This is a genomic window from Chryseobacterium sp. SORGH_AS_0447 (genome assembly GCF_030818695.1).
Lineage (GTDB): Bacteria > Bacteroidota > Bacteroidia > Flavobacteriales > Weeksellaceae > Chryseobacterium.
The window spans coordinates 1,958,258-2,881,003 of the sequence record NZ_JAUTAR010000001.1; the positions used below are offsets into that span (position 1 = coordinate 1,958,258).

Below are 922,746 nucleotides of genomic sequence, written 5' to 3' on the forward strand. Positions count from 1 at the left end.
AATCTTCGGGACAGCGGACTGGATGTTTCCTACGCATTACGCCAGGAAGCCATCGATCAGAAAAGGGATTCGTGGAAAAACGCGACCGAAAACAATTTCAAGGCCGGAACCTATGAAGAACTGATTCCCACCGCAGATCTGGTGATCAACCTTACACCGGACAAGCAGCATACTTCCGTGATCAATGCCGTGCAGCCTCTTATGAAACAAGGTGCCACTTTATCCTATTCTCACGGTTTTAATATTGTGGAAGAAGGAATGCAGATCCGTAAAGACCTTACGGTAATTATGGTGGCCCCGAAATGTCCGGGCTCCGAAGTCCGTGCCGAATATCTCAGGGGATTCGGGGTTCCGACCCTTATCGCGGTTCATCCTGAAAATGATCCTCAGGGAAAAGGCTGGGCCGAAGCCAAAGCCTATTGTGCAGGAACCGGCGGCCATAAAGCCGGGGTGTTGAAATCCTCTTTCGTAGCGGAAGTAAAATCCGATCTGATGGGAGAGCAGACGATCCTTTGCGGACTGCTGCAAACAGGTTCCATCCTTTCATTCGATAAAATGGTAGAGAAAGGAATCGATCCCGGATATGCTTCCAAACTGGTGCAGTATGGCGTTGAGGTAATTACTGAAGCCCTGAAGCACGGCGGCGTAAGCGGAATGCTGGACCGGTTGTCCAACCCGGCCAAATTAAAAGCCTTCGAGCTTTCGGAAGAACTTAAAGAGATCATGCGTCCTTTATTTCAGAAACACCAGGATGATATCATTTCGGGTGAATTTTCCAAAACCATGATGGAGGACTGGGCCAACGGCGATGCCAACCTGTTGAAATGGCGTGCGGAAACCGGTGAAACGGCTTTTGAAAAAACGCCGGCCGGAAAGGTGAAAATCGCGGAGCAGGAGTATTTCGACCATTATCTTTTGATGTCGGCATTCATCAGAGCCGGGGTAGAACTGGCTTATGAAACCATGGTGGAAGCCGGAATAAAGCCCGAATCCGCTTATTATGAATCGCTGCATGAAGCACCACTGATTGCCAATACCATTGCCCGTAAGAAACTGTTTGAAATGAACCGGGTGATTTCGGATACGGCAGAATATGGCTGCTACCTTTTCGATCAGGCCTGTAAGCCGTTGCTGGCAGACTTTATGAAAAAAGTGGATGCCGATCTTGCCGGAAAGAACTTTAATGAAGGAAAAGACCATTCGGTAGACAATGCACAATTGGTGCAGGTGAATGAAATATTGAGAAACCATCCGGTGGAAGTGGTGGGCCGAAAACTGCGTCAGGCGATGACCGCCATGAAATCCATCAAAACCGTTTAAAAAAGTAATAAGATGAGTGAAACGGTGATGCTGCCTACTCTGGAAGCCGTAAAAAAAGCCCGGAAAAGCATAGAACATGTCGTAAACTATACACCGCTGCAATACAGCCAACGGTTATCGGAAAAATTCGGAGCCCGGGTTTTCCTTAAAAGGGAAGACCTGCAGCCGGTGCGGTCGTATAAGCTTCGCGGTGCCTACAATAAAATCAACAGCCTGTTCCTGGAAGGGAAAACATCGGAAGGCATTGTCTGTGCCAGTGCAGGAAATCATGCCCAGGGCGTTGCTTTTTCCTGCCGGCAGTTGGGCATCAAAGGAACGATCTTTATGCCGGTCACTACGCCGAGGCAAAAGCTGGAGCAGGTGGAAATGTTCGGAGGAAAAGCCGTTGAGGTTCGATTAGCAGGAGATACCTTTGATGCTTCAAAAAAGGCTGCTTTGGAGTTTGCTGCTCTTTCAGGCGCCGCTTTTATCCATCCGTTCGATGATGTAAAGATTATCGAAGGTCAGGCTACCCTGGCCCTGGAAATCCTGGAGCAGCAGCCGGAAATGATTGATTTCGTTTTTATCCCGATCGGCGGAGGCGGCCTCGCTTCCGGAATTGCGACGGTATTTAAATCCCTTTCCCCCGAAACCCAACTGATCGGTACGGAACCGAAAGGAGCGGCTTCCATGAAACTTTCGATGGCCAATAAGGTGAATACGGAACTCCCGGAAATCGACAGTTTCGTAGACGGTGCGGCCGTGAAAAGGGTAGGAGACCTGAATTTCGAAATCTGCAGACAGGCATTGGCAGACTGCGTCGCTGTGGACGAAGGCAGGATCTGTGATACGATCCTCCAGATGTACAACAGGGACGCTGTCGTGCTGGAACCCGCCGGCGCCCTGTCGATTTCGGCTCTGGATCTGTATAAAGAGCAGATCAAAGGTAAAAATGTGGTCTGCATCGTCAGTGGCAGCAACAATGATATTACGAGGATGGAAGAGATCAAGGAACGGGCACTGCTCTACAAAGGGCTGAAGCATTATTTTATGGTCAAGTTCCCGCAGCGGCCTGGTGCCCTCAAAGATTTTGTACTCAACGTTCTGGGTTCCGATGATGACATCACCCACTTCGAATACACCAAGAAAAATTCCAGGGAAACCGCTCTCGCCGTAGTCGGCATCGAGCTTTCAGACCCATCCGGTTTTGACGGACTGAAATCCAGAATGCAGCAGCTCGGCTATTTCGAATCTTACCTGAATGACAATCCGGATGTGCTGAATATGCTGGTGTGATTTGAACCGCAAAAGGAGCAAAAGATATTCATACGGCGTAATAAAGTTGAATATAAAACGCGTAGCAGCATACAAAAATTCTTAAAACCTCGGAGAGGTTTGTGAATTCATTTTATACTATATATACTTTAAAGCAAGCTTTAATTTTTATAATCTACAATGTAAACAAACAGCAATTATCGGTGGCTGAGGATACTCAAAGCCACCATTGTCTGTGAAAGTCTGAGGTTTAAGCATCTCACAGATTTTGCAGATGACGCAGATAAAATGCAAGGACATCCGTATGGGATAGCCACAATAAATATCAAGCAGATATATCATTTGAAAATTTAGTTTTAAGATAAATGATACATTGTCTTATTGGTTCTGAAAAACAATGTAATATTGATATGACCCCAATCGGGAATTTCGGCTACAGAATTCTGACAATCGACTACACGCATCCTATGAAAAATACGGACCTTTGTTATATCAAAAAACAATTAAAATGAAAGTATTTGTTACAGGAGCATCAGGCTTCATCGGTTCAGCCGTCGTTCAGGAATTAATCGCTGCCGGCCATCAGGTAACCGGACTGGCCCGTTCGGAAGAATCGGCCACCGCCATCCTTAAGGCAGGTGCAGAAGTAATATCGGGAGGACTGGAAGATCTCGATATTTTTAAAACAGGGGGCTTCTCTGGCCGACGGGATTATCCACACCGCATTTATTCATGATTTTTCCCGGTATGACAAAGCCGGAGCGATCGACGAAACGGCCATCCGGATCATGGCTGAAGCAGTTAAGGAAAGTGGAAAGCCGATCGTGGTAACGGCGGGACTGCTGGGCCAGCCTTTGATCAACGGGTTTATTACCGAAGAAAGCCTGGCGGATAATTCGCTGAGAAAATCTGAATCGACAGCCTTGGCTTTGGCAGGAGAAGGCAGTAACATTTCAGTGATCCGTCTTCCGCCATCCGTTCATGACAAAGGCGATAAAGGCTTTGTGCCGTTCATCATCGCTCAGGCCCGGAAAAATGGGGTGTCTGCCTATCCGGCAGAAGAAAAGAACTGGTCAGCCGTCCACCGTCTGGATGCAGCGCGTGCCTTCCGACTGGCCGTAGAAAAAGGAGCGAGGGGCGCAGTATACAATGCGGTCGGTGATTCTTCCATTCCGCTTCGGGAAATCGCAGCGTTGATCGGTGAAAAACTAAACCTGCCGGTACAGGCGCTGTCAGAAGAAGAGCTAGCTAACCATTTCGAATGGCTCAGCCGTTTCATGGCCTTTGAAGGCTCAGCCACAGGAACCCGCACTCGCGAAGCCCTGAACTGGGAACCGATGCACCCGGGACTGCTGGAAGATATGAAAGAGAACTATTTTAATTCATAAAAACCGATGGCTGAGCGGAGCCGAAGCCACATTTAGTTATCCCTAAAATTTATTTTAACACAGAGAGAGTTTAATAGGTTGTGTATATTTTAGAACACACCAGATTAAAAATCAAAGATTTTTAAAAAGAGTTTAATTTGTTCATTCACTGGTGACTAAGCCTGTTGATGCCCTATAATGGCGTGGCTTCGAGTAATCTCAGCCACCGCTGTTGCCGTTCTTTTCAACAAAGGATTATAAAATCTTTGATTTTTTAAAAGCTTTTGTGCGCTTGTTCAACATCAGGCATCCAGCTTTAATTTGCAGAAAGCATCTCTTTTGTACTTTTGCGGTTAAAGAATTTCCCACAGATTCGCACAGATTTTCCTTTAGATTTGCAAAAGGATTTAGTATTAAATTAGAGTATAAATTATATTCTGAAGAACCAGAGAAAATAAAGTGAACTAAACAGATTTCTAGAACAGAACTATTCTGTGTATCAGACTTTATTTTCTCTTTTGAATTTCTGCCATTTAGAATATTAAGCATTGCGGCTTATTAAAGGTTTCAGCATGATTCAAATTGGTTCATCAGGATCAATCCTAAATCCAAATTTATGAAAACTTATTTTATTGGAATAGATATTTCCAAAAACACATTGGATATCTGTATGATTAATGATTCGGACAAGCAGGAAATTTTCTTTACGGTGGAAAATACGGTAAAAGGAATAGAAAGTATACTGGATAAGACTTTTTGTGAAGATGGTGAACTTCGGTATTGTTTTGAAAATACAGGGAACTATGGTTTACTTTTAGCAGGCGTGCTTGAGCAGAATGAGAAAACGTATTATCAGGTTCCGGCCCTTGCTATAAAGCTAAGTCAGGGAATCCAGCGGGGTAAGAATGATAAAACGGATGCCTTCAGGATAGCCCGTTATGCCAAGGTTCATTCCGATGAGCTTGTTGCTTCCCGGCTTCCTAAGAAAGGTCTTCTTAAAGTAAAGCATCTTCTCACTTACAGGAATCATCTGGTAAAGATCAGAACCCAATTTAAAAATCAGAAAAAGTCTTTTCAACATGCTGGAGAGGTTGCGGATGTAAGTTACCAGACAAAGCACATAACAGCCTATATAGAACAGCTTAATAAAGACATTGCCTCAACAGAAAAAGAAATACAGGATGAGATTGAAAACAGTGAAGATATCAGTAAGAATTTCGAAAAGATAACTAAAATAAAAGGAGTAGGCTTTCTTACAGCAGCTTATATGGTCGTACTGACTGATAATTTTACAAGTTTTAAAAATCCAAGGAAATTCAACTGTTATGCCGGCCTTGCCCCTTTTGAGCACAGCTCAGGATCAAGTATCAAAGGTAAAACGCAAACCTGTAAGCTTAGAAATAAAACAATAAAAACCATTCTCTTCAGTGGAGCCAATGCTGCTGTCATCCATGATGAGGAACTAAAAGCTTATTATAAAAGAAAAAAACAGCAGGGAAAGCCACATAAATCAATTATTAATGCGGTTTGCTGTAAATTAGTATACCGGATATTTGCGGTGATAAAAAGAGATGAACCTTTTGTAAATTTAATAAGATATAATTTGCATATGTCTTAGAATACACGGATGAAGGTATGATTGGCTTCGGCTCCGCTCAATCACCAGATGATTTTTTGTTTACATATTGTAAAGTATTAATTTAGTAAGCTACGTTTGTCATCCCGTAGGGATCTCACCATAGTATTAGAGAAATATATGGAAAGATTCGCATCTGGATTTCTTCGAAATGACAAAAGGAGTGTATTATGAAATAAAGTAATGATGATGATGTGGCTTCAGCTGTGCTCAGCTACCGCTGTTGCCATTCTTTTCAATTAATGACTATAAAAATCTTTATTTTTTTAACTTTTGTGCGCTTTTTTACCGTAAATCATGTAACCTTTTACGCAGAATCAATCTTTTGTGACTTTTGCGGTAAAAAGTCTCCCGCAGATTTTACGGATTTTTACTGATGGTTGAGCTTATCTAAAATTCAACGTTCCATTTGTTATTCCGTAGGTATCTCACATCGTATTAGAGAAACATATGGAAAGATTCGCGTCTGGATTTCTCCGAAATGACAAGAGGAGTGTATTATGAAATAAAGTACTGATGATGTGGCTTCGGCTCCGCTCAGCTCCCGCTAGTTGCCATTCGTTTTAACGATAGGGCATAAAAATCTTTGATTTTTTTCTCATGTGTTCTAAAATGTTTTCAAACTTTTATTCTTTATTCTGATGTGTCTTATATGTTAAAACCGGACTCAGTAAACTTTTTGCCGGAACCTCAAATCTCTATTCACCATTAAACAATAAACCGTACCTTCGAATCATGGAACAGCGACCCATCCAGAGAATAAAAACCATCAGCGAATTCCACCGGTTGCGTGGGTTTCCGCCGCCGGAACATCCGCTGATCAGCATTGTGGATTACTCAAAGATTGTGCATTCCGAAGACATCGGCGAAACCAGCTGGGTGCTGGATTTTTACCAGATCAGCATGAAAAGGGGAATGATGACGAAATTCAGGTACGGCCAGCAGGATTATGATTTTGATGAAGGCATCATGTTTTTCATGGCACCCCAGCAGGTCTTCCGGATTGAGGCGGAGAAAAATCCCAATACCGAACGCTCCGGCTGGATGCTGATGATCCATCCCGATTTCCTGTGGAATACGCCATTGGCGAACATGATCAGCCGGTATGCATTTTTTGATTATTCGGTGAACGAGGCCCTCTTCCTTTCCGAAAAGGAAAAAGAAATGCTGAACGCCATTGTCCGCACGATTGAGCAGGAGTACCGTTCTTTGATCGACGCGTTCAGCAAGCAGATTATTGTTTCACAGATCGAGACGCTACTTCATTATTCGGAGCGGTTTTACCACCGCCAGTTCATTACCCGGGAAAAGTCCAACCATGAAATCGTGGGCCGCCTGGATGCACAACTTTCGGCGTATTTTAACAGCTACGACCTGATCTCCAAAGGGCTGCCGTCGGTAAAATCCGTTGCGGAAGAACTGAACGTTTCCCCGAAATATTTAAGCGGCCTGCTGAAAGTCCTCACCGGGCAAAGCACCCAGCAGCACATCCACGACAAGCTCATCGAAAAAGCTAAGGAAAAACTTTCCACCACCAGCCTTTCCATCAGCGAAATTGCTTACCAGCTCGGCTTCGAACATTCCCAGTCCTTCAGCAAGCTCTTCAAAAGCAAAACCAAGCAGTCGCCGGTGGAGTTCCGGCAGGGGTTTAATTAGAAATAAACCGCACCAAAATATTAACGCAAAGACTTTCTCTCCTCGTTCTTAAGATAAAGTGAGCAAAGAAAGCGGCAAAGCCGCTGAAGAAGCGTTTGCCTATGCAGTCGCTTCATCCAATCAGCTTTGCTGATTCCATCTTTGCCTGCTTGAATTATAAAGTAGGAAAATCAAACCTTGGCGTCAAAAAATCAAAAAAATAAGTTCTTTTATTTCATTTCTTCTTTTTTGAGTCCGTCGAGTTTTCAGTTTGTATTTATATAAGCACTAAAAAAATTAACCGGTTTGGTTTTTCTAGCGAATTTTATTCACCGGATATTTAAAAATCCGGAACATGAATCATCTGAAAACCAAGAATAGGAAATATAATATATCCATACTTTTTGATTAAAAGTCTTATTATCAAATATTTACAAAATATATTTTTGTGCGGTAAATTATTTTTTCTATTTTAGTCCCAAGATTTTAACGAAAACAAGCGTAAGCTATCATGTTGGGTCAAAGAAAACCGCTAAATTTCTTGAAAGGACAAAATTTTGATAGACTTACGCCCGTGTATCCATACGGCGCGGGCTGAGTCTTTCTTGTCCTTTAGGTTCTTAGCGGTACCTCTTTGCCAGATCGATTTTTGTCCCGCGCTTTTTTCATTAATCTTCCAACCCCATCACAAAAAAATTGCATCTTTAATTATATACGACACCTTTTGTCGCATATAGGGATTAGCTTTGCAAACCAGTAACAATTAATAGACAAAAAAACAAAACCATGACCAACTCTTACAGCATTCCGTTCTTTACGGAAACCCATCATGAAAATTCTTTACAATTGAGGATTCCCTTACTTTTTCAAGTATGATCCTCTTTAATTTCGTATCAAAATAATAACAATATTAAAACTCAATCAGCATGAAAAAACTCTCCATGAGTGCACTCACAATGTGCATGGTTCTGGGCGTTTCGGCCCAGGAAGTGGTCTGGCAGAAAGACATCCGATCCTCTACACAGGATTTCCTTTCACAAGTGACTACAAGTCTCGATAATCAGTATTTAATAACCGGAAGTTCGATCCGGCCTTCGACCGCTTCGAGAGCCTCAGGGGCCGCTACACCTACGGAAAGCAGCTCAAAACAAAACAATGGTTACGATTTTCACCTGGTAAAATTAAATTCTCGGGGAGAAGAAGTCTGGGAAAAATATTTCTCCGGGAAAAACCATGATTTTTTATCCGCTATCGTTAATACCCAAGAGGGCGGATTTTTGCTGGCCGGAACTTCCTACAGCGGAAAAGGCCTGGATAAGAAGGACGAATCGAAAGGTGGAAGTGATTTTTGGCTAATCCGGATCAATGAATTCGGTGATGAATTATGGCAGAAAACCATCGGCAGTGCCTCGGATGAAGAAGCCAGGGCGGTAATCCAGACGACGGATTTCAGATTTTTTGTAGCCGGGAATGTTAACTTCGGCTCCGGTCAGTTAACGGATAAGGGTTACGGTTCCAAAGATGTGCTGGTCGTGAAACTGGATAAAAACGGAAAAGAAATCTCCCAGCTTATTTTAGGCGGAAAAGGACTTGATGAAGTGGAGAAAATGATTCCTACTATTGACGGCGGAGCCTTATTAGGGATCTACTCAAGAAGCGGAGCGGTGGCTGGAAGTAGCAAAGCCATCAGCCATCAGCCAAAAACCACCTCCAATTACGGTGAAGGCGACTACTGGATCGTTAAGCTTAATAAAGACGGGAAAGTAGAATGGGAAAAGAACTTTGGCGGAAAAGGTGACGATCATTTGAGAACCCTTGCGATGACTTCCACGGGCTATCTGATCGGTGGGGAATCCAGATCGGAAAGATCCGGGAATAAAACCGTAGGTGTTGAAGAAGGAACTGACCTATGGTTAATCTCCATAAACATGAGAGGTGAAGAGGTCTGGCAGAAGTCCTACAATTTCAAGAACCGCGATGTGCTGATGGGCATGAGTGTTCTGCATGCTTCCGATGATAAAAATACGAAAGGGATTTTACTGGGCGGCTACACCCAGGCAGAAGGAAAGATTGAAACGGATGATGAAAAGTTCTGGATGCTGTACCTGGATCAGAACGGCAGTGAGCAGTGGCGAAAGCATGTCAAAGGCGAATCCAGCAAAAGAGAAGAACGGCTTTCGGATATTAAGCTGAACCGTGACGGTTCGATCATTTTGGCCGGAACCAGCGCCGAGGAACTTGGCAAAGAGAACTGGAAGATCGTGAAGCTGGGCGATAAGCAAATTGACCAATTGATCGAGAAGCAGGATATTAAGATTTACCCGAATCCGGTGAGTGATTATGCATATGTGGAGCTTGGGTTTGAGGGTCTGAGAGAAGAAGCGTTCGGAGCGGAGATCACCGTCTATGATATGGGTGGAAGACAGCTTCAGAGCATTAAAACAAAAAACAAAGTAACCAAGATTAATACGCAGCCGCTGGTTCAGGGGGCTTACCTGGTATCGGTGAAAACGGATGCAGGGAAAACGGCGAGCGCGAAACTTATAAAGAAATAACATCCATGAAGAACATATTTTTTAGCCTGTTAACAATCACAATCATTGGATTGACAGGAAAAATAGCTGGGCAAACAAACTCTTCTTTGCCTACTACTTCATCCTTTCAGAATTACATTAATGCAGGAGTTTCTCCGGCAACAGGGATTCCATCAATAAATATTCCTGTTTTTAATTTAGAAAGTTCAGATACAAATTTTCCGGTATCGGTCGCATTATCTTATCATCCATACAGTGCACTTGAAAATCCCGGGAGTGAAGTAGGCTCAGGATGGACGCTGTTTAAAGGAGGAAGTATCAGCAGGGCAATTATGGGGGATGTGGATGAATCGAAAAATATCAGCGATATTACCGAAAGCGAAGCCGATATTTTTTATTATACGATTCCCGGATATTCAGGAAAATTTAATATTCATAAAAGCACGTCCACAAATGATCTCGTCATCAATAACATCTCAGGGACGAAAGTGAAAATCGAATATACCCGGGATACGTCCAGTACGAAACTGGTGATCAACTCTTTTAAGATCACGGACGATAAAGGCTATCAGTATTTCTTTAATGATTATAATATCGGAACGTATTCTACGAATGCAGGAACAAAAAATCATAAGACGGGGTTTGAGCTTAATCAGGTAAAAGATGCCGGCAATCACGAAATCGTCAACTTCACCTATGATAAAAAAGTAAAGTATATTGGTACTTCCACGACTTTAAAGTATCAGTATTGTAAAGTAAAAGATATCATCACTTCCAAAGGAAAAATTACGTTCACCTTCGATTACAATTCATCATATGACAATAACAGCCTGAATCCGACAAATGATCCCTATTCGGTAAAAAACGTTATTTTGACAGATAAACAAGGGGTGACCATTTCCAAATACAAATTTGTATATGGAACACTTGAAAATGAAAATAGATCACTTGTCTCACTAAAAAAAATGGACAGGAACCTTGCTCTTAGTGAACAAACTGATTTTGAATATAATGATATATATAATACAGACTACAGTACACAGGCCGGGGGATTTTGCAGTAAAGTAGGAGCTTCCTACAGCTACCCTAAAAATATCCTGAAAAAAATAACCTTTCCTACAAAAGGATATATCGTATACGAATTTGAAGCCAATGAAATATATATAGACAGAAGCAATGCTAACTATTCTGGTTATAATTACATGGCCGACCCAACTGTTCAGTATTACGGGGAAACGGTTATTCCTTATAATACTGCTAATTCGTTAACTTATACATTCCAGGTCAATGGAAATTCAGGGTTACAATATCCTGTTTATCTAGCAAGCGGGTCAAATCATGACGGTATTATAACAGATCTTGACAATCCTCCACCGCTTTTAACTTTTACCGTAAAAAATGCTTCGGGAACCGTAATGACCAAAAACGATGATGTGGATTGCAGCAACCCGAACTACAGCCTTTATCCCGGAACGTACACCATTACGACAAATAATCCGCCCGATGACGGGGTTTTTGTATTAAAGCAGCTCCAGTCATTACCCATCCCTTATAACAACAGATATGTTGAAGGGACCGGGGCAAGAATCAAGGCGATACGTTCCTATGATTCGGACGGAACCCTGGTGAAGACCAAAAAATACGAATATAATTCTTTTACCAATCCAATAGATGGCACCGGTTTTATCTATGATTCCGAGCTCACAGATCCTACTGCCTTGTCAATATCCCGTTTTGTGCTGTACAAGAATGTAAAGGAAACCGAAGTTTCCGGCACCCAAAATAACGGTTCGATCCGTCACAGCTTTAAGATCCCTGAAGATTATAAAGATGCCGGGGGCAACTACCTGTTCTTTAACCTGACCAGCCAGGCCCTGGAGGAGAAGAGAGAAGTTTTTGACAGCAGCGGCCAGCTTCAGGAAAAGACAGAATATGCGTATACGATCAATAATATCCCGGGGGCATCGGGACATGCGTTAACCCCTAATTATTCCTATATCCCCGGCTTTATCCGGTTTACCAGGGAAACCGGTACGGAAATGTACGGCCCGGCTTCGCGGGTGACCATAAGTGAGGTGACCATCAGCCCGGATAACTTCCAGCCGATTATTTCAAAGCTGATTACCCACAACGGCGATGTACAGGAAACATCCACCAAATATGCACTGGATCTGGGAAACACAAGGCTGATAAACGCCAACCTTATTTCGGTGCCCCTGGAAACGGTAACCAAAGAGAACGGCGAAATTTTTGCCACCAGCCAAACAGTTTTCGGGAACACCAGCCATTTTTACCCTACGTCGGTTATTGTGACGGATCTTGCGCAGAATCCTGAAACCCAAATGACTTTCGATCTGTATGATGCTTCGGGAAATTTGGTACAGTTTACCGATAAAGCGGGAAACAGCGTAACAACACTGTGGGGATACAACCAGACCCTGCCGATTGCGCAGATCACAGGTGCAAAGTATAATGACATTGCTTCCCTTTCCGTGGTGACGGCAGCCATTGCTGCCTCCAACGACGATGCCGCCGATCCGGCTAATGAAGGAGCCCTTCTTACTGCGCTGAACAACCTGCGTCTTGCCTCCCAGCTGCAGGGCTATACCATCACGGCAACCACCTATGATCCCCTGATCGGTGTCACCAATACCATCGCTTCCAACGGCATCCGGCAAAGCTATGAGTACGATGCGGCAGGCAGGCTTTTGAAGGTAAAAAACAGCCAGGGACAGGTGCTTAAAGAAAACCAGTATAATTATAAACACTAATGATCATGAAAAGAAAATTAAATATATTCAGTCTGTTGCTGGCAGCGGGACTTTCTTATGCGCAGACGGGCGGGCTTTCCGCAGGCGAAAATTATGTCTACACCAAAAACTGCCTGAATGAAGACTGCAGCAGGAAGACGGAAGCCGTGGAATATTCCGACGGGCTGGGAAGATCCAAGCAAGTGATCGGCATCAAAAGCTCCCCAAGCGGGAAAGATGTGGTCACTCCCCTCGAATACGATGTTTTCGGAAGGCAGGTGAGGTCCTACCTGCCGATCCCGCAGACGGGTACCCAGAACGGAGCCCTCTACGCCGATCCGAAAGCCGTTGCACCGCAGACCTACGGCAGCGATCCGTATTTCTATTCCGAATCGGTAATGGAAAGCTCACCGTCCGCAAAAATCCTTTCCGGGACCAAACCGGGAGCCGATTATCACGGGTATTCCGTGAACTATGGTTATGAGATGAATGCTGCCGGTGAAGTGAAAAAATATACGGTGACGACTTCATGGACAAACGGGGCAACAGACAACGCCATTACACTTTCCGGAAATTACAGTGCCGGGGCGCTGGTGAAAACCTCCGTTACCGATGAGGACGGCCACAAAACCACGGAATTTAAAAACGGGAAAGGGCAGACGGTTCTCGTAAGAAAAGAAAACGCAGATACCTATTACGTCTACAACAAATACGGGCACTTAGCTTATGTAATTCCTCCACTGGCAGCTTCCCAGGCACTGACCGCCACTTTGCTAAACGACCTCTGCTACCAGTACCGGTACGACAGCCGGGGCAGGCAGGTGGAGAAAAAGCTGCCCGGCAAAGGCTGGGAATATACGGTGTACGACCGGCAGGACCGTGTCCTGATGACCCAGGATGCCAATATGGGCGCATCGAAGCAGTGGCTGTTCACGAAATACGATAAGCTGGGAAGAGCGGTGTATACCGGGATCTTCACCAGTGCGCAGAACTACGGAAGCGAAGGCAGGCAGGCCGAACAGGTACAAGCCAACAGCGCTTCGGCGCCCCGGAACGAAAGCCGGGACACCGGAGGCTTCAGTGCCGGCGGCGTAACGGCATATTATACCAATGCCGTATATCCTACGGCTTTTACAAAGATCCTGAGCATCCATTATTTCGATACTTATCCTTCAGGAAGCCCGGCCCGGCCGTCCCAGATTTTTTCCAAAGCGACCCTCGGGGACAATATGGCCGATGCCGTAAATACCAAAAACCTTCCTACAGCTTCCTATGTGAAGAATATTGAGGATGACCACTGGACGAAAAGCTATATCTGGTACGATGAAAAGGCAAGGGCGGTAGGGACCTATGCGGTAAACCACCTCGGGGGATTTACCCAAACGGAATCTGCCCCGGATTTTGCCGGTGCCCTGCAGCAAACCAGGGTTACCCATGCAAGGCTGGCTTCCGATACACCTAAAGTCATTACCCAGACCTTTGAGTACGATGCGCAGAACCGCCTGACAAAGCAGTGGCACCAGGTCGACAGCCGCCCACAGGAGCTTCTTTCCGAAAATACCTACAACGAGCTTTCGCAGCTGACGGGTAAAAAGGTGGGCAGTAACCTCCAGGATGTCTCGTACAGCTACAACATCAGGGGTTCGGTAACTAAGGTGAATGACCCTGCTTCCCTGGGAACGGATCTTTTTGCCTATTCCCTGGATTATTACACCCCGGCCTCTTCCGCTTCAGGGAAATACAGCGGGAACGCAGCGGTCAACAGCTGGAAGACTTCCCAGGACCAGGTGCTCAGAAGCTACACCTACCAGTATGACAGCCTGAACAGGCTGACCAAGGGGATCTACGCGGAACCCGGCAATTCGGTACCGCAGAATGACTTTTACGGGGAAACGGCTGACTATGACCTAAACGGCAACATCACGGCCCTGCAGAGAAACGGCAAAAACGCCCTGGGCGCCATATCCCTGATCGATAACCTGAACTACACCTATGCCTCCGGAAACAAACTGACGTCGGTAACGGATGATTCGGGAAATTATGCGGGGTATCCGGATGTATCGGGAAATACCATTTCCTATGATGACAACGGGAATATGAAGGATCATATCGATAAAGGGATTCTGGAAATAAGATACAACCTGCTGGACCTGCCTGCTTATGTAAAGTTTGATAAGTCATTTGTGCCGAGAGTTAATTTTGGCAATGCCAGTTATAATGTAAATACCCAATACCTTTACCGTGCAGACGGCATAAAGTTGAAAAAAACATATACCTACGGCAACGGAAAAACTAATGCTGAAGTTAATACGGTAACGGAGTACCTGGATGGATTTCAATATGAGGCGACCACCACGACGGGAAAACTGGCCATGATCTTAAAATTTGTCCCTACCCCCGAAGGGTATTACGATTTTGAAAAAAATAGGTATATTTACAGCTACACAGACCATTTGGGAAATGTACGCCTGAGCTATTTTAAAAATGCCGGTGGCAGCGCAGAAGTTCTTGAAGAAAACAATTTTTACCCGTTTGGGCTGAAGCACGAAGGCTATAACCAGACGGCAGGCAACCCTTCTTACAACTACCAGTATAACGGAAAAGAATTACAGAAGGAAACGGGCTGGAGCGATTATGGAGCCAGGATGTATATGGCCGATATCGGAAGATGGGGCGTTGTCGATCCGTTAGCCGAAACCAGCAGAAGGTTTACTCCGTATAATTATGCCTATGATAATCCGATAAGTTTTATCGATCGCGGATGGGAGGAAAGCGATGGCAGCAAATGATTTAGGACTTCCGATAGCTACAGGGGGTGTCTTGGAAAATATCATGGGTGGCCGCGCATGGCAGTTTGGAGGAATTGATGAATTTGCTGAATTAAAAAAATATGCTGCAGAACAAGAAAAAAAAAGCGGTGGAGGAAGTGGACCTAGTTTCCAGTTTCCAAAAGGAACAGAAGAATACTATAAAAAGAATTATCCCGCTTTTTATGATTTTGTGAAAAATGTTCTACCCAAAATGGTAGGAGATAGTAATTTTATGAAAGCCCTTAGTTCTGCAAGTGGTTTTTCTGTAGAAGAGCTTGGAGAAATCTTTCAATATGGAAAAGGTATGAATTTAAAAGTATTAGATTTACCATTTGGAGATGCAGAATATTTGCCTTTGGGAATGACTGATTCTTCGGCTAAAAATACAGCAGCTATTGACACTCCACTCTTAAATTGGTTTGAAAAAGCAGATTTAAATACTAAATCAATCGAAGGATTAAGCAACCTAATGTATATGACGGCTGTCATTGCTCATGAAACGGCACATTTGGGAGATGATACAAAAAGAACTGTAAAATATAGTGATACAGGTCTAAGTAGCACTTATGGAGATGTTGGAAACTTTTTCGAAAGTAGAGCTTTTGGCGGTAGAATGGGATCATATTCTTCAGGTGTATCAGGATATATAAAAAATTATGTCCGAGCTAACTTTAATTTATTACAATCAATATTCAAATAATTATGAGTAGAACAATCATTTTTTCAATAGTCACAGTCGTCATACTATCTTTCTTTACATCATGTTTTTCATTTAAAAAAAATGGAAAAAAAGAACAATTCATAACACAGTTTTTTGGTAATGAATCAGTTTATAATAGTTTGAAAGACTATTATTCTCAAAAAGATATCATTATTTATGATAGTAAAAAAGAATTAGTGAATACACCAAAAACTCTTGAAATAGATTTAAAAAGAATAAAAATTGAAACAATAAAGCCACTGAATGATAATTATTTTAAAGTTTATAAATTTAACTTAAATGAAAGCCTGGCCTCAATAGTTTTAGCTACTTCTGACGGGGATAAGGGAATTATCTATTATATAGAAAAGAGAAATAATAAATGGATCATCATGAATATAATTCCTAAAAACAGATATTGAATTTGTTATCTGTATCAATATAAGATTAATAACCCTACCAAAACGCGGTGGGGTTATGTATTATACAGCGGCCATATTTTTATTAAAGAAGTCTTCAAATTTTTTGGTTTTGAGCATTTATATTGGCCATTTTAAAAATCATGGTTCTGTCTTCGTCGAGCTGATTGATCAGATGTAGTTTCTCAAAATCGGGTTTATCTTTGGTAGTTACCAGTTTTGTTTTTTATGTTAATACATTCTTTTAAAAATAATAATTATATTTATAGCTGTACGATTTATAAGAGAATTGTGAATGCAGCGCAGAAGTTCTTGAAGAAAACAATTTTTTACCCGTTTGGGCTGAAGCACGAAGGCTACAACCAAACGGCAGGCAACCCTTCTTACAACTACCAGTATAACGGTAAAGAATTACAGAAGGAAACGGGCTGGAGCGATTATGGAGCCAGGATGTATATGGCCGATATCGGAAGATGGGGCGTTGTTGATCCGTTAGCCGAAACCAGCAGAAGGTTTACTCCGTATAATTATGCCTATGATAATCCGATAAGTTTTATCGATCCGGATGGGAGGAAAGCGATGGCAGCAAATGATTTAGGACTTCCGATAGCTACAGGGGGTGTCTTGGAAAATATCATGGGTGGCCGCGCATGGCAGTTTGGAGGAATTGATGAATTTGCTGAATTAAAAAAATATGCTGCAGAACAAGAAAAAAAAAGCGGTGGAGGAAGTGCAACATTGGTAAATATCATTATTAATTTTATAAGAGGCGATGAAAAGAATCTTGGAAATTTTGTAAATAGCGATTTTGAAAATAACGGATGGCATGTTATTGATGCGTCAAGCCTTGCCGATGCTTTAATGAAATTAACGAAATATTTAGGGAATGACCAGGCTGATAATATTTATATTAATGCTCATGGTTACTTTAGTAAGCGATATTTATTTGATGAAGAAGGAAAATTAATTCCAGATTCTAAATCAGACACCGGATATAAAATGACATGGGATACTGGTTTTCATACAGATAAAGACAGAATTCTAGGAACTGATCTTCAGCAATATATTTCAGATAAAAGTAAATTGTTGTCCGATAAGCTAAGCGGTATAGAAAGTTTTATTGGTATTGCTAATTATGTCAAAAGTGGTAAAAATCTAATTATGGGAAGTTGTTTTTCTGCAAATGATGAACTTTTCGGGACAGGTCTTTCTTCCATAGTAAAATCGAGAGATATTTTCGCAAATCGTGATTTTTCAAGTTTATGGCCTGATAGTAAAGGAAATATTAAATTTCAAGATTTTACTGGCTTTAATCAGACTTCTAAAAACCAATATGAATATGGTTGGGTATGGTATAGGAATGGTTCAGCTATTCAAACAAACTTTAATATTATAATGACAAAATATGGAGTTAAAACAATTAAATAAAGTAAAAGCGTTAATCGCTTTTCTAATCGGTATAAATGTATTTTCTCAGATGAAAATGGCAGACATACAGAATAAGAAATTTTCGGTTGATTTAAAGAAGGAAAAGAGTAATATAATAAAAATTTTAGATAATAACGATTATAGCGTATTTTATATCCTAGATAGAAGGAGACTTGATTTTGATAAAGGAAGAGGAACTGTGGATATGGTAAATCTTATCTTTTTTTCTAAAAAATATAACAAAGGGATTCTTGCTGTTTTTAAACAAGGAATTGTTCATAAAAACAAATTTGTTTATAATATTAGATTAGATACAGGCTCTATAGATAATTACATGTTTATTCCTTCAATGATTATAGTAGATGGAGATTTTAATTACGAGTATTTAATGGAGTATCGTTATATGCATTTGCCTTATGATAATAATATATATACCTCAACTATTACAATACAGAATAATAAAAACTATTGCCATTTTACACATATTGATTTAAAAAATAATGCAATTTATGAAGATATAGATGATATATTAAGTAATATTTCCAAGATAAATATTAATGAGAGTAAATCTAAGGAATGTAATCCATTAATTTCAGATGACGATTTGAAATATTTTTTTCCAAAGAGAATAGATAAAAATGGTCCTGTTTATTATAAAAAATAAGATTAATACTTTTTATTTTAAAAAATATTGAGTTAAATAATAATAAAATGGACAATCATTTGATTGCCCATTTTATTTATGTTAATAAAGTTATTTTAAAATAGTAGCTATATTTAGAGCTGTACAATTTTTAAGAGAATTGTGAATACAGCGCAGAAGTTCTTGAAGAAAACAATTTTTACCCGTTTGGGCTGAAGCAAGAAGGCTACAACCAGACGGCAGGCAATCCTTCTTAAAGCTACCAGTATAACGGAAAAGAATTGCAGAAGGAAACAGGTTGGAGCGATTACGGGGCCAGGATGTATATGGCTTATATCGGAAGATGGGGCATATTGGATCCGCTGGCGGAAAGCACAACCAGGGTAAGCCCGTATAATTATGCTCTGAACAACCCGGTGATGTTTGTGGATCCAGACGGAAGAAAGGCCTACAATCCGGAGCCGGTAACCTCAGATATCCCGAGAGGCGGGCTGCTGGACTTTTTCGGAAACGGCGGTTATACGCAGTGGGGATCTTATGAAGAATTTATAGGGAAAGACGTTTTCGGGTATAGCAAGAAAGGAAGTGAAGGAGTTTATGGTGGGGGAAATACAACATTGGTAAATATCATTATTAATTTTATAAGAGGCGATGAAAAGAATCTTGGAAATTTTGTAAATAGCGATTTTGAAGATAACGGATGGCATGTTATTGATGCGTCAAGCCTTGCCGATGCTTTAATGAAACTAACGAAATATTTAGGGAATAACCAGGCTGATAATATTTATATTAATGCACATGGTTTAGTAGGCAAACGTTATACTTTTGATGAAAAGGGAGAGGCTCTTCGTGATCCACAAACGGGTGAATACATACTAAAAGATGATACAGGTTTTTATACCAACATTGAAACTGAAAAAATATATGGAACAGATATTCAGCAGTATATTGCTGATTCGGGTAAATTAACTGCTGATAAAAAAAGCAGTATAGATAGTCTTGTTGGGATTGGCGATTATGTTAGAGATGGGAAAAATCTAATCATGGGAGCTTGTTTCTCAGCAAATGATACACTTTTTGGGACAGGACTTTCCTCTTTAGTAAAATCCAGAGATATTTTTGCAAACAGGGATTTTTCAAGCTTATTTCCCATTGGAGGAAAAATAAGATTTCAGGATTTCATTGGTTTTAATCAAACTTCTCAAAAACGATATGAACATGGGTGGGTTTGGTATAAAGATGGAGTAGCTACTCAAACAAATTTTAATATAATTATGACAAAATATGGAGTCAAAACAATTAAATAAAATAATAATATTAATAGCCTTAACTTTTTATATGAATGTTTTTTCTCAAATGAAAATGGCAGACATAGAGAATAAAAAATTTTCGGTTAATTTGACTACTGAGAAAAACGATATTATAAAAATATTAGATAATAACTCATACAGTGTATTTTATATTTTAGATAGAAGGGGACTTGACTTTGGTGAAGGTGTGGGAACTGTTGATATAGCAAATCTTATCTTTTTTTCTAAAAAATACAATAAAGGAATACTTACTTTATTTAAGCAAAGTATTGAACATGATAAAAAATCTGTTTATAATATTAAATTATTTACGGGATCTCATGATAAGAATATGTTTATTCCTTCGATGATAATAGTAGATAAAGATTTTAATTATGAGTATTTAATGGAATATTATTATATGCCACCTCCCCCTCCAGAAAAAGGCGATTATACGTCATGGATAACAATACAAGAGATTAAAAACTATTGCAGTTTTAAACATGTTGATCTAAAAGGTAATGCAGTTATTGAAGATATAAATGATATATTAAGTAATATCTCAAAAATAAATATAAATGAAAATAAATCTAAGGAATGCAATCCGTTAATTTCAGATGACGATTTGAAATATTTTTTTCCAAAGAGAATAGATAAAAATGGTCCTGTTTACTATAAGAAATAAAGATTAATACTTTTTATTTTAAAAAATATTGAGTTAAACAATAATAAAAATGGGCAATCAAAATGGTTGCCTGTTTTATTTTATGTTAATACGTTCTTTTATAAACAGTAGTTATATTTACAGTTGTACAATTTTTAAGAGAATTGTGAATACAGCGCAGAAGTTCTTGAAGAAAACAATTTTTACCCGTTTGGGCTGAAGTAAGAAGGCTACAACCAGACGGCAGGCAATCCTTCTTAAAGCTACCAGTATAACGGAAAAGAATTGCAGAAGGAAACGGGCTGGAGCGATTACGGGGCCAGGATGTATATGGCTGACATCGGAAGATGGGGGGTGATTGATCCGTTGGCTGATCAATACAGAAGACTGACTCCTTATAATTATGCAGCAAATAACCCGATCCGGTTTATCGATCCGGATGGCAGGAAGATTCAGGCGCCTACAGGGAGCCCTGATTCTATACCACCGACTATGGCTCCGGGGAGTATGCTGGATTATTATGCGCGGGGAGGAACGGGAAGCACTTCGGATATTTTGAAATTCATGGGCCAGGAAGATATGCTTGGGAATTTCTATGCCATTTATAACAGTGGCGGCGGTGGGGGAAGTGGACCTGGCCCTAAAAGCAGTACTGGACCGGGATTAATACAAAGAATAGGTAATTTCTTTAGAAGCCTATTTAGAGGAAAAGTATCAGGGACAATACAAGAGTTTGGACCACTGGAGAAAGTTCCGATGAGTTACGGACAAACAAGGCTGTTTGGACTAATTAGAAATGCAAATGTAAATGCCAATGGAGAAAGCGCATTAGAACAATATAGAGCATGGAGAGATAACCCATCATATAATGCAGGTGAAAGCTGGCTTGATCGATTTGCCCGAAATGTGAACAGCAGCCACATGGAAATTCTACGTGATGAAGGAAGCGGTGGCGGATTAATGTGGGGCGGATATGGAAATAGTGTCAACGCAATTGAGGAAGCGATCATCGAAACCGAAGTTCAGTATACGAAATCAAGTTTATCTTTAGGAAGACAAATGCATAGCGCATACAAGGTAGGAGAAAGTGGGATTAAGGAATTTAGACTGCCAAGTGGTAAGAGAATAGATTTTCTAGACATCGAAAATGGTGTAATTTATGAATTGAAGCCTTACAATCCTAGGTCAATGAACGCTGGCGAGAGACAACTTCAAATGTATTTGAAAGAAATTCAGTCACCTGCAACTATAGAAAGGTACCCAATGTTAAAGGGTATACAATGGAGAACTGTTTTAGAAACCTATTAAAAATCATGAATAGTAAAGAATTTAAATCAGTATTTGGCGAAATAGCTAAATCCAACGATTTTAAACAAGCATTTGGAGGATGGTATAAAGAAAGTTCTGAATGCATTGCCATACTTGAATTGCAAAAATCAAATTTTTCAGATAGTTATTATTTAAATGTTAAGATATTTATCCAAGGGATCTTTGGTCTGAAACATTCTCCATCGAAAAATTTAATAAAAAGTCCTATGGGAGATATTACAAATCAAATGAGAGATCTTGATGTCTTGAATTTTGATAATTCTATTAGTGAGACAGATAGAATTGAACTCTTAAAAGTACTCTTTAAAGATTGTATATTACCTTTCATCAACAATTTATTATCTAAAGCTAGTATAAAAGAAATGGCTGATACAGGAAAGATATGTTTACTTCCTGCTGTGAAAAAGGAGTTGGAGAAAATAACCCATACCATTTAGATTATTAGAAGGAGCTGAATATGAAGCCGCCAGAAAAGCTGCAAGTCAAGCTAATCAGTTGATAAGAAGAGCTAATCCTGAATTATATAAAGGATTAGAAATATATGAAATACACCCGGTTAAATTCGGTGGAAGTCCAACAGATCCAATGAATAAAGTCGCAATTCCACGAGATTATCATAGACAAGTTGTTACCCCTTGGTGGAATAATAATATGAGAGCAGTTAATAAAATACCATAAATTATGAACAGCAACTTTGAGTTTTCTAAAGATTATATTTCTTTTATGGAGAATTTGCAAGACAATGAAATTAACTCTGAAAATGGATATATTGAGTTATTTCCATTAGAGGAATTGGAAAAAATTAATGAGGAATATGAAACTGATAAATTTGTCCCAAATTTTATAGCTATTGGAACTAATGGAGGTGGTGTAGGAATTTTTATTAATAAAGAAAACAATAATATTTATTCAATACCATTCATCGGGATGGAAGAAAGTGATGCTATTTTACTCGCTAATTCGTTTTCAGAGTTTTTGTATAAATTTGAAAATAATGAACTAGAAATATTTTAATTGAAGTTAATAAATAAAGATGAATTTTATAAATTTTATTGATTATTTAATTGATACAGTAAAGCTTGATAATCTACTAATTGAGATGAATGTTGATAGAGAATCTGAAGCACTTATTGCTTGTTTAAAAGAATCTTTAGATATAAACTCAGAAGTTTCAATTTTTGGGATTGAAGAAACAGATGGGAAACTTATATTTGAAAAAAGCGGAACAAAGTTTATTGAGTTATTTCCTTTAGAAATGCTTCAAGAAATAACAATAGATTACGTTAATGCATATAAGAATTTATCACATTATGAAATTGCAAAAAAAATCATGGATTATAGGATAAACGATGCGTAATTTGTCAAAGCCCTAGCTTGCGCGAGTATCCGTTCGTACTTGTAGATAATAAACCCCACCGCAATGCGGTGGGGTTTATTATTTAGAAAAAGCCTGTTTCGTTTTAAAATTCTGGATGATGTTATCTACCAGAAAGAACAGGTGTTCTTTGGTTGCAGGATCGAGCTTGTCGATATCTTCAATGCGCTTCATCACTTCTTTGTCGTAAGAAGAAATCTCACCTTCCCCGATTAAATAATCGACTGTTAAATTAAAGGTTTTGGCCATTTAAAACACCGTCGACCAGAAACATTAGTCATCAAAAGAATGTGGATTTATGGAAAAAAGCCAAAGCTGAACCCTGCGCATTTTTTCCCACAAGTCCACATTTACACCGGCGGCAACATCAAAACCACCCGAACCGCAAAATAAATCAAAAGAAAGTATATATTTGTATACCTTTTAATAAAAAGTCCGCTGGTCAGAGCGGACTAAAAACATTAATTAAAGTGAAGTGATTGCGTTACTATTGTTCACGCAGTCACTTTTTACTTCCCTGCATTTCTACAAACAATGACAAAACTTATCATTGCTAGAATAACTAAGAAAAGCATTCCGAGAAAAAGTATCGACTCATTCATTGTCTTGCAAATATAGTTGCACGCTTGTTTTATTACAAGCCGAAATACGATGCATATACAATACTTTAATAAATATGTGGTTTAAAAACCGTTTTTATTACATAATGAACTTGATGAAAGAAAATCAACCTTATTTTTTTCAATTGAAATAAAAAACAGTGAAACCCCATTTTTTTGTTCAGTTTAAATCCCTATTTTTGGCACTGGTGGACAGAGCAGCGTTCAAAAAAAGTAAAAGTTCACACGAAGAAAAGAAGCCCTCGCGCAAGGAAAAAGTTGAGCAGGCTTTGTAGTTGGTGGAGGAACTACTGGTGTTTTAACAGTTGGAGAACTGCTTGATGCATTAACAGGAGGAGATGGTGGTACTCGGGATTTTTCAAAGTTTGATTTTACTCAATTTGGAGCTGGGCCCGGACCGAAAAACCCTTTCACTCAATATGAAGTAAATAAGTTATTAGCTGGAGGAATTATTACGGGTATAGCAGCAAAAGCCTTACTTAGTGGGATTGCAGTGGAAGGCGTTGGAACAGGTGTAATAGGTTCCGGAGCATTAGCGGCTTCTTCCTCAGCAGGATGGGGGACTTTTGCAACCGTACTTACAAGAGCACTTTATATAGGAGCTTTGTTATCCATTAAAGATGAAGCTCCGCCGCAGAGATATTATGTATATGCAATATCAGGCAATGAGAAAATGGCTAAATTTGGAATTACAAGACAGAATGATCCCACTAGCCGACCTCAAAGTCAAATTTTCGGATTGAATAGAGATTATGTCAGAGAGGGTCCACATCGTTGGAAATTTTTGCAAGGTCCAGTAGACAGAGAAACAGCTTTAATTTATGAAAAATACTATGTCTGGGCATATACACAAAATTCTGGAGAAATGCCTTATGCACAGCGTTACCCTTATGCAGATGCCGTTACAAGACTTATAGATAAATTTGGAAAATAAAAAAGTAATGAGAAATATTTGGTTTACGATTTATACTGGAAATATACAAGAATATGATGGGATAGCTAACTATCGCACCTTATTAGAGATTCTGATGATTCCAGCAATTCAAGATAAAATCAATAGAGAAAAGAAGGCGCAAAAAATTATGCTAATGTTCTATAGTGATTTAAATAGAGATGATATAGCATATTTTAAAGAGCTTTATTACGGAAAAAAGGTTAATGGCGGTATAGTAAATTTATCAATATCTACAAAAAATATAGATTGGAGTTCATTTTCAGATCAGGAAAGGAAAAATTTTTTGATAGAGAAATGGAAAGTACTTTTCAATAACTTATCCGACGATTATTTTTTGGTAGATAAATCTGAGGTTATCGATTCACTGGAAGAACTAAGAAAAGAGGAATGGAAACATACCAGTCTTTTATTCAAAAAAAAACTGAAGTACAATAAAGATGCATACAGCATTGTGATGGATATTTCAGTGGAAAAAGCGAAATTGGCTTTGGTGAGAGAATCCGACGAAAAATGGTTTATTCTTAAAGAGTTCGAAGAAGTCTGGAGAATAATGACGGATGGCAATTTTAAGAAATTTAAACTTGAAGAAGATATTTTGACCTTTGAAAACAGTACATTCTTCTTACCGCTTGAACAATTCGATTTGAGAGAAATTATCAAGGATTAATAATGAGAAATATATGGTTCACATTTGATGCAGGCTCATCTGAAAAGTATAATCAAATAGGTAATTACAGAACTTTGCTTGAAATTTTAATGATATCTGCGATTCAAGATAAACTTAATCGTGAAAAAAAAATTAGTAAAGTGATGTTTTGTTTTTCAGATAAATTAGAGTCAGATAATATTGAAAATTTAAAAAAAAACTATTATCAAAAAAAAGTATGGGAAGGGCTTGTCAATTTAGATGTGTCTGCAAAACATATAGATTGGAATGCTTTATCAGATCAGGGCAAGAAGGATTTTTTGATAGAGAAATGGAAAGTACTTTTCAATAATTTATCCGACGATTATTTTTTGGTAGACAAATCAGAAGTTATCAATTCATTAGAAGAACTCAGAAAAGAAGAATGGAAGTATACAAGTCTTTTATTCAAGAAAAAACTGAAGTACAACAAAGAAACATACAGTATTGTGATGGATACTTCGGTGGAAATAGCAAAATTAGCTTTAGTAAGGGAGTCCGACGGAAATTGGTTTATTCTTAAAGAGTATGAGGAAGTCTGGAAGATAATGATGGATGCTAATTTTAAGAATTTTAAACTTGAAGGAGATACTTTGACTTTAGAAAATAAAACTTTCTTTTTACCGCCTGAACAGTTCGATCTAAAGGAAATTATTAATAATATAACTAAATAGAAGTAGTAATCTTTAAAATGAAAAGCATATTTATAACAATATTCGCAATCTTGAATCTAACCATGTATGGACAAAAAAAATCTGTTTCTAAATCAACACAAATACAAGCAGGCAAAATGATATCGACGGGAGATAAAGAAATTGATAATTTAATCGTCAAATTAAAGAAGTCAATGGAAAATTATATGAAAGAAGCCAACCCTTCTTATTCTCAAAAAGATGTTAATGAGTGTGTATCTTTATTATCAAATTTTGTAATAAACATTTTCAAAACCCATTCAAAAGATGAAGCACTGTTAATTGTAAAATCTACGGTTTTAAAATTAAATGCTTTAAATGAGAGATGTGATCATTCTTTAATAGAAACAAATGAAAGAGAGCAGATTGCTGAAATAATAATTTTAGCAAGTCATAAAATGAAGTATAATTCTTTGAATGAAGATATCACTGAGAAATGGAGAGAATGGTAAAATAGAATTACTAAACGTCAAAGCCACCGAGTAAGGTGGCTTTTATCTTTCTTCTTCCAGAACTTTATTTATATAGTTTTGCTTTGTAACAGAAAACGAACTATCAATAGCAGTATTAAAAGTATATTGGTCATATATCACAGCGTTAGTGATAAAAACAATTGTAGGTATTGCTGTTCGAAAAATATCATTAAAAACAGAACAACAAAGAAGCAATAGTATTTCTGCAAAAACTGCAACAGAAGATTTATAGAATTTTACAGTTACCATGCATACCGGAAATTAAGACACTGGTAAACTCAAAAGCGAATCAGGTTTTTACAGACAGGCTCAGAAATTATCAATATCTAATCCCAAAAGAAATTCATTCAACCAAAAGATTTGGAACGAATACGATTGAAAGATTGAATCTTACTATCAGAACTCATCTAAAAAGATTTAACAGAAGGACCATTTGTTTTACGGAGAGCAAAATAATTTTAAAAGCAATCCTTAAAATCTACTTTTGGGCATAAACCCTTCTGAACAAAGCCCTTACTTTAAACTTCATCCCTCCGCCCATACATCAAAATCCTTTTAAAAGAATACACCGCCGGGAACTTCGGAAATGCTTCTGCAATTCTTTGTTTGAATTCGGTGGTGAAAACGTTTTGCTGATCTGGGTCCAGCCTTTCCAGATAAGGGATTAATGCCGATCCGGAAATAAAATTGAACAACGTATCATGATCTTCGGCAATGATCGGATATACTTTTTGAAAGACGTTTATATCTTCTAATCCGTTCTCGAAAAGAATTTGGACGTATTCGTCAAGGGTTAAAACCGGAGAGTGGATGTTCCAACCGTTCAATTGGCTGCTGAACGGTTCTTCCGAAGCCAGATCATAAAGAATCCGATTCAATAGATTTCCCGGCTGATACGGCATCTGTACGGCTAATTGACCGCCCGGATTTAGTTTCGAGATCAATTTCGGGAATAATTCCTGGTGGTCATCAGACCATTGCAGGGCCGCATTGCTGAAGATCAGGTCCCAGCTTTCATCGTTTTCCAGAACCTCTTCTGTGGTCATCTGCTTAAAATGAAGCCGTTCATGCTGAAGATTTCCGGCTTTGGCCAGCATTTCAGGGGACGAATCAATTCCTGTAAAAATGGATTGTGGGAATTTTTCAGTGAGAAGGGCCGTCTGTTCACCTGTCCCGCATCCGAGATCGATGGCTTTCATATCTTTTTCATCCGTAATCAGATCCGAAAGGTCAAAGAAAGGCTTAAAGCGGATATTTTTAAACTGGTTGTAAACGTCAGGATTCCACGGCATGATGGGGTTATTTTTAGATGATTGAAGATACGGATTTTATCAAATGAAAACAAACGCTTTGATCGGTTTTCCTTCAAGCGTACTACAAAATCTGAGCGCTTTCCTTAATGCTGTTCATCACGAAAATACTCTTGGTCTGTCCGATGCCTTCGATTTCGGATAGTTTATTGACGAAGAACTCATGAAACGCATCCATATTCGGTGCAAGGATTTTCAGCATGAAATCGAAATCGCCACTGATGTTATAAAATTCCACCACTTCTTTTAGTCGGCCGACTTCTTCGATGAACTTTCCTGCCGTTTTTTTATTATGAACATTAAGGGCAATCATACAGATCACCATCATTCCCTTATCCACTTTTTTCCGGTCGATCACCGTAGTATATTCCTTAATAATGCCCAGCTTTTCCATTCTCTTGATCCGTTCATGGGTTGGGGTGGGGCTGAGGTTGATTCTGGCGGCAATGTCACGGATGCTCAGTTTGGCGTCTTTCTGTAAAATCCGGAGAATGGAAAGATCTTTTTCGTCAACGGTATATTGTTCTGCGGTCATTTGTCCTGTTTCTTGAAGTTAAACTATGAATAAAAGGATGTTAGTTCTTTTTATTTGAATTAAAATACAAATGTGTTCCAAATTTACTATATAATTTTTACATATGTTCTGTTAATTTTAATTTTGCAGCATAAATGAACTCTATGGAAAGAAAGAATCTGATCCTGATGATTGCGTCGGCAGGAACATTTGTAGAAGCACTGGATATTGCCATCATCAACCTTACCATTCCCTCCATTCAGGAGCAATTCGGGATCGGTGCGGAGACGGTGCAGTGGCTGCAAACCCTGTATGTTCTGTTCTTCGGCGGATTTCTGATTATCGGCGGAAAACTCTCCGACCAGGTTGGGCACAGGAAAGTTTTTCTTTGGGGTTCCCTGATTTTTATGCTGACCTCTTTAGGAGCCGGTTTGTCAACGGGATTTGAAACACTGGCTGTTTTCAGGGCTTTACAGGGATTAGGTGCGGCTTTTATCATGCCTTCTGCCATGTCGATTGTTACCCATACTTTTAAAGAAGAGCGGGAACGGAGCCGTGCCATCGGGATTTTCAGTTCTTTCGCGGCCATCGGGTCGGGGAGCGGCCTGTCGTTGGGAGGAATCATCAGCACTTATCTGAGCTGGCACTGGGTATTCCTGATCAATGTTCCGGTTTTACTCATTACTTTGGTGTTTGCCTACCGGTACCTTCCGAAAGATGAGAAGGGAAAATCTCAAAAGACCGACCTGCTGTCTGGTGTATTGCTGGTCTTAGGATTATTAAGCCTTACGTATGGAGCGCATGAACTGATCCATATCAAGGAGCAGACATACCTGGTAATCGGATCTTTGTCAGCCGCAGGAATACTGCTGTTTCTGGTGATCTACCGACTGAAATCCGCTCCTGAACCTTTAATTGATATTCACTTATTCAGGCATCAGTCTCTGGTGGTTTCCAATATGGCATTCGTGGCTTTGGGGGCATTTTTTATCGGGTTTTTATTCCTGATTTCACTGATGCTGCAAAAAGACATGAATCACAGTGCGGCTTCTGCAGGATTGATGCTGGTGCCTTTCAGCATCATGTCGGCTTTGGTGGCGAAGTTTATTCTGCCTCATGTCACTAAAAGGCTGAATTCCGCACAGATGGGGATTTTCGGATGGATTTTTATGCTGGCCGGAGCGGTCCTGTTATTGGCCTCCGTACATTTTGGACATCCGCTGCCGTTGGTATTATCCGGAGCGGCCTGTATTTCGGGAATCGGGATGACCTTCTGCTTTACGGCTTTATCCGTTCTGGGCATTCAGGATGTTGATGCATCGGGTTACGGAGTGGCCTCCAGTTTGGGTTCTACCAGCTATTTCCTGGGTGCCGGGCTGGGATTATCTTTCCTGACATTGATGAGCCAGGTTTTTCCTTCAGGTAATGCCGTGGGAGATTTAAGTATTGTAATCCTCATCGGTTATGCAGTCTTTGCACTGGGCATGTTGTTGTATTTCATCATCAGAAGCGTGAGAATCCGGCGGGATGAAGTGGCTGTTTCATAAAATGATTGACTTCGTTACATGATATTTCATAAGGAACCGGTGCCACATACTGGTTCTTTCATTATTTTAGCAGGATGAAAATACAGATCATCAGCGATCTTCACCAGGAATTCGGATTCACCGACCTTTCCTTCGATCAGCCGGACGTTGTGGTTTTGGCTGGGGATGTAAATTTAGGAACCAGGGGAATCGAATGGATCAAAGCCAAGATCACAGACAAACCGGTCATTTACGTTCTGGGCAACCACGAATATTACAAAGGCGCTTATCCTAAAACCCTGAATAAAATAAAAGAAGCGGCACAGAACTCCAATATCTCGGTGCTGGAAAACGATTTCGTAGATATTGAAGGCATCCGTTTTTACGGAGCCACATTGTGGACCGACTTTTCGATATTCGGTGATCCACGGTATTACGGGTTTGTCTGCCAGAACGGAATGAACGATTACAGGCAGATCAGGCGCGATCCGTCCTATTCTAAAATGCGTTCGATCGACATCTTTAAAATTCACCAGTTTTCCAGATTTTGGCTAAAAGAAAGTCTGGAAAGCTCCAGAGGCATGAAAAATATCGTCGTGACCCATCATGCGCCGAGCTTACAGTCGGTCCCGGAATATTTTAAGGAAGATCCGCTTACCTCGGCCTATGCTTCGGATCTGGAAGATTTTATTTTAGAACACCAGCCGCTGTACTGGATCCATGGCCACATCCACACGCCAAAAAGATACAATATCGGAAATACGGAGATCATCTGCAATCCGCACGGCTATATCAGTGAAAAGTATAATGGTTATGAAAAGGAACTGATCATTGAGGTTTAAGGTCAATCAACTAAATCAGTTAAAAATATTGCAAACTTTTGTGGTTATATGAAAAGTTTAAACAAAAAATGCCCGGACAGTATCCGGGCATTCACATTTGGAAATATAAATAAGTAAAATTACTTCAGGGTAAATTTCACCTTCGTTTTGATGGCATCTGAGGAATTTCCGATCTGTGCTTCGAAATCTCCCGGCTCTGCTACCCATTCGTGTTTTTGGGCATCGAAGAAGCTTAAAGCCGTTTTGTCGATGGTGAAGGTAACTTCTTTCTGTTCACCGGGATTTAAATACACCTTTTCAAAACCTTTCAACTCTTTAGCGGGTCTCATGACCGAAGATTTAAGATCTGAAATGTACAGCTGAGCGACTTCTGCACCGGGTCTTGTTCCCGTATTTTTTACCGAAACCGTAAAGGTGATGATATCGTCCTGAGACATGGTTTTCTTATCGGCTTTGGCCTTTCCGAACTCAAAAGTCGTATAGCTCAGCCCGTGACCGAAACTGAATAACGGCTTGATTTTTTTGGTATCGTGCCATCTGTAACCGACTAAAATTCCTTCATTATACGTAATGTTAATCGGATTTTTCTGGTCTTTACCCTTATCGGCAGCCAGCTCTTCCTTATTCCCCGGATATTCTCCCAACTGATGAGCCGAATTGTCTTCCAGCTTCACCGGGAAGGTAAACGGAAGTTTTCCGGACGGATTGGTGTCGCCCGCTAATACCGAAGCAATGGAGTTTCCGGCTTCCGAGCCCAGATACCAGGCCTGAACCACCGTTGGAACTTCTTTGATCCACGGCATCGCTACTGCATTTCCGGAAACCAGTACGACGGCCAGGTTTTTATTTGCTTTCGCCAGAGCCGAAATTACATTGTCCTGGTTATAAGGCAATCCGTAACTTTTTCTGTCGTTTCCTTCACTGTCCTGGAAGTCCGCTTTATTCAGTCCGCCGACGAAAATAACGTAGTCCGATTTTTTAGCCAGTTCTACTGCTTCATTCAGCAATTCCTGTGGGGAACGGGTGTCTTTCAAATCCTGACCGGATTTTACCCCGTTGTATTCGCCGCCGATATCCCCTACATATCCTCTGGCATACTGCACATCCGCCTGTTTCCCGAATCGGGCTTTGATGCCATACAGCGGAAGGGTTTCATATTTTACTTTTAGTGAAGAAGAGCCGCCGCCAACCGTCATGATCTTAATGGCATTCTCTCCGATGACCGCAATTCTTTTTGCCTTGTTGATGTCCACAGGAAGTACATTCCCCTGGTTTTTCAGCAACACGATGCCTTCTTCACCGATTTCCTTCGCTATTGCTTTATGTTCTTCGGAAGCGATATTCCCGAAAGGCTTGTTCCGGTTCATCGTGGTTTTATAGGCCAGGTTCAGAAGCCTGGTCACTTTATCATCAAGTTCTTTGGTGCCGACTTTCCCGGATTTGATTAAATCTAAATAGGGCTTCGCCAAGTAATAATTGTCGTAGGCATTTTTGGTACCCGCCGAAAGACCGTTGGTCCAGCTTCCGAATTCCAGGTCCAGTCCGTTACGGATCGCCTGTTCGGTATTGTTTACCGCACCCCAATCGGAAACCACCACGCCTTTGTATTTCCATTCTCCTTTCAAAATGTCATTCAGAAGGTATTGGTTCTGGCTGGCATACTGGCCTTTGTACATATCGTATGCTCCCATGATCGTCCAGGAATCACCTTCTGTCACCGCTGCTTTAAAAGCTGGCAGATAAATTTCGTATAACGTTCTATCATCCACTTTCACATTGCTGGTATGACGGAACATCTCCTGATTATTCAGTACAAAATGCTTCACGGAAGTGGCCACCCCGTTGGATTGTACCCCTTTAATGTACGGAACCACCATTTTTGAGGTTAAATAAGGATCTTCACCCATATATTCGAAATTCCTTCCGTTCAGTGGAGTCCGGTAAATATTTACGCCTGGCCCAAGAAGAATATCTTTTTTCCGGTAACGGGCTTCTTCTCCCAGTGCTTTCCCATAATTCCAAGACATTTTTTTGTTCCATGTCGCAGAAAGGGCAGTCAGGGCTGGATAGGCAATAATGGAGTCATTTGTCCATCCCGCCTGGTTCCATTCGTCCCACATCACTTCAGGACGTACCCCGTGCGGGCCATCGGTGGTCCAGAATTCAGGAATTCCCAGTCTCGGAACCCCCGGAGAACTAAATTTCGACTGGGCATGGAGCATCGCTATCTTTTCTTCCAGCGTCATTCTTGAAAGGGCATCCTGAACCCGCTGTTCAACAGGTTTTGTTTCATCCAGATAAACAGGAAGCGAAGTATTTTGAGCCATATAAGAAACAGAAATAAAAGTGAATAAACTTACAATGGCAGTTTTCTTTAACATAAAGCCTTTATTTGATTGGAAACAAAAATAGCAAAAATATTTATAGTCTCAAATTGAGAAAATAAATATTTACAGAAAATGGTTATTAATGACCAGCCTGCTAAGAGCAATAGTTCAGTTATTCAAATTGAGAAAAATACAGATGAAAAGATGAAAGTCCTAAGTAAAATCTTTGTTTCCGTATTTCATGATTAATTTTTAGAAATAATAAAAGCATCCGGTCCGGATGCTTTTAATTTAAGTATTATTAATCTCATTAAACTCTTAGCCTTGATTACTTTTTAAAATTCATAACCTTCGGTAAAACCTACTTCGAATCTTGAAGGTCCCTGATTATTATTACCGTTAAGAGAATATCCGTAAATGTGAAGAGCTTCTGTAGATATAGTCTGTAATACAATGTCCGTACCCGCGGCATTCTTTAAAATCATGGTACAACTATTACCATATCTGATTATAACAAATTCAGCTGAATGACTAGTTGGGTAACTTGCTTGATCCTCAATAGTTAAAAATTGTCCTGATACTCCGGCTTTAAAAATTTTCCAAGTCCGAACAATACCGCAATAAGCTTTTAAAAAGACTGAGTTGTTATTTGAAAAACTCAAAGTGGACTGATTGCCTAAACCAATAATTCCACCTCCGTTATCACCAGAGCCACCAAAAATTGTGACATTACCTTTCAGATAAAAGTTAGTATCTGCTCCCACTAATTGAGAAGATTTAATACTTGCTACAATTTCCTGTGATCCATTAGGGGGATAATTATCGGAGCTTACGGTTAAGTTAATTCCATTGCCCGAACCTGTTGCAACATTAGAAACACCAGGGGTTTTTAATAACGTTTCCCAGGTTAACGTGCCCAGCGATAGCGGATTTAATTTGCTTACGACTGTTAAAGTGGATACAGCTTCTGTTACATAGTAAGCCACCCCATTCCATATTCTTAAACGATAAATTCCAATAGGAATATTTTTAAAGTTATAGTAAAATACCAAATCCAGTCCTGAAGAATAAGTTTGAACTTGATTTGATGGAATTTCGGCTATTACTGTTGTACCTAATCTGTCCATCAATTCTAATTTGAAGTTTGCTGGATTTAAATTGAGGTTTGCTCCTTTTATGGTGAACCACGAATTTTTGTCGGTATTATCTGTTAATGGGGGACTTATAACAGCAACACTCATGGCTTGGGTAGTCCAGCCTCCATTCATTACTGTTTTAAGCGCTGTTTTTTGCGCATCATTAAAACCCTGCCATAATTCTAATTCCGCAGTGTAGTCCTGAAACATTACCGGCCTTTTATTTCCTGAAGAATTTGATCCGTAAAGCTTATTTCCATCTGAAGTCAGCTGATTTGGTAACGTTTCCGTATTAGAATCCAAAACAACAGACTTTGTTCTTATTCTTCCATCATTCAAATGCAGCATCTCCGTGGGAGTCTGTGTACCAAAACCTATTTTGTTATTAGTAAAATAAGCATTGGATGCCGCAAAATCATTACCGTTCCAGAAATTTAAATAATAGCTGGTGGGCTGGATATTAACCAATGATGTTGATGATCCGTTTTGGCGGATAAAATAATTCCCCGTTCCGGAAGGTTTATCCAACTTGCTGTTCAAAGCAGTCTGAAGCCCTTCCACCATCGAAATCGTAATATTCGTTAGTCCTGTCGGTAGATAGTTTGCAGAAGTTTTCTTATCGCCACCTTTAAACATATACAGCGAATAATTGCCATTGATAGGAATAGCAATAAAATCGTTTTTCTCGAAGGTATAATTTCCGGAAGCGGTTACGAAAGCAGACAGGCTTGTTTCCGTTGCCGTTATCAGCTCAGTTAATCCTAAACTTTCCATCTTATCGGCTCTTATTTTACCATTCTGAACAAAATCAGCAACCAGCATGTACAAAGCATTAACCTGAGCTTTACTGTAAACGGCCGAATCCTGATTCTGGTCTACCAGAGCAACATTCGCCGGGATATCGCCAACACCCAGTTTAGAACGCCATGCGTTCCGGTGGACAGTACTCAAATTAGTAGCATCCAATTTAGCCAGATAGCCTGCATGTGCGTTAGGATCGGCGATGTGTGTATTCAGCGCTTCTGCGGTCGCTGTTTGTTGGAACATCGTGGAAAGTCCTGAAATCTGATCTGCTGAAATTAAATCGTCTTTATGACGGAAAGAGGACCAGGAAGCTACAAATTGTTCTTCCGTTGGAAAATCGCCGGTTTGAAACCAGTTTAGTATTGTATTTAAAGGGGTATTCATGTTTTTTTGTCTATTAAAGTTTTGGTTTGATAAATTCTCAGCTAAGGAACCTTAACATGTATTGCCGTTTTTTCTTTGGCAATTAGTTGCTTGTATACGGTTGACTGAACCATCACAACTTTTTACCGTTTCCATTTATTGCTGAAATCTTATTTCTATTACAAATTGAGTACGGATTGTTCTTCACGCATCAAATGAGGTGATCTGAATTTTACATGGTGATTAGGTTTGTAGCATGGGCGGTGAGAACTGTATTTTTGTTATCATTAGTAGCCTTTTCTTTAAAATAGCCGATACTTTGTTTATCATATTTCTTTCGTTTAGTATTATGGTGCAAACATACAATTACCTTTAACCAAAAGACGACTGTTTTGGGCTTTCAAACCCGTCTTTGCAGTAAATGAGATTTTCACTTTTTTTAAAACGCAAAAGAATTTATTTTACAATTGATTATTAATCAACAGGTTGGATTTTTTAAAAAATTAGAATTAATAATTTATGAACAGAGTACATAAATCCGGATATACAGGTAGAGTTCGATTCAGATAGAATTTTAAAAGAGGGCCAAAATACGATAACAATAATTTCAAAGTCAGCAAATAATGCATCCCTGACATTCGGTCTGATCTGAGGTAACTTCCGGTGATTGTAGTGAAGTCCTGAAAGAACGGCTTATATCGGCATCGGATAAAATCCGATGAAATAAAAAATAGGTTCCAAAAAACTGCAATTTCTTTCAAAAGAATAAATAAAAAAGCAGACAGGGTTTGCCTGTCTGCCGGGGATTGTCTGAGACTCTCCCAATAAATGGTCTAAACAAAAAATAGAAACAGTAATTATCATGAACAATACAAGAACCTTTCAACTAAAAAGATAAATCGGTGAAGGATTCACGATTGGTTATTCAATACTTTACCAGCCTTTCACCGCACCACCTTTAAATATCTCTTCCGCTTTTTTCGCGACTTCGTCCGATTCGTAAGCCTTTACGAAATTTTTTACCTTTTCCGAATTTTTATTGTCTTCTCTGGAAACGATGACATTCATGTAGGGCGAATCCTTATCTTCCTTTAAGATGCCTTGTTTATCGGCATCCAGTCCGGCCTGGGCGGCAAAATTATTATTGATGATGGCAAGCACAACTTCTTTATCATCCAGTACCCGCGGTAGCTGTGGCGCTTCAATTTCCAGGATTTTCAGCTGTTTGGGATTTCCGACAATATCGGTAACTTTTGGCAGTAAGCCAATGCCGTCCCTTAATTTTAGGAGGCCGTATTTCTGAAGGAGCAGCAATGAACGTCCGCCATTGGTCGGATCATTGGGGATCACCACCGTGCTTCCGTTCTGAAGCTCGCTGATGTTTTTAATTTTTTTCGAATAGGCAACGATCGGGTAGACAAACGTATTCCCGACCACCGCGAGTTTATATCCGCGCTGCTTGGACTGCTCAGTGAGGTAAGGAACATGCTGGAAGGCGTTGGCATCAATATCTCCGTTGTTCAGCGCCTCGTTGGGAACTACATAATCATTGAAAGCCACCAGCTCTACATCAAGATGATATTTTTCTTTGGCCACTTTTTTAGCGGCTTCGGCAATTTCCTGCTCGGGCCCTGAAGTAATTCCGACTTTAATAAAATTCGGATCATCTTTTTTTGAAGAATTACAGGCGGTAAAAAAAATCATACCGGCTGCCAGAAAACTCAAAAACTTTATTTTTTTCATTGTAAATTATTTTCTTATACTTAGTTTCAACAAATTTGTACTCCATACAAAATTCATTTCTTATTTGATAGAAGTTCCTGACGATCACATCAGCTTCTGATAATTTAAAAGCAGGGTAGTGTCTGCTTAGTTAAATTGTTCGACAGAATCAAAACGTCTTCGAAAGCACAATTTCAAAAAACGGCGAAAAAGGATAGGTTTCTTTAATTTTAAATAATAAATATGGCTTTTACCTTTATGAGTTCCTTTTCCGCCGATTGATGGCCGGTTTTCCAACCACCACACTATTTCACATTCACACTATATTTTCAAAGCGTTCACACACTTACACCCCCAAACTCTCCAACCCTTACACTCTCCAACCCTCCAACATTAACCCCCCAGACTCAACGATGGTCAAACCGTTTTGCCAGCCGGTCTCCGGAAAACTGAATGATAAAAACCAATGCGACAAGTAGTGCCAGTACCAGATTCATTATCACGGCATCATACCCAATGTACCCGTACTGATACCCGATCTGGCCCAATCCGCCGGCTCCGACGGCACCACCCATAGCCGAATAGCCGACCAGAGTAATTAAAGTAATCGTTGCATTATTAATCAGTGAAGGCAGAGCTTCCGGCAGTAATATTTTACGGATGATCTGTAAGGGAGTTGCGCCCAATGCTCTTGCCGTTTCAATCAGTCCGTAAGGAACTTCCAGCAGGCTGTTTTCCACAAGCCTTGCAATAAACGGGGCTGCACCAATGCTTAGAGGAACCAGGGCCGCATTGACGCCGATAGATGTTCCGACCAGGCTTCTGGTAAAAGGAATCATCCATACAATCAGGATAATAAAAGGAATGGATCGGAAAATATTTACCAGTACGGATAATATCCTGTTGTAAACGGTGTTTTCCAGCAATTGGCCTTTTCTCGTCAGAAACAGAAGGATTCCTACCGGCAGGCCCAATACAAACCCGAAAAATCCAGACACGAAGGTCATAAAAACCGTTTCCCATATTCCCTTCGACAGAAGGGAAATTACCGTCTCACTAAGCATATCCTCTTACCGTATTTTGAATTTTATTCTGGTTGAAATAATAGATGGCCTGTTGATTCTTCTCCTCTTCACCCTGAAGCTGCAGCAGCAGTTTCCCGAAATTGGAATGCCCCAGATATTCTACATCTGCTTTCAGCAATTTGTAAGGGATTTTATATTTGTCGTATACGATGGAGAGCAGGTCTTCAACAGAAATATGTTCATTCAGTTCAACCTCTACAAGAGGAAACAGTCCTTCCTGCGGTTCCTGCTGTAGTTTTTTATTCAGTTCCTGTGGTATGGTCATAACACTTGAGTTTAAAAATTGTTTGATGATCGGATGTTCCTTATTGGAGACAACCTCGGATAAAGTTCCTTTGATGACGAGTTTCCCTTTGTCGATCACGGCTACATGGTTGCAGACCGATTTAATGACTTCCATTTCGTGGGTGATCAGCAGAATGGTAATGCCCAATCTTTGGTTGATGTCCCTCAGCAGCTGCAGGATCGATTGGGTTGTAGCCGGATCCAGGGCGCTTGTTGCTTCGTCACAAAGCAGCAGATAAGGATCATTGGCCAGGGCTCTGGCGATGGCCACCCTCTGTTTTTGTCCTCCGGAAAGGCTTTTGGGGTATTCCTGCGCCTTATCTTCAAGGCCTACGATTTTCAGGAGTTCGTTTACTTTTTGCCTGATTTTCGATTTGTCGGCACCGTCCAGTTCCAACGGAAGCGCAATGTTTTCAAAAACCGTCCGGGAAGTAAGCAGGTTGAAATGCTGGAAGATCATCCCTATTTTTTTCCTTTCTCTGGCCAATTGACCGGAACTTAATTTGGTAAAATCTTTTCCGTTGATGATAATCTCGCCTTCATCCGGTTTTTCCAACACATTCACCGTCCGGATAAGGGTGCTTTTGCCGGCGCCCGAAAACCCGATAATGCCTACAATATCGCCCTGCTCAATACTTAGGCTGACATCATCCAGCGCTTTAAAAGAACGGTCTTTCCGGTGGAATGTCTTTGAAATGTTCTTTATCTCTATCATTATTCTAATGCTGTTCCTGTTAAATAAAAAAGGCTCTACAACGGGGTAGAGCCTTTAAAAATATGTCATATAAAAGTAAGGTCAACTACCGCAGTATCGTATGTCAGGCATACAGCAATACATCATCATGGATTTGATGGTATGCTTTCTTACTGTATTGGTTTTGATGAGTGACTTCATTTTATTTTTTATGTCCTGATTACGGTTGCAAATATAAGGCATAAATTTCCATTAGTCCACTAAAAAAGTAGACTTTTTTACAGAAAATTATTGTTTGTGTATTTAATTATCTGATTATTAATATTTTAAATTTAATTAAATTTTTAATATTTAAATTGATTTAAATCGGAATCATGCAGAACGTAGCCATCAACTGATTTTTTGAACTACAATATCCCGTTGGTCGATTCTTTGAATCCCATTAAAAATTACCATAGATCATGAACAGGGAATTTTAAACCCCGTAATTTTACGGTAACATTAAAATCAGAATTATGGAAAGAACAGAAGTTGTCTTAGGAAACGTAAGAGGGGAAATTCAGCTTTTCTCAGACGATAAAAAAGCCGGTAAAATGGATATTTCGGTGATCGGCGATAAGCTTACCGTATATCATACGGAAGTAAGTGAAGAATTCGAAGGCAGGGGTTTTGCTAAGATTCTTCTTGAAAAACTGGTAGGCTACGCAAGGGAGCACCATCTGAAAATTGTTCCGTTGTGTCCGTATGTTCATGCACAGTTTAAAAGACGTCCCGATGAATACAGCGATGTATGGCTGAAAGAGCAGCTGTAAAAGGCTGTCTGAATCATTTTTAAATTAATTTGGAGCAGTCATGGAAAAACCTTTTTGGTCTTTGCTGAGCTTGTCGAAGTGCTTTTGTGAATCTTAAGTTAACATTAAAAAGAAACTTAGCAGACTTTGCATTACAATCAGCCATCCTGTTTTATGCAATTTAACCTTTAATCAAAATCAAAATGAAAACATTGAACTTTTTAGTGATCGGAAAAAATCAGGAGATCCTGGATACCCTGAAAAGAGTAATTGAAAAAAATGAAGGCTGGAAAGCCGAAACGCTCAGTGATGAAAGCCAAAGCCGCGATTTCATCACAAACCATGAGGTAGATATCGTATTGCTGAGCTCCGGCCTGGAAGACCGTTTTGAAAAAGATATCATCGCTTTCTGTGAGGATCTTGATAAAGAGGTAAAGGTAATCGAACATTACGGTGGCGGCAGCGGCCTGTTGCGCAGTGAAGTGGAAGGCCTTTATGCAGAAAACAGGAATCCGGAAAAGCGGGTCATTCACCGGGCTGGTTCCGGCGGAATAACGAAAATGGACTGGCTTTCCGGTGAAAAGATATTCAGCTTCAGCGAATTTTATAATCCTGAACGGATCAATTTCGGGACCCTGAGGGTATTAAATGATGATGCTATCGTATCCGGAAAAGGTTTCGGAGCCCATCCGCATGACAATATGGAGATCATCAGTATCGCTTTGGAAGGAACACTTATTCATGAAGATAACCTGGGTAACAAGACGGAGATAAAAGGAGGCGATGTCCAGGTAATGAGTGCCGGAACCGGTGTTATGCACAGCGAATTCAGTAAAGATGAAGGCGGTTTTGGGAAATTCCTGCAGATCTGGATCTATCCGAATAAAAGAAACGTCACTCCAAGGTACGACCAGATGACGCTGGACATGACCAAAAGCCACAATAGGTTTCAGCAGATTCTTTCTCCTGATCCTGACGATGACGGAATCTGGATCTATCAGGATGCATGGTTCCACCTGGGAACCTTTGAAAACGGTATCGAAACCGATTACCGGGTCAAGAAAGAAGGCAACGGGGTTTATGCCTTTATCATCAAAGGAAGTGCGGGAATCGCAGGCGAGCAATTGGGAGCCAAAGATGGCTTCGGTATCTGCGATGTATCGGAAATCAATATAAAAGTGACTTCGGAAAATACGGAGATCCTTTTGATGGAAGTGCCGATGGAGATAAAATAATTGATCTGGCTGGCGCGAGTGTCCGGTTCGTGTCAGCATTCATTTATTTTAAATTTGAGGAGAGTATTTATTATGTTTGTGCAAGTGGAGAGCTGCTTTTCAAATTTTATTTGGACAGTCGGTTATCTGCATTGCTCAAATTAGTAAATTCCAAAAAAATTCCCGATTTTTGCCCTCTTCAAAAATCCCGAGACCTACATGAAACTTTGTATTGCCGAGAAACCCAGTGTTGCCAGAGATATCGCCAAAGTATTGGGCGCGACCACGCCGAAGCAGGGCTATATGGAAGGAAACGGCTATTGCGTGACATGGACGTTCGGGCACCTCTGCACCCTCAAAGAACCTCATGATTACGGTCCCCAGTACAAATCCTGGAATCTTTTCCTGCTGCCGATCATTCCGCCTAATTTTGGGATCAAATTAATTCCGAACAAAGGCGTTGAAAATCAATTCAAAGTGATTGAGAGGTTGGTGGAAGAATGCGATGAGGTGATCAACTGTGGGGATGCCGGGCAGGAGGGAGAGCTGATCCAGCGGTGGGTGTTGCAGAAAGCAAAATGCAATAAGCCTATCCAGCGGTTATGGATTTCGTCCCTTACCGAAGAAGCGATTAAAGAAGGTTTTTCAAATTTAAAGCCGGCCGAAGAATACAAAAACCTCTACCTCGCAGGAAACGCGCGGGCGATCGGCGACTGGCTTCTGGGAATCAATGCCACCAGGCTTTTTACAAAGAAATTCGGCGGAAACAAGGCTGTCCTTTCCATCGGAAGGGTTCAGACCCCTACGTTGGCCATGCTGGTGCAACGCCAGAAAGAGATCGATGCTTTTACCACCGAAGAATACTGGGAGCTGAAAACCAAATACCGCGAAGTAATTTTCAATGCGGCCATCGACCGTCTCAAAACCCTGGAACGTGCCGAAAAAGGCCTCGAATATCTCAAGCAGAATCCTTTTGAGATTGTTTCTTTTGAAATTAAAGAAGGAAAAGAAAAAAATCCGAGACTCTTTGATTTAACGGCCCTTCAGGTAGAAGCCAATAAAAAATACGGCTATTCTGCAGAAAATACGCTCAACTATATTCAGAGCCTGTACGAGAAAAAGCACGTCACCTATCCGAGGGTTGATACGACGTATCTATCCGAAAGCCTACATCCGAAAATAGAAGGCATTCTCCGGAAAATGTATTTCTATCAGGAACTTATTGCTCCTTTGCTGGAAGCGCCGATCCCGAAATCAAAGGCAGTCTTTGATGATACCAAAGTAACGGATCACCACGCCATCATCCCGACGGAAGTGCCGCCTTCACAGAATCTGAGCCGCGAGGAAAAGCTGGTGTACGATCTGGTGGCCAAACGGTTTATTGCCGTATTTTACCCGGAATGTAAAATTTCAAATACGCTGGTGGAAGGGAAAGTGGGAACCATCCCGTTCAAAACAAGCGGAAGGCAGGTTCTTGAGCCCGGATGGAGAGCCGTTTACGCCAAAGAGCCTAAAGAAGAAACCACTGATAAAGAAAAAGAAAAGGAAGAGGAACAGACCATTCCTGAATTTACAGTAGGAGAAACCGGGCCGCATGATCCGATGATCCACCAGGGAAAGACATCTCCGCCGAAGCCATATACCGAAGCCACACTCCTGAGAGCCATGGAAACCGCAGGAAGGCAAGTGGAAGACGAGGAGCTCCGCGAAATGCTGAAAAACAACGGTATCGGAAGACCTTCGACCCGCGCCAATATCATCGAAACCCTCTTCAAACGGAAATACATCGAAAAGAAAAGGAAAAACCTCATTGCTACCCAGACCGGAATTCAGCTGATCGACACCATTGAAGACGAATTGCTGAAAAGCCCGGAACTGACCGGGGAATGGGAATCGAAGCTACGGAAGATTGAAAGCGGGCAGTACGAAGCCAACCTGTTTAAGGAGGAACTAATCCAGATGGTGACAGAACTTACGAAGAAAGTGGTCGACGGAAAAGGAAAAGTCATTGCTTTGGAAGAAGAAAAAGCTGAAGTGACGAAGGAAAAGAAAAAAAGAGAGCCGGCTGTAAAGAAAGAACTGGCGACATGGGAAGAAACTAAATGCCCGAAATGCAAAGCGCATCATCTCCTGAAAGGAAAAACAGCGGTGGGATGTTCGGATTTCAAAAACTGCGGCTTTAAGGTTTCGTTTGAAATTTTCGGTAAAAAGCTATCCGATAAACAACTTATGGATCTTGTGGTGAAAGGAAAAACGTCCAAATTAAAAGGATTTACCGCCCACCCTGAAACGTTGGCAGAGGGAGTCCTGTCCATGGATGAAAACTTTGCAGTAGCTCTTGTCTAAATTGTAATCAGATGCATTCATAGATTTTATGAACAAATAAAAATCTGCGTAATCTGCAATATCTGCGTGAGATTAATAAAACTGATAATTTCTTTTAATAGAGGCAAATTTACTACCTTTAATCTCAGCTAAAATTTCCGCAATATGAAAAAAATATTAGGGCTGATCGTCTTTTGCATCTGTACGCTTGGCTTTGCCCAAAATCAAAACTTCGGAAAGAATCCCGCAGCCGGAAAAATCCTGAATCTGAAAGACGCCGATATATATTACGAAATATATGGGAAAGGAGAGCCGTTGTTTCTGCTTCATGGAAATGGCGGCAGCATCGATGCATTTGCCAAAGAAATCCCGATCCTTTCAAAGCATTTTATGATTGTTGCTATGGATTCGCGAGGGCAGGGGAAAAGTACGGATACTTCCAAAGACCCACTGACGTATAGGAAATTTGCAGATGATGTGAAGCTGCTTGCCGATAAGCTTAAATTAAAAAAGATAAACATTCTCGGTTGGAGCGATGGGGGAAATACCGCCCTTGAATTTGCCATTAAATATCCCGGGCGAACCAACAAGATTATTACCAGCGGAGCCAATGTGTTCCCGGCCGGCGTGGGTGAAAATGAAGTAGGGGCCATGAAGCGCGACGTTGCTGATAAAGTTGCCCAGCAAAAGCCCCAAAGTGAAATCCGCCTCGTTCAGCTGATGATCGATGAACCCAACATCACCAAACAGCAGCTGAACAACATCAAAGCAAAAGTGCTGGTGGTAGCAGGTGAAAATGACCTCATCCTCCGTTCCCATACTGAATATATCGCCAAAGAAATTCCGTTCTCAAAGCTCAAAATCTACAAAGGCGCATCCCATGGCGTTCCGATCGAAAGAGCGGAAGAGCTCAGCAAGGATGTTATTGACTTCATAAAGACACCTTGAATAGAACATATAGATTTACTTTCGTCTATTTAAACTGAACAAATTGTTGGAAAGCGCGAAGGCCGCAAAGGTTTTATAACTACTGACTGCTTTTAAGACGCAAAGAATTTGACTAAGTCAAATTTTCATGTCGCTAATGAATAAGCAGTCTTCAATTTTATCAAAGATAAAATCCTTGCGCCTTTTCCACGCAAAGCATTTAAAGAAAATTGCGACTTTGCGTATTCCAACTTCATTTTTTCCAATCAAAAACCTTTCATGATTTTTTCTATTGTACTACATTTGTAATAAACCGGAAATATGACCCCCGAAAAAAAGCAGCTCATTACCGACAGTTTCAACCGCTCCGAAACTTTAAAATTCTATAAGGCCGAACTCCTGGAAGTGAAAACCGATTTCATCTCTATGAAAATCCCGAAAATGGATCTGATGACCCGAAAGGCCGGGATGTTCAATGGTGCCATGATCGCTTCTCTGGTGGACGTTTCTTCAGGCTATGCTGCCGTCAGTCACTATGAAGAAGACTGTTATGTAGTAACGGTGGAACTGAAAGTCAATTACCTGAGGCCCGCTATCGGCGACGCGCTGGTTTCAAAATCTTATGTGGTCAAGGGCGGCGCGAAGATCAGCGTGATCCGGACGGAAATTTATACGGTGGATGAAAAAGGAGAATCCGAAAGCCATGTAGCGACTTCCCTGGTAACGATGATGAAAATAAAGTAAAGGTAGGCTGGAAGATGGATGCTGGATGTTGTTTTGTCAGCATTGCCCGATTAGTCTTAAATATTAAAACATCTATTCAGAAATTTCCCAGTCCCAAAGGGGCGGCTTAAAACAGGATCGGGAGCAACCCGATGATTGATGTTCAATACCATCAAATAACAACAGAAAGAATTTCATCCAAATTCAACAATTATCGAGCCCCAAAGGGGCGGCTTAAAACAGGATCGGGAGCAACCCGATGATTGATGTTCAATACCATCAAATAACAACAGAAAGAATTTCATCCAAATTCAACAATTATCGAGCCCCAAAGGGGCGGCTTAAAACAGGATCGGGAGCAACCCGATGATTGATGTCATACCATCAAATAACAACAGAAAGAATTTCATCCAAATTCAACAATTATCGAGCCCCAAAGGGGCGGCTTAAAACAGAATCGGGTGCAACCCGATGACTGAAAGGCAATCGAATCATTGAAGAGAATGCAATAACAAAAGCCATAATTTTAACAACAGTCAACATTTGTTCCATTCAACCCATCAAATATTAAATTTCGCCTGGAAATGGAATGCATTTTGCACACGAAAAACTGATAAAAATTAATGTATGAATTTAATCATTCGCCTGCTGGTAACAGCCGTTGTGGCTTATCTGCTTACCATGATTTTACCGGGCGTGCATTTTACGGGATTCGTTGGGGCCGTTATTTTTGCCATAGTCCTGGGGCTTCTGAATTTGTTTGTAAAACCTGTTCTAAATCTTTTCGGATTGCCTCTTACCATCATTACTTTAGGTTTGTTTACATTGGTGATCAATGCCATTATCATTCTGATGGCCGACTACTTTATAGACAGCATGGAAGTTAATGGATTCTTGTGGGCGCTGATCTTCAGTATCCTGCTGTCCGTGGTAACTTCTCTGGCCAATTCGATGTTTTCGGATGGCGATTAAAATTAATAATCAATCGAAGGTTAAATATCAACTGACGTGGAGCGGACTTAGGTTCGTTCTTTTTTTTGGCCGGTACTTCGGATCAAACGCAAAAGTTACGGAGGAAAGTGATAAAATCTCATTTTTGCAGGATTGAATCTTAGTTTCAAAATTCAGGGACCTGAGTGAATAAGTAAATCTAACGGGTTTTCAAAATCCCTTAGGTTTGTCCTTCAATTTTGCTTTTAAATATTAAGTTTACTTTCAGTATTAAGGGGGAAAAGTAGAAAAAGTCAGATGCGTGAATCAAATCTTAAACAAAAACTTCCAGTGTTCTTCTTCCAGTCTCCTGATGAATTAATCCCAATTCCCTGTCCTCATTTTATTTTAAATAATTAACTTTGACAATCTTTGAATTGAGAGCCGGTGAACCCCTTAAACGGTTGATCGGCCATAAAAAATGAATATCAACATATGAAACTTAAGTACAGTCTGCTCGCTATGGCAGCTCCGCTTTTAATGAATGCACAACAAGTAATGACGCCTGAAATTCTGTGGACTTTAAAAAAAGTGGGAGTGCAGGCAGTTTCTCCGGATCAGTCTTCGCTTATCTATAAAGTAGGACAGGTAGATCTTAAAACAGAAAAAACGAAAAACGAGAACTATTTCCTGAACGTTCTAAGTAACCAGTCCACCAAAATCGATCTTGGCAAAAAAGCCCTGATCCAGTGGGATAAAAACGGAATCTATGCGCAGGAGGGCGATAAGATTTTCCTTTCCAAAGACAGCGGAAAGACATGGACGGAATTTTATACCATCGGGGAAGCCGATAACATTGTGATTTCTCCGGACGGTAAAAAAATAGCGTTCAGCAAGCAGGTGCTGATGGAAAGAGTAATGGGAAAAGACAAATATCCCGATACGCCTAAAACCACAGCCCAGGTATACACCGACCTGAATCACCGGCATTGGGATTATTTCAACGAAGGGAAATACAACCATATTTTTGTAGTCAACGTTTCCGAAAAAGCAGAAGCAGCCAGAGACCTGCTGGAAGGGAAAATGTGGGATTCGCCGCAAAGGCCTTTCGGAGGTGCCGAAGATTTTATCTGGAGCCCGGATTCTTCACAGCTTTTATACGTGACCAAACCGAAAAGCGGGAAAGAATATGCTACGAGCACGAATACCGATATTTTCGCTTATGACTGGGCAACAGGAACTACAAAAAACTTGACGGAATCCAATAAAGGATACGATGTAAACCCGAAATTCAGTCCCGACGGGAAGTCGCTGGTTTGGCAAAGCATGGCCAGAGACGGATACGAAGCCGATAAGAATGATATCAAGCTTATGGACTGGAAGTCCGGGAAAACAACAAACCTTACAGCCGGCTGGGACGACAGCGTTTCAGGAGACATTTTCTGGAGCGGCGACTCAAAGACCATCTATTTTACGGCAGCTTTCAGAGGAACCAAGCAATTGTTTTCATTAGATGCTAAAAATGCTAAAGTTCAGCAGATAACCAAAGGTGATTTTGACGTGAATGAAATCTTCGCCGGTGAGAAAAATTCCCTTCTGGTAGGACGAACGGATATCAACCATGCCACGGATCTGTTTTCGGTAAACGTTAAGAACGGAGAAATGAAGCAGGTGACGGAAGCCAATAAAGAGGTTTATGCCAGCCTGGCTCAGGGAAAATCTGAGCTGAAGATGGTAAAAACAACAGACGGTAAAGAAATGGGTGTTTGGTTCCATTATCCACCGAACTTTGACCCGAATAAAAAATATCCGACTTTGGTTTATTGCCAAGGCGGACCGCAGTCTGCATTGACTCAGTTCTTCAGCACAAGATGGAACTTTGCCCTGATGGCTGCCAACGGCTATATCGTCGTAGCACCAAACAGAAGAGGAATGCCGGGCTGGGGAACAAAATGGAACGAGGAGATTTCAAGGGACTGGGGCGGCCAGCCGATGCGGGATTACCTTGCAGCGACCGATTATGCCAAAACACTGCCTTATGTCGATGGCGATCGGGTAGCGGCAGTGGGAGCGAGTTACGGTGGGTACAGTGTCTTCATGCTGGCCGGAATTCACCAGAACCGTTTCAAAACCTTCATCGCACACGACGGATTGTTTGATATGAAATCCTGGTACCTGACCACGGAGGAATTATGGTTCGCCAACTGGGATCTGGGTTCCCCATGGGAAAAGCCGCTTCCAAAAGCCTACACGGAATTCAATCCGAGCAATTTCGTTGACCAATGGAACAAACCGATCATGATTGTACAGGGCGGAATCGATTACCGCGTTCCTTACGAGCAGGGCCAGGAAGCTTTCCAGGCAGCAAAGCTCAGAGGATTGAAATCAAAATTAGTATACTTCCCGAACGAAAACCACTGGGTGCTTCATCCACAGAACGGACTGGTTTGGCAGCGTGAATTCTTCGACTGGCTGAAGGAAACGTTGTAGTCCAACTCTCCCTTTCGAAAAGGTTCAGAAATGAAAAAAATTAACAAGATCAATAGGAGCGGGCTTTAGCCCGCTTTTTGTTGATACCTTGAAAACGGCTTTAGCCAAATTATTTGCCATCATGTCCGATAGAATTTCATCTTTCCCGCCCATTATCGACCGCAGTTCCAGAATTTTAATCCTGGGATCGATTCCCGGGGTAAAATCATTGGAAAAACAGCAATATTATGCACATCCGCAAAACAAATTCTGGAAAATTATTTTTGAACTGCTCAATGAAGATTTCACCGATGACTATTCTAAAAAAATCGAAGTGATCAAAAAACATCATATTGGCCTCTGGGATGTTATCGATTCCTGCGAAAGAAAGGGAAGCCTCGATTCCGAGATCAGAAACGAAGAAGCCAACAGGATCGAAGAGCTGCTGGAGAACCATTCCAACATCAAAGCCATCTTCTGCAACGGTGGAAAATCTTTTAAAAATCTACAGAAAATACTGGGAAAGAATTATAAAATTCCTGTATTTTTACTGCCTTCAACCAGCCCGCTTCATACGGTTTTTTTCGAAAAGAAGCTGGAAGAATGGAAGAAGATTAAAAGCTATTTATGAAAAAACTAATACCACTGTTCTTTATTCTGTTCTTTATCAGGATTTTTTCCCAAGAGTATCATTTTGATTACTCAATAGAAAGTCAGTCAAATCAGACAAAACCAAATAAGGAGAAAAGAATATCTACTTCTTTTTATGATTCTGAAAAAAATGTTTATTTACAATTAACTAAATACGATAATAGATTAAGAGCTTCAATTTATGATAAAGCTAAGCATTTTAGACATTCTTTTAAAGTTACCGAAACAAAAGGATCTGTGATATTTGAATACACTCATACCAATGATTTCAGTAAAAGTAAAAATTCAAGTTTCTCTAAAAATGATATCATAGAGGTTAATAAAATTGATTCGTTGCATTATGAGGTTATTGCTTTTAAAAATAAAAAGAAGACAAAAAGAAGATTAAGGGCAATAGTATCGTTAGAAAAATCAAAACTTAATTATTTGGAAATATACATAGAACACTCAAAAATAGATGAGATGAAAAATAAAATTAAACAATATTTAGATCTTACTTCCAGCAATTATATTGTAACAAATATAAAATTAGATTATTCAGATGGATATTCTTCTGAGATATCATACAAGATAACAAAGGTAGATTTTTTACTAAAACTTCCTGAAAAACTGGTTGTAAAAGAATATAATTTCATTGGGGAATTTCAGGATTAATTCATTCCCCAAGAAATCATTATTTCTCAATCCTATACACCTCTTCATACGGCTGAATCAAAACCCATCCGTTCCCGGAAAACTTCATCTGGAATTCTTCACCGCTTCCTCTTCCGATCAGGCTTTTTAGGGAAACACTGGTTTTCAGCTCAGGACTCAGATTGCCGGACCAGGCTACAGTAGCATTCGGATCGGTGAAAACCGGTGCATCAGGCGTTACCAATAACGTCAGCGGATCGCCGTGGGTCGTAATCGCAATGTGACCAGTCCCGGATAATTTTACCTGGAAAAGTCCACCCGACATCACGCCGGCAATGCTTTTCAGCATGGTAATGTCGCTTTTAATGCTCTGCTCATGGGCGAGGACATCATTTCCGTTGACACAGACCGATTCGTTGTTCAGATAAAGGATTCTCACTTTTTTCCCTTCATCCGCAACATATAATTTCCCCGTACCTTCGGCTTTCATCAATCGGGCACCTTCACCGCTGATGGCTTTTTTCAGTAAATTACCGATCCCTCCCGAAAGCATCCCCTGTCTTTCGAAATTGATATTGCCTACATATCCGACCATGCTTCCGGCCTTTGTCCATACCGATTGGTTGTTCAGGTTAATCTCCAGCAGCTGGGGTTTTTCAAGCTCGAAATAATCCCTTTCCTGCGGATTTTCTTTCGTTTCATTTACAAAAGCTTCAATTGAATATTTGCTCATAAGGATAACGTTTTTTTACTATTTCAAAAATAGCTTTTTTAAAATTTGGAAATTCCCGTAAAATCACGGTTTTTTAAGGTGATTCAAATTAATTTAACATCCGTGTAAATAATACTTGACAAAGGGGTGCCTGATGTCGTATATTTACAGTCCGAAAATTACACCTTGTAATTTCAGTAATTTTTAAACCGTAATTTAAAAAATGAAAACATCAGATTTTAATTTTGATCTTCCTGCAGAATTATTAGCAGAGCACCCATCCGAACACAGAGACGACGCGAGATTAATGGTTTTGGACAGAAAAACCGAAACCATCCAGCACAAACTCTTCAAAGATGTGGTAGACTATTTTGATGAAGGAGATCTTTTTATCTTCAACAATACCAAAGTTTTCCCGGCCCGTCTGTACGGAAACAAAGAAAAAACAGGAGCGAAAATCGAAGTTTTCCTATTGAGAGAGCTTGATAAGGAAACCCGTGTTTGGGATGTTTTGGTAGATCCTGCAAGAAAAATCAGAATTGGAAATAAATTATTCTTCACGGAAGACGAATCTTTGGTGGCTGAGGTAATCGACAATACGACATCCAGAGGAAGAACGCTAAGATTCTTATTCGACGGTTCTTACGAAGAATTCAGAGCCAAATTAAAGGAACTTGGAGAAACTCCGCTTCCGAAATATATCAAAAGAGACGTTGAACCGGAAGATGCTGAAAGATACCAGACCATCTATGCAAAAGTGGAGGGCGCTGTTGCGGCACCTACCGCAGGTCTGCACTTTTCAAAACATCTGATGAAGAGACTGGAGATCAAAGGGATCGATTTTGCTGAGGTGACGCTTCACGTAGGTTTGGGAACTTTCAACCCGATCGAGGTGGAAGATCTTTCCAAGCACAAAATGGAGTCTGAAGAGATCTTCATCGACGAAAAAAATGCTCAGATTATCAACAATGCTGTTGATGCCCATAGAAGAGTATGTGCAGTAGGTACAACTACCATGAGAACTTTGGAAACTTCGGTTTCTTCCAATAAAAAGATTTCTGCATTCCACGGATGGACCAATAAATTCATCTATCCGCCTCACGAATTTGGAGTAGCCAACTGTATGATCACCAACTTCCACACGCCTAAATCTACATTAATTATGATGATTGCCGCATTTGCAGGAAGAGATTTTGTAATGCACGCATACGAAGAAGCCGTAAAAGAGAAATACAAATTCTACTCTTACGGGGATGCGATGTTAATTCTATAAAACAACTAAAAGAGCCAGGTTAAAAGTAAAAAGTTACCAGAGTGAAACAAATTATTTTAGCTACAATCGCTAATAATACAAAACTCTAAAACTTTTAATTAACCTTTTAACCTGACTTTTTTACCTTATAAACCAGGAGGTTTTATTTAAATTCAACCTGGCTTTTACCTTGGCTCTTTAATATTATGAAAGATATCCGTACTTTATCACTCGACCAGCTTAAAGAATACTTTGTTTCTTTAGGGGAAAAGCCGTTTCGTGCGAAGCAGGTTTACGACTGGCTGTGGAGTAAAAATCTTCATTCGATTGATGAAATGACGAATCTTTCGAAAACCCTCCGGGAAAGAATTTCTGAGGAATATACCATTAATCCGGTTTCGGTGGATCAGCTGCAGAAAAGCACGGACGGAACCATCAAAAACGGAGTGAAGCTGCACGACGGCCTGTTGGTGGAATCGGTTCTGATTCCTACGGAAACGAGAACGACGGCTTGTGTTTCATCACAGGTCGGATGCTCGTTAAACTGCGAATTCTGTGCGACTGCAAGGCTCAAAAGAATGAGAAACCTTGAAGTAGCAGAAATTGTAGACCAGGTAGCATTGATCGACAGCCAAAGCAAAATGTACTTCGACCGGCCGCTTTCCAATATTGTTTTTATGGGAATGGGCGAGCCGATGATGAACTACAAAAATGTGGTGGAAGCCATCCGTAAAATTACCCAGCCGGAAGGCTTGGGAATGTCGCCGAGAAGAATTACCGTTTCTACTTCAGGAATTCCTAAAATGATCAAAATGTTAGCCGATGAAGAACTGCGCGTGAAACTGGCGTTATCGCTGCATTCGGCCATTGAAACCAAGCGGAATGAGATCATGCCGTTTTCGGATAAATTTCCATTAACGGAGATTATGGAAGCCCTCCAGTACTGGTATCAGAAGACCGGATCGGTCATCACTTTTGAGTACTGTGTATGGAAAGGCATCAACGATGGCGACGAAGACATCAAGGCCCTGATTAAATACTGCAAGCAGGTACCTTCTAAAGTTAATCTGATCCAGTACAATCCGATCGGTGACGGAAAATACGACCAGTGCAACAAGCAGGCGGAAGAGAACTACATCCGTCAGCTGGAAAATGCAGGAATCGTGTGTGTCGTAAGAAAAAGCCGCGGTGGTGATATCGATGCAGCCTGTGGCCAGCTGGCCAATAAAACGGTCGATTAAAATTTCCTTAAAAAAATCAGAAAATTTTCTTAACGAATCCTTAAAATCTTAAATTTGTACTACAAATTTGAAGTGATGGTGGATTTTCTTTTGGGTGAAAACGGATTGGAGAATGTATATGCATGGTCCATTCCCATTCACGCTGCAATTATTTTGGCCGAAATGATTTACAGCCATGTTTCGGAGGCTAAATTGTATAACGGAAAAGACGTTGCGACAAGTGTCTATCTGGCACTGCTCAATTTCGGGCTGGATCTGGTGATGAAAGCTTTCGCTATGGGCGTGATGTTCTTCTTTTACAACATGAGGCTCTTTACATGGGACTTTACCATCTGGTACTGGTTATTGTGTTTTGTGATAACCGATTTTGCCTATTACGTCCTGCATTATGTAGACCATCATTCCAGAGCGTTCTGGGCGGTTCACATCACCCATCACAATTCGGAATATTTCAACCTCACGACCGGTTTCAGAAGCCCGGTGCTTCAGCCTTTGTACCGGTATCTTTATTTTTCACCGCATGCTTTCTTAGGATTCGATCCGTGGCACATCATGGTGGTCTATGCCATTGGTCAGGTATATGGAACCTGGGTGCATACCCAGACGGTAAAAAGCATGGGCATCCTGGAGTATATTCTCGTCACCCCTTCACATCACCGTGTGCACCATGCCTGCAACATCAAATACCTGGACCGGAATATGGGAATGTGCCTCATTATTTGGGATAAGATATTCGGAACTTTTGAAAAAGAAGATCCGGGTGTACCCGTAAAATATGGGATTTATCCTAAAATGCCGGACAACAGACCCGACACCGTGCTTTTATACGAATGGCGAAAAATCTGGAAAGACATTAAACAGCCGGGACTGAAATTTTCAGACCGGATCAATTACATTTTCAATTCTCCGGGATGGCGACACGACGGAACCGGAAAAACCGTAAGACAATATCAGAAGGACTATTTTGAAAGAAAAAACGCACAGAAAAAAGAAAAACAGAAGAAATCAGCTTAAATAGTATCAATAAAAAGATCTTTGCTGCTTCTCAAAAAGATAATCAATACAATCTATATAATCAAAAGGCCGGGTTTACCCCGTTCTTTTTCTTTTATCCTGGGTCACATTATCCTGAAAATACAGGCTCTGAATTTATTTTAAACATTTTCCACATTATCTTTGTCATGTTGCCAGGGATCTCAATATCGCATTAGCGATCCGTAATCTTACAGAACATCCAATCGCCAGGATGAGCTGGGAACAAATTTTGATGACTGTTTTCTCATTTATTTTTAAATAAATATTTTTACCTGATGAAAAAGATATTCCTGGTATTCACCCTAACCATTTCCGCGCTTTCATTCGCCCAGCAATCTGTTTTGCTGAAAATAAAGAAATACAAGATTGGTGAGCTCGATGAAAGAATCAGGGAAAGCTCGGGGTTAAGCCTGATGAACGGAAAACTGTATACTTTCAACGACAGTGGGAATACCCCGGAACTTTTTGAGCTGGATAAAGAGACAGGAAAAATCATCAGTACCATTAAAATTAACGGGAAAAACAAAGACTGGGAAGCTTTAACGAATAACGGAACCGACTTCTATATAGGGGATTTCGGAAACAACGGCGGAACACGGAAAGATCTGGAAATTTATAAAGTCACTCCTTCGAATGATTCCGCCCGGCTCATTTCTTTTGAATATCCCGAACAGCAGGAATTCATTCCAAAATATTCCGAAACCGATTTCGATGCGGAAACTATGGTCTATCTGAACGGCAAAATTCATCTTTTTACCAAAGAATGGGCTGCAAGATCCACCACTCATTATATCATCGATCCCGAACTCGCCGGAAAGCAGCAGGCACAGAAAACGGAAACCTATAAAACGGGTTTCATGGTAACCGATGCATCTTATTTCGATAAAAAATTGTACCTGGTAGGCTATACAAAAAAGACCGAAGTGTTTTTGGAAATCTTCAACGAAACAGCTCCCGGAATATTTTTTAACGAAAATCCAAAACGTTACTACCTTGGAAGTGCTTTATCTATCGGACAGATCGAAGGGGTCGCTGCAGACGGTACCGGAATATATATTTCCGGGGAAAAGTTTCATTCTCCGATTGGTGGCGGAAAGCAGAGCCTCTATTTTATTCCGAAAGATAAACTCAGGGATTAAATTCTCTTGAATTTGCCCGAAAAAAATTATCTTTGTGGGAATTAATAATTTATCCATCATTCAAAGACTGTGGCCAACACTGTAGAAGAAATCAAGCGACCGATCAATGAGGAAATGAAACTTTTTGAGCAGAAGTTTTATGAATCCATGCAGAGCAAAGTACCTTTATTAGATAAAGTCACTCGTTTTATCGTGACGACAAAGGGAAAGCAGATGCGTCCGATGTTTGTATTTCTCTGTGCAAAACTGGTGGGTGAAGTCAATGAGAAAACCTACCGCGGGGCTTCGATGATCGAGCTGATCCATACCGCGACGCTGGTGCACGATGATGTGGTGGATGAAAGCTTCAAGCGCCGTAATTTCTTTTCCATCAATGCGCTCTGGAAGAATAAAATTGCTGTTCTGGTAGGAGACTACCTGTTATCAAAATCTGTACTTCTGTCTACGGACCACAAAGATTATGATCTGTTGGGGGTTATTTCGAGGACGATCCGTGAAATGTCCGAAGGCGAGCTTCTTCAACTTGAAAAAGCCAGGAAACTCGATATCACCGAAGAGGTTTATTACGAGATCATCCGTCAGAAAACCGCGACATTAATTGCTGCCTGCTGTGAAATCGGAGTATTGTCCAACAATGCTGATGAAAAGCTGGCCAAAAAAATGATGGACTTCGGAACGTATACCGGCATGGCCTTCCAGATTAAAGACGACCTTTTTGATTACCTGACCTCCAACGTAATCGGTAAGCCCGTAGGAATCGACATTAAGGAGCAGAAAATGACACTCCCGCTAATTCACACTTTAAAAACGGCAGAAGAAAAAGACCGTAAATATTACTTCAATACCATCAAGCGGTATAACAACGACCAGAAAAGGGTAAAAGAGCTGATTAATTTCGTTAAAAACTCCGGCGGCCTGGATTATGCGATCACGGTCATGAAAGACTTCCAGCAGAAAGCAAAAGATATTCTGAATGAATTTCCCGATTCCGAAGCGAAAAAATCGCTGCACATCATGCTCGATTATGTGATCGAAAGAAAATTCTAGATTAAATTATTTTCAGCGTTACAATAATAACGGCGGAAACTATGCAAAATAAAGCGATTAAAAATAAATAATCCGCAATAGTTTCAAACCGGTTTGCCCGTTTTTCGTGTTGTGTCCGGATGGCAAGAAAAGAGAAAAAACAACTCAGGGCAAAAAACATACAGGCAACCCCCGCAAATTCGTCCAAATGCGTGCTGCGGCTAATTCTGGAGATCTTTAATGAAGTAATAATCACCAGCGAAAATCCCAGAAGATTACTAGACGCATTAAGAATATGGGTCGATTTTTTCTCCATTACTTACAAATTTATCCCAAGATAAACACAATTTTTTTTATTATCAAATTTTTAAAAAAGATTATTAAAAATTAAAATTAATTTAAAAAGTGTATATTAGCAAAATACTTCAAAATAAAAAAATATTTAATATTGGCTATGCAGACAACCTATATTGAAACACAGCAGATTTCCTTTCAAGATTTTAAAAATCAGATACTTGAAGATTATAAGTTAGGCAGGGTTTCTCGTGAAATGTCCTATTTGGGAAGAAGAGAAGTTCTAACAGGAAAAGCTAAATTCGGTATTTTTGGGGATGGTAAGGAACTTCCCCAGCTGGCAATGGCAAAAGTTTTCAGAAACGGGGATTTCCGTTCCGGGTATTACAGGGATCAGACTTTTGCGTTGGCGGTTGATGCGCTTACGGTAGAAAGTTTCTTCGCACAGCTGTATGCCGATACCAGTGTGGAAAGAGAGCCTGCTTCTGCCGGAAGACAGATGAACGGCCACTTTGCAACCCGAAGTTTAAATGAAGATGGGAGCTGGAAAGATTTAACGGCACAAAAAAATATTTCTTCAGACATTTCTCCTACGGCCGGACAGATGCCCAGATTATTGGGACTGGCCCAGGCGTCGAAAGTATATAAATCCGTAACATTCGAAGGATCGGAGAAGTTTTCACAGAATGGTAATGAGATTGCTTTCGGAACTATTGGTGATGCTTCTACAGCAGAAGGCCATTTCTGGGAAACCCTAAATGCGGCTTGTGCGCTTCAGGTACCGATGGTGGTTTCCATCTGGGACGACGGGTACGGAATTTCGGTTCCTACCATGAAGCAGAGAGCTAAAGCAGATATTGCTGAAATGCTGAGCGGTTTCCAGAGAAAAGAAGGAGAATTTCAGGGATGCGAGATCATTCAGGTGAAAGCATGGGATTATCCTGCATTACTGGATGCCTACGCGCGTGCGGAACAGTTTGCAAGAGTGGAAAGTATTCCGGTGGTCGTGCACGTTGTTGAAGTAACGCAGCCGCAGGGACACTCTACTTCAGGTTCCCACGAAAGATATAAAAATGAAGAGCGTCTTGCCTGGGAATCGCAGTTTGACGGATTGATAAAATTCAAAGAATGGATTTTAAATTATTCCATCGAGATCGACGGTAAAGAAGAAGTTCTCGCTACGGCAGAGGAACTTGATGCTATTGATAATGAAGCGAAAAAGACCGTAAAAGCAGGTCAGAAACAGGCTTGGGAAAGCTATCAGAAAACCATTACGGATTTAACGCATGCCGTTCTGCCTTTGGTTGAAAATTTAAAAGGACAGAATTCTGAAATCGAAAATTACATCAGCCAGTTCAGCAAACTGGTTTCAAAAGCGAAAAAAGACGTTTTCCATTTGGTAAGAAAGTCTTTGTTGGCGACCAGAGGATCAAACTTTGCCGAAAGAAATCAGCTGATGCAGAAATACCAGGAAATTTTCGAGGTGGAAAAAGACAATTATTCTTCTCATCTGTATTCCCAGTCTCAGTGGAAAGCAGAAAATGTAAAGGAAATCAAGCCGGTATATTCTGAAAACTCTGAAGATGTAGACGGAAGGGTAGTGGTACGGAACAATTTCGATAAAATTTTTGAAAAATATCCTGAAACTCTGGTATTTGGGGAAGACGCCGGAAATATCGGTGACGTAAACCAGGGACTGGAAGGCATGCAGGAAAAATACGGTGAAGTACGTGTGGCCGATACGGGAATTCGTGAAGCGACGATTTTGGGACAGGGAATCGGGATGGCGATGAGAGGCCTGAGACCGATTGCCGAAATCCAGTACTTGGATTATATTTTATATTGTCTGCAGGGGATGAGCGATGACCTGGCAACGGTTCAGTATAGAACAAAAGGCGGCCAGAAAGCACCGGTAATCATCAGAACGAGAGGGCACCGACTGGAAGGTGTTTGGCATTCCGGTTCTCCGATGGCGGGAATTCTCAACCTTTCCAAGGGAATTCTGGTATTGGTTCCGAGAAATTTAACTAAAGCAGCCGGATTCTACAACACCATGCTTCAGAGCGATGATCCTGCGGTAATTGTTGAATGTCTGAACGGATACCGACTGAAAGAAAAACAGCCGGATAACTTAGGGGAATTCACCGTTCCTGTCGGGGAAATCGAAGTAACAAAAGAAGGAAGCGACGTTACCCTTGTCACCTACGGTTCAACATGGAGAATTGTGATGGAAGCGGCGGAAGCTTTGGAAAAAATAGGTATTTCGGCCGAGGTAATCGATGTTCAGTCGCTTATTCCTTTCGATTTAACGCATGAAATTGCCGAAAGTGTAAAGAAAACCAACCGATTGGTGGTGATCGACGAAGATGTGGAAGGCGGAACGTCAGCCTTCATATTACAACAGATTTTAGAGAAACAAAAAGCATTCAGGTATCTGGATTCTGATCCTCTAACGATCGCAGCCAACGATCACCGTCCGGCCTACGCCAGCGACGGAGATTATTTCAGCAAGCCGTCCGCGGATGATATGGTAGAAAAGATCTATGCTATGTTTAATGAAACCAATCCTCAGAAATATCCTGCGATATTTTAATTGGGATTTCAGATAAATTTCGAAACCGCTCCTGAAAAGAAGCGGTTTTTTATTGTTTAAAAATCGTTATTTTAGATTAATAGTTAATTATGAAGAGCATTTCAGAGCAAATAGCAAAAAGACAAATTGATAGTTTACCTTTAATTCAAAATTATACATGTATTCTTATAAGAAATTCTTCTAATTATAAAGTGCATGGGACAGGTGTATTTATAAAGATTGGGCATTTACATTTACTTATTTCTGCAGCTCATGTATTTGATGATTTTAATGAATTGTTTATTCCATTAGATAATGGTGAAAATTTAATGAAACCGGGAGGTAGAATCATTGTAAATAATCCTAAATCTTCGAGAGATAATGATGAATTGGACATTGGTATTGTTATATTAGACGAAGTAACAATTAATGAAATAATAAGGACTTATAATTTTTTAGATGAAAATAGTTTATTGATTAATCATAGAAATAATTATTCATATAATTACATAATTTGGGGTTATCCTTCAAGCTGGTCGAAGAGATCAATTTCAAAAAAATCATTTCACTCCCGTCCATTTATTCATTTTACAAAATGCGCTAATCCAATAGAATATCAACGATTAAATAGATATAAATTCTTAAACTTAATAGTTAATTATGATAGACAAAATATTTTAAATTTTAAATCAAAAAAGTTTAGTTATGGTCCTGATCTATTTGGAATCAGCGGATGTGGGTTATGGTATATAAATCCAGAAGATTATAATGAAAATGCTAATCCAAAACTAGTGGGAATTATGACAGACTGGCCAATTTCAAATAGACGAAAATTGATTGCCACTCGGATTGACGCTGTGACTGAATTTTTGAGAAAAAACGAAAATATTAATTTTCCAGAATCCTATTTATTTTCAATAAAATAAAATATCAAACAACAGTTTTCTGTAATTTCTTGCCTTCCAGAATCATCTTACAATCCTTTACTTTTTCAGGATCATACACATGGTATTTCATTTCCCATTCTTCCAGCAGGTACAGAATTGGCAAGAGAGCTAATCCTTTTTCGGTTAGCGAGTATTCCACTCTTGGCGGAAGCTCCTTAAATTCTTCCCGGACAATAAGACCGTCGGTTTGCATTTCCCGCAGTTGGTCGGTTAATACTTTTCTGGAGATCACATTAATGCGCACGGCCAGTTCCCCGAAACGCAGTTTCCGGTCTTTGATTACCAATACGATAATCGGTTTCCATTTGCTTCCTAAGGCAGACATCGCCTTGCCTAAAGGACAGCTGTATTGCATTAACTCGTTTTTTTTCATAAAAATTCTGTGTGCATTATCTTATTTGTCGAATCTTATTCTGAACCTCAACCTTGCCCTAAGTTACCTGTGCGTTACCAACATCAGTTACCGCGAAGTTACTACTTTTTTTCATTATAAGATACCAATGTGAACTATTATTAGTTACTTTGTGTAACAATTATAAAATACAACATTAAAAATGAGCACAGAATCATTATTTAAGCCTTTTCAATACAAAAATTTAGAATTAAAAAACAGAATCGTCATGGCTCCGATGACGAGAGCACAATCTGATAACGGAGTTCCCACGCAGCAGATCGCCGATTATTACGCCAGAAGAGCGGAGGCAGAAGTAGGATTGATTATCTCTGAAGGAACGGTAATCAACAGGCCTGCATCAAAAAACATGCAGAATATTCCGGATTTTTACGGAAAGGAAGCTTTGAGCGGGTGGAAAAACGTAATTGATGCGGTGCATGAAAACGGAGGTAAAATGGGACCTCAGATCTGGCACGTAGGCGATACCAGAAGTTCCGCCGAATATCCGGAAATTCCGATGGAGAAAGCATCTACGATGAGCTTAGAGGATATTCAGGATACGATTGCCCAGTTTGCCGCTTCGGCAAAATCCGCGAAAGATTTAGGATTTGACGTACTGGAAATTCACGGCGCCCACGGATATCTGATCGACCAGTTTTTCTGGGAGGTTACCAACACCAGAACCGATGAGTATGGCGGAAAGACGTTGAAAGAAAGAAGCAAGTTTGCCGTAGATATCGTAAAAGCCATGAGAGCAGCGGTAGGAGAAGATTTCACAATTATTATCCGTCTTTCCCAATGGAAGCAGCAGGATTATGCAGTTAAGCTGGCCCATACACCGGAAGAAATGGAAGAATGGCTGCTGCCTTTAAAAGAAGCGGGAGTTGATATTTTCCATTGCTCACAGCGACGTTTCTGGGAACCTGAATTTGAAGGTTCTGACCTGAATTTTGCAGGCTGGGCGAAAAAGATCACCGGACAGCCAACCATTACCGTAGGATCGGTAGGATTGGAAGGGGATTTCATGAGTGCTTTTGCCGGCCAGGGAACCGAAAAAACAGATTTATCCGAACTGACCAGAAGGCTGGAAAGGGGAGACTTTGATCTGGTTGCCGTAGGCCGTGCTATTTTACAGGACCCGGAATGGGTGAAAAAAGTAAAAGCCGGAAGCATGGATGAACTTCAGGACTTTAAAGCTGAAAGCCTTGCCGTTTTGTATTAGCAGCGTCAATGGTGAATTTTGCTATCGCAAGTCAATGGTGAATCTTTTAAGATAAAAATTGAAAAGCAAAGCGAATTGACCATTCACCTTTTAAATATCAATTAGTGAATATTAGATTGTGAGTCGCAAGTGAATTTTTAGAAATAAAAATTGACAAGCGAATCGGATTGACCATTCACAATTCACCTTTTTACCTATCAATTATTTAAACGAAACCGCTTCAGTATTATTTCTGAAGCGGTTTTTTTAATTCGGGCATCCTACGGCAGTGGAAATACATCGCCAGTAGCCGGGCTTTCCGTTGTTGGGAGGATAGTAACATTCTACGGTATCGCCAGGGCATTCCGGCGGGTTTCCTCCGTTGATGAGCTGCAAATCTGATTTTTTTAAACTCTTAAGATTTTTCATATTAATTGTTTTGGAGAAATCAAATATAATATTTCCCGGGATAATGAAAAAATTAAGTGTAATAAGTTTGAAAAGATTTACTTTTACTCTTTCAGAAACAGAAAGCAGTGATTGGGTTACTTGTTTTAGGATCAAATTTAATTAGCTGATAAGGTAATAAGTCAAATATTTACTTACGGTCGCTCAGCCATTTGTACAAAGTCGTTTTTGGGATGCCGTACTCTTCGATGACTTCTCTCTTTGTTTTCTTGCCTTTTTTTATAAGTTCAAGGATAAAATCAATGATCTCTGTGGTGTAGATGTTTTTACGGAACTGGGGCATCGACGATTTTTCAACTTTGAGACTTTCATCGGCTTTTTCTGGAACAGGAGGCGAGTAAAGGATCAGATGCTGGCTGTAAATTCTGAAAAAATCATAGTTTAGTAATTTGCTCCAACGGAGAATCTGTTCAGAATCCAGACTTTTAAGTTCATAGATTGCAGAGAGTTCCTCTTCGGTAATCTTCATGGAACTGCAGATTTTCTGTACGCCCATTCCTTTTTCCTTCACACGGGCTCTGATGAATTTTCCCAGATGGATATTCTTATAATTTTTCATAACTCATTTGTCTTTTTTTAACTGTGCTGTATTTATTGATTTTATTAGTAATGTAAATCATCGCTTTATTGCCGGATAACCATCTTCGCAAATAAATTAATCTCAATTTCAGGCTGTTCGGTTCCGTTTTTCTGATGATGATTTAATAAAGCGAATGTATAAGTATTTTTTGAACATATGACATAAAATCAATAAAAATTTAGGTGTAGATTTAAGTGTTGATAGTCAATGTTTTTCCTTGTTAAAGAAAAGATATTGTACACGACAGAAAAAGCCGTCTTCGAAATTGAAAACGGCTTGTAACAGATTAAATATCTAAAATTGTCATCGTTCGATAACAAGAATGATCGGATTTAAAGGCCAATGCTCTGCGTAGGCTTCAGCTCTCTTTTGATGCTTTTCGGAAGCGCATCTTTATGAACCAGGATCGCTGTGGATTTATATTCTACATACGGTCTTGTTACATAGATATATCCTTCAAAATCGTTGCTTACACCCCATGAATTCTTTACCATGTAATATTCTTTTCCCGACTGGTCTTTGGCAAGGCCTACAATATGCATTCCGTGATCGTCGGTAGTGGAAAGGTTGTTCAATGCCTTTTGGCGCATATCTTCGGTGATGGTCTTATCTTTTTTCGGTTCAGTGAATAAGGTTCCTTTGTTATCTTTGTTGATCTGGTCAAGATCCATATCCGGAACATAGGCCACCCCGTTCTTGTATGAAAAATACGGTTCCGAAACATCGGTTGCCCATCCTACGGAATAGCCTTTATTTACGGCATTATCGATAATAGCCGTCAAGTCTTTCATCGGAACATTCCAGTCGGAATCGTGGCTCCAGTTATCAGGAATCGGCACGACGAATTTCTGGTAGTACGGATAATCTTTATAGGAAGACAGTTCTACATAATCGTCGGGATTAATGCCAACTACTTCCTTGGCGAAAGTCTGTGGCGTGTATGATTTCCCTTCATAAGTAAAATTCGCAGGGACTTTACCCAGATATTCATCCAGGATCGCATCTACGGAAGACATCCAGTTATCCGTCAGTTTCCCTTTAGATCCGGCCTGAACCAGGCTGTCCAGTACAGGCTTCAGTTTTCCCTGCATTTCAGAGAAATTGTTCAGGGTCTGTCCCTGCTTTAATCCGGTGTATACGTCCTGAGGAACAGCACCGTATTTTTTATACATATTGATTACGTCGTGCAATTCTCCACCGTCACCCCAGCTGATCGCTCCGTTATTCAGAACGTATAATTTTGCTTTGTCGTGATACGAATTCCTTGCGGTAAAGATTTCTGCCAGGTCCACAGGCTTTTTACCCATCCTCTGCATTTCAGACTCCAGGAAAGAATTCCCCGAATAGCTCCAGCATGTTCCGGATGAACCCTGGTTCTTCACCGAAGTGGCTCCTACATCCTTCAGCGTGGTAAACTGGAAATTGGCATGTTGGGACTGATTGTTTTTTAACTTGTTGATTAAGTCATCCTGAGCAAACATCATACTTCCTGCAGACAAAACAAAAAGTAATGATACAAATTTGGCTTTTTTCATTACTATAAAACAGATTATTTATACGAATAGTCGTTCCTAGTAGAGATTTGTTACAAAGGAAAAAGTTAAATCTGCAAACCGGCTTTTTTTTATGAAAAGATCGACCCCGGAAACGAAAGAAGCTGTGATTCAGAAAATTATTTATTTTAATTTAATTTAAAAATTCAGGGAGTTTATAAATAAGGAGTCTGACGAATATTGTCATGGTTTTCTTTGTATTAAAATTACCTTTCGGGTTTGCCTGCGTTGCTGAATTCGATTATTTTTAAAAAAAGTTTAATCTGTTTCCAACCTTTTTGAAACTTTCTGCATCTATGTAGATATAAAGCCTGATTATGGAACGAGAGCTATTATTGGAATGCCAGCGGAACGACCGCAACGCCCAGCGGAAAGTCTATGAGAAGATGGCGGGAAAGCTGTATTCGGTATGCAAACGCTACCTGAAGAATGATGAGGATATTGAAGAAGTGCTGGCAGACAGCTTCTACAAAATCTTCACCAAGCTGAGCCAGCTACAGAATCCCGATATTTTTGAATCCTGGGCCAAAAAAATTGCGGTAAATGAATGCCTCCAGAAACTAAGGACGGCGAAGGAGCTTCATATTTCGCTGGAAGAAGACCACGCTTTCTCATCCGATTCTTCCCTGGAAAATGTGTCGTTTGAAAAAGATATCCTGAGCCTGCTGAACTTTCTTCCCGAAGGATGCAGGGCTATATTTAATCTCTTTGCCATCGAGGGCTATCCTCATAAAGAAATTGCGAGTATGCTTTCCATTAGCGAAGGCACCTCCAAATCCCAGCTCAATTTTGCCAGAAAACGGCTGCAGGAGCTTTTGGTAAACCAACATATATAAACTTTAAGAACAATGGAAAACAACAGTATCGATAAAACCTTCAGTGAAGCTTCTAAAAAATTGGAAGAACCTACGACTTTTCCCGGGTTTGATAAAGTCTGGGCAAAAGTAGAGGAAAAGCTGGATAAAAAAGAAACGAAAAAAAGAAAAACCATAGGACTCTGGATCCCTTACGGAATTGCAGCCAGCTTACTCATCGGCTCCGGGATTTTCTACTTTACCAGCAATAAAGAGAATGCAGAACTTCCACCGCAAAGCATTGCCAATCATACCGTTACCTCAGAGAATAAGTCAGCAGAAATACCTGAAACTATCCGGAAAACCGACAGCCTGGTCAAGGCAAATATCCAAAGTGAAATGTTGCCTCCGCCGACAGCAAAAATAGCCTATCAAAAGGTTTCTGAAATATCCGTTAACCGTTCAGCAGACCGACTGCCTGAGGTATCGGCTCCTCAGGTTCTACCGCAGGAAACAGCAGTTGCAGCAGAAGATAAAATGATGATGGAGACGGCAGAACGTCAGAATACCGAAGAAGTGATTGCGATGGGCGTCCGAAAAGAAAAGGCTTCTATGGTTAAAGCTCTTTCATCAGCTTCCCCCGCGAAAAAGAGGCTGGCTGAACTGAATGCTGTTGCTGATACGGCAGAAGCAGTTTATCCAACTTCTCCTTACAACCGTAATGAGCTGTCGCAGGAACCGGAAATCCTGGCTTACAATAAAGGATATCTTCAAAAAGATAAGCTGATAGCAATGGGCGGCAATCCGTCCGGTTTCGGGAAAAGGATCGGAAACAAAGAAGCCCTCAATGGACTTCAGGGAGCGGTACCGGGAGTAAAAATCAATTCGATTACAGGAGCACCGGGTTCGGGAAAGGTAGATATTTCGATCAGCTGCCAACGCTCTTTACTGTCAGACAATAATCCGTTGTTTATCATCGATGGTGCAGAAGCAAGCCAGGAAACCTTCATGAAAACGGACCCTAAAAAAATTGAATCCATGCAGGTCTTTAAAGGCGAAAAGGCCATTGCACTCTTTGGGACCCAAGCAGCCAACGGAGTTATTCTCGTAGAAACTAAAGACATTTCCAAAAAGGAAAAGCGGAGGATGAAAAAGCTTTTCAGAGAAAAGCTGCCTCAAAAATAGTGTCTGTAAATTACAACTAATACCCATTCACCATACCTCTGAAAAAAGAAATTTTTCTTAAAGTTTCTTTTTTCTTCACGGGGGAATTTCTATTAATTTTAAAATATGCAGACGATTCAGATCTGCATTAGAAAATTATGCCCTGACAACATCCATACCACAGAATAAATGATGCTTAAAACCTGTTTAAACTTTAACTCAGACATTTCTTTCATCTCTTAATTAAAATAAACTTTGTTTATTATTAACTTTTTACCAGTGCGAAATTTTTACCTGAAAATTTGAATTTCAATGAATTAAATAGTACTCAAAAATAAACTCTGCATTTAAACATGCTCTTAAAAAGATAAACCCCTGCAACCTTTCCGAATTTTTACATCTATTATATAACAAGGAACAAAAAATTCAAATCAAACTCTATTAAAAATAATAAACATGAAAAAAACAGCAATTAGCATATTGGCTCTGATGATCTTGCAGGGCTGCAAAACCAAAACCATTTCGGATCAGAATAAAGAAACCCAAAAGTTGAGTCTTAAAAAAGATAGAGACCAGGACGGCATCAGGAACAAAGAGGATCTGTGTCCTGAAATTGCCGGGCCGATCGAAAACAACGGCTGCCCATGGCCGGATACGGATGGCGACGGCACTATTGATAAGGATGATGCCTGCCCGTCCGTAGCCGGACCTCAGGAAAACAACGGCTGTCCATGGCCGGATACCGATGGCGACGGAATCCTCGATAAGGATGATGCCTGCCCAACTGTTCCCGGAATGCCGGAATACAATGGCTGTCCGAAACCGAAAATGGCAACCGCGATGGAAGTAGAATCTGTTGTGGTCACTTCTTTTCAGAAACAATTATACCGTACTCCTGTCAACCATCATAAAACAAGTAAGAAACATTTCGGTAAAAACAGAGATTATAATGATGAAGAGTATGACCGACTGATTGAGAATCCTTTTGAACTGACAAAAAATCAGCCGTTATCGACTTTTTCAATTGACGTAGACAATGCTTCGTACTCGAATGTGAGAAGAATGATTGAAGATGGAGAAGTAGAGAAAGATGCGGTGAGGATCGAGGAAATGGTTAATTATTTTAAATACAATTATCCTCAGCCTAAAGACAAGCAGCCTTTTTCCATCAATACCGAACTTGGGACTGCTCCGTGGAATCCTGGCCATAAACTGCTGAAAATCGGATTGAAAGGAAAGAATATTCCGATGAATAACTTGCCACCCTCCAACATTGTATTCCTGATTGATACCTCGGGTTCCATGGCAGAAGAAAACAAGCTGCCGTTGCTGCGGTCTTCTTTAAAAGTATTATTGGATCAGCTGCGCCCGGCAGATCAAGTAGCCATCGTGGTGTACGCAGGAAGTGCCGGCGTTGTACTGCCATCGACTTCGGTAGCTGAAAAAAAGAAAATCACCGATGCTTTGGATCAGCTGAGTGCCGGAGGAAGCACAGCCGGAGGAGCCGGTATTGAGCTGGCCTACAAACTGGCAAGGGAAAGTTTCATTAAGGGAGGAAATAACAGAGTGATTTTAGCGACAGATGGTGATTTCAACGTCGGTGTTTCGTCCACAGGTGATTTAGAAAGTCTGATCGAAGAAAAAAGAAAATCCGGAGTATTTCTTACCTGCCTGGGTTACGGAATGGGGAATTACAAAGACAATAGGATGGAAACGCTGGCCGATAAAGGAAACGGAAATTATGCGTATATCGACAACCTGCAGGAAGCCAATAAATTCCTGGGAAGGGAATTTGCCGGTAACCTTTACACCATTGCAAAAGACGTTAAGGTCCAGATCGAATTTAATCCGAAATATGTGAAATCGTACCGCCTGATCGGTTATGAAAACCGGAAATTAAGAAACGAGGATTTTGTAAATGATAAAGTTGATGCAGGAGAACTGGGCAGCGGCCATACCGTAACGGCGTTGTATGAGATCATTCCGGCCAACAGCCATTCGAAGTTTCTGCCGAAGCAGAACAGGCTTAAATATGCTTCCACTGCTGCAACAAAAGGATTTGGTGATGAATTCGGAACCGTAAAATTCAGATATAAAAAACCTCAGGGGTCAAAGAGCGCAGAAATGGTGCAGGTCATCAAAAATTCAGATACCCCGAAGGTGAGCTCCGATTTTAAGTTTGCTTCTTCCGTTGCCTGGTTCGGGCTGGTTTTACGAGATTCTAAATTAATTACCCAAAAGAACCTATCGGAAATCGAGCGGCTTGCCAAAGAAAACAAGGGCGAAGATAAAGAAGGGGATAGAAGTGGATTTGTAAAAATGATCCAGGATTATAAAGAAATAAAATAAATAAACGTTACCATATGAAAAAGGTCATTATCGTTGCTTTATGCAGTATTTCACTTATTGCATTCGGGCAAAAACCTGTATTTGCGGAAGCGAAATTAAATTCAGTTACTTTATACGAACAATCTGCAGAACTGTACAGCAACAGCACATTTAAAATTCCGAAAGGGAGCTCAGAAGTTGTGATTACAAACATTGCGCAGAATATCGATGAAAGTACTATAAAAATAGGCTCCCGATCTAAAGTTTCAGTTCTTACGTATCGATTCACAACAGATGAAAATTTTTACAAAACGGAACTGGATAAAAGAAACCCGCAGCATAAGATTGTCCTGGACAGCATTTCTCTTATGGAGAAAAAATTAAAGGATCTGGACTTCCAGAAAACAGCCTTAGCAAACAGCATTGGTATTTTGGATAAAAATCAAATAATTAATGCGGGATCCACTTCCTATTCAAAAGAACTTGAAAAGCTCATTGATTATTATCAGAAAAAAAGAACCGAATTGAGCATACAGCTGGATAAAGCTGAAACTTCCTATTCTTCTGTGGCTGAAAAGCTGGATAAATTACGGACAAAATTTGATCTCAACAATCAGGAACTGGAAAAATATCCTAAAGGAAAACTGGTTCTGCAGATTTCGAGCGAAGGTTCGGAAGATGTAAATTTAGACATCAGATACAGCATCCGTGAAGCTTTGTGGAGACCTTACTACGATGTTGTTATTCCTGATATAAACTCCAAAGCACAGTTGCTGTATAAAGCAATGGTAAGACAGAATTCCGGACTGGACTGGAAGAATGTTGAGCTTCATCTGGTTTCGGGATATCCGAATGTCAAGAAACAGATTCCTTTTTTACCTGCGTGGAGTTTGCTTTATCAGGAACCTTTAGCAGCCGTTGATCACGGAGTAAAATTGGACCGTGCTGAAAATTATGTTTCAGTAAGATCATCATCTGTAAAACAGGTAAGTGTTGCTGAAGTTGCCCTGGTTGGTTCAACTGTTTCCAGAAACCAGCTGAATGTGGCCTACGATCTGAAAGACCGGTATACCATTTTATCCAATAATCAGGATAACAGTATTAATCTGGACCGGACAGAAATTCCTGCAATCTATACGTACTATACCATTCCGAAAATTGACAGAACGGTTTATCTGATTGCAGAACTCGATAATCTTGATAAATACAACCTCATCAATGCGGAAGCGAATGTAATTTTCGAAAATACGAATGTCGGCAAAACAACCCTTAACGCAGAAAATACAGACAGTAAACTTTTACTCACTCTGGGCGACGATAAAAGAATAAGCGTCAAAAGAGAAGCAGTTAAAGATAAAACCATGGAAAAGAGTATTTCTTCATCCAATAAAGAACAGCAGTTTGCCTATCAATTAACCATTCGTAACAACAAAAGTGAAAAGGTTAAGATCAGAATCAAAGACAGAATTCCGGTCTCTCAGGATAAGCAGCTCATCATAACGCTGGTCAATAAAGGAGGTGCCACTTATAATGAAGAAACGGGAGAACTGACCTGGGATATCCTTTTAAATGCCAATGAGACCAGAAAATTAGAATTTTCATTTAAAGTCAATTCCTTAAAAAACAGGACGATTTTAGGATTATAATAAATAAGCAGAGATGATCTCAGCATAGTAAGTTAAAATTAGTATCAACAGACATTTTTGAAATGTCTGTTTTTATTTAAAATTAATTTTCAAAAATTATTGAAAATTCAAAAAATATAATTATATTTGTCATAAGAAACTGAAACAACAGAACAATGACACTTTCGGAAGCTAAAGAAAAATACATTCAGACCTGGGGAACGTTCGCCACCAATTGGGGGATCAACCGGACGATGGCGCAGGTACACGCTTTGCTGATCGCAAGTGAAAGGCCGCTATCAACCGATGAGGTGATGCAGCAGCTGGAAATTTCCAGGGGGAATGCCAATATGAACATCAGAGCCTTGATGGACTGGGGAATCGTAAGGAAAGAATTTGTGAAAGGCGACCGGAAAGAATATTTTATAGCGGAGAAAGATGTCTGGTACCTGTTCAAGCAGATTACCAAAGAACGTCGGAAAAGGGAAATAGAACCCGTGATTTCCTTTCTGGAAGAGCTGAAGGATATTGAAGACAAGGATACGGAAGGAGCCAAAGAATTCATCAAGCTGATGAACGATTTCAGTTCCGTGACCGGGAAAATCAACAACATCATGGATCTGGCGATCAAAAGCGACGACCACTGGCTGGTAGGGAAAATTACCAACCTGTTGAAATAGTGATACGTAAAACCAGGTAAAACTTTGTCAAATTTTAACTTTGACAAAGTGTAAAAGGCAGAAGCCTTTTTTATTTAATTTAAACTTTCAAATATTATTGAAAATTTTATAATTATGAAAAATTTAATCATTCATTTGTTCCTGATTTTTTATTTCGGGCTTCATCAGAAAAATTAATAAAAACGATAACCATGAAAACTTTTATTACTACCGATTTTTATATACAGTCTCTGCTGTTTTTCCTGCTCCTTATGTCGGTTATACCGTATTTTCAGCCATTTGTTAGAGATTTTGGTATTGCTGTGTACTTTCTGATTGCGGTGGTTCATCTGATCAGCGCCAACAGGAAAATGTTTTCAAATACATATGAGAAGAGTATTCTGTTCCTCATCTATTATATCATCAGTATGCTTTTTATCATAACCCTTTTTTCACTGGCAGTAGTAGATGAAATATCTGTCATAAACCGTTTCTGGACTATTTACGGCAGGCGCGTGATGAGTTTTGCCATATACGGCACACCGGTCCTGGCCCTTATTTATTATCTGATCTGTGCAAATGATTACAGAAGGCAATTAAAAAAACAGAATTCAGCATCAGACAGGATTCATCATATCAATTAACTGTTCCATGTTTAATATCATTTCATATCTGCTTTTCCTTTCTATCAGTTCGTACATTACCGCTGATATAGGAAGAAGATGCTATCGGGCCGGCGCAGTCTATCTGGAATACCTGATTCATGATTCGGATTTCTGCCTGACGATCAACCGCATTTTACTCGGATGTTATTATCTGATCAACCTCGGATATATCGCCATCAACCTCACCAGCTGGGAAAAAATTGCGTCTTTTGAACAGGTTCTGGCAGTAACAGCCATCCGCATCGGAAACATTATGCTGATTCTCTGTGTCCTGCATTACACCAATATCTTCACCCTCTATTTCCTCAGAAAAAATCTAACCTAAAAATAAACTATTATGACAGCAACCATCCTAACCACCGCAACGTACAATTTTTCAGCGTACATGATTTATTTGCCGATCGTCATTACACTAACGGTCTTTGTATCACAGTTTCTTTTTCAAAATTCAAAGACATTCATGATCGATATTTTTCATCAGAAGGAAGACATCGCGATGGCCACCAATTCATTGTTCAAGATCGGATTTTATCTGCTGAATATGGGATTTGCACTCTGTATTATTGAATTTTATGAAATTCATACACTTGAGAGTCTCGTTGTCGATATGAGCGAGAAAATCGGCAAGTTCTCCATCTATCTCGGGATCATGATGCTTCTCAATCTGCTCCTGTTCCTGAAAGGCCGTAAACACGCCATGAATAAAGAGAAAATGATCAAAAATGAAACTGCTGAGATGTAAATTCCGGATCGTATAAAACTTGCAATAGGAAACAAATCCACCCCTGTAGATAAGCTAATTTTTAAAACCTGCAGCCATGAAAACTTTTTTAAAGATCGATTATTATTTACAGCTCACCGTATTTCTTACCTATATCTTATTTGGAATAACCTACGGATTTTTTAAAAATAAATTATTTACCGTATGGATTGCCTTTTATTTTGTTGTAGGCGGATTTCAGCTGGTCAGTTACATCATCAGGATCTTTATAGGCTCCTGGAATGACCTTTTTATCAGATTTTACGGCTTTATGATTGTACCGATCTGGATCGTATTGCTTTTTGACAGATTGGGGATCACTATCGATATGCTTTCTTTTATTCCTGCCTATGGTTTGCTGACCAGCCCTTTTTTATCAATTACTTACCTGTTATATTGCAGGGAGAAATTTAAATATTATACAGTACAGCTTTAAAAATTTTCACACTTAAAATAGCAGAGCCATGAAAACTCTTTTAACATATGACCTGAGAATCCAGCAGACCCTGATCCTGCTTTTTATTGCCTCCATATTAACAGCACTTCTGCTGAAGCAGGAATATATGATGGTGGTACTTATTGTTGAATTTTTCCTGATCGCATTCTTTCAGTATGTTCTGAACACGATAAAATTCTGTAATGTCCGCTACATAAAAACAGCCTCAAGAAAGATTTACATTGTTGCATCGACCTATGTTGTCATCGGTTTTTTGATTTGGATCCTGATGTGCATGTTATCGCTGCCACCACTGGATTTGGATGAGACCATCGGAAATATCTTTGGATATACGGTAATTTCCTGGACGGTGCTTTCCCCGGTTCTCATACTGCAGTCGTTATCGATAAGCTTCTCCGATAATGAAGACACAAAAAAATATAATACTTAAGAAATGTTTAAAATCCATTTGGAAACGGTAATCCATGCCGACATCTATAAAGTTTTTGATCTGGCCCGGGATATCGACCTTCATCAGAAATCAACTTTCCGGACGGGTGAAAAAGCCATTGCCGGAAGAACGTCAGGGCTGATCTGGCAGGGCGAAACCGTTACTTGGAAAGCCCGGCATTTGGGTATTGTGCAGACTTTAACCACAAAAATCGTAACCATGCAGAAACCTGATCATTTCACCGATGTCATGCTGCAAGGTGCTTTCAGATCCATGAAACACCAGCATCTTTTCAGGCACGAAGGCAAAAATACCATCATGACCGATATTTTTGAGTTTGAATCTCCGTTCGGAATCATCGGCAAAATTTTCAATACCCTGTTCCTCAGGAATTACATGAAAAAATTCCTCCTGGAAAGAAACCGGCTTATCAAAAGCACTGCAGAATCAGTGGATTTGTTTGATAAAAAACCAACCTATATTAAATAATGAAATTATGAACTTTTTAAAAGCTGAGTGGCGAAAGCTGGCCACCATTAATTATGAGATAAATCCCTCACTTCTTTTACCCTATCTGCCGGTAGGAACGCAGCTGGATCATTATCAGGGAAAATGTTACGTAAGTTTGGTAGGATTCATGTTTTTGAACACAAAACTGCTCGGATTTTCTGTTCCGTTTCACAGGAATTTCGAGGAAGTGAATCTGAGGTTCTATGTAAAGAAAAAAGAAGGTGATTTATGGAAAAGAGGAGTGGTCTTCATTAAGGAAATTGTTCCGAAGCCCGCCCTGAGCCTGATTGCAAATTCAGTATACAAAGAAAATTATACAACAAGACCGATGAAAAATAGAATTGATCAGAAAGAGGAAGGGCTGTTAATAAAATATTCCTGGAAAGATAAAACCTGGCATTCGATAAGCATAACCGCGGAAAATATTCCTTTGCCCATGAAACCGGATACGGAATTTGAATTTATTACCGAACATTATTTTGGCTTTACAAAAAGAGAAGATAAAACTTCGGAATATGAAGTCTGCCATCCGAAATGGGAATACTACGAAGTAAAAAGCCATGATTTGAGGGTCGATTTTGAAACCCTTTACGGAAAAGATTTCGAGTGTCTAAATCATCAGCAGCCTGTTTCGGTAATGCTGGCGGAAGGTTCTGAAATACAAGTGAAACAAAAAGGGCCTGCAGAGATAATTAATGATTAAACAAAAAGGAGTAACCCGACTTAAAAAAATAAAAACTGATGCAAATTTTAATGATTTTTGTGTCGATTTTTAAGGGAACAAAGTAAAGTGGCAGAACTGCTAATCAAGTGTGCACATGATACATACGCTTCATAAATCAGCTTGATGATACTTCCTTTGCCTGCTTAGTAATATGCTTTATGAAAAGAAAAATTCGCGTCTGAAAAATGTAACCTGGTTTTGAATGATCGTAAATTTTGAACCTTGAACCTTGAACCTTGAACTTTGAATCTTAAACCTTAAACTTTAAACCCGCTCTTCATGAAAATCATCATTGCCGCCGGAACTGGCTTCCTTGGAAAAAATCTCGAATAATACTTTACTGCCAAAGGCCATCAGGTCTATATCCTGACGCGGAACCCAAAGCGCAGGAACGAATTTCACTGGGATGCCAACACTTTGGGTGACTGGAAGAACCTGCTTGAAAATGCCGATGTGTTGATCAACCTAGCCGGAAAATCTGTCGATTGCCGGTACACGCCAAAAAACAGGCAGGAAATTTATGATTCCCGGCTTAACAGTACAAAAGTCCTGCAGCAGGCCGTTGACCAATGCAGGTCTAAACCGAAAGTCTGGATGAATGCCAGTTCGGCCACCATCTACATCCATTCCGAAACTCATCTGAATACGGAAGAAAACGGAATTATCGGCGACGATTTTTCCATGAACATCTGCAAGAGCTGGGAGCAGGTATTTTTTAAAACAACAACCGAAGAGGTAAGGAAAGTGGCTTTACGGACTTCCATTGTGTTGGGGAACAACGGCGGTGCTTTCTCCAAGCTGAAAACCCTTACGAAAGTCGGGCTGGGCGGAAAGCAGGGCCGGGGAAACCAAAAGGTGAGCTGGATCCACATTCATGATTTCTGCAAAGCGGTGGAATATGGGATAGATCATCACGATTTATCAGGTCCGGTTAATGTAACCGCTCCGAATCCGCTTTCCAATGAAAGCTTTATGAAAGAATTGAGACGGGAAATGAACATTCCTTTCGGTCTGAACGCTTCGGCCTGGCAGCTGGAAATCGCTTCGGCGATTGTAAGGACTGAAACGGAACTTCTCCTGAAGAGCCGGAATGTCTATCCGGATAAATTACTGAAAAACGGTTTTGAATTTACTTATCCCAAACTTGAAACCGCACTGCAAGATCTGGTTTGATTCAATTATTTTAGACGTATTGAAGTTTGCAATCTTACCGCCCGGAACGGTGTCATATTGAAAATTATCAAGGTAAAAACCTCTGAATAAGAATGTACGAATAGGTTTGTAGCCCATTTAAAGCGAACTATATTTACAAAAATAAAATTAACGCAAAGCTTGATGAAGGTTCTGCATATTTTAAAGGAGCAAAGTAAAGCGGCAAAGCCGCTGATGAAGCGTCTGCATAAAGCGTACGCTTCATCAGATCAGCCTGCTTATCCCTTCTTTGCTCCTTTAAATTTTGCATCAGGAAAAAGTAAACTTTGCGTTAAAAAATCATTCAAGGAAAAAATAAATGAAAGAGGCTAAAAATATCCTGAAAACATTTTCAGATCTTTTCCGGATTCCATTTTTTCAGGTAGTCAAAAACAGCTTTCAGCACAGCGTCAGGATTTTCTTCGAACATATAGTGACCGGTATCCGCCAGATGAACCAGCTCATACTGCTCGGCAGTGAAAGGAAGTGCATACTGATAAAACCCATAAGATACATTGCTGGCAATTCCCAATACAGGCACCGTTAATTTCTGATACCTTTTACCATCCTCAATATCCTGATGAAACGCCTGATACCAGGCATTAGATGCCCGGATGCGCTCGGGCTGATTGTAAACCGATGCATACACTTCTTTCTCAAAATCTGAAATTTTACGGTCGTCTGTCATTACGTAATGAAAGAGCCAATCGAGGAGATGACGGAAGCGGCCTTCCAGCAGTTTTTCAGGAAGTCCCTTAATTTGGTTGAATCCCATCCACCAGGTGTAAGGCTGCTCGGGATTGATTTTCTCGCCGAAAGTGCCCGGAGCAGGAATCAGCGGCATCTGCAGCATGCCTTCGCTGGGATGAAGCCCGTCGGCAAGGATCAGCCTGCTTACCGATTCCGGGAAGTTGTAGGCCAGGCTCATTGATACCATTCCGCCGATATCGTGGCCTAGTACCACAGCTTTCTTCAAACCAAGCTGTAAGATGAGTTCATGGATATCTGTAGCCATTGTCTTTTTATCATACCCGGATAAAGGTGTTGCAGAACTGCCCATTCCCCGGATATCGACTACGATAACACGGCAATGTTCTGAAAGTGGTAAAGCAATATTCCGGTAAGAATACCAGGTTTGTGGCCATCCGGGCAGACAGATGATCGGGATACCACTTCCTCCGTCTGCATAATGCAGGGAAGTCCCGTTTACGTCAATGCTATGGTTTTTGAATCCGTTCCAGTTTTGGATCAGAGATTCGTCGGTATATTGGTTTTCCATAAGATTTTTTATTTGAAATTGTTTGATGTTTGTTTTTTTTAAGGTTATGGGCTGTTTTTCAATAAAGCTGGAAAATGTTATTCCTGCAGACGAAAGTTATGGTCATTATGAAATGTTGATTCAGTGAAATCTGTCTGAATCTGCAATAACCAATCTTCAACAATTTTTTGACGCAAAGGCTGATTATTATTCCGGCTATTTCAAAGGGAAAAAAGCAAAGCGGAAAAGCCGCTAATAATGCGAACGGATCATGTCAGAGCTTCGTCAGATCAGCTTGCTGATCCATTCTTTGCTTCCTTTTATTATGCATCAGGCATAGCAAACTTTGGGTTAAAAAATAGCTAAGCAGAACCTTAAATTCAGACGCTCTTATATTTCCTGGACAGCTTCAGGATGAACTGAAAGGATTATCGTAAAGTTTCCTCAGCAGTCTGCCAGGAAAGATCCGGATACCGGTCATTATCCAGCTCTTGATGATGGGCGGCAAACATGCTGTAGAGATACTGCATCTGCTGCCAGGCCGGATATAACTCATGTTCCCCTTCAGGATGCGCTTTTCTCACCTTTTCAATCGTTTCTTTAAACTGATCCAGCGTTCCGTTATGCTCCAGCCGGAAAGGTGTACCGAATACCTTTTCGCTCAACGCTACAAAATCTTCAGGGCTGGCCCGGAATCCGGCAATACACAGGAATCTCGGGGCCGAATCATCGAGCGCAGCGGCTGCGGTAAAGGCAGCGGTATCTTCAAGGGAAGTAAAATCGATCTTCCAATCGGTTTTGCCTTCGTAATAAGCAATGCTTTGGTCTTTTTGGTTGAGAAGCGGAATCCCGAAACGTAAAACATAGGAAAAAGCCCCGTTGAAAACAGACGTTAATCTGATGGGCCGGTTTTCTGCTATCCGGCTGAATGTTTTGCGCAGATCGAAATTGCGGTTGCAGTCTTCTGGAAGTTGGGTGTAGTCGGTACAGAAATCGGAAGGGATAAACCGGGGAATACCGGCGTCTACGGCGGCATCTAGCAGCTGAGACTGTGCTTCCACGATCACTTCATGCAGTCCTGCCAGTGCGGATACCACGCAGGATACCCCGGAACAGGCTGTGGTAAGTTGGGAAGCATCGTTATAATCCGCACTAAAGATTTCGATGCCTGCATCCCGCAATACTTTTATTTTCTCCGGCTTGCTTCCGGTGCGGACCAGGGCTCTTACATTTGCACCTCTTGACAGCAGTTCCCGGCAGATCTTTTCGCCAAGGCTTCCGGTAGCTCCGGCAACCAAAATGATATTTTTCATAATTCTAATGATGTTTGATTATCAAAACTATGAATTATCGTCCCGCCTGAAACTACCATTTGGTAGATTTTTAGATCAGTGGATATTTTTCCGGATCCGGCTAAGGGCATTGGGGGTAATACCCAGATAAGAAGCCAGCTGTTTCACCGATACGCGCTGCATAAAGTCCGGCTGCTGCAAAAATTCAAGATAGCGTTCTTCCACGGTCAGGGTCTGGAAACGGATAATCTCATCAATCATCCGCATGGCCATGGATTCCCAGGTTTTCCTCCCGAATTCCTGCCAGGCCGGCAGCTGGCGGTACAGCATTTCCATGTCTTTTCTTTCGATGTAATACAATTCGGTTTCTTCAACAGCTTCTATATTGAAGCGGGTCGGCTGCTGGGGTCTGAAACTGGAAATTTCCGTGAAGAATTCTCCGGGCAGCACAATCCAGGCCGTCAGTTCCCGATCATCCCCGTAAATGAAACGCAGTGCCCCGCTTTTGAGGAAATAATACCGGTCTGCAATCTGTCCGCGTTTCAGCAACAGCTGTTTTTTTTGGAGTGTTTTCGGATGGAATTTGGAGATTACAAAAGGCAGATCATCTCCATGAAGCTGGTCTGCTCCTGTTTTAATGAAATGAATGAGTTCCTGCATAAATGTACGATCAGTTAATAAATACCTTCCAAATGTATTGTAAAATTTTGAATTATAGCGGATAAGATTTACGGTAGATGGCAATGTTTAGCATGCGATATTGATGTGTGTTTGTAAGTGAAAAATCTCCCACGGATCGCGCAGATTTTCACAGATGATAACGTGGCTTCAAGTCTCTCAGCCACCGATACTCTCTATTCCTTTAAATTAGGAAGTATAAAATCAAAGATTAAACTTTTAGCGCAACGTTTGTCATCCCTTTAGGGATCTAAATATAGTTTTAGCGATAAGTATGAAGATCCGCGATTAGATTCCTGCAAGAATTGAAAGTTTAAAGTGTTCAGAGACAAAACAGGTGGAAAATTAAATTTCAATAAAAATCTATGATTTTTTCTGATGTGCTCTAAAATATCTCAAAGCTTGGGTCTGAATCTCATGTGGCTCAGGTATTGAATTCCTAATAGGTCAATGATCTTTAATCAGGTATTGGAAAAATCGTTTGTCCATTCCTCAAATGATGATTAAATTAGCAAAAACTAAACTTAATGTTCATCAGACCGAAAACGAAAACACTATTTCTCTCGTCATTACTTATTTCATCTGCTTTTTTTTCCCAGGCCCACAACGTCTCCGAAGGGTATCAGAAACCTACCGATCCCTTGGTAGCTCAGAATCTTGAAAACTGGCAGGATCTGAAATTCGGGCTTTTCATGCACTGGGGAACGTACAGCCAGTGGGGAATTGTGGAAAGCTGGAGCCTCTGCCCGGAAGATGAATCCTGGACCCAGCGCAAGCTGGAGCATGGCAAATCCTATTACGAATATGTAAAAAACTACGAAAATCTTCAGACGACGTTTAACCCTACCCAATTTAATCCGCAGAAATGGGCAGATGCCGCAAAAAAAGCGGGAATGAAATATGTGGTATTTACCACCAAACACCATGACGGTTTTGCCATGTTCGATACCCAACAGTCTGATTATAAAATTACTTCTCCTCAAACGCCCTTTTCTAAAAACCCGAAGGCGGATGTAACGAAGGAAATATTCAATACCTTCAGAAACGAAGGCTTTAAAATCGGGGCCTATTTCTCTAAACCGGACTGGCATTCCAACGACTATTGGTGGTCTTACTTCCCTCCGAAAGACCGGAATGTGAATTATGATCCCAAAAAATATCCCGGAAGATGGGAGAATTTCAAAAAATTTACTTTTAACCAGCTGAATGAAATCACTTCCAAGTACGGAAAAATCGACATCCTTTGGCTGGACGGAGGCTGGGTGCGCCCCTTTAACACCATCGATCCGAAAGTAGAGTGGCAGCGGACCATTAAAGTAGAACAGGACATCGATATGGATAAGATAGGAACCATGGCGCGGAAAAATCAGCCCGGAATCATTGTTGTAGACCGTACCGTTGCCGGGAAATGGGAAAATTATGTAACGCCGGAGCAGGCCGTTCCGGAAAAAGCACTGGATATTCCGTGGGAAAGCTGCATTACGATGGGTGATTCGTTTTCCTATGTGCCGAACGACAACTACAAATCCTCCCAGAAAATCATAGAAACCCTGGTGAAAATCATTTCCAGGGGTGGAAATTACCTGATGAACATCGCTCCCGGTCCCAATGGGGATTACGATGCTGTGGTGTATGAAAGGTTAAAGGAAATTTCCGGATGGATGGATAAAAACCAATCGGCGGTTTTTGCAACGCGAAGCATCGCTCCTTATCATGACGGAAACTTTTACTATACAAAAAGTAAAGACGGAAAAACGGTGAATGTTTTCCACTTGGATGAACAAACAGAATACAAATCTCCTTCAACCTTACACTTCACCATTCCTGAAAATTATAAGCCAAAATCATTGAAAGTATTGGGACTGCCAGGAAAAATTCAGTGGAAGAAAACAGGAAATTCCATTGATGTTCAGTTACCGGAACAGAGAGCCGGATTAAAATTTGCAACCGTTATCCAAATCGTTCAATAATGAAATTAAATTTTACATTCATTGGAATTACATTATTGGGTTCCGTTTTTATATCTGCCCAGAAACCGTTGTATAAAGATCCGAAACAGCCTGTAGAAGTCAGGGTGCAGGATCTGCTGAAAAGAATGACGCCTGAAGAAAAGTTCTGGCAGTGTTTCATGATTCCCGGCGATCTTGATAATGTTCCGAAAGGCCAGTACGCTCATGGGATTTTCGGGCTTCAGGTAAGTGCCGGAAACCAGGGCGGCGGTGCGGCCGGGCAGATGCTCACGTACAATGCGAATGAGGATGCGGAAAAGCTGACCAAAAAAATCAATGCCATCCAGAAATATTTTGTCGAAGAATCAAGATTGGGAATTCCGGTCATTCCGTTTGATGAAGCGCTGCACGGACTGGTGCGGGAAGGTGCCACGGCTTTCCCGCAGGCCATCGGCCTTGCCGCGACGTTTAATCCTGAATTGATGAAGCAGGTTTCAACAGCCATTGCCAGAGAATCAAAATTGAGAGGGATCCGGCAGATTTTAACCCCGGTGGTGAATCTGGCGAGCGATGTCCGTTGGGGAAGGACCGAGGAGACGTATGGCGAAGATCCTTTCCTGACTTCGGTTATGGGCGTTAGTTTCGTCAGCTCCTTTGAGAATATGGGAATTATCACCACGCCGAAACACTTTTTGGCAAACGTCGGCGAAGGCGGCCGCGATTCATATCCGATCCACTGGAGCAAAAGATACCTGGAGGAAACGCACTTGGTTCCTTTTGAAAAAGCCTTTCATCAGGGGAAAAGCCGTTCGGTAATGACTTCGTACAATCTGCTGGACGGCAGGCCTTCGACCGCAAACCATTGGCTGCTGACGGAAAAATTAAAAAAAGACTGGAATTTTAAAGGCTTCGTGATTAGCGATGCCAGTGCTGTCGGCGGAGCCAATGTACTGCATTTTACGGCGAAGGATTATGACGATGCCTCGGCACAGGCCATCAATGCCGGGCTGGATGTCATTTTTCAGACCGAATATAAGCATTACCAGCTTTTCATCCCGCCTTTCCTGGACGGACGGATTTCAAAAGAAAGAATCGACGATGCGGTGGCCAGGGTACTGAGGGCAAAATTTGAACTCGGACTTTTTGAAAACCCGTACGTTTCCGAAAAGGACATTGAAGCTTTAAAGAAAATCAACCATAAGCCCCTGGCGGAAAAAGCAGCCGTCGAATCTTTTGTCCTGCTTCAAAATCAGAATCATACGCTACCTGTTCCGGAAAATGTAAAAAGGATATTGGTAGTGGGAACCGATGCAGCTGATGCAAGACTGGGTGGTTACTCAGGGCCGGGAAATAAAAAGGTAAGCATCCTCGAAGGAATCCGGAATTTTGTAAAAAATAAGAATATTGAAATTACCTATTCAAAAGGGATCGACTGGAACCTGAAAAAGTATGTAACCGTTCCCGCTGAATTTTTATCTTCCGGAAATCAGAAAGGGCTGAAAGGAACTTATTTTGCCAATTCGGATGTAAAAGGAACTCCCGCTTTTGAAAGACAGGACGAACAGCTGAATTTCAGGTGGACTTTATACTCGCCAAATCCTGAAAAGCTGCAGCCTGACGATTACAGTGTCCGGTGGACCGGAAAATTACAGGCACCGGAATCCGGAAAATACCAGTTAGGTCTTCGCGGAAACGACGGGTTCAGGCTTTATCTCAACGGAAAATTAATGATCGACAATTGGGAAAAGCTGAGTTATTCCACCAAAACCGTAGATCTCGATTTTATTAAAGGTCAGAAATATGATGTGGCTGTGGAATTCCATGAAAACAGGGGAGAAGCCAACATCGAGCTGATCTGGAATTACGGACTGAACGATTACCGTAAAGATTATAACGATGCCTTAAAACTGGCGCAGGAAGCAGATTACATCATCGTAACCGCCGGAATTCACGAAGGTGAGTTTCAGGACCGGTCGTCTTTAAGCCTTCCGGGAAACCAGGAACCATTCATTCATGAAGTTTCAACATTAAACAAACCGGTTGCCGTAGTTTTGGTAGGTGGCTCTGCCATAAAAACAACGGATTGGAAAGATGAGGTCGGGGCCATTCTCGACGTCTGGTATCCGGGGGAAGAGGGAGGAAATGCCGTAGCGAAAGTGTTGTTCGGAGCAGAAAACCCGTCGGGAAAATTACCGGTTACTTTCCCGGTGGAAGAGGGGCAGCTGCCTTTATCCTACAACCATCATCCGACCGGTAGAGGAAACGATTATTATGACCTGAGCGGCGAACCGTTATATCCGTTCGGATTCGGGTTAAGCTATAGCACTTTTGAAATTTCCGGGCTTGAATTAAATCAGTCAGCCTATTCTGCCAACGATACGATCATTGCTAAAGTCAACGTAAAAAATACAGGCTCAAAATTAGGAAGTGAAGTGGTACAGCTGTATGTGAAAGACCTGCTGGCTTCGGTTTCAAGACCTATTATTGAACTGAAAGGTTTTCAGAAGGTGCATTTAAAACCTGGAGAATCAAAACAAATTTCCATTGAAGTCCCGGTGAAAGAACTGAAATTTTTGGACGAAAATATGAACTGGACGGTTGAAAAAGGGACATACCGGATTTTGGTTGGGAATTCCTCAAAGAATCTTCCGCTGAAACAGAATATAGAAATTAAATAGTTCTAAAATTATTGTACGATATCTGTAAGCATTTTCTCATAATTGAATGAGGATAATGAATGACAAATTACATTAAAATCATTCGTAAAAAGTACATATCATGAAAAAGTTTTTAATATCGACCGTTATTTTGCTCGGATTATCAATGAATGTTTACGGACAAAGACGTCCGCCTGCGCCGCCACATCCTTCGAAAGGCCAGCTGGTCAGCAGTAAATCTCAGGAGCTGGCACAAAGGTACAACAGAGAGAGAAAGCTTATCCTGAATCATCCGTTGGCCACAAAGAAAATGAAAAGAGACCAGTTAAGGGCGCTTAATGAAAGATATGCCAATGAAAAACGTTTGCTGAGAAGCGCAAAATAACATAATAGTTTTAACGAAAATAAATAAAAAGTCCGTTTCATCATTTTGATACGGGCTTTTTTGTATCATTTCCAGTTAAGATTTATTTATTTGAAATAGCTGTCGCTGTTAGCAATAAAAGCACCTCATTTCCTTTAAAAATCATCCTTAAATTTCACCGCATATCAATTTTTGAGGAATGCAGCACTTCCGATATTTTTCCTTAAATTCGCATAAAAATTTTTATTATAATGAACTACGATATTATTGTCATCGGAAGTGGTCCTGGTGGATATGTTACAGCGATCAGAGCAGCACAATTGGGTTTCAAAACTGCCATTATCGAGAAGGAAAACTTAGGAGGGATCTGCCTGAACTGGGGATGTATTCCGACAAAAGCTTTGTTAAAATCTGCGCAGGTTTTTCATTATATCAACCACGCTGAAGATTACGGACTGAATAAAGTGGAAGGAAGCTTCGAATTCCCGAACGTGATCCAGAGAAGCCGTGGGGTAGCCAACAAAATGAGCAAAGGGATTGAGTTCCTGATGAAGAAAAATAAGATCGATGTGATCATGGGAACGGCAAAAGTTCAGAAAGGTAAAAAAGTTTCCGTTACCGATAAGGAAGGAAAAACAACCGAATATACAGGAACGAACATCATCATTGCAACCGGTGCACGTTCAAGAGAATTGCCGAACCTTCCGCAGGACGGTAAAAAAGTAATCGGTTACCGACAGGCTTTGTCTCTTCCGGAGCAGCCGAAATCAATGATCGTTGTAGGTTCAGGAGCGATCGGGGTAGAATTTGCCGATTTCTATAACACGATGGGAACAAAAGTTACTGTTGTTGAATTCATGCCGAACATCGTTCCGGTAGAAGATGAAGAAATCTCCAAGCACCTTGAAAAGTCCCTTAAAAAAACAGGCATCGAGATCATGACCAATGCTTCAGTAGAAAGCGTGGATACCAGCGGTGAAGGCGTAAAAGCTACGGTAAAAACAGCGAAAGGGAACATTACCCTGGAAGCGGATATTTTACTTTCTGCCGTAGGAATTGCTGCCAACATCGAGAACATCGGTTTGGAAGAAGTAGGCATCCAGACGGATAAAGGAAGAGTATTGGTAAACGAATGGTATGAAACTTCAGTTCCGGGTTACTACGCGATCGGAGACATCATCCCGACTCAGGCTCTGGCACACGTTGCTTCTGCAGAAGGAATTACCTGTGTAGAGAAAATCAAGGGAATGCACGTGGAAAAAATCGATTACGGCAATATCCCGGGATGTACGTACTGTCACCCTGAAGTTGCTTCTGTAGGTCTTACCGAAAAGCAGGCTAAAGAAAAAGGCTACGAGATCAAGGTAGGAAAGTTCCCGCTTTCTGCCAGCGGAAAAGCGACGGCGAACGGAAATACCGATGGTTTCATCAAAGTAATTTTCGATGCGAAATACGGTGAATGGTTAGGCTGTCACATGATCGGAGAAGGGGTTACCGATATGGTAGCAGAAGCGGTTGTGGCAAGAAAGCTTGAAACGACTGGTCACGAAATCATCAAATCCATCCACCCGCACCCGACGGTTTCCGAAGCGATTATGGAAGCTGCAGCAGCTGCTTACGGTGAAGTGATCCACATTTAATCAATACATAAACTAATAATTAAATACAACAATCGATGTTTAAAAAACTGGCTGCGGAAGCTTTGGGACTGGGAGATATCGGAAAAATTATTTCTTCTCAGGATTATGACAAGGTAGATTCTGACGATTATATCCTGTCTGAAGACAACGAGAAAATTTTCTTCCTGATCAAATCCAGAAGAGATGAATACTGTTTTACCAACCGGGCTTTGATCCACATTGACGGCGCAAGCGCTTTGGATAAGAAAAGGGTTCTGAAGAGATACGAATATTATCAGTTTCCATTTTCCAACATCGCCTTACAGACGGCAGGAACCATCGACCTGGATGTCGAGATTTCATTCAATATCGGGAATGTTCCGATGATGATCAGTGTGGCGAAAGGCCAGATCGATCAACTGAAAGACCTGTACAAAACATTGCTGGCAATTCAGCAGGAAGTTCACCACAACCATTCGCTGCTGAACTTTTCCAACGACAGCATCCAGAAAGCCATTACTTCGGTGGCTTCCGGAAAGCAGGAAAATGTTTCGAAAAGCCAGGAATTAAGAGCCATCAACGAATATATTTTCGCCTGGAACACCACCAGTTTCGATAAATATAACCAGAAAGATTTTTCAAGAATCTTTGAAAAGTATATTAATAATTAGAATAATATTTTCAAATACTTAAGCCCGGAATTTCCGGGCTTTTTTAATACCTTAGAATAAGATTGCTGAGCAGTGTGTTATGCTGAGTTTATGAAGACCTTTGAGAACAAATAATACTCAAACCTTAAAAAACTTCCGGCATCCAACATCCTTCTTCCCGCCTTTCAACCCATATTAATCTAATTTTTATTTGTGTTAAAAAAATGGCAAAATCACCGGATCTGGAAAAAGATGACCCATTATTTTGTTATGTTTTCTTATATTTAATCCATGAATTCTGAGAAAATAGGACTTGTGTTATCCGGCGGCGGAACCAAAGGGATTGCGCATGCCGGGGTTTTAAAATTCTTAGCCGAGAAAAATATTACGATCGATGTGCTGTCCTGCTGCAGCGCCGGTTCTATCGTAGGGTGTCTCTATGCCATCGGTAAAAAGCCGGAAGAAATTCTGGAATTCTTCAAATCGATCTATTTTTTCAACTGGAAACACTTTGCGTTCAACCAGCCCGGGTTGGTTTCATCGGTGATCTTCAGGAATTACCTGAATCCTGTTTTCGGGGAGATGAAATTGGAAGATCTGGATAAAGAGGTAAAAATTGTCGCTACGGAACTGGTCGGCGGCACTGAAAAGATTTTCGACAGTAATTTTAAAATTGTAGATGCCATTATTGCTTCGTGTTCTATTCCGGGAGTAACGACCCCTTATATCATTGACGATGAAATGTACTGCGACGGCGGTGTGCTGAACAATTTTCCGGCAGATATCATCCGGAAAGACTGCGATAAGCTGATCGGTGTTTTTGTGTCGCCGCCGCATGATATTAAGATCAGTGATCTGAAATCCATCAAAGCCATCGTTTCCCGTTCCTACGACTTACTTTCTTATCGCATCGAAAAGATAAAATTCGATCACTGCGACTGGTTTATTTCATCTCAGGAACTCTCTACTTACGGCACTTTTGAAAGAAGAAAAGACCGTCTGGAACAGATTTTCAACATCGGTTACCAGGCTGCAAAAGACAGCTTCGATGAAAGCCGGTTTTACACCGAAGTAAAAAAGGAAGAACGTATTGTTTGAGGTGAATGGTGAATGGTGAATGGTCAATCCGCTTCGCTTGTCAATTTTTTGGTGTTAAAAGATTGACCATTGACTTGCGACAGCAAATTCACCATTGACAATATAGCGGTGAATGGTGAGTGGTCAATCCGCTTCGCTTGTGAATTTTTTTGTGTCTAATTTTGTGGAATTTCTAACGCAAGGGGACGCAAAGTCTTCTTGTGCAATATTCCGCATATTTTCCGTTCGCAAGGGCACTCTGTTCAGCAAATGATAGTAATGCATTAAAGGTGAATGGTGAGTGGTCAATCCGCTTTGCTTGTTAATTGTTTGGTGTTAAAAGATTGACCATTGACTTGCGAAGCAAAATTCACTATTGACAATAGAGCGATGAATGGTGAGTGGTCATCCGCTTCGCTTGTGAATTTATTTTATGCTAGAACTTCACTATTGGCTTGAGCAGTAAAATTCACTATTGATCTAAATAAAAAATTCCCAGCTCAAAGCTAGGAATCTATATATAGTTTTTAATGTTAGTTTTTCACAACATAACCGCTTTGATTAACGACCGTCTTACCATTTTGATCTGTTACGAAGAGTGTATAGGGTGCTTTTTTAGCAGAATCTGTTAGATAATTTCTCCAGATCTGGTAAGTATAGCCATTGTTACTGAATTCATAGTAATAATTTCCACCTGTTCCATCGGGAATCAGCTCACCGTTTGAAATAATCATGTTTGGCTTGGATGTAACTTTTCCATTCACTCCCCACGATTAGTACAGGTAATTCCCATTCGGTTGCTGGTCAATCTTAATTTTAAATTTTTTAGTTTTAATAATGACTGATTTCGGAACTTTTTCTTTCTGGTAATTTATTTTTGAGATCGAGGTTTCATCAACTTTTGTATTGGCCTGCATCAGCGAAAACTGTGCTATACAAAAAACACTAAGGGCAATTTTTCTGATCATTTTCTTATGCTTAATGATTATGGGTAAAATCCGATCAAATTTAAAGCCAACACCGCAATTTTTAACGATTTTCCTGTTCAGATTTCACTTTTATGGATCAACTTTAAAATAATTTGTAAGCTGCTGGTAAAAATAATTGATTTGATTTTCAGTGATTTATAGGGTGTTTTAAAAAATAATTAAACTTTTTGAAGCAAGTGAATATTTTTCTTACGTACATTTGTACCACAAAAGGATCTCGTTCCTTTATTATCAAAATGAAACTAATTAACTTTAAGTTTTTTCTATTAAAAGTATCAGAAATCACCTTCACGATTTTTAATACATCTCCACCGGCAACGTCTTAATTTTTCGAAAGAATTAGTATATAATTCGTACTCTGTTTTCCATTTCTGAAAAAACAGGGCACATCTCCCGTTTTCAAATTTTAATCAAAAACAAAAACTATGGAATTAAGTTTTCATGGCTGGATGATTCCGGCTGTTATCGCCTTGTTGTGCGTTATTTTTTACAAATTTATTTTAAGAATTTTCTTCGGACTCGTTATTGTCCCCCAGGATAGGATCGGGCTGGTTACCAAAAAATTTGTGCTCGTCGGCAAACAGGAACTTCCGGAAGGCAGGATTATCGCGACCAATGGTGAAGCGGGTTTCCAGGCGCAGACCCTGGCTCCCGGAGTTTATTTCGGCAAATGGATCTGGCAGTATTCTATCGATTTTCAGCCGTTTACAGTGATCCCGACCGGGAAAATAGGACTGCTTCTGGCAAAAGACGGAGTGGAGCTGGAAACCGGAAGGATCTTAGGAAGAAAAGTAGACTGTGATTCTTTTCAGGATGCCGAAGCCTTTCTGAAAAACGGAGGCCGAAAGGCCGGCAAACCGCCATTATTGCTCCGGGATCTTACAGGATTAATACATTGTTGTTTGAAATTGAACTCACAGAGATGACGCAGATCCCCGATAATGCGGTAGGAATTATTACCACGATGGAAGGAAGTCCGCTGGAAGAAGGCCAGATTGCCGGAAAGATCATTAATGGGCACAATAAATTTCAGGATGTGGATACTTTCTTGAACAGCGGAGGCTATAAAGGACTTCAGGAACAGGTGATCCTGGCGGGCTCTTATTTTCTCAACCCATGGTTTACCAAAGTAGAGATGGTAAAAATGACGGAAATTCCGATCGGGCATGTAGGAGTGATCATCAGCTACGTGGGAGAAGACGGCAAAGATTTAAGCGGTGTGGATTTCAAGCACGGAAATATTGTAGAGAAAGGACATAAAGGAGTCTGGGCAGAACCGATCGGCCCCGGAAAATATCCGATCAATCCATATATCATGAAAGTGGAGCTGGTTCCGACCACCAATCTGGTTTTAAACTGGGCCTACGAAAGAAGTGAATCCCACCAACTCGATAAAAACCTTTCGACCATTACGGTACGGAGTAAAGACGGTTTCCCTTTCAACCTGGATGTTTCACAGATCATTCATATTCCGACTTATGAAGCACCGAAAGTTATCGCACGCTTCGGAAATATGATCAATCTCGTAAGCCAGGTGCTGGAACCGACGATTGGAAACTATTTCAGGAATTCGGCGCAGGACAGCGACGTCATTGCTTTTCTCGGAAGCCGTAAAGAAAGACAGCAATCCGCCAAAGACCATATCAGCAGCGTATTGGAGCAGTACAATGTAAATGCCGTGGATACCCTGATCGGAGCCATCGTTCCTCCGGAAAGTTTAATGAAGACCTTGACCGACCGTAAGCTGGCTGAAGAGCAGAAGATCACCTACGAAACCGAAATGCTTGCCCAGGAAACCCGCCAGGCCCTGGAAAAGGAAACGGCTGTGGCCGATATGCAGAAAGAAATTGTAAAAGCCGACCAAGGAGTCGTGATTGCGGAAAGAATTGCCGATGCATCCGTGAAAAAAGCAACCGGAGACGCCAATTCCGTAAGGCTGCAGGCGACTGCGGAAGGGGACAGGCTGAAGCTACTGGCCACCGGGGAAGCGGAAAAGACCAGACTGCTCGCTAAAGCCGAAGCCGAAAAAATAGAATTGCTGGCCAAAGCAAGCGCGGAGCAGATTTCACTCACCGGTAATGCAGAAGCAGAGAAGATCCTGGCTATCGGTAAATCCAACGCCGAATCGTATAAGCTATCCGTGGAAGCGATGGGCGGAAATAACTTCACCCAGTTAAAAATCATGGAAAATATCGCCAACCAGAACGTAAGAATTATGCCGGAAGTTTTGATCGGCGGAAACGGTGATGCCGCAAACGGCGGGATCAGCGGGCTTCTCGGACTGCAGCTGTTGGAACAGGTGCAAAAGAAAAATATGGGAACTTCTGTCGTAATGGAAGAAAAGCAGGAAAACAATGCTTAATTTATATATTGATATTTTTAAAATGCTTAAAATCATTCCGTTCTTTATTGTAATTCTGGTGATTTGTTTTCTTATTTTCGTATTCCTTCAGATCAGCAATAAAGCTCATAAGAAAAAGTCGGTCAGCTATTATGAAATCATGATCATCAATCTTATTCTGATTTTTCAGCTGACAAACCTTTACAGACTTTTAATTAAGAATGAAATCGCGGAAAATATAAAGACTACGGAAATCATATCCAGAAAACCTGCTTTTTAAAAGTAAGTAGAGAGTACAGATTTGATCAAGATAAAACTTATCAAGTCAGAATTTAAATGTCAGAAAATAGCTGGATCTATTGTAAAAGGAGGAACTACTTTTAATGCGTAAAAAAACCGCCCGGAAATTTTCGGGCGGTTTTTTTATGATGTTCGACTACATAATTTTGTAGATTATCATTAGGTTTATTCTTTATTTTTTAATATAATGTCTTCAATTTCTTTTTTATCAATATTATTCTCCAGCAACAGACCGCCATCTTTTATAATTTCTTTTTCATATTTCCATTCTTCCCAATTGTAGACGTAATATTTTACTGAAGATGTCAGTATTTTACTAACTCCCTCATCGTGGGCTGATGTTAATGTTATTTTCTTTTCTTTTAAAACCGCAATCGGGATATTTTTTTTAAAATAAATAACAGTTTTATAATAATTATCGGGATAAAAGCGATAATAATAACTTAGAGCAACAATTTCAGTGGTTTTATCATTTACTGATTTGTCAACTGTAAATATTTCACTTTCAATAGTAGAATGTCCTGGTTGAAATGCTTCTATAATTTCTCTGCTGGGATTGGATTGATCTTCTATACTATTAACTTCCTTTATTATCTCCTGCTTACTTATTTGGGAATGAATTACAATTGGAGAAAAAATAGCAAATGCTAGATTGAAATAAATGGAAAATGCTGAACTCATTTTAAGCTGTATAACTCGCAAAAGCTTCTTCAAGGCTTTCAAACTTTCCTTTGAATTCGCCGATCGGGCAGTCCTGGAGAATGTTTCCTTTATGGATCAGGATCACGCGCGAGCAAAGGGCTTCCACTTCCTGCATGATGTGCGTCGAAAGCAATACCGTTTTCTGCTGGCCGATTTCTTTTACCACATTCCTGATTTCAATGATCTGATTGGGATCTAGACCGTTGGTGGGCTCGTCTAAAATTAAAAGATCCGGCTGGTGGATAATAGCCTGTGCCAATCCGACCCTTTGTTTGTACCCTTTGGAAAGCTGTCCGATTTTCTTTGATTTCTCCGGGGTAATGCCTACAAGTTCGATGACCTCATCCACTCGTGATTCCGGAATCTTATGAATATTGGCAACGAACTGTAGATATTCCTTCACATACATTTCCAGATACAGCGGATTGTTTTCCGGAAGGAAACCGATTTTCTTTTTGCTGTCGATCTCATGATCGGTAATGTTCTGTCCGTTAAAAATAATTTCGCCTTCATCAATTTTCAGCGCACCGACAATCGATTTCATTAATGTGGATTTTCCGGCTCCGTTTGGCCCCAGAAGCCCGATGATTTCATTGTTGTCGATAGAAATATTAATCTGGTTGAGTGCGTTCTGCTCACCGAATTTTTTGGTTAAATTATTTATTTGAAGAGACATAGTTTCGTAACGATCTTTTTGCAAAAATAAAATAAAAAAACTCATTCGCATGAATGAGTTAATTAATATTTCAAAATGTTTGATTTATTTTCTTGGCTTCCTGTTGTCGCTGGAAACCGGGGCTGCTGAAGAAGCCTGGCCTGCACCCTGTTGGGTATTCATATTATGAATAGTATTCGTGGTAGCCGGTTTTTCATACAACGCTGCTTTACCGCTTGTTTTTCCGAAGATTTTATCAATCTGCTTTTTATTCAGGAACTGGGATTTTCCTACATACTTCCTGTTTTTGTTGATATACTGGATGAACTGTACGGTTGGTGTACCGTAATTTTTTTCAAAATGCAGTTCGATAATATCATTCGGAAGTTCGAGAACAATATTGCTCTCCGGAGTGTCGATAAATCCGTTGGCAATCAGTTCATAAAGACCTGATACGTCTTTGTTCAGGTTTTGGAAAGAAAAAGATCGGAAGGTATTCAGGTTTGCCGTATTCAGGTCTTGGTAATTAACTGTGAATCGGTCGTCTTTTTTATATAAACCTACTGAATTGTCTTTACCGATTTCCACCAGGGTTTCATTCTTCAGCACTTTAATCTGTGCGAAAGCTGAAATTCCAAACAGGCACGTAAAGAGTAGAACTATTTTTTTCATAAGCCGTTTTTAATGTTTTTACAATCAAATTTCTGGAATAAGTAAAACGTGATGTACGCTTTTTTATTACTCTAAAGCAAATGTAACAAATTTTTTATTACAAAAAACGGTACAAAATAGATGTTATTTATTCTTTACATGGTGATTTATAGTAAACAATTGATAGTGAATATTTTATTTTCAGGTACTTATAAGGTACTTTTTGACCTGTATCCTAAATAATAGCCGTAAAATAATTTTTGTTAGTGTCGTAATTATTTGATAGTCAGGTAATAATATTGTTATTGTGGTATAAAAGTGCTTTAATTTAAAATAAATGTTAAATATATAGGAAATTTAATAATATGGTATTAATAAATTGAACAAAAATTTAATATGGGTGATAAAAATAAAAATATAATGATAAAACATTAAATTTTTATAGGAGAATAGACTGGGAATTTAATGATGCTTCTGCGGGTTTGCAAGCTTTCTTACCATTCCCTTTAAAAATGATGCCATGAAATGGCAAAACCGAATACCAGTAAAGCCTTCCGCTGAGCCCGTGCGGACGAAAAACCGCCTTCTGCCAGAGCTTGCCTTTATGTACATTAAACATCAGCCACGCCTCACCGGGAAGCTTCATTTCGGCAAATAAAATCAGCTTGCCTTCCTTTTTGTTGGCGTACAATACACGCCAGAAATCCAGGGCATCGCCTTCATGCAGTTGGGTGGAACTTGTACGGCCTCTTCGCAGTCCCGGTCCACCAACCAGGATATCCAGGAAACCACGTATTTTCCAAAGACTCTGCCCATACCATCCGTTGGTTCCGCCTAACGCAAAAACCCGGTCAAGGCATTTCTCACGGTCGTCATACGCTGCTGAGCGGAGATCCGTAAAACACCCGTATTTCGGGACATCCAGATAGTCCTTCAGGCTGGAATCGCTACGGCTGCTGATGAAGCTGTCTTTCCAGCTTGATGCGATCTCGTTATCCTGTATCTTTGCCAGTGTCCTGCGGATTGCCGTATCATAGGAAAATGGCTGCACACCTGTAATTTCCTTAATTTCTTTCAGGCTTTCCGGTCTGCAGATCACTTCAATTTTCATGCTGCCTACCAATGCTCTGGCAAGGTTATACGAAGTGGAAGTGATGAAATACAGCCAATAGGAAGACAATTTCGGCGTCATTACCGGTACCGTAATAATTGTCCTCTTCAGTCCGCGGATCCTTGCAAATTCCAGCAGCATTTCTTTATAGGTAAGCACATTATCGCAGCCTATGTCGAAGTTTCTTTGATAAGCCTGTTTTTTAAATAAGGTGAAGATCAGAAAATCCAGCACGTTGGCAATACCGATCGGCTGGCATTTGGTGTGAAGCCATTTCGGTGCAACCATCACCGGAAGCTTTTCCACCAGATCCCTGATGATCTCAAATGAAGCACTTCCCGAGCCGATAATAATTCCTGCCCTCAATACGGTCGCCGGAACTTTGCATTCCATTAAGATTTTTTCCACTTCAAAACGCGAGCTCAGGTGCTCCGAGAGCTGTTTTTCATTCACCAGCCCGGAAAGATAGATGATGTGCTCACAGTCTGTTTTTTCGATGAATTTGGAGAAGTTAACAGCGCATTGCTTTTCGGAGTCTGCATAGTCGTTGCTGTTGCTCATAGAATGCATCAGGTAATACGCTCCGGAAATATCTTTTGGAATATTTTCCAGGGTTTCAGGCTTCAGAAAATCTACTTCCACGACCTCGATCTGTGCGTCGGCAATATCCACACTTTTGGAAAAACGGCCGGCATCCCTGCAGCAGCATATGACCTGGTAACCCTGGGCAGCGATTACATTGATCATCCTTTTTCCGATATAGCCGGTAGCCCCGGTAAGCAGAATTTTTTTCATAAAATTTGGATTTGATTGAGTGAAATTCAGTGACAATGACTCAGCTGGCAGATTTTCAAATTACATTAAATCCATTAAATAATGGTATTTTAGTCTTATTGTCGCTTGCTCTGATAACTTTTTAGTTGCACTCAAATTAAAGTCGTCATCCGAATTCCTTTTCAGCTAATGAGAAAATTATACCTTTTCCAGCAGATGCCCGAAATAATCTTTCTTTTTACTGAGATAGCTTTCATTGGCCTCATTCGATTCTATCTCCAGAGGAATTCTCTGGTGCAGCGCGATCCCGCTGTTTTCTAATGATTTCAGCTTTTCCGGATTGTTGGTCAGCAGGTTGATTGCCTTTACATTCAGCAGGTTAAGCATTTCAATGGCGACATCAAAATTCCGCCCGTCTGCCGGCAGTCCGAGTTGAAGATTGGCTTCTACCGTATCAAAACCTTTTTCCTGCAATGCATAAGCCCTGAGTTTATTTATAATGCCGATGTTCCGTCCTTCCTGACGGAGGTAAATAATGATTCCACCGTTTTCCGACATATAATTCATGGCGGCATCAAGCTGTTGCCCACATTCGCATTTTCTGGAATGGAATACTTCACCCGTAATGCATTCCGAATGAAAACGAACATTAACCGTTTTACTGAAATCCGTATTCTCAGCAACCCAGACCAGATGCGGGTTCCAATCTTCTTCGTATTCTGAAAATGCGTAAACACGGAATAGGCCGAAATCGGTAGGGATGTTTGATTCTGCTTGTATCTTCAACATAATTCAAAAATTAAATCGTTTATATAGTACAAATGTATACTTTATTTTTATTGAAGATAAAATAAATTACTAAATTTGTTCATAAATAAATTCTATTATGCAAGAACACACACCTCTCACAAAGGAAAAAATATTTGAAGTTTACGGTGATTATCTCCTTAATCATGGGGAACGTCCGAAAAATGTATACCTTTTCTCAAAAGAAAACGGATTTGAAGAAAAAGAATTTTACCATTTCTTCTCCGGATTCGACCAGATTGAAAAAGAAATGCTGGATCATTTATTCAGAAAATCGCTGGAGCTGGCTTCAGAAGTCAATGCAGCGCCTGAAATAGCAACTAAGGAAATACTGCTGAATGTTTATTTCATTTTCTTTGAGAATCTTACGATGAATCGTTCACTGGTATTGTCTATTCTGGGAAATACAAAGCCGCAGAGCATAAAAGCCCTTCAGAATTTAAGGGAAACCCACCGGCAGTTTATTGCTACCCTGGATTTTAACGAATGGGAAATGGTCGAAAAAGCCAAACAGGATATCACAAGATTCAATGAAAAATCCCGGCAGGAGATCCTTTGGCTGCATCTGGTTTCTGCCATCGATTTCTGGAAAAAAGATACGTCGCCGGATTTCGAAAAGACCGATATTTTTATCGAAAAAACCATTGATACCGGTTTTGAATTAATTGAAAATGAGCCGTTACGCAAAGTAATCGACCTCGGAAAATTTCTCTGGAAAGAAAAATTCAAATAGGTTGCTAATGGCTTTGAATAAGTTTAGAAAATTGAAGTTAATACTTCGGTGAAAAGTTTATGCTGAGCCTGTTGGAGCGTCTTTGCAAACTATATAGACCGCATACTGAATAAATTTCTGCGGACTTTGCATTAAAACAAACAAAATTTAAAAATGAAAACATTAGATAAGATCCCGACAGGGAAAATTGAACGGACTGGCAGTCTTCTGAAAGCAGGCGCAAAAGTCGGAGTCAATTACCTGAAATATTACGGGAACAAAATAACGAAAGATGAAGAGGAAGCCCGCAAAATCCTGAATGAAGATAATGCGGCAGACATTTACGATTCATTAAAGGAACTGAAAGGTTCCGCATTGAAGGTTGCCCAGATGCTGAGCATGGAAAAGAACATCCTTCCGGTCGAATATGTTGAGAAATTTTCATTGTCCCAATTTTCGGTTCCGCCATTATCCGGGGCTTTGGTAAAGAAAACCTTCAGGAAATATTTCGGGAAGAATCCGGAAGAAATTTTTGATACATTTTCTGCGGAATCTGTAAATGCAGCAAGCATCGGACAGGTTCATAAAGCAACAAAAGACCATAAAAACCTGGCGGTGAAAATCCAGTATCCCGGCGTTAGGGAAAGCATTTCCAGTGACCTGAAGATGGTAAAGCCCATTGCCATGAAGATGTTCAACATCAAAAGAGAAGGTTCGGAGTCGTATTTCCAGGAAGTGGAGGATAAATTGTTTGAAGAAACCGATTATAATCTGGAACTGAAACGCAGCCAGCATTTTGCAGCAGCTTGCAGCCACCTTCCGAATGTGAAGTTCCCTCAGTATTATCCGGAATACTCCTGTGAAAAGATCATCACGATGGACTGGATGTCCGGGATCCACTTTTCGGAATTTACCAAAAAACAGAATACCCAGGACGAACTGAATAAGATAGGACAAACCCTGTGGGATTTCTACATGTATCAGATGCATATCCTGAAAAAAGTACATGCCGATCCGCATCCGGGCAATTTTCTGATCTCGGATAACGGCCAGCTTGCTGTTATTGATTTCGGCTGTATCAAAGAGATCCCGGAGGATTTTTATGTGCCGTACTTTGAGCTTGCTAAAGAAGAGAACCTGAAAAATCCTGAAATTTTCAGAGAAAAGCTGTTTGCCCTGGAGATTCTTCGTGAAGAAGACACGGCTCAGGAAAAAGAGTTTTTTGCCAAACTGTTTTATGAACTGCTGGAACTTTTTACCCGGCCTTTTAATCAGGAGACATTCGATTTTGCCGATGAAGGATTCTTCCGCGAAATTGCGGATCTGGGCCAGCGCTATTCCAAAATCAGCGATATGAAAGGAATGAATACCAACCGGGGTTCCAGGCATTTCATTTATCTTAACCGGACGTTTTTCGGCCTGTACAATATGATGCATGACCTGAGAGCGAAAGAGGTAGCGATTAATAATTTCAGGAATTTTATACAACCTTAATATGCCGTCCGGATTACCCTCCAAAATCTGCGAAACCTGCGGATTGCCTTTCAACTGGCGAAAAAAGTGGAAGAAAAACTGGGACGAAGTAAAATATTGCAGTGAAAGATGTCGGAAAAACAAAAAATCAATATCCTCTGGCTTACCAAAGACCTGAGAACAAGAGATTCGGAATCGTTATATAAGATTATGCAGGAAGGACTGCCTTTCCTGGCTGTATATGTTTTTGAAGACCTTGAGTTTAAAAGCTCTCAGTTTGGCAGCCGGAAAACCGGAAAATACAGGGCAAAATTTCTCATGGAAACGGTAGAAGATCTGAAAAATAATTTTACCCGTAAAAATATTCCTTTCCTTATAAAAATAGGGAATACGGCAACAGTATTTAAAGAACTGACGGACCGGTTTGAAATCACGAAGATCTTCTGCCAAGAGGAGTGGACTCAGGAAGAATTAATAAAGGAAAATGAAATAAGGGAAGTCCTGCCGTCGGCAGTCTGGGAAAAATCGTATTCTCAGTTTTTGGTCCACCCGTTGTTCGTTTTCAAAACAATAGAGAAAATTCCAATGCTGTTTACCGCTTTCAGACAGAAAATTGAGAAAAATCTGCTGATCCGCCCCGAATTTAATACAGAGCATTTGGGTTATGAAAGATCCGGTATTGAAGTGGAAAGTAATGAAATTTCTCTGGAACTGCTGGGGTATGATGGTTTTGAAACAGATAAAAGGTCTGCATTTCCTTTCCGCGGTGGAGAAACGGAAGGCCTGAAAAGGGTGGAATCTTATTTTTTGGAAACCCGTAATCTGAGCCGTTATAAAGAAACAAGAAACGGCTTAATCGGCGACGATTACAGTTCGAAATTTTCTGCCTGGCTTGCGGACGGAAGTCTTTCGGCGGTTACCGTATACCACGAGATCAAAAAGTACGAACAGCAATTCGGCAGCAATGAATCGACCTACTGGCTGGTTTTCGAATTGCTTTGGCGGGATTTTTTCAGATATGTCTCGATGGAATATAAAGATTTGATTTTCTGGAAAAACGGGATCAGCAGGAAAAAATATACTGCTGAATATAATGAGGAACTGATCCGCAGTTGGAAAGACGGCGCTACGGATTCGGATTTCATCAATGCCAATATGCTGGAACTTAAAAATACAGGCTGGATGAGCAACCGGGGAAGGCAGAATGTGGCTTCCTATTTCTGTAAAGTCCTGAAGCAGGACTGGCGGATCGGCGCAGCCTATTTTGAAGAGCTGCTCATCGATTATGATGTGCACAGCAATTATGGCAACTGGATGTACCTGGCCGGAGTGGGAAATGACAACCGCGACCGGATATTTAACCCTGAAAAACAGGCTGAAGTATACGACCCTAATCACGAATTTACCCAATTATGGCTGCAAAACTGAAATCCACCGCCCAGCTGATCTTTCCGCATCAGCTTTTTGAAGATACGGATTACCTGGAGAAAACACAGCTGGTATTTCTGATTGAGGAATTCCTGTTTTTCAGGCAGTACGCGTTTCATCAACAGAAAATTGCGTTTCACCGGGCAACGATGAAATTTTATGAAGACTATCTGAAAAAGTTGGGTTTTACGGTGGAATATATTGAAAGCACTTCTGAATTCTCCGACATCAGAAATCTGATTCCGAAGATTGAAAAAGAGGGTTTTAAAACCATCAGAACTACCGATGTCTGTGACCACTGGCTTGAAAAAAGACTGTGGAAAACAAAGCTTGAGCTTCAAGTCCTGGACAGTCCACTGTTCATTAATACGAAAGAAGATCTCAAAGAATATTTTGAGAATAAAAAATCCTATCATCAGACGGATTTTTATAAGCAGCAGCGAATCATCCGGAATATCCTTATGAAAGCCGGAAAGCCAGTGGGTGGAAAGTGGACGTACGATACCGAGAACCGGAAAAAGTATCCGAAGAACAGAAAAGCACCGTCGGTTAGTTTTCCAGAAAACAATACCTATTATAAGGAGGCTAAAAAATATACGGAAAAGCATTTTGCCGATAACTACGGCAGCCTGACAGACGAACAGCTGTATCCCACGACTTTTAAAGAAGCGGAAAAGTGGCTGGACCAGTTTTTTGAAACGCGGTTTGCCGAATTCGGGATCTACGAGGACAGCATTGTAGAAAAAGAACATTTCCTGCACCACAGCATTCTTTCGCCCTTGCTGAATATCGGGCTTCTTACCGCTGAAAATGTGGTGGAAAGAGCAGTTGCTTTTGCCAAAGAAGAGGAGGTTCCTGTGAATTCGCTGGAAGGTTTCATCAGGCAGATTGTCGGCTGGCGGGAATTTGTTCGGGGCGTTTACCTGTACCAGGGAACATATCAGCGGAATAAAAATTTCTGGCAACATCAAAATAAGATACCCAAATCCTTCTATACGGCGGAAACGGGCATACGTCCGATCGACAGTTCACTATCAAAAATCCTGAAAACCGGTTATGCCCATCACATTGAAAGGCTTATGGTCTTTGCGAATTTTATGAATCTCTGCCAGTTTAATCCGGATGAAGTTTATCAATGGTTTATGGAAATGTTTATCGACTCCTACGATTGGGTAATGGTTCCCAATGTTTATGGGATGAGCAGCTTTTCCGACGGTGGAAAAATGAGTACGAAACCGTATATCAGCGGAAGCAATTACCTGAAGAAGATGAGCGATTACCCCGACGGTGAATGGACCGAAAAATGGGATGCGCTGTTTTGGAATTTCATCCATGAACACAGAGATTTCTTCCTGAAAAATCCAAGACTGGGAATGATGGTCAGAACCCTTGAAAAAATGCCGGAAGAGAAGAGGAACAGGCATTTTGAGACGGCTAGGGAGATGATTAAGAGTTTGAGTGAGTGAGTGAGTGAGTGAGTGAGTGAGTTTGAGGGTTTGTGGGAGTGAGAGTATGAGAGTATGAGAGTATGAGTGTTTGAGAGTATGAGGGTTTGAGGGTTTGGGTGGGTGAGTTTTCAAAAGGCTTCGACGGGCTCAGCCTTACAACGCGGTAAAAGAGGGCTCAAAGACAATCAATAGGAAAAAATCTTTTGTAATTCAAGTCTAAAAAAATAAGAACAATGAATAAAAATTTTAATTTAAAAGAAACAGACCGCATCATTGAAATGGCGTGGGAAGACCGCACGCCTTTTGAAGCCATCCGGTTCCAGTTCGGGATCAGCGAGTCGGAAGTCATTGAACTGATGCGCACCGAACTCAAAGAATCGAGTTTTAAGCTTTGGCGGAAAAGGGTAAATTCCGGAGTCAGCCAAAAGCATCTGAAAAAGCGAAGTGAGGAAATCGAAAGGTTCAAATGCAGCCGGCAGCGGATCATCAGTAATAATAAGATTTCGAAGAGGTAGGGGAGGTTGAGGCTGAGGTAAAGATTGAAGTTAAAATGTAGTTGATGCTAAAACAAAATTTAAATTAATAATCTACGCTTGCCTCTATAAATGAAAATTTTATGCTGAGCCTGTAGAATTAGCTTTGTGAAACTTGAAATCCGTTTTAGTAGTGATAAAATCTTTTGCGTGCTTTGTATTTCCAAAGAGGTTAAATTATCAGCAAGGCTTCGACAGGCTCAGCCTGACAGGTATACTTAAGCAATACCTTAACAGGACCTAGTTTATCAACTAACAAGAAAAATTAATTAGTAAAACTCTGAAAGCTTTTATAACTAAAAAGTGTATGCTGAGCCTGTAGAATTAGCTTTGTGAAACTTAAAAACCGTTTTAGTAGTGATAAAATCTTTTGCGTGCTTTGTATTTCCAAAGGGGTTAAATTATCAGCAAGGCTTCGACAGGCTCAGCCTGACAGGTGTACTTTAAGCAATATCCTAATAGGCGGGTTTGTATTCAAGAGAAATTTAGGAATAAACCAGACTTCCTTTGTAAAGTTCAGGATAAATTTGGCCCGGCCTGACAAACCGTTAACCAAATAGAGTTAAAGCCTCAGTGTTCTCTTTTTAAGTGAAACGGCTTTGTAAAACTTAAAAAACGGTTAGTAGTAAAAAAACTCTTTGTGGGCTTTGTGTTTAAAATGTAATAAGACACAAACTAAAAAATAATCAGCATTATACGCTACATTCAAAAATAACATCAAAAAATAAATATGAAAAACATCGTTATTATCGGCTGCGGGAAAGGCATCGGTCTGGCCACGGCAAAGATTCTTGCGGAAAATCACCAAATTATCGGAATTTCGAAAACCCAAAATCCTGAATTGAATCATCCGAACATCGAATTCCATGAGATGAACATCCTTTCGGGAAATCCTGACGATATCGATTTTCCGGAGACCGTGGACGGATTGGTATATGCACCGGGAAGTATTAATCTAAAACCTTTTAACAGGCTTTCAACAGACGATTTCAGGAATGATTTTGAAATCAACGTCGTGGGAGCGGTGAAAATTATTCAGAAGCTGCTGCCAAACCTGAAGAAGGCTGAAAGTGCCTCGGTCGTCCTGTTCAGTTCTGTGGCGGCAAAATTGGGAATGCCTTTTCATGCTTCGGTTTCTGCAAGTAAAAATGCCGTAGAAGGGCTTACCAAAAGCCTGGCTGCAGAGTTTTCCGCGCAGAAAATACGGGTGAATGCCATTGCCCCATCTTTAACGGATACCCATTTGGCTGCACAGTTATTGTCGACCCCTGAGAAGCGGGAAGCTTCTGCCAAAAGGCATCCGCTGCAAAGAGTGGGAAACCCTGAAGAAATTGCGGCGATGGCGGCCTTCCTACTTTCGGATCAAGCTTCATGGATTACCGGACAGGTTTTCGGAATAGACGGCGGAATGGGAAGTATCAAGCTTTAGATTGGGTTAATCTTATTTTTTTTTAGACTAAATTTGCATTATGAATACTGACTTTTTCATTGATCTGCTTCATCAGGTAAAAGATTTTGAAAATTCTGAAGCCTGTAAACCCCATTCTACCGTTGAAGATTTCCGCTTATGGCTGAACGACAGGAAATACAGGGAAGAAAGTCCCACCAAGCTCTTCAAAAATGAACAGCATGAAGTTTCTTTTACCGAAAATGAAATCTGCAAGCAGGTGTTGCTGTTGGGAAGATATTCCAAACAGGCGATCAGAAGAGGCCTGAAGGATTTCCCCGAACTTGCCAATGAAGAATTTACGTACCTCTACCGTCTTAAAGATGAGCCGAACCTCACCAAGATGCAGCTGATCGAGCGGAACGGACACGAGAAGCAAACCGGGACGCAGATCATCAAGCGTCTGCTGGAATGCGGAATGGTGGCGGAAAAAAATGATGAAAAAGACAAGAGAAGTAAAAGACTGAACCTTACCCAGAAAGGTGAGAAGGCTTTTCATCAGTCTGTCGAAAAAGTGAATATCACCTCAAAATTTTTATCCGGTCAGCTCGCTGAGGAAGAAAAAAACATGCTGCTGGATCTTCTGAAAAAGCTCAATGAATTTCACGGGCATTTTTACCGCGAAAATAAAACCTCGGATCTGGAAAAGCTGATTCAGTATTAAATATGAAGTGATTCATTTCATATTTCACCATACATTAACCGTATTATAATTCAATGTGTCAACTGTCAGGCTTTTTCCGAGTAGATATTTTTTATTTCAAATAGCTGTTGTCCTGACAGGATAACAGACCATTATTTGATATTAAAAGAATGTTTGCCGTAATGTTAACAAAAGAAACGTCCGGCATCCGGCTTCCCTCTTCCAGCCATTAATGTAATTTCTACTTCGGGTTAACGCTGCAACGAATATCTTGTATAATTTCGTATTTTTGTGTAAAGCAATCCGATGTTCAGGCATAAGGGGAAAGGCAGGACCTTTCAGCATAACTTGAAGCTCGCTTCATTACTGTCATGTGTTGCCGGTATGGTCAATAGTATCGGTGTGTTTTCCGTGCATACGCTTACTACGAATGTAACCGGACATTTTGCTTATTTTTCCGAGCAGTTTTTTCTGGAAGATTACGCGTATGCTTTTACCTACCTGCTTTACATTTTTGCCTTTCTGTCGGGTGCTTTCGTGTCCGGTCTGGTTATGGAGCTGGCTGCAAAACGTCAGTCTCATACTTCTTATATAATTCCGATCGTTATTGAAGTGGCTATCCTTTCAATGGTCGGTTTGTCTTTCTTCAACGGGATCCGGCTGACGCCTGTTTACTCCAAATTCGTTTCCGTTTCACTGCTTTTTGCGATGGGCCTTCAGAATGCGCTGGTCACAAGGGTTTCGATGTCGGTGGTAAGAACCACACATCTTACCGGATTATTTACGGATCTCGGAATCGAGCTTTCCCAATTGCTAAGCAACAGGACATTACCGAAACCGATGCTGCTCAAAAGCATCTTTTTAAAGCTGATGATCATTGGCGGATTTTTTACCGGAGGAATTACCGGGGGCTGGCTGTATCAGTATTTTAAACTGCAAACGCTTTTCCTGCCGGTAATCATCCTATTGTTTGCCTTATGGTACGACAAAATGCTGTTCAGATACTATCATTTAAAAAGAAAATACCGCGTTAAAAGCTGATCCTTGTATTTCTTTTTTTAACTGATTTTCTATAATTTTAATTCCCTAATAATTTAATGCAGACTCTATGGATCATAAAGAACATTATACCGCTGCCATCGAAGATTACATCCGGGCATACAATAATTTTGATGTTGAAGGCATGTGCCGGAACTTAAGTAAAGCCATTGTATTTGAAAATATATCCGGCGGAGAAGTGGGAATGTACATTGAAGGAATTGAAAACTTTAAACAGCAGGCTGATGAGGCAACCGCTTATTTTTCAGACAGGCATCAAAACATTGAAAGCTGGAGTTTTAACAACAATACAGTAACTGTAGAAATCAGTTATGAAGGAACTTTAGCCATCGGTCTTCCTAACGGAATGAAGAAAGGAGATGTGCTTACATTAAAAGGAACTTCTGAATTTACTTTTGAGGATGATAAAATTGTTCTGCTGAAAGATATCAGCTGACGGAGTCTGATCTTCTAATCCGTGAAACAGTTCCGCTTATAAAAGTTTCCTCATCATTTTTTGTACAGGAAGAATGATTGAATTAATTTTGGACCAATCAAAAAAATATGGAGCAGACAGTTATCAGAAAAGCGGAAAAATCGGACAACGGAGCACTTGCAAAGCTTATCAGAGATACTTTTACGGAATTTGATGCCCCGAAGGAAGGGACGGTTTATTCCGATCCTACGACTTTCGATCTCTATTCATTGTTCACATGCGAAAATTCGGTGCTTTGGGTGGGAGAAATCGACGGTGTAGTTTCCGGATGCTGTGGAATTTATCCTACGGAAGGACTGCCGGAAGGATGTGCAGAACTGGCAAAATTTTATCTTCGCCCTGAGGCAAGAGGAAAGGGCCTTGGGAAAAGCCTGATGATGAAAAGCATTGCCAGTGCCAAGGAGATGGGCTATGATAACGTGTATCTCGAAAGTTTACCGGAGTTTTCAAAAGCGGTAAAAATGTATGAAAATTCAGGGTTCAGATTGCTGGAAAAGCCATTGGGAAATTCGGGCCACGATTCCTGTACCCTCTGGATGATCCGCGGTCTGGAGGATATCGAAATATAGGTTGATTAAAGTCCTGATTCGATCACGTTATTAAACATAAAAATAAATCCATCATTCCGGATAAAGAAAACCTTTCAGGAATGATGGAAATTATCAAACAATTTCAGATTGTTTTATTTCTTTAAAGCGGCGATGAGTTTTTCGGCTGCATTTTCGGAAGAAGCGGGATTCTGGCCGGTAATCAACAGGCCGTCCTGAACGACGTGCACGCCCCAGTCCTCTGTTTTAGAATAATCGCCACCCGCGTTTTTCAGTTCATCTTCTACCAGGAAGGGCACTACATCGATAAGCTGAACCGCCTCTTCTTCCGTATTCGAAAAGCCGGTGACCTTTTTTCCTTTTACCAGCGGTTCGCCGTTTTCCAGATTAATGTTTTTAAACACTCCCGGCGCATGGCATACGGCTGCTACAGGCTTGTTGCTGTTGTAGAAATCAAGGATTAGTTTCTGGGAATCGCTGTCTTCGGCCAGATCCCATAAAGGCCCGTGCCCTCCCGGATAAAATACGGCATCGAAATCTTCCGCTTTCTGTTCACTTAATTTATGGGTATCAGCAATCACCTGCTGTACTTCCTGATCCTGATAATACCGCTCCGTGGCAGGCGTCTGCGCATCGGGATCTTCACTTTTCGGGTCTATCGGTGCCTGTCCGCCTTTCGGGGTGGCCACCACAATATCAAATCCCGCATCTTTCAGGGAATAATAAGGTGCCGCGAATTCTTCCACCCAAAATCCTGTTTTTTTACCAGTGTTTCCAAGTTCATCGTGTGAGGTAACTACAAATAGTACTTTCATTGTATGTATTGTTTTTGATGTTTTTAAATAAATTGCATAGATAATCTAATTCGGCATGTATGATAAACCGGTTGAATATTACATGGTAAATTCCGCATCTCTTCCGGTTTGTCTTAGGTAGAGGTACAACTTTGCTGCCAATCCGGATGACAGTATTATAAAGCTGATTTCCAATGTATAGGCACAGATATTTTTAAATAACGAAATCCTGAAAGATAAAAAACAGTCTTTGCAGAATATGAAATTCAATCAATTAGAATGAATGAAAAATAGTTTTTGCTCCGGTGATCGCAATTTCCAGTCCGACACAGAAAATAAGGAAGGCGAAAATCCTGTTGGCAATATTCTGCCCGTTTGCACCCAGTTTTTCGATGATCTTCTTGGTATGACTGTAGAAAAAGAAGACCAGAGCGCACATAAACAGGATGGCCAGAATGATGGCGGATGTATTGATAAGGTAATTTTCCCAGTTTTTGTCTGCACTGTGGGCACTCAGCGTAAATAATACGGAGATGGTTCCGGCCCCGGTAGTAATCGGGAAGGTAAGCGGATAAAAAAGCTGGTCCGAAATATCCGATCTGTTGGTATTTTCTTCTTCGGTTATTTTCTTGTCGCTGTTTTCCTGCTGGTCGGAAGAAAGGGAAGTCCATCCCATCTTACAGATCAGGATTCCACCTGCAACCTGAATGACTGGAATAGAAATTCCGAACAGTTCGAGAATCCAGTGTCCTGCAAATAATGAAACAATACAGATAAAAAAGGCATACAATGTAATTTTTCTTACCGCATTTCTTTTATCGCCTTCCGAAAGCCTGGAAAGATACGGATTGATGATCAGTGCGGAACCGATAGGATTTACCACCGGAAAGAGTGCAATAATTCCTATAAACAGCAGATGTAAAAAAGAATGAAACTGTACCAGCATAAAGTCTCCTGAATTATCGGTGAAACATAAAATTAGTATTTAAATATATAACTATTCAGTCAATTACGAAACTTCAACGGATGAAATTTTATATCAATCCAACAAAGTATATCCAGTATTTTTAATCGGAATACGATCGCAGATATTTTAATTTTCCATCTTATGAAAACTTGATGTTGTGAAGGTTACAGCATAATCTTTTATATTTTTTCAGCGGAAAAATTCTCGTATATTTTAATGAGGTCTACGATATTGCTGGTCCCAAGCTTTTTGTAAATCCTTTTTTTATAAGTGCTGATGGTCGGCATCTGGATATGGAGAATATTGGATATTTCCAGGCTGCCTTCACCTTTTACCATCAGGTTAAAGATCTGATATTCCCTTTCCGATAACTTTTCCAAAGGATTGGTCTGGGGTACAGCGGTGGAGGTTTTCAGAAGATATTGGGTAATTTGTACCGGATAATAATGGCCTTCGTGAAGAATTTTTTTTACGGCTTCGGCAATCTCTTCCACCTTGCTGAGTTTGTTCAGGTAGCCGTCTGCTCCTTCCTGAATATACTGCAGGGCCACCGATTCGTCATGAACGGAAAAAATTAAGATTTTAGTCTCCTGACAGATCTGCTTGATCTCCGAGATCATTTTTTTGTTTTTGCTTTCCGGCATGTTGATATCCAGAATGATTAGGTCATAATGCTGACAACCCATTTTTTCGAGCACTTCGAGATAGTTTTCCGCTGTATCAATAAGGATATCTTTGATCTTCGACTCCAGGATCAGGCTAGTACCGGTTAACACGATATCATGATCATCTGCAATAAGAATTCTTTTATTCATTTGTCAAAGTTTTTAATATTATTTTGAAAACAGTACCGGAAGGGATATTGTTCTCGAGTTCGATTTTTCCGTCCAATATATGGATAAGCTGCAAGACAAGATGCAGACCCATTCCGTACTTCTGAAGCAGCAGCTTTTCGTCGTCAATATTCTTGTGAAGGGAAGTGTAATATTCAATCTGCGACGGGCTCATGCCGATTCCGTTGTCTCTGATGATGATAACGGTCGTATCACCGGTGATTTCAGATGCAATGCGTATGCTGCCTTTCTGTGTGAATTTTACGGCATTATCCAATAAGTTATGGATAATCACTGATAATGTATTCTTATTAATATCCAAATAAATATTGGGATCCACTTCATTCGAGATGACGGTATTGCTGTTACCGGCAATCGGATCGAAAAGCTTCTTTTTTTCCTGGATAAGATCGTACAGCCGGTAAAGTTCTTTGGTATCGCTCCTGTAATTATTGTAAATATCCGCGTATTCCTTCAGGGCGAGGGTAAAATTATAGAGCTGGCTGGAAGACTTCGAGATAGAGGTAAGAATCCGGCGCAGTTTTTCTTGATCGTGCCGGTCGTTTTCCAGAATATCCTGGGCCGCAAAAGCAATAAATTTGATGGGCGTGGTAATATCGTGAGTAATGGTGCCGATAAGCTTCTTCTGCTGTTCAATCTCGTTGTTCAGCTGGTTTTTGGTTTTTTCCAGGCTTTCTACGGTGGCCGAAAGTTTTTTGGTCCGTGCTTCTATGATATCTTCCAGCACAAGATTCTTATTCTTTAAAATTCTTGTTCTCATCCTGATGATGAAAATGATGATCATTGCTATCAGTATCAGGCTTACTATTTTAAACCAGATGGTCTGATAAAAATAAGGGGTAACAACAATATGTATTTTTTTGTAAATATAAGTTTCATTGTCTGAGGTAAGGACCTTTATCGTATACAGATGATCCCCGTAAGACGGGTTTGAAATGGACAGTTTCATGCCCTGTTCTACATTTTCCCATCTTTTGTCCGGCCCCCGTTTTAGTTTTATGATCACATTATTCCGGTTGGAAAAATAAGGGACATCAATAAAAATGTCGATTTTCTCGACTTCCTGGTCAACGGTTAAACTTTTTGAGAATCGAATTTCTTTTCCGTCGATCAAGGCCCTTTCCAGATAAAAATCTTTCGGATACATGCTTTTTGTTTTCAGTGGATTGAAGAAAACAAGCCCATCGAGCGACGGTAAAACAAAATCTCCATTGTTTAAGATATTACCGCAGATGTTGCTTCCACCATTAAATTCGTTGGTATTGAATCCCGCATCTTTCGTATACCTGTAATAACTTACTTCCTGGTTCCTGTCATTAGCAAATTCCAGAAGTTTTCGTTCCCGTACTTTGTACAGCCCGTTATTGGTTGGAATCCAAAAAAATTGTTTCTTATCTTCCAATATCGTATGGGCGGACAGTAAATTTTTATCAGTATCCAAAGGCATCCTGATAAGCGTATCGTTTTTAAGAAGGTAAAACCCTTTTCCTAGTGTGGTAATCCACAGGTTGCCGTCGTTGCTGCGGATTATATTTCGTACATAAAAATCTTTACCGGTTGCGATATTATTTTTTTTGTATGTTTTTAAAGAGATTTTGATGAGCCCGTGAATCGTTCCGACCCAAAGGAAACCGTCGGCCCTGAAAAGCTTGGTCGGCTCCGAATCCAGCGGAATAATTCTTTCCGGCATTTTGAAAGACCGGTCTTTGTAAACCAGCAGGTTCCCTCCGCTATACTGCCTTAATGAAGGCCGGGTAACTGTATAATACCGTTTCTGATCATACAGAAAGTCTACTAATGTGTTTGAGGTTTTAATAATTAAATTCCGGGTTGAAAAAGAAGATGAATTCAGATAAGCATACACTTTTCCCGAATCTTGAACGATGATATTTTTATCCTGGTCGTAGCTGATAAAATACTGACTGTCCGTATCGAATGCTTTATCGCCCAGCAGGCCTCTCCGGCTGTATATCTGTCCGAGCGGGGTGATGACACTGGTATTATTATAGGGCAGGGTAGAGTAGAACACCGTATTGGTGGCACTGTTTTCTTTTGTTGAAGAAAACTGATGGAAATTCAGAACTGTCAGGCCTTCGATACTGCTTCCCAAGTACAGCTTGTTGTACATTGTATCGTAATACGCACAGGTGAGATGCTGAATATGGAGATTGCTCAGATCTGCCAGCAGGGTAATCCTGAAATAATTTTTCTCATAAGAAAGACTGTATATTTTCTGGTCTTTAATGATGAATACGGAGTTGGTGATCTGGCTCCATAAAATAGCGCTGCTGTTATCCGCTAAAAAAGGCATATCATATCCAGCGGTAATCCTTCCGTTTGTTATTCTGTAAACTTTTCCTGAGGCATAATCGATATGATAAAGCTTTTCATTAAGAGTGAAAAGGGTTAATTTGTTTTTAAAAACCGTGTTGAGTGATAACGACACCTCTTTCAGGGAGGAAGGATGCACGTAGGTAACAGACGAATCGGTAATAAAATAATGCCCTTCTTTCATCGTCAGATGAAAGGGACCTCCCTGTTTGGGATGGTAGTTGTAGTTGACGTGAGAAAGCACATGATTACGGCTATATGTATACCGAACGCCGGAATGATGCAGGTCTTTAAAAACCTTTGCCGTTCTTCTGTTGAGCAAAATGGTATGATAACCGGCACCCGTCAGGATACTGTCTTTCTGAACATCGCCATAGAAAAAAGTAAACCGTTGATTGTTAATCGGAAAATCTTTAAAGGCCAGAAATGCAGACCCGTCATAACGAACAACGCCGTTCTCTGTGGTAAGCCAGATAAATCCGTATTTATCTTTTACAATATCTTTTACACTATTCTGGGGCAGGCCGTTATCTGTATTGTAGCGGGTAAGGTTATACTCCTGACTGTGCAGTGACAGACAGAGAAGAGTAAAAAGAAAAAGCAACAGTCTCGCGGACAAAATTAGATTTTATTGCAATAATACATTAATTTCTTACCTGATCAATACCTCGCTTTTATTTTCCGGAGAACTGATCGGAAATTTTATCTCAATTCAGCTGAAGTTAATCAGCTAAAAAAGAAAAGTTACAGATGCAACTGAATATGAAATCCTGCTTCTGTAACTTTTTGAATAGCTTACCGGATGAAATCATACATCGGTAATATATTTACATTGTGTTTTTTAATACTTATAGCGGGAAGTCAACGATGAAACCATAATAACCACTCAATTATTTTGATGAATAATCGTTTAACTGAGCTGTTGAAGTTATAATTGCCATTATTTTCCTTCTGAAATCTTAAGGGGTAAGATTTATTTTTAACAGTCAGATTATAATTCCAAAACTCCGATTTTCTAAAAATCCTGAGATAAAAATAGAATTCTTATCGCACAATCTTTATTCTAAGTATACTGCAAAAGTAGGGATAAAGAAGATGTCGCCGAAAATAAAAATGTAGAAATGTAATGTCGTATTTGTAGAAATATTTCTACAAATTTAGCTTGCGGAACTAATGTAATTTTTTATCAGGATATTCTATGGTGAACTGCTGATAGCACTTTGAAGGTTTTTATGGTAAAAAATACTAATCTTCTATTTTCAGCGGAAGTGAAAAAACAAAATCTGAGCCTTCACCCATTTTACTTTCTACTGAAATGGATCCGTGATGGTGGCTGATGATTTCCGAACAGAGATACAGCCCAATCCCAAAGCCGGAAATCGACTGCATTTCTTCACCTTCAACCCTATAATAGCGGTCGAAAATATGGGCGATATCTTCCGGTTTGATTCCCTTACCCTGATCTTTAACACTTACATAAGCAAAATTATCGTCAGAAGTACAGCTGATCCGAATGGTGCTGCCTGCGGGAGAGTATTTAACCGCATTGCTGATCAGATTATGAATCACCTGCTCAATCTTATCCCGGTCGGCATTTACCTGTACGGATATAATGGGAGAAAAGACGGTAATATGGCTGTCGATGGTCGCTTTAGCTTCTTCTTCAGCCGTTTTCAGCAATTCTGAAAGGTCAAACAGCTGACGGTTAATATGGATCTTTCCGGATTCAAGCCTGGAGATATCAAGGAACCCGTTGATCATGGTGGTCATTTTATTTATCTGAAGGTCTGCTTTTTCCAGTATTTTGGAGAGCATCGTATCGTCGGTTTTTGAAAACTTGGCCTGCATCAGCTGAATATACGTTTTGATGGAGGTAAGCGGGGTTTTCATCTCGTGGCTTACCATGCCGATAAAATCATTCTTGCGGATTTCATCCAGCTTTTTTTCAGTGATTTCATGCAGAACACCCGTAAAATATTCTTTGCCTTCCTTTTGCTGTATTTCGCCGATGGCGCGTACCCAACGCAGTTTTTCATCATGATAGCCAATAATAAGATATTCCATATCAAATCGGGCTTTTTTCGAAAAAGCTTTTTCTATATTAGCGGCTATAAGATCCCGAAAATCCGGATGGATTTGCTTGAAGGCAGCTTCAGATGACATCTTTTCATCCGGATAAAATCCAAAGATTTCCTTAAATTTTGGTGAACAGGTAAATCCCCGGTCTTCCACACTGATCTGAAATGTTCCTAATCCCGCAGCATCCACAGCCATTCTCAGGCTTTCTTCGGCACGTTTAATTTCTGCACTGGCCAGATGCTGATCGGTAATGTCCATCACAATTCCTGTAAAAGCAGAAAAAGTCCCCGAAGCATCTGCTTTAAGGTTACCGATCGCGCGCAGCCATCGAAGACGGTGATCATGGAAGCCAATTACAGGATAAGTAACATCGTAATCGCCGTCGTTGTAAATAGCATTTTCAAGTTTTTCTGCTACATAAGGCCGGTATTCATCGGTGATCTGGGCCAGACTCTGCTCAATGGAAAACGGCTCGTCTTCATAATAACCGAACAGTTCTTTCGAGCGGGCATCCGTAATAAATTCCCTGGTCGCGGAATGGATAAACCACGTACCGAAATTTGCCGCCTCTACCGCCAGCCGGAAAGCAATCTGTCCTTCTTCGATTTTTTCGTGAGCTTTGATGAGTTCATCATTTACCTTGGCAACTTCTTCAAGGGTCGCGGCAAGCTCCCGATTGGTGCAGGCTAGTTCTTTATTGAGTTCCTTCAGGCTTTCTTCCCATTTTTTACGGTCGGTTACATCGCGGGTAGCTCCGGCAATGGCTTCCACTTCACCATTTTCATCAAAAACAGGTGTGAAAATATAGTCATAAACGCGGCTGCCCAGGGTAGCATGGGGAAAAGATACATCTCCGCGTATCGGAAGTTTCGTTCTGATGATTTCATCAATTTCCCGCTCATGCATTTCTGCATGCCATGGCTCATAGCCAATTTCCAATAATCCTTTCCCTATCGATTCTTCCCAAGTTCTGCCCCACATATTCAGCAGGGCTTGATTGGCATAAGTGAAACGGTAATCCAGATCAAAAACATACAGCAGATCCGGAGTTGATGAAGTAATTGTTTCGTACAGCCTTTTCTGCTGGTCGGACCGGGCTTTGGCTTCCGATAATGCTGCCTCAGCTTCTTTACGCTGGGTAATGTCCTGCGCCGTCCCGAACCACTCAATAACCTGGCCTTGACTATCGAAAATAGGAATTGCTTTTGAGGCAATCCATCCCGGGCTACCGTCTTTCCGCAGCACCCGGTGCTCCATCTGGAATATTTTCTTTTCACGGATACATTCTTCGATGGCTGTATTTACACGGTCAATATCTTCAGGATGAACATAATCGGTTTTCCAATTGACATTCGGCGCCTCTTCATCTTTCAAAAATCCTGCTCCGTCAAGTTTTCGCATCTCGCTCCAATCAGGACTCAACGAATAGACGATGTCCGAGGTCGCTTCGATAAGGGCTTTGAAGCGGGCTTCCGTTTCAGCTACCCTCTGCTTTTCAGAGGTATGTTTGTGAGAAAAATTGGTCATATCTTCAGCGGCTAACAGTAATCAATATAGGTTTTATAAGAATAATAAAGTTATGGTTTTTTATGTTAAAAACGAGTACCACATGACGGTTCTAAAATTTGGTAATGTATAAACGAAGACCGTTATTGAAAATTTTATGATATGATGATTAGAATGATAAACAGCAAAGAAAAATCACACTTCAGTTTCATCAATACTTGTCAATTAATTTTTCATCCGATTTCGGTAATTCAAATAGCACAATACAAGCAATTTTAAGTTTACTTAATTCTTATTGCCTTAAAGTATCCAGAAAGTTTCATTTTTTATAGCTGATTGTTTGAGTTTTAGAGAAATGCAAATTGATAATGATTTCGCATCATTTAATCCATTGTTATCTCTGAAAACTTTAGAAATTATCTGATCTCTAGTTTCTCAAAGTAACACTGCCGGTTTTAAGGTCTACTGCAACTACAGATTGAGGATGCCTGAAAACTTTTATATGAACCAAAGAAAGATGAAATTTGGACTTTGAAGAATTAAGTAGCAGTTGTGATTGCATTGTATTACTAATTCGATGGAAAGCATCATGTGGGAAATGACTTCTAATAGTTTCTCCTACATCAAGGATTGTAGATCCATCAATCAATAAAGGATAAGAGAAAAGCAAAATTAATCTCTTTAAAACACAGATTTATAAGTTAACGGACTTTTACATCGTACCAGTTTTTCTCAAATTATCAAATTTTATCAAAACTAATTTCAGCAATTAAATGAATACGCCATTAAACACAATTATCAGCTGGTTTAAGAGTGGGGAAATTCCCACAGAAAAGCAGTTTAGAGAAACATTTTTAGCCTTTTATCATAAGGATGATCCAATTCCCAAAGAAAGCATTGAAGGATTAAAAGAAATTCTTGAGTCATTTGCCGGTGCAGGAGCATTGCAGGAGCATATAACAGATCAGGACGCTCATTCGATGTATCTCGCTTTGCTAAATGCGAGCAATTTAACCTCAACTCATGTCAGCAGCTGGAAAAGCAAACTGGGAATAAATAACGTTGCTACCGTTGATAATTCTGATCAATCAGGTAATGCATATACCAAAATACAGGTAAACGGTTTTTTAGATGTCCTGAAAAATGCAGATAAAGACCTGGCATCGGAGATTGGTACTATTAAAAATATATTGTTAACCAATGATCTGTCTCTGGATGAACTACAGGAAATTGTCAATTTTATTAAAAAAAACCGGGACGATATTGAAGTTTTAAAGGCGATCTCATCAGAGGGTATACGAGAAGACAAAGTAAAGCTTTTGTTTGATTATGATGAATTGGGAAGCCCTAAAAACCAACAGGATTTCAATAGGCAGATATATGATAAAGTCTTATTAATTTCAAAAACATCTTTCAGCGCAGTCGTACAGATCACGGCAAGTGCCGTATTCCCCAATGCCCTTGAAACGGAAAATGTGATCGTTCAAGCCAGGGATAGTGTCACAGGAAAAAAAATAAATATTGACGATTATGCCACCAACCAAACTATAGAGGTTAAAATACTGGGCGATATCGTTAATCCACTTAATATTCTCATTTTAAAAGTTAAACCATAAAAACAAAACATATGAACAACAACGCAGTAATAAGCAACAATGCACATCAGGATAATTTTTTCGGGGAACTGAGACGTACCCGTTTTCACTACCATGATTCACTTCCAAGTACAGACGGCGTTCCAGCGGGCTGGGTCATTGATTACAAAGGCCAGCTACACCAATGGAACGGAACCGAATGGATCAATCTGGCTCAGAATTATGTGCATCCTGATTATCCGCTCACCAACAATCCGTTCCAGACCGATCAGACCAGCGGACTCCTTTTGCTCAGCCAGATACTTACCAACAGCTCAGGCCACGTCATTAAAATAGCAGGGCGAAATCTTACCAATGCTGATATTGTCTCCATTTTTCTGAATGATGCCATCCAGTCGGGGACATTTACATGGTCTTCCAACAAGATCAAAACCTATATCGAAAACCTGGTTGGGCAAAGTCTCACAGGAGCCCTGATCTATCAGCCGGGAGGCTACATCCCATCTGCTGTTAAAGGATCGATGACCGCACCGTCGGCGGTTACTTCAGCAACCATCAAAACGGGGATGGTATGGGTGATTACGGCAAACGGCTGGATCGGTAATGAACCCGTTTCTATCGGCGACCACCTTATTGCCAATGCCGATAACGCCTCTAATGTCACGACCAATTACCAGATTATCGAAAAAGGGATTCCCGACATTGTGGATGCGACAGATACGGTGAAAGGATTGATTCAGATTGCTACGGATGTTGAAGCTCTAGCGGGAACCAATGCCGTTAAAGCCATGACTCCAAAGTCTACAAAGGCTGTTCTGGATGCAAAAATAAAATCCAAAACGTGGCAGATCGGCGACGGCTCTTCCGTGAGTTTTTCCATTACCCATGGCTGGAATAGCCAGAATATCGATTTTATCTGCTACCGTAATTCCGATAACAGAAAAATGAATGTCAGCTATGCGCTTACGACAGCAAATGATGTGCAGATCGATGTACTGGCACCTCTTACTCCAAATGAATACAGAATTACTTTAACCGCAAGACTAGACTAATGATCGCACCTGAATATTTTAATAATCACATCGCTGTCGAGGGCGAAATTATTGTGAAAAGAGTTCCAAACGATACAGGTTCTGTAGTGGTTTGGAACTCTACAACGAAAAAATTAAGCACAAGAACGCATGCGGAGATTGTGTCTGATTTGAACTTGATGACAACAGATACTGATCAGGGGATTTATGGCCGCAAAGAATTTTATACTTTAGGTGGAAATTCCTACACCAATACAAGGTTAAGGGTGGCCGGGTTCACAGGTAATAATGCTATAATTGGATTTAACAGTTTCGGAGCAGGTGTTGGAACAATGCAATTCGATGGCACCCAATTTTATTTTACTAAAAATGATGTTGATTCCTATGCTGGTATCAAAGCGGAATCTTTTATAAAAGACGGTGGAACAGGAAATAATTTATTGAAAGATGATGGTAGTACAATTGCAATTCCTTCATTAGGAACTACACATACGCATCAATTTTTATATTCCAGTGATTCAGGAATTGTTGATGCAAATACTTTATTGGAAGATTATAAATTCAAATTTAATCAAAGAATTGAAAATGAATCTACTAATATGTTTCCTGTTATTGATAATGCTAATGCTGTTTTAAGCATTGCTTCTCATCCAGGAGGTTATGGTAGTCAAATTGGATTTAATGATAATCAGGGTATTTTTTTCAGAGGTGTTACTTCCGGTAATTATGGAACGTGGAAGCAATTTGCATTTAGAGATTGGGTCACTAATCAGATTAGTAGCGCGGTTGGGGCTTATTTACCTTTGACAGGTGGTTCGTTACAAGGTAGATTGGATATTATGGTGCCAAATGGGTCTAATTTTAATTCAAACGCACATTTAGCATTAGTATCACAAAATTTAGATTATACATCAATTCAGTTTACTACACCATCAACTAATTATGGACAAATTATAGTATCTAATGCAAATGGACATGGTGTTTTAGAATTACAACCATTTGGTGGTGACGTTAAAGTTAATGGACAAAAAATTTGGAAACAATATGAAAACACATTATATAAATCTGTAAAAACAAATAAACCATTTAGTGTATTAACTGAAACCGATACTGAACAAAAAATATTATCGGGTGGTTTATATGTTGGTAATAATTATGGTGATACACCAATACCTAATTTAGGTATTCTTTCACTTGGAGTTATTGAAAATAAAAAAGGATTTACTAAAACTGGATATTATGGTAATAGTTATGGTAGTACTCATACAAGATTTTTACCAACTGAATATTCAGTATGGAATCAATCAGTTATAGGTGCAATAGTAATTGAATTTCCTGATGCTCAACCTTTCCAAGAGTATTTGGAAATTAGTGTTACTAATATTCAATATGCACAGTTACCACAAAAATTAAAAATACATATTTACAGTTCAATTTATGCTACTGTTACTTATGAAAATAATACTGGTACAACTAATTATATCACAACATTAAAAATAGGGTTATCACCATCAGGAAAAAGATGTGTTATTTTAAATGATATAACAACTGAATGGTCTTATCCACAAATTATAGTTGATAAATATGTTGGTGGTAGTAAAGATGCTTCAACAGGTGATTGGAATAGTTTTTTAATAACTGATTTATCAGGTTATACTATTCAACATAATCCAACTATCTCTAATGAATTGAACACTAATATAGCAAATGAAAAATATTTTAATAATATTCCGATTAATTATACTGGGAATACAATTAATTTAAATAACGTTACTAAGTCAGGTTTCTATTCAATTGGTCATGGTACTTTAAATTCGGGAGATTATACCCTTTATACACCTCAAGATGGATCAAGAATGTTATTACATTATGAAACTGAGGGAATATATACCGCTACTCAAATACAGTCAGAAAGATATAATGGTAATTTAGTTTCTAGAGTTAGAACGGATGGTGGGTGGCAACCTTGGGTACGTCATTGGGCGACTAATGATTTTACTTTAACGGATGTTAATAATTGGAAAAATTTTGTACTTGATGGTGCAACTCAAACATGGGTTAATCAGAATACGGTACATGCAATCTATGATAATGAGGGTAATTATATCACTGATTTAGATTCTTTAAATGGTAAAACTCAGATAGGTTCTATTAATGCGAATAATAATTGGTGGCATACTATAAATATCCAACATAGAAATGGTACTCAGGATGGTAGTTTATGGGCTTCTCAGTTAAGAATTGATATGACCGGTGGTACAAATAGATTTCAATTCAGACAACGTAATAACGGTAATTATAATGATTGGAAAACAATTTATCATAATGAAAATACTGATCATTTAATTAAAAGAGGGAATAATAAAGAATCATTATTATTAAGTGATTTAGGTATCACAGATTTGAATAATTTACAACAAACCGGAATTTTTCGAGGTGCTACTTTACTTAATGCACCTAAAGGTAGTCTTAGTTGGTTTTTTATTACTTGTGAATATCATTATAATGGTTGGGCGACACAAACTGCGGTTGCCTATGGAACGGATGCGTCTATTTCACAAAATAGAACATTTAAAAGGGCGTTAACAAACGGAAATACTTGGTCTGATTGGGAAGAAATGTGGAGTAGTGTTCATTTTACTCAAACTGACGTTAATAACTGGAATAATATGGCTTCTGGTAATTATTGGCAAAAATTTTCATATGGTGGATATATTGGTTTACAATCACCGGAAGATTTTGCCTTTTGGAATGGTGTTGAAACTCAAAGAATATTATCAAGAGGTATTTTGGCTTCAGATAAATTTGCTGATAGACAATATATTCCTGATTTTGGTATTTATTCAAAAGGTAATATTAAAACAGGAGGTATTGCAATTGCTCAAAATGGTTTTCAAAATACAGTTTATGTATCCGGTAGAAATAGAATTTGGAGTTTTGCAAATTCAGATCAATATGGTATTTCATATCAACAAGGAGAATTTTCTGTTGGTGGAAATCAATACCATGAAGGTATTAATTTCCATTTTGGCGACTCATCTAATTTCAAAGTGCATATTAATAATATAGGAGAATTATATGCTAGAAGTACAATCTATTCTGATCTTCATGGTAATTCTAATGAGTGGAAAACAGGTTATAACCGTTCTATTTCTACAACATCATATAGTCACGGTGATAATGGGGACGTATTAAATTTAACCACTGCGGAAGGTGGGGTGCATAATCCAACAAAAAATGGTTTTAAAGTATTAGACACAAGATATTCCACGATTATTGGTAATCCTGATACTAACGCGGGATATTTACCTAATGGTAATGTTGGTGCTCTTGATAATAGAGTATCATCAATTTTCCATACATCATCAGTGTATGGTGGTGATTGGGCGTCTTCATTAATTGTTAAGGGTTGGTCAGGTAATTACAAAGCATGGAGATTAACGGGTACAGCTGGTGCTAATGATGAAGAAGATGATTTATTCTTATCGAATACAAAAACTTCAGATGGTTCTTGGTACCCTGAAAGAAAAATTTTAACTACCAAACATTTAAGTCAATCAACTATTGATAATTTAAATACGATATCAAATGGTACTTTATTGAGAGGTACCGCCGTTAATACTAATTTTGATGAACATGAAAATAAATTTGGTTGGATAAATGGTACTACATCCCAATTAGGTGGGATAACATCATGGACTGGTAACTGGATAACTATAGGTAGTGCACCCGGTAACGGACATAAATCACAACTTTTGTTAAGTAAAGGTAGATTATTATTCCGCACTATGCATGGTATTGAAGACGTGAATTTTAATGAAGTTATACATGATGGTAATTTAACAACCACCATGAATAGTTTTTTACCGACATATCTTCAAAATTTGTCACATTCGATTAATTTCCAAAACAATCTTGGAGGTATCCAAGGTATGATGGCGGATAATGATTATTGGAGATTACAAGGTGGAAATAATGGATCAAATAATGGTTATGTTGAATTGGCAACAGGGGATGATGGTAATGAAGAAATTTATGTAAGTCAATATGCGGGTGTATTTGGTTCATTGACAAGAAGAGCTAAATTATTAGATTCCTTAGGTGACACCTATTTCCCGGGACAAATTTATAATAGAGGTCAATATATTGTTTGGGATTCAGGTCATTTTAACCCTGATAATTTCTTAACAACAAATACAACACAGTTTATTGATAGCGAAAAAACTATTAATGCAAATAAGACGTTGTATTCAGGTTTTGCACGTGGAAATTCACCAAATTCACAATTAGGTCCATTATCATTATTAAATCTTGCATTACAGGGTGCTTATCCATTATATGGTGATGAAGAATTTAAAAATGGGACAAATTCTATTCAGGTTTATAATAATTTAGGTAATGGTTCAGTAGTTATTACTCATGAAACGTCATCACAACAATTACCAAATAGAACAGGAAAACAACTTAGAATTAATTATAATTCATCATTAGGTGCCACACCGGGATTAGGTGGATTTATTTTAGATTTACCACACAGAGCCAACGCAATTTTTGTTCAAAAATTTATGGCTAAACTTCCGGTAGGATATACTTTTCAAAATGCCGAAAACTATTTAGGTGATGAAGGTAATGTTACTTGGTTAACACCAAGAAATGGTACCGGTAAATGGGAAACTTATGTTCGTATGTCTGTTTGTGGACATGGTTCGTCTTTTGGTAATGGTGGTCACGTTTATGTTGATGGGCCAAACGCTGATCTTGAGTTTTATCTATGTTTTGCCGAAGCATATGAAGTTAATAGTTCAGTATATTCTAAGATAAAAGAAAATTTTTATGCTAAGAATGAAGCTATAGATTTTACAAATAATTTAGATCAATTAATGAAAGTTGGTGAACTTTCATGGGAACAAAGAACAGTTTTAGAACGTGGTTGGGATAGTAGTAATGGTGATTATATCCAATTAAGAGTTCCGGGAAGTGATAATAATAATGCTGCATTATTAATGAATCAAATTGGTACTATTAGATGGAACGGTGGTTTATTTGTTTCAAATAATTTAACCGGTGGTCAATTATTTAATGGTGTTGGTGATACACTTTATTTAGGTAATGGTGTACTACCTGCAGTTAATGTTGAAACCCAAAATTTCAGAATTTATACAAATAGCGGAACAGTATTAAAATATTTATTTAATTCTGACCAATTAACTTCTTATGGTAATATAAATTTGGAAGCAACTTCGGGTGACATACCTGATATTGTATTTTCAGAGGGTGGTTCGGAAAAACATAGAATTTATGATGGTGGTTTTGCTGATACATTAGCTTACAGAAGAAATAGTGGTACACAATACGCATTATTACATAGTGGTAACTTCTCAAGTTATATGGGTGGTAACTTTATTACTACTGATTCTACACCACAAACAAAAACGGGTAGTTTAGATTTTGCGTCTACATCAATCGTAAGATTTTTAGGACCCGAGGCTAATCATGTGATTCCATATCATGATAGTTTAGCCTACAATATTGCAGCAGGACATGTCCTAACATGGTATAATGAAAGATGGAAAACAGGTATTAAAAGAGGTGGTAGTACAGACTCTATCGGTTATGGATTTAGTCTTTCTACTGATGGTGGAAGTACTTACTTTGAAAAAGTAAGATTTGAAAATGATGGTAATATTATCACACAAAATTTTGGTAATTCTAATTTATGGAACACCGCATATAGTTGGGGTAATCATGCAAATGCCGGTTATCAATTGTCAACAAATGCATTTAAAGTACTACGATATACTTCAAATATTGAAAATGTTTCAGAATCAGGAATTTATAGACAAGAAAATCCAATCAGTGGTTATAACTACACAACAACATTAAATTTAAATTCATCAGATGGTCGTCAACAATTAACGATTGAACGCTCCGGAGGTGGCATGAAATTTAGAGGTTCAGCTTTTGGGTCAGGTGATCAAGGTTGGAGTGATTGGAAAACAGTTTTAACTAAACAAGATACCCAATCAATCACAGGTTTAAAAACTATTGAAAGATCACAATCTGTGGGTGCTTATTATGGTTTAACTAATAATAAGGATTTACATTCATTAATATTTGAAATGGGTCAGGGACCGAATACTGGTGATAATCGAGGTGCATCAATTGGTTTCTTTAATGCGGATTCAGGTGGTGTAATGGCCGGTATGTATGTTAAAAATAATGCGGGTAATGGTACTCATATGGCATTTGCAACTACAAATTCATATGCTGCGGGACCACAAGTTGGTATGACATTGAATAATAATGGTGTAGTTGATTTCCCAAGATCGTTACCAACATTCCAAGGAAATGTGTTATCTACACAAGCTTGGGTTAATGAAACTATTACTAATTATATACCAAATTACAGTAATTGGAGTGGTTCAACATATATTAATCAACGTAAAGTTGTTGGAGAATTAGCCTGGAAAAACTATGGAAATGGGCATACCATTTTTGATATTTCAAGTGGAACAACACCTTGGGGAGTTTCTAAGTCAAACGTAGATGCTGAAATTCCTTGGCAAAATTCATTTCCAACTTTAGTAGGAGGTAATGGTTCTAATACTTATGGAGTAAGAGTAGATAGTGCAAGAATTGCAGATAAAGTTAATGGGTACGATTTATCTACCTTTTCGACTCAAACATGGGTCAACACAAACTTTATTCCTAAAACTCATCCTGTATTTAATATTACTCAGAATAATATTAATACTTGGAATAACAACGTAATGCCTGGTAATTACGTTACAACCGACACCATGCAGATAATTTCAGGGCCGAAAGAATTTACCGGTTCTATTTTTGCAAGCGGTGGTATATCAAGCATCAACGGTACTAGTGCGGAGGTTTTTGTTGGCAACAGCAATACCGCAAGTCTGAAAGATGAAATCGTTAATGACGAATCAGATTACTGCATTAGGTTGGATCCGCACCATTATGAGATAGATTCTTCGGGCAACCTTGATGTAGACGACAGAAACAGGTTGATCCATATTATCGGAGAAGAGGTTAAAATGTCTGTTAATTTCAAAGAAATCTATCCAAAACAACAGATTGTTATTTATAATTTTGATCAGAAAGCCAACGGAATGCAGGTTCTGATAAAAGGCAAAAATGTTTATAATATCGAGCCGGGCTGCTTCCTTAGATTATACGTAACAAAATCCTTACGGGTAATTGCGGAAAGACAGCAGCCTTGTGAATTTATCTGGTAAAAACGTGCTCAGACAAGAGATCCGCATCTAATTGATGATAAAGCCTGCAACCGGAAAACAAGTTTTCTGTTACAGGCTTTTTTATAAAGCTGTACATGATTTATATTGAATTAAAGAATATTTATATACTAATTTTTCTTTTAAAAATGAATTTTGGCATATGTATTGTGATAGCTGTTACACACCAAAACAAAATTATGAACGAACAAAAAAACGAACAACATTCTGAATTAGAACACGTTGAAAAAACAATCGAGTTGGTAGATACCGCTATTGAAAAAGAATCGAAAACAGGAGCTGCTCCAAGCATTACAAGTTGGATTAAGATTCTGAAGGACCGAAGAGGATTTACACCAATACTGCATGATCTTGAAAAACTGAAAGATGCTATGGCGGATAAAGACAGTAAAAAGATCTGTAGTCTACTGGAAAAACTAGGCAGTGCAACGGTGGAAGCCGCTGATAAAGCTGAGAATACAAAGGACAGTGCATCCATTAAAAAACTTGGAAAAGGCCTTTTGAAAGTTTCAAAATTAGCTGGCAAGCTGACAACAGAAAAGAGCACTAACTAATAAAATTTAGTATATAAATAAACTAAAATTTTAAAGTAAGTAATAAACCATTCAGTAGATCTGAGTGGTTTTGTTATTTAATTACAATATTGATTAGTAGTCAGAACTTATTACCGTCTTGCCCAAATATATATATTATTCCCGGAAAATATCTTTAATAATAAAAAATATACTTATTGTTCAAAAGAATTCGATTTTGTTATGTCCGCCTATTTCCGGCGTAAAATGATTTCTTATCGATATTTTAGTGATATCATCAGTGAAGCTTCGGAGGGATTTGTATGATGAGGTTACAGCACTTACGAAATGGTTACATCCTGAATAGATGCGCCTGGAAAGGTAACATCGGATTCGTCTAAAATACCTGTACCAAAAATTGCGGGTGTAAAACATCTTTATTAATATTGTGATCGTATGTCCGCTCAATTAAAATTTAAAATCTCTGATTTCCTGAAAGTTTTTCGGTGGTTATGGGTATTGCTCATAGTAGTATCGGCCTGTAAAGACACTTCCGGAAAATCCGGCAGGATCAGTATCGGGTTTTCTCAGGGGTTGGGCAATCATCCCTGGCGGCAGTCAATGAATCACGCAATGGAGATTCAGGCGTCGCTGCATTCTGAGGTGGAATTGAATATCAGCAAAGCAGAGGGTTCGGTTAAGAAGCAGATTCGCGATATTCAGAAGATGATTGATCATCACGCGGATATTATTATCATTTCTCCTATTGACCCGAATTCCCTGGTTCCCGTTGTAGAAAAAGCGGCTGCTCAAAAAATTCCCGTGATTTTGGTAGACAGGAAAATCAATTCTGATAAATATGCTACTTACATCGGGGCCGATAATGTGGAAATCGGCAGGGAGGCGGCCCGATACATTATTTCGGATTCCAAAAATCTTAAAAAAATCATTGAAATAAAAGGGGATGACAATTCCTCGCCCACCGTTGAAAGAAGCCTGGGATTCCGGCAGACGATCAAAAACAATCCGGATACGGAACTGATAAAAACCTTCAAAGGCCTTCCCGCAGATACCTTCCGGAAAACACTGGATTCATTGGGAAACCAGAGCCTGTATGTTTTTGCTTTTAATGATGAGCTGGCTGCCCAGGCCTGGCAGGTGGCAAGAAACGCCGGTCTGGAAAACCAGATTAAATTCATCGGCGTGGACGGGCTCAACACCAAAGACGGCGGAATCCAGATGGTTCTGGACGGTAAATTGAATGCCACTTTGCTCTATCCGACCGGAGGAACGGAAGCTATTGAAACCGCCATCAAAATCTACAACGGACAAATGCCGCCGAAACGCATCAAGCTCAGCACCACCATTATCGACAGGCTGAATGCGGAGATTATGCGCAACCAGTTCGACAAAATCATTGAACAGCAGGGCGTGATTGAAAATCAGGTGAATGCCGTAAAAAAACAGACCGAACTCTATTCTTCGCAAAAAGAACTGTTCCGCTGGTCAATTGTCCTTCTGGTTCTGATGTTTTGCCTCGTTGCTTACGCTATTTACCTGATTTATACCATTAAAATTAAAAACAAGCAGCTTATCCTGACCAATGAGCGGATAACGATTCAGCGGAACCAGATTGAAACCATCGCCAATGAACTGAAGGAAAGCAACGAAGCAAGAGTTAATTTTTTCACCGGCTTGTCCCACGAATTCAAGACACCGATTACCCTTATCCTGAGTTCTTTGGAATCAATGAAAGATTCATATAAAACCAAAGGCACAAAACCTTCGTACGAACTGGAACTGATTAATAAAAATTCAAACCGGCTGCTCCGGCTGGTCGATAATCTGCTGGATTTCAGGAAAATTGAGAATAAAACCTTCAATCTCCGGGTATCCAAAACCAATATTTACGATTTTACATACGGGATTTTCAGGGATTTTGAAAATGAAGCCAAAAAGCGGAATATCAAATTTGAAATTCACTGTACCAACAAGAACCTGGAACTTTACATCGACCGGAACCTGATGGACAAGGTCTATTTCAACCTCTTATCAAATGCCTTCAAATTCACCCCGGACAACGGAAAAATCGAAATTACGATTCAGGAAAAAGGGAATCAGGCTGTGATCAGCTTCAAAGACAACGGCATCGGAATTCCTGAGAAGGAAATCAGTAAGGTTTTCGAGGCTTATTTCAAAGGCTCCAACAACCGGAAAAACAGCTCCGGAATCGGGCTTCATCTCAGCCGTCAGTTTGTGGAGCTTCACTTGGGGAAAATTGAGGTCAGCTCTTTTCAGGGAACGGAGTTTGTCCTCAGCTTATATAAAGGAAACAAGCATTTCAATGAAGACCAGATGATAAAGGAACCGGGTGTGGCAGATGCCGGCACTCTTGCGGAAAATGCAGTTTTTGACACAGCCGATGAAGGGAATTTGCCGCATAATCAGGACCATTCCGGCGAGCGTTATTCACTGCTTTTGGTGGAGGATAACCCGGATTTGTCATTTTTCCTCAGCAATAAGCTGAAAAACGAATTCGAGGTGATGGTTTCCGACGGTACGGACGCTGTTGACAAAGCATTGAACGAAATTCCCGACATCATCGTCTGCGATGTCAATCTTCCCGGTAAAAACGGCTTTGAAATCTGCGAAATCCTGAAAAACGACCTCAGAACGTCGCATATTCCTGTTATTCTGCTCACCGCTCTGGATAATAAGGAATCGTATCTCCAGGGGCTGAAATCCGGTGTCGACCTCTATCTCACCAAGCCTTTCAGCTATCCGATTCTTACCCAATCGCTTCGTGCATTGCTTTATAACCGGGAAAAACTGCGTTATTACTACACCAACAATATCGGCAGGATTGTGGACAGCAAATCCTTCGGAAGTATGGAGCAGACGTTTGTGAACAAACTCAACCAAATCATCCAGACCAATATCGATAATCCCGGTTTTTCTGTGGAAAACCTTGCCGACCTGCTCAACATTTCGAGAATCCAGCTCTACAGGAAAATCAAGGCGATGTTTGATGTGAACGTAAGCGACTACATCAACAATATCCGCCTGGAACAGGCGAAATCGATGCTGCAGAACCCCGGGCTTACCATTTCCGAAATTGCCTACAAAACCGGCTTCTCGTCCCCGAATTATTTTTCTACTGTTTTTAAAAATAAGTTTGGTGTATCGCCTAACGTGTTCAGGAAGAGCGTGGGAGAGGAGTGAGGGCGGCTAAATCTAAAGAACTCTGATGTTAGAATGAGAAGAGGTTTGTAATATGCTTGTTTTTGCTTCTTGTATACATAAGAAATTATATTCTAAAATATCAATAGAAACGGGCTTTAGCCCAATGTCATTAAGTTAGTATTTTTTAGTGTTATGTTTTTGCTAAATTTGAGATTTAATCTTTCATTTTCTTATTATGCAAAAAAAATGTTTCAGATATTTTATTATCATTGGAGGAGGAAATCCACAGCGTGGCTATTTGTAATGAATACAGGATGAGTAGCAGAGATTTCACCCGCAAAAGGAAGTTGAGCTTTTCAAATACGCTTTTGTTTATGCTCAACTTCATTACCAAAAGCCTGTCCTGTGAGATTGTAAATTTCATTCACTATATAAGATCTTTGGGCCAGACACAGAATACTTTTACAAAAAGTGCATACGTACAGAACAGAAAAAAGATAAAGCCCGAGGTTTTTATTCATCTGAACAAGCGGCTTGTGGAAGAATTCTATACAGATAATTCTGCAGTACAGACCAAATTCAATGGTCTTCGTCTGTTGGCTATTGATGGTTCGAGAATTAATCTACCTCAAACCCGAGAGCTGGAAGAGATTTATGGTGTATCCAAAAACCAGACTTCTCATACCTGCGTACAGGCCAAAGCCTGCGTACTGTATGATACAATCAATAAAATCTGTTTAAAAGGGGTACTTTCTTCTATAGATACTGATGAACGTTTACAGGCTCTTGAGCTGTTGGCTCATTGTTGCCATAATGATCTGCTGCTATATGACCGTGGTTTTGCTTCATTTGATTTCTTTTATCAGCATCACAAAAGAAATTTTAACTACCTTATGCGCGTAAAAGTAGGTTTGAACCAAACCATAAAAGATTTCGTCAAAAGCGGAATATCCAGTATGATAACAGACTTTAAGCCTTCTCCCAACGTAGATCTGTCAGGAAAAGATTATGGTAGAGACTATACTTTTAAGGTAAGATTGTTGCGTGTCGTACTGGATAATGGCACCATCGAAGTTCTTGCAACCTCTCTTTTAGATGAGGCTTGTTATCCTTCGGAGATTTTCAAAGCCCTATATTTTGAACGCTGGGGCATAGAAACCTATTTTGATGAAATCAAAAACAAGCTTCACCTGGAGGAATTTTCCGGTTACTCAAACAACAGCATCTTACAGGATTTCTATTCTACTTTGCTTGTAAGCAATATACAGACCCTTATTGTCAGAGAACTCGAACAGGAGCTTAATGAAGTTGATACGAAAAAGAAGTACCGGTACAAAGTCAATACTTCCCTTTCTTACAGCTTGATGAAAAACAGAATTTTGAATTTGCTCTTTAGCAATGTAAAAAAAGAGGATATAGTGGCAGAGCTTAAAATTCTTTTTGCTTCTCATATGATCCCCGTCAGACCCAAAAGATCCTTTAAAAGGAATATTTTAAAATACAGAGTCAGAGCGAAACCAAAGGTCACTAAAAACTATAAAAAAAATCTATAAGACCTTAACTTAATGACATTGGGCTTTAGCCCGTTTTCTAAATATAATCTACAATTGGCTTTAGCCAAAACTTATCCTGTTTCTGAATCCAACATTTTGCTTTCATTTTTCGTCGGGCTGAAGCCTGACGCTATTGATATTACCAAAATATTTTCAAAAAATAATGTTTAAGCTTCTCCTAATGTATTTTGGAAACACTATAGGAGAGTAATCAAATTATGGTCCCTCTGGGCAAACTCTGTTGCTCGCGTGGACAAAGATTATTGGTTGGGCCGGATACCGGTATCTTTTTTCGCCAAAGTATTCACCTCAAAAAAATTACACTCCCTGATTCGAAAATTCCGGCCTGCAATTCCGGGTAATCTGTTTACACCAATATTCGTTCATCCGTTTCAAAAATCTCAGAAACCAGGTAACATTTTCATAAAATGATGTTACATTTTTGAAACGTCGTTATAATTTATTAAAATAATTAAAATTCAATGATTTGATTTTCAATTAATTAAAATAAATTAACACATGATTAACCCTGACGAAATATTTTGTTACATAATTAGACCCTCAGATTACCTTCCCGGGATATATTAGCCACAAGCAAATTAATAATTTTCTATAATGAAATCGCTTATCATTTGAAAAAGTGAGTGTAATGAAGAAAGAGCGATTCCATCTGACTCATAAAAAATAATAAATATATACAAATGAATAAAATTGTGATGTGGTCTGTCACCGCAGCGTTGGCAGGATTTCTTTTCGGGTTTGATGTAGTGGTGATTTCCGGGGCCGATAAAAAACTACAGGCACTCTGGCATAGCTCAGATGTCTTCCACGGGGCCGTGGTAATGGGAATGGCATTGTGGGGAACCGTTATAGGAGCCATCTTCGGCGGAATCCCCACCAATACATTCGGAAGAAAGAAAACCTTACTGGCCATCGGGGTCTTATATGCACTTTCCGCCATCGGAACAGCATGTTCCAACGACCCTTATCTCTTTGCATTTTTCAGGTTTATGGGCGGTTTGGGCGTTGGCGCGTCTACCATTGCTGCGCCAGCTTACATTTCTGAGATTGCACCGGCGAAAGACCGTGGCCGGTTGGTTTCGCTCTATCAGTTCAACATCGTTTTAGGGATTTTGGTGGCCTTTTTATCCAACTATTTACTCAGCGGAATCGGGGATAACGACTGGCGTTGGATGCTTGGCGTTCAGGCGATTCCGGCAGCTGTCTATACCCTTTGCGTTTTCATCATTCCTGAAAGTCCGAGATGGCTGGTGTCCAAAGGCAGAATAGAAGAAGCTAAAAATGTAATGAAAGTCATCAGTCCGGACCAGGATTCCGACACGCTCATCAAACAGATGGAAGACGACCACGCCGAAGCACCAAAGGAAAATATCTTCATGAAAAAATACCGTTTCCCGCTGATGCTGGCTTTTTTGGTTGCCTTTTTCAACCAGATGTCGGGAATTAACGCCTTCTTGTATTATGCACCGAGGATTTTTGGTGAGGCCGGGTTGGGTGAGAAAACCGCACTGCTCAGCAGCATCGGGATTGGCATTGTGAATATGGTTTTCACCCTCGTCGGCGTTAATCTGATTGATAAGGTTGGCAGAAGAACCCTGATGTATATTGGTTCCGTCGGGTATATTATTTCATTGGGACTGGTTTCAATGGCGTTTTATTTCCATTGGTCAGGACTGGCGATTCCGGTATTCCTGTTCCTGTTCATTGCTTCGCACGCTATCGGTCAGGGAACGGTGATCTGGGTTTTCATTTCCGAGATTTTCCCCAACCATCTCCGGGCTTCGGGACAGGCCTTCGGAAGTTCCACGCACTGGGTTTTGGCGGCGGTTATTCCGTCAATGATACCGACTTTATTTTCCACCATCGGCGCAGGAACCGTATTTCTGGTCTTTACCGTTGCAATGGTTTTCCAGCTGTTGTTCGTGATTTTTATGATGCCCGAGACCAAAGGTGTTTCCCTCGAAAAACTCAGCAAGGCCTTAACGAAAGAATGAAAATCAGTCAATTTCAGCAATAGAAATTGTAAAGATTTGGGCAGCTGTATCCGTCCTCCGTTCCCGCTTTTTTCTGTCATTGCGAACCACCTCAAGCCGTCAGTAGAAACATTCAACTCCCGCAATGCCAGAAAAAGAGCTCCACTCAGGTCGGGCTGCGGGATTCGTCATAAAATAAGTTTCGTCATTGAGAATACTATTTTGACAACCATACAATTCTGAATGAAATTTAATCAGATTTAAAACGTCCCACAATCGTTCAAACTCAACCAAAAAAATTAAAATCTGCCCAATCCGCAAAATCTGCGTGAAACAAAAATAATCGTAATGAAAAAAATAACCTCAACTTTACTCATCGCTGTCGCCTTCCATTCCGGTCTGCACGCACAGTCGGATCCCGGAATCTCGGAAGAACAGCTCTATCGGCCCAATTTCCATTTCAGTCCCAAAAAAGGCTGGATGAACGACCCGAACGGGCTCTATTACAAAGACGGCGTCTACCACCTCTTTTTTCAGTATTATCCCGACGGAAACAAATGGGGACCGATGCATTGGGGACACGCTATCAGCAAAGACCTCGTGAAGTGGGAAGAGCATCCTATTGCGCTTTATCCGGATGATTTAGGATACATTTTCTCGGGAAGTGCAGTGGTGGACAAAAACAACACTTCAGGTTTTGGAGATTCCAAAAACAATCCGGTCGTCGCCATCTACACCTATCACAATCCCAACCGTGAAAAAGACGGGAAAATAGACGTGGAATCCCAGGGAATCGCTTATTCGCTTGACAACAGCAAAACCTGGACAAAATATGCTTCCAATCCGGTTCTTCAAAACCCCGGAATCCGTGATTTCCGAGACCCGAAAGTGTTCTGGGATGCTAAAAGGCAACAGTGGATCATGGTATTGGCCGCTCAGGACAGAACACACTTCTACGCATCAAAAGACCTGAAAAACTGGACATTCCAATCCGAATTCGGGAAGGAGGAAGGGGCGCACGGCGGCGTTTGGGAATGTCCCGACTTATTTCCGCTGAAAGTGGAAGGAACCAATGAAGAAAAGTGGGTGCTGATTGTCAACATCAATCCGGGCGGACCGAACAAAGGTTCTGCCGGACAGTATTTTGTCGGTGATTTCGACGGGAAAACCTTTAAGACGGATGAACTTTTTAATCGTCAGCTTCATAAAGAGAAAGCCGCCTGGCTGGATTGGGGGAAAGATAACTATGCGAGTGTCTCCTTCGACAATATTCCGCAGGACAAGAGAATCATCATTGGCTGGATGAGCAATTGGGAATATGCGCAGGAAGTTCCTACGGAAGCGTGGCGCAGCAGTATGACTGTGGCAAGGGAAGTTTCACTCAAAAAAACAAAAGACGGCTATATCCTCAGGAATGTTCCGGTTTCCCAGCTGAAAAATTATCAGGGGAAATCCATAAAGAAAAAAATCAATGTACAACCTGAAAATAAGCTGTTTGGCAAATCGGAAATAGACCTTAGCAAAGCCGTTTTAGAGTTGGATATAAGCAAAATGACTGCCGGAACCTACACTTTCGTACTGAAAAATTCATTGGGGGAAAAACTGGTTTTCGGAATGGATAATAAGACCGGGGAACTCTTCGTCGACCGTTCCGGATCAGGAAAAACAGCTTTCGGGAAAAATTACGCAACGCCGGTTACCAAAGCACCGCTGAGCCAGCCGTATACCCATGCAAAAATGAAAGTGGTTTTGGATAAGACTTCCATAGAAATCTTCTTCAATGACGGTGAAAAAGTGCTGACCGAAATCTTCTTCCCCAACGAAAATTTTTCAGAACTGACCCTATCGACAGACACGGAAGGAAGCTCATTAAATATCAATGCCCATCAGGTAAATATCAAATAAAAACCTGAATAGCTGAAATCAACAGTATTGGGTGAAGCCTGATGACTGAAAAAAAATTGAATGTAGAGTCAGAGCCCTGAAAGGGCATAATCAACAGCATTGGGTGAAGCCCAATGACCGAAAAAAATTGAATATAGAATCACAGCCCTGAAAGGGCGTAATCAACAGCCTTTGGTGAAGCCCAATGACTGAAAGGGCGCCATCAATAACATTCGATGATGCCCCAATGGGAATATTGAATTAAAAATTTTTATTAAAACTAAAACTGTACGATATGAAGAAATATAAAATGGCCATTGCCTTTTGCCTTCTCCCTTTTTCCGGTCTTCTGGCACAGGAAATCGTCAGGGGCAAAGTGCTGTCTTCCAATCAGAAACCGCTGAACGGGGTTACCGTAACGGTTTTCGAAACAGGGGCAACCACGACCACCGACAGCAGCGGTGCGTTTCAAATCAGTGATTTGCAGAAAGGAAACAAACTTATTTTCACGTATCCCGATTACTCCACGCAGGAAGTGGTGGTGGATGAGAAGACCGTCCTCAACATTGTTCTGGCTGCCGATAAGGTGAAGAACATCGATGAAGTTGTGATGACCGGATATACGAAACAGAAAAAGGCAGACATTACCGGAGCCGTTTCCATCGTTGATATGAAAGACCTGAACAAACAGGCCGAGCCGAATCCCATCAAATCCCTTCAGGGAAGGGTAGCCGGGGTCAACATCTCGGCGGACGGTTCGCCCTCCGGGGGAAATACCAAAGTCCTGATCCGGGGTGTAGGAACGCTCAACAATACCGATCCGCTCTATGTGATAGACGGTGTTCCCACAAAAGCGGGAATGCACGAGCTGAATCCTGCCGACATCGAATCGATGCAGGTGCTGAAAGATGCTTCATCCGCCAGCATCTACGGCTCCAGGGCAGCCAATGGGGTGATTATCATTACCACGAAGAAAGGAAAAAAAGGCAGGATGAGAATCGACTTGAATTATTATACGGCCTTTTCCCAATATGCAAAAAAGACCCCTGTTCTCAATGCAAAACAGTTCGGGCAGGTGCTTTGGCAGGCCAACATCAACGACGGCCTGAACCCGAATAACAATAATCTGAGCTATACTTTCGACTGGGGCGTTCAGAATGGAGTTCCGACCTTGTACAACAGCTATGTTCCGGAATACCTGGATGCAGCGAAAACCATCAACTCGGCCAATACCAACTGGTATGATGAGGTGTCCCAGACCGGCGTTGCCAATTCTTTGGATGTAGCCGCTTCAAGTGCTTCGGACAAAGGGTCTTACTATTTCTCAATGGGCTATTATAACAATGACGGTATCGTAAAGCTGACCAATTTCAAGAGATTGTCTGCCCGGGTGAATACCTCCTATAATTTTTTCGATGGTAAATTGAGAATCGGGGAAAATTTCACCTTCAATAAAACCAATGAAGTGATGGACCCTGGTGTTCTGGACCCGGCTTTGAGAGCGCTGCCTGTCATTCCTGTTCACACCGTGGACGGAATCGGGTGGGGCGGTCCGGTGGGCGGGATGAACGACCGTCAGAATCCTGTCCGTCTTCTGGAATACAACAAAGATAACGGCTACTGTTACCAGCGTTTTTTCGGAAACGTCTACGCCGAATTGCAGCCGTTGAAAAACCTTACATTGAAATCCAGCTTTGGGATTGATTTTTCAAACTATTACAAAAGGATGCTGCAGCGCAGCTACGTTTCCGGCTATCTTCAAAACAAGACCAATGCGGTGAACATCGACCAGTCCGATACCGAAAAATGGACGTGGAGCAATACCGCACAATACACCGCCAAAGCAGGAAACCACCACTTCGATTTGCTGGGCGGGATGGAAATGTACCGCGATACCTACAACAATACCTGGCTCAGGAAAGAAGGATTCCTGATTGAGACACCGGATTATATGTATCCCGATGCCGGAACCGGCGATGCCTTCAATGGTGGAAGCTCGACCTATTATAGCCTGTTGTCCTATTTCGGGAAATTCTCTTACGATTACGACAACCGTTACCTGTTCTCTGCTACCGTGCGTTATGACGGCTCTTCAAGATTCGGGAAAAACAACCGTTTCGGAACGTTCCCGGCATTTTCGGCGGGCTGGAGGATCAATAAGGAAGATTTTGCAGAGAAATGGATTCCGTTTTTCTCGGATTTGAGGCTGAGAGCAGGCTGGGGACAGACCGGGAACCAGGAAATCAGCAACTCTGCGGTGTACTCGCTGTATATTGCGAATTATGCGGGCGGCAATCCCACCTGGGCCACTTCTTACGGCACGGCTTACGATATTTCCGGGGTAGGAAGCGGTTTATTGCCGTCAGGATTTATTGCCACTCAAACCAGGAATGATGATTTAAGATGGGAAACCACTACGCAGACCAACCTCGGAATGGATTTCGGATTTTTTAATCAGAAGCTGACCGGAAGTGTGGATGTTTATAAAAAAGCAACCAAAGATATTCTCGTGCTGCCGCCGTATCTCGCAGTGATTGGCGAAGGCGGGAACCGCTGGATCAACGGTGCGTCTATGGAAAACAAAGGGCTTGAGGTCGCTTTAGGCTATGCCGATAAAACGGCTGGTGGCTTTGGGTACGAAATTTCAGGGAACTTTTCAGTGAACCGGAATAAAATCACCGAGTTGCCGCAATCGGTTATCAACAATTATGGCGGAAACGGAACGACCGATAATATTCTCGGAAGGCCAATTAATTCAATGTACGGTTATGTGGCCGACGGACTTTTCAGGACGCAGGCCGAGGTGGATCATTCCGCCACACAACCCGGAAAAGGTCTCGGAAGAATCCGTTATGCCGATTTAAATAACGACGGCATCATAGACGATAAAGACAGAACGTGGATTGGAAATCCGAACCCGGGTTTTATGTATGGCGTCAATCTTAATTTCTCCTACAAGAATTTCGATTTGTCAACCTTCTGGCAAGGCATCGGGGATGTGGATGTTATCAATGCCAAAAAATACCAGACCGATTTCTGGAGCGTGGATGATGTCGGTTCCAACAAAGGAACGAGATTGCTCAATGCGTGGTCGCCGCAGAATCCGAACTCCGACATTCCGGCACTTACGACAGTGGACAGCAATGCGGAATCCAGATTTTCATCCTATTATGTGGAAAACGGAAGCTATCTGAAATTAAGGGTTTTACAATTGGGGTACAGCATTCCGAAAAATGTGCTGGAACAGTATAAAATCACCAATTTCAGGATTTACATCAGTGCACAGAATCTTCTGACCCTCAAATCCAAAAGCTTCACAGGCATCGACCCGGAGACGCCGGCTTTCGGCTATCCGCTTCCGCTGACGTTTAATTTTGGAGTTAATTTATCATTATAAGATTGGAAAGGTTTATGAAAAATACAAGGCTCCGACAAGCTCAGCCTTACCATACGGCCTTTTAAACATTGATTATTCAAAGGTGTCATCCTGAGCTTGTCGAAGGATATTTTAAAACGGATTGAATAATGCTTAAATATTTTAATTGAAATTAATTTATTGATTATTAATGATTTATAAATTATTGCTTTTCTTAAATCCTTACTATTTAAAAATTAAAAAAACAGTTCTGTAAAGCAGACTTTAAAAATTTTAAAAATAATTACAATGAAAAAGAATATACTTTTAACAATTGCCTGCGCTTTCCTTTTGGGAATGACTTCCTGCAACGATTTCCTGGACAATGAACCGAGAGGGGTGCTTTCCGAAGCCGATGTGGTAACCCCTCAGAATGTGGACGGTTTTGTGGTGGCGGCTTATGCTGCGCTCGGCAACGACCATTATGATACGCCTTTCAGCCTTTGGCCTTACGGAAATGTACGTTCTGACGATGCCTACAAAGGCGGAAGCGGAACCAACGACATCCAGGCCTTTCACTTTTTTGAAATTTCAAACAACATCCGTTCGGATTTTGGTGAATTAGACCGGCTCTGGTATCTGCATTATGTGGGAATCGGACGTTGCAACAAAGCTATTGCCGCACTGAATCAGCTTTCCGAAGCGCAATATCCGAACAAGCAGAAACGCATAGCCGAAATGAAATTTGTAAGAGGGCATTTTTATTTTATGCTGAAAATCCTTTTCAAATATGTGCCTTACGTGGACGAAAATACACCGATTGAAGATTACCCGAAAATTTCCAACCGGGCAAAAACCGACCAGCAATTGTGGGACGCCATCGCTTCTGATTTTGAATTTTCGGCTGCCAATCTTCCTTCAACCCAATCCGAAGCCGGAAGACCGAAGAAAAGTGCGGCGTATGCGTATCTTGCCAAAGTGCGGCTGTACCAGGCTTATCAGCAGGACGATAATTATACGGTGACCCAAATCAACCCGGCAACGCTTCAGAAGTCCATTGATGCGGCCAACCAGGTGATTGGGAACTATACTTTGGAATCGGATTTCGGGTACAACTTCCTTCCGGGAACGCACGAGAACGGTCCGGAGTCGGTTTTCTCCATCCAGTATTCCGACAACGACGGAACACTTTTCGGAAGGCTGAATTATGGTGATGTCCTGTCTCTTCCGCAAGGTTTGGGATGCTGCGATTTCCACAAGCCAAGCCAGAACCTGGTAAATGCCTTCAAAACAACACCGCAAGGTTTACCGATGTTCGATACCTATAACGATACGGATCTGGATTATCATCAGCTCAACAATTACAAAGTGGACCCAAGGCTGTATCACACAGTGGCTTTGCCGGGACTGCCTTGGAAATATGAGGAAAGCAAAATCTACCAGGAAAGCTGGAACAGAAGCCCGGGAACCTACGGTTATTATGCGTCGTTAAAGGAAAATGTTCCGGTGGGCTGCGGCTGTACGGTAAACGTGGACCCGTTCTACGGCAATTCCAAAAACAGGATTATCATCCGCTATTCCGATGTATTGCTGATGAAAGCCGAAGCCTTAATCGAGCTTGGACAAATCAATGAAGCATTGCCGTTAATCAACCAGGTGAGGCAGCGTGCCGCGAACAGTACGGTTATAACCGGAAGCTATACTGCCAATAACCTGATTAGTAAATATGAGCCGGGCGTGAACTGTACGTGGAATCAGGATTTTGCCAGAAAAGCCCTCAGATGGGAGCGCAGAATGGAGTTTGCCATGGAAGGCAGCCGTTTCTTCGACCTGGTGAGATGGGGAACAACGGCAACGACTATGAATACGTATTACTCAGGCGAGAAAACAAAACGGTCGTATTATTCGCAGGCGGGATTTGACCACGGAATCGAAGAATACTGTCCGATTCCACTGGCTCAGATTAACTTCAGCCAGGGATTGTACAAACAAAATAACGGTTATTAAAAACGAACGATTTATGAAAACAATATTTAATCAATTCCGGATATTCGTTCTGCTGCTGATTTTCGCAGTACTCGTCTGGTCCTGCGACAATAATGTGGAGGACGGGCTGGTAACGGATGTTTCGGTGAATGTGTCTTCCTTTAAAGTAAACGGGGTTTCAGGAGACATCGATCATAAAAATGATAAAATCACGGTAACGCTGCCATACGGAACCAGTGTAACCGCAGTATCACCGTCCATTGAAATTCCGCAGGGCGCAAGCATTTCCCCGTCTTCGGGAACGGTGCAGGATTTTACCCAGCCTGTAAAATACCGGGTGAAAAACGGAAATATCTACAAGGACTATCAGGTGACGGTTCAGGCTCAGGTTCCGATTATCAGTTTTAAAATCAATGGATTATCGGCGACCATCAACCATTCCGGCAAAACGATTTCACTCACCATGCCGGAAGGAACAAATCTTACTGCATTGCAGCCTGTCATCGAAATGGCCGGCGGTGTGAGCATCAGCCCGGCATCAGGAACGACGATTAATTTCAGCAGTCCTGTACAGTTTACCGTTTCCAATGCGAATCTGACTGAAGTCTACACGGCAAAAGTAACCACACCGGTTTCCGGTCCAACGGTAGCATTCCTGGGAACGGCAGCCACGAGAACAGGGCTTACCAATCCGGATGAGATTGCCGCTTCCGACTGGCTTTTCGGGAAATTTTCAGGAGCGGTTTACGTTTCAATAGCAGATGTGGCGAGTGGTGCGGCTAATCTGACGGGAATCAATGTGATCTGGTGGCATTTTGATTCGGCTACTGCTTTGCCGGGCGATGCACTGAATGCAAGTGCGACATCCAAAATAAAAACCTATCTGAATGCAGGCGGAAATATTCTCTTAACGGGATTTGCCGCCCAGTATGTGGATGCTTTGGCCATAGTGCCTTCCGGAAAAGGACCGAACAACGTTTTCGGGGATTTCCTTCCGAACGGGTTTGTTGATGCCAACAACGACTGGGGAATTTCCTTCAAAGGGAATGAAACGCACCCTGTTTTCGACGGATTGCAAACCTACGAATCCGGGAAAGCCAATTTCCTTCAGAAAGGAACCTTCCGGCTGAATCATACGACGTGGTGGTTCCTGCCGGATTGGGGCGGCTATGGAAACGGCGCAGGATGGAGAACCCAGACCGGAGGAAACAATCTGGCCAGTGAAGCCTGGGACAATACCCTGGATGGACGTGTAGCCGTGGCCGAATTTCCGGGCGGAACAGCCAATAAAAAATGCGTCACCATCTCGATGGGGTCTTACGACTGGTACAACGAAACTTCTAACGGAACGCCAAGCCAGCCGAACGGATTTTTGGATAACATCAAAAAAATCACGGAGAACAGCCTTAATTATCTTGTAACGCATTAATATCAGAACCCATGACCATCAGAAAAATATATTTAGCCGCTGTAATGATGCTGGCCACCTATTCCTGCGAGGATACTAATTCGGTAGCGAATGTGAATCCGGATGAGATTTTCAGACAGACCAACCTCTTTCCGCAGCCGCCCAATCAGTGGATGGGAGATAATAATCCGTATTACACTGCCGGATACGTAGGCGATGTAATGCCGTATTACGAAAACGGAACTTTTCATCTTTTTTTCCTGCACGATGCCAAAACCAAACCTGCAGGTGAAGGGTTTCACGATATTCACAGCTTTGAAACGGCTAACTTCAAGGATTTTACCTATCGGGGAAGACAGATTCCGTACGGAACGGCTTCTGAGCCGGATTTTGGTGTCGGAACAGGAAGCCTGGTGAAAGCAGGAAACATGTATTATTACTATTATACCGGGCACAATGCGGTGGCTTCGTTCTTATCGAACAATCCAAGGGAAAGCGTGCTTCTGGCCACAAGTACCGATATGAATAACTGGACGAAAATCAAAAACTTTAAAATTACCGCTCCGGCAGGATATTACGATTACGAATTCCGCGACCCGCACGTATTTTTCAATGCTGAGGACGGAAAATACTGGATGCTGGTTTCTGCGCAGACCTCAGCCCAAAAAGCGGTAGTGCTGAAATTTACTTCGAGTAATCCCGCCACCGGAAACTGGACAGTGGAGAACCCGATTTACACGACAACTTCATCCGAAAATTACATTATGCTGGAGTGTCCGGACCTTTTCAAAATGGGCAATTACTGGTATCTTGTTTTCTCTGAAAACTGGAGCAGCAACAGCGGAACACACTACCGGATCGCTTCCTCACCCAACGGACCGTGGACTACACCTGCAAACGACCGGCTGGACGGCTCTTATCTCTATGCCGCGAAAACGGTTTCGGACAATGCCAACCGTTATCTGGTAGGCTGGACGGCCAGAAAAGTCCCGGAAAGCAATACCGGCGGAAAAGACTGGGCAGGAAATCTTGTAACGCATCAGCTCGTTCAGAATCCGGATGGAACTTTGGCGGTAAAACCTGTCGCTGCTTTATCATCCGTGTTCGGTCAGAGTACTTCGCTTTCCGTGGATAAAATTACAGGGAATGCTTCCCAGAACGGGAATGGTTTCAATCTGTCGGCCAATTCACAGGTGATGTTCGGGAAGCTTCAGAAAGCCAACCAGATCAGTTTTACCCTGAATGCTGCGGCGAACGGAAAATCGGGACTGATTCTGGCGCAGGACAATGACGGGAAGAATGGCGTTAAAATTTCATTTGAACCTTCCTCGAACAGAATCGCTGCCTATATTATGAACGGTGGAAGCGAAGATCTGGCAAACACGTATCCGTTGTCAGGTATTTCGGGAACCACCTATAACGTGACGGCTTTTATCAGCAATGATGTCTGTGTAGTGTATGTGAATAATCAGCTGGCATTCAGCAACCGGGTGTACGATGTCGTTAACAAAAAATGGAGTATTTTTGGTTCTTCGGCCGTTACATTCAGCAATATTAATATCAAAAATCCTTAATTCATGTTTTTAAACAATACAATCAATGCGGTAAGTTTCGGAGAGGTGCTCTTCGATGTTTTCGGGGAAGAAAAGAAAATCGGCGGCGCACCGCTCAACCTGGCGCTCAGAATAGCATCCTTCGGGTTTCCGGTAGCGATGATAAGTGCGGTGGGTAATGATGAAGACGGTCAGGTTATTTGCGATTACATCAAAGAAAATCAACTCGACACCAGCGGAATGATCACAACCGATGGTTATGATACGGGAATAGTACAGGTCACTCTGAACGAGCGTGGTTCTGCAACTTACGAAATTAAATTTCCGTCGGCCTGGGATTTTATTGAAAACAATGAAAATATACTGAATATTGTTAAAAAAGCTGATGTATTCTTCTACGGAAGCCTTGTATGCCGGAATGAGGTTTCAAAAAATACGCTTATCAGCCTCCTGGATTCCAACCCGGATATGTTCAGGGTTTTTGATGTGAATCTGCGAAAGCCTTTTTACAACATAGAACTTCTGGAACAACTGATGAACAAAGCCGATTTTATCAAATTCAACGATGAGGAAATCCTGGAAATCGCTTCTGCGTTAGGCTTCACATCTGATAATCTGGAAGAAAACATCCGTTTCATTTCAGAAAGAACAAATACCAATTCTATTTGTGTCACTTTAGGAAAACACGGCTCATTACTTTTATGGGAGGACAAAATGTACCGGCACGGCGGCTATCCTGTGAAAGTGGCAGATACGGTTGGGGCAGGCGATTCTTTCCTGGCAGGTTTAATTACCAAATTATTAGCAGACAAAAATCCTGATGCCGCTCTTGATTTTGCCAGTGCAGTGGGTGCTTTGGTAGCAAGTTATTCGGGTGCAAATCCTAAACTAAGAACTGAAGAGATTGAAGGGTTTATGAAAGAGAAAGTTTAAATCTAATAGATGAAAACGCTGTTGTGAAAAAGGCAGCGTTTTTTACATATATTTAAAATAAAATGGCGCTGCTTTTTAAAGCAGCGCCATTTGGCTTTGATGACCTCAACCAGTCTATCTTCAAACACTTTTATCAATGATTGATTATTTGAGCCAAATTAGATCAGAACTGCAATTTTTTTAATAAACATTTAATGTTAAGCTAGTTATATACAGTATAGATTCAGCGATGATTTACACGATAGCTGCTGGTGCCAGGGCAAAATTGATTTTTTTATTATTAAACTAAAATGAGTATTCATTTTATATCAATTTTTGCTTATAAATTGAGACTGAAAACGGTATTGAGTTTTTGGTTAATTGATGATGAAAAAATCGATTATTATTTTGGTTTTGTTGTAAGCAGTTTTCTTTTTCTGATCTACTTTTAGTATCTTACCGGCAAACTAATTGTTCAATGGCGAAAAAAATTATAAGAAATTTACAAATAGGGGTAATCCTTTCTCTTATACTTCTTATTGCGAGTTCTATAGCATCTTATATCAGTATAAATAATCAGATGGAGAACCGGAAAAGTCTCTTAAAAAGTAAAGAATCTATAAGTTTGGTAAAAGATGTCTTAAATACTTTATTGGATGCTGAAACAGGCAATCGGGGATATCAGCTTACCGGCCGGAATAATTTTCTTGAACCTTTCAATGAAAGTAAGAATGAATATCCGCTGCTCGTTTCCACCAAAGACCAGCTTCATCTTGAAGATAAAAATCAGATTAAGATACTGAATGAACTGCTACAGACTTCAGGAATGATGATGAAAGGATATGTCTCGTTCATTAATAATCGTAAAAAAGGAATATTAATGACCACTGAAGAGCTTGTGCAGGATAAGAGGGCAATGGATAAATGTCGAATGCTTGTTCAGGAATTTGTAAAAAACGAGGAAGTCCAGCTTGCTATAAAAAATGAAGATCTGAATAAGTCTTCTAAACGGACGGTTTTATTTATTATCTTTTCTGCTATTGCAACTATTGGTGTTACCATCTTTGTTTATATACAACTAAAATCTGACCTTATCCGCCGGGATAAATTGGAAAAAGATCTGTTTAACACGAAGGAAATGCTAGAGGAAACAAGTGCAGTGGCCCAGGTTGGAGGATGGGAAGCTAATCTGAAGACCCGAAAGCTATCCTGGTCTCAATGCACAAGAGAAATTCACAAAACTGAAAATAGTTATCAGCCGACTTTTGAAAATGCCCTCGAGTTTTACAAAGGAAAAAGCGGGGAAAGAATAAAATATCTCTTTAACCGGGCAGTAAAGCAAGGGATTTCTTTTGATGAGGAACTTCAGCTATTGCGAAATGACGGCGTTACAATCTGGGTAAGAATAAAGGGAGTTCCCGAATTTGAAGGTGAAGTCTGCAACAGGGTTTTTGGAATCATTCAGGACATTGATGCGTTCAAGAAAATGCTTCTCGAAGTTACCAAGAAAGAGGCTATGATGCAGTCCTTTGCCACTGATGTTCCTATTCCTTTGGCCATGTTTGACAAAGACCTCAATTATGTTGCTGTAAGCAGCCGATGGAGGAATGAATTCAATGTGAAGAATGTGGATCTTATCGGTCATAATCTATTAACCATATCTCCGAATGTTCCGGAAGAAAGAAAAGAGATTTACAGGAATGCATTGTTGGGGAAATCGTACAACAACGAGGATTTTACGTTGGAGATGGAAGGAAAAGAAGAAATTCAGCATTACGATCTTAAAGTCGGACCCTGGTATCTTACCAAAGATGAAGTTGGTGGTATCATCATTTTCATACAGAATATTACAAATGCCGTAAAGATCAATGAAGAACTGAAAAATGCGAAGGAAGCTGCAGACATAGCCAGCAAGGCAAAATCCGAATTTCTGGCCAATATGAGTCATGAGATCCGTACTCCTTTGAACGGAGTGATTGGCTTTTCAGATCTTCTCCTAAGAACACCGCTCAATGAAACACAGACACAGTATCTGAATTATATCAATGAATCGGGGGAAAACCTGCTGAGCATCATTAATGATATACTGGATTTTTCTAAAATAGAATCCGGAAAAATGGAACTTTCGATCGATAAATGCGATGTTTATGATATGGTTAGTCAGGTTATAAATGTCATCCTTTATCAATCCCGAAAAAAGAATATCGAACTTCTCCTCAATATCGAGCCTGGCCTTCCGGCAACACTATTCATTGATGAAGCAAGGTTGAAACAGATTCTTATCAATCTTCTGGGAAATGCCGTGAAATTTACAGAAAAGGGAGAAATCGAACTAAAAGTGGAGAAATTAAGCATGGATGATAATACCATTGCTTTGCGTTTCTCGGTAAGAGATACGGGAATTGGTATTCCTGTGGAGAAGCAGAAATATATTTTTGCGGCCTTTACACAGGAAAACAGCTCTATCAGCAAACGATATGGAGGCACTGGACTCGGGCTAACGATCTCGAACAATATCCTGGAATACATGGGAAGCCGTTTGTCGCTGACCAGCGAGAAGGATAAAGGTTCCGTATTTTCTTTCGATATTGAGGTTCCTTACGAGATCTCCGAATTGATTGAAGAGGATGAAATGATCGTTAAAACGGCCTTAGTGGTAGACGATAACGAAACCAACAGGATCATTCTTGAACACATGCTTGCCTATAAAGATATCAAACCGACCTTAGTTTCCAATGGTTTGGAAGCCCTGGAGATCCTGTTGAAAGGCGAGCGGTTCGATGTGATTGTGATGGATCAGCTTATGCCTGTTATGTCAGGATTGGAAACAATAGATAAAATAACAGCACTGTTCAAGCAGCGAAAGGAAATTTCTCCAATGATAATCCTTTCTTCTTCTTCGGAAGAATTAAATGTTACTAATTCCCTTCGGAAAATAGAAAATGCACATTTATTGATGAAACCCATCAAATCACATGATCTATTCAAAATCCTAAGAATGGCAGATGAAAATAATTCCATAGAAATTATCCAGGATCAGACCGGGAAAGCTCCGCATATATTTGCTTCAGAACTGGAAGCGCTTTTGGTTGATGATAATCCGGTAAATATGCTCCTGAATAATAGGATAATGAAAGCTCTTGCTCCGGATATACGTCTAACGGAAGTGGTCAATGGTATGCAGGCTTTGGAAGAATGCAAGAAAAAACTATTTTCCATTATTATTATGGATGTACAAATGCCAATAATGAGCGGTATTGAAGCGACACAACACATCAGAATGCTGCCGGGTTATGAGCAGGTTCCGATTATTGGCGTTACCGCTGGAAATGTGCTGGGTGAAAAAGAAAAATGTCTTGAATCCGGAATGAATGACTTCCTTCCCAAACCGATACGGCAGGCAGACCTTTCTGAAGTACTTAAAAAATACATTGGTATGTAGGATTTAAAAAAGATGATATACATTTAAAACCTATAATGATTTGAAAAAGTTCTTAAGAATATTTGATTCTCATTAATCAACTATTCCCGCAGAAAAAGCATCGAATATCCTACAATAGCTTTATAATAAAAAGCAGTGGCAATTTATATAAGCCCTCAACAATTAAATGTTGAGGGCTTTTCTATTAACTAATAGGTGTAGTTATTTTACTACACCAACTTCCATTTTCCACTACAGAGAAACTTTTACCGCCGCCGTAGATTTGTAATGTTCAAAAGAGAACAATTAAATAAGTCTAAAAAATAAAAAAATACGATCATGACAAAACAAATCGCCATCGCAGCCTTAACCATCGGAGCTTTCATCTTAGGAACCAACAATGCCCAGGCTCAAAATACGACAGCCACCACAACGGTTAACATCACCCTGAACGATGTTATCTCCATCGATGCGGGAAGTACGGCCATCGGTAATACGGTTGACTTCAACTATGCTACTGCAGCAGATTATAACTCCGATCAGACGGTTACTAAAGCCAACTCTTTGAAAGTGACTTCAACAAAGAACTTTAATGTAAAAGTAAAAGCAGGAGGTGCTAATTTCATGAACGGAACCAACGTGATCCCTGTGAATGTTTTAACAATAAAACCTTCTACCGCTGCAGGAACCATGGGCGGAACAAAAAGCGCTGTCGTTTTATCGGCGACGGATCAGACGTTGGTAGCGAACGCTCCATTTGGAAGTTCATTAACCCTGAACCTGGATTATACGATTCCAGCCGCAAAATCATCATCTTCTGATATCTTAGGAAAACCGGCAGGGACGTATACTCAAACAGTTACCTACACTGCAACAGCTTTATAATAGAAATAGTATTTACATTATAAAAATAATTTTTGCCGCTTTAGCTCTTGCAGAATTTATTGAATGCTCAACACAAAGTAACGCTAAATATTAGATCATTTAGGAACAGCAACATTTGTTACCAATTCTCACGGGGATGCAACGCAATTTTTCCTAAATTTACCATTCGGAGAAACCATGCTGGAGCAGATGGACGGATCATACAATAATCCATATAAGTTCAACGCAAAAGAATTAGATGAAGATACAGGACTTTATTATTATGGAGCTAGGTATTATAATCCGAGGTTGAGTATTTGGTATGGAGTGGATCCATTGGCGATTTATAATCCTGTAATGGAAAGGCAGTTTTATGGAGATTGACAGCATAATGAAGGAGTGTATTTTTGGGGGAATCTCAATCCATATATTTATACTTATCAAAACCCAATAAGGTACATTGACCCGAATGGAAAACAAGTTGACACGACTAATGGAAAAACGACCAATATTGAAGGTATTTCTATTGCTGCCTATTCTAAAAAATTTAAAAATGATTTTAAAATAATGCATTGACCAGGTAATAGTATGGTTTACATAATCGATCAATTAAAACCAAGAAATGGTCATCAAATACCTCTTGGCTCAAGAAGATATAAGATAAATTTATTGCTTAAAGGGGACGGGGATTCAAATCAGCAGCTATTTTACATTTATAATAGAGGGCCTTGGCAAAATACAGACACCCAAGGACCATATAAAGGGTATTATAGTATTGGAGATTCATATAATATTTCGTCTGATTCAAACTCTTTAGAAGGTCATAACGAATTCTTAGGTAATTTAGGTGCCTCATTAAAAAATGCACCTGATATGAGTGTGTCTATTACAGGAATGATGACTGGTAATTCAGGTGATGCAGGTGCAACTGACTCTGCATTAAAAAGAGCTAAGACAATAAAGGATGCGCTTGTTAACTTTGGGGCTTCACAAGACCAAATTAATATTGGCTCTCCAGTTGGTGACCAATCTGAGAACTCTACCCAAATAAAAGTAAATGCTACTTTTAATGTCCCTGATCTACCTATAAAGAAAAGTCAAATTATTAATGTAAATAAATCAAAGCTATGAAATTATTGTTTTTAATGACTTTGTTACCAATCCATTTCTTTTGTCAAAAAAAGGATACAATTGATAATAATCAATTATCCTTATATTACAATTCACATAATAAGCTTTATAGAGTTGTTAACACACAAACAGGCAAGGATTTTGAAGGTTGGGGAAAGTTTGAATCCTATGATGGGAGTGAGTATAGATATTATAAAAATAATAAATTAATATATACAGACCTTAGAGATTTTAAAAATAGAATCATAAAAAGGGAAATCATCTGTGCCCAAGATAACAAATGCTTAGAAGTATACGAATATTATGATAATAATATAAAAACACCCAAAAGAAAATATTTTCTCTGTTTTTACGAAAATAGTAACGAAGAATCAGAAGAAAAAAAATGCAAGGAATATTATGAATATTACAGGAATGGACAAATTAAAATAAAAGGCCAATATCAAGGTGATAAAGAGGTAGGAATATGGATTTATTTTGATGATAAAGGGAAAATTAATGAAAAAATTATTAAGACAAAATAGTAGTTTTCATGGCTTATCGATTGTATTTTTAATAGTCTAGAAATGGATAAACCACTGCGCTCCGCAGTGGTTTATTATTTAATTATAAAAAATTATAATCTCATAAAATATTAACTCAAAATTTCATCTGGTAATAATATCAATAAACAGCTACTATTTTAAGACAATTTTTATTCTTTTGTTAAAAATATAAAAGAATTCAACAAGAATGTGTGAGTAAAATAATTTAAATAGGGAGTTATATAATATACCTTTTGATCTTTCAGAACTGAAAATTACTAAAAGAACTAAAATATGGCGCCAATTCTATTAAAATGGCGCCATTTATTAATTTGTAACCTTAACGAGAATATATTCAAACACTTTTATAGATGATTTGGTTCGCTTAAGTCAAATTAAAAATCATTAACAATCCCTAAATTTTACCAAATAATTTCTTCTAGTTTTTGTTTAATTCAATTTAATTTCTAAAATATTAACAGTAAATATTGGAAGAGTAAGTCTTCAATTGTATGTTTCTATCTAATAACCAAGACAAGAAAAATTGAATCATTTTTGAACGTTTTATGTTGTCTAAATTATCCAAAACTCCCTTTAATTTTATTAAGAGGGTAATCTTTTTTGATTACCCTCTTACCATAAATAGTTGTTTTACTACCCGCATAGCTCGCATGGCTGAGTTGGGCATAATACAACAACATTATTTTCACACACTACACAAGCACCATTCCAAAAATCTGTAGCACCATTTGTAGCACACCCACAACCAAGACACCAAGCTCCCCCTTTAATTGTTCTTAAATTCTCTCTTGATAGTTTTTTTAAATTTTTCATAAAAAATTATTTTTTTTAGTTTTTTCCTACTCTCTTATAGCTTTTCGGATAACGCTTTTAATTAGATTTAAATATAAAAATAATTCTGACATTGATGAATTATTTTTCACATTTAATTGCCTAATCCAGTTGATTTTTAACAGTCTATAATATTCTCCTTTTAAAGCTACGAATTTTGCATAATTTCCTTCTTCCACAACTTTTCCTTTATCAAGAACAATAATTTTATCGGCATAATTTTACAGTTGATAATCTGTGAGCAATTATAATGGCTGCCTTTCTTTTAAAAAACTGTTCAAGGTTTTCCAGGTTCAATACATTATAGAAAAAAAAATAAAAATTGAAGATCCCGGTGGAAGGGTTTTGTGTAATGGTCGGTTTCCACTTCGAGGTCTTCTGTCTTATCCAAAATGTGGAAAGAATCTTACTGCAAGCGGTGCTAAAGGGAAGTCAAAAACTTATTACTACTATCACTGTCATTACAAGTATGGTTTAGATTTGATTCTGACAAGTTAAATGAACTGTTTGAGCTTGAAATTTCTAAACTGGAATACAATCCAATCATCAAAGGCTTGATGAAAGAAATACTATTAGACAATTATAAACAATTTACTTTTAATATTGATTCGAAAAGAAAATCTATTTCAAAAGAGATTAATTTACTTAATGAAAAAGTTGCCAATGAAAGAGATAAATATCTGTCTGATAAGTTGGACAAAGATGATTATAAGGAAATAAAAATGCTCACAAAAACCAAATCGAACAGTTAGAATTGGAACTTCAGCATATTGTTTCAGAAAGTAAAGAACTTGACATCAAGACAAAAATAGAAAACGCCCTTGATTCAATGGAAAACCTCGCAAACCTTTACCAGCAGGGTGATCTGATAACAAAAAGAACGATCGGGTGTTTGATATTTCCCCAAAAAGTTGAATTTGACGGAAAAAGTTTTCAAACACCTAAAATGAATATTGTCGCTCAGTGTATCTATCAGTATAACAGTGGATTAGAAAATAAAAAAAGCCGACATAAGAGAGTGAAATCTTCAAATGTCGGTCTTGTGACCTCGACAGGATTCAAACCTGTAACCTTCTGAGCCGTAATCAGATGCGCTATTCAGTTGCGCCACGAGGCCGTTGTTTAATGGTTTGCAAATATAGCACTTTTTTCTTTTCTTTGAAAGATGAAATCAAGAATTTTACTATTAACCGCGTTTTTGACGCTAACGTCTTGTAAAAGAGAACAAAAAATTTCGGCCCCAGAGGCGGTTTCTGTTTCCAGTTTGGTACAGTATCAGGAAAATCAGGGAGGAGTACATCTAAAATCGGGAAATTTCACTTATGATATTAAGAAAAATCAGATTCCGTTTAAGAAGATTATCCTGCTGAATGCGAGTATGGCAGGCTATATCGGCGAACTGCATGCGGAAAATCTGATCATCGGAGTTTCGAGTCCGGAATATATTTATTCTGATAAAATTCAGAACTTATTGAAACAGGGAAAAATCCAGAATGTCGGCAGCGAACAGAAATACGATGTCGAAAAAATCATTTCCCTGAAGCCGGATGCCATTTTTACCAACCATATCGCCAGTTTCGACAACACCTACCAACTGTTTAAAAACAATGGGATCCAGGTAATTTTCTTGGATGAATATCTGGAACAGAACCCGTTGGAAAAAACGGCTTACCTTAAGCTCTTCGGAAAACTGTTGGGAAAAGAGAAAGAAGCGGACGATATCTATGGAAACGTAGAAAAAAATTATGTTGATTTAAAGCAGCTCGCTCAAAAAGCCAAAGAAAAACCGACCGTTCTTGCCAATGAAATGTATGGCGATGTTTGGTATCTGCCGGGTGGAAGAACAGCGGCAGCCCATTTTATTTCAGATGCCAATGCCTACTATATTTTGAAAAACAATACGGAAGAAAAAGCCGTAACCATGAGCTTTGAGGAAGTGTTTGCCAAGTCAGGCAGCGTACAGTACTGGATCAATGCCGGAAATCATACTTCTAAAAAAGAGATGCTCGGGATGAATCCTTTCTACGGCAAGCTGAATGTTTTCAATAAAGGGAAAATCTATGTCATCACCGGTAAGGAACGCGGGCAGGCCAACGATTTTTTCGAAAGTGGAGTAGTACGCTCGGATCTTGTTTTAAAAGATTATATTAAAATTTTCCATCCGGAATTATTGCCGGGCTATCAGCTTACTTACATGAAAGAGCTGAAATAATCAGACTATTTGCTTACTTTTGCTTTTCATTTTACAGAAATTATGTGGAAGAGAATTAAACAGATTATATTCATTATCCTGATCCTGAATGTTGTTTTTATCGTCTGGGGAAGGTTCTTCAACCCGCCGATTACCCTTACCCAGATCGGAGGGCTTTTTGAATACGGAAGATTGCAGCGGGATTATATCTCCTATGATGAAATGGGAAGCAATGTAAAAAAGGCAGTTATCGCTTCGGAAGACCAGAAATTTTTCGTTCATGACGGCTTCGATTACAAAGCGATTGAAAAAGCCATGAAAAATAATGAGAAAGGCAAAAAACTACGCGGCGGAAGTACCATTTCCCAGCAGACCGCTAAGAATATCTTCCTGTGGCAGGGCAGAAGCTGGCTGAGAAAAGGCCTGGAAGCCATGTATACCTTCATCATCGAAAAGGTCTGGAGCAAAGATATTATCCTTGAAAGATACCTGAATTCCATTGAAATGGGGCAGGGGGTTTTCGGGATAGAAGCAGCATCACAGTATTATTTCGGCAAATCTTCCAAAAATCTTACTACCTCTGAAGCTGCCTGGATTGCCGCAGTTCTGCCCAACCCGAAGAAGTATGATCCGAAAAATCCTTCAGCTTATCTGAGAAAGAAGCACAATTGGATCATGAGACAAATGAGGAATGTAAGTTTGAAATAGTATCTTTGTACCAATGAAATTCTTCAACGCCGGTACAAATTTCGAATCCGTTCTTAAAAAATACTTTTCTTTTAAGAATGAAACCCTTTCTTTGGATCCGCTCGCGGAACTTTTGGAAGGGATAAAGAACGCTGATTTTAAAGATGCGCTCAGCTTTTTCAGGAATAATCCGGAGATTACAGAACATTTTGCCTATTATCTGCATCACATTTTCGAAGGAAAGCCTTTCAACCTGTCTCTTACGGAAGCCAACATTCTGTCGGAAAATGCTTTTATTCCTGAATTAAAAAAGAGAATTCTAAATAAAATCTTACCGCCCGTCGTAAACGAAAATACGGTCTGGTACATGATCGACAACGTAAGCGTAAGGCCGCGAAGCGATCTGAAGTATTTTCACAACCTTCCGGAAGAGGAAATCAGCGAACTGTTCAGGCTGCTCCGAATTGATGACTTTATCACAGAACCGGAGGTGAAAAAGGAAATGCTGTTCTCAATGAACATTCTTTCCTGGCGGGTAACGGGAGCTGCGATGGAAGTGGAAGTAGTACGGATGGCTCCACAATACAGGAATTTCGACAATCCGTTCCTGGCCTTGCAGAATGAGCTGGAAGGGCTTGCTGAAGAATTGGAAAAGAATCCTGAGCTGCAGCTTCATTCCAAAGACAGCCGGTACAAGCAGATCAAAATTTATATTGAACAATGTCTTGAGTTCGTTAATATTTCCTTTAAAAACTCTTCTAAATACGGTATTTCAGGGAAAATTAACCAGTCGCTTATCAAGATCAGGCAGCAGATCCAGAGGATTTATGAGATTGTACAGCTGCTCGTTATTGATAAGCAAGAGGATGTCCTGATTAACTCCAAGCATTTAATCTTTAATGTTTTAAGATATAAGTCGCATAAAAATAATATCTCGGATCTTATCAATGACAGCACGCGGCTGATTTCGCATTTAATTACCAACCATACGGCAGAAACCGGAACGCATTATATTACTTCCAACCGAAAAGAATACATGCGGATGTTCTACAAAGCCAGCGGTGGCGGAATCATCGTCGGGGCTTTATGTGTGCTTAAAATGCTGTACGGATATATTCCGGGAAGTGATTTTTCCCACGCATTCCTCTACTCAATGAACTATGCGATGGGCTTTGTGATGATTTACCTGATGGGCTTTACACTGGCTACGAAACAGCCTGCCATGACCGCTGCTACGATGACCAAAGTTCTATCAGAAGAAGTGAACATCAAAAGCAACAGCACCGAATTCGCGCACTTGGTATCGAAACTGTTCAGAAGTCAGTTTATCGCCTTCGTGGGAAACGTTCTTCTGTCTTTCCCGATTGCTTTACTCATCATTTACGGGCTGGATGTGTTTTTTTCACAGAATCTCGCGGTGGAAAGGTCTGATAAATTATTGAGAGACCTGGATCCGTTTAAGTCAAAGGCTATTCTTCATGCCTGTATCGCCGGTTTTTACCTTTTCATATCAGGGATTATATCGGGAAATATCGGAAACAACTCTGTCTTTTACCAGATTCCTGAACGGATTTCGAAGAATCTTTCGATCCGGAGGTTATTCGGAAATAAATTTGCCAAAAATCTATCGAAATATTATGCTAAAAACTGGCCCGGAATTGTGTCTAATTTCTGGTTTGGGGTCTTTTTGGGCGCCACTGCTCCGATAGGACTATTCCTTGGATTGGATCTTGATATCCGTCACATTACTTTTGCGGCAGGAAATTTTGCTCTGGGACTTTACGGGAAGGATTTTACCATTGATTCCTATACATTCTGTATCTCGCTGATTACGGTTTTCCTGATCGGGTTTTTCAACTTCCTGGTAAGTTTCAGCTTATCCATGTTCCTGGCTTTCCGTTCAAGGAAAATGAATTTGGGGCAGGTGAGTGAAATTTACAAAGGTATTTTCAGGTATTTTATCAAGAATCCGCTAAAGTTTTTCCTTCCTTTAAGATCGGGATTGGATCAAAAGACGGACGAGTTAATGAGCAGTACGGTTTCTACAAAATCTGAAGATCATTAGAATAAAAAAAAGCTGCATGTAAACTTGCAGCTTGAATTTTTACATTAGCTTTTTTCCAAACAATCCGGTAAAAAAGGACATTGTACTTTTGGTTCTGTCCACCATGCACATTCATTGGTGTTACAATAATACACACAGCAGATACTGCCGGCACCTCCGTTGATCTGTTTTAAACTTTCTCTGGATAACTTTTTAGTGGAAAGTAATTTTTTCATGTTTATTGATTTGTTTAGTTAACAGATCAAATATAAATATTTTTCTCTACAATTAGAATTAATTTTTATGGATTTTAAATCTTTAAGAAATCTGAAGATCATTAAATTGATCCGCGCCGAATTTATCCTGGAATTTTTTCAGAAAAAAGCTTTTCCGCATTTGAAAATCATGCTTCAGAAGGGGAGAGTGTATTTTGATGATAACACATTTTTTTTCAATATTTACGCTTTCAATTTCACTGAAAAGGCTTTCGTCCAGATAATCTTCCAGGAAATCCTTGATTTCAAAAGCCAGAAGCTTATTCTCAAAACCGTAGATCTTCGCAAAAGACCGTACCAGCTCCGAGGACTGGAATTCTCGTTTTTTCTTTTTCATTGTTAAATTTCAAAAATAATACTTTCCTCATTAATTCTTTTTACCACATTTTCCGTGCGCTCCCGGTGGGTATCGGTAATGAAAATCTGGCCGAAATTTTCCTGATTAACCAGCTCAATCAGCTGCGAAACGCGGGTGTCATCCAGCTTGTCGAAAATATCGTCCAGCAAAAGAATAGGCGTTTTTTTTGTCAGTTCTTTAATCAGGCTCATCTGGGCAAGCTTCAGGGAAACCAGAAACGATTTCTGCTGGCCCTGCGAACCGATTTTCTTGATGAGAACGCCATCCATTTCGAAAAGAAGGTCATCTTTGTGGATGCCTTTTGAAGTGTAGGTAAGCATTCGGTCCCTTTCCAGGCTTTCCTTTAGCAGATTTTCAAAAGAGCCGTCAAGAAGGTGCGACTCGTAGATCACCGAAACGGTTTCCTTGCCTCCTGAAATAATCTTGTAGAAATTTTTGACGATCGGGTTCAGCTTTTCGACAAAATCTTTTCTTTTATGAAAGATTTTTGTCCCGAACCGGATGATGGGATCATCGTATATTTCCAGCGAATCCTTATCCCAGGTTCTGTTCTTCGCAAAATATTTCAGCAGTGCATTTCTCTGCTGAACGGTTTTTTGGTACTGGATAAGATTAAATAAATACTCGGAATCTGTCTGCGAGATCATTGAATCCAGGAATTTTCGTCTGCTTTCCCCGGCATCTGAAATCAGATTAGAATCATAAGGCGAAATCATTACGCTCGGGAGGTAACCGATATGATCGGCCATCCGGTCGTAACTTTTATCATTTTTTTTGATGATTTTCTTTGCTTCTTTCGGCTGTGAAATTTTAATGATGTCTTCACGGTCATCGTTTAGGATTTCTGCTTCAACGGTAAAGAAATCTTCTTCATTTTTAATATTGTTGAGGTCGGTATTTCCCAAAAAGCTTTTCCCGACCGACAGGTAATGAAGTGCATCCAGAATATTGGTCTTTCCTACACCGTTATTTCCCACAAAACAATTGATCTGTGGCGAAAATTCGAATTTCTTTTCAGCGTGGTTCTTGAAATTGTACAGGGAAAGTTTCTTGATAATCATTTGTCAAAAATACTTCATTATTACTAAAAATAAAAAAGGAAGTGCCGAACACGTCTCGACTCCGAATGAAAAATAGGAGTCACTGCGCTCATTCTCTGAAAAATAGATTAAAATATAAGTAACAATTCCCGATAGGAAAAAAGCCGTTGAGTAGGGCAGGTCAAGATAAAAAACTGAAAGCAGGCTGCTGATGAAGACCAATCCATAAGCCAGATACTTAGTATTCTGTACTCCGATAATTGTAGGAAATGTTTTTACCGTATCCACTTTCATGTCCCGGATATCAAAAGGCAGCACCAGGGCCGTAATAAAAAAAAAGCTGATTAAAAAAATCGGGATATCAAATTCCGGCAGGGTAAGCCAGCAATTCATCAGTCCCCAGACCAATCCTACGTAAAATACTTTCAGCAAAGGGATCTTGCGGATATACGCATCCAGGAAAAAACTGTTGTACAGCAGGCCGAGGACCACGATAACAAACCATTTGACCAGCCGGATCCCGTTATGGTTATGTATTATTAAAAAGGCGCAGATAATCCCGGCTACGATATTTAAAATCAGGATTTTCGAAAAATGTCTCGTCTTCTGATATTTCGTATAAAGGTAACCGCTGAAATAAGTAATGAAAATAAGGAATACCGTAGGATACCGGAATGTGTTTTGCTCCAGCATAAAAAATACCGAAAAAAGGGTTCCCGTTAAGGATACGTAAAACTGACTGTCGATAACGGATTTTTTCAGTACTTTTAAAGAATTCATTTATCAAAAATAACGCATATGAAAAGATTTTCCAAGATTTTTCTGTTGTTGCTTCTGCTGCTGAGCTATTCAGGTGCATTTGCACAGAAATACTATGACGAGCAATGGAAAAAAGTGGCAGAAAATGCTAAAAAAGGGACATTTAAATCGAATCTCCCGATCGTTTTAGATATACAAAAACAGGCTATGAAAGATAATAACCTTGTACAGCTGATCCAGTCTTTAAAAGAAGAATTCAGCATTGTAAACCGAAGCTCTGATGACGAAGGGAACAATGCGGTAAGCCGTCTTTTCGGAAAACTTCAGAATGTAGAAAAACAACTTGCTGGTGAAGAAAAAACCGTGTTCCAAGTACTGCTTAATAGTTTTTTTCTGGATTATTATCACGAACATTCTTGGGAAATCGATGGACGTACTAACATAAATTCCCAGGATATTTCGCAGATCGAGACCTGGAGCAAACTTGATTTTAAAAATTACCTGGATAAGAGTTATGCAAATCTGAATGTGCAGAAATCTGCAATGAAGAAAATTCCTTTGAAGAAATACGAAAGGATATTTTCTTACAAAGAATACCTTTCTTATTTTCCGACCTTGCTGGATTGGTATCTGATCAAACAAACGGATTTTATTTCCGACTCCGATTTTTTTACTAAAAACGAACTGGAAGCCAACCGTACCAGGATTAATGCTGATTTTGATGAATTGATTGCTCAGAATACAGGGAATTCTAAGTTGTATTTTATGCATCGTAAATTGCAGGCCAATTGTGATTTTAACCGATGCAAAAATAAGCTGGCTCAGCTTCAGGATCTTTTAAAATCGGATGTTGAAGGAGACTATAAAGTGATGGTCATCAATAATATTGTTGAGGAACTTATCAATGATAAAAAAGAAAAAGAGGCGCTTGTTTATATCAGCAAAGCAAAAGCCGAATATCCTAAATCGCCCTTTATTGATGCTATAAAAGGTCAGGAAAAACAGATTCTCAATCCTGTCTTGAATATAAAATATGAAAAACAGACACAGAGTACGAAACCGATTCATTTTGTGGCAGAATACAAAAATGTATCAGGTTTTTCCATTAATATCTACGAAGTAAAAAACGACTTAACGGCATTTTTACAGTACACCCGGAATCCTTACGACAATGCATTTAAGAAAATCAAAAAAACGCTGATTAGAAAAGAAGTATATACATTAAATGATCCGAAAGATTTCAGGAATCACAAAACTGCCTTGGAAATAAAGCCTCTTCCTTCAGGAATATATGTGGCTGAATATTCTGTTGACGGCATTAAAGATGATGATACGGACAATCCGAGAGATTTGTATTTCCTGGTTTCGGATAACAGGATTATTTACCATACGAAGTCAGAAAGAGGACAACTTCCCGGTGAATTGAAGCTTGTAAACAGTGAAAACGGCAAACCTGTCATGAGTAAAAGTCTGACTTTCTATGAATTCGTAAATAATAAAGCACTCATAAAATCTGATGGAAAAACCGATGAAAAAGGACTCTTTGGTCTTCCTGCTACAAATAATAAAGAATATTACAGGACTTTTCTTATCCGACTGCCTGAAACCAACGATTTCCAGATCATGGAAGTGTATGGCGAAAGAATTTCAGTTGGAATTACCGACAGTAAGGATAAAAAACAGAGCAGAGCCCAGATCTTTACAGACCGTGCCATTTATAGACCAGGTCAGACCGTTTATTTTAAAGTCATCAATATTCAGCGAGATAAGGAAGTAGAGGCTGTCGTTCCCGCTCTTACCCAAAAAATTACCCTTACCGATGCTAATGGGCAGGAAGTATCTGCTCAGAATTTTACGACGAATGACTTTGGTTCGTACCACGGAAGCTTTGTTCTCCCGAAAGGTGGGCTGAACGGAAATTTTTTCCTGCGCACGGATACGAATGATGGTTATAAAAACATCCGGGTTGAAGAATATAAAAGGCCGAAGTTTGAAGTGGTTTTTGATCCGGTGAAAGATGAATACAGATATGGCCAGACTATTCAATTGAAAGGAAAAGCAATGATGTTCTCCGGAGTCGTACTGACTAACGCTACGGTACATTACGAAATAAAAAAGCAAAATATCCGCTGGAAATATTTCGGCTGGTATCCGCCGGGTGATTATGATAATGAAAACTCGATTCTTGGAGAAGTGAAGACCGATGAGAAAGGAGGATTTGTAATTATGCTGGATCTTAAAAAAGATGAAAAGCTGGAAGGAATCCAGATCGATAATTACCGAATCAAAGCTTCAGTGACAGATATCAACGGAGAAACACAAACCGCTGATACGGAACTGAAAGTGTCTTCGGTCTCCCATTATATTCAGGCAGAAGAAATTAAAAACGTCTTTTCCGGAGAACCTGTGAAAGTAAAAGTTGAAACCAAAAATTACAATGAACAGAATCTTAAAAAATCCTACAAGGTGAAGCTTTCAAAATTTGAAGTACCCGACAGGATTTTCAGGGATAATTTTAAATCAGAAGTTCAGGACTTGCCTGAGTTTTCAAAAGAAGAATTCATCAGCAGATTTCCTCATGATCTTTACGACAAAACTGAGGAACCCGCAAATTCTAAAGTTTCATCAGTAATTCTGAACGATGCCGTACGTCAGGAAGAAGCCCTCGATCTTGGCAAACTAGAAGCCGGAACCTATAAATTAGAATTGTATAACATTGAAGGCCGTGACACCATAAAAGCAGTTCAGAATTTCAGCGTATGGAATAAAAATTCCTTGCCGGATTCCCAGAAAACATTTCTGACGGTTGTGCAGCCTGAAAAAGAATTTGTAAGGGGAGAAAAGGCCTTATTCCATATTTATTCTTCAATACCTGATGTCCTGCTGAATGTTTTTATTCAGGACGGTTCGGGAAAAACTATTTCTGAAGTTCATCATTTTAAAAATGGAATTCTTGAATATGTAACCGCTGTTCCCAAAGATAAAAATGTGCTGGCCCTGAACATACAATTTCAGGTAGTGGCATTCAATGATGTGCAGACCAAGACGGTAAATCTTCCGGTACAAGATGATGAGGCGGAAGAATTAGCCATAGAAACCGTTACGTTCAGAGATAAAATAGAACCGGGTTCTAAAGAGAAATGGTCAATAAAAGTATCAGGAAAAAACAGGGAGAAAATTAATGCGGAAGTTCTGGCGAATATGTACGATATGTCCCTGGATAAGCTGGCTAAAAATAATTTTGATTGGTACCGTTTTTACGTACCTTCTGCCACGATAGTTTCTTATGATATTAAAAACAATCTTCTTCAGAAATATTATCAGAAAAGACTGATGTATTATGAACCGAAAATAGTTGAACCTCCTTATTTCAACTGGTTCAACGGAGTTTTGTTTCTTACCGATACAATGACTTTGGAAACGACAACTGGATTAGTTAATCAGGAAGGCGTAAAAGCTGCCGCCTATACACCTCCTCCGCCACCGCCTGTGGGAAGAGCCAGAAGTACAATGGCCAAAGTCGCGATGTCGGAAGATAAAATAGCAGTCATTCAGAATGTAGTTCCTGAGCCTGCGAAGGCTCCCAAAACAGAAGAGTCTCCATCGCCGGAAGCAAGTTTAAACAATGTTTCCGTCCGCCAGAACCTCAACGAAACCGCCTTCTTTTATCCGGATTTGAGGACCGATTCCGAAGGTAATGTAAGCTTTGAATTCACCTCTCCGGAAGCACTCACCAAATGGAAGCTGATGTTCCTGGCACACACAAAAGATGCAAGAGCGGCAACGTTGGAAAAAGAAGTGGTGACACAGAAAGAATTCTCGGTAACACCGAATTACCCAAGATTTTTACGGGAAGGGGATGAGCTGAACTTACAGTCTAAATTATCCAACTTAACCGATAAAAAACTGAATGGTTATGCCGGGTTACAGATCCTGGATGCCTTTACCAATGAAGATATTTCGGATAAATTCGGACTAAGTGCCCTGACGGCTGTATCAGGATACAATAAAGAACAGGCTTTTTCACTGGATGACAACGGAAATTCAGTAGTTACCTGGAAGGTTAAAGTTCCGGAAAATGTTTCGTCCATTATCTTAAAAGTTGTGGCCAAAGCCGGAAAATATTCGGATGGTGAGCAGCAGGCCGTTGCCGTTCTTCCGAACAGGATATTGGTAACCGATGCTGTTCCGGTTTTTGTGAAAGAAGGGCAAACCAAGACCTTCGAGTTGGAAAACCTTAAAAATGCAGACTCTAAAACAATATCCAACGTATCCAATACCCTTGAACTGACCACGAATCCGATCTGGGAAATCATGTTTGCGCTTCCGAGCCTTAAAAACGACCCCAACAGTTCAGCAGATGTGGTCTTCAATAAATGGTTCGCCGATGTGCTGGCTTCAGAGGTCTTTAGGTCCAATCCGAAAATAAAAACTGTATTTGAGCAGTATCAGGAGAAGGGATTATTAAAATCAAACCTTGAAAAAAACCAGGAGCTGAAACAGCTGCTGCTGGAAGAAACCCCTTGGGTACTCGAAAGTAAGAATGAAGAAGAGCAGATGCAGAAACTGGCCCTGTTGTTTGATGCCAACACCATGAAAAATTCCATCATGCAGGATTGGGACGATCTCAGGAAACTGCAGAATCCAGACGGCAGCTTTTCATGGTATCCCGGATATCCCGGATCTTATGCTACTTCGTTGTATATTTTGAAAAGCTTAGGCAAGATTAATGTATGGCTGAAAGACAATGTGAAAAACTACCAGAATTCAGATCAAAAAGAAATGGTGAAAAACCTGATCGAATATATTGACGGTGAAATAGAAAAATATGCAGATCCTAAAGACAAAAATGTTTGGACCAACTGGACACTGGATTACCTGGACACAAGAAATTACTGGGAAAAAGAATATCCGCTGAAAGGGAAAGGGGCAGCCCTGAAATCGCAGGTGAAACAGAAAGCCAAAACTGCTAAGCTTACCGACTTCACCTTTTTCGGGCTTCACCGGGCAGCATTGCTGATGAATGATTACGGATTAAAAGACGTTTCCGATAAACTCATGAATTATCTGAAAGAAACCTCCGTAGAATCGAAAACGCAGGGTGTGTATTGGAAGCAGAACCTGGATGACTGGGGCTGGTTCCGCTCCAAAGTAGTGAACCATGCTGGCGCATTGGAAGCTTTTAGCAAACTCAAACCGGAGGATCAAAGTTTCATTGAAGAAATGAAAATCTGGCTGGTAACCCAGAAAGAAGTCAATTCATGGGGAAGTTCAAGAGGCACGGCAGAGGTGATCTATACCATTTTAAACTCCGGAAAATCCTGGACAGGTACCGAAAGCGACAAAGCAACCATTATCTGGGGCGGAAAAAAGCTTAAACCGCAAACCGAAGCCGCAGGCTACGTAAAATCAACGGTAAACCCGGATGTACTGGATAAAAGCCTGGCAACGGTTACCATTACAAAACCGAGGCCCGGAATCGTTCAGGGCGGATTATTCTGGCAGTATTATGAGGATCTGAATAAAATAAAATCATCTGAAAATTACCTTTCCGTTACAAAAGAATTATACAGAAAAATTAAAACCGTCAACGGGGAAGAGCTTCAGAAAATATCACCGGAAACCCCTTTAAAAGTAGGAGATAAAATCACCGTAAGAATGATCCTGAATACCGACCGTCCGATGGAATTCGTCCATATTAAAGACATGAGAGCAGCAGGTTTTGAGCCGGTAGACGTGCTTTCCGGATATCAGTGGAAAAACAGTTTAGCCTATTACCAGTCTACAAAAGATGCGTCTACCAATTTCTACATCGAGCGGATGCCGAAAGGGAAATACGTATTTGAGTATGATCTGATCGCCAACGCCTCAGGAAAGTTCTCCAACGGGATTACTACCATTCAGAACTATTATGCGCCGCAAATGAGTTCGCATACGAAAGGGATGAATGTCGAAATTAAAGAATGATTTTAAATAATCTTAAGAAAATGCTCCTACATATTGTGGGAGCATTTTTATTATGTTATCCATTGATTAACGATTTTAATTAACCAGCCTTTTGCCGTTTTTGTAATAATATAGGACTCTCCTCTTACCAGATAATCGGATATTAAAATATAAGTATCTTTCTGATCATCGCATTTGAAAATTTTGCTGTATTGAGGCTGTGATGTAAGAACATAATGATATTTACTATACACTTGGTACTCTTTGGAAGCCACGAATATTATTTTTTTACCATATGTTCTTGTGTGTCTTATATTTTCATCATCTGTAGCAATTATTTTGATATTCAAATCTTCCAAAATATCTTTTTTGTAAGAATATTCTGAAAATATCTCTTCATTTTGCTTTGAAATATCTTTGCGAACTGTTTGAATATCTACTAAAAAATTTTCTGTGGTTACGTCGGAATCTTCAATTAAATCATAATTACCAAATAATATACTCTCAGCCAATAAGGTAAATTCATTATCATAATTGCTGTATCTAGGATTCTCATCTTCAGAATCCATTATTCCGTCCTCATCTGTATCATTTGATAGAGGATTTGTAAAGTAAATTAGTTTTTCTTCCAGATCATTTAATCCATCACGGTCCGAATCTTCGAGTATTTCTTTAAGATTTAATGTAACAAGAGCATTGTTATTTACAATTTCATATGTAGGCTGTGGGTTTGAGGGAAAGGTTGGTTCTTTAATCATTCTTACAATGTCAGCTTCTATCTGTATCTGATTTTTATTTTTAAAAAGTGGTAAGCGGGAATTGCTTTTGAATACATAATTTTTATTTTGATCAAGTCCTGTATAGTAATTTTTCCACGTCATTCCGTTATCATTTGAAATGCGTAGATAATATTTTCCAAAATAAAAAGAATTTGTGTGGAATAATATTGCCATAACTCCGTCTTTTGTACCGGTTTTAATAATTACCGGCTTCGGAATATCTCCATACTTTTTAGAATACTCAATTTTTGTAATCGAATCCCGTATCTTATAAGTGCCATAAACAGAATCAGGAACTACATTTTTAAGAACATTTTTAATTTTTACTTCTACGGAATCTATAATTTCGTCTGATTTTCTAGGTTCTCTTAAATAACTAATTGAGATGAAAGAAAAGGGAGGTTTTCGAGCACGAGCTTTTGTTAAAAGCCTAAACTCATTTTTTGAATAAGTGGAATTAATGCTGTCATTATATCTTTTTAGTAGTTGGCAGGTGCATACGTCCGTCTTTTGGGCAGATAAAGGCAAACTAAATATAATCGATAAGATCAGAAGATACTTTTTCATGGTTAGCTTTTTGGGATAACGTAGTTTCATAGTTTTTATTATCAGAATTTATGATGATAAATCTAATATTTATAATGACAATTTGTGGGATATTGATTTAAGACAAAAAACTGATATATTTGCTTTTCAACATTCAGATAAACTATGGAAAACGTTTTTGATGCGAAAGATGCTCAGCATTACATCGACAGGATAAATAAACTTACCCCGGAAAGCAAAGGCTTGTGGGGAAAAATGACGGTAGACCAGATGCTGGCGCACTGTAATGTATCGTACGAAATGGTCTATGAACCCGAAAAACACAAAAAGCCGGGAGCCATCGCAAAATTTATTTTAAAAAACTTTGTAAAACCGAAAGTAGTAGGTGAGAAGGCCTATACGCAGAACGGACCGACAGCACCGCAGTTCATTATTTCCGATCAGAAGAATTTCAACGAAGAAAAAAAGAGGTTGATTGGTTTTATCCAGAAAACCCAGCAGCTGGGTGCATCGGCTTTCGACGGTAAAGAATCTTTCTCTTTCGGAAAGCTGAAGGCGCAGGAATGGAACAATATGTTTGCCAAGCATCTCAATCATCATCTGGCCCAATTCGGTGTTTAGCATGAAAAAGATATTATTCTTCTTGGTTTTCCTATATTCCTTTTCCTTTGCACAGATGAAGGAATTTCCTTTGAAGAATGAAGACTTCAGTGCTTTTCTCACGAATTACAAAACGCCTTTTTACGGGGAAATCTCTACTGAAAAAGCGGTGATTCAAGTACAGATTGAAAAAGCCGTGAAAAATCCGGCTAAGCCTGAGCAGTATATTATTTCAGGATATTCTGAGGTCGAAGGCAATAAGTCCGTCTTTTCCGGGGAGATCACCTTCACACAGCGGTTTAACGTTAATAATCAGCCGGATGAAATGCTGGTCTTTGCAGATTTTGTCATGAAGGAAGTCGGATCCGGTGAACATTCCGGAATATTTACCGGGAAGCTGAGGATGCAGATGGCCAAGCAAATAACCCAGCAAAGCAGGGCTACGGTAACCTTCAAAGGAAAATGGAAAAATTATTCAGGGACTTTGGACTTCGAGGCCTGGTGGGCCAATTTTGTTCCCAAAGACATTTCAAAAGTTGTATTTAAATAAAAATGATAGCCAATTATGAAAAAACTTTTACTACTGTTTGTTCTCGCTTCCAACTTTATTTTCGCGCAGATGCCGGATATCTCCAATGTATGGCTCAATAACAGCAAAGCCTATACGGGAACGATCGGGAACAAAAACCAGGAGATCAAGCTCAAAATCAATATTTCCGAACAGAACAGGAAAAACGACCAGGAGTATTTCGTTTCAGGATATACCCTAGTCGATAAAGTATATTCGAAATTTGAAGGAAAATTTACCATTATCAAATACAAGGATGCCCGGAAAAAAGGGACGGTTTTCGGAGAATACGAGCTTGCTGAAGAAAACAAAGGAAAACATTCCGGAATTTTAAAAGGAAAGTTCGTCTATACCTTTCCAATGGAATAAAGACACTGAAAAGGTGGAGAATCAGGAAATTGAGCTTACCGGTGACTGGAAAAGCTATGACGGAACCATGAATTTCAAGACCCGGATAAAAAATCAGTAATTAAATAATACCAGTAACAAAAGCATGAAACTAGGGGCATTTTCAATCAGCTTAAGTGTAAAAGACCTTCAGAAATCAAGAGACTTTTATGAAAAATTAGGTTTCGCAGAAATGGGCGGAGCGATGGAGCAGAATTATCTCATCATGAAAAACGGCGACCATATTATCGGGCTTTTCCAGGCGATGTTCGACGGAAATATGCTTACTTTTAATCCCGGCTGGGACCAGAATGCCCAGAATCTGGAAACTTTCGACGATGTAAGAGAGATCCAGAAAAGATTAAAAGAGCAGGGAGTGGAACTGCAGAAGGAAGCTGATGAAACCACGTCCGGCCCTGAGCATATTTATCTAAAAGACCCGGACGGAAATATGATTCTCATCGATCAGCACCGTTAACTATAAATCTGAAATAAACTAAACCTTAATACAATCATCTTATGGCAACAGTAAACGTTTACCTTACCTTCAACGGAAACTGCAGGGAAGCTTTTGATTTTTACAAATCGGTTTTCGGCGGCGACTATCCCTACATCGGAACTTTTGGCGACATGCCTCCGGCAGAAGGCCAGGAAATCAAAGAAGAAGACAAAGACAAAATTATGCACGTTACACTTCCGATTTCCGGGGAAACCATCCTGATGGGAAGTGATGCAGGATGCGATCAGGCTTCTCAGCTGATCATGGGAAATAATTTTTCGATTTCCATCAATGCAGAATCCAGGGAAGAAGCAGACCGTTTGTTTAATGGTCTTTCAGCAGAAGGGCAAATTACCATGCCGCTGTCAGATACCTTCTGGGGTGCCTATTTTGGAATGTTTACCGATAAATTCGGGATCAACTGGATGGTAAACTATGATGATCCTGCGAAAATGGAGCAACACCCGTAATGATTAGCATTAAAACTGATGAATCCTCATCAGTTTTTTATTTTAGCAAACCTAGAGAAAACTGAATTGGAGTTAATTCACCACTACGGTATTAGTGCTTGTTATTATTGATTTAAATTATTAAATTTGTTATACACGATAGATTTTAATAATAAGCAATGACGGGCATAGCGAGAAAAGCGGTATTGGGATTACTTACCATCACCGCCACAGTTTTACAGGCACAGAAAAATGATCTCGGAGCATGGTACATGTATTTTGGAAATAACAAGATCAGCAAGAAGTTCAACCTCCATAATGAGATCCAGTACCGGAATTTTAATGCGGTTGGCGATCTTGAGCAACTGATGATCCGTACCGGTATCGGATACGACCTTTCCGAAGACAACAATAATGTATTGGCAGGATACGCATTTATCTTAGGCAGGCCCTACGAAAACGGAGAAAAAACGGAGAATATCGAACACCGGATCTTCCAGCAGTATATTACCAAGCAGAAGTTCGGAAGATTCAATCTTCAGCACCGGTATCGTCTGGAAGAAAGGTTGATGGAAGATGATTTCCGGATGAGGTTCAGGTATTATTTAAATGTGAGTATCCCGATCAATAATAAGGAGATGCTGCCTAAAACCTTTTATGCTTCGGTATATAATGAGATCTTCCTTCATTTGGACAGTCAGGTATTTGATAGAAACAGAGTATATGGTGCATTAGGCTATGTCATTAATAAAAACATGAGGATTGAAGCAGGATATATGAATCAGATCCAGGAAAACAAAAACCGCGGACAGATCCAGATCGGATTCTACAACAATATTCCGTTTACCAAAGATTAAATAATAGGCTGGAAGAAGGAAGCCGGATGCTCGAAGTTTTCCTGCCGCTTTCAAAGATAGGGAGTTTGTTGTTTATTAAAATATTCTTATCTAAATCCAAAATTTACAGGAAAAAAATTATAAAAAAGCATGAACCTTTAAAAGCTAATAAATAGAGGGTTTTTCTAAGAAAGACAAACATTCCCCTCCGCCGGAGGGGTGGCGAAAATCCAAAGAATTTTTGACGGGGTGGTTAAAGCATATAAGTCTCTGATTAAATTAAACTACCAAGCACACAAACCATGAAGAAAAATTATTAATGATTAAAAACAATCCAGTATTTTTAAAAAAAATTAATAATGATTCACAGCTATGTTATCATATCAATTGCAGTCCTTTTATCTGTAATGATACTCGTCATGATCGGGCAGAAGCTCAAAGTAGCATATCCTATATTCCTGGTGATCGCCGGGCTTCTGATCAGCCTCGTTCCGGGGATGCCGCATATCGAAATAGAACCCGATCTTGTTTTTCTTATTTTCCTTCCGCCGATCCTTTTTGAAGCCGCCTGGTTCACTTCCTGGCAGGACTTTCACAAATGGAGAAAGCAGATCTTTTCGATGGCTTTCGGATTGGTATTTCTCACCTCGATTGTCGTGGCTTACCTTTCTTCGTCGATCATTCCGGGACTCGCGGTGGCGATGGGCTTCCTTCTCGGAGGGGTAAATTCCCCGCCGGACGCCGTGGCGGCAACTTCCGTGTTGAAGCACGTTAAAATCCCTAAAAAAATCACCACGATCCTCGAAGGGGAAAGCCTCATCAATGACGCTTCCAGTTTAATTGTTTTTAAATTTGCGCTGGCGGCCGTTATTTCCGGGCAGTTTATTTTCGGGGAAGCTGTAAAAGACTTTTTTACCATGGCCATCGGCGGTATTGGCGTCGGAATCGGGGCCGGACTGCTTTTCGGAGCACTGCTGAAAATTATTCCGTCCAATTCCAATATCGATACCATTATTACCCTGATTGTTCCTTACATCATGTACATCGGAGCGGAGCATTTTCATTTTTCCGGAGTGCTGGCCGTTGTGGCCGGAGGTCTTTTGATGTCCTACAATTCCCATTGTTACCTGAGCCATACTTCCCGCATCCAGTCGGGAAATGTCTGGAGTGTTCTTATATTTCTGATGAATACCATTATTTTCATCCTGATCGGGCTGGAGTTGCCGGTAGTTGTAGCCGCCATGAAAGATTATACCATTTCGGAAGGCATTATCTACAGTATCGTCATCGGAGGAGCCATCATCGGAACAAGGATTCTGTACAGTTATGCGCTGATGTACTTTCCAAGGCTTTTGTCCAAGGAAGTCTGTCGGAAAAATCCGAAACCCGACTGGCGGGAACCGTTTATCATCAGTTTCGCGGCGATGAGGGGCGTGGTTTCTTTAGCTGCAGCATTATCAATCCCGGCTTTCTTACCGAACGGAGAAGCCTTTCCGCACCGGAATATCATCCTGTTCGTTACTTTTGTAATTATACTGATCACTTTGGTAGGGCAGGGGCTTCTGCTGGCTCCTATTTTAAAATTATTAAAAATAAAAGATGCCGGAAGCGAACTGCCTGAAGAAAAGCAGGAAGTAATTCTCATGAGGAAGCTGAAAGAAACGGCCCTTGAAAAGCTGGAAAGCGATTTCTCCGAACTGGCAGAAAAGAACAGCCTGGTGCAGCATCAGAAGCACCGGCTGGAAAATGAAATGATTATGATGGCCGATAAGTCACAATGCCTGGCATCGGCCGGAGATTATGTAACGGCGATGAACGAGAACAAAGAAGTAATGCGGCAGCTTATCCAGGCACAGCGTAATGAACTGCACCGGATGAAGCGCGAGAAAATTTTCGACGATCATGTGATGAGAACCATCGAGATGCAGCTGGATTTTGATGAAGCCAAAATCACCGGATTTTCCCATGGGTAGGTATTAATTAGTTTTGTAATAATTAAAAAATTTTGAACAGATAATGTAAGTGTTGCTGATTATGTATAACTTGGCATAAAGTTTTTCGTTTAATTCATAAAAATGGAAAATATGAGCAATCCCATTATTACAGAATACAAAATAAATGCACCGGCAGAAAAAGTCTGGAAAGCATTGACGGATAAAGAGGAAATGAAAGTCTGGTATTTTGATATCACCGACTTTGAATTGGAAGCAGGGAAGATTTTTAATTTTTACGAACCCGGTGAGGAAAAAAAATACCACCACCAGGCGGAAATTTTAGAAATCTTTCCGAACGAAAAATTCACCTATTCCTGGGCTTATCCTGATTTTTCCGATAAGAAAACAACCGTTATCTGGGAACTGCAGCCGGATGGAAACGGGACTTGGCTAAGGCTGATTCATAACGATATCGAACATTTCAGTGATTTGGGGGAACATTTTTCACGGAAAGCCTTTACAGACGGGTGGAAAGGAATTATTCTCCAAAGCCTGAAACCTTATCTCGAAAGCTGACTTATTAATACTTAATCTGATCATGCCTGTTTTCAATACGCTGCACCCCATTCTCTGGACAGAACAATTTGATGAAAGTATCCGTTTTTATACGGATGTGCTGGAATTTTCCTTGGAAGAAAAGAACGACAGCTGGCAGTGGGCTCTCTTGGAAAAAGATTATGTCCGCATCATGCTTTCAAAACCGAATGCTCACGAAAAATCCCGCAAAATCGGCTTTATAAGCTCCTTTTATTTTAATGTAAATAATGTAGTCCGGCTTTGGGAAGATCTGAAAGATAAAGTGAAAGTCTGCTATGAAATCGAGACCTTCGAATGGGGAATGAAGGAATTCGCTATCTATGACAACAACGGCTATCTGTTACAATTTGGTCAACCTGTCGATGAAATTAGCTTGGAGGGATAAATTTTGCTAATTTTGGGGAAATTATTTAGAAATCAATGAAAAAAAATATTTTAGCAGGATTTGTAGCGGTTTTGATGTTGGCTTCGTGCAAGGATGATAAAAAAGTACTCGATTCATTAGCCGATTATAACAACTCAATGATGGAAAAAGGCTATCATTTCGGAGATAAATTAACGCTGCCTAAAGAGGTTACTGATGATGCGGAAAGCATTTCCATCAGTTTTGGCGATAAGGAAACTTCCAGTCTCACCATCGATCCGAAATACTTTACCCTGGGAGATAACGCCGTTACTTTTAATATTAAAACCAAAGGCGGTGAAACCTTAACACAAGATGCTACCATCAATGTGTTTGCGAAAAATCCCGAACAGAAAATCAATTATGAAATCGTTGCAGAATATCCGCACGATCCGAAAAACTTTGTACAGGGTTTCCAGATCGAGGGAAACACAATCTATGAAAGTGACGGGCAGAACGGATCTTCGCAAATTTTAAAATATACACTGGGAACGACAACGCCTCTGGCCTCAACAAAGCAGCCGCAGGAAGACTTTTCCGAAGGAAGCACGATTGTCGGCGATAAGGTATACCAGTTAACGTGGCAAAGCAAAAAAGGATATGTCTATGATAAAAACTCCCTAAAATTGTTATCGGAATTCCCTTACCCGAATGTATTGGGTGAAGGCTGGGGATTAACGTACGACGGCAAGTATCTGATCGCTTCGGACGGAAGTAAGCTCCTGTATTTCCTAGACCCTGCAAATCCATCCAAAATGGTAAAATATATTGCCGTGGCAGGAAGCTCGCAGGCATATGATCAGCTGAACGAACTCGAATATCACAACGGATACATCTATGCTAACGTATGGCAGAAGCCCGTTATCCTAAAAATAAATCCGGCTAATGGAGAAGTTGTCGGAACATTTGATTTTACGGAGATTGCCAAGCAGAATACCAAAGGCAGCGACGATGTGCTTAACGGGATTGCTTTCAAAGGGGATAATATGCTGGTGACCGGTAAAAACTGGTCAAAAATTTATGAAGTAGCCACCAAGTAACCTATATTTCTGCATGAAGAAAAATCTGATCACAGGTTTTGCCGCGGCATTGCTGCTGATTTCCTGTAAAAACGATAAAAAAATCCTGGACAGCCTGGCCGATTACAACAATTCGATGGAAGAAAAAGGTTATCATTTCGGAGACCGACTGAATCTTCCGGAAGAAGTGACGGATAATGCCGAAAGTATCTCCATCAGCTTTGGCGATAAGGAAACTTCAAATCTAACGATCGAACCTAAATTTTTTGAATTCGGTGATAATGAAGTGACCTTTAACATCAAAACAAAAGGCGGCGAAACGTTGAACCAGGATGCGACCATCAATGTTTTCTCAAAAACGCCGGAGCAGAATATTTCCTACAAAATTGTAGCGGAATATCCGCATGACCCGAAAAATTTTGTGGAAGGTTTTCTCTTGGAAGGCAACACGGTATACGAAAGCGACGGACTTGAAAAAGCTTCCCAGCTGATCAAATATCCTTTGGGAAGTACCGTTCCGACTACTGTTGAAAAACAGCCCGCCGATATATTTTCCGAAGGAATCGCTATTGCAGGAGATAAAATCTATCAGCTGACGTATCAGAACAAGATCGGCTTTGTATATGATAAAAATACGTTGAAGAAAATTTCGGAATTTGCTCTGCCGAATGAGTTCGGAGAAGGATGGGGAATGACGTACGACGGGAAGAATCTTATTGCAGATTCGGGCTCGAACGATCTTTACTTTTTGGATGCCAATAATCCTTCAAAAGTGGTGAAAACAGTGCCTGTGGGCGGAAATAAGACCATTTACAACCAGATCAACGAACTGGAATACCACAACGGTTTTATTTACGCTAATGTCTGGCATCAGCCTTATGTCCTGAAGATCAATCCTTCCAACGGCGAAGTGGTCGGGAAATTTGATTTTACAAAAATTACGGAAGAATATACGAAAAACGACAGTGAGCACGTTCTGAACGGGATTGCTTTTAAGGGAGAAAATATGCTCGTAACCGGAAAAAACTGGTCGAAGATCTATGAAGTTGCAATTCAATAAGTTAAAATCGGTCACAATTTCTGTTGGACTTAATAAAAATAGTAAATTGGTAGCGCTCTTCCCGGAGCGCTATCATTGTAAAAGAATTTGAAAATACTACATTTAATATTGGCTTTGCTTTTCTGTTCGCTAACGGCACAGAAGACTCTTCCTTTGGACACACTGAAACTGAAGGATGCGAAAGATATGCTCGTGGACGATTACGGAAATCTGTATATCTATAAGAATAAAGAATTCAGCTTTACCAAGTACGATTCACTCGGCAAACAGCTTGGGAAAATGATGCTTACGGTTCCCTATAAAGTGCAGACTGTACAGAACCCGTTGAGCGTTCCGTTGTTCTCGGAGAATGCGCAGGAAATGAAGTTTGTGGACCAGAATTTAAATGAAATCCAGAAGGTAGATTTCAGGCAGAAGTTCGGATTTATTAAAATGGCTTATGCCGAAGACCTGCAGCAGATATGGCTGCTTGACGACAGTACCAAACGCCTGATCCAGTACAATTTCAGGAACGATACGACTATTAATTCCTATCCTTTTGATGCAAGCTTTGACGATCTCATGGATCTTCTGGTGTATGAAAATAAAGTATACATTCTCACACGCAATCACATCAGGGTATTTACATTGAAATTCGAAAAGATCTTTGAAGCACCTTTAGAAAACGGAAAACGTTTCAGAAGGGAAAATGAAGCCATTCTGGTCATAGCAAATAATTCGGTTTTACAATACATTCCGGAAAAAGAAATGGTTAAGATTTTCGGGGATCCCGATGCTCAGATTGTGGATAAAAATACCCTTTCTTATTTTGAAATAAAAGCCAACAACCTGTATCTTTACGGTCTCGGAAAAGCCACGGAAGAAAAGCCGGAAAAAGAACCGGATTCTTTACAGAAAGCTACGGAACAGGATGTAGAAAGGTCTGCGGAAAAGCCTGCCGAGCCCAACAGTCCGGAGCAGAAGCTGGAGCAGAAAACCCAGGAAATCGAAAGCAAAAATCCTGCGGAAAGCTCTCTGCAGAAACTTATTGAGGACAGTTCGGAAGTTCAGGCGGCCGGCATTTAGTTATTGATCAGAAATTAAAATACACGAAGGATATATATGCACATTGCAGTTACAGGAAATATCGGAGCAGGAAAAACAACGTTAACGACAATGCTTTCTAAGCATTACGGATGGGATGCACAGTTTGAGGATGTTGATCATAACCCTTATCTGGAAGATTTCTATGCCGACATGAGCAAGTGGAGTTTTGCACTTCAGATCTATTTTCTCGGAAGCCGTTTCCGACAGGTGAAAGAGATCAGAGAAAGCGGAAAAAACATCATTCAGGACCGTACGATCTACGAAGATGCCCATATTTTTGCGGAGAACCTTAACGATATGAACCTGCTTTCGGACCGCGATTTTAAAAATTATGAATCGGTTTTTAGCCTGATGAAATCTTTTGTTTCAGCACCGGACCTTCTCATTTACCTTAAATCCGATGTTCCGAATCTGGTAAAAAAAATCTACAAAAGAGGCCGGGAATATGAAGCCTCGATCAGCATCGAATACCTTTCCAAGCTGAATCAGAAATACGAAAAATGGATTTCCAACTATACCGAAGGAAAACTGCTGATTATTGAGGTAGATGATCTTGATTTCGTGGAAAAACCGGAAGATTTCGGTTTCATTCTGGAAAAAATCGAAGCGGAACTGAACGGATTGTTTTAATAAAAATTTTTACCGGAAATCAATCTTGGTAAGTAAATTGCTGGTAGTTCTTTTAGAATAAGTTGATTTTATAAACATAATAAAGATGGTCGTAAAAGTTTTGCATAACGGAAATTGCTCAAAATCGAATGCCGTTCTGGAATATCTTGATGAAAACGGCGTGCCGTTCGAGATCATTAATATACTGGAAGATCCGCTGACTGAGCTTGAGATTAAAACGGTGTTAAAGAAACTCAACCAGAGTGTTTTTCATATCATCAGAAAAAATGAAAAGTTGTACGTTGAGAAATTTGCCGGAAAAAATTTGTCAGAAGAAGAATGGATTAAAATCCTGGCTGAAAACCCTTCGCTGATCCAGCGGCCAATTATCATCAAAGGTTCTGTGGCCATGCTCGGAAGACCTGTTGAAAACGTAAAATACTTTATTGATAAATAATAAGCATTGAAAATATAAACTAAAAAGTCAGCAGTAAAGCTGACTTTTTTATTTTACAATAGAATTACGCCTTCTATTTTGGCGACTTCCTGATAAATATGAACTACCTGATTGGCATCCAGCACAAAGGCGTTGATGTTGCAGGCCGTATATTTTCCGTTTTTGCTCTCCCGGTTTCCTAGGGTAAACTTGATCCCGTCGAATACTTTATAAATTTCCGTCAGTTTTGCCTGGTCTGTAGGAATAATAAATTTAAATAAATAATCTTCCGGAAAATCGTGATGATCTTCCAGTTTCTCCCGTAAAGAAATATAAAAATCTTCAGGGCTTGCATGTTGATTTCCTTGTAATATATCCATCTGCTTTTATAATATCTCTATAAATATAATGAAATTTCTCTTACTTTCCAAGAGGCCCCAGCAGCGAGCTGGAGTTTTGGATTTCGTAATCTTCGATAATATTGAATATACCGTTTACGAGCTGTTCTGAAGCCAGCTGGCTCAACCCTCCGGAATTCACCGTGGTTTTGCTGCCTAAAAGGCTGCCCAGGAAATTGCTTCCGGACAAAGCAGTATTAATGCTTTTCACAATCCCATATTGATTAAGCTGTTCGTCCACTTTTGGAGCGATGGCCGCAATCAGCTGTTGGGAAGTTTTCTCCTTTAGAATCAGCGTTGCTGTTCCTTTTTCTCCCTGGATAATTCTTGTTACGTCCTGTGCATTTAAGCTGTTTACTGCACTTACCAATATCGGTTTCGAAATGTTTACGGTATAGGCTGCCGCGTCAGCAATGTAGGCACGTTCTTTCGCTACCAGGGAAGGGGCAACTCTTTCCAAGATTGTATTGATCTCCCTAAGCTGTTTCGGCAAAGCTTTATCCACCATGTTGTTCTGTAAAAACGCATCCCGGTTGCTGTATATGCTCGCTCCTTTATCAATGCCGTTTAAAAGAAGCCTTTTGATAATTGATAACCCAAGATCGGAGGTCGCCAAAGTAGTGCAGGATTGCACCGTCGTATTAATGATAGCTCCAGTTCCTATAAGTAAAACTGCAGCGATGATGTATTTTTTCATTGATATCGATTAAACGTTATAAGTTTTCAAATAATGAACCAAATTTATAATTCGGAAATGAGTTTAACAAATTTTATAATTAGGAATGTTAAGAAATCTCTTTTTCTCAAAATTGGCTCTTCCGAACATGAAATTATCTAAAATTATCTTCAAAAAGAACAAAATATAATAAATAGTGAATAATTTTTTTATCTTAAATGTGAAGTTATAGATTTAAAATATCATATAAAATTTTATTTATTGTGAATAATTTTTTAATGATAAGTTCATTTTGTTGAAATTTAGTAAAATTATCACTTTTAACGGGATGGCAAAAAAAATTAAGTAAAATTAACATTGTTAAATATATTTTTATAATTTTGGCTAATGTCTTTTTTTGAGAACACGCAGAATCTTCTCGGAAAAAGTATGAAAAGAGGGATCTCTTTTCATAAAAACTGATTGTACGAATAAAATAAAACTATATGAAACAACGTGATTTAAAGTATTCATGCCTCATTGCCGTACTCTATTTCGGAATGAACGTGAATGCACAAACTACACCAAGAGATACTGTTGCAAAAGAGCAGAAGATTGAAGAGGTGGTGATGATTGGGTATGGAAGCAGAAAAAAAGTGGACAATACTACATCAATTAGTTCAATTAATGCTGATGAAGTAACAAAAACTAAAGTTTTGAATGCTACTCAAGCCATTCAGGGAAAAGCGGCAGGTGTACAAGTTATGGCTTCCGATTCACCTGGATCAACACCCACAGTAATGATTAGAGGGTTGGGAACTGTTTTAGGTGGAAGAACACCATTATATGTGGTTGATGGTATGTTCATGGAAAATATTAATAATATTAATTCCAATGATATCCTGTCTTACGATATCTTAAAAGATGCAGCTGCACTAGCTATTTATGGAAATAGGGCTGCAAATGGAGTTATTATAATTACCACAAAATCAGGAAGAGGAAAACTCAGCATAGAGTATGATGGTCTTATTGGTATACGAACTCCCTTAAAAAAAGTCAAGATGGCGAATTCGAGTGAGTTTGTAAATTATAATAATTTAGCAAATAGCTATCTAACTCCTCCTGGAAGATCATTTTCTACAAATCAGCCATATAATACAGATTGGTTTAAGGAAATTACTAGAACTGGTATTTATAACCAACATAATGTAGCTATATCTGGTTCATCAGAAGCAGCTAAATACTTTTTTAGTTTAAGTAATTATGATGAGCAGTCAATTCTTAAAGGCACTGATTATAACAGAACTACTATTAGAACAAATAATGAGTTTAAAATTTCTAAGAAAATTACTTTATCTCAGAATTTAAGTGTTGCATTTACAAATGTCACACCAAAACCATTTAGTGCATTTACGGCAGCTTATAAACAGTCTCCATTAGTTCCTGTATACTATCCTTCTGGTCAATATGGCCAACCAATTTATGACGCCAATGGTAATATAAGTTATTCTGGAAATAGATTTAATAACGTAGCTAACCCTGTTAGTCAGTTAGACTTTAATAATGAAAGAAATAAAAGTATGCTGATGCAAGGTGGGCTTAAATTAGATGTAGAAATTCTTAAAGGTTTGAAATTTACTTCTCAATTCTCTGGAGAATATTCAAATTATAAAGCTTACAGCTATACAGATGCCTTAGGAATTTTCCTAGCTGGAGATCCTACTCGAATTGAATCACAATTTACAGATAGTGCGAAAAATTTACTTACAAATACCAAGGAAGATTATTACAACTGGATATTATCAAATGTATTAAATTATAACAGAACTTTTGGAAATCATAATATCGATGCGATTATAGGTACAGAGGCTTCTGTAAAAAATGGAATTTCCGGTACATTTGTTTCCAGAAAGAATTTGGGCAATGTCTCAAATTATTGGAATCTTGAAGGATCGAATTATATTAATGATATTGTTGTATTTAATTCTACCCAAGGTAATAGAAATACTACTCTTTCTTATTTTGCGCGTGCACAATATAAATTCATGAATCGCTACCTCCTTAGTGCAACAGTAAGAAGAGATGGATCATCTCAATTTGCTGACGGCAATAAATGGGGAACATTTCCATCGTTTGGAGCTGGATGGGTAATTTCAGAAGAATCATTTTTAAAGGATGGACCATTTAATTTACTTAAGTTAAGAGGTGGATGGGGAAGACTTGGAAATCAAAATGTACCGTTAAATTATCTGCCTCTAGCATCTGGAAATTCTTACAATTATGCTTTCGGCGCTAATCCGGTAAGCAACGGAATTACAATCAATAAAGGACTTGATCCTAATTTAGGATGGGAGATCACCGAAGAATCTTCTTTAGGACTGGATTTTGGAATTTTAAATAACAAATTAACAGGTACATTAGATGTATATAACAGAGAGACAAAGAATCTTATTCTTGATGTCTCAAATTATCTTACTTCCGGACAAAGTGATAAATTTAATTCACACGTTGGTTCTGTAACAAATAAAGGTATAGAAGCATCCTTAAATTGGTCAGATCGAGTAGGAGAAGATTTCACGTATTCGATTGGTGCTAATTATTCTTATAATAAAAATGAGCTTACTCGTGTAAATCAAGCTAATATTTCTCCAATAAACGGAGGTAGTTTAGGTAATGGACAATGGACGAAATTATTTGATGCAACAACCGTGGGACATGCATTGGGTAGCTTTTATCTTTGGGAATTTGATGGTTATGATGCTAACGGAAACCTAAAATACAAGGACAATGATGGTGATGGTATTACCGGATCAGCCGATGCGGATGATAGAAAATATTTTAATTCTTATATACCGAAATCTACTTTAGGAGTAAATATTTCCATGGCATATAAAAACTGGGATTTTAACCTTAGTGGTTATGGGGCTTTTGGATTCAGTGTGTACAATGGTAAAAAAGCGCAGCGGATTTCTGGAGAAAATGTGGAGGCTTCCGTAGCTAATGATTATTGGACGGCATCTAATACAAATGCAGCCAATCCACGCCCTTATACAACCATTCCTATTGCTTCTACATTCTTTTTAGAAAAAGGAGATTATTTTAGAATTAATAATATTTCAGTAGGTTACACTATAAAAGATATTGCAAATTCTGTAAAATCGATAAGATTATATGTAAGCGCAATTAATCCTGTAATCTTTACAAAATACTCAGGATTCAATTCTGAATTAAATGCTGATGGAAATCCTTACAATCTTACAGGAATTGAATTGGATTCTTATCCGTCACTTAGAACTTTTGTATTTGGTTTAAATGTTAATTTTTAAAAAAATGAAAAATAAATATATAATAATATCTGCCCTAATTTTAACAGGCGTTTTTAATCAAAGCTGTAGCGATGATTTTATAGATGTGGCACCTACTCAACAAGTTAGTGCGGAAGATTTATCATTATACAATAATAATGCAGGCGCTACCAGCTTCGTAAATTCTATTTATGCTAAGTTTTTAGACTGGGATATGAGTACATTTTCGTGGATCGGTGTAACGTCAATTACTTCAGATGACGCTGATAAAGGTAGTACTCCAGGAGACACCGGATCTGATAAGGATATTTTGGATGCTCTTACTTTTACTCCTTCCACACCTTCTTTTGAAAGTTTATTTTCTTCAAATTATCAAGGAATCAACAGATGTAATCAAGCGCTTAAATATCTTCCTCAGTTAGATAAGGCTGATACAAATCTAAAAACTAGGTTAGCTGGTGAGGCCAAATTCCTTAGAGCTTTTATGTACTTTACTCTAGTACGATCTTTTGGAGGAGTTCCATTAGTAGATCATGTTCCAACTTCTAGTGACGCAGATGTTGAAATGCAATTGACAAGAAAAAGTAAAGAAGAAATCTATGCTTTTATAGAAAAAGATTTAATAGAAGCAGCAGCAGCACTACCAGATAGAACTGCTTACGGAGGAGCTGATATAGGGCGTGCTTCTAAAGGTGCAGCTCATGCATTGCTTGCTAAAGTTTATCTTTATCAGAAGAAATATCAATTGGCTATTGATCAGTGCAATCTTGTCACAGGATATTCTTTAACACCTAATTTTATCGATATTTATAAAGTTTCTGGTGAAAACAATGCTGAGTCTATTTTTGAAATTCAAGGTTCAGGTATTGAAACAGGAAAAGGAATTCAACAATATACACAGGTACAAGGAGCTAGAGGTACAGGTGGTTGGGGCTGGGGCTTTAATACTCCTACTCAAAATCTATTTGACGCGTATACCGCTGAAGGTGATACTGAAAGGAGAGATGCCACAATTATCCGTAGAGGTATGACATTATATGATGGACGAGTTGTTGGATCAGATGCTGATAATGAATATTATAACTATAAAGCCTATTCTTCGTCATATACAACGCAAAGTTCAACAGATACTAATATTCGTTATCTTAGATACGCAGAAGTATTACTAATTAAAGCAGAGGCTTTAAATGAATTGGGGCAAACTTCTACAGCAATTCCATTGTTAAATCAAGTAAGAACCCGAGCAAATATTGCGAATACAACCGCAACCACACAATCAACTCTTAGAACTGCAATTTGGAAAGAAAGGAGATTGGAGTTAGCATTTGAGCATGACCGATGGTTTGATTTAGTTAGGACAGGACAAGCTCAGTCGGCATTGGCTGCTAACGGTAAAACATTTATAGTTGGTAAACATGAAGTTTTTCCTTTGCCACAAAGATTTATAACTGAAGCTAAAGGACGTTCTGCACAGAACCCAGGATATTAATCCATAATAGCTATATTGGAAATTCCTCCTAATAAGGATAGCACTCATACTGCATAATAAGGCCTAGAAATAGGCCTTTTTTTACAAACTGAATATGAAAAAGACAATCGTAACAATATTATTATCAGGATTGATATTTAGCAGTTGCTCATCCGATGATTCTTCACCTGGCTCGGGTACACCTTTGGGTGGAAATAATGGGAATACGGAAACACCAAATAATTATTCAGATGCCCAACTCGTAGAAATGGTCCAGAAAGATGCTTTAAAATACTTTTGGGATTATGCGGAAACCAATTCAAAGTTGGCACGTGAGAGATATCATACTGATAATCCGTCTCAGGATGCCAATATCGTCACGACAGGAGGTTCCGGTTTTGGACTGATGACAATTCTTGTAGGTGTAAAAAATGGTTATATCTCAAGAGCGGAAGCCGTTTCAAGGCTTACGACATCACTTAATTTCCTTCAGAATGCCAATCGTTTTCACGGGGCTTGGCCGCACTGGATCAATGGAACCAATGGGCAGGTCGTTTCGTTTAGTCAGTATGACAACGGCGGAGATTTGGTAGAAACCGCTTTTCTGGCTCAGGGATTAATCTGTGTAAGGGAATATTTTAAAACTTCTTCTGATGCTTCGGAATTATCACTTTCCCAGAAAGCCGATGCGCTTTGGAAAGGAGTAGAGTGGAACTGGTATACCCAGGGGCAGAACGTTTTATATTGGCATTGGTCTCCGAATTATAATTTTCAGATCAATATGCAGTTAAAAGGCTTTGATGAAACATTAATGACTTATATTATGGCTGCTGCTTCGCCGAACTATTCAATTAATAAGTCTGTTTATCAGCAGGGGTGGGCAAGAAGTGGAGCAATCAAAAATATGGGATCTCAGTACGGGATTCCTTTAATCGTAAATCATAACGGAGCCAATGGTACTGTTGGACCGATGTTCTGGTCACATTATTCATTTTTAGGATTGGATCCGAGAGGTTTATCGGATGAATATGTTAATTATGGAGATGCTACGACCAATCATGCAAAAATTATGTATCAGTATTGTATAACTAATCCTAAAGGATGGCAGGGCTACAATTCAAAAAGTTGGGGGCTTACCGCAAGTTATTCCAGAAATTCGGATGGCTCTACCGGTTACTCAGCACATCAGCCTAATAATGATTTAGGCGTAATCTCCCCAACGGCAGCACTTTCAAGCATGCCTTATACCCCTACTGAAAGTATGAATATGCTGAGGTTTTTATACAATGAAAATTACAATAAATACGTAGGAGTTGCAGGACCATACGATGCCTATTCCGTTCAATACAATTGGGTGACTCCAAGATATCTCGCAATCGATCAGGGAACTATTGCACCGATGGTTGAGAATTATAAGAACCAGTTTTTATGGCAATTATTTATGAATGCTCCGGATATTAAACAAGGGTTCATAAAATTAGGTTTCCATTCAACGCAATATGGATTTTAATTAACCAGAACTTTGTCAAAGATTTTAAACTTTGACAAAGTTTTTAAGAATTTTTGATAATGAAGAAGATCGTTTTTACATTCGCAGTTGCTGCAGTAATGATATCCTGCAAAAACACGCAGTTTCAAAACACCCAGCAGTCCAAAAAACAAACCGTCAAAAACAACATCACCGACACCCAGCTCCTGGACCTTGTCCAGAAAGAATCCCTGAAATATTTCTGGGACTATGCAGAACCAAATTCTAAGCTTGGCAGGGAACGGTATCATGAAGACGACATCTATCCGGATAACGATAAGCATGTGGTTACCACGGGCGGTTCCGGATTCGGGCTTGCGACTGTTTTAGTAGGGGTGGAACGGGGATTTGTACCGCGTAAAGAAGCTGTGAAACGGTTGACCACCATGATGGATTTCCTCGCAAAAGCCGACCGCCACAAAGGGGCCTGGTCCCACTGGATAAACGGCGAAACGGGGAAAACAGTGCCGTTCGGGAAAAAAGACAACGGTGGGGACCTGGTAGAAACGGCCTTCCTCACTTCCGGAATCCTGATGGTCCGCGAATACTTTAAGAACGGAAATGCAGAAGAAAAAGCACTGGCCAATAAATGCGATGCGCTTTGGAAAGGCATCCAATGGAACTGGTACACCAAAGGCGGCGAAAAAGTCCTGTACTGGCATTGGTCTCCGGATTATCAATGGGAAATGAATTTTCCGCTTCAGGGATACAATGAGTGCCTGATCACTTATATTTTAGCGGCTTCATCACCTACCTATCCGATTGACGCCGAAACCTATTACAAAGGCTGGACAAGAAATGGAACCTACCTTTCAGACAAAGAAAAATACGGGCTCCCGATGTATGTAAAGCACAACGGCGCCGAAGAATACGGCGGTCCGCTCTTCTGGGCCCACTATTCATACATCGGCCTGGATCCTACAAACCTCTCCGACAAGCTTATAAAGAATTACTTTGATTTAAATAAAAATCAGGTGATGATCGATTACAAATACTGTGTCGAAAACCCGAAACACTGGAAAGGCTATGGCCCGGATTATTGGGGATTGACAGCTAGCTACTCCAGAAACCAGGATGGTGGAGTGGGGTATGATGCTCATTTCCCGCAAAACGATCATGGAATAATTACACCGACCGCAGCATTGAGCAGTTTCCCCTACACGCCGAAAGAATCAATGGACTTTTTAAGGTTTCTGTACACTCAAAAACCTGAATTCATCGGATCGGCAGGTCCTTATGATGCCAATTCCATCCATTACAACAACTGGACAACCCCAAGGTATCTGGCCATCGATCAGGGCACAATTGCGCCGATGATCGAGAATTACAGGACCGGGTTTTTGTGGAAGCTTTTCATGAACGCTCCCGAAATCCGGAACGGACTGAAAAAGCTGAGCTTTACCTCTGAAAAATATAACATCAGGTAGCCCGTTAATATAATTTTTAGTAATTTGAAGCTGTTTCCCGCTTTCCGCTATTACTCCTCGCTCACCTTTCAGGTGCGCTGTGGGGTAGCCGCTGCAATCGGGGCTAAAAATAACAGCAACTCATCAACGTTCTTCCGGATACAGAAAGTCCGTAGACCAAGACAAAATAAAAATAGCTTCAGCCAAAACAGAATATTCAGATGAAATTAAAACTAAATTATTTGCCGTTCATATTACTGCCGTTTTATTTAAGCTTACAGGCCCAGGAAATAAAAGCGGAACTTAACAAAGAATTCAAAAGACAGGAAAAAATATCCTATATTCTGGATTATCCGCAGAATGCCAAAGGAAATGTCCCGCTCATCGTCTTCCTTCATGGTTCGGGCGAAAGAGGGAACAACCTGGAAATCGTAAAAGCCCACAGCCCGTTTACCTATAAAAACCTCATTAAGGAACCGGTAGCGATCCTGGCACCACAGTGTCCGGAAAATACCTGGTGGGATACGGTAACCATTTATAACCTCATTAAAGAAATCCAGTCTAAGTACAAAGTGGATCCTTCCAGGATTTACCTTACCGGTCTCTCCATGGGAGGTTGGGGAACGCTGAAGCTGGCGATGGAACATCCTGAAATGTTTGCTGCCGTCGTTTCGGTTTGTGCTCCGACGGATCGGGTGATGTATGCCAATATCCATCGGTACAAAGACCTCAACATGAAAATTTTCCACGGGGGAATGGATGATGTAGTGCTTCCGGAAAATGCCTTCAATTTTTACCAGAAACTGCATCCGGTAAACCCGTCGGCAGAACTTACCATCTTCCCGAACGACAACCACAATTCCTGGGATTCCACGTACTCCAATCCGGAACTGTATAAATGGATGCTGTCTAAAAGAAAGTAAAATAATTAAAGATACAAAGTTAAACCGTAATATCATTTGCTGAGTAGAACTCCTTTGCGAACAAAAAATATTCACAATAATTTAAACGTAACTTAGCGGACATAGCGTTTGAACTTATTAATTTAAATCAAAAAAGAAACTATAATTAAAGAAGATAGAGTAATGAAAAAGTTAATTGTAATCGCCACCTTGGCGCTGGCCCCTGTGTTTTCCGCGCAGGAAATGGTAACAAAACCGGTACAGGCGTATCAGACGGCACAGTATCAGGCGAAAAAGAAAGCCTTTGTCGAAAGCCTCCTGGCAAAAATGACGCTCGACGAAAAAATCGGACAGCTGAACTTACCAAGCTCTGGCGACTTTACCACCGGACTGGCAAAAAGCTCGGATATCGGTAAAAAAGTGGAGCAGGGATTAGTCGGAGGATTGTTCAACATAAAAGGAGCAGATAAAATCAAGGCCGTACAGAAAGTCGCGGTGGAAAACAGCCGACTGAAAATCCCTTTGATCTTCGGGATGGACGTGATCCACGGTTATGAAACCACTTTCCCGATTCCGTTGGGACTGGCTTCTTCGTGGGACATGAACCTCGTTCAGCAATCCGTAAGGGTGGCAGCAAAAGAAGCGGCGGCCGACGGCATCAACTGGACGTTCTCGCCAATGGTGGACATCTCCCGCGAGCCAAGATGGGGCAGGGTTTCCGAAGGTTCCGGGGAAGATCCGTACCTGGGAAGTGAAATTGCCAAAAACATGGTATACGGCTACCAGGGAAAAGACCTGGCTAACGGAACCAACATCTTAGCCTGTGTAAAACACTTTGCGCTGTACGGGGCAGGAGAAGCCGGAAGAGATTACAACACCGTGGACATGAGCCACGTAAGAATGTACAACGAATATTTCCCGCCATATAAAGCAGCGGTGGATGCCGGGGTAGCTTCCGTAATGGCTTCTTTCAATGAAGTGGACGGAGTGCCGGCTACCGGAAACCGGTGGCTGCAGACCGAAGTGCTGAGAAATCAATGGAAGTTCAAAGGCTTTGTCGTAACCGATTATACCGGGATCAATGAAATGGTGGATCACGGAATGGGAGATCTTCAGCAGGTTTCTGCTTTGGCACTGAAAGCCGGAATCGATATGGATATGGTGGGTGAAGGATTTTTAACCACCCTGAAAAAATCGCTGGCGGAAGGAAAAGTAACCCAGGCGGAAATCGATATGGCAGCCAGAAGAATCCTGGAGGCGAAATATGATTTAGGACTGTTTGACAACCCATACAAGCATGGCGATGCGAAATTAGCAGCGAAAGAAGTTTACAGCATGGAAAACAGAAACATCGCAAGAAATGTAGCCGCTCAGTCTATGGTCCTGATGAAAAACGACAACAATGTGCTGCCTTTGAAGAAATTAGGAACCGTTGCTGTGATCGGACCATTGGTCAACAACTCGATGAACATGGCCGGAACCTGGAGTGTGGCCACCAAACATGCTATTTCCGTAAACCTGATGCAGGGTCTCCAGGCAAGCTATGGCAAAGATGTGAAATTCCTTTCTGCAAAAGGGGCGAATATAGACTATGATGCCAAACTGGAAGACATCTATGCAGCCCACGGCAAAAAAACCGACCGTGACAGCCGTTCGAAAGAAGCGCTGCTAAAAGAAGCGGTAGACGTAGCTAACAAAGCCGATGTCATCGTGCTGGCAATCGGGGAATCCGCTGAAATGAGCGGGGAATCCTCTTCCAGAACCGAAATCACCATTCCGCAGTCACAGGTAGACCTGCTGAACGAGCTGAAAAAGACAGGAAAGCCGATCGCCATGGTATTGTTCACGGGCCGTCCGCTGGCTTTAACCAATGTAAAAGATACGCCGGATGCCATCCTGAATGCCTGGTTCCCGGGTTCTGAAGCAGGAAGCGCCATCGCCGACGTCCTTTTCGGAAAAGTAAATCCGTCCGGAAAACTGCCGATGACGTTCCCGAGAAGCTTGGGACAGGTGCCGATCTATTACAACGCCAAGAATACCGGCCGTCCTTTGGATCAGAAGCTGGTCGACAAATGCGAATACCAGAGATTCCGTTCCAATTATATGGACGAGTGCAACACCCCGCTGTACCCGTTCGGATACGGATTAAGCTATACGAAATTCAACTATTCCGATATGACCGTTTCCAATGCCAACCCGAAAGGCAACCAGACGGTGCAGGCTTCGGTAACCATTACCAACTCCGGAAACTATGACGGGGCAGAAGTCGTTCAGTTATACATCAGGGATATGGTGGGAAGCATCACCAGACCCGTAAAAGAACTGAAAGGCTTCCAGAAAGTCATGCTGAAAAAAGGCGAATCCAAAAAAGTAACCTTCGACATTACACCGGAAAACCTGAAGTTCTACAACGGTGACCTGAAATACGATTGGGAGCCGGGAGAGTTCGATATCATGATCGGGACCAACTCCTCAGACGTACAACATTCAAAAATCAACTGGACCAGATAAATCCTAAGAAAGCCGCTCATCAGAAGCGGCTTTTTTTGTCTGATCATGTAAACAGCAAAACAAACAATGCATTCAAGTTCACTCTTACACGCTAAGAAAGTTCCGGAGGAGTGATCAGTTAATAGCGACAAATCATCATTTTTCTTTAGGAGCTTTTCCCGCTATCCACTGTATCTTTTTCGCCAGCGCCCGTTCCCGCCGCAAAAAAAGGATGCCGTTCCTATCGGGGCTAATGATAACAGACCGCAAAAAACCGGCAGATTCTAAAAACCTGCCGGATATTGCTTTTTAAAGATTAAATGTAAATAACGTGAATTCGATAATATCCTATCTACTTTCAAAATAAAGAGCGTCAGATGAATCAGTCAAAATTTGGTTTGTAGTGTTGGCGGAAAACTTCCAGCCTCCAGCTTCCTTCTTCCAGCCTTTTCACCTGCTTTCTGCTTCGATGTTGCATCTATCCCGCAACAACAGCCTCCTCAGCATAGACCGCCCCTTCGTAGCACGCATTGTAAATCGCTTTCAGTTCTTCCAGGGAAGGAACTCTCGGATTAAAGCCTGTGCAGGGATCAGCCAGCGCATTGGCCGTAATATAATCAAGATTCTTCTCCCAATCCGCTTTCGTAATCCCGAAATCTTTGATCGCCGACTGGTTGTTTACTTCGGAACGGAGGGTTTCAATAGCCTGGGCCAGATCTTCAGCAGTTTCTTTACCGATAATCTTTGCCAGATCAGGATAACGCTCTGTTGCCTGCGCGTTGTAACGGATCACGTTCGGAAGGAAAATGGCATTGGATGCCCCGTGAGGAATTCCGTACAGTGCACCAACCTGGTGAGACAGCGAGTGAACAATTCCCAGCCATGCATTGTTGAATGCCAGGCCTGCCATAAAGGAAGCATCATGCATATTCTGACGGGCCGTGATATTGCCCGGATTTTCTACCGCTTCTTTCAGATTATCGAAAACGATCTCCAGGCCGCCTTTAGAAAGTGCATCTGCAATATTGTTATCGATGTTGGAAACGTAAGCTTCCACACAGTGGGTGAGGGCATCAAGTCCGGTATTGGACGTTACATGCGCCGGCATCGAAGCACAGATCTCACCGTCAACGATCGCAATATCCGGAGTTAACTCATAAGAAACGATCGGGTATTTTACCCCTTTTTCTCGGTCGGTAATCACGGCAAGGCCTGTTGTTTCAGTTCCGGTTCCGCTGGTGGAAGGGATGGCGATAAAGCGTGCTTTTTTTCTCAGGACAGGAACCGTAAACGGCTTGATCATCGCATCAAAATCCGCATCAGGATATTCGTAAAATACCCACATGATCTTAGCCGCGTCAATAGCGGAGCATCCTCCCAGCCCGATGATCCAGTCCGGTTCAAAATTCTGCATGATTTCAGCACCTTTCAGGCAGGTTGCAGATGACGGGTCTTCTTCGACCCCTTCGAATACCCGGGTTTCAATACCACCTTCGTTAAGGTAAGCAATAGCCTTATCCAGTGTTCCGCTTTTTCTCATTGAGCTTCCACCGGTTACGATAACCGCTTTTTTACCGTTGATATTTTTTAGTTCTTCAAGCGTTCCCGCACCGTGGAAAACTTCTCCTGCAATAAATAATTTACTCATTTTCTTTCTGATTTTTGATAGGACAAAATTAGCCAGGCAGAAATGAGTGGTGTTATACAAACAGGACTACGCGTTATACATTTGCGCCAGTTCTTGCTGAAGCTCGGTCGGTGTTTCTTTGAGTTTCGCTTTGACAAACTTGTTGAGGGCAGACGGAGAATTGAAGCCCAGATCAAAAGCAATTTCCTTATGAGAAAGATCGGAAAACATCAGCTGGCGTTTTATTTCCATCAATATCCTGTTGTGAATGGCCTGGATGGCGGTTTCGCCGCAATGCTTCTTTGTAACGGCATTCAGCTTTTTCGGAGTGATGGCAAGCTCGCCGGCATAATATTGAACGGTCCGGTACTGCTTGTACTGTTCATTCAGTAATTTTTTAAACCGTACATACAATGGTTTGTCAGCCGTATCCTTATGTAAAACGGGATGCAGGCCATGAACCGATTCAATTAAGCCCAAAAGAAAAATCTTGATCCGGAATCTCGCCTGTTCTTTTTTGATCAGGCTCGGTTTCTCATAAATGATCTGGATATTCTGAATCAGCTGATAACTTTCTTTAAAATCATCCGGAGAAAGAATCGTGCAGTTCAGCTGCGTGGAAAGATTTACATTATAGGTACTCAGCTCGTTCTTCAGAATATCGGAACAGAATAAAATCTCTTCAAACAGGATGATCTTTCCTTTAGCATCATGGCTCAGATCCGAAACAAAATGAACCTGTTCCGGAAAGACTACGGAAATTTTGCCGGCCTTCAGCGGATGGATCTTCGATTCGATATGAAGGCTGAGGGTTCCGCTTTCCATAACAATGATCAGGAAATGGTCTTTTTTATGGGGTCTTGTATAATTTTTCAGATATTCTTCCGTCAGATCAAATACCCGGAAAGACAGGTTTCGGTCTTCCTCTTTTTGAATATTATTTTTAATTTCTAATTTCTTCAGACTGCCCATTCTATTTCATTATTGTTTAAAACAAAGCAGCAAAGGTAAAACAAAACATTTTAAATGCAGGAGGTTGATATCAATCCTTGATGGGAAACAATTGTAAAGCCATACATGTGAATGAGCAAAAAAATATTCCGTAGGAATATCATCTGTGTAGAAAATAACAGTTTTCCAATGTATACCGCACGCCGTAGGTGTGCTATTTTAAGAAAGACTGTAGCAAAATTAAATATACTGGACTTCGCATTTGTTTTATTGATATAAATTCTATCCCTCGTTAAGGCAGATCAAATCCATTCATAAAATACAGTTGAGGAATATAAATCAGTAAAGCAGGATTTTCATCTCTCGCCGAAAAATCTTATTTTTGCATACCTAAAAGTAAAAGAAAGAATGAATTCCTACAAAAATCCATTGGAAGAGCGCTACTCCAGTGAAGAAATGTTATTTAACTTCTCACACAATAACAAATTCCGCACCTGGAGAAAACTTTGGATCGCGCTGGCTGAAATCGAAAAAGATTTAGGCCTTGACATCACCGACGAGCAGATTGCAGAACTGAAAGCCAATGCTGAAAACATCGATTACGATAAAGCGGCAGAATACGAGAAAAAGTTCCGTCATGATGTGATGGCGCACGTTCATACCTATGGAGATGTGGCTCCTTCAGCCAAAGGAATCATTCACCTGGGGGCAACTTCTGCGTTTGTAGGGGATAATACGGACCTGATCCAGATCCGTGACGGACTATTAATTTTAAAGAAAAAATTAGTAAACGTTATCAAAAACTTAGCGGACTTCGCTATCGAATACAAAGATCTTCCGACTTTAGGATTTACCCATTTCCAGCCGGCACAGCTGACGACCGTTGGAAAAAGAGCAACCCTTTGGTTACAGAGCTTGGTGCTTGATATCGAAGAGCTGGATTTCTTCCTGGAAACTTTAAGATTCAGAGGTGTAAAAGGAACGACGGGAACTGCGGCAAGCTTCCTGGAATTGTTTAACGGAGATTATTCCAAAGTAAAACACTTAGATAAGGAATTGTCGAAAAGATTCGGTTTCGAAAAAGTGTTTGGGGTATCCGGACAGACCTACGACCGTAAAATTGATGCTAAAGTGGTTGCCTTATTAGGAAATATTGCACAATCTGCTCATAAATTCACCAACGATTTACGTTTGCTTCAGAACCTGAAGGAAATTGAAGAACCGTTCGAGAAAAACCAGATCGGTTCATCAGCCATGGCTTACAAGCGTAACCCGATGAGAAGCGAAAGAATCGGAGCCCTGGCAAAATATGTAATGTCTCTTACCACCAGCTCTGCAATGGTCGCTTCAACGCAGTGGTTCGAAAGAACACTGGATGATTCTGCCAACAAGAGGTTAACCATTCCGCAGGCATTTTTAGCAGTAGATGCCATTCTCTTGATCTGGAACAACATTATGAATGGAATAGTAGTGTATCCGAACAGAATCAACAAACATATTATGGATGAGCTGCCTTTCATGGCAACGGAATACATCATCATGGAAGAAGTGAAAGCCGGTGGCGACCGTCAGGAAATCCACGAAGTAATCCGGGTTCACTCCATGGAAGCTTCCAAGCAGGTAAAAATGGAAGGGAAAGAAAACGACCTGATCGAAAGAATCCTCAACGACGAGTCCTTAAAATTCGATAAGTCGAAACTGAAAGAAGTACTGGATCCTAAAAACTTCATTGGTTTTGCCCCGATCCAGACGGAAGAATTCATTAAAAACGAAGTACAGCCGATCATCGATCAGAACAACGACCTGATCGGACTCGAAGCTGATCTTAAAGTATAACACCATATGCAGCCCTTTTGGGCTGCATATTTACTTTGTCAAAGCTTCAAGTCTTTGACAAAGTTTAAAATTAAACCATCATCTGTCTCGGCACATGAATAAATTATTCGGAGCTCTTTTATTGATACCCATGCTTTCTTTTTCCCAGCAGAAAGAGATGCTGAAGTATTTTAAATCGAAAGACTCTTTGGTTGGCGTTAAAGATCAGAACGGCAAGATCATCGTTTCGGCGCAGTTTAAAATATTTTCCTTTCTGAAAGACGGCGAACCTATACAAGGGGAAACCATTTATTTCGACGGACCGAAGCAAGACGAAGTCCCGGAAAAAAATGTCTGGGGCTATGTCTATGACCGGAAAGGCAATTTCCTGTACCGGCCCTTTGCGTATGATAACGGAGCCGATTATTTTTCCGAAGGCGTAAGACGGTTTATCAAGAACGGGAAAGTTGGTTTTGCCGACAGAAACGGCAAGGTGATTATTGAAGCCAAACATGATTTTGCGTCACCTTTTCATTACGGGTATGCGGCTTACTGCGACGGCTGCGACTGGGAAAAAACGGAAGATGAACATAAAGCCATTATAGGCGGAACCTGGGGTGTGATGGATTTCAAAGGTCAGATAGCTCAGCCTTTGGCAAAGTCAGCAAATACGGTTGAAGTGAATGGGAAATATTATCCATATCCGTTTTCCTATACCCAAAAGGAAAAAAAAGTTCTCCAGTTTTTTGAAAAGCAAAACAAAAAGCTTTCGGACATCTACTATGTCAATCATTATGAAAGGTTATCGGAAGAAAATAAAAAATTATATTTCGAAATCGTTGAACGTCCGAAAGAAAATTTTCCTTTTTATCAGGTAAACGCTTATGATTACCGGAAAGCAGAAGCCGGATTGCCCGGTTTAAAGTTTCTGGTTTCGGAAAATGACGGGAAAGTTTTCGCCCTCGAATTTGATGATGAAAAAATTCCTTTTGAAACATGGCTGGAAGAACAACGGAAGCAGGCTGTAGAATTTCAGAAAAAACATCCGGATGCACCCAATAAGTTGAATGAACTACAAAAATAATGATGATAAAAAATGAGAGATTGTTGTAGATTGTCGCATCACCGATGCGACAATTCAGGACACTTGTTTATTTTGACAATCATTCCTTAGGAATGAAATCTGTGTAGAAATATAGGACATGCATTCCATAGGAATGCTATCTTTGTAATCACAAAAATGGCAGATGCCAGAAAACATTGAAATAAAAAATAAATCTAAATAAAAACTGACATCTAATGTCTCAAAACAAAAGAATTTTCGTAGAAAAAAGAGGAATTTTCGATGTGGAAAGTCCAAAAATTTTTGATGAAGTAAAAGCAGTGGCACCTGCGGTACAGAAAGTGAAAGTGTACAATGTATACGATATCTTCGGGCTGAACGACGGCGAATTTGAAAAAACAGTCAATAGCACGTTCGTAGATCCGGTAACGGATATCCTGCACGAAGAAAATCCGGCTTCATCCATCCATTTTGCTATGGAGTTTTTACCTGGTCAGTACGACCAGCGTGCAGACTCTGCACAACAATGTATTGCTTTGCTTACAGAAAACGAGAAATCGAAAGTAAGAAGCGGGAAGCTTATCGAATTTGAAGGCATTTCAGAATCGGACCTTGTAAAAATCAAAGACCTTCTGATCAACAAAGTGGAATCTCAGGAAAAAGATTTATCCATCCTGGATATTCCTGCAGAGGAAGCACCATCAAAAGTTATCATCCACGAAAATTTCATCAGTTTTGATGATGCGCAGCTGGAAAGTTTCTACAACAGCCACGGATTCGCCTTGGGTCTGGACGATTTAAAATTCATCCAAGAATACTTTAAATCTGAACAACGGAACCCGACGGAAACAGAACTGAGGGTATTAGATACCTATTGGAGCGACCACTGCCGTCACACGACTTTCGAGACGGAACTTTCAAACATTGAATTTGAAGGACAGTTTAAGCATACGCTGGAAACGATTTTCAACGACTATATCGAAAAAAGAAAATTCCTAGGCCGTGAGCTGAAACCGATTTCCTTAATGGATCTTGCGACGGTTTGCGCCAGATATTTCCATAAAACAGGCAACCTGGAAAACCTTGTGGTTTCTGATGAAATCAATGCCTGCACCATCCAGATTGAAGCAGAATACGACGGTAAGAAAGAGCCGTGGTACTTATTATTCAAAAACGAAACCCACAATCACCCGACAGAAATCGAACCTTTCGGAGGGGCTTCAACGTGTTTAGGAGGAGCGATCAGAGATCCTTTGTCCGGGCGTTCTTTCGTATTTCAGGCGATGAGATTAACCGGTGCGGCGGATGTGCTGGAACCGGTGGATAAAACCTTACCTGGAAAACTACCTCAAAAGACCATAACCAAACAGGCAGCTAACGGATATTCCTCTTATGGGAACCAGATCGGTCTGGCCACAACTATGGTATCCGAAATCTATGATGAAGGCTACAAAGCCAAAAGAATGGAAGTCGGTTTCGTAGCCGGTGCCGTTCCTGTAGATTGGGTGAGACGGGAGAAGCCGGAAGCCGGGGATTCTGTTATTATCCTTGGTGGTGCCACAGGCCGTGACGGCGTAGGAGGAGCGAGCGGAAGCTCAAAAGAGCAGGACGAAACCTCCATCCACACCATGAGTTCCGAAGTACAGAAAGGAAATGCGGTGGAAGAACGCAAAATCCAGCGGTTATTCAGAAACCCGGAAGTAACGAGGCTCATTAAAAAATCAAATGACTTTGGAGCTGGAGGAGTTTCCGTAGCCATCGGCGAAATTGCCGATTCCCTGGAGGTGAATCTGGATGTTTTACCCTTAAAATATGAAGGGCTGAACGGAACTGAGCTTGCCATTTCCGAATCTCAGGAAAGGATGGCCGTTGTGGTGGACCCGAAAGATAAAGAACAGTTCATCAAATTCTGTGAAGCGGAAAACATTGTAGCGGTTGAAGTCGCAAAAGTAACCGATTCCGGAAGAATGCAGATGTTCTGGAAGGGAGACAAAATTGTAGATCTTTCAAGAGAATTCCTGGACACCAATGGCTGTTCCAAGACTCAGGAAGCAAAGATCACGCACCTGAATGAAGTAAAAGAAGAAACACCGGCGTTTAACGAGGAGAATTTCTTAAAAATACTAAGCGATAAAAATGTAGCTTCCCAAAAAGGATTGCTGGAAATGTTCGATTCTTCGATCGGGGCGACTACGGTGGCAATGCCTTTAGGAGGAAAGTATCAGCAGACCCTGATGGAAGGAAGTGTTCAGACCTTACCGATCATCGGAGCAAAAGATATTGAAACCGTTTCCCTGGCAAGCTGGGGCTTCGATGCGGAGATTTCCAAGCAGAATTCACTGTTGGGAGCTTCGTACGCCGTAGTGGAAAGTGTGGCGAAAATCGTAGCGATGGGCGGCGATTACAAAAACATCAGATTAAGTTTCCAGGAATATTTTGAAAAACTGGGACAGAACCCTGAAAAGTGGGGTAAACCATTAGCTTCCTTACTGGGTGCTTATGATGCCCAGATGAATCTTGGTCTGGCTGCGATCGGAGGAAAAGACTCGATGAGCGGAACCTACCAGGATCTGAATGTTCCGCCAACGCTGATTTCATTTGCGTGTGCCAACGGGGAAAAGAAAAACATCATCTCTCCTGAATTTAAAAATGCAGGAAATAAAATTTATTTCTTCAATCATACCGCCCAGGAAAGCGGACTACCTGATTACGATGCCTTAAAAGCTGTTTTCGAACTGATCTTTGAAAACATCAATGCCGGAAAAATCGTTTCCGTAAAAACTGTAAAAGAAGGCGGTGTGGCCGTTGCCTTAGCCAAAATGAGCTTCGGGAACAGGTTAGGAGCTGAGATTAATGTCGAGGAAAATGCTTTGTTGTCTAAAAACATCGGAAGCTTAATCATCGAATCTAAAGAAGACTTAAGCTCCACTGATCTTCAGCTGATCGGCGAAGTGGTGGCAGATCAGGTTTTAACCATCAATCAGCAATCAACGGCGATCAGTACATTAGCAGCAGCCAATACCGGTACTTTTGAAAACCTTTTCCCAACGGTAGAAAAGGAAAAACTGACGGTAGAGCTGGATGAAAAGCTGAACTCCGTTAATCCGAGAAACATCATCATTAAAAAGCACGGCATTGCCCAGCCTAAAGTGTTTGCTCCGGTATTCCCGGGAACCAACTGTGAATACGATACGCTGAATGCTTTTGCCAAAGAAGGTGCCGCCATCAGCAGTTTACCGTTGATCAATATCAACCACCAGTTGCTGGAGGAAAGTATTGATGCCTGGGTAAAAGAAATCGCATCATCCCAGATTTTAGCGTTCTCAGGAGGGTTCTCCGCCGGTGATGAACCGGACGGTTCTGCGAAATTCATTGTCAACGTTTTAAAGAACGAAAAAATGAAAAATGCCGTTCACGAACTGTTGGACAGGGACGGAATGATCATCGGGATCTGTAACGGATTCCAGGCGTTGGTAAAATCAGGATTGCTTCCTTACGGACGGATCAAGGACCTGGATGAAAATTATCCCACCTTGGCTCACAATGCGATCCGAAGACATATTTCCCAGATGGTGAATGTGAGAGTTGTAAATGATGAATCGCCTTGGCTGAAAGGAATGAAAGACCAGGTATTCACTATCCCGATTTCCCACGGGGAAGGTCGTTTCATGGCTTCGGAAGCAGAAATCCAGAAGCTGTATGAAAACGGGCAGATTGCTACCCAATATCTGGATCTCGAAGGAAACATCGCCCACGGAATGCCATTCAACCCGAACAATTCCCTATTCGGAATTGAAGGGATTACAAGCCCGGACGGAAAAATCTTCGGAAGGATGGGCCACCCTGAACGTTTCGCCGAAGGATTGATGAAGAATATCCCAACTGCGAATTACCACAACATCTTTAAAAATGGAGTGGAATACTTCAAATAATAATAAACAAAAAATGACGGTCATCAATGGCCGTCATTTTTCTGATCTGGAGGGTTTCTACGAGGAAATTTCCCGGCTTTTTATGAAAGACGAAGATAGGAAAGTCGGGACACTGGACGGCTTTGATGATCTCCTGTATGGATTTCAGGGTGAAATCACCTGGAAAGATGCTGGGAAATCAAGAGAGGATTTAGGGTTTCATTTGACCAAAGAATTTTACGAAAATAAAATCAGGCAGGGAAAACCTTTTAACATCGCATTAATCCAACAAAAGCTTAATGATCTGATCGCAGGAAAAGGACAGACCCTATTTGAAATTTTAGTCGAAATTATACAGTCGCATCAAAAGATTACGCTAATTTTGAATTGATTTTAATACATAAAAAATGAAGTACGGATTATTTTTCGGGGACAGCATTACCTATGGAGAATACGATGGCGTATTCGGCGGCTGGGTAGATATTGTAAAGCGGTATGCTTTGCAAAAATACAATGAAGGAAGCAACGAGCTGATCCTCTTTAATCTGGGAATCGGGGGCGAAACAACCGAAGGACTGATTAAAAGGATTTCTCATGAGATGGAAGCCCGAAATTCTTCTGAAGGAAATGTGGTATTTATCAGCTACGGAGCTAATGATTTAGCCATAAAAGAAGGAGCAGCAATGGTGTCTCCGGAACGTTTTAAAACAAATATTTTAACAGCTGTGCAGAAAGCAAAACAGTACGCGGAAGACATTTACCTGATCAGCATTCTTCCGGTTGCTGAAAAGATAGACGGCGTAACAGTTGCCTCGGGAAAATTAAGGAGCACAGCCGCAATTCTCAAATATAATGAGATCCTGAAAGAGACCGCTCATGAAAATAAGATAACGTATCTGGACTTTTACTCCGGATTTGTGGATGATAAGGAAGTCTTGCTTTCCGGCGACGGTGTGCATCCCAATGAAAAAGGATATGGGATCATGGCCGAAATGGCGATCCCCATTATTGAAAGATATCTTTGATTCCTTTGGTTTATTAGCCACTGTAAATAATAAACACAAAATATAAATAGGAACAGGCTTTAGCCCAATGTCATTAAGTTAGTATTTTTTAGTGTTATGTTTTTGCTAAATTTGAGATTTAATCTTTCATTTTCTTATTATGCAAAAAAAATGTTTCAGATATTTTATTATCATTGGAGGAGGAAATCCACAGCGTGGCTATTTGTAATGAATACAGGATGAGTAGCAGAGATTTCACCCGCAAAAGGAAGTTGAGCTTTTCAAATACGCTTTTGTTTATGCTCAACTTCATTACCAAAAGCCTGTCCTGTGAGATTGTAAATTTCATTCACTATATAAGATCTTTGGGCCAGACACAGAATACTTTTACAAAAAGTGCATACGTACAGAACAGAAAAAAGATAAAGCCCGAGGTTTTTATTCATCTGAACAAGCGGCTTGTGGAAGAATTCTATACAGATAATTCTGCAGTACAGACCAAATTCAATGGTCTTCGTCTGTTGGCTATTGATGGTTCGAGAATTAATCTACCTCAAACCCGAGAGCTGGAAGAGATTTATGGTGTATCCAAAAACCAGACTTCTCATACCTGCGTACAGGCCAAAGCCTGCGTACTGTATGATACAATCAATAAAATCTGTTTAAAAGGGGTACTTTCTTCTATAGATACTGATGAACGTTTACAGGCTCTTGAGCTGTTGGCTCATTGTTGCCATAATGATCTGCTGCTATATGACCGTGGTTTTGCTTCATTTGATTTCTTTTATCAGCATCACAAAAGAAATTTTAACTACCTTATGCGCGTAAAAGTAGGTTTGAACCAAACCATAAAAGATTTCGTCAAAAGCGGAATATCCAGTATGATAACAGACTTTAAGCCTTCTCCCAACGTAGATCTGTCAGGAAAAGATTATGGTAGAGACTATACTTTTAAGGTAAGATTGTTGCGTGTCGTACTGGATAATGGCACCATCGAAGTTCTTGCAACCTCTCTTTTAGATGAGGCTTGTTATCCTTCGGAGATTTTCAAAGCCCTATATTTTGAACGCTGGGGCATAGAAACCTATTTTGATGAAATCAAAAACAAGCTTCACCTGGAGGAATTTTCCGGTTACTCAAACAACAGCATCTTACAGGATTTCTATTCTACTTTGCTTGTAAGCAATATACAGACCCTTATTGTCAGAGAACTCGAACAGGAGCTTAATGAAGTTGATACGAAAAAGAAGTACCGGTACAAAGTCAATACTTCCCTTTCTTACAGCTTGATGAAAAACAGAATTTTGAATTTGCTCTTTAGCAATGTAAAAAAAGAGGATATAGTGGCAGAGCTTAAAATTCTTTTTGCTTCTCATATGATCCCCGTCAGACCCAAAAGATCCTTTAAAAGGAATATTTTAAAATACAGAGTCAGAGCGAAACCAAAGGTCACTAAAAACTATAAAAAAAATCTATAAGACCTTAACTTAATGACATTGGGCTTTAGCCCGTTCAGCTTTTTTTATCATGTCTTTTGGCTATAGCCCAATCAGCGATGTACTAATGAAAAATATATTTCCAATAAACCATCACTCCGGTGATAACGGAAATGGCAGCCATCAGCAGAACCGCTCCCGCAGAAATATCTTTGATAAAACCGATTCGCTCATCAAATTCCGGCTGAATGATATCACAGATTTTCTCAATCGCCGTATTGAAAATTTCTGCCGCCAATACACCTCCTGATACCATTACAATCAATACCGTATCCGAAACTGAAAGATGCAGATAAAAAATTAAAAAGAGGTTGATCAAAAAAGCGGCAAGCTCCAGCTGGAAATTCCTTTCGCTTTTTATCATCATGAAAATCCCACGGAAAGCATTTCTGAAACTTTTATGAATAGGTGGTTTTCGCATGGTGAAAGATATTTACAAATATAATCAAATTCATCAATGAAAATCCCTATCTTAGTCCGGCAAGATATCTAGGGATATCGGCAAGGGAAAAACAGAAATGGTTGTAAAATTCTTTTGATGGTTGTTAATAACTCTCGGAATTATTCTTTTCCATCTCTTTTCTATTTATTATATTTGTAAAAACTTATTTTTAAATCTATGAAATTTATTATTTCAAGTGGAGAACTGCAGAAGGCTTTGCAAACTGTAAGTGGTGTAATATCAAGCTCTCAGTCGAGACCGATTTTAGAAAATTATCTTTTTGAATTAGACGGAACTCAGGTTACCATTACCGCATCAGATGGCGAAACTACGCTGGTAACTTCCCTTGAGGCGAAATCTGACGATACGGGCAGATTTGCTGTACCGGCAAAGATTTTTCAGGATTTTATCAAGACTTACGGAGAACAGCCGCTTACGCTGGTAGTAAAAGATAATGCGGAAGGAACGGGAAGTCAGCTTGAGATTTTAGATGAAAAAGACAACTTCGCAGTAGCGCTGGACAATGCGGATGATTATCCGGAATTGCCGGAATTCGATGCTGCACAGAGTGTTACCATGTCGGCAGGTGTTCTGTCAGAAGCCCTTACGAATACCCTTTTCGCCACGAGCAACGATTCCCTGCGTCCTGTAATGACGGGGGTGCTGTTCCAGTTTGGAGAAAACGAAACCAATTTCGTATCTACGGATTCCCACCGATTGGTCGTATATAAAAGAACGGATCTGATGAATGCCGGACCGATGGAATTCATCATGCCGAAAAAACCGCTGAACATTTTTAAAAATATACTGGCAAGTTCCAATGAAGATGTTACTATCGAATTCAACGAGAACATGGCTAAGTTTACTTTCGGTAAACATACCTGGATCTGCCGTTTGATCGACGGGAAATACCGCGAACTATACCGCGGTAATCCCGAAAGAAAACCCAAATGTGCTTACCATTAACAGAAATCTTTTGTTGGGAGCGATCAAAAGAGCATCAATCATGTCCAATAAATCCACCAACCAGGTACGATTTAAATTGTCTGCCAACATCCTTCATCTGCATGCAGAAGATACGGAATATGCAAACAAAGCAGACATGCAGATCCCTTGCGATTACAATGGAGAAGACATTAACATCGGATTCAGTTCCAAATTCTTAACGGAAATGCTGACGATCCTTGGATCAGACGATATCACGATGAAAATGTCCCAGCCCAACAGACCGGGCATTATCGAACCTCTTGACGGTCTTGAAGACAATGAAAGCATCTTAATGCTGTCGATGCCGGTTATCGGTTTGTAACAGTAATTTTGCATACAATACAGAAAGAGGTTTTGATTTTCAAAGCCTCTTTTTTAATGGTACAGGTTTTAGAAAGCCTGAAAATTAGGATCCGTTACAAGATTTTGGGATTTAGCAAAAAGTTTAATTAATTTGAATTTGAAACCATAGTAGTATCGCAACGGTCATTTGCTGAATGGAATGCCCTTGCGAACGATAAATCTGCAGCTGGCATGCGATTTATTGTTTACGTCGATAATGTTAAGACTTTTTACACTTCTTGGCTTCTATTCATACAATTCAAAGCAAATTATATTGTGCTAATTTTCTTGCCAACCTTTGTGCCTGATCCGAAAATAGCGGTACAATCAATGGAAAACCTAAGATATTCAGGCAAAATTTAACTCTTAAAATCTGTTATAAATTTCTCTGTTTATCAAAAAAACACGACATTTGTACGCTTAAAACCGTACAATAAAATTGTACAAAAAATTCAAAATATATTCAATGAAAATATCAAACAACTGGCTTAAAGACTACATCAAAACGGAATTGAAAACGGAGAGAATCGGTGAGTTCCTTACAGATATTGGTCTGGAAGTTGAAGGGATAGAAAAATTTGAAAGCATAAAAGGCAGCCTGGAAGGAGTGGTCGTAGGTAAGGTTCTTACCTGTGAAAAACATCCGAATGCAGACAAACTGAAAAAAACAACGGTAGATGTAGGCAACGGAAAAGTGCTGCACATCGTTTGCGGAGCGCCGAACGTGGAAGCGGGGCAAACGGTTCCTGTAGCAGTAGTCGGAACAAAAATCTATGATAAAACCGGAAACTTTTTTGAAATCAAGGAAGCCAAGATCAGAGGGGAAGTTTCCCAGGGAATGATCTGCGCGGAAGATGAGTTGGGGCTTAGTGACGATCACGGAGGGATCATGGTGCTGGATGAAGAAAAGTATGAAGTTGGTAAGAATTTCGCGGATTATTTTGAATTGACAACCGACGAGGTGCTGGAAATCGGATTAACACCGAACAGAACCGATGCCATGTCTCATTACGGGGTGGCAAGAGATCTTCATGCTTACCTGGCTACCAATAAGCAGAATGCGGAATTTGAGAAAGTATCTTCTGTTGTTTTAAACAACGAAGGCTCCCACGATTTTACACTGGAAGTAGAAGATGCGGAATTGTGCCCAAGATACATTGGAGCGGTGATTGAAAATGTACAGGTTGCAGATTCACCTTCATGGCTGAAAGACCGTCTTAAAGCCATCGGCTTAAGCCCGATCAATAATGTTGTCGATATTACCAACTATATCCTGCACGGTTATGGACAGCCGCTTCACGCTTTTGATGCCGATAAAATTTCCGGTAAGAAAGTAAAAGTAGGAACCGTAAAGGAAGGAACAAAATTCAAAACACTGGATGGCGTGGAAAGAACGCTGAACGGTTCGGAAATCATCATTAAAGACGGTGAAGACCATCCGATGTGCATTGCCGGAGTTTTCGGAGGTGCCGATTCAGGGGTTTCTGCTGAAACAAAGACCATCTTCCTGGAAAGTGCTTACTTCAACCCGGTAGCGGTACGAAAAGGCGCAAAATTCCACGGGCTGAATACGGATGCTTCTTTCAGATTCGAAAGGGGAGTGGATCCGAATATTACAAGAACGGCTATTACTCATGCGATTAAGCTGATTCAGGAGCTTGCTGAAGGAAAGCTCGTAGGAGACTTGCTGGAAGAATATCCTAAGAAAATTGAAGATCATTACGTAATCATCAGATTCTCAAAGATCGAACAGATTTTAGGAACAAAAATTCACAGAGAAAAAGTAAAAGAAATTCTGAAAGCACTTGAAATCCAGGTGCTGAACGAAATTCAGAACGGATATGAGATCTCGGTTCCGGCTTACAGGGCAGATGTAACCAGAGAAATCGACGTTATTGAGGAGATTTTAAGAATCTACGGTTATAATAAGATCGATGCGCCGCAGAAAATATCTTTCACCCCGGTGAAACTTAGCGCACAGGATCAGGACGAGCTGGAAAACAACTGGGCCAGAACTTTACAGAGCCTTGGTTTTAACGAAGTAATGAACAATTCATTAACTTCCGTGAAGGATGAAACAGATGCCGTAAAATTGCTGAACCCATTGAGCAATGATCTTGCATTCATGAGAAAGTCTTTGTTGGAAGGGCTTTTGCAGAATGCGATCTATAACATCAACCGGAAAAACCAGGATATTAAGTTCTTCGAATTCGGGAAAATTTATCATAAAAGAGAAAAATACGAGGAAAGAAAACAACTCGCGATCCTTGTTTCCGGAAGAGAAGTCGCTGAAAACTGGCTGCAGCCGAAATCGGCAACAAGCTTCTACAACCTGAAAGCTTATGTAAAAGTATTGCTGGAAAAATTGGCAATCGATTATAAGGAAACGGCTTTATCCGACGAAAGATTCTCCGATGCATTGGCTTATGAAGCAGAAGGAAAAACATTGGTAAGAATCGGGAAAATAGCGCCTCAGATGCTGAAAGATTTTGATATCGACCAGGAATGTTTCTATGCGGAAATCGAACTGGAATTCGCTCAGCAATTGCGTTCCAAAAACGAGTTGAAATTTAAGGATATTCCGAAGTTTAACAAGATCAGAAGAGATCTGGCATTGCTGCTTGACAAAACGGTAAATTACCAGGATCTTTATCAGGCTGCCAAAAAGAACAAATCGCCTTACATCAAGAACATCAACCTGTTTGACGTTTACGAAGGCAAAAATCTTCCTGAAGGCAAAAAGTCTTACGCAATGAGCTTCGAGCTTCTAAACGAAGAAAAGACGCTGGAGGAAAAAGAAATCGCTGCTGTAATGGACTCGCTGGTGAAGTCTTTCCAGAAAGAATTTAATGCAGAATTGAGAGGGTAATTCCTTTCAGTTTTAAAATAAAGAAACGGGCTTCGGTCCGTTTTTTTGTTTTTAATTTAAATCGTTGGTCAGGTATTTTCAGAAGAAGGCATATCCTGCACTAAACGTCAGAACTTTGACAAAGTTTACAGGAAATTAACATAACAGAAACCACAAGCACCACAATAAAATCTCCGGAAAGCCCGTTTACATCATATAAATTCGTAAATTTGATGTAAATCAAAAAGAAAAAAATGAAAAATCTTTTTTTAAGTATAGGTCTGGCAGCGGTTTTGGTTTCCTGTGGTGCAACCGCAGGTTCTTCTGCAAAATTAGGAAAGGCACAGCCCGCTCTTTCAGGAACGAAATGGGCGCTGGCCGATAATGTGAAAGGAAAAATTCCTACACTGAATATAGACGGTGAAAAAATTAACGGAAATGCGGGATGCAACAACTACTTCGGGACCGCCAGGGTAGAGCCTTCCACCGGAAATTTCTCTGTCGGGCAGATGGGTTCCACAAGAATGGCGTGCGATAACATGAGCGTCGAGAAAAACTTTATGGATATGATGGGGAAAGCCAACAAATATGTGGTTACCGGAAATGTACTCGAACTGTACCAGGATAACCTCCTACTCCTGAAATTTAATAAAGCGCAATAAAACAAAAGGAACTCATCAGAGTTCCTTTTTTATGTTCGGGTCGTTATTATTCTTCCTCTTCGTCGTCGTACTTAGCCAACTCTTCATCGCACCATTTAAATGCAGCTTCCACTACTTTTGTAGCCTCGTCTGCCATCGTTTCTTCATCATCTCCTTCCAGATCATCCAGCCATTCAACTTCTTCTTCCTCAACGTTAAGGATGAATCTTGGATATTCTGTATGAACAACGAACAAATCCTCTGGAAATTCCGAATTATCTGCTAATAAAAACTTTGGTAATTTCATTTTTTTAATGTTTTAACTTTAAATCAAAGATAATAAAATTATTGGTATTTGTTCTTGTCAATTTTTATTTTTTGCAAAACTTTATACCTCGTCAATGTAGTTCTCTGAAGCGTATCTTTCGGTTTAAAAGTCAGGGAAACATCTGCATTTACCGTACTCATCAGCTCGGCGACCTGTATTTTATCCAGGTCTTCAGTCGTTTCCAGGTAAAACTTTAAAGGAATTTTATCCAGCTTTTCAGCTTGGAGAAACTGCTTCATCTCTCTTCTGTTTTCAAGATAATTGCCTTTGGAAAGCCAGGTAAATAACATTCCGGACAGTAAGCTTAAAAATCCGAGAGCATAGGTTTTAATACTGAAAATCTGAAACAGCCGTCTGAAATACACCAGCCATACCGGTAGGCTGAACGGCGCTAGCAGCCTGTAATCCAGAGGATTTACCGAATAAAAATACTGGATGAAATACGAACAGGCAATTCCGGCAATGCTTACAAAAATATAGAAGGTTTCGGTTTCCGATAATTTATGTTTTACAAAGACATACGCCATAGCCAGTATATTCACAAGCCCGATCCCGTAAATGGCATAATTGATCTTTCCGCCGCCGGGATCCGAAATATGGATAAACGGATTGAAAGTGGTACAGAGTCCCTGAAACAGTTCAACGAGCAATTGAGAAGTCGGATGTAAACCAATTTCGAGAGCATCATTGATGTAGTTTTCATTAAAATAATCAATAAACAGGAACTTATATAAAATAACGAAAGTTACTCCAATCATTCCTGAAATAATAAACGATGATGCGTATTTTCTTTTATAAAAAAACAATCCAAACAGTCCTGCGCCACCGATTATAAAAAGCGAGCTGTAGCGGATGTTGTAAAGGGCGATCAGGCTTAACGTAAGATAGAAAATGGCTTTTCCTTTTTCTAATTTTCCTTCAATGATTGATGCTGATACATAAAGAAATACAAATACAAAAGGCAGGATCAGTGCCTCACTCATTGTAAACGAAAAAATAGAGAGAAAGCTGAACAAGGAGCATAGAATAACGGATTCCCTGAAAAAGAACTTTTTCCGCCATGTAAATACAATAATAAAGAGAAAGGCCATAATGCCGATGGCTTTGCTGCTCCAGAATTCATCAAGCCCAAAGAAAGTAAAAAATTTGATAGCCAGAGGATACCCTAAAGGGGTTGTTGTATTATCGATGGTTGGGAAAACGTGGGCAAACCGCATGTAACGTATCGAATCCGGACTTACCCGTCCATTTTCATTAAGTAAAAAACGAAAAATGGTCATCACTAAAGTAATGATGACCAATAATATCTGAATAGTTCTTTCTTTGAATCGTATCAAGGTAAATGATGGTTTGAGTATGAAATCAGGTTTTAATGCCCAAATTTATAATTTATAATCCATAACACATTACTTATCTTTATTTTGAAAACATTTTCGCTACTTTTTCAGCTTTTTTGCTTTCGGAATAATCATAGAACCCTTCTCCCGATTTCACACCCAGCTTTCCGGCCATCACCATATTTACCAATAGAGGATTCGGTGCATATTTAGGGTTTTTGAAACCGTCGTACATCACGTTTAAGATCGCAAGACAAACATCAAGACCAATAAAATCTGCCAGCTGTAGCGGTCCCATCGGATGCGCCATTCCCAGCTTCATCACCGTATCAATCTCTTCCACTCCGGCCACACCGTTGTACAGGGTCTCAATCGATTCGTTGATCATCGGCATCAGAATTCTGTTGGCTACAAATCCCGGGTAATCGTTTACTTCTACAGGCACTTTCCCTAGTGTTTTGCTCATCTCATAGATCGCATCAAAAGTTTCTTTGGAAGTAGAGTAGCCTTTGATAATCTCAACCAGCTTCATGATTGGCACCGGGTTCATAAAATGCATTCCGATTACCTTATTGGCTCTTTTCGTAGCAGCGGCGATTTTTGTAATGGAAATCGAAGAGGTATTCGTGGCCAGGATACAGTTTTCCGGAGCAAATTCGTCCATCTGTCCGAAAATTTTCAGTTTCAGTTCCTGGTTTTCCGTAGCGGCCTCTACGATAAGGTCGGCATTTCCCACCGCATCCTGAAGAGCTGTAAATGTGGTGATGTTTCCTAAAGTTTCCGATTTCTGTTCTTCCGTAAGGTTTCCCTTTGCAATTATTCTGTCAAGATTGGTGGTGATGGTTTTCAGTCCTCTGTCCAAAGCATCCTGGGAAACATCTACAAGATTCACTTGAAACCCGCTTTGTGCAAAAGTGTGTGCAATACCATTTCCCATGGTTCCCGCTCCGATAACTACAATGTTTTTGATCATTTTTCCTTATTTAGTTTTAATTGTTTTTTGGGTGGATATCAATGTTAAATTTCTTGCGTTCATAAGATCGGCCTTTGGTACGGTTTCGTTTTCATCGAAATTTACCAGGCCGGTGCTGTTGGTTTTCCGGGCTTTATTCTGGCTGTTTACAGTAGCTTTCAGGCCATCGATGAAGGCTGTCTTCTGTGTTTTAGAAAGTCCGTCTGTTCCGATGTACAGGTTGTATTCCCCTTCACGGCCAAGACCGCTTTTTTTATATACTTCAAGGCTTTTTACCCTGTTCTTGTTTTTAAACTGAGCCAGGTAATCCATAACAGGCTTATCGGAAGCAGTTCCGCAGCATAGGCTGGCATATCCTACCTGAAGATAGCTTTCGCTTTTCTGGGCAAAGAATAATACCGAGCTGAATAATCCTATGGTTGCTAATACTTTTTTCATTTTTAACGGTTTTAAAATTAAGCTTAAATTTTTACTTATTAAAATAATCCCAGACCGACTTTGAAATATCCGAGATCATCTTACAGTTCACTACATCCGTTTCCGTTGAGTTACTGACAAATACAGCTATTGCATAATGCTTGCCATTAGGCAGAGTAACGATTCCGATTTCGTTTTCAGCACCTGTAAGACCGGCATTATTCTTTCCGGAAGATCCCGTTTTCCGGGCTACAGGCGTATCTTTCGGAAGCTGCCCGACCAGTTTATTGGTTCCCGTGGAAGTAGAAAGCATGACTTTTATCAAATAATCCGTTAACTTTTTAGAAAGTAATTTCCCATCATACAATTTTTTCAGGGCATCCGTTGCAGAAACCGTCGTTGTATAATTTTGGTATTGGGCATTCCAGTCTTTATGCATTTCTTCTTCATTGTACCTGATCTGAAAATCCTTTACTCCTTTGGAATTCATAAACTGCTGAACGGCCTGTGTTCCACCGAGTAATGCCAGCAGGATATCACATCCGTTGTTATCGCTCTTCGCTACGGTAAATTCAATGATTTCGCTTAGAGGGATATCCACATGACCGGCAGGGTATTTATCCCGAAGCGGCGACCATGTATTTTCCAGTAAATTGGTTCGGTTTAACTGGATTTTCTGATCCAGTGAGAGTTTTCCTCGATCCACTTCATGTAAAACGGCTGCTGCGATGTGAAATTTAAAGACACTCTGCATCGGAAGTTTCTTGCCACCGTTTTTACTGTATTGAAAACCATTTTCAAAACCCAGGACCGAAACACCCACGGTTGCTTTTTTATTTTTTATAATTGAATTGATTTTCTTTTCCAGAACGAATTGCTGGGCAAATGAAAATGCTGAAATCAGGAGAAATAGCAATGCTGTTTTTTTCATAATATTTTGCTTCATACGATGGTTAGATCTTAAAAATACGGAAACTTAAATTTACTGATTTTAAAATGAAGGATAGCCTGAAATTTACAGTGAGTTTGATCAGGAATTCTGCAGTTACCTTAAAAAATAAATCCCTCTCAAAAAAGAAGGATTTAAATTTTAATTACTATCTCATACCGCTCATTCCGGTTAAAACAATACCGACGACAGCAAGAATATAAATTCCGATTAAAACAATCGTAAGAATTCCTATAAACTTGTAATGCGATTTTAAATATTCAAAAGCTTTTACCAAGCTTGCCTGATCGTTAGAATGTAATGCTGTTTTCATATTCGAAGAAAACTTATACAGCAGGTTGATCGGGATAAAATAAAACGCCGCAAGAGCCAGGTAAAAGACTCCCATCCAGATTCCGCCGGCCATCGGCCCCATGCTGATGGACGAGCCAACTGCGAACAGCACAATGGCAGCCAGTACCATAAAGCCGATACCGATATAGCCCAGGATCGATAAATAGGTGGTCCATTTTGCCGCTTCACCCAAAAAGGATTTTGCCGCTGCATTAATTCTTAATTCTTCAAACTGTTCAAAAGGAGATTGTTCCATGTGTTATAATTTTTCTGCAAAATACTTAAAATTATTGTAACCGGAGGCGGTGTTTGTCTGTTTTTATTTTACTTCGATACTTTTTAGGTTGACGCCATCATTTTCAAAATAAATCCGGATTTTGTTTTCCCCTTTCTGAAGGTTGATGCCTTTCACAGAAGCCGTTTTCCAGATTTCATTTCCACCCGTAGACTGTAGTGAGAGGCTTCCAAGCTGTTTTCCGGAAGCTTCTTCGATCCGGATTTTTGCCGGATTTTTACTGGCGTAACTGATGTCGAAAGTATAAGCTTTGCCGGCTTTCGACTGGATCGTATACTGAATCCATTCGCCGCTCTCCGTTTTTCCGACATAATACTCCTTGTTTTTTCCTTTATAAATATCAACCCCATCGTTTCTCAGCTGGTTACCGGAATTCCATTCGGATCTTTTTGCCGGGTCGCTTACCCACAGGTTGATGAAATCCTTATCCAGATAAGCAGCGCCCATTCTTCCCAAATCATAATCCGTTGCAGAAATTTTCCCCGGAGCCTGAAGGTTTTTGAACGGTTTGGTAGAGCCGTCGGTAGTTTGCCTGAACATCGCATCGATGACATCATTTTTAATCTCCACGTTACTGAACTTGTAATTATCGGCGATCTGCATCAATGCTTTTTCAGCAAATTCCTTCGACGGTTTTTCGCCACCGTTTTTCCAATAGTGAAGAAGCTTCTCATATTCCGGTGTAATTTTTACATTGGTAATTCCCGCGATATTGTCGATCTTTTTCATCGGCCAGAAGGCATAGCCGATGTTGTGCTTATCCAGCAACTGGATCAGTTCCGTAAACCATACGTTGGAATTTTCTCCTGTTTCTCCCAGCCAGATCGGCGCATTATGCTTTTCTCTCAGATCCAGGGCAAATTTCAGCGTTGCATCATCATTGTTGTTCCAGTATTTGTGGAAGCTGAACACCATATTGTTGTCCCAAAGCGGGGTTAAACCGTTATAATTGTTTCCCCATCCGTTTCCTTCGATAATAATGAGGTGCTTTTGATCCACTGTACGGATGGCTTCGGTGATTTCTTTCTGCAGTTTCCACAGTGGTGCATTGGACATCTCATCAGTTCCGTTCGGGTTTTTGCCGGTAAAGTTGATATTCGGCTCATTGATCAGGTCGTAACCGCCGATCCAGGGCTCATCTTTATACCGTTCCGCCAGTTTTTTCCAGAGCGCAATTGTTTTTTTCTGATTCTCTTCGCTTTCCCAGAGGGACGGCTTCGATTTATCGTTGTCGGAGATATTCACATCATTTCCCTGTCCGCCGGGAGCAGCATGAAGATCCAGGATCAGGTACATTTTATTGTCGGCACACCATTTCAGAAGGTCATCCGTCATATCAAAACCTTCTTTCAGCCAGGTATTCTGTCCTTTTACCGGTTCCTTTTCAATAGGCAAAGTATAAAGATTATAATGCATCGGAAGCCGGATCGAATTGAATCCCGCTTTTTTTAGGAAATCGATATCCTGTTTGGTGATTCCGTTTTTAAGATACGCTTTGTAAAATGCATTCATCCCGTCTTCGCCAATAAGCTCTGCGATCTTTTCTTTGATTTTATATTGCGGACCGGCAAAATCGGCTGTTTTCAGCATATAGCCTTCCTGCAGCATCCATCCGCCGAGGCCAAGGCCTCTCAACTGTATATTTTCACCTTTGTCGTTAACGATTTTCTGACCCTGCGTTTTTAGAAGCTGTGATGTCCCAAATTGAGACAATAAAAAAGCGGATAATAGGATGGCTCGTTTCATAGTAGTTTTAAATATTTAAATAATAGGAGATTGTTTTAAGAAATAAACTTTTAAAGTATTCACAAATATATTAAAATTATTGAATTGTAATTATTTTAAATTAAAGAATCGAAAGTGAGGATTTAACAATTATTTATCAGAGCAAATGAGGGTTTAAATAAAAAAACGAGCTTAAACTCGTTTGTGTTCATTATTTTCTATTTTATATTCTGCCATTTAAAATCTTTGTCTTCATTAGAAAGTTTTATTCTATCTGTTTTTCCATTCTGAATTTTCCATTGGGCTGTATAAGCTCCTGCACCATCAGAGAAAAAGCCATAAAGTAAATAAAAACCTGCATAATACTTAAGTTTAAATTGATAGTTATTTAACTCTCCAGTTAAATTAGGGTTAAACATCTGTGAAATATCTAATTTAATATATTTTCCCTTAATATAAATTACTAATAATTTTAATTCATTTTTTGGCAAATCCATTTTAAAATCTGATCCATACCAATCTTTATTATCGATAGTGCAGATGTATCTGGCATCCTGATTTTATTTTCACAATATTCAATATTATGATTCTCAGCTTTAAAATCTTTAATTCTCCAGCGAAGATGTATAGAATCTGTTAAATCAATTAGTCCTGATTTGGAGTTTTCAAATTCTTTAATTCTTTCTTCAAAAATTTCTATTTTTCTTTTTTGAATACTCCTTGGACTTAAGTAAAACTTTTGGTAAATAATGATTCCTGCTAGTAATAAAAAGAAAAAGCCAATTATGAGAATTAAAATCTTTTTCATAAATAAATAATTAATACTATTGATTTATCTATGAAATCAGCTTCATAATCTCCAAAGCGACTTTCAACGCTTCCGTTCCGTCTCCGATAGAAACTTCAACATGCTTATTTTCGGTAATCGAATCGGCAAAAGAGTTCAGCTCATCTAGGATGGCATTGTTCGGCTGAATATTCGGATATTCAAATAAAATCTGATTTTTTTCGCCTTCCGCATTTTCAATAATCATATCGAATGGAGTAGGGTTTTCGGGAGCATCTTTCATCCGGATCACTTCCGCTTTTTTCTCAAGGAAATCCACCGAAATATAAGCATCCTTCTGAAAGAAACGGCTCTTTCTCATGGCTTTCATGGAAATTCTGGAAGTCGTTAAGTTCGCGACACAGCCGTTTTCAAATTCAATTCTCGCATTGGCAATATCCGGGGTTTTGCTTACGACACAAACACCGCTTGCGTCGAGGTTTTTTACTTTCGATTTTACGATGCTCAGCAGAATATCCAGATCGTGGATCATCAGGTCCAGCACAACGGAAACATCGGTCCCACGAGGGTTGAACTCTGCCAGACGGTGGATCTCGATAAACATCGGATGCTTGATGTATTCTTTTGTGGCAACAAATGCAGGATTATACCGCTCCACATGCCCTACCTGTGCTTTAATCCCTTTTTCTTCGCATTTCCGAAGGATTTCTTCCGCCTGTTCCAGCGTTTGGGTGACCGGTTTTTCAATGAAAAAATGAAGGCCTCTTTCGATGGCTTTCAATGCATAATCGTAATGGTAAACCGTAGGGGTCACAATATCCAGCATATCGATCTGCTCCAGCAACTCATCGAAGTTTTCAAAATACCGGTATCCGAATTCTGCCTCCAGTTTTCGTCCGTTCTCCGCATCTTTATCGTGAAACCCTATAAATTCGTATTTATCCGATTGATTAAGAAGTCTTAAATGGATTTTTCCCAAATGTCCGGCGCCTACCAAACCTGCTTTTAACATAGCTGTATTAAATTTCCGTAAAGATAATAAATTTAAGGTTTCGGCCGGGATGATAGATTTTAGGTCGGGAAAATAAACCTGATCATTGAATATTTTAGCTTCTTTGCGTATTGTAATCTGAAGCGTGTTGTTAAAAACTGCAGCGAAACAAAAGCAATCGACCAAATCAAATCTTTCAATGCTTAATTATTTAAAATCAAATTAAATTTTATCCTGTTCATCCTTATTAAATTTAATATACTCCTTCTGGTTTTGGGTTGACAGGTAGTAAATGTTTTTATACTTTTGTGGAAATTACTCCGTAAACCTAATAACTCTCATGATGCAAGATTCATTTGTACATAAAGGAAAGAGAAAGATTTTAGTAGATTATCTCAGGAACAGGATCGGAATTTCCGACGAGCACGTGCTTGCTGCTATGAATGAAGTTCCCAGACACCTTTTTATCGAAAGTATTTTTGAAGATTTTGCCTACGAGGACCGGGCATTTCCTATTCTGGCGCACCAGACGATTTCCCATCCTTCTACAGTGGCCGAACAGTCTGAGCTTCTGCAGGTAAGGCCGGGTGAAAAAGTATTGGAGATCGGGACCGGATGCGGTTACCAGACTGCTGTTTTACTCGCTATGAAAGCCCACGTTTATACTGTTGAGCGGCAAAAAGACCTTTTTGATTTCTCAAAGAAAAAACTTCGCGAAATGAATCTGTATCCTAAATTCCAGAGTTTCGGAGACGGTTTTGCGGGACTTCCGACCTTTGCACCTTTCGATAAAATTATTGTCACCTGCGGAGCTTCCGTATTGCCGACGGAATTATTAAAACAGTTGAAGGTAGGCGGCAAAATGGTGATTCCTCTGGGACCTACCGATGAGCAGGTTTTATACCGTTTTACCAAAGCTTCTCCAACCGAATTTGAAAAAGAGGAATTCGGAGCCTATAAATTTGTTCCGATGCTCGGGAACACCAACCAGTAATTAACGGTTTGGATAATTATACGTACTGTTGTTCATCAATAGGAGCGGGCTTCAGCCTGTTTTGAATTTCCAAATGTCAATATCTTATACGTTTGAAATCATTAAAATATGTAAAACAGAAATCTGTTGGTCATTAAACGGAACGTCGTTATCAATAGGAACGGGCTTTAGCCCAATGTCATTAAGTTAAGGTCTTATAGATTTTTTTTATAGTTTTTAGTGACCTTTGGTTTCGCTCTGACTCTGTATTTTAAAATATTCCTTTTAAAGGATCTTTTGGGTCTGACGGGGATCATATGAGAAGCAAAAAGAATTTTAAGCTCTGCCACTATATCCTCTTTTTTTACATTGCTAAAGAGCAAATTCAAAATTCTGTTTTTCATCAAGCTGTAAGAAAGGGAAGTATTGACTTTGTACCGGTACTTCTTTTTCGTATCAACTTCATTAAGCTCCTGTTCGAGTTCTCTGACAATAAGGGTCTGTATATTGCTTACAAGCAAAGTAGAATAGAAATCCTGTAAGATGCTGTTGTTTGAGTAACCGGAAAATTCCTCCAGGTGAAGCTTGTTTTTGATTTCATCAAAATAGGTTTCTATGCCCCAGCGTTCAAAATATAGGGCTTTGAAAATCTCCGAAGGATAACAAGCCTCATCTAAAAGAGAGGTTGCAAGAACTTCGATGGTGCCATTATCCAGTACGACACGCAACAATCTTACCTTAAAAGTATAGTCTCTACCATAATCTTTTCCTGACAGATCTACGTTGGGAGAAGGCTTAAAGTCTGTTATCATACTGGATATTCCGCTTTTGACGAAATCTTTTATGGTTTGGTTCAAACCTACTTTTACGCGCATAAGGTAGTTAAAATTTCTTTTGTGATGCTGATAAAAGAAATCAAATGAAGCAAAACCACGGTCATATAGCAGCAGATCATTATGGCAACAATGAGCCAACAGCTCAAGAGCCTGTAAACGTTCATCAGTATCTATAGAAGAAAGTACCCCTTTTAAACAGATTTTATTGATTGTATCATACAGTACGCAGGCTTTGGCCTGTACGCAGGTATGAGAAGTCTGGTTTTTGGATACACCATAAATCTCTTCCAGCTCTCGGGTTTGAGGTAGATTAATTCTCGAACCATCAATAGCCAACAGACGAAGACCATTGAATTTGGTCTGTACTGCAGAATTATCTGTATAGAATTCTTCCACAAGCCGCTTGTTCAGATGAATAAAAACCTCGGGCTTTATCTTTTTTCTGTTCTGTACGTATGCACTTTTTGTAAAAGTATTCTGTGTCTGGCCCAAAGATCTTATATAGTGAATGAAATTTACAATCTCACAGGACAGGCTTTTGGTAATGAAGTTGAGCATAAACAAAAGCGTATTTGAAAAGCTCAACTTCCTTTTGCGGGTGAAATCTCTGCTACTCATCCTGTATTCATTACAAATAGCCACGCTGTGGATTTCCTCCTCCAATGATAATAAAATATCTGAAACATTTTTTTTGCATAATAAGAAAATGAAAGATTAAATCTCAAATTTAGCAAAAACATAACACTAAAAAATACTAACTTAATGACATTGGGCTTTAGCCCGTTTTTATTTAAAAGCATTCCGGTCGGCTTTAGCCCAAACTTATCAGTATGCACAGAATTAGAAATAAAAAGCTGTCATTCGGAATGAAAATTGAAGAGGTTTAAAACCTAATCAATTAAATCTTAACACAATGGATACGAATAGATTTAAAGCATCACAGGATTTCAGCAACACTCAGAAAAATCTGCAGGATAACCCCGATTACCAGGCCGCAAACTATTCTCAGCAGGTAAAAGATTATATCAGCGACAGGAAAAGCCAGAAACAGGAGGCCACTAAGGAGGGATTCATGAACCATACCCGGAGGACAGCCCGTGAAATATGGGAAGAAATTGAAGAACTGGCTTCCGATGCCTGGGACGAACATGAACGCGAAGAAAAATAATTCTTAATATTAAAGTTGAAACCTCATTCTGTTACTCTGGGATGAGGTTTTTGTTTTTTAGGGCATTCAGGTACCATTTAATTTTATATATTTGGAAAAACTAATTTTTAATCATGAATAAAATTTTCATCGGAGCGGTAATCGCGCTATCCCTGTTTTCCTGCGACACTTCCAAGAAGAAAGAACTCGAGCTGAAACAAAAAGAGCTGGAGTTAAAAGAAAAAGAACTTAATCTGGAAATTTCAAAACTAAAAAAAGTAGATTCCGTGTCAGCGGCCAAAGCCAGCCGAATCAGTGAAGAAGCTCTGGTGAAGGAAGGACTTCAAAAGCCCAATGATCCTGAAGTATCGAATATTAACAATCTGCTGGGATATTGGGTGGACAATCAGAATGGAAATATTGCCATGTATTTTGACCGGGACGGGACATTTGTATTTAAAGACCTAAACAGCTCAAGAGAAAAATATGAAGATCTCACAGGAACCTACAAACTTAATGCAGGAAAACTCACCTTACTATATGACGACAGGGCGCAGCAGAATTTCAGATTTATAAAAGAAAACTTTGCCGTACCGGTATATTACATCCAAAAAGACCGTTATCTCATGGTCAAGGCAGTAGAACAATAGTTGATTTTCCTGAAGTTATTTCATTCGGTTAAATATTTTCAATTAAAATCAGCTGTAAAACCCTCTTTTTAAATCAGTACATTTTCAATGATAAAATTTCGGATCAGGCTTCGTCCGTTGCTGATGGTTTGCTTTTTGTTGCTTTACAACTTTTTAAATAAAGTAAAATCCGATAAAAAATAAAGTATGAAAGTATTCATCACCAAAAGAATCCCTGAAGAAGGAATCCATATGCTTGAAGATGCGGGACTGGAAATTTTTATTCCCGAACATGAAAATTTATCCCATGAAGAGTGGCTGAATTACTGCAAAAGCAACGATTTGATTTTAAGTGTAGGAAGCGAATTCAGGTACGATAAAGATTTTTTCAATGAATGCCCTGATGTAAAGGCCATTGCTCTATACTCGGTAGGATTTGATCATGTAGACGTTAAAGAAGCGGTCGCCAGAAAAATTCCGGTAGGAAATACCCCGGATGTATTGAGTAAAGCGACATCTGATGTCGCCTTTTTGCTGATGCAGTCGGTGGCAAGAAGAGCCAGCTATAACTTTGAAAAGGTAAAATCGGGAAACTGGGGCGACTTTGATCCGCTTCATGCTTTGGGACAGGAACTCTACGGAAAGACATTGGGTATTTTCGGATTGGGAAGGATCGGAATCGAAATGGCGAAAAAATCGAAGGCCGCTTTTGGAATGGAAATTATCTATCACAACCGAAGTCATAATGAAGAAGCTGAAAAGGAACTGGGTGCAAAATATGTTTCTTTCGACGAACTGGTATCACAATCCGACGTGCTGAGTGTTCACGCAAACTTCAAACCTGAGCAAAAAGAACTTTTTAATGCCTCTGTTTTCGAAAAAATGAAAGAAAATGCTATCTTTATCAATACCGCGAGAGGAGGATTTCATCACCAGAAAGACCTGTATGATGCACTGGCTGAACACAAAATCTGGGGTGCCGGTCTGGATGTAACAAACCCTGAGCCCATATTTAAAGATGATCCTATTCTGGAGCTTTCCAATGTCTGCGTTTTACCACACATCGGCTCGGCCACCATTGAAGCGCGTACCGGAATGGCAAAAGTAGCAGCGGAAAACCTTATTGCCTTTTCAAAAGGACAACCGATGCCGGCCTGTATAAATCCGGAAATTTATTCCTGACCTTCCCGGAATCTTGGAATTATTTTTGTTTGTATTTACAAACACTAAAAAACAGCAGTATGATATCTGAAAATAGCGAACAAGAACAGGAAAGAAGACTGGAGCAGAGAGATTATCAGCCCAGTGAAGATATTTTCAATCAGGAAGACCATATTCCTTTAGACGGTGACGGGAAACCCGTCTATAACGAAAAAGAGGAGACCGATGAAGATAAAATAGACAAGGGACTCGACATTCCGGGCGTGGAAGATGACGACGAAATGGAAGAAATCGGGACCGAAGACGAAGAAAATAATTATTGGAGCATGAGTGATAACGACGACGATCATGAAGAACGGAATGACGATGTCTTAACTTAAAATGTCTCTTTTAACGACAATATTAACCTTACTTTACGAAGTAAGGTTTTTTTATGCAATCCATAAAACTTAAATTGTTGTGGCACAATTTTATATGTAATTTAAATATTAATTTAACATAAATAAGTATTTATGTTTGAAAGATGTGTCATAAAAAGTATTAAATTTATCCTTAAAAGGGAAAAACAATTGTACAATTATGGAGAAAATCTTACGTTTTTTATTCGTCCTTATCGGTGTGTATAGCTTTTCGCAGGTACCCTCAGGAGTAAAGGTGAAAGACAATGCAGGCAACGAAAGTTTTAATGTAACCTGCACCAACACACTGGATGCCAACGGCTGCATCACACTTCATGCAGAGTATCCTGTGATCAAGCAGACTACGGGATATGAAGTTTCTTCAGAAGCATACAGCCCGCCAATTCCAATGAATCAGGGAACTTCACTGAATGCAAATTATGACGACCTGTTTGCGGTAAAGCTTGACATGCCATTCAAATTCTGTTTCTACAACCAATACTTTCAGTCGCTCGTGGTAGGTTCCAACGGAATGGTAACCTTCGATCTCAGCCAGCTTGGAAACATCAATTATCCGAATGTTCAATGGCAGAATCCAAATGCCAACTTACCGAAAAATTCGATCTTCGGCGTGTATCATGATATGGTATTCTCTGCGAATGATCCTTCGGAAATTTATTATACAACGATCGGTATTGCACCATTCAGAAAATTTGTCATCAATTTTTACGAGGGCAGAGTAGCGGGATGTACCGAACGTTCTTCATCACAGATCGTTCTGCACGAAACCACAAACGTAATTGAAGTTTTTGTAGATAAAAAGCTGACGCCATGCCCGACAAGGAAATTCCCGAATGCTTTGATCGGGGTCCTCAACAGCGATGGAAGCCAAGGGGTTTCTCCAGCCAACCGGAACACAGGTACCTGGCAGGCCTTACAGGAAGCATGGAAGTTCAATCCGCTTGGAAATGTGATCCAGCCGCAGGTAACATGGACAAATTCAGCCGGACAGACGGTAGGAACAGGTATCGAGACGATAATATGCCCTACACAGAGTGATGTTTTTACAGCAAATGTTACTTTTAACAGCTGCGGAACCAACAATCTTACCTTAACAGATGATTTTCCACTGACATTTGATTCTACCTATCCGGCAGCAAAGAATTATACACAGAATTTCTGTGGAAATGCGCCCGTAAACCTTACGCTGAACAGTTTTCAGGCCAATGTAACCACTCAGAATCCTGCCAATTTTAATTTCAGCTTTCATACGAGTTTGCAGAACGCACAGAATAATGTGAACCCTTTACCGAATAATTATACGTTAAGTGCCAATACCGTATTGTACGTAAGAATCCAGAACCCAAGTGTACCATCCTGTTACAGGGTTGCTGTTCTGACACTGAACTTCCTGACCCGGAACCTGCTGAAAAATACCGTTGAGGTTTGCGATACCAATAACGATGGGGTAGAAGCCAATTATAATTTAAATTTGCTTAACACCGAACTTTTTGCTCCGGGAACCACAGGGATTACCTATTTCGCCTCACAGTCGAATGCGCAGAATAATACCAGTCCTATCACAACGGCAAATATTACCGCAAATACCCAGGTTTGGGTAAGGCTCGTGGACGGAAGCTGTACTTATATTTTAGGCCCGGTAAATTTCCAATTCAGACCAGGGGTAAACATGAACTCACCGCTTAACTTTGCCTATTCCATTTGTGATATCAATGCCGATAACCAGGAGCCTTTTGATTTCCCGGTGACAATCGGTCCGCTGATTACCACCACGCAGGGAGCAACTTTTGCCGCTTATGGCACTTATGATGAAGCCTTCAGTGGATCAGGTGCTGTTTTAAATACCATTAAAGAAGGTACATATACCGTTTATATACGGGTACAGATTCCGAACGGCTGTTTTGCTGTGGCTACGGTAAATATGAATATCACATTTACAAAAATACAGGCCAATGAAAAAACGGAATATATCTGTTTTAACGGAACCGATGACATCAGCGTTAATTTAAGCACCCTTTCCAACGGGATGTTGTTATCGCCGACCAGTGTAGCGGTAACTGAATTTTATTATACTTTTGTAAGTGCGACTTTGGGAAACAGTCCGATCAGTCCGAATCAGACCATTACCACAGACGGGAATTTCGTAACGCAGACGTATTATGTGCGTTTCGAGAATTCAGATGACTGCTATACGATAAGGCCGATCAATGTCAATCTGGTTCATCCTGTTATCGTGCAGTCAAGTTTTACCGTTTGTGATATCAATAACGATAATTCAGAAAATATTCAGCTGTCCCAGTTTTCTTCAGCGATCATCGGCAATCAGAATGCGACCACGACATTTTATCTTACTGCTGCCGATGCGGCTAACGGTACGAATCCTGTGAATGCTTATACGCTGAACGGAACCAAGCAATTTTTCGTTAAAATCAATTCTTATAACTGTCAACAGGTGTATCCTTTTACGGTAAGTTTAACATCGACTCCGGTTGTCAACTCTCCGGTAAATATTAATTTGAACAACATCTGTGATAATAATAATGATGGCGTTGAGATCTATAATCTTACCAGCGCGCAGAGCCAGATTACTTCAAGCCAAAATGTAAGCTTTACCTATTACTTAAATTATAATGCTACCACCCAAACTTTTTCGAATGAAATTACAAACCCGACTCAGTTTGCGGTTTCCGGAGGCAGTGCAACGGTTTTCGTAAAGGTAAAATTTAATAATAATGAATGCTTTTCGGTATCCACACTGAACATCACGATGACTTTTCTACCGGTTGTTGTGCTGAACAATGCCACTTTAAACCGATGCGACGCAGATTTCAACCTGAGTGAAACCTTCCAGCTGAATGACGCTATTCCGCAATTATTTATTGCATCGCAAAATACGTATACGCTTTCTAATATGACGATTACGTATTACAATACAGCAGCAGATGCCAACGCCGGAAATCCTTCCAACCAGATTGGGAATACCGTGACAACCAATGTGTCTACGGTGCAGGTTTGGGCGAGATTCCAGTCGAAAACGACGGGCTGTTATTCGGTAGCACCGATTCAGCTGAATACCTATTTCCCGCCGAAAGCGATTAATTCTACGGTTACGGTATGTGATGAGAACCTGGACGGAAGTTATGAAGTCAATCTGCTGAACTTTACCAATCAGATGGTGGATCTTCCAAATCCGGCAAACGTATTTACTTTCTACCTGACGCAGCAGGATGCACAGAACAATACAAACCCGATTGCGAATCCATCCAATTTTACGGCAAACTCTTTCCCGTCACAGATTTGGGTAAGAGTTCAGAATCTTCCGGGATGCCAGGATATTGCTACCGTTAGCTTTGTGCTTGGAAGTAAACTCACTTTACAGAATAGCGGGCCGTTTCAGCTTGCAGCATGCGATACCGGAAACAACGGCTCGGAAAATGTAGATCTTACCCAATTCCAGAGTCAGATTTATACCGGAGCTAATGTTACCTTTACATACTATCCGTCTCTGGCAGACCTTAATGCAGGAACCAATGCAATTGCCACGCCTTCCAATTTTACCTTTACTCAAAGCTCAGGTTCAGGTTCGGTATATGTAAAAGTAAGTGTTCCGGGTTCATGTTCAAATGTAGCGGAAATAAAACTGTCATTAAAAAATACGCCTATATTTGATATTCCGACCTTGTATTTCTGTCCGGAAGGTGCTCTGGATTACACGGTTAAAATTGAAGGATATACGATTGTAAGCTACACTTGGACAGGTCCTTCGGGACAGGTGGTTTCTACGACCGATACCATCACCGGAATCAAAGTTACAGGAACCTATACGCTTACGGTTACAGCAAGCAACGGATGTTCTTACACGGATACCTTTGAAGTGAAGCACTATGAAGTTCCGCTAATCGAAAATCTGGAATTTAACGGCAATAATGTAACGGTTTATGCTACCGGAACAAAACCGATTCAATATTCTATCGACGGAATCAACTGGCAGGCATCCAACATGTTCTACAATCTGCCAACGGGTATTACGACATTCTATGTCAGATATGTGGGCAGCGATTGTATCGTAAAACAACAGGGCGTTGTTCTGGATATAAAAAATGCCATTACGCCGAATGGAGACGGAATGAATGACCAATGGATCGTTAAAAACCTACAGGTCTTCGGAAACAGAATGTCAACCGTGAAAATATTCGACCGCTACCAGGCCCTGATTTTTGAGCAAAGCTCCAATACCCAATTCTTCTGGGATGGAACCATAAAAGGCAGAGCGATCCCAACTTCCAGTTACTGGTACGTAATCACTCTTCCGGACGGGAGAACCTTTACTGGCTGGATTCTAGTTAAAAACAATAATTAAATCTGACAAATAGATTAGTATAAGAAACCTCATTGAATTTTCAATGGGGTTTTTTGTTTTAGTATTCGAAGCAAAGTTTACTATTTGACAATATAGAAAAGTCTTTAATCGTAATATCTTTCGTACCCTTAACCGCAATTCCCCTCCATTGGAGGGGTGGATCCGGCAGAAAGCCGGAGACGGGGTGGTCAGTGCAAAAGAACAAAGGTAAAATCAAGGCACAACTCAAAAACCACCCCGTCAAAAATTCTATGAATTTTCGCCACCCCTCCTAATCGGAGGGGAATGTTGTCGATCTGAAATTTGTATTTTTAAATGCCACATCACTTTGGCTCGACTGAATTTATTTATACCGCTTAAAAAGGAATACGGAGAAAAAGAAACCATCTTATTTTTACGATCTTTTTTTATTCTAAATCGCCCTTATCTTTTCGTGCCGAAAGGGAACTTTATAATGGTGTAAATTTCATATAGGAGTTGCACGGATTTTCTATTTTGAATATCTTTAAAACCACAAAAATTCATCAAATATAAACAACAACGATCAACAATACATGACATTTCAGGAACAGATACAGCAGGGTATTCCGGGCGAGCTGCCGCAGCCGAAGCCTTATGAAACGCAGATCAACCATGCACCGAAGCGGAAAGAGATTTTAGGGGAAGAAGAGAAAAAATTAGCGCTGAAAAATGCATTGCGTTATTTCGAGTCTCAGTTTCATGCGGAATTGCTGCCGGAATTCAGGGAAGAGCTGGAGCAATACGGAAGGATTTACATGTACCGTTTCCGTCCCGATTATGAGATGAAGGCAAGGCCGATCTCAGAATATCCGGGAAAATCCGAACAGGCCAAAGCCATCATGCTGATGATCCAGAACAACCTGGATTATGCCGTGGCGCAGCATCCTCATGAGCTGATTACCTACGGTGGAAACGGAGCCGTATTTTCCAACTGGGCGCAGTATCTTTTAACGATGAAATATCTTTCGGAAATGACCGATGAGCAGACGCTCGTGATGTATTCCGGTCATCCGATGGGATTGTTCCCGTCGCATAAAGATGCACCCAGGGTAGTGGTTACCAACGGAATGATGATCCCGAATTACTCCAAACCGGACGACTGGGAGAAATTCAATGCCCTAGGCGTAACGCAGTATGGACAGATGACGGCGGGAAGTTATATGTACATCGGGCCGCAGGGAATCGTACACGGAACCACCATCACCGTGCTGAATGCTTTCAGGAAAATCAATAAAGAACCCAAAGGCGGATTATTCGTTACTTCAGGATTGGGAGGAATGTCCGGTGCACAGCCGAAAGCCGGAAACATAGCCGGATGTGTAACGGTTTGTGCCGAGGTCAATTCAAAGATTACCAAAATCCGTCACGACCAAAAATGGGTGAACGAGATCCACGAAAACCTTGATGAGCTGGTTGCCCGGGTAAAAACAGCAAGGGAAAATAAAGAAACAGTTTCGCTGGCGTATCTCGGAAACATCGTTGAGGTATGGGAAAAATTTGATCAGGAGGATGTAAGAATTGATATCGGTTCAGACCAGACTTCACTGCATAATCCGTGGGCGGGAGGCTATTATCCTGCCGGACAAAGCTTTAAAGAATCCAACCGGATGATGGCGGAAGATCCGGAGCTGTTTAGGGATAAAGTTCAGGAAAGCCTGAGAAGACATGCCGAAGCAGTGAATAAACATACGGAAAAAGGAACCTATTTCTTCGATTACGGAAATGCATTCTTGCTGGAAGCTTCCCGTGCGGGAGCCGATGTCATGGCCGATCATCCGACGTTGGGAAGAGAATTCAAATTTCCATCTTACGTTCAGGATATCATGGGGCCGATGTGCTTTGATTACGGGTTCGGACCATTCCGTTGGGTATGTGCAAGTGGCAATCCGGAAGACCTGCAGAAGACTGATGCCATCGCCTGTGCTGTATTGGAGGAAATTCAGCAGAATTCCCCTGAAGAAATCCAGCAACAGATGAAAGACAACATCCAGTGGATCAAAGGTGCGCAGGAAAATAAGCTGGTGGTTGGTTCTCAGGCAAGAATCCTCTATGCCGATGCAGAAGGAAGGATGAAAATTGCCGAAGCCTTTAATAAAGCCATCAGAAACGGCGAGATCGGACCGGTTGTTCTGGGCCGTGACCATCACGATGTTTCAGGAACAGATTCGCCGTACCGCGAAACCTCCAATATTTATGACGGTTCGCGTTTTACTGCAGATATGGCTATCCATAACGTGATCGGCGACAGTTTCCGCGGGGCTACCTGGGTGTCCATCCACAACGGCGGCGGCGTGGGCTGGGGCGAAGTGATCAACGGCGGTTTCGGAATGCTGCTTGACGGCAGCGATGATGCCGACCGAAGATTAAAATCCATGCTGTTCTGGGACGTTAACAACGGAATTTCCCGCAGAAGCTGGGCTAGAAACGAAGGTGCCGTATTCGCCATCAAAAGAGCGATGGAAGCCGAACCGAAACTGAAAGTAACGCTGCCGAATTTTGTGGATGAAAGTCTTTTTTAATCTGAATCCCACACTTTGTCAAAGTTAAAATCTTTGACAAAGTTTTGAAATAAGAAAACCTGCTGTGAGGCAGGTTTTCTTGTTTCAAATATATTCTCCGAAAATTTCTGTCATTTTTGCTTTCCAATTTTCAGGTAAATCATCCCACTTATTAGTCCATTCCAAAGTTTTTTTATATGCTTTATAAGGCTTTTCTGAATTTGCTTCGTATCCAAGCTCTTCTTCAACATTATTATTTAGTAAAATAATTTTTCCATTACCATTTAAGGCATTATTTATCGGCTCATTATATTTTGCTGCATTTGGTTCGGTAGAATCCAAATCATGTACTACAATTGGTTTTATACCCATTGAAGTTAAATATTTAACCAATCCAATAATAGCCGCCTTACCACGAGCTTTAATAATTTCAAAGTCGGAAAGAATTTTAAAATATTTATTTTTTTCAAGTCGCTTTAAACTTTCTCTTATTAAAATATCTTCTGTATCTCCTTCAACAATAACTATATTTTTTGTGAAAAATATTCTTGCTACGTGATTATCAATTTTTAAAACCATTTTTACATATGACTTATCATCATCTTGAAGTTTTATAAACTTTTCAGTAACACTAAATGTATCGCATTCTACATGATTACCACAATTATAAAGTCTATTTAATATTTGCTTTGGTTTACGAGACAAGTCAATAATGTAAGGAGAATGTGTCGATGCAATAATTTGTGATGTTTTTGAACTTAAATCATAAATTGCTTCTCTCATTTGATTTGCAGCACTTGGATGTAAGTAAGTTTCTGGTTCTTCAAAACAAACGATTAATGACCGTGCATGATCATCTTCTTTTTTAGATAACCATAATTGTCTGTACCTTAACATACCAAAAACAGTAGCCCTGATCATTCCTGTTCCTTGATTGTCTACTGATGTTTTAATATTACTAGACATTTCAACATTAAATGAAGGTTTTAAACTTGAAGGATCACTTAGGCTTGTAGTAGCATATAATTTTGAATCAGGAAAAACAGTTGATAATACTATATTTAATTCGTTCATCATTTTTCCAAATTCAGATTGTTCATCTTGTGGATCTAGCTCTTTTGCTAGGTTCTTTAAATGTATTTGAGCATTTCTAAAATGTTCTGAATTCTCTCTAACGGTTTGAAAGAGCTCTCCAAGAGTTGTACTTAATACTCCACTACCAGAACCTTGAATCTCATGAAGTCCTACGTCGACTGGAATTAGTAAAAATCTAGGTAACATTTTAAGCACATTTCCAGGAATTCCACCTGGATTTTGAAACCATACTATATCATCTGCAATATCCCAAATCTCGTCTATAAAATCTAATTTATCTATAGCTGCTTTAGTACGTCCTATATTGGATTGCAAATCAGGGAAAAAAATCTTCAATAATTTCTTTGGATAAGCCTTTGTCAACGTAATCTTGTGGCTTTTTACAATCAGAAAATATCTCTTTAATAGTTCTAACCTTGGATTTAAATTCGATAATTACATCTTTCCCTAACTCATAAGTTTTTTTATATGTGACAGATAAGCCTGTCTCTTCTAAATTTTCTTTTACATCATAAGTGAAAATTCTACCTTTAAAACCTCTCCAATTTTTAGCTTCTTCAGGAAGATTTCTAAATTCTGCTTCAAGAGTAACTATATTTGTATCAACCTTTACTTCGTTGGTTTCATCATCAATTATTGAATGAAAATCTGCTGTGGTTAATTGTTTTTTTGCAGATAAAAGGATTTCGATAGCTTTAATTATAGAACTTTTACCACAATTGTTTTGGCCAATTAGAAATGTGGCATCACCAAATAAAAGATCGATTTTTTTTAATCTTTTGTACCCGGAGATTTTTAGTGAGTGTAGTTTCATGTTTATAAGTTTTTAATTTAACCAAATATAGAAAAACAATATAACTCGCTATTACGGTTTTCCTTAAGTATCAAAACAAATATTCTTAATAACAACCTCAATATAAACCTCTAACATCTGCGCAATCTTATAACTACGCTTAAAACAAACCTCCTGCAACTTCATTATATTTTCAAAAAACTTATTACAACTTCCTGCAAATTGCAGTAAGTCTCTGATATTTTATAGGGATCTTACTGTGACAGCATTTTATTTCCCGAAAAATATTTTAAACTAAATGCAGGATTACTTAGTTTCTAAAAAATATAAATAATAACATTAAGTAAGCTCATTCCCAGACCCGTTTTTCAATTCATCAAACTTGGCGGCCATCGTTGGATTGCCTTTCGTCAGTTTTTTAATTGTTAAATCGTCGGCTTTGTTGTTGGCGAGCCGCAAATTATTTTCTGAGGAGAGCAGGGCATCTTTTGTTTTTTGAAGGTGGGTGATGGTTTTGTCGATTTCTTCAATGGCGGTCTTGAATTTTCTGCTGGCAAGTTCGTAGTTCCGGGCAAAACCTTCTTTAAAAGTGTTGATATTTTCTTCAAAATTGGTAATGTCGATATTCTGGTTTTTAATAAAGGCCAGCTCGGCTTTTACTTTCATCGAATTCAATGCAGCATTTCTTAACAGAGTGATCATCGGGATGAAAAACTGAGGCCTAACGACATACATTTTCTGGTGCTTGTGGGATACGTCTACGATTCCTGCGTTATACAGTTCGTTGTCAGCTTCCAGAAGGGTTACCAAAACGGCATATTCACATTTTTTATCATTCCGGTCTTTGTCCAGTTCTCTGAAAAAATCTTCGTTTTTCTTTTTGGTGGCGGTTTCATCCCCTTCATTTTTCATTTCAAACATAATCGAAATGACCTCGTTGCCGGCATCATCGGTCTCCCTGTAAATATAGTCTCCTTTGCTTCCCGATCGGGCATCGTTATCTTTTTCAAAATAGGCATTCTGGAAGGCGATGGACCTCAGTTTGTTAAATTCGATCTCACAATGCTGTTCCAGGGTTTCTCCAAGCATTTTCGTCGACAGCTTAAGCTTCATATCCTTTCGGAAAGCAATTTCCTCATCTTTATGCCGGATGATATCTTCTTTGGCTTTTAGTTCGGCTAAATGCTTTTCATTTAAGGATTTTTCCAACAATTCTTTCTCGGTTTCCTTAAGAGTAACTTTACTGGCAAAATCATCCCTTTCTTTTTCTATTTTCTGGACGGCCTCTGTTACCGAAAGTTTTTTCTCAGTTTCAGCATTCTCCAGTTTTATCTTAAGTTCCGATATCAAAATGTCTTTGTTCGCTAATTGCTCTGCCAAGTTCCGTTCAATATCAGCTTTCAACCGGATAATTTCTTTTTCCTTTTCGTCCTTTTCTTTTTCTATATTTTTAATGGCTTCCGAAACCGATAGTTTCTTCTCAGTTTCAGCATTTTCCAGTTTTGATTTTAAATCCGTTACCAGATTATCTTTTTCAGCCAGTCTTTCGGATAAAATTTTTTCATTATTGGCCTTTAGCTGAAAAATCTCTTTATCCTTATTGGCCAGTTCAGCCTGTATCGTGTTTTTAAGATGGACTTCGGTAAGCTTTATGGCGTTCTCTTTATCTTTTTCGGCAAGATCGAGCCGGGATTGTAATTCCTCTTCAAATTTATGATCCCGCACCTGTTTGAGAATATCGGCAAAACCGGCTTCATCAACTTTAAACACTTTATGACAGTGGGGACATTTAATATCGTTCATGATTCAATTCAACTTTAATTTTTAGTTTTAGCCTGGCCGGGAGATTCTGCCTGATCCAAACCGTAATCAGTTCAAATATAGAAAAACTAACTTAAATTCTAAGAGTAATTCCGGTTTGGTTTGTTACTGCATTATATGTCATGAGGAAATCAGCCCGTCAGATCTGCCATATTTTTTTTGCTTTATTGTAGAGGAATTTTGCCCGATCTTCTATAGTCTGCTCGTTCCATTCATCGAGTGTTAAGTAATGGCTCATGGTTTCCAACCCGGCGGAGTAGACATTTAATCCTTTTTTGTCTGCTTTTCCTTTCCGTTTTATATTCCAGCTCGCATCTCTTATGGTTGAATTTAAGGCTTGTGTAATAATGGTGAGATTCCCTAGTGTCAAAAGCTTTCTGTTACGTTTTATCTTATCTTCCTGGCTGGAAAGTTTACTCCAATGGTTTTCCCATTTTTTAGGCATAATATGTTCCAGGCTGTACTTATTTACTCCCAAAAGCTGGGTTGACTGTAGGCTTCTGTTACGGATTTTCGATTCTATAAAGTAGAGGATCCCGGCAGCCTGTTTATTTACAAGATATGAGCTGTTGAAACCGTTTTTAAGTTCTTCGTCAGATGGTAAAAAGTTTATTTTATCTGTCTGACCCTCCAAGAATTCCATAAATTGTTTTTTGGAAAGAATATCATTGCTGATCAGCCTGTCTGTAAAGAGCTGATTATAATTTTTTGTATTGGCATGAATAATCATTCTTCGCATGATAAAAGTTTCAATGAAATCAAATAATTCATTGCGGCTTTTATCATTGACCACATTTTTTAGAATGTAAAGAACATAGGGGATCAAAGTAGTGGTATCAAGGCCGAAGATAATTGCATTTATCCTTTCTATTCCGGATTTTTCCGTCAGTTCTTTCTCAATGATTGTGTAATCGAAATTTTCCATAAATAACAGAGCGTAACTCCTTATTTCTTCTAGGATCACTTTTTTATTACCACCGAGATAGTTTTTAATAAAGCTTTTATAAGACTCAAAAAGATGCTCTACTTTTGAAAATTCTATCTTGTCTTCGGTTTTTACATTGAGCGTTTTGTCCTGAATTTTAATCTGAAGATAGGAAAAGAAAAATAAGTCGATAAATGTTCTTTTCAGTCTACCGGCAGTAATTTCCCGGTCCCAATAATTTTTGGCATCGTCATCTTTTTCAAAAATATTCCTCCAGTACGTATCATAGGTTGAAAGTTCGTCTCTGTTGAAAAAATAATTTTTCAGCAGTTCCGCTGTAGTCAGTTTTACACCCAAAGAGTTGATAGTGTCAAAAATCTGCTGCTCGTCTTCATTTTCATCTAAATCGATTCCTACAAATAATATTTTAGAAAGGATGTTGTTGAAATTCAAATGATCCGGATTAATATTTTTCCTGAAATAATGATAGGCTAATGTTATGCTGTCATTTCCATGTACATCTTTAAGGTCTGATAGATTAAGAATTGTATTAAATGCATCGATGTCATTGTGATTGTGCAGTAAGGCAATATCATTGTTAATCAGCTTGAAGATTCTTTCAAATGTTGAATTCTGTCCGGTTTTCAAGCAGAGAACCTTAAAGAAAATATTTAAGGTGGTCAGGCGCTGCTGTCCGTCGATGACCGTTCTTACATCCCCAACTCCTTTTCCGGTATTAGTCGATTGTTGTTTTAATATAACCGAGCCTAAAAAGTAAGGCTTATTAGATTGACTTACATTTTCCATATCTTCCAAAAGCCTTTCCCACTGATCGTCTCCCCAAACGTAAGATCTTTGAAAAAATGGAATTTCTAAAATCCTGTTTCCATTAAAGATATCATTAATGGTCCTTTTTCCTGCGTCCATAATTTTATTATTTACTTATTTAAAATAATTGCTGTTTAATGGGGTTAAAATTATTAAAAACGGTCACGTCTTATTTACGGTTTTCCGTAATTGAGCACTATTTAAGATACGATGAATAGGCTTGTATTATATGAATCGTTCTAATGGTTTTATCATAAATTGTTATTATATTTGTATCATAAATTGATACTAAAATCGAAATAAAAATGATAGCAGAAATAGAAAAATTCATCGAAATCCAAAATAATATCGATGAGATCCTGAAAAATTCACCGTTTAAGATGTCTTATATCATAGAAAAATCAGGCATTAAAAAGCCGACATTTTTCAAGAAGCTGAAAGAAAAACGGTTTACACCGGAAGAACTGTTGGTGATCTCAAAAACCATAGAGGTGAAGGAATGGCGTAACGAAACGAAAGAGGAGATTTTAGAATCATTAATGAAAAGTGAAGAAGACATTAAAGCAGGCAGAACCATTCCTCATAAAGTGTGGGAATCTGAACGGGATGAAAGAATGAAAAAGTACAGAGATGAAGCAAATAGAAATATTAGCTAGTGCTGACTATGATCTTAGAAATATAGAAGATTACATTCTTGCAAAATGGTCCTTTGATGTTTTATCGGATTTTTACAAAAGATATGATCGTGCGCTAAAAATTATATCTTCTGATCATGTAGTATTCTCGTATTACGAAGATATGTAATTTAGAAAATATACTCTAACGCGGCATAATACAATAGTTTATAAAATTGAACGCGAGGTTGTGTACATTGTACGTGTTCTTCAGAATTATCAGGATCCCGAAGAAAACTACAAATCCCTACAGCCATAAAATTCAAAGACAATCTAAAAAAAATATGAAAAAACTGGGAATCATCGGTTGCGGCTGGTTGGGAAACCATGTGGCAGAACATTTATCGGACCGGTATGAAATCTTTGCAACCACAACGACGGAAGCCAAACTGGACGGTCTGCAATTAAAAGGATATCACGCTTTTTTAGTGAAGTTTCCGGATGAGCCTGATCCGGAAATGGAAGTATGGGATGTGGCCTCCAATCTGGATGCGATTATTATTGCCGTTCCCTTTTCCGGGCTTCGAGGGACAAAAATTCCGATGACGGGGAAAAGGCAGAATCTGCTTCACTTTATCGGAGATTTTAAAGGGCAGATTTTTTATACAAGCTCAACGGGCATTTATCCGGATGCTGAAAAAGAATTTACGGAGGAAGATCAGCCTGCGTCAGAAGTGGAAAGTGAAAACTTTATTCTTGAAAAATTTCCACAGGCCAATATTCTGAGACTGGGCGGTCTCATGGGTGGTGAAAGGCTGCTGAAAAACTACAACATCTCCAACCTGGACCAGCTGGTGAACCACATCCATTACGCAGATATCTGTTCTGTGATTGAGAATATGCTGGACAACCATTCTGAATCGAAAGTGTATAATGTGGTTGCTCCTGTTCACCCGAATAAAGAAGAAGTCATCAGCGCACAAAAGGGGATTCCATATTCTGGAGGACGTACGGATATAGGAAGAATCATTTCACCTGAAAAACTGATTTCCGAGTTGGATTTTACTTTTCAGTATCCGGATCCGAGATATTTTCACGACTAATACTTTGTCAAAGCTACAAGTCTTTGACAAGTTTAAGCAGGACATTCTATTTTCTCCGTAGGTCTTCATAAGCCGTTTTTACAGTATCTGCACCATATATTTTTTCTAGCTTCCGTACGGTAAAATGACCTTTCGCCATATCCTGAAAATGGTTAATAAATAAGGTATTGATAATGGCTCCGCCGGCTGCTCCGACTGCAGGAACAGCCTGGGCGGTTACTTTTTCAGAAACCTGCACACTGAACCGGGCAGCAACTTTCGAGATTAATTTTACAATGACCGAAGCCCCTTCATCAGCAAGAGTTCTGGACGTAAATTGTCGGGCTGCTTCAGCCATAGTCTGGGCAAGGGCAATCCTGGTGGCAAAATATCCGCTTTCACTTGCATCATCGGATTCGCTCTTTCCGCCAAGCGCAAAGACTTCCAGGCAGGCCAGTTTAACATCCGGATCCTTCACCGATTCTCCTTGACTGCGGGCGATATCAATAACGGAACGCAGCATAATGGTGGTGGAAACCGGAAGCTCAACTGCAAGTGCCGGAAGCCCGAAAAAACCACCGACTGCCCCGGAGGCTGCCACACCGAACTTATGCCACCAGTTGGAAGGCCGGACGTTCGGAGTATCTTTCATGGTGAAAATAGCGGTATCTGCTGCTTTCAGCAACGCGGCTTCTGTGATGGTTCCTACTTTTTCATGCAGATTTTTAGGAAGAAATGCCAATGCTTTTTCCAAAGGCTGACCGATGACATTGGTAATTTTGGCCACAATTCCGGGATTTTCTAGGATCTCCATAGCCTGACGCAATTCTTCAAGATGATGTTCAGATAAATTCATTATACTAATACGGGTATTTGGTGGATACTTTTCTATTTATTGATCAACTTTAAATATATATCAAAAATAGGGGCAATTACAATAAAGCTTTTTAAGTTGTGACAATTTTTATCATTTCAAAATGACAATTTTTCACTCCAAATGACAAAATTTCAGCCATCTAGCACTGGCACAGCCTTTGAAAATATTGAAATACGTTCATTAAAATTAATGTTTAACCTTAAAAATTCGTTTGTTATGTCAATCGTAAAAAGAAACAACGGCAGCTTGCTCCCTGCCAGCACACGTACCCTGTTCGATGACTTTTTCAGCCGCGAACTTTTTAATTGGGGCAACACCAATTTTTCTTCTACTTTAACCACCGTGCCTTCGGTGAATATTAAAGAGAACGACAACCATTTCGAGGTAGAAGTAGCTGCACCGGGAATGGAGAAAGAAGATTTCAGGATTACGCTGGAAGGCAACCTTCTCACCATTTCATCTTCCAGAAAGAATGAAATGGAAGACATGAAAGAAAACTATACCCGAAGGGAATTCAGCTACCAGTCGTTCCAGCGAAGCTTCGAGCTCGCCAAAGATGTGGTGGATGAAGAGCACATTGAAGCCCGGTATGACAAAGGTGTCCTCAAACTGACAATCCCTAAAACGGAAAAAGCCAAAAAGCAGGCACCGAGACTGATCGAAATTCAGTAATCCCATGAATAGACAACAAATGGCTTTCCCCAGGGAAAGCCATTTGTTTTTATTTTATACCAATCTTCTGCCGGTTTATTTAATTTATAAATCAAAGAATTTAAAAGACCTTTGATTTTCATGACTGTGTTGCCAGGAACCATTATTTTGGTGGCTATGTTAAAGCTCCGGCATGATCTGCAAAAGTCAGTGTTATCCGTGGAAAGCTTCATTAGCTGCCTGCACTTACTGCTGAAGTTTTCTGAAAGGTAAGTCTTTAAAATAGACGTTACCGGTTCACCAATATTTTTTCAAGGCCTTCCACCATCTCTTTTTCGACAGCATCTTCATCCAACGTTTCCAAGGTGTAAAAATCCGGCTTGAGCAAGGCAGTTCCGGTACCATTCTGGAAAATGGTATCCAGATGAATTCCTATTCTTTTTAAATTTTTGTCGGCTGTAAACATAATGTGTGGGAATTTATCGTTTGCGTAAAAGTTGGATTCCACATTTCTTGAGATCTGAAGTTTGATGTGAGGCTGTGTACTGATCCCTGTTCCGCCGGCAGTCTCTTCAGCGACAATTATTTTACTTCCGAATTTATTTTCTTTGAGCATCCTCCTGAATTCCTGCATTTTCGGTTCGATAAAATTTTTGCTTAAGGTCCTAAAACCTTCCAGGAAAAGGTCTTCTTCACTTTTTTTCTTAGCCAGGAGGTCCTTCAGTTTTTCATCTTCGGTTTTTAAATTATGAAATAAATCGTTCAGGCGGTTAATGCTTTCTTCTTTCATGCTGCTTTAAAAGTTCAGGATATCTAATTTTAATACCGAAATATCGGAAATTTTTTCAGAGTAGAAAATAGGCGGATCCAAAAATATATTTGCCTCTTTCCAACCTTTTATGGGAATTATGCATCTTATTATATAAACGATTATTATGAAAATCACCATACCAAAACCCTGTCATGAAAATTGGGAAACAATGACTCCGAATGAAAAAGGAAGATTCTGTTCTGTATGCTCTAAAACCGTAAAGGATTTTACGGCTTCTACGGATGAGGAAATTATCAAGCATATAAAATCGGACCCTGGAATCTGCGGAAGATTTATGGAAGGCCAATTGGGAAGGGAGCTCAGCTTTTCGGTGATCAGTACGCTGACCTTTGGATTATTTGTGTTAAGTAGTGTTGCTTTTACAGTGAATGGCCAGCAGATGAAAGATGAAGAAGTGAAGAAAATAGATTTTAAGAAAGGAATCAACGGCATTGAAAGGGTAAAAGATACCCTCCTAAGCCGTTCGATTATTCTGGGCATGCCGAGCGAAGAAGATTACGAGTCTGTAAAACCCATGATTATGCTTAACAATAAAAGAATTTCCGAAGCCAGGATGAAAAGGCTAAAACCGGAGCAGGTAAAAAGCGTCATCATCCTTACCGGTGAAGGTGCCAAAGAGAAGTACGGCAGATCCGGGGAAAACGGAGTCATTATCATTGAAAGCAAAAAGGAAGATTCTGTTCTGTATGCTCTAAAACCGTGAAGGATTTTACCAGTTCTTCCGACGATCAAATTATAAATGCGTTTTCAGATTCTTCTGAAAATATCTGCGGCTATTTCAGGGAATCCCAGCTTAATAAGGACTTGCAATATTCCTACATCAATTCTCTTTTTGCAAAGTTTGCTGTTGGCTTCATGTTGACGGCCGGAGGTTTTATTTCTTTGCAGGCACAGCAGTATCGAAAGGATACTTTAAAAGACCTGACGGATGGATTGGTAATAAAAGCATTCCCTGCAAAAAAAGCCTACAAATCAATGATAACAGGCGGAGCGACTGTAATATGCGAAGATCAATTAACAAATATTCAAAAAGAAAAAGAAGTATTATCTTCATTACAGGGTGTATTGGGAAGACCTGCTGCAAAAGAAACCTCAACAGAATTAAAGATTAAAGGTACAAATTCATCTTTAAAAAAAGATCAGCAGCCATTGGTTGTATTAGATCGTAAGGTGATAAGTTTAAGGAAATTTCAGGAAACAGATCCTGAATCCATAGAAACGATAAATGTTTTAAAAGGTGACGCGGCCACCGCTTTATATGGCGCAAAAGCAATAAATGGAGTAATTTTGGTAACGACGAAAAAGAAAAATTAAATATTCTCTTGAGAAAATATACCGCCGTAAAAGATAAAAAGCAATTTGTTATTTTGGATGAGGACTGTCGTGAGCTCGGAAGAATTGTTGATGCCAGTACATTCTTTAGTGTAAGGCAATATATCATTTACGATTCTAGAAGCTATGACATCCGGAATGTGGGATTCCTGAAAAACGATCTTGAATTATTCAATAATAGGGGCATTATTTATTTTACCGACCTGGCAAAGGAACGAATCATCAAATCCGGCAAAGGGGTGAGGATATATCATTTTACCTTAAAGAAAACCAATCAGCTTTTTGAAAAAGACAGACTTCTGATTGAAATAAAAGAAGAAAGAAAATGGTTCAAAGATCCCGTCTTTCATATTGAAGCGGAGGAATCTGCTGATGACTTACTTATCCTGACTTTTTTACATTATTCTACCAGGGAGTTTAGTGGAATAGGAGGGGATGGCGAATAATTCAGACCTAAAAAAAGACCGTCAGTAACGGTCTTTGGTAGGATGTGTAAATGTTTTATTTCTTCAAGGCAGCGATGGCCGCTTCATAATTCGGCTCATGAGAAATATCCGCTACCTGCTCTTCGTAAATGATCTTTCCTGCAGGATCAATAACGACAACCGCTCTGCTTAACAGTCCTTTCATGGCAGAATCAGTCAGTTCAACCCCATACTTTTTCCCGAAATCCGAACGGAAATCTGAAAGCATCACTACATTTTTAATGCCTTCGGCCCCGCAGAATCTTTTCTGGGCAAACGGCAGATCTTTGGAGATGCATAGAACTACCGTATTCGGAAGATTAGCAGCCTCTTCATTGAAATGACGTACCGAAGCAGAACATACCCCGGTATCAACGCTCGGGAAAATGTTCAAAATCAGGTATTTTCCTTTATAGGAATCCAGCGTCTTGTCTTTCATGGTAATATCCGTCAGGGTAAATTGCGGAGCCTGTTTGTTCAGTGCCGGTAATTTGGCATAAGTATGAACCGGTTTTCCGCCCGCCAATACCGTATTTGCCGTTCTGGAATTTTGGGCAAAAGCAAATGCGGAAAGAAATAAGAGAACGCCGAAAGCGAATTTTGAATACATAAAATTATTTTTAAGCAAAATTATTGTTTTTCCGGTTCGGTCATGTTAAACTTTTTTTAAATAGAACAAATCTATGACCCCGCTCTTTTTAAAATCAAAATTTAGGGTTACCTTTAATATTCAAATCCTATCAGACTATTAAAAACAAAAAATTATGAGTTCAGAAGACACCTCTTTATTTCACGAAATATTCAAATCCGAAAACGACATTCCTGAAGAATATAAAGTTCCCGAGCTTCATCAGCGGGAATACCTGCTCAACGGCGAGCTGGTAAAATGGGAGGGTAATGTGCAGGAAATTTATTCCCCGGTCTGCATCCGCACCGAAAACGGTCTCGAAAGAAAATTACTGGGAAGTATTCCGGATATCGGACCTGATGAAGCGATGAAGGTTTTGGATGCGTGTGTCAAAGCCTATGATAATGGACTCGGTGAGTGGCCGACCATGTCTGTAGAAGGCCGCATTAAGTGCATGCAGAAATTTGTCTATCTCATGATCAAAGAACGGGATCTCATCATCCGGCTGCTGATGTGGGAAATCGGAAAAACCCTGGCCGATTCTACCAAAGAATTCGACAGAACCGTAGATTATATCAACCAGACCATAGATGCACTGAAAGATTTGGACCGGGAATCTTCCCGCTTCCAGCAGGCAGAAGGAACGATCGCCCAGATCAGAAGAGCACCGCTGGGAGTTGTGCTCAGCATGGGGCCGTTCAATTATCCATTAAATGAAATTTTTACGACGCTGATCCCGGCATTGATCATGGGGAATACCATTTTGTTTAAGCTTCCAAAACACGGCGTTTTGGCCCATTATCCTTTGTTAAAAGCTTTTAAAGAAGCATTTCCTGCCGGAACCGTCAATACCCTTTATGGTAAAGGTTCGGAGATCATTACGCCGATCATGGAAAGTGGAAAAGTAAATGTCCTGGCATTTATCGGTTCCAGCAAAGTGGCCAACGGACTGAAAAAACTGCATCCGAAAGTTAATCGTTTAAGAGCTATTCTAAGTTTAGATGCAAAAAACGCAGCAATCGTTACCAAAAACGCCAATCTTGATGTAGCGGTAAACGAATGCATCTTAGGGGCACTTTCTTTTAACGGGCAGAGATGCACGGCTTTAAAACTGATTTTTGTTCAGAAAGAAGTTGCAGAAGAGTTTACTGAAAAACTAACGGCTGCCGTTTCTGCAATGAAAGCCGGTCTTCCTTGGGAAAAAGACGTAAAGATCACTCCTCTTCCGGAAGTCAATAAACCGGCTTACCTTAAAGAATGTATCGACGATGCATTGGCGAAAGGTGCAACAGTACTAAATAATCATGGTGGTTTTACGGAAGAATCTTTTGTATTCCCGGCAGTGGTTTATCCGGTAAACAGCGAAATGAAACTTTATCATGAAGAGCAGTTCGGGCCGATCATCCCGGTCGTTCCGTTTAAAAATATTGAAGAACCTATCGATTATCAGGTGCATGCTTCGCACGGAATGCAGGTAAGCATTTTCAGTGAAGATCCGATGGAAGTCTCTAAACTTATCGATCCTTTTGTGAACCTGGTAAGCCGGGTGAACATCAACTGCCAGGCACAGCGTGGTCCGGATGTCTTTCCGTTTACCGGAAGAAAGGACAGTGCGGAAGGAACCCTTTCCGTTTTCGATGCGCTGCGCTCGTTTTCGATCAGGTCTCTGGTTGCTGCAAAAATTACGGATTCCAATAAAAACCTGCTGAATACAATTGTCAGAGATCATGATTCCAATTTCCTGAGCACCGATTATATTTTTTAATATAAAAATCAGTGAAATCTGCAAAGGATTTAACAAATGATATTTGACGCGAAAATCTATGGTTATCCCTTAGCACAAAAATTTTAACCACAAAAGAGACAAAAGATATCGATGCTGCAAATTAAAGCTGAATATCTGATGTGGATAAGTTCACAAAAGTTTAAAAATCTTTGATTTTTATATTCGATAAAGTCAAAGACGTCAATAGGTAGCTAAGGTTACTCTGAGCCATCGGGATTATTTTCGAAAATCTATACTATCGACTAGAAAATAATACAGCTTAAAATAAAATCCGCAATCTGATTAGACTGCACCCAAAAGTTTGGACAAAATTAAACAATATTATTAAAGAAAAGAGTTCGGTACTGTACCGGGCTCTTTCCATTTAGATTTAACCGTATTCTGTCATTATTGTAATAAGTGATGTATTGTTTTATCTCTTTTTTCAGCTCATCAATTGTTTTAAACTTTTTGGTATAAAACATCTCAGATTTCAGTGTTCCGAAAAAGTTTTCAATCACGGCATTGTCCAGACAGTTTCCTTTTCTGGACATACTCTGGATGATTCCTTTTTCTTTCAAGATATTTTGATATGCCTTCATCTGGTATTGCCAACCTTGATCTGAATGTAAGATGATATTTTCTGTATTTTTAATTTTCTTTAAGCTCTTTTTCAGCATATCTGTAATCTGCGCGAAGACAGGTCTTTCTGAGAGATTATAGCTGATGATTTCACCGTTGAATAAATCGATGATCGGAGACAGATAAAGCTTGTTTCCCGAGACATTAAACTCAGTTACATCAGTTGCCCATTTTTTGTTCGGCTGCTCTGCTTTAAAGTTTCTTTTTAAAATATTGGGTGCTATTTTCCCTTGTTCACCCCGGTAAGATTTGTATCTTTTGACCCGTATAATACTTTTCAGTCCTAACGTTTTCATTAATCTCAAAACTGTTTTATGATTGATGATGACACCTTTTTCTTTCATTGTTAAAGTAATACGTCGGTATCCGAACCTTCCTTTGTGCCTGTGATAAATTTGTTTTATCATTGCTTTTACATCAGAATATTTGTCGCTCTGAGCTCTGTTCTGATGATAATAAAAACTGCTTCTGCCCATCCCTGCACAATCCAGCAACACAGAGAGATTGTATTGATGCCTTAACTCTTCGATGGCTTCTGCTTGTTGTTTTTGAGAGCTAAGGCGTCTAACTTTTTTAGAAAATCGATTTCGGCCCGAAGTCTTTCATTTTCCAATAACAGTTCTTCTTCTCTAGTCAGTGGTTTGCCGGACTTTTTCTTTTTTTGTTTGTAATTGCTCATTATTGATGCTCTTCCTATGGGTTTATTCTTTAACCCTAAAATACCATATTTTTCGTAAGCAACACGCCAGGTACTAATACTGGATTCTGCAGCGATATTGAATCTGGCAGCAGCTTGCTTTAGAGAAAGGTTTTGCGACTCCATCGTTTCCAAAACCCTGAGCTTAAATTTTACATCATAACAGCGGTTGCTCCTGCGTTGTAAACCCTGAATTCCGTATAAATCATAAAACCTTTTCCATTTGCGAATAATAGACTCATCCAAACCTATTTCCCGAGCTAAAGAGCGGACCGAAAGATTTTGTTTCCCAATTCTTTCTATGCAACTCAACTTAAATGATAAACTATATTTTGATATTCCCATAAATAAAAAATGCCCCTAAAAAGTGTCTAACTTTTTGGGGGCAGTCCAGATCGAGATTGCGGATTTTTTGATTGGTAAAAATCAAATAGATATTGAAAGAAAAGTTACTTTTCAGTTAAGAACCTGCTGATAATGCTATTTAACTCTTCAGCATGGGTTACATTAAGTCCGTGCGGCGCACCGTCGATAATAACGAATTCATTATTGGCAATTCCTTGTGCAGCCTGTTTTCCTGCTGTATCAATAGGAACTACGTTATCGGAATCTCCATGAACGATCAGTGTTCTTACGTTTACATTAGAAAGTTCCGGACGGAAATCGGTATTTGCCCAGCTTTCCGCACATTTGATGGTGGCAATCGGGTTGGCAAAAGAAGCGATGGCCCAGTCGTAATCGAGCTGCTTTTGGCTTACCGGTTTAGACAGCATTCCGTAATTGTAAAAATCTTTGTGGAAAGATTCCAGGAATGTAATTCTGTCGGTTTTCAGAGCATTCAGGATCTCATCGAGTTTTTCCTGTGGCACTCCATCAGGATTATCTTCTTTTTGTTTTACAACAGGAATAATGGATGAAATCAGCGCTACTTTATCTACATTTTCAGATCCGTAATTGGTTAAGTAACGCACAACTTCTCCTCCTCCCATGGAGAATCCGAAAAGAATTACGTTTTTTAAATCAAGTTGTGAAATCAGTTCGTGCAGATCCTTTGCCAGTCCGTCATAATCATATCCGTCTGCTGTAGGAGACGATTTTCCGAAACCTTTTCTATCATAAGCGATAACCCGGTAACCTAAATTTAAAAGTACGGGAATCTGCATCTCCCATGATTTTCCGCTTAGCGGCCATCCGTGAATTAAAATAATAGGTTGTCCTGATCCGAAATCTTCATAATAAAGTTGGACGTTCTGGTCGTCCTGTTTTGTAATGTAAGGCATAATTATATTTTTGGTGTACAACATGGATCTCAAATATTGAGCCATAATATGGTAGCTTTAAAAAAATTAAATCAAGATTATCTTTTATATCAATTGATATTCATATGCTCTTCCTTTGTCAAAATTTTTAAGTACACTCAAATTAAATTAACTTAGAAAATCTTTTATTTTTATTTTTTTCAAAACGATTGTAACATTTTTTCACGATAGTAACTAACTCTACAGAGAGTAAAAAATCATGGCTTCATCAGAACAGGAATTTTTAGAAAAGATCGAAAAACATAAGGGAATCATTTTTAAGATTTCTAAAATGTATATGGACGAAAAAGACGACCGCGATGATCTTTTTCAGGAAATTACGTATCAGGTCTGGAAAGCGTATCCCAACTTCAAAGGGGAAAGTGAATTTTCAACCTGGCTATACAGGATCGCACTTAATACGGCCATTATTTTCCTCAAAAATGAAAAGAAAAGAAGTTTTATCGGGCGTGAGGATTTTTCCAATTACAAAATAATACAGGACGAATTCGATCACGAAAAGGAAGAGAAGCTCAGTGCGATGTACAAAGCCATCTACCAGCTGAATCCCATCGACAAAGCTTTTATTTTCTACTACCTCGAAGATTTTTCCGGAAAGGAGATTGCCGAACAGCTGGGAATTTCCGAAGGAAATGTGCGGGTAAAAATGAACCGCGCCAAAAATAAACTGAAAGATATCTTACAAACAAATACACCCTAACTTTTAAATCAATTTATCATGAATATAGACGAACTTAAGAATGCCTGGAATGAGGATAATTTCTTCGACGGAACTCCAGAAATCAGCCTCGAACAGAAAAATAAAATCAATCTCCCGCTTGAAAAGATCCGTAAAAATATGAGAATGGAACTTTGGTCTACCATAGCGATCTTTGTTTTTGCCTTTACTGTAATTGCAGTATGCGGAGCGGATTTTAAGTTTAAATTTTATCTTTCGATCCTTATTGCCTCGATGGTTTTTGTTACTTTTTTCTTTTTCAGCCAGTTTTTTAAACTCTATAAAAATATGAGTGATCCGGGGATGAAAACACTGGCCGGGTTGAAGGATTTGCTTCATCAGTTTCATCTGAACAAGCAGTATTATCTTTCCTTTTATCTTTCTTTTGTACCGTTTTTAGTCTGCGAACTGATTATTGTACTCGAATTCATTCCACGTCCAGTCCCTTTGTCCGATGTACAGGTCGCATCGATCCTTATCGGAACGTTGGTGATAACAATGCCATTGCTGTTCGTTATTGGCAAATGGTGGTTCCGGATGTTTTACGGAAAGTACATTGTGCAGATTGAAAATCTTGTCAGAGAACTTGAACAATAGGTTTCGGCGGGCCAAAGGCCCGCCGAAACCTATTGGGTATAATAAGCAGGAAATTCCCTGAGAATAGAGTACAGGTCTCTCCATTCAAAATAAGCCGGACTTACGGAGCTGACGTTATCAAAACCCTGATCTTTAAATAATTTTTTGGTCCGCGTCACATGGAAATACTGCGAAACCACAACAATGCTGTTGAAGTTCATTTTTGATCTTAATTCTAAAGTATTTTCTACAGTTGCCCTCGTATTGTCGCCTTTATTATCAACAACAATTACAGAATCCGGAATACCTTTAGACACCAGGAATTCTTTCATCTTGGTACCTTCATAAAAGCCTTCCTTTCCCAAGCCGCCGCTTACGAGGATCTTTTTAATACGCCGGCTTTTATACAGTTCGATGCCGCTTTCCAAACGTTTTTCAAGTCTTTCTGATAAGGTGCCGTCTTCGTTTACTTTACTTCCCAAAATAACGGCGAGGTCTGCTTTCTTTCCTTCATCGGAAATTCCGTCGATAATAAGGTAAATGCTGTGAAACAGAAACCACAAAAAGAAAACGGAAATGAGGATTTTGAAGATTTTAAAACTATTTTTTTTCATCCGTTAATGGGGTTGGGTCTTCTCTTTTTCAATTTCCTTCATGACCCAATCCAGTTCCGGATCTTTTTTGTCGAGGACGTCCTGTATTGTTTCGGGAATCGTAACATCAGGAACCACGCCTTTTTGGGTACCCGTAAAAGTAATGTTAGGCTGTACGAGAAGAACGCCGATCGGCAGATCGATGTTAGAATTCGGGAGAGTCTGGTAAGAATAAAACCCGGCCACGGTTCCGTCATTGGCTCCCCCGGTTTCTTCACCTACAAGAACAGCTCTTTTGTCGTTTTTCATTTTGGCCGTCAGAATCGAAGATGCCGAAAAGCTTCCGCCGTTGATGAGCACAAAAACTTTTCCCTGAAAAGCATCTTTTTTTGGCTTCGATGGCTTATCTGCCTTTGTTTTATAGTAGAACTTACCGTCTTTCCGATAGGTGCTGAACGTTTGTCCAAAGAAAAAAGCAGGATAGGTCAGGGTTTTTAAAACATATTGTAAAAATCCGGTTTTCCTGAAATAATTCGTTTTAACCGGCGATGTTCCTGACGTGACCTGCGATGGTTTTATCAACGTATACGGCTCAGGGCTGAGGTAAGAATAGAGATTGTTGATTTCTTCAAGAGAACCGCCATAATTATTGCGGATATCGATAATCAGATATTGGGAATTCGCATTTTTAATCCTGCTGAAAGTTTCCTTATAAAACCTTGAGGAATAATCACTCGAAAAACTTTTCACTTTGATGTAGGCGATGGTGCTGTCCTGGTCCAGAAATCTGAAGTTTCTGTTGTAGGAATTGCTGAAAGCGATATAATCATTCACCTTTTTTTCCTGGGTTCTTTTCCTGTTTGCCTTTTCCTGCTTCAGATCGGATTCGGATTTGGTTTCCCTTGTCAGCAGGTATGTTTTTTTCTGTCCGTGGTAAAGGGTTTCGATTATTGCCTGGTCTTCATAGCCTTTCTCTGCGACATAATAATTAAAGAATACATCTTTCAGGTAATACGGATGAAAAGTGGTGTTGAAACCGTCGCTGCTGATCAGTTTCCGGTATCTTCTGATGTAGTCGGAAACTGGAACCTTATCAATAGACAGGATTTCCGTACCCGGCTGTATATCCTGAATGGAATCTTTATTTTCGGTAATGAAGAGCCGGTCGCCCTCCACAAAATATCCGAAGCGGCTGAACATTCCTTTTTTGCCTTCCAGAGCTTTAATTTCCTTGCGGGTAATCAGCTTTGCCGGAATTCTCAGGGAGAGATGGCCTTCGCGGATATCTGCAATCACGGGTTGCAGCTTAAAATAAAACTGGAGCGGGGTCAGAGGTTCAGTAATGGTCCCCTTCAGGCTGTCGAACTTATGATCCAGTTCTTTTTTGGGAATGTACCAGTACAATTGCGGATGGGTTTCTTTCAGCCTGGAATAAGCAAAATCAACATCCTCTTTCAGCTTTTCCGGAGGAATGCATGCTTTTTGCTGCTCATTATATTTCTTTACAGAAACACAGGAGGTTAATGTAAAGGCCAACAGAAATATAAAATAATTTTTTAAATGCACTTCGAATTTTTTCAGAAGCTAATTTAATAGTTTACAGCAATTAATAAATATCATTCCGGGTAATTTTCTTGAATTCATTAAAAAAAATAATTTAAAAATAAAGGTTTTACGCTCCTGATCCGTCAGAGAATATAACCTATACACTTTACCGTATTTAAAATGGGATATACAATCATAGCAATAATCGTTTTAATCATTGTTTTATACTTTGTGATTACCGGGCAGGAAGTTTTCGGTTCGGATGCCAAAGGGGAGAGGCTGGAAAGGATGCGCCAGTCCCGGCATTATAAAAACCATCAGTTTCAGAATCTGAGCGACACCCCGTCCCTGGCTGAAGGATATTCCATGCCCAAAGTGATGTATGATTTCTTTTTCAAAAAGAAAAACCCGCTGATCAAACCGTTGAAAAATATACCGTCGGTCCATACTGATCTGAAGAATCTTCCGAAAGATCAGGATGTCTTTGTATGGCTGGGGCATTCGTCCTATTATATCCAGACAGACGGGGTCTCCTTCCTTATTGATCCGGTTTTAAGCCCGTACGGTTCACCGTTTAAATTTTTTAATAAGGCATTTACCGGGGCCGATATTTTTAAGCCGGAAGACATTCCTCAGCTTGATTACCTGGTGATTACCCACGATCATTATGATCACCTGGATTATCCTACGGTAAAAGCCATCAGGGATAAAGTATCACAAGTGATTCTGCCTTTGGGCGTTGGAGCACACCTGGAACGGTGGGGTTACCGGCCGGAACAGCTGATCGAAGAAGACTGGGACAGCGAAGTGGGTTTAAAAAACAACATCAATATCATCTTTACTCCCGCCAGACATTTTTCGGGGAGGAAAGTGAAAAGGAATGTGACGCTCTGGACTTCGTATGTTTTAGAAACCCCGACAAAGAAATTATTTTTAGGGGGTGACAGTGGTTACGATACCCATTTTAAAATGATCGGTGAAAAATATGGACCTTTCGATTATGCGATTATCGAAAACGGGCAGTACAACGAAGCCTGGAAATACATTCATGCCCTTCCGGAAGATGTCATACAGGCCAGCATCGATGTCAATGCAAAAAATATTATTCCGGTTCACTCTTCAAAATTCGCCCTCGCGCTTCATGCCTGGAATGAGCCGCTGCAAAAAGTAACGGCCCTCGGAAAAGCAAGAAACCTGAATATCCTAACCCCAATGATCGGAGAACCCGTACATTTAAATCAACCGGATCTTCAGTTTACAAGCTGGTGGGAGGATTAAGCTAGGCGTGCCAGATGTCTTTGTATCTTGCCGGATGATTTTCAAACTGCTGCCGTACAAAATCGCATTCGGGATCGATCATCAAGTCTTTTTCTTCCGCATACCGCACCAGCTCATCAAGGAGCATTTTGGCATAGCCCTGTCCTTCAAGTTCTTCGTCAAGTTTGGTGTAGTAGACGATAAGTAACCTTCCGTCTATTTCGATGGACATGTAACCTGCTTTTTTTTCATCAATCAATATCCGCAGTTCATCGTGGTATGGAGATATTTCAAATTTTATATTTTCCATAATATTGAGGTTTAGATGATTAAAAAATGATGTGAAAGCTTTTTCTTTAAAATTACAAATTAAAAATGAAATCCCTTACAGTTTTTATATAAAACCTGATGGCTCTCTTTTGAAAATTTAAAACCATAACCAGATCGTAATATTATAGAAATTTTAACAAAAATCTATAATATTTAAAATTATATGGCATTTAAATTGAAAATACCTAAGTAGTTTTAATTTAAATTTGATGATTATGAAAAAGTTAATAATTGCAGCTATGCTGGTCGGGACTTTTGGTTTATCCCAGGCGCAGACCGATTATTATAACGACTATAGAAGAAGCATTACGGATCTGAACTGGCAGAGTGTAATTTCCGATCTGCTTCTGTCTTCAACCCAGGCCAATGAAATTTATGCTCTAAATGACCGGTACCGTGATTATGATACATGGGACAGAACTTATACGAATAACCCGGACCGATGGAGAACCGACCGGTATGGTGAGCTCGAAAGGATTATGGGCAGTGAAAAATACATGAAGTTTAAAAACAAGTATTACAAAGGCCAGAATCCGGTAGCTGTATACAACCGGAATAAAAACAACGACAAGCGTTATAAACACATGGATAAAAAAGTGAAAATGCATAAGCCTAAACACGGAAAGGGACATCGTTAGAAAGAATATTTGATAATTAGTGCAATATAAAGAACGGCCGGTCTTCATGATCGGCCGTTTTTATATCGTAATATTCAGCAATTGCTTTTTTATATTGTTTGAATTTTATAATTTTGAATCATGGAATCCAATGAAACAATAAAAGGTTTTTACCAGCGGGTAGGGCTGGAATGCATCAAAACGCCGGGAGTCGGACATTTCAATGTGTTTTCGAGAGAAAGCTGTTCTTTGGTTACGCCTTACAGCAGAAGAGATTATTATAAAATTTCATTGATCATCGGAAAGGGCAAGCTGCACTATGCCGACAAATGGATTTACATAGACCGGCCTGTCCTCCTGTTCTCCAATCCGGTGGTGCCTTATTCCTGGGAAGCCGAAAACAGTGATCAGAAAGGGTTTTTCTGCCTTTTTACCGATCAGTTTGTGCATGAAAACCGTTTGGGCAACATTCAGGATTCCCAGCTTTTTAAAATCGGCGGAACGCCGGTTTTCTTTGTTACCGAAGAGCAGCAGCAGACGGTCTCTGATATTTTCGTAAAAATGATGACCGAGATCCAGTCGGATTACCTGCATAAATACGATATGCTTCGGGCTTACCTTCACCTGCTGATCCATGAAACCATGAAAATGCGTCCGGCAGAGAGTTTTGAACCGTACCAGAATGCATCACAGCGGATTGCCTCTTTATTTATGGAGTTGCTGGAAAGGCAGTTCCCGATCGACAGTCCGGAAAGGTTCCTGAAACTGAAAAGCCCGATGGATTATGCGGAAAGCCTGTCCGTTCACGTTAATTCCCTGAACCGTTCCGTAAAAGAAATCACCGGTAAAACCACCAGCCAGCAGATTACCGCCAGGATTATCCATGAGGCGCAGGCATTGCTGAAGCATACCGACTGGAATGTTTCCGAGATTGCCTATGGCCTGGGGTTCGAAGAGCCGGCTTATTTTACCAATTATTTTAAAAAGCAGACCGGGATGACGCCCAATGCAGTACGAACTGCTGTTGTTTGAATTTTATAATTCTTTGTTTGAATTCTATATTGAATGTTTTTGCCGGCTGGTCTAATTTTGTATCATCAATTTAAAATCACAGGTTATCATGAAATTTAGAACATTAGGAAACACAGGAAAGCAGTTATCCGCTATCGGATTAGGCTGCATGGGGATGAGTTTCGCCTATGGCCCGACCGACGAACAGGAGAGCATCAAGACGCTGCACAAAGCGTTGGATTTAGGTGTTAATTTCTGGGACACAGCGGATATGTATGCCAATGGAGAAAACGAAAAGCTGATCTCAAAAGTATTGGTTCCCAACCGGGATAAAATTTTTATCGCTACCAAATTCGGATTCAGGTTTAAAGACGGGAAAGCCGGCCACAGCGGTGCACCCGGAACATATTTCGATGGTTCACCCGAATGGATCAAAAAAGCAGTTGACCTCAGCCTGCAACGATTGAATATTGATGAGATCGATTTATATTACGCCCACAGGGTAGACCCGAATATTCCGGTTGAAGAAACAGTCGGTGCCATGGCAGACCTGGTAAAAGCCGGAAAAGTAAAATATCTCGGATTATCGGAAGCTTCGGCAGAATCGATCCGTAAAGCCAATAAAATTCATCCGATTACCGCATTACAGTCGGAATATTCTTTACTTACAAGAGATGTTGAAAAGGAAATCCTTCCCGCAATCAGAGAGCTGGGTATTACCCTGGTTCCTTATTCTCCGCTGGCGAGAGGGCTGTTCTCCAACATCAATGAAGCGCAGAATTTTACGGATGAAGATTTCAGGAAATCCTTGCCGCGGTATCAGGAAGCTTACCTCGAAAATAACCGGAATTTAGCAAAGGAAATTAATGAATTTGCCGCCTCCAAAGGAATTAAAGGAACACAGCTGGCCTTGGCTTGGGTTCTGAATCAGGGAGAAGATATTATTCCGATTCCGGGGACCAAACGCATTCAATACCTGGAAGAGAATATTGCCGCTGCGAATATTGAGCTTTCTTCATCGGATCTGGAAACCATTGATGCCATCCTGAAGAAGTACCCGAATGTAGGGGAAAGATACAGCGAAGGTTCCATGAAATTAGTTAATAATTAAAAGACCCTATTATTCTTACTCCTGAGTTATTTTTCGGGAGTAAGGATTTTCCATGAAAATTTTCATCAACAGCAATGGTTACACTTAAAGAAAAAAATAAATTTATTGCGACGGTTCTTGCATTTGCAGTAATCCCGATGTCCGGGCTTGCCACGGATATTTACCTGCCTTCGATGCCAAGCATGGCCACGGAACTGCACCAGCCGGAAAGCAATATCCAGCTTACCTTGTCCATATTTTTAATCAGTTACGGCCTCACCCAGTTTTTTGCCGGAAGCATCGTCGATTCATTCGGAAGGTACCGGATTTCAATGATCTCCCTCGCTTTGTTTGTGGCTTCTTTCCTGGTAACCGCAACAACGCAGAACATTTTTGTTATCTATGCCATGCGGGTGCTACAAGGCATTTTATCAGGTTTTGCCGTGGTCGCCAAAAGGGCCTTTTTTGTGGATGTGTATGAAGGGGAGGAGCGGAAGCATTACCTCAGCATCATGACCATTGTCTGGTCGGTAGGACCTATCATTGCACCGTTTATCGGCGGGTATCTGCAAAAGAACTTCGGATGGCAGTCCAATTTTTATGTGCTGGCCGGGTACAGCCTGCTGCTCTTGATTCTGGAATTTGTATTTTCCGGTGAAACATTGAAAAAGAGAAATCCTTTTCATATTGAATTTCTTATCAGAGAATACAATTCCATGTTCAAAGCCAAAGATTTTTTTTATGGAATGATCATGTGCGGTCTGAGCTATTCGATGATTATGTTCTTCAATTTATGCGGATCATTTATTATCGAGCATAAAATGGGCTATTCTGAAGTTGTAGCAGGCTATGTTTCCCTGATCCTGGGGTTTGCCTGGATGACCGGCGGATTCCTGGGAAAAGCACTGATCAATAAAGCATTCCTGCCGAAAATCCGTAATGCGAATTTTATCCAGCTGCTGTTAATTGTCATCATGTTTATAGCATCCTATTTTTCCAACAACATTTACAGTCTGGTAGCTTTCGCATTTTTAATCCACGTTACTGCCGGATTTATATTCAACAATTATTTTTCCTACTGTATCGGAAGGTTTCCAAATTCTGCCGGAATTGCCGGTGGTCTTACCGGAGGTGTTGCTTTTATCATCACTTCGGCCATAAGCTATGGTATTGTTGCGGTGATCAGACCTCAGATTCAGCTTCAGGTAGCGGAAGGTTATTTCGTACTGGGAATTTTAGGCCTGTTTATCTTAAGCATGATTAAATGGAGAAAAGCCCATGCCTGAAATGATAATTATATCTAAGTCTTAATCTTAAATTATTTAAATTTTCTACATCATAATTTCAATAATAAATCCTCTCGTTACGGGAGGATTTATTGCTACATAAGTAATTGAAAAGTTGATATTTGTTTTAATGGAGACGGATGCGATCAGGTTTTACTTTAAATTCACTCTGATTTTCAAACAAAATGCTAATTTATAGATAGTGAAAGGTTGTGATTCAAAATCTAAATCTAAATTGGTCCCTTCGAATCTCTGACTTCTGAAATAATCTGAAGCTGGAAACTTGATGCTGATCTCTAATACAATGTTGAGATCCCTTGTGGGATAACAAATAGAATGTTTAATTTACTGTAAAATGATGATTTAATATTAACCTTTCTAAAAAAGGTTTATTATTTAAGTCAAACAAAAAAGCCCCTTTAAAAAGGAGCTTTTATTTATATCAGAAACTGGAAATTAAATTCCGTCGATAATTTCATTTAAAACCGTGCTTGGCCTCATGGCTGCATACGTTTTGTAGGTGTCAGGGCTTATAATAACCGTCAATATTTTGAGGCTTGCCCTGAGCACCGATTAACTCGGCATTGATTACTTCTTCGTTTTCCTTCATGGCATCAGCAACCGGAGCAAACTGAGCGGCCAATTCTGCATCAGCCGTTTGGTTGGCCAAGGCTTCTGCCCAATACATCGCCAGATAGAAGTGGGAACCTCTGTTGTCGATTTGTCCAACTTTTCTGGCAGGAGATTTATCAGTCGCTAAGAATTTAGCATTTGCCTCGTCCAATGCATCCGCCAACACCTGAGATTTTGTATTTCCCTGCGTTTGTGCCAGGTGCTCCAAAGAAGCCTGTAATGCAAGGAATTCCCCTAAAGAATCCCATCTTAGATACCCTTCTTCAATAAACTGCTCCACGTGTTTCGGGGCAGAACCTCCGGCTCCTGTTTCAAATAAACCGCCTCCGTTCATCAATGGAACGATGGAAAGCATTTTTGCAGAAGTTCCAAGTTCAAGAATCGGGAAAAGGTCGGTTAAATAATCTCTTAACACGTTTCCAGAAACTGAAATGGTATCTTTTCCTTCTCTTGCTCTTTTTAAGGTTTCGGTCATAGCATCTTTTACATCCATGATCCGGATATCAAGACCGTTTGTATCGTGATCTGCCAAGTATTTTTCAACTTTTTTAATGATCTCTCTGTCGTGTGCTCTTCCTTTATCCAGCCAGAAAATTGCAGGAGTATCGGATAATCTCGATCTGTTTACTGCTAATTTTACCCAGTCCTGGATAGGCGCATCTTTCGTCTGGCACATTCTGAAAATATCACCTTGTTCTACTTTCTGAGATAGAAGAACGCTTCCGTTTTCATCCTGAACCTCGATTGTTCCTTCAGCAGAAGCCTGGAATGTTTTGTCGTGGGAACCGTATTCTTCAGCCTTCTGAGCCATCAAACCTACATTCGGTACAGAACCCATTGTTGTAGGATCCAGTTTTCCGTTGGCTTTCATATCGTCGATTACGGACTGATAGAAAACCTGCATAAGAACGGTCCGGAATGATGCATACCGTATCTTCTTCTTTTCCTTCTGCATTCCACATCTTACCTCCGCCTCTTACCAAAGCGGCCATAGAGGCGTCAACGATAATATCGGATGGAACGTGGAAATTGGTAATTCCTTTGTCTGAATTGACCATCGCCACTCTTGGCCCGTTCACCAAAGCTGCTTCGATATCGCCTTTGATGTTGGCTTCCTGCTCGTTTCCTTTAATCTTATCGAAAAGATCGGCAAGTCCGTTATTTGGGTTAACATCTAAAGACCTGAAGGTCTCTGCATATTTTGTGAAAACCTCTTTAAAGAATGTTTCTACGATCGCTCCGAAAATAATAGGATCGGAGATTTTCATCATGGTTGCTTTCAGGTGGGCAGAAAGAAGAACATTTCTGCTTTTTGCTTCGTCGATCGCCTGCTGAACAAAGGCTTTCAACGCATTTAAATTCATTACCGAAGAGTCGATAATTTCACCTGCTTGCAGATTTGCGAAATCTTTCAAGGTTGTTTCAGCACCTTCGTTTCCTTTGAAAACAATTTTGTATTTCGTAGCGTTTTCCAGGGTAACAGAATTTTCTGTTCCGTAGAAATCTCCGCTTTCCATGTGTGCCACATCGGTTTTGCTGTCAGCAGCCCAATCGCCCATTCTGTGAGGATTCGCTTTTGCATAGTTCTTTACCGCTTTCGGAGCGCGTCTGTCAGAATTTCCTTCTCTTAACACAGGATTTACGGCACTTCCCAATACTTTGGCATATTTAGCCTTGATTGCTTTTTCTTCGTCATTTTTAGGTTCTGCCGGATAATTCGGAACAGCAAATCCTTTCGCCTGCAATTCTGCAATTGCACCATCCAGCTGAGGAACGGATGCGGAAATATTCGGTAATTTGATAATGTTGGCATCAGGCTGGGTTGCCAGCTGACCCAATTCAGCCAAAGCATCACCGATTTTCTGATCATCTTTCAAAAACTCAGGGAAGTTGGCCAGGATTCTTCCTGCCAAAGAAATATCCGGGACTGCGATCTCAATGTCTGCTGATTTGGTAAAAGCTTTTACAATCGGTAAAAACGAGTGTGTAGCCAACATTGGAGCCTCATCCGTAAGGGTGTAATAGATTTTTGATTTGTCTGACATTATACTGTTATTTATTATTTGATTTTTTAAGACTCACAAATTTAGTGATTATGATTGTTTATTCCGATATTTTGCATAAAAAAAGAGGCGGCTGCCTCTCTTTTAGTTTATCATGTATCTAATTTTATTTTGCTGTCGAAATACTTCCTTTTATTGTGGATGAAAACGCAACACTGTTTGTCCAACCTCCCGAATTGTTTGTAGGATTAAAATGATAGCCATAGGCTTCATTATTAGAATATACCACAATACTTCCTCCGGATGCAGTTCCTCCTTTTATTGGGGAGGAAAACGTCACATAGCTGCTTGTCCAACTTCCGGAATTTGTTCCGGTTGGATTTAAATAATAACCTCTCGCCTCATTATCAGAGTAAACAACAATTGTATTATTAGAAGATATAGCCCCTTTGATGGGCGAAGAGAAGGTTACGTTATATGTATTCCAGCTTGCGGCATTTGTCCCGTTAGGATTTAGGTAATAAGCCTTTGCCTCATTGTTAGAATAAACAACAATTACATTGTTTGACGCAACAGCTCCTTTAATAGCTGAAGAAAAGTCAGCAGGCGTGGTAGTCCAGCTTCCTGGATTGGTTGTATTAGGATTTAAATAATATCCTCTTGCCACACTATTAGAGTAAACGACAATGATATTGTTAGAAGATACAGCTCCCATGATAGGTGAAGAAAAAGTTATATTAGAGCTATTCCAGCTTCCGGAATTTGTTCCGTTTGGATTTAAATAATAGGCTTTTGCCTCATTATCAGAATAAACAACAATACATCCGTTTCCGGTATTATTTTTAAGAGAAACAACATTTACTCCATTACTTGAAGATGAATTTGATAAAACACTTCCTGCCACCAAAGCATAAGGGACACTCATCAGTTGATTCACCCCGACATTGGTATAATTGGAGCCTCCTGCCGGATCCATTTCTACTTTTACGAATTTAGAATTGGTTCCCCAATTGATGCCTCCGAAGTTTCCGGTAGTAGCGGTTCCCTGGCCGATATTTAAATTGACCAATCCTTTGGAATTTGTTGTTTTGGTTTGGGTTTCCGTATATAAAACGGTTCCTGTTGCCGAGTTATCCAGGATGCTGATTCTGAAAGAAACATTTCCGTTGGCAATCGGTGCTCCGGCGGCGTTGAAAGCAATGGTTTGGTAGCTAAAAGCCTGTGGAACCTGCGCACTTACTAAAGAAGCCAGGAATAATCCTATCGTAGCGTATAATTTTTTCATGTGAATAGTTTTTAATGTTTTTTGATAATTTTAATAGGTTTTAGGTCGGAGTTTTTGAAGACGATCATGTAAACGCCCTGGGGAAGCGATCTGAGATCCAGCTGTTCGGATTTTAATTTGGTTCTTAAAACCAGCTTTCCGGAAAGATCGTAGATTTCAGCGCCTTCGATTTTCGATTTTGAGCTTAGTTTGACGTAGATAAAATCAGCAGTCGGATTCGGATAAATTTTAACGTTGTCTTTTTCAAGCTCAGAAACGCCCAATATCTGAAGAACGGACTGATAGAACATTCCCATTGTACCGGAACTCGTCTGATCGGGATTGATAGGAATCACATAAATCTCTCCTACGGAATGCGAAAAGCTGTCTGCAGAAACCGCTCCGGAATTGATGCTCCCGATCACTGACTGTGCAAAGCCGAAGAGCGGAACTCCGAATAACAGCAAAGTAATTTTCTTTTTCATGGTTAAACAATTTTTAGGTCTGCGAATATAAAAAATTTCCGCCTAACATAACGGTTTCCCGTTTTAAATATTTCTTATTTAGTTTGAAGAAAAGTTGAAAATGATAGTAAGCTCAGGATGCTCTGTGAGTTATTTTAAATTAATAATATCTTTTCCAATCTGCCAGGAGAATTTATCCATGGATTCGGGTTCCAGATGTACTTCATCAATCCATTCATACCGGTTTGAAAATGCATTATAGTTAATATATGGTACTTTTTCAGCCTGTGAAATTCCCGTAATTATTTTGTCGAAATCAGGAATAAAAGAGTTTTCGATAGCATATGCTGTCTTGCTTACAGGCATTCTTACAAGCACAACTTTTCCATGCTTTTTGAGGAAGGCCACGGTTTTGGCCAAATATTGCAAGCGGATCGGCGACATGGTAAGGCCGGCGATTCTGTTTTTTAATTCATCCATTTTTTCTTTATTCACCGCCTTTCGCTTTTCGGGAGAGAATCTTTTGATTACCTTGCCTTGTACCTGCCCATTGTCCAATACGGAAACTTCCACCATCTGATTCTTATCCGGCATTATTTTTTTATTCAACTCCTTGGTGATGGAAAAATCAAAGCTTTCCAATAGGTATTCAAGATTGGGATTTACGGCAACATGGGATGTTTTGGCAACGGATTTATCGTTTTCAATGAAATATTCCGGACTGTCCGGGCTTTTTCTGGAAACCATTAAAGCCGTCGGCTCCACGGTTACAATAAAAGCACCATTTTTCGTATGAGGTTCAACTTTCTTTTCTATAGACTCCAGGTATTTGGGACCGTAAGGAGAGTGGGCCCAGGTAAAAGCGTAGTCGTATAATCTGGCTTCGGGATATTTTTTACGGATCACCTGGTCTATAATTTCCGGATTCATCGAAGCTGCCCTGGAACTGCCTAAAATTAGGGAATTCTGTTGCGGAGACGAAAATCTTTTATAAAAATCATCTGTATTCTTTCCGGTAATGTAAACAGCGTAGCCGATGAAAAACAAAGGAAGTGCGGCAAATAGCAGTAATCGGTAAAGTGATTTTTTCATAACTTAAAACTGTGCGTAAATAAACCCTTTCGGAGCAATATAGAACAGGCATATCAGGAAAATCAGCAGGTAATAGAATCCCCAACGGACAACCCTTTTGTTTTTGGTGAACAGATCTTTAAGGGCATATTCTTTATCCCGGTTGATCCATTCGATCGCTAAAGTAAACAGGATAAGCAGAGCTATCACTTTCTGAAATTTAAAATTCGGTAGCTGGAAAAAAGAAAGAGAGAAAATTTCTTTATAATATCCCAGGGCCATTTTCATGTCACTTGAAAAGAAAAGCACCATCAGCAGGGCAAACATGACAAAGGTGACAGGAATGTTCTTCATTTCGTCTTTTGTGGGAATGATGTTGCTCTGGCTTTTTATCTTTTTATTCATTTTCCCTTTCCAGATGATCGGGATAAACATGATTCCGCTGACCAGTCCGTGAACGATATAATGCCATTCCGCACCGTGCCAGAATCCCACCACCAGAAAGTTGATGATGATCGCCATGATCAGCCCGTATTTATCATAATCCCGGAACCGGATCGAAAGGGGCGTGAAAACATATTCCGTGAGCCAGGAAGTCAGGGAAATATGCCATCTTCTCCAGTAATCTGCCACATTCTGGGCAAATAAGGGATAATTGAAGTTCGGCTGAATTTTGATGCCTAGCAGTTTTGAAATTCCAATCGCCATATCGGTATATCCTGAAAAATCACAATATAACTGGATAAAATATAAAACAGCACCAATAAACAGAGCGCTTCCGTTCAGACCATGATAAGATTCAAAAATCGGAGCGGTAATGGTCGCGATATTATCCGCTACAACCAGTTTTTTGAAAAGCCCCCATAAAATCTGCCTCAATCCGTCGGTAAACTGTAATGACGAGAATTTCCTTTTATTCTTAAGGTTATTTAAAAACGGTCCTGCTTTATCGATAGGTCCTGCAATAATGCACGGAAAGAAGGCGACATACACCGAATAATCGAGCAGTGAGGGAATTTCTTTCAGTTTATTGTTTCTGATATCCAGCAGGTAGCCGATCATCCGGAAAGAATAAAAGCTTATTCCGATAGGAAAGATGATCTTCAGCAATCCCAACTGGTCTTTCGTACCCATCATCTTCAGCAGATCATTGAAATTCTCAATGAAAAAATTGAAATACTTGAAATACAGAAGCTGGATCAGAACCAGAAATACACCGCCTCTCATCCAATAGACCTTTGCTTTGCCTTCCGACTTTCTGATCTTTTTTCCGATGAAAAAAGTAGCCAGCGTAGAAAGAATAAGCAACGACAAAAAATTCCAGCTCCAGCTGCTGTAAAAAATATAGCTTCCTATGAGAAGAGCCATATTCTGGATTTTTGATGTTTTCCCGAAAAGGTAATAAACAAAAAATAATACAGTAAAAAAGAAGATGAAATAATATGAATTGAGGAGCATAGGATCTATTTACTGATAATGGAATCGATCATTTCACCCACATTGTTCCAGCTTTGGATTTCTGCGGAAGTAAAACGGATCCCGAAAGCTTTCTCAATAGCCACAATAAGCTGGATATGAGAAAGAGAATCCCATTCTTCAATATCCTCAGCGGTCGTTTCAGCATTCAGTTCAATATCGTCATTGTCCAGTTGTTCACGGAAAATAGGAGCAAGCTTTTCTAAAACTTCATTTCTGTCCATAGAATTATTTATTTTTAATGTATACAGTTTTGGGTTGGTACTCGTGGACATTCAGTGTCCATCGGTTGTTTTCAAAAGTAAAGCCCAAATTTTTATAATGGTTTTTTACCATTTGGTTTTTTGCAGTTTCCAAGTATTCGCCAGTGAGGCAGGTGTAACCTTTTTGTCTGGCCAGATCCGCTATCGTATTCAGGGTAAAATCTTCCATTCCTCTCTTCAGCACCCTGCAGCTCATGAGCCAGGTGTCGATAAAAAGAGTTTCTTGATCTTCTTCTTCAAGAACGATAACACAGATCAGGCCGTTATCGCCGTATTTATCTTCCAGGGTAAATGAAAGGGTGTAATGTTTCTCCGATTGTATCAGATTCTCAATTTCCTGTTCGGTATACCGCACGGTACGCAGGTTAAACTGGTTGGACCGCTGGGTAAGCTGCGAAACCCTCGGCTTGGAAAAGCTGTTGAATGGCTGCACATCGGAAACCATATTCATGCTTTTAAGGAAATCCTCAACATTTGTAAAGCTTTCAAGATCAACTGCTCTTTGGGCTTCTACCTGATACTGCTTTGTTCTTTCGCTGTCGTTTTCCGAAAAACTGGCAGTCTCAAACAGGTTAAGGCTGTAAAGATATTCCAGGTATTCCGCAGGATCTTCGGGAAGTTCCGGAACGCAAACTTCAGGAAGGTTCTCCCGTACGAGGTTTCTTTCAAAAGGATTATCATCTAAAAAAACCATGGAATCAAAACCAATATTTAAGATATGCTGAATTTTTCTGATGTTGTCTGCCTTATTCTCCCAGTTGGCGATAAAGACGGCAATATCGTCCAGCCTTAATACCATATCCGGGTGTTTTTCGAAAGGTTCTTTGGCTTTATCTTCGTCATTTTTACTGCATACGGCCAGGATAATCCCTCTTTTCTGCAGGGCTTTTACCCAATACTGGAACTCCGTAAAGGCTTTACCGATTCCCAAATTTCCGATCTGGATTTTTTCGAGGCCGTCGTCACCGATGATCCCGCCCCAGGTGGTATTGTCGAGATCCAGGATCAGGCATTTCTTAAATTTCCCTTCCAGAGAAGCAATGATACTGAAGATATTGTGGGCAACGATCGGCAGGGCGTCAATGGAAATAACCATTTCCGTATTCACATAAATACTTGGCGTAAACATAAAATCCCTTCCCCATTTATTCTGGATGGAAAGAAGATCGGCAATAAAGAAGTTATCTTTCTGCACAGCAATTTCCTGAGAGAGAAGGTAATTGATCTTATTCAGCTGAAAATTGAATGAAGATTCTACCTTATTCGAGAAGTTTCCGAATACTTTACTGTCGATAATAGGAAAATTACAATAGATTACACGACTTTTTGTTCTGCTTTGTATGGCATTATAAAGCTCTTCTACGTAACTGATTTTATTGTCGGCAAAATTTTTAGAAAAATCCGGAGATTTATAGTACTGGTTCAGCAGTTTATGGGTAGATTCAAAGATGATCGTATAATCGGCATCGAACTCATAATATTCCGAAGATGGATCCATAATCTGACGGGAAATTTGCCCAAAGTCCGCTTCGAAAATTTCAAGTCCGAAACCTTCATTTTTAGCGGTTCCCTTTAAGGCTACATTCAAAAACTGAGTAGCCGTATCGCCTAAGAGGGCGACTTTAACAACTTTGTGCGGATGTATATCTTTTCGCAATACCTTTTTTAATTCCGAAAACGTTTTGTACATAGAAATCCCGATTTTAAAGGAAAATATAGTGATCACTACATTAATATTTCTGCGTAAAAATCATACAGTCCGGCGAACCATAAAATGATGATTTCGATCAGATGTGTTTTGGTGTTGTCAATTAAGGGACAAAGATATGCAAATACCTAGTCTCTCCGAAAATTAATTTCCGTTTTTTAGAGTTAATTCACAAAAATATAAAATGCAGGGATTGGGATTTTCTAGATTGATGAAAAATTTAGAAAATCATCGTCCATATTCCTGATCAGCTTTATATTAAGAATTATTTTATCATTTTCTGTTCAATGGCATTCTGTATTTTATTAACTTTGAAAAAGATTAAAAAAAATAAATTTATGGCAACCACAATCACTTTAAAAGGAAACGAAGTACATACAATAGGAACGCTTCCGTCAATAGGCAGCAGTATCAGGGATTTCGCATTGGTAGATTCCGGGCTGAATGTTAAAACCCTCGAGAATTTTGAAGGCAAAAAAAAGATTTTCAATATTTTCCCTAGTGTCGATACACCGGTGTGTGCAGCTTCGGCAAGAACATTTAACGAAAAAGCTTCTGCATTGGACAATACCGTGGTAATTAATGTTTCTAAAGACCTGCCTTTTGCATTGGGAAGATTCTGTGCTGCAGAAGGATTGGATAATGTAGAAACCCTTTCAGATTTCAGAGGCAGCTTTGGTGACGATTATGAAGTGACGATTGCAGACTCTGTATTTCAGGGACTTCTGAGCCGTGCTGTAATTGTAGCGGATGAAAACAATAAAGTAATATATACGGAGCAGGTGTCCGAAATTGCAGACGAACCCAATTATGAAGCGGCTTTATCTGCTGTGAAATAATCAAGTAATAAAAGTTAGAAGCCCTGCGAATCATTTCGCAGGGCTTTTTTATGCTTTATTTATATAAAACGGTAAGATTTGAACCACGGATTTTCACAGATGATAACATCTAATAAACACATGAGTCACCGGAGAGAATTTAATAGCGTGAAAATATTTTAGAACATATAAGATTAAAAATCGAAGATTTTTAAAAGCTTGTGTGCGCTTATTCACTGTAAAGCATTCAGCTTTTTAAACAGCATCAATCTCTTTTGTGACTTTTGTGGTAAAATTTTCGAGGTTAGATATACCACAGATTGGTACTGATTTTACAGATGATTATGTAGCTTCGATTAACCTCAACCACCATGATTAACGCTAATTTAAACAATGGAACACAAAAATCTTTGATTTTAAAACTTTTGTGGACTTATTCTAACTTTGATATTCAGCTTTGTTTTGCAGCACGAATATTCTTTTGACCCTTTTGCGGTTAAAATTTTTGGTCAGATTTAATTACAGATCTTCATAGATGAATGCGCCTATTTAAAAATCTTTGATTTTTAATCTGATGTATTCTTCCTGTTTTCAAATCAGATTTCTTCTTTTTTCTGATGTGTTTAAATTCAACCTGGGTTTCTCAAGTTTAGCTTCCTCGCTAAGCTTATCGCATAACCGCTTTTCAAATTAAAGACTATTTTAAACCTGAAAATACTGATTCAAAACAATAAAAAATACAAAGTTTACCCTTACCTTTACCGTATGAAACGTTCCGGAACTGCAGATTTACCGCTTCACTATGGCAAGGTGCCGCCCTGGCTCTACGAACGGATGTCGGTACTTGGGCTTTCTATTGTGGAAGTTATTTTAATGGATTACGGGAAAGACGAAGTGCTTCGCCGGCTGGCAGATCCTTTCTGGTTCCAGAGCTTCGGCGCGGTAATGGGAATGGACTGGCATTCTTCCGGGATCACGACTTCGGTGATGGGAGCATTGAAGCGTTCCATTAATCCCAATTCACAATCTTTGGGGCTGTATATCTGCGGCGGAAAAGGCAAATTCTCACGGGAAACACCTTCCGAACTGCTTCAGATCGCCGATAAAACGGGACTCGACGGAAATAGTCTTGTAAGAGCCAGCAAACTGTCTGCAAAAGTAGACAATACGGCGATTCAGGATGGTTATCAATTGTACCTGCACAACTTTATTCTATCGGATAACGGAAACTGGAGCGTCGTTCAGCAGGGTATGCACGAATCCGACGGAACCGCCAGGCGTTACCATTGGCATTCCGGAAACATTACTTCTTTTGTGGAAGAGCCTCACACAGGCATCAACGGGATTTCCAGAGGGAAAATTCTGAATTTAACCGATTCCGAAGCTTCGGAAAACCGGAAAGGAATTCTGGAAATTTCCCATACCGATTCTGCGGAAATTATGAGTGACTTTTCCAGGCTGATTCTTCCCAACCACCACGAAGTCCAGGCTTCGGATGTCGATCTGAAGCGGCTGGGTGCTCTCTTGTATATAACCCGTGAGCAGCAACCTCAGAATTTTGAAGATCTGCTGATGCTGGAAGGCGTAGGTCCGCGTACGATGCAGTCGCTGGCACTGGTGAGTGAAGTCATCCACGGCGCCCCTTCAAGATTTAAGGATCCGGCGAGATTTTCCTTTGTCCACGGAGGAAAGGACGGCCATCCTTTCCCGGTTCCTACCAAAATCTATGACGAAAGTCTGCAGATCATCAGATCCGGAATAGAAAAATCCAAACTCGGAAATTCGGACAAACTAAAAACTTTGAACAAGCTTCACCAGATTATTGAAGCAACGGAAAAAGATTTTACCCCGGATTTTGATATCCAGGAAGTTATTGAAGAAGAACGTCAGAACTCATGGCGATTCGGCGGGAAAACCATTTTCGGTGATGCACAAAAGCCTTCACCGCCCAAACCGATTCAGCTTTCCCTGTTTTAGGATTGTACTGTCAGGAACCATTTCATAACCTCTACCAGGTTTCTTAACGCATAGTTTACTTTTTTAAAGAGCAAAGTTTGCAAAGGCTAAGAAATAATCAGCATGGTGATCTGATGAAACTTTACATAAGATTTTTACTTTATCAAATATTCCTTTACTTTACAGATTTACGAGAGTAAAATTTTTTTTCAACCTGTCGAATAAAATTTTATTTTTAAAATCTTAAAAGCATTCATCCATGAGCAACACATCCTTAGAAATCTGCTATGATTTTCCATTCTTTTTCAAAGAAGAACTTGAAGAAATATTCAGTGCTCATGAAAAAGTGAAGTTTCATAAAGGAGACTGCATTTTGCAGGAAGGAAAAACAGCCAACGAATATTATATTCTTGAAAAAGGGTTGGCCCGCTCATTTGTAAATGACTTCAGTGGTAACGAAGTCACCACCCACTTTTTTGCAGAGAACGAAATTATTATTGAAGTCTCTTCACTCTTCCAGCGGATTCCTACCCAGGAAAATATCGTCTGCATTACCGATTGCGAATGCTGGAAGCTCAGCTTTGAAAGTTTCCAGGAACTTTTCCATAAGATCCCGAACCTCCGGGAATGGGGCAGGGCTTGGATGTCTCAGCAGCTTTTCATCTACAAGCAGCGTTCGGTGGAAATGTTTACGCTTTCTGCTACCAAACGATACCTTAACCTGTTGGAGCAGAAGCCGCAGGTGGTACGCCTGGCACCGCTGAAACAGATTGCATCTTATCTCGGGATTACGGATACCTCATTAAGCCGTATCCGGAAAGAGCTTGTTTCGCATCCCGGAAAATAACAAATCTTGTCTTATGGCAAGCGGGCTTTCACAACAATAAGATAATTTTGGATAAAAGTTTTACCCTTAAAATTATTATATGAAAGCCAATCAGATCTACGTTAATCTTCCCGTTAAAAATATAGAACAGACCAAAGCGTTCTGGACAAATGTGGGATTTCCTGTAAATGATCAGATCTCGGATGAGAATGCAGTCTGCATCATTATGGGAGACAATATGTATGTCATGTTTCTTACCGAAGAATACTTTCAGACTTTCTCGGAACGGCCGGTTCCGAAAAGAGATACCACGCAGGTATTGGTTGCTATCGGCCTCAATAGCCGGGAAGAAGTGGATCAGGTCGTCAATGCAGCGGTTGAAAACGGAGCCACCCAGCACGAAGAGCCTCAGGATCATGGCTGGATGTATCAGAACTCATTCTGGGACATCAACGGTCATGGCTGGAATATCGTTTTCGCAGATCCTTCACAATTGCCCAAAGATAATTAGAATCCCGCTTTTTTACCCGGGAAAGTTTCATCAAATTCAATCCATTATATAAAATCCGGTGAGAGTTAAAATCATAATTTTTATGATAATAATACTTCGAGAAAACTGGGTTTAAATTTCCATATTATTTTGGTAAAGCTTTCTGAACATCGAATGGATAATAGTAAACTTGGTAAACCTATCTGAAAATTATACCCTCATCGTATTAATCATAATAATCTAAGATCTGTTTCAGTTTCCAAACGCTGAATACAAAACTTTAAATTAAAATCTTAAACCATTTAACACTAATCACATGGCTAAATTAAATTCGTACTTAAATTTTAACGGGAAAGCGGAAGAAGCTTTCAATTTTTACAAATCGGTTTTCGGCGGCGAATTTCTGGGCGAAATCTACAGAATGGGAAACGCTCCCGGAACGGAACATCTGTCCGATGAAGAAAAGAACAGGGTTATGCATATTGCACTGCCCGTCGGGAATGATCTTCTGATGGCTTCCGACATTGTCCCAAGCTTCGGACAGACGCTTACGGTAGGAAACAACAATTATGTGTCCATCTTTCCGGAATCCAGGGAAGAAGCCGACAGGCTCTTTAAAGGCCTATCCGAAGGTGGAAACATAGAAATGCCGATTGAAGACCAGTTTTGGGGAGATTATTTTGGCAGTTTCCAGGATAAATATGGTACTCATTGGATGGTGAATTATAATGAAGAATATGCAAAATAGTTCTATCTTTAAACTTTATTATACCTCATTGGGCAGCTCCCAAAGTTGCCCTTTTGTTTCATCACAAATAATCGCATATGAAACCTATTAATATTGATATTACCATCCTGGCACCCGTTCAGAAAGTCTGGGATTATTACAACGGACCGGAGCATATGGTGAATTGGAATTTTGCCCATGAAACCTGGCAGTGTCCTGCTGCTGAAAACGATTTGCGTCCCGGCGGAAAGCTTAAAACCCGGATGGAAGCAAAAGACGGGAGCTTCGGGTTCGATTTTGAAGGAACTTATGATGAGGTGATTCCCAATGAAAAGATAAGCTATCATCTTGAAGACGGCAGAAAGGTCGAAATCCTTTTTCATGAAATCGACGCTACTACGACGAAAGTAGAGATTACCTTCGACCCTGAAAAGCAGAATCCTGCAGAAATGCAGCGGGAAGGCTGGTATGCGATCCTGAATAATTTTCATAAGTATGTAGAAAATCATTAAATTCTTTCAGTGGCATGATCAACCTGGTAATAATGGCAAAATGCCTGAAATCAGTCTGTGCGGTAAGCCCTATTTCGGAAAACAACTTTCTCAAGGGGATTATCGCTGTATCGGCAAGAAAAGTCCTGGAAAAAGAGAAAATCGATTCCCTGGAAAAGTTATCAGGCTATTCGGAAGAAGAAATCAGGAAGATGCCGGGTTTCGGAAAGAGCAGCATGAACAAACTAAAAATCCATTTGAAAGAAAACCGCTTATCATTCACAGAAAATGTACCTGATTTTCCGAAGCATCAGTAGAAAAGTGAAAGCTACCTGTAAGAAAAATTTAAACACATAAGAAAATAGGAAAAGACCAGCTGTGGAAACAGGAAGAACATATCAGATTAAAAATCAAAGATTTTTAAATAGGTGTAAACTATGAAGACCTGCAATTTTAATCTGACCGAAAAATTTTAACCGCAAAAGATTCAAAAGATATTCGTGCTGCAAAATAAAGCTGAATATTATATAGAGAGTAGGTGCACAAAAGTTTTAAAAATCATTTAGATTAGCGACAATCATGGTGGCTGAGGTTGCTCGAATCCACGTAATCATCTGTTAAAAAAAACACCGGGCATAAAAAAAATAAATTAAAAATTATGAACAACGATATTTTCCCATGCCTTTGGTATGATGGCGACGCGAAAGAGTCCGCCGAATTTTATGCTAAAGTTTTCAACGGCAAAATTACAGCCGATACGCCAATGGTCATGAACATCGATCTTTTCGGGCAGAAGCTGATGCTGCTGAACGGTGGTCCGCATTTTAAAAAGAATGCTTCGGTATCTTTCATGGTCATCTGCGAAACGGAAGAAGAGGTTCAGCAGTACTGGGATCCGCTTTCAGAAGGTGGAATGGTCCTGATGCCGCTGGATGCCTATTCTTGGAGCAAAAAATACGGCTGGGTTCAGGATCGATACGGCGTGACCTGGCAGATTTTTCTGGGTGAGAAATCCGGGGATCAGAAGATAATTCCAACGCTCATGTTCATCCACGGAAATAACGGAAAAGCCATGCAGGCCATGAAACTGTACACCCGTACTTTTCCCAATTCTAAAATTGGTAATGTTCTGAAATACGGAGAGGGCAGCGAAGGCCACCCCATAACGGAACCGGCAGAGAATATTCAGCATGCACATTTTATAATCGACGGCTACAGCCTGTTCTGTATGGACAATTCTTATGATCACCAGTTCGATTTCAATGAAGGCATTTCCCTGGTGGTAATGACCGATACCCAGGAGCAGACCGATAAGTACTGGAATGCTTTAACCGCTGACGGCGGAAGGGCGAGCATGTGCGGCTGGCTGAAAGACCCGTTCGGATTCAGCTGGCAGATCGTTCCGAAAAAGCTTATTCAGCTGATGAGCGATCCCGATCCGGAAAAAGCGCAAAAGGTGGTGCAGGCCATGATGACCATGCAGAAGATCGTTATTGAAGATCTGGAGAAGGCTTATCATTCGTAAGTTTCATTTTTTAAGATACCATACTTTTTTCTTATTCGGCTTGTGGTTTGATGTTTAATTCACCACAAAATATTTGAATATGAAAACAGAGAACAAATCAGATTCCAAGTCAAAGGTTCCTCAGGAAGGGCTGTATCCGGAAATTATCCGTGAAAACTACAAAGGAAGTGAAAGGCTTTTAGGTAAAAAAGCACTGATTTCCGGCGGCGACAGCGGGATCGGTCAGGCCGTGGCCGTGCATTACGCCCGTGAAGGTGCGGAAGTAGCGATCATTTACAAAGAAAGCGATGATGATGCCAAGGAGACGCAAAGGCTGGTGGAAAAAGAAGGGAAGAGCTGCCTTCTGTTAAAAGGAGATATTTCAGATAAGGATTTCAGAAAAGAGTGTACGGAAAAAATTAAAAACGAATGGAAATCATTGGATATTCTGGTGAACAATGCCGGCGTCCAGTTTCCTAAGGATGATATTGAAAATATTTCGGATGAGCAGATCTACGAGACATTCAACACCAACATCATCTCGATGATCTCTTTTACTAGGGACTGCCTGAAGATAATGGAAAGCGGTTCGAGGATCATTTGTACCACCTCTGTTACAGCCTATCGCGGCAGTGATCACTTAATCGATTATTCATCCACCAAGGGAGCAATCGCCACCTTTATCCGCTCTCTGGCTACCAATATCGCAGAAAAGAATATTCTGGTGAATGGTGTTGCACCCGGACCGATCTGGACGCCTCTGGTTAAGGAAACTTTCGACGATGTTTCGGATTTCGGAAAAGACAATCCGATGAAAAGGGCAGGGCAACCATCGGAAGTGGCTCCGGCTTACGTATTTCTGGCCTCACAGGATTCCAGCTTCATTACTGGTGAAATTATCCATATTAATGGCGGGGATTTTGTAGGCGGATAAGGGTATACACAGAAATTAACAGCTAGTTATAAATTTTTTATGGAAAAATTACATTTTGATATTCAGATTAAAGCTGAAGCAATAAAGGTTTGGAGTGTGTTGTGGGACGATTTTTCTTTCAGGCAGTGGACTTCTGCCTTTACCGAAGGTTCTTTTTACCAGGGCAATTTACAGGAAGGCGCGACCATTAAATTCCTGGATGCGAAAAACAACGGGATGTACAGCAAAATTGTAAAGCTGGTCCCGAACGAGGAAATTACATTTCTGCACCTGGGAGAAATTTATGAAGGTGTCGAAACGCCACGCGACTGGGGCGAAGCTACGGAAAGTTACCGTCTTTCTGAAGATGAAAATATTACCCATCTGGAAGTAGACATTCAGACTTCGGAGGAATTTAAATCTTTTTTTGAAGAGAAGTTTCCGGATGCCCTTTCCAATGTGAAACACCTTTCCGAAAACCAGTTATAGAATAACAATCAACAAATTAATAAAAACATGGAAACGCTATCTTATGAAATCGTCATCAATGCGCCGAAACAAAAAGTCTGGGACGTATTGTGGAATGAAAAAACCTACAGCGAATGGACACAGTTTTTCAGTCCCGGATCTGTAATGAAATCCGACTGGAAAGTTGGCGGCAAAACCTATTTCGTCAATGCGGAAGGGGCAGGCATGGTGTCTACGATCGACAGCCTCGAAGAGCCGGACCAGATCATTTTTAAGCATTTGGGAATGGTAGATAAAGACGGCAACGAAGACACCGAAAGCATGGAAGTAAAGCAATGGAGCGGATGCTTTGAAAAGTACATCCTTATTGATTATGATGGAAGAACCAAACTCCATGCTGAGGTTCAGACTGAAAAAGATTGGGAAGATACGATGAATACCGGTTTTACAAAAGGACTGGAAGTCGTAAAAAACCTTGCCGAAGATACCTTATAAATCATCAACTACAATTTTCAGATCATTGGTGGCTAAGATTACTCGAAGCCACTAAATGATCTGTAAAAATCCGCACCAATCTGTGGTTTATATCTAACCTCGAAAATTTTACCACAAAAGTCACAAAAGATACGTGTGCTGCCTAAATAAGGTGAAAATGCTTTATGCTAAAAAGTGCACAAAAGTTTTAAAAATCTAAGATTTTTATGTTTTAATTTAAACAAAGGCAACAATTAGTGGCTGCGGTTACTCGAAGCCACGCAATTATCTGTGAAAATCCGTGAAAATCTGTGGTTTATATCTAACCTTGAAAATTTTACCACAAAAGTCACAAAAGATATATGCGCTGCCTAAATAAGGTGAAAATGTTTTATGCTAAAAAGTGCACAAAAGTTTTAAAAATCTAAGATTTTTATGTTTTAATTTAAACAAAGGCAACAATTGGTGGATGAGGTTATTCAAACCCACGCAATCATCTGTGAAAATCTGCGCGAATCTGTGGTTTATATCTAACCTCGAAAATTTTACCACAAAAGTCACAAAAGTTACGTGTGCTGCATAAATAAGGTGAAAATGCTTTATGCTAAAAAGTGCACAAAAGTTTTAAAAATCTTAGATTTTATGTTTTTAATTTAAACAAAGGCAACAATTGGTGGCTGAGGTTACCCGAAGTCACGCAATCATCTGTGAAAATCCGTGAAAATCTGTGGTAAAAAAAATCCGTGCAAAATATTCAAGTATAATATTCAAGTATAAAGAGAAATCTAATTTTTTGAATTAAGCTGTTCAGGGAAATAATTATGACCCAAATACTATATTTATCATTATTTATAGGAATGGTTCGTCATTTTGCTTAAATTCGGTAACATGCGTATAAAAGCGTGAATAAAAATCAGTATGAAACTATTAACGATTCTCTTCGTCACCTTTATTTTAGGCTTATTGGGGACAAAAATTTTTCAGGGAGACTGGAATTTTTTATTTTCCGGAAATCTCGGGATGGCTGCTTTCATCATCTTTACCGGATTGGCGCATTTTAAGTTTCAGAAAGGCATGGCGATGATGATCCCCGAATTTATTCCAGGCAAACTGTTCTGGGTATACTTCACCGGAATTATTGAAATAGCCGCCGGAATCGGATTACTGATTCCTTCTGTCCGCGAGCTGACCGCATTTTTGTTGATTATTTTCTATATTCTGGTTTTCATAGCCAACATCAATTCCTCCACGAAAAACATCAATATTTTTAAAGCCGATTTTACCGGGCCGGGAATGGCTTATTTATACAAAGAAAGGATCCCGATGCAGATCATTCTGATTGCATGGACCTGGTATTTCGGGATTTACCTGAATTAATATTTACGCTGTTTTGTATTAATGGTATATTTAAATATTATCTGAAAAATGCCTGTAAAATTTAATTACTTTTTAACTGGCTTTTAGATAGATAATGCTTTTCTTTTTTTATTTTAAATTAAATTTCTGCAGTTTGCATGTAACAATCTCAAGGGTAAAGGCGTCTTATGATTAAGATACATTTCACAAAACCATGAGATCATGAACATCAATGCTAAATTTTTCGGGATAACACAAATCGTAATATCCGCCATTATGATGAATGCACAAACCACCACGACTAAACTGCCGGGAGATCCTACACTGGTTTCTACACAGGCGACTTTTGAAAAGCTGATTTCTTACGATAAAGGAAACTTTAAATATAAGGTTGAAGACTATTTTGCCAGGCCAAAAGCTTCCCAATTCAAGATTTCACCCGACGGGCAGTACCTTTCCTACAAAGAAAAAGACAAGGACAGCAAAAATCACGTGTATGTAAAAAACCTGAAAACAGGTAAAATTACAAAGGCGCTGGAAGAAAAGAACGATCTTATCAAAAGCTACGGCTGGCTGGACAAAACACGCCTGTTTTATACCCAGGACCGTGGCGGAAATGAAAATATTCACCTGTATGCCGCCGACATTGACGGAAAGAACCTGAAGGATCTTACTCCCTTTGAAGGAATTACGTTGAACAGTGTACGGATCATTAAAGATACTCCGTTTGTGATTGTTACGATGAACAAAAACAACAAGCAGATCTTTGAACCTTATAAAATCAATTTCAATACAGGGGAAATGACCCAACTGTATGAAAATAAAGATGTAAACAGCCCAATCGACAATTATATTTTTGATAAGCAGGGAAACCTCCGCGGCTATTCTATTCTTGAAAACGGGCTGACCTCAAAACTGTATTACAAAGATCTTCAGACCGAGAAATTCAACCTCTTGAAAACCACCGATTGGAAGGACAGTTTTCAGATCATCGGTTTTAACGAAAATTCCAACAATAAAGATGAGGCGTATGTCGTAACGGATCTCGACGGAGATAAGTCGAGAATTGTTCTGTACGATTTAAATAAAGATAAAGTCATTAAAGAAATTTATTCCCATCCGGATTTCGATGTCAATTCCATTGGTCTGGCCGGAAAGAACAGGAAGTATGAACTGGACTTTATCAGCTATAACGGAATTAAAAATGAAACAATTCCGGTAAGCAAATTTTATAAGGAAGTTCATGATAAGCTGACTGCCGAATTCGGAGATAAACAATTTTCCGTTGTTTCCTCAGATGACAAAGATGATAAACTGCTCGTGGTGGTCGACAGTGATAAGCTTTATGGCAAATATTACGAATACGATACGAAATCGAAAACCACCAAGCTGCTCTTTGATCTGATGCCACAGCTGAAAGAAGAAGACATGGCGGAAATGCGGCCGATCGAATTCAAAAGCAGGGACGGCGTAACCATCCACGGATACATCACCCTGCCGAAAGAAGCCCTTCAGGGTAAAAAAGTACCGTTAATTGTAAACCCTCACGGCGGTCCGCAGGGAATCCGTGACGACTGGGGCTTTAATCCGGAAACGCAGCTTTTTGCAAGTCGGGGATATGCCACCTTGCAGGTAAATTTCAGGATTTCGGGAGGATACGGTAAGGAATTCCAGAAATCCGGCTACAAACAGATTGGCAGAAAAGCAATGGACGATGTGGAAGACGGTGTAAAATACGCAATTTCACAGGGCTGGATCGATAAAGATAAAGTGGCCATCTATGGCGGAAGCCACGGCGGATATGCCACCCTGATGGGACTGATTAAAACTCCGGATCTTTATTCCTGCGGTGTCGATTATGTAGGGGTTTCCAATATTTTCACCTTCTTCGATTCCTTTCCGGAATACTGGAAACCGTATAAAGAAATGGTAAAGCAGATCTGGTACGACCTGGATAATCCTGAGGAAGCCAAAATTGCCAAAGAAGTTTCGCCGGTATTCCAGATCGATAAAATTAAAAAGCCGCTGTTTGTGGTTCAGGGAGCCAATGATCCGAGGGTAAATATCAACGAGTCCGACCAGATTGTAAAAGCATTGCGGGCAAAAGGTTTTGAAGTGCCTTATATGGTAAAATATGACGAAGGCCACGGGTTCGGCAAAGAGCAGAACCGTATCGAGTTTTACAAAACCATGCTCGGCTTCTTTGCTGAAAATTTTAATAAATAAAAGCAATACCTTTTTATAATTAACCAACGGAAAGTCACATCGGCTTTCCGTTTTTTATGGAACATGCTTAAATTTTTATTTAACCACAAAAGTCTAACAAAAGATAATTTATTGTATAAAAGGTTGAAACTGCATCTTAATAAGCGTACGAAAATCTATAAAAATCTTTGATTTTATTAGTAGAAGGTGATCCAAGTGGCTGAGCAGAGCCGAAGCCACATCATTAAAATTTATAATCCATTGAAAATCTCTTTAATTGACTGTGTCGAATCTTCGATTTCGTTACGAATCTAAATGCGAATCTTTCCACCGCTTCTCTTATACGATGTTGAGATCCCTACCGGGATGACAAATGGGACGTTGAATCTTAAAATAAGTGCAGTCATCTGTGAAAATCTGCGCAAATCCGTGGTTCAAAAACTTAAAAAAATCTGCGATTTTTTATCTGATGGTTCTAAAATATGCATGGCCTGTTAAATTCTCTCTGTGCTTAATGTGTCAAAATAAGCGCAATCATCTGTAAAATCCGTATAATCTGTAGGAGATTTTTAACTTCCCGGAAAATATTTTAAATTTATTAAAGTAAAACAAAATTTTCAACCGTCATAGCAGTATGGAGGTTGCCGAAAAAATAACAATGCCACAGAAGGAGAAAGATAATATCATCTCACAAACCGTTTCAAAGTACGGAGGGAAGCTGATGTCTTACATCCGCCCCAAAGTGAAGAACACGGAAGATGCGGAAGATATCCTGCAGGAGGTGTGGTATCAGTTCAGCAGCCTTACCAATCTCTCGGAAATCGTGAACGTCGGCGGCTGGCTCTACCGGGTGACGGCCAATAAAATCACCGACAAATACCGCAAAAAGAAAACCGAGAACCTCGAAGATTTTGTTTACGAAGATGAAGACGGAGACTTTTCTATCAAAGACATCCTGCTGATGGATGAAAGCGCCGGCCCGGAAATAAAAATGTTCCAGGATGAAATCTGGAAAAAGCTTTTTGAAGCGCTGGACGAACTTCCGGAAAAGCAGCGGCTGGTTTACATGGAAAATGAGCTGAATGATAAAACCCTCCAGGAAATTGCCGATGAGCACGGGGAAAATATCAAAACCATTATCAGCCGTAAAAATTATGCGGTGAAGCACTTAAGGAACCGATTGAGAAAATTATACGAAGATTTAAATAGTTAGTAAAAAGAAAGATTATGAATCATAAACATAAAAAAGGCTGGATTTTTTTGATACTCTGTCCGCCGTTGATTTTTTTAGGCGTCACCTGGATCGTCATGTCACTCTGGAATTGTCTGCTGCCTGAAATTTTAGGCGTAAAATCAATCACCTACTGGCAGGCAATGGGAATCCTGATTTTATGTAAGATCCTTTTTGGCGGTTTCCATTTCGGAAAAGGGATGCGCGATTTCAAGGAAAGAAAAATGCGCGAAAAAATGATGAACCTGTCTCCTGAAGAGCGGGAAAAATTTAAGGAAGTATGGAAAAACCGATGCGAAAGCGGATTTTTCAACAGGAATAAAAGAAACAGCGAATCGTAAGAATTTTAAGAAGTAGTAAAGTAAAGTTCAGGAGAATTCGTCTTTATAAAAAGAAGTAGTAAAATTTAAAATTTAAGAAAATGAAAAATTCAGTACTAAAAGGGGCACTTGGAGCCCTGGCGGTGGCAGGCATTGCGATTGTTGCCAAAAAAGCCATCCAAAGAAAAAAAATCGTAAAAGGTATTTTTGAAGAGTACGGCATCAAAGAAAAATCACCGTTCGGACTGGCCGATAAAATCCGTGAAATGAACGACGAGGACTATCAGTCACTGAAAGGGAAATTCAAAAAAGAATTTGCTTCCCGATGCGGCCACAGAAGATCTGAGAAAGAATCTGTCGCAGAAGCATAAAGAAAGCAGCTAAATTGAAATTGTTGGGTTAGGCTCGGAAAGCAAAAATTTCCGAGCCTAACTTTTTCAGTTTAATGGCTGAAAAATCCTGAAAGTGGTTAAGATTTTCGAAGCCTCACTTTATTTAGCAAAGTATTATGGAAAGATTCGAGGCTGGATTGCTGCGGAATGATAAGCTTTACATTTATTTAATTTTTTTACTATATTTTGTCTCACCCGGAAGAAATCTCAATAGAGTATTACCAGTAAAGGTGGAAAAATTTTGTCTGGATTTCTTTGAAAGAAAAATGCCCTACGGATCGCACGTATTTTTAACAGGTGACGGTATAGCTTCGACTGCCTTTGTCTCCTGGATTGCGATTAATAAGCTCAATCAGATTTAAACCGCAGATTTATGCAGATTTTAACAGATGATACTTGATATTTTGTTTTTGGTATAAGGTGAATGAGATTTTAAGCCCTAAAGGGGCGATACATCAATAGCACCGGGTTGCAGCCCGGTGTTGTAGTAATCCTGGTGACAGGAGCCCTGAAAGGGCGAGATCATGAGGACAATCATTCAAAAGAAAATATTGCAAAGATGTCGTGTCTCCAATTGGCATATATCCCGCGGATTTTTACGCATGATGGTGTGGCTTTGAGTGCTTCAGCCACCGCGCAATCATTTGTCTTATTATAAAAAGATATGCTGTTATCATTTGCTGAGTGAAATGTGTCATGCTGAGCCTGTCGAAGCACCTTTGCGGACGAAAAATATCCTCAGTATTTTAAGCAGAGGTCTTCGCGACCGTTGCGTTAAAAACACAACATTCTATAATCAGCAAAAAAATAAATTCCTTATTTTTGTAAGGTTCAATGAAAGATTACTACTATTTTCTAGGGATTCCCAATGATGCTTCGGATGAGGACATCAAAAAAGCATATCGGAAACTGTCTTTAAAGTACCACCCGGACAAAAATGAAAACGATGCGTTCTTCGCCGACCGTTTCAGGGAAATACAGGAAGCGTATGAAACGTTGAGCGATAAAAGCAGCCGATATACATACGACCAGAATTTAGAAAGCCAGCAGAAAAGCTTCCGGTATACGGTTCCGCCTTCCATCAAGAGCTTTTCGGCCAATAAAATTCATGCAAAGAAAGGGGAGGAGATTATTGTCATCTGGCAGACCCAAAATGCGGATGTGGTCAAGGTGCTGCCTTTCGGACTTGAAAAAGCTTACGGGGAAAGGGCTTTTAAAATAACGGAATTTAAGGACGGGAAATTTCAGATTCTGCTGCACGCAACCAATTCGCTGCTGCACAAAACGGCGGTTCAGGGGATTACCATCACCGAGGTTTTCGAAAGCAATACGGAAAAATTCAAAGATAAGGCGGAAGAATTATTTAAATCACAACCGCGGACCGTTGCCAATCCTACAGGACAGCCGAAAGTGGCAAGAATTATTGTAGGAATCGTGATGATGATCCTGGCGATTTACTTTCTCATCAAAAGTTTCGGGAATTGATAGGAACCCGAATTTTATTTTCAATCAGGTAATATAAAATCAAACAGTAGAAGAGATCCCTGTTCAGATAAAACAGTAAGGTTTATTATTCAATATCGCTGGTATTTTTTGGAATAAAAACTTCCAACCTCCAGCTTCCCTCTTCCAGCCTGTAATTAAGCCATCTTCTTATTTCCCGGACACTTCTTGCATCTTTTTCCTTTTTTGAATTTCTTGCAGCAGGATTTCTTTTCACCACAATAGATTTCTTCGGTATTCATTGAAAAAGCAGGGGCCAATGGCGGTACTTTGAAAGGAACAATCATATTCATGATGCAAATATATTAATTTAGAATAAATACAGATAATAAAATCTGCAAATATTTATTCTTTTAACACTTAATTGTTTACACCGTTCTTTCCCGGATGTTTTTTGCATTAATAGCAAATGGCTTTAGCTGGATTAAAATTCTTTCCAATAGAAAATATGAATGGCTCATTTTGTGAATTTTTCAACCGGCTATTTGGCTCTGTTTTTATTTGTAAACTCAATTATGATATTCTTTTATAATTAAATCTCAATAAAAAGCCATTAATTTTGAATAAGATAGAACACTTTACGTTATTTATTTATGATTCCGATTTAGTTGTACAATTTTCCAAAAAATCGTAATTTTACCCATCTTTTTTACAAACAAAATCTAATAAATAAAAATGAATACAGAACAGTTTGTGAGCCGTCACATTTCCATGAATGAAGCCGATAAACAGGCGATGCTGGAAAAAATTGGCGTTTCAAGTGTCGAAGAGCTTATCTCTCAAACCATCCCTTCCTCTATCCGTTTAGAACAGGATCTCAAGATCTCAGCCCCGCTTTCCGAGTATGAGATGATGAACCACTCCAAGGAATTGGCCTCTAAAAATACGGATTACACCAGCTACATCGGTTTCGGATATCACAATACCCTGTTGCCGTCGGCTATTCAGAGAAACATTTTCGAAAACCCGAGCTGGTACACCGCTTACACGCCTTACCAGGCGGAAATTGCACAGGGAAGACTGGAGGCACTTCTTAATTTCCAGACTGTGGTGTGCGACCTTACCGGTTTTGCATTGGCCAACGCTTCATTGCTTGATGAATCCACGGCAGCTGCAGAAGCGATGCACATGTTCTTCAACAACAGAACAAAAGACCAGAAGAAATCAGGAGCGAACAAGTTCTTCGTTTCCGACCTGGTGTTGCCTCAGACGGTTTCTGTATTGAAAACAAAGGCGGAAGGCCTTGAGATCGAGATCGTGGAAGGCGATCACAAAACACATGAGCTTGACGGTTCTTACTTCGGGGTATTGCTACAGTATCCGGGTAAAAACGGGATTGTTCTGGATTATACGGAAGATATTGCAGAATATAAAAAATCAGACCTTCAGGTAGTAGTTGCCTGTGATCCGATGGCTTTGGTTAAGCTGAAGTCTCCTGCATCCATGGGCGCCGACTGTGCTGTAGGAACGACGCAGAGATTCGGTATTCCATTGGGTTACGGTGGACCTCACGCAGCATTCTTCTCTTGTAAGGAAGACTACAAAAGGGATATTCCGGGAAGAATAATCGGGGTTTCCCAGGATGCTTACGGGAAGCGTGCCCTTAGAATGGCGTTGCAGACCAGAGAGCAGCACATCAAAAGAGAAAGAGCAACGTCTAACATCTGTACGGCACAGGTTCTTTTGGCGGTAATGGCTGGGATGTATGCGGTTTACCACGGTCCGAAAGGTTTAAATTATATCGCTGACCAGATCCACTTTAAAGCAAATGCCCTGAAAGGAGGACTAAAAGCATTAGGATACGAGATTGTTGAAGAGCCGATCTTTGATACGGTAAAAATCACAATCAGCGAAGAAGATAAGAAAAGGCTGATGAGAATGATGCTTGATCACAAGCTGAACCTGAACTATTTCACGGAAGGTGTGGTAAGTATCGCAATCAACGAGAGTACGACTTTGGATAAACTGAATGTCCTGATGGCTTCTTTCGCTCAGTTCAAAGACAAGCAGACTTTTAAATTAGAAATAAAAGAAGGATACAGCATTCCGGAAGAGAATTTAAGAAAAGACGAAATCCTTACCGAAGAAGTATTCAACAAATACCATACGGAGACGGAACTGATGCGTTACATCAAGCGTCTGGAAAGAAAAGATTTATCATTGACGCATTCGATGATTTCTTTAGGATCTTGTACAATGAAGCTGAATGCAGCTACCCAGATGCTTCCGCTTTCATGGGACAACTGGGGAGCCATTCACCCATTTGTACCGGTAGACCAGGCCGGAGGATATCAGGAAATGATCCGTGAGCTGGAAAAAGACTTAGCGGAAATCACTGGTTTTGCAGGAACTTCCCTTCAGCCGAATTCCGGAGCTCAGGGAGAATATGCAGGATTAATGGTGATCAGACAATACCACATCGCAAGAGGCGAAGGTCACAGAAATGTCGTATTGATTCCACAGTCGGCGCACGGAACGAACCCGGCTTCTGCAGCCATGGCGGGAATGAAGATCGTAGTTGTGAAGAACCTGGAGAACGGGGAAATTGATTTCGAAGACCTGAAAGCTAAAGCAGAACAGCATTCTGAAAACCTTTCGTGTGTAATGATCACTTATCCGTCTACTTACGGATTCTTTGATGCGAACATTAAAGAAATTACTTCTTTAATTCACGAACATGGTGGTCAGGTGTATATGGACGGCGCGAATATGAACGCTCAGGTAGGTTACACAAGTCCTGGAAACATCGGGGCAGACGTTTGTCACCTGAACCTTCACAAGACTTTCGCGATTCCTCACGGTGGAGGAGGTCCTGGGGTAGGTCCGATCTGTGTGGCGAAACACCTGGTTCCTTTCTTACCTTCCAACGCGAACATTAAAGTAGGAGGAAATGAATCCATCGACGGGATTTCAGCAGCACCTTACGGCTCCGGACTGATCCTAAACATTTCTTATGCTTACATCAAGATGCTGGGAACTTCAGGATTGAAAAAAGCAACCGAACATGCGATCTTAAACGCGAACTATTTAAAGGAAATCTTAGCAGAACATTTCCCGATTTTATATTCCAACGAAAACGGAAAAGTAGCCCATGAATGTATCGTCGACTTCAGACAGTTCAAATCTTTAGGAATTGAAGTAGCTGATGTTGCGAAAAGATTGATGGACTATGGATTCCACGCTCCAACGGTTTCTTTCCCGGTAGCCGGAACGCTAATGATCGAGCCGACCGAATCGGAAAGCAAAGCAGAAATCGACCGTTTCGCAGAAGCCTTAATCGCCATCAAACACGAGATCGATGAAATCGCCAACGGAGAAGCTGATGCCGCCAACAACGTATTGAAAAATGCACCGCACACCGAGCAAGTGGTGATCTCCGATTCTTGGGATAAACCATACAGCAGAGAAAAAGCCGCTTACCCGTTAGATTGGGTAAGAGACCACAAATTCTTTGCTACCGTTTCAAGAGTAGACGAAGCGTACGGAGACCGAAACTTAGTTTGTACCTGTGAGCCGATTGAAGCCTATATGTAATTCAATCTGATCTATAAAATGAATCCCTCTCATAACTGAGAGGGATTTTTTTGTTTTTCTAAGTTCTTTAGTTTATAAACTACTGTGAAAAATAAAGTAAAAGCAAGTAATAGCTGTTATTATATATTACTGTTTTTAATTAAAGAATTTATATTAATAATTAAAAAGTGTAAAAAAATACCTATCCCAATAGAATAAATTATAATATAATGAAATAAATAGAATATATTGGCTATAGGGCTTATTGGGGTCATATTTCCAGTAAATAAGGAAGATGCACTATAAGGAAGTAAGGTAGCAAAAGTCCATACATTATTTCTGTCTAATTCAACTTTTTTAATTCTGTAATACTCAAGTTCATTCTTTAAATAATTAATGTTATCAGTTATTACAGTTACAAATTTAGTAGAATCCAACTCATTTTGGTCATTACCACTTTTTAAAAGTTTATTTTTTAAAAAACCGTCTTTATCAAATATATAAACAGTTGCTATAAGATTTCTGCCAGGAATATTGATATTAACGTCTGTATGCATTATATAATTTTTTGAAGGTTAATCGCTTTAATTCTTTTAGGCTTTTATTTAAGACTATGTTGCTCGATATTTTTATATTTTCAAGTTCTTTGATCTCCCGAGGAATTGATTGGGACTCATCAATCCATTCATTAAGAACCACTTTTTTTAGGTTTGAGTGGATGGAAGTTTTAAATTCGAAACATGCGGGATTATTTTTAAGCATTAAAATATAGATAAAAGGAAATACGACTAAATGTATGACTAAGATAATTGAAAGTGAAACTATTGTATATTTATATTTCTTATAACGCTTATTTTTCGAAAGCATATAGAGAAACAAACAAAACGATAAAATAAATAATATTAAGAATGTTGTAGAAAAGAATTCACCAATTCCAAATGAAATGTGGGATAAAATTGTTACCATATAAATCTAATATTTTGAAATTATAATTATGTCAGGTTCGCCTATTAAATTAGATTTTAAATAAGAATTAAAATAAGGAAGCATAATAAAAAAAGGCGGATGTGGTACATCTTAAAAATCCCATTCCACTGCAAGCGCTTTCTCCATCCAAGGATATTTAATAAGAGAAAAGGAAAACGGGCATCGGCTGAGAAGCACGTCAAAAGTTCCAGGTTTTACCGTTAGTTTCCACTGTTCCGGAGATTCGGAAAGAACGCCTTCTCTGATCAGAAAAGTTTCCCTTAAGGCTTCTACCGACGTAGTTCCAAGTGCATTCCACTGAGCAATTAAAGCTTTTAATAACTGATCGCTTAAAGCCGTGTCTTCGGTAGTAATTTCGATATTTTCAGATAATGAGATTTCGGGAGAAAGACCACAGATGATTTTGTTCAAGGCTAATTCAGAATTTATTGTGCTTTGCTTTCCGGTTACCACATACTGTAGAAATTGAGCGGCCCTTTCCAGGTTTTGCTGATGGGTAAAGTCACCGTCAGCAGTGAAATTCAGGCGTTCAAGCAATCGGGGAATAAATGGGCTCAACAGGACTATTCCGGCATTCCGGACGGGGATATTTTGTCTGTCTGTCATTTTATGGTTTTAGTTTTATTTAATTGTAAAATAAAGATAATGAAATCACGGAAACATTAAAATTTTATTGTCAAAATAATTGAGTAATGGCAAAAATTTCCCACTGCTGGCTCGCTTTTCACAGATTATTACAAGGATTTTGGGTGCCTCACGTGCCTCTATGACTGTTCATTTAAATTGTTGATTTTAAACAACAAATGAAATATTTCAACGCCCATTTGTCATTCCCGTAGGGAATCTAAATATAGGATTAGAGCATCGCATGAAAAATCCGGGTTTAGATTCCTGTGAAATCTAAGATTCGACGTAGTCATAATAAATGCGGTGAATAATCAAAGTCTCTGAATTTTTTCTGATATGCAAGATAAGTAGCTTCGGCTCCGCTCAGCTACCGGAACCGTCGAATTTCTGCACTGTTTTAACAAAAAATCAAAGATTTAAAACTTATGTGTGCTTTTTTTAAATACAGTATTTACTTAATTAAAATGCGTGATAATCTTTTGTGGTTAAAAACTCCCCTCCAACTTCTTAATCAGATTCCCTTTCACCACCGTAAAAGCATAGTCTTTTGCTTCGGCAAAAGAAACATCATACTTCCTATCAATATTCTTGAGATCTTCCGGGAATGCAGCCAGGATCCGGTCATAAAAGGTATCAAGAAATTCTTTTGTAGGCATTTCATACTTAACTTTCAGCTGGAAACGTCTGATGAGGGCGGTATCAATGATTTCGGGGTGATTGGTCGCGCAGAGAAGCAGGGCATTTTCTGGATAATAGTCGATCAGCTGAAGTAGGGTATTCACAAGTCTTCTCATTTCGCCCACGTCTTTATCGTCACTGCCTCGGGCTTTTCCGATCTGGTCGAGTTCATCCAGGAATAGAACGGATCTTTCCCGTGCGGCCTTATCGAAGATCATTTTGATGTTCTGGGACGTTTCGCCGATCCGCGAAGATACGATATTGCTCAAATTAAGGATGATGATACTTCTGCCTAAAGCATTGGCAACAGCTTTGGCGGTCATGGTCTTCCCACAGCCGGAGCTGCCTTCCAGAAGCACTTTGTTGTTGACCGGTAGCCCGTATTCCTGAAGTTCTTTGGCGTAGGTGTTTTCTTTGATGAGCTGTACAAACTGTTCTTTATTGTAAGGCGACAGGAACACGTCATCGAGCGTTACTTCTTCCTTGTCCTGGATAATGAGGTTGTACAGATTCATTGCTTTCAAATTTATGGGAGCAAAGATAATCCATATCCAAGAAAAAAGCCGAACAATAACTGTTCGACTCCTATCGGCTATTATAAAAATTAAAATTTGTCTTCCTTAGTGTAAAATCTTTGCTATGTTTTCGGTGCCCTTTCACCCAGGCCGGGCAAAAGAGCAGTCAATCTTTCTGACAGATTGAAAACATATACAATGTCATTCATTTGTGCTTTTCTAAAAACTGATAGTCAGTTTCAGAAAAAACCTGATTAGTTTCCCTGTTCTTTCTTTACAGTTGCAAAATAAGAAGCAAAAACTACTAAACATGTTGCGATTCCGATGTAAGTGATCATTTTGTTGAATTTTTAATTATTTGATTTATTATTATCGATTTTACATTTGCAATATTACGACTTTCAAATCAAGTTCCAAAACAAATAATCATGATGTATATCAGTGTTTTAAGTGGTTTTTATTTACGGTTTGGATAAAAATAGTTTACATTAATTTAATATAAAATTATAAATTTATAAAGGCTTTTGTTGTGTTTTGTGTAAAAAATTATTGATCCTTCAATAATTCCTGCGCTTGCATTTAAAAGTTGATAATACAAAAAAGAAAAAATGCAATACATAATAACATTTTTTGAGACAATATTATATCACTTATTTTTGACTTGTATTAATATTTCATGTTACAAAAACTTATTATTGAACTATTTTAAAATGCTGTTTTAGGAAATAACCTTCGAAAGGTATGGATGATTAAATGTGCTAAGCTTAGAAATAGTCTATATCCTGAATGTTATTTTGATCTGAAAATCAGTTTATTATAAATTTGGTTTTCGTCAGGATTAATCGTGGAGATTTATATTCTCCATGTAAACAGTGAGCAAGCCTCACTCTAAAAAGGTCTGTGTTAAAGCTGTAGAAATCTCCTGTTTATCGGAGATGTGATGATTTATTGCATTAAAAAACTGTACATGATTAGACTGTTTGATTATAGTAGGGAAATCATAAACACAAATCTTATGATGTGCAGAAATCTGAAAACAATCGGAATTAATGGCTATATGTTATAAGTACCGTGTTTTGACAAATTCCATTGTCCATTTTTAAAGACCGCTTCAAAAAATCCGCCTCCTGATCCGCTGGCATAATCGATGAAAAATTTGTTTTTATCCTTATCTCTTTTGATCTTTCCGATATATTCCGGGAACATGCCCAGCCGGTAATCGGATTGAAGCTCGGAACTTTTGTTCTCAGGATAAATAAGGACTTTTACCCTGGTAGGATTTATGCGATGGAAATAATCACAGTCTGAAAAATAGCCGGTAAAAAAATAAGAGTCCTTTGAAAAACCAGATTGCTCATATTTACGATCGATAATCAGGGTATACAAATCTGTAAATTTTGATTTCTCAGATCGGTACAGCGGATTGCTGTCAGTAAAATCAGGAATACCGTCCTGATCGGTGTCTGCTGAATTGGGATTTAATAAAACCTGCTTTTCAAAAAGGTCATTGAAACCGTCGTTATCCGAATCCTTTTTTACGTTTGCAAGATCGATCTCAAAAACAAGCCAGTCTTTCACAGCTTCTTTTTGCGGACCGAAAGGGTAGCCCCAGCTTTTGCTGATCCGGATAAAACTGCCGTAAGCCACCAATTTATTTCCTGAGATAAAATGTTCCGGTTGTTTTTTGCTGAGATGGGTAAATTGGCTTAATCCCAAATAATAGGCATCAGCAGTATTATTTTTCGCTTCAAGAAGCCAGTAGCCGAACATATTCTCGCCGATACCGTAAACAATGCCATTTGTTTCTCCTATATTGATATAATAAAACTGTTCCCCGAAATTTTTGATGAGTTTTGCATAGGTATGATCATATGCTTTGTAGCGTTTTTTATCTTCTGCTTCCGAATGCGATTTCCGGTCATCCTCTATTTCTTCATTATAACTTTTAATATTTTTATTGATTGTAAATTTTATGTGAGAAGGGTTTGCCCGTAGAATTTCCTGTGGCGTATCAAGCCTGAATTCCTTGTACGCTGTCTTTTCTTTTTTATCATTTTCAAAACAGGCATCTTCTTTCCGATCGGTTGTACAGGAAGTCAGTATAAGAATAAAAAGCGGCAAATAAATACGTTTCATGGTTAGTTTTAGTTTCAATAAAGTTTCTGGTCATTTTTACAGAAGAAACTGGTGCGTTTTGTATTGCCGGTTTCCTTTTTAATGATTTCCTCGCCGCATTTCGGACAGTTCTTTTCGTGATAGACCTGGAAATTTTTTTTCAGCACATTTGCTTTTTTCCATTTTTTGAAATCGAAGCTGTAGGTCCGTGCTTCATCAATCATGTCTTTCAGCTTGGAAGGAGGAAGATGACCGATTAACGTTTCGGGATGGATGCCGACTCTGAACAGGGCCTCATTTTTTATGATATTGCCGACTCCGGCAAAGATATCCTGATCCATCAGCGCATCGCAAACCATCATTTTCGGGCGGTCTTTCAGTTTCTTTTTCGCTTTTTCAGGATCCCATGCATCGCTCATTACATCGGCTTCCCAGTCGAGGCCTGCTATAAATTCAGGGTCTACTGGCTTTACGTTGCAGGTGTAAAAATACATCCCGCCGCTTTTAAATTCCAGTCCGAGCTTTAGGGTATGGGGCAGGGTTTTATTCTCCGTCAGGCTGTAGGAACCGAACATCAGCAGGTGGATGCGGATATTGGCTTTGTCGAAAATAAGGAAAGTCTGTTTGCCGAAGGTTTTTACTTCCCGTAAAATGTGGCCTTTGATCTCCGAGGTTTCTGTTATGGAACTTCCTTTTACCTCAATTACTTTTTCACCTGCAAACTTTTGCAGATCTTCTTTCATCAGAACAACCGGAGGACCTTCGGGCATAGCTTTAGATTTTAAATTCCTGGTCTTCAATGAGCGACCGTTTTCCGTTCTTGTATTCAGCAATTATTTTGCCACCGTTCGAACTTTTGAAATGAGGGATGTAAAATGTTGTTTTACGTGAACCCCATTTTAATAATTTCCATTCATTGATAATTTCCAACAATCTCTATTTTCTATAATAAAATCGAAAATTCGACGAAGTTAAATGGCTTGGTGAACCTTAAAAAATAGTGAGTAGGTAAAAACTCTGCGTACTTATTGTTCCAACACCAGAAATTTACCTGATATTCCAATATTTTATCAGAAAAAAATAAAATTTAAAGTATTTTTGAAGCATGATGAACTTAAACCAGATTTTCACGAATCAGCGTACAGGCAATAATCCGCACACCAAAGCTTCCAGAACGGATTTCCAGAGAGATTTCGACCGAATTATTTTCTCATCGGCTTTCAGAAGGCTACAAAATAAGACGCAGGTTTTTCCGCTGCCGGGAAGTGTCTTCGTACACAACCGCCTGACGCATTCGCTGGAAGTTTCATCCGTAGGAAGAAGTCTGGGAAGCGTAATGGGAGAGTTCATCCACGATCAGTTTAAAAATGATTTAACCGAAGACGCAAAAAGCTTTTACCTGCATAATTTAGGAAACGTTATTGCGGCAGGCTGTTTATGCCATGACGTGGGAAACCCGGCGTTCGGACACTCCGGAGAAGATGCGATCGCGAGCTATTTCGAACGGAATGAATCGGATCTGAAGCCGAAATTCAACGAAAAAGAATGGGCGGATCTGGTAAATTTTGAAGGAAATGCCAATGCGATCCGGGTACTGGCCCAGCAGCAGCAGGGGAAGGATGCAGGAGGAATCCAGCTTACCTTTTCGACACTGGCCAGTATTGCGAAATATCCATGTGAAGCCATTGCTAAAAAGAAAGGCATTGTGCACCGTAAGAAATTCGGTTTTTTCCAGAACGAAAAAGATATTTTCCTCGAAATAGCCAAAGAAACCCAGTTGATTTGTGAAAGCGACGAACCGTACATCTTTAGGAGACATCCTTTTGTGTGGCTGGTGGAAGCAGCAGATGACATCTGCTACAACATCATCGATATGGAAGATGCTCACCGTCTGGGAATCGTTTCTACGGCAGATTGCAAAAACCTGTTCTTTGAACTGGTAAAATCCGAAACAGATGACGTCGCGAGAATTGAAAGGAAACTAAGCTCTATTTCTAATGAAAACGAGCAGATTTCGTATTTACGGGCAAAAGTAATCAATGCCCTGATCAATACTTCCATGGAAATGTACAAGCAGAATTTCGAAAAGATTCTGAACGGAAACCTGGATAAAGCGCTGCTTGATCTGTATAAGGATGAAAACAAGTCCCTGCAGGACATCGAAAGCTTTTCTATTGAAAAAATATACAACCACAAGGCAGTTGTGGAGATCGAGAATGCCGGATACAACGTAATGTATGAATTGTTGGATCACTTTATTCCGTCCATTCTCAAATCCAAGGAAGAAAGAAAATCCTACGATACGAAAGCCCTGAAACTGATTCCGAAACAGTTTATCTATGAACATGCAACCGATTATCAGAAAGTATTGGGCGTGATCGACTTCGTTTCCGGAATGACGGATAATTATGCCACCGATCTGTACCGTAAAATCAAAGGAATCGACATCGGAATGACGGTGTAATGGTTAATTTTGCTTCGCAAGTGAATAGTCAATGGTGAATTTATTAATGTTAACGTGTTGGAATTCGCAAAGACGCGAAACGTTTTAAATATTTTGCTTGGAAAAGACGCGAGGGTTTTATCTCTGATTAAGTGGTGTAATCGCTGATTTGAAAAATACAGTGGTTATTACCAGCCGATGTATCCTGAGCTATCATTCGCTGAGAAATAGCTGTACTGAGCTTGTCGAAATACCCTTGCGACCGAAAAATATTCTCAACATTATTAAAATTCTTATGATCACTTCTTTAATCAAGTCAGGACAACTTCAAAATTAACAAGCTTAGCTGATTTACCTTTTATAATTCCAATTAAATTGAAAATTACTTGATTATCAACCAATATATTTAAGGCTATCATTAGCTAAGTGAAACGCCCTTGTGACCGAAAAATATTCTCAATATTATCAAAAAATCTTAGCGATCGTTGCGTTAATCAAACAAAAAATTGACAAGCGAAGCGGATTGACAATTCACCATTGACTCTAAAATTCCTTCTGTTCATTTTATTTTTCAGATGAAAATCCATATCTTACAGCAAACCACTAAAATAAAAATTATGGCGTACGCAGGAATATTGGCCTTTTTCGGTCTTATTATTTTATTTGCTTCATTTTTTACCGTAAAACAGGAATCTGCTGCTATCGTAGAGCGGTTGGGGAAATTTTTAAAGGTGAGCCATGCAGGGCTGCATCTGAAAATCCCGTTTTTGGACCAGATTGCCAAACGGCTGAACCTCAGAATCCAGCAGCTGGATGTCATCATCGATACCAAAACCCTGGACAATGTGTTTATTAAAATGAAAGTTTCCGTACAGTACCAGGTAATCAGGGAAAATGTAAAGGATGCTTATTACCGGCTGGAAAATCCGGAAAACCAGATTACTTCTTATGTATTTGATGTGGTGCGTGCCGAAGTGCCAAAAACAAAGCTGGATGATGTGTTCGTTAGGAAAGACGACATTGCCATTGCCGTAAAAAGTGAGCTTCAGGAGGCCATGCAGAGTTACGGATATGATATCATTAAAGCCCTGGTGACCGATATCGATCCCGATGAGCAGGTAAAGCATGCCATGAACCGGATCAATGCCGCCGAAAGGGAAAAAACCGCCGCCGAATATGAATCGGAAGCCCAGAGAATACGGATCGTCGCCGTAGCCAAAGCGGAAGCGGAATCCAAAAAGCTGCAGGGACAGGGAATTGCAGATCAGAGAAGGGAAATTGCAAAAGGGCTGGAAGAATCGGTGAAAATGCTGAATGCCGCCAACATCAACGCTCAGGAAGCATCGGCCCTGATTGTGGTGACCCAGCATTACGATACCTTAAGTTCCATAGGAGGCAACAACAGAAGCAATCTCGTACTTCTTCCCAATTCACCCACCGCGGCCAGCTCCATGCTGAATGACCTGGTTGTTTCCATGGCCGCTACTCAGAAAATGGACGAATATGTTCCGGTAACGGACCCGACCAAGAAGAAAGATATTTAAATCGTTCTGATTATAAAATAAGCCTGGAAATCATCGGCTGATTAATGATAAAACCGAATGACATCCACTGAAACAATAAGGTAAATTGTTGTTTTTGAATAATGAATTGATCCTTTCCGGCATACCGGAAGGGATTTTTTGTGCAAGAAAAGATGGTAAGACATAAAAAATATCTTCAATTTTTTACTCTTGTTTTTTTGCTATGAAATCCCTAATTTGATCTTTCTTTTTAAAATACCAAATTGTACAATCAGCAATAAGAATATGGATAATCAACTTGAAATCGAAAATTACAGGATCGGAAAGTCGGAAGTTTGGGCAGGAAATAAGGACGATCAGGAACTTCTGGAAAAGCTCAGGGAATCTGAATTTGCCAAACATCAGATCGATCAGGGAAAAGATTTCTGCTATTTTTTAGATAAAAAATACCGCACCGGAAATAATGAAAACAGTGAGTACGTCTGCATGGCTTACACCCTAAACGAGCCTGCTAATCTGGAAAGGGCGTCGGTTTCCGATATTGTAGTCGAAGAAAATGAAGTCTACCATATCCACCGCATCAGCGTAGTGAGGGACGGGGTATTAATCGATAAAATTCCCGACACCAAAATAAAGGTACTCGATAGTGAGAACCAGAGCAGCGGAGGAATCCTGAGCAGCAACAAAAAAATCAATATTACCATAAAGGACCTCAGGCTCAACGATATCCTTATCATGGAAGATTCAAGGGTAAAAGTGTTCAGTGAACGTGATTTCCTGAGAAAGGAATTTGCAAAGTACGTATGGGTAAGCCCTGATAGTTATTGGGCCTACGGAAGCTATACTTTTACCTTCATTAATGATCGTGAACAGAGAATAGCGTGTAAAAAAACGTTCTTCCGTGATGAAGCGGGGAATGTGCTGGATCCGGAAATTCATTATCTGAATAAAGGGGAAGAATTTGTTTTCAGGCTGGAAAATTACATCAATCCTGTGGATGCCAGTCGCGAGATCTTCCCTTATATGGATTTCGCAACAGACAACAGCTGGAGAGAGCTATCCAATTACATCTCGCCGATCTATGACGAAATATTCAGTCAGGCATCATTGCAGGACTTTGCGCCTAACCTAATTGAAAAGCTGGATGCCATCAGGGATCCGGATGAAAAACTACAGTTTGCGATTGAGTATGTTCAGAATAATATTTATTACGTCTTCAATGCAGACGAAATGAACGGACACAAGCCTCAGGAACCTGCCGTTACCTATGAAAACAAACAGGGCGACTGTAAGGCGAAATCCGTTTTGCTGAAAGTGATTCTGGATTACATTGGAGTAGAATCCTCTATCGTCCTTGTGAATTTCCATACCGATTTTTATATTAAATATTATTTGCCTTCATTACTAACGTTCAACCATGCGATTGTCAAAATCAACCATAAAGGAGAGGAGTATTTTGTAGATGCTACCGTACGGGATGAGTTCGGGTTGCTTGAAAACCGGGGATTTATTTATTTTATGCATTACCTCGAGGTACAACCTGACCAGGAACTGAAACAAAGAAAACCATATAAATATCCTTATTTCTGTATCGATGAAAAGGTGGATTTCAACGTACAAGGTAAAACCGGAAATCTGGTTCTTACGACAACCTACAAAGGAAACCGGGCCAATGCCATGAGACGGTATTTCAAGAATACCAATAAAAGGGAAGTGATCGACAGCTGGAATAATTTCCTGTTCTACAGCCTGAATTATTCAAGTGACCGCAACGGAACCGATGTCCGAAGTATTTTTAATGATGCCGTCATTGATATGGTGAGCGACGACAAGAAACTGAACGAGTTTAAAATACAGTATAAAGCTTCCGTGAATAATCCGTATTACACCGATCCGAAAGGAAACCGTTTCCTGATGTACTTCGACAGGAATGTGGTGAAAGCCAGCGCAAGGGATTTTATTCACAAGGACCTTCCGTTCTGGCATAACTTCGACAGCGAAAAATATGAGATCAATCTGTATACGGATCAGAAAATCGACACGGAGGAGAAATATACCATGCAGGAAAGCAATCTTCACAATCCGTATTTTGATTTTTCAAGCCGCAAAAAAGTGACTAAAAACGGAGCTACCGTACAGATTGAATTCAAACCGCTGGTTAATCTTGAGATCCCAAAAGAAGCATTTGAAAAGTTTAGGGCCGATCACCATACCATTGCCGACAGCAACTTCGGATTGGGGATCGATATTATTGAACCTGGGTTTATGAACATGCTGAAGTACAGCTTTAAGAAAATGTTTTAATAGATGCTGGATGCTGGGAGCTGGAAGAGGGGTGATAGGAAACTTGAGTTTAAGGTAGGAGAGGGAAGCAAATTCAATATTAATAATGATTGATAATTGATGATCGATACTTCATCATTAGGTATAGTTTCGGCGGGTTTGCTTGCAAACCCGCCGAAACTTTTTTATCTGCTTTATTTCAAATTTAGAAATGGTAAATTTATTTTAAGTCTGTTAGATATTAAAAAGATAAAATTATCAATAGTGTCGGGCTTCAGCCCGATGTCATCATAACGGGTTTAAAATTTGGCTTTAGCCAAAACCTACTATAATTTGGCTAAAGCCGATCACCATACATCATAAAAAAAATGGGCTAAAGCCCATTTCTATTGATATTATAATTATTTCCTGGATAAATAAAATTTTTTCTAAAGAATAGTAAGAAATCTGTTGATGCAAAAGAATTTATGAAAACGGTCAATCGGAAAACTTCCATTTTCCAGCATCCATCTTCCAGCCCATGATTTACTCAGAAGCTTTTGGTGCCGGAATTCCCCTAAACTTCTGTTTGCCGATCAGGAGTTCAAAGAACAGCCGGAAATCTGAGATCAGAGACCATAATGGATATTTAAAAGTGGCGGGCCTGTTTTTCTCAACGACTGCATGGCTGAACCATGCAAATCCGTAGCCGAAGATCGGGACATACCAGAGGAAGCGTTCTTTTCCGGAAACGATAACATATCCGATCACAAAAAATACCAGCAGTGTTCCGATAAAATGAAAGATCCGGGTTCCCATTTTACTGTGCTCAGTTAAATAAAACTGATAGAATTCGTTAAATGTTTTTATTCTTTTAGCCATGATTATTTGTAATTTAAAGTTCCAATCATAAACGTCTTAGAAGCATTCAATGCCTTTGAGTTTTTAGTTAGTTCCTTTATTACACCTTCATTTCGAATGTAATTAGAATGAATAAAATAAATATCTTTGTTCTCACGGGTAATAAATCCCGTATGGAAATCCAGTCCGACGATATATACCTGGTTTTTATTTTTTCCTAAAATATATTTTTCAAGTTCCTGCCTCCCGGTAAAATACCGCATATCTTTGCAAAGTTTTTTGATCATCACCGATGATGCCTGCTGCGCAAGAAACGTTCTGTTGAGGTCAAAGCCATAATCCGTCAAAATATTTGTTACAAAATATCCGCAGGCAATGCTGCCTTTCCGGGGCTGTCTCGACGTTCCTGCAAATGACCAGGGCGTACCGCGCCAATATTGAGGAATATCTTTATTGATAAAGGTGAAAAAATAATCAGCCTTTTTGCTTCTGCTTTTTTTACCAACTTCCGTCAAAAATTCCTTATATTCTAATCTTCTTTCCGCCGGGTTGGTCTTGGAAATATGGCCGTCTGTTTTCTTACAGCTAATTGAAAAAGAAGCAAACAAAACAACAGGTATTTCATAAGCCGCTAAGCTTTTCCAAGCTTACTGTTCCGGTAGCCGTAGCAGAAATAGATTACCAAACCTACAGCAAACCACAGTCCAAACCAGAACCAGTTGTCATGGCTCATCCCCGTTAAAAGATAAAGGCATGAACTGAGACCGATTAGAGGAATCAGCGATAGGTTTTTAACGAATGTAACCGCACATAGAACAATATTAATCAGGATAAAAAAGAAAATAGAAGCCCTGAATTCACCTTCTTTAGGATCTTTCCAGTCCATCAGCGTATGGAAGAAATCCGGCTGCCAGAAATAGAAGAAGACAATTCCTCCGATGAAGATGACAGGGAAAATAAATTTACCGTTAATATAAGGAAGATGGAACCTGCCTTTGATCTTTTCTTTGGCCGGCAGCATCAAAACGCCTGCGCACACCAGCACAAACGCGAAAATCGTCCCAATACTCGTAAAATCCAGGATAAAACTTTTATCGGTAAACAAAATAGGAATTCCTACTACAATTCCTGTAACCACGGTAGCAAAAGCCGGGGTTTTATATTTAGGATGTACTTCCTGGAATTTCTGCGGCATCAGTCCGTCGCGGCTCATCGCATACCAGATTCTCGGCTGTCCCATCTGGAAAACCAAAAGCACGGTAGTAATGGCTACGATCGCTACAAAAGAAACCACCAGCTCCATCCAGGCAACATTCGCATTGGATTTTTCGAAAATAAAGGACAACGGATCCCCGACACCGTCGAATTTCCTGTAATCCACCATTCCCGTTAAAACAAGGGTTAACGCAATATAGATAAAGGTACACAGCACCAAAGAAATAATCATTCCTTTCGGCAGTGTTTTCTGAGGGTCTTTCGTTTCTTCGGAAAGCACGCTTAATGCATCAAAACCGATATAGGCAAAGAACACGCCGGAAACAGCGCTCATTACCCCTGCAAAACCATTCGGCATAAAGGAAGAAACATGGGTTTCCGGATTCACCGGGGTCCAGTTATCGGTATTGATGTAAGCAAAACCAACCAGGATCACCAAAATAATAACCGCTAATTTAAGAATCACCAGTGCGTTATTGAAATTCTTGCTTTCCTTTACGCCCACATAACACAGCCAGGTAATCAGTCCGTTGATGACCAAAGCGGGAACGTCCACGATAAATTTCAGGCTTCCGATCAACGGTGCATTGGTCCATGCGTTGATCAGTTCTTTATTTTCGGAGCCGTTCATAAAGGCTTTTTTTGCCTCCGTGTAGCTGCAGGTGAGGTAATCCGGGATATGCATGCCCAACCGGTGCAGGAAGCTGGTAAAATAATCCGACCAGGAGAAGGCAACGTAAATATTTCCGAAAGAATATTCCATGATCAGGGCCCAGCCGATGATCCAGGCAATCAGTTCCCCGAAGCTGGCGTATGCATAGGTGTAGGCGGAACCTGCCGTCGGAATCCGGCTCGCGAATTCTGCATAGCAAAGGGCGGTAAACCCGCAGGCAAATCCGCAGATCAAATATAGCAAGATCACCCCGGGACCTCCTCTGAAAACGGCCTCCCCCAAACTGCTGAAACTTCCAGCTCCAATAATGGCCGCAATACCAAAAAATACGATGTCCCAGACCCCCAATACCCGCAGTAAATGAGTGGATGTATCTGTCTCTGAATAGTTTTTCCTTCTAAAAAGTTGATTCATTCAATTCTATATTTGATTCAAGAAAAGCAAATGTAATTATTTCTCGGAAATAATTTTTATTTTCTTAAGGTTTCTTCCCAAGAAAGTTAAGAAGTCTTAAAAAAATATACAGTTATTAACAATGTGTTAAAAGGCTTGTTTATACAATTTCTTTTCAATATTTTCGTTGATAAATTGTGGATAAAAATTCCCGTAATTTTAAATATTTGAACCTGATTTTCAGGCTTTCCCATGTTAAAATTTAAAATTAATGAAATCAAGAAAAATACTTTTAGCGGCTGCTGTAATGTATTTCGGGATCTCCGATGCGCAACAGTCTCAGTACTTTACCCAAAAAGAAAACTACCGGTTCAATTTAGCTGAAAACCTTTACCAGACCAAAATATACAACGCTTCCCAATATGAATATGCCCGACAGTACTTCTATAATGAGCATTTGTCGCGTTCAAGAAAGGAGGCGGCGCAGTTTTTTGATAATGTGATCGGCGTGATCCTGCAGAAAAACCATGCGGAACAGGGCCTGGAAGCTTTTATGAAAGAGTATCCGAATTCAGCCTACTTTGCCCAGGCAAGCTTACCGCTGGCGGATTATTATCTGGCTAAAAAAGATTTTGAAAAGGCATTGGAAACCCTGAAGAAAGTAAATCAATACCAGCTTTCCAAAGAAGAAAATACCCAGTACATCCTGAAGCTGGGATACGCCAAATTTATGATGGGCGATTCTAAAGGAGCCACCGATGCGCTGGAAGAAGCTTACAAAACGGCAGACCAGTCACAGAGGGGAGATATTGCTTATATGCTGGGACACTTATACTACTCAAACAGACAGAATGATAAGGCTTTCCAGTATTTTGATTCCATAAAAGAGGAAGCGAAATACTCTAAGCTGGTGCGTCCTTATTATGTACAGATGTATTATAATGATAAGGATTACGACAAAGCCATCACCGAAGGAACTGCTCTGTTGAACGAAGATATTTCGGACGCTTATAAGGCGGAAGTACACAAGATCATCGGTGAAAGCTACTTCATGAAAAATGATTATACTTCGGCCTATCCACACCTTAAAGATTACCTGAGCGTTCAGCAGAACCCATCGGAAAATGACCTTTATGAAATGGGATTTGTGGCAGCGCAGCTTAAGAAATATGATGAAGCGGTTTCTTATTACAACCAATTGGTAAACAGCAATTCGGCCTTGGCGCAGAATGCGTATTACCAGCTTGGAAACGCTTATCTCGCAGTAGGAAAGAAACAGGAAGCTTTATCGGCGTTCCGTTCGGCCTATCAGATGAATTACGATAAGAAAGTGAAGAAGCTGGCCCATGAGCAGTATGCCAAATTAAGCTATGACATTGGAAACCCTTTTGAAAGTGCGTCCACGGTTATTCAAAATTACATCAACGAAAACCAGAATGAATCCAATGCTCCTGAAATGCGGGCACTTCTGGTGAAATCATACCTGTATTCCGGAAACTACAAAGAAACGCTGAATGCCATCGACCGGCTGCAGAATTCCACTCCGGAAATCAATAAAATCGATCAGGAAGTTTCTTATTTACTGGGAACAGAGGAATTCAACAAGGGAAATTATGATGAAGCGGAACAGTATCTACTGAGAAGTTTGGCTTTTAATATAAATAAAGAATTCAACAACCGGGCTTTATACTGGTTAGGACAGGTGTATTATCAAAAAGGTAATTATCCTTCAGCAATTGCCCGCTATGAAAAGCTACTGAATGAAAACTTCCCTGAAAAGCAACAGCTGCCATATGATCTGGGATATGCTTATTTTAAATCTAAAAAATTCGATGAGGCTGAAAAATATTTCAAACAGTATTTAGCCAACCCGAAGCCGGAATTTAAAAATGATGCGGAACTTCGACTGGCTGACATCAATTATGCCAACAACAATCTGAACGAGGCAATCGCCATCTATGACCGAAACGAAGATGCCACCGATTATACTTTGTATCAAAAGGCAATGGCTTTAGGATTTAAAGGCGATACCCAGGCAAAAATCACCAACCTGAAAAACCTGCTGTCCAAATATCCGGATTCGGATTATTACGACGATGCCCAGTACGAAATCGGTACGGCATATGCGGCCCAGGATGATTTTGGCAATTCCAATGATTATTTTAATAAAGTTATTAAAACTTCTTCTGATAAAGACTTAGTAGCAAATGCTTCTATTTACAGGGCACAGAACTATATCGATCAGAACCAGAGCGATAAAGCACTGGCTGAGCTCAGATCGCTTGCCGAACAATATAAGAACACAGCGTACGCTGAAAAAATCGTCCAGGCTGCCAAACCGATCTTTACGAAAAACGGTGACGTTTCAGGGTACGAAACTTTTGCACGAAATGCAGGGGTCAATATTGATGCTTCAGAAATTGATGAGATCAACTTATCGACAGCGAAACAGTATTTCACGAAGAAAGATTACAAAAACGCAATTTCTTATTATGAGAAATATCTAACCCAGAATCCTACCGGAGAAGGGCTTTACCAGGCGAAATACGAATTGGGAGAAAGCTATTACCAAACGAAAAATACGACAAAAGCCCTGCTTGTTTTGCAGGACGTGGCCAATGTGCCGAACGACTATCAGGATGACGCCCAGACCCGTCTGGCTCAGATTTACACGGCCCAGGGTGATGCCCAGGAAGCTAAAAAATATCTTGAAAACCTGATCAATTCATCGGATGTCAATATCAGGAACTACGCGAATGTAGAGCTAATGAAGGTTTATGCCGATGAAAAGAATTTCTCACAGGCAGAAAAACTGGCAGATGCGGTGATTGCCAACAGCAAAAACTCGGCAGCCGTTATTGAAACGGCTAAAGTGATCAAAGCAAGAAGCCTTATGAATTCAGGGAAAGACAAGGATGCACAGTCGGCTTATGCTGCTCTTGAAAAGTCTTCCAATACGTCGGTAGCGGCGGAATCACTTTATGCAAAAGCGTATTACCAGAATAAAGGAAAAGCGTATAAATCTTCCAACGAAACGATCTTCAAGCTGGCTAACAACTATGCTTCTGAAGAATACTGGGGTGCAAAAGCATTGGTGCTTCTAGCGAAAAATTACATCGGCCTGAAAGATAACTACCAGGCAAGCTACACCTGTGACCAGATCATTGAGAATTACAAAGATTTCCCGGAGATCGTAGCGGAAGCGAAGGAGGTTAAAAAGCAGATTAAAAAGTAAAAGTATAGAATGTACAGCGTAGAATGTAAAAAAGTAAAATGTAGCAATACATGGTACATCCGACATTATACATTAATACCTATAAAAAAATGAACAAAAGAATTCAAATATTATCCCTATTATTTTTAGGAATTTCGTCGGTGGCGTTTTCCCAGATCAAAGAAGAAAAACTGATTCTCAATAAGAAAAGAGAACCAGAAGTAAGAAAGATCGAGAAAAAGAAAACTTCGGTGGAAACCATCAAAAACTATCCGCCGGAAGAAAAATCCCAGAACCCCGTGCAGTATAACATTACCGATGTGCCTGCAGTTTCGGATTTTAAAACGTCCACCATTCAGGGGCAGGATGTTACGCCGAAATTTGAAGGTTCGGCGCAAAATAACTACCTCCAGTTCGGAATGGGGAATTACGGGAAAATCCTCGGTGACGCGAACATTTCAAAAACACTGGAAAACAAAATTGAGGTCGGTGTAGATGCCCACTTCCTTTCCACGCAGGGTCTGAAAAAAGAATACGATTGGGATTCCAAGCAGAGCTCGACGACTTTGGGCGCTTTCCTTAATTCTTACGGCGATAAAGGCAAATTCAACCTGAATGCGGAGTACGGACTGAACAGCTACAATTATTACGGGATTTATGCTTTAAATCCGGGTGATGTGGATCTTGATCAGCGCGTCAACCAATTTAAGGTAAACGGATACTATGATTTTTATTCCAATGAAATCTTAAACGATGTCCGGGTAAAATCTTCATTTTTAAAAGACCATTTCGATGCCCAGGAAAATCAGGCTTCCATATTGGCTAATTTCTCCAAGCATGGCGTAGAGATCGGCAAATCGGGGATTGATCTGAATGCCGATTTAGGAGTGGGACTGGAAACGGTAAAAACTGAATTTGCGATCCGTGATAAAAACAACTCAAACTTTTTCAACACCAGCCTTAGTCCGAAAGTGACTTTCAGAAAAGGCGATTCTTATCTGCGCTTAGGTTCTCAGTTTTCATTCCTGAACGGGAAGAATTCCAATGACCTGATGGCAGAGCAGATGAAGAACAACAAAGCGTACTGGTTCCCGGAAGCGGAATTCCAGTTTGCCGCAGCAGAAGAGTTTAAATTTTACGGAGGGGTAGACGGTGGTCTGAAGATCAATACTTACGCTGATTTGTTGCAGCAGAACCCGTTCCTGCTATCCGACCAGTATTTGAGACCGACGGAAACAAAATACCATTTTTACGTAGGGTTAAGAGGAGACATCGATGAAACTTTCAAATACGACGTTTCCGCAGGCTATGGAAAAATGAGAGACATCATGTTCTTTAAGGCCAACAGCATCTTCGATAACAATTATACGCTCAACCGTTCGGCTTATGATTATGCCAATACCTTCTCTGCAGTATATGATGATGGAAACGTGGGCGACATCAAAGGAAGCCTTCAGTATTTTCCATTGGCGAACCTGATCCTTGACGGAGAGGTAAAATTCACCAAGTTTGACCTGAAAAACTACGAGAATATTTACAATGTTCCGCTACTTACGGCTACAATCGGTGCAAAATATACCATGCTGGATCAAAAATTATTGCTCGGTTTTAAGGGGCTTTTTGCGAGCGACAGAACGACGAATTCCTTTATGATTGAGGGAGTTGGAAGTCCGATGATGTACCAGTCTACCGAGAACACCAACGATAAAGTAGGGGGGTATGCCGATTTAAATTTGTCGGCAGAGTATAAAATTCACAAAAATTTTAGTATTTTCGCACTCGGAAATAATCTTCTGAGCTCAAAATACCAGACGTACAAAGGATACAAGGTTCTCGGTGCACAGATTTTGGGAGGTGTGAAGATTACGTTCTAAATATAATTGATAGATGATGATTGATGAGTGATTACATCGTTTACAATTCATCAATTATCATTTATAAAATGGCTCCGTAGTTCAACTGGATAGAATATTGGATTTCGGCTCCAACGGTTGGGGGTTCGAATCCCTCCGGGGTCACAAGACTGACATTTGAAACTTTAGAAGTTTCATGTCGGTCTTTTTTTTTTGCTTAAAACCTTGTTTGTCAGCAAAATAAACTCGGCTATAGAATTTAATCGGGGTGTTCGAAAAGCTATTCCGTCAAAAAACAGTTTTTCAGGGTACATCGAACACGTTATTGCACGTTTTCCCGTTGTATCAGCCTTTAAATAGAGTTTGATAGATTGCAGATCGTACTAAGGTTAGTTTAACCCATTTGGTGTCGGGACAACTCAGTGCTAATAGGATCAATGCAAAAATCTTCGGATAGAGTGATTGTAAAAAGTCAGGCCGTTCGATGGAAATTACCTAATATGGTATTGGCAATTTCCAAGGTCCACCGACGAGCTGTAGCGGTACCAATAGAAGTGCATTAGAATGATACTAACAGTATGCGTAAACTCCATAATTTTGACAAGACTTTGAATGTCGTCTTCGTCCTGCAGTTTGGTAGTTTTTTAATGTTCGGACTTCAATTTAGTTGCTCAAAAGCGTGATTAAAAGAATACGCTATCTTGGCATTAGATGGCACTATGTGTGCGAATTGCGAATCAGGGTATCAATTTGTACTTTTATTGTCGCAAAATATTACTGAACAACATAAAAAGTAAAAATATAAGAACAAATAATCCAGATGAAAATAATTACGCTTCCTGACGAACTTAATTTCGAAAACGCTCCCGCCGTTCAGGTATTTGATTATCAGTCTTCGCAGGAGATATCCAGACAACAGATCATTCTGAATCAAAATGCTTTTAGTTTTTTACTTGAGGGACATAAAGAGGTGGTCTTTAATAATTCAATTTTATCAATTGATAATTCAAGATTCCTGGTCATGAAGTCGGGCCATTGCCTGATGACAGAAAAACTTTCAGAAATTAAAAATTATAGAAGCATCCTTTTATTTTTCACGAATGAAATCTTACTGAAATTCATACGGAAAACAGTGCTTAAGAGAAATATTTCATCCGTTTGTAAATCGGTTCATTCATTCAAATATGATGAATTTATAAAACGTTTCGTGCTAAGTCTTTCAGATATTTCCGTGCTCTCAAAAAATGTACAGACAAATATGCTTTATATTAAGTTTGAAGAAATAATGCTGTATTTAACAGAAATATATGGAACAGGTTTTCTCTATTCGCTACTAAAAAACAGTGACGATGCTACACAGAGATTTCGTCGAACGGTCGAAAGCAATCAACTAAGCAAACTGACTTTAAAAGAATTGGCTTTTTTATGCAACATGAGCATATCAACTTTTAAAAGAGAATTTGAAAAGCATTACGCCACATCTCCTATCAAATGGTTTCAAAACAAAAGATTGGAGCATGCTCATTATTTAATGAATAAAGAGCAAAAAAGTTCATCTGATATTTATTTGGAAATCGGTTATGAAAATTTATCAAGCTTTATTAAAGCTTATAAATCAAAATATGGAATGACACCCAAACAACATCATAAAAATTGAGCTTTTAGCCTTAGTTTTTGGGCAGATAGCTAAATGCGGTCTACACTGCTACCCTTAATTTTGCTTAAAACTTTAATTATTATAAAATGAAAAAAGCAAATTTAATTTTAGCACTGTCATTAATTTTATCAACTTGTGTTTTTGGACAAAACACTTTCACACTAAATAGCAGAGATTTAGGGGGAGAATCAACCAGAATACAAGAGTTCAATGGATTTGGTTGTTCAGGCGACAACCAATCCCCTCAGTTGTCATGGAAAAATGCTCCGGAAGGAACAAAAAGTTTTGCTATTACTATGTATGACCCTAATGCACCAACGGGGAGTGGGTTTTGGCATTGGTTGATGTTTGATATTCCTGCGGGCATAAATGAATTGGTAACCAATGCAGGAAATGTAAAGCTCAATCTGGCCCCGAGAGGAGCTATCCAGAGTATAACTGATTACGGAATCAAAGGTTTTGGTGGCCCTTGTCCTCCGAAAGGGCATGGATTCCATCAATACATTATAACTGTTTATGCCCTAAAAACAAATAAATTAGGATTGGACGAAAACATAAATCCTGCGATTGTTGGTTTTAATCTCTGGAATCAAACACTGGCCAAAGCAAGTATAGTCGTATATTATAAACGTTAATTACTACAGTTGGAGTACACAAATTTTTGTTGTTGATGTCTTTTATAAATTTAAAATGCCATCAGAACAAACCTAACGGGTTTTAAAACCTGTTAGGTTTTTCCGTCAGCCTTATTTCAGATGATCCGTAAAATAAAATACATTTAAATCTTGTAAAATTTACCGAAATAAACCATTATAATTTCCTCGTCGCGTTTTCCAGCCTGAAGAAAATTCATTAATTTAACAGTACAATAAACAGTAAAAAAATAAATGATGGTAAGGCTGTTTCAGATTTTAAATATAATTGTTCTGATGTTGACAATCGGCATCAATTACCTTTCAAATACCGGATCTATTAATAACGAAACGATGGCGAGTATTTCCGGCAAATATCATAACCTGTTTACCCCTGCCGGATATGCTTTTTCCATCTGGGGACCCATTTATCTCGGCCTCCTGGGATTTGTAATCTATTATGGCCCGTTTACGAAAAATACGGAACCCAAAGAAAAAGTCGTTTTAAATATCGGCTGGTGGTTTATTATTTCATGCATAGCCAACAGCCTCTGGATTTTTACCTGGCTGCATGAATATACTTTTATCACGATTCCCATCATGGTTCTGCTCTTTGTCTCGCTACTTAAAATGATATTGAATAATAGAGACTTCATTCAATCCCGGGATTTTAAAACAACCGTTTTCCTCCGTTTGCCTTTTTACATCTATGCCGGATGGGTTTCCGTGGCATTGATTGCCGACGTCGCAGCTTACCTCACGAAGATACAATGGTCGGGGTTTGGGATTCCGGAAACGGGATGGACGATCCTGATGTTTGTCGTAGCAGCCCTTATTCATCTGTATATGATCTGGAAGCAGAACATGAGCGCATTTGCTTTGGTTGCTGTCTGGGCACTGATCGCCATTGCCGTAGCCAATCGGTATTCCAATCAGACGGTTTATATTTCGGCCATTGTAACGGCTCTATTTGTTTTTGCGAATATTATTTTTAAGCTCTCAAAGAAAAAAGCAGTGCTTTGAAAATATGAATTTTTATAATTAATTCATGTAATCCATTCCTTAAAATCAAAATTTTATTTATTGATGTCAACCCATTTTACTAACCGGCAGATTGCCGGCCTGGAGAAAAGAGCAAGAACAGCGTTGGTCAACTCCCTGAGCGGCTTTAAAAGCCTTAACCTCATCGGAACTCTCAATACATCGGGACAGACCAATCTTGCCATTTTTAACTCGGTGATGCACATTGGGGCCGATCCGGCTTTAATAGGCTTTATTTCCCGTCCGGACTCCGTGGACCGGCATACCCTGGAAAACATAAAGGAAACAGGTTTTTATACGGTTAATCATGTTCATGCGGAGATGTTTGAGCAGGCGCACCAAACCTCGGCACGATACGCAAGGGAACAGTCGGAATTCGATGCTGTCGGGCTGACGGCTGAATATAAAAATGATTTTCAGGCACCCTTTGTTCAGGAATCGCGTATTCAGATAGGTCTGACACTAAGGGAAATTATTCCTGTAAAGATCAATAACACCTTGCTTGTTGTCGGTGAAATTACAGATCTGTATTTCCCTGATGAAATCTGGGATGCCGATCAGGGCATTTTTGATTTTGAAAAGGCCGGCACCATTGCAGGCTCTTCCCTGGATGGTTATCATGCTACGCAATTGATCAGAAGACTGAAATATGCAAAACCATAAAGTTGACCGAATAAAATAACGCCTGTTCGTAAATGAAGCTGATGGCAATGATTTTCAAAGCATGCTAATAAGCTTTTTTCAGGTCGTACATCAATTCTTAAGTAAAATTTAAGAGAGAACTGTTGTCAGATAAATCAAAAACAATATCTTTAAACAGGAATAGAGAACAATTCGTATGGCCGGCGGACACCATATTTTCAGCCTTTATAAGACATCAGATGAAACTCCGCAGTACATTGTATTGCGTACGGTATTGCCCGCCTTCAGGAATTCGTCGCAAGCTGAAGAAGAGAAAAGCTGGAAAGCAGAATCTGCGGAGAGGCTAAACCTTTTAGAACTTATCAGGAAGCAGATAGGTAAGGATGGTTTTGAGCGCATCGGGGAATTGCACGGTGATCCCATAGGCGATATCTGGTATTCGGAATCCGGAGCACCTCTGGTCCCGGTGTATTATATGCAGACGGAATTCGGAAAACCATGGATTATTTTCGGAACTGCGGATTCGAAAGACAAATTTTTAACTGAGCTGGCGTACGATGAGGATTTGCAAAGATTGAATCCTCTGGGAAAACCAATCCGAATTGATGCTTTGTTTGTCACTGAAAATGATTTTTAATTATTAAAGATAAAATAACTCTTATGAAAAAACTATTAACTTTTGTTGTCATTTTAGCAGGAATCTCGATGGCAAATGCACAAACGATCGAATCAGGAAGCAGAAATACGGCAGGCTATATCAAATCAGACGGAACCATAGAAAACAGCAGCCATTCCACAGTGGGCTACATCAAAAGCGATGGAGCGATTGAAGACAAAAGTCATGGCACTATCGGTCGTATCAAAAGCGACGGAACGGTGGAAAACAGAAACGGTTCTACCGTAGGCTATGTAAAAAGCGACGGAACCGTCGAAAACAGCAGCCATTCTACCATTGGGTATATCAAAGATAACGGGACGGTAGAAAATAGCAGCCACAGTACATTGGGTTATGCCAGCGGCGTAAAGAAATCATGGGCAGCGGTCGCTTTTTTCTTTTTTAAATTGTAATCCGGGAAAAATTCCGGAAGTGCTGAAGCATATCAAACTGTATTTGCTATCCAAACCTTTCAAAAAAGATAAAAACAATTTAGCTGATTATCATTTATTGATAACGATAAATTAAATCTAATATATTAATCTGATAGGGCTGTCCATAAAGGGCAGCTTTTCTGTTTTACTAAAGATAAAAAATTTAAATCCCGTTTCAGGCATCCCGTTTCGCAACTTGGAATATGTTTTGTTTATCCCGAGGTAGAACTTTTACTGATGAATGATAAATCTTTACCTCCTCAACGCAACCGCCGTAAATGGTTGATTTACACAATTGCCGCTTTTGCCGTGCTGGCCGTTTTATTTCCTTTCGTCCTCGAATTTTACCTGCAGCGAAAACTGCCGGATCTGGTGAATGATAAAACCCCGTACACTGTTAAAATTTCAGGATTCAAACTCAGCCTGATGTCAGGAAACATTACCGTAAACCAATTAAAAATTGCCACTAAAGACCCGAACAATAAAAACATTACCCAAATTCAGGGAACTGCCGGGCAGGTTAAGATCACGGATTTCGGGATCTTTAAAGCGCTGTTTAAAAAATCCTATCATGCAGACCAGCTATTGGTTTCGGATGGCAATATCAAAATTAAAACGGCAGCAGCTAAAAAGAAAGAAAAAAAGGAGAAGAAGAAAATTGATCTCGCTGTAAATAATTTAGCCATAAAAAATGTAACTGCTGATGTAGAAGATGCCAACGGAAAACCGATTTTCAAAGGAGAAAATATCGTTATCAGCCTTAAAAATATCACCCAAAGCAGTAACGAAGCCAAGATACCGCTTGCGTTTACCGATCCTAAAATAGAAGGTTCGCATATCAAAATTGGGGTGAATGAATTTTACGAAATCCATTCGGAGCAGGTAAAGGCAGTAAAAAAATCTTTAAAGCTATCACAATTCAGGCTTAAACCGATTCAGGATCCGAAGAAATACAACTCAAAAAATATTTTTGATTTTTCGGCAAAAGAATTTACAGCAGACGATTTCAACATCAGCCAGGATTCGCTCATCGTTTCCAAGGTATTTTTCTCTGAGCCGGATCTGAAAGTAACCTCAACCGGAAAACAGGTGGTAGAAAAAAATAAAAATCCTAAAGAAATTGAAATGAAGATCGGGATGAAAAACATTTTCTTTGAGAATGGAAAAATTACCGTTCTTCAACAGGATCTTGAAAAAACGGCCTCCGTCGATCATTTTAATTTTAAGCTCAACGATATCGTTTTTGATAAAAATACGGTGAAGGAAAAAATTCCTTTCCGTTTTACCAACCACGATATCGAAGCCGATCATATCTATTTTAAAGCCAATCCGTCCCAGGCAATCGAAGTGGCGAAAATCACTTCAAAAAATTCAGATATTTTTATTGAGGACTTCAAAATGCTGGCCCTACACAAGAATGCTGCTAAAGATGCGGTTTCGGCTTCGGCCCGTCAGATCAGATTACTGAAAAACAAAAGCCGCTATATTGGTCAAAAGCTGAATGTTGATTTTGCCGGAATTGTAATAGAACGTCCAGACATCGCGATCAGTTCTGCAGGGAAAAAAAAACCGGCTAAAAAGAAAAATACGGATACTCCTGAATTTGCTGCAAAAGTGGGCTTTATTCAAATAACAAACGGTAAATTTTCCCAATCCGTACAGAATAAGAAAAAAATGTCCGTCGGGTCATTTGATGTTAAGTTGGATGGCATTTATTCCGATCAGAAAATACTGTCAGGCCAAATTCCATTTACTGTCAGAAAACGCGATATTAAGGCAAAGCAGATCCATCTGGATGCCGGAAAATATTATAACTTCTCTGTAGCCGGAATTACGAATGCGGGCAAAACCACCGAGATGTCGGATATCCGTTTTACACCGAAATATTCGAGAAAAGCATTCAGCCGGGTTATTGCCAAAGAAACCGACCTGTATACCATTGCCGCTAAGAAAATTCGGGTTGAAGACCATCAGTCTTCATTCGGAAAGAATACCGTTATCGATATCAGCCGGGTGGATATAGACCGGCTTGACTGCAACATTTACCACGACCTGGCACCGCCTGATGATAATGCGATCCGTTATTTCTTCAGCAAAAAGCTCCGTGATGTAAAAGTACCGCTGTTCATTAAAAATGTATCGTTAAGGAATTCCGAACTTACCTACGAGGAAAATGCGGAAAACAGCAATATTCCGGGAAAAATTACCTTCAACAGGTTTAATGCGCAGATTACCAATGTGAATAATGCTAAGATTAAAGGCAGGCCGACCGTCATCAATACCGATGCACAGTTTGATTTCTTCGGCACTGCAGACACGAAAGTAAACTGGAGGTTTGATGTAAAAGACCATTCGGATTATTTTACCATCAAAGGAGATATCCGGAAACTGTCCGCTGAAAATGTAAACCTTTTCGTACGACCATATCTGAATGTGACACTGGATGGGCAGATTGATTATTTAAAATTCGATTACTACGGAAACTCGTCCGGTATTAACGGGAAATTTTATTTCAAATACAACGACATGTACGTTAACCTTCTTAACAAAAAAGGAAAGGAGAGAAAGCTGCTGACGAAGATTGCCAACTGGTTTGTAAAGGACGATTCCAAAGGAGAGCCCGAGCATGTGGTGATCGAGAAAAAAAGAGATCCTGAAAGAAGCTTCTTCAATATGCTGTGGCAGGGAATTATGGAAGGTCTCAAGAAATACATTATTTAGGAACCAACTAATCGGCATTCTTTTTGCCAACCTACAAGTATAGATGGGGATAAGCACGATGAGATGTACTTATCCTCATTTTAATTAATACACCGCTTTTTATGAATAAATATTATCCGTTAGTATTGTTGTTATTTTCAACCCTATTATTTTCACAGTCGAAAGTAATCATTAAAGATTCCGAAACCCACCTGCCGATTGGCAATGCCACTGTGAGCTGCGATCATGCTATCCTGGGCAGAAGCAATTCGTCAGGAATCCTTTATTTTACATCAGACTGTAAAAAGGTTTCTGTGTCCGCACCTGATTATAAGGAGGCAAGCTACCTTACCGACAAAATAATGGAAGTATTTCTCGTTAAAAGAGAACCTAAAACAAAATCGATAGAAGGCGTTGTCTTATCGGATAAAAGTGACCCTAGGGCATTGGAAATCCTTCAGAAAGTAAATGATAATTACAATCAGAACTCTCCGCAGAGCTTAGAATCGTATGCTTATAAATCGTATGAAAAAATAGCAATGGATCTGGATCAGGACAGTATTGAAAGCTACAACACTTACATCAGAAAAAGAATCGATTCATTGGAAAAGCTTCCGCAAAGACCCATGAAGCCCAAAGATAAAAAGGACTCGTTACAGTCTGTACAACTGGCTCAGCTAGCAGGACAGAGCAAGATGTTTCTCTGGGAAAGGGCTTCCGAGGTGATGTTTTCACAAAAATACGGGGAGAAAATCAATATTCTTGACAACCGCGTATCCGGTCTTAAGCAGCCTTTGTACGAACTGATGGCCTTCCGGTCCAACCGTAATAAGATTCCTAAAGAAGTAAAAGAGGAAAACAGGAACCTGTACCGTTTTTTCCTGACCGATTCCCTTGAGATCGACGGCCGGGAAAATTACGTCATCAGATTCAGACAGGTTAATAACCGGGAAGCGAGGGACCGTAAAAAATTCAACGGATATCTTTATATCGACAAAGCCACTTACGCTCTGAAAAAAATCGAGAGCGAAAGCAATGAGGCCAACGAAGGGACCATTACCAGCATCTGGATTCCCATAAATGATAAGTGGTTCCTGCTGAAAGAGGATTATAAGCTAAAAGTAAACAGCAATGTTTTGGATATGAACATCAGTCTGAGAGGAGAAAAACCGGAAAAGAAAAAAGACAAGGGCAAAAAATTCGGAACATATGCGTATGCAACCGCCGACTATTTTGATATTAAAACACCTATTGAAGAAGACCCTAAAGACTTCAAAGGATACACCATCAACGTGAAAAATTCCGACGGGAAATTACTGGATGAATACCGCACGGAAAAACTTAATGAAAGAGAAGAAAATACATATGTGAAAATTGACAGCCTTAGCAGCGTTTATAAGCTGGACCAGAAAGCAAAAGGCCTAGCCGGGCTTTTAAAAGGAAGGCTGCGTCTGGGTATGGTTGATTTTGATTTAGCCAGAGTTTTCGGATATAATAAATACGAACACGTTCGTTTGGGCGCGGGAATCAAGCTAAATGAAAGATTCAACCGTTATATTTCTCCGGATGCTTATTTTGCGTATGGAATTTATGATAAAAAATTTAAGTTCGGAGCGGGCGTTGATGTAAAAACGACTTTAGAGAAAAATTCATTTTTCAGGCTTGAATATTTTAACGATGTGGCCGCAGCAGGACGATTCTCAGAAAACCTTTGGAATTTCAGGATGCAGATCATGAATTCAGGAGTGGCCATCAACAATAATATTTTTTACAGCTACGAAGGCTTTAAACTGAGTTATGAAAACGATATTACCAATGGACTCACCTTAAATATAGCCACCAAAAAATCACAGGAGGAAGCTCTGTTTGATTACCGCTACAAAGATCTGGGAAATCGATTTAACATTACTTCAGCCACATTAACGCTGAAGTATTCTCCCAATTCAAAAAATATAATGACACCGGAAGGCAAATATACCTATGAGCAGAATTATCCGGAATTCTATGTCAATTATGAGCAGGGACTTAAAGCATGGGACGGTGATTTTAATTTCAGCAGGTTCGATGTGCTGATCAGTCATAATCTTAAAACCAAACTGGGCGTTACCGGAATCCGTGCCTACGGAGGATTTTTGTTGGGAGAAGCACCGATCTGGGAAAACTTTACCATGAACGGACTTGCCAACGGCAGGGGAGGCTTAAACTTCAACCTGACCTCTTACCTGGGATTTGCCACCATGGAAGGAGGGAAATATTACAATGATAAATTTGCAGGAGTTTACCTGACCCACAGACTGCCGTGGTATTTTAAAAGCTTCGGCAAAAATGTTTCAAGTTTCGATGTGATCTACAGAGGAATTACTGGAGATATGAAAAACCCTCAGAACCACCAGTTCAAATTTGAAACCCTGAACCATCTGTACAACGAAGTCGGCCTGGAGTGGAATAACTTCCTTTCCTCACAGTTCAACCTCGGGTTCTTCTATAGAGTCGGTCACTACAACACCGGAAGTTTTAAAGATAATTTTGCGATCCAATTTAAATTGAGATTGCTGGGATTCTAGAAAAACAATAAAAGACAAAAAATGCAGTTGCCGAAAGCAACTGCATTTTTTATTTGATGTAATCGATTTTACTATAATAGCAAACTTTTTATGTTTGATCTTTACATGTAAACAATCAATATTAAACGCCTTGTTTTTCATTCCCGCTTGAGTCTAGACCTAATATCAGAGCATAACCTTGACAATTAAAGCTTAAATTCTTACTGAAAATTCAAGAGAAGTAATAATTGGAAATATTCGTACCTGGATTCCGAACCGGAATGACAAATACTGTGAAAAATCCTTCTTGTTTTTATCGTTAAAAATATAAAACATAAAGCGCCCTGTTTTGTCATTCCCGCAGGGAATCCAGAAATAGTATTAGAAAATAGCAAGGACAGATTATTACTAAAAATCAGAAAGAGTTATATTTAAAACACTTTCAACACTCAAATATCCTTTTAAAATAATATCCTTTAAAAGCAATTATACTAAAACCTCAACGCGAGCAAAGCCCCGATCAATGCCGGGATCATTACAACAGCTCCCAATTTCAGAAATTCCCATCCGCTCATATCGTAGCCGTTTCTTCTGAGCTCTTTAAGCCATAGAATGGTCGCTAACGATCCTGTAATCGAAAGGTTGGGGCCAAGATCAATACCGATCAGGATTCCGCTTCTGACCGCTTCGGGCAGATGGACGGCTGAAACCGTATACCCTGCAATAAGTCCGGCAGGAAGATTATTGATGAGGTTACTTCCAAAAGCGACTACCAGTCCCGCGAGCCAGGCAGTGGTTTCCGTTGCCCGATGAGCTTCTTCCGAAAGTTTTTGTGACAGCGAATCGATAATCCCGGTCTGCTGAACCGCTTCCACCAGAATAAACAGGCCGGCAACCAGCGGAATCACCGACCACGATATATGGCGGGCGAATTCAACCGGGTTTTTTCGTCCGGCTATTAAAACAAGAACGGCAGTACTTACCCCCGCAATCGCGGTGGGCAGTCCGAGATCCCATTTCATGGCGGATGCAGACAGGAGAAGCAGGGTTGTAATAATTATTCCTGCCAGTGCCATTTTACCGCCCGGCTGTAGAGGTTCGGCCTCAATTTCAGAATCAATGGATTCGCGCAGTAATTTTTTCTGGGTCAGATACAGCATCAGGAAAGTGATCGATACCGAAAACAGCGAAGGTATTAGGTAAGTTTTGAACCATACCGCCAGTTGAGGCATTTCCGTTCCATAAATTACCAGGTTGGCAGGGTTGGAAATGGGCAGGATAAAAGATGCGGCATTGGCGATGAAAGCACAGATCAGCAGGTAGGGCAGTGTATTCTTTACTTTGGCCCGGCTCACCGCAACAGCAACTGCCGGTGTCAGCACAACCGCAGTCGCATCGTTCGATAGGAAGGTTGTTACCACAAGTCCGACAAGGTAGATCATAACAAAAAGCCTGAAAGCAGAGCCTTTGGAAAACCTGATCGCATGGCAGGCAAGCCAGTTGAATAGGCCTTCTCTGCGCGCCGATTCGGCGAGGGTCATCATTCCGATCAGGAAAAGATAGACGTCCAGTCCTTTGCCTATTCCGGTCCATGCATCCTGTAAGGAAATCAGTCCGAAAACAAGCAGCAGCAACGTGCCGGCAACAGCCCACACCGCTTCCTGAATTTTGTAAGGCCGGATAATAACTCCGGCAATGGTAACAAAAGCTATAAGGCAGATAAAAAATTCACTGTTCATGATGAATGGAAAATAATCTTTATAAATGATGAGTAATGGGTAAATGATCTTAAAGTTTAAATGTAGTTGAAAATGATTTCTCGTAGATCATAATGATCACACAAATATAAATTCAAATAAAATTTGCGTGAGATGATATCATTTAAATAAGATCGAAATTGATGATAAAATTTAAAATTTTGCTTTTTTAAGCTGGCTCTGAACAGGCTTCGGACGGCGCACATTCCTTTTTCATGGTTTTGGCATTGAAAACCCAAAGTGCGATAGAAATAACGGCAATGCTACCCAAAATAAGAAACGCTGAGCTGTATCCCATCTGCTGGGCAATCCAGCCGCCGATCGCCGGACTTAAAGCGGCACCGATTCCCTGAACCGTCATTACTGCGCCCTGCCCGATATTAATCCGTCCTGTCCCGTTGAGAATATGGGCAACTAGTCCGGGTACGGCAACACTCTGCAGCCCTGCGCCGATACCGTCAAGAATCTGTACGGGATATAAGCCCACTTCACTGATCATTTGTGAAGCAATCAGCCCTCTGAGCGGAAGGGAAAGAAAAGAAATCAGCATAATCATCCAGTAGTCGTTCTTTTCAGCGATTTTCATCCCGGCAATGGAAGTGGCAATCATGACAAGCTGGGCAATAATTACTGTTAATGCCACAAACATATAGGCATTTTCCTGCATTTTTGAAGCAGCTGCCATTCCGTAAAGAGGCAGCAGGGCACCGTTCCCAAGGTGGAAACAGGCCAGCGCTCCGGCAAGGATCAGCAACGGTTTACATTTCAGCAGGACATCGAGCCCGCTTGCTTTTTCATCCTGTTCCGCATCGGTTTTCATTCCGCGGGCGGCTTTATGGTCTATGCTGTCTGCCGGGATCATCAATACGCTGATGATCGTTAAAACTCCAAAAAGAGCGGCCAGAAGAACGACAGCGGTCATTCCCCATTTCAATCCCAGGTAACCTGACAGTGCGGCGCCCACAACATTTCCGGCGTGGTTAAAAGCCTGATTCAGTCCGTTCTGCCGGTTGAAACCTTTCTGTTTTACAATACCCAATGTGATCCCCACTACAGCCGGTCCTATGGCTGCCCCTGCAATGGCCGTCGCAACCTGTGAAAGACTGACCACCCAGAAGTTCTGGGAAAGCAGAATAAGGGCTGAAGCGATAACGGTAAAGATTCCGGGAATAATTACAAATCTCCTTTTGTGATTGGTGGAATCGATGACCGCACCTGCAGGCGTGGTCATCAGCATTCCCGCCACACCGCCCAGGGACATTACGGTACCGATCGGTCCGCTCTGCCACCCTTTGGAAAGAAGAAAGATCCCGAGAAAAGGACCGATACCGGCCTGCATATCGGCCATAAAGAAATTAAGCGCCTTCAGGGCTTCTAGGGTGCGTTGTCCGGCGTGAGTAGATTTTTTCATAGATAACCTCAGTATTAATTGGTTTAAATGTAAAATAGGAAACCCTGCTTCAGAACGTGCTGTGATCCGCTGATGATCAGGCTTTCATATCTTTAATTTTGTGTGTAAATGATATGGGTAAGCCTGCCAAAAAGTATTCCAAATATGACCAGGATCATATTAATAATCTGAGACATTACGGTAATGACATTATGTAAGGAATAATTGCACGATAAATTTTAATGAATTTTAAATAAATTAATGGACGGATTTTTATTCGTCGTCTGCTTTTCCTTATTTTTAAAGTTCAAATAATAGCCTATGAAATTGGTAACCGTAACAGTCCTGATTTTTTCAAATATCATCTTTGGTCAGATCAAGCCGGATTCGTCTTTGATGAAGGAAGACCTGAAATATGAAGACAAAGTGTATAAGCCCAGTTATAAAAAGCTTATTGTTCCGGCGGTTTTTGTAGGATTCGGTGTGACCAGCCTTACTTCCGATGCACTGAAAAACCTTAACAATACAACGAAATATGAAATCGGAGAGCATCAGCCGAAGCATATTACTTTAGATAATTATACCCAGTATGTCCCAGCCGCTATGGTGTACGGTTATAACCTCGCCGGTGTCAAGGGAAAGCACAATTTTAAAGAGCGTACGATTATTTACGGGACTTCACAGCTGATTGCGGCGGCGATCGTCCTTCCGTTGAAGCATACGATAAAAGAAGAACGTCCGGATGGCTCCAACCGTCTTTCGTTTCCTTCCGGGCATACGACAACCGCATTTTCGTCGGCGCAGTTCCTGTTCAGGGAATATCAGCACGAAAACTTTTGGCTGGCCGTTTCAGGATACCCGGTGGCACTTTTTACCGGAATTTACAGAACCCTGAATGATAAGCATTGGGTCGGCGATGTGGTAGCGGGGGCTGGTTTCGGGATTCTGAGTACGGAACTCGCTTATTGGCTGTTTCCGTTTATCAATAAACATTTGAATAAAAAGGATTCAAAAAGTTTTACCTACATATATCCTGTATTGCAATCGAAAAACGCAGGAGCAGGATTGGTTTTAAATTTCTGAAAATTAAAATTTTAAATAAATTCCAGTGATGAACAACTTTGTTTTGTATTTTATTTTTTATTCCCGCTGTTCCCTACGTTCATCAACCAATAATAACCGGATGGATCGGCAAAACCGATGAGAATAAAAAATCTAAGCAGAAGAATCAATAGTAAAAACCTCAATTTTGAATTTTAAACTTTGAATCTTGAACTTTAAACCTTAAACCATAAACTCCTTATGCATCACCACTTAGAAAAACATTATGTAAACAGGGTAGGGTGGCTACGGGCAGCCGTGCTGGGTGCCAACGATGGCCTGCTTTCCACGACAAGCATCGTTATCGGGGTAGCCGCAGCATCACCGGACCGTAATACGATCATCCTTGCTGCTCTTGCCGGAATGATTGCCGGGGCTCTGTCGATGGCTGCCGGAGAATACGTTTCCGTAAGCTCGCAGGAAGATACCGAAAAAGCCGATCTCCTCAGGGAAAAGCGGGAGCTTGAGGAAATGCCTGAAATAGAGCTGCAGGAACTCGCCAGAATCTATGAAAAAAGGGGAGTTAGTAAGGAAACGGCGTTGCTTGTCGCTACGGAACTTACCCATCATGATGCTTTGGCGGCACATGCACACGACGAATTGGGCATCAATGAAATTACCCAGGCTAAACCTTTACAGGCTGCATTAGCTTCCTTCGGATCGTTTGCTTTGGGGGCCCTGCTGCCGTTTATGGTTTCCCTGTTGGCTCCGATTCAGCAGATGGTTTATTTCCAGTATGGCTTTTCCATAATTTTCCTGATGGTTCTCGGCGCAGTTTCTGCCAGGACGGGCGGTTCTAAAATCGGTATTGCGGTATTGCGGATCTGCTTTTGGGGAACGATTGCCATGGGTGTAACGGCAGTAATAGGACATCTTTTCGGAGTGACGGTTTCATAGACAATACATTTTTATTAATTTTAAATTTCAATATAAAAATCGTCTGTATTTCTAAAGCTTAAATCGATACTGACTATGAATCAATAGAAAATTCCGCCTGGCCGACTATTTAAGTTTAGTGATTATGCTTCAAAACTGTTTATAGTTCTACTCTGGCAGATGATTTAAAATAAATTTAAATTTTATCGGGACAGTTTGGGATTATGATTTTGATCATATTTTACTCCGTTGTATATATCGGTTTATGCCTCCTGCTGTATGGTATCTTTATTATTATCTGTAGATAGTGGAATTTCAAAGGTTATCTTTTTATGATCAGCTGCATCTTTTTATGCGTAGGCCCTCCATTTTTTAAATATATGGGCATAATATTTGGTTTTGTAGATGAGTATAAATGAAAACTCGTGAATACCATACTTCAGTGGCTATTTCGGTTGTTAAAATGTACAAGTAATATTATACTTTATGAATGACAATAATCTCGAACTTTATTTAAAAGCACTGGACTCTGCAAATTCAGGAATTATCATCACAGACAATAGTCTGCCGGATAACCCTATCATTTACTGTAACAAGGCATTTGAAAAAATTACGGGATATGCCCATGAAGAAATTATCGGCCACAACTGCCGTTTTTTACAGATGAAAGATCGGAACCAGCGGGAACGTGCCATCTTAAAAAAGCATATCGAAGATGGTGAGGAATGTAGGGTGGAAATCAGGAATTACAGAAAAAACGGCGATTTATTTTGGAATGAACTTTATATTTCGCCAGTAAAAGATAAAAACGGAGTGATAACCCATTTTATAGGGGTTCAGAATGACATTACCGACCGTAAAAAAGCCGAGCAGGACCTACGGGAGGAAAAGGCCAGCGTTGAAAGAAAAGTGAAGGAACGTACTCAGGAACTTCAGGAAAATGAAGCCTTCCTTTCCAGTATTATTCAGACGGTGAGGGAAAGCCTTTTGGTACTGGATCCGGAATTCAGGGTAATCAGTGTCAATTCTTATTTTCTGAAGACCTTCAAGGTTACCGAAGAGGAGACAATTGGAAAAGTATTGTATGAGCTTGGAAACCATCAATGGGATATTGAACCGTTACGGGAAATGCTTGTTAAAATCTTACCGACCAATAATCCGGTGATCGACTTTGAGGTAGACCACGATTTTCCTTACATCGGCCGAAAACTTATGCTTCTCAATGCCTACAGGATCGAGTTTGAAGGGCAATACAAAGACCGGATTCTCCTTGCTATTGAAGATATTACCGATAAGAGGGAAATAGACCGCCGTAAGGATGATTTCCTTTCGATTGCCAGCCATGAGCTGAAAACTCCTTTAACGACGATAAAAACACTGGTACAGCTGCTGGAACGCATGCTTGATAAAGGCATAGATGATAAATTCAGATCGACCCTGCATAAAGTTTCAATCAATATTGAAAGGCTGAATAATCTCATTACGGAATTGCTGGATACTTCCAAGATTCATTCGGGGAATATCGAAATCAACAGAACGCCGTTTGATCTTAATGCTTTGATCCATGAGACCGTAGAAAACAGCTTATTTGGTATATCGTCGCACCGTATCGAGATCAAAGGCAGCACCAACGCTATTGTGGAAGGTGACGAAATAAAAATATCACAGGTACTGAACAATATTGTCTCTAATGCCCTTAAATATTCCCCTGAAGCCGATAAAATAGAAATCCAGCTTGGAAACGTAGGGAATTTTGTAAAAGTTTCGGTAAAGGATTTTGGCGTAGGAATTGATTATGATGACAAATCCAAAATTTTCGAGAGATTTTTTAGGGTAAAAGATGTTCAGCAGAAATTCTCGGGACTGGGTATCGGGTTGTATGTAAGCCAGGAAATCATCAAGATGCACGGCGGTACGATCTGGGTCGAAAGTGAGCTTGGAAGCGGATCTGTTTTCAGTTTTACATTACCGATTTTAAAAATGAAGAAAAGTGAAAAATAAAATAATATTAGTATGCGACGATGAAGAGGGAATCCTTGATGTGGTCGAAATGATGCTGGACGCCGAAGGGTTTACGGTGAAAACCGAAATCGAAAGCGCTCATGTTCTGGACCGGATCAGGGAATATACTCCAGATCTGCTGATCGTTGACCTTTGGATGCCTGTAATGTCCGCGAGATGAGGTGATCCGGAAGATCAGGGCAAATGAAACTATAAAATCATTGCCGATTATGGTAATGTCTGCAAGCCGCGATGGTGAGGGAATTGCTTTTGAAGCAGGCGCAGATCAATTTATTTCAAAGCCTTTCGATATTAACGCATTTGTATCAAAGGTTGATGAGCTGATCGGTTAACAAAGCCGATTTTATTGTATTGTCTATTGTGAAATTATATTGTTATTGTTCATCAGCATGTTGATACGGAAAGAGAAAAAAAGAAAAATTCTGATCTTTGATGACGACGTTATGACACTTGAAGTCATCTCTCTAATTTTTAGCGAAAAAGGGTATGAAGTTTCCGTATCGGAGACGACGTATAATATTCTCGGACTGGTCGATCAGATAAAGCCTGATTTAATCATCATGGACAACTGGATTCCCGACCGGGGCGGTGTAGAGGCCACGCTTCTCCTGAAAAACAATGAAAAATACTCTGCTATTCCGGTGCTGTTTATTAGTGCCAATATCGATATTGAAAAACTTGCAGCCTATTCTTATGCCAACGATTACATCCGGAAACCTTTTGATCTGGATCATTTTGAACAGAAAGTGATGATTTTACTGAATATATAGTCCGTTTAAACTTTTTACCGGCATTATCCATACTGTTTCTTCCAATCGGTTTTCATCTTTTTGTATTTCGGAAGTTCTTCAGCTTCCTGCCATTTTTTATAAAAGACAGATGCTGACTTTGCCTTTTCCGGATCTCCTGTCCCGCGTTCCAGCTGTTCGTAATTCTTGGAAGGGTCATATTTCTTTCCGCCTTTGTAATTAAAATAGCGCCGTGCTCTGGTAAAGCCCATCTGCAGGTATTTCCGGGACATATCGGCTCCCACAAAATCATTTTCTTTCAGGTAAGTAAGAAAAAGTCCGAATATTTTTTCTGAACTTTCCACAGCAATCGCTTCGTTTTTAAAGCGCCAGTATTTTCCGATCTCAGTTTTATAGGGTTCGCAGATCAGTACCCCCTGTTCGCCTTTTCCTACCTGGTATAGTTCAGGATGCTCACGGTAATCCACATCCGGTTTCCATTCGTAGCTTTCAGCATCAAAGTTCAGGTAGCTTGGCGTATCTTTCTTCATATTGAGGGTTAGGTTAAGGTTTTTCGGTTTAAAGTAAAACTAAATTATATTGAGATCTTTTTGCAGGCAATCTCAGATTTGACTAATCAGTATTGAAGCAAATAATTCAGCAATCGTTAATTCATCCACTGATTGGAATGTTCATTTTCAATAGATAGAAATTCTCAAAAATAAAGCCAGTTTTGCCAGAATGTTTATCTTATCATAAAAAATAAGAATACCACACAAGGTGGCATAATAATTTCAGGGTTTTAAGCTGACTTAAAAAAAGGCTATTATGAATGGAAAATTTATTAAAATATTAGGATGGGTAGCAACGGTAACGGCAATGGCCATGTATTTTTCTTACATTCCTCAGATTTCAGGAAATTTAAATGGGCATAAAGGAGACTGGCTCCAGCCTCTGGTGGCGGCCATTAACTGCAGCTTATGGGTAATTTACGGATTTATCCAGAAACCCAAAAAAGACTGGCCGATTGTAGTGGCCAATTCACCCGGCGTTTTTTTCGGATTGTTTACGTTTATTACAGCATTATAATTATAAAAGTAATGATATAATGAATCTTTACTTTTGGGAATCAGTTTAGCGGAGACTTCCGGTTACAAAATAACAAAGCAGGCCTTGAAAGCCTGCTTTTAATATATTAGATATAGTGATTAATGTCTATAATCTTCGTCTTCATCGTCCTCGCCATCCTCATCTTCTTCATCTTCTTCATCATAATCTTCATCTTCCTCGTCATCATAGTCTTCGTCATCATAATCCTCATCCTCGTCTTCATCATCCCAGCCTTCATCCTCATCATTTTCTTCATCCTCATCTTCTTCGGAAGCATTGAAATTAATAGATGTTTCGGCAATATCGGTAAGATCACGGTCCGTCTGTTCTTCTTCATCCAACGTAGTCTGTAAAAGATCCGCAGCTTTGTAAAGTTCCAGCGTTTCTGCAAGGGCTACAAGTCCGCCGTAAGTGGCAATTTCGTAGTGTTCTACTTTCTGTGCAGCAATGATCAGGGCCGCGTCTCTTGTCATGGTGCCTTCTTCGGTTTCTTTAATAATGTTTTCGCTTTCTTTTACAATTCCGATGATGGCATCACATTTTTTACCTTCCGGTTTCTCATCGATAGATTTAAACACCTTATCCAGTCTTGAAATCTGCTTTTGGGTCATCAAGTGATGGTCTTCAAAAGCTTCCTGAAGTTCTTCGGTAGTGGCTGCCTTCTGCATTTTAGGCAATGCTTCCAGGATATGTTTCTCGGCAAAGTAAATATCCTTCAATGCATCCAGGAAAAATTTATACAACGGACCTTCTTTAGAAGTTTCTGAAACTGATTTTTTTTCAGAAGACTGCGCTTCAGGTTTTTTATCCTGTTTTTCTTCTTCTTTTTCAGGTGCGTCCTCCTTTTTGGCTGCAGTTGATTTTGCACCGGCTTTGGTTTTTGGAGCAGGCGCTTTTTTGGCTACGGTCCCTTTAGGGGTGGCCGCTGATGTTTTGGCAGTTGCTCTCTTTTTGGGAAGGGGTGCCTGTTCGTCACCGGTTGGTTCCGCACCTGCGTTAAGCAGATCGGTAGCTATTTTTTCTGTATTGTCGTTGGCTTTTGTTGTATTTGTTAAATTATTGGTATCCATGATTTGATGTGTAATTTTAAGTGAAAAAAGCCGGCTTAGGCAGCCGGCCTGTATATTTTGATTTTACGAATTTCGGCCTCTTCCGTTGCTTCTGCTTCCGAATCCGCCTCTCTTTGAAGATGTGAATCTTCCGTTTTCATCCCGCTGCTGATTTCCGTTACCTCCGGAATTTCTGCCTGATCCTCCTGATCTTGAAGATGAATTGCCGGAGCTTCTTCCGTTGCTGCTTCCTTTCGGTCTTCCCGGATTGTCGTGTCTTCTGTCGTAATTGTCGTTGTTTGAGTTTGAAGAACGTCTTGATGAAGATCCGTTTGAGCTTCTTCCGTCTCCGTTTCTGCTACCTCTTGGTCTGCCCGGATTGTCGTGTCTTCTGTCGTAATTGTCGTTGTTTGAGTTTGAAGAACGTCTGGATGAAGATCCGTTTGAGCTTCTTCCGTCTCCGTTTCTGCTACCTCTTGGTCTTCCCGGGTTGTCGTGTCTTCTGTCGTAATTGTCGTTGTTTGAGTTTGAAGAACGTCTTGATGAAGATCCGTTTGAGCTGCTTCCGTCACCGTTTCTGCTTCCTCTCGGTCTTCCCGGATTATCGTGTCTTCTGTCGTAATTATCGTTGCTTGAATTTGAAGAACGTCTTGATGAAGAGCTATTAGAGCTTCTTCCGTCACCGTTTCTGCTTCCTCTTGGTCTTCCCGGATTATCGTGTCTTCTGTCGTAATTGTCGTTGTTTGAATTTGAAGAACGTCTGGATGAAGATCCGTTTGAGCTTCTTCCGTCACCGTTTCTGCTACCTCTCGGTCTTCCCGGATTGTCGTGTCTTCTGTCGTAATTGTCGTTACCTGAATTAGAAGAACGTCTTGATGAAGATCCGTTTGAGCTTCTTCCGTCACCGTTTCTGCTTCCTCTCGGTCTTCCCGGATTATCGTGTCTGTGATCATAATCATCATCGTCTTCTTCATCTTCATCGTAATCATCATCGTCATAATCTTCGTCGTTATAATCCTCGTCATCGTAGTCATCATCATCGTCATAATTGTTGCGGTATCCGCCGGAATAGGAATCGTCATCTTCCTCATCATAATCATCTTCCTCGTCGTACTGATCGTCGTAGTCATAACGGTCATCGTCATCGTACTGATCGTCTTCACGGTTGTATGAACCGCCCCTTAAATTGTTGTAATTTGAGCTTCTGCCTGAAGCATTGTTGGAAGAATTGGACCTTCCAGAACTTGAATTTCTTCTAGTTGACATATATTAATATTTTATTGGTGTGCGGAAGAATATTCAACAATTAAGCCGCAACTCTGAAAAAAATAAAATGTGGTATCTTTTGTATTCGGATCTATTCTGTTTGATTTTGAAAAATACTTCTTGATTTTCTTCTCATGTACGGCTATTGGCTTGTTAATTGATATGGGAAATATATTTCAATACTGCATTTGGTGAAAAAAATTGTGTTATTTCTTTTATTGATCTGTTTTTCCTTTTCTCATGCACAGGAAAAGAGAGATTCTTTATATTACAGGATCGAAAAGTTTTCAGATAAAAGGAAATTTACCCGATTTCTTCACCGCTTTATATTCCGAAGAGAACCAGACTCGGCTTCCGTGGAAACCAGAACGGAAAAGCAGACCCAGCAGACCTATGATGGAAAATATATAAGGCATATCCATATCGAAACTATAGATCCTTTTGGGTATGGTTCCGGAGATAAAAAAGAAAAATCCCGATGGTACGACTGGTTTACCAATCATCTTCATTCCAATACAAGGATTTCAACGGTTAACAATTACCTGCTATTCAAAGAAGGGGAGGAGTACAATGCACAGAAACTTTATGAATCCGAACGTCTACTGAGAACCATGCCGTTTATTAACAGGGTGAACATCAGTGTTTCCGACAGTACTTCCGGAAAGGATTCGATAGACGTCGTTGTAAAAGTGCTGGATTCCTGGAGTCTTAAGCCCAGGGCGAGCTACTCCGGCAGCAAAATCGGCCTCGGGGTTACGGAAGAAAATTTTTTGGGACTGGGTCATGACCTGGATTTTCTGTACCGGAATGATTCTAAAGAAAAGCAGGATTATTTTCTGGGAAGTTACACCGCTTACAACCTTTGGGGATCTTATATCAATGCACAGATTTTGGGTGAACGGGATTTCTATAAGAACGAAAGAATCAACCTCAATGTAAAACGGGATTTTTTCTCACCCCTTACCAAATGGGCCGGGGGGTTCAGCTTCGAATATTTTATGCGGAACGTCCTTCTGCCTTTGGATGATGATACCGTTTTCCCGGAAGTACAGATCAAAGTGTACAGCCAAGACCTTTGGGGCGGTTATCAGATCCCTGTTTCATCGGATCCGGAGACCAAAATTTCAAGCAATATCGCCCTGATCGGAAGATTTCAGAATTACCAGTATAAAGACAGCCCCGCAATCGATCAGTACCAATATTTCAGTTCATACAGCAGTTTTTTGGCATCGGCAGGACTGATCCAGCGGAAGTTTTCTATTGAAAAGAATATTTTCCAGTACGACCTTCCGGAGGATATTGCTTATGGTTATTCCTTCAACCTGACATCGGGATTTCTGTCCAGAAGCAACAAAATGATTCCGTATGCCGGAGTTTCCGCTTCTTACGGCGATTTTACGAAGTTGGGATATTTTACCGTCAAAGCCCAGTTTGGGAGGTTCTTCAGCGAAGACCGCCAGAACCGCGAATCTTTCCGGTTGGATGGTACGTATTTTACCAATCTTACCGACTGGAAATTTGCCAGAGCCCGGCATTTCTTTTCTCCTACACTGGCCTTGGGGAACCCACAGCACAATTATTCGTACAAAGACCGGATCAATCTGTCTTCCGGAGATGAATTCCCTGTCTATAACGGAGATTATATCGGAACAAAAAAACTGGTATTGAGGTATCAGCTTCAGCTTTTCATCAATAAAGCCTGGAAGAATTTCCACTTCAGTCCTTATATTACAGCCGCCGCCGGATGGCTTGCCATGCCGGATGAACAACTGTTGAAGACCCGTACCAATACAAAAATCGGGGTAGGTGTGCTGATTAATAACCCGTTTCTCGTCTTCAACAGAATTCAGGTTTCCTTTACCTATTATCCAAGAGTTCCTTTTGATGACAACCAGGTTTTTGATTTTAACAGCAACCGCAATAATGTATTGCCATTAAATGGGTTCGGTACGGAAATCCCTCATTTTGTCAATTTTGGAAATTAGAGCACGTTAACTTTTAATTAGAAATAAAAGTTTGTATGAGTCAAAAAACGTTAAGACAATAGAACTGGATATTTGATTCCGGAAAGGTAGAGGCATTTAATGACTTACTTTTATTCCTTTAAAAATTTAATGATCCGGCAACAAGAATCAATAGCAGGAGCTTGGTATACATTAATAGAAATAAGCTTTAGCTCATTCGCCATCTCAATACATTGCAATCAGCTTTAGGAAAATCTAGATAGTTTTCAACGAAAATTTGTTCAATTAAAGCGTTACATCAGTTTTTAGCTGAATACTATTTAATTTAAAAACTCAATTTTAAAGTTAAATAGGCAAAGTAAACCAGAATTCGGATCCCTGGCCTTCCTCGCTTTCCACACCTACTTTCCCGCCGTGTTCCTTGATGATATCACCGCTGATAAACAGTCCCAAGCCGAGACCGGTAAATCGCTGTCCCTGGTAATTGGTGCGGTAATACCTTTTAAAAAGATGTTCCAGTTTTTCTTTCGGGATTCCCGGCCCCTGATCCTTTACACTTATTTTAATTTCGTGATCGCTGACCTTTTTGGCTGTAATGATGATCTGTCTGGATTCCGGAGCATATTTAATGGCGTTGGTAATAAAATTAATCATCACCTGTCCGATCTGCTGGTTGTCGGCCACTACCAGTTCGGAAATATCTCCCTGGAAAATAATCTCCTGGGAAGTAATCTGTGAAAAGTTCGAGCAGCAGTCGTCAAAAAGTTCCGAAACGGTAAACGGACGTTTGTCAAGCTTCAGCTGTCCCTGTTCGATCCTGCTGGTATCCAGAAGGCTGTTGATCAATCCGGATAATTTATCAAGACTTTTAATAGACTGGTCCAGGAGCTTCGCACGTGATTCCGGCGGCAGCCTGTCGTGTGATCGCTGCAGCAGCTGCAAAGAAGCTTTCAGAGCCGTAACCGGTGTTTTCAGCTCATGGCTTGCAATACTGATAAAGTCTTCTTTACCCTGCGTAATCATTCTTCTGGAGGTGACATCCATAAAAGTGCCGATTCCACCGGTAAGGTTTCCTTCAGCATCAAAGAGGGGAGCTGCGTTGATGGAGATGTACATAATTTCCCTGCCCGGAGCCTGAACGCCGATTTCATGATCATATACCGGCCTCTGTGTAGCCATCATGATCGACATCGGATGTTCTGCCGAAGGTAATGGTGTGCCGTCCAGCCTCAGATTCTGCCATTGGGGATCATCATAGGTTCTTTCCTTGATTTTGCTTTCGGAAAGGCCGAGAATATGCTGTGCCATCGGGTTGGCATACACAAGCTGCCCGGTAGCATCAATAACGCCGACTCCTTCGGCCATGGTTTCAAGGATTCCCTGAAGGCGTTGTTCGCTTTTCAATAAAGTCTCTTCAAGGAAACTTTTTTCCATGATAATCGATTCACGTTCCTGTATTGTCAAAACCTGAGGAGTAACTTCCACCGCCATATCGATAATCCCTGTTACCTTTCCGTCTTCGATAAAAGGAGTATAATTAAAAGTAAAATAGCCCTGTTCCAATTGTCCGCTACGCTTTAAAATGACCGGATTGGAGTGGTCGGAATTCGGTTTTCCTGACCGGAAGGTTTCGATCAGCATTTCTGCGGCCGGCTGCCCTTTTAGCTCAGGAAGTACATCGAAAAGGGATTTCCCGATCACGGAATGGTCTTTTTCGATAAGTTCCAGCATGGCATCGTTGATCATATTGATCACAAAACGATCCCCTTTCAGCAGCATGATCGCTACCGGTGCCTGATCGATCAGGTTGCTGAAGCTGATGTCGCTTTCCGATAATTTATTATTTAACTTGGTAATGGTATCGTTCAGGTCTTTCAGTTCCTGATTTTTGGAGGTAAGATTTTTGTTGAGGTCGCCCAGATTGGTAATATCATCCTGAAACCTTTTGTTCCCCGACAACAGTTCGTTGTTTTCTTGACGGATCTGTTGGTTCAGATCCTGTATTATTTTATTTGAATCTCCAAGTTTTTCGTTGTTTAGGCGCAGTTCCTCATTGGAAGCTTTAAGCTCTTCTTTTATTTCCTGTTCGTATCTTTCCTTTTCAAGAACAATTTCCCTTGCTTCAATAAGTTCCGTTACATCCTTTGCCGTATGAAGAATACAGTAGATTGTTCCAGTATTATCCATTATCGGTTTAAAAGCAAAATCAAAATAAGAGGTTTTCAGCTCTCCTTGGATTTCCAGTGTTGCAGACATTTCTTTCGCCTGATACATTTCACCTGTTTCCCACACCTGCTTAAGGAGGTCTATGAAAAGCTGACCTTCAAGCTCAGGCAGCGCATCCTGTAAATTTTTTCCGGTAACTGAAAGATCTTTTCCCCACATAGCAAGCATGGCATCATTGGCGAATTGGACGGTAAGTTCAGGTCCGGTATAAATGGCGGTAGCATCCCCGGACTGTTGAAGGATTTCTAAAAGCGGTCCAATGCCTAGAGCAGAAAAAAAATGAGTCATTAAGTGAAAGGTGTTTATATGATTCAAATCAATACTACAAATTTACGATTTTTATGTTAAATCCCATCTAATCATAACCATATTTAGGTCATAAAAATTGAAGATTATAAGGAAGGATGAGTACTTAAAATTAAATAAATCCCAATCTGAATCTTAAGTAATTCTAACCGGATTGATGGCAGTTACCCATTCGTTTCTTTTGCACGACGGGCAGTGTGCCGGGCCTCTTTCCAGTTTTTCCGTAGTGCCGCAATAGGTGCAGGCATACATCCCGGGGGTAGGAATCTGTACCGATTTCTGATCATATTTTTTAGGCTGTACGGGCAACCCGTATTTTACTTCTTCATCAGGATAATAATAAAAGCTGATGTTGCCGTTGGTTTCCAGAATGGCTGTTTTGATTTGGCCCAAATGTTCTATGCTTTCCTGTCTCATCTCTGCGAAAAATTCATCCTTTGCAAAAGTGTGGCTCTGATTATCCAGTAAAACAAATCGGCCTTCTTCAATTACATAGAGCGGCTCTCCTTCAATTACTTTTTCAAACTGTTCGCTTTTGCTGGCCCAGAAAGTAATTAAACGGTATAGAATAATGATTGCCGCAAAAACGATTAATGAAACAAAAATTGCGGCATCTTTTGTAAACATCGGATCACCGGCGGCGGAACCCATGGCGATGATAATCGCTACCTCAAAAATTGACAGCTGCCGTACACCCTTTTTCCCCGTAAGACGCAATACCAAAAGTACCATGCTGAACATCAGCAGGGTTCTGATGATAATTTCCGCAGCAAAACCGAAACTGAGGTCACCGATAAAAATTTTTCTAAAATCCAGTTGTATAGACATCCAATTCATACGGCTGATCATGCAAAACATCAGCCATTGCCTCCCTGGCAGCCTTGCAGAGCGTAGAATAATCGCTATTAATCCTCCCGGATTTTCACATGATTTGCTCCGTAATTGTAATTTCTAGCTATATTTTTTACAACAATTAGAATTGTAGTTAAGCTAAAAGTGGAGTAATGATATCATCCATAATAGTAAAGTGCTTCTCCAAAAGTACTGATTGTCAGTTAAAAATTTTAACTACAGATTCTTATAATCATTAGTTTTTTCGCATTTTTTAGGAAAAAGATAAACAAAAGGTACCACAAAAATAAAATAATGTAATATGCTTAAACGTAAAACTGATTAAAATTCATATATTTGCACCCTTGTAAAACTGTAAAGTGACACTTAAAAAACTAATACTTTTAGGGCTATTCTCTATGTCCCTATCTCTCGATGCCCAACAGGCAGTTTCCAGAATTTATTCAGATTTCGGTGGTTTTTGGGACAGTTCCAGTACCATACAACCCGATAACAGCCACAACCTCCTTGCTTTCCGATGGGATGCAGACGGAAGCGGAACGCTTCACGCGCCTATTACGTATAGTACCGGGGTGAATGATGCTGCGCTCACTACGGGCGGAGTGACATTCCAGGCCGGAACTTTCATCTCGCTTCCGATCTACAATATTCCTACGCCGGGGGGCAGCACTTTTATCGGAGTTGGAAAAATGTACGGAGGAAACGGCAACGTTTCACCGGTGCCCGTAAACAACAATATGGTGGAGTATCTTTCAGACGGAGTAAACGGGCTCGGGCTGGGCTCTGCGATTTTCAATATTCCCCAGGGTTCAAGCATCAGCCTGAATACGATGGGTATTGTGGCCGCCTCGATAGGGGATGGTGTGCCGGATCTTATTTTTACCCAGATGGGGAATCCGTCCTCTGCCAATGATACCTATCATTTTGAAGATGTCAACGGAAATATTGTAGGAACTACTTATTCGGTTGCTTTCAGCAATGTTCCGAGCATCGGAAGGGCATGCTGGAAATTCTATAATGCCAATGTGAATCCGCCTGCGTATAATGCCGGGACTTCTTCCGGTTGTGAAAGGGATATCAGGGTACTGGCTGCAGACTGGTCGGAATTCGGTATTACCTCCGCAAATTATCAGCAGGCCGTAAAGCTTATCCAGTCCTTTTCAGGGACATCGGATCTTGCTTTTATCGGAGCTTATAATAAGGAATCAATTACTTTCGCAGCCAGTATTACGGGAAGCGTGTTTAATGATAACAATGCCGGAACTCCGGATGGAAACGGCATCGGAGCAGTTGCGCTTAAGCTTTTCAGCAATAATACCGAAATCAGAAACACGGTAACCAATGCGTCGGGATTTTATTTTTTTGATAATATCAATACCAATACCAACCAGGGACCATACCGGGTAGATGTAGTGAGCCCATCAGGGTTTCAGGTAGTGGGGAACAGCGCAGGAACTACTTCTGCCAGCCTTTCCGTTACTTTAAGCAACAGTACGTCCACCGGTAACAATTTCGGAATCAATCAGCCGCCGGTAGCAGGCAACGATCACTTGTCCGTAGAAAAAAACAATGCTAAAACCTTTTTGCTTACCGGGAACGATTCGGATCCCAATTCCGGAACACTTGTTCCGGCTTCCATTAATTTATTACCGCCTTCGGGTGCAGGTAATCTGGTTTACAGCAACGGTTTGGTCAAAGGATTCAGTGTAAATGGTCAGGGAACATGGCAGGTGGATAACAGCGGACTGCTTACTTTCACCCCGGTTACCAATTTCTTTAATTCTACGGCTCCTTTCGGCTATACGATTAAAGATGCGGCCAACTTAACGAGCAATCAGGCAACCGTTACCACAGCGGTCGATTACTGTACAAAACCTGGGTTAACCGGAACTCCCGATACATATGCGGATTTAGGAATATCTACTCATGCATTACGATACAAAAACTGGCCGGTAGGTCCTGGCATCAGCAACGGTGGTGTTCCGAACGGTGCTTTGGCATTGGAATCATCAGATAAGGGCTTTGTCATTACCAGGGTAGCGGATACTTCCGTTATTACAGCTCCGGTAAAAGGAATGGTAGTGTACGACCGCAGTGCACAGTGTATAAAACTCTACAACGGATCGGCTTGGAACTGTATAAAACGAAGCTGTAATGACTAAAACCTTTATTAAATCAATCATGAGAAAATATATTATCCTGTTTTTGGGAATCGGAAATCTTATAAGCGCTCAGGTTTCGATTGGGAAACAGTCGCTTACGGGAAGCAGCTCTGTGCTGGAATTTTCCGGAATGACACAGACGACCGCTCCGGATGATGCAGAAACAGCAAACAGCAAAGGGCTTATTGTTCCTGCCGTAGCAGTTTCTCCCGTTTTTACTGCAGTTAATCCTTCCACCAATCACCCGCAGAACGGAACCTTTTTATTTGATATTCAGACCCAGAAGGTCAGAATGTTTGAGAACGGAAACTGGTCGGATATGACGGATACCGGAAGTTCTTCATCTGTAATTCCTGTAACGGGAACTGAAGCAAGCAATGGTGTCATTATCGGTTCATCATCAAGCAGTGCCAAAGGAGCTTTGGTGTTGGAATCTACTAATAAGGCGATGATTCTTCCGCATATTAAGAATCCGCATTCAACCGTTAAAAGCCCGTATCCCGGAATGATGTGCTTCGATACCGTCAGCAAATCCATTGCGGTGTTCGACGGAAGCAAGTGGAGCTACTGGAAATAATTACCTCTGAACTTTCACCATAAAAAATGACCTCCGGACTTTTTAGTCCGGAGGTCAATATATTAATAAGCGACGGATCAGCTTTTCTGAAGATTGCCAATCAGGTTTTCAATTTTAACGATTACGTCATCAATGTCAAAAGGTTTTGATACGAATACATCTGCTTCACAGGAATTAATGACATGGGCTTCCTTGGCGTGCGCACTGATGATCATAACAGGAGTATTTGATGTCAGGGGATCTGCTTTCAGCTCATTGCACAGATCAGTTCCCAAGCCGTCAGGCAATCTTACATCCAGGATGAATATATCCGGAACTACGGATTTATCTCTTTTATTGAACGCTTCCGCAGTGGAAAAAGAACGCACATCATAGTTTTCAAATGACAGGAGCAACTGCAATGCATCTCTGATGCCTGTCTCATCTTCAACGATAAAAATTGTTTTCATAATACTGTTGGCTGGCAAAAACAAAGCCAATCTTCACGTAATGAAACAAATTTTTCATCACTTGTTTTAAATTTAGCTTTCAGAATATGAAATCAGCCTTATCCGGAGATCATAAGAAGAAACTATTTTTCAGCCATAACGGTATTTCTGTTTTTTATCAGGTTCAGAAGTTTCATTGCTGCCATTGTTCCCATACTGAAGCCGTCGTTAATGACGCATTCATACGATTCGTCCAGATATTTGGGAAGGATCCCTTCGGTAATCGCCACGACTTTTACAGCGGAAGTCTGTACTTTCTTTTTGATAAGGGAGCTGTGAAGTCCGGCGAGTGTTTCGTCGCTCATGGCAAAATAGCCGTCGAAGGTTTCGTAATCCAGAATGATGTTTAATTTTTCCTTTACATTATCAGCCGATTCACAATAAATAACTTTATATTCAATTTCCGGATGTATACTTATCTTTTGCAGGAAAAAATCCCGTCTTGCCTGGGTAATTTCAAGATTTTCGTCTCCGAAAATGGCAAGGATCTTTTTACAGCCGCTATCAATCAGCTTTTCAGCCGCCGCTTCCGCATACATTTTATTGTCAAAAATAATCTCTTCAAAAAAGCTTTGCGGAATTGTCTTATCGAAAATAACGGCGGGAACTTCAATTTCCTTTATTTTCTGAAGGTGCGAAAGGTCTTTGGTATGCCTGGTAAGTGAAATCAGGATCCCGTCGACCCTTGAGTTGATGCAGGTAATGATATTTTCTTCCTCCATGCTGAGGGATTCCTCTGACGAAAGCACAAAGAAATGATATCCTTCCCGGTGAAGAACGGAAGATATTCCTTTAATAATTGAAGGAATAAAAAACATCGACATTTCCGGAATAATCAGGCCGATAACTTTAGAAGACTTTTTCCGGAAATTGATAGCAAAATCGTTGGGAACATAATTAAAAGTAGCCGCTGTTTCCTTTACCCGCACCTTTACGGCATGGCTGATATCAGGGTGATCTTTAAGGGCTCGGGATACCGTGGAAACGCTGATATTAAGCATTTCAGCAATATCTTTTATAGTGACTCTTTTCATTTTTGGGTTAATGGAGGCTATTTTTGGGTTAATTTAGTGATATTTAGAGGCTAAAATTAAGTTAAAAATTGTTAATATTTTAAAAATAAAAGTTAACAAAAAGTTAAAATAAAAATAAGTTATCCACCGCAAACGTTTGCGCAAACGGTTGAAATTAATACTAATTTAACACAACCGATAAACCGTATTTTGCATTGGGTAAAAAAAATACTTTTAGACCATAATTAAAAACTCCTAAAAATATGGAATCAAAAATTTTTACCAGACTGCTGATTTTCGGTGCGATGAATACCGCCGCATTTATGTTCTCCCAGAGTACGGAAAATGATACAATTACTAGAGGCAAAGCCATCGACGAGGTGGTGGTTACCGGAAATGCAAATCCGAAAGCCTCCATCAAAACCAGTACTTCGATCTCTACTTTGAAGATGAAAGACATAGAAAATGCAGCACCGAGAACGACCGCAGAGATCTTCCGTACCATTCCGGGAATCCGTTCCGAATCTTCGGGAGGTGAAGGAAACTCGAACATTACCGTAAGAGGGGTTCCGGTTTCTGCAGGAGGTTCAAGATATTTGCTGATCCAGGAAGACGGGCTACCGGTAATGCAGTTTGGGGATATTGCTTTCGGTACCCAGGATCAGTTTACTAGATTTGATTCCTTTGTTTCCAGAGTAGAAGCCTTAAGAGGAGGTTCTGCATCCGTTTTTGCCAGCAATTCTCCGGCGGGGATTATTAATTTCATTACCAAAACAGGGGAGAAGGAAGGCGGAAGCATCACTCAGCAGATGGGCCTTAATTATAAGAATTACAGAACGGATTTCGATTACGGAACCCGGATCGCAGAAGGAACTTATGCAGCAGTGGGCGGATTCTACCGCATTGGTGACGGACCGAGAAAAACCGGATTCAATTCCAACAACGGAGGACAGTTCAGGCTTTCCTTACTTAAAAAATTCGATCGCGGAAGCTTCAGGGTGTATGCTAAATTTCTGGATGACCGAACCGCTGCTTACATGCCGATGCCAGTAAGCGTTACCGGATCAGATTCGGATCCGAAATGGTCTTCTTTACCAAGCTATAACATCCTTACTGGTGCTTTGCAGACGATCAATCTTCAGCATGACCGTACATTAGGAAACGACGGAAATATCTCTAACAGCGATATTGCAGACGGAATGCATTCCATTTCAAAAACCATCGGTGCCGAATTTAATTATGATTTAGGAGAAGGATGGAAGTTTGACGAAAAGATCCGCTATTCGGCCAATAACGGACAGTTCATTGCTCCTTTTCCTGCCAGTGTAAGCAAAGGAAGTGATTTCTTTACTGCAGGAAACTTTACCAATTTCGGAAGTGCTGTATACGCAGGAACCAATACGCCGGTGGACATGAATGCCTATTATATGAAATTGGCCCTGTTTAATGTAAAGCTTAACAATTTCAATAATTTTGTGAATGATTTCAGCATCAGCAAAAAATGGGATGGGGTAAAGTTCAACGCAGGATTGTACAAATCTACCCAGAACATTAACATGTCATGGGAGTGGAACAATTACATTCAGGAAGTAAGCGATAATAATGCAAGACTGGTAGATGTGAAAAATACATCAGGTACATTGATTACCGATCACGGTCTGCTGAACTACGGAATGAAAGACTGGGGCAACCTGAAAAGGGATTACAATACAAAATATGATATTACCGCTCCACACGCTCAGGTGGAAATCAACGCTACCGATAAACTGACGATTGATGCAGGCGCAAGATACGACATCGGAAAAGTAACAGGCTATTTCTCCGGCGCTAATGTAACTTACACGAGCCGTGATATGAACGGAAACGGAGTGATCGATATTCCTGAACAGATGGTGGGTTCAAACGATAACATCATCGTTCCTGTAAACTACCGCTATGGAATCTTCGGATATTCCGTAGGAGCGAACTATGCGCTGAACAATAAGAACGCCGTTTTTGCAAGAGTGAGCCAGGGAGGAAGCGCCTCGGCGGACCGGATTTTATTTTCCGGATACAACTATACCAATAACGATGATCCGGCACTGGATGCGGTAAAAGTAAATAAAGTAAACCAGGTGGAAGCGGGATACAAACTGAGAGGTGCAGGTTACTTCCTGAATACCACACTCTTCTATGCCGGGACAAAAGAAGCCAATTACGAAGCAACCACCCAGAGAAAAACGGAAAATAAATACCAGTCGCTGGGAGTGGAGCTTGACGGATATTACAGAATCAGCAAAAGTTTTGACGTAAAAGCAGGGCTTACTTATACCCATGCCGAAATCAAAAATGCGCTTGATCCTACCATTATCGGGAACATGCCGAGAAGAACACCGAAGTTTATGTATTCTGTAAATCCTAATTTCAATATGGATAAACTGAACATCGGATTCTATCTGATCGGTGCGACAAAAGCATACACCCAGGATTCCAACAAGCTGATGATGCCGGGCTACGCGATCGTAAACCCTTATGTTTCTTACCAGGTGATGAAAAATCTTTCCGTAAGCGTAAATGCGAACAATGTCTTTAATACCATCGCAGTTACGGAAGCAGAAGAGGGTTCTATCGTTGGCGGAAACGGTATCGTACGGGCCAGAACTCTTCCCGGAAGCACATACAGCGCAAGCGTAAAATTTGACTTTTAATAATTTACACCCGTGGAATGAGCCGTAAGGTTCATTCCACATTTTTCAAAAACAGCATTATGTTTAAACAAGAAGCCATTGAAGTTATCAGAAAAGCCATTACCGAAGAAGGTATTCTGGCCTCTGCACAGCAGCGGGACAATTATGCGAGGGTATGGGCAAGAGATTCCATGATGACGGGATACGCAGGAATTCTGATCAACGACGGCGAAATTCTTGCCGGACTGGAAAAATCGATCCTTACTCTGGCCAAGCATCAGGCAGAAAACGGACAGATCCCTTCCAATGTGGTAAATGGCAAAGCAAGTTACGGAACGCACGTTGGCAGGACCGATGCAACGACCTGGTGGATCGTTACCACCTGCGAATACCTGAAGCAGCCAGGAAAAGAAGTTCTTAAAAGCCAGCTTCAGCAGCCGGTTTACCAGGCGCTTTCCTGCCTGAAAACCTGGGAATACAACCAGCGGGGACTCGTATACAGCCCATTGGGCGGAAACTGGGCAGACGAGTACGTAACGTCCGGATATACTTTATACGATAATGTCCTGCGCTACTGGGCACTGAAAAATGCCGCAGAAATTTATAATGATGAAAAACTAAAGGCAGAGGCCGTAAACACACAACAACTGATACAGGAAAACTTTTATAAAACGGATTCTAATTCCGGAAAATACCATGAAACTGCATATGCCAAAACGCAGGCAAAGCCTTATTTCTGGGCTTCCCTGAATGCCAATGGCTACGACGACCGGTTCGACCTGGCCGGAAATGCCCTGGCTATCCTCTTGGATTTTGACCTGGATTTTAATGCTTTTTCAGATTTTCTGGAATCGGTGCATCAGGAATTCAACCACTGGATGCTGCCTGTTTTTTATCCGGTTATTTACCCGGGGGATGACGACTGGCGGCTACTGGAAAACAACTACAGCTACAGTTTCAAGAACGAACCACATCATTTCCATAACGGAGGATCGTGGCCGATCTTTCTGGGCTGGCTCTGTCTCGGGCTTAAAAGAAAAGGGTTTCATGAGATTCCCGGAAAAATCCTGGCTCAATACGAAGCACTGATGCAGGAGAAAGGAGAGCATTTCAGGGAATATTATTCTACAGATAAATTACTGCCGTTAGGAACGGATCAGCTGTGCTTTTCAGCATCAGGATATCTTTTGATGACAAACTAAAATTAAATGAAAGTTGCAAAAGCTTTAGATCTGCTTCATCAAGTTGATGAGCATGGTCGGAGCAATTTCGAACTTGAAAACAGGCAGTAGTAAAAAAATCTTTGCGCTTTTTGTGTTAAACCTAACCACCAATAAAAAATGACAAAATGATAGGTGATATTATAGAATTGGAAGAAAGACATCTGGCACCTGCCAGAGAAATCATAGCTAAATTAAAAGAAAGTTTTTCATTTGGAAGTAAACCCAAAATAGCCATAGGCATTGCAGGGGAAAGCGGAAGCGGAAAATCGGTGACGGCATTTGCCCTGCAGAAAGTCTTGGAAGAGGAACAAGTAAAAAGCGTCATTATACAAATGGACGACTATTTTAAACTTCCTCCGAGAACCAACCACGAAAACCGGCTGAAGTCTCTTGAGAATGTCGGGATTCATGAAGTGGATCTGGAAAAGCTTGCCCAGAATATGAGTGCTTTCAAAAACGAAGCGGCTGAAATTGAAAAGCCATTGGTCAGTTATAACGAAAATACCATCGGAACGGAAAAATTCGATGCGTCGGAATATGATGTCGTGATTGTGGAAGGAACCTATATTTTAGAATTGAACGGATTTGATTTTAAAATCTTTATCGACCGAAATTACAAAGACACTTACGAAAACCGGATGAAAAGGAACCGTGACGAGCAAAGTGATTTTGTAGAAAAAGTATTGGAAATCGAACATCAGATTATCCGGAATTTCAAAAATAATGCGGATCTTATCCTCGGAAAAAACTATGAACTTGTAAACCCGACTTTATGAATGCAAAAAGAATCATTCCCCGCCTGAGCTTCTGGCAAATCTGGAATATGAATGTCGGATTTTTCGGTATTCAGTACAGCTTTGGGCTGCAGCAGACCGCGGTTAATCCCATTTATTCTTTTCTGGGAGCCCACGCCGAACAGTTGCCGATCCTCAACCTGGCCGGCCCGATTACCGGCCTGCTTATCCAGCCTTTGATTGGTGCCATCAGCGATAAAACATGGAGCCCAAAATGGGGGCGCCGGAAACCGTTCTTTTTGCTGGGAGCCCTTTTCTGCAGCATTGCGCTGTTTCTGTTTCCGTTCAGTTCCTCGATCTGGATGGCTGCAGGGCTGTTGTGGATTCTGGATGCCGCCAACAATACCGCAATGGAGCCTTACCGTGCCTTTATCGGAGACAAGCTTCCGGAAGAGCAGCAGACTTTCGGTTTCCAGATGCAGAGTTTATTTGTGGGTGCGGGAATTACTTTGGCCAACCTTTCGCTGTTTGCTTTTCAGAAATATTTCGGAGGCAATGCAGCAAACGGAGGTATTCCGGTTTGGGTGTATTATTCGTTTTTCCTGGGGTCTTTCTGTTCGATCGCTTCCGTTGCATGGTCGGTGTATAAAACTCCCGAGATTCCGCCGACGGAAGAAGAGCTTACCGCATTAAAAAAAGCAAAAGAAGAAAGTACCTTCATTACCCCTTTTGTAGAAATTGCAGTTGCCATCAAAGAAATGCCCAAAATTTTATGGCAGCTGGCCCTGGTATATCTCTTTCAGTGGTATGCGCTTTTTGTTTACTGGCAATTTATTACCCCAATGCTGAAGTGGTCGTTATATGGTATTTCGGAAGCAGATGAAATAAAGGCAAACGGTTTAGTGGAAAGTGCCAAAAAGGGAATTTCTGTAGCGGCTTCCGATATCACCTGGGCCAAGCATGTGCTTCATCAGGTGGAAGTAGCGGTAGGACAAACCGGACTGATGAACGGTTCGTATAATATTGTGACGATGGTTTCGGCTTTGCTCCTGGTTCCTTTTGCCAATAAGTTCACTTCAAAAAACACCTATATTTTCTGCCTGATCCTTACCGGTTTCGGTTTGATGACCCTGCCGTTTATTAAAAATGAATACCTGATTCTCCTTCCGATGGTCGCATTGGGCATCGGCTGGGCTTCAATGATGGGATTGCCATATTCTATGGTTTCCCCATCGATCCACCACAGCAAAAGAGGAATTTATATGGGAGTGATTAATATGATGATCGTTATCCCGATGCTGATCCAGACATTGTCTTTCGGATATATTTTCAATAATTTCCTGGGCAGTAATCCTTCTTCAGCGATTATAATGGCAGGTATATTATTTGTCATCGCCGGAGCTTGTGTTTTTGTCATGCGGCCTCATCTGATAAAAGAAAAATTTGTTTAAATACTTTTTGATGATTTCAGTCATAATTCTTAAAAAAGAATAACATTTATATTTATTGCTGAAATTTTATAAATTGTATTTCGAGTGTATTAAAAGGAACGACGAATTGTTGTTCCTTTATTTTTTTGATCAGAACGCAGACTTCATTTAAATGCTGAATTATATTTAAAGCAGATAGTAAATTTAAATAAATAAAAAGACAGACAAAGACATATCAATTTAGAAAACCATGACTGATGCTTTATAGTAAAATAGAGCAATTGCTTTATCTTACTTTAAGTATAACCGTCTGATTAAATTAATAAACTTTTTGTCTGTCTTTATGTTGAATTCAATAGTTTAATTACGAGACTAGCTGATCCGCATCAGAAGTCTGCTTGATCGCCAATGCCACTCGTTTTCCGGCAGTATCACAGAAATCGAGCCCGGAATAATCCGGATTCAGTCCGGCAATATACGGAACGGTCATAATATAAAGATTTTCCGTAGCCTCACCGTAATAATCCAGCGCCTGGAAATGATCATTGATGTTTAATCCGTCTACCCGAAGGTAAAAATAGTCGGGTTCTATTTTCAGGATATGGCTGTTGTCTTCTTCAAAAGCTTCCGCTCCTTTATTTTTATCTTTAAATTTAAGATAACCCGAACTGATGCTTCCTGCATTCCGAAGTCCTTCAAAAGGAATATCATTGAACTGCACGGGTTGCTGACCGATAGCATCGATGTACAGCTTATAATGTTCCGATTTTTCATTTCCTGCTTCATCCTTGTAATGATAAAGGGCTCCTTCATCAGCATCCGGCTCTACATAGCTTTCATCATCTACACTGATCAGATTGATAATTCCCGCATTATACAACGCGATGATTTCCCGGTACGAAGACTGCGGAAGGGAAGCAATGATTACCGAAATCAGCGGTAAAAGGGTTTTGCGCATCCTCATCATATCTTCCGCCGAAAAATGCTTGGCCGGATAGTTTATGGCATAACTGAAAGCAGCAAGCATCTCTTTCCATGCAATGGTCTGATGTCTTTCAATGGATTTCTGGGCTTCATTGTATTCTGCTTTAAAAAGCTCAAAACTGTCAAGCTCGTCACGGATGCTCAGCATTTTATCAACAAACTGCTCAATGCTGAGATCCTTAATATCATCGTAAAATTTACCGTTCTTTTTCTGCAGGGGCTTTTTGAAATTTCTCTCAAAAATATAATCCAGGTCTACAAATCCGCCGTTTTTCTGCTTGTATTCATAGATTTCTTCCTGCGACATAATCCATCCTTCCGAATATGGACTTCCTTCGGAATGGAACCTCAATGCCGGTAAATAACCTCTCTTGGAAAATAAAGTCATTGAAAAATTTTTGCTTTCTTCATGCAGGGTGTATGTATATCCGTTATCCTTTTTAGTAAAAATACCGTTCAGGTGAGCTAATGTTTTTACCGCATCAACGGCAGTTAGTGAAGTTCCACGAATAGCCACCGCGTGATTGGTATGTCCGGTAAACTTGGAAGGAGGATAAGGAGAATCGTACCATCCCTTTATTTTCTCCTCATGCTTTTTCGGCCAGTGGTGACCGGTACACAGAATGGAGGTGGAACAGATAATTTCCTCTCCTTTATCGGTTGTGATATGGAAAAGTTCGTCGTCTTTTTTCAAGATATCGGTAACTGCCGTTTCTTTGTACACTTTTACTTCAATTCCCAGCTTTCTTGCCTGGTTTAAGAGAAGCTTAAACTGTTCTTCCATATAATTTCCAAGCAGCAGTCTAGGAATCACCTGGTATTCGTTAAGATTTCTGTAATCACTGAAATCAGGATCCTGAAGGTAGGGTTTCCGCTTAATATAATCAGTAAAAGTTTCAGGTAGGTGAGGAAGCTCATTCGCAGAAACATTGGCTACATGCTCATGGCAGGCACCTCTCTCACTGTAAGGCATTCCTGCGCCCAGCCGGTCGCTTTTTTCGAAGATGAATAATTTTTCGGGTAATACCTGTTCGGAGATCAGATGCTTGACGGCGAACAGAGCGGCAGGTCCGCCTCCGATAATTGCGATGCGGTCGTTTTTTTTCATGATACTGATATTTTGCGGTTATTTCAGATCAATTGAGAGCGATTTTGTAAGAACAGACAGCAGTATGTTTTATCGTTAATACTGTTGTTTATATCTTTATTAGGTAATCTTAATGAATATGATTACAAATTTTTTACATCACCTTTTTATGATCTCCCTCATAATTTGCAATAAGTATGCCTGTGACCGAATGTGTGGTACCTAAAGTTTTCACGCGTATTCGGTATGTAACCGGTTATAACCGGTAAATTTATGGCTGTTAACAGTTATACAGCTGCCGGCTGTTTGATTTTGCAGAGTTCGTCAATAAGCAGTTTTACCTGGACCGGTCGTTTTTTATTGTCCACGTCGAGCCTGTTGTAAAATCCTGTCTTCACGATTACCATCTGATGTTGCGGAATCATAATGATGAACTGGCCCAGGAAGCCGTAGAAAAAACGGCATTTTATTTCGTTTTCATCGTCTGCCCAGACGGTAAAACAGAAAGCATCGTTTTCATTGGTAGGAGTAAGCATTCTCTTGCAGTAATCTTCACTGATCAGCTGCTTATCTTCCCAGCGGCCATTCTGCATAATCAGCTGTCCGATCTTTGCAAAGTCCCTTGTTGTCGCATGGATGCAACAAAAGGCTTTTTCCATTCCTTTTTCATCGGTGCTCCATTTAGCGGGAAATTCCATCCCCAAGGGCTTCCATATTTTTTCGGAAAGGTACGTTGCAAGATCCTGATCGATTGCTTTTCTCAGGGCGAGCCCGAGAAGCTGGGCTGCAACGCTCTGGTATTCGTATCTCGTGCCGGGCATTTCGATAAAATCAATATCAAAAGCCTGTTCGGCAAGGTCTTCGACGAAATACTGCTTGGAATTTTCAGCGAAAGGGTGGCGGTATTCCTCCACCCAGTCGAGTCCGGCCTGCATGGTCATTAAGTGTCGGAATGTCAGATGTTTTCCGTAAAAATTTTCAGCATATTTCGGAAAGATTGTTGAAATAAGCTGGTCTTCAGATTTCAGGTAACCATCATCAATGGCACATCCTACAAGGACCGACAAAATTCCTTTTGCCATGGAAAAGGAGTTCATCAGAGAAGTGGAATCGTGGTCTTTCCAGTATTCCTCGTGTAAAAGCTTTCCCTGCCGAACAATTAACAGGGATGAGGTTCTCGTTTTTTTTAATTCCTTTAAAAGATTTGCCGAAAGGGTATTGCTGTTGTAAAGCGGATGTTTTTTCCAGGGTTTTGCCTGAAGATTAGGCACCGGACGGGAAGGGAATTTCTCTTCATCGTCTACCGATGGTGTGATGGGCCCTTTTTTCAAATTTAGAGCGGCAGCCTTGAAAATGTAGCCGTATCCCGAAAGATAAATAGCTGCTGCTATTACCGAAGTGCCTGCTGCCAGTACCGTTACGATTTTTTTCATAAATAAACCTTGTAATTAATGACCGATCATTTCATTTTGCAGTACTATCTGCAGCCTGCATCTGAATTTTTAGACTTTATGATTATTATCATACCATTCTTTGAATAATCAATAATTTTAATGCCAAACCGTTTTGAAAAGGATAAATTCCATTTTCACATCATCCTTTTCAATCTGAAATTAAATTCATGGAATTTAGGGAATGGTTTTTGTAACTTTTTGGCTGATCATTAAAACATTTACAATCGAAATATTATGAAAATCTATCTACTGCCGGTAGCTGCTTTATTGTTGTTCAGCTGCAAGGAAAAAAACAAATCCAACGGAACCGGGGAAGCCGATACTGCTGTTACCCAGAATGATACTTTAAAACTTCCGCCGCCTAACGAAAAAAGTTCCAAAAACAAATTCAGCAATGTGATCGGCTGGCCTAAGGATAAAGCACCGACGGCTCCTGAAGGATTTACCGTAACCCGTTTTGCAGAAAATATTAAAAGCCCGAGAAATATGATCCAGGCTGAAAACGGAGATATTTTTGTTGTATTATCCAATTCTGAGCGTTCGGTTTCGGAAAAAATTAAAAACGACATCAGCGGAAAAAGCGATGCGGAAGTCGGAGGAAAATCGGCCAACAGGATACTCATGTACCGTGATGCCAACAAAGACGGAATTCCGGAATCTTCATCCGTTTTTCTGAGCAACCTCAATCAGCCGTACGGAATGCTGATCATCGGCAATCAATTTTATGTAGCAAACACCGATGGGGTATGGGTTTATCCGTATAAACTTGGAGATACGAAGATTACACAGCCGGGAAAGAAAATTGTAAGTCTTCCTGCAGGCGGTTACAACAACCACTGGACCCGGAATCTGATTGCCAACAAAGACCAGTCTAAAATTTATATTTCCGTAGGATCCGGAAGCAACGTGGGTGAAAACGGGATGGAAAATGAAATACGGAGAGCGGATATCCTGGAAGTAAGTCCGGACGGAAGAGGGGAGAAGATATATGCAGCAGGGCTCAGAAATCCAGTAGGCATGAGCTGGAACCCGGTAACCAGAGAGTTGTGGACGGTCGTAAACGAAAGGGATGAACTTGGTGATGAGCTGGTACCGGATTATCTGACAAGCGTAAAGCAGGGTGCTTTTTATGGCTGGCCGTATGCCTATTTCGGAAAAAATGAAGACCCGAGAAGAAAAGGCGAAAAACCGGATCTGGTAGCAAAAACCATCGTTCCGGATGTTCCGCTGGGAAGCCATACCGCATCGCTGGGATTAACTTTTTACACCGGTTCCCAGTTTCCTGAGAAATATAAGAACGGAGCTTTCATCGGCCAGCACGGTTCATGGAACCGTTCTTCACTTGTAGGTTACCAGGTGGCTTTCGTACCGTTTAAAGATGGTAAGGCCTCCGGATCTTATCAGCCTTTCCTTACCGGCTTTATCGCTAACGAACCTAAAGGAGACGTATACGGAAGGCCGGTGGGCGTGCTTCAGCTTGCAGACGGATCTCTATTGGTAGCCGACGACGTAAGCGGCATCGTCTGGAGAGTAGCGTACAATAAGAAATAGTTTTAATTAATTCAAATAAAAAACAGGCGGTTCGAAAGACTGCCTGTTTTATTTAAAACATTTATAAAATTCTTGTAACTTGATTTGATGAAAATAACTTCCATCTATCTAGCTTCCCTCTTCCAGCCCATTTAACTTAGCTTACTAATGCCGGTACGAAGCACCGATAAAGTAATGTTTCTGGGATTGATGCTGGATCCCATAATTTAATCCGGCATCGATCTTAAAATCTTTCGCTACATCGATCTCAACGGCAGCATTGATGTAATTGGCCAGCTGGTGGTTTTTAAAATCATAAGTATAATACGTTTCTGCTATGCCGTCAATTCCTTTTGTAATAGAGTGGCTGATCGTAAGGGTCTGCAGCAGCTCGGTATGCATGGTAGGCTGATCCGTATCTTTTAACCGGTCTACTTCTACCTGGAATCCGAGTTTCCATTCTCCGGGCATTTTATAGAGCATCGGTACAATAAGACCGCCTTCAAAACGGCTCTCGTCATCATATCCGGAAGTAGGGAATTTGATATAGGGCAGAACCGCAAGCACAAAATTTCCGCCGTCATTTCCGATCAGGTTCTGTTTGATCCTGAAATTAATATCTCCGAAGCCGGAGGAAGTCTGTATGCTTCCTGAGGACAGATCCCTTTCTTTCTGTATTCCGTAGGTTTCAAAGCCGATCTGTATGGCTGTTGAGCCGGTAATCCCGATCTTCAGGTTTCCATGATTGATCAGTACGGTAGAAGTTTGCCTCGAATCGGAAGTTTCCTTAATAAGCCGTATCAGATCCGTTTCATACTGGAAATGTCCTGCATCTACAGTATAGGCAGATTCAGTAACATCCGGGCGGTCGGTTTCCATCTCCCTCATCAGTGATTCCGGAACGGGGTTAAAAACAGAATACTTCTTTTCTGCATTTTCCTGACCGCTGTAAGCCGCAGGTACAAGCAGCATCCCAAACAATACAATAATCAAGTGGCGGTTCTTTTTCATTGGTTCCAGTTTTTATGTTTACCCTAAATATTAGTTGTCCGAAAATGATTTAAAAATTAACCCTAATGTCTTCCGGCTCTTTCAGGATCACCCTGACGCGGGTAGGATGATCAGCGATCTCATAATCCAAATCATCGGAAAGCTGGTCGTCTTCTTTTTTTTGGACCTTGATATTTTCAGGATCAATCTCTGTTTTAGAAATTTCCAGAAAATAATTGTTTTTTTCCTCGTCGTGTGTAAAATGCTCTTTTTTAAATTCGATGAATTGCATATCTCTATTTTTTTGGTGTTTATATTAAATGCCAATCAACAATCAGCTTCTTCAAGTTCCTAACACAAAAACGGAGCCATAGCGCAGGTTTCCATCTATTTTTATGAATGCTGAATATATTTTTCCCAATCGGGATCCTGGCAGTACCACTTTACTTTGAAAAGCAGAAGTAAAGGGTGTGGTATATACAATAACCTTCATGTTGCCGTAATTTTTATCATTTTTATTAAAGATTCTATAATATATATTAATTCTTACAAATTTTTTCCTCACTATTAGGCTGGAATTCCCATAAAAGCTATATTTGCAGCCTAAATTTTTTGAATAATGAAAGAACTAATCGAAAAAATCAACGCGGAATTTGAAGCTTTCACAACGGAAGCTAACCAACAAGTAGAAAAAGGAAACAAAGCAGCTGGAACAAGAGCTCGTAAGTCAGCTTTAGAACTAAGCAAACTGTTCAAAGATTTCAGAAAAGTTTCTGTAGAAGAATCAAAAAAATAGTTGTTCTCAAAACCGGTCGTCAGGCCGGTTTTTTTATGACATTTTGTGGAGGAGTATGCGGCGGCTAGTCAGTGGTGAATTTTGCTCCTCAAGTGAATCGTGAATTAAATTAACCCGCGAAGTAGATTGATCATTGATAGAAAGTGAATCGTGAATTTCGCCCTGCGAGTCAATGGTGAATTTTAATATATTGAAAATTGACAAGAAAAGCGGGTTGACGGCTCACCATTCACTTTTAAAGCCATGCTGTTGTAAACCACCCCGTCAAAAATTATGAAATAATTTTTGCCACCCCACCAAAGGAGTGGAATTTTCGGTAAAGTGTTTATCAGTTATTCTTTTGATTTAATTTATCATTTACTTTTACTATTTCCACTACTATCATTTGCTGAACGAAATGGGTCATAATGAGTTGGCAAAATGAGAATATACTGGAAATTGACAAGCGAAGCGGATTGACCATTCACCATTCACCATCAACCAACAACCATCAACCATTCACGATCAACCCCATTTCCCTTTCACCCCAAATCGCCCGCTTTTCTTATCTTTAGGCCAATCAAATTTTAATATGAAGATCAGTAAACTTTTGATGGTGCCTGCGATGATGGTGGTGGCACCGTATGCTTTAGCACAAGCTTCCGATTCACAGGAAAAGCTGAACCCTGTAGTTCAGAACTTTGTGAACGAAATCAATACCGGATCTCAGCTGGAAGAGATGGCCTCTGAACTTTTGGACGGCATTGGTCCGCGGTTGGTAGGAACGCCCGAAATGCTGGCGGCAAACGAATGGGCGGCGGAAAAACTGCGATCCTGGGATATTGATGCAAGATTGCAGCAGTTCGGCACCTGGAAAGGCTGGCAAAGAGGCATTACGCATGCAGACCTTGTATACCCACGCGTTAAAACCTTATCGGCGACCCAGCTGGCCTGGAGTCCGGCCACGAAAAGACCGGTAGAAGCGGAGGTGATCATTCTCCCCAAAGTTTCTTCCAAGACCGATTTCGACCGTTGGCTGCCGTCGGCAAAAGGTAAAATCGTCCTGATGGCACAAAACCAGAAAATCGGACGGTCGGATGAGCAGATCAAGGAATTTGCAACTCCTGAACTGTATGAAAAATTAAAAAAAGAAAAAGAGCAGGCTTCAAAGGATTTCCAGCAATACATCAGAAATATCGGTTACGACAACAGCAGTCTTCCCAAAGCTCTTGAAAAAGCCGGCGCTGCGGGAATTGCCATTTCCAACTGGACGGGGATCATGGGGGCAAATAGGGTCTTTGATGCGAAAACCGCTACCATCCCGATGATTGACCTGGACCTCGAGGATTACGGAATGCTGTACCGAATGGCAGAGAACGGGAAAAAGCCGAAAATAAAAGTCGAGACCCGCTCCAAAATTCTACCGGATGCAAAAACATTCAATACCATCGGTATAATAAAAGGCAAAGAAAAGCCGGAGGAGTATGTTATCCTTTCTGCCCATCTCGATTCCTGGGACGGCGCTCAGGGAGCTACCGACAACGGAACAGGTGTTTTAACCATGCTTGAAACCATGAGGATCCTGAAAAAATATTATCCCAACAACAAAAGAACCATTGTTGTAGGACTTTGGGGCAGCGAAGAGCAAGGGCTGAACGGCTCGAGGGGATTTGTCGCGGATAATCCTGAAATCATCAGAGGAGTGCAGGCCGTCTTCAACCAGGACAACGGAACGGGCAGGATTGTGAATATCAGCGGACAGGGTTTTGTAAATGCTTACGATTATCTCGGAAAGTGGCTGAATGCGGTTCCTAAAGTGATTAGGAGCCAGGTTAAGACCGATTTTCCGGGGATGCCGGGCGGTGGCGGTTCCGATCATGCTTCGTTTGTAGCGGCCGGGGTTCCTGCTTTTGCCCTGGGCTCGCTGAACTGGGGATATTTCGGATATACCTGGCATACGACGAAAGATACGTATGACAAAATTATTTTTGATGAAGTGAAAAGCAATGTGATTTTAACGGCCACCCTGGCTTATATGGCTTCCGAAGATCCTGAATTTACCAACCGTGAGAAAAGAGCGATGCCTGCTGATGAAAAAGGGCAGGTAATGAAATGGCCGGAAGTAAGAAAGCCGATGAGGGATTCTAAAGAGTATTAAATAGGTTGGAAGTTGGATGCTTGATGTTGGAAGTTTTTACTGTTTTGGTATTGACGTTTAGTTTGTTTAAAAAAAGATATTTTAAATCCAGTTTTAAAATTTGGCTCTTTCTTCGTTGATTTTCTTAAAATAGAATAAATATTTCTACGGGTACAAATAATTATAAACGGACGGCTCAATCAATGAGCCGTCTGTTGTTTTCGGTAGGTTTTAGGTCAAGCAGATGACGGATTTCCTCCATTCTGCTTTCTTTTATAATGTAGGTTGTACAGATTTTATTGTTCAGATACATCCTGAAATTCATTTGGGTTGAGGTCTTTTTGCCATAGGGACTTCGGGAGGTCTGCTCGGTAAAAAGAGGATACAGATTGGCAAGGCATAAGATATTTCTTTTTAGCGATTTCCTGAAGTTTGGGTAATGGCCTTCGTCATCGATAACTTTCATGCGGAAGATCTTTTTTCCTAATGTAGTTCCGAAATAAAATTCCGTTACCGATCCCAATACAATAACCCATGGAATCGACAGTAAGACACTTATTAAAACCGTTTTATGAAGGAGGTAATAAAAAATTAAAGTAAACAGTGACATATCGATCCACTTGGCAAAAAGCCTTTGGGTCTCATTTCCTTTAAACCCCGGATTGTAAGGCAGGTAATATTCGTAAGCATGATATATCCTTTTTCCATACAAATCAAAATCCGGAGTGGGGCGGTGGATGATTTTTCTTTCTTTAATTTCCGATATTTTCACAACAATTTGTTTATCCTTTGTATATATAGCAAAAATCGCAAAAGTCAGTAATACGACCGATTAAAATTAAATAATTTAAAAAAGGGGCGAATCAACTGATGAGCTGCCCGCTGTTTGCGGGAGTTTTTATATCCAGCCTATTTCTGATCTCTTCAATTTTGCTTTTCTTTACAATATACGTTTTGCAGATCTTATTATTCATATACATGCTCATATTTGTTCTGATAGAGGTTTGGGTACCCATAGCAACCGTTCTGGATGTATGTTCCGAAAAGGAGGGATAGAAATTGGCCAGACACAGGAAATTTCTTTTTAAGAAGTCAGAAAATCAGGATACTTTCCAAAATCATCGATAACGGCCATTCTGAATAGCTTTTTCCCTAAAGTACTTCCCCAAATCGTTTCGGTAATACTTCCTGCAATAATTACGGAGGGTATGGAATACAGAAAAGAAACCAAGGGATTTTGCCTGAATAGGAAGAAGAATATCAGGAAAAAAACTAGCATATCGGTTATTTTAGCCACTTCCCTTTGTTTATTAAGGTTCGGCAAACTGTTTTTATAAGGCAAACTATATTCAAAGAAATCGTAAATGCGGTTTCCGTCTGCATCAAAATCCCCGGTGGCCCTTCGCGTAATCTTCTTTTCTTTGAGCTCTGATATTCTCATTACCGTTTATTACAGGATCATGCTCAGCTGAACTCTTTTTCTTCCTTCATCTACGTCGGTCACTTTTACCTGAACGTGCTGATGGAGCTTCACCACTTCATTCACATCCGATACGAAGCCGTCTTTCAGCTGCGAGATATGAACCAATCCGCTTTCTTTGATGCCCAGGTCTACAAAGCATCCGAATGCCGTAATATTATTCACGATTCCCGGGAGAACCATTCCTGTTTTCAGATCTTTGATGCTTTTTACCTTCGGATCGAACTCGAATACTTTCGCCGCTTTCCTCGGATCCAGTCCCGGCTTTTCCAGTTCTTTCAGGATGTCTTTTATGGTTAAGATCCCAATCTCTCCAGTAATATATTTTTCAGGCTGAATCTGCGCGATCTTCTCTTTGTTTGCAATAAGCTCATCCGTTTTTATACCGAGGTCTTTAGCCATTTTTTCTACGATTCCGTAAGCTTCCGGATGAACGGCCGAATTATCCAGCGGATTTTTAGCGTGGTGGATCCTGACAAAGGCCGCCGCCTGCTGAAACGCTTTTTCTCCTAACCGCGGAACTTTTTTCAGCTGCTTCCGGTCTTCAAAAGCGCCATTTTCCGCCCGGTAGTTCACGATGTTTTCCGCCATCTTTTCGCCGATTCCGGAAACGTAGCTCAGTAAAGATTTGCTGGCGGTATTGAGGTTGATGCCTACTGCATTCACGCATTTCATCACGGTGGAATCCAGTTCGTTCTTCAGCTGCGTTTGGTCGACATCGTGCTGGTACTGACCGACACCAATCGATTTTGGGTCGATCTTTACCAATTCTGCCAGCGGGTCAGCCAGCCGCCTTCCGATTGAAACGGCACCGCGCACTGTTACATCATACGTCGGAAATTCTTCTCTGGCAATTTTACTTGCTGAGTACACCGAAGCCCCGGCTTCCGATACCACGAAGACCTGTAAAGGTTTGTCGAAGGCAATTTTCTTGATAAAAAATTCAGTTTCGCGGCTGGCCGTTCCGTTTCCGATCGAAATCGCCTCAATGTTGTAAGCGTTTACCATTGAACGGATCTTTTTCATGGCCATTCCGCTTTCGTTCTGGGGAGCGTGGGGATAGATGGTCTCGTTGTGAAGGAGATCGCCTTTTTCATCGAGGCAAACGATTTTACATCCGCTTCTGTAGCCCGGATCGATGGCCAGGATTCTCTTTTCGCCCAACGGCGGGGCAAGCAGCAGCTGGGTCAGGTTTTCGGAGAAGATCTCAATCGCTTTTTTATCCGCCTTTTCTTTAGCTTCCTGCAGGGTTTCGTTGGAAATGGCAGGTTCCAACAGCCGTTTGTAACTGTCTTTAATGGCCAATGCAATCTGCTCTGCCGATTCGTTGTTGGATTTGATGACGGCTTTTTCGATAAATTCGATAGCTTCTTCTTTGTCGATGCCTACATTTGTTTTGACAAACCCTTCGGTTTCTGCCCTCAGCATGGCTAAAAGACGGTGGGAGGGTGTCCGGTTCAGGCTCTCTTCCCATTCGAAATACTGGGAGAATTTCTGGGCGTCTTCTTCCTCCTTTTTGGCTTTTACCACTTTGGAAGTAATCATCGCTTTCCGTTGAAACAGCCGGCGAAGGTTTTTACGCACATACATATTTTCATTGATCCATTCCGCCATAATATCGCGCGCGCCCTGCAAGGCTTCTTCTTCGGAAGCCACCTGATCATTGATATATTTTGCCGCAAGAGATCCGATATCCTGTGCTTTCTGGCTCATGATGATTTTCGCTAAAGGTTCCAGCCCTTTTTCTTTCGCCACATCTGCTTTGGTCTTTTTCCTTTTTTTGAAAGGCAGGTAAAGGTCTTCCAGTTCCTGGATATCAAAGCTTTCCTGTATCCGCTGATGCAGTTCAGGCGTCAGTGCCTGCTGTTCTTCAATGGATTTTAGAATGCTTTCCTTTCTTTTTACAAGGTCTTCAAAGTGTTTGTTGAGTTTGGAAATCTGCTCGATCTGTGTTTCATCAAGATTCCCGGTCCTGTCTTTCCGGTATCGGGAAATAAAAGGAATCGTGCAGTCTTCCGCCAGCAGTTCCAGCGTAGCGTTGATGCTTTTTTCGGATATATTGAGGGTTTGTCGGATATAGCTTATCGTGTTCATCTGAAATTTTAAACGGCTAAAATACATTCTTTTTACAAGAGTAGGGCTGAATAAAAGGAAAACCGGAGGGTGAGTGGTGAATTTTGCGCTGCCAGTGAATGGTGAATGGTCAATCTTAATGGTGTGGTGAATGTTGGAAAGCACAAAGGCGCGAAAGACTTTTAAATGCTTTGCTGGAAAAAGGCGCAAAGATTTATCTCTGATAAAATGGTGTACCGCTGAAACCTTCACCGCAATTCCCCTCCGGTCCGGAGGGGTGTCGAAAATTCAGGGAATTTTTGACGGGGTGGTTTTAGGGTGAATAGTAAATTTTTCGCTGCAAGTGATTGGTGAATGGTCAATTTTAATCGTGTCGTGAATGTTGGAAAGCACAAAGGCGCGAAAGACTTTTTAAATGCTTTGTGGGAAAAAGGCGCAAAGATTTTATCCCTGATAAAATGGTGTACCGCTGAACCTTCACCGCAATTCCCCTCCGGACCGGAGGGGTGTCGAAAATTCAGGGAATTTTTGACGGGGTGGTTTTAGGGTGAGTGGTGAATTTTGCGCTGCCAGTGAATGGTGAATGGTCGATCTTAATGGTGTGGTGAATGTTGGAAAGCACAAAGGCGCGAAAGACTTTTAAATGCTTTGTGGGAAAGGCGCAAAGATTTTATCTCTGATAAATTATGAACCGCTGATTTCCAAAGCATAAAATTCAGCGATTCGTATTAGCGACATGAAAATTTGACAACGTCAAATTCTTTGCGTCTTAAAACATTATTATTTTAAATAAAAATTGAGATCTTCGCATTCCGACCAGGAAACATCTTTATCAACTACCAATAAAATTTATGATTGGTTTTCATTTATTGATGTATGTCAAGAAAACAGGAAACGGAAGTATTTATCTTTGGGTTTTTAAATGAAAACTCTTGTGGGATGTTTCATTTTGCTTATATTTAAAATCTTAAACTTTTTAATAAAATAAATAATATGAAAAAACTTAGTGTTATTGCATTGGTGGCCGTAGGAATGCTTGCCGCATCTTGCAACAAAGACAAATCGGCTGGAGATGCAGCAACCTCTACCGAAAAAACCGTAGCGGAAAGCAAAGGTGAAGTATTGCCGGTAGATACTGCAGGTTCTGTGGTAAACTGGAAAGCGTTCCACAAAGGAGGAATGGCGCCGCGTTGGGGAACTTTAATGGTAAAATCGGGAGATCTTAGCATTGAAAACGGAAACGTAACTGCAGGAAACTTCGTGATCGACATGAACTCCCTGAAAGTAGATCCTGCTTCCGTAACCGAAAAAGACAAAAAATACACGGATCTTGAAGCCCACTTAAAGAATCCTGATTTCTTCGATACGGCTAAAAACCCAACTGCAGACTTCAAAATCACCAGCGTAACCGATCTTAAAGAGCCGTCTAAAGACGCCGTAGCCGGAGCCAACAAAACCGTAAGCGGAAACCTTACCCTATCCGGAAAAACAATGAACGTTACCTTCCCGGCTAAAGTAGACGTGATGGAAAACGCCGCATCCGTACAGGCTAAATTTACCGTAAATAGAGCGGATTGGGGAATCAAATTCGGAACTTCCGAAACCGATCCTGCAGAATGGATGATCAGCAAAGACATCGAAATCGCAGTAGACGTAAAAGCGAAAAAATAATATTGTTAGATCTAATCTTGTAGGCCGCCCCTTTTGGGGGTGGCTTTTTTTTGTGAATTCCTGTTATCGATGAAAGTTTATGACGACGACTGTATAATTTTATAGTGAGAAAACTGTACGTCTTGACATTTAGATATAAAAAATGCCCCGCAGATAGGCGAGGCGCTAAATGTTTTCACAACGGAATAATCCTTATTGTGAATTGCTTTCATGTACAAATGTAGAAAATATTTTTTCAACGGATTTATGGTTTCCCGTAAAATATTTATTTTTTTTCTTTTTACATTTATGCAATTTCTAAAAACTAATAGATTATGATTAAAAATATACTTGGACTTGATCTCGGGACAAACTCGATAGGTTGGGCGTTAATCAAACAGGATTTTGAGAATAAGCAAGGTGAAATTCTTGGAATGGGAAGCCGGATTATTCCGATGTCCCAGGATATTCTCGGTGATTTCGGTAAAGGCAATTCGGTTTCGCAGACGGCGGAACGGACGAGATATAGAAGTGTCAGAAGGCTGCGTGAACGTTTCTTATTGAGAAGAGAGCGGCTCCATCGTGTCCTGCACATTCTGAATTTTCTTCCTGAACATTATGCCAATCAGATCGATTTTAACAAACGTTTTGGGAAATTCAGGTCGGAGACAGAACCTAAGCTTGCCTGGGAAAATAGTGATGGTCAGTTTTCATTTCTGTTTCAGGATTCATTTAATGAAATGATTAATGATTTTAAGGCAGACGGACACGATCTGAAAGTTCCTTATGACTGGACGATTTATTACCTGCGAAAAAAAGCACTTTCCCGAAAAATAAGAAAGGAAGAACTGGCCTGGATTCTCCTGAATTTTAATCAGAAACGAGGATACTATCAATTGCGTGGTGAGGAGGAAGAGGAGAATCCGAATAAGTTGGTCGAGTTTTATTCATTAAAAATTGTAGACGTTTTAGCAGATGAACCTCAAAAAGGAAAGTCAGATATTTGGTATTCTTTGATTTTAGAGAACGGATGGATTTACAGACGTTCCAGCAAAACACCTTTATTCGATTGGAAGGAAAAAACAAGAGATTTTATTGTCACCACTGATTTGAATGATGACGGAAGTGTTAAAAAAGATAGAGACGGGAATGAAAAAAGAAGTTTCCGCGCCCCAAGTGAAAACGACTGGACTCTGGTAAAGAAAAAAACCGAACAGGAAATCGATAAATCGCACAAGACTGTCGGAGCGTACATTTATGAAACTCTTCTCCAGGATCCAAAACAGAAAATCAAAGGAAAACTGGTCCGGACCATTGAAAGAAAATTTTACAAGCAGGAACTGAAACAGATTCTTGAAAAACAAAAAGAATTTCATCCTGAATTACAGAGTGATGATTTATATAATGACTGCATTCGTGAATTGTATAGAAATAACGAAGCACATCAGTTGATGCTTAGCAATAAGGATTTTATCCATCTTTTTATGGAGGATATTATTTTCTATCAACGACCCTTGAGAAGTCAGAAATCTTCAATATCAAATTGCTCTCTGGAATTCAGAACATACAAAGATGAAAATGGGGTAGAGCATACTCAGTATCTGAAAGCGATTCCAAAATCCAATCCTTATTATCAGGAATTCCGTTTGTGGCAATGGATTTTTAATCTGAATATTTATCGAAAAGATAATGAATATAACGTCACTAAAGAGTTTCTGAGCACAACCAAAGATTACGAAAATCTTTTTGAGTTCTTGAACAATCGAAAAGAAGTTGACCAAAAAGCTTTATTAAAATATCTCAAAGTTAATGATAAAAGCCATCGTTGGAATTTTGTAGAAGATAAAAAATATCCGTGCAATGAAACCAAGACAATGATTTTATCAAGGTTGGGCAAAGTTGAAGGAATTGCAGATGATTTTCTGACGAGAGAATATGAACATAAGATCTGGCATATTATCTATTCTGTAAATGATAAAATGGAATACGAAAAAGCCCTGAAATCTTTTGCCCGGAAAAATAACCTGGATGAAGAGTCTTTCTTTGAGGCTTTCAGGAAATTTCCGCCGTTTAAAAGCGAATACGGCTCTTTTTCGGAAAAAGCGATTAAGAAGTTGCTGCCACTGATGCGTGTGGGAAAATACTGGAATTATGCTGCCATCGACGGAAATTCCAAAGAAAGGATTCAGAAAATCATTACCGGAGAATATGATGAGAATATCAAAGATAAAGTAAGAGAGAAGGCCGTTCATTTTACGGCTGAAAATGATTTTCAGGGACTGCAGTTGTGGCTGGCGCAGTATATTGTTTACGGAAGACATTCTGAGGCTTCAATAATCGGAAAATGGAATTCTGCAGATGACCTGGAAGTGTTTTTAAAGGACTTCAAACAACATTCGCTTCGTAATCCGATTGTAGAACAGGTGATTACCGAAACGCTTCGGGTCGTCAAAGATATTTGGGTTAAATATGGAAATGGAGCTAAAAATTTCTTTAATGAAATTCATATTGAGCTGGGAAGAGAGATGAAGCTTCCGGCAGAAGAAAGGGAAGACCTCGCCCGTAAAATGTCTGAAAACGAAAATACGAATCTCCGCATCAAAGCTTTGTTGGCTGAAATGATGGATGACCAATCGGTTGAAAATGTCCGGCCTTATTCCCCGATGCAGCAGGAAATTCTGAAAATTTATGAGGACGGAATCTTAAAATCGGATATCGAAATTGAAGATGATATCCTGAAAATAAGTAAGACCGCACAACCTTCTTCTTCAGATTTAAAAAAATACAAGCTTTGGCTGGAACAGAAATACAAATCGCCTTACACCGGGCAGATTATTCCACTGAATAAACTCTTCACGCCGGAATATGAAATTGAACACATCATCCCACAAAGTCGGTATTTTGACGACAGTTTCAGCAATAAAGTAATTTGCGAATCGGTAGTGAACAAATTGAAGGATAACTATATCGGACTTGGGTTTATCAAAAAATTCGGAGGGACTGTCATTGAACTGGGATCCGGTAAAAATATAAAAGTTTTGAAAGCGGATGAATATGAGGATTTCGTTAAAAAACATTACGCCAACAACCGGGCGAAGCGGAGTAAACTCCTGATGGAAGAGATTCCGGAGAAAATGATTGAACGCCAGATGAATGATACCCGCCATATCAGTAAATATATTTCGGGTTTGCTATCAAATATTGTAAGAGCAGAAGACGGAACGGACGAAGGTATAAATTCTAAAAACATCATCCCCGGAAACGGAAAAATAACTACCCGACTGAAACAGGACTGGGGATTGAATGATGTCTGGAACGATTTGATTTTACCGCGTTTTGAAAGAATGAATCAGCTAACGAAATCTACAGATTTCACCGCCTGGAATGAAAATCATCAGAAATTTCTGCCAACTGTTCCGGTTGAGTTTTCAAAAGGATTTTCAAAGAAAAGGATAGACCATCGCCATCATGCTTTGGATGCTTTGGTGATTGCCTGCGCTACAAGAGATCACGTAAATCTGCTGAATAATCAGTCTGCGAAATCGGAGACCGGCCGTTATGATTTGAAAAGAAAGCTGATGCAGTTTGAAAAAGCAGTGTATAACGATCCTCAAACCAGAAAACCAATAGAAAGAGAAGTTCCGAAAAAATTTTTAAAACCTTGGGATGGTTTCACTGTTGACGCCAGAAATAAGCTTGAAATGATTGTCGTAAGTTTTAAACAGAATCTTCGTGTAATTAATAAAGCAACCAATTATTATGAAAGATATGTGGAGAAAGACGGTGTAAAAACCAAAATGACAGTGGAGCAGACCGGAACAAATTGGGCTATTCGAAAGCCGATGCATAAGGATACGGTTTCCGGTAAAGTGGATTTACCATGGATAAAAGTTCCCAAAGGAAAAATTTTAACGGCCACCAGAAAAAGTCTTGATACGTCTTTCGATCTAAAAACAATCAACACGATTACAGATACCGGCATTCAGAAAATTTTAAGAAATTATCTGGATTTCAAAGGCAGTCCGGAAATTGCATTTTCGCCCGAAGGAATCGAAGATTTAAATAAAAATGTTGAAAAGTATAACGATGGAAAACCCCATCAGCCTATAAGCAAAGTAAGAGTTTTTGAACTAGGAAGTAAATTTCAGGTGGGGCGGACCGGAAATAAGAAGTACAAATATGTAGAAGCAGCAAAAGGAACCAATCTATTTTTTGCAGTATATGAAGATAAAAATGGCAAGCGGAGTTATGAAACCATTCCCCTGAATGAAGTTATTGAGAGGCAAAAGCAGAATTTAGCAGTTGTTGAATTGAAAGGAATAAAAGATTTTTATCTCTGTCCTAACGATTTGGTGTACGTCCCTCTAGAAGATGAACTTGAAAACAGTAACAAAATTGATTTTAAAAATTTTAGAAGAGATCAGGGCGAAAGAATTTATAAAGTAGTAAGTTTTAGCGGGAACCAGCTATTTTTTATAAGACATGATATCGCTACTTCTATTGTAAATAAAGCAGAATTCTCGAGTTTAAATAAAATGGAACGTGCAATTGACGGTCTGATGATTAAAGAAAATTGTATCAAACTAGAAGTAGACCGTTTAGGAAATATTTCAAAAGCATAATATCCAAAGCATTAGTAAAGAAAGAGCTTTAGAAGCATATCAAAGAACATATTGTTGAGCAGATTTTTGATTCGTGTAAAAAGAATAAAGTGGTAAGAGAATTTATCCGTGTTATCTTAATCCTTATGATAAAAATTGACAGAAAAGTATATTGTGCTTATAGTTTTGCTGACGATATGGAATTTATTCTATGAATATAATTACTAAATAACTAAAACTATGATCACTCGCTCCATCTACATCGGCAACCCCGCTTATCTTAAACTAAAAGACGAACAGTTGAAAATCCTCTGTCCTGAAACCAAAACGGAAAAGGGTAGCGTTCCTGTGGAAGATTTGGGATTGCTAATGCTGGATCATTACCAGATTACGATTTCGCACAACCTTATCCAGAAAATGATGGGCAATAATGTAGTGGTGGTGAGTTGTGATGCGCATCATCTGCCGCATGGAATCATGTTGCCGCTGTACGGACATACCGAATATTCGGACCGGGTAAAAGACCAGCTGGAAGCCAGTGAGCCGCTCAAAAAACAGCTGTGGAAACAGACGGTAGAATGCAAGATTGAAAACCAGAAAAATGTACTGATGAAGCTTGGGAATTATTATGAACCGATGCTGGAATATCAGCGGAATGTAAAATCCGGTGACATCACCAATATGGAAGGAATTGCTGCCCAGCACTACTGGAAATACCTGATCAGTCTGGATTTTCTCAGGCAGCGTTTCGGGGATTCGCCCAACCCGTTTTTTAATTTCGGCTATGCGGTGCTCAGGAGCATTGTTGCCCGGGCAATTGTTGAAACAGGACTGCTCCCTGTTCTCGGTATCTTTCATAAAAACAAATACAATCCGTACTGTCTTGCTGATGATTTAATGGAACCTTACCGCCCTTTCGTAGACCTTTTGGTTATGCAGTGGCTAAAAATAAATCCTGATATGGAAGACCTGACCAAAGAATTCAAAGCGCATATTCTTCAGATCGCAACGAAGGATGTGCTGATTGACAGTAAAACAAGACCGTTGTTGGTGGCTGTAAAATCAACAGCTTCATCGCTCTATAAATGTTACACGGGAGAAAAGCGGCTGATCTCTTATCCCGAACTGATCTGATATTTAGATTACTTTTTTACATTTTACAAATAAAAATATGAATGCCGAAAGGTTTAATGCATATCGAATTATGTGGGTTCTAGTATTATATGACCTTCCGACCGAGACTAAGGCTAATATGAAAGATGCCAACCGTTTCCGTAAAGCGCTGATCGATGATGGCTTTACCTTGTTTCAGTTTTCGATGTATGTTCGTCACTGCCCGAGTCGCGAAAATGCGGAAGTGCATATCAAAAGAGTCAAATTTATGCTGCCCAAAGCCGGAAAAGTAGCAATTATGTGCATTACAGATAAACAATTCGGCGATATTGAGATTTTCTTTGCCAGGAATAAAGAAGAACCGCCTCCAACTTTCCAGCAGCTCGAACTTTTCTGATTTTTAATTTCTAATTAACAAATAAACCCACTGCAATTCAGTGGGTTAAATGTTGAGGTTGTGTTGTATCACGAAGATACGATTAAATGAAAGCAATTCACAACAGACAGAGGTGTTTTAAGTGATACGCTAAGGTTGTGTTGTATCACGAAGATACGATTAAATGAAAGCAATTCACAACCTTGAAAGACTGGCATTATGGTTCATTCCGGTTGTGTTGTATCACGAAGATACGATTAAATGAAAGCAATTCACAACAAGGATCTAATATAGCCTTAAATGTGGTAAGTTGTGTTGTATCACGAAGATACGATTAAATGAAAGCAATTCACAACAGTACCATCCAAAAGGTACAGAAAACGAATGTTGTGTTGTATCACGAAGATACGATTAAATGAAAGCAATTCACAACACATCCCGTATAGATGCTTGTGGAATGGTTGTTGTGTTGTATCACGAAGATACGATTAAATGAAAGCAATTCACAACCCTCAGTCACATTAATCGAACGTCGTTCGAGTTGTGTTGTATCACGAAGATACGATTAAATGAAAGCAATTAACAACAACAAAGCAGCTACTAACGATGAAATCAGAGTTGTGTTGTATCACGAAGATACGATTAAATGAAAGCAATTCACAACACGTTACAGAGGTAAGATTAATTCAACAAAGTTGTGTTGTATCACGAAGATACGATTAAATGAAAGCAATTCACAACTTGCTTTTTGATTAGTTGATAGATTGTAATGTTGTGTTGTATCACGAAGATACGATTAAATGAAAGCAATTCACAACTAATTTGTAAAGCTGTTAACTTTTTTGCCAGTTGTGTTGTATCACGAAGATACGATTAAATGAAAGCAATTCACAACGCTTATCTGCACTTACTTTAAAAAAATATAGTTGTGTTGTATCACGAAGATACGATTAAATGAAAGCAATTCACAACGATGGCCCGATGGTGGCCATATTTCGGTTCGTTGTGTTGTATCACGAAGATACGATTAAATGAAAGCAATTCACAACTTTTAAAGGCGGCGTACCGCCCGGGGTTAAGTTGTGTTGTATCACGAAGATACGATTAAATGAAAGCAATTCACAACACACCATTGCAATCTGTTTCTTTCTCTTCAGTTGTGTTGTATCACGAAGATACGATTAAATGAAAGCAATTCACAACAGGAAGACGAGCTGATGAGGTTTGTCGCTGGTTGTGTTGTATCTCAAAGATACGGTAAAATGAAAGCAATTCACAACGTTTTAATCGTGGCCGTATTCTCGCTGTTCGTTGTGTTGTATCTCAAAGATACATTAAAATGAAAGCAATTCACAACCGTATAACCTCAGTTGAATGGCTGGGTGACGTTGTGTTGTATCTCAAAGATACGGTAATCAAAGGTAATTTGCATAAAAGCTAATCAAGAAAGTTTTATCAATTTCAGCCTGTTCCTATAATGTTCCGTCTGATTCATTCAGTAATTCAATTATTAGTGATACTTTTGCAGGCTGTTAGGTTAGCTCAGTGGTTATATGATGCATAAAATTTTTCTGATTCCGTTTCTTTTGATGTTCTTTGCTCTTGGGGCACAGGATCAGGCCCGTTATCAGGCAATTTATGCAAAAACATATTTGGAAACCTCGCAGCAGGATTTCGGCAGGGCTTTGAAGGTGGCCGATTCCCTGTATGAAATATCGGAGAATCCATATTTCAGGACCAAAAGCCTGATGCTCTCTGCATCATTATACCAGCAGTCAGGAGATGTGGAAAAGGCGGTCGCCTATGCAGAGCGATCTGCAGGAATTATCGAAGGGGCAGGAAATCCCGCATGGGAATCTCGTGTGTATGGGTTCCTCGCCACGCAATACCGGATCCTGAAGCTGTATAAAAAATCGAAAGTATACATTGAAAAAGCACTGGAAGCAGGGCTGGCCATCAAGGAGGAAATGGCCCGGAACAGCATTCAGGGACTGATGTACCAGGAAATGGCCTATTACGAGACGGAGCACAAGAACTATAAAAAATCGATCCGCTACATTGAAACTGCCCAGTCGCACTTCAACCGGACTAGAGAAAATCTGGATTTCTTTACCGCCAATAATGAACAGTTAACCGGTCTCAACTATTTCTATTCCGGAGCATACGAAAAAGCAATGGATCATTACAGAAAAGCTCTGGCGCTCGCCGAAAAATCTCCGGAGAATTTTCTTACCGGGCTGATCTGTAATGGGATGGCTGCGGTTTATCTTAAGCAGGACGACCTTAAAAATGCCGCGTTATACCTCGGAAGAGCACAGAAAATTGCGGAAAATTCCAATTATCCGCGGTTGAAGATAGAGGTGAACACCACTTCGCAAGCATATTACTCGAAACTGGACGATAATAAAAAATCCGCCGAACTACAGCAGAAAACCGATACTTTGAGTACAGCTCTTGCCGAAAAGGAAAGTGCATTTATCGATGATTCGTATGTAAAGATGGAGCATAAAGCAGAGGTGGCTGAAAAAGACAGTGGCAATAAAAACAACATGCTTCTGGCCGGAACCTTTCTGCTGGCCGGCTGTTCCTTTGCATTTTTCAGGTACCGGAAACGGCAGATCAGGAATACCGAAAGGATCAGCCGGCTGCTGCAGGAATACGAGAGGAGGATACACACTTCGGATGAAGGTCCGGAACTCAAAGCCATAGAGCCGGATGAACCAGGTGCTGAAGGCGGCGAAACTGCCGTCATGACCTCGGAAACCGAGCAGAAGCTCCTACGCCAGCTCAGGGAATTTGAGGAATCGGTGCTGTATACGGACCGGAATATGTCTCTGCCTTTTCTTGCTGCCCACCTGGGAACCAACATCAAATACCTTTCCCATATCATCAACCGGTACAAGAAGAAAGATTTTAACAATTACATTAATGAGCTGAGGATTAATTATATCATCCGCCAGCTTCGGGAAAATCCAGAATTCAGGAAATACAAGATCGCGACGCTGGCCGATGAATCCGGATTTTCTTCTGCCAATAAGTTTACCACTGTTTTTAAAAAAGTTACTGAAATTCCGCCTTCCGTTTTTATCAGGCATATTCAGGAACTCACTGTCCCCGAAGTACAGGAAAACTGAAAGAATTAAATTACCCCTTTCATATTAAACAAAAACACACAATTTCTTCTAGCGGTGCTTATCCTTTTCCATCTTCGTAGAATTCGATGCAAAGGTTCCTCTGTGATGTTAGAAAATTTCCAGCCCGTTAGCCTGATTTCTGCTTCGGGTTTACGTTATGCTAAAGCTGCTTTCATCGGGCTTACATCATCTTCTATTACATCTTTTATTTAAAAATATCTTGCTGAATTTTGAATTTGGAGTTATTTTCACTTCTATTTCAATCAGTATTTCTTTATCGCGCGCCTCGGCCTCTGCTGATATTGCAGTCTGCAAATCCCTTCTAGGAGGTCATGCACTAACAACTATTGCGGAATACGGTTTTTCGGAACAGAGCTCAACGTTTCTAAACTGCAATTTTTGGAAAGTATATCTTTCATATTCGCGAATATGATACGGCAAACAAGTGTATATCATTAAAATTCAGTGTAGTTTTGCCACCGTTCCCTTCAAACGATTCTAAAAAAACAATGATTAAAATGTTTCCCTAATCTATCATTTTTAACAAAAAAATACCCAATGAGAAATCACATGAAATTATTTTTCACCTTATCCCTGTTGCTGCCGGGATTGTTCCTCAGCCTGAAATCGCAGGTCTGTACGGTGGACGTCAACGGACAGACATTTGCCATGGGAGATGGTACATCCATTCCGGCCGGAACGCCGCATACGTTTACCCAGCCCGCGACCAACTACGGATTTACGCTCGATATTTACGGGCTCGATAATTCCTTCAATATGAACATCAACGGTACCCTGCTGGCTATTCAGGAAATTGAGTTCGCTACCGGAGCAGGGCTTACTCAGAATATACAGTTTGCCGACGGCGCAAAATGGCAGACCGGCAATATACCGGCGATATGGAGTATTTCCGGAAGTGCTTCCACGACACCGGCGGTACGGGTAGTCATCAGTCCTACGGGCAGTATAACCATGTTCGGCAGCAAAAGTTCGGGAGGCCCTCTTTTACCGCTGGTCCTTACGAACGGAAATACCTTTAATACCATCAGCTGGAATACTTCCGGCAGCAATTCGGTGACTGTAACTCAGAATGTCGTAGGACCTACCAGAATCTCCGGCTACGGAAGCGGAAAAAATACGATTCCCTGCCATTGTACACAGCCGGGAGCAACGGGTACACCCGCCGGTTTTGCAAAAATGGGGATCCTGACGAAAAGCAGCAGGACGGTAGCCAACTGGCCGGAAAGCGTACCGAATGGCCATATTGTATTGGATTCCTCCAATAAAGGAATGGTGATCAGCCATATGACCACCGCCCAGAGAAATGCCCTCGTACCTGTAGAAGGAATGCTTATTTACAACACAGATCTTAACTGTGTGCAGCTGTACAGGGGGAATGCTCCAACTATCGACTCTGCCAGAACCGGATGGAACTGCATCAGCAGGGGATGTAATGAAAACCGTTAAATCACAAAAAAATAAAAATGAATATCATCAAAGTTTTAGCCGGCCTGTTTTTATTTCTTACAGCCACTGCTTTAAATGCACAGGTCGCTATCGGTAAACAGACGCTTACGAATACTAGCGTTCTGCTGGAGTTCAATGCAGAGGCCAAAGGAATCATACTGCCATCCGTGCTGTCTGCACCCGGAGCCGTGGGCGGAACATTTGTCTTCAACACTGCGGATAAGTCTATTCAGGTATTCCAGAATGCCGGCTGGACGCTGCTTACCGACAGTAATCAGGGAGTGGTTCATAGCTTTAGCAATTCGGGAAACGAATCCGGAACTGGAATGATCATTGGTGCCAATATCTCTGCAAAGCCGGGCGTGCTGGTCATGGAATCCACTACGAAAGCAATGGTGCTCCCTAAGGCAGCTAACCCGCATCTGAACATACGCGGAGCCATTGCAGGAACCATGGTATATGACACCGTCTCCTCTTCACTGGCCGTATATGACGGTGCCCAATGGAGCTATTGGAAGTAACCGGTCTTCTAAAGATTTAAACATTTAACAGGTGTTATACATATTCTCAGTAAACCTCTTCACATGAAGGGGTTTTTCCACGGAATTTATAGATAGCCAAAATGTATTAAAATCTAAACTAATCAATCCATTATGACTAAAAGCGGTAAAGGTTTCAGATCACGTGGTTTGTAATGGAGCAGGGGAGATCTTTTTACCGCAACAGTATTTTTTAGTTTCAAAATTTTCCGGCGAAGAACGAGATCGGAATTTTACAGACAAAACCACCTGTTACTTAACTGTAGCAGGTGGTTTAGGTTTCTCTTAAAAAACCATTCTTATAAAAAACCACTCTTAGATTAAGCTTCAGCCAACGGTTCTACAGCGGACAACGCAACGCGAAGCCATCCAGCTGAAAATTTGGGCACAGCCGGTTTCGATCCGCTCTTCACGGGTCACGTTCTGTATACCCGGCAACGGGTACGAGGACGGAGATTGCGGAAGAGGTTGGGAGAGAATAAGGCCGGGAACAACAGGATCGCGTGACACCCACGGTAAAGATCGACATGCTTCCGTGGTCCAAGCCATCGGGTATTGATTCTGTTATGGTGAGTGTTGTGAATGTCAGATATCTAAGGTTCCGGAAAGCGGAGTACGTAGTGGCCGGAAAACTTCCGGTTTCCTTCTTCCTGTTCAACCTGTTAATCCAAGTTCTGTCTCAGATTCGTGTAAGAAAAGTAAAATTCTAAAATAAAAAAATGCCCTAAGAGAATTCCCTGATTTTTTAAAATTCCGTTTTTTCCCTGAATGTCTGATGGTTTTGATTCCTGAAATTTGTATCAGACAAACGGGATAAAAGTCTGCTGATCAGAGAAGAATCAACCAAAGTAGGGACGCAGCTGAATAATTTCCGGAATAAAACAAAACTAATCCATCAAATCCATTAAACAGAATATGGCAGATACAGTAAACAACCAGGCAACAGACGCCGTTACGCAGACCAACGTTACCGTGCTGGGCGAATCTCCCGCACAGGCCATGAGTATGCTCTATCAGATGGCCACCCATGCCAGCGGAATTTCCATTCAGAATTCAGTGTCTAACCAGCAGAACCTCAATCAGCTTAATCCGGCGATCGTCGCCGATGCCATTAAGATTTTAAAAGGTTAATTAAAAATTTATCAGCATGGACGAGAATAATAATGACCCGACAGCCTCTCAGGATACAGCCAATGCCGTAACACCTGTAGAAAAGGCGGTACAGTTTGTCAATGCCGAAGTACTGTCGCCACCGCCGGTGGCGCCGATGCAGGGGATGGCAAAGGTAATGATTGACCAGTCTGCCGGAATGATGGTCCAGGATCTGCAGTCGTTCCTGAAAAGTTTTGAGCAGCTCGGCCTTATTGCACTGAGCCGGCTGGCAAATAACTTACTGACGTACGGAACCTGGAGCGAAAATGAACCTCCGCCGACCGGTACATCGCCTGCCTCTACAGGAGGAACGTCCGGTGAAGAAGCAATACAAAGCCTGTTTAATATCGTCAGCAAGTATGCGGAAGCCAAAACGAACCTATCCAATGCAGCCTTACTTTCCACTGTTTTGCATCCGAATCCGGCGGCCATGCCATCTTCAGGCTCTTTTTCCGATGCTTCCGTGCAGCCTGAAGATCCCGAAAAAAAAAACGGATAGACGTTACGGAAGAAGACCATACCGGAAATGCGTCTGCCATGGAGGAGGCTGTTGAAAAGGTAATGCCGGAACCTGTTAAAATACCGGAGCGAGTGCCGCAACAGAAAGAGGCTGCCGTGCCTGCAGAAGTACATACGAGCAAGAGGATGAAACAGTCGGTCTTCTCGAAACTAATGAATCAACTTAAAAAAAATTAATAGAATGAATTATTCAAACGAACAGAAACCGGCCAAGATCTTAAACTTACGTACCTTAAAGGAAGTGAATGAAAGCCTTTATCTTACCAAAACTGCCGATACTGCTTATTTCAGTGTAAAAAAACCTGAAAACAACAGCGATCGGGTGACCTTCGGCCTTACCACTTCCGATGTTAATATCAAGCCTCTGATCCGGCAGGTAAACTGTATCAACAAAGGAAAACGATACAACAATTATCAGTCATTCGTCGTGGAGCCCAAAGACAAGTCCACAGGCATCGCCGTGATCTTGATCAAGCTGGAAGAAAATCAGGTCTTTTTTTGCAACATACGGATTCTGCCGCTGAATACTTTAAGTGACATTGCTGAACCGGAAACCGATTCCAGGCTTCTTACGGTAAACCTGGAAAGATCGAAATGCATCCTGAAGACCGACATTACCATCACCGCATCCAATACAGGAGAAGCGCTTTATGCCACTCATGATGTGGATGTGCATGCCATATCGGATCTGATAACCCAGGGTGAAATAGTGGAGCTGAAGAGAGAGCTGGAATTCCAGGGAACAAAACTGATCGCCCATTACTTCCAGGAAATCCTCGAGATCATCATCAATGAAAATCCATCCAATACCGGGAAACTGCCTCTCATTCCGGATGATTATATCATCAACCTGCCCAATGACCAGCTGAAGGAAATGATTACCGCCAATGCGATCAGCGGATGCATTGCCCTGGAAATCGTAGGCAGTAATGTGATCAAGGATATTAATAAAGACTGGACGGCAGCCGGGAGTTTTATCGGCTACCTGATTTAATAACTATTATCATTGAGTAGATATTGTATGATTAATTATAAAAACCATGACCTATGCGCAGAGTATTGTACCACACGGCAAAACCTTCGGGGCGTGTTAAAAATTCACCGCCGATCGTTATCGAAGTAGAACCGGTAGAGCCTCAGCCGGTGGAAAAAGAAGAGGTGATGCCCTTTGTGATCAGCCATGAAGAAGAGATTATCGGCTATATTAAGGAAAAAGCGGTAAAGGAAACCATGAGCCATCTTTCCCCGCTTCTCGAAAAGCTGGAAGAGGCGGTAAAGCAGCAGCAGGCCAACCAGGAAGCCCAGGCAACAGCGGGCGGCCTGATGATCTCCGGCCAGGAAGACCGGCTGAAAAACCTGCAGGAGACTTTCAGAAAAAAGGAACTGAAGGTTGCCGAACGCTTACAACAGCTGCAGGCAAGATTTGCACGCATCCGTAAATGAATATTCAACCCCAAATTAAAAATAATATGACAGACAGCCAGAATGAAATCAACACAGAAGTTGTAGGAATGTCTTCCACGGTACCCGCCGCCATTTCGATGCAGGTGAATGCCCATTCCACCGGATTAATGTATGAACAGTCCGTTCTGAACCAGCAGCGGGATTCGCTGATCGGATTGAGCAATTCCGCTATGGGAATCAAAAAGATCAGTTCCATCAGGTTAAAGAAAGAATTCAACGCGTTCCGGAAGAGCCGATTCGATATTTAATGTAACCCAAAACTTTCCTGATGAGATGCGGACATTTTACGGATGTAACATCGCTTCGACAGGCACATTATTTTACAGTACCCGCTGAAGGTCCGCATCATTTATCTTAACATATCTTCAGTTTCTGCACGAGGCCCGGCGAAGGCTTTCAACCATTGTACCGAGAACCACCCTTAACGATTTATCAATCTTTCCAGTCTTAAAACAATCATTTTAAGCCTTTGCCACGGTGCCTTTTCCGGAAAAACAGATTTTAATAAAAACAGTTTGACAATCAAATCATTATTAACCGAGATTATCTCAAAAAACAAAAACAATTATGACAGTGAATCCACAAATCACCGATGCGGTAACGCAAACCAATGTAAAAGTAGTGGCCGAAGCGCCGGCCATGGCTTTAGGAAATGTTTACCAGACCGCAGCCCATTCCACAGGGCTGATGTTTGAAAACGCCGTCAACAACCAGAACCAGCAGAATATTCTGGGACAGGCCGCCACGACCCAGGGCGTGATGCAGATCTACAGCTTCGACACTGTAGCGGATGCCCTTTCCATCGCCAGAATGCTGAATCCCAATCCGTAAATCAGTCAGAACGATTCGGATACTTGCGGGAGCGCTTTACAAGCAGCTTACCGATACCATCCATTTAATTTTAACTAAATCATGACCGGAAAATCCGGCCATCCAAACCTTAAAACAATTTAATTATGTCATTCGTAAATCAACAAATCACAGATGCAGTAACGCAAACCAATGTAAAAGTAGTAGCCGAAGCCCCGGCTATGGCTTTAGGAAATGTTTACCAGACCGCAGCCCATTCCACCGGACTGATGTTTGAAAACGCCGTCAACAACCAGAACCAGCAGAACATTTTAGGACAGGCCGCCACAACCCAGGGGGTAATGCAGATTTACAGCGTGGATACCGTGGCAGATGCTATTTCCATCGCCAGGATGATGAACCCTAACCCGTAATCCCTACGCAAAAACAGCTCAGCAGCCGGATCAGGTCCGGTTGCTTTTAAAAATCAATTCCAATGTAATAACCATGACCGGAAAATCCGGTTTATTCAAACCTTAAACACATATAATTATGGCAAACGTAAATGAACAAATTACAGACGCAGTAACACAAACCAACGTAAAAGTAGTAGCCGAAGCCCCGGCAGTGGCCCTGGGAAACGTGTACCAAATCGCTGCCCATTCCACAGGGCTGATGTTTGAAAACGCCGTCAACAACCAGAACCAGCAGAACATCTTGGGACAGGCGGCCACAACCCAGGGGGTAATGCAGATCTACAGCCTGGATACCGTGGCCGATGCCATCTCCATCGCCAGGATGATGAATCCTTCTTAACCTTAGTGTTTTCAGATTCTTTTTCAGGGAGGATAGGATTATCCTCCCTGATTTTTTAAGACAATCAATATTAATAATATAAATTAAAAACAATATGCTAAGATTTATAACACGAACATCCAGATTGTCAAGGACAAGTTCTGTGTGGGCCGATAGAACACCTGTGATCTCAAGATTAAATAGCTATAGATATTTTTCTAGTGAAAGTGCTTATGATTTACCTGTACTTCAACGAAATCTCACAAGTATTAATGCGGAAACAAATAGCAGAATAGATGGAAGGATTGATGGATTATATCGTGAGATACGACCCGCTTATAAGCCTGAAGGCTTTGAAAGCCTGATCGATAGAGAAGTGAATGACCCTCAATATGGTATGGGAATCAATACAGGTTTTAAGAATTATCATGGTTACTTTTACAGAAATTTTGATCCGGATGAAAAAATATTTACTTTTAATCACGGCTTTTCCGGTAATTTGCCTCCGTGGGTAAGAGATGTTACCATACCTTTAGTACAGGGAAAAGGTATTCCTACCCAGGTTTATTTCACTTTGCGACAAATGAAATTATTAAACATTCCTGAAGGAGATATACAAATTGTAAGAATGTCTCAAATACAAAATCTGGATACCGCGGCTTTTATTCATAATATAACTGGAGGAAAAATTATCTATAATTTTGATTCAGTAGATATTTTGGCTGCACCAAGTAATGAGTATATGAAAACAGTAATGATACAAGCGGGTTACGAGATTATAAGTGGCAATATAACAGGAAAAGGTCAATATATGTCAGTAAGAGATCTTAAAAATTATGATTTTCCGCTTAATCCTAAATTTAAAGGTTCTTATGAAGCATTTATGGAAAAATATGGATTATCCTGGTATGACATGTTATATTTAAATTATAATATAATAGTGAGAGTTAGATATACACAATAAAGAAATATGATACCCATAAAATTATTAAGAATAGAAAATCTTGAACCGGTAGGCGTAGATAATTTAGATGAATTTGTTCAGGGCTTACATAATGTTTTAGGTTATGATGTAGAGACTGTACATAAAATAGACAAAGAATTTGAGGGGTATTACCTGCTGCCAATGGGTTTTACAATTCCCGAAAGCGGAAATGGTATTGTAAAAGAAAATATCAATGAAAAGGTTTTTTTGTTAAGCGTGATCAATAGTAATATTCCGAGAATATTAGAAGAATGTAAGCCGGCAGGATTGACAAATTGGGCCCTTTTTTTCAGAGCCGGGACAGCAGTAATCGGTAAAAAAGAAGTAATTGCCGAAGCATTGGTTCATGAGGAAAATAAAGACATATGGTATGAAGACTTAGGCTATGATCAATATATTCCTGTGTCAAAGGATGGCACATATGAGACTGTCGCAAGATCAATTTTAACCTATTTAAAAGCTTATGATAATTATTTAAAGGAGCAGAATTGAATTTAACTGTTCTTCAAACATTTAAATTTGAATTACTCTTGCATAGGTATCATCTCCTTATTTATCCAGCAACACAATTTCATTCGCATCCACAATCTGATTTTGCACGGCGTAGATCACTAGCCCGGCCATATTTTTCACACAGGCTTTGATCATCAGGCTGGTCTTATGGGTTTCCACGGTTTTTGGCGAGATGTACAGGGCATCTGCGATTTCTTTGGTGCTGAACTGTTGGCAGACCAGCCGGAGGACCTCCGTTTCCCGTTCCGTAAGGCCGTCTTTGGAGGCCGGAGAAAATTCGGGAAGCTTATTGGACAGCTGGTTCCGCATGACTTCAACCTGTTCTTCTGAAAAATAATGCCCGTTGTGGTAGACGGCATGCATCACCTTCAGCAGCTCTTCCAGGTCGGTTTCTTTGGGCAGAAAAGCATGGGCGCCCATTTTCAGCATCTGCCCCATAAAAGAGCGCCGGTAAAAGCTGGACAGCACGATGATCTTCGGAGCTTCAGGTGTGGCAGCTAAGGCAGAGAGCACTTCAAGGCCGTCACCATGAGCCATTCTCAGATCCAGAAGGAGGAGATCCGGTAAGCCGGTTTCGGTTTCGGTCAGGAAATGATGGCCTCCGGTTGAGGTCAGTACGACTTCATAACCATTGGTGCTGTTGATGTAATTTTTTAAAAGCTGTACCAGCAGCAGGTCATCGTCCACAATGCCTACTTTGATTATTGAATTTTCCATATGTTGTGATTAAAGGCGGGTCATCATTATAAACCGGGTTCCTTTCTGCGGCCGGGACCTGAACCGGTAACGGGCTTTGATCTGCTCTGCTCTCAGCCGGATGCTTCTCATCCCGATGCCCGCAGGTTCTTTGTCGTATCCCCGGATAAGTCCTTTGCCGTCATCCGCTACCGTCAGGACCAGGTACCGTTCCGATATCCGTAAGGAAACGGTAATGACGGACGCGTCCGCATGTTTTAGTATATTGTTGATCAGCTCCTGCAGGATCCTGAAAAGATTCAGTTTTACAGGATTGCTGATACGGCGGGACAGATGCCGTACGGGATAATATTTTACCCTGATATTTCCTTTTACCTGTTCCAGATAATCCCAAATCAGTTCTTCCGGGCCGGTTTCGCTGAGGTCCGGAGGTGTCAGGTGATGGCTCATTTCACGGATGACACGCATTGAATTTTTTAAATCAAGATGCAGTTCACCGATATCCTGATACCGGGTATTCAGCCTTATCAGATTCAGCCGGGAAATAATATTGTCGTGAAGTTCTCCCGCAATTCTTTCCCGGTCTTTTTCCTGCAGGTAAAGTGCACTTTCGCTATATTCAGCCTGCATTTTATGGATCAGCAGGGAGGCTTTCTGTTTATTTTTCCTCACATGCGCGATATAGCGCAGGATCATCACGGTGATAAATCCCGTGACCAGCAATGCCAGTCCGATCCCGATCCATATCCAAAGGACAATTATACTTTCATTCTTCCCGTATTCCATCCCAGATTAATAAATGCAAGATAAAAAAACCACAACATTACCCCTCTGAAAAGCCACACCGGCGCTACCCACTGCAAATGCTCATGAATTAAAAAATTGAAAGTGGTCGAAATAATGCTTTCAATCGAAAAAAACAGGAAGATAAAAATGTTGACCGTTAGTAAGTTTTTATCAACCCCCGGATTTTTAAACAGATACAAGAAATATACTGCCGCAAAACTACAGATGATGACGTCTGTGATGATGTTGGAATAAAAAGTGACGGAAGAAGCAATTTCACTGCCGGTCACGCTGATGAAAAATGACATTCCCGTAAAAAGATAAACCATCCATCTAACGGAAGGCGGAATTTTTAAAAAATAGGTATGGTAGATCTCGGTCATCATCAGTAAACAAAAGCTTTGGCTCAGGGGATAGAGATAGATATTCACAGTATTGTATTTCATCAGCCGGAAAATCAGATCCGACAGCTCAGAAATAAGTTCACCCAAAAGAAAGATGAACAGAAGCTTCCTGGCCTGTTTCCCACGCCGCAGAAACAGCGCAAAACCTGTAAGCAGGGTAATATTAATGGTAAACTGCAGGTAAAACGATAGTTCATTATACGGAGGCATCACTTTTCAGCAGTAATTGATAGTTTGTATCGGGATCAGCAGCCGTAAACGGCGGGCGGGGTGTTGAACAGTTCTCTGCCGTACTGCTTATACTGCCGATGTCCAGATCTTTCATGGTGATCAGCTCGATATGGTATTCTTTCAGGGAAGCATCTGTAACTTTTTCATTAGTAAGTCCAAAAAATGAAATGCAGCATTCATCTTTGTTTAGATTCATACGCGTATAGTCTTCAAAAGGAACGGTAATGATACGGAAAAAATCTTCTTTTTGAGTTTCCATCCATGCACTGCAGAACATATTAAATATAAAATTGCGGTAGATAGCTGACTGCGAAGAAATAGGATCGCAGACAAGCTGAGGATTCGGTAGGTTATAAGGAGGATTCCGGTTCATTTCTTTGGTTACAATGTAGCTGAAATCACCTTTTGCATCACTTTCGGAGTCGATCAGATAAAATTTGAAAACATCCTTATCAATACCGGCATAGACATGAATTAACGGATTGGATGCATTGGCGAGACGTTCTGTCCATTCCTGAATTTCATCGGCTTTAACGGAAAAATGAGAACCCTGATTCAGAAGTTCCAGAAGTTTTTTCCTGCTTTCATCCTTTCCTTTTTTGTAAGAATCAATAAGCGTTCTCCAGTTTTCTATAGCCTGGAAGATAGAGGAAGTGTTCATGCTTTCTTGTTTTAATGGTAGTAATTGTGTCGAAATTTACAAAAAAAGCTTTTATAAGAATCATAATGTTGTGAAATATTAATAAAATCCTACTTAAACCATAAGAAATCCAGAAATGGTATTGTTTAAAATAAAGTAATTTATTGATTTCATTAAAATTTTAAATCTTTTATCTGCAGATATACGTTATGAGCTTTGGAAATTACACATAAAGTTTATTGTTTTCAATGTTGTAGTGATCTGATATCTCAGGTTTCTAAAACATAGAAGCAGTAAGAATCCCGATCTTCGCTACCGTGCAGAAATTTCCCGATATCAGGCCGGCGGCGGTGAAACGGAGATATCTTCCCGGAATAGGGTGTTTAAAAATAACCTGCTGTTCCACCGGATTGGCTTTGATATTGGAAAATTCGCCTTCCGCAGCGGACTGCCAGTGGATACCGTCGGTGCTGGTCTCAATATGATAACGGCTGATGATGCCGTCTGGCTTTTTATCCTGGCGGGGCAGATAGGTACACCCTTTCAAGTTTTGCAATTTCCCAAGATCAATCATAATTCCTGCTGAAAAAGAGGGAGACGCAATTGGCGGACTTTGCCAGAATGTTTCCGGGTTGTCATCGATGGCGTAAGCTGCCGGGTGGGCAAAATCAGTACCTTCCGGACTAATGATTTTCCATCCTGATTTTACCGGACCAAACCGGAGAACGGCGGTTTCGCTTTGCTCGTTGTTATTGAGAGATATTGCCTTTACCATTCCGTCATCAGCCAGGGTAAAAGGTTGGCGGTATGGCAAAGATTTCAGAGTAGGGGAACTCCCGTCGAGGGTATAATATATTGTTGAAGAAGCGTCTGCAGATGACAGGGTAATCGTTCCTTCAGCAGTGCGACGGATCAAAGGTTTAGCAATTATTACCGGTTCATTGTACAGGCCGAAATCACTCAAAGCCACGGCTACCGGCGATCGGGTAATGGTCAGGCGTATTTTATCGGTAGTGATCCTTTCAGGAAGGCGGATCAGACGGTTCGGACCGATGCTGGTGGCTGAGGCGATTTTCTTCCAGGCTCCGTTAAGAAAAGCTTCCACCTCAAAAGCTTCGATCCGCTGACCAAGTTTTATGTTTTCCCGTAAACGGATGACATTAAAAGTTTTTTCAGCAGGAAGGGTAATGCTAAGCTGAGGGGTAGTAACCTCATCATCAGTGGCCCAATACGAATACCGGTCCTGATCGAGCAAATGCTGCGGTCCGTATTGGGAAAGGTTGTTTCCACGGACACTGCTGGCTTTTAAAACAGCATCTTCTGCAAGATTAACGGCAAAAGTCTGTTTCAGCAGTTTCCCAAATTGCTGAAGCGAACTGATATCTTCAGGATTCAGCTGTCCCTGACGGTTAGGGGAGAGGCCCAGATCCAGATTCGCGCCCCTGCCTACGCTTTTGTAATAAAGATCGAGTAGTTCGGCGGGTGTTTTTACCCTGCTGTCTTCGCGGGTATGGTAGAACCAGCCCGGCCGGAGGGAAACATCGCATTCCGCGGGCATCCAGTATTTTCCGTTTCGGGTGCCTTCAATGCCCAGCTCATATTTCGTAAAGCCATTGGAAGGCTTTTTCCCTTCTTCGGGGGCCTGCGGTTCATAAGTCGCCCAACAAGTTTCCCCGGCATGGCCGTCTTCGTTTCCTACCCAGCGGATATCCGGTCCGACATCTCCGAAAATTACGGCTTCCGGCTGCATACGCCTAGTGATCGCCCAGGTAGCCGGCCAGTCGTAATAGGTTGCCCGGTCGATTTTCCGGGTTTCGCGGGCATTTCCGTAGTAGCCGTCTCCGCCGTTGGCCCCGTCGTGCCATGAGGTAAACAGGGTACCGTAATGGCTATACAGCTCCTGAAGCTGTTTCCGGTACATTTCAACATAGGCGGGAGTGCCGTAGAGCGGATTGTTGCGGTCCCAAGGCGAGCAGTAAATGCCCATTTTCATGCCCAGCTTTTCACAGGCTTTCTGGTATTCCTTTACAATATCGCCTTTGCCATTTTTCCACGGGCTTTTTTTGATGCTGTAATCCGTGGTTTTCGTAGGCCAGAGGCAAAGTCCGTCATGGTGTTTCGCCACAACGATGATGCCTTTGAATCCTCCGGCTTTTGCTGCTGAAACAATTTGTTGCGCATCGAAATTCGTCGGATTAATCAGTACAGGGTTTTCATCCCCATAACCCCATTCTTTATCGGTATAAGTAGCGCTGCCGTAATGGACGATGCAGTACATTTCCATTTCATGCCACTTCAGCTGTGCGTCAGATGGAATAGCTCCATAAGGTTTTAGTGGCTGTTGGGCGTGGCTGAATACCGTTGTTAAAACAATTCCGAAGGTCAGGATCCGATTTTTCATTTTTTGCTGTTTTGATCTAGGATCGGATGATCCAGGGAAGGAAGTTGCCGGTGGTTGCTTTCCAGTTCGTCAAATACTACAATTTCATTTTTGCCTTTTTTCAGCCAGCACGCCGGAACATAAAGGGTCTGCTGCGGGCCGATGTTCCAGTATTTGCCCAGGTTACGGCCGTTCAGGAAAACAAAACCTTTCCCGAAGGTGCGCATATCCAGATAGGTATCCCCCAATTGCTGAAGGGTAAAGCTTCCTTTGTACAGGGTAGGATGGCCGGTTTTCTGATCTTTATTTTTGCTGAAAGAAAATTTTTCTGTGGTTTTAAAAGGGAAACGGTACATCTTCCAGCCGGAAACAGCCCGGCCGTCAATGGAAACCGATTCGGTAATGCCATGCCGGTTGTCATTCAGGAACGGACCATAATTGATCCGCCCGTTGTTTTCCACCCAAAGATCGAGGACGGCATCTGAAGAAATTCCGGTCAGGTTCATCGAGTCCTGCTTCAGCCTGCGGTCGAGGCTTCCCAGGTATTTTCCGTCGACGTACACCTGCGCGTAATCCCTGAGTTCTTTCAGCTTCAGCATTCCTCCTTTTTTAATGTTGGTCCGGTACAAAACGAAACCGTAAGCCTGGTCCAGACCCTCAAAAGATAATGGTTGTTCAGCCGTTTCGGGCTTCGGGAGCTGACTGAAAATACCGGCGTACTGCTCCAGGGCAATATCCGGAATCTTTATTGCAGGCTTTGTCTTAGGAACCGGCGGTAAAGCTTTTCCTGCCGGAAGATGGTTGACAATCACTTTTCTGAAAGCATAAAATTTTTCCGTCGGATTTCCGGCTTCATCCAACGGGGCATCGTAGTCATAGCTGGAAACCTGGGGCGAATACGGATTGTCTTTGTTCATATTCGCGCCGTTCATAAACCCGCGGGTCGTTCCGCCGTGGAACATATACATATTCACGGAGATGCCGGCAGCCAGCAGTTTGTCCAGCGTTTTCGCCGATTGTTCCGCAGATACGTCCGCATGCTTCTTGCCCCAGTCGTCGAACCATCCCGGATACCATTCCGCTACATAATACGGCCCTTTGCCGTTGTGGTATTTGTTGATCAGGGTTTTGACCTGTGCCGGATCTTCCAGTCCGTTCACGGCCGGAAGGTAGCCCGGCAGATACCCCTTCGGCATCTGGTCGGCCCCGTCGCAGGTGAAAAGAATGCCGTCGAAACCGGCTTCCCTGAAGATTTTCCGGTTCAGGTCCAGGTACGTTTTATCGTTGCTGTAGGATCCGTATTCGTTTTCGATCTGAATCATCAGGATATTGCCGCCGTGGGTAACCTGAAGCGGGATCAGCTGTTTCGCCAGCGCTTTGATGTAGCGGGTGTAGGCGAAGATAAATTTCGGATCGGTGCTTCTCACCTGCATGTTCCGGTCTTTCAGCAGCCACCACGGATACCCGCCGAATTCCCATTCCGCGCACACGTAAGGACTCGGGCGTAAAACTACCCAAAGGCCTTCCTCTTGGGCTACTTTCACAAATTCCGCAATATCATTATTCCCGCTGAAATCATAGACGCCCGGTGTTTCTTCATGCGCATTCCAGAACACATAGGTTCCGATGGTATTCAGTCCCATCGCTTTCGCCATCTTCATCCGTTCCCGCCACAATTCCCGCGGAATGCGGGGATAATGCATCTCGCCGGAAATCATCTGCAGCGGCTTACCGTCCAGTAAAAAATCAGCATCGCCCAGTGCAAAAGTATGCCGGACCGGCTGCTGGGCCGAACAAAAAAATCCTGCCCCGCAAAGGAAAAAAACACTCAAAATAGCGTAAAGTCTGCTCATCTCGGATCGCTCATTTTAGAAACGCTTAAATTAATCCAAAACCGGCAATACCACAAATTGAAATGATGATTTGTGGGAATTTCGGGATACGGTGGCTGAGCGGAGTTGAAGCTACCGTGGAATTGTGGGTTGTATTATAGTGGTGAAAGGCTTATGCCTGAGGTTTCCGAAAGCGGAAGTGGTGATTCTGATGTAATTAACTTCTTTGAAATTTTCTGAAAAAAAGATACCTATAAGGCGACAGATCGTGTCGTATGATCTCTTTTTTTGGGCAAGAGCGGTCAGTCATGGCTACCGCCTAAGACAGGCGGTCTTAAAAAATATCAATCTCCTGATGAGCCGGAAATTACCGGACCTGTTTTCCGGAAATTACTCAGGATGAAGACGAGGTTTCAAGTATAAACCAACCATTCATAGAGTGTTTTCAATGGTTAATTGTTTCCGGTACTTTAACAGGTACAAGTTTCGAGAAAAAAAATCAAATCTGGTAGGGATTGATAATAATTCACACTTTATGGACGTTAGCATATATAAAATGCCATGAAGGTTAAGATAGAACTATTATAATTAATAACCTAAACACGATGAAAACGAAATCCAATTATCCGTTATCCGATGAAGAACAGTTTAAAGGGACCCTCCTGGTTTTCCTTTCCGAGATCCTTAAAAGCCTGGACCGAAAAGAACCGGACAGCTCCGGATATTATGACAGTGCAGACGTCAAACGACTGCTGAACATCAGCGACCGGACCCTTCACCGGCTCAGGAAATCCAAGGCGGTTCCCTATGTGAAGATCGGGAGGAAAATATTTTACCCCAAATCATTCTTTAACGGTACAATACACGGCGGTCCGGAAAAGACAGAAGGGTAGCGGTCCAGTCCAGTCCTGTACAACCATATCGTTCAATTGACTGTTAAGAACGGAGGGCTTTACCGGTCCTCCGGGACTGCGCCGGCATATAGGTAAGGCGGAATTACATATTATACCCCGATCTTAAAGTCATGATAAAGTAGGGGCAGGACCAGCATCCGGTTTTTCATGCGGCTGCCCGGCCTTTAAGATCTGAGGCACGGTTCGGCATTAAAATCGTATGCTATACTATAAACAACATCATATGGATACCGGAAAAATAACAGTCAGGCATGCCTCAGGAACTTATACGATGCAGGTAAACCCGGAAGATTTCGATAAAGCCTGTAAAAAGATCACCGCAATTATAAAAGGTAAAAACAGATATTTCAAATATACGCCGGACCCGGATACTTTTCAGGTGTTTACAGCAAAAATGCTGAGGCAAAGCGTGGTCACCTTCGAGCGTCAGAAAGCCGGTGCCGGATTGCTTACCCAGCAAATATAAAATAGTTTTACCATGCATCGGTATTGAAACAGCCCCTTCTCAGGGGCTGTTTTATTGTGTGTATCCATAGAATGATCCGAAAGATCATTTTTCCCAACTTAAAAGCAGAAGCCCATTCAACCCTGGATCTCAATTTTTATGATTGGTCCGATCGATCGCTGCTGATTAGGCAGAATCTCCGGAAAGGAATGCCCGGCCCTGATTTTTAACAGTAACCCCTCAGACCGTCGACATAAAACGATCAATTCCAGTAAACCGGTTTTTCAGGGTTTCGTCCGGTACTTGTCCGGTACTTGTTCGGAAAAAACATCTTTTTTCCGAACAAGTACCGAAGGATTCCCGAAGAACGACCGAAGAAAGGCAGGAAGAGACCTGACAAAACCTGCCAAAAGCGGCCAAAATCGGACACTGCTTTCCCGGCTATTTGAAAACCGGAAAACCTGTTTTATTTTCGTTCCGTTAACCTATAAAAACAACATACAATGGCAAGAATCACAAAAGGAATCCTCGGCGGATTCTCAGGAAAAGTAGGAACGGTAGTAGGCGCCAGCTGGCGCGGACAGGACATCATCAGGAGCATACCCAAACCGAGCAGCCGGAAGGCAACCGGCAGGCAGATGCTCCAGCAGCTGAAGTTTAAGCTGGTGATCGATTTCCTCAAGCCGCTGACTGCGATCCAGAACCGGTATTTCGGATCAGGAAGCGGCTCGAAATCCAGGGTGAACCTGGCGGTATCGTATACCATCAGCGAAGCGGTACAGGTAACGGCGGATATTCCGCAACTGGTCTACAACAAAGTGCTGATCACGAGAGGCGACCTGGCCGGATTCCAGGACATTGCCGCAGCCGTGCAGCCGGGAAACATCATCCGGCTTTCCTGGCAGGACAATTCTGCTCAGGGCAATGCCTCGGCCACGGATAAGGCCAGTGCGGTCTGCTACAGTGAAGACCTCGGTACCTTTGAGCTTTTTGAATCGGTTGCCGTGAGAACCGGCCTGACCTCGGATCTCACGCTGCCGGATTACTACTCCGGAAAGCAGGTACAGGTCTGGGCCTATTTCCATAACACGGAAGAGACCTCGGCTTCCAACAGCTCCTACCTCGGCGCGCTGACGATGGCATAACCGGGCGTGCCGACCGAATTCTGATCTCCATCCTACCAGGGATGGGGATTTTTATTGTGATTCCAGTGGCTTTAGCTCTTTCCGGTCGCTCAGCGGAGCCGAAGCCGCCACATCGTTATTTTCATTATTTCTAACAGGAATTAAAACCGACTCTATGTACAGATACCGTTACCTGTTTTAGTTCCAACTACGTAAAATAGGGGTTATTGAAAATGGATTAAGAGCCCAGTTCCAGCATTCGGAACTTTACTGTAGCCTTTTTGTTTAGGGATCTTGAGATAAAATTCCTGTTCTTCCGATCTTTTATACCGAGAAAAAATAATCATGTTATAGCTCCAGCTCATTTCTCTCACCAATGGCGAGAATGTTGGAGAATTTTTATAAGCTTCATCGAACTGTTTCATCCTCCACAGGTTTTTATCAAAAAAAACCTTTAATTTCAGGATCAGTTTTCAAAATAAACTCTGATCACTCTTTTACAAAAACCTGTCCCCACTCACTGATCTTAATCTATTGGCTGATGTATGCTCCAACATTTCAATAGAAATTTTTCATTCTGAATTCACAGTCTGTATTCACAAGTCATTTATGCTAATGATATAGATATTATTAGTATAAACGGATTTTTATTTGATACCGTCTTAATTTCGGTTAAAAATACTTGTTACTGCAACTACAGTATAGCGAGGTCTGAAAACTTTTGTAAGAGCTAAAAAACTATGAAATTTGAACGCTAAAAAAAGGTGGATCATTATTGGGGCCAAAAAAGTATACCGAGAAGACATTATAGAAAAATGTAAAAAAATGTAGTTTTTTCAAAATAAAATTAAAAAAAATATTTCGAAAATATGGGTTTTCTTATGTGCAACCCAATAAATGATCCATCGGCTGATCGTACGGTAAAAGATGGCGGAAATCAATAATTGCTCAAAAAACACAGAGTTCTCTTTAACTATAATAAGTCTGTCAAGAACAGGCTTTCCCTCAAATGATCAATTTTATAAAAACTAATTTTAATAATAACAATGAAAGTACCATTAGAAACAATTTTCAGCTGGTTTGAAAAGGGTGATATGCCCACAGAAAATCAGTTTCAGCAGACCTTTTCTTCATTCCGTCATTTAGATGAAAATATCAGGATGGATGAGATAACGGGTTTAAATGACTATATTAAAGAAAACAGCGAGCAGATCGAATTGCTTAAAAGTTCAGGAACAAACTTTTCCTTTGGAGGAATTTTAAGGCCTACTGATCGTATTACCGTTAAGCCCGGGTCAACAAAATGGTTTTGGGCAGGGAGCGGAGTCTACGAAAATGCTTCAGGAGTTACGATTGAAAATTTCGGAATAATCTCTTTTGACGGTTTTGTTTGGTCTGTTCTTGAAATTGGTATGTCTGGAGGCGGAGAAGGTGGTTTTGTTGATTTAACACAAGAAGATTAAAATGAGATATACAGGAAAAATTTATTTCACAAATTATGAAAGATCAGATAAAGAAGTTGCAGATCATTTCATGTATCCGGTCATGTTTTTTATTAAAAATGAAGATGGAAAAATCATTAAACAGATTGCCTATTCAGCTTCAGGAGAAAAGTCAGAAAGTGAATATGGAACTGGTGGCGGGGGAAGCGGAGGCGCCAACGGAATTGTTTGCCGCGCAAAATCTGAAATACCTGCAGCCTTCGTAAAATCATTTGGAAGTGAAGTCAGAATCGTTTTTTCGTGGTCATCCGTCGACAGCATTGATGGCAGCGAGACTGGTGGCGGAACTGCAAGTATTTTAAAAGGAAATACGATTCTGTTTAATAAAAACATTAATCAGGGAATCAATGATATTGATATCACGCCCTATATTTTGGCGGGAGATAATACCATTACCTTAAGTATCACGGACAGTTATGGAAATAACAGACAATTAAAATATACTATTCAGACAGTAGCGCTTGCGGTAAGTACTACCTACGACAAAACCACCATCAATTCGGGACCGGTAATTTTCCGGTATATCCCAACCGGGAATGTCGAGAAGACCATTCATTTCAAATTAAACGGATCAGATCTTCCGTCCGTAGTTACTTCAATTAATAATAAAGAATTATTATATGAAATCCCTGTGCAGCCTCATGGCGTACATAATTTAGAAGTATATATGACCGCTGATTTGTCAGGAGAAATCATTGAAAGCAACCACTTGTTTACAGACATCATCTGTGCTGTTGCCGGTAATTTGACGCCTCTGGTTTCTTCAGCAAATAATGTTACCGCTAATCAATACGCTCCGGCTTCAATCGAATATCTGGTGTATTCACCATCGTCAAATTACAGCGATGTTGAGATTTTGGTCGACGGCGTGAAGGTTTCTGAACTACTGGTAAACAGAAGCCTGCAGAAGTTCACCTATACATTTACGGACTCAGGGGCGCACACTGTGACTTTTACATGTGGCAGTGTCACAAAAAACACTTCCGTCGTTGTAACGGCGTTTGATATCCAGGTTGAAGCCGAAACGTTAGGCCTGGAATTATTTTTAAGCAGCCGAAACAGAAGCAATTCAGAAATTAACAAAAACGAGTGGAAATACAAAAACTTATCATGCACTCTTACTGATTTTGATTTCAGCACCAATGGGTGGATTCAGGATGCAAAGGGTTCTGTGGCGCTTAAAGTGAGCGGAAATGCAAGGGTTGAGATTCCTTTTAAAATATTTGATAACGATTTTAAAACTGGTGGTAAAACATTAGAATTTGAATTTTCAACTTCAGATATAAAAAACAGTGACAGTACTATTCTTTCATGCAAAAATGGAAATGTCGGATTTGTTGCCACTTCAAATTCTTTTTCGTTCAGTTCTGAGCAGGACGGAACTTCAATTTTTTTCAAAGAAGAGGAAAGAATCCGTGTCAGTGTAGTCGTTACAAAGGTTGCAGACCAAAGATTGGTGTTTGTATATATCAATGGAATTATATCTTCCTTATATCAGTATAATTCATTAGACAGCTTTTTACAGCAAGTTCCCCAAAACATAACCATTGGAAGCAGTGACTGTACTATTAATCTATATAACATCAGGGTGTATAATAATAATCTAAACGCCGATCAGATGTTGTCCAATTTCATTGCAGACATGGATAACCTGGTTGAAAAAGTCAGCATTTACGAGAGAAATAAATTGTACGATGCGTTCGGAAATTTGTCCTACGATAAATGTTTACAATCCATTCCATGCTTAACCATTGTCGGGGATCTGCCAAGTTATAAGGGTGATAAAAAAACAATTGTTGGAGAATATGAAAATGCCCAAGATCCTGCAAAATCGTTTTCTTATGTAAATGCGAGTATTGATGTTCAGGGAACGTCTTCTCAATATTACCCACGGAAAAACTTTAAAATCAAATTTAACGGAGGCTTTAAAAATGGAGAATTAGTTTCTTCCAGGTATAAGCTTCGTGATCATTCATTGGCTGAAAAGACATTTACTTTTAAAGCCGATTTTATGGAGTCCTCCGGTTCTCACAATATTGGTCTGGCGAGGCTTGCACAAGATTCTCTGAATCAGTTAGGCTATCTGGTTCCTCCTCAGTTAGCAGATCCTAATATCAGAACCACAATGGACGGGTTTCCGATGCTTATTTTTCATCGTGCTGCACCAGATTCTGAGCGTATTTTTCTAGGAAAATATAATTTCAATAATGATAAGTCGAATGAAGCAACAACAGGTTTTACAGGTGGTCAGGAATGCTGGGAATTTTTAAACAATACGTCAGATAACACGTTGTTTATTGCTACCGATTTTCAAAGTATAGATGAGAATGGTAAGCATTTGTGGAAAAATGACTTTGAGGGAAGATATCCGGAAAATAATGAAGATACTTCGAATCTTGAAGCTTTGCATTCCTGGATCGTCAGCTGCAAAAATAATCCTGCAAAATTCAGGACCGAGGCTCAGGATCATTTCAATATTCAATTTTTACTCTTTTATTATGTTTTTACTGAGTTTTTCGCCATGGTCGATCAGCGCGCTAAAAATCAGATGTTTGCGATGTATCCGGATGCTGAAGGAAACAATCGTTGGTATCTTATTTTTTACGACAACGACACGGTTTTAGGCCTTAACAATGAAGGGCACAATGTATATGATTATTGGGTAGAAGCCCACGACCAGGTAGGTAGCGGTTTTGTTTGGAATGGCGCGCTTTCAGAGCTTTGGAAATTGGTTGAAGTTGCTTTTGATACTGAAATTACGGCTTTGTATCAGCAAATGAGAACTTCAGGCATTCTGACTTATGATAAGTGCAACACGTATTTTAACACCTTAGAATCTGACCAATGGGCGGAAAGTATTTTCAACGAAGATGCAAAGTACAAGTATATTGATCCTTTGGTGGCAGCCGGGAACGGAAGTTATTTATATACCGCACAGGGCTCAAGAAAATCACACAGAAACTATTGGTTACTGAATCGTTTCAGATACATGGACGGGAAATACGACACCTCTACTTTTTCTTCGGACTATATTACCATGAGGCTTTATACACCTTCGGGCACGCCTGCAGTTCCTCCAAATGCTAATTTTTTATTAACGGCTCAGAAAGACGGGTATACAAAAATTAAATTTGGTTCTTACATCAACAGGGCACGATTGCGAAAAAATGTCGCCTCCCTGGTACAGGCTCCGGCCATCACCTTCAATGACACTGAAACCATTATTTACGGAGCTTCAGCAATTAAAGATCTTGGGGATTTGTCCGGAAAGTATCTTGGAACGCTTGATGTATCAAAGGCTTTGAATTTATCAAGATTAAGAATCGGAAGTCAAATTTCGGGTTATTCAAATCAAAATTTGAGGAACTTGTTTATCGGCAATAACACGATTCTGGAAGAATTGGATGTAACGAACTGTCCAAATCTAAAACAGTCAATAGATTTAACTGCCTGTACAAGTATTAAGAGAGTCTCTGCTGCAGGTACAGGAATATCTTCGGTATTATTGCCCAAAGGTGGTTTGCTTGTGTCTTTAACGCTTCCTTCTACAGCAAATACCCTGATTTTGGACAACCAAAAATTTATTACCAATTCTAACTTAACTTTTACAGCAAGTTCAATTAAAACTCTTGTTATTAAAGATTGTCCTCTGATTAATGTGAATAATATTGTCTCTTATTTAAAAAATGTAAGTCGGTTAAGGGTTAACAATCTGAATGGCAGCAGTGCTTCGAGTGAGACTTTTTTCCCTATCATTAATGCTAAGGGGATTGATGATTCAGGCAACACAACGCCGCATGCTGTAGTTGAAGGAACATGGAACTTTACTACGATATATCAAGAAGATAAGGATTTCATGGAAGCCCATTGGCCTGACTTTCATTTTACGTATAAAAGTATTACCAATTTTATTCAGATTTCGGACGTGACCAGAAAAGCTACCTTATTAAATGTCTTTAATACCAACGGTGATGGAGAACTCAGTTTTGCAGAAGCAAGAGCTGTTACCAGTATTCCTGCTGACACTTTCAACACATCTGTCAATGCCTCGAGAGATCTTTCTTACAGTTTTGATGAGTTTAGATTTTTCACGAATGTAGAGACAATAGGAGATAGAGCATTCGAATCGAATACATTACGTAATATTACTTTTCCGGCAAATATAAAAAAGATAGGTTCTGATGTTTTCACATTCAGTTCTAGCTCTAATATATCAGGAAGTTTTGATAAAATTGAAGAATTGGGAGATTCTCCAATTTATGGAAAATATTTAGACATTAATCTGTTTAAAAATGTTAAAACGTATACAGAAAATTCATTTAAATATATGTATCCGAGAGCAGGGAAATTTACCCTTCCTTATATTACAAGAATTTTCAAATGGATGCTTAGTAATGACATACGTGGTCAAAATGTTGAGGAGGTGGTTTCCAATCTTATTGACGTTTCTGGATCTGTAAGATTGGAAAGAATAGACTCATATGGAATCACTATTATCTTACTACCTGGTGAAACTGAAGCTACAATAATTCTTCCTGCTTCAATTAATTATTTAGAAGATTATTGTTTCCCAATTAGTACATTTTCAGGATCGCCGGAAGTTACTAAAGTCATAATTAAAGTATTGGCAACTGTACCACCTATTCTAGCAGGAACTAATTTTGTTAATAACAGTTTAATGCTTAGTAAAGTCGAAATTCATGTCCCAGCCGGAAGTGTTTCTGCCTATAAGGCTGCGACAAACTGGAGCTATTTTGCATCAAAAATTTATCCGATAACATAATAATGAAAATATGAAACAGACAGACAATATGATTAAAGCAGAGCCGGGAAAATGTTTTAGAAGAAAAATAGACGGGGTTGTTTTCGGTGATGAAATCTATTTGGGTACTACCTACTATCTCGACGGAATAAAGCTCGAAAAACCCATTCAGGAGAGGCCTGATGATTTTGAAGAAATTGATATCGGGGTAAAAACCGAAGAAAATAATTGAAAATGATACATTGTATTACTCATTTCCCGAACGGAAATTTATAACCGGTCCTGACCATATGATAAAGATCGTAGGACAAAAATAAATAATTAAACCGGAGCAGAACCTTTTTTGCTCCGGCTTTTGTTTTTATAGATCTTAAATTTATAACAAACTGTTTGTGCATTAGGTCGGAAACTGTTTTAATTTTCTTGATATATTATTCATCTGAATATTTACAATCAAATTTTAAGTGAACAATTTCCTTTAAGGGAAATGATGAATATAATGATATTGCTTTTGATTCAAATACAAATAATCAAAACGCATATGAAAATGCCTAATCTTATATGCTGGACAAATATAATGCAGGTATAGCGCTGACGAAAATGGTAATTTTAAAAATTAAATGTTTCACAGAGTAATTCTAACGGAAGCAATACTTATTCTCAAACACCATGTAACTAACCAGCATCATAAAAAAATATAATAAAATCTGTCTACTTATATTACTGATGTCTTCAGTATTGGTATACAGTCAACAATTAAGCAAAAGAGAAAATTTAAAATTTCAAAATTTCGAAAAAAATAAAAATCTTTATCAGAATATGACTTTTGAGGATTTATTGAAAGATCTACCCGAAATAAAGATGCTAAGGATTATGCCCAATAATCCGCAGATAAATATTCATACTTTTATCATTGGTTTCCTGAATAATCAGAATTCAATAAATCTTCTGATAAAAAGAGAGTGACTTTATATATTAATGGGAAAATTAATAAGCAAAATATTTCAAAAGAATAGTTAAGGTTTCAGATAATCCCTTTACTTCAATTCAGGGAAGCCGGCCACTTTTGGAGCGATGCTATCTGCGAACTCCTCAGTGCCGGTAAACTCACCGAACCGGATCCCTAAACCCGGGTCACCGCATCCACGTAATATAACCGCCATCCAAATGCTTTCCTATAGATCGCCGGCTGGTTTTCGCGCTTATCCTGTTGGGCAGAATACCGGTTAACCCTTTTATCATAAAAGACGGTTCCCTGATTAGCAATAACCTGCTGTGTAAAACATACAAACTTACCGATATTGAAAAAGTTGTTTTCCGGATCGCCGTCCCTGCGCCCAGCCGTCGTGGTGTCATGGAAAAATATGCAGGTGATGCTCACCAATGGAAAAAAAAGCCGGACCTACGCCTTCTCCTCTAAAATACAACGCCTGCCGGAATCCCAGCATGGAATGAAATCCTATATCCAGAAATTGCAGGCTCAATTATGAGTACAGGGGTCAATAGTGAATTGATTAAGTAATAAAAAGCTTCTTAACAGCCGGAAAGAAAAATTTGTCAGTTATCTTTTACGGTTTCCCATATTTGTGAAATCGTTTTTTTATCTATATTTGACAAAACTTTTGACCGTGAAAAAACTGTTTTTCCTGACCGCCCTGTGCGGTATCCTTTCCTTCCTGCATGCGCAGTCCGTTCCAAAATTTGTTTACGCTGAGATCGTAGGTGAATCAAGATTCCTCAGCAATAAGGTAACCGTATCTATTGATTATGGGCAGGCGACTTCTTTTTTTGAGAGCATGTAGTCCTAGGGGTAGAATAATTTTTAACCCCATTAATATCTATATCGAAGGTTAATTTTGTTTTCTATGATCGTATTGGTTATTTTCGCATTGAAATTATTTATTTAATGAAGTTACAATTCAAAGAACAGGATTTTCAAATACAAGCTGTGGATGCTGTAGTAGAATGTTTTGAAGGTCAAACTCTGAAAACTAATCGCTTTACGCTTGAGAAGACAGCTGAAATTTTACGGAAAGCCAGAGAGCAGGCGAAAGGAATTGCTACATTAGAATATGAAGTAGAAGAACTTATTGGCTACAGAAATAGTACCATACAAATCACTGACTCTCAAATTTTTGATAATATTGTTAATGTCCAGCGGAAGCACTACTTAATTGAGAATCAAAAATTAGATTATGTAAAAGGAGCTAAGATTGGCTATAATCTTACAATCGAGATGGAAACGGGTACGGGTAAAACCTATACTTATATCCGTACAATGTATGAGCTGAATAAAAAATATGGATGGAGTAAATTTATCATCATTGTACCAAGTATTGCTATCCGAGAAGGGGTTTTTAAAACTTTTGAATTAACACAAGATCATTTCCAGGAAATTTATGGACATAAAATTAGTCCTTTTATTTACAACTCTTCCCGTCCGCAGGATATTGAAACTTTTGCTTCGGATGGACGAATCAGTGTAATGGTTATCAATACACAGGCTTTTGCCGCAAGAGGTGCAGATGCGAGACGTATTCATCAGGAACTTGATCATTTTGGTTCAAGAAGGCCGATAGATATTATTGCGCAAACGAAGCCTATAATCATTATTGATGAACCGCAGTCTGTTGGTAGAGAAGGCTCAGTTACTTTAAAGAGTATGGAAGATTTTCATCCGCTTTTTACTTTGCGATATTCAGCTACGCATTTAGAAGAATACAATAAAATATTCCGACTGGATGCACTAGATGCTTATAATAAAAAGCTGGTAAAGAAAATTCAGGTTAAAGGAATTAATCTTAAAGGATCTTCGGGTACAACAGGATATTTATATCTGGAGTACATCAGTTTGAGTGCAAATAAACCTCCCTTAGCTTACTTGGAATATGAAAAACGATCAGGAAATGGCGTAAAACGTGTTCGTGAAAAAATTGCTCAGGGAACAGATTTATATGAAGTTTCAGGTGGTTTACCAGCATATAAAAACTGTCTGGTAACAGAAGTTAATGGTTACCTTAATAAGATTGTAGTTAATGGTCAGGACATTTATCCCGGAGACATCATCAACGATAAAGACGAATTGGCCTTTCGAAGAATTCAAATCAGGGAAACTATCCTATCACATTTGCAAAAGGAAAAAGTATTATTTGAGAAAGGAATAAAAGTTCTTTCCTTATTTTTCATCGATTCGGTCGAAAAATACCGAAAGTATGATGAAATGGGAGAGGGAGTTTTAGGTGAATATGCACAAATCTTTGAAGAAGAATACAAGAATGCCATCAATCAGTTTGTTGATCTGTTTCGCCAGGATTACACCGATTATGTGATTGAGACCGATGTAAATAAAACTTCAAAAGTCTATGCACCGGGAAGTTATTTAGATTATTTGCAACGTGACGATGCAGACCTAGTGCATAATGGTTACTTTTCTATTGATAAAAAAGGGAAACCTATTGACCCCACGATCAAAAGAGGGAGCGAAGATTCTGATGATGTTTCTGCTTACGATCTGATTATGAAAGATAAAGAACGGCTGTTGAGTTTTGAAGAACCAACTCGTTTTATCTTTTCTCATTCTGCCTTAAAGGAAGGGTGGGATAATCCTAACGTATTTCAAATCTGTGCATTAAAAAATGTTGATAGCGCAAGCCAGACAAGAAGAAGACAGGAAGTAGGTCGTGGAATGCGTCTGGCGGTTGATAAACGAGGTGTTCGTCAGGATTTCGAATTGGTGGGCGAACAGGTTCACGACATCAATGTATTGACGGTCATTGCTTCTGAGAGTTACGAAGAGTTTGCAAAAGGTTTGCAGAATGAAATTGCAAAATCACTGAAAGACCGTCCGGTAAAAGCGGATACTAAATTCTTTCTGGGTAAGGTTTTGACTAACGAAATGGGCGAGACAAAACGCTTAACAGAAGACGATGCTGAAGAACTGGTTTTTCATCTTCGCGCAAACGGAATTATTGATAAAGAAAAAAAAATAACTCCCGAAGGAAAAGAACTGATTGAAAAAAATGAAGTTCCGATCCCGGAACATTTAGTAGCCTATGCTTCTTCAATCATCCAACTGTTGCAATCGGTTTATAATGGAGAAGGTATTAAACCAGATGACGACCGGGACAATATTCCTCTAACGGTTAATAAAAACTTTGCTAAAAAAGAGTTTCAGGAACTTTGGAAAAAGATTAGTCTGAAAACGGTGTATGAAGTGAAATTTGATACAGACAAACTGATTGATGACAGCAGAATCCGAATTGATGCAGACTTGCATATCTCTGAAAGAAAGTATGAGATTAAGACCGGTGAAATGAATGAGATAGACAAGAATATGTTGAAAGAGGGAGAAGCCATTTATGTAACCAAAACAGATTCAAAAAAATTATCTTCTGACCTTTACACTGAAGTAGCTTATGATATCGTTGGCGAAATAGAGGCCTTGACCAATCTGAAAAGGATGACAGTTGTTGCCATTCTTAAGAAGCTGAAACCAAATACTTTTGCGCTTTTAAGGAAAAACCCGGAGGAATTTATTGCCAAATCTGCTAAATTTATCAATGAAACCAAGGCTTCACTTATTATCAACAATATTGTCTATCACAAAACAGAAGAATCTTTTGATGCAAAAACGGTTTTCACTAATGGCAAAAATATATTGCGTACCGAAGAAATCCTTCAAAAACATATTTATGATTTCCTTCAAACCGATTCTATAATAGAAAAAGAATTTATTAAAAATCTGGAACAGGCTACAGAAGTTGTGGTCTACGCTAAATTGCCTAAAGGATTTTATGTCACAATTCCAGGAGGAAAGTACAGTCCCGACTGGGCAATTGTTTTAGACAGTGAAAAAATGAAACATATCTATTTTGTAGCTGAAACCAAAGGTTCTGAAAATATAATGGATCACAGAGGAATTGAACAATTAAAAATACATTGTGCGAAAGAACATTTTAAAACCATTAGTAATGGCGAAGTAAAATTTGATGTTATTACCACTTACGAAAAACTTCAATCAATTGCACAATTAAAATAAACCAAGATGAACGATAAACTAGACCTACAATCTACCGATATAACCAGCCTTAAGATAGAAAAAATAACGGCTCTTTTCCCCAACTGCGTTACCGAAACGGCAGAAGGCAAAAAGATCGATTTTGATTTGCTGAAACAGGAACTCTCTACCGAAATCGTAGAAGGCAATAAAGAGCGCTACCGACTGGAATGGCCCGGAAAGCGCGAAGCTATTGTTACCGCCAATATTCCAACTACCAAAACTCTGCGGCCAGTGCGAGAAGATTCTGTAGATTTTGATACCACCGAAAATATCTACATTGAAGGTGACAATCTGGAAGTACTTAAGCTCTTGCAGGAAAGCTACCTGAATAAGATTAAAATGATCTATATAGACCCGCCTTACAATACGGGGAAAGACTTTGTGTATAAAGATAATTTTGCCAAAGCCGGTGAAGAAGAACTTTTTGAAAGCGGACAAAAAGACGAATACAACCAACGTTTGGTAGCCAACCCGGAAACAAACGGACGCTACCATTCTGACTGGCTTTCTATGATGTACCCAAGATTAAAGCTGGCAAGAAATCTTTTGACGGAAGATGGCGTTATTTTTATTTCTATTGATGATAATGAAGTTGATAATTTAAAAAAGATTGCTGATGAAGTTTTTGGAGAAGTAAATCGCTTAGGTGTTTTTCAATGGAGAAGACGTCAAACTACCGACAACAGAAATGAAAGTAGAGTGTCATTTGACCATGAATATATACTAGCATATTCAAAAACTGTTTTTGCAAAATTAAAAGGAAGGAAAATTGATGAAAGTAAATATACTAATCGTGACAATGATCCTAGAGGAGTATGGGCAAGTATAGATCTTTCAGGACTGGCTACGGCAAATCAAAGGCCAAATCTTCACTTTGATATAATTGATCCAAAGACAGGTAATAGCTATCCTCCTAATCCAAATAGAGGATGGTCGAAAAGCAAAGAAACAATAAAAAAAATGATTGAAGAAGAAAGAATTTTGTTTCCTAGTAAACCTGGTGGAAGACCAAGGGAGAAAAAATTTCTTGCAGCACTTCAAAGTTCAGTAACTGGTTTTTCTACATGGTTAGATTCAAAATTAACAGGTTTTAATACAGATGGTACGCGTGAGGTTACTGAACTAATGCAAGGTAAATTCTTTGATTTTCCTAAGCCATTAGCTTTATTATCATTACTAATAGAACAATGTTCATATGAAAATAATGATATTATTCTCGACTTCTTTTCCGGTTCTGCAACAACTGCCCACGCCGTTATGCAACTTAATGCAAAAGATGGAGAAAATCGCAAATACATTATGGTGCAATTACCCGAAGCCACTGATGAAAAAAGCGAAGCCTACAAGGCGGGTTATAAAAACATTTGTGAGATTGGTAAAGAACGTATCCGTAGAGCTGCTAATAAAATAAAAGAGAATACTAAAAAGGAAATATTAGGATTGGATCTTGGAGAAAGTAGTATTGGTTGGGCTACTATAGATGGGAACAAGAAAATAAAATCTATTGGTTCAAAGACTCTTTCCGAAGGAAGTAGAGATGAAATATCAAAAAACTCAACGAATATTATTGAAAAAGAAATTATTAAAAATATTTCATTAGACTTAGGTTTTCGTGTCTATCGTTTAGATTCTTCCAATATGCAGGATGTGTATTACAAACCGCAGGATTATAACCAAGGTACGCTAGACCTTTTTGCAGACAATGTAAAAGAAGGTCGTACTGCGGAAGATCTGGTTACTCAGGTAATGCTCGATTGGGGATTGCCATTGTCTTTACCCATAGAACGCAAAAACATTTCGGGCAAAGAAGTCTACGCCATAGCCGGAGATTCTCTGTATTGTTGTTTTGATGACGGTATTGATGAAGATTTTGCTAAAGCAATAGCCCAAGAAAAACCATTGCGCATTGTTTTCAGAGATAGAGGTTTTAAAGATGATACCGCAAAAGAAAATGTGAAACAACTGCTGAAACAGTTGAGTGTTGGGACAGAGATGAGGGTGATATAGAAATTTAATGATTTATATATGTCAGAAACTAATAAACCAGAAACTAAATTAGATTATTTAATCGTCGGTGCTAATTGGGCTGCAATTGTAATAGTAACAATTGCAACTATTGCTTTAATTTGGGTCGTCTCAAGTTTAATTGGAAAAGAAACTAAAAATACTGCTCCAAAAGAAATTGTCATTAAATATATAATATCTGTTGATACTTCCTCAATAAAAATAAATAAAGATTCTGCTAATATAAAAGCAATAAAAGGTCTTGACGAAAATAACAAAAAGATTTTGAATGAGATCAATTCGTCTGTTGATGCTCAATATAAACGTATGGAGTCTATATTATCGGTGCAAGAGGATCGAAGCAAACTATTTTCTTATGGTGCTGGTTTTTTAGCAATTTTAGTTGCTATTGCTACATTTTTCGGATTTAAGTCAATTAATGAGATGAAAAAAGGTACTATTGAAGCAGCAGAATATGAAGCTAAAAAAATTGCTGAGGAAAAAGCAAAAGAAGTTGCTCAAAAAGTTGCAGAAGAAAAAACCAAAGAGGAGCTGGTAAGTAGGCTGGATGGAATTAAAGTCGAATTAGAATCTTCTCTTACGTCTGATTTTCAGCGTAAACTTGATGAAAGAGAATTAAATGTATCAGATGAGTTTATCAATTCAATGAGAGATGAATTCGATATAAAATTAAATAAATTAAGAGAAGAGCTTTCTAGCTTAAACGAGAATTCTATTCCAGTATATGCAGATCAATCTGCTGCTGAAAATACCAATGTTTTAACTGAAGCTGTTTCAGAAGAATTTGATGCACCTAACGATAACGAAAGTTTATATAACGATAATGATTTAAATAACTAATTTTATGATAATGAAAGCTATAGAACTATACAGAAATAACGATCATATAATTTTAGTTACAGCAATAAAATTTAAAGATCTAAAAAATATCGTAAAATTTACGCAGAGAATGTCATCAAACTGGTCTGATAAAATTTTTGAGAATGATGAAAGTTCTAAATTTTATCAGCGACAAACTAATGAAATCAGAGTTAAAAATATAAAGAAATACATTTTAGAGACGCTATTAGAAAATAGTGAAACAGAAATACTTTTTCCCTCTTCTATGATTTTGAGTATAAATTCAGATCATAATGAATTTACGAAAGATAAGTTTAATGTTGTTGATTTTGATTTACCTGGAGAACAGGAAAGCTGTTTAATCGTTGATGGTCAACATCGGATGAAAGCTATGTACGAACTATATAAGGATCTAGAAAATAAGTTATTTGAAGAAAATAATCGCGAAAGAATTTTGAATTATAAATTTAATTGTACTATTTTATTTGGTTATGATATTTGGGAACAAGCGAAAATATTTGCAAGTGTAAATTTCAATCAGAAACCGGTAGATAAATCTTTGTATTATGATATTTTTGGTGAAGTTCCTAAATCAGGAAAAGATGAAAAATTAAGTAATTTATATGTAGCACACGAATTAGGTAAATTTCTTAATTCATCTTCTAAATCACCCTTAAAGGGTTTCGTAAAGAATTTTATTTCAAATAGTGGATTTATTTCCCAGGCTTTTCTAACTGAGCAAATTTTAACATTATTGAGTTCTAAAGGTGGATGGAATGATGTTGTTGAAGATTTTAAAAAAAATGAGCAGGAAAGATTAGATTTACACAAAAAGCTTCCTAAGGTATTTGTTGCTTATTTTAATACGATAAAAAACGAACTATCTGATTATTGGCCTAATTCTATCGAGAAAAAAGATTCTACAATTCTCACCAAGACAACAAGTTTGGGAGCATTCCTTCGATTATTAGGAAAAATAAATGAACTCTTTAAATTAGGATTATTTCCAAATTACGATAAAACGGATTTGAAAGATTTAACTTTAGAAGAATTAGAGGAGATTTTTAAAGATATTTTTAAGTCTTTTAATAAAAATTCTGTTGAAGGACAAGAGTTGTCTAAAAAGTACTTTGGTGAAGATAGTAATTACAAAGGTGGTGGATCAGTAGGATTACAAAGTAAGTTGTATAAAGAGCTTGCAAAGGAAATTGGAATACCTCTAGATAAAAACTAATAACTTGGAGAAAATAACCGCTCAAATCAAAAAGGTCATCAAAGTCTTGGATGACAAAATGGAAATCCCAAACTACCAAAGACCTTACCGCTGGACAGAAGATAATGTCCGTTTATTGTTAAAAGATATTACCCATAGCTGGAAGGAAGGAAAAAGTTCTTATCGGATTGGAAGTGTAATCCTTAATAGTAAGGATGCAAAGCTTAATATCGTTGATGGTCAACAGCGTATCACTACTATTTTACTGATACTAAATTCTTTAGGTAGTGATGTTGGGTCTGTTTTAAGAGATTCATTACAATACAATCATCAGGATTCAATCAATTCTATTATTCGTAACAACAGTTTTATTGAATCTTGGTTACAAGAAAATATAGGAAACGATGCAAATAGTTTCGAGAAATATATTTTAGAATATTGTGAATTTGTAGAAATCAAAGTGAGCGACCTTTCCGAAGCCTTCCAGATGTTTGATTCACAAAACGGTCGTGGTAAAGAGTTGGAAGCTTATAATCTTTTGAAAGCCTATCATATCCGGGCAATGGAAAGCAATACGTTTGAAGAGAAAATTGCTTGTGACAAAACCTGGGAGAGTGCTGCAAGATATCAATCAAATAAAGAAAGCAACCAAGTCTCAGATTTATTAAGACAGCTCATTAATGAGCAACTATACAGAACCCGTTTATGGAGTCGTAAAGAAACCGCATCAGAATTTAGTAAGAAAGAAATTAAAGAGTTTAAAGGAATTACAGTTAGTAAGAATCATCCTATTGATTTTCCTTATCAAAATAAAGCACTATTGCAATACGTAATGCAGCATTATTTAAACTCACTGGGTATAACTGTAAATGGTGTTAAGTCAAGATTCAAGCAATCTTCGCCTGAGAAAATCAGTCCATTTGCTTTACTCAACCAAAACATTGTTAATGGAAAAGATTTTTTTGTTTATACAGAGACTTATGTTGAAATATACAAAAGGCTTTTTCATTCTGAATATGATGATATGAAGGAATTTAAAACGTTTCTTCAAACAAATTGTAAATATTCCGGTTCGCATCGTGATGGAGATCAATATCTATTTGAACTTTATAAATCATTGATAATGCTGATGTTTGATAAGTTTGGAGAAGATGGTGTTGAGAAATATCATAAGATTTTATATCTCTTGGTTTACAGACTTCGTCTTGAAAAGGAACAAGTACGCTACGCAAGTGTTGCAGATTATCCTGTTCAGAACAAAGTATTCAATATCATAGAAAATGCTCAAACCTATTCTGATTTAATTCGATTGGAAAAAATGGCAAATAAAAAAGTAGTTTGTAAAAAAGGGGTTAAGAGAGTGATTGAGTTTTTTGATGGACAACAAATAAAGCTGGAATCTTTTGATTCAAATAAAGTAAAATTAACTGATTTCAAATTAGTATACAATGTCAACTAAAAATCTAAATAAAAGCTTACAACAAATTTTTCAAAGCAACTATATAGTTCCTCTTTATCAGAGAAATTATGCCTGGGGGCAAGATGAGATAGAACAGTTGCTTCAGGACTTGTATGAGAATTTTAAAAAGTTTGCAACCAATCCAACTTTAAATTACTTTATTGGAAGTTTAGTTGTTCTCAAAAGGAAAGACGAATTATATGAGGTAATTGATGGACAACAGCGATTAACTACTTTATCTTTATTACTAAAAATATTGAATCTTGCAAAAGAACCAAAACTCTTTTACGAATCTAGACCTGAAGTAGAGTCTTTTTTTGATTCTTATTATAGAAATGGAAAAACAACGGAAGTTACTTTTGATTACAAAGTTTCTCATTTGGTTAATGCTGTAGATTTGCTGCAGCAATCTATTGTAAACCCTGATGAAAAGATTCCACTGTATTTAGATCAAGTACTAAATTTAGAACCGTCATTTAGAAATTTCATTTATGAGAATGTAATTCTCGTCCGTGTAGAAATTCCACAAGATACGGATGTCGCAAATTATTTTGAAATAATGAATAATCGAGGCGAGCAATTGCAGAAACACGAAATTCTAAAATCTTATCTGATGGAGACATTGAGAGATGAAAAAGGAAATTATTTTGAGAAACAACAAGATGAGTTTTCAAAAATTTGGGATGCTTGTTCACAGATGGATACGCATATTCAGAAATTATTTTCATCAGAAGAAAGACAGAAATACTTTGGAGAAAGTTATGATGAAATAAGACAAGTTGATTTTGAGAATGAGGAAACGCACTTTAAGAGCGGGTTTTCAATCAATCAGGCATTGGGAAATACGACTAATAAAATAAATTCAGTTGAGATTGAAGATATTGATGACTCCGGAAGAGACCAATCTATCATTGATTTTCCAAACTTTTTAATGCACATTTTTAAAGTAAAATATCAAACTTATAATGATAATGGAAATGAAACAGAAATCCCATTAAATGAAAAAGACTTGATTAGAGTTTACGAAGGTTTGAAAGATAGAATAGACGTGAAGGACTTTGTAAATGATTTACTTTATTACCGTACTGTTTTTGATAGGTTTATTGTAAAGGCTACAGATGAAGAAGCAGATGAAGAAAAATATAAATGGACTTTACAAAAGCCTTGCAAATACGATTATTATAAAAGAAATACTTCTAGTCTGAAATATAAAAATACTTTTGAAAATCAAGACAGATTAATCAAATCAATCTCACTCCTACAAGTTACATTCAGAAACAGAAAATATAAAAATTGGCTGCAGGAAATATTACTTTTCTTCTCGAATAAAGAAAGATTTAATATAAGTATTTTAGATTACCAAGATTTTATTGATGGGATAATTTTAAATCATTTTGATGTAAATATAGACTCTTCCAAGTTTGATGACGGTGTGAAAGTTCCACATTTTTTATTCAATTTTATTGATTATTTGTATTGGGTTCAAAGTCCTTCTGATTTTAAATTTACTTATCGTAATTCAGTTGAACATCATCTTCCGCAATCCTATAAGAACGAAATTAACGAGGATTTGCTAGATAATCTTGGAAACCTTTGTTTGGTTAGTAAGAATTCAAATTCTAAAATGAATAATGAACATCCAACCGGAAAAGCGGCCATCGATGGAAAATATTATAGGCCAAATCTTCCTCCTAAACAGAAGACAATTTACAATATCACAAATAAAGAAAAAAAGTGGGGCAATGAAGAAATATTGACTCATAGAATTGAAATAACAGATTTATTGGAAAAAAGGGAAGCAATTTTAAGAACTTCATATTAAATTATGAAATTAATTAACAATATCAACAACCGCCTTATAGACGATCTCAAAGAGAACATCAAAAAGAAAAGCAAATTGGCCATTGCTGCTTCTTCCTTTTCCATCTACGCTTTTGAAGCCTTGCGAAAAGAGTTGCAAAGTGTCGATGAGTTGCGTTTTATTTTTACATCTCCCAGTTTTCTGCAAGAGAATCTGAAGAAAGAAGTGCCTAAGTTTTTCATTCCACATCTTTTTAAGGAAGCGGATCTATGTGGTGGTGAGTTTGAGTTGCGTTTGAAAAATCAATTAACCCAAAGAGCAATAGCTCAGGAATGCAGCAAATGGGTTAAAGAGAAAGTTACTTTTAAATCTAATAAACAGACCAAATACCCAATGCAGGGGATGATTCATTCATCAGATAAAGAGGAGTCTTCGCTTGCCTGGAGTGGTATTAATAGTTTTACTTCTGCTGATTTGGGATTAACACCTAAAAAAGGATTTCCTACTTTAATTCAAAAAACTGATTTCCCTACTAGCAAAGCTTATCTGGATTGGTTTAATCAGGTTTGGGAAGATGATGAAAATCTGGAAGAGGTGACTGAAAAAGTACAGCAATATTTTGAGAAGGCGTTTAAGGATAACAGTCCAGAGTTTATCTATTTTATTACATTATACAATATTTTCAACAATTTCCTTGATGATCTCAGTATAGATAATCTACCAGATGACAGAGTAGGATTTAAAGATACTGTGGTTTGGAACAAGCTTTTTAATTTCCAGAAAGATGCCGTCATTGGAGCAATCAACAAACTCGAAAAATACAAAGGCTGTATTTTGGCAGACAGTGTGGGGTTAGGTAAAACATTTTCAGCTTTGGGAATTATTAAATATTACGAAATGCGTAATAAAGACGTTTTAGTGCTATGTCCCAAAAAGCTGGAAGCCAACTGGAATACTTATCGTCATAATGATAAAACTAATATTTTAGCAAAAGACCGTTTCAATTATGATGTATTATTTCATACCGATTTGTCTCGGGAATCCGGAATAAGCAACGGACGTAATCTTGCTAATGTGAACTGGGGAAATTACGGTTTAGTGGTGATCGATGAATCACATAACTTCAGAAATGCAGGCTTAACTTATTCCGAGAAAGAAAATCGTTATCAGGCTTTATTAAGAAAAGTAATGCAGGAGGGTATTGAAACAAAAGTATTGATGCTTTCCGCTACACCGGTAAATAATAAATTTAATGACCTTAAAAATCAGTTAGCATTAGCCTATGAAGGTGATTCACATATTATTGATGAAAAATTAGATACAGAATTAGGCATTGACAGTATTTTTAAAAGAACACAGAAAGCATTTAATGTCTGGACAAAATTAGATTTGTCTGATAGGACAACAGAAAAGCTTTTGGATATGCTAGATTTTGATTTCTTCGAAGTATTAGATTCTCTGACCATCGCCCGTTCAAGAAAACATATTGCAACTTATTATGACACAAGTACTATTGGGAAATTCCCTAAACGCAATAGACCGTTCTCTATAGAAAGCCCATTAACGGAAGATCAGACTTTGACTTACGAAGAAGTTGCACAGCTGCTTAGTGAATTAAATCTTTCTGTTTACTCTCCATTGAAATATATTTTACCGAGCCAATTAGCTAAATATGCCGAACGTTATGATAAAAAAACAAAGAATGGTAAATTCAGGCAGGTTGACAGAGAAAAAAGTTTAAAAGTTCTAATGCGCATCAATTTACTGAAAAGGATTGAAAGTTCCATCGACTCTTTCAGAATAACGACTAATGGCATTGTAGCACAAATAGAAAACACTATAAAAGCCTTGTCTAAGGATGGTCTGGAAGATCTGGTGAGTCCTCAGTTTGATACGGAAAATGAAAACTTTGACTGGGATACGAACTGGGGAGATGAAGAAAATGTATTTGGAAAAAAAGTAAAGGTTCATTTAGCCGATATAGATAGAAGACAATGGAAAGAAGATTTAGAGGAGGACTTAAGTACCCTGAATGAGCTTCTAAAGAAAGTTAATACAATTACCCCAATTGCAGATTACAAACTTCAAAAGTTGATTGCAAATATCAAAGAGAAAATAGAAAATCCTTTGAACTCAAATAATAAAAAGGTTATCGTATTTACAGCATTTGCAGATACTGCTGGTTATCTTTATAACAATTTAGGTGAGATATTTAAAAATGAATATCAAATCAATACAGCTTTAATTACAGGATCGAAAAGAGTTACAACTGCTAAAAGTATTCCGACAGAACTCAATGCGTTATTAACCTGTTTTTCTCCACAATCAAAAGATAAGGACTTAGTTTTTCCGACGATCACCGAAGATATTGATATTCTAATTGCTACAGATTGTATTTCTGAAGGTCAGAATCTACAGGATTGTGATTATTTGATTAATTATGATATTCACTGGAATCCCGTTCGTATAATCCAGCGTTTTGGCAGAATTGATAGGATTGGCTCAACCAATGAATCGATAACATTGGTTAATTTTTGGCCGGATATCACATTGGATAATTACATCAATTTAAAACAAAGAGTTGAAGATAGGATGCTTATTTCGGATATGGCCAGTACGGCTGATGACAATATTCTAAAAGAGAACCAAAAAGATCTTGAATACCGAAAAATTCAATTAAAAAAATTACAGGATGAAGTTACAGACTTAGAAGATTTACGGGAAGGAATTGATATAACAGATTTGGGACTAAATGATTTTAGAATCGATTTATCAAATTTCATCAAAGAATATGGAGAAATGGTTGATATTCCTGAAGGAATACACGCCGTATTTCCTTCTACAGAAATTCTAAAGCCGGGAGTTATTTATGTATTAAAAAATATTAATGAAAACATAAACATCAATAAACTAAACCGATTACATCCTTTTTATCTTGTTTATATAAACAATGAAGGGGAATTAATATATAGCCATATTGATTCAAAAAAGATCCTGGATGCCATTCGAATGTTGAGTAAGGGAATAAAAGAACCCATTGCTTCCTTATGCGAGCAACTCAATACTGAAACTCAAGAATATCATAATATGTATGTCTATTCGGAATTGCTTAAAAAATCAATTGCTACTATCCTGGAAACTGAAGATGAAAAAGATGTAATGAGTTTGTTCAAATCAGGAGGTACTCATGTGATGAAAGAAAAGTTCAAAGGTATTGAAGATTTTAAGCTAATCTCGTTTCTGATTATTAAATAAAAAATATGCAAATGTTTGAGCTACCAAAATCAACGATCGTAAAAAAAGTAATTCCAAAAAAAACTTTTGACGCATATCTCAATACAAAGCAGAAAAAAGCATTTAGTGAAAAGATTTTAAAGATGACTTGGGCTAACAAATTATCTAAAGATACGATTAATCTTAGCGGAAAAGATGTTGAGGAAATACAATTTTTAGAGATTGATTTGAAAGAAAGAGTGCATATCAAGGATTTACTTATGATCATAGACAAAGCAATTCCGTATCATATCATTTTTAAAGTTAAGTTTAATGATGAACATTATGTATCAACATCTGTAAAACATATTCATCCAGCTAATGATGATAATGCAGTAGTCGACTATACTTTTTCAACTGATTGGATCAATGAAAACGAGGTTGCGCTTTCGATAGAACTAAAGAATAGTTTAGATTGGATTTATAAAAGATTTTGTTTACAATTTATTGATGATACCAATAGCGCAGTTAGTCTCAAAGAAATTGTAGAAAATGAGAAAAAGACAGATACTATAAAGAAAGAGATTGAAAAGATTAAATCTGAAATTTCAAGAAGTAAGCAGTTTAATAAAAAAGTTGATTTAAATATAAGACTAAGTCATTTACAAAGCCTTCTTAAAAAATCCTGAGACCAAGCTCAGGATTCATCTATTTATCTTGTATCAACTTCTCCATCATCTTAATCTGCTCATCCTTAACCTTAATCAACTCTGCGTTCAGCCGCTTAATCTCCTCCAAAGCTTCAATCCACTTTTCAATGGGGTTGATGTTTTGAATTTCAACTTTATTATTGAACATGGCATTATCTGAAAAATTACATGAGATCAGATTGATGGCAGCCTCCTCATCAAAATTCTGAAACGCCTCTACGGGAATGTTCAGCACTTCGGAGATCTTTTGCAGTAGGGCTTCTTCCACCACGCTTTTCTGTTCGAGGAGGGAGATTTTCTTCTGGTTCCAGTCTTCGCCGAGGTCGAAAGCCAGGGCGTCCTGCTTGATGCACAGCATTTCCCTAAATCGTTTAATGTTGCGTCCCTGGTGTATTTTCTGTTGCTAAAATATTGTTTTTAAGTTGTATGAAAATTTGCGATAAGCGATGATGATCAGGATGCCGATTTTGTTTTCCGGGTATAGCCTTTGGGAATTGCACGGGATAAAATACCAACAAAACTAAAAATATCCGGGCATTAAGAATAAATTCTGTAGTACAGTTATCAGTCTGCTGGTCATTGCAGCTCAATCAATTCAACACCCCCACATTCCTAATCCTCACACAATACTCACTCCCCAAAAACCTCGGATCCCCGTGCTTTTCCGACCAAAACCCGTCCAGCATATCGGGGCTTAGGCATCGGTAAACAGCGACGCCTTTGTAGATCTTATCTTCCCCTTCATAGCGGAAATTAATCACCAGGATTCCGTCTTTGTAGAACCCGGTGCCGTTTTGTTCATGGTCTCCGATCAGCCATTGGGCTAAAATCCGTTCATTCTCATCCAGCGAAAGGGTGAGAAAGCCATGATAGGTTACAGCGTCGGTCGCTTCCTGGTTGCTGCCCTGGACAGTATAGCTGCCCACCAGATCGTGTACGGTCATTGATTTTCAATTTTAGATAAAACAAAAATAAAAAATTCCAGTGTCAATTTCCAATCGGTTTGAAATTGTCGAAATAGGTTTCAAAAAATTAGGGTCTCTCGCAGATCAGGCAGATGGCGCAGATTTTTTTTTAAAGACAGTTTATTTTTTTGTTTATTCGAGAGTTGGAGATTCGCAAAGCAGCAAGGAATACCGGAGAATAGATGGGATATAAGGCGCAATGAGTTTGACAGCTTCAAATTTTAAACTGCTAAAATTCATGTTTTGTAATACCTGTGCTCAAAATCAATCACCGGTCCGCAATTTTACCGAAGATAAAATCCTTGCGTCTTTTGCATAAAGTTTTCAAAAACCTCTTGTGCAATTGCACTTTCCAACACCACTGGACTTCAGAAACTTTATACCCCCGCGCTTCATCAGCGGCTTGCCGCCATCCTTTGCTCCCTTAAGATAGGCGCGGCGTTTAGAAAACTTTGCGTTAAATCTCTTTCGCACCGCTATAAAAATTCACCATTCACCATTGACCATTCACCTCCAAACTTCCCTGAATATTCCTACCTTTGTCCTACATGAAGTATTTTTTCATCATTTCAACGCTAATTACCTTTCTTACCTTCGGACTCGACAAACGCAGGGCCGAAAAGCACCAGCGAAGAATCCCGGAATCCTTGCTCCTTTTCCTGACTTTTCTTGGCGGAACCGCCGGTGCTTTGCTCGGAATGATTTCCTTCAGGCATAAGACTTCCAAAATATCCTTTCTCTTTAAGACTGCAATGTTGATCCTTTTGCAGGGCCTGATCATTTACGCGGTGCTTTATCATTTCTGAAACTGAACCATCTACTTTGAGGAGGCTGGCCTATCGACGTTTTTATTCGCACGTAGATTTAGCAGATGACGCAGATTTTGAATTTTTGCTTACTATTGAAAGATTAATTAACCACAAAGATCATTAGCTGAACGAAGTGCCTTAGCGAACGAAAAATATGCAGGAAGAAAAGAAATCACTCTTTGCGATCGTCGCGTTTGAAATCTTGCAGATGGAAACAGGTCCCACATCTTTTAACAAACATTTAGCATTTGTATTTTTCGCACGGCACCATTTTTTCTTCTTTCTATCCTGTAAACACCAAAAAATTTAATATTATGTCTAAAAAAATCGCCATTTTGGCAACACACGGATTTGAAGAAAGCGAACTGAAATCACCAAAAGAGCATTTGGAACAACAGGGGTGGACGGCCCATATCGTAAGTCCGGAATCAGGTTCCATTAAAGCATGGGCAGAAAAAGACTGGGGTCAGGAATATCCGGTGGATAAAACATTAGACGAAGCATCGGCTTCCGATTATGACGCATTGGTATTGCCGGGCGGAGTAATCAATCCGGACCAGTTGAGAACCAATGAAAAGGCATTGTCTTTTGTAAAAGAGTTCTTTGAGCAGCACAAACCGGTAGCATCGATCTGCCACGGACCGCAAATCCTGATTAACGCAGGAGTGGTGGAAGGAAGAAACTTAACTTCCGTAAAATCAATCAGCCAGGATTTAAAAAATGCAGGTGCCCAATGGGAAGACAGCGAAGTGGTAACCGATCATGGGTTGGTAACCAGCAGAACCCCTGAAGATTTGCCGGCTTTCAATAAGAAGATGGTAGAGGAAATCAACGAAGGGAAACACGAAGAGCAAACAGTATAGATTATATACAAGCAATAAAGAGGCCCGGGTCATATGATCCGGGCTTTTTTTATGGCCTTGTCGGAGAATTTACGGATTTTTTAGGAGCTTATTCCTGCTATCCGCTATTACTCCTCGCGCCATTGCATTCCAACCCTTACCGCCGCTAAACCCCTGCACGCTCCAACCTCCAGCCCCGCTGTGGGGTAGCCGCTTCTATCAGGGCTAGGGCGGCAGTCTTTTGTTTCTGTTTCAGCCGGAGTTTATACAGGATATTTTAAAGTCAATAGTGAATCCGGCTTTGCCGGTGAATGGTGAATTTCTTTAAATGGTCTGCAGAAAAATCTTAGATTATTAAAAATTTTGTATGCTTTCCTCACCATCAAGCATTCAGCTTTTATAAACAGCAAGAATATCTTTTGTAACTTTTGTGATAAAATTCAGCAGTTTGTAGTGAAAGAAGTAGCTTTGGCTCCGCTCAGCCACCTGATGGTCATTTCATTCACAACAGCCTATAAAAATCTTTGATTTTTCTCTTATGTGCTTTAAAAATATGCGCAATACATTAAACTTAAAAAACTCCTGTGCTAAAAGCTTTTGCATCTTTTGTGGTTAAAATTTAGCATTTTTGCGTTGAAAGTGTTGCTTCGGCCCGTTCAGCCATCAGAAGGTCATTCATTCACAACCATATAAAAATCTTTGATTTTTAATCTTCTGTGTTCTAATATATGCGCAATACAGTAAACTAAAAAACTAATATGACTTAGGGTTAAAAGCTTTTGTGACTTTTGTAGTTAAAATTCAGAATTTTTGTGGTGAAAAATGAGTCTTCGGCCCGTTCAGTCATCAGAAGATCATTCATTCACGACCACATATAAAAATCTTTGATTTTTAATCTTCTGTGTTCTAATATATGCGCAATACAGTAAACTAAAAAAACTAATGTGACTTAAGTGTTAAAAGCTTTTGACACTTTTATGGTTAATAAAAATCTAACAAAGCCTATTCTCCAAATCATCACTTTACGAAACCTTCATGTTTTCAAAACCTTGCCGGTTTGCACACCGCTTTTATGACGGTCTTACTAAAGTTCTCATTATGAATTTGTTAAATTATTAGCCTTCATTGATGGTATTTGATTTAAAATCACTATTTTTGCACCCGTAAAAATCATTCATGCAAAACATTAGAAATATTGCGATCATCGCACACGTTGACCACGGGAAGACGACTCTGGTTGATAAAATCATTCATGCTACGAACATTTTCAGAGAAAATCAGGAAAGTGGAGAACTGATAATGGATAACAATGATCTTGAAAGAGAGAGAGGGATTACCATTTTATCAAAAAATATTTCTGTTACTTATAAAGACACAAAAATCAACGTAATCGATACCCCTGGTCACGCCGACTTCGGTGGGGAAGTGGAAAGGGTATTGAAAATGGCAGACGGGGTAATCCTGTTGGTGGATGCCTTCGAAGGGCCGATGCCGCAGACCCGTTTCGTACTTCAGAAAGCATTGGAACTAGGATTAAGACCATTGGTGGTAATCAACAAAGTTGATAAGCCAAACTGTCGTCCTGACGAGGTTCACGATCAGGTGTTCGACCTGTTCTTCAACCTGGAAGCTACCGAAGAACAATTGGATTTCCCTACGTTCTACGGATCTTCAAAACAGGGATGGTTCAACACATCGTTGGAGCAGACTGAAGATATCTTGCCATTATTAGATGGAATTTTACAATATGTTCCGGCTCCGAAAGTAACTGAAGGAAACCTTCAGATGCAGATTACTTCCCTTGACTTTTCTTCTTTCTTAGGAAGAATCGCGATCGGAAAAGTAACGAGAGGCGAACTGAAAGAATCTCAGTGGATCGGTCTTGCCCAGGCAGACGGAAAAATTGTTAAAGGAAAAGTAAAAGAACTTTATGTTTTCGAAGGATTAGGAAAGAAGAAAGTAACCGAAGTTCAGGCAGGAGATATCTGTGCCGTGGTAGGTTTTGATGCCTTCCAGATCGGTGACTCTTTCGTAGACCTTGAAAATCCTGAGCCGTTGGAAAGAACAGCCATCGACGAGCCGACGCTGAACATGACGTTCTCCATCAACAACTCTCCGTTCTTCGGAAAAGACGGTAAATATGTTACCTCTAACCACCTGAAGGAGAGATTAACCAAAGAATTGGAGAAAAACTTAGCCCTAAGAGTTCAGCAGACCGATGATGCCAATACATTCCTTGTATTTGGTAGAGGTATTCTTCACTTGTCAGTTCTTATTGAAACGATGAGAAGAGAAGGGTATGAAATGACCATCGGTCAGCCGCAGGTAATCTTGAGAGAAGATGAAAACGGACAAAAATTGGAGCCTTATGAATCATTAGTAGTAGACGTTCCGGAAGAATATGCTTCAAGAGTAATCGATTTGGCTACCCAGAGAAAAGGTGACCTTCACATCATGGAAACAAAAGGCGAAATGCAGCACATGGAATTCGAAATTCCTTCAAGAGGTTTGATCGGATTGCGTTCTCAGATGCTTACTGCTACCGCGGGTGAAGCCATCATGGCTCACCGTTTCACAGAATATAAGCCTTTCAAAGGTGCGATTCCGGGAAGAAACAACGGGGTATTGATCAGCAAAACTCAAGGACCGGCTACGGAATATTCCATCGCTAAACTTCAGGACAGAGGTAAATTCTTCGTTGATCCGGGTGAGGAAATCTATGCAGGGATGATCATCGGGGAGCAGAATAAACCGGGAGACCTTGTGGTAAACATCGTGGAAGCAAAACAGCTGAACAACATGAGAGCCTCCGGAAAAGATAAAGATACCGGGGTAGCACCGAAAATCCTATTCTCTCTGGAAGAATGTATGGAATACATCCAGGGGGATGAAGCCATCGAGGTAACCCCGAACTTCATCCGTATGAGAAAGAAAATCCTTTCTGAAGAAGAAAGAAAAAGAGTAGAAAGATCTGCAAAAGCATAATTTCAACATTCATCTGAGCATTGGCATTTTAGTCTTTGCTAAAGAACATCATACAGCCTCCCGCAAAACGGGAGGCTTTTTTATTCTCCGCAAATCGTACACTCTTTACAAATATTTTCTAATATACACTCAATCCGATGAGCCTTGAAAGGGCATTACATCAACAGCACCGGGTGAAGCCCGGTGTCACAATTAAACAGCCATCCAAGCCCTGAAAGGGCGAAATCTTTACAGCCCATCCGATACATAAAAATCTTTGATTTTTAAAACTTTTGTGCACTTTAAGCATCTGCTATTAAGCTTTACTTAGCAGCATCTATATCTTTTGTACCTTTTGCGGTTTAAAAATCAACCGTTAACACAATTTAACGGTAGAGCCATTAAAAATCTTTGATTTTAAATCTCCTATACTCTGAAATATGCGCAATCCATCAATCTAAAATCTCATGTGCCCAATGTGTTAAAAACTTTTCCGCCATATTAATATAACTATGCAAATCCCACGGCCAAGTTTTTGTATTTCCGTTTACCATGTACATCATCAAACGAATATTTTTTACGTTAATAATAATCTTTACCGCAACCGCCTGTAAAGAACTGAAGATACCCGGCAAAATCTTCGAGTCTTCCGAAAGGTCAAAGTACGAACGCAGTTTTTCAGGTGCCGACAGTCTGATGGCACAGTGGAAAAGCAGCTTTTCTTCAGCTGTTGCCAATCGGCTTATGGTAGGGGAGAGCAATGCTTTCACCTTTTTTGCCAACCAGCCGCAACAGCATGCGGTCGGATATTCCCTCGAATTGAAGAAAGGGGATCAGCTGGTGATTGAAGCATCAGGAATGACTCCACCGGCTAAAATATTTGTAGATGTTTTCGAGCCTGGCACAGATACCGGAAAAGCCAAAAGTGAAATCCTGGAAAACGGAAAATTCACCCGGTTTACGGAAACCAGCGGTTTACATAAAGTCGTTATTCAGCCTGAAATCGGATACCGCAATAGTTTTGAAATGAAAATATACACTCAGCCATCCATCGCATTTCCTGTAGCGGGAAAGGGCAACCGGGATGTTCAGAGCTTTTGGGGAGCCAGCCGTGACGGAGGCGGAAGAAGCCATGAAGGCGTTGACATCTTTGCACCACGAGGAACGCCTATCGTAGCGGTAACCGACGGATTCATTACCCGTACCGGAAATCAGGGACTGGGCGGGAAACAGGTGTGGCTCCGTGACGGCATTCTGGGAAATTCCTATTATTACGCCCATCTCGACAGCATTCTGACGGAGGGCGGAAGGCAGGTAAAAACAGGTGATACCTTAGGCCGGATTGGAAATACCGGTAATGCTGCCGGAGGCCCGACCCACTTACATTTCGGAATCTATACGACCGGAGGTGCGGTTGATCCTTATCCATACCTGCGAAAACGGTCTATTCAGGCTTCCGGAACTGCTGCAAAATTGCCGGAAGGAAAATGGATAAAATCCGGAACCAATCTCCGCTCGGGCCCGGGAACAAAATACGAAATACTTTCTACAATCAACACTAAAATGCCTGTTGAAATCCTTACGGCATTCGGTTCCTGGTATCATATAAAAACGGCAGACGGCAAGCAGGGGTTTGTACAAGGCGAAAGATTGCAGAAATAATAATATTTAATTTAATGAATTAACCATAAATACGGATAATGGTCCGGATCATAGATTATCTCAAAACACCAATAATTTTTTGATGTTGTAAAACTTAACCCTTCCATGTTATTTAAAATAAAAGATTCCCTTATTTTTGTGAAATGAACATCCGAAATATTAACTATACCCTCTTTTTCTTTTCAGCTATTACAATGGCTTCCTGTGCTTCACAGAAGGCAGCTACTCCCGTTAAACCTCCTATAAAATCTGAGAATCCTGCGCTTCCTCCAAAACCGGTAGCTGCTATTCCTCCTGATGAAACCTTCAGGACCATCCTTCCTGAAATCAAAAGGGAATTCCGGGGTGCCTGGATCGCGAGTGTAGCAAACATCAACTGGCCTTCAAGAAATAACTTATCAGTGGAACAGCAGAAAGCAGAAGCGATTGCCATGCTGGGTATGCTAAAAGACAATAATTTTAATGCGGTGATTTTCCAGGCGCGGCCATCGGCAGATGCTTTATATACAAGCAACCTGGAGCCGTGGTCCTACTTTTTAACAGGGCAGACCGGTGTAGCACCTTATCCGAATTATGATCCTTTACAATTTTGGACTGAAGAAGCCCATAAAAGGGGACTTGAGCTCCATGTTTGGCTGAATCCTTACCGCGCTCATCACTCCAACGGAGGTTCTCCGAACAGCCTGTCGATGGTCAATAAACTTTCCGATATTGTGATCCGGCTGAAAAACGGAATGTACTGGTTTGATCCTGCAGATCCGAAAACACAGGGACACGTTTCCAATGTGGTAAAAGACATTGTAAAGCGGTACGACATCGATGCCGTGCATTTTGATGATTATTTTTATCCGTACGCGACGTATAACAAAGGTGCAGATTTTCCGGATAACAAAACCTGGAGCGCTTATGTGAGCAGCGGCGGAACCTTAAGCAGAGCAGACTGGAGGAGAGATAACGTAAATAAATTTGTGGAACGGATTTATAAAGAAATCCATGCAGAGAAAAATTATGTGAAATTCGGGATCAGTCCGTTCGGGATCTGGAAACCGGGTTATCCTGCAGGAATTACTGGTTCTTCGCAATACGACGAGTTGTACGCCGATGCCAAATTATGGCTGAACAAAGGCTGGGTCGATTATTTTTCGCCTCAGCTGTACTGGCCGATTGAATCCAAAGGTCAGCCGTTTGAAGCCTTGCTGCAATGGTGGAAATCTGAAAATACCCTGAACCGTCACCTCTGGCCGGGATTAAATACAGTGGAAATAAAATCTCCAGACCGCCCGGCGGAAATCAGGGATCAGATCGAAGTTTCAAGACAGGTGTTGGGCAACGACGCCGGGGAAATCCACTGGAGCATTGCCGGACTTACGAAAAATGCAAACATGCTGCCCGTGTTAAAAAACGGTCCATATAAAGAAAAAGCGCTTGTCCCAAAATCTCCGTGGATCAAAACAATGCCTTTGCAGACCCCGAGCCTTTTCATCAATAACACGGGAAGTTCCGTACAGGTAAGCTGGAGTACAAAAAATATAAAAGACGTCTTCCAATGGATCCTTTTTACACAATACAATGGGGTATGGGAAACCGAAATCCTCACTCTCGATCAGCTTTCAAAAGAGATTCCCATGACAAAAGACGGAAAAATACTGAATGCCGCAGCCATTAAAGCCGTTGACCGACTGGGCAATGAAAGTGACTATACTGCGAAAAAAATACAATAAGCACACTTTTAAAAGAACTAAATTCCTGCAATCATTCTGCAGGAATTTTTTTTGCTCTAAATATTGTTGTATGCAGGTGAATGGTGAATCGTCAATTTTGCTCCGCAAGTGAATGTTTATGACTAAAAACAGAATTATATCAAATTTTATCATTTAACTGGAAAGGCCGGATTCACCATTGATCATTACATTAAAATGCTAAATTGCTGGACTGAAGCAGAAGCAAAAGACCAATGCCCTAGCCCCGATTGCAGCGGAAATCCTTTTTTGAAAAAAAAGATTGCAGCGGAAAGCGGGAAAAAGCTCCTGAAAAAGACGCCAGACGGCAGGATGAAACAAAGGACGTAACTGGGTAAAATCCCAGTCTGGGCAATGGAAGAAGTTTAGAATAACTTTAAATTACTGCATAAAATATAGTATTTCAGTATTTTAGGGAGTGTATGAAATTGTCTCGTAAAACAGACAGAATTTCTCGGAACTATTTTTGCATCGATAGCTACATAATCACTAAAAAATATGAATTATGAATACGAACAGACTTTCGGCTAAACTTGAACAGGCACTCAGTGATCAGATGAATACAGAAGATTTACAGTCAAGAACCTATTTCTCATACGGAATCTGGGCTGCTGATAAAGGGTATGCCGGAATCTCGAATTTTTTATTCCGTCACGCACAAGAAGAGAGGGATCATGCCGTAAAATTTATGCAGTATGTGCTGAACAGAGGCGGAAAGCCGAAAATTACAGAACTTGCCGCACCGGGAGAAGAACCGACAAGTCTTACGCATTGCTTCGACCTGGTATTCCAGCATGAAGTGAATAATACGACTGCTATTTATAAGCTTGTTGATATGGCCTTCGAAGAAAAAGATTGGGCTTCCTGGAATTTCCTTCAGTGGTTTGTAAAAGAACAGATTGAAGAAGAAACATTTGCCATGAACCTGATCGATAAATTAAAAATTGCAGGAGGAGACAGAGCATCCGACGAATCGCTGTTTACTCTTGACAAAACCCTTGAAACATTACCGGATGACGCTGAGCAGGCACAGGATGCCACAGGCGCTAATCCATAACATACAAAACACCCACTGAAAGAAAATTTATTTAAGATCTGCCGAACTCCGGCAGATTTTTTTATTATGAAACTCCCGTTAAAATCACTATCTTTGCACGCTGAAAGTTCAGGGTTTTCATAACATCAAATTCTGAACGGTAAACATTAAACTTTGAATCTTACGTTATGAAATGTGGAATCGTAGGCTTACCGAATGTAGGTAAATCAACTCTTTTTAACTGTCTGAGCAACGCCAAAGCCCAGTCGGCCAACTATCCTTTCTGTACCATCGAGCCGAATCTCGGAACGGTTTCCGTACCGGATCACCGGTTGTTTGAACTGGAGAAAATAGTAAAACCTGAAAGAGTTCTGCCAGCGGTAGTGGAAATCGTAGACATTGCAGGTCTTGTAAAAGGGGCCAGCAAAGGAGAAGGTTTGGGAAATCAGTTCCTTGCCAATATCCGGGAGTGTGAGGCAATCATCCACGTTTTAAGATGTTTTGATAATGGAAATATCGTTCACGTAGAAGGTTCGGTAGATCCTTTGAGAGATAAGGAGATTATTGATATCGAGCTTCAGCTGAAAGACCTTGAAACGGTTGGGAAAGCTGTAGAAAAGGCTAAGAAATTCATCAAATCAGGAAAGAAAGATGATATCCTGGTGTATGAAACCCTTCAAAGTCTTGAAAAATTCTTGGAAGACGGTAAAAATGCAAGGGAATTCGCTACTGACGATGCTACGAAATCAATCATCAGCGATGTTCAGTTATTGACGAATAAGCCGGTGTTATATGTTTGTAATGTTGATGAAAATTCCATTAAAAACGGTAACGAATGGATTGCTAAAATCGAAGAAATGGCTAAAAATGAAGGAGCTGAAGTCGTTGTGCTTGCCGCTCAGATTGAAGCTGATATCAACGAACTGGAAACTTTCGAAGAAAGAGAAATTTTCCTTGATGAACTGGGACTTACTGAACCGGGTGTCAACCGTCTGATCAGAAAAGCATACGATCTTCTGAAACTTCAGACGTATTTTACTGCCGGAGTGAAAGAAGTAAGAGCATGGACGATCGGCCAGGGATGGACGGCTCCTCAGGCTGCCGGTGTTATCCATACCGATTTTGAGAAAGGTTTTATCCGTGCAGAAGTTATCAAGTATGACGATTATGTAAACTACGGTTCTGAAGTAAAAGTAAAAGAAGCCGGAAAACTTTCGGTAGAAGGAAAAGAATATATCGTGAAGGACGGCGATATCATGCACTTCAGATTCAACGTATAAGAAGTATTAAAGTTAGTTATATAAAAAAACGCTTCGGAATTTGATTTCCGGAGCGTTTTTTGTCTAAAATTCATCGATTGATGATTTAAGTATTTATTATATGAATATATTATTGAGGTCTACACTGTCTTTGTGCACAGGCGTTTGAAATTGTAATACAGCCATATTCATTTAATGGCGGGCATCCATCTACCGTAGGACAGCTTCCTCCCAGACAATCTGCTAATCCGCCTGTAATAGAGCGTAATTGTTTTTTGTTCAGTTTCTTTCCGTTGATTAAGTTTTGATTTTTCATGTGGTAAATTTTAATTAGTAAAATACTGTAATTAACTATTGTGGTTTACATTCCTTTTGTGCACAGACATTTGAAATCGTGATGCAACCATATTCGTTTAATATCGGGCATCCACCTGGTGTAGGGCAATTACTTTCTAAACAGTTTAAAAGCCCGCCTGTAATAAAGCGCAATTGTTTTTTGTTCAGTTTCTTCCCATTGATTAGATTTTGATTTTTCATAATGAATACTGTTTTAATTTGATTGTCACTAATTTATGAAATAAACAGATATTATATCACTTTGCTTTGAAAAAAAATAAAAAATTTTTATTTCAGAATGTTTATCGTGAAAATTTTTATTTCTTACATTTGAATTTTACAAATCCCATGATGCAAAAGACAGCCCATACAACCTACACTTCATTAGATGATTTTTACCGCGAAATGACCGCTAAGCTCGGTATGGATATAGAATCTGTTTTTCCGAAAGGACTGCATAAAGATATAGGGCATTTTAATGTCTTTGATATAGCACAAACAATTGAGAAAGTAAAAGCCACGGCAGAAATGCCCTACAACAGAAGGAAATATTACAAGATTAGCCTGATCCGTGGAAGAAACAGGGCTGAATACGCCGATAAGGTCATTCAGATAAAGAAGAATGCTTTGTTATTTGCCACACCAAGGGTTCCCTATCATTGGATCCCGGAAGATCCCGACCAATCGGGGAGTTTCTGCGTTTTTACCGAAGATTTTTTCATTAAAGATAAATCGCATACCACTCTGGAAGACCTTCCGATTTTTCAGCCGGGAAATATTCCCCTGTTTGAAATAGATGATGAACTGGCAGACGAAATTGAACTTTTATACGGTAAGATAAAAAACGAGATCAATTCGGATTATATTTTTAAGTATGACCTGATCCGTAATTATGTGCTGGAATTGATCCATTACGGACAGAAACTACAGCCGGCTTCGAAGTTATCAACCTCCCAGGATGCCTCAATGAGGGTAGTGTCTTTATTTATAGAATTGCTGGAAAGGCAGTTTCCTATCGAATCGTCCAACCAGAGGCTGCAATTGAAAACAGCAAAAGATTATGCCGACAGGCTTGCCGTTCATGTAAATTACCTGAATAAAAAACTCAAGGAAAGTACCGGAAAGACGACCACTGAGATTATTGCTGAAAGAATGATCCAGGAAGCGAAGATCCTGCTGAAACAGACAAAATGGAATGTTTCGGAGATCGCTTATGCTTTAGGCTTTGAGGAGATTGCCCATTTTTCTAATTTTTTTAAAAAGAAAACGTCGATGGCGCCTCTGGAATTTCGTTCGTGATTTGAATTTTGCAAATTTACGTTTGAATCAGACAAACGCAATGCCCTTTAATTATCCCAACTTTGTACCATCAAAAAATGAAATCTATAATGGAAACAAGAACAAAAATTGCATTGATCACAGGCGGAAGCCGGGGCTTAGGAAAAAATTCAGCCTTAAAAATCGCCCAGAAAGGACTGGATGTCATCATTACGTATAAAAGCAATAAAGAAGAAGCCGACAAGGTAGTGGCTGAAATCCAGGCATTGGGCAGAAAAGCAATTGCTTACCAGCTGGACACCAAAGACGTTAGCAGTTTTGATGCATTGGTAAAAACGGTTGGCGATCATCTTGAAGAAAACACAGGAAGCAGAAACATCGATTTCCTGGTAAACAATGCCGGAACCGCTCTTTACGCTCCGATTACCGAAGTAACGGAAGAACAGCTGGATGATGTAGTGGATATCCACTTCAAAGGGGTATTTTTCTTAACCCAGAAGTTTTTACCTTTTATCAATGAGGGCGGCGGAATCATCAATGTTTCTTCAGGGCTGGCACGGTTTGCTCTTCCGGGATCATCCGTGTACGGTTCTATTAAGGCTGCTGTTGACATGCTAACGAAATACCAGGCGAAAGAACTTGGAGCAAGAAGAATCAAATCCAATGTGGTGGCTCCGGGCGCAATAGAAACGGATTTTGGCGGCGGAAGAACGAGAGACGATGAGCATGTAAATGCTATGGTAGCCGGTGCGACTGCTTTGGGCAGAGCAGGGCTTCCTGATGACATCGGTGGAGTAGTAGCTTTCCTTTGTACGGAAGATGCCGGCTGGATCAACGGCCAGAGAATTGAAGCATCCGGCGGGATGTTTTTATAGTTGGAAATGATGAAAAAAGTCCGGTGATTTCGAAAGTCTCAATCACCGGACTTTTTATTACAGCTTCGATAAGTTTTCCAAAGCTTTTTCCAGGGTCTCCTGCTTTTTAGCAAAGCATAAACGGATCACTTTATCATCGCGCTTATTCTGGTAAAACGATGAAAAAGGTACACTTGCTACTTTATGGGTAATGGTCAGTTCACTGGCGAAATCAAAATCATTTTTATCCGAAATATCGTCATATTGCAATGCCTGGAAATAAGTTCCTTCGCAATCCAATACTTTAAACGGAGTATTGGACAGTCCCTCCCTTAAAAAATCTCTTTTTTCCTGGAAGAACTGATTGAGATAAAGGTAATGTTCAGGATTTTTCATGTATTCCGCCAAAGCTAGCTGCATCGGTGTGTTTACGGAGAATACATTGAACTGATGCACTTTCCGGAATTCATCCATCAAATATTTTGGCGCAGCACAATACCCGGTTTTCCAGCCAGTGACATGGAACAGTTTTCCGAAAGAAGCGACCATCAGGCTCCGGTTTTCAAGTTCGGGATATCGGCAGATGCTGAGATGCTGTTTCCCGTCGAAAACAATATTTTCATATACTTCATCACTGAGAATAAGGATCGAAGTGTTTTCAACTATTTTTATTAATTCCTGAAGATCACGTTCTTTAAAAATCTTTCCTGCCGGATTATTCGGGTTGTTCAGGATAATCATTTTTGTTTTTTCGGAAACCAGGTTCTTCACGGAATTCCAGTCGATCTCATAATCCGGGGCCTTCATTTCAAATCTTTTTACGATACCGCCGAAAAGTTCTACCGTCGGCTCATAACAATCATAAGCAGGTTCAAAAATAATAACCTCATCGTCCTTTTTTATAAACGCAGCAATGGTGGTAAAGATGGCCTGAGTTCCGCCGGCCGTTATCGTAATTTCGGAATCGGGATGATAAACGGCTTTGTGGCTGTTTTCGATCTTTTTTGCAATTTCTTCCTTTAGCCCGATCATTCCGCCCATAGGCGCATATTGGTTAAAACCCTGTTTAATAAAGTTGCTTACGCAATCCAGCAGTTCAGGATCTGCCATAAAATCCGGGAAACCCTGCGAGAGATTGATGGCCTCGTTTTCATTCGCAAGCTGCGTCATCGTACTGAAAATGGTGGTTCCTACATTGGAAAGCTTCGATAAAGGAAGTTGTATCATGAAAGGTGATTTTTTATATTTTCGAATGTAAGGAAAAATCGGGGATTGGTGGTAAAATCGAGTGAATAAAATATTAGATAAATGATTAGAAAATAACATGAACATTCGGAAGGTGATTAAACTTTTTTAATTAATTTAAATCATTACGTTTGCTATTAATCGGATTTGGAAAATATAAAAGGCCGTCCGAAGACAGCCTTGTAGCATAAAGAAATATAAGTTTTGAAAATAAATCTATCGCTAATCCTGGATCATCATTTTTTTTGTATCGATATTTCTGCCATCTACCGAAAGGGTATATACATAAGATCCTCCTCGAATTCCGTTAAGAATAACGCTTCCGTTTCCTTTTTCCTTAAGCGGAATATTTTTGATCAGCTGTCCTGAAGTATTGTAGATCCCAATGGATGCATTATTTACTTCTTTTGGAAGATAATATTTAACTACGGTTTCACCTTTTCCAGGATTTGGGGCATTCTGGTATAGTTTCGGCTCGTTGGAAAGAGTGTTCATATCAACGTTAATTTTGCTTTGTTTCAGCAGTTCTTTAAGTTCCTGAACTTCTCTTTTAAGTTCGTCGATCTGGGTCTGATAATCCGCAGTCTGATCTTCGGCAGATTTATTAATATAACTGTTGGCTACCATTACATTTCCGTTCGGATCAACGACCAATGCTCTTCCGGATCCGTTTGGAAGATTTTCCATTCGTACTTTGCCGTTGGTATGCAGCATTGCAGTAGGAGCGGTAGTACCTATTCCCACCCGCTGATCCTGAATCAGCATGGTTGGCGTCGAAGAAACACCGAACATCAGCGACGAAGGAATCGTATTGGTAAGTTTCGATCCTCCTCCGGTTCCTGAACCGAATACGAACGATCGGTTTCCTGTTGCGATCAGGTCGATCCCAAAACCTCCCGAATATTCAGATGACAGGTCAACACCTACTCCGATAGCAAACTGGTTGGAAGCTGCAATCCTGTTGACCCATCCCAAAGCGACGGATTTGCTTGCCTGTTTAAAGACACGGTTTCCCTGTCCTGCTACAATATTGGCACCGCCGCCATCCGAGAGATCATTCTGCCATCCACTGACCATCGAACTGTTGGCATTGCTTCCCAGAACATTGCTTGAACCAACGATAATACTTCCTTTGGTTTTTGAAGTATTAGAATTATTCACACTTTCTACTAAAAATGACCCCTCTTCATTTAAAAGGGCCTGGCCGGGATTATTACTTTGTCCGTCTACCCGCAGATACAAGGCGTTATTGTCTATGGTTCCTACATAGTTTGTATTATTAATACCACCGTTGCCGTTGACATCCCATAACTGGGCATTCACTGTTAATGATGAAAAAATCAAAGCGGTTACTGCCAGACCTTTCAAAGATAATACGTGTGTTTTCATGATACATTTGTTCTTGGTTGTTTGTTTTTCAAAAGTATCAAAGCATTACCAGTCATCCCATTACGAGTGATCAGGTGAAAACAGAAAGTGAGTAAATGGATACAATTGTCAAATAAGTGTGAATTGTTAAACCATTTTATGCAGAAATTCGTTTTTACGACGTACCGAGACATCCAGTACGGAATTATCGGCCATCACGACCTGTCCGCCTTTGCCTTTGATGTATTCTTTCAAATGTTCGAGGTTGATCAGGTGTTTGTGGTGGATTCTGAAAAAATTGTAGCGGGAAAGATTCTTTTCAAAATCACAAAGCGTTTTGGAAACCATCACTTTGGTTTTATCAAGTAGATAAATGAAAGTATAATTTGAATCTGCTTCACAACGGATAATTTCGTCGATATTGACTCTTTTAAAGCCCTGTAGAGTTGGTAAATTGATTTTATTTTGAATTTGAGAAGACTGTGTGATTTTATTCTTTCTAAAATCTTCAATGGCTTTATTTACCATAAGTACAAAATCAAGATTCGTCACAGGCTTCAATAGATAATCAGAAAAACCTCTCTTCACAGCCCGAATAGCTGAGTTTTCGGAATCTGTAATGAAAATAACGGGAGAGGGAGTTTCTTTTAATCTTGACAAAATTTCGAAAGCAGTTTCATCATTGAGCTGAATGTCGACGAATAGAAGATCAGGAGAATTTTTGCGGAGGTAATCGGATGCACAGGGGATGCTTTTGGTACAGAGAGCAATCTCAAATTCAGGGAATTCTTTTTTCAGAAGTTGGGAGATGGATTCGCCGTTATCCTTGTCATCAATGATGCAGGCGTGCAATTTGTTTTTCATGGTTTAGTGTGGTTTTGAGGGTTAGTTTTTTAAAATGTAATGATTTAATACATGCGGTTAATTTTTAGCGTTAGACATGAAATTGTTACTAATTACAAGGTTTATTTTAATATTAATTAAAAATAAACACAAATTCTTTTCACATTATATTGAATAATGTAAATATAGCGTTTCATTGACAATAATCCAATATTTTTTAATAAATATTCATAAAAAATAGACCGAAATATTCGGATATTTTTGGGCAAATTCGTACTTTTGTATGTTTGCTGAAATTACATATGTCACAAGAAATAAATCCAATCTATTCCGAAGATAATATCAGAACCCTCGATTGGCAGGAGCATATCCGTCTACGTCCCGGGATGTACATCGGGAAGCTGGGAGATGGCTCGTCCGCCGACGATGGTATCTACATTTTGCTGAAAGAAATTCTGGATAACTCGATCGACGAGTTCAGAATGAAATCCGGTAAAAGAATTGAAATAAAATTAGACGACGGTAAAGTTACGATTCGTGATTTTGGCCGTGGAATTCCGCTGGGAAAGGTAGTGGATGCCGTATCCAAAATGAATACCGGAGGAAAATACGACAGCAAGGCTTTTAAAAAATCCGTAGGATTGAACGGGGTCGGTACGAAAGCGGTAAATGCTCTTTCCGATTATTTCCGGGTACGTTCTTTCCGTGACGGCCGAATGAAAGCCGCAGAATTCTCACGGGGAATAATTAAAGAGAATTTTGAAGAAAAAGATTCTTCGGACCGTAACGGTACCGAGATTTCCTTTATCCCTGATGCGGATATCTTCCTGCATTTCAAATTCCGGAAAGAGTATATCGAAAGAATGCTCCGTAATTACGCTTACCTGAATCCGGGACTGAAAATTCTCTTCAACGGCGAAACGTTTTATTCCGAGAACGGGCTGAAAGATTTGTTGGATGAAGAGCTGGAAAATGAAACGCTCTATCCGATCGTTCACCTGAAAGATAACGATATCGAAGTAGCGATTACGCATACGGATAAATCCCAGACGGAAACTTATTTTTCATTTGTTAACGGGCAGAATACAACGCAGGGAGGAACCCACCTGAATGCGTTTCGTGAAGCCTATGTAAAAACTATCCGTGAGTTCTTTAATAAAAACTTTGATGCTTCGGACGTGAGAAAATCAATCGTGGCAGCGGTTTCCATCAACGTGGAAGAGCCTGTTTTCGAATCCCAGACCAAAACCAAACTGGGATCCAACGACATCGGTCCGAATGGTCCGACAGTACGTACCTTCATCATCGACTTTCTGAAAAGCAAGCTGGATAATTTCCTTCATAAGAATCCTGAAGTAGCCGAAGCCATTCAAAGGAAAATCCTGATCTCCGAAAGGGAAAGAAAAGAACTTTCCGGGATCCAGAAACTGGCCAGGGAAAGAGCGAAAAAAGTATCGCTTCACAATAAAAAGCTGCGCGACTGCAGGCAGCATTATAACGATCAGAAAAATGAGAGAAAAGGGGAAACCCAGATCTTCATCACCGAAGGAGATTCCGCGTCCGGATCGATTACAAAATCGAGAGATGTAGAAACCCAGGCCGTATTTTCTCTGAAAGGTAAACCGCTAAACTGCTATGGACTCACGAAAAAAGTCGTGTATGAGAACGAGGAATTCAACCTTCTGCAGGCAGCCTTAAATATCGAGGAAAGTCTGGAAGATCTTCGTTACAACCAGGTGATTATTGCAACCGACGCCGATGTCGACGGGATGCATATTCGTCTGCTGATGATTACTTTCTTTTTACAGTTCTTCCCGGACCTGATCAAAAACGGACATCTTTACATTCTTCAGACGCCATTGTTCAGGGTAAGAAATAAGAAAGAAACGAGATACTGCTATTCCGAACAGGAGCGGATCAAAGCGCTGAACGAGCTGGGTAAAAATCCGGAGATCACACGATTCAAAGGATTAGGAGAAATTTCTCCGGATGAGTTCAAGCATTTCATCGGAAAAGATATCCGCCTGGAGCCTGTGGTGGCAGGAAAAGATCAGACCATCGAGCAGCTTCTCGAATTTTATATGGGAAAAAATACTCCCGACCGGCAGACTTTTATTCTTGAAAACCTTGTGGTAGAAGATCCGGATATCGATAAAAAAGAACTATTGACCGAAGCCATCGATGAAAATTAGCCCGGTAATAAAACTGCAAACCAAAAACCTAAATTACGATAATGAGACTGAGCAACCGTAACAAAACTTCGGTATACAGCTTTGTAAACAGCCTTCTGATCATGTTTTTGCTCGGAGGCGTTGGAGCTTATCTTTTAGAAGAGTACAAATTCAACATTTTAGGAAAAGAAAGCCTGCTTTTGATTATAATCCCGGTATTTGTAATCGTACTGTTTTATATCAGCGGAAGGCAGATTTTTGAATATGACAGCGATGGAGAAGCGCTTCATTTCAGAAACAGAAATATTATCCCTTTCCTGCAAAAGCCGTTAAGTGATGAATTTCCGAAATACAAGCTGCTGAAATTTGAGATCATCAATCTTTTCATTGTGAAAAGACTTTATATTACCATCTCAAGCAAAAATAACGGCTCGACCATTCTGAAATATGAAATTTCATATCTCACAAGAAAAGAAGTAAACGATTTAAGATTCTCCTTACATAAAGTGGTGAAAACCAACAACGAGAAAAAGAGTTAATAGTAAATGATGACAGAAGAATATTCGCACGAAGGCGAAAGCTTAAAAAAGGTTTCCGGGCTTTACAGAGACTGGTTCCTGGATTATGCTTCTTATGTAATTTTAGACCGGGCGATTCCGTCGATTTATGACGGTTTTAAGCCGGTTCAGCGAAGAATCATGCATTCCATGCGGGAGCTGGAAGACGGGCGTTACAATAAAGTGGCCAACATTGTAGGGAATACGATGAAGTATCACCCTCACGGTGATGCTTCCATTACCGACGCCATGGTGGGGATCGGCCAGAAGGAGCTTCTGATCGATACACAGGGAAACTGGGGAAATATCTACACGGGAGACTCTGCGGCGGCGGCGAGGTATATCGAAGCCCGACTGACCCCATTTGCACTGGAGGTGGTCTTCAATCCGAAAACAACGGAATGGGCAAAATCTTATGACGGCAGAAACAATGAACCGATCGACCTTCCCGTAAAATTCCCGCTGCTTTTGGCTCAGGGTGTTGAAGGGATCGGAGTAGGGCTTTCCACGAAAATTCTTCCGCATAATTTCAATGAACTGATCAGTGCTTCCGTAGCTTATCTTAAAGGGAAAAAGTTTGAAATATATCCGGACTTTTTAACGGCGGGGTATCTTGATGTTTCCGAATACAATGACGGGCACCGAGGGGGGAAAGTAAGAGCGAGAGCCAAAATTTCCCCGCTGGATAAACACACCCTGATCATTACGGAACTTCCATATTCCAAAACCACCAGCGACCTGATCGATTCGATCTTAAAAGCCAATGAAAAAGGAAAGATTAAGATCAAGAAAATTGAAGACAACACTTCGGATAAAGTTGAGATCCTGATTCATCTTCACAACGATGTTTCACCAGATAAAACAATTGACGCTTTGTATGCCTTCACCGATTGCCAGGTTACGATTTCACCGAATGCCTGTGTGATCGTTGGTGATAAGCCGATGTTTATGAATGTATCCGAAATTCTGAAAATGAATACGGACCATACGGTTTCCCTCCTGAAAAAAGAATTGGAAATCGAGCTTCATGAGCTACAGGAAAGCTGGCATTTTTCTTCCCTGGAAAGAATCTTTATTGAAAACAGGATCTATCATGATATTGAAGAAGTAAAAACCTGGGAGGATGTTCTGAAAACCATAGCTAAAGGTCTTAAGCCACATACCGGGCATTTGCTGAGAGCGGTAACGGAAGAAGATATCTTAAGACTGACGGAAATCAGGATCAAAAGGATCTCCAGATTCGACCTGAATAAATTCAAGGAAAATATTGCGGCACTCGAAGGCAAGATCGAACAGGTGAAACATCATCTGGCAAACCTGGTTCAGTACGCAATCGATTATTATTTAAATATTCAGAAAAAATACGGAAAGGACAGGCAGCGAAAAACCGAGCTCCGGATTTTCGATACCATCGATGCCACAAAAGTAGCGGTGGCCAACGAGAAATTCTACGCGAATTTTGAAGAAGGCTTTATCGGGACTTCCCTGAAAAAAGACCAGTATCTTTTCGACTGTTCGGATATCGATGATATCATCACTTTCCGGAAAGACGGAAGGATGAAAGTGGTAAAGGTGGAAGCCAAAACATTTATCGGAAAGGACATCGTGCATGTCGCCATCTGGAAAAAGAATGACAAAAGAACAGTGTATAATATGATCTACCGGGAAGGACGCGAAGGGCCTTATTATATGAAGCGTTTTTCGGTGACGGGTGTAACGCGGAATACCGATTATCCATTGGCTTCTGATAAAAAAGGTTCGGAAATGCTCTATTTTTCGGCTAATCCGAACGGGGAAGCGGAAACCGTGACGGTTTTATTAAAACCCAATCCGAGAATCCGAAAAAATAAAATGGACCTTGATTTCTCCGAGCTTGCCATCAAAGGACGGGATTCCAAAGGAAACCTTGTAACCAAATATTCAGTGAAAAAAGTTGACCTGAAAGAAGAGGGTGTTTCTACACTCGCACCAAGAAAGATCTGGTTTGATGATACCGTACGAAGACTGAATGCAGACGGAAGAGGAACCCTGCTGGGAAATTTTAAAGGGGACGATAAGATTCTGACGATCAATACCAATGGAGAAGCGAAGCTTGTTTCTTTCGATCTGGGCAACCGGTTTGATGATCAGTATCTGGTTCTGGAAAAATGGCGGCCGAATCAGCCGGTAACCTGCATTTATTATGACGGGGAAAAGGATATTTATTTTATCAAAAGATTCCTGTTTGAAAATACGCCGAACATTCAGACTTTTATGCCGTCGGAACATCCGAAGTCGTTCATCGAAAATGTAATTGTAGCCAACGGGGCAACCGCTGAAATTATCTTTGCCAAAGACAAAGGAAAAGAGCGTGAGCCCGAAACGGTAACGATTGATGAATTTATAGCTGTAAAAGGAATCAAGGCGATTGGCAACCAGTTTACCAAATTTAAAGTGAAAACCATCAACATCACTATTCCGGAAGCTCCGGAAGAAGAACCGGAAGTGTATGAAGAGCCGGAACTGGCTGCTGGATTTGATGAGGACGGAACCATCGGGGATCTATTCCAGGGTGAAGAAAGCAACGAGTAAGTGTTTTACAGAAATACATTACAATAAAGAAATACCAGCTATTGATGTAGCTGGTATTTTTATTTTAAAATTTATCATCTCTAGGCTTATCGGCACTTCGGACAAACTCCGCTGATTACCAGGTTATAGCTGCTGATGCTGAAGTTTTCAGGCAAGCTGATGACCGGGACAACATTCTCAATGCAGATCACGGTATGGCATTTCTCACAGTTGAAATGAATATGATCATGGGTATGTTCTTCGGTATGACAGGCGTGGCTGCATTTTGCAAAATTAACAACGCCGTCAACATTCGTTATTTTATGGATATTGCCTTCTTTCTCAAGTCGTTCAAGTACGCGGTATATCGTTACCCGGTTGCAAAGATCGCCGACCTGTTTCTGGATATCGGCGTGCGACAGGGCAACTTCTGAGTTATTGATAATATTCAGTATCTCCGTCTTGGCCTGGGTATTCCTGATCTGCTTCATATAATTTACGTAAATACAGCAATGTTAACAGTTATTTACGAATACAAATTTACGTATAATTTCAAAATTTAAGTAATCTGAAAAAACCGTAGAATTTTTATGTGATTATTGTTGATTATCAATTTATTAATTATTTAAAAGTATAAACATAGACAGTACCCTAATCAGAAGGCATATTAATTTAATTTATTAATGCAACTTTGTTTCAATAAATGTTTTTTGTAATTTTGCCACTTAAAATTTTATATGAAAACAATTTTATTGACCGGTATTTTTACGGCGTGTCTTTTTCATGCCCAATCCACTCAAAGTCCATGCACATCAAATTTAGGCGGCGACGTAGATCCTTCTTTTATTGAGATACGCATCAATTCGACTTCCCTCAATCATCAGACCTTTGCTTCGCAAACTGTTTTTTACCATGAGTATCCTGCCTCGGGAAATACAACCGCAACGCTTACAGCCGGACAATCGTACCAGATGTATACTTCAACATCATCGGAAGCGGTTATCGGAATCTGGCTCGATGTCAATCAGAACAATGTTTTTGAACCGCAGGAATATACGCAGCTGGTGAATTCCATGAGCACTCAAAATACGACTTCCTTTACCATACCCGCCACTGCAGCCAATGGAAATACAAGGATGAGAATACGGTCCAGGGCTTATGGAAGCTCCATCGGTTCAAACAATGCCTGCACGACATTCGGCTCAGGAGAGACAAGGGATTATACTGTTAATATTACCGGTAATCAGCTTGCAACAAAAGAGATCAACCCGGAAAGCAGCCTTATCGTTTATCCTAATCCAACAGCAGACTTTTTGTATGTTGAAGGGAAAGTTGTTATTCTTTCCGCTGAAATCTATACTTTGGAAGGAAGAAAAATCGGAAGCCAGATGATCAATAGCACCCGTGCATCTGTTAATCTCTCAGGATATGCGCCGGGAGAATACCTGGTGAAAGCTATTACCCGTTCGGATAGCAGGATGTTTAAGATTTCTAAAAAATAAGTATTAGGTTATTTTAAGAGACGGAATTTTTGTACTTTTATATCTTCTGAAACCTTAAATCGCCTAATAAATGGCATTATGGATAAAATGAATTAAAAAAATATGACATCCATTTATTTTACAGGGCAGAATTGCACAAAACTTGTGTAAAGAAATAGTAAAATTAAAGAAGTAGATAAAATTATGAATACGATTGTTATAGCGATCATAGCCGTTACCTGCATCGTCAGTTATATGGGACTGAATGATATGAGAATGTTTGAAAAATATAAGTTTAATGTTGCTGCCATCAACAACAGAAAAGAATATTTCAGACTGATAAGTTCGGCATTTCTTCACGCCGATTTTATGCATCTGTTTTTTAATATGCTTTCTTTATATCTTTTCCAAGAAGCAGTAACTGCTTTTTTCGGAAACATAGGCTTTCTGATTATCTATTTCGGATCTTTAATCCTTGGAAATTTATTCAGTCTGATGATTTATAAAAACCATCCTTGGTACTCAGCAATTGGTGCCTCAGGAGCTGTTTCCGGGATTATTTTTGCATCTATAGCGATGGCTCCCAACGAAATCAGTGTTAATTTTTTACCGGGATGGCTTTTTGGAACCTTATATTTCGGATATTCTGTATATATGATGTTGAATCCTAAACAATGGGATAATCTCGGGCATTCGGCACATTTAGGCGGTGCTTTTTTCGGATTGGTATATTCGATTGTTATGCATCCGCAGCTGGCGCTCAGCAATATTTTGTTTTTAGGAATCATGTCGCTTCCTCTGGCCTACCTGGCTTATCAGATTTTTATAAATAAAAAGATAAGATAATTTACTGTTCCTTAAAATTATAAAAAAAGCAATGAACTCACAGTTCATTGCTTTTTTTATTTCCTTCCAAAAACAAAGCGGTCATTCTCCGAAAGATCTTTAATCAGTTCGGCTTCGGAAAAATGAGGAAGGTATAATTCGAGTGTTTCCGGTCCCAGTTTCTGATTGATTTCCAGAAACAACAATCCATTGTTCTGCAGATGTTTTTTAGCATCTTCTGCAATCTTCCGGTAGAAAATCAGGGCATCGGAAGTAGGGGAGAAAAGGGCCATCATCGGTTCAAATCCTTTTACTGAATTTTCGATTTCATGTTCTTCATCAATGCCGATGTAAGGCGGATTTGAGATGATGATATCAAATCGGTCATCCGGTTTGAAATTCAGGTAATCAGCATGAATAAAATTGACATTTAGACGGTGTAGATCTGCATTTCTTTTTGCAGTTTCCAGTGCTTTTTCAGAAAAATCGATGGAAAAAACCTGGGCATGCGGAAAATATTTTTTCAGCACCAACGGGATTACCCCGCTACCGGTTCCGATATCAAGGATTTTTAAATTTTCGCTGTCATACAATTCTGATTGTTGGATCTTTTTGATCGCGAATTCCAGCAGTTCTTCCGTTTCCGGACGCGGGATCAGGACGTGTTCATTAACGAAAAAAGACATTCCGTAAAACTCAGTTTCCCCCAGGACCTGCTGGTAAGGCCTGCCGGTTTTTAATGCTGAAACAGCGTGTAAAAGTTTCTCCTCATCATCAATCAGCAGTTCCTGTCCGGAAAACCGCCGCTGATAGAAAGCATTAAACCCTACGATTTTTTCTACAAAAATGCTGCTGAGAAAGCGGTTTTCCGAATCGGTATAACAGCCGGAAAGTTCTTTTTTAAAATAGGTCTTAAATTCTGAAATGGTCATTTATCTTACGAAAACAAGTTTGGTATCGGTTGATTTTTCCTCGTCAATTAAATAGCCTTCATAATTGAAAGCCTTCACATCATCCAGCGTCTGCGCGTTAGTCTGCGCACAGAACCTCGCCACCATCCCTCTTGCATGCTTGGTGTACACCACAATGGTTTTCAGCTTGCCTTCTTTCAATTCATAAAAATCAAAATCAACCACCGGATGATTAAGCTTTTTACGGTCAATTGCTTTGAAGTATTCGTTGCTGGCCAGATTCAGCAGGATTTCGTTCTTTTTCATGTCCGAATTCAACTGTTCTGTGATCCGGTCTCTCCAGAACTCGTAAAGGTTTTTGTAGTCGTCGAACCCGAACGGTCTTCCCATTTCCAGGCGGTACAGCATCACTTTATCCGAAGGCTTCAGAAGTCCGTACAATCCGGAAAGGATCCTCTGGTTTTTCTGCAGATAATCAACAGCATTTTTATCGAGTGTCTTGGCATCCAGGCCGCGGTACACTTCACCCGTAAAGGCGAATAATGCGGGAGCAGATTCCTTTGCGGTAGGTTTTGCTTTCCATTTCTGGTTTCTTTCCCAGTTTTCATCTGCCAGCTTGGCTGAAATCTCCATCAGCTCGGAAAGGTATTTCGGAGATTTGGTTTTTAAAAAAGAATGGATGAATTCTGCCTGTTCGATGAATCGTGGAGTCGTGGTTTTCAACAGGTCGGTTGAATTTTCCACGTTCATCAGTTTGGCAGGAGAGGTTACTATTTTCATAAGGTTAAAATACAGATAAATGTTTGACATCAATAAGATTCATGATCATCAGCGATACAAAATCGTATATAAAATGACAGGTAATCAGGATCTTGATGTTGGAATAAATTTTATAAAACACGGCAAAAACAATCCCGATAAAACAGGGCACCAGCACCTGGGCTATTGTTCCGTACGTGCTGTGGAGAATTCCGAAAAGAACGGCGGAAACCATAATGCCGGCATACCGGCTGTTATATATTTTTTCAATTCTCGGCTGCAGATAGCCCCGCATCAGAAACTCTTCCACCACACCCGCCGTTAAGCAGGTAAAAATAATCAATGCCTCATTGTTTCTGAAAATATGGGAAAGCTTTACCAGTTTTCCGCTCACGTTTTCATGGGTGGAGATCTTAATTAAAAAGTTTAAAAAAGTTCCTCCAATGGCACAGATCAGGTAAAGAATCAGGATATTTTTCAGATAAAAAGCAAGCGGATGTTTTTTCTCTTTCCAGATCAGGAACGGCTGTTTTTCGATTAGTAAACTGTATAAGAAAACCACCAGCAGAACAACCCATAAGATGATTCTCGAATACAAAAACGTTTCTGCCGGACTGCTCTTCTCACCGGAAATCTGATGAATAAACGGAAAAACGTATAGCATCACACTGCCCAGCAGTATAAAAGTGAGAAGAATCCCCAATGCATGTTTCCCGTTCAGACTCATCAAAACCGAAACTTACAATTTAAATATCACCTTTTCCTTGACGAATGATCTCAGGTTCTCCGGAAGTAAGGTCCACAATGGTAGAAGCGACGTTGTCTCCGTATCCCGAATCGATAACAATATCGACCAAATGGTCATATTTTTCTGCAATCAGTTCCGGATCAGTAGAATACTCAATAATCTCATCATCATCCTTAATGGAAGTAGAGGCGATCGGATGTCCCAGTTTTTCTACGATCAGCTGCGGAATCGGATGGTCCGGAACCCGGATACCGATGGTTTTATGGTTTTTATAGGCCAGTGGAAGGCTTTTGTTGGCGTCCAGGATAAAAGTAAACGGACCGGGAAGGTGGCTTTTCAAAAACCTGAATGTTGAGGTATCGATCGGTCTTGTAAAATCCGAAAGATGGCTCAGATCGTTACAGATAATCGAGAACTGCGCCTTTTCCAGCTTTATTTTTTTGATCTGGGCGAGCTTTTCCATCGCCTTAATGTCAAAAATATTGCATCCCAGCGCATATACGGTATCCGACGGATAAATGATCAGTCCACCGTTATTTAATGTTTTAATAACTTCATTGATAAGGTTTTCCTGAGGATTGTTCGGATAAATTTTTAATATTTTTGCCATACTTCAAAGATACGAATATTAAAATAATTTTCATAAATAGCCTTTATTTACAGGAAAAATTAGGAGTTTTAAAAAATTGTCGTATATTTGCAGTCCAATATCGCGGGGTGGAGCAGTAGGTAGCTCGTCGGGCTCATAACCCGAAGGTCGCACGTTCGAGTCGTGTCCCCGCTACTAAGGTAACGCATACGGTGGCGTTCAGAAAATACACCGCGGGATGGAGCAGTAGGTAGCTCGTCGGGCTCATAACCCGAAGGTCATCGGTTCGAGTCCGGTTCCCGCTACTAAGTAAACGTTGTCGGTAACGTCTTAAAAAATATACCGCGGGGTGGAGCAGTAGGTAGCTCGTCGGGCTCATAACCCGAAGGTCGCACGTTCGAGTCGTGTCCCCGCTACTAAGGTAACGCATACGGTGGCGTTCTGAAAAATACACCGCGGGATGGAGCAGTAGGTAGCTCGTCGGGCTCATAACCCGAAGGTCATCGGTTCGAGTCCGGTTCCCGCTACTAGAAAGAGTATCGCAATGTTGTGATACTCTTTTTTATTTCCGGGTATCTCATAAATTTCCGTCTGGCTCAATTTATGCAATTCATTAAAAACACCATTAAATCTAAAGAATATGTATAAGAAAATTATCGCAGGTTTAGGCGGAGCGATTGCCCTGAGTCTTCTGCACGAAGCTATTCGTAAAAATTTCGACAACGTACCGGAAATCAATAAAGTAGGGGAAGAAGCCTTGAACAAGGCACTGGATAAAGCCGATATGAAAATTACCAATCACGATCAGCTTTACGCAGCCACACTGGCAGGTGATGTTATCGGGAACGGAATGTATTATGCAACAACAGCCACCAGCGGTTTCAATATTGCTTCAGGATTAGCGATGGGATTAGGTGCTCTGGCACTTCCTGAAAAAATAGGATTGGATGAAAAACCCGTTGCGGAAAATACCCAGAAAAAAGTAATGACGGTGGCGTATTATCTGTTCGGAGCTATTGTTACGAAGTTTATTTATGACAAGATAAAATAAAAGAACTGATTTAATATTTTAAATCTAAACATAAATAAGTGTTTAATAAAGTTAGATTAAAGGGTTTTAAATTATTTGGAAGACAGTTAAAGTCCTCAAAATAAAGCCAAAGTTAAATACCTTCTGTACCTTTGAGGTTAAGCAAATAAACAGTTTAAAGTACACATATTATCAAAGAAAATTGCCACAGATTACTGTGGCAATTCTTTTACATTTTTTTCAATGCTGAACCTTTGTGGACGGCTGATTTTCCTGTTTTCTCACTCATTACCTCGTATTGAGGTTCGTCTTCCGAAGCGCGACGCTGCTTATCCATAAAAGTAAAATCCTTAGTATGTACTTTGGTTATTTTTCCGTGGGTTTGTCCGTTACTCGAATCCCATCTTACCATGTCTCCTTTTTTTAATGTGCTCATTTTGTTGATTTTGGTTGGAAAGATAAAATCATTTATTGTGCCAGAGTAAACTTTAAATAGGATTATCTAAACCACGATTATTAACCTATTAGCAGAAGAACTTCCGGCATCCGGCTTCACTCTTCCTGCTTTTTACCAGGCTTCCGTTTCGGCTTCCCGTTAAATAGTAAACAAAAAATCCCGCTCATCGAAGCAGGATTTATATCATTTAATTAAAAAAATACCTTACTGGGCAGCCAGCTGGTTGAAAGGTGTCAAAGCATTGTCATCTGCCATCGTCTGGCCGATAAATTCCTTCTTCTGAGTTCCTTTCATTCTATTGGCGGCATCGTTCCCGTTAAAGAAAGACTCGCTTAGCTTTGTGGTTACTTCGGAAGGATTGAAATTTAATTTTGTATCACCCTCTACACCCAGGTATCCGTTCTTTCTGGTAAGGTTGGTGATGTAGTTGTTATAATTAATCAGAGTACCTCTGAACATATCATTATGATACTGCATGCATTTTTTTGCTTTTTTGGAAGAATTGTTCAGGATGCAGTTGTTCATATTCCCTCGGTACAGTCTCCATTCAAGTTCAACTTTTCCGTATTCTTTTGCCAGGGCAGCGGTGCCGTTGGAAAGAATGCTGGGATCGTTTTCTTTTTCACTCACTTCTTTCAAATGCTTGATCACCAACGGAACTGTACCTTCAATTTTAGATTTAGCTTCACCTACCGCACTGAAATCTGCTGCCGGAGAGCCTTTTTTCTGGGCTGTAGTAAGGTTAAAAATAAGTAATAATAGTACAATTAATAAATTATATCTTTTCATGAGAAATTTTTAAAGCACTAAAATAAATATAATTTCCCGGTTTAAACAAATAGATTTTAATTTTATTTAATGAATTTTAACAAGTTTTAAGAATTCTGATTGTAATTCCGGGATCTAATAATGATTATTCACGCTATAATTTACAGTAATTAAAAATTTAACAAATTTTAATAAAATTTATTTTACTGATTATCAGTGTTTTATAATGTCTGATATTTTATCACTAAAAAAATAGTTGTTTGGATGGATTTTATTTCTACATTTGTATAACTAATTTCTTAGTGATATAGAGTGATCACATTTAAATGATAAATGAAAAGGATATGAAAAACCAGACATTAACGAAGGCAGAAGAGCAGGTAATGCAGTATTTATGGAAACTGGAAAAAGGATTTCTGAAAGATATTCTCGATCTTTTTCCTGAACCGAAGCCGCATACCAATACCGTTTCTACCATTCTTAAAGTGCTGAAAGAAAAAGAATTTGTGGATTACAGCGTGTACGGAAGGCAGCATGAATATTTTCCGCTGGTTTCCAAGGAGCAGTATTCCGGAAAGACAATGAAAAGCCTGGTAAAAAATTATTTCAAAGGGTCGTATAAAAGTGCTGTTTCTTTTCTGGTAGAGAAAAACGAAATGACGGTGGAGGACCTTGAAATGCTATTGAACGAACTTAAAAAGAAAAACTAAATCCCATGGAAACTGTACTTCTCTATTTCGGCAAAGTTATTTTATGTTCCGGTGTAACGTTTTTGTATTATCAGTTGTCTTTAAAAGACAGGACGTTTCATCACTACAACAGGTTTTATCTTTTGTCTGCAATGCTCCTCTCACTTTTGCTTCCTTTAATAAAGGTCGAGGACTTTACGATTGAAGTAAACAGTGATATATATAAGTTGATCGATCAGGTACAGCATTTTAATACCATCAGAAACTCAAATTATGACGACATTTATTTTAGAATTATTTTTTCAGCTCTGGGACTGGTTTCTTTCTATTTTTTAGGAAGACTCGTTTATGGGATCTTTAGGATCCGCCAGCTGAAGAGCAGTTTCCCTAAAGAAACTTTCGACGGTATCAATTTTTACCGTACCAACCTTTCGGAAGCTCCGTTTTCCTACTTTAAGAATCTTTTCTGGAAGAATTCCATTATGCTGAATTCCGACATCGGGAAACAGATTCTGAAGCACGAAATGGTCCATATTGAGCAGAAACACTCTTTCGATAAAATTTTTATTGAGATCATTACTTCTGTATTCTGGTTCAATCCTTTCTTTCACATCATCAAAAAAGAAATCAGTTTAATTCACGAATATCTGGCCGATAAAAAGGCCGTCAAACAATCGGATACCCAAGCATTTGCGCAGATGCTTTTGGCAAGCCACTTTTCCGGAACCCCGTTGCCTGCCACCAGTCCGTTTCTCAGTTCAAATCTAAAAAAACGATTAAAAATGTTACAGAAACCTCAAACCAAATTCGGTTATGCGCGTAGAATTTTAGCATTGCCGGTAGTATTTACAGTGGCGTTTGCTTATCTGGTAAATGCCAAAAACCAGGAAATTAAAGCGACCAATAAGGAAATAGAAAAAGCCGTTGCACAGATCGGAAAAGAAGATAAAATCATGACCAAGAAAGACACCGTCGTTATTGGAAAAGATACCATCGTTCCCGATTCCAAAAGAAGTATGGCTGCTCCGAAAATCTACAGCAAGATCGATGATAATAAGAAAATTACAGATTTAAGCCAGAAACTTCAAAAGAAAACAGAGATTCTCCTAAAGCTTAAACCTGAAACGGATGAATATTTTAAAAATCTCGAAGAAATCCGAAACCTTTCCGGTGAAATTGCAAAAATAAGTGTTTCTAAAGATTTCCTTAACTCGGCCATGGTCATTAAGATGAATGGAAATGATTTGAATATCAATGATGGAGATTTCAAAATTAATAATAAACCTAAAAGGACGGTAGATTGGGAAATTATTCAGGAAGGCGAACGCAGGCCGGTTGAAATGTTAGATTTTAATTTTAATTATCCTGAACCTTCGCAGCCGGCTGAAGCACCTAATGCGCCTGAAGTACCCAGAGTAAAATTCTATACCTTCAAAAATACAAAAGATATAAAATGGTCACCGGATATGGATAAGACGATCAGAGTATCGGCATTCGGGAAAAAAGAATCACCTGCTATAGCCAGAAAAAGAGCCAAGCTTGAAAAAGAGAGAGCCAGACTTGATGAAAAGAGAGCCAAGTTGGAAGGCGAAAGGGTAAAACTGGAAGTAGAGAGAAGAGCATTGAATGATGACCGAAAAGTATATCTATTCAGCAATGTTTCCAAAAAATTACCAACTGACAGGAATTTTAAAGTGAATGCTGATAACATCAGAATTAATCTGAAAGATCAGTCTCTGGTAGGCTCAGGCATTAAAAATATGAGTGGGAATACTGAAAATACCAAAATCTATATTAACGGAAAAGAATCGACCAACGAACAGATGCAGACGCTGGATCCCAAAAAGATTAAAACGGTTAACATTAATAAAACATCAACTGACGGATCGAAAACCACCGGTGAAATAAGGATTGAAACAAAATAAAAACAGCAGGCTCTGATGATGACGGATTTGGAATCAGAGCCTTTGTAACATGTTTTCAAAAGTGTACTGGCCGGTTTCACATCGGTCTTGTACAAAAGACGAAAATTATAACCAATTAAATTAATCATGAAGAAATTTTTAGCTTTCGGATGTCTTGTCTTAGGCATTCTTACCCAGGCACAGATCAACAGATTTTTCTACGAATACAAATTCATTCCGGATTCCAACAATAAGGAAGACGTAAAAAATGAAATGATGTACCTTGATATAGACCAGAAAGGTTCCACCTACTACAGCCGTGATAAATTCGTTTCCGATTCCATCACCAATGTCGAAATTCAGAAACAGATGAAGTCTAATTCCGGAAATATGAATATTAACCGGAAAGAAAAACAGGGGCAGGTATCCTATAAAGTGACCAAAGCATATCCCGATTTTACCACCTACCTTTTCAGAAGTATTTCCTCGGACCGTTATAAAATAAAAGAAGGTGAAAAGCCGGAGTGGAAAATTCTGTCGGATAAGCAGAAAATAGGAGAGTACAATACCCAAAAAGCAACCACCAGTTTTGGAGGGAGAGAATGGATAGCCTGGTTTTCAACAGATATTCCGTTTCAGGATGGACCTTATAAATTCTATGGATTGCCGGGATTAATTGTAAAAATTGAAGATACCACAGGATCACATATCATGACTTTGGTGGGAAACAAAAAAATTGCTGAAGTTTCATCATCGGACAAGGAACCCGAACTGCCTCAGAACATCAGGGTTTTCGGAATGGGAGGAAAGGAACTCGAAGTTACGGAGAACCAGTTTAGAAAAGTCTGGAAAGATTATGTAAACGATCCTACTAAAAACATGAGGCAGATGATGGGAGGTAGTGGTGATGTTAAAGTGTCATTTAAATTCAAGGATCCTAGTGGTAAAGAAGTTTCTGATCCCAACGAGGTGCTGCGGGCCATGGAGAAAAATACCAAAGAGAGGCTGGCCAAAGATAACAATCCTATCGAACCGGATCTGGTGAAGTAAGACAACACGTAATATTCATATTCAGCAGGGTGAAAAATCATTTTTCATCCTGTTTTCTTTTTATTATCTTTAATCATCAACCAGCAAATCATAAATCATAAATAAAGAAATATGACAGAAAAAGAAAAATGCGAGCAGGGACTGCTGTATAATGCAAATTATGACCGGGAGCTCATCAGTGAAAGGATTATTGCCAAAGATCTTTGCCAGGAATACAATAACCTCAAAAACTCGGATTCTAAGGGACGGACTTCACTGCTGAAGAAAATTTTAGGCAAAAGAGGTGAAAATATGTGTATCGAGCCCGCTTTCTGGTGTGATTACGGATATAATATTGAGATAGGAGAAAACTTTTACTCCAATCACAACCTGGTAATTTTAGATTGTGCAAAGGTCAGCTTTGGAGATAATGTGTTTATCGGTCCGAACTGCAGCTTTTACACCGCAAGTCATCCAATCGATGTTAGACAACGGAATGAAGGATTGGAATCTGCACATCCGATAACCGTAGGCGACAATGTGTGGTTCGGCGGAAACGTGGTGGTGCTCCCAGGAATTACCATCGGCAACAATTCGGTGATCGGAGCGGGAAGTGTCGTGACAAAAGATATTCCGGACAACGTCGTGGCGGTCGGCAATCCCTGTAAAGTGATCAAAACCATTACAGAAAATAATCAGCCATAATAAATCGGCTCGGAAACAAAGTTTCCGAGCCGATTTATTTATATTGTCATCAGTGACTATGCCAATTTCTGAGAATCTGCAATGAACTGAGCCAGTCCGTTATCCGTTAAAGGGTGTTTCAGCAAGCTCAAGATCGGAGGAAGCGGTGAAGTAATTACATCAGCACCAATCTTCGCACAGTCGATAATGTGCATCGCATGACGGATGGAAGCCGCTAAAATCTCTGTTTCATACATATAATTGTCGAAAATCAGTCTAATTTCCTGGATCAGGTTTAATCCGTCTGTTGAAATGTCATCTAACCTTCCTAAGAAAGGAGAAACATAAGTAGCTCCCGCTTTCGCAGCAAGTAAAGCCTGCCCCGGAGAGAAAATTAGTGTACAGTTGGTTTTAATTCCTTTATCTGAAAAATATTTTAACGCTTTAATTCCGTCCTTGATCATCGGGATTTTTACCACGATATTTGGGTGGATCGCTGCCAGTTCATCTCCTTCTTTGATCATTTCTTCATACGTCGTAGACAATACTTCCGCTGAAATATCACCATCTACGATCTCACAGATTGCCTTATAGTGATTTTTGATCGCTTCTGCACCCTGGATTCCTTCTTTCGCCATTAACGAAGGGTTTGTGGTAACCCCATCCAGGATTCCAAGATCTTTCGCTTCTTTTATTTGCTCTAAATTAGCCGTGTCAATAAAAAATTTCATTTGTTTTGAGATTTATTTACTACAAAGATAGGCATTCCGTTTTTGAGGGAAAAATTAATTTTGGTTAAGGTTTTTAAAATTCAAAGTTCAAAATTCAAGATTCAAAATTGGGGTTGCAGAATCCAATTTCAGTACATTATGTAGTAACAGTATTAAAATTCCCTTCCTCTGGAGGGGTGGCGAAAATTCAGAGAATTTTTGACTACGTGCTCGTCTTTCTAAGAGTGAATGGTGAATGGTCAATCCGCTTCGCTTGTCAGTTTAAAAATTCACCATTCACTTGCGCAGCAAAATTGACTATTGACATCAACAAATGGTAAACGAAAAAGATCCGAAAACTTTCGGATCTTTTCTGATTTAACTATGAATTTAAAGCTTTGCTTAATTTTACCGCATCCTGATTGGTCGGGTCATACTGCAGGGATTTGGCAATATGCTCTTTTGCTTTGTCCGGATTGCTCTGCTGCTCCGAGAAAGCTACATAAAAATAGGCATAAGCCAGATTCTTTTTATTCTGTTCCACCTCTTCCGGTTTTACGGTAGCGATGTATTTCTCATAAGCCAATCGGGCATTCGCATCATCCTTCGCAGACTGATAAGCATACGCCTGGCTATAATAGGATGGGGCCCAATCCGGTAGTAAAGCTGATATTTTCTTCCATGTATCCACGGCATTAGTCCAGTCGGACGCTTCCTGATAAGCTCCGGCTAATTTAGCCAGTGCTTCCGTATCTTTAGGATTGGTCTCAATCTGTTTTTTCAGTGCGTCAATCGTCGGATTTCCTGTTGCCTGCACAGTTGCAGTGGCTGTTGCCGTAGTATCCGTTTGGGTAGTTTGTGCATTGGCAAAACTTACGGTTCCTGTCAGTATCAAACCTAATAAAAGGTTTCTGTTCATTTTTGTCATTTTCATAATTCCTACATTTTAAACGTGTTATAAAGGTAGAAAATTAAAATTCCGCACAAAAATTAAATTCGGAAGCTTTAAGGTTTTTTAGAAAACATTAACGTGATTATATGTTTTTTTACCATAATTTTAGATTCGCAGTGGTTTAGATTATCTTTGTCATGGACAATTAAGCTTAAAATTTATGAACATCATACTCGCATCTACTTCTACGCTTTTTGGCGGACAATATCTGGAATACCTGAAAGAGGAAATCATTATATTATACGAAGGAATTGATGAAATCATCTTCATCCCTTTCGCAAGACCCGGTGGAATTTCTCACGCTGAGTATACGGAAAAGGCGAAGTCTTTCTTTGGCTCAATACCTATTAAAGTAAAAGGCCTGCACGAATTTGAAAATAAAACAGAAGCCATAAATAATGCCAAAGGATTTTTTACCGGTGGGGGAAATACTTTTCTGCTGGTAAAAACGTTGCATGAAGAAGGATTGATGAATGTGCTGAAGAAAAATGTAGAAAGCGGAAAACCCTATTTAGGCTGCAGTGCCGGAAGCAATATCGGAGGGCAGAATATGAAAACCACGAACGATATGCCGATTGTTTATCCGCCTAGTTTCGATTGTATGGGATTGGTTCCGTTCAACATCAACCCGCATTACCTTGATCCGAATCCGGATTTAAAGCATAACGGGGAAACCAGAGAGACGAGAATCAAAGAATTTTTAACGCAGAATGATCTTAAGGTCGTAGGCCTTCGCGAAGGAAACTGGATCCGTAGAAAAGAGGACCGAATTACGGTAGAAGGTACCGAACTGACCAGGATTTTTGAGAAAAATAAAGAGCCGTACGAGATTGAGGCGCGTTCCGAGCTGTAATTTTTATTTAATTATATTTGAATAAACAATCCTTCATGAAAAACGTTTTCCCTATATTTCTTCTTTCAACCCAAATGGTTTTGGCGCAGAATATTGCCCAGAAACTGGATGCTGCAACCAAGAACCTGATGGACTCTCCCGGTGCAGTTTCCTCCAACCTATCTTTTTATGTTTCCGATGAAAGCGGGAATCCGGTTTATGATTATCAGGGAAATAAAGGGCTTTCCACCGCTTCGACACAGAAGATCTTTACGGCAGCTGCGGCATTGGAAGTATTGGGTAAAAACTATACCTATAAAACAACATCCGCATACTCGGGAACCGTTTCCAACGGAAATCTGAACGGAAATCTGTTCATCAGCTCAAACGGGGATCCTACGTTGGGAAGCTGGAGATACGAGTCTTATAAACCGGAAAACTTTAAACGGAAATTAATCGAAGCCGTAAAAAAATCGGGCATTCAGAAAATTTCGGGAGACTTGGTTGTCGATGATTCTTATTTCGACCATCAGACGGTTCCGGGAGGATGGCCGTGGGATGACCTGGGAAACTATTACGGGGCAGGCGTTTGGGGAATCAACTGGCGCGAGAACCAGTTCGATATCAACATCAATGGAACGGAATTCAAAAGTTTTTCCTATCCTCTGGAAGGTGTAAAATGGCTGAATGACCTGAAAGCCGGGGGAAGTTCCGATCAGAGCCTGATTTTTACGGCACCTCATTCGGATGTTGCTTTAATTAACGGAACACTGCCTGCTAAATTGGTAACGGTTTCCGGTGCTACGCCCAATCCACCTTTACAGTTAGGTGCAGAAGTAAAGCAATGGCTAAAGGAATCGGGAATTGATTTTACAGGAAAAGTCATTACCAGTTCACAGCTTGAAATCGAAGGTAAAAAGCCGCAAGCAATGCCTAAAAGCAACATCATTCTTACTTATGAATCGCCGACATTGGATAAAATCATCTACTGGTTTTTAAGAAAAAGTATTAATCTGTACGGAGAAACGCTTATCAAGACCTTAGGAAAAGAGAAAAAAGGAGATCCGTCCTTTAAAAGCGGAGTGGCTTACCTGAAAGAATTCTGGAAATCCAGAGGAATCAATCCGGGGATGATTAATTTCGCTGACGGCAGCGGGCTTTCTCCCCAGAATTATGTGGCGGCAAAAGCGGAAGTGCAGGCTTTGCTCTATGCTAAAAAACAGTCTTGGTTCGATGCTTATTACGATGGCTTTCCAACGCAGGACAACGGCCTGAAAATGAAAAGCGGAACCATGCGGGATACCAAATCGTATGCGGGTTATCATATTTCCAAAGACGGGAAAAAATATGTATTTTCAATCATTATCAACAATTATCAGGGAAGCGGCGGTGCAGAGCTGCAGAAGATCCTGAATGTTTTAAAATAAACTATTGCTTTGAAGAAATCCTTATTTGCGAGACTGAACAACTGGATTATTTTTACCCTTATGACCATTGTTGTGCTTACGACGGTGGTGGCTTCGACGATTCTAATCAATTTTCTACGGAAGGAAGAAGTAAGGCGGGTAGATATTCTGGTGAGTGCCTTAAAATTCCAGCAGGAAGTAGAAAATCCCAATCTGGAAATCCAGGCTTTGCTCTTGCAGATCTACAGCTCCAACACAACGATTCCGCTGATTATTTTGGATAAGAACAATCAGATCATGGAGCATAAAAATATTCCTCGGGATATCGAAAATAACCCGCAAAAAATCGTAGCACTGGCCAAAAAAATGGCGAAAAGCTACACGCCGATCGAAATCGATATTGTAAAAGGAAACAAACAGTTTGTCTATTACGATAATTCGCGGCTGTTAAATAACCTTCAGTATTCACCGTATATTTTAGGACTTTTTATCCTTTCTTACTTCGGATTTTCTTTTTGGTTTTTCCGCACCATTAAAAAGACGGACGAAGGCTATCTTTGGGCCGGATTGGCTAAAGAAACAGCACACCAGATCGGAACACCTTTATCTTCGATGATCGGCTGGATGGAAATCATGAAGCTGGATACCCCCGATTCGGAAGGCGTTCATGAAATCGAAAAAGACATCGAACGGCTACGGACCATTTCCGAAAGATTTTCAAAGATCGGTTCCATTCCTGAACTAAATGACAAGGATTTTAATACTACCATTCAGGAAAATTATGATTATTTAAAAACAAGAATTTCCAAAAAGATTAATTTCGGGTTACATCTGCCTAACCATAAAATCTTGGTTCCCCACAACAAGATCCTGATGAGCTGGGTAATTGAAAATCTGGTAAAGAATGCTGTCGATGCCATGAAAGGTGAAGGCTCGATATCCATGACGGTTATTGAAAGAAACAAGAGTATCGTTATGCAGGTACAGGATACCGGAAGCGGAATGACAAAACAGCAGGCTGCCAATGCATTCAAACCCGGATATTCAACCAAAAAGCGAGGCTGGGGATTGGGCCTTTCTCTGGCAAAAAGGGTGATTCAGGAATACCACAACGGTGACATTAAAATTTCACAGACGGAAGTAGGAAAAGGAACGACCTTCAGGATCACCATCCGGAAAGTATAGTATTTTTTCTCCCACGGATCGCACAGATTTTCACGGATGCTTGGCCCAATATTCATGTTTAAGATTGCATTTTAATGCTAACAGTAATCTATCTTACACCCTGAAGAAGCGAAACAACAATAGCGTTGGGCAAAACCTAGTATTACAGGAAATACGGATATTAAGTTCTGAAAAGATAATATATCGGCTTTTAATTAATCATTAACACCTGAAAATATCGTATTTTAACCACTCGGTTTGTCCATCCCGTAGGGATCTAAACATCGTATTAGAGAATTGTTTGGAAAGATTCGTACATAAACTACTTTTAAAATTAAAGAAATACTCAAACTGAAACAATTCAGAATCTTTGTTTTTTTAATCTTATGGACTAAAATATTTTCAAGGTTTTTAATGTTTCTTATGAGTCCATGCTTTTTGGCAAATAAAAAAGCGGAGAAAATTTCCCCGCTTTGTATAATTCGTTTTTATTTAAAACTATTTCTTTCCGGTCAGCCACTGATCCTGCAGTTTCTTTTCGGCAGGAGTAGGGTTGGCTTTAAACTGAAGGGTTTCAACTGTCATCTTGTCGAGAACTGCTTTTCCTTTCAGGTCGATCTTTTCGTTTTTATCGCCGTTCTTTCTTAAAACGGTTACCGTCACATTCTGTCCTTCCTTGATCGTTCTTGAATATTCGATGAACGACTGGATGTTCTGGATGTTAATGGTTTTTCCGTCAAGAGCAACGATCTTATCCGTGATTTTCAGGCTGATGCTTTTTGCAAAAGGGGATAAGGCAGAGCTTTCATCAAATACGAATGCATTATCTTTCTCGTCATAGCCCGTCTGTTGCGGATCTTTGATAAACCAGAAAATCGGCGGTGTTTCCTGCTTTTTCGCTTCTACGCCTACCATATTCAGATATTGGGCGTACGGAGTTGGCTGATCTCCGGCAATATATTTATTGTAGAAATCTTTGATCTGAGGATAACCTGTAACCGCTACAAGCTCATCAATTAACTTATCATCCTTAAACGGCTTGTTTTCACCGAATCGCTGGGACAGTTTGCGGATCATATCGCGGTAACCCATTTCGCCGTTAGACAGTTTTCTCAGCTCAATATCCAGGCACATTGCCAGAAGCGTACCTTTTTCGTATACGTTTCTGTATTGGTCTTTGTACTCATCTTTCAGGACATTTTTACTCATTACCGTGAAAGGCATCGTGTCATTGTAATTCTTGGAATTGGCGATCTTTTCGCTCATTCTTTGAAGGAACTCGTCTTTGGTAATCAGCCCTTCTTGGATCTGGAATAAATTAGCGAAATATTCCGTTCCCCCTTCATACATCCACAGATGCTGCGACATTTTAGGATCGGCATAATCGAAATAGTGGATTTCTTCGGAATGCGTTTTCAAAGGGTTTACCGTATGGAAAAACTCGTGGGAAACCACATCGGTAAGGGTTTTGTCGATCGCTTCTTTCGGCATCATTTCCGGCAGCACCACACTGGTGGATTCATGGTGTTCCAGCGCACCGAAACCTTTGATATGCGGTTCTTCATTTCCTGCAAGATACAGCATGATCGCATATTTTTTATTGGTGTTCATATCCCCCAGGAATTTCTTCTGGGCAACAACCATCTTTTCAAGATTCTCTTTAAAATCGGCTGCCTTGTATTTACCGGTCGGCGAATAGACTCCGAGTACCAGATCCATTCCTCCTGCGTTGAAAGTAATGTAATCCGGTTTGGTATACATCAGTGGGGAATCGGTTACTTTCGCATAATTTGCCAGTGTATAGGTATCTGTAGATTCGGATTTATCCTGGTCTACCAATGCTGTTGTTCCATAGAAATCTGTTGGTTTTTTAACCACCAGCTGGTAGGGAACGTCCTGCATATTGTCGATGTAGCCTATAAATCCGTGCGTATTGATGAGATATACTTTTCCGGCTTCAATATCCGTTCCGGATGGAGAGAATACGGCTTTGTGCTTCGATTCATCCATTTCATCATCAAAGCTGTCGTTCACCAGGTAGGTAACTTTGCTTAAATTCTGCGCATTTTTCAGGGAATATGTATTGTCATTCACTTTCGTAAAAGGAATTTCTTTTCCTTTATTATCCAAAAACTTAATGCCTTCCACAAATCTCCCGTAATCATCCACAGAATACGTTCCGGGAACCGTTTTCGGGAAATGGAACTTTACATCGCCGGACTTCATTTTAGGAAATTCCATCGTAACGGGAACTTTATCGTCTTTTACCCCGACAAGATCGATGGTAGTTTTTACAGATTGTGCATTAACCAGGAAAGCGGTTAAAATACCCAAGCTTAAAGCTGTTTTTTTCATTGAGTTCAATTTATAGTTAAATAGTTGCTGATTGACTGATTTTGTTACGGGGATTTATATTAAACTTTGTTAAATTAAATTTAGGGTTAAATAAATAATTGATTATCAGTGTTTAATATTTTAAAAGATATTGATTGTATTCTTTTCAGGCTTTAAAAAAAATAAAAGGCAACACTATTGTTCACAATCTTGCCTGTATACTTTTACTGAACTTTTTTATAGTTGATATAATAATTCTTGTTGAATTCCACCGGAGTTTCTTTTTTAAGCTTCACGGTCTGCCATTGTTCGGTAGGATTAATGGTTACACCTTCGACAATAACAGGAAGTTTGAAATTCTTAACCGTATTCGTATACCGGAATTTCAGCTCTGCTCCTTTCTGCGAGTATTCCAAAACCGGAACTTTGGTAGTCCTGAGATATTGGCTGAATACACCGGAAAAATCAATTCCCGATTTTTTCGAAATGTAATTTTCGATCTGTTGCGTAGTTACGGTCTGATGGTAAAAATCTTTATTGATGCCTCTGAGGATCTGCCTGAACTTGTCATCGTTATTGATCACCTGACGGATCGTATGGATCATGCTGGCACCCTTCGGATACATATCGCCGCTGCCTTCGTTTCTTATCCCGTATTTTCCGATAATAGGCGTATCGTTCTGAATAATATTCCGGATTCCCTGAGCATATATTTCCGCCGATTTTTTATCCATATACCTTTCGGTGAACAGCACTTCGGAATAATTGGTAAAACTCTCGTGAATCCACATATCCGCCTGGTCTTTTGCCGTAACATTATTGGCAAACCATTCATGGCCGCTTTCATGGATGATAATGAAATCCCAGTTCTTCCCAATACCGGTTCCGGAAAGATCTCTTCCCCGATAGCCGTTTTCGTAGCCGTTTCCGTAAGCTACGCTGCTCTGGTGTTCCATTCCCAGATAAGGCGATTCTACAAGCTTGTAGGAATCTTCATAAAAAGGATATGGGCCAAACCAGTATTCAAAGGCTGAAAGCATCGGCTTTACCTGCTGAAACTGTTTTTTGGCTTTATCGAGGTTATAATCGATTACCCAGTAATCTAAATCAAGATTTCCTTTTTCACCTTTGAAGGTATCTTTAAAATTTACATATTTACCGATGTTAGGAATAATAGAGTAAGCATTGATCGGATTTTTAACTTCCCAGGTATAGGCCATTTTATCGCCTTCCGGTTTTTTACTGATCAGCCTTCCGTTTCCGACGCCTACAAGATCTTTTGGTGTTACGATTTTCATCACGATTCCGTTGTCGGGCTCATCGCTCCAGATGTCTTTGGTAGGAAGCCAGATCGAAGCGCCGATACCTTCGTCGGCCACGCTTATCCAGGGGTTTCCTTTTTCATCTTTGGTAAACACCCAGCCTCCGTCCCAGGGTGCATTTTTAGCAATCGTAGGATTTCCGGAATACGTTACTGTAATGGTATATTTTTCGCCTTTCTTAAAGCTTTTATTGGTTTTGATCCAGATAAAATCCCCATCCTGCTTGTATTCTGCCACGGGAAAACCTGCTTCCACTTTATCGGCTTTCATAGGCTGCTGAAGATCGACCTGAAACATAGGATTGGTAATATCTTTCGTAATCTCGAAACTGATAATGTTGCTTCCTTTAATACTTTTCATCGCAAAATCAGGCTCTACGGAAAGATCATATTTTTTTACATCCCAGAAATTACGGAACTGGTTGTCGGAACCTTTTAAAGTATCCTGTTTGGTAAAAACTTTATCCTTTTCAAAGAATTGCCCGAAAGCCAGTCCTGAAGCAAATAAAAGCGTATATGAAAGTTTTTTCATCTGAAATAAAAATTAATAGACTAAAATAAAGAATTAATCGATGCCAATATCAATTAACATCATAAATCTATGGTAATAAGACGGGAAATCTAAGGTTTTGTTACAGTACGGAACGTAAAAGCGGAATGGTCAATTCGCTTCGCTTGTTAAGTCCCAAATGATTGGCATCTAGAAACGAACTTTTTTTTGATGAATAAAAAAATCCCGCAGAAAATCTGCGGGAATCTTTTTTATGTAGTAGAAATTACTTCTGAACAACCGGTAAATTGGCCGCTGCTTTCTGTACTTTTTTATAGGTATATGCACACATGATGATACTGAATTCATACAACAACAGTAAAGGCAATGCTGCCATCAGCATACTCAGAACATCCGCCGGGGTAATGATCGCTGCAACTACCATAATCAGGACAATGGCATGACGGCGGTAGGTTCTCATAAATACCGGTGTAAGGATCCCGATCGTGGTAAGGAAATAAATCAGTACCGGGAAAAGGAAAATAACGCCCATTCCCAAAACTACCTGTAAGAACAGGGTGGTATAATCACTCAAGTCATACAGCGGGATAATTATATCGGAAATTTTAAAAATAACCCCGAAATTAACTGCAAAAGGAAGGATCAGATAATATCCGCACAACACGCCGGTCATAAATAAGATCCACACCGAATTAATCACAAAAAGCGAATTCTTTCTTTCGTTAGGATGCAGGGCCGGACTGATGAAACGCCACAATTCCCAAACGATATACGGAAAGGCAAGCACAATTCCGCCGAAAATGGAAACGGCCATCATCACGTTGAACTGCTGGTAAAGCTTACTCGCCCGTACCGGGAAATCTTTCGGAAGATGGATGCTGTCTTCGCCCAGGATCATTTTTGAAAAATGGTTGACGATTTCAAAAGTCGCAAAATCATTCCGGGTAGGACCGAAGAAAACGTGATCCATAATCCAGTTGATATTGAAACCGATAATGATCGCAGCAACTACTATTGCAAGAATCGAACGGATGAGATGTCCTCTCAGTTCGCCAATATGTCCCCAAAAAGACATGTCTTTAGCATCACTCACAGAATAATATTTTTTTAAGATTTCAAATTTATGAAAAAAGTTTTTACTAAAGTGGGATGTAAAAGCAGGAAGAGGAAAGTTTATTTGCCAAACCTGAAAAAATATAAATAATGCACCAAGACCATTTAATAGGTAAAGACTGTTAGCCGTAATAGGAACATAGGAAACTTCCAGCTTCGCCTCCTTCTTCCAGCCTGTCAACATTAAGCTTTTTTTAATTGATTCCTTCGTCCAACAGCTTATGCAGATCGATAATTCCGAAATATTTTCCCTTTTCCGTAACTACAAGCTGTCCGATATTGTTGTCCTTTAAAATCTGCATGGCTTCTTTTGCCAACGCTGTTTTTTCAATGGTTTTCGGGTTGGCAGACATGATATCTTTTGCCAGAACTTTAGAGATGTCATCTCCTTTTAACAGCATTCTCCTTAAATCCCCATCGGTAATTACCCCGATGATTTCATCTTTCTCTGTCACTACAGTAATCCCGTGCCTGGAACTGCTGATCGAGATAATAACGTCTTTCACGGTGTCATTTTCCGTCACCTGAGGTTTTTGGGATGAAACAAAATCGTCAACTTTTGAAATTAAATTTTTCCCAAGGCTTCCTCCCGGATGAAATTTTGCAAAATCATTGGCCTTAAAATCATTCATTTCCATCAGAGCAATAGCCAGTGCATCACCCAGTGCCATCTGAAGTGTCGTTGAACTGGTCGGAGCCAACTTGTTCGGACAGGCTTCCGTATCGACATGGGTATCTAAAATAAGATCAGAAAATTCGGCAAGCCTGCTGGATCTGTTGCCCGTCATACCGATAAGCGCAGCAGAATAATCTTTCAGATAAGGCACCAGATTTACAATTTCGGGGGAGTTCCCGGAATTGGAAATACAAAGCACCACATCCTGCTTCTGGATAACACCAAGATCCCCATGGATTGCCTCTGAAGCATGCAGAAACTGCGAAGGGGTTCCGGTAGAATTCAACGTCGCAACGATTTTGTTTCCTACGTGTGCCGATTTTCCGATTCCCACCACGATTACTTTACCTTTTGCCGAATGAATGATTTCAACGGCTTTTACAAACTCGTCATCCAGACGGGCGGTAAGTTTCTCAAGTTCGGCAATTTCTATTTCCAGGGTGGTTTTTGCTATTGAAATAATATCGGCGTTTTCCATTATACTGTTATCAGGTATATAAAAATTCTCTTAAAAAACGTTATAATTTTAAAAGGATATTTAATATGAATTTTAATTTTTATAAATTCGTTCGCTTTTATTTTAAGCGAAAAATTCATAACTTTGGATTAGATGCAAATTTAGCAATAGAAAATTAGATGAGCGCAAAAAAAGCCAATTTATCAGGCGAATTGAAAAAATACTTTGGGTTTTCCACTTTCAAGGGCCAGCAGGAACAGATCATAGAAAACCTTATGAACGGTAAGGATATCTTTGTTCTGATGCCCACGGGCGGTGGTAAATCCTTATGCTACCAGCTTCCGGCACTTATTTCGGAAGGCACGGCCATCGTGGTTTCACCGCTGATCGCATTGATGAAAAACCAGGTAGACGCCGTGAACGGTCTTTCTTCCGAAGACGGTGTTGCCCATGTTTTGAATTCATCATTAAACAAAACACAGACCAAACAGGTTTTCGACGATATAAAAAGTGGTAAAACCAAACTTTTGTACGTGGCTCCGGAATCATTAATTAAAGAAGAATACCTGGAGTTCCTGAAAGATGTAAAAATATCGTTCTGTGCCATTGATGAAGCGCACTGTATTTCAGAATGGGGACATGATTTCAGGCCCGAATACAGGAATCTTAAATCCATTATCGATAAAATAGCGGATGTTCCCGTGATTGCGTTAACCGCAACCGCAACCCCAAAAGTACAGGATGATATCCAGAAAACATTGGGAATGAACAATGCTTTGGTTTTTAAGGAAAGCTTCAACCGGCCAAACCTGTATTACGAGGTACAGCCGAAAATCAATATAGATAAGGAGATTGTAAAATTTATCAGTCAGAATAAAGGAAAATCAGGAATTGTTTACTGCCTGAGCCGAAGGAAAGTAGAGGAGTTTGCCCAGCTTTTACAGGTAAACGGAATCAATGCCCTGCCGTATCATGCCGGACTGGACCAGAAAATAAGAGTTGCCAATCAGGATAAATTTTTGATGGAAGAAGTAGACGTTATTGTAGCGACGATTGCCTTTGGAATGGGGATCGACAAACCGGATGTACGTTTTGTAATTCATTACGATTTTCCGAAATCCCTGGAAAGCTATTACCAGGAAACCGGGCGTGCAGGACGGGACGGAGGAGAAGGACACTGTGTGGCCTATTACGACCCGAAAGACATTGAAAAACTGGAAAAATTCCTTGCGCAGAAACCTGTTTCCGAAAGAGAAATCGGGTTACAGCTGCTGAACGAAGTGGTAGGCTATGCCGAAACTTCCATGAGCCGTAGACAATATATCCTGTATTATTTTGGTGAAAATTTTGATCCCGTAAACGGAGACGGTGCCAAAATGTGCGATAACTCATCCCATCCTCCAAAGCTGAAAGATGCAACGGACGATTTGAAGAAAGTGCTGGAACTTATCCGGGATACCGGAGAAAAATTCAAGTCTAAAGATCTCATTACCGTCATCGCTGGAAAGGAAACAGCCGTTACCAAGTCTTACAAGCTGGAACAAAGCCCTTATTTCGGTTTTGGAAAAGAGGAAAAAGACAACCATTGGAAAACGATCCTGAGACAGGCAACGGTTCAGAATTTCTTGCTGAAAGACATTGAAACCTACGGCGTACTGAAAATTTCCGAAAAAGGAAGACTGGTGCTGGACGGAAAACTGGAACATTCTTTCTTGATTGCCGAGGACCGGGAATTTGATCTGACGCAGGCAAAAGCAGAAAGCGATCAGGTGCAGATGCAATCCGGTGGAGGTTTAGACCAGAACTTATTTAATCAGCTGAAAGAATTAAGAAAAAAAGTAGCTAAAAAACATGGGATTCCGCCTTATACTGTGTTCATGGATCCGAGTCTGGAAGATATGACGGTCCAATATCCGATCAAAGTGGAGGAAATCGCCAAAATATACGGTGTCGGTGAAGGAAAGGCAAAAAAATACGGTAAAGAATTCGCCGATTTTATCAGCAAATACGTCGAAGACAACAACATCGAACGTACCCAGGATATGGTGCTGAAACAGGTTGCCAACAAATCCAGCCATAAGGTTTTCATCATTCAGAGTACCGATAAGAAAATCGATCTGGAAGATATTGCCCGGGCTAAAAACCTTTCCATGGATGAATTGCTGAAAGAAATGGAGCGTATCGTCTACCAGGGAACTAAACTGAATATCGATTACTACATCGAGGATAATTTTGACGAAGATATCGTAGATGGTTTTATGGAATTCATGAACGAATCGGAAAGCGACAGCATGAAGGTTCTTCTGGATGAATTCGGAGACGAACTTTCCGATGAAGAAGTAAGAATGCTGAGAATAAAATTCATCAGTGATGTTGCCAACTAAAATGATTCTTAACAACAACGAAATAATTTTAAAAGAAATTCTTCCCCGGAAGAGTTTCTTTTTTAATACTACGGAGAAGATCAGAATTGTTTTTTCCTTCTTTTATCTGGCCGGATCGGTTTTTCTTTTGATGAATAGTGACAATTTAGATTTCTTCCTGTTTCAGTTAATGGCGATATTAATATTTTTTACCGCTCTATATATCACTGTTTTCAGATGGCTTTTTAAATATTTGAAATTAATAAATAATTGTTATTTGATTACCAACCAAAGAATTGTTGTTTCTGATAAAGCCAAAATAAAGATACTTAAATATAAAGAACTAAATAAAATTCATTGCATCAACGCGGAAATGAACGGTAGTTTTTTTGGCAATATCATTTTTGGAGAACCTGAGGGTATTTTTGGAAGAAGTGATGAGCCGTTTTCTTTTTTTAACAGATCGGGAATGAGTTTCAAAGAAGACGAGTATGCTTTTATCAGTGTAGAAAATATTAATGAAGTTATTCCTGTTTTTGAGGGGCTTGGTTTAAAGGTTACCAAAACTTTTTACTAATTTTACAGGGATGAAAAAGATTTCTGTCATATTTATCCTACCGGATCTTGAAACCGGAGGCGCGGAAAGGATCGTTACCACCATTGCGAACCATCTCTCTCGGGACCGGTTTGAACCTAAGATTTTGCTCCTGCGCAAGCAGGGCGGTTACCTTAATTTCCTGAGAGAAGACGTAGAAATCATCGACATCAATACCGAAAGAATCAGGCATTCGTTAAAGCCTATTTTAGCGGAAATCTACCGCAGAAAACCGGATATTGTGTTTTCAGGATTCGGTGAAGTCAACGCCTATCTTTCTGTGTTCATCAAACTTTTTCCTAAAACGAAATTTATCGCCCGGGAAACCAATGTGGTCACGCAGCATGTAACGCGGAAAGAAATCAAATTCTTCTACAATTTTTACAACAATTACCACAGAATCATTGCCCAGAGCGATGATATGCTGAAGGATCTTACCGCAAATTTCAGGATTAAACCGAAAAAAGTCATCAAGATCAACAATCCGGTAGATTTTGATTTTATCGGAGAAAAACTTAAACATTCCCAAAAGCCTGAAAGTTTTAAATACAATTATAAAAACATCGTAGCCATCGGAAACTTGTCTTCCAGAAAAGGTTTTGACAATCTTCTGAAAGTTTTTTCCAGGCTCAAAAACGAAAATGTCATGCTCCATATTTTGGGCGACGGACAGGATCGGGATCTTTTGCACCAGATGAAAGATTTTTTGGGATTGGAACATGTTATTTTTCACGGACGGCAGGAGAATCCGTATAAGTTTCTGAAATATGCAGACCTTTTTATCCTCTCCTCAAGATATGAAGGCTTTCCGAATGTATTGCTGGAAGCCGGCGCCTGTGGAACCTATGCCCTTGCTAACAATTGCCCGGGTGGCATCAACGAAATTATTCAGGATAACATCAACGGGGAAATTTCCGATATTGAAAATCATGAAGACTTTGCGCAGAAAATTATGAGTATCCTTCATGAAAGCCATGATCCGGAAGCTATTGAAAGCTGTATCCGATCGCGGTTTTCAAAGAACATTATTTTAGACCGGTACGAAAAAGTTTTGCTGGATCTGGTGAAACAATAACATTCACCCGTTTGCCTGGTAGAACCTTATTTTCTTATTTTTGGCCCGCTTAATTTATTTAAAAATCAATTTTCATTCATGATTAAAATCCAGAAATTAGGATGTGCCTGCGAAAAACCGACCTCATCTTATACGGAATTCAGAACTTCAGAATTAGGAACCGATCAAACCCCTGGCATACATGCGGAAGTAAGTATCCAGCAGTGCAAGCTTTGCCAGAGAATATGGATCTGCTATGCTGTGAATCCTGAAGAAAATGCCCCGGCAGTAAGATGGTACAAAGGAATCGTTTCTAAAAAAAACCGCCCGCAGATTACATCTGAAAATGCATTGGCATATCTGGAAAGCGTGGAATGGTATGTCTATGGAGGCGAAGCCTTTGAAAATACGACAGCATTTGGCGCAGGGAAGATTAGCTTCGGCTGATTTGTCCTGCAACATAAGGTTGAAAAAATTGGCTGGAAGAAGGAGGCTGGATGCTGGAAGTTTTATGACAATACTATTCCAGAATCTTGAATATCAGATAATATTGGAGTCAAACTTTATAATACCAAAATTTGATGAATAAATTTGACGAATTAAAATGTAACCGGTTTATAAAGAAATTACGATCAAATGCAATTGCCATTGTTACCAATCAGATTGAAATCCACTCGGGATATTTTAGATGAATTATCTTCTGGGCAGAATCGGCGACATTAAAAGGTTGGAAGAAATTGATCTAAGTATTTTCAAAACCTACTACAATGAGATCCAGTCTCATCCGATCGGGGATGAAAGAAAACTCTACAGCAAAGAATTCTTAGACAGGCTTGATTCAAAGTTAAAACGGGTCAATGAAAAATATATGGATGCTCTTACTGAAAAATGCGGTGAGATCATTGAAAAATTTAAAGAAATCAAAGATTTTTGCTGATTCTTTTAAGCAGAGGTATAACGTTTTCAAAACTTGACAAAACTCACTTGGGGGTGTGGCAATTAATCGTTAAATTTGTAAGAACTAAAGAGATAATAAATAAACAAATTCATAAATAACATGAGTCAATTCGATGTTACCGTAATCGGTTCCGGTCCTGGTGGTTATGTTGCTGCAATCCGTGCCGCGCAATTAGGTTTCACAACAGCAATTATTGAAAAATACCCGACTTTGGGCGGAACTTGTCTTAACGTGGGATGCATCCCGTCGAAAGCACTTTTAGACAGCTCTGAACATTTCGAGAATGCCAAGCACAATTTTGCAGGCCACGGAATCATTATCAACGAGCCTCAGGCAGACATTGCAAGAATGATCGAGCGTAAAAATGAGGTCATCAAACAAAATACAGACGGGATCAGCTACCTGATGAACAAAAACAAAATCACTGTTTTTGAAGGGGTGGGAAGCTTCGAATCTGCAAACCAGATTAAAGTAACGAAAAACGACGGTTCTACGGAAACGATCGAATCCAAATATACCATCATCGCTACCGGTTCCAAACCGTCTTCTTTACCTTTCATTACGATTGATAAAGAAAGAGTAATCACTTCTACGGAAGCTTTGAACCTTAAAGAAATTCCTAAGCATCTGGTGGTAATTGGAGGAGGCGTAATCGGTCTTGAGCTAGGTTCTGTCTATTTAAGACTGGGTGCTCAGGTTACGGTTGTTGAATTTATGGATAAGATTATCCCGGGGATGGACGGTGCTTTAAGCAAGGAACTTACGAAGGTTCTTAAAAAGCAGGGTATGAAGTTCATGTTATCGACAGCCGTTTCAGCCGTTGAAAGAAACGGAGATACCGTTAAAATTACAGCTAAAGACAAAAAAGGAGAAGAAGTCGTTGTAGAAGGCGATTACTGTTTGGTTTCTGTTGGAAGGAGACCTTTCACAGACGGACTTGCCCTTGAGAAAGCAGGGGTGGAGCTTGACGAAAGAGGAAGAGTAAAAGTAAACGACCACTTACAGACGAATGTAGCGAATATCTACGCGATCGGAGATGTGATCAAAGGTGCAATGCTGGCTCACAAAGCGGAAGAAGAAGGGGTTTTCGTTGCTGAAACATTGGCGGGACAGAAACCTCATATCAATTATAATTTGATCCCAGGCGTTGTTTACACATGGCCGGAAGTTGCCGGAGTAGGTAAAACCGAAGAGCAGTTGAAAGAAGAAGGCGTAGCTTACAAAGTAGGTTCTTTCCCGATGAGAGCTTTGGGAAGAAGCCGTGCGAGTGGTGATGTGGATGGTTTGGTAAAAATCATTGCCGACGAAAAAACTGATGAAGTATTGGGAATGCACATCGTAGGTGCGAGAGCAGCCGACCTTATCGCAGAAGGAGTGATTGCTATGGAATTCCGTGCCAGTGCGGAAGACATTGCCAGAAGCTCCCACGCGCACCCGACCTATGCGGAAGCGATCAAAGAAGCGGCATTAGATGCTACGGCAAAAAGACCGATTCACATGTAACAATTGATTTAAGATTAAATCATTTAAAATAAGAAATTAAGACTGTCATTCATCGTTGGCAGTCTTTTTTGTTTATAAAACTGATGTTAATTCGATGGTATTTAATGTGTTTTCAGTGATTTAAAATAAAAATTAGGAAAACGATTGGAATTTTGAATAAAGTTCGTTTTAAAAGAATGCAAATAAAATCATTGAATAGTAAAGGCTGTTAGCAGTATTCTGACAAGATGACACTCTCCCATAAAGTGTGTAAGTTAAAAAGTCAGGGCTTAGATTTTATAATCTGAGCCTTTCTTCAAAAATAAGCATAAATTGGTTTAGAACAATCCCCCAATTCTGGATTGGCATCGACCATTTTTTTGTGGCTTCTTTTAAAGCAAGGTAAACAGATTTCAAGACTGCATCATCCGTAGGGAAAGACATTTTGTTTTTGGTGTATTTTCGGATTTTACCGTTTAGATTCTCGATTAAATTGGTTGTATAAATGATTTTACGAATCTCTAAAGGAAATTCAAAAAATACGGTCAGTTCATCCCAATTATCCTTCCAGGATTTGATGGCATAGGAATATTTGGATTCCCATTTTTCTGCAAAATCATTTAAAGCGGCTTCAGCGGCTTGTTTTGTTGGAGCGGTGTAAATATGCTTCATATCGGCAGAGAATTCTTTTCTGTCCTTCCAAACCACATATTTGCAGGCATTTCTGATCTGATGAACCACACAGATCTGGGTTTGAGATTCAGGAAAAACGGAACGGATGGTCTGGGTAAATCCGTTTAAGTTATCGGTAGCAGTAATCAGAATATCTTCCACGCCACGGGCTTTGAGTTCTGTGAGAACCCCCATCCAGAAGCTCGAACTTTCATTCTTACCGAGCCACATTCCCAGCACTTCTTTTTTCCCTTCACGATTCAATCCTACTGCCAAATAGATGGTCTTGTTGATCACTTTAGAGTTCTCACGAACCTTGAATACGATTCCGTCCATCCAGACAATCAAATACAAATCTTCTAAGGGGCGGTTTTGCCAGCTCACCACTTCAGAGGCAACGGCATTGGTAATTCTGGAAATGGCAGAGGAAGATATTTCAAAATCGTACAGTTCTTTGACCTGTTCTTCGATATCGCTCACACTCATGCCTTTGGCGTAGAATGAGATAATGATATTCTCCAAACCTTCGATGATGTTGTGCCTTTTTGGTACCAAAGCAGGCTCGAAACTTCCAGCTCTGTCTCTGGGAACTTTGATTTCACTCTCTCCAAAAGATGATTTTATTTTCTTGGTTCCATGTCCGTTGCGATAGTTCCCTTCTTTGGTTTTTTCATGTTTTTCATTATCCAGATGAGCATCAAGCTCTGCTTCCAGCATGTGTTCAACGGCACGTTTGTGCATCTGTTTGAAGAAAGAGGTTAAATCTTCTCCATTTTTAAAGGACTTGTAGAAATCCTTATTGTTTAATAATTCTTCTTTGTCGATCATAACTATATAGGTTAAAAATAATAAAAAGTTATTTCCGAAAATTATTTTTGAGCTTTAGAGGGCTCAAAAATTTTTCAGAATAACTTTTTAACTTACACAGTTAGTGAGACACTACCGACAAGATCAACTTCCAGCATTCAGCTTCCCTCTTCCAGCCTTTCAAACTGGTTTCTGCTTTAAAACCAGGGTTACTTCAAAACGCATAAATACTCCAACTTTTAAACTTGCAATTATTTTCTGTACCTTTGTCGACTAATTTTATCATCCATGCAAATCGGAAAAACCCAGACTTTAAAAATTTCAGATAAAAACAACTCAGGATGGATCCTTACGGACGAATCCGGTGAAAAGGCCTTTCTGCCAAAGATTTTTACCCACGACGATAAGGAAATTGATGAGGAAATTGAAGTTTTTGTATACCAGGATGATGGAAAGTTAAAGGCCACCACAGAAATTCCGTTGGCGGAAGTGGATGAGTTTGCGGTAATGAGCTGTGTTCAGAGCCTGCCGAGCGGTGCTTTTATGGATTGGGGAATCATCAAGGATCTTTTTATCCCGTACAAGCAGCAGAAAACAAAAATCGTCGAAGGCAAAAGATATCTGGTGCATATTTATATCGATGACGACTTGGGGCTGATTACCGGAACCACGAAATTTAAAAGAAACCCGCAATACGAGGATCTTCCTTTTCAGAAAGGCGATAAAGTAGAGCTGATCATGATGAATGAAAGCGAACTGGGCTGGAATGTGGTAATCAATAAAAAGTATATCGGACTGATCTACAGTTCGGATGTTTTCAAAAAGTTATACCCTTTGTCCGAAGAAACCGGATACATCAAAGCCATCCGGGAAGACGGGAAAATCGATGTTTCCCTACAGCCTGAAGGATTTGAGAATATTGATGAATTCAAAAAGAAAATCCTGGACAAGCTGGAAGAAAACTATGGACTGCTTCACTTATCAGACAAATCTTCACCGGAAGAAATTAAAGATGAAGTCCAGATGAGTAAAAAGAATTTCAAAAAAGCCATCGGAGGACTTTATAAAGATAAAATCATCGATATTTTGGAAGATAAAATACGATTGCTATAAAACAAAACCGAGCGGAATTTTCCGCTCGTTTTACTTTATACTATTCTCTGTTTTTGATCAGCAGCCAGCCGGTGTATACCCTGCCGTCGGATACTTTTATCGTATACCAGTAGTTTCCTGTCGGGATCTGGCTTCCGTTCAGTTTGCCATCCCATACCAGTGGTTTTTTAGAAATGACCTCTTTGAAAACCGGAAGACCTCTCCGGTCATATACATTCACCTCAGTTCCCGGATAATTTTCCAGTCCGGCAATTTTCCACTGGTCATTAAAGCCGTCTCCGTTCGGAGTAAATGTATTTGGGATATTGAAAATAGAGAACGGTTTCTGACCGATAATACAGCCGCCTTTTGTTCTAACATAAACCATATATTCACCGATCTTTAAATTTGTGAAAATGTTGGAATCCTGCCAGGTGAAATTATCCAGTGAATATTCAAAGTTTCCTGTTGCGGAAAGAATGACCGTTGCGGAATTATTGCTTACATTCACCGATATGATTTCCGGTAAAACGGTGTAGCTTACCTGAATATTATCGGTGCTCTGGCATCCGAAGCTGTTCGTTACCGTTACGGAATAATTTCCCTGAGCGGAAACCGTAATCGTTTGTGTCGTTGCGCCGTTGCTCCACAAATAAGAAGCATAGCCGCTTCCGGCATCAAGTGTTATAGTCTTTCCTTTACAGAAATCTATTTTTTCGGGAAGATTGAATTCCGGCTTCGGATTCAATGCGATATCTAGTCTTATAACTTTAAAACATCCGTCTGGTGTGGAAACCTTTACGTAAATTACCGTTGATCCTACATTCAGCAGATAGTTTGAAGGATTGGAAATTGGGTTTCCTAAATTATCCGTATAGGTAAATGAATAACTTCCCGGGCTAACAATAATATTAGACTGATAGGTAGTTAAATTTACATTCATTGAATTTCCGGTCGTGCTGTTACATAAAGTCACGGAATAATCATTGGCCGGGACATTATTCGTTGAAAGGGTTGCCGTAACGGCCAGCTTTTCGGATTCGCAGCTGTTCAGGGTCTGTGTCACAAAATAAGTCGTTCCATTGGCCAGCGGTGTGGTGATCGGTAGAATATTCCCTGCCGCGTCGTAAAATTTCAGCGAAGCCCCGGTAATAACAAGGCTGGCCAGCGTAGGAGCTGCAGAAGCACAGAAATCCTGAACTGAATTTCCTGTTGGTTTTGGCGTGTTATTTACTGTCACCTGAATGGCAACCTTATTACTTTCACAGCCATTGATGGTTTGTGAAGCAAAGTATGTCTGGCCGTTTACTAAAGGTATTGTTGCTGCTAAAAGAGTTCCTGCCGCATCATACCATTTGATATTCTGCCCGGTAATCTGGATATCGGCAAGGGTAGGATGAAGGCTTGCGCAGAAGGTTTGCTGGGTGTTCACGGCTGTTGGAAGCACAGGAGCGGTTACCGTTACGTTCTGGTTCTGCGTCGAAATATTTCCATTACCGTCAGTATAGATCCAGTGGATAATGTATGTTCCCGGTGAAGAATATGAGAGCGGATCGGTTGTCGTTCCCGTTATCGTTCCCGCACAGTTATCCGTTGCTGTCGGAATGTTCGAAATTATGGTGTGGCAGTCTCCGGTGATATCGGGAAGGGTTGGTAAAGTCGGTATGGGTGCTACAGTATCACCCACCGTTACATTTACCGTAAAACTTCCGTCGCAGCTTCCGGTTCCCGATACCTGGCAGGTATAAATTCCGGAATTGACGGCCGTTGCATTAGGAATCGACGGATTTTGGAGCGTTGAAGTGAATCCGTTAGGTCCGGTCCAGTTGTAGGAAGTTCCTCCTGAGGCGTTCATTTGAATGTTGGAGCCTATACAAACGGGAGAATTCGAAGTTACTGAAATTCCTGATGTACAATCATAAAACTTTGCGAAATTATTATTAAGAGCAACACCACCCAAAGTATATATATTATTGCTTTTTGCATAAATAGAGTGTATTGTGCGATAAAAATAGCTTCCCCAGATCTGGTTTCCCATAGTATTAAACTTTGTAAAAAAACCATAATAGTAACCTCCTCCATCATTAGGAAGAAAACCATTTGGTGTGGCTATCTGGATATCATTAGATGTAGATCCTGAAAATATGGGATTATTATTGTCATCCACGGAAAGTGCGTATGCCATATCATCATCTACATTCACACTGGTAGTTGCTCCATAATAGGTTCCCCAGATCTGATGTCCTGTAGGACTAAATTTAGTTAAAAAAATATCATTACCAAGATTCGATGTACGCGTTGTCTGATGGGTTCCCGGTGTTGAAATCTTCTCATGAGAGTCCGTATTACCAAGAAGAATGATGTTGTTATTTTTATCTATTTTAAAATCTCTGATATTCGTTTTTCCTTCATCTGAATTATATTGTATTCCATATCCATTTTTACCTCCAAAATAAGTTCCCCATTGAAATTGAAAATTACTATTTAGTTTTGCAAGGTATGCATTTCCATATCCTATCATATTTGGCTGATGAACTCCAGGTGTTGTTTCGGGATGAATCAAATACTGTTTATAATCGTCACTGGCAACATAAATATTTCCAAAACTATCAAGATTAATTTTTTTTACACCTTCCAATATTTTAAAATACGAACCATATAGTTGTTGTCCATTTGGTGAAAATTTTACAATAATACCGTTCGACCCTGGTATGTAAGTTGGAATTTGGGCATTGGGTGTCGTAATTCCAGTATTTCCACCAAATCCTCCTAAAATAATATTTTCATTGCTATCCAGTGCTATACAGTCAAAACTATCTGCAGAATTATCACTCCCAAAGTATGTTCCCCATAGTCTAACGCCGCTATCATTAAATTTAACTAAGAAAGCATCATAATCATATCCAACCCATTGTCCTTGGTATACAGTATGTTCTTTATGAGCTCCTGGCGTAGTAATGTTATTAGTCCCTCCCTGAGAATCTCTTGCTCGGCCGATAGCGTAGATCTCATTATTACTTGTAATTGCAATATCTTTAAGCAGATTAGACTCGTCAACGGTATAGTTAAATTGGTGATTCCCTAAAAAAATACCCCAAATTTTGTTTCCTGACGGATCAAATTTTGAAATGTAGCCATAGTTTTGTGAATAAGAGTCAAATAATGTATAAGTACTTGTTGCTACGTTGTATCTGGCTATAGTCGTAAAACTCGTATAAACCTCTTGGTTATTATTTGCCAAAACCCGATAATAGGTATTGGAATTCCACATCAAGTTCGGGAGGTTTTTAATCCATAACAATGTTGGTACAGGATCAATAACTAAAATTTTATTATATGAATCTTGTTTACTTATAAATCCATAAACATTTTCTTTTAATTGTCTGAAGCTGATCAATGATGCTTCTTTGGACTTTCCGTCTGTGATCCAGGAATAGGGTATATTTTCGTGCACTTCCCCAAAACGGGTCTGCATTATAATTTTATTGTTTTTTAATGATGTCTTTGCACCGTTAAATTTCATCTTAATGTCTGAAACCTTTCCTCCCGGTTTTACAATGAAATTATATTCAATGGGTTTTAAAGTATCGTTTGGTTTAAAAAATACAAGATCAATTTTATTATAGATATTTTTATAAGTCACTTTTTTAAATCGATGAACATTTAAAATTCCGTTTGGCTCATTAGGAATATTATAAAAATTATCATAATCGGGTGATTTCCCTTCAGATATAATTTCTGTGTTTGGATTAGAATTAATTAAATCTATATCCACTCTATGATACTTGTATTTAAATTTTTCTGATCTCTGCGAGGAATCCTTCTCTTTTACTGTATTTTTTTCATCGATCTTTTCCGCTTGATATATATCATAGGAAAATCCTGAAGATCTTAGCTGTACATTCAGACCTGCTGAGTGAAAAAGATACTTTACATCCGGATTTGCCTTTCCGTCCTGATCTACAATCTGGCCTTTATTTTCATAAAAGAAATAATCATTGTTTTCGGGAGTTTTTTTCTGTGACAAGATAGAAATACAATAGAAAATTGTCAATAGAAATAAAAGTTTTCGCATCGGTTACTAATTTTCCGGCAAAGATAATAAAACAGGAAGGTTTCGGAAATGAATTTAAAATTAATATTTTTGATGAGGCAAATGAAGGGCAATCCAGCGATGAAATTCTTCTAAAAACCCATTCAGAAAGTCTTCTGTGGATTTCACTAAAATCATCCCGTCTGCGTTAAAAAGTTTCTCACTTTCTCCGATATAGGCTTCTGGCTGCTGCATGACGGGCATATTGAGAAATACGAGGGACTGCCGCAAATGGTGATTAGCTCCGAAAGCGCCCATCTTTCCGACAGATAGGCTGATGATGGCTGCCGGCTTACGGTTGAATACATTATGGCTATGAGGAGCGGAACCGACATCGACAGCATTTTTAAGAACCGCCGGAACCGATCTGTTGTATTCCGGGGTTATGAAAAGAACAGCGTCTTTTTCTTTAACGGTTTGACGGAAACTATCCCATTCTACGGGAGGAAAATCCGTTTCCAGGTCTTCATTATAGATAGGCATATTGCTGAGCGGAATCAGTTCATAGTTATTCAAATCGTTAAAATTCATTATCCATTTTGCCATCTGCAACGAAAGGGATGCTTTTCTTAAACTTCCCACTATAATACCAATGATAAATTTTTTTTGACTCATAATTTTTTTAGCAAAGAAACAGTAGAATAGGAAAGAAAAATAGAATAAAGCCGACGTTTAAATCGAAATCCTAAGCGATTAAATTCTGGATAGGAGAGGCTTGCTTAACAAATTGCTTCGGAGTCAGCCCCGAAAATTCCCGGAATTCCCGGATATAATGCGACTGATCTGAATAATTAAAAGTGTAAGCTACATCTGATAGGCGGCAGATCGGCTGATGATAGAGGAAATTCAGGGCCGACTGAAAACGGGAGATCCGGGAAAACTGCTTTGGCGATACGCCGATGTAAGACTGCATGATGCGTTCCAGTGACCGTTCGGAAATTTTAAGTTCCAGGCATAAATTTTTCAGGCAGGTTACTGTATGATCGGTTTTCAATGTTTTAGCAATGAATTGAATCTTTGCTTGATTTTGTTTGTTTTCTGCAATACGGCTCAGGAAAAATTCCGACAGGATTTTTACCTTATCATAAAATGAGTGGGTTTCGGAAAGACTTTCTTGCAGATCGGTTTTAAGAATTACGTTGAGGTCTGTGTAGGTATTGGTAAATTCGGAAGCATCCAGACCAAAAATGCCTTTAAGACCGTAAGGCTGGAAGCAGACGATAAGATTGTTGTAACAGCTGATTGCTGTCTTGTCGGCATATTGGGTAGCTAAACCGTGAAGAAACAGCTTCGGAAGTATTTCTTCTGTATTTCCTAAAAACGAATTTTCATTTTCCTGAAAGACAAGCCCGGGATTTCCGTCTGCCACGATTCGGAATGACTGCGGATGATCCGAATGATCCCGGCTCCTGATGTTGATGAAACTACATATATAAGGATGAAGTTCAGCACGTGGAAGTAATTGCAGATGATTCACGGATACGATTCTTATCAACAAATATACTCGAAAAAATCATCGGGTACCACAATAAAAAAACTGATGCATATCATAATAATTTCTTTAATTATTTTGTTTAACAATTTTGTCAAAACAATTGATTGATTTAAATTTGTACAAATTTGTTTAACAAAAATGTCAAATCAAGCAAAAAAAGACCAAACACAGGAATTAATCAAGGAGACAGCAAAGAATCTATTCTTTGTGAAAGGTAAGTTTGATGCCACTACACAGGAAATTGCCGACGCAGCGGGTGTCAACAGAACGCTGATCAATTACTACTTTCGCTCGAGGGATAACCTGATTCAGATTATTTTCGATGAAGCCCATAAAGTGGAACATGAAAAATCGGAGATCATTATGAGTTCGGATCTGCCTTTTAAAGAAAAAATCGCCCAGTTTATAAAAGGAAGTCTATCCACCAGCTTACAATATCCGTATCTGGAAACCTACATTGTTTCACAGATCAATAAAGGGAACTGTCACAAAAGAGATATTGAGGAAGACGAACTCGAAAAACTGTATACTGATATTGAAACAGAAATGGAATTGGGAAATATCGAAAAAATGAAACCCATCCAGTTTCTCCTGAACATGATTTCCTTACTGGTTTTTCCAAGTGCCGTGAGACCGCTGCTGATGGAAAACCTGCTGATCGATGAAACGGAATTTGATAAAATCATTTCCGAAAGAAAAGAGATTATTCTGAATATGTTATTTAAGAATTAACAAAAAAGTTAAAGTAATTTCTCAAATGATCCGTCCTTTAGAAATAAAATCACTGAAAAGAAACAATCATATTAAAATAATAAACGAAGTATAAGATTATGAAAAGTAAACGTATAACTGCAAGAAAGCTAAAAATAGGAATAGCTGCTGCATTTATGATGTTCGGTTTTTCATCGGTGTCTGCGCAACAGCAGGTTTCCCTTCAGGAAGCTATCAAACAGGCGCTCCAAAATAAGGCAGAAGCCAAAAAAGCTGCTTTACAGATCAAAAAAGCCGAATATAAAATTGATGAAGCCCGTGCCGGTGCTTTGCCTCAGATCAGTGCAACTGCCGGTCTTACCTACAATCCGATCATTCAGGAGTCCCTTCTTGAATTTGGCGGACAGAGAATCAGAGCCCAGCTGGGACAGCCATGGAGTTCCACAGCTTCCGTACAGCTGCAGCAGGCTATTTTTGACCAAAGGGTTTTCACCGGGCTCAAAGCAGCGAAATCCACAAGGGAATTTTATGTTCTGAATGCCCAGCTTACCAACGAACAGCTGATTGAAAACGTAGCCACGGCTTACTATCAGGTATTTGTTCAGGAAGAAAACCTGAAAACCGTAGAAGCAAGTTATTCCAATACAGAAAGGGTAAGAAACGTGATCAAAAGCTTAGTGGATAACGGCCTGGCAAAATCCATTGATCTGGACAGGACCAACGTTCAGTTAACCAACATCGGATCCAACAGACAGACGCTGAGAAATGCTGTAGAACTATCCAAGAATGCCTTAAAATTCTACATGGGTGTTCCGATCAGTACCGATATTGAGCTTGAAGAAAAAACCATCGAGCCAAAGCCTGAGTTGATAGCCAGTACCGTAAACCTGGACGAACGTACCGAAGTAAAAGTTTTAAATAAAAACAGAGAGCTTCTGGTTTACAACAAAAAAGCGACTGAAGCGTACCGCTATCCAACAGTTAATCTGGTAGCCAACTATGGCTGGGGAGCCACCGGGGCTAAGTTTCCGTTAACCAACGGCATCAATAACGGGGTTCTTTGGAGTGATTATTCAGCTATCGGATTGAACGTCAATATTCCGATCTTCACAGGAGGATCCACAAAGGCGAAGATCAACCAGGCGGAAATCGATATCCAGGATCTGGATCAGGATATTCAGAATACGCAGCTGAGCCTGAGCCTTGATTACAGAAACGCCATTACCAATATGGAAAATGCCCTCATTAAGATCGATAATACGAAAGACAATGTAGGCCTGGCGGAAAGGGTCCAGAAAAATACCCAGTCCAACTACCAGTACGGTCTGGCTACACTTACGGAAGTGCTGGATTCTGAAAATGCCCTTACGGAAGCCAAACAGAACTATGCCAATGCGCTGCTGGATTATAAGCAGGCGGAGATCAAGCTGATTAAAGCAAAAGGTGAACTGAATACATTACAAAATCCATAATAAACTACAATGAAAAAAACTCTAATATATATCATCGTGGCGGCCGTACTGGTCGGTTTGGCAGCATACAAGATTGCCGGTAACAAAGAAAAACAGACCAAAGAGGTACAGGAAGTGGCCAAGCAGGTAGACAAGATCAATGTAAACGTTGTAACCGTTTCCAGAGAAAATATTGATACCGATTATTCCGCAAACGGAACCTTTATCCCAAAACAGGAATCCAACCAGTCTTCCGAAATTTCAGGACGGATTGTAAGCGTCCTGGTAAAAGAAGGATCAAGAGTAGGGGCAGGCCAGGTATTGGCAACCATCAAGAAAGATGCGATCGAAGTAGATGTTACCCAGGCTCGGAACAATTTACAGAATGCCATGATCGACAATCAGCGTTATGAAAATGCGTTTAAAACAGGAGGGGTTACCAGACAGCAGCTGGATAATTCAAGATTACAGCTGAAGAACGCGCAGGCGGCAGTACGCGCACAGGGCGTAAGGGTAAACGATACCAGCGTACGTGCGGGGATCAGCGGTACCATCAACAAAAAAATGGTAGAACCGGGAATGGTGGTAGCACCGGGAACGGCTCTATTTGAAATTGTAAACATCAATTCATTGAAACTTTCCGTATTGGTAGATGAAAGCCAGATCGGAAGAATTGCCCTAGGCCAGGAAGTATCTATTAAAGTAAATGTATTGCCGGATGAAACATTCACCGGAAGAATTACCTTCATTGCTCCTAAGAGTGACGCTTCTCTGAATTTCCCGGTAGAAATCGAAGTTCAGAACAGAGGAAACCTGAAAGCGGGGATGTATGCAACGGCAACCTTTAAAACCAACAACGGTGCGGAAACCCAGAATATGCTGACGGTTCCGGCAGAGGCCTTCGTAAACGGTGTAAGCTCAGGACAGCTGTTTATCGTGAACAACGGAACTGCTAAACTGATCACCGTACAGACCGGAAAGGTATACGGCGATAAAGTTCAGATCCTGAGCGGACTGAAAGGAGGAGAGCAGGTAATTACCAGCGGACAGATCAACCTCGACAACGGTTCCAAAATCAATATCGTAAAGTAAGAGCAGATGAAGTTAGCAGAAATATCCATTAAAAGGCCGTCCCTGGTGATCGTACTCTTTACGATCCTTACGCTGGGCGGTTTATTAAGCTACTCCATGATGGGGTATGAATTGATTCCGAAGTTTGAAACCAATATGGTCACCATTTCTACGGTGTATCCCGGAGCTTCTCCGGCGGAGGTGGAAACTTCCGTGACCCGTAAGATTGAAGATGCCGTAGGTTCTCTGGAGAACGTAAAAAAGGTAGAATCTTCATCGTACGAAAGTTTATCGGTGATCATGGTTCAGCTAAACACGGGAGCCGATGTCAACTATGCCTTGAATGATGCCCAGAGAAAGGTAAATGCGATCCTGGCAGACCTTCCGGATGATGTAGATCCACCGTCCTTGCAGAAATTCTCGCTGGATGATCTTCCGATCATGACACTGAGTATTACCAGCAACAAGCTCAACAACAAAGAGCTTTATGATCTTCTTGATAAAAAAGTGGAACCGATCTTCTCCCGTGTAAACGGAGTGGCTCAGGTAGACCTTGTGGGTGGACAGGAAAGAGAGATCCAGGTAAATCTGGATGAAAAGAAACTTCAGGGGTACGGATTGTCCATCGGTGATGTACAGCAGGCAATCCTCTCTTCCAACCTGGATTTCCCGACGGGAGCTTTGAAAACGAGAACTTCGAGATCGACGATCCGTCTTTCCGGAAAATATAAAAATGTAGCAGAGCTGAACAATCTGGTGGTTTCCAACAAAAATGGAGCACAGGTACGTCTTTCTGATATTGCAACCGTTTTCGATTCACAAAAAGATGTGGAGAAGATCGCGAGATACAACCAGAATTCCACGATTTTGCTTCAGGTGAAAAAACAATCGGATGCGAATGCCGTAGCGGTATCGGATCTGGTGAAGAAAACCATTACCCAGGTTCAGAACGATTATAAAGTGCAGGGGCTTAAACTGAATATCGTTGATGACTCAACCGACTTTACCCTGGAAGCGGCGGACCACGTAATTTTCGACTTATTTTTAGCGATTATCCTGGTAGCGGTGGTCATGTTGTTGTTCCTTCACAACATCAGAAACGCATTCATCGTAATGGTTTCGATCCCGATGTCCCTGATTGCTACCGTAATCGGAATGTACCTGATGGGCTATACCCTGAATTTGATGAGTTTACTCGGACTTTCACTCGTAGTAGGTATCCTTGTGGATGACGCGATTGTAGTACTGGAAAACGTATACCGACACATGGAAATGGGGAAAAGCAGGATCCGTGCGGCTTATGACGGAGCTTCGGAAATCGGGTTTACCGTAACCGCCATTACCTTGGTAATTGTGGTGGTATTCTTACCGATTGCAATGAGTTCCGGATTGGTATCAGATATCCTGGCGCAATTCTGTGTCACGGTAGTTATTGCTACTATGTTGTCATTACTTGCTTCATTTACCATCATTCCTTGGTTGTCTTCAAGATATGGGAAACTGGTACACCTTACCGGGAAGAATGTTTTTGAAAGGTTTATTCTCTGGTTCGAAAAGCAATTGGAGAAATTCACCCACTGGATTACAGGTATTTTGGAATGGGCTTTAAAAACCACCTTGAGAAGAGTAATGACGGTGGTGGTAACCTTTATTATCTTAATATCTTCCTTCATGCTGGTGGCATTCGGATTTATCGGAGGGGAATTCTTCCCTAAAATGGACCGGGGACAGTTCCTTGTTCAGATGGAATTGCCGAAAGACGCTTCAGTAGAGAAAACCAACCAGGTTACCCTTGCTGTTGAAAAATTCCTGAGAAATGACAAGGATGTAATAGATATGATCACCACAGTAGGTCAGCAATCTTCCGGATTCGGAGGAGCGCAGGCAACCTTATACCAATCGGAGATTCAGGTAATTTTGGTTGATAAATCGGAACGTAACGAAAGTACCGATATCAAATCCGCCAAGATTAAAAGAGCACTGGAAGAGAAATTCACCGGGGTTGAATTCAAAACGGCACCGATCGGATTGATGGGAGCGGATAACGCCCCGATAGAACTGGTGGTAACCGCTCAGGATAATGAAACTGCGAACAAAGAAGCACAAAGAATCCTTGATCTCCTTAAAAAAGTTCCGGGTTCAGTAGATGCCGAATTGTCAACCGACAGCGGGAACCCTGAAGTGCAGGTAAATATCGACCGTGATAAGATGGCTGCTTTAGGCTTAAACCTTTCCAGCGTAGGACAGACGATGCAGACAGCATTCAGTGGTAATACCGACGGGAAATTCAGAGCTGGTGAATACGAATACGACATCAACATCCGTTTCGGTGATGCCAACAGACAGTCGATCGACGACGTACGGAACCTGATGTTTACCAATCCTCAGGGACAGCAGATCAGATTAAGTCAGTTTGCCGATGTGAAAATGGGATCCGGGCCAAGCTTACTGGAACGTAGAGATAAATCGCCTTCAGTGAAAGTGAAATCCAAAGTAGTAGGCCGTCCGGTAGGAGACGTTGCCAACGAGTGGGCTGCCATGTTCATGGATAATGAAAAAACAAAACCGGCGGGTGTATCGTACATCTGGAGCGGGGATATGGAAAACCAGACTGAAGGTTTCGGTACGTTGGGGATCGCTTTATTGGCAGCCATCGTATTGGTATACCTGGTAATGGTTTCCCTGTATGATTCCTTCGTTTATCCGTTTGTGGTACTGTTCTCCATTCCGCTGGCACTGATCGGGGTTATGGTGATCCTGGCCATCACCGGAAACTCACTGAACATCTTTACGATGCTGGGAATGATCATGCTGATCGGTCTGGTAGCGAAGAACGCGATCATGATCGTCGACTTTGCCAACATGAGAAAAGCAGCCGGGGCCAACACCCATGATGCGCTGATCCAGGCCAACCACGCCCGTCTCCGTCCAATTCTGATGACAACGATTGCGATGATCTTCGGGATGATCCCGATCGCGATTGCCAAAGGAGCCGGAGCAGAGATGAACAACGGTCTGGCATGGGTAATCATCGGAGGTCTTACCTCATCGCTATTCCTGACCCTGATTATCGTACCGGTTGTATATTCACTCTTTGATTCCGTTTTACGAAGAATGGGCAAAGGGCAGCCGGTAGATTATGAAGCGGAAATGAAAGCCGATTACCAGCACAGAGACCTGAGCGAAGACGGATTTACGCCGAAACATATAGACTAACTATTAATAATCAACCTTTAATTAACCGAAAAGCGTATCAGCAATGATGCGCTTTTTTTATTTGATGAAAGATGTATTACACTGAGTTTTTTTAACCGCAAACCGGAGGTTCGACGCAGTCAAAAGTCACCAAAGATGCAGATGCTGTATATCACGTGAATTCGAGATTATTTATCTGATTTAAAATACGTTGCATAAAATAAAAGCAGAGAGGTAATTAGAGATTTCTAAGCAGGGTTACTTTAAGGTTCACGTTAAATGAGCTGCATCAATCAATAGGGTCGGGCTTTAGCCCGACTTCATTATGACGCCATACATCCGGCTTTAGCCAAAATCTGTCCGCATGTAGCCAAAGTCCGATCATCAGGCATGCTGTAGTAAATGGGCTGAAATCAATTGTATTGACTATATACCTTATTTTACATCGAACTCACGTTATATACTAAAGATGAATATCTGAAGGTATGACAGCGCACAAAAGTTTTAAAAATCAAAGATTTTTATATTCCCTGGTTTAAAGGAATAACTATCCCAATAAGGTTATCGAAGCCACACGATCATCTGTCAAAATCTGTATCATCCCTGAGAAAATTAGCGTTCTTTGTGTTTTTTATCCCGGGCTTCCTGAAATATCAAAATAAAAAAGACTCTCAGAAAACCTGAAAGTCTTAATTATATATTTTTAGAAAATTAATCGGCCATTACTTCACCGGCTTTCCGGTAAACAAAGCTTCCATAGATATGCCTTCTTGCAAAACGGCTTGGCGAATCGGCGTTTACCATTTTAATGTAGGTATTTCTCGGAACACTTAGGTATTCATAAATATTTCCGTTGAGGTGCTGCACCGTAAGGATGGATTTTTCCAGGTAAAAATCCTGAATATTCGACGTGGTGATGGTTTCCGTGTATTCTTCTTTGTATTTCTCCTGCGTTTCCGGATTGATGCTTACCAAAAAGTGATAAGCCTCGATTACCGATTTGCTTTTCTCTTCCGCTTCCAGCTTTCCGGCTTCGTCGTTGATGAATTTATCAGGATGCGTATCTTTCATCGTATTCCTGTAAATGGTCTTCAGTTCCTTTAACGTTACGTTTTTATCTACTTCCAGCAACTTTCTGTATTCGCCTAATTTTTTCATATGGTTGGATCCTTATTTCGGACTGCAAAATTAAGGTTTTAAATTGATAAATAATCATTTAATTTATAATTGATTAACTACAAATTAACATAAATATTAAAATAATTTCTCCATTTTAAAATTAATAGCAATTTTTAATTGTTGGAGTTGGCATTTTAGGCTCAATCATTAATCTTTTACCATTAAAATATAAATTTTATGTTTATTAATGTTTCAAGTTTTAATCCTAAATCTCTCTTATATACTTCTTTATTAGTTACAAAAAAGAGTTTTGTCTTTTTATAATCTAGATCAAGAACTTTTTTAAATTTATCTTTTATAAAATCATATAAAGTTGTCTCAAATTTTTGTCGCATATTATCATTGCAAAATGATTGAGAGGTTGTAATATTTTTTAATTCTACTAAAGTTAAACCATATCCACTTTTAATACATTTATTAATGATTAAGCAGTCAATTGAAGGTGGAGTTTTTGCTAAATTTAAGGAGTTATAATAATCATCAACCTTTATGATTACATAAGAATCTTTCCCTATATTTTCGTCTAATGTGACACAAATATCATTTTCACAACATTTCTCAACTATAAATTGCGAAAGAGTTTTATCGGACTTAATTTTATTAATCATCTCCTTCAGCAAAATAATTTAACCTTTCCATATATAGTTTTTCTGAAATATCTTGGAAATTATTATCATTTATTCCTTCTTCATCTACTTCCATATTACCTTCAATTGTTGAATAATCAGTATCCTTGATTAAATGATGTACGCTCATTTTTTTAGGATCTAATTCATTTTTAATAAGTATATTATTAATTTTATTAAACATATAGTTACTATGCGATGTAATGAAAATTTTTAACTTATATTTAGTTAGTTTTACAAAGAGCTCAATCAATTTTACTTGAATTTCCGGATGAAGATGTGCTTCTGGTTCTTCAATGAATAGTATATCATATCCTTTCTCACGACGTCTCTTTCTTGAATAAAAGGGATCGTAAAAAAAGATGTTATTCTTCTTAATTGAAGAATATTTATGATTTAAAATATGTTTAAAGTAAATCACAAGAGGCGATAATTCTGCAACCATAGACGACGATTCAGATAAATTTAATTCTAAATCGATATTTTGTGGTTTATAAAGAATTCTTTTAGTTTTATCATCATATTTTACTTCGCCTTTTAATAAATCATTTTGTAATTGAGTAATAATATCAGAATAATCTTCATTAATATTTTCTTTATCAATAGTTGATAAATCAATAAAGTAGTCTGAGAGCGGTTCTGACAATGATGGTAATTCAATACTTTTGTTTTGAATAAAAAAACGATTTTGTGTTAATTCGGCAATTATTGGTGTAAAGGCATTTAACGCTTGATATAAGCCTGACCTGCTTGCAGGAAGATAATAAATATCTTTAATATTAAAATCTACTTTCGTTAATATATCATTCACTTTGTTAATTAAAAGCTGGCGAAAGCTCTGAGAGAAAGAATCTTCATCAGGTTCACCAAATATTTTTTTTCGATCACCTATTAAAGTATATTTAGTCGAAATTGTATCTTTTAATAAAAATTTAAGTTCTTTTATATCATTCTCATAAGATAAATCTAAATTTCCATCATCATCAGAATAGATTAAAATACATTCATTTGTTGATACATGGATTAATATTTCATAGTTTAAATTTGTATACCTATTTTTTAAATTAGTTAAAGATGAAAAAGTATTTAATAAAGAATTTTGTAATCCACTTAGAATAATTTCTTTTAGATCACTTTCAATAAATCCTACTAGGTCTTTGCTTATATTTACACTATTATTTTGTTTAAGATTTTTGTATTTTCTTTTTACAAATTTTGAAAATTTATTATCAACTTTATCCTGATAAGTATAGTACTGATAAATAGATTTATTTTTAATATTTTTTATCAGACAATAGAGACAATATGTTGCATAAGATTTACCAATTGCATTATCTCCATAAATCAAATTTAAATCTTTTGAAAGATCAAATTTTATGTTTTTTATAGGGCCAAAATTTTTTATTTCAATAATCATGATTTTAGCAAATTTGAATTAATTACGAATATAATCTAAATTTTCTAACAAAACAATTTAGCTTAAAAACAAAAACAGGAGCCCCGAAAGGCTCCCGAAAAAATAAATATCAACAAGTAAAGCGTTTACACAGCGAATACCTCGCTCATTTCTTTTGAGGCGGCAACCATCGCAATCAGCGCTTTCTCGGTTTCTTCCCAATGCCGGGTTTTCAAACCGCAGTCAGGGTTTACCCAAAGCTGTTTTGCCGGGATCACAGCCTGAGCTTTTTTCAGCAGCTCCACCATTTCTTCTTTGGACGGAACCCTTGGTGAGTGAATATCATACACACCCGGACCAATCTCATTCGGATATTTGAAATCGGCAAAAGCGTTCAGGAGCTCCATCTGGCTTCGTGAACATTCAATCGTAATGACATCCGCGTCCATATCGGCGATATTTTGAATGATGTCATTAAATTCAGAATAACACATGTGGGTGTGGATCTGCGTGGCATCTTCCACACCGCTGGCCGAGATACGGAAAGCCTCAACGGCCCATTTCAGATAGTTCTGCCATTCGGAAGTTCGTAACGGCAGGCCTTCACGGATTGCAGGCTCATCGATCTGGATAATGCGGATGCCTGCTTTTTCAAGATCAGTGACTTCATCACGGATCGCCAAAGCAATCTGCTTGCAGGTTAGAGAACGGGGCTGATCATCACGGACAAAAGACCACTGAAGAATGGTAACCGGTCCGGTCAGCATTCCTTTCACCCATTTTGAAGTTAAAGACTGGGCATATTCCGACCAGTAGACCGTCATCGGAGCCGGGCGGTGAACATCTCCGTAAATCACCGGCGGTTTTACACAGCGGCTTCCGTAGCTCTGTACCCAGCCGTTTTGGGTAAACGCAAACCCGGCCAGCTGCTCGCCGAAATATTCCACCATATCGTTTCGTTCGAATTCTCCGTGAACCAGCACATCGATTCCGATCTCCTCCTGCCAGCGGATGGTTCTTTCGGTTTCTTCTTTAAGTAAAGCATCATATTGTGCGGCACTCAGTTCTCCCTTTTTGAATTTTGAACGCCAGGCTCTTACCTCTTTAGTCTGAGGAAAGGAGCCGATTGTAGTTGTAGGAAATAACGGAAGCTGAAGAATATCCTGCTGAGATTTTTTTCTTGCCTGAAACGAAGAAGATCTTTTCGCATCTTCTTCAGTCGTTACATCAACACGGTCTTTTACTTCTGGATGATGGATTAAGGCTGAGGTGTTGCGGTTTTCTATGGCCTTTTTATTTTCGGCTAACTGCTGCAGCGTATTGTAATCCGGATTTTCAGAAGCTAATTTTTGTAAGATTACGATTTCCTGGACTTTCTGCTTGGCAAATGCCATCCACTGCTTAATTTCCCCGGACAAAGCCTCTTCGTTTTTTTCTGCATCAAGATCGGCAGGAACGTGGAGTAATGAACAGGAAGAAGCAATGAACACACGCCCGGAACCTATTTTATGTACCGCTTTTGCAATGAATTTTAATGATTTCTCGAAATCATTTTTCCAGATATTCCGGCCGTCAACAATTCCCAGGGAGAGGCTCAGTGTTTCAGGAATCGTCTGTAAAACCTCATCCAGCTGTTCGGGGCAACGCACGAGGTCAATATGTAAAACATCCACCGGCAGGGAAGAGGCCAATGAAAGATTGTTCTGCAAGCCTTCAAAATAAGTAGCGAGAATGAATTTCAGATTGGGAAACTGTTTACGGATTTCAGCATAGATCAATCGGTAGGTCTCTTTTGCTTTATCACTAAGATCCAATGCTAAAAACGGTTCGTCAAACTGAATGTATTCCGCACCGTGGTTTTCCAGTCCTTTTAAAATTTCAAAATAAACCGGAAGCAGCTTATTTGCCAGATCCAGCCTATCAAAACCTTCTTCTTTTTCTTTACCGAGCAACAGATACGTTACCAAACCGATGATCACCGGCTTTGCCTGGATTCCTGCCTCTTTCGCACTGATGAATTCTTTAATAATCTTATCTGAAAACAGGCTGAACTCCTGGTCCTTCCGGAACTCAGGAACGATGTAATGGTAATTGGTATCGAACCATTTGGTCATTTCCATAGCGGTAATGTCCAGACCCTCTTTCTGGAATCCTCTGGCCATGGCGAAATAAAGGTCCAACTCATGTTTTTGGGAAGCGATTTCCTGATAACGCTGGGGAATGGCGCCTACCGTCAGCGTCATGTCCAATACCTGGTCATAATACGAAAAGTCGTTGCACGGAATCAGGTCGATGCCTGCCTCGTGCTGCAGCTTCCAGTTGTTTTCTTTGATGGTCCTGCCGGTCTCCAAAAGAGTGTTTACATCGGTTTTGCCTGTCCAATACTGCTCGCAGGCTTTTTTGAGTTCTCTGTTGCTACCAATACGCGGATAGCCAAGAATGTGCGTTTGCATGTTCTTAAAACTTTTAAATGAAACAATAATTTTAAAAGTTCTTCAGATGCTTCGCAATGCGCGCGGGGAAGGAATTTTAAGGAATAGAAAGGATACACTAATGACGTATTTTTCCCATAGGATATGGATTTGGTTTGAAAATCTTATTTTTTGACTCAAGTCGTTAAGTAAAATGCCGTAATTCCTGCCCATTCAAAGACAGAAAAGATAATAACGGGTATCCATCGCTTTACAGCAACAAATCCGCAGTTCACTGCAACTTAAAAATAAAAGTCCTGAATAAAATACATTCAGGTGGAAATTTAAACCAAAATACGTTCAAAATGCATCATCTGTATGACCCAAAAGCTCCAGACCGCGAGAGCATTGTCAATTCGGAACAGGCAGGTCTCCTGACTTATAACAGTTTCTGTCATCCTTCCCGTTTGCACAGTGGATATACTCGGACAAAAACCTTTGGGGTATTACTTACAGTTGCGCGACAGCTCGTGATTCTCACACGATTCCCTATTAATCTACTTTACGTAAAACCTTTTCCGTTTGATGAAGGATGTTAAAGAACTATTTCCGGACAAATGTAGGAAATATTTTTTATCCCTGTTAACGTTATAAACGTTAACAGGGATTAAGTTAATAGGGAGAGCGCCAATTCCAGCGATTCTTTAATATGCAGGTCTAATGCATTTTCATTTTCCAAAGGATAATAGAATTCTTTCGGGTTCACAAATACATTGTTGTATTTCGTCCGTTCGCTGGCACCGTCCACATCAATAGATAAAAGCCCCGGACTTCTTTTACGCTGTACGGTTTTAAGGCCTTTGGAAGTTACTTTGGATTCCACGCAGCCGACGAGGGCGCCTCTGCCTAATACATCAAAACAGATTACGGTGTAAATTCCATTTGGAACCAGTTGGCCGGGTGGGAGAATGCAGGCATAGAGCACATGAGGTAAATTGGTAATACCACGGGAGATTTCTATGGTCAAATCAATGTCTCTAAATTCTTTATACCTTTTTTGCAGACCTTTCTTTAACCCGCTCAGTGCATCACGAATGGTCATCATTCCCGGATCATTAGTCCGTAACGGATGTCCTTTGACAACCGGATGTCCTTGCCTGAATTCGCATATGGCATTGAAATAATCGGTGATTGGAGAGTTAATCATTGATTAATCATTACTCTGTCCTTTGAAAAATATGCGTAAGCTTCGCATTTTTAATGAACTCTTCAGTGGACGTATTTTGATCTGCTCTTTTGTCGGTCAGTTCAAAATAATACGCCATCATATTCGGAAACTTCGGGTCTTTACACATCACTTTGAATCTTTTAACCGTAGGATCTGAACTTAAAAAAGCCTGCTCTGACGCACTACTCAGCCTGATGTTGTTGACATCGAAAGCATCTTTCCAGTTTTTCTGAAGTTTGGCAAAACGCTTCTGGGTTCTGTCGCTGTCCTCATTTTCAAACTTATCGACCTGAAAATCGGTAAGAAGCTGCGGATAAACCAATCCTTCCTTCAGCAGGAGGGTGGTAATTTTATCAGCAGGATCATACAGAACTGTCTTATTGTCAAATACAATCTGTTTGTCTTTTACGGTGATCTGTCCGGTAAACTTTTTATAGTTTTTCTTTTTGTAATCATTTTTAAAATGTTCGATGACCGCTTTATCTTTAAGACCGGCCTTTGTGGTTTTCTGGGCAGCTGCAGAAACCGATAGAAGTACGGAAAAGCTTAGGGTATACAGGAGTTTCATTGGATAAGATTTATTATTAGAACGGCCGAATCTACAAAATATTTTTAATTCTCAGGTGCTGAAGGAGCATGATTGTTTTGGCATCCCTGATTTCCCCGGAATCAACCATCGTCAGTGCCTCAGCAAAGGCAACTTCCAGCACTTCGATGTTCTCTCCTTCGTCAGCAAGTCCGCCACCTTCGTTGATCCTCATTTCCGCAGAATATTCCGCGATGAAAAAATGAAGGATTTCCGTAACCGAACCCGGCGACATATACGCTTCGAAAATCTTTTCGATATGGGAAATCTTATATCCGGTTTCCTCTTCGGATTCCCGCCTGATGCAGTCTTCCGGATTATCGTTGTCGAGCAGGCCGGCACAGGCTTCGATCATCATGCCTGATGCGTTTCCGTTAATGAACGTGGGTAGCCGGAATTGTCGGGTTAATATAACCGTTTCTTCTTTTTTGTTGTACAATAAGATTACCGCGCCATTTCCCCGATCGTAGGCTTCACGGCTTTGCTGCTCAAAAGTGCCGTCTTTTTTCTGAATAGTAAAGGTTACTTTCTTTAGGGTGTACCAATTATCGGATAGAATCTCCGTTTTTTCAATCGTTACTTTAGTATCGTGCATAAATTGTATTGTCTTGGTTTTTAATTTTTTAAAAGATCTTTTAACGCCTCCTTCAGATCAGGGAATTTAAAATGAAAGCCTGCATGCTGTATTTTTTCCGAACAAGCCCTTGAACCTTCGAGGACTGCTACTGAAAGCTCACCGAAGAGCAGCTTCAAAACAAACGCCGGAACATTAGGCATGAATAATGGTTTTTTCAGGACTTTAGCTGCCTGTACCGTCAGATCTTTATTGGTTGCATGCTCAGGAGCAACGGCATTAAAAGCTCCGTCCAATTCAGAATTTTTCAGCGCAAACTCATACATGGAGCAGATGTCCTGGATATGAATCCACGGCATGTATTGTTTTCCGGTGCCCAGAGGAGATCCGATGCCTGCTTTTATGGTCGGAAGCATCTTCTTTAAAGCTCCTTCCTTTTCAGAAAGAACAACGCCGGTTCTCAGTTTCACAACGCGTTCAGCAACCCGCTGATTTTTGAATTCATCGGCTGCCTGTTCCCAGACAATGGTTACTTTACTCAGGAAGTCATGTCCCGGTCCGTCTTTTTCCGTAAAGATCTTTTCGGTAGTTTCGGTCCCGTAATAATTGATCCCTGAAGCGGAGACAAAGGATTTAAGTTTTTGATTTTTCTTCTGTAGCGTTTTTAAAAGAAGGCCGGCAGAACCAACCCTGCTTGAGATAATTTCTTTTTTTCTTTCTTCCGTCCACCTTTTTTCTGCGACGCCCGCTCCGGCCAGGTGAATGATGTGCGAAACATTTTCAAGAGCAGTTGCATCAATTGTACCGGCATCGACATTCCACTCAAACTCATTTGCATTTTGCTTTTTCCGGGTTAAAAACCGGACGGTATATTCTTTTTCAAGTCTTTGTGATAATTCTTTAGCGATTAAACCGTTGGCTCCGGTGATTAGGACGATTTCTTTCATATAATAATGTTAGGTGGTATTTTGTGATTGGTTTCTTACAATCAGAATAAAGTCGTCATCCAAAAGTTTATAGCCATAATCGTAGATGAATTTATATTCGGAACCATTTTTATAAACTTTCAAATTGGTAAAATAGTTAAAATCAAAACCCAAGCCATCAAGTTTGGTACGGGAAATTTTTGTTTTGCCGTCGGTATTTACTTCGGTCAGGATTCTGTAATTTTTACGGAGTTTGTTGTTCACATTCCGCATCAGGTTGTTGGAATCTTTATTCTGTTTGTTGTTGTAGGCGTTTCGGCAGGCATCATTGCAAAATTTTTTGTCTGATCTTCCGATAATTTTTTCGCCGCATTCGAGACATTCCATAATTTTTTATTTTTTCATTTGTGTGGATGATTGTGTTTTTTTCTGAGCAGTTCTTTAAACCTGCTGTGTGCAGGATAGCTTCTGTTGGAGGTGATATTATTAAAAAAAAGCGCAGTAAGCAATAAAATAAGGCAGCCTGAAAGAACCGGTGACAATACATACCAGAATCCCAGTTCAGGAATTTTCCCTGTTGAGCTTACGGCAATTAACGCCGTAGCGCCGCCGGGTGGATGTAAAGTTTTGGTATACTGCATTAAGACAATAGAAAAAGCAACAGCCAATGGTGCAGAAAGCCAGATGATATCGGGAACAATTTTATAAACTGTTACTCCTACCAAAGCGGAAATGACGTGGCCTCCGATAAGATTGCGGGGCTGGGCCAAAGGGCTCTGAATGGCTCCGTAAATTAAAACGCTTGATGCCCCGAAAGAACCGATTAAAAAAATGTTTTCTGTGGCCGATAAGCTGTGTGACTGAATGAAAGCAATAATGCCGATTCCGAAAAATGCACCCAGGAACGACCAGAAATGTTCTTTATAATCCACCAGCGTTTCTTTGTAGATTACATATTTTGAAACCCGTAATGTTCTCTTAATTGTCTTCTTCATATCATTTCAAAGATACGGAATTTATCCGTTTACAAACGACTACAAATGAATTTAAATAGTTTTATACCGACTGGGGTTATGGAACCGGGTCATCTTTGCAACAGAGATTTGAGAAAACAGTGAACGTCTCGGATCTGAATATTAACTTTAAAAATGCAAATTATGTCACTACGAAACAAAATTACCTTAATCGGTCACACAGGAAAAGAAGTAGAAATTATCAACTTTGAAAACGGAACTTTAAAAGCCAGCGTATCTCTCGCAACCAGTGATCATTATACCAATGCAAAAGGAGAGAAAGTAGAAGAAACCCAATGGCACAATTTGGTTGCCTACGGAAAAACAGCAGAAATTCTTCAGAAATATGCTCCGAAGGGAAAAGAGCTTGCCGTAGAAGGAAAACTGACTTACCGTTCTTATGACGATAAAGACGGAGTAAAAAGATTCATCACCGAAATCAGAGTAGACGAGATCCTTTTATTAGGAGGAAAATAATTTTAAAAGGTACTGCCATGAAAGTAAAAATTTTTAAAATACGGATCAATGAAGAATACCTTCATAAAGATCAGAAAATGTTGGATGCTTTTCTGGAATCCCACGAAATAGTAAAAGTGGAAACGGCTTTTATAAACGACGAAAATTACTGGTCGGTTGTATTGTATTTCGAAGAGCTGAAAATGGTTAAGGATGTAGTAAAAGAATCAAAGCGGACAAAATATTCAGCGGAAGATGATATTCTGACTTCCGATGAAACAGCAATCCTCGAAGCCCTGAAATACTGGCGTTCGGAAAAGGCGAAAGAGCAGAATCTGCCGACTTATTTTATTGCGACCAATAAAGAACTGATGTCGGTTGCTAAATACAAACCGGCAAAGAAAGAAGAACTGTTGGACATCAAAGGTTTCGGAAAGCATAAAATTGAAAATTATGGCGAAGAAATCCTGGAACTTTTGGAAACCATCTGATTTTAGATAGAAACACAAGTGATGGGAGTATTATTTTTACCCGAAGCCGGAGATTATTGTTCTCCGGCTTTTTCTTTGTCTTAAAAGTCGGCTCAATTCCTTATTTTTGCTGCTTACAAATATTAATTATCATTTATCTATTATAAAATGAAACCAGGTTTAGCAAAAGGAACGAGAGATTTTACGGCATTGGAAGTGGCGAGAAGAAGATATATCATCAATACTTTACAAAAAAACTTCGAGTTATTCGGGTTTCAGCCGCTTGAAACGCCAAGCTTTGAAAATCTTTCTACTTTAACGGGAAAATACGGGGAAGAAGGTGACCGACTGATTTTTAAGATCTTAAATTCGAGTATTAATGAAGCAAAAGAAGATAAAAAGATTCTAATGCTTTCTGATTTCCAAAAAGCTTTAGATCAGCCATTTAATTCAGAAAATCTTACTGATAGAGCCCTCCGTTACGATCTTACCGTACCTTTTGCGAGATTCGTGGCAATGAACCATAACCAGCTTACTTTTCCTTTCAAACGCTATCAGATCCAGCCGGTCTGGAGAGCAGACCGTCCGCAGAAAGGCAGATTCAGAGAGTTTTATCAGTGTGATGCCGATGTGGTAGGGAGTGAAAGCCTGTTACAGGAAGTAGATCTGGTTCAGCTGTATCTGAAATCGTTTGCTGAGCTTGGTGTATCGGTAACAATTCATATTAACAATAGAAAAATACTTTCCGGATTGGCAGAGTTTGCAGGCATTACCGATAAACTGATCGATTTTACAGTAGCTTTGGATAAGCTGGATAAAATAGGAAAAGAAGGTGTTGTAAAAGAATTGCTGGAACGCGGAATTGTGCAGGAATCAATTGATAAACTGGACTTCTTATTTAACCAGTCTGACGATGCCTTGGAAAACCTGCTTCAGCTTAAAGAAAAATTTGCAGGAAACGAAACCGGATTGAAAGGGGTGGAAGAACTCGAAACGGTGATTACCCAATCTTTAAATCTTGGGGTGGATATTCAGAATCTCAGATTCGATATTACTTTAGCCAGAGGTCTGGATTATTATACCGGAGCTATTTTTGAGGTGAAAGCGGATGAAGTGAAGATGGGTTCCATCGGCGGCGGTGGAAGATACGATAACCTTACCGAAGTTTTCGGTGTTAAAAATATTCCGGGAATCGGGATTTCTTTCGGTCTGGACCGGATTTATCTGGTGATGGAGGAGTTAGGGCTGTTTCCGGAAGAGGCAACTTCCAAAGTAGAATATCTGTTTGCGAATTTCGGCGGAAACGAAACACTGGAAGCTTTACAACTCATCAGGCAGCTCAGAGAAAAAGGGATTTCGGCAGAAATATATCCGGAAGCGGCGAAGATCGGGAAACAGTTTACCTATGCAGAAAAGAAAGGCATTAAAAATCTTGTTTTCTTGGGAGAAGAGGAAATTAAAAACGGAACGGTAACGTACAAAGATCTTGAAGCAGGAGAACAGAAAACCGTTTCGAAGGAAGAATTTTTAGCCTGGTAATGAATCGCGTTCCTAAAGATTTACTTGAAAAATGGCTTAAAGGCTGGTCGATCTCAAGGGGCAAGCCTTTGCCGGAAGCCTGGAAATCCGGATACAAAATTCAGGTTGGAGATAAGGAGCAAAAAGAGAGATATGTATTCCCGGAGGTAAGCGAAGATTTTATTCAGCTTTCGGAATCGATCCGTGAGCCTTGGGTTTATCTGAAGGTTTGTGCGCCTTTTGAAGAATTCGGAACACTTATTCCGGAACGTTGGAAAATCCAGCCGCAGGGTTACATGATGCATTGTCCGGAAAAAATGACCATTCGTAAAAGTAATCATCTGAATGGTTATTCCATGGAAGTGCTTGGGCAACAGCCGAATTCTTTTATTGTTCGGATTTTTTCCGAACATAAAAAAGAAGCGGCCATCGGAAGGCTCGTTATCGTTGACGGACTTGCCGTTTATGACCGGATTAAGACCGAACAGGATCATCTGCGGAAAGGCCTTGCCACGCAGATAATCAGACAGCTTGAAACAATTGCGCTGTCTCAAAAGGTTTCAGATCATTTCTTAGTGGCGACGGAACAGGGAAAGCTTTTATATGAATCTTTAGGCTGGAAGCTTTACAGCCTGTACAGCTCAATAGTTATACCGGAAGAAGATTGATGTGGCCTGGATCAGTATTACAAAACATAAAGTTGAATATAAGTGATTTTCCTTCATAATCTGTTAAATACCAAAATGATTTTGTAATTTGTAACTGAAAAAATTAAACTAATAATTAATGAATGCGATTTGCGGACTATGTGGTAACCCATTAACTTCAATGGACACCGTTACAGGAGAAAACAAGCTGGCAGACGGCCATTTGCTTTGCAACAAATGCTTTAATCAGGCTGCTTCTCTCAACAGAGATATCGTCAATAATCTCAGCCAGTTTTTCCTTCCCGAGATCAGAGGAATTATCCTCCAGGGAAAAATTGGTCTATCTGAAAATCCCATGTCTGCAAATTCTTCAGGTCTTCAGAATACGGAGGTGCCGAGTTTCGGATTTGGCGGAATCCCAACAAGGTTTGACGAAATTCAGGATCAGATTGTTGCTCTGAATGCGAGATTAAGTATTTTGGTAAACGGTGAAGTGAAAGAGCTCGTAAATATTTTAGAAAGGGATGAACAACTGACTGCCATTGCGGAGGCGCTTACCATTCCCGGAAAAATAGAAGGGCTTCTGTTTTCCACACCGAAAAGAGTCGTCTTTATCGATAAGAAGCTTCTGGGAAATGTACAGAAGGACGAATATCCGTATCATCAGATCCGGTCGGTTGAGCATGTGGAAAGCCTTCTTTATTCAACCCTTAGAATTTTTTGTAAAAACGGTTCCTCAGCAGAATTTAAGCTTCACAATAAAAGCGACGGCAGAAACTTCAGCAATGCTTTTAACAGATACTTAAACGGCAGTACGGAGCAGTCTGTTTCACAACAACAACAACAAATTCAGGCTTCTACTTTTAATCTCTCTAATCTTCCAGATCAGGAAACGCCGTTTCATCAAAAAAGCAGTACTGAATCTGCCTTCCAAAGCGGATCCAACGACAAAAGAGAATCGGCAGACGTTATTATTCAGCGGCTGGAAAAACTGGGGAAATTAAAAGAAATGGGAGTTTTAACAGAGCAGGAATTTGCAGAACAGAAAAGGAAACTGCTGGAAAGGCTTTAAAAACAAAAATCTTGATTCAGATCATTTAAATAAAAATAGAATCAAAGAAAGAACAGTATAATAAAACCATGATAAAATTATTTATTCTAAAGATCATTAATGGAAAATGGTCTGCCCCTTTTTTTATAACCGCTATCAGTATTTTTTGCTGGTTATTGATGTGGATTCTTCCCGTTACAAAAACCATTTGGAATCTATGTTTTATTATTCCATTATGTGTCGGCTTCGGATATACGCTTCTGGGAATTTCGAAATTATTCAAAAAGCGTTTTAAAGAGGGCTTTGTTCAGATCATACTTTCCATTATATTTACTTTTGTCGCGTGTATTTTTTTCATCATTCTCGTTCCGAAGAGCCCTTATAAGGAATATAAAGGCGATATTGTAAATCCAAATAATGTAAAGGTCAATATGCCGCTGGATTTTATTGGAATGGATGAGAAGCCATTGGTTGAAGTAAAAGGCCAGGATGTTCTTCTTTACAATTATCAGCAGCCCGGACAGTATAAATATGATGTATTTCTTAATAAAATTGAAAAGGGAAAAGTATATTTAAAGATGTTTGATCTGACGACCAATAGACTCCTATCTGCAAAAAAAATTAAAAAAGAATCTGAGTTAGAAGTTGAAAATACATCGGATGAACTGCAAGAATTTGAATCTGATAAGATATTTATTATTGAAGAAGGTGAATGGGGGAAATATTATGGAAGCAGGGTAGAAGTTTGGTTCCGGCCTGAGGATGCGTCCAAACCTGAAAGAAAACTGATGGTGAAAAATTATGTGATCCAGGGAAATTAATCTAGTAAAATTAAAATTTCATATAATAATTAAAAAGTCATCGTAATTAAAAACTACGATGACTTTTTGTATATGAATGTTAAAATAATCAATTGTTTATATTAGCTTACTGCCTCCTGAGCTTTATTTCTAATATCATCAGCTTTGTCCTGTGCTTGAGAAGCGACATCATTAGCTCTGTCTTTTACCTGAGAAGCAACATTGTTTGCTTTATCTTTCAAATCATTGCTCCACTTGTTGATATTGTCTTTTGCAGTATTGATTTTGTCTTTCACCAACTGCTTATCTTCTTCAGAAGAATTTTTGTATTTCCAATATGCTAATGCACCTAAACCGACTAAAGCTAATAAGCCTTTTGTTTTATTTCCCATGATTTCTATTTTTTAAATGTTAATATTAAAGTTTGATGTTAGTAATCATGTAAAATACGTGCCAAAAAAAAAGACCGACTTATAAAAAAATGTTAAAATTAATTGAAGATTTCAAAGTTTTCTCCGTCAAAACTTGCGAAAACCATGGTAGGATGGGAATCCTGATGGTATAAATTTCCATTTTTATCAATCGCTATAGCTCCAGCAAAACCATCAATGGTTTTTAATTCTTCAAAGGTTTTAGCAAATGCATTTTCCAGAGACATTCCGTCGGTTACCCGGGTTACAATTTTCGCAGCGGTGGCATTACTTACGATATCTTCTCCAACTCCGGTACAACTGACCGCGCAGAAAGAATTGGCGTAATTTCCGGCAACCGTTGCAGAATCGGAGATACGGCCGGGAATTTCAAAGCCTTTCCCTCCGGTGGAAGTGGCGGCTGCCAATTTTCCGTTTCTATCGATGGCTACACAGCCTACCGTGCCTTTGCCTCCGGTTTTCAGTTTTTCTTCGTATTCTTTTCTCCGTTGCGGAATTTCGGTAGAGTAGTTTTCAAATCCGTGTTCGGTTGCGTATTTTTTAGCACCGCTTCCGCCTAAAACACGGTCATCTTCTCCAATCAGCGCTTTAGCAACAAGGATTGGGTTTTTTACATTTTCAATATTAATGACTCCGCTCATTTTCTCGGTTTCACCATTGATAATGGCTGCGCTCATGCGGATAATTCCGTCACCCTGGATCTGGGAGCCTGTTCCTGCATTGTACAGATCATCGTCTTCAAGCAGGGAAACAGCATAGGCCACTGCGTCAAAGGCAGAATGGTCCTGTAGATATTCAAACGCTTTTTGGGCGATTGCTTTTAAAGAATTCTGTTTAGCGGTTTTCACCTCGTGGCTCTGGCCACTTTCGGAGAAAAATCCGCCGTGGATGATTATTTTCATATATTTTATGATGGGTTGCTGATCAATAATAAATGACTTTCAGACTACGATGATTTGTATTTAAATCATTCATCATTCATCAATTATCATTTATCAATTATATACCATGTTATCGATCCTGCGGAATCGGATTAAACTGGGAATTCTCAATCGTTAAGGCTTTCGTCGTAAGATCGTAATGATCATTCATCGACATGACATGAACCGTTAAGTTATCAATAGAAATAGGTTCTCCCAGATTGATATTAGTCAGATTCGTATCTTTAATAAATCTTCCGTCTACGAGGATCACGAGCCCGGAACCAACAGCGGTCATCACATCATTGTGGATAAACAGACCGGTATCTTCTCCCAAACCGATTCCCAATGTTCTCGGATTGTTCACCACAGCCTGGAACAGTCTTCCAATTCTTCCCCGCTGTACAAAATGCGTGTCGATGATTACATTATCAATGAGTCCAAGACCTTGCGTGGTCTTAATTTCTCCTTTTAGCAAGGCTTCAGAGCTGCTTCCCTGGTAGATCATATTTTCAGAAGCTGCGGCGGCTCCTGCAGAAGTCCCGGAATAGATGAAATCCTGTTCCTGGTATTTTAAAAGAATTGTATCGTGAAATCTGGTTCCTCCGAGAATGGACGTAAGCCTCAGCTGGTCTCCGCCTGTGAACATCACCACATCGGCAGCGTTTGCTCTTGCCACGATCGGATCGGAATTCGCTTCCTCACGGTTATGAATATCCAGTATATTAACGTTTTTGGCACCCAGAAATTCGAATGCCTTTTTATACTCTGATCCTACAATCTGCGGGATCTGAGAAGCGGTCGTAATAATCTCAATCACCGAATCTTCCTTATGTTTAGACTCATTGATGATTTTCCTTAAAATTCCACGCTCAAAAAAATTCAGGTTTTTTTCTATGTTCTGATCAAAATCGGTTTCAGCAAAACTGCCTTTATTAACAGCGCCCCCGATCACAATTAATTTTCCAACTGGTTTAATCATAGGCTGCAAAGTTAAAAAATTATTAACAGGTAAAGAAATTCATTACGATTGAAATTAATAATGACATTTAATATTTGCTCACGATTTTCATTTATTTTTTGCAAATGTTTAATCGTGGTATAGTTTCGTTTGGGGTTTTGCATTATCTTTGATACTAAATGCAGTTATCGTTAACTATTAAAAATGCAAATAGACTATGAAAATTGAAAAGATACAGGCGCTACGCGGTCCAAACATCTGGAGTATCCGAAGGAAGAAGCTGATACAGATGAGGTTGGATCTCGAAGAAATGGAGAATTTCCCTACCAATAAAATCGATGGTTTCAGAGAAAGAATAGAAAAGCTGATTCCGTCTTTATTCACCCACCGCTGTTCCGAAGGAGTAGAAGGCGGTTTTTTTCACCGGATTGAAACGGGAACGTGGATGGGACACGTTATTGAACATATCGCGCTTGAAATTCAGACCCTGGCAGGAATGGATGTGGGCTTCGGAAGAACCCGCGAAACAAAAACGCCGGGAATTTATAATGTCGTCTTCAATTATATCGAGGAAAATGCCGGGATTTATGCCGCGGAAGAATCGGTAAAAATTGCCGAAGCCTTGATTAAAGGAGATGAATACGATTTGAATGCCTGCATTAAAACATTAAAGGAAATCAGGGAAAGAGTGCGACTCGGCCCTTCTACGGGAAGTATTGTGGAAGAAGCCGTTTCCCGGAGAATTCCATGGATCCGCCTGGGGACAAATTCATTGGTTCAATTGGGTTACGGGGTAAACCAGCAGCGCTTTCAGGCGACCATTACCGGAAACACCAGTTCAATTGCCGTAGATATTGCATGTAACAAAGAGTTAACCAAAAGAATGCTGCATGATGCTGCCATTCCTGTTCCGATCGGAGATCTGGTCATGGATGAAGAAGGACTGGATAGTGTCGTACGAAAAATAGGATATCCTGTTGTGATTAAGCCTTTGGACGGCAATCACGGAAAAGGTTCTTCGATTAATGTAAACGACTGGGAAGCGGCAAAAATAGGACTACAGCACGCACAGAAATATTCCAACAAGGTTATCGTAGAAAAGTATATCACAGGCTACGATTTCAGGGTTTTGGTTATTAATAATAAAATGGTGGCTGCCGCAAGAAGGGTTCCTGCGCACGTTGTAGGTGACGGCGAACTGAATCTTCAGCAGCTGATCGATAAAGAAAATACAGATCCGAGAAGAGGCTATGGCCATGAAAATGTGTTGACGGAAATTCTGATCGATAAAGATACAACGGAGTTGCTTGAGAAACTTCATTATACTTTGGAAACGGTTCCTCAAAGGGGAGAAATCGTTTATTTGAAGTCTACCGCCAACCTTTCAACGGGAGGTACTTCTATTGATGTAACCGATATGGTGCATCCGGAAAATATCACGATGGCGGAAAGGATTTCCAAAATCATCGGTCTTGATGTTTGCGGAATCGATATTATGGCAGAGAATCTTACCCAGCCGTTAAAAGAAAGCGGCGGTGCGATCATCGAAGTGAATGCTGCTCCCGGCTTTAGGATGCATCTGGCTCCAAGTGAAGGGCTTCCGAGAAATGTAGCGGCTCCGGTGGTAGATATGCTGTATCCGCAGGGAAAACCTTTTACCATTCCGATTATCGCCGTAACGGGAACCAACGGAAAAACAACGACTACACGGTTAATCTCCCATATTGTAAAAAGCAACGGCTACAGAGTCGGGTTTACTACATCAGACGGAATTTACATCCAGAATACGATGCTGACGAAAGGAGATACCACAGGACCTCTTTCTGCGGAATTTATCCTGAAAGATCCTACCGTAGAATTTGCAGTTTTAGAAACAGCCAGGGGCGGAATTTTACGTTCAGGATTAGGGTTTTCTCAGTGTGACATCGGGGTTTTGACTAACATCAAAGAAGACCATTTGGGTTTGAATGATATCCACAACCTGAAAGATTTGACAAGGGTTAAAAGGGTCGTTCTCGACAGTGTAAAGAAAAACGGCTGGAGCGTGATGAACGCTGATGACGAATATTCGATGAGAATCATCAACGACCTGCATTCCAACATCGCGATTTTCAGCATGGATGAAAACAACCCCCACATCAAAAAATTTGCGAAGGAAGGCAAAATTACCTGTGTGTATGAAGAAGGTTTTGTCACCATCAAAAAAGGCGACTGGAAGATCAGGATCGGAAAAGCCAAAGACTTCCCGATTACGATGGAAGGAAAAGCCAAGTTCATGATTGAAAATGTATTGGCAGCAAGTTTGGCGTCTTATTTATATGGTTTTGGGATTGAAGATATTTCCAATTCCCTGCGGACTTTCATTCCAAGTGCACAGCTGACTCCGGGAAGGCTGAATGTGTTTAAATTCAAAAACTTTAAGGTTTTAATTGATTTTGCCCACAATCCTGCCGGGTATGAAGCCATTGAAGATTACCTTAAAAACGTGGAAGCAACGAAAAAGATCGGGATTATTTCCGGTGTCGGCGACCGAAGAGACAGCGACATCAGGGAGTGCGGAAAAATTGCAGGAAGAATGTTCGACCACATTATCATCCGCAACGAGAAGCACCTTCGTGGAAGGACGGAAGAAGAAATCAACGGTTTGATCATCGAAGGGATGCAGTCTTCCGGAAGGGACGTCAGCTACGAAATTATTCCAAAAGAAATCGAAGCCCTGAAACACGCTATGGGTATGGCTGAGGAAGGAACCTTCATTACCGCTTTAAGCGATGTAATTTCCAATGCTATTGATCTCGTTCAGGAATATCAGGCAAGGGAAATGATGGAGGATGATAAGGTTCAGTAAACAAGATATAATATACAAACAAAGTTTCGGCGGCATCAGAGATGCCGCCGAAACTTTTAAAAACAAAAAGTGAAAGTAAGGTTTAAAAAAGACCTGCCCAATTTTAGAAATCTGGACGAATATCTGGTGATAGGATTTGGTTATCATGAAAGTAAAGCAAGATTTTACCTGATAGCTGATGATAATTTTGCTATCGGCTACGGAATGTCAAAACATTTTGATATTATTGATGATACTACCGATGGTTATGTAAGAAGGGATGATTTGAATTTTGGATTTGAATTTTATCTGGAACAGGGAATGAATAATTTGAGGAAAGATCTCAGCAACTATTGGGAGATCAACCATCCTTATGAAAACGTTAGATATTTTGCAGATAAGAAGTATCCTGTTTCTGTAGATTATGAGAAAAGCATGCTGAATGAAGATAATAAACTAAGCCGTATTGAAGGCGCTTTGTTATTTATCGATCATTATTTGTACGAACAATTGTGGGACGATACGTATAGAGAAGGCTTGGAGTTTCATAAAATGAATTCGCTGGATTATTTGCTGGAAAAAAAGGTAAAAGAACCCATAGCAATCAATATAAATGATTATAAAGATCAACTTTTAAAATTTATAGAAAAAGCTTTTGGAATAAGAGAGGGATCAACAGACAAGCCTGATTATTATGCCCGAACACTTTCAGGTTTGATCAGTGCTCTTTTTGTGAATGAAATTTCGTCGGTTCAAAGGCTTGAATCATTTTATGATGACTGTTTCGTTATTGAGTACGAAAACCGTTATTATATTTTAAGCAGATATTGGGCATCCTGAAGTAATGATAAAACAAAACCTCCAAAAATTCGGAGGTTTTTATGTTTAAAAATTTTCCCAGGTTGATTTTATCTTCTGCATTTTAACCAGATAAAAATACAGCGGAATCAATTCCAGTCTTATGATAAAATTGATATTCGGAAGAGTAAACGGAACAACAACCATCATGATGATGCAGACGGCAATCCCTATGATAGCATCGATAATAGCCGCCTGAAGCGCCCATTTCTGTTCAAATCAAAGCCCGTATGCAACAATCCCTTTAAATATTAATAGTAAAGCAGTGATCATTCCCGGCACCGTATAAGGATGACTGGCGGTAATTCCATAGAGCGACAAGTCGATCTTGTTTAAAAATGGCCCGATGATGAAAAATAAAGCCGCGAACGATCCTCCGATCAAAAAGAACCATAAAAATATTTTAATCCACAAAGGCAATAAATTTCTTCTTCGTGTAAAATTTTCTTTTGTTTCAAACTCCTGAAAAGCTGAGCTTTCTTCCATTATTTATTAGTTTTAAAATTATTCTTCCGCAAAAAAAGCATTCGAGCTTCCGATCCAGATCGCATCTTTCTTATTGAAATCGACGTTGACCATCGCCGCTTTGGTCATTCTGCCCAGATTTTCCAATAGGATAGGGCGTTCATCGTTTTCGTACCAAATATACAACAATCTGATTTCCGCTTTAGAAAATTCGCCGTTAATATCTTTAAAAACCGGTTCGTACTGCACTTTTCTCTGAAGGATATAGTTTTCTTTATCCTCGATGGCATCCGTTATTTCTTTTGTAGGATTTAAATTGACGCCGCTGCCGGCGAAAGAAAATAGGGGCTTCAATACAAAATCTTCAAGATTTTCATGTTCCGGAAATTCATGTAGGAAATAGCTTTTCGGAACAAACTGATGATGCAAAAGCGGCAGTAAATACTTGGAGATTTTGAAGAACCAGTTTGGATGGGTCACCCAGGTTACATCAATATCTTCCCGGAAATCAAATTCGGTTTTCAGATCCGGAATTCGGTCCAGTTCGTCGAAGATCACCCTGTTGTAAATTCTTTTAACCTCCGTTAACTGTCCGTTGTTGTCGTAGAATAATTTTTTACCTTCCTTTTTTATTTTGGTGAGGCAAACCGTTTTGATGCCCAGCAGTTTTTCTGTTAACACAAAATCAATGGCCGTTTTCTGTTTTTCAGGGTAAATTTCAAGGAGAATCACATGTTCAGGATTTTCGCTGCCGACAATAAGTTCTTTTAAATGATTTTTAAAAGTTTCATGGGGCATTTTATTCCTGATTTCCGAAAGAAAAGGGTAGACTTCGCAGAAAGTATCTTCGAAAACCTTTTGAAAAGCATATAAAGAAGGAAAAGCCTGGAGCTCGATCAGCTGCGGCTCGATTTCACCGTTTCCACTTTTGCAGATTCCGAAATCGATGGTGAAGAAATGCGGCTGATCCGTATCGTTGGGAACGCGGCAGTTTTCGGGAATTGCTTTCTGAAGGACTTCTGCCGGTAAAGCTTTAATCTGGTCGATAATGCTTTCACTGGCATTGATGAGCTTAGATTCAAATTCTTTGGTTAAAAACAATGGGCTTTCCGATATTCTGAATACCGGTTCCAGGCCGCTTTTCTGTTTGAGGATTTCTTTAAGCCTGCTGTATTTTTCCTGTGAAAATTCCTGGTTAAACTGCTCTCTGTAGGTTGGGATCATATTCTTTTTCTTTTTGTGATTAAAAAAATCGGACAATGAATGCCCGATTTTTCAAAATATTTTTAATGGTTATTTTTTTTAAACTGTTGCCTGCGTTTGGTTCAGGATATTCTGTTTTGCCCTGTTCAGGAATCGGGGAAGAATCTGGGCCTGGGTAAGGGTGATTTTATCTTCGTCGTCAATCCGGTCGATGGTTTCCAGATATTTTTCCATCCCGAAATTCTCGATCATTGCCTGTTTGTTCTTCTCGTCCTTTAGGTTTTCGATCATCCCTGCGGGATTTGCTTCCGGATGAAACTGTGTTCCGAAGATTTCTTCTGAAAAACGGACCGCCATTACCGCTCTTTCCAGATTAATATGGGGCCGCGATTTCTCGATGGCTACGATTTTCATTCCGAGTTCTTCAAAACGGCTGTAATCGGGCTCAATAAACTGGAACGCTCTCGAATCCACTGCATAAAACGGATCGGGTAAATTTTTAAATAAAAACTCCTGTTCGCCTTCTTCTGTTTTATGAACCGGCATGATGCCGAAAGAATAGGATTTCCGTCTGTTGATTGTCCCGAGTTTCCAGTGAATGCTCGCCAGCTGAAAGGAATGACAGATTAGAAAAACATATTTTTTACGGTCGTTACATTGGTTATACTCAAAAATTTCATCCAAGAACGCTGCAAATCGGTCTTCCCATTCCAGCCCTTCCCGGTGCGGATCTCCCGGACCGCCTGATGAAATGAAAATGTCAAAATTCTCGATCTCCGGCATTTCATTTTTAAACCTTACATCAAATGTTTCAATGCTTACCTCTTCTTCGGTGCTCTGCTGAAAGGTTTCGGAGATTTCTTTTATGTTTTTAAATCCCTGATTTACCTGGTTGTTATTCATATCCAGCAAAGCCATTCGGATATTCTTCATACGACATTCTATTTTTGCAAAGTTACCGAATATTTACCAAGCGTTTTCGCTATGCGTTATGCCATACTCCGTTTCAGAGATCATATAATCCACCACTTTGGTAAGGTCGCCGGTTTCGTTAAATATTTTAAGCTGGCGGTCTGCGCCGGTTCCGTTTTCAAGGATCGTCCAAGCATATTCCACCTCTTTACGGCAGCCTAAGTCGTCTACGACGTCATCGATAAACTCAAGAAGCTCTTTCAGCAAATCGGGATACGGCACAGATTCTTCTTTACCGAAATCGATCAGGTGGGCTTCAATTCCGCTTTTGGATGCCCTCCATTTATTTTCGTTCAGCAAAAGCCTTCTGTAGCTTCTGAAGCTTAAATTCTGCTGGTGCAGTTTACAGATTTTTGCGACAAGCGACTGCATAATGGCAGCTAAACAAACGGTTTCCTCAATCCGCAAAGGCATATCACAGATTCTGAACTCAATGGTAGGGTAGAACGGGTGAACTCTGAGATCCCACCAGATTTTCTTTGCATTGTCGATCGTTCCGGTTTTTACCAGCAGATCCACATAGCTGTCGAACTCCGCCAGCGAATTGAAGAAACTCGGGATCCCTGTTCTCGGGAATTTTACAAAAATTTCCTGACGGTACGATTTAAATCCGGTATTTCTGCCGATCCAGAAAGGCGAGTTGGTAGACAACGCATAGACGTGCGGAAGAAAATACCGCATGACATTCTGTATTCTTACGCCTTCTTCACGGTTCGGGATTCCGATGTGCACATGCAGCCCAAAGATTAGATTTCCCCGCGCCACATCGCCCATATCGTCTACGATTTTATTGTAACGTTCGCCGTTCGTAATGGTGTTGTGCTCCCAATTGGAAAACGGGTGGGTACCGCCCCCGGAAACCCTGAGCCCCTGCTCATGAGCGGTTTTGATGAGGTGCCTTCTGAGGCTCGTCAGTTCCGCTTTCGCTTCCTGGATATTCTGGCAGATGCCCGTTTCCATCTCGATCATGGATTCGTGCATTTCGTGTTTTAAATTTTCACTTAAAACCGCTTTTCCGCCTTCAATAATTTTCGAAACATGAGAAATCAGATCCCTGCTCTCAACATCAATAATTTGATATTCTTCTTCGATTCCGATAGTAAACTGATGCATTTTTTTTCGTGTTTTTTATATACGTTCTTATTTTACAGAATCCTTAACGAAGGTTCCCCAGGAGATATTCGGTTTTCCGGGAACATATTCCTTCGCTTTTTCCACAGCTAATTTTGCGGCATGCTCTACAATCCATGCAAAATTTTCTTCACCTACCGAATTTCGGTCGGCATCGGGAGCCGGGTTGCAGAAGTCGATGGCATAAGGAATTCCGTCTCTTACCGCAAATTCTACGGTATTGAAATCGTAGCCCAGTGCTTTATTCATTTTAATGGTGTAATCGTGGATGGTTTTCAATAATTTCTCCAGTTCCTTGCCTGCCGTTTTATGAGTTGTTTCGTACCTAAGATGAGGTGCATTTCTAGGCTCATAAGGCATGATGTGAACATATTTCTGGCCCAGGCAATACACCCGATAATAATCGTCGAAAATAATTTCTTCCTGTACCATCATTACCAATTGTTCCGTTTCTCCTAGTTTTGCCCAAAGATCTTCCGGATTATCTACCCGGTATACATTTCTCCAGCCGCCGCCATCATGAGGCTTCATATAGGCCGGAAATCCTACATAATCGAAGATATAATACCAGTCGTGAGGGAATTTCAGGTTTCTGAAGGAAGTTTCCGAAGTATTGGTCGGTCTCTCATGAGAAGGGAGCAATACGGTTTTCGGAAGGGGAATGCCGAGTTTCGTCATCAACGCATTATTGAAAAACTTTTCATCAGCACTCCACCAGAATGGGTTATTGATAACATAAGTCCCGTTCAGTGCTGCATTTTTAAGATACGCCCTGTAAAAAGGCACATCCTGTGAAATCCTGTCGATGATCACTGCATATCCATAATCGGCACCCTGCTCAAGTTTATCGATGTTTACCGGTTCGGCAACAATCTCCCCTTTGCCAAGCTCATTTACTTTATCGATAAATGCCCAGGGAAATGTATCTTCCATACCGAACAAGATTCCTACTTTTTTAGCCATAATGTATTTTTTTTAATGTTTTTATTATTGAGTTAATTAAATATATTTTGTTACTGATTTGAATTAACTATGACGTCACTGTTTTCTATAAAAAATTGATCTTAACTGATGAGTTTTAATGCTACGCTTGTCGAAATGCCATTGCGGACTTTGCGTTCAAATCATTCACAATTTATATCAATTAGTTTAAAATGAATTAAGAGAAAAAAGCCCCTATAAAAGTCGGGAAAACCATTCTCCAGAGCGGCCAGTCGTGATTGATCCATTTTCTCTCATCGTACCAGAAGTCGATTCCTTTTGAAGACAGAATGCCCGCCATTTCCACATTTTTATCTTTACAGATATCCTGATCGGAAGTGCTCAGAACAATATGCATGTGCTTGTATTTCCAGGCTTCATCATTTTTCACATATTCCCTCGGACAGTTGTAATACACCAGGTCATCGGAATATCCGTCCATGAAATTCCTGATGCTGAAAGCTCCCGAGAGACAGAATAAATGCGAAACAACATCCGGGAACCGGAAGGCAAAATTGGCCGCATGATAGCCTCCAAAGCTCGCCCCGGCAACGGCCACGCGGTGGGTATTATGAAGTTTCTGAATGTAAGGAACAAATTCCTTGATCAGGAACTGCACGTATTTTTCATAATTCCTGATTCTTTGCTGGGGCGGAATGCTTTCATCGTAAAAGCTCCAGCTGTCGATCGTCTGGATGTTGTAGAGCTTTACTTTTCCCTGTTCTACAAACCAGTTGATGCTACCGTTCAGGTGAAAATCATGGTTTTGGGTATATTGCCCCTGTGAAGTCGGAAACATGATGATCGGATATCCGTAATGTCCCGTAACTTCTACTTTAAGGCTTGTTCCTAAAATATGTGAGTAATAATCGGTATGTTCTATTTGCGGCATTTTTTGTTATTTGGAGTTAGAGAAGGTTGTAATCACCTTTGATTTTTATTAATGAAGCTTTTAAGCTTAGGCAGACCCTGATCTTTGCACGGTTTCACCGGCAGAAATTTTTATGAAGTCGGCTTTTCTTTCGGAGGCAGGATATTCAGCATGTCGGCGTGAATTTTTTCTGCGGCTTCATCAAGCCTTCTCTGCACGAGCTCTGCATCATTCGACTTGTAGACGATGCCTGCATGGTAATCGATGGGCAGGAACTTTACGGCCTCTTCGCATTGAAAATGCGTGTAATCGGGTTCTTTATCTTTAATTAGAGCGATGATCAGCCCCGAATAATATCCTGTAGGTTTGGAAATCTGGTAGTCTTTACCTCTCAGAAGGGCATCTTCAATTTTCGCCCATTCTCTCCAGATATTGATGTTGGTGGCAGCTTCTACCAGATCCGGAATATGAGCACCTCCAACCCGTGAGGAAGTTTCCAGAAAGTAATATTTTCCGTTTTCTTTACTTCGGATAAATTCCGTATGCGTTGCACCGTTCATCAATCCGAAACTGGAAAGTACTTTAGCATTGGCTTTTTCAAGAGCCTGGAATTCATCGGAATACCGTCCCAGGGTTTTTGTTCTGAAAACACCGCCCTCATGCGAAACCTGCATTGGCGGCGCAAGATATTTTGAAGCGGAGGTAAAAATGATTTCTTTATTAAAGGTAAGGCTGTCTACATGATACACGTCTCCGGGTTTAAAGCTTTCAAGCAGGAACAGATGGCGTTCTTCGCCTAAACTATTAAGCGCATCCCAAAGTTCATCCTTTGAAGTCAGTTTTTTAATACCGGAAGCGGAAGCTTCGGAACGGGGTTTTAAAACCCAGGGAGCAGGAACATTATCTGCAAAGGCATTTACCTCATCGTTGTTGAAGACGGCGGTAAATTCAGGAACATTGATGCCGGAATCCTTTGCTTTCTGGCGCATGGCCAATTTATCCCTGAAATAGCGGTGCGTTGTCTGTCCCATTCCGGGAATCCTGAAGGTTTCACGGATCAGAGCAGCCTTTTCCACATCATAATCATCCAAGGCAATTACGGCGTGGATCTTTCGGGTCTGCATCAGATAAGAAAAACCCTGGACAAGATGGTCGAGATTCCAAACGGAGGGCTTTATCTCAGGCATATAAAATACCTCATCGATGGCGTGCCACGGCCAGTCTTTCTCTTTAAGATTCTCGGATGTTACCAGAATTACTTTATTACCGAGTTTTTTCATTTCATCCATGAAATCATAACCCTTGTAATAGCACGAAATGCACACTATTGTTTTCTCCTCCATACAATGTTTTTAGTTTTTTAGTGGATTTTCAAAAACAAATACCTTTTTTTCTTCATTATTTAATGTTAAAAAATAAAAATATGTGCGCTTTTGAAAATCCTATTTCAATTATACAGAGAATTTTTGTAATAAACTAATTTTTAGTGATAATTTTCGATTAAATCTGCCAGCAATTGGACTCCGAATCCGGTAGCTGCTTTTTCTTTCGCATAGCCCACACTGCCGAAAGCAACGCCGGCAATATCCAGATGCGCCCATCTAGGATGGTTTTCAATGAACTGCTCTAAGAATTTTGCGGCAACAATACAGTCTCCGATCGGCTTCATGGAAATATTCTTCACATCGGCTACATCCGACCGGATGTCGTCTTTCCAGATGTCCCAAAGCGGTAAATTCCAGAGTCGCTGGTTGGTCTTGTCACCGGTTTTCAGTAAAAGATTTTTCAGTTCTTCATTATTTGAAAACATGGCCCCGCAGGTATCGCCGAACATTCTCACGGAGCTTCCGGTTAAGGTAGCAAGATCGATCAGGAAATCCGTTTTGAAATTTTTCGCCATATACGAAAGTCCGTCTGCAAGAATCATCCGGCCTTCCGCATCGGTATTTAATACTTCGATTGTTTTTCCGTTGTAAGCCGTGATGACATCGCTCGGAAGAAACGCCTTTTCCGAAATAGCATTATCGGTGATCGGTAAGATGGCGGTAATGTTTACCGGCAGCTGCATTTCGGCGGCATAGATCAGGGTTCCCAGAACAGCCGTTGCACCGCCCATATCCGATTTCATATAATGCATATTGTCTGGATTTTTCAGAGAAATCCCTCCGGTGTCGAATAAAACGCATTTGCCTACCAACCCAAAAGTTTTGGCATTTTTAACGGGTGTTTTATATTCCAGAATGGTAAAAGCCGCATCGTAGGCACTTCCCTGATTGACGGAAAGATAGGCCCCCAAACCGAGTTCCTCACATTTTTTCCTGTTGAAGGCCGTATATTTGATGTCGTATTTTTTAGCTAAATTTTTTAAATATAAACTGAAAGCATCCGGTTTTTTAAGGTTGGCCGGTTTGTTCAGCCATTCCTGGCAGGCAATCTGTCCGGTGCTCATGGCTTCGGCTTTCTGGCTGATAAAATCCAGTTTTTTCTGGCTTAAGTTCTCAAAATGAATTTCGAATTTCGCATTCCAGAAAGCATGTTTTTTTTCAAAAGGGTAGTTGTAGGTGCCGATCAGCAGGCCTTTTACCAATTCTTCAAACTGTTTTTCGTTCATAAAGTCAGCCAGAACCAGCGTCGGGACGGCCTGTATTTTTTCTTTATAAACCTGGGAGAACTTTACAGCCACCTGCTGAGCCTCAAAATTCTGCAATGACGATTTTCCCAGCCCGATAAAATAAGCGGTTCCTTCCTCATGGATATGGATAAAAACCTCATGCTTCTTCCCGGTGAAAAAATTGGAGATATTTTTATTAAAATTTCTGCAGGATTTCGTCCATTCTTCTTCTGTAAAAAGATGAAATACCTGGGTGTAATTTTTATTTTTTTTGTTGATAAGCTTCATAAGGTTAATTTTTAATGCTGTCCTGCTTCGGCTTCACTTCCACAGGGTTTTCGGTGTTGTTGTAGTACAGCCATTCGATGGCTCGTGGAAATTCCTGCGACCAGTAAAATTCGCTATGGGTACCTTCCGGATTAATGCTGGTCCTGATTTCAAAATCGAAGAGATTTTTCTCTTCCCAATGTTTCAGGGATTCTTCAAAAGCATGAATTCTTTTTACCATTTTAGAGCCCTCCTGTCCGCCGCCGTACAGGTAAATTTTTGTTTTAAATGGAATCCGGAAATTCATCATTGGGAAATTGTTGTTCGGTTCCACCCAAAGTGAAGGGGAGAAGATCAGCAGTTTGGAATAGACTTCTGGATACAGAAATCCGCTATAAATGCTGATCAGGGCACCGAGCGAGCTTCCCCCGATTCCCGTATTTTCACGATCCTTTTTAGTGCGGTACTTTTGATCTACGTAAGGCTTTAAGGTATCGGTAATAAAGCGGATGTATTTTTTCCCCTCCGAGCCGTTGGCCACATGGTCATTATCGAAAATATATTCTTTAATCCGCTCTTCGCTTCCGTGTTCAACCGCAATGATGATCACATCACCACGGCCGTATTCTGAAAGCACGGAAAGCTTTTTATCGATTTCCCAGTTCCCGTAGTCGCTGCCTTCATTGAATAAGTTCTGTGCGTCTTGCAGGTACAGCACGGGATAGCTTTTTTCTGAAACGTGATAATTATAGGGCAGGAGTGCCCAAACTTTCCGGTAGCGGTCGAGCTGCGGGATATAAAACTTTTCAGAAATAATTTCGGCGACCGGAAAATATTCATCTTTGAAAGGCCCCCAGTTGAGTCTCCATTTTTCCACGGTATTGGAAGCCGTTCCTGAAGATTTCGACGCTTTCCGGTTTGGAGTGATATTTCCATGCCTGTCAAGTTCCACATTTTCCCAGCCGCCTTTCGTAAATTTATATTCGATATGGTCAGGTAAGACCTTATCATCGATTTCAATAGAGTAGTTCCGGGAGTCTTTTAATGCAAGCTTAAAACGCGGGTCCCGCGGATTCCAGCCGTTAAAATTTCCGGTGATATAAATAATCCTTTCATCATGTTCTGCGGTATAAAGGTCAAACTTCATCAGTGTCTTTACTAAAATTTAAACCCTAAATTTATAAAAAATCTTTTTATGGCAAATAAATTCCGGAATCATGGAATTAATGGCTGAAAAAACTCTATATTTGAGTAGAAACAAGCGGTGAGAGGAGATTAACATAATAAATAATTCATCGATAATTAATAACTGTTGTCGGCATTTTTCCGTAGTTTCAGAAAAAATATAAAATTAAATTACAAACCGTGATGAATTCGGTTAAAACATACACTCTTTTTACAGACCAGGACATTTATCTCTTCAAAGAAGGTAAACATTACAAGCTCTACGATAAATTCGGGGCACACTCAGTTGAAAAAGACGGCGTGCAGGGCGTTTACTTCTCGGTCTGGGCACCCAACGCCAAGCAGGTCTCGGTAATCGGAAACTTCAACGGCTGGAACAAGAAAGATCATCTTTTATTTCCCCGCTGGGACAGATCCGGGATCTGGGAAGGCTTCGTCGCCGGACTGACCTGGGGAACGCTCTATAAATATGCTGTTGAAACCTATCGCGGTGAAATCCTCGAGAAAAGTGATCCGTACGCCTTAAGCTGGGAACAGAATCTTCAGGCGGCATCGCTGGTTTCCACTACCTGGTATGAATGGCAGGACAAAGAATGGATGGAAAACCGCTGGAAGAAAAATACCCTGAAAGCACCACTTTCCGTCTACGAAATGCATTTGGGATCCTGGATAAGGGATGAACATAATCCTGAAAGGTTTTTAAATTACCGTGATATTGCAGAAAAGCTGATTCCTTACATTAAAGAAATGGGTTTTACACACGTAGAATTTATGCCGCTGATGGAATATCCGTATGATCCGAGCTGGGGCTATCAGATTACCGGCTTTTATGCCGCTACTTCGCGTTTCGGTTCGCCGCAGGACCTGATGTTCCTGATTAACGAGCTTCACAGCAATGGGATCGGGGTGATTTTAGACTGGGTGCCTTCGCATTTTCCGGGCGATGCCAATGGCCTGCACCGGTTTGACGGTTCTTTCCTGTATGAGCATGAAGACCCGCGGAAGGGTTTTCATCCCGACTGGAAATCCTATATTTTCAATTACGGTAGAAACGAAGTGAAATCCTTTTTAATTTCCAATGCCATGTTTTGGCTGGAACGTTATCATGCTGACGGATTGCGGGTAGATGCGGTAACTTCTATGCTGCATCTGGATTATTCCCGAAACGAAGGCGAATGGGAACCGAATATCTACGGCGGTAACGTAAACCTGGAAGCAAAGACATTCCTGCAGGAATTCAATACCGCGGTGTATAAAGAATTTGGTGATAATATCATTACCATTGCAGAAGAAAGTTCCGATTTTCCGATGCTTACCAAGCCTGTCCATGATGGCGGCGTTGGCTTTGGCATGAAATGGATGATGGGCTGGATGCACGATACGCTGGCTTATTTTAAAGAAGATCCCATTGACAGGAAGTTCTTTCATCATAAGCTTACCTTCGCTTCCATGTACATGTACAATGAAAATTACATGATGCCGCTATCCCATGACGAGGTAGTACATGGAAAAGCCAGCCTGATTTATAAGATGAAAGGCGACGAATGGCAGAAATTTGCCAATCTCCGGGCCTTATATGTCTATATGTTTACGCATCCGGGAGCAAAGCTGTTGTTCATGGGAGATGAATTCGGACAGACCAGCGAATGGAATTTCAAGAAAAGCCTGGACTGGCATTTGCTGAATTTCCCTGTTCATAAAGGATTGCAGACTTTGGTAAAAGATCTCAACCATCTTTACCGAAACGAAACGGCCTTTTATGAAAATCAGTTCAGTCCGGAAGGTTTTCAATGGGTGGAAGCGGATGATACGGATAATTCGGTCTATATCTATTTAAGAAAAGGCAAACAGGAAGACGATGTAGTCATGGTCATCCTAAATTTAACACCAAGGGTTTTGGACTATAAAATCGGAGTACCCGACGAAAGCCAGTGGGAAATTATTTTTAACTCCGATGACAAAAAATACGCGGGAAGCGGGGTAGAGCCGGATATTTTCAGGGAAGACCAGGAAGAATTTAGAGGACATAAAAAATCCATCAGCATCAAGCTATCGCCATTGGCCGGAATTATTTTAAGGAAGAAAGAAAAAGAGATAAAAGAAACAGCAGTAAGCAATACAAAAGATAAAAAAGATGATCCAGGCGGCAGACGTTTTAGGCAGAAGATATGAGGATATTAAAAATCTTATTGTAATAGCTGATTTTGATCCTGAAACATTGAAATCTTTTTCAGCTAATGCAATCAATTCTGGCATCTGCAAGACAACGTTTACCGAAGATCTTTATTTTTTCGGCAGTAAAATCGATCGATATAAGACTGGCTTTCGGAAAAACAGAATTGACGAGATTGTTTTTACTAAAGAAAAAGACGAGGCGATATCAATGATTGATGATCTTATAGCATTAAATAGCTTTGAATTTAAATTTGTTACCGAAAAACAAATGAAAGGTACGCCATTCGAAGTGCTGACTGATGATTCGGAAATTGGGATGAATTTTGCCGAGTTTAAAATACAACGGTTTGAGTCTGATCCGTCTCCCCAATTTGATATAAGCGATATTGACCAATACGCTTGTTTAACATTGAGGTCAGATAATTATGCGGATATCATTCATCAGGAATTTACAGAAAATGAAAGCTTTTTTGTATTTGAACTTCGTCCGGTGAATCAATAGAAATAAATAATAAACTTCAGAATAGTAAAACAATAATGATAGGAAGAATATGACAGTATTTCATATCAGTACGGAATGTTATCCGGTAGCAAAAGTAGGAGGCCTGGCCGATGTAGTAGGGGCTTTGCCAAAATATCAGAACAAAACTAAAGGAGTTGATGCGAAGGTGGTTATGCCCTGGTACAACAAATCTTTCGTTTATGACCATGAGTTTGACATAGTTTTTGATGGGTTCATCCATCAGGGGCCAAACATGCTGCAGGTGCAGGTTTTAAAGGAAAAATCAAACGCTTTAGGATTTGAATTGTACATGGTAAGAATCCCGGGATTGCTGGATCGCGACAATCCTTACGGGTACCAGGATGAGAATTTTCAGTTCATTGGTTTCCAGCACGGCGTTCTTCACTGGCTCAGTGCCATGCAGATCCGTCCGGATGTTCTGCACTGCCACGATTATCATACGGGATTGATTCCGTTTATGGTGGAACATTGCTGGGAATTTTCCTTTTTAAAAGGAGTAAAAACAATCGGGACCATTCATAATGGTGAATATCAGGGAATGATGAGCTGGGAGATGGCCAATTATATTCCGTCTTTCGACCGATACAAATGGGGCCTCATGGACTGGGACGGACTGATCAATCCTCTGGCAAGCATGATTAAGTGTGCGCATTCCTTTACCACGGTTTCGCAGGGGTACCTTGAAGAACTCTTTGTAAGCTTCCGGGGAATTGAAGGTCTGGTACGCGATGAGTCCCACAAAGCTTATGGGATTATCAACGGCATCGATACGGAAGTCTGGAACCCGGAAACCGATCCGATGCTGGATTTTAATTTTAATGAAGGAAATGCAGTGGTTTTAAAGAAAAAGAACAAAGAAAAGCTGTGCCGGGAATACGGTCTGAGACCGGAGCTGCCGTTGTTTGCCTTTATCGGAAGGTTTGCTACCGAAAAAGGAGCGGATTTCCTTCCGGATGTGGTGTGGAGAAGCATTACACAGACGCATGGCGCTTTAAACATCATGATTCTGGGATCGGGAAACACTTATATCGAAAACAAACTGAAGGAATACGATTATATTTATAGCAATTTCGCGCTGGATCTTGGATATAAGGAATATCTTTCGCATAAAATATACGCTTCGGCGGACTTTTTGCTGATGCCATCGAGGGTAGAACCCTGTGGACTGAATCAGATGTATTCCATGCGTTATGGTACGGTTCCTATTGTAAGATATACAGGAGGATTAAGGGATACGGTAAGTGATATTTCTACCGGCGGGGCAGGATTGAATTTTACATCTCCCGGCGTTGATGATATCATCCATGCGATGAACAGAGCCTTACTGGTATATAATCAAAAAGGGACAATGGAAAACCTGATTCATGCCAATATGAATTTTGATTTTGCCTGGGAAACTTCTGCTGAAAAATATATTAATTTATATAAAAAGTAATGATAAAAACTAATAACTTACGTCTTTGAAAAGTTTTATTTTTATTCAGCTTGGGATTATTGGGGTTATCATATTTTGCTCATGATCAGAATGATTCCGTGGTCCATCAATCGATGATTGTATGGATGTAAGCAAAGTTTGTTCAATACGATTGAAAGACAGGATGGTAGAAGCTTTAGAGTGAGATTAATATGCGGGAATCAGAAAAGAGGAATACTGTCAAAAATTAAATTGATACACCAAAAAATAAAATAATTAAGAAAAAATAAATGTACATATGAATCGCAATGTTATATCCATTGTTTTAGGAGGCGGAAGGGGAACAAGATTATTTCCTCTCACCTATTCAAGGTCTAAGCCGGCTGTTCCAATCGCCGGAAAATACAGATTGGTAGATATTCCTATTTCCAACTGCCTGAATTCAGGAATGAATAAAATCCTGGTATTAACGCAGTTTAATTCAGCTTCACTGAATTCGCATATTAAAAATTCTTATCATTTCGACATTTTCAGCAAAGGATTTGTAGATATTCTTGCTGCTGAACAGAATGTAGAAAACGATAACTGGTACCAGGGAACGGCTGATGCCGTACGTCAGTCGATGAAGCATCTTGATAAATATGATTATGAATATATCCTAATCCTTTCCGGAGACCAGCTGTACCAGATGGATTTCAAAGAAATGCTGGATTTCCATATCGAAAGAGGCGGTGATGTAACGATTGCTACCATTCCGGTAAATGCAAAAGATGCAACCGGTTTTGGGATCTTAAGTTCGGATGATGAAGGAAATATTACTTCTTTTGTCGAAAAACCGGGTTACGATATGTTAGACGGACTGAAATCTGAAGTTTCCGATGAAAATAAGTATGCTGGCAAAGAGTATCTTGCTTCTATGGGAATTTATATCTTTACGAAAAGCATCCTGAAAAAAATGTTTGAAGAAGGTGCAGGAGATGATTTCGGAAAAGACATCATTCCGAATTCCATCGGAAAATATACCACATTAAGTTATCAGTATGAAGGCTACTGGACCGACATCGGTACCATTGAGTCATTCTACGAAGCCAACCTGGACCTTTGTCAGGACTTCCCTCAGTTTAACCTGTTTTCTTCCTCACCCATCTATACCAGAGCGAGAATGCTCCCACCGTCAAAGATCAATGGCTCCTATGTAAGTAAGGCGGTTTTTGGAGACGGATGCATTATTATGGCTGATAAGATCGAAAATTCCGTGATCGGAAACCGTACCCGAATTGATAAAGGAAGTACGATTGTCAATTCTTATGTCATGGGTTCTGATTTTTACCAGGGCACTGCTGAAATCGTCGAAAATGACGACCATGGCCAGCCGAATATGGGTATCGGAAAATACTGTTACATCGAAAAAGCGATTTTAGATAAAAACTGCTATATCGGCGATAATGTAAGAATCATCGGAGGAAAACACCTTCAGGATGGCGATTACGGAACCCACTCCGTTCAGGACGGAATCATCGTGGTGAAGAAAGGAGCAGTGCTGAAAGCGGGAACACATATAGGATAAAGAGTATTGAAATTCCTTATCAATTCGCTTTATTTTCTTAAATAAATTTAAAAACAGAGTGGCCGCCATATTGGTCACTCTTGTTATTTTCTATACATTTGTGTCATGCGTTTTTTTAAGATCATAGCGGTATTTGTTGTTTTGCTGGTCGGGGCTTATGCGGCTTCGATGTACTATTTTGTAGACGAGAGCAAAGATTTCAAAATAGAAAAAGAGATCGATTATCCTCTGGAAAAAGTCTTTTTACAGTTCAACAACCTGCAGCATTTCACACGCTGGAACAACTTCTTTACGAGTTCTAAATCCGTTGATATTGACTATTATACGCCTTATGAAGGGCAGGGCAGTTCCATCAGCTATGCAGATTCCAAAAACGACACCGATGGGGAGATGTTTATTCGGTACGAAAACCCAAACAAATCGCTCCGGTATCAGCTTTTCGAAGACCGGAATGAAAGTCCGACGGTTGTTGATGTTAAGTTTAAAGCGCTGTCTGCGGATAAAACGAAAATCACTTGGGTGGTACATACGCCGAAATTATCTGTTCTGCGAAGAGTGGAAAACTTCTGGACAGAAGACCGCTTTGCTGAAAACATCGATAAAAGCATGGCCAACCTGAAAAATGTTCTCGGTAATAAAGTAGAGAAAGACAACCAGATGGCCGCCATCAAATACGACAGCATTATGGTTGAAAATGAGGAGGAAAAACTGCTCCTGGGCATCAATGTAAGCGCTTCCAACAAGAAAGATGCGCTGTACAAAAATATCGTGATGAATTATAATAAAATTTATAATTACACCACGATGGATTTAGGCAAAAAAGAAGATGAGTTCGGCTATCCGGTTCTGGTAACGGATGCGGATAATTACAAAGACAAAGAAGTCTCGTATTTCCTGGGAATTCCACTCTCTAAAAAATTCGGCGTTACCGACAATAATTTCAGCTTCAGGACGCTTAATCCTGCGCAGAATTATGTGATGTATTATAAGGGAAATTATGCCGGAAGGGTGAAAGCGATACAACAATTAATCCAGAAAGCCAAGAAAGATGAGATGCGTTTTAATGATATTCGTCAGACTTTTCTAGAACGCCCTATGGAAGAGCAGGATGTCAATATGAAACTCTCATTATCAGTATTTAAGTAATTAAATATTTTATACTTTTTTTAATAGTTTAAAGGCTGTTCCAAGTCGGTTTTTTTTATTAAATTTGAAGCTTAATTCGACAAACAAATTTTAATAACAGATAAACTGTAATAATGGACAGATTTTCATTCCTAAACGCAGCTCATTCTCAGTTAATTGAGGATTTATACCAACAGTACTTAAAATATCCGGACTCTTTGGAACCATCATGGAAAGCCTTCTTTCAGGGCTTTGATTTTGCTTTGGAGAACTACGGAGACGATGATCAGGTTCAATATGTTCAGGCTCCGGCCGCTTCCGCTCCTGTAGTACAGCAGGCTGCACAGGCCGCATCAAACGGAGAGGTTCCGGAACACATCAAAAAGGAATTTAAGGTAGTAAATCTGATTGAGGCGTACAGGACGAGAGGCCATTTGTTTACAAAAACAAACCCTGTTAGGGAAAGAAGACACTATACACCGACCCTGGACATCGAAAACTTCGGTCTGGACAAATCGGATTTAAATACAAAATTCAACTGTGCGGTTGAGACGGGGATGAAAGGCCCGGCTACCTTGCAGGAACTGATTTCGCATCTTGAAAACATCTACTGCGATTCGATCGGGGTGGAGTATATGCACATCAACAATGTAGAAGAAAAAGACTACATCAAGCAATGGCTGCAGGTGAACGAAAACCACCCGAACCTTTCCGCCAACGAAAAAACGGAAATTTTACTAAAATTAAATCAGGCCGTAGCGTTTGAAAACTATCTTCATACAAAATTTGTCGGGCAAAAGAGATTCTCACTGGAAGGAGGGGAAACCCTAATTCCTGCGTTGGACCAGTTGATCACAAGATCTTCCCAGTTAGGCGTGGATGAGGTTGTTTTAGGAATGGCCCACAGAGGAAGACTGAACGTGCTGACCAATATTTTCGGAAAATCGTACAAGCAGATCTTCTCGGAATTCGAAGGAAAACCGAATTTGAAGAAGATGTATTCTCCGGAGACGTTAAGTATCACTTGGGTTCATCCAAAAAAATCAAAACGGCTTCAGGAGAGGAAGTTGCCATTAACCTGACGCCTAACCCATCTCACCTTGAAACGGTAGCCGCCCTTGTAGAAGGAATCTGCCGTGCAAAAGTGGATGATAAATACAAAGACTATTCTAAAGTTCTACCCATCATTATTCATGGTGATGGCGCATTAGCAGGGCAGGGTATTGCTTACGAAGTTGCCCAGATGATGACTTTGGAAGGATACAAAACGGGCGGAACCGTTCATATTGTGGTGAACAACCAGGTTTCATTTACCACTAATTATATGGATGCAAGATCTTCAACTTATTGTACCGATGTTGCAAAAGTTACGGAATCTCCTGTAATGCACGTGAATGCAGATGATGCGGAAGCAGTAGTGCATGCGATCCATTTCGCTGCTGATTTCAGAGCGAAGTTTGGTAAAGATGTGTATATCGATCTGTTAGGGTATAGAAAATACGGTCACAACGAAGGGGATGAACCTAGATTTACACAGCCTAATTTGTATAAAACAATTTCTAAACACCCGAATCCACGAGAAATTTATAAAGATAAATTGTTAAAAGATAACGTTACTTCAAATGATGTTATCGCTAAAATGGAAACGGAATTCAAGGCGCTTTTGGATAAGGATTTCGATGCATCGAAAGAAATTGAGAAAAACGTAATGGATGTATTCATGGCGGACGATTGGACAAATTATCCTATTGCTAAAAGAGGAGCGGTTCAGCAGCCTGTAGATACGAAGTTTGATCTTGAAAAGCTGAAAGAACTGGCTCTTAAAATGTCTACCCTTCCGGCTGATAAAAAGTTCCTGAATAAAATCACGAGACTTTTCGAGAACAGAACTAAAGCCATCGAAGGAAACTCTTTGGACTGGGCACTAGGAGAATGGTTAGCTTACGCAACGCTTCTTGTGGAAGGCCATAATGTAAGAATTTCCGGTGAAGATGTGGAAAGGGGAACATTCTCTCACAGACACGCTGTTGTAAAAACGGAAGATACGGAAGAAGAATACATCCCGTTAAGACATGTTTCCGAAAACAGATTTGATGTTTACAACTCGCACCTTTCAGAATATGGGGTTTTAGGTTTCGATTACGGCTATGCTATGGCTTCTCCAAATACCTTAACGATCTGGGAAGCACAGTTCGGGGATTTCGTAAACGGAGCCCAGATTATTGTAGACCAATATTTAGCCGCCGCAGAGGAAAAATGGAAGATCCAGGACGGTCTGGTAATGCTGTTGCCTCACGGTTCGGAAGGGCAGGGAGCAGAACACTCTTCTGCAAGACTTGAAAGATTCCTGACACTTTGTGCGAACGAAAATATGGTAGTGGCGAATATTACTTCTCCGGCAAACTATTTCCACCTGTTGAGAAGACAGCTAAAATGGGCATTCAGAAAACCATTGATCGTGATGAGCCCGAAATCATTGCTAAGACATCCGAAAGTAGTTTCTCCGCTTGAAGATTTTGCAACAGGAAGTTTCCAGCCGATCCTTGACGATCCTACCGCAGATGCTGCAAAAATTGAAAAATTAGTACTTTGCTCCGGTAAGCTGTATTTCGAATTACTGGCTAAAAAAGAAGAGTTGAATGCTGAAAACATAGCATTGGTAAGATTCGAACAGTTGTATCCGCTTCAGACGGATGCTATCGAAGCGATCTTCGAAAAATATTCCAACAGAAAAGAAATCGTGTGGGCTCAGGAAGAACCTGAAAACATGGGAGCATGGTCTTACATCCTGAGAAACTTCAGAGATACGGGAATCCAGGTAATCGCTCCGGTACCAAGCGGTGCTCCGGCTCCGGGAAGCCACAAAATGTTTGAGAAAAACCAGAATGCAGTAATCAACAGGGTATTCGATAGAAACGATACTCCGGTGAAAAGACCTGTAACCGCTTAATAGAAATAATAATCAATAAAAAAATAAAAAATACGATATGTCAGTTTTAGAAATGAAAGTTCCTTCACCGGGCGAATCAATTACAGAAGTTGAAATTGCAACCTGGCTTGTAAAAGATGGGGATTATGTAGAAAAAGACCAACCCATTGCTGAAGTAGATTCAGACAAAGCTACTCTAGAATTGCCTGCTGAGCAAAGTGGTGTTATCACTTTGAAAGCTGAAGAAGGTGACGTGGTACAGGTAGGACAGGTAGTTTGTTTAATCGATATGGATGCTAAAAAGCCTGAAGGAGGAGCTGCCCCTGCTGCTGAAGCTCCAAAACAGGAAGAAGCTCCGAAAGCGGCTGCTCCTGCGCCACAGGAAGCTCCAAAGCCAGCTGCTCAACCGGCTCCGGCGGCGGCTGCCCAGACTTATGCTACCGGTGCTCCATCTCCTGCTGCTAAGAAGATCCTTGACGAAAAAGGAATGGATGCAGCACAGGTTTCAGGAAGCGGAAGAGACGGAAGAATTACAAAATCTGACGCAGAACTGGCAGCAGTTCCTGCATTGGGAGGAAACCCGGTAACGGCTACAGGTTCCCGAACTACTACTACAACAAAACTTTCAGTTCTTAGAAGAAAAATCGCTCAGAGATTGGTTTCTGTAAAAAATGAAACGGCGATGTTGACGACTTTCAACGAAGTTGATATGTCTGAAATCTTCAGATTAAGAAAACAATATAAAGAAGAATTTGCTCAGAGACACGGGGTAGGCCTTGGTTTCATGTCTTTCTTCACGAAAGCGGTAACAAGAGCATTGCAGCTGTATCCGGATGTAAATGCATCGATCGACGGAGATTTCAAAGTAAATTATGATTTCTGTGATATTTCAATTGCCGTTTCAGGTCCTAAAGGACTAATGGTTCCGGTATTGAGAAATGCTGAAAATATGTCTTTTGCTGGTGTTGAAGCCAACATCAAAGATCTTGCGGTAAAAGTAAGAGACGGAAAAATCACGGTTGACGAAATGACAGGCGGTACATTTACCATTACAAACGGGGGTACTTTCGGGTCTATGTTGTCTACACCGATCATCAACCCACCTCAATCCGCAATCCTGGGAATGCACAACATTATCCAAAGACCGGTTGCAGTAGACGGGCAGGTAGTAATTCGTCCGATGATGTATGTAGCTATGTCTTATGACCACCGAATCATCGATGGAAAAGAATCTGTAGGATTCCTGGTAGCGGTAAAAGAAGCGATCGACAATCCGGTTGAAATCCTGATGAATGGGGACGAAAGAAAAGGTCTCGGATTGTAAGATTAAAAAACAATTACATTATAAATTTCAGATCTCGCCCCAAAAAGGCGAGATTTTTGTATCTTTTATAGTAAATACTAAGATGATGTTCTCAAAAATGACTTCCAATATCAAAGTTTCAGTAGTTCCTGAATACGATACCAAAAACAGTTATCCCTCTGAAAACCGTTACGTTTTCAAGTATAATATAACGATCGAAAACGATGGTACTTTTCCGATTAAGATCCTTAAAAGAAAATGGCTGATTTTTGATGTCGGTTTCGGCTACACCGAAATCACCGGAGATGGTGTGATCGGGCTTACCCCTGAGATTGCCAACGGCGAAAATTTCACTTATTTTTCAAATGTGATGCTCCGTTCCGGTGTAGGGAATATGAGCGGAAAATACCTGGTTAGAAACATGGACACCCAGGAAAACTTTGAAATAGATATTCCTAAATTCAATCTTTTAGCGGAAGTATTAAGCAATTAATCTATAATTATTCCGAGTTGGGATTGTTATTGTTAAAGTAATATTATTTTGATTACTGTTAAAAAAGCATTTAATTACTTTAACAGTTATCTGCAATATATTCCTGAGGGACTAAAGTTTTTTGATTTTTAATTTCATAAAATCCACCACTTCTTCATTGCTCGTCAAAAACAGCTTTTCAAAAGCCAGTAACGATATTTTTGCACACACTTCGGCATCGGCGCCGGCCCGGTGATGATTAAAACTGATCTGATGATATTCCGCCAGATGTTTCAAACCATATCTCGGCAGGTAATTCCATGACTTTTTAGCCAGCTGTATACTGCAAAGATAGTTGAGCTTCGGAGTAAACATTCCGTAGTGGTTCAGGCATCCCCGCAGAACTCCGGCATCAAAACCCGCATTATGCGCAATCATCAGTGTCCCATACATCATTTCCTCCACTTCATACCAGATTTCATCGAAAGTAGGTGCATCTTTCACGTCATCCGGAACAATTCCGTGAACATCTACATTAAATGGGCTGAAATACGGAAAACTCGGCGGTTTAATCAGCCATGTTTTCGTCTCCACGATCTTAGAATCCTGTACAATACAAATACCCAGCTCACACGCAGAATTTTTCTCGTGTGTTGCCGTTTCGAAATCAATTGCACAAAAATCCATTTATTTTAATTTAAATTAATAATTTATGATAAGAAATTTATTTAAAATTAATAAGTCTTTACTTTTATAAAAATTGTTTTCTTTTCGGCTTGAGTTTTTGAAATATTACTGATTTCTGATGCAAATTTTTCTTTCAGATCATCAAAACTAAAAAAATCTTCGTCTGCAACAGTAATTTTAAAAGTTGTTGCAGAGCTATCATCTTCGGAGTTGTAAGTCGATTCTTTTGAGATCGTGCCGTGTGTAATTTTTTTATTTAAATAAGACTCTAAGTTTATAATTTTTGATCGGTCAGCTTTGGAATTAATATTAATTTGAAAATTATCACCATTAATTCCTTGTTTCAATCTGATCAAATAGACTGAATTTTTTTTGAAATTTAATTTTTTCCCACTTAATCCAATTTTTCCATCTATTATCTTATAAGAAGCTTTTGTCGCTGGTACAGAAGACTTTTCGGTATTGAAATCAATATCGTTCAATATACCGGAAAAGGAATATAATTCAAATTCAATTGGAGAGTCACTGTTCAATAATTCTTTACTTTTTTCGGAGATAATTGTATAGCTGCAACTCTTATCGATTGTAATCCAATTATTCTTCTGTGCAAAACTTAATTGAAAAATAAGAATAAATATTAAAGATAATCTGCTTAATATTTTCATTATAAAAAGTGTTTGAAGATGAGCCACTCTGTTTGATAAAACCGGTTTTTCTGATATTTCTGTCTGCGTTTCCAGCTTCCGGCCGCATATCCGTAAAAACTGAAATGCGCTTTCAGCACCGCTATAAAATGCGGAAACCCCAATTTTACACCGAAGTAAACCCCAGCGAATCCGTCCAGGCACAGCCTTAAAAAAATGATTCCGATCAGTCTTGGGAATGGAGCATTCTTTACCACCATGGAAAGGTTATTCCGGATATTCAGGAACGTCTTTTTCGGGCTCTGCTTATTTAGGGTACCACCGCCGACATGATAGACTGCGGATTTCCATGTATAAAAAATCTTTCTTCCGGAATTAATCAGCCTCCAGCAAAGATCGATCTCCTCCTGATGGGCAAAAAACCGTTCGTCAAACCCCTTCTGATCCCAGAAGTCTTTCGAACGGATGAAAAAGCAGCAACCCGATGCCCAGAAAATTTCTGATTCATCGTTATATTGGCCTCTATCTTCTTCCAGATCATCAAAGACCCTTCCTCTGCAGTACGGATAGCCGAGATTATCAATCAGCCCTCCGGCCGCACCGGCAAATTCAAAAGATTTTCTATTAGTAAATGATAAAATTTTAGGTTGAATAGCGGCGATCGAACTGTCTTTCTCAAACAATTGCAGGATAGGTTCCGTCCAGCCTTCAGTAACTTCTACGTCGGAATTCAGTAGGCAGTAAAATTCATGATCGATCTGCTTTAATCCTTCATTATAACCGCCGGCAAAGCCATAGTTTTGATCGTTTTCAATGATTCTGACCGTAGGAAACCTTTCCTTTAAAAACTGCACAGAATCGTCTGTTGAGAGGTTGTCGATTACATAAACATCCGAACCCTGAGAAAACTGTATCACGCCGGGTAAGAACTTTTCGAGCCACTCTTTTCCGTTCCAGTTCAAAATGACAACCGCTAATTTTTTCAACATGGGAAAGTTATATTTTTTCTGAATCAAATTTTTTAATCGAATCCTGGTATTTCCATTTCCGGTGCGACCACAGATAATTATCTGGACGCTTATGCAAAGTATTCTCCAGGAGTTTATGGAATTTTCTTACCACTTCATTCTCCGTGAATTTTTCTCCGTCAGGATAAATCCGGTGGTAATTTACCTGGTAATATCCGCGTTTCACCTTTTTCATTTCGCAATAGATGAAGGCAAGGTCCATTCGGGTGGCCAATTTATCGTACCCAATGAATGCAGGCGTTCTCTGATTTAAAAATTCCAGACCGTACGTAACATGGGAAAAGTGCGGTGTCTGATCGGCAACGAACATATAGGCCGAGTTTCCATCATTTTTGGATCTGAAAATATTTAAAATCACCTCATTGGCTTCGAGCGCTTCATTTCCGAATCGGCTGCGGACCTTTCTCATCTGGTTTTCCCAGAAATCATTATTTACCTTTCGGTATACCGGATGGCAGTGATCCTGTGGGATAAACCGGGCCATGGCATTGATCCATTCCCAATTGAAAACGTGTCCTGCCAGCATGATAACGTTTTTACCTTCTGCTTTGGCATCGTGGAAGACCTGCTGGTTGATGTGCTGCATCCTTACTCGGGATTCCGTTTCAGAAATGGTAAAGGATTTAACGGTTTCCACAAGATAATCGGAGAAATTAAGATAGAATTTCTTTTTGATCTGCCTGATTTCCTTTTCCGTTTTTTCAGGAAAAGAATTCTTCAAATTCTGGGTAATGACATTTTCCCTGTAGGCAACGACATAGTAATTCAGAAAGAAAATAATATCTGAAAAGAGATAAAGAACTTTCAGCGGAAGTTTCGAGAGGAGATATAATATTTTGATAAGAAAATTCATAAAACAGGCAAATTTACGTATAATAAAATTATGGTTCTATTTTTGCTGCCAATAAGTATTATTTTTTTATTTTTATGTTATGAAAAAATTAATGGTAACAGCTTTTCTGGGATTCAGCCTTATCGCATTTTCCCAGGAACTAAAAGATAAACCTCAATCCAAAGAAACGGATAAAGCTTTGTTGGTGAAAACCGAACACGCAGAGCTGGATGCAAAGAAAAAGGCAGCGGAGGAAAAAGCAAAACTTCCGAAGCCTTATGACCCGAAAGCAGATGCGGATAAAGACATCCAGAGTCTGATTGCAAAAGCAAAAGAGGAGAAGAAAAATATCATGATCCAGGCGGGTGGAAACTGGTGTATCTGGTGTCTTAGATTCAACCAGTTTGTACAGACCACTCCCGAGCTGAAAAAGATCGTGGATGAGAATTACGAATATTACCACTTGAATTATTCTCCTGAAAACAAAAATGAACAGATTTTTGCCAAATATGGGAATCCTGGAGACAAATTCGGTTATCCGGTTTTCATTATTCTGGATCAGAATGGAAAGATGATCCACGTTCAGCAGAGCGACGTTCTGGAGGAAGGAAAAGGGTATAGCCTTGAAAAGGTAAAAGAGTTCTTCAATACATGGACGCCAAGATCATAACAAGAAAAATCATAAAAAGAAAACCGGGAAGTGCTCCCGGTTTTTTTATTAAGTATCTTTAGAAAGTTTATTATTTTAGGTCTGAGGAATTTCATACCAGTTGGTTCCGTCACAGAAAAATTCTGAAGTAAAGTATACTGAAACATAGGTATTGGCTCCCACCACAGAGTTTCCTGCATACAGGGATCCTGAAGGTGTCCGGGCACTGGAAGCCCAATTGGTACCGCCTTGAAAAGAGGTATAGGAAATTCTGAATTTTGCCCCGTAACCTGCCGTAGCAGGAGTAGGTAAGGTAAGGAAGATACTGGCAGAGTTATTTCCCTGTACCGCAGCCCAGTCAAAAAGCAGGATGCCTCCCAAATCTGCCGTAGTTACCGTATAGTTATTATTGCCTACAGCCAGATTAATTTTCTTGAATGGAGTACTTGATCCGCTGATATTTCCCCAAGAAAGATTCGAACCGTCCGTTGTAAGGAATTTTCCGGCATTGTTGGCCTGGCTGGGTAGCGGACTTCCTCCAAAAGCGGATAAAACAGATCCTGAAGCCGATCCGTCATCATTTATCGTAAGAAGATCAGTTCCTGAAGAATTTTCGATTTTCAAACTCTGTGTCGTGTTGGTTGATCCTTTTCCTTTAAGATGAAGGGTAGCAGTAGGTGTGGAAATATTGATTCCCACATTTTTTTCATACTGTGCCTGCATACAGGCTATGCTTCCCAATAGCAAAAGTACCGATAGATGTCTTTTCATAATGATTGATTATACTTTATTAATTCAATTTAACTACAGATTATTTCTATTAATAATTAAATAAAGAATGTTATCTGTAAAAAGTATGGGTCAAAAGTATTGAAATATCAGCGGGCTGAAGAATGGATCAGGAAGGGATTTTTATCAGGCGCATTTGGAATTGTATTTTGTGCCGGATGCTTTTTATTTGTCAGAGAGAAAGTATTGAAACAAATAAAAAATGCTGCCTCAAAGAGACAGCATGATATGTAAAATACTATTAAAAGTAGTATTAAGCTTCTTCAGAAGAAGTTGTTTCTTCTTTTTTAGCAGGAGCTGCTTTCGGAGCTTCTACCGGAGCGTCAGATACGATGTCGAATTCGAAGTTGTACTCAACATTTCTGTGTAATCTGATGTTAGCCGTAACTTTTCCTGTTCTCTTGATGGTGTTTCCAGGAATTTTGATGTATTTCTTCTCAACAGATACTCCTGCTTTTGCTAAAGCAGCAGAAAGGTCTGCATTGTTGATTGATCCGAATAATTTATCACCAGAACCTACTTTTGCAGGAATAGTAACAGAAGTTTTCTTCAATTGATCTACTACAGCGTTTGCAGCAGCGATTAATTTAGCTTCTTCTTCTTTTCTCGCTTCCAAAGTAGCTTCTAAAGCGGCGATGTTTTTAGGAGTAGCTAAAAGTGCAAATCCCTGAGGGATTAAGAAGTTTCTTGCGTAACCAGGTTTTACACTTACAGTGTCGAATTCAAGACCTAAGTTTTCTACGTCTTTTTTTAGGATAATGTTCATTGTTGTTGTCCTTTTTTAGATTTTAGAAGTCTAAAATCAAGTTAGAATTAATGATGTATTCAGCAACAAAAAGCCAAAAGCACAGGGCTAATGGCTGATTGTAATATTTTTTACTTTAATAAGTCAGCTACGTATGGTAGTAACGCCAAGTGTCTTGCTCTTTTGATTGCAGCAGAAACTTTTCTCTGATATTTTAAAGAAGTTCCGGTATATCTTCTTGGTAAGATTTTGCCTTGCTCGTTTACGAATTGTAATAAGAAATCAGCATCTTTATAATCTACGTGCTTAATTCCGTATTTTTTGAATCTACAATATTTCTTTTCAGATTTTGTATTGATATCAAGCGGAGTAAGGAATTTTACTTCAGATTCTCCTCCAGCTGAGGCTTGTTTAGCCATTTCGTCTATTGCCATGTCTTGTCTTTTTAAAAAATAGGGTTAATAATTAAGCTTTAGCAGCTTTTACTTTAGCTCTTCTTGTTACAGCATACTCTACAGCGTGCTTGTCTAATTTTGTAGTAAGGTAACGGATTACTCTCTCGTCACGCTTGAATGCCAATTCCAGATCAGCTACTACAGAACCTTCACCTTTGAATTCAACTAAAGTGTAGAATCCGTTCTTTTTCAATTGGATCGGGTAAGCTAATTTTTTTAATCCCCAGTTTTCTCTAGCAACGATTTCGCAGTTCTTTTCTTTGATAAGATCTACATACTTGTTCACTGCTTCCTCCACCTGAGCTTCAGATAGAACGGGAGTTAAAATGAAAACAGTCTCGTAATTGTTCATAATGTTAAATAAATTTGTTAATTATTTCGAGGTGCAAAAGTAGGGTAATTTTATTAATTATGCAAGCTGTTGTTGTTATTTATTGTATTTCCGCTTATTAATATAAACTGCAATTGTATTATTTAAGTCATAAAATCAAAAGTTCTCCGTTTTTGCTTCAGTCACCGGCTTAATTTTTACAAGGAGTAATATATTTTCATTACAAAACGAAATGTTTGCTGACAATCAATTATGGAAAAACTTAATTGTGTTTTTCTGATCGTATTTCATTTAAAAAATTCACTTTTATCAGATCATATAAAGAATGCCTGCTTACTAAGATCGAGGCAATGGAAGATATCATTCCGGCAAGCATGAGATGAAAAATAAGAGAATGCCTGTCAGTCATTTCAAGAACGATAATGGCAGACGTAAAGGGTGCTCTGGTAATTCCGGTTAGAAAAGCAACCATACCTCCGAGAATCACCACATTGGTTTCGTTCGGACTCAGATGAATAAATCCGGATATTACTGAACCGATACTTGCTCCGGCCGTTAAAGCGGGGGCAAAAATCCCGCCTGCACCTCCAGAGGTAAAAGACAGGGCAGGACCAAGCATCCTCAGAACGGGAACATACCAGTCTTCATGCTTTTCCGAGGTAAAAAGTACCCGTTCCATAATTTCTTTTCCGGAACCTAAAACTTCCCTGTGGACAAAGAAAGCAATGGACGCGATGAACAAGGCAGAAATAACCAGGAAAATAACATTTGCCGTATCGGTTTTTAATTTTCTTTTCTTCCAGCTGGTAATTTTCAGCATAATCACGGAAAGCTGGCTGGCTAAGATCCCGGCTATTCCTGCCACCAGCATAATGGGAAACATTACCATCAGGGAGACGTCGTTTGTTTTCGGATATCCCAGATACAGGTAAGATCCTGCCAGCGTCTGAGCTGTTAGTCCGGCAATAATAACCGCTGTAAATAAGGCGGTTTTAAAATAATTGATGTGAGTCTTTGATAGTTCTTCCACGGCAAATACAATTCCGCCGAGCGGGGTGTTAAAAGCAGCGGCAAGCCCAGCTGCAGCACCCGTCATAATCATATTCTTTTTGGAAATCTTCGGCCACCATTCCGGCAGGTATTCATTCACCTTTCTGAAAACCGAACCTGCGATCTGAATTGTAGGGCCCTCACGTCCGACGGCACCACCGCCGATCACCAGGACCACGGATGAAAGGATTTTAAAGACAATGATTTTTAAACTCAATAAACTCCGGATTTTCCGGTGCTCCTTCGGGTTGGCAAGCTCCACGGCAGCCATTACCTGAGGAATTCCGCTGCCTTTCGCATTGGGCGCAAATTCTTTTACCAGCCACCAGGACAACACAAAACCGATCGGAGCGATAATAAAGATCATCCACAGATGCCAGTTTAAAATAAAATGCAGGAGGTTTTCTCCCCAGGCAAAGATCTTGGCATACATCACGGCTATAAATCCTGTAATTACCGATCCGATCCAGAAAGGAATGGCCTGAAGCAGGTTATGTTTAAGCTGTTCGTTCCGGATATTGTCAAAGGATTTTTTAAGGGATCTTCTGAGAGGAGCTAAAATTTTCGGCATTCGTAGATGAGGATGATTTCTATAAAATTACATAAATTATATGTGTTCTAAAAATTTTGCAGTAACTAAAGTATTGTTGACAGAAAGATTTTTGGGCAGTCTGAAAAAGTCTCGAAACATTTAAATTTTCTGAGATCAAGTTCCATTTACTGTCATTTGTCTTAAAGATAAAAACTGTCAACTAAAGTTGATAATTAAAAAATCCCGGCTTCTGCAGGGATGAAAGTTGGTTTGTTTCTATTTAATTGTTAATTCTTCTTTAACAAATCCTGTATCTTATTGATCATATCTCGGGCATTGGTATTTTCAGGATTTAATTCTATTGATTTTTTATAGTTTTCCAACGCCAAAGCATAGTTTTTAACTGAAAAATATCCTTCCCCTAAGCTGTCGAAAGCGTTTGCTGATTGTGGATTTTCTTTTGCGTTTAAAGCAAAAACCGTTACGGCTTCAGAAACTCTTGAATTTCTCATTAAAACATAGCCGATATTATTTAGTGCTCCTTCAAAATTCCATTTTGGATTTTCAGCTTTTATTTTATAGTAATTTTTTTCAGCATCAGGATTGTTTGGTCTGGCGAATTCTGCAATGATTGATTCTTCTGCCAACAGATACTTATCGGTTAAATTTTTGTCTATCATTGATGCAATATGATTAACAATATGATATTGTACAGGGAAAAATTGATATCCGGTTGACATCATGATAATGGCCATCTTATTTTGCGGAAAAATCCGGTTAAGCGCTTACATTTCCTCCGGAGAAGCCATATGACCGAACATCATTAGCTTTGCTGATTTCCCAACCGTAGGCAAAAACATCTTTTTTATTTCCGTACTCAAACGGCTGCCACATCATTTCTTTTGTTTTCTGATTGAGAAGATCATTTTTAGCCAACTGATTGCTCCATTTTAAAAATGCGGGTAAGGTGATGGCTATTCCATTTGCTGGATGCGCCTTCTTTCCTTCTCTATAAGTAGATATTTCATATTTTTTTCTTTCCGGGTTGTAATTATATTTGATAACACGGTTGGGGATTTTTTCAAGAGAATTTGATGAAAAAATTACCTGATTTTTAGTATCACGGAATTGATTATTCAAAATAAAATTTTCAAAAGATTGTCCGGTAATTTTTTCAATGATCATGGCCAGAAGCATGTAATTTGTCTGATTATATCTGAATTCATTTCCGGTTGTAAAATCCATTTTTTCCCTGCTCAAACGCTCAATAGTTTTAGAACCGGAGTACTCGGGCAAAATATCACTGAATGCAACGAAATCCGGTATTCCTGAAGAATGAGACAAAAGATTCTTTACTTTTACATTCTGCCATTCCTTTGGAAGATGATCAATATATTTCGAAACGTGATCTTCTAAAGATAGTTTGCCCTGTTCGATCAATTGAAAAACACCCACATCTGTCATCAATTTTGATGTGGAATATATCCTGAACATTGAATTTGGGTTTACTTTTTTAGCATCTTCCAAATTTTCTGTACCATAGTATTGTTCAAAAATTACTTTACCATCTTTTATAACACCAATTGCTAAACCAGGAATTTGATTTGTTTTAATAACTTCTTTTAAATAATTATCAATTGATTTATACTGATTGGTTTGTTGCGAAAAAGCAACAGCAGAAGATTTATAGCTAAAGCGGTCAATAAAATTTGTTTCATATTTAAAGACATAGGTTTGTTTATAGATAAGACCGGTGAAAAATATATTTCATTACATGACTTATAGTCTCTGATATTCAATTATAGATTGTTCCAAACAAAAAACCTCCGGAAAAATTCGAAGGTTTTATATTGCAAAATGTTTCGAAAAGCTTAGAATGATAATAAAAATCATTCATCACTAATCATTCATCATTTATAATTAGATTTCTGTGTTCAGATCCCAGTTTTCAAGATAATCGTGAACATGTTTCAGCATCATTCCGCCAAGAGAACCGTCTACTACGCGGTGATCATAAGAATGAGACATGAACATCAGGTTACGGATGGCAATCACATCACCGTCCGGAGTTTCAAGAACCGCCGGTTTTTTAACGATCGCTCCGATCGCCAGAATGGCAACCTGCGGCTGAGGAATAATCGGTGTTCCCATGAGGTTTCCGAAGCTTCCTACATTTGAAATAGTATATGTTGCGCCCTGTGTATCTTCAGGTCTTAATTTTTTGTTTCTTGCTCTGTAAGCCAGATCATTGATCGCTTTTGCCAATCCTGAAAGGGATAATTGGTCCGCATTCTTAATCACGGGAACAATAAGGTTTCCGTCCGGAAGAGCCGTAGCCATACCGATGTTGATGTTTTTCTTTTTGATGATGTTTTCACCATTTACAGAAACATTGATCATCGGGAAATCCTGGATGGCTTTTACAACCGCTTTTACGAAAATCGGCATGAACGTTAATTTTTCACCTTCACGTTTTTCGAAAAGGGATTTATTTTTGTTTCTCCATTTTACAACATTCGTTACATCGGTTTCGATGAAAGAAGTAACATGTGGCGCAATCTGCTTGGCTTTTACCATGTTTTCGGCGATGATCTTTCTCATTCTGTCCATCGGAATGATTTCGTCACCTGCCGCAGCGGTAATCGTAGAAGCAGGAGCTGAAGCTGAAGCCGGTTGTGGAGCAGAAGCAACAGGTGGCTGAACCGCCTGTGGAGCCGGCTGATTTCCTCTGTTTTTAACGTAAGCTAAGATATCTTCTTTGGTAATTCTTCCTTCCAGACCGCTTCCCTTGATGGATTTCAGTTCAGATTCGGAAATATTTTCTTCCTGTGCGATTGATTTTACCAGTGGAGAAAGGTAAAGATCTCCCGAAAACTCATTAGAAGCCGCCACTTTTAACGGTTCTTCAATGGTTTTTAACGTTTCCGTATCCGGAGTTGCCGCAGGAGTTTCTGCCGGTGCCTCTTCCGAAGCCGTGTTTCCGCTTTCTCCTTCAATTTCTAAAATAGCAATGGCTTCACCCACTTTTGCAACCTCGTCCTTTTGTTTCAGGATCTTTACAATTTTCCCCGAAACCGGTGTCGGAACGTCTGAATCTACTTTATCTGTTGCAATTTCTACTACGGAATCATCCTCTTTTACAGTATCGCCTTCGCCGAACAGCCAGGTGATAATTGTCGCTTCCATAACACCTTCTCCCATGGAAGGAAGCAATAATTTGTATTCTGCCATTTTTAATTTTTAGATTTTGACAAATATATAAAAAAAATCGATTTTTTTATGAAATATTAAATTTTAGAAAAATTCAATGTAAATATTCTCGCCTACATTCATTCCGAACAGAGACTTGGCGCCGTTTTTCTTATTGCCTTTGTAAATGGTAAGCTCCAGAAGCTGGCTGTCATTGAAGATCGCCGCAGACTGCCCGTGGAATTCGGTTTCCCGTTCCCAGTCGGAAACTACTTCCGTATGATTGGAGTAGACCTTTGAGAGGGCTAAGTTCCTGAATTTTATGGTAAAGTTTTCGTATCCTTTGCTGATGGTTTCAAAAAAATCTTTATTGATATTTGAGATTATGTTTCCGAAATTATCAATGTACGTAATTTCTCCGATGATGATCTTTTCAGACTCATTATAAACGGGTTTCGGGAAGAGCAGCTGCTTGGAAGAATCTATTTTGCGCCCGATCACTTCAGGAAGACCGCCATTGGCAAGATGTACCGCTGCAGGGACAAAAATATCCGTGGAGGTAAAGTTAATGATATCGTCGAAGCGGTTGTTTAAAGTGATTTCATAGATTACTTCCGGTTTAATATCGAAAAAAATCAGGCTCATCACGCCGTTGTCTGCTGCAAGAAAGTAATGCCCGTCGGATTTATACAAAATATTTTTCCTAGACCGGTTATGAAAACTGTCTACTGAAATAATATGGATGGTGCCTTTCGGAAAGTATTTATAAGCATTTCTTACAATATAAGAGGTCTGTATAAGGTTAAAGGCCTGTATACCATGGCTAATGTCAACAATATTAACCTCCATGGTTCAGAGAAAGAATGCTGCCTTTTACAGCGGCGACTCTGTAATCCAAATTTCCGAAATCTGAAGTAAGGGTAATGATTGGCATGGATAGCTGATAAAAGTGATAGAAATGCAAATTTATTTAAAATAAAAGGAATGCCCGATAAATATTGGAAAAGAATTTGATATAAGTTTTCAAAAAAAGCATTACATTTAAAATCTAAAATTAATAATACGACTGCATGTTTGAATTAACATATGATCTGGAGGACATCGATGCGAAGATCTTCTATGGGGTAAACAACCAATATTTCAATTTAATTAAATCAACTTTTCCAACCCTTAAAATTACCGGTAGGGATCATTATATTTTTGCGATGGGAAACCAGGAAGCTCTGGATGTATTCAAAAAAAAGCTGGATGATATCGTCAACTATATTTCAAATAACAATTCCATCGGCCTGAAAGATGTAGAAAATATACTGAATATAAAAGATGAAAACGAGAAGCAGCTTGTATTCGATCAGGATATCATCGTAAAAGGGGTAAACGGTAAGATTATCAAAGCAAAGACCACCAACCTTAAAAAGCTGGTGAAAGAAACTGAGAAGAAAGACATGGTTTTTGCAATCGGACCTGCGGGAACAGGAAAGACCTATACGAGTGTGGCATTAGCTGCAAAAGCCTTAAAAGATAAGCAGGTAAAGCGGATTGTTCTAACAAGGCCTGCGGTGGAAGCAGGGGAGAGTCTCGGGTTTTTGCCAGGTGATCTTAAAGAAAAGCTGGATCCGTATTTACAGCCGCTATACGATGCCTTGCGTGATATGATTCCTCACGAAAAGCTGGAAGGATTTATCGAGAAAAAAGTCATTGAAGTTGCACCGCTTGCCTTTATGAGAGGACGTACCTTAGATGACGCGTTTGTAATTTTGGATGAAGCACAAAATACTACTCATTCTCAGATGAAAATGTTTTTAACGAGAATGGGAATGAATGCTAAATTTATTATTACAGGTGACCCTACGCAGATCGATCTTCCGCCGAAGCAGCAATCCGGCCTTAAAGAAGCAATGCGCATCTTAAAGGATGTAAAGGAAATCGGGTTTGTACATCTTACTGAAGAAGATGTTGTACGACATCCGGTGGTCAAAAAAATTATTTTAGCCTACAATGCAGAAGATAAAAAAAATAGGAATGAATAATTTTAGTTAAATTATAAACTTAACAAGGCAGAATGATGAAAATTGTTCTGCTTTTTTATTTTTTCTGCAAAAATTTAGATAAATTTTGATATTTAAAAAAAAGTATTATTTTTGCCATCGAATTAATTAAAAACTTTAAGCATGAAAAAATTACTACTGCTTAGTGCTTTTGCAATTTCAGGAATTGCTATGGCACAGGAAAATTCTATTAAAGCAAATCCAGTAGCCCTTCTTGGTGGTACAGACCTTATTTCATTTGAGCATAAGCTAGGAGATCATTTCTCAGCTGTTGTTGGTGGAGGTTATGGAGGCTTCAAATTAGGAGGTTATAAGTACAACAGCTATGGAGCTGGTCTTCAGGGAAGATATTATTTCACTGAAGCAATGACTGGTTTTTATGCCGCTGTAGTAGCCGATTATATCGGTGGAAAAGTTAAAATCGAAAATATGGGCTTCAGTTTTATGGCTATGGATGAAGATGCATCCGCCAACTATAAATCAGAAGTTAATTTCTCAGGATTCGGTGGTGGTGTAAGAGCCGGTTACCAATGGATCTTTGATTCCGGTTTTACTTTAGATGTAAACCTTGGAGCTGCTTATAGAAGCTACAACTACAAATGGAACAATGTTGCAGAAGAAGAAACATATGAAGACAGCTTGAAAGGAAACGGTGTACTTCCTACAGGATCTGTAGGTATCGGGTATTCTTTCTAATAAAAAGTTACATTTAAACTCATAAGCGGTACAAAATTTGTATCGCTTTTTTGTTGTTTATGTGAAATTAATTCACAAAATACCTATTCTAATTTTTAAACTTATTAAAATGAAAAAACTATTATTATTAGGTGCTTTTGCATTTTTCGGAGGCCTTGCACAGGCTCAGGAAGGTTTCAGACTTGGTGCTCACGTAGGTGCCCCGCTTGGAGATGCTTCGGATGCGGCAAGTGTAACTTTAGGAATTGATGCTGCGTACATGTGGAATATTACAAGAGGACTGGACATCGGTGCTGCCACAGGATATTCCCACTTTTTCGGAAAAGACAACGTTGAGGATTTCGGATTTATTCCACTTGCCGTTTCCGGGAAATATACCTTTAATAAAGTTCCTCTTTTTGTAGGACTCGATCTGGGAGCAGCAATTTCTACCAAAAATTATATCAACAGCGGTCTATATGTAGCCCCAAGAGTAGGATACCAGTTGAAGAATACTGAACTGTACCTGGGATTCCAGAATATAGGCAGTAAATATAAAGATCATGGTCCCGGACCTGGCCCATACTGGCATGGAGACGACCGATTCAATTTCGGAGCCGTGAATTTCGGGGTTAATTTCTTCCTGAAATAATTTTTTTTAAATTAAATATAATAAGTTCCGGTTGCAGAATCGGAACTTTTTCGTGTTAAAAATTATGAAAAATACAAACCGTTCTATTTTAATACATTTTATTCTCGGAAATTAGAAATATAGGTCAATGATATTAATCACATTAACAAATTTTAATATTTACCACCACCACTGTAAATTTGCCGTCAGAAAGTATTAAATTTTTAAAAAATGAAGAAAGTATTAATGGCGGGTGCAATTGCACTTTTCGGTTTATCTAATGCTCAGATTGCAGCGGGAACTACTTATTTATCCGGATCTGTTGGTTATTCTCAACAAGAAAGAAACAACGGAAACAACAAAACAGAAAACTTCAACATATTGCCTACGGTTGGGTATTTCGTAAACAACAATTTTGCAATCGGTTTAGGAATCGGATATCAGACTCAGAAAGATACGAACATTGTAAACAATTTCATGGTGCCTGGTACTACTGTAGTAACAACCAATGAAACAAAGCAACCTGCTTTTGTAGTGGCTCCTTTCGCAAGAAAATACTGGACTTTAGGAGATAAATTATATATCTTCGGTCAGTTGGCGGTACCTATGCAGTTTGGAAAAACCGAAACTGAAAACACAACGGTAACTACTTCAGGATCTTCTGTAACTACGGTTTCTTCTTCTTCTGAGGCGAAATACACTCAGATCGGAGTAACAGTAAAACCAGGTTTGGATTATTTCTTAAACAAAAACTGGTCTATTGAAGCGACTATCGGAGAATTCGGATACAACAACTACAAGCCGAAGGATGGTGATGCTACCAACAATTACAGCTTTGGTTTGAATTTATCTACCGTAACTTTCGGAGTTAAATATGTTTTTGCCAAGTAATAAACAAATCATATAAGATGAAAAAGTCCTCAGTTTTAAACTCAGGGCTTTTTTCACTTAACAATTTTTTTTAAACTAATCATCATGAAAAAATTATTGATCGCCCGGTGCAGCTATGCTGTACAGCTTTTCAAATGCTCAGATTAAAACAGGAACTCTATATGTTTCGGGAGAAATAAACTACAATAGGTACGAAAATAAAAGCGAAAATACAACGCAAAAGAACTTCAGAATTATCCCAACCGTAGGGATATTTGTTGCGCCAAATCTGGCTATAGGTACCGGTTTGGGATATACCAACAGTAAACTAGATTATACTCAAGCCCTCTACAGCGGATCTTACATTACTCTTATCGACTATACAGGAAAAACAAATGCTGTTACGGTAGCTCCTTTTATAAGAAAATACTGGACATTATCGTCAAATCTGTATATTTTCGGGCAGCTTCAGGTTCCAATGGAATTTGGAAAACTTCAACAGGATGGTTTTGTGACTAATGTTTATGAGCCGACAGGTTATGTGAACTATCAGACTCTATCAAATGAAAAGAAACACACTTCTATCGGGGTTAATATAAAGCCGGGTCTTGACTATTTTCTAAATAAAAAACTGGTCGATTGAAGCTACGATAGGAGAGTTCGGATACAGAAGTCTTTTGTATAAGGATGCGGACGAACTAGATATAAAGGACTATAATTTCGGAGTCAATCTTTCTGCTGTTTCTTTCAGTGTGAAATATATTTTCGCCAAATAATCAAATAAACTAAACTTTTTAAATAAATAAATTTTTATGAAAAAACTATTATTAGCGGGTGCTGTGGCACTTTTCGGTTTGTCTAACGCACAAATGACTAAAGGAGACTGGGTAATCAGCGGAAATACAGGTTTCGGATTCAACAATGTAAGTACTACCGTAAAAGCAGAAGGGCAGTCTGCAGACGGTCCTAAAGTAAGCACGTTTTCATTAACGCCATCAGTAGGATACTTCGTTATCGATAAATTGGCTGTTGGAATTGACTTGGGTCTTGCCAGCGCTACAACCAAGTACGAAGGAGCAAAATCTACCACTACAAGCTTCTCGGTAATGCCTACGGCTACTTATTATTTTACTAATGACAGCAAATTTGTACCTTTCTTAGGCGCAGGGATTGGGTATGCATCCGCAAAAAGCAAAGAGGAAGTAAACGCTATGGGAGTCTCCGGTTCTACTGAAACTACAGTGGACGGTCTTGCATGGAAAGTAAAGGGAGGAGTAACTTATATGGCTACCCAGTCTTTAGGGATCAATTTAGGAGTTTCTTACGATCAGTTCTCCAACAAAGAAATGTATATGGGTACCGATGTTAAAACACACGTAAATACTTTCGGTGTAAATGTAGGTTTCTCTTATTTCATCAAAGCGAAAGCTCAGAAATCTGATAAATAAAAAACTTTGTCAAAGATTTAAACTTTGATAAAGTGCAGAAAAAAATCCGGCTCATTATTGAGTCGGATTTATTTTTTATCTTCAGTTTAGTTTAAAACCATTCTTTCTGGTTCTGAACATAGGTTCTGTCGAATTCTTCATCAGATTTGGTAAGGTAAATGATTCCTTCAATAAAACCGATAATTCCTACCAGCCCGCAGGTCACAATACCCAATACCAGTTGAATAATTCCTGTTTTTGTGTAGCCTAAATAAAACTTGTGAATGGCAAATGTTCCTAGCAAAATTCCTAAGATTCCTGCAACTACTTTTTTCTCAGACTTGTAAGGAGTTCCTTGGTTGTAGTTGTAATTCCCCTGTTTTTCATTAATTTCCATAATAATATTTTTTTATTTGTTTTTCGGTGGTTATTTTCCGAACATTCCGCCCATTCCAGGCATATTCGGCATTTTGCTCATCATCTGCATCATCTGTTTTCCCTGAGGGCCCTGCATCATCTTCATCATTTTACCCATCTGGTCAAACTGCTTCATCAATTGGTTCACGTCTTCGATTTTTCTTCCGGCACCTTTGGCGATCCTGTTTTTTCTCTGGGTATTGATGATCGAAGGTCTTCTTCTCTCTTCAGGCGTCATGGAGTAGATAATTGCTTCGATGTGCTTGAACGCATCGTCGCTGATCTCTACGTCTTTAATCGCTTTTCCAACTCCGGGAATCATCCCCATCAGGTCTTTCATGTTACCCATCTTTTTGATCTGGTTGATCTGTTTAAGGAAATCATCAAAACCGAATTCGTTTTTAGCAATTTTTTTGTGAAGTTTTTTAGCTTCTTCTTCGTCAAACTGTTCTTGGGCTCTTTCTACTAAGGAAACAACGTCTCCCATTCCAAGGATCCTGTCGGCCATCCTTTCCGGATAGAAAAGGTCCAGCGCTTCCATTTTCTCACCGGTGGAAATAAACTTGATCGGCTTTTCCACAACGGAACGGATCGTCAGAGCAGCTCCACCACGGGTATCACCGTCTAATTTCGTTAAAACAACACCGTCGAAGTTCAAAGTATCGTTAAAGGCCTTTGCTGTATTTACGGCATCCTGACCGGTCATTGAATCCACAACAAACAAAGTTTCATTTGGTTTAATGGTCGTATGAACGGTTTTAATTTCATTCATCATCTGCTCATCAATCGCCAAACGTCCCGCCGTATCGACGATTACTATATCATGACCGTTGGATTTTGCAAAATCGATGGCATTTTGAGAAATACTGGAAGGATCCATAGAACCTTCTTCCGTGAAAACAGGAACCCCGATCTGGCCTCCCAATACTTTAAGCTGATCGATCGCAGCCGGACGGTAAACGTCACAGGCAACCAAAAGAGGCTTTTTATTTCTTTTCGTTTTTAAATAACTGGCTAATTTTCCGGAGAAAGTCGTCTTACCGGAACCCTGAAGCCCGGCGATAAGTATTACCGAAGGTTTTCCGGAAAGGTTGATACCTTCCTGGGAACCGCCCATCAAATCTACAAGCTCGTCATGAACGATCTTAGTCATCAACTGTCCCGGTGTAAGCGAGGTAAGAACGTCTTGTCCTAACGCTTTATCCTGAACTCTTTTGGTAAGGTCTTTTGCAACTTTATAATTAACATCGGCATCCACCAATGCTCTACGAATCTCCTTTACGGTTTCCGCTACGTTGATTTCCGTGATTTTTCCACGTCCTGAAATATTGTGCAGCGCTTTGTCTAATTTATCCTGTAAACTGTTGAACATATTTATTGTAAATTATAGGTTGGCAAAAATAAGGATTTTTTTAGTATTTATAAACGGTCGGGCACGTAATATTATATATAAGATATAAATTATTATATATAAGATATAAATTGCAGGGATGATATAAATCAAATCATGATGAAATCCGGGGGAAAAAGTCTATTTTTGCCATAAATTAAAATTAGCCTAATGATTGTTAGGCTGGAAATGAAATTTTAAAATGAAAATCAACCCCAATATTCTGGTAACGGTCCTGTTTTTTTTAACTTTCCTGGTTCATTTCTCTTTATGGAAGTTTGTTTTCCATCTGGATGAAATTGTGATCGTGAAGTTTTATCTTTTCCTGAGCGTTATGTTTATGATGATGATTACGCTTATTGTCTTAATCAACAGGGTGGCACCGGAATTTTTAGGTTTGTCGGTGATCGGTCTTATTCTTTTGAAATTCGGTCTGATGTACCTGATCAGAAAAAAACTGAACTTTGAGGCGATTCCGGGTTACAAATTTCATTTCATCATTCCGTATTTTGTCCTGACAACATTACTTACGTACTATGCGATTAAGCTGATTAATCATGACAAAAAACAGTAAAATTATTTATTGTAAACCAGAAAAAATATTATATTTTTGCACAACGAAAAAAACCTATCAATGTTTAAGAAATTCGCAGTTTTATTCTACAGTATTTTTGTATTAAACTTAGTGTCTGCACAGCACGGTGAGGCTACTGCCGAGGCAGGTTCTGCCACCACGGAGCTTTCAGAGAAAGACAAAGTAAGTAAAGAAAACAAAGAGTACATCGATCATCACTTGTTGGATGCACACGACTTTACATTGATGGTGGATAAAGAAGGTCACCACATCGGTTTTCCGCTTCCTGTTATTTTTTATGATAACGGTATTCATTCTTTCATGAGCAACAAAGAAGGTTTCATTCATGGGGAAACAACAGAAGTAGACGGATCTTATTATAAATTACACCACGAAAAAATTTATAAGACGGATGCTGCCGGGAATTTGGCTTTCGATAAAGAAGGTCATGTAACTTCAGAAAAAGTATTGGACTTGTCAATTACGAAAAGTGTACTGATCATCTTATTAACTTCAATCTTCATGTTGTTGTTATTTACAGGAATGGCTAAGTCTTATAAAAAATCTCAGGTTCCTACAGGAGCAGCAAGATTTTTAGAACCTTTGGTTATCTTCGTAAGAGACGAAATCGCTATCCCGAATATCGGGCACAAGTATAAAAGATTCATCGGTTATTTATTAACGGTATTTTTCTTTATCTTATTTTTGAACGTATTGGGTTTAATGCCTTTCGGAATCAACGTTACTGGTAACATCACCATGACATTTTTCTTAGCGATCCTTACGTATCTTATTACAACGTTCTCTGCTAACAAGGATTATTGGAAACATATTTTCTGGATGCCGGGTGTTCCTGTACCAATGAAACTGATTATGTTGCCGATCGAATTGTTAGGAACAATCACCAAGCCTTTCGCTTTGATGATCCGACTTTTTGCCAACATGACGGCAGGACACATTGTTGTAATGAGTTTGATCGGACTGATCTATGTGTTTAAAAATGTAGTGGCAGGTGTTGCTTTCCCTTTCCTTACCCTGGTAATTTATTTACTGGAAGTATTGGTGGCATTCTTACAGGCTTATATCTTCACGATGTTATCCGCTTTATTTATCGGAATGGCTGTACAGGATCACGAGCACGAACACCACGCGGCTCACTAATTAAAGTGTAAAATAGTAAGTAAGAAACAAATTTTTAAAATTATATATTATGGAAATCCCTAAAATTGTAGGTGCTGGTATCGTAGTACTAGGTGTAGGTATCGGTCTTGGTAAAATCGGAGCTGCTGCTCTTGAAGCTATCGCTAGACAACCTGAACAATCTGGAAAAATCCAAACAGCTATGCTTATCGCAGCTGCACTTGTAGAAGGTGTTGCGTTTGCTGCTCTATTCGCAGTAAACTAATTAAACTAAAGCCACTATCCGTAACGGTTGGTTACAGATAGTGGTTATTTAAGAAAAAAGTAATAATTATTTATACATTTATATAATGGAATTAATTCACCAGTTTTCATCAGGATTATTTATTATCCAAACAATTATTTTTCTGGCATTGTTATTATTGTTAGGTAAATTCGCTTGGAAACCTATTTTAAAATCTATTAATGATAGAGAAACTTCTATTGTTGACGCTCTTAATCAGGCTACATTGGCAAGAAAAGAGATGGAAACTTTAAAAGAGGATAACGAAAGAATCATTCGTGAGGCTAAAATCGAAAGAGATGCGATCCTTAAAGAAGCGAGAGAAATCAGAGATAAAATCGTAGGTGAAGCTAAGGATGTTGCTAAATCTGAAGGTGATAAAATGATCGAAGCTGCTAAACAAACCATCAATGCTGAGAAAAATGCTGCTATGGCAGACATCAAATCTCAGATCGGTACATTATCAGTAAACATCGCGGAATCTATCCTTCAGCAGAAATTGGATAACAGCGAAGCTCAAAACGAATTAGTTCAGAATTATTTAAACAAATCAAACCTTAACTAAGAATGCTTACATCTAAAGTAGCTAAAAGATACGCACAAGGTTTACTTGATTTTACAAACGAATCAGGTCAGACGGCTACTGTATTTTCTGAAATGAAAGATGTGGTAAAGCTGATGAAAGAATCTTCAGATCTGAATAAATTCTTCCTTACGCCGTACATCGATTCTAAAAAGAAAGTAGAAGTAGCAAACGAAATATTCAAAGGTTTATCGGTTTCCAGCCGCAATCTGATTACTTTGGTGATCAAGCACGGTCGTGAAAACCAGCTTAAAAATATTGCACAGGAATTCATCAACAAAGTAGAGGATATCAACGGGGTACAGAGAGTAACTCTTACAACGGCGACTCAGCTTTCCAAAGAAAACCTTGAGCAGATTTTAAGAACTTCCAATCTCGTTAATACCAATACCAATTTCGATTTGCAGGTAAATGTAAAGCCTGAAATTTTAGGAGGTTATATTTTAAGAGTGGGAGACCAGCAGATCGATGCATCTGTAAAGTCTAAGCTTAATCAGGTTAAAAAAGACTTTAGCTTAAATTAATTCAAAAAAGAAAAAACAACCATACAATGGCAGAAATAAATCCGGCAGAAGTATCTGCGATCTTAAAACAGCAATTGGCCAACTTCGATACTCAATCAAACGTTGAGGAAGTAGGTACAGTTTTAACCATCGGTGATGGTATTGCTCGTGTATACGGGTTAGAAAACGTACAATACGGAGAGTTGGTGAAATTTTCTAGTGATGTAGAAGGTATTGTACTGAACCTTGAAGAAGACAACGTTGGTGTTGCTTTACTAGGTGAAAGTAAATTAGTAAAAGAAGGAGACACTGTAAGAAGAACAAACCGAATCTCTTCTATTAAAGTAGGAGAAGGAATGTTGGGAAGAGTAGTAGATACTCTTGGTAACCCTATCGATGGTAAAGGTCCTATTGCAGGAGATTTATACGAAATGCCGTTGGAAAGAAAAGCTCCAGGAGTTATCTACAGACAGCCGGTAACTGAACCTTTACAGTCAGGTATCGTTGCGATCGACTCTATGATCCCTGTAGGAAGAGGACAGAGAGAGCTTATCATCGGTGACAGACAGACCGGTAAAACTACTGTTGCGATCGATACGATCATCAACCAAAAAGAATTCTTTGATGCAGGGAAACCTGTATATTGTATATATGTTGCTATCGGACAGAAAGCATCTACTGTAGCACAAATCGTTAAAACCCTTTCAGATAAAGGAGCTTTGGCATACACCGTAATCGTTGCGGCTAATGCATCAGATCCGGTTCCGATGCAGGTATATTCTGCTATGGCAGGAGCTGCAATCGGTGAGTTCTTCAGAGATACGGGAAGACCTGCATTGATCGTTTATGATGATTTATCCAAGCAGGCCGTAGCTTACCGTGAGCTTTCCCTACTATTGAGAAGACCACCGGGCCGTGAAGCTTATCCTGGGGACGTTTTCTACCTTCACTCAAGATTATTGGAAAGAGCAGCGAAAGTAATTGCTGATGATCAGATTGCAAGCCAGATGAACGATTTACCGGAATCTTTGAAGCCGATCGTAAAAGGAGGAGGATCTTTAACGGCACTTCCGATTATCGAAACTCAGGCAGGTGACGTTTCTGCGTATATTCCGACCAACGTAATCTCGATTACAGACGGACAGATCTTCTTGGAGTCCGACCTATTCAACTCTGGGGTTCGTCCTGCGATCAACGTAGGGATCTCCGTATCAAGGGTAGGAGGTAATGCTCAGATCAAATCCATGAAAAAAGTTTCTGGTACGCTTAAGCTAGACCAGGCTCAGTATAAAGAATTGGAAGCGTTCGCTAAGTTCGGTTCAGACCTTGATGCAGCTACATTGGCAGTTATCTCTAAAGGGGAAAGAAACGTGGAAATCCTTAAGCAGCCGGTAAACTCTCCGCTTCCGGTAGACAGCCAGGTAGCAATGATCTACGCAGGAACAGAGAACTTATTAAGAAACGTTCCGATCAGAAAAGTAAAAGAATTCCAGATCGAATATATCGAATTCCTTAGATCCAAGCACCCAGACACAATGGCTGCGATCAAAGCAGGGAAAATCGATGATTCCATCACCAGCGTTCTTAAGCAGGCAGCTAACGATTTAGCTTCTAAATATAACTAAAAATTAGTTGATGGTTGTTGGCTGGCAGTTAACAGAACTTTCTAAAACTAGCAGCCAACAACCGACAACCAACATCTAACCCAATATGGCAAACTTAAAAGAAATACGAGGCAGAATTACATCAATTTCATCAACGATGCAGATTACCCGTGCCATGAAAATGGTTTCCGCTGCGAAACTTAAAAAAGCACAGGATGCCATCGTGATGTTGAGACCTTATTCTGAGAAACTGCAGGAGCTTATCCAGAATGTAAATTCCAGTTCGGATCCTGATCAGATTTCTGTTTACGCTCAGAAAAGACAGGTGAAAAGAGTGCTTTTCATCGCTATTACTTCAAACAGAGGTCTTGCCGGAGCTTTCAACTCATCGATCGTTAAAGAGCTGAATGCACAGTTTCAGAATAACTCCCAGTACGAAGTTGAAGTGCTTTCTATCGGTAAAAAAGCTTTTGATGCAGTAAGAAGAAGCCGTACGGTATATGCCAACGAAAGTGCAATCTTTGATAAATTGAGCTTTGAGGCGGTTTCTCATGTTGCTGAAGCAGTAATGGACAGCTATACAGAAGGAAAATTTGACGAAGTTTATTTAATTTACAATAAATTCGTGAATGCTGCCACTCAGGAAGTAACCACAGAACAGCTTCTTCCGATTTCAATGCCTGAAACTACAGAACCTCAGGTAGAAACGGATTATATTTTCGAACCAAGCAGAGCGGAAATCCTTGATAATCTGATTCCTAAATCCATTAAGACTCAGGTTTTCAAAGCAGTTCTTGATTCGGTAGCATCTGAACACGGAGCGAGAATGACGGCCATGCATAAAGCAACAGATAATGCCCAGGCATTGAAGAATGATCTGGTTATTTTCTACAACAAAGCAAGACAGGCGGCCATTACAAACGAGATCCTTGAGATCGTTTCCGGAGCTGAAGCTTTGAAAAATTCATAAATAATTATTTTACCATAGTATTTATATTAAAGCATCGTATACCACGATGCTTTTTTTGTTATTTTTATTTTGTATATATTTGTAGGAACAAATTTATATAACTTCTAAATGGACTCGGACATAGTCAGGCTTTTGCTGGCCGTATTACTTGTTTTACTTAATGGCTTCTTCGTAGCCGCAGAATTTTCAATCGTTAAAGTTCGTTATTCACAGATCCAGTTGAAAGCCGCAGAGGGAAACTCTATGGCCAAGCAGGCAGAGCATATCATCAAGCATCTTGATGAATACCTTTCGGCTACGCAGCTCGGGATCACATTGGCTTCCCTTGCATTAGGTTGGGTGGGAGAAAGCGCCCTTCATCATATTGTTGAAAATATTTTCGATTCTCTTAACGTTGATCTCAGTGAGGCGACGGTTACTTCTATATCAGTCATTACAAGCTTTGTACTGATTACGATCATGCACATTGTTTTCGGCGAGCTGATCCCGAAATCCATTGCAATCAGAAAGTCGGAGTCCACAACGATGGCTACAGCTATCCCGTTGAGGGTTTTCTATACCGTATTTAAACCGTTTATCTGGTTGATGAACCTAATGTCCAATACCTTTTTAAGGCTGGTAAAAATTCACCCGGCATCGGAGCATGAAATCCATTCGACAGAGGAACTTCAGTTATTGGTAAAACAGAGTGCGGACAGTGGGGAAATTGAAGAGGAAAACTATGAGATCATCAAAAATGCATTCGATTTTACGGATCACTCTGCAAAACAGATCATGGTGCCCCGTCAGAACATCACTTCGATCGATTTTGAAGAGGATGTGAATGAAATCATCAATAAAATTATGGACAGCGGTTATTCCAGAATTCCTGTCTATGTAGATTCGATCGATAATATCATTGGGATACTGTATACCAAGGAAATCATCCGGGAATTCGTGAAAAGAAAAGGAGAGCTGAATCATGAAGATCTAAAAGAACTGATGAGGGATGCATTCTTTGTTGTAGGAAGCAAGAAGATTTCGGATTTACTAAAAATCTTCCAACAGAAAAAGCAGCATTTGGCCATTGTTATCGATGAGTTCGGTGGAACAGAAGGAATTATTACCCTGGAGGACATTCTTGAAGAACTTGTGGGTGAAATCCAGGATGAAGAAGACGATGAGGAGAAAATCGTTGATAAAATCGGAGAAAACACCTACTGGGTGCAGGCAACGCAGCCTTTGGATGAAATCAACGAATTTTTGCCGAAGAAACTGGCACTTTCTGAAGAGAGTGAATACAATACTCTGGCCGGATTTATTCTTCACGCTCTGGAAGACATCCCGGAAGAAAATCAAGAGTTCGAGCTGGAAAATTATCAGTTCAAGATTCTGAAAATGAATAATAAGAGTGTGGAGTTGGTAGAGTTGGTATATGAAGAGCCCAATAATGTCAATGACCTGGCAGAGAAGATAGGAGAGGTTTAATCTATTTTTAAATAAATAAAATGTTTTTCAACCATATAAAAGATTACGACGACCCGAAACGGAAATATGAAGAAGAAGTTCTCGTTTTGGACGATACGGACGAAGTATATAAGCTCGTGCTGCATAATGATGATGTTCACACTTTTGATTATGTGATCGATTCTCTAATCGAAATCTGTAAACACACCCTGGAACAGGCCGAACAATGCACCTTATTGGTTCATTTTAAAGGCAAATGCACCGTTAAAACTGGCTCGTTGGATCTTCTGAAGCCTATGCATGAAAAATTACTTTCAAGGGAATTAACAAGCGAAATCGTATAAAACAGTCCGGCCGTACAGCCGGATTTTTTGTTGATTAACATTGGTTGAGATAAGCTCTGATTTATTGGCTGGAAGAGGGAAGAGGGAAGCCGGAAGTTTTCTGTACTGAGAATAAATTAAATATTATAAATTATAAAAATTCATTCTGGTTCAAAAGAAATCTTGATTGCTGCTCATTTGCTGAATGAAATGCCCTTGCGAACGGAGAATATACGCAGCAATTTTACCTAAGACCTTTGCGGACGCCGCGTTTTAATCAAATTCATTCATTTACCTTCCAAAATAAATTAATTTCACCTCTTAAAAATGCCTATCTTTCTTTATCCTTTTTCCGTCTTTTAAATAAAATAGTATATTTGTACAAACTATAAAGAACTTAAAAATAATGCTTGTAATAGGAATTGCAGGAGGTACAGGATCCGGCAAAACTACGGTGGTTGACAAAATTATCCAGCAGCTGGATATAGAGGGAATGAACATCCTTTCGCAGGATAATTATTATCACGATAATCATAACCTGACCCTGGTTGAAAGAGAAGCCCTGAATTATGACCACCCGAAATCCATTGATTTCGATTTATTGATAAAACACGTAAAAGCATTAAAAAACAATCAGCCGATTGAGCAGCCGATTTACAGCTTTGTAACGCATGGAAGAACCGGAGATCATGTAACTGTAGAACCTAAAAATGTATTGGTGGTGGAAGGGATCCTCGTTCTTACCAATAAGGAACTGCTTAAGGAATTCGATCTTAAAGTATTTGTGCATGCCGATTCCGATGAAAGACTGATCCGAAGGATCCGCAGGGATACGCAGGAAAGGGGAAGGGATCTTAATGAAGTCCTGCACCGGTACCAGACCACGCTGAAACCGATGCACCAGGAATTTATCGAGCCTTCGAAAAATGAAGCGGATCTTATTATCCCGAACATGAGGCAGAATTCCGTAGCGATTGACTTTTTAACTACCGTTATTAAAAATTCGTTGAGAAAACATTAGTCATGAAAGAAAATAAACTTATCAAAGACATTCAGCCCAAGTCTGAAACATTCAAACTTATTCAGAAATACATTCTGAATAAATATACGATTACGATCTGCCTTTTTCTGGTGTGGATGATCTTCTTTGATAAGACTTCTTTCCTCGTAATCAACGAACTGAATGGCGAGATCAGCAAATACGAAGAACAGCTTCAGTACTATAAAACCGAATACGAGAAAAACGACGCGTTTTATAAAAAACTGATGAACAATAAATCCGAAAAGGAGAAATACGCCCGCGAAAATTATTTCATGAAGAAACCGGATGAAGAAATCTTTATTCTGGTGGTAGACAGCACCAAAGTTGCTAAGAAATAGAAAATGTGAATTGTGAACAGTCAATCCGCTGCGCTAGTCAATTTGGTTATTTGTCAAATTCACTATTCACTTACAAAGTAAAATTCACCATTCACTACTCACCAAACCAATATTCCAAACACCATGTCAGAAAACGCCTGGGAAAATCTAGTAAAAAAACAGCTCAAGACCGACGATATTTATTCCGTTCTTAAAAAAGAAAACCTGGAAGGAATCGAAGTAAAACCCTTTTACGATTCCGTAGACAGACCTTTAGCCAATCTGCCGAAAATTGAAGAAAGCACACATCTGGTGGCCAGCTATCACGAAAGTCTGCAGGAGGATGTATTTGCCTTTCTGCTGGATCAGAATGTAGAAAACCTTGAGCAGAAAACTATTTTTGTAAATAATACTGATCTCGCCGGACATATCAGCCCGAAAGAAGAAGACCAGTATTTTTCCTTAGTTGATGTTTTTGATGAAAAAAAGGCTGCTGTCAACGATCAGCTGGTAAAAGAATTACTGGCAAAACAATTCAGAAGGAATATCTGTGTGGATATTTCCCTTCATCAGAATGCCGGCGCCGCCATTTATCAGCAGCTGGGGATTGCCTTGGCAAAAACAAAAGAACTGGTGGAATTATACGGTGCCGGAATCCTGAATAAACTGATATTCAGAATTGCGGTCGGAGCCAACTATTTCTTTGAAATGGCCAAGCTGCGGGCATTTAAGATCGTTTTCAATCAGCTTTCCAAAGAATATGGCCTGGATGAAATTCCGTACATTTTTGCAGAAACGTCTTTGCGGAATAAATCGGTCAGTGATAATGAAAATAACCTGATCCGCTCTACACTCGAATTGGCTTCCGCCATGATCGGAGGTGCTGATGCGGTCTTCAGCAACAATTATCTGGTAGACCGAAGCACGGAAAATTCGGAAGAAATTTCCTTCAAACAGCAAATCGTACTGGCTTACGAAAGCATCATTAATGTTTTTGAAGACGCTTCCAACGGCAGTTATTATGTAGAAGATATTACCCGGCAGATTGCCGAAAAATCCTGGACTTTTTTTGTGGAAATAGAAGAAAAAGGAGGATATCTGGAATTGCTAAAACAGGGAGTCATCCAGAAAAAAATCTACGATCACGCCGTAGCAGAACAGCAATGGGTGGAAGAAGGAAAAATAAAGTTGATCGGTGTGAACCTGTATCCGAAATTAGAAATAAAAAAATCTTCGGAAGAATTGTATAGCGAAAAAGAGATTAGAGCAGTTCGCTGGGCTGAAATGTTTGAGTAAAAGTGGAAAAAGTAATGTATATTTTAAGTATCAACTTTCTTCTTTGATGCATTAGCTTTTTGATAATGTTTATGATTTCCGGACAATCAACACATCAATAACGTTGAATATGATGCCTTAATTATTCTTGGAAATTTTTCTTGTATTGAATTAAGTAAGCTTCTAAGTATGTATCAAGTTTATTGAAAGATGTAATATTGTTTTCTTTGATTTAAATAAAGAAAACCTGAAAAGCCTGATTTATTATCACTGAATTCACTTATATTAAAAAAGAAAATTTATATTTTCATTGCTATGAAAAAAAAACTGATTGATTTGTTTGAATACACATATCATTTTAACAAAGAAATGATTATAGTTATTACAGAAAATATTGAAAAAATAGATACAAAAACAATCAGTTTACTTAATCATACCCTTAATGCCCAACAGATCTGGAATTCGCGGATTTTAGGAGAAAATTCATTTGAAGTGTGGCAGGTAAATCCTTTAGAAAATTTAAATGAAATAAATCAGCAGAATTTTAATAAAAGTATTGAAATTATAGAAAAATTTGATTTTGATCAGAAGGTTCAATATGAAAATTCTAAAGGGGCAAAATTTGAAAACACAGTCTTTGAAATACTTTTTCAGGCGATTAATCATTCAACCTACCATCGTGGACAAATCAACTCCCTTCTCAAACAGAATGAAATCAATCCGGTTTTGACGGATTATATTTTTTATAAACGATAATTTTCAAATACATTTTAAAATTTCATTTTCATCTGTTGAGAACATCTGTTAATTAAAATTATCTATTCAAATCTGTGATTAAAATAATAGATCAAAACATCCAGCAATACATCAATGCAAATCTTAATACCGATCTGCATGCTTTATTATTAAAAAAGTCTCCTTTCCCTGAGGTTTCCATGCAGGAAATTGTACAGCAGATCAAGGGGAAACAGGTAGCGCAGAAAAAATTTCCCTTTTTACTGAAAGACGGAATTATTTTTCCGCCGCAGCTCAGTCTGGAACAGTCTTCCTCAGAAAAGACGGCCTTATACAAATCACATATTCTGAAAGGAGATAAATTCATAGATCTTACTTCCGGATTTGGAATTGATGCCTACTATTTGTCTGAAAATTTTAAGGAGACTACTTTAGTGGAGCAAAATGCGGATCTTTTGGAAACCGTCCGGAATAACTGGAATGTGCTGGCGAGGAAAGCCACATTTATAAATCAGAAGCTGGAAGATTTCCTGGAAGAAAATCAGAAATCATTTGACGTGGTCTACCTTGATCCGGCACGCAGGGATACCCTGAAAAATAAAGTCTTTCTGCTTGAGGATCTTTCACCCAATATTCTGGAAATCCAGGAAAAACTGCTTTCTATTTCGAATCATATGGTCATTAAGCTCTCGCCGCTTATTGATTTGAAATATCTGGTCTCCGTTTTACCCCATATTTTCAGGATTGAAATTATTGCCGTAAAAAATGATGTGAAGGAAGTGGTTGTCTTTTTATCAAAGGAAAGCACAGGGGAAATCAGCTGTAATTGTGTAAATCTGGACAGTGGAGAGCCCACATTTACATTTCACTTTGGACAGGAAGAAAGCCAGGCCGCAACATACGGAGAGCCCGAAAGGTATATTTATATTCCGAATAATGCGGTTTTAAAAGCCGGAATTTTTAATTTGATTTCGCAAAAGTTTAGCTTAACAAAACTTCATCCGAATACCCATTTTTACACTTCGGATCAGAAAATACCGGATTTCCCGGGAAGGGTTTTTGAAATGGAACCTGTTGAAGCTAAACAGGTTCAGAAGTCAAAAAGGGCAGTTTAATATTATTTCTAAAAACTACCCTTTGAAACCGGAGGAAATCAGGAAAAAATACAACCTGAAGGACGGCGGTGATAACTACCTTATTTTTACACAGTCCAAAAAAGGAAAAATAATTCTAAAATCCGTATAAAAATGTTGCCGTAAAATGTAGGATTTCTTAATTTTGGGCAATCAGAAATATAAGCAGGAATCGCTTGCCGTTAGAAGAATATAATCGGCCGATGCAGTGCGGTTCTGTATGATCTTAAAAAAATAAATTTTCCATATGAAAAAATTAGTTATATGTTTAGCCCTTGCTACAGTTGCGGTAAGCTGCAAAAAAATCCAGGCTGGCGGAAATAAAGACGTTATTAAGCTGGAAGAAGGGGTAGAAAGATATTCTGACGACGAGCAGACCAGCGGTGAGCAGGATAATCTTTCCAAGTACAGAGGAGATGCGCATGACGGGCATGAAACACCGACAAAAACCGATACTGCCGGAGCTCCTCAACATAAGGAAGAAGACGGAAGACACTCTGATGCTACTCCGATTCCGGAAGGATCTCAGAATCCAAAGGCTGAACACTAATTATCAGAAAAATATAAAATGTCCTGCAGCAACGCAGGACATTTTTTTTGTGGATTTGCAGGCAGCAAGCTCATACAGACCTGAGGAAAATTATCCTTTTTTGTTTGTTCCTGCGGGGCAAATTTTTTACTTTTAACGAAATAATATTTTACAATGCAAGAGACATTAAATTACATCAACGAAAACAAACAGCGTTTCGTAGATGAATTGTTTGAGTTACTGAGAATTCCCTCTATTTCTGCGGATCCGGCCTATAAAGAAGACGTGCTGAAATGTGCGGACGCTGTGGCATCACACCTGAAAAGTGCAGGTGCGGATAACGTGGAAGTATGCCAGACCAAAGGATATCCTATCGTTTTCGGGGAGAAAATTTTAGATAAAAACCTGCCGACTGTTTTGGTCTACGGGCATTACGATGTTCAGCCTGCCGATCCGCTGGAATTATGGACCAGACCGCCTTTCGAACCTTATATTGAAAAAACGGAGCTTCATCCGGAAGGGGCTATCTTCGCCAGAGGTTCCGCAGATGATAAAGGTCAGTTTTTCATGCACCTGAAGGCTTTTGAGGCGATGATGAAAACCAATACGCTTCCTTGCAATGTGAAATTTATTCTGGAAGGTGAAGAAGAAGTAGGCTCAGTCAGCCTGGGTGATTTCGTGAATGAAAATAAAGAAAAATTGTCCTGCGACTGTATCCTAATCTCCGATACCCATATTTACAGCAATGAGCAGCCTACGGTAACAACAGGTTTAAGAGGCCTCAGCTATGTTGAAGTTGAAATCGAAGGTCCTAACCGGGATCTCCACTCAGGACTTTACGGGGGAGCAGTTCCAAACCCGATTCATGTGCTTTCAAGAATGATTGCGAAACTGATTGATGAAGACGGACACATTACCATTGATGGATTCTACGATAACGTGGAAACGGTTTCCGATTCCGACAGAGCCGATATGAATAAACTGAAGGACAATCCTGAAGAATTCAAAAAATCTATCGGACTAAACGGCGTTGAAGGAGAAAAAGGATATACAACTTTGGAAAGAACATCGATCCGTCCAACTTTAGACTGCAACGGACTCTGGGGAGGCTACACGGGAGAAGGTGCAAAAACAGTGATCCCTTCAAAAGCTTCTGCTAAAATTTCCATGCGTCTGGTACCTTATCAGACTCCGGAAGAAATTACGGAGAAATTTACCGCTTATTTTAAAAAGATCGCTCCTGAAAACGTAAAAGTAAAGGTAACACCGCACCACGGAGGAATGCCTTATGTCCTACCAACCGATACCAAAGAGTTCACAGCAGCCAAGCAGGCTATGGAAACTGCTTTTGGAAAAGAAGTTCTTCCATACAGAGGCGGAGGAAGTATTCCGATTACCGCGATGTTTGAGCAGGTTTTAGGCGCTAAATCTGTTTTAATGGGCTTTGGGCTGGATTCCGATGCGATCCACTCTCCGAATGAGCATTATGGCTTATTTAATTTCTATAAGGGAATTGAAAGTATACCGCTGTTTTTTGAGAATTATGCTAAATAAGTGATAATAATAAATTTATATAAAAAAATCTCATAAATATTTATGAGATTTTTTTATATTTACGTGACAATAATTAATGAAATAATAATATTATGAAAAAAACTTTATCAGCTTTATTGTTTGCTTCAGCTTCGCTGATGTTCGGACAAACACTCGTAAGTGAAAATTTTCAAACTTTAACGGTTGGTAACTTAGGTACCGACGTAACAGGAAATACAGCAGGACAGAATGGCTGGTTATCAATTTATGGATCAAATGCAGATTATCAGATAACTAATATTGATGCAGCCCATGGAAAATCCTTAACTATTGCAAGTTATAACAGTTATAGCAGTGCTACAAATACGACCTTAAATACCAGAATTGCTGCTAAAGAAACAACCGTAGTTGCGACAACAGCAAACAATATTCTGCATGGTAAGTTCGATTTGTATACTGGTCCTTCTACAGGAACAGGAACTATTCAAATGAGGGTAATTGGTATGAATGGAACAGCATCGACTGCCATAGGCGGTTTTGTTTATGATGTTGCAACAAAAGAAATTCGAGGATTAGGAACCTTCACGAATCAATCCACACTTACTCCTACGGTTTATTCAATCGGTTTTGCAGCTGCTCCTGGTGTGCTTTTAACGGCAAATACTTGGAATACATTAGATTTTAGATATAATAAAACTACTGGTGCTTTTACGTGGTATTGGCCTGGTGGTTCTGGTTCGATTGCAGCAGATACTTCGTCTTTGGGACTTATTCCCGGAATGGTGGGAGAAGATCTCTACTTGTATAACGTTACTTCTACAGGAAATACGGTTAGTAAAATAGGTGGTTTTGATAATATTCTTGTAGAATTTACTACGACATCCGCTTTATCTACAAATGATCTGAGCTCCTATGTAAGAGCAACACCATCTGTAAAGATTTATCCTAATCCGACGTCAGATATTCTAAACATCAAAGCAGATTCAAAAATTAAGAATGTTACTGTTACAGATTTTACAGGGAAAAAAATAAATGTTGAACTGAATAACAGCAAAGTTGATGTAAGCGCAATTCCTGCAGGATCTTACCTTATAAGTGTTGAAACTAAGGATGGAATTTCCACTGAAAAATTCATCAAAAAATAAAGTTGACTATCTAATCTGATATTTAAAGCTTCCTGATTAAAGGAAGCTTTTTTGTTATCAGTAATATGATAAATATTTATTGTATTGATTTTTGATATAGTGTTTTGAGCGAAAAAAAATAATATTAGATCTCATATCGGTTATATTTTTACGTTTTATTTGTGTATTTGGTTTAAAAATTATATATTCATACTGTTAAATAATAATGATATGAGAAAATTTTTACTATTAAGTTCATTATTGGGAATAACTCTGATGAACGCACAGACCAACGTGTACAGCTACGGCTTTGATACCGCATTCGGAACAGATTGGGTAACCACCAATCAAAGCAGTCCTTCTACGACTTCTTTATGGACTAAGGCTACTTATACAACACCATTAAGCAATCCTTTATTCGGAAGCGGCAATACGACTACGGTACCGTCAGGACAGGCAGGAGGAGCCAATTCATTTGCTTTGGTGAATTATACCAGTACCTCTGGGACCGGGATTATCAGCAACTGGCTGATTACACCGTCAGTAAATGTAAAAAATGGAGATGTTGTAAGTTTCTACACCAGAAAAGGTACTGACGGTACCAGTGATTATCCAGATCGCCTGGAATTACGATACAGTACGGCAGCAACTGCTGTGACACCTTCGGGCGGATCTTCAGGAGTGGGTTCTTTTACCAATCTGGGAGTAACCGTAAATCCTAATCTTGCCTCAGGATTCGTGTATCCTAAAACTTGGACGAAATACAGTTTTACCATTACAGGAGTGGGAAATAATCCAGTTGCGGTTAAGTTTGCTTTCAGATATTATGTGACTGATGGGGGGCCAAGCGGAACAAATTCTGATCTGATTGGTATCGATACCTTCTCTATTGACAGAGCTGTTTTAGCCACCAATGAAGTAGGCGCAACCAGTAAAACGGTTTCGGTATATCCTAATCCGACAACGGATTATTTGACCGTTAAATCTGAAGAAAAAATCAGTACAGTGGAAATTTATGATATTAGCGGCAAAAAAATCCCGGTATCTGTTGAAGGAAATACAATTGATGTAAAAAAACTTAATGCAGGAACCTATCTGATTAATATAGAAACCAAGTCAGGGAAAGTTTCAGAAAAATTCATCAAAAAATAAATACTGACAAATGTTAGTTTGAAAAAACGCTCCAATTGGGGCGTTTTTCTTATTTTTAGGAACTAAATCCAAAATAATATGTTAGAAAATAAAGTCGCTTATATTACAGGAGGAACCAAAGGTATTGGTTTCGGAATTGCAAAAATTTTATTAGAAAACGGAGTTTCCGTAGCATTTTCGGGAAGGAAAAGAGAAGATGTGGAAAAGGCAGAGCAGGAACTGAAACAGTACTCCGAAAATGTTCTGGGAATTGTTTCAGATGTAAAAAGTCTTGAAAGCGAAGAGGAAGCGATACAGCATATCAAAGAAAAATTCGGGAAACTGGATTTTGTAATTGCCAATGCCGGGTTAGGTGTTTTTAAGCCTGTGGATCAGCTTTCCGCCGAAGAATGGAACGATATGATCAAAACCAATCTGACAGGCGTTTTCTATACCTTAAAAGCTTCTGTAGAAGAACTCAAGAAAACAGAAGGATACTACATTACCATTGCCAGCCTGGCAGGAGCCAATTTCTTTGAAAAAGGATCCGGCTACAATGCCTCAAAATTTGGAGTGGTTGGCTTTACCCAGGCGGCCATGATCGACCTGAGAAAGTACAACATCAAATCCACGGTTATCATGCCCGGTTCTGTTGCTACAAACTTTAACGGAAATATCCCTTCTGAAAAGGACGCATGGAAGATCCAGCCGGAAGATATGGGAAATCTGGTGCTGGATATTTTAAAGATGAATCCGCGGGTTTTGCCGAGCAAGATCGAGTTTAGGGCAACAAAACCAGCCAACTAAAAACATCTAATGCGCTGAATAGTAAATTAATAAGTATTATGCATGCATAATATATATTTTATTTATATTAGCGAAACATAATTTAATGAAAATCCAGGTATAAAAATCCTAAGCTTTTATATCAAAGAGAACAATAAAGCACGTATGAAGCCGTAAGGGGACATAAGGCAAATAAAAATTAAACAACATATGAAAATATTAGTTTGTATCAGTAGTGTTCCGGATACTACTTCCAAGATCAACTTTACAGCAGATAAATCTGCATTCGACAAAAACGGAATCCAGTGGGTAATTAATCCGCTTGACGAATTTGCACTTACGAAAGCCATCAAATTGCAGGAATCTCAGGGCGCAACGGTAACGGTAATCAACGTAGGGGATGCGGTTACCGAACCTGTAATCAGAAAAGCTTTGGCCATCGGGGCAAATGATGCGGTACGCGTAAACCTTGATCCTAAAGACAGTTTTTCCACGGCTAAGGAAATCGCTGCGGTTGTACAGAACGGAGGATATGATTTAATCCTTTGCGGTAAAGAATCCATCGATTACAACGGAGGTTCAGTTCCGGGAATGGTAGCTCAGTTATTGAATCAGCCTTTTGTGAATGCATCCGTAGGGTTGGACGTAAACGGAAGCAAAGCAACTGCGGTAAGAGAAATTGAAGGCGGAAAAGAAACAATTTCCGTTAAGTTACCGGCTGTTATCGCCGGACAAAAAGGATTGGTAGATGAAAAAGACCTGATCATTCCGAATATGAGAGGAATTATGTCTGCCAGAACAAAACCTTTGCAGGTTGTTGAGCCGGCTTCATCTGAGGTAAAAGTTCAGGGGGTATCTTATGACAGCGTTCCGCCGAGAGCCGCTGTAAAAATGGTTTCTCCGGACAACCTGGACGAATTGGTAAGACTACTTCACGAAGAAGCAAAAGTTATTTAATCATTCTAAATTCAACATTTAAAATTCAGAAAAACCAACCTTGAATTTTGAACTTTAAATCTTAAATATAAAATCATGGCAGTATTCGTATACGCAGAAAATATAAACGGAGTTTACAAAAAAGCGGCTTTTGAAGCGGTATCTTTTGCTAAAGCAGTGGCCGATCAGGCCGGAGATACAGTAACGGCAGTCTCTGTAAACCCTACCGATTCTTCAGATTTATTATACAAATATGGAGCATCCAATATAATCAACATCAAAGACGAAGGTCTTAAAAATTTCTCCGCTAAAGCTTATGCACAGGCAGTAAGTGAAGTGGCAAACGGAAACATTATCGTTTTCCCTCATACAACGGATGCATCGTCTATTGCGCCGATGCTGGCGGTAATGAACGGATATTCTTTAATTACCAACGTATTGGAAGCGCCGGAAAGCCTTTCTCCGTTTCAGGTAAAAAGAAAAGCATTCTCCGGAAAAGGTTTTATGCACGCTAAAGCGGAAGGAACAGGCGTAATCGTTACGGTTTCCCAAAATGCTTTCGGCGTTAAGGAAAATGCGGTTTCCGGTTCGGAAGAAGTAAAAAATCTTTCAGTGGCCAATGAAGATACCAAAGTAATTTCCCATGAGCAGAGTTCAGGAAAACTGGATCTTAAAGAAGCTGAAATCGTGGTATCTGCAGGAAGAGGATTAAAAGGACCTGAAAACTGGGGAATGATCGAAGATCTGGCAAACGTTTTGGGAGCGGCAACTGCTTGTTCCAAACCGGTTTCCGATATCGGATGGAGGCCTCATACTGAGCACGTAGGACAAACCGGTAAAGCAATAGCTCCGAATCTTTATATCGCCGTGGGAATTTCAGGAGCTATTCAGCACCTTGCAGGAGTGAACTCTTCAAAAACTATTGTTGTAATCAACAGCGATCCTGAAGCACCGTTCTTCAAATCGGCCGATTATGGGGTAGTGGGAGATTCTTTCCAGATTATCCCTGCCTTAACGGAAAAAATTAAAGCATTAAAAGGATAAGAAAGGTTAATTGTGAATGGTCAGTTCGCTTCGCTTGTCAATTTTATTTATTACGATAAACTGAAAATTCACTTGCAAAGCAAAATTGACTGATAAAAATAAAATTCACAGTTCACCAATCATTACCATTCACCTATAAAAGCCCTTTTCGGGCTTTTATTTTTGTCTAAAAAGTAAAAAAAACTTTGAAAAATTAATCTATATTTGTAGCTATGGATTATAAACAGTTAATTATTCGCGGAATATCGTACAGCCAGACACAATCCGGGGCGTACGCGTTATTATTGGAACATGAAGAAACACATATTAAATTACCTGTTGTTATAGGGAATTTCGAGGCACAATCCATTTCTCTTGGTCTTGAGAAAGACATTCATCCGCCCCGCCCTCTTACGCACGACTTATTCACAAAATTCATCGTTTCCGCCAATTATGAACTCCTGTCTGTGATCATCTACCAGATCGTTGACGGTGTTTTCTTTTCAAATATCAACTTTAAAAACAAGGCGACAGATGAAGAACTGATCCTTGATGCCAGGACTTCCGATGCGGTAGCAATGGCCGTCCGTTTTGATGCGCCTATCTTTACCACTCAGCAGGTGCTTAACGAAGCCGGAATTCTTCTTGAGCTGGAAGACGTTTCCAAAGAAGAAGAAAGCTTCTCGGAAACCGTACACGAGGAAGACAACTTGAGATCCGTTTCTATGGAAGAGCTTCAGAAGCTTCTGGATGAAGCCGTAAAAGAAGAAGACTACGACACCGCTTTGGAAATCCAGGAAGAGATCAAACGAAGGAAAAAGAAAATTGACTAAAGAGATATTATAATTATAAAATGAATTTAAAATTACGTTTGATCATCCTGAGCTTTCTGCAGTTTGGCGTCTGGGGAGCTTATCTTACATCCATGGGGAATTATTTGGGTTCTGTGGGATTAGGTTCCAAAATAGGACTTTTTTATGCCATGCAGGGGATTGTATCGATTTTTATGCCTGCTATCATGGGAATTATTGCAGACCGATGGATTCAGGCTCAGAAACTACTTGGAATTTCACATCTTCTGGCAGCTGTTTTTCTGATTTGGGCAGGTTATTATGGAATGTCAGCAGGAGACAATGTCGAGTTTTCCAAGCTTTTTATTCTCTACAGTTTAAGTGTAACATTCTATATGCCGACTATTGCTCTTTCAAACTCTGTAGCTTATACGGTTTTGGTTAATAACAACTACGATACGATCAGATCATTTCCGCCAATCCGCACTTTAGGGACTGTAGGATTTATTTGCGCAATGCTGTTTGTAAATTTTGCGGGAATCCAAAACGGGAGTCTGACATTTAATTTTTCTAATAATACAAGTTTCCCTAGTTTTCAACACAGTTACAGTCAATTCTTTGTTTCTGGGATTTTAGGTATTGTGTTATTCTTATATAGTTTTACATTACCTAATTGCGAAGTAAATACAAGTACGGAAAAAAGAACGCTTTCTGATGCTTTGGGGCTAAAAGCATTTGCTTTATTTAAAGAAAAAAAGATGGCGATTTTTTTCATCTTTTCCATGTTTCTGGGAGTTTCATTACAGATTACAAACGGATACGCAAATCCTTTTATAACAAGTTTTAAGGCTATTCCGGAATATGCGAATACCTGGGGTTCCAATAATGCAAATGCGCTTATTTCCTTATCGCAGGTATCAGAGACTCTTTGTATCCTGTTAATTCCATTCTTTTTAAAGCGATACGGAATCAAGAAAGTGATGCTAATGGCCATGTTTGCTTGGTTCTTAAGATTTGGTTTGTTTGGTCTTGGAAATCCAGGCAGCGGCGTTTGGATGTTTGTTCTCTCTATGATTGTATATGGTATCGCATTCGATTTCTTTAATGTATCAGGTTCGTTATTTGTAGATAAAGAAACAGATAAAACAATACGTTCAAGCGCCCAAGGTGTTTTTATGATGATGACCAATGGCTTTGGAGCCACAATAGGGATGTTGGGGGCACAGGAAGTGGTGAATCATTATGTTTTTTCACAGTCAGATCCTTCTCTACAGCTTGCAGGATGGCAAACATCATGGTACATTTTTGCAGGCTACGCACTTATTGTTACTATTGCTTTTGCCATTGTTTTCAAACATAAACATAATCCACAGGAATTAGATGAAGTAAAACATTAATTTTATTTCACCGATTATTAAAATACTAAATTGCACTTTTAAAAAAAGTGCAATTTTTTTTATTTCTCAGGCAACCCTTTGAAAAATCCTGCGTCTTACATATAGAAACAGATCCATGAAGAATTTGGAAGAGAACTTTAAGCTGGCAAAAAAACATAATCGTAAAGGGCAGAAAGTGCTTTATGAGATGTTTTCACCTAAAATGCTGGCCATAGCCAATTCCTATGTAAACAACCTCCATGATGCCGAAGATATTATGATGAACGCCTTTTTTACCTGCTTTTCAAAAATAGAGGATTGCAGGGAATGGAAAAGCTTTCCGTTTTGGCTGAGGAAAATTGTGGTTAATAATTCGATTAATTTTATCAGGAAACATAAGAATATTCTGTATTCCGATGTCGAAATCAATGAACTCGAAAGTGCAGAGGATGACCGGGAAAATGAAATAGAGGAAATTGATATGAATGAGATATTCTTGGAAATGCCGGACGGCTACCGACTGGTTTTTAACCTGTATGTCTTTGAAGAAAAAAAGCATCACGAAATTACGCAGATCCTGAATATTTCCGAAGGCACCAGCAAAAGCCAGCTGAGCAAAGCCAAGAAATGGATTGTTGATTTTTTAAAGAAAAAAGAAGATGAAAAACAATATGCTAAATAAACTGAAATCCGGCTACGAGGAGATGGAAATCAAGCTATCCGCCGATCTTTGGGATCAACTGGATCAAAAGCTTGAGGAGAAGTCCGAAATGGCAGGAAAAGCTTCTTCTCAGTGGTGGAAATATGCCGCTGTTGTTTTGTTGCTGATTTCTTTTGGAACCATTATGTATTTTAATTTCAAAAAAGAGGTTGAGGTTAAAAATACCGGTTATATCGTAAAAAAAGAATCAAATACACCCGCTGATCCCGTTCATCCCAAACTTGAAAAGCCGCAGGTTGTTTCTAACAATGCCGCAGCTACGGAAAGAGCAATGACAATTACTGGAAATCCAAAAGTCCAAATTACGGAAAGAACAGAACGGAAAATAGGGCAGCCTGAAAGCACAGAATTCAAAATACAGCAGATTGCTGCAACGCCACCTGTAAATATTCCCGTTGAACCTAAAGAAATTGAAAATACCGTTCAAAATTTGCCTGTTGTTGCCGAAGCCAGGAAAGTGCCGGGCGGTTACATCAGTGCAGATGATCTTCTTACCGGAAGGGAACTTGATAAAAGCCGGGAAAATTTCGTAAAAGAAGAAAAAAGATTCGGAGTTTTCAACATCGGTAAGGTTTTTCGCAAGGTAGACAATGTTACTTTTTTAGGAGTTACCGTGTACAACGATCCTAAATAATAATTCCTCTTGGAAGCACTGTTCAAAATACAAAACAGCTTAAAAATAATGCTTAAAAATATAAAAAATCATGAAAACTAAATTTGCGCTGATGACAGCTCTATTGGCATTCTCTTATGCCTTTTCACAGGAAATAAACCCGCGGCTGAAACTCTACTCAAAGAAAGTCGACAGCATTGTTTTCTCTGAGAAAACCAAGATGAATAAAGAGCTGGATGATCTGGATAAAGACTACCAGAACAATAAAGTGACCGCTAACGAAAAGCAGGAAAAAAGAGCGCATATCGCAGCCCGGTATGAGGAGATCATCAATGGAAAAGTAACGGAACAGAAAAATCAGCTGGAAGATGCAACCCGTGAAATCGTGAAAAAAGCCGTTATGGAAAATCCGGAAAAATATTCTCTTGAGGTTTTTTCCCAGAATAATGCTCTCATCACATTGAATACGGATGAAAAGGTAACTAAAAAAGAGCTTTTAAAAACTGTTGATTTCAATATAGGATATGGTCTGATTAACCTTACAAAATCCTCCTCGTCCTTGGACATCGGAAATAATGAATCAGGAATAAAATTTGGAAATGCCTTTTCATCGGAAATGGATATCAGGATAACGAGGCAGATTGGATCTCTTACATCTCCTGTCTTCTACCGTCTAGGATTAGGTTACCGCCAGGACACGTTCGTCCCTGAAAAACCAAATGTTTTTGTACAGGATCTGAATGAGATTTACATGGCCGATTTTAATGATCTTACAACAGGTATTCTTAAAAAGTCCTATCTTAAAAACCATTATTTCGTAGTTCCGGCGGATCTGGTTTGGGTCTTAAATCCTAAATATACCATTGAAAATAATGAAAAGATGTTGGATAATTCCAAACAAAATTTAAGGCTAACGGCAGGAGTTTACGGCGGCGTGCGTTTTCTTACACAGAACTATGTTATTTTTAAAAATGAAGACAACAACCGTGTGAAATATAGGGAAAATATTACGGAAGCTGCAGAAAGGTTTATCTTCGGAGGAAAATTGGCATTGGGTTATGGTCCGATCAATATTTACGTAAAAAAAGATTTCACACCGAATTTTAACGATCTTGCAAAAATTAATAACAAATATGGCTTTCAGATAGGATTGGAGCTGTTGTATATCAATTTTTAATGTCGATTTAGATTATAGAAAAACACACTTTTTGGAGTGTGTTTTTTTTTGTATTTTGGCATTTTAAGAAACATGAAAAATATTCAGTTAATAGGATTATTATTGGTGGTGGCAGGAAGCTTTTTGCCTTTAGTGCATGTACCGGTTATCGGGAATTGGAACTACTGGAAACTGGATCATTCCTTGGCCATTATGTGCTGGGTGCTCGCTGCAGCAGCTCTTTTCGGTATTGTAAATAACAGTGTAAAGGTAACATGGATTTCTGCAATTCTGCTGGTGCTTTTGTTTCTGTTCACTTTGTTTGCCGTGAAGTTTCAGGCATCCCAGTATTTCAGCTTTATGCCTTTCAAATCATGGCAGGATAAGCTGGCGGGCATCGTCAAATTGCGATGGGGCTGGATTGTAGAATTTCTGGGCGCATTCATCATCATTTTCACTAAAAATAATAACGTAAAATCGTAATAATCAGAATCTCAGGATTCGGTCTTAATTAAATTAAAAATAGTATTATAAAAATGAAAGAAGTATTCATCGTTTCCGCAGTAAGAACGCCGATGGGAAGTTTTCTGGGAAGCTTATCAGCAGTGCCTGCGACGAAGCTGGGAGCTGTTGCCGTAAAGGGAGCATTAGACAAAATCGGTCTTGATCCGAAACAGGTTCAGGAAATCTACATGGGAAATGTTTTACAGGCAGGCGAAGGACAGGCTCCGGCACGTCAGGTGGCTATTGGTGCGGGTCTTTCCAATGAAACGCCTTCTACGACAGTCAATAAAGTTTGTGCTTCAGGGATGAAAGCGGTTTCCATGGCAACGCAGGCGATCAAGGCAGGTGATGCAGATGTTATCGTGGCCGGAGGAATGGAAAATATGTCTTCGGTTCCGCATTATTACAATGCAAGAAATGCGACAAAACTGGGTGATGTAAAAATGCAGGACGGGATGGTGTTGGATGGGCTTACCGACGTTTACAATAAAGTTCACATGGGCGTTTGCGCAGAAAAATGTGCAACCGACTACAGCATTTCAAGAGAAGAGCAGGATAATTTCGCTATCGAATCTTATAAAAGAGCGGCAAAAGCCTGGAGCGAAGGCAAATTTGCCGATGAAGTAGTACCGGTGGAAATTCCTCAGAGAAAAGGAGAGCCCATCGTTTTTGCAGAAGACGAAGAATATAAAACCGTAAATTTCGACAGAATACCGACTCTCCCTACCGTTTTCAAAAAAGAAGAAGGAACCGTAACGGCAGCCAATGCTTCTACCTTAAACGACGGAGCTTCCGCACTGATCCTGGTCTCCAGGGAAAAAATGGAAGAACTTGGACTTAAGCCATTGGCAAGAATTGTTTCTTACGCCGATGCAGCTCAGGCACCTGAAGACTTTACGACCGCTCCGGCAAAAGCACTTCCGATTGCGCTTAAGAAAGCTGGACTGGAAGTTTCCGATATCGATTTCTTTGAATTTAATGAGGCATTCTCCGTAGTAGGATTGGCCAACAATAAAATCCTAGGACTGGATGCTTCCAAAGTAAATGTAAACGGTGGAGCTGTGGCAATCGGTCACCCGCTGGGAAGTTCAGGGTCAAGAATTCTGGTTACTCTGATCAACGTATTGAAGCAGAATAACGGGAAATACGGTGCGGCGGCGATCTGCAACGGAGGTGGAGGAGCTTCTGCGATGGTCATCGAAAACATGCAGTAATTTCAACACATACAAGTAAGAAATCCGGAAGTTAAGGCTTTCGGATTTTTTTATTCAGTACGGCTGATTTTTATTTGGAGCTTAATCCTGCTTTCCATTGCAATCAGGGCTAGGGCAGCAGCCGTTATTTGAAGCAGATTCTTCGGTTTTGTTCATTTAAAAATTACGATAAACCACCTTCAGTGCTTAAAAAGTGGAATTCGGATTTTAACGCAATAATAAATTCTTCCCAAACCAAATAAAAACCGCCGAATATTCAATGGTTTTCCTATTTTTGTGCTACTAATATTATTTGAAATGTCTGAAATTGAGAATCAACACCCTCAAAACATAAAGAACAATCCGAAGATCATGAAAGCCTGGGCGGTTTATGACTGGGCGAATTCGGTTTACTCTTTGGTAATTACTTCTACCATCTTCCCGATTTATTATTCGATTCTTACTACTGCTTATGAAAAGAAAGAATATGTCGAGGAAACAAAATCCTGGATCGACGTTCCCGTACGGCACATGATTAGGATCTTTGGGAAAGAATACCAGCCCGATGCAGTGTACGGATATTCACTAACCATTTCTTTTTTCATTGTGGTTTTACTGTCTCCGTTTTTATCCTCCCTGGCAGATACTATCGGAAACAAAAAATCTTTCCTGCAGTTTTTCTGTTATCTGGGAGCCACTTCATGTATGGGATTGGCCATGTTTACCGGAATGCATAATGTATTTCTGGGCTTGTTGTTCAGCATTACCGCAAGTGTCGGATTCTGGGGAAGTCTGGTGTTTTACAACTCTTTCTTACCCGATATTGCGACACGAGACAAGCAGGATGCTCTTTCCGCTAAAGGATATGTTTATGGATACATCGGATCTGTTGTTCTCGTAATTATCTGCCTGATCCTGATTCAGGTGGTAGGTAAGGGTAATCCTGAAAAACAGCTGTTATTTACCAGAATCAGCTTCCTGCTTACGGGAGCCTGGTGGTTTGGGTTTTCTCAATATACCTTTAAGCATTTGCCGCAGTTTGGCGATGTGAAGGAAAAGCTTCCGAAAGACCTTGTTTTGCTGAACTATAAAAACATATTTAAAAAACATGAAGAACAGGGCGGTTTCTTCGAGGTATTAAAAGACAACCTGAGTTTCTATAAAGATATTGCCAAAGAAAGCTTTCATGAATTGTTTAAAGTGGGAAAAGGACTTTTTAAAGACCGTAACCTGAAATATTTCCTGTCCAGCTTTTTCTTCTACAGTGTCGGAATGCAGACCATTTTCCTGATGGCCACGTTATTTGGTAAAAGTGAAATCAATCTTCCCCAGGACAAACTGATTGGTACATTGCTGATTATTCAGATCGAAGCCATTATCGGAGCCGTTATTTTCTCAAGACTATCCCGAAAAATCGGAAACAAAAATGTAATTTCGATCGCCATTATTTTATGGATTATTGCCTGTATCTGGGCCTATTTCCTCAATAAGGAAAACCCGACAGTGGAATATCAGTTCTATGGGGTTGCGGCTGTGGTCGGCCTCGTAATGGGAGGGCTTCAGGCCATGTCGAGATCTACCTATTCCAAGCTGTTACCGGAAAACTCGATGGAAAATACAACGTTTTTCAGTTTCTATGATGTATTGGAAAAGATCGCAATTATCGTAGGAACATTCGTTTTTGCTTTATTTATTGATAAATATGATGCGCTTCGGGGAATCTTTTCGAAGATCGATATCATCCTTCCTTCCGCTTCCGGGATGAGGTTCGCTGCATTCTCGATGGCCCTATTCTTTTTTGTAGGCTTGATCCTAATCCGGTTTTTAAAATTGAATACACAGAAGAAATAATTATAATAAGTATAAACTAGAAAAGACGCTGAAAACAGCGTCTTTTTTAATTTAACATGGATCTTAATTTATTTATATCATTAGCGATGGTAAAAATTCATCTATTATAATTGAAAATAATTTCAAAATGATGTGAATTTTTTAATTGTTTCATGTTTTTTTTATTACTTTGCAAATGATAAATAATTGGTAAAAAATGATTAAAAAAATTTTACTTCTCTGTATTCTTCAGTGCATGGTCTTGTGTTTTTCTCAAAGCATACGGCCTGTAGCGCAGAAGGTTTCAGAATTTCATGCCCAAAAGAAAAATTTTGAAAAATTCGAGGTTTTCACCCTGAACAAAAATTCTGAAAAATTAGCAGAATACAAAAGGTCTGCAACCGATATTTCCGTTTTAACGATTGATGTCAAGCAATTAAAAAAGCTGGTCTACGAAAAACCGGAATATCTTGAGATTTCTTTTCCTTTCGATGGCAAGCAGATCACGATGGAACTTTACAAAAATCAGATTTTTACCAGTGATTTCAAAGTAACAACCGGTAAAGGAGAAACCGTGAATTATACACCGGGAGCCTACTATCAGGGAATTGTAAAAGGTGATAACCAGTCGGTGGCGGCATTCAGTTTCTTTGATGATGATATAGTTGGAGTGGCTTCCACACCGGAACTTGGAAATATCGTAGTCGGAAAAGTCAAAAATTCGGCCGATTTTGTAAGCTATTCCGATGCAAAGCTAACAGGGCTGAATCCTTTCATATGTGGAGCGGATGAGCTGGCGGAAAACCACAAACAGAAAATTGCTTTTGATCCGTCCGCACAGAAAAGTACGGGCAAGCTCATCACACAGAACTGTGTAAGGATTTACTACGAAGTCTGCTATACCCCTTATACCAATAACGGATCCAACACAACAACGACGGCCAATTGGCTAACCGCTGTTCATAACAATATTTCCACGCTGTATAACAATGATGATATAAAGATCGCCTTAAATGAAATTTACATCTGGACGACTGCCGATCCTTATACCGGAACACCTAACGCCAACCTGGCAAGTTTCAGGACAAACAGGCAAACCTTTAACGGAGATCTGGCGCATTTGGTCAATCAGCCTTCGACAACCAGTGTAGCTTATGTAAACTCGCTTTGTACAACGTACAGACATGCTTACTCAGGAGCTGCCCAGACCTATAACAACGTTCCGGTTTATTCCTGGACTATTGAGGCAATGACCCACGAAATGGGGCACAGTTTAGGCTCGCCACACACCCATGCCTGTGCCTGGAACGGCAACGGAACGGCCATCGACGGATGTGGTACCCAGGCAGGCTATCCGGAAGGCAGCTGCCCAACCGGACCGATTCCTTCTTCTTCCGTAAAAGGAACCATCATGAGTTACTGCCATCTCGTTTCGGGAGTAGGAATAAATTTTGCCAATGGCTTCGGCCCGCAGCCCGCAGCCCTGATCCGAAATACCGTAGAGTCCAAAGCCTGTCTTGGGATGAACTGTACGACTGCCTGTAATACAACCATTACCGGGCTGTCGGTTTCCAATATTACCCAGATTTCGGCCAACGCCGCTTTCACGGATGCAACGTCAACTTCCTGGAAATACAAGCTCACGAAATTCGACGGAACATTGGTAAGCAATGGAAATACAACCACACAATCGTTAAGTTTATCGAGTCTTCAGCCGGCCACTTATTACCTTTTATCAGTAGGAACGGATTGTTCAGCAGGTTACCAGAGAACCCAGATGTTTTTAACGGATGCCGACTGGTGCGGTGGAGCATCGTTTACCGATACAGGCGGAACCACAGGGAATTACGGGGATAACCAAACGATCGTAAAAACATTTTATCCAAGCTCAGGCGCTTTAACCATAGGCTTTACAGAGTTTGGTCTGGAACAGGGATATGATTTTATGTATATCTATAACGGTCCGTCTACCAGCTCACCAATGTTCCCCAATGGAAACGGTTTAACGGGAACTACCTTACCGGGGACATTTACTTCAACGCATCCTTCGGGAGCCATCACTGTACGGTTTGTTTCCGATCCTGCAGAAAACGATATCGGCTGGAAAGCTAACTTTTCATGTGCGGTACTTGCTGTAGAAGATGTGAATACCAAAGATAATTCAGTAAATATTTATCCGAATCCTGCAAAAAATACCATCACCATTTCTTCTAAAGAAGCTTTACAGTCCTTTAAAATTTATGATGAAGCAGGAAGGCTGATCAAGTCGGAGTCTTCATTAAAAGGCAACAAAGTGGAAGTAAATATTTCGTCTATGCAGACCGGTAATTATATCGTAACTGTTGAAACGGAAAAACAAAAAACCACCAAAAAACTGATTAAACAGTAATCTTTAAAGAATATCCAATAAAAGCCTGATTTTGTCAGGCTTTTTTGTTAACTTTATAACAGTAAGCAGCGGTTTATGATTTAATTAAAAATTTAAACTTTTTTAGCTGTTAAAATTTGTTAGAATTCGGCTCGGGATTTGCTTATATTCAGCAGAATAGTTTTAAATTTGCAAAAAATTTATTTATACAAATGACAAACCCATTATTTTACGCAAAAATCCTTTTGTTCGGAGAATACGGAATCATAGAAGATTCCCAAGGTTTGACATTACCTTATAGTTTTTATAAAGGTACTTTGAAGTTTTCATCACTGGATTCGGAATTCGAGAAAACAATCCAATCAGCATCTTATAAAATATGCAGAATACCTGCAACATTTAGAGCTTCCCGAAACGTTTGAGCTTAGCGTATCGAAGTTTAAGGAAGAGATTGCTGCTGGATTATTTTTCGACAGCAATATCCCGCAGGGGTACGGAGTCGGAAGTTCCGGTGCTTTGGTAGCCGCGATTTTCGAACGGTATTCCATTTCAAAGCATGATCCTGAAGATATTTCCAAAGAAGAGCTTAAAAATCTGCGTAAGGTTTTTGGACTGATGGAAAGCTATTTTCATGGGAAAAGCTCAGGGATAGATCCGCTAATCTGCTACATGAACCTGCCGATCCTTATCGAAAGCAAAGAAAGCGTAGACCGCGTAGCCATCCCAGCCAGCGAAGCCGGAAAAGGGGCCATCTTCCTGATCGATTCAGGAATGACAGGAGAAACCGGACCGATGGTTCAGATTTTCTTTGAAAAAATGAAAACCGAAGGATTCCGTAAAACGCTTAAAGAAGAATTTATCCGTTATAACAACGCGTGTATAGATGCATTCCTGAAAAAAGATATGAATCCGTTTTTCAGAAACCTGAAAAAGCTTTCCAACTGGGCATATGAACATTTTCGGCCAATGATTCCAGAGAGCCTTTTTAATGTATGGAAAAAAGGACTCGACTCTAATGCTTATTACCTGAAGCTTTGCGGAAGCGGCGGTGGAGGTTATATTTTAGGTTTTACCAAAGATTACGAAAAAGCTGAAAAAATGCTTGATGGCTTCCATAAGGAAGTAATTTACAGATTCTAATAGGTTGTGAATGAATTCTGAGAAAGAAACCGTCCAACAGAAATTTGATATTCAGAAATCTTTATTTTACAGATTTTCACAATTCGTGGGCTTTCTTTTGGGGGCTCGCTTTTTTGTTGCCATTCTGCTTACATTTGCACTTTATGTATCGACGTTTTTTCTCTTTAACCAGGACGAAAATTTCAGGAAATTCGTATTCGATTTCAAAGTTCACGGCATTATTTTCTGCACAGTGCTTACGATCCTGGCAGGCGGAATCATCAATCAGTTTTACGATTTTGAAAAAGACCATATTGTAAAACCTTTCCGGAGCAGGCTGCAAAGCTTCATCAAACAGAAGTACTTTCTCTATGTTTATCTTTTTTTAAGCATTATTTCCTTGGGGGTCGCAGGCATGATCTCCTACAGGGTTTTCCTGTTTTTTGTGGTATACCAGTTCTTTATGTGGTTCTATAGCCATAAGCTCAGCCGGATGCTGATTATAAACAACATCACTTTTGTAAGCCTTACCCTTTATCCTTTTTTCGGGATGATGGTTTATTATGAAACCTTCTCCAGAAAAGTGTTGCTGATGGCCATTTTTCTTTTCCTGATCCTGCTGTGCATCGATATTGTAAAGGATATGATGACGAAAAGTGTAGATAAAGCTTTCGGATACACAACCATTCCCAATTATTTCAGAACCAGAAATACCAAAATCATTATCGTTTCCTTACTGATGGTTACTATGGCGGTCTCCATGAAGCTGATCGTAAGAACGGGAATTTCAGGCTTCATGGCTTATTATTTCACAGGCGGCCTGTTTGTTTTTACATTATGCATTTACCTTTTGCTGAACCATACCAGAAGAAATAATTTCATCACGCTTAATATTTTACGCTTCTGGGTTTTCATCGGAATTATAGCCATGCTTCTGAACGGACTGGAAGGTAAATTGTAGAAAAATTTCTTCCTAATACCTTATCCTTTTATTACCTTTGCAGAATCTAAATTTATATACAAGTAATGCCCATTTTTAACGATACCAAAGTCGCATTTGCAGATAAATCTGATGCACAGTTAAGAAAAGCGTATTGGATGTTCAGGATGATCGAACAGCCTTCCCTTACAAAAATCGGAACTTCCGTTCTCAATTTTACCGTTCATAATAATTTCCCATTCGTTACCGGAATTGTAAAAAACACTTTGTTTGAACAGTTTTGCGGTGGTGAAACCCGTGAGGAAAGCATGAAGGTGGTAAAGCAGCTTTTCAGAAGAGGAGTGGGAAGTATTTTCGATTATTCCATCGAGGGAAAAGAAGATGAAGCCACTTTCGATGCAGTCTGCAAAGAGATCAAGGATATCGTAAAGTTCTCCGTAGGAAATCCGGCAATTCCTTTTATTGTATTCAAGCCTACCGCTTTCGGAAGGATTGATCTGTATGAGGCAGTTGGTAGAAATGCGGAACTGACGTCCAGCCAGAAAGAGGAATGGGCAAGAGTGGTGAAAAGATTTGATGAAGTGTGCAGCCTTTGCCATGAAAACGATAAAAAAGTAATGGTAGATGCTGAGGAAACCTGGATGCAGGATGCCGCAGACCACCTTTGCGAAGAGATGATGGAGAAGTACAACCGGGAAAAACCGATTGTCTGGAATACCATCCAGATGTACAGAACGGGAAGGCTGGAATACATGGAAGCCAACCTACAAAGAGCAAAAGAAAAAGACTATTTCATCGGTTATAAAATCGTTCGCGGTGCCTATATGGAAAAGGAAAGAGCAAGAGCTGCTGAAAAAGGCTACGCCGATCCTATCCAGCCGAACAAAGAAGCTTCCGACAGAAATTACAATGCGGGAATCGATTTCGTAATGAATAACCTGGATAAGGTTTCAGCGTTTTTCGGTACGCACAACGAAATTTCTTCTGAGCTTGTAATGGATAAAATGAAGGCTAAAGGACTGGAAAACGGAAATCCTCATATCTATTTCGGGCAGCTTTACGGGATGAGTGATAATATTACTTTTTATCTTTCCGATAAGGGCTATAATGCGGCAAAATATCTTCCTTACGGACCTGTAAAAGATGTTGTACCGTATCTGACCAGAAGAGCACAGGAAAATACCTCTGTTGCCGGACAGACGGGGCGAGAACTGGGTCTTATCGAAAAAGAACTGGAACGCAGGAAAAGCAGCAGATAAAATTTGATTTATATCCTTCTGAAAAGCCTTACATTATTGATGTAAGGCTTTTGTTTTTATTGCAGTCAAATGAGTTAAAATGTAGGTTGTGATCAATTAATTCAGTTTTAAATTATAATTTTTTAGTTAATTATTGTTAATTAGATAAATTTTACTAAATTTAATACAATAACTAAAGAGATGTCCATGAGAAAAACTTTATCCTTTGCTATTTTGATGATAGCAAACTTTACATTTGCACAAACCTACAATAACGGAGGTTTAAGCACAGGATCTACCACCAAGAGTGGTACAGCGGCACCGGCCGGATACACATGGTCTGAAGCTCAGAATAACACGGGAAATACTACGGAATCGAATACCAATGCAGGATATGCCGGGACATCCAGTTCGGCCACCGCAAGTTATTTTCTGGCTGATGATTTCACCATTCCTACCGGGCAGACATGGAACATCACAGCCATTGATTTTTTTGCTTATCAGACTGGATATACAGGAACAACCTCTCCATTCAATACCATAAGGGTCAATATTTTCAGTTCGGATCCTTCAGTCAGCGGGGCTGTTAGCGTCTTTGGAAATGATACTACCAATAGGTTTGCTTCCAGCGTGGATGCAAATATGTACAGAATCTTCAACAGCCAGGTTCCTGCTCCCGGTTCTGCAGTTGGTACGACCCGGAAAATCTGGAAAATTACGGCCTCTACTCCCGTATCTCTAACGGCAGGGACGTATTGGATAAAATATCAATTACAGAACGTTACCGCAGCAAATGCAGGTTTTCTTCCTCCGGTTACGATTTCTGGGACGAGAGGTCTACCAGGTTGGAATGCAAAGCAGCAGGATGCCGTCGCCGGTAGTTGGGTCTCTCTTATTGATGACGGAAACCCAAGTACAGCAACCGATTACCCGATGGATATGCCTTTTATCATTACATTTACAGCTTCAGGACTGGGTACGGACGAGATAATGCAATACGACAACCGGATGCAGGTGTATCCTAATCCCGTAAGAGATGTTTTTAAAATAAACAATCCTGAAAAAATTAAAATTACTGAAATACAGGTAATGGATATGTCAGGAAAGATCATAAAGACTTTAAAAGGATCAGAGGAATATAATATATCGGATCTTACAAAAGGAAGTTATATCTTAAAAATAAAAAACAGTGAGCAAACAAAAGTTACTAAACTGATGAAATTGTGATATCATTTATTCCTAAAATATATTAAGCCTGATTATTATGATCAGGCATTTTTAGTTTAATATGACTTCATCCGGATTTTCGGAATATGGATACATTAATTTTTTATTGTTAACAAGTATATATAACTTATTATTGAAAATAGTCAATGGATGTAATAATTATTTTAATAATATATTAAAATAATAAACTTTTTGTTATGAAATTAATTTTAAATTTATATATTTGATAGACAACAATAAAATGGAATCCTCAAACGGATGCTGTCGACTTAATTTAAATAAAATCAGTTCCGTTAATTACAATAAAAACTTAAAGCTAAAGCTGTAGTTTTCTTCTTCAAATATTTTTTGACCTGATCATTCCCATGATCAGGTATTTTTATGGCTCAAAACTTTCAAATTTCCCATTTTCATAGAAGATCACAATACGTTTGATCTTAATTTGTTGATTTTCAACAACTTGATTTATGATCTGATCATTCGATTTTTCTAATCGCTGAGAATCCGTTATTTTCTCCTGTGCTGCACTTTGAGGCGGTGTATAAGATTCTCGCGGGCTCATTTCCGGCGTCGTATTTTCTGCTTCATCGGCTCCGAAATCTTCGTCCTTATTCATCATCGTAAAAAGGTCGGGAAGAGGAGTAGGTTTCGGCTTATCCGGTTCTTCATTTTCTACCGGTACGGCTTCCTCCTTTTTTTCTTCGGGCAGATCCGATTTCAGCATTTCCCCTTCACCGGTTACAAGCCAATCCCAAAGAATCTCCGGGAAGCGTGATTTTATTTTTATGATAAACTCTAGAGACGGCTTGTTTCTGCCGGAAGTAATATGGGAAATAGAGGACCGCTGAACATCAACTTCATCAGCAAATTCAGAAGGTGTCAGTCTGGAGTACTCTATTACTTTTGAAATTCTCTCGTTTAAGCTCATAAACTTAAATTATTATATGTTACAAATGTAAATAAATAATGTTACAAATGCAAACTAAAGCAATATACAAATGTAAATAACGCATTAATACATTTGTAAACTTATTAAATATTTGAATTTCAGATTATTATAGTATTTTTACGGATGCTGAATATTTTTTTACAAAAGTTTATCAACAATAAACTGCTGAAATTTATCCTTAAAACTCCTGAATCGTCGATAACTTATTGGTAAGTTGTCTCTATAAAATCCTCAAAATATAGAAGATAATGGTAATTTTGCTGCGGTTTAAAATATCTGCTGGAGGTGCTTATATAATTGTAATAGAATTCATAAATAAATGCCCTTACAAAGCATATAGAGACGATTTACGATTGTAAAAATGGCCTCTGGATGATCTTTAAATGTTATTTGGACCCCTTTTTGTATCATTTTCTAAAGAGATATATACTTGGACAGGGTAGGTTTCTTTATCGCACTAAATTTTGAAAATTACTGTTAAAATTCAAAATAAAATTTAATTCATTTTTGTTTATTTACATTTGTATACTGAAAATAAGCAGAGAGTTTTCCACACAAATCCTGTTTAAATAAATTTCCCATAAATTCTTAGAATCTAGAATTTACATACTTAAAGCAATATTCATACGGTACTTCAGATAAATTCCATAACCTATTCAAAAACAACTAATTAAATATATTGAATTAAATTATTCATAATCCACAATTTTATCAACAGACATTTTGACAGTAGGGTATGTTTATCTATATTACAAATGTAAATTACCTATTTGTGATAAAATTTGATTAAATTTGACTATTGTAAATTATTTCATCGATGAATTTTGAACAGTTGTATTCTGCCAATCCACATTTTCCAAACCGGTATATTTCCCCTGAAAAATTATTTTCTTATTTACAGACGAATCTCAGCGATTTCATTTTGGAGATTGGAAGATCTTATCTCGGTAAACCGATTTATAAGATGACCATAGGAACCGGAAGCATTCATGTACTTGCCTGGTCTCAGATGCACGGTAACGAATCGAATGCTACACATGCCATGCTCGATCTTTTAACAACTTTAGATCAGGCTCCCGAACTGAAAGAAAATATATTCGGAAAAATCACGCTCGATTTTATTTTTATGCTTAACCCTGACGGATCCGAAAAATGGACCCGGATGAATGCCGCGGAGATTGATCTGAACCGTGACTTTCATAATGAAGCGAGTGCCGAAATAAAATTTCTGAAAAATACCGTTGCTTCAAAAAAGTATCATTATGCATTGAACCTTCACGAGCAAAGAACGATTTTTACCACAGACGGAATTCATCCGGCAACGTTGTCTTTTCTGGCGCCCTCAGAAAATGTGGAAAGAACGGTAACGGAAAACAGGAAAAAATGTATGGCGGTGATCGCAGAAGTTTACCGTCACTTGAAAGAAATGATCCCCAACCAGATCGGCAGATATTCCGATGAATTTTATCCGACCTCTACCGGCGATAATTTCATTAAGGCCGGGATGCCGACCATTTTGTTTGAAGGCGGACATTTTGTAGAAGATTATACCAGAACCGGAACTAGAAAATACTATACCGTAGCTTTATATTATGCACTTAAAGCCATCTCGGATTTAAATTCGGCAACCACCGGCTGGGAAGCCTATTTGGAAATTCCGGAAAACAGGGAGACCCATTACGACATTATTTATAGAAATGTAAAGCTGAATACGGAGCACGATTGCATTCTGGACATTGCCGTGCAGTACAGAGAGATTTTTGAAGAAGGGAAGGAAGATATCTCTTTTGTCCCTTTTGTTATGGAAGCAGGAGATGTAAAGATGAAAAAAGGATGGCTGGAAATCGATTGTACCGGAAAGAAATTTATCTGCCCCACGAAATATCCGAAGCTGGATGCCGAAGTCAATTTCACGTTTGAAGATTAAAATAGAAAAAGCGGAACATCGTAAAAGGTTCCGCTTTTTTATTTCTTAGATTTTTAAGTCTTAGTTCACCACTTTAATTCCGTTGGCGACGAATCTGATCTCTTCTTTAGGAGTGGTAATCGCATCGATTTCAGCTTTTGGCTTCTTGGCATCTTCTGCATAATGTTTCTGCTCATCCACGGATGTTACTTTTCTTTCGGCAGTTCCGTCCAGAACGACCGTTTTACCTTTCAAAGCAGTAGGAACGAAAAACGCGTAATCCTTCATCTTAACGAAGAATTGTGAATTGTCTTCTGTCTGGATGGTCAGCCAGCAGCCTTTTTTCTCACAAACGTCCGTTACTTTGCCTTTTACAGCAACATTTTCTACTTTTTTATTCTCTTTTTTAAGCTTCTTGCTCAGCTTATCCACAGAAATCGCTTTTGATTCTGCGTTGGACGCAACACCGCCTCCGTAAACATCACCTACCAGTGCATTTCCGGCAGGAGGTCCGAATTTTTTGGCTTCCTGTGCAAAAGCTAATGATGAAGCACTGAACGCTGCGGCAAATAATATCGCTTTGAATTTCATTTTTAATATTTTTCCAAAAATACTAATAAAATCCGAATTTCAAAATCGCTAAAATTTTAATAAAAAACAGGCTGAGAATTCCAGTATCCGGCATCCTTTAATTAACGCGCTTCCATAAGAAAATGTACGCTCCAGATCTGGCAGATTCTTATCTTTAATCAAATGGCCTTTAGATTTCAGATATCTTTTGCTTAATTCTCTCAATTATAATAAACTTTGTTTATTCTTAATTGTTGCCTTACGAACATCTCAAACCCAATTATTCGTAATTTCTTAATGTTTAAAATGAAAGGGGCTCGTTTTTTTTATTAGAAGCTTAATCCCGCTTTCCATTGCAATCTTTTTTTTCAAAAAAGGATTTTCATTGCAATCGGGGCTAGGGCAGCAGTCCTGATTGCAAATATCATTTTCTGATTTAACCCCGGATTATATGTCGGCAGCGAAAGTTCCGGCGTCTGGCTTCTTTCTTTCAGTCTGTTAATTTCAAACAAAATCAAAAAAGAACTGCATATTTATTTATATTTGGCATCTATATTCAAATATGCATAAAAAACTAAAACTTTGGGATGCCATTATGCTGGTGATGGGGTCCATGATCGGAAGCGGGATCTTTATTGTGTCCGCAGACATGATGCGGAATCTCGGCTCGGGATTCTGGATGATCGCCGTCTGGGTAATTACGGGAATTATGACGGTAGCCGCTGCCATCAGCTATGGAGAACTTTCAGCGCTATTCCCGAAAGCGGGCGGGCAATATACCTATCTTAAAGAGATCTTTGGCAGAAGAATGGGGTTTTTGTATGGTTGGGGATTATTCACCGTGATCCAGACCGGAACCATTGCTGCGGTGGCGATGGCCTTTGGGAAATTTACCGCTTATCTGGTGCCGTCTTTAAACGATGCGGCTCCGATTTTCCAGAGTGGTGAATTCAAGATCACCTGGATCCAGATCTTAGCGATTGCCGTTATCATTTTACTTACCTACATCAACACGAGAGGCGTAGAAAGCGGAAAGCTTTTACAGAATATTTTCACGGGTTCAAAGATTGTGGCTCTGCTGGGGCTAATTGCTGCAGGATTTATTTTGGTCGATTTTTCCCATCTGGCCGAAAATTTCAGTTTCGGGTACGATGCTTTCAGTAACCTTAAAAAAGACCCGTTGGGAAATTTCCTTAAAGAAGGCTGGGAACCCATTGGCGGAATGACCTTGCTGGGCGGAATTGCCGCAGCGATGGTAGGGTCCGTATTCAGCTCCGTGGCCTGGGAAAGCGTGACTTTCGTATCGGGAGAAATAGAAAAACCGAAGAAAAACGTAGTAAAATCGATGATCTACGGTACCTCAGCCGTGATGATTCTCTACATTGCAGTAAATTATGTTTATCTGAATGCCTTGGACCGGGATTCCATTGCATTTGCTGAAAACGACAGGGTAGCGGTGGCTGCTTCACACTTTATTTTCGGAAGTGCGGGAACGGCGATCATTGCGGTTTTGGTAATGGTTTCTACCTTTGGCTGCAATAATGGGCTGATCTTAGCCGGAGCAAGGGTTTTCCAGACGATGGCTAAAGACGGCATGTTCTTCAGGCAGGCGGAACATAATAATAAAAACGAGGTTCCCGCCAATGCATTGTGGATGCAAGGCGTCTGGGCCTCTCTGCTTTGCCTGAGCGGGCAGTACGGAAATCTTTTAGATATGATTTCATTCGTTATCGTTTTATTTTACATGATTACCGTTTTCGGGGTTATTTATTTACGGTTCAAACAACCCAATCTCGAAAGACCATATAAAACATGGCTGTATCCCGTTACTCCGATGATCTATTTATTCATCGGAACAGGATTCTGTATTCTACTGCTGATCTACAAACAGCAATACACCTGGCCCGGTTTCCTGATGGTTCTGCTGGGACTGCCGGTCTATTACTTCATCAATAAAACGAATAAAGCGCAATAATTTCAAAGCTGTCCGGATCCGGGCAGCTTTTTTGATTAATGTTGGAAAGCGTTAGGGCACAAAACATTTCTAAAATAAATTGAATAGAAATACGCAAAGATTTTATCTCCGATAAAATTGAGTTCTGCTGATTTAAAAAATAAAATTTAAGATAAGTATTAGCGGTATAAAGATTTGACAGCCAAATTCCTGGCATCTTTCAGTAGCATGACAATCTTATTCTCTTGCATCCTCGCGCATCACCAACAATCATCAAAAGCATTAATTAAATACCTTAACCGAAATTCCCCTCCGATTTCGGAGGGGTGGCGAAAATTCCACAGGAATTTTTGACGGGGTGGTCTTTAGAGTGAATGGTGAATAGTCAATCCGCTTCGCTCGTGAATTTCAGGATGACAAAAACAATATTTAACCATTGACTTATTAACGTGAATGGTAAATGAGTTTACTAATGAAATTTTTTTCCATAATAAAAATTCACCATTGACTATTGACCATTAACCATTAACGTATTGACAGGATCACAAATGACAAATAGTCACCCTGCTTGGCTTGTCAATTTTTCCCACAATAAAAATTCGCCATTCACTTGCAAAGCAGAATTCACCATTGACCATCGACCTGCGCAGCAGAATTCACCATTGCCCCAATAAATTTTCCTTTCCGCCATTCCGTTTCTCAGAGAAAATGATTAAATTGGTATTCTTTTTCAGGTAAACGAAAAGGAAAACAAAGAAGTTGATATCATGGACACACCAAATTACAGAATGCCTTTTGTTCCGGCAGCATTAATGACGGAAGGGGGAAGCATCGACACCTGCGACATGGGGGAAAGCATTGCCCACAACATCATGCTGCTGATCACGACCAAAAAGGGGGAGAACCGGTATGATGAAAACTACGGAAACGATGTCTGGAACCTTGAATTCGATAACGGAGTAACCAGCGCCGTCTGGGAATCCGTCTTTATTAAAAGCCTGAAAAGGCAGATCCAGGAATATGAACCCCGCATCGTACAGCCGCAGATCGATGCCCACATCCAGATTGTAGAGCACAGCTACGATACCAAAGAACACACCGAAATCAAAAAGAAAGTAAAGATCGCCATCAACGCCAAAATGGAACATTCGGGAGAACGCTTCAGCTTTTCTACCGAACTCTTCTTGAGCCCGATGTCAATTGATTAATACTTTTACACCATAATCACCACTTATGAATCTAGACCAGAATATATATTCCAAAGAATCCGTAAAAGCAAGAATGCTGCAGAACGCCACCAAAGTCTGGGGGCTGAAAAGCCCGCAGTCGCTGGATCCGTTCGTGAAATTACTCATCGACGCCTTCAGTACGGAAGTTTTTAAAGCCAACAACGAAATACAGACGGTGAATGCCAGGATTCTGGAAAAGCTGGCCAAGCTCTTGACGCCATCCATTTATACCCATCCGATCCCGTCACATGCTATCGCCTTTACCCAGCCTTACGAATCCTCGGAGCTGCTGCTGGAACACACCGAATTTTTCTTTAAAAAGCAGATGACTTCCACGATAAAATCGGAGTCCGATAAGCAGATCAATATTCCGTTTACGCCAATTGGGAATGTGAGGATCAATAAAGTGCAGACTTCGATTATGTTTGTTGGCAACACCTGCTACGGAATCGATGAACTGTTGAACAAAATTCCGATTGCAAGATTCCAGGGAAAACCGGAAGATTACAGGAAAGTAACGATAGGAATCGACGTTTCAAAATATTCCAACGAGACATTTCCTAAAAACGTGAGCATTTACTGCTCAAATCCTGCTTTCGAACATCTGGATTTTACTTATAAGCTGCTGCCTTACATTACCGTTTCCAGCAATGGAAACCCGTTATTTGTAAAAGAGGGCCTGACTTATTATAAAAACAGCCAGCCCGATGGTTATGAGCAGATGTTCCGCGAGCAGTCCATTCAAAATAAAATCATAGAAGACGTAAAAAGCATTTACCATCATAAGTTTATCGAGATTTCCGGAATTTCCGCCTCCTTATTCTCTGAACCTGGAAAGCTTCCTGAAAACCTGGATTATGTAGATTATAAAGAAGAAATTACGAAATATATCGACGGAAAGAAATATTTGTGGCTCACCCTGGAGTTTCCGCCGCAGTTTTCAGCAGAGATATTAGACAACTTTTCTTTTGTGCTGAATGCATTCCCGATCTACAACCGGGGCTGGAAGAAAACCGAATACAGTCTGGATATAATGGGGAACAATATTCCGTTGGTTACCGATGAAGGAGAACATTTTCTTTATGTGGATGAGGTTCAGGACGGAGAAGGCCGAAAATATACCGAAATTCCTTTTACCCCGAACGATGATCTCAGGAAAGGTTTGTATACCGTAAGAAAAGGAGGGATGGAAAGGTTCACTAACCGGAATGCCGTGGATATGATCGCCAATGTGCTGGAACTGACCAGAGACGAGATTGCTGCATTTTCTTTACTGAACCGGGACAATGTAAAAGGCATTCTCAGCGAAATGTCCGATAAGATGAAATCCATGGTGCAGAAAGTAAACAATGCGCAGAGAAACGTTAAGCAGGAGCTGAATTATGTAATCATGGAACCGGTTGATAAAACCGACCATACCTATGCTGCATTCTGGATTACCCACGCCACGCTGGCCAATCACCTTCGTCCGGGAACAGAATTGTCGAATCAGCTGAAATCCCAGACATTGGTTTTACTGACGGAAACCATCGGCGGCGCTGAAGAGCAGAAAGGAACCGACAGCATCCAGGCTTATAAATATGCATTAACGACAAGAGATAAGATCATTTCCCTTGAAGATGTAAAAAACTATTGCAGGATGGTCTTAAAAGATGAACTGAAAGAAGTAAGGGTAACCCGCGGAACGATGATCAGCAATAAGCCTAAAGAAGGATTCATTCGTACGGTGGAAGTGGAGATTGTCCCGCAGAACTATTCTTTCTACGGAAGAGCCTATTGGGAAAATATGGCCAACGTCCTCCGGAACCAGATCATTTCAAAAGCCATCGACGGAATCGAATACCTGGTAAAAGTTACCAACGAAGATTTGGATTTTAACTAATATAATTTAAGCCATTAAGGTTTATGAAGGGTTTAAGAACAGTTAAGTTGATTTTGTTTTAAACATAAGTCGGAATAAAATTTGGATTTTACCTTAATAATACTTAAACCCAATATCCCTTAATGGTTCAAACTTCCTGCATCCAGCTTCCCTCTTCCAGCTATTAAACCTCGTCATTTGGCATAAAGTTAGCCGGGAATATTCTGCCTGTTAATCGGTTTTGCAAAAGGCTTTACCAGCCTGCGGTTTATGGTGGGATAAAAAAATAAAGATCAGGATAAAAGCGCTGGAAGAACGTTTAAATTCCTAACACTTTTTAACATCATAAATTCCATAAAATTCCGTAATTTTGCACATCGTGATTTTCTGGTAAAATCACCCCAAATTATGAGTAAATCAACAGAATATATTGAAGTTTACGGAGCCCGTGAACACAACTTAAAAAACATCAATGTAAAAATCCCGCGCAACGAATTGGTCGTGATTACCGGACTGTCGGGAAGCGGAAAATCCTCTTTGGCTTTCGACACCATTTTTGCGGAAGGCCAGCGCCGGTACATCGAAACTTTCTCTGCGTATGCAAGGCAGTTTTTAGGAGGGCTGGAACGTCCTGATGTTGATAAGATCGAAGGACTGTCTCCGGTAATTGCCATTGAGCAGAAAACCACCAATAAGAACCCGCGCTCAACCGTAGGAACGGTTACGGAACTTTACGATTTCCTGCGCCTTCTTTTTGCAAGGGTATCCGATGCTTATTCGCAGACTACGGGGAAGAAACTGGTAAGCTATACCGAAGATCAGATCCTGGAAACCATTAAAGAAAATTATAAAGGCGAAAAGATCATGCTGATGGCGCCGGTGGTAAGAGCGAGAAAAGGGCATTACCACGAACTGTTTGTCCAGATGGCCAAAAAAGGCTACGGACAGGCGAGGATTGACGGTGAGCTGCAGGATATTGAATACGATTTAAAACTCGACCGCTACAAAACCCACGACATCGATATCGTAATCGACCGTTGGATCATCGGCGAATCCGCTTCTGAGGCCAGAATGGAAAAATCGCTTCGGACTGCCATGGAAATGGGAGAAGGACTGATCGGGATCCAGAAGCTGGGAAGTAAAGACATCGAATATTTCTCCAAAAATTTAATGGATGCCGAAACCGGGCATTCGTTAGCTTTACCCGAACCGAATACCTTTTCTTTTAACTCACCGAAAGGGAGCTGCCCAAGCTGTAAAGGGCTTGGAACGATCAAGAAGATCAATACGGATTATTTTGTAGACAATCCGAAACTTTCGATCAACCAGGGAGGTTTGCTGCCGCTGGAAGATCTGAAATCCAACAAATGGATTCTGGCGCAGATCAAAAACATCCTTGAAATCTTCGGATTGGGGATGGCGACTCCGATGAAGGAGATCCCGGAAGAAGCGTTGGATTATATCTACAACGGCTGCCATAAGGAATTTAATAAAGATTTAAAATACGCAGGGATCACCAAAAAAATCAAAATCAGTTTTGACGGCCTGATCGCTTTTATGGAAGAGATTATCGAGGAAAGGGAATCCTATGAAGCGATACTGCTGGAAAGACACTTTACCACGGAAGAGACCTGCCCGGAATGTAAGGGTACCCGCCTTCAGCCTTCCAGTTTAAGCTTTAAAATCGACGGAAAGAATATTGCGGAAGTAAACGCTTTAAGCTTAATTGATCTGAAAGAATGGCTTGCCGACGTTAAAGATAAATTCTCAGAGAAAAATGCCATCATTGCCCATGAAATTTTAAAGGAAATCGAGACCAGGCTTCAGTTCTTGCTGGATGTCGGTCTGGATTATCTGAGTCTCAGCAGAAGCTCCAAAACCCTTTCCGGGGGAGAATCGCAGCGGATTCGTCTGGCTACACAGATCGGTTCGCAGCTGGTGAATGTACTGTACATTCTGGATGAACCGAGTATCGGGCTTCACCAGAGAGACAACGAGAGATTGATTAATTCCCTGAAAAACCTTCGGGATATCGGGAATTCCGTATTGGTCGTAGAGCACGACAAAGACATGATCCTTGAAGCCGATGAGGTACTGGACGTTGGACCAAGAGCAGGGAAATTCGGAGGAGAAATTTTGTGGCAGGGAAAACCTAAGGATCTGGTAAAAGCGGATACCATCACGGCACAATATATTAACGGAAAAAGAAAGATCGAAATTCCTGAGGAAAGACGTAAAGGAAACGGGAAGCATATTATTCTGAAAGGGGCGACGGGGAACAATCTTAAAAATGTAACCCTTGATATCCCGTTGGGTAAACTGGTGGTGGTTTCCGGAATTTCAGGAAGCGGAAAATCTTCTCTGATTAACGGAACATTGTATCCGATTCTGAACAAGCATTTTTACCGTGCGGTTCAGGAACCATTGCCGTACAAAAAAATCGAAGGCCTTGAGCATATCGATAAAATCGTAGACGTAGACCAGACGCCGATTGGAAGAACTCCGCGTTCCAATCCTGCAACCTATACCGGAATGTTTACAGACATCCGTAATCTTTTTGCCGAATTGCCGGAATCTAAGATCAGGGGTTACAAGCCGGGAAGATTCTCCTTCAATGTGAAAGGCGGAAGATGCGAAACCTGTCAGGGTGGCGGACTGAAAGTCATTGAAATGAATTTCCTGCCGGATGTGTATGTGCACTGCGAAACCTGCAACGGAAAACGTTTCAACAGAGAAACCCTGGAAGTCCGTTACAAAGGAAAATCAATTTCCGATGTATTGGATATGACGATCGATGAAGCGGTGGAATTTTTCCAGCCGATTCCGAAGATCTTTGCGAAAGTAAAGACCCTGCATGATGTCGGCCTGGGCTATATCACATTGGGGCAACAGTCCACGACGTTAAGTGGAGGGGAAGCTCAAAGGATCAAACTGGCGACCGAACTGGCCAAAAGACAGACCGGAAACACATTGTATATTCTGGATGAACCGACCACCGGGCTTCACTTTGAAGACGTTAAAATCCTGATGGATGCCATTAACCAGCTGGTGGAACTTGGAAACTCTTTCATCATCATTGAGCATAATATGGACGTTATCAAAATGGCCGACCACATCATCGACGTCGGTCCTGAAGGCGGAAAACACGGCGGCCAGATCGTTGCCCAGGGAACTCCGGAAGAAATCGTAAAATCGAAGAAGAGTCTGACGGGGAAGTTTTTGAAGAGGGAATTGTAATTAGAAAATATTAATTTATATATAAGAGGAATTTGTGAATGCAGATTCCTTTTTTTATTTTAACATAAACGAATCGCAATGAAAAAACTAATAATTTTAAATTTTATTTTTCTTCTGTTTTTGAATTTATTGCTGTTAATTAAAGAGTATTTTTTTATCACCTATAATTTAAATTCGAAATTTGATGATTTTACTTATTTGCAAACAAATACGGAAGGTTCTTTTGGTTTTGGGGTATTTCAAATTTCTTTTTGGTGGGTCATTTATTTTTTCTGTTTTTCTATATTTGCTTCCTACGCCTATCAATATTTAAAGAACAGAATTAAGAAGATACTGTTGTTAATATTGCTGATTTTAATACAAACTTTGCTCTGCTTTTTAATCAATAAACTAGTGCTAATGAATATTTTTGGTTTCTTTAAAGTTGAAAATATTCTTTTCTCATTGGTAAGCCTTTCTATTTTCTGGTATTTTATAATTTATAAAACGAGACCTGTTAACAATTGAGAAGCAATTTTGGCCTTTTTTTCTGTATTACCGTGTCAATTTAACCTTCCAATATTAAATTTTCACTTATTTCAAAAAATTATAATATTGAAAATCAATTATTTAAATTCCAATGTTAACCCAATGTTAACTGAATGTAAAATTAATATGAATTATTTTATATATCTTTGGTAAAGAGTTAGTAAAAAAGTTTAAAACAACATTTAAAACCAAAGAGTTATGAAAAATAAAGTTCAATTATTAATTGCTTCCCTATTTGTTTTCGGATTTGTAGCGGTAATGAATACAACTAAAGCACAGACTTCAAATAACAATACCATCCAGGAGGTTCAGCTGAACAAAAATGATGCATTCAACGAGATCAGGAATCTGCTGATGGCCAACTTCGACTTTACCAATTCCGATTATAAGCAGGGGATCGTTAATTCAGAAGTGAAATTTGATATTGCTGAGAACGGTAAGATCGTGAATGTTCATTCCAAAGGAGACTGCAAGAATGTAAGCAAGGAAATTGAAAACGTATTGAGCAAACTGCAGTACAGACTGGACAGCAGAAAACTGAATGAAAATATGATCGCTTCTACGTATGTAATGCCGGTGAGAGTGGATATCAACAACAGATAAAAACATTCATAAAATTTTTATATATAGCCATGCAGATTCTGTATGGCTTTTTTTAATCTGATAAAGGTAAAATTTTAAAGGTGTGTGGGATTTTATTTAGATCATCTTTAAAGGCAGAATCAAGCTAAGAAGAAATTTAATATACGGAAGTTTACGGCGGACAGCCAAAAAGTACTATAAGTATTGTAAAAGGCTCAATGAAATGGTTTACAATAAGGTTCCGATGACACGGTGTCCATAAAATTAAAGGTTGCCGATGGGCAACCTTTAATTTTATTTTTTAAATTCAGCGCGGAGATCATTCAATCTTGTTTTCAGATCTTTCACCTGTGCGATTTTATCAAACGTAATATTATCGATTTCCCAGCCCGAACCGGAAGGATTGATGAGGTGTACATTTTCCGTCCATTCGATCTTCGGGGAAACAGCCGTATTTTCAAATGTGACGATTGCATCGGCCGTTTTTACTTTATGCTTCATCTCCCTGGTACTGATCGATTTTATGCGGTATGAAGTGTATCCTTCGTACAGGCTGGTAAATACAGATCCTTCAAGAACTAGCGGCTTATTGTCGGGATGTGCACTTTTCTTAATGCGTTCGATATCCTGTTTGGATGCGCTTACAATTTCTTCGATCTCTTTTCGGATCTGGGGCGTAAACAGGTCCTGAGCGATCGGCTGATCGTACAGCGCTTCACTTGATTTACCGTATTGCTGGTAAAATTTTTCAAGCACTTTTGTTATTTCAGCATTAGGGCTTTGCGCTTGCAGTCCCGAATCTTTTTTCTTACAGCTGAAAAGGAAAATAAAGAGACTTAAATAAATAAATAATTTCTTCATGGTACATATTTGGGTTTAAAATTGTTTAACAATTAAATAACTGCAGAATTATAAATATTTTCCAGGCGTACATCTTCGTAAATTTTAAAAATAAATGGGTTTAAAAACAAAATATACTTAGCCTTAAAATTAATACAATTAACCACTTCCAGAATAATCAGCCTGCTGGACAGGGAGATGATCTTTCCACCAAAAGTAAGTAAAATTATGCACAGTATGAGATAGTAAAATAAATCTTTTTAAAATTATAAAAATGTATACATTTGAGAATAGTAAAAACAGCTGTGGATATTGTCACATATCCTTTTTATCTTTACTTTTCGGAAGTATAGAATCTGTCTGCCCGATACAGGAATTCAAAAGAAATAACTTAAATACCATTGAGCAATGAATTATGAATTAAGAGAAATGCTTCCTAAAGATGAAGACCGGATCCTGGAAATTTTCCGTCAGGGCATCGACGGTGGAATGGCTACTTTCGAAACAACGGTACCTTCCGATGAAGCCTGGGATATGGATTACCTGAATGATTGCAGATGGGTGCTCAAAAATGAAGACAATAGAGTTGTAGGCTGGTGTGCCCTGAAATCGGTAAATAAAAGGGAAAGCTACAAAGGAGTGGCAGAAGTAAGCATTTATTTTGATAAAGAATATCAGAATAGAGGATTAGGATCCGTCCTGCTTAATAAAATGATTCTGGATAGCGAGGATCATGGCTTCTGGACGCTACAGATCAGTGTTTTTCCTGAAAATAAACTGGCGTTGCAGGCTCTTCAGAAAAATGGGTTCCGCATTGTAGGAACACGGAAAAAGATCGGAAAGCTTAATGACAGTTGGAAAGACATGATTTTGCTCGAAAGAAGGAGCGAAACGGTATTCTGAAAATTCAGAAAAAATAATAAAGTTTCTTAAAAAATAAGAAGTATTTATCCATAATGGTTTATTGGCACTGCTATTGCTGGAATTTTTCATGTAATTTGAAAATAATATATTATGAAGGTGCTGACTAAAATTTTAGGATTACTTGTATTTGTTTTTTCCCTGGCGTATTATCAGGCTTCCCCGATTCAGTGGGGCCATGGACGCGGGCACGGGCATGGACCGAAAAAACATCATTATCACAGGCCGCATCGGCCGCATTATAAGAAAGTGAGGTATCATAGGCCTCCCGGACATTTTTACAGAAGCCATCATTACAGGCCGGTGAGACATCGATATTACAACAGACCCCACCGGGTTTATCACAGCAGGCCGGTAGTTATTGTAAAATACCGATAGATATAAAAAGCATTGAATTATTTTCAGTGCTTTTTTTTGTTGAATTTACCGCTCAAAATAACATTGGCACCTGCATTGATTACTTTATACCGAACCAAAAAATAAAACAATATGAAATCTTTACTAAAAATTTTCGGGGCGTTTGTTTTGGCTTACGCAACCAGTGCATGTCATCCGCCGCCAAGACCGCCAAGACCACCGGAACCGCCAAGAAGGCCCCACGGAATGATGGAGAAAAACTTCAATACCGAAAAGACGGATTTAATCTTTGACAGGACATCGATGAAAAAGAGATCGTAATGAATGAAAAATCCCCGGAGAAAATATTTCTTCGGGGATTATTATCTTAAGCAGCTTGATAAACTCAGCCTTACCTTAATCTCGGCCTTTTTATAGTTTCAGTTTCTTAGGATTCAGAAGGGTGTTGAAAATCATCACTTCCTGCCCGAACTGAGAAGTTACCCTCTCCGCAATGTTTTCCATTTCACTTTTAATAAAATCTTCTCTTACTTCATCCGTATCAAAGATCAAAAGAAGATTGTAGTTTTTACCTTCTTCTATATAGTCACTGTGCACTTCCGAAAGAATGTACTGGTTGACATCCATTAAATTTTCCGTCATCAAAACCAGGGTTTCGTTCATATAATTTTCCCATTCTTGCAGATGGTTTTTCGTACAGTGAAAAGTGATGCTCAATACGCTCATTTTTTTATGAATTTTTAAGATTCTTTGGATAAATTTTACCGCAAAAATCGGCAAATTTTTCGTAAATTAGCCCGTTATTAAAAAAGGGGAATAAATAATTTTCAGACGTATAGCTAAAGGTCTGAATATCATTATAATAAATTTGTTTATGCAAAAAGAAGGAGAAAGACTGATTCCTATCAACATTGTTGATGAAATGAAGTCGTCTTATATCGATTATTCGATGTCGGTTATCGTCTCAAGAGCGTTACCTGATGTAAGAGACGGCTTGAAACCCGTTCATAGAAGAGTGCTTTACGGTATGTATGGATTAGGGGTTTTTTCGAATAGAAAATATTTAAAATCTGCGAGAATTGTTGGAGATGTTTTGGGTAAGTATCACCCGCACGGAGACTCCTCTGTATATGATGCTATGGTGAGAATGGCCCAAGACTGGAGCCTCCGCTATCCTCAGGTAGACGGGCAGGGTAACTTCGGTTCCATGGACGGCGACCCGCCTGCAGCGATGCGTTACACCGAAGCAAGACTGAAAAAAATATCCGATGAGATACTTTCTGATCTGGATAAAGAAACGGTAGATTTCCAGAATAACTTCGACGACAGTTTACAGGAGCCAACGGTTTTGCCTTCTAAAATTCCAAACCTTCTGGTGAACGGGACCTCCGGTATTGCCGTGGGGATGGCTACCAATATGGCGCCGCATAACCTTTCGGAATCGGTAGACGCCATCTGCGCTTATATCGACAATAAAGAAATTACCATCGATGAGCTGATGCAGCACATCATCGCTCCGGATTTCCCGACCGGCGGAATCATTTACGGTTACGACGGCGTAAGAGATGCTTTCCACACCGGAAGAGGAAGGGTCGTGCTGAGGGCTAAAGTTGCTTTCGAAGAAATCGGAAACCGAAATGCCATCATTGTAAACGAAGTTCCTTACCAGGTAAACAAGGCGGAAATGATCGCCAGAACGGCCGAATTGGTTAAAGAAGAAAAGATCCCGGGAATCTATGAAATCAGGGACGAATCCGACCGGAGAGGGCTTCGTATCGTTTACGAACTGAAGAATGATGCGATCCCTAATGTTGTCCTGAACTTATTATACAAATATACGTCACTTCAAACCTCTTTCAGTGTAAACAACATTGCGTTGGTTCACGGAAGACCGGAGCAGCTCAACCTGAAAGACATCATCCACCATTTCGTGGAGCACAGGCATGAAGTGATCGTCAGAAGAACGAAATTCGAGCTTAGAAAAGCTAGAGATAGAGCACATATTCTCGAAGGATTTATGAAAGTAATCGGCTCTCAGGATTCTCTGGACCGTGCGATTTCAATCATCCGTCACTCTTCCAATCCGCAGGCTGCGAAAGAGGGCTTGATCGAAGCATTTGAACTTTCCGAGCTTCAGGCACAGGCTATTCTTGATCTTCGTCTTGCTCGTCTTACAGGAATGGAGCTTGACAAGATCCGTGATGAATACGATACCATCATGAAGGAAATAGCCGATTTGGAAGATATCCTGGAGAACGAACCAAGAAGATTCCAGATTATTAAGGATGAATTAATCGAGGTTAAAGAAAAATACGGCGACGAAAGAAGAACCGAGATCGATTATTCAGGTGGTGAAATGTCTATTGAAGATATCATCCCGAACGAATCGGTGGTGCTTACAATTTCCCACGCCGGTTATATCAAGAGAACTTCGCTTTCCGAATATAAGATCCAGAGCAGAGGCGGTGTCGGAAACAAGGCGGCTACCACAAGAGATGCCGACTTCCTTGAGTACATCGTATCGGCTACCAACCATCAGTACATGCTGTTCTTTACTGAAAAAGGAAGATGTTATTGGCTGAGGGTATTCGAAATTCCGGAAGGTTCCAAGACGGCAAAAGGAAGAGCGGTACAGAACTTAATCAATATTGAACCGGACGACAAAATCAAAGCGTATATCAGAACCAACAACCTGAAGGATTCCGAATATGTAAATCAGATGAGCGTAGTGATGGTTACCAAAAACGGTACGATCAAGAAAACGTCTCTTGAAGCCTATTCAAGACCAAGGGTAAATGGGGTAAACGCTATCGAGATCAGGGATAATGACCAATTGTTAGGAGCGTATCTTACTAATGGAAGTTCCCAGATCATGATCGCTACCAAAAACGGTAAATGTATCCGTTTCCCTGAGGAGAAAGTACGTGAAGTAGGAAGAGGTTCTATCGGGGTACGCGGTATTGCTATGGATGACGACGATGAAGCGATCGGAATGATCGTGGTAAATGACGTAGAAAAAGAAACAGTACTTGTAGTTTCTGAAAAAGGATACGGAAAAAGAACAGCCGTTGAAGACTATCGAATCACCAACAGAGGCGGAAAAGGAGTAATCACTCTGAACATCACCGAAAAAACAGGAAACCTTATCGCAATCCAGAATGTAACCGATGAAGACGGATTGATGATCATCAATAAATCCGGTGTTGCCATCCGTATGAATATGGATGAAATGAGGGTAATGGGTAGAAATACACAGGGCGTTCGATTGATCAACCTTAAGAAAAATGACGAAATTGCAGCAATTGCAAAAGTAGAAATGGATAAGGATGTTGAAGAGGAAATAACTGGTGAAGAAGGAGCTGAAGATACAAATGAAGAAGGAACAGTGGTAGTTGCAGAACTTTTCCCTGATGAAAATGCAGGTGTACAGGAAGATCAGCAAAACACTGATGCGGAAACAGAAGGCCCTGATTCTGAAGAAGAATAACGTAAAACGAATATCAATTAATTTAAAATAGTGATTATGAAAAAGCTGATTTTAGGTATGGCTTTCGTAACATCTGCCTTTGTTTTCGGACAGAAAGATGATGTTAACGCTAAGCTGCAGGATGCTAATAAAGCTGCAATGGATGCATACAATGCAAAAAATTACGCAGCGGCAGCTCCTAAGTTTATGGATGTTTATAACCTCCTGAAAACAAGCGGACAGGACAATAAAGTATATATGTATTATGCAGGATTGAATTACGCTTTGGCGAACGATATTCCTCAGGCTACTAAAATATATACCGATTTGATCAATTCCGGTTATACAGGTGTTGAAACTACATATACGGCAAAAGACAACAAAACAGGACAGGTAGCGAGCTACGACAAAAATACCTGGGAATTGTTGAAGAAAACTTCATCAAAAGATTATTCGGACTTTAAAACCGAACAGTCGCCAAGTGTTGAGCAGGACTTATACGAAACATTATCAACCCTTTTGATCAATGCTAAAAAGAATGATGAAGCTTTAGCGCTTATCGAAAAAGGATTGGCAAAATTCCCAAACAGTGCTAAACTGAAAGAATATCAGGGAAGCGCGCTTTACGCATCAGGGAATACGGATAAATTCATGCAGAACCTGAAAGAGCAGTTGGCAAAAAATCCTAATGATGCTACCAACTGGTATAATTTAGGAGTACTTCAAGCAAAAAACCCGGCAACGGCAAGCGAGGCCATGACTTCTTTCCAGAAAGCAATCGAGCTTAAAGCTGATTTTGCAAATGCTTATCAGAATCTGGTTTACACAGCCATCGGTGATGATGAAAAGGCAGTAACGGAAATCAACGCTTTGAGAAAGACAAAACCGGATGATGCTACCAAATTAATTGAAGCAAGAAAGGAGAGATTCAACAAAGCGCTTCCTTATGCTGAAAAATGGTATCAGACAATGCCGAATGATATTAATGCTGTTCAGACATTGAAAGACATGTATAACACTACAAGGAATACAGCTAAATTCAATGAAATGAAAGCCAAAGAAGCTGAGCTTCAGGCCAAGCAGCCGGCTAAGTAATTTTCGGAATACTAAAAAGTATATAGAAACCGGAGCATTTTTGCTCCGGTTTTTTTGTTTGTGAAAAACGAATGGTAATGGTCAAAGGTGAATAGTGAATTTTGTTCCGCGAGTGAATGGAGAATTGTCTGTGTTAGAATTAAATCGAATAGAAATATTGTAGTCTCTTCTAAGTTAAACGGCTTTGTGAGACTTGAAACCTGTAGCATCTAAAAATTCCTGTGTTTTTTGTATTCAGAAGTCAGGATTTCAGTTTAAATCATATTCTTTCTTTTGATTTTCTATCCGGAAACTTTTTTCAGCAATTATTTGAAGTTGAATTTGCTTAGTCATTCATCCGGCTAATAAAATTATCCAGCACGAAAAAACCGGAAATTTTCCTGATGAATCCCCTGAAATCCATGTTAAAATTCTTTCCAATTCCGTATCTTTGGGAAAAATTTTTACAAAAATGATCGAGTGGAAAACCGCCAAAGAATACGAGGATATTACCTATAAAAAATGTAACGGGGTAGCAAGAATTGCTTTCAACAGACCGGAAATCCGTAACGCTTTCAGGCCCAAAACAACCTCGGAACTGTACGATGCTTTTTATGATGCTTACGAAGACGCTTCCATTGGCGTGGTGCTGCTTTCCGGAGAAGGGCCAAGCCCAAAAGATGGTGGCTGGGCATTCTGCAGCGGGGGAGACCAGAAGGCAAGAGGACATCAGGGATATGTAGGAGAGGACGGGAGACACCGTTTAAATATTCTTGAAGTTCAGCGGTTGATCCGTTTTATGCCAAAAGTCGTAATCGCGGTAGTACCGGGATGGGCAGTCGGCGGAGGACACTCGCTTCATGTGGTTTGTGATTTGACTTTAGCCAGTGAAGAGCATGCGATTTTCAAGCAGACGGATGCCGACGTCACCAGTTTCGACGGTGGTTACGGTTCCGCTTACCTTGCAAAAATGGTGGGTCAGAAAAAAGCCCGCGAAATTTTCTTTTTGGGCAGAAATTATTCCGCTCAGGAGGCTTTTGAAATGGGAATGGTTAATAAAGTGGTTCCGCATGCCGAATTGGAAGATACCGCCTATGGATGGGCCCAGGAAATCCTGGCAAAATCCCCGACCTCGATCAGGATGCTGAAATTTGCCATGAACCTTACCGACGACGGAATGGTAGGCCAGCAGGTTTTTGCAGGCGAAGCGACGCGTCTTGCTTACATGACGGAAGAAGCCAAAGAAGGAAGAAACGCATTCCTTGAAAAAAGAAAACCGGACTTCGGAGAAAATCAATGGATATCGTAAAAATATAAGTGATGAGTAATTGGTAATGAGCAATTTTTATTACCGATTACTCATTGCCCATTACTCATAAACTATGACAGATTGGATAAAAGCCGCAAGGCTTAGAACATTACCGCTTTCCTTAAGCGGAATTATCATGGGATCTTTTATTGCCCGTTGGAGACTTTACAATGAAGGCAGAACCTGGGACTGGAGGATCTTTGCACTCGCTCTGGTGGTGACTTTACTTTATCAGGTACTTTCCAACTATGCCAACGATTACGGCGACGGAATCAAAGGGACGGATACCAAAAGAGCCACTGAAGCGGAAGCAAGAGCCGTAGCTTCAGGGAGAATTACCGCTAAGCAAATGAAAAATGCGGTTATTCTATTTTCCGTTTTGTCTTTTGTAGCCACTGTTGCACTCTTATATCTGGCATTTGTACCGGAATATATGAATGAATTTTACATTTTCATCGGTCTGGGGATTGCCTGTATTTTAGCAGCCATCGGTTATACGATCGGGAAAAAACCTTATGGTTATATGGGGTTGGGAGATCTTTTCGTGTTCGTCTTTTTCGGACTGGTTTCCGTTTGCGGAAGCTATTTTCTATTTACCAAATCGTTCAGCTGGGATATGCTGTTGCCGGGAGCGGCAATCGGAATGATGAGCATGGCAGTCCTCAACTTGAATAACATGAGGGATATCGAAAGTGATAAATTATCCGGGAAAAACAGTTTTGCCCTTCGCATCGGATTCAAAAAAGCCATGATCTATGAAATGGTCCTGCTTAATCTTCCTTTGATCTTCATCCTGATGTTCCTTGGGGTAAACGGATTTTTCCAGACACAGAACTACTACGTTTTTATTGTGATGATCTTAATGCTTCCTTTGATGAGGATCAGAAGAAACATTATGACCGTAAAAAATCCTCGAGAGCTTGATCCGTTTTTGAAGCAGGTAGGAATTATAACCTTAATGATTGCTGTTCTTACGGCAGCCGGACTTAATCTGTTTCATTAGATAAATAAGACGCGAAAAGAATGATGCTCTTAGCTGGTTATCATCATGGCTGTATTCAGATTCTGTTTTTAATGCTGTTATTTCTGATGGATAATCAAAAAATTTTAAAAATAAATTAATATGAAAATTAAATTTTTAGGACAAAACTGCTTTTTGTTCACCTATAAAGACAAAACGATCTTATCCGATCCTTTTTACAACTACAAAAAAGCGGAATCCGGGTTTGATATTGCTGCCCAGCAGATCGATTATATTTTACTGACGCACGCGCACGGAGATCATGTTGCCGATGTGGAAGAAGTTTTGCAGCATCACCCTGAAGCAACCGTTATCGCTGTTCCGGAGATTTGCGGATATTTTAAAAGTGCAAAAAATAAGGATGATGTCAACTTAGGAGGGGCGGCAAAAATCGATGATCTTGCAATTTCCATGGTTCCGGCTCACCATACAAGTTCATTCCCGGATGGGAGCTACGGTGGTGTTCCTGTGGGATACATTTTCAGGCTTCCTGAAGGCAGAAACCTGTACATGGCAGGAGATACCGGTGTAATGGCGGATATGGAGCTATTCCCGAGATTATACGGCAATTTGGACCTTTCGATCCTTCCGGTGGGAGGCCACTACACGATGGGTCCGGAAGAAGCAGCTTTTGCAGCCACGGAATTATTGAAAACACCGAAAGTAATCGGATGCCATTTTGATACGTTCCCTGCGATTGAGATCAACCATGAAAGTGCAGTGAAGCATTTTGCAGACAAAAACGTAGAACTGGTTTTACCGAAATTGGGTGAGGAGTTCGAATTTTAAATAAATGTTGAAAGGTAATTTAAAAATCGGAATGGAAATGCTGAAGGGTCTAAAAACAAAAAAAGATAATTTTCAAATTACCTCTCTTCACTTAAAACCAAAAAAAAATGGCAAGCTACCTAAATCACACCGCTACGACCAATTACCTTTGCTGCGTTCCCACCCTGGAGGATTCTCAGGAGCTGGTTGTTTAGGACTTGCCGTTGCAAAGGTAGGAATATTTTATAAACTTCAAAACATTATTACAGAAAATTAATTGAAAAAATAAGCTGATAGCGGTAGTTTACTGAAATTCAGCCTGATAATTTTTAAATAATTTTCTAAAAAATTAGATATGACGAAAAGCCCTTCCACATTAGGAATTTTACTGTTTGGTGCTACGATGATTGTTTTTTTCGTGGTCTATTACTTCTTCTCAGGAGTTGATTATTTTGATATTTCGCTGAAAGCCAATGCTTTCGTTTTGCCGATTATTTATGCCGGAACGGCGTTCTGGTCGGTAAAATCGTATTGGAGCAGCCATCGGGTAGTCAGCTTTAAAGATGCTTTCAAAAGAGCATTTATTCCAATGTTCGTCGGTGGAATTTTATCCATTGTCAGCATTTATTCATTTTTAAACTTCGTGGATCCTGACGCCAAAAAATTGCTGAACTATCAGTATGTAACCCGTCAGAAATCGGAAATGGACAAAGAATATCAGTCGGCGAGAAAAATTTTGAAACACCAGAAAGACATCGACGAGCTGGATCAGAAATATAAAGAAAGGCTCCCAAGTTTCTCTCCGGATGCGGTAAAAGGAAAAGATATGCTTACGGCAAGTCATTTTTCAGGATATTTTGCGGCAATACTTATATTTTACGTAGTTTTGTCATTGTTTTTCGGAGCGTTTTTCAGAACGAAAACGATCTATCAGGAAGAGCAGAATCAAGAATAGTTTTTTATTAAAATTAAATGAATTTATCTATAGTTATTCCGTTACTGAACGAAGAAGCTTCTTTGGAAGAACTTTTTTCCAGGATTGACAGCGTTTGCCGATCAAATGGCTTATCCTACGAAATCTGGTTTGTCGATGACGGAAGTACGGATTTGTCGTGGAGCATTATTGAAAATCTGAAAGTTCAGCATCCTCAGATCCACGGCATCAAATTTTCCAAAAATTACGGGAAATCCCAGGCGCTTCACGCAGCTTTTGAACGCACGAACGGTGATGTGATCATCACGATGGATGCTGATTTGCAGGATTTTCCGGAAGAAATACCGGAATTATACAGCATGGTGATTAATGAAAATTATGACATCGTTTCAGGCTGGAAAAAGAAGCGTTTCGATAACGTGATGACCAAAAATGTACCGTCGAAACTATTCAACGCAGCGGCAAGAAAAGTGTCAGGTGTTTACCTGCATGATTTCAACTGCGGATTAAAAGCCTATAAAAGACAGGTGGTAAAATCCATTGATGTCTACGGGGATATGCACCGATATATACCTGTGCTCGCAGCCAATGCGGGATTCAGAAGGATTACCGAAAAAGAAGTTCAGCATCAGGCAAGGCCGTACGGAACTTCAAAATTCGGAACCGAAAGATTCATCAGAGGATTTCTGGATCTGGTAACGCTTTGGTTTGTAAGCCGTTTCGGTGGTAGGCCGATGCATTTCTTCGGAGCTGTAGGAACATTGATGTTTATTGTTGGTTTTCTTTCGGCACTCTGGCTGGGTATTTCCAAACTTATAGACGTTGCACGGGGAATCTACGGGCATCTGATCACCAACAATCCCTGGTTCTTCATTGCTTTAACCATGATGATTATGGGAACCCTGCTTTTCGTAGCCGGATTTTTAGGAGAAATGATTATCAGAACGAACCGGGAGCACAAGAATTACAATATTGATGAAGTGATTTAAGATGAAGAATATTTTTTACACCGTTGCCGTTCTTGCTCTGGTTTCCTGCGGAAAAGTTTCTCCAAAAGGAAATATCGAGCGGAAAGATGTGGATGTGCCCGAATTTGTGAACCTCGATCTGGAAGGGAAATTCCGGGTGTTTTATGCAAGAGGGAACAAAAACTTCGTGGAAATTGAAACCTACCCGAATGTTGCGGATAACCTTGATGTTGAAGTGGATGATAAAACGTTAACCATCAAGGAAAAACGCGGAACGAAAGGCGTGGATTTTTATAATGTCACGATTTATTCCAAATATAATCTTGAAAAAGTGGCTATTTCCGACTCGGTAGAGATGAATATTTCAAGCGAAATTAAGACCGATAATTTTAGGCTTAATTTAAAGAATTTTGCTACTTTTATGGGTTCGGTAAATACAAGAAGGGCAGAAGTGGAAATGCTGAACCGCAGCAGAGCCAACTTTCTCGGACAGACCAAAGACGCGGTGATCAAAATCGCCGACACGGCAAGCCTGATCGCTCCTTACTGGAAAATTGAAAACCTGAAGATCGATTCCAAAAACGGAAACTATGCAGAAGTAAATGTCAAAGATTCCCTGAAAGGACATGTTCAGAATACCGCAAAATTTATTTATTATAATGATCCGATCCGGGCGTTTAAAATAGATAAAGATACGAGGGTGGAGAATAAGAAACTGGAATAGAGGCTGGAAGCTGGAAGTTTATCAAGCACTCTGCATTTATTTAAAACACAAACATATCGGAAAAAAATTAGCTCATGAGTTTTAAGTTTGAGAAGCTGATTATATGGCAAAGATCCATGGAATTTGGAGAGGAAATTTTTCAGGTTTCCCAGAATTTTCCAAAGGAAGAACTGTTTAATCGGGTTTCACAAATAAGAGGAGCTTCGGATTCGATCGCCTTGAATATTTCGGAAGGAAGTATTTTACAGTCGAAACCGGAATTCAAAAAATTTCTGGGATATTCGATTCGTTACTTAGCTGAAGTGGTAACTTGTTTATACAAAGCAAAGAACAGAAAATACATCACAGAAAAGGATTTTAAAAAAATATATGAAGAAAGTTATTTTCTTATGAATCACATTATAGCATTCAGAAATCAAATTAAGTAATAAATTAAAAGGAAACGGATGGTGCAGTATGGAAATGTAAATATTTCTCTTAGCGTTTCGTCTACGGAATGAAGATAAACATCCAGCACCCATCATCCCTTACCCTGCAAATAAACTGTACAAAATACAAATATGACAACATTAGAAAAAGCAAAACTTTGGTTGCACGAATCATTTGATGAAGAAACAAGAAGTGCGGTACAATTACTCATAGACGGTAATTCGCCTGACCTGGAAGACTCTTTTTACAGACCGCTGGAATTCGGAACAGGAGGGATGAGAGGAATCATGGGCGTAGGAACCAACCGTTTAAATAAATACACGTTAGGCCAGGCTACACAGGGACTTGCGAACTATATGCTAAAGCAGTTTTCAGGTGAAGAAATTAAAGTAGCGATTGCTTACGACGTTAGAAACAATTCAAAAGAATTCGGAAAACTGGTAGCTGATGTTTTAACGGCAAACGGAATTAAAGTATTGCTTTTTAAAGACCACCGTCCGACTCCGGAATTGTCTTTTACGGTAAGAAACAGAAACTGTCATGGAGGAATCGTATTGACTGCCTCCCACAATCCGCCTGAATATAATGGTTATAAAGTATACTGGAATGACGGCGCGCAGATCGTTCCGCCACATGACGAAGCGATTATTGCCGAAGTACTTTCTGTACAGTTCGACAAAATAAAATTCAACGGAAATGATGACCTCATCGAGTGGATCGGAGAGGAGCAGGATGACGTGTACATCGACGCCTGTATCGAAAATTCCACCTATCAGAATGTCGGAAAGGAAAATTTAAATATTGTTTTTACTTCCATTCATGGAACAACCTATACCACCGTTCCTAAAGCGTTGGAAAAAGCAGGTTTCAAAAAAATTGACCTGGTAAAGGAGCAGATGATCCCAAGCGGAAATTTCCCGACCGTTGATTCTCCAAACCCTGAGGAACCGGCAGCCCTTGAAATGGCGATGGACCTTGCCAAAATCACCAATGCCGATATCGTTATCGGAACGGACCCGGATGGAGACCGATTGGGAATTGCCGTAAGAAACCTGGATGGTGAAATCGAATTGTTAAACGGAAACCAGACCAATACGATCCTGACGTATTATATCCTGAACGAATGGAGAAAGCAGGACAGGATTACCGGAAAAGAGTTTATCGGTTCTACGATTGTAACGTCCGATATTTTCTTTGATATTGCCCAGAAATTCGGTGTTCAGTGCAAAGTGGGATTGACAGGATTTAAATGGATCGGAAAAATGATCCGTGATGTAGAAGGAAAAGAAAAGTTCATCTGCGGAGGAGAAGAAAGCTTCGGATTTATGACCGGGGATTTCGTTCGTGATAAAGATTCTTGCGGAAGTATCGTCCTTGCCTGTGAGATCGCGGCATGGTGCAAAGCCAACGGAAGAACCATGTACGAATACCTGATCGAAATTTACCAGGAAACAGGCATGTATTATGAAGGACTGGTTAACCTGGTAAGAAAAGGAAGAGACGGGGCGGAAGAAATCCAGAACATGATGAAAAATTTCCGCGAAAACCCGCCGAAGCAGTTGGCAGGTTCTCCGGTAGAAGAAGTAAAAGATTTCAAGGAGCAGACGAATTTTATCGTTTCGAAAAATGAAAAACAGGTAATGAACGACATTCCAAAATCGAATGTGCTGATTTACTACACGCAGGACGGAACGAAAGTCTGTGTCAGACCTTCAGGAACAGAGCCTAAAATCAAGTTCTATATTTCGGTGAAAGATGCTGTTACTTCTGCATCGGATTTCAGAGATAAGCAGAAATCATTGGAAGAGAAAATCAACCAGGTAAGAAATGACCTGCAGTTAGCATAAATAAATCAACGATGTATTGGTTTGGCAATATACCAATGATTGCCAAACCATTATATGGTTACATTAATAATATTAAAATAAAAGTAAAAGTGAAAGTTTCAAAATTAGCGGCGAACCTGATCGGTTCTGAAATCGTAAAAATTGGTAATGAAGTAAATGATTTAAAAGCAAAAGGAGCGGAGATTGCCAATCTTACGATTGGGGATTTAAATTCTAATATTTATCCTATTCCTGCTCAGCTGAAGGAGGAAATTCAGAAAGCTTATCAGAACAATCTGACAAATTATCCGCCTGCGAACGGACTTTTATCTTTAAGAAAAGAAGTTTCCAAAGATTTAAAAACAAGATGGAACTTGGATTATTCTCCGAATGACATCCTAATTACGGCCGGTTCAAGACCTTTGATCTATGCCGTATACAAAACCATCGTTGATGAAGGGGATAAAGTGGTATACCCGATCCCGTCTTGGAACAACAACCACTATGCATACCTTACTTCTGCTGATGCGATCGAGGTAAAAACAACCCCTGAAAATAATTTTCTTCCTACGGCTGACGATCTGAGACCGCATTTGTCAGGAGCGGTTCTGGTAGCGCTTTGTTCGCCACTGAACCCTACCGGAACGATGTTTACGAGAGAACAGCTTTCTGAAATCTGTGAACTGATCCTGGAAGAAAACAAAAAAAGAAGCGAAGACGAAAAACCGTTGTACCTGATGTACGATCAGATCTATTCCAACCTTACCTTTGGGGCGGAGCACGTAGATCCGGTTTCTCTGTTCCCTGAAATGAAAGAATATACAGTGTATATCGACGGTATTTCCAAGTGCCTTGCAGCAACGGGAGTGCGTGTAGGCTGGGGATTCGGTCCGTCTCATATTCTTGATAAAATGAAAGCGCTGTTGACGCACGTTGGAGCCTGGGCACCAAAACCTGAACAGGAAGCGACGGCAAAATATTACGAAAACCCGGAAGAAGTAAATGCTTTTGTTGAAGACTTCAAAGGAAAGCTGGAATCAAGCTTAAAAGTTCTTCACGCAGGCATTCAGGATCTGAAAGGAAAAGGTCTTTCCGTTGACAGTATTGAGCCGATGGGAGCACTTTACCTGACCATTAAATTGGATTATATCGGTAAAGCCAAGCCGGACGGAACGGTGATCGAAAACTCTTCTGATTTGGTATTCTATCTGATTAATGAAGCAGGCGTTGCTTTGGTTCCTTTCTCTGCATTCGGGGAAGAAAAATCCGAGCCTTGGTTCAGAGCTTCTGTAGGAGGATTGGCAACGGAAGAAATTTCTACGATGATGCCAAAGCTGGAAAATGCTTTAAACGCTTTAAAATAAGATTTATAATATACTAATTTAGCAGTGTAGCAGTTTACCAATTGTTACACTGTTGTATTTTTAAATTGTTACATTAAAATATGAAAATCATCGCAGTGATACCCGCACGTTATGAAGCCAGCCGTTTTCCTGCTAAGCTGATGCAGATGTTAGGAGAGAAAACCGTTATTACGACAACGTATCAGAATGTAGTGGAAACCGGTTTGTTTGATGAAGTTTTTGTGGCAACCGATTCAGAAATTATCTTTGATGAAATTGTAAAAAACGGAGGAAAAGCGGTGATGACCGGGCAGCATGAAACAGGAAGCGACCGTATTGCAGAAGCCGTACAGAATATTGACTGTGACATTGTCATCAATGTTCAGGGAGATGAACCGTTTTTAAAATTAGAACCTTTGCAACAGCTTATTGAAGTTTTCCGCAACGACGAAAACCAGGAAATTTCATTGGCTTCCCTGAAAATAAAACTTCACGAAAAGGAAGAGATCGAAAACCCAAATAATGTAAAAGTGATCACCGACAACAGCGGTTTCGCATTATATTTCAGCCGTTCCGTTATTCCTTTTCACCGGGAGATTTCCTACGATGTCGATTACTTTAAGCACATCGGCGTTTATGCTTTCAGGAAACATGCGCTGATCCAGTTTTCAAAACTGGAAATGAAGCCTCTGGAAATTTCAGAAAAAATCGAATGCATCCGCTATCTGGAATATGGGATGAAAATCAAAATGATAGAAACCAATTTCGTCGGCGTAGGAATTGATACGCCGGAAGATCTTGAAAAAGCAAGAAAATTAATCTGAACATTTGCTGATAGATAATTTTAAAATGTGATATTGGTCTCCTTTTTTCAAATTAAAAAAGCCTTATATTTGAATTTATAAAAAGTATTAATGAAGAAATTACTGTTAGCATTTATTCTGGTATGTTCCCAATTATGTTTAGCTCAGACGGCAAAAGAAATTATTGATAAAAATATCGAACTGTCCGGAGGATTAACGAACTGGAAGCTTCTGAATTCTGTACTGCTTCAGGGAAAAGTCATTTTGGGTGTAAAAGATGAATACCCGATTAAAATCTATCAGCAACGTCCGAATCTTACCAAAACCGTAATTACCATTGGTGGAAAAGACACGGCAATTGAAGGCTATGACGGAACCAAAGGTTATGCAATGAATTATGCGACCAATAAAGTTCAGGAATATGCCGGATACGTTCCGGAAAGTTTCGACAACGATTTTATCGATTGGGAAAATAAAGGCTTTGAAGCCAAATATCTGGGAAAAGAAAAAATCGGGAATATCTATTGCCACAAAGTAGAATTAACAAAAAACGTTAATAAAAACGTCTATTATTTCGATACGAAAAACTATATGTTGCTGAAAGAAATAAAGAAAGATGAAACCTTACTTTATTCGGATTATAAAAAGGTTGGAAATCTGTCGATGCCTTTCAGAATCGAATCTTCCAGTGCCAAAAAGGATGGAGATTATGTAATGCTGATCAACCGGATCGATATCAATAAAGTTTTCCCGGCGAACACTTTTAAATTTTAATCAAAAAAATAAATTTAATAAATTATGAAAAAATTGTTTTTAATGTTTCTTTCGGTCGTTGCTTTTTTCAACAGCTGCGCCCAGAAGAAAAATGACGTTTCTAAAGCCAAAACCAAAGAACTTATGGGAAAATCGATATACGATTTCAAAGTGGATGCCCTGGAAGAAGGAAAGCAGATCAACTTTGCCGATTTTAAAGGAAAGAAAATCCTTATTGTAAATACCGCTTCGGAATGCGGATTTACGCCTCAGTATGCCGATCTGGAAAAAGTATCGGAAGAATATAAAGATAAATTGGTTGTTGTCGGTTTTCCGGCTAACAACTTCGGAGGACAGGAACCCGGATCAAACAAAGAAATTGGTGCTTTTTGCCAGAAGAACTATGGCGTAACTTTCCCAATGGCTGCTAAAGTTTCAGTAAAAGGCAGCGATACGGCTCCAATCTTTAAATATTTAACGGAGAAAGAACTGAATGGCGTAAAAAATACAACCATCCTTTGGAACTTTACCAAATTTTTAATTGATGAAAACGGAAAGCTGGTTGATTCTTTCGTAAGTACGACAAAACCTACGGATGAAGCGATTACGAAGTATTTGAAATAAATAATAAAAAATATCGTTATAAAGTGGATTTTTTATCCACTTTTTTAATTTTAAAACCATGAAAAAACTAGTAATCATTTTTATTCTGTTTTTCTTCATCAAAGGATTTTCGCAGGATTCTTATTTCTTAGGAAAAACAAACTATTGTACACCGCAGGATGCAAATTCAAAGAAGAGTTTTGAAACTGCTTTCTTAGCACTGAATTATCCAAAATATTATGGCGGAGTCACTAATTTATTGCTGAAAATAGCAGAAAAAGACCCTAAATACTGCGATGCGTATTTTATGGCAGGCTATTTTTTCAGATTACAGGATATGCATAAAGAAGCTTTGGCTGCGTATTATATTGCTGACAGCCTCGCTCAGAATAAGGCACCCATCTTCAAACAAAATCTGGCTATACAATTTATGAGATTCGGTAAAGTGGAAGAAGCCAGGGAAAAATATATTGAAATGGTGAAATACTTTCCGGAAAATCCTGAAGGATATTACGGAATCGGAAATACATCTATCGTTTTAGGAGATTATGAAAAAGGATTGGAGAATTTAAAACAGGCGGAGAATCTGTACAAGACTTCAGGAAAAGTCAAAGATGATGTTATCTATATGTATGGTATGCTTTATACGCTTAAGGAGAACTATGAAACCGCTTTGCCCTACTTGGAAGATGCCTATTCTACCTATAATAAAGACGACGGCTTTCTTTCCCTTTATGCACTGGCATTAATAAAGGTAGGAAAAAGCAAAAATGACGAAAAGCTTATTAAAAAAGCTCAGAAGACTTATGAAAAAGTAAAGGATAAGGTAATTGCTGAAGAGATCAGGAAGAAACTTAATTCTGAATTCAGTTAAATCGACATATTTAAATGCTGTTCTTTTAACGGACAGCATTTAAAATTTTATTACTATTCACCATTCACCATTCACTATTCATTACTCTTCTCCGCAAAGCAGAAAATATTCCCGAGCTTGATGCTCGAATACCCGTTGCTTTTAATTTTTGAGGAATTGATCATGGCCCTGGCAAGAACGTTTGTTGGCAAGGGTTTCTGGCTTTCCAGCAGCCCGAGCCTGTTAGCAAATTTAATGATCCTGCTTCCCAGCACTTCTCCCGGCCGGTCAGAATCTTTACGTTCCAGTATGCCCGGTTTAAAAACAGTGATTTTACTGAAATAAAGCTTCTTTACGGCTTCTTCCAGTTCGCCTTTCATCCGGGAATAAAAAATTTTGGATTGTGGGTTGGCGCCATATGAAGAAACGAGGATATAATCATCCACATCATTTTCTTTGGCGGCCTTTGCAAATTCATACTGGTAATCAAAATCAACTTTTCGTTGGGCTTCCTTGCTGCCTGCTGCTTTTAACGTTGTTCCAAGGCAGGAAAATGCCACGTCACCCTGAACTTCATTTTTCCATTCCTGTGGTTTGTCGAAGTCCACAACATATACTTTCAATTTATCATTCTGAATTTCAATAGGTTTTCTCACAAAAACTTTAATCTCATCGAAATCCTGATCCTGGAGCAGCTGACTGACCAAATCTTTTCCTGTAGCACCCGTAGCGCCAATAACTAAAGCTTTCATAATAAGTGAAATTTTAGGTGGTGATATTTCTTTCTTAAATTTACTAAATTTGGAGTGAATTAAAAAATATTACTCATTACTAATTACCCATTACTCATTATTTAAAATATGGATGCCAATGAAATTTTAGATTACTGTCTTGCGAAGAAAGGCGTTACCGAAAGCTTCCCTTTTGACAATGAAACGCTGGTGATGAAGGTCGGAACAAAAATGTTTCTGCTGATGTCGCTGGAAAGACAGCCGCTGCAAATCAGTGTGAAAACGGATCCGGAATGGAGCATCGAGCTTCGTGAGCAATATCCGCAGATTACCGGAGCCTATCACATGAACAAGACCCATTGGAATTCCGTATCTCTTGACGGCTTAAAAAGAGATTTAATATTTCAGATGATTGATCATTCGTATGAATTGATTTTTAAATCACTGACGAAAAAAGCGAAAGAGGAAATTGAAAATTCTTAAAAATAGATTTTTCATAAAAATACAGCTTCTAGTAATTAATTTTAATCTGATAATTGTTTGTAATTAATTGCAATTTGGTTATTTAACATAATAAATTTTTCAATAAAAAGTGAGTAAACATATTGTGTATACCACATTTTTTGTTTTTCTTTGAAGTGTTAAAACTAATTGCGCAAGAGTTTAGACAAAATTTAATAACAATAGAAATTTATTACAATGAAAAAAATTATTTTATTAACTGGAGTTTTGATAGCGGGAGCTGTAAGTGCAAATACAATTTCTACAAAGTATGAAAGTGATAGAAAGTTAGAAAATAAGAAAGAATCACTTTCAAAAGAAAAAAAAGAACTTGTTTCGAAAGATAAGAATAAAACAACTTTAAAAAATAAAGCAACAAAAAGAGTACAATGTGCGACAGTGGTTGTAACTTGTACATCAGCTTATACTTGTCAGGATTGGACAGCAGATCAATGGATTAACTGGGGACAGCAGATTCAAAACAATTATTGTATGATTGATAGCACATATACTCCTTAGTCATTTTATAATTGAATGAGGAAGCTTAACTGGATTAATCATGTTAATCTAAATTGATAATATTAACCGTTCAAAAAATTATTTTTGATATCCTTTAAATTTGGTAAAACTAAATAAACACACGCTTAAGTTTTTCTGTTTATTTATTAACACACTAATACTTAAGGATAACAACAAAGTTTTTTGGACGGTCTTTTTTAAAAATGAAGTATGAATTTTATGAAAAACCAATTTTTAAACATTGTATTCCTATTTATTTTCTCTTTTGTCTTTTCTCAGACAATCGACAAGGATTCATTAAAAGGAGAATTTACCTATTTACTTAAATATAAACCGAATACTCTCAATCAGGACTATGTAATTAGCGAACTCTATTCACTACAAATAGGCGATGACCGTGCTTTTTTTATTAGTGAGAATGCCTTGAAATTTGACTCTCTTTTTATGGCAAAATATAATAAGAATAAGGATGTTATTGATTTGAGCGATATCCCAGTTTCAAAATCCAATTTTCTGATTATTCAAAAAAATAATAATATCCAATTTTATGAATCTATAGGAATGACTTTGTTATCCTATGATAGTCCTGTTATTGATAATTGGAAACTCATTAACGAAACAAAGGTCATTAATTCTATTCTTTGTAAGAAGGCAGAAGTACGTTATAAAGGAAGGGACTGGAATGCTTGGTATACGACCGAAATTCCTTTTCCTTATGGACCTTATAAATTCAGTGGTCTTCCAGGTTTGATTGTAAAAATATCAGATAAAACAGGAGATTATGATTTTGAGTTGGTAAAATCAATCTCAAGCACTGAATTAAAAGGTAAGGTTGTAACTGTAAGTGAGAGGTACTATAAGAACTCTAAGAATGTTACTAAAAAAGAGCTATCCCAAGCAAGAACAAATTTTAGAGAAAATGCCAGATATCAATTGGAAAGTATGGGTACAGTGTTTTCACAAAATCAAAAAGAAAGACAAAAAGCAGTTAGTACACAAAAAAAAGGAAGTAATCCTATTGAATTAGAAGATTAAAACATCAAATAACGTAAGATCGCAGGATTGACCCGTACCAAAAAACCGTATTGCTCCATACGGTTTTTATTTTAAAACTGAAATTCCTCCGTCAGTCTTTTATCTTCATCCAACCTTTCAATCAGCTTTTCAAGTCCTTCAAACTTAATCTCGTCATGGAGAAAATCACGGAATTTCACAGTGATTTTTTCGTCGTAAATGTCGTCGTTAAAATCAAGAAGATACACTTCAACGGTTAACTTTTCCCCGTTAACTGTAGGATTAGTGCCGACGCTCAGCATGCCTTTGTAATGTTGATCTTTTACGAAAACTTCAACAATATAAGCTCCTTTTTTCGGTAAAAGCTTAATAGAGTCGGTTTCGATGTTGGCGGTCGGATAACCGATGGTGCGTCCGATCTTCTTTCCATGCACAACGATTCCGGAAACGGAGTAGGAGTAACCCAACATTTCGTTGGCTTCCCGGATATTTCCATCTAAAAGGGCTTTACGGATTTTAGTCGAGCTGATGTTGTTTTCATGGATGTTGATGGCTTCCATCTGTTCTACTTCAAAATCTAGCTCTTTTGATAGCTTTTGCAGCAATTCGAAATTCCCGCTTTTATTTTTTCCGAAAGAATGGTCGTAGCCGATGATCAGATATTTTACATGCAGCCGGTCTACCAAAATCTGTCGTACAAATTCTTCGCCGGTCAGATTTCTGAATTCTTCATCAAATTCTTTCAGAAACAGGTTTTCGATGTTGTATTTTTCCATCAAAAACGTTTTTTCTTCCAGGGTATTCAGAAGCTTAAGGTTTTCGTTAGGGTTAAAAACAAATCTCGGATGTGGCCAGAAAGTAAGGACTGCCGTTTCCATATTGTTTTCCGAACCCGCCTTTATCAGCTCATCAATAATACTTTTATGGCCAAGATGAACCCCGTCGAACATGCCCAGAGACAATGCTAGAGGCTTTTGAGAAGTATACTCGCTAAAATTCCTGAAAACTTTCAAACCGGAAAAATTTTGACTGCAAATATAAGCAAACTAATGGAACAATATAACAATGCACCGATTTAACAATAGATTATGCCAACTCTTTCTATCACCCGTAATTTAATTGGTAAATTGTTAAAAAGATATATTGGTATATTCATTAAAAAGATATGATAAAAATCTGTTTTTTACCAATTGCGGGTTAATGAAGAATCATTATATTTGCACCAAGAAAAAATTTAGCAATGGCAAACCAAATTAAAGGTAAAATTTCTCAAATTATCGGTCCGGTAATCGACGTTGTCTTCAGTGATGTGGAAGCAGTTCCAGCGATCTATGACGCGTTAGAAATTACAAAAGAAAACGGTGAAAAAGTAGTTTTGGAGGTAGAACAGCATATTGGCGAAGATACAGTAAGATGTATTGCAATGGATGCTACTGACGGTCTTAAAAGAGGGCAGGACGTAATCGGATACGGAAATCCTATTACAATGCCTATCGGTGAGGCAGTAAACGGAAGACTATTCAACGTGGTTGGTGATGCTATCGACGGACTTCAAGATATATCTAAGGAAGGTGGTCTTCCAATTCACAGACCAGCTCCGAAATTTGATCAGCTTTCAACTTCTGCGGAAGTTTTATTTACAGGGATTAAAGTAATCGACTTGGTTGAGCCTTATGCAAAAGGGGGTAAAATCGGTTTGTTCGGTGGTGCCGGTGTAGGTAAAACAGTATTGATCCAGGAGTTGATCAACAATATTGCAAAAGGACACGGAGGTCTTTCGGTTTTCGCTGGTGTAGGGGAAAGAACGAGAGAAGGAAATGACCTTTTGAGAGAGATGTTAGAATCAGGAATCATTAAGTATGGTGACGATTTCATGCACTCTATGGAAAACGGAGGTTGGGATCTTTCCAAAGTAGATTTGGAAGTAATGAAAGATTCTAAAGCCGCATTCGTTTTCGGACAGATGAACGAGCCACCTGGTGCAAGAGCGAGAGTAGCACTTTCCGGTCTTACATTGGCTGAGTATTATAGAGACGGTGGAGAAAGCGGACAGGGTAGAGACGTACTTTTCTTCGTAGATAATATCTTCCGTTTTACACAGGCAGGTTCTGAGGTGTCTGCACTTCTTGGGCGTATGCCTTCTGCGGTAGGTTACCAGCCTACACTTGCTTCTGAGATGGGGGCGATGCAGGAAAGAATTACTTCTACTAAAAACGGTTCCATTACATCGGTACAGGCGGTTTACGTACCTGCGGATGACTTAACTGACCCGGCTCCGGCAACAACGTTTGCCCACTTGGATGCAACTACGGTATTGGACAGAAAAATTGCTTCTTTGGGTATTTATCCTGCGGTAGATCCTTTGGCTTCTACTTCAAGAATCCTTGCTCCGGAAATTATCGGTGAAGAACACTATAACTGTGCTCAGAGAGTAAAAGAAATCCTTCAGCGATACAAAGCTCTTCAGGATATCATCGCCATCCTTGGTATGGAAGAACTTTCCGAAGAAGATAAAGCGGTAGTTTACCGTGCAAGAAAAGTTCAGAGATTCTTATCTCAGCCTTTCCACGTTGCAGAACAGTTTACCGGGATCCCAGGATCATTGGTAGATATCAAAGATACCATCAAAGGTTTCAACATGATCATCGACGGTGAATTGGATCACTTGCCGGAAGCTGCTTTCAACCTGAAAGGAACCATAGAGGAAGCGATCGAAGCCGGACAAAAAATGTTAGCTGATAACGCATAATAATGCTAATTGCTGATAGCTGAACGCTATTAGCCAAAAGCCAAAAGCAATTAAAATGAATATAAAAATTTTAACACCAGAATACGTAGTTTTTGAAGGAAAAGTAGACTCGGTATTGCTGCCTGGAAAAAATGGTGAATTCCACATCATGGAGAACCACGCAGGAATCGTATCTTCTTTGATCGGTGGTAAAGTAAAATTATACGCAAAGTCTCTTGACGAAACGTATGCAAAATATTTTGCCAAAGAAGATGAAAAAGATTCGGTTTTTTCTTATCCTATCAAAAGCGGTGTTGTAGAATTTAATCATAATAAAGGAATTATCCTTTGTGAATAATTAAATGAAAAGCTAAATATATTTTCAAGAAAGTGTAACTTTGTTACACTTTTTTTTATGATGTAAGAATCTGGTTTTATGTTAAGAAGTCTAATCATTTTATTTACAGTTTTCAGTGCCTTTTTTCAGGCGCAGACCGTTAAAATCAAAAGAGGAATTGTAAATCTTGAAGGAATTCCGGTAGCAAAAGTTTCAAACAGGGGAAATCTGTATACCTTTATGGATCTCAAGGAAACGCCGATCTATACGATGGAATTTGAAGATAAAAGTATCGTAGATTCGGTTCGCGATAGCTATATCAAGCTCAAGAGGATCTATAACCAGGATAAAACCCTGGAGCTTGATTACATTTCGCCCTCTGCATTTTCAGGAGAAGAAAAGTCGGCCGCTTATACTTCGGTCAAAAGTCTGAAAATTATCGACGAAAGAGGAATCAATATTAAAAATCTCGACGAGCTTTTTAAAAGTTCCCCTAAACGAAAGCTGGATACCAAAACAAAAGATGCCTACACGACAAGAACCAAAATTGACCGGTTAAACATTACCGTAAACAATGTTGGGGAAATTTTAAGCAACGGAAAACCGGTCGGTTACTTCACCAATCTCCCGGTAAGCTTTGGTGCAGATAATACCATTACCGATAAAACGTTTGTCGATATTGAGATTTACGATGCGAACAGCAAATACATCGGAAAATATATTACCACAACCAAGCAGCTGAAATCGGCAGGCGGAAAAACTTTTACGCTGTACCGGGAAATGTCCGGACGTGCATCGCTGTTAAAATTCCCTACGTATAAAGCTATTGCCGAAAGAATGGCTATCATGGATCCCAACTTTATCAAGAACCAGGAAAAAGTTATTGTAGGAGAGGTTACAAAGGATGGGGTACAGAAATAATTGAGAACTATAATAAGTAATAAATATAAACTCCCGGAATTTTCGTCGGGAGTTTTTAATTTTCATGAGCTTATTTTATTTACTAAACGAATTTAGTTAAGAAAGAATTCTTAATCGATCACCATACTATTCTGCGATACGATGTCTGGATTCCTACGGAATGACAAACCTAACATTGAAACTATGCAATAGAAAATAAGTAGATTTATTCAAACAAAAATTGTCATTTCATAAGAAGAAATACAACAATATAGTAAAGTAAACGCACAGTCTGTCATTCTGTAGGAAACCCAAGCCGAATTTTCTCTACTGCTCCTAATACTATATTTAGATTCCTATGGAATGACAAATATAACATGGAAATACACTATAAAATAAAGTAATCTATTAAACATAAAGATTGTCATTGTATAAGAAGAAATGCAGCAATATAGTAAATAAACGCACAGCTTGTCATTCCATAGGAATCCAAACCCAAATTCTTCCCAAATTATTTTTCCTTCATACCTGATCTAGATCTTCAAGATATAACAAGCCGAATTCTCACGATGAATCATTCTAAAAATATGAAATTATAGCACAATTTGTAGATTTTAAAAAATTCCGGAGAAAATTTAATTAAAAATTACAGGCTCAAAATTACCCCGTTTTCCTTCAATTGCTGCATCGGTTTGGAAAACCAGAACAGTTCAAAATCATCTAAATTCTGCTCAAAATTAATCTTAAGTTGCTGAAGGGTAAGCTTTTTAGGGTTTTCGATAGTATTTTCCTGAAATATTTTCATTAGCCATTCTGCCTGCTGCTGGTCCAGATCTATGCTTACAACATTGGTTTTTAAATGCGCTGTAATTTTCGTATACGGGTAAGCGGCCTTCTTTTTTGTTTTTACGCGATTCTCAGCGATTACGTTTTGTGTTAAAAAGATGACTTTTGAATTTCCTTTAAAAACAAAATCCTCATCTTCCAGCAAACAGTCGTGAATGTAATCCGGATGAATGGTTGTTCTCGGAATTTTAAATTCAAACCAGTCTTGAAGCGGAAGTTCAAAATTAATTCCGTGCATATAATTGAACAGGGACTTTTTCAAACCGAAACTAAATTTACCATGATCGATCCCTGTCTTGTCGGTGAAATCAATATCGTTGTTGGCAAAGAAAATTTCCTGCTTGATGGGTGTTACCCCAAATTCTTCAGGATTGATTCCTACCGGAGAATGCGCCGTCATGGCAAACTGATGCCAAAAGGCACTCTGTAAAATTCCCATCTCGAAAAGCTGCCGCACCATTTCCAGCGAATCCACAGTTTCCTGAATCGTCTGCGTCGGATAACCATACATTAAGTATGCATGGATCATAATGCCGGCTTCTGTAAAATTTCGGGTTACCTTGGCAACCTGCTCAACGGAGATTCCTTTATCGATCAATTTTAAGAGACGGTCGCTTGCTACTTCCAGTCCGCCCGAAACAGCCACGCAGCCTGAAAGCTTTAAAAGAAAACAGAGATCTTTCGTAAAGCTTTTTTCAAAACGGATGTTCGTCCACCAGGTAACCACCAGATTTCTGCGTAAAATTTCCAAAGCCACTTCCCGCATCAGGGCCGGAGGTGCCGCTTCATCTACAAAATGAAATCCTGTTTCCCCCGTAGATTCGATGAGCTCTTCCATACGGTCGACCAGAATCTTTGCAGAAATCGGTTCGTAGATTTTGATGTAGTCCAGCGAAATATCGCAGAATGTACATTTTCCCCAATAGCAGCCGTGCGCCATCGTAAGTTTGTTCCACCTTCCGTCGCTCCAAAGGCTGTGCATCGGATTGGCAATCTCAATTACGGAAATATATTTGTCTAACTGAAGATCAGTGTAATCGGGAGTTCCAATATCCGCCTGCTTATAATCGTGCCTTACCGAATTATTTTTATAAACGACTGCGCCGTTCTCCATTAAAAAAGTTCTTTTAAACTGAGCGGATTCATCCTGACTTTGCGTAGTAGGGCAGATGCTTTCATACAACAGTTCAAGAGGAAGCTCGCCGTCATCTAGGGTAATGAAATCAAAGAAGTCAAATACCCGCTGATCTTTTATTTCCCTTAATTCCGTATTCGGAAAACCGCCGCCCATCGCTGTTTTGATATGCGGGTAATTCTCTTTGATGAATTTGGCGCACCGGAAAGCAGCGTAGAGATTTCCGGGAAAAGGTATTGAAAAGCAAACCAGTTTGGGCTGTACGGTTTCCAGCTTTTTCTGAAGGATTTCTAAAGTGAAGCCATCAATAAAGGTTGAATCGCCGATGATTTTAGCATATAGCTCGTCAAACGAATTGGCACTTTTCCCTAAACGCTCTGCATACCGGCTGAATCCGAAATCAGGATCTATATTTTCGACAATGTAATCGGAGAGGTCCTCCAGGTATAAGGTGGCCAGGTGTTTAGCTTTATCCTGCAGTCCCATATTTCCAAAAGCAAATTCCATATCGTCCAGCTGGTTGAAACGGGAAGCCTCGGGAAGAAAATTCATGGAGCAGATCTGCCGTGCCAAGGTCGGTGTTTTTCCCTGGAGAAAACTGATGACCTGGTCAATGGTTTTTATATATTCATTTCTGAGGGTAAATATCCGCTGGGTGTTTTCCGAAACATTCGGAAGATCAATAGTCTTATCGAAAATTTTCCGGATTCCTTCTTTTGAAAACAACGCCAGAATAACCTCAATCCCCAAATCCACCTGATGGCTCGAAATATTCTTGGTATTCAGAAAACCTTTGATGTAAGCTGTAGCAGGATAAGGAGTGTTAAGTTGCGTAAAAGGCGGAGTGATAAGAAGCAGATCTTTCAACAGAAATTTTTTGCAAAGTTATTTCAAATAATTTAATTTTTACAATTTCTGCCGATCTTAATTTTCCTGAATTTTTATATGAGAAGACTAAATGAATTCCATAAAAAAACCACTGAAATTTTCAGTGGTTTTTGTTTTATCTTAGATGGCTTTAAAGCTCAAGCCTTGTTCTTCTAATAATTTTTGCTCCTGCTCCTTGTAATGCCCACTTACCAATTTATCATGGATCGCTTCAAAAGCAGCGAGGGTTTCATTGATTTCGGAATCCGTATGAGAAGCGGTAGGAATCAGCCTTAATAAAATCATTCCTTTTGGAATAACCGGATATACCACTACCGAAGTAAAGATTCTGTAATTTTCTCTTAAATCCTTCACTAAAAGCGTTGCTTCTACAGGTGTTCCTTGCATCATTACCGGAGTTACACAAGTGTTGGTATCACCGATGTTGAAGCCTCTTTCTTTAAGACCGTTCTGTAATTTATAGGTATTTTCCCAAAGTTTTGCTTTGATTTCCGGTCTTGTTCTCAACAGTTCCAGTCTTTTCAGACCACCGATTACCATTGGCATTGTCAGTGATTTTGCGAAGATCTGTGATCTCAGGTTAAATTTCAGGTATCTGATAATTTCCTTATCTCCAGCGATGAAAGCGCCGAATCCTGCCATCGATTTGGCAAAAGTTGAGAAATAAACATCGATCTGATCCTGGCATCCCTGCTCTTCACCGGCTCCGGCTCCTGTTTTTCCAAGGGTTCCAAATCCATGGGCATCGTCTACCAATAATCTGAATTTGAATTTTGATTTTAATTCACAGATTTCTTTCAGTTTTCCCTGCTGTCCTCTCATTCCGAAAACTCCTTCCGTAATTACTAGGATTCCACCTCCGGTTTCTTCAGCAACTTTAGTGGCGCGTTCTAGGTTTTTTTCTAGGCTGGCGATATCGTTATGTCGGTACGTGAATCTTTTTCCGGCGTGAAGTCTTACCCCGTCTACGATGCAGGCGTGGGAATCGACATCATAAACAATTACATCGTTTCTTCCAACCAAAGCGTCAATCGTAGACACCATTCCCTGGTATCCGAAATTCAATAAATATGCAGATTCCTTTTGAACAAAATCGGCCAGTTCTCTTTCCAGTTGAAGGTGCTGTTCCGTCTCACCCGACATCGCTCTTGCGCCCATCGGATAGAACATTCCGAATTCTGCGGCCGCCTTTGCATCAGCTTCCAGCACTTCGGGGTGGTTACACATTCCCAAATAATCATTCGCACTCCAGAAAATAACTTCTCTGCCCTGGAACTGCATTCTCGGGCCGATCGGTCCTTCCAATCTAGGGAAAATGAAATACCCTTCACCATAATCTGCAAATTGTCCAAGTGGTCCTGGATTTTCTTTTATTCTGTCAAAAATATCCAACATTTTATTAATATTTTAAGTAAAAAAGCCTTTTGTAGTTACAAAAAGGCTTGGTTTGTATAAATTTATTCTTTTCTTATTTGATGAATTCTGTTTTGAAAACTTCATCGTAGTTGTGAACACAGTTGTTGATGAAACCCTGTTCAGCCATCCATTTATCACTGTACACCTTGGTGATGTATCTTGAGCCGTGATCCGGATAAATTAAAACAATAACATCGTTTTCGGAAAATTCGTGAGACTGTGCGTACTGCATCAATGCCTGGGTAACCGCACCGGTAGTATAACCTCCCATAATTGCTTCTTTCAAAGCAATTTCACGCGTTCTGTACGCAGACATTTCATCATTTACCCGTACAAATTCATCCACTTTTTCAAACAGAAGGGCAGAAGGAATCAGATTTTTCCCCATTCCTTCAATCTGGTAAGGATGAACATCTTCTTTATGGATTTCCCCAGTTTCATGATAGCTTTTCAGGATGGATCCGTCTGCATCCACTCCGATAATCTTGATAAACGGATTTTTCTCTTTTAAAAATTTCGCAGATCCCGACAAAGTGCCGCCGGTTCCGGTGCATGCAAAAAGATGCGTTATTTTACCTTGTGTCTGTTCCCAGATTTCCGGGCCTGTGGTTTGATAGTGAGCATCGATATTCAGCTCGTTGAAATACTGATTGATATAGATGGAGTTAGGCGTTTCCGCAGCGATTCTTTTGGCCACTTCATAGTAGGATCTCGGATCATTCGCCGGAACATTTGCCGGACAAATATAAACCGTAGCTCCTAATGCTTTAAGATAAGCAATTTTTTCAGGCTTTGTTTTATCACTAACGGCCAGAATGCATTTATATCCTTTGATAATGCAGACCATGGCAATAGAGAATCCTGTATTTCCGGACGTCGTTTCTACAACAATGGAATCTTCTTTTAATAAACCTCTTTTCTCAGCGTTTTCTATAATGTGAAGTGCGATTCTGTCTTTAGTGGAATGTCCAGGATTATATGATTCTAACTTGGCGTAAACGGTTGCAGGAATATCTTTCGTCACAGTGTTAAGCTTCACCATAGGAGTGTTTCCTATTAGGCCAAGTATATTATCGTAAACATTACTCATTATTTGTCGTTATTTTTCAATAAAAATCTGTCGGCAAAAATACAAAAAAATAAATTCAATTTCTAAACTTTTGTTTGATTTTTGAAATCTAAAGTTACATAAAATTTATTTTGTCTGTATAATCCAATGATGAAACTTTTCAAAAAGTAAGCCAAAACCTTTAAATTTTGTTAAAACCCCTCTAAAATCACAGAAAAGCCTTATTTTCGCGTAATTGATTTAATAATATGAAAAATTGGACTTTTAGGCAATGGAACACCGTTCTCGGATGGGTGGTTTTCGCTATTGCATTCATCACGTACTTGTCCACGATAGAACCGAATTTCAGTTTTTGGGATTGCGGCGAGTACATTTCTTCAGCAGTAAAACTTGAGGTAACGCATGCTCCCGGAGCGGCTTTATTCCAGATTGTGGGTGCCGTGGCAGCCATTTTTGCTTTAGGGAATGGCGAAAATTATTCAATCGTGATCAACGCGATGTCTGCCCTGTTCAGCGCATTTACGATTCTGTTTCTGTTCTGGACAATTACTCATTTTGTAAGACGGCTTCTGAACAGAGATTTCGAAGAGATTACAAAACATCAGGAAATTTCTATCCTTTTTGCCGGAATTGTGGGCGCCTTGTGCTTTACTTTTTCAGATACTTTCTGGTTCTCTGCGGTAGAAGGAGAAGTGTACTCGATGGCATCGATGTTTATTGCGCTTTTGGTCTGGTTAATTACCAAATGGGAAAACGAATATCAGGTAGAAGGAAATGAGCGATGGATTATTTTGATTTTCTTTATTCTGGGACTTTCGGTGGGGGTTCACATGATGTGTATGCTGGCAATTCCTGCTGTGTGCCTGGTGTATTATGCAAGAAGCTATAAATTTACATGGAAGAATTTTATATTGGCAAATGCCATCACATTGCTTATCCTTGCTATCGTATTTAAAGGAATTTTCCCATTCATTATGACGATGTTCGGAAAACTGGAAATTTTCTTTGTTAATGGGCTTAATCTACCTTTCCATTCCGGAACAATCGTAGCGTTTATCCTGATGATCGCCATCTGCTATTTCCTGATTTCCTACGCCAGAAAGATGAAGAAAAATGTGTTTCAGACCATTGCTTTATCTATTGTTTTTATGATGATTGGTTTCTCATGCTGGATGGTAATCCCGATCAGGGCTAATGCCAATCCTCCGATGAACCTTAATGATCCTGACAATGCCATCGGAATGCTGGATTATTACAACAGGGAACAATACGGTGACTGGCCGACGAGCTACGGACAGAATTACACGGCTTTTCTTGACGCCAACGGGATCGAGAAAAATGAAGACGGAAGTTTCAAAACCACGAAGACCGGAGAAATTTATGAGAAAGACGAAAAGACCGGAACGTACCGAAAAACAGGAGACCGGTTCAACTACGTTTTCAATAAAGCGCATGTAGGCTTTATGCCGAGAATGTTTAATGAGGACAAAGATGTGATGTCAAATTACATCTCGATGTACGGAGCGCCGGATTTTACGTTCAACTATGCTAATGAAGATGTGGCAGACAGTCCTGAAGCGAAGCAGATTTTTGATGAGCTGAGAAAAAAATACGAAGACGGATCGATCACGGCAGCGGATTATCTGAAAGTAAAACCTTATAACTTAATCAATGTTCAAAAACCTTCTTTAGGGCAGAACCTTGATTATTTCATCACCTTCCAGAACGGATATTATTTCGTTCGTTATTTAATGTGGAACTTTGTGGGCCGTCAGAACGACCTTGAAGGAAATATGGAAAGCACAAGAGGAAACTGGATTTCCGGGATTCCTTTTATCGATAATGCTTTATGGGGCAACCAAGATAAAATGCCTTCTAAATTTAAAAATGAAAGTACGGTTAAATTCTTCTTTCTCCCTTTGATTTTAGGATTAATCGGATTCTTCTTCCAGCTGAACAGAGACTTTGGAAGATTCTACGCTATGCTTTCGATCTTTGTATTAATGAGTGTGGGGATTATTTTCTATACCGGGGTAAAACCTTTTGAGCCGAGAGAAAGAGATTATGCGATGGTGGGTTCATTTTATGTTTTTGCCATCTGGATCGGATTGGGAGCAGGTGCTATTCTCTGGTTCCTACAGTCTAAAATAAAATCAAATGCTGCCAATATCGTTGCCGGTGTTGTTTTATTGGGTGTTCCTTTCATGATGGGCTTCCAGAATTATAATGTTCACGACAGACACGACCGTTATACGGCTTATGATTACGGATATTCCGTATTGAAGTCTCTGCCGAAAGAAGATATTTTATTTGTATACGGAGATAATGATACCTATCCGGTTTGGGCTATTCAGGAGACTGAGCAGTTCAGAGATGATGTAAAAGTGGTAAACTTCACCCTGGCTTCAACCCCTTGGAATATCGATCAGATTAAAAGAAGAACCTACAATGCAGCACCGGTTCCGGGCGTATTGACCCACGATGATTACAGAGACGGTGTAAACGACCAGATCTATATGATGAAGAAATCGGATTGGGAAGGACTTTTCTCTATGCTGAAAGAACAGGGGGCGCCACCGACGGAATTTGCAGAATTCAGAAAATTCCTGACGCAGGATTCCATGACGATGAAGCAGGCCATCAGCTTCCTAAAATATACTTCTCCGGCGAAGAATGAATTGTTGAAAATGTACTTTGGAGAAGAGAAATACGAGAAATACAATATTTTACCGGTAAATAAATTCATCCTGCCGGTAAATAAAGAAAACGCCGTAAAAGCAGGAATCATTAAAGCAGCGGATCTTCCGGATACCGTAAACCAGATCATGATTACTTACAAAGGAAATACGTTGTATAAAAATAATCTAATCTTGCTTGATGTCCTGGCTAACTTCGACTGGAAAAGGCCGATCAATTTCTCGTCAGGAGGAATCTACGACAGCGAAAATATTTTCTACCTTGATGAATACCTGCAGTTCGACGGGTTCAGCTACAGGCTGGTTCCGGTTCATACGCCGCAGACGCAGAATGGAGATATGGGAAGGGTAGACGGAAACTCTTTATATAATGTAGTGAAAAACTTCAGATGGGGGAATTTCAAAGATCTTGATACCCACTTTGATGAAACGGCAACGTCCAACATCATGAGCTACAGGGCTGCCGCCAGCAGAGCAGCTGCTGCTCTTGCGACCATGGGTCAGAATGCCAAAGCTTCCGAATTACTGGATTTGGCTTCCAAAGAAATTCCGGCTCAGAAATACAATGATCCGCGTTCTTTAAGCTCGATGGTATACGGATATATCGTTTCCGGACAGGAGAAAAAAGGATTGCAGCTTGCTGAAGTTCTTAAAAAAGGAATCTTTGACGAGTACGATTATTATATGAGCCTGAGCAGAGCCGATCAGAACTATTTAAGAAGACAGATCAGAACCAAACCGATGGAATATTCTTTAGTGGTTTCTGCTGTTACAGACGGTTATACAAGAATCGGGAAAAAAGACAAAGCCTACGATTACCTGGTAAAATCCATCGAACCGATCGATAAGAAATTCAACGGATTTATTGAAAATCTTAAAGAAATGGGCAAGGAAAAAGCCATGAAAGAATCGGAGCAGGTGCAGAAGATCACGCCTTTTTACCAGTATCTATTCGATGTGATGGAACCTTTTGATTCCACTTATTCGAAAGAAAAGGAAACGCAGATCACCAACTCGATCATCAAAGCGACTCAATAATCTTAAAATTTAAACTTAGCATTAAGATTAAAATATATTTAAATATAAAACGGAACTTCGATTCCGTTTTTTTTGTGTTGGGATTTGATGAATTTTAAGATTATATTTGCCTGATTAACGAAGCACAATGTCAGAGACGAAAAATAACAAAATCCCGATCTATGCTGTATTACTTACAGTTGTTTTCAAACTGTTGTTTTTACTTACCAACTACATCCAGGAAGACGCCTTCATTACTTGGAGGGTTGCTCAGAACCTAATGGATTATGGTGTGATCGGTTTCAACGGGCCTGAAAAAATTTCTGCATCCACCACACACCTTTACGTTTTTGTATCATACCTGTTCAACGTTATTTTTGGAAAAGAAAATTTCATTGTTCCGCTTCTTACTTTTAATTCTGTACTTTTTACAATCGGAAGCCTTTTTCTTTCGCATCTTCTGCTGAAAAACAATTGGCACAAAGCCCTTTTTATCTTTTTAATAGGAATTTTACCGCCGGCCATTAAAGTTTCCATTCTGGGAATGGAGTACGGCATCCTTTTCTTTCTGGAAATGGCTTTGCTCTATTATGGCTTTTATAAATCTAAAAAATGGGCTTTGCTCCTGTTGCCTTTCTTAATTTTATTCACCAGAATCGACACGGTTATTTTTTTAGGCGTTGTCTTTTTAGTGGATCTGTTTTGGACGAGAAAAGTCAGATGGATTTATATTTTAGGAGGTATGGCAGGCTTTGCGGCAACACTCGCGTTCAATTGGTTTTACTTTGGGGAAATTGTCAACAATACCATTGTAGCCAAAAAATTAGCTTACAGTAAAGATTTTACATTGGATCAAAATTTGGAATACTTCAGGCTGAACTTCGGGAATTTCTGGGGAATGCTGAAGCTGCCGGGAGATTTCAATCCGCTCACTATCCTTCTTCTGATTTTTGAGCTGCTTTGTTTTATATATTTGGTAAGACAAAAGGAGAAAAGAAATGTTTTTCTCTGGATGGTATTTATTTTCGGTTGGGTAAAACAGCTGGTTTTCCTTTCACAGAAAAGCCTTTTCGACTGGTATTACTGGGTTCCGCAGATCCTGCTTTTTGTTCCGGTTCTGATCTTTGTGCTGGAGCAAAAGGAAAAAAGAAATCTTTGGCTTTCTTTGCTGATTGTTGTTTACATCGTTCCGATGCTGGCTTTCCAGACTGTACATTCGATTGCTACCGGAAACGGGGAATGGAATTACCGGAGAACCATCGGATTATTTTTAAACCGATATGAAAAAGATAAAAACCAATGGATATTCCTGGAACCTGCCGGTTACGTACCGTATTTTTCAGGGTTAAAAACCATTGATGAAGTAGGATTGGTAGACAAAAAAGTGCAGGAAGAAATCAAAAAAGACAAACCTAATTTCTGGATCAATACGGTAAAAAACAGAAAGCCGAAATACCTGCTTTCCTACGACGATCTGTTTACCTCCAAACATGCAGATTATCTGAAAGTCCATTATAAATTAATTAAAGAATTCCGGATCAAAGACCACCTGAAAAGCGACAATAAGATTCTGGAAAAAATTTACATCCTCAAACCTTCCGGAACAGATTACAACCTCTACCAAAGAATCGATTAAAAATATCATAAACCCTTTAACTCCCCAACTCTCCAACCCTAAAAACCCCTCAAAATCAAAAAAACCATGAAATACTGTGCATTTCTTCGTGGCGTTAATGTAAAAGGAACCAATATGAAAATGGCGGAAGTCTGCCGGGTGTTTGAAGATGCCGGAATGAAGGAAGTATCCTCGGTTCTAGCTTCAGGAAATATTGTTTTTTCGTCGGACCAGAAAGAAGATGCACTGAAAAAAGTTCTTGAAAAGGCGATGTCCGAATACTTTTCCTATGAAGCATTTCTTTTCGTAAGATCACAGGAGGAAGTACAGAATTGCGTCAATGGTAATCCCTTTGATAAAAATGAAGATTTGCATGCTTATATTTTTGTAGGAAACAAAGGGGTAGAGGAAACCCTGATGCAGGAGTTCAGCAATGCTTCAAAAGCTGAAAAAGAGGCAGCCAAAGTCGTAAATCATACTTTTTACTGGCAGGTTCCGAAAGGCAGTACTTTGGATTCGACCTTCGGGAAAATTTTAGGGAAGAAAAACCTGAAAGATCAGTTTACCAGCCGTAATCTGAATACTTTTGAAAAGATTCTGAAGAAATTTTAATCTAACGGTTTTGAAGTTACATGTTTAAATCAGTATTAAACTGATTGAATTAATTTAGTCGGAGCTTAGCAAATTTATTTCTGGTTAATTCCACGCCGGACTAGAATAAAAATCAAAGATTTTTTAAACTTTTGTGCACTTATCTGATGTAGTATTGGTAACTTAAATATGCAGGATCAATTTCTTTTGTACCTTTTGTGGTTAATAAAAGCTTTAACAGTCCCACAAAATATCTACTGCATCGGTGACTGTAAAAGATGATTGGTAAATAATTTCGCATTTACGAACTTTCTCAGTATTTTTACTGAACTTTTAATTACCATAAAATGATTCAGTATTTAGATAACATCCACCACAAAGATTCAAAAAACTTTTTCCTGATTGCCGGACCCTGCATTATTGAAGGCGAAGACATGGCCCTGAAAATCGCAGAGAAAGTAGTGGAACTCACCAACAAATACAACATTCCCTATATTTTTAAAGGAAGTTTCAAGAAAGCCAACCGCAGCCGGGTGGATTCTTTTACGACAATCGGTGAAGAAAAATCGCTCGAAATCCTTAAAAAAGTAGGAGAGACTTTTAATATTCCTACAACAACAGATATTCACGAAAACGAACATGCAGCTTTGGCTGCGCAATATGTAGATGTGCTTCAGATTCCGGCGTTTCTGGTTCGTCAGACGGATCTTTTGGTAGCCGCAGCCGAAACGGGAAAATGCGTTACCCTGAAAAAAGGACAGTTCCTTTCCCCGGAATCGATGAAATTTGCCGTTCAGAAAATTACAGATTCCGATAACCAGAAAGTAGCGATCATTGAAAGAGGAAATTCTTTCGGATATACGGATCTTGTGGTAGATTACAGAGGAATTCCGACAATGAGAAATTATGCGCCTGTGATTCTGGATGTTACCCATTCTTTACAGCAGCCCAACCAAAGCTCGGGCGTTACCGGAGGAAGACCGGACCTGATCGAAACGGTAGCCAAAGCAGGAATTGCCGTAGGGGCCGACGGAATCTTCATTGAAACCCATCCGACACCTGAAACCGCTTTATCCGACGGTGCCAACATGCTGCGACTGGACCTGCTGGAAGACCTGCTGCAAAAATTAACCCGGGTAAGAGAAGCGATCTTATAGTTCGTTCACTACCTAAAAAAGCTTATCTGAATTTTAACACCGGTTTGAATTGCCATCAGTTTTTTCCGATTGAGTAATCTCGAAAATAAAGGAAATACTGCAGAAATTGATGATTATAAATGTTAAGGAAAGTTTAAATAAGTTAAAATAAAATTTATATATTCACGTTTGAAATTTTAAAACATTTCTTTTGAAAAAACTAGTTTTACCATTGAGCCTTATGGTTCCTGCATTAGTATTCTCTCAGGTAAGAAAGAAGAAGGATACGATGAAAACCGCAAGCATCGAAGAAGTCGTTTTCCAGAGAAAAGTGACGGGAAGTACCAACGATATGACCGCCGTAAAAATTTCGGCTAAGGATGCAAAAAATGTGGCCAGTATCTCCGGAGGAATCGAAGGAATCCTGAAAACCTTACCTTCCGTAAACTCCAATACGGAGCTTTCATCCCAATATATGGTTCGTGGCGGAAACTATGACGAAAACCTGATCTACATCAACGATATCGAAATATACCGTCCTTTCCTGATCCGGAATTCCCAGCAGGAAGGATTAAGTATCATCAATCCGGATATGGTCTCCACCGTAAACTTTTCAGCCGGAGGTTTTGAGCCCCGATACGGCGATAAGATGTCTTCGGCACTGAACATCTACTACCGTGAGCCTGAAAAATTTGAGGTGGCCGGGGAAGGAAGCTTAATTGGTGGCCGTCTGACAACCGGTTTTGCAGCCGGAAAAGACAGTGAGGGGAACCGTAAATTTACCGCATTGTTTTCAGGAAGATACCGGAATACCAATCTTGTTCTGAATACATTGAATGAAGATACCGATTTCAATCCCAAATACATGGATTTCCAGACGTATCTCAATTATCATTTCAACCCGAAATTGACCATGTCATTTATCGGATATTATTCCAAGAATGATTACGAAATGATCCCGAAAGAAAGAAGCATCGACTTCGGTTCTTTACAGCAGCCCATCAACCTTACCGTAAATTATGGTGGCCGTGAAGACGATAAGTACAAAAATATGATGGGAACTTTCTCCCTGAATTTCAAACCTTCGGATAAATGGAGATTTACGCTGGATGCCTTTGCCTACCAGAACCGGGAGCGGGAATATTATTCCATTGCATCGGCGTACGTATTGCAGACGTTTGATCCGGTAACGGGAGCGCCGGTGACTTCCTATGATACCGGTGGCCAGATCGAGCACGCCAGAAATGATTTGTTTGTGAAAACATACGGAACACAGGCAAGAGCCCGTTTTTCGCCCAACGTCAATACCGATATCGAAGTAGGATTCAAATATGAAAAAGAAAACCTGAAAGATCTCACCAACGAATGGAAGCTGGTGGATTCTGCAGGATACAGCACTCCGATCTCTGCACTCCTGGACCCGAGAAATCCGCCTGATCTGGAACTGTATTACAATATTTCAGGGAAAAATAACATACAGCCGACAAGAATGTCGGCGTACGCGCAGTATTCCCAGAAATTTTTCTGGGGAAGCAATAAGGTCTTTTTAAATGCGGGAGCTAGGGTAGCACACTGGAGTTTCAACAACGAAACCATCTTCTCTCCGAGGGCACAGTTTGCCATTAAGCCGGATTGGGACAGCGATATGCTGTTCAGGCTTTCGGGAGGGATTTATTACCAGGCACCGTTTTATAAGGAAATCAAAGATCTCGACGGGAATTTCAACCCGAATATAAAATCCCAGCGATCCATTCAGGCTATTCTGGCCAATGACTATGAGTTCCAGATGTATGACCGGCCGTTTAAGCTGACCACGGAATTGTATTATAAGAAAATGGATGATCTTATTCCGTATTTCATGGACAACGTAAGAATCCGTTATTCAGGAAAGAACAATGCTTCGGGATATGCGTATGGAGTCGATACGCGATTGTTCGGGGAATTTGTTCCCGGTGTTGATTCATGGCTGTCGGCAAGTTACGCCCGCGTCTATGAAAATATCAACGGAAGAGGCGATATTCCGAGACCTACCGACCAAAGGCTGCGCTTTGCGATGTTCTATCAGGATTATATGCCGAAATTTCCCAAAATGCGTGTTAATCTTACTTTGGTTTACGCTATGGGATTGCCCACCGGTTCACCGATTGTATTGGATGAAAACAGGAAGATCGATTATTTTGCAGGATACTCTTATCAGAAAACATTGCCGTCCTACAAAAGAGTGGATTTAGGACTTTCTTATGCATTTATAGATCCGAAAGAAAAAAATAATGCGTACGGTTTCTGGGGAAATTTTGATGAACTGACGCTTGGAGTGCAGGTTTTCAATGCCTTCAACATCAGAAATACAGTAGCCAACCAATGGATTACGGATGCCAACACCAACCTGATGTATCCGGTTCCGGTTCGTTTAACAGGGCGTTTCTTTAATGTAAAGCTTGAATTTAAAATTAAATAGCAAAGAACTTCAATCAGCGGGCTGCTTTGGTATCCTGACGAAATAAAATGAAAAACTCCCGGAATGCCGGGAGTTTTTTGTTTGCCGTATTTTATAACAACTGTACAAAATTTTATAACAGAAATACCACAGATAATTTTTAACTTTGTCTCAATGAAAAAGATTCTTGCCATACTGTTCTCTGTTTTCTACTTCGGATTTTCGTCCGGAGCAGTGTTCAGCGTTCATTATTGTATGAATGAATTGGAATCTATAAGCCGTAATGCAGAAGATGCATGCAGCAAATGCGGTGTAAAAACAAAGAAAGACTGCTGTAAAACTGAAATCAAAGTTGTAAAAGTTGACGATTCTCAAAAGTCGGATTTTCTTAAAGTTGATTTTTTAAAACAGATCCATGAGGGTTCACGGCACGAATTTGTAGTGGCAGACCCATCTTTTTCCGCTACCAAATTTATTCAGATACGAATCAACGCACCGCCTGAAATACGGCCGGTTCCCATTTTTATTACCCATTGTCATTTTAGGATTTAGAATCCGTCAGTCGCTTAATATTATTATTAAACACGACACGGTTTGTCGCATCATGCGGTTCTAAAATATTTAATTAAAATTAATCCTAAAATTTAAAACAATGAAAAAGTATATCATCACTGCAGTATTCTCTTTATTTTCAATCATTTCTATTTCGGCACAGTCCAAAAAGGATGCACAGGTTTCTAAACTCTATCAAAATTATATTGCCATAAAATCGGCTCTGGCTTCGGACGATGCCGATAAAACTTCAAAAGCAGCATCCGAATTTATCAAAACGGCATCAGCTGTTGACTACAAAAAAGTTTCGGAAGGAAACCTCAATATTCTAAGAAAAGATGCTACCGCCATTTCAGAGGCGAGAAGCATTACCACGCAAAGAGAGACCTTCATGAATCTTTCAGACAACATGATTGCCCTGGCCAAAGAATACAAGCTTTCCGACAGTCCGGTATATGTTCAGTATTGCCCGATGGCCGATGGAAGCTGGCTGAGCGACGAATCAAAGATTGCCAATCCTTATTATGGAAAATCCATGCTTACCTGTGGGAATGTGAAGTCGACCATCAAGTAAGACCTGTATTATTTAAAATAAATTGGTTGTAAAGTCTGAACGAAAATAAGCTTTGCTATTAACGGTAAGAGCTTGTACCAAATAATGTGTTTTTAAACAGGAAAGGATTTAAATTTAAATCTTATTCAATCGGCTTTACAACCATTTTCTAACTCATTTAACTGCAATCGCAAATTTTATAAGAGCATTGAGTGTATTAAGATCTCAGGAGATTAAAAGTTAATTTTTTTTTCTTGATGATCTGCTATTCATCTTAATGATGTACACTTATCTGTTGCGGCCTTTGCGGTTAAATACATTACGGAATATAATGAAAAAATTCATCCTGTTTCTGTTGCTTTTCTGCTCTTTTTTAAGTTTCTCACAAACGGTAAAAACCTATTTTACCTGTCCGATGCATCCCGAAGTTGTCTCTTCAAAACCGGGACACTGCCCAAAGTGTGGGATGACATTGGTAAAAAAGACGGTGGCGGTGAAGCCGAAAGCAATAGTAAAACCAAAAGATAAGCAGGCTCCGGAAGCCAAAGTAAAACAAACAGAAATTAAAAAAAGTTCGGTTAAAAATCCGGTAAATAAAGAAAGAAGTTCCAGTAAAAGCACTTCAAAGCCTGTTTTAAATTCTAAAAACAGGTCGCAGGATAAGATTGTATCCGGATCAAAGCCGGATCGTCAGTCTGCTGTTCAACAGCAGAAAAAGTATACCTGCCCGATGCATCCGGAAGTGACCTCCGGCAAACCGGGAAAATGTCCCAAATGCGGAATGAATTTAATCGAAGCCGAAGATCATACTGGACATGATCCCGAACCCGGAACCAGTGATTCTGTTTTAAAAAAGAATTCGGCAAACGGAAAACTGAGTTTCAGCGGCAGAACAGTGCGTTATGATTTATATGTAAAAGACACGATCGTCAATTTTACCGGAAAAAACCGCAGGGCAATTGCTGTAAACGGAAAGCTGCAGGCTCCGACCTTATATTTTACTGAAGGAGATACTGCTGAAATTTATCTTCACAATATGCTGAAGGAAAATACCGGATTTCATTGGCACGGAGTCATTTTACCCAATGAATTTGACGGTGTTCCTTACCTTACGACAAAACCTGTAAAGCCCGGAGAAACGCACCTGTACAAATTCAGGATTTCACAGAACGGAACCTATTGGTATCATTCCCATGAAAGCCTGCAGGAGCAGATTGGTATGAACGGGATTCTGGTTTTCAAGAAAAGAGAAGAAAATCCGGGTACAAACTATTCCCGTGAAATTCCCGTATTGCTGGGAGAATGGACGAATGACAACCCCAAGCAGATCGCCAGGCGGCTTCACATGGCGAACACCGATTGGTATGCCATCAGGAAAAACGCCGTCCAGAGCTATGGAGAAGCCCTGAAATCAGGAAATTTCGGGACAAAACTATTGAACGAATGGAAGAGGATGGAAGCTATGGATGTGAGTGATGTGTATTATGAACGGTTTCTCATCAACGGGCAGCCCAGTTCCGGATATGCTGATCTGAAAGCAGGAGATAAAGTACGGCTTAGAGTAGCGAATGGAGGATCTTCCACCTATTTCTGGCTGAATTTCGGAGGCGGAAAAATAAAGGTGGTGGCCAACGACGGCAATGAAGTCGTTCCTGTGGAAGTCGACCGTCTGATTGTCGGGGTTTCTGAAACGTACGATATTGAAGTTACCATTCCGGAGAATAAAAGTTTTGAATTCCGCGCTACGTCAGAAGACCGGATCGGTCATGCTTCGCTCTGGCTGGGATCGGGAGATAAGGTGGAAGCTCCGGATTTACCCCGGCTAAAGCTTTTTGAAGGAATGAAGATGATGAACGGCATGATGAGCATCAGCGGAAACATGAAGCCGATGAATATGACGATGAGCAACCAGATGATGGATATGAATGAGGTAATGTACCCCGAGCTTTCCGAAAGCCAGCGTAAAATGACAATGAGGCATATGAATGAAATGATGGGCATCAAAGAGAAGGAAACCGAAGATAACTCCCAACATTCGGGAATGGATATGTCCGAAGAAAAATTCATCAAAAGATTATCCTACAATATGCTGAAATCTCCTGAGAAAACTATTCTGCCTTCAGATAATGTGCGTGAGCTGAAATTCAGACTCGAAGGAAATATGAATCATTATTTGTGGACACTGGATAATAAAACGGTGACGGAAACGGATAAAATTCTGGTGAAGAAAGGAGAAATTCTGCGAATCACCATGTACAACAATTCGATGATGCGCCACCCGATGCACCTGCACGGTCATGATTTCCGGTTAATCAATGCCAAAGGAGAGTATTCGCCCCTGAAAAATGTGGTGGATATTATGCCGATGGAAACCGATACGATTGAATTTGCAGCCAACCAGGATGGCGACTGGTTCTTCCACTGCCACATCCTTTATCACATGATGGCAGGAATGGGAAGGGTATTCAGCTATGAAAATTCAAGACCTAATCCGCAATTGCCGGATAAAAAGCTGGCCTGGAAAAACTTTATGAAAGACAACCGAATGATCAGCTCCATGGCCATGCTGGATGTAAATTCCAACAAGCTCCATGCGGAAACCATGACAATGTTCGGACCACGATGGACCAATCTGAATGAATTTCACTCCAACTGGGATTTCAATCATTTTGACGGAAATTTTAAAGCGGGAAGGTTTTTAGGAAAGTTTCAGTGGGCGCTGCCTTATGCCGGATTCAGGATTCAGAACAATCATGAAATCATGGAACGGCAGATGGCTGAAGCGATGGGAATGGATTTTCACGGCCGTAAAACATGGTTCGGCCAGCAGAAAGCTTCAAAGACAAAGGGTGCATTTATTGTAGGAGCACAATATGTGTTGCCAATGCTGATTATTGCTGATGCCAGTATAGACCAAAACGGGAAAGTCCTGCTGGAGTTTCAGCGAGAAGACATTCCGATTTCGAGAAGATTAAGAGGAAATTTCAGCCTGAATTCCGACGGAGAATTCTCAACAGGTTTGCGTTATATTGTACAGAAGTGGCTTTCGGTATCCGGAAATTATGATAACGAAATGGGCTGGGGAGCCGGAATTACTTTGATGTATTAAGTATAATCTAATAAAAGAATCTTGTCTGAGAAGATTAATCAAACCTCATAGGTTATTAAAACCTATGAGGTTTTTTAAAAACAAAAAATAAAACAGCTGTCCAAAAAGTTGGGACAGCTGTTTTTGTTTAAATGATGGTAATTAAATTTCTACCAAAGAAGATTTAATTCAGCACCTCATTGATCTTCGGATACTCCGAGATTTTCCTAAATACAAAACGGTTGCTCTTCTGGAGCTTTTCAATAAAAAGATCCAGCTCATTGATGGAATCGCTGTCATTTAAATATTGATCGTGCGTCAGGAAAACCAGGTGCCTGGATGTCTTTTCAAGATCATTGAAAAAAATACTGTCGACTTTCTTCAGCATTTCGTCGTGTTTTCCCTTCAGGACCATTTTATCGGTCGGTTTCCACTCCAGATCCCAGCCGACCACTTTATAGCCGGCCTGCTTCAGCTGGTCTGCTGCTTCTTTTGAGCTTTTAAGATCGGTTACCGTAATGTTGTTCAGCCGCCAGATATTTCTTCCGGGAGTTCTTGCGATCTTATCATATAGCCGTAAGCTATCTTTCGCCGTATCGAAATCATGAACTACCGCTGCAGGATTTTTGTAGAAATCGTTGTACCGGTTGTGGGCGTGCGTAAAACTGTGGTTGGCCAGTTCGATAAGCTGGTCTTTTCTCAGCAGTTCAAGATCCTGCTGTTGTTTTTTACTTCCATAGACGTGCTTGCCAACTAAAAATGCAGTGGCACAAACATTTCTTTTGTGTAAAATTTTAAGGAGGTTTTCGGTTCCGCGGTTGGGGCCGTCATCGAAGGTAAGATAGATTACCCTTTTACCGGCGGGAATTTTTTCATCATCAAGTTTGGGGACAATTTTTGCGACGGGATGGTCTTTGGGAATCAGTTTTTCAGATTCTTTCTTGTCTTTCTTTTGATTACAGCTGTTAAATAAAATTGAAGTTGCACTCACCAATGCAAACATCCCGAGAAAAGTCTTTTTTCTAGACCTTTCTGCAAAAGTTTTTGTCATAAAGTTTAAAGGAATTTTAGTTGTTAAAAATTGTTAATTTTTCTAAATATTCCTTAACAAAAAATATGCCGGTTTCACTCTGAAAATTACTTTTTAATAGGATTTTAACAATTTATTTTTTGGCTGTTATTTTTCAAGTAATTCCTTTAAATACAGGGAATTTTTAATAGCAGCCGTTCCCCACGTATTATTGAAAAAGATAAACGATTTATGTTGAAAATTCCGAATTTTTTCCGCCAGATTTTTAATAAAATTTTCGTCGTATTCCGACTTGTAAAGAACAGGTTTTCCATGCAGCCTGTAGTATAAAATGTCAGCATGTCCGGTAATGACATCTTCCGGCAGATTCCCGGGAAAGCTGACACCTGAAAAAATGACATGATTTTCTTTTAACAACGCAAAGATTTCATCGCGCCACCAGGATTCATGACGGAATTCAATAACATTGGTATAACTGAAATCCAGATTGTTTAAAATCAAATCGATATTTTCCGGCGTATTTTTAAAAGACGGCGGAAATTGATATAAAAATCCCGAAAGCTTTTCCTGTAAATGACTCTGAATGTGCCCGCAGAATTCAGAAATTTCTTCCCGGCAGTTTTCCAGCCGCTTTTCATGAGAAATTGTTTTTGGAATCTTAATGAAGAACCTGAAGTTTTCAGGCGTTTCATCCGTCCATTTCTGCAGGGTTTTGTCAGTAGGTTTCCTATAAAAAGTAGAATTGATCTCCACACAGTTGAACACTTGGGAATACAGCGTAAGAAAGTCTTTGCTTTTGGCATCCTCAGGATACAAAGAACCCTTCCAGTCGTTATTGTAAAAACCCGAACAGCCGATATAAAGATTTTCCTTTTCCATAATTTTTAATATTTAACGGTTTAGATTTGAATTTCCCACAGATTTTCACAGATGATTATGAAATTTCTGTAAGTAAAAGTCTCTATCGAAGGCATTTATCTGATGGCATTCATAAAAATCTTTGATTTTTTAAACTTTGCGTTTTCCTATTTTCATACACATTAAACTTTAATAAATACCAAAACCTTTTGTGTCTTTTGTGGTTTGAAAATTTGAGTTGTCCTACTCCTCAGATTTTATATTTAAATTAACCGAATTCAGTCTCAGAGAATTCAAAATCACAGATAAAGAACTGAAGCTCATAGCCGCGGCTGCAATCATCGGTGACAGCAGAATTCCAAAAAACGGATACAATAATCCTGCCGCAACAGGCACCCCCAGCACGTTATAAATAAAAGCAAAGAACAGGTTTTCTCTGATATTTTTCAGCAGTTTCTCACTCAACAGTTTCGCTTTTGCCACCCCAAGAATATCTCCTTTGAGAAGAGTAATTTCTGCACTTTCGATAGCGGCATCCGTTCCGGTTCCCATCGCAATTCCGATGTTAGCCTGCGCCAGGGCAGGAGAGTCGTTGATTCCGTCACCGGTCATTGCTACTATTTTCCCCTGCTGCTGCAATTTTTTCACCTCATTTAATTTATCTTCCGGCAGGCAGTTGGCTTTAAAATGCTTAATTCCCAATTCATCGGCAACAGCTTTGGCGGTATGTTCGTTATCGCCGGTCATCATGATCACATCAACGCCTTCAGCCATCAATTGCTGAACCGCTTTTTTAGAACTTTCCTTTATTTTATCTGTAAAGCTGATAAATCCGAGTACTTCATGCCCCTGTGCCACATAGGAAATCGTATGCGCTTTCGACTGTACCTCTACGGCTTTCTTTTTAAGGTTTTCCGGGATACGGATCTGGTGAGAGGTCAGCAGACTCTCATTTCCGAGATAGATCGTTTTTCCATTGCTTTCTCCCTTCACGCCCTTTCCTGAAATGTTTTCAAAGTCCTGTACTTTTTCAGCGGAAATATTTTTTTCTTTTGCTTTTTGAATGACGGCATTAGATAAAGGATGCTCAGAATTCTGATTCAGGGAATAAGCTAATTTTAAAATTTGATCCCGGTCGTTATTCAATGTCTCGATATGCTCTACAGAAGGTTTTCCTTCCGTTAATGTTCCGGTTTTATCGGTGATCAGGACATTTACCTTATTCATCTGTTCCAGGGCTTCGGCATTTTTAATTAAAATCCCGTTTTTAGCGCCTTTCCCAATTCCCACCATCAAAGACATGGGCGTAGCAAGGCCCAGCGCACACGGACAGGCCACAATTAAAACTGCAACAGCATTGACGAAGGCAAATAAGGTTTTCTGGCCTTCCGGACCGAAAAGCTGCCATAAGATAAAAGTAAGAACAGCAATACCGATTACGGTTGGTACAAAGACTTTTGAAACTTTATCTGTCAGTTTTTGGATGGGCGCTTTGCTGCGACTGGCTTCATTTACCATTTTGATGATCTGGGACAGCAGGGTTTCATCACCTACTTTTTCTGCTTTCATAACGAAAGTCTGGTTCCCGTTAATCGTTCCGGAGGTTACCGGATCGTTGACATTTTTCTGAACCGGAACCGGTTCACCCGTAATCATGCTTTCGTCAACCACCGAATTTCCTTCCGTGATTTTTCCGTCCACCGGGATTTTCTCACCGGGTTTTACCCGCAGAAGATCGCCTTTTTTTACCTGCGAAAGCAGCACTTTTTTCTCCTGTCCGCCGACGATAAGGTGGGCTTCGTCAGGGGAGAGGTTCATCAGTTCACGGATGGCATTTCCTGTTTTTTTGTGAGCGGCCGCCTCCATCAGCTGACCTAAGATCACCAATGTCAAGATGACACAGACCGCCTCAAAATACAGAGGGATTTCATGGTTGTGCCCACGGATTTCATGGGGGATCAAATCCGGAAAGATTAAAGCAATAATGCTGAAAATAAATGCTGCTGCAACTCCAAGCACAATAAGGCTGAACATATTTAAATTCCTTGTTTTGAAAGAAACCCAGCCTCTTTTTAAAAGGAACCATCCGGAATAGAAAATTACCGGAAGCGAAAGCGCCAGCTCGATAAAGCCCTGGGTTTGGTGGGAAAACGGGAAGTCAATCAACATTCCGCCCATGGAAAGAATGAAAACAGGTACCGTAAATACCAGGGAAATGATGAATTTCTTTTTTAAAACCGTATAGGTTTCATCTTCTTCATTTTCATCTTTATCAGGTATTCTCACCAGGTCCATTCCACAGATCGGGCAGTCGCCGGGTTCGTCCCTTACAATTTCAGGATGCATCGGGCAGGTGTATTTCGCTGTTTTCTTCTCAGGATACTTTACCAGATCCATGCCGCACACCGGGCAACCGACGTTGCTGTCGTACACTTTATCCCCTTCACAATACATCGGGCAGTAATATTTCCCGGCCATTTCATCGGTGACTTTTGGAGTTTCCTGATGGGACGAATGGTGGTGAGAATGATGATGGCTGTGCATTCCGGAACTGTTCACCAGTTCTTCTGTTATTTCCTCCAGATGCATGTGGCAGACCGGGCAATCACCTTTTTCATGGTATACTTTATCTCCTTCGCAGAACATCGGGCAGTAATATTCTCCGATATGATCCTTAAAATTTTCAGGAAGGTTGGTTTTGGAATAAGCCGGTTTGAAATTCGGATCTTTTGACTGCTTTTCCTCAATAGGAACCAGGTACATATTACAGACCGGGCATCTTTTTCCTTGTTGGAAATACACTTTATCGCCTTCACATTCCATCGGACAGTAATATACCGAAGACGGCGAAACGCGGTCCTGAGGTTTTACAAATTCCTTTTGAGGATGTTCCAAATCCTGGAGTCTGTAATTTCCTGCCTCTTCAAGTGCTTTATTTAAAGTGGTTAAATCTAATTCGTGGTCGGAAGTAATGGCGGCAGTGTGGGTTTCCAGATTAATATCGGCTTTGATGCCTTCTATGCCGTTCAGCTTTTCAGAAATCTTTTTCTGGCAGCCGGAGCAGCTCATTCCGGTAATGGTATATTTCTTTTGCATGATCCTTCGATTTATTTTACAAATTTCCGACAAGCGGCCGGAAGCCTGTTATAAATTTAAGGATAATATGTATAGAATTTGGCTTCTTTGGGAGTTTTTGGGATAATTGGGTGGAGGGCTTGAGAGTTTGAGGGTTGGAGAGTTTGAGTGTTTGAGTGTTTGAGTGTTGGAGAGCTAGAGGGTGGGAGGGTAATTGAGTAACTGAATGTGTCATCATGCGTTAATTATGAACTGTTTCAATAAAGAGAGGAGATTCGGTATCTTAAATCATTTAATTTAGGAAAAAAGCTTCTCATTATTAAATCTAATACCCTCAACTCTCAGACTCTCCGACACGCCAACCCTCTAACCCTCGGACCCCTTTATCCATCTAACTCTCAAACACAAAACCCTCAAACCTGATCCAGCGGTTTCCGGTTGTGTACTTTTAATTTCTTAAATTCGGTGGGAGTGAACCCTGTGCTGTTCCGGAATTGGGAAGATAAGTGCTGGACGCTTTTGTAGCCCAGTTTTCCGGCAATTTCCGTTAAAGTAAATTCATTGTAGAGAAGCAGTTCCTTTACCTTTTCGATTTTCTGGAGGATAAAAAACTGTTCGAGGGTGATATTTTCGTTTTGTGAAAATGTTTTGGAGAGGGCACTGTAATCTTTGTGGAATGAAGAGCTTAGAAATTCAGACAGCAGAAAATCCTCCGCAATATCAAGCCCGCTGATTTGAGCAATAATCAGGTTCTTGATTTTCTCGGTTTGCTGACGAGCAGAATCTTTAATTCTTTCAAAGCCGGTATCTTCCAGCTGCTGTTCCAGAAGCTGCATTTCTTTTTCAGAAACTTCGGATTCGGTTTCTGCTTCACCCAGCATAATGGATTTCAATGGAATTCCGGATTCATTAAAAATAGCCTGCACCGCAGAAATGCATCTGGCGCAAACCATATTTTTGATGAAGATTTTCATGATGAATTCCGGTTGTTCAACCTGTCTTTTACAAATTCAACCTTTGTTTTTCCATGAGGGGCCGGATTTCCGTTTTCGTCGAGGTTTACCATAACGATCCTGTCCACGGTAATAATGGTCTGATGCGTCATTTTATTCCTTACTTCGCACGCAAGGGTGATGGAAGTGGAACCGAAGGCCGAAACTTCAATACCGATCTCAATAATATCTCCCTGTTTTGCCGAGCTTACGAAATTGATCTCGGAAATGAATTTGGTAACTACTTTTTTATTCTCAAGCTGAATAACGGCGTATAGGGCTGCTTCTTCATCGATCCATTGCAGCAATCTGCCTCCGAAAAGGGATTGGTTAGGGTTGAGGTCTTCCGGTTTTACCCATTTTCTGGTGTGATAATTCATAGATGAAATTTTATGATACAAATTTAAGTTTAAAATCCTGTTTTATCAAAATATCCGGATTCAGTTATAAAAAGAAGGAGATTTATTTTTTCAATCACCAGATTTGAATGAGCGATCTCAGAGATTTTAATCGCATTTATCACCGCATCCCTCTTGATATCCGCAATAACAGAAGATTCGGAATTACTTTTTGTCAAACAATTAAGAAAATCTCTATTTAGACTTTGTTATTTTGCCTGATAAATTTGAAGATACTATTATTTTTAGTGATTATTCATAAATATTTGATGATGAATTAATACTTTTTAACGAAATAATATTTTGATTGAAAAATTTATTAAAATAATTTTGAAAAAAGCTTGGTCATGAAATTAATAGTCGTATCTTGCAGGTGTATTATAGCTGGAATCAATATTTGTTCATTCTTTATGTTGTTTTTCCTTTATAAACCAAATCATTTTTAACTTATTTAATTTTATTAATCAAGATGAACATTTTTGTTTCAAACATCAACTACGCAACTAAAGATTATGAGTTGCAGGATTTATTTTCAGAATTTGGAGAGGTTTCTTCTGTAAAAATTATTACAGATAAAGAAACCGGACGTTCTAGAGGTTTCGGATTTGTCGAAATGGAGGACGCAGAAGGACAACAAGCTATTGAGGCTCTTAATCAGAAGGATTTCAACGGAAAAACCCTTAATGTTTCAGAAGCTAAGCCAAGAGAAGAAAAGCCAAGAAGAACTTTCGGTAACAACGCTGGAGGTAGCAGAAGCGGTGGCGGTGGCTACGGTGGCGGAAACAGAAGCGGTGGCGGTGGCTACGGCGGTGGAAACAGAAGCGGTGGCGGAGGCTACGGCGGTGGAGATCGTGGCGGAAACGGCGGTGGAAAACGTTGGTAAAAAATATGGGCGGCTCTTCGGAGCCGCTTTTTTTTATTATCATATTGTAATTAGATTTTTAAAAATCTAAGGATAATGTGTTTTTTCAAATTTTTGTGATTTTATTTGGTTAACTGACAGAATATTTGTAAGTTAACCTAACTAAATTAATGATTATGAGAAAAAAATTACTTTTGGCATTATTCGCCATGCCATTTATTGCCAATGCGCAATTCACCCAGAATTTTGATGCTGGAACAACAATTCCGGCTGGTTGGACAGTTTTAAACGGAGGAGATACCAATACCTGGTCTATTGTAAATTATACCGGAGGAAACATTACCGCTTACAGTGGTTCAAATACAGCCTCAATAGGTTATGGCTCTTCAGCTCACGATGATTATCTGGTAACTCCTGCTATTACGGTTACTGCCGGCGTAAGCGACTTTCTTTCCTTTTATGCCAGAAGCCGTGATCCTCAATATCCGGAAACCATCAGTGTGAGAATTTCTACCACGACTCCTACAGCTTCGGCTTTTACAACTACTTTGGCTGCTTCGGTAGCACCTGCGAGCGGAGCCAATTTTTACAGGTATACCTATAATCTTACTTCATATGTAGGACAAACGATTTATATTGGTTTTTACTCTTCCACCACAGATATGTTTTATTTTGATTTGGATGATATTTCGGTAGGTGCTATTCCGGCATGTGCTGCTCCTTCAGGAGTTACGGTAAATTCAGTATTGTCAAATTCTGCAAATGTAGGCTGGACTGCTTCTCCTACTGCAGGAGCAACTTATCAGATCGAATATGGTCCTACAGGATTTACTCCGGGAACCGGTACCGTTATTACTTCATCAACTACGTCTGCTACAATTCCTAATCTTACAGCTGCTACAGGATATCAGTTTTATGTGCGGTCCAATTGCGGCACCAATGGTTTCAGTTCGTGGACTGCTGTAAAATCTTTTACAACAACCTGTACTCCGGTTTCATCATTCCCTTATATTCAAAATTTTGACACGGCAACAATTCCTTCATGCTGGTCCAATGAAGCTGTTACGGGAGGCGGTACTTCTACCTGGGCCTATGTTACCGAAAATGGAAACAGTTCAGTAACGCCTAAGTCAGCTCCGAGAATGGCAGAATTCAGAACGTCAACGGCAGGAAATAAAGCTAAATTATTATTACCTCCTTTAAATATTTCCGCACTTACAACGCCTCAGCTTAGATTCAGCCTTGCCAATGTAAACTGGTTTGGTGATGTAGATGAACTGAGAATTTACTACAAAGCAAATCCTTCTGATGCCTGGACGCAGATAGGAAGCTCATATACAACTGAAAATGCAGCGTGGCTTGATGTAAGTATACCGCTTCCGAACAAGTCTGCAAATTACACCATTGCTTTTGAGGGAACTTCAAACTGGGCAAGAGGTATCGATGTAGATAATGTTTCTGTTGTAGATGCATCTTCTCTGGCGGTAAATGATGTAACCAGAAATAATGCAGATGTAAAAGTATATCCAAATCCTGTAAAAGATGTTCTGAACATCAATTCTGAGAAGAAACTCAACAGCATTGAAATTTTCTCACTGACAGGACAACTTATCAAAACAATTGACAAAGATGCCACAAAGGTAAATATATCTGATCTTAGCAAAGGAGTGTATCTGTTGAGAGTAAAATCTGAAGGCAAAGATCAGTCATTTAAAATCATTAAAGACTAATTATCTGATTCAGATCAAATTATAAGGCTGCTTCACATCGAGGCAGCCTTTTGTATATTTATTGAAAGGTTTTTTTATTCCTTTTCTTTCTTTTTCTTCTTTTTCTTATCCTTGCTTTTCTTTTTATCCTTTTTGGGATTCAGGATTTCATTGGCATATTCAAACTCTTCGATAACTTTTAAAGGCTTGATTTCGATTACCGGGTTGAATTCCTTCAAATCTTCCTGGGAAATGATTTTTTCGTGCAGCAGAAAGCTTACGATTTCCTTTCCCGAATCATGAAAAAAATGATGCGTCAGCTCTTTTAAGAGAAATTTCCGGTATTCTTCCATTGGCAGAACCACGCTATATTTAAAGATTCTTCCTTCTTTTTCGGTCGCGAGATATCCTTTTTCAACGAGTATTTTCAGATAAGTAGAAACGGTATTCTGGTGCGGTTTCGGCTCGGGGTGCTGTTCCATAACATCCTTTAGGTAAAAGGATTCCAATTTCCAGAACAGCCTCATTAAGTTTTCTTCCGCAGAAGTAAGGTGGTTGATTTTCATAGTGAATGCTTAATGTTGAAACTGAATATTGCAATAAAGGTAAAGAAAAGATACCATAAAAGCAATTCCGGCCCCCATGAATACCTCCTTTGGGGTATGCCGCTTCAGAATAATCCGCGTAATACCTACCAGGATGGCTATACCCAGCCAGACCAATCCCATTGTCGGGTTCAGCGCAAAGAATAAAGCCGCTACAAATATATTGAAAGCCGTATGCATAGAGCTTTTGATGTAGAAATTACTGATCTGTAGGGCAAACAGCAGGATTAGAATAAAAAGCATCACCAAATCCACATATCCGTTCCTGAAATAATTAAAAGCAATATAGAACACCACGCAGGTGGCAATAAAAACATAGAGGCTTTTCCGCTGCACCCTGTTGGAGACATCCATATTTGTATACCTTCCGGTTTTTACGTTCCATACCAGCCAGGTCATGATCGGAAGAATAATGATCAGCAATATCGGAAGAAAGTACATGATCGAGCTTTTCAGCGAGTATTTCAGAAAGCTCATATAAATGAAAAACAGGAATAAAGAAAGTAACGGATTAAAAAAATCGGAGATGATTCTCGAGGTTTTGTGTAGTAATGAAGACTGTTTTTCTTCCATATTTAAGTTTAACGATGTAAATATAATATTATAACTAAAAAAACAATGGCTAGGTATACAATAAAAACAAAGTTTTTTTTATAATTTTGCTCAACTATTTCATTATAATTAAGCAAAGGCTCACACATGAAAGAATTTTCTAAAGAGGTATACCTGAAGTGGTATGAAGATATGACAATGTGGAGAAGGTTTGAAGACAAATGCCGTTCTCTATATCTAAAACAAAAAATCAGAGGTTTTTTACATTTGTACAACGGTCAGGAAGCTATTCCTGCTGGATTTACCCATGCAATGGATTTAACCAAAGATAGTATGATCACCGCTTACAGATGCCACATCCATCCGATGGCAATGGGAGTAGATCCAAAAAGAATCATGGCCGAACTTTGTGGCAAAGCTACAGGTACGTCAGGAGGTATGGGTGGATCTATGCACATTTTCAGCAAGGAGCACCGTTTTTACGGAGGTCACGGTATTGTTGGGGGACAGATTCCTTTAGGTGCCGGGATTGCCTTTGCAGATCAATATTTCGACAGAAAAGCAGTAAATATCTGCTTCTTCGGGGACGGTGCCGCAAGACAGGGTTCATTACATGAAACGTTTAACATGGCGATGAACTGGAAGCTTCCGGTAATTTTCGTTGTAGAAAACAACCAGTATGCAATGGGAACTTCTGTAAAAAGAACAGCCAACCACGAAGATATTTATAAATTAGGACTAGGATACGAAATGCCTTGCCTTGCCGTAGATGCGATGGATCCTGAAAAAGTGGCTGAAGCTGCTTATGAAGCTATCGAAAGAGCAAGAAGAGGAGACGGGCCTACTTTCATTGAAGCCAGAACGTACCGTTTCAGAGGACACTCGATGTCTGATGCCGAGCCGTACAGATCTAAGGAGGAAGTTGCCATTCATAAAAATGATGACCCGATCGAGCTGATAAAACAGAGAATTCTGGCGAACAGCTGGGCTACTGAAGAGGAGTTGGAAGCGATGGATAACAAATCGAGAGATTTCGTGGAAGAGTGCATCGAGTTCATGGAAAATTCTCCATATCCTGATCCTGAGAAAATCTATGAGTATGTGTACGCTCAGGAAGATTATCCATTCTTAGACAAATTAGAAAACTAAAAAATAATGAGTCAATTTGGGAATCTGAAAATTTGAGAATGAGATATACACATCCTTTTTTAATTTTCAAATTAACAAATTACCAAATTTTCAAATTAAAATAAATTATGGCAGAAGTAATTACAATGCCACGTCTTTCCGATACAATGACGGAAGGGAAAGTGGCTAAATGGCATAAAAAAGTAGGAGATAAAGTAAAGGAAGGTGATATTTTAGCTGAAATTGAAACCGATAAAGCTGTTCAGGATTTCGAATCTGAAGTAGAAGGAACCCTTCTATACGTAGGAGTAGAAGAAGGCGGTGCCGCCGCAGTAGATTCTGTACTGTCCATTATCGGGAACGAAGGCGAAGATATCTCCGGATTAACCGGCGGTGAAGCTCCTGCATCCAATGATTCTGAAGAAAAAAAATCTGAAGAAGACCATAAAACCGAAAATAACGCAACAAGCATAGAACAGGCCGATACTGAAGTTCCTGCAGGAGTGGAAGTAATTACCATGCCAAGACTTTCCGACACGATGACGGAAGGAAAAGTGGCGAAGTGGCACAAGAATGTAGGAGATACCGTAAAAGAAGGTGATCTTCTTGCAGAAATTGAAACCGACAAAGCGGTTCAGGATTTCGAATCCGAATTTAACGGGGTATTGCTGAAGCAAGGTGTTGAAGAAGGTGGTGCTGCTCCTGTGGATTCTGTGTTGGCGATTATCGGACCTGAAGGAACAGATGTTTCTGCCGTAGGTGCTCCGAAAGCAGCCGGTTCGTCTTCAGAAAAGCAGACCGAACAAAAAGCAGAACATAAAAAAGAAGAAGAAAAAGCAGCACCTGCTGCCGATGCTTCCTCTACAGACCGGGTGGCAATCTCTCCGCTGGCTAAGAAGATGGCGCAAGACAAAGGAGTAGACATCAACAGCATCCAGGGTTCAGGAGAAAACGGAAGAATCGTTAAAAAAGATATCGAAAATTACCAGCCTTCGGCTGCGAAGCCAGCAGCTTCTGCTCCGGCAGCAAGTCCTGCAGCGGCTCAGGTTGCCTTAAGCTTCGTACAGGGTGAAGATACGGAAACTCAGAATTCACAGGTAAGAAATGTGATTGCCAAACGTCTTTCCGAAAGCAAATTCTCTGCGCCTCACTACTATTTAATGGTAGAGATCAATATGGATAAAGCTATTGAGGCGAGAAAAGAAATCAACTCGTTGCCAGACACCAAAATTTCTTTCAACGATATGATCATCAAGGCCACGGCTGTTGCATTAAGAAAACATCCGCAGGTGAATTCAAGCTGGGCTGGCGACAAGATCATCCACAGAGGGAATATCAACATCGGTGTGGCTGTAGCTATTCCTGACGGATTGGTGGTTCCTGTTCTTAAGAATACCGACCAGATGAACTACACCCAGATTTCTGCAGCAGTAAAAGATATGGCCGGAAGAGCGAAAAACAAAGCTCTTAAAGCAAACGAAATGGAAGGATCTACCTTCTCTATTTCCAACCTGGGAATGTTCGGGATCGAAACCTTTACCAGCATTATCAACCAGCCGAACGCTGCCATCCTTTCAGTAGGAGCCATCATCGAGAAGCCTGTTGTGAAAAACGGACAGATCGTGGTAGGAAACATCATGAAGCTTTCATTGGCTTGTGATCACAGGGTAGTGGACGGTGCTACAGGTGCTCAGTTCTTACAGACTTTAAAAACTTATTTGGAAAGCCCGTTAACTCTGTTACTGTAATTTCTAATTTATGTTTTAACAAATAAAAAAAGTTTACCGGATTTCCGGTAAACTTTTTTGTTTTACTATTGTTTTAGCTTTTTTTGGCGGCATCATACCAGAAAATCGTCAAATCCTTCTTAACTTTAAATAATGAAGATTGGAAAACTAAAAATGGATAAGCAGAATATCTTTCTGCTGTTGCTGATTATCATGGTTATTGCCGGTAAAGCAATACCGTTCCGGAACGAATACAATCATTATTTTAACCTTTCTGCATTTATCGACTGGGGAATTGCTGCGATTTTTTTGCTGTACGGATTAAAGCTGAATATTAAAGAAATTGTAAAAGACATTTCCAACTGGAAGCTTCATCTTCTTGTACAATTGGGAACATTTGTGCTCTTCCCACTGCTGGTTATTCCTTTTTACGGGGTTGTAAAAGATTCGGCCTATTTTGTAACCTGGCTTTCTATATTTTTCCTGGCCAGCCTTCCTTCCACGGTATCTTCTTCGGTAGTGATGGTTTCTATTGCCAAGGGAAACGTTACTTCCGCTATTTTTAATGCTTCGATCTCCGGCATCATTGGTATTGTAATGACGCCGCTGCTGATGAGCCTGTTTATCCAGCCGGACCAGGGAAATATCAATAATTCTGAGATTATTCAGCAACTGTTGCTTAAAGTGCTGCTTCCTATTATTTTAGGTTTGTTGCTAAATCCTCTTTTCAAAAAGATCATCACAAAATATAGCAGGATCATCGCAGAATTTGATAAGCTGATCATTCTGCTGATCGTGTACGAAAGTTTTTCTGAAGCTTTTACCCAAAATGTATTTGCATCGGTTCCGCCTGTGGTATTTATTATCATTGCTTTAAGTGTGATAACGATGTTTTTCTCCGTTTATGAAATCCTGAAAAGAATTTGCGGAAAATTAAATTTCAAGAGAGAAGATACAATCACCGCTACTTTTTGCGGATCAAAAAAATCACTGGTTCATGGGAGTCTTTTCGTGATGGTATTGGGGATTCCGGAAGATCAGAAAGTATTATTCCTGCTTCCGGTGATGATCTATCACAGTTTTCAGCTGTTTTACGTAAGCTGGCTTGCCAACAGGATCGAGAAAACTTCTCGCCTAAGCAAAATATAAGCGCAAGAAATACCTGCTTATTGCTTTTGAGATTTAAATCAATTCACTATTTTTGAATCATGATTAAAGCAAGAAATATCCATAAGTTTTATGGGAATTTAGAAGTACTGAAAGGAGTCGATATCCATATCAAAACGGGCGAAGTGGTATCCATTGTCGGAGAATCCGGAGCAGGAAAATCCACGCTTCTGCAAATCCTGGGAACGTTGGATCAGCCGACGACTTCCGGTAAGTTCGATACGGAGATTTCAATTGCGGGAGAATCTTTTATCAATATGAATGATAAACAGCTTTCTAAATTCAGAAACCAGAACATCGGTTTCGTATTTCAGTTTCACCAGCTTCTTCCGGAATTTACCGCGCTGGAAAATGTACTCCTGCCGACTAAAATTGCAGGAGCAAATGAAAAAGAAGCGGTTGAAAAAGCTTATGCACTGTTCGAGGATTTGAAGATTGAACAAAGACTGCATCATAAACCGAATCAGCTGTCAGGAGGAGAAGCACAGCGGGTTGCTGTAGCCAGGGCTTTAATCAATTCTCCTAAGATTATTTTTGCTGATGAGCCGACCGGAAACCTGGATTCCAAAAACGCAGACGATCTTCACCGGCTTTTCTTCGATCTCAGGGACAAGTATAACCAGACTTTCGTGATCGTGACGCATAACCCCAATCTTGCAGAAATTACAGACCGGAAATTAGTGATGAAAGACGGACTTATTATCGAATAAACACAACACAAATGATGAAACCCTTTCTATTTTTTCTTTTATTTTTTATGACGAGTTCAAGATCTGAATCCTATGCTTCAGATTCCGCCCATGCTTTGCCAGCATCGAAAATTTCAGAAATTAAAAATTTTATTAAGGGAAAAAATTATAACCAGGACCTGGCGGTGTTTATCAATTTCAGGATTCATTCCGGTAAGTACAAGTATTTTTTGTACGATCTCAAAAACAATAAAATACTCCAAAAAGCTATTGTAGCCCACGGTGACGGTTCTGTTGTCAAAAATTCATCAGCACTGCAATTCAGTAATAGAGACGGTTCCCATCAGTCATCTTTAGGAAAATATGAAATTAAGGAAAGCTATACCGGAAAATTCGGAAAAGCTTACCGGTTGAATGGTTTGGATGCAACCAACAGCAATGCCAGATCAAGAGCTATTGTCCTTCATTCGTACTATTGTGTTCCCGATAAAGAATCTATTCAGCCTGCGTGCCTGAGTTTTGGATGTCCTATGCTTTCCAAGAATGCGTTTAAGGAAACGGCAAAATATATAGACCGTTCACCAAAAAACATAATCCTGTATGCATTTTATTAAACCGTTATTCTAAATTTAATTCTTTATTTACGCATGGCTATTAAATTTTTAGCTGAAGACGACAGACCCCGGGAAAAATTTTTACTGAAAGGGATAAATTCCCTCTCGGATTCCGAATTGCTGGCCATCATTTTAAGAAGTGGCAGCCGGGAAGAAACCGCCATCGAACTGGCGCGGAAAATCCTGAATTCGGTAAACCAAAGCTGGCATCAGCTCAGTCTCCTTTCCATAAAAGACCTTATGAAATTTAAGGGAGTAGGAGAAGTAAAAGCCATTGCAGTTGCTACTGCCCTTGAAATCGGCAGACGGAGAGCAGCACAGGAAATCCCCGAAAAGTCATCGATCACGTGCAGCAATGACGGATACCAGATTCTTAAAAAATATTTATCAGATATCCGAACGGAAGAATTCTGGGCCATATTTCTCAACCAAAATAACCGGGTGCTCCATTTTGCGCAGCTGACTCAGGGTGGAATCAATCAGTCGATTGTAGATGTGAGGGTTCTATTTAAAACGGCTTTGGATCATTTTTCAACAGGAATTATCGTAGCCCATAACCATCCCTCGGGCAATTTAAAGCCAAGCAATGAAGACATCGATATTACCCAAAAGATCAAAGAAGCCGGAAAAATACTGAATATTCAGCTGCTTGATCACCTGATTATCACCCAAAACTCCTATTTTAGTTTCTCAGACGACGGATTGTTATGATTAGAAGATTGAAGTACCATGAAATTGATTTTAAAAAGTATACTGCATGCCTTGAGAGTTCGGTACAGAAAAACTGGTATGCCCGAAAAGAAGTATTGGACCAGCTTTCCGGGAACTGGCATATTTTAGTGTACAAGGATTACGAGGCGGTAATGCCCATTCATCTAAAGAAAAAAATGGGAATTAATTTTGTTCATATGCCTCTTTTTTGTCAACAGCTGGGAATTTTTTCGAACACTGACGATCCAAAAATCAATACCGCATTTCTGAAATTTCTCAGAAAAAAATATAAAGTTTTTCTATATTCATTCAATGACTGTAATAAATTTGAAGAGAGCCTGGAAAAACGGAAAAATTACATCATTCCTGTTTCGGATTATCCATTGCTGAGAAGAAAAAAATATTTTAAAGGCCGGAAATCCACTGTTAAAATAGCACAGCACCTTAATTACAAAGAAGTTATTTTTAATACAGAATCACTGGAATTCATCAAGAATAATTTTAAAGGTTTGGTAAAAGAAGTAGAATGGCAGCGCTTAAAAATGTATATTACTTTTCTTGAGAAGGAGGGTTACCTGAAGCTTTGCGGGGCTTTCTCAGATGACGTACTGATTAATTTGGCATTAGTAATCATCGATGAAAAACAGCTTTCTCTTTTAAGCCTGATAAATAACGAGCAGTACAAACAAGAAAACGGATCTTCATTTCTTATTGATAAAATTCTTCAGCAGTACATCGACAGGAGATCCTTCAACTTCATGGGCAGCAATATCAGGGGAATAGAAGTCTTTTTTAAGAGTTTCGGTGCAGAGCTTCGTGAGTATTGTTTTATCGAAAACAAATTTCTGAAGAGATTTTCCTGACAAGATTAATTATTTAGATCTGTTCTAAATATTATTCGTAAATTTATCCTGTATTTTTGAAGTAATCCATGTTTAAACAGATCCGAAATTATAAGCTTCCTTATATCGTCTACAACTTTTTCAATAAAAAAAAGCTTAAGCACAATATTCCTTTATATAAAAAATATGGAATTCCTAAAAGTTATTTCTCAAGCATTTCCAGTAAAGATTTTGAACATCTTCCCACAACTGAGCGAAAAGTGGATTATGATAGGTTGAAAGAGACCAATTTCTATAAAAATCTTTCAGAGGAAAATCAACACAGTGCGGAAAATTTTGACGATCTGGGATATTTGATCTTACGAAATTATCTTACCGATGAAACAACCGATAAAATCAATGATGAGATCCATAAATTGATGACTGACGGTACGATTAAATTTCGTTATGGCGGTAAATTGATGTTCGCCATTCATCATTCGGAAATCATTAGAAATATTGGTGACAACAAAGATCTGCTGGATTTTCTTTCTATATTAATAGACGGCCAGGCAAAGCTTTTTCAAAGTATTAATTTCATTAATGGAAGCCAGCAGAAAACCCATTCTGATAGCATTCACATGACGACTTATCCGTTGGGTGGACTTCTTGGAGTTTGGATAGCTTTAGAAGATGTTGATGAAAATAACGGAGCCCTCCACTATATTCCTGGAAGCCATAAATTACCTTATTTTCTTAACTCTGAATACGATAATGAAGGCGATGCTTTCAGGATTGGTAAAAAGAGTTATAAAGCCTATGAAGAATTTCTCGAAGGAAAAGTAAGGGAATTGGGTTTAAAAAAAGAAATTTTCAGAGCAAAAAAAGGAGATCTTCTGATCTGGCATGCCAATATTCTGCACGGTGGTGAACCGCATTTAGATAAATCAAGGACAAGAAAAAGTCTGGTTTACCATTATTTCGATGAAAACAGCGTGTGCTATCATGAAGTCACTCAGCGCCCGGCACTTTTTGAATTGTAATTATTTCGCTACAAAAAAAGATTGCATTCATCATAGTATTCAATGTCTTAGAGCATTTATTATCAGTGTAAAATTTGCGGTATTTAAATTCTGAAAAATGATGTAGAAATATGCAAATAATTACTAATTTTGCTACCTCAAATTATGACTAGTTTTTCAGGATATTTACCCTATGCTTTTGCATTGATCATTGCAATTCCTTTTTTGGTATTGCTACGACAATTTGTATTCACTTACATTAAACTTAAAGAGCAGGAAATCAGGCTGCTTTCCGTAAAATCGAATTCAGAGAATAAAACACAGTCTTACGAAAGGATGACCTTATTTATGGAAAGACTAAAACCTTCCAACCTGATCCAGCGATTCGATAAAGGTTTGGCCGCCCACGAATTTATTTTCCTTACTGAAAAGGCAATCAATGAAGAATTCGATTATAATGCTTCCCAACAGCTTTATATCACTAAAAATTCGTGGCAAAACATTGTCGATTCAAAGAATGCAGTGATCGCGCTGCTTCACAAAACGTACCAGGAAAGTAATGGAAACATCACTCTTGATGAATTCAAAACCATTCTTCTGATGAATTACATGGAAGGAGAAGATTACATTTCCATGACAATCGAAGATTTAAGAAAAGAGATTTTAATAATAGCTTAACTAAAAAATAAAAAATTTAAATAAATGATTCCAAATTTTAAAGCACATCCATGGCACGGAATTTCTGCAGGAGAAGATGCGCCGAATGTTGTAAACGTTTTCGTGGAGATCGTTCCTTCAGACACTATTAAATACGAAGTAGATAAAGAAACAGGATTTTTGAAGGTAGACCGTCCTCAGAAATTCTCTAATATTATTCCGGCTCTTTACGGATTTGTCCCTAGAACGTATTGCGATACTGCGGTCATGAACCTTGCTGTTGAAAGAGGAGCGACAGATGTTACTATGGGAGACCATGATCCGCTTGATATCTGTGTATTGAGTTCTCACAACATCCACGCCGGTGGTCTTTTGATGGAGGCTATTCCAATCGGTGGCTTTAAAATGATCGACGGAGGAGAAGCAGACGATAAAATTGTTGCAGTAATGATCGGTGACCACGCTTTCGGACATTTCAGAGATATTGCTGAACTTCCTGAAGCAGAAGTGAAACGATTAATGCACTACTTCCTGACATACAAAAACTTACCGGATGAGCCTGCAAAATGCAGAATTCAGGAAGTATATGGTGCCGAACATGCAAAAACGGTAATCAAGGCATCTCAGGAAGATTATCTGAACAATTACGGAGGATAATACATCTTTCTGTTATATAGGATTAAAAGGATAAGTGGAATTTTCATTTATCCTTTTTCTTTTCGTATCGATGTTAAATAATTCTAGCAGGAAAAGCGGAGAAACATCCGCAAAATAGAAGCAATCACCGGCTGATAAAGTAATTTTAAATAAATTTTAAGTCCGTAGGTTCTTCGGTTTATTTCAAAATAAATAAATTTGTAGTACAAAAGTTTATACAAAATGTCAAAAAAAGCAATATTAGCGATCCTTGACGGATGGGGACTGGGAACAAATCCTGACGTTTCAGCACTGGATAAGGCAAACACACCTTTTATCGATAGCTGTCTTAAAAATTTTCCACATACCACACTTGAAGCCAGCGGACTTGCGGTAGGCCTGCCTGCCGGACAGATGGGGAATTCCGAAGTAGGGCATATGAACCTGGGAGCGGGAAGAGTAGTGTACCAGAACCTCGTAAAGCTGAATATGGCAGTAGAAAACGGTTCCTTAGGACAGCAGAAGACCATTCAGGATGCTTTTGATTATGCTAAAAAAGAAAATAAAAAAGTACATTTCATCGGCTTGGTTTCCGATGGAGGAGTACATTCACATATCAACCATTTAAAAGGCCTCTTAACGGCTGCCCATGAATCCGGGCTACACGAAAATGTTTTTGTACATGCTTTTACGGATGGGCGCGATTGTGATCCGCACTCGGGAAAAGGATTTATCGAAGATCTTCAGGACCATATGGAAAAAACCGTCGGAAAACTGGCGACGGTAGTCGGAAGATATTATGCGATGGATCGTGACAAAAGATGGGAGCGTGTAAAAATTGCCTACGACGCGATGGTAGAAGGTGTAGGAGCGCAGACAACAAATGCCCTTTTGGAAATTCAAAAGTCGTATGATGAGAATATTACCGATGAATTCATGAAACCGATTATCATGATCGATTCCACTGCCATAGGAAATGTTGTACCGGTGGCTAAAATCAATGATCATGATGTGGTGATTTGCTTCAATTTCCGTACAGACCGTGGCCGTGAAATTACCGAGGTGCTTACCCAGCACGACAACCCGGAATATTTTATGAGAAAACTGCCGTTGTACTATGTCACCTTAACTAATTACGATAAAACGTTCCAGAATGTCCATGTGGTTTTTGATGAAGAAGTTTTGCATGAAACGATGGGAGAAATCCTGGAAAGAAACCATAAGACGCAGATCAGAATTGCAGAAACGGAAAAATATCCTCACGTAACCTTTTTCTTTTCCGGGGGAAGAGAAGAGCCTTTTAACGGAGAAAAAAGACTGCTTTGCCCGAGCCCGAAAGATGTTCCAACCTACGATCTGAAGCCTGAAATGTCAGCTTATGACATTACCAATGCCATTGTACCGGAACTGGAACATGAAACGGCGGATTTTGTATGTCTGAATTTTGCCAATACCGATATGGTGGGCCACACAGGGGTTTTCGAAGCAGCAGTAAAAGCAGCGGAAACCGTAGATAAATGTATTGAAAAAGTAGCAACTACAGCTTACGAACATGGATATGCCGTTTTTATCCTGGCAGACCACGGAAACTCCGACGTGATGATCAATGCGGATGGATCGCCGAATACACAGCACTCTACCAACCTGGTACCTTTCATTGTGATGGATAAAGACAACACCTGGAATCTTAAACCAGGAAAATTAGGAGATGTAGCGCCTACAATTCTAAAAGTAATGGGGGTAGAAATACCGGAAGTAATGAACGGAGATATCCTGGTAAGCTAAAATATAATAATATAAAGCAATAAGTGCCGTTATGATATTCATAGCGGCATTTTTTATGACGAATATCAGAAGAATTAACATAATATTATGTCTTAAATAATATAGAAAGCTTTAACTTTGTGGTTTAATCTAAATTCTAAAAATGTATCAACAGCTCGTAAGAAAAGAAGTAATGGGAATCTTGGAAAAGGAAGTCGGTTCTTTTCTGGATAAATTTTTAACGCCGATTGAAAAAATCTGGCAGCCTTCCGATTATCTTCCTGATCCTTCCAGCGAGAACTTCAAATACGATTTAGAAGAAATCCAGACGTTCGCAAGAGAAATGCCGTACGATCTTTTCGTAACACTTATCGGCGACTGTATTACGGAGGAAGCTTTGCCTTCTTACGAATCATGGCTGATGGGAGTAGACGGTGTAGATCAGGAACAGAAAGAAATCGGCTGGGCCAACTGGGTGAGAGCCTGGACCGCTGAGGAAAACAGACACGGAGACCTTTTAAGCAAGTACCTCTATCTGTGCGGAAGAGTAAATATGCGGGAAGTTGAAGTAACTACCCAATATCTGATCAACGACGGTTTTGATCTGGGTACCAGCATGGACCCTTACCGAAACTTCGTTTACACCAGCTTCCAAGAAACTGCGACCAACATTTCCCACAGAAGGGTAGGTACATTGGCTAAGCAGTGCGGAAACGGAAAGCTGGCGAAAATGTGCGGGGTGATTGCTGCCGATGAAGCGAGACACGCAAAAGCATATAAACATTTTGTTGCCAAAATTCTAGAAATCGATCCATCCGAAATGATTCTTGCATTCGAAGACATGATGCGTAAAAAAATCGTTATGCCGGCACACATGATGAGACAGTCCGGACAGAAAGCTGGAGAGCTTTGGGGTCATTTTTCTGACGCCGCACAGCGATGCATGGTCTACACCGGACAGGATTACATCAACATTATGAAAGAGCTATTGGATGAATGGAAAATCGAACATGTAAAAGGACTGAATGAAAAAGCGGAAAAAGCACAGGAATACCTGATGAAACTTCCGGCAAGACTTCAGAAAATTACAGACCGTATTTCAACACCTGATCTGCAGTTCCAGTTCAACTGGGTGAAGAGCTAATTTTAAAATGATAATTAAATAATAAAGTTGAGAGTGCTGGGTATTCAGCACTCTTTTATTTTTGTATCTTTGCGTTTCAAAAATATTCAATATGATGAATAACAAAAAGATTGCTGTAGACTTCGACGGAACCATTGTTGACGATGCTTATCCGTCCATCGGCAAACCAAAGATTTTCGCTTTTGAAACCCTGAGAAGACTTCAGGCCGAAGGATACAGACTGATTTTATGGACTTACAGACACGGCAAAACCCTTGATGAAGCCGTAGAATTCTGCAAAAAAAACGGGATTGAATTTTATGCCGTTAATTCAAGCTTTGAAGGAGAAGTTTTTGATTCCGCTACCCAATCCAGAAAGCTGGATGCAGACTGGTTTATCGACGACCGTAACCTGGGCGGTTTTCCGGGATGGGGAGAAATCTACAACATTATCCAGGAAAGAATCGAATTCAGGGTAGAAGGAAAAGAAGTCCTTGCGTATTCCAAGCTAAAAAAAGAAAAGAAAAAAGGATTATTCTGGTAAAAATAATCTCATAATGTATCAGTGTAACAATGTATTAATTTTTTAATTCGTTATCGTTACATTGGTAGATGTATAAATTGTTACGTTATTTATGATTCAGTTAAAGACAATAGACGAATTGCGTCTTATGAAGCAGAGTGCCCAACTGGTTTCCAGAACGCTGGGAATGCTGGCTAAAGAAATCAAGCCGGGAATTACTACTCTGTATTTAGATAAATTAGCCCACGATTTTATTAAAGATCATGGTGCTGAGCCTGCATTTTTAGGATACGGAGGTTTTCCGTATTCGCTTTGTATCTCTCCAAACGAGCAGGTAGTACACGGTTTTCCAAGCAAAGAAGAAATAAAGGAAGGTGATGTGCTTTCTGTAGACTGTGGCGCTGTTTTGAACGGTTTTGTCGGAGACCACGCCTATACTTTCGAAATCGGTGAAGTAAAGCCGGAGACCAAAAAGCTGCTGAAAGTTGCCAAAGAATCTTTATACAAAGGAATTGAACAATGTGTAAGAGGAAAAAGGATTGGTGATATTTCACATGCGATCCAGGCGCACTGCGAAAAAGAAGGCTATGGGGTCGTAAGAGAGCTTGTAGGCCACGGAGTAGGAAGGCAGATGCATGAAGACCCTCAGGTTCCGAACTACGGAAGACAGGGAAGCGGAAAAGTCATCAAAGATGGTTTGACAATCGCTATTGAACCGATGATCAACCTAGGCACCGAAAAAGTGAAATTCCATAATGACGGATGGACAGTAACTACCTTGGATAATCAGCCTTCAGCCCATTTTGAGCATGATGTGGCGGTAATCAACGGAAAACCGGTACTGCTTTCAACATTCCAATATATTTATGATGCATTGGGAATTGCGAGCGATGAAGAAAAAGCGTTCCAACTGGATTTTTAAATGAAAAAAATCACTAAACTTTTACTGAATAAAATTCCCCGTCCGGTGCTGATCAAAATGAGTATCTGGGCGCGGCCGCTTATTTATCAGTTTTTTAAAGGCGATAAGTTTATTGATCCTATTGATGGGAAATCATATCGAAAATTCCTCCCGTACGGATACGGAAGCCAGCGGGAAAATGCTTTGTCTCCGGGAACATTGAGCCTGGAAAGACACCGCCAGATGTGGCTGTACCTTCAGAACGAAACTGATTTTTTCATTAAAAATTATAAAGTTCTACACATCGCTCCCGAACAGGAATTTTTAAGAAAGTTCAAAAGGATGCGAAATCTGGACTACATTTCCGCAGATCTCTATTCTCCAATTGTCGATGTAAAAGCAGATATTCTGAACCTGCCTTTTGCCGACGAAAGTTTTGATATTGTATTCTGCAACCATGTGCTGGAACATATTGAAGATGACGCGAAAGCAATGAGTGAATTGTACAGGATTCTTAGACCGGGAGGCTGGGGAATCGTACAGGTTCCGATGAAAAATGCACTGGAGAAAACCTATGAAGATTTCACGATTAAAGATCCCAAAGAGCGCCAGAAACATTTCGGGCAGTACGACCATGTCCGCTGGTACGGAATGGACTATTTCGAACGTCTGAAAAAAGCGGGATTTGAAACTGATATCAACTTTTATTCACAAACTTTTTCCGAAGAAGAAATTAAAAAATACGGGCTGAGAAAAAATGAAATTCTGCCTGTGATCTATAAGAAAAATTAAAAACCGTCTCCTTTTCGGAGACGGTTTTTGTTTGTATAGACATTTGTAATTATTCCTTGATGAACTTGTAGGGTTTTTTGTTGTGAATGATCAGCATATATTGTCCTGCTGCAAAATTTTGCGTATCAACCTGGACTTTGTTATCAGCAGTCTTTCCTTCATATATTTTTTGACCTAGCATATTGAAAATCTGTATCGAAAGATTATTTTCAATATTTTCTACTATTAGACGTTCTTTTACGGGATTGACGAAAGTTACGAAATCGTTTTTACCTTCAGTTTCTTTTGTTCCCAAAAATATATTGCTGTTGTTGTAAAACACTTTATTTCCATTGGAAGGATTGGTGATAATTAAAGTTTTGCCTGAACTGTTTGCTACGATTTCATATTCAAAAGTACTTCCTAGGGCAGGATATATATAAAAGTCTGTATGTTGCTGATCAAAGCTGTTCACAGCTGAAGCGTTATTACCTCCGTACATAGCTAATGTGCATGCGGAACTCATTTTAGTAAATGTATTTACCCCGGTAAAGGTGGTTGCGATCTGGCAGCTGTTAAAATATCTGGAATTAAATGCATAACCGCTTCCCGGAGACGGATAGGTTGTAAATTCCGATTGTGAAAGAGTAATACTCATTGCTGGCGTTGTTACCGTTTGTCCTGCAGTTACAATTTTGGAAATATACCAGTTGTTGGTAAATAATTCAGAATTTTGAGCAAATAAAAATCCACCCGCAAATAAAAGAAAGAAAGTTTTTTTCATGATTATAATTTTTCACAAATATAAGGAAAAAACAATCAAAAAACCGTTTTCAGCAGGTGAAAACGGCTTCGCTATAAAGCATTTAACAAGATTAAATTAATAGGTGTATATGTTTTTTATTTAGTGAGGCGATACTGCTTTTAGTCCGATCACCGAACCGATTAAGGTAACAATAAAAAATATTCTCCAGAACGTTACCGGATCTTTAAAAAAGAAAATTCCCATCAGTGCAGTTCCCACGGCACCGATTCCCGTCCAGACGGCATATGCGGTTCCGATTGGAAGCGTTTGGGTAGCTTTGATCAGCAGCAGCATGCTTACCGTAAGAGAGATCAGAAACCCGGCAAACCACAGGTACATGGCAGTTCCACTTGTTTCTTTTACTTTTCCGAGACATGAGGCAAAAGCAACCTCAAACAGACCGGCAACAACCAGGATCATCCAATTCATTTGTTCTGACTTTTCTCCTGCAAAGGTCAGGATTTAATAAGAATTAAAATTTTACAATTGTTAAAAAAGAAAAAAATCAGCATAAAACCCTTAAAACATTGAAATTCTAAAACACTCCAACCCTCCAACTCATTTCATCTCCGCCCGGATCCTGCTCAGGCTCACCTGCGTAATTCCCAAATAAGAAGCGATGTGTCCCAGCTGAACACGTTTTAAAAGATCAGGCTTGTCACGCATCAGGTCTTTATACCGTTCCAGAGCAGTTTTGAACTGTCTGGAAATAATCAGTTCCTCGGTTTTTACCAGTTCGCGTTCGGCAAATTTCCGGCCCCAGTTGGCGATATGAATATCTTCGTGATATAATTTTTTCAGATTTTCGGTTTTCAGCTTATACATTTCGCACGGCTCCAGCAATTCTATATTCTCATAACCCGGATTGTTTTCCACATAGCTTTTCATCGAGACCACCGGTTCGCCTTCACTTCCGAACCAGAAAGTAATGTCTTTCTCCTCTGCAGAGGCATAAGCACGGACAATTCCTGTTTTTACAAAATAGACATACGGAACAAATTTACCGGCTTCCATCAGACAGAAATTCTTAGGATAAGATACTTCCTTAATAGATTCTTTTAGGCTGATTTTCGACGACTCGGGAAGAGGGTAGATGCGGTCCAGAATTTCATCAATGCTCATTTTTGATTTGGTCATATCTCAAAAATATTAGTTTTCCCGCTTTCTTTGAAGATAATATTCGTCAATTTTAAAATTATTTTAAAAAATTATTAAAATATTTAAGGATAAACGTTTAACCAAAATTAGAACTAATGATAAGCGGGCTGTTCATATTAAATTAACAATAAATTTAAATTTGAATATCATGTATTTTTAATGTGATGATAATTAGTGCTTTACCGCTTAATTTGAACTAAATTAAAAAAAGCGCGAAAGTACAATAAATTTCCTATCCGTTCCAAAAAATAGGGCTATTGTTTTATATGTTTTTTATGAAATATTTTTGCTGTGAAAATAACTGTATGAAAAGAGCTTCCATTAAAGACATAGCCAGAATTGCCGGTGTTTCCGTGGCAACGGTATCCTATGTCCTGAACAGAAAAGAAGGAAGCCGGATCAGCGATGCTACGAAAGAGAAAATTCTTGAAGTCGCCCGATCCATCAATTACACCCCCAACAAGATCGCCAAAAGCTTAAAGATGAGCAAAAGTAAGCTCATCGGTCTTATCGTTGCCGATATTTCCAATGATTTTTATTCCAACATCGCCCGTAATATTGAAGATGAGGCGATGAAGCTCGGCTATACACTCCTGATCGGAAGCTGCGATGAAAATCCCGAAAAGTTTAAAAAACTGACGGAACTTTTTTCCGAACAGCAGGTCGACGGAATGATCGTTGCGCCGGTGGTGGATTCCGATGAAGCCATTCTGAAACTGATCGCCGAAGAATATCCGATTGTTACCATCGACCGTTATCTGAAAAATGTAAGCCTTCCCGGTGTGATGATCAATAATGCAGAAATTTCAGCCCATGTCTGTGACCAGCTTACTGAAAAGAATTTTGATGAAATTATTTATGTGGGCTACGATACCGAACTTCCGCACCTGCTCGACAGGCAGGAGGGATTTGAGGAAAGGATTAAAAAATCGGGTATTCCACTGAAAAGTGTCCTGATCGGTATCCAAAATATCACGGAAGAAATAACCGATAGGCTCAACGAAAATCTGGATCTTAAAAAAAGAACCGCAATTTATTTTTCCAGCAACAAGCTGGGAATTGCCGGACTCAGATACCTGAACGACCACCAGATCCGGGTGCCGGAAAATGTGTCCGTAATTGCGTTTGATGAAACTGAAGCCTATCATCTTTTCCCGACCGATATCAGCTTTATTCAGCAGCCGCTCATCGATATGGCTAAAGAATCCGTAAAGCTTCTGGACGCACAGATCAATAATTATACTCCTGACGGAGAAAGAATAACGCTCCAAGCAAAATATATGGAACGCAATTCTGTAAAATAAAAAATTTTTAAATATTTAATTAAACGTTTAACCTTATGATAAATAATAAAGAGTCGTATGTCGTATGCTTTGGAGAAGTGCTTTGGGATATTTTTCCTGAAGGTTCCAGAGCAGGAGGAGCACCTTTCAATGCAGCTTACAATATCCACAAAATGGGTACCGATGTAAAAATGCTGAGCAGGATCGGGAATGATGAGTTGGGGCACAAACTGGAAGATAAAATTAAAAGCTGGGGCATCACCACAGAATACATCCAGATTGACGATGAGAAACCGACCAGTACGGTGCTGGCAAAAATCGATCAGCATAATGAAGCGTCTTACGAAATCATCAACCATGTGGCATGGGATTATATCGAGTTTCTGCCAGAACATAAAGAACTTGTTTCCAACGCGGAGGCATTTGTCTTCGGAAGCCTTTCTGCAAGAAACGAAAAGACAAGAGAAACGCTTCTTCAGTTGCTTGAGTATGCAAAACTTAAAATCTTTGACGTTAATTTCAGACCGCCTTTTATTGACGTTGAACTCATTAAAACGCTGCTACATAAAGCAGACATCGTAAAGATGAACAAAGCGGAAATGCGTGAAATTATGGCCTATTTCGGGGAAGAGTACAGAAGCGAAGACGAAAGCGCTGCATTTATCCGGAATCATTTTAATATCAAGGAAATCGTTCTGACGAAAGGCAGCAAAGGCGCTAGATATTTTTTCGGAAACCATAACTACGGATTTGAGGCGGTGCCGATTACGATTGCAGATACGGTAGGAAGCGGAGATGCTTTTCTATCAGGATTTATTTCAAAAAGAATCAAAGGGGCCAGTGCGGAGGAAATTATGAATCAGGCTATTTCGCTGGGTGCTTTTATTACTTCTAAAGCAGGGGCATGTCCCGATTACGATTATGCTGAATTCGATCAGTTCAGGATCGTTCATACTATTTAAAACAGCGTAAGTCCGGTATAAATAAAATTTCTCTTTATACATTTTCAGAAAACAGAAGCTATTCTTCTAAAGTTATACCGGACCTGCGCTACTTATATTCTATTTCATCATTTACTTTTAATCTGTAAAAACATACTTATGAAATCGGCAAAATTTACCGAAAAGAAGTACCTTGTCGTACTGGCTTTTGTAACTTCATTGTTTTTTTTCTGGGCTATTGCCCTTACGATGGGTGACGTTCTGAACAAGCATTTCCAGAATGTCCTTCATATTTCCAAATCCAAATCCGGGCTGGTACAGCTGTCTATTTTCGGAGCCTATGCGCTCATGGGAATTCCTGCCGGGCTTTTCATGAAAAAGTTCGGTTACAAAATGGGCGTTATTCTGGGCCTTACCTTATTTGCAGGAGGATGTTTTCTCTTTGTTCCGGCAGCCAATATGGCTTCTTTCGATTTTTTCCGGGTAGCGCTTTTCATCCTCGCTTTGGGAATGGCAACCCTGGAAACCGTAGCACACCCTTTCGTGGCTTCGTTAGGCGATGAAAGAACAAGCGACCAACGGGTTAACTTTGCACAGTCCTTCAACGGATTGGGCGCCATTGTAGGCCCTTTGCTCGGCGGATTTTTCATCTTTAGCGGAACCGGAGGAGATCAGTCCCTGGATTCTGTAAAAACGCTGTATACCTGGATCGGAATCGTGGTGCTGGTTTTGGTGGTTATTTTCGCCTTTATTAAAGTTCCGGACCTGAAGGATCCTCATGCAGAAGAAACCGAAATCCTCGAACATGCTACCGGGGAAGATCACCATCATGATATCGTAAATGCAGACGCACCGCTCTGGAAGCAGAGACATTTTGTATTTGCCGTTATCGCACAGTTTTTCAATATTGCGGCACAGGGTGGTACATGGGCGTTTTTCATCAATTACGGCGTAGAAAAAATGCACCTTCAGGAAACACAGGCTTCGTACTACTTTTCACTGAGTATGGCCATGATGATGGTCGGAAGATTCATAGGAACCTTCTTAATGAGATATATTGCTCCGAATAAAGTGCTGGCGATTTTTACAGCCTGTAACATTGTCCTTTGCCTAATTATTTCTCAAAGTTTCGGATGGGTTTCCTTTATCAGTTTAATTCTGCTCAACTTATTCCTGAGCGTGATGTATCCTACCATTTTTAGTTTAGGCTTAAAAAAATTAGGCGGAAAGGTTCACCAGGCTTCATCTTTCCTGGTAATGGCGATGTTTGGTGGTGCATTCTTTACACCGATTATGGGGAAAATAGCTGAAACGGATGTTGCGCACGCTTATCTTTTACCGATTATCTGTTATGCAATAATCATTGTATTTGCTGTAAAACTTTATAAACCGAAAACATTAAAGTAAGCATCAATGATGAAAAATACCTATGTAAAAAGTTGCCTGCTGTTGCTGATGATTTTCAGTAAGGCAACTTTTGCCCAGATCGTTATTACCAACCAGAAGTTTTCATTCGGGACCACGGGAAGAATCGGGGCCGGCTATTCCCCGAATGCAGACGGCAGAACAGGTAGGCAATTGAATCTGAATAATCAGGGATCTCTGGGAGGAAGAATGGACCAGGGCGACTATGTGGATTTTCTGCCGGCTTTTCATTTCACGCCGGTGGTGGGCGACAGTGCAAAGAAAACAAAGATCGATATGCAGGCCAGGCTGAGTTTTTATTCCGGAGGAACTTTTCTGGGTAATGTAGATACCAAATCGAACCAGGGAATGATCGTCGCTTTGCCGGAAGCATTTGTAGAAGCGAGGAATATTATGGGAAGCGACTGGGATGTCTGGGCCGGATCCCGGTGGCTGCGTTTCGATGATGTGCATATCGCGGATTATTTTTATTTTGACGACCATTCTTCAACGGGTTGGGGAGTACGGCATAAAAACACCCGGTTTTCGATGTTCTTCCCTGCGGCTATCGATACGGCAGCCAGCAATTCGACACCGTACTCTTACACCAATGTCATCAGCGGAGGGAAAAATCTGATCTACCGGCAGCGTGAAGTTTTTGTGCTGGAACAGACGATTCCTTTTAAGAACAACGACCACAAGGTAAAATTACTTGGTGAATTCCATACCGTAGACAAATCCGGAAAAAATTCGGTGGAGCAATATCCGGCGGATCACGGCTGGGTGCTGGGTGCAAAATTAAGTTCGACCCTTAAAACAAGGCTGCCCGGTTCTTTCAACCAGATTTCTTTCCGTTACGGATCAGGAATTGCCAATGGCGGAGACAGCGGAAATACCCAGACCTGGAGAACCTACGGTGCTCCCAATGAAAAAGGAACCTACAGAAGTGCCTATTCTTTTACTGCCGTTGAACATATTCTACTCAATCTTTCCAGCCGGTGGTCCCTGAACGGTTATGCCGTTTACACCCGAAGCAAGGGAGGTGCAGACAGCGACAAGGCCATCGATTATTACAAAAGAGATATTTTTAATAAAAAATCCGAATTCAATACCGGGGTGCGGGCTACGTATTACTTCAACAACTGGTTCCACATCGTTTCGGAACTCCATTATGCCCAAAGAAAAGACGGCAGCCAGGATCCGGCATCAATGGTAAAACTCGTACTGGCTCCGACCATCGTTCCGACCGCCGAAAGAAGCGTCTGGGCGAGACCGCACATCCGGTTTATTGCTGAGGTATCAAGATATAACGATCAGGCGATGAACACTCTGTATTCACCGTTTCTCCATCAGTCGGGAGCGAAAAGATTCGGAACCTATTTAGGGGTAAGAACAGAATGGTGGGTATTTTAAAAATAAAAAATAAATAGTACATATGAAGATAAAATTCGGGGCATCGCTTCTTTCATGGATCACTCCGATATGGAATCCTGAAGCCGGAAAATATGCCATTGAAAAAACCGCCGGGGCAGGTTTCGATCTTATCGAGATTCTGCTTCCGCCATCGATGGAATTTAATGCAAAAGAAGTGAAGAAACAGCTCAAAGACCATCAGCTTGATGTAGTCTGCTCATTAAATCTTCCAAGAGAAGCGCATATTGCGTTTCACCCGGAAGCTGCCGAAAGGTTAATAAAACAGGCCATTGATAAAACATCCGAGCTGGAAACCGACTTTCTGGGTGGTGTTCTTCACGGCGGCATTGGTGTTTTTTCGGGAAATCCTTTAACGGAAAATGAATCGGAAATTATTGCCGAAGTCTGGAGCCGTGTGGCAGATTATGCTAAAGAAAAAGGCGTAAACATCGGAATTGAACCGATCAACCGATATGAAACGTATGTCTGCAATACCGCAGGGAATGTTTTGGATTTAATTGGAAAAACAGGAAAAGACAACCTGTTTCTTCACCTGGATACCTTCCACATGAATATCGAGGAAAATAATTTTTATGATCCGGTTATTCTTGCCGGAAAAAAACTGAAGCATATTCACATGACGGAATCCCACCGCGGAATGCTGGGAGAAGGGACCGTAAACTGGGACGAGCTGTTCGCCGCTTTGAAGGAAATTGATTTTGAAGGCAATCTTGTTCTTGAAAACTTTTCATCTTCCATACCGGGAATGCAGCAGATGGTTTCCTTATGGCAGAAATCTCCGCATCCTGCCGACGAGCTCGCCGCAGGGAGCCTTCAGTTTATGAAGAACCGTTGTGGTATGTAAGTACAGATATTAAAAGCCTTTCCCAATTTTAGGAAAGGCTTTTTACTTTAAATCTTCCGGAGAAGCCGAAAGACCGGTTTAGTTTTATTAACTTTGCATTTCTTAATATTATTTTATGCATAAAGCAGGATTTGTAAATATCGTCGGAAAGCCAAATGCCGGAAAATCTACCTTGTTGAACCAACTGATGGGGGAGAAGCTGGCTATTGTTACCCAAAAGGCTCAGACCACACGCCACAGGATTTTTGGAATTTATAACGAAGAAGACCTGCAGATCGTGTTTTCCGATACCCCGGGAGTGCTGGATCCTAAGTACGGATTACAGGAAAAGATGATGGATTTTGTAAAAGATTCTTTACAGGATGCAGACGTTTTTCTATTTATCGTAGATGTTACCGATAAAGCTGAACCTTCCGAATTTTTAATCGATAAACTGAATAAAATTCCGGTACCTGTTTTATTGTTGTTGAATAAAGTAGACCAGACCAACCAGGAAGGACTTGAAAAGCTGGTGGAAACCTGGCATGAAAGGATTCCGAAAGCGGAGATTCTTCCTATTTCGGCGCTGAATGCCTTTAATACCGATATTATCCTTCCAAAAATAAAATCGCTATTACCGGAAAACCCTCCGTATTACGATAAAGACCAGTATACGGACAAGCCCGAAAGATTTTTCGTAAACGAAGCCATCCGTGAGAAAATTTTATTGAATTACGAAAAGGAAATTCCTTATTCGGTAGAAGTTGTTACCGAGCAGTTCAAAGAGAAAGAAGGGATAATTTTCATTGATTCTATTATCTACGTAGAAAGAGATACCCAAAAAGGGATCATCATCGGCCATAAAGGGGAAGCCATTAAAAAAGTAGGGACAGAATCTAGAATGGACCTGGAAAAGTTCTTCAACAAAAAAATTCACCTCAACCTTTTCGTAAAGGTGAAAAAAGACTGGAGAAAAAATGACCGGGACCTGAAAAATTTCGGATACCGATAGACTAAAAACGACTGAAAACCCGTTCTATTAAAAGATTTTTATTATCTTTAATCTAAATCCTTTTGTAATGAACTATACGAGCGCAACAAATTCTGATTCGGTTGTAAAAGATATTTCTTTATTGGTGGTGCGGATATTTATCGGTTTTGCCATGCTTTCCCACGGATTTCCCAAACTGCAAATGCTCATCGACGGAAATCGTGATTTCTTCGATTTTCTGGGAATGGGTCCGCGGTTGTCTTTGGGACTGACGGTATTTGCTGAATTTGTATGTTCCATCTTTCTGATTTTAGGACTTTTCTCCAGAATAGCCATCGGGTTTCTGATGTTCAGCATGATCATTGCCGGATTCGTAGTGCATGGAGCGGATCCTTTTGCAAAGCAGGAACTGAGCTTGGTATATCTTTCCGTTTATCTTCTGCTGATGGTGTTCGGCGTCGGGAAAGTTTCCGTAGATTACATGATAGAAAAAAGGAAAAGAGCCAACGACTGGTAAATCAATTTAAAATATAAGTTATAACAAAAGAGTGGTAAATTTTACCGCTCTTTTTGTTGCCTAAAACTTTTTTATCTGTTCTTTTTGCTAATTTAAAATAGTATAAAAAGGAAAATGTAAATTGTTATCATTTGCTGAATGAAATGCCTTTGCGAACGAAGAATCTATGTTATTTTAAATAAAACTTTCTTTTGCATCGATAGCGTTTAACATCTAATCCTCTTAACGCTGATTAAAGCCCAAACCCATTGCCTTTTGCTATCGTAATAAAATTCATTAAATTCGTACAAATCGAATTTGTTATGAAAATAAAGTTAACCATATGCCTTCTTGCGTTTCTCAACTTTTACGATGCACAGGAAAGTATCACTTATCAGAAACCCTCTGCGGAGATTCTGAAGCTGGCGGATTATGAACGGCCTCCGGGGGTCTTGATGAACAGCAAAAAAGACTGGATCGTTTTCACGTACCGTCCGACCTACAAAACACTGGAAGATCTGAGCCAGCAGGAGATGAAGCTGGGAGGGCTGAGAATAAATCCGGTAACCAATATCTCAAGCACGTCGACGTATTCGAATAATCTGAAAGTAAGAAAGCTGAATGATAGAACAGAAGTTCAGGTTAAGAATTTACCAGCCAACCCTAAAATTACCTATACCTCATTTTCACCGGATGAAAAGAAACTGGCATTCACCAATACTACCAATAAAGGTGTCGAATTGTGGATTGTCGATCTTGAGACAGCTACTGCCAGGAAGATTACATCCGATAATTTAAATGCAAACCTTGGAAGTCCTTACGTATGGTACAAAGACTCCCAGCATCTGCTGATTAAAACCCTTCCCCAAAACAGAGGAACTTTAATTGATGCCAGCAAAGACCTTCCAACTGGCCCGATTGTATCGACCGCCGACGGAAAAGTGTCGCAGAACCGGACCTATCAGGACCTCCTGAAAAATCCACAGGATGAAAAGAACTTTGAAATACTGACGGCTTCCGAGATCTATAACGTAGATCTTAACGGCAGTGTAAAAAAAGTAAAGGATCAGGATCTGTATTCCGGGCTGAGCTTTTCGCCGGACGGAAGCTACCTGATGGCCACTACGATTAAAAAACCGTTCTCGTATATTGTTCCGCTCAGCAGGTTCCCGATGACGACAACCGTCTATGATATGAATGGGAATGCAGTAAAAGTTGTGAATGAAATTCCGCTGAATGAAATTATGCCGAAAGGCTTTTCTTCCGTACGTACCGGAAAAAGGGATATGGGCTGGAGAAGCGATATGCCGGCAACTTTGGTCTATACCGAAGCACTGGACGGCGGAGATCAGTCAAAGCAGGCGGAATACAGGGATGAGGTTTTTACCTGGGAAGCTCCTTTCAACAGTCCACCGAAATCCTTTTTCAAAACAAAGCAGCGGTATGAAAATGTAAGCTGGACGAATGACCACTACGCCATCGTTTCGGAAGGATGGTACGATACGAGAAATACAAAATCTTATCTGGTAGACCTGAACAGCGGTGAATCGAAAGTAATCGAAGACCGAAACTTTCAAGATATCTACAGTGATCCGGGGTATTTCAACACGACCAAAAACCAGTACGGCAGGACCGTCGTTGATATGAAGGGCGGGAAATCTTACCTCATCGGAGCAGGATTCACCAAAGACGGACAGCATCCTTTCCTGGATGAGGTGGATATGAAAACGCTGAAGAAAAAGAGGCTTTATACGTCCAATCTTAAAAATGCCAAGGAAGAAATCATTGATATTCTGAATCCATCAAAAGGAGAGGTGCTTACGATTCAACAGTCGTCCAGCCAGTACCCGAATTATTTTAAAAAGAACATAAAATCCAATAAAGCAGAGGCGGTGACCAGTTTTGCCAATCCGTTCGAAAGCATCAAAGATGTTTACAAGGAAGTAATTACGTACAAGAGAAATGACGGGGTAACTTTAACGGGAACGCTTTATCTTCCGGCCAACTATGACCGTAAGGCAAAAACCGAAAAGCTTCCGTTGCTGATCTGGGCATATCCGACCGAATATAAAGACAAGAACACGGCCGGACAGAACAACCAGAACCCGAATGATTTTACATTCCCTTCTTACGGTTCTTTTGTTTACTGGACGGCAAAAGGGTATGCCGTTCTGGATGATGCCGCATTCCCGATCATCGGGGAAGGAAAAACAGAACCGAACGATACCTTTATTCCGCAGTTGGTTGCCAACGCAGAAGCCGCAATTAACGCAGTGGATCAGTTAGGTTATATCGACCGGAAAAAAGTGGCTGTAGGCGGCCATTCTTACGGCGCATTTATGACGGCCAACCTGTTGACGCATTCTAAGCTGTTTGCCTGTGGAATTGCCAGAAGCGGGGCTTATAACCGGACTCTGACGCCATTCGGTTTCCAGAGCGAACAGAGAAACTACTGGGATGTTCCGGAAATTTACAATACGATGTCCCCCTTTATGAATGCCGACAAGATGAAAACGCCTTTGCTGCTGATTCACGGTGATGCCGATAACAACCCCGGAACTTTCACCTTACAGACCGAGCGGTATTTCCAGGCGCTGAAAAACCTGGGAGCTCCGGTAAAGATGGTTCTGCTGCCTAAGGAAGCCCACGGATATGCCGCCAAAGAAAATATCCTGCATGTACTTTGGGAACAGGACCAGTTCCTTGAGAAATGTCTAAAAAAATAAATTTTAAAACCCGTTCTTTTGAGCGGGTTTTTGCTTGTTAAAGAAATTTAGTGTAAAACTAAACATCAAGTTTGTCATTGACTACGTCGAATCTTCGATTTCCATAGGAATCCATACACAAATCTTTCCATGTGCTTTTAGAACTATAGTTAGGGTCCCTGCGGGAATGACAATCGGAGCGTTTATTGGATTGTGCGGGAATGTTTAATTACATGAAACAGAGCAGGAATAAAACCTAAAATGTCTCATCACCAGATTAAACATAATTTAAAACCTCTTTAATATTTTTAAATTCCAAAAAACGGTCATGCTCCAGTTGAACGTCATGCTGTTCGTGTGTCCAGGTGACATGGTACGGAATATGCCCGGCAAAGCCGCCGATTTCCAATACCGGTAAAATATCCGATTTAATGGAGTTTCCAAGCATTAAAAAGTGCTCCGGCTTACAGTCCAGATGCTTTAATAATTTTTGGTAATCACTTTCCTTTTTATCACTCATGATTTCAATATGATGAAAATAATCCTGTAATCCTGATTTTCTGAGCTTTCTTTCCTGGTCCAGCAGATCACCCTTTGTTGTTACCACCAGCCGGTATTTTCCTTTAAGACGTTCCAGTGTTTCAGGTACTCCGTCCAGAAGTTCGACCGGTTTCAACAGCAGTTCATGACCGATTTTAATAGCATTACTGATAAGCTCTAAGGAAGCGGCTGAATTTGAAATCCGGCAAACGGTTTCCACCATACACAGCATAAATCCTTTGATCCCATATCCGTACAGATGCAGATTCTGCATTTCCGTTTTAAACAGTTCCTGGGAAACGGAATGTTGCGGAAGATAGTCTTCCAGCAATGCGCAGAATTTATTTTCTGCTTCCTGAAAATAAGGTTCGTTGACCCAAAGGGTATCGTCGGCGTCGAATGCTATTGTTGTTATCGAATTATTCATATTGTATTTACTTAAGTTTTTGTATTTTTCCCCGGTAAAATTCAGTATAAATAATAAACCAGAAAAGGACATTTGTCCCAACCGAGATATGTTACGTACCAATCAGACATTTTTCGATTATTTGGAGCAGCTTTATACCCGGCAGGATCATAAAGGCAATATTGTATTGAAATCATTTGAAAAAGGAGATAAGATACTGACCCAGAATGAGATTTCCACAAAGATCATGTTAATTAAAACCGGTATTACCAAATGCTACTTCGTGGAAGAAAATGATAAGGAATATATTGTTGAATTTCTCGGAAAAGGCGAGATCATCGGTGAAATTGAAGTTATTAAAAATGTGCCGTGCCTTTGCAGCATCGAGGCCATTACGGAAGTTACCGTTTATTCCATGTCTATCCCTTACTTCTCAGTCGCTTATTAAAAATGATCTGTCGCTGAATAATTTACTGCTTGATGTTTTCGCCGAAAGGATCGTCAATACCTCAAGCCGGGCTTCCTATCAGCAGCTTCATACTACAGAACATACGCTGTCCCAGCTTCTGGAAGTGAAGTCCAGGGAAATGGAAATTTCCAAAGAAGATATGGCCGCTTATCTTGGTATTACGGTAAGGAGCCTGAACCGGGCACTGAAAGAACTGCAGGAAAACAATTCCGAAGAATAGGGTATAGGCAGCAGAAAAATCTTCGCGTATCTTTGCAGAAATATGCTGACATCAATGGAAGAACTGAAATTCAGGAATGCAACACCGGAAGATTTACCGAAGATCGTAGAGATTTATAATTCCACCATTCCCTCAAGAATGGTTACCGCCGATACGGAAGATATTACCGTGGAAAGCAGGATCCGGTGGTTTCACGAGCATACCCCTGAACGAAGGCCGCTTTGGCTGGTTGAGGATCAGCAGGACAACGTATTGGGATGGGTCAGCTTTTCTTCATTTTACGGAAGGCCGGCCTATAACGGAACGGTAGAGTTGAGCATTTATATGGCAGAAAACTCCCGCGGAAAAGGCTACGGAAAAAAAGTCCTTCAACATTGTATTGATAACGCGCCTAAGTTTGATGTGAAAACTTTATTGGGATTTATCTTTCTGCATAATGAACCCAGCCTGAAATTATTCCGCCATTTCGGTTTTGAAGACTGGGGTGTCTTTCCGGATGTCGCTGTGCTGGATGGGGTGGAGAGGACTTTGGTTATTTTGGGGAAAAGGGTAGGGTAATTTATTATCGATGTATAATTGAAAGACTAGTTTTCACTAATTTCAAAGATTTAATCAACTTTATATTGAATATAAACAATCTGATTTCTCCATGACTTTAAAATTTTACTAATCTGAATTAAATCTCTGTTTTTATTCAAAATTTTAATTCCATTGTAAATAGGATAATTTGTAACATCTAAATCATATTTTTCGAAAACCTGTTTGTATCGGTCTGTTTTTGAAGTAACATAGTCCGAAAGAGCAAGAATTAATATAACATCTTGCAAAAGATCATAAAATTGCTCAGGGCTTTCATCCTCATTACACAAATCTGTAGCGCTTGATATAATATAAGTTTCAAAAGCCAAAACAGCTAATCTGTAAATTGTTTCACACTCATGCTTCTCATCCATTGTACCATACCAATCAATGCATAATTCAGAACCATATAAATGTTCAATACCATTATTTAAACCTTCAACAATGTTTTCTAATCTAGAAAAAGAAGGATCAAAAGATAATACCAAGCTTCTTAATTCACGATTTGTTAGATCCATCCAGTACAATATTAATAGACAAATTTAAACATAAAAGCGACCCAAAGGACCGCTTTTTTATTATAAGTTTTGCTTAATTTTCTTTGCAGACAGATTCAGAAAACGTTTGACCAGCATCACCGCAGAAACCGTCAGTCCAAGTCCTAAGGCAATCCACATTCCAAAAGCACCCATTTTCAGGGTGAAACAAAGTAAATAACCCAATGGAATGGTAATGATCCAATACGCGATAAAGGTGTAGATGGACGGGATCTTTACATCCTGCAATCCCCGCAGCATTCCCAGAGCCGTAACCTGAATACCGTCCGATAATTGGAACAAAGCGGCAATGATCATTAATTTGGCAGCGAGTTCGATCACTTCAATTTCCTCTTTTTTGGTAAAGAAAGTTGGCAGGATATTCCGGCCCAAAATAAAAATAACCCCACAGATGCACATAAAGATAAAGGCAATTTTAAGATTGTTGATACCGACTTTCCGTAATTCCACAAAATTCCCTTCGCCTACTTTTCTTCCGATCATGACGGTAGAAGCGACACTAAAGCCGATGCATAAATTAAAAGTAAAAGAAGCCATGCTCAGAGCGATCTGATGGGAGGCAATATCGTGGGCCGAGATCAGTCCGCAGATAAAGGCAGCTCCGGCAAAAGCGGTTACCTCAAAGAACATCTGCAAAGCAGTAGGAAATCCTAAGCGAATCATTTTTTCAAACATCTCTTTGCTGAACACCTGAATTTTTAAAGAAAAATCTTTGATGTATTGTTTTGTTTTCTTTTCGTTCAGTAAAACAAAATACAGGAAGACCACCATAAAAACCCGGGCAATGAGACTGGCTAACGCAGAACCCTTTACACCCATCGGTGGAAATCCGAAAAGTCCTTTAATAAACACATAGTTTAGCACAATATTGATCACATTCGCAATGATCGTAGCTTTTGTAACACCGATGGTATAAGATAATCCTTCGGAAACTTCCCTCAGCGTCTGAAAAGCCATAAACGGAACAATGCTGATCGCCATAATCGTCAGGAAATCTACCGTATCCGGAATAATATTTTTCGGCTGTCCGGACTGGTAGAGTAGGGGCATTCCTAAAAGTAAAATTCCCATCAGTAAAATACCGACGGTCATATTGATCACAAAACCATGACTGAAAACCGAATTAATGGTCTGGTGCTCGTGCTGAGAATGTGCCTGAGAGACTAACGGAGGAATAGCAAAGGAAAATCCCAGCGCCAAGACAAACATAGAGAAAAAGACAGCATTTCCGAGTGAAACGGAAGCCAGTGCATCGGCTCCCAAAAGATTTCCGACAATAATATTGTCGAAGAGATTTACCGAAACCTGGCCCACCTGCGTCAGCATGACGGGGAGTGCGAGGGTAAGGCATTCTTTCGTATAGTTCTTATTTAAAAAATTCATAGTCGTTTAATTCATAGTATAGTTTATTCAAAAAAAAATTGCAGTAACAATACTGCAATTTTGATAATTTATTTAAAGTAATAATTACATTATTTCCTTACAAAACTTGCAACATCATCGGCAGAAACCGTGTTTCCTCCTAAAATAATCAATCTCTCCACAACGTTTCTCAACTCCCTGATATTTCCGGTCCATGATAATGCTTTTAAAGCCTCAATTGCTTTGTCGTCGAACTTTTTCATTGCAGTACCGTGTTCATCAGCGATCAATCCGGAGAAATGTTCAACCAATAATTTGATATCTTCTTTTCTTTCATCCAAAGACGGAACGTAGATCTCGATTACAGACAGTCTGTGGTAAAGATCTTCTCTGAATCTTCCAGCTTCTATCTCCTTCTGCATATTTTTGTTAGTTGCTGCAAGAACCCTTACATCAACTTTTATTTCCTTGTCACTTCCCACAGGAGAAACTTTGCTTTCCTGAAGCGCTCTCAATACTTTTGCCTGGGCAATTAAGCTCATGTCTCCGATCTCATCCAGGAAAATCGTACCGCCGTTGGCCTGCTCAAATTTTCCCTGTTTATCCTTGATAGCACCTGTAAAAGATCCCTTTACGTGTCCGAACAGTTCGGATTCGATAAGTTCTGAAGGAATAGCGGCACAGTTTACTTCCACCATCGGACCTCTTGCCCGGTCACTCTGGTTGTGAATAGCATGTGCTACCAGCTCTTTTCCGGCACCGTTCGGTCCGGTGATCAGAACCCTTGCATCAGACACCGCAACCTTCTCGATCATCTCTTGGATCTTCTTTAAACCTGCCGACTCACCGATCATCTGGTACTTTTTGTTTACCTTTTTCTTCAGCGTTTTGTTTTCGGTCTGAAGGTTTTTATTTTCCTTCTTCAGCGTTTCTTTAGCTAAAGCATTTTTTACACTGGTAATCAATCGGTTGATGTCAATCGGTTTGGATATGAAGTCGTAAGCCCCTTCTCTCAGACAGGAAACGGCAGAATCAATATCCGCATGTCCTGAAATCATGATGAAAGTGGATTCCGGTTTTAAGGCTAAACTTTGTTTCAAAAGTTCGGTTCCGGAAAGCTTAGGCATTTTGATGTCGGAAATAATCAGCGCGAAATCTTCTTTTTCGATCTGCTTATAGCCTTCAAGTCCGTCTTCGGCGATTACAAATTCATATTCGGTAAGTTCGTCAGATAGGATACTTTGGAGTACTCCTGAGATTGCTTTTTCGTCTTCTACAATAAGGATTTTTTGCATAGTTGCAAATTTAGATTTTTTTGATTGAATTATTAGCAAAAACCGTACCTAATCCACTATTGAGAATAATCTCGTCTGCCGAAAATCGCAGAGCCGACGCGGATGGAATTGGCCCCGCATTCGATAGCCACCGGGAAGTCATCGCTCATGCCCATGGAAAGAGTTTCGAGCTTTGTCAATTGATTTAATTCATCAAAAAGATTTTTCAGCGTTAGAAATTCCTTCCTGACCTGTTCCTGGTCGTCTGTAAAAGTAGCCATTCCCATCAGTCCGGTGATTTTGATATGCTGGAATTCACCGCTCAGATATTGTTCAAACAATTCTTTGGCTTCGCTAATCTCCAGTCCGAATTTACTTTCTTCCTCCGCAATTTTTACCTGAAGCAGAACGTTGATGGTGCGGTTGTTTTTTGCGGCTTCCTTATTGATTTCGCGGATCAGCTTTTCAGAGTCTGCACTCTGGATCGTATCGATAAATCCGGCGATGTATTTTACTTTATTGGTCTGAAGGTGCCCGATGAGGTGCCACCGGATGTCTTTCGGAAGGAGAGGATACTTCTCGGTGATTTCCTGGACTTTATTTTCACCGAAAACTTTTTGCCCCAGATCATAAACTTCCTGAATGGCCGATACCGGATGGGTCTTTGAAACAGCCACCAACTGTACCCCGGCAGGAAGCTGACTTTTAATATTGTTGTAATTTTCCTGAATACTCATACCTGCAAATTTCGGATTTTTTAAACGAATATTCCAGTATTCTTATTTATTTTCATAAATAATTGGTTGAATAAAATGATGAAAATCTTAAGTTGGAATTAATCCCTTTTACTTCTTATCTCTTTGGCTTTACTATCGGCAGAAAAAACTTCCAGCCTCCAGCTTCCTTCTTCCAGCCTATTAAATACTACATTTCCAGTTCCACTACACGTTCCACCAACTTCCGGTTGAAACTTTCCGGAACCATTCTCATCAGGAAGTTTCGTAAGGCCGTTGCTTTTTCCCATTGGGAGAATTGTCCGAGCTTCCAGCTGGTATCGACCACATAATCTACTTTGTTTCTCCTGATTTTCTGAAAATCTTCAAAAGCCTGATTGAAATGATCCGTACGTTGCAATAATTTCCCGATTACATAAGCATCTTCAATCGACTGGCAGGCACCCTGGCCAAGATTCGGAGTCGTGGCATGGGCGGCATCACCGATCAGACATATGTTCTCAGAATACCATTTCGGGATAGGAGCGAGGTCGATCAGATCATTGAGGATTGTATTTTCCGGAAGGGTAGCCTGGATGATATCAATTATCATCGGATGAAAACCGTGAAAATGTTCCGCAATGCTTTGGTCACGCTTATGCAATCCTTTATTGACAACGGCATACCAATATATTTTTTTTCCGGTCATTTTCACGAAACCGAATCGTCTTCCTTTTCCCCAGGCTTCAATGGCTTCCCGGTTATATTTTTCAGGAAGATCAAATTCCACCAAACCGCGCCAGCAGATCTGCCCGGTTTCCCGGATCCTTCCGGCCTGCAGGATCTGGGTCCTGATCTTTGAATGAATGCCGTCGGCTCCGAAAACAATCCGGCTTTCGATTTCATTGCTGTTTTCAAAACGGAGCAGATAATTTTTCTCTTTCCTTATGTTAACCAATGAATGTTGAAGGTTAATTTTTTCAAAACCGATGTTTTCAGCGAGAATCCTTTGCAGATCCGCCCGATGGATAGCGACATTGCAGGAATTGTATTTCTTTTCCAGGGCAAGAACATGGGTGGTTGAAATATTTTTCAGGTGCTGATCGGTAACGGAAACCCCGTGAATTTTATTCCCTGCTTTTTCAATCTTTTCTTTCAATCCCAGCTGATCAAAAATCTGCATAGCGTTGATGGCCATCATAATCCCGGAGCCTACCGGTTTTATTTCCGGGGCGGATTCGTACATGGTAAAATCCAGATTTTGGCTTTTCAGGATATTCGCGAGGGTTAGGCCCCCGATTCCGGCTCCGATGATGGAAATAGGGTTCATTATTATTTTGCATTTTTCAGCTCGTTCAGCAATTGATTCTGTTTTCGAATGAAATGTTCGAGGCTGTCTGTTTTTAAAGGATGGGCATTCTGGTATTTTTCGATTTCAGGCAATGTTTTTCTGATTTTAAATAGGGTATAGCTGTCGTGAATTTTTTCTTTGTTTTTATCAATTGCTTCAGTCAGTTCTTTTATTTTTATGATTTTCAGATTATATTTTTTGGCACTTGCTTCAATCTCTTTTACAATTGCTTTTCTCGAAATTGAATCACTTACGGATTTAGCCAAAGCCTCCGCATCATTGTAGTATGTTTCGGATTTGTTAATAACCTGATCGTATTTGGAAGTGATTTTATCGGTTCTATCATCAATTTCATTGATTCTGTTGTCAAGTGATTGAAGACCTTTATCATTTGTTAGCAATTCCTCGTAAATCTGGTAGACCATGTTGTATTCTCTTGACGAAAACCTCGTTCCTTTCGTGATGGAACCTGAAACCGAAGATTCCGAGTTGTCAACAGCATTTTCAACTAATGGTTTGTTTTCAGATCTGTTCTCGTTGCAGGAAAAAATTAGTAGAGATAGAGTGGCAATGAGTAATATTCTTTTCATGATATGTATTTATGGTTTAATTTTGTTTTCGGGAATCAGAAGATCTGCAGGATTTACCGTGTAAAACAATTTAGGATAAGTAAAGTCCAACGATCGGTTTTCCTGGCCGCGCAGCTGAAAAAATTCTTTTTCTTCTTCTTCGTCAGCTAAGGTTAATCGTTCCCCTTTTGAAAAATAAGGTTGAGTATCTTTAAAGGTTATAAAAGTCTTTGAAGTTCTGAAGGTAATTCCAAGCCATCTGTTATCAATATCATTTTTAAAATTCTGCTTTGAATTCAGGATAATTTTATGCTGAAATTTCTTATTGGTTTCCACCGAAAATAAAACGACAGAATGGTGATCCAATACAATTTCAGATTCCTCTTCGGTCATTTTGTTTTTGATGACCAGTTTTCGCAGCTGATTTTCCTGCAGAATGGTTGGGTTTTCATAACAGGAAAACAAGGCAATAAAAGAGCGATCTTCCAGGTCAAGTGCCTGGTCGGAGTGAAATCCCATTTTGGAATAGGAAGAATCATATACTTCAATTAGAGCATTATTAAAATGCTGTTCAAGCAAGTCTATTTTTTCTAATGAAATTACTTCATTTATTTTTTTAATAATAGAATAGTGTATATCAGAAAATACATTTGCAGGAATATTGTATCGTGTTGTGGTTCTTACTATCGCTATATTTACACTGTCTTGTTTTACAAGATGATTACCAAGTCTGCCTTTTCCCGTCGCTTCAAAATCAGCGGAGTTCATTAGACCTTCACATAAATTCTGTTCCGTAGACAATGTTATTTTATAAAACCCGTGAAAATTCATTACAGTAAAGGTTTTTCATAATCGCCCAGATTCATGCTGAAATATGTTTTTTTGTATTCCACCATATTTTCCGTCATGTTTTCTTCATAATAGGAATTCCGAAGTTCAGCCTGCATTTCCGGAGTCATATCTTCTAGTTTTACATACTGACCTTTATCATTGATGTATGTCTGATTATCTTTGTAGACGGCTTCAAGATTCGAACAGCGAACAACATATCCCATTCTTATCGGAATCTGATCGACTCCCAAAATGGATGGACGAATTTCATGGGTATAAAGCCTATTCGTAGAAAGTGGAATTATAAACGCAGAATCAGGGTATAAAGTAACCGTAAATTCTTTTTGCAGGGATTGGTCTTCAACAGCCTTCTTGAGCCTGAAATGAAGTCTTGTCAGTGCGCTGGTCTGTTTATAGCAGATGTCAAATCGATCCGTTTCCGATGGCTTCAAATGTTCGGAATTGGAACCATCATAAAAAGTACAGAACGCGATTAGTCCTTCTTTCGGCATGTCCTTCGTCTTGTCCGAATGGGCTTTAATCTTAGCTTTTACTTCCTTTTCAGTATCCGTAGTTTTCTTTTTATTTTCGTAGATCTGCACCAAAGCATGGTTCAGATCGGTTTTGTATTCAAAAGTTTCCTTGGCACATTGATTAAGTAAAGCGATAATTTTACGGTCTGTTTCTCTAAAATTATCGGTTGGACCTGTGAGATTACTGGAACATCGCAGAAGATTGAAGCATAGTGCCTCTTCTCCTTCTTCAGTGGATTCTTTCATCACCTTACTCAGATAGATGCCTTTTCTCAATGCTTTTGCTTCTTTGTTGGATTCGGTAAGCTCCTGAAAATGATGTTCGGATTTTACCTTTTCGAAAACATTGGCTTCATGAAAAAGCTTTCGGAAATAAACGCCTGCATTGCTGACGATAATAGGAACCTCTCCGATACCCACCAGCTCTGATTTCCCTTCATGAATGTTTTCGTAATTTACCGAAAATTCTTTGATGATATGAAGGAAATGGCTGTTTCCAACAAGGTTATTTAAATCCCCGCAGATGTATATTTTTTTATCCTTAAAATTCGCATTTAAATTATCAACTATAGTTCCGCAGAAATTATCGATTAGATACTGAAGTTCTTGATTATTCTCCTGACGGTTGTTTAATACAACAAGAATATTTTTATGTATTGCTATTTTGTTTTCCACTGAATGGTTATTCATTTTTTTAATTATGGGATGAAGATAGTTTAAAATTTTAAATGTTTAAAATCTATATCCATGAAGTTTGTATTTTCCTTTTTTAATACAAAGTGATTGTCCGTTACTTGTAATGAAAGGAAGCAAAGAAAGGATCAGCAAGCTGATCTGATAAAGCATATGCATAATCCGTCTGATTTTTTCCAGGTGCTTAACTGATGGCTAATCATAAACAAAATAAAAAGAGAAAGTCCAAAAGCAGACCCTCTCTTTTTTGATATAATTTTAATATAACGTAAGATTGAAAAACTTCCAGCATCCAACATTCTTCTTCCAGCCATAATCTCAAGTTCACATTAATTCACCTTCAAAGTTTTCTATTCATATTTGGAAAAATCAACCGCAAATATACATCGGTTCACTTGGCTTCCGTTTTGTGCGCCTGCGTTGGGCTCAAATTCCGTCAGGCTCCACAGGTAATTGTATTGAGATTCATAGTAAAGGGATTCCACTCCGTAAGGCCATCGAAAGCGTACCGTATCATCGGCACCATCGGTGTAGCGGGCCAGTCTTGCATTGGATCCGTAAGAATTGCTCGGAGATCCGGTGCACGAAAGCCAGGTTCGGTTTCCTTTTCTGAATACACCCTGTATTCCATGGGCATGATTATCGGTGAAAAGGCTGTTTTTCGGTGTAACGGATACAATTCCGGTATTCTGGAGGGTTCCGTTGGCATCAACAGGAAATCCAAAGACTTTGGGAACAATGGAAGCATCCGCACTGCCGGAGTAATATTGTCCGGTCCAAAACTGGGTGCCTTCATCATTTACCTGAATTGTCGAGAATGGATTAGCATTGTTGATTTTCTGATATCCCGTCTGAGGTAGAATATACCGGTAATTGAAAGCGAACAAATTCCCGTTGGAATCTTTACCGCATTTGTTATTGGTTGTATCGCCGGTGGTTACTTCAATGATTTTATTCAGATCGAATACACGGACTCCCAGATTCGTACTGCTGATATAAAGTTTACCTTTAAAATAAGCCATTCCACCGGCATGTACATTCAGCGGGGCATACGAAGAATATTGTGAATAGTCTGTCGGAGCTGTCGGAATATCGGGCTGCACCAGAAGGATATGACGGTAAGTAAGATAAGTGCTTGAACTTGGGCTGATGTCGATCAGGGTAATGCGCGACCCTTTGAATGCGGCTTCATCTTTGGCGTACCAGCTTACCAGAAGATAACGGACGCCGTCTTTGGTAAATCCTGCGATTCCCTGCGGTCTCCAGAGTGCGGTTGTTTCATCGTCGGTATTCCAGCGGATACCCCGTACCCGGTTTTCTTCAGGGATATTGAATCCATAGACTTCGGTATAAGCGCTTCCGCCTACGGCCTGGCGGTTTTTATTGATCTGTGACGGATTTAAGAAACTGAAACCGGAATTGATGTAGGTGCTGGTATCCACATAAGCATTAACACTTACACTTGCATCCGCAGATGCTCTGCCAATATTGGCTTTTAAAGATTGCTCTTCTTCTATTGAAGTGATGCCATTGTTCTGGCACCCAACGCTGGTCAGCGCATACAACAAGAGCATCCATCCAAAAAATTTTTTCTGAATCATAATTAATAATTTACACTGTTTTGAATTGGATGCGAAGCTATCGGATTCTTACGTTAACCGGATTTCGTCCTCATTAATTATGTATTAAATTTATGTTTCTGAAAAAAGAATTCGAAATAAACTGTTGTTAAATATCTTTGATTTTTATCTTATATGTTCTAAAATATACACAAGCCAATAAAAATCTCTTTGTGCCTGATGTGTTGCAATAAATTACCATCACCCATAAAAATAAAAAACGGAGCCTGAAAATCAAGCTCCGCGTATCTATGTATCGTTAAAAATTACTTCCCTAAATAAGATTTCAGAATCTTACTTCTGGTGTTGTGCTTCAATCTCTTGATCGCTTTTTCTTTGATCTGACGAACACGTTCTCTGGTAAGGTCGAAAGTTTCACCGATTTCTTCCAGGGTCATTGGATGTTTCCCGTTTAGTCCGAAATACAGTCTTACCAAATCTGCTTCTCTTGGAGTCAGTGTATTCAATGCTCTTTCGATCTCGATCTGAAGCGATTCCAGCATCAGGTCTTTATCCGGGCTCGGAGATTCTCCTGAACGCAATACGTCATAAAGATTGGAATCTTCACCTTCTACTAAAGGTGCATCCATCGACAGGTGTCTTCCGGAGTTTTTCATCGATTCCTTGATGTCTTCTTCGCTCATGTCCAGAACTTCAGCCAACTCTTCCGGAGAAGGTGGTCTTTCGTTTTCCTGCTCAAGGTGAGCGTAAGCCTTGTTGATCTTATTGATGGAACCGATTTTGTTCAGCGGTAGTCTTACAATTCTCGACTGTTCTGCCAAAGCCTGTAAGATCGACTGACGAATCCACCAAACCGCGTAAGAGATGAATTTGAAACCTCTAGTTTCATCATACCTTTTTGCCGCCTTCATAAGTCCTAAGTTACCTTCGTTAATCAAATCCGGTAAAGAAAGACCCTGATTTTGGTACTGCTTGGATACGGATACTACGAAACGGAGGTTGGCCTTAATTAATTTTTCCAGTGCTGCTCTGTCGCCCGCACGGATTCGCTGTGCCAAATCTACCTCTTCGTCCGCAGTGATCAGTTCCACTTTACCAATTTCCTGCAAATACTTGTCTAATGAAGCAGTTTCCCTGTTGGTTACCTGCTTAGTGATTTTTAATTGTCTCATCTATTTTATCCTCAAAAAAGAGTTTCTATTATATTATACGTATGAAACGTCAAAAAGGTTACAGCAGGGACAGAAATTTTTCATTGAATTAAACTTGTTTTGAAAAATTAGTTGTAAATTATGCGTTTTACCGTTCCGGAAAGCCGGTTTTATCTTTTGGATACTTGTCTTTCCTATTTTTTCAAGGAGCTTTTTCCCGCTTTCCGTTGCAATCTTTTTTTCCAAAAAAGGATTTCCACTGCAATCGGGGCTAGGGCGGTAGCCGATGATTTTACACATCATGCAAAGACAACTTTTCGGCTTGCAGAATCACCAAAGCGTAACAGTCAATTCCTTCGTGTCAATGGTCAATCCGCTACGCTTGTCAATTTTTTCCTATTCTGAGTTGATAATTGACTACTAACTATTGACCATTCATTTGCATCGCAAAATTCACTCTTAAAAACCACCCCGTGAAAATTCTTTCAGAATTTTCGCCACCCCTCCTCTGGAGGGGAATTTAAGATCCTTGATTAGAAATGGTTGTATGTTTATCTGAAGTTATATTTTTATATTGCTTTACACATAGCAAATTCACAATTGACCATTCACAATTCACTCATTCAAAGAAAAAAGCAGAACCGAAGCCCCGCCTCATATAAACTTAACGAATGAAAAATTGACATTTCACTATTCACTATTCACCATTGACCATCAAAAAAGCGGAACCGAAGCCCCGCTGTGTATTTAAAAATCAAATGGCAAATTCACCATTCACCTTAAAAAAGATCATTCAGCCATTTCGCCAGTCTCAGACCGCCGTAAAGAAGCTGTCTTTCCATCGTATCGTTGAATTTGTACTGGTAATCGTAAGCCAGCTTGGAGTCATTCGGTGTCTGCGCATAGATTTTGTTGGCCATTTTATGAGAATCGTATAGCCAGTCTTCCAGCGTTCCTTTCTGAATCTGTTGTACTTCAGCATCGGTTTTAATATCCAGCAGTTTGGAATATTCCGTATAGCTGTATTTCTGAGAGTCCACCAGCTTTCCGTCCCATACCGAATGCAGGTTTGTCTTTTCTCCGAAATACGTTACATTGATCTTGTTACCTCCCAAATCTTCCGCTCTTCCTACGTGCAACGGCTGAGCCAGGTCTCCCATAATATGGATAAGGAAGATCAGGGCAATCTTTCTGTCTTTTTCCGGAGTTTTCGAATCTTTCAGCTGTCTGGATAGAGTTTTTACCTGAGTGTATAAACTTGGGCCCGCCTGTGCTTCCAGTTTTTCTTCAAATACTTTGAAATCCGTCTGTGGGTCAATGTTTACATAATGCCATGCAGAAGCCTGTTTCCAGGCACCGGTAGTATCGGATTTAATAAAATCCGGCCAGTTAGCCCAATAAGCCAGGCGCTCTCTTCCCATCAATTTTTTAATTTCCCTTCTTGCCTTTCCGGACAGGTGATTTTCTGCAATTTCTGCAATAATTCGGTGTCCCGTAAGCCCCCACGCATAAGAATACAGGGAAGATACCATCAATGCCAGAACCAGAATTTTAGAATACATACTTTTCATTGTAAAATAACATTTTCAGGGGGCAAAGATACGGTTAATTTTAAGGCTGAGTTCAAGGTTCGGAGAAGGGGTGGGAAAATTTAATCAAATATTAATTTAAGTCTTGGTAAAGGTAAAGGTAAAGGTAAAAGGTGGCAAACTCCTTAAGCTCCTCACCTAAAAACTTAGCCTCAGTCTTAACCTTATTTATCTTTTCCTTCTTTTGCTCATAATTATTTAGTATTTTTAGTAGAAAATTCATTGGGAAATATTTTTTCAATAATTTGAGATATACTATTTTTACAAGCCAAAATCACAGCAAAGACCATGTATGAGAATAATATTGTAGACATGCATTACAATAAACTGCAGACCGATTTCAAAGCGGAAGCAGTCGCCGTAAATCTTTTAAAATACCACAGGGCGGTAAGCAATATTTTTATCAACCGCATCGGGATCAACGACCGGGCGTATTTAAAAGACATCAAAAGTATTTCAAGCGATTATCTGGGTTTTGACGAAGAAGTTTTCACTATCGAAACCTACCGGGAAGGAATTTACGATTACCTTCCGGAAGGGCTTTTCCATCCGCCTTCATTAGGCGCCTCCCGAAAAAATGTGGATACGGTGGTCCGTGAGATCCGCAGACAGAAAAAAGTAGAGGAGGATGCCCGCAAATTCTTCAAGCCTTTTGAGCTGGAAATATTTTTTACCGAGATCAGTGCTTTGCTGAAAGAATTCGATTTTGACATTTCCAGTGATACCGATGCCCTGCTGAATACCATAAGAGAATTGTGGCCGCTGATCGATATGCTCGATAAGAAAAACGCATACATTTTTATTTATATTTTGCCGTTTTTCCATCAGATCCGGGGCGATAGAACCTGGTTTGAACGTTGTATGACCGCATTTTTGCAGGTTCCAGTAAAGGTTACGTTTGCCCCGAATGTCATCGATGGAATAGAAGAGCAGGACGACTCCATGCTGCTGGGGAATTCCAGACTGGGAGTCACTTACATTCCAAGCGGAAGACACATGGACGGGCAGAGAAATTGGGTCGTGAATATCGGGCCGATACCCTACAAGGAAATGAAGAAATATATCGACGGAAGCCCGTTCCGGAAAGTGTTGCAGGCCATGTATGACTACTTCCTGCCGGTAAGCGTCGATATAGAGGAAAATTTCATCACCGAGAAACAGGAATATTCTTTTGCGCTGGAAGATGACGAAAGAAATGCAAACAGGCTCGGATACTCTACATTCCTGTGAAAATTTTAACTATATTTACATTCACCAAGAAAAAATATTAATTCGAAAAGACAGATGGAAGTTTCGTCAGTAAAAGGAATCTTTTTAAGGTATATTTTGATGCCTTTATTTGCAGTGATCATGATGGTAATTTTAGCTGCTATCAGAAGAAATAAGCCTGCCATAAAGATTAAAACCATTATCATTTATGTTCTGCTGTGCAGTTTATGCCTTGCTATTCCCGGAATCTTCGGGTTTGCGGGAAATATGTTTAATCCATACTGGTATCTTATCGCACAGATTGTTTACCTTATTTTAGGGATTATACACGTGAATTTATCAGACCGGTATTTCAAAAGGCATTTCACTTCAACCACAAAAAGTATTTTATTTGAATCGATACTTTCCCTAACGTGTATCGGATTCGGAGGCTATCTTTTTTACCTGATCTTCAACTGGATCAGCAAAGGAACCGGATATCCCTTAATGGCGGCTACGAGTATTTTTATCTTCCTTGTACCGCTGGTATTTCATTACTGCTATGTACAGCTTATTAGTATTCCCGTTGATATTTATAAGACGTGGAGATACTCGCCCGAGCAGCGGCTTCCGGATTTTGAAGGTGCCGATTTCGACCGCCTGATGGTCCTGAATGTAGAATTGAGCAAAAACCTGGAAGAAGCCAACCGGTTCAGGATTAAAGCCAAAACCCTTCCGACCGGCATCACCTTCGGCGACTGGTTCTACCGGGTCGTTGACGACTACAATCACAAAAATCCGAATTCCGTAATCCATCTTACCGATGAGATAAAGGAGCCGTATTACTGGATCTTTTACACTAAAAAATCTTTTTTCAGCTTCAGGAAATATATCGATTTTGATCAGGACATTACCGACAACCGCATTTCAGAAAACGATGTGGTGATCTGCAAAAGAGTAATCCAGCACGAAGAAGAAGGACTGAGAAAACCACAATCACGCACAATTTAAAAAATATTGAATATGATACAGCCTATTAAGCATTTTGCCATCAATTGGGTTGACGGGATGAAAGTTTCCCAGAGACATCTTAATGATCAGGATAATTTTTTAATTGATACCATCAGAGATTCCAATTCATTGGGGATCACTACATATAATTACGGGCTTCTGCCGATTTCAAATGAATTTACAGACCGCACGATCTTCGACGTTCACAATACGGCAACCAACGATGTACAGCTGGTTATCAAACGCTGCAGTGCCGTCACGATGGCCGGTTACAGGATAGAACTGCTGGATAGGAGAGTCAGTGTAAAATCTCTGGCCAAATCCATGAACGAAGAACAGGCGGACGGAGAATACTACATCCTTATTTCCGTTAATCCGTTTGATAAAGTACCGTTCGGGGATATCGACCCGGAGGAAATTCCGCCGCGGCATCCCAACACACAGTCCAATCACCACCTGGAACTGCTCCCGGTAACATCCCTGAACAGCAGCTATTCGGGAGGAAATTATCTGATCATCGGAAAGGTAGACCTGAAAGGGAATATCGCGCAGGTGGACTCCAATTTTATTCCGCCGTGTACTTCCATCCAGAGCCATCCGGCTTTACTGGATTATTACAATATTTTCGCAAAATCTGTTGGAAATCTGCAGCAATATGCTTTTAAGATTATTCAGAAAGCTTCCCATAAAAACCAGAATACGGCATTGGCACAGAACGTAAAGTTTTTGTGCAATACCATGATCAATACTTTTGGGGATATGTATTTCCAGTTCAGGAACATCACACCTTATCAGCCGCCGGTATTTTTGATTGAGCTGTTTTCTAAGCTGGCACTTCGCCTGTATAATGCAACCCAGGTCTTGGTGCCTGCCGAACTGGAGGAAATGCTGAATTATAGTCTGGAATGGAGTGAAATCGCTCCTCACACGCTGCTGAATCAGCTGTCGATCGTTGCCGAAACCAATTATGACCATCATAACTGCGGCGAACCTTTTATCTACATCCAGCAGATGCTGAAAAGCCTGGAGACGATCTTTGCCAAGCTGAGCGAACTGGATTACATCGGTCAGCGAAAAGAAAATATTATCGTTAACGAACAGGAAGTTTCCAATAACAATAATCCGAAAAGAGGATGGAGCGTTTTGGACTAATTCAGAAAAACTATTAAATATAAATCCCGGAGCTATTATGCCGGGATTTTTTGTTGGAAGTGCAAAGGTGAGAAAGGATTTTCTTGAATAAATAAAAATCCGTAACATTATATTTCAATAAATTTAAAATGGACATCAATAAAATAAGACAGGATATCCGCGGCCTGGCAGACGGCAAAATATTTCTTAACAATGCCGGATCTTCTTTAATGCCGAATGTGGTAACCGATGTAATGACCGATTATCTGAAACAGGAAGAACTTTCAGGCGGATATCATGTTGCAAACGTAAATGCAAACGCGTTGGAAGGCTTCTATGATGAAACGGCAAAACTGATAAATGCCCAATCGCGTAATATTGCTTTTGCTACGAGTGCTACCGAAGCCTATACCAAAGCTTTGTCCAGTATTATTTTTAAAGAAGGCGATGTCATCATCACAACGGCTGACGATTATATCTCCAACCAGATTACTTTTATTTCCCTGCATAAAAAGTTGGGCGTGAAAGTGATCAGAATGAAGAATCTGCCCGATCATGAACTGGATCTGGAAGACCTTGAAAAGCTGATCCGTGAACATCATCCGAAACTTATTGCTGTTACGCATATTCCTACCAATTCGGGACTGATCCAGAATGTAGAAGCGGTAGGAAAAATCTGTCGGAAGCATGATATTCTGTATCTCGTAGATGCCTGCCAGTCTGTCGGACAGTTGGCAGTGGATGTCGAAAAAATAAACTGTGATTTTCTTACGGCAACAGGAAGGAAATTTCTGCGCGGGCCGAGAGGAACCGGATTCCTGTATGTTTCAGACCGGGTTCTGGAACAGGAATATGCACCGCTTTTACTGGACATGAGAGGAGCGGACTGGACAGCGTATGACGATTATGAATTGTTCAAAACCGCAAAACGGTTTGAGCACTGGGAAATTTCCTACGCTTCACTTTACGGATTAAAGCATGCGGTGCAATATGCCAACAGCGTAGGAATGGAGAGGGTGGAGCAATATAACAAAGGCTTATCCGACAGACTACGGGAAAATCTTAAAAGCAGCGGATTCAGCGTATGGGATTGGGGAAACCGCCTGAGCAGCATCGTTACTTTTTCCGGTCCTGACGGCGATCTTGAAAAGATCCAGCAGGTGTTGAAAGAAAACAACGTTTACTTTTCAGTCACTTATAAAAATTCTGCACTCATTGATTTTTCCACCAAAAATATTCATGGAATCGTACGACTCTCACCCCATTATTTCAATACCATGGAGGAGATAGAAACGGTTTCAGAAATATTGAAAAACAGTTTAAAGTAATTGACTAAGAATAGAAAGCTTAAAGATCTGGTAGTTTCGAGAATCTCCAACTACCGGATTGCCATTCCTTTCTCTAATGCTGAAGCTTTGCATTTAAGCACAATGTTTGTCATCCCGTAGGGATCTCAATATAGTATTAGCAGTATACAGAGAAAATCTGTTGTAGAATTCACAGATAAGCATATGGCTTTAAGTACCCTCAATACGTAATCTTACTTCTTCACCAGAATTTTATCCGTGGCTTTGCGGCTCAGAACTTCCTGTTTCCCGTCGACTTCAACGGTAAATGATCTGTCGAAACTTTCAATCTTCAGGATGTTGATTTTTTTATTCAGCAATAAATTCCGTTCCGTTAAATAATTCAGGAAGGCATCGTCGGAAAGGGTAACGGATGTGAAAACAACGGTTTCGCCCACTTCACAGTTGCTCAGTTTCTGAAGGTCCTGGGAAATAATGTTGCCGTCTTTATCCGGAATGGGTTCGCCGTGGGGATCAAATTTAGGATAATCCAGAATCTCATCCATTTTATCAAAGAAAACGGCAGAGTGTACATGCTCCAGCTGCTCGGCGATCTCATGAACATTCTCCCAACCGAAATTCATTTTTTTAACAAGAAACATTTCCGTCAGGCGGTGCTTTCTTACGACCAGGGCTGCTTCCCGTCGGCCTTTTTCCGTTACTTTCAGCGGCTTATAGGTTTCGTAGACCACCCAGTTTTTCTCGGCAAATTTCTTCATCATGTTGTTAACGCTCGGCATTTTTACGTTTAAAAATTTGCTCAGCTCGTTAATCGTTACCTTTCCTTCATGGTCAACTACATGAAATAAGGCCTTCAGGTAATTCTCTTCTGTTAATGTTGTCTTCAAAATGTTAGATGCTAATCATGACAAATCTAACAAAATATTACCAATAAATAAGGTGCATTCGATGAACTTTTTTTAATTTTACCTTATGAAATTCTCATTCAAAAACGACTATTCGGAAGGTTGTCATCCTGATATTTTACAGGCACTTTTAGAAAACAATCTCAATCAGCAGGCGGGTTACGGAGAAGATGAATATTCCCGGAAGGCCAAAGAACTTATTAACGAAAGGATGAAAAATCCTGATGCCGATATCTATTTTGTTTCAGGCGGCACACAGGCCAACCTTATCGTTATTTCTTCTGTTTTAAGACCCTACCAATGTGCGGTTTCTGCATCAACGGGGCATGTTCTAAATAACGAAACCGGAGCTATCGAAGCAACAGGGCACAAGATTCTGAGCATTGAAAAGGAAGACGGAAAACTGACTCCGGAAGACATTATTCCAGTATTAGAAGGCCACAGGAACGTTCCGCACCAGGTAATGCCCAAGCTGGTTTATATCTCCAATTCCACGGAGCTGGGAACGGTGTATACTTTAAAAGAGTTGGAAGACCTTTCAGCTTTCTGTAGGGAAAATCATCTTTATCTTTTTATGGATGGCGCAAGGCTGGGGCACGGATTGACATCGGAAATTAGTGATCTTACGCTGGAAAAGGTGGCGAAACTTACCGATATTTTCTACTTGGGAGGAACCAAGAACGGCGCACTGATCGGGGAGGCCATTGTTATCAATAACCCTGAGCTGCAACAGGATTTTGCATTTAATATCAAACAGAAAGGCGCGCTGCTCGCAAAGGGAAGGCTGTTGGGAATTCAGTTTCTTGAACTGATGAAAAATGACCTTTATTTTGATCTTGCTAAGCACGCGAATCAGCAGGCGATGAAGATGAAAAATGCCATGAAGGAAAGGGGAGTGCAGTTCTTATCCGATACCTATACCAATCAGATTTTTCCAATCCTTAGCCATGCACTGATCGAAAAATTATCGGAGAAATTTGAATTTTACGTCTGGAAAAAGATCGATGAAGATTCTTCTGCCATCCGCCTTATTACCTCATGGAATACAGGCGATGAGCCGGTGAATGATTTTATAGAAATAATAAGAAAAGAATTATAAAACAAAATGCAACCAAGACGGTTGCATTTTGCTTTATCAGATCTCACAATTGTTGATGAATATTTCTATTATTTTAGAGCGTTAGCGACCAAGTTGCAGTCTGCTGTCTTTAAGGTTCTTCCGCCGGCATACTTTATTTTCTTCTCGTCGGTATATTTGGTTCCGGTTTCCTCGTCTCTTTCGCCGATTCCTTCGGCCAGGCCGTCTTTGGTCTTAATGAAATAAAGGTCGTTTTTATTTCCTGCTTTTCCTTCGGAAGCAAAAGTATAGGTCAGCTTCAGCGTATCTCCGGATTTGAAGCCGGTAAGATCTCCTTTGTTGCTGTCTTTTTCACTGTTTTTGGTGGCCATTTTTCCGGTAATGGTTCCGAGGTTATCGTCGATGCTTACAAAAACGGTATCTTTCCCGGTAACACCCATGTAACAATAGGATTTCGGGCCTAAGGTATCCTTAACTTTTTCCGTAGCAGCAGTCGTGTCGGAAGAGACCGTCTCGGCAACCGGCGCTTCCGCTTTCTTATTGCAGTTCAGCAGAATCGCAGACAGGACACTTAACACAATTAATTTTTTCATATCCTTTTTATTTTATTAATTCAATTTCACTTATGCTAAAATAACAATTGTATTTTACATGAAAAAAAATTATTTAAAAAGAGTAGTTTGCTAGTTTGTCATTCTCGTTCTAAACTTTTAAACAGCCGCGAAAACCCCGTGCTGTATAATAAGAATCGGCTCCGTTGTGGTAGACGAAGACCGTATTGTAACGGCGGTCGCCAAAGAGAGCTCCGCCCAAATCACGGATATTCTGAGGCGTTTTTAACCAGCTTGACGTTTTCTGGTCGAATTTTCCCACTTCCTGCAGCTTTCTGTATTGTTCTTCAGACAGAAGTTCGATACCCATTTCTGCAGCTGTATCCATAACATTATTTTACGGTTTATTGGCTTTTCTGGATTCCCAGGCCTGGAAATCGTAGCAGAGACTTCGGCGTTTAGGACTTTCGGGCGAACAGTCAAAAAAGAGATATTCATCTGTATTTTCATCATAATCTATAACGTCAGGTTCGCCTTCGGTTTTTTCCATTTCATAAAGAGACCGAAGCTTATCTGGATTTTCTTCCAGTTTTTTCAAAATTTTATCCCATTGCAAATCTTTGTGACGATTCATGTTTTTGTCGAATCTCGTTTTCAGAACTTTTAAAAGTTCATTCGTTTGTTCCTGGGTTATATTGTTTTTGCTCATATCGTTTTTGTCTGGTTTTAAATTCTAAAAGTTTTTAAATATAAAAATATAGCTTAATTTTGAATGGGAGGAGAAGTTTTGATTTCAGGGCTTTTAAAGCCGCTTAATATCAGTCAGATAGCTAAGGTTCTTGATTGATTTTAAAGCCCTAAAATGCCTTTAAATCAAGTGGTTAAAAATGTATGAAAATGAGGGATTTTTTGGTCAATATCACTCTTTTGAACGTTTTTACAAAAAGTCCTATAATTTATATTATGTTAAATTGGATGTTTTTTCGGAATTGGGATTTGAAGGTTTTCAGCAGTTTAATGGGTACGCCCAATTATGTCTCAGCCGTCTTTTTCGCTGTTTAAAGTTGGCTTCTTCTTAAAACATTCGTACTTTTGTTACTCTAATCTTTTTAAATGTCAATTTTTTCAGAAAATATCCGGCTTTTGCGCGGTACCCTCGGGAAAACCCAGCGCGAATTGTCTCAGCAGATACAAATCACCTCTTCCAGGTACAGTTCTTATGAAAATGGAAAATCCAAGCCTCCTGTGGATGTGCTGATCAGAATTTCCAGAATATTTAACGTAAGCATTGATCTTCTGCTTTCCGTAGACTTAACGAAGCATTCTCTGAAAGATATGCTGAAACTTCCGGATAACCGGATCGTTCTGCCGGTTGTTGTAGATCAGCAAGGCAACGAAAGCATCGAGATCGTTCCTCAAAAAGCCACCATGGGTTATCTCCGGGGTTACAGCGATCCCGATTATATTGAAAGCCTGCAGACGATTTCGCTGCCGTTTCTTAAAAATGGAAAATTCAGGGCTTTTCCGGCCGATGGCGATTCAATGCCGCCCTTTAAAGATGGTTCTTTCATTATCGGAAAATATATGGAAGGCGTCAATGATCTGAAATCCGGCAATACGTATGTCTTTATTACTTTAAATGACGGAATTACCTATAAACGCTTAAGAGCTAAAAACAAAACTTCACTTACGGTAGCTTCGGACAACACGTTCTACGAACCGTATGATATTCCCCTGAATGAAATTGTTGAAGTCTGGCAGTATGCGACCGGTATTTTTCCGGAAGATTTTTAATGGTAAAACTTTATTTAAACATATACAGCTACAGATCCTTTATCGGATTTGTGGCTTTTTTCTTGAGGTAAAATTAAAGAAATATAGTCTAAATAATTGATTTACAGTCCGTATATGTTAGCTCCTTCCCTATTTTATTTAACTTTCAGAAAAAATTGAAAGATATATGAGTTCTTAATTGCTGGTCAAGCGACTTTTCGATACAATTTTTTTCAAAATCTCTTTGAAGCATAGTGATTGAATAAACTTCCGGCATCCTGCTTCCCTCTCCCAGCCCATCATTTAGACGCTCATTAAATCCACTAATAAGTACCACAATTTAGTGAATACAGGAAAATCCAAAAACCAATTCATTAACTTTGTTTAAATAATCCATTTAAAAACAGAAGTATGTCCATTACAAATGAACAGGAATTAGCCGGAATGCGGAAAGCAGGTGAAGCCGTTGCCTTTACGTTGCGGGAAATGATAAAATATGCCCGGCCCGGTATGACAACCAAAGACCTTGATGAATACGGAGCAAAGATTCTTTCTGATTTTGGAGCCAAGTCTGCCCCTTACCTTACCTACGGATTTCCCGGCTGGACCTGCATCAGCGTTGATAATGAATTCTGTCATGGAATCCCTAGTGATGCAAAGGTGTTGAAAGAAGGAGATCTTATTAATATCGATGTTTCTGCGGAGCTTAATGGCTTTTGGGCAGATAACGGCGGTTCTTTTGTGATCGGAGAAGATATTCACGATCACGGTAAATTGGTGGAAGCCTCTAAAGATATCCTTAGAAAGGCCATCAACAGCATTAAAGGCGGGGTGAAAATTGCCGATATCGGCGGACTGATGGAAACGGAGGCGAAAAAACGCGGCTATAAAGTGATCAGGAACCTCGGAGGACACGGGATCGGACGGAGCCTCCACGAACAACCGGATGAACTGATGAATTACAGGAACCGGTTTGATACAAGAAGATTCAGAAAGAACTCAGTTGTAGCAATCGAGACTTTTATTTCCACTACTTCCGGTATTGCCGTTGAAGAAAAAGACGGCTGGACCATGGTCGGGAACAAAGGCGGATATATGGCTCAGCATGAGCATACGATCCTGATTACCGACGGAAAACCGGTAATTTTAACCGAGATGAACGGAATATTGAATTAATCCGGTATTCAAAAATAAAAACAGCTTTTCATTACAAAATGAAAAGCTGTTTCAAAAGATATACGTGAGCGCACTTAATCTTTGTCCTTGTATTCGCTGATTCCTTTGAACTGGTGATAAGAATCTTTGATATTTTTCAGGTGTTCGGAGACGATCGGCAAACTTCTTTCACTGAGCTTTCCGCTGTCGATCGCATTCTGGTAGGCATCAATGGCTGCTTTTTCGCCAAAAACTACATTTCCGATTGTGGATTCTTCCCTGTTTCCGAGAGTAAAGGAATTTTTAATGTCGATCCATGTCCTATGCAAAGCACCGGCTACGGACGGGGAATCTTCAGCCTCCCCACCTTTTTCGGTAATAAGATCGATCAGCTCATTCTTCATTACTTTTGTCAGAGAATTCATTTTTGCATACTCAGGCTTTACATCCGGATAATTTTCCCAGACTTTGCCTTCTACTTTTCCGAAACCTTCGATTCTGTCATTCGTAATGTGAAGCAGATCGTTTAAAACAGATATTTCTTCCTGATTATTCATAATACATATTTTGTGATATCCGGAATTCTGCAAGAACCATACCTTTGCGTTAAGATCAATGGTATATAAAATAGAGTTTTAAAATATTATAGTCAATAACTTCTTCATATTATTTAATTTAACAAAAATATAATCCCGGTTGATCCATCTGTCCTGAATTAAATAAAAGAATGTTGTATTTTTATTAACCCAAAATCATAACACTTCATGAATATGCCAGACGGTAACAACCCTCACGATATAAAAGCAGTATTTTTTGACATCGACGGAACACTGATCAGCTTCAAAACCGGAAAAATACCCGAATCTACTCAGAATGCCTTACAGAAACTCCGCGAAAAAGGAATTAAAGTTATTGTAGCCACCGGACGGTCCATCAATTCCCTGCACCACATCAGCCACCTAGAATTTGACGGTTTTATCACCTTTAACGGCGCTTACTGCGTTACGACTTCCCATGAGCTGATTTCCAGATATACAATTGACCCGGCTGATATTAAAAGCCTTGTCCGCTATGCTGCCGAATCGCCGCTGAGCTACTCCTTAATGTATGAAAACAAGGTGGAGATCAATGATGCCACACCTGAGGTCGTGGGAATGTATGCCCATGTAAATCTTCCCGTACCACCAGTTCATGACCATGAGAATATCGATACGGAGAATGTGCTTCAGGCCAATATCTTTCTACGGCCTGAAGCCGAGGAAAAATTTATGCGTGAGGTGATGCCGAACAGTATATCTTCACGGTGGACCCCTCTTTTCGCCGATGTAAATGCGGGAGGAATTACCAAGCAGCTGGGCATAGAAAATTTTTGCCGGTATTTCGGGATCGATACGGATGATACGATGGCTTTCGGGGACGGCGGAAATGATATTTCGATGCTTAAGTTTGTGAAAATAGGTGTTGCCATGGGGAATGCCAATGATCAGGTAAAGGAAATTGCCGATTTTGTAACCGAGGAAGTGGATGAACACGGTATTGAGCATGCGCTGCTTCGCTTTGGCTTATTATAGAATCCGCATAATTTTGAATAAAATTTGAGTGAAAACTTGTTTTGTGGTATTTGTTTTAAATTAATTTTTAAAAAAAGGCACAGTATATGTATAGCATAAATCAAATCACTTAAAATTTTAAATTATGAGAAGTATATTATGGTTAGTCGCAGTTATCTGTATAGTAGTGTGGCTTTTAGGAATGTTGGGTGTCGTACCTGGAATGGATACAGGATATTTAGTTCACATCTTGCTGGTTATCGCCATCATTGTGGTTCTTTACAATCTTATCTCCGGCAGAAGGCCCCTCGATTAGATTAATGTAGAAACTGAAAATACAAAGCTGGAAATGGAGTTTCCAGCTTTTTTATTGTTATGATGCAAAAGTTACATGAGCTTTTTATACATGAGATACATTATATTTAGTTACTCTCGTTGTACATATTTTAGATCACAGAAGAAGAAAAATCTAAGATTTTCATTGCGTAATGCTTCACTGCTATTTGGTTACGACACTTAAAGCCACCCAAAAATTTATAAAAATCCATCAAATCTACAGAAGACTTCCGTGTTATAGGAATTCATCCTAAATCTTTACGGTCTATCTCTCATACTATGTTGAGATCCCCTGCGGGGATGACAAACGAAGTAGTGAAATTTTTCAGCTGTTATAATTTCTGTTATTCTGTCATATACTTCGTGATCTAAATAAGTAAAACGGTTCCTGAAGGCCCCTGCCATCAATATACACTTATTAAACCTCCAGCTTCCTTCATCCAGCTTCCAGCTGTAAAAACAACCATCCGTGAAATCTCTGGAAGATTTATTCTGCTATTTTTTACCGCCTGTTACGCCCAGTTTCGCCTTCACTGCGGGAGTGATGTCTTCTCCTCCATCCATATAAGCGATGTTGCTTCCCTGGGAACTTGCCACATCAAATACATAAGCCAGTCCTTTTTCTTTGGCCACTGAAGAGATGGTAGAAGCTACTTTCTGCTGGATTGGTGTGAACAGTTCAGTCTGTTTTTTGCTGATATCCTGTGCTGCTTTAGTTCTTGCGGTTTCGATATCTTTACCTAATGTCTGAAGTTCGGTCTGTGCAGCGGTTAATTCTTTAATTACCGCTTCCTTATTGGCTTCGCTGATGGTTTTTTCTTTATCCTGCGCAGCTTTAAGCTTGGTCTGGTAACTGGTGATCATTTTTTCAATATCACCCTGCTTGGTTTTTGTGAAAGTATCCAAAGAGGCTTCTGCAGTTTTAGCTTCCGGAAGGTTATTGAAAACATCGTCGGAGTTGACATGTCCTATTTTCTGCTGTGCGTTTACCAAATTAGAGGTCAGGAAAAGTCCTGCGGCTAAAGAAAATGTTGTGATTAACTTTTTCATCTTATTATTTTTTTTAAATTTTTGTTCTAAAAGTCAGCAAATATAATAAATATAACTACATACCTAGTTGTAAATGCCGGGATGTTTGATTTTTTATTCGCCTTAAATGAAGTTTGAGATGAAAACAAAGGCGCGTGGTCATACTGTGCCTGTCGAAGAAACTCCCATTTTATCGGCGGATTGGGAAAAACTTCCAGTATCCAGCCTCCCTCTTCCTGCCTTTTAACAGGTTCATAGAAATCAAAAGAAGCCCGAAGAAAAACTCCGGACTTCTATTGAAAGAATTAGTAAGTCTGTATTGATCTGAAAAGAAAAATCAGAAATTATAACGGATTCCCAGTTGCCCCTGGAATCTGGAAGCAAACTGATCGATCGTATATGGAAGTCCCGGCGTCTTGAAGTTGTAGACCGGATCTCCCGCAGAAGGCTGTCCTGTGGCCACGTTTCCTACCTTCGTTAAACCGACACTCGCTGTCGAGTTAAAGGTATTCGGTACAAAATACACTTTCCCCCAGTCTTTATTCAGTAAGTTCGTGAGGTTGATAATGCTGAATGAGATCTGTAAGCTGCTTTTGGATTTTTCGCTGAGTCTTATTTCATCCATAATCCTGAAATCAGCCTGGATATTCCAAGGGGTGAAATCGCCGTTTCTCTCCGTGAATTTTCCTCTTCTGCTGTTCAGGTAGTCATTCCCGCTGATGAATTTTTCATAATCTGCTACCTGCTGCTGTGCTGTCACTACAATATTTCCTGATGCATCTTTGATCGGAGCTATGTATTTTGCCGCTTCTGTTGCATCCTTAAAGATATAGGCAAGACCTGCCGCCTGTCCGCTGTTGGCAATCGTACTGTTTACAAATCCCCATGAGAAAGGGTTTCCGGACTGTGCATTAAAGTACACATTGGCAGAAAGCCTGTTCGATTGGGAAAGCGGTACGGAGTATCCTAAGTTGGCGACGATCCTGTTCTTGATAGCGAAGTTGGAAGTTGAAAGTTTAGGGTCATTAGGCGTAAGAGACTGGTTCATCTGCCAGTTGCTTTCCATGGAGTTCCGGATTCCATTCGTAATATCTTTTGCATCCCCGTAGGTATATGCAACAAAGAAATTTAAACCGAAATTATATGCCTTGGAAAGCTGAGCGGTTACATTGTAACGGTATCCTTCTTTCGTATTGGAAAGCATATAGGCATTGGAGAAATTGCTGTTGATATTGGTTGTATAAACGGGCATTTCATGGTTCGTATCATAGCTGAAATACGTTACATTGTCGGTCTTGTTTACCTGCTGGAATTTCAGGTCGTACAGCACTTTCGTGTAGATTCCTTCCAGGGTAAATTTATATCCGGATAAAGTATAATCGAAAGCCAGTGAGCTTCTCCATACCCGTGGCATTTTAAAATTGTTATCAATTAAATCCACCTGTACTTTGGAGGAGTTCTGCCATTTCGGGAAGTTCCCGCTTACCAGCGGATCTCCGTTAGCAGCAAGCTGAGCGGCAGTCGGAGCATTGTAATCATAACTTCCGAATCCTACACCGTCGTTATAATAAGCATAACCGAGCCATGCGAAAGGAATTCTTCCTACGAAAATACCGGATCCTCCTCTCATGATCAGCGACCGGTCCTGCGTAAGGTCTAAATTAAATCCTAATCGCGGGGAAATGGTAGGTTTGTTAAGATAGTCGTTGGTTAGCTGGCTTAGAGGTGTGTACGTATAGGTGTTTCCGTAATACGGATCGGCAGGCGAACTGGTTACTTTCGGGCTCAGTACCGGCTTATTCGGAAGATCGGTATAATCAATTCTCACACCCGGCGTCAGTCTCAGCCTTCCCCAGTTGATTTCATCCTGAAGATAAGCGGACAGCAGATTTACTTTATAATGCGCGTAAGGGTTATCAAATAAATCCTGTCTGTTTTCTCCGGCTAAAGAATAGGTTCCTCTGATCCTGGCAGGATTTGAATTGTAAAAATCATTTAAACTTTTATAGGAAATCCTTCCATTCAGGGCATTTACAAAACCATAATCAATGTTGTACAGCTCATTATGTGTTCCCAGTAAAAATGTATGATGTCCCGCTTTATACGTCAGGTTATCTGTAATTTCAAACGTTTTCTGTCTCATGTTGAAAACCGTTGCTTCCCGGTCGTTTCCGAGCAGGATGGTTCCTCCGTTATAGGCAATTTCTACCTGCGGGAACATCGCATTCTGGGAAGTCGGATCCCTGTAATCGTGGATGGATGAGTAGCCCAGCACCAAATTGTTGTTCAACCGGTCGTTAAAACGGCTTTTCAATTCCAGGGTTGTAGAGGAAGACGTATTTTTCTGCACGAAATCCATGCTTGAGAAACGGAAGTTCGCACCGTCTCTCTCTAAATTGGAAGCATGGGAAAATACCGTATTGTTTTTAATGGATAAAGTATGCTTATCGTTAATTTTCCAGTCCAGTTTATTGAACAGTTTCGAACTTTCGGAGAAATTGGTGTACTGATCGAAAGTTCCGGTATTGAACCCATATTTATTCCGTACAAAATCTGAAATCTGCTGGGCTACGGAACCGCTGACAAGCGAACCCTGGTCTCCGGCGTTATAAAAAACTGGATCCGTTCTTTTCGTATATTCCATATTCGTGAATAAGAAAAGCTTGTCCTTAATAACAGGCAATCCTACCCTTCCGCCGTAAATATAATCTCCGAATGAGTTTGGCATCTTTGAATTGTCGCCCACCCGGTTCTTTCCGGTAATCCAGGCATTTCTGCCGTAGAAATACATAGAACCTTCCGTGTTATTGCTTCCGCTCCGGGTAACGGCATTGATACTTCCTCCCAGAAAATTCCCCAATTTTACATCATAAGGAGCGATATAGACCTGCACATCCTGGATGGCATCCAGACTAATGGAATTGGAACGGGTGCTGCTTCCGGGCATTCCTGAAGTTCCGGTCTGTCCTCCCAGTGAAGGGCTGAACCCGATCGCGTCATTGTTAATAGAACCGTCAATAGTCACGTTGTTGTAACGGAAATTCGTCCCGTTGAAAGAGTTATTGGCACTTTGAGGAACAAGCTTCGTGACATCCTGAATACCGCGGTTGATATTGGGCAATCCTGAAATCTGTGCCTGGCTGATTCCTACGCCGAATTTTGCGGCAGTCGTTCTTTTGGAAGTCAGTTTCACTTCATCAATTACTTTTTCCCTGTTGCCAAGCTCTACTACCGGAAGGTCGTTGTTTCCGAGGGAAAGCTGCACATTGCTGTTGGAATACACTACATTTGCGCCGTCTGTCACCTCAATGGTATAAGGCCCACCCGGCTGCAGGTTGTCTAAACTGAACTGGCCGTTCTTGTTGGTTTTGGTTTCAAAACTGCTGTTGGTTGGGATGTGGGTTACTTTGATGGTCATTTCGGAAGAGGTTCCTTTTAGTCTTCCGAAAATTTTAGAGCTGGTTTCCTGCGAGAAAGCTAGGCTGAAAGATAACAATGCAATAGCACAGATTATTTTTTTCATTTTTTTATACTTCAAAATTGTATGGCAAAATTATTCAGAAGTAAATTTTCAGGCCGTTAACATACGGATAACATTGTATCACAAAATATTTAACAGATCCTTAAAAAAAAATTAAAAATCATTGCTTGCATATATAAATTAAATTGTTTTTGAATTTAATTATTGTCAAAAACCTACTATTGATCGGCTGTTGGCTTTTTAAGTTTAATTTAAGTTTTTTTTAACCGTAAATTTAAATCCTTAAAACAAAAAACCTCCCCGATTGGGAGGCATAAATAATATCTTCTGATGATTAGTTAGGAACCTGTGCTTTTTCGTAAATTAATCCTTCGGATTTCAATTCTTTCCAGAAATCGGAAGAGATATTTTCTTTCCAGGCTTTTACATTGTCTTCCACCTGTTCCGGCTTGCTGGCTCCCGGGATGATTGATACAAATTCATCAGCTGCAAGAACGAACTGAAGCGCTGCATGGGTAATGGTTGTCCCGTATCTTTTGGCAATTTCCTCAATCTTTTCACGTTTTTCTGTCATGCCTTTCGGGATCACATCTTTATAGTTATACCTTGGCCTGCCGTTGATAAATCCGGAATTGTATCCTGCTCCGGAAACGAGCTTCACACCGGCTTTTTTTACAGCAGGAAGCAATCGGTCAATCGCGTCCTCATGTTCAAGGATTGAATATTGCGTTGCTGAAAGACAGATGTCCGGATCGGCAGAATCCAGGCAGTCCAGGATCGGCTCTATTTTATTAACGCCCATTCCCCAGGCTTTGATTACGCCCTGTTCTCGAAGTTCAGATAATACTTTAAAAGCACCTGCTCTCGCCTGTTTTAAAAAATAATCGTAACGATCACCCACCTGGTCTTCGGAAAGATCATGAACATATACAATATCGATATGGTCCAATCTTAATCTTTCCAAGCTTTCTTCAATCGATCTTTTAATAGCATCTGCCGTATAATTGTGTTCAAAATCGAATGGTAAAGGATCCTGCCACATGGTTGGCGGCACTTCATCTTCAGCAACTTCCACGAAAAGGCGTCCTACTTTTGTGGACAAAACAAATTCATCACGGTTCTGCCCGTGCAGGAAGTTTCCGAATCTTCTTTCGCTTTTTGTGAGACCGTACCACGGTGATGTATCGTAATAGCGGATTCCCAGGTCCCATGCCTTTTGTAAAACTTCATAAGATTGCCCGTCGGTAAGGGCTTCAAAGGCTGTACCGATGGCTACTCCGCCTAGACCCAGCTGGTGTTTTTCCGTTAAAATGTCTGGTTTCATATACTAGTGTTTAAGATTTGGTTTCAGTATAGGATACAAACATCGTGCAGGGAATTCGGAAAGGCTGAAGGATCCGTGATAATAAATACCACAATACCGTCCTTTGGCGTTATTCTTGAAGCTTAATTCACACCACTACAATATCATTTAAAATATGAAAAAGCACATCGTCATTGTCGGCGGAGGTTTTGCAGGAATCAACCTTATCAAATCTCTTGTGAATGATAAAAGGTTCAGAATAACACTGGTTGACAAAAACAACTATCACTTTTTCCCGCCTCTAATTTATCAGGTAGCCACTTCATTTATCGAAGCATCAAACATCAGTTATCCGTTCCGGAAAATGATTTCAAAATACAGGAATGTTAATTTTCATATGGGAAGCCTTATGAATGTAGACCATGAGCACAATTCCATCAAAACAGACAGCGGTGTTCTTCAATATGACTATCTTGTTTTGGCCCTAGGTACTGAAACCAATTATTTCGGGATGGAAAACGTAAAGAAATGCTCTCTATCGATGAAAACCATTGATGAAGCACTGTATTTGCGGAATTACATGCTGCTGACCCTTGAGGAAGCTGCCCGAAATAAAAACATCAGAGAAGCACAGAAATTACAGAACATCGTTATAGCCGGAGGCGGACCGACCGGGGTGGAACTTGCCGGGATGATTGCAGAAATGGGAAGCTATATCGCTGAGAAAGAATATCCTGAAATTAAGCTCAGCCTTTCCAATATCTATTTAATCGACGCACTTCCTACTTTACTCTCGCCGATGAGCAAGATGGCTCAGGAAGCAGCCCATGAAAAACTGACGAAGCTTGGTGTGAAGATTATATTAAATGTAGCCGTAAAAGATTATATAGACCAGAAAGTAATTTTGTCCGACGGACGCACGATTGATACGGAAACCCTGATCTGGACCTCCGGAGTCATCGGGCGTGAAGTTCCCGGATTGCCTGCGGAAAGCATTGGAAAAGGAAGAAGAATACTTGTGGATGCTTATAATAAAGTGGAAGGCATGAATAATGTTTACGCATTGGGAGACATTTCTTTACAGCTGACCGATAAAAATTTTCCTAAAGGACATCCGCAGCTGGCTCAGGTGGCCATTCAGCATGCGCTGAATTTAGGAAAGAACCTTAAAAGAATGGAGGAAGGAAAAGAGCAGACTCCTTTTACATATAACAATAAAGGAAGCATGGCCATCATTTCGAAATTCAATGCGGTCGTGGATCTGCCGAAGTTTTCTTATAAAGGATTTATTGCGTGGCTTACGTGGCTGTTTATCCATATCATTCCGTTGGTTACCTTCAGGAGCAAAGCGCGTCTGGCATTCAACTGGCTGAGATTATTCATTACCAACAATCCGTCTATCCGCCTTATTTTACGTCCTAAGAAAGAAACGGGACAATATGAACAATTTTAAAGTTCCTGATATATTTCATAAATTTACGGGCCGTAACAATTCGGTTGCGGATTAAAATTTCCCGAAAGTGAATATTCATAATAAAAAAAAGTTTCTTAGCTTCCTGAAGTTTAAAAGAGACTTTCAGAAGTATGGACTCGAAAAAGCACGCAGCTTCGAAATTATCCTGCATTGGCTGAATAACCGGCTCAGCCGAAATCAGTTCCTGGTATTGTCCGGGATATTGGTCGGATGCTCGGCAGGTCTGGCCGGTGTGGTGCTGAAAACTTTGGTTCACAATATTCATCATTTTATTACGACGGAAGTTCATTTCGAGTATCAGATCCTGTTTTACGTCGTTTTTCCTTTCCTGGGAATTGTCCTGACAACGATGATTGTCCTGACGATATTTAAAGGCCAGGACCGGAAAGGAATAGGGGCTATTTTGTATGAGATTGCCCAGAATTCCAGCATTGTTTCCTCAGTAAAAATGTATTCGCAGATCGTACAGAGTGCTGTTACCGTTGGATTGGGAGGTTCTGCCGGACTGGAAAGCCCGATTGCCGTCACGGGAGCTGCAATCGGTTCCAATTTTGCACAGACTTACCGCCTGAGCTATAAGGAACGTACCTTACTGCTTGCGGCAGGAGCAACAGCGGGGATTGCATCTGCTTTCAATGCACCAATCGCCGGAATCATGTTTGCATTCGAGATCCTTCTAACGGGAGTTGTATTTACTGATTTTATCCCTTTGGTTGTAGCTGCAGTCTGCGGAAGTTTACTGTCCCGGATTCTTCTTCAGGAAGATGTGCTTTTCCGGTTTTATACCCGCGAAGCTTTTAATTATAAAAACGTTCCGTACTATCTTATTTTAGGAATCGTGACGGGACTTTATGCCAGATACTTCGTTCTCGTTTCGCAAAAGGTCGAGCATTTTATTAAAGGACTGAATATGTCCAGGCTGAGGAAAGCCATGTTCGGCGGTGCGGTGTTGTCGCTGCTGTGTGTCCTTTTCCCGCCTTTATTTGGAGAAGGCTACGACACGGTGAAAGCTTTTACCAACGGAAATACCCATTACATTATCCAAAACAGTTTTTTCAGGTATTTTGAAATTAAAAATTTCACCATCATTATTTTCCTGATCCTCGTTTTGTTGTTAAAGGCATTTGCCACTTCTTTTACCATTTTCAGCGGCGGGAACGGCGGAAATTTTGCCCCTTCACTTTTTGCCGGAGGAACGGTGGGCTATTTATTTGCGATTGTCTGCCAGCAGATCGGCTTTACGGATGTTCCGGTGACGAATCTAGTCCTGGTCGGGATGGCCGGAGCAATGAGCGGGGTAATGTATGCTCCTTTAACTGCGATTTTCCTAATTGCGGAATCCAGTTTCGGATATGACCTTTTTATTCCGCTGATGATCGCTTCGATTATTTCTTACCTGATTGCCAAGTGGTTCTCCCCTATTTCGCCTGAGTTGAAGTCGCTGGCAGATCAGGGGAAAATATTTACCAACAAGCACGACAAAAATTTATTGTTTTCGCTGAAAACAGAAGATTTTATCGACCGCTATTCCCAGGCAATCAACGAAAAAGCTCCCATCGCGGAATTGTTTGAACTGGTAAAAAACGGAAATAAAAATATTTTTGCGGTTGTAAATGATGATAAAGTCCTGCGTGGAATTTTAACGCTGGACGATATCCGGCCTTACCTTTTCAGCAATACGGAAGTTTCCGCTGATATCAGCCAAATAATGAAAGCACCGCCTGCCGTGATCCATCCGGAAAACCAGCCGCTGGAAATCCTTCAAGCATTTGATGATACCGGGGTATGGAATCTGCCGGTAGTGAATCAGAACAACATATTCATCGGATTTATTTCCAAATCGACCATCCTGATGAGCTACCGACAGCTGCTGAAAGAGTATTCAGAATAAAAGTTCAGAATGAGTTAAATAACCTAAAATAAAATCCGTCCGGAAAATTTTCCGGACGGATTTTTTGTTTAAAGTAACAAAAGGTTATTTGACATGTGAATTACCTAAGATTCAAATAAAAGCTTCCGGCATCGATTCTGTTAATTGAAATCGGATGCTTTATCAAGCCGTTCGATATCTTCACGATCCAAACTAAGCTCAGGCGCTGCGAATAAAGTTTCAAGCTGGGATTCACTGGTGGCACTTACGATGGGGGCGGTAACGAACGGATTGGCAAGAAGCCAGGCCAGCGCAACGGCTGCCGGTTTCGAATTGTGTTTGCTGCTGATTTCATCCAGTACTTTCAGTACTTCAAGGCCTTTTGGATTCAGGTATTTCCTCACACCTTCTCCGCGCTGGCTTTTAGACAGATCGGATTCATCGCGGTATTTACCGGTCAGGAATCCCGCGGCAAGGGACCAATACGGAAATACACTTAACCCGTATTCTTCAGCCAAAGGTGCATAATTTTTTTCAAAACCTTCTCTTTCCATTAAATTGAAATGCGGCTGCAGAGCAACATATTTCGGAAGGTTATGCTCTTCGGCAGTTTTAAAAGATTCTTTCAGCCTTTCCGGGGATATGTTTGAAGCAGCGATGTAACGTACTTTTCCGGCTTTTATAACTTCATCATAGGCTGACAATGTTTCTTCAACCGGAGTCTGCTTGTCATCAAAATGCGTATAATAAAGATCGATGTGGTCGGTCTGAAGCCTTTGGAGCGATTCGTCCACAGATTTTAAAATATGTTTTCTGCTGATATCAAAACCGTGCTCTTTTGTTTCGGAGCCAACTTTGGTGGCAATAACCAGGTCGTTGCGGTTGCCCCGGTTTTTCATCCATTTCCCGATGATCTCTTCGGACTGGCCGCCTTTGCCGTTTACCCACCAGGAATACGTATCAGCAGTGTCAATAAAATTAAACCCTCCTGCAAAGAATTTATCAAGAATTTCAAAAGACTGCTTTTCATCCAGGGTCCATCCGAAAACATTTCCGCCGAAATTAATCGGGGCTATCGATAAGTCGGTATTTTTAATGGTTCTCTTTTCCATAAGATTATTTTGTGATTAAATGATTAATGGTATTCCTAAAGATACTGAATTTATTTTTGAATATGTGCTGATTGCTCAAGGATAAATTAATTATGGGCTGCTCTTCAACTTCATCAGAGATCAAAATTTAATACAGTGCGCAAAAAACCTTCTATATCTTTACGTTTTAGCAATAATCAACTGTATAATCCACTCAGCTTTTTAATTTTTAAACCATTTTTACAATGTAATGTTCAAAGAAGATACTGCATATTGTATTTAATTCTTAAATTTGGCTTATGCGAAAAAACTTGTATCTGATTCTTTTATCATGTTCCCTTGTAAGCTGCTACACGTACCAGGTTAAAAAGCAACCGGCTCCTGCTGTGGCAGACAATAATACATCTCCACAAAACGGTACAGATCCTGCGGCGGCTTCTGCAAAAATGAAAAGAGCAGGGGCTGAATCCCAAAATGTAAACCAACAACCGCCTGTTCCGGTAAATGTTCAGCAGAAACTGGCTCCTAATAAAAATTTTAAAATAGATGTAGACGGCAAAAGCTATAAAATCATCGTAGACCGTTGGGAAAGCGACAGCTTAGTAGCGCATCCGGTTCATAATCCTAAGAGGACGTTAAAATTCCATAAGAATCAGATCAACGCCGACAGAATTGCCGAAAAACGATTTTCACAGCCTATTGCCGATATTATTACGATTGCTGTGTATGCCGGTGCCGGTGTAGGAATCTGGTATCTTCTGCAGTAATTCTGCTAATGAACGTTAAGATGTAACAATAGATTGATTGGCAGGCTGGGAGCAGGAAGCGGAGTGTGGGAAGTTCTCTAATGTTATACAATCAGATGGTTCTCCTTGTAAAGTTTTGTTTAAAATCCTGACTTAACGAAATCAATTTTTACCAGGATGAATGACTGAAAATAAATTAAACCCCAATAGAAATTTTAGCTTAGCTAACTGAAATACATAAAAAAAATACCGGTTTTAAAACCGGTATTTTTTTTATAAATGTTTGATTCAGATTAAATTTCTCCCATTACATACATGTTTTCCATTGTTGGAACCGGGCTGCCTCCCTGTTTTTCCAAAGTAATGGCAAATGCCTGGGCCTTCGGAATGTTGGCAAGGGCAATTTTGCTGTCTTTCTCTTCGGTATACATTCCTGCATTTACTGGTTTTCCGTCTTCGATCGCCCAAAGCTGGTACTGCATTCCTTCCGGAGCCTTCGGCAGTTTTTCTGCATCTAGGTAGACGGCTTTGGTCTTGGTATCCCAGAAGACCATAGCTTTTGAATCCGTATGTTTTTCAACGCCTTTCAGCATGACCATTTTCATATCAGGATTGGAAACCATTTCCATTTTCCTGTTCATTTTCTCCATTGCAAAATCCTGGGTTCTCTTTTCAGCCTGTATCCCTGCAATTTCTTTCTTCGTCTGCGCCTGCTCGTTCATCCAGAAAAGATTTCCGGCAATACTGATCAGGAAAAGTACCGAAGCAGCAATAGCAAAGGTCTTCCAGTTGTTGTTTCCCTGAATTTTAATTTCCTCCTGTGGTCTCGCTGCAGGAATATCCGCAGCAAACACAGTTTGTTTCTCTTCAGCAGTCTGCTCCTGCTGTATCTTATTCCAGATCTTTGATTTCAAGTCCGTTGGAGGCGTCACAGCCTGTGCTGTAGCCAGATCTTCCAAAGTTTTTTGTGCTTCGTCAAAAGCCGCTTTTACTTCAGCATTGTTCTTCATGACACACTCCAAAATCCCGGCTTCTTCTGCAGAAGCAAGACCTAGAATATAAGATTCTATAATTCCGGATGATATGTACTCTTTCGTATTCAATTTATTGATAATCTTTTAGCAAATCTTTTAATTTCATCAGCGCATTCCGCATCTTGGTTTTTACCGTTCCCAGCGGTATTTTGAGTTTTTCGGATATCTCATGCTGAGTGTATCCCTGATAATACGCGAGATTGATAAGTTCCTGCTTGTCAGTTTCCAGATTTTCCAACACCTTGTTGAATCCGATAAAATCAGATGAATCATTGGTTGTTGAAAGCTCTGCAGAATCATATACGAAATCCGGGAGTGATTGGTTTTTCAATTCGTTCTGAAAACTTTTGGATTTTAAATAATCGATCGCTGTGTTCCTTGCGATGTTGATCATCCAGGTATAGAACCTGCCTTTGGCAGCATCATATTGATTGATGGAATTCCAGATTTTAACGAAAACATCCTGAATAATTTCTTCAGTGTATTCTTTAGACTGAACGATTCGGAGAATAACTCCATACAACGCACCGGAGTAGTTGTCATACAAATGATGAAAACCGGTTTCGTTTTTATCTTTTAGTAAAACGATAAGCTGCTCTTCCGAATAGTTTGTTTTAATAGTGGATATTTTTGTTTCCAAATGTAGTAAAATAAAGTAAATAATAAACAATTTTAAAGCCATATTGTTCAATATTTTAAAAAATTCTAAAATCCTTAAAAAAAATTTACATATAACCGATAATTTTTAAAGAAAGATTAATACAGAATAAAAATTTTCTACTTTACGTGAAAAATATATATCTGTAAATCAGTAAGTTATGATTTAATTTGATTTTTTTTAATCTTTTTTAAATCTGAAATAAAACCGCCCTCGTAAATGAAGTCAGAACACATTCAAATACAACATTGAACTTAAAAATCGAAAAATGAACACAAAATCAAAAATCACAGCTTTAGGAATGGTAATCCTTTCTTTCGCTTTCAGCGGAACGGCTACAGCGCAGCAGATGAAAGAAAAAACGGTAATGGTGGGCGGTGCTCCGATGTATCCTTCTAAGAACATTATTGAAAATGCAGTAAATTCCAAAGATCATAAAACATTGGTAGCGGCGGTAAAAGCAGCAGGATTGGTAGAGACATTGCAAGGTTCAGGACCTTTCACGGTATTTGCTCCAACGGATGCAGCTTTCGCAAAACTTCCGAAAGGTACCGTAAGCAATCTGGTAAAACCAGAAAACAAAGCGACGCTTACAAAAATCTTAACGTATCATGTTCTTCCGGGAAGATACAGTGCTAAGCAGATCTGGGCAGAAGTAAAAGCCGGTAACGGTAAAGCCATGATGAAGACGGTAGAAGGTGAAGAACTTACGTTCTGGACAAAAGGCAAAAATCTCTATGTAAGAGATTCCAAAGGAAATGACGCAAAAGTAACGATTGCTGATGTAAATCAGTCAAATGGTGTTATTCATGTAATAGACACGGTGTTGATGCCGTAATGGTTTCTTAGTTTTATAAACAGCATAAATTTTTTTATGCTGTTTTCTTTCTCTCTTTTAAGGATTAATACGAACGCTTAAATAAATAATATTATGAAAAAAACTATTAATGTGTCTAACCAGGGAGCTACCCTGGATACAGGCAGAAGAAATTTTTTGAAGCTGAGCGGTGTAGGTCTGGCAATGGCAGGTCTTACCTTTATCGGTTGTGAAGATAAGGATTTCGAATTCGTAGACGTAAATGTTTTCGATCTTGGAAAAGGAGACGTAGGGATCCTGAATTATGCCTACGCATTGGAACAGTTGGAAGCTGATTTCTATACAAAAGTGGTTAACAATTTCTATTCAGGAATTTCAAATGCTGAAAAAGAGATCTTTACCGATCTTTATCATCACGAAGTAGTCCACAGAGACTTCTTTAAGGCAGCGATCAGCGGTGCAACATCTAATGTATTGCCGACTCTTGAGTTCCAGTATCCGAATGTAAACTTTAACGACAGAAATTCCGTACTGGCAACAGCAAAAGCGCTTGAAGATACAGGTGTCGCAGCTTACAACGGTGCCGGAAAGTACATCACCAACCCTGATTATCTTGTAATTGCCGGGAAAATTGTTTCTGTAGAAGCCAGACACGCTTCTGCAATCAGAAACCTGATCAACCCGGGAACGGCAGCATTTTCAGGAGACGATGTGATTGATTCAAACGGACTGGATCTTGCTAAAGAGCCGAAGGATATCGTATCGGTAGCAGGAGGATTTATCAAAACGCCTTTCACTTGGAAAGAGCAGGGAATCGGTTAATTATTCACTTCAAAAAATTACATTATGAACATTCTTAAACTATTAGATAAGCTTTCTGACGATAAATTTTTCACTACAGAAACATCAAGATTAGAAACCCTTACGAATATTTCATCATTCGGAAAAAAAGCGGCTGTGGCTGCACTTCCGCTTGGACTTGGTACTTTAATGAGTACACCGGCAAAAGCGGAAACCGTAGATACCCAGAAAAATGCAGCATATTTTAAAAGTGCATTGACGGATGCTTTACAATTGGCATTGGTACTGGAATATCTGGAAGATGAATATTACAGAATAGGATTGAACGTTGCAGGATTAATCCCAAGTTCTGACAGAACGGTTTTCCAACAAATTTCAAAGCACGAGACGGCTCACGTAGCATTTCTAAAAAATACACTGACTTCTTTAGGAACAACACCTGGAGCCAAACCGACCTTCGACTTTACGGCACAAGGAAATTTTACTCCTTTTACTAATTATAGCCAATTCTTAATTCTTGCTCAGGCATTTGAAGATACCGGTGTAAGAGCTTATAAAGGGCAGGCAGGAAACGTAATGTCTAATAAAACCGTATTGCAGGCTGCTTTGCAGATCCACTCCGTAGAAGCAAGACATGCTTCACAGGTAAGGAGAATGAGAGCGAATAAAGGTTGGATCGAACTAGCCAACGGAGGCAATATGCCTGCGGCAACCAATCCGGTATATGCTGGGGAAGATAATGTAACCCAGGCCGGTTTCAACACCAGTACTTTGTTCGGAGCAGCAGCCGGTTCTGCAGCATACGACGAAATTTTAAGTGGTAGCGACGCTCAGGCGATTGCATCTTTGTTCATCGTTTAAGCGATCCTTAATTTTAGCTGTTATCCCTTTCTGTCTCAGAGAGGGATTTTTTTATTGTAAGAATGAACAGGTATTTCTTACTATTAAATAAATGAAACCTCCTAGCCTTTTAACAGAAAATATAATATTATGAAATCCTGATAAAGATTTATTAAAGTGGTTTATGTATTCATCAAGAACAAAACCCTAACCGTAAGGAAAGGGTTCAGTACATTTAAAATTTGAAATATGGTAATGTTAACTGTTCAAAGATACCGCTTGCTGAACGTTCTTTTTATGACCCGAATCAGTTTTATTCCCAAATCATTGATTTAATTAGATTGTTTGGGTAGATATTTCATTCTGATCGGTTGTGGTATGGTTTAGAATTTGATGTAAACAGGGTATGAAAACAAATAAATATTGGTCTGAATTTTTTAAAAACAGATCTAAAAAAATCAAGCCTTCTACAACAGTAAAAGAAGGGGCAAAAGTCCTGGCTGTGGGTGTTTTCGCATTATTGGCTTTGGGATTTTTTACAACATCTCAAAGACTGAATGCAGGATAGTAGGAATTCTATATTAATTTTATCAATAACTATCTTAGCAGACGATAAATAATAATATTTTTACTATATTTGTATATCGAAATAATTTTTTTTCATCATTTGTGTTTTTTTAGGCTCCTATTCGTAGGAGCCTTTTTATTTACGTGACTCTCAGTCGGTTACTCGCCGAAACCCAGTTTATTTTACCGCACTTTTTGCATGAGCCTGCATTTCCCGGTTGCTTCTCTTCAGTATAGCCGCAAAATGTACAGGAATAGTATCCTTTTTTGGGAATAGTTTTCAGAGGATTTTCCAAAGATCCCGGCATTGTCGGAAGCCCGTATTTCACTTTTTCGTCTTCAAAAAAGAACACGCTGATCTCTCCGGAGCTTTCTTCAATAGCTTTTTCAACCTGTCCTAAATGAGACACGCCGTTTAATCTGAGTTCGGCAAAAAATTCGTCGCTTCCCAGATTTTCTTTTTTAAAGTTTTCAATTGAAAATTCGCCGTCATCGATCAGACAGATGCATTTGCCTTCGATTAACTCTTCAAATTTTTTGTTTTTTGCAATTAAATATGTGATAACGGTATATAAGCAGATGATTACGGCAAAAACAATAATTGATGAAACAACTCCTACTTCTTTGTAAAACATCGGATCTCCTGCAGCTGACCCCAGACCGATAATTACTACCAACTCGAAGATGGACAATTGTTTCACTCCCCTTTTCCCTAAAACACGGAGTCCGACTACAATTGTAATGAACATGATTACGGTACGGATGACGATTTCAAGAATAAAGGGCCATTCTTCCTGGCCCAACAATAATTCTTTCCAGTCAAATTCTAAGAGAAATTCGGACAGCATAGGGATTGTTTAAGTTCCGAACTTCAAAAAATACGCCAAGCATAAGAATTGCTTAATGCTATTTATTGATTGTTTGACGTAAACTTTGTTGTCGTTAACTTATTTTCACTCTGCAAAAAAAGGGGAAGAAATTTATACGGAGTTTCTTTAAAATAAAAATTTGATTAAAATCAGGGACTGTTAAGTGATGTTGAAAGAAAAAACTTTCGGCATCCAGCGCCCTCCTTCCCTCTTAAAATCGTCTCTGTATTATTTTTTCATCCATTCTTCGCGAAGGATAGCATAAATTACGTCATCAACCCATCTGTTTTTCCAGAACAGGCTTTTTATGAAATGTCCTTCTTTACGGAAGCCGATACGCTCCATTAATCTGATGGAATCTGAATTATCCGGATCAACGGAAGCCATAATCCGGTGTTTACCAAGATCATTAAATAGGAAATCGATCACTCCCTGCAAGGCTTCGGCAGCGTAGCCTTTACCCTGAAAATCTTTATTTAAAGTAATACCCAGCTCAACCTGAAGGTTTTCAGCTCCAAAAAAATGAATTCCGATATCTCCGATCACAGCTTCAGTTTCCCTGTCCGTAATCAGTACCTGGTACCAGCTTTCCGGCTGATTGAATTCTATTTTATTCCTTTGGATAAAACTTTCCACATCCTCCCGACTTTCAGGAATCCAGCTCTGGAATTTGTTGGCTTCCGCATCTGAACGGTAAGCAAAAATATTTTGTGCATCATTGAAGTTTAGATCCCGTAGAAATAATCTTTCCGTATAAAGTTGCATAATCGTGCTGTATTTCTCTGCAAAAATAAGATTATTATTGATCCCGAACTTCCAGCTCGTCGAGAACTTCCGTAATATTTCGGTACACGACGTCCAGCTCTTCCGGTGTAATGCAGAATGGCGGCACAAGATACAATACATTTCCCAATGGACGCATAATGATTCCTCTTGTTAAAAATTCCCGGTAAGCCACTTTCCCGATCTCATTAAAATACGAGGTATGGCTGTTGTTTTTAATTTCCCACGCCAGGATTGTTCCGGTTTGTCTTACCTGTTCAACCTTCGGATGGTGCATCAGATGCTTTGAGAAGATATGATGTTTTTCACAAATGGTCTCTACAGCATTCACCGTTTCTTCTTTCAGCAATAGTTCCATGCTTGCCAATGCCGCCGTACAGGCTAAAGGATTCGCGGTAAAAGAATGCCCGTGGAACAGGGTTTTATAACGGTCGTCCGACAAGAAAGCTTCAAAGATCCGACCTGAAGCAGTAGTAATTCCCATCGGCATCGTTCCGCCGGTCAGCCCTTTCGAAAAGCACATGATGTCAGGCTGCTCTGCAAGATAATCGGCAGCAAACAGTTTCCCCGTTCTTCCAAAACCGGTAAACACCTCATCTTGGATCATTAAAATATCATGCTGCCTGCAAAACCTCATCAGCTCTGATAAATCTTCCGGCCTGTGCATCAGCATTCCCGCAGCGCCCTGTACCAAAGGTTCGTAAATGAAACAAGCCAGTTCCTCTGCATGTTTCTCAATAATCGATTTGAGCTCATTCAAATTCTCCGAAGTCGGCGGATCAATGAAAACAACTTCAAAAAGCATTTCGCCGAAAGGTTGGGTCCAGGCACTTCTTCCGCTTACCGACATGGCTCCGAAAGTATCCCCATGATAAGCATTTTTGAAAGCCAGGATCTTGGTCTTCTTTTTTCCTGTATTGTAGGCAAACTGGATGCACATTTTCAGGGCAACTTCCACCGCGGTCGATCCGTTGTCGGAATAAAAAACCTTCTCCTGATTTTTCGGCAGCAGCTTCAGTAGATTTTCAGAAAGCCGTATTGCCGGTTCGTGGGTAAAGCCAGCGAAGATCACCTGTTCCAGGGTATACAGCTGTTCAGATACCCTTTTTGCGATGTATGGATTGGCATGCCCGTGAAGGGTTATCCACCACGAAGAAACCACATCCATATACCTTTTCCCAGTCTCATCAAAAAGGTAGATTCCCTGTCCTCTGACGATAGGAATATCTGGTTCGGCAGTTTTCATCTGCGTATAAGGATGCCAGTTAACGGCACGGTCGCGTTCGGATAGATTCATGTGTTGGCTAGTGATGGATTTGTGGGTTTGTTTCAATGTTAGTTTATTGATTTGATTGATGTGAATGAAGGGGTGAATGGTCAATTGTCAATGGTGAATAATGGATTTGTGGGTTTGCTTCAACATTAGTCTATCAATTTAATTGTTTAGAATGAATGAGTGAATGGTCAATTGTCAATGGTGAATTTTAAGTCATAAGTTGAGAATTAATCTTCAATGCAAATTGATACATGATAAATTTAAATAGAAGCAGAAATTAAAGTTTTCGCTTTTTTAAAGCATAATCAAAATAAATTTCAATTTGAATTCATCCTTTAACATTGATCATTGTCCACTGACGATACCAGATGTCAAACAGTAACAAAATCACCGTAACATAAAGTGTAGAACATGAGTTCAAAAATTGACCATCCACAATTAACTATTAACTATTAACAATGCCCGATGCCGAACAACTAACGAAATTACCGCATCACGAATCACCGAAAACCTCTCTAAGATTGACGACTCATCGGCTTTAACCCCAGCGTATGAAAAAGCTGAAGGTCTTCAGAAACACCCGGATTCGGCGTTACCAGAAGTGTTTCCCGTTCTCCCGTAAAAATAGAATTGGCGCCGGCCATAAAGCACCAGCCCTGTTCAAATTCCGTCATTTCGATTCTTCCTGCGCTTAGCCGAACCATGGAGGATGGCATAATGATCCTCGCAGTGGCGATCATTCTCACCATTTCCCAGGTATTTGTTTTTTCATTGTCCTGAAGCGGTGTTCCGGCTACTCTTGCCAGTGCATTGATCGGAACGGATTCCGGATGTTTCGGCATTGTGGCAAGGGTCAGAAGCATGGATATTCTGTCTCGGTGCGTTTCTCCCAGACCGATAATACCACCTGAGCAAACCGTAATTCCGGCCTTCCGGACATTGTTGATGGTGTTGATCCTGTTATCAAAAGTACGGGTCGAAATGATTTCTTCGTAATATTGCTCCGAAGTGTCTAGATTATGGTTATAAGCATACAATCCTGCTTCCTGAAGGCGGACAGCCTGTTCTTCCGTAAGCATTCCCAAGGTACAGCAGACTTCCATTCCGAGTTCGTTTACGCCTTTTACCATATCGATCACCCGGTCAAAATCCCGGTTGTTTCTCACTTCTCTCCAGGCGGCGGCCATGCAGAAACGGGAAGATCCGCCTTCTTTTGCTTTTTTGGCGTGTTCGATCACCTGTTCGGTGGGAAGCAAAGCCTGGACTTTAATGTTGGTGTGGTAACGCGCCGCCTGTCCACAGTACGAACAATCTTCAGGGCAGCCCCCGGTTTTGATGGAAAGCAGGGTCGACATCTGGATTTCCTCAGGATTGTGCCATTCCCGGTGAATGGTAGAAGCTTTATAAATCAGTTCAAGAAGCGGAAGATGGTAGATTTCCTCGATCTCTTCTTTGGCCCAGTCGTTTCTCAATGCAGTTTTATTGGTCATTTTTAATGGTTTTTACAATACGTTCTATATTTTCTTTTGTTATGTTTTCCATATCCGGAATTTTGATAATTTCTGTATCCGGCGGAATATTTTTACAGATCACACTCTCCGTATCCGGTGGAAAATTTCCGTTGAGAATGATATATCGGATTTTAATTCCTTTCTGTACCAAAGCCATCATCGACAGCAGGGTATGGTTAATGCAGCCGAGATAATTCCTGATGACGAGAGCAACCGGGATATCCAGCTTTTCGATCAGATCAATCATGTATTCATAATCGTTCAGTGGAACCATCAGTCCTCCGGCCCCTTCCACGATGAGATGATTCCGGGTTTCAGGAAGATGTATTTTGTTTAAATCAATCATAATTCCTTCTTCTTTTGCCGACTGATGCGGGGAGGCTGCCAGCTTAAAACGGTACGCTTCGGGATTACAAAAAACATCTTCACCGACCCAGGTTTTTATTTTCATTGAATCTGAAAAATCAAGATCTCCCGATTGTACAGGCTTCCAGTAATCTGCATTGAAATATTTTGTCAATACAGCCGAACAGACCGTTTTTCCGATCTCTGTACCGATTCCGGTGATAAAAAGAGCTTTATGTATTGGTCCGGATAATTTTTCTTTCATATTTTTAATTCATAAATATTCATTTTGCTGAATCACAATTCTAAAAAGCAATTGTTTTTTTAGCTTTACTTAAATTCTTTAATAATTCTTGTGAGGTTAATGATTTCATCTTCTCCGTTAAAGCTATGCAGGCAGATCCGTAATCTTTCAGCTCCCGCTCTCACGGAAGGACTGAAGACCGCATACGTGAGAAAGCCATTCTCATGTAAAGCACTGTTTAATGCCCTCAATTGATAATTATCGGGAATTATGATGGCCTGGATGGGACTGTTGGCTGAAGAAGGACTTTCAAGCTTTTGGTTACGGAAAATCCGGATCGTATCCTGAAGCTTATGGGAAAGATCTTTATTGGCTTTCATAAAATGATAGCCTTCCCGAATACTCATCCATAAAAAATCTTGTGCAGAAGTGCTGTAAATAAAAGGGGAAGCAAAGTTCACTAAGTACGATCTTATCAAATGGCTGATCAGGATTGCTGCGCCGTGGCTTCCCAATGCTTTTCCATAGGTGATAACGGTTGCCAGCACTTTACTTTGCAAGCAATGCTGATCGATCAGACCGTAACCGAATACGCCGAAAGCATGGGCTTCATCGACAATCAGTCCTGCATTGTACTTTTCTGCAATTTCAGCGATTTCCTTTAGCTGTGCGATATTTCCGTCCATCGAATAGAGGCTTTCGATGGCGATGTAGCAGGTTCCGGTCTGCCTTTTTAAAATCTCCTCCAGGTCATGACCGTCATTATGTCTGAATTTCAGTTTTTTGGCATTCGACAGTTTACAGGCATCATGCACCGAACGGTGAATCTGTTCGTCCACAATGATAGTATCATGGCGGGTCAGCAATGTAGAAAATAAAGCAAGGTTGGCATTATAGCCTGACGAAAAAAGCAGCGATGCCTCATATTGGTGTTCGTTGGCAATAAAACGTTCTGTATCTTCAACGATCCTGCTGTTTCCGCTGATCAGCCGCGAACCGGTGCTTCCTGTAAGCAATTCCGGATTTTCGGTAATGTTTTTCAGAAGTATATTTTGAAAATCTTTGTTTCCAGCCAATCCCAGATAGTCGTTGGAGTAAAAATCGATTCCCGGCTGTTTAGATTTCAGTATTCTCAATGTTCCCTCCTGCTGCCTTTTCTGTAAGGCTTCCTGAAAATAAGAATCACTGAACATCTTCCGGCTGCATGATCTGTTCTGAGATTTTGGCGATCCATCGGTTGTGGAGCAGCCGTTCTATGTCCAGAATAACCTCAGCATGCAGTTTCCAGTCTTCCGAAAAAGTATCGAGCTGATGGATCATTTCTTCGAGATGACCTTCCTCTTCAAGGATAATTGATTTCACCATGACTTTGGATGAATATTTCGTCAGAATATCCTGATAGACCGGATACAATTCATCCGCCCGGACTTCAATAGCGTAGGTGACGAAAAGATAGGCCGCATATTTCAGCGGTTCTCCCGATAGCCTGAAATGCTGCTGAAGATAGCGGCAGGCTTTTATATCCAGCGCATGCAGATATTGTCTTGTTGCAGTGGCTGCCAGCAATTCATTGCTTTGGTAGGTTTTGCAGATTTCTGGGTGTATTTTTAAAATCTGTTTTTTCAGATAATAAGCGTGGCGGTGCTCTTCAGCGGCGTGCTTGAGCTGTATGAGACTTACCTCCGAAGGATGTTCGCAGGCAGAAATTTTCCGGGCACCGGCATTTTCCATGAAAGAAAGTGTATTAAGCCATTTCGCGTGAGTCGTATCATGCTGTACAACTTTTTCCAGGAGATTGTAGAGTTCCATTCTTTTTTGTTTTGGTCCAAAAGTAGTATATTGCCGGATGGTTGTATGGTGCCAGTTTTAAGATTATGGATAGTCCGGTTGAAATTCCTTATCAGAGTTTTATTAAAATCGACAGAAATTCGGAGGTTTCTGTCTATATGCAGATTTCAAATCAGTTAATTAATGCGATTCAACGTGGATATTTGCCTTTTGGCACCAAGCTGCCCGGAACTCGGGCTATGAGTAAGATCCTGGAAGTACACCGAAATACGGCAGTTTCCGTTTACGATGAACTGTTTGCCCAGGGATGGGTCGAAAGTTTTCCCAATAAAGGAACTTTTGTTATCGGAAAAAATGAAGAACAGCCTTCGGAAATTAAAATGTTTGAGAAAAAACATCTCGAAAACTATCCTAAGCAAACCGGTTTTTCCTTTAAAATCTCTAATATTTTAGATAATCCGTTTGAACAGTCCCATTGCGAGTTTATTTTTAACGATGGCATTCCCGATATCCGGCTGACCCAGATCGATCAGCATTCCCGGATCTACAGTTCCATCTTAAAGAGAAAAGCCCATAAGATCGGCCAGTACAATCAGGATGGAAGCGAATTTTTCAAGCAGCACCTTTCAAAATATTTAAATCGGTCTAGGGGTCTCCCAATATCCAAAAGCAACCTGCTGATCACCAGAAGCACGGAAATGAGTATCTATATTGTTTCCGAAATTCTTTTGTCTAAAGGAGATACCGTGATTGTAGGAGCGCTAAGCTACTTCTCCGTTAATATGATTTTCCAGAAAGCCGGTGTAAACATCAGGTCTGTACCAATCGATCAGGAGGGCATTAATGTAGAGGAAGTACGGAATATCTGCCGGCAGCAGAAAATCAGGATGCTATACCTTACACCACATCACCACTATCCCACTACTGTTACCCTGAGTGCCCAACGGCGGCTTGAACTTTTGCAGCTGGCTGAAGAGTTCGGTTTTATTATCCTGGAAGATGATTACGATTATGATTTCCATTACGATAAAAGCCCTATTTTGCCGCTTGCCAGCGCCGATACCAACGGAATGGTCGTGTACATCGGTTCTTTTGGGAAATCCCTCGCTCCGGGATTCCGTACCGGTTTTATTGTAGCACCTGAAAACCTGATGGCAGAAATGAGGAAATACCTCGGAATCATAGACCGGCAGGGCGACATTCTCATGGAGCATGTGCTGGGTGAAATGATTGCTGAAGGGGAGATTAGCCGATACTTAAAGAAATCGTTGAAAGTATATCAGGAAAGACGGGATTATTTAGCCTCTCTGCTTCAGGAAAATTTAGCTGGCCTTATACATTTTGAAAAACCTTCCGGTGGTCTTGCGTTATGGCTGGAATGGCAGGTTCCGGTGAATCTGATGCAGTTGGCCCGGAGCTGTGCAAAGAATAATGTGTTTATCCCGAAAACTCTATTGTACCAGAATAAAGATCTTACCGCGATGCGTCTCGGTTTTGGAAATCTCAATACAGAGGAAATGGAAAGATCGGTTGGAATTTTTTCAGAATCTGTAAAAAAGATCATATAAGATTGGTTAGATTTTTGAATACTAAAATTCAAATCACGCACACCATTGAAGCTTATCAAATTCACAAATAAAGGCATTTACTGTCCGCAGGGGAAATTTTACATCGATCCGTGGCGGCCGGTTGATCTGGCAGTAATTACCCACGGCCATGCCGACCATGCACGCTGGGGAATGAAAAAGTACCTGTGTCATCATTACACCAAACCTATTTTATACAAAAGGATCAGCGAGGATATCGAATGCCAGAGCGTAGAATATGGCGAGGTCATCAATATGAATGGTGTAAAGGTTTCGTTTCATCCCGCCGGACATATCATCGGCTCGGCGCAGATCCGCCTGGAATACAAAGGCTACGTCAGTGTTGTTTCCGGAGACTATAAAGTTCAGGATGACGGCCTGAGCACACCTTTTGAACTGGTACGATGCAATGAATTTGTAACGGAGAGTACTTTCGGACTGCCGATCTACAATTGGCTGGAAACTGAGGATCTTAATAAAAAGCTTCAGAGCTGGGTGCTGCGCAATAAAGAAAATCAGAAGACTTCCATATTCATCGGTTATTCTCTGGGAAAAGCACAGAGAATCATGAAAGCGGTAGAAGGCCTGGGAAAAATCCATGTCCACTACTCGATTGGAAAACTGAATGAAGCTTTTGAAACCGTAGGCATCAAGCTTCCCGAATACGAAATTCCAGATTTCAGGGAAAGCGTAAAGCATGTGCAGGACGAAATCGTTATTGTTCCGCCGGCTTTGCTGGATTCTAATGTGATAAAAAAAATTCCCAATGCTGCTACTGCCATCTGTTCCGGATGGATGCAGGTGCGTGGGGCAAGACGCTGGAGAAGTGCCGACGCCGGATTTGCCATGAGCGATCACGCCGACTGGAAAGGATTGCTTCAAGCCATTAAAGCCACTGAAGCGGAGCTTGTACACGTTACCCACGGGCAGACTGAGGTTTTCTCCAAATATTTAAATGAAATCGGAATACAATCTGATGTGGTAGAAACCCTTTACGGCGATGATGATGAAGAGGAAGTGGAAAAAGAAACCATTAAAAATCCGGAGCCATGAAGAATTTTGCCGAGCTGATCAATGCACTGGAAAGCACGAATAAAACCAATGCTAAGATCGATGCCATCATCGATTACCTGGAGCGTGCGCCCGACGATGATAAAGTATGGTTTATCGCCCTGTTTACGGGCAAAAGGCCAAAACGGAACGTCAACAGCAATTACATGAAAGAATGGGCACTGGATATTACGCAGCTGCCTTTCTGGCTGTTCCAGGAAAGTTATTCTTCCGTAGGAGATTTGGGTGAAACCATATCATTGATCCTTCCTCCGCCAACCGAAAAAATAGAACGTTCCCTGTCCGAATGGATGGATGATATCGTGAATCTTAAAGATAAAACAGACGCTGAGAAAAAAGATTTCATTCTCACTTCATGGAACGGATTGGATTATACCGAACGGCTGATTTTCAATAAACTTTTGGGGGGAAGCTTCCGGATCGGTGTCTCCGATAAAACGCTGATTAATGCACTTACGAAATTTTCAGAACAGGAATCGAGTGCTTTGATGCACAGCTTAATGGGAAAATGGCTTCCGAATGAAGTCTCCTTCCAGGAGCTGATTGCTGCGGAGAATGTGAACCCGGACAATTCAAAACCTTACCCATTCTGCTTGGCCTATCCGCTGGAAAAAGATCTTGAAGATCTCGGAACTCCGAAGGAATGGCTGATTGAATATAAATGGGACGGAATCCGCGGACAGATCATTAAAAGAAATGATGAAGTATTCATCTGGTCCAGAGGGGAAGAACTGGTGACCGAGCAGTTCCCCGAAGTAAAGGAAGCCGTTGAAAAAATGAATGGAAATTTTGTGATCGACGGGGAAATCCTGGCGGTAAAAGACGATAAAGTTTTAAATTTTAATGAATTACAGAAACGCTTAAACCGGAAAACATTAACAAAGAAAATGTTATCTGAAATCCCGATACAGGTTTTTGCATATGACCTCCTGGAACTGGAAGGCAATGATTTAAGGGAAAAACCCATCTCCGCAAGAAGGGCAATGCTGGAAGAACTGCTGTTAAACGAAACTCCCGAACATATCAAAATCTCCGAAGTCATTGAATTTAATGACTGGAATGAACTGGATAAGATCCGGGAAGCTTCCAGGGAGATCAACAGTGAAGGATTAATGCTGAAACAGAAAAATTCGCTCTACCATTCCGGCAGAAAAAAAGGCGACTGGTGGAAATGGAAAATTAATCCGCTGACGATCGACGCCGTTCTCATTTATGCACAAAAAGGCAGCGGACGAAGAAGCGCCTACTACACCGATTATACTTTTGCCGTGAAAAATGAAGATAAGCTGGTTACCATAGCCAAGGCCTATTCCGGTTTAACAGATAAGGAAATTATGGAAGTCAGCAAATTTGTCAATAAAAATGCCATCGAAAAATTCGGTCCTGTACGAACCGTTAAGCCCGAACTGGTTTTTGAAATCGCCTTTGAGGGCATCGGTTTCAGCAACCGCCATAAAAGTGGTGTCGCTCTGCGTTTTCCCAGAATCTTAAGATGGAGGAAAGATAAAACAGTGGAGGAAATTGATGATTTGGAGGAAATTAAAAAACTTATACAGTAGATTTAAGATAAAACTTTTCCAAACCATTAAGATTTTATGAAGGAGTTTAGAAGTATTAAGTTGAGCTTCGCTTTAAGCACCACTAAATTAAAATCTTTGATTTCTCTTAATCAACCTTAAAATCTTAATAATCCTTAATGGTTAAAATGATTTGGTTAAAAAATTGATACTATAGATTTCAACGTAGGTCCATAAGGATGGATCTTTACGCTCATTGCGTTAAAATAAACAGATTTACAATTTGACAGCATTCGAAAATACCGGCGGTTACCAAATCATCCAGAACTGGATGGGCGATAAAGGCATTGCTCCCTTTAAATTTCAGACGGAAACGTGGTGGAAATTCGGGAACGGATACAGCGGAATGGTTGTTGCGCCTACGGGATTCGGAAAAACCTATTCCGTTTTTTTAGCCCTGATTTCCGATTTCCTGAACCATCCTGAAAAATATAAAAAAGGACTGAAAATGATCTGGATCACGCCGCTCCGTTCGCTTTCCAAAGATATTGCAAAGGCCATGCAGGAAGCGATTGATGAGATCGGCCTCGACTGGGCAGTAGGTGTACGGAACGGTGATACGGATCCGAAAATCCGCCAGCAGCAGGTTAAGAACATGCCGGAAATTCTGGTGGCAACACCGGAAAGTTTACATTTGCTGTTGGGTCAAAAAAATCATCAGCGGTTTTTTACCAATTTGCAGACCATTGTGATTGACGAATGGCACGAGCTGCTTGGTTCCAAGCGTGGGGTAATGATTGAGCTTGGCATTTCGCGGCTCAGGACCTACGTGCCTAAAATGAAAATCTGGGGAATCACGGCTACCATCGGCAATCTTGAAGAAGCAATGGAAGTTCTCATTCCGTATGATATTAAAAAAACAAAAATCACCGCCAAAGAGAAAAAGAAGATCGACATTCTTTCCGTTTTTCCGGATGAAGTCGAAATTTTGCCCTGGGCGGGACATTTGGGGCATAAACTGGCCGATAAAGTGGTTCCGATCATCCTGAATTCCAACTCCACCATTGTTTTTACCAATACCAGAAGCCAGAGTGAAATGTGGTATCAGCTGTTGCTGAATGCTTATCCGGATTTTGCCGGGCAGATCGCGATTCACCACAGTTCCATTGATGCCCATCTCAGAATATGGATCGAAGAAAACCTAAGCTGCGGAAAATTAAAAGCCGTGGTTTCCACTTCATCACTGGATCTGGGAATCGATTTTAAGCCGGTAGATACCGTGATCCAGATCGGTTCTGCAAAAGGGGTAGCCAGATTCCTGCAACGGGCAGGACGAAGCGGTCACTCCCCTTTTGAAACGTCAAAAATCTACTGTGTACCGACCCATTCACTAGAGCTGATCGAAGTTTCGGCTCTCAAGGAAGCGGTAAAAAATAACGTCATCGAACCACGGGATCCGCAGGTGCTCTGTTTTGATGTTCTGGTCCAGTTTTTAATGACGCTGGCCGTTGGAGACGGTTTTCTTCCCAATGAACTTTATCCTAAAATTAAAGAGACGTATGCTTTCCGAGAAATGACCGAAGAAGAATGGAAAGGCATGCTGGACTTCCTGACCATCGGTGGAAAGGCCCTGAAAAGTTATGAAGAGTTTCACAAGATTGTCGTTGATGATCAAGGTCTGTATAAAGTGACTTCCCGGAGAATTGCCATGCTCCATAGGATGAATATGGGCGTGATCGTCAGCGATGCTATGCTGAAGGTAAAATTCATTTCCGGCGGTTATATCGGCATGGTGGAAGAATATTTTATTTCGAGATTAAAAAAAGAAGATAAGTTTATCCTGGCCGGCCGTGTGCTTGAAGTAGCCATGATCAAAGATATGACTGTCTTTGTACGTGCTTCCAAAGGAAAAGCTTTTGCCCCGAGTTATCTGGGCGGAAGGCTTCCGTTGAGTACGAATCTCGGGCAGTTTCTGAGGGAAAAGTTATCCGGTGCCCTGAATCCGAAAGCTTCTGAAAAGGAACTGAAATTCCTTCACCCACTGTTGTCGAATCAGGAAGAACGTTCCCACATTCCGAAAGAAGATGAATTCCTGGTAGAACTTATCAAAAACCGGGAAGGTTATCATTTATTTATGTATCCTTTTGAAGGACGGCTGGTGCATGAAGTGATGGCTGCCCTGGTTGCCTACAGAATTTCCAAGCTCGCTCCGATCTCATTTTCAATGGCAATGAACGATTACGGCTTTGAACTATTCAGTGATAAGGAAATTCCTTTGAATGAAGAAAATCTGGGCCGGATTTTAACAAGAGATAACCTGATGAATGATGTTATTTCCAGCATCAATGCCGCAGAAATGGCAAGACGAAAATTTAGGGATATTGCGGTAATTTCCGGCATGGTGGTTCAGAATTTCCCGGGCCAGCAGCGTTCCAACAAGTCGCTTCAGAGCTCGGCCGGACTGATCTTCAAAGTGTTGGAAGATTACGATCCGAATCATTTTTTAGTACGGCAGGCTTATACCGAAGTGTTCAACGCCCAGCTTCAGGAACAGCGGCTTGTTGAAGCTTTCAAACGTATTGAAAAGTCAAAAATAATCCTGAAATTTGCCAATACATTTACCCCGCTAAGTTTCCCGATCAAAGTAGACAGCTTACGGCAGACACTTTCCAGCGAAGATCTGGATTCGAGGATCCAGAAGCTGATTCAACAAGCCACGAAAGTAAAATAGTGAATAGTGAATTCTGCTTCGCTGGTCAATTTTGCTTCGCAAGTGAATATTTAAAAGTTGTTTAAAATAGCCATTGACCACAGGAATTGACCATTCACAATTCACATTAAATATTGAGTTTGCTCTGCAAATGAATACTGAATTAGAAATTGACAAACGAGGCGAATTGACCATCGACAATTGACCTCTACATTCGAATAATTTAAAAATGAAAATCGTAACAAAAAATATAATCCTTCAGAACGAACAATTTACTTTAACCAACCAAAGAGCTTTATTCTGGAAAAAGGAAAAAGCTTTGGTCCTCTCCGATCTTCACATCGGCAAAGCGGCCCATTTCCGGAAAAATGGCATTGCACTAACGAGCCATTTGATGAAAAACGACCTGGAACGGCTGTCTATCCTGATCGAATATTTTCAACCTGAGAAATTTATTGTAGTTGGCGACCTGTTGCATGCGGGGGACAATTCGGATGTAGATGAATTCTGCGGATGGCGAAACCAGTATCCGGATCTTCAGTTCTATTTGGTAGAAGGCAATCACGACCGCATTTCGAAAAAGCTAGAATCCAAATTATGCCTGAACTTTAAATCCAAATCTTTTGAAAACGAAGAATTTATTTTCATTCACGATTTTGAAAAAAAACAGGAAAAATTTCAGGTGACGGGCCATATTCATCCGGGATTTGTTATTCATTCTTCCGTAAAAAAAATTAAGCTGCCTTGTTTTGTAGTAACCGACAATCAGCTGTTGCTGCCCGCTTTCAGTGAGTTCACCGGGCTGGATACAAAAAATCTCCCTAAAAAAGGAAGATTCTATGTTTTCACGGATGCCGAAATTTATGAGATTTGAGACTGATCCAGTATTTTCCGCATCATCAGGTCGGTCTGCTCCTCACTGCCCATCCTGAAAATATGTTTATCAAATTCTTCGAAGCCGTTCTTCTTGTAAAATGCGACGGCCCGCAGGTTTTGTTCCCAAACGCCCAGCCACAGATATTTTTTCTTCTGTTCAACGGCTGTTTCCCACGCTTTTGTGTACAGAAGCTGGCCGACTTTCTTGCCTTGATAGGAACTTTTAACATAAATCCTTTCGATTTCCAGTGAAGCATCATCCTGTAATTCCGTCTGTGCCTTTCCTGAATTCAGCTTTAAATAACCTACCGGATTTTCACCTTCCCAGGCAATAAAAAATTGAGAATGCGGATTGTTCAGTTCTTTCGTCAGCTTATCCTCTGCAAAGCTTTCCTTAAGGTATTGCTGAATCTGTTCTTCCGAATTGTGCGGTGCAAAAGTTTCGTAAAAAGTCTGCTTTCCCAACGCCTGTATGGTTTTGAGATCATCAGCAGATGCTTCTCTGATATGAATGGATGTCATATGAAAATTATAAAAATAAAAGTCTGTTGAAAGCTTCAGATGCAAGGTGTACCTGAACGGCCCAGTCGTCGGCTGCCTCACTGCCGGCATCGTCGGAGATATATTTTAAACACAGAAACGGAATCTTTTCTTTCATGGCGATCAATGCCAACGGATAGGCTTCCATGTCAACGATATTGTAGACCGTTTCCGAATGGTTCATCTCAAAACTGTCGCCGCTCCCGCAGATTCCTTCGGGAAGATCGTTTCTTTTTAAGCCATATTCAAGAACCGGCGGTACTCCGGAAAGTGGGGTTTCGTACAGGCTGAATCCGAGCCCTCTCACATCCATATCCCGCTGGATGAATTTTGTACAGCAGATGACGTCTCCTTTGTGAAAGCTCTGGCTTCCCGCAGAGCCCAGATTCACAATGAGTTTTGGTCTTTTACGGTAAATTTCTTTTGTCAGTTCCATGGCGGCATTTACTTTTCCGATGCCGGTAATCAGTTTGTTTTTATCATTGAAAACTTCTCCCGCTTCCGAGTCCAGCGCGAAAACAAAAAGGGTATCTTCAATAGGAAATTCATATCCTTCGTTTATTCTGATCATTTATTTTATTTCTTTTTAATTTTATTTTTTATTAATCGCTCACCGGACTTTAAGCTAATGGTAATCGCAGATTTTCACAGGGGATTGCGTAGATTAGATTACCTTAGTCACCGGATAAAGCTTTTTTAAACCATTAAGACTTTATTAAGGAGTTTAGAACAATTAAGTTGAGCTTCGCTTTAAGCATATCGCTTAATAAATCTTTGATTTAATCTTAATGAAATCTTACCTTCTTAATCATCCTTAATGGCTAAAACTTTTCTCTATTGTAAAACTAAACCATTAAGACTTTATTAAAGAGTGTAGAACAATTAAGTTGAGCATTGCTTTAAGCATATCGCTTAATAAATCTTTGATTTAATCTTAATGAAATCTTAACCTCTTAATCATCCTTAATGGTTAAAATTTCTCTGTATTGTAAAACTAAACCATTAAGACTTTATTAAGGAGTTTAGAACAATTAAGTTGAGCTTCACTTTAATCATATCGCTTAATAAAATCTTTGATTTAATCTTAATCAAATCTTAACCTCTTAATCATCCTTAATGGTTAAAAAACTTTTGCGTGCTGTTTACAAAGCTTTGTTGATCTTAATCTGATTTTATTAAATTTCACAACCAGTTGTATCACAGGAAGCGCCATTTTCCGGGCTGTCTTTAAAAGGAATAACCGTTTCGTCGTAGGTCTGTTGAAGAGCGTTTACAAAAAGTTCTGCAGGCTGTGCTCCTGAAACTGCATATTTACCGTTCAGGATAAAGAAGGGAACTCCTGAAACCCCATTATTCCTGGCTTCCTGGATGTCCTGGCTGATTTCCGCATTAAAAGTGTCTGAATTCAAGACCTCTCGGGCTTCTTCTCTGTCAATCCCCAAAGATTCAGCTAATGAAATTAAAGTTTCATCATCCCCGACATTTTTTCCGTCGATGAAATGCGCAATGAAAAGTGCCTCCTCCATTTCATTGGATTTTTTATATTTTTTAGCCAGATGAAGGATCTTATGTGCTGAAAAAGTGTTGGTAATAAGTGCTTTTTCAAAATGGAAATCGATTCCGGAACCGTTACCCATTTGTTTTACCTGGCCGATCATCTGCTGTGCCTGTGCTTCCGGAAATCCTTTCTTTTCCCTGAAATATTCCAAAGTGGTTTTGGTTTCTTCCGGGTTCAAAGAAGGATCAAGCTGGAAGCTCTTCCACTCCACTTCTACCTCATCTTTAAAAGGTAGCTGCGCCAGAGCCTTTTCAAAATTGTTTTTCCCGATATAGCAAAACGGACACATCACATCCGACCAGATTTCTACTTTCATGATGATTTATTTAATTGAAATTATTTAGTTTGAATATATTTTAATGCTAAGGTACGTATTACGGATTCAACTGCACTCTTCTGGCAAACAGCAAATGTGCGATCAATGCCAAAACTGCCATAGCTGCTCCGACTGTGCACACTCCGGTCCACTGCGCATGTTGCCACGCGATTGAGGCCGTCCATGTTCCCAGAGAACCGCCGATAAAATAGGAAACCATATACACGGTGTTCAACCTGTTAACAGCATTGGATTTTATCATGAAATAATTGGTCTGATTCATAATGTGGCTGGACTGCACGCCCAGGTCCACCAAAATAACTCCGACAATAAGTCCCCAATACGTTTCCCCCGCAAAATAAGTAAACAGCCAGCTTCCCAAAACTATCAGTAATGCATAGAAAATAATCCTGTTAAGACTAAAATACTGCTGAAGCTTCCCCACCTTTGCCGCAGCCAAGGCACCTACGGCTCCTGCCAGTCCAAAACTCCCGACCACCGATGAGCCGACATTGAACGGTGGATTTTCCATGTGAAAGACAAGCGTTGTAAACAAGGCACACATCGACCCGAAAGCCATGGCACCACGGAAAGAAGCCAGCCGCAAAACCGGTTGTGTCCTGGCCAGATGAAAAACGGATTTCATGAGTTCTCCGTAGCTTCCTTTGAAATTGGGCTGCAGCTCGGGAAGCATTTTATAGACGGCAAACCATACGATAATCATCAGTGCCGCGGCAATTCCGAACATTGCCCGCCACCCCCAGAATTCACCGACGATTCCACCGATAAACCTCGACAGCAGAATCCCCAGCAGCAGGCCTGACATCACTGTTCCGATGTTGGATGACTTTTCTTTATCCGAAGATAATTCGGCCGCAATAGGAATAAACAGCTGCGGAATCACGGAAGTAATGCCAATTAGCAGACTGGCGACATACAGCATCCACAGTTCAGTACCGAAAGTCATCCAAAGCAATGCTGCGAACACCAGCAGAAGATCCGTTAAAATCAGTTTTTTACGGTAGAGCTTGTCTCCCAAAGGAACAATCAGCAATAGTCCCGCGGCATACCCGAGCTGGGTGAGCACGGAAATCTTACTTACCGCACTTTCAGGAACGTTCAGCTCTTCGGAAATAAGACCGAGCAAAGGCTGATTGTAGTAATTGTTTGCTACGACAAGCCCGGAAATAACGGACATCAACCAGATGACGGTACGTGAAATACCGCCTGTAGAATTCAACTGCATACGTTTTATTTAAAGGATTATCTAAAAACCGTATTACAAAAATACTTATTTATGATGTAATTCAGGCCTGATTTTATCGGTTTTGCTGATGACAGGAATTGACGGAAAAATTTTTACAGTTTGTAAATAATAATGAACTTTGCACCATGAAGATCATACCACTGAAAGAAGGAAATTTTTCTACCGATGCAGCCAAAGATTTTACGCTTTTAACAGAAGAAAACAAGGATGCGCTGAAAGGAATAAAAATGTCGGTTACTCCGTTTCTGATTGTTACTGAAAAGGATGTTATCCTGCTGGATGCCGGGATCGGCTGGAAAAATGAAAAAGGAAATACGGTGATCTCTGAAATTCTTGAAAAAGAAAACATGCATCGGGACCAGGTTACGAAAATACTGCTTTCCCATCTTCATAAAGACCATATTGAAACCACCATTACCCGTACTGCAAATAGCTTCGAGCCAACTTTTCCGAATGCGAAAATCTACATCCAGAGAAGGGAACTGGCATTTGCCCTGGAAAATAAAGACAGTCATTCCTTTGATTTTGACACGCTGGAAAAACTGATACAGCTTGAAAATATTGTCTGGATGGATGAGGACAAAGGAAATATTTCAGAAGAAATTTCTTTTGAAGTCGTCGGCGGCCACACCCCTTTTATGCAGGTATTCTGGATCCGGGAAGGTAATGAAACGGTTTTCTACGGAGCGGATAATCTTCCGCAGGAATCTTATTTAAAGTACCATCTTGCCTATAAAAGCGATTTCGACGGCCGGAAAGCAATGGAATTAAGAATTGGCTGGGTAAAAGCCGCGGCAGAAAACAACTGGAAAATTTTGCTGTACCACGACCTCTATAAATCCATTATAGCCTATTAAATAAAAAAATGGTTTAAAGTTCATTAAACCATTTATAAATATCTAAATCTGAAGCAATACTCAGCTTTTTTCGGAGCCGGTTCTTCCGGTTCTGGATTGCCTTCGGGGTCACGAACGTATACGTCGCAATCTCTTTGGTAGTTAAATTAAGCTTAAGGTAAATACAGAATATCAATTCAGAATTCTTAAGGTTAGGCTGAATAGCTGATAATTTATTAAAAAAATCCGGATCTACCAGTCTGAATTTATTCAGCAGACGTGGTGAGTTCTCTTTTGCTAGTGTTAAAATTTCTTCCTGCACAAAAATCTTTTGGTTAATATCTTCTAAATTAAATTCAGTCTTTTCGTTTTTCATATTTTTTCTCATCTCTTCTATTGCTGCTGCTCACTTTTTATCATAAGCCTCAGTATTAATCGCTCTCGTTCCTCTCTTTCCCGGTTACCGGTACGGAGTTTTATTTTAGGTCTAGTATTTTATTATCTTAAAGTATACAGATTGGTATTTTTTTACTTGTTTTTTTTATTCAAGATTAAAAATATTCTTACAAAATCTGTAATTTAACTTTTAGGCAAAGACAAAGAAAGAAAAAATGATTAAAAGTAGATGCAATTGAAATACCACATACATACCACGCTTCCTTTTTTAATCTTCTATTCTTCTTTAATATCAGGCCTTTTACTTATTTACAAATCTAGAAGATTTAACCGTGTTTTTTTTATGATTATAATCAATCATAATCAAAAAATATTAACAATTCGTAATATACTATTCAGAATCATTTATCTATAGGATATTTCAATACGAATTCATGGTATTAAAATGGTATTAGTGCTTATCTTTTTTCTTTTAGTAAAAGTCTCGATTCAGGATTTACCGTTGCTAAAGAAAGGATATATTAGAACTGTGCTGTATTTAGAAATAAATTTACGATCGGTTCATACCCATTAATAAGCATCAGAAATTGAGGTGGCGCTGGAATTCTTCAATATATTTTGCCAGATGGAGGCCGTCTGCCAGACCATGGTGGGCTTCTACAGAAACCGGCAAAAACTTTCTTCCGTCCTTGATGCTGAATTTCCCGAAGGTAATTTTGGGAATGGATTCTTTCGGATCGAAATTGGTTGGATGCAGCAACGCACTGAAAGAATTCCACGGAATTGTAGTGTGCCTGATGTGATTTACAGGCAAGACTTCATTCCGGATGCCCAAGCCAGTAGAATGATGAACCGTTCTGATCTGATCCTGTAATCTTTCGTTAAAAATTTCAAAATTCTTTGAATAATGGAAAAATGAGAATCCGAAAGTTCCGTCCTGTCTTCCGATTGTACTTCCCACGTGCACTTCATCATATAATATAACCTGGCCGTCAACAATTCTCAGCTTGAGTTCATCTACCGTTTGAATGGCCATCATGGATTTGTGAAGGTAAACTGCAAAAAAAGAACGTCCTAGTTCTTTAGCCTCATCATATGCTTTGGTACAGTCTACTTCGGTAGTAAACCCAAAATACGGGCTTGCCATGTTAGAGAAAAACTCAAAATGTTCTTTTCTGTTCCAGCTCTCAATATCAATTACCTTCATTGTTTTGCTTTATGCAAATTTCAGAAAGTTTTGCGGTTAAAAAAAATTACAGCGGATGAAATTTGGAAGATCTTATAATTGAATTGCTTTATTCAGGAAAATTTTAATTCATAAAATGCAATTTGGTGGCTTTTTTGATGTGAAAAGAGTGGTTTTTATCTAACAGAAAGTTTGTAATAAGCCATTTAAAATATCCGATATAACCTATTATTAAAATCAGAAAATTATGCTATACAGAAAATTAGGAAACAGCGAGCTTGAGGTTTCAGCGATTACCTTCGGCGCGTGGGCTGCCGGAGGATGGATGTGGGGAAGCACCGACAGGAATGAGGCTATTGAAGCCATCAAGGCGTCTTATGATGTGGGCGTAACCTCTATAGATACCGCTCCGATCTATGGGCAGGGAACCAGTGAAGAAATCGTAGGAGAAGCCATTAAAGGAATTTCTCGTGATAAAGTTCAGATCCTTACCAAATTCGGGATGCGCTGGGATCTTGCAAAAGGAGATTTTGCGATGCACAGCAAAAACAATGACGGAAAAGACATCGATGTTTACAAATTTGCAGGCAGAGACAGTATTATTTATGAATGTGAACAAAGTCTTCAAAGACTGGGTACGGATTATATCGATCTGTACCAAATTCACTGGCCGGATTCCACTACGCCGATTGAAGAGACTTTTGAAGCGGTGTCAAGACTTGTGGAACAGGGAAAAGTCCGTTTTGCGGGTGTATGCAATTACAATGCACAGCAGATGGCGGAAGCGGAAAAAACGCTGGAATTGGTTTCGAACCAGATTCCATTCAGTATGGTAAACCGCGGCATCGAAGAGGAAACCGTTCCTTACTGCATCGAGAACAACAAATCGATCTTAGCATACAGTCCGCTTGAAAGAGGTTTATTAACAGGAAAAATTAAGCCGGGATATAAGTTCCAGGAAGGTGACCACCGAGCAAGCCACAAGCATTTCCAACCGGACTTCATCGAGAAAACCAATGCACTGTTGGATAAAATAAAACCTATTGCAGATCAGCACAATGTAAGTTTAGGACAGCTTGTTCTCCGATGGACGATCGAAAGACCGGGAATTACCGTTGCACTGGCGGGAGCGAGAAATGCAGAACAAGCGGTTCAGAATGCTAAATCAGCCGACATCAATCTAAGTGCTGAGGAAATAAATACCATTAATGATCTGGTAAATCAATTTTAGAAGCAATATCTAATGGTAAACGGTTGGTGGTTATCATTAATTTGAGCTAATCACTGTTTACCATTTATTTTTATGTAAATAATATCATTAATCATGGAAAAGAAAAGCAATAAATACAACCTGGAGCTCAAAGAAGTTTCATTAAAAGACGGTTCAAAAGGAACAAAAACACTGTCTTTTGATTTTGAAAACCATGATGATCTCTTTCAGATTTTCGAGGCGGTGCGCTCCAAAAAGATTTTCAGTGACGAAGAAACAGCAAATGAGTTTGCATTAGGCTTAAAGCTTTTTACGGAAGTGATGCTTAAAAATAAACAACATGCTCTTTTTGAAGAACTCAGACCGGCCATCGGTGAATTCATGAAGAAACTGAAAAGTCTGTAATATAATCTATAACACATTAAAACTGAGAAAAAAATGAATAAGGAAAGATTGGGCTTCATCGGCCTTGGAAATATGGGACATCCAATGGCAAAAAATCTGGAAAAAGCAGGATTCCAGCTTTCGGTGTATAACCGGACACCGGAGAAAGCGGAAGATTTCCGGGAAAATTCCATTGTCTGCACTTCCGTATCGGATGTGATAACGAACAGCGATGTGATCTTTACCATGCTTACCAACGATGAAGCCTTACGGGAAGTTTTTGAAGAAATTCTGAGCCGTGATATTTCAGGAAAACTGTTTGTCGATATGAGCACGGTTTCCCCGGAAGCCAGCAGTGAAATTTCGGGTGCCGTCATTATAAAAGAAGCATCCTTTATCGATGCGCCGGTCGCCGGCAGCACGAAACCTGCAGCAGAAGGAACCCTGATCATTATGGCCGGCGGTAAAGACAGCGATCTTCACCGGGCACTTCCCTATCTTGAAAAATTAGGAAAAGAAATCCGGCATCTCGGCGGCAACGGAAAAGGTATTGCCGCAAAACTTTCGGTGAACTATTTTATTTCCTGCCTTTACCAGGGACTGGCAGAAACCATTCTCTTCTCGGATAAGCTGGGCATCGACCGTAAAGAGATGCTGGACATCATCAATGAAAGCGCAAGCGGAAGCGGCGCTACCAAGGTGAAAACCCCTCTTCTGATCAATGAAAATTACGATCCTGCTTTTGCGCTGGACCTGATGCTGAAAGATATTCTGCTTGCTAAAAATGCAGGAGCCGAATTTCCTTTATCGGAAACATTGATCCGGACCTATCAGGGAGCTCAGGATGCGGGATACGGTAAGGATGATGTGATCGGAATTATTCAGTACCTGAAAGAGCCAGGGAAAAAGTAAAAAGAATCAAGTTGATACACTTTTAACCATTAAGACTTTATTAAGAAGTTAAGGTTTGATTAAGATTAAATCAAAGATTTTTGAGCGATATGCTTAAAGCAAAGCTCAACTTAATTTTTCTAAACTCCTTACTACAGTCTTAATGTTTTAGTTTTATAATAAAGAAAAATTTTAACTATTAAGGATGATTAAGAAGTTAAGATTTGATTAAGGTTAAAATCAAAGATTTATTGAGCAATGTGCTTAAAGCGAAGCTCAATTTAACTTTTCTAAACTCCTTAATAATCTCTTACTAGTTTTAATAAAAAATAATTAAAAAGATGAACATGAAAGATTTCAAAACGGCTTTCTTTTTTCTTAGGCTTCCGATTGCGGTTTCTCTAATGGGACACGGCCTGGTACGCCTGCCGAAGCTGCCTGCATTCAGCGACTGGATGGTGAAGACGATGGAAAAGTCGGCCATCCCGGAGGCGTTGATTGTTCCGTTCAGCTATTTTCTGCCTGTTGCGGAAGCGGTCATCGGTCTTTTTCTGCTGATTAATTTCAAAACCAGATATACCTTGTATTCAGCACTGGGTTTAATGAGTATTCTGATTGCCGGAAGCTGTTCCATCGAAAACTGGACGGCGATTGAAGCGCAGCTGCTGCATTGCGTTTATCTTTTCGGGCTATTCTGGTTTTATGAGAAATTCAGCAGTAAGATCAACGGAGATCCTGCAAATGACAAATAGTGAATCCGTTATACCCATTGTTTTCATCTGGGAATAATTAAAAATATTTTTGACTGAATTTTGTGTCTGATTAAGATGCAAACGAATTGATCTCAGGTCTGCTACTAACCCGTGCAATATAATTGATCATTCACGCTATATTATTAAACTTTTCAGCTGTATTATTTCAATTGTGGTCGGATTTTTGAATAGTAACTGTAATTAAATTTAGGTTTAATTAAAACCAATCACTTAAAATATATTTATCATGTCAACAGAAAATCTTACGAACACAGAAGCGATTAAAAAAATTAAAGAACTTTCGGAAAGTGCAAAAATCTGTATGTTCTGTACAGAATTGGAAACCCTTCCTATCAATTCCCGTCCGATGACTTTACAGGAAACGGATGATGAAGGAAATTTATGGTTCATCAGCGGAGATACAAGCAATAAAAACTTTGAAATAAAAGACGATAAGAGAGTGCAGTTGTTCTTCATGAACAATGGCGATTACCAATATCTTTCTGTTTTTGGTGATGCTACCATCTACAAAGACAAATCTACAATCGAAGACAAATGGTCGCCAATGGCCAAAGCATGGTTCGAAGATGGAAAAGACGATCCGAATGTATCGATTATCCGTGTAGAGCCGAAAGATTCTTACTACTGGGATACCAAAGCAGGGAAATTGGTAAGCATCCTTAACTTTGTAGCCGCAGCAGTTACCGGAAAAACAACGGATAATTCCGATGGGGTTGAAGGAAATGCTAAAATTTAGAAATCAGTCACTACCAAGCAAATACATTAACTATTAAATAGTGTAAGGCCGCGAAATTTTTTGCGGCCTTATTTTTATTTAATTAAGTTGAATTTTAAATGGCTGCTTTTTTTTTCAAGCTTTTATAAAACAAAGAAACCATACAAGCTGTATGGTTTTTTTCTTAGTGTTTTTATAACGAGGGAACTAAGGTGTTTCACTGTGCGGCATATCTACGGGTTTGGATTCCGGGGAGCCTTTTTCACGTAGCCATATCGAAAGGATAACCAACGATGCGACGGCAAGAAATTCACTTTGCCAGTTCTGAAAGGATTCAAACCAGAATCTGGATTCCGTAATATATTCCGAAGCGGTTGTCACCGGCTGTTTTTTGGAAATCTGTTCTTCATTATAATCTTTCAGGCTTCCATAAAAATGCAGCGAAAAACTTATGGCAAATAAGATACCAAACATTAAAGAAAGAGAATGTTTGTAAAGTTTTAGCCAAATTCCACCTTTCCTTACGGCCCACGGTGCATCCGGATGCGGTTCGGGTTCTTTATCTACATCCTCTTTTTCATCCAGCGATTTGGATTCGCTGGAACCTTTTTGCCTCAGGGAAACCGTCAGAACTACATAAATCATCATCTGAAGGAATTCGCTTTCCCAATTTTCAAAAGTAGCTTGGATAAAGTGTCCGCTGTGGATATACTGTTCAAGGCTAAGCATGGCACTGCCGTTTTCCGCCAGTTCTTTATTTTCGGTTTTCCATCCTGTAAAAAACTGACCCACAAGAAATATGAGCATCAATATAATTAAAACGATGCTCAGGCTGTTTCGGTACAAAAAGCTATGTTTAGTCATTTATAGAATAACATTTTTAAGATTCTGAATCATCGGGATCTATTCTCTGCAAAGCGGTAACCGTAGGGCCGGTCAGTATTTTTCCGTTAACATTAAACCTCGAACCATGGCACGGACAGTCCCAGCTCAGTTCTGCACTGTTCCAGCGGACTTCACATTTTGCATGCGGACAGGTACTTTTTACCAGATGTACTTTACCGGTAACTTCTTTGTATAAAGCATAAGAATCGCCTTCATACTTTACCACTTTGGCTTCACCGTCAGCGATTTCATTCAGCGATGTAATTTTCTCCCTGAAAAGTTTATCTTTAATAAAATCATACGCCACCACGGCATTCTCTTCTACGAAACTGGTAAATCCTGCAATCGGCTTAATTCGTGAAGGACTGAAAATCTTTTCGTATTTGCTGCTGCCGGTTAAAATAAGATCTGAAAGAATCTGTGAGGAAATTGTTCCGAAGATCATTCCGTTTCCTCTGAATCCTGTCGCGGTATAGACTTTTCCTTTGCTGCCGGGAAGCTTTCCAATATACGGGAACCCGTCAGTTGGCTCATAGTACTGGCTGGACCAGCTGTAATAAGCCGTTTCTACATCAAAATATTCCCGTACATAATTTTCCAGCCTTGAGAAACATTCGCCGGTATCTTCTTCATGGCCGGTCTTATGATCTTCTCCACCGGCTATCAGCAACGTTTCCCCGTTAATCTGCTGAACCCGGTAATAATGATAAGGATCGATAAGGTCATAACCCAGGTCTTTCGGATAATTTTCATCTTTCAGGCTGAAGGCCATAGCGTAACTTCGGTAAGGGGCATTCGTAGTGTGAAGAATGCTTAATCCCGGTGGAATGTGGGTAGCATACACCACATGCTCTGCTTTAATTTCTCCTTTTGAAGTTTTTAAAATTACCTCGTCTTCCTGCTCTTCATAATTTTCGCACAGGCATTCTTCAAGGATTATTCCGCCTGCGTTAATAAAAGCTTCCGCTAAGGATTTGATATATCTTATTGGATGAAACTGTGCCTGGTCCGGAATAGATACTGCTTTTTTAAAAGGAATCGGGAATGGGATTTCATCGACGTACGTCATTTCGTGGCCTACTTTCGATGCACCGTCTACAATATCCTCCAGCTGCTTTTCCTGTTTTTCGTCCAACGCAAAAAGGTAAGCGGTTTTTCTCTCGAAATCGCAGTTGATGTTATAATTTTCGATGTTTGTCTCGATCATTCCGATAGCCTCCTGTCCTACCTGGGTCGAACAATTGGGCATTTTCCATACCGAAATCATTAATGGCTTCGGTGAAGGTCGTATCGAAAAAATCGTTTAAATGGGCAGTAGTTCCTCCGGTTGTTCCGAAACCGATGTTGGCAGCTTCCAGAAGAATACATTTCTTGCCGGACTGCTGGAGTTTCAGGGCAGTAGAAATACCTGTGATTCCTCCTCCTACGATGGCGGCATCAAACCGTTGGCTGAAGCCGGCTTCAGAAGAAAATCTTTTTATTTCTTCCTGCCATATACTTTTTCTTGCTCCGTCTCTGTACATAGCATTTACTTTTTAATAATTAATGAATAATGAAATTTCCAGGCTTATTTACTCAGCAGAAGGGTATCGTTTTCTGGATAGTGCTGAGGCCTGAGGGGTTGTGCTTCGGATGTTTTCTCTCTTTTTTCCGGTTCATCTTCATCAACATCACAACGACATGAGAGAACAGCCCAAAGAGAAAACAAACCCAAGATCATAATGGCTTTAGTTTTCATAATCGTCTGTTTAATGGTTATACGGGATACTGAGTCTGATGATTATTAGTTTTAGATTTATCCGCTGACGATTAATCCGCCGTTCGGATGAAGAACCTGCCCCGTAATCTGTGAGGAATCTGCACTTGCCAGGAATAAAAAGCTTGAAGCCACTTCTTCAGGCGAGGCATTCCGTTCGAAAGGCGGTTTGCTCTGATCTTCTTTTTCCTCACCGAATGTCTTTTCCGTAAGAGGCGTTGCTACCGGTCCCGGAGCCACCGCATTGACACGGATGCCTTTCGGCTTTGCCTGCAGTGCCAGGGAACGTGTAAAAGAAACGATCGCTCCTTTTGTAGCAGAATAGTCAAGCAATTCAGGATGTCCCTGATAAGCCGCTGCAGAAGTGGTATTGATGATGGCGCTTCCTTCTTTCAGATAAGGGAAAACAACTTTTGTAAGCCAGATCATCCCGAGAATATTGGTGTCAAAAGTTTTCCTTATATTTTCTTCTTTCAGGTCTTCAATACTTTCAGCAGGAAACTGTACGCCTGCATTGTTTACCAGAATATCGATGCCTCCGAATTCTGAGCCTGTTTTTTCGGCCGCTGCTTTACAGAATCCGTAATCACTGACATCTCCCTGAATAATAATTGCTTTTCTGCCAAGACCTTCGATTTCAGATTTTACTTTCTCCGCATCTTCTTTGCTTGAATGGTAGATAATGGCAATATCAGCTCCTTCTTTTGCAAAAAGAACGGCTACGGCCTTTCCTATTCCACTGTCGGCTCCTGTTATTAATACTTTTTTATTTTCTAATTTCAAATTTCCCATATAAGATTAAGATTACTTTTCATCTGACGGTTTCTGCATTTCTCCCATCTGGTGTGCCGCCATGCTGTCGGTCGTCATATTGGTCATGGCAACCGAAAGCTTATTTTTAAGTCCGGATATTACTTTATCATCGCCGTTCATAAGAGCTTTGTAGCCATCCTGTGCCACTTCTTCCGGTGACATCAGGTTGTCTTTATCTTCAAGAATTTTACTTTCGTTCATCTCGGCTTTGTTGAAGAAATCCGTATCGGTAGGTCCCGGTAAAAGTGCAGTTACCGTAATCCCCGAGTCTTTCAGCTCTTCACGGATGGCTTCGGACCACGACAGGATAAATGCTTTTGTCCCGTGATATACCGAATGCCATGGGCCTGGCGCTTTGCTTGCAATGGAAGCAAGATTTAAAATCCTTCCCGATCCTTTGGGTAAACGGTCTTTTAAGAAAAGTTTAGTTAAAATAATAACGGAAACAATATTCAGGTTGATGATATCCACCTCGCGATGAATATCGGTATCCTGAAATTTTCCATAGATTCCCTGTCCTGCATCATTTACCAGAATTTCCGGACTGATGCCGTGTAATTTCAGTTCAGAGTAAAGAGAATAGGCATCATCCTGCGTAAACAGGTTTTTAGCCATGGTAATTACATTGATTCCATAATTCTTAAATTCGTTGGCTTTGGCCTGCAGCTCATCATGGTTTCTGGAAACCATCACCAGGTCGTAGCCGTCTTTGGCAAAAAGTTTTGCCAGTTCATAGCCAATTCCGCTGGTAGCCCCTGTAACAAGAGCATATTGATTTTTCCGGTTCATTTCTTTTTATTTTAAGATTAGAAGCTGGTTGATCTCGCTTTTAAAACAGCCAAGAATAAATTCTGTGTAATACAGCTGAGCATTAAGAGCCTGGGTCTTCGGATGGAGCTCCAGTTTTTTCGTCAGTACAATCTCTCCCTTATATGAAAAAGAGAAATACGCAAAAATTTTATAAGAGGAATTTCTGATGGGGGTACAATAACCTGTGGTGGCAATAGACCAGTCGGATTCGAAAAGTTTGGCGGCATTCAATGCCATGGTTTCAGCAATGTTTTCAGAAACGCAGTCGCATTCTTCAGCTTCGTCCCTGTCTACATTCAATAATCTTACTTTTTCTGCCATTGTGTAAGTAGTCATTCCTCCTTTGTAAAAAAGAGAGGCATTGGGCATCTGTGAAAAAGCTAATTGTAAACAGCCGGATGTAACACTTTCTACCACTGAGATTGTTTCATTGGTGGTCATTAGCGACTGGCTGATGTATTCCAGTAGGTTTTTTTGAAATTCCATAATATTAATATTTTAAGTGTTTGTGTGTATTAATCTCTAGAGGGTTGAAGGCTTCCAAGGATCAAGAACCACTTTGACGCAGTTATCGATTTTTTTATCGAAAATTTCATAGCCTTTAGAAACGTCTTCCAAAGAAAGACGATGGGTTATAATATCATCTAAAGTAACCCTGCCGCTCTGCACATGATCCATCAGCTCATCGATAATGGGATGGACGTTGCACTGCCCGGCTTTTATAGTTATTCCTTTATCAAAAATCTGTCCAAGTTTGAAATTATCGTAATTTACCGGGTAAACTCCCAAAATCGGAACGATCCCGCCCCTTCTTACCGCACTCATACAGGCTTCCAGAACTTTGATCGAACCTTTTTCGAAATTAATGACGGCTTTCGCACGGTCAATCAGATTCCTGTCCGGTTCAAAACCTACGGCATCGATGCAAACATCGGCTCCGCGGCCGTCTGTCATATCCCTGATCTGTTCAACTGCACTCTCTGCATCTTCCCATAAAACGGTATCGCAGCCTGTAAGTGCTTTGATCTGGTCTAATCTGTACTGTTGGGTATCTACTACGATTACTTTTTTTGCATTTTTCAGGATGGCGCTTTTTGCTGCCATGGATCCTACCGGACCCGCTCCGAAAATGGCAACGGTTTCCCCGCCTTTCACCTCACCCCACAGCACGCCGGTATAACCCGTCGGGAAAATATCGGTCAGGAATAAAACCTGCTCATCCGTAAGGTTGTCGGGAACTTTTCTGGGCCCGACATGCGCGTACGGAACCCTTACATACTGGGCCTGGCCGCCGTCATAGCCTCCGTAAAGATCGGTATATCCGAACAACGCGCCTCCTTTTTCGGTTAAAATCCCGCCTTCGGGGCCGTAATGTTCGGGATTGCTGTGTTCGCAGGCTGTAGGAAGGTCGTGCTGGCAGAAAAAGCAGCTGCCGCACGAAATCGGGAAAGGGACAACTACCCTGTCGCCTACTTTCAGATTGGTAATCCTCTGTCCTACTTCTTCCACAATTCCCATAAACTCATGGCCCATGACCATCGGCCTGGCCTGCGGGATTCCGCCTGAATACATGTGCAGATCGCTTCCGCAGATCGCCGTTGTGGTAATTTTTAAGATGACATCATGCGAATCTTTGATGATCGGATCATCTACGGTATCGCATGTGATCACTCCCGGTGAATGAATTACTGCTGCTTTCATATTTTACTATTTTAGTGGTGTGAAGGTGATTTGTTTTACTGATTTAGTCCTGGATATTTCTTTCCATTTCAAGATACCATACCCTGTGCTGTGCAATGGCATCGATGAATTTGTTTTCCGGCGTTTCATCTTCCCAGGAAACAATAGCAGGATCTACGTGTCTTTTAAGGCTCACATTGCTGTTCATATACAATGGTTCCGATCCTTCCCCGAAATAAATGGCTTTACAGTGTTTGTAAGCTTCATTAATAAAATTCAGAACATGAGGTTTGTTTTCGGCAGTAATCAGCTCTTTTACAGAATCTTCTCCTGCGGCAATATAGAGCGCATCGAAAGCCACGCTGGCAATACTTGTAAGGGAATGCTTGGGTATCAGCTGAGATCCGTCGTTGGTGGTCACCGGGGCCATACTCGGACCAATGATTTCCACAACAGCATCTTTGCTTTCCAGTGCCGTTTTAAGGTCATGCGCACTTAACGCATCGACGCCGTTTGCCATAATAAAGCCGATCTTTCTGCCTTTGATGGTATCTTTTACCGTATTTTCCATGCTCAGCGCTTCGGAAATTTTGGTGTGGGCTTCTCTTTCTTCACTCTGAAGATCCTGCTGGCTGCCATCTGCCGGAATACTCTGGTTCGGAAATTCAAGTTCCGTTACCTGAACACCTACTTTGCTGGCAACGTTTTGTGCCAGGGTTTTATCGATAAAATTCAGCTGGCCTACGACTCTTTCCCTGATGGCAGGAATCGTTACTTTAGAAAGTTCGAAGATCAGGGCATTCTGGAGGTGCATCTGTTCATAGGCTGCCTGGCTGTTGTAGAACAGTTTAGCCTGCGAATAATGGTCCACGAAACTTTCGCTCCGCTGTCTGATTTTCGGTCCGGAAACTCTTTCCTGGTGAGAAACGTATCCTCCTTCCGACATCATCGACTGAAACGGGCAGCCTCCTCCGATGGAATTCGGCTCATAGCTTACCCTGCCTTTGGGAATCTGCTGTCTCATGTATCCGTCTCGCTGGTTGTTGTGAACCGTTTTAATGGATCTGTTGATCGGGATCTCATGGAAATTCGGTCCGCCCAGTCTTATCAGCTGGGTATCGGTATAGGAAAAGAGTCTTCCCTGAAGCAGCGGATCGTTGCTGAAATCGATTCCGGGAACGACGTGTCCCGGGTGAAAAGCGATCTGCTCGGTTTCTGCGAAGAAATTCTCAGGATTTTTGTTTAAAGTAAGGGTACCGACCAATTCTACCGACACCTCTTCTTCAGGGACGATTTTGGTAGGATCGAGCAGGTCGAAATCGAATTTATCTTCATCTTCTTCAGGAATCAGCTGTACGCCGAAATCCCATTCCGGGAACATTCCGTTTTCGATAGACTCCCACAGGTCTCTTTTGTGAAAATCCGGGTCTACGCCGGAGATTCGCTGGGCTTCGTCCCATGCAACGGAGTGAACGCCTAATTTTGGTTTGAAGTGGAATTTCACAAAGTGCATTCTTCCTTCATCATTAACGAATTTAAAGGAATGTACCCCGAAGCCTTCCATCCTGCTGTAGCTTCTCGGGATAGCCCGGTCGCTCATTAGCCACATAATCATGTGCATACTCTCCGGCATTAGAGAAATAAAATCCCAGAAGGTATCGTGTGCCGACTGCGCCTGAGGAATTTCGTTGTGCGGCTCCGGCTTTACGGCATGAACAAGATCCGGGAATTTGATGGCATCCTGGATAAAGAATACCGGAATATTGTTAGCTACTAAGTCATAATTTCCTTCATCTGTATAAAACTTTACGGCAAATCCCCTTACATCTCTCGCAAGATCCGTACTTCCTCTGTTTCCTGCTACGGTAGAAAAGCGCACGAAGACCGGCGTTTCTTTTCCTACTTCCGTCAGAAATTTGGCTTTGGTATATTTTTCTAAGCTTTTGTTTAATTTAAAAACCCCATGGGCACCCGATCCGCGGGCATGAACTACTCTTTCCGGGATTCTTTCATGATCGAAATGCGTCATTTTTTCCCTGAAAAAGAAATCTTCAATCAGCGTCGGCCCACGGTCTCCCGCCTTCAGGGAGTCCTGGTTATTGCTGATTTTAAGCCCCTGGTTGGTGGTAAGTTTTGTGTTCTCGTTAGAGGTGGCATGCGATTCCAGTTGGTCCAGCTTTTCATTGTTGGGTTTGTCGTCGTTCATAATTCTGATATTTTGTGTTGGTGTTAAATTTCCAGTATTGTTAATGATGGTAAAAAGTAGTGTTCTATGCTATAGTCTTATTGTTTCAGATTTGTTGGTCAGGTTTTGAAAAAAGCCATACAGAAAACTCTGTATGGCTTTCTGTAATTTAATCCTCCTGCTCCGCATCAAAATTGATGTAGGTTTCGGCAATTTCGGTAAGATTGTAATCCGTGTCTTCTTCTTCCTGTAATGTTTTTTCGAGAAGATCCGCTGCTTTATCGTGTCCCATGGTGATGGCCAGCTGAGCCAGGCCGCCGTAGGTAGCAATTTCGTAATGCTCGACTTTCTGGGCAGCAATAATAAGTGCTGCGTCACGCGTCATGGATCCTTCTTCGGTAGACTTGATGATTTCTTCTCCTTCCTCGATGATGCCTTTAATCGCTTTGCATTCTTTCTGTTCAGGAGTTTCATCGATCAGCCTGAAGACTTTTTCAAGACGGCTGACGTGTTTTTTAGTCTGCAGCTGGTGGTCCTCAAAAGCGTCTTTCAGCTCTTCGGTGGTAGCCGCCTCCTGCATTTTTTCCAGTGCGTCGATGATCGCGTTTTCAGCAAAATAGACGTCTTTCAGTGCGGATACGAAGAATTTATGAAGCGGAGAGCTTTTCATTTCATTTGCGTTTACATTTGCGTTATCTACGGCCGTTGTATTTTTTGCTGCCGATGCGGAAGCGTTACCGGTAGTTCCCGTATTGTTGTTATCTTTATTTTCTGATGTTTTGGTTGCCATAATGTGATTGTGGTGTTTGGTTTAAAAGATTACCTCTTTACCTATTGATAAAGAGGTAATCGTGAAAAAAGAATTATGAATTATTACGTCTGCCTCCAAATCCGGATCTTCCCGAACCTGAAGATCTTCCGCCTCCGTGCGAAGCCTGGCCGCCCATACGTGCTATTCTCGTACGTTCTGCCTTGCTCATGGAAGCGAAACCTCTTCTTGAATTTCCGTTACCGGAACCGGAATTGGAGTTTCGACCTGAACCGCCATTGTTACCAGATCCTGAGCCGGAATTGCCTCTTCCGCCGGATCTTCCTGAATTTGAGCCTGAACCCGAAGAACCTCTTCTGCCTCCATGGGAAGCTTCGCCACCCATTCGGGCGATTCTTGTACGCTCTTCTTTACTCATTGATGCAAAGCCTCTTCTTGAACTTCCGTTTCCTGAAGAAGACCTGCCTCTATTGCCGGAACCTGAGCCTGACCTTCCTGAGTTGGAACCTCTTCCGGATCCTCCCTGTGAACCGCCTCTGCCGCCGCCAGAAGTAAATCTACCCTGGTTATCCCGCTGCTGGTTTCCGTTATTTCCTCTGCCTCGTCCACGGCCTCTGTTGTCATCTTCGTCATCCTCATCGTCATAATCTTCATCATCATAGTCTTCGTCGTCGTAGTCATCATCTTCATAATCGTCATAATCCCCATCATCATACTCGTCCTCAAAATAATCTTCATAATCTGAGAAGTCATCATTATATTCGTCCTCATTCTGTGCATCGTTGTACCCGTGGTCGTAACCTAGCTGGTAAATTTCTTCAAGGTTATTTGAAGAATTCGAATTTCCTCTTGAACTACGATTTCCTGAATTTCTGGTGTTCATAACTGTTTTTTTTATGTTAATATTAAGTGATAGGTATTGCCGGCCGTGACTAGTATTAGACAGCAATAGGTTTTGATTTTCGGTTAAAAGATTATAAATATCAGCCCCTCAAAACGAGGCTTTAAAGTAATATGGATGAATTATCTACTCAAATTTACAATGGAATAATTCACCATTTTATGACCGGAGTCATGTTTCTCATAATTAATACAGTATTTTCCGGTTTTCGATCCTGATGGTTCCTGCCTTTTCCATTTTTTTCAGGGCCCTGATGACCGTTTCTACCCGCATGCCCGTAAGGTTGGCAATCTGCTGCCGCGTAAGTTCTACCTGGAAGCACTGTTCGCACTCTTTATCATGGTAGCTTTTCAGATAATTCAGCAGACCTTTGAGCCTTACCATCGGATTTGGAGAAGAGAAACTCTGCAGCATCAGCGATTTGAAATAAAGCCTTTGCGAAAGGCAGGCATTCATTTCCATAGAAATTTTCGGGTTCTTTTCCAGAAGCTCCAGAAAGTTTTTCTTCGGCAGTCTTATTAATTCAACGGCGGTTAAAGCGATGGCGTTCATGACATAAAATTTTTCCAGGAAAAGCATCGGATCTCCAAAGCTCTGGTTTTCGCCCAGAATATTCTGGATAAACTCCTTTCCTTCCTCATCAAAATTATTCTGCTTTACCTTTCCTTTTGTAATCTGATAATAATAAAGTGCATGATCACCTTCTTTGTAAATGATATCGCCCGTCTTGTAGTGTTTGTCCTCTCCGCCGAAAGAGTACAAAATACCGGGATCGATATTCATGCAGCTTATCGTTTTCATAATATATTTTTTCAGATTCGTGCAAAAAAAAGACCATGCTTTTAAGAAATTAATACAAAATTTTGCGGTCTTTAATTTGTAAAATTTTGTTTCTTTCCATTGTTTTTATGGTTCTTATCGCCGTTTCTACACACAGGCCTGTAAGACTGGCCATCTGCTGCCGCGTAAGAGGAATCATAAATGAATAGGGGGCCTGCTCCTTTTGGGAACTTTTCAGATAATCCATCAGCACTTTAAGCTTGGCCATTGGGCTTTGGGTGCATAAGTTCTGAGCCATGATGAGTTTAAAATAAAGCCTTTGAGAAAGCAGCCTGTTCATGTCGAAGCTAATATCGGGATACATTTTCAGCAGTTCGAAAAAGTTGCTTTTCGGCAGCTTGAGAACTCTACAGTTCGTTAATGCAATCGCATTGATCGGATAAAGCTTATCCATGAAAAGTAAAGATTCTCCTATGCACTGCCCGTCCTCAAGAAGGGTCTGTATGATTTCTTTTCCTTCATCATTATAGTTATTGAGTTTTACCTCACCTGTGATGATCTGATAGTAATAATTAGGCGGATCTCCTTCGCTGAAAATAATTTCAGCAGGCTTGTACTGTTTTATGGTTGCTCCTACAGAATGCAAGAGTTCTTCCTTGATAATCATATTTAGCTGTTTTAGTGTTAGTAATTTCAAGCATCCTTAGTAAAAGTAAAATTGGATAGTAAGTAAATGATGAATGCGAATAGTAAACACTGCTACATACGTCGGATAATGTGAATCTTACCGTTATCGAACATCTAGCATTTAATATAGGCTTTAAGATAAATTTAACGGAATTTTAATCGTATTAATTTTGCAATTATATCATCATAAGGATATTGTTTTCTTTTCGTGAAAACAATTCCAAACCATGAATCTATTAACCCCATCTTTTCTAGGACGGGTCTAAATTTAACCGTAAATTTATTGCGCTGTTTTGGTAGTGTCGGATCCGGTACTGCCTGATCGGGATGTACTGTCTGCTGCAGGAATTGTATCTGATGACATGGGTGCTGCTGACGTCTGATCGGTGACTTCCATTGGATCCGAAGTATCGGAAGGAGGAGAAGTCTCTTTTTTTTCACAGCTCAGGATTAGCAATCCCAAAACTGCAAATAATGTTGCCAATTTCATAATTTTATATTTTAAGTGGTGTGATCTTCAAAGATAGGCAATAATTCCTTACCTTCTTATGATTATGATCATACATCGTAAAATGCTTAATTATAAAACTTTATGTTTCTAAAATCGAGAATTTTTTCAGCAGATATTTAATTTTTTAATAAATGTAAAAAGTGAGAAATGGTTTTTTAAATCTGTTAATTTTATCACCTGAAATGCCCTGTTATACTGTATTATGTTATAACAAAAGGAAAATAAAATTATTTAGAAAAAGCCAAGGAGATTAACATACTGAAAATATTTAAATTTTGATATAAATCGTCTGACTTATTAATATTTAAATCAAAATAAGAATTGTAATCAGAATTAAGTGCCTGAATTGTTATCTCCAGTTAAATTTATATTATAAAATGAGATCGTTCCGGTTATTTACTGTCCGGAACGAAATTTTTTCTTGCGAGTTCTTTTCTCACGCGGCTCAAACTCTCGGGTGTGATGCCCAGATAGGAAGCAATCATCCATTGCGGAACCCTCAGCAGGAGATCCGGATACATTTTAATGAATTTCATGTATCGTTCCTCTGCGGTTTCAGCCAATAAAGAATTGATCCTGTCCTGAAGGCTTTTGATATGTTTTTGCAGAAGAATATCACTCTGCTCAAGACTGATTGGGAATCCTTCAATCAATTTATTGATGAAATCGGGAGGCAGCATTAGAATTTCAGAATCTTCTACAGCTTCGATATAGTAAACCGATTTTTCATTAAAGTAAAGGCTGCTCCGGTCGGAAATCAGCCAGCTTTCAGGTGCAAACTGGATAATGTGCTCCTTTCCGTTTTTATCGATCGAATACATTTTCAGAAGTCCCTTTTCCACAAAATAAATATATCTGCAGATTTCACCGTATTGCAACAGAAACTGGTTTTTCTGCACCTTTTTTGCTTCATAGTACAGGCTGCACATGTTTACTCGCTCCAAAGGAACATTCAGTACTTTTGCTAAATAATTATTTATATTCTTCATTATGAAAGTTGGTCTACAGAAATACTTTGGTGGGAAGCATTGTTTACGGCTTTTCCGTTTTCAATAACGATCAGCTGCGGGCTTTGGTGGATTACTCCGAGATCTTCCGCAATCTTATTGGAGAGCGGACGGTGTGCCAGCAGATCAAGATAATACAAGTCTGCCTTGCCAGTTAGGTTTTCCGCTTCTTTTTCAAAATTCCTCAACACGGTTTTGCTGATAAAGCAGCTGGTGGAATGCTTGAATATAGCGATCTTATGATCGAAAGAGCGTTCAATCGCCTTTTGCAGATCTTCTTCAGATTCTATTTTGTTCCAGAAAGATTTCTGCTCCGGTGCATTTTCCTTTCCTCCGAATATTTTATCAAAAAAACTCATACGTTAAACTGTTTTAAATGATGATCGAGATGTTTGTACTCCAAAAAACCCCAGTCTTTTTCCTCCATTTTTCCGAAAAGTACATGATGATCCGGCAGGCTGCCGTTTTTGAAATGAACCAGGTAATCATCAAGCGTTTTCAATAGATTCTGCTGTTCTTCATCGAAATCACATTCAAAATTAATAATAAGTTTTTGAAATGTCGGCATATTTCGCGGAATTCCGTTGTTGAAAAGCTGCATTTCCTTTTTTGTGGTAATTCCGATGATCCGGAATAAGAGGTTAATCCGCGGGAGCATGATTTTCTGCTGCGGGATTTTCAGGACACAGCTGCAGTGCCTCATCATCTGGCATACGTCCATTTTTCCCCATTTTCCTGGGGAATTTTTATTGAGACGGGAAATTCGCCTGGTAATTTCCTCAAAGTCGGTTGGATGATGCAGGTTTTTCTTTACCAACCTTTTTCTTTCTTCAGGTTTTCGATGTGGGCAAAATGGTGGTTGCAGTGCCATGCGTACAGCGCAAGATAGCTTCGCAGATTGTAATTTTTGTGATGTTCCGGATGATGAAAAGTTCTTTCAAAGTGCCTGTTGGTCATGCTCTTCAGCAGGACCGTCCAACGCTGGTGGGTTCCTTTCAGCATTCTCATCGCCGGCTTTACGGGCATGCTGAGGCTGTCCTGTAATTCGGCCCATTTGGTTTCATCATATGGTCTTATCGTCGGGTTTTCTTCCGTAAGCGCCAGCTTTAGACGCATAAAGCTGTTGATGTGGCTGTCTGCCAGATGATTGACAAGCTGCCGTACCGTCCAGCCTCCTTCCCGATACTGGGTATCCAGCTGGTCGTCGGTAAAATGCTCGATCAGGTTTTTCAGCTTACCTGGAAAATCTTTAATGATTTTAATGTATTCATCCAGCCTGATGTCGCAGATGCTTTCGGGTTCTTCGAATCGGCCTATCGGGAATTTTTTCTGTTCCAAGTCACTCATTTTTTAATGATGTTGTTTAGTAAATTGAGTAAGATCACGGCATCCTGGTCCTTCAGATAATACAGCATTTTATTATTGTGTGGATTCCTTTTCGAAAATACCATAAAATAATGGTAATACTGCTTCAAATCCAGATCTTCAAACAGGATTTCACTTTTATTAAATTTAATTCTATCGCCAGCAATTTCAATGCCTGCAATGCTGAATAATTTGTTATTTAGCAATTTTTTTTCATAATTATTCAGAATGTCAATTAAAAAATAATCCCATAACGAATCGATGATGTCTGCATACAGCTGATGCTTTTGGCTGAGTTTTCTTCTGTAAAAAAGTTTAAAGAAAATTTTAAGTTCTCTGCCGGAAACATGGCGGATAAAAATCTGGTATTCTCTACCGATGGTAAAACGGTAACCTTCAATAAAATGTATACCGTAGCGTATCCCGGTGATATCTTTTTTATCAATAACTGAATAGAGATCATTTTTAAGATCTTTATTTTCAAACCTGATAAAATCTTCATTAATAATCAATGACCTTTTTCTGGTGTCGAATAATCCGCGGACGATAGTAAATTCTTTCATAAATCCGGTCGGCTGTCTCTGGATAGACCATGCCATCTACTAGTTTTTCGTAAAAATACCGAAAATTTCAGAATTTCTGCAGCTCATTAATCGCTGAAGGATTTTAATTTTTTTAGCTTTAATCAGATTGTAAATATTTTAAAGACCAAGTATCAGCTCTATAGTATATACATAGATTAACTTCCCGCCTCAAACTCCTTCTTCCAGCCAGTCACAAATCCTAATATCCGTGCAGATCCAATCCTTCGGTTCGCTGCAAAGGCACTTTCCGGCCCATCTTTTTCTGAATCACCCGGAAGTGCTGCAGTTCGTCATCCGTCAAAATGCTGATGGCAGTTCCTTTTTCATTCGCACGGCCCGTTCTTCCGATACGGTGGACATAATCCAAGGGCGAACGGGGCAGTTCGTAATTGATCACGCAGGGCAGAGATTCGATGTGGATTCCGCGGCCGATAAGGTCTGTGGCTACCAGAATCTGTGCACCGTTTACTTTAAATTCTTCCAAATTATTTCTTCGTGCCCCCTGCGATTTCTGGCTGTGGATGGCAACCGCCTTGATTTTATTTTTCTTAAGCTTTTCTACCAGGTTATCGGCAGATCTCGTGGAAGAAACAAAGACCAGAGCCTTTTCCACTTTCTTTTCTTTAATTAAATATCGTAAAAAAGGACCTTTGCTTTCCGGGGAAACATGGTAAGCCAGCTGTTCAATATTGTCGATTTCAACGTCTTCTTTTTTAATTTCGATAAGGGTCGGATTAATAGCGAGGCGCTCTTTAATTTCGGCCACCTTATCATTTAATGTTGCGGAAAATAAAGTGGTCTGCTTAGCTACCGGCATGAGGGCAAAAAGTTTATTCAGCTCTTCTTCGAAACCCAACTGAAACATTTTATCCGCTTCATCTACGATCAGATGCTTTATTCCGGAAATACTTAATGCATTATGGTCAATAAGATCGAGCAAACGGCCAGGCGTTGCGATGAGAACTTCCACTCCGAACAGCCCTTTCATCTGCGGATTGATGGATACACCGCCATAAACCGCCATGGTACGGATTTCACGCTTTAAATTATCTGTAAAAGCCCTAAATACCTCATCAATCTGGATAGCCAATTCTCTCGTGGGAACCAAGATTAAAACCTGAACATTCCGGTCTTTTTTAACCTCGGCATTCTGCAGTTTCTCCAAAACCGGCATTACGAAACATGCTGTTTTACCGGAACCGGTCTGTGCAATTCCCATCAGGTCTTTGCCCTGTAAAATCACCGGTACCGCCTGCTCCTGAATCGGAAAAGGTTTGAGATAACCCAATTTTTTTACAGAATGGATAATATTGTGTGAAAGTCCCAACGATTCAAATGACATAAAATAATTATTTTGTACAAAGATAAGCTATTGCTGCTGGATAAAGAACAGATAAACGGTTCAGGATTTTATTATGATGCCGATTTGTCCGATAATCGATATTTGGATAATTTTTTGAGGCTTAGTTTTCGTAAATTTATCGAAAATTCAAGAATTAAATATGAAAAAAGCGTTAATCATCGTAGATGTGCAGAATGATTTTTGTGAGGGCGGAGCCTTAGCGGTTCCTGAAGCCAATGAGGTGATCCCTTACATCAATGCCCTGATGGAAGAAAACGATTACGACCAGATAGTACTGACGCAGGACTGGCATCCTGCAAATCATAAAAGCTTTGCCAGCAATAATGGCAGAAAAGTAGGTGAAAGCATTATCCTGAACGGCGTGCCGCAGTTTATGTGGCCGGATCATTGTATCCAGGGTACTTTCGGTGCCGAATTCCATAAAGACCTGAACCGGGACAAGGTAACCCATATCGTACAGAAAGGTAAAAATGTAGAAATCGACAGCTACAGCGGTTTTCAGGACAATAATCATTTTATGAAAACCGGTCTTGATGATTTTCTGAAATTCCACGATATTCAATTGCTAGAAATTGTTGGTCTTGCGATGGATTATTGTGTAAAATTTACCTGCATTGATGCTGTAAACAGCGGTTATGTTACCTGCTTACACTTCAACGGAACACGCGCCGTCAATGTAAAGCCTGACAACGGAAGAGATGCCATCTACGAGATGATCCAGAAAGGCGTTACGGTTTTAGGGTAATGGAAAGTTTTTCAGGACCAGCAGCAACAAAAGCATTATTGAGGAGATCACCTCGATATTGGATCAACATTCTATTGTTTACAGGATTATTGATAATGAAAAAGATTTTGATCCCAGCTTTGTAAATAATCCCGGTAAACTGCAATATCAGATTCTGATCTCGGATATGGATTTCGAAATGGCGAATCAGGCTGTTTCAGACTATTACGCTGCAGGATTTGAAATACCCGAAGATTATTATTTATACGATTACTCTGATGCCGAGCTCAAAGAAATTCTTTTTAAAAGAGATGAATGGAATGAGTTTGACTATGAAGCTGCCAAAAAGATCCTACAGGAAAGAGGTCAAAACGTTTCCGAACAGGAATTGCAAAGGCTCCATCAGGCCCGCCTTGATTCTCTGAAAAATGAGTATGAAAATCCGGAAGAAGTAGGAAATTATATTATCGTAGGATACATCCTTGCCGTTACCGGATGTATTCTTTCCTTAGCCTGGGGATTGCTGTTATTGGCGAGCTACGGAATTGCAATTGCGATTCTTACTCTTAGGAAACAGCTTCCCAACGGAGAGAGAATATACTACTTTAAAGAAAGCGACCGGAAATACGGCACCCGAATCTTATGGATCAGTATTGTGTTTACCATTTTCTGGACGGTATTTATCTTCGCCATAAAAAATTAAAAAAGAGACTTGAAAAAGTCTCTTTTGTTTTATAACATTTTTAAATTGTTCACTTCAAGTTCCGTAAGGATTCTCCAGTGTCCTCTTTTGATGTTCTTCTTCGTTAATCCTGCAAACATTACCCTGTCCAGCGCTTCTACTTCATAACCTAAACGCTGGAAGATTCTTCTGATTACCCGGTTCCAGCCGATATGGATCTCGATGCCCACTTCGTTCTTCGGCTTGCCTTCGATAAATGAAATCTGATCGACCACCGCTACTCCTTCATCCAGACGGATTCCCTCTGCAATCAGCTTCATGTCTTCGTGCGTTAATTTTTTATCCAAGGTTACATGATAGATTTTCTTTGCATCGAAAGACGGATGCGTAAGCTTCTTCGTCATGTGTCCATCATTCGTTAAAAGAATAACACCGGTTGTAGAACGGTCTAGCCTTCCCACCGGAAACAATCGATAGGGTGAAGCGTTAGCCACTAAATCCATTACCGTTTTTCTTGCCTTATCGTCTTTGGTAGTAGAAATATAGCCTTTCGGTTTATTCAATAGAACGTATACCGGTTTTTCAGGCGTGATGTTCTGTCCGTCGAAAACCACTTTATCCGTTTTCTGAACCTGATATCCCATTTCGGTTACCACTTTCCCGTTTACTTCTACAAGGCCTTGGGTGATCAGCTCATCAGCTTCTCTCCTGCTGCAGATTCCTGAGTTGGCAATATATTTATTCAGACGTACTGTATCTTTATGAACGTCTTTATCAATTTTGTTCAGTCTTCTTTTCTGTACAAAAGATTTTGCTTTATCCTGTCTGTCGTCGCCGTCAGGAGAAGGCCTTTTTCCGTATTTCAGGCTGCCTCTTTCATACTTGTCACGGGTATCGAAACTTTTTCCCCCTCTTTTGGGAGCCGGTTTTCCGAATGTTTTTTTACCTTCCCCTTCGGTGGTAATATAAGGCTCTCTTTCGGTTTTGGAATATTTCTTATCCATCCGGGCCTGATAGCTGGTATCTTTTCTTCCGGAATCGGAACTTTCCGAACTTCTTTCAAAAGGTTTCTTTTCGAATCTTGTATTGGAACCCTTATGATCAGAATTTCTCTCTCCTGCTTTAGGGAAGGATTTTTTAAAAGGTTTAGAACCGGAATTTCCGGATCTGGAAGCGCGAGAATCATCAGAATTATTTCTTGTTGAAGTTCTTGGTCTTTTGGGTTTTCCTGAATTATTGTCTCTGCTCATTCTAAAATATTTTTGCAAAGATAGTACATTTAGCAACGAGTTAAAAATTAAGAATCATAACTTTGCTATATAGTTTCACAATTAACCCTACAGAAAAACTGAAAATGATAACATTATTAAACGATAATTTTTCCCAGCTGAACGACCTCCTTCATGAAAAATCGTTCAGTAAGATTTTTATCCTGGTTGATGAAAATACTCATGAATACTGTCTCCCGGTCCTCCTGGGAAATATGGAAACGGATCTTGGCTTTGAAATCTTGGAGATCGAGGCCGGTGAGGAGATGAAGAATATACAGACGGCTAACCAGCTGTGGGAAATCTTGACGGAAATGCAGGCGGACCGGAAAGCTTTGGTGATTAATCTTGGCGGCGGTGTTATTACGGATATGGGAGGTTTTGTGGCATCTACTTATAAAAGAGGGATTCAGTTTATCAATATACCCACTACCCTTCTTTCCATGTGCGATGCGTCGATTGGCGGAAAAACAGGGATCGACCTGATGCATTATAAGAATATGGTGGGTACCTTCACTTTTCCGGAAAAGATTTTCGTTTATTCTAAATTCCTGGAGACCCTGCCTTTTAAAGAACTCAGAAGCGGGTTTGCCGAAATGCTGAAGCATGGGCTGATTGCCGACCGGATACATTGGGAAAACCTCACGCAGATCACCAAACCGGATGCTGAAAGCGTTGTTCCTCATATTGAAACATCCATGAATATTAAGCAGGAAGTAGTCAATAAAGATTTCCAGGAGAAAAACATCCGGAAGACGCTGAATTTTGGCCATACCATTGGCCATGCTGTTGAAAGCCTGTGCCTGCAACAGGGAAATCCTGTACTACACGGTGAAGCGGTAGCCATGGGAATGATTGCCGAAACATATCTGGCTCATCTGGAAGAACTGATTTCGGAGGAAGATTGCAGGATCGTTATCGAAAATATACAGAAGTACTACCCTTACCTTGATATCAGCGATTTTAAGGATGAAGATATTTTTGCCCTTCTATGGAACGACAAAAAAAATACGGACCGTAATATTAATTTCTCCCTGATCTCAGGAATTGGGACCTGTGTATTTGATCATCAGTGCAGTGAAAAAAACATCGTAAAAGCATTGGAATTTTACAGAAAACTTATGGATGTTTAGAAAATTTTAAGAGCTTAAAATCCTATTTTTCATACTTTTTCAGTAAAATTTTCAATTTAGATCATTTCTAAACAGTTCGGTTAAATTAAAGTATATTTATTTGTATTTCAGGGTATTACATATTAAACTAAGGTATGTGTCTACTTTTCAATTTAATGACTTTAATCATACTTTTTCTTTTTGGCAAGCAATTTGAAAGATCCCTTCCGTCAATTCAAAATACAGAGTTGGTAGTAGTAAAATTTAGAATTAGAAAAATAGTAAAAATTAAAAAAATTAAAGTTATGAAAAAGTTAATCTTAGGAATGGCACTTGCAGCAGGTTCAATGGCATTTGCACAGAATACGACAGGAATGTCTTCATCAGCTAGCCCCGTACAATTCGGTATTAAAGGTGGTATGAACGTATCTTCTTTATCTAAAGATGCTTCACTAGAGGATCAAGGTTCAAAAATTGGTTTTAATGCAGGTGTATTTGCAACTATTCCTGTAGCAACATCTTTTAATATTCAACCTGAAGTTTTATATACTCAATATGGAGATAAATATGATCAAGTTGTACTAGGAAATAGATACTCAAGATCAAGACATTTAGATTATATTGCTGTTCCAGTAATGTTCCAATATAATTTCGTACCTAATTTTTATGTTGAGGCAGGACCAGAATTTGGTTTCTTAGTAAGTGCTAAAAACAAGGTTAAGAATGAGACAAATAATGATACTTTAACTGAGACAGGAAATTACAAAGATGATTTAAATACTTTCAACTTTGGTTTAGGTATTGGTGCTGGTTATTATTTCACAGATAATATCGGAATCACTGCAAGATATGTAGCTGGTCTAAGTGACATTGCTAAAGACAGACCAAATGGATCTGATGCTACACGTAACAACGTATTCCAAGTTGGTTTAGCTTTCAAATTCTAAGAAGCTGAAAATTTAGAAAACAATTTTGATTTCAATAAAAGCTCAGCTTCAGCGTTTGAAGCTGAGCTTTATTTTTTATTCTCTCTTTCTTAATTAAATCCCATGCTTAGCATATAAGTAATAGCGGATTATCTCAATTCTATTCCAATATATTTTCACTGTGGGCTTTAATGGCAAGCATTTTGTAAAATAATTCATGCCTGTTTGAATTATCAGGCAATCAACAATAGTAAAATTTAAATGTAAAATTATGAAGAAGTTATTTTTAGGAATGGCAGTAGCTGCTGCGTCTATGGTATTTGCACAGGAAGTTAAACCGGCGCCAGCTCCAATTCCTCCAATGAAGGTGAAAGAACCTGTAAGATTCGGTATTAAGGGTGCTGCAACGGCGGCACAGTTCAGCGAACAGCAGCTTACAGCCAAAAACCAGAAAATCGGATTTAATGCAGGTGTTTTCGTAAACGTACCGTTATCTGAAAAATTTGCCTTACAGCCTGAAGTTTTGTACAACCAGATGGGTGCAAAAAGTGTTGTAACGGATAATGAAGTGACCAGCGGAACAACAACCGTAAGAACCAAAAGAGACTACAGCACCACGCTGAATTACATCTCTGTTCCTGTAATGCTTCAGATGAAGCCGGCAGATAATTTCTATGTGGAAGCCGGTCCGGAAGTAAGCTATTTTGTCGACGGAAAAAATAAAGGCGAACAGACCATTTCCACAACCACTTCGGGTACAACCACCACTCAAACCGTTTCCGCTTCGGAAAGTATCGATAAAGATGATATCAAAAAGTTCAATCTTGGTTTCGGTGTAGGTCTGGGTTATTACTTTACAAAAAACCTGGGAATCAATGCGAGATACGTAAACAGCTTAACGCATATCTATGATAATTCTGATGCGGCTACCGATGCACAGAAAAACGTTAATACCAACAGGGTATTCCAATTAGGACTTAATTATAAATTCTAAACAAATTTTAATTTCAATAGAAAGGTCAGGTTTCATGATGGAGCCTGACTTTTTGATTTTTTACGATGCTTACTATTTTTCTTAAATTGCAGGACTTTATAATAAACTTTAAAATAATAACTATGAAAAAACTTTTTTTGGGATTTGCCTTAGCGGCAGGTATATTATCTTTCGCTCAGGAACATGATGCTTCCTCTACCCTGCCTGTTAGATTCGGAATTAAAGCAGGACTAAACATGGCTACCATCAGTTCTGATGATGCAAGAGCTAAGGCAGGAATCTACGGAGGTGTATTTGCCAATATTCCCGTAGCAAGTGCTTTCAGTTTACAGCCGGAAGTATTATATAGCGGAATGGGTGCAAAAAACAAGGACAATTCTAGTATAAGGCTAAATCTTGATAATATTTCAGTTCCTGTAATGATTCAGTATAACATTCTTCCTACATTGTATCTTGAAGCCGGTCCCCAATTCAGCTTTGCGATCAGCAAAAAGATCAAAGATGACACCGGATCTGTGGATGCAACAAGATTATACAAAGGATTTGACTTTGGTCTCGGATTAGGTGCCGGATATTATTTCGAACAGGGATTCGGCTTTACGGCACGGTATGTTGCCGGACTTACCAATATTATAGAAAACAATCAAAGTGATGCTGTAAGAACCAACGTTTTTCAGGTAGGAGTTGTTTATAAATTCTAATCTGATTTTGATTATATAAAAAAACCGGATTTCAATGAAACCCGGTTTTTGTTTTATTTAAACTAAAAATTTTAATTAAATAATTCAATCTCTTCTCCTTTTTCTACAGGATATTGTTCGGTAAAGCATCCGAAGCAGTGGTTGGCAGAACCTAAAATTTCCTTCAGGTTTTCTACGCTCAGGAATTCAAGAGAATCTACTCCCAGGTAATCTCTCAGCTGCTCAGTAGACATATTTGCAGAAATAAGATCATCTTTGGAAGGTGTATCAATTCCAAGATAACAAGGCGCAATGATCGGAGGAGATACACTTCTGAAGTGGATTTCTTTTACACCCGCATCTTTCAGAATCTTCACCAGCCTTTTGGAAGTTGTTCCCCTTACGATGGAATCATCGATAATGACTACTCTTTTATCTTTAATTTCTGAAATAATCGGATTCAGTTTCAGGTTTACTACCCTTTCTCTCATTTCCTGGGTAGGAACAATAAAGCTTCTTCCGATGTACCGGTTCTTGATCAAAACAGGACGGAAAGGAATGCCTGATGCTTTCGCAAATCCGATAGCAGCCGGAACTCCTGAATCAGGAACACCGATTACCACATCTGCTTCTACCGGAGCCTGATGCCAGATCTTTTCCCCTGATTTTTCCCTGATCTCGTAAACGTTGATGTTTTCCAGAGAAGAATCGGGTCTAGCGAAATAGATGTACTCAAAAGAACAGATTCTCTGCTTTCCTTTTTCTTCGTCCACCATATACGAATTAAGTTTACCCGGCTCATTTTCATTGGTATAAATGATTTCGCCCGGTAAAATATCACGTACATATTGTGCACCCACCGCATCCAAAGCTACGGATTCAGAAGCAACAACGTAAGAATTTTCATTGATGGCTCCGAGAACCAAAGGACGGATTCCGTTGAAATCCCTGAAAGCGAAGAATTTATTTCTCGTCATTCCCACGACGGAATAAGCTCCTTCAATTTTGTCCATTGTAGCTTTAATCGCTCCACGAAGGCCAAGATCAAGATTTTTCTGGATCAGTCTCAAAATTACCTCAGAATCCGAAGTGGCTCTGAAAACAACTCCTTCTGCTTCCAGTTCTGCTTTCAGCTCTTTGGCATTGGTAAGATTACCGTTATGCGCGATGGAAAGGATAATCTGGTCGTATTCGTTTTTGGCGAAGAACGGCTGAAAATTATATTTCTTTTTGTCTCCTGCTGTCGTATAACGTGTGTGTCCGATCGCAGAATTTCCCATAAAAGTTTCCGGATCCGGGATCTCTTTATAAACATCCAAAACCAGCCCTTCATCTTTCATGTTGGTGATTTTTCCGTTCTTTAAAACAGAAATACCGCACGCTTCCTGGCCTCTGTGCTGTAAAGCAAAAAGCCCGAACTGCGAAAGGGAAAACGTATCCAGATCATCATCAGAATACATTCCGAAGATCCCGCACTCTTCGTTCGGGGCATCCAGTCTCTCCTCTTCCTGCGTTCTGAAAAGATTTCGTCCGTAGGTCTGGGTTTCAAATTGTTTTAAATATTCACTTTTATGAATGTCTAAACTTTTCATTCTATTTTTTCTAATCTAGATTTTATGTTGACAGATATATATTAGATGCAGAATGTAATATTATGTTAAATCCTGCATCCGTTAATCTGTACTTTATTTACTTGCCAAGAACAGCTTTCAATCGGTTGTGGATTTCCACATAAGCTTCGGTAACTTCACCAAGATCTCTTCTGAATCTGTCTTTATCCAGTTTCTTCATGGTGTCTTTGTCCCAAAGTCTGCACGTATCCGGAGAGATTTCGTCTGCAAGGATGATCTCGCCGTCTGCCGTTTTTCCAAGTTCGATTTTGAAATCTACAAGGATGATGTTCATCTTATCGAAAAGGTCGATCAGGATTTCGTTGATGTCTGAAGTTAATTCATACATTTCGTCAAGCTCCTCATAAGTAGCCGCTCCTAAGAATACAGCGTGGTGATCGTTGATCAACGGATCTCCCAACTCATCTTTTTTGTAGCAGATATCGAAGATTGTAACCGGAGATTTAATTCCTTCTTCTACGCCTAATCTCTGAGCCATGCTTCCTGCGGAATAGTTTCTTACCACCATTTCCAAAGGAATGATCGATACTTTTTTTACCAATTGCTCTCTTTCGTCCAGTTGTTTAATGAAATGAGTCTTAATCCCTTTTTCATTTAAATATTCAAAAATAAGAGAGGTGATGGCATTGTTCATTTCTCCTTTAAGATCTACAGATCCTCTCTTCTGAGCATTAAATGCGGTAGCGTCGTCTTTGAAACGTACCACTACTTCGTTAGGATTATCGGTAGCAAATACCTGTTTTGCCTTACCTTCGTACAACATTTCTTTCTTTTCCATTTTCTGAAATTACTTTTTAGTTAGATTTATATTACTTAATTAAAATTCCCGTTAGAACCGCCATTCCGAAACTCAGTAAAGTCCCGATCAGCACGTATTCTGTTAATTTCCTTTGTTTTGCCTGTGCCAGGTCGCTGAACCTGAATACAGATTTTGCCGCCACCATGAAACCTACCCCTTCCCAATGGTTTACTATAATAAATGTGAAAACCAATAAACGCTCAAGAATCCCTATATATTTTCCGGCACTCGATAAAGATTCGGTCTGTATATTACCTGCCGTTTCCGGAACAGGCGTCCAGGATGATAATAAGATCCTGATGAAAACCGAAGCCGGCATCGTTAGAAACACAGCACCTGCGACTATTTTCAGGAGTTCTTTATTTTTTAAAAATTCAAAATTAAATTCGTTCAGATAAAAAGAAATTCCGGCAATCACCAGGACATGCAGTGCCTGATCGATGAAAAACCAGTTTCTTTTATTTTTAACCGTCTGAAAACTCAGTTTGGCAGCATCAATGATCAGATGTGAAACCCCAACAGTTAATGCGATCCACCAAAGCTCTGTATTCCATAAGAAAATAAAGCTTAAAACAGTATGAATCAGCGCGTGAATATACAAATAGCCGCTTTTCAGCTTTCTGCTCTCTTTCTCTGCAACCCATGAATCCGGCTGAAGAATAAAATCTCCCAATAAATGTGCGAATATGAGTTGAATAAAAATCATGCTTAGAGTTCGGAGATTTTTTTTCTGAAATACTGGTTGGTTTCCACAATCAGTTCATAATTTGCCCGTTTCAGCCGCTGGCTTACCGACGATTGTGAGATCGCAAATTTTTTCGCAAGATCTTCCTGCGTGATGTCTTTATTCATGATCATTTCATGGATAATCTCGGCCGTAGCTACCGTCCAGCTGTCGAAATCTTTGGAAGACCATTTCAGCAGAATATTCAGATCACGGTCTACAGAACCGTTGGAAGTTTTGATGGAAACGGTGTGCCCGTCATTCTTCAGATCGTTCAGCAATCTTCCGGAATGCACGTACGCCGTTCCGTTGGACTCGGTAATTTTTCCGGACGAAAAATTTTCTTCGCCGATACCGATGGCCATGCGCACATCTAAATTTTCCTGACTTCTGATTAATGATTTTATAGCTAAGAACCGCCAGAACACGTCATCGATATTACATTTAAACTGAAACTCATCTCCCCTGTAGATTTCCCATGTTTCGGGAGCGCTCCCCCAATTGTCGAGAAGATTTTTAAGTCTGGTAATCCAAACCTCTGTTTCCGCGTGTTGTGAATTTATAATATCTCCGGTAATGACCGCTATCATTTTGCAAATATAAGCATAATTACTTATAAATAAAAAATATAAGCAGATGTACTTATAGATATTGAATATCGGTACATCTGCTTATATCGATTGAGTGATAAACAGCTGATTATGAGCTGTAAAAATTGTATCTAAGATTATTTTTTGATAAACGGATATGTTTTTCCATCCAGTTTCAATAAATATGAACCTGCAGGTAATGTCTGAACAGGAATATTTTTCTTATTTCTAAAAGGATTCTCCTCCGAATAGATCAGCTTTCCGGAATAATCTACAATCTGTGCGGATTTTATATTCTCCGTTTTACCGTTTACGAAGATGTTATCAAATGCAGGATTCGGATAAATCTTAAACTCATTTTCCCTAGTATTAATGGTTTCTAGAGCAGCCAATGTTCCCAGGTTCTGGCAGTAATTGCTCGGATAAGAATCCCACTCGTTGATGTTGAAGGTGGCCACAGGCTGATTCACAGCGGCTTTTCTGTATAAGGAAACATTCCCTAATGTAGAAGAGTTATTGGTACTGGGAACTCCGATGGCATCAACTGTTGAAGATTTGTATCTTAATTCCAGGTACTGGCTTCCGGTGTACGTCATTTGCGGAGCTGCCGTTACGAAGGTTGCCTGGCCGGTAGTATAACACGAAAAATTTGCCGCCGGATTCAGGACCACTACGCTTTCGTTATTCTGTATCATTCCTTCCAGCTCATAAGGATCCGGATAATAGTAATTGCTTCCGCTCGGCAGCTGAATGGATAACCGGTAATCGCTCAGATTTACAGGATGGCCGGTTTTATTGGTAATTTCCAGCCCTTTGTTATTTGATGTTCCTTCCAGATATTTTGTAACCATGATATCTTTAGCATACGTATCGGAAGCTAATGTCGTGCTAGAAACCGTATTGCTGTCCGGCGAAAGAAGATAACCGTTATCATAAGCTTTAACCGTAAAAGTATACGCTGTGGAAGGTGTTAAGTGATCAGCGACAAATGTTGTATTTTTTGTCGATCCGATCAATGTTCCGTTCTGGTAAATTTTATAGCCGATCACATCGGTACTCGTACTTGCAGTCCAGCTCAGTGAGGTGAAATAAGCGCTGTTCTGGGTGGCTGACAGATTCACGGGAGCCTGTGGTGCAACAGCATCAGGCACCTGGCTCCAGATTGCATTTACCCAGGAAGGATTGTCGATAAAAGGATTTCTGTTGTTCTGTATAGCGTACACCGAATTATTCCTGTCGATTTCCTTTTGAGAAACCGGATCCTGCTGGTGCCACTGAAGCAGCATGTTGATGTAAGCCGGATCGTACGACCGTTCTTCCGTTCCGTCCAGCGGATTGGTGTCGGACACCGGGTTCGTATTATTATTAAAATTAAAGGTTCCTAATTTTCCTTCGTACCGCACTGCAAAATACAGGAGGCTTCTGGCTACATCCCCTTTGAATTCATTGATTGGTTCGTACACCCTGCCGGTGTAAGACACTCCCGGGATTGCACAGTTCCCAATCCTGGAAGAATTGGTAAACGTATAATAAATCGTAGAGCCAACAATTCCATAAGGATAATTGCTTCTCCGCTGATTGATGTAAGCATCGGTAGGCACTACATAAAAAAGATCGGAATACATCGGGTAATTGCTGTAAAACGTACTTTGCGGCATCATGTGCTCGCGGTTCCAGCCAAGCCCTTCTCCTGAAGCACTGCCGATCATCTGCGCAGATGTGTATTCGTATGCATCCGGACCCGAAGGGATTTCAGAATAAATATCCAGTAAATACGTTGTATTTGTAGCGGTGTGATCATAATATTTATCCAGATCAGTCTGGTTATAAAAATTCTGCAGGTCACCGTAATTCCAGTTAATATTCTTTGTTGAAATAATATTGTGGAGCTTTGATTTCAGAGCGTATCCTGTAAGACCGGCCGTTCCGTTATAGTAACCTGCCGGAGCCTGCGCTGCAAGACAGGACGAAATTAAAATGACAGGAAGGAGAATTTTTTTCATGCACACAAAAATTGGGGAGGCTAAAATAGTAAATTAATTCTCTTAAATTTTAGAAAATTTTATTAAAAAATTATTAATTGTAAGAATATAAAAAATTGGAAATTAGTTTTTTGCGAATAAAATCCTATGGGTACAATAATTTTTTTGGGTGTTACCGCAATTTATTTATCTTTGGGAAATAACTATTATCTATATGAATACAGAGACTATTGACAATATCAAAATGATAGCGGAAACGGCAAGGGAGTTTGCTGAAAAGAATATCAGGCCCAATATTATGGAGTGGGACGAGAGTCAGACGTTCCCTAAGGATTTGTTTCATGAGCTGGGAGAAATGGGTTTCATGGGAATCGTAATCCCTGAACAGTATGGCGGTTCCGGTCTCGGGTATCATGAATATGTAACGATCCTGGATGAGATCTCTCAGGTAGATCCTTCAATCGGACTTTCTGTGGCGGCACACAATTCACTTTGCACCAATCATATCTATGAATTCGGAAACGAAGAACAGAGACATAAATGGCTTCCTCAATTGGCTTCAGGAAAAGTAATCGGAGCCTGGGGACTTACAGAGCACAATACAGGTTCGGATTCCGGAGGAATGTCTACAACAGCCGTAAGAGATGGCGACGAATGGATCATCAACGGTGCCAAAAACTTTATCACGCATGCCATTTCAGGAGATATTGCTGTTGTAATGACAAGAACAGGTGAAAAAGGCGCTAAAAATAATTCAACAGCGTTTGTGCTGGAAAAAGGAATGCCGGGATTCAGTTCAGGTAAAAAAGAAAACAAACTGGGAATGAGGGCTTCCGAAACGGCAGAACTTATTTTCGATAACGTACGTGTACCGGATTCCTACCGTTTGGGAGAAGTTGGCGAAGGTTTCAAACAGGCCATGAAAATTCTTGACGGTGGAAGAATCTCCATTGCGGCATTGAGTTTAGGAACTGCAAGAGGTGCTTACAAAGCAGCTTTGAAATATGCCAAGGAAAGACATCAATTCGGAAAATCCATTTCTGAATTCCAGGCCATCAACTTTATGCTGGCGGATATGGCGACGGAGATCGATGCTGCCGAGTTGCTGATCCAGAGAGCCGCAACCCTGAAAAACGCCAAGCAGAAAATGACCAGAGAAGGAGCTATGGCAAAATTATATGCTTCCGAAGCCTGCGTAAGAATTGCCAACAATGCTGTTCAGATTTTCGGGGGGTATGGCTACACTAAAGATTTTCCTGCTGAAAAATACTACAGGGATTCCAAACTTTGCACCATCGGTGAAGGAACTTCTGAAATCCAGAGACTGGTTATCGGAAGGGATATTACAAAGTAACTAAAGAAAAGTAGAATTATATTATCCATACTTCAATAGCACACGCGAAATGCGTGTGCTATTTCTTTTTTCAGATAAGTCATGATTTAATGATAATTAATGTATCGCATAATTGTTTAGATAGATTATCAAAAATTTTCTTAAAAAATTTTATTTTCCGTATCTTATTTTTTATTAGCTTTGATATTCCACAATCAAAATAAAGAATATATATGAGAAAACAACTATTGTTGATTGGAATGCTGGCATCCGGTATTTCATTCGCTCAGACCGACCGTCTCTGGTCTGAAACTTCAGGAAAAAATACATCAGAAATTTTCGAAAATAAGTCAGCCATTACAAATCCTAAAATCTACAGCCTGGATATTGACGGATTAAAAAAAGTACTTGCCAGAGCACCGAAAAAGCTTTCACCGGGAGAAAAATCGGAAATCATTATTTCGTTTCCGAATTCGGAAGGGAAAATGGAAAACTTTAAAGTAAGGGAGAACTCCAATTTTGATCCTCAGTTAGCTGCAAAATATCCGGACATCAAATCGTATGTAGGCGAAGGATTGGGAGATTCCAATACAACCGTTTATTTCAGCGTTTCCCCTTTAGGATTGTCTTCAATGGAAATCTACGGCGACAAATCCGCTGTATTTATTGAGCCTTATTCAAAAGACCTTTCCACCTATGTAGTATACAGAAAGTCGGATAAAAAAGACAATTTAAGTGCATTTGAATGTACAGTAATCGATGTGGCCCAGAAAGGCGTTGCCGGAACAACCAATCTTGCGGCAAGGCCTAATGCCGATGATGCAAAGCTCAGGACTTTCAGGCTGGCCTTATCCTGTACGGGAGAATACACCTCGTACTTCGGCGGGACAAAAGCCAATGCCCTGGCTGCCATGAACAATACCATGACGCGGGTAAACGGAGTTTTCGAAAAAGACTTTTCTGCAAGAATGGTACTGATTTCCAACAATGATTCGGTAATTTATACCAATGCTTCTACAGACCCGTATTCCCCTTCTTCACAGATGAGCAACTGGAATTCTCAATTGCAGTCTACCCTAACCTCAGTAATTGGAGAAGCAAACTATGATATCGGCCACCTCTTCGGAGCTTCCGGAGGCGGAGGAAATGCCGGATGTATCGGATGTGTATGCACCAACGGCTCAAAAGGAAGCGGATATACTTCGCCGGCAGACGGTATTCCTTCCGGGGATAACTTCGATATCGACTATGTCGCGCATGAAATGGGGCACCAGTTCGGAGGAAACCACACCTTCTCAATGAGTAACGAAGGAACGGGAGCCAATATGGAGCCCGGATCGGGATCAACCATTATGGGATATGCGGGAATTACCTCCCAGGATATACAGCCCCATTCAGATTCGTTCTTCCATGCCATCAGCATTCAGCAGATTACCAATAATATCAAAGCCAAAACCTGCCCGGTAAGTACGAGTACAGGAAATTCGATCCCTACAGCCAATGCCGGTCTGGATTATACCATCCCGAAAGGAACCCCATTTGTGCTTACAGGAACAGGAACGGATGCCAATGGTGATTCTTTGACCTATATTTGGGAACAGATGGACAACGCTTCCTCTTCTCAAACAGGAGCAAGCTCTGCGGCAAGTGCCACAAAAGCTTCAGGACCGACTTTCAGATCATTTACCCCGCAGACAACGCCGGTGAGATATTTCCCGAGAATGGCTTCTGTCTTAGCCGGAGCAACTACGACTGCAGGTTCGGAAATTACCGTGGAAGCTCTATCCAGCGTAGCAAGAACTTATAACTTCAGGTTTACCGTTCGCGACAACAGAGCCGGCGGATCGGGCAATAATTCCGACGATGCCGTAATCACGGTTAACGGAACGGCCGGGCCTTTCAGCGTAAGCTCCCAAAATTCAGCAACAACGTATACCGGAGGCACCAGCCAGACCGTAACCTGGAATGTTGCCGGAACAACGGCCAATGGGGTAAATGCATCCAATGTAGATATCCTTTGGTCTACCGACAGCGGAAATACATGGACTACCCTGCTCGCAGGAACACCGAATGACGGTTCGCAGGCGGTAACTATTCCAAACTCTTCCACTTCCACCGGACGGATTATGGTAAAAGGCTCCAACCATATTTTCTTTGATGTAAACAATGCGAATATCACAGTAAATGCAGGTTCCGGAACAATAGATACCGTTGCTCCAAGTGCTCCTACCCTGTCTGCTTCGGGAACGACTTCTACCAGCACCAATCTCTCATGGTCGGGAGCTACCGACAATGTAGGCGTAACGGGATATGAGGTTTACCAGGGAAGCTCAATGATCGGCTCTACCTCTTCCACTTCGTATACCGTAACCGGATTAACGCCATCTACCACTTACAGCTTCAGCGTAAAGGCTAAAGACGCAGCAGGAAATCCTTCGTCTTCCAGCAACACGGTTTCCGTAACCACTGCTGCGGGAAGTACAGTGAGCTACTGTTCTGCTTCCGCAACAAATACCGCTGACGAAAGAATCGGTAATGTGAAGTTCGGAACGATCAACAATACCTCCACAGGAACATCAGGATATGAAAACTTCACTTCCGTTTCAACCAATGTTACAAAAGGATCTTCCTATACCATTTCCGTAACACCTGTATGGACTTCCACCAAATACAATGAAGCCTATGCAGTATACATCGATTATAATGGAGATGGCGACTTTACCGACAGTGGTGAACTTGTTTGGTCCAGATCGGCATCCACCACTTCACCAGTAACAGGATCGGTAACGATTCCTTCTACTGCCAGCGTAGGAAGCACCAGAATGCGGGTCATGATGCAGTATAATGCTATTCCTTCATCATCCTGCGGTTCTTACACCTACGGACAGGTTGAAGATTACACGGTGAATATCGTTTCATCAGGCAGAGGAGACTTACCAGGTGCAAAAGATCTGATAACAGAAATAAAACTTTATCCGAACCCGGCAAAGGATATTTTACACATTTCAAATTCGACAAACGAAGATTACAGAATCTTCGATATGGGTGGAAAACTAATCAATTCAGGAAAACTTGAAAGAGGTTCCGTGAATGTAAGCGGCCTGATCAAAGGTGCCTACATGATACAGATCGGGGAAACCTCCAGGAGATTCATTAAAAACTAATTTCATACTCAATTTAATCTTGTGAAAGGCTATCCGGAAACGAATGGCCTTTTTTATAAGTAATAATTGATGATCGATGAGTTGCACGATATAAAACGATTACTATTGATTTTTATCAATTTCAATAAACGGAGTCCTTATTTAGTAAGAGCTTGGTTTACCTTTTTTAAAGTCTTTGTGATTTCAAAAAGATTATTTCAATTTAAAAGTATACGACAGAAAAACCTTAATCCCGATTCTGATTTCTGAAAGCTAATTTTTATATTTGCGTAAATTAAAAAATATTCATGGATAAAATTGACAGTCTGAACCAGGTAGCAGAGTTCCACACCACTTTCAAAGCCCCTATTTTGGAAACCCCTCAGATTCCTTCGCCGGAAAGATGCAGTTTAAGGGTTGAACTTTTACAGGAGGAGCTGAACGAATTGAAACAGGCTATTGCGGACAACAATATCGTTGAAATCGCAGATGCTTTGTGTGACCTGCAATATGTACTGAGCGGTGCGGTACTGGAATTCGGGCTTGGCAGCAAATTTGTTGAACTGTTCAACGAAGTTCAGCGGTCCAACATGTCCAAAGCCTGCGATAATGAAGAACAGGCGCAGGAAACCGTTGAGTTCTATAAAGCAAAGGAAGTAGATTCTTTTTATGAAAAATCGGGTGAGAAATTCAATGTTTACCGACAGGCGGATCATAAGGTCCTAAAGAACAAATATTATTCTCCAGCCGATTTAAAAACGATTATTGAGAAGTAATAAATAGCATGAAAAAAATTATTATAAATATTTTTGCCGTTTCGGCCCTGTTTCTTGCAGGCCAGCAGCTTGCTGCTCAAAAAGTGGTGGTAGGCCGCGAGGTAGAAACGACGAATGACGGCAAGATGCTGTTGGGAATGCAGCTGAAAAGCAAATTTTCTGAAGCGCCATATTCCGATTGGTATAAGAAGGAACATGAAGAATACGCTATGGATCAGAAAGCCGTTAACGAGCTAAAAAAACGGAAGATCAATTCTTACAATATTGTTGTTTTCCTGGGAACCTGGTGTGAAGATTCGCACCGCGACTTTCCAAGACTGATGAAAATATTAGAGGAAGTAAATTATCCGGAGGGCAAATTGAAAATTATTGCCGTTAACCGTAAAAAGGAATCTCCGAATGGCGAAGAGAGTCTTTTCAATGTTCAGAAAGTTCCGACCATTATCGTACAGAAGTATGGTAAAGAGATCGGAAGGATTATTGAAATGCCAACGACAGGATATATCGAGCGGGATCTTGTAGAAATCCTGAAGAAAGATGACAGTTCCGTGATCAAAGAAATTTTCAGCAAATAAAACAGGCTTTGAGAAATATTAAAATTTTAGTTCCGTTTCTTGCCGGAATAATCGTGATGGTTATTCTGTTTTTCAGTTTTAAATCTTGTCTTAATCCAAGTAAAAAAACAGAAAAATCAGATTACTATCTTCTGACCAATCAGATTTCGAAAATGAATAAGATGGTGGTCATGGAGCAAAACACTTCAGCGATCCAGAAGACGAAGATGGGCTACGAATTTTTAGGCAAAGAAGTTTCCAGCAACAGCATTATTACCTTTACAAAAACCAATGCGCAAGTTTCGTATGATTTGAATAAAATGAAAATCGAAGTGGATTCGGTAAACAGGAAACTGAAAATCACCGAACTACCGGATGCCGATATCAGGATTACGCCAAGCGTGGAGATCCAGTCGGTAGATGATTCTTTTTTCAACAGGATTTCCGAGAAAGATATTAAAAATGTTACGCAGAAGGCCAAAGATACCGCCATCCGATCGATTGATCAGAACAGGCTCAGAACCGAAGGCCGTAAACAATTAATGGAAAATCTCAATAATATCTTCGTTTTGGCAAAAGCTTTGAATTATAGTATCGAAGACCAGACCGGTAAGCTGGGCGTTTTAGGACTATAAAATTTTAAGTTATGAATATAGAAGACGATAAAAAAGGTAAAGAGCATGCCAACAAGGCAGAAACGAAAAAACAGAATGAGGATTTCCAGAATATACCTGCCTCTTCGGAAAAAACAAATCCCTCGGATGTAGATAAAGAAGATGTCCAGAAATCTTCAAAAAACAACAGTTCAGGAAAAACCGATAATACGGAAGAATAAATTTCAAATAAAAAGGTTCTGTCTCAAATGAGGCAGAACCTTTTTTCAGAAAAAAAATATACAAATAAAAATCAAACGATCGATCTGTTTAAAATGTAATTACAAAATCAAAAAAAGGCATCTGTAATTATTATTTAGATGATAAATATTAAAATAAAACACAGAGACTTAAAAACTTATGCAACCTTACCAAATGAGTAATAATAAAATTACATTTTTGCGGTCTTGTGTTTTAATATGTAAATAGCAATCCGCTCCGCAAGTGAATTTTTTATGGACTAATTTCTACGAAGCGGATTTTGCTATGTTAAATTATACAATAGTTGATTTTCCGAGCTTTACATTTTCAAAATTATAATACGATTTCTCGGAATAGGTAATATAATCTGCAATAAAGCTTCCCACTTCACTGGTAGAATACGGCTGTTGGCTGTTCAGGTCCACCGTTACATATTTGTTTTCAATAGCATATTCAACGGATTGTCTTAGTTTCTCCGCTGCCTGATCTAGTTTTAAGTAATCTAGCATCATGGCGGTACTTAAAATGGACGCAATCGGATTGGCAATTCCTTTTCCTTTCGCCTGCGGATAAGACCCGTGAATCGGCTCAAACAGGGCATTCCCGTTTCCTATGGAAGCGGATGGCAGCAACCCGATGGAACCGCCGATTATACTTGCTTCATCCGAAATGATATCCCCAAACATATTTTCCGTAACGATAACATCAAAATGCTTCGGGTTCAGGATCAGCTGCATGGCCGCATTGTCTACAAACATAAAATCGAGTTCCACATCCGGATATTCTGCCGCAATTTCCTTGCATACTTTTCTCCATAATCTTGAGGTGTCCAGAACGTTGGCTTTATCAATCAGGGTCAATTTCTTCCTGCGTTTCTGTGCTTCCTGAAAAGCCATATGAACAATAGGCGCGATTTCGTCACGGTGGTACTTGCAGTTGTCATAAGCATAGCCTGCTTCTTCATCCGTAAATTTTTCACCGAAATAAATTCCGCTCACCAGCTCCCTGAAAATCTGAATATCCGTACCATCAATGATCTCTTTCTTCAGCGGACTTTTCTCTACTAGCGAAGCATAGGTTTTCAGCGGACGAATATTGGCAAAAAGGCCGAGTTCCTTTCGAAGTTTCAGCAGCCCCTGCTCCGGGCGTACTTTTGCATCCGGATTATTATCAAAAGAAGGATCTCCAATGGCTCCGAAAAGTACCGCATCAGACTTCCTGCAAAGTTCCAGGGTTTCATCCGGCAGCGGATTTCCTGTTTTGTAAATGGCTTCCGCTCCCATCAGTCCGTATGAAAAATCAAACTGATAATGAAAAGCCTCGCCAATCGCATTTAAAATTTTAATGCTTTCCCCTACGACTTCCGGTCCGATTCCGTCACCGGGAAGAACGGCAATGTTGAAATTATTTTTCATATACTTTTTGTGTTTTTAGTTCAAATTCTTTTATCGCCTGTTTTCTGCTGATTAAAAAGTCGATATCATCATATCCGTTCATCAGGCATATTTTCTTGTACGAATCGATTTCAAAGCTTTCTGAATGGTCACCGAAACTGATGATCTGTTTTTCGACATCCACGGTAATTTCTTTTTCGGGATTTTCTGTAATGCCGTTCATGATCTCCTTTAAAAACTGTTCGGAAACTTTTACCGGTAATAAGCCATTATTCAGGGCATTCCCTTTAAAAATATCCGCAAAGAAACTGGAAACAACAATTCTGAAACCGTAATCCGTAAGGGCCCAGGCAGCATGCTCACGGCTGCTTCCACAACCGAAATTGTTTCCGGCTACCAGAATTCCCCCGGTATACTGTGGGTTGTTCAGTACAAAATCCGAATTCGGTTCGCCGGTATGAACGTTATACCTCCAATCCCTGAAAAGGTTTTCTCCGAAGCCTTTTTTATCAATACTTTTTAAAAAACGGGCCGGGATAATCTGGTCCGTGTCTATATTTTCCACCGGCAAAGGAATTGCACGGGATGTTATTTTTGTTAATTTCTGCATTTTGTTTTAGCTTTAAAATGTCAATTGTCAATTCCTGCGGGTTAATCCCCTTCGCTTGTCAATTTTTAACTCGTATGAAATTCATATGAAAGCAAATTCGCCATTTGTCTTTTTGTCAATGGTCAATTTTACTTCGTAAGTCAATAGTGAATCTTTAACTGTTTACATTCACTTGCGCAGCAAAATTGACTCGCAAAGCGAAATTCACCATTCACTTTTATCATCAGTTTTCAAAAACCGAAATTTTTCCTTCAACGGCAACTTTTGCAGCAGTTAACGGGCTGGCCAGAATGGTTCTTGCACCCTGCCCCTGACGGCCTTCGAAATTCCTGTTGGACGTGGATACACAATATTCGCCTTCCGGAATTTTATCATCATTCATAGCAAGACACGCCGAACATCCGGGCTGTCTGATCTGAAATCCGGCTTCGTTGAAGATGAGATCCAGACCTTCTTCAAAAATCTGTTTTACCACCTGTTGAGAACCGGGAACAATCAAGGCCTGAACATTTTCCGACTTTCTTTTTCCTTTAATATAGTTTGCCGCGGTACGGAAATCTTCAATTCTCGCATTGGTACAGCTTCCTATAAAAACATAGTTTACGGTAATATCAGAAAGGGCCTGCCCCGCTATTAATCCCATATATTTCAATGCCTTTTCCTCAGAGTCATTCTGCGGTACCGGAATATTCTGGCTGATGGAAATTCCCATTCCCGGATTCGTTCCATAGGTTACCATCGGATAAATATCCGCGGCATCAAAAGAAAACTCTGCATCAAAGACCGCTTCATCGTCGGTTTTCAAAGTTTTCCAGTATTCCAGTTTTTCTTCCCATTCTTCAGCCTGCGGTGCAAAGGTTTTTCCTTTTACATAGCTAAAGGTGGTTTCATCGGGAGCGATCATACCTCCGCGGGCACCCATCTCGATGCTCATATTGCAGACGGTCATTCTTCCTTCCATTGACATTTCCTCAAAAACATTCCCGGCATATTCGCAGAAATATCCGGTTCCGCCATCGGTCCCGACTTTTGAGATAATGTATAAAATCACATCTTTGGGCTGAACATTTTCATTCAGTTTCCCGTTTACGGTGATCCTCATGGATTTTGGCTTATTCAACAGCAGACACTGGCTCGCAAAAACCTGCGCTACCTGGCTTGTCCCTATTCCAAAAGCAATGGAACCGAAAGCGCCATGGGTAGATGTATGGCTGTCTCCGCAGACAATGCTCATTCCCGGCTGGGTAATGCCCAGTTCAGGAGCGATAATGTGTACAATCCCCTGATACGGATGGCCTAAACCATACAGTTCAATATTATTTTTCTTACAGTTTGCCGTCAGCTGCTCCACCTGGTTTCGTGAAGATTCGTCACGGATCGGCTTATCCTGATCCCACGTCGGTACATTATGGTCGGCAGTGGCCACAATCTGTCGGGGCCTGAAAATTTCAAGGTTTCTGGATTCCAGTTCTGCGAATGCCTGTGGGCTTGTCACTTCGTGGATCAGGTGTTTGTCGATATAAATAATCTGAGGTCCGTCGGGAATCGTTTCTACGACGTGCGCATCCCAGACTTTATCAAAAAGTGTTTTCTTATTATCCATTTTTAATTGATTCCGTTAAAATCAAGCTTCTATCCTATTTTCCTTGTCACTCTTTCGATGATTGCACTGAGATCATCATTGTCTACTTCTTTCTTACGGTCGGCCACCTTAAGGAATTCCTGGTACAAGAAGTCGAGTTCATTTTTAGTAACTTCGAAACCGATATGCTTGTACCGGTATGCCAATGCAGAACGTCCGCTTCTTGCCGTTAAAACAATCGTTGAAGCATTCACTCCTACCTCCGAAGGATCGATGATTTCATACGTTTCCCGGTTTTTGATGACCCCGTCCTGATGAATCCCTGAGCTGTGTGCAAAAGCATTGGCTCCTACGATGGCTTTATTCGGCTGTACAGGCATTCCCATCAACTCGGAAACCAAAAGGCTTATCGGGTTCAGCATTTTAGATTGTACATACGTATATAAATTAAGGTTCGGATGCTGTTTAAGAATCATTACGACTTCTTCCAGAGCGGTGTTTCCGGCACGTTCGCCAAGTCCGTTGATGGTACATTCTATTTGCCTTGCTCCGTTGATAACGCCGGAAATAGAATTGGCCGTGGCCATTCCAAGATCGTTGTGGCAATGGCAGGAAAGGATCGCCTTATCGATACCGGTTACATTTTCTTTTAAATATTTTATTTTTTTACCGTATTCCTCAGGAAGACAATATCCGGTGGTGTCGGGAATATTCAGTACCGTGGCACCGGCTTTAATAACCGCTTCACATACTTTTGCCAGGTAATCGTTATCGGTTCTGCCCGCATCTTCTGCATAAAATTCTACGTCTTCCACATAGGTTTTGGCATATTTTACTGCCTGAACCGCTCTTTCGATGATATCTTCCCGGTTGGAATTGAATTTAAACTTAATATGGGAATCCGAAGTTCCGATTCCTGTATGGATTCTCGGTCTTTTGGCAAAACGTAAGGCTTCGGCGGCGGTATCGATATCCTTCTGATTGGCTCTCGTTAATCCGCAGACCTTTGCATTTTTTACCAGCTTTGAAATTTCCGAAACGGAATGAAAATCTCCCGGACTTGAAACGGGAAAACCGGCCTCGATAACATCTACCCCCAGTTCATCCAGCTTTTCGGCAATCATTAATTTCTGTTCCGTATTCAGTTTACAGCCAGGGACCTGTTCCCCATCCCGTAACGTGGTATCAAAAATTTCAATTTTTTCGGAATTCATAATGAAGTTTTTTACTTAATTTTGAATCAAAACTAAAAAGATGAAATGTTTAATCACTTGCTGTCCTTACAAAAACTACAATATTCAAAATCATACAGTTCAATATTAATCAACTGATAATCATATTTTTAAAATCCTAAAATTTACAATGGCAGAATTGCATAAAGATTTCTTATTTATACTGATTAAATCCCTGACAACCTCAGAAAAACGACAATTCAGGCTGTATGTAAACCGTCTCGGGATTAATGTGGATGCCAAGTTTCTGCTCCTGTTTTCCGAAATGGATAAGATGAATGAGTATGATGAAAATATTATCCTCCATAAAAAGATATCGACCAAGCAGCAATTGTCTAATCTTAAAGCGCACCTTTACAAGCAGATCCTGGTGAGTCTACGGCTGAATCCAAGCCATCAGAATTACAGGATCCAGCTTCGCGAACAATTGGATTTTGCAAATATCCTCTACCAAAAAGGATTATATAAGCAGGCATTAAAGATTCTCGAAAAAACCAAGCAGTCAGCACTTGAACTGGATGAAAAAACCATCGCTTCTGAAATTATCGATCTGGAAAAAGTAATTGAATCGCAATTTATTACCAGGAGTTTTGATGGACGCGCGGATGAACTGATCAGACAGTCCACAGAAATCAGCAGGCAAAATCATTATGCTACTGAGCTATCTAATCTTTCCCTGAAATTATACAGTGAAATGCTAACCCACGGCTACGTAAAAAACGATGAAGACCGGGCCGAAATTATGGAGATCTTTAACAACCAGATCCAGCGAATTAATTTTAAAAAGCTGAATTTCACGGAAAAGCTCTGGTATTTTAAAGCACATGTCTGGAAGAACCAGCTGCTTCAGGAATACAAATACACGCTAAAGTATGCTTTTCAATGGGTGGATCTTTTTCATAAAAATCCGGAGATGATCGTCAGCCATCCGGTCTGGTATATTAAAGGCAATACTTATCTCCTAAAAATTCTTTTCCTGTACGGAAATATTGATATTCTGGAAAACAGTTTCCGGGAATTTAATGAGACGGTCCGGTCTTCAAGCTTTGCTCAAAATGAAAATCTGCAATCGCTTATCTTCCTGACTCATTACAACACATTAATGAATATTCACTTTGTAAAGGGTGAATTTTTTTCCGGGTCCAAACTGATTCCCGAGATCGAGCTGAAAATGGAAAAGCTCCGGGACAAGATCGATGAACATCATTTTATGATTTTATACCTGAAAATGGCTGCGATGCTTTTCGGAAGCAAAAAATTTGAAGAATCGATACAGTACTCGTTAAAGATCATTGAATCCAAAGGAAACGTTCAGGAAGACCTGCTCTTTCATACGAGGATTTTAATTTTTATGGCCAAGTATGAGTCCGGAAATGACGAAGATTATGATGAGCTGATTAAAGCCGCTCTGAAATTTGTCAAAAAAATGAAAAAAACCCGATTCGTTTCATGCCGAAAGTATTGATTTTTTCAGGAATTTAAATAATATAACCCCCGACCGGCAACTGACAGCATTCAAAGAATTTGATAAAAAGCTGGAGCATTTTTCGGAAAATGAATATTACCGGAGATCCTTGCTGTATATTGATATTCACGGATGGGTAAAGTCCAAATTGAGAAATGTGGATGTAATTGAAATCATTAAAGAAAAAGTAAAGTATAAGCGGCGGAATTAAGTTTTCATGAGGACTTTGCATTTTGTCATCGGGCTTTACCATCCTATTTACGTCATTATTTCAGGGATTGCCTCTGTGCATATTGGTTTCGGATCTTATTTTATGTCTGGAACTTATAGCCCTCTTTTTGTTTTCACTTATTTGAGATACCAATATTTTAATGATCCGATACGTTTTACAATTCGGACATTTTATATTTAAACCACTCAAAATAAGCCATTTAAAAAAGCGCATTATTTCAAAACAGTAAATATATTCTCAAAATTCTTTCTTTTGCCAGGAAAAGGCAGCAGCGAAATTCAGTCTTATCTTTTACAATTCCCTCTGAAAATAGCATACTAACTAAAAATTTCGTATTTTTGCATCTTAAAATTTCTTAGTAAACAATGATAAAAATTACACTTCCAGACAGTAGCGTCAAAGAATTCGAGGCGGGAGTTACTCCGCTAGATGTGGCAAAATCTATAAGCGAGGGATTGGCTAGAAATACCATTTCCGCAGTTGTTAATGACAAACAAGTAGAGACGACCACGCCTATCACCACGGATTCTACGGTACAGTTGCTGACCTGGAACGACGATCTTGGAAAGAAAGCGTTCTGGCATTCTTCTGCCCACCTTTTGGCGCAGGCTATCCTTGAGTTTTATCCTGATGCTAAGTTGACCATCGGCCCGGCGATCGAAAGTGGTTTCTACTATGATGTGGATTTCGGCGGCGAAAGCTTATCGGAAAAGGATTTTGAGAAAATTGAGAAAAAGGTATTGGAAAATGCTAAAAAAGGTTCTACGTTTTCACTATATCCGGTTTCCAAAGAAGAGGCACTGAAGGTATATGCAGACAATCCATACAAAGTAGAACTGATCTCCAACCTGAACGATGGTGAAATTACTTTCGTAACCCATGATAACTTCACGGATCTTTGCCGTGGAGGACATATCCCGAACACAAGTATTGTAAAGGCGATAAAAATCTTAAATGCAGCCGGAGCATACTGGAGAGGAAATGAAAAAAATCCTCAGCTGACAAGAGTGTACGGTGTTTCTTTTCCAAAGCAGAAAGATCTTACAGAGTATCTTGAAAGACTGGAAGAGGCCAAAAGAAGAGACCACAGAAAATTAGGTAAAGAACTTGGTATTTTTGCGTTCTCTGAAAAAGTAGGTGCCGGATTACCATTATGGTTGCCGAAAGGAACCGCTTTAAGAAGAAAATTAGAAAATTTCCTTTCTGCCGCTCAGAAAAAAGGAGGTTACGAATTCGTTATGTCGCCGCATATCGGGGCTAAAGAACTGTATGTAACTTCAGGACACTGGGACAAGTACGGAGCCGACAGCTTCCAGCCGATCAAAACACCAAACGAAGGTGAAGAATTCCTGCTGAAGCCAATGAACTGTCCGCACCACTGCGAAATTTACAAGACTTCACAATGGAGCTACAGGGATTTACCTAAGCGATATGCAGAATTCGGAACGGTATACCGTTATGAGCAGTCCGGAGAACTTCACGGATTAACAAGAGTTCGTGGGTTTACCCAGGATGATGCCCACCTTTTCTGTACTCCGGATCAGTTGTTGGGAGAATTTGAAAAAGTAATTGATCTTGTACTGTATGTTTTCAGATCATTAGGTTTTGAAGATTTTGTAACTCAGGTTTCTTTAAGAGATCCTGAAAACAGAGAAAAATATATCGGTTCCGATGAGAACTGGGAGAAGGCTGAAAATGCCATCATCACTGCAGCGAAGAACAAAGGCCTGAGAACGGTAGTAGAATATGGTGAAGCAGCATTCTACGGTCCGAAGCTGGATTTTATGGTGAAAGATGCATTAGGAAGAAAATGGCAGCTTGGAACGATCCAGGTAGATTATAACTTACCGGAAAGATTCGATCTTCATTATATCGGAAGCGATAACGAGAAACACCGACCGGTAATGATCCACAGAGCACCTTTCGGTTCAATGGAACGATTCATCGCGATCCTTTTGGAGAATACGGCAGGAGATTTCCCGCTATGGCTGAGCCCGGATCAGTTTATCATTCTTCCGATCAGCGAAAAGTATGTAGATTATGCTAAAAAAGTTTCAGAATTTTTAGAAAATCACGATATTAGCGGCCAGATTGACGACAGAAACGAAAAGACCGGTAAAAAGATCCGTGATGCGGAATTGAATAAAATTCCATTCATGCTTGTAGTAGGGGAAAACGAGGAGAAAGATGGCACAATTTCTGTACGTAGACGGGGTGAAGGAGATCTTGGAGTAATGAATCTTGATGATTTCGTTTCCTACTTCAAAAAAGAATCTGCGATATAAAAATCAAAGTTTCTTAAATTCAGAATCAATGATTACATGATCGCTTATTCTGAATAATATTTAAATTAGAATTAACCAATAAAATTATAATACAATAGCACAAAGATTTAACAACAGGGGCCCACAAAGACGTCCGGTACAGGAGGACTTACACTTGATCAACGATAAAATTCGTGTGAGAGAGCTTCGTTTGGTGGGCGATAACGTAGAGCCGGGAGTCTATCCTACTGATAAAGCAAAACAGATTGCCCAGGAACAGGAACTGGATCTGGTAGTAATTTCCGATAAGGCTGAACCGTTTATTGCTAGAATATTGGACTATAAAAAGTTCTTATACGAGCAAAAGAAGAAACAAAAGGAATTGAAAGCCAAGCAGGTAAAAGTGGTTGTAAAAGAGATCCGTTTCGGGCCTCAGACCGACGAGCACGATTACGAATTCAAGAGAAAGCATGCTGAAAAATTCCTTGAAGAAGGTTCAAAATTAAAGACCTACGTATTTTTTAAAGGACGTTCGATTATCTTTAAAGACCAGGGAGAAATCTTACTTTTAAAACTTGCCCAGGAACTGGAGCACGTTGGAAAAGTAGACCAGCTTCCTAAGCTTGAAGGAAAAAGAATGATTATGATGATGAGTCCTAAAAAACCAGCTAAATAATCGATAGCCGGATCTTTAGATCCGAAATTACAATATACAGCCTCAAATTTTTTTGAGGCTTTTGTTTTTTCAACCATTTAATTTTAATGAATTATATTAAAGTTCTTTTATAAATTTATAGCAATTACTGAATAATTTTTAGTTTTTACCATACATCAAGATTATCCGTTTAATTTCGTATTAGATTTGCTTCAGAAAATGAGACAATAAAAACTCATTTAAAAATTAAAATTTAATAACAATTAAACAACAAAGCAATGAGTACATTAAAATTAAAAGACGGAACAGAAATTTTCTATAAAGATCAGGGAGAAGGTCCTGTACTGATGTTTCATCATGGATGGCCCCTATCTTCTGATGACTGGGATGCACAGGTTATTTTCTTTTTGCAAAGAGGATATAGAGTCATTACTCATGACAGAAGAGGTCACGGGCGTTCAAGCCAGAATATTTATAATCATACAATTGAACAATATGCTTCTGATGCGGCAGAACTGGTAGAGTTTCTGGATCTGAAGGATGTTGTGCATATCGGACATTCTACCGGCGGCGGCGAAGTAATCCGCTATGTAAACAAATATGCTAACGGAAGAGCAAAAAAGGCTGTACTGATAAGCGCTGTTCCTCCGGTTATGGTAAAAAGCGAAAACAATCCTGACGGTATTCCAATGGAAGTTTTTGATAACATCAGAGATCAGACCTTAAATAACAGAAACCAGTTTTATATTGATTTAACGGTTCCTTTTTATGGCTATAATAGAGAAGGTGCAGTGGTAAAGGAAGGCGTACAGAGAAATTGGTGGAGACAAGGTATGATGGGAGGAATTGTAGCCCATTATGACGGAATTAAAGCTTTTTCTGAAACAGACTTTACCGAAGATCTGAAAGCTGTAGATATTCCGGTACTGTTGCTGCACGGCGAAGACGATCAGATTGTTCCTATCGAAAATTCTGCAATAAAATCAGCAAAATTGTTGAAAAACGGTAAACTGATTACTTATCCAGGTTTTCCGCACGGAATGCCTACTACCGAGCATCAAACAATTAATAAAGATCTTCTGGAATTTATTGAAGCTTAAATTTTTTCAGCATAGAATAAATAAAACTACAATCGAAATTTTTTGGTTGTAGTTTTATTTATGCCTGATCCTGGAATTGAACTCTAGACTCTTTTTATCCTCGATTGAGTAGCGTATTTGAGTTCTTTATGTATTTGAAAGCGAAGCCGCCAAAACCAGTCAAAGCGTATCACGTAAGTAAGAAATGACTCCTTAAGATAAATACATCTAAATTCCTTATTGAAATCTGCAAAAACCCTTTAAGATATCAGTTTTTTTTCTTAATTTTGCAGCCTATTATTTCCGGGATTCGCCGGAAACCAAAAACAGATATTGATAACAAAACAATAAAAAGCAAGACAATGCCAAAATTAAAAACGAAATCAGGTGCTAAGAAACGTTTTGCTCTTACCGGTTCCGGTAAGATCAAAAGAAAGAATGCTTTCAAAAGCCACATCTTAACTAAGAAAGAAACTAAGCAGAAGAGAAATCTTACGCAAACTTCTTATGTTGCTTCTGTGGACGAGAAAAGCGTACTTCGTCAATTAGCCATTAAGTAGTTTTTATAAATCTATATTCGGTTTATAAGAATTCAAACAAATTCAACATTTTAACCCTGAAATGGAGCCCCTAAGAGTAATGTAACCATTACCGCACATTTCAAAAAAACAATTAAATTATGCCAAGATCAGTAAATGCGGTAGCTTCAAGAGCTCGCAGAAAGAAAATTTTTAAGCAAGCTAAAGGTTTTTTCGGTAGAAGAAAGAACGTTTGGACAGTAGCTAAAAACGCGGTAGAAAAAGCAATGCAATATGCTTACCGTGGTAGAAAAGAGAAGAAAAGAAACTTCAGAGCCCTTTGGATTACGCGTATCAACGCAGGAGCCAGAGAGCACGGAATGTCTTACTCTCAGTTTATGGGAGCTCTTAAAAAGAACAACGTTGAGCTTAACAGAAAAGTTTTAGCAGATTTAGCAATGAATCACCCTGAAGCTTTCAAAGCAGTTGTAGATCAAGTAAAATAATGTAAAATTTTTGTTATCAATATAAATCCTGGGTTTTTTGCTCAGGATTTTTTTATTATTTACATTTGTTCATTATTAAAAATGTAAAATTTTCTTCACCCGTGAAAAAAATAACGACTCTACTGCTACTTTCTTTATCATCATATAGCCTGCAGGCACAAAGTTTTATCCAGGCTTATAAAAACAGGGCCGACCAGGTATCACAGACCAATGTTACCAATATTTTGCAGGATTTTCAGAATCTTGGAGTAAAAACAACCGGCTCTGCCGCCAATACCAATACGCTGAACTGGCTCAAGGCGAAATACCAGGCGATGGGTTACACAGCCAGCCAGATTACGGAAGACCCGTTTACTTTCGGGAGCAATGTAAGCTCGAAAAACCTGATCGTTACCAAGACCGGAACAGTCTATCCCAATATTTATGTTATTATCTGCGGGCATTATGATACCATCACAGGCCCGGGAGTAAGTGACAACGGAAGTGGTACCGCTATTCTTCTGGAAGCCGCAAGAATCCTGAAAGATATCCCTACAGAATATTCTGTTAAATTCATCCATTTTTCCGGAGAGGAACAGGGACTTCAGGGAAGCGCGCATTATGCTGATAATGTAGTTTTCCAGAATAACGTACGACAACTGAATATAAGACTGGTTTTCAATATTGATCAGGTAGGTGGGAAAATAGGAAACAGCAATACGGCGATCAAATGTGAGAGCGACCAGGCAGGTATGACCTCCAATAATGCAGCCTCCCAGGCCTTTACCCAGCAACTGGCCAATTGTACAACGCTTTACTCCCCGCTGCAGACCGTCATGTCGAACGCCTACTCTTCCGATTACGTGCCTTTCGAACAAAACGGGGATATTATCACCGGCTTTTATGAAAATGTGCGAAGCTACAATGAACACACTGTAAACGATACTTTTGCCAATGTAGATCCAACCTATGTCTACAATGTCGGAAAGGCGGCAGTCGGTGCTTTACAGCATTTTGCAACTGCTTCTACTACCCAGCTGGCAACGGAAGAAGTACAGAAGAATCATTTGGAATCGGTAAAAGTGTATCCCAATCCTGCCAAAGATTATCTAAATATCGAACTTCCGAAAGATGTAAAAAATTTCAGGCTTGAAATTTCAGATATGAATGGTCGCCTGATCCTGAACAGAGAAAATGAAACCAAGGTAAATGTTTCCGGATTATCAAGCGGTGCTTACCTTATTACTGTGAAGTCTGACGGAAAAACAGCGGTACGAAAAGTTATTATTTCAAAGTAGTTAAATTCCTGTTATCTGATCCCATGAAAAAACTAATAATCACAGCTCTTCTTGCCCTTTGTATCACCCCTTCCAAAGCGCAGAAATTTGTCCGTAAATACCAGGACCGTGTAGACCAGGTGTCTAAAGACAATATTATAGCGAACCTTAAAGCCTTTGAAAAACTCGGCATTAAAACAACAGGGTCGGTAGAAAACGATAATGCTTTGCAGTGGATCCGGCAACAATATCTTTCTTATGGTTATACGGAAGATCAGCTCATGGCAGATCCGTTTTCCATTGGCAAAGAGAAATCCAGTAATCTGATCATAACCAAAAAAGGAACGGTGTATCCGGATCGATACGTGATTATTTGCGGGCATTTTGACAGCATCAATGGCCCGGGCGTTAACGATAACGGAAGCGGGACATCGATTATCCTGGAAGCAGCAAGAATTTTAAAAGACATCCCGACCGATTATTCAATTAAATTCATCCATTTTTCAGGGGAAGAACAGGGACTTTACGGCAGCAGGCATTATGTAAATGAAGTGGCCTATACCAGAAAACAACGCAATCTTGATATTAAAATGGTTTTTAATATTGACGAAGTTGGCGGCAAAAAGGGCATGTTTAACGATACAGTATTCTGTGATGAAGATCAGGGCGGAAACTCAAAAAATAATACGGCTTCAGCTCAAGTCACCCGCGAGCTGATGAAATGCACGGCTTTATATTCACCGCTGAAAACAGAAATCGATCCGGCAGAAGACAGCGATTATATTTCTTTCGAGAAAAAAGGCGAAGTCATTACGGGATTTTTTGAATATCTAAGAAGCGACCTTCCCCACACCAAAGATGATACCTTTGCCAATACAGATGTGATGTATGTCTACAACATCGGAAAAGCAACATTAGGTGCCCTGCAGCATTTTGCGGGTGCAGATCATCATTAATAAGAAATCATTTCATCATTTATAAAAACCTGCAGATGCAGGTTTTTTTGTTTGGATCTATCGCATATATTACCTTATTATTTGGATTTGTCACTTTTAGTCTATTTATATAATCATATACTAACTCACAAAGGTATCCATCGTCATTTAAATTTGTTGCTTAATCACCACAAATTAGGTTAGCGGAATCCCTCGTAAAATGAATATTTATTTTTAATTCAAAATTTATCGTATTTAAAAGCAATCTTTATTTTAATAATATTCCGAAAACAATACTCTGAAAAACAATCGTTTACATCCAAAAGTACTTCATTAGTACTTCTGTTTTTTCAATATATTTCACAATTACCGTTTTATTTGCAAACGTATTTCCGGCCGGATATTACGGCTTATTATTCATCAAAAAATATAAACTTAAAATTTAAAGAAATGAAAAAACTATTTGTTGTGACTTTTGGCATTCTTTCAATTGCAGCATCCGCTCAGCAGAAAAACTCAATTAAAGTTAATCCTGCATCTCTGTTTCTCGGAGGAGGAGATGATCTGGTGACTTACGAAAGAGCAATAACTGAGCATTCCAGTGTGGGCATTAGTGGAGGATATGGAGAATTTAAACTAGACAATTATAAGTATTATTACACTGGTGGAAGTGTTTTATACCGTTACTATACGAAAGAGGCGCTGAAAGGATTATATTTTTCCGGGACAGCAGGTTTCGGCGGAGGCCGTGCAAGCTATAAATCCAGTAATATAAAGGGTAGCAATGCATACACCGCATTTAATATTGGAGCACTGGCCGGTTATCAATGGGTATTCAACAGCGGTTTTACCATCGATGTGAATGCAGGTGCGTCGTATGTAACATTTAATTATAAACACGAAAATAAAATGCCTACAAGTGGTAAAGTTACAGGTGGAGTTTTACCGACTGTGGGTGTAGGCTTAGGATATTCCTTCTAAAAAAATCTAACACAATCAAAAAAATATCCTTATGAAAATAAAATTAGTGTCCATTTTTCTATGTATAAGCCTTGCTGCTGGTGCACAGGCTTATGAGGAAAGATCTCAGATAAGAAAGACGTATGATGGGCAAAAGCTTTTGCAACTGAAACAGAGTAACGAAAAGACCTATGCTGAACAGCAGTTGAAGATTAAGAATTATCTGCTGCTAAACCCCGGAAAGAAAAAGCAATTCCAAAAAAATGGAAAGCTCTATTTTCTGCACCACATTGATGCTGACGGAAATGCTATTTATATCACCACAAAAGATCTTCAGCAGATCCAGCATACGAAGTCCAATCAGCTCTATCAGGGCGGAAGTTTGGGCGTCAATATCACCGGCACCAATATGGTTGCCGGAGTCTGGGACGGGGGACAGATCAACCCCAATCATGAACTTCTGACGGGTAAGGTGCAGATGCAAAGCGGGCAAACCTTAACAAGCAGCGCGGGAGACTCCCATATGAATGCGGTAACGGGAATTTTGGCAGGCAGAGATCTTTCTTCCGGAAATTACAGTACCCTGGCTGCCGGAGCGAAAGGAATAGCTTTTGATGCGACAACCAAAAATTATGACTGGGATAATGACGTATCTGAAATGGCCGATTTTGCGGCACAAGGTTATCTGATCTCCAACCATTCTTATGGATATATTAATACAACCGATGTTCCAGTGTGGGTATTTGGGGCCTATGATAGCACATCAAAAGATTGGGATGTATTAACGAAGCAAACCCCTTACTATTTACCCTTTATAGCAGTAGGTAACGAGCAAACAGATCCTGAGAGTGGAAATCTTGCAGATGGCGGATATGATATGATTACCGGTTCTTCGGCCTCTAAAAATGTAATGACGGTTGGTTCTATAGAATCGGATAATTCAATGAATGATTACAGCAACTGGGGACCGACAGATGACGGAAGGGTAAAACCTGATATTGTAACTCTGGGTTCTACTGTTAATACAGCGAATGTAGATACTTCTGTTTCTCCCGTTTCCAACAACAGCTATACGGGAAATGTTCCTGAATCCTCCGGAACTTCTTATGCATCGCCTGCTGCGGCCGCTGTAGGGCTTCTTCTGCAACAGTATTATCATTCGCTATTCGGCAGTTATATGAAAGCGTCTTCATTGAAAGCACTCATGCTGCATACAGCTGATGATGCAGGAAATGCAGGTCCCGACGCGAAATTCGGATGGGGGATCTTAAATGCAGAAAAAGCTGCGCAGACCATTCAGCAGATGCAGACGGGAGGAACCGCTAAATTGGTTGAATATATGGCAAACCCTGCCAATAACAGTTCAGATGCATTAACTATAACCGGCGTCAGCGGCCAGCAACCCGTAAGGGTATCTATATGTTGGACAGATGATGAAGGCCCTGAACAGACTTCTGCCGATGGTATCGATAACACGACTTCACGATTAGTATACCGATTTGGCGGTTCATTAAAAATTCAGGCTACGGGATCGGCTGCGGTTGAAAAATTTACGTTTAAACCTTTAAGCGTTACCAATCCTCAGGCTATTGCCGTAGAAGGAACGGGAATATGGGATAATCCGGTAGACAATTATCAGCAGATCAACGGATCCGGTATCGATAATGCAGGCATAACTGTATCAATTTACAAACATACTTCCTCACCTGCAACGGTGAAACCTTTTTCGGTACTCATAACAGGGCTGAAATCCAACACGGCATCCTTAGGAACTGCCGCAGAACGTACCAAGGAGAAAATTGTTTTCCACGATTCGGTAAACGGTTATCTGAGAATGATTTCAAACCGTGCCGCTGATGGTTTCGGATCATATACCATCTATGATATGTCCGGAAGGATCATACAGTCAGGAAAAGAAGCGTCCAATGAGATTTCAGTTAAAAACCTGCAGAAAGGAGTTTACATTCTCCATTATGCAAATGCGAAACAGGCATTTAAATTTAAGCTGTAAAATTTCACCTAATATATTAAAGATTAACTTCAGATATAAAAAAGGGTATTTTATATAGTGATTTGGTGATGCCGTCCGGAAATCTTTCGGGCGGCTTTTATTTAAATCCCAAGTTATCTTATTTATCTTTATCTTCGCATAATCGTATATCACATTAATACAATGTTTTATATTTATGAAACACAATGAATCCAAACGCATTATCTTACATAAGGTATTTAAAACATTTTTTATTTTCGTCTTTCTGCTGCCCATAGGTATTTATTCTCAAAATTTCAATGAGAAAAAAACTGATAGTTTGCTGCAATTGGCAGATCATTTTATAAACAGAAATTATAGGCAAAGCCTTGCAGATGCCACTAAAGCCTCCAAAATCGCTGAAAAAGATGAAAATTCTTCCAAAAAAGCATGGTCTTACTATTACATTGCCAAATCATTAATTTTTTTAAAGGAATTCAGAAAAAGTACCTATTATATAAACAAAGGACTAAGAGAAGAATCAGCAGAGCAGGATCCAATTCTAAAAGCTGCGCTACTGCATCTTAAAATCGGTATTTATAGCCGTTTGAAAATGAATAAGCTGATGCATGAAGAAAGCATGAAAATTTTGGATCTGTTGAATGCCAACACATCAACAGAAGGCCTTGTGATTAAAGCCAAAACTTTATATGGTCTGAGCCTTATAACTGATCATCAAAAAGAATCGGATAAACTTGCCTATGAAGCGCAGACGATTTTGAAGCATATTCCCGACAGTCAATACAATGCCATTAAGGAAACTTTTAAGTTTAAAGCTTACTTTTATAATTTTAGAGGTGAAGTTTTCCTGGAAAGAAAAATGCCGGATTCGGCGCAATATTATTTGTTTAAAGCTTATCACTACAGTAAGATCGAAGGCTTTATCGCAAAAAATACATTCTATGCTTCTATTGGAAATCTATACTCTCAAAAGAAGGATAATAGAAAAGCTCTTATTTATTATTTAAAAGCTTTAGACGATATCGATGCTTATGACAAAAATGCCTTTGCTAAAAACGGCCCTGGACTATTAAAAAAAATTTATACTATTTACCAGTATTTTGGAGATGAAAAAAAGTACAAATACTATTACGACCGTTATCGTATAGCTAATGAACAACATCTTCAGCATATTGATGATGAAGTACTGACCACAGCAAACGAAATTACCCATGAGAAGGTTTCCGCGGAAAAGGCACGTACGCAGACACAAGACGTAATCATTATATTGATTCTTGTTTCTGCTATCTCAGCCATTATATTTTTATGGTGGCGTAACAAAAAAATACAGCAAAAAAAAGATCTTCTCATCAGGCACAGAGAAACCACTCTTTTGGAGACTGAACAGAAAGCAACTGCCTTATCTTTAAAAGTCGAAGATGCGCTGATTGACGTAATAGAAGCTGCAAAAAACAACCTCCAGGAATTCTGGCCGATGTTCCAAAAGCTATACCCTGATTTCAGCGGAAAAATACTTTCTGTGAATCCCGATATCAGAACGTCGGAACTTGTTTTATGTGCTTACGCATTTCTGGGCTTTACAACGAAAGATATTGCAGTCTATACCTTTAAGGCGGTTCAAACCGTTAAAAACAACAAGCATAATCTGCGCAAAAGACTACAAATTCCTCCAAAGCAGGACCTGAATGTATGGCTAAGGGATTTTTATCAGAATTAATTCTATACAGTACCACGATAGTACCTTCTAAAATTGTAGGAATTATTGCTTTGGCTTTACTTTGTCTCAGCAAAATTCATTACTTATTAAGCCTATACAGAGGGGAAGTTTTAATTAATTCAATAAAATTTATAAGTAGTTTAGAAAAATTATTTTGATACAAACCATCTTTCTGTTCCCCTCTGTTTTTTATTTTATTCTTTGAAGCAATATTTTTTCAATATCGCTTAACTGCCTGTTTTTAGCCTTCAGTAAAATTAGAAAATGATACAGCAGATCCGCCGCCTCATTTTTAAACAGATCATCGTTGTTATCTTTGGCTTCAATGACGAGCTCTACCGCTTCCTCTCCTACTTTCTGGGCCATTTTGTTGATGCCCCGCTGAAATAGTGAATACGTGTAAGAACCTTCTGTTTTTTCATCGATTCTCCGGCTGATCTTTTCTTCCAGCTCATATAAAAATCCTTTGGAATGCTTATTACCAAAACAGCTGAAGCTTCCCGTGTGGCAGACTACATTTTCAGGAACGGCTTTAATTAGAATCGTATCCTGATCACAATCGATTTCTATGCTCTTTACGGTTAAAAAGTTTCCGGATTCCTCTCCTTTTGTCCACAGCCTGTTTTTCGAACGGCTGAAAAAAGTGACTGTTCCTTCCTGTCTCGTCTTTATAAAAGCTTCTTCGTTCATATAGCCCAGCATCAAGACTTGCAACGTCCTGTCGTCCTGGATAATAACCGGTACCAGACCGTCCGGGCTCTTATCAAAATCAATATTCATCGTACTGCAATTTTTTTAGTTTTTAAATTATTTTTCAGATCCTGGATCCTGATTTCCCCGAAATGGAAAATGCTTGCCGCTAAAGCTGCGGTTGCTTTTGTTTGGGTAAAAACTTCTTCAAAATCTTCTGTTGTACCGGCTCCTCCCGAAGCAATCACCGGGATGTGCACATTTTCGGCCATCAGTTTGGTTATCCTGATATCAAATCCGTTTTTGGTACCGTCGCCGTCCATTGAGGTCAGTAAGATTTCACCGGCTCCCAGTGCTTCAGCTTTTTTGGCCCACTCGAGCGTTTTCAGATCCGTTATTTCTCTTCCGCCTTTGATGTGCACATAATCTGCACCATTTACCCATTTTGTATCAATGGCAACGACTACACACTGGCTTCCGAAGGTTTCGGCGAGTTCAGAAATCAGCATCGGGTTTTTAACCGCTGATGAATTAATGCTGATTTTATCGGCTCCGGCATTCAGCAACTCTCGGACATCCTCAACCGACGAAATACCGCCGCCCACCGTAAAAGGAATGCTCAGTTCCCGGGAAATCCTTTTGACCAGCTCGGCAAAAGTCTTCCGTTCTTCAATTGTGGCCGTAATATCAAGGAAAACCAGTTCATCCGCACCTTCATTTTCATATCTTTTAGCCAGCTCCACAGGATCACCGGCATCCCGTAATCCTTCAAAATTGATTCCTTTAACGGTAGTTCCATTTTTGATATCCAGACAGGGAATGATTCTTTTTTTTAGCATTGTAAATAGTTTAAAGTTTTTGGTTCAAGGTTGAAGGTTCAAGGTTCAGGGTTTATGGTTTTATTTTGTAAATCCGGACTGTCATAACCTCCAGCAGATGTCATCGATCTTCAAGGATGATCATGTGGTTTCGATTACCTCAGCCATTGCTGTTAAATTTAATGTTAATAAAAATCTTAGATTTTCTTCTAATGTGATCTAAAATCTGTGCAACATAAACAACTTAAATCTCATGTGACTCATGTGTTATAATAACTTTTGTGACTTTTGCGGTTAAAGTAAAAGCATCAGCCAACGAAAATGGCACAGCCTATGAAAATCTTAGATTTTCTTCTAATGTGATCTGAAATCTGCGCAACATAAACAACTTAAATCTCATGTGACTTATGTGTTACAATAATTTTTGCAGTTAAATAAACTCCTGTAATTCTTCCAAAGAAATCTTTCCTTCGTAAATCGCTTTTCCGATGATCGTCCCGGAGCAGCCGATCTCTTTCATCTTTTTTACATCGTCAATACACGAGATTCCGCCACTTGCAATTAAATTAACTTTTGTTTTATTTACGATTTCAGTATACAATTCATCGGAAGCTCCCTGAAGCATCCCGTCTTTTGCAATATCTGTACAAATGACGTTTTTAATTCCCTTTTCACGGTATTGAAGAATAAAATCGATAACATAAAGCGTACTTTCCTCCATCCAGCCGGAAGTTTTGATCTTCCGGTGCTCACAGTCGGCTCCGAGGATGATTTTTTCGGGACCGTATTTCTGAATCAGATCAATGCAAAACGCGGGATCCTGAACGGCTATGCTCCCGATCGTAATTTGTGCTGCCCCGGAATCAAAGGCCGTTTCGATGTCTTGAAGGGTTTTCAGGCCTCCGCCAAAATCAATTGTAAGAGACGTTTCACTGGCAATCTTTTCAAGAACTTTGTGATTGACAATATGCTTTGATCGGGCACCGTCCAAATCCACCAGGTGAAGATGTTGAATGCCATAGCTTTCGAATTCTTTGGCTACTTCCACCGGATTTTCGTTGTATATTTTTTGGGTTGCATAATCCCCTTTGGAGAGACGGACACATTTTCCGTCGATGATATCAATAGCAGGAATAATTTTCATTTTTAAAGTTTTAAAAAGTTTTCCAATAGTCTGCTTCCAACGGTTCCTGATTTTTCCGGGTGAAACTGCATGGCATAAAAATTATCTTTCTGCAAAGAGGCACTGAAAGGCAGAATATAATCGCAAACAGATGTTGTAAACTCCGACAGCTCACAATAATAACTGTGTACAAAATACACGTCATTATTTTCTTCACTTCCTGAAAACAGATTGGATTTTACTTCCGAAACCGTATTCCATCCCGTATGCGGAACAATATCTTTTGGTGGAAACTTTTTTACACGGATATCGAAAATTCCCATTCCTTCTGTATTTCCTTCTTCATTACTGCCGCACATCAGCTGCATCCCGAGGCATATTCCCAAAACAGGTTGTCTCAAGGACGGTATCAGCAGATCAAGCCCTTTTTCTTTAAGGTTTTTCATAGTGGATGATGCTTCCCCGACTCCGGGAAAGATTACCTTATCCGCATTTCTGATGGTATCGAAATCATCCGTAACTACCGATACTGCTTCCAGCCTGTTCAAGGCATTCTGTACGGAGCTTACATTTCCTCCGTTGTATTTGATGATCACTATCATTATAAACTTCCTTTGGTTGATGGTACATTAAAATTCCGGTCGGAGCGGTTAACCGCCATCTTAATGGCTTTGGCAAATGCTTTAAAGACCGATTCAATTTTATGGTGTTCGTTGTCGCCTTCAACTTTGATATTAAGGTTGCATTTGGCAGAATCGGTAAACGATTTGAAAAAGTGATAGAACATTTCAGTCGGTACATCACCGATCTTTTCCCTTTTAAAATCAGCTTCCCAAACCAGCCACGGGCGTCCTCCGAAATCCAGGGCAACCTGTGCCAGACAGTCATCCATCGGAAGCAGGAACCCATAACGTTCAATTCCTTTTTTCTTTCCCAATGCCCGTAAAAATGCTTCTCCCAAAACAATTCCGGTATCTTCGATCGTGTGGTGCTCATCTACCTGCAGATCACCCTGTACGGCAATTTTCAGATCAAGATTTCCGTGCTTTGAAATCTGTTCCAGCATATGATCAAAAAAGTGCAGTCCGGTGGAGATTTCGGATTTTCCGCTTCCGTCGAGATTAAGTTCGATTTCGATTTGGGTTTCATTGGTCTTTCTCTGCACTTTCGCTTTTCTGGGAATTTGTTTCAGGTATTGGTAAATATCCTGCCAGCTGGTGGTTGTTAAAACCGCCTCCTCATGAGCTGAACTGCTGATAGAAACAGCCTGTGCTCCGAGGTTTTTTGCCAATTGGATGTCTGTAAGACGGTCCCCGATGACAAATGAATTGTTGAGATCATAATTTCCGTAAATATATTTCCCCATCATTCCGGTTCCGGGCTTGCGGGTCGGCAGATTTTCATGTTCAAAACTTTTATCGATTAAAATATCACTGAAAACAATGCCTTCATTTTCAAATGTCTTGAGCATCTTTTCCTGGGGCTTTACAAAATCCTCAAAAGGAAAGCTTTCTGTTCCCAAACCGTCCTGATTGGTCACCATTACCAGTTCAAAATCCAGCTCATTGGCGATTCTGGAAAGATTCTGAAAAACACCCGGATAAAATTCGAGCTTTTCCAGGGAATCCACCTGATAATCCACCGGTGGTTCTATAATTAAAGTCCCGTCACGGTCTATAAATAACACTTTTTTCATTCTATGCTTTTTAACAGTTCAATTAATTGGATATTCTCTTCGCGGTTTCCGACATTAATCCGTAGGCATCCGGGAATTTTCGGACTTCTTTTGCTGGTCAGGATTTCATTGGCCAGCAACAGTTCATATATTTTTTCTACATCCTTAAATTCAGTAAGGAAGAAATTCGCATCGCTCGGATATACCTTTTGTACACATTTCACACGCTGCAACTCATTACTCAGCCATGATATTTCTTTTAAAGTATTTTTTATATTTTCTTCTATAATATCCTTTTGGTCAATCAATTCAATGATTTTATTTAAACTTAATGAATTGACGTTATAAGGGGCTTTAACGGTATTGATCAGTGCAATAATTTCTTTTGAAGAATAAGCAGCTCCTACCCTTGCCCCGGCCATTCCCCAGGCTTTTGAAAAAGTCTGGAGAACGATAAGATCTGAATACTTTTCCAGCAGGCTTATACTTGATTGTTTTCCTGAAAATTCGATGTAGGCTTCATCAACTACAACTATTCCTTTAAAGTTTTGAATATAAAACTCGATGTCTTCCACCAAATTTCCGGTAGGATTATTGGGTGAACAGAGGAAAAAAACTTTAGGATTCTGCTCTTCCGATATGTTGAGAAAGTCATCTTTACTGATTTCAAAATTCTCGTTCAGTTTCAGCTGCAAGACCTGATTGTCATTTACTGAAGCGTAAAATCCATACATCGCAAATGAAGGATTCATCATCAGGATGGAATCTTTTTTAGGCTCACAGAATACTTTAATGATGAGGTCGATCAGCTCATCACTTCCGTTTCCTACAGCAATCTGATCGGAAGAAATATTTTTCAGAACCGATAATTTCTCCTTCAGCTTTTTCTGGGTTGAATCCGGATAACGGTTCAACTCGCCGAAAGGGCTTTCATTCGCATCCAGGAAAACCGGGTTTTCAAACTTACTCACATCCCTGAAACTTACATAAGGCTGAAGCTCAAGGATATTCTTGCGTACTAAATTTTCAATATTAAATGCTTTCATTCTGTTCTTTTAACCGGATGGTTACGGCATTTTTGTGAGCGGATAACCCTTCCGCTTCTGCCATGATTTCTATTGTTTTACCTAAATTCTTCAATCCTTCTCGGGACAGATTCTGGAATGTAATTTTCTTTACAAAACTGTCTAAGGACACGCCGCTGTAATTCTTTGCAAAACCATTGGTCGGAAGCGTATGGTTGGTTCCGCTGGCATAATCTCCGGCGCTTTCGCAGGAATAATTGCCTAAGAAAACGGAGCCTGCATTCTCTATTCCGGAAATATATTGTTCAGCGTTTTCCAAGGCTAAAATCAAATGTTCCGGAGCATACAGGTTGCTGAATTCCAGTGCTTCTTCCACTGTTTTCAGCAGGATAAAATGACTGTTTTTTAAAGCTTCTCCCGCCAATTCATTTCTGGGAAGTACGGCCAACTGCTTTTCCGTTTCTTTCACTGTTTCATCCAGGATATTCTCATCGGTTGTCAGGAAAATAACCTGGCTGTCGCTTCCGTGCTCCGCCTGGGAAAGCAAATCCGCGGCACAGAACGCCGGAACCGCCTGTTGATCTGCAATCACTAATACTTCGCTGGGTCCGGCAGGCATGTCGATAGCCACTTTGTAATTCTGGGCAAATTCTTTCGCTGCCATCACATACTGGTTTCCCGGACCAAAAATTTTGTAAACAGCGGGAATACTTTCCGTACCCAGGGTCATGGCTGCGATCGCCTGTGCACCGCCGGTTTTGAATATCTCGGTTACTCCGCAAAGATTTGCCGTATACAAAATGGCAGGATTGATGTTCCCGTTTTTGTCCGGAGGGGTACAGAGGATAATTTCTTTACAGCCGGCAAGTTTTGCAGGAACAGCAAGCATCAGTACGGTAGAAAATAAAGGAGCTGTTCCCCCGGGAATATAAATGCCTACTTTTTCGACAGCGCGGTTCTCGCGCCAGCAGATCACCCCTTTTGTGGTTTCGATTTTTTCGGTCTGCGGAATCTGCGAGCGGTGGAATTTCTCAATATTTTCTTTGGCCTGCTGAATTGCCTGTTGTAATTCTTTGCTTATGAGTTCTCCTGCCTCATCGATTTCCTGTTGTGAAACTTTTATATTCAGGACTTCAGCATTATCAAACTTTTTGCTGAATTCGATTAAAGCACGATCGCCGCTCTCTGCCACCTTATCAAATATTTGAGCAACGGTTTCGGTAAGTTTATCTTTTTTTAATACCGGCCTTTTTACCAGTTCTGTCCAGGTTTCTTTCTGCGGATATTTATTTATTCTCATGCTAGATCACCATTTTATCAATTGGAATTATCAGAATATCCTGGGCTCCTTTTTCCTTCAATTCATCGATCACTTCCCAAAACCTTTCTTCATCGATCACGGAATGTATGCTGCTCCACCCTTCCTCCGCCAACGGAATCACGGTCGGGCTTTTCAGTACGGGAAGAGTTTTGGAGATCAGCCCGATTTTATCATTCGGAACATTCATCAGGATGTATTTCGAGTTTTTTGCTTTTAAAACCGCTTTTATCCTGAACAGGAATTTTTCCAGAATTTTGGTTTTTTCTTCATCCAGTGCCGCTGTTTTTGCCAAGACCGCTTCAGATTTCAGGAGCATAACGGTTTCCCTTAACCCGTTTTTAAATAAGGTGCTTCCGGAACTCACAATGTCACAGATCCCGTCTGCAAGTCCTATGTTCGGGGCGATTTCTACCGAGCCGGAAATGATGTGGATGTCTGCTGAAATATTATTTTCCTGAAGGAATTTTTTTAACGTATTCGGATAGGAGGTTGCAATTTTTTTGCCCTGAAAATAGCTGATGTCATCGGTTTCAATTTCTTTCGGAATGGCTAGGGAAACCCTGCATTTTGAAAATCCCAAAGGCTGGACAATCTCTATGTTTTTCTGCTTTTCGGCCAAAAGGTTTTCTCCGACAATGGCGACATCCACTACGCCATCTTCCAGGTATTGGGGAATATCAGAATTGCGGAGGTACATGATCTCCATCGGGAAATTATCTACGGAAACCTTTAGCTGATCTTTTCCATTGTTGATGAAAATGCCGCAGTCTTTAAGCAGCTGAAGCGATTCTTCATAAAGCCTTCCGCTTTTTTGTATGGCTATTTTTAATTTACTCATTATTTTCACTTTTGCTGTGCCTGAGTAAACCAAAATGAATTTATTGAAACCAATTGCCCGGGAAGAATTGGGAAACAAAAAAACCGCCTGTTTACTCAGACGGTTTTCTTTATTTTGATTTTTAACATTGTAACATATCAATCAGTTCCGTCTTAGCAGAGATGATGATGATAATGATGTACGGTTAAAAAATTCGGTTTCATTGTTGAAATTTGTACTGCAAAGGTAAAGGATTATTTCTGACCGGTGCAAATATTTGTACGTTTTTTTTATTTACCGGTAAAATAATCAACTCAATCAACTGATGTAAATCCTTATTTTATCGCCGTTTATCAGCAGCTTTTGATATATTTGCTTTTTCTAAAATATACGGTCTAAGTAGATCAATATCTGTCTGTATCAATCGGAAATAATTAATTTAAATACTGAAAATGGTAAAACAACTACTAACGGTAATGTGCCTCGTTCCGTTTATTTCGAACGCTCAGGTTGGCATTAATACAACAAATCCTCAAACGACTTTTCATGTAGACGGTGCAAAGGATAATCCCACGACAGGCGCTCCTTCGGCTTCTCAACAGCTTAACGATGTCACCATTGATGCCAACGGAAATATCGGTGTCGGAACTATTGCCCCATCTGCAAAACTTCAAATCAATGCGGGATCAGGAAATGCCCTTAAAATTACCGATACTTCCGAAGGGCTGGGAAAAGTACTGACTTCCGATTCCAGTGGAAATGCAAGATGGGCTGCTCCCGGAACAAGCTTTGCAAAATTAGCTACCATCCCGACCACCGAACAGACGGTCGCTACGATTGATGATCCTCTGATTTCCGGAGATCAGCGGATTGCTTATTCAGGTGCTTATGTCACGTTGTCCCCCGGAAAGTACCAAGTGAATTTTACCATGTGGTGTGCCCCGACAGGCTCTAATGCCGCTTCTTCGAATGCCAATGACGGTTTTGCCTCTGTTTTTCTTTCGACGTCTTCATCGGCCAATACCGCACCGGATTACCTCACTCCGATCAAGTCCATTATTATTCCGAGGTTATATAATGCGGCTTCCGCAAATCCTGATTATTACGGATCAGGAAATATCGCCGTGAATATTACACAGCCTACAACACTGTACCTTTGGGTGTATATGTCCGGTGGAAACTGGTCCAGCACGGCAACTAGAAGCATCCGTTTCAGGTTTGATCCGGGAAGCTACGGTCCGTATGTTCAGATGTATGCCGTTCCTTTCGAAGTGGAATAGATATGATCTTCAAATATCAATTAAAAACGTCCGGAACTTATTTCCGGACGTTTTTGTTTTATAATATTTTTATAGATCTTAATGGATAAGGCTTCTGTAAAACCGCATAAGCTGCCCTGCGATTGTCTCATCGCTAAATCTCTGAACAAAGCTGAAGCCTTTGTCAGCACGCCGTTTACATTCCGCTTCATTCTCCCAGAGGAAAAGGATTTTTGCCCGGATATCAGAAACATTTTTCGGATCAACATATACAGAATCGGGCCCGCCCGCTTCAGGAAGGCAGCTGGTATTGCTGGTAATGACTACGGTTCCTGAAAACAAAGCTTCAATGACAGGAATTCCGAAACCTTCAAAAAAGCTTGGATAGATAAAGATCTGCGCCAGCTTATAGATGGCAGCCAGTTCATCCATGGAAACACCTTCCAGAAAATGAACTCTGATGTTATTCTGCTGAACAAACCGTTCTACCTTTTTGAAATAGCTTGTTTTTTTTCCTATCACCACCAATGGAATATCCGAACCTTTTAATGCCTTAACCACATTCAGCAGATTTTTACGCTCCTCGATGGTTCCTACATTCAGTATAAACTTTTTCGGAAGACTAAATTTATTTCGGGTATTCATGATAAATTCCTCAGACTGCTGCTCTTTGAAAGCCTGGTGACAGCCTTGGTAAATCACTTCTATCTTGGTTTCGGGAACCTTTAAAAACTGAATGATATCGCGTTTGGTCTGTTCCGAAATCGCAATAATCTTATCTGCAGAGGCAGCTGCTTTCCGGAATTTCCAAAGATGGATCTGACGGTCGAAAAACGAATAATACTGAGGGTACCGTAAGAAGATCAGATCGTGAATCGTAACTGCTTTTTTTATTGGCTTCCCATCCCATTTCAAGGGCAGTTCACCGGATAATCCATGAAAAATATCGGCATCTAACTGCTGTGCATCCTTACCCATTTTAAACTGTCGCGACATCCTCCCTTTAGAAGTTTCTACAAAACGGACATTGGAACGCTGTACAATTTCAGAGCCCCGTTCAGATTTGTTTTTATTTAAAAGAAGGTATTCATTTTCCGGGAAATACTGGGATAACATTCGCACCAGGTCGCGGGAATAGTTTCCTAGTCCGGACGTATTGTGGAAAAAGCGTTTGGCATCATATGCTATCTTCATGATTCGATCTGTTTTTGAAATTCCTGGAAAGTTCCGAAATTATATTTTTTATTTTTTAGCCAGGAAATAAATTCCTCAAATCTTTCCACCATATCCTGTCCTGAATTTTTCACCGTAAAACCGGGTAGTTTGAAGTCTTCATCCTTGATCTCCGCAAATTCCCACGGATGAAAGTAAACGTTGAGATAACGGTCTTTTTTCAGCGTATCCGAAGCTAATTTTTTATAGAAGGACAACGGGAAATTATGAAAGCTCAGCCAAAACAGCGGAATCCTGAAATTCGGTGAAACCGAAGCGGGAATCTGAGTTACTTTTCCTTCTTTAAAATAGGTTCTCGAAACTTTCAGGTTGTTATACCTTCCGGGGAGAAACGTGGGATTGATAGAAGAATTGTAGGAATATCCTGCATCTTCAACGGCATTTTTGCTAACGGGCATCATCCTGGGCATCCGTAATCCGGTTACTTTTGTAGAGAACAGTCCTTCAAGCCTGTTTTTGGATTCCTTCAGATGCTTTTCTTCAAAATCGGAATGGAACCAGGTATGAGAAGCCAGTTCATGGCCTTCATTCAACAATCTTTCAATCAGAGGTCTGCTGTTTTCCGCAAAAACTACGGTAGAAAAAAAGGTAGCTCTTACCTGATGCTTTTTAAGTATATTTAAAATCCGTTCAAGCCCTGTTTGCGAAATTGAAATTTGTTTTTCGAAAGGAATCCGGCCCTTATATTCTAACGGCATATCAAATTCCTCGATGTCAAAACTTAATAAAACCATTTAAAAGTTTTTGTTTTTGATGATGTAATTGGGTCTTTCTTTAACCTGCTTGAATATTTTGCCTAAATAAATCCCGATGATTCCTAAAATAATCAGCTGTAATCCTCCGAAGAAGACGATGGTCATAATCAGCGAAGCCCAGCCTGAAATTTCCGTATGGGTTAAAAATGAATAAATTACATAACCGGCATAAATGATCACCGAAAAAAGAGAGAACAAAAAGCCCAGATAAGCCGCAATATAAAGCGGTTTTACACTAAATGCCGTAATCCCAGTGAAGGCGAAAGTAATCATTTTTTTGAGATTGTAGCTGCTTTCTCCGGAAAGCCTTTCGTTGGCGGTAAACTCAATTCCGGTCTGTTTAAAGCCCATCCAGCTGGTAAGGCCACGCAGGAAAAGATCGTCTTCATTCAGCCCCCTCATTACTTCTACTGCCCCGGCATCCATCAGTCTGAAATCCGATCCACCGCCTTTGGTTAAATTGACATCAGAGAGACTGGATAAGAGTTTATAAAAAAAGTCGGACGTTTTTCTTTTAAAATAAGAAATCTGCTTCGGATACGTTCTTATGGTAAAAACGATATCATAGCCTTCTTCCCACTTGCGGATCATGTCCGGGATCATTTCCGGTGGATGCTGAAGATCGCCGTCCATCGAAATCACCGCATTGCCGTGGGCATTATCAATTCCTGCTTTTACGGCAGGCTGATGGCCGAAATTCCTGGAGAATTCTATAAATTTCACTTCCGGATGTATTGCAGAAAGTTCTTCGAGTTTCTGTTGGGTATTGTCTCTGCTGCCGTCATTTACAAAAATAACTTCAAAATCATAATGGCTTAATCCATCAAAAACTTCTTTAATTTTCTGATGGACTAGCGCCACATTGCCTTCTTCATTATGGGCAGGAATTACGATAGAAATCTTTTTCATGTAATCAGTTTAGACGGTAATCTTTTTCAAAATCTTTGGTTAGCAGCTCATAAATTACCCTAAACCAAACAACAATACAAGGTACGGCTTTCAGGGAATATTTGATGATGTAATTTTCTCTTACGAATTTCGGAAACAAATCCGAAGTTGAGAAACACGTCAGAATAATCACGAAAACCAATAGCCCGATGGTAACAGGGGTCCGCTGTTTTTGAAGGAAAAACCAGACCATTACCCCTACGACAGCAATAATATACGTCGGCGATTCCGAACTTGAGCTGAAAAGTACCAGAAACAGCAAGGTGGAAGCAAGAATCATCAGCTGGAATGCATAATTTTTATACTGTTTGATCCTGATATAAGGGAGCGCGAAAAGCGGTAGCCCAAAAGCCAGAAATGTAAGATTGGAAATCGAAGCATCGCCAAGAATTCGTCTTACAAATCCCATTAAGGAAATATCCTGATAGGAAGTTAATCCCTGATTCTGCCCGTTCTTTTCGGCCAATGCCTGGAACCAGTCTGCATAACTCTGTACCACAAATCCGGGGCTCGAATAAATCATCGGAACCACAAAGAACAACACTGCAATAACAATGGCTGACAAAATATATTTCAATTTGTTTCTGATAAAGAAAAACTGCGTCAGTCCAACGATACCGTAAATTTTCACAAAAAAACCAACCATCATGGCTGCGGCGGCACTCTTTTCCCTGTTTTCATAAATATAAACGGCACCCAGCATAAGAAGAGCCACCAGCGCAATGTTAAACTGAAAATACAGCGATGAAGTAATGTATTCCTGCAAACAGAACAAAGCAAACAGCGCTTTTTTAGGATCTGAAAAAGGCAGCTTGTAGATGGCGTAGAGAAAAATGGCCGTATTGGCAACATTCCACAGGCAGATTCCCATCCAGTCCGGCATCAATGCGAAAGGCGCAATCAGAATGCTGAAAAATATCCCGTAATGGTTGGAATCCTGATACAGATCGGGATACTGCAGATAAAGATTTCTTTCGTTGAGAGTATTAAAAAATACATTCTTAAAGATGAGGTAATTGTTGATGGAATTCCCTCTCAGATATTTGGAAACGGCTGTTACAACAGCTATAATAAGATAAACCCCAAATATATATTTAGGGTTTACAAGTATTTTAAGAAATTTTTCTTTCAAGACGTGAGGTTTTAGTTTAAAATAATCATCTTAAACAGCAACATTATTCTCTCTCAACGCATCATTCAAAGACGTTTTTTTGTCTGTGGATTCCTTTCTTTTACCAATAATCAACGCACATGGAACCTGATATTCTCCTGCAGGGAATGTTTTCGTATAGCTTCCCGGAATAACCACCGATCTTGCCGGTACCCTTCCTTTGATTTCTATCGGAGTGTCGCCCGTAACATCGATGATTTTGGTAGATGCCGTAAGTACAACGTTGGCTCCCAATACCGCTTCTTTTTCAACGTGAACGCCTTCAACAACGATACATCTTGAACCTACGAAACAATCGTCTTCGATAATTACCGGAGCAGCCTGAAGCGGTTCCAAAACGCCACCGATTCCTACACCACCGCTTAAGTGAACGTTTTTACCGATCTGCGCACAGCTTCCTACGGTTGCCCATGTATCCACCATCGTTCCTGAATCTACGTAGGCACCGATATTAACGTAAGACGGCATCATGATCACCCCCGGAGCGATGTAAGCTCCTTCTCTGGCTACAGCATGCGGTACAACCCTTACTCCTTTTTCAGCATAGTTTCTCTTCAAAGGCATTTTGTCATGAAATTCAAACGGGCCCACTTCAATGGTTTCCATTTTCTGGATCGGGAAATACATTACGACAGCTTTCTTTACCCACTCGTTTACCTGCCATCCGTTTTCCGTTGGCTCAGCAGTACGCAGTTCTCCTTTATCAACCAGGGAAATCACTTCTCTGATGGCTTTCTGGCTGTCTTCATTCTGTAGTAATTCTCTGTTGTCCCAGATATTTTCAATAGTTTGTTGTAACGACATGTTTTATTTAATTAAATTAAAAATTATACGCCGCCAAAGATACAAAAGTTTAGGTAAAGATTAAGACTCAGAAGAAGGTTTAGAGCAGAATCGTATGAGAAAAACAACAGTACTTATTTTGGGTAATGTACTTTATCACATTTACAAAACACGCTGGGCATGCAGATAGGCTTTATTCCAATAGGTTTCATTTAAAGACGAAATGATGACGCCCTTGGTGGTAGAAGCATGGATGAACCGCACTTCGCCGTCGTTTCCGATATCATGAACGATTCCTACATGGGACACTTTTGTTCCGCCTGCTGTTGCAAAGAACAGAAGATCACCCGGCTTTACTTCCCTGATGTCGATCTGACTTCCCGTTTCGGCCTGGTCTGCAGATCTTCTCGGAAGCTTATAGTTATTTTCCTCAAAAACCTTCAGGGCAAATCCCGAACAGTCGAATCCGGATGACGTGTTTCCTCCAAATTTATAAGGAGCGCCAAGGTATTTTTCAGCATCTTTCAGAAGTTCATTAATGGATTTTGGAATTTTCCCGTTGAATCTGGAATCCAGCTTACGGAGATTTTCGGCTTTGGCAATACTTTTAGAGGAGGTATTTTTCTTCGATGAAACATTTTTTGAACTTCCGCACGAGACCACAACTAAAGATACTGCGGATAAAACCAATAGACTGCGGGTAGCCTGATTTCTGCAAAAGATTCTGTACATCATACTTCCTTTAATTTACACTGCGTACAAATATAAACAAATTATGTTTTTGTGGGATCAGATTTCAGGAGGCTTTTTGGAAATAAACCATAAAAAAAAGCTGTCCGAAATACGGACAGCCTGTGTGTACTGTGAAAATCTTTTTACTTAGATGTTTTAGCCCCTTTCCATGTTCCGGATCTTACCGTTGCAGGTACCGCGTTGGTCCATGTTCCGTTGGCTTTTTTATCTTCTCTTGTCAGCGTTCCTTTAAAACTTCCGTCTTCAGGAGAACCGATGGTGGCATTCAATTCACCTGACTCGCTAAGATATCCTGAGATATAGTAGTTTTCCGTAGTCTGGTCGGAATGCATGGTTCCTGTCACTTTTCCGTCAGTAGCTACGACGATGTTCCAGTCTCCCTTCTCGGTTCCTTCATAAGTTCCGGCCCAGGTTCCGATAAAATCGTAGATCGTATCGTCATCTTTGCTGCAACCGATGAATAAAAAAGCTGTCAAAAAAAGTAAAAATATTTTCTTCATAGTTTTTATGTCGTTTTTATCCTTTGACAAAATATTGTGGAGGATACGGGGATCGAACCCGTCACCTTTAGACTGCCAGTCTAACGCTCTAGCCAGATGAGCTAATCCCCCATTTTTATTGGTCTCTGTTTCTGAGCGGTACAAAAGTAAGTATTTAATTCACATATACAAACTTTTTATTGCATTTAATTTAATAATAGCTGATAATCACCGATTTATTTTTTGATTTTTATAATTTTTTTTATGCTAAATAAAAAGACACATGCAGGAAATCTGCATGTGCCTCTGTTTTATGGGTACTTAAATTATCTCCAGCCGCCTCCGAGAGCCTGATAAAGCTCAACGCCAGCCCTCATTTTGTTGTATTCTGCATTGGCGATATTTAATTCTGCATTCAATGCGTTTACGCTTGCATTTAATACTTCCAGGTAATTGGCCATCCCGTAATTAACCAATTCCTGTGAATAGTTCACGGATTTCTTGTATGAATCCAGCTCTTTCTGCTTAAGATCGATGTAAGAGTCCTGAACCGAATAAACGCGGATCGCATCGGACACTTCTTTTCCGGCATTCAGGATGGCTTTTCTGAAATTTAGATAAGCCGTTTCCTGGTTGGCAAGACTTATCTCATAATTGGTCCGGATCGATCTCCTGTTCAGAATAGGCTGAGCCAGACCGGCCACCACAGTTGCAAACAGGGAATTCACACTGAAAAGATGATCGATGTCTACAGACTGAACTCCTCCGCTGCCCGTAAGGCGTAAAGTCGGATAAAACTGTGCTTTCGCTGAATTAGTCAGCTCAAAAGCATTCATCAGATTATATTCCGCTCTTCTTACATCGGGCCTGTTGGCCAATAGCTGTGCCGGATATCCCAATTTCAGGTCAATCGGAAGGTTCTGACTTTCCAATGTAGAACGTGCAATGGTACCGGAAGGTTCGCCCATGAGCAGGCTCATGGTATTTTCCAACAGCTGGATCTGTGTATCAACGTCAATCAGTAAAGACTGGGCATTATACACCAACGCTTCACTTTGCTGAACAGCCACCTCTGTTAAAGTTCCTGCGGTTTTCAAGGCCCGGGTGGTTTCCAGGTTCTGTTCGCGTAATTTTATGGTTTCCGTAATAATTTTCTTCTGAGCATCGTACGTTAGCAGCTGATAATAAGAAGATGCCACGGAAGCAACAAGATCGCTTTTTACAGCCTTATGTGCTTCTACAGTCCCCAGATAAGTAGCAAGCTGTGCTTTTTCCTGAGCCTTCAACTTTCCCCAGATGTCAGCTTCCCATGCAATACTTCCTGTAATATCAAACTGGTTGATGTAACGTCTTTCCCCGATAATCTGCCCAAACTGGGTATTGATCGACTGGGTCTGGAAGGTATAGTTGGGCCCCACCGATATGGTAGGCTGATAAGCTGCTTTGCTCTGTTTCAGATATGACTCTGCTGAATAAATACTCTGCAATGCAATTCTGATGTCCAGATTGTTTTCCAGGGCTTTGTTGATGTGCCCCTGAAGTATCGGATCTGTAAAAATCTCTTTCCAGGAAACATTCGCGATGTTCGTACTGTCTGTTGGAAGCATATCGGTACGGTATAGCTTTTCGTCCACTACACGATCCGGCCTGTGATATTCTTTTCTCGCCATACAGGATGATACAGCTGCAAGAACGGCCACCGAAAATGTAATTCCTTTTATGATGTTTAAAATACTTTTCATTATTTGAATATAAGGTTTAAAGCTCAGGCCCATAGGTACGTTTTACACGTTTATAAATCCTGAGCTGACTTAATTTATTCTGCTAAATTGATCTCTTTTTCTTTAATCGGCTTCACTTTCTCCTGCAAATATTCGAAAATAACATACAATACAGGAATAACAAAAAGTCCCAGAATGGTTCCGATCAGTAATCCGATTGCTGCTCCGGTAGCAATCGATCTGTTACCCACTGCTCCGATCCCGCTTGCGAGAACCAACGGCAATAAACCGAAGATAAATGCAAATGAGGTCATCAGAATCGGTCTTAGCCTTGCTTTTGCCGCATTAATGGCAGACATAACAATGGATTCCCCGTGATGCCTTCTCTGAACAGCGAATTCAACAATCAGGATCGCATTTTTCGCCAGTAACCCTACCAACATAATAAGGGCGATCTGGAAGTAAATGTTGTTTTCCAGTCCCATGATCTTCTGGCCGAAGTAAGCTCCCATTACCCCAAGAGGAAGAGAAATAACAACGGTTAATGGAAGGATATAACTTTCATACTGGGCTGCAAGAATAAAATAAACAAAGATTAAACTCAAGGCAAAAATCAGAATCGTCTGAGAACCTGAAGATAATTCCTCTCTTGAAAGTCCCGTAAATTCTACCCCGTAATTCTGATCAAGCGTCTGGCTTGCTACCTGCTGAACAGCTCCGATAGCATCCCCCGTACTATATCCTGCCGAGTTGGCTCCGGTAATTTTAACCGAGCTGAACAGGTTATAACGCCCAACCGACTGCGGTCCGTACGTCTTTGTTAGAGTAACAAACTGTGAAATCGGAGACATGGTTCCTGAGCTTGTTTTTACATACAGCTGGTTCAGGTCACTCGCATCTTTTCTGTTTTCCGGCAGTGCCTGGATCATTACCCGGAACTGCTTTCCATATTTTGTAAAGTCGGCACTATAGATACCACCGATATATCCCTGCATTGTTTCCAGAATACTGTTTACGGAAACGCCCAGCTGCTTCGCAAGAGGAACGTTAATTTCCATCTGGTACTGCGGGTATTTCGTATTAAAGGAAGTCTGGGCAAACTCGATCTCTGGTCTTTTCATCAGGTTTCCGATAAATTCGTTGGTTTTTGCATCCAGTTCCGCAAAATCACCTCCTGACTTATCCAGCAACACCATTTCGAAACCGGCACTGTTACCAAATCCGGGTACACTCGGCGGCTGGAAGAAAACAACTTTTGCATCGGGTGCCTTCGCGGAAATCCCGAAAAGCTGTTTGGTAATATTGTCTGAACTCAAATCTCCTTTTCTTTCGTCGAAAGGTTTCAGCTTGATAAACGCCAGACCGTTGTTGCTTCCGTTTCCGGAAAGTAAACCACGTCCGGTAGAAATCGTTACATTCTGGATTCCCGGAATTTTAAGGGCTTCTTTCTGCAGGGTTTTAAGAACATTATACGTTCTTTCCATAGAAGCTCCCGGCGGAAGCTGAACATCGGTAAAGATAATCCCCCTGTCTTCCGTTGGAACAAACCCCTTTTTCATGGTGGCACTTGCCCAGTATAAAATACCGCCGGTCACCGCGAAAATAATTAAGGTTACCCATTTATGTCTTAAAAGGAAAATAAAGCCTCTTCCGTAACGCTCTGTTGTCGTTTTGAAGGCGATATTAAATTTATAGAAGAACTTCTGAATGAAATTCAGCTGTTTGTATTCTTTGTGGTGCTCATCATGCGGCTTTAGGAATAATGAACATAAAACCGGGCTCAGCGTTAAGGCATTCACTGCAGAAATAAAGATCGCTACGATAAGCGTTACCCCGAACTGCTGATAGAAAACCCCGGTAGGACCGGTAATAAAAGTAACCGGAATAAATACCGAAGCCATTACAAGAGTAATGGAGATAATTGCTCCCGTAATCTCATCCATTGCTTCAATCGTTGCTTTTTTTGCGTCGGGAATGCCATGTTCCATTTTGGCGTGAACGGCTTCGACGACAACGATCGCATCATCCACCACAATACCGATTGCCAGTACCAAAGCGAATAAGGTTAAAAGGTTTAAGGAATATCCGAATAAATTCAGGAAGAAGAATGCCCCTACAATAGAAACCGGAACGGCAATCGCAGGGATCAACGTAGATCTGAAATCCTGTAAGAATATATAAACGACAATAAATACAAGGATAAATGCTTCAATCAAGGTATGGATTACTTTCTCAATTGATGCATCCAGGAACTCATTGGTATCGAAGTTAAAGGTATATTTAATTCCTGCCGGGTATGTGCTTTCTTTAGCTTTCAACTGTGCTTTGATGTTCTCGATAATTTCCTGGGCATTGGATCCCGGAGTCTGGAAGATCCCCATACTGATGGACGGGTTATCTCCGTTTTCACCGACACCGCTGTAGGAAAGACCGCCAAGTTCTACTTTCGCCACATCTTTCAGCATCAGGTTTTGCCCGTCTGGCATGGCCTTAATGATGATATTATCGTACTGCTCTTTCTCGTTGAACTTACCTACGTATTTAATGATATATTCGAATGAGCTTCCGCTGTTCTGTCCTAAAGATCCGGCAGCTGCTTCTCTACTCTGTTCATTGATGGCTGTCGTAACATCAGTAGGCGTAATACCGTAAGCTGCTAGCTTTGCCGGGTCCAGCCATACCCTCATCGAGTAGTTTTTACCTCCGAAAACGTTGGCTTCCCCCACCCCGTTGATCCTCTGTAAATCCGGGATCACATTGATGTTCAGGAAATTCTGAAGATAAACGTCGTCGATGTTTTTATTTTCGGAATAAAACGAAAGATACATCAGGGCACTGGTCTGCTGTTTCTGCGTAACCACCCCGGAACGGGTAACTTCGCTAGGCAATAGCGGACTGGCTCTCGAAACCCGGTTCTGCACGTTTACCGCCGCAATATCCGGATCGATTCCCTGTTTAAAAAATACCTGGATCTGTGCTGAACCGTCATTCCCTGCTGTTGAGGTAATATAGTCCATCCCTTCCACTCCATTGATCTGCTCCTCCAAAGGCACGACCACACTTTTCATGACCGTTTCGGCATTGGCACCTGTATAATTCGCTCTTACACTTACTGTGGGCGGAGCAATATCCGGATACTGCGTTACCGGAAGTGCATAAAGTCCCAGCACTCCCAAGATGACGATCAGTATCGAGATTACAGTTGATAAAACCGGTCTGTTTATAAAATTTTTAATCATATTAGAATTTCGGTTTTACAGATTGTACAAGACTGTCCATTTTTACTTTTTTAGGCTTAATGGCAGTTCCTGATTTTAACGTTCCCGTGCCGGAAGCCACTACCAGCTCGCCTTTTTTAACTCCTGATTTTATCAAAGCCAAGTTGTCTATCCTGTCGATAACATCAATCACCACATTTCTGGCGGTATCGCCTTTGTCTACTTTATAAACATAGACGATCCCCTGCTGCTCGTATGTAGCACTTTCAGGCACTACCAAGACATTATCATAAGGCTGAGGGAAACGGATGGTACCGCTGTTCCCGTTGCTCAGCAGTTTCTGGGCATTGGTAAATTCAACCCTGAACTGGATGGTTCCCGTTGTAGGATCAATCTGTCCCGTAATCGCTTCAATTCTTCCTTTTTCAGGATAAAGGCTGCCGTTTGCCAGCTCCAGTTCCACCATTGGAAGATTTTTAATTTTTTCAGGCATCGATGCGCCCGGAGACTTTTCAAGGAAATTGAAATATTCCTTTTCATTCATTGAAAAATAAGCATAGATCTCGGAAGTATCGGAAATCGTCGTCAGCGGCGTCTGGTCACTTGGCCCTACAAGGCTTCCCACTTTTAAAGGAAGCTTTCCAATTACCCCGGAAATCGGCGCACGGATCACGGAATATTCAATATTGGCCTCAACTCCTTTATAATTGGCAACTGCCTGACTTTTCGCGGCCTGGGCCTGCTTCAGCTGAGCCTGAGCCTGAGCCAAGTTAGCCTGTGCGGTCTGCAACTGTACATTGCTGATAATATTTTTCTGAACCAACGGTTTCAGTTTATTGACTTCAACATTTGCTGCTGCTACCGCTGCCTGGGCCGCTGCAATATTGGATTCTGCTGCACCGATCCCTGCTTTGGAAGCAGCTGCGGTTTCGTTAAGGATATTGGTTTCCAGACGGAAAAGCGGCTGCCCTTTGGTTACGTACTGCCCTTCGTCTACAAGAACCTGGGTGATGTATCCCTGTATTTTAGCCCGTACATCGTTGTTTACCCTTCCCTGGATGGTTGCAGGAAACGTCTGATAGCCGACTACATTTTTAGACTCCACATTTACCACGGGATACGGCTTTGGGCCGTCCTGCTTGGGAGCTTCTTTTTTACAGGCCACTAAAGAGAGTGCTGCAACAGAAAGTATAACTAGCTTATTATTCATTTTATAGTTTATTAAGTGATTCCTGAATATTTTTTATATTTTTATTGAGTAACGCTTTATAAGCTTCGATCTTCTCATTGTAATCATCATGATTTTTCTTAAAATTGTCTAAGTCATCCAGTAGTTTTAATTCGTCTTTCATTTTTTGAACTATTTTTTCAAATCTTATCTTCTTATAACCGTCATTGATGAAAAAATACCGTTTCCGCTCATCCATTTTGTTGTGATCCACAATGAGTTCCAAATTCAGCAATAAAGAAATACTGGTAGAAACCGAACTTTTGCTTGCAGAAAATACATCCACAAATTCATCAAAAGTAATGCCCACCTTATCATAATCGAAAAGAAGATAGGCATAAATCTTTGAAGCTAAAGGCGGTAGGTTGAAAATGGAACCGTAAAACTTCACGGCATCCTGGAAAATTCTTTCATCAATTTCTATACTCTTATGCATGGTATATAAATTTGAGACAAAAGTAAAAATTAGTTCAGAACTAAACGAACAAACTTGATAGAGTTTATAAATCCATAGCGTTTTAAAAATTCAATGATGCAGGATTTAACTTTTACATTAAATAATAATCTTTTCAAAAGCTTTGCGCATCCCTCCGGCCAGGAAAACCTCTCCACAGTACGTATAGCCTTTGCTTTCCAATATCCTGAGCATCGCAGTATTATCGAAATTCGTATCTACTTTTACACTCTGGATGCCGTGTGAACGGGTAAATTCCTCAATATGATCGAAAAGTATTTTCACCAGGCCCTTTCCTGCAAATTTTTCATCTACGGCTACCCGATGTACAACAACAAATTCTCCGTTGCTCAGCCATGCACCGTCAATGGTACTGTAAGCGGGTTCGTCATTTAAGATTAAAGCGGTATAAACAGCAATCTCATTATCTACGGTCATGACGTATCCAAAACCCTTTGCAATATCGCTTTCTACCGTATTAAGGTTGGGATATCCCTGCTGCCACTGGGTGCTTCCGTCTTTTCTTCTTCTTTCGATAGCCTGTTGTAGGATGTTCCAGATCGTGTCTCTGTCATTAATTTCTGCCTTTCTCAGTTTAATCTCTGCATTCATTGCGGTGGATTTTATTTAAATATAGAATTGATTTTTTTAAACTTAATCTTCAATATCGGATCATTGTTCAAAGTAAAAAACCGAAAACTAATTAAAATTAATTTTCGGTTCGAAGTAGTAAAATTTAAAATTATGAAATTGTTTTATTGATTTTGATTCTGCTGAAGATAAGCGTCTATTACCTCGAAGGCTTTTTTCTCATCTTCCAGTTTCACCATTACTTTCAGCGATGTAGCCGTGGGCGTAGTTGTAAAAGTAAGGTAGTTGTTTTCTACTGAATTTCTGATTTGTGCATCGTCCAGTTTAGACTTTATCAGTTGGATTTCTGCAGGTTTGTCACTTTCAAAAACTGATACTCTTGTACTTCTTTCCATAGTTCTGTCTCGTTTGAGTATCTAAATATATAACGTTTTTTTGAAAATTACAAATTTCAGCTTTTAAATTTTGTTTATATTCTTTTCAATTTTATCCAGAGCAAGCTGAATTTCTTCTTTGGTTACGTTCAGATGCGGCCTGAAACGGAGCGATTGGTCGCCGCAGGCCAGGATGATCATTCCGTCATTCCATAGTTCGTCCCTTAGATGATTTCTCTGATCATGGGTCGGAAGATCGATGGCACACATCAGCCCTCTCCCTCTGGCGTTGGATAATTTCTCAGGATATTTCTGCTGTAAATTCTGAAGGCTTTCCAGAAGATAATCGCCAACTACTCTTGCATTCTCCACCAGGTTTTCCTTTTCAATGACTTCAAGCACCAATTGGAAACGGAGCATATCGATAAAATTTCCTCCGAAAGTGGAATTGATCCTGGAACTTTCCCGGAATACATTGTTCGGAATTTCATCAAACTTTTCTTTGTTGGCTAAAATTCCGCAGACCTGCGCTTTTTTACCGAAGGAGATAATATCAGGCTTCGCGGTAAAATGTTCGAAAGCCCACATTTTACCTGTGATTCCGATACCGGTCTGCACTTCATCAAAGATCAGAAGAATTTCATGCTGGTCGCAGATTTTTCTCAAACCCATCAAAAATTCATCCCGGAAGTGGTTATCGCCACCTTCTGCCTGAATCGGCTCAATGATGATACAGGCTACTTTATCAGGATTCATTAAGATGGCCTCTTCGATATTTAACAAAGCCAGCCTTTCATTTTTTATGGTTTCTTCCAGATTCTCTTCGGTGATTGGGAACGTCAGTTTAGGATTCAGGATCCTCGGCCAGTTGAACATCGGGAAATACTGGTATTTTCTTGGGTCAGCCGTATTGGTAAGGCTTAAAGTATAACCGCTCCTTCCGTGGAATGCCTGCCGAAAATGGATGCAGATCCCCGCTTCAAGATCAAGCCCTTTCTCGAAGTTCTTCCGTGTTTTCCAGTCAAAGCAGGCTTTCATTGCATTTTCAACGGCTATTGCTCCGCCTTCAATAAAGAAAGCATATTGTAGTTCTTCGGGAATGGCAACTCTTTCAAAAACTTCAAGAAAATGAGCATATTCTTCAGAGTACACGTCGGCAAGCGTTGGCTTATTCACCGCCATTTTTCCGAGCCAAGCCGACTTTTCAAGGAGGTAAGGATGATTGTACCCGATGGATGCTGAAGCAAACATTGAAAACATATCCAGGTACTCGCAGTCGGTAAGTTTATCGTAAAGCCATGAACCATGGGATTTTTCAATATCCATTACGAAATCGAACCCGTCAGCCAGAACGTGTCTGCCTACGGTTTCCTTTACTTTATTTGTTTGTATATCAATAGTTGGTTGCATATTAAATAAAATCTTAGGGTGATTAGAATTTAATAATTAGAGATCAGGATTTTACTTATAACGTTAATCTTAGGGTTTATTACATCCCGATGCTCAATATTAGTTTTTTAAAGGTCAAACTTGATCCCTTGCGCCAAAGGAAGGTTTGCGGTGTAGTTAATCGTATTGGTCTGTCTTCTCATGTAATATTTCCAGACATCCGATCCCGATTCCCTGCCGCCGCCGGTCTCTTTTTCGCCACCGAAGGCACCACCGATTTCCGCGCCGGAAGTCCCGATATTTACATTGGCAATTCCGCAGTCGGAACCTGCGTGTGAAAGGAATAGTTCTGCTTCTCTGAGGTTCTGCGTCATGATGGCCGACGATAATCCCTGAGGAACGTCATTCTGGATTGCAATGGCTTCTTCCAATGTACTGTATCTGATCAGATATAAAATCGGGGCAAACGTTTCGTGCTGAACGATTTCGTAGGAATTTTTCACTTCAGCAATACACGGCTTTACATAACAGCCGGATTCAAATCCCTTTCCTTTCAGCACTTCACCTTCTACAATGAACTTCGCACCTTCTTTTTTCCCTTTTTTGATCGCATCCTGATAAGCGTTTACTGCATCTTTATCGATCAATGGCCCTACGTGGTTGGTTTCATCAAGAGGGTTTCCGATCTTCAGCTGTCCGTAAGCTTTTACCAGTCTGTTTTTTACTTCGTCATATACGCTTTCATGGATAATCAGCCTTCTTGTGGACGTACATCGCTGCCCGGCTGTTCCCACCGCTCCGAAAACAGCGCCGATAATCGACATGTCGATATCCGCATCTTTTGAAATAATGATGGCATTGTTTCCGCCCAGCTCAAGGATGGATTTTCCGAATCTTTGGGCAACATTGGTAGAAACCATTCTTCCTACTCTGGTAGATCCTGTGAAGGAAACCAAAGAAACCCTTTTGTCATCCACCAGCTTCTGGCCAATTTCATGATCCGCTACCAACACGCTTGAAATTCCTTCGGAAAGATTATTCTCTCTTAAAACCTCATTCATGATGTTCTGGCAGGCAATCGCGCAAAGCGGCGTTTTTTCCGACGGCTTCCAGATCGTTACGTTTCCGCAGATCCATGCTAAAGCCGTATTCCACGACCAAACGGCTACCGGAAAATTAAAAGCGGTAATAATTCCCACAATTCCCAGCGGGTGATACTGCTCGTACATCCGGTGTCCAGGTCTTTCCGAGTGCATGGTATACCCGTGAAGCTGTCTGGAAACCCCAACGGCAAAGTCGCAGATGTCGATCATTTCCTGAACTTCACCCAGTCCTTCCTGTAAAGATTTTCCCATCTCATAGGAAACCAGCTTTCCCAGATCGTCTTTGTACTGTCTTAATTTCTGGCCGAGCTGGCGTACGATTTCCCCTCTTTTAGGAGCCGGAATCAGCCTGAATTCTTTGAAAGCCTTCTCGGCGGTTTCGATTACCTTATCGTAATCCGATGCGCCGGAAGTTTTTACTTTTGCGATCAGATTTCCGTCCACCGGGGAATAACTTTCTATAATTTTCCCTGATGCAAAGTATTTTCCGCCTGTTGAAGTCCCCTTATTCTCATCTTTAATTCCCAGATTTTTGAGCGTTTTTTCAATCCCAAAATCCTTTACTTTTTTAGACATAAAAATTTTACTTTTCGTTTCCTCTAAAGATAAAAATATTATGCGAACCGCAAAATTTTAATTTTTTTAACGTGTTTTTTATTTGGACTAATTATAAACATGCTTATCTTTGTAAGGCAATCATTTGAATTTCAGAAATGGAAAAAGACAGGATTAAAAACAACCCTGCTGATGAGGAAAAGAAAACGCCAAGGTGGAAAAGCCTGGTAAAAAAATTCGGGATCGGCGGCATTATATTTTTTACGGTGAAAGGCATTATTACCTCTACGCTGATCTATTTCCTTGGGAAAAATGCGTGGAGCATTATTGCAGGTTACTTTACGGGAATATTCGATTAATCGATTGAAATAAGAACCAGAAAAGCTGAGAAAATCTCTCAGCTTTTTTTATTTATTCCCGCTAATTCCGGGTTATTGTTTGTTATACAGTTACTCTTTCTTTTTCCTTCCGGACTCCGTCAGGCTTTGATGCAGCAAATACTCAATCTGCCCGTTCACACTCCGGAATTCATCATTTGCCCATTTTTCCAGCAGCTTATACGTAGACTCATCGATCCGCAGGACAAAGGATTTTTTGCCTTTGCTTCCGGGAGAAGACTGAGCTTTTTCTGATTTCATTTTCCTTAATTCTTTTTTTGCTTAAATAAGCAAATGATTGTTTACTATTGACTATAAAATTCCGATCGGACGCTAATTTAATTGTCTTTTAACTCTAACGCAGATCAGACTTCTGCTGAACAAAAAGCTTATTGAAATTCTACCGCGAATTTTAATGATTAATTATAAAGGGTTCCGGCGTTCAGGATCGGAGTGGCTGCTTTTTCGCCACATAATACAACCATCAAATTGCTTACCATCGCTGCTTTCCTTTCATCGTCCAGTTCTACGATATTATCTTCCGAAAGTTTCTTTAAAGCTAAATCCACCATTCCGACGGCACCTTCTACGATTTTGGTTCTGGCGGCCACAATGGCTGTCGCCTGCTGTCTCTGGAGCATTGCGCCGGCAATTTCCGAAGCGTAGGCCAAATGGGTGATTCTGGCCTCCTGGATAACGATTCCCGCCGGTGCCAGTCTTTCTGACAATTCCCCTTCCAGGATTTTATTTACCTGGTCACCCCCGTCTCTCAGGGTAATATCTGCATGCTCATCTTCCAGGTTATCATAAGGAAAACTTACCGCCAGGTGTCGTACTGCTGCTTCGCTCTGCATTCTTACATAATCCATATAGCGTTCGACTTCATAAGCTGCTTTGTAGGTATCTCCCACTTTCCAGACAATAACGGCTGCAATTTCGATCGGGTTCCCCATTTTGTCATTTACCTTTAAGGTCTGCCCCTGAAGGTTTTCGGAACGAAGGCTGATGCGCTGCGATGAATACAGGGGATTGATGAAAAACAGTCCGTTTTCTTTTACCGTACCCACATATTTTCCAAAGAAGTTTAAGACCCGCGAATGGTTCGGCTGGATAATCATTAATCCTTTCAGAAAAAAACAGAACAGGATAAATGCTAAAAAAGCAATTACCATAAAAGTAATGCTGTTGTCTACGCCAATGGCGAAGAAATAAATTGATGCAATAAAAAGTCCCAGACAGATCACCAAAGTAAGGTATCCGGACATCGGTTTTAAGATTTTTTCCATAACAGTGAATTTTAATTTGATATTATTTTAATATCATAAAGATATACCTAATTTTTGAATACCGAATATGAATTTTAAATTTTAGTCAAATATTAATCTTATTAATGACTTATTATCAAATCATGGTAAACCTATTAAAAAGTATATAGTTTCTCGACTTGACTCTCTAAATCCACTAACCATTTATATAAAAAAATCCCGAAAGTAAGTTTCGGGATTTTGTTGATCATATCAGATCTTATTTTTTAGTTAAAATTCTAAACTTTATGTAAGAGGCGATGGCCAGTGCCAGCATCGTTCCAAGTCCGATGTATACCCAAGCCGGAACCGGAACCGGATCTCCTGCCGCATAAGAGTGAAGACCGCTGAGGTAATAGTTTACCCCGAAATAGGTCATAACCATCGAACAGAAAGCAAACATCGTTGCTACATGGAATGCCCATCTGCTTCTTAATCCCGGAACCAATCTCATATGCAGTACAAAAGCGTACACCATGATGGAAATGAAAGCCCAGGTTTCCTTAGGGTCCCAGCTCCAGTATCTTCCCCAGGATTCATTTGCCCAGATCCCACCTAAGAAGTTTCCTACAGTTAAAGCAAATAAGCCAATGGTGAGAGACATTTCCGAAACAATCGCCAGTTCCTTCAGTGTCGTATCATGATGGATTCTATAGGTTTCTTTTTGCGAAATAATGTAGAATATTAAGCTGATAACGGCGATAATCATGGATAAGGCAAAAAAGCCATAACTTGAAGTGATAATTGCTACGTGAACAATTAGCCAGTAGGATTTCAGTACAGGAACCAGCGGTGTAATCTGCGGGTCAAGTGCTGAACCTCCGTGGGCAAATCCCATCATAATAACCGCTACCATAAATCCGGCGGCCGGAATTAATGCGTTGGAATTTCTGTACAGTAAAAGACCGGCCGTAATCCCCACCCATGAAATGAAGATAATGGCTTCATACCCGTTACTCCAAGGAGCGTGACCTGAAATGTACCATCTGGCAACCAAGCCCAGGAAATGGAAGGCATAGCCCACAATTCCTAAAATAATAATTGCTTTGATGGTTTTATTTAAAATTTTATTCGGTTTGAATAATTCCACAAAACCTAAAATCAGTAATAATCCACCGATTAACGTGTAGAAGATTAAAAGCTTGAAGTTGATGTTCACTTTGTTCATGAAAACTTCAAGATCAACTTTCGATTTTGCAGGCACTACCGCTTTACCCCATTTCTGCTGGTAGTCGGAAAGCTTTGCCAGCTCTGCATCGGCTTTGCTCCAGTTTCCGGTCTGCTGCGCCTGTAATACTTCGGCAAAATAAGGCCCCATTACTTTCTGGGATTCCATATCCGGCTCCATCTTCTGATCGAGCCATGAATGCCAGGTGTGGTTCGCATCATTCTTTACCGGAACAATTCTCATAAACTGGCCGCTGAAAAACTCATTAAAGATCTGTACCCTTTCATTTACGGCAATTACTTCCTTGTCATAATTGGTCTGCTCAGCAGGTTTTTTACGGAATGCCGTGTTGTAATCATTCTCAAGGATGTATCTTAAATTTCCATTAGCATCTGCCGGGAAAAGGTTCATCAGAGAAGTGTATCCTTCATCATCCGCCTTTGTTTTATTTTTTAATTCGTCACCGCCTTTTGTTCCTACTTTAATCATCGGAACCATCGTCCAGCTCGGTGTATCCGTATTTACGGAAAGGAACCATTGGTTGGCCGTTAATGATTTTCCGTCTGTTCCTTTAAATTCATCTTTTTTGTACAGTTTTCTTAAAACATCCAGTGCTTCGGTATTGATCGGAACGATACGTCCTTCAAAATTCTGAACCAAAAGATAGCCGAATTTATCGGCGTGCTCCGCACTGATTTTATTTCTTGCAATGATTTCGTCGGCAGAAATGGTTCTCATTTTGGCCATCGGTACGGCCAGGGAATTCTGCTGCGAAGGTTGGGCCTGTGCCGATTCCGGAGTATGGTTATGATTCTCTCCCTCTACATGGATATGTTCCCGGCTTCCGTCGGTTGTTCCGTGGGTTTCAATCTTCTGGGCGTTCAGTCCGAAGCTTAACAGCAATAAAAGTACAGTTGCCGCCTTCTTTTTGTTTACGTCTTTGAGGATTTTATTCAGCTTCCAGAAATGGGTCCCTTTCCAGAAGAACATGAAGAACATTCCGCCAAATAAGAATGTATAACCAATGTAGGAAATCAGTGTTCCCCAAAAATCGTGGTTTACGGAAAGTACAGTCCCCATTCTGTCCGGATCGAAACTCGACTGGAAAAAACGGTAGCCTTTATGGTTCAGTACGTGGTTCATATAAATTTTAAAAGGCGTCTGCTTGCCTTCATCAATAATTTTAATGTGGCTTTCATAAGCACTTGGGGAGGAACTTCCCGGATACGTTTCCATCACAAAATCCTCCAGTTTCAACGAGAAAGGAGTGTTGTAAACCTTAGGCCCAAAACCGACCATGATGTTGAGTCCATCCATGGTTACCTGCTTGTAAGCATTCGGGTTTCCTTTTTCTACGGAAAGGTCTACCACCTGTTTTGTTTTAGGTCCCTGAAGCTCTACTGTCAGCATATCGGGAACGTTCTGATCTTTCTTACGGTCTCCTTCAATGGATATTAATTTCCCTTTTCGTAAACCTTCGGGAACTACTAATTTTAATTCATTGATTGAATATAAACTTCTCAAGGCCAACGGCTGGAACTCATCTTTTTTAGTCGTCCCTGTCGCCTGGGTAGCCATGGTCATGTAGTTAGCATCTACCGGAGTTTTGATGAACAGTTTCCCGTTATCATTTCTAAATTCCACAGCACCATCGATGGCTCTGTTAAAGGTTACCAAAGTACCGTTGATGGATTTTGTTTCACCCGGCTTGATGAAAATATTCTGCCTGCCCGTCTGCCCGGTAGATACGAGATGAAGATATTCCGCCCCATTCGGATCTGCCACGAGGCTATCCTTTTTTCGCTGTACATATTCTTTGGCAACCACTTTTACCTGCTTTCCGTGGAAATCGTAAGTCGCTTCGAGATCTTTGTGCAGCGGGGACATCAAATAAGGAATATCCTGGTAATTCAGAACGTCTCCTTTTTCTTCGATCTGTATTTTAAGGAAGTTTTTATCGGTAACGATTTCATTGGAAGTTTCCCCTTCCCTGATGTGCATCATCCCTTCAAAACTGATGTACCGGGTAATAGCACCGCCGATAAAAATTAATACAAATGCCAGGTGGAAGACCAATACCGGCCATTTTTCTCTTTTCCACAAGCGGTATCTTCCGATATTGCCGATAAAGTTGAGAATAAGAAGGAGCATGATTAATTCAAACCACCATGCTTCGTAGATTAATGCTTTTGCTGTGGGGGTTCCGTAATCGTTTTCTAAAAACGTTGCATAGGCCATCGCGAATGCATACCCCAATAACAACACAGCCATTGTTCTGGTTGAGATCAAAATATCCTGGATCTTCTTCATATGTATATACTTGACATGCAAAAATAAGCATGATAAACTATAAAGCCGTGAAAAAAAGCTGTTTTTTATCACTTTGGAGACCCGAATCGTTATTTTGAATCATTCTTAATAATTCAGATTTTATTGAAGAAAAACCAACAGAAAATAAACTGAAAAAATTGTTCTTTTTTATTTGGGGAAAAATTTAATCCGCTATTTTGTCTTTATTCATTTTATTTTAAATATTTTTAATGATCAGAAAAGCAAAACCGGACAAAAATCTCTTTTTCACACCAGGAAAAATTAAATTTCTTTTCGCAAAAAAGCATATTATTTAATGTTGAAAAATATTAAATTTGCCAATTGACATTATGAATAAAAACACACAAAACAAATCGACGGAATCGCCTGATAAGGGCAAATTTTTATCAAAGCCACGGGTATTTTTCGGGCTTACGTTTATCCTTTTTTCCATCGTGCTCACTTTTTCATTCGTCTCGTACCTGATGAACTGGAAGGCAGACCAAAGCCAGGCGGGAACCATGCTGGACAAGAGTATCAAATCGTCTAACCTTTTTGGAAAACTAGGCGACTGGCTCGGGAATATTTTTATTTTTGAAAGCATCGGGGTTGCCTCATTCATCATAGCCTTTTTATTTTTGGTTTTCGGGATGGTCATCCTGAAGAAGAAAATGTTTAAGCCTTGGAAAACGGTTGGCCATTCCCTGTTTTTTATCTGCTGGCTGCCGATCTTGTTCGGAGCGATCACTAAAGGACAAGGGGTTCTGAGCGGGGTTTATGGTTACCAGATCATGGATTCCCTGAATGCAATTATTGGATCGGTAGGTCTCTGGCTGGTGCTGGTATCCAGTATTGCGCTGTATTTTATTCTGGAATTCAACCTTCGTCCAAGCTCCATTAAATCAAAGCTGAATGACATTAACGAAAGCACCATCGGAAAAGTGAAATCGATGATGCCGAGCTCCGATGAAAATTTTGAAGCGGATGAAGAACTGATCGAAGAACTCGAGGCACATAAGGAAGAAACTCCTGAAAAGATTAAAGTGACCGAAGTTGTAGAAAAACCCGCAGCCAAAACGAAAGTGCCGGAACCGGTAAGTATTCCGAAAGGATTTCCGGAAGTGCCGGTTTCTGCCGATCTGGATCCGATCATCACGCCAAACAACACCTCTTTTGAGGAAGAAAATAAAACGGATTTTTCACAATCCTTCAATCTGCCCCTGGACACAAAACCAAAGGTTCCAACTTCAACTCCTGAGCAGGCTTTTGATATGAGCTTTTCAAAGCCTGTAACCCCTCCAGCAACTACTGTTGCGCCAAAACAAGATATTAAGTTCAATGTCGAAGTAGCACCGGTTATCGATATTCTGGATGATGCAGACATCAAATCCCAGGAATTGGTCGACAAACATGGTTTGTATGACCATAAGCTGGATCTGGCGAAATTCCAGATGCCGCCGGTTGATCTTCTGAAAGATTACGGCAATGAAGAGATTTCTATTAATAAAGAAGAATTAGAAGAGAATAAAAATAAAATCGTAGGGCTGCTGAAAAATTTTAACGTCGGTATTTCTGAGATCAAAGCGACGATCGGCCCTACGGTAACCTTATACGAAATTGTTCCGGAGGCAGGGATCAGAGTGGCAGCCATTAAAAAGCTTCAGGATGATATTGCACTTAACCTTTCAGCGTTAGGAATCCGTATTATCGCACCGATGCCTGGAAAAGGAACGATCGGGATTGAAGTACCGAGGAAAAATCCTACGATGGTATCTATGCGTTCGGTTATTGCTTCACAGAAATTCCAGAATACCGACATGGACCTTCCGGTTGTTTTCGGAAAGACGATTTCCAATGAAATTTTCATGGCCGATTTATCGAAAATGCCTCACTTACTGATGGCAGGTGCTACAGGACAGGGTAAATCAGTAGGTATTAATGCGATTTTAACTTCCCTGCTTTACAAAAAACACCCGAGCGAACTGAAATTCGTGATGGTGGATCCTAAAAAAGTAGAGCTTTCTTTATATTCGAAAATCGAGAGACATTATCTGGCTAAATTGCCTGATGCAGAAGAAGCGATCATCACCGACACCAACAAAGTGATCAACACCCTGAATTCTCTTTGTATTGAAATGGATACGAGATACGACCTTCTTAAAAATGCTTTCTGTAAAAATTTAAAGGAATACAATAAGAAATTCACCGAACGTAAGCTGAATCCTGAAAACGGGCACCGCTATCTTCCTTACATTGTTTTGGTGGTAGACGAATTTGCAGACCTTATCATGACTGCTGGAAAAGAAGTTGAATTACCGATTGCCCGATTGGCTCAGCTTGCCCGAGCGGTAGGAATTCACCTGATTGTTGCTACCCAGAGGCCGTCTGTAAACGTTATCACAGGGATGATCAAAGCGAACTTCCCGGCAAGAGCAGCTTTCAGGGTGATCTCCAGCGTAGATTCAAGAACGATCCTGGATTCTCCGGGTGCGGATCAGCTGATCGGTAAAGGAGATATGCTTTATTTTAACGGAAATGAAATTTTAAGGCTCCAGTGTGCTTTTGTCGATACGCCTGAAGTGGAAAGACTTGCAGAATTTATCGGTGAGCAGAAAGGTTATGCTTCGGCATTCATCCTTCCGGAATATGTTTCTGAAGATTCCACAAGTACAGTGGGTGCCTTTGATCCTAATGAAAAAGATGCCTTGTTTGAAGAGGCGGCAAGAATTATCGTTTCCACGCAGCAGGGTTCTACTTCCATGCTTCAGCGACAATTGAAACTGGGGTACAACAGAGCCGGAAGAATCATGGATCAGCTGGAAGCAAGCGGCATTGTGGGGGGCTTCAACGGAGCTAAAGCGAGAGAGGTTCTCATCAGCGACCTGCATTCTTTGGAACAGTTTTTGGAAGATCTGCGCAGTTAAAAGAAAAACCTAAGGTTTAACTTTTACCGTAAATGAAAGTCTAAAATGTAAGTAAGATTTAAATAACATGAAAAACATTATTTCAAAAGTTGTCATCAGCAGTCTGGTAATTGGAGCAATGGGATTTACAAATGCCCAGAAGATTGATGCGAAGGCAAAGAAAATACTCGACGATATTACAGCCAACTATAAGTCAAAGAAGAATACGTATTTCAAATTCTCATTCGGCAGCGGTACCAATGGAAAGGTAGATAAAACAGAACCGGGAATTTATTACGCAGCAGGCAATAAATACAAACTAAAGATCATGGAAACAGAACAGATCTTCGACGGAAATAAAATCTATAACATCAATACGGAAGATATGGAAGTTACCGTTGCCAAACCAAATGGCAGCAGTTCTATGTTCTCCCCTATCAACTATCTGACGTCATACAGAAATGATTATAATGTAACCTACGAGGGTAAGAAAAACGTAAACGGCACAAATGCGGATTTCATCAAATTAACTCCTGTAAAATCCAATGGAATACAATCGGTTTATCTTTTTGTAGATGCTGCAAAGAAACAGATGATCAAGCTAGAGCAGCATGGGAACAACAAAGATCTGGCGGTGATCGCTATTACCCAGTATAAAGAAAACCAGACCTTAGATCCGGGAATGTTCGTGTTCGACAAGAACAAATACAAAAATTATCTGGTTACGGAACTTTAATCTACCGTATTATAAAAATTTCATAAAATATAAGAGCTGCAAAGGAAACTTTGCGGCTTTTTGATTAATTTTGGCGCATGTTAAAAATACTAGACCGCTATATCATTAAGACCTTCTTCGGACCGTTTTTCTTTATATTCAGCGTATTGTTTTTTATCTTCATCGTAAACATTATCTGGATCCAGCTCGGGCAGTTTATGGGTAAAGGATTAAGCTACTGGCAGATTATGAAGTTGCTTTTCTACTTGGGAGTAAGCGTTATCAGTATGGTACTGCCGCTGACGATCCTGTTGGCCAGTATTATGTCTTTCGGTGAATTTGGGGAACGGTACGAACTTGCCGCCATGAAAGCGGCGGGAATATCTCTTACCCGGGTGATGATGCCCCTGTTGGGAGTAACGGTCGTCATGTCCATTATCCTCTACTTTTTCTCAAACAATATCATTCCCGATTTTCAGCGAAAAGCGAAAAATATGCTTTTCAATATCGCTCAGACAAAACCCGCCCTGAATTTTACACCAGGACAGTTTATCGATCAGATCCCAGAAAACATGGTCAAATTTGACAAGATCACGGGGAAGAATGATGAAAATATTGAAGGGGTATTTGTTCATAAAAAAGCAAGTTCTTATGATAATCAAAGAACAATTATTGCAGAAAAAGGAAAATTTGTACAGGCTACTAATAGCAATTATTTGAAACTTATTCTTTATAAAGGATACGTGTACGAGGATAATTTTGCGGGAAGAGGTGAAAACATTCGTTTAAGGCAACCAGATCAAGCTATCAAATTTGATTCTTTAACCTTGCATTTTGATGTAAGTGACTTAATAAATAAAGCGATTGAAGAAGAAAAAATCACAGATGACTACCGTTTTCAGACCTTTGCAGAACTCAATAAAACCGTGGACAAAGCAAAAACCGATAACGACCGCTTTTTTACAAACGTTAATAATGACGTTCTGAACCAGACCAATTCGGTAATTAGCTATATGGATTCTAAACAGAACCGGGCCAAAGCGAAGCCGAAGCAGATGATTAAATTGGATACGGTAAAGAGTGCGAAAAAGCTTGAAATTATAAAAAATGCCTACGACCGACTGGAAAGCCTGAAAAGCACCCTGGAGGCAAAGAATAATGAGCTTGAGCCGGGAATAAAATATTATAACAAAGTGGTTATCTACCAACAGCGAATTGTTACCTACTCTTTTACCTGCATCATCTTCTTTTTGATTGGGTCTAGTTTAGGTTCTATCATCCGAAAAGGGGGAATGGGACTTCCTGTTATTATTGCCATTGTTATTTTTATTATATTCTACATCATCAATGTAGGATTTGAAAATATGGCGTGGTCCGGAAAAATCAATCCTTATTTTGCAGCGTGGGTTCCGAATATTGTCCTGTTCCCATTCGGAGTTTGGATGACTTATAAAGCCTTAACCGACTCGCAACTGTTTGATGCGGAAAAATACAAAGCTGCTTTCAAACCAATAGTGAAGCTTTTCGTGAAGAAAGAAGAACATAAACGCTATCAATAATTTTAATGTGCAATTAAATGAAGCAGGTGTCCTTATCAGGACACCTGCTTCATTTAATAGTCATTACAATGAGAAACTCCTCCATTAGAGGTTATATGAACATTACCTTGCCCCGTCTCACAATAGTATGGTCCGCTTCCAAAAAATTGAGGAGCTCTGCAAGTTCCAGTACGTGTTTCCCATGATCCATCAGCCTGTTGAATTGCCACAGAACATGCCCGGCCTCCAGCAACGTTTTTTAATTGTTCTCTTGAAAGTTTTTTAAAATTTTTCATAATAATTAATACTTTTATTTAATTAATTAGATCAAATGTAAACTTATATATTATATTATCATAAAAATTATAAAACTTTAACTTTACTAAATAAATAATTAAATATATGAAAAATTAATACATATTTAATTATTAAAACAAATAAATAATAGTATTTATTAAATGTTTACAAAATATTTCAATTTAAAGGGAATTATTAAAATATTACTTAATTATAAATTTAATTTTAACAATAAAAAATTATCTTTACCAAAATTAAAGTTATTCTATGAAAAAAATATTATTCATGGGGTTATTGAGCCTGGCTTCATACAATGTGTATGCACAGGAAGACAATACCGAATATGAAATGAGAACCGCCGAAAAGCCCGGTTACATCATCGACAAAGGTGGAAAAAAGATTGAAGGCATCGTAAGGCTGGCCGGAAACGACATGAGCCCGTGGACGAATCAGAAAAAAGTAAAATTTATCGCCTCAACGGATATCGATACCTCCAAAAAGAAACAGAAATTCAAAACCTATGACGTTGATGATCTGAAAGGATATATGGCTGTAGACAACGACTCGGAGAGAGTCTTTGAAAACATTAAATATACCAATGTGAAGGAAGCTTACAATACGCAGAACGGAGGATTAAGCGGTAATCTGAAAGCTTTAAACAATTTAACTAAAAATAATCAGTTTGCGGAGCTGGTTACTGATGGTAAGATTAAAGTATATAAAGTTTACGGATTTCCGACGACTTTCTCAGCGGGTAGCCAGGTGGCCGTTGCCGAAGCGGAAAATAAGAGAATGAGGGAAAACCCATCATACGTTTATTCCAAGAAAGGAGGAAAACCGGAAGAACTTACCGCAGCTAAAGCAAAGATTATCGTAGCCGACTGCCCTGTTGTGCGAGGTAAAGTTACGAAAGGCGAATATGCCTCTTTGAAAACCGATACCAAACAGAGATCGGGTCTTGGAAAATTCATCCGAAATGAGATCGGCAATGCAATGGCTGATAATAAGGCCATCGTGGATGAAGTAATCGTTGATTATAATGAAAATTGTAAATAATCAATTTAAAATACAGAAAAGCAGTTTCAGATTGAAGCTGCTTTTTTGTTTGCTTACGTTTTTTTGTACTATTGAATCATCTAAATTTATCATATGAAAACTTTAATGACTATACTCGGTCTTGTGCTTCTTATTTCGTGTAAAAAAGAACACTCGGAAATCAGTCGGGATGCTATGGCAGAAGACCGCACGACCATCAGGAATACTAAGAATCCAAAAACAGATAAATCCATTGAAACCATAGAGGATATTAAGAAGGAATATGCATATCTGAATACCCTTTTAATCTCGAAAAAGCTCGATTCATCGTCTTTTACATATAATTGTACTCCTACTGGACGGGAAGGCAGCGTTGTTTTTTATTATCTCGATAAAAAGCTAAGGATGGTAAAAAACTTATATTCGGAAAACAGTCATTTCTCTTCATCTACAGAATATTTTATTAAAGACCATCAGCCGTTTTTTATTTATAATGAAGAAACGTCGTGGAGCTTTGATGATGGCGGAACGCCTGAAAAACCGGAAACAAAGGATGATGTGGAAGAAAAAAGATTCTATTACATCAATAATAGACTGGAATCGTGCAGAGATAAAAAATATACCATAAGAAATAAAAATCATTCCGGACCGGAGAATGTTTCTGACGGAGAAAGCAAGAACTGCAATGATACGGAACTAATGAAAACATTTCAGGTTCTTCTTAAAAAGAAAGACGAAAAAGGAGAACTGCAGTGTTTTTAAAAACAAAAGCGGATTCATTTGTTGAAGCCGCTTTTTATATTTTTCATACTGAATATTATACTTTCATAATTTCAGCTTCTTTCACTTTAAGATGTTCATCACAAGCTTTTACATACTTATCAGTAAGCGCCTGAATATCCGCTTCCACTCCTTTGATGATGTCTTCTGAAACACCGTCAAGTTTTTTAAGTTCTTTCAGACCATTCTGTCTGGCATTTCTTACGACTACTTTCGTATCTTCGGTTTCACTTTTAGCCTGTTTTGCCAGGTCTCTTCTTCTTTCCTCCGTTAGTGGCGGAACGTTAAGGATAATATTAATCCCGTTATTGGAAGGTGCAAAACCTAAATTTGAATTGATGATCGCCTTTTCAATATCGTTGATCGCTTTTGAATCCCAAGGTTGAATAGAAATCGTCATCGCATCCGGAATAGAAACATTGGCTACCTGATTAATAGGAGTTAAGGCTCCGTAATATTCCACCATCACATCCTGAACCATCGTTGTGGACGCACGCCCCGCTCTGATTCTCTGGAATGCATGATCCAGGTGTTTAATAGCTGCTTCCATGTCCTGTTGTACAGACTCTACTATAAGATCTATTTCTTCCATTATATAATAAAAATTTGATAAGTTACACATTTTTATAGTTGATTAGTAGTGAGTAATAGGTAATGAGCAAATGAAAACACCCTTACCCCAAATTACTGTCTACAGATCAACTAAAGTACCAACATTCTCACCATCCACAATTTTTTCCAGATTGCCGTCTTTGTTCATATCAAAAACGATGATCGGCAGTTTGTTCTCGTGGCTCAACGTGAATGCGGTCATATCCATTACCTTCAGATTCTTGGCATAAACTTCGTCGAAAGATAATGAATTATATTTTACGGCGTCAGCATTTTTTTCAGGATCGCTGTCGTAGATCCCGTCTACCCTTGTTCCTTTTAAAATAACATCCGCATCAATTTCAATGGCTCTTAATGTAGCTGCCGTATCGGTTGTAAAATACGGGTTCCCGGTTCCTGCTCCGAAGATCACGACTCTTCCCTTTTCAAGATGTCTTACCGCTCTTCTTTTAATAAAAGGCTCGGCTACTTTATCCATTTCAATCGCAGACTGAAGTCTAGTTTTGATTCCTGCATCCTCCAGAGCGCCCTGCAAAGCCATTCCGTTGATCACGGTAGCCAGCATTCCCATGTAATCACCCTGTACCCTGTCCATTCCTTTTGCAGCACCGGCTACTCCACGGAAAATATTTCCTCCTCCAATTACAATGGCAACTTCGCAGCCTTTGTCTACTACTCTTTTTATTTCTTCTGCGTATTCCTGTAGCCTTTCGTTGTCGATACCGTACTGTCTGTTCCCCATTAAGGCTTCGCCACTCAGTTTTAGAAGGATTCTTTTATATTTCATTTTTTGTATAAATAACTTTTTTCCGTTAGGTTGATTGTCTGAAAATTTGACTTTGCAAATATAATCATTAATAAGGTTGGTTTTCAATTCTGCATTAAATTTTTAAATCTGCCGCTTCAAGCCGTTTCGTAGGACTTTTTGTGGAAATTTCAGCATTTTTACCAGGAGCTTTTTCCCGCTTTCCGCTGTATCTTTTTTGCCAATGCTTTTGCCTGTACAAAAAAGGATGCCGCTGCAATCGGGGCTAAATCATCCGTTCATCATATTACTTTTGAAAACCTGTTCAATTTAAATAAATAGCTGCTTTTGCAAAAAATACATATTTACGCATAAATAATGTGAGAAATATTTTGAAAAGTACGAAAAAGGATTATTTTTGCATTACTAATAAACTGAATTGAAGAAAATTGTCATTCTTTCATTATTTCTATCAGGAATTGTTTCTTATGCACAAACGGGAACAAATGTTTTTCCGTTCTTAAACCTTCCAGTATCTGCAAGGCAGGCTGCACTGGGTGGTGATGCCATTTCCGTAAGAGATCATGATGTTTCCTTTGCTATTGCAAATCCTTCTTTGCTGAATAAAGATTCGGATAACCAGCTTTCCGTGAACGCGACGGCTTATCTTGCCGATTCCAAATACGGAACGATTGCCTATGCCAGAGATTTTGATAACGGCCATATGGCGACCATCAATGCGAGGTATATGAGCTACGGGGATATTCCGAGAACAGATGACAGCGGTTTCGAAAACGGAACTTTTACGGCTTCGGATGTAGCCGTGGGAGCAGGATATGCCTATCAGTTTGAAGAAGACTGGACGATCGGCGGAGGACTGAACTTTATCACTTCAAAAATCGATAATTACACCTCTTCCGCAATTTCGGGAAATGCCGGGGTTACTTATCACAATAAGAAAAATAAGGAAACGGCGTCTGTTGTTTTCAGAAATTTCGGATACCAGTTCAAATCATTCAACGGAACCAGGGAAAATCTTCCGTTCAGGGTAGATATAGGATATACGAGAATACTAAAGGCCATTCCGTTGGCAATTACCATTACTGCGCACGATATACAACAGTTTGATATTTCTTCACAGTATAATGTGAACGGGCAGGAAGTAAACGCGGGAAGAAAAATTGCAGACCATTTCTCCCTGGGGGCCGAACTGTTTCCTGAGAAAAGCTTTAATATCAGGTTAGGATACAATGTAAAGAGAGGAAACGAATTGGCTGTAGCAGACCAGAGAAACTTCTCCGGAATTTCTGCGGGTTTCGGCGTTAAGCTTTCCAGGTTCAGAATCGATTATGCTCACGTAAGATACCATAATGCATCGAATGTCAACCAGATAGGTATTTCCATAGATCTTACAAGTCATGCGGGATATTAAATCATATGGAATTACAACAACAAAATAAAAAGAAACCTTAAGAAATTCTCTTAAGGTTTCTTGATTTTTAAGAAAAAATCTGGAAATTTGCGTTATGAAAAAACCTGTAATTGCGATCGACGGGTACTCGTCTACCGGAAAAAGTTCCATCTCTAAAATCATTGCCGAAAAGCTGGGGATCATCCATCTTGATACCGGCGCGCTGTACCGGGGAGTAACCTGGTTTGCCCTTCAGAACTGTACCGGTGACGACGGATCAATCGATCTGAACAGCCTGTTTTCATCCTTTCACGAAATCGAACTTGAATTTAAAAATGCTGACGGCGAACTAATTCTTTTCCTTAACCACATCGATATTTCCAAAGCCATCCGTACTAATGAAGTTTCGGATAACGTAAGTTTTGTGGCCAAACAGAAAGAAGTGCGGGATTTTCTTCTGCAATCCCAGCGTTCCCTGGCAGAAAAAGGCGGCATCATCATGGATGGCCGTGACATCGGGACCGTAGTCCTGCCAAATGCAGACTATAAATTTTTCCTGACGGCAAGCATCGACGAACGTACCAGAAGAAGATACCAGGAACTTATTACTTTAGGAATCGAAACCGATGAGCAGCAGGTAAAGAAAAACCTTGTTGAACGCGACAGAATAGACAGTGAGCGCGAAATCGCTCCATTGAAGCAGGCTGAAGATGCGATCGTCATCGACAATACGGATCTGAATAAGAAAGAAACAATCGAAGAAATCCTGTCCCACATCGAAAAGATTTAACAATTTTTAATACCCGCTTTTTCCCTTTGGTATGTTAATTGTACATTTCAACCCAAGTAAAAAGCTAATATTATTAACTATTAAAAAAAACGAAAATGTCTAAAAAGAACAATACAGCAGGTGTTTTGGCAGGACTTCTTGCAGGTGCTGCAGCAGGTGTTATCTTAGGAATGCTATATGCTCCTGAAGAAGGAAAAGAAACAAGAAAAAAGATTAAAACAAAGGCTAACGACATTAAGGATCAGGCTAAAAACAAATATGACGAAGTGTCTGAAAAAGTAAAAGACCAGTATGGTAATATTTCGTCTACTTTTAAAGAAACAGCGAATAATGTAGCTCATACAGTAAAAGACGGATATGATAAATACAAAGATCAGATCGTTTCCAAGACTGCAGATGTAGTAAAAAATGTAGAATCGGAACTGAATGATCTAAAACAATAAATGATTTATTTTTTTAGGTAAATTATGAGAAGGAACTTTATATATGAAAGTTCCTTTTTTTATAACTTCAAATAAAAAAAACAATGATAGAAACTATTAAAGAATATGCGTCGAAAAGGATTGATCTGCTCAAGATAGAAGCTACTGAAAAGTCTTCCCTCTCGGCAGGAGTTATTACTTATTTTGTGATCATGCTTGTTGCTTTTGGTTTTTTCATTATCCTGTTCAACTTCGGGATCGCTTTTCTTATCGGAGAAGCTTTGGGCAATCAGTCGTACGGATTCCTGATCGTGGCGGGATTTTATCTTTTAATCATGATTTTAGTGATGGTATTTAAAAAGAAAATCGTAAATTCTGTGGCAGATCAGGTTATTAAATTTTTAAATCATTAGACTATGGGCAGAAAGTATGAAAACCTTGAAGAGCTTAGAAGAAAGAAGAAACTGCTGAAGCAGGAAATTGAAGGCATGGAAGATCTCCTTACTTTCAAGAATACAAAGGAGAGCCTTAGTGCATTCACCAATGGTTTAACCGACCAGTATCTGCAGGAAAAAGTAGATGAGAACGGTGAAGAAAAAGTTGTACTCCGTAAAGATGTGATCGCCAAACAGATTACCAGTGAGATAAAGGATGCAGTCATCAGTAAAAATACCGCAATGGGAATTGCAAGCTCCGCCTTTAAAGGTGATGCTGTAGACATTATGATCAACCTGGCAGTAACGACCATCGTTGGCAATTATGCCCGTAAAAATTTCAAAAGCTCCAATTGGAAGAAGAAACTTATCGGGGCGGCTATGATTTATCTGGCACCAATCGCTTTACGGTTTGTAAGAAAGAAACTGGAAACCTATCAGAAAAACAAAAGTGTATCCAGCATGGAACAACTTATATAATTTTTAGGGTTTTAGAGTGTAAGTATTATAAGTTTAATCGCTTGTTACCCTTACTTTAAAACCCTGAAACTTTACTACACTCCTACTTACTCTCCCACTCTGAAAAGCTGGCCTAGAATAATCCCTGCCGCCATAGAAACATTCAGGCTTTCCGTCGACTGTGATTTTCCAAATCTGGGAATCATTACACTTTTCTGAATTAGCTGTTCGGTTTCCGGGCGCATACCATTTCCTTCATTTCCCAGAATTAAATTCAGCTTTTCCGGTTTTTCGAACGTATAAATATTTTCTCCTTCCATATCGGTTCCGATATTTACATTCCCTGTTTCGTATAAATATTTCACCAGATCGGTATACACTACATTTACTCTTGTAAAAGAACCCATGGTTGCCATGATCACTTTTGGATTATAAACATCCACCGTATCTTCACTGCAAATAATCTGTTCAATGCCAAACCAATCTGCCAGACGGATGATCGTGCCGAGATTTCCCGGATCCTGGATCCCATCGAGCACCAGCTGAATATTTTTATCTTCAGATTTTTCCTGTGCATCCAGATAACATACCGCCACCGAGTCTTTCGGATGCTGCAGCATGCTTATTTTTTTTAGCTCATTTTCAGAGATATGAGTGATGGGCAGGTCCGGACGGTCCAGTTTTTGCGGATCGGTAGAAAAAATTTCTTTAATTTTAAATTTAGAATTAAAAAGTTCACAAATGATTTTATTACCTTCAACCAAAAACAAATTGTATTTTTGTCTGAACTTCTTTTTATCCAAAGACTGTAAAACTTTTATTGTATGAGCTGTAAGCATTATAAGAATTCTCCTCAAAAGTATTATAAAATTATCTCATTTGCAACATTTGTTGGTCTCTTGTATGCCTGCAGCACTACCAAAAAAGTTCCGGATGGCGAATACCTGCTGGTAAAAAACAATTTTGAGTTTGAAGATAAAAAAGAACCTTTCGACAGTGAACTGAAAGGCTATGTACAGCAAAAGCCCAATAAAAGGCAGTTTCTTTTCATGCCATTGAGTTTATGGCTGTACAATGCCGCCAATCCCAAATATGATACGCTTCTTAACGAATACATGACGTATCCTAATGAAATGAGAAACCAGAAATTGAGGGATTCTCTTTTCATTAAATACAATATGAACAGCGATATCGGAAAAAGCCTCTTTATCGATAGGCTGTACCACAATTGGGGCTCTGCTCCGGTTATCCTCGATCAGACAAGAACTGAAAAAAGTGCAATATCGATTCAGAAAAGATTGACGTACAGAGGATATTGGGATGGTGAGGTGAAATACAAACAGGATCTGGATTCTGCGGCTAAAAAAGCGGCCGTTACGTATTTTATTACCCATAATGATCCTACGTACATTAAAGATTATTACTATAACATTACGGACAAAGATGTTAAAAGCATTTATCAGCAGCATTTAAGAGAAAGCCTTATAAGAAAAGGACAGATCCTGGATCAGACTGTATTGGAAAAAGAAGTCAACCGTATCAATGACCTGATGAGGGAATATGGTTACTACCGCTTTAATGCTTTGGGTGATGAGGTCGGCTTTGTAGCAGATTCTTTAAAAAGCACCAAGCAGGTTCCGTTAGTGATGGAAGTTCATAAGGATTCTTTAGACAGTCCGTACAAAAAATCCACTATTGGCAATATAGATGTTGCCATCGTAGACGATATAAAAGATTTTCCTAAAAATACAAGGAAAGACAGTTTACGGGGAATCCGTTTTTATAAAACAGATAATAAATACGATTCCCGTGCAATCTGGAGAGCAATTATTGTAGGAAACAAGCAGGTCTATGATCAGAATAAACTCGATCTTACGAAGAGAAATATTCTGGCAATGAATAATTTCAGCATTTTGAAAGCGAGAGATTCTTTAAGACAGGGCGGCGGCACCAGTCCGAACGACAGTATTGTAGATGTAACTTATATCCTGAAACCATTACCTAAATATGATCTTAAAGTCGGATTGGACTTAAATTATTCCGAGGTGCTTAACTTTGGGGTCTCCCCTTCTGTGGATCTTATTACGAGAAATGTATTCGGTGGTGCGGAAAACCTTTCGACAAGCGTTTCCGGGACATTTGGACGTATTGTAGATCCGAAGGATATCGATCGAAGAATTCTGGCTTATGAAATATCAGCACAGGCTTCCCTAAGCTTCCCGCGCCTGTTGCTGCCATTTAACTATTATAAACTGATCCCAAAACGGTACAGCCCAACGTCGTCTATTGTTTTAGGAGTTTCCGATCAGAATAATATCGGTTTGGGAAGACTGAATTTCAATACCGGGCTAAACTATTTGGCTACCGTAAATGAAAAAGTAACCCATAGGCTGACCCTTTTCAATACACAACTCAGTTTAACAAAAAATAAAGATGCTTATTACAGCTACTTTACCAGTGATAATGCCATCCGTGAAGAGTTTTTCAATGATTATTTTGTATCTAATCCCGATATTGCCCAGAAATTTAATTCCGGACAACTAAGCATCGATCAGGTTTCCCAGCAGATCATCAATGACACAACATATCTTCAGGGACTTGATAAGCCGGGTTTAGATCGTTATATCGCTTTCATCGGAACTTTGGTAAATAAGGACCGGCAGACCCAGGATGTTTTAATTTCCTCATTGATTTACAATTTTACGTATAACGAAATCGGGAAAAAAGATTATCCAAACGCTTTTTATTTCAGTGGAAAAGTAGAGCTTGCCGGAAATATCTTCAGCATTTTTAATCAGAAAAGAAATGAAGGCGGAATTACCACCAGCCCGGAACGAACGATTTTCAATATTCCTTACGCGCAGTTCGTAAAATTTGATTTTGATATCAGGAAGTACTTTAAATTCGGTGATAATACGTTAGCCCTCCGCCAGTTCGTTGGAATCGGGATTCCTTACGGAAACTCGTCCAATATGCCGGTTATCCGTTCTTATTTTAATGGTGGACCTAATGATATCCGGGCATGGATACCGTTTGGAGGTCTTGGTCCCGCAGATTCGCAGGTCGACGAACGGGTACGTACATATATGACGGATAATTTAAAGTTAACAACCAATATTGAATTCAGAGTTCCCTTTAATGACACGTATGAAGGCGCATTGTTTACAGACATTGGTAACATCTGGAGCCTTAAAAACTACAACAATGGCTATGGTGACGAGTTTAAGTTTAATAAATTTTTGAGACAGGTAGGAGTCGGAAGCGGTGTCGGACTAAGACTTAATATTGCATATATTAAAGTTAGACTTGATTTAGCTTATAAAATGTATGAACCCAACCGTCCGGACGGTGAGAGATGGCGTCTTAAATATTTCCAGCCATTTAAACCTACACTGAATATTGCCTTCGGATATCCTTTCTAAAAAATTATTTCATAAACGAACGGAAATAAATCTGGAAAGATTGCGTAAGTACACTATGGTAGTTTGCGTCAAACTTTCATCTCATATCAAATAGATGTGAAGGGCAAAAGACGAACGAAAGAAGCCGCAAAATTGCCACCTATATTTTAGATGAGTATTGAATAAAAGTCTTGGTAAATAAATCTGGTATAAATGATTTTTCAAAATGGACAGATATTGAAATTCCCTTTTTGAGTGAAGAAGAACCATTTTTTTCAATTAGCTGATCTTTTTTTATGAACTTCAGAATTTAGTTTAATTATAATTCAATCTCCTAAAATGAATAAATCGAAATTGATTGCCTAATCCGGTGAAATTCCCAAAGCAAAATACACAACCGCCACTGTTCTCGCAAGAATCTCTCTGAACTGGTTTCTGTAATAGCTTTCAGGTTTTGTAACATCCTGCGCATCAAATCCTAAAGCATTCATATTGTTGTTTCTGGCAAAAAGAAGCGCCCGGAGGTTATGAAACCCCTGGGAAACAATAATCACATTGTCTTTATGGTATACATCTTTGCAGCGAAGAATACTTTTATGAGTATTAAAACCTTTTGGATCTTCAATAATAATGTCTTCCGGAACGCCTTCCTGATAAATCAGATAAGTTTTCATAGCCGCAGGCTCGTCGTAACCTTTGCTCTTTTCTCCGCTTACCAGAATTTTCCGAATTTTCCCGTGATGATACAGTAAAGCCGCCGCATCCATTCTTTTTGTAAAATACGGATTGGACACTCCTGATCTCATTTTTGGGGAAGTTCCCAGAACAAGGGCGACTTCACGGGGAGGGATTTTGGAGATTTTAGTATAAGTCCTACCATCTGTTAGGGCGAAAACCCAGGCATTGGCAAGACATATCAACAGAATTCCTATTTCTATTGATATGAATATTAGATTAAATATGTTTTTTATTATTCTCAACTAAGATCAAAGTTAAGCTTTATTTTCCTGCTTTTTGCAATAGACATACAAGCTAAAATATGTCCTTTTCCCTCTTCTTTTTCAGTCAGGTATTCGTTTTCCAGCAATTCTACTTCGCCTTCTTCCAGAATACATTCGCAGCTTCCGCAAATCCCGGATTTGCAGGAATAAGGTACAGGAAATTTTTGGATTAACAGCTGCTGAAGAATTTTTTCTTTATTGTCCGGCAGTGTGGTATCATAGATCCTACCTAGCAAATTGAATTCCACTTTTACATTTTCAATCAGAGGAAACTCTTTTTCTACGGGATAAATATCATCATTAAATTCTTCAAACAGTTCAAAGTGAATGTTTTTCTTCGGAATTCCGTGATGGTAGCAGGCATTCGCCAGTGTTTTGATCATCTCCCCTTTTCCGCAGATCAGCACTTCATCCACCGCATCCCAGATCGTAGATTCTTCATCGGTATCATCCAGGTGAAGGATCTGGTTGATGATGAGACTTAATTTTTTATCATCCAGCCTGCCGTGAAAGAAGCTGTTGGATGTCCTTTCCTTTGAATAAAAATAAAAGATCTGAAGCCGGTCATTGTACTCTTTGGCAAGATGGTCCAGCTCGTCTCTGAAAATCAGTTCTTCCGAACTCTTGTTCCCGAAAAAAAGGAATAATCTTGTCCGGGGTTCATTATACAGGATATTTTTAAAATGGCTTAAAATCGGGGTAATGCCAATTCCTGCCGCAAAACCTACAATGGTTCTGAATTCGCTAGGCTTGGAGACCAGTGTAAATCTTCCGGCCGGTTCGCTTACCCAAAGCTCATCGCCTACCTGATAATTTTCAGACAGGTGTGCGGCAGCTCCTTCCGGAGAATTAATTTTAATTCCCAATGCTATTTTTTGCTCATAAGGTGCAGAAGTCATTGAGTAATCATGAATCACTTCCTTATCCGGAGCCTTAAATTTTATGCTTACAAACTGCCCTGCTTCAAACTCAAAATTCCGTTTCAAATGCTCCGAAATTTCAAATTCCAGGGAAAAAGTATTTTTGGTAAGTTCTTCCTTTTTCGCTATTTTTAGCCGATGAAACTGCGTCAGTTTCCCTTTATAGATGTGTTGTTCCATAACTTCAACTCAAAAATAAATAAAAAATAATTATGAAAAAGATAATTTTAGCTACGCTTGTTCTTTTTGCTTTGGCAAGCTGTAAAAAGGAGAGCCAAAAAACTGAAGAAAATTTGGGATCAGCAGATTCTACGGCAGTTTCTAAAGAAGCCGAAGCTCCGAAAGTTGAATTGAAAGAAATTTCCCAACAGGAACTTGTGCAGCATTTATCCAAAAAGGATGATACCCTATACGTCACCAATTTTTTTGCAACCTGGTGTGGCCCATGCATGATGGAAATTCCGCATTTTAAGAAAAAAATGCAGGAACTGAATGGCAAGCCGGTGAAATTTACCTTTGTCGATATTCTTGATAAAACTGCCTGGAAAGATAAAGTTCCGGCATTTGCCAAAGAAAACGGACTTGAAAACCATATCGTCCTAGTGGATGAATCTAAATTTGACAATACCTTTTTTTCCAATTTTGAAACATGGAAAGGCAATGGAATTCCTTTTACCTATTTCAGAAAAGGAAGTAAAACTGATGAAATTGAAGGTTCCATGTCCGAAGAAATGCTGAATGAAAAAATTAATGCGTTCTTAAAATAATCTGAGAATTATTTCAAAAATGTCTGATAAATTCAAAATCCTGTGTTTATGTTTATGGATTGCAATAATTGTAATGGCAGTCATTAATCTGAACACAGGATTTTTAAGTTTAAACGTTAATGACTTCCTGGGTGAATCTGCCAACAGCCAGATTGCAGAGATCCGAATCAACCGCGTTCTGGTGATGCTGCTGGCAGGAATTTCCATTCCGACATCCGGGTTTCTGATGCAGGAATACTTTCAGAATCCTCTGGCCGGGCCGGATATTCTCGGGATTACTTCGGTGGCGAGTTTATCAGTGGCATTTTATATTTTCTTTTCCCACGATATTCTTCTTCCGGAATTCCTACAAAACAGTTTCTTGAGCTTATCGGCCATTGCCGGAAGCTTACTGCTGATGCTCATTCTGCTTTTCATGTCGAAGCGATTCCAGGACAAATCGTATCTGGTTATTTTTGGATTTTTGGTTTCGGCATTCGCGGGAGCTATTGTTTCGCTGCTTCAGTTTTATGCAGAAAATCAAAGCCTGAAAAACTACATTTTATGGTCTTTCGGAGCCAATAACATGGTTTCAAGGAATCAGATCTATGTCCTGGCCATTTTAATAGCAGGCGGATTATGGATTTGTTTCAATACGATAAAACCTCTAATAGGTAATTCTTTAGGCATCTCCTATGCTCAAAGCCTAGGGGTAAACCTGAACCGCTTAAAGATCTCCATTATTATTGCCTCTGCCCTGCTTTCGGCTTCCGTTACCGCTTTTTTAGGCCCGATCTTGTTTATTGGGATTATCGTCCCGCATTTCTGCCGGCTGATTTACAACCCTTCAAAGCTGTGGCAGCAATGGATCCTAAATATGTTCTTAGGAATGCTGGTTATGCTCTTATTCTCAGTTATTGCAGAGAAAACACAGATTCCTCTAAATGTTATCAGCTCTGTTTTCGGAATCCCGGTAATTCTGGTGATGCTTTTGAAACAGAATAAGGTTTAAATATCTATATCAGATGTCTAGAATATTTACTTTAAATAATAATATATACATTAGCTTGTCATTCTGTAAGAATCCAAACTAATCTGATGGAAATAATTTGACGGAATAAATTGAATTCAAAATATATTGTTAGATAATACTAATGAAAATAACGATAACACAAGTACAACTGATCATCGCAAACATCTTTTTGATTGTATTAAGTTTTGTACTCTTGGAGTATTCAAAAATGTTTAGAATGAGTCAGGAGAAACATTGGATTTATTCGTATGGCCATAATTGGTGGTTTATGGTAGCAATACCTTCAGCGTTTTGGGTATCCTTAATTTCAGGAGCATATAGTTTATGGAAAGTCAAAAAGTACAAATTTCTGTATTTTATTTTTAGTATAGTTCCTCTTTTAATCTTTATTACGATCATTTCTATTTAAGTATGCATCTAAAAATACAACAGGCAGACATCGGCTACAACAAAACCTTACTTTCAAATGTGGACACCCATTTGAACCTGGGAGAAGTAGGCCTGCTGATCGGGAATAACGGCGTTGGGAAAACCACTTTAATTAAATCCATTTTACATCAGATCAATTTACTGAAAGGAGATATTTTCATTAAAGACAAAAACATTAAACATTTTTCCGTAAAAGAAATTGCAGAACAGATCGCCGTCGTTTTTTCAACATCGCTTGTTCCACATAATTATACGGTTGAAGACCTTATTTCACTGGGAAAATACATTTACTATCCCTTCTATTTCGAACTGAAAAAAGAAGACCGGGAAGAAGTTTCCCACATTATTGAAGAACTGGATCTATCACAGTATAAACACACCCTGCTCAAAAATCTTTCAGATGGAAATCTCCAGAAAGCATTTATTGGGCGAGCCATTACGCAGAATGCTCCTATCATCATTTTGGATGAACCCACGACCCATCTCGACGAAAAAAATAAGATCATCATCCTCAAAACACTTAGAAAGCTGGCTAAGGAGCAAAATAAGCTGATCCTCTTCTCTTCCCACGACTGGCGGCTGGCAAAAGAATTTGCCGATAAGATCTGGTATGTAAAACAAGGAGCCTTGTATTCAGGAATTGTGGAAGATATTCTGCTTCAGCATACCGAATTGCTGAATCCTACCCTGTTTGAAATTAACGAAGAGTTCGTCCCTCCTAAAATTACAGCACCGGATACGCATAAGGAAATGCTGTATTCCCTGCTCCAGAAAAACTTTCAGAAAGACCTTTCAGCACTTCAATTCGAACTTAGAGATCCTATTTGGTTAATTACTCATCATTCATCTATACACCTATGCGAATCTTTTGAAGAAATTGTTAAATTCGTGAAAACCATTCATTAGTACGTACTTTTAATTAAATAAGTCATATATTATGCATGCATAATATTATGCTAGTCATATAAATTAACATTCTCATTTCCATTGTGTTAACAAATTTTAACGCAAATAAATACTATGCATGCATAATATTTACTAAATTTGGTTTAGAACCTTTCAGCAGAAAATGATGGATAACAATAAAGAAAAAATAGAGAACGTAGATTTAATTTTAAAGCAGACCTGGCTGGCCGTTTCGAAGATGTATACCGAACTGGCTCAGGAGCACGATTCTACGGCAGTTCAGGCCCTTACTCTTTTAAAAATAGATCCGAAAGAAGGTACAAGAAGTACAAACCTGGGTCCAAAGATGGCGATCGAACCGACTTCGCTTACCCGGATCATCAAGCTTCTCGAAGACAATGGCTATATCTACAAGGAAAAAACGACCACCGATAAACGGGAGGTTATTATAAAGCTTACAGATAAAGGTTTGAATTCCAGAAATATGTCTAAAGAAGTGGTTGTCAACTTCAATAAAAAGGTGATGGAAAAAATTTCACCTGAAAAGCTGGAAACCTTTAAAGAAGTCATGAGTGAAATCATGAAAATCGCATCGGATATCAACAATAGAAAATAAAGGTCCGTTCCGTGTTTAATGATTAAATGAAAAAATAACCGGAACTGATGAAGCCATTACATTTTTACAGATAATAACTAAAAATAAATATTAATGAAAAGAAGAATCAAACACGTGACCGTTCTTGGTTCAGGAATTATGGGAAGCGGTATTGCAGCGCACTTTGCCAATATTGGCGTACAGGTTTCGCTGTTGGACATCGTTCCTTTCGAACTGACTGAAGCGGAACAGAAAAAAGGTTTGACCAAAGATGATAAAGCGGTAAGAAACAGAATCGCTTCCGAAAACTTTGAAAAACTGAAGAAAGCAAGCCCAGCCCTGCTCTATTCTCCGAAATTTGCAGAACGGATAACGGTAGGAAACTTTGACGATGATTTACCTAAGATAAAAAATACAGACTGGATTATTGAGGTAGTAGTTGAAAAACTCGACATCAAAAAATCCGTTTACGAAAAAATAGAACAGTTCAGAAAACCGGGAACTTTGATTTCCTCCAATACTTCCGGAATTCCCATCCATTTTTTAACGGAAGGAAGAAGTGAAGACTTCAAGCAATATTTTGCAGGGACACACTTTTTTAATCCGGTACGTTACCTTCCACTGCTGGAAATTATCCCGACAAACAATACCCTTCCGGAAGTTATCGACTTTTATATGAATTACGGAGCCAAATTCCTTGGCAAAACAACCGTCCTGGCAAAAGATACCCCTGCGTTCATTGCCAACAGAATCGGGGTATTTTCGATGATGGATCTGTTGCACAATGTACAGAAACTCGGATTAACCGTTTCTGAAGTTGATAAATTAACCGGTCCTGTGATCGGCCGTCCGAAATCGGCTACATTTAGAACAGCCGATGTTGTTGGTCTTGATACCTTGGTAATGGTAGCCAACGGCGTTCGCCAGAGCGGTGCTGAGGCAAACAATTTTAACGACGTGTTTGCTCTTCCCGGTTATATCCAAAAAATGGTAGATAACAAATGGCTCGGTTCCAAAACACAGCAGGGCTTTTACAAAAAAGTAAAAAGTGCTGACGGAAAATCTGAAATCCACGGGTTAAATCTTGATACCCTGGAATATGAACTTCAGGGAAAATCTTCTTTCCCAACTCTGGAGCTGACCAAAAATATCGATAAACCGATTGACCGCTTCAAAGTATTAATCGGTGGAAAAGATAAAGCCGGAGAGCTTTACAGAAAATCATTGGGTGCCCTGTTCGCTTACGTTTCCCATAAAGTTCCTGAGATCTCGGATGAGGTTTACAAGATCGATGATGCCATGAAAGCCGGTTTCGGATGGGAAAACGGTCCCTTCGAAATCTGGGATGCCGTTGGCGTTCAGAAAGGTATTGAATTGGCTAAAGATGCGGGCTACGAAGTTTCCGACTGGGTAAAAAATGTAGAAACTTTCTACAAAGTAAATGAAGACGGACAGAGCATTTATGTGGATAAAAACTCAGGAGGATACAATAAGATTCCCGGCCAGGATTCTTTTATCATTTTAGATAATATCCGTAAAAACAAAACCCTTTGGAGCAACTCCGGGGCGGCCATTGAAGACCTTGGTGACGGAATCATCAACTTTGAAATCCGTTCTAAAATGAATTCTTTGGGTGGTGAGGTACTTGATGGATTGAACAGAGCCATTGATCTGGCCGAAAAAGAATACGACGGTCTGGTGATTGGAAATCAGGGAACCAACTTCTCTGTGGGAGCCAATTTGGCGATGATCTTAATGATGGCCATCGAACAGGACTGGGATGATCTGAATATGGCTATTGCTTATTTCCAGAAATCCATGATGAGGGTACGCTACTCTTCTATTCCTGTTGTTGTTGCTCCTCACGGAATGACTTTGGGCGGAGGCTGTGAAATGACGATGCACGCCGACCGCGTTGTCGCTGCTGCAGAAACTTACATTGGATTGGTTGAAACCGGAGTCGGTGTTATTCCAGGCGGTGGCGGTACCAAAGAACTTACTTTAAGGACTTCCAGGGAATTCCATAAAGATGATGTAAAAAACAATCGCCTCCGTGAAGCATTCATGAATATTGCCATGGGTAAAGTGGCCACTTCTGCTTACGAGGCTTACGATATGGGAATTCTTGAACATGGAAAAGACATTGTATCCGTAGATAAAAGAAGTCAGATCATGACCGCTAAAATGCTGGCGAAAAGCCTTGCTGAACACGGCTATACCCAGCCGATCGAACAGAAGGTAAAAGTATTGGGTAAAGATGCACTGGGAATGTTCTACGTAGGAACCGACCAGATGCTTACCGGAAACTATATTTCCGAACACGACAAGAAAATCGCCGATAAACTGGCCAATGTCATGGTCGGCGGAAATCTTTCCGAAGAGACTGTAGTCACTGAGCAGTATTTATTGAATCTCGAAAGAGAAACGTTCTTACAGCTTTGTGGCGAAAGAAAAACGTTGGAAAGAATCCAGTACATGTTACAGAATGGAAAACCGTTGAGAAACTAAAAGCTATGGGAAACGTTTGGGTTGAACTTAAAGACAAAAATAATTTATATAGAAACTTAATTCTTTTAAAAAGTTATTTTTTGAGTAATGGATATATAAATGATTATCAAGAAACTGATTCTAAAAGAATTGAAAAGTCAATCAAGGAATTACTTGGAGATGACTTTGATGTAATTTATTTTAGAAAAAATGTTGAATTTTTATTGAGTGAAGGTATTTTCAGCTCTTATAATTATTTAGGATTAACCACAAGCGGAATTAGTTATGTTGAAAAGCTAATTAATGAATTAGGTAAGCTTTCTGAAGAAGAAAAAGAAATAATCAAAAAAAGTAATACTGATAAACTGATAAAATTTTTAGGTATTTCTTCAAAATTTGCATCAACAGTAAATCCCATCATAAGCATATTAAATTTAATAAAATAAAAAAATGTCAAAAACAGCATATATAGTAAAAGGGTTCAGAACGGCCGTTGGAAAAGCACCAAAGGGAAGTTTACGATTTACAAGACCCGATGTAATGGCAGCCACAGTTATTGAAAAACTAATGGCCGAACTTCCGCAATTGGATAAAAACAGGGTTGACGATCTGATCGTAGGAAATGCGATGCCGGAAGCCGAACAGGGATTAAATGTAGCGCGTCTTATTTCCCTGATGGGGTTAAACACTGACAAAGTTCCTGGCGTAACGGTAAACCGGTACTGCGCATCCGGAAGCGAGGCGATTGCTATTGCTTCTGCAAAAATCCAGGCGGGTATGGCCGACTGCATTATCGCCGGTGGTACAGAATCCATGTCTTATATTCCGATGGGCGGTTATAAGCCGGTACCGGAAACGGATATTGCCAAAACAAATCCCGATTATTACTGGGGAATGGGTTATACGGCTGAGGAAGTGGCCAAGCAATACAATATTACGAGAGAAGAACAGGACGCGTTTGCTTTTGACTCTCATAGAAAAGCTTTAAAAGCGAATCAGGAAGGCCGTTTTGCAAGCCAGATTGTTCCGATCCCGGTTGAATATACATTTCTGGATGAAAACCAGAAAATACAGACGAAAAAATTCGACTTTGCAATAGACGAAGGCCCAAGAGCAGATACTTCACTGGAAGGACTGGCGAAATTAAAGCCTGTTTTTGCCAACGGAGGCAGCGTAACCGCAGGGAATTCATCGCAGATGAGTGACGGAGCAGCTTTCGTGGTGGTTATGAGTGAAGAGATGGTAAAAGAATTAGGTTTACAGCCGGAGGCCCGATTGGTTTCTTATGCAGCAGCGGGTCTGGAGCCGAGAATTATGGGAATGGGACCGCTTTATGCAATTCCAAAAGCCTTAAAACAGGCAGGACTCGAGCTTAAAGATATTGAGCTGATTGAAATGAACGAAGCGTTCGCCTCTCAGTCCGTAGCCATCAAGAAGGAACTGGATTTTAATCCTGACATTTTAAATGTTAACGGAGGAGCTATTGCCTTAGGCCACCCTCTGGGATGTACGGGAACCAAACTGACGGTTCAGCTGCTGGATGAAATGAGAAAACGCGGAAACAAATACGGTTTGGTTACCATGTGCGTGGGAACAGGACAAGGTGCGGCCAGTGTTTTTGAACTATTATAACGAGACTTAAAAATAAATCAACAGGTGGAGGATCAAAAGCATAACTTTTATTGTGGATTAAAAGTTTGTTCTTTCTAAATAAATGATCTGAAAATCTGATAAAAATTAAAACAGTATTAAATGGGAAATATAGTAAAAGGTGGCGAATTCCTGATCAAGGAAATTCCTGCAAATGAAATTTTCAGTCTTGAAGAACTGAATGAAGAACAGAAAATGCTTCGCGATTCTGCGAAGGAATTTATAGACCGGGAAGTGGTTCCGCAAAAAGAACGTTTTGAGAAAAAGGATTATACACTCACCGAGGAAGTGATGCGTAAGCTTGGAGAAATGGGAATGTTGGGAATTGCAGTTCCTGAAGAATACGGAGGTTTGGGAATGGGATTCGTAACAACCATGCTGGCCTGCGATTACCTTTCCGGAGTTACCGGTTCTTTGGCCACGGCTTACGGAGCACATACCGGAATTGGTACCCTGCCGATCGTACTTTACGGAACGGAAGAACAAAAACAAAAATATCTTCCGGACCTTGCAGCAGGAACCAAATTCGGGGCTTATTGCTTAACGGAGCCTGATGCAGGTTCTGATGCCAATTCAGGGAAAACCAGAGCCAAGTTGTCTGAGGATGGAAAATATTACATCATCAACGGACAGAAAATGTGGATTTCCAATGCAGGATTTGCCGATACTTTTACTTTATTTGCTAAAATCGACGATGACAAAAACATCACCGGTTTTGTCATCAACCGTTCCGAACTGGAAAATCCTGAAAGCCTGACTTTCGGTGAGGAAGAACATAAATTGGGAATCCGTGCATCTTCTACAAGACAGGTATTCTTTAATGATATGAAAATTCCTGTTGAAAATCTTTTAGGAGAAAGAAATAACGGTTTTAAAATCGCTTTAAATGCACTGAATGTCGGCCGTATCAAATTAGCGGCAGCCTGCCTTGATGCACAGAGAAGAATTTTAAACCATTCTATTCAATATTCAAACGAAAGAAAACAGTTTGGAGTTTCCATTTCTACTTTCGGGGCCATCAGAAAAAAAATTGCTGAAATGGCAACCGGCGTTTATGTAAGTGAAGCCGGATCATACAGAGCAGCCAAAAACATTCAGGATAAAATTGATGAATTGGTAGCAGGCGGAATGGATCACCAGGCCGCTGAGCTGAAAGGTGTAGAAGAATTCGCAGTGGAATGCTCTATTTTAAAAGTTTTTGTTTCTGACCTGGCTCAGCATACCGCTGACGAAGGAATCCAGGTATACGGAGGAATGGGATTCTCTGAGGATACCCCGATGGAAGCAGCATGGAGAGATTCAAGGATTTCAAGAATTTATGAAGGAACTAATGAAATCAACCGACTTCTTGCGGTAGGAATGCTGATCAAACGTGCCATGAAAGGTGAATTGGATCTGCTTTCTCCGGCAATGGCCATCGGCAAAGAGCTTATGGGAATTCCTTCTTTTGAAGTTCCGGACTACTCTGCTTTCATGAGTGAAGAAAAGGCCATTATTGCCAATCTGAAAAAAGTCTTCTTAATGGTGTCTGGAGCTGCACTTCAGAAATACATGATGGATATCGAAAAACAGCAGCACCTGTTGTTGAATGCTTCTGAAATCCTTAACCAGATTTATATGGCAGAATCTTCAGTTTTACGGGCAGAAAAACATTTCGCTCCGGAATCTGTGGAAGCAGCCATGGCTCAGCTGAACCTTTATAAAGCGGTTGAAAAGATCATTACTGCAGCAAAAGAAGGAATCGTATCCTTCGCAGAGGGTGATGAACAGAGAATGATGCTTTCAGGGCTCAGAAGATTTACCAAATACACGAATCATCCGAACGTAGTAGCACTAACGGAAAAAATTGCTGCCCACTATATCGATAAAGGTACGTATTAGTCTTTTATATATACATTTGATTTCAAAGCGTCTCAATAATTTGAGGCGTTTTTTTATTTTAAACTAATAAATTATCTTTGGAGATGTAATGCTATCCTGGTCCGGATTGTCTTAAATAAAAAAATATTAATTCAAAAATATAAGCAATGAAAAAACTACTGTTTCCGATACTGCTGATTTCGGTATCGCTTTCTGCCCAGGCAAAAAAAGAGCTGAAATCATTAACTCCCCAAATTGATACCCTCCACAAAAAGAATAATCTTTTTAAAGATACAGTCCGCCCAATGGACCAACAGAGAAGTTTGGACAGAATGCCCGTAGCCAAACCTGCAAGCGGCACCGAATATTCCTCCTTGAAAGATACAAAGAACGATCAGACAGATTACAAAATGCTGAATTCCATGACGCCGGAAGGCTCTAAAAAAGAAAAAGCAGACAGCTTGTTTAGACCCAAAAGCAAATAAGACTATTTCAAAGAAATTTAAAACAAATAAGAGATCCCACGAATTGGTAATGAAAATAAGTGAGCCCATCTAAATCGTTCTGAAAAATTCAAAACCCGTAAAATAAATGCACAAAAATGTCCCGAAATCTTGAAGCATTTTTTATTTTTGCAGTCTACTGTATAGATAATGACAAAAGAAGAACTGCTCAACCGAGCGATAAAAATAGCGGACAAAGCACACAAAGGACAGACCGATAAATATCACGCTCCATATATTGCCCATGTCATGCGTGTAATGGAATACGGAAAGACCCTGGACGAAAAAATCGTCGGCGTGCTTCATGATGTCGTAGAAGATCATCCCCAGGAATTCAGCCTGGATTATCTCCGGGCCGAAGGCTTTCCCGAATACATCATTTTTGCCATCAGCTGCCTGACAAAATTCGACCCTGATGAAGAATATGACGATTTTGTAAAAAGAACCGAAAGATCACCGCTTGCCGTTGCCGTTAAGCTCAACGACCTGCGTGATAACATGGATCTCAGAAGGGTAAACCGCGAACTGACACCAAAAGATATTAAAAGATTCAACAAATATCTGAAAGCCTATCACTACTTGGTTGATAAGTATTAAAAACACAATATTCAAATGACTAATAACCTCCCTCCTATTTCTTCAGCTTACCGTGCTAAGCTGATTTCTGCAATAATATCGATAACCCTATTTTTTATAGTCTATCTCATATTAATCTTCGTATCCTTGCTTATGATTTTCCTGCTGGGATACGGTGCGATAAAGCTTATAATGCTGCATGCAAATTATTTTACGGCTGTTATTGCTTTGGGACTGATAAGTATTGGACTCGTTGTATTTTATTTCCTGATTAAATTTATTTTCATAAAGAATACTTACAGCACGAGACATTTAATAGAGATCGACAGAAAGAATCAGCCTGAACTTTTTACGCTCATTGACGAAATTATCAGGGAAACCAAAATAAGTAGGCCCGGAAAAGTTTTTTTATCACCGGAAGTTAACGCGAGTGTAAGTTACAGTTCTCCTTTCTGGAGTATGTTTTTACCCGTTAAAAAAAATCTTACCATCGGAATTGGATTGGTAAATACGGTAACCGTGGGTGAACTCAAAACCGTTTTGGCCCATGAATTCGGGCACTTCTCACAGCGAAGCATGAAAATCGGAGGATATGTTAATCAGGCTGAAAAAATAATTTTTGATACGGTATACAACAATAAGGATTTTGAAAATTCTATCAAACATGGTTCCGGGCATTGGGCATTTCAGATGTCTGGAATTATTTCAGTGGGATTTATCAGCGCTTTTCAATATATTTTAAAGATTTTTTCAGATTTTCTGTTTAAAAACAATGCTTCTTTAAGACGGGAAATGGAATTTCACGCTGATGCAGTGGCCACTTATGTCACGAATCCCAAAGAGCAGGTTTCAGCATTATTAAGAATGCAGTTAAGTAATGAAGCCTTTAACAGTTCATTTGTATTCTTTGCAGAAAGCAACAATAAATTTTTACCTGAAGATTTATTTGAAAACCAAACCCTTCTTCTAAAAGTTTTCAGTGAGAGGAATAACTACTTTTTCGAACACGACCTTCCGAAGATTGATCTTGAAGACATAAACCGATATAACACGGCGAAAATAAAAATTGAAGATCAATGGTCATTTCATCCTGAAATGGATAAAAGAGTTGAAATGATCTTAAAAAACAAAACAAAGAATAATCCGGAGAACAGCGATCCGGCAAAAAATATAATCCGCGGATATAAGGAAATATGCAGGGCTTTAACAAGCAAATACCTAACCTTATTTGAGATTAAAAATGTTGGTGAAACCCTTGAGGACAATAATAAATTCCTACAGCTGTACAATGAAAAGTATCCTTACCGATCGACCAATTCAGAATTTAACGGGTATTATGAAAATCATAATCCTGTTCTTGACGATATGGATGAAATTATGAATAATATTGAAAATTCGGAAAAACACGATTTCTTCAATGATGAAAATGTAAATTTGGTATACGAAAAAGCTGGCAGGGATAGCGATTTGTCTTTATTGAATCACCTCATTGCACATCCTAAAACAATTAAAACTTTTAGCTACAACGGCAGATTATATAAATCTAAAGATGCCAGACTTTTAATTCCCAGAATTAAAGACGAATCTGAAAATCTGAAAAAGCAACTAATTGAAAATGATATCCGGATTTTCAGCTATTTTTACAGTCTGGCAGATCATCATGAAAAAGGAATCTTGGCAGGTAAATACAGAATGTTAGCTTCACTTGACAAGGAATTTGATATTTTTCATAATTCCCTCAATAATTTTATTCCCCATCTCCAGTTTATGATGGTGACCTTACCAATGGAAGAAATTCGCAGGTACAGAGCTCTCTTACTTAAAAATGAAAAACCTTTCAAAGATATTATCAAACATTTTATAGAAGAATCATCCTATAAAAACTTTTTAAGAATTGAAGATAAACAACTTCTTCAAAAGTTTATTAATTCAGAATATATCTATTTTAACAATGATAGGTATATTCAAAAGGAAGTAGATTCTGTTTTTCATATAGTAAACGAATATCAGGTGATCATCAACAGAATCTATACCGATTGTAAAGAAGAACTCCTTGAATATCAGAAAAGGTTGGAAAAAGCATCTTAATTAATCCGCACCCGGGAAATGATACGTCCTTGCCGGAGGATTGGTATCGTCGATATTGATATTTAAAGCAAGGTATACAAAATGAAAGTTTTTGTTTCCTTTCGCTTCAAACTCCCGCTGCAAAAGGTACCCCCCCAAAACCCCGAAATGCTCATCGATCTGATAGCCTAAACCGCCGTAAATTCTGTTTCGTGCGAATGAAGGTTTATTAGGTGAAACAATAAAAATTTCGTCGTACACATTAGCAAATAGGGTTTTAGGGCCGATCTTTTTCGCATTTAGCGGAACGGAAATATTCAGACGGTACCGGTAACGCATTCTCTCTGAACTTTTGTCCGTCTGCGGTTCATAAAACCACGACTTTTCTGCACGGAAACGGTTTTCAAATTTTACAATCCCTTTTTTAAAATCAATCACATCCTGAAGCCAAACCCTGAACTCTTCCCGGTTTATGGCATGTTCTTTATAGGTTGCATATCTTCCCAGCCCGATAAAAGGCTTGTGGTTTTTCGTAAGATTATATCCCAACCCTCCTTTTATCTCGTAATAGTCGGGATACGTATATTCTTCAATTCCTCTGGACTGGCCTTCTAAATAAAGGAAAAATTTTGGATGAAATTTATAAGTGATGGTGAGTGCATTAAAACTGGAAATATGTTCCTGTGCTTTGAAAAAGGTAATGCTAAACAGCAGGCTTAAACTTATAAATAATTTCATCTAAAAAAATTTTTGCAAATGTAAATGAATTAACAATTTCGTAATATTAACTTTAATTCATTATTAATTAACATTTACTTAATATTGATATTATATGAAAACCCTAAATGAAACCATCTTTGCGGCATTTGGACCCCAAAAGTTTCTGTATATGAAGTATTTGTAAGATTATTGATCAACACATACACTGAAAAATCTTTTTTAACGAAACTTAATTTTTCATCAATCAGATTATAGCTTCCGTTGTTAAGTCTTTCGTTGTAACGATAAACTACTTCATTGGTAAAGTTTTTCAGGAAAATGGTTTCTAATTTAGCAATAAACTGATGCCTTAAATTATCCAGGGCATATCTTGCTAAAAAAGTAGACGGCTGATTTATTTTATTATCCAGATAAGTATATCCGATCGTATATTTCAGCCAGTCGTTCAGGCGGTGATTTACTTCGGCCTCGATTCCTTTGATGGTGGTATCGCCGATATTCTGGGCAGACCAGAAGGCATCACTCTCACTGATTTTTGTCCAGTCGATGGCATTGTGGGTATCTCTCAGGAATCCGCTCGCCTTCACCAAGATATTTCTTGTCTGATACTGGTATCCAATTTCCGAATAAACCGCATTTTCAGGTTGCAGTTCCTGATTTCCACGTTCTGTTTTACTTGTGTAGTACAGGTCTGTAAAAGTAGGAACACGGTGTACTTTTGCAATATTACCGTAGATTTTATTGTTTTGGTTAAAGCTATATCCTACGTCAAGCCCCGGGTAGAAAAAGTTTCCTTCTTTGGAATAATTGGCCCATGAAATTCCCGGGCTGATGTTCAGTTTTTTATCCAATAGAGAAAAATGATGCTCAAAGAATACCTGCGAAACAAAGCGGTTCCTGTTTCCTAAATTATTGCTTACCAAGAATTCTTTTCGCAGCTCCACTCCAAGCCCGGTTGTACCTAATCCCCATTCATAAGTGGAGTTCACTTCTCCGCCTGCATTGTTGCCGATGTGCATATTCCGATATATTTCCGGTTTTGCTCTGTTGAAAAGGTACATATCCTGTCCTCTTCTCCAGTAAACATTTGAATTTAGTTTCAGATTCCCAAACTTTTGCTGGTGGGCAATGCTTACTACAGAAGCCTGCGTCTCTTCATACTGTTCCGTTGCCGATTGTGGACGCGTAAAACCCGTTGGCTCCAAATTTTTTCTCCGAAAAACCTGCCTGCAGTCTGAGATCCCCATCCTTGATATTCAGTTTACTTTGGTAAAAGACATTCCGGATCTCATAATCCGTATTGTAGATATATCCCTGCGAACTTGCAGAATTCGCCTGTAAGGAGTTGGAGAACTTTTCATTTCCAAGCTGAGCGTTTAATCCAAGTCCGTAATTTCCAAAATCTCCGGCTTCGGCGCTTATCTTCACTCTTTTTCCTGGATTTGTTTTTGTAATCACGTTGATGACCCCGGCATAGGCATTTTGTCCGAAACGTCGTGCAGCAGGACCTTTAACTACCTCAATTCTTTCCACATCATCAAGATCTACCGGTAGGTTCATGGAATTGTGCCCGGTCTGCGAATCGTTCATTCTGATTCCATTCAACAGCAGCAGTACCTGTTCGAAAGAACTTCCACGGAAACCTATATCACTTTGCACCCCGTTCGCTCCTCTCCTCCTGATGTCCATCCCCGGAACCTGCTGAAGGATTTCATCAATGCTTTTTGCAGGGGAATTTACAATGTCCTCTCTGGTAATGATGGTAATATTCTGGTTGGCACTTTTGTAAGGAGTGGAAAAAAGCTTTCCCTGAACTTCAATAGTTTCAATATCAGTTTGCTTTTCTTGCGCCTGCACGAAAAACAAAGTTCCGAGGAAGAAGATGCTCCCTGCTTTTTTAATCATAATTTCGGGTTTATTCTCAGTTAGTTTTGCGATCCCAAAAGTAGTGGAGTTCCCGAAGAAAGACAAATGATAGTTGTCATAAAAAAGGATGCGCAAAAAACGCATCCTTGAAATATCATTATTCTCTTTTTTAATTACATGTATACCAGATCTCTGAACAGCTTAACGATCTCTGAATTGCCGATGTATTGTACAATTTTATATAAAACTGTAAATGGCATACGGATCAAATAAGTAGAACTGATCTGGCAGAATTTATTTTTTAGGTTTAAAAATATACTTTATCGATTGATCGAAATCGGTTAAAAAATTTACATATTCCGCTTTTATAAATTCTTCTTTTCCCACAACAATAACCTTGCTGGTATCAATTTTTAAATCCGGATGATTTTTCTTGATATCGGCTACATCAAAGTATTCTTCTTTTCTTACAAGAATACTTTTTATCTTTTTATCTTTTAATATATCAGGTAACATTTTCAACTGTTAAAGTAGTCATATTTATGCTAAACCGAAAGAAATAATTATTTCTTTTTCAGATTTTTAAATTCATAAAAATAACCGGTCATAAAATAAGACAATTTCCAGTAACAAATCTATGAATACAGAATCATATTCTTATATTATCCATCAGGCATTAGATACCACAAAAAAGGATAACATTCTCTGATGTATGATGTTACTTCCCGAAATTGCCGGCTATACGGGTTAGCTTTATAGAATGAGACTTTTGTATTTTGTTCTCACCTTACTTTTCTTAAGCACATAAATGAACCTGCTATGATCCGGAGTACTTCTCAGATTGAACCTGTACAGAAATTCGTTCACATATTTTTGAAGATGTTTTCTGGAAACAGAATTGTAGATGCCGTAAATAGAATTTTTAAGTATTTTCCAGCAGCCCTCAATGCTATTGGTATGTATCGTCTTGTCTTTGGCATTGACGTACTCTTTTTTAGAATGGTCAACCACAACATGGTAATAGGATTTATCCAGTCCTTTGTACCCGCCCCATTCATCGCTGATTACCCGTGTGTTTTTTGACGACACGTACCTATGGATTAGAGGCTGAATATTACTTTTACCGGTATTTTCGATAACATAGGCGTTCATTTTACCACCGCGCTGCAACATACCCATTACCGGCACTTTATCCGGGAAATTACGTCCTCCGGAATATTTTACTTTTTTTGCTGCGTGTCTGTTTTTATTTTTACCGCCGATAAAAGTTTCGTCACATTCGATATCACCTTCAAGCTCATTATTGTTTTCAATTCCGAAACATTCACGGATGCGGTGGGATAAAAACCATGCGGTCTTCTGGGTAACGCCGATATCTTTTGCAAGCTGGACGGAACTTATCCCCTTTTTGCCGCAGGTGAGCAGCCAGATGGCCAGAAACCATTTCTGAAGGCTGATCTTGGTATTTTCAAACATAGTACCGGTTTTCACATTGAAATATTTACCGGTATTCTTGCACCTGTAACGGTTGTTACTGCATTTATATATTTTCGATTCCGGATCGAACGGGCTCTCAACAGCACCGCCCCATCTCATTTGCTCTAAGTAGTCGATACATACTTGCTCAGAAGAGAAAGTGTGGATTAATTCCAGTACAGACTTGAAATTTGTGTTAATCATGGTATTGCAATATTAGCAATTATTTGAACGTATAGTTTTCCATCATATTATTAAATTTTAGTTAAAGTTTCTATATTTTTCTAAAAATCGTGATTTAGCGATAACGTAGCTATATTTATTTCAAAACTTATTGATAAAAAGTATTATTTCAAATAGTGTAGAAATGTAAATAATTACCATACAGCCGTACTTTGGGGGGTTTCTAAAGTATCGATTGAATTAAAAACAGCACGTAGAAAAATCGGAGGCGGATCTCATTTCAAAATACGTTTTTATCTAGTGTAGATTTGTAAATACTTGCCAAAACATATACCTGAACTTCCGTCAAAAATTCGTAATTTTGTTAGTCTTAATTTTACTATGGCTACTAATACAGATATAGATATTAAAAAACAGATTTTCGTTAAGAATGCACATCTTAATAATCTGAAACACATTGATGTTCTCATCCCCAAAAACAAGCTGATCGTCATTACTGGAGTTTCCGGAAGCGGAAAATCTTCACTGGCCTTTGACACGATTTATGCGGAAGGACAGAGAAGATACGTAGAAAGTTTAAGCTCGTACGCCCGGCAGTTTTTAGGAAAGCTGGAAAAACCGAAAGTGGATGATATCAAAGGGCTAGCCCCTTCGATCGCCATTCAGCAGAAAGTAATTTCGTCCAACCCGCGGTCTACAGTAGGAACTTCTACGGAGATTTACGACTACATGAAACTTCTTTTCGCCAGGATCGGGAAAACATTTTCCCCGGTTTCGGGAGAGGAAGTAAAAAAAGATTCCGTTTCGGATGTGGTGGATTTTATCAAGTCTTCCAAAAAAGAAACCTCATTTCTACTGACAGCTCCTTATGATTATGACGCTGCCAATTTCGGAGAGAACCTCAATGTACTCAAGCTTGCAGGTTTTACAAGGCTTGAGATCAACGGTAATGTGGCCGGAATCGAAGACCTGGAAAGTTTCGGCTTCACCCCCGAAAAAGGAATGGAAATCAATCTGGTAATCGACCGTTTTGCGTATGAAGAAGACGAGAGTTTCCTTCAGCGTCTGGCAGATTCCATCCAGATGGCTTTTTACGAAGGCCGGGGGTATTGTTCGTTAAAGAATATGGATACTGGAAAAACCAAAGAATTTTCCAACAAATTTGAACTTGACGGCATCGAATTTCTGGAGCCGAACGTTCACTTTTTCAGCTTTAACAATCCATACGGGGCCTGCCCGACCTGCGAAGGATACGGAAAGGTAATCGGAATTGATGAAGACCTGGTGATCCCGAACAAAACCTTATCGATTTTCGAAGATGCGGTGGCATCCTGGAGAGGGGAAAGCATGAGCGAATGGAAAAAGGATTTCATTAAAAAAGCAAAGGACTTCCCGATTCATAAGCCGTACCATCAATTAACCAAAGAACAGAAAAAATACCTCTGGAAGGGAGACGGGAAAAGCACTTTCCCTTCCATCGATAATTTCTTCAGGATGCTGGAGGAAAACTTATACAAGATCCAGTATCGGGTGATGCTTTCGCGTTACCGCGGAAAAACGCTCTGCCCCACCTGTGAAGGCCTGAGGCTGCGTGAAGAAACCAGCTGGGTAAAAATCGACGGATATAATATCCAGTCGATGATTGAGCTGCCGCTGGATGAGCTTTTTCCATTGATCCAGGAATTAAAATTATCCGAGCATGATCAGGAAATAGCTAAAAGGCTGTTGTACGAAATTACAACACGTCTGGAATTTTTATTAAAAGTCGGGTTAGGCTATTTAACATTGAACAGGACTTCCAATACCCTTTCGGGTGGTGAAAGTCAGCGGATCAACCTGGCGACAAGCTTAGGAAGTTCCCTGGTGGGATCTATTTATATCCTGGATGAGCCATCGATCGGCCTTCATTCCAGAGATACCGAAAATTTAATTGAAGTATTGCATAACCTTCGTGATCTTGGTAATACTGTGATTGTGGTGGAACATGATGAAGATGTAATGAAAGCCGCAGATTATATCATCGATATCGGGCCGGAAGCCGGGTATTTGGGCGGAGAGCTTGTATTTGCCGGTGATTACAAAGAACTGAAAAATGCAGACACCTTAACCTCAAAATACCTTACCGGAAGGCTGGAGATCGAAGTTCCGAAAAAACGCAGAAAACCGAAAGAGTGGATTAAAATAAAGGGGGCTCGTCAGAATAACTTAAAAAACGTGGATGTAGATATTCCTCTGGAAAGCCTGGCGGTGATTTCCGGAATTTCAGGAAGCGGAAAGTCTACTTTGATGAAAGAAATCCTGACCAATGACATCCAGATTCAGTTGGGCATGGGCGGTAAAAAAGGCGATTACGATTCTGTCGACTTTCCGGCCAAGCTGATTAAAAATATTGAGCTGATCGACCAGAATCCGATCGGGAAATCATCGCGCTCGAATCCGGTAACGTACCTGAAAGCGTATGATGACATCAGGGATCTGTTCGCCAAGCAGAAAATGGCAAAGATGATGGGCTATAAACCGAAACATTTCTCTTTCAACGTAGACGGCGGAAGATGTGATGAATGTAAAGGCGAAGGCGTAATTAACGTTTCCATGCAGTTTATGGCAGATATTGAGCTGGAATGCGAAGTGTGTAAAGGAACCCGTTTTAAAAACGAAATCCTGGAGGTAAAATATGACGAAAAAAACATTTCGGATATTCTTCACATGACCGTGGATGAAGCGCTGGAATTTTTCAGTGATAATAAAGAAGATAAGATCGTTACCAAGCTGAGACCTCTACAGGATGTCGGTTTAGGATATTTACAGCTTGGGCAGAGTTCATCTACCCTGTCCGGTGGTGAAGCACAGCGTGTAAAGCTCGCCTCCTTCCTGGTGAAAGGCGTAACAACGGACAAGACGCTGTTTATTTTTGATGAGCCGTCTACCGGGCTTCATTTCCACGATATTCAGAAATTGCTGAAGTCCCTGCAGGCTTTGATCGATCTGGGACATTCTGTAATCGTGATCGAGCATCAGCCGGATATTATCAAATCGGCAGATTACATTATCGATATCGGACCGGAAGCCGGAAAACACGGCGGTGAAGTGGTCTTTACCGGAACACCGGAACAACTGGCCAAGGACAAAAAATCCCATACGGCAAAGTACATCAAGGAAAAACTTGAAAATTAAACCAAAAAAGAGAGCTGTATGGCTCTCTTTTTTCTTCTGACTGTTCTTAAAAAAAGTGTAACTCTTTATAAATAAGAACCTTTCTGTCTAGTAGTCCCACCAAGAATCGAACTTGGATCTAAAGTTTAGGAAACTTCTATTCTATCCGTTGAACTATGGGACCTGCTGGTTTTTCAAAGATAGTATTTTTTATGGTTAAAATAAAAGAATCCGCTCTTTAGGAGCGGATTCAGTAGATAAAAACATCTCATTTTTTTAATTAGACAACAATAAAAAAGCACAGCCGACGATGCTGTGCTTAAATTTTTATAAATTTAATTGCGATTTCAAAGTTGAAAAAAGCAAAATTTGGTTCCACTTCAGTTGTATTTCTTAGTAAATGTAGGAATAAATTCTATGCCAAACAATGAACGGAATGTTAAAATTTAATGTTTAACATTTACATCATCAACTATTATTTTTTGATTTATTTTACTCTGATAAATGCTCTATTGCACTTCTATGAAAGACCATCAATAAGATTAGAAAGTTTTTTTTACCCGTTATACTAAGTTTAAGTCCCAAAAAAACCGGAAATTCTTACGAACTTCCGGAAAAAAATTTGCTAAATATTAATGAAATTAATTCGATTTCAGGGTCCAGATTGAACCGTTCTTGGTGGTAAGCTTTTCAAGGCTACCCTTAGCAGAAAGATCATTAAGCAGCTGCTCGCTCTCCCTTCTTGGTGTCCCGGATAGTTCGGAATACTCTTTTGCCGTTAGTGAACTGTACTTAGCAAATAGGCTTTCCCAGTTTTTAGAATACTCAGATTTTTGGGTATCCGAATTTACTTTTAAAATGGCTGTTTCATAAAAGGCATACGGCTTAGATCCGTATACAATCTCTTTACTTCCTGCATCATTGGTAAAAAACATCGTCGGGAAACCTCTTACTCCCATTTCTCTTGCCAGTTTCAGATCTTCCTGGAAAAGTTCTTTTCCTTTTCCGTCAAAGTCTTTTTTCAGCTGATCGGTATCAAGTCCCGTCTTTTTCGCTGCTGCTGCGATATGCTCCCACTTTGCAATGTTCTTTTTCTTTAGAAACACCATTTCACGAAGTTCCCTCATGAATTCGACCGCCTTGGTTTTGTCCTGCAGTTGTGCAGCTTTAAAGGCAATCGACGGCGGATAGGAAGAATCCAAAGGATCCTGAAGCCACACGTCTCCGTCAATCGGCATATCGTAGTATAAACTTACCTCATCCCAATGATGCGCCACATCAGAAGGTTTACTGATCCCTCCGCTGTTGTAGCTCCAATCCGGAAGAAGCCCGCCCATTCTGTATTCTATATCTACATGGTTTCCGTATTCAAGCTTCAGCTTTCTCAGCTGCGGCTCGATTCCCCAGCATGAAGAACAGATCGGATCTGTGAAATAGATAACTTTTACAGGTTTTTCATTAGCCTTTACATTGATGTTCCCAATCTCCATTTTTTCTCCGGGAACTTCACAAATTCCTGTAGCAGGATCGCATAATAGCGGATTTGTTGATTTACTTTCCATTTTCTTACTTTTATCACTCTGTCCATTACAGCTGCTGAGTGCGGCTGTAAGGAACAAGAATGTTAATATTTTGCAATTCAGCATTTACTATGTTAAGATTTGATGTCCTTCTTACTATATCACAAAACTAATGTTTAATCACTACATGACGGTAACGGCTTTCCTTTTGGAAACCGGTTTCCTCTATGAAACCAACTAACCGAAATTTATTATCTTTACTCCATTAAATAAATCAGCAATGAAAAAAGAAGCCAGCTTTAATACTTCTTCAGTATGCAAGAACAGGATGAACGCCATTAAGGATTCAATGGAAATCTTATCGGGGAAATGGAAATTCCATATTCTCGGAACTTTGATGCAGGGCGGAAAAATGCGTTTTATGGATCTAATGAGAGAAATCGATGGTATTGCAGCCAAAATGCTTTCCAAAGAACTTCAGGATATGGAAATCAATCACCTGATCAAACGTACGGTACTGGATACAAAGCCTGTAACGGTAGAATATGAAGTCACGGAATACGGCAAGACCATTGAGCCCATTATCGATGAAATTGCAAAATGGGGCATTGAATACAGAAAATCCCTCTATCAAAAATAAAAAACCGGCAATAAAGCTGCCGGTCCGAAAAAACAAAAATTGATATGGATATGATTGTTGTGTTTTTTTATTGAAACAAATTTATGTTTATTTAGAATCAATAAAAATAATATAGAGATGATATTTATCACCTATTGAAGAAATTTTCAAGCCCGGATTTTAGCTTCTCGTTAGCTGATCCAGTTTTTTCAGCAGTGTAGGTATTCTGAAACTGCCATGCATTCCTTCAATTTCGGTTTGTACTGCATCAACATCAATACCTTTTGCCGTCAGAAAAAGTGGCGTTTTGCTTTCACCCCGAAAAACCATTCTTCTTTCCGGATCATTGCTGTTGAATCCGTTTTTGGCAATGCCGACCACAGGAAATTTCTGATCTAAAGCTTCATAAAGATAACCACCCAGCCCATGTTTACCGTTTTCATCAAGCGTTACATAACCGTCGACGATAATCACATCACACGGCTGGAGATTGATTTTATTTAAAAGGCTGACTATACAGGGCAGTTCTCTTTTATAAAAAGCACCACTTTCATAATCCGAAGTTATGGCAGTTTTTTCACTGAAAATTTCCGTTTCCTGCGCAGAATCCCAGTCCTGGAAAGCAAGACAGACGGTATTGGCATAATCGTCGTAATAATAAGTATCAAAAGCGTAGATCATCTGAAAAGAATAGCTGATTGTTTTATGGAATTAAATTAATCTAAAAAAACTCACCAAAATGCCACAAGACGCCGCTCGGATCATGCACAAAACATTCTTTTCCCCAAGGCAGGGTTTGTACCGGGCTTACTTTTGCCGATTGGTATTTTTCCGTAAGGTTCAATGATGAAAGTTCCTCAAAGAATGCATCCGTATTCTCGACTTCGATAAAAACCATGGTATTGTCGATCCAGTCTTTTACATAACCATCCTGAAGATAGAATCCAATATCATCCCATCTGAACAATGACATTTTCGGATCGATCACCACTTCTTCAAAACCGAGATCCCGGTAAAAGCTTCTGCTGACTTCAAAATTTTCCGAACCAATGAAAGGCCGGATTGATTTTACATTTTGTTTCATAATGTATTTTACGCCTATTACATTTTGTGAGTAAGTAAATTGAATATTTAAAAGAAAGGCAAACTGCCATCAGCAAATTTGCCTTATGTTTTATACTGTACTAATTATTTTTTGTCAACCACGATTCTCTCCGGCCGGTTTGCCAGTTGCCAGGCGGTCGCAAAAACCAGCTGGGTTCTTTTCGCCAACAGATTATAGTCGATTTTCTCTACGTCATCGGTCGGCTTGTGATAATCTTCATGAATTCCGTCGAAGAAAAATGCTACCGGCACGTTGTTCTTCGCAAAATTATAGTGGTCTGAGCGGTAATACAGTCTTTCCGTATCGTTCGGGTCGTCGTATTTATAGTTCAGCTCCAGATTATTTGTCATTTTATTTGCTGCCTCGTTGATGACTTTCAGCTGGGAGCTCAGCATTTCGGAACCGATAACATACACGTACTGCTTCCCTCTGTTTTCCGGATCGTCACGCCCGATCATATCGATATTTAAATCGACAACCGTATTGGCAAGCGGAAATATCGGGTTATCCGTATAAAATTCAGAACCGAACAGTCCATGCTCTTCGCCTGTCACATGCAGGAAAAGAATGGATCTCTTCGGACCGTTTCCTGCTTTTTTAGCAGCCTGGAAAGCTTTTGCAATTTCCATTACAGCCACCGTTCCGCTTCCGTCGTCGTCCGCACCATTGTAAACCACCCCGTTTCTTGTTCCGACATGATCATAGTGTCCGGAAATAACCACAATTTCTTCCGGTTTTTCAGAACCTTCGATGAAAGCCAGGATATTTTCAGAATCGGGAAGGTTTCCGCCTCCCCTTTGTTTCATAAAAGCTGCCGGGACTTTCTGGTAATAAGATCCCAGAGCCTTGGGATAAGAAATTCCCAGGCTTTTATAATAGTTCACCATATATTCTCCCGCTTTTTTCTGTCCCGGGCTTCCCGTATCTCTTCCTTCCATCTCATCCGAAGCAATTACATATAAGTTTTTCTTCAGATCTTCTGCCTTAATTTCTTTATAAGCAGAGAGAAAGGCCTTATCTGCTTTTACGACAGAAGAAGACGGTGAAGTTCCAGAGCCGGAAACGGTTTTTGAAGCACCGCAGCTTACCAGCAGAGCGATTGAAAATAATGGAATGATTAATTTTCTCATTGATGAATAATTTGCCTAAAAATAACAAAATTTATTTAATCTCCGGCGGAATGGTATTTTTCATATATTTGGATTAAATGCAAAAAGTATGGAGAATATTTACGGATTCAATCATTACTCTTTTTTTACCGAAATGTCTGAGCTGGCTGTTAAGAACAACAGTTTCGACCTGTCCCTGGGATTACCGGATTTCGACATCGACAACCGTATGCGGGAATACCTGAAAGAAGCGGCAGATCTTAACAATCATAATTATGAACCGCTTGCGGGAAATCCGCTGCTGGTTCAAAACGTCATCACCTTTAATATCAATAGGAAGCACAGCATCCGCCTGATCGAAAATGAAGTAACGATCGTTCCTTGTGCCACCTTTGCTCTATACACTTCCCTCAAATGTATTTTGAATCAGGGAGATGAAGTGGTGATCATCCAGCCGTCCTATTATACCTACGGACCTTCGGTTTTCATGAATGGCGGTGTTCCGGTCTATTACGATCTTGAAAACGACTTCTCGGTAAATTGGGAAAAGCTTCAGAACTGTATTTCCGAAAAAACAAAAGCGGTCATCGTTAACTCCCCTCAAAATCCTACCGGAAAAATCTGGTCACCGGACGATTGGCAACAGCTATATTCCTTAATTAAAGACCGGGAAATTTATCTTATTTCCGAAGAGATCTATGATACTTACTGTTTTGACGGACTGGAACATTACAGTGCATTTCTTCATCCGGAACTGAGAAAAAGAACATTCGGCATTTTTTCTTTCGGGAAAATGTTTCATTCTACAGGCTGGAAGGTTGGCTATCTTCTTGCTTCGGAAGACCTGACGGCAAAATTCCGGTGCCATCAGCAGTATATTTCTTACGGTGCCAGTGCGCCTTGCCAACATGCCATCGCCAAATATCTTGAAGTTTTTGACCCTTCCGCCAATCAGCTTTTTATGCAGGGAAAACGTGATCTTTTCTACGAATTAATCAATCAGACACCACTGATTGTTGAGAAGAAAGCTGAAGGAGCTGTTTTTCAGATCGCAAATTTCAGATCGGTCTCCAAAACGATGACTGACGTGGAATTTTCAAAGTGGCTGACCGTAGAAAAGAAGGTTTCCTGCCTGCCGCTGTCTGCATTTTACAATTCAAAACAGGATTCCGATTACATCCGCTTCAGCTTTGCAAAAAATGACGAGCTGATTATTAATGCGCTAGAGCATTTGAGAAAGGTGCTTTGATTTTATTTAATTCGCAAAAGGAGTAATCTAGGAAAAATTTTTAACGCTGTCGACGCAAAGAATGGTTATATTCTTATGACAGATTTTTCAGTCGCAAAGGCATTTCATTCAGCAAATGACAGCAACATATACTGCTCATCTCCGTATTTCATTTTAACTGATCGCTGCTTGCTGAGAGTTGAAATAAAATTATAAAAGGCAGCTTAGTAAAATATCAGTTGACTTTTACTTGTTCACTAAGATTTAATACTAATTTCCTTTGTAATAAAATTTTCTACTGAAATTATTAATAAAAAAAGCACTGCCTAAGACAGTGCTTTTAATTATATTTTTAATTTAGATTATAGCGATAATACTCTTACATCAATCCTCCTGTTTTTCGCCATACACTCTTCGGTATCGTTGGCTTCACATACCGGATGCTGGGATCCATAGCCCTCCGCTTCTACCCTGTCACCGCCTACACCAAGCTCCAGTAATTTAAGCTTTGCCGTCTGTGCCCTGAGGTTGGACAGCTTCTGGTTGCTTTCTTCGTTTCCGCTGTTATCGGTATAGCCTCCCAGTTTTATTTTCATTGTCGGATAGGCGTTTAAAAGTTCTACGAGATTCAGCAGCTGTGCATCGGAACCCGGTCTTAAATCGCTCGATCCGGTTTCAAAATAAAGATTTTCAATAGTATACCATTTGTTGGGATCCAGAACGCCCTGATCTTTATTTTTAACGGCATTATACAGCTGATAAATCTGGCTGCTCTCACCTATTTTTATTCTTTTACCATCTTTAAGCTCTATTTCTTTTATAGCTCCCGTATCATATACAAAATCTCCGTTTTCATTAAGATATCCTTTCACTTCAGGTGCTACAATTGCTCCGGCCGTAGTATTGGCAGCAGGATTAACAATGGTTGTACCGGTGGTTCCCATTAATGCTTCCAGTTTTGCTTTTCTGTTGGCTTCAATTTTATCTTTGTGCATAACCGCTAAAGTAGGTGCAATAACCAACGATACAATTGACATCAATTTGATAAGGATATTCATGGAAGGGCCTGAAGTATCTTTGAAAGGATCTCCAACGGTATCTCCTGTTACGGAAGCTTTATGAGGGTCAGATCCTTTGTAATACATCTGCCCGTTGATACTTACTCCTTTTTCAAAAGATTTTTTTGCATTGTCCCAGGCTCCGCCGGCGTTATTCTGGAACATTCCCATCAGTACTCCGCTTACCGTGGCTCCTGCTAAAAATCCGCCTAATACTTCGGGTCCGAAGATAAATCCGATCAGCAACGGGGAAATAATTGCAATGGCTCCCGGCAGCATCATTTTTCTGATGGATGCATCGGTAGAAATAGCCACGCACTTTTCATATTCCGGCTGTGCCTTTCCTTCGAGAATCCCCGGAATTTCCCGGAACTGTCTTCTAACTTCTTCCACCATCGCCATTGCTGCCTGTCCGACTGCTGTAATGGCTAAAGAAGAGAAAATAAAAGGAATCATTCCGCCGACAAACAGTCCGGCCAGAACATCAGCCCGGTAAATATCGATGCCGTCGATACCTGCAATTCCTACGAAGGCAGCAAATAAAGCCAAAGCCGTCAATGCAGCGGAAGCAATGGCAAATCCTTTACCTGTGGCAGCTGTTGTATTTCCTACCGCATCCAGAATATCTGTTTTTTCACGGACTTCTTTCGGCAATTCGCACATTTCGGCAATTCCGCCTGCGTTATCAGCAATCGGTCCGAAGGCATCAATAGCAAGCTGCATGGCGGTTGTTGCCATCATTCCTGCCGCGGCAATCGCAACGCCATACAATCCGGCGCAGAGATAGGAACCGTAAATTCCGCCGGCCAATACAATGATCGGCAGTAAAGTAGATTCCATTCCTACGGAAAGCCCGCCGATGATGTTGGTCGCATGTCCGGTCGAGGATTGTCTGACAATGCTGGAAACCGGCCTTTTTCCCATCGCGGTATAATATTCTGTAATAATACTCATTAAAGTTCCGACTACAAGCCCTACCATGATGGCTCCGAAGACGCCCATTTTGGAAAATTCGTGTCCTCTCAATACCATTTTATCCGGCAGAATATAGGTTACCAGGAAGTAAGAAGCGATGGCAGTAATAACGATGCTGCCCCAGTTCCCGAGATTCAGAGCGTTCTGTACACTGGAAGTAGAAGAATCTTCGTTATCATTAATCCTTACAAACAAAGTCCCGACGATCGAGAAAATAATCCCTGTCCCGGCAATAAGCATCGGTAAAAGGATGGGTGCAAAACCGCCGAAAGAATCTTCAGAAATTGTTTCTCTTCCCAAAACCATGGTCGCGAGCACCGTGGCCACATAAGAGCCGAACAAATCCGCTCCCATCCCGGCAACGTCGCCCACGTTATCACCTACATTATCCGCAATCGTCGCCGGGTTTCTCGGATCGTCCTCCGGGATTCCGGCTTCTACTTTTCCTACCAAATCGGCACCGACATCGGCAGCTTTTGTATAAATTCCCCCGCCTACTCTTGCGAAAAGCGCGATGGATTCAGCTCCCAAAGAAAATCCTGTCAAAATTTCAATGGTTCTTTCCATTTCATGGGAATCTACCGGAGAATTGGGTGCGAAAATCTGTTTAATAATTAAAAACAGCGCTCCCAATCCTAAAACGGCTAATCCCGCAACGCCCATTCCCATAACGGAACCTCCCGTAAAAGAAACTTTCAGCGCTTTTGAAAGTGAAGTTTTTGCTGCCTGGGCGGTCCGCACATTGGCTTTGGTTGCGATCTTCATCCCGATAAAACCAGCCGATGCAGAAAACACGGCACCGAAGATAAAGGCAATCCCGATGGTCCAGTGGGAATTGGCATTGCTCATGCCCATTACCGCCAGAAGAATGGCGACAATCACGACAAAATAAGTTAAAATCCTGTACTCAGCTTTTAGAAAAGCCATTGCACCGTCAGCGATATGTCCGCTGATAAGTTTCATTTTTTCATTTCCGGCATCCTGCTTATTGACCCAATTGCTCTGGAGGTAAGTATACACTAATGCAATCACCCCAAAAATTGGTACTAATACAAATAGATCCATAGTTTAATATTTTTTTGGTATAGATTACTAAATATAATCATTTTATTGTTATCAATTCATTAAAATATTTACAAGAATTAGAAGTAAGCACCTGAATTAAAAATTTACCCTTTTCTTTCCTCCAAATAATTATTAATTTTGCCGTATGGATTTAAGAGACCAATTGAAAAACCTTTTTCCTGATCACGAAGAGCAGGATTTTGAAATGCCCAAAGAACAATTCAAGCAGAAAGAACCTTTGGTGTGCAAGTTTGAAAAGAAAGGAAGAAACGGAAAGCCTGTAACCATTGTTGAAGGCTGGGAAGGAAACGAAGAAGAACTAAAAAAAATCTCGAAGAAAATAAAAACCACATTAGGGATCGGCGGCTCCGAAAAGGACGGTACCATTATCATTCAGGGCGATAACCGTGATAAGATTATGGAAATCCTTAAAGAAATGGGATTTAAAACAAAGAGGGTCGGCGGATAATTTTAAATGTATTACGCTTGTAGCCCATAGCTTAAAATAAATTGGCTTTTAGGCAACGAATTTAATTTTTAATCGTTGTCTTTCTATCTCCGTATTTGCATAATTAATATTTTGCCGTTATCTTCTGCGGTATATCTGCTATTATTTAGCATCAAATCAGTTTCTTCTTAACTTAAAATTCTGAGTAGGCTTACAGATACATAAATTGGTACTGTTGTAAGGTGCTAACCTAGGTTTATGCTTGTATTAAAGCGCGTTTAGGTTTAAATCTTCTTTAACGGATATACCTTATTGTATTTTTTACTAATTTTAAACCCCGAAATCACATTCATTACTAAAAACGGCCTATTCTGTACAGGCTTTTTTTTGAATAATGAGGCAGGATCTTTGGGAGAGATTTTAGTACATCACAATTTTCATTTTAAACTATAAAAAGATTATGCTCAATAAACTTGCAGCTTCAGAACTGGTGCTGAACGAAGACGGAAGTGTTTATCACCTGAACCTTTTACCGGAAGATATTGCCGGGAAGATCATTCTTGTAGGAGATCCTGACCGGGTAGCCAAGGTTTCGAAATATTTCGATACGGTAGAAATCAGAAAAAATAAAAGGGAATTTTATACGCATACCGGAACTTTGCGCGGTGAAAGAATCACCGTAATGTCAACGGGAATCGGTACGGAGAATATCGATATCGTCATGAATGAGCTGGATGCCTTGGTAAATATCGATCTTCAAAATAAAGAATTTAAGACAGAACATACGGCGCTGCAGCTATTCCGGATGGGAACGTGCGGAAGTGTGAATCCTGACGTTCAGGTAGACCATATGCTGGTTACCCAAAATGTTGTAGGACTGGACGGCCTGATGCATTTTTACCAGGACTATGCATTTGAAAACGAATTCTCAAAAAATTTTTCAGACCGCTTCCCGTATGCTAAGATTAAACCAATGCTGTATTTTTCCGAATGGTCAGAAGAATTGGGAGCACTGTATGCAGATGCCAAATATCATGGAAACACGGCAACTTTCCCGGGTTTTTATGCACCACAGGGCAGACAACTCCGTTTAAAAGCAGTTGACGACCAGTTTTTGGAAACGCTAAATGATTTAGGGGTGACCAATTTTGAAATGGAAACTTCGGCTATTTATGCCTTATCCAAAATGCTCGGACACAAAGCAATTACAGTAAACAATGTAATTGCCAACAGAAGACGCGGGGAATTTTCTGCCGACCATCATGCTTCTGAAAAGAATTTGATTGAATGGGTGTTGGAGCGGATTATTAAATAAATCCTATTTATAATCGTAAGCGCGGTTTTAACAGCTGCTTTCAAAAGACTTAAGAAATAAAAAAGGTCGTCCAAAAAATTTTGGACGGCCTTTTCTTTAATAGGCACAATTTTTTTCATATTCCCTGATGATTCCGCCATAGAATTCCAGATAAGCCTCAAGCATATAAGCCCCTAATAAATCCTGAGTTCCGTTATATCCCAGCTTCCGGCTTTTGCCCTCGTCATAAGCCTTTTTTCTGATCTCCTTAAATTTTGCATTCAATTCTTTTTTAAAAGCTTTGTCTTCAAATTTTACTTCAAGGGAAGTCATGTATTTTTGGAATTCAGGGCAATCTCTGCCTGCATATTTAAATGCTTCTGCCATCTTATCATATAGCGAACCTGCAAAAAGTCCCAGTTTGTCATAGTCAACCGGCATAACGGCAAAATCATCTTTTGCATTCCTTATGTACAGTTTAGAATACACATAATTACAAGTTGTTGCAGTACAAACTTTTAAATTAGAACCGTATATCTTTATTTTTCCGTCATAAAGCAAGGGTTCAAAAGACCTTTTCTTTTTGTCATTTACTTCTCCATTCTTATCTATATATTTCATGTCAAGCCTTTCTATTAAGCTTTGCACATCATCCTGATCATCATATATTTTTACAGATTTTACTTCATTTGCACCAAACTTTTCATCGTCCGAAGTTTTTGTCTTTTTGTAAATAAAATTGTAGATATCATCCTTATTAAAAAAACTCGGATAGGTACCGTTCGGATAAGTGTAACCCACGAGAAAGCCCGTTACGGTAGAACCATCGGTTAGCGTAAAGTCAACTTTCGGTAAATCTTTAGTATTGTGCTTTCCAAAATAAGGCTGAGAGAAAAATTTCACAAAAGTGAAGCAAAACAGGACAAGAATAAATTTAGTTTTCATAGATTTTATTTTTAGCAAAAAATTCGCGCAAATATATAATAAAATCTAAATATGCTGCAAAATCATTTAAAATTCAGTAATTGTAACATAAAAATGCGCCGAGTACAAACTTTCTGGATTTGAAGAAATATTAGTAAGATTAAGGGTTACAATAGATGTTGAGGTCATTCGTGCATTTGAAATCGAGAATGTGGTATTTCCCGGAAAATCTGCTGCCGGTGTTACGGTAATAGTCGCTTTTGTTGATGCCGGAACAATGGCTGATGGAATATACATACTCAGTGTGGTAGATTTGCCTGCCGGTAGATTGTTAATGGAAACTGCCGGCCATACTTCGAAGCTGATCTGATTTTTATGAACCGTTCCCTTATTTCCTAATTTATATTGTCCTCCTACATCCAGTTTAGCTGTGGTGTTCGGTGTAGAGGTTCCGATCCCCACATTGGCATTGCTGTCACCTAAAACAATCGCATTGTACTGTGAGGTTGAAGCGTTAAATCCTATTGCGGTAGAATTCTGGCCGGTGGCAGATGCTCCGGATCCTAAAGCTGTTGAGTTCTGTCCGTTCGTCGCTGCATAATATCCTACTGCAGTTTCACTGTTGGAATTCGTTTTTGAACTGTATCCCAGCGCGACAGACTGAAATCCTGCTGCTTCAGAATTGTTTCCCAAGGCAGATGATTCATTGGCTGTCGTCTTTGCATTGTAGCCGATAGCGGTAGACTGAAATCCATCAGCCAGAGAGTTGTTACCAATAGCAGTCGATTCGTTTTTATTGGTTTTCGCATTGTACCCAATGGCATTAGACTTATACGCTCCAGCCGTAGCCTTGTTTCCAACTGCAAGACCGTCGTTGGCTGTTACTGACGCTTCATTTCCTATGGAAACACCCTGATAGGCAGAACCGGAAATCCCGATGGCAATACCGTTCTGCCCCGCATTGGCTCCCAACCCGAGACTTATCGAATTATCAGTTCCCAATCTCCCCGATTTTACTGAGTTTACCTTGAAAATAAGATCATCATAAGTATTTGTCCCTAATGATAGATTGGTACCTGCTCCGGCATTGTTCCCGCCATTGGTTGCAGAATTATTCCACGAAGCTCCGGAATTTCCTGAACTAATGGTATTTGCGGCGCCTGCAATAGAAATTTTATTCCATTTCTGATTGCTCCAGTAATACAGTCCGGTATCTGTAAGGCCACCCAGCCCGTTATTCCAGATAATTAAACCGTCTGCCGGCGAAGCAACTGTTACATTATCAGTAAGCGAAGTTACCGAAACACTTGGCAGAAGAATTCCTTTGTTTGCGGATCTAATATCCAAGATTGAAGAAGGATCAGGAGCAGTAGTTCCTATACCTACCTGAGAAAATAGAAAATTAAAGTTAAAAAACAATGAGATCGTCACGGCGATCTGTGATCTAGATGGTGTATACATAATCGTATTTTTATGGTTATAGTTTTCGACTGCAAATATAACAATTTTTCAATAAAAAACTAATTTTGTTGCAAATTCAATACCAATATAAAATAAACACACAAATGGATTTAAAAAATACTGTTTTACAGTATTTTATACGTGATTTATATAGAATTAATTCTATAACAAAACCTCATTTTAAGACAATAAAACGACGATTTTCAGACATTAACAAATTAAATTATTTGCAATAAAATATCTTTTTATTTAAATATAATTAAATTTAAAATTACAATAATTTATTATTTGCTGTTTTTGCAAATTCTTATTTTAAGTACCATATGTAATTAATATTTAATCATAATTATTTATATCAATAAAATTTATATCCATAAATCATTATCTGATTAAACTTTTAATTAGAATTATTTAATGCATTTATCCACTTTATAACAACTGATTGTTGTATTGTTATAGATGTAATAAAAATGCAGATTTGAACTTTATGAAAATTTTAACAATACCACGAAATTTTAGGAATAGTTATTGTTTGATACAGTACAACACAAACAAAATATCAACATTATGAACAATTCAGAATACAACAAAGCAGAAAATGCAGTAGACAACACCGAAAATTCTCTAAAAAATGCTGCAGACAATGCAAAATGGAAAGTTGAAGAACTTTCTGACAGAGCAAAAGATTATATCAACGAAAAAAGATCAAATGACGAGGAAGCAACCCATGAAGACTGGTTGGACAGGGTAAAAAACAATGCTTCCGATACTTGGGATAACATCAAAGACAAAGCCAATGATGCCTGGGAAAAAACCAAAGATGCAGCAGAAGATGTAAAAGCAGAATGGAACAAGAAAACCAACTAAAAATTTCAGTCATATAAATATTTTCAAGAAAAACGGAGTCTTTTATAGAAGGCTCCGTTTTTTATTATGCTCTAAACACAAATTATTGCTACATTTGTAACTTAATAAACATTAAAAAATTATGTCATACGGTTTACTTAAAGGCAAAAAGGGAATTATTTTTGGAGCCCTTAATGAACAATCGATCGCATGGAAAGTTGCAGAAAGATGTCATGAAGAAGGTGCTGAATTTATCTTGTCCAACGCTCCTATCGCTCTGAGAATGGGAGAACTTAACGGCTTAGCAGAAAAAACAGGTTCTGAAGTAATCGGGGCAGATGCAACTTCTCTTGAAGATCTGGAAAAGCTTTTTGATGCCGCAGTTGCCAAATTCGGTAAAATTGATTTTATCCTTCACTCCATCGGAATGTCTGTGAACGTGAGAAAAGGGAAACACTATACGGAAATGAATTACGACTGGTTGGAAAAAGGCTGGGATATCTCAGCGGTTTCTTTCCACAAAGTAATGAGGGTAGCTTACGAGAAAGACTGTATGAACGAATGGGGAAGCATCCTGGCTTTATCATATATTGCAGCGCAGAGAACATTCCCTGATTATAATGATATGTCCGATAACAAAGCTTATCTGGAAAGCATCGCCAGAACTTTCGGGGGCTATTGGGGTGAAAGAAAAGTACGTGTAAATACGGTTTCCCAGTCTCCTACGCCTACAACAGCAGGAAGCGGAGTGAAAGGTTTTGGAAATTTCCTTGGCTACGCTGAAGATATGTCTCCGCTGGGGAATGCAACGGCTCTTGAGTGTGCGGACTACTGTGTTACTTTATTTTCAGACCTTACGAAAAAAGTAACCATGCAGAATCTTTTCCACGACGGAGGTTTCAGCAGCTCAGGAGTTACAGAGAAAGTGATTCGTAAATATGATGCTGAATAAACAGGGTAGTGTCTCACTAACTGTGTAAGTTAAAAAGTTATTCTGAAAAATTTTTGAGCCCTCTAAAGCTCAAAAATAATTTTCGGAAATAACTTTTTATTATTTTTAACCTATATAGTTATGATCGACAAAGAAGAATTATTAAACAATAAGGATTTCTACAAGTCCTTTAAAAATGGAGAAGATTTAACCTCTTTCTTCAAACAGATGCACAAACGTGCCGTTGAACACATGCTGGAAGCAGAGCTTGATGCTCATCTGGATAATGAAAAACATGAAAAAACCAAAGAAGGGAACTATCGCAACGGACATGGAACCAAGAAAATAAAATCATCTTTTGGAGAGAGTGAAATCAAAGTTCCCAGAGACAGAGCTGGAAGTTTCGAGCCTGCTTTGGTACCAAAAAGGCACAACATCATCGAAGGTTTGGAGAATATCATTATCTCATTCTACGCCAAAGGCATGAGTGTGAGCGATATCGAAGAACAGGTCAAAGAACTGTACGATTTTGAAATATCTTCCTCTGCCATTTCCAGAATTACCAATGCCGTTGCCTCTGAAGTGGTGAGCTGGCAAAACCGCCCCTTAGAAGATTTGTATTTGATTGTCTGGATGGACGGAATCGTATTCAAGGTTCGTGAGAACTCTAAAGTGATCAACAAGACCATCTATTTGGCAGTAGGATTGAATCGTGAAGGGAAAAAAGAAGTGCTGGGAATGTGGCTCGGTAAGAATGAAAGTTCGAGCTTCTGGATGGGGGTTCTCACAGAACTCAAAGCCCGTGGCGTGGAAGATATTCTGATTACTGCTACCGATAACTTAAACGGATTTACCCAGACCATCCGTTCCGTTTTTCCTGAATCTCAAACCCAGATCTGTGTGGTTCATCAGATCAGAAATGCCTGCAAATATGTGGTTTGGAAGGACAGAAAAGAATTCTCTGCCGATATGAAGCATATTTACACCGCTCCAACAAAACAAGCCGCTGAAGCCGCTTTAAATGATTTTGCAGAAAAATGGGAATCCAAATATTCCTATGCCATCAAATCCTGGAAGGATAATTGGGATGAACTGACCGTATTTTTTGAATTTCCTTTAGAGATTCGTAAAATCATTTATACAACCAATTTAATCGAGAATCTAAACGGTAAAATCCGAAAATACACCAAAAACAAAATGTCTTTCCCTACGGATGATGCAGTCTTGAAATCTGTTTACCTTGCTTTAAAAGAAGCCACAAAAAAATGGTCGATGCCAATCCAGAATTGGGGGATTGTTCTAAACCAATTTATGCTTATTTTTGAAGAAAGGCTCAGATTATAAAATCTAAGCCCTGACTTTTTAACTTACACACTTTATGGGAGAGTGTCATAAACAGTAAATCCATTACTTATAAATTAAGCCGGGACAAATTGTTCCGGCTTTGTATTTTGTAAATATAAAATACTTCTGAAGACCTTAAAATTTGTTGTACGGTAAATTGTAATGGAATTGCAAAGAGACAGTACACTTCTTCGAAGGTTTATTTCCTACTTCATTTTATCTATTAACAATTTCCAGCTTTCCTTCCAGTCAATTCAACCATAAAAAAATCGGCAGAAACATTGTTTCTGCCGATTCTTAAAAAATAATGTTAATATGAAGTAGCTTTTATAAAATTACTGTCTGTATAGAATGGGCCGGCGCATTCAGTTTTGCAGCCATTCCTTCGATCCAGAGGTTGGTATCGATATCGTTATCCGAATCGTTCATAATCACGGTTACCAACTGGCCGTTCTGATTCATGAATGTTGTGGAGGTTAAAGCCACCCTGTTCGATGAGCTTCCGATTCTTACGGCATTTGGCTTGATGTATTTGGAAACATGGCCGACATAGTAATATTCATAGGTATAATGAACTTCCCCGGTTTTCGTATCGGCTATGATAGGAGCAAAACAGAAATTCCCAACGTGATTCGGGCCACCGGTTTCGTCAAGAAGAACGTTCCAATCCGTCCATAAAGCCGTTCCTTTATTAAAGTCGTTCAGCATATTTCTTCCGTACAGCTCACCCAGTTTGACGTCGTAAATTTTAGACAGATCGAACTGTTCTTTACAGCCTTCGGTAAAAGCCAGGAATTTATCCGGGAAAGCACGCTGGGTTTCCGACAGGTTATCAAAAAGCTGGGTTTTGTTGTTCCAGGTTTCGTACCAGTGATAGCCGATTCCTGCGGCATATTTTGATGTTTCGGGATCGCATAAAGTCGTAGTGGCTCTTTGGTAGATCAGGTCACGGTTGTGATCCCAGATCATTACTTTTTTATCTTTAAATCCGTTTTTCCAAAGTGTTGGGCCTAAATTATTTTTCAGGAAATCCCCTTCTTCCTGAGCTGTATAAATGCAGGATTCCCAGGTTTGTGTGGCCATCGGCTCATTCTGAACGGTTAATCCCCAGACATTGATGCCTCTTTTTTCGTATTCTTTAATAAATTTGATATAATAATCGGCCCAGGTCTGGTAAAAATCATTTTCCAGCCTTCCGCCTTTCAGCATACTTTTGTTGGACTTCATCCATGCCGGTGGGCTCCACGGTGAAAAATAAAACGTAAAATCTTTCCCGATGGACTTCTGCGCTTCTTTGATCATCGGGATCTTGTACTTCTCGTCGTGGGCCACGTTAAAAGATTTTAGCGATTTATCGTTTTCCTGAACGTAGGTATAAGAATCACTCGAAAAATCACACGAGTTCATATTGGTCCGGATCACCGTATAACCCAGTCCGTTCTTTCCGTAATAGGCTTCGATGATTTCTTTCTGCTTATTTTTCGGAAGCTTATAGAAAGTTTCTGCAGAAGCATCGGTAATAGCCCCGCCGATACCGATGAGTTTCTGGTATTTGAAATCCGGGTCTACGAAGATGCATGCATCCGTTTCTTTCGGCTGATCCATTCTCTCGAATTTTACCATTCCTTTATCTGCCATTTTTTCATTGGCTTTGGAATTGGTCACAATTACTTTTGCCGTTTTTCCTGTATTTTTTTTCCAATAATCCTGTGCCTGAACGTTGAGCGTCATTCCAACGACAAAGCAGCTTATAACTAATCTCTTCATTATATCATTTCTAATTTTTTATTATTAACCATCCCGGTGGATGATCTGTTCTTTCGTGTTGTTATTTATTCTGATAAACCCTTACATAATCGATTTCAAATTTTTGCGGGAAAATGCTGTCGTCAATGCCTTCTTTTCCGCCCCACATTCCGCCAATGGCCAGATTTAAGATGAGGTAATAAGGCTTATCGAAAGGCCAGGCTCCATAAGATTTCTCTTTATTTTCGTACGTAAAAAACTTTTGGTTATCGATATAGACATCAATTTTTTCCGGTGACCAGTCTGCTTTATACACATGAAATTTTTCACTTACATCCTTTAAAAACAAGGTATCGGTTTTCTGCGTCTGCATGATATGGTTGTATTTCTTGGTGTGTACCGAAGCATGAATGTAGCCCTGGTGATAGCCCACATGCTCCATGATGTCCAGCTCGCCGTCGTCCGGCCATTTTTTCATGTCTTCGCTCATCATCCAAATGGCAGGCCAGGTCCCGCGTCCTTTCGGAAGTTTAGCCCTCACCTCAACCGTTCCGTACTGAAAAGAAAATTTTCCTTTGGTTAACAATCGGGCGGAGGTATATTTCCTGTTTTCCCGCGTTTCTTTCCGGGCTTCAATAATCAGCTTTCCATTTTCGACCCGGGCATTCTCCAGACGGTCTTTGGTATAGAACTGGGCTTCTTCATTTCCAAAACCGCTGCCACCGGTATCATAATTCCATTTGGTGGCATCAGGTAATCCTCTTTCATTAAATTCATCGCTCCAGATCAGCTTTTTACCTGAAACAGGATTGTTCGAAGCACAGCCGGCGACAGAAAAAAGAAGTATTCCGCCGATAATCAAATGAGCAACAGGTTGAAGTTTCATAAGTAAATTCAAGGTTTAAAATTCAAAGCGCAAAATTGAGGCTTTTTACCGCCAAAAGCGGGTTTTATCCCGCTTTTTGAAGTAAATTTTATTTATTTCGACCAATTGATCCTTTTTGTCTGAACGTTCTGAGAATCGGTTCCGACCATTATATCAAATTCACCGCCTTCCCAGTCATAATTCAACTGATCATCGTAGAATTTGAGGTTTTCCGGTGTTATTGTAAAAGTGACGGTTTTGGTTTCGCCTTTTTTAATAAGAATTTTTTCAAATCCTTTCAGTTCTTTTACCGGCCTGACCACTTTTCCGAACAAATCTCTGATGTACAGCTGCACGACCTCTTCCCCATCGTAATTCCCGGTATTGGAAACATTTACGCTGATTTTTAAAGTCTGATTTCCTTTAAGATCTGTCGCACTTATATTCATATCCGAATATTTAAACTGAGTATAGCTCAATCCATACCCAAAAGGGAACTTCGGATCGTTATCCAGATCGATGTACGCTGAAACATAGTTTCTGTCGGTATTGTTCTTCGCCGGTCTCCCGGTGTTGTAGTGGTTATAATATACCGGAATCTGGCCTTCGGTTCTTGGAAATGTCATCGGCAGTTTTCCGCCCGGATTTACCGTTCCGAAAAGAACATCCGCAATGGAATTTCCGGCTTCCGTTCCCAGCCACCATGTGTAAAGAATTGCCGGAACATTATCTGCTGCCCAGTCGAAAACTAAGGGCCTTCCTGCATTGATCATCAGTACAATCGGTTTGCCCGTTTTGGCAATTTCTTTTAAAAGCTCTTCCTGAACACCTGAAAAATGAATGTTGCTTCTGCTTTTGGCTTCGCCGCTCATCGCATGGCCTTCACCCAAAGTCATAATCACAACATCCGCTTTTTTTGCCGTTTCCAGCGCTTCGGCAAACATTGATCTGTCCTGGTCGTCAACATTGCAGCCTTTTGCATATAATAAGGTGGAATTTTTATCCAGCTGATTTTTGATTCCGTCGAACTGGGTTACAATTCTTTGGCTGTCATCTTTAAAGGCAACCGACCAAAATCCGTGATTGGCAGAAGTTTCTTTTCCAAAAGGTCCGATAAGGGCTACGGTTTTCACTGATCGTGAAAGTGGCAGTATATTCTTTTGATTTTTAATTAAAACAATACTTTTTGAGCCAAACTCCCTTCCGAATTTTCTGTTTTCCTGATTATTGGTCTGTTCCTGCTGTCTTTTCTCGCTGCTGAACCGGTATGGATCATCAAACAGTCCCATTTCGAATTTTTTAATTAAAATTCTTCTGGCGGCATCATCAATCAGTTTCGGATCTACTTTTCCTTCCTGAACCAGTTTTGGAAGTTCAGCCATATAAGCCCGGCTTTCCATATCCATATCGCTTCCGGCAATGATGGCTTTTTCGGCAGCCTCTTTATTGTCTTTGGCATAACCGTGAGGAACCATTTCGCCAATGCTTCCCCAATCGGAAACCACAAAACCCTGATAGTTCCATTTCCCTTTTAATAAATCCCGTAAGATATACCGGTTGGCCGTCGCCGGAATTCCGTTGATATCATTGAAAGAATTCATAAAAGTGGCCACACCTGCCTGGGCAGCTGCCTTGAAAGGCGGAAGATAGGTTTCGTTTAATTGTCTTAAACTCATGTCTACGGAATTGTAATCTCTACCGCCAACGGCTGCACCATACGCTGCAAAATGCTTTGCGCACGCCATGATGGCATCAACGCTTCCCAGACCTCTTCCCTGAAATCCCCTGATCCTTGCCAGGCCAATCTGCGTTCCCAGATAAGTGTCTTCTCCGGAACCTTCCATTACCCTGCCCCATCTCGGATCTCTTGCGATATCGACCATCGGTGCAAAGGTCCAGTGGATGCCATAAGCCGAAGCTTCAGTGGCGGCGATCCTTTCTGATTTTTCAATTAATTTTAAATCCCAGCTGGCTGCCTGTCCTAAATTCACAGGAAAGGTCGTCCTGTAGCCATGAATCACATCCTGACCGAACAGCAAGGGAATTTTCAGTCTTGACCGTAAGGCTAATTCCTGAAATTTTCTTGTTTCCGCTGCTCCTGCAACATTAAGCATCGAACCTACTTTGCCTTGCTTTATTTCATTCAAAACATTTGCAGAATTGGAGTTCTGAGGGCCGGTAGCATATTCAAAACCACTGTACTGAACAAGCTGGCCTACTTTTTCTTCCAGTGTCATCTTCGAGAGAATCTCAGAAACTTTCTGATCGATGGTTTTCTGTCCGAATGCCTGGAACCCTAATGCTGTAAATGCGAGTAAGAAACAAACTCTTTTCATAATTTCATATTAAAAAACATAAGTCACTGTCGAAATGCCAGGAATCGTTACGGAAGCTGTTTTCTGATCGTATTTAATATTAAATGCTTTATCGGCAGAATTGCTGTTCTGAACAATAAGAACCGTTTTCCCTGCCGGAGTTTTGAAGGCCACCGTTGAAAGGTTATCCACCTGCGTCGAAGCAATCCTCTGAGAATTTACCGGAACAAATTTTGACGCATGGGCAATAATATAATATGCTACATTTTTGTCATAGCTGCTGCTTCCATTGATGGTAATGGCTCCTTTACACTGTGTACAGCCGCCCGGTGTATGAGGGCCGAATGAAGCGTCGTTGGCTACATTCCATTCCAATGCGGTTTTGCTCCAGTTTCTCATAGACCCAATAATAATGTTTTTTACGTGCCAATCCAAATCCCCGGAGAAACTTCCGGTAGAACTTGTCCACTGTTCCGTAAAATAAACATTTTTATTCGGAAATAAATTGTGAACCGTCCCCAAAGCCGAAATATCTCCTGCATACAAATGGAAGGCAGACCCGTCAACATATGGATTAGCCCCCGTATCATTTAATACCGCCAGAGGATAGGCCGGATTGTCGCAGTTGTGATCATAAGCAATGATCTTTGTATTAATATTTGCCGCCTGAAAAGCCGGACCTAAATTCGCTTTAATAAAAGTCGTCTGATCACCCGCCGACATATACATACTCGGGTTATTCCCGGGATGTAAAGGTTCATTCTGAGGGGTAATGGCATCAATCTTAATTCCCTGAGCCTGCATGGCCTGGATGTACTTCACAAAATATTGGGCATAGGTCCCATAATATTCAGGTTTTAAGCTTCCGCCCATCGTATTTCCATTGTCTTTCATCCAAACCGGAGGTGACCATGGGGTGGCAAGGATCTTAATATTCGGGTTGATCAAAAGGATGTCTTTCAGCATCTGGATCACCGCCTGATCTTTTGTAAGGCTGAATTGGGCCAACGTAGGGTCGGTCTGCCCGGAAGGCATGTCATCATAGGAAAAGACTTCGCTGTTCAGATCCGAAGCACCTATACTGATCCTTAAATAATTGATCCCAATGCCTGAGCTGCTGAAAAGATCGTTCAGCAATTCCTGTTTCTTGGCTGCACTCAGCTGGTTAATTACCTGAACACTTCCTCCCGTAAGGGTATAGCCGAAGCCGTCGACGGTTTGAAAAACCTGTGCCGGATCGATCTCAATCGTTGTTCCCGAACCCGAAGTTCCGGAAAAATACGCATTATTCTGCTGTTGTAGTTTCACCGACTGGTCTCCTTTTGTCAGCCACATCTGTACAGGGTCCCCGGTTGTATTCCCACCGGTACCATTCCCCGAATTGTCGCCGTTATTGGCCAGATCCGAAGACGTACTGCTGCAGTTTAAAAAAGAAAGAAGCGCTACACCGCAGAGTGCAGCACTTCTAAGTACGAAACTATATGAATGTTGTGATTTCATATCAATTGTTTGTTGGAAAATTACTGAGTTCTACGAACCTCAACATTATCAATGGTTAATCCGTTTACTGTTTTTCCTCCGCATTTAATCACTAAATATACACTACCTGTAGCAGTTGCAGTATAGACTCCGGCATTCTTGCTTCCACAGCCAATTGCTGAGATTTTCCCTCCGAATGCAGCTTTCCCACAACCATCCCACGTATTGATATTCCTGTAAACAGTTCCACTAACGTCTTGTCCCGCAGCTGGCAAACTGTTTAACACATAAACTTCAAACCAGGTATCTTCCAGTGCACTTGCTGAAGAAGCCGTAAGGTCAATGGTATATTTTTTTCCTGCTTCTACATTTATTTGGGTATAAATAGCCTGCTGATTGCTTTCACTGGCTACTATGGTAGCGGCTTTGTTTGAAAATACCCATTGGGCTTTAGTTGGGCTGATAGCGTGGATAGACCATTTTGCAATATCATCAGCCGTCTCGAATTTTCCTCCCTGCAGAATATTTCCCGCGATCGGATCAGGAGTCGTTACGACAAAAGTATGGCTTGCGGTACCGCCTATCTGTCCGCCAATGCCTACTGCATTGTGTTGAACAGTGTACGTTCCAGTATCCGGAAAAAATACATCGATTTCATCTTTTCCTGTAGCAAATCCACCTCCGTCTACATTCCATTGAGAATTTAGATAATTGTTGTAGTTTCTTTTTAGATGATATTTGTTTTCTGAAATTTTTGTTACTGTAAACCCGGCATCTACTGCAAGCTGAGTAATTCCATAACCTTCATCAACCGTTTCCGGTGAACAACCAGTCATAAAAAATATTCCTGCACTTAGCAACAATGATGTTGTAATATATTTCTTTATCATTTTTAAATTTTGTATTGTTAATAGCCTGGATTTTGTTTAAGAATCGTACCTGTAAGTTCGGTATAAGGAATTGGCATAATTTCATTCTTTCCTGCTACAAATCCTTTTGACGCCAATTTTGTTGCTGCTTCTCCCCATCTTACCAAATCAAAAAACCGATGACCTTCACCTGCTAACTCCCTTCTTCTCTCATCTTTTACCGCCTGCATAGTCACGGGTACTGATGCCAGACCCACTCTTGCTCTCACGGCATCCAATAAGGCCTGAGCTCTTGCGCCACTTCCATTTAATGCCTCAGCCTCCATAAGATAGGTATCTGCTAATCTTATCAGGATGTAATTTTGTCTGTAATTTAACTCTGATGCTCCCGGTAAAGTAGTTACCTCATCTCTTGTCGGCATGTATTTATTAAGAAAATATCCTGTATCCATAAAAGCAGGAGAATAATCTGCTTTATTCTGTTGTTTTAGGCTCGCCATATTTAATACCGTTGCATCTACACGAGGATCATTTTGAATAAAATTAAATAAGTCCGGTGTAATAGTATTAAAAGCCCATCCTCCTACGATATCCGGAGCATCGTTTGCTTTTTTTGTATAAGATCTAGGAGAAGTCATAATACATATAGAATTACCTTCATCTCTCCCTTGTCCCCAAAAGCTCCAGTCGGAATTTGCTTTATTGGTATGGGTTACTTCAAATACTGATTCTGTAGTAAACTTATTATCTGTAATCCATAAACTGTTATAATCTGATACCAGCTTATATCCATATTGGCTCGTTGTTCCTGGAGTACCATTTACCTGAGCCAGCTGAGCTGCCGCATCAGACATTTTATTCTGGTAAAGATAAACTTTCCCTAGCATTGCTCTTGCAGCACCTTGTGTCAACCTGCCTCTCTGTTCTCCGCTTACTGTCATCGGTAAATTCGGAATTGCCTCATTCAAATCTTTTTCAATCTGAGTATATACTTCTGCAGGAGTAGCTTGCGGGATATGATAAAAATCGTCTGTGACGGTAAATGTATTTAAAATAAGAGGAATGTTTTTGAACATTCTTAAAAGATCAAAATAGTAAAGTGCTCTTAATGTTTTAGCTTCGGCAATAAAACGGCTTTTTAAGGCATCACTCATATCAGCATTAGGCACCCTGCCAATTAATTCGTTTGCTCTAGCAACTCCTTGGTAATAATCTCTCCAGTAAGTTGCCGGCATTGTGGTCTGGTTGATCTGCCAATTTGAAACCCCCTGGATTCCAGCACCATCTGTTGCGCTTCCTCCGCCAGCATAGAAATCATCTGATGCGGCGTTAAAGAATGTTACCATATTTTCAAAACCTCCAGCATATTTTCTTAACGGGTCATAGGTTCCTACTAAAGCAAAAAAACATTCCTGCTCATTTCTGAAAAAATTGGCAAAGGCTCCTTTGTTTTCTTTTTCTTCCAGCGTGTCGTCGTTACAAGATATGGTGATTGCAGGCATACTTAAAAGAAAAACAGCTGCAAAACTTATTTTTAAAAATTTATTTTTCATTGTAATTTAATTAGAAAGTTATATTGGCACCGAACATAAATGTTTTGGCCTGTGGATAAAAAGCCCTGTCTATACCATAAGAATCCCCTGCTGCAATTTCAGGATCGTAACCTGTATATTTCGTAAAGGTAAATAAGTTTTCTCCCGTAACAAAGAACCGAACTTTGCTGGCACCAATATTTTGAGCAATGTTTTGAGGTAACGTATATCCTAAGGTTACAAGCTTAATTCTGAAATAGTCTCCTTTTTGCAGATACCAGTCTGAAAGTCTGGAATAATTTTTATTCGGGTCATTTCTTGTCAGTCTTGGATTTTCATTAGTGGAACCTTCTCCGGTCCATCTATCAAGAATCTTGGTTTGATAATTGGCATCCAGGATATCCAATCTTCTCAAGCCCTGAAAGATCTTGTGTCCTGCAGCGCCTTGGCCGAAAACCATTAAGTCCCAGTTTTTGTAATTTATGTTTACAGTAGCACCAAAATTAAACTTCGGGATAGAGTTTCCTAAATTTACTTTGTCCAGATCTGAAATCACTCCATCTCCATTAGCATCTGCCCATATAAAGTCACCAGGTTTAGCATTAGATTGATACAACTGTCCGTTAGCATTTACATAAGAATCGATCTGTGCCTGATTCTGAAATACACCTAATGTTCTAAAGCCATAGAAGCTATTATACGATTCTCCGGGAACAATTCTTTGGATCGGTCCCATAGATTGGAAACTGGCTCTATCTTCATATTCCTGGCCGTTAATAAGAGAAAGAACTTTGTTTTTATTGTAAGCCACATTACCATTAAATGAAACCGAAAGATCATTCCATGTTTTTTTGTAACCCAGTTCTACTTCAACTCCTCGGTTTTCCATATCACCCGCATTAGCTATTGCATTTCCTGTGACACCTATATATCCCGGAATCTGTATTGAACGAAGGATATCTTTTGTTTTTTTATTGTATACATCAACTGTTAAAGTAAAGTCTTTGAACAGTTTCATATCTGCTGCTATGTTGGTTTGCGTTGTTGTTTCCCATTTAAGGTATGGATTCGCAAGACCACTTGGATAGTATCCTGGCATTACTGTACCGTTTCCATTGGTATAATTCGCTCCTGCTACATAAAAGCTGGCAAAATTGAATGTCCCAATACCATCGTTACCTAAAGTTCCGTAGCCTCCTCTAAGCTTTAATGTATTAATAACATTATTTTGTGGCCAAAAGTTTTCCTTCTCAACATTCCAACCTAATGAGAATGCAGGAAATACTCCCCAATGATATTCCGGTCCAAAAACTGAAGAACCATCGTATCTTAATGTTCCTGTGAATAAATATTTATTCTTATAATCATAAATTAATCGTCCGAAATAAGATGCTTTATTCCATTCAACATTATCCCATGCATCTACTGTGCGGTTTTCTGTAGGAGTGTAAAAATTGAACGAAGCGGCTTCATAGCTGCTGATCGGTAAATTGGTATAGGTTACAGACTGGCCATACCCGATATTGTAATCATAATACCCTGTTCCAACCAATGCATTAAAATTGTGATCCCCGAATTTTTTCTGCCAATTTAATGTATTCTCCATACTCCATTCAAATTTGGTCTGGGTCGTTCTGTTTAAACTGTTATTGACCAAATTGCTATAGTTCGGATTTAAATAAAATAATGGTGTAAAATTCTGACTTCCCCAATAGGCTTTTTTACCGTTTAAGGATGATTTGAATGTGAAATCATTTAAAAATCTAACTTCCGCAAAAACGTTTCCGATAAAATCATCGGACCAATTACGGTTTCCAAGCTGTGTATATTTAAACGCAAGAGGATTTGACATTTCTTGATTCACATATGGAGAAATTCCATAAGGGTTACCGTTTGGATCTCTTACAATATTGGGATTTGAGTATAAGGCAGAATTTACTGTTGACATGTCAGTAATAACAGCCTGTGTAATTGGATCTAAATTTACTGCAGAACTTAATGGCCCTCCAAATTCGCCATTGGCATTAATACCTTGATTTTTCTGATTGGTATAGGCAAAAGTTTGACCCAATGTCAACCATTCAGTTACTTTATGCGTCGAATTTATTCTGGCAGTAAGTCTCTTGTAATAAGAAATGTCTCTCATTACAATTCCTGACTGATCATAATAGCCGAAAGATCCATAGAATGTAGATTTTTCATTTCCACCCTGAACGCTTACTTCGTGATTTTGTCTTTCCGCAGAACTAAAAATGATGTCTTGCCAGTCTGTACCCGTACCAAAAGAAGCAGGGTTTTGAAATCTTGCAGGGCTGCCGTCATTAGTAAGTCCTTCATTGATTACCGTGGCGTACTGAGTAGCATTTAAAAGATCAAGTTTTCTCGATGCATTGCTAACTCCGTAAAAGCCATTGTAAGACAGGTTAAGTCTTCCTCTTTTTCCTTTTTTTGTTGTAACCAAAATAACCCCTCTTGCTGCTGATACTCCATAGATTGCAGATGATGCTCCATCTTTTAATACTTCAATACTTTCAATGTCTGATTGATTTAACCAGCCAATACCATCTACCACAATACCATCCACGACCCATAGAGGATCATTGTTTGAATTGTAACTCGTAATACCTCGCACACGAACACTGGCTGATGCCCCTGGTTGGCCCGAGTTGGAGACAACATTTACCCCTGCGGCCCTACCCTGAAGCACCTGTTCCGGCTTACCTGCAGGAATAGCTTCAATGTCACTGGCCTTGATACTGGAAATTGCTCCCGTTACGTTACTCTTCTTCTGGGTACCGTAACCGATCATTACGACTTCCTCGATTTTCTGCTCTTTTGGAAGCGTGTCGTTCTTTGTGTTCTGGGCACTGAAATTTGCAGTAAAATAGAGCACTGCAACCATCCCTAAACTCCTAGATATTCTTACATTCATATACAGTTAGTTTTTTAATTCTCAAATTGAGACAATAAAAATATATTTTTTTTTAAATAATTAACATTTTATTAATAAGTATTTTAATATTTCCAGTATTTTTGGGGGTTTCAAGGCATAAATTTTATCCGATAAACCCTAAATATCTCCAAAAATCCTGTAAAAATTTCTCCCAAAATGACGACCAAGCTCTCCAAATTTTCTCTTCCGCTCAAACTTACATTTCTAATTTTCTCCATGGTGCTAAACTGCATGGGCATTGTAATCCTTCAACTTTCGGAAGCAAAAATCACCTATGATAAACTGGGTTTTCTGGAGTCATTTAAAGATATTCCGATTGCTTTTATTTCACTTTTTGCAGTAAATTTTATAAGTAAGACCGGAACTAAAAAATCACTGATCCTAGCTTTAACAATTGTTGGCATTTGTTCACTTATTTTACCGTTTGTAGAGGTATTTTGGTTTTATAAAGTATGGTTTGCCATCATCGGGACCTGTTTTGCTCTGGGGAAAATTTGTGTTTTCGGGATGATTAGGAATAATATTTCGGATGAAAAATCGCTTGCAAAAACTATGAATAGTGTAGAAGCATCATTCATGATCGGCATTTTTGTCGTCAATATCGGGTTCGGCTGGCTGATCTCCAGTCGGTTTTCGGAATTTTGGAAATTTGGGTTTTTATCAATTTCCGTTTTGTCGGGAATCGCGATATTTTTATTTTCCAGGCTTAAGATTTCAGAGCCTGCAAAAACAGAACAGAAAAATGTATTCAGAGAAGTTTCCAGCTTAATCAATCCTCTGCTTATCACATTTCTGGCCGTCATCTTCTTTATTGTATTTATAGAACAGAGCTTCAACTCCTGGCTGCCTTCGTTTTATAAAAATCATCTTAAAGTCAATTCTTTTTTTGCCCTTCAGGCTTCATCATTCCTGGCTTTGTTTTCCTATATCGGAAGAACGATTACGGCCAATGTGATCCAAAGGTTTTCCTTATCGAAATATTATATTCTGTGCCTGTCGCTTATTGTTCTGGTGCTTATTGTAATTATCGGAATTCAGTTTGCCGATGCAGATGATTCCAGAACTTTATTGTTTCTTTTCCCAATAATCGGGCTGTTCCTGTCACCACTCTATCCGGTAGTTAATTCAAAGATGATTGCCAGTATTGACAAGGCTAAAGCGAATCTTTTTACTTCGCTGATTGTTATTTTTTCTTCACTGGGCAGCTCGGTAAGTTCTATTGTGATGGCTTTGCTTTTCGGAAATCAGCTTCTTAATTTTTATTCAGTCTATATTTTATTTGCAGTGTCTGTACTCTTTATTATTAGCTTAATTTATTTTAGATTTGCAGATCAAAAAATTTAGAAAAAAGATTTATTTTTACTCCCATGAAAATCAATAACGAAAAAAACAAGGAAACCCTTCAGGAACTCATTGATACAAAGGACTTTGTAGCACACGTGTCTGTAGACTGCACCATATTTGGTTTTCATAACAACATCCTGAAAGTTTTGCTGCTGAAGTATCACGATCTCGATCTGTGGTCGCTACCGGGCGGTTTTGTCTTCAATGACGAAGACCTCCGTGAAGCTGCTGCCCGTGTTTTATACGAAAGAACGCATCTTAAAGATATTTTCCTGAAACAGTTCCATACTTTCGGAAGGATCGACCGGACCGAAAATAATGTCCACCAGATCCTCCTCAGAAATAAAGGGGTTGAAGTTCCGAAAGACCACTGGATTTTCCAGCGATTCATTACAGTGGGTTACTGCAGCCTCATCGACTTTTCCATGGCCAATACGTTTCCCGATGCCTTCAACGAGAGCTGTGAATGGTTTGAGGTAGATAAGCTTCCTAAAATGGCATTCGACCACGACCGAATTATCGAAACGGGTCTGGAATACCTGAGGATGAACATCAATACCGAAGTGGCAGCCAGCAACCTGCTCCCCGAAAAGTTTACGATGAAAGATCTTCAGTTGCTTTACGAGACGATATTGAATGAAAAGTTCAGAAGAAACAACTTCCAACGTAAGATACTGAGCCTGAATATTCTGGAGAGATTGGAAAAACTGTATGACGGTTCAGCAAATAAAGCGCCGTATCTGTATAAGTTTAAAAACAGAATTTACAATCCCACCAACCAGTACCCTATTTCCAATGATGCGGAAGAATGATTTTAAATGACTTCTGTTTCAAAATCCGGTTTAATCCTCTAACAATCAACCGGTAAAAGACGTTTAAAAAAAATTTCCCTGAAATAGCGAAAAGTCTTATTTTTAGGAAAATTAAAATATAATGTCATATTATTCCCTTACCAGCATCCCCGATTATTACGGTATCGATGCTTTACTTACCGAAGAACATAAGCTTATCCGGCAGTCCGTAAGAGACTGGGTGGAAGGTTTTGTAATGCCGCAGATTGATCAGGCCGCCCAAAACCATACCGACATTCCCAATTTGATGAAAGAACTCGGACAGATCGGTGCTTTGGGACCTTACATCCCTGTAGAGTACGGTGGTTCCGGGCTCGACCAGATCTCTTACGGGCTGATCATGCAGGAGCTGGAAAGAGGAGATTCTGCTGTACGTTCCGCAGCGTCGGTGCAGAGCTCGCTGGTAATGTTTCCAATTAACGAATTCGGTTCTGAAGAACAGAAGAAAAAATATTTACCGCAACTGGCTGCCGGTGAAATGATCGGTTCGTTCGGACTGACGGAGCCCAATCATGGATCCGATCCGAGTTCAATGGAAACGAATTTTAAAGATATGGGTGACCATTATCTCCTGAACGGCGCCAAAATGTGGATCACGAATTCCCCGCTTTGCGATATTGCCGTAGTCTGGGCTAAAAATGAGGAAGGTAAAGTTCAGGGGCTTATCGTGGAAAGAGGCATGGAAGGTTTTACTACTCCAGAAACCCATAACAAATGGAGTTTAAGGGCTTCCAAAACTGGAGAATTGGTTTTCAATAATGTGAAAGTTCCTAAAGAAAACCTGCTTCCGGGTGTAACGGGCTTAAAAGGACCTTTATCCTGTTTAAACTCGGCCAGATACGGAATTTCCTGGGGCGTGATCGGAGCGGCGATCGATTGCTACTGCACCGCAGTTCAGTATTCCAAAGAAAGAAAACAGTTTGGAAAGCCGATCGGATCTTACCAGCTTCAACAGAAAAAGCTGGCTGAGTTCTTAACGGAAATTACCAAAGCGCAATTGCTTTGTTTACAGTTGGGTAACCTTAAAAACGAACACAAAGCAACGCCGGCGCAGATTTCAATGGCCAAAAGAAACAATGTAAAAATGGCGATCGATATTGCTAGAGAATCCCGCCAGATCCTTGGAGGAATGGGCATTATGGGAGAATTCCCGATGATGAGGCACGCCGCCAACCTGGAATCGGTTATCACTTATGAAGGAACCCATGACGTTCACCTGCTGATCACAGGCCTGGATATTACCGGAATTAATGCTTTCTAATTAAAAGTTTATTCTATAAAAAAGAGCCTGAAAATCAGGCTCTTTTTTATGTAAAACCTCATAGGTTTCAAAAACCTATGAGGTTTAATTTACTTGAGGTTTGATTTACTTAATTGCTGTTGTAAGCTTTGATTTCTTCTATAAAGTTAATGTTAGGATTTAGGATTTCCTCGATCAGACTTTTAACGGATTTCATAGCGTCTTCAATATCCCCTTTTTCAAACTGCAAAGACACCACTCCTTTTTTGGCTTCCGCAAAGCTCCAGATCCCTGTTTCAATAGGCATTCCCCAGAACTCCGGAAGGTTCTGTACAACATACTGGTAAATACAGAGCTGTAACGCCTGTTTACGGTCGCTGTTGTGGAAATATTCATCAACGTTGGCCTCATCAATTTTTACAACGAGGTTCTTAATTTTTGCCGTTTTATAATCGATGATCCTTAAAGTCCCGTTCAGCCGGTCAATCCGGTCGATAAAACCGAAAAAGGAAATTTTACCGTGCTCTCCCAGATGAAAATCCACGTTTTCAAAACGTTTTTCAATGTCTAAAATCTCAAGGGTATTTCCGTTTTTTACCAGCTCCAGATCATAAGTAAGAATATTTTCAATCACTTTTTTGGCAATGGCTTTATGAATAAAGTTCATCCCCTTTTCATAGAATTCCGGCTGATGCTTCAGCTTTTCAATAGCCTTTTCAATATAGTGATCTATTGCTTTAACTGATTCTTTTAAATCCTTTTCTTTTAACGATTTACCTTTCAACATCTCATAAACTTCTTGAAGCGTGTAATGCACCAAATTTCCATAATTCTTTACCGACAGCTCTTCCTCGATCTCATCACTTTCCGAAGTATTCAGGATCTTGGAAAGATAAAAATCGATCGGATTATAAAGGTAACTGGTAAGATGCGATGCGGAAACTTTTTCCTTCCATTTTTCAAGCCGCTGCAAAACAATTTCGGTCTTTGAAAATTCGATGGGCTGGGTAACGATTGGCTCGGAAGAATTCTCAATAATAACATGCTCGATATTGTGCGAACTTTCCATTTCGATCTGGGTGATAAACCGGCTTTTCTCTCCCGTATTTACCCCGGAGCTCAAAGCATTGAACAGCAGGTGAACATTTTTCGAATCCTGGATGAGGCGGTAGAAATGATAGGCATAAATACTGTCGTTTTCCAGAAAAGTGTGAAGGTTGAAAACCCTTCGGATATCAAAAGGAATATAGGTATTCTGTGAGTTTCCAAGCGGTAGTTTTCCTTCGTTCACGGAAAGCATAATCACATTCTCGAAGTTCAGCAAACGGGTTTCCAGCAATCCCATAATCTGCAATCCACGCAACGGCTCCCCCTGGAAATCGATGCTTTCGGAGTTGATATGCTGATTGATCAGGATCTCCAGCGTTTCCATTTTAATTTCAAACTGATACGGCGACAGCTGGTTTTTGATGATCCTGAAAGCATTTTCGAAGTGTGATACATTTTCATACTGAATATCATCGATCTCCAGCCATTTGATCTGCCGGCAAAAGGCAATCAGTGCATCCAGGTATACACTGGTGGATTCTGTTTTAACCAGTAAATTATAGTAGGAAAGATTTCCCAGCAGCTCCTGCAGCAGTTTTTTTGAAATATAGACAATATTCCGCTCTTCTATTTTTGCCTTGAAATTATTGATAACCAACTCATCATCCGCAGATTTGGGAAGCTCTTCCAAAATCGGGAAAATATCGCGGTAGTAGTACGATGACCTGTTTTTTTCCAATTGCTTCTGTAAATAGAAAAGCTGTTTAACGGCATTTGAAAACGAAAGGTTTTTCAGGGGAAATCCCATCGTAATATTCAGGTTCCGGACGCCGTGCATAACGTCCAGGCTTGCCGGAAGCAGGTTTTCATCCAGCAGGACTACAGCGGTATTGGAGTAGGTTTTATCTTCAATGCCTTCAAAAATTTCCGGTAAAATTTTGGTCTGGGTAATATTCCCGGAAACTTCGTAGACTTTTATATTTTTAGGCTGATTAAAATCATCTTCAATCCACTGGAAGGCACGGTGATCGTCAAATTCCTTCCAGATCTTATGGTTCCTCAGAAACTTTCCGGCTTCCTGCCGTTCGTCATCAAAGTAATAACGGTCTGCCTGGAAAAAGCACTGGGCTTTATCCCACTGCAAAAGGCTTCTCACAAGCTTTTCTTCGGCCGGCGTAAAGGCATTGAATCCACAGAAGACAAATTGCTGTTTCGTATGTTTAGCAAAATCATTGATCTTAATTTTGGCGATCTCGTTAATCATTCCGGAAGTGGCCCATTCTTTCTCCTGAAGTTTTTTCTTCAAAACCGGAAGAAAAACATTCATGTTTTTCCAGAAGTTCAGGAATTTCTTCCTCGGAGCTTCGTCGTCGTCTCCCAGATCCTGCGCCCATTCTTTGATCCGTTCTTCGTCAAACATATATTGAAGGACTGCTGAATCGCTGTCGGAAAACTTCAGCATATCGTCCCAGTCTTTCTGCAACGTCGGAAACCATTTCAGGAATTCGGCAAAATCGTCATTCGGAATCAGGTTGAGGCTTTTGTAGACATCAAAAGCGAAAAGCCAGAGCGCAATGCCGTCAATCGACTGTTGGTCTGCAATTTTATCGATCAGTTCCTCGATCGTAAAAAAAGTCGGGAGAAACCCTGAATAATTGCGGTCTTCCAGGATCCGCCTGATAAAAACGACCGGCCGCTTTCCGGGAAGCACAATATTAAACTCAGATAAATCTGAGTTTTGTTCTAAGAGTTCATGGATAACTTTGTTGAGGAATTTCAAGACGTTTTAAAGCTTTTGTAATTTTCTAATTCTTCAGCAATAATACGATTATATTCCGATTGTTTTTCTTCTACCATTCCATTCTTTGTTTCGCCGTCGTAGGCGCGCTGGAAATCCTGATATTCTTTTAAGATGCGGCTGTAAATCGATTTGAAATATTTATCGAAATCGGCACCGGTTTTTATTCTTTCAGAAACTTCCTTCCTGAGCTTGCGTGCGAAAACCTCCGCAACATCAAAATGCTTCTGTTCGTGAAGCAGGACATAATCGTTAATCCTTTTATCGTCTTTCCAGGATTTATCTTCATTAAAAATCGTCTCGATCTGTATTTTTACCGGCGCTTTTGGGTTGGATGATTTGACGTACGAATAAGACCAGCCGCAGTTGGTATAAGCCACTACGTTTGCGCCTCTCTGGTTATTCACCCGGCTTTTAAAATTGCTCCAGTTTAGTTTTCTTCCCTCTTCCCAGTATATTTTCTGTGCAAATATCATATTGGAAATCAGGAAACAAGCTACAAAAATTCCTTTCATTTAAATTTACTCAACTACTATAGTTTTGGTGATCCAGCTGTTGTTACCGTTCCAGAATTTGAAGGTGTAGGTCCCTATCTGCTGCGGGCTGAAATTAATCTTGTTAGCAGCGGTATAGGTACTTTGTGTACAAGGTCCGTCGGTAATGTATTTATAAGCGGTCACATTTCTTGTTAAATTATCACTGTGAATATAATCATACCCGTAAAACCCTTCACAGTGAGAGGGATAGGTAGAATATGTTTTAATGCTCTGGACCGAAAAGACATCCATGGTATCATTAACGATCTTTACACTGTCGATTTTGATCCGGTCTACGGATTGGATGGTCTCGTAATCGTCATCGTTGTTGCAGGAAGTCAGAAATAATCCTAAAACTATTGCAGAAAAACCAATATGGAAAGACTTTTTCATAGCTAAAAATTTTGATTATTATTAAAAATTTAAGCAAAAATTATTCCTCATTAATGTGAAATAAACATTTACTCACTGTTCTCTTCCACCACAAAAGTCACAAAGCATTTAGACATTTATTTAATTAGATGATAAAAGAACATAAAAGTTTTTAAAATCTTTAATTTTTTTCTTTTGTGGCTTATAATGAATTTATGCTTTCTAAGAATTAAAATTCCCTTTAGACAGATACACTACTTTTTTGGTATCATAAAATTCTTCATCGAAATAATTCTTAAGGTTGAAGATTTCACATTTCAGTCCGGCAAGCTCTTCTGCCAGGTCTCCTCCTTTCAAATACAGGATCCCGTTATGCTTGGGGTTGAATTGTTCCTTCTCAAATTTACCTTTCAGCCATCTCAGGAATTCCGGCATCTGCGTTACGGCACGGCTTACCACAAAATGAAATTTTTCCTTTAACTTCTCTGCTCTTCCATGAACAGCCGTTACATTCTTCAGTCCGACTCCTTCTGCAACGGCATTAACTACCGTAATCTTTTTTCCGATGGAATCGATCAGCGTAAATTCAGCTTCAGGAAAGAGGATCGCCAGGGGAATCCCGGGAAACCCGCCTCCGGTACCGATATCCAATACTTTTGTTCCGGGAGCAAACGCCATCACTTTAGCGATACCCAAAGAGTGTAAAATATGCTTCTCATAGAGCGATTCCATATCTTTTCGTGAAATCACATTGATTTTCTCGTTCCATTCATTGTAGAGGTTTTCCAATTTGCTGAACTGATCGAGCTTTGTTTCTGTAAGATCCGGAAAGTATTTTAGTAGTAACGTTGTAGACATGTGAATTATTATAAAAGGCAAAAATAAGTTTTTTATCAGCTTTATTCAAATATCAAAAAATAAAAGATTGCCCGGAGACAATCTTTAAGATTTTTAGATCTAATATACTTTTTTAAGTAAAGTAAGATTCTATTAAGTTAATAAAGCAAAAGAATTCATAAGGATTCATCTCAAAAAACTTCAAACATCCCTCTTCCATCCCTGTAATCAGATTTTAATTCCGTATATATTTAGAGATTTATCTTTCGATGGAATTGTTTGTTTTTCTCAAGCGTCTGGTAATCTCTTCGTCGAGCTTAGCTGCTTTCTTCATGTCGTCCATACCCATTTTAGCAACATAGCCGTCTTTCAGCCGGATGCCTACTTTACCATCCTGTTTATTAACGTCAACCCCTTCAATATCTTCGTTGGTAAATGCGTAATTGGCCATTGCTTTTTTATACTCTGCAAGACTGATCTGCTTAGTTGATTTCGGAAGGACCGAAGGCAATGCACTGATCTTTTTAATCTGGATCAAATTAAATACATGATCATCTCCGGAATCATTTAGCCTGATAACCAATCCGGGAAGTCCATTGAATTTGTACGGTCCGTCACTTACAGGGTAATCCTTGCTGAACCAGGCTTCCCAGGTTCTTCCTTTATAGTTTGCCGTAGCTTTCTGGCAATTCATGCTATTGATCTTTGCAAATTCTTTTTCGATCTTCCACTTCGGACTTTCGTTTTCAGGGATCAGGATATTAACAGCCTTAAAATTATCATAGAAATTGATCTTTTTCTTGGCATAATCCTTTTCTACAATATAACTTAAATTCTGGTCATAGGATTTAGCTTCCATAAGGTCTTTGAGATTTCCGGTCACCGCATAAACGGAATCCCGCTCATGCTTTGCAGAATTATAAAAGTAAGATTTCTTTCCGTCGGTATCAAGATTCATATAATCGGTAATAACGGAATCTTTCTTAGCCAAATCGGGCTTCATTTTATATTCGTAAACAAAACGGTAGCTTTGCGCCGAAACCATAGACATCAAAAGCAGAAACAGGAGCTTATACATTTTTATTTTTTATTAAAATTAGATCTAATAACTACAAATATAGTGATAAACTTGAATGCATCCTCCTGAAAGTGGTTTTATTTTATTTCCGAAAAATAGTTTTTTATATATTTGTTAAAATTTGAAATAAATACATGGAGAAACTTTCAGAAAGAGTAAACAGACTTGGTTACTCGCAGACTTTCGTGATGTCCAACAAGGCCAGAGAAATGAAAGCCAACGGAATAGATGTTATCAGCCTTACTTTGGGCGAACCCGATTTTGATGTTCCGGACAATATTAAGCAGGCCGCCTTCGATGCCATTAACCAAAACTACAGCCACTACTCTCCTGTTCCCGGATTTCTGGAACTTCGTGAGGCCATCGCCCACAAACTGAAAAGAGACAATAATTTAGAATATAAACCTTCACAGATCTGTGTTTCCAACGGTGCTAAACAGGCCATCATCAATGTCCTGGCTGCCCTTCTCAATGACGGAGACGAAGTTATTCTTCCGAATCCTTACTGGGTAAGCTATGATGAAATGGTAAAAATGATGGGCGGTGTTTCCGTAATGCTTCCGACTTCATACGTTACGGATTTCAAAATTACTGCCGAGCAGCTGGAAGAAGCCATTACCGATAGGACTAAAGCGGTTCTTTTCAGTTCTCCTTGTAATCCTTCAGGCGGATATTATACCTATGATGAGCTGAAATCTTTAGCTCAAGTTATTGCGAAATATCCTCATGTTACCGTTATTTCAGACGAAATTTACGAGTTCATCAATTACGAAACGAAGACTACTTCGATTGCACAGTTTCCTGAAGTATATGAGCAGACTGCTATTATCAACGGAATGTCTAAAGCCTTTGCAATGACGGGCTGGAGAATCGGGTATTCCGCATGTCCGGAATGGCTGGCCAAAGCCTGCGAAAAAGTTCAGGGACAGATGACCAGCGGGGCCAATACCGTCGCTCAAAGAGCTTCGATTACGGCTTTACAGGCTGATCCTTCGGAATATAAATACATGATCGATGCCTTTAAAATACGCAGGGATCTGGTTTATGATTTAATTAAAGAAATTCCAGGATTTAAAGTATTGCTACCTAAAGCAGCCTTCTATTTCTTCCCGGATGTTTCCCACTATATCGGAAAAACGCTGAACGGTACCGAAATTAAGGATTCTGATGATTTTGCCATGTTCCTTCTGGAAAATGCCCATGTTGGCTGTGTAGGTGGTGTTTCATTCGGAAGCCCTGAATGTATCCGGTTTTCGTATGCTGCTTCAGAAGAGGAATTGCGTGAAGCGATGCGAAGAATTAAAACGCTTCTGGATCAGTTCAACTAAAATATTCAGGATAATTTTTATCAAAAAACTCCATATTCAAATATTCAACGATGAACATCTTAAAAAAACTAACCATTGCCACCAGCATCGCCGCCGCCAGTTATTGCGGGTATGCTTACGGACAGGACTTCCAGTGGAAGGAAGCACAATCAAATGGCTACACGTATAAATATGTAACCAACGACCCGACTGCAGCGAGATATTACACTTTAAAAAACGGGCTAACCGTTATTTTAAGCCCGACCAAGAAAGATCCGAGAATCCAGACTTTTATTGCAACGAAAGCAGGAAGTAAAACCGATCCTTCGGATCACACCGGATTGGCGCATTATCTTGAGCATATGCTTTTTAAAGGTACAGATTCTTTCGGTTCTAAAGACTGGGCGAAAGAAAAGCCATTGCTGGATCAAATTGATGCTCTTTACGAAAAATATAACTCGACAAAGGACGAAGCCAAACGAAAAGAAATCTACAAGGAAATCGATAAAGTTTCCGGTGAAGCGGCCAAATATGCCATTGCCAACGAATACGATAAGATGATGGCAGGAATGGGCGCCGACGGTACCAATGCCTTCACGTCTTATGAGCAGACCGTTTATACGGAAGATATCCCGGCTAATGTAACCGATAAATTTCTTGCCGTACAGGCAGAGAGATTCAGACAGCCGATCCTGAGACTTTTCCATACGGAGCTGGAAGCGGTGTATGAAGAGAAAAACAGAGGGCTGGACAATGACGGAAGAAAAGTATATGAAGCTATGTTTGCAGCGATGTTCCCGAACAACAATTACGGGAAGCAGACCACCATCGGAACCATCGAGCATTTAAAGAATCCTTCCCTGAAGGCGATCCGCGAATACTATAATAATTATTACGTTCCAAACAATATGGGAATCATCATGTCCGGAGATTTTAATCCGGATGAAATGATTGCGAAGATCGATAAGGCTTTTTCTTATATGAAAAACAAGCCGGTTCCCGTATACACGCCGGGCCAGGAAAGTGAGATTACTGCGCCTGTCACCAGAGAAGTATGGGGTCCGAATCCTGAAAACATCATGATCGGATTCCGTTTTCCCGGCGCGACGACAAAAGATGCACGAATGTTGAATTTCATCGGTAGCATGCTGACGAACGGACAGGCCGGTCTTATCGATCTTGATCTTGTTAAAAAGCAGAAGTTATTGAGCGCCTACGCTTACCCGTATGTTCTGAAAGATTATTCGGCTTTGCTGCTACAGGGAAATCCTACGGAAGGACAATCGTTGGATGAGGTGAAAAGCCTTTTGCTTCAGGAAATCGATAAGCTGAGAAAAGGCGAATTTTCCCAGGACCTGATGCAGTCGATCGTGAATAACGAGAAGAAAAACATGATCCAGAAATACGAAAAATATACGTCTAGGGCGGAATCGCTGATGGATGAATTTACGTCGGAAGTGGATCACAGAACTCAGCTGGAATACATCGAGGAGATTTCCAAGCTGACGAAAAAAGACATCATGGATTTCGCTTCCAGGTATCTTAAAGACAACAATTATGTGGCAGTTTACAAAAGAAAAGGCGAAGACAAAAATATCGTAAAAGTAGATAAGCCGACAATTACCCCGGTTTCCGTAAACCGGGAAGACCGGTCTTCATTCCTGAAAAAAATCGATGAAATGCCGGAATCTCCTATTGCTCCTGTATGGCTGAATTTCGACAAAGATATTGCTAAAAGCAAGGTAAAATCGGTAGATGTTCTGTCTGTAAAAAATACGGACAACGATCTTTTCAGGCTGTATTATTATTTCGATGCCGGAAAATGGAACAATAAAATCCTTCCTATTGCTGCAGAATACCTTCAGTATCTAGGAACGAAAAACAAATCTTCAGAAGACATCAGCAAAGAGTTTTACAAGCTGGCTTCAAGCTTCAATGTAAGCGCAGGCAACGAAGAAACTTATGTAACGCTGGAAGGACTGAATGAAAATTTTGATAAAACCGCAGCCTTATTTGAAGATCTCATTAAAAACTGCGTCGCAGATCAAAAAGCCCTAGATTCTTATAAGGTGAGACTTAAAAAATCGAGAGCCAACGCCAAGCAGAACAAAAGTGCCATTATGAGCGGTTTGAGAAGCTACGCACAGTACGGCCCTCAGAATCCTTTCAACAACGTATTGAGCGATGCAGAACTAGATGCTTTGAAAGCGGAAGATCTGGTAAATTTACTTCATGATTTATTTAATTTTAAACATAAGATCCTTCATTACGGGCCAAAATCAGCCAGTGAAGTAGCCTCTTCCCTTACTTCGATTCATCAGGTGCCGAATTCTCTGAAGGAAATGCCGAAATCCAAAACGTTTACGCAGATAGCTACGGATAAAAACAAAGTACTGTTTGCTCATTACGATATGGTTCAGGCAGAAATTTTCTGGGTGAGAAACAGCGATCCGTATAACGTAAGCATTACGCCGACTGTTAATCTCTTCAACAACTATTTCGGTGGCGGTATGGGTTCAGTTGTATTCCAGACCATCAGGGAATCCAAAGCTTTGGCTTATTCCACTTATTCTTATTTCTCGCTTCCTGGCAAGAAAGAAGATAAGGATATGATTATGGCATATGTTGGAACACAGGCGGACAAATTCAATGAGTCTACTACGGCGATGAATGAGCTCTTAACCACACTTCCTAAATCGGACCAGCTTTTCGAAACGGCTAAAAGCGGCCTGGAAAAATCGATTGCAGCCGAACGGATTACCCAGGACAGAATTATCTTTACATATCTGAGGGCACAGAAGCTCGGAAACAATACCGATATCCGTAAAATGGTTTACGAACAGGCTCCGAAACTTTCTTTTGCCGATATCAACAGTTTCCATGACAAGGAGATGAAAGGTAAGAACTACACCTACTGTCTCGTTGCTTCACAGGATAAAGTAAACGAAGCCGATATGAAAAAATTCGGCGAAGTGAAAAAGCTGAATCTGACTGAAGTATTCGGTTATTAAAATAAAGAAAGCCCTGAAATTCAGGGCTTTCTTATTTATAAACAATTTTAACTAAGTGTCTTTGATTGTTCTTACATTCTATCTGTCTCTATTCCTATTTGTCAAAAGTATATTCTTGTAAAAAATTATTATTTTATTTGGATGGTAAATAATTCTTCAAGACTGAGTTTCATTTCTCTAAAATAATTCAAATAAATAAATTTCTTATTAAAACAATTTTCATTTAAAATTATACTTAAAAGTACCGTATTTAACGGCTTTTTTCCTTCTCATCTTATCAAAAACGATTATAGATTATATTTATCAGACTGCTTTTGTTTGATAGATGAAGTATGTCTATCTTTGCGCCAGAAAATTTAAATATAAAAACCAAGAAATTATGTCTTTAGTAGGAAAAAAATTCCCAAATGTAACTGTAGACGCTATGTCTGAAATGGGGGATGACCTTAGAATCAACATCTTTGAAGAAGCTACAGCGAATCAGCAGAAAGTTATTTTGTTCTGGTACCCGAAAGATTTCACTTTCGTATGCCCTACTGAGCTTCACGCTTTCCAGGAAGCTTTGCCTGAATTTGAAAAAAGAAACACAAAAGTAATCGGTGCTTCTTGCGATACCAACGAAGTACACTTCGCATGGCTGAATGTTTCCAAAGACAATGGTGGTATCGAAGGGGTAACTTACCCTCTTTTGGCTGATACCCACAGACAACTGGCAAACATCCTTGGAATCGTAGACCAGGATTTCGAATACAACGAAGAAGGTGAAGAAGTGTTCACCGGTTCAAACGTAACGTACAGAGCAACTTATCTTATCGACGAAACCGGAAAAATTTTCCATGAGTCTGTAAACGATATGCCGCTTGGTAGAAACGTAAAAGAATATTTAAGACTTATTGATGCTTACACTCACGTTCAGAAGCATGGTGAAGTTTGCCCTGCAAACTGGGAAGAAGGAAAAGATGCGATGAAAGCAGACCGAACTTCTACAGCTGAGTATTTAGCTAAAAATTAATCAAAATTAATATAACAGTGTAGCAAATCCAGCAGTGTAGCAATAATGTAGCAGGAAATAACCGATGATAAACTGTTGCATTGCTGGATTGGTACATTGTTACATTTTATTCTAAAATTTTATTTATGTATACCGAATTAACAGAAGATACGCTTCAGAATATTGTAAGCGAAAATGAAAAAGTAGTCGTACAGTATGGTGCGACATGGTGCGGGAACTGTAGAATCATGAAGCCGAAATTCAAAAAATTAGCTTCTGAAAACGATAGCATTCCTTTCTTATATGTAGATGCGGAAAAGCTTCCGGAAAGCAGAAAACTGGCTAAAGTAGATAATCTTCCAACGTTTGCTATTTTCAAAAATGGCGAACTGGTAAACCAGGTACAGTCTAATCAGGCAGAAAGTTTAATCAACCTATTTAACGAATTGTAAGTATGAAATTACCGATCATCAGACAGTTTTATCAGAACCAGACTCCTGAAAATCTGGAGAAAACACTGGAAGTACTGGAAAGCTTCACGGAGTTCAGAGGAACAACTGAAGAGGATCTGAATGTTGCCGGAGAGCTGATTACCAACATCTGCGGCGCATTGGAAGTTCATGCCAATGTACAGAACGGGATGAGTGAAAAGGATGCTTTAAACTCATTTGCCCAGAAGGTTTTAGGCTCAATCGACAGATAGTTTTAAACACAAATCTCACAGATATTCTTCACAAATAAGCACAAATATAATTGTGTCATTTATGCTAAAATTAGCGCCATTTGTGTTTAAAACAAACAAAAATAAAATCCCGATGCCAAGACATCAGGATTTTTTGGGTTTATAAAATTTCTCTTATTTCAATTAGCTTCTTCTGCTCATGAGAATGCTCAGGATATACCAGAACAGCAGCATGATCGAAGCAAACAGCTGTAAGGAAGCTCCTACATACTGATTGGTGCTGTACGCATTCTTAAGGATGCTTGTCTGATACAGGATTGTAGCAGAAGCCAAAATCACCATTCCTACCGAGAACCACAGCCCCAGGTTAAATCCGAAAAGCATTCCGGCTACAATTAATCCCAATGAGATAAATCCTCCGATAATAATGATATTGCGAAGGAAAGAAAAATCCCTTTTGGAAGTGAAAGCGACCAGGGAAATTCCGGCAAACATGGCCACCGTAAGCATAGCCGCCTGGAAGATAACCGACGGACCGGCGTAAAGCGTTGCAATCTTAATTAACGGAAGGAAAATAATCGCTTCCAGTACAATATAAAATCCAAGCCCGAAATACTGCGTCGACTGACTTTGAGACAGCGACCATTTTGTAGCCAAAACCGAAGCCAGCCAGAATACTCCGATGATCAGCAGCCAGATATACCGCTGGGCAAACATAGCAAAGATTACCTGATCAGGAACCATTTTCAATAATACACTTTCTACCCCGATAAAAGCGAGGATCGACAAAGCAACGTGAATATACGTTTTTCTGTAAAATGCTGCTTTATCCACTTCATTGGCCTGCGCCACTAAAACATCTGTGATCATAGTTTTATTTTTTAGTTAGTTGAATTTAAATTATTTCACCGGCTTATACGGTTTAATACCCATAATCTTCCCATCCTTTTCAAATACGGCCGTAATGATTTTGGTGGGTTCAGCTGATTTATCATCTGCGTATTTATACTGGATCATCGGATAGCTGCTGCCATCGATAAACGGCTTATTTCCGCTTTTAATGATTTCAAACGTTTTGCCAGTATCAATGTCGGTGGCAAGCTTTTGAAAAACCACATCCGTCACCATTTTTTTCGCTCTTTCAGAAAGCAGTGCTTCCATCCCTTTACGATCGGAAGCTTGCAGCGCACTGATAAATTTCAGGAAATTTCCGTTGTATAGGGCGAGTTCCTCTTTGCTTAACTGCAGGGACGCTTTAGTATCGCTACTTATGATCTCCTTTTTGGGTTCAGTTTTAGGAGCTGCTTTTTTCTGGGAGAAAAAGAAAGGGGCTGATAAAACGGAAAGAATGAATATTATTTTTTTCATAAGGCTTTATTTCAGATAAATCATAAACAGATTTACTCCGGTACTTATTGTCTGTCGTCGATCTTTATTTGCTGTAATCAGGCTTCACGCCTAAAATCTTTCCGTCGTTTTCAAAAATAACGGTAATAATATCTCTTGGCGGATCAGACGCATCATCAGCATATTTGTACTGGATTGCCGGATAAGTTTCATTATCCAGCAGTTTCTGGAATCCCGATTTATAAACGTCGGTTTTCCTTTCAAAGCTGATCCCACCGGATAACTTCTGAATTACATTATCCGAAACGATGTGTTTTACTTTATCGGATATTAAATTATTGATTGCCTGCTTGTCGGAAGCTTTCAATGCCGCTACGAACTTCGTAAAGGACTGGTTGTAAAAAGAAACCTGATCTTTACTTAATTCGGAGGTAAGCTCGATCTTTTTGCTTTCGACCACTTTGATCTGGCTTGCCTGGGAAAATCCCAGCTGAAATGCCAATACGGTAAGAACCGGAAACCATTTTTTCATACGTATCTGGATTGGTAACTGCAAGATACGAAGAATTATATTACCGATAAAAATTTCATTGTGTCCACATTGTCTGCATAGGTATCGAGTCCCGGATTTTGAGCTTCTCCAGGCTTCACCGACTCCAGACCGAGCTCTTCTTTCGCTACGATACATTGGATATCCCCTTCATTTTCAGCAATAAAGCTTTCTACCTCATCCAGAGAAGAATACCGGCTGAAATTGATGACAGAAAGCGGACTGAATAATTTTTCATCTTCTTTAAGCATCACAAAATTATTGTCCCAGAACTTTTCCTGGTTCAGCAGATAGATCGCTCTGTTGTAATCGTAATTATTGGCGTATTTGTTATGATGGATGATATCCTGAAAATTTAAAAAACTTTCAAATAACCGGTCGATCACAAAATCCTGCGGGATAAAAAGCCTTGTAACATTCCTGCAACCCAATCCGAAATAGCGGAAAATGTCTTCTGCCAAAAGCTTAAGCTCTTCTTCCGTTTCGTCACCCTTTAAAACAGCGATTGAGGTCCTGTTTTTCCGGATAATATGCAGATGGTTTTTAAAATAATACTCAAGGTATCTTGCCGTGTTATTGCTTCCGGTAGCGATCACCGCATCAAAATTCTCCAGTCTTTCAACAAATTCAAAAGAAACGTTTTCTTCCGAAAATTCATTCCATTTCTTTAATAAAAACGGAATCATATACTTATCTTTTGAAGAAAGCTTGATCACCGGAATATGGTTGCTCAGCACCACGGAAATCACATCGTGGAAACCAACCATGGGAATATTCCCTGCCAGGATAAGCCCTACCCTTTTCGATATTTTGGAAATCTGATACTCTTTAAGCCAGCTTTTTATATTTTCTTCCGTCAGCAGACCAGCCCATTGCTGCAAAGCAAATCTTTGATTTTCAGAAGTAAACCAGGGATTTTCTATTTCGGTTCTTTTTAATAAAGATTCAAATCCTGCATCGTCTTCATTGTAATTTGGCTGATCTTTTGCTAAAAAGTCTTGTAGATATTGGCTAAGTCTTGTAAGTCCTAAAACTTGATTTTCGGTATTCATAATTACTGTAAAATTGGGGAATATTTTGTAATTTTGTGCAAATTTAAAAAAAATTAGCGATGGCTATTAAAATAACTGATGAATGCATTAACTGCGGAGCCTGTGAACCGGAATGCCCGAACAATGCAATTTATGAAGGAGCAGTAGATTGGAAAGCTTCGGAAGGTACCGAATTGAAAGGTACCGTCACATTACCTTCTGGCCTTACCGTGGATGCAGATGCACCCCAGGAGCCTGTAAGCGATGACGTGTATTTCATTGTAACCGATAAAATGTACGGAGTGCAAAGGCTTCCACGAAGAGCCGCAATGTGCCGCCGTCTGCCCGGTAGACTGCTGTGTGCCGGATGAAGACCACGTAGAATCTGAAGAAGCGCTGCTTAATAAAAAAGCATTCTTACACGGAGAATAAAAACTGCCGTCTCATCCATCATGAGGCGGTTTTTTATATCCAAAAATCTGAAATTTTTAATAAGAAACTATAAATGAAACTGTAAGAGAAATTTTACAGAAAATCCAAAAAAGTAAATAATATGAGTAAAAAGCACAACTTTAGCGCAGGACCATGCATCTTACCTCAGGAAGTTTTTGAAAAATCGGCAGAGGCCATTCTCGATTTTAACGGAATGGGTCTTTCCCTTCTTGAAATTTCGCACCGAAGCAAAGATTTCGTAGCGGTGATGGATGAAGCACGCGCTATTGTCAAAAGACTGATGAATCTGGGTGATGATTATGAAGTTTTATATCTGGGCGGAGGGGCCAGCCTGCAGTTTGCCATGGTGCCTTACAACCTGATGAAAGTTGGCGGAAAAGCAGCATACCTGGATACGGGAACATGGGCTGCAGGAGCGATTAAAGAAGCAAAAAAAGTAGGAACGGTAGATGTTGTAGGCTCTTCAAAAGAAGAAAACTATTCCTTCATTCCTAAAGACTATACTGTAGGTGCAGAATATGATTATTTCCACTGTACTTCAAACAATACAATCTACGGAACCCAGATGAAATCTTTTCCGGAAGTGGACACCCTGATGGTTTGTGATATGAGTTCCGATATTTTCTCAAGACAGCTGGATTTCTCCAAATTTGACCTGATCTACGCCGGAGCACAGAAAAATATGGGACCTGCCGGAGTAACTCTGGTGGTGATCAAAAAAGAAATATTAGGAAAAACGGGAAGAGAAAATATGTTCTCCATCCTGGACTATTCCCAGCATATTGCCAAAGAATCCATGTACAATACGCCTCCGGTTTTCCCGGTATACGCTTCATTGCTTACGTTACAGTACCTGGAAAACAACGGCGGAATCGCAGCAGCGGAAGCCAGAAACGAAGCGAAAGCAAAGCTTTTATATGACGAGATCGACAGCAACCCGCTGTTTGAGACGTTCTGCGTAAAAGAAGACCGTTCCCTGATGAATGTTTCCTTTAAGATTACCGACGAGAGCAAAAAAGAAGCATTTGATGCAGCGTGGAAAGCTGCCGGAATCAGCGGTCTGAACGGGCACAGAAGCCTTGGAGGATACAGAGCGAGTCTATACAATGCGATGCCGATAGAGAGCGTGCAGATTTTGGTAGATGTTATGAAATCCATAAAGTAACAAAAACTTTTGAAAGTCAATTACTTAAATAATATTCAGTGTTATTTTAATTTTTCTTAATTTGCGCAACTGTTAAATTATTTAATAATCCGATTTAAATAATTAAAGGATATCAATACACATGAGAGTTTTAGCTAACGACGGAATTTCAAAAGCAGGTGAACAGGCATTGAAAGATGCAGGGATCGAAGTACTGGATAACAGGGTTGCCCAGGACCACGTCATCAATTTCATCAACGAAAACAACGTAGACGTTCTTCTGGTAAGAAGTGCCACAAAAGTAAGGCAGGATCTTATCGACGCGTGCCCGGATCTGAAAATCATCGGCCGTGGCGGTATCGGAATGGACAACATCGACGTTGAATACGCCATCGAAAAAGGGAAATATGTGATCAACACCCCGACCGCTTCTTCGAAATCCGTAGCTGAGCTGGTATTCGGCCATTTCTTTTCACTGGCCAGGTTTCTCCACGAATCCAACAGGCTGATGCCTCTGGAAGGGGAAACGCACTTCAATGCCATGAAAAAGTCTTTTGCCAATGCCTATGAACTTTCAGGAAAAACACTGGGAGTAATCGGTTTCGGAAGTATTGGCCGGGAAGTCCTGAAAATAGGGATCTCTCTGGGAATGAAAGTGAAAGTGCTGACGAGAAAGCCACAGACCAAAACCATTGCCCTGGAATTCTTTGACGGCCGTTCACTGGACTTTGAGATTACTTCCACAAACGATATGGATGCTTTCCTGAAAGATGCCGATTTCATCAGTATCAATACGCCTAAAACAAACGAATACATTATAGACACGCCACAGTTCGAAAAAATGAAGGACGGCGTCTATATTGTCAATACGGCAAGGGGCGGTGTGATGAATGAAGTTGCTCTGATCGATTTTATTGAATCCAATAAAGTAGCGGGTGCCGCGCTGGACGTTTTTGAAAAAGAACCGAGCCCGGAAGTCCTCCTGCTGATGAATCCTGCCCTCTCCCTTTCCCCGCACGTCGGCGGAAATACCGTGGATGCCCAGGAAAAAATCGGAATCGAGCTTGCAGAACAGATTATTAAGATTAAAGAAACTATAAAATAAAATATGCCTATTTTTAAACCTTTTCGTGGAATAAGACCTCATAAAGACTATGAGAGCACCTTCCCTACCCATCCTTTGGATAATTTCACCCAGGAAGAGATAGCGGAAAAAGCTCAGGTAGAAGATACTTACATTCATATGATCAAACCGTATGTGGTAAGCAAATCCAAAGACATCGACCGAAATTTGAGAAAAATCCGATCGACTTTTGAAGAACTGATGGAAGAGAAAAGACTCGTTCAGGACAATTCTTCGTATTATCTTTATGAGCAGATTTATCCCAACAAACAGGTTTTCAGAGGGCTGCTGGGTTTAGCCAGCATTGAGGATTTCTGGAATGGCAAGATCAAGAGGCACGAAAGTACCATCCCGCAAAAAAAGGAAAAGCTGGCACATTACCTGGAAAAGGTAAACCTTCAGGCAGAACCTGTATTGCTGACATATCCGGCTAATTCCAAAATCGAATTGCTGATGAATCATGAGGAGAAAAACGTTCCGATCTTCAACCATGTAGATACCAAAGGCATCCGGCACAAGATCTGGAGAATCGACAACCGGCTGAAACTGCAGCAGTTTAAAGAAGTGATAGACCAGATCGATGCATTCTACATTGCCGACGGACACCACAGGATCGGTTCTACGGCGTTAAATGCAAAACATCAGAAAGACAAGAACAAAAGGCATAACGGTACGGAACTTTATAATTTCGTTTACAGCTTTATCGTTTCTAACCAGTCGATTAAGATCCACGATTACAACAGGATCGTATCGGATATCAACGGTTTGTCGAACGAAGAATTCTTACAGGAGCTGGAAAAATATTTCCTGATCCATGAAAAAGGAGAAACGGCATATTATCCTTCCCAGAAATTCCACATTTCCATGTACATGGATGGAAAATTTTATTCCCTGCACGTAAAGCACGACCTGCGTTCCCAGGAAATGTCTCTGGATAACCTGGATCATCATCTTTTGGATAAATACATCTTTAAGGATATTTTGAAAATTGAAGATCCGGACAGCTCGGAGAAGATTTCCTATGTAAAAGGAACATCTAACATTGAAGGCATCAACGAGCTGAAAGAGAGAGTAGACAGTGGCGAAGGAAAAGCAGGATTCGGAATTTTTCCGGTGAGCTTCAATGATATGATCAAGATTTCCGACCTTAAATTGAGTATGCCTCCTAAATGTACCTTTATAGAACCTAAATTGGTTACCGCTTTGTTAATGTACGATATGAAGCAGTAACGATAACCATTTTTTCCTTACTTTTAGCAACGGAAAAAGAAAGGTAAATATAAATGAAAAAAGCATTCATTATCATTCCACTCTTTTTGGGTGGATTTTTATTTTCTCAGAAAAAGCCCTTTAAAAGACCTGCGAAAAAAACATCGTTGACCGTAAAACTAAACTATCACGAAGAGTTTAAAAAGATCTCCGATGAAATCATGACCAACGGAACGGCATACGAAAACCTGGGACAGCTTACCAAAGGGATCGGGCCACGTTTCAGCGGAACTCCCGGCTATATGAAAGCCGTGGAATGGGCAGAAAAAAGGCTGAAAGAGATCGGTATCGATATGATCTGGAGGATGGAAGCCAAAGCACCGGTTTGGGTAAGAGGAAAAGAGTCCCTCCAAATTAAAGCCGGAAACGGCGACTGGAAAAATATACGGATGCTTTCTTTCGGAAACTCTGAAGGAACCGAAGGAAAAGATCTTACCGGAGAAATCGTGTTAATCGGTTCAACCTCTGAACTGAATGCAATGTCGGTAGGTCAGCTGAAGGGCAAAATTGCTTTTGTCAATCTTCCGATGGATCCCAAAATCATTAATACCAGCGATTCTTACCTGCTGACTGCCAAATCCAAGCTGATTTCTGCGTCCGTGATTGCAAAGACAGGAGCAAAAGCTTTAATTATAAGATCGTTAACCACAGCTTCCGACGATACGCCGCATGCTAAAATGGTATATTATGAACCGGACGATAAAATAAGGATTCCGGCATTATCCATCGGCGCAAAATCCGCGGACGAACTTGAAAAATTACTCAAAAACCAAAAGGTTACCGCCAAACTGAATATGACCGCCCAATCCAAAGGCGATACCACCAACCCGAATATCATTGCTGAAATTCAGGGTAAGAAAGATTCAAAGGTCATCGTTCTTGGGGCACAGCTGGATTCCTGGGATTTCGGGGAAGGCGCAATCGATGACGGTACGGGAGTCGCGCAGTGTATGGAAGTATTAAAAACCTTCAAAGCATTAGGGATTGAAAACAACCATACCATCCGGGTGGTATTTTATGCCAACAGTGAGAACGGCGGACAGGGCCGGGAAATGTATGCCGCTTACGTAAAAAAGAAAGATGAAAAACACGTTTTTGCTTTGGGAACCGATGCCGGAGGATACTCGCCAAGAGGATTTTCCCTGGATATGCCTCCCCAGAGAAGAAAGCTGATCTTCGAATGGAAAAATTATTTCCTTCCATACGGCGTATACGACTTCGACCAGACCGATGCGATCCAGGATATTTCGCCTTTGAAAAAGCTCGATATTCCGTTAGCTGAATTAGTGGTTGATACCCAAAGGTACTTCGATTACCATCATTCCGAACAGGATACTTTCGATAAAGTGAATAAGAGGGAGCTCCTTTTGGGTGCGGTAGCCATGACACAGATGATTTTTATGATTGATAAAAACTGGTAAGGACACTTATAAAACGGAAAGATAAAAACCTTGCGTCTGAAAATAAAGGCAGATTGCTTTAATAAAAAAATGTAATGGAAATCCTCAAACTACACCTAAAACCTGAACTTTTAACGGAACATAAAACCAATAGGCTTTACCAGCAGTGGCAGGCTTTGCTGGACAGTCTTGAGGAGAAAAAAATATCCATCAAGACCACCGAAATCATTAATCAGGAAATTGAAGCCATCAACTCTACTTCCCTAAGGGACAAATCCTTACAGAATTTATTAAAAGTAAAGCAAACGTTTATCCTTGGGCTTCTTGAAAAGGATGAAAAGCTGGTCCCGAAAAACCATTACCGGAACAGATGGCTGGCTGTAGGGTTGGCCGCATTCGGAATTTCCGCTGGGTATGATCTTCGGGCTTTAGCCCAATGTCATTAAGTTAAGGTCTTATAGATTTTTTTTATAGTTTTTAGTGACCTTTGGTTTCGCTCTGACTCTGTATTTTAAAATATTCCTTTTAAAGGATCTTTTGGGTCTGACGGGGATCATATGAGAAGCAAAAAGAATTTTAAGCTCTGCCACTATATCCTCTTTTTTTACATTGCTAAAGAGCAAATTCAAAATTCTGTTTTTCATCAAGCTGTAAGAAAGGGAAGTATTGACTTTGTACCGGTACTTCTTTTTCGTATCAACTTCATTAAGCTCCTGTTCGAGTTCTCTGACAATAAGGGTCTGTATATTGCTTACAAGCAAAGTAGAATAGAAATCCTGTAAGATGCTGTTGTTTGAGTAACCGGAAAATTCCTCCAGGTGAAGCTTGTTTTTGATTTCATCAAAATAGGTTTCTATGCCCCAGCGTTCAAAATATAGGGCTTTGAAAATCTCCGAAGGATAACAAGCCTCATCTAAAAGAGAGGTTGCAAGAACTTCGATGGTGCCATTATCCAGTACGACACGCAACAATCTTACCTTAAAAGTATAGTCTCTACCATAATCTTTTCCTGACAGATCTACGTTGGGAGAAGGCTTAAAGTCTGTTATCATACTGGATATTCCGCTTTTGACGAAATCTTTTATGGTTTGGTTCAAACCTACTTTTACGCGCATAAGGTAGTTAAAATTTCTTTTGTGATGCTGATAAAAGAAATCAAATGAAGCAAAACCACGGTCATATAGCAGCAGATCATTATGGCAACAATGAGCCAACAGCTCAAGAGCCTGTAAACGTTCATCAGTATCTATAGAAGAAAGTACCCCTTTTAAACAGATTTTATTGATTGTATCATACAGTACGCAGGCTTTGGCCTGTACGCAGGTATGAGAAGTCTGGTTTTTGGATACACCATAAATCTCTTCCAGCTCTCGGGTTTGAGGTAGATTAATTCTCGAACCATCAATAGCCAACAGACGAAGACCATTGAATTTGGTCTGTACTGCAGAATTATCTGTATAGAATTCTTCCACAAGCCGCTTGTTCAGATGAATAAAAACCTCGGGCTTTATCTTTTTTCTGTTCTGTACGTATGCACTTTTTGTAAAAGTATTCTGTGTCTGGCCCAAAGATCTTATATAGTGAATGAAATTTACAATCTCACAGGACAGGCTTTTGGTAATGAAGTTGAGCATAAACAAAAGCGTATTTGAAAAGCTCAACTTCCTTTTGCGGGTGAAATCTCTGCTACTCATCCTGTATTCATTACAAATAGCCACGCTGTGGATTTCCTCCTCCAATGATAATAAAATATCTGAAACATTTTTTTTGCATAATAAGAAAATGAAAGATTAAATCTCAAATTTAGCAAAAACATAACACTAAAAAATACTAACTTAATGACATTGGGCTTTCGCTTGGGAATATGGGATTCATCGGAATCGGGCTTCCCATTGGGATGAGCATCGGGATTGCGGTTGGAACTTTAATGGACAAAAAAGCACAGACAGAAGGCAGACAGCTTGATGTGGAAATTAAATATTAAACAAAAGAATTATGAAGAAGATAATAGGCACTGCTCTTTTACTAGCAGGCTTAATGACTTATGGCCAGACCAAAGAAGACTCTGTACAATTTGCCAAAATTTCCACGGAAATACTGAATAATGGAAAAGCCTATACGGAATTAAAGGATTTAACCAAAAATATCGGCCATCGGCTCAGCGGTTCGGAAGCTTACGAAAAGGCCGTTCAATGGGCAGCGCAAAAGCTCCGTGATGCCGGCGCCGACAAAGTATGGCTTCAGGAAGTGATGGTGCCGGTCTGGGAAAGAGGAAAAGAATCTTTACAGATCAAAACCTCATCAGGAAAATGGACGAGCCTTAAGATGCTTTCTTTGGGTAATTCTGAAGGAACGGACGGAAAAGATGTTTCGGGAGAGATCATCATGGTGCGATCGATGGAAGAATACGACAAGCTTCCACCGGAACAGGTAAAGGATAAGATTGTCTTCTTCAACTATCATTTCAGCCAGTCGTATGTTGAAACCTTCAGAGGTTACAGCGATGCGGCAAAATACAGAACGACGGCCGCTTCTTTAACGGCCAAAAAAGGAGGAAAATTTGCCATCATCCGTTCGCTTTCCTCGGCTTTTGATAATGTTCCGCATACCGGAGCCATGCGTTACAGTGGCGATCAAAAAATTCCTGCCGTGGCAATCGGGAGCTCAACAGCCGACGAATTGGCTGAACTTTTACAATCACAGAAAGTAACTGCCAAACTAAATTCCAATTGTGGCATGAAAGGCGAAAGGCTGTCCCACTCTGTTATCGGAGAAATTACCGGTAAAAAAGACAAAAGCATCATCGTAGTCGGTGGTCACCTCGATTCCTGGGATGTGGGAGAAGGTGCTCATGACGACGGAGCCGGAATTGTCCAGAGCATCGAGGTATTACGTACTTTTAAAAAATTAGGATTTCAGAACAACCATACCATCCGAGTAGTTTGTTTTGCCAATGAAGAGAATGGCGTAAAAGGCGGCATTCAGTATGGAAAAATAGCCAAAGAAAACAGCGAAAAACATCTTTTTGCTATAGAAACGGATGCCGGTGGTTTTACGCCAAGAGGGATTTCCCTGGAAATGGATCATAATAAGAGAAAGCAGATCCAAAGTTGGGCAAGCCTGTTCTTACCGTATGGAATTTATGATTTTAAAAACACCTATTCCGGGACGGATCTTTATCCGCTTCATGATATGGGCGTTCCGACGGCAGAATTAGTTCCCGATTCGCAGCGTTATTTCGATATCCATCATACGGAAGAAGATACTTTTGAAAAAGTGAACCGGAGAGAATTGCTGCTTGGAGCGAGTACTTTGACGCAGATAATTTATATGATTGACCGAAATTGGTAAGGCTGGATAATGGAAATTTAAACCATACCGGAAATTATTATAAAGTAAATATATCGCTTTTCAGAACTCGGATTTTACCGATTGCTGAAGGTGATTTTAAAATTAAAAAGTTTATTGAACCAGGTTCAATAAACTTTTTTTTATCCATAAGATTGTATAACGGGTTAGGACAAATAACTTTTAACAGTAATTGTTATAAAAAGCATTTAAATAATCCCGTCTGCAAATTTTTTAGAATTTATACGCTACGAAACGGTCGATGGCCAATCCGCCAGGAATAGACTGATATGGCGGGTGTTCTGCCGTACCACCCCATCGCTGAAGTTTTGTAGCAATTGTTCCGTTGTTGGCAGGCTGCCCCGGAATCGGTTTAATGGTAACAAAAATATCCTGCGGACCGGTTGTTACAATAAAGAAAGTATTGTTGATCGTAAATCCTCCCATTCCTGAAGTTACAGAATTGTATAAAGTGTTCCAGGTACCTGGTACTGCTCCTACAGCATTGGCAAGGTTGGGTTCGTTATTGATCTCGCCTCGGGTAATTAAGTATTCCACTTGTGCAGGAATCGATACGGTATTGTCAAAACCGAAATCCGCGTTCAGAAATACCAGATAGGTACCGGCTGAAGGAAGCGAAAGCCTGGCTACCGAACTATAACGGTTGGTAGGAATCGAATTGTTGGTAGCAGCCTGGGAATTATTAATCAGCCAGGTCCCTTCTACATTACTTGAAAATGCCATGGTTCTCCATGTTCCTACGCCGTTCGCATCACTGGTCAGAACTTTTCCTTCTCCCTGGGTTCCGTCTACAATTTTTACCGCTCCTGCATTATTTCCATTGTTTACATCCAGTTTGGTAGCTGGGCTGTTGGTTCCGATACCTACCCTATCATTAACCGCATCAACGTTAAAAGTACTGTTGTCTACAGTAAAATGACTCGTTCCGCTGGTTGCTGAAGAGGTAAAAGCCATGGTATTGGTGCCTTGGGAAACCGTACGGTTGGAGGTAAGTGTTCCGTTATCTTTATACAGATCGCTACCTGCGCCTACTTTTTGCCAAAGATTCCCGTCGAAGAAGTAATACCCGGCAGCCGTAATATTTACACGCTGTGAAGCTACATCCCCACCTGTGATATCACTGACATAGATAATCGTTCCGGCCTGATCTGTCCCGTAAACGCTGTTTCCTTTCGCCGTAAGTTCTGCTCTGGTAAGACGAGGAGCCTGAAGTCCGTCTGCATCAGTACTGCCAAGTTTAGCGGCAATATCAAGTGTTGTTTTGGGAGTAGAAGTGTTAATTCCGACACGTCCCTGCTGGGCATTTGCATTTCCTGCAAAAAACATCATAGAAAGAGTGATTCCAAAAATGAATCTGTTTTTCATAATTATTGTTTATAAGGGTTCCTAATTTATGGGTGCAAATATAATTATATTTAAATATTTTTCATTCATAATTAAATATAATTTAATGAAAATTTATTTTAACCGCTGGAAATGTAATTATTATATACTTTAAAACCATATTATTAAAATAAATGTAATTATTAAATCATATTTATTTCATAGACAATTGTCAAAGAAAATATTAGTAACCTCTTGATTGTGAATGTCTGAATTTATATTTACATAGAAATTTTAGCACTCTAATAAAGTAAATTTGCCTTGCAGTGTAGATAAAACCTGAAAGAATCTTGGAAATGCTCTATTTGTTCGGAATTTTTTTATTGAAGGCTGTATTACAGTATTTGAATAATTTAATTCAAATACGCTTTCCTGTCCAGTGTAAACTCCATTACTTTCCCGTCCCTCTTTACTTTTACCGCAATGGTCTGCTGGTCTCTCTCCACCCGATTGATGAAATAGTGGCAGGCTGTTTCACCATCGAGATGGTCCAGCCTTACATTGTTGATGCTGATAATGGAATCTCCGATCTTTAAAGGAAAATTATCATGCTGAAAAATAAAAGCGACAACCGGCTTCTGATCTACAAAACGGTAGGTGAAACCAAATGATTCGAGTTTCGGAGGAGTATTCCGTACGGACTTCAGATAAATTTTGTTGTTCTTCCAGTCAAGAATAAAGGAAAAATCTCTCAGGAATTCATTTCCCATCAGGTCCGAAGTACCGGTAGATATCATTTCATTATGGAAAATCTTATTGCCCAGTGCAAGAGAATCAATCCTGAAAATTGTTCCCGCCACCGGCTTTGCAGCCCCAAATGCTCCAGTTGAACGGGTTCCGAACGTCTCTATTTTATGGGTAACTTTTGAAGGGTCAAAGTTTTTTTCCATAATTTCAAACCTGCCCGAAAATCCGGTATCGAAAGTAACCTCTATATTTTTACCGAAAACCGGGGTTGTCACCACAGGTGTTTTCTGAGGCTTCGGATCAAAAGGGAGAATAATCGGGTAATCTTTAAGATTGAAATAGGAAAGTTCGCGGGTTGTTTCCAGTGAATTTTCACCATAATTAATTCTCCAGAACAGTTTAGCCATCTGGTTGGCCCCGATGATCCCGTCTACTTTGAGACAACCAAGTTCTGCGGAATTAAGGTCTAGGACAATAGCTCCGATATTTTTGAAAACTACCTGATCCACGGTCATCTCGGGAAGTTCCGTAAAAACCTGCTGTTGTTTATTGTTATTGGAATCTCCTACAGATCGTTTATATTTCTTCTTCAGTTTCAGCTCGTTATATATTGCTGTAGAAATTACAGTCGGTGCCCCGGAATCGAAAAGAAAATTATAAAATTTGCCACTAATGTTTACCTGTACAAAAGGTAGATTGTTCTCGAATCTAAGGTTGATCTTTTCGACAGGATGCTGAAGCTGTACCTCTCCTTTTAAAAAAAATTTCTTAGTCTGTGAAGAAACATGAATCATTGAAAATACGAAAAGCGAGTACAGAACTTTTTTCATTGATATATTTTATACGAAAGTAAGGCTTTATACGGGAAAAGAAAAAATTCCTCCTGATAAATCGCGGTAAGATTTTTGTATATACTTTTTAAAGCTTAATTCTTCGATTTTTTAAAACGCCTATGCAGACAATGAGATTGAACAAAAAAATAATTCCTGATCGCATGATATTTTCATAAATAATTTTTCAATAATGTAATTAATTTGTATACAATATTTTACACCAGTAATTCTTTTTTCAAAGCAATATATTAAGTAAATTAATTTACCATTTTTACGACTTAAGAACAAGATTTTATTGCATTTTTAAGGAGTTTTTATACCTTTGTTAGAAGAAAAGTTTGCAACAATGAAAACAATTTATTTTTTTGTATTATTCTGCTTTCTTTTTGTTCAAAATGCCACATACGGCCAGGTAGGGATTAACACGACCTCTCCGGATTCTTCGGCAGTACTCGATCTGGTTGCCAAAAATAACAATAAAGGATTGCTCATTCCTCGTATTCCTCTTACAGGTCCGTCCGATATTTTAACCGTTCCGAATCCGGCAATGAGTTTATTGGTCTACAATACGACGACCAATGCTTCCATCTCACCGGGATTCTATTACTGGAACGGCACTTCGTGGATGAAGCTTGGTGATAAACGGGATGCACTTTCCCACGGAACCAACGATCCTGCCGCCAGTTCCTTGCATCATGCCGGTGATGTTTATGTGAATACAACTACCGGAATGATATTTACCTATAACGGAACCAACTGGATTTCGCAGATGTCCGGATCAGGCTTTTTAACGACTAAAATTATAGCGACGGAAGGCCAGCTGAATTTCACTACGCCCTGGAGTGTGACTGCCGATCGTACCAAAGTCTATCGAAACGGTGTAAATATCGATTTTACGGTTTCAGGTAGCAGCACCATTATTTTAGAGACCGAAGCCAAGTGCTTTGCCAACGATGAAATTAAAATTTTCAAATTCTTATAAACAAAAACAAAATTTGCTAAAAACATGAAAAACCTTAATCTATTGAAGAAATCAGCAGCCATAGCGGCTTTCGCTATCGGCACTGGATTTGTGAGTGCCCAATCTACGGCCACTTCTACCAATGTAAACAAAGCAACGGGAGCTGTAAGGCTGATCGACAACAAAGGAACCATTAAATATCTGCAGGCCAACAACGGTATTACTGCGATCACTTCCACTACGGCAGGAAACACGACGACGACGACGTGGCAGCTGGGAGGAACTCTGCTGGACGATACTTATATCGATGTAAACGGTAAAAAGTTCGCTCTCGACAAGCTTAAATTTGCTACCGGTTCCGCATCTACCAATGCTACGGATGCGAGTGTGCACGGTGGATCCGGTACAGGCTGGACGGTCCTTGTGCGTGACGAAGCAACCGGTGAAGTGAAGAAAATGATGGCTGCAGACCTCTTGCAGGTACAATCCGGAGAAGAGACGGTTTCCGTACCGTCGGACGCTTCCAATGCAACAACTTATACGGTAACAGGACCGCTGCCTACCAATATCAAAAATATTTCCGTTTACAGAAACGGAGCCAAGCTGATTGCCAGCACCGATTACGAAGTTCCTACAGCCACTTCTATCAAACTGAAGCCAAGCTCAAGCACCCCTTCCGACTGGTCATTGCACACAGGAGATGTAATAGAAATACAGTGGATTAAATAAAACAAAATGAATAAAGGGCACTTGAGCTATAAGTGCCCGTTTTATTTTTCACTGTATGAAAAAATTATTACTTTCTATTTTCGCTATTTTATTTGCTGCAGCTATTCCGGCACAAACCGTTAGGGTGATCGATAACAAAGGAACGGTAAAGCTGGTAGACCAATCCAAATGGCAGCAAAATGGCAACAACATTACCAACCGGAATTCCGGAAATGTAGGGATCGGCACTCCCACTCCTTCAGCAAAACTCGAGATCAATACCGGAACTACACCCGGAGCCATCAAAATTGTCGACGGTACTCAGGGACTTAATAAAATATTGGTAAGTGATGCGAACGGCGTTGGGACGTGGCAGCAAAATGCCTCCATGGAAACCACGGTATTGGGCGTTTTTCCCAATCCTTCATCAAATGTCTATTCGAATGGTAACGGCGTAAAATATACCGGCGTATACATTGACCTGAAGAAAGGAAAGTGGGTGGTGAACGGAGGACTGACGATCAGATGTAATATTAGCTATAAAAATACAAAATTCTGGCTTCATGCTTATTTGTCGACTTCCCAAACCGCTGTGGAGCAAAACGGATTTACCCACTTAGGTCCCGCAGGCAATGCCACCTGCTATGCCGGAAACATTATTGTATATCCGGGAGGAGACGACGACGACAAGCTTAGCTTTATTTCAGGAAGCTCCGTAATCAATGTTACCAGCAATACGCTGAGAATTTATTTGTTGCTGGAAAACAGACCCAACAACTACTGGCAATACCAAAGCTTTTTTTTTGAAAATTACTTTAATGCGAATCCGATTAATTAAAGTAGCGGCTGTAAGTATTTTTATTTAAAAACTGAAGGTTAAATAAGATTAATTCAACCTTCAGCTTTTTTATTTTAGAGAATATTATCGACTCTAAAAGTTGCAATTTTTTACTATGATATTTTATTTGCTTTTTAATGCGATTACTGGTATAGAGTATATGATATTTTTCTTTTTAATTATTTTTACATGAAAAATGAATTTTCCGCTGCATAAATCTTAAAGAAATTTTATTCTAATCTATTTAATTTATACTTTATCTCATTAATAAATTCGCCTGTTAAATTTCTAGTTCCTTTTAAACTAAAAATAAATTCTTCTAATTGTTTATTTAATATTCTTTTAGATTTATTTAAATTTCCTTGTAATGGGGGAAAAGTTTTAATAACTTCATGAAATCCAACAATACCATCTATCGCGCCAGGCATTGTATTATATAATGCTTCTGTAGATTCTAAAGTTGATAATAAGTTTTCTCTATACATTTCATTATCCATATAATCCATGCTATTTATATATTTTAAGCCAAAATCAATAGCACTTCTAAAATTATTATAAAATATATCATTTTCAAGTTTTAGTCGATCAGAATAGTCATCCATTGATCTGGCAATTCTTTTAAACAGCTCAATAATTATAAATTTATTTGGATTTGGATATTTATTAATTCTCTCTATCTCTTCTGTTTTCTTACTAAAATCATGACCGATGATTTTTGTACTGTCACTAATATTTAACAATGCTTTAGTCCCATTTGAAAGTAAATTTTCAAACTCAATTAAATAATCGAATAAGCCTAAATCTTCTTCTAATACCTCATCATTATTTTTCAAATTATTAATATTTAATTGTTGATCCTGAATTGAAACAATATTTTCTTTAGATTTTAAATCATCTATTCTTTGTGGAAGGTGCATCCTTAATTTTGTTTTTAATTCATCTAAATCATTAAATGAGCCATATAATACATTATTATCATTTAATATTTCTTTAAACTTGTTTATTTTAGATAATTCTTCTACGTTAATTTCACTCAAGCTAAGTGGAGATTTATTTTTAAAATAAAATAAGATTTGAATATTTTCTTTATTTTCAAATCTCTTAATTGCATTCAAAAATTCTTCTTCTGTCCCAGAATTTGCCACATTTGTTTTTGTTCCGAATTTTTGCCATAAAAGTCCAATGAAAATATCATATTCGTTTCCAACATCCTTGTTTATTAAGTCTTGAGTATATGTTTCAGAAACTCCTGGTGCACTGTGAGTTTCCCATTTGATTAATTCAATAATCAAATTATTTCTATTCCCGTAAGTACGGTTCAATTCATTAATGACATTCTCAATTCCGAATCTTTCCTCTTCTAAATCACTTGGTGAGCCAAGAAATACGTTATACTTTGTAATGTTTTTTGCCATTCTATTTTTTTTAAATATATAAATCTACAATTATAGCTCATTACGGCTATCCGTATTTTCACTGAAAATCAACAAAAAAGCCACCCTTTCGGGCGGCTTCAATATCAAAAAAGACAGCTTCTAAATTTTATCCAAAATCTTTTTCGGCAATACTTTTACCAGCTGGGATTTGTACTCTTTTTCGAGAATAACAAACTTCCAGGTTTTACGGTCCGGGGAAATGGCGCAGGCTCTCATGCGGGCGTTGATAAGATAAGCTCCTTCTGCAGCAAGGTATTGGACATTATTCTTACCATATTTCTGAATAACAGCTGCCCCGATTTTCTTTTTCATATCATCGTTCATTGAACTGACATTGCACTTCAGGGTAAAAAAGTAAGGCACCACAGCAAAATATTCATTGCCGATCTTCTCCGGCTTTTCAACAGCGCCGAACTTCAGATTGCTCATATCAATCTTCATGAAAGGGTTGTTTTAAGTCATCGTTAGGATCTGGGTCATCTGTTCTTTGGGAATAACCGTGAAAAACTTTGGGTAAATGTAATTCACGCCCTGTTCTATTTTCTTTTCTTTAATGCTGTTGATAAAACCGGTAAGCGATTTTTTGATAGCGGCATCATCAGGATTGGCTTTGCTTTGGGCAAAAGCTACAAGGGACAACATGGTAAACAGGAGAATAAATGTTTTGGTTTTCATTTTAACAATTTCAAATTTCATATGGCTCAATACGTCGCGGGAACGCGCAGATCGTTACGTCACTTTTCTATGGGATAAGAGTTTTTCAGAAAAGATCAGGCGAATTAATAGAACAAAAAAAAGCCGTCCTTTCGGACAGCTTTCAGTATTGTATTCGGATCGATTATTTTACTTTTACCAGCTCAACATCGAAAACCAGCCATGCGTTTGGCGGGATCACGCCTCCTGCTCCTCTTTCTCCGTAGCCCATTGCCGGCGGAATCAATAAGGTTGCGGTTTCTCCTTCTTTCAACAAAAGAATTCCTTCATCCCATCCTTTGATTACTCTTCCCATTCCGATTGGAATTTCAATAGGCTCATTTCTTTTGAATGAAGAGTCGAACTCGGTTCCGTCAACCAGCTTTCCTGCGTAGTGTACGGAAACGTTATCACCTGCTTTCGGCGCTTTTCCATCCGTTGTTTTGGTGATTTTATAATAAAGTCCGGATTCGGTTTTCTGCATTCCAGCTTTCAGGTTTTCTACCATTTTTTCCTGGTTAGCTTTAAATTCTTCCTCCTTTCTCTTTTTTTCAGCTTCTTCTTTTGCAGCAGCAGCTTTATTGTTCTCAGCGATTTTTGCTTTCCCTTCAGTAAAAGTTTTTGCAGGATCGTAGTTTTTGTACTCATCGCCTTTACTGAAAATAGAAACTTTTTCCAAAACAATATCCGTCTTAGGTTTGTCCTGAGGTCCTTTTTCAACATTTGCGATCGTATCGATTACATCTTCTCCTTTTACCACTTTTCCGAAAATCGTGTGTCTTCCATCTAACCAAGGTGTCGCCACTTCAGTGATGAAGAACTGCGAACCGTTGGTATTCGGTCCGGAATTCGCCATAGAAAGGATTCCTTTTCCGGTATGCTTCAGGTCGTTTTTCTCATCTTCGAATTTATATCCCGGATCTCCCATTCCCGTTCCCTGAGGATCTCCCCCCTGGATCATGAAATCCTTGATTACGCGGTGGAAAATAGTTCCGTCATAATAAGGAACTCCTTTTGCTTTTGCTTTGTTGTCGATTTTCCCTTCTGCAAGTCCGATAAAGTTAGCTACCGTTACAGGGGCTTTTTTGTCTTCAAACTTTACAATCATATTACCTTTTGTGGTCTGAAGATTTGCGTAAAGTCCGTCATTAAGACTTTCGTAAGTTTCTTTGTCTACGTTCATTTTTTTATAAATTGGTGTACAACTCATCAGCGAAACACTCGCCGCTGCCAGAATTATATTTTTGTTAAACAATTTCATGGATTATAATGCTTTTAATTTTATGATTAAAGGAATATCATTATCGATTTTTTTCTCATCGCCATACGTTCCGTACGCCAGGGCCGAAGGAACCAAGAGGGTCACTTCCTCACCGTCATGGATAAAACGCAGCGCATCCTCTACTGCCTTCAGTTCATCAAAATGTCCGAATTTGGCATCTCTCCTTTCAATCGGCTGATCGTAGATTTTGGTCTGGTCGAAATCATAAAGGTTATAAGAATAGGAAATCAGGGTATTGTCCTGCCTTCTCTGCCTTTGATCGAATCCCTGGGCATCCGTCCAGTAATTAAGCTGGGTCGGATAGAACTTTACCTGCTGGCTGCCGATCCAATCCTGGATCTGCGACCTTTCCAGTGCGTTCAGGTTTTTCATCCTGTTTCTGGAAACCTCCAGATCATTCTTGCTGAGGACACCGCCTACAGGAGGATGGGTCTGCGCATTTTTGCTGCAGCTCAGTAAACCCAATACCGATATGAAGAGTATTTTTTTCATAAACTTTTGCGAAAATACACATTTCGGGAATCATTAACAAAACTTGTCCCTAAAGTTTAGCGATTTTCACTGTCACTACTGAAAAACAAAAAGCCGGAAAAAATTCCGGCTTTAAGCTTATTCTTATTTCAGATTATACTGTTTCCAATACGTGGTCTACTTTCACTCTCCATCCGAAAGGATCTTCTGCCAGATTGGTCTGAAGGTCAACCAGATCATTTTTAAGGAGAACTGCGAAACTTTCTTCGTCCGATAATCTCGGTAATTCCAGTTTCTCACCATTGTATCCTAAAGCCTGGAAAACGGTAGTTACCACTGCGGTTCCAACGCCCCAAACTTCTTTAAGGGTTCCGTTTTTCTGAGCTTCAATAACGTCTTTTACTTTAATCGGCTCTACCTTCACTTCGATGCCTCTCTTATTAGCAAGCTGGATAAAGCTGTCTCTCGTAACCCCATCAAGGATTTTTTCAGAGGTTGGCGGAGTGTAAATCGTGTCATTGATTCTTACAAAAACATTCATGGTTCCGCTCTCTTCAAAATATTCGTGGGTAGCATCATCCGTCCAGATAATCTGCTCATATCCTTCTTCGATCGCCAGCTGGGTCGGGTAAAAAGAAGCCGCGTAGTTTCCTGCTGCTTTAGCCGAACCTACTCCACCGCTTGCCGCTCTGGAATAATGATCCGAGATTTTTACGGAAACAGGTTCTGTATAATACATTTTAGCAGGTGTTGCTACGATGGCAAACATATATTTATTGGATACCCTTGCTTTCAATGCTTCTTCCGTTGCAAAGATCAGCGGTCTGATATATAACGACATTCCTTCTCCGTAAGGGATCCAGTCTCTGTCTGCATCTACCAATGCTTTCAGCCCGTCCAGGAACATTTCTTCCGTTACTTCAGGCATCGCAAGACGTTTCGCCGATTTGTTGATACGTTCAAAATTCTTTTCAGGCCTGAAAAGGAAAACCTGTCCGTCTTTGTCTTTATAGGCTTTCATACCTTCAAAACAAGCCTGTCCGTAGTTTACCCCCATCATCGCAGGAGTAAATTGTAAAGGACCATAAGGAACCAATTTTACATCACCCCACTTCCCGTCTTCGTACTCACAGATGATCATATGATCGATGAATGTGTTTCCGAATGAAAAGTTGTTAGGGTCGAATGTAGAAATTCGGGAGTTTTCAGTTTTTTGAATTATCATTTCTAAAATTTTTTATGAGGTTCTACAAATTTAATATAATTTTCTAAATATAAAAATTTTAGAGTAAATTTGTAAAAAAATAGCTTGAAACGAGAAATTAAGACTACCAACGACGGCAGCAAGACACTATATATCAACGAATTAAATGAAAACTATCATTCACACCATGGTGCATTACAGGAAGCCGAACACGTGTTTATTAAAAATGGATTAAATTTAATAAATGATTACGAAATTAATATTTTAGAACTCGGTTTTGGAACAGGTTTGAATGTTTTGGTAACAATTAATGAATATTTAAAAACTGACAAAAGTCATATCATCAACTATTTTACTCTTGAAAAGTATCCTATAAATACATCAGAAATTGACGATTTGGCGTATTTTGAGCTTTTTGATAACCCGGAATTTAAAAATATTTATCAGAAAATTCATCTTGCAGACTGGGAAAAGTCAACCGAAATCATTAATGGTTTCAATCTAAAAAAGATCGAATGCGACTTTTTCGAGCTGAAAAACATAGACTTACCCAAAATAAACCTCGTGTACTACGATTGCTTTGGGGCAAGGGTTCAGCCGGATCTTTGGGAAAAACCTCTCTTTGAAATGGTTTCTGACAAAATGGCGGTTAACGGTTTGTTAACAACCTATTCTTCCAAAGGCAGCGTCCGAAGGATCCTCCAGGAGCTGAATTTTCAGGTGGAGAAAAAACAGGGCCCTCCGGGTAAGAGGGAGATGATTAATGCGGTAAAGTTATAGAATGGAGGCTGGATGATGGAAGCCGGAAGTATACGGCTGTCTGCTTATCATCTGAGATTTATATATTCAAATGTTTACTGGTAAATAAAAGAAGATCATCAGGCATATCCTAAAGTACATAGTTTACTTTCAAAGCAAATACTATATTAATAATCCTCGTTTATTCATTTAAAATCTCTGTGAGTAGCAAATTAATAGATAAAAATACCATCAATAGAAATGGGCTTTAGCCCATTTAATACAGATTTAATATTAGATTGGCTTTAACCGAAAGTTATTAGAGACTTCAGTTAAAGCCAGTTTTCGATAGCAATCATCAAAAATAGACTTTCCCGCTCAATATAAAATTTTTGATCAATATCATGATGCCTTTACTATCGTCACAGCAGAACCTTCAACTTCCTCCCATCCCCATTTCGCCCGTTTCATCTAAAATTCCTACATTAGCCCTACAAATTATTAGATATGATAGACAAGATCAACATCAGGGTATATGCCTGTGCGGTGAAGGATAAAAAAGTATTGACTTTGTTTGAAGAATATGCCGGTGAACCTTTGATGAAGTTTCCGGGCGGCGGACTGGAATTTGGCGAAGGATTAATAGAATGCCTGCATCGTGAATTCGATGAAGAGCTGAATGTAAAAATAGAAATCGTAGAACATTTTTATACGCAGGAAGGTTTTCTGGTATCGCGCTTCAGGGAAAACGAACAGCTGCTGACCATTTATTATATCGTTAATATCATCAATGAACAGGATTTCCTAATCCTCGATCCGTGTATCGAAAGAACGGAATGGGTGGATATTGACAGACCAGACAATCCGTTCCCGCTACCGGTAGATCAAATTGTTTTCGATAAGTTAAAAGAAAAATTCCTGTAAGTACTTACAGGAATTTTTATATTTTTATTATCTATCTTGATACTCTAAAGGTATTGGCCCCCGGATAAGGCTGAAGGTAGCCGGAATTCCAGTTAGACTGAAGCAGTGATTCCAAATATTCATCGGTACGGTTGCGATGCGGATCATATTGGTCTTTTAAATCGATATCAGCCATTTTACCTTTCACATTCCACCAGAATGCACTCCACCCTCCTCTTAATTCTTTAATGATTTCGTAAACATTCTTCCCGGTTGCCCTGTTCATTAATTTGGCAAATACCTGTCCTTCGGTTGTCGTCAGATCCCTCAGTTGCTTTTCATATTGGTCTGCCAGGATATTTTGTCGGTCTCGGATGTATTTTCTTTTGGATTTATCATCCAAATTGTTCATTTCACCCTGGATATCGCGGTATTGCTGCAAAGCGGTTAAAAACAGCGGATATACCCGGTAAAGCTTTTTATTGAGGAAGTAATAGTAGTTTCTGTCCAGCTGGTTATTGAATCTCGGTTTGTTGAGCAAAACCAACTCATCCATTACCACTACTGTCTCCCCGTTGATTTCATAAATCTTTGCCTTTTGCCGCTCATCATAAAAATATTTATTTCCGAATTCGTCTGTTTTCAACAATTCCTGAGGATACTGGCTTAACGGTTTTGCAATGACAGAATCTTTCTGACCGAAAATGCTTACCCCAAAAAAGAAAAGGAAAAGACAAATAATCTTACTAAATTTCATTATTTTTACACTTATTAGAACAAAAATTGAACGCAAAAATCATTCCTTTTTATGAAATTTGAAAAGAAATCTTTGAAATTTTTAGAGAAATATTTAAACACTTCATCACCAACTGGATACGAACATGAAGGGCAGAAAATCTGGATGGATTATATCCGCCCTTACGTTGATAAAGTGGAAGTGGACCACTACGGTACCTGCTACGGAATCATTAATCCTAAAGCGGAATTCAAAGTGGTTATCGAAGCACATGCAGATGAGATTTCATGGTATGTAAATTATATTACGGATGACGGCCTGATCTACGTGATCCGGAACGGAGGTTCAGACCAGACGATCGCCCCTTCCAAAGTCGTTCATATTCATGGTGAAAAAGGAATTGTAAAAGGCGTTTTCGGATGGCCGGCAATCCATACGAGAACCAACCAGAATGAGCCGACCCCGAAAATTGAAAATATCTTCATCGACTGCGGGGCTACCTCTAAACAGGAGGTGGAAGATATGGGAATTTATGTAGGCTGCATGATTACCTATCCTGATGAATTTTTTGAGATGAACGACCGTTACTTTGTCTGCCGGGCATTGGATAACCGAATCGGAGGATTTATGATTGCAGAAGTGGCAAGGCTTTTAAAGGAAAATAAAAAAACAATCCCGTTCGGTCTTTACATCACCAATTCCGTACAAGAAGAAGTCGGATTGTATGGTGCGGATATGATCGCCGATACCATAAAACCGAACATTGCAATTGTTACCGATGTTACACATGACACCACTACCCCGATGATCGAGAAGAAAAAAGAAGGCGACCAGAAATGCGGAGCAGGACCGGTGGTTTTCTTCGCTCCAAGTGTGCACCACACCATCCGTGAACTGATTATCCAGACCGCAAAATCGAAGAACATTCCGTTCCAGCGGGCAGCAGCCAGCCGGGCTACAGGAACCGATACGGATGCTTTCGCCCATTCAAATGGCGGTGTACCGAGTGCGCTGATTTCTTTACCTTTGCGGTATATGCACACCACGGTGGAAATGGTTGCCAAGGAAGATGTACGCAATGTGATCCAACTTATTTATGAAACGGTTCTGGAGATCAAACCGGAAATGAAGCTGAAATACCACTAAGAATATAATTGATAATTAATGATTGATGATTGATAAAATGATGGATGGTATGGATGTGTGGAATATCGATCTTTTATATTTAATTTAAAATAAACGATAAAAATAAAAATGAAAACGAAGCTTATTGCTCCTTCTCTTTTGGCGGCAGATTTTGGGAACCTGCAGCGTGATATTGAGATGCTGAACCATTCCCAGGCCGACTGGATCCACGTGGATGTAATGGACGGAAGATTTGTTCCGAATATTTCATTCGGCTTTCCGATGATGAAAACCGTTCAGCAGCACGCTAAGAAATTTGTAGATGTCCACCTGATGATTGTTGAACCTGAAAAATATGTTGAAGAATTTATCAACCAGGGCGCAGATCTGGTTTCGGTACATTACGAAGCCTGTACCCATCTTCATCGTACGATTCACCATATTCAGAACCTCGGAGCAAAGGCAGGAGTGGTTTTGAACCCTTCCACTCCGGTTCTTATGCTGGAAGATATTATTGCAGATGTAGATCTCGTTCTTTTAATGAGCGTTAATCCGGGATTCGGCGGTCAGAAATTCATTGAAAATACGTACAAAAAGATTGCGGAAACCAAAGATCTGATCCTGACCAATAATTCTACAGCCCTGATTGAAGTGGACGGCGGCGTGAATATCGACAATGCAGCCAAGCTATTTGAAGCCGGAGCTGATGTATTGGTAGCTGGTAATGCCGTGTTTTCAGCAGAAAGTCCGGAACGTACTATTGAATTGATGAAGATTTAAAATTATTCTGGAAATAATTCTATACAAAAAGGCAGTTCGGAGAGAACTGCCTTCTTCTTTGTGAAAATTTGAGCCTATAATGGTTATTAGTTTTAGAAAACTTTAATGCTTAAATTTTCCTTTTGTTCTAATGCTGATGTAAAGATGAGAATTAATCCGCAGAAACATATCCGTATAAATACTGAAAATGAATTTACGTATTTCTACGTAGTACCACATTTAAATAAAATCTTTAACTTAAAGCTCTTATTCAACAAGCGGGGATAAACAACTGTAATACAGGGAATATTTGTATACATATAAAATTAATCCATCATATAAAAACAAAAAATCCGGAGAATAATTCTCCGGATTTTTTTATGCGTAAGTAAATCTTCTTAGAAAATTTCTCTTCCTGAAAAATGGAATTGTGCTTCGATAAGCGCGTTCTCATCAGAATCTGAACCGTGAACGGCATTTTCTCCGATGCTTCTTGCAAACATTTTTCTGATGGTACCTTCTGCAGCTTCCGCAGGGTTGGTAGAACCGATCAATGTTCTGAAATCTTCAACTGCATTTTCTTTTTCAAGAACTGCCGCTACGATTGGTCCTGAACTCATGAAATCAACCAATTCTCCGTAGAATGGTCTTTCAGCGTGTACTTCATAGAATTTTTTTGCATCAGCTACCGTAAGCTGGGTAAGCTTTAATGCTTTAATTTTAAAACCTCCTTCTGCGATTTTACCTAATATAGCACCGATATGTCCGTCCGCAACTGCATCAGGCTTAATCATAGTGAATGTAATGTTAGACATAAATGTATATTTTTTTAATGGCGCAAAAATACAAAAAAATCCTGTCTTTTTAATTTTAAAAATTTTTTAACATAAATATAACATTTGTTAAGAAATTACGAACGAATCTTTGGCACAGAAATTGTTACTACTATTACGATTCTCATGTTTAATTTGAGTTTTCATGGTTATTAGTTTTTACCCAGCTTCGGCTGGGTTTTTTATTGCGCAAAATCCCCAAATTTACCACCTAACCTTAAGATTTCGAAATAATTAAACAGCAGTTTAACAAATTCAGCTATATTATTTCACATTTAAAGAAGATAGAAAACGGAAAATGGTGAACTTAATAAATAATGATATGAAAGAGACAGAAAGTAGGATAATATCGATATTATCAGAAAATATAGAGTGATATCTTGCCTGGATATCTAATTCTGTAAAAAAGATGTTCCATCAGTGACAGAACTTTCAATAATAAAGTATAGATTATTTCTGAGAAGCCTCTTCCGCTTCTTCCATTAGTTTGATGTAAGTAGCATATCGGGAATGCTGTATTTCTCCCGTTTCCAGCCCTTCGATAACCGCGCATTTCGGCTCATTGATATGAAGGCAATTGTGGTATTTGCATTCTTCCCTTTTCTTAAATATTTCCGGGAAATAATGCTGCACTTCTTCTTTCTCGATATCGATCATAGCAAACTCACGTACCCCGGGGGTATCGATAACGTTGCCGCCAAAATCCCAAAAGTGCATCTGTGCAAAAGTAGTGGTATGTTTTCCTTTTAAATGCGTGTCGGAAATTTCTGAAGTTTTTAAGTTAAGTCCGGGCTGTAATGCATTGACCAAAGTAGATTTTCCGCAGCCGGAATGTCCGAAAAACACAGAGGTTTTATCCTGGAGAAGTGCTTTCAGCTGATCGAGATGCAATCCTGAATAAGAAGAAATTTCCAGAGAACCGTATCCGATTTCATTATAGAGAAACTCCATATCCTTTACGATTTCTATTTCCTCTTCATCCAGAACATCCATTTTATTGAAAAGAATCAGGGGAGAAATATTGTAGGCTTCGCAGCACGCCAGAAACCGGTCTAGAAAGCCAAGAGAGGTCTCGGGATGCTTCAGAGTAAAGATGAAGCACGCGAGATCAATATTAGAAGCAATAATGTGCGCTTCTTTTGAAAGGTTAACGGATTTTCTGATGAGGTAATTCGTGCGCGGTTCTATCTTCGTGATCCATGCAATATCGTCTTGCTCCAGCTGAAATTCCACAAAATCCCCTACAGCAAGCGGATTGGTAAGCCGGGTTTTAATCAGTTTAAATTTCCCGCGGATTCTCGCCTCGAAAATTTTTCCGGTTTCCATTTCCAAAACCTGATACCAGCTTCCTGTAGATTTAATGATTTTTCCTTTCATATTCTAAGATGATGCAAATATAAGGAATTCGGTTCAGGTTTGGGAGTAAGAGTGTCTGAGAGTTGGAGAATATTCATTTTGTGTATACTTTTAAAGTATTTAATCTGATATTCCCGAACTCTCCTACCCTCAAACCTTTTTACCTGTTGATCATAATACTGTTCTGCACCTCAATGGATTCTTCATGAATGGCTTTGAATACCTTTTCAATGAATTCCTGCGACATGCCTGTTTCCACCGCTTTCTGATTAGCATATTCGGTAATTACTTTCCAACGGTCCGGCTGGAAGATCGCAATATCATTCTCCTTTTTAAGTTTTCCGATTTTTTCCGAAATCCTCATTCTTTGAGATAGGAGTTCAATCAATTGGAAATCAATATCTGAAATCAAGGTCCGGTGTCTTCCCATATCCCCTTCGAAACCTTCAAACCCGGAATTTCTCATTTTTAAATTCCCGATCAGTTCGGCCAGGACTTCCGGTGTAATCTGCTGGGAAGCATCACTCCACGCTTCATCCGGATTACAGTGGGTTTCGATAATGGCTCCCTGGTACCCGACGTTTAGAGCTTCCTGGGTAATATCTGCAAGGCCGGTCCTGTTTCCACAGATGTGCGAAGGATCGATCAGCATCGGAATATTTGGAAACTGGCTCTTGAAATCCAAAGCGATCTGCCAGTTCGGATTATTTCTGTATTTTGTTTTTTGATAGGTCGAAAAGCCTCTGTGGATCACCCCTAAGTTTTTAATATCCTGGCCAACCAGACGCTCCAGCGCACCGATCCACAAAGCAAGATCCGGATTTACCGGATTTTTCACCAAAACGGGTTTGTCAGTTCCTCTTAAAGCCATCGCAATTTCCTGTACGGTGAACGGATTAACCGTAGAACGGGCTCCGATCCAGAGAATATCCACATCCGCTTCCAGCGCGGCAAAAACATGGTGTGCATTGGCCACTTCCGTTGCGGTCTTGAAGCCATATTCTTCTTTCACTTTTTTCAGCCAGTTGAGTCCGATTACGCCTACTCCTTCAAATCCGTTTGGTTTTGTCCGTGGTTTCCAGATTCCTGCTCGGAAAATCGGAACATTGGCATTGGTTTCCCGTATTCTTTTTGCGGTTTCCAGCATCTGGGCTTCACTTTCTGCACTGCAGGGTCCTGCGATCATGATGGGTTGCGAAAACGCATCGGTCCAGTTGCTTTTTAATTCTTTTAAATCCATTATTCTTACTTATTTTTTTGTTTTATATTGAGTACATAGCAGAAAAGCATCATAAAATTACTTTATAATTCTTTTCAAAAAACTGCCGTTAAAAAAATTTTTATTAAAGGAAAAAGGAATTGAAGAAATCAATATCCTGTTTATTTTTTGGAAAGAAATTCAGTTAGCAATACCAATAATAAAATCGATAATAGTTTCTGAAATTTCTAAAATAGGTAAACAAAAAACCAAAATCACCGCTAAAAAAATAATTAGCGGGTGCGAAAAAAGACTGGTATGGATTGGATAATTTTTCCATTGGAAATCGTCTGTTCCGGGCTTTTGTTTATTATTCGTATTCGTCTGAAAAATAATTTTCGCGATCAAATACCTGACAAATATATAAAATTTATTTAAATATTGATTTTTGATCAGATATTTTTTCATGCAACCTGTGAAAAATCAACTGTTGATTTAAGTAAGATCAAATCTCATCAGGTCATCAAGATCTTTCAGGAGCGGGTTTTTCTCGGCAAACTTTTCAAAAATTTTTCTTTTGGTCATTACTTCGATCTTAAGATTTTCAGTATCTCTTTTGTAAATTATTTCAATTGAAAAGTTGTGGACCTTGGTTTTAAAGTGATTAAAAAATTCCCGGCTCACCTTATCGAATTCCACTTTTGCAGAATCTGAAGGGAATAATACCGTAATCTGATTTTCACCGGACTTCAGCAGCTTAAAGGTTTTAATGGCATTGAATACAAAAGTGTCTTTCCGCTGAAGCTGTTTCAGCAAAAGGCTCCATTCTGCCTGGAGATCGGTCTCGGTAAAATGATTCTGGGGAAGGTTTTCCGTTTTTTCAACAACCGTATCTTCTTCTACAACGGTTTCTTCTTTATTTAGAAAAGCACTGATGCTGAATCCGGAAGAAACTACCTGTTTGGTAAGAGGTTTGGTCGTCTTCTTGATTTCGGTTTCCTGAGGTTTGTCAACATTAGCAGGTTTTGCAGGTGCCGTTTCCGTTTTTGCTTCTCTTACTTCCTGAATTTCGGGAGTTTTTACTTCCACGTTATCTTTAGGAAACGGAGGCCGTATTAAGAACTTTTTTTTTTAGCAACGCCTGAATCAGCCGTTAAAGAAGCCAATTGCATCAAAGCAATTTCTACGGTAAGCCTCGGGTTTTTAGAATTTTTATAATTAATATCTGCATGGTTACAGATTTCAATCGCATCAATGAGCTGTTGGGGGTTCCACTTCTGAGCCTGCTCTACAAATTTTGTTTTGGTCTGCTCTCCGACTTCTATAAGCTCTATCGTAGAAGCGTTCTGTGCCATCATCAGATCCCGGAAATGATTTCCCAGCCCGGCAATGAAAATATGGGGATCGAAACCTTTTTTTACAATTTCATTAAAAGCAAAAAGAACCTCCGGAATTTTATTTTCTTTAGCTAAATCTACAATTTTTAAATACTGATCATAATCAAGAATATTTAAAACTTCAGCAGCTTTGGCCAACGTAATGTTTTTCTGGGAAAAAGTGGAAAGCCGGTCGAAAATAGAAAGGGCATCTCTCAAAGCACCATCTGCTTTCTGGGCAATCAGATATAAGGCATCATCTTCATATTGAATGGCTTCCTTCTGAGCGATGTTTCTCAAATGTCCCTGAATGTCTTCAATTACGATTCTTTTGAAATCGTAAATCTGGCATCTTGATAAAATAGTGGGAATAATTTTATGCTTCTCGGTCGTTGCTAAAATGAAAATAGCATGTGCCGGCGGTTCCTCAAGGGTTTTAAGGAAAGCATTAAATGCTGCAGAAGACAGCATATGAACCTCATCGATGATATAAACCTTGTATTTTCCGGTCTGTGGTGCATACCGTACCTGATCGATCAGTTCCCTGATATCGTCTACAGAGTTGTTGGATGCGGCATCCAGCTCATAGATATTATAAGCAAACCCGTCTTCCGAAACTGAACCGTCTTTTTCATTGATTTTCCTGGCAAGAATACGGGCACAGGTGGTTTTTCCTACTCCTCTAGGTCCGCAGAAAAGCAGGGCCTGAGCAAGCTGGTTTTCTCCGATTGCGTGTTCTAAAGTATCCGTAATATGAGATTGCCCAACAACGGTGTCAAACTCCTGTGGGCGATATTTCCTTGCAGATACGATAAAATTTTCCATTGGCCAAAAATAAGAAATATAGTTCTAATTCAAAAATGAAAAGCTTTTAAATTAATATAAACTTAGTTCGGTCCAATTGGAAAATTTTCTCTCATCATTATTTGTCTTTATAAGTAGCATCCAGTAAATAACTAATAGCCTTCTCAATTTCTTTCCTTCCTTCATCACTTTTCATATCAAGGCCACAAAAATTACTTCCATTAGTTACAGTATGAATATTAAGATAATACACACCTGAAATAAGCAATGCCATAATTGCTCTGAATCTCTTATCTTTTTCCTTACCAAAAAAAGGATCTGTAATATTTTTAAACATTACCTCTCCAATTTCTTCCCGCTCATCAGCAAGTTTTTTTAGAATAGCCCTGTTTTCTGAAAGTTCCCAAAGAATAATTTTCTGGAATTCTTTATTTCTCTTCATACTTTCAAATTGATTAAGCAAAGTGATCTTAGCAAGCTCATTACCTCCGTCTGAAAGATCTATCTCAATATTGCTATTTTCAACATTACTCCAATAATCTTGAGACTTTAAATATTCATCAATAAGTTTATCGGTACTTCCGAAATATTCATATATTAACTTTTTATCATACCCGGCAACAGCGGCAATTTTGCTAACTTTAAGACCAGAGTAACCTTTTGTTCTTAAAATTCGGCCTACTGCTGCAAGCAATTTTTGTTTAGTTTTTTCCTTGTCGCGAATTGGACCTTGCACAATTTTTCTAGGCATATTTATTTTTTTTTCGCAATTTGCAAAAATTTATTGATATCTTCAAATGCATTAAGTGTTTTATCTAGATGTTCCTTCTCATGAGTAGCCATCACTGCCATTCTTATTCTTGCATCTTTTCTTGCGACGGCAGGATATAAAATAGGGTTAGTATAAATTCCTCTTTCTATTAATAATTTTCCTAAATCACCTGTTATATTGGGGTCGCCTATTTTTACAGGCACAATAGCAGACCGAGTAATTCCTGTATCTAGTCCTATATTATTAAGTCCCTTTTTAAGATAATTAATATTCCACCAAAGCTTTTCTCTCCATTCCGGCTCTTCATCGATAAGATCAATAGCTTTAATAATGCCCATTGTTGAAGGCGGTGCTGTAGCCGAAAATATTTGTTGACGAGATTGGAACCTTATAAATGCAGCAATCTTTTTATCTGTAATTACATAACCACCGACATTAGCAAAAGTTTTACTGAAAGTCCCTGTAATAATATCAACCTTATCAAGCATTTCCGCTTCTTCAAGCGCTCCTCTTCCAGTATTTCCGAGGATTCCAACTCCGTGAGCATCATCTACCATTAAATAAGCATTATACTTTTTAACTAATGCGTATATTTCTTTTAAATGAGAAACATCCCCGTCTTGAGAATATACACCGTCAATAATTACGAGTTTTGTACGAAATCGGTTTTCTGATGTTTTTAAAATATGTTCTAAAGACTCCAAACTATTGTGAGGAAAAGTTTTTGTATTAGTAAATACACATCCTTCATAAACACTTGCATGCACCGCCATATCAATAATCGCAAGATCCTCTTTTTGCAATAGAATCTGAAGTGTAGCACTGTTTGCTGTATATCCAGTTGTAAAAACTACTGCTTCTTCTTGTTTTCTTCCAAAAAAAGAAGAAATTTTTATTTCTAAATTGTCATGGTATACAAAATGGCCACCGATAAGAGGTGAAGCTCCTGCACCCGATCCATATTTTTGTATTCCTTCGATTGCAGCTTGTTTAACTTTAGGATGCTGAGTAAATCCTAAGTAGTCATTTGACACAAAACTTACATAATCTTTTTGCGTGGAATTTATATCAACATTCATTATAGGACTGCAACCAGAATTATTTTTCAATCTATAATTCATATGCCCATTAGACTCCATATAACCAAGAAAATCATAAAAAATTTCCGCTCTTTGGGCTATATCATATTCAGGAATGTTTTCAAAATCCCTGAAAGTTGCTTTTGAAAAATCAATATTCATCGTTATTATATTTTGTTAGCTGTTAGTTTAACAAATATAAAACTATTTCCAAAGACAACTAAAGGATTTGCTTAATAAAATTTAATATGCATAGAATATTTTTAATAAAAAATCATAAATACCACATACATCCATAACCAAAAGGAAAAATTAACAATAAAAATTTAATTTCATAAATCCCGATAAGACATTAATTATTAAACAATTAATTCATAATATTGAGACAATAATTCACTTCCCAAAGCTATCACTAAAGGCTTTTACGGAATTTTTTACATTTAACTTCTCCAGAATATTCTGCCGGTGCCGGCTTACCGTATTGATGCTTATTGAAAGAATTTGTGCGATTTCCTTGCTTGTAAGGCCCTCACCGATGTATTTCAGGATTTCCATTTCTCTTGCAGAAAGCACATTTTTATAAGTTAGTTTATCTTCCGTCACCACTTCCCCTTTTGCCGAATTGATGATTAAAAACTCTGACGAAGGATAAGGAGATTGGTCAACAGCTATATTATAAAGACAGAGAGCAAAACGCAGCTTCATGCTATCCGGGGAATAAAAATAAAACATCCGGTGCTGTACGAGAATATACCGGTCATCCTTATCTTTTTTCCTCAATTTTGACAACACGCTAAATTTAGACCGGTCTTTAATGTCTATTTTTTCGAGCATTTTGAAAAACCGCAGTTCATGAACATATTTTTTAAGCTTATCGTCCGGATGTATTTTGTGAAGAATATCCTCTTCCCAGATTGAGTCAATCACTTTTGGATTTTTGGCATAGTGTATTCCCAGCACTTCAGCCGTTTCGGAATAGTAAATATAGCTCTGATTGGCGTGCATATCACTGAGCACAGCAATTGAATTTTCCACCTCCGAATAAGACAGCGCCATATTCTTAAACCTTTCAAGGTCGAGTGTGCAGTTATTGCTCTTTTCCCGGTTTCTGCTCAGTAGCGTTTTGTTCAGCGTTTCGACGATTTCCATAAAATGGTTATTTATAAGTATTGATGAAGACTTCCATTCGTTTTACCTTTGCTAAAGTAAATAATTTGTACGAATAACGATTGCGAGAAGAATGAAGAAAATATTTTTAAGTTTTTGCACCTTATGTATGATCAATAAAAGCCTAGCCCAGACGCTGGAAAAAATGTCCTGGTTCAATGAGCCTGAGAAATGGGAAATTAAAAACAACAGTTTATCTATGTTCGTAACCCCGCAGAGCGATTACTGGAGAATTTCGCATTACGGCTTTACGGTAGATGATGCTCCTTTTCTGTATACCACATACGGTGGAGAATTTGAGGCTAAAGTTAAAATTAAAGGAAATTATAAAGCCCGGTTTGATCAGATGGGCCTGATGCTGAGAATCGATAAAGAAAACTATATCAAGGCCGGAATAGAATTCGTAGACGGGAAATACAATCTCAGCACGGTTGTTACTCATACCACCAGTGACTGGAGCGTTATTGCCCTGGATAAGGTGCCGTCTGAAGTCTGGATCAAAGCGGTAAGAAGGCTTGATGCCGTTGAAGTATTTTATTCTTTCGATGATAAAAATTACATCCTGATGCGGAATGCACATCTTCAGGACAACAGCCCGGTGATGGTCGGCTTAATGGCAGCCTGTCCCGACGGCAACGGCTTCAATGCGGTTTTTGAGAATTTCAAAGTAAAGCATCTGCCGGATGAACGCCGTCTGCAATGGCTTCAGAACCACAAATAGATTGAATACAACTTTCAATATACAGTCATTTTTCAGACCTCCTTTTTCAGGAGGTTTTTTTAATATCTATCGCTTTACAAATGTCTATTCAAATATTATTTATTAAAAGATAAAGCCCGGATACCACAAAATCATCAATAAAATTTTAATTTTCCGGCAAAATATTACACTATACTGTTGTTTTATTACAAATTTTCAATACATTTAATAAAAATTAGATTTTCTGGTGAGATATTTGAATTAGAAATTTTACTTTTTAAAGAACACCATTACTTAAAATATATAATATGTCAACGCACTTTATTTCTTCAAAGGACAGCCTGATCAGGTTCCTGAAAAGGTCCTCCCCGATTCCCGTCAATGGATTCTGAATTTCAGCACCAGTGTTTTGACTTTATTCCAAATCCATTAAAAACCTTTACGATCATGATTTTTGAAGATGAACATTCTGTTTTACAGGATAGCCACAACCTTTCGTTTGTGAAAAATGTAGTAAATTTCCACGGGGACAAATCTTTTATTCTTAATTCTCTGCAAAAAATAAAAAACAATACCTTATGCAGAATAAAAAGGAAAATGATCAATAAACTGATCAGGGAATACACGCGCCACCTGAATTATATTGAAAATGAAGGCCTCAATTCCAAACCGGAAAATTATGAGTTGTCTCCAGTGTACGCCCGGCAGTCGTATAACAAAGTGGTGAAAGAAAACGAATACCTGGAAAAAGTACTGGCGCTTTTAGTGAACCAGTAAAATCCGTTCTTCTTCAAGGTCTATCTTCATCAGATGTTTTCTGATCAGGTCTTCATCAAAATGCTGATTCCGGTCGTGATTCTGTTCGATGAGCCACGCTCTTTGCCTGTTCAGAACATCCAGATAAGCTTCCTTAATTTCCGAAGAAACTCTGATATCCGGTTCTTCTTCTAACTTTCCTTTCCATTTATCATTAATCTGCTGTAGAAAAGAGCTTTTTTCCAGCAGTTCACGGTAGTTTTTATCCAGGTGGTCCAGGGTAAGCTTTGCCATTTCCCGGCGGATCATTTCTTCCGCTTCATCATCGGGAAGGTGATCGTTGTACACCGGCATATCTACTTTTCGGATGATGATCGGTAAAGTAAGCCCCTGAACAAGCAGTGTTGTGAGAATAACGATGAAGGTGATGAAAAGGATCAGGTTACGCTGTGGGAATTCCGGGCCGTTTTGCGACAGCTTTACCGGAATCGATAAAGCCGCGGCAAGCGAAACCACCCCACGCATTCCGGTCCAGCCCAGGATCGCAGGAACTTTGTACCCTGGATGTGTCGAATCTGCTACTTTTATGAAATTCCGGGCAATCAGGGTAATAAAAACAGCACCGTATGCCGCCAGAATACGGACGACTACCAAAACAAGGGTAATTAATAATCCATAGCCGATGGCTGCGTACACACTTACGCCTTCCAGGCCAGAAGTAATTTCCGGAAGATCAAGGCCGATCAGGATAAATACCAGTCCGTTCAATATAAACGCTAGGCTTTCCCAGACGCTTATTCCGCGCAGTCTTGAGGACGTGCTTAAAAAGCTGTGCCTGTGGTTAGACAGCAGTAAACCTCCGCTCACGACCGCAAGTACTCCGGAACTATGCACTTCTTCCGCTGCAATATACATAAGATAAGGCGCCACAATGGTAAGAACCGTATCCATATTGGCATCGGTGGGAAGAATTTTCTGTCCTTTCATAAAAAGCCAGCCGATCAGGACTCCGATACCAATTCCTCCGATAAGCATCCAGGAGAAGCTCAATACTGCTTCGTGCCATACGAATTGTCCTGTAGCTACGGCAATCATCGCAAACCGGAAAATAATCAGTGAAGAGGCGTCGTTCAGAAGACTTTCCCCTTCTAAAATTGAAGACATTCTTTTCGGGACTTTTACAAATTTCAAAATAGCTCCGGCACTTACCGCATCCGGTGGAGAGACAATTCCTCCCAACAGAAAGCCGAGTGCAAGCGAAAACCCCGGAATAAAATGATTGGCTACAAAAGCCACAATAGTCGCCGTAAGAAGCACTACTACAAATGCGAAGCTACCGATGATCCTCCTCCACTTCCAGAGTTCCTTCCATGAGATCGTCCAGGCCGCTTCGTATAAGAGAGGCGGAAGAAAAATAATAAAGATAAGTTCCGGATCGATTCTGATCATGGGAATATCGGGAATAAAACTGATCAGCAGTCCAGCAACGACCAGCAGCACAGGATATGCCACCCTAATTTTGTTGGCAATCATGATCAGCAGGACAATAGCGATGATAAGTGATAAGTAGAATGGAAAGTTTTCTATCATTTCGTAAACGGTTTGCAGCTTAAATATACGAAACAGAAAATATATTCCGGCCCGGTCTGCATATTTAAAGTTGATTTTATTGCTCGCGGGAAAGATAATTCCTGTAGATGATTACGATGCAGACCCGGTACAAATGATCCGGATTACTTATCTAAGATGAATATACTGCTCTAACTGTCTGAAATAAGTTTGCAAAAAGCAGATAAATATAATTTACCGAAAAGAGCTGTTTTTAAAAATTTTCAGGAACTTTACAGGAAGTACGCCTATATACGATGATTACAGAAGAAAAAGCAGAGAAACACAGCAGCAGATTTAAAATAATCAGGTTTTGTATTTTCTTGTCGGGACTTTCGGTATTTGCCCAACTATATCTGTTTCAGCCGCTGCTTCCGATGGTAGCCGGTTATTTTAAGACCAGTGTCGGAGACAGTTCGCTGCTGGTGTCCTCAACAACAACCGGGATGGCGGCCGGGTTATTCTTCTTCGCTTTCCGGGCAGACAGTTTCCCCAGGAAAAAGCTTATGGTTTTTTCCCTAATCGTTTCCGGAATGCTAACCGTTGTTTCGGCATGGATTCCAAGCCTGAGCCTGATGATTGCTATCGGAGCAGCAAAAGGTTTTATTCTTTCAGGAGTTTCGGCCGTAGCTTTAGCCTACCTTACAGAAGAAGTGCAGCTTTCGGCAGTAGCACTAGCCATCAGCACCTATCTCAGCGGAAATACAATCGGCGGGATGAGCGGCAGAATTTCAGCGACCATTTTAGCAGGAGAATTAGGCTGGCGGAATGCTGTCCTGATTATCGGAATCGAAAGCTTGCTTCTTGGCCTTGTGTTTTGGAAATTGTTTCCTGAATCTAAATTCTTCCGTCCTCAAAAAACAGATTATCATCTGAAAATGAAACAGATGAAGCGACTTCTCACCAATCCATATATGCTCCGCCTTTACTGTACTGCATTTCTTCTGATGGGATTTTTTGTAAGCATTTACAATTATCTAACTTTCAGACTGGAGGCAGCACCATTTTCTTTAAGTCATTTTTTTATTGCTTTTATTTTTTTAATGTACATTTTCGGGGTCTTCGGCACAATGATTACCAGCAGATTGTCTGACAGGTTCAAAAGAG

811 protein-coding genes, 8 tRNA genes, 1 other RNA gene, 10 pseudogenes, 1 CRISPR repeat array and 1 riboswitch (2 of these 832 only partly in view) are annotated in these 922,746 nt (G+C 39.9%); of the genes and pseudogenes, 498 read left to right on the forward strand and 332 right to left on the reverse strand.

Going from position 1 to position 922,746, the window contains the following annotated elements; genetic code table 11:
• The 19 genes and pseudogenes from ilvC to QE422_RS09270 all read left to right on the forward strand — a co-directional run.
• Positions 1-1,320, forward strand: the 3' portion of a protein-coding gene (gene ilvC / locus QE422_RS09175; protein WP_307457107.1) for a ketol-acid reductoisomerase. It extends 162 nt beyond the left edge of the window; 1,320 of the gene's 1,482 nt are visible here — the last part of the coding sequence; the start codon falls outside the window, past its left edge; it ends in the stop codon at positions 1,318-1,320.
• A 12-nt stretch (positions 1,321-1,332) separates the two neighbouring features.
• Positions 1,333-2,595 (forward strand): threonine ammonia-lyase IlvA, encoded by a 1,263-nt coding sequence (gene ilvA / locus QE422_RS09180; RefSeq protein ID WP_307457110.1) that lies wholly within the window; start codon positions 1,333-1,335, stop codon positions 2,593-2,595.
• A gap of 487 nt (positions 2,596-3,082) precedes the next feature.
• Positions 3,083-3,310: an NAD(P)H-binding protein gene (locus QE422_RS09185; RefSeq protein ID WP_307457111.1), complete on the forward strand. Its 228-nt coding sequence runs from the start codon at positions 3,083-3,085 to the stop codon at positions 3,308-3,310.
• Positions 3,311-3,362: 52 nt separating this feature from the next.
• Complete coding sequence (locus QE422_RS09190) at positions 3,363-3,962, forward strand: hypothetical protein (protein WP_307457113.1); 600 nt, start codon at positions 3,363-3,365, stop codon at positions 3,960-3,962.
• A gap of 595 nt (positions 3,963-4,557) precedes the next feature.
• Positions 4,558-5,559, forward strand: a complete 1,002-nt coding sequence (locus QE422_RS09195) for an IS110 family transposase (RefSeq protein ID WP_307457116.1) — start codon at positions 4,558-4,560, stop codon at positions 5,557-5,559.
• 753 nt (positions 5,560-6,312) lie between these two features.
• Complete coding sequence (locus QE422_RS09200; protein WP_307457118.1) at positions 6,313-7,233, forward strand: AraC family transcriptional regulator; 921 nt, start codon at positions 6,313-6,315, stop codon at positions 7,231-7,233.
• A gap of 920 nt (positions 7,234-8,153) precedes the next feature.
• Entirely contained in the window at positions 8,154-9,767 is a 1,614-nt protein-coding gene (locus QE422_RS09205) for a T9SS type A sorting domain-containing protein (protein WP_307457121.1), read from the forward strand.
• Positions 9,768-9,772: 5 nt separating this feature from the next.
• Entirely contained in the window at positions 9,773-12,517 is a 2,745-nt protein-coding gene (locus tag QE422_RS09210; RefSeq protein ID WP_307457124.1) for a hypothetical protein, read from the forward strand.
• A 5-nt stretch (positions 12,518-12,522) separates the two neighbouring features.
• Positions 12,523-15,285 (forward strand): DUF6443 domain-containing protein, encoded by a 2,763-nt coding sequence (locus QE422_RS09215; protein WP_307457125.1) that lies wholly within the window; start codon positions 12,523-12,525, stop codon positions 15,283-15,285.
• A complete protein-coding gene (locus tag QE422_RS09220; protein ID WP_307457128.1) occupies positions 15,272-16,006 on the forward strand; it encodes a hypothetical protein in 735 nt (244 codons plus the stop codon). Before QE422_RS09215 ends, QE422_RS09220 begins: the two co-directional genes overlap by 14 nt.
• 2 nt (positions 16,007-16,008) lie before the next feature.
• Positions 16,009-16,428: a hypothetical protein gene (locus QE422_RS09225; protein ID WP_307457131.1), complete on the forward strand. Its 420-nt coding sequence runs from the start codon at positions 16,009-16,011 to the stop codon at positions 16,426-16,428.
• A gap of 288 nt (positions 16,429-16,716) precedes the next feature.
• Entirely contained in the window at positions 16,717-17,853 is a 1,137-nt protein-coding gene (locus QE422_RS09230) for an RHS repeat domain-containing protein (protein WP_307457134.1), read from the forward strand.
• Positions 17,831-18,517, forward strand: a complete 687-nt coding sequence (locus QE422_RS09235) for a hypothetical protein (RefSeq protein WP_307457136.1) — start codon at positions 17,831-17,833, stop codon at positions 18,515-18,517. Before QE422_RS09230 ends, QE422_RS09235 begins: the two co-directional genes overlap by 23 nt.
• A gap of 251 nt (positions 18,518-18,768) precedes the next feature.
• Positions 18,769-19,803 (forward strand): annotated as a pseudogene (locus QE422_RS09240) (RHS repeat-associated core domain-containing protein); the annotation flags it as partial.
• Positions 19,781-20,470, forward strand: coding sequence for a hypothetical protein (locus QE422_RS09245; protein WP_307457138.1), 690 nt, complete (start codon positions 19,781-19,783; stop codon positions 20,468-20,470). The pseudogene QE422_RS09240 and the gene QE422_RS09245, both read left to right, overlap by 23 nt.
• Positions 20,471-20,734: 264 nt before the next feature.
• On the forward strand, positions 20,735-21,757 hold the full coding sequence (locus QE422_RS20010) for an RHS repeat-associated core domain-containing protein (protein ID WP_373463352.1): 1,023 nt from the start codon (positions 20,735-20,737) through the stop codon (positions 21,755-21,757).
• Between the two features lie 5 nt (positions 21,758-21,762).
• A complete protein-coding gene (locus QE422_RS09260) occupies positions 21,763-22,215 on the forward strand; it encodes a DUF4304 domain-containing protein (RefSeq protein WP_307457141.1) in 453 nt (150 codons plus the stop codon).
• A gap of 244 nt (positions 22,216-22,459) precedes the next feature.
• Positions 22,460-22,792 (forward strand): SMI1/KNR4 family protein, encoded by a 333-nt coding sequence (locus tag QE422_RS09265; protein WP_307457143.1) that lies wholly within the window; start codon positions 22,460-22,462, stop codon positions 22,790-22,792.
• Positions 22,793-22,811: 19 nt separating this feature from the next.
• Positions 22,812-23,135, forward strand: a complete 324-nt coding sequence (locus QE422_RS09270) for a hypothetical protein (RefSeq protein WP_307457146.1) — start codon at positions 22,812-22,814, stop codon at positions 23,133-23,135.
• A gap of 78 nt (positions 23,136-23,213) precedes the next feature.
• On the opposite strand, the gene QE422_RS09275 is transcribed toward QE422_RS09270, so the two are convergent.
• Positions 23,214-23,402, reverse strand: a complete 189-nt coding sequence (locus QE422_RS09275; protein WP_307457149.1) for a hypothetical protein — start codon at positions 23,400-23,402, stop codon at positions 23,214-23,216.
• 864 nt (positions 23,403-24,266) lie between these two features.
• On the opposite strand from QE422_RS09275, the gene QE422_RS09280 reads away from it, so the two are divergent.
• The 5 genes from QE422_RS09280 (at position 24,267) to QE422_RS09300 (ending at position 27,072) form a co-directional block, all read left to right on the forward strand.
• Positions 24,267-24,707 carry a hypothetical protein gene (locus QE422_RS09280; RefSeq protein WP_307457153.1) on the forward strand — a complete coding sequence of 147 codons (441 nt, stop codon included), beginning with the start codon at positions 24,267-24,269 and terminating at the stop codon, positions 24,705-24,707.
• Positions 24,697-25,395 (forward strand): hypothetical protein, encoded by a 699-nt coding sequence (locus tag QE422_RS09285; RefSeq protein WP_307457154.1) that lies wholly within the window; start codon positions 24,697-24,699, stop codon positions 25,393-25,395. The genes QE422_RS09280 and QE422_RS09285 overlap by 11 nt, the downstream gene beginning before the upstream one ends.
• A gap of 2 nt (positions 25,396-25,397) precedes the next feature.
• Positions 25,398-26,087 (forward strand): hypothetical protein, encoded by a 690-nt coding sequence (locus QE422_RS09290; protein ID WP_307457156.1) that lies wholly within the window; start codon positions 25,398-25,400, stop codon positions 26,085-26,087.
• Between the two features lie 17 nt (positions 26,088-26,104).
• Positions 26,105-26,557 carry a hypothetical protein gene (locus QE422_RS09295; protein WP_307457159.1) on the forward strand — a complete coding sequence of 151 codons (453 nt, stop codon included), beginning with the start codon at positions 26,105-26,107 and terminating at the stop codon, positions 26,555-26,557.
• Between the two features lie 290 nt (positions 26,558-26,847).
• The gene (locus QE422_RS09300; protein ID WP_373463438.1) at positions 26,848-27,072 is read left to right on the forward strand and encodes an IS1 family transposase; all 225 of its coding nucleotides are present in this window, start codon (positions 26,848-26,850) and stop codon (positions 27,070-27,072) included.
• A 24-nt stretch (positions 27,073-27,096) separates the two neighbouring features.
• On the opposite strand, the gene QE422_RS09305 is transcribed toward QE422_RS09300, so the two are convergent.
• Together QE422_RS09305 and QE422_RS09310 are read right to left on the reverse strand one after the other, a co-directional pair.
• On the reverse strand, positions 27,097-27,870 hold the full coding sequence (locus tag QE422_RS09305; protein ID WP_307457162.1) for a methyltransferase domain-containing protein: 774 nt from the start codon (positions 27,868-27,870) through the stop codon (positions 27,097-27,099).
• 82 nt (positions 27,871-27,952) lie between these two features.
• A complete protein-coding gene (locus tag QE422_RS09310; protein ID WP_307457165.1) occupies positions 27,953-28,423 on the reverse strand; it encodes an Lrp/AsnC family transcriptional regulator in 471 nt (156 codons plus the stop codon).
• 143 nt (positions 28,424-28,566) lie between these two features.
• Between QE422_RS09310 and QE422_RS09315 the strand changes: the two genes are divergently transcribed.
• Entirely contained in the window at positions 28,567-29,949 is a 1,383-nt protein-coding gene (locus tag QE422_RS09315) for an MFS transporter (protein WP_307457169.1), read from the forward strand.
• A gap of 74 nt (positions 29,950-30,023) precedes the next feature.
• Entirely contained in the window at positions 30,024-30,770 is a 747-nt protein-coding gene (locus tag QE422_RS09320; protein WP_307457172.1) for a metallophosphoesterase, read from the forward strand.
• Between the two features lie 119 nt (positions 30,771-30,889).
• Here the strand turns inward: QE422_RS09320 and QE422_RS09325 are convergent, their stop codons facing one another.
• From QE422_RS09325 to QE422_RS09345, 5 genes are all read right to left on the reverse strand, one after another.
• Positions 30,890-33,151 carry a glycoside hydrolase family 3 C-terminal domain-containing protein gene (locus QE422_RS09325; protein ID WP_307457175.1) on the reverse strand — a complete coding sequence of 754 codons (2,262 nt, stop codon included), beginning with the start codon at positions 33,149-33,151 and terminating at the stop codon, positions 30,890-30,892.
• 281 nt (positions 33,152-33,432) lie between these two features.
• The gene (locus QE422_RS09330) at positions 33,433-35,421 is read right to left on the reverse strand and encodes a hypothetical protein (RefSeq protein ID WP_307457179.1); all 1,989 of its coding nucleotides are present in this window, start codon (positions 35,419-35,421) and stop codon (positions 33,433-33,435) included.
• Positions 35,422-36,333: 912 nt separating this feature from the next.
• Positions 36,334-37,143, reverse strand: a complete 810-nt coding sequence (gene metQ / locus QE422_RS09335; protein WP_307457183.1) for a methionine ABC transporter substrate-binding lipoprotein MetQ — start codon at positions 37,141-37,143, stop codon at positions 36,334-36,336.
• A gap of 386 nt (positions 37,144-37,529) precedes the next feature.
• Entirely contained in the window at positions 37,530-38,186 is a 657-nt protein-coding gene (metI, locus tag QE422_RS09340; RefSeq protein ID WP_307457186.1) for a methionine ABC transporter permease MetI, read from the reverse strand.
• A complete protein-coding gene (locus QE422_RS09345; RefSeq protein WP_307457188.1) occupies positions 38,179-39,207 on the reverse strand; it encodes a methionine ABC transporter ATP-binding protein in 1,029 nt (342 codons plus the stop codon). Before QE422_RS09345 ends, metI begins: the two co-directional genes overlap by 8 nt.
• A gap of 494 nt (positions 39,208-39,701) precedes the next feature.
• On the opposite strand from QE422_RS09345, the gene QE422_RS09350 reads away from it, so the two are divergent.
• The 9 genes from QE422_RS09350 to QE422_RS09390 all read left to right on the forward strand — a co-directional run bounded on the left by QE422_RS09350 (position 39,702) and on the right by QE422_RS09390 (position 49,870).
• Complete coding sequence (locus tag QE422_RS09350; RefSeq protein WP_307457190.1) at positions 39,702-39,998, forward strand: GNAT family N-acetyltransferase; 297 nt, start codon at positions 39,702-39,704, stop codon at positions 39,996-39,998.
• A gap of 182 nt (positions 39,999-40,180) precedes the next feature.
• Positions 40,181-41,212 carry a pirin family protein gene (locus QE422_RS09355; RefSeq protein WP_307457193.1) on the forward strand — a complete coding sequence of 344 codons (1,032 nt, stop codon included), beginning with the start codon at positions 40,181-40,183 and terminating at the stop codon, positions 41,210-41,212.
• A 198-nt stretch (positions 41,213-41,410) separates the two neighbouring features.
• On the forward strand, positions 41,411-43,537 hold the full coding sequence (locus QE422_RS09360; protein ID WP_307457196.1) for a type IA DNA topoisomerase: 2,127 nt from the start codon (positions 41,411-41,413) through the stop codon (positions 43,535-43,537).
• A gap of 144 nt (positions 43,538-43,681) precedes the next feature.
• On the forward strand, positions 43,682-44,464 hold the full coding sequence (locus tag QE422_RS09365) for an alpha/beta fold hydrolase (RefSeq protein ID WP_307457199.1): 783 nt from the start codon (positions 43,682-43,684) through the stop codon (positions 44,462-44,464).
• Between the two features lie 300 nt (positions 44,465-44,764).
• Positions 44,765-45,187: a PaaI family thioesterase gene (locus QE422_RS09370; protein WP_294294719.1), complete on the forward strand. Its 423-nt coding sequence runs from the start codon at positions 44,765-44,767 to the stop codon at positions 45,185-45,187.
• Positions 45,188-45,793: 606 nt separating this feature from the next.
• Positions 45,794-46,138, forward strand: a complete 345-nt coding sequence (locus tag QE422_RS09375; protein WP_307457205.1) for a phage holin family protein — start codon at positions 45,794-45,796, stop codon at positions 46,136-46,138.
• Positions 46,139-46,591: 453 nt separating this feature from the next.
• A complete protein-coding gene (locus QE422_RS09380; protein ID WP_307457207.1) occupies positions 46,592-48,586 on the forward strand; it encodes a S9 family peptidase in 1,995 nt (664 codons plus the stop codon).
• A gap of 121 nt (positions 48,587-48,707) precedes the next feature.
• Positions 48,708-49,196: a DNA-deoxyinosine glycosylase gene (locus QE422_RS09385; RefSeq protein WP_307457210.1), complete on the forward strand. Its 489-nt coding sequence runs from the start codon at positions 48,708-48,710 to the stop codon at positions 49,194-49,196.
• Positions 49,193-49,870, forward strand: a complete 678-nt coding sequence (locus QE422_RS09390; protein ID WP_307457212.1) for a hypothetical protein — start codon at positions 49,193-49,195, stop codon at positions 49,868-49,870. The genes QE422_RS09385 and QE422_RS09390 overlap by 4 nt, the downstream gene beginning before the upstream one ends.
• A gap of 19 nt (positions 49,871-49,889) precedes the next feature.
• Here QE422_RS09390 and QE422_RS09395 read toward each other — a convergent pair whose 3' ends face one another.
• Positions 49,890-50,582 (reverse strand): AIM24 family protein, encoded by a 693-nt coding sequence (locus tag QE422_RS09395; RefSeq protein WP_307457215.1) that lies wholly within the window; start codon positions 50,580-50,582, stop codon positions 49,890-49,892.
• Positions 50,583-50,784: 202 nt separating this feature from the next.
• On the opposite strand from QE422_RS09395, the gene queA reads away from it, so the two are divergent.
• The 5 genes from queA to QE422_RS09420 all read left to right on the forward strand — a co-directional run bounded on the left by queA (position 50,785) and on the right by QE422_RS09420 (position 56,275).
• Entirely contained in the window at positions 50,785-51,834 is a 1,050-nt protein-coding gene (queA, locus tag QE422_RS09400) for a tRNA preQ1(34) S-adenosylmethionine ribosyltransferase-isomerase QueA (RefSeq protein ID WP_307457218.1), read from the forward strand.
• A 185-nt stretch (positions 51,835-52,019) separates the two neighbouring features.
• Positions 52,020-53,054: a 23S rRNA (adenine(2503)-C(2))-methyltransferase RlmN gene (gene rlmN, locus QE422_RS09405; RefSeq protein WP_307457221.1), complete on the forward strand. Its 1,035-nt coding sequence runs from the start codon at positions 52,020-52,022 to the stop codon at positions 53,052-53,054.
• A 75-nt stretch (positions 53,055-53,129) separates the two neighbouring features.
• Positions 53,130-54,068: a sterol desaturase family protein gene (locus QE422_RS09410; protein ID WP_307462317.1), complete on the forward strand. Its 939-nt coding sequence runs from the start codon at positions 53,130-53,132 to the stop codon at positions 54,066-54,068.
• 296 nt (positions 54,069-54,364) lie between these two features.
• A complete protein-coding gene (locus QE422_RS09415) occupies positions 54,365-55,228 on the forward strand; it encodes a hypothetical protein (protein ID WP_307457223.1) in 864 nt (287 codons plus the stop codon).
• Positions 55,229-55,297: 69 nt separating this feature from the next.
• On the forward strand, positions 55,298-56,275 hold the full coding sequence (locus QE422_RS09420; RefSeq protein ID WP_307457226.1) for a polyprenyl synthetase family protein: 978 nt from the start codon (positions 55,298-55,300) through the stop codon (positions 56,273-56,275).
• Between the two features lies 1 nt (position 56,276).
• Here QE422_RS09420 and QE422_RS09425 read toward each other — a convergent pair whose 3' ends face one another.
• Positions 56,277-56,570, reverse strand: a complete 294-nt coding sequence (locus QE422_RS09425) for a hypothetical protein (protein WP_307457228.1) — start codon at positions 56,568-56,570, stop codon at positions 56,277-56,279.
• Positions 56,571-56,708: 138 nt separating this feature from the next.
• On the opposite strand from QE422_RS09425, the gene QE422_RS09430 reads away from it, so the two are divergent.
• Positions 56,709-59,141: a transketolase C-terminal domain-containing protein gene (locus QE422_RS09430; protein WP_307457230.1), complete on the forward strand. Its 2,433-nt coding sequence runs from the start codon at positions 56,709-56,711 to the stop codon at positions 59,139-59,141.
• Between the two features lie 89 nt (positions 59,142-59,230).
• Entirely contained in the window at positions 59,231-60,046 is an 816-nt protein-coding gene (locus tag QE422_RS09435; RefSeq protein ID WP_307457231.1) for a hypothetical protein, read from the forward strand.
• Positions 60,047-60,050: 4 nt separating this feature from the next.
• On the opposite strand, the gene QE422_RS09440 is transcribed toward QE422_RS09435, so the two are convergent.
• Entirely contained in the window at positions 60,051-60,440 is a 390-nt protein-coding gene (locus QE422_RS09440; RefSeq protein WP_307457233.1) for a helix-turn-helix domain-containing protein, read from the reverse strand.
• Between the two features lie 181 nt (positions 60,441-60,621).
• Between QE422_RS09440 and QE422_RS09445 the strand changes: the two genes are divergently transcribed.
• A complete protein-coding gene (locus tag QE422_RS09445) occupies positions 60,622-61,683 on the forward strand; it encodes an NADH:flavin oxidoreductase (protein WP_307457237.1) in 1,062 nt (353 codons plus the stop codon).
• A 246-nt stretch (positions 61,684-61,929) separates the two neighbouring features.
• Here QE422_RS09445 and QE422_RS09450 read toward each other — a convergent pair whose 3' ends face one another.
• The 3 genes from QE422_RS09450 to QE422_RS09460 form a co-directional block, all read right to left on the reverse strand.
• Positions 61,930-62,091 carry a hypothetical protein gene (locus tag QE422_RS09450; RefSeq protein ID WP_307457240.1) on the reverse strand — a complete coding sequence of 54 codons (162 nt, stop codon included), beginning with the start codon at positions 62,089-62,091 and terminating at the stop codon, positions 61,930-61,932.
• Positions 62,092-62,260: 169 nt separating this feature from the next.
• Positions 62,261-62,689 (reverse strand): transposase, encoded by a 429-nt coding sequence (locus tag QE422_RS09455; protein WP_307457242.1) that lies wholly within the window; start codon positions 62,687-62,689, stop codon positions 62,261-62,263.
• Between the two features lie 353 nt (positions 62,690-63,042).
• The gene (locus QE422_RS09460) at positions 63,043-64,245 is read right to left on the reverse strand and encodes an aminopeptidase C (RefSeq protein WP_307457245.1); all 1,203 of its coding nucleotides are present in this window, start codon (positions 64,243-64,245) and stop codon (positions 63,043-63,045) included.
• Positions 64,246-64,580: 335 nt separating this feature from the next.
• Between QE422_RS09460 and QE422_RS09465 the strand changes: the two genes are divergently transcribed.
• From QE422_RS09465 to QE422_RS09525, 13 genes and pseudogenes are all read left to right on the forward strand, one after another.
• Positions 64,581-65,099: an RNA polymerase sigma factor gene (locus tag QE422_RS09465; protein ID WP_307457248.1), complete on the forward strand. Its 519-nt coding sequence runs from the start codon at positions 64,581-64,583 to the stop codon at positions 65,097-65,099.
• A 12-nt stretch (positions 65,100-65,111) separates the two neighbouring features.
• On the forward strand, positions 65,112-66,242 hold the full coding sequence (locus tag QE422_RS09470) for a TonB-dependent receptor plug domain-containing protein (RefSeq protein WP_307457251.1): 1,131 nt from the start codon (positions 65,112-65,114) through the stop codon (positions 66,240-66,242).
• Positions 66,243-66,677: 435 nt separating this feature from the next.
• Positions 66,678-68,570 (forward strand): VWA domain-containing protein, encoded by a 1,893-nt coding sequence (locus QE422_RS09475; RefSeq protein ID WP_307457253.1) that lies wholly within the window; start codon positions 66,678-66,680, stop codon positions 68,568-68,570.
• A 14-nt stretch (positions 68,571-68,584) separates the two neighbouring features.
• The gene (locus tag QE422_RS09480) at positions 68,585-70,195 is read left to right on the forward strand and encodes a DUF4139 domain-containing protein (RefSeq protein WP_307457256.1); all 1,611 of its coding nucleotides are present in this window, start codon (positions 68,585-68,587) and stop codon (positions 70,193-70,195) included.
• 155 nt (positions 70,196-70,350) lie between these two features.
• Complete coding sequence (locus QE422_RS09485; protein WP_307457258.1) at positions 70,351-70,854, forward strand: GbsR/MarR family transcriptional regulator; 504 nt, start codon at positions 70,351-70,353, stop codon at positions 70,852-70,854.
• Positions 70,855-71,045: 191 nt separating this feature from the next.
• A complete protein-coding gene (locus QE422_RS09490; protein ID WP_307457262.1) occupies positions 71,046-71,477 on the forward strand; it encodes a hypothetical protein in 432 nt (143 codons plus the stop codon).
• Positions 71,478-71,484: 7 nt separating this feature from the next.
• Positions 71,485-71,823 carry a hypothetical protein gene (locus QE422_RS09495; protein WP_307457265.1) on the forward strand — a complete coding sequence of 113 codons (339 nt, stop codon included), beginning with the start codon at positions 71,485-71,487 and terminating at the stop codon, positions 71,821-71,823.
• 12 nt (positions 71,824-71,835) lie between these two features.
• A complete protein-coding gene (locus QE422_RS09500) occupies positions 71,836-72,240 on the forward strand; it encodes a hypothetical protein (RefSeq protein WP_307457269.1) in 405 nt (134 codons plus the stop codon).
• Positions 72,241-72,316: 76 nt separating this feature from the next.
• Entirely contained in the window at positions 72,317-72,694 is a 378-nt protein-coding gene (locus QE422_RS09505; protein WP_307457272.1) for a hypothetical protein, read from the forward strand.
• Positions 72,695-72,722: 28 nt separating this feature from the next.
• Positions 72,723-73,145, forward strand: a complete 423-nt coding sequence (locus tag QE422_RS09510; protein ID WP_307457275.1) for a hypothetical protein — start codon at positions 72,723-72,725, stop codon at positions 73,143-73,145.
• A gap of 3 nt (positions 73,146-73,148) precedes the next feature.
• Positions 73,149-73,634: an SRPBCC family protein gene (locus tag QE422_RS09515; RefSeq protein WP_307457277.1), complete on the forward strand. Its 486-nt coding sequence runs from the start codon at positions 73,149-73,151 to the stop codon at positions 73,632-73,634.
• A gap of 7 nt (positions 73,635-73,641) precedes the next feature.
• Entirely contained in the window at positions 73,642-74,358 is a 717-nt protein-coding gene (locus QE422_RS09520; RefSeq protein ID WP_307457280.1) for a YqjF family protein, read from the forward strand.
• Between the two features lie 369 nt (positions 74,359-74,727).
• A pseudogene (locus QE422_RS09525) lies at positions 74,728-75,552 on the forward strand (TIGR01777 family oxidoreductase); the annotation flags it as partial.
• Between the two features lie 133 nt (positions 75,553-75,685).
• Here QE422_RS09525 and QE422_RS09530 read toward each other — a convergent pair.
• The 4 genes from QE422_RS09530 to QE422_RS09545 form a co-directional block, all read right to left on the reverse strand.
• Positions 75,686-75,841 (reverse strand): hypothetical protein, encoded by a 156-nt coding sequence (locus tag QE422_RS09530; protein WP_307457283.1) that lies wholly within the window; start codon positions 75,839-75,841, stop codon positions 75,686-75,688.
• A gap of 81 nt (positions 75,842-75,922) precedes the next feature.
• On the reverse strand, positions 75,923-76,849 hold the full coding sequence (locus QE422_RS09535; protein WP_307457284.1) for an alpha/beta fold hydrolase: 927 nt from the start codon (positions 76,847-76,849) through the stop codon (positions 75,923-75,925).
• 407 nt (positions 76,850-77,256) lie between these two features.
• Positions 77,257-78,141 (reverse strand): NmrA family NAD(P)-binding protein, encoded by an 885-nt coding sequence (locus QE422_RS09540; protein ID WP_307457287.1) that lies wholly within the window; start codon positions 78,139-78,141, stop codon positions 77,257-77,259.
• A 75-nt stretch (positions 78,142-78,216) separates the two neighbouring features.
• Positions 78,217-78,780 (reverse strand): Crp/Fnr family transcriptional regulator, encoded by a 564-nt coding sequence (locus tag QE422_RS09545; protein WP_307457289.1) that lies wholly within the window; start codon positions 78,778-78,780, stop codon positions 78,217-78,219.
• 545 nt (positions 78,781-79,325) lie between these two features.
• Here QE422_RS09545 and QE422_RS09550 point away from each other — a divergent pair.
• From QE422_RS09550 to QE422_RS09575, 6 genes are all read left to right on the forward strand, one after another.
• Positions 79,326-80,768, forward strand: coding sequence for an alpha-L-fucosidase (locus tag QE422_RS09550; RefSeq protein ID WP_307457292.1), 1,443 nt, complete (start codon positions 79,326-79,328; stop codon positions 80,766-80,768).
• The gene (locus QE422_RS09555) at positions 80,768-83,425 is read left to right on the forward strand and encodes a beta-glucosidase (protein ID WP_307457294.1); all 2,658 of its coding nucleotides are present in this window, start codon (positions 80,768-80,770) and stop codon (positions 83,423-83,425) included. The genes QE422_RS09550 and QE422_RS09555 overlap by 1 nt, the downstream gene beginning before the upstream one ends.
• Before the next feature lie 100 nt (positions 83,426-83,525).
• Complete coding sequence (locus QE422_RS09560) at positions 83,526-83,789, forward strand: hypothetical protein (protein ID WP_307457297.1); 264 nt, start codon at positions 83,526-83,528, stop codon at positions 83,787-83,789.
• 230 nt (positions 83,790-84,019) lie between these two features.
• Positions 84,020-85,408 (forward strand): dihydrolipoyl dehydrogenase, encoded by a 1,389-nt coding sequence (lpdA, locus tag QE422_RS09565; RefSeq protein ID WP_307457299.1) that lies wholly within the window; start codon positions 84,020-84,022, stop codon positions 85,406-85,408.
• Between the two features lie 35 nt (positions 85,409-85,443).
• Positions 85,444-86,058 carry a PH domain-containing protein gene (locus QE422_RS09570; protein ID WP_307457302.1) on the forward strand — a complete coding sequence of 205 codons (615 nt, stop codon included), beginning with the start codon at positions 85,444-85,446 and terminating at the stop codon, positions 86,056-86,058.
• A gap of 270 nt (positions 86,059-86,328) precedes the next feature.
• Positions 86,329-87,135 carry a patatin-like phospholipase family protein gene (locus QE422_RS09575; protein WP_307457305.1) on the forward strand — a complete coding sequence of 269 codons (807 nt, stop codon included), beginning with the start codon at positions 86,329-86,331 and terminating at the stop codon, positions 87,133-87,135.
• A 512-nt stretch (positions 87,136-87,647) separates the two neighbouring features.
• On the opposite strand, the gene QE422_RS09580 is transcribed toward QE422_RS09575, so the two are convergent.
• Positions 87,648-87,878, reverse strand: coding sequence for a hypothetical protein (locus QE422_RS09580; RefSeq protein WP_307457308.1), 231 nt, complete (start codon positions 87,876-87,878; stop codon positions 87,648-87,650).
• A 9-nt stretch (positions 87,879-87,887) separates the two neighbouring features.
• Positions 87,888-88,082, reverse strand: a complete 195-nt coding sequence (locus tag QE422_RS09585; protein ID WP_307457311.1) for a hypothetical protein — start codon at positions 88,080-88,082, stop codon at positions 87,888-87,890.
• Positions 88,083-88,528: 446 nt separating this feature from the next.
• Between QE422_RS09585 and QE422_RS09590 the strand changes: the two genes are divergently transcribed.
• The 3 genes from QE422_RS09590 to QE422_RS09600 are packed head-to-tail and all read left to right on the forward strand — an operon-like array spanning position 88,529 to position 90,724.
• The gene (locus QE422_RS09590) at positions 88,529-89,029 is read left to right on the forward strand and encodes a hypothetical protein (RefSeq protein ID WP_307457314.1); all 501 of its coding nucleotides are present in this window, start codon (positions 88,529-88,531) and stop codon (positions 89,027-89,029) included.
• Positions 89,026-90,465, forward strand: a complete 1,440-nt coding sequence (locus QE422_RS09595) for an SPFH domain-containing protein (protein ID WP_307457317.1) — start codon at positions 89,026-89,028, stop codon at positions 90,463-90,465. Before QE422_RS09590 ends, QE422_RS09595 begins: the two co-directional genes overlap by 4 nt.
• Positions 90,458-90,724 (forward strand): hypothetical protein, encoded by a 267-nt coding sequence (locus QE422_RS09600; protein WP_307457320.1) that lies wholly within the window; start codon positions 90,458-90,460, stop codon positions 90,722-90,724. Before QE422_RS09595 ends, QE422_RS09600 begins: the two co-directional genes overlap by 8 nt.
• Before the next feature lie 185 nt (positions 90,725-90,909).
• On the opposite strand, the gene QE422_RS09605 is transcribed toward QE422_RS09600, so the two are convergent.
• From QE422_RS09605 to ribA, 5 genes are all read right to left on the reverse strand, one after another.
• Entirely contained in the window at positions 90,910-91,425 is a 516-nt protein-coding gene (locus tag QE422_RS09605; RefSeq protein WP_307457323.1) for a hypothetical protein, read from the reverse strand.
• A 1-nt stretch (position 91,426) separates the two neighbouring features.
• Positions 91,427-92,122, reverse strand: coding sequence for an ABC transporter ATP-binding protein (locus QE422_RS09610; RefSeq protein ID WP_307457326.1), 696 nt, complete (start codon positions 92,120-92,122; stop codon positions 91,427-91,429).
• Between the two features lie 84 nt (positions 92,123-92,206).
• The gene (locus tag QE422_RS09615) at positions 92,207-92,773 is read right to left on the reverse strand and encodes a hypothetical protein (RefSeq protein WP_307457329.1); all 567 of its coding nucleotides are present in this window, start codon (positions 92,771-92,773) and stop codon (positions 92,207-92,209) included.
• A gap of 418 nt (positions 92,774-93,191) precedes the next feature.
• Complete coding sequence (locus tag QE422_RS09620; RefSeq protein ID WP_307457333.1) at positions 93,192-94,658, reverse strand: SDR family oxidoreductase; 1,467 nt, start codon at positions 94,656-94,658, stop codon at positions 93,192-93,194.
• A 177-nt stretch (positions 94,659-94,835) separates the two neighbouring features.
• Positions 94,836-95,426 (reverse strand): GTP cyclohydrolase II, encoded by a 591-nt coding sequence (gene ribA, locus QE422_RS09625; protein WP_307457337.1) that lies wholly within the window; start codon positions 95,424-95,426, stop codon positions 94,836-94,838.
• 97 nt (positions 95,427-95,523) lie between these two features.
• On the opposite strand from ribA, the gene QE422_RS09630 reads away from it, so the two are divergent.
• From QE422_RS09630 to QE422_RS09680, 11 genes are all read left to right on the forward strand, one after another.
• The gene (locus tag QE422_RS09630; protein WP_307457339.1) at positions 95,524-96,177 is read left to right on the forward strand and encodes a TetR/AcrR family transcriptional regulator; all 654 of its coding nucleotides are present in this window, start codon (positions 95,524-95,526) and stop codon (positions 96,175-96,177) included.
• A 153-nt stretch (positions 96,178-96,330) separates the two neighbouring features.
• Positions 96,331-97,650, forward strand: coding sequence for an AarF/ABC1/UbiB kinase family protein (locus QE422_RS09635; protein ID WP_307457342.1), 1,320 nt, complete (start codon positions 96,331-96,333; stop codon positions 97,648-97,650).
• 1 nt (position 97,651) lies between these two features.
• Positions 97,652-97,807, forward strand: coding sequence for a DUF2256 domain-containing protein (locus tag QE422_RS09640; RefSeq protein ID WP_307457346.1), 156 nt, complete (start codon positions 97,652-97,654; stop codon positions 97,805-97,807).
• The gene (locus QE422_RS09645) at positions 97,759-99,057 is read left to right on the forward strand and encodes a DASH family cryptochrome (protein ID WP_307457349.1); all 1,299 of its coding nucleotides are present in this window, start codon (positions 97,759-97,761) and stop codon (positions 99,055-99,057) included. Before QE422_RS09640 ends, QE422_RS09645 begins: the two co-directional genes overlap by 49 nt.
• A complete protein-coding gene (locus QE422_RS09650; RefSeq protein WP_307457352.1) occupies positions 99,042-100,523 on the forward strand; it encodes a cryptochrome/photolyase family protein in 1,482 nt (493 codons plus the stop codon). Before QE422_RS09645 ends, QE422_RS09650 begins: the two co-directional genes overlap by 16 nt.
• Before the next feature lie 215 nt (positions 100,524-100,738).
• On the forward strand, positions 100,739-101,020 hold the full coding sequence (locus QE422_RS09655; protein ID WP_307457355.1) for a TIGR03643 family protein: 282 nt from the start codon (positions 100,739-100,741) through the stop codon (positions 101,018-101,020).
• Positions 101,021-101,768: 748 nt separating this feature from the next.
• Positions 101,769-102,467: an SDR family NAD(P)-dependent oxidoreductase gene (locus tag QE422_RS09660; protein WP_307457357.1), complete on the forward strand. Its 699-nt coding sequence runs from the start codon at positions 101,769-101,771 to the stop codon at positions 102,465-102,467.
• Between the two features lie 40 nt (positions 102,468-102,507).
• Positions 102,508-103,149 carry a MarR family winged helix-turn-helix transcriptional regulator gene (locus tag QE422_RS09665; protein ID WP_307457361.1) on the forward strand — a complete coding sequence of 214 codons (642 nt, stop codon included), beginning with the start codon at positions 102,508-102,510 and terminating at the stop codon, positions 103,147-103,149.
• 285 nt (positions 103,150-103,434) lie between these two features.
• On the forward strand, positions 103,435-104,169 hold the full coding sequence (locus tag QE422_RS09670; protein ID WP_307457362.1) for a YoaK family protein: 735 nt from the start codon (positions 103,435-103,437) through the stop codon (positions 104,167-104,169).
• Between the two features lie 67 nt (positions 104,170-104,236).
• Entirely contained in the window at positions 104,237-104,623 is a 387-nt protein-coding gene (locus tag QE422_RS09675) for a nuclear transport factor 2 family protein (protein WP_307457365.1), read from the forward strand.
• Positions 104,624-104,730: 107 nt separating this feature from the next.
• Complete coding sequence (locus QE422_RS09680) at positions 104,731-105,231, forward strand: GNAT family N-acetyltransferase (RefSeq protein WP_307457368.1); 501 nt, start codon at positions 104,731-104,733, stop codon at positions 105,229-105,231.
• Between the two features lie 113 nt (positions 105,232-105,344).
• On the opposite strand, the gene QE422_RS09685 is transcribed toward QE422_RS09680, so the two are convergent.
• From QE422_RS09685 to QE422_RS09705, 5 genes are all read right to left on the reverse strand, one after another.
• Positions 105,345-106,025 carry a type 1 glutamine amidotransferase domain-containing protein gene (locus QE422_RS09685; RefSeq protein ID WP_307457369.1) on the reverse strand — a complete coding sequence of 227 codons (681 nt, stop codon included), beginning with the start codon at positions 106,023-106,025 and terminating at the stop codon, positions 105,345-105,347.
• A 253-nt stretch (positions 106,026-106,278) separates the two neighbouring features.
• Positions 106,279-106,950 (reverse strand): MarC family protein, encoded by a 672-nt coding sequence (locus tag QE422_RS09690; RefSeq protein ID WP_307457372.1) that lies wholly within the window; start codon positions 106,948-106,950, stop codon positions 106,279-106,281.
• Between the two features lie 200 nt (positions 106,951-107,150).
• Positions 107,151-107,786, reverse strand: coding sequence for a response regulator transcription factor (locus QE422_RS09695; protein ID WP_307457374.1), 636 nt, complete (start codon positions 107,784-107,786; stop codon positions 107,151-107,153).
• Positions 107,779-110,775: an ATP-binding protein gene (locus tag QE422_RS09700; RefSeq protein ID WP_307457375.1), complete on the reverse strand. Its 2,997-nt coding sequence runs from the start codon at positions 110,773-110,775 to the stop codon at positions 107,779-107,781. Before QE422_RS09700 ends, QE422_RS09695 begins: the two co-directional genes overlap by 8 nt.
• Positions 110,776-111,401: 626 nt before the next feature.
• Positions 111,402-113,762 (reverse strand): PAS domain S-box protein, encoded by a 2,361-nt coding sequence (locus tag QE422_RS09705; protein ID WP_307457378.1) that lies wholly within the window; start codon positions 113,760-113,762, stop codon positions 111,402-111,404.
• A 752-nt stretch (positions 113,763-114,514) separates the two neighbouring features.
• Between QE422_RS09705 and QE422_RS09710 the strand changes: the two genes are divergently transcribed.
• The 18 genes from QE422_RS09710 (at position 114,515) to QE422_RS09795 (ending at position 147,921) form a co-directional block, all read left to right on the forward strand.
• A complete protein-coding gene (locus QE422_RS09710; protein WP_307457381.1) occupies positions 114,515-115,357 on the forward strand; it encodes a hypothetical protein in 843 nt (280 codons plus the stop codon).
• An 11-nt stretch (positions 115,358-115,368) separates the two neighbouring features.
• Entirely contained in the window at positions 115,369-116,388 is a 1,020-nt protein-coding gene (locus QE422_RS09715) for a hypothetical protein (RefSeq protein WP_307457384.1), read from the forward strand.
• Complete coding sequence (locus tag QE422_RS09720; protein WP_307457388.1) at positions 116,388-123,623, forward strand: pyocin knob domain-containing protein; 7,236 nt, start codon at positions 116,388-116,390, stop codon at positions 123,621-123,623. Before QE422_RS09715 ends, QE422_RS09720 begins: the two co-directional genes overlap by 1 nt.
• Positions 123,624-123,820: 197 nt before the next feature.
• Complete coding sequence (locus tag QE422_RS09725; RefSeq protein WP_307457391.1) at positions 123,821-124,195, forward strand: hypothetical protein; 375 nt, start codon at positions 123,821-123,823, stop codon at positions 124,193-124,195.
• Between the two features lie 414 nt (positions 124,196-124,609).
• The gene (locus QE422_RS09730) at positions 124,610-127,375 is read left to right on the forward strand and encodes a substrate-binding domain-containing protein (protein ID WP_307457394.1); all 2,766 of its coding nucleotides are present in this window, start codon (positions 124,610-124,612) and stop codon (positions 127,373-127,375) included.
• A gap of 275 nt (positions 127,376-127,650) precedes the next feature.
• A complete protein-coding gene (locus tag QE422_RS09735; protein WP_307454373.1) occupies positions 127,651-128,889 on the forward strand; it encodes an IS4 family transposase in 1,239 nt (412 codons plus the stop codon).
• A gap of 701 nt (positions 128,890-129,590) precedes the next feature.
• Positions 129,591-130,904 (forward strand): sugar porter family MFS transporter, encoded by a 1,314-nt coding sequence (locus tag QE422_RS09740; RefSeq protein ID WP_307457397.1) that lies wholly within the window; start codon positions 129,591-129,593, stop codon positions 130,902-130,904.
• Between the two features lie 327 nt (positions 130,905-131,231).
• A complete protein-coding gene (locus QE422_RS09745) occupies positions 131,232-132,788 on the forward strand; it encodes a glycoside hydrolase family 32 protein (protein ID WP_307457399.1) in 1,557 nt (518 codons plus the stop codon).
• 274 nt (positions 132,789-133,062) lie between these two features.
• Positions 133,063-136,164, forward strand: a complete 3,102-nt coding sequence (locus QE422_RS09750) for a TonB-dependent receptor (RefSeq protein ID WP_307457401.1) — start codon at positions 133,063-133,065, stop codon at positions 136,162-136,164.
• Positions 136,165-136,431: 267 nt separating this feature from the next.
• On the forward strand, positions 136,432-138,129 hold the full coding sequence (locus tag QE422_RS09755) for a RagB/SusD family nutrient uptake outer membrane protein (RefSeq protein WP_307457404.1): 1,698 nt from the start codon (positions 136,432-136,434) through the stop codon (positions 138,127-138,129).
• Between the two features lie 13 nt (positions 138,130-138,142).
• The gene (locus QE422_RS09760; protein ID WP_307457406.1) at positions 138,143-139,537 is read left to right on the forward strand and encodes a DUF4960 domain-containing protein; all 1,395 of its coding nucleotides are present in this window, start codon (positions 138,143-138,145) and stop codon (positions 139,535-139,537) included.
• A gap of 11 nt (positions 139,538-139,548) precedes the next feature.
• Positions 139,549-141,090: a glycoside hydrolase family 32 protein gene (locus QE422_RS09765; RefSeq protein WP_307457408.1), complete on the forward strand. Its 1,542-nt coding sequence runs from the start codon at positions 139,549-139,551 to the stop codon at positions 141,088-141,090.
• Between the two features lie 3 nt (positions 141,091-141,093).
• Positions 141,094-142,002 carry a carbohydrate kinase gene (locus QE422_RS09770; protein WP_307457411.1) on the forward strand — a complete coding sequence of 303 codons (909 nt, stop codon included), beginning with the start codon at positions 141,094-141,096 and terminating at the stop codon, positions 142,000-142,002.
• 559 nt (positions 142,003-142,561) lie between these two features.
• Positions 142,562-145,423 carry a response regulator gene (locus QE422_RS09775; RefSeq protein WP_307457413.1) on the forward strand — a complete coding sequence of 954 codons (2,862 nt, stop codon included), beginning with the start codon at positions 142,562-142,564 and terminating at the stop codon, positions 145,421-145,423.
• A 318-nt stretch (positions 145,424-145,741) separates the two neighbouring features.
• Complete coding sequence (locus tag QE422_RS09780) at positions 145,742-146,287, forward strand: peptidoglycan-binding protein LysM (protein WP_307457415.1); 546 nt, start codon at positions 145,742-145,744, stop codon at positions 146,285-146,287.
• A gap of 87 nt (positions 146,288-146,374) precedes the next feature.
• Positions 146,375-146,650, forward strand: coding sequence for an RHS repeat domain-containing protein (locus tag QE422_RS09785; protein WP_307462321.1), 276 nt, complete (start codon positions 146,375-146,377; stop codon positions 146,648-146,650).
• Positions 146,651-146,854: 204 nt separating this feature from the next.
• On the forward strand, positions 146,855-147,397 hold the full coding sequence (locus tag QE422_RS09790) for a hypothetical protein (RefSeq protein ID WP_307457418.1): 543 nt from the start codon (positions 146,855-146,857) through the stop codon (positions 147,395-147,397).
• A complete protein-coding gene (locus QE422_RS09795; protein ID WP_307457419.1) occupies positions 147,394-147,921 on the forward strand; it encodes a hypothetical protein in 528 nt (175 codons plus the stop codon). Before QE422_RS09790 ends, QE422_RS09795 begins: the two co-directional genes overlap by 4 nt.
• Before the next feature lie 654 nt (positions 147,922-148,575).
• Here QE422_RS09795 and QE422_RS09800 read toward each other — a convergent pair.
• A complete protein-coding gene (locus QE422_RS09800) occupies positions 148,576-148,755 on the reverse strand; it encodes a hypothetical protein (protein WP_307457422.1) in 180 nt (59 codons plus the stop codon).
• A gap of 772 nt (positions 148,756-149,527) precedes the next feature.
• Between QE422_RS09800 and QE422_RS09805 the strand changes: the two genes are divergently transcribed.
• Complete coding sequence (locus QE422_RS09805; RefSeq protein ID WP_307457425.1) at positions 149,528-149,851, forward strand: hypothetical protein; 324 nt, start codon at positions 149,528-149,530, stop codon at positions 149,849-149,851.
• Here QE422_RS09805 and QE422_RS09810 read toward each other — a convergent pair.
• A tRNA-Arg gene (locus QE422_RS09810) sits at positions 149,817-149,890 on the reverse strand. The genes QE422_RS09805 and QE422_RS09810 overlap by 35 nt on opposite strands.
• A gap of 48 nt (positions 149,891-149,938) precedes the next feature.
• Here QE422_RS09810 and QE422_RS09815 point away from each other — a divergent pair.
• The 3 genes from QE422_RS09815 to QE422_RS09825 are packed head-to-tail and all read left to right on the forward strand — an operon-like array spanning position 149,939 to position 153,716.
• On the forward strand, positions 149,939-150,985 hold the full coding sequence (locus tag QE422_RS09815; RefSeq protein ID WP_307457427.1) for an ABC transporter substrate-binding protein: 1,047 nt from the start codon (positions 149,939-149,941) through the stop codon (positions 150,983-150,985).
• Positions 150,986-151,027: 42 nt separating this feature from the next.
• Positions 151,028-151,672, forward strand: coding sequence for a monofunctional biosynthetic peptidoglycan transglycosylase (gene mtgA, locus QE422_RS09820; protein ID WP_307457430.1), 645 nt, complete (start codon positions 151,028-151,030; stop codon positions 151,670-151,672).
• A 13-nt stretch (positions 151,673-151,685) separates the two neighbouring features.
• Positions 151,686-153,716, forward strand: a complete 2,031-nt coding sequence (locus QE422_RS09825; protein ID WP_307457433.1) for a recombinase — start codon at positions 151,686-151,688, stop codon at positions 153,714-153,716.
• A gap of 44 nt (positions 153,717-153,760) precedes the next feature.
• On the opposite strand, the gene QE422_RS09830 is transcribed toward QE422_RS09825, so the two are convergent.
• From QE422_RS09830 to QE422_RS09845, 4 genes are all read right to left on the reverse strand, one after another.
• Positions 153,761-153,931 carry a hypothetical protein gene (locus QE422_RS09830; RefSeq protein ID WP_307457436.1) on the reverse strand — a complete coding sequence of 57 codons (171 nt, stop codon included), beginning with the start codon at positions 153,929-153,931 and terminating at the stop codon, positions 153,761-153,763.
• Between the two features lie 82 nt (positions 153,932-154,013).
• A complete protein-coding gene (locus tag QE422_RS09835) occupies positions 154,014-154,307 on the reverse strand; it encodes a hypothetical protein (RefSeq protein WP_307457439.1) in 294 nt (97 codons plus the stop codon).
• A 2-nt stretch (positions 154,308-154,309) separates the two neighbouring features.
• On the reverse strand, positions 154,310-155,389 hold the full coding sequence (locus QE422_RS09840; protein ID WP_307457442.1) for a DNA replication/repair protein RecF: 1,080 nt from the start codon (positions 155,387-155,389) through the stop codon (positions 154,310-154,312).
• A 3-nt stretch (positions 155,390-155,392) separates the two neighbouring features.
• Entirely contained in the window at positions 155,393-156,148 is a 756-nt protein-coding gene (locus QE422_RS09845; RefSeq protein WP_307457444.1) for a hypothetical protein, read from the reverse strand.
• A gap of 18 nt (positions 156,149-156,166) precedes the next feature.
• On the opposite strand from QE422_RS09845, the gene QE422_RS09850 reads away from it, so the two are divergent.
• Entirely contained in the window at positions 156,167-162,094 is a 5,928-nt protein-coding gene (locus QE422_RS09850) for an alpha-2-macroglobulin (protein ID WP_307457447.1), read from the forward strand.
• 50 nt (positions 162,095-162,144) lie between these two features.
• Here the strand turns inward: QE422_RS09850 and QE422_RS09855 are convergent, their stop codons facing one another.
• Positions 162,145-163,419, reverse strand: coding sequence for a hypothetical protein (locus QE422_RS09855; RefSeq protein WP_307457450.1), 1,275 nt, complete (start codon positions 163,417-163,419; stop codon positions 162,145-162,147).
• A 144-nt stretch (positions 163,420-163,563) separates the two neighbouring features.
• Here QE422_RS09855 and QE422_RS09860 point away from each other — a divergent pair, with 144 nt between their 5' ends.
• The 14 genes from QE422_RS09860 (at position 163,564) to QE422_RS09925 (ending at position 173,902) form a co-directional block, all read left to right on the forward strand.
• The gene (locus tag QE422_RS09860) at positions 163,564-164,019 is read left to right on the forward strand and encodes a DUF1569 domain-containing protein (RefSeq protein WP_307457453.1); all 456 of its coding nucleotides are present in this window, start codon (positions 163,564-163,566) and stop codon (positions 164,017-164,019) included.
• A gap of 1 nt (position 164,020) precedes the next feature.
• The gene (locus QE422_RS09865; RefSeq protein ID WP_307457455.1) at positions 164,021-164,548 is read left to right on the forward strand and encodes a hypothetical protein; all 528 of its coding nucleotides are present in this window, start codon (positions 164,021-164,023) and stop codon (positions 164,546-164,548) included.
• Between the two features lie 15 nt (positions 164,549-164,563).
• The gene (locus QE422_RS09870; RefSeq protein WP_307457458.1) at positions 164,564-164,935 is read left to right on the forward strand and encodes a hypothetical protein; all 372 of its coding nucleotides are present in this window, start codon (positions 164,564-164,566) and stop codon (positions 164,933-164,935) included.
• Between the two features lie 124 nt (positions 164,936-165,059).
• Entirely contained in the window at positions 165,060-165,431 is a 372-nt protein-coding gene (locus QE422_RS09875; RefSeq protein WP_307457460.1) for a VOC family protein, read from the forward strand.
• Positions 165,432-165,472: 41 nt separating this feature from the next.
• A complete protein-coding gene (locus QE422_RS09880) occupies positions 165,473-165,922 on the forward strand; it encodes a VOC family protein (RefSeq protein ID WP_307457463.1) in 450 nt (149 codons plus the stop codon).
• Positions 165,923-166,080: 158 nt separating this feature from the next.
• Complete coding sequence (locus QE422_RS09885) at positions 166,081-166,758, forward strand: DUF2490 domain-containing protein (RefSeq protein WP_307457465.1); 678 nt, start codon at positions 166,081-166,083, stop codon at positions 166,756-166,758.
• 338 nt (positions 166,759-167,096) lie between these two features.
• Positions 167,097-168,710: a Na+/H+ antiporter gene (locus QE422_RS09890; protein ID WP_307457467.1), complete on the forward strand. Its 1,614-nt coding sequence runs from the start codon at positions 167,097-167,099 to the stop codon at positions 168,708-168,710.
• A gap of 111 nt (positions 168,711-168,821) precedes the next feature.
• On the forward strand, positions 168,822-169,247 hold the full coding sequence (locus QE422_RS09895) for an SRPBCC domain-containing protein (protein ID WP_307457470.1): 426 nt from the start codon (positions 168,822-168,824) through the stop codon (positions 169,245-169,247).
• Between the two features lie 22 nt (positions 169,248-169,269).
• The gene (locus tag QE422_RS09900; RefSeq protein ID WP_307457472.1) at positions 169,270-169,653 is read left to right on the forward strand and encodes a VOC family protein; all 384 of its coding nucleotides are present in this window, start codon (positions 169,270-169,272) and stop codon (positions 169,651-169,653) included.
• 35 nt (positions 169,654-169,688) lie between these two features.
• The gene (locus QE422_RS09905) at positions 169,689-170,711 is read left to right on the forward strand and encodes a glutaminyl-peptide cyclotransferase (RefSeq protein WP_307457474.1); all 1,023 of its coding nucleotides are present in this window, start codon (positions 169,689-169,691) and stop codon (positions 170,709-170,711) included.
• 13 nt (positions 170,712-170,724) lie between these two features.
• Positions 170,725-171,750 carry a glutaminyl-peptide cyclotransferase gene (locus tag QE422_RS09910; protein WP_307457476.1) on the forward strand — a complete coding sequence of 342 codons (1,026 nt, stop codon included), beginning with the start codon at positions 170,725-170,727 and terminating at the stop codon, positions 171,748-171,750.
• A gap of 87 nt (positions 171,751-171,837) precedes the next feature.
• Positions 171,838-172,815, forward strand: a complete 978-nt coding sequence (locus tag QE422_RS09915) for a hypothetical protein (RefSeq protein ID WP_307457477.1) — start codon at positions 171,838-171,840, stop codon at positions 172,813-172,815.
• 36 nt (positions 172,816-172,851) lie between these two features.
• Positions 172,852-173,466, forward strand: a complete 615-nt coding sequence (locus tag QE422_RS09920) for a deoxynucleoside kinase (protein ID WP_307457479.1) — start codon at positions 172,852-172,854, stop codon at positions 173,464-173,466.
• Between the two features lie 85 nt (positions 173,467-173,551).
• Positions 173,552-173,902 (forward strand): ArsC/Spx/MgsR family protein, encoded by a 351-nt coding sequence (locus QE422_RS09925; RefSeq protein WP_294202927.1) that lies wholly within the window; start codon positions 173,552-173,554, stop codon positions 173,900-173,902.
• Between the two features lie 53 nt (positions 173,903-173,955).
• Here QE422_RS09925 and QE422_RS09930 read toward each other — a convergent pair whose 3' ends face one another.
• Both QE422_RS09930 and QE422_RS09935 read right to left on the reverse strand, forming a co-directional pair.
• Positions 173,956-174,261 carry a DUF493 family protein gene (locus QE422_RS09930; RefSeq protein ID WP_288446001.1) on the reverse strand — a complete coding sequence of 102 codons (306 nt, stop codon included), beginning with the start codon at positions 174,259-174,261 and terminating at the stop codon, positions 173,956-173,958.
• Positions 174,262-174,301: 40 nt separating this feature from the next.
• The gene (locus QE422_RS09935) at positions 174,302-174,976 is read right to left on the reverse strand and encodes a DUF4197 family protein (RefSeq protein WP_307457485.1); all 675 of its coding nucleotides are present in this window, start codon (positions 174,974-174,976) and stop codon (positions 174,302-174,304) included.
• Between the two features lie 464 nt (positions 174,977-175,440).
• Between QE422_RS09935 and QE422_RS09940 the strand changes: the two genes are divergently transcribed.
• The 6 genes from QE422_RS09940 to bglX (QE422_RS09965) all read left to right on the forward strand — a co-directional run bounded on the left by QE422_RS09940 (position 175,441) and on the right by bglX (QE422_RS09965) (position 186,054).
• A complete protein-coding gene (locus QE422_RS09940) occupies positions 175,441-178,260 on the forward strand; it encodes a SusC/RagA family TonB-linked outer membrane protein (protein WP_307457489.1) in 2,820 nt (939 codons plus the stop codon).
• A 4-nt stretch (positions 178,261-178,264) separates the two neighbouring features.
• Positions 178,265-179,728: a RagB/SusD family nutrient uptake outer membrane protein gene (locus QE422_RS09945; RefSeq protein WP_307457491.1), complete on the forward strand. Its 1,464-nt coding sequence runs from the start codon at positions 178,265-178,267 to the stop codon at positions 179,726-179,728.
• A 94-nt stretch (positions 179,729-179,822) separates the two neighbouring features.
• Entirely contained in the window at positions 179,823-181,217 is a 1,395-nt protein-coding gene (locus QE422_RS09950; RefSeq protein ID WP_307457493.1) for a glucoamylase family protein, read from the forward strand.
• Positions 181,218-181,276: 59 nt separating this feature from the next.
• Positions 181,277-182,662, forward strand: coding sequence for a glucoamylase family protein (locus tag QE422_RS09955; RefSeq protein ID WP_307457495.1), 1,386 nt, complete (start codon positions 181,277-181,279; stop codon positions 182,660-182,662).
• A 221-nt stretch (positions 182,663-182,883) separates the two neighbouring features.
• Positions 182,884-183,564: a prolyl oligopeptidase family serine peptidase gene (locus tag QE422_RS09960; RefSeq protein ID WP_307457497.1), complete on the forward strand. Its 681-nt coding sequence runs from the start codon at positions 182,884-182,886 to the stop codon at positions 183,562-183,564.
• A 162-nt stretch (positions 183,565-183,726) separates the two neighbouring features.
• The gene (gene bglX / locus QE422_RS09965; RefSeq protein WP_307457500.1) at positions 183,727-186,054 is read left to right on the forward strand and encodes a beta-glucosidase BglX; all 2,328 of its coding nucleotides are present in this window, start codon (positions 183,727-183,729) and stop codon (positions 186,052-186,054) included.
• Positions 186,055-186,511: 457 nt separating this feature from the next.
• Here the strand turns inward: bglX (QE422_RS09965) and QE422_RS09970 are convergent, their stop codons facing one another.
• Both QE422_RS09970 and QE422_RS09975 read right to left on the reverse strand, forming a co-directional pair.
• Positions 186,512-187,681: an iron-containing alcohol dehydrogenase gene (locus tag QE422_RS09970; RefSeq protein WP_307457503.1), complete on the reverse strand. Its 1,170-nt coding sequence runs from the start codon at positions 187,679-187,681 to the stop codon at positions 186,512-186,514.
• 66 nt (positions 187,682-187,747) lie between these two features.
• A complete protein-coding gene (locus QE422_RS09975; RefSeq protein ID WP_307457506.1) occupies positions 187,748-188,632 on the reverse strand; it encodes a helix-turn-helix transcriptional regulator in 885 nt (294 codons plus the stop codon).
• Between the two features lie 387 nt (positions 188,633-189,019).
• On the opposite strand from QE422_RS09975, the gene purB reads away from it, so the two are divergent.
• The 6 genes from purB (at position 189,020) to QE422_RS10005 (ending at position 197,882) form a co-directional block, all read left to right on the forward strand.
• On the forward strand, positions 189,020-190,447 hold the full coding sequence (gene purB, locus QE422_RS09980; protein WP_307457510.1) for an adenylosuccinate lyase: 1,428 nt from the start codon (positions 189,020-189,022) through the stop codon (positions 190,445-190,447).
• Between the two features lie 94 nt (positions 190,448-190,541).
• Positions 190,542-191,510, forward strand: coding sequence for a WG repeat-containing protein (locus QE422_RS09985; RefSeq protein ID WP_307457512.1), 969 nt, complete (start codon positions 190,542-190,544; stop codon positions 191,508-191,510).
• A gap of 215 nt (positions 191,511-191,725) precedes the next feature.
• Positions 191,726-195,421, forward strand: a complete 3,696-nt coding sequence (locus tag QE422_RS09990) for a phosphoribosylformylglycinamidine synthase (RefSeq protein WP_307457514.1) — start codon at positions 191,726-191,728, stop codon at positions 195,419-195,421.
• Positions 195,422-195,434: 13 nt separating this feature from the next.
• Positions 195,435-195,791 (forward strand): ribonuclease inhibitor, encoded by a 357-nt coding sequence (locus tag QE422_RS09995; protein WP_307457517.1) that lies wholly within the window; start codon positions 195,435-195,437, stop codon positions 195,789-195,791.
• A gap of 16 nt (positions 195,792-195,807) precedes the next feature.
• A complete protein-coding gene (locus QE422_RS10000; RefSeq protein ID WP_307457519.1) occupies positions 195,808-196,425 on the forward strand; it encodes a GDSL-type esterase/lipase family protein in 618 nt (205 codons plus the stop codon).
• A gap of 218 nt (positions 196,426-196,643) precedes the next feature.
• Positions 196,644-197,882 carry an IS4 family transposase gene (locus QE422_RS10005; RefSeq protein ID WP_307454373.1) on the forward strand — a complete coding sequence of 413 codons (1,239 nt, stop codon included), beginning with the start codon at positions 196,644-196,646 and terminating at the stop codon, positions 197,880-197,882.
• Between the two features lie 82 nt (positions 197,883-197,964).
• Here QE422_RS10005 and QE422_RS10010 read toward each other — a convergent pair whose 3' ends face one another.
• On the reverse strand, positions 197,965-198,321 hold the full coding sequence (locus QE422_RS10010; RefSeq protein WP_307457521.1) for a diacylglycerol kinase: 357 nt from the start codon (positions 198,319-198,321) through the stop codon (positions 197,965-197,967).
• Between the two features lie 198 nt (positions 198,322-198,519).
• Between QE422_RS10010 and dnaN the strand changes: the two are divergent.
• The 3 genes and pseudogenes from dnaN to QE422_RS10025 all read left to right on the forward strand — a co-directional run bounded on the left by dnaN (position 198,520) and on the right by QE422_RS10025 (position 203,181).
• Positions 198,520-199,651, forward strand: a pseudogene (gene dnaN / locus QE422_RS10015) (DNA polymerase III subunit beta).
• Positions 199,652-200,137: 486 nt separating this feature from the next.
• Entirely contained in the window at positions 200,138-202,540 is a 2,403-nt protein-coding gene (gene pheT, locus QE422_RS10020) for a phenylalanine--tRNA ligase subunit beta (protein ID WP_307457524.1), read from the forward strand.
• Between the two features lie 233 nt (positions 202,541-202,773).
• Positions 202,774-203,181 carry an META domain-containing protein gene (locus tag QE422_RS10025; protein WP_307457527.1) on the forward strand — a complete coding sequence of 136 codons (408 nt, stop codon included), beginning with the start codon at positions 202,774-202,776 and terminating at the stop codon, positions 203,179-203,181.
• 46 nt (positions 203,182-203,227) lie between these two features.
• Here QE422_RS10025 and QE422_RS10030 read toward each other — a convergent pair whose 3' ends face one another.
• The 10 genes from QE422_RS10030 to QE422_RS10075 all read right to left on the reverse strand — a co-directional run bounded on the left by QE422_RS10030 (position 203,228) and on the right by QE422_RS10075 (position 211,316).
• Entirely contained in the window at positions 203,228-203,467 is a 240-nt protein-coding gene (locus QE422_RS10030; RefSeq protein ID WP_027380779.1) for a hypothetical protein, read from the reverse strand.
• A gap of 38 nt (positions 203,468-203,505) precedes the next feature.
• Entirely contained in the window at positions 203,506-204,825 is a 1,320-nt protein-coding gene (locus QE422_RS10035; RefSeq protein WP_307457535.1) for a hypothetical protein, read from the reverse strand.
• A gap of 79 nt (positions 204,826-204,904) precedes the next feature.
• Positions 204,905-205,795, reverse strand: a complete 891-nt coding sequence (locus QE422_RS10040) for a 3-hydroxybutyryl-CoA dehydrogenase (protein ID WP_307462325.1) — start codon at positions 205,793-205,795, stop codon at positions 204,905-204,907.
• A gap of 9 nt (positions 205,796-205,804) precedes the next feature.
• A complete protein-coding gene (locus tag QE422_RS10045; RefSeq protein WP_307457538.1) occupies positions 205,805-206,236 on the reverse strand; it encodes a hypothetical protein in 432 nt (143 codons plus the stop codon).
• Positions 206,237-206,267: 31 nt separating this feature from the next.
• Positions 206,268-207,146, reverse strand: a complete 879-nt coding sequence (bla-A, locus tag QE422_RS10050) for a CGA/CIA family class A beta-lactamase (RefSeq protein ID WP_307457541.1) — start codon at positions 207,144-207,146, stop codon at positions 206,268-206,270.
• Between the two features lie 166 nt (positions 207,147-207,312).
• Positions 207,313-207,753 carry a DUF5362 family protein gene (locus QE422_RS10055; RefSeq protein ID WP_307457543.1) on the reverse strand — a complete coding sequence of 147 codons (441 nt, stop codon included), beginning with the start codon at positions 207,751-207,753 and terminating at the stop codon, positions 207,313-207,315.
• Positions 207,754-207,816: 63 nt separating this feature from the next.
• Positions 207,817-209,538 (reverse strand): cellulase family glycosylhydrolase, encoded by a 1,722-nt coding sequence (locus QE422_RS10060; protein WP_307457545.1) that lies wholly within the window; start codon positions 209,536-209,538, stop codon positions 207,817-207,819.
• A gap of 197 nt (positions 209,539-209,735) precedes the next feature.
• A complete protein-coding gene (locus QE422_RS10065) occupies positions 209,736-210,014 on the reverse strand; it encodes a hypothetical protein (protein WP_307457548.1) in 279 nt (92 codons plus the stop codon).
• Positions 209,990-210,325 (reverse strand): hypothetical protein, encoded by a 336-nt coding sequence (locus tag QE422_RS10070; RefSeq protein ID WP_307457551.1) that lies wholly within the window; start codon positions 210,323-210,325, stop codon positions 209,990-209,992. The genes QE422_RS10065 and QE422_RS10070 overlap by 25 nt, the downstream gene beginning before the upstream one ends.
• Before the next feature lie 28 nt (positions 210,326-210,353).
• On the reverse strand, positions 210,354-211,316 hold the full coding sequence (locus tag QE422_RS10075) for a Gfo/Idh/MocA family protein (protein WP_307457554.1): 963 nt from the start codon (positions 211,314-211,316) through the stop codon (positions 210,354-210,356).
• Positions 211,317-211,638: 322 nt separating this feature from the next.
• Here QE422_RS10075 and QE422_RS10080 point away from each other — a divergent pair, with 322 nt between their 5' ends.
• Positions 211,639-212,289 carry a protein-L-isoaspartate(D-aspartate) O-methyltransferase gene (locus tag QE422_RS10080; RefSeq protein WP_307462327.1) on the forward strand — a complete coding sequence of 217 codons (651 nt, stop codon included), beginning with the start codon at positions 211,639-211,641 and terminating at the stop codon, positions 212,287-212,289.
• Between the two features lie 194 nt (positions 212,290-212,483).
• Here the strand turns inward: QE422_RS10080 and QE422_RS10085 are convergent, their stop codons facing one another.
• The gene (locus tag QE422_RS10085; protein ID WP_307454373.1) at positions 212,484-213,722 is read right to left on the reverse strand and encodes an IS4 family transposase; all 1,239 of its coding nucleotides are present in this window, start codon (positions 213,720-213,722) and stop codon (positions 212,484-212,486) included.
• A 295-nt stretch (positions 213,723-214,017) separates the two neighbouring features.
• Here QE422_RS10085 and QE422_RS10090 point away from each other — a divergent pair, with 295 nt between their 5' ends.
• The 6 genes from QE422_RS10090 to QE422_RS10115 all read left to right on the forward strand — a co-directional run bounded on the left by QE422_RS10090 (position 214,018) and on the right by QE422_RS10115 (position 223,360).
• A complete protein-coding gene (locus tag QE422_RS10090) occupies positions 214,018-214,272 on the forward strand; it encodes a prevent-host-death protein (protein WP_307457556.1) in 255 nt (84 codons plus the stop codon).
• Between the two features lie 113 nt (positions 214,273-214,385).
• A complete protein-coding gene (locus QE422_RS10095) occupies positions 214,386-214,901 on the forward strand; it encodes a hypothetical protein (RefSeq protein WP_307457558.1) in 516 nt (171 codons plus the stop codon).
• 186 nt (positions 214,902-215,087) lie between these two features.
• Positions 215,088-216,062: a D-glycerate dehydrogenase gene (locus tag QE422_RS10100; protein ID WP_307457561.1), complete on the forward strand. Its 975-nt coding sequence runs from the start codon at positions 215,088-215,090 to the stop codon at positions 216,060-216,062.
• A gap of 59 nt (positions 216,063-216,121) precedes the next feature.
• On the forward strand, positions 216,122-216,421 hold the full coding sequence (locus QE422_RS10105; RefSeq protein ID WP_307457564.1) for a hypothetical protein: 300 nt from the start codon (positions 216,122-216,124) through the stop codon (positions 216,419-216,421).
• A gap of 199 nt (positions 216,422-216,620) precedes the next feature.
• Positions 216,621-220,820 (forward strand): T9SS type B sorting domain-containing protein, encoded by a 4,200-nt coding sequence (locus tag QE422_RS10110; protein WP_307457567.1) that lies wholly within the window; start codon positions 216,621-216,623, stop codon positions 220,818-220,820.
• 554 nt (positions 220,821-221,374) lie between these two features.
• The gene (locus QE422_RS10115) at positions 221,375-223,360 is read left to right on the forward strand and encodes a urocanate hydratase (protein WP_307457570.1); all 1,986 of its coding nucleotides are present in this window, start codon (positions 221,375-221,377) and stop codon (positions 223,358-223,360) included.
• Between the two features lie 84 nt (positions 223,361-223,444).
• Here QE422_RS10115 and QE422_RS10120 read toward each other — a convergent pair whose 3' ends face one another.
• From QE422_RS10120 to QE422_RS10135, 4 genes are all read right to left on the reverse strand, one after another.
• The gene (locus QE422_RS10120; protein WP_307457573.1) at positions 223,445-224,797 is read right to left on the reverse strand and encodes an ATP-dependent endonuclease; all 1,353 of its coding nucleotides are present in this window, start codon (positions 224,795-224,797) and stop codon (positions 223,445-223,447) included.
• Positions 224,751-225,248, reverse strand: a complete 498-nt coding sequence (locus QE422_RS10125; protein WP_307457576.1) for an AAA family ATPase — start codon at positions 225,246-225,248, stop codon at positions 224,751-224,753. The genes QE422_RS10120 and QE422_RS10125 overlap by 47 nt, the downstream gene beginning before the upstream one ends.
• Before the next feature lie 318 nt (positions 225,249-225,566).
• Positions 225,567-227,030 (reverse strand): DUF2130 domain-containing protein, encoded by a 1,464-nt coding sequence (locus QE422_RS10130; protein WP_307457579.1) that lies wholly within the window; start codon positions 227,028-227,030, stop codon positions 225,567-225,569.
• Between the two features lie 157 nt (positions 227,031-227,187).
• The gene (locus QE422_RS10135; protein WP_307457581.1) at positions 227,188-228,900 is read right to left on the reverse strand and encodes a DUF262 domain-containing protein; all 1,713 of its coding nucleotides are present in this window, start codon (positions 228,898-228,900) and stop codon (positions 227,188-227,190) included.
• 206 nt (positions 228,901-229,106) lie between these two features.
• On the opposite strand from QE422_RS10135, the gene QE422_RS10140 reads away from it, so the two are divergent.
• A complete protein-coding gene (locus tag QE422_RS10140) occupies positions 229,107-229,457 on the forward strand; it encodes a hypothetical protein (RefSeq protein ID WP_307457584.1) in 351 nt (116 codons plus the stop codon).
• A 302-nt stretch (positions 229,458-229,759) separates the two neighbouring features.
• Positions 229,760-230,518 (forward strand): hypothetical protein, encoded by a 759-nt coding sequence (locus tag QE422_RS10145; protein ID WP_307457587.1) that lies wholly within the window; start codon positions 229,760-229,762, stop codon positions 230,516-230,518.
• A 46-nt stretch (positions 230,519-230,564) separates the two neighbouring features.
• On the opposite strand, the gene QE422_RS10150 is transcribed toward QE422_RS10145, so the two are convergent.
• On the reverse strand, positions 230,565-231,353 hold the full coding sequence (locus QE422_RS10150; RefSeq protein WP_307457590.1) for an EcsC family protein: 789 nt from the start codon (positions 231,351-231,353) through the stop codon (positions 230,565-230,567).
• A gap of 237 nt (positions 231,354-231,590) precedes the next feature.
• On the opposite strand from QE422_RS10150, the gene QE422_RS10155 reads away from it, so the two are divergent.
• Positions 231,591-232,046 carry an Hsp20/alpha crystallin family protein gene (locus QE422_RS10155; RefSeq protein WP_307457592.1) on the forward strand — a complete coding sequence of 152 codons (456 nt, stop codon included), beginning with the start codon at positions 231,591-231,593 and terminating at the stop codon, positions 232,044-232,046.
• 268 nt (positions 232,047-232,314) lie between these two features.
• Here the strand turns inward: QE422_RS10155 and QE422_RS10160 are convergent, their stop codons facing one another.
• Positions 232,315-232,815, reverse strand: coding sequence for a hypothetical protein (locus QE422_RS10160; RefSeq protein ID WP_307457594.1), 501 nt, complete (start codon positions 232,813-232,815; stop codon positions 232,315-232,317).
• Positions 232,816-232,960: 145 nt separating this feature from the next.
• On the opposite strand from QE422_RS10160, the gene QE422_RS10165 reads away from it, so the two are divergent.
• The 3 genes from QE422_RS10165 to QE422_RS10175 all read left to right on the forward strand — a co-directional run bounded on the left by QE422_RS10165 (position 232,961) and on the right by QE422_RS10175 (position 234,635).
• Positions 232,961-233,560 carry a hypothetical protein gene (locus QE422_RS10165; RefSeq protein WP_307457596.1) on the forward strand — a complete coding sequence of 200 codons (600 nt, stop codon included), beginning with the start codon at positions 232,961-232,963 and terminating at the stop codon, positions 233,558-233,560.
• A gap of 152 nt (positions 233,561-233,712) precedes the next feature.
• On the forward strand, positions 233,713-234,171 hold the full coding sequence (locus QE422_RS10170; RefSeq protein ID WP_307457599.1) for a TonB-dependent receptor plug domain-containing protein: 459 nt from the start codon (positions 233,713-233,715) through the stop codon (positions 234,169-234,171).
• A gap of 8 nt (positions 234,172-234,179) precedes the next feature.
• Positions 234,180-234,635, forward strand: a complete 456-nt coding sequence (locus QE422_RS10175) for a hypothetical protein (protein WP_307457602.1) — start codon at positions 234,180-234,182, stop codon at positions 234,633-234,635.
• 55 nt (positions 234,636-234,690) lie between these two features.
• On the opposite strand, the gene tpx (QE422_RS10180) is transcribed toward QE422_RS10175, so the two are convergent.
• Positions 234,691-235,263 carry a thiol peroxidase gene (gene tpx, locus QE422_RS10180; protein WP_307457604.1) on the reverse strand — a complete coding sequence of 191 codons (573 nt, stop codon included), beginning with the start codon at positions 235,261-235,263 and terminating at the stop codon, positions 234,691-234,693.
• 154 nt (positions 235,264-235,417) lie between these two features.
• Between tpx (QE422_RS10180) and QE422_RS10185 the strand changes: the two genes are divergently transcribed.
• Positions 235,418-237,046 (forward strand): NADP-dependent glyceraldehyde-3-phosphate dehydrogenase, encoded by a 1,629-nt coding sequence (locus tag QE422_RS10185; protein ID WP_307457607.1) that lies wholly within the window; start codon positions 235,418-235,420, stop codon positions 237,044-237,046.
• 332 nt (positions 237,047-237,378) lie between these two features.
• On the opposite strand, the gene QE422_RS10190 is transcribed toward QE422_RS10185, so the two are convergent.
• The 3 genes from QE422_RS10190 to QE422_RS10200 form a co-directional block, all read right to left on the reverse strand.
• Positions 237,379-238,218, reverse strand: a complete 840-nt coding sequence (locus tag QE422_RS10190) for an IS3 family transposase (RefSeq protein ID WP_307462308.1) — start codon at positions 238,216-238,218, stop codon at positions 237,379-237,381.
• Entirely contained in the window at positions 238,206-238,730 is a 525-nt protein-coding gene (locus QE422_RS10195) for a transposase (RefSeq protein WP_307456351.1), read from the reverse strand. Before QE422_RS10195 ends, QE422_RS10190 begins: the two co-directional genes overlap by 13 nt.
• A 104-nt stretch (positions 238,731-238,834) precedes the next feature.
• Positions 238,835-239,665: an alpha/beta fold hydrolase gene (locus QE422_RS10200; RefSeq protein ID WP_307457610.1), complete on the reverse strand. Its 831-nt coding sequence runs from the start codon at positions 239,663-239,665 to the stop codon at positions 238,835-238,837.
• 238 nt (positions 239,666-239,903) lie between these two features.
• Here QE422_RS10200 and QE422_RS10205 point away from each other — a divergent pair, with 238 nt between their 5' ends.
• Positions 239,904-240,404: an RNA polymerase sigma factor gene (locus tag QE422_RS10205; RefSeq protein ID WP_307457612.1), complete on the forward strand. Its 501-nt coding sequence runs from the start codon at positions 239,904-239,906 to the stop codon at positions 240,402-240,404.
• A gap of 18 nt (positions 240,405-240,422) precedes the next feature.
• Positions 240,423-241,019, forward strand: a complete 597-nt coding sequence (locus tag QE422_RS10210) for a hypothetical protein (RefSeq protein WP_307457615.1) — start codon at positions 240,423-240,425, stop codon at positions 241,017-241,019.
• Positions 241,020-241,048: 29 nt separating this feature from the next.
• On the opposite strand, the gene QE422_RS10215 is transcribed toward QE422_RS10210, so the two are convergent.
• Together QE422_RS10215 and QE422_RS10220 are read right to left on the reverse strand one after the other, a co-directional pair.
• Complete coding sequence (locus QE422_RS10215) at positions 241,049-241,612, reverse strand: YdcF family protein (RefSeq protein ID WP_307457617.1); 564 nt, start codon at positions 241,610-241,612, stop codon at positions 241,049-241,051.
• 3 nt (positions 241,613-241,615) lie between these two features.
• Entirely contained in the window at positions 241,616-243,127 is a 1,512-nt protein-coding gene (locus tag QE422_RS10220) for a S41 family peptidase (protein WP_307457620.1), read from the reverse strand.
• A gap of 189 nt (positions 243,128-243,316) precedes the next feature.
• On the opposite strand from QE422_RS10220, the gene QE422_RS10225 reads away from it, so the two are divergent.
• Positions 243,317-244,414 carry an MBL fold metallo-hydrolase gene (locus QE422_RS10225; RefSeq protein ID WP_307457623.1) on the forward strand — a complete coding sequence of 366 codons (1,098 nt, stop codon included), beginning with the start codon at positions 243,317-243,319 and terminating at the stop codon, positions 244,412-244,414.
• A gap of 1 nt (position 244,415) precedes the next feature.
• On the opposite strand, the gene QE422_RS10230 is transcribed toward QE422_RS10225, so the two are convergent.
• Positions 244,416-244,703 carry a GNAT family N-acetyltransferase gene (locus tag QE422_RS10230; protein WP_307457625.1) on the reverse strand — a complete coding sequence of 96 codons (288 nt, stop codon included), beginning with the start codon at positions 244,701-244,703 and terminating at the stop codon, positions 244,416-244,418.
• Positions 244,704-244,938: 235 nt separating this feature from the next.
• On the opposite strand from QE422_RS10230, the gene QE422_RS10235 reads away from it, so the two are divergent.
• The 4 genes from QE422_RS10235 to QE422_RS10250 all read left to right on the forward strand — a co-directional run bounded on the left by QE422_RS10235 (position 244,939) and on the right by QE422_RS10250 (position 248,727).
• Positions 244,939-245,361, forward strand: a complete 423-nt coding sequence (locus QE422_RS10235) for a hypothetical protein (RefSeq protein WP_307457627.1) — start codon at positions 244,939-244,941, stop codon at positions 245,359-245,361.
• Positions 245,362-245,481: 120 nt separating this feature from the next.
• Positions 245,482-246,372 (forward strand): AraC family transcriptional regulator, encoded by an 891-nt coding sequence (locus tag QE422_RS10240; RefSeq protein WP_307457630.1) that lies wholly within the window; start codon positions 245,482-245,484, stop codon positions 246,370-246,372.
• Between the two features lie 88 nt (positions 246,373-246,460).
• Positions 246,461-247,462: an aldo/keto reductase gene (locus tag QE422_RS10245; protein ID WP_307457632.1), complete on the forward strand. Its 1,002-nt coding sequence runs from the start codon at positions 246,461-246,463 to the stop codon at positions 247,460-247,462.
• A 74-nt stretch (positions 247,463-247,536) separates the two neighbouring features.
• On the forward strand, positions 247,537-248,727 hold the full coding sequence (locus tag QE422_RS10250; protein WP_307457636.1) for an MFS transporter: 1,191 nt from the start codon (positions 247,537-247,539) through the stop codon (positions 248,725-248,727).
• Positions 248,728-249,183: 456 nt separating this feature from the next.
• On the opposite strand, the pseudogene QE422_RS10255 reads toward QE422_RS10250, so the two are convergent.
• The 7 genes and pseudogenes from QE422_RS10255 to QE422_RS10285 form a co-directional block, all read right to left on the reverse strand.
• Positions 249,184-251,405 (reverse strand): annotated as a pseudogene (locus QE422_RS10255) (NADP-dependent isocitrate dehydrogenase).
• Between the two features lie 124 nt (positions 251,406-251,529).
• Positions 251,530-252,648, reverse strand: coding sequence for a hypothetical protein (locus tag QE422_RS10260; RefSeq protein WP_307457639.1), 1,119 nt, complete (start codon positions 252,646-252,648; stop codon positions 251,530-251,532).
• An 11-nt stretch (positions 252,649-252,659) separates the two neighbouring features.
• Entirely contained in the window at positions 252,660-253,112 is a 453-nt protein-coding gene (locus QE422_RS10265) for a T9SS type A sorting domain-containing protein (protein ID WP_307457642.1), read from the reverse strand.
• A 129-nt stretch (positions 253,113-253,241) separates the two neighbouring features.
• Positions 253,242-254,183 (reverse strand): hypothetical protein, encoded by a 942-nt coding sequence (locus QE422_RS10270; RefSeq protein ID WP_307457645.1) that lies wholly within the window; start codon positions 254,181-254,183, stop codon positions 253,242-253,244.
• A gap of 3 nt (positions 254,184-254,186) precedes the next feature.
• On the reverse strand, positions 254,187-255,530 hold the full coding sequence (locus tag QE422_RS10275; RefSeq protein ID WP_307457648.1) for an MBOAT family protein: 1,344 nt from the start codon (positions 255,528-255,530) through the stop codon (positions 254,187-254,189).
• 95 nt (positions 255,531-255,625) lie between these two features.
• Positions 255,626-255,862 carry an acyl carrier protein gene (locus tag QE422_RS10280; protein ID WP_307457650.1) on the reverse strand — a complete coding sequence of 79 codons (237 nt, stop codon included), beginning with the start codon at positions 255,860-255,862 and terminating at the stop codon, positions 255,626-255,628.
• A 4-nt stretch (positions 255,863-255,866) separates the two neighbouring features.
• On the reverse strand, positions 255,867-257,591 hold the full coding sequence (locus QE422_RS10285; protein ID WP_307457652.1) for an HAD family hydrolase: 1,725 nt from the start codon (positions 257,589-257,591) through the stop codon (positions 255,867-255,869).
• Positions 257,592-257,947: 356 nt separating this feature from the next.
• Between QE422_RS10285 and tpx (QE422_RS10290) the strand changes: the two genes are divergently transcribed.
• The 17 genes from tpx (QE422_RS10290) (at position 257,948) to QE422_RS10370 (ending at position 273,265) form a co-directional block, all read left to right on the forward strand.
• Entirely contained in the window at positions 257,948-258,448 is a 501-nt protein-coding gene (gene tpx / locus QE422_RS10290; protein WP_307457654.1) for a thiol peroxidase, read from the forward strand.
• A gap of 744 nt (positions 258,449-259,192) precedes the next feature.
• On the forward strand, positions 259,193-260,404 hold the full coding sequence (locus tag QE422_RS10295) for a DUF763 domain-containing protein (RefSeq protein ID WP_307457657.1): 1,212 nt from the start codon (positions 259,193-259,195) through the stop codon (positions 260,402-260,404).
• Between the two features lie 238 nt (positions 260,405-260,642).
• Positions 260,643-261,230, forward strand: a complete 588-nt coding sequence (locus tag QE422_RS10300; protein ID WP_307457659.1) for a Crp/Fnr family transcriptional regulator — start codon at positions 260,643-260,645, stop codon at positions 261,228-261,230.
• 79 nt (positions 261,231-261,309) lie between these two features.
• Positions 261,310-261,720, forward strand: a complete 411-nt coding sequence (locus tag QE422_RS10305) for a VOC family protein (protein WP_307457662.1) — start codon at positions 261,310-261,312, stop codon at positions 261,718-261,720.
• A 295-nt stretch (positions 261,721-262,015) separates the two neighbouring features.
• Complete coding sequence (locus QE422_RS10310; protein ID WP_307457666.1) at positions 262,016-262,447, forward strand: VOC family protein; 432 nt, start codon at positions 262,016-262,018, stop codon at positions 262,445-262,447.
• Positions 262,448-262,524: 77 nt separating this feature from the next.
• Positions 262,525-262,938: an SRPBCC family protein gene (locus tag QE422_RS10315; protein WP_307457669.1), complete on the forward strand. Its 414-nt coding sequence runs from the start codon at positions 262,525-262,527 to the stop codon at positions 262,936-262,938.
• A gap of 14 nt (positions 262,939-262,952) precedes the next feature.
• Positions 262,953-263,234: a DNA-directed RNA polymerase subunit alpha C-terminal domain-containing protein gene (locus QE422_RS10320; RefSeq protein WP_307457671.1), complete on the forward strand. Its 282-nt coding sequence runs from the start codon at positions 262,953-262,955 to the stop codon at positions 263,232-263,234.
• A 341-nt stretch (positions 263,235-263,575) separates the two neighbouring features.
• Positions 263,576-264,442 carry a VOC family protein gene (locus QE422_RS10325; RefSeq protein ID WP_307457674.1) on the forward strand — a complete coding sequence of 289 codons (867 nt, stop codon included), beginning with the start codon at positions 263,576-263,578 and terminating at the stop codon, positions 264,440-264,442.
• Between the two features lie 79 nt (positions 264,443-264,521).
• A complete protein-coding gene (locus QE422_RS10330; protein WP_307457677.1) occupies positions 264,522-265,355 on the forward strand; it encodes an SDR family oxidoreductase in 834 nt (277 codons plus the stop codon).
• 39 nt (positions 265,356-265,394) lie between these two features.
• The gene (locus tag QE422_RS10335; RefSeq protein ID WP_307457680.1) at positions 265,395-265,823 is read left to right on the forward strand and encodes an SRPBCC domain-containing protein; all 429 of its coding nucleotides are present in this window, start codon (positions 265,395-265,397) and stop codon (positions 265,821-265,823) included.
• Between the two features lie 27 nt (positions 265,824-265,850).
• Positions 265,851-266,297, forward strand: a complete 447-nt coding sequence (locus QE422_RS10340) for an SRPBCC domain-containing protein (protein WP_307457682.1) — start codon at positions 265,851-265,853, stop codon at positions 266,295-266,297.
• 897 nt (positions 266,298-267,194) lie between these two features.
• A complete protein-coding gene (locus QE422_RS10345) occupies positions 267,195-267,653 on the forward strand; it encodes a hypothetical protein (RefSeq protein WP_307457686.1) in 459 nt (152 codons plus the stop codon).
• 201 nt (positions 267,654-267,854) lie between these two features.
• A complete protein-coding gene (locus tag QE422_RS10350) occupies positions 267,855-269,858 on the forward strand; it encodes a S9 family peptidase (RefSeq protein WP_307457688.1) in 2,004 nt (667 codons plus the stop codon).
• A 637-nt stretch (positions 269,859-270,495) separates the two neighbouring features.
• Positions 270,496-271,050 carry an RNA polymerase sigma factor gene (locus tag QE422_RS10355; RefSeq protein ID WP_307457691.1) on the forward strand — a complete coding sequence of 185 codons (555 nt, stop codon included), beginning with the start codon at positions 270,496-270,498 and terminating at the stop codon, positions 271,048-271,050.
• Between the two features lie 14 nt (positions 271,051-271,064).
• A complete protein-coding gene (locus QE422_RS10360) occupies positions 271,065-271,409 on the forward strand; it encodes a hypothetical protein (protein WP_307457696.1) in 345 nt (114 codons plus the stop codon).
• A gap of 80 nt (positions 271,410-271,489) precedes the next feature.
• Positions 271,490-271,759 (forward strand): hypothetical protein, encoded by a 270-nt coding sequence (locus QE422_RS10365; RefSeq protein WP_307457699.1) that lies wholly within the window; start codon positions 271,490-271,492, stop codon positions 271,757-271,759.
• Between the two features lie 855 nt (positions 271,760-272,614).
• Positions 272,615-273,265 (forward strand): J domain-containing protein, encoded by a 651-nt coding sequence (locus QE422_RS10370; RefSeq protein WP_307457701.1) that lies wholly within the window; start codon positions 272,615-272,617, stop codon positions 273,263-273,265.
• An 85-nt stretch (positions 273,266-273,350) separates the two neighbouring features.
• Here the strand turns inward: QE422_RS10370 and QE422_RS10375 are convergent, their stop codons facing one another.
• Positions 273,351-273,500: a hypothetical protein gene (locus tag QE422_RS10375; protein ID WP_307457704.1), complete on the reverse strand. Its 150-nt coding sequence runs from the start codon at positions 273,498-273,500 to the stop codon at positions 273,351-273,353.
• 458 nt (positions 273,501-273,958) lie between these two features.
• Between QE422_RS10375 and gcvP the strand changes: the two genes are divergently transcribed.
• Entirely contained in the window at positions 273,959-276,817 is a 2,859-nt protein-coding gene (gene gcvP / locus QE422_RS10380; protein WP_307457706.1) for an aminomethyl-transferring glycine dehydrogenase, read from the forward strand.
• Positions 276,818-276,936: 119 nt separating this feature from the next.
• Here the strand turns inward: gcvP and QE422_RS10385 are convergent, their stop codons facing one another.
• The 5 genes from QE422_RS10385 to QE422_RS10405 form a co-directional block, all read right to left on the reverse strand.
• Complete coding sequence (locus QE422_RS10385) at positions 276,937-277,353, reverse strand: hypothetical protein (RefSeq protein ID WP_307457709.1); 417 nt, start codon at positions 277,351-277,353, stop codon at positions 276,937-276,939.
• A gap of 520 nt (positions 277,354-277,873) precedes the next feature.
• The gene (locus QE422_RS10390; RefSeq protein ID WP_307457712.1) at positions 277,874-278,389 is read right to left on the reverse strand and encodes a contractile injection system tape measure protein; all 516 of its coding nucleotides are present in this window, start codon (positions 278,387-278,389) and stop codon (positions 277,874-277,876) included.
• A 506-nt stretch (positions 278,390-278,895) separates the two neighbouring features.
• Complete coding sequence (locus QE422_RS10395; RefSeq protein ID WP_307457715.1) at positions 278,896-279,603, reverse strand: AAA family ATPase; 708 nt, start codon at positions 279,601-279,603, stop codon at positions 278,896-278,898.
• Positions 279,604-280,656: 1,053 nt separating this feature from the next.
• The gene (locus tag QE422_RS10400; protein ID WP_307457718.1) at positions 280,657-281,739 is read right to left on the reverse strand and encodes a hypothetical protein; all 1,083 of its coding nucleotides are present in this window, start codon (positions 281,737-281,739) and stop codon (positions 280,657-280,659) included.
• A 14-nt stretch (positions 281,740-281,753) separates the two neighbouring features.
• Positions 281,754-282,488: a DNA-formamidopyrimidine glycosylase family protein gene (locus QE422_RS10405; RefSeq protein ID WP_307457720.1), complete on the reverse strand. Its 735-nt coding sequence runs from the start codon at positions 282,486-282,488 to the stop codon at positions 281,754-281,756.
• A gap of 338 nt (positions 282,489-282,826) precedes the next feature.
• On the opposite strand from QE422_RS10405, the gene QE422_RS10410 reads away from it, so the two are divergent.
• The 3 genes from QE422_RS10410 to QE422_RS10420 all read left to right on the forward strand — a co-directional run bounded on the left by QE422_RS10410 (position 282,827) and on the right by QE422_RS10420 (position 287,988).
• Positions 282,827-284,182, forward strand: a complete 1,356-nt coding sequence (locus QE422_RS10410) for a deoxyguanosinetriphosphate triphosphohydrolase (protein ID WP_307462330.1) — start codon at positions 282,827-282,829, stop codon at positions 284,180-284,182.
• Between the two features lie 596 nt (positions 284,183-284,778).
• Positions 284,779-285,705 (forward strand): SPFH domain-containing protein, encoded by a 927-nt coding sequence (locus QE422_RS10415; RefSeq protein ID WP_307457722.1) that lies wholly within the window; start codon positions 284,779-284,781, stop codon positions 285,703-285,705.
• A 264-nt stretch (positions 285,706-285,969) separates the two neighbouring features.
• Positions 285,970-287,988: a DUF3857 domain-containing protein gene (locus QE422_RS10420; RefSeq protein ID WP_307457724.1), complete on the forward strand. Its 2,019-nt coding sequence runs from the start codon at positions 285,970-285,972 to the stop codon at positions 287,986-287,988.
• A gap of 504 nt (positions 287,989-288,492) precedes the next feature.
• On the opposite strand, the gene QE422_RS10425 is transcribed toward QE422_RS10420, so the two are convergent.
• The 3 genes from QE422_RS10425 to QE422_RS10435 are packed head-to-tail and all read right to left on the reverse strand — an operon-like array spanning position 288,493 to position 291,109.
• Positions 288,493-288,828, reverse strand: a complete 336-nt coding sequence (locus tag QE422_RS10425; RefSeq protein WP_307457725.1) for a DUF962 domain-containing protein — start codon at positions 288,826-288,828, stop codon at positions 288,493-288,495.
• A gap of 2 nt (positions 288,829-288,830) precedes the next feature.
• On the reverse strand, positions 288,831-289,415 hold the full coding sequence (locus tag QE422_RS10430; RefSeq protein WP_307457729.1) for a hypothetical protein: 585 nt from the start codon (positions 289,413-289,415) through the stop codon (positions 288,831-288,833).
• Between the two features lie 23 nt (positions 289,416-289,438).
• The gene (locus QE422_RS10435; RefSeq protein ID WP_307457731.1) at positions 289,439-291,109 is read right to left on the reverse strand and encodes an APC family permease; all 1,671 of its coding nucleotides are present in this window, start codon (positions 291,107-291,109) and stop codon (positions 289,439-289,441) included.
• Between the two features lie 250 nt (positions 291,110-291,359).
• Here QE422_RS10435 and QE422_RS10440 point away from each other — a divergent pair, with 250 nt between their 5' ends.
• The 11 genes from QE422_RS10440 (at position 291,360) to QE422_RS10490 (ending at position 306,480) form a co-directional block, all read left to right on the forward strand.
• Positions 291,360-294,323, forward strand: a complete 2,964-nt coding sequence (locus QE422_RS10440) for a tetratricopeptide repeat protein (RefSeq protein ID WP_307457733.1) — start codon at positions 291,360-291,362, stop codon at positions 294,321-294,323.
• Between the two features lie 89 nt (positions 294,324-294,412).
• Positions 294,413-296,176, forward strand: a complete 1,764-nt coding sequence (locus QE422_RS10445) for a TonB-dependent receptor (protein WP_307457737.1) — start codon at positions 294,413-294,415, stop codon at positions 296,174-296,176.
• Positions 296,177-296,246: 70 nt separating this feature from the next.
• Positions 296,247-296,320, forward strand: a tRNA-Arg gene (locus QE422_RS10450).
• A 655-nt stretch (positions 296,321-296,975) separates the two neighbouring features.
• Positions 296,976-297,812 (forward strand): AraC family transcriptional regulator, encoded by an 837-nt coding sequence (locus QE422_RS10455; RefSeq protein WP_307457740.1) that lies wholly within the window; start codon positions 296,976-296,978, stop codon positions 297,810-297,812.
• An 86-nt stretch (positions 297,813-297,898) separates the two neighbouring features.
• Positions 297,899-298,447 (forward strand): YbhB/YbcL family Raf kinase inhibitor-like protein, encoded by a 549-nt coding sequence (locus tag QE422_RS10460; protein WP_307457744.1) that lies wholly within the window; start codon positions 297,899-297,901, stop codon positions 298,445-298,447.
• A 294-nt stretch (positions 298,448-298,741) separates the two neighbouring features.
• Positions 298,742-299,467: a tryptophan-rich sensory protein gene (locus QE422_RS10465; RefSeq protein ID WP_307457747.1), complete on the forward strand. Its 726-nt coding sequence runs from the start codon at positions 298,742-298,744 to the stop codon at positions 299,465-299,467.
• A gap of 63 nt (positions 299,468-299,530) precedes the next feature.
• A complete protein-coding gene (locus tag QE422_RS10470; protein ID WP_307457751.1) occupies positions 299,531-300,148 on the forward strand; it encodes a flavin reductase family protein in 618 nt (205 codons plus the stop codon).
• 175 nt (positions 300,149-300,323) lie between these two features.
• Positions 300,324-300,764, forward strand: a complete 441-nt coding sequence (locus tag QE422_RS10475; protein WP_307457753.1) for a hypothetical protein — start codon at positions 300,324-300,326, stop codon at positions 300,762-300,764.
• 23 nt (positions 300,765-300,787) lie between these two features.
• Positions 300,788-301,195, forward strand: coding sequence for a 5-fold beta-flower protein (locus tag QE422_RS10480; RefSeq protein WP_307457755.1), 408 nt, complete (start codon positions 300,788-300,790; stop codon positions 301,193-301,195).
• Positions 301,196-301,453: 258 nt separating this feature from the next.
• Positions 301,454-303,937: a hypothetical protein gene (locus tag QE422_RS10485; protein WP_307457758.1), complete on the forward strand. Its 2,484-nt coding sequence runs from the start codon at positions 301,454-301,456 to the stop codon at positions 303,935-303,937.
• A gap of 101 nt (positions 303,938-304,038) precedes the next feature.
• Positions 304,039-306,480, forward strand: coding sequence for a DUF5686 family protein (locus QE422_RS10490; RefSeq protein WP_307457759.1), 2,442 nt, complete (start codon positions 304,039-304,041; stop codon positions 306,478-306,480).
• A 470-nt stretch (positions 306,481-306,950) separates the two neighbouring features.
• Here QE422_RS10490 and QE422_RS10495 read toward each other — a convergent pair whose 3' ends face one another.
• On the reverse strand, positions 306,951-308,198 hold the full coding sequence (locus QE422_RS10495) for an arsenic transporter (protein ID WP_307457762.1): 1,248 nt from the start codon (positions 308,196-308,198) through the stop codon (positions 306,951-306,953).
• Positions 308,199-308,385: 187 nt separating this feature from the next.
• Positions 308,386-309,627, reverse strand: coding sequence for an MFS transporter (locus tag QE422_RS10500; protein WP_307457765.1), 1,242 nt, complete (start codon positions 309,625-309,627; stop codon positions 308,386-308,388).
• A 300-nt stretch (positions 309,628-309,927) separates the two neighbouring features.
• On the opposite strand from QE422_RS10500, the gene QE422_RS10505 reads away from it, so the two are divergent.
• The 6 genes from QE422_RS10505 (at position 309,928) to QE422_RS10530 (ending at position 314,375) form a co-directional block, all read left to right on the forward strand.
• Positions 309,928-310,689, forward strand: coding sequence for a phosphatase PAP2 family protein (locus QE422_RS10505; protein WP_307457769.1), 762 nt, complete (start codon positions 309,928-309,930; stop codon positions 310,687-310,689).
• Between the two features lie 219 nt (positions 310,690-310,908).
• On the forward strand, positions 310,909-311,604 hold the full coding sequence (locus tag QE422_RS10510; protein WP_307457771.1) for a VIT family protein: 696 nt from the start codon (positions 310,909-310,911) through the stop codon (positions 311,602-311,604).
• 465 nt (positions 311,605-312,069) lie between these two features.
• On the forward strand, positions 312,070-313,584 hold the full coding sequence (locus QE422_RS10515) for a PAS domain-containing protein (RefSeq protein ID WP_307457774.1): 1,515 nt from the start codon (positions 312,070-312,072) through the stop codon (positions 313,582-313,584).
• Positions 313,574-313,765: a response regulator gene (locus tag QE422_RS10520; protein WP_307457776.1), complete on the forward strand. Its 192-nt coding sequence runs from the start codon at positions 313,574-313,576 to the stop codon at positions 313,763-313,765. Before QE422_RS10515 ends, QE422_RS10520 begins: the two co-directional genes overlap by 11 nt.
• Before the next feature lie 49 nt (positions 313,766-313,814).
• Positions 313,815-313,937, forward strand: coding sequence for a hypothetical protein (locus tag QE422_RS10525; protein WP_307457779.1), 123 nt, complete (start codon positions 313,815-313,817; stop codon positions 313,935-313,937).
• Positions 313,938-313,994: 57 nt separating this feature from the next.
• On the forward strand, positions 313,995-314,375 hold the full coding sequence (locus tag QE422_RS10530) for a PleD family two-component system response regulator (protein WP_307457781.1): 381 nt from the start codon (positions 313,995-313,997) through the stop codon (positions 314,373-314,375).
• A 23-nt stretch (positions 314,376-314,398) separates the two neighbouring features.
• On the opposite strand, the gene QE422_RS10535 is transcribed toward QE422_RS10530, so the two are convergent.
• Positions 314,399-314,884 carry a DUF4385 domain-containing protein gene (locus tag QE422_RS10535; RefSeq protein ID WP_307457784.1) on the reverse strand — a complete coding sequence of 162 codons (486 nt, stop codon included), beginning with the start codon at positions 314,882-314,884 and terminating at the stop codon, positions 314,399-314,401.
• Between the two features lie 277 nt (positions 314,885-315,161).
• Here QE422_RS10535 and QE422_RS10540 point away from each other — a divergent pair, with 277 nt between their 5' ends.
• Positions 315,162-315,422: a SemiSWEET family transporter gene (locus QE422_RS10540; protein WP_373463365.1), complete on the forward strand. Its 261-nt coding sequence runs from the start codon at positions 315,162-315,164 to the stop codon at positions 315,420-315,422.
• 119 nt (positions 315,423-315,541) lie between these two features.
• On the opposite strand, the gene QE422_RS10545 is transcribed toward QE422_RS10540, so the two are convergent.
• A complete protein-coding gene (locus QE422_RS10545) occupies positions 315,542-316,513 on the reverse strand; it encodes a ferritin-like domain-containing protein (RefSeq protein WP_307457787.1) in 972 nt (323 codons plus the stop codon).
• Positions 316,514-316,576: 63 nt separating this feature from the next.
• Positions 316,577-317,758 (reverse strand): hypothetical protein, encoded by a 1,182-nt coding sequence (locus tag QE422_RS10550; protein ID WP_307457790.1) that lies wholly within the window; start codon positions 317,756-317,758, stop codon positions 316,577-316,579.
• Positions 317,759-317,961: 203 nt separating this feature from the next.
• Between QE422_RS10550 and QE422_RS10555 the strand changes: the two genes are divergently transcribed.
• The gene (locus tag QE422_RS10555; RefSeq protein WP_307457792.1) at positions 317,962-319,743 is read left to right on the forward strand and encodes a hypothetical protein; all 1,782 of its coding nucleotides are present in this window, start codon (positions 317,962-317,964) and stop codon (positions 319,741-319,743) included.
• A 324-nt stretch (positions 319,744-320,067) separates the two neighbouring features.
• Here QE422_RS10555 and QE422_RS10560 read toward each other — a convergent pair whose 3' ends face one another.
• Positions 320,068-322,236 (reverse strand): ATP-binding protein, encoded by a 2,169-nt coding sequence (locus QE422_RS10560; RefSeq protein WP_307457795.1) that lies wholly within the window; start codon positions 322,234-322,236, stop codon positions 320,068-320,070.
• Between the two features lie 153 nt (positions 322,237-322,389).
• Positions 322,390-323,082, reverse strand: a complete 693-nt coding sequence (locus tag QE422_RS10565; RefSeq protein WP_307457798.1) for a DUF421 domain-containing protein — start codon at positions 323,080-323,082, stop codon at positions 322,390-322,392.
• Between the two features lie 422 nt (positions 323,083-323,504).
• Between QE422_RS10565 and QE422_RS10570 the strand changes: the two genes are divergently transcribed.
• Together QE422_RS10570 and QE422_RS10575 are read left to right on the forward strand one after the other, a co-directional pair.
• Complete coding sequence (locus tag QE422_RS10570) at positions 323,505-325,268, forward strand: Ig-like domain-containing protein (protein ID WP_307457800.1); 1,764 nt, start codon at positions 323,505-323,507, stop codon at positions 325,266-325,268.
• A 19-nt stretch (positions 325,269-325,287) separates the two neighbouring features.
• Positions 325,288-325,845 carry a hypothetical protein gene (locus QE422_RS10575; protein WP_307457803.1) on the forward strand — a complete coding sequence of 186 codons (558 nt, stop codon included), beginning with the start codon at positions 325,288-325,290 and terminating at the stop codon, positions 325,843-325,845.
• 77 nt (positions 325,846-325,922) lie between these two features.
• Here QE422_RS10575 and QE422_RS10580 read toward each other — a convergent pair whose 3' ends face one another.
• Both QE422_RS10580 and QE422_RS10585 read right to left on the reverse strand, forming a co-directional pair.
• Positions 325,923-326,294: a response regulator transcription factor gene (locus tag QE422_RS10580; protein ID WP_307457807.1), complete on the reverse strand. Its 372-nt coding sequence runs from the start codon at positions 326,292-326,294 to the stop codon at positions 325,923-325,925.
• Between the two features lie 122 nt (positions 326,295-326,416).
• Positions 326,417-327,367: a LacI family DNA-binding transcriptional regulator gene (locus QE422_RS10585; protein ID WP_307457811.1), complete on the reverse strand. Its 951-nt coding sequence runs from the start codon at positions 327,365-327,367 to the stop codon at positions 326,417-326,419.
• Between the two features lie 242 nt (positions 327,368-327,609).
• On the opposite strand from QE422_RS10585, the gene QE422_RS10590 reads away from it, so the two are divergent.
• From QE422_RS10590 to QE422_RS10605, 4 genes are all read left to right on the forward strand, one after another.
• Entirely contained in the window at positions 327,610-330,033 is a 2,424-nt protein-coding gene (locus QE422_RS10590; RefSeq protein WP_307457813.1) for a TonB-dependent siderophore receptor, read from the forward strand.
• A 59-nt stretch (positions 330,034-330,092) separates the two neighbouring features.
• On the forward strand, positions 330,093-331,214 hold the full coding sequence (locus tag QE422_RS10595) for a glycoside hydrolase 100 family protein (protein WP_307457815.1): 1,122 nt from the start codon (positions 330,093-330,095) through the stop codon (positions 331,212-331,214).
• A 146-nt stretch (positions 331,215-331,360) separates the two neighbouring features.
• A complete protein-coding gene (locus tag QE422_RS10600) occupies positions 331,361-332,011 on the forward strand; it encodes a uridine kinase (RefSeq protein ID WP_307457818.1) in 651 nt (216 codons plus the stop codon).
• On the forward strand, positions 332,008-333,420 hold the full coding sequence (locus QE422_RS10605; RefSeq protein WP_307457820.1) for an MFS transporter: 1,413 nt from the start codon (positions 332,008-332,010) through the stop codon (positions 333,418-333,420). Before QE422_RS10600 ends, QE422_RS10605 begins: the two co-directional genes overlap by 4 nt.
• A gap of 343 nt (positions 333,421-333,763) precedes the next feature.
• Here the strand turns inward: QE422_RS10605 and QE422_RS10610 are convergent, their stop codons facing one another.
• Both QE422_RS10610 and QE422_RS10615 read right to left on the reverse strand, forming a co-directional pair.
• A complete protein-coding gene (locus QE422_RS10610; RefSeq protein ID WP_307457823.1) occupies positions 333,764-335,491 on the reverse strand; it encodes an FAD/NAD(P)-binding protein in 1,728 nt (575 codons plus the stop codon).
• Positions 335,492-335,757: 266 nt separating this feature from the next.
• Positions 335,758-336,903, reverse strand: coding sequence for a serine hydrolase (locus QE422_RS10615; protein ID WP_307457825.1), 1,146 nt, complete (start codon positions 336,901-336,903; stop codon positions 335,758-335,760).
• A 255-nt stretch (positions 336,904-337,158) separates the two neighbouring features.
• Between QE422_RS10615 and QE422_RS10620 the strand changes: the two genes are divergently transcribed.
• Positions 337,159-338,475 carry a sorbosone dehydrogenase family protein gene (locus tag QE422_RS10620; protein WP_307457827.1) on the forward strand — a complete coding sequence of 439 codons (1,317 nt, stop codon included), beginning with the start codon at positions 337,159-337,161 and terminating at the stop codon, positions 338,473-338,475.
• Between the two features lie 144 nt (positions 338,476-338,619).
• Here the strand turns inward: QE422_RS10620 and QE422_RS10625 are convergent, their stop codons facing one another.
• Together QE422_RS10625 and QE422_RS10630 are read right to left on the reverse strand one after the other, a co-directional pair.
• Positions 338,620-339,465, reverse strand: a complete 846-nt coding sequence (locus QE422_RS10625) for a transporter (RefSeq protein ID WP_307457831.1) — start codon at positions 339,463-339,465, stop codon at positions 338,620-338,622.
• 49 nt (positions 339,466-339,514) lie between these two features.
• On the reverse strand, positions 339,515-339,736 hold the full coding sequence (locus QE422_RS10630) for a hypothetical protein (protein ID WP_307457834.1): 222 nt from the start codon (positions 339,734-339,736) through the stop codon (positions 339,515-339,517).
• 327 nt (positions 339,737-340,063) lie between these two features.
• Here QE422_RS10630 and QE422_RS10635 point away from each other — a divergent pair, with 327 nt between their 5' ends.
• Positions 340,064-340,240 carry a histone H1 gene (locus tag QE422_RS10635; RefSeq protein ID WP_055981058.1) on the forward strand — a complete coding sequence of 59 codons (177 nt, stop codon included), beginning with the start codon at positions 340,064-340,066 and terminating at the stop codon, positions 340,238-340,240.
• 571 nt (positions 340,241-340,811) lie between these two features.
• Positions 340,812-342,377, forward strand: a complete 1,566-nt coding sequence (locus QE422_RS10640; RefSeq protein ID WP_307457852.1) for a M20/M25/M40 family metallo-hydrolase — start codon at positions 340,812-340,814, stop codon at positions 342,375-342,377.
• Between the two features lie 175 nt (positions 342,378-342,552).
• Here QE422_RS10640 and QE422_RS10645 read toward each other — a convergent pair whose 3' ends face one another.
• From QE422_RS10645 to QE422_RS10655, 3 genes are all read right to left on the reverse strand, one after another.
• Positions 342,553-343,128 (reverse strand): RDD family protein, encoded by a 576-nt coding sequence (locus tag QE422_RS10645; protein ID WP_307457856.1) that lies wholly within the window; start codon positions 343,126-343,128, stop codon positions 342,553-342,555.
• Positions 343,129-343,440: 312 nt separating this feature from the next.
• Positions 343,441-343,797 (reverse strand): hypothetical protein, encoded by a 357-nt coding sequence (locus tag QE422_RS10650; RefSeq protein ID WP_307457859.1) that lies wholly within the window; start codon positions 343,795-343,797, stop codon positions 343,441-343,443.
• 9 nt (positions 343,798-343,806) lie between these two features.
• On the reverse strand, positions 343,807-345,930 hold the full coding sequence (locus QE422_RS10655) for a Tex family protein (RefSeq protein WP_307457862.1): 2,124 nt from the start codon (positions 345,928-345,930) through the stop codon (positions 343,807-343,809).
• 972 nt (positions 345,931-346,902) lie between these two features.
• On the opposite strand from QE422_RS10655, the gene QE422_RS10660 reads away from it, so the two are divergent.
• The 18 genes from QE422_RS10660 (at position 346,903) to QE422_RS10745 (ending at position 364,985) form a co-directional block, all read left to right on the forward strand.
• Entirely contained in the window at positions 346,903-347,580 is a 678-nt protein-coding gene (locus QE422_RS10660) for a YceI family protein (protein ID WP_307457864.1), read from the forward strand.
• A gap of 314 nt (positions 347,581-347,894) precedes the next feature.
• On the forward strand, positions 347,895-352,181 hold the full coding sequence (cas9, locus tag QE422_RS10665) for a type II CRISPR RNA-guided endonuclease Cas9 (protein WP_307457867.1): 4,287 nt from the start codon (positions 347,895-347,897) through the stop codon (positions 352,179-352,181).
• A gap of 219 nt (positions 352,182-352,400) precedes the next feature.
• Positions 352,401-353,294: a type II CRISPR-associated endonuclease Cas1 gene (cas1, locus tag QE422_RS10670; RefSeq protein ID WP_307457870.1), complete on the forward strand. Its 894-nt coding sequence runs from the start codon at positions 352,401-352,403 to the stop codon at positions 353,292-353,294.
• 37 nt (positions 353,295-353,331) lie between these two features.
• A complete protein-coding gene (gene cas2 / locus QE422_RS10675; RefSeq protein ID WP_007842732.1) occupies positions 353,332-353,670 on the forward strand; it encodes a CRISPR-associated endonuclease Cas2 in 339 nt (112 codons plus the stop codon).
• 288 nt (positions 353,671-353,958) lie between these two features.
• Positions 353,959-354,852: a CRISPR direct-repeat array (repeat unit 47 nt; unit sequence GTTGTGTTGTATCACGAAGATACGATTAAATGAAAGCAATTCACAAC).
• 350 nt (positions 354,853-355,202) lie between these two features.
• Positions 355,203-356,783 carry an AraC family transcriptional regulator gene (locus tag QE422_RS10680; protein WP_307457889.1) on the forward strand — a complete coding sequence of 527 codons (1,581 nt, stop codon included), beginning with the start codon at positions 355,203-355,205 and terminating at the stop codon, positions 356,781-356,783.
• A gap of 558 nt (positions 356,784-357,341) precedes the next feature.
• Entirely contained in the window at positions 357,342-358,250 is a 909-nt protein-coding gene (locus QE422_RS10685) for a hypothetical protein (protein WP_307457892.1), read from the forward strand.
• Positions 358,251-358,267: 17 nt separating this feature from the next.
• The gene (locus QE422_RS10690) at positions 358,268-358,771 is read left to right on the forward strand and encodes a hypothetical protein (protein WP_307457894.1); all 504 of its coding nucleotides are present in this window, start codon (positions 358,268-358,270) and stop codon (positions 358,769-358,771) included.
• Between the two features lie 521 nt (positions 358,772-359,292).
• On the forward strand, positions 359,293-359,499 hold the full coding sequence (locus QE422_RS10695) for a hypothetical protein (RefSeq protein WP_307457897.1): 207 nt from the start codon (positions 359,293-359,295) through the stop codon (positions 359,497-359,499).
• A 205-nt stretch (positions 359,500-359,704) separates the two neighbouring features.
• The gene (locus QE422_RS10700; protein ID WP_307457900.1) at positions 359,705-359,920 is read left to right on the forward strand and encodes a RebB family R body protein; all 216 of its coding nucleotides are present in this window, start codon (positions 359,705-359,707) and stop codon (positions 359,918-359,920) included.
• Positions 359,921-359,936: 16 nt separating this feature from the next.
• Positions 359,937-360,440 (forward strand): hypothetical protein, encoded by a 504-nt coding sequence (locus tag QE422_RS10705; RefSeq protein ID WP_307457902.1) that lies wholly within the window; start codon positions 359,937-359,939, stop codon positions 360,438-360,440.
• Positions 360,441-360,641: 201 nt separating this feature from the next.
• A complete protein-coding gene (locus QE422_RS10710; RefSeq protein ID WP_307457904.1) occupies positions 360,642-361,454 on the forward strand; it encodes a hypothetical protein in 813 nt (270 codons plus the stop codon).
• 53 nt (positions 361,455-361,507) lie between these two features.
• Entirely contained in the window at positions 361,508-361,903 is a 396-nt protein-coding gene (locus QE422_RS10715) for a hypothetical protein (RefSeq protein ID WP_307457906.1), read from the forward strand.
• A 26-nt stretch (positions 361,904-361,929) separates the two neighbouring features.
• Positions 361,930-362,172, forward strand: coding sequence for a RebB family R body protein (locus QE422_RS10720; protein WP_307457908.1), 243 nt, complete (start codon positions 361,930-361,932; stop codon positions 362,170-362,172).
• A 319-nt stretch (positions 362,173-362,491) separates the two neighbouring features.
• On the forward strand, positions 362,492-362,755 hold the full coding sequence (locus QE422_RS10725) for a RebB family R body protein (RefSeq protein WP_307457910.1): 264 nt from the start codon (positions 362,492-362,494) through the stop codon (positions 362,753-362,755).
• A 125-nt stretch (positions 362,756-362,880) separates the two neighbouring features.
• Positions 362,881-363,147 carry a RebB family R body protein gene (locus QE422_RS10730; protein ID WP_294296555.1) on the forward strand — a complete coding sequence of 89 codons (267 nt, stop codon included), beginning with the start codon at positions 362,881-362,883 and terminating at the stop codon, positions 363,145-363,147.
• Positions 363,148-363,265: 118 nt separating this feature from the next.
• A complete protein-coding gene (locus tag QE422_RS10735) occupies positions 363,266-363,529 on the forward strand; it encodes a RebB family R body protein (protein WP_373463368.1) in 264 nt (87 codons plus the stop codon).
• Between the two features lie 163 nt (positions 363,530-363,692).
• Positions 363,693-364,472, forward strand: a complete 780-nt coding sequence (locus QE422_RS10740) for a hypothetical protein (RefSeq protein WP_307457912.1) — start codon at positions 363,693-363,695, stop codon at positions 364,470-364,472.
• Positions 364,473-364,478: 6 nt separating this feature from the next.
• On the forward strand, positions 364,479-364,985 hold the full coding sequence (locus QE422_RS10745; RefSeq protein WP_307457914.1) for a hypothetical protein: 507 nt from the start codon (positions 364,479-364,481) through the stop codon (positions 364,983-364,985).
• A gap of 57 nt (positions 364,986-365,042) precedes the next feature.
• On the opposite strand, the gene QE422_RS10750 is transcribed toward QE422_RS10745, so the two are convergent.
• From QE422_RS10750 to QE422_RS10775, 6 genes are all read right to left on the reverse strand, one after another.
• Entirely contained in the window at positions 365,043-365,723 is a 681-nt protein-coding gene (locus tag QE422_RS10750; RefSeq protein ID WP_307457916.1) for a response regulator transcription factor, read from the reverse strand.
• Positions 365,724-365,732: 9 nt separating this feature from the next.
• Entirely contained in the window at positions 365,733-366,488 is a 756-nt protein-coding gene (locus QE422_RS10755) for a sensor histidine kinase (protein ID WP_307457917.1), read from the reverse strand.
• On the reverse strand, positions 366,461-367,105 hold the full coding sequence (locus QE422_RS10760; protein WP_307457919.1) for a hypothetical protein: 645 nt from the start codon (positions 367,103-367,105) through the stop codon (positions 366,461-366,463). Before QE422_RS10760 ends, QE422_RS10755 begins: the two co-directional genes overlap by 28 nt.
• Positions 367,089-367,784, reverse strand: a complete 696-nt coding sequence (locus QE422_RS10765; RefSeq protein WP_307457920.1) for a hypothetical protein — start codon at positions 367,782-367,784, stop codon at positions 367,089-367,091. The genes QE422_RS10760 and QE422_RS10765 overlap by 17 nt, the downstream gene beginning before the upstream one ends.
• Positions 367,785-368,040: 256 nt before the next feature.
• A complete protein-coding gene (locus QE422_RS10770; protein WP_307457922.1) occupies positions 368,041-370,164 on the reverse strand; it encodes an alpha-L-fucosidase in 2,124 nt (707 codons plus the stop codon).
• Complete coding sequence (locus QE422_RS10775) at positions 370,161-371,996, reverse strand: beta-galactosidase family protein (RefSeq protein ID WP_307457924.1); 1,836 nt, start codon at positions 371,994-371,996, stop codon at positions 370,161-370,163. The genes QE422_RS10770 and QE422_RS10775 overlap by 4 nt, the downstream gene beginning before the upstream one ends.
• 584 nt (positions 371,997-372,580) lie before the next feature.
• Between QE422_RS10775 and QE422_RS10780 the strand changes: the two genes are divergently transcribed.
• The 3 genes from QE422_RS10780 to QE422_RS10790 all read left to right on the forward strand — a co-directional run bounded on the left by QE422_RS10780 (position 372,581) and on the right by QE422_RS10790 (position 374,479).
• Entirely contained in the window at positions 372,581-372,868 is a 288-nt protein-coding gene (locus tag QE422_RS10780) for a helix-turn-helix domain-containing protein (protein ID WP_307457929.1), read from the forward strand.
• Positions 372,869-373,112: 244 nt separating this feature from the next.
• Positions 373,113-373,355 (forward strand): hypothetical protein, encoded by a 243-nt coding sequence (locus tag QE422_RS10785; protein ID WP_307457932.1) that lies wholly within the window; start codon positions 373,113-373,115, stop codon positions 373,353-373,355.
• A gap of 482 nt (positions 373,356-373,837) precedes the next feature.
• On the forward strand, positions 373,838-374,479 hold the full coding sequence (locus tag QE422_RS10790; protein ID WP_307457934.1) for a DUF6266 family protein: 642 nt from the start codon (positions 373,838-373,840) through the stop codon (positions 374,477-374,479).
• Between the two features lie 203 nt (positions 374,480-374,682).
• On the opposite strand, the gene QE422_RS10795 is transcribed toward QE422_RS10790, so the two are convergent.
• Positions 374,683-374,883 carry a DUF1016 N-terminal domain-containing protein gene (locus QE422_RS10795; RefSeq protein ID WP_373463370.1) on the reverse strand — a complete coding sequence of 67 codons (201 nt, stop codon included), beginning with the start codon at positions 374,881-374,883 and terminating at the stop codon, positions 374,683-374,685.
• Positions 374,884-375,504: 621 nt separating this feature from the next.
• Between QE422_RS10795 and QE422_RS10800 the strand changes: the two genes are divergently transcribed.
• The 3 genes from QE422_RS10800 to QE422_RS10810 are packed head-to-tail and all read left to right on the forward strand — an operon-like array spanning position 375,505 to position 380,954.
• Complete coding sequence (locus QE422_RS10800) at positions 375,505-375,921, forward strand: hypothetical protein (RefSeq protein WP_307457937.1); 417 nt, start codon at positions 375,505-375,507, stop codon at positions 375,919-375,921.
• Position 375,922: 1 nt separating this feature from the next.
• On the forward strand, positions 375,923-380,743 hold the full coding sequence (locus tag QE422_RS10805; RefSeq protein WP_307457939.1) for a leucine-rich repeat protein: 4,821 nt from the start codon (positions 375,923-375,925) through the stop codon (positions 380,741-380,743).
• Between the two features lie 10 nt (positions 380,744-380,753).
• Positions 380,754-380,954, forward strand: coding sequence for a hypothetical protein (locus QE422_RS10810; protein WP_307457942.1), 201 nt, complete (start codon positions 380,754-380,756; stop codon positions 380,952-380,954).
• An 891-nt stretch (positions 380,955-381,845) separates the two neighbouring features.
• Here QE422_RS10810 and QE422_RS10815 read toward each other — a convergent pair.
• Positions 381,846-382,103, reverse strand: coding sequence for a hypothetical protein (locus QE422_RS10815; RefSeq protein ID WP_307457945.1), 258 nt, complete (start codon positions 382,101-382,103; stop codon positions 381,846-381,848).
• Between the two features lie 229 nt (positions 382,104-382,332).
• On the opposite strand from QE422_RS10815, the gene QE422_RS10820 reads away from it, so the two are divergent.
• From QE422_RS10820 to QE422_RS10860, 9 genes are all read left to right on the forward strand, one after another.
• Positions 382,333-382,524, forward strand: a complete 192-nt coding sequence (locus QE422_RS10820) for a hypothetical protein (RefSeq protein WP_307457948.1) — start codon at positions 382,333-382,335, stop codon at positions 382,522-382,524.
• Positions 382,525-382,628: 104 nt separating this feature from the next.
• Positions 382,629-385,760: a type III restriction-modification system endonuclease gene (locus QE422_RS10825; protein ID WP_307457950.1), complete on the forward strand. Its 3,132-nt coding sequence runs from the start codon at positions 382,629-382,631 to the stop codon at positions 385,758-385,760.
• A gap of 6 nt (positions 385,761-385,766) precedes the next feature.
• Positions 385,767-387,788, forward strand: coding sequence for a site-specific DNA-methyltransferase (locus tag QE422_RS10830; protein WP_307457955.1), 2,022 nt, complete (start codon positions 385,767-385,769; stop codon positions 387,786-387,788).
• 18 nt (positions 387,789-387,806) lie between these two features.
• On the forward strand, positions 387,807-388,646 hold the full coding sequence (locus QE422_RS10835) for a hypothetical protein (protein ID WP_307457958.1): 840 nt from the start codon (positions 387,807-387,809) through the stop codon (positions 388,644-388,646).
• Between the two features lie 10 nt (positions 388,647-388,656).
• Positions 388,657-389,880 carry a DGQHR domain-containing protein gene (locus QE422_RS10840; RefSeq protein ID WP_307457960.1) on the forward strand — a complete coding sequence of 408 codons (1,224 nt, stop codon included), beginning with the start codon at positions 388,657-388,659 and terminating at the stop codon, positions 389,878-389,880.
• Between the two features lie 4 nt (positions 389,881-389,884).
• On the forward strand, positions 389,885-391,318 hold the full coding sequence (locus QE422_RS10845) for a DUF262 domain-containing protein (protein ID WP_307457962.1): 1,434 nt from the start codon (positions 389,885-389,887) through the stop codon (positions 391,316-391,318).
• On the forward strand, positions 391,308-393,140 hold the full coding sequence (locus tag QE422_RS10850) for a DUF262 domain-containing protein (RefSeq protein WP_307457965.1): 1,833 nt from the start codon (positions 391,308-391,310) through the stop codon (positions 393,138-393,140). The genes QE422_RS10845 and QE422_RS10850 overlap by 11 nt, the downstream gene beginning before the upstream one ends.
• A gap of 3 nt (positions 393,141-393,143) precedes the next feature.
• Positions 393,144-396,374: a helicase-related protein gene (locus tag QE422_RS10855; RefSeq protein ID WP_307457967.1), complete on the forward strand. Its 3,231-nt coding sequence runs from the start codon at positions 393,144-393,146 to the stop codon at positions 396,372-396,374.
• Positions 396,375-396,385: 11 nt separating this feature from the next.
• Positions 396,386-397,021, forward strand: a complete 636-nt coding sequence (locus QE422_RS10860; RefSeq protein ID WP_307457970.1) for a DUF4391 domain-containing protein — start codon at positions 396,386-396,388, stop codon at positions 397,019-397,021.
• A 19-nt stretch (positions 397,022-397,040) separates the two neighbouring features.
• Here QE422_RS10860 and QE422_RS10865 read toward each other — a convergent pair whose 3' ends face one another.
• Both QE422_RS10865 and QE422_RS10870 read right to left on the reverse strand, forming a co-directional pair.
• A complete protein-coding gene (locus QE422_RS10865) occupies positions 397,041-397,400 on the reverse strand; it encodes an XRE family transcriptional regulator (RefSeq protein WP_307457973.1) in 360 nt (119 codons plus the stop codon).
• Positions 397,401-397,632: 232 nt separating this feature from the next.
• Entirely contained in the window at positions 397,633-397,986 is a 354-nt protein-coding gene (locus QE422_RS10870) for a hypothetical protein (protein ID WP_307457976.1), read from the reverse strand.
• A gap of 569 nt (positions 397,987-398,555) precedes the next feature.
• Between QE422_RS10870 and QE422_RS10875 the strand changes: the two genes are divergently transcribed.
• The 7 genes from QE422_RS10875 to ychF all read left to right on the forward strand — a co-directional run bounded on the left by QE422_RS10875 (position 398,556) and on the right by ychF (position 408,339).
• Positions 398,556-398,813 (forward strand): DUF1294 domain-containing protein, encoded by a 258-nt coding sequence (locus tag QE422_RS10875; RefSeq protein WP_307457979.1) that lies wholly within the window; start codon positions 398,556-398,558, stop codon positions 398,811-398,813.
• A 317-nt stretch (positions 398,814-399,130) separates the two neighbouring features.
• Complete coding sequence (locus QE422_RS10880) at positions 399,131-399,679, forward strand: type 1 glutamine amidotransferase domain-containing protein (protein WP_307457981.1); 549 nt, start codon at positions 399,131-399,133, stop codon at positions 399,677-399,679.
• 1,155 nt (positions 399,680-400,834) lie between these two features.
• Positions 400,835-402,643, forward strand: coding sequence for a translational GTPase TypA (gene typA / locus QE422_RS10885; RefSeq protein ID WP_307457983.1), 1,809 nt, complete (start codon positions 400,835-400,837; stop codon positions 402,641-402,643).
• Positions 402,644-403,174: 531 nt separating this feature from the next.
• Positions 403,175-404,284 (forward strand): M23 family metallopeptidase, encoded by a 1,110-nt coding sequence (locus QE422_RS10890; protein WP_307457986.1) that lies wholly within the window; start codon positions 403,175-403,177, stop codon positions 404,282-404,284.
• A 143-nt stretch (positions 404,285-404,427) separates the two neighbouring features.
• Positions 404,428-406,005 (forward strand): glycoside hydrolase family 10 protein, encoded by a 1,578-nt coding sequence (locus tag QE422_RS10895; protein WP_307457989.1) that lies wholly within the window; start codon positions 404,428-404,430, stop codon positions 406,003-406,005.
• A gap of 523 nt (positions 406,006-406,528) precedes the next feature.
• Complete coding sequence (locus tag QE422_RS10900) at positions 406,529-407,080, forward strand: ferritin (RefSeq protein ID WP_149248628.1); 552 nt, start codon at positions 406,529-406,531, stop codon at positions 407,078-407,080.
• Between the two features lie 167 nt (positions 407,081-407,247).
• Positions 407,248-408,339, forward strand: a complete 1,092-nt coding sequence (gene ychF, locus QE422_RS10905) for a redox-regulated ATPase YchF (RefSeq protein WP_294296096.1) — start codon at positions 407,248-407,250, stop codon at positions 408,337-408,339.
• A gap of 109 nt (positions 408,340-408,448) precedes the next feature.
• On the opposite strand, the gene QE422_RS10910 is transcribed toward ychF, so the two are convergent.
• Positions 408,449-408,634, reverse strand: a complete 186-nt coding sequence (locus QE422_RS10910) for a hypothetical protein (RefSeq protein WP_307457996.1) — start codon at positions 408,632-408,634, stop codon at positions 408,449-408,451.
• 371 nt (positions 408,635-409,005) lie between these two features.
• On the opposite strand from QE422_RS10910, the gene QE422_RS10915 reads away from it, so the two are divergent.
• Positions 409,006-409,953: an AraC family transcriptional regulator gene (locus tag QE422_RS10915; RefSeq protein ID WP_307462343.1), complete on the forward strand. Its 948-nt coding sequence runs from the start codon at positions 409,006-409,008 to the stop codon at positions 409,951-409,953.
• A gap of 89 nt (positions 409,954-410,042) precedes the next feature.
• Positions 410,043-410,807, forward strand: coding sequence for an SDR family NAD(P)-dependent oxidoreductase (locus tag QE422_RS10920; RefSeq protein WP_307457998.1), 765 nt, complete (start codon positions 410,043-410,045; stop codon positions 410,805-410,807).
• A 57-nt stretch (positions 410,808-410,864) separates the two neighbouring features.
• Here QE422_RS10920 and QE422_RS10925 read toward each other — a convergent pair whose 3' ends face one another.
• The 3 genes from QE422_RS10925 to QE422_RS10935 all read right to left on the reverse strand — a co-directional run bounded on the left by QE422_RS10925 (position 410,865) and on the right by QE422_RS10935 (position 414,263).
• Complete coding sequence (locus QE422_RS10925) at positions 410,865-412,013, reverse strand: methionine aminotransferase (RefSeq protein WP_307458001.1); 1,149 nt, start codon at positions 412,011-412,013, stop codon at positions 410,865-410,867.
• Positions 412,014-412,253: 240 nt separating this feature from the next.
• Positions 412,254-413,420 carry a T9SS type A sorting domain-containing protein gene (locus QE422_RS10930; RefSeq protein WP_307458004.1) on the reverse strand — a complete coding sequence of 389 codons (1,167 nt, stop codon included), beginning with the start codon at positions 413,418-413,420 and terminating at the stop codon, positions 412,254-412,256.
• 126 nt (positions 413,421-413,546) lie between these two features.
• A complete protein-coding gene (locus QE422_RS10935; protein ID WP_307458009.1) occupies positions 413,547-414,263 on the reverse strand; it encodes a LytTR family DNA-binding domain-containing protein in 717 nt (238 codons plus the stop codon).
• A gap of 281 nt (positions 414,264-414,544) precedes the next feature.
• On the opposite strand from QE422_RS10935, the gene QE422_RS10940 reads away from it, so the two are divergent.
• From QE422_RS10940 to QE422_RS10950, 3 genes are read left to right on the forward strand one after another with little or no spacing between them, the layout of a single operon-like run.
• Positions 414,545-416,434: a DNA topoisomerase IV subunit B gene (locus QE422_RS10940; protein WP_307458011.1), complete on the forward strand. Its 1,890-nt coding sequence runs from the start codon at positions 414,545-414,547 to the stop codon at positions 416,432-416,434.
• 41 nt (positions 416,435-416,475) lie between these two features.
• A complete protein-coding gene (locus tag QE422_RS10945) occupies positions 416,476-416,952 on the forward strand; it encodes a hypothetical protein (protein ID WP_307458014.1) in 477 nt (158 codons plus the stop codon).
• Between the two features lie 6 nt (positions 416,953-416,958).
• Positions 416,959-419,541, forward strand: a complete 2,583-nt coding sequence (locus QE422_RS10950; RefSeq protein ID WP_373463373.1) for a DNA gyrase/topoisomerase IV subunit A — start codon at positions 416,959-416,961, stop codon at positions 419,539-419,541.
• Positions 419,542-419,627: 86 nt separating this feature from the next.
• Here the strand turns inward: QE422_RS10950 and QE422_RS10955 are convergent, their stop codons facing one another.
• On the reverse strand, positions 419,628-420,011 hold the full coding sequence (locus QE422_RS10955; RefSeq protein WP_307458016.1) for a Fur family transcriptional regulator: 384 nt from the start codon (positions 420,009-420,011) through the stop codon (positions 419,628-419,630).
• A 246-nt stretch (positions 420,012-420,257) separates the two neighbouring features.
• On the opposite strand from QE422_RS10955, the gene QE422_RS10960 reads away from it, so the two are divergent.
• Both QE422_RS10960 and QE422_RS10965 read left to right on the forward strand, forming a co-directional pair.
• Positions 420,258-421,022, forward strand: coding sequence for a GEVED domain-containing protein (locus QE422_RS10960; RefSeq protein ID WP_307458019.1), 765 nt, complete (start codon positions 420,258-420,260; stop codon positions 421,020-421,022).
• A 183-nt stretch (positions 421,023-421,205) separates the two neighbouring features.
• On the forward strand, positions 421,206-421,847 hold the full coding sequence (locus QE422_RS10965) for a rhomboid family intramembrane serine protease (RefSeq protein ID WP_307458022.1): 642 nt from the start codon (positions 421,206-421,208) through the stop codon (positions 421,845-421,847).
• 56 nt (positions 421,848-421,903) lie between these two features.
• On the opposite strand, the gene prmC is transcribed toward QE422_RS10965, so the two are convergent.
• From prmC to QE422_RS10985, 4 genes are read right to left on the reverse strand one after another with little or no spacing between them, the layout of a single operon-like run.
• The gene (gene prmC / locus QE422_RS10970) at positions 421,904-422,758 is read right to left on the reverse strand and encodes a peptide chain release factor N(5)-glutamine methyltransferase (RefSeq protein WP_307458024.1); all 855 of its coding nucleotides are present in this window, start codon (positions 422,756-422,758) and stop codon (positions 421,904-421,906) included.
• Complete coding sequence (yaaA, locus tag QE422_RS10975; RefSeq protein ID WP_307458026.1) at positions 422,759-423,517, reverse strand: peroxide stress protein YaaA; 759 nt, start codon at positions 423,515-423,517, stop codon at positions 422,759-422,761. It abuts the gene before it with no gap.
• A 4-nt stretch (positions 423,518-423,521) separates the two neighbouring features.
• Complete coding sequence (locus QE422_RS10980) at positions 423,522-424,223, reverse strand: CPBP family intramembrane glutamic endopeptidase (RefSeq protein WP_307462348.1); 702 nt, start codon at positions 424,221-424,223, stop codon at positions 423,522-423,524.
• A gap of 19 nt (positions 424,224-424,242) precedes the next feature.
• Positions 424,243-424,854, reverse strand: a complete 612-nt coding sequence (locus QE422_RS10985) for an L-threonylcarbamoyladenylate synthase (RefSeq protein ID WP_307458029.1) — start codon at positions 424,852-424,854, stop codon at positions 424,243-424,245.
• A 101-nt stretch (positions 424,855-424,955) separates the two neighbouring features.
• Between QE422_RS10985 and QE422_RS10990 the strand changes: the two genes are divergently transcribed.
• From QE422_RS10990 to QE422_RS11010, 5 genes are all read left to right on the forward strand, one after another.
• Positions 424,956-425,028, forward strand: a tRNA-Met gene (locus tag QE422_RS10990).
• Positions 425,029-425,065: 37 nt separating this feature from the next.
• Positions 425,066-425,138 (forward strand) — tRNA-Met (locus QE422_RS10995).
• 38 nt (positions 425,139-425,176) lie between these two features.
• A tRNA-Met gene (locus QE422_RS11000) sits at positions 425,177-425,249 on the forward strand.
• Positions 425,250-425,287: 38 nt separating this feature from the next.
• Positions 425,288-425,360, forward strand: a tRNA-Met gene (locus QE422_RS11005).
• Positions 425,361-425,473: 113 nt separating this feature from the next.
• Entirely contained in the window at positions 425,474-425,884 is a 411-nt protein-coding gene (locus tag QE422_RS11010; RefSeq protein ID WP_307458031.1) for a hypothetical protein, read from the forward strand.
• Positions 425,885-426,092: 208 nt separating this feature from the next.
• Here the strand turns inward: QE422_RS11010 and QE422_RS11015 are convergent, their stop codons facing one another.
• Positions 426,093-426,299, reverse strand: a complete 207-nt coding sequence (locus QE422_RS11015; RefSeq protein ID WP_294299692.1) for a DUF2945 domain-containing protein — start codon at positions 426,297-426,299, stop codon at positions 426,093-426,095.
• Positions 426,300-426,524: 225 nt separating this feature from the next.
• Entirely contained in the window at positions 426,525-427,109 is a 585-nt protein-coding gene (locus tag QE422_RS11020; RefSeq protein ID WP_307458037.1) for a hypothetical protein, read from the reverse strand.
• A gap of 323 nt (positions 427,110-427,432) precedes the next feature.
• On the opposite strand from QE422_RS11020, the gene QE422_RS11025 reads away from it, so the two are divergent.
• From QE422_RS11025 to QE422_RS11040, 4 genes are all read left to right on the forward strand, one after another.
• Entirely contained in the window at positions 427,433-427,798 is a 366-nt protein-coding gene (locus QE422_RS11025; RefSeq protein ID WP_294299699.1) for a BlaI/MecI/CopY family transcriptional regulator, read from the forward strand.
• 5 nt (positions 427,799-427,803) lie between these two features.
• Positions 427,804-429,702 carry a M56 family metallopeptidase gene (locus QE422_RS11030; protein WP_307458040.1) on the forward strand — a complete coding sequence of 633 codons (1,899 nt, stop codon included), beginning with the start codon at positions 427,804-427,806 and terminating at the stop codon, positions 429,700-429,702.
• A 126-nt stretch (positions 429,703-429,828) separates the two neighbouring features.
• The gene (locus tag QE422_RS11035; protein ID WP_307458043.1) at positions 429,829-430,731 is read left to right on the forward strand and encodes a GLPGLI family protein; all 903 of its coding nucleotides are present in this window, start codon (positions 429,829-429,831) and stop codon (positions 430,729-430,731) included.
• Between the two features lie 111 nt (positions 430,732-430,842).
• On the forward strand, positions 430,843-431,415 hold the full coding sequence (locus tag QE422_RS11040; RefSeq protein ID WP_307458045.1) for a sugar O-acetyltransferase: 573 nt from the start codon (positions 430,843-430,845) through the stop codon (positions 431,413-431,415).
• 56 nt (positions 431,416-431,471) lie between these two features.
• Here QE422_RS11040 and fsa read toward each other — a convergent pair whose 3' ends face one another.
• On the reverse strand, positions 431,472-432,125 hold the full coding sequence (gene fsa, locus QE422_RS11045; protein WP_294299710.1) for a fructose-6-phosphate aldolase: 654 nt from the start codon (positions 432,123-432,125) through the stop codon (positions 431,472-431,474).
• Positions 432,126-432,486: 361 nt separating this feature from the next.
• Positions 432,487-433,023, reverse strand: coding sequence for a lipopolysaccharide assembly protein LapB (locus QE422_RS11050; RefSeq protein WP_307458047.1), 537 nt, complete (start codon positions 433,021-433,023; stop codon positions 432,487-432,489).
• A gap of 193 nt (positions 433,024-433,216) precedes the next feature.
• Between QE422_RS11050 and pepE the strand changes: the two genes are divergently transcribed.
• Genes pepE through QE422_RS11065 form a run of 3 tightly spaced genes read left to right on the forward strand, consistent with a single transcriptional unit; the run spans position 433,217 to position 436,479 of the window.
• Positions 433,217-433,909, forward strand: coding sequence for a dipeptidase PepE (gene pepE, locus QE422_RS11055; protein WP_307458050.1), 693 nt, complete (start codon positions 433,217-433,219; stop codon positions 433,907-433,909).
• A 35-nt stretch (positions 433,910-433,944) separates the two neighbouring features.
• Positions 433,945-435,315, forward strand: a complete 1,371-nt coding sequence (dacB, locus tag QE422_RS11060) for a D-alanyl-D-alanine carboxypeptidase/D-alanyl-D-alanine-endopeptidase (protein WP_307458053.1) — start codon at positions 433,945-433,947, stop codon at positions 435,313-435,315.
• A gap of 9 nt (positions 435,316-435,324) precedes the next feature.
• Positions 435,325-436,479 carry an ATP-binding protein gene (locus QE422_RS11065; RefSeq protein WP_373463376.1) on the forward strand — a complete coding sequence of 385 codons (1,155 nt, stop codon included), beginning with the start codon at positions 435,325-435,327 and terminating at the stop codon, positions 436,477-436,479.
• A 477-nt stretch (positions 436,480-436,956) separates the two neighbouring features.
• On the opposite strand, the gene QE422_RS11070 is transcribed toward QE422_RS11065, so the two are convergent.
• The 4 genes from QE422_RS11070 to QE422_RS11085 form a co-directional block, all read right to left on the reverse strand.
• Complete coding sequence (locus tag QE422_RS11070; protein ID WP_307458055.1) at positions 436,957-438,813, reverse strand: PDZ domain-containing protein; 1,857 nt, start codon at positions 438,811-438,813, stop codon at positions 436,957-436,959.
• A 203-nt stretch (positions 438,814-439,016) separates the two neighbouring features.
• Entirely contained in the window at positions 439,017-440,645 is a 1,629-nt protein-coding gene (locus QE422_RS11075) for a M1 family metallopeptidase (protein ID WP_307458057.1), read from the reverse strand.
• 244 nt (positions 440,646-440,889) lie between these two features.
• The gene (tatC, locus tag QE422_RS11080; RefSeq protein WP_307458060.1) at positions 440,890-441,717 is read right to left on the reverse strand and encodes a twin-arginine translocase subunit TatC; all 828 of its coding nucleotides are present in this window, start codon (positions 441,715-441,717) and stop codon (positions 440,890-440,892) included.
• Between the two features lie 214 nt (positions 441,718-441,931).
• Complete coding sequence (locus QE422_RS11085; RefSeq protein WP_307458061.1) at positions 441,932-442,891, reverse strand: SIS domain-containing protein; 960 nt, start codon at positions 442,889-442,891, stop codon at positions 441,932-441,934.
• 158 nt (positions 442,892-443,049) lie between these two features.
• Between QE422_RS11085 and recQ the strand changes: the two genes are divergently transcribed.
• The 6 genes from recQ (at position 443,050) to lpdA (QE422_RS11115) (ending at position 449,343) form a co-directional block, all read left to right on the forward strand.
• Positions 443,050-445,254 carry a DNA helicase RecQ gene (gene recQ / locus QE422_RS11090; protein ID WP_307458063.1) on the forward strand — a complete coding sequence of 735 codons (2,205 nt, stop codon included), beginning with the start codon at positions 443,050-443,052 and terminating at the stop codon, positions 445,252-445,254.
• Positions 445,241-445,810, forward strand: a complete 570-nt coding sequence (locus QE422_RS11095; RefSeq protein WP_307458065.1) for a hypothetical protein — start codon at positions 445,241-445,243, stop codon at positions 445,808-445,810. Before recQ ends, QE422_RS11095 begins: the two co-directional genes overlap by 14 nt.
• A gap of 10 nt (positions 445,811-445,820) precedes the next feature.
• On the forward strand, positions 445,821-446,903 hold the full coding sequence (locus QE422_RS11100) for a glycosyltransferase (RefSeq protein WP_307458067.1): 1,083 nt from the start codon (positions 445,821-445,823) through the stop codon (positions 446,901-446,903).
• 78 nt (positions 446,904-446,981) lie between these two features.
• Positions 446,982-447,329, forward strand: a complete 348-nt coding sequence (locus QE422_RS11105; protein WP_307458070.1) for a hypothetical protein — start codon at positions 446,982-446,984, stop codon at positions 447,327-447,329.
• A 241-nt stretch (positions 447,330-447,570) separates the two neighbouring features.
• The gene (locus QE422_RS11110) at positions 447,571-447,819 is read left to right on the forward strand and encodes a hypothetical protein (RefSeq protein ID WP_307458073.1); all 249 of its coding nucleotides are present in this window, start codon (positions 447,571-447,573) and stop codon (positions 447,817-447,819) included.
• A 120-nt stretch (positions 447,820-447,939) separates the two neighbouring features.
• Positions 447,940-449,343, forward strand: coding sequence for a dihydrolipoyl dehydrogenase (gene lpdA, locus QE422_RS11115; RefSeq protein WP_307458075.1), 1,404 nt, complete (start codon positions 447,940-447,942; stop codon positions 449,341-449,343).
• Positions 449,344-449,619: 276 nt separating this feature from the next.
• On the opposite strand, the gene QE422_RS11120 is transcribed toward lpdA (QE422_RS11115), so the two are convergent.
• Positions 449,620-450,822, reverse strand: a complete 1,203-nt coding sequence (locus QE422_RS11120) for an IS256 family transposase (RefSeq protein WP_307458078.1) — start codon at positions 450,820-450,822, stop codon at positions 449,620-449,622.
• A gap of 267 nt (positions 450,823-451,089) precedes the next feature.
• Between QE422_RS11120 and QE422_RS11125 the strand changes: the two genes are divergently transcribed.
• On the forward strand, positions 451,090-451,914 hold the full coding sequence (locus QE422_RS11125; protein ID WP_307458081.1) for a S1 RNA-binding domain-containing protein: 825 nt from the start codon (positions 451,090-451,092) through the stop codon (positions 451,912-451,914).
• A gap of 40 nt (positions 451,915-451,954) precedes the next feature.
• On the opposite strand, the gene QE422_RS11130 is transcribed toward QE422_RS11125, so the two are convergent.
• The 3 genes from QE422_RS11130 to QE422_RS11140 all read right to left on the reverse strand — a co-directional run bounded on the left by QE422_RS11130 (position 451,955) and on the right by QE422_RS11140 (position 457,463).
• Positions 451,955-455,968 carry a T9SS type B sorting domain-containing protein gene (locus tag QE422_RS11130; protein WP_307458084.1) on the reverse strand — a complete coding sequence of 1,338 codons (4,014 nt, stop codon included), beginning with the start codon at positions 455,966-455,968 and terminating at the stop codon, positions 451,955-451,957.
• Between the two features lie 60 nt (positions 455,969-456,028).
• Positions 456,029-456,601 (reverse strand): NADPH-dependent FMN reductase, encoded by a 573-nt coding sequence (locus tag QE422_RS11135; protein WP_307458087.1) that lies wholly within the window; start codon positions 456,599-456,601, stop codon positions 456,029-456,031.
• Between the two features lie 70 nt (positions 456,602-456,671).
• Entirely contained in the window at positions 456,672-457,463 is a 792-nt protein-coding gene (locus QE422_RS11140; protein WP_307458089.1) for a helix-turn-helix domain-containing protein, read from the reverse strand.
• Between the two features lie 156 nt (positions 457,464-457,619).
• Between QE422_RS11140 and QE422_RS11145 the strand changes: the two genes are divergently transcribed.
• The 4 genes from QE422_RS11145 (at position 457,620) to QE422_RS11160 (ending at position 463,930) form a co-directional block, all read left to right on the forward strand.
• Entirely contained in the window at positions 457,620-458,213 is a 594-nt protein-coding gene (locus tag QE422_RS11145; protein ID WP_307458092.1) for a TetR/AcrR family transcriptional regulator, read from the forward strand.
• Between the two features lie 98 nt (positions 458,214-458,311).
• Positions 458,312-459,664 carry a TolC family protein gene (locus QE422_RS11150; protein ID WP_307458095.1) on the forward strand — a complete coding sequence of 451 codons (1,353 nt, stop codon included), beginning with the start codon at positions 458,312-458,314 and terminating at the stop codon, positions 459,662-459,664.
• 9 nt (positions 459,665-459,673) lie between these two features.
• A complete protein-coding gene (locus QE422_RS11155; RefSeq protein ID WP_307458097.1) occupies positions 459,674-460,735 on the forward strand; it encodes an efflux RND transporter periplasmic adaptor subunit in 1,062 nt (353 codons plus the stop codon).
• A 6-nt stretch (positions 460,736-460,741) separates the two neighbouring features.
• Complete coding sequence (locus tag QE422_RS11160; RefSeq protein WP_307458100.1) at positions 460,742-463,930, forward strand: efflux RND transporter permease subunit; 3,189 nt, start codon at positions 460,742-460,744, stop codon at positions 463,928-463,930.
• 690 nt (positions 463,931-464,620) lie between these two features.
• On the opposite strand, the gene QE422_RS11165 is transcribed toward QE422_RS11160, so the two are convergent.
• From QE422_RS11165 to QE422_RS11210, 10 genes are all read right to left on the reverse strand, one after another.
• Complete coding sequence (locus QE422_RS11165) at positions 464,621-465,067, reverse strand: KTSC domain-containing protein (RefSeq protein WP_146939660.1); 447 nt, start codon at positions 465,065-465,067, stop codon at positions 464,621-464,623.
• 182 nt (positions 465,068-465,249) lie between these two features.
• Positions 465,250-465,696, reverse strand: a complete 447-nt coding sequence (locus QE422_RS11170; RefSeq protein WP_307458105.1) for a hypothetical protein — start codon at positions 465,694-465,696, stop codon at positions 465,250-465,252.
• Positions 465,689-467,131 carry an AAA family ATPase gene (locus QE422_RS11175; RefSeq protein ID WP_307458107.1) on the reverse strand — a complete coding sequence of 481 codons (1,443 nt, stop codon included), beginning with the start codon at positions 467,129-467,131 and terminating at the stop codon, positions 465,689-465,691. Before QE422_RS11175 ends, QE422_RS11170 begins: the two co-directional genes overlap by 8 nt.
• Before the next feature lie 125 nt (positions 467,132-467,256).
• Complete coding sequence (metE, locus tag QE422_RS11180; RefSeq protein WP_307458110.1) at positions 467,257-469,563, reverse strand: 5-methyltetrahydropteroyltriglutamate--homocysteine S-methyltransferase; 2,307 nt, start codon at positions 469,561-469,563, stop codon at positions 467,257-467,259.
• A 364-nt stretch (positions 469,564-469,927) separates the two neighbouring features.
• Positions 469,928-470,113: riboswitch (cobalamin riboswitch) on the reverse strand.
• Positions 470,114-470,188: 75 nt separating this feature from the next.
• Entirely contained in the window at positions 470,189-470,728 is a 540-nt protein-coding gene (locus QE422_RS11185) for a hypothetical protein (protein ID WP_307458113.1), read from the reverse strand.
• 10 nt (positions 470,729-470,738) lie between these two features.
• Positions 470,739-471,317, reverse strand: coding sequence for a hypothetical protein (locus tag QE422_RS11190; RefSeq protein ID WP_307458115.1), 579 nt, complete (start codon positions 471,315-471,317; stop codon positions 470,739-470,741).
• A gap of 31 nt (positions 471,318-471,348) precedes the next feature.
• Positions 471,349-471,930, reverse strand: a complete 582-nt coding sequence (gene nudK / locus QE422_RS11195; RefSeq protein ID WP_307458118.1) for a GDP-mannose pyrophosphatase NudK — start codon at positions 471,928-471,930, stop codon at positions 471,349-471,351.
• 20 nt (positions 471,931-471,950) lie between these two features.
• Complete coding sequence (locus tag QE422_RS11200; protein ID WP_307458122.1) at positions 471,951-472,856, reverse strand: TIGR01777 family oxidoreductase; 906 nt, start codon at positions 472,854-472,856, stop codon at positions 471,951-471,953.
• Between the two features lie 9 nt (positions 472,857-472,865).
• Positions 472,866-473,222, reverse strand: coding sequence for a hypothetical protein (locus tag QE422_RS11205; RefSeq protein ID WP_307458125.1), 357 nt, complete (start codon positions 473,220-473,222; stop codon positions 472,866-472,868).
• Between the two features lie 14 nt (positions 473,223-473,236).
• The gene (locus QE422_RS11210; protein WP_307458127.1) at positions 473,237-473,830 is read right to left on the reverse strand and encodes an HPP family protein; all 594 of its coding nucleotides are present in this window, start codon (positions 473,828-473,830) and stop codon (positions 473,237-473,239) included.
• Between the two features lie 162 nt (positions 473,831-473,992).
• Here QE422_RS11210 and QE422_RS11215 point away from each other — a divergent pair, with 162 nt between their 5' ends.
• The 6 genes from QE422_RS11215 (at position 473,993) to QE422_RS11240 (ending at position 478,811) form a co-directional block, all read left to right on the forward strand.
• Complete coding sequence (locus tag QE422_RS11215; protein ID WP_307458130.1) at positions 473,993-474,325, forward strand: single-stranded DNA-binding protein; 333 nt, start codon at positions 473,993-473,995, stop codon at positions 474,323-474,325.
• 17 nt (positions 474,326-474,342) lie between these two features.
• A complete protein-coding gene (locus QE422_RS11220) occupies positions 474,343-474,795 on the forward strand; it encodes an HRDC domain-containing protein (protein WP_307458132.1) in 453 nt (150 codons plus the stop codon).
• Between the two features lie 147 nt (positions 474,796-474,942).
• Positions 474,943-476,313, forward strand: coding sequence for a histidine--tRNA ligase (gene hisS / locus QE422_RS11225; protein ID WP_307458134.1), 1,371 nt, complete (start codon positions 474,943-474,945; stop codon positions 476,311-476,313).
• On the forward strand, positions 476,313-476,960 hold the full coding sequence (locus QE422_RS11230; protein WP_307458137.1) for a GNAT family N-acetyltransferase: 648 nt from the start codon (positions 476,313-476,315) through the stop codon (positions 476,958-476,960). The genes hisS and QE422_RS11230 overlap by 1 nt, the downstream gene beginning before the upstream one ends.
• A 118-nt stretch (positions 476,961-477,078) precedes the next feature.
• Positions 477,079-478,011, forward strand: coding sequence for a PH domain-containing protein (locus tag QE422_RS11235; protein ID WP_307458140.1), 933 nt, complete (start codon positions 477,079-477,081; stop codon positions 478,009-478,011).
• Positions 478,012-478,079: 68 nt separating this feature from the next.
• A complete protein-coding gene (locus QE422_RS11240; protein ID WP_307458142.1) occupies positions 478,080-478,811 on the forward strand; it encodes a hypothetical protein in 732 nt (243 codons plus the stop codon).
• Between the two features lie 101 nt (positions 478,812-478,912).
• On the opposite strand, the gene QE422_RS11245 is transcribed toward QE422_RS11240, so the two are convergent.
• The 3 genes from QE422_RS11245 to QE422_RS11255 all read right to left on the reverse strand — a co-directional run bounded on the left by QE422_RS11245 (position 478,913) and on the right by QE422_RS11255 (position 481,123).
• Complete coding sequence (locus QE422_RS11245; protein ID WP_307458144.1) at positions 478,913-479,182, reverse strand: YtxH domain-containing protein; 270 nt, start codon at positions 479,180-479,182, stop codon at positions 478,913-478,915.
• A 98-nt stretch (positions 479,183-479,280) separates the two neighbouring features.
• On the reverse strand, positions 479,281-480,123 hold the full coding sequence (locus QE422_RS11250) for an isoaspartyl peptidase/L-asparaginase (protein WP_307458147.1): 843 nt from the start codon (positions 480,121-480,123) through the stop codon (positions 479,281-479,283).
• Between the two features lie 109 nt (positions 480,124-480,232).
• On the reverse strand, positions 480,233-481,123 hold the full coding sequence (locus tag QE422_RS11255) for a cyanophycinase (RefSeq protein WP_307458150.1): 891 nt from the start codon (positions 481,121-481,123) through the stop codon (positions 480,233-480,235).
• A gap of 196 nt (positions 481,124-481,319) precedes the next feature.
• Here QE422_RS11255 and cphA point away from each other — a divergent pair, with 196 nt between their 5' ends.
• Both cphA and QE422_RS11265 read left to right on the forward strand, forming a co-directional pair.
• Positions 481,320-483,950: a cyanophycin synthetase gene (gene cphA / locus QE422_RS11260; RefSeq protein ID WP_307458152.1), complete on the forward strand. Its 2,631-nt coding sequence runs from the start codon at positions 481,320-481,322 to the stop codon at positions 483,948-483,950.
• A gap of 69 nt (positions 483,951-484,019) precedes the next feature.
• A complete protein-coding gene (locus QE422_RS11265; RefSeq protein WP_307458155.1) occupies positions 484,020-484,769 on the forward strand; it encodes a hypothetical protein in 750 nt (249 codons plus the stop codon).
• Between the two features lie 237 nt (positions 484,770-485,006).
• Here the strand turns inward: QE422_RS11265 and QE422_RS11270 are convergent, their stop codons facing one another.
• The 9 genes from QE422_RS11270 to QE422_RS11310 all read right to left on the reverse strand — a co-directional run bounded on the left by QE422_RS11270 (position 485,007) and on the right by QE422_RS11310 (position 494,435).
• The gene (locus QE422_RS11270) at positions 485,007-485,273 is read right to left on the reverse strand and encodes a hypothetical protein (protein WP_307458158.1); all 267 of its coding nucleotides are present in this window, start codon (positions 485,271-485,273) and stop codon (positions 485,007-485,009) included.
• Between the two features lie 18 nt (positions 485,274-485,291).
• Positions 485,292-486,476 carry a hypothetical protein gene (locus tag QE422_RS11275; protein ID WP_307458160.1) on the reverse strand — a complete coding sequence of 395 codons (1,185 nt, stop codon included), beginning with the start codon at positions 486,474-486,476 and terminating at the stop codon, positions 485,292-485,294.
• Positions 486,477-486,554: 78 nt separating this feature from the next.
• Entirely contained in the window at positions 486,555-487,388 is an 834-nt protein-coding gene (locus QE422_RS11280) for a type 1 glutamine amidotransferase (protein WP_307458162.1), read from the reverse strand.
• Positions 487,389-487,421: 33 nt separating this feature from the next.
• Positions 487,422-488,540 (reverse strand): carboxylate-amine ligase, encoded by a 1,119-nt coding sequence (locus QE422_RS11285; protein ID WP_307458164.1) that lies wholly within the window; start codon positions 488,538-488,540, stop codon positions 487,422-487,424.
• Positions 488,541-488,567: 27 nt separating this feature from the next.
• Positions 488,568-489,521, reverse strand: coding sequence for a RimK family alpha-L-glutamate ligase (locus tag QE422_RS11290; RefSeq protein ID WP_307458167.1), 954 nt, complete (start codon positions 489,519-489,521; stop codon positions 488,568-488,570).
• Positions 489,522-489,717: 196 nt separating this feature from the next.
• On the reverse strand, positions 489,718-490,431 hold the full coding sequence (locus tag QE422_RS11295; protein ID WP_307458170.1) for an alpha/beta hydrolase-fold protein: 714 nt from the start codon (positions 490,429-490,431) through the stop codon (positions 489,718-489,720).
• A 110-nt stretch (positions 490,432-490,541) separates the two neighbouring features.
• A complete protein-coding gene (locus tag QE422_RS11300) occupies positions 490,542-491,753 on the reverse strand; it encodes an acetyl-CoA carboxylase biotin carboxylase subunit family protein (protein ID WP_307458173.1) in 1,212 nt (403 codons plus the stop codon).
• A gap of 140 nt (positions 491,754-491,893) precedes the next feature.
• Positions 491,894-493,309, reverse strand: a complete 1,416-nt coding sequence (locus tag QE422_RS11305; protein WP_307458175.1) for a M17 family metallopeptidase — start codon at positions 493,307-493,309, stop codon at positions 491,894-491,896.
• A gap of 4 nt (positions 493,310-493,313) precedes the next feature.
• Positions 493,314-494,435: an alpha/beta hydrolase gene (locus QE422_RS11310; RefSeq protein WP_307458177.1), complete on the reverse strand. Its 1,122-nt coding sequence runs from the start codon at positions 494,433-494,435 to the stop codon at positions 493,314-493,316.
• 221 nt (positions 494,436-494,656) lie between these two features.
• Here QE422_RS11310 and glgB point away from each other — a divergent pair, with 221 nt between their 5' ends.
• From glgB to apaG, 8 genes and pseudogenes are all read left to right on the forward strand, one after another.
• Complete coding sequence (gene glgB, locus QE422_RS11315; RefSeq protein WP_307462353.1) at positions 494,657-496,645, forward strand: 1,4-alpha-glucan branching protein GlgB; 1,989 nt, start codon at positions 494,657-494,659, stop codon at positions 496,643-496,645.
• On the forward strand, positions 496,608-497,150 hold the full coding sequence (locus QE422_RS11320) for a hypothetical protein (RefSeq protein WP_307458180.1): 543 nt from the start codon (positions 496,608-496,610) through the stop codon (positions 497,148-497,150). The genes glgB and QE422_RS11320 overlap by 38 nt, the downstream gene beginning before the upstream one ends.
• Positions 497,151-497,199: 49 nt before the next feature.
• Positions 497,200-498,606 carry a glycogen synthase gene (locus QE422_RS11325; RefSeq protein WP_307458182.1) on the forward strand — a complete coding sequence of 469 codons (1,407 nt, stop codon included), beginning with the start codon at positions 497,200-497,202 and terminating at the stop codon, positions 498,604-498,606.
• A gap of 277 nt (positions 498,607-498,883) precedes the next feature.
• Complete coding sequence (locus QE422_RS11330; RefSeq protein ID WP_307458183.1) at positions 498,884-500,152, forward strand: glucose-1-phosphate adenylyltransferase; 1,269 nt, start codon at positions 498,884-498,886, stop codon at positions 500,150-500,152.
• 105 nt (positions 500,153-500,257) lie between these two features.
• Positions 500,258-501,298, forward strand: a complete 1,041-nt coding sequence (locus tag QE422_RS11335) for an SRPBCC domain-containing protein (protein ID WP_307458187.1) — start codon at positions 500,258-500,260, stop codon at positions 501,296-501,298.
• Positions 501,299-501,411: 113 nt separating this feature from the next.
• A pseudogene (locus tag QE422_RS11340) lies at positions 501,412-504,227 on the forward strand (2-oxoglutarate dehydrogenase E1 component).
• 37 nt (positions 504,228-504,264) lie between these two features.
• Positions 504,265-505,530 (forward strand): 2-oxoglutarate dehydrogenase complex dihydrolipoyllysine-residue succinyltransferase, encoded by a 1,266-nt coding sequence (odhB, locus tag QE422_RS11345; RefSeq protein WP_307458189.1) that lies wholly within the window; start codon positions 504,265-504,267, stop codon positions 505,528-505,530.
• An 82-nt stretch (positions 505,531-505,612) separates the two neighbouring features.
• On the forward strand, positions 505,613-506,002 hold the full coding sequence (apaG, locus tag QE422_RS11350; protein WP_307458191.1) for a Co2+/Mg2+ efflux protein ApaG: 390 nt from the start codon (positions 505,613-505,615) through the stop codon (positions 506,000-506,002).
• 111 nt (positions 506,003-506,113) lie between these two features.
• On the opposite strand, the gene QE422_RS11355 is transcribed toward apaG, so the two are convergent.
• Genes QE422_RS11355 through QE422_RS11370 form a run of 4 tightly spaced genes read right to left on the reverse strand, consistent with a single transcriptional unit; the run spans position 506,114 to position 509,193 of the window.
• A complete protein-coding gene (locus QE422_RS11355; RefSeq protein WP_307458193.1) occupies positions 506,114-506,668 on the reverse strand; it encodes a 3'-5' exonuclease in 555 nt (184 codons plus the stop codon).
• A gap of 47 nt (positions 506,669-506,715) precedes the next feature.
• On the reverse strand, positions 506,716-507,333 hold the full coding sequence (locus tag QE422_RS11360; RefSeq protein WP_307458195.1) for a hypothetical protein: 618 nt from the start codon (positions 507,331-507,333) through the stop codon (positions 506,716-506,718).
• Positions 507,333-508,301, reverse strand: coding sequence for a glycosyltransferase family 2 protein (locus QE422_RS11365; RefSeq protein ID WP_307458197.1), 969 nt, complete (start codon positions 508,299-508,301; stop codon positions 507,333-507,335). Before QE422_RS11365 ends, QE422_RS11360 begins: the two co-directional genes overlap by 1 nt.
• 7 nt (positions 508,302-508,308) lie before the next feature.
• Positions 508,309-509,193: a lysophospholipid acyltransferase family protein gene (locus tag QE422_RS11370; protein ID WP_307458199.1), complete on the reverse strand. Its 885-nt coding sequence runs from the start codon at positions 509,191-509,193 to the stop codon at positions 508,309-508,311.
• A 79-nt stretch (positions 509,194-509,272) separates the two neighbouring features.
• Between QE422_RS11370 and QE422_RS11375 the strand changes: the two genes are divergently transcribed.
• On the forward strand, positions 509,273-509,842 hold the full coding sequence (locus QE422_RS11375; RefSeq protein ID WP_307458201.1) for a thioredoxin family protein: 570 nt from the start codon (positions 509,273-509,275) through the stop codon (positions 509,840-509,842).
• Positions 509,843-509,917: 75 nt separating this feature from the next.
• Here the strand turns inward: QE422_RS11375 and QE422_RS11380 are convergent, their stop codons facing one another.
• From QE422_RS11380 to QE422_RS11420, 9 genes and pseudogenes are all read right to left on the reverse strand, one after another.
• On the reverse strand, positions 509,918-510,592 hold the full coding sequence (locus QE422_RS11380) for a hypothetical protein (RefSeq protein WP_307458204.1): 675 nt from the start codon (positions 510,590-510,592) through the stop codon (positions 509,918-509,920).
• A 271-nt stretch (positions 510,593-510,863) separates the two neighbouring features.
• The gene (gene rplI, locus QE422_RS11385; RefSeq protein WP_307458206.1) at positions 510,864-511,376 is read right to left on the reverse strand and encodes a 50S ribosomal protein L9; all 513 of its coding nucleotides are present in this window, start codon (positions 511,374-511,376) and stop codon (positions 510,864-510,866) included.
• Positions 511,377-511,486: 110 nt separating this feature from the next.
• On the reverse strand, positions 511,487-511,789 hold the full coding sequence (gene rpsR, locus QE422_RS11390) for a 30S ribosomal protein S18 (protein ID WP_002979091.1): 303 nt from the start codon (positions 511,787-511,789) through the stop codon (positions 511,487-511,489).
• Between the two features lie 31 nt (positions 511,790-511,820).
• Complete coding sequence (gene rpsF / locus QE422_RS11395; protein ID WP_307458228.1) at positions 511,821-512,162, reverse strand: 30S ribosomal protein S6; 342 nt, start codon at positions 512,160-512,162, stop codon at positions 511,821-511,823.
• A 241-nt stretch (positions 512,163-512,403) separates the two neighbouring features.
• Positions 512,404-513,762, reverse strand: a complete 1,359-nt coding sequence (locus tag QE422_RS11400) for a chloride channel protein (RefSeq protein ID WP_307458230.1) — start codon at positions 513,760-513,762, stop codon at positions 512,404-512,406.
• Between the two features lie 248 nt (positions 513,763-514,010).
• Positions 514,011-514,403, reverse strand: coding sequence for a tetratricopeptide repeat protein (locus tag QE422_RS11405; protein WP_307458233.1), 393 nt, complete (start codon positions 514,401-514,403; stop codon positions 514,011-514,013).
• Between the two features lie 97 nt (positions 514,404-514,500).
• Entirely contained in the window at positions 514,501-515,487 is a 987-nt protein-coding gene (locus tag QE422_RS11410) for a serine hydrolase (RefSeq protein WP_307462356.1), read from the reverse strand.
• A gap of 156 nt (positions 515,488-515,643) precedes the next feature.
• Positions 515,644-516,954 (reverse strand): dihydrolipoamide acetyltransferase family protein, encoded by a 1,311-nt coding sequence (locus QE422_RS11415; RefSeq protein ID WP_307458237.1) that lies wholly within the window; start codon positions 516,952-516,954, stop codon positions 515,644-515,646.
• A gap of 63 nt (positions 516,955-517,017) precedes the next feature.
• Positions 517,018-517,846, reverse strand: a pseudogene (locus QE422_RS11420) (S-adenosyl-l-methionine hydroxide adenosyltransferase family protein).
• A 136-nt stretch (positions 517,847-517,982) separates the two neighbouring features.
• Between QE422_RS11420 and QE422_RS11425 the strand changes: the two are divergent.
• The 6 genes from QE422_RS11425 to QE422_RS11450 all read left to right on the forward strand — a co-directional run bounded on the left by QE422_RS11425 (position 517,983) and on the right by QE422_RS11450 (position 522,584).
• Positions 517,983-518,942, forward strand: coding sequence for a PhoH family protein (locus QE422_RS11425; protein ID WP_307458240.1), 960 nt, complete (start codon positions 517,983-517,985; stop codon positions 518,940-518,942).
• Between the two features lie 141 nt (positions 518,943-519,083).
• Entirely contained in the window at positions 519,084-519,656 is a 573-nt protein-coding gene (locus QE422_RS11430; RefSeq protein ID WP_307458242.1) for a DUF3575 domain-containing protein, read from the forward strand.
• 109 nt (positions 519,657-519,765) lie between these two features.
• On the forward strand, positions 519,766-520,287 hold the full coding sequence (locus tag QE422_RS11435) for a hypothetical protein (protein ID WP_307458245.1): 522 nt from the start codon (positions 519,766-519,768) through the stop codon (positions 520,285-520,287).
• A 210-nt stretch (positions 520,288-520,497) separates the two neighbouring features.
• A complete protein-coding gene (locus QE422_RS11440) occupies positions 520,498-521,157 on the forward strand; it encodes an outer membrane protein (RefSeq protein WP_307458247.1) in 660 nt (219 codons plus the stop codon).
• Between the two features lie 115 nt (positions 521,158-521,272).
• The gene (locus QE422_RS11445) at positions 521,273-521,779 is read left to right on the forward strand and encodes a porin family protein (protein WP_307458248.1); all 507 of its coding nucleotides are present in this window, start codon (positions 521,273-521,275) and stop codon (positions 521,777-521,779) included.
• 169 nt (positions 521,780-521,948) lie between these two features.
• Positions 521,949-522,584: an OmpW family outer membrane protein gene (locus tag QE422_RS11450; RefSeq protein WP_307458251.1), complete on the forward strand. Its 636-nt coding sequence runs from the start codon at positions 521,949-521,951 to the stop codon at positions 522,582-522,584.
• 91 nt (positions 522,585-522,675) lie between these two features.
• Here the strand turns inward: QE422_RS11450 and QE422_RS11455 are convergent, their stop codons facing one another.
• Complete coding sequence (locus QE422_RS11455; RefSeq protein ID WP_307458254.1) at positions 522,676-522,960, reverse strand: TM2 domain-containing protein; 285 nt, start codon at positions 522,958-522,960, stop codon at positions 522,676-522,678.
• A gap of 30 nt (positions 522,961-522,990) precedes the next feature.
• Positions 522,991-524,352 (reverse strand): signal recognition particle protein, encoded by a 1,362-nt coding sequence (ffh, locus tag QE422_RS11460; RefSeq protein WP_307458256.1) that lies wholly within the window; start codon positions 524,350-524,352, stop codon positions 522,991-522,993.
• Positions 524,353-524,572: 220 nt separating this feature from the next.
• Here ffh and QE422_RS11465 point away from each other — a divergent pair, with 220 nt between their 5' ends.
• The 34 genes and pseudogenes from QE422_RS11465 to QE422_RS11630 all read left to right on the forward strand — a co-directional run bounded on the left by QE422_RS11465 (position 524,573) and on the right by QE422_RS11630 (position 558,436).
• Positions 524,573-524,944: a hypothetical protein gene (locus QE422_RS11465; RefSeq protein WP_307458259.1), complete on the forward strand. Its 372-nt coding sequence runs from the start codon at positions 524,573-524,575 to the stop codon at positions 524,942-524,944.
• Positions 524,945-525,004: 60 nt separating this feature from the next.
• A complete protein-coding gene (gene atpB, locus QE422_RS11470) occupies positions 525,005-526,105 on the forward strand; it encodes a F0F1 ATP synthase subunit A (RefSeq protein WP_294303566.1) in 1,101 nt (366 codons plus the stop codon).
• Between the two features lie 49 nt (positions 526,106-526,154).
• Entirely contained in the window at positions 526,155-526,349 is a 195-nt protein-coding gene (gene atpE, locus QE422_RS11475; RefSeq protein WP_002979108.1) for an ATP synthase F0 subunit C, read from the forward strand.
• An 85-nt stretch (positions 526,350-526,434) separates the two neighbouring features.
• Complete coding sequence (locus tag QE422_RS11480) at positions 526,435-526,932, forward strand: F0F1 ATP synthase subunit B (RefSeq protein WP_307458278.1); 498 nt, start codon at positions 526,435-526,437, stop codon at positions 526,930-526,932.
• Between the two features lie 2 nt (positions 526,933-526,934).
• Positions 526,935-527,474 carry an ATP synthase F1 subunit delta gene (gene atpH / locus QE422_RS11485; RefSeq protein WP_307458280.1) on the forward strand — a complete coding sequence of 180 codons (540 nt, stop codon included), beginning with the start codon at positions 526,935-526,937 and terminating at the stop codon, positions 527,472-527,474.
• Between the two features lie 26 nt (positions 527,475-527,500).
• Positions 527,501-529,078: a F0F1 ATP synthase subunit alpha gene (atpA, locus tag QE422_RS11490; protein WP_307458282.1), complete on the forward strand. Its 1,578-nt coding sequence runs from the start codon at positions 527,501-527,503 to the stop codon at positions 529,076-529,078.
• Between the two features lie 85 nt (positions 529,079-529,163).
• The gene (gene atpG / locus QE422_RS11495) at positions 529,164-530,027 is read left to right on the forward strand and encodes an ATP synthase F1 subunit gamma (RefSeq protein WP_307458285.1); all 864 of its coding nucleotides are present in this window, start codon (positions 529,164-529,166) and stop codon (positions 530,025-530,027) included.
• A 108-nt stretch (positions 530,028-530,135) separates the two neighbouring features.
• Positions 530,136-531,494 carry a hemolysin family protein gene (locus tag QE422_RS11500; protein ID WP_307458288.1) on the forward strand — a complete coding sequence of 453 codons (1,359 nt, stop codon included), beginning with the start codon at positions 530,136-530,138 and terminating at the stop codon, positions 531,492-531,494.
• A gap of 20 nt (positions 531,495-531,514) precedes the next feature.
• A complete protein-coding gene (locus tag QE422_RS11505) occupies positions 531,515-531,817 on the forward strand; it encodes an ATP-dependent Clp protease adaptor ClpS (RefSeq protein ID WP_307458289.1) in 303 nt (100 codons plus the stop codon).
• A 385-nt stretch (positions 531,818-532,202) separates the two neighbouring features.
• Positions 532,203-532,817 carry a uridine kinase gene (gene udk / locus QE422_RS11510; RefSeq protein WP_307458292.1) on the forward strand — a complete coding sequence of 205 codons (615 nt, stop codon included), beginning with the start codon at positions 532,203-532,205 and terminating at the stop codon, positions 532,815-532,817.
• Positions 532,818-532,819: 2 nt separating this feature from the next.
• On the forward strand, positions 532,820-533,176 hold the full coding sequence (locus QE422_RS11515) for a septum formation initiator family protein (protein WP_307458295.1): 357 nt from the start codon (positions 532,820-532,822) through the stop codon (positions 533,174-533,176).
• A 123-nt stretch (positions 533,177-533,299) separates the two neighbouring features.
• Positions 533,300-534,451, forward strand: a complete 1,152-nt coding sequence (locus tag QE422_RS11520; protein ID WP_307458297.1) for a methylmalonyl-CoA mutase family protein — start codon at positions 533,300-533,302, stop codon at positions 534,449-534,451.
• Between the two features lie 294 nt (positions 534,452-534,745).
• Complete coding sequence (locus tag QE422_RS11525; protein ID WP_307458300.1) at positions 534,746-535,186, forward strand: DinB family protein; 441 nt, start codon at positions 534,746-534,748, stop codon at positions 535,184-535,186.
• 77 nt (positions 535,187-535,263) lie between these two features.
• Positions 535,264-536,410: pseudogene (locus QE422_RS11530) on the forward strand (class I SAM-dependent methyltransferase).
• A 135-nt stretch (positions 536,411-536,545) separates the two neighbouring features.
• Complete coding sequence (locus tag QE422_RS11535) at positions 536,546-536,848, forward strand: hypothetical protein (RefSeq protein ID WP_307458303.1); 303 nt, start codon at positions 536,546-536,548, stop codon at positions 536,846-536,848.
• 153 nt (positions 536,849-537,001) lie between these two features.
• Positions 537,002-538,381, forward strand: coding sequence for a dipeptidase (locus QE422_RS11540; RefSeq protein WP_307458304.1), 1,380 nt, complete (start codon positions 537,002-537,004; stop codon positions 538,379-538,381).
• Positions 538,382-538,473: 92 nt separating this feature from the next.
• A complete protein-coding gene (locus QE422_RS11545) occupies positions 538,474-539,505 on the forward strand; it encodes a T9SS type A sorting domain-containing protein (protein ID WP_307458306.1) in 1,032 nt (343 codons plus the stop codon).
• Between the two features lie 210 nt (positions 539,506-539,715).
• Positions 539,716-540,636: a T9SS-dependent choice-of-anchor J family protein gene (locus QE422_RS11550; RefSeq protein ID WP_307458307.1), complete on the forward strand. Its 921-nt coding sequence runs from the start codon at positions 539,716-539,718 to the stop codon at positions 540,634-540,636.
• Between the two features lie 78 nt (positions 540,637-540,714).
• Positions 540,715-541,422 carry an SDR family oxidoreductase gene (locus QE422_RS11555; protein ID WP_307458309.1) on the forward strand — a complete coding sequence of 236 codons (708 nt, stop codon included), beginning with the start codon at positions 540,715-540,717 and terminating at the stop codon, positions 541,420-541,422.
• Positions 541,423-541,611: 189 nt separating this feature from the next.
• Positions 541,612-542,358, forward strand: a complete 747-nt coding sequence (locus tag QE422_RS11560) for an electron transfer flavoprotein subunit beta/FixA family protein (RefSeq protein ID WP_307458310.1) — start codon at positions 541,612-541,614, stop codon at positions 542,356-542,358.
• A gap of 75 nt (positions 542,359-542,433) precedes the next feature.
• Complete coding sequence (locus QE422_RS11565; protein ID WP_307458312.1) at positions 542,434-543,381, forward strand: electron transfer flavoprotein subunit alpha/FixB family protein; 948 nt, start codon at positions 542,434-542,436, stop codon at positions 543,379-543,381.
• Between the two features lie 212 nt (positions 543,382-543,593).
• The gene (locus QE422_RS11570; protein WP_307458313.1) at positions 543,594-544,193 is read left to right on the forward strand and encodes a bifunctional nuclease family protein; all 600 of its coding nucleotides are present in this window, start codon (positions 543,594-543,596) and stop codon (positions 544,191-544,193) included.
• A 20-nt stretch (positions 544,194-544,213) separates the two neighbouring features.
• Entirely contained in the window at positions 544,214-545,548 is a 1,335-nt protein-coding gene (locus QE422_RS11575) for an MFS transporter (protein ID WP_307458315.1), read from the forward strand.
• 115 nt (positions 545,549-545,663) lie between these two features.
• Entirely contained in the window at positions 545,664-546,209 is a 546-nt protein-coding gene (locus tag QE422_RS11580; RefSeq protein ID WP_307458317.1) for an RNA polymerase sigma factor, read from the forward strand.
• Positions 546,199-546,882 carry a hypothetical protein gene (locus QE422_RS11585; RefSeq protein ID WP_307458319.1) on the forward strand — a complete coding sequence of 228 codons (684 nt, stop codon included), beginning with the start codon at positions 546,199-546,201 and terminating at the stop codon, positions 546,880-546,882. The genes QE422_RS11580 and QE422_RS11585 overlap by 11 nt, the downstream gene beginning before the upstream one ends.
• Positions 546,883-546,952: 70 nt before the next feature.
• Positions 546,953-548,038, forward strand: coding sequence for a hypothetical protein (locus QE422_RS11590; RefSeq protein ID WP_307458321.1), 1,086 nt, complete (start codon positions 546,953-546,955; stop codon positions 548,036-548,038).
• 72 nt (positions 548,039-548,110) lie between these two features.
• Positions 548,111-548,500: a hypothetical protein gene (locus QE422_RS11595; protein WP_307458322.1), complete on the forward strand. Its 390-nt coding sequence runs from the start codon at positions 548,111-548,113 to the stop codon at positions 548,498-548,500.
• Between the two features lie 53 nt (positions 548,501-548,553).
• Positions 548,554-549,735: an acetyl-CoA C-acyltransferase gene (locus tag QE422_RS11600; RefSeq protein ID WP_307458324.1), complete on the forward strand. Its 1,182-nt coding sequence runs from the start codon at positions 548,554-548,556 to the stop codon at positions 549,733-549,735.
• 297 nt (positions 549,736-550,032) lie between these two features.
• Positions 550,033-551,565: an MFS transporter gene (locus QE422_RS11605; protein ID WP_307458326.1), complete on the forward strand. Its 1,533-nt coding sequence runs from the start codon at positions 550,033-550,035 to the stop codon at positions 551,563-551,565.
• A 196-nt stretch (positions 551,566-551,761) separates the two neighbouring features.
• Positions 551,762-553,933, forward strand: coding sequence for a T9SS type A sorting domain-containing protein (locus tag QE422_RS11610; RefSeq protein ID WP_307458328.1), 2,172 nt, complete (start codon positions 551,762-551,764; stop codon positions 553,931-553,933).
• A gap of 191 nt (positions 553,934-554,124) precedes the next feature.
• Positions 554,125-555,052: pseudogene (locus QE422_RS11615) on the forward strand (mevalonate kinase).
• Positions 555,053-555,062: 10 nt separating this feature from the next.
• Entirely contained in the window at positions 555,063-555,992 is a 930-nt protein-coding gene (locus tag QE422_RS11620) for a UbiA family prenyltransferase (RefSeq protein WP_307458331.1), read from the forward strand.
• A gap of 65 nt (positions 555,993-556,057) precedes the next feature.
• Complete coding sequence (locus QE422_RS11625; RefSeq protein WP_307458336.1) at positions 556,058-557,230, forward strand: proline dehydrogenase family protein; 1,173 nt, start codon at positions 556,058-556,060, stop codon at positions 557,228-557,230.
• Between the two features lie 186 nt (positions 557,231-557,416).
• Entirely contained in the window at positions 557,417-558,436 is a 1,020-nt protein-coding gene (locus QE422_RS11630) for a T9SS type A sorting domain-containing protein (RefSeq protein WP_307458339.1), read from the forward strand.
• 379 nt (positions 558,437-558,815) lie between these two features.
• Here QE422_RS11630 and QE422_RS11635 read toward each other — a convergent pair whose 3' ends face one another.
• Positions 558,816-559,364, reverse strand: coding sequence for a helix-turn-helix domain-containing protein (locus tag QE422_RS11635; RefSeq protein ID WP_307458342.1), 549 nt, complete (start codon positions 559,362-559,364; stop codon positions 558,816-558,818).
• 838 nt (positions 559,365-560,202) lie between these two features.
• Here QE422_RS11635 and QE422_RS11640 point away from each other — a divergent pair.
• The gene (locus tag QE422_RS11640) at positions 560,203-561,312 is read left to right on the forward strand and encodes a M14 family zinc carboxypeptidase (RefSeq protein ID WP_307458345.1); all 1,110 of its coding nucleotides are present in this window, start codon (positions 560,203-560,205) and stop codon (positions 561,310-561,312) included.
• A gap of 60 nt (positions 561,313-561,372) precedes the next feature.
• Here QE422_RS11640 and QE422_RS11645 read toward each other — a convergent pair whose 3' ends face one another.
• A complete protein-coding gene (locus QE422_RS11645; RefSeq protein WP_307458347.1) occupies positions 561,373-561,882 on the reverse strand; it encodes a DUF4920 domain-containing protein in 510 nt (169 codons plus the stop codon).
• A 541-nt stretch (positions 561,883-562,423) separates the two neighbouring features.
• On the opposite strand from QE422_RS11645, the gene QE422_RS11650 reads away from it, so the two are divergent.
• The 5 genes from QE422_RS11650 (at position 562,424) to QE422_RS11670 (ending at position 571,273) form a co-directional block, all read left to right on the forward strand.
• Positions 562,424-563,836, forward strand: coding sequence for an APC family permease (locus tag QE422_RS11650; protein ID WP_307458349.1), 1,413 nt, complete (start codon positions 562,424-562,426; stop codon positions 563,834-563,836).
• 746 nt (positions 563,837-564,582) lie between these two features.
• On the forward strand, positions 564,583-565,023 hold the full coding sequence (locus tag QE422_RS11655) for a GPW/gp25 family protein (RefSeq protein ID WP_307458351.1): 441 nt from the start codon (positions 564,583-564,585) through the stop codon (positions 565,021-565,023).
• A gap of 25 nt (positions 565,024-565,048) precedes the next feature.
• Positions 565,049-566,926: a type VI secretion system baseplate subunit TssF gene (locus QE422_RS11660; RefSeq protein ID WP_307458354.1), complete on the forward strand. Its 1,878-nt coding sequence runs from the start codon at positions 565,049-565,051 to the stop codon at positions 566,924-566,926.
• Positions 566,927-567,313: 387 nt separating this feature from the next.
• Positions 567,314-570,142 (forward strand): excinuclease ABC subunit UvrA, encoded by a 2,829-nt coding sequence (uvrA, locus tag QE422_RS11665; protein ID WP_307458356.1) that lies wholly within the window; start codon positions 567,314-567,316, stop codon positions 570,140-570,142.
• 726 nt (positions 570,143-570,868) lie between these two features.
• Positions 570,869-571,273 carry a hypothetical protein gene (locus QE422_RS11670; RefSeq protein ID WP_307458359.1) on the forward strand — a complete coding sequence of 135 codons (405 nt, stop codon included), beginning with the start codon at positions 570,869-570,871 and terminating at the stop codon, positions 571,271-571,273.
• A gap of 273 nt (positions 571,274-571,546) precedes the next feature.
• Here QE422_RS11670 and QE422_RS11675 read toward each other — a convergent pair whose 3' ends face one another.
• On the reverse strand, positions 571,547-572,113 hold the full coding sequence (locus tag QE422_RS11675) for a hypothetical protein (RefSeq protein ID WP_307458363.1): 567 nt from the start codon (positions 572,111-572,113) through the stop codon (positions 571,547-571,549).
• Positions 572,114-572,500: 387 nt separating this feature from the next.
• Here QE422_RS11675 and QE422_RS11680 point away from each other — a divergent pair, with 387 nt between their 5' ends.
• The 3 genes from QE422_RS11680 (at position 572,501) to QE422_RS11690 (ending at position 573,691) form a co-directional block, all read left to right on the forward strand.
• On the forward strand, positions 572,501-572,995 hold the full coding sequence (locus QE422_RS11680; protein WP_307458365.1) for a GNAT family N-acetyltransferase: 495 nt from the start codon (positions 572,501-572,503) through the stop codon (positions 572,993-572,995).
• 111 nt (positions 572,996-573,106) lie between these two features.
• Positions 573,107-573,391, forward strand: a complete 285-nt coding sequence (locus QE422_RS11685; RefSeq protein WP_307458369.1) for a hypothetical protein — start codon at positions 573,107-573,109, stop codon at positions 573,389-573,391.
• Between the two features lie 111 nt (positions 573,392-573,502).
• Positions 573,503-573,691 (forward strand): hypothetical protein, encoded by a 189-nt coding sequence (locus tag QE422_RS11690; protein WP_307458371.1) that lies wholly within the window; start codon positions 573,503-573,505, stop codon positions 573,689-573,691.
• A 90-nt stretch (positions 573,692-573,781) separates the two neighbouring features.
• Here QE422_RS11690 and QE422_RS11695 read toward each other — a convergent pair whose 3' ends face one another.
• Entirely contained in the window at positions 573,782-574,096 is a 315-nt protein-coding gene (locus tag QE422_RS11695) for a DUF4286 family protein (RefSeq protein WP_307458374.1), read from the reverse strand.
• 148 nt (positions 574,097-574,244) lie between these two features.
• Here QE422_RS11695 and gyrA point away from each other — a divergent pair, with 148 nt between their 5' ends.
• The 5 genes from gyrA to QE422_RS11720 all read left to right on the forward strand — a co-directional run bounded on the left by gyrA (position 574,245) and on the right by QE422_RS11720 (position 581,029).
• Complete coding sequence (gene gyrA / locus QE422_RS11700; RefSeq protein WP_307458376.1) at positions 574,245-576,857, forward strand: DNA gyrase subunit A; 2,613 nt, start codon at positions 574,245-574,247, stop codon at positions 576,855-576,857.
• Between the two features lie 36 nt (positions 576,858-576,893).
• Positions 576,894-577,931, forward strand: coding sequence for a tetratricopeptide repeat protein (locus QE422_RS11705; protein ID WP_307458379.1), 1,038 nt, complete (start codon positions 576,894-576,896; stop codon positions 577,929-577,931).
• 451 nt (positions 577,932-578,382) lie between these two features.
• On the forward strand, positions 578,383-579,219 hold the full coding sequence (locus QE422_RS11710; RefSeq protein ID WP_307458382.1) for a 1,4-dihydroxy-2-naphthoyl-CoA synthase: 837 nt from the start codon (positions 578,383-578,385) through the stop codon (positions 579,217-579,219).
• 73 nt (positions 579,220-579,292) lie between these two features.
• Positions 579,293-580,222, forward strand: a complete 930-nt coding sequence (gene menA, locus QE422_RS11715) for a 1,4-dihydroxy-2-naphthoate octaprenyltransferase (RefSeq protein WP_307458385.1) — start codon at positions 579,293-579,295, stop codon at positions 580,220-580,222.
• A 120-nt stretch (positions 580,223-580,342) separates the two neighbouring features.
• Positions 580,343-581,029, forward strand: coding sequence for a metal-dependent hydrolase (locus tag QE422_RS11720; protein ID WP_307458388.1), 687 nt, complete (start codon positions 580,343-580,345; stop codon positions 581,027-581,029).
• A gap of 105 nt (positions 581,030-581,134) precedes the next feature.
• On the opposite strand, the gene ffs is transcribed toward QE422_RS11720, so the two are convergent.
• Positions 581,135-581,232, reverse strand: an RNA gene (gene ffs, locus QE422_RS11725) — signal recognition particle sRNA small type.
• A gap of 131 nt (positions 581,233-581,363) precedes the next feature.
• Here ffs and QE422_RS11730 point away from each other — a divergent pair.
• From QE422_RS11730 to QE422_RS11775, 10 genes are all read left to right on the forward strand, one after another.
• Complete coding sequence (locus tag QE422_RS11730; protein WP_307458390.1) at positions 581,364-581,963, forward strand: DUF4199 domain-containing protein; 600 nt, start codon at positions 581,364-581,366, stop codon at positions 581,961-581,963.
• Between the two features lie 17 nt (positions 581,964-581,980).
• Positions 581,981-582,931 carry a glycosyltransferase family 2 protein gene (locus tag QE422_RS11735; RefSeq protein WP_307458393.1) on the forward strand — a complete coding sequence of 317 codons (951 nt, stop codon included), beginning with the start codon at positions 581,981-581,983 and terminating at the stop codon, positions 582,929-582,931.
• 1 nt (position 582,932) lies between these two features.
• Positions 582,933-583,634, forward strand: coding sequence for a GIN domain-containing protein (locus tag QE422_RS11740; protein WP_307458396.1), 702 nt, complete (start codon positions 582,933-582,935; stop codon positions 583,632-583,634).
• Between the two features lie 74 nt (positions 583,635-583,708).
• A complete protein-coding gene (locus tag QE422_RS11745; RefSeq protein ID WP_307458398.1) occupies positions 583,709-584,062 on the forward strand; it encodes a four helix bundle protein in 354 nt (117 codons plus the stop codon).
• 132 nt (positions 584,063-584,194) lie between these two features.
• Positions 584,195-585,910, forward strand: coding sequence for a phospho-sugar mutase (locus tag QE422_RS11750; protein WP_307458400.1), 1,716 nt, complete (start codon positions 584,195-584,197; stop codon positions 585,908-585,910).
• Between the two features lie 89 nt (positions 585,911-585,999).
• Positions 586,000-587,253 carry a pyridoxal phosphate-dependent aminotransferase gene (locus QE422_RS11755; protein WP_307458403.1) on the forward strand — a complete coding sequence of 418 codons (1,254 nt, stop codon included), beginning with the start codon at positions 586,000-586,002 and terminating at the stop codon, positions 587,251-587,253.
• Between the two features lie 80 nt (positions 587,254-587,333).
• Positions 587,334-588,056 carry a 3-deoxy-manno-octulosonate cytidylyltransferase gene (gene kdsB / locus QE422_RS11760; RefSeq protein WP_307458406.1) on the forward strand — a complete coding sequence of 241 codons (723 nt, stop codon included), beginning with the start codon at positions 587,334-587,336 and terminating at the stop codon, positions 588,054-588,056.
• A 90-nt stretch (positions 588,057-588,146) separates the two neighbouring features.
• The gene (locus QE422_RS11765) at positions 588,147-588,809 is read left to right on the forward strand and encodes a histidine kinase (RefSeq protein ID WP_307458408.1); all 663 of its coding nucleotides are present in this window, start codon (positions 588,147-588,149) and stop codon (positions 588,807-588,809) included.
• Between the two features lie 24 nt (positions 588,810-588,833).
• Positions 588,834-589,412, forward strand: coding sequence for a glutathione peroxidase (locus tag QE422_RS11770; protein WP_307458411.1), 579 nt, complete (start codon positions 588,834-588,836; stop codon positions 589,410-589,412).
• A gap of 58 nt (positions 589,413-589,470) precedes the next feature.
• Entirely contained in the window at positions 589,471-590,265 is a 795-nt protein-coding gene (locus QE422_RS11775; protein ID WP_307458414.1) for a lipopolysaccharide assembly protein LapB, read from the forward strand.
• 74 nt (positions 590,266-590,339) lie between these two features.
• Here the strand turns inward: QE422_RS11775 and QE422_RS11780 are convergent, their stop codons facing one another.
• Entirely contained in the window at positions 590,340-590,996 is a 657-nt protein-coding gene (locus tag QE422_RS11780; protein ID WP_307458417.1) for an NAD(P)H-binding protein, read from the reverse strand.
• 108 nt (positions 590,997-591,104) lie between these two features.
• Here QE422_RS11780 and QE422_RS11785 point away from each other — a divergent pair, with 108 nt between their 5' ends.
• The 3 genes from QE422_RS11785 to QE422_RS11795 all read left to right on the forward strand — a co-directional run bounded on the left by QE422_RS11785 (position 591,105) and on the right by QE422_RS11795 (position 593,030).
• Positions 591,105-591,458: an MmcQ/YjbR family DNA-binding protein gene (locus tag QE422_RS11785; RefSeq protein ID WP_307458419.1), complete on the forward strand. Its 354-nt coding sequence runs from the start codon at positions 591,105-591,107 to the stop codon at positions 591,456-591,458.
• A 216-nt stretch (positions 591,459-591,674) separates the two neighbouring features.
• Positions 591,675-591,995, forward strand: a complete 321-nt coding sequence (locus tag QE422_RS11790; protein WP_307458424.1) for a hypothetical protein — start codon at positions 591,675-591,677, stop codon at positions 591,993-591,995.
• A gap of 219 nt (positions 591,996-592,214) precedes the next feature.
• A complete protein-coding gene (locus tag QE422_RS11795) occupies positions 592,215-593,030 on the forward strand; it encodes a GLPGLI family protein (protein ID WP_307458427.1) in 816 nt (271 codons plus the stop codon).
• A gap of 71 nt (positions 593,031-593,101) precedes the next feature.
• On the opposite strand, the gene QE422_RS11800 is transcribed toward QE422_RS11795, so the two are convergent.
• Positions 593,102-594,022 carry a bifunctional riboflavin kinase/FAD synthetase gene (locus QE422_RS11800; RefSeq protein WP_307458428.1) on the reverse strand — a complete coding sequence of 307 codons (921 nt, stop codon included), beginning with the start codon at positions 594,020-594,022 and terminating at the stop codon, positions 593,102-593,104.
• Between the two features lie 227 nt (positions 594,023-594,249).
• Here QE422_RS11800 and atpD point away from each other — a divergent pair, with 227 nt between their 5' ends.
• The 3 genes from atpD to QE422_RS11815 all read left to right on the forward strand — a co-directional run bounded on the left by atpD (position 594,250) and on the right by QE422_RS11815 (position 596,995).
• Positions 594,250-595,758, forward strand: a complete 1,509-nt coding sequence (gene atpD / locus QE422_RS11805; protein ID WP_307458430.1) for a F0F1 ATP synthase subunit beta — start codon at positions 594,250-594,252, stop codon at positions 595,756-595,758.
• A 55-nt stretch (positions 595,759-595,813) separates the two neighbouring features.
• Positions 595,814-596,095 (forward strand): F0F1 ATP synthase subunit epsilon, encoded by a 282-nt coding sequence (locus tag QE422_RS11810; RefSeq protein ID WP_307458433.1) that lies wholly within the window; start codon positions 595,814-595,816, stop codon positions 596,093-596,095.
• A 78-nt stretch (positions 596,096-596,173) separates the two neighbouring features.
• Positions 596,174-596,995 carry a hypothetical protein gene (locus tag QE422_RS11815; RefSeq protein ID WP_307458435.1) on the forward strand — a complete coding sequence of 274 codons (822 nt, stop codon included), beginning with the start codon at positions 596,174-596,176 and terminating at the stop codon, positions 596,993-596,995.
• A 625-nt stretch (positions 596,996-597,620) separates the two neighbouring features.
• On the opposite strand, the gene QE422_RS11820 is transcribed toward QE422_RS11815, so the two are convergent.
• The 3 genes from QE422_RS11820 to QE422_RS11830 form a co-directional block, all read right to left on the reverse strand.
• Positions 597,621-599,822, reverse strand: coding sequence for a radical SAM protein (locus QE422_RS11820; protein WP_307458437.1), 2,202 nt, complete (start codon positions 599,820-599,822; stop codon positions 597,621-597,623).
• Positions 599,823-599,963: 141 nt separating this feature from the next.
• Positions 599,964-601,235 (reverse strand): aminotransferase class I/II-fold pyridoxal phosphate-dependent enzyme, encoded by a 1,272-nt coding sequence (locus tag QE422_RS11825; RefSeq protein WP_307462359.1) that lies wholly within the window; start codon positions 601,233-601,235, stop codon positions 599,964-599,966.
• Positions 601,236-601,311: 76 nt separating this feature from the next.
• Positions 601,312-602,349 (reverse strand): PLP-dependent cysteine synthase family protein, encoded by a 1,038-nt coding sequence (locus QE422_RS11830; protein WP_307458439.1) that lies wholly within the window; start codon positions 602,347-602,349, stop codon positions 601,312-601,314.
• A gap of 227 nt (positions 602,350-602,576) precedes the next feature.
• On the opposite strand from QE422_RS11830, the gene QE422_RS11835 reads away from it, so the two are divergent.
• The 8 genes from QE422_RS11835 (at position 602,577) to QE422_RS11870 (ending at position 616,034) form a co-directional block, all read left to right on the forward strand.
• On the forward strand, positions 602,577-606,062 hold the full coding sequence (locus QE422_RS11835) for a DUF2723 domain-containing protein (protein ID WP_307458441.1): 3,486 nt from the start codon (positions 602,577-602,579) through the stop codon (positions 606,060-606,062).
• Positions 606,063-606,189: 127 nt separating this feature from the next.
• On the forward strand, positions 606,190-607,677 hold the full coding sequence (locus tag QE422_RS11840; RefSeq protein ID WP_307458444.1) for a hypothetical protein: 1,488 nt from the start codon (positions 606,190-606,192) through the stop codon (positions 607,675-607,677).
• Positions 607,678-607,743: 66 nt separating this feature from the next.
• Entirely contained in the window at positions 607,744-608,268 is a 525-nt protein-coding gene (locus QE422_RS11845) for a DUF1697 domain-containing protein (RefSeq protein ID WP_307458447.1), read from the forward strand.
• Positions 608,269-608,594: 326 nt separating this feature from the next.
• A complete protein-coding gene (gene kdsA / locus QE422_RS11850; RefSeq protein ID WP_307458450.1) occupies positions 608,595-609,404 on the forward strand; it encodes a 3-deoxy-8-phosphooctulonate synthase in 810 nt (269 codons plus the stop codon).
• A gap of 190 nt (positions 609,405-609,594) precedes the next feature.
• Complete coding sequence (locus tag QE422_RS11855) at positions 609,595-611,841, forward strand: TonB-dependent siderophore receptor (RefSeq protein ID WP_307458453.1); 2,247 nt, start codon at positions 609,595-609,597, stop codon at positions 611,839-611,841.
• Positions 611,842-611,994: 153 nt separating this feature from the next.
• Positions 611,995-612,372 carry a hypothetical protein gene (locus tag QE422_RS11860; RefSeq protein WP_307458455.1) on the forward strand — a complete coding sequence of 126 codons (378 nt, stop codon included), beginning with the start codon at positions 611,995-611,997 and terminating at the stop codon, positions 612,370-612,372.
• Between the two features lie 100 nt (positions 612,373-612,472).
• Positions 612,473-612,946: a DUF3347 domain-containing protein gene (locus QE422_RS11865; RefSeq protein WP_307458458.1), complete on the forward strand. Its 474-nt coding sequence runs from the start codon at positions 612,473-612,475 to the stop codon at positions 612,944-612,946.
• A gap of 310 nt (positions 612,947-613,256) precedes the next feature.
• On the forward strand, positions 613,257-616,034 hold the full coding sequence (locus tag QE422_RS11870; protein ID WP_307458461.1) for a multicopper oxidase domain-containing protein: 2,778 nt from the start codon (positions 613,257-613,259) through the stop codon (positions 616,032-616,034).
• A gap of 163 nt (positions 616,035-616,197) precedes the next feature.
• Here QE422_RS11870 and QE422_RS11875 read toward each other — a convergent pair whose 3' ends face one another.
• The 5 genes from QE422_RS11875 to QE422_RS11895 form a co-directional block, all read right to left on the reverse strand.
• The gene (locus QE422_RS11875) at positions 616,198-617,064 is read right to left on the reverse strand and encodes a polysaccharide deacetylase family protein (protein WP_307458464.1); all 867 of its coding nucleotides are present in this window, start codon (positions 617,062-617,064) and stop codon (positions 616,198-616,200) included.
• A 126-nt stretch (positions 617,065-617,190) separates the two neighbouring features.
• Positions 617,191-617,922, reverse strand: a complete 732-nt coding sequence (locus tag QE422_RS11880; protein WP_307458467.1) for a DUF72 domain-containing protein — start codon at positions 617,920-617,922, stop codon at positions 617,191-617,193.
• 222 nt (positions 617,923-618,144) lie between these two features.
• A complete protein-coding gene (locus QE422_RS11885) occupies positions 618,145-620,997 on the reverse strand; it encodes a heavy metal translocating P-type ATPase (RefSeq protein WP_307458470.1) in 2,853 nt (950 codons plus the stop codon).
• 392 nt (positions 620,998-621,389) lie between these two features.
• The gene (locus QE422_RS11890) at positions 621,390-621,950 is read right to left on the reverse strand and encodes an AraC family transcriptional regulator (RefSeq protein WP_307458472.1); all 561 of its coding nucleotides are present in this window, start codon (positions 621,948-621,950) and stop codon (positions 621,390-621,392) included.
• On the reverse strand, positions 621,947-622,348 hold the full coding sequence (locus QE422_RS11895) for an acyl-CoA thioesterase (RefSeq protein ID WP_307458474.1): 402 nt from the start codon (positions 622,346-622,348) through the stop codon (positions 621,947-621,949). The genes QE422_RS11890 and QE422_RS11895 overlap by 4 nt, the downstream gene beginning before the upstream one ends.
• Positions 622,349-622,835: 487 nt before the next feature.
• Between QE422_RS11895 and QE422_RS11900 the strand changes: the two genes are divergently transcribed.
• Both QE422_RS11900 and QE422_RS11905 read left to right on the forward strand, forming a co-directional pair.
• Complete coding sequence (locus tag QE422_RS11900; RefSeq protein ID WP_307458477.1) at positions 622,836-623,249, forward strand: RNA-binding protein; 414 nt, start codon at positions 622,836-622,838, stop codon at positions 623,247-623,249.
• Positions 623,250-623,404: 155 nt separating this feature from the next.
• Entirely contained in the window at positions 623,405-624,958 is a 1,554-nt protein-coding gene (locus QE422_RS11905) for a T9SS-dependent choice-of-anchor J family protein (protein ID WP_307458481.1), read from the forward strand.
• Positions 624,959-625,032: 74 nt separating this feature from the next.
• Here the strand turns inward: QE422_RS11905 and QE422_RS11910 are convergent, their stop codons facing one another.
• Together QE422_RS11910 and QE422_RS11915 are read right to left on the reverse strand one after the other, a co-directional pair.
• A complete protein-coding gene (locus tag QE422_RS11910) occupies positions 625,033-625,503 on the reverse strand; it encodes a BlaI/MecI/CopY family transcriptional regulator (RefSeq protein WP_307458484.1) in 471 nt (156 codons plus the stop codon).
• Between the two features lie 9 nt (positions 625,504-625,512).
• The gene (locus tag QE422_RS11915; protein WP_307458485.1) at positions 625,513-626,115 is read right to left on the reverse strand and encodes a phosphatase PAP2 family protein; all 603 of its coding nucleotides are present in this window, start codon (positions 626,113-626,115) and stop codon (positions 625,513-625,515) included.
• A 126-nt stretch (positions 626,116-626,241) separates the two neighbouring features.
• On the opposite strand from QE422_RS11915, the gene pdhA reads away from it, so the two are divergent.
• The 15 genes from pdhA (at position 626,242) to QE422_RS11990 (ending at position 640,369) form a co-directional block, all read left to right on the forward strand.
• Positions 626,242-627,243 (forward strand): pyruvate dehydrogenase (acetyl-transferring) E1 component subunit alpha, encoded by a 1,002-nt coding sequence (gene pdhA / locus QE422_RS11920; protein WP_307458488.1) that lies wholly within the window; start codon positions 626,242-626,244, stop codon positions 627,241-627,243.
• A gap of 107 nt (positions 627,244-627,350) precedes the next feature.
• The gene (locus QE422_RS11925) at positions 627,351-628,970 is read left to right on the forward strand and encodes a pyruvate dehydrogenase complex dihydrolipoamide acetyltransferase (protein ID WP_307458490.1); all 1,620 of its coding nucleotides are present in this window, start codon (positions 627,351-627,353) and stop codon (positions 628,968-628,970) included.
• Positions 628,971-629,102: 132 nt separating this feature from the next.
• On the forward strand, positions 629,103-630,098 hold the full coding sequence (locus QE422_RS11930) for a bile acid:sodium symporter (RefSeq protein WP_307458492.1): 996 nt from the start codon (positions 629,103-629,105) through the stop codon (positions 630,096-630,098).
• A gap of 59 nt (positions 630,099-630,157) precedes the next feature.
• On the forward strand, positions 630,158-630,826 hold the full coding sequence (locus QE422_RS11935; protein WP_307458494.1) for an ABC transporter ATP-binding protein: 669 nt from the start codon (positions 630,158-630,160) through the stop codon (positions 630,824-630,826).
• 47 nt (positions 630,827-630,873) lie between these two features.
• Entirely contained in the window at positions 630,874-631,419 is a 546-nt protein-coding gene (locus QE422_RS11940) for a murein L,D-transpeptidase catalytic domain-containing protein (RefSeq protein WP_307458496.1), read from the forward strand.
• A gap of 33 nt (positions 631,420-631,452) precedes the next feature.
• Positions 631,453-632,130, forward strand: coding sequence for a DNA repair protein RadC (radC, locus tag QE422_RS11945; protein WP_307458498.1), 678 nt, complete (start codon positions 631,453-631,455; stop codon positions 632,128-632,130).
• A complete protein-coding gene (locus tag QE422_RS11950; RefSeq protein ID WP_307458501.1) occupies positions 632,127-632,993 on the forward strand; it encodes a hypothetical protein in 867 nt (288 codons plus the stop codon). Before radC ends, QE422_RS11950 begins: the two co-directional genes overlap by 4 nt.
• 68 nt (positions 632,994-633,061) lie before the next feature.
• Positions 633,062-633,994, forward strand: a complete 933-nt coding sequence (locus QE422_RS11955) for a phytanoyl-CoA dioxygenase family protein (RefSeq protein WP_307458504.1) — start codon at positions 633,062-633,064, stop codon at positions 633,992-633,994.
• 144 nt (positions 633,995-634,138) lie between these two features.
• Positions 634,139-634,651: a hypothetical protein gene (locus tag QE422_RS11960; RefSeq protein ID WP_307458507.1), complete on the forward strand. Its 513-nt coding sequence runs from the start codon at positions 634,139-634,141 to the stop codon at positions 634,649-634,651.
• A 24-nt stretch (positions 634,652-634,675) separates the two neighbouring features.
• Positions 634,676-635,287 (forward strand): inorganic pyrophosphatase, encoded by a 612-nt coding sequence (locus QE422_RS11965; protein WP_307458512.1) that lies wholly within the window; start codon positions 634,676-634,678, stop codon positions 635,285-635,287.
• Between the two features lie 222 nt (positions 635,288-635,509).
• Positions 635,510-637,051: a 2,3-bisphosphoglycerate-independent phosphoglycerate mutase gene (gpmI, locus tag QE422_RS11970; protein WP_307458514.1), complete on the forward strand. Its 1,542-nt coding sequence runs from the start codon at positions 635,510-635,512 to the stop codon at positions 637,049-637,051.
• Between the two features lie 142 nt (positions 637,052-637,193).
• On the forward strand, positions 637,194-638,174 hold the full coding sequence (locus tag QE422_RS11975; RefSeq protein WP_149245692.1) for an acyl-ACP desaturase: 981 nt from the start codon (positions 637,194-637,196) through the stop codon (positions 638,172-638,174).
• A 91-nt stretch (positions 638,175-638,265) separates the two neighbouring features.
• Positions 638,266-638,697, forward strand: a complete 432-nt coding sequence (locus QE422_RS11980; RefSeq protein ID WP_307458521.1) for a BT0820 family HAD-type phosphatase — start codon at positions 638,266-638,268, stop codon at positions 638,695-638,697.
• A 91-nt stretch (positions 638,698-638,788) separates the two neighbouring features.
• On the forward strand, positions 638,789-639,598 hold the full coding sequence (map, locus tag QE422_RS11985; protein ID WP_307458523.1) for a type I methionyl aminopeptidase: 810 nt from the start codon (positions 638,789-638,791) through the stop codon (positions 639,596-639,598).
• Positions 639,599-640,369: a class I SAM-dependent methyltransferase gene (locus tag QE422_RS11990; RefSeq protein ID WP_307458525.1), complete on the forward strand. Its 771-nt coding sequence runs from the start codon at positions 639,599-639,601 to the stop codon at positions 640,367-640,369.
• Positions 640,370-640,418: 49 nt separating this feature from the next.
• On the opposite strand, the gene QE422_RS11995 is transcribed toward QE422_RS11990, so the two are convergent.
• From QE422_RS11995 to QE422_RS12005, 3 genes are all read right to left on the reverse strand, one after another.
• Positions 640,419-641,132, reverse strand: coding sequence for a T9SS type A sorting domain-containing protein (locus QE422_RS11995; RefSeq protein ID WP_307458526.1), 714 nt, complete (start codon positions 641,130-641,132; stop codon positions 640,419-640,421).
• Between the two features lie 120 nt (positions 641,133-641,252).
• Positions 641,253-641,582, reverse strand: a complete 330-nt coding sequence (locus QE422_RS12000) for a multidrug efflux SMR transporter (protein ID WP_307458529.1) — start codon at positions 641,580-641,582, stop codon at positions 641,253-641,255.
• A 129-nt stretch (positions 641,583-641,711) separates the two neighbouring features.
• Complete coding sequence (locus QE422_RS12005; RefSeq protein ID WP_307462362.1) at positions 641,712-642,275, reverse strand: Crp/Fnr family transcriptional regulator; 564 nt, start codon at positions 642,273-642,275, stop codon at positions 641,712-641,714.
• Between the two features lie 341 nt (positions 642,276-642,616).
• Between QE422_RS12005 and QE422_RS12010 the strand changes: the two genes are divergently transcribed.
• The 8 genes from QE422_RS12010 (at position 642,617) to QE422_RS12045 (ending at position 652,409) form a co-directional block, all read left to right on the forward strand.
• Complete coding sequence (locus tag QE422_RS12010) at positions 642,617-643,615, forward strand: LacI family DNA-binding transcriptional regulator (protein ID WP_307458531.1); 999 nt, start codon at positions 642,617-642,619, stop codon at positions 643,613-643,615.
• Positions 643,616-643,650: 35 nt separating this feature from the next.
• Positions 643,651-644,556: a carbohydrate kinase gene (locus QE422_RS12015; RefSeq protein ID WP_307458534.1), complete on the forward strand. Its 906-nt coding sequence runs from the start codon at positions 643,651-643,653 to the stop codon at positions 644,554-644,556.
• 138 nt (positions 644,557-644,694) lie between these two features.
• The gene (locus tag QE422_RS12020; RefSeq protein ID WP_307458537.1) at positions 644,695-645,942 is read left to right on the forward strand and encodes a sugar MFS transporter; all 1,248 of its coding nucleotides are present in this window, start codon (positions 644,695-644,697) and stop codon (positions 645,940-645,942) included.
• Positions 645,943-645,948: 6 nt separating this feature from the next.
• Positions 645,949-647,352, forward strand: coding sequence for a carbohydrate porin (locus QE422_RS12025; RefSeq protein ID WP_307458538.1), 1,404 nt, complete (start codon positions 645,949-645,951; stop codon positions 647,350-647,352).
• 22 nt (positions 647,353-647,374) lie between these two features.
• Complete coding sequence (locus QE422_RS12030) at positions 647,375-648,217, forward strand: sugar phosphate isomerase/epimerase (RefSeq protein ID WP_307458541.1); 843 nt, start codon at positions 647,375-647,377, stop codon at positions 648,215-648,217.
• 115 nt (positions 648,218-648,332) lie between these two features.
• Positions 648,333-649,208, forward strand: coding sequence for a GTPase Era (gene era / locus QE422_RS12035; RefSeq protein WP_294283887.1), 876 nt, complete (start codon positions 648,333-648,335; stop codon positions 649,206-649,208).
• A 67-nt stretch (positions 649,209-649,275) separates the two neighbouring features.
• Positions 649,276-649,704 carry a DoxX family protein gene (locus QE422_RS12040; RefSeq protein WP_307458545.1) on the forward strand — a complete coding sequence of 143 codons (429 nt, stop codon included), beginning with the start codon at positions 649,276-649,278 and terminating at the stop codon, positions 649,702-649,704.
• 302 nt (positions 649,705-650,006) lie between these two features.
• Entirely contained in the window at positions 650,007-652,409 is a 2,403-nt protein-coding gene (locus QE422_RS12045; protein WP_307458548.1) for a S9 family peptidase, read from the forward strand.
• 256 nt (positions 652,410-652,665) lie between these two features.
• Here QE422_RS12045 and QE422_RS12050 read toward each other — a convergent pair whose 3' ends face one another.
• Positions 652,666-653,355, reverse strand: a complete 690-nt coding sequence (locus tag QE422_RS12050) for an HAD family hydrolase (RefSeq protein WP_307458551.1) — start codon at positions 653,353-653,355, stop codon at positions 652,666-652,668.
• 88 nt (positions 653,356-653,443) lie between these two features.
• Between QE422_RS12050 and QE422_RS12055 the strand changes: the two genes are divergently transcribed.
• The 3 genes from QE422_RS12055 to QE422_RS12065 are packed head-to-tail and all read left to right on the forward strand — an operon-like array spanning position 653,444 to position 654,581.
• A complete protein-coding gene (locus QE422_RS12055; RefSeq protein ID WP_307458555.1) occupies positions 653,444-653,782 on the forward strand; it encodes a Crp/Fnr family transcriptional regulator in 339 nt (112 codons plus the stop codon).
• Entirely contained in the window at positions 653,682-654,023 is a 342-nt protein-coding gene (locus QE422_RS12060; RefSeq protein ID WP_307458556.1) for a helix-turn-helix domain-containing protein, read from the forward strand. Before QE422_RS12055 ends, QE422_RS12060 begins: the two co-directional genes overlap by 101 nt.
• Before the next feature lie 42 nt (positions 654,024-654,065).
• On the forward strand, positions 654,066-654,581 hold the full coding sequence (locus QE422_RS12065; RefSeq protein WP_307458558.1) for a GNAT family N-acetyltransferase: 516 nt from the start codon (positions 654,066-654,068) through the stop codon (positions 654,579-654,581).
• A gap of 50 nt (positions 654,582-654,631) precedes the next feature.
• Here the strand turns inward: QE422_RS12065 and QE422_RS12070 are convergent, their stop codons facing one another.
• The 12 genes from QE422_RS12070 to QE422_RS12125 form a co-directional block, all read right to left on the reverse strand.
• On the reverse strand, positions 654,632-655,120 hold the full coding sequence (locus QE422_RS12070; protein ID WP_307458561.1) for a hypothetical protein: 489 nt from the start codon (positions 655,118-655,120) through the stop codon (positions 654,632-654,634).
• A 60-nt stretch (positions 655,121-655,180) separates the two neighbouring features.
• A complete protein-coding gene (locus QE422_RS12075) occupies positions 655,181-656,542 on the reverse strand; it encodes an MATE family efflux transporter (protein WP_307458565.1) in 1,362 nt (453 codons plus the stop codon).
• Positions 656,543-656,631: 89 nt separating this feature from the next.
• Entirely contained in the window at positions 656,632-657,816 is a 1,185-nt protein-coding gene (locus tag QE422_RS12080; protein WP_307458567.1) for a sigma-54 dependent transcriptional regulator, read from the reverse strand.
• Between the two features lie 56 nt (positions 657,817-657,872).
• Positions 657,873-658,532, reverse strand: coding sequence for a YggS family pyridoxal phosphate-dependent enzyme (locus tag QE422_RS12085; RefSeq protein ID WP_307458568.1), 660 nt, complete (start codon positions 658,530-658,532; stop codon positions 657,873-657,875).
• A 187-nt stretch (positions 658,533-658,719) separates the two neighbouring features.
• On the reverse strand, positions 658,720-659,838 hold the full coding sequence (locus QE422_RS12090; protein WP_307458573.1) for an FAD-dependent monooxygenase: 1,119 nt from the start codon (positions 659,836-659,838) through the stop codon (positions 658,720-658,722).
• A 2-nt stretch (positions 659,839-659,840) separates the two neighbouring features.
• Positions 659,841-660,449, reverse strand: a complete 609-nt coding sequence (locus QE422_RS12095) for a hypothetical protein (protein WP_307458576.1) — start codon at positions 660,447-660,449, stop codon at positions 659,841-659,843.
• A 9-nt stretch (positions 660,450-660,458) separates the two neighbouring features.
• Positions 660,459-661,196 (reverse strand): alpha-ketoglutarate-dependent dioxygenase AlkB, encoded by a 738-nt coding sequence (locus QE422_RS12100; RefSeq protein WP_307458579.1) that lies wholly within the window; start codon positions 661,194-661,196, stop codon positions 660,459-660,461.
• Between the two features lie 62 nt (positions 661,197-661,258).
• Positions 661,259-662,482, reverse strand: coding sequence for a hypothetical protein (locus tag QE422_RS12105; RefSeq protein WP_307458582.1), 1,224 nt, complete (start codon positions 662,480-662,482; stop codon positions 661,259-661,261).
• Between the two features lie 353 nt (positions 662,483-662,835).
• Positions 662,836-664,086: a hypothetical protein gene (locus QE422_RS12110; RefSeq protein WP_307458583.1), complete on the reverse strand. Its 1,251-nt coding sequence runs from the start codon at positions 664,084-664,086 to the stop codon at positions 662,836-662,838.
• 284 nt (positions 664,087-664,370) lie between these two features.
• Positions 664,371-665,237 (reverse strand): RNA polymerase sigma factor RpoD/SigA, encoded by an 867-nt coding sequence (locus tag QE422_RS12115; RefSeq protein ID WP_027385416.1) that lies wholly within the window; start codon positions 665,235-665,237, stop codon positions 664,371-664,373.
• Between the two features lie 758 nt (positions 665,238-665,995).
• Positions 665,996-666,778, reverse strand: coding sequence for a S1/P1 nuclease (locus QE422_RS12120; RefSeq protein ID WP_373463382.1), 783 nt, complete (start codon positions 666,776-666,778; stop codon positions 665,996-665,998).
• Between the two features lie 100 nt (positions 666,779-666,878).
• Positions 666,879-667,028, reverse strand: a complete 150-nt coding sequence (locus tag QE422_RS12125) for a hypothetical protein (RefSeq protein ID WP_307458613.1) — start codon at positions 667,026-667,028, stop codon at positions 666,879-666,881.
• A gap of 65 nt (positions 667,029-667,093) precedes the next feature.
• Here QE422_RS12125 and QE422_RS12130 point away from each other — a divergent pair, with 65 nt between their 5' ends.
• The 4 genes from QE422_RS12130 to QE422_RS12145 all read left to right on the forward strand — a co-directional run bounded on the left by QE422_RS12130 (position 667,094) and on the right by QE422_RS12145 (position 671,463).
• Positions 667,094-668,035: a type VI secretion system baseplate subunit TssG gene (locus tag QE422_RS12130; RefSeq protein ID WP_307458615.1), complete on the forward strand. Its 942-nt coding sequence runs from the start codon at positions 667,094-667,096 to the stop codon at positions 668,033-668,035.
• 54 nt (positions 668,036-668,089) lie between these two features.
• A complete protein-coding gene (locus QE422_RS12135) occupies positions 668,090-669,004 on the forward strand; it encodes a TssN family type VI secretion system protein (RefSeq protein WP_307458618.1) in 915 nt (304 codons plus the stop codon).
• Between the two features lie 12 nt (positions 669,005-669,016).
• The gene (locus QE422_RS12140; RefSeq protein WP_307458620.1) at positions 669,017-670,156 is read left to right on the forward strand and encodes a hypothetical protein; all 1,140 of its coding nucleotides are present in this window, start codon (positions 669,017-669,019) and stop codon (positions 670,154-670,156) included.
• A 128-nt stretch (positions 670,157-670,284) separates the two neighbouring features.
• Entirely contained in the window at positions 670,285-671,463 is a 1,179-nt protein-coding gene (locus tag QE422_RS12145; RefSeq protein ID WP_307458621.1) for an aminotransferase class V-fold PLP-dependent enzyme, read from the forward strand.
• A 212-nt stretch (positions 671,464-671,675) separates the two neighbouring features.
• Here the strand turns inward: QE422_RS12145 and QE422_RS12150 are convergent, their stop codons facing one another.
• A complete protein-coding gene (locus QE422_RS12150) occupies positions 671,676-672,329 on the reverse strand; it encodes a metal-dependent transcriptional regulator (RefSeq protein ID WP_307458622.1) in 654 nt (217 codons plus the stop codon).
• 85 nt (positions 672,330-672,414) lie between these two features.
• Here QE422_RS12150 and QE422_RS12155 point away from each other — a divergent pair, with 85 nt between their 5' ends.
• Positions 672,415-673,446, forward strand: a complete 1,032-nt coding sequence (locus tag QE422_RS12155; protein ID WP_307458624.1) for a low specificity L-threonine aldolase — start codon at positions 672,415-672,417, stop codon at positions 673,444-673,446.
• A gap of 68 nt (positions 673,447-673,514) precedes the next feature.
• Here the strand turns inward: QE422_RS12155 and QE422_RS12160 are convergent, their stop codons facing one another.
• The gene (locus QE422_RS12160) at positions 673,515-674,018 is read right to left on the reverse strand and encodes a hypothetical protein (protein ID WP_307458626.1); all 504 of its coding nucleotides are present in this window, start codon (positions 674,016-674,018) and stop codon (positions 673,515-673,517) included.
• A 109-nt stretch (positions 674,019-674,127) separates the two neighbouring features.
• A pseudogene (locus QE422_RS12165) lies at positions 674,128-674,685 on the reverse strand (DUF4256 domain-containing protein).
• Positions 674,686-675,089: 404 nt separating this feature from the next.
• Between QE422_RS12165 and QE422_RS12170 the strand changes: the two are divergent.
• Complete coding sequence (locus tag QE422_RS12170) at positions 675,090-675,770, forward strand: LexA family transcriptional regulator (protein ID WP_307458628.1); 681 nt, start codon at positions 675,090-675,092, stop codon at positions 675,768-675,770.
• Positions 675,771-676,160: 390 nt separating this feature from the next.
• Positions 676,161-676,925, forward strand: coding sequence for a type I methionyl aminopeptidase (gene map / locus QE422_RS12175; RefSeq protein ID WP_307458632.1), 765 nt, complete (start codon positions 676,161-676,163; stop codon positions 676,923-676,925).
• A gap of 74 nt (positions 676,926-676,999) precedes the next feature.
• Here map (QE422_RS12175) and QE422_RS12180 read toward each other — a convergent pair whose 3' ends face one another.
• Entirely contained in the window at positions 677,000-677,461 is a 462-nt protein-coding gene (locus QE422_RS12180; RefSeq protein ID WP_307458634.1) for a PA2169 family four-helix-bundle protein, read from the reverse strand.
• Positions 677,462-677,668: 207 nt separating this feature from the next.
• On the opposite strand from QE422_RS12180, the gene QE422_RS12185 reads away from it, so the two are divergent.
• Both QE422_RS12185 and QE422_RS12190 read left to right on the forward strand, forming a co-directional pair.
• Positions 677,669-678,475 carry a Cof-type HAD-IIB family hydrolase gene (locus QE422_RS12185; RefSeq protein ID WP_307458637.1) on the forward strand — a complete coding sequence of 269 codons (807 nt, stop codon included), beginning with the start codon at positions 677,669-677,671 and terminating at the stop codon, positions 678,473-678,475.
• 124 nt (positions 678,476-678,599) lie between these two features.
• Positions 678,600-678,770, forward strand: a complete 171-nt coding sequence (locus QE422_RS12190; protein ID WP_143149831.1) for a lmo0937 family membrane protein — start codon at positions 678,600-678,602, stop codon at positions 678,768-678,770.
• Between the two features lie 515 nt (positions 678,771-679,285).
• On the opposite strand, the gene QE422_RS12195 is transcribed toward QE422_RS12190, so the two are convergent.
• From QE422_RS12195 to QE422_RS12205, 3 genes are all read right to left on the reverse strand, one after another.
• Positions 679,286-679,840, reverse strand: a complete 555-nt coding sequence (locus tag QE422_RS12195) for an OmpH family outer membrane protein (protein ID WP_307458642.1) — start codon at positions 679,838-679,840, stop codon at positions 679,286-679,288.
• 316 nt (positions 679,841-680,156) lie between these two features.
• A complete protein-coding gene (locus tag QE422_RS12200) occupies positions 680,157-683,342 on the reverse strand; it encodes a TonB-dependent receptor (protein WP_307458645.1) in 3,186 nt (1,061 codons plus the stop codon).
• 292 nt (positions 683,343-683,634) lie between these two features.
• Positions 683,635-684,624 carry an aldo/keto reductase gene (locus QE422_RS12205; RefSeq protein ID WP_307458647.1) on the reverse strand — a complete coding sequence of 330 codons (990 nt, stop codon included), beginning with the start codon at positions 684,622-684,624 and terminating at the stop codon, positions 683,635-683,637.
• A gap of 154 nt (positions 684,625-684,778) precedes the next feature.
• On the opposite strand from QE422_RS12205, the gene QE422_RS12210 reads away from it, so the two are divergent.
• A complete protein-coding gene (locus tag QE422_RS12210) occupies positions 684,779-686,056 on the forward strand; it encodes an NAD(P)/FAD-dependent oxidoreductase (protein ID WP_307458650.1) in 1,278 nt (425 codons plus the stop codon).
• Positions 686,057-686,123: 67 nt separating this feature from the next.
• The gene (locus tag QE422_RS12215) at positions 686,124-687,968 is read left to right on the forward strand and encodes a chloride channel protein (protein WP_307458652.1); all 1,845 of its coding nucleotides are present in this window, start codon (positions 686,124-686,126) and stop codon (positions 687,966-687,968) included.
• Between the two features lie 140 nt (positions 687,969-688,108).
• Here QE422_RS12215 and QE422_RS12220 read toward each other — a convergent pair whose 3' ends face one another.
• A complete protein-coding gene (locus tag QE422_RS12220) occupies positions 688,109-689,059 on the reverse strand; it encodes an aldo/keto reductase (RefSeq protein WP_307458655.1) in 951 nt (316 codons plus the stop codon).
• Between the two features lie 278 nt (positions 689,060-689,337).
• Here QE422_RS12220 and QE422_RS12225 point away from each other — a divergent pair, with 278 nt between their 5' ends.
• A complete protein-coding gene (locus tag QE422_RS12225; RefSeq protein ID WP_307458657.1) occupies positions 689,338-689,805 on the forward strand; it encodes a hypothetical protein in 468 nt (155 codons plus the stop codon).
• 272 nt (positions 689,806-690,077) lie between these two features.
• On the opposite strand, the gene QE422_RS12230 is transcribed toward QE422_RS12225, so the two are convergent.
• Both QE422_RS12230 and QE422_RS12235 read right to left on the reverse strand, forming a co-directional pair.
• Positions 690,078-690,887, reverse strand: coding sequence for an anti-sigma factor (locus QE422_RS12230; RefSeq protein ID WP_307458660.1), 810 nt, complete (start codon positions 690,885-690,887; stop codon positions 690,078-690,080).
• Position 690,888: 1 nt separating this feature from the next.
• Entirely contained in the window at positions 690,889-691,458 is a 570-nt protein-coding gene (locus tag QE422_RS12235; protein WP_307458662.1) for an RNA polymerase sigma factor, read from the reverse strand.
• Positions 691,459-691,744: 286 nt separating this feature from the next.
• Between QE422_RS12235 and QE422_RS12240 the strand changes: the two genes are divergently transcribed.
• From QE422_RS12240 to QE422_RS12255, 4 genes are all read left to right on the forward strand, one after another.
• Positions 691,745-692,314 carry a fasciclin domain-containing protein gene (locus QE422_RS12240; RefSeq protein WP_307458665.1) on the forward strand — a complete coding sequence of 190 codons (570 nt, stop codon included), beginning with the start codon at positions 691,745-691,747 and terminating at the stop codon, positions 692,312-692,314.
• 93 nt (positions 692,315-692,407) lie between these two features.
• Positions 692,408-693,115: a ferritin-like domain-containing protein gene (locus tag QE422_RS12245; protein WP_307458666.1), complete on the forward strand. Its 708-nt coding sequence runs from the start codon at positions 692,408-692,410 to the stop codon at positions 693,113-693,115.
• 24 nt (positions 693,116-693,139) lie between these two features.
• Entirely contained in the window at positions 693,140-693,955 is an 816-nt protein-coding gene (locus QE422_RS12250) for a ferritin-like domain-containing protein (protein ID WP_307458668.1), read from the forward strand.
• 385 nt (positions 693,956-694,340) lie between these two features.
• Positions 694,341-694,502 carry a hypothetical protein gene (locus tag QE422_RS12255; protein WP_307458671.1) on the forward strand — a complete coding sequence of 54 codons (162 nt, stop codon included), beginning with the start codon at positions 694,341-694,343 and terminating at the stop codon, positions 694,500-694,502.
• Between the two features lie 139 nt (positions 694,503-694,641).
• Here QE422_RS12255 and QE422_RS12260 read toward each other — a convergent pair whose 3' ends face one another.
• From QE422_RS12260 to QE422_RS12290, 7 genes are all read right to left on the reverse strand, one after another.
• The gene (locus QE422_RS12260) at positions 694,642-695,349 is read right to left on the reverse strand and encodes a DUF421 domain-containing protein (protein ID WP_307458672.1); all 708 of its coding nucleotides are present in this window, start codon (positions 695,347-695,349) and stop codon (positions 694,642-694,644) included.
• Between the two features lie 249 nt (positions 695,350-695,598).
• The gene (locus QE422_RS12265; protein WP_307458675.1) at positions 695,599-696,135 is read right to left on the reverse strand and encodes a GNAT family N-acetyltransferase; all 537 of its coding nucleotides are present in this window, start codon (positions 696,133-696,135) and stop codon (positions 695,599-695,601) included.
• A gap of 34 nt (positions 696,136-696,169) precedes the next feature.
• Positions 696,170-697,450, reverse strand: coding sequence for an adenosylmethionine--8-amino-7-oxononanoate transaminase (bioA, locus tag QE422_RS12270; protein ID WP_307458677.1), 1,281 nt, complete (start codon positions 697,448-697,450; stop codon positions 696,170-696,172).
• 494 nt (positions 697,451-697,944) lie between these two features.
• Positions 697,945-698,919: a biotin synthase BioB gene (bioB, locus tag QE422_RS12275; RefSeq protein ID WP_307458680.1), complete on the reverse strand. Its 975-nt coding sequence runs from the start codon at positions 698,917-698,919 to the stop codon at positions 697,945-697,947.
• Entirely contained in the window at positions 698,909-699,550 is a 642-nt protein-coding gene (gene bioD, locus QE422_RS12280) for a dethiobiotin synthase (protein ID WP_307458682.1), read from the reverse strand. The genes bioB and bioD overlap by 11 nt, the downstream gene beginning before the upstream one ends.
• Before the next feature lie 65 nt (positions 699,551-699,615).
• Positions 699,616-700,722: an aminotransferase class I/II-fold pyridoxal phosphate-dependent enzyme gene (locus QE422_RS12285; RefSeq protein WP_307458685.1), complete on the reverse strand. Its 1,107-nt coding sequence runs from the start codon at positions 700,720-700,722 to the stop codon at positions 699,616-699,618.
• Positions 700,712-701,338, reverse strand: coding sequence for a hypothetical protein (locus QE422_RS12290; RefSeq protein WP_307458688.1), 627 nt, complete (start codon positions 701,336-701,338; stop codon positions 700,712-700,714). Before QE422_RS12290 ends, QE422_RS12285 begins: the two co-directional genes overlap by 11 nt.
• Positions 701,339-701,403: 65 nt before the next feature.
• On the opposite strand from QE422_RS12290, the gene QE422_RS12295 reads away from it, so the two are divergent.
• From QE422_RS12295 to pdeM, 5 genes are all read left to right on the forward strand, one after another.
• Positions 701,404-702,885 carry a PLP-dependent aminotransferase family protein gene (locus tag QE422_RS12295; RefSeq protein WP_307458690.1) on the forward strand — a complete coding sequence of 494 codons (1,482 nt, stop codon included), beginning with the start codon at positions 701,404-701,406 and terminating at the stop codon, positions 702,883-702,885.
• Positions 702,886-702,930: 45 nt separating this feature from the next.
• Positions 702,931-703,956: a ligase-associated DNA damage response exonuclease gene (locus QE422_RS12300; RefSeq protein WP_307458695.1), complete on the forward strand. Its 1,026-nt coding sequence runs from the start codon at positions 702,931-702,933 to the stop codon at positions 703,954-703,956.
• Entirely contained in the window at positions 703,953-705,533 is a 1,581-nt protein-coding gene (locus tag QE422_RS12305; RefSeq protein ID WP_307458697.1) for an ATP-dependent DNA ligase, read from the forward strand. The genes QE422_RS12300 and QE422_RS12305 overlap by 4 nt, the downstream gene beginning before the upstream one ends.
• 241 nt (positions 705,534-705,774) lie before the next feature.
• A complete protein-coding gene (locus tag QE422_RS12310) occupies positions 705,775-708,222 on the forward strand; it encodes a ligase-associated DNA damage response DEXH box helicase (protein WP_307458699.1) in 2,448 nt (815 codons plus the stop codon).
• 208 nt (positions 708,223-708,430) lie between these two features.
• Positions 708,431-709,075, forward strand: coding sequence for a ligase-associated DNA damage response endonuclease PdeM (gene pdeM / locus QE422_RS12315; RefSeq protein WP_307458701.1), 645 nt, complete (start codon positions 708,431-708,433; stop codon positions 709,073-709,075).
• On the opposite strand, the gene QE422_RS12320 is transcribed toward pdeM, so the two are convergent.
• The 4 genes from QE422_RS12320 to QE422_RS12335 form a co-directional block, all read right to left on the reverse strand.
• Positions 709,063-709,599, reverse strand: coding sequence for a GNAT family N-acetyltransferase (locus tag QE422_RS12320; protein ID WP_307458702.1), 537 nt, complete (start codon positions 709,597-709,599; stop codon positions 709,063-709,065). The genes pdeM and QE422_RS12320 overlap by 13 nt on opposite strands.
• Before the next feature lie 7 nt (positions 709,600-709,606).
• The gene (locus QE422_RS12325; RefSeq protein ID WP_307458705.1) at positions 709,607-710,188 is read right to left on the reverse strand and encodes a nucleosidase; all 582 of its coding nucleotides are present in this window, start codon (positions 710,186-710,188) and stop codon (positions 709,607-709,609) included.
• A gap of 604 nt (positions 710,189-710,792) precedes the next feature.
• Complete coding sequence (locus QE422_RS12330; RefSeq protein WP_307458707.1) at positions 710,793-711,491, reverse strand: DsbA family oxidoreductase; 699 nt, start codon at positions 711,489-711,491, stop codon at positions 710,793-710,795.
• A gap of 58 nt (positions 711,492-711,549) precedes the next feature.
• Positions 711,550-712,737, reverse strand: coding sequence for an MFS transporter (locus QE422_RS12335; RefSeq protein WP_307458709.1), 1,188 nt, complete (start codon positions 712,735-712,737; stop codon positions 711,550-711,552).
• A gap of 146 nt (positions 712,738-712,883) precedes the next feature.
• Here QE422_RS12335 and QE422_RS12340 point away from each other — a divergent pair, with 146 nt between their 5' ends.
• Positions 712,884-713,615, forward strand: coding sequence for an MBL fold metallo-hydrolase (locus QE422_RS12340; RefSeq protein WP_307458712.1), 732 nt, complete (start codon positions 712,884-712,886; stop codon positions 713,613-713,615).
• Positions 713,616-713,628: 13 nt separating this feature from the next.
• On the opposite strand, the gene QE422_RS12345 is transcribed toward QE422_RS12340, so the two are convergent.
• On the reverse strand, positions 713,629-713,970 hold the full coding sequence (locus tag QE422_RS12345) for a hypothetical protein (protein ID WP_307458714.1): 342 nt from the start codon (positions 713,968-713,970) through the stop codon (positions 713,629-713,631).
• Between the two features lie 600 nt (positions 713,971-714,570).
• Positions 714,571-715,197, reverse strand: a complete 627-nt coding sequence (locus tag QE422_RS12350) for a CatA-like O-acetyltransferase (RefSeq protein WP_307458717.1) — start codon at positions 715,195-715,197, stop codon at positions 714,571-714,573.
• Between the two features lie 226 nt (positions 715,198-715,423).
• Between QE422_RS12350 and QE422_RS12355 the strand changes: the two genes are divergently transcribed.
• From QE422_RS12355 to QE422_RS12375, 5 genes are all read left to right on the forward strand, one after another.
• Positions 715,424-716,407 (forward strand): aldo/keto reductase, encoded by a 984-nt coding sequence (locus QE422_RS12355; protein ID WP_307458719.1) that lies wholly within the window; start codon positions 715,424-715,426, stop codon positions 716,405-716,407.
• Positions 716,408-716,500: 93 nt separating this feature from the next.
• Positions 716,501-716,791, forward strand: a complete 291-nt coding sequence (locus QE422_RS12360; RefSeq protein ID WP_307458721.1) for a DUF3861 domain-containing protein — start codon at positions 716,501-716,503, stop codon at positions 716,789-716,791.
• Positions 716,792-716,824: 33 nt separating this feature from the next.
• Complete coding sequence (locus QE422_RS12365) at positions 716,825-717,682, forward strand: NAD(P)-dependent oxidoreductase (RefSeq protein ID WP_307458725.1); 858 nt, start codon at positions 716,825-716,827, stop codon at positions 717,680-717,682.
• A 326-nt stretch (positions 717,683-718,008) separates the two neighbouring features.
• Complete coding sequence (locus QE422_RS12370; protein WP_307458728.1) at positions 718,009-718,413, forward strand: MauE/DoxX family redox-associated membrane protein; 405 nt, start codon at positions 718,009-718,011, stop codon at positions 718,411-718,413.
• Between the two features lie 247 nt (positions 718,414-718,660).
• Positions 718,661-719,170: a pyridoxamine 5'-phosphate oxidase family protein gene (locus QE422_RS12375; RefSeq protein WP_307458731.1), complete on the forward strand. Its 510-nt coding sequence runs from the start codon at positions 718,661-718,663 to the stop codon at positions 719,168-719,170.
• Positions 719,171-719,356: 186 nt separating this feature from the next.
• Here the strand turns inward: QE422_RS12375 and QE422_RS12380 are convergent, their stop codons facing one another.
• The 20 genes from QE422_RS12380 to QE422_RS12475 all read right to left on the reverse strand — a co-directional run bounded on the left by QE422_RS12380 (position 719,357) and on the right by QE422_RS12475 (position 735,224).
• A complete protein-coding gene (locus tag QE422_RS12380; protein ID WP_307458733.1) occupies positions 719,357-720,013 on the reverse strand; it encodes a DUF6766 family protein in 657 nt (218 codons plus the stop codon).
• Positions 720,014-720,029: 16 nt separating this feature from the next.
• A complete protein-coding gene (locus QE422_RS12385; RefSeq protein WP_307458736.1) occupies positions 720,030-721,283 on the reverse strand; it encodes an FAD-dependent oxidoreductase in 1,254 nt (417 codons plus the stop codon).
• Complete coding sequence (locus QE422_RS12390; protein WP_307458739.1) at positions 721,213-721,557, reverse strand: FAD-dependent oxidoreductase; 345 nt, start codon at positions 721,555-721,557, stop codon at positions 721,213-721,215. The genes QE422_RS12385 and QE422_RS12390 overlap by 71 nt, the downstream gene beginning before the upstream one ends.
• A gap of 44 nt (positions 721,558-721,601) precedes the next feature.
• A complete protein-coding gene (locus QE422_RS12395; RefSeq protein ID WP_307458742.1) occupies positions 721,602-721,772 on the reverse strand; it encodes a hypothetical protein in 171 nt (56 codons plus the stop codon).
• 57 nt (positions 721,773-721,829) lie between these two features.
• Entirely contained in the window at positions 721,830-722,582 is a 753-nt protein-coding gene (locus tag QE422_RS12400; RefSeq protein ID WP_307458744.1) for an SDR family oxidoreductase, read from the reverse strand.
• 12 nt (positions 722,583-722,594) lie between these two features.
• On the reverse strand, positions 722,595-723,392 hold the full coding sequence (locus QE422_RS12405; protein WP_307458746.1) for an SDR family oxidoreductase: 798 nt from the start codon (positions 723,390-723,392) through the stop codon (positions 722,595-722,597).
• Positions 723,393-723,398: 6 nt separating this feature from the next.
• On the reverse strand, positions 723,399-723,899 hold the full coding sequence (locus tag QE422_RS12410) for a CinA family protein (RefSeq protein WP_307458748.1): 501 nt from the start codon (positions 723,897-723,899) through the stop codon (positions 723,399-723,401).
• Positions 723,900-723,935: 36 nt separating this feature from the next.
• Positions 723,936-725,114 carry a zinc-dependent alcohol dehydrogenase gene (locus QE422_RS12415; RefSeq protein WP_307458751.1) on the reverse strand — a complete coding sequence of 393 codons (1,179 nt, stop codon included), beginning with the start codon at positions 725,112-725,114 and terminating at the stop codon, positions 723,936-723,938.
• 43 nt (positions 725,115-725,157) lie between these two features.
• Positions 725,158-727,299 carry a catalase gene (locus tag QE422_RS12420; RefSeq protein WP_307458753.1) on the reverse strand — a complete coding sequence of 714 codons (2,142 nt, stop codon included), beginning with the start codon at positions 727,297-727,299 and terminating at the stop codon, positions 725,158-725,160.
• A gap of 148 nt (positions 727,300-727,447) precedes the next feature.
• On the reverse strand, positions 727,448-728,068 hold the full coding sequence (locus QE422_RS12425; RefSeq protein WP_307458756.1) for a ferritin-like domain-containing protein: 621 nt from the start codon (positions 728,066-728,068) through the stop codon (positions 727,448-727,450).
• A 73-nt stretch (positions 728,069-728,141) separates the two neighbouring features.
• Positions 728,142-728,930, reverse strand: coding sequence for a KGG domain-containing protein (locus QE422_RS12430; protein ID WP_307458761.1), 789 nt, complete (start codon positions 728,928-728,930; stop codon positions 728,142-728,144).
• Positions 728,931-729,134: 204 nt separating this feature from the next.
• Entirely contained in the window at positions 729,135-729,749 is a 615-nt protein-coding gene (locus tag QE422_RS12435; protein WP_307458763.1) for a Crp/Fnr family transcriptional regulator, read from the reverse strand.
• 49 nt (positions 729,750-729,798) lie between these two features.
• Complete coding sequence (locus QE422_RS12440) at positions 729,799-730,395, reverse strand: Crp/Fnr family transcriptional regulator (RefSeq protein ID WP_307458765.1); 597 nt, start codon at positions 730,393-730,395, stop codon at positions 729,799-729,801.
• Between the two features lie 300 nt (positions 730,396-730,695).
• Positions 730,696-730,905, reverse strand: coding sequence for a hypothetical protein (locus QE422_RS12445; RefSeq protein WP_307458768.1), 210 nt, complete (start codon positions 730,903-730,905; stop codon positions 730,696-730,698).
• Positions 730,906-731,318: 413 nt separating this feature from the next.
• Positions 731,319-731,915: a Crp/Fnr family transcriptional regulator gene (locus QE422_RS12450; protein ID WP_307458770.1), complete on the reverse strand. Its 597-nt coding sequence runs from the start codon at positions 731,913-731,915 to the stop codon at positions 731,319-731,321.
• Positions 731,915-732,292 (reverse strand): bacillithiol system redox-active protein YtxJ, encoded by a 378-nt coding sequence (ytxJ, locus tag QE422_RS12455; RefSeq protein WP_307458772.1) that lies wholly within the window; start codon positions 732,290-732,292, stop codon positions 731,915-731,917. The genes QE422_RS12450 and ytxJ overlap by 1 nt, the downstream gene beginning before the upstream one ends.
• On the reverse strand, positions 732,289-732,804 hold the full coding sequence (locus QE422_RS12460; protein ID WP_307458774.1) for a DUF1569 domain-containing protein: 516 nt from the start codon (positions 732,802-732,804) through the stop codon (positions 732,289-732,291). The genes ytxJ and QE422_RS12460 overlap by 4 nt, the downstream gene beginning before the upstream one ends.
• Positions 732,744-733,280 (reverse strand): YfiT family bacillithiol transferase, encoded by a 537-nt coding sequence (locus tag QE422_RS12465; RefSeq protein WP_307458777.1) that lies wholly within the window; start codon positions 733,278-733,280, stop codon positions 732,744-732,746. Before QE422_RS12465 ends, QE422_RS12460 begins: the two co-directional genes overlap by 61 nt.
• The gene (locus QE422_RS12470; RefSeq protein ID WP_307458780.1) at positions 733,277-733,897 is read right to left on the reverse strand and encodes a hypothetical protein; all 621 of its coding nucleotides are present in this window, start codon (positions 733,895-733,897) and stop codon (positions 733,277-733,279) included. The genes QE422_RS12465 and QE422_RS12470 overlap by 4 nt, the downstream gene beginning before the upstream one ends.
• Before the next feature lie 184 nt (positions 733,898-734,081).
• On the reverse strand, positions 734,082-735,224 hold the full coding sequence (locus QE422_RS12475; RefSeq protein WP_307458783.1) for a DEAD/DEAH box helicase: 1,143 nt from the start codon (positions 735,222-735,224) through the stop codon (positions 734,082-734,084).
• A gap of 160 nt (positions 735,225-735,384) precedes the next feature.
• Between QE422_RS12475 and pncA the strand changes: the two genes are divergently transcribed.
• On the forward strand, positions 735,385-735,990 hold the full coding sequence (pncA, locus tag QE422_RS12480; RefSeq protein ID WP_307458785.1) for a bifunctional nicotinamidase/pyrazinamidase: 606 nt from the start codon (positions 735,385-735,387) through the stop codon (positions 735,988-735,990).
• A 58-nt stretch (positions 735,991-736,048) separates the two neighbouring features.
• Positions 736,049-736,672, forward strand: a complete 624-nt coding sequence (locus tag QE422_RS12485) for a hypothetical protein (RefSeq protein ID WP_307458787.1) — start codon at positions 736,049-736,051, stop codon at positions 736,670-736,672.
• 29 nt (positions 736,673-736,701) lie between these two features.
• On the opposite strand, the gene QE422_RS12490 is transcribed toward QE422_RS12485, so the two are convergent.
• Positions 736,702-737,901, reverse strand: coding sequence for a pseudouridine synthase (locus QE422_RS12490; protein ID WP_307458789.1), 1,200 nt, complete (start codon positions 737,899-737,901; stop codon positions 736,702-736,704).
• 104 nt (positions 737,902-738,005) lie between these two features.
• Here QE422_RS12490 and aroB point away from each other — a divergent pair, with 104 nt between their 5' ends.
• The 4 genes from aroB to QE422_RS12510 all read left to right on the forward strand — a co-directional run bounded on the left by aroB (position 738,006) and on the right by QE422_RS12510 (position 741,652).
• A complete protein-coding gene (gene aroB / locus QE422_RS12495; protein WP_307458792.1) occupies positions 738,006-739,052 on the forward strand; it encodes a 3-dehydroquinate synthase in 1,047 nt (348 codons plus the stop codon).
• A gap of 284 nt (positions 739,053-739,336) precedes the next feature.
• The gene (locus tag QE422_RS12500) at positions 739,337-739,978 is read left to right on the forward strand and encodes a porin family protein (RefSeq protein WP_307458795.1); all 642 of its coding nucleotides are present in this window, start codon (positions 739,337-739,339) and stop codon (positions 739,976-739,978) included.
• Positions 739,979-740,228: 250 nt separating this feature from the next.
• Positions 740,229-740,951 carry a porin family protein gene (locus QE422_RS12505; protein ID WP_307458798.1) on the forward strand — a complete coding sequence of 241 codons (723 nt, stop codon included), beginning with the start codon at positions 740,229-740,231 and terminating at the stop codon, positions 740,949-740,951.
• Positions 740,952-741,073: 122 nt separating this feature from the next.
• Entirely contained in the window at positions 741,074-741,652 is a 579-nt protein-coding gene (locus tag QE422_RS12510) for a porin family protein (protein ID WP_307458799.1), read from the forward strand.
• Between the two features lie 71 nt (positions 741,653-741,723).
• Here QE422_RS12510 and purF read toward each other — a convergent pair whose 3' ends face one another.
• The 5 genes from purF to QE422_RS12535 all read right to left on the reverse strand — a co-directional run bounded on the left by purF (position 741,724) and on the right by QE422_RS12535 (position 747,378).
• On the reverse strand, positions 741,724-743,223 hold the full coding sequence (purF, locus tag QE422_RS12515; protein WP_307458802.1) for an amidophosphoribosyltransferase: 1,500 nt from the start codon (positions 743,221-743,223) through the stop codon (positions 741,724-741,726).
• A 97-nt stretch (positions 743,224-743,320) separates the two neighbouring features.
• Complete coding sequence (gene purC / locus QE422_RS12520) at positions 743,321-744,040, reverse strand: phosphoribosylaminoimidazolesuccinocarboxamide synthase (protein ID WP_295212289.1); 720 nt, start codon at positions 744,038-744,040, stop codon at positions 743,321-743,323.
• A gap of 31 nt (positions 744,041-744,071) precedes the next feature.
• A complete protein-coding gene (locus QE422_RS12525) occupies positions 744,072-744,767 on the reverse strand; it encodes a DUF3307 domain-containing protein (protein WP_307458807.1) in 696 nt (231 codons plus the stop codon).
• Positions 744,768-744,769: 2 nt separating this feature from the next.
• Entirely contained in the window at positions 744,770-745,375 is a 606-nt protein-coding gene (locus QE422_RS12530; RefSeq protein ID WP_307458809.1) for a SatD family protein, read from the reverse strand.
• Between the two features lie 137 nt (positions 745,376-745,512).
• Positions 745,513-747,378 carry an endonuclease gene (locus tag QE422_RS12535; RefSeq protein ID WP_307458812.1) on the reverse strand — a complete coding sequence of 622 codons (1,866 nt, stop codon included), beginning with the start codon at positions 747,376-747,378 and terminating at the stop codon, positions 745,513-745,515.
• A 193-nt stretch (positions 747,379-747,571) separates the two neighbouring features.
• Here QE422_RS12535 and QE422_RS12540 point away from each other — a divergent pair, with 193 nt between their 5' ends.
• The 6 genes from QE422_RS12540 (at position 747,572) to QE422_RS12565 (ending at position 753,998) form a co-directional block, all read left to right on the forward strand.
• Positions 747,572-748,711 carry an acyl-CoA dehydrogenase family protein gene (locus QE422_RS12540; protein WP_307458814.1) on the forward strand — a complete coding sequence of 380 codons (1,140 nt, stop codon included), beginning with the start codon at positions 747,572-747,574 and terminating at the stop codon, positions 748,709-748,711.
• Positions 748,712-748,923: 212 nt separating this feature from the next.
• A complete protein-coding gene (locus QE422_RS12545; RefSeq protein ID WP_307458817.1) occupies positions 748,924-751,854 on the forward strand; it encodes a reprolysin-like metallopeptidase in 2,931 nt (976 codons plus the stop codon).
• Positions 751,855-752,141: 287 nt separating this feature from the next.
• Positions 752,142-752,609, forward strand: a complete 468-nt coding sequence (locus QE422_RS12550; RefSeq protein ID WP_307458819.1) for a nucleoside triphosphate pyrophosphohydrolase family protein — start codon at positions 752,142-752,144, stop codon at positions 752,607-752,609.
• A gap of 8 nt (positions 752,610-752,617) precedes the next feature.
• Positions 752,618-753,184 carry a thioredoxin family protein gene (locus QE422_RS12555; RefSeq protein WP_307458822.1) on the forward strand — a complete coding sequence of 189 codons (567 nt, stop codon included), beginning with the start codon at positions 752,618-752,620 and terminating at the stop codon, positions 753,182-753,184.
• Positions 753,185-753,192: 8 nt separating this feature from the next.
• Positions 753,193-753,798 carry a DUF4230 domain-containing protein gene (locus QE422_RS12560; RefSeq protein WP_307458825.1) on the forward strand — a complete coding sequence of 202 codons (606 nt, stop codon included), beginning with the start codon at positions 753,193-753,195 and terminating at the stop codon, positions 753,796-753,798.
• A gap of 11 nt (positions 753,799-753,809) precedes the next feature.
• Entirely contained in the window at positions 753,810-753,998 is a 189-nt protein-coding gene (locus QE422_RS12565) for a hypothetical protein (protein WP_307458827.1), read from the forward strand.
• 312 nt (positions 753,999-754,310) lie between these two features.
• Here QE422_RS12565 and leuB read toward each other — a convergent pair whose 3' ends face one another.
• From leuB to QE422_RS12585, 4 genes are all read right to left on the reverse strand, one after another.
• A complete protein-coding gene (gene leuB, locus QE422_RS12570; protein WP_307458830.1) occupies positions 754,311-755,432 on the reverse strand; it encodes a 3-isopropylmalate dehydrogenase in 1,122 nt (373 codons plus the stop codon).
• Complete coding sequence (gene leuD / locus QE422_RS12575; RefSeq protein WP_307458832.1) at positions 755,422-756,021, reverse strand: 3-isopropylmalate dehydratase small subunit; 600 nt, start codon at positions 756,019-756,021, stop codon at positions 755,422-755,424. The genes leuB and leuD overlap by 11 nt, the downstream gene beginning before the upstream one ends.
• A 223-nt stretch (positions 756,022-756,244) precedes the next feature.
• The gene (gene leuC / locus QE422_RS12580) at positions 756,245-757,624 is read right to left on the reverse strand and encodes a 3-isopropylmalate dehydratase large subunit (RefSeq protein WP_307458834.1); all 1,380 of its coding nucleotides are present in this window, start codon (positions 757,622-757,624) and stop codon (positions 756,245-756,247) included.
• Between the two features lie 29 nt (positions 757,625-757,653).
• Positions 757,654-758,817, reverse strand: a complete 1,164-nt coding sequence (locus QE422_RS12585) for a 2-isopropylmalate synthase (protein WP_307458837.1) — start codon at positions 758,815-758,817, stop codon at positions 757,654-757,656.
• Positions 758,818-758,965: 148 nt separating this feature from the next.
• On the opposite strand from QE422_RS12585, the gene QE422_RS12590 reads away from it, so the two are divergent.
• The 11 genes from QE422_RS12590 (at position 758,966) to QE422_RS12640 (ending at position 772,412) form a co-directional block, all read left to right on the forward strand.
• On the forward strand, positions 758,966-760,300 hold the full coding sequence (locus tag QE422_RS12590) for a hypothetical protein (RefSeq protein WP_307458840.1): 1,335 nt from the start codon (positions 758,966-758,968) through the stop codon (positions 760,298-760,300).
• Positions 760,301-760,897: 597 nt separating this feature from the next.
• Complete coding sequence (gene thrS, locus QE422_RS12595; protein WP_307458843.1) at positions 760,898-762,817, forward strand: threonine--tRNA ligase; 1,920 nt, start codon at positions 760,898-760,900, stop codon at positions 762,815-762,817.
• A 154-nt stretch (positions 762,818-762,971) separates the two neighbouring features.
• Entirely contained in the window at positions 762,972-763,472 is a 501-nt protein-coding gene (gene infC / locus QE422_RS12600) for a translation initiation factor IF-3 (RefSeq protein WP_307458844.1), read from the forward strand.
• A 257-nt stretch (positions 763,473-763,729) separates the two neighbouring features.
• Positions 763,730-764,551, forward strand: a complete 822-nt coding sequence (locus QE422_RS12605; RefSeq protein ID WP_307458847.1) for an alpha/beta fold hydrolase — start codon at positions 763,730-763,732, stop codon at positions 764,549-764,551.
• A gap of 341 nt (positions 764,552-764,892) precedes the next feature.
• Complete coding sequence (gene rpmI / locus QE422_RS12610; RefSeq protein ID WP_307458848.1) at positions 764,893-765,090, forward strand: 50S ribosomal protein L35; 198 nt, start codon at positions 764,893-764,895, stop codon at positions 765,088-765,090.
• 119 nt (positions 765,091-765,209) lie between these two features.
• On the forward strand, positions 765,210-765,554 hold the full coding sequence (rplT, locus tag QE422_RS12615) for a 50S ribosomal protein L20 (RefSeq protein ID WP_149245792.1): 345 nt from the start codon (positions 765,210-765,212) through the stop codon (positions 765,552-765,554).
• Between the two features lie 101 nt (positions 765,555-765,655).
• Positions 765,656-766,831, forward strand: coding sequence for a M20/M25/M40 family metallo-hydrolase (locus QE422_RS12620; protein WP_307458852.1), 1,176 nt, complete (start codon positions 765,656-765,658; stop codon positions 766,829-766,831).
• A 23-nt stretch (positions 766,832-766,854) separates the two neighbouring features.
• Positions 766,855-767,766, forward strand: coding sequence for a M28 family metallopeptidase (locus QE422_RS12625; RefSeq protein WP_307458854.1), 912 nt, complete (start codon positions 766,855-766,857; stop codon positions 767,764-767,766).
• A gap of 429 nt (positions 767,767-768,195) precedes the next feature.
• Entirely contained in the window at positions 768,196-768,726 is a 531-nt protein-coding gene (locus tag QE422_RS12630; RefSeq protein WP_307458856.1) for a DUF3575 domain-containing protein, read from the forward strand.
• Between the two features lie 31 nt (positions 768,727-768,757).
• Positions 768,758-770,716 (forward strand): S8 family serine peptidase, encoded by a 1,959-nt coding sequence (locus QE422_RS12635; RefSeq protein WP_307458859.1) that lies wholly within the window; start codon positions 768,758-768,760, stop codon positions 770,714-770,716.
• Between the two features lie 298 nt (positions 770,717-771,014).
• Positions 771,015-772,412 carry a hypothetical protein gene (locus QE422_RS12640; protein ID WP_307458861.1) on the forward strand — a complete coding sequence of 466 codons (1,398 nt, stop codon included), beginning with the start codon at positions 771,015-771,017 and terminating at the stop codon, positions 772,410-772,412.
• 189 nt (positions 772,413-772,601) lie between these two features.
• Here QE422_RS12640 and hisIE read toward each other — a convergent pair whose 3' ends face one another.
• The 8 genes from hisIE to hisG form a co-directional block, all read right to left on the reverse strand.
• Positions 772,602-773,192: a bifunctional phosphoribosyl-AMP cyclohydrolase/phosphoribosyl-ATP diphosphatase HisIE gene (gene hisIE / locus QE422_RS12645; protein ID WP_307458864.1), complete on the reverse strand. Its 591-nt coding sequence runs from the start codon at positions 773,190-773,192 to the stop codon at positions 772,602-772,604.
• On the reverse strand, positions 773,189-773,941 hold the full coding sequence (hisF, locus tag QE422_RS12650) for an imidazole glycerol phosphate synthase subunit HisF (RefSeq protein ID WP_307458867.1): 753 nt from the start codon (positions 773,939-773,941) through the stop codon (positions 773,189-773,191). The genes hisIE and hisF overlap by 4 nt, the downstream gene beginning before the upstream one ends.
• Positions 773,942-774,350: 409 nt before the next feature.
• Positions 774,351-775,064, reverse strand: a complete 714-nt coding sequence (gene hisA, locus QE422_RS12655; protein ID WP_307458870.1) for a 1-(5-phosphoribosyl)-5-[(5-phosphoribosylamino)methylideneamino]imidazole-4-carboxamide isomerase — start codon at positions 775,062-775,064, stop codon at positions 774,351-774,353.
• 2 nt (positions 775,065-775,066) lie between these two features.
• Complete coding sequence (gene hisH / locus QE422_RS12660; protein ID WP_307458873.1) at positions 775,067-775,645, reverse strand: imidazole glycerol phosphate synthase subunit HisH; 579 nt, start codon at positions 775,643-775,645, stop codon at positions 775,067-775,069.
• Positions 775,645-776,739, reverse strand: a complete 1,095-nt coding sequence (gene hisB, locus QE422_RS12665; protein ID WP_307458876.1) for a bifunctional histidinol-phosphatase/imidazoleglycerol-phosphate dehydratase HisB — start codon at positions 776,737-776,739, stop codon at positions 775,645-775,647. Before hisB ends, hisH begins: the two co-directional genes overlap by 1 nt.
• Positions 776,736-777,764, reverse strand: a complete 1,029-nt coding sequence (hisC, locus tag QE422_RS12670) for a histidinol-phosphate transaminase (protein ID WP_307458878.1) — start codon at positions 777,762-777,764, stop codon at positions 776,736-776,738. The genes hisB and hisC overlap by 4 nt, the downstream gene beginning before the upstream one ends.
• Positions 777,751-779,043, reverse strand: coding sequence for a histidinol dehydrogenase (hisD, locus tag QE422_RS12675; protein ID WP_307458881.1), 1,293 nt, complete (start codon positions 779,041-779,043; stop codon positions 777,751-777,753). The genes hisC and hisD overlap by 14 nt, the downstream gene beginning before the upstream one ends.
• A gap of 1 nt (position 779,044) precedes the next feature.
• Complete coding sequence (gene hisG / locus QE422_RS12680) at positions 779,045-779,902, reverse strand: ATP phosphoribosyltransferase (protein WP_307458884.1); 858 nt, start codon at positions 779,900-779,902, stop codon at positions 779,045-779,047.
• Positions 779,903-780,333: 431 nt separating this feature from the next.
• Here hisG and QE422_RS12685 point away from each other — a divergent pair, with 431 nt between their 5' ends.
• Positions 780,334-781,161, forward strand: coding sequence for a hypothetical protein (locus QE422_RS12685; RefSeq protein ID WP_307458889.1), 828 nt, complete (start codon positions 780,334-780,336; stop codon positions 781,159-781,161).
• Positions 781,162-781,239: 78 nt separating this feature from the next.
• Here QE422_RS12685 and QE422_RS12690 read toward each other — a convergent pair whose 3' ends face one another.
• The 16 genes from QE422_RS12690 to QE422_RS12765 all read right to left on the reverse strand — a co-directional run bounded on the left by QE422_RS12690 (position 781,240) and on the right by QE422_RS12765 (position 797,916).
• Positions 781,240-782,334: a glycosyltransferase family 1 protein gene (locus QE422_RS12690; protein ID WP_307458892.1), complete on the reverse strand. Its 1,095-nt coding sequence runs from the start codon at positions 782,332-782,334 to the stop codon at positions 781,240-781,242.
• Positions 782,331-783,107: a polysaccharide deacetylase family protein gene (locus QE422_RS12695; protein WP_307458895.1), complete on the reverse strand. Its 777-nt coding sequence runs from the start codon at positions 783,105-783,107 to the stop codon at positions 782,331-782,333. The genes QE422_RS12690 and QE422_RS12695 overlap by 4 nt, the downstream gene beginning before the upstream one ends.
• Positions 783,108-784,037 carry a glycosyltransferase family 2 protein gene (locus tag QE422_RS12700; protein ID WP_307458897.1) on the reverse strand — a complete coding sequence of 310 codons (930 nt, stop codon included), beginning with the start codon at positions 784,035-784,037 and terminating at the stop codon, positions 783,108-783,110.
• A 4-nt stretch (positions 784,038-784,041) separates the two neighbouring features.
• On the reverse strand, positions 784,042-785,208 hold the full coding sequence (locus QE422_RS12705) for a glycosyltransferase family 87 protein (protein ID WP_307458899.1): 1,167 nt from the start codon (positions 785,206-785,208) through the stop codon (positions 784,042-784,044).
• Between the two features lie 30 nt (positions 785,209-785,238).
• Positions 785,239-786,051 carry a 2,3,4,5-tetrahydropyridine-2,6-dicarboxylate N-succinyltransferase gene (locus QE422_RS12710; protein ID WP_307458901.1) on the reverse strand — a complete coding sequence of 271 codons (813 nt, stop codon included), beginning with the start codon at positions 786,049-786,051 and terminating at the stop codon, positions 785,239-785,241.
• A 141-nt stretch (positions 786,052-786,192) separates the two neighbouring features.
• Entirely contained in the window at positions 786,193-786,762 is a 570-nt protein-coding gene (locus tag QE422_RS12715) for a C40 family peptidase (protein ID WP_307462365.1), read from the reverse strand.
• Positions 786,763-786,905: 143 nt separating this feature from the next.
• Positions 786,906-787,283, reverse strand: coding sequence for a hypothetical protein (locus tag QE422_RS12720; protein WP_307458904.1), 378 nt, complete (start codon positions 787,281-787,283; stop codon positions 786,906-786,908).
• Positions 787,284-787,320: 37 nt separating this feature from the next.
• Positions 787,321-787,394: transfer RNA gene (locus tag QE422_RS12725), tRNA-Ala, on the reverse strand.
• Positions 787,395-787,588: 194 nt separating this feature from the next.
• Positions 787,589-789,004, reverse strand: coding sequence for an efflux transporter outer membrane subunit (locus QE422_RS12730; RefSeq protein ID WP_307458907.1), 1,416 nt, complete (start codon positions 789,002-789,004; stop codon positions 787,589-787,591).
• Positions 789,005-789,078: 74 nt separating this feature from the next.
• Complete coding sequence (locus tag QE422_RS12735; RefSeq protein ID WP_307458909.1) at positions 789,079-792,222, reverse strand: efflux RND transporter permease subunit; 3,144 nt, start codon at positions 792,220-792,222, stop codon at positions 789,079-789,081.
• A 1-nt stretch (position 792,223) separates the two neighbouring features.
• The gene (locus tag QE422_RS12740; protein ID WP_307458911.1) at positions 792,224-793,411 is read right to left on the reverse strand and encodes an efflux RND transporter periplasmic adaptor subunit; all 1,188 of its coding nucleotides are present in this window, start codon (positions 793,409-793,411) and stop codon (positions 792,224-792,226) included.
• A 1-nt stretch (position 793,412) separates the two neighbouring features.
• On the reverse strand, positions 793,413-793,865 hold the full coding sequence (locus QE422_RS12745; protein ID WP_307458914.1) for a transcriptional regulator: 453 nt from the start codon (positions 793,863-793,865) through the stop codon (positions 793,413-793,415).
• Positions 793,866-793,982: 117 nt separating this feature from the next.
• On the reverse strand, positions 793,983-794,495 hold the full coding sequence (locus QE422_RS12750; RefSeq protein ID WP_307458917.1) for a GNAT family N-acetyltransferase: 513 nt from the start codon (positions 794,493-794,495) through the stop codon (positions 793,983-793,985).
• 143 nt (positions 794,496-794,638) lie between these two features.
• The gene (locus QE422_RS12755; RefSeq protein ID WP_307458919.1) at positions 794,639-794,869 is read right to left on the reverse strand and encodes a DUF2007 domain-containing protein; all 231 of its coding nucleotides are present in this window, start codon (positions 794,867-794,869) and stop codon (positions 794,639-794,641) included.
• A 63-nt stretch (positions 794,870-794,932) separates the two neighbouring features.
• Positions 794,933-796,258, reverse strand: coding sequence for an L-lysine 6-transaminase (gene lat, locus QE422_RS12760; RefSeq protein WP_307458921.1), 1,326 nt, complete (start codon positions 796,256-796,258; stop codon positions 794,933-794,935).
• A gap of 107 nt (positions 796,259-796,365) precedes the next feature.
• On the reverse strand, positions 796,366-797,916 hold the full coding sequence (locus QE422_RS12765) for an aldehyde dehydrogenase family protein (RefSeq protein ID WP_307458924.1): 1,551 nt from the start codon (positions 797,914-797,916) through the stop codon (positions 796,366-796,368).
• Between the two features lie 137 nt (positions 797,917-798,053).
• Between QE422_RS12765 and QE422_RS12770 the strand changes: the two genes are divergently transcribed.
• On the forward strand, positions 798,054-798,254 hold the full coding sequence (locus QE422_RS12770; protein WP_307458926.1) for a hypothetical protein: 201 nt from the start codon (positions 798,054-798,056) through the stop codon (positions 798,252-798,254).
• Positions 798,255-798,344: 90 nt separating this feature from the next.
• Here the strand turns inward: QE422_RS12770 and QE422_RS12775 are convergent, their stop codons facing one another.
• From QE422_RS12775 to ccsA, 3 genes are all read right to left on the reverse strand, one after another.
• Complete coding sequence (locus tag QE422_RS12775; protein WP_307458929.1) at positions 798,345-798,533, reverse strand: Arc family DNA binding domain-containing protein; 189 nt, start codon at positions 798,531-798,533, stop codon at positions 798,345-798,347.
• 158 nt (positions 798,534-798,691) lie between these two features.
• Entirely contained in the window at positions 798,692-799,558 is an 867-nt protein-coding gene (locus QE422_RS12780) for an SPFH domain-containing protein (protein WP_307458931.1), read from the reverse strand.
• A 238-nt stretch (positions 799,559-799,796) separates the two neighbouring features.
• Complete coding sequence (gene ccsA / locus QE422_RS12785) at positions 799,797-803,054, reverse strand: cytochrome c biogenesis protein CcsA (RefSeq protein ID WP_307458934.1); 3,258 nt, start codon at positions 803,052-803,054, stop codon at positions 799,797-799,799.
• A gap of 350 nt (positions 803,055-803,404) precedes the next feature.
• On the opposite strand from ccsA, the gene QE422_RS12790 reads away from it, so the two are divergent.
• The 5 genes from QE422_RS12790 (at position 803,405) to QE422_RS12810 (ending at position 810,304) form a co-directional block, all read left to right on the forward strand.
• Positions 803,405-805,978: a DNA translocase FtsK gene (locus QE422_RS12790; RefSeq protein WP_307458937.1), complete on the forward strand. Its 2,574-nt coding sequence runs from the start codon at positions 803,405-803,407 to the stop codon at positions 805,976-805,978.
• Between the two features lie 67 nt (positions 805,979-806,045).
• The gene (locus tag QE422_RS12795; protein ID WP_307458941.1) at positions 806,046-806,693 is read left to right on the forward strand and encodes an outer membrane lipoprotein carrier protein LolA; all 648 of its coding nucleotides are present in this window, start codon (positions 806,046-806,048) and stop codon (positions 806,691-806,693) included.
• 77 nt (positions 806,694-806,770) lie between these two features.
• The gene (locus tag QE422_RS12800; protein ID WP_307458946.1) at positions 806,771-808,231 is read left to right on the forward strand and encodes an LptF/LptG family permease; all 1,461 of its coding nucleotides are present in this window, start codon (positions 806,771-806,773) and stop codon (positions 808,229-808,231) included.
• Between the two features lie 543 nt (positions 808,232-808,774).
• Entirely contained in the window at positions 808,775-809,563 is a 789-nt protein-coding gene (locus QE422_RS12805; protein WP_307458949.1) for a hypothetical protein, read from the forward strand.
• A 93-nt stretch (positions 809,564-809,656) separates the two neighbouring features.
• Positions 809,657-810,304, forward strand: coding sequence for a hypothetical protein (locus tag QE422_RS12810; RefSeq protein ID WP_307458952.1), 648 nt, complete (start codon positions 809,657-809,659; stop codon positions 810,302-810,304).
• A 55-nt stretch (positions 810,305-810,359) separates the two neighbouring features.
• On the opposite strand, the gene frr is transcribed toward QE422_RS12810, so the two are convergent.
• Complete coding sequence (gene frr / locus QE422_RS12815; protein WP_307458955.1) at positions 810,360-810,914, reverse strand: ribosome recycling factor; 555 nt, start codon at positions 810,912-810,914, stop codon at positions 810,360-810,362.
• Between the two features lie 99 nt (positions 810,915-811,013).
• Positions 811,014-811,721 (reverse strand): UMP kinase, encoded by a 708-nt coding sequence (pyrH, locus tag QE422_RS12820; RefSeq protein WP_307458957.1) that lies wholly within the window; start codon positions 811,719-811,721, stop codon positions 811,014-811,016.
• Between the two features lie 397 nt (positions 811,722-812,118).
• Between pyrH and porQ the strand changes: the two genes are divergently transcribed.
• The 5 genes from porQ to QE422_RS12845 all read left to right on the forward strand — a co-directional run bounded on the left by porQ (position 812,119) and on the right by QE422_RS12845 (position 815,216).
• Positions 812,119-813,111: a type IX secretion system protein PorQ gene (porQ, locus tag QE422_RS12825; RefSeq protein WP_307458960.1), complete on the forward strand. Its 993-nt coding sequence runs from the start codon at positions 812,119-812,121 to the stop codon at positions 813,109-813,111.
• Positions 813,112-813,205: 94 nt separating this feature from the next.
• Complete coding sequence (gene cmk / locus QE422_RS12830; protein WP_307458963.1) at positions 813,206-813,880, forward strand: (d)CMP kinase; 675 nt, start codon at positions 813,206-813,208, stop codon at positions 813,878-813,880.
• 95 nt (positions 813,881-813,975) lie between these two features.
• Positions 813,976-814,323, forward strand: a complete 348-nt coding sequence (locus QE422_RS12835) for a YtxH domain-containing protein (protein ID WP_307458966.1) — start codon at positions 813,976-813,978, stop codon at positions 814,321-814,323.
• Between the two features lie 83 nt (positions 814,324-814,406).
• The gene (locus tag QE422_RS12840) at positions 814,407-814,715 is read left to right on the forward strand and encodes a phage holin family protein (protein WP_307458969.1); all 309 of its coding nucleotides are present in this window, start codon (positions 814,407-814,409) and stop codon (positions 814,713-814,715) included.
• A gap of 3 nt (positions 814,716-814,718) precedes the next feature.
• Positions 814,719-815,216 carry a phosphoribosyl-ATP pyrophosphatase gene (locus QE422_RS12845; protein WP_307458972.1) on the forward strand — a complete coding sequence of 166 codons (498 nt, stop codon included), beginning with the start codon at positions 814,719-814,721 and terminating at the stop codon, positions 815,214-815,216.
• An 86-nt stretch (positions 815,217-815,302) separates the two neighbouring features.
• Here QE422_RS12845 and QE422_RS12850 read toward each other — a convergent pair whose 3' ends face one another.
• Positions 815,303-816,034, reverse strand: a complete 732-nt coding sequence (locus QE422_RS12850; protein WP_307458974.1) for an RNA methyltransferase — start codon at positions 816,032-816,034, stop codon at positions 815,303-815,305.
• On the opposite strand from QE422_RS12850, the gene QE422_RS12855 reads away from it, so the two are divergent.
• The gene (locus tag QE422_RS12855) at positions 816,020-818,617 is read left to right on the forward strand and encodes a BamA/TamA family outer membrane protein (protein ID WP_307458976.1); all 2,598 of its coding nucleotides are present in this window, start codon (positions 816,020-816,022) and stop codon (positions 818,615-818,617) included. The genes QE422_RS12850 and QE422_RS12855 overlap by 15 nt on opposite strands.
• 341 nt (positions 818,618-818,958) lie before the next feature.
• Here the strand turns inward: QE422_RS12855 and QE422_RS12860 are convergent, their stop codons facing one another.
• Positions 818,959-819,576 (reverse strand): vancomycin high temperature exclusion protein, encoded by a 618-nt coding sequence (locus tag QE422_RS12860; RefSeq protein WP_307458978.1) that lies wholly within the window; start codon positions 819,574-819,576, stop codon positions 818,959-818,961.
• Entirely contained in the window at positions 819,573-820,697 is a 1,125-nt protein-coding gene (locus QE422_RS12865) for a ferredoxin--NADP reductase (RefSeq protein WP_307458980.1), read from the reverse strand. The genes QE422_RS12860 and QE422_RS12865 overlap by 4 nt, the downstream gene beginning before the upstream one ends.
• 32 nt (positions 820,698-820,729) lie before the next feature.
• On the opposite strand from QE422_RS12865, the gene QE422_RS12870 reads away from it, so the two are divergent.
• From QE422_RS12870 to QE422_RS12920, 11 genes are all read left to right on the forward strand, one after another.
• Positions 820,730-821,284, forward strand: coding sequence for a thioredoxin family protein (locus QE422_RS12870; protein ID WP_307458983.1), 555 nt, complete (start codon positions 820,730-820,732; stop codon positions 821,282-821,284).
• A gap of 19 nt (positions 821,285-821,303) precedes the next feature.
• Entirely contained in the window at positions 821,304-822,275 is a 972-nt protein-coding gene (locus QE422_RS12875; protein ID WP_307458984.1) for an iron ABC transporter permease, read from the forward strand.
• A gap of 432 nt (positions 822,276-822,707) precedes the next feature.
• On the forward strand, positions 822,708-823,631 hold the full coding sequence (locus QE422_RS12880) for an ABC transporter ATP-binding protein (RefSeq protein ID WP_307458988.1): 924 nt from the start codon (positions 822,708-822,710) through the stop codon (positions 823,629-823,631).
• A gap of 166 nt (positions 823,632-823,797) precedes the next feature.
• Positions 823,798-824,247: a MarR family winged helix-turn-helix transcriptional regulator gene (locus QE422_RS12885; protein WP_307462370.1), complete on the forward strand. Its 450-nt coding sequence runs from the start codon at positions 823,798-823,800 to the stop codon at positions 824,245-824,247.
• 93 nt (positions 824,248-824,340) lie between these two features.
• Positions 824,341-826,734, forward strand: a complete 2,394-nt coding sequence (locus tag QE422_RS12890) for a 3-hydroxyacyl-CoA dehydrogenase/enoyl-CoA hydratase family protein (RefSeq protein ID WP_307458989.1) — start codon at positions 824,341-824,343, stop codon at positions 826,732-826,734.
• A 5-nt stretch (positions 826,735-826,739) separates the two neighbouring features.
• Positions 826,740-827,159, forward strand: coding sequence for a hypothetical protein (locus QE422_RS12895; RefSeq protein WP_307458992.1), 420 nt, complete (start codon positions 826,740-826,742; stop codon positions 827,157-827,159).
• A 4-nt stretch (positions 827,160-827,163) separates the two neighbouring features.
• On the forward strand, positions 827,164-828,345 hold the full coding sequence (locus tag QE422_RS12900; protein ID WP_307458995.1) for an acetyl-CoA C-acyltransferase: 1,182 nt from the start codon (positions 827,164-827,166) through the stop codon (positions 828,343-828,345).
• A gap of 120 nt (positions 828,346-828,465) precedes the next feature.
• Positions 828,466-830,244 carry an acyl-CoA dehydrogenase family protein gene (locus QE422_RS12905; RefSeq protein ID WP_307458997.1) on the forward strand — a complete coding sequence of 593 codons (1,779 nt, stop codon included), beginning with the start codon at positions 828,466-828,468 and terminating at the stop codon, positions 830,242-830,244.
• Positions 830,245-830,390: 146 nt separating this feature from the next.
• A complete protein-coding gene (locus tag QE422_RS12910; RefSeq protein ID WP_307459000.1) occupies positions 830,391-830,708 on the forward strand; it encodes a hypothetical protein in 318 nt (105 codons plus the stop codon).
• A gap of 168 nt (positions 830,709-830,876) precedes the next feature.
• On the forward strand, positions 830,877-831,323 hold the full coding sequence (locus tag QE422_RS12915) for a phosphohydrolase (protein ID WP_307459004.1): 447 nt from the start codon (positions 830,877-830,879) through the stop codon (positions 831,321-831,323).
• Positions 831,324-831,494: 171 nt separating this feature from the next.
• Positions 831,495-833,390 (forward strand): M48 family metallopeptidase, encoded by a 1,896-nt coding sequence (locus tag QE422_RS12920; RefSeq protein ID WP_307459007.1) that lies wholly within the window; start codon positions 831,495-831,497, stop codon positions 833,388-833,390.
• Here the strand turns inward: QE422_RS12920 and QE422_RS12925 are convergent, their stop codons facing one another.
• From QE422_RS12925 to QE422_RS12945, 5 genes are all read right to left on the reverse strand, one after another.
• Positions 833,391-834,107: a DUF2490 domain-containing protein gene (locus QE422_RS12925; RefSeq protein WP_307459010.1), complete on the reverse strand. Its 717-nt coding sequence runs from the start codon at positions 834,105-834,107 to the stop codon at positions 833,391-833,393. It abuts the gene before it with no gap.
• 74 nt (positions 834,108-834,181) lie between these two features.
• Entirely contained in the window at positions 834,182-835,294 is a 1,113-nt protein-coding gene (locus QE422_RS12930) for a TonB-dependent receptor (RefSeq protein WP_307459012.1), read from the reverse strand.
• Positions 835,245-835,994, reverse strand: coding sequence for a TonB-dependent receptor (locus QE422_RS12935; RefSeq protein WP_307459015.1), 750 nt, complete (start codon positions 835,992-835,994; stop codon positions 835,245-835,247). The genes QE422_RS12930 and QE422_RS12935 overlap by 50 nt, the downstream gene beginning before the upstream one ends.
• Positions 835,995-836,249: 255 nt before the next feature.
• Positions 836,250-836,471, reverse strand: a complete 222-nt coding sequence (locus QE422_RS12940) for a hypothetical protein (protein WP_307459018.1) — start codon at positions 836,469-836,471, stop codon at positions 836,250-836,252.
• 237 nt (positions 836,472-836,708) lie between these two features.
• The gene (locus tag QE422_RS12945; RefSeq protein WP_307459021.1) at positions 836,709-837,635 is read right to left on the reverse strand and encodes an IS1595 family transposase; all 927 of its coding nucleotides are present in this window, start codon (positions 837,633-837,635) and stop codon (positions 836,709-836,711) included.
• A gap of 360 nt (positions 837,636-837,995) precedes the next feature.
• On the opposite strand from QE422_RS12945, the gene uvrA (QE422_RS12950) reads away from it, so the two are divergent.
• Positions 837,996-840,788, forward strand: a complete 2,793-nt coding sequence (uvrA, locus tag QE422_RS12950; RefSeq protein ID WP_307459024.1) for an excinuclease ABC subunit UvrA — start codon at positions 837,996-837,998, stop codon at positions 840,786-840,788.
• Positions 840,789-840,879: 91 nt separating this feature from the next.
• Here uvrA (QE422_RS12950) and QE422_RS12955 read toward each other — a convergent pair.
• Both QE422_RS12955 and QE422_RS12960 read right to left on the reverse strand, forming a co-directional pair.
• A tRNA-Arg gene (locus QE422_RS12955) sits at positions 840,880-840,951 on the reverse strand.
• Between the two features lie 457 nt (positions 840,952-841,408).
• Positions 841,409-842,329 carry a ClpXP adapter SpxH family protein gene (locus tag QE422_RS12960; RefSeq protein WP_307459027.1) on the reverse strand — a complete coding sequence of 307 codons (921 nt, stop codon included), beginning with the start codon at positions 842,327-842,329 and terminating at the stop codon, positions 841,409-841,411.
• 238 nt (positions 842,330-842,567) lie between these two features.
• Here QE422_RS12960 and QE422_RS12965 point away from each other — a divergent pair, with 238 nt between their 5' ends.
• On the forward strand, positions 842,568-842,927 hold the full coding sequence (locus QE422_RS12965; RefSeq protein WP_307459029.1) for a helix-turn-helix domain-containing protein: 360 nt from the start codon (positions 842,568-842,570) through the stop codon (positions 842,925-842,927).
• A gap of 159 nt (positions 842,928-843,086) precedes the next feature.
• Here QE422_RS12965 and QE422_RS12970 read toward each other — a convergent pair whose 3' ends face one another.
• The 3 genes from QE422_RS12970 to QE422_RS12980 form a co-directional block, all read right to left on the reverse strand.
• The gene (locus QE422_RS12970; RefSeq protein ID WP_307459031.1) at positions 843,087-843,587 is read right to left on the reverse strand and encodes an endonuclease V; all 501 of its coding nucleotides are present in this window, start codon (positions 843,585-843,587) and stop codon (positions 843,087-843,089) included.
• Positions 843,588-843,627: 40 nt separating this feature from the next.
• Positions 843,628-843,990 (reverse strand): glyoxalase, encoded by a 363-nt coding sequence (locus tag QE422_RS12975; RefSeq protein ID WP_307459034.1) that lies wholly within the window; start codon positions 843,988-843,990, stop codon positions 843,628-843,630.
• A gap of 104 nt (positions 843,991-844,094) precedes the next feature.
• On the reverse strand, positions 844,095-845,141 hold the full coding sequence (locus tag QE422_RS12980) for a M28 family metallopeptidase (protein ID WP_307459035.1): 1,047 nt from the start codon (positions 845,139-845,141) through the stop codon (positions 844,095-844,097).
• An 88-nt stretch (positions 845,142-845,229) separates the two neighbouring features.
• On the opposite strand from QE422_RS12980, the gene QE422_RS12985 reads away from it, so the two are divergent.
• Positions 845,230-846,369, forward strand: coding sequence for an aminotransferase class I/II-fold pyridoxal phosphate-dependent enzyme (locus tag QE422_RS12985; RefSeq protein WP_307459037.1), 1,140 nt, complete (start codon positions 845,230-845,232; stop codon positions 846,367-846,369).
• A 341-nt stretch (positions 846,370-846,710) separates the two neighbouring features.
• Here QE422_RS12985 and QE422_RS12990 read toward each other — a convergent pair whose 3' ends face one another.
• Complete coding sequence (locus QE422_RS12990; protein ID WP_307459041.1) at positions 846,711-849,446, reverse strand: sodium-translocating pyrophosphatase; 2,736 nt, start codon at positions 849,444-849,446, stop codon at positions 846,711-846,713.
• A gap of 145 nt (positions 849,447-849,591) precedes the next feature.
• Here QE422_RS12990 and QE422_RS12995 point away from each other — a divergent pair, with 145 nt between their 5' ends.
• Both QE422_RS12995 and QE422_RS13000 read left to right on the forward strand, forming a co-directional pair.
• Positions 849,592-849,915 (forward strand): translation initiation factor, encoded by a 324-nt coding sequence (locus QE422_RS12995; RefSeq protein ID WP_307459043.1) that lies wholly within the window; start codon positions 849,592-849,594, stop codon positions 849,913-849,915.
• A gap of 439 nt (positions 849,916-850,354) precedes the next feature.
• A complete protein-coding gene (locus QE422_RS13000; RefSeq protein ID WP_307459045.1) occupies positions 850,355-851,209 on the forward strand; it encodes a nucleoside phosphorylase in 855 nt (284 codons plus the stop codon).
• Positions 851,210-851,305: 96 nt separating this feature from the next.
• Here QE422_RS13000 and QE422_RS13005 read toward each other — a convergent pair whose 3' ends face one another.
• Positions 851,306-852,133: a hypothetical protein gene (locus QE422_RS13005; RefSeq protein ID WP_307459048.1), complete on the reverse strand. Its 828-nt coding sequence runs from the start codon at positions 852,131-852,133 to the stop codon at positions 851,306-851,308.
• Positions 852,134-852,199: 66 nt separating this feature from the next.
• On the reverse strand, positions 852,200-853,573 hold the full coding sequence (locus QE422_RS13010) for a hypothetical protein (protein ID WP_307459051.1): 1,374 nt from the start codon (positions 853,571-853,573) through the stop codon (positions 852,200-852,202).
• Between the two features lie 567 nt (positions 853,574-854,140).
• Between QE422_RS13010 and QE422_RS13015 the strand changes: the two genes are divergently transcribed.
• The 3 genes from QE422_RS13015 (at position 854,141) to QE422_RS13025 (ending at position 856,694) form a co-directional block, all read left to right on the forward strand.
• On the forward strand, positions 854,141-854,440 hold the full coding sequence (locus QE422_RS13015) for a hypothetical protein (protein WP_307459053.1): 300 nt from the start codon (positions 854,141-854,143) through the stop codon (positions 854,438-854,440).
• A 121-nt stretch (positions 854,441-854,561) separates the two neighbouring features.
• Positions 854,562-855,371 carry an enoyl-ACP reductase gene (locus QE422_RS13020; RefSeq protein ID WP_307459055.1) on the forward strand — a complete coding sequence of 270 codons (810 nt, stop codon included), beginning with the start codon at positions 854,562-854,564 and terminating at the stop codon, positions 855,369-855,371.
• A gap of 120 nt (positions 855,372-855,491) precedes the next feature.
• Positions 855,492-856,694, forward strand: coding sequence for an IS256 family transposase (locus QE422_RS13025; RefSeq protein ID WP_307458078.1), 1,203 nt, complete (start codon positions 855,492-855,494; stop codon positions 856,692-856,694).
• Between the two features lie 327 nt (positions 856,695-857,021).
• On the opposite strand, the gene QE422_RS13030 is transcribed toward QE422_RS13025, so the two are convergent.
• From QE422_RS13030 to QE422_RS13060, 7 genes are all read right to left on the reverse strand, one after another.
• Complete coding sequence (locus QE422_RS13030; RefSeq protein WP_307459057.1) at positions 857,022-858,461, reverse strand: glycoside hydrolase family 30 protein; 1,440 nt, start codon at positions 858,459-858,461, stop codon at positions 857,022-857,024.
• Between the two features lie 61 nt (positions 858,462-858,522).
• Positions 858,523-859,326 carry a glycoside hydrolase family 16 protein gene (locus tag QE422_RS13035; protein ID WP_307459058.1) on the reverse strand — a complete coding sequence of 268 codons (804 nt, stop codon included), beginning with the start codon at positions 859,324-859,326 and terminating at the stop codon, positions 858,523-858,525.
• A gap of 92 nt (positions 859,327-859,418) precedes the next feature.
• Positions 859,419-861,641 carry a beta-glucosidase BglX gene (bglX, locus tag QE422_RS13040; protein WP_307459060.1) on the reverse strand — a complete coding sequence of 741 codons (2,223 nt, stop codon included), beginning with the start codon at positions 861,639-861,641 and terminating at the stop codon, positions 859,419-859,421.
• A gap of 9 nt (positions 861,642-861,650) precedes the next feature.
• Positions 861,651-863,120, reverse strand: coding sequence for a glycoside hydrolase family 30 beta sandwich domain-containing protein (locus tag QE422_RS13045; protein WP_307459062.1), 1,470 nt, complete (start codon positions 863,118-863,120; stop codon positions 861,651-861,653).
• 20 nt (positions 863,121-863,140) lie between these two features.
• Positions 863,141-863,989 (reverse strand): hypothetical protein, encoded by an 849-nt coding sequence (locus QE422_RS13050; protein WP_307459065.1) that lies wholly within the window; start codon positions 863,987-863,989, stop codon positions 863,141-863,143.
• A 17-nt stretch (positions 863,990-864,006) separates the two neighbouring features.
• Positions 864,007-865,521: a RagB/SusD family nutrient uptake outer membrane protein gene (locus QE422_RS13055; protein WP_307459068.1), complete on the reverse strand. Its 1,515-nt coding sequence runs from the start codon at positions 865,519-865,521 to the stop codon at positions 864,007-864,009.
• A 10-nt stretch (positions 865,522-865,531) separates the two neighbouring features.
• Positions 865,532-868,432 carry a TonB-dependent receptor gene (locus tag QE422_RS13060; RefSeq protein WP_307459071.1) on the reverse strand — a complete coding sequence of 967 codons (2,901 nt, stop codon included), beginning with the start codon at positions 868,430-868,432 and terminating at the stop codon, positions 865,532-865,534.
• Between the two features lie 237 nt (positions 868,433-868,669).
• On the opposite strand from QE422_RS13060, the gene QE422_RS13065 reads away from it, so the two are divergent.
• From QE422_RS13065 to QE422_RS13075, 3 genes are all read left to right on the forward strand, one after another.
• Entirely contained in the window at positions 868,670-869,797 is a 1,128-nt protein-coding gene (locus QE422_RS13065; RefSeq protein ID WP_373463388.1) for a sugar MFS transporter, read from the forward strand.
• A gap of 23 nt (positions 869,798-869,820) precedes the next feature.
• Complete coding sequence (locus tag QE422_RS13070) at positions 869,821-870,609, forward strand: NUDIX domain-containing protein (RefSeq protein WP_307459076.1); 789 nt, start codon at positions 869,821-869,823, stop codon at positions 870,607-870,609.
• Between the two features lie 121 nt (positions 870,610-870,730).
• Positions 870,731-871,909: an acyl-CoA dehydrogenase family protein gene (locus QE422_RS13075; RefSeq protein WP_307459079.1), complete on the forward strand. Its 1,179-nt coding sequence runs from the start codon at positions 870,731-870,733 to the stop codon at positions 871,907-871,909.
• Positions 871,910-872,018: 109 nt separating this feature from the next.
• Here QE422_RS13075 and QE422_RS13080 read toward each other — a convergent pair whose 3' ends face one another.
• From QE422_RS13080 to QE422_RS13100, 5 genes are all read right to left on the reverse strand, one after another.
• Entirely contained in the window at positions 872,019-874,715 is a 2,697-nt protein-coding gene (locus QE422_RS13080) for a PD-(D/E)XK nuclease family protein (protein ID WP_307459081.1), read from the reverse strand.
• Entirely contained in the window at positions 874,712-875,248 is a 537-nt protein-coding gene (locus tag QE422_RS13085) for a DUF922 domain-containing protein (RefSeq protein WP_307459084.1), read from the reverse strand. The genes QE422_RS13080 and QE422_RS13085 overlap by 4 nt, the downstream gene beginning before the upstream one ends.
• 6 nt (positions 875,249-875,254) lie before the next feature.
• On the reverse strand, positions 875,255-875,662 hold the full coding sequence (locus QE422_RS13090; RefSeq protein WP_307459085.1) for a hypothetical protein: 408 nt from the start codon (positions 875,660-875,662) through the stop codon (positions 875,255-875,257).
• A gap of 201 nt (positions 875,663-875,863) precedes the next feature.
• Positions 875,864-876,499 carry a 16S rRNA (guanine(527)-N(7))-methyltransferase RsmG gene (rsmG, locus tag QE422_RS13095; protein WP_307459088.1) on the reverse strand — a complete coding sequence of 212 codons (636 nt, stop codon included), beginning with the start codon at positions 876,497-876,499 and terminating at the stop codon, positions 875,864-875,866.
• A gap of 238 nt (positions 876,500-876,737) precedes the next feature.
• Positions 876,738-877,556: a GLPGLI family protein gene (locus QE422_RS13100; protein ID WP_307459092.1), complete on the reverse strand. Its 819-nt coding sequence runs from the start codon at positions 877,554-877,556 to the stop codon at positions 876,738-876,740.
• A gap of 134 nt (positions 877,557-877,690) precedes the next feature.
• Between QE422_RS13100 and QE422_RS13105 the strand changes: the two genes are divergently transcribed.
• The 5 genes from QE422_RS13105 (at position 877,691) to QE422_RS13125 (ending at position 883,568) form a co-directional block, all read left to right on the forward strand.
• Positions 877,691-878,884 (forward strand): pyridoxal phosphate-dependent aminotransferase, encoded by a 1,194-nt coding sequence (locus QE422_RS13105; RefSeq protein ID WP_307459097.1) that lies wholly within the window; start codon positions 877,691-877,693, stop codon positions 878,882-878,884.
• Positions 878,885-878,934: 50 nt separating this feature from the next.
• Positions 878,935-881,874, forward strand: coding sequence for a pitrilysin family protein (locus tag QE422_RS13110; RefSeq protein WP_307459100.1), 2,940 nt, complete (start codon positions 878,935-878,937; stop codon positions 881,872-881,874).
• Between the two features lie 379 nt (positions 881,875-882,253).
• Positions 882,254-882,886: a peroxiredoxin gene (locus tag QE422_RS13115; protein WP_307459102.1), complete on the forward strand. Its 633-nt coding sequence runs from the start codon at positions 882,254-882,256 to the stop codon at positions 882,884-882,886.
• A gap of 125 nt (positions 882,887-883,011) precedes the next feature.
• Complete coding sequence (locus QE422_RS13120) at positions 883,012-883,317, forward strand: co-chaperone YbbN (RefSeq protein WP_307459104.1); 306 nt, start codon at positions 883,012-883,014, stop codon at positions 883,315-883,317.
• Between the two features lie 2 nt (positions 883,318-883,319).
• Entirely contained in the window at positions 883,320-883,568 is a 249-nt protein-coding gene (locus tag QE422_RS13125; RefSeq protein WP_307459107.1) for a hypothetical protein, read from the forward strand.
• Between the two features lie 162 nt (positions 883,569-883,730).
• Here QE422_RS13125 and QE422_RS13130 read toward each other — a convergent pair whose 3' ends face one another.
• From QE422_RS13130 to QE422_RS13145, 4 genes are all read right to left on the reverse strand, one after another.
• Positions 883,731-884,417, reverse strand: coding sequence for a Bax inhibitor-1 family protein (locus tag QE422_RS13130; protein WP_307459109.1), 687 nt, complete (start codon positions 884,415-884,417; stop codon positions 883,731-883,733).
• A gap of 30 nt (positions 884,418-884,447) precedes the next feature.
• Positions 884,448-884,915, reverse strand: a complete 468-nt coding sequence (locus QE422_RS13135; protein WP_307459111.1) for a peptidylprolyl isomerase — start codon at positions 884,913-884,915, stop codon at positions 884,448-884,450.
• Positions 884,916-884,979: 64 nt separating this feature from the next.
• On the reverse strand, positions 884,980-885,426 hold the full coding sequence (locus QE422_RS13140) for a peptidylprolyl isomerase (RefSeq protein ID WP_307459114.1): 447 nt from the start codon (positions 885,424-885,426) through the stop codon (positions 884,980-884,982).
• Positions 885,427-885,461: 35 nt separating this feature from the next.
• Positions 885,462-886,496 carry an acyl-CoA reductase gene (locus tag QE422_RS13145; protein WP_307459116.1) on the reverse strand — a complete coding sequence of 345 codons (1,035 nt, stop codon included), beginning with the start codon at positions 886,494-886,496 and terminating at the stop codon, positions 885,462-885,464.
• A 59-nt stretch (positions 886,497-886,555) separates the two neighbouring features.
• On the opposite strand from QE422_RS13145, the pseudogene QE422_RS13150 reads away from it, so the two are divergent.
• The 6 genes and pseudogenes from QE422_RS13150 (at position 886,556) to QE422_RS13175 (ending at position 892,310) form a co-directional block, all read left to right on the forward strand.
• Positions 886,556-886,907, forward strand: a pseudogene (locus tag QE422_RS13150) (4Fe-4S binding protein).
• A gap of 121 nt (positions 886,908-887,028) precedes the next feature.
• The gene (gene serC, locus QE422_RS13155) at positions 887,029-888,093 is read left to right on the forward strand and encodes a 3-phosphoserine/phosphohydroxythreonine transaminase (protein WP_307459118.1); all 1,065 of its coding nucleotides are present in this window, start codon (positions 887,029-887,031) and stop codon (positions 888,091-888,093) included.
• Between the two features lie 121 nt (positions 888,094-888,214).
• Positions 888,215-889,177, forward strand: a complete 963-nt coding sequence (locus tag QE422_RS13160) for a D-2-hydroxyacid dehydrogenase (protein WP_307459121.1) — start codon at positions 888,215-888,217, stop codon at positions 889,175-889,177.
• A 3-nt stretch (positions 889,178-889,180) separates the two neighbouring features.
• Entirely contained in the window at positions 889,181-890,425 is a 1,245-nt protein-coding gene (locus QE422_RS13165) for a DUF1015 domain-containing protein (RefSeq protein WP_307459123.1), read from the forward strand.
• A gap of 53 nt (positions 890,426-890,478) precedes the next feature.
• Positions 890,479-891,885, forward strand: a complete 1,407-nt coding sequence (locus tag QE422_RS13170) for a M20/M25/M40 family metallo-hydrolase (RefSeq protein ID WP_307459126.1) — start codon at positions 890,479-890,481, stop codon at positions 891,883-891,885.
• 74 nt (positions 891,886-891,959) lie between these two features.
• Positions 891,960-892,310, forward strand: a complete 351-nt coding sequence (locus QE422_RS13175) for a hypothetical protein (protein ID WP_307459129.1) — start codon at positions 891,960-891,962, stop codon at positions 892,308-892,310.
• 9 nt (positions 892,311-892,319) lie between these two features.
• Here QE422_RS13175 and QE422_RS13180 read toward each other — a convergent pair whose 3' ends face one another.
• Positions 892,320-893,558: an IS4 family transposase gene (locus QE422_RS13180; RefSeq protein ID WP_307454373.1), complete on the reverse strand. Its 1,239-nt coding sequence runs from the start codon at positions 893,556-893,558 to the stop codon at positions 892,320-892,322.
• 301 nt (positions 893,559-893,859) lie between these two features.
• Here QE422_RS13180 and QE422_RS13185 point away from each other — a divergent pair, with 301 nt between their 5' ends.
• Complete coding sequence (locus QE422_RS13185) at positions 893,860-895,215, forward strand: M20/M25/M40 family metallo-hydrolase (protein WP_307459132.1); 1,356 nt, start codon at positions 893,860-893,862, stop codon at positions 895,213-895,215.
• Positions 895,216-895,446: 231 nt separating this feature from the next.
• Here the strand turns inward: QE422_RS13185 and QE422_RS13190 are convergent, their stop codons facing one another.
• Together QE422_RS13190 and QE422_RS13195 are read right to left on the reverse strand one after the other, a co-directional pair.
• A complete protein-coding gene (locus QE422_RS13190; RefSeq protein WP_307459133.1) occupies positions 895,447-896,598 on the reverse strand; it encodes a hypothetical protein in 1,152 nt (383 codons plus the stop codon).
• Positions 896,599-896,969: 371 nt separating this feature from the next.
• The gene (locus tag QE422_RS13195; protein WP_307459136.1) at positions 896,970-898,133 is read right to left on the reverse strand and encodes a retropepsin-like aspartic protease; all 1,164 of its coding nucleotides are present in this window, start codon (positions 898,131-898,133) and stop codon (positions 896,970-896,972) included.
• 349 nt (positions 898,134-898,482) lie between these two features.
• Here QE422_RS13195 and QE422_RS13200 point away from each other — a divergent pair, with 349 nt between their 5' ends.
• The 3 genes from QE422_RS13200 to QE422_RS13210 are packed head-to-tail and all read left to right on the forward strand — an operon-like array spanning position 898,483 to position 900,643.
• Complete coding sequence (locus tag QE422_RS13200) at positions 898,483-899,118, forward strand: hypothetical protein (RefSeq protein ID WP_307459138.1); 636 nt, start codon at positions 898,483-898,485, stop codon at positions 899,116-899,118.
• A gap of 24 nt (positions 899,119-899,142) precedes the next feature.
• Positions 899,143-899,826, forward strand: a complete 684-nt coding sequence (locus QE422_RS13205) for a hypothetical protein (protein WP_307459141.1) — start codon at positions 899,143-899,145, stop codon at positions 899,824-899,826.
• Positions 899,827-899,881: 55 nt separating this feature from the next.
• On the forward strand, positions 899,882-900,643 hold the full coding sequence (locus QE422_RS13210) for a hypothetical protein (protein WP_307459142.1): 762 nt from the start codon (positions 899,882-899,884) through the stop codon (positions 900,641-900,643).
• A 230-nt stretch (positions 900,644-900,873) separates the two neighbouring features.
• Here the strand turns inward: QE422_RS13210 and QE422_RS13215 are convergent, their stop codons facing one another.
• The 6 genes from QE422_RS13215 to QE422_RS13240 all read right to left on the reverse strand — a co-directional run bounded on the left by QE422_RS13215 (position 900,874) and on the right by QE422_RS13240 (position 905,750).
• Positions 900,874-902,058, reverse strand: a complete 1,185-nt coding sequence (locus QE422_RS13215) for a hypothetical protein (protein WP_307459144.1) — start codon at positions 902,056-902,058, stop codon at positions 900,874-900,876.
• A 120-nt stretch (positions 902,059-902,178) separates the two neighbouring features.
• A complete protein-coding gene (locus QE422_RS13220) occupies positions 902,179-902,520 on the reverse strand; it encodes a hypothetical protein (protein WP_307459147.1) in 342 nt (113 codons plus the stop codon).
• 12 nt (positions 902,521-902,532) lie between these two features.
• Positions 902,533-902,754, reverse strand: coding sequence for a hypothetical protein (locus QE422_RS13225; RefSeq protein ID WP_307459150.1), 222 nt, complete (start codon positions 902,752-902,754; stop codon positions 902,533-902,535).
• 163 nt (positions 902,755-902,917) lie between these two features.
• Positions 902,918-903,955 (reverse strand): peptidylprolyl isomerase, encoded by a 1,038-nt coding sequence (locus QE422_RS13230; RefSeq protein ID WP_307459152.1) that lies wholly within the window; start codon positions 903,953-903,955, stop codon positions 902,918-902,920.
• Between the two features lie 81 nt (positions 903,956-904,036).
• The gene (locus tag QE422_RS13235; RefSeq protein WP_307459154.1) at positions 904,037-904,546 is read right to left on the reverse strand and encodes an FKBP-type peptidyl-prolyl cis-trans isomerase; all 510 of its coding nucleotides are present in this window, start codon (positions 904,544-904,546) and stop codon (positions 904,037-904,039) included.
• 133 nt (positions 904,547-904,679) lie between these two features.
• Positions 904,680-905,750, reverse strand: a complete 1,071-nt coding sequence (locus QE422_RS13240; protein ID WP_307459156.1) for a branched-chain amino acid aminotransferase — start codon at positions 905,748-905,750, stop codon at positions 904,680-904,682.
• 84 nt (positions 905,751-905,834) lie between these two features.
• Here QE422_RS13240 and mnmD point away from each other — a divergent pair, with 84 nt between their 5' ends.
• Together mnmD and QE422_RS13250 are read left to right on the forward strand one after the other, a co-directional pair.
• Entirely contained in the window at positions 905,835-906,509 is a 675-nt protein-coding gene (gene mnmD, locus QE422_RS13245; protein ID WP_307459159.1) for a tRNA (5-methylaminomethyl-2-thiouridine)(34)-methyltransferase MnmD, read from the forward strand.
• 465 nt (positions 906,510-906,974) lie between these two features.
• Positions 906,975-907,391, forward strand: coding sequence for an NUDIX domain-containing protein (locus tag QE422_RS13250; RefSeq protein ID WP_307459162.1), 417 nt, complete (start codon positions 906,975-906,977; stop codon positions 907,389-907,391).
• Positions 907,392-907,422: 31 nt separating this feature from the next.
• Here the strand turns inward: QE422_RS13250 and QE422_RS13255 are convergent, their stop codons facing one another.
• The gene (locus tag QE422_RS13255) at positions 907,423-908,127 is read right to left on the reverse strand and encodes a DUF4294 domain-containing protein (RefSeq protein WP_307459165.1); all 705 of its coding nucleotides are present in this window, start codon (positions 908,125-908,127) and stop codon (positions 907,423-907,425) included.
• A gap of 51 nt (positions 908,128-908,178) precedes the next feature.
• Between QE422_RS13255 and QE422_RS13260 the strand changes: the two genes are divergently transcribed.
• Together QE422_RS13260 and rpe are read left to right on the forward strand one after the other, a co-directional pair.
• Complete coding sequence (locus tag QE422_RS13260; RefSeq protein ID WP_307459167.1) at positions 908,179-909,252, forward strand: M28 family peptidase; 1,074 nt, start codon at positions 908,179-908,181, stop codon at positions 909,250-909,252.
• A gap of 108 nt (positions 909,253-909,360) precedes the next feature.
• A complete protein-coding gene (rpe, locus tag QE422_RS13265) occupies positions 909,361-910,011 on the forward strand; it encodes a ribulose-phosphate 3-epimerase (RefSeq protein ID WP_307459170.1) in 651 nt (216 codons plus the stop codon).
• A gap of 377 nt (positions 910,012-910,388) precedes the next feature.
• Here rpe and QE422_RS13270 read toward each other — a convergent pair whose 3' ends face one another.
• The 8 genes from QE422_RS13270 to QE422_RS13305 all read right to left on the reverse strand — a co-directional run bounded on the left by QE422_RS13270 (position 910,389) and on the right by QE422_RS13305 (position 918,557).
• Complete coding sequence (locus QE422_RS13270; RefSeq protein ID WP_089741181.1) at positions 910,389-910,805, reverse strand: nucleoside-diphosphate kinase; 417 nt, start codon at positions 910,803-910,805, stop codon at positions 910,389-910,391.
• Between the two features lie 468 nt (positions 910,806-911,273).
• Complete coding sequence (rsgA, locus tag QE422_RS13275; RefSeq protein ID WP_307459178.1) at positions 911,274-912,200, reverse strand: ribosome small subunit-dependent GTPase A; 927 nt, start codon at positions 912,198-912,200, stop codon at positions 911,274-911,276.
• Between the two features lie 139 nt (positions 912,201-912,339).
• A complete protein-coding gene (locus QE422_RS13280) occupies positions 912,340-913,419 on the reverse strand; it encodes a chorismate mutase (RefSeq protein WP_307459180.1) in 1,080 nt (359 codons plus the stop codon).
• 453 nt (positions 913,420-913,872) lie between these two features.
• Positions 913,873-914,466 carry a hypothetical protein gene (locus QE422_RS13285; protein ID WP_307459183.1) on the reverse strand — a complete coding sequence of 198 codons (594 nt, stop codon included), beginning with the start codon at positions 914,464-914,466 and terminating at the stop codon, positions 913,873-913,875.
• A gap of 26 nt (positions 914,467-914,492) precedes the next feature.
• Positions 914,493-915,578, reverse strand: coding sequence for a DNA polymerase III subunit gamma/tau (gene dnaX, locus QE422_RS13290; protein ID WP_307459185.1), 1,086 nt, complete (start codon positions 915,576-915,578; stop codon positions 914,493-914,495).
• 97 nt (positions 915,579-915,675) lie between these two features.
• A complete protein-coding gene (locus QE422_RS13295) occupies positions 915,676-916,308 on the reverse strand; it encodes a TetR/AcrR family transcriptional regulator (protein WP_307459187.1) in 633 nt (210 codons plus the stop codon).
• Between the two features lie 2 nt (positions 916,309-916,310).
• On the reverse strand, positions 916,311-917,570 hold the full coding sequence (locus tag QE422_RS13300; protein WP_307459190.1) for an aminotransferase class I/II-fold pyridoxal phosphate-dependent enzyme: 1,260 nt from the start codon (positions 917,568-917,570) through the stop codon (positions 916,311-916,313).
• Between the two features lie 231 nt (positions 917,571-917,801).
• The gene (locus QE422_RS13305) at positions 917,802-918,557 is read right to left on the reverse strand and encodes a response regulator transcription factor (RefSeq protein WP_307459193.1); all 756 of its coding nucleotides are present in this window, start codon (positions 918,555-918,557) and stop codon (positions 917,802-917,804) included.
• Between the two features lie 91 nt (positions 918,558-918,648).
• Here QE422_RS13305 and QE422_RS13310 point away from each other — a divergent pair, with 91 nt between their 5' ends.
• Both QE422_RS13310 and QE422_RS13315 read left to right on the forward strand, forming a co-directional pair.
• Positions 918,649-919,296, forward strand: coding sequence for a DUF1349 domain-containing protein (locus QE422_RS13310; RefSeq protein WP_307459195.1), 648 nt, complete (start codon positions 918,649-918,651; stop codon positions 919,294-919,296).
• 426 nt (positions 919,297-919,722) lie between these two features.
• Positions 919,723-920,052: a hypothetical protein gene (locus tag QE422_RS13315; protein WP_307459196.1), complete on the forward strand. Its 330-nt coding sequence runs from the start codon at positions 919,723-919,725 to the stop codon at positions 920,050-920,052.
• Here QE422_RS13315 and QE422_RS13320 read toward each other — a convergent pair.
• The gene (locus QE422_RS13320; protein ID WP_307459198.1) at positions 920,038-921,621 is read right to left on the reverse strand and encodes a Na+/H+ antiporter; all 1,584 of its coding nucleotides are present in this window, start codon (positions 921,619-921,621) and stop codon (positions 920,038-920,040) included. The two genes, QE422_RS13315 and QE422_RS13320, sit on opposite strands and share 15 nt — an antisense overlap.
• A 275-nt stretch (positions 921,622-921,896) precedes the next feature.
• Between QE422_RS13320 and QE422_RS13325 the strand changes: the two genes are divergently transcribed.
• On the forward strand, positions 921,897-922,746 hold the 5' portion of the coding sequence (locus tag QE422_RS13325; RefSeq protein ID WP_307459201.1) for an MFS transporter. It continues 344 nt past the right edge of the window; the window shows 850 of its 1,194 coding nt (coding positions 1-850); it begins with the start codon at positions 921,897-921,899; its stop codon lies beyond the right edge, outside the window.

What these genes read in the sequence shown, in the direction of transcription:
- ilvA (WP_307457110.1), top strand. Translation starts at nt 1,333, where the DNA reads ATGAGTGAAACGGTGATGCTGCCTACTCTGGAAGCCGTAAAAAAAGCC.
- QE422_RS09185 (WP_307457111.1), top strand. Translation starts at nt 3,083, where the DNA reads ATGAAAGTATTTGTTACAGGAGCATCAGGCTTCATCGGTTCAGCCGTC.
- QE422_RS09190 (WP_307457113.1), top strand. Translation starts at nt 3,363, where the DNA reads ATGGCTGAAGCAGTTAAGGAAAGTGGAAAGCCGATCGTGGTAACGGCG.
- QE422_RS09195 (WP_307457116.1), top strand. Translation starts at nt 4,558, where the DNA reads ATGAAAACTTATTTTATTGGAATAGATATTTCCAAAAACACATTGGAT.
- QE422_RS09200 (WP_307457118.1), top strand. Translation starts at nt 6,313, where the DNA reads ATGGAACAGCGACCCATCCAGAGAATAAAAACCATCAGCGAATTCCAC.
- QE422_RS09205 (WP_307457121.1), top strand. Translation starts at nt 8,154, where the DNA reads ATGAGTGCACTCACAATGTGCATGGTTCTGGGCGTTTCGGCCCAGGAA.
- QE422_RS09210 (WP_307457124.1), top strand. Translation starts at nt 9,773, where the DNA reads ATGAAGAACATATTTTTTAGCCTGTTAACAATCACAATCATTGGATTG.
- QE422_RS09215 (WP_307457125.1), top strand. Translation starts at nt 12,523, where the DNA reads ATGAAAAGAAAATTAAATATATTCAGTCTGTTGCTGGCAGCGGGACTT.
- QE422_RS09220 (WP_307457128.1), top strand. Translation starts at nt 15,272, where the DNA reads ATGGCAGCAAATGATTTAGGACTTCCGATAGCTACAGGGGGTGTCTTG.
- QE422_RS09225 (WP_307457131.1), top strand. Translation starts at nt 16,009, where the DNA reads ATGAGTAGAACAATCATTTTTTCAATAGTCACAGTCGTCATACTATCT.
- QE422_RS09235 (WP_307457136.1), top strand. Translation starts at nt 17,831, where the DNA reads ATGGAGTTAAAACAATTAAATAAAGTAAAAGCGTTAATCGCTTTTCTA.
- QE422_RS09245 (WP_307457138.1), top strand. Translation starts at nt 19,781, where the DNA reads ATGGAGTCAAAACAATTAAATAAAATAATAATATTAATAGCCTTAACT.
- QE422_RS09260 (WP_307457141.1), top strand. Translation starts at nt 21,763, where the DNA reads ATGAATAGTAAAGAATTTAAATCAGTATTTGGCGAAATAGCTAAATCC.
- QE422_RS09265 (WP_307457143.1), top strand. Translation starts at nt 22,460, where the DNA reads ATGAACAGCAACTTTGAGTTTTCTAAAGATTATATTTCTTTTATGGAG.
- QE422_RS09270 (WP_307457146.1), top strand. Translation starts at nt 22,812, where the DNA reads ATGAATTTTATAAATTTTATTGATTATTTAATTGATACAGTAAAGCTT.
- QE422_RS09275 (WP_307457149.1), bottom strand. Translation starts at nt 23,402, where the DNA reads ATGGCCAAAACCTTTAATTTAACAGTCGATTATTTAATCGGGGAAGGT.
- QE422_RS09290 (WP_307457156.1), top strand. Translation starts at nt 25,398, where the DNA reads ATGAGAAATATATGGTTCACATTTGATGCAGGCTCATCTGAAAAGTAT.
- QE422_RS09295 (WP_307457159.1), top strand. Translation starts at nt 26,105, where the DNA reads ATGAAAAGCATATTTATAACAATATTCGCAATCTTGAATCTAACCATG.
- QE422_RS09305 (WP_307457162.1), bottom strand. Translation starts at nt 27,870, where the DNA reads ATGCCGTGGAATCCTGACGTTTACAACCAGTTTAAAAATATCCGCTTT.
- QE422_RS09310 (WP_307457165.1), bottom strand. Translation starts at nt 28,423, where the DNA reads ATGACCGCAGAACAATATACCGTTGACGAAAAAGATCTTTCCATTCTC.
- QE422_RS09315 (WP_307457169.1), top strand. Translation starts at nt 28,567, where the DNA reads ATGGAAAGAAAGAATCTGATCCTGATGATTGCGTCGGCAGGAACATTT.
- QE422_RS09320 (WP_307457172.1), top strand. Translation starts at nt 30,024, where the DNA reads ATGAAAATACAGATCATCAGCGATCTTCACCAGGAATTCGGATTCACC.
- QE422_RS09325 (WP_307457175.1), bottom strand. Translation starts at nt 33,151, where the DNA reads ATGTTAAAGAAAACTGCCATTGTAAGTTTATTCACTTTTATTTCTGTT.
- QE422_RS09330 (WP_307457179.1), bottom strand. Translation starts at nt 35,421, where the DNA reads ATGAATACCCCTTTAAATACAATACTAAACTGGTTTCAAACCGGCGAT.
- metQ (WP_307457183.1), bottom strand. Translation starts at nt 37,143, where the DNA reads ATGAAAAAAATAAAGTTTTTGAGTTTTCTGGCAGCCGGTATGATTTTT.
- metI (WP_307457186.1), bottom strand. Translation starts at nt 38,186, where the DNA reads ATGCTTAGTGAGACGGTAATTTCCCTTCTGTCGAAGGGAATATGGGAA.
- QE422_RS09345 (WP_307457188.1), bottom strand. Translation starts at nt 39,207, where the DNA reads ATGATAGAGATAAAGAACATTTCAAAGACATTCCACCGGAAAGACCGT.
- QE422_RS09350 (WP_307457190.1), top strand. Translation starts at nt 39,702, where the DNA reads ATGGAAAGAACAGAAGTTGTCTTAGGAAACGTAAGAGGGGAAATTCAG.
- QE422_RS09355 (WP_307457193.1), top strand. Translation starts at nt 40,181, where the DNA reads ATGAAAACATTGAACTTTTTAGTGATCGGAAAAAATCAGGAGATCCTG.
- QE422_RS09360 (WP_307457196.1), top strand. Translation starts at nt 41,411, where the DNA reads ATGAAACTTTGTATTGCCGAGAAACCCAGTGTTGCCAGAGATATCGCC.
- QE422_RS09365 (WP_307457199.1), top strand. Translation starts at nt 43,682, where the DNA reads ATGAAAAAAATATTAGGGCTGATCGTCTTTTGCATCTGTACGCTTGGC.
- QE422_RS09370 (WP_294294719.1), top strand. Translation starts at nt 44,765, where the DNA reads ATGACCCCCGAAAAAAAGCAGCTCATTACCGACAGTTTCAACCGCTCC.
- QE422_RS09375 (WP_307457205.1), top strand. Translation starts at nt 45,794, where the DNA reads ATGAATTTAATCATTCGCCTGCTGGTAACAGCCGTTGTGGCTTATCTG.
- QE422_RS09380 (WP_307457207.1), top strand. Translation starts at nt 46,592, where the DNA reads ATGAAACTTAAGTACAGTCTGCTCGCTATGGCAGCTCCGCTTTTAATG.
- QE422_RS09385 (WP_307457210.1), top strand. Translation starts at nt 48,708, where the DNA reads ATGTCCGATAGAATTTCATCTTTCCCGCCCATTATCGACCGCAGTTCC.
- QE422_RS09390 (WP_307457212.1), top strand. Translation starts at nt 49,193, where the DNA reads ATGAAAAAACTAATACCACTGTTCTTTATTCTGTTCTTTATCAGGATT.
- QE422_RS09395 (WP_307457215.1), bottom strand. Translation starts at nt 50,582, where the DNA reads ATGAGCAAATATTCAATTGAAGCTTTTGTAAATGAAACGAAAGAAAAT.
- queA (WP_307457218.1), top strand. Translation starts at nt 50,785, where the DNA reads ATGAAAACATCAGATTTTAATTTTGATCTTCCTGCAGAATTATTAGCA.
- rlmN (WP_307457221.1), top strand. Translation starts at nt 52,020, where the DNA reads ATGAAAGATATCCGTACTTTATCACTCGACCAGCTTAAAGAATACTTT.
- QE422_RS09410 (WP_307462317.1), top strand. Translation starts at nt 53,130, where the DNA reads ATGGTGGATTTTCTTTTGGGTGAAAACGGATTGGAGAATGTATATGCA.
- QE422_RS09415 (WP_307457223.1), top strand. Translation starts at nt 54,365, where the DNA reads ATGAAAAAGATATTCCTGGTATTCACCCTAACCATTTCCGCGCTTTCA.
- QE422_RS09425 (WP_307457228.1), bottom strand. Translation starts at nt 56,570, where the DNA reads ATGGAGAAAAAATCGACCCATATTCTTAATGCGTCTAGTAATCTTCTG.
- QE422_RS09430 (WP_307457230.1), top strand. Translation starts at nt 56,709, where the DNA reads ATGCAGACAACCTATATTGAAACACAGCAGATTTCCTTTCAAGATTTT.
- QE422_RS09435 (WP_307457231.1), top strand. Translation starts at nt 59,231, where the DNA reads ATGAAGAGCATTTCAGAGCAAATAGCAAAAAGACAAATTGATAGTTTA.
- QE422_RS09440 (WP_307457233.1), bottom strand. Translation starts at nt 60,440, where the DNA reads ATGAAAAAAAACGAGTTAATGCAATACAGCTGTCCTTTAGGCAAGGCG.
- QE422_RS09445 (WP_307457237.1), top strand. Translation starts at nt 60,622, where the DNA reads ATGAGCACAGAATCATTATTTAAGCCTTTTCAATACAAAAATTTAGAA.
- QE422_RS09450 (WP_307457240.1), bottom strand. Translation starts at nt 62,091, where the DNA reads ATGAAAAATCTTAAGAGTTTAAAAAAATCAGATTTGCAGCTCATCAAC.
- QE422_RS09455 (WP_307457242.1), bottom strand. Translation starts at nt 62,689, where the DNA reads ATGAAAAATTATAAGAATATCCATCTGGGAAAATTCATCAGAGCCCGT.
- QE422_RS09460 (WP_307457245.1), bottom strand. Translation starts at nt 64,245, where the DNA reads ATGAAAAAAGCCAAATTTGTATCATTACTTTTTGTTTTGTCTGCAGGA.
- QE422_RS09465 (WP_307457248.1), top strand. Translation starts at nt 64,581, where the DNA reads ATGGAACGAGAGCTATTATTGGAATGCCAGCGGAACGACCGCAACGCC.
- QE422_RS09470 (WP_307457251.1), top strand. Translation starts at nt 65,112, where the DNA reads ATGGAAAACAACAGTATCGATAAAACCTTCAGTGAAGCTTCTAAAAAA.
- QE422_RS09475 (WP_307457253.1), top strand. Translation starts at nt 66,678, where the DNA reads ATGAAAAAAACAGCAATTAGCATATTGGCTCTGATGATCTTGCAGGGC.
- QE422_RS09480 (WP_307457256.1), top strand. Translation starts at nt 68,585, where the DNA reads ATGAAAAAGGTCATTATCGTTGCTTTATGCAGTATTTCACTTATTGCA.
- QE422_RS09485 (WP_307457258.1), top strand. Translation starts at nt 70,351, where the DNA reads ATGACACTTTCGGAAGCTAAAGAAAAATACATTCAGACCTGGGGAACG.
- QE422_RS09490 (WP_307457262.1), top strand. Translation starts at nt 71,046, where the DNA reads ATGAAAACTTTTATTACTACCGATTTTTATATACAGTCTCTGCTGTTT.
- QE422_RS09495 (WP_307457265.1), top strand. Translation starts at nt 71,485, where the DNA reads ATGTTTAATATCATTTCATATCTGCTTTTCCTTTCTATCAGTTCGTAC.
- QE422_RS09500 (WP_307457269.1), top strand. Translation starts at nt 71,836, where the DNA reads ATGACAGCAACCATCCTAACCACCGCAACGTACAATTTTTCAGCGTAC.
- QE422_RS09505 (WP_307457272.1), top strand. Translation starts at nt 72,317, where the DNA reads ATGAAAACTTTTTTAAAGATCGATTATTATTTACAGCTCACCGTATTT.
- QE422_RS09510 (WP_307457275.1), top strand. Translation starts at nt 72,723, where the DNA reads ATGAAAACTCTTTTAACATATGACCTGAGAATCCAGCAGACCCTGATC.
- QE422_RS09515 (WP_307457277.1), top strand. Translation starts at nt 73,149, where the DNA reads ATGTTTAAAATCCATTTGGAAACGGTAATCCATGCCGACATCTATAAA.
- QE422_RS09520 (WP_307457280.1), top strand. Translation starts at nt 73,642, where the DNA reads ATGAACTTTTTAAAAGCTGAGTGGCGAAAGCTGGCCACCATTAATTAT.
- QE422_RS09530 (WP_307457283.1), bottom strand. Translation starts at nt 75,841, where the DNA reads ATGCAAAATTTAAAGGAGCAAAGAAGGGATAAGCAGGCTGATCTGATG.
- QE422_RS09535 (WP_307457284.1), bottom strand. Translation starts at nt 76,849, where the DNA reads ATGGAAAACCAATATACCGACGAATCTCTGATCCAAAACTGGAACGGA.
- QE422_RS09540 (WP_307457287.1), bottom strand. Translation starts at nt 78,141, where the DNA reads ATGAAAAATATCATTTTGGTTGCCGGAGCTACCGGAAGCCTTGGCGAA.
- QE422_RS09545 (WP_307457289.1), bottom strand. Translation starts at nt 78,780, where the DNA reads ATGCAGGAACTCATTCATTTCATTAAAACAGGAGCAGACCAGCTTCAT.
- QE422_RS09550 (WP_307457292.1), top strand. Translation starts at nt 79,326, where the DNA reads ATGTTCATCAGACCGAAAACGAAAACACTATTTCTCTCGTCATTACTT.
- QE422_RS09555 (WP_307457294.1), top strand. Translation starts at nt 80,768, where the DNA reads ATGAAATTAAATTTTACATTCATTGGAATTACATTATTGGGTTCCGTT.
- QE422_RS09560 (WP_307457297.1), top strand. Translation starts at nt 83,526, where the DNA reads ATGAAAAAGTTTTTAATATCGACCGTTATTTTGCTCGGATTATCAATG.
- lpdA (WP_307457299.1), top strand. Translation starts at nt 84,020, where the DNA reads ATGAACTACGATATTATTGTCATCGGAAGTGGTCCTGGTGGATATGTT.
- QE422_RS09570 (WP_307457302.1), top strand. Translation starts at nt 85,444, where the DNA reads ATGTTTAAAAAACTGGCTGCGGAAGCTTTGGGACTGGGAGATATCGGA.
- QE422_RS09575 (WP_307457305.1), top strand. Translation starts at nt 86,329, where the DNA reads ATGAATTCTGAGAAAATAGGACTTGTGTTATCCGGCGGCGGAACCAAA.
- QE422_RS09585 (WP_307457311.1), bottom strand. Translation starts at nt 88,082, where the DNA reads ATGATCAGAAAAATTGCCCTTAGTGTTTTTTGTATAGCACAGTTTTCG.
- QE422_RS09590 (WP_307457314.1), top strand. Translation starts at nt 88,529, where the DNA reads ATGGAATTAAGTTTTCATGGCTGGATGATTCCGGCTGTTATCGCCTTG.
- QE422_RS09595 (WP_307457317.1), top strand. Translation starts at nt 89,026, where the DNA reads ATGACGCAGATCCCCGATAATGCGGTAGGAATTATTACCACGATGGAA.
- QE422_RS09600 (WP_307457320.1), top strand. Translation starts at nt 90,458, where the DNA reads ATGCTTAATTTATATATTGATATTTTTAAAATGCTTAAAATCATTCCG.
- QE422_RS09605 (WP_307457323.1), bottom strand. Translation starts at nt 91,425, where the DNA reads ATGAGTTCAGCATTTTCCATTTATTTCAATCTAGCATTTGCTATTTTT.
- QE422_RS09610 (WP_307457326.1), bottom strand. Translation starts at nt 92,122, where the DNA reads ATGTCTCTTCAAATAAATAATTTAACCAAAAAATTCGGTGAGCAGAAC.
- QE422_RS09615 (WP_307457329.1), bottom strand. Translation starts at nt 92,773, where the DNA reads ATGAAAAAAATAGTTCTACTCTTTACGTGCCTGTTTGGAATTTCAGCT.
- QE422_RS09620 (WP_307457333.1), bottom strand. Translation starts at nt 94,658, where the DNA reads ATGAAAAAAATTCTGCTTACCGGGGCTACCGGCTATATCGGAAAAAGG.
- ribA (WP_307457337.1), bottom strand. Translation starts at nt 95,426, where the DNA reads ATGTTGAAGATACAAGCAGAATCAAACATCCCTACCGATTTCGGCCTA.
- QE422_RS09630 (WP_307457339.1), top strand. Translation starts at nt 95,524, where the DNA reads ATGCAAGAACACACACCTCTCACAAAGGAAAAAATATTTGAAGTTTAC.
- QE422_RS09635 (WP_307457342.1), top strand. Translation starts at nt 96,331, where the DNA reads ATGAAAACATTAGATAAGATCCCGACAGGGAAAATTGAACGGACTGGC.
- QE422_RS09640 (WP_307457346.1), top strand. Translation starts at nt 97,652, where the DNA reads ATGCCGTCCGGATTACCCTCCAAAATCTGCGAAACCTGCGGATTGCCT.
- QE422_RS09645 (WP_307457349.1), top strand. Translation starts at nt 97,759, where the DNA reads ATGTCGGAAAAACAAAAAATCAATATCCTCTGGCTTACCAAAGACCTG.
- QE422_RS09650 (WP_307457352.1), top strand. Translation starts at nt 99,042, where the DNA reads ATGGCTGCAAAACTGAAATCCACCGCCCAGCTGATCTTTCCGCATCAG.
- QE422_RS09655 (WP_307457355.1), top strand. Translation starts at nt 100,739, where the DNA reads ATGAATAAAAATTTTAATTTAAAAGAAACAGACCGCATCATTGAAATG.
- QE422_RS09660 (WP_307457357.1), top strand. Translation starts at nt 101,769, where the DNA reads ATGAAAAACATCGTTATTATCGGCTGCGGGAAAGGCATCGGTCTGGCC.
- QE422_RS09665 (WP_307457361.1), top strand. Translation starts at nt 102,508, where the DNA reads ATGAATACTGACTTTTTCATTGATCTGCTTCATCAGGTAAAAGATTTT.
- QE422_RS09670 (WP_307457362.1), top strand. Translation starts at nt 103,435, where the DNA reads ATGTTCAGGCATAAGGGGAAAGGCAGGACCTTTCAGCATAACTTGAAG.
- QE422_RS09675 (WP_307457365.1), top strand. Translation starts at nt 104,237, where the DNA reads ATGGATCATAAAGAACATTATACCGCTGCCATCGAAGATTACATCCGG.
- QE422_RS09680 (WP_307457368.1), top strand. Translation starts at nt 104,731, where the DNA reads ATGGAGCAGACAGTTATCAGAAAAGCGGAAAAATCGGACAACGGAGCA.
- QE422_RS09685 (WP_307457369.1), bottom strand. Translation starts at nt 106,025, where the DNA reads ATGAAAGTACTATTTGTAGTTACCTCACACGATGAACTTGGAAACACT.
- QE422_RS09690 (WP_307457372.1), bottom strand. Translation starts at nt 106,950, where the DNA reads ATGCTGGTACAGTTTCATTCTTTTTTACATCTGCTGTTTATAGGAATT.
- QE422_RS09695 (WP_307457374.1), bottom strand. Translation starts at nt 107,786, where the DNA reads ATGAATAAAAGAATTCTTATTGCAGATGATCATGATATCGTGTTAACC.
- QE422_RS09705 (WP_307457378.1), bottom strand. Translation starts at nt 113,762, where the DNA reads ATGACCAATTTTTCTCACAAACATACCTCTGAAAAGCAGAGGGTAGCT.
- QE422_RS09710 (WP_307457381.1), top strand. Translation starts at nt 114,515, where the DNA reads ATGAATACGCCATTAAACACAATTATCAGCTGGTTTAAGAGTGGGGAA.
- QE422_RS09715 (WP_307457384.1), top strand. Translation starts at nt 115,369, where the DNA reads ATGAACAACAACGCAGTAATAAGCAACAATGCACATCAGGATAATTTT.
- QE422_RS09720 (WP_307457388.1), top strand. Translation starts at nt 116,388, where the DNA reads ATGATCGCACCTGAATATTTTAATAATCACATCGCTGTCGAGGGCGAA.
- QE422_RS09725 (WP_307457391.1), top strand. Translation starts at nt 123,821, where the DNA reads ATGAACGAACAAAAAAACGAACAACATTCTGAATTAGAACACGTTGAA.
- QE422_RS09730 (WP_307457394.1), top strand. Translation starts at nt 124,610, where the DNA reads ATGTCCGCTCAATTAAAATTTAAAATCTCTGATTTCCTGAAAGTTTTT.
- QE422_RS09735 (WP_307454373.1), top strand. Translation starts at nt 127,651, where the DNA reads ATGAGTAGCAGAGATTTCACCCGCAAAAGGAAGTTGAGCTTTTCAAAT.
- QE422_RS09740 (WP_307457397.1), top strand. Translation starts at nt 129,591, where the DNA reads ATGAATAAAATTGTGATGTGGTCTGTCACCGCAGCGTTGGCAGGATTT.
- QE422_RS09745 (WP_307457399.1), top strand. Translation starts at nt 131,232, where the DNA reads ATGAAAAAAATAACCTCAACTTTACTCATCGCTGTCGCCTTCCATTCC.
- QE422_RS09750 (WP_307457401.1), top strand. Translation starts at nt 133,063, where the DNA reads ATGAAGAAATATAAAATGGCCATTGCCTTTTGCCTTCTCCCTTTTTCC.
- QE422_RS09755 (WP_307457404.1), top strand. Translation starts at nt 136,432, where the DNA reads ATGAAAAAGAATATACTTTTAACAATTGCCTGCGCTTTCCTTTTGGGA.
- QE422_RS09760 (WP_307457406.1), top strand. Translation starts at nt 138,143, where the DNA reads ATGAAAACAATATTTAATCAATTCCGGATATTCGTTCTGCTGCTGATT.
- QE422_RS09765 (WP_307457408.1), top strand. Translation starts at nt 139,549, where the DNA reads ATGACCATCAGAAAAATATATTTAGCCGCTGTAATGATGCTGGCCACC.
- QE422_RS09770 (WP_307457411.1), top strand. Translation starts at nt 141,094, where the DNA reads ATGTTTTTAAACAATACAATCAATGCGGTAAGTTTCGGAGAGGTGCTC.
- QE422_RS09775 (WP_307457413.1), top strand. Translation starts at nt 142,562, where the DNA reads ATGGAGAACCGGAAAAGTCTCTTAAAAAGTAAAGAATCTATAAGTTTG.
- QE422_RS09780 (WP_307457415.1), top strand. Translation starts at nt 145,742, where the DNA reads ATGACAAAACAAATCGCCATCGCAGCCTTAACCATCGGAGCTTTCATC.
- QE422_RS09790 (WP_307457418.1), top strand. Translation starts at nt 146,855, where the DNA reads ATGGTTTACATAATCGATCAATTAAAACCAAGAAATGGTCATCAAATA.
- QE422_RS09795 (WP_307457419.1), top strand. Translation starts at nt 147,394, where the DNA reads ATGAAATTATTGTTTTTAATGACTTTGTTACCAATCCATTTCTTTTGT.
- QE422_RS09800 (WP_307457422.1), bottom strand. Translation starts at nt 148,755, where the DNA reads ATGAAAAATTTAAAAAAACTATCAAGAGAGAATTTAAGAACAATTAAA.
- QE422_RS09815 (WP_307457427.1), top strand. Translation starts at nt 149,939, where the DNA reads ATGAAATCAAGAATTTTACTATTAACCGCGTTTTTGACGCTAACGTCT.
- mtgA (WP_307457430.1), top strand. Translation starts at nt 151,028, where the DNA reads ATGTGGAAGAGAATTAAACAGATTATATTCATTATCCTGATCCTGAAT.
- QE422_RS09825 (WP_307457433.1), top strand. Translation starts at nt 151,686, where the DNA reads ATGAAATTCTTCAACGCCGGTACAAATTTCGAATCCGTTCTTAAAAAA.
- QE422_RS09830 (WP_307457436.1), bottom strand. Translation starts at nt 153,931, where the DNA reads ATGAAAAAATTACTTTCCACTAAAAAGTTATCCAGAGAAAGTTTAAAA.
- QE422_RS09835 (WP_307457439.1), bottom strand. Translation starts at nt 154,307, where the DNA reads ATGAAAAAGAAAAAACGAGAATTCCAGTCCTCGGAGCTGGTACGGTCT.
- QE422_RS09840 (WP_307457442.1), bottom strand. Translation starts at nt 155,389, where the DNA reads ATGATTATCAAGAAACTTTCCCTGTACAATTTCAAGAACCACGCTGAA.
- QE422_RS09845 (WP_307457444.1), bottom strand. Translation starts at nt 156,148, where the DNA reads ATGAATTCTTTAAAAGTACTGAAAAAATCCGTTATCGACAGTCAGTTT.
- QE422_RS09850 (WP_307457447.1), top strand. Translation starts at nt 156,167, where the DNA reads ATGAAAAGATTTTCCAAGATTTTTCTGTTGTTGCTTCTGCTGCTGAGC.
- QE422_RS09855 (WP_307457450.1), bottom strand. Translation starts at nt 163,419, where the DNA reads ATGAAAAAGTATCTTCTGATCTTATCGATTATATTTAGTTTGCCTTTA.
- QE422_RS09860 (WP_307457453.1), top strand. Translation starts at nt 163,564, where the DNA reads ATGGAAAACGTTTTTGATGCGAAAGATGCTCAGCATTACATCGACAGG.
- QE422_RS09865 (WP_307457455.1), top strand. Translation starts at nt 164,021, where the DNA reads ATGAAAAAGATATTATTCTTCTTGGTTTTCCTATATTCCTTTTCCTTT.
- QE422_RS09870 (WP_307457458.1), top strand. Translation starts at nt 164,564, where the DNA reads ATGAAAAAACTTTTACTACTGTTTGTTCTCGCTTCCAACTTTATTTTC.
- QE422_RS09875 (WP_307457460.1), top strand. Translation starts at nt 165,060, where the DNA reads ATGAAACTAGGGGCATTTTCAATCAGCTTAAGTGTAAAAGACCTTCAG.
- QE422_RS09880 (WP_307457463.1), top strand. Translation starts at nt 165,473, where the DNA reads ATGGCAACAGTAAACGTTTACCTTACCTTCAACGGAAACTGCAGGGAA.
- QE422_RS09885 (WP_307457465.1), top strand. Translation starts at nt 166,081, where the DNA reads ATGACGGGCATAGCGAGAAAAGCGGTATTGGGATTACTTACCATCACC.
- QE422_RS09890 (WP_307457467.1), top strand. Translation starts at nt 167,097, where the DNA reads ATGATTCACAGCTATGTTATCATATCAATTGCAGTCCTTTTATCTGTA.
- QE422_RS09895 (WP_307457470.1), top strand. Translation starts at nt 168,822, where the DNA reads ATGAGCAATCCCATTATTACAGAATACAAAATAAATGCACCGGCAGAA.
- QE422_RS09900 (WP_307457472.1), top strand. Translation starts at nt 169,270, where the DNA reads ATGCCTGTTTTCAATACGCTGCACCCCATTCTCTGGACAGAACAATTT.
- QE422_RS09905 (WP_307457474.1), top strand. Translation starts at nt 169,689, where the DNA reads ATGAAAAAAAATATTTTAGCAGGATTTGTAGCGGTTTTGATGTTGGCT.
- QE422_RS09910 (WP_307457476.1), top strand. Translation starts at nt 170,725, where the DNA reads ATGAAGAAAAATCTGATCACAGGTTTTGCCGCGGCATTGCTGCTGATT.
- QE422_RS09920 (WP_307457479.1), top strand. Translation starts at nt 172,852, where the DNA reads ATGCACATTGCAGTTACAGGAAATATCGGAGCAGGAAAAACAACGTTA.
- QE422_RS09925 (WP_294202927.1), top strand. Translation starts at nt 173,552, where the DNA reads ATGGTCGTAAAAGTTTTGCATAACGGAAATTGCTCAAAATCGAATGCC.
- QE422_RS09930 (WP_288446001.1), bottom strand. Translation starts at nt 174,261, where the DNA reads ATGGATATATTACAAGGAAATCAACATGCAAGCCCTGAAGATTTTTAT.
- QE422_RS09935 (WP_307457485.1), bottom strand. Translation starts at nt 174,976, where the DNA reads ATGAAAAAATACATCATCGCTGCAGTTTTACTTATAGGAACTGGAGCT.
- QE422_RS09940 (WP_307457489.1), top strand. Translation starts at nt 175,441, where the DNA reads ATGAAACAACGTGATTTAAAGTATTCATGCCTCATTGCCGTACTCTAT.
- QE422_RS09945 (WP_307457491.1), top strand. Translation starts at nt 178,265, where the DNA reads ATGAAAAATAAATATATAATAATATCTGCCCTAATTTTAACAGGCGTT.
- QE422_RS09950 (WP_307457493.1), top strand. Translation starts at nt 179,823, where the DNA reads ATGAAAAAGACAATCGTAACAATATTATTATCAGGATTGATATTTAGC.
- QE422_RS09955 (WP_307457495.1), top strand. Translation starts at nt 181,277, where the DNA reads ATGAAGAAGATCGTTTTTACATTCGCAGTTGCTGCAGTAATGATATCC.
- bglX (WP_307457500.1), top strand. Translation starts at nt 183,727, where the DNA reads ATGAAAAAGTTAATTGTAATCGCCACCTTGGCGCTGGCCCCTGTGTTT.
- QE422_RS09970 (WP_307457503.1), bottom strand. Translation starts at nt 187,681, where the DNA reads ATGAGTAAATTATTTATTGCAGGAGAAGTTTTCCACGGTGCGGGAACG.
- QE422_RS09975 (WP_307457506.1), bottom strand. Translation starts at nt 188,632, where the DNA reads ATGGGCAGTCTGAAGAAATTAGAAATTAAAAATAATATTCAAAAAGAG.
- purB (WP_307457510.1), top strand. Translation starts at nt 189,020, where the DNA reads ATGAATTCCTACAAAAATCCATTGGAAGAGCGCTACTCCAGTGAAGAA.
- QE422_RS09985 (WP_307457512.1), top strand. Translation starts at nt 190,542, where the DNA reads ATGAATAAATTATTCGGAGCTCTTTTATTGATACCCATGCTTTCTTTT.
- QE422_RS09990 (WP_307457514.1), top strand. Translation starts at nt 191,726, where the DNA reads ATGTCTCAAAACAAAAGAATTTTCGTAGAAAAAAGAGGAATTTTCGAT.
- QE422_RS09995 (WP_307457517.1), top strand. Translation starts at nt 195,435, where the DNA reads ATGACGGTCATCAATGGCCGTCATTTTTCTGATCTGGAGGGTTTCTAC.
- QE422_RS10000 (WP_307457519.1), top strand. Translation starts at nt 195,808, where the DNA reads ATGAAGTACGGATTATTTTTCGGGGACAGCATTACCTATGGAGAATAC.
- QE422_RS10005 (WP_307454373.1), top strand. Translation starts at nt 196,644, where the DNA reads ATGAGTAGCAGAGATTTCACCCGCAAAAGGAAGTTGAGCTTTTCAAAT.
- QE422_RS10010 (WP_307457521.1), bottom strand. Translation starts at nt 198,321, where the DNA reads ATGCGAAAACCACCTATTCATAAAAGTTTCAGAAATGCTTTCCGTGGG.
- pheT (WP_307457524.1), top strand. Translation starts at nt 200,138, where the DNA reads ATGAAAATATCAAACAACTGGCTTAAAGACTACATCAAAACGGAATTG.
- QE422_RS10025 (WP_307457527.1), top strand. Translation starts at nt 202,774, where the DNA reads ATGAAAAATCTTTTTTTAAGTATAGGTCTGGCAGCGGTTTTGGTTTCC.
- QE422_RS10030 (WP_027380779.1), bottom strand. Translation starts at nt 203,467, where the DNA reads ATGAAATTACCAAAGTTTTTATTAGCAGATAATTCGGAATTTCCAGAG.
- QE422_RS10045 (WP_307457538.1), bottom strand. Translation starts at nt 206,236, where the DNA reads ATGAAAAAAGTATTAGCAACCATAGGATTATTCAGCTCGGTATTATTC.
- bla-A (WP_307457541.1), bottom strand. Translation starts at nt 207,146, where the DNA reads ATGAAAAAAACAGCATTGCTATTTCTCCTGATTTCAGCATTTTCATTT.
- QE422_RS10055 (WP_307457543.1), bottom strand. Translation starts at nt 207,753, where the DNA reads ATGGAACAATCTCCTTTTGAACAGTTTGAAGAATTAAGAATTAATGCA.
- QE422_RS10060 (WP_307457545.1), bottom strand. Translation starts at nt 209,538, where the DNA reads ATGAAACGAGCCATCCTATTATCCGCTTTTTTATTGTCTCAATTTGGG.
- QE422_RS10065 (WP_307457548.1), bottom strand. Translation starts at nt 210,014, where the DNA reads ATGGATTTGCCAAAAAATGAATTAAAATTATTAGTAATTTATATTAAG.
- QE422_RS10070 (WP_307457551.1), bottom strand. Translation starts at nt 210,325, where the DNA reads ATGAAAAAGATTTTAATTCTCATAATTGGCTTTTTCTTTTTATTACTA.
- QE422_RS10075 (WP_307457554.1), bottom strand. Translation starts at nt 211,316, where the DNA reads ATGTTAAAAGCAGGTTTGGTAGGCGCCGGACATTTGGGAAAAATCCAT.
- QE422_RS10080 (WP_307462327.1), top strand. Translation starts at nt 211,639, where the DNA reads ATGCAAGATTCATTTGTACATAAAGGAAAGAGAAAGATTTTAGTAGAT.
- QE422_RS10085 (WP_307454373.1), bottom strand. Translation starts at nt 213,722, where the DNA reads ATGAGTAGCAGAGATTTCACCCGCAAAAGGAAGTTGAGCTTTTCAAAT.
- QE422_RS10090 (WP_307457556.1), top strand. Translation starts at nt 214,018, where the DNA reads ATGGATACGAATAGATTTAAAGCATCACAGGATTTCAGCAACACTCAG.
- QE422_RS10095 (WP_307457558.1), top strand. Translation starts at nt 214,386, where the DNA reads ATGAATAAAATTTTCATCGGAGCGGTAATCGCGCTATCCCTGTTTTCC.
- QE422_RS10100 (WP_307457561.1), top strand. Translation starts at nt 215,088, where the DNA reads ATGAAAGTATTCATCACCAAAAGAATCCCTGAAGAAGGAATCCATATG.
- QE422_RS10105 (WP_307457564.1), top strand. Translation starts at nt 216,122, where the DNA reads ATGATATCTGAAAATAGCGAACAAGAACAGGAAAGAAGACTGGAGCAG.
- QE422_RS10110 (WP_307457567.1), top strand. Translation starts at nt 216,621, where the DNA reads ATGGAGAAAATCTTACGTTTTTTATTCGTCCTTATCGGTGTGTATAGC.
- QE422_RS10115 (WP_307457570.1), top strand. Translation starts at nt 221,375, where the DNA reads ATGACATTTCAGGAACAGATACAGCAGGGTATTCCGGGCGAGCTGCCG.
- QE422_RS10125 (WP_307457576.1), bottom strand. Translation starts at nt 225,248, where the DNA reads ATGAAACTACACTCACTAAAAATCTCCGGGTACAAAAGATTAAAAAAA.
- QE422_RS10130 (WP_307457579.1), bottom strand. Translation starts at nt 227,030, where the DNA reads ATGAACGATATTAAATGTCCCCACTGTCATAAAGTGTTTAAAGTTGAT.
- QE422_RS10135 (WP_307457581.1), bottom strand. Translation starts at nt 228,900, where the DNA reads ATGGACGCAGGAAAAAGGACCATTAATGATATCTTTAATGGAAACAGG.
- QE422_RS10140 (WP_307457584.1), top strand. Translation starts at nt 229,107, where the DNA reads ATGATAGCAGAAATAGAAAAATTCATCGAAATCCAAAATAATATCGAT.
- QE422_RS10145 (WP_307457587.1), top strand. Translation starts at nt 229,760, where the DNA reads ATGAAAAAACTGGGAATCATCGGTTGCGGCTGGTTGGGAAACCATGTG.
- QE422_RS10150 (WP_307457590.1), bottom strand. Translation starts at nt 231,353, where the DNA reads ATGAATTTATCTGAACATCATCTTGAAGAATTGCGTCAGGCTATGGAG.
- QE422_RS10155 (WP_307457592.1), top strand. Translation starts at nt 231,591, where the DNA reads ATGTCAATCGTAAAAAGAAACAACGGCAGCTTGCTCCCTGCCAGCACA.
- QE422_RS10160 (WP_307457594.1), bottom strand. Translation starts at nt 232,815, where the DNA reads ATGAAAGAAGAAAGCATTAACCGCCTGAACGATTTATTTCATAATTTA.
- QE422_RS10165 (WP_307457596.1), top strand. Translation starts at nt 232,961, where the DNA reads ATGAAAATCACCATACCAAAACCCTGTCATGAAAATTGGGAAACAATG.
- QE422_RS10170 (WP_307457599.1), top strand. Translation starts at nt 233,713, where the DNA reads ATGTTGACGGCCGGAGGTTTTATTTCTTTGCAGGCACAGCAGTATCGA.
- tpx (WP_307457604.1), bottom strand. Translation starts at nt 235,263, where the DNA reads ATGTATTCAAAATTCGCTTTCGGCGTTCTCTTATTTCTTTCCGCATTT.
- QE422_RS10185 (WP_307457607.1), top strand. Translation starts at nt 235,418, where the DNA reads ATGAGTTCAGAAGACACCTCTTTATTTCACGAAATATTCAAATCCGAA.
- QE422_RS10195 (WP_307456351.1), bottom strand. Translation starts at nt 238,730, where the DNA reads ATGGGAATATCAAAATATAGTTTATCATTTAAGTTGAGTTGCATAGAA.
- QE422_RS10200 (WP_307457610.1), bottom strand. Translation starts at nt 239,665, where the DNA reads ATGCCTTACATTACAAAACAGGACGACCAGAACGTCCAACTTTATTAT.
- QE422_RS10205 (WP_307457612.1), top strand. Translation starts at nt 239,904, where the DNA reads ATGGCTTCATCAGAACAGGAATTTTTAGAAAAGATCGAAAAACATAAG.
- QE422_RS10210 (WP_307457615.1), top strand. Translation starts at nt 240,423, where the DNA reads ATGAATATAGACGAACTTAAGAATGCCTGGAATGAGGATAATTTCTTC.
- QE422_RS10215 (WP_307457617.1), bottom strand. Translation starts at nt 241,612, where the DNA reads ATGAAAAAAAATAGTTTTAAAATCTTCAAAATCCTCATTTCCGTTTTC.
- QE422_RS10225 (WP_307457623.1), top strand. Translation starts at nt 243,317, where the DNA reads ATGGGATATACAATCATAGCAATAATCGTTTTAATCATTGTTTTATAC.
- QE422_RS10230 (WP_307457625.1), bottom strand. Translation starts at nt 244,703, where the DNA reads ATGGAAAATATAAAATTTGAAATATCTCCATACCACGATGAACTGCGG.
- QE422_RS10235 (WP_307457627.1), top strand. Translation starts at nt 244,939, where the DNA reads ATGAAAAAGTTAATAATTGCAGCTATGCTGGTCGGGACTTTTGGTTTA.
- QE422_RS10240 (WP_307457630.1), top strand. Translation starts at nt 245,482, where the DNA reads ATGGAATCCAATGAAACAATAAAAGGTTTTTACCAGCGGGTAGGGCTG.
- QE422_RS10245 (WP_307457632.1), top strand. Translation starts at nt 246,461, where the DNA reads ATGAAATTTAGAACATTAGGAAACACAGGAAAGCAGTTATCCGCTATC.
- QE422_RS10250 (WP_307457636.1), top strand. Translation starts at nt 247,537, where the DNA reads ATGGTTACACTTAAAGAAAAAAATAAATTTATTGCGACGGTTCTTGCA.
- QE422_RS10260 (WP_307457639.1), bottom strand. Translation starts at nt 252,648, where the DNA reads ATGAAAAAATTATACGCTACGATAGGATTATTCCTGGCTTCTTTAGTA.
- QE422_RS10265 (WP_307457642.1), bottom strand. Translation starts at nt 253,112, where the DNA reads ATGAAAAAGAAAATTACTTTGCTGTTATTCGGAGTTCCGCTCTTCGGC.
- QE422_RS10270 (WP_307457645.1), bottom strand. Translation starts at nt 254,183, where the DNA reads ATGAAAAAATCACTTTACCGATTACTGCTATTTGCCGCACTTCCTTTG.
- QE422_RS10275 (WP_307457648.1), bottom strand. Translation starts at nt 255,530, where the DNA reads ATGGCTCTTCTCATAGGAAGCTATATTTTTTACAGCAGCTGGAGCTGG.
- QE422_RS10280 (WP_307457650.1), bottom strand. Translation starts at nt 255,862, where the DNA reads ATGGACAGAAATGAAGTTTTAGAAAAGCTTGCTCCTATTTTCCGTGAA.
- QE422_RS10285 (WP_307457652.1), bottom strand. Translation starts at nt 257,591, where the DNA reads ATGTACAAAACGTTTTCGGAATTAAAAAAGGTATTGCGAAAAGATATA.
- tpx (WP_307457654.1), top strand. Translation starts at nt 257,948, where the DNA reads ATGGCAACCACAATCACTTTAAAAGGAAACGAAGTACATACAATAGGA.
- QE422_RS10295 (WP_307457657.1), top strand. Translation starts at nt 259,193, where the DNA reads ATGAAACGTTCCGGAACTGCAGATTTACCGCTTCACTATGGCAAGGTG.
- QE422_RS10300 (WP_307457659.1), top strand. Translation starts at nt 260,643, where the DNA reads ATGAGCAACACATCCTTAGAAATCTGCTATGATTTTCCATTCTTTTTC.
- QE422_RS10305 (WP_307457662.1), top strand. Translation starts at nt 261,310, where the DNA reads ATGAAAGCCAATCAGATCTACGTTAATCTTCCCGTTAAAAATATAGAA.
- QE422_RS10310 (WP_307457666.1), top strand. Translation starts at nt 262,016, where the DNA reads ATGGCTAAATTAAATTCGTACTTAAATTTTAACGGGAAAGCGGAAGAA.
- QE422_RS10315 (WP_307457669.1), top strand. Translation starts at nt 262,525, where the DNA reads ATGAAACCTATTAATATTGATATTACCATCCTGGCACCCGTTCAGAAA.
- QE422_RS10320 (WP_307457671.1), top strand. Translation starts at nt 262,953, where the DNA reads ATGATCAACCTGGTAATAATGGCAAAATGCCTGAAATCAGTCTGTGCG.
- QE422_RS10325 (WP_307457674.1), top strand. Translation starts at nt 263,576, where the DNA reads ATGAACAACGATATTTTCCCATGCCTTTGGTATGATGGCGACGCGAAA.
- QE422_RS10330 (WP_307457677.1), top strand. Translation starts at nt 264,522, where the DNA reads ATGAAAACAGAGAACAAATCAGATTCCAAGTCAAAGGTTCCTCAGGAA.
- QE422_RS10335 (WP_307457680.1), top strand. Translation starts at nt 265,395, where the DNA reads ATGGAAAAATTACATTTTGATATTCAGATTAAAGCTGAAGCAATAAAG.
- QE422_RS10340 (WP_307457682.1), top strand. Translation starts at nt 265,851, where the DNA reads ATGGAAACGCTATCTTATGAAATCGTCATCAATGCGCCGAAACAAAAA.
- QE422_RS10345 (WP_307457686.1), top strand. Translation starts at nt 267,195, where the DNA reads ATGAAACTATTAACGATTCTCTTCGTCACCTTTATTTTAGGCTTATTG.
- QE422_RS10350 (WP_307457688.1), top strand. Translation starts at nt 267,855, where the DNA reads ATGAACATCAATGCTAAATTTTTCGGGATAACACAAATCGTAATATCC.
- QE422_RS10355 (WP_307457691.1), top strand. Translation starts at nt 270,496, where the DNA reads ATGCCACAGAAGGAGAAAGATAATATCATCTCACAAACCGTTTCAAAG.
- QE422_RS10360 (WP_307457696.1), top strand. Translation starts at nt 271,065, where the DNA reads ATGAATCATAAACATAAAAAAGGCTGGATTTTTTTGATACTCTGTCCG.
- QE422_RS10365 (WP_307457699.1), top strand. Translation starts at nt 271,490, where the DNA reads ATGAAAAATTCAGTACTAAAAGGGGCACTTGGAGCCCTGGCGGTGGCA.
- QE422_RS10370 (WP_307457701.1), top strand. Translation starts at nt 272,615, where the DNA reads ATGAAAGATTACTACTATTTTCTAGGGATTCCCAATGATGCTTCGGAT.
- gcvP (WP_307457706.1), top strand. Translation starts at nt 273,959, where the DNA reads ATGAATACAGAACAGTTTGTGAGCCGTCACATTTCCATGAATGAAGCC.
- QE422_RS10385 (WP_307457709.1), bottom strand. Translation starts at nt 277,353, where the DNA reads ATGCATACAGACGTTAATATCAATATTCCTGGCAGAAATCTTATAGCA.
- QE422_RS10390 (WP_307457712.1), bottom strand. Translation starts at nt 278,389, where the DNA reads ATGACAGACAGACAAAATATCCCCGTCCGGAATGCCGGAATAGTCCTG.
- QE422_RS10395 (WP_307457715.1), bottom strand. Translation starts at nt 279,603, where the DNA reads ATGAATCTGTACAACCTCATTATCCAGGACAAGGAAGAAGTAACGCTC.
- QE422_RS10400 (WP_307457718.1), bottom strand. Translation starts at nt 281,739, where the DNA reads ATGAAACGTATTTATTTGCCGCTTTTTATTCTTATACTGACTTCCTGT.
- QE422_RS10405 (WP_307457720.1), bottom strand. Translation starts at nt 282,488, where the DNA reads ATGCCCGAAGGTCCTCCGGTTGTTCTGATGAAAGAAGATCTGCAAAAG.
- QE422_RS10410 (WP_307462330.1), top strand. Translation starts at nt 282,827, where the DNA reads ATGAACTTAAACCAGATTTTCACGAATCAGCGTACAGGCAATAATCCG.
- QE422_RS10415 (WP_307457722.1), top strand. Translation starts at nt 284,779, where the DNA reads ATGGCGTACGCAGGAATATTGGCCTTTTTCGGTCTTATTATTTTATTT.
- QE422_RS10420 (WP_307457724.1), top strand. Translation starts at nt 285,970, where the DNA reads ATGGATAATCAACTTGAAATCGAAAATTACAGGATCGGAAAGTCGGAA.
- QE422_RS10425 (WP_307457725.1), bottom strand. Translation starts at nt 288,828, where the DNA reads ATGGCTAAAAGAATAAAAACATTTAACGAATTCTATCAGTTTTATTTA.
- QE422_RS10435 (WP_307457731.1), bottom strand. Translation starts at nt 291,109, where the DNA reads ATGAATCAACTTTTTAGAAGGAAAAACTATTCAGAGACAGATACATCC.
- QE422_RS10440 (WP_307457733.1), top strand. Translation starts at nt 291,360, where the DNA reads ATGAAATCAAGAAAAATACTTTTAGCGGCTGCTGTAATGTATTTCGGG.
- QE422_RS10445 (WP_307457737.1), top strand. Translation starts at nt 294,413, where the DNA reads ATGAACAAAAGAATTCAAATATTATCCCTATTATTTTTAGGAATTTCG.
- QE422_RS10455 (WP_307457740.1), top strand. Translation starts at nt 296,976, where the DNA reads ATGAAAATAATTACGCTTCCTGACGAACTTAATTTCGAAAACGCTCCC.
- QE422_RS10460 (WP_307457744.1), top strand. Translation starts at nt 297,899, where the DNA reads ATGAAAAAAGCAAATTTAATTTTAGCACTGTCATTAATTTTATCAACT.
- QE422_RS10465 (WP_307457747.1), top strand. Translation starts at nt 298,742, where the DNA reads ATGTTGACAATCGGCATCAATTACCTTTCAAATACCGGATCTATTAAT.
- QE422_RS10470 (WP_307457751.1), top strand. Translation starts at nt 299,531, where the DNA reads ATGTCAACCCATTTTACTAACCGGCAGATTGCCGGCCTGGAGAAAAGA.
- QE422_RS10475 (WP_307457753.1), top strand. Translation starts at nt 300,324, where the DNA reads ATGGCCGGCGGACACCATATTTTCAGCCTTTATAAGACATCAGATGAA.
- QE422_RS10480 (WP_307457755.1), top strand. Translation starts at nt 300,788, where the DNA reads ATGAAAAAACTATTAACTTTTGTTGTCATTTTAGCAGGAATCTCGATG.
- QE422_RS10485 (WP_307457758.1), top strand. Translation starts at nt 301,454, where the DNA reads ATGAATGATAAATCTTTACCTCCTCAACGCAACCGCCGTAAATGGTTG.
- QE422_RS10490 (WP_307457759.1), top strand. Translation starts at nt 304,039, where the DNA reads ATGAATAAATATTATCCGTTAGTATTGTTGTTATTTTCAACCCTATTA.
- QE422_RS10495 (WP_307457762.1), bottom strand. Translation starts at nt 308,198, where the DNA reads ATGAACAGTGAATTTTTTATCTGCCTTATAGCTTTTGTTACCATTGCC.
- QE422_RS10500 (WP_307457765.1), bottom strand. Translation starts at nt 309,627, where the DNA reads ATGAAAAAATCTACTCACGCCGGACAACGCACCCTAGAAGCCCTGAAG.
- QE422_RS10505 (WP_307457769.1), top strand. Translation starts at nt 309,928, where the DNA reads ATGAAATTGGTAACCGTAACAGTCCTGATTTTTTCAAATATCATCTTT.
- QE422_RS10510 (WP_307457771.1), top strand. Translation starts at nt 310,909, where the DNA reads ATGCATCACCACTTAGAAAAACATTATGTAAACAGGGTAGGGTGGCTA.
- QE422_RS10515 (WP_307457774.1), top strand. Translation starts at nt 312,070, where the DNA reads ATGAATGACAATAATCTCGAACTTTATTTAAAAGCACTGGACTCTGCA.
- QE422_RS10525 (WP_307457779.1), top strand. Translation starts at nt 313,815, where the DNA reads ATGGTAATGTCTGCAAGCCGCGATGGTGAGGGAATTGCTTTTGAAGCA.
- QE422_RS10530 (WP_307457781.1), top strand. Translation starts at nt 313,995, where the DNA reads ATGTTGATACGGAAAGAGAAAAAAAGAAAAATTCTGATCTTTGATGAC.
- QE422_RS10535 (WP_307457784.1), bottom strand. Translation starts at nt 314,884, where the DNA reads ATGAAGAAAGATACGCCAAGCTACCTGAACTTTGATGCTGAAAGCTAC.
- QE422_RS10540 (WP_373463365.1), top strand. Translation starts at nt 315,162, where the DNA reads ATGAATGGAAAATTTATTAAAATATTAGGATGGGTAGCAACGGTAACG.
- QE422_RS10545 (WP_307457787.1), bottom strand. Translation starts at nt 316,513, where the DNA reads ATGGATACCAATAATTTAACAAATACAACAAAAGCCAACGACAATACA.
- QE422_RS10550 (WP_307457790.1), bottom strand. Translation starts at nt 317,758, where the DNA reads ATGTCAACTAGAAGAAATTCAAGTTCTGGAAGGTCCAATTCTTCCAAC.
- QE422_RS10560 (WP_307457795.1), bottom strand. Translation starts at nt 322,236, where the DNA reads ATGACTCATTTTTTTTCTGCTCTAGGCATTGGACCGCTTTTAGAAATC.
- QE422_RS10565 (WP_307457798.1), bottom strand. Translation starts at nt 323,082, where the DNA reads ATGTCTATACAACTGGATTTTAGAAAAATTTTTATCGGTGACCTCAGT.
- QE422_RS10570 (WP_307457800.1), top strand. Translation starts at nt 323,505, where the DNA reads ATGTCCCTATCTCTCGATGCCCAACAGGCAGTTTCCAGAATTTATTCA.
- QE422_RS10575 (WP_307457803.1), top strand. Translation starts at nt 325,288, where the DNA reads ATGAGAAAATATATTATCCTGTTTTTGGGAATCGGAAATCTTATAAGC.
- QE422_RS10580 (WP_307457807.1), bottom strand. Translation starts at nt 326,294, where the DNA reads ATGAAAACAATTTTTATCGTTGAAGATGAGACAGGCATCAGAGATGCA.
- QE422_RS10585 (WP_307457811.1), bottom strand. Translation starts at nt 327,367, where the DNA reads ATGAAAAGAGTCACTATAAAAGATATTGCTGAAATGCTTAATATCAGC.
- QE422_RS10590 (WP_307457813.1), top strand. Translation starts at nt 327,610, where the DNA reads ATGGAATCAAAAATTTTTACCAGACTGCTGATTTTCGGTGCGATGAAT.
- QE422_RS10595 (WP_307457815.1), top strand. Translation starts at nt 330,093, where the DNA reads ATGTTTAAACAAGAAGCCATTGAAGTTATCAGAAAAGCCATTACCGAA.
- QE422_RS10600 (WP_307457818.1), top strand. Translation starts at nt 331,361, where the DNA reads ATGATAGGTGATATTATAGAATTGGAAGAAAGACATCTGGCACCTGCC.
- QE422_RS10605 (WP_307457820.1), top strand. Translation starts at nt 332,008, where the DNA reads ATGAATGCAAAAAGAATCATTCCCCGCCTGAGCTTCTGGCAAATCTGG.
- QE422_RS10610 (WP_307457823.1), bottom strand. Translation starts at nt 335,491, where the DNA reads ATGAAAAAAAACGACCGCATCGCAATTATCGGAGGCGGACCTGCCGCT.
- QE422_RS10615 (WP_307457825.1), bottom strand. Translation starts at nt 336,903, where the DNA reads ATGAAAAAAATCGTAACGGTACTGGCAGCAGGCACTTCGGTAATAGCA.
- QE422_RS10620 (WP_307457827.1), top strand. Translation starts at nt 337,159, where the DNA reads ATGAAAATCTATCTACTGCCGGTAGCTGCTTTATTGTTGTTCAGCTGC.
- QE422_RS10625 (WP_307457831.1), bottom strand. Translation starts at nt 339,465, where the DNA reads ATGAAAAAGAACCGCCACTTGATTATTGTATTGTTTGGGATGCTGCTT.
- QE422_RS10630 (WP_307457834.1), bottom strand. Translation starts at nt 339,736, where the DNA reads ATGCAATTCATCGAATTTAAAAAAGAGCATTTTACACACGACGAGGAA.
- QE422_RS10635 (WP_055981058.1), top strand. Translation starts at nt 340,064, where the DNA reads ATGAAAGAACTAATCGAAAAAATCAACGCGGAATTTGAAGCTTTCACA.
- QE422_RS10640 (WP_307457852.1), top strand. Translation starts at nt 340,812, where the DNA reads ATGAAGATCAGTAAACTTTTGATGGTGCCTGCGATGATGGTGGTGGCA.
- QE422_RS10650 (WP_307457859.1), bottom strand. Translation starts at nt 343,797, where the DNA reads ATGAGAATATCAGAGCTCAAAGAAAAGAAGATTACGCGAAGGGCCACC.
- QE422_RS10655 (WP_307457862.1), bottom strand. Translation starts at nt 345,930, where the DNA reads ATGAACACGATAAGCTATATCCGACAAACCCTCAATATATCCGAAAAA.
- QE422_RS10660 (WP_307457864.1), top strand. Translation starts at nt 346,903, where the DNA reads ATGAAAAAACTTAGTGTTATTGCATTGGTGGCCGTAGGAATGCTTGCC.
- cas9 (WP_307457867.1), top strand. Translation starts at nt 347,895, where the DNA reads ATGATTAAAAATATACTTGGACTTGATCTCGGGACAAACTCGATAGGT.
- cas1 (WP_307457870.1), top strand. Translation starts at nt 352,401, where the DNA reads ATGATCACTCGCTCCATCTACATCGGCAACCCCGCTTATCTTAAACTA.
- cas2 (WP_007842732.1), top strand. Translation starts at nt 353,332, where the DNA reads ATGAATGCCGAAAGGTTTAATGCATATCGAATTATGTGGGTTCTAGTA.
- QE422_RS10680 (WP_307457889.1), top strand. Translation starts at nt 355,203, where the DNA reads ATGATGCATAAAATTTTTCTGATTCCGTTTCTTTTGATGTTCTTTGCT.
- QE422_RS10685 (WP_307457892.1), top strand. Translation starts at nt 357,342, where the DNA reads ATGAGAAATCACATGAAATTATTTTTCACCTTATCCCTGTTGCTGCCG.
- QE422_RS10690 (WP_307457894.1), top strand. Translation starts at nt 358,268, where the DNA reads ATGAATATCATCAAAGTTTTAGCCGGCCTGTTTTTATTTCTTACAGCC.
- QE422_RS10700 (WP_307457900.1), top strand. Translation starts at nt 359,705, where the DNA reads ATGGCAGATACAGTAAACAACCAGGCAACAGACGCCGTTACGCAGACC.
- QE422_RS10705 (WP_307457902.1), top strand. Translation starts at nt 359,937, where the DNA reads ATGGACGAGAATAATAATGACCCGACAGCCTCTCAGGATACAGCCAAT.
- QE422_RS10710 (WP_307457904.1), top strand. Translation starts at nt 360,642, where the DNA reads ATGAATTATTCAAACGAACAGAAACCGGCCAAGATCTTAAACTTACGT.
- QE422_RS10715 (WP_307457906.1), top strand. Translation starts at nt 361,508, where the DNA reads ATGCGCAGAGTATTGTACCACACGGCAAAACCTTCGGGGCGTGTTAAA.
- QE422_RS10720 (WP_307457908.1), top strand. Translation starts at nt 361,930, where the DNA reads ATGACAGACAGCCAGAATGAAATCAACACAGAAGTTGTAGGAATGTCT.
- QE422_RS10725 (WP_307457910.1), top strand. Translation starts at nt 362,492, where the DNA reads ATGACAGTGAATCCACAAATCACCGATGCGGTAACGCAAACCAATGTA.
- QE422_RS10730 (WP_294296555.1), top strand. Translation starts at nt 362,881, where the DNA reads ATGTCATTCGTAAATCAACAAATCACAGATGCAGTAACGCAAACCAAT.
- QE422_RS10735 (WP_373463368.1), top strand. Translation starts at nt 363,266, where the DNA reads ATGGCAAACGTAAATGAACAAATTACAGACGCAGTAACACAAACCAAC.
- QE422_RS10745 (WP_307457914.1), top strand. Translation starts at nt 364,479, where the DNA reads ATGATACCCATAAAATTATTAAGAATAGAAAATCTTGAACCGGTAGGC.
- QE422_RS10750 (WP_307457916.1), bottom strand. Translation starts at nt 365,723, where the DNA reads ATGGAAAATTCAATAATCAAAGTAGGCATTGTGGACGATGACCTGCTG.
- QE422_RS10755 (WP_307457917.1), bottom strand. Translation starts at nt 366,488, where the DNA reads ATGGAATACGGGAAGAATGAAAGTATAATTGTCCTTTGGATATGGATC.
- QE422_RS10765 (WP_307457920.1), bottom strand. Translation starts at nt 367,784, where the DNA reads ATGAACACTTCCTCTATCTTCCAGGCTATAGAAAACTGGAGAACGCTT.
- QE422_RS10770 (WP_307457922.1), bottom strand. Translation starts at nt 370,164, where the DNA reads ATGAAAAATCGGATCCTGACCTTCGGAATTGTTTTAACAACGGTATTC.
- QE422_RS10775 (WP_307457924.1), bottom strand. Translation starts at nt 371,996, where the DNA reads ATGAGCAGACTTTACGCTATTTTGAGTGTTTTTTTCCTTTGCGGGGCA.
- QE422_RS10780 (WP_307457929.1), top strand. Translation starts at nt 372,581, where the DNA reads ATGAAAACGAAATCCAATTATCCGTTATCCGATGAAGAACAGTTTAAA.
- QE422_RS10785 (WP_307457932.1), top strand. Translation starts at nt 373,113, where the DNA reads ATGGATACCGGAAAAATAACAGTCAGGCATGCCTCAGGAACTTATACG.
- QE422_RS10790 (WP_307457934.1), top strand. Translation starts at nt 373,838, where the DNA reads ATGGCAAGAATCACAAAAGGAATCCTCGGCGGATTCTCAGGAAAAGTA.
- QE422_RS10795 (WP_373463370.1), bottom strand. Translation starts at nt 374,883, where the DNA reads ATGAAACAGTTCGATGAAGCTTATAAAAATTCTCCAACATTCTCGCCA.
- QE422_RS10800 (WP_307457937.1), top strand. Translation starts at nt 375,505, where the DNA reads ATGAAAGTACCATTAGAAACAATTTTCAGCTGGTTTGAAAAGGGTGAT.
- QE422_RS10805 (WP_307457939.1), top strand. Translation starts at nt 375,923, where the DNA reads ATGAGATATACAGGAAAAATTTATTTCACAAATTATGAAAGATCAGAT.
- QE422_RS10810 (WP_307457942.1), top strand. Translation starts at nt 380,754, where the DNA reads ATGAAACAGACAGACAATATGATTAAAGCAGAGCCGGGAAAATGTTTT.
- QE422_RS10825 (WP_307457950.1), top strand. Translation starts at nt 382,629, where the DNA reads ATGAAGTTACAATTCAAAGAACAGGATTTTCAAATACAAGCTGTGGAT.
- QE422_RS10830 (WP_307457955.1), top strand. Translation starts at nt 385,767, where the DNA reads ATGAACGATAAACTAGACCTACAATCTACCGATATAACCAGCCTTAAG.
- QE422_RS10835 (WP_307457958.1), top strand. Translation starts at nt 387,807, where the DNA reads ATGTCAGAAACTAATAAACCAGAAACTAAATTAGATTATTTAATCGTC.
- QE422_RS10840 (WP_307457960.1), top strand. Translation starts at nt 388,657, where the DNA reads ATGAAAGCTATAGAACTATACAGAAATAACGATCATATAATTTTAGTT.
- QE422_RS10850 (WP_307457965.1), top strand. Translation starts at nt 391,308, where the DNA reads ATGTCAACTAAAAATCTAAATAAAAGCTTACAACAAATTTTTCAAAGC.
- QE422_RS10855 (WP_307457967.1), top strand. Translation starts at nt 393,144, where the DNA reads ATGAAATTAATTAACAATATCAACAACCGCCTTATAGACGATCTCAAA.
- QE422_RS10860 (WP_307457970.1), top strand. Translation starts at nt 396,386, where the DNA reads ATGTTTGAGCTACCAAAATCAACGATCGTAAAAAAAGTAATTCCAAAA.
- QE422_RS10865 (WP_307457973.1), bottom strand. Translation starts at nt 397,400, where the DNA reads ATGCTGTGCATCAAGCAGGACGCCCTGGCTTTCGACCTCGGCGAAGAC.
- QE422_RS10870 (WP_307457976.1), bottom strand. Translation starts at nt 397,986, where the DNA reads ATGACCGTACACGATCTGGTGGGCAGCTATACTGTCCAGGGCAGCAAC.
- QE422_RS10875 (WP_307457979.1), top strand. Translation starts at nt 398,556, where the DNA reads ATGAAGTATTTTTTCATCATTTCAACGCTAATTACCTTTCTTACCTTC.
- QE422_RS10880 (WP_307457981.1), top strand. Translation starts at nt 399,131, where the DNA reads ATGTCTAAAAAAATCGCCATTTTGGCAACACACGGATTTGAAGAAAGC.
- typA (WP_307457983.1), top strand. Translation starts at nt 400,835, where the DNA reads ATGCAAAACATTAGAAATATTGCGATCATCGCACACGTTGACCACGGG.
- QE422_RS10890 (WP_307457986.1), top strand. Translation starts at nt 403,175, where the DNA reads ATGTACATCATCAAACGAATATTTTTTACGTTAATAATAATCTTTACC.
- QE422_RS10895 (WP_307457989.1), top strand. Translation starts at nt 404,428, where the DNA reads ATGAACATCCGAAATATTAACTATACCCTCTTTTTCTTTTCAGCTATT.
- QE422_RS10900 (WP_149248628.1), top strand. Translation starts at nt 406,529, where the DNA reads ATGAATACGAACAGACTTTCGGCTAAACTTGAACAGGCACTCAGTGAT.
- ychF (WP_294296096.1), top strand. Translation starts at nt 407,248, where the DNA reads ATGAAATGTGGAATCGTAGGCTTACCGAATGTAGGTAAATCAACTCTT.
- QE422_RS10910 (WP_307457996.1), bottom strand. Translation starts at nt 408,634, where the DNA reads ATGAAAAATCAAAACTTAATCAACGGAAAGAAACTGAACAAAAAACAA.
- QE422_RS10915 (WP_307462343.1), top strand. Translation starts at nt 409,006, where the DNA reads ATGCAAAAGACAGCCCATACAACCTACACTTCATTAGATGATTTTTAC.
- QE422_RS10920 (WP_307457998.1), top strand. Translation starts at nt 410,043, where the DNA reads ATGGAAACAAGAACAAAAATTGCATTGATCACAGGCGGAAGCCGGGGC.
- QE422_RS10925 (WP_307458001.1), bottom strand. Translation starts at nt 412,013, where the DNA reads ATGATACAACTTCCTTTATCGAAGCTTTCCAATGTAGGAACCACCATT.
- QE422_RS10930 (WP_307458004.1), bottom strand. Translation starts at nt 413,420, where the DNA reads ATGAAAACACACGTATTATCTTTGAAAGGTCTGGCAGTAACCGCTTTG.
- QE422_RS10935 (WP_307458009.1), bottom strand. Translation starts at nt 414,263, where the DNA reads ATGAAAAACAAATTGCACGCCTGCATCATTGATGACAAGGATAACGGC.
- QE422_RS10940 (WP_307458011.1), top strand. Translation starts at nt 414,545, where the DNA reads ATGTCACAAGAAATAAATCCAATCTATTCCGAAGATAATATCAGAACC.
- QE422_RS10945 (WP_307458014.1), top strand. Translation starts at nt 416,476, where the DNA reads ATGAGACTGAGCAACCGTAACAAAACTTCGGTATACAGCTTTGTAAAC.
- QE422_RS10950 (WP_373463373.1), top strand. Translation starts at nt 416,959, where the DNA reads ATGATGACAGAAGAATATTCGCACGAAGGCGAAAGCTTAAAAAAGGTT.
- QE422_RS10955 (WP_307458016.1), bottom strand. Translation starts at nt 420,011, where the DNA reads ATGAAGCAGATCAGGAATACCCAGGCCAAGACGGAGATACTGAATATT.
- QE422_RS10960 (WP_307458019.1), top strand. Translation starts at nt 420,258, where the DNA reads ATGAAAACAATTTTATTGACCGGTATTTTTACGGCGTGTCTTTTTCAT.
- QE422_RS10965 (WP_307458022.1), top strand. Translation starts at nt 421,206, where the DNA reads ATGAATACGATTGTTATAGCGATCATAGCCGTTACCTGCATCGTCAGT.
- prmC (WP_307458024.1), bottom strand. Translation starts at nt 422,758, where the DNA reads ATGACCATTTCAGAATTTAAGACCTATTTTAAAAAAGAACTTTCCGGC.
- yaaA (WP_307458026.1), bottom strand. Translation starts at nt 423,517, where the DNA reads ATGAAAATAGTAACCTCTCCTGCCAAACTGATGAACGTGGAAAATTCA.
- QE422_RS10980 (WP_307462348.1), bottom strand. Translation starts at nt 424,223, where the DNA reads ATGAGTCTGAACGGGAAACATGCATTGGGGATTCTTCTCACTTTTATA.
- QE422_RS10985 (WP_307458029.1), bottom strand. Translation starts at nt 424,854, where the DNA reads ATGGCAAAAATATTAAAAATTTATCCGAACAATCCTCAGGAAAACCTT.
- QE422_RS11010 (WP_307458031.1), top strand. Translation starts at nt 425,474, where the DNA reads ATGTATAAGAAAATTATCGCAGGTTTAGGCGGAGCGATTGCCCTGAGT.
- QE422_RS11015 (WP_294299692.1), bottom strand. Translation starts at nt 426,299, where the DNA reads ATGAGCACATTAAAAAAAGGAGACATGGTAAGATGGGATTCGAGTAAC.
- QE422_RS11020 (WP_307458037.1), bottom strand. Translation starts at nt 427,109, where the DNA reads ATGAAAAGATATAATTTATTAATTGTACTATTATTACTTATTTTTAAC.
- QE422_RS11025 (WP_294299699.1), top strand. Translation starts at nt 427,433, where the DNA reads ATGAAAAACCAGACATTAACGAAGGCAGAAGAGCAGGTAATGCAGTAT.
- QE422_RS11030 (WP_307458040.1), top strand. Translation starts at nt 427,804, where the DNA reads ATGGAAACTGTACTTCTCTATTTCGGCAAAGTTATTTTATGTTCCGGT.
- QE422_RS11035 (WP_307458043.1), top strand. Translation starts at nt 429,829, where the DNA reads ATGAAGAAATTTTTAGCTTTCGGATGTCTTGTCTTAGGCATTCTTACC.
- QE422_RS11040 (WP_307458045.1), top strand. Translation starts at nt 430,843, where the DNA reads ATGACAGAAAAAGAAAAATGCGAGCAGGGACTGCTGTATAATGCAAAT.
- fsa (WP_294299710.1), bottom strand. Translation starts at nt 432,125, where the DNA reads ATGAAATTTTTTATTGACACGGCTAATTTAGAGCAAATAAAAGAAGCG.
- QE422_RS11050 (WP_307458047.1), bottom strand. Translation starts at nt 433,023, where the DNA reads ATGAACAGAAACCTTTTATTAGGTTTGATACTGACAGGAACCGTAAGT.
- pepE (WP_307458050.1), top strand. Translation starts at nt 433,217, where the DNA reads ATGAACATCATACTCGCATCTACTTCTACGCTTTTTGGCGGACAATAT.
- dacB (WP_307458053.1), top strand. Translation starts at nt 433,945, where the DNA reads ATGAAAAACGTTTTCCCTATATTTCTTCTTTCAACCCAAATGGTTTTG.
- QE422_RS11070 (WP_307458055.1), bottom strand. Translation starts at nt 438,813, where the DNA reads ATGAAAAAAACAGCTTTAAGCTTGGGTATTTTAACCGCTTTCCTGGTT.
- QE422_RS11075 (WP_307458057.1), bottom strand. Translation starts at nt 440,645, where the DNA reads ATGAAAAAACTTTCATATACGCTTTTATTTGCTTCAGGACTGGCTTTC.
- QE422_RS11085 (WP_307458061.1), bottom strand. Translation starts at nt 442,891, where the DNA reads ATGGAAAACGCCGATATTATTTCAATAGCAAAAACCACCCTGGAAATA.
- recQ (WP_307458063.1), top strand. Translation starts at nt 443,050, where the DNA reads ATGAGCGCAAAAAAAGCCAATTTATCAGGCGAATTGAAAAAATACTTT.
- QE422_RS11095 (WP_307458065.1), top strand. Translation starts at nt 445,241, where the DNA reads ATGTTGCCAACTAAAATGATTCTTAACAACAACGAAATAATTTTAAAA.
- QE422_RS11100 (WP_307458067.1), top strand. Translation starts at nt 445,821, where the DNA reads ATGAAAAAGATTTCTGTCATATTTATCCTACCGGATCTTGAAACCGGA.
- QE422_RS11105 (WP_307458070.1), top strand. Translation starts at nt 446,982, where the DNA reads ATGATTAAAATCCAGAAATTAGGATGTGCCTGCGAAAAACCGACCTCA.
- QE422_RS11110 (WP_307458073.1), top strand. Translation starts at nt 447,571, where the DNA reads ATGAATTATCTTCTGGGCAGAATCGGCGACATTAAAAGGTTGGAAGAA.
- lpdA (WP_307458075.1), top strand. Translation starts at nt 447,940, where the DNA reads ATGAGTCAATTCGATGTTACCGTAATCGGTTCCGGTCCTGGTGGTTAT.
- QE422_RS11120 (WP_307458078.1), bottom strand. Translation starts at nt 450,822, where the DNA reads ATGATCGACAAAGAAGAATTATTAAACAATAAGGATTTCTACAAGTCC.
- QE422_RS11125 (WP_307458081.1), top strand. Translation starts at nt 451,090, where the DNA reads ATGCAAATCGGAAAAACCCAGACTTTAAAAATTTCAGATAAAAACAAC.
- QE422_RS11130 (WP_307458084.1), bottom strand. Translation starts at nt 455,968, where the DNA reads ATGCGAAAACTTTTATTTCTATTGACAATTTTCTATTGTATTTCTATC.
- QE422_RS11135 (WP_307458087.1), bottom strand. Translation starts at nt 456,601, where the DNA reads ATGAGTCAAAAAAAATTTATCATTGGTATTATAGTGGGAAGTTTAAGA.
- QE422_RS11145 (WP_307458092.1), top strand. Translation starts at nt 457,620, where the DNA reads ATGTCAAATCAAGCAAAAAAAGACCAAACACAGGAATTAATCAAGGAG.
- QE422_RS11150 (WP_307458095.1), top strand. Translation starts at nt 458,312, where the DNA reads ATGAAAAGTAAACGTATAACTGCAAGAAAGCTAAAAATAGGAATAGCT.
- QE422_RS11155 (WP_307458097.1), top strand. Translation starts at nt 459,674, where the DNA reads ATGAAAAAAACTCTAATATATATCATCGTGGCGGCCGTACTGGTCGGT.
- QE422_RS11160 (WP_307458100.1), top strand. Translation starts at nt 460,742, where the DNA reads ATGAAGTTAGCAGAAATATCCATTAAAAGGCCGTCCCTGGTGATCGTA.
- QE422_RS11165 (WP_146939660.1), bottom strand. Translation starts at nt 465,067, where the DNA reads ATGAAAAAATTAGGCGAATACAGAAAGTTGCTGGAAGTAGATAAAAAC.
- QE422_RS11170 (WP_307458105.1), bottom strand. Translation starts at nt 465,696, where the DNA reads ATGATTAATAAAATTAAGTCCGATAAAACTCTTTCGCAATTTATAGTT.
- QE422_RS11175 (WP_307458107.1), bottom strand. Translation starts at nt 467,131, where the DNA reads ATGATTATTGAAATAAAAAATTTTGGCCCTATAAAAAACATAAAATTT.
- metE (WP_307458110.1), bottom strand. Translation starts at nt 469,563, where the DNA reads ATGCAAACGCACATTCTTGGCTATCCGCGTATTGGTAGCAACAGAGAA.
- QE422_RS11185 (WP_307458113.1), bottom strand. Translation starts at nt 470,728, where the DNA reads ATGATTAACTCTCCAATCACCGATTATTTCAATGCCATATGCGAATTC.
- QE422_RS11190 (WP_307458115.1), bottom strand. Translation starts at nt 471,317, where the DNA reads ATGAAACTCCTGTATACCCTAAGCTTTTCCGTACTTCTATCGGTTTCT.
- nudK (WP_307458118.1), bottom strand. Translation starts at nt 471,930, where the DNA reads ATGCACGATACTAAAGTAACGATTGAAAAAACGGAGATTCTATCCGAT.
- QE422_RS11200 (WP_307458122.1), bottom strand. Translation starts at nt 472,856, where the DNA reads ATGAAAGAAATCGTCCTAATCACCGGAGCCAACGGTTTAATCGCTAAA.
- QE422_RS11205 (WP_307458125.1), bottom strand. Translation starts at nt 473,222, where the DNA reads ATGGAATGTCTCGAATGCGGCGAAAAAATTATCGGAAGATCAGACAAA.
- QE422_RS11210 (WP_307458127.1), bottom strand. Translation starts at nt 473,830, where the DNA reads ATGAAGAAGACAATTAAGAGAACATTACGGGTTTCAAAATATGTAATC.
- QE422_RS11215 (WP_307458130.1), top strand. Translation starts at nt 473,993, where the DNA reads ATGTCACTACGAAACAAAATTACCTTAATCGGTCACACAGGAAAAGAA.
- QE422_RS11220 (WP_307458132.1), top strand. Translation starts at nt 474,343, where the DNA reads ATGAAAGTAAAAATTTTTAAAATACGGATCAATGAAGAATACCTTCAT.
- hisS (WP_307458134.1), top strand. Translation starts at nt 474,943, where the DNA reads ATGAAACCAGGTTTAGCAAAAGGAACGAGAGATTTTACGGCATTGGAA.
- QE422_RS11230 (WP_307458137.1), top strand. Translation starts at nt 476,313, where the DNA reads ATGAATCGCGTTCCTAAAGATTTACTTGAAAAATGGCTTAAAGGCTGG.
- QE422_RS11235 (WP_307458140.1), top strand. Translation starts at nt 477,079, where the DNA reads ATGAATGCGATTTGCGGACTATGTGGTAACCCATTAACTTCAATGGAC.
- QE422_RS11240 (WP_307458142.1), top strand. Translation starts at nt 478,080, where the DNA reads ATGATAAAATTATTTATTCTAAAGATCATTAATGGAAAATGGTCTGCC.
- QE422_RS11245 (WP_307458144.1), bottom strand. Translation starts at nt 479,182, where the DNA reads ATGGGAAATAAAACAAAAGGCTTATTAGCTTTAGTCGGTTTAGGTGCA.
- QE422_RS11250 (WP_307458147.1), bottom strand. Translation starts at nt 480,123, where the DNA reads ATGAAAATAATCATCCACGGCGGATTTTTCTCCGAAAGTGGCCAGAGC.
- QE422_RS11255 (WP_307458150.1), bottom strand. Translation starts at nt 481,123, where the DNA reads ATGATTAAACCAGTTGGAAAATTAATTGTGATCGGGGGCGCTGTTAAT.
- cphA (WP_307458152.1), top strand. Translation starts at nt 481,320, where the DNA reads ATGAAAATTGAAAAGATACAGGCGCTACGCGGTCCAAACATCTGGAGT.
- QE422_RS11270 (WP_307458158.1), bottom strand. Translation starts at nt 485,273, where the DNA reads ATGGAAGAAAGCTCAGCTTTTCAGGAGTTTGAAACAAAAGAAAATTTT.
- QE422_RS11275 (WP_307458160.1), bottom strand. Translation starts at nt 486,476, where the DNA reads ATGATCCCAACCTACAGAGAGCAGTTTAACCAGGAATTTTCACAGGAA.
- QE422_RS11280 (WP_307458162.1), bottom strand. Translation starts at nt 487,388, where the DNA reads ATGAAGAATATCCGAATGGCTTTGCTGGATATGAATAACAACCAGGTA.
- QE422_RS11285 (WP_307458164.1), bottom strand. Translation starts at nt 488,540, where the DNA reads ATGCATCAGTTTACTATCGGAATCGAAGAAGAATATCAAATTATTGAT.
- QE422_RS11290 (WP_307458167.1), bottom strand. Translation starts at nt 489,521, where the DNA reads ATGGCTAAAAAAGTAGGAATCTTGTTCGGTATGGAAGATACATTTCCC.
- QE422_RS11295 (WP_307458170.1), bottom strand. Translation starts at nt 490,431, where the DNA reads ATGCCGCAAATAGAACATACCGATTATTACTCACATATTTTAGGAACA.
- QE422_RS11300 (WP_307458173.1), bottom strand. Translation starts at nt 491,753, where the DNA reads ATGGAGGAGAAAACAATAGTGTGCATTTCGTGCTATTACAAGGGTTAT.
- QE422_RS11305 (WP_307458175.1), bottom strand. Translation starts at nt 493,309, where the DNA reads ATGAAGCTTATCAACAAAAAAAATAAAAATTACACCCAGGTATTTCAT.
- QE422_RS11310 (WP_307458177.1), bottom strand. Translation starts at nt 494,435, where the DNA reads ATGAAGTTTGACCTTTATACCGCAGAACATGATGAAAGGATTATTTAT.
- glgB (WP_307462353.1), top strand. Translation starts at nt 494,657, where the DNA reads ATGAATTCGGTTAAAACATACACTCTTTTTACAGACCAGGACATTTAT.
- QE422_RS11320 (WP_307458180.1), top strand. Translation starts at nt 496,608, where the DNA reads ATGATCCAGGCGGCAGACGTTTTAGGCAGAAGATATGAGGATATTAAA.
- QE422_RS11325 (WP_307458182.1), top strand. Translation starts at nt 497,200, where the DNA reads ATGACAGTATTTCATATCAGTACGGAATGTTATCCGGTAGCAAAAGTA.
- QE422_RS11330 (WP_307458183.1), top strand. Translation starts at nt 498,884, where the DNA reads ATGAATCGCAATGTTATATCCATTGTTTTAGGAGGCGGAAGGGGAACA.
- QE422_RS11335 (WP_307458187.1), top strand. Translation starts at nt 500,258, where the DNA reads ATGCGTTTTTTTAAGATCATAGCGGTATTTGTTGTTTTGCTGGTCGGG.
- odhB (WP_307458189.1), top strand. Translation starts at nt 504,265, where the DNA reads ATGTCAGTTTTAGAAATGAAAGTTCCTTCACCGGGCGAATCAATTACA.
- apaG (WP_307458191.1), top strand. Translation starts at nt 505,613, where the DNA reads ATGATGTTCTCAAAAATGACTTCCAATATCAAAGTTTCAGTAGTTCCT.
- QE422_RS11355 (WP_307458193.1), bottom strand. Translation starts at nt 506,668, where the DNA reads ATGGATTTTTGTGCAATTGATTTCGAAACGGCAACACACGAGAAAAAT.
- QE422_RS11360 (WP_307458195.1), bottom strand. Translation starts at nt 507,333, where the DNA reads ATGAAAATATTAAGCAGATTATCTTTAATATTTATTCTTATTTTTCAA.
- QE422_RS11365 (WP_307458197.1), bottom strand. Translation starts at nt 508,301, where the DNA reads ATGTTGAAAAAATTAGCGGTTGTCATTTTGAACTGGAACGGAAAAGAG.
- QE422_RS11370 (WP_307458199.1), bottom strand. Translation starts at nt 509,193, where the DNA reads ATGAATTTTCTTATCAAAATATTATATCTCCTCTCGAAACTTCCGCTG.
- QE422_RS11375 (WP_307458201.1), top strand. Translation starts at nt 509,273, where the DNA reads ATGAAAAAATTAATGGTAACAGCTTTTCTGGGATTCAGCCTTATCGCA.
- QE422_RS11380 (WP_307458204.1), bottom strand. Translation starts at nt 510,592, where the DNA reads ATGAAAAGACATCTATCGGTACTTTTGCTATTGGGAAGCATAGCCTGT.
- rplI (WP_307458206.1), bottom strand. Translation starts at nt 511,376, where the DNA reads ATGAACATTATCCTAAAAAAAGACGTAGAAAACTTAGGTCTTGAATTC.
- rpsR (WP_002979091.1), bottom strand. Translation starts at nt 511,789, where the DNA reads ATGGCAATAGACGAAATGGCTAAACAAGCCTCAGCTGGAGGAGAATCT.
- rpsF (WP_307458228.1), bottom strand. Translation starts at nt 512,162, where the DNA reads ATGAACAATTACGAGACTGTTTTCATTTTAACTCCCGTTCTATCTGAA.
- QE422_RS11400 (WP_307458230.1), bottom strand. Translation starts at nt 513,762, where the DNA reads ATGCCGAAAATTTTAGCTCCTCTCAGAAGATCCCTTAAAAAATCCTTT.
- QE422_RS11405 (WP_307458233.1), bottom strand. Translation starts at nt 514,403, where the DNA reads ATGATAGACAAAAATTTAACCGATAAGTATCTGTTGGCAGAAGAATCA.
- QE422_RS11415 (WP_307458237.1), bottom strand. Translation starts at nt 516,954, where the DNA reads ATGGCAGAATACAAATTATTGCTTCCTTCCATGGGAGAAGGTGTTATG.
- QE422_RS11425 (WP_307458240.1), top strand. Translation starts at nt 517,983, where the DNA reads ATGTTTGAATTAACATATGATCTGGAGGACATCGATGCGAAGATCTTC.
- QE422_RS11430 (WP_307458242.1), top strand. Translation starts at nt 519,084, where the DNA reads ATGAAAAAATTACTACTGCTTAGTGCTTTTGCAATTTCAGGAATTGCT.
- QE422_RS11435 (WP_307458245.1), top strand. Translation starts at nt 519,766, where the DNA reads ATGAAAAAACTATTATTATTAGGTGCTTTTGCATTTTTCGGAGGCCTT.
- QE422_RS11440 (WP_307458247.1), top strand. Translation starts at nt 520,498, where the DNA reads ATGAAGAAAGTATTAATGGCGGGTGCAATTGCACTTTTCGGTTTATCT.
- QE422_RS11445 (WP_307458248.1), top strand. Translation starts at nt 521,273, where the DNA reads ATGCTGTACAGCTTTTCAAATGCTCAGATTAAAACAGGAACTCTATAT.
- QE422_RS11450 (WP_307458251.1), top strand. Translation starts at nt 521,949, where the DNA reads ATGAAAAAACTATTATTAGCGGGTGCTGTGGCACTTTTCGGTTTGTCT.
- QE422_RS11455 (WP_307458254.1), bottom strand. Translation starts at nt 522,960, where the DNA reads ATGGAAATTAATGAAAAACAGGGGAATTACAACTACAACCAAGGAACT.
- ffh (WP_307458256.1), bottom strand. Translation starts at nt 524,352, where the DNA reads ATGTTCAACAGTTTACAGGATAAATTAGACAAAGCGCTGCACAATATT.
- QE422_RS11465 (WP_307458259.1), top strand. Translation starts at nt 524,573, where the DNA reads ATGAAAATCAACCCCAATATTCTGGTAACGGTCCTGTTTTTTTTAACT.
- atpB (WP_294303566.1), top strand. Translation starts at nt 525,005, where the DNA reads ATGTTTAAGAAATTCGCAGTTTTATTCTACAGTATTTTTGTATTAAAC.
- atpE (WP_002979108.1), top strand. Translation starts at nt 526,155, where the DNA reads ATGGAAATCCCTAAAATTGTAGGTGCTGGTATCGTAGTACTAGGTGTA.
- QE422_RS11480 (WP_307458278.1), top strand. Translation starts at nt 526,435, where the DNA reads ATGGAATTAATTCACCAGTTTTCATCAGGATTATTTATTATCCAAACA.
- atpH (WP_307458280.1), top strand. Translation starts at nt 526,935, where the DNA reads ATGCTTACATCTAAAGTAGCTAAAAGATACGCACAAGGTTTACTTGAT.
- atpA (WP_307458282.1), top strand. Translation starts at nt 527,501, where the DNA reads ATGGCAGAAATAAATCCGGCAGAAGTATCTGCGATCTTAAAACAGCAA.
- atpG (WP_307458285.1), top strand. Translation starts at nt 529,164, where the DNA reads ATGGCAAACTTAAAAGAAATACGAGGCAGAATTACATCAATTTCATCA.
- QE422_RS11500 (WP_307458288.1), top strand. Translation starts at nt 530,136, where the DNA reads ATGGACTCGGACATAGTCAGGCTTTTGCTGGCCGTATTACTTGTTTTA.
- QE422_RS11505 (WP_307458289.1), top strand. Translation starts at nt 531,515, where the DNA reads ATGTTTTTCAACCATATAAAAGATTACGACGACCCGAAACGGAAATAT.
- udk (WP_307458292.1), top strand. Translation starts at nt 532,203, where the DNA reads ATGCTTGTAATAGGAATTGCAGGAGGTACAGGATCCGGCAAAACTACG.
- QE422_RS11515 (WP_307458295.1), top strand. Translation starts at nt 532,820, where the DNA reads ATGAAAGAAAATAAACTTATCAAAGACATTCAGCCCAAGTCTGAAACA.
- QE422_RS11520 (WP_307458297.1), top strand. Translation starts at nt 533,300, where the DNA reads ATGTCAGAAAACGCCTGGGAAAATCTAGTAAAAAAACAGCTCAAGACC.
- QE422_RS11525 (WP_307458300.1), top strand. Translation starts at nt 534,746, where the DNA reads ATGAAAAAAAAACTGATTGATTTGTTTGAATACACATATCATTTTAAC.
- QE422_RS11535 (WP_307458303.1), top strand. Translation starts at nt 536,546, where the DNA reads ATGAAAAAATTAGTTATATGTTTAGCCCTTGCTACAGTTGCGGTAAGC.
- QE422_RS11540 (WP_307458304.1), top strand. Translation starts at nt 537,002, where the DNA reads ATGCAAGAGACATTAAATTACATCAACGAAAACAAACAGCGTTTCGTA.
- QE422_RS11545 (WP_307458306.1), top strand. Translation starts at nt 538,474, where the DNA reads ATGAAAAAAACTTTATCAGCTTTATTGTTTGCTTCAGCTTCGCTGATG.
- QE422_RS11550 (WP_307458307.1), top strand. Translation starts at nt 539,716, where the DNA reads ATGAGAAAATTTTTACTATTAAGTTCATTATTGGGAATAACTCTGATG.
- QE422_RS11555 (WP_307458309.1), top strand. Translation starts at nt 540,715, where the DNA reads ATGTTAGAAAATAAAGTCGCTTATATTACAGGAGGAACCAAAGGTATT.
- QE422_RS11560 (WP_307458310.1), top strand. Translation starts at nt 541,612, where the DNA reads ATGAAAATATTAGTTTGTATCAGTAGTGTTCCGGATACTACTTCCAAG.
- QE422_RS11565 (WP_307458312.1), top strand. Translation starts at nt 542,434, where the DNA reads ATGGCAGTATTCGTATACGCAGAAAATATAAACGGAGTTTACAAAAAA.
- QE422_RS11570 (WP_307458313.1), top strand. Translation starts at nt 543,594, where the DNA reads ATGGATTATAAACAGTTAATTATTCGCGGAATATCGTACAGCCAGACA.
- QE422_RS11575 (WP_307458315.1), top strand. Translation starts at nt 544,214, where the DNA reads ATGAATTTAAAATTACGTTTGATCATCCTGAGCTTTCTGCAGTTTGGC.
- QE422_RS11580 (WP_307458317.1), top strand. Translation starts at nt 545,664, where the DNA reads ATGAAGAATTTGGAAGAGAACTTTAAGCTGGCAAAAAAACATAATCGT.
- QE422_RS11585 (WP_307458319.1), top strand. Translation starts at nt 546,199, where the DNA reads ATGCTAAATAAACTGAAATCCGGCTACGAGGAGATGGAAATCAAGCTA.
- QE422_RS11590 (WP_307458321.1), top strand. Translation starts at nt 546,953, where the DNA reads ATGAAAACTAAATTTGCGCTGATGACAGCTCTATTGGCATTCTCTTAT.
- QE422_RS11595 (WP_307458322.1), top strand. Translation starts at nt 548,111, where the DNA reads ATGAAAAATATTCAGTTAATAGGATTATTATTGGTGGTGGCAGGAAGC.
- QE422_RS11600 (WP_307458324.1), top strand. Translation starts at nt 548,554, where the DNA reads ATGAAAGAAGTATTCATCGTTTCCGCAGTAAGAACGCCGATGGGAAGT.
- QE422_RS11605 (WP_307458326.1), top strand. Translation starts at nt 550,033, where the DNA reads ATGTCTGAAATTGAGAATCAACACCCTCAAAACATAAAGAACAATCCG.
- QE422_RS11610 (WP_307458328.1), top strand. Translation starts at nt 551,762, where the DNA reads ATGATTAAAAAAATTTTACTTCTCTGTATTCTTCAGTGCATGGTCTTG.
- QE422_RS11620 (WP_307458331.1), top strand. Translation starts at nt 555,063, where the DNA reads ATGAATTCTGAGAAAGAAACCGTCCAACAGAAATTTGATATTCAGAAA.
- QE422_RS11625 (WP_307458336.1), top strand. Translation starts at nt 556,058, where the DNA reads ATGCCCATTTTTAACGATACCAAAGTCGCATTTGCAGATAAATCTGAT.
- QE422_RS11630 (WP_307458339.1), top strand. Translation starts at nt 557,417, where the DNA reads ATGAGAAAAACTTTATCCTTTGCTATTTTGATGATAGCAAACTTTACA.
- QE422_RS11635 (WP_307458342.1), bottom strand. Translation starts at nt 559,364, where the DNA reads ATGAGCTTAAACGAGAGAATTTCAAAAGTAATAGAGTACTCCAGACTG.
- QE422_RS11640 (WP_307458345.1), top strand. Translation starts at nt 560,203, where the DNA reads ATGAATTTTGAACAGTTGTATTCTGCCAATCCACATTTTCCAAACCGG.
- QE422_RS11645 (WP_307458347.1), bottom strand. Translation starts at nt 561,882, where the DNA reads ATGAAATTCAAAGCGATATTATTTGCCGCAGCGTTCAGTGCTTCATCA.
- QE422_RS11650 (WP_307458349.1), top strand. Translation starts at nt 562,424, where the DNA reads ATGCATAAAAAACTAAAACTTTGGGATGCCATTATGCTGGTGATGGGG.
- QE422_RS11655 (WP_307458351.1), top strand. Translation starts at nt 564,583, where the DNA reads ATGGACACACCAAATTACAGAATGCCTTTTGTTCCGGCAGCATTAATG.
- QE422_RS11660 (WP_307458354.1), top strand. Translation starts at nt 565,049, where the DNA reads ATGAATCTAGACCAGAATATATATTCCAAAGAATCCGTAAAAGCAAGA.
- uvrA (WP_307458356.1), top strand. Translation starts at nt 567,314, where the DNA reads ATGAGTAAATCAACAGAATATATTGAAGTTTACGGAGCCCGTGAACAC.
- QE422_RS11670 (WP_307458359.1), top strand. Translation starts at nt 570,869, where the DNA reads ATGAAAAATAAAGTTCAATTATTAATTGCTTCCCTATTTGTTTTCGGA.
- QE422_RS11675 (WP_307458363.1), bottom strand. Translation starts at nt 572,113, where the DNA reads ATGAAGAAATTATTTATTTATTTAAGTCTCTTTATTTTCCTTTTCAGC.
- QE422_RS11680 (WP_307458365.1), top strand. Translation starts at nt 572,501, where the DNA reads ATGAATTATGAATTAAGAGAAATGCTTCCTAAAGATGAAGACCGGATC.
- QE422_RS11685 (WP_307458369.1), top strand. Translation starts at nt 573,107, where the DNA reads ATGAAGGTGCTGACTAAAATTTTAGGATTACTTGTATTTGTTTTTTCC.
- QE422_RS11690 (WP_307458371.1), top strand. Translation starts at nt 573,503, where the DNA reads ATGAAATCTTTACTAAAAATTTTCGGGGCGTTTGTTTTGGCTTACGCA.
- QE422_RS11695 (WP_307458374.1), bottom strand. Translation starts at nt 574,096, where the DNA reads ATGAGCGTATTGAGCATCACTTTTCACTGTACGAAAAACCATCTGCAA.
- gyrA (WP_307458376.1), top strand. Translation starts at nt 574,245, where the DNA reads ATGCAAAAAGAAGGAGAAAGACTGATTCCTATCAACATTGTTGATGAA.
- QE422_RS11705 (WP_307458379.1), top strand. Translation starts at nt 576,894, where the DNA reads ATGAAAAAGCTGATTTTAGGTATGGCTTTCGTAACATCTGCCTTTGTT.
- QE422_RS11710 (WP_307458382.1), top strand. Translation starts at nt 578,383, where the DNA reads ATGATCGAGTGGAAAACCGCCAAAGAATACGAGGATATTACCTATAAA.
- menA (WP_307458385.1), top strand. Translation starts at nt 579,293, where the DNA reads ATGACAGATTGGATAAAAGCCGCAAGGCTTAGAACATTACCGCTTTCC.
- QE422_RS11720 (WP_307458388.1), top strand. Translation starts at nt 580,343, where the DNA reads ATGAAAATTAAATTTTTAGGACAAAACTGCTTTTTGTTCACCTATAAA.
- QE422_RS11730 (WP_307458390.1), top strand. Translation starts at nt 581,364, where the DNA reads ATGACGAAAAGCCCTTCCACATTAGGAATTTTACTGTTTGGTGCTACG.
- QE422_RS11735 (WP_307458393.1), top strand. Translation starts at nt 581,981, where the DNA reads ATGAATTTATCTATAGTTATTCCGTTACTGAACGAAGAAGCTTCTTTG.
- QE422_RS11740 (WP_307458396.1), top strand. Translation starts at nt 582,933, where the DNA reads ATGAAGAATATTTTTTACACCGTTGCCGTTCTTGCTCTGGTTTCCTGC.
- QE422_RS11745 (WP_307458398.1), top strand. Translation starts at nt 583,709, where the DNA reads ATGAGTTTTAAGTTTGAGAAGCTGATTATATGGCAAAGATCCATGGAA.
- QE422_RS11750 (WP_307458400.1), top strand. Translation starts at nt 584,195, where the DNA reads ATGACAACATTAGAAAAAGCAAAACTTTGGTTGCACGAATCATTTGAT.
- kdsB (WP_307458406.1), top strand. Translation starts at nt 587,334, where the DNA reads ATGAAAATCATCGCAGTGATACCCGCACGTTATGAAGCCAGCCGTTTT.
- QE422_RS11765 (WP_307458408.1), top strand. Translation starts at nt 588,147, where the DNA reads ATGAAGAAATTACTGTTAGCATTTATTCTGGTATGTTCCCAATTATGT.
- QE422_RS11770 (WP_307458411.1), top strand. Translation starts at nt 588,834, where the DNA reads ATGAAAAAATTGTTTTTAATGTTTCTTTCGGTCGTTGCTTTTTTCAAC.
- QE422_RS11775 (WP_307458414.1), top strand. Translation starts at nt 589,471, where the DNA reads ATGAAAAAACTAGTAATCATTTTTATTCTGTTTTTCTTCATCAAAGGA.
- QE422_RS11780 (WP_307458417.1), bottom strand. Translation starts at nt 590,996, where the DNA reads ATGAAAGCTTTAGTTATTGGCGCTACGGGTGCTACAGGAAAAGATTTG.
- QE422_RS11785 (WP_307458419.1), top strand. Translation starts at nt 591,105, where the DNA reads ATGGATGCCAATGAAATTTTAGATTACTGTCTTGCGAAGAAAGGCGTT.
- QE422_RS11790 (WP_307458424.1), top strand. Translation starts at nt 591,675, where the DNA reads ATGAAAAAAATTATTTTATTAACTGGAGTTTTGATAGCGGGAGCTGTA.
- QE422_RS11795 (WP_307458427.1), top strand. Translation starts at nt 592,215, where the DNA reads ATGAAAAACCAATTTTTAAACATTGTATTCCTATTTATTTTCTCTTTT.
- atpD (WP_307458430.1), top strand. Translation starts at nt 594,250, where the DNA reads ATGGCAAACCAAATTAAAGGTAAAATTTCTCAAATTATCGGTCCGGTA.
- QE422_RS11810 (WP_307458433.1), top strand. Translation starts at nt 595,814, where the DNA reads ATGAATATAAAAATTTTAACACCAGAATACGTAGTTTTTGAAGGAAAA.
- QE422_RS11815 (WP_307458435.1), top strand. Translation starts at nt 596,174, where the DNA reads ATGTTAAGAAGTCTAATCATTTTATTTACAGTTTTCAGTGCCTTTTTT.
- QE422_RS11830 (WP_307458439.1), bottom strand. Translation starts at nt 602,349, where the DNA reads ATGAGTAATGTTTACGATAATATACTTGGCCTAATAGGAAACACTCCT.
- QE422_RS11835 (WP_307458441.1), top strand. Translation starts at nt 602,577, where the DNA reads ATGAAAAATTGGACTTTTAGGCAATGGAACACCGTTCTCGGATGGGTG.
- QE422_RS11840 (WP_307458444.1), top strand. Translation starts at nt 606,190, where the DNA reads ATGTCAGAGACGAAAAATAACAAAATCCCGATCTATGCTGTATTACTT.
- QE422_RS11845 (WP_307458447.1), top strand. Translation starts at nt 607,744, where the DNA reads ATGAAATACTGTGCATTTCTTCGTGGCGTTAATGTAAAAGGAACCAAT.
- kdsA (WP_307458450.1), top strand. Translation starts at nt 608,595, where the DNA reads ATGATTCAGTATTTAGATAACATCCACCACAAAGATTCAAAAAACTTT.
- QE422_RS11860 (WP_307458455.1), top strand. Translation starts at nt 611,995, where the DNA reads ATGAAAAAGATTCTTGCCATACTGTTCTCTGTTTTCTACTTCGGATTT.
- QE422_RS11865 (WP_307458458.1), top strand. Translation starts at nt 612,473, where the DNA reads ATGAAAAAGTATATCATCACTGCAGTATTCTCTTTATTTTCAATCATT.
- QE422_RS11870 (WP_307458461.1), top strand. Translation starts at nt 613,257, where the DNA reads ATGAAAAAATTCATCCTGTTTCTGTTGCTTTTCTGCTCTTTTTTAAGT.
- QE422_RS11875 (WP_307458464.1), bottom strand. Translation starts at nt 617,064, where the DNA reads ATGACAAAAACTTTTGCAGAAAGGTCTAGAAAAAAGACTTTTCTCGGG.
- QE422_RS11880 (WP_307458467.1), bottom strand. Translation starts at nt 617,922, where the DNA reads ATGGAAAAGGAAAATCTTTATATCGGCTGTTCGGGTTTTTACAATAAC.
- QE422_RS11885 (WP_307458470.1), bottom strand. Translation starts at nt 620,997, where the DNA reads ATGCAAAAGAAATATACCATTACCGGAATGAGCTGCTCCGGCTGCCAG.
- QE422_RS11890 (WP_307458472.1), bottom strand. Translation starts at nt 621,950, where the DNA reads ATGAAAATCTTCATCAAAAATATGGTTTGCGCCAGATGCATTTCTGCG.
- QE422_RS11895 (WP_307458474.1), bottom strand. Translation starts at nt 622,348, where the DNA reads ATGAATTATCACACCAGAAAATGGGTAAAACCGGAAGACCTCAACCCT.
- QE422_RS11900 (WP_307458477.1), top strand. Translation starts at nt 622,836, where the DNA reads ATGAACATTTTTGTTTCAAACATCAACTACGCAACTAAAGATTATGAG.
- QE422_RS11905 (WP_307458481.1), top strand. Translation starts at nt 623,405, where the DNA reads ATGAGAAAAAAATTACTTTTGGCATTATTCGCCATGCCATTTATTGCC.
- QE422_RS11910 (WP_307458484.1), bottom strand. Translation starts at nt 625,503, where the DNA reads ATGAAAATCAACCACCTTACTTCTGCGGAAGAAAACTTAATGAGGCTG.
- QE422_RS11915 (WP_307458485.1), bottom strand. Translation starts at nt 626,115, where the DNA reads ATGGAAGAAAAACAGTCTTCATTACTACACAAAACCTCGAGAATCATC.
- pdhA (WP_307458488.1), top strand. Translation starts at nt 626,242, where the DNA reads ATGAAAGAATTTTCTAAAGAGGTATACCTGAAGTGGTATGAAGATATG.
- QE422_RS11925 (WP_307458490.1), top strand. Translation starts at nt 627,351, where the DNA reads ATGGCAGAAGTAATTACAATGCCACGTCTTTCCGATACAATGACGGAA.
- QE422_RS11930 (WP_307458492.1), top strand. Translation starts at nt 629,103, where the DNA reads ATGAAGATTGGAAAACTAAAAATGGATAAGCAGAATATCTTTCTGCTG.
- QE422_RS11935 (WP_307458494.1), top strand. Translation starts at nt 630,158, where the DNA reads ATGATTAAAGCAAGAAATATCCATAAGTTTTATGGGAATTTAGAAGTA.
- QE422_RS11940 (WP_307458496.1), top strand. Translation starts at nt 630,874, where the DNA reads ATGACGAGTTCAAGATCTGAATCCTATGCTTCAGATTCCGCCCATGCT.
- radC (WP_307458498.1), top strand. Translation starts at nt 631,453, where the DNA reads ATGGCTATTAAATTTTTAGCTGAAGACGACAGACCCCGGGAAAAATTT.
- QE422_RS11950 (WP_307458501.1), top strand. Translation starts at nt 632,127, where the DNA reads ATGATTAGAAGATTGAAGTACCATGAAATTGATTTTAAAAAGTATACT.
- QE422_RS11955 (WP_307458504.1), top strand. Translation starts at nt 633,062, where the DNA reads ATGTTTAAACAGATCCGAAATTATAAGCTTCCTTATATCGTCTACAAC.
- QE422_RS11960 (WP_307458507.1), top strand. Translation starts at nt 634,139, where the DNA reads ATGACTAGTTTTTCAGGATATTTACCCTATGCTTTTGCATTGATCATT.
- QE422_RS11965 (WP_307458512.1), top strand. Translation starts at nt 634,676, where the DNA reads ATGATTCCAAATTTTAAAGCACATCCATGGCACGGAATTTCTGCAGGA.
- gpmI (WP_307458514.1), top strand. Translation starts at nt 635,510, where the DNA reads ATGTCAAAAAAAGCAATATTAGCGATCCTTGACGGATGGGGACTGGGA.
- QE422_RS11975 (WP_149245692.1), top strand. Translation starts at nt 637,194, where the DNA reads ATGTATCAACAGCTCGTAAGAAAAGAAGTAATGGGAATCTTGGAAAAG.
- QE422_RS11980 (WP_307458521.1), top strand. Translation starts at nt 638,266, where the DNA reads ATGATGAATAACAAAAAGATTGCTGTAGACTTCGACGGAACCATTGTT.
- map (WP_307458523.1), top strand. Translation starts at nt 638,789, where the DNA reads ATGATTCAGTTAAAGACAATAGACGAATTGCGTCTTATGAAGCAGAGT.
- QE422_RS11990 (WP_307458525.1), top strand. Translation starts at nt 639,599, where the DNA reads ATGAAAAAAATCACTAAACTTTTACTGAATAAAATTCCCCGTCCGGTG.
- QE422_RS11995 (WP_307458526.1), bottom strand. Translation starts at nt 641,132, where the DNA reads ATGAAAAAAACTTTCTTTCTTTTATTTGCGGGTGGATTTTTATTTGCT.
- QE422_RS12000 (WP_307458529.1), bottom strand. Translation starts at nt 641,582, where the DNA reads ATGAATTGGATGATCCTGGTTGTTGCCGGTCTGTTTGAGGTTGCTTTT.
- QE422_RS12005 (WP_307462362.1), bottom strand. Translation starts at nt 642,275, where the DNA reads ATGAGCATTGATGAAATTCTGGACCGCATCTACCCTCTTCCCGAGTCG.
- QE422_RS12010 (WP_307458531.1), top strand. Translation starts at nt 642,617, where the DNA reads ATGAAAAGAGCTTCCATTAAAGACATAGCCAGAATTGCCGGTGTTTCC.
- QE422_RS12015 (WP_307458534.1), top strand. Translation starts at nt 643,651, where the DNA reads ATGATAAATAATAAAGAGTCGTATGTCGTATGCTTTGGAGAAGTGCTT.
- QE422_RS12020 (WP_307458537.1), top strand. Translation starts at nt 644,695, where the DNA reads ATGAAATCGGCAAAATTTACCGAAAAGAAGTACCTTGTCGTACTGGCT.
- QE422_RS12025 (WP_307458538.1), top strand. Translation starts at nt 645,949, where the DNA reads ATGATGAAAAATACCTATGTAAAAAGTTGCCTGCTGTTGCTGATGATT.
- QE422_RS12030 (WP_307458541.1), top strand. Translation starts at nt 647,375, where the DNA reads ATGAAGATAAAATTCGGGGCATCGCTTCTTTCATGGATCACTCCGATA.
- era (WP_294283887.1), top strand. Translation starts at nt 648,333, where the DNA reads ATGCATAAAGCAGGATTTGTAAATATCGTCGGAAAGCCAAATGCCGGA.
- QE422_RS12040 (WP_307458545.1), top strand. Translation starts at nt 649,276, where the DNA reads ATGAACTATACGAGCGCAACAAATTCTGATTCGGTTGTAAAAGATATT.
- QE422_RS12045 (WP_307458548.1), top strand. Translation starts at nt 650,007, where the DNA reads ATGAAAATAAAGTTAACCATATGCCTTCTTGCGTTTCTCAACTTTTAC.
- QE422_RS12050 (WP_307458551.1), bottom strand. Translation starts at nt 653,355, where the DNA reads ATGAATAATTCGATAACAACAATAGCATTCGACGCCGACGATACCCTT.
- QE422_RS12055 (WP_307458555.1), top strand. Translation starts at nt 653,444, where the DNA reads ATGTTACGTACCAATCAGACATTTTTCGATTATTTGGAGCAGCTTTAT.
- QE422_RS12065 (WP_307458558.1), top strand. Translation starts at nt 654,066, where the DNA reads ATGCTGACATCAATGGAAGAACTGAAATTCAGGAATGCAACACCGGAA.
- QE422_RS12070 (WP_307458561.1), bottom strand. Translation starts at nt 655,120, where the DNA reads ATGGATCTAACAAATCGTGAATTAAGAAGCTTGGTATTATCTTTTGAT.
- QE422_RS12075 (WP_307458565.1), bottom strand. Translation starts at nt 656,542, where the DNA reads ATGAATTTTTTAAATAAGAACTATACGAAAGAATGCCTTACCCTCGCA.
- QE422_RS12080 (WP_307458567.1), bottom strand. Translation starts at nt 657,816, where the DNA reads ATGCAAAAAATCCTTATTGTAGAAGACGAAAAAGCAATCTCAGGAGTA.
- QE422_RS12085 (WP_307458568.1), bottom strand. Translation starts at nt 658,532, where the DNA reads ATGAGTATTCAGGAAAATTACAACAATATTAAAAGTCAGCTTCCTGCC.
- QE422_RS12090 (WP_307458573.1), bottom strand. Translation starts at nt 659,838, where the DNA reads ATGAACCCTATTTCCATCATCGGAGCCGGAATCGGGGGCCTAACCCTC.
- QE422_RS12095 (WP_307458576.1), bottom strand. Translation starts at nt 660,449, where the DNA reads ATGAAAAGAATATTACTCATTGCCACTCTATCTCTACTAATTTTTTCC.
- QE422_RS12100 (WP_307458579.1), bottom strand. Translation starts at nt 661,196, where the DNA reads ATGAACTCCGCTGATTTTGAAGCGACGGGAAAAGGCAGACTTGGTAAT.
- QE422_RS12105 (WP_307458582.1), bottom strand. Translation starts at nt 662,482, where the DNA reads ATGAATAACCATTCAGTGGAAAACAAAATAGCAATACATAAAAATATT.
- QE422_RS12110 (WP_307458583.1), bottom strand. Translation starts at nt 664,086, where the DNA reads ATGATTCAGAAAAAATTTTTTGGATGGATGCTCTTGTTGTATGCGCTG.
- QE422_RS12115 (WP_027385416.1), bottom strand. Translation starts at nt 665,237, where the DNA reads ATGAGACAATTAAAAATCACTAAGCAGGTAACCAACAGGGAAACTGCT.
- QE422_RS12120 (WP_373463382.1), bottom strand. Translation starts at nt 666,778, where the DNA reads ATGTATTCTAAAATTCTGGTTCTGGCATTGATGGTATCTTCCCTGTAT.
- QE422_RS12125 (WP_307458613.1), bottom strand. Translation starts at nt 667,028, where the DNA reads ATGAATTTTCTACTAAAAATACTAAATAATTATGAGCAAAAGAAGGAA.
- QE422_RS12130 (WP_307458615.1), top strand. Translation starts at nt 667,094, where the DNA reads ATGTATGAGAATAATATTGTAGACATGCATTACAATAAACTGCAGACC.
- QE422_RS12135 (WP_307458618.1), top strand. Translation starts at nt 668,090, where the DNA reads ATGGAAGTTTCGTCAGTAAAAGGAATCTTTTTAAGGTATATTTTGATG.
- QE422_RS12140 (WP_307458620.1), top strand. Translation starts at nt 669,017, where the DNA reads ATGATACAGCCTATTAAGCATTTTGCCATCAATTGGGTTGACGGGATG.
- QE422_RS12145 (WP_307458621.1), top strand. Translation starts at nt 670,285, where the DNA reads ATGGACATCAATAAAATAAGACAGGATATCCGCGGCCTGGCAGACGGC.
- QE422_RS12155 (WP_307458624.1), top strand. Translation starts at nt 672,415, where the DNA reads ATGAAATTCTCATTCAAAAACGACTATTCGGAAGGTTGTCATCCTGAT.
- QE422_RS12160 (WP_307458626.1), bottom strand. Translation starts at nt 674,018, where the DNA reads ATGAAAAAATTAATTGTGTTAAGTGTCCTGTCTGCGATTCTGCTGAAC.
- QE422_RS12170 (WP_307458628.1), top strand. Translation starts at nt 675,090, where the DNA reads ATGTCAATTTTTTCAGAAAATATCCGGCTTTTGCGCGGTACCCTCGGG.
- map (WP_307458632.1), top strand. Translation starts at nt 676,161, where the DNA reads ATGTCCATTACAAATGAACAGGAATTAGCCGGAATGCGGAAAGCAGGT.
- QE422_RS12180 (WP_307458634.1), bottom strand. Translation starts at nt 677,461, where the DNA reads ATGAATAATCAGGAAGAAATATCTGTTTTAAACGATCTGCTTCACATT.
- QE422_RS12185 (WP_307458637.1), top strand. Translation starts at nt 677,669, where the DNA reads ATGAATATGCCAGACGGTAACAACCCTCACGATATAAAAGCAGTATTT.
- QE422_RS12190 (WP_143149831.1), top strand. Translation starts at nt 678,600, where the DNA reads ATGAGAAGTATATTATGGTTAGTCGCAGTTATCTGTATAGTAGTGTGG.
- QE422_RS12195 (WP_307458642.1), bottom strand. Translation starts at nt 679,840, where the DNA reads ATGAAAAAGTTAATCACAACATTTTCTTTAGCCGCAGGACTTTTCCTG.
- QE422_RS12200 (WP_307458645.1), bottom strand. Translation starts at nt 683,342, where the DNA reads ATGAAAAAAATAATCTGTGCTATTGCATTGTTATCTTTCAGCCTAGCT.
- QE422_RS12205 (WP_307458647.1), bottom strand. Translation starts at nt 684,624, where the DNA reads ATGAAACCAGACATTTTAACGGAAAAACACCAGCTGGGTCTAGGCGGA.
- QE422_RS12210 (WP_307458650.1), top strand. Translation starts at nt 684,779, where the DNA reads ATGAAAAAGCACATCGTCATTGTCGGCGGAGGTTTTGCAGGAATCAAC.
- QE422_RS12220 (WP_307458655.1), bottom strand. Translation starts at nt 689,059, where the DNA reads ATGGAAAAGAGAACCATTAAAAATACCGACTTATCGATAGCCCCGATT.
- QE422_RS12225 (WP_307458657.1), top strand. Translation starts at nt 689,338, where the DNA reads ATGCGAAAAAACTTGTATCTGATTCTTTTATCATGTTCCCTTGTAAGC.
- QE422_RS12240 (WP_307458665.1), top strand. Translation starts at nt 691,745, where the DNA reads ATGAACACAAAATCAAAAATCACAGCTTTAGGAATGGTAATCCTTTCT.
- QE422_RS12245 (WP_307458666.1), top strand. Translation starts at nt 692,408, where the DNA reads ATGAAAAAAACTATTAATGTGTCTAACCAGGGAGCTACCCTGGATACA.
- QE422_RS12250 (WP_307458668.1), top strand. Translation starts at nt 693,140, where the DNA reads ATGAACATTCTTAAACTATTAGATAAGCTTTCTGACGATAAATTTTTC.
- QE422_RS12255 (WP_307458671.1), top strand. Translation starts at nt 694,341, where the DNA reads ATGAAAACAAATAAATATTGGTCTGAATTTTTTAAAAACAGATCTAAA.
- QE422_RS12260 (WP_307458672.1), bottom strand. Translation starts at nt 695,349, where the DNA reads ATGCTGTCCGAATTTCTCTTAGAATTTGACTGGAAAGAATTATTGTTG.
- QE422_RS12265 (WP_307458675.1), bottom strand. Translation starts at nt 696,135, where the DNA reads ATGCAACTTTATACGGAAAGATTATTTCTACGGGATCTAAACTTCAAT.
- bioA (WP_307458677.1), bottom strand. Translation starts at nt 697,450, where the DNA reads ATGAATCTATCCGAACGCGACCGTGCCGTTAACTGGCATCCTTATACG.
- bioB (WP_307458680.1), bottom strand. Translation starts at nt 698,919, where the DNA reads ATGACCAATAAAACTGCATTGAGAAACGACTGGGCCAAAGAAGAGATC.
- bioD (WP_307458682.1), bottom strand. Translation starts at nt 699,550, where the DNA reads ATGAAAGAAAAATTATCCGGACCAATACATAAAGCTCTTTTTATCACC.
- QE422_RS12285 (WP_307458685.1), bottom strand. Translation starts at nt 700,722, where the DNA reads ATGTTCAGTGATTCTTATTTTCAGGAAGCCTTACAGAAAAGGCAGCAG.
- QE422_RS12290 (WP_307458688.1), bottom strand. Translation starts at nt 701,338, where the DNA reads ATGGAACTCTACAATCTCCTGGAAAAAGTTGTACAGCATGATACGACT.
- QE422_RS12295 (WP_307458690.1), top strand. Translation starts at nt 701,404, where the DNA reads ATGGATAGTCCGGTTGAAATTCCTTATCAGAGTTTTATTAAAATCGAC.
- QE422_RS12305 (WP_307458697.1), top strand. Translation starts at nt 703,953, where the DNA reads ATGAAGAATTTTGCCGAGCTGATCAATGCACTGGAAAGCACGAATAAA.
- pdeM (WP_307458701.1), top strand. Translation starts at nt 708,431, where the DNA reads ATGAAAATCGTAACAAAAAATATAATCCTTCAGAACGAACAATTTACT.
- QE422_RS12320 (WP_307458702.1), bottom strand. Translation starts at nt 709,599, where the DNA reads ATGACATCCATTCATATCAGAGAAGCATCTGCTGATGATCTCAAAACC.
- QE422_RS12325 (WP_307458705.1), bottom strand. Translation starts at nt 710,188, where the DNA reads ATGATCAGAATAAACGAAGGATATGAATTTCCTATTGAAGATACCCTT.
- QE422_RS12330 (WP_307458707.1), bottom strand. Translation starts at nt 711,491, where the DNA reads ATGAAAGTAGAAATCTGGTCGGATGTGATGTGTCCGTTTTGCTATATC.
- QE422_RS12335 (WP_307458709.1), bottom strand. Translation starts at nt 712,737, where the DNA reads ATGCAGTTGAATTCTACAGGCGGTATTTCACGTACCGTCATCTGGTTG.
- QE422_RS12340 (WP_307458712.1), top strand. Translation starts at nt 712,884, where the DNA reads ATGAAGATCATACCACTGAAAGAAGGAAATTTTTCTACCGATGCAGCC.
- QE422_RS12345 (WP_307458714.1), bottom strand. Translation starts at nt 713,970, where the DNA reads ATGAAAAACGAAAAGACTGAATTTAATTTAGAAGATATTAACCAAAAG.
- QE422_RS12350 (WP_307458717.1), bottom strand. Translation starts at nt 715,197, where the DNA reads ATGAAGGTAATTGATATTGAGAGCTGGAACAGAAAAGAACATTTTGAG.
- QE422_RS12355 (WP_307458719.1), top strand. Translation starts at nt 715,424, where the DNA reads ATGCTATACAGAAAATTAGGAAACAGCGAGCTTGAGGTTTCAGCGATT.
- QE422_RS12360 (WP_307458721.1), top strand. Translation starts at nt 716,501, where the DNA reads ATGGAAAAGAAAAGCAATAAATACAACCTGGAGCTCAAAGAAGTTTCA.
- QE422_RS12365 (WP_307458725.1), top strand. Translation starts at nt 716,825, where the DNA reads ATGAATAAGGAAAGATTGGGCTTCATCGGCCTTGGAAATATGGGACAT.
- QE422_RS12370 (WP_307458728.1), top strand. Translation starts at nt 718,009, where the DNA reads ATGAAAGATTTCAAAACGGCTTTCTTTTTTCTTAGGCTTCCGATTGCG.
- QE422_RS12375 (WP_307458731.1), top strand. Translation starts at nt 718,661, where the DNA reads ATGTCAACAGAAAATCTTACGAACACAGAAGCGATTAAAAAAATTAAA.
- QE422_RS12380 (WP_307458733.1), bottom strand. Translation starts at nt 720,013, where the DNA reads ATGACTAAACATAGCTTTTTGTACCGAAACAGCCTGAGCATCGTTTTA.
- QE422_RS12385 (WP_307458736.1), bottom strand. Translation starts at nt 721,283, where the DNA reads ATGCCCAATTGTTCGACCCAGGTAGGACAGGAGGCTATCGGAATGATC.
- QE422_RS12390 (WP_307458739.1), bottom strand. Translation starts at nt 721,557, where the DNA reads ATGTACAGAGACGGAGCAAGAAAAAGTATATGGCAGGAAGAAATAAAA.
- QE422_RS12395 (WP_307458742.1), bottom strand. Translation starts at nt 721,772, where the DNA reads ATGAAAACTAAAGCCATTATGATCTTGGGTTTGTTTTCTCTTTGGGCT.
- QE422_RS12400 (WP_307458744.1), bottom strand. Translation starts at nt 722,582, where the DNA reads ATGGGAAATTTGAAATTAGAAAATAAAAAAGTATTAATAACAGGAGCC.
- QE422_RS12405 (WP_307458746.1), bottom strand. Translation starts at nt 723,392, where the DNA reads ATGAACCGGAAAAATCAATATGCTCTTGTTACAGGGGCTACCAGCGGA.
- QE422_RS12410 (WP_307458748.1), bottom strand. Translation starts at nt 723,899, where the DNA reads ATGGAATTTCAAAAAAACCTACTGGAATACATCAGCCAGTCGCTAATG.
- QE422_RS12415 (WP_307458751.1), bottom strand. Translation starts at nt 725,114, where the DNA reads ATGAAAGCAGCAGTAATTCATTCACCGGGAGTGATCACATGCGATACC.
- QE422_RS12420 (WP_307458753.1), bottom strand. Translation starts at nt 727,299, where the DNA reads ATGAACGACGACAAACCCAACAATGAAAAGCTGGACCAACTGGAATCG.
- QE422_RS12425 (WP_307458756.1), bottom strand. Translation starts at nt 728,068, where the DNA reads ATGGCAACCAAAACATCAGAAAATAAAGATAACAACAATACGGGAACT.
- QE422_RS12430 (WP_307458761.1), bottom strand. Translation starts at nt 728,930, where the DNA reads ATGAACACCAGAAATTCAGGAAATCGTAGTTCAAGAGGAAATTCGAAT.
- QE422_RS12435 (WP_307458763.1), bottom strand. Translation starts at nt 729,749, where the DNA reads ATGAAAACGATAAGCTGCATGAATATCGATCCCGGTATTTTGTACTCT.
- QE422_RS12440 (WP_307458765.1), bottom strand. Translation starts at nt 730,395, where the DNA reads ATGATTATCAAGGAAGAACTCTTGCATTCTGTAGGAGCAACCATAAAA.
- QE422_RS12445 (WP_307458768.1), bottom strand. Translation starts at nt 730,905, where the DNA reads ATGAAATTGGCAACATTATTTGCAGTTTTGGGATTGCTAATCCTGAGC.
- QE422_RS12450 (WP_307458770.1), bottom strand. Translation starts at nt 731,915, where the DNA reads ATGAAGAATATAAATAATTATTTAGCAAAAGTACTGAATGTTCCTTTG.
- ytxJ (WP_307458772.1), bottom strand. Translation starts at nt 732,292, where the DNA reads ATGAGTTTTTTTGATAAAATATTCGGAGGAAAGGAAAATGCACCGGAG.
- QE422_RS12460 (WP_307458774.1), bottom strand. Translation starts at nt 732,804, where the DNA reads ATGGCACTGCAACCACCATTTTGCCCACATCGAAAACCTGAAGAAAGA.
- QE422_RS12465 (WP_307458777.1), bottom strand. Translation starts at nt 733,280, where the DNA reads ATGAGTGACTTGGAACAGAAAAAATTCCCGATAGGCCGATTCGAAGAA.
- QE422_RS12470 (WP_307458780.1), bottom strand. Translation starts at nt 733,897, where the DNA reads ATGGCATGGTCTATCCAGAGACAGCCGACCGGATTTATGAAAGAATTT.
- QE422_RS12475 (WP_307458783.1), bottom strand. Translation starts at nt 735,224, where the DNA reads ATGTCATTTGAATCGTTGGGACTTTCACACAATATTATCCATTCTGTA.
- pncA (WP_307458785.1), top strand. Translation starts at nt 735,385, where the DNA reads ATGAAAAAAGCGTTAATCATCGTAGATGTGCAGAATGATTTTTGTGAG.
- QE422_RS12490 (WP_307458789.1), bottom strand. Translation starts at nt 737,901, where the DNA reads ATGAGCAGAGACAATAATTCAGGAAAACCCAAAAGACCAAGAACTTCA.
- aroB (WP_307458792.1), top strand. Translation starts at nt 738,006, where the DNA reads ATGATAACATTATTAAACGATAATTTTTCCCAGCTGAACGACCTCCTT.
- QE422_RS12500 (WP_307458795.1), top strand. Translation starts at nt 739,337, where the DNA reads ATGAAAAAGTTAATCTTAGGAATGGCACTTGCAGCAGGTTCAATGGCA.
- QE422_RS12505 (WP_307458798.1), top strand. Translation starts at nt 740,229, where the DNA reads ATGAAGAAGTTATTTTTAGGAATGGCAGTAGCTGCTGCGTCTATGGTA.
- QE422_RS12510 (WP_307458799.1), top strand. Translation starts at nt 741,074, where the DNA reads ATGAAAAAACTTTTTTTGGGATTTGCCTTAGCGGCAGGTATATTATCT.
- purF (WP_307458802.1), bottom strand. Translation starts at nt 743,223, where the DNA reads ATGAAAAGTTTAGACATTCATAAAAGTGAATATTTAAAACAATTTGAA.
- purC (WP_295212289.1), bottom strand. Translation starts at nt 744,040, where the DNA reads ATGGAAAAGAAAGAAATGTTGTACGAAGGTAAGGCAAAACAGGTATTT.
- QE422_RS12525 (WP_307458807.1), bottom strand. Translation starts at nt 744,767, where the DNA reads ATGATTTTTATTCAACTCATATTCGCACATTTATTGGGAGATTTTATT.
- QE422_RS12530 (WP_307458809.1), bottom strand. Translation starts at nt 745,375, where the DNA reads ATGATAGCGGTCATTACCGGAGATATTATAAATTCACAACACGCGGAA.
- QE422_RS12535 (WP_307458812.1), bottom strand. Translation starts at nt 747,378, where the DNA reads ATGAAAAAAATTCTCCTTCCTGTCATTTTAATTTCGTCCTGTCTTGCA.
- QE422_RS12540 (WP_307458814.1), top strand. Translation starts at nt 747,572, where the DNA reads ATGAATACAGAGACTATTGACAATATCAAAATGATAGCGGAAACGGCA.
- QE422_RS12545 (WP_307458817.1), top strand. Translation starts at nt 748,924, where the DNA reads ATGAGAAAACAACTATTGTTGATTGGAATGCTGGCATCCGGTATTTCA.
- QE422_RS12550 (WP_307458819.1), top strand. Translation starts at nt 752,142, where the DNA reads ATGGATAAAATTGACAGTCTGAACCAGGTAGCAGAGTTCCACACCACT.
- QE422_RS12555 (WP_307458822.1), top strand. Translation starts at nt 752,618, where the DNA reads ATGAAAAAAATTATTATAAATATTTTTGCCGTTTCGGCCCTGTTTCTT.
- QE422_RS12565 (WP_307458827.1), top strand. Translation starts at nt 753,810, where the DNA reads ATGAATATAGAAGACGATAAAAAAGGTAAAGAGCATGCCAACAAGGCA.
- leuB (WP_307458830.1), bottom strand. Translation starts at nt 755,432, where the DNA reads ATGAAAAATAATTTCAACATTGCCGTTCTTCCCGGTGACGGAATCGGA.
- leuD (WP_307458832.1), bottom strand. Translation starts at nt 756,021, where the DNA reads ATGCAGAAATTAACAAAAATAACATCCCGTGCAATTCCTTTGCCGGTG.
- leuC (WP_307458834.1), bottom strand. Translation starts at nt 757,624, where the DNA reads ATGGATAATAAGAAAACACTTTTTGATAAAGTCTGGGATGCGCACGTC.
- QE422_RS12585 (WP_307458837.1), bottom strand. Translation starts at nt 758,817, where the DNA reads ATGAATTCCGAAAAAATTGAAATTTTTGATACCACGTTACGGGATGGG.
- QE422_RS12590 (WP_307458840.1), top strand. Translation starts at nt 758,966, where the DNA reads ATGGCAGAATTGCATAAAGATTTCTTATTTATACTGATTAAATCCCTG.
- thrS (WP_307458843.1), top strand. Translation starts at nt 760,898, where the DNA reads ATGATAAAAATTACACTTCCAGACAGTAGCGTCAAAGAATTCGAGGCG.
- QE422_RS12605 (WP_307458847.1), top strand. Translation starts at nt 763,730, where the DNA reads ATGAGTACATTAAAATTAAAAGACGGAACAGAAATTTTCTATAAAGAT.
- rpmI (WP_307458848.1), top strand. Translation starts at nt 764,893, where the DNA reads ATGCCAAAATTAAAAACGAAATCAGGTGCTAAGAAACGTTTTGCTCTT.
- rplT (WP_149245792.1), top strand. Translation starts at nt 765,210, where the DNA reads ATGCCAAGATCAGTAAATGCGGTAGCTTCAAGAGCTCGCAGAAAGAAA.
- QE422_RS12625 (WP_307458854.1), top strand. Translation starts at nt 766,855, where the DNA reads ATGAAAAAACTAATAATCACAGCTCTTCTTGCCCTTTGTATCACCCCT.
- QE422_RS12630 (WP_307458856.1), top strand. Translation starts at nt 768,196, where the DNA reads ATGAAAAAACTATTTGTTGTGACTTTTGGCATTCTTTCAATTGCAGCA.
- QE422_RS12635 (WP_307458859.1), top strand. Translation starts at nt 768,758, where the DNA reads ATGAAAATAAAATTAGTGTCCATTTTTCTATGTATAAGCCTTGCTGCT.
- hisIE (WP_307458864.1), bottom strand. Translation starts at nt 773,192, where the DNA reads ATGAATATTGATTTTGATAAGAGCCCGGACGGTCTGGTACCGGTTATT.
- hisF (WP_307458867.1), bottom strand. Translation starts at nt 773,941, where the DNA reads ATGCTAAAAAAAAGAATCATTCCCTGTCTGGATATCAAAAATGGAACT.
- hisA (WP_307458870.1), bottom strand. Translation starts at nt 775,064, where the DNA reads ATGAAAATTATTCCTGCTATTGATATCATCGACGGAAAATGTGTCCGT.
- hisH (WP_307458873.1), bottom strand. Translation starts at nt 775,645, where the DNA reads ATGATAGTGATCATCAAATACAACGGAGGAAATGTAAGCTCCGTACAG.
- hisB (WP_307458876.1), bottom strand. Translation starts at nt 776,739, where the DNA reads ATGAAAAAAGTGTTATTTATAGACCGTGACGGGACTTTAATTATAGAA.
- hisC (WP_307458878.1), bottom strand. Translation starts at nt 777,764, where the DNA reads ATGAAAGCATTTAATATTGAAAATTTAGTACGCAAGAATATCCTTGAG.
- hisD (WP_307458881.1), bottom strand. Translation starts at nt 779,043, where the DNA reads ATGAGAATAAATAAATATCCGCAGAAAGAAACCTGGACAGAACTGGTA.
- hisG (WP_307458884.1), bottom strand. Translation starts at nt 779,902, where the DNA reads ATGAGTAAATTAAAAATAGCCATACAAAAAAGCGGAAGGCTTTATGAA.
- QE422_RS12685 (WP_307458889.1), top strand. Translation starts at nt 780,334, where the DNA reads ATGGTAAAACAACTACTAACGGTAATGTGCCTCGTTCCGTTTATTTCG.
- QE422_RS12690 (WP_307458892.1), bottom strand. Translation starts at nt 782,334, where the DNA reads ATGAAGATAGCATATGATGCCAAACGCTTTTTCCACAATACGTCCGGA.
- QE422_RS12695 (WP_307458895.1), bottom strand. Translation starts at nt 783,107, where the DNA reads ATGGTTTTATTAAGTTTTGACATCGAGGAATTTGATATGCCGTTAGAA.
- QE422_RS12700 (WP_307458897.1), bottom strand. Translation starts at nt 784,037, where the DNA reads ATGAAAAAGATTTCTATCGTAATTCCTGCCCATAATGAAGAAGGCAAT.
- QE422_RS12710 (WP_307458901.1), bottom strand. Translation starts at nt 786,051, where the DNA reads ATGTCGTTACAACAAACTATTGAAAATATCTGGGACAACAGAGAATTA.
- QE422_RS12715 (WP_307462365.1), bottom strand. Translation starts at nt 786,762, where the DNA reads ATGTACAGAATCTTTTGCAGAAATCAGGCTACCCGCAGTCTATTGGTT.
- QE422_RS12720 (WP_307458904.1), bottom strand. Translation starts at nt 787,283, where the DNA reads ATGAAGAAAATATTTTTACTTTTTTTGACAGCTTTTTTATTCATCGGT.
- QE422_RS12730 (WP_307458907.1), bottom strand. Translation starts at nt 789,004, where the DNA reads ATGAAAAGTATTTTAAACATCATAAAAGGAATTACATTTTCGGTGGCC.
- QE422_RS12735 (WP_307458909.1), bottom strand. Translation starts at nt 792,222, where the DNA reads ATGATTAAAAATTTTATAAACAGACCGGTTTTATCAACTGTAATCTCG.
- QE422_RS12740 (WP_307458911.1), bottom strand. Translation starts at nt 793,411, where the DNA reads ATGAATAATAAGCTAGTTATACTTTCTGTTGCAGCACTCTCTTTAGTG.
- QE422_RS12745 (WP_307458914.1), bottom strand. Translation starts at nt 793,865, where the DNA reads ATGCATAAGAGTATAGAAATTGATGAAAGAATTTTCCAGGATGCCGTG.
- QE422_RS12750 (WP_307458917.1), bottom strand. Translation starts at nt 794,495, where the DNA reads ATGAATGCAGAGATTAAACTGAGAAAGGCAGAAATTAATGACAGAGAC.
- QE422_RS12755 (WP_307458919.1), bottom strand. Translation starts at nt 794,869, where the DNA reads ATGGAAAGAAGTACAAGAGTATCAGTTTTTGAAAGTGACAAACCTGCA.
- lat (WP_307458921.1), bottom strand. Translation starts at nt 796,258, where the DNA reads ATGCAACCAACTATTGATATACAAACAAATAAAGTAAAGGAAACCGTA.
- QE422_RS12765 (WP_307458924.1), bottom strand. Translation starts at nt 797,916, where the DNA reads ATGTCTAAAAAAGTAAAGGATTTTGGGATTGAAAAAACGCTCAAAAAT.
- QE422_RS12770 (WP_307458926.1), top strand. Translation starts at nt 798,054, where the DNA reads ATGGAAAAAGACAGGATTAAAAACAACCCTGCTGATGAGGAAAAGAAA.
- QE422_RS12775 (WP_307458929.1), bottom strand. Translation starts at nt 798,533, where the DNA reads ATGAAATCAGAAAAAGCTCAGTCTTCTCCCGGAAGCAAAGGCAAAAAA.
- QE422_RS12780 (WP_307458931.1), bottom strand. Translation starts at nt 799,558, where the DNA reads ATGGAAAAAATCTTAAAACCGATGTCCGGATACCTTACTTTGGTGATC.
- ccsA (WP_307458934.1), bottom strand. Translation starts at nt 803,054, where the DNA reads ATGAAGAAGATCCAGGATATTTTGATCTCAACCAGAACAATGGCTGTG.
- QE422_RS12790 (WP_307458937.1), top strand. Translation starts at nt 803,405, where the DNA reads ATGAATAAAAACACACAAAACAAATCGACGGAATCGCCTGATAAGGGC.
- QE422_RS12795 (WP_307458941.1), top strand. Translation starts at nt 806,046, where the DNA reads ATGAAAAACATTATTTCAAAAGTTGTCATCAGCAGTCTGGTAATTGGA.
- QE422_RS12800 (WP_307458946.1), top strand. Translation starts at nt 806,771, where the DNA reads ATGTTAAAAATACTAGACCGCTATATCATTAAGACCTTCTTCGGACCG.
- QE422_RS12805 (WP_307458949.1), top strand. Translation starts at nt 808,775, where the DNA reads ATGAAAAAAATATTATTCATGGGGTTATTGAGCCTGGCTTCATACAAT.
- QE422_RS12810 (WP_307458952.1), top strand. Translation starts at nt 809,657, where the DNA reads ATGAAAACTTTAATGACTATACTCGGTCTTGTGCTTCTTATTTCGTGT.
- frr (WP_307458955.1), bottom strand. Translation starts at nt 810,914, where the DNA reads ATGGAAGAAATAGATCTTATAGTAGAGTCTGTACAACAGGACATGGAA.
- pyrH (WP_307458957.1), bottom strand. Translation starts at nt 811,721, where the DNA reads ATGAAATATAAAAGAATCCTTCTAAAACTGAGTGGCGAAGCCTTAATG.
- cmk (WP_307458963.1), top strand. Translation starts at nt 813,206, where the DNA reads ATGAAAAAACCTGTAATTGCGATCGACGGGTACTCGTCTACCGGAAAA.
- QE422_RS12835 (WP_307458966.1), top strand. Translation starts at nt 813,976, where the DNA reads ATGTCTAAAAAGAACAATACAGCAGGTGTTTTGGCAGGACTTCTTGCA.
- QE422_RS12840 (WP_307458969.1), top strand. Translation starts at nt 814,407, where the DNA reads ATGATAGAAACTATTAAAGAATATGCGTCGAAAAGGATTGATCTGCTC.
- QE422_RS12845 (WP_307458972.1), top strand. Translation starts at nt 814,719, where the DNA reads ATGGGCAGAAAGTATGAAAACCTTGAAGAGCTTAGAAGAAAGAAGAAA.
- QE422_RS12855 (WP_307458976.1), top strand. Translation starts at nt 816,020, where the DNA reads ATGAGCTGTAAGCATTATAAGAATTCTCCTCAAAAGTATTATAAAATT.
- QE422_RS12850 (WP_307458974.1), bottom strand. Translation starts at nt 816,034, where the DNA reads ATGCTTACAGCTCATACAATAAAAGTTTTACAGTCTTTGGATAAAAAG.
- QE422_RS12865 (WP_307458980.1), bottom strand. Translation starts at nt 820,697, where the DNA reads ATGGAACAACACATCTATAAAGGGAAACTGACGCAGTTTCATCGGCTA.
- QE422_RS12870 (WP_307458983.1), top strand. Translation starts at nt 820,730, where the DNA reads ATGAAAAAGATAATTTTAGCTACGCTTGTTCTTTTTGCTTTGGCAAGC.
- QE422_RS12875 (WP_307458984.1), top strand. Translation starts at nt 821,304, where the DNA reads ATGTCTGATAAATTCAAAATCCTGTGTTTATGTTTATGGATTGCAATA.
- QE422_RS12880 (WP_307458988.1), top strand. Translation starts at nt 822,708, where the DNA reads ATGCATCTAAAAATACAACAGGCAGACATCGGCTACAACAAAACCTTA.
- QE422_RS12885 (WP_307462370.1), top strand. Translation starts at nt 823,798, where the DNA reads ATGGATAACAATAAAGAAAAAATAGAGAACGTAGATTTAATTTTAAAG.
- QE422_RS12890 (WP_307458989.1), top strand. Translation starts at nt 824,341, where the DNA reads ATGAAAAGAAGAATCAAACACGTGACCGTTCTTGGTTCAGGAATTATG.
- QE422_RS12895 (WP_307458992.1), top strand. Translation starts at nt 826,740, where the DNA reads ATGGGAAACGTTTGGGTTGAACTTAAAGACAAAAATAATTTATATAGA.
- QE422_RS12900 (WP_307458995.1), top strand. Translation starts at nt 827,164, where the DNA reads ATGTCAAAAACAGCATATATAGTAAAAGGGTTCAGAACGGCCGTTGGA.
- QE422_RS12905 (WP_307458997.1), top strand. Translation starts at nt 828,466, where the DNA reads ATGGGAAATATAGTAAAAGGTGGCGAATTCCTGATCAAGGAAATTCCT.
- QE422_RS12910 (WP_307459000.1), top strand. Translation starts at nt 830,391, where the DNA reads ATGAAAAAACTACTGTTTCCGATACTGCTGATTTCGGTATCGCTTTCT.
- QE422_RS12915 (WP_307459004.1), top strand. Translation starts at nt 830,877, where the DNA reads ATGACAAAAGAAGAACTGCTCAACCGAGCGATAAAAATAGCGGACAAA.
- QE422_RS12920 (WP_307459007.1), top strand. Translation starts at nt 831,495, where the DNA reads ATGCTGCATGCAAATTATTTTACGGCTGTTATTGCTTTGGGACTGATA.
- QE422_RS12925 (WP_307459010.1), bottom strand. Translation starts at nt 834,107, where the DNA reads ATGAAATTATTTATAAGTTTAAGCCTGCTGTTTAGCATTACCTTTTTC.
- QE422_RS12935 (WP_307459015.1), bottom strand. Translation starts at nt 835,994, where the DNA reads ATGATTAAAAAAGCAGGGAGCATCTTCTTCCTCGGAACTTTGTTTTTC.
- QE422_RS12940 (WP_307459018.1), bottom strand. Translation starts at nt 836,471, where the DNA reads ATGTTACCTGATATATTAAAAGATAAAAAGATAAAAAGTATTCTTGTA.
- QE422_RS12945 (WP_307459021.1), bottom strand. Translation starts at nt 837,635, where the DNA reads ATGATTAACACAAATTTCAAGTCTGTACTGGAATTAATCCACACTTTC.
- uvrA (WP_307459024.1), top strand. Translation starts at nt 837,996, where the DNA reads ATGGCTACTAATACAGATATAGATATTAAAAAACAGATTTTCGTTAAG.
- QE422_RS12960 (WP_307459027.1), bottom strand. Translation starts at nt 842,329, where the DNA reads ATGGAAAGTAAATCAACAAATCCGCTATTATGCGATCCTGCTACAGGA.
- QE422_RS12965 (WP_307459029.1), top strand. Translation starts at nt 842,568, where the DNA reads ATGAAAAAAGAAGCCAGCTTTAATACTTCTTCAGTATGCAAGAACAGG.
- QE422_RS12970 (WP_307459031.1), bottom strand. Translation starts at nt 843,587, where the DNA reads ATGATCTACGCTTTTGATACTTATTATTACGACGATTATGCCAATACC.
- QE422_RS12975 (WP_307459034.1), bottom strand. Translation starts at nt 843,990, where the DNA reads ATGAAACAAAATGTAAAATCAATCCGGCCTTTCATTGGTTCGGAAAAT.
- QE422_RS12980 (WP_307459035.1), bottom strand. Translation starts at nt 845,141, where the DNA reads ATGAGAAAATTAATCATTCCATTATTTTCAATCGCTCTGCTGGTAAGC.
- QE422_RS12985 (WP_307459037.1), top strand. Translation starts at nt 845,230, where the DNA reads ATGGAGAATATTTACGGATTCAATCATTACTCTTTTTTTACCGAAATG.
- QE422_RS12990 (WP_307459041.1), bottom strand. Translation starts at nt 849,446, where the DNA reads ATGGATCTATTTGTATTAGTACCAATTTTTGGGGTGATTGCATTAGTG.
- QE422_RS12995 (WP_307459043.1), top strand. Translation starts at nt 849,592, where the DNA reads ATGGATTTAAGAGACCAATTGAAAAACCTTTTTCCTGATCACGAAGAG.
- QE422_RS13000 (WP_307459045.1), top strand. Translation starts at nt 850,355, where the DNA reads ATGCTCAATAAACTTGCAGCTTCAGAACTGGTGCTGAACGAAGACGGA.
- QE422_RS13005 (WP_307459048.1), bottom strand. Translation starts at nt 852,133, where the DNA reads ATGAAAACTAAATTTATTCTTGTCCTGTTTTGCTTCACTTTTGTGAAA.
- QE422_RS13010 (WP_307459051.1), bottom strand. Translation starts at nt 853,573, where the DNA reads ATGTATACACCATCTAGATCACAGATCGCCGTGACGATCTCATTGTTT.
- QE422_RS13015 (WP_307459053.1), top strand. Translation starts at nt 854,141, where the DNA reads ATGAACAATTCAGAATACAACAAAGCAGAAAATGCAGTAGACAACACC.
- QE422_RS13020 (WP_307459055.1), top strand. Translation starts at nt 854,562, where the DNA reads ATGTCATACGGTTTACTTAAAGGCAAAAAGGGAATTATTTTTGGAGCC.
- QE422_RS13025 (WP_307458078.1), top strand. Translation starts at nt 855,492, where the DNA reads ATGATCGACAAAGAAGAATTATTAAACAATAAGGATTTCTACAAGTCC.
- QE422_RS13030 (WP_307459057.1), bottom strand. Translation starts at nt 858,461, where the DNA reads ATGAAGAGATTAGTTATAAGCTGCTTTGTCGTTGGAATGACGCTCAAC.
- QE422_RS13035 (WP_307459058.1), bottom strand. Translation starts at nt 859,326, where the DNA reads ATGAAACTTCAACCTGTTGCTCATTTGATTATCGGCGGAATACTTCTT.
- bglX (WP_307459060.1), bottom strand. Translation starts at nt 861,641, where the DNA reads ATGAAAAGAGTTTGTTTCTTACTCGCATTTACAGCATTAGGGTTCCAG.
- QE422_RS13045 (WP_307459062.1), bottom strand. Translation starts at nt 863,120, where the DNA reads ATGAAATCACAACATTCATATAGTTTCGTACTTAGAAGTGCTGCACTC.
- QE422_RS13050 (WP_307459065.1), bottom strand. Translation starts at nt 863,989, where the DNA reads ATGATAAAGAAATATATTACAACATCATTGTTGCTAAGTGCAGGAATA.
- QE422_RS13055 (WP_307459068.1), bottom strand. Translation starts at nt 865,521, where the DNA reads ATGAAAAATAAATTTTTAAAAATAAGTTTTGCAGCTGTTTTTCTTTTA.
- QE422_RS13060 (WP_307459071.1), bottom strand. Translation starts at nt 868,432, where the DNA reads ATGAATGTAAGAATATCTAGGAGTTTAGGGATGGTTGCAGTGCTCTAT.
- QE422_RS13065 (WP_373463388.1), top strand. Translation starts at nt 868,670, where the DNA reads ATGGTGCTAAACTGCATGGGCATTGTAATCCTTCAACTTTCGGAAGCA.
- QE422_RS13070 (WP_307459076.1), top strand. Translation starts at nt 869,821, where the DNA reads ATGAAAATCAATAACGAAAAAAACAAGGAAACCCTTCAGGAACTCATT.
- QE422_RS13075 (WP_307459079.1), top strand. Translation starts at nt 870,731, where the DNA reads ATGTCATATTATTCCCTTACCAGCATCCCCGATTATTACGGTATCGAT.
- QE422_RS13085 (WP_307459084.1), bottom strand. Translation starts at nt 875,248, where the DNA reads ATGAAAGGAATTTTTGTAGCTTGTTTCCTGATTTCCAATATGATATTT.
- QE422_RS13090 (WP_307459085.1), bottom strand. Translation starts at nt 875,662, where the DNA reads ATGAAAAAGTCTTTCCATATTGGTTTTTCTGCAATAGTTTTAGGATTA.
- rsmG (WP_307459088.1), bottom strand. Translation starts at nt 876,499, where the DNA reads ATGTCTACAACGTTACTACTAAAATACTTTCCGGATCTTACAGAAACA.
- QE422_RS13100 (WP_307459092.1), bottom strand. Translation starts at nt 877,556, where the DNA reads ATGTATAAGCTCCTGTTTCTGCTTTTGATGTCTATGGTTTCGGCGCAA.
- QE422_RS13105 (WP_307459097.1), top strand. Translation starts at nt 877,691, where the DNA reads ATGGAGAAACTTTCAGAAAGAGTAAACAGACTTGGTTACTCGCAGACT.
- QE422_RS13110 (WP_307459100.1), top strand. Translation starts at nt 878,935, where the DNA reads ATGAACATCTTAAAAAAACTAACCATTGCCACCAGCATCGCCGCCGCC.
- QE422_RS13115 (WP_307459102.1), top strand. Translation starts at nt 882,254, where the DNA reads ATGTCTTTAGTAGGAAAAAAATTCCCAAATGTAACTGTAGACGCTATG.
- QE422_RS13120 (WP_307459104.1), top strand. Translation starts at nt 883,012, where the DNA reads ATGTATACCGAATTAACAGAAGATACGCTTCAGAATATTGTAAGCGAA.
- QE422_RS13125 (WP_307459107.1), top strand. Translation starts at nt 883,320, where the DNA reads ATGAAATTACCGATCATCAGACAGTTTTATCAGAACCAGACTCCTGAA.
- QE422_RS13130 (WP_307459109.1), bottom strand. Translation starts at nt 884,417, where the DNA reads ATGATCACAGATGTTTTAGTGGCGCAGGCCAATGAAGTGGATAAAGCA.
- QE422_RS13135 (WP_307459111.1), bottom strand. Translation starts at nt 884,915, where the DNA reads ATGAAAAAAATAATATTCATTCTTTCCGTTTTATCAGCCCCTTTCTTT.
- QE422_RS13140 (WP_307459114.1), bottom strand. Translation starts at nt 885,426, where the DNA reads ATGAAAAAATGGTTTCCGGTTCTTACCGTATTGGCATTTCAGCTGGGA.
- QE422_RS13145 (WP_307459116.1), bottom strand. Translation starts at nt 886,496, where the DNA reads ATGAATACCGAAAATCAAGTTTTAGGACTTACAAGACTTAGCCAATAT.
- serC (WP_307459118.1), top strand. Translation starts at nt 887,029, where the DNA reads ATGAGTAAAAAGCACAACTTTAGCGCAGGACCATGCATCTTACCTCAG.
- QE422_RS13160 (WP_307459121.1), top strand. Translation starts at nt 888,215, where the DNA reads ATGAGAGTTTTAGCTAACGACGGAATTTCAAAAGCAGGTGAACAGGCA.
- QE422_RS13165 (WP_307459123.1), top strand. Translation starts at nt 889,181, where the DNA reads ATGCCTATTTTTAAACCTTTTCGTGGAATAAGACCTCATAAAGACTAT.
- QE422_RS13170 (WP_307459126.1), top strand. Translation starts at nt 890,479, where the DNA reads ATGAAAAAAGCATTCATTATCATTCCACTCTTTTTGGGTGGATTTTTA.
- QE422_RS13175 (WP_307459129.1), top strand. Translation starts at nt 891,960, where the DNA reads ATGGAAATCCTCAAACTACACCTAAAACCTGAACTTTTAACGGAACAT.
- QE422_RS13180 (WP_307454373.1), bottom strand. Translation starts at nt 893,558, where the DNA reads ATGAGTAGCAGAGATTTCACCCGCAAAAGGAAGTTGAGCTTTTCAAAT.
- QE422_RS13185 (WP_307459132.1), top strand. Translation starts at nt 893,860, where the DNA reads ATGAAGAAGATAATAGGCACTGCTCTTTTACTAGCAGGCTTAATGACT.
- QE422_RS13190 (WP_307459133.1), bottom strand. Translation starts at nt 896,598, where the DNA reads ATGAAAAACAGATTCATTTTTGGAATCACTCTTTCTATGATGTTTTTT.
- QE422_RS13195 (WP_307459136.1), bottom strand. Translation starts at nt 898,133, where the DNA reads ATGAAAAAAGTTCTGTACTCGCTTTTCGTATTTTCAATGATTCATGTT.
- QE422_RS13200 (WP_307459138.1), top strand. Translation starts at nt 898,483, where the DNA reads ATGAAAACAATTTATTTTTTTGTATTATTCTGCTTTCTTTTTGTTCAA.
- QE422_RS13205 (WP_307459141.1), top strand. Translation starts at nt 899,143, where the DNA reads ATGAAAAACCTTAATCTATTGAAGAAATCAGCAGCCATAGCGGCTTTC.
- QE422_RS13210 (WP_307459142.1), top strand. Translation starts at nt 899,882, where the DNA reads ATGAAAAAATTATTACTTTCTATTTTCGCTATTTTATTTGCTGCAGCT.
- QE422_RS13215 (WP_307459144.1), bottom strand. Translation starts at nt 902,058, where the DNA reads ATGGCAAAAAACATTACAAAGTATAACGTATTTCTTGGCTCACCAAGT.
- QE422_RS13220 (WP_307459147.1), bottom strand. Translation starts at nt 902,520, where the DNA reads ATGAAGATTGATATGAGCAATCTGAAGTTCGGCGCTGTTGAAAAGCCG.
- QE422_RS13225 (WP_307459150.1), bottom strand. Translation starts at nt 902,754, where the DNA reads ATGAAAACCAAAACATTTATTCTCCTGTTTACCATGTTGTCCCTTGTA.
- QE422_RS13230 (WP_307459152.1), bottom strand. Translation starts at nt 903,955, where the DNA reads ATGAACGTAGACAAAGAAACTTACGAAAGTCTTAATGACGGACTTTAC.
- QE422_RS13235 (WP_307459154.1), bottom strand. Translation starts at nt 904,546, where the DNA reads ATGAAAAAAATACTCTTCATATCGGTATTGGGTTTACTGAGCTGCAGC.
- QE422_RS13240 (WP_307459156.1), bottom strand. Translation starts at nt 905,750, where the DNA reads ATGATAATTCAAAAAACTGAAAACTCCCGAATTTCTACATTCGACCCT.
- QE422_RS13250 (WP_307459162.1), top strand. Translation starts at nt 906,975, where the DNA reads ATGATAGACAAGATCAACATCAGGGTATATGCCTGTGCGGTGAAGGAT.
- QE422_RS13255 (WP_307459165.1), bottom strand. Translation starts at nt 908,127, where the DNA reads ATGAAATTTAGTAAGATTATTTGTCTTTTCCTTTTCTTTTTTGGGGTA.
- QE422_RS13260 (WP_307459167.1), top strand. Translation starts at nt 908,179, where the DNA reads ATGAAATTTGAAAAGAAATCTTTGAAATTTTTAGAGAAATATTTAAAC.
- rpe (WP_307459170.1), top strand. Translation starts at nt 909,361, where the DNA reads ATGAAAACGAAGCTTATTGCTCCTTCTCTTTTGGCGGCAGATTTTGGG.
- QE422_RS13270 (WP_089741181.1), bottom strand. Translation starts at nt 910,805, where the DNA reads ATGTCTAACATTACATTCACTATGATTAAGCCTGATGCAGTTGCGGAC.
- rsgA (WP_307459178.1), bottom strand. Translation starts at nt 912,200, where the DNA reads ATGAAAGGAAAAATCATTAAATCTACAGGAAGCTGGTATCAGGTTTTG.
- QE422_RS13280 (WP_307459180.1), bottom strand. Translation starts at nt 913,419, where the DNA reads ATGGATTTAAAAGAATTAAAAAGCAACTGGACCGATGCGTTTTCGCAA.
- dnaX (WP_307459185.1), bottom strand. Translation starts at nt 915,578, where the DNA reads ATGGAAAATTTTATCGTATCTGCAAGGAAATATCGCCCACAGGAGTTT.
- QE422_RS13295 (WP_307459187.1), bottom strand. Translation starts at nt 916,308, where the DNA reads ATGCCTAGAAAAATTGTGCAAGGTCCAATTCGCGACAAGGAAAAAACT.
- QE422_RS13300 (WP_307459190.1), bottom strand. Translation starts at nt 917,570, where the DNA reads ATGAATATTGATTTTTCAAAAGCAACTTTCAGGGATTTTGAAAACATT.
- QE422_RS13305 (WP_307459193.1), bottom strand. Translation starts at nt 918,557, where the DNA reads ATGGAAATCGTCGAAACGCTGAACAAAACGCTACTGAGCAGAAACCGG.
- QE422_RS13310 (WP_307459195.1), top strand. Translation starts at nt 918,649, where the DNA reads ATGAAGAAAATATTTTTAAGTTTTTGCACCTTATGTATGATCAATAAA.
- QE422_RS13315 (WP_307459196.1), top strand. Translation starts at nt 919,723, where the DNA reads ATGATTTTTGAAGATGAACATTCTGTTTTACAGGATAGCCACAACCTT.
- QE422_RS13320 (WP_307459198.1), bottom strand. Translation starts at nt 921,621, where the DNA reads ATGATAGAAAACTTTCCATTCTACTTATCACTTATCATCGCTATTGTC.